The sequence below is a fragment of the Mycolicibacterium pulveris genome (assembly GCF_010725725.1).
GTDB lineage: Bacteria > Actinomycetota > Actinomycetes > Mycobacteriales > Mycobacteriaceae > Mycobacterium > Mycobacterium pulveris.
Window position 1 is genome coordinate 4601652 of record NZ_AP022599.1, and the last position, 883098, is coordinate 5484749.

870 protein-coding genes, 6 tRNA genes, 3 rRNA genes, 9 pseudogenes and 3 riboswitches (1 of these 891 cut by a window edge) are annotated in these 883098 nt (G+C 67.4%); of the genes and pseudogenes, 398 read left to right on the forward strand and 490 right to left on the reverse strand.

The genetic code is table 11. The features are described 5' to 3' along the window. On the reverse strand, positions 1-411 hold the beginning of the coding sequence (locus tag G6N28_RS22285) for a 5'-3' exonuclease (protein WP_163904089.1). The gene continues 549 nt to the left of window position 1, outside the view; only the first 411 of its 960 coding nucleotides appear in the window; it begins with the start codon at positions 409-411; its stop codon lies beyond the left edge, outside the window. A gap of 37 nt (positions 412-448) precedes the next feature. On the opposite strand from G6N28_RS22285, the gene G6N28_RS22290 reads away from it, so the two are divergent. After that, entirely contained in the window at positions 449-1594 is a 1146-nt protein-coding gene (locus tag G6N28_RS22290) for a M24 family metallopeptidase (protein ID WP_163904090.1), read from the forward strand. 85 nt (positions 1595-1679) lie between these two features. Here G6N28_RS22290 and G6N28_RS22295 read toward each other — a convergent pair whose 3' ends face one another. Continuing rightward, entirely contained in the window at positions 1680-2105 is a 426-nt protein-coding gene (locus tag G6N28_RS22295) for a F420-dependent biliverdin reductase (RefSeq protein ID WP_163904092.1), read from the reverse strand. Positions 2106-2139: 34 nt separating this feature from the next. Here G6N28_RS22295 and G6N28_RS22300 point away from each other — a divergent pair, with 34 nt between their 5' ends. From G6N28_RS22300 to G6N28_RS22315, 4 genes are read left to right on the forward strand one after another with little or no spacing between them, the layout of a single operon-like run. After that, positions 2140-2898 carry a decaprenylphospho-beta-D-erythro-pentofuranosid-2-ulose 2-reductase gene (locus G6N28_RS22300; protein WP_163904095.1) on the forward strand — a complete coding sequence of 253 codons (759 nt, stop codon included), beginning with the start codon at positions 2140-2142 and terminating at the stop codon, positions 2896-2898. After that, a complete protein-coding gene (gene cbiE, locus G6N28_RS22305) occupies positions 2895-4073 on the forward strand; it encodes a precorrin-6y C5,15-methyltransferase (decarboxylating) subunit CbiE (RefSeq protein ID WP_163906542.1) in 1179 nt (392 codons plus the stop codon). Before G6N28_RS22300 ends, cbiE begins: the two co-directional genes overlap by 4 nt. Continuing rightward, positions 4070-4825, forward strand: a complete 756-nt coding sequence (gene cobM, locus G6N28_RS22310; protein WP_163904098.1) for a precorrin-4 C(11)-methyltransferase — start codon at positions 4070-4072, stop codon at positions 4823-4825. Before cbiE ends, cobM begins: the two co-directional genes overlap by 4 nt. Continuing rightward, positions 4825-5556: a cobalt-precorrin-6A reductase gene (locus G6N28_RS22315; protein WP_163904101.1), complete on the forward strand. Its 732-nt coding sequence runs from the start codon at positions 4825-4827 to the stop codon at positions 5554-5556. The genes cobM and G6N28_RS22315 overlap by 1 nt, the downstream gene beginning before the upstream one ends. Here the strand turns inward: G6N28_RS22315 and G6N28_RS22320 are convergent. Then, positions 5546-6604, reverse strand: coding sequence for a phosphotransferase family protein (locus G6N28_RS22320; protein WP_163904103.1), 1059 nt, complete (start codon positions 6602-6604; stop codon positions 5546-5548). The two genes, G6N28_RS22315 and G6N28_RS22320, sit on opposite strands and share 11 nt — an antisense overlap. A gap of 36 nt (positions 6605-6640) precedes the next feature. Continuing rightward, positions 6641-7399: a DUF2249 domain-containing protein gene (locus tag G6N28_RS22325; protein WP_163904105.1), complete on the reverse strand. Its 759-nt coding sequence runs from the start codon at positions 7397-7399 to the stop codon at positions 6641-6643. Between the two features lie 58 nt (positions 7400-7457). Between G6N28_RS22325 and G6N28_RS22330 the strand changes: the two genes are divergently transcribed. From G6N28_RS22330 to G6N28_RS22340, 3 genes are read left to right on the forward strand one after another with little or no spacing between them, the layout of a single operon-like run. Further along, positions 7458-8156: a helix-turn-helix transcriptional regulator gene (locus tag G6N28_RS22330; RefSeq protein ID WP_407664994.1), complete on the forward strand. Its 699-nt coding sequence runs from the start codon at positions 7458-7460 to the stop codon at positions 8154-8156. Next, on the forward strand, positions 8149-9237 hold the full coding sequence (locus G6N28_RS22335; RefSeq protein WP_179962137.1) for a DUF8744 domain-containing protein: 1089 nt from the start codon (positions 8149-8151) through the stop codon (positions 9235-9237). Before G6N28_RS22330 ends, G6N28_RS22335 begins: the two co-directional genes overlap by 8 nt. After that, positions 9234-11813, forward strand: coding sequence for a multicopper oxidase domain-containing protein (locus G6N28_RS22340; protein ID WP_163904107.1), 2580 nt, complete (start codon positions 9234-9236; stop codon positions 11811-11813). Before G6N28_RS22335 ends, G6N28_RS22340 begins: the two co-directional genes overlap by 4 nt. A gap of 83 nt (positions 11814-11896) precedes the next feature. On the opposite strand, the gene G6N28_RS22345 is transcribed toward G6N28_RS22340, so the two are convergent. From G6N28_RS22345 to cobG, 3 genes are read right to left on the reverse strand one after another with little or no spacing between them, the layout of a single operon-like run. After that, positions 11897-13360, reverse strand: coding sequence for a precorrin-2 C(20)-methyltransferase (locus tag G6N28_RS22345; RefSeq protein WP_163904109.1), 1464 nt, complete (start codon positions 13358-13360; stop codon positions 11897-11899). Further along, complete coding sequence (locus G6N28_RS22350) at positions 13357-13983, reverse strand: precorrin-8X methylmutase (protein ID WP_163904111.1); 627 nt, start codon at positions 13981-13983, stop codon at positions 13357-13359. The genes G6N28_RS22345 and G6N28_RS22350 overlap by 4 nt, the downstream gene beginning before the upstream one ends. Positions 13984-13992: 9 nt before the next feature. Then, on the reverse strand, positions 13993-15120 hold the full coding sequence (cobG, locus tag G6N28_RS22355) for a precorrin-3B synthase (RefSeq protein WP_163904113.1): 1128 nt from the start codon (positions 15118-15120) through the stop codon (positions 13993-13995). A gap of 152 nt (positions 15121-15272) precedes the next feature. Between cobG and G6N28_RS22360 the strand changes: the two genes are divergently transcribed. From G6N28_RS22360 to G6N28_RS22370, 3 genes are all read left to right on the forward strand, one after another. Next, the gene (locus G6N28_RS22360; protein ID WP_163904115.1) at positions 15273-15491 is read left to right on the forward strand and encodes a hypothetical protein; all 219 of its coding nucleotides are present in this window, start codon (positions 15273-15275) and stop codon (positions 15489-15491) included. A 257-nt stretch (positions 15492-15748) separates the two neighbouring features. Continuing rightward, entirely contained in the window at positions 15749-19354 is a 3606-nt protein-coding gene (gene cobN / locus G6N28_RS22365) for a cobaltochelatase subunit CobN (protein ID WP_163904117.1), read from the forward strand. 32 nt (positions 19355-19386) lie between these two features. Further along, positions 19387-19767 (forward strand): PPOX class F420-dependent oxidoreductase, encoded by a 381-nt coding sequence (locus G6N28_RS22370; RefSeq protein WP_163904119.1) that lies wholly within the window; start codon positions 19387-19389, stop codon positions 19765-19767. A gap of 37 nt (positions 19768-19804) precedes the next feature. Here the strand turns inward: G6N28_RS22370 and G6N28_RS22375 are convergent, their stop codons facing one another. After that, positions 19805-20500, reverse strand: coding sequence for a dienelactone hydrolase family protein (locus G6N28_RS22375; RefSeq protein ID WP_163904121.1), 696 nt, complete (start codon positions 20498-20500; stop codon positions 19805-19807). A 48-nt stretch (positions 20501-20548) separates the two neighbouring features. Between G6N28_RS22375 and G6N28_RS22380 the strand changes: the two genes are divergently transcribed. The 4 genes from G6N28_RS22380 to G6N28_RS22395 are packed head-to-tail and all read left to right on the forward strand — an operon-like array spanning position 20549 to position 25021. Continuing rightward, on the forward strand, positions 20549-21022 hold the full coding sequence (locus tag G6N28_RS22380) for an FxsA family protein (RefSeq protein WP_163904124.1): 474 nt from the start codon (positions 20549-20551) through the stop codon (positions 21020-21022). Continuing rightward, the gene (locus tag G6N28_RS22385; RefSeq protein WP_163904127.1) at positions 21023-22609 is read left to right on the forward strand and encodes an amidohydrolase; all 1587 of its coding nucleotides are present in this window, start codon (positions 21023-21025) and stop codon (positions 22607-22609) included. After that, positions 22602-24248 (forward strand): apolipoprotein N-acyltransferase, encoded by a 1647-nt coding sequence (gene lnt / locus G6N28_RS22390; RefSeq protein ID WP_163904128.1) that lies wholly within the window; start codon positions 22602-22604, stop codon positions 24246-24248. Before G6N28_RS22385 ends, lnt (G6N28_RS22390) begins: the two co-directional genes overlap by 8 nt. Continuing rightward, entirely contained in the window at positions 24245-25021 is a 777-nt protein-coding gene (locus G6N28_RS22395) for a polyprenol monophosphomannose synthase (RefSeq protein ID WP_163904129.1), read from the forward strand. The genes lnt (G6N28_RS22390) and G6N28_RS22395 overlap by 4 nt, the downstream gene beginning before the upstream one ends. Here G6N28_RS22395 and G6N28_RS22400 read toward each other — a convergent pair. Then, positions 25018-25359, reverse strand: coding sequence for an RNA polymerase-binding protein RbpA (locus tag G6N28_RS22400; RefSeq protein WP_163904130.1), 342 nt, complete (start codon positions 25357-25359; stop codon positions 25018-25020). The genes G6N28_RS22395 and G6N28_RS22400 overlap by 4 nt on opposite strands. 126 nt (positions 25360-25485) lie before the next feature. Here G6N28_RS22400 and G6N28_RS22405 point away from each other — a divergent pair, with 126 nt between their 5' ends. After that, positions 25486-25815, forward strand: coding sequence for a hypothetical protein (locus G6N28_RS22405; protein ID WP_163904132.1), 330 nt, complete (start codon positions 25486-25488; stop codon positions 25813-25815). A gap of 108 nt (positions 25816-25923) precedes the next feature. Next, positions 25924-26499 (forward strand): hypothetical protein, encoded by a 576-nt coding sequence (locus tag G6N28_RS22410; RefSeq protein ID WP_163904134.1) that lies wholly within the window; start codon positions 25924-25926, stop codon positions 26497-26499. Here G6N28_RS22410 and G6N28_RS22415 read toward each other — a convergent pair. After that, positions 26489-27163, reverse strand: coding sequence for a hypothetical protein (locus tag G6N28_RS22415; protein WP_163904136.1), 675 nt, complete (start codon positions 27161-27163; stop codon positions 26489-26491). The genes G6N28_RS22410 and G6N28_RS22415 overlap by 11 nt on opposite strands. 76 nt (positions 27164-27239) lie before the next feature. Between G6N28_RS22415 and G6N28_RS22420 the strand changes: the two genes are divergently transcribed. Both G6N28_RS22420 and G6N28_RS22425 read left to right on the forward strand, forming a co-directional pair. Further along, positions 27240-28748, forward strand: coding sequence for a carboxylesterase/lipase family protein (locus G6N28_RS22420; protein WP_163904138.1), 1509 nt, complete (start codon positions 27240-27242; stop codon positions 28746-28748). Positions 28749-28818: 70 nt separating this feature from the next. Then, complete coding sequence (locus G6N28_RS22425; protein WP_163904140.1) at positions 28819-30819, forward strand: DUF7064 domain-containing protein; 2001 nt, start codon at positions 28819-28821, stop codon at positions 30817-30819. Between the two features lie 87 nt (positions 30820-30906). On the opposite strand, the gene G6N28_RS22430 is transcribed toward G6N28_RS22425, so the two are convergent. From G6N28_RS22430 to G6N28_RS22440, 3 genes are all read right to left on the reverse strand, one after another. Further along, positions 30907-31233 (reverse strand): YnfA family protein, encoded by a 327-nt coding sequence (locus G6N28_RS22430; protein ID WP_163904142.1) that lies wholly within the window; start codon positions 31231-31233, stop codon positions 30907-30909. 88 nt (positions 31234-31321) lie between these two features. Then, complete coding sequence (locus G6N28_RS22435) at positions 31322-32203, reverse strand: SCO6745 family protein (RefSeq protein WP_163904144.1); 882 nt, start codon at positions 32201-32203, stop codon at positions 31322-31324. An 8-nt stretch (positions 32204-32211) separates the two neighbouring features. Continuing rightward, the gene (locus G6N28_RS22440; RefSeq protein WP_163904146.1) at positions 32212-32922 is read right to left on the reverse strand and encodes a FadR/GntR family transcriptional regulator; all 711 of its coding nucleotides are present in this window, start codon (positions 32920-32922) and stop codon (positions 32212-32214) included. A 162-nt stretch (positions 32923-33084) separates the two neighbouring features. On the opposite strand from G6N28_RS22440, the gene G6N28_RS22445 reads away from it, so the two are divergent. Together G6N28_RS22445 and G6N28_RS22450 are read left to right on the forward strand one after the other, a co-directional pair. Next, positions 33085-33570 carry a gluconokinase gene (locus G6N28_RS22445; RefSeq protein ID WP_163906548.1) on the forward strand — a complete coding sequence of 162 codons (486 nt, stop codon included), beginning with the start codon at positions 33085-33087 and terminating at the stop codon, positions 33568-33570. 29 nt (positions 33571-33599) lie between these two features. Beyond that, complete coding sequence (locus G6N28_RS22450) at positions 33600-35030, forward strand: GntP family permease (protein ID WP_163904148.1); 1431 nt, start codon at positions 33600-33602, stop codon at positions 35028-35030. 2 nt (positions 35031-35032) lie between these two features. On the opposite strand, the gene G6N28_RS22455 is transcribed toward G6N28_RS22450, so the two are convergent. Both G6N28_RS22455 and G6N28_RS22460 read right to left on the reverse strand, forming a co-directional pair. Further along, entirely contained in the window at positions 35033-35854 is an 822-nt protein-coding gene (locus tag G6N28_RS22455) for a DoxX family protein (protein ID WP_163904150.1), read from the reverse strand. A gap of 49 nt (positions 35855-35903) precedes the next feature. After that, positions 35904-36410, reverse strand: coding sequence for a DUF6328 family protein (locus G6N28_RS22460; RefSeq protein ID WP_163904152.1), 507 nt, complete (start codon positions 36408-36410; stop codon positions 35904-35906). A gap of 240 nt (positions 36411-36650) precedes the next feature. On the opposite strand from G6N28_RS22460, the pseudogene G6N28_RS22465 reads away from it, so the two are divergent. The 9 genes and pseudogenes from G6N28_RS22465 to G6N28_RS22505 all read left to right on the forward strand — a co-directional run. Continuing rightward, positions 36651-37364, forward strand: a pseudogene (locus G6N28_RS22465) (FGGY-family carbohydrate kinase); the annotation flags it as partial. Continuing rightward, on the forward strand, positions 37361-38056 hold the full coding sequence (locus tag G6N28_RS22470; protein WP_163904154.1) for an MBL fold metallo-hydrolase: 696 nt from the start codon (positions 37361-37363) through the stop codon (positions 38054-38056). The pseudogene G6N28_RS22465 and the gene G6N28_RS22470, both read left to right, overlap by 4 nt. Positions 38057-38158: 102 nt before the next feature. Beyond that, a complete protein-coding gene (locus G6N28_RS22475; protein WP_163904157.1) occupies positions 38159-38389 on the forward strand; it encodes a DUF6400 family protein in 231 nt (76 codons plus the stop codon). Continuing rightward, on the forward strand, positions 38376-38594 hold the full coding sequence (locus tag G6N28_RS22480) for a hypothetical protein (RefSeq protein ID WP_163904159.1): 219 nt from the start codon (positions 38376-38378) through the stop codon (positions 38592-38594). Before G6N28_RS22475 ends, G6N28_RS22480 begins: the two co-directional genes overlap by 14 nt. A 31-nt stretch (positions 38595-38625) precedes the next feature. Then, entirely contained in the window at positions 38626-38976 is a 351-nt protein-coding gene (locus G6N28_RS22485) for a hypothetical protein (protein WP_163904161.1), read from the forward strand. Between the two features lie 49 nt (positions 38977-39025). Continuing rightward, positions 39026-39772: a hypothetical protein gene (locus G6N28_RS22490; RefSeq protein ID WP_163904163.1), complete on the forward strand. Its 747-nt coding sequence runs from the start codon at positions 39026-39028 to the stop codon at positions 39770-39772. Between the two features lie 32 nt (positions 39773-39804). Continuing rightward, on the forward strand, positions 39805-41400 hold the full coding sequence (locus tag G6N28_RS22495) for an HD domain-containing phosphohydrolase (protein WP_163904165.1): 1596 nt from the start codon (positions 39805-39807) through the stop codon (positions 41398-41400). Positions 41401-41466: 66 nt separating this feature from the next. Then, the gene (gene mddA, locus G6N28_RS22500) at positions 41467-42249 is read left to right on the forward strand and encodes a methanethiol S-methyltransferase (protein WP_163904168.1); all 783 of its coding nucleotides are present in this window, start codon (positions 41467-41469) and stop codon (positions 42247-42249) included. Between the two features lie 42 nt (positions 42250-42291). Further along, positions 42292-43152, forward strand: coding sequence for an EamA family transporter (locus tag G6N28_RS22505; RefSeq protein ID WP_235674658.1), 861 nt, complete (start codon positions 42292-42294; stop codon positions 43150-43152). Between the two features lie 4 nt (positions 43153-43156). Here the strand turns inward: G6N28_RS22505 and G6N28_RS22510 are convergent, their stop codons facing one another. The 4 genes from G6N28_RS22510 to G6N28_RS22525 are packed head-to-tail and all read right to left on the reverse strand — an operon-like array spanning position 43157 to position 47210. Beyond that, complete coding sequence (locus G6N28_RS22510) at positions 43157-44002, reverse strand: ABC transporter permease (RefSeq protein WP_163904169.1); 846 nt, start codon at positions 44000-44002, stop codon at positions 43157-43159. After that, positions 43999-44874 (reverse strand): ABC transporter permease, encoded by an 876-nt coding sequence (locus tag G6N28_RS22515; RefSeq protein ID WP_163904171.1) that lies wholly within the window; start codon positions 44872-44874, stop codon positions 43999-44001. Before G6N28_RS22515 ends, G6N28_RS22510 begins: the two co-directional genes overlap by 4 nt. Positions 44875-44877: 3 nt before the next feature. Beyond that, positions 44878-46068: an ABC transporter substrate-binding protein gene (locus tag G6N28_RS22520; protein ID WP_163904173.1), complete on the reverse strand. Its 1191-nt coding sequence runs from the start codon at positions 46066-46068 to the stop codon at positions 44878-44880. Between the two features lie 50 nt (positions 46069-46118). Further along, positions 46119-47210, reverse strand: coding sequence for an ABC transporter ATP-binding protein (locus G6N28_RS22525; RefSeq protein WP_456093983.1), 1092 nt, complete (start codon positions 47208-47210; stop codon positions 46119-46121). 319 nt (positions 47211-47529) lie between these two features. On the opposite strand from G6N28_RS22525, the gene G6N28_RS22530 reads away from it, so the two are divergent. Continuing rightward, positions 47530-47958, forward strand: a complete 429-nt coding sequence (locus G6N28_RS22530) for a type II toxin-antitoxin system Rv0910 family toxin (RefSeq protein ID WP_163904175.1) — start codon at positions 47530-47532, stop codon at positions 47956-47958. On the opposite strand, the gene G6N28_RS22535 is transcribed toward G6N28_RS22530, so the two are convergent. After that, positions 47955-49370: an MFS transporter gene (locus tag G6N28_RS22535; RefSeq protein WP_163906554.1), complete on the reverse strand. Its 1416-nt coding sequence runs from the start codon at positions 49368-49370 to the stop codon at positions 47955-47957. The genes G6N28_RS22530 and G6N28_RS22535 overlap by 4 nt on opposite strands. A 173-nt stretch (positions 49371-49543) precedes the next feature. On the opposite strand from G6N28_RS22535, the pseudogene G6N28_RS26875 reads away from it, so the two are divergent. Further along, positions 49544-50215, forward strand: a pseudogene (locus G6N28_RS26875) (YwaF family protein); the annotation flags it as partial. A gap of 18 nt (positions 50216-50233) precedes the next feature. Continuing rightward, entirely contained in the window at positions 50234-50851 is a 618-nt protein-coding gene (locus G6N28_RS26880; protein WP_179962230.1) for a class I SAM-dependent methyltransferase, read from the forward strand. 65 nt (positions 50852-50916) lie between these two features. Here the strand turns inward: G6N28_RS26880 and G6N28_RS22545 are convergent, their stop codons facing one another. Continuing rightward, positions 50917-51789 carry a type IV toxin-antitoxin system AbiEi family antitoxin gene (locus G6N28_RS22545; protein WP_163904177.1) on the reverse strand — a complete coding sequence of 291 codons (873 nt, stop codon included), beginning with the start codon at positions 51787-51789 and terminating at the stop codon, positions 50917-50919. A gap of 164 nt (positions 51790-51953) precedes the next feature. Between G6N28_RS22545 and G6N28_RS22550 the strand changes: the two genes are divergently transcribed. From G6N28_RS22550 to G6N28_RS22560, 3 genes are read left to right on the forward strand one after another with little or no spacing between them, the layout of a single operon-like run. Next, positions 51954-53060: a CapA family protein gene (locus G6N28_RS22550; protein WP_163904179.1), complete on the forward strand. Its 1107-nt coding sequence runs from the start codon at positions 51954-51956 to the stop codon at positions 53058-53060. Between the two features lie 60 nt (positions 53061-53120). Then, positions 53121-53822, forward strand: coding sequence for an SDR family NAD(P)-dependent oxidoreductase (locus G6N28_RS22555; RefSeq protein ID WP_163904182.1), 702 nt, complete (start codon positions 53121-53123; stop codon positions 53820-53822). Between the two features lie 37 nt (positions 53823-53859). After that, positions 53860-54681 (forward strand): acyl-CoA thioesterase domain-containing protein, encoded by an 822-nt coding sequence (locus G6N28_RS22560; protein ID WP_163904184.1) that lies wholly within the window; start codon positions 53860-53862, stop codon positions 54679-54681. A gap of 9 nt (positions 54682-54690) precedes the next feature. On the opposite strand, the gene G6N28_RS22565 is transcribed toward G6N28_RS22560, so the two are convergent. Continuing rightward, the gene (locus tag G6N28_RS22565) at positions 54691-55518 is read right to left on the reverse strand and encodes a CBS domain-containing protein (RefSeq protein WP_235674659.1); all 828 of its coding nucleotides are present in this window, start codon (positions 55516-55518) and stop codon (positions 54691-54693) included. A gap of 121 nt (positions 55519-55639) precedes the next feature. Next, positions 55640-56995 carry a flavin monoamine oxidase family protein gene (locus G6N28_RS22570; protein ID WP_163904186.1) on the reverse strand — a complete coding sequence of 452 codons (1356 nt, stop codon included), beginning with the start codon at positions 56993-56995 and terminating at the stop codon, positions 55640-55642. Positions 56996-57096: 101 nt separating this feature from the next. On the opposite strand from G6N28_RS22570, the gene G6N28_RS22575 reads away from it, so the two are divergent. After that, entirely contained in the window at positions 57097-57660 is a 564-nt protein-coding gene (locus G6N28_RS22575) for a dihydrofolate reductase family protein (RefSeq protein ID WP_163904188.1), read from the forward strand. On the opposite strand, the gene G6N28_RS22580 is transcribed toward G6N28_RS22575, so the two are convergent. Beyond that, entirely contained in the window at positions 57657-58004 is a 348-nt protein-coding gene (locus G6N28_RS22580; protein WP_163904190.1) for a hypothetical protein, read from the reverse strand. The genes G6N28_RS22575 and G6N28_RS22580 overlap by 4 nt on opposite strands. A gap of 119 nt (positions 58005-58123) precedes the next feature. After that, positions 58124-58316: riboswitch (cobalamin riboswitch) on the forward strand. A gap of 158 nt (positions 58317-58474) precedes the next feature. Between G6N28_RS22580 and G6N28_RS22585 the strand changes: the two genes are divergently transcribed. From G6N28_RS22585 to G6N28_RS22595, 3 genes are read left to right on the forward strand one after another with little or no spacing between them, the layout of a single operon-like run. Next, positions 58475-59488 carry a FecCD family ABC transporter permease gene (locus tag G6N28_RS22585; RefSeq protein WP_179962231.1) on the forward strand — a complete coding sequence of 338 codons (1014 nt, stop codon included), beginning with the start codon at positions 58475-58477 and terminating at the stop codon, positions 59486-59488. Continuing rightward, a complete protein-coding gene (locus G6N28_RS22590) occupies positions 59485-60279 on the forward strand; it encodes an ABC transporter ATP-binding protein (protein WP_163904193.1) in 795 nt (264 codons plus the stop codon). The genes G6N28_RS22585 and G6N28_RS22590 overlap by 4 nt, the downstream gene beginning before the upstream one ends. Positions 60280-60284: 5 nt before the next feature. Continuing rightward, entirely contained in the window at positions 60285-61355 is a 1071-nt protein-coding gene (locus tag G6N28_RS22595) for an ABC transporter substrate-binding protein (protein WP_163904195.1), read from the forward strand. 23 nt (positions 61356-61378) lie between these two features. Here G6N28_RS22595 and G6N28_RS22600 read toward each other — a convergent pair whose 3' ends face one another. Next, entirely contained in the window at positions 61379-62518 is a 1140-nt protein-coding gene (locus G6N28_RS22600) for an AraC family transcriptional regulator (RefSeq protein ID WP_163904197.1), read from the reverse strand. Positions 62519-62662: 144 nt separating this feature from the next. Between G6N28_RS22600 and G6N28_RS22605 the strand changes: the two genes are divergently transcribed. The 3 genes from G6N28_RS22605 to G6N28_RS22615 all read left to right on the forward strand — a co-directional run bounded on the left by G6N28_RS22605 (position 62663) and on the right by G6N28_RS22615 (position 65527). Then, positions 62663-63406 (forward strand): hypothetical protein, encoded by a 744-nt coding sequence (locus G6N28_RS22605; protein ID WP_163904199.1) that lies wholly within the window; start codon positions 62663-62665, stop codon positions 63404-63406. Between the two features lie 140 nt (positions 63407-63546). Then, positions 63547-64461 (forward strand): spirocyclase AveC family protein, encoded by a 915-nt coding sequence (locus G6N28_RS22610; RefSeq protein ID WP_163904201.1) that lies wholly within the window; start codon positions 63547-63549, stop codon positions 64459-64461. Between the two features lie 13 nt (positions 64462-64474). Continuing rightward, a complete protein-coding gene (locus G6N28_RS22615; protein ID WP_163904203.1) occupies positions 64475-65527 on the forward strand; it encodes a spirocyclase AveC family protein in 1053 nt (350 codons plus the stop codon). Between the two features lie 3 nt (positions 65528-65530). On the opposite strand, the gene G6N28_RS22620 is transcribed toward G6N28_RS22615, so the two are convergent. From G6N28_RS22620 to G6N28_RS22630, 3 genes are all read right to left on the reverse strand, one after another. Continuing rightward, on the reverse strand, positions 65531-66763 hold the full coding sequence (locus G6N28_RS22620; protein WP_163904205.1) for an alpha/beta hydrolase family protein: 1233 nt from the start codon (positions 66761-66763) through the stop codon (positions 65531-65533). A 124-nt stretch (positions 66764-66887) separates the two neighbouring features. Then, a complete protein-coding gene (locus G6N28_RS22625) occupies positions 66888-67871 on the reverse strand; it encodes a zinc-binding dehydrogenase (protein ID WP_163904207.1) in 984 nt (327 codons plus the stop codon). Between the two features lie 54 nt (positions 67872-67925). Continuing rightward, positions 67926-68555, reverse strand: a complete 630-nt coding sequence (locus G6N28_RS22630; RefSeq protein ID WP_163904209.1) for a CofD/YvcK family protein — start codon at positions 68553-68555, stop codon at positions 67926-67928. Between the two features lie 87 nt (positions 68556-68642). Between G6N28_RS22630 and G6N28_RS22635 the strand changes: the two genes are divergently transcribed. Both G6N28_RS22635 and G6N28_RS22640 read left to right on the forward strand, forming a co-directional pair. Further along, a complete protein-coding gene (locus G6N28_RS22635) occupies positions 68643-69086 on the forward strand; it encodes a cupin domain-containing protein (protein WP_163904212.1) in 444 nt (147 codons plus the stop codon). A gap of 80 nt (positions 69087-69166) precedes the next feature. Next, the gene (locus G6N28_RS22640; protein WP_163904213.1) at positions 69167-71407 is read left to right on the forward strand and encodes an acyl-CoA dehydrogenase family protein; all 2241 of its coding nucleotides are present in this window, start codon (positions 69167-69169) and stop codon (positions 71405-71407) included. Positions 71408-71439: 32 nt separating this feature from the next. On the opposite strand, the gene G6N28_RS22645 is transcribed toward G6N28_RS22640, so the two are convergent. Beyond that, positions 71440-71886, reverse strand: a complete 447-nt coding sequence (locus G6N28_RS22645; RefSeq protein WP_163904215.1) for an SRPBCC family protein — start codon at positions 71884-71886, stop codon at positions 71440-71442. Positions 71887-72054: 168 nt separating this feature from the next. On the opposite strand from G6N28_RS22645, the gene G6N28_RS22650 reads away from it, so the two are divergent. The 4 genes from G6N28_RS22650 to G6N28_RS22665 are packed head-to-tail and all read left to right on the forward strand — an operon-like array spanning position 72055 to position 76220. After that, positions 72055-72834, forward strand: a complete 780-nt coding sequence (locus G6N28_RS22650) for an SDR family NAD(P)-dependent oxidoreductase (protein ID WP_163904218.1) — start codon at positions 72055-72057, stop codon at positions 72832-72834. Between the two features lie 10 nt (positions 72835-72844). Further along, positions 72845-73687, forward strand: a complete 843-nt coding sequence (locus G6N28_RS22655; protein WP_163904220.1) for an alpha/beta fold hydrolase — start codon at positions 72845-72847, stop codon at positions 73685-73687. Next, positions 73684-75213, forward strand: a complete 1530-nt coding sequence (locus G6N28_RS22660) for a class I adenylate-forming enzyme family protein (protein WP_163904222.1) — start codon at positions 73684-73686, stop codon at positions 75211-75213. The genes G6N28_RS22655 and G6N28_RS22660 overlap by 4 nt, the downstream gene beginning before the upstream one ends. Before the next feature lie 38 nt (positions 75214-75251). Next, entirely contained in the window at positions 75252-76220 is a 969-nt protein-coding gene (locus tag G6N28_RS22665; RefSeq protein WP_163904224.1) for an SDR family NAD(P)-dependent oxidoreductase, read from the forward strand. Positions 76221-76224: 4 nt separating this feature from the next. Here G6N28_RS22665 and G6N28_RS22670 read toward each other — a convergent pair whose 3' ends face one another. Both G6N28_RS22670 and G6N28_RS22675 read right to left on the reverse strand, forming a co-directional pair. Then, positions 76225-77202: a cyclase family protein gene (locus tag G6N28_RS22670; protein ID WP_163904226.1), complete on the reverse strand. Its 978-nt coding sequence runs from the start codon at positions 77200-77202 to the stop codon at positions 76225-76227. Positions 77203-77349: 147 nt separating this feature from the next. Further along, on the reverse strand, positions 77350-78207 hold the full coding sequence (locus tag G6N28_RS22675; RefSeq protein ID WP_308207220.1) for a LexA family protein: 858 nt from the start codon (positions 78205-78207) through the stop codon (positions 77350-77352). Positions 78208-78289: 82 nt separating this feature from the next. On the opposite strand from G6N28_RS22675, the gene G6N28_RS22680 reads away from it, so the two are divergent. From G6N28_RS22680 to G6N28_RS22775, 20 genes are all read left to right on the forward strand, one after another. Continuing rightward, positions 78290-79831 carry a flavin-containing monooxygenase gene (locus G6N28_RS22680; protein ID WP_163904230.1) on the forward strand — a complete coding sequence of 514 codons (1542 nt, stop codon included), beginning with the start codon at positions 78290-78292 and terminating at the stop codon, positions 79829-79831. 160 nt (positions 79832-79991) lie between these two features. Then, positions 79992-81203: an amidohydrolase family protein gene (locus G6N28_RS22685; RefSeq protein WP_163904232.1), complete on the forward strand. Its 1212-nt coding sequence runs from the start codon at positions 79992-79994 to the stop codon at positions 81201-81203. Between the two features lie 217 nt (positions 81204-81420). Beyond that, positions 81421-82275: a spirocyclase AveC family protein gene (locus G6N28_RS22690; protein ID WP_163904234.1), complete on the forward strand. Its 855-nt coding sequence runs from the start codon at positions 81421-81423 to the stop codon at positions 82273-82275. Between the two features lie 182 nt (positions 82276-82457). Beyond that, entirely contained in the window at positions 82458-83102 is a 645-nt protein-coding gene (locus G6N28_RS22695; protein ID WP_163904236.1) for a TetR/AcrR family transcriptional regulator, read from the forward strand. Positions 83103-83548: 446 nt separating this feature from the next. Then, complete coding sequence (locus tag G6N28_RS22700; protein ID WP_235674660.1) at positions 83549-84415, forward strand: ABC transporter permease; 867 nt, start codon at positions 83549-83551, stop codon at positions 84413-84415. Next, positions 84412-85281, forward strand: a complete 870-nt coding sequence (locus G6N28_RS22705) for an MlaE family ABC transporter permease (RefSeq protein ID WP_235674661.1) — start codon at positions 84412-84414, stop codon at positions 85279-85281. The genes G6N28_RS22700 and G6N28_RS22705 overlap by 4 nt, the downstream gene beginning before the upstream one ends. Positions 85282-85291: 10 nt before the next feature. Further along, positions 85292-86320: an MlaD family protein gene (locus tag G6N28_RS22710; protein ID WP_163904241.1), complete on the forward strand. Its 1029-nt coding sequence runs from the start codon at positions 85292-85294 to the stop codon at positions 86318-86320. Further along, positions 86317-87348: an MlaD family protein gene (locus G6N28_RS22715; RefSeq protein WP_163904243.1), complete on the forward strand. Its 1032-nt coding sequence runs from the start codon at positions 86317-86319 to the stop codon at positions 87346-87348. Before G6N28_RS22710 ends, G6N28_RS22715 begins: the two co-directional genes overlap by 4 nt. Beyond that, entirely contained in the window at positions 87336-88307 is a 972-nt protein-coding gene (locus tag G6N28_RS22720; protein ID WP_163904245.1) for an MlaD family protein, read from the forward strand. The genes G6N28_RS22715 and G6N28_RS22720 overlap by 13 nt, the downstream gene beginning before the upstream one ends. 128 nt (positions 88308-88435) lie before the next feature. Continuing rightward, a complete protein-coding gene (locus G6N28_RS22725; RefSeq protein WP_235674662.1) occupies positions 88436-89407 on the forward strand; it encodes an MlaD family protein in 972 nt (323 codons plus the stop codon). Beyond that, complete coding sequence (locus G6N28_RS22730; protein ID WP_407665022.1) at positions 89404-90399, forward strand: MlaD family protein; 996 nt, start codon at positions 89404-89406, stop codon at positions 90397-90399. Before G6N28_RS22725 ends, G6N28_RS22730 begins: the two co-directional genes overlap by 4 nt. Beyond that, entirely contained in the window at positions 90396-91349 is a 954-nt protein-coding gene (locus G6N28_RS22735; RefSeq protein ID WP_163904247.1) for an MlaD family protein, read from the forward strand. The genes G6N28_RS22730 and G6N28_RS22735 overlap by 4 nt, the downstream gene beginning before the upstream one ends. 7 nt (positions 91350-91356) lie before the next feature. Next, complete coding sequence (locus G6N28_RS22740) at positions 91357-92010, forward strand: hypothetical protein (protein WP_163904249.1); 654 nt, start codon at positions 91357-91359, stop codon at positions 92008-92010. A gap of 104 nt (positions 92011-92114) precedes the next feature. Next, the gene (locus G6N28_RS22745; RefSeq protein ID WP_235674797.1) at positions 92115-92672 is read left to right on the forward strand and encodes a hypothetical protein; all 558 of its coding nucleotides are present in this window, start codon (positions 92115-92117) and stop codon (positions 92670-92672) included. Positions 92673-92685: 13 nt separating this feature from the next. Then, on the forward strand, positions 92686-93135 hold the full coding sequence (locus tag G6N28_RS22750; RefSeq protein WP_163904252.1) for a hypothetical protein: 450 nt from the start codon (positions 92686-92688) through the stop codon (positions 93133-93135). Between the two features lie 469 nt (positions 93136-93604). Next, positions 93605-94156, forward strand: a complete 552-nt coding sequence (locus tag G6N28_RS22755; RefSeq protein WP_163904254.1) for a hypothetical protein — start codon at positions 93605-93607, stop codon at positions 94154-94156. 56 nt (positions 94157-94212) lie between these two features. Beyond that, positions 94213-95400, forward strand: coding sequence for an acyl-CoA dehydrogenase family protein (locus G6N28_RS22760; RefSeq protein WP_163904256.1), 1188 nt, complete (start codon positions 94213-94215; stop codon positions 95398-95400). A 2-nt stretch (positions 95401-95402) separates the two neighbouring features. Continuing rightward, positions 95403-96203, forward strand: coding sequence for an enoyl-CoA hydratase/isomerase family protein (locus G6N28_RS22765; protein WP_235674664.1), 801 nt, complete (start codon positions 95403-95405; stop codon positions 96201-96203). A gap of 15 nt (positions 96204-96218) precedes the next feature. Further along, positions 96219-97826, forward strand: a complete 1608-nt coding sequence (locus G6N28_RS22770; protein WP_163904258.1) for a class I adenylate-forming enzyme family protein — start codon at positions 96219-96221, stop codon at positions 97824-97826. Between the two features lie 17 nt (positions 97827-97843). Further along, positions 97844-98584, forward strand: coding sequence for a LexA family protein (locus G6N28_RS22775; protein WP_163904260.1), 741 nt, complete (start codon positions 97844-97846; stop codon positions 98582-98584). Positions 98585-98589: 5 nt separating this feature from the next. Here the strand turns inward: G6N28_RS22775 and G6N28_RS22780 are convergent, their stop codons facing one another. Both G6N28_RS22780 and G6N28_RS22785 read right to left on the reverse strand, forming a co-directional pair. Next, positions 98590-99408, reverse strand: coding sequence for a CbbQ/NirQ/NorQ/GpvN family protein (locus G6N28_RS22780; RefSeq protein WP_163904262.1), 819 nt, complete (start codon positions 99406-99408; stop codon positions 98590-98592). A gap of 28 nt (positions 99409-99436) precedes the next feature. Then, complete coding sequence (locus G6N28_RS22785) at positions 99437-101149, reverse strand: nitric oxide reductase activation protein NorD (protein WP_163904265.1); 1713 nt, start codon at positions 101147-101149, stop codon at positions 99437-99439. Positions 101150-101336: 187 nt separating this feature from the next. Between G6N28_RS22785 and G6N28_RS22790 the strand changes: the two genes are divergently transcribed. The 3 genes from G6N28_RS22790 to G6N28_RS22800 are packed head-to-tail and all read left to right on the forward strand — an operon-like array spanning position 101337 to position 104536. Continuing rightward, positions 101337-102530 (forward strand): cytochrome P450, encoded by a 1194-nt coding sequence (locus G6N28_RS22790; RefSeq protein ID WP_163904267.1) that lies wholly within the window; start codon positions 101337-101339, stop codon positions 102528-102530. 41 nt (positions 102531-102571) lie between these two features. Next, the gene (locus tag G6N28_RS22795; RefSeq protein ID WP_163904269.1) at positions 102572-103405 is read left to right on the forward strand and encodes an enoyl-CoA hydratase/isomerase family protein; all 834 of its coding nucleotides are present in this window, start codon (positions 102572-102574) and stop codon (positions 103403-103405) included. Continuing rightward, on the forward strand, positions 103406-104536 hold the full coding sequence (locus G6N28_RS22800; RefSeq protein ID WP_163904271.1) for an acyl-CoA dehydrogenase family protein: 1131 nt from the start codon (positions 103406-103408) through the stop codon (positions 104534-104536). It abuts the gene before it with no gap. A 9-nt stretch (positions 104537-104545) separates the two neighbouring features. Here the strand turns inward: G6N28_RS22800 and G6N28_RS22805 are convergent, their stop codons facing one another. The 4 genes from G6N28_RS22805 to G6N28_RS22820 are packed head-to-tail and all read right to left on the reverse strand — an operon-like array spanning position 104546 to position 108200. Further along, positions 104546-105595, reverse strand: a complete 1050-nt coding sequence (locus G6N28_RS22805) for a phosphotransferase family protein (RefSeq protein WP_163904273.1) — start codon at positions 105593-105595, stop codon at positions 104546-104548. 46 nt (positions 105596-105641) lie between these two features. Then, complete coding sequence (locus G6N28_RS22810; protein ID WP_163904275.1) at positions 105642-106829, reverse strand: amidohydrolase family protein; 1188 nt, start codon at positions 106827-106829, stop codon at positions 105642-105644. Further along, positions 106822-107097: an iron-sulfur cluster assembly protein gene (locus G6N28_RS22815; protein ID WP_163904277.1), complete on the reverse strand. Its 276-nt coding sequence runs from the start codon at positions 107095-107097 to the stop codon at positions 106822-106824. The genes G6N28_RS22810 and G6N28_RS22815 overlap by 8 nt, the downstream gene beginning before the upstream one ends. After that, positions 107094-108200 carry an amidohydrolase family protein gene (locus G6N28_RS22820; protein ID WP_163904279.1) on the reverse strand — a complete coding sequence of 369 codons (1107 nt, stop codon included), beginning with the start codon at positions 108198-108200 and terminating at the stop codon, positions 107094-107096. The genes G6N28_RS22815 and G6N28_RS22820 overlap by 4 nt, the downstream gene beginning before the upstream one ends. Before the next feature lie 811 nt (positions 108201-109011). Here G6N28_RS22820 and G6N28_RS22825 point away from each other — a divergent pair. From G6N28_RS22825 to G6N28_RS22840, 4 genes are all read left to right on the forward strand, one after another. Continuing rightward, positions 109012-109389, forward strand: coding sequence for an ArsR/SmtB family transcription factor (locus tag G6N28_RS22825; RefSeq protein WP_163904281.1), 378 nt, complete (start codon positions 109012-109014; stop codon positions 109387-109389). Next, the gene (arsB, locus tag G6N28_RS22830) at positions 109386-110507 is read left to right on the forward strand and encodes an ACR3 family arsenite efflux transporter (RefSeq protein WP_163904283.1); all 1122 of its coding nucleotides are present in this window, start codon (positions 109386-109388) and stop codon (positions 110505-110507) included. The genes G6N28_RS22825 and arsB overlap by 4 nt, the downstream gene beginning before the upstream one ends. Then, positions 110500-111168, forward strand: a complete 669-nt coding sequence (locus G6N28_RS22835; protein ID WP_163904285.1) for an arsenate reductase ArsC — start codon at positions 110500-110502, stop codon at positions 111166-111168. Before arsB ends, G6N28_RS22835 begins: the two co-directional genes overlap by 8 nt. Positions 111169-111447: 279 nt before the next feature. After that, the gene (locus G6N28_RS22840; RefSeq protein ID WP_163904287.1) at positions 111448-111705 is read left to right on the forward strand and encodes a hypothetical protein; all 258 of its coding nucleotides are present in this window, start codon (positions 111448-111450) and stop codon (positions 111703-111705) included. Between the two features lie 342 nt (positions 111706-112047). Here the strand turns inward: G6N28_RS22840 and G6N28_RS22845 are convergent, their stop codons facing one another. Continuing rightward, complete coding sequence (locus tag G6N28_RS22845; RefSeq protein ID WP_170307943.1) at positions 112048-112428, reverse strand: type II toxin-antitoxin system VapC family toxin; 381 nt, start codon at positions 112426-112428, stop codon at positions 112048-112050. Then, complete coding sequence (locus G6N28_RS22850) at positions 112425-112682, reverse strand: ribbon-helix-helix domain-containing protein (RefSeq protein ID WP_163904291.1); 258 nt, start codon at positions 112680-112682, stop codon at positions 112425-112427. Before G6N28_RS22850 ends, G6N28_RS22845 begins: the two co-directional genes overlap by 4 nt. 192 nt (positions 112683-112874) lie before the next feature. Between G6N28_RS22850 and G6N28_RS22855 the strand changes: the two genes are divergently transcribed. The 3 genes from G6N28_RS22855 (at position 112875) to G6N28_RS22865 (ending at position 116490) form a co-directional block, all read left to right on the forward strand. After that, on the forward strand, positions 112875-113657 hold the full coding sequence (locus G6N28_RS22855; protein ID WP_163904293.1) for an SDR family NAD(P)-dependent oxidoreductase: 783 nt from the start codon (positions 112875-112877) through the stop codon (positions 113655-113657). A 137-nt stretch (positions 113658-113794) separates the two neighbouring features. Beyond that, a complete protein-coding gene (locus G6N28_RS22860) occupies positions 113795-115471 on the forward strand; it encodes a GMC family oxidoreductase (protein ID WP_179962232.1) in 1677 nt (558 codons plus the stop codon). Between the two features lie 128 nt (positions 115472-115599). Beyond that, positions 115600-116490: an LLM class flavin-dependent oxidoreductase gene (locus tag G6N28_RS22865; RefSeq protein WP_220097468.1), complete on the forward strand. Its 891-nt coding sequence runs from the start codon at positions 115600-115602 to the stop codon at positions 116488-116490. Between the two features lie 141 nt (positions 116491-116631). Here G6N28_RS22865 and G6N28_RS22870 read toward each other — a convergent pair whose 3' ends face one another. Both G6N28_RS22870 and G6N28_RS26785 read right to left on the reverse strand, forming a co-directional pair. Further along, positions 116632-117792 (reverse strand): osmoprotectant NAGGN system M42 family peptidase, encoded by a 1161-nt coding sequence (locus tag G6N28_RS22870; protein WP_163904298.1) that lies wholly within the window; start codon positions 117790-117792, stop codon positions 116632-116634. Between the two features lie 208 nt (positions 117793-118000). Further along, positions 118001-118153, reverse strand: coding sequence for a hypothetical protein (locus G6N28_RS26785; protein ID WP_128106628.1), 153 nt, complete (start codon positions 118151-118153; stop codon positions 118001-118003). Positions 118154-118392: 239 nt separating this feature from the next. Here G6N28_RS26785 and G6N28_RS22875 point away from each other — a divergent pair, with 239 nt between their 5' ends. After that, the gene (locus G6N28_RS22875; protein ID WP_163904300.1) at positions 118393-119634 is read left to right on the forward strand and encodes a cytochrome P450; all 1242 of its coding nucleotides are present in this window, start codon (positions 118393-118395) and stop codon (positions 119632-119634) included. Beyond that, positions 119627-120265, forward strand: a complete 639-nt coding sequence (locus tag G6N28_RS22880) for a TetR/AcrR family transcriptional regulator (protein WP_163904302.1) — start codon at positions 119627-119629, stop codon at positions 120263-120265. Before G6N28_RS22875 ends, G6N28_RS22880 begins: the two co-directional genes overlap by 8 nt. A gap of 12 nt (positions 120266-120277) precedes the next feature. Here the strand turns inward: G6N28_RS22880 and G6N28_RS22885 are convergent, their stop codons facing one another. From G6N28_RS22885 to G6N28_RS22905, 5 genes are all read right to left on the reverse strand, one after another. After that, positions 120278-121678: an ABC1 kinase family protein gene (locus G6N28_RS22885; protein ID WP_235674665.1), complete on the reverse strand. Its 1401-nt coding sequence runs from the start codon at positions 121676-121678 to the stop codon at positions 120278-120280. 50 nt (positions 121679-121728) lie between these two features. After that, on the reverse strand, positions 121729-121920 hold the full coding sequence (locus G6N28_RS22890; RefSeq protein WP_179962139.1) for a hypothetical protein: 192 nt from the start codon (positions 121918-121920) through the stop codon (positions 121729-121731). Positions 121921-122017: 97 nt separating this feature from the next. After that, on the reverse strand, positions 122018-122620 hold the full coding sequence (locus G6N28_RS22895) for an RES family NAD+ phosphorylase (protein WP_163904304.1): 603 nt from the start codon (positions 122618-122620) through the stop codon (positions 122018-122020). After that, entirely contained in the window at positions 122617-123270 is a 654-nt protein-coding gene (locus G6N28_RS22900) for a MerR family transcriptional regulator (RefSeq protein WP_163904306.1), read from the reverse strand. The genes G6N28_RS22895 and G6N28_RS22900 overlap by 4 nt, the downstream gene beginning before the upstream one ends. Before the next feature lie 37 nt (positions 123271-123307). Beyond that, positions 123308-124486 (reverse strand): epoxide hydrolase family protein, encoded by a 1179-nt coding sequence (locus G6N28_RS22905; RefSeq protein ID WP_163904308.1) that lies wholly within the window; start codon positions 124484-124486, stop codon positions 123308-123310. Between the two features lie 122 nt (positions 124487-124608). On the opposite strand from G6N28_RS22905, the gene G6N28_RS22910 reads away from it, so the two are divergent. Further along, positions 124609-125418: an alpha/beta fold hydrolase gene (locus G6N28_RS22910; RefSeq protein WP_163904310.1), complete on the forward strand. Its 810-nt coding sequence runs from the start codon at positions 124609-124611 to the stop codon at positions 125416-125418. 41 nt (positions 125419-125459) lie between these two features. Here the strand turns inward: G6N28_RS22910 and G6N28_RS22915 are convergent, their stop codons facing one another. Next, complete coding sequence (locus G6N28_RS22915) at positions 125460-126134, reverse strand: hypothetical protein (protein WP_163904312.1); 675 nt, start codon at positions 126132-126134, stop codon at positions 125460-125462. Between the two features lie 171 nt (positions 126135-126305). Continuing rightward, positions 126306-126833 carry a nucleoside phosphorylase-I family protein gene (locus tag G6N28_RS22920; RefSeq protein ID WP_163904314.1) on the reverse strand — a complete coding sequence of 176 codons (528 nt, stop codon included), beginning with the start codon at positions 126831-126833 and terminating at the stop codon, positions 126306-126308. A 341-nt stretch (positions 126834-127174) separates the two neighbouring features. Between G6N28_RS22920 and G6N28_RS22925 the strand changes: the two genes are divergently transcribed. Further along, entirely contained in the window at positions 127175-128086 is a 912-nt protein-coding gene (locus tag G6N28_RS22925; protein ID WP_163904316.1) for an MBL fold metallo-hydrolase, read from the forward strand. Here G6N28_RS22925 and G6N28_RS22930 read toward each other — a convergent pair. Beyond that, positions 128080-128868, reverse strand: coding sequence for a GGDEF domain-containing protein (locus G6N28_RS22930; RefSeq protein WP_235674666.1), 789 nt, complete (start codon positions 128866-128868; stop codon positions 128080-128082). The genes G6N28_RS22925 and G6N28_RS22930 overlap by 7 nt on opposite strands. Between G6N28_RS22930 and G6N28_RS27215 the strand changes: the two genes are divergently transcribed. Next, positions 128846-129130 carry a hypothetical protein gene (locus G6N28_RS27215; RefSeq protein ID WP_235674667.1) on the forward strand — a complete coding sequence of 95 codons (285 nt, stop codon included), beginning with the start codon at positions 128846-128848 and terminating at the stop codon, positions 129128-129130. The genes G6N28_RS22930 and G6N28_RS27215 overlap by 23 nt on opposite strands. Before the next feature lie 331 nt (positions 129131-129461). Continuing rightward, the gene (locus tag G6N28_RS22935) at positions 129462-130088 is read left to right on the forward strand and encodes an FKBP-type peptidyl-prolyl cis-trans isomerase (RefSeq protein WP_163904321.1); all 627 of its coding nucleotides are present in this window, start codon (positions 129462-129464) and stop codon (positions 130086-130088) included. 5 nt (positions 130089-130093) lie between these two features. On the opposite strand, the gene G6N28_RS22940 is transcribed toward G6N28_RS22935, so the two are convergent. The 3 genes from G6N28_RS22940 to G6N28_RS22950 form a co-directional block, all read right to left on the reverse strand. Then, entirely contained in the window at positions 130094-130390 is a 297-nt protein-coding gene (locus G6N28_RS22940; RefSeq protein ID WP_163904323.1) for a putative quinol monooxygenase, read from the reverse strand. 41 nt (positions 130391-130431) lie between these two features. Continuing rightward, positions 130432-130923, reverse strand: a complete 492-nt coding sequence (locus G6N28_RS22945; RefSeq protein ID WP_163904325.1) for a hypothetical protein — start codon at positions 130921-130923, stop codon at positions 130432-130434. An 84-nt stretch (positions 130924-131007) separates the two neighbouring features. Beyond that, positions 131008-132630: a threonine/serine exporter family protein gene (locus G6N28_RS22950; protein ID WP_163904327.1), complete on the reverse strand. Its 1623-nt coding sequence runs from the start codon at positions 132628-132630 to the stop codon at positions 131008-131010. 152 nt (positions 132631-132782) lie between these two features. Here G6N28_RS22950 and G6N28_RS22955 point away from each other — a divergent pair, with 152 nt between their 5' ends. The 4 genes from G6N28_RS22955 to G6N28_RS22970 all read left to right on the forward strand — a co-directional run bounded on the left by G6N28_RS22955 (position 132783) and on the right by G6N28_RS22970 (position 136782). Next, positions 132783-133064 (forward strand): DUF732 domain-containing protein, encoded by a 282-nt coding sequence (locus G6N28_RS22955; RefSeq protein WP_163904329.1) that lies wholly within the window; start codon positions 132783-132785, stop codon positions 133062-133064. Between the two features lie 189 nt (positions 133065-133253). Then, entirely contained in the window at positions 133254-134225 is a 972-nt protein-coding gene (locus G6N28_RS22960) for an alpha/beta hydrolase (RefSeq protein WP_163904331.1), read from the forward strand. A gap of 33 nt (positions 134226-134258) precedes the next feature. Next, positions 134259-135818, forward strand: a complete 1560-nt coding sequence (locus G6N28_RS22965; protein WP_163904333.1) for a class I adenylate-forming enzyme family protein — start codon at positions 134259-134261, stop codon at positions 135816-135818. Positions 135819-135822: 4 nt separating this feature from the next. Continuing rightward, the gene (locus G6N28_RS22970; RefSeq protein ID WP_163904336.1) at positions 135823-136782 is read left to right on the forward strand and encodes a haloalkane dehalogenase; all 960 of its coding nucleotides are present in this window, start codon (positions 135823-135825) and stop codon (positions 136780-136782) included. Here the strand turns inward: G6N28_RS22970 and G6N28_RS22975 are convergent, their stop codons facing one another. After that, positions 136783-137967 carry an acyl-CoA dehydrogenase family protein gene (locus G6N28_RS22975; protein ID WP_163904338.1) on the reverse strand — a complete coding sequence of 395 codons (1185 nt, stop codon included), beginning with the start codon at positions 137965-137967 and terminating at the stop codon, positions 136783-136785. It lies immediately after the preceding gene. 51 nt (positions 137968-138018) lie between these two features. On the opposite strand from G6N28_RS22975, the gene G6N28_RS22980 reads away from it, so the two are divergent. From G6N28_RS22980 to G6N28_RS22990, 3 genes are read left to right on the forward strand one after another with little or no spacing between them, the layout of a single operon-like run. Continuing rightward, positions 138019-138792, forward strand: coding sequence for an enoyl-CoA hydratase/isomerase family protein (locus tag G6N28_RS22980; protein WP_163904340.1), 774 nt, complete (start codon positions 138019-138021; stop codon positions 138790-138792). Between the two features lie 50 nt (positions 138793-138842). After that, positions 138843-139082, forward strand: a complete 240-nt coding sequence (locus tag G6N28_RS22985) for a DUF6480 family protein (RefSeq protein WP_163904342.1) — start codon at positions 138843-138845, stop codon at positions 139080-139082. 5 nt (positions 139083-139087) lie between these two features. Further along, positions 139088-139699: a DJ-1/PfpI family protein gene (locus tag G6N28_RS22990; protein WP_163904344.1), complete on the forward strand. Its 612-nt coding sequence runs from the start codon at positions 139088-139090 to the stop codon at positions 139697-139699. Here the strand turns inward: G6N28_RS22990 and ripD are convergent. After that, complete coding sequence (gene ripD / locus G6N28_RS22995; protein WP_163904346.1) at positions 139689-140231, reverse strand: NlpC/P60 family peptidoglycan-binding protein RipD; 543 nt, start codon at positions 140229-140231, stop codon at positions 139689-139691. The genes G6N28_RS22990 and ripD overlap by 11 nt on opposite strands. A gap of 204 nt (positions 140232-140435) precedes the next feature. Between ripD and lhgO the strand changes: the two genes are divergently transcribed. Further along, the gene (lhgO, locus tag G6N28_RS23000; RefSeq protein ID WP_407665023.1) at positions 140436-141659 is read left to right on the forward strand and encodes an L-2-hydroxyglutarate dehydrogenase; all 1224 of its coding nucleotides are present in this window, start codon (positions 140436-140438) and stop codon (positions 141657-141659) included. On the opposite strand, the gene G6N28_RS23005 is transcribed toward lhgO, so the two are convergent. Beyond that, positions 141628-142284, reverse strand: a complete 657-nt coding sequence (locus G6N28_RS23005; RefSeq protein ID WP_163904350.1) for a class I SAM-dependent methyltransferase — start codon at positions 142282-142284, stop codon at positions 141628-141630. The two genes, lhgO and G6N28_RS23005, sit on opposite strands and share 32 nt — an antisense overlap. Positions 142285-142358: 74 nt before the next feature. On the opposite strand from G6N28_RS23005, the gene G6N28_RS23010 reads away from it, so the two are divergent. Further along, complete coding sequence (locus G6N28_RS23010) at positions 142359-143213, forward strand: helix-turn-helix transcriptional regulator (protein WP_163904352.1); 855 nt, start codon at positions 142359-142361, stop codon at positions 143211-143213. A 40-nt stretch (positions 143214-143253) separates the two neighbouring features. Then, complete coding sequence (aceA, locus tag G6N28_RS23015; protein WP_163904354.1) at positions 143254-145566, forward strand: isocitrate lyase ICL2; 2313 nt, start codon at positions 143254-143256, stop codon at positions 145564-145566. A gap of 2 nt (positions 145567-145568) precedes the next feature. Here aceA and G6N28_RS23020 read toward each other — a convergent pair whose 3' ends face one another. The 5 genes from G6N28_RS23020 to G6N28_RS23040 all read right to left on the reverse strand — a co-directional run bounded on the left by G6N28_RS23020 (position 145569) and on the right by G6N28_RS23040 (position 152545). Beyond that, a complete protein-coding gene (locus G6N28_RS23020) occupies positions 145569-148139 on the reverse strand; it encodes a M50 family metallopeptidase (protein ID WP_235674668.1) in 2571 nt (856 codons plus the stop codon). Between the two features lie 50 nt (positions 148140-148189). After that, positions 148190-148978 (reverse strand): peptidoglycan-binding protein, encoded by a 789-nt coding sequence (locus G6N28_RS23025; protein WP_163904357.1) that lies wholly within the window; start codon positions 148976-148978, stop codon positions 148190-148192. Between the two features lie 262 nt (positions 148979-149240). Continuing rightward, on the reverse strand, positions 149241-150590 hold the full coding sequence (locus G6N28_RS23030; RefSeq protein WP_163904359.1) for a sensor histidine kinase: 1350 nt from the start codon (positions 150588-150590) through the stop codon (positions 149241-149243). A 3-nt stretch (positions 150591-150593) separates the two neighbouring features. Further along, positions 150594-151286 carry an Rv0518 family GDSL lipase gene (locus tag G6N28_RS23035; protein WP_163904361.1) on the reverse strand — a complete coding sequence of 231 codons (693 nt, stop codon included), beginning with the start codon at positions 151284-151286 and terminating at the stop codon, positions 150594-150596. 35 nt (positions 151287-151321) lie between these two features. After that, positions 151322-152545, reverse strand: a complete 1224-nt coding sequence (locus tag G6N28_RS23040; protein ID WP_163904363.1) for an acyltransferase family protein — start codon at positions 152543-152545, stop codon at positions 151322-151324. Between the two features lie 285 nt (positions 152546-152830). Here G6N28_RS23040 and G6N28_RS23045 point away from each other — a divergent pair, with 285 nt between their 5' ends. The 6 genes from G6N28_RS23045 to G6N28_RS23070 are packed head-to-tail and all read left to right on the forward strand — an operon-like array spanning position 152831 to position 158980. Next, positions 152831-153283, forward strand: coding sequence for a Fur family transcriptional regulator (locus G6N28_RS23045; protein ID WP_163904365.1), 453 nt, complete (start codon positions 152831-152833; stop codon positions 153281-153283). A 33-nt stretch (positions 153284-153316) separates the two neighbouring features. After that, entirely contained in the window at positions 153317-155548 is a 2232-nt protein-coding gene (katG, locus tag G6N28_RS23050; protein WP_163904367.1) for a catalase/peroxidase HPI, read from the forward strand. 27 nt (positions 155549-155575) lie between these two features. After that, positions 155576-156364, forward strand: coding sequence for a glutamine amidotransferase (locus tag G6N28_RS23055; protein ID WP_163904369.1), 789 nt, complete (start codon positions 155576-155578; stop codon positions 156362-156364). Then, complete coding sequence (locus G6N28_RS23060; RefSeq protein ID WP_163904371.1) at positions 156361-157575, forward strand: NADH:flavin oxidoreductase/NADH oxidase family protein; 1215 nt, start codon at positions 156361-156363, stop codon at positions 157573-157575. The genes G6N28_RS23055 and G6N28_RS23060 overlap by 4 nt, the downstream gene beginning before the upstream one ends. A 31-nt stretch (positions 157576-157606) precedes the next feature. Continuing rightward, a complete protein-coding gene (locus tag G6N28_RS23065) occupies positions 157607-158275 on the forward strand; it encodes an alpha/beta hydrolase family protein (RefSeq protein ID WP_163906567.1) in 669 nt (222 codons plus the stop codon). Between the two features lie 45 nt (positions 158276-158320). After that, a complete protein-coding gene (locus tag G6N28_RS23070) occupies positions 158321-158980 on the forward strand; it encodes an MBL fold metallo-hydrolase (protein WP_163904373.1) in 660 nt (219 codons plus the stop codon). A 91-nt stretch (positions 158981-159071) separates the two neighbouring features. Here G6N28_RS23070 and G6N28_RS23075 read toward each other — a convergent pair whose 3' ends face one another. From G6N28_RS23075 to G6N28_RS23085, 3 genes are all read right to left on the reverse strand, one after another. Continuing rightward, positions 159072-159746 carry a DUF899 domain-containing protein gene (locus G6N28_RS23075; RefSeq protein ID WP_163904375.1) on the reverse strand — a complete coding sequence of 225 codons (675 nt, stop codon included), beginning with the start codon at positions 159744-159746 and terminating at the stop codon, positions 159072-159074. 27 nt (positions 159747-159773) lie between these two features. Then, a complete protein-coding gene (locus G6N28_RS23080) occupies positions 159774-160550 on the reverse strand; it encodes an ArsR/SmtB family transcription factor (RefSeq protein WP_163906568.1) in 777 nt (258 codons plus the stop codon). Between the two features lie 78 nt (positions 160551-160628). After that, entirely contained in the window at positions 160629-170459 is a 9831-nt protein-coding gene (locus G6N28_RS23085) for an ATP-binding protein (protein ID WP_163904377.1), read from the reverse strand. A 124-nt stretch (positions 170460-170583) separates the two neighbouring features. Between G6N28_RS23085 and G6N28_RS23090 the strand changes: the two genes are divergently transcribed. The 4 genes from G6N28_RS23090 (at position 170584) to G6N28_RS23105 (ending at position 174629) form a co-directional block, all read left to right on the forward strand. Beyond that, positions 170584-171720, forward strand: a complete 1137-nt coding sequence (locus G6N28_RS23090) for an alkaline phosphatase family protein (RefSeq protein WP_163904379.1) — start codon at positions 170584-170586, stop codon at positions 171718-171720. 243 nt (positions 171721-171963) lie between these two features. Then, positions 171964-172518: an NlpC/P60 family protein gene (locus tag G6N28_RS23095; RefSeq protein WP_163904381.1), complete on the forward strand. Its 555-nt coding sequence runs from the start codon at positions 171964-171966 to the stop codon at positions 172516-172518. 31 nt (positions 172519-172549) lie between these two features. Beyond that, complete coding sequence (yaaA, locus tag G6N28_RS23100; protein WP_163904383.1) at positions 172550-173296, forward strand: peroxide stress protein YaaA; 747 nt, start codon at positions 172550-172552, stop codon at positions 173294-173296. A gap of 46 nt (positions 173297-173342) precedes the next feature. Next, complete coding sequence (locus tag G6N28_RS23105; RefSeq protein ID WP_163904385.1) at positions 173343-174629, forward strand: HNH endonuclease; 1287 nt, start codon at positions 173343-173345, stop codon at positions 174627-174629. Here the strand turns inward: G6N28_RS23105 and G6N28_RS27225 are convergent. Next, complete coding sequence (locus G6N28_RS27225) at positions 174626-174904, reverse strand: hypothetical protein (protein ID WP_235674669.1); 279 nt, start codon at positions 174902-174904, stop codon at positions 174626-174628. The two genes, G6N28_RS23105 and G6N28_RS27225, sit on opposite strands and share 4 nt — an antisense overlap. Positions 174905-175230: 326 nt before the next feature. Here G6N28_RS27225 and G6N28_RS23115 point away from each other — a divergent pair, with 326 nt between their 5' ends. After that, positions 175231-176091: an oxygenase MpaB family protein gene (locus G6N28_RS23115; protein WP_163904389.1), complete on the forward strand. Its 861-nt coding sequence runs from the start codon at positions 175231-175233 to the stop codon at positions 176089-176091. 6 nt (positions 176092-176097) lie between these two features. On the opposite strand, the gene G6N28_RS23120 is transcribed toward G6N28_RS23115, so the two are convergent. Further along, positions 176098-177729, reverse strand: coding sequence for a fatty acid--CoA ligase (locus tag G6N28_RS23120; protein WP_163906569.1), 1632 nt, complete (start codon positions 177727-177729; stop codon positions 176098-176100). Between the two features lie 129 nt (positions 177730-177858). Here G6N28_RS23120 and G6N28_RS23125 point away from each other — a divergent pair, with 129 nt between their 5' ends. The 3 genes from G6N28_RS23125 to G6N28_RS23135 all read left to right on the forward strand — a co-directional run bounded on the left by G6N28_RS23125 (position 177859) and on the right by G6N28_RS23135 (position 180012). Beyond that, positions 177859-178098, forward strand: coding sequence for a hypothetical protein (locus G6N28_RS23125; RefSeq protein ID WP_163904391.1), 240 nt, complete (start codon positions 177859-177861; stop codon positions 178096-178098). A gap of 70 nt (positions 178099-178168) precedes the next feature. Next, complete coding sequence (locus G6N28_RS23130) at positions 178169-179017, forward strand: hypothetical protein (RefSeq protein ID WP_163904393.1); 849 nt, start codon at positions 178169-178171, stop codon at positions 179015-179017. Between the two features lie 38 nt (positions 179018-179055). Next, complete coding sequence (locus tag G6N28_RS23135) at positions 179056-180012, forward strand: alpha/beta fold hydrolase (protein ID WP_163904395.1); 957 nt, start codon at positions 179056-179058, stop codon at positions 180010-180012. On the opposite strand, the gene G6N28_RS23140 is transcribed toward G6N28_RS23135, so the two are convergent. Next, positions 179967-180191 carry a hypothetical protein gene (locus tag G6N28_RS23140; RefSeq protein ID WP_046751766.1) on the reverse strand — a complete coding sequence of 75 codons (225 nt, stop codon included), beginning with the start codon at positions 180189-180191 and terminating at the stop codon, positions 179967-179969. The two genes, G6N28_RS23135 and G6N28_RS23140, sit on opposite strands and share 46 nt — an antisense overlap. Before the next feature lie 42 nt (positions 180192-180233). Here G6N28_RS23140 and G6N28_RS23145 point away from each other — a divergent pair, with 42 nt between their 5' ends. Then, the gene (locus G6N28_RS23145; protein ID WP_163904397.1) at positions 180234-180731 is read left to right on the forward strand and encodes a macro domain-containing protein; all 498 of its coding nucleotides are present in this window, start codon (positions 180234-180236) and stop codon (positions 180729-180731) included. On the opposite strand, the gene G6N28_RS23150 is transcribed toward G6N28_RS23145, so the two are convergent. Beyond that, positions 180728-181999, reverse strand: coding sequence for a competence/damage-inducible protein A (locus G6N28_RS23150; protein WP_163904399.1), 1272 nt, complete (start codon positions 181997-181999; stop codon positions 180728-180730). The two genes, G6N28_RS23145 and G6N28_RS23150, sit on opposite strands and share 4 nt — an antisense overlap. Positions 182000-182037: 38 nt before the next feature. On the opposite strand from G6N28_RS23150, the gene G6N28_RS23155 reads away from it, so the two are divergent. After that, positions 182038-182424, forward strand: coding sequence for a PaaI family thioesterase (locus G6N28_RS23155; protein ID WP_163904401.1), 387 nt, complete (start codon positions 182038-182040; stop codon positions 182422-182424). An 87-nt stretch (positions 182425-182511) separates the two neighbouring features. Here the strand turns inward: G6N28_RS23155 and G6N28_RS23160 are convergent, their stop codons facing one another. Continuing rightward, a complete protein-coding gene (locus G6N28_RS23160; RefSeq protein ID WP_163904403.1) occupies positions 182512-183261 on the reverse strand; it encodes a glucose 1-dehydrogenase in 750 nt (249 codons plus the stop codon). Positions 183262-183330: 69 nt separating this feature from the next. Between G6N28_RS23160 and G6N28_RS23165 the strand changes: the two genes are divergently transcribed. The 7 genes from G6N28_RS23165 to G6N28_RS23195 all read left to right on the forward strand — a co-directional run bounded on the left by G6N28_RS23165 (position 183331) and on the right by G6N28_RS23195 (position 190234). Further along, a complete protein-coding gene (locus G6N28_RS23165; RefSeq protein ID WP_163904405.1) occupies positions 183331-184404 on the forward strand; it encodes an NAD(P)H-dependent amine dehydrogenase family protein in 1074 nt (357 codons plus the stop codon). A gap of 15 nt (positions 184405-184419) precedes the next feature. Continuing rightward, positions 184420-185184, forward strand: coding sequence for an HAD family hydrolase (locus tag G6N28_RS23170; protein WP_163904407.1), 765 nt, complete (start codon positions 184420-184422; stop codon positions 185182-185184). 114 nt (positions 185185-185298) lie between these two features. Further along, on the forward strand, positions 185299-186432 hold the full coding sequence (locus G6N28_RS23175; RefSeq protein WP_163904410.1) for a nitronate monooxygenase: 1134 nt from the start codon (positions 185299-185301) through the stop codon (positions 186430-186432). 53 nt (positions 186433-186485) lie between these two features. Then, complete coding sequence (locus tag G6N28_RS23180; RefSeq protein WP_163904412.1) at positions 186486-186821, forward strand: DUF6766 family protein; 336 nt, start codon at positions 186486-186488, stop codon at positions 186819-186821. A 91-nt stretch (positions 186822-186912) separates the two neighbouring features. Continuing rightward, positions 186913-187500: a TetR/AcrR family transcriptional regulator gene (locus G6N28_RS23185; RefSeq protein WP_163904414.1), complete on the forward strand. Its 588-nt coding sequence runs from the start codon at positions 186913-186915 to the stop codon at positions 187498-187500. Beyond that, positions 187497-189755, forward strand: coding sequence for a molybdopterin-dependent oxidoreductase (locus G6N28_RS23190; protein ID WP_163904415.1), 2259 nt, complete (start codon positions 187497-187499; stop codon positions 189753-189755). Before G6N28_RS23185 ends, G6N28_RS23190 begins: the two co-directional genes overlap by 4 nt. Beyond that, positions 189752-190234 carry a hypothetical protein gene (locus G6N28_RS23195; RefSeq protein WP_163904417.1) on the forward strand — a complete coding sequence of 161 codons (483 nt, stop codon included), beginning with the start codon at positions 189752-189754 and terminating at the stop codon, positions 190232-190234. Before G6N28_RS23190 ends, G6N28_RS23195 begins: the two co-directional genes overlap by 4 nt. 4 nt (positions 190235-190238) lie before the next feature. On the opposite strand, the gene G6N28_RS23200 is transcribed toward G6N28_RS23195, so the two are convergent. Then, positions 190239-190781, reverse strand: a complete 543-nt coding sequence (locus tag G6N28_RS23200; RefSeq protein ID WP_163904419.1) for a hypothetical protein — start codon at positions 190779-190781, stop codon at positions 190239-190241. A gap of 216 nt (positions 190782-190997) precedes the next feature. On the opposite strand from G6N28_RS23200, the gene G6N28_RS23205 reads away from it, so the two are divergent. Beyond that, positions 190998-192239: a cytochrome P450 gene (locus tag G6N28_RS23205; RefSeq protein ID WP_163904420.1), complete on the forward strand. Its 1242-nt coding sequence runs from the start codon at positions 190998-191000 to the stop codon at positions 192237-192239. Here the strand turns inward: G6N28_RS23205 and G6N28_RS23210 are convergent. Continuing rightward, complete coding sequence (locus tag G6N28_RS23210; protein ID WP_163904423.1) at positions 192218-192523, reverse strand: hypothetical protein; 306 nt, start codon at positions 192521-192523, stop codon at positions 192218-192220. The two genes, G6N28_RS23205 and G6N28_RS23210, sit on opposite strands and share 22 nt — an antisense overlap. A gap of 110 nt (positions 192524-192633) precedes the next feature. Between G6N28_RS23210 and G6N28_RS23215 the strand changes: the two genes are divergently transcribed. From G6N28_RS23215 to G6N28_RS23235, 5 genes are read left to right on the forward strand one after another with little or no spacing between them, the layout of a single operon-like run. Then, the gene (locus G6N28_RS23215; RefSeq protein WP_163904425.1) at positions 192634-193410 is read left to right on the forward strand and encodes a helix-turn-helix domain-containing protein; all 777 of its coding nucleotides are present in this window, start codon (positions 192634-192636) and stop codon (positions 193408-193410) included. Between the two features lie 42 nt (positions 193411-193452). Beyond that, the gene (locus G6N28_RS23220; RefSeq protein WP_163904427.1) at positions 193453-193872 is read left to right on the forward strand and encodes a lipoprotein LpqH; all 420 of its coding nucleotides are present in this window, start codon (positions 193453-193455) and stop codon (positions 193870-193872) included. A gap of 6 nt (positions 193873-193878) precedes the next feature. Further along, positions 193879-194253 (forward strand): nuclear transport factor 2 family protein, encoded by a 375-nt coding sequence (locus G6N28_RS23225; protein ID WP_163904429.1) that lies wholly within the window; start codon positions 193879-193881, stop codon positions 194251-194253. A gap of 51 nt (positions 194254-194304) precedes the next feature. Beyond that, positions 194305-195027, forward strand: coding sequence for a FadR/GntR family transcriptional regulator (locus G6N28_RS23230; protein ID WP_163904431.1), 723 nt, complete (start codon positions 194305-194307; stop codon positions 195025-195027). Further along, complete coding sequence (locus G6N28_RS23235) at positions 195024-195701, forward strand: sterol desaturase family protein (RefSeq protein WP_163904433.1); 678 nt, start codon at positions 195024-195026, stop codon at positions 195699-195701. The genes G6N28_RS23230 and G6N28_RS23235 overlap by 4 nt, the downstream gene beginning before the upstream one ends. A 3-nt stretch (positions 195702-195704) precedes the next feature. On the opposite strand, the gene G6N28_RS23240 is transcribed toward G6N28_RS23235, so the two are convergent. Both G6N28_RS23240 and G6N28_RS23245 read right to left on the reverse strand, forming a co-directional pair. Beyond that, on the reverse strand, positions 195705-196421 hold the full coding sequence (locus G6N28_RS23240; RefSeq protein ID WP_276001713.1) for a L,D-transpeptidase: 717 nt from the start codon (positions 196419-196421) through the stop codon (positions 195705-195707). A 212-nt stretch (positions 196422-196633) separates the two neighbouring features. Next, positions 196634-197581, reverse strand: a complete 948-nt coding sequence (locus G6N28_RS23245; RefSeq protein ID WP_163904435.1) for a threonine ammonia-lyase — start codon at positions 197579-197581, stop codon at positions 196634-196636. A 51-nt stretch (positions 197582-197632) separates the two neighbouring features. Between G6N28_RS23245 and G6N28_RS23250 the strand changes: the two genes are divergently transcribed. Beyond that, complete coding sequence (locus G6N28_RS23250) at positions 197633-198622, forward strand: NAD(P)H-dependent flavin oxidoreductase (protein ID WP_163904437.1); 990 nt, start codon at positions 197633-197635, stop codon at positions 198620-198622. A gap of 5 nt (positions 198623-198627) precedes the next feature. Then, the gene (locus G6N28_RS23255) at positions 198628-199005 is read left to right on the forward strand and encodes a thiol-disulfide oxidoreductase DCC family protein (RefSeq protein ID WP_163904439.1); all 378 of its coding nucleotides are present in this window, start codon (positions 198628-198630) and stop codon (positions 199003-199005) included. A 10-nt stretch (positions 199006-199015) separates the two neighbouring features. Here G6N28_RS23255 and G6N28_RS23260 read toward each other — a convergent pair whose 3' ends face one another. Both G6N28_RS23260 and G6N28_RS23265 read right to left on the reverse strand, forming a co-directional pair. Next, positions 199016-199567, reverse strand: a complete 552-nt coding sequence (locus G6N28_RS23260) for a lipoprotein LppJ family protein (protein WP_163904441.1) — start codon at positions 199565-199567, stop codon at positions 199016-199018. Continuing rightward, positions 199551-200201: a TetR/AcrR family transcriptional regulator gene (locus G6N28_RS23265; protein ID WP_163904443.1), complete on the reverse strand. Its 651-nt coding sequence runs from the start codon at positions 200199-200201 to the stop codon at positions 199551-199553. Before G6N28_RS23265 ends, G6N28_RS23260 begins: the two co-directional genes overlap by 17 nt. A 62-nt stretch (positions 200202-200263) precedes the next feature. Between G6N28_RS23265 and G6N28_RS23270 the strand changes: the two genes are divergently transcribed. From G6N28_RS23270 to G6N28_RS23280, 3 genes are all read left to right on the forward strand, one after another. Next, positions 200264-201112: an alpha/beta fold hydrolase gene (locus G6N28_RS23270; RefSeq protein ID WP_163904445.1), complete on the forward strand. Its 849-nt coding sequence runs from the start codon at positions 200264-200266 to the stop codon at positions 201110-201112. 62 nt (positions 201113-201174) lie between these two features. Continuing rightward, on the forward strand, positions 201175-203007 hold the full coding sequence (locus tag G6N28_RS23275) for an MFS transporter (protein WP_163904447.1): 1833 nt from the start codon (positions 201175-201177) through the stop codon (positions 203005-203007). After that, positions 203004-203243 (forward strand): DUF1660 family phage protein, encoded by a 240-nt coding sequence (locus G6N28_RS23280; protein ID WP_163904449.1) that lies wholly within the window; start codon positions 203004-203006, stop codon positions 203241-203243. Before G6N28_RS23275 ends, G6N28_RS23280 begins: the two co-directional genes overlap by 4 nt. Here G6N28_RS23280 and G6N28_RS23285 read toward each other — a convergent pair whose 3' ends face one another. Continuing rightward, positions 203244-204128, reverse strand: coding sequence for a cyclopropane mycolic acid synthase family methyltransferase (locus G6N28_RS23285; RefSeq protein WP_163904451.1), 885 nt, complete (start codon positions 204126-204128; stop codon positions 203244-203246). It lies immediately after the preceding gene. Positions 204129-204383: 255 nt separating this feature from the next. Here G6N28_RS23285 and G6N28_RS23290 point away from each other — a divergent pair, with 255 nt between their 5' ends. Then, the gene (locus tag G6N28_RS23290) at positions 204384-204689 is read left to right on the forward strand and encodes a hypothetical protein (RefSeq protein WP_163904453.1); all 306 of its coding nucleotides are present in this window, start codon (positions 204384-204386) and stop codon (positions 204687-204689) included. 64 nt (positions 204690-204753) lie between these two features. Continuing rightward, entirely contained in the window at positions 204754-205218 is a 465-nt protein-coding gene (locus tag G6N28_RS23295) for an SRPBCC family protein (protein WP_163904455.1), read from the forward strand. Between the two features lie 25 nt (positions 205219-205243). Here G6N28_RS23295 and G6N28_RS23300 read toward each other — a convergent pair whose 3' ends face one another. Beyond that, on the reverse strand, positions 205244-206209 hold the full coding sequence (locus G6N28_RS23300) for an alpha/beta hydrolase (protein WP_163904457.1): 966 nt from the start codon (positions 206207-206209) through the stop codon (positions 205244-205246). Positions 206210-206234: 25 nt separating this feature from the next. Here G6N28_RS23300 and G6N28_RS23305 point away from each other — a divergent pair, with 25 nt between their 5' ends. Both G6N28_RS23305 and G6N28_RS23310 read left to right on the forward strand, forming a co-directional pair. Further along, positions 206235-207695, forward strand: a complete 1461-nt coding sequence (locus G6N28_RS23305) for an ArnT family glycosyltransferase (RefSeq protein WP_235674670.1) — start codon at positions 206235-206237, stop codon at positions 207693-207695. Between the two features lie 75 nt (positions 207696-207770). Then, entirely contained in the window at positions 207771-208274 is a 504-nt protein-coding gene (locus tag G6N28_RS23310; RefSeq protein WP_163904459.1) for a nuclear transport factor 2 family protein, read from the forward strand. Here the strand turns inward: G6N28_RS23310 and G6N28_RS23315 are convergent. Then, positions 208271-210196, reverse strand: a complete 1926-nt coding sequence (locus G6N28_RS23315; RefSeq protein ID WP_163904461.1) for a flavin-containing monooxygenase — start codon at positions 210194-210196, stop codon at positions 208271-208273. The two genes, G6N28_RS23310 and G6N28_RS23315, sit on opposite strands and share 4 nt — an antisense overlap. A 98-nt stretch (positions 210197-210294) precedes the next feature. On the opposite strand from G6N28_RS23315, the gene G6N28_RS23320 reads away from it, so the two are divergent. After that, complete coding sequence (locus G6N28_RS23320; protein ID WP_163904463.1) at positions 210295-211578, forward strand: cytochrome P450; 1284 nt, start codon at positions 210295-210297, stop codon at positions 211576-211578. Between the two features lies 1 nt (position 211579). Here G6N28_RS23320 and G6N28_RS23325 read toward each other — a convergent pair whose 3' ends face one another. From G6N28_RS23325 to G6N28_RS23345, 5 genes are all read right to left on the reverse strand, one after another. Continuing rightward, on the reverse strand, positions 211580-212293 hold the full coding sequence (locus G6N28_RS23325) for an HAD family hydrolase (RefSeq protein WP_235674671.1): 714 nt from the start codon (positions 212291-212293) through the stop codon (positions 211580-211582). Next, complete coding sequence (locus G6N28_RS23330) at positions 212268-212651, reverse strand: hypothetical protein (RefSeq protein WP_163904464.1); 384 nt, start codon at positions 212649-212651, stop codon at positions 212268-212270. The genes G6N28_RS23325 and G6N28_RS23330 overlap by 26 nt, the downstream gene beginning before the upstream one ends. 113 nt (positions 212652-212764) lie before the next feature. Beyond that, the gene (locus tag G6N28_RS23335) at positions 212765-213166 is read right to left on the reverse strand and encodes a cupredoxin domain-containing protein (RefSeq protein ID WP_163904466.1); all 402 of its coding nucleotides are present in this window, start codon (positions 213164-213166) and stop codon (positions 212765-212767) included. Between the two features lie 81 nt (positions 213167-213247). Then, positions 213248-213643 (reverse strand): hypothetical protein, encoded by a 396-nt coding sequence (locus G6N28_RS23340; RefSeq protein ID WP_163904468.1) that lies wholly within the window; start codon positions 213641-213643, stop codon positions 213248-213250. 122 nt (positions 213644-213765) lie between these two features. Further along, a complete protein-coding gene (locus tag G6N28_RS23345; RefSeq protein WP_163904471.1) occupies positions 213766-214671 on the reverse strand; it encodes a dienelactone hydrolase family protein in 906 nt (301 codons plus the stop codon). Between the two features lie 118 nt (positions 214672-214789). Between G6N28_RS23345 and G6N28_RS23350 the strand changes: the two genes are divergently transcribed. From G6N28_RS23350 to G6N28_RS23360, 3 genes are all read left to right on the forward strand, one after another. Then, on the forward strand, positions 214790-216580 hold the full coding sequence (locus G6N28_RS23350; protein WP_235674672.1) for an N-acyl-D-amino-acid deacylase family protein: 1791 nt from the start codon (positions 214790-214792) through the stop codon (positions 216578-216580). Further along, positions 216570-217013, forward strand: a complete 444-nt coding sequence (locus G6N28_RS23355; RefSeq protein WP_163904475.1) for a nuclear transport factor 2 family protein — start codon at positions 216570-216572, stop codon at positions 217011-217013. The genes G6N28_RS23350 and G6N28_RS23355 overlap by 11 nt, the downstream gene beginning before the upstream one ends. Before the next feature lie 78 nt (positions 217014-217091). Further along, entirely contained in the window at positions 217092-218294 is a 1203-nt protein-coding gene (locus G6N28_RS23360) for an FUSC family protein (RefSeq protein ID WP_163904477.1), read from the forward strand. A gap of 2 nt (positions 218295-218296) precedes the next feature. On the opposite strand, the gene G6N28_RS23365 is transcribed toward G6N28_RS23360, so the two are convergent. From G6N28_RS23365 to bfr, 3 genes are all read right to left on the reverse strand, one after another. Continuing rightward, the gene (locus G6N28_RS23365; RefSeq protein ID WP_163904479.1) at positions 218297-219658 is read right to left on the reverse strand and encodes a type I glutamate--ammonia ligase; all 1362 of its coding nucleotides are present in this window, start codon (positions 219656-219658) and stop codon (positions 218297-218299) included. A 30-nt stretch (positions 219659-219688) separates the two neighbouring features. Next, entirely contained in the window at positions 219689-220171 is a 483-nt protein-coding gene (locus tag G6N28_RS23370; protein WP_163904481.1) for a carboxymuconolactone decarboxylase family protein, read from the reverse strand. Positions 220172-220366: 195 nt separating this feature from the next. Then, positions 220367-220852, reverse strand: a complete 486-nt coding sequence (gene bfr / locus G6N28_RS23375; RefSeq protein ID WP_163904483.1) for a bacterioferritin — start codon at positions 220850-220852, stop codon at positions 220367-220369. Between the two features lie 241 nt (positions 220853-221093). On the opposite strand from bfr, the gene G6N28_RS23380 reads away from it, so the two are divergent. After that, complete coding sequence (locus G6N28_RS23380; RefSeq protein ID WP_163904485.1) at positions 221094-221729, forward strand: fatty-acid--CoA ligase; 636 nt, start codon at positions 221094-221096, stop codon at positions 221727-221729. A gap of 8 nt (positions 221730-221737) precedes the next feature. Next, entirely contained in the window at positions 221738-221932 is a 195-nt protein-coding gene (locus G6N28_RS23385; RefSeq protein ID WP_163904487.1) for a (2Fe-2S)-binding protein, read from the forward strand. 15 nt (positions 221933-221947) lie between these two features. Here G6N28_RS23385 and G6N28_RS23390 read toward each other — a convergent pair whose 3' ends face one another. Genes G6N28_RS23390 through G6N28_RS23415 form a run of 6 tightly spaced genes read right to left on the reverse strand, consistent with a single transcriptional unit; the run spans position 221948 to position 226488 of the window. Further along, the gene (locus G6N28_RS23390) at positions 221948-223009 is read right to left on the reverse strand and encodes a class I SAM-dependent methyltransferase (RefSeq protein ID WP_163904490.1); all 1062 of its coding nucleotides are present in this window, start codon (positions 223007-223009) and stop codon (positions 221948-221950) included. A 6-nt stretch (positions 223010-223015) separates the two neighbouring features. Then, positions 223016-223777, reverse strand: coding sequence for an enoyl-CoA hydratase/isomerase family protein (locus G6N28_RS23395; protein ID WP_163906573.1), 762 nt, complete (start codon positions 223775-223777; stop codon positions 223016-223018). Between the two features lie 14 nt (positions 223778-223791). Then, a complete protein-coding gene (locus G6N28_RS23400) occupies positions 223792-224520 on the reverse strand; it encodes an EthD domain-containing protein (RefSeq protein WP_163904492.1) in 729 nt (242 codons plus the stop codon). 46 nt (positions 224521-224566) lie between these two features. Continuing rightward, a complete protein-coding gene (locus tag G6N28_RS23405) occupies positions 224567-224923 on the reverse strand; it encodes a nitrile hydratase subunit beta (protein WP_163904494.1) in 357 nt (118 codons plus the stop codon). Next, a complete protein-coding gene (gene scnC / locus G6N28_RS23410) occupies positions 224920-225633 on the reverse strand; it encodes a thiocyanate hydrolase subunit gamma (RefSeq protein WP_163904496.1) in 714 nt (237 codons plus the stop codon). The genes G6N28_RS23405 and scnC overlap by 4 nt, the downstream gene beginning before the upstream one ends. A gap of 15 nt (positions 225634-225648) precedes the next feature. After that, entirely contained in the window at positions 225649-226488 is an 840-nt protein-coding gene (locus tag G6N28_RS23415) for an SH3-like domain-containing protein (protein WP_163904497.1), read from the reverse strand. A 273-nt stretch (positions 226489-226761) separates the two neighbouring features. Here G6N28_RS23415 and G6N28_RS23420 point away from each other — a divergent pair, with 273 nt between their 5' ends. Beyond that, the gene (locus tag G6N28_RS23420; RefSeq protein WP_179962141.1) at positions 226762-228750 is read left to right on the forward strand and encodes an FUSC family protein; all 1989 of its coding nucleotides are present in this window, start codon (positions 226762-226764) and stop codon (positions 228748-228750) included. Here G6N28_RS23420 and G6N28_RS23425 read toward each other — a convergent pair. Continuing rightward, positions 228719-229348, reverse strand: coding sequence for a PaaI family thioesterase (locus G6N28_RS23425; protein ID WP_163904499.1), 630 nt, complete (start codon positions 229346-229348; stop codon positions 228719-228721). The two genes, G6N28_RS23420 and G6N28_RS23425, sit on opposite strands and share 32 nt — an antisense overlap. 76 nt (positions 229349-229424) lie before the next feature. Between G6N28_RS23425 and G6N28_RS23430 the strand changes: the two genes are divergently transcribed. The 10 genes from G6N28_RS23430 to G6N28_RS23475 all read left to right on the forward strand — a co-directional run bounded on the left by G6N28_RS23430 (position 229425) and on the right by G6N28_RS23475 (position 241151). After that, positions 229425-231095, forward strand: a complete 1671-nt coding sequence (locus G6N28_RS23430; RefSeq protein WP_163904501.1) for a tetratricopeptide repeat protein — start codon at positions 229425-229427, stop codon at positions 231093-231095. Positions 231096-231106: 11 nt separating this feature from the next. Continuing rightward, the gene (locus G6N28_RS23435; protein ID WP_163904503.1) at positions 231107-231586 is read left to right on the forward strand and encodes a nucleoside deaminase; all 480 of its coding nucleotides are present in this window, start codon (positions 231107-231109) and stop codon (positions 231584-231586) included. Further along, entirely contained in the window at positions 231583-232860 is a 1278-nt protein-coding gene (locus tag G6N28_RS23440) for an alpha-amylase family protein (RefSeq protein ID WP_163904505.1), read from the forward strand. The genes G6N28_RS23435 and G6N28_RS23440 overlap by 4 nt, the downstream gene beginning before the upstream one ends. A gap of 5 nt (positions 232861-232865) precedes the next feature. After that, positions 232866-234116 carry an alpha-hydroxy acid oxidase gene (locus tag G6N28_RS23445; protein ID WP_163906575.1) on the forward strand — a complete coding sequence of 417 codons (1251 nt, stop codon included), beginning with the start codon at positions 232866-232868 and terminating at the stop codon, positions 234114-234116. A 203-nt stretch (positions 234117-234319) separates the two neighbouring features. After that, positions 234320-235324, forward strand: coding sequence for an esterase family protein (locus G6N28_RS23450; RefSeq protein ID WP_163904507.1), 1005 nt, complete (start codon positions 234320-234322; stop codon positions 235322-235324). 192 nt (positions 235325-235516) lie between these two features. Next, complete coding sequence (gene lon, locus G6N28_RS23455; protein ID WP_179962142.1) at positions 235517-237844, forward strand: endopeptidase La; 2328 nt, start codon at positions 235517-235519, stop codon at positions 237842-237844. Between the two features lie 58 nt (positions 237845-237902). Next, positions 237903-238550 (forward strand): HhH-GDP family DNA glycosylase, encoded by a 648-nt coding sequence (locus G6N28_RS23460; protein ID WP_163904511.1) that lies wholly within the window; start codon positions 237903-237905, stop codon positions 238548-238550. After that, a complete protein-coding gene (locus G6N28_RS23465; protein WP_163904513.1) occupies positions 238547-239311 on the forward strand; it encodes a DUF72 domain-containing protein in 765 nt (254 codons plus the stop codon). The genes G6N28_RS23460 and G6N28_RS23465 overlap by 4 nt, the downstream gene beginning before the upstream one ends. An 11-nt stretch (positions 239312-239322) precedes the next feature. Beyond that, positions 239323-240528, forward strand: a complete 1206-nt coding sequence (locus G6N28_RS23470) for an NAD(P)/FAD-dependent oxidoreductase (RefSeq protein WP_163904515.1) — start codon at positions 239323-239325, stop codon at positions 240526-240528. 35 nt (positions 240529-240563) lie between these two features. Next, positions 240564-241151 (forward strand): hypothetical protein, encoded by a 588-nt coding sequence (locus G6N28_RS23475; RefSeq protein WP_163904517.1) that lies wholly within the window; start codon positions 240564-240566, stop codon positions 241149-241151. A 4-nt stretch (positions 241152-241155) separates the two neighbouring features. On the opposite strand, the gene G6N28_RS23480 is transcribed toward G6N28_RS23475, so the two are convergent. Further along, positions 241156-242625 carry an acetyl-CoA acetyltransferase gene (locus G6N28_RS23480; RefSeq protein WP_163904519.1) on the reverse strand — a complete coding sequence of 490 codons (1470 nt, stop codon included), beginning with the start codon at positions 242623-242625 and terminating at the stop codon, positions 241156-241158. After that, a complete protein-coding gene (locus G6N28_RS23485) occupies positions 242625-244937 on the reverse strand; it encodes a CaiB/BaiF CoA-transferase family protein (protein WP_163904521.1) in 2313 nt (770 codons plus the stop codon). The genes G6N28_RS23480 and G6N28_RS23485 overlap by 1 nt, the downstream gene beginning before the upstream one ends. Positions 244938-245040: 103 nt before the next feature. Here G6N28_RS23485 and G6N28_RS23490 point away from each other — a divergent pair, with 103 nt between their 5' ends. Beyond that, positions 245041-247458 carry a phosphoketolase family protein gene (locus G6N28_RS23490; protein ID WP_163904523.1) on the forward strand — a complete coding sequence of 806 codons (2418 nt, stop codon included), beginning with the start codon at positions 245041-245043 and terminating at the stop codon, positions 247456-247458. A 5-nt stretch (positions 247459-247463) separates the two neighbouring features. After that, entirely contained in the window at positions 247464-248234 is a 771-nt protein-coding gene (locus G6N28_RS23495; protein ID WP_276001716.1) for a CPBP family intramembrane glutamic endopeptidase, read from the forward strand. On the opposite strand, the gene G6N28_RS23500 is transcribed toward G6N28_RS23495, so the two are convergent. After that, complete coding sequence (locus G6N28_RS23500; RefSeq protein WP_276001717.1) at positions 248227-249249, reverse strand: zinc-binding alcohol dehydrogenase family protein; 1023 nt, start codon at positions 249247-249249, stop codon at positions 248227-248229. The two genes, G6N28_RS23495 and G6N28_RS23500, sit on opposite strands and share 8 nt — an antisense overlap. Positions 249250-249420: 171 nt before the next feature. On the opposite strand from G6N28_RS23500, the gene G6N28_RS23505 reads away from it, so the two are divergent. Then, on the forward strand, positions 249421-249666 hold the full coding sequence (locus tag G6N28_RS23505) for a CDGP domain-containing protein (RefSeq protein WP_163904526.1): 246 nt from the start codon (positions 249421-249423) through the stop codon (positions 249664-249666). 21 nt (positions 249667-249687) lie between these two features. On the opposite strand, the gene G6N28_RS23510 is transcribed toward G6N28_RS23505, so the two are convergent. From G6N28_RS23510 to G6N28_RS23520, 4 genes and pseudogenes are all read right to left on the reverse strand, one after another. Next, positions 249688-250776 carry an alanine and proline-rich secreted protein Apa gene (locus tag G6N28_RS23510; protein WP_163904528.1) on the reverse strand — a complete coding sequence of 363 codons (1089 nt, stop codon included), beginning with the start codon at positions 250774-250776 and terminating at the stop codon, positions 249688-249690. Positions 250777-250965: 189 nt separating this feature from the next. Next, positions 250966-251478, reverse strand: coding sequence for a TOBE domain-containing protein (locus G6N28_RS27475; RefSeq protein ID WP_407665024.1), 513 nt, complete (start codon positions 251476-251478; stop codon positions 250966-250968). 90 nt (positions 251479-251568) lie between these two features. After that, a pseudogene (locus G6N28_RS27480) lies at positions 251569-252018 on the reverse strand (ATP-binding cassette domain-containing protein); the annotation flags it as partial. A gap of 6 nt (positions 252019-252024) precedes the next feature. Further along, positions 252025-252816 carry an ABC transporter permease gene (locus G6N28_RS23520; RefSeq protein WP_235674673.1) on the reverse strand — a complete coding sequence of 264 codons (792 nt, stop codon included), beginning with the start codon at positions 252814-252816 and terminating at the stop codon, positions 252025-252027. 179 nt (positions 252817-252995) lie between these two features. Between G6N28_RS23520 and G6N28_RS23525 the strand changes: the two genes are divergently transcribed. The 8 genes from G6N28_RS23525 to urtE all read left to right on the forward strand — a co-directional run bounded on the left by G6N28_RS23525 (position 252996) and on the right by urtE (position 261051). Then, positions 252996-253667: an SDR family oxidoreductase gene (locus tag G6N28_RS23525; RefSeq protein ID WP_163904542.1), complete on the forward strand. Its 672-nt coding sequence runs from the start codon at positions 252996-252998 to the stop codon at positions 253665-253667. Between the two features lie 29 nt (positions 253668-253696). Continuing rightward, entirely contained in the window at positions 253697-254704 is a 1008-nt protein-coding gene (locus G6N28_RS23530) for an LLM class F420-dependent oxidoreductase (RefSeq protein WP_163904544.1), read from the forward strand. 33 nt (positions 254705-254737) lie between these two features. Then, complete coding sequence (locus tag G6N28_RS23535) at positions 254738-256111, forward strand: type II NADH:quinone oxidoreductase Ndh (RefSeq protein ID WP_163904546.1); 1374 nt, start codon at positions 254738-254740, stop codon at positions 256109-256111. Positions 256112-256292: 181 nt separating this feature from the next. Next, complete coding sequence (gene urtA, locus G6N28_RS23540; RefSeq protein WP_163904548.1) at positions 256293-257543, forward strand: urea ABC transporter substrate-binding protein; 1251 nt, start codon at positions 256293-256295, stop codon at positions 257541-257543. A gap of 7 nt (positions 257544-257550) precedes the next feature. After that, positions 257551-258435, forward strand: coding sequence for an urea ABC transporter permease subunit UrtB (gene urtB, locus G6N28_RS23545; protein WP_163904550.1), 885 nt, complete (start codon positions 257551-257553; stop codon positions 258433-258435). Further along, complete coding sequence (gene urtC / locus G6N28_RS23550; RefSeq protein ID WP_163904552.1) at positions 258432-259556, forward strand: urea ABC transporter permease subunit UrtC; 1125 nt, start codon at positions 258432-258434, stop codon at positions 259554-259556. The genes urtB and urtC overlap by 4 nt, the downstream gene beginning before the upstream one ends. Next, entirely contained in the window at positions 259553-260359 is an 807-nt protein-coding gene (urtD, locus tag G6N28_RS23555; protein ID WP_163904554.1) for an urea ABC transporter ATP-binding protein UrtD, read from the forward strand. Before urtC ends, urtD begins: the two co-directional genes overlap by 4 nt. Further along, positions 260359-261051, forward strand: a complete 693-nt coding sequence (urtE, locus tag G6N28_RS23560) for an urea ABC transporter ATP-binding subunit UrtE (RefSeq protein WP_163904556.1) — start codon at positions 260359-260361, stop codon at positions 261049-261051. The genes urtD and urtE overlap by 1 nt, the downstream gene beginning before the upstream one ends. Here urtE and G6N28_RS23565 read toward each other — a convergent pair. The 8 genes from G6N28_RS23565 to G6N28_RS23600 form a co-directional block, all read right to left on the reverse strand. Beyond that, complete coding sequence (locus tag G6N28_RS23565) at positions 261048-261674, reverse strand: urease accessory protein UreD (protein WP_163904558.1); 627 nt, start codon at positions 261672-261674, stop codon at positions 261048-261050. The two genes, urtE and G6N28_RS23565, sit on opposite strands and share 4 nt — an antisense overlap. Beyond that, positions 261674-262360, reverse strand: coding sequence for an urease accessory protein UreG (ureG, locus tag G6N28_RS23570; RefSeq protein WP_163904560.1), 687 nt, complete (start codon positions 262358-262360; stop codon positions 261674-261676). Before ureG ends, G6N28_RS23565 begins: the two co-directional genes overlap by 1 nt. Before the next feature lie 10 nt (positions 262361-262370). Then, positions 262371-263006 carry an urease accessory protein UreF gene (locus tag G6N28_RS23575; protein WP_163904562.1) on the reverse strand — a complete coding sequence of 212 codons (636 nt, stop codon included), beginning with the start codon at positions 263004-263006 and terminating at the stop codon, positions 262371-262373. Beyond that, positions 263006-264727, reverse strand: coding sequence for an urease subunit alpha (locus G6N28_RS23580; protein WP_163904564.1), 1722 nt, complete (start codon positions 264725-264727; stop codon positions 263006-263008). Before G6N28_RS23580 ends, G6N28_RS23575 begins: the two co-directional genes overlap by 1 nt. Next, the gene (locus G6N28_RS23585) at positions 264724-265038 is read right to left on the reverse strand and encodes an urease subunit beta (RefSeq protein ID WP_163906577.1); all 315 of its coding nucleotides are present in this window, start codon (positions 265036-265038) and stop codon (positions 264724-264726) included. The genes G6N28_RS23580 and G6N28_RS23585 overlap by 4 nt, the downstream gene beginning before the upstream one ends. 8 nt (positions 265039-265046) lie before the next feature. After that, positions 265047-265349, reverse strand: coding sequence for an urease subunit gamma (locus G6N28_RS23590; protein ID WP_128107697.1), 303 nt, complete (start codon positions 265347-265349; stop codon positions 265047-265049). 54 nt (positions 265350-265403) lie between these two features. Then, positions 265404-265808, reverse strand: coding sequence for a PaaI family thioesterase (locus G6N28_RS23595; protein WP_163904566.1), 405 nt, complete (start codon positions 265806-265808; stop codon positions 265404-265406). A gap of 192 nt (positions 265809-266000) precedes the next feature. Then, a complete protein-coding gene (locus G6N28_RS23600; RefSeq protein WP_163904568.1) occupies positions 266001-266780 on the reverse strand; it encodes an iron reductase in 780 nt (259 codons plus the stop codon). Positions 266781-267011: 231 nt separating this feature from the next. Here G6N28_RS23600 and G6N28_RS23605 point away from each other — a divergent pair, with 231 nt between their 5' ends. The 9 genes from G6N28_RS23605 to G6N28_RS23645 all read left to right on the forward strand — a co-directional run bounded on the left by G6N28_RS23605 (position 267012) and on the right by G6N28_RS23645 (position 279213). After that, positions 267012-267428 (forward strand): BlaI/MecI/CopY family transcriptional regulator, encoded by a 417-nt coding sequence (locus tag G6N28_RS23605; RefSeq protein WP_163904570.1) that lies wholly within the window; start codon positions 267012-267014, stop codon positions 267426-267428. A 14-nt stretch (positions 267429-267442) separates the two neighbouring features. Beyond that, a complete protein-coding gene (locus G6N28_RS23610; RefSeq protein ID WP_163904572.1) occupies positions 267443-268387 on the forward strand; it encodes a M56 family metallopeptidase in 945 nt (314 codons plus the stop codon). 69 nt (positions 268388-268456) lie between these two features. Next, positions 268457-269920, forward strand: a complete 1464-nt coding sequence (gene gndA, locus G6N28_RS23615) for an NADP-dependent phosphogluconate dehydrogenase (RefSeq protein ID WP_163904574.1) — start codon at positions 268457-268459, stop codon at positions 269918-269920. A 57-nt stretch (positions 269921-269977) separates the two neighbouring features. Beyond that, complete coding sequence (locus tag G6N28_RS23620) at positions 269978-271414, forward strand: GuaB1 family IMP dehydrogenase-related protein (protein WP_163904576.1); 1437 nt, start codon at positions 269978-269980, stop codon at positions 271412-271414. Positions 271415-271605: 191 nt separating this feature from the next. Continuing rightward, on the forward strand, positions 271606-272964 hold the full coding sequence (locus G6N28_RS23625; protein WP_163904578.1) for a hemolysin family protein: 1359 nt from the start codon (positions 271606-271608) through the stop codon (positions 272962-272964). After that, entirely contained in the window at positions 272964-274016 is a 1053-nt protein-coding gene (locus tag G6N28_RS23630) for a hemolysin family protein (protein WP_163904579.1), read from the forward strand. Before G6N28_RS23625 ends, G6N28_RS23630 begins: the two co-directional genes overlap by 1 nt. Then, positions 274009-274917, forward strand: a complete 909-nt coding sequence (locus tag G6N28_RS23635) for a 3-methyladenine DNA glycosylase (RefSeq protein ID WP_163904581.1) — start codon at positions 274009-274011, stop codon at positions 274915-274917. The genes G6N28_RS23630 and G6N28_RS23635 overlap by 8 nt, the downstream gene beginning before the upstream one ends. 47 nt (positions 274918-274964) lie before the next feature. Then, on the forward strand, positions 274965-277166 hold the full coding sequence (locus G6N28_RS23640) for a malate synthase G (RefSeq protein WP_163904583.1): 2202 nt from the start codon (positions 274965-274967) through the stop codon (positions 277164-277166). Beyond that, positions 277153-279213, forward strand: coding sequence for a vWA domain-containing protein (locus tag G6N28_RS23645; RefSeq protein ID WP_163904585.1), 2061 nt, complete (start codon positions 277153-277155; stop codon positions 279211-279213). Before G6N28_RS23640 ends, G6N28_RS23645 begins: the two co-directional genes overlap by 14 nt. Here the strand turns inward: G6N28_RS23645 and G6N28_RS23650 are convergent. The 13 genes from G6N28_RS23650 to G6N28_RS23710 form a co-directional block, all read right to left on the reverse strand. Next, entirely contained in the window at positions 279210-280094 is an 885-nt protein-coding gene (locus tag G6N28_RS23650; RefSeq protein WP_407664998.1) for an alpha/beta fold hydrolase, read from the reverse strand. The genes G6N28_RS23645 and G6N28_RS23650 overlap by 4 nt on opposite strands. 74 nt (positions 280095-280168) lie before the next feature. Then, positions 280169-283027, reverse strand: a complete 2859-nt coding sequence (gene gcvP / locus G6N28_RS23655; RefSeq protein WP_235674674.1) for an aminomethyl-transferring glycine dehydrogenase — start codon at positions 283025-283027, stop codon at positions 280169-280171. A gap of 55 nt (positions 283028-283082) precedes the next feature. Further along, positions 283083-283192: riboswitch (glycine riboswitch) on the reverse strand. Continuing rightward, positions 283193-283290, reverse strand: a riboswitch (glycine riboswitch). It lies immediately after the preceding riboswitch. Positions 283291-283325: 35 nt separating this feature from the next. Beyond that, positions 283326-283961, reverse strand: a complete 636-nt coding sequence (locus G6N28_RS23660) for a MerR family transcriptional regulator (protein ID WP_163904591.1) — start codon at positions 283959-283961, stop codon at positions 283326-283328. Positions 283962-284174: 213 nt separating this feature from the next. Beyond that, positions 284175-284669, reverse strand: a complete 495-nt coding sequence (locus G6N28_RS23665; protein ID WP_046752239.1) for a bifunctional nuclease family protein — start codon at positions 284667-284669, stop codon at positions 284175-284177. 48 nt (positions 284670-284717) lie between these two features. Next, entirely contained in the window at positions 284718-285467 is a 750-nt protein-coding gene (gene ftsR / locus G6N28_RS23670; protein ID WP_163904594.1) for a transcriptional regulator FtsR, read from the reverse strand. A gap of 32 nt (positions 285468-285499) precedes the next feature. Next, positions 285500-285979 (reverse strand): glycogen accumulation regulator GarA, encoded by a 480-nt coding sequence (gene garA / locus G6N28_RS23675; RefSeq protein WP_163904596.1) that lies wholly within the window; start codon positions 285977-285979, stop codon positions 285500-285502. Between the two features lie 150 nt (positions 285980-286129). After that, positions 286130-286525 carry a glycine cleavage system protein GcvH gene (gcvH, locus tag G6N28_RS23680; protein ID WP_163904598.1) on the reverse strand — a complete coding sequence of 132 codons (396 nt, stop codon included), beginning with the start codon at positions 286523-286525 and terminating at the stop codon, positions 286130-286132. A 43-nt stretch (positions 286526-286568) separates the two neighbouring features. Further along, positions 286569-287399, reverse strand: coding sequence for a DUF881 domain-containing protein (locus tag G6N28_RS23685; protein WP_163904600.1), 831 nt, complete (start codon positions 287397-287399; stop codon positions 286569-286571). A 2-nt stretch (positions 287400-287401) separates the two neighbouring features. Further along, positions 287402-287734, reverse strand: coding sequence for a small basic family protein (locus G6N28_RS23690; protein WP_046752235.1), 333 nt, complete (start codon positions 287732-287734; stop codon positions 287402-287404). Positions 287735-287755: 21 nt separating this feature from the next. Further along, a complete protein-coding gene (locus tag G6N28_RS23695; protein ID WP_163904602.1) occupies positions 287756-288682 on the reverse strand; it encodes a DUF881 domain-containing protein in 927 nt (308 codons plus the stop codon). A 28-nt stretch (positions 288683-288710) separates the two neighbouring features. Continuing rightward, a complete protein-coding gene (locus tag G6N28_RS23700) occupies positions 288711-289346 on the reverse strand; it encodes a CDP-alcohol phosphatidyltransferase family protein (protein WP_163904604.1) in 636 nt (211 codons plus the stop codon). A 9-nt stretch (positions 289347-289355) separates the two neighbouring features. Next, positions 289356-291677 carry an accessory Sec system translocase SecA2 gene (gene secA2, locus G6N28_RS23705; protein ID WP_163906578.1) on the reverse strand — a complete coding sequence of 774 codons (2322 nt, stop codon included), beginning with the start codon at positions 291675-291677 and terminating at the stop codon, positions 289356-289358. An 85-nt stretch (positions 291678-291762) separates the two neighbouring features. After that, on the reverse strand, positions 291763-293406 hold the full coding sequence (locus tag G6N28_RS23710) for an acetolactate synthase (RefSeq protein ID WP_163904606.1): 1644 nt from the start codon (positions 293404-293406) through the stop codon (positions 291763-291765). A gap of 129 nt (positions 293407-293535) precedes the next feature. Between G6N28_RS23710 and G6N28_RS23715 the strand changes: the two genes are divergently transcribed. After that, positions 293536-295458, forward strand: coding sequence for an ABC transporter ATP-binding protein/permease (locus G6N28_RS23715; protein ID WP_163904608.1), 1923 nt, complete (start codon positions 293536-293538; stop codon positions 295456-295458). Here G6N28_RS23715 and G6N28_RS23720 read toward each other — a convergent pair. From G6N28_RS23720 to G6N28_RS23750, 7 genes are all read right to left on the reverse strand, one after another. Further along, complete coding sequence (locus G6N28_RS23720; protein WP_163904610.1) at positions 295455-296948, reverse strand: FAD-binding protein; 1494 nt, start codon at positions 296946-296948, stop codon at positions 295455-295457. The genes G6N28_RS23715 and G6N28_RS23720 overlap by 4 nt on opposite strands. Continuing rightward, positions 296945-297439 (reverse strand): VOC family protein, encoded by a 495-nt coding sequence (locus G6N28_RS23725; protein WP_163904612.1) that lies wholly within the window; start codon positions 297437-297439, stop codon positions 296945-296947. Before G6N28_RS23725 ends, G6N28_RS23720 begins: the two co-directional genes overlap by 4 nt. 50 nt (positions 297440-297489) lie before the next feature. Beyond that, complete coding sequence (locus tag G6N28_RS23730; protein WP_163904614.1) at positions 297490-298128, reverse strand: SRPBCC family protein; 639 nt, start codon at positions 298126-298128, stop codon at positions 297490-297492. A gap of 11 nt (positions 298129-298139) precedes the next feature. Next, complete coding sequence (locus tag G6N28_RS23735) at positions 298140-298463, reverse strand: ArsR/SmtB family transcription factor (protein ID WP_163904616.1); 324 nt, start codon at positions 298461-298463, stop codon at positions 298140-298142. A gap of 55 nt (positions 298464-298518) precedes the next feature. Further along, positions 298519-299205: an Rv1815 family serine proteinase gene (locus G6N28_RS23740; RefSeq protein ID WP_163904618.1), complete on the reverse strand. Its 687-nt coding sequence runs from the start codon at positions 299203-299205 to the stop codon at positions 298519-298521. A 215-nt stretch (positions 299206-299420) separates the two neighbouring features. Then, positions 299421-300317 (reverse strand): sterol desaturase family protein, encoded by an 897-nt coding sequence (locus G6N28_RS23745; RefSeq protein WP_163906579.1) that lies wholly within the window; start codon positions 300315-300317, stop codon positions 299421-299423. A 74-nt stretch (positions 300318-300391) separates the two neighbouring features. Then, entirely contained in the window at positions 300392-301948 is a 1557-nt protein-coding gene (locus G6N28_RS23750) for a carboxylesterase/lipase family protein (RefSeq protein WP_163904620.1), read from the reverse strand. Positions 301949-302082: 134 nt separating this feature from the next. Here G6N28_RS23750 and G6N28_RS23755 point away from each other — a divergent pair, with 134 nt between their 5' ends. Both G6N28_RS23755 and G6N28_RS23760 read left to right on the forward strand, forming a co-directional pair. Beyond that, positions 302083-302424, forward strand: coding sequence for a DMT family transporter (locus G6N28_RS23755; RefSeq protein ID WP_163904622.1), 342 nt, complete (start codon positions 302083-302085; stop codon positions 302422-302424). Next, positions 302424-302747: a DMT family transporter gene (locus tag G6N28_RS23760; RefSeq protein WP_163904624.1), complete on the forward strand. Its 324-nt coding sequence runs from the start codon at positions 302424-302426 to the stop codon at positions 302745-302747. The genes G6N28_RS23755 and G6N28_RS23760 overlap by 1 nt, the downstream gene beginning before the upstream one ends. On the opposite strand, the gene G6N28_RS23765 is transcribed toward G6N28_RS23760, so the two are convergent. After that, positions 302716-303915: an MFS transporter gene (locus G6N28_RS23765; RefSeq protein ID WP_163904626.1), complete on the reverse strand. Its 1200-nt coding sequence runs from the start codon at positions 303913-303915 to the stop codon at positions 302716-302718. The genes G6N28_RS23760 and G6N28_RS23765 overlap by 32 nt on opposite strands. Before the next feature lie 110 nt (positions 303916-304025). Here G6N28_RS23765 and malQ point away from each other — a divergent pair, with 110 nt between their 5' ends. Next, positions 304026-306167 carry a 4-alpha-glucanotransferase gene (gene malQ / locus G6N28_RS23770; RefSeq protein ID WP_163904628.1) on the forward strand — a complete coding sequence of 714 codons (2142 nt, stop codon included), beginning with the start codon at positions 304026-304028 and terminating at the stop codon, positions 306165-306167. 78 nt (positions 306168-306245) lie between these two features. Continuing rightward, the gene (locus G6N28_RS23775; RefSeq protein WP_163904630.1) at positions 306246-306671 is read left to right on the forward strand and encodes a hypothetical protein; all 426 of its coding nucleotides are present in this window, start codon (positions 306246-306248) and stop codon (positions 306669-306671) included. Positions 306672-306680: 9 nt separating this feature from the next. Here the strand turns inward: G6N28_RS23775 and G6N28_RS23780 are convergent, their stop codons facing one another. Next, on the reverse strand, positions 306681-307115 hold the full coding sequence (locus tag G6N28_RS23780) for an SRPBCC family protein (protein ID WP_163904632.1): 435 nt from the start codon (positions 307113-307115) through the stop codon (positions 306681-306683). A gap of 3 nt (positions 307116-307118) precedes the next feature. Next, positions 307119-307964: a lysophospholipid acyltransferase family protein gene (locus tag G6N28_RS23785; RefSeq protein ID WP_163904634.1), complete on the reverse strand. Its 846-nt coding sequence runs from the start codon at positions 307962-307964 to the stop codon at positions 307119-307121. A 94-nt stretch (positions 307965-308058) separates the two neighbouring features. Here G6N28_RS23785 and G6N28_RS23790 point away from each other — a divergent pair, with 94 nt between their 5' ends. The 5 genes and pseudogenes from G6N28_RS23790 to G6N28_RS27230 all read left to right on the forward strand — a co-directional run. Further along, positions 308059-308973 (forward strand): metal-dependent hydrolase, encoded by a 915-nt coding sequence (locus G6N28_RS23790; protein WP_163904645.1) that lies wholly within the window; start codon positions 308059-308061, stop codon positions 308971-308973. Further along, a complete protein-coding gene (locus G6N28_RS23795) occupies positions 308973-310088 on the forward strand; it encodes a PDR/VanB family oxidoreductase (RefSeq protein WP_163904647.1) in 1116 nt (371 codons plus the stop codon). The genes G6N28_RS23790 and G6N28_RS23795 overlap by 1 nt, the downstream gene beginning before the upstream one ends. Before the next feature lie 32 nt (positions 310089-310120). Next, positions 310121-311566, forward strand: a complete 1446-nt coding sequence (locus G6N28_RS23800; protein WP_163904648.1) for a serine/threonine-protein kinase — start codon at positions 310121-310123, stop codon at positions 311564-311566. After that, positions 311563-312438, forward strand: coding sequence for an LLM class F420-dependent oxidoreductase (locus tag G6N28_RS23805; protein ID WP_163904650.1), 876 nt, complete (start codon positions 311563-311565; stop codon positions 312436-312438). Before G6N28_RS23800 ends, G6N28_RS23805 begins: the two co-directional genes overlap by 4 nt. Continuing rightward, a pseudogene (locus G6N28_RS27230) lies at positions 312435-312827 on the forward strand (nuclear transport factor 2 family protein); the annotation flags it as partial. The gene G6N28_RS23805 and the pseudogene G6N28_RS27230, both read left to right, overlap by 4 nt. Before the next feature lie 22 nt (positions 312828-312849). Here G6N28_RS27230 and G6N28_RS23815 read toward each other — a convergent pair. Further along, positions 312850-313341, reverse strand: a complete 492-nt coding sequence (locus tag G6N28_RS23815) for an NUDIX hydrolase (protein WP_163904652.1) — start codon at positions 313339-313341, stop codon at positions 312850-312852. Positions 313342-313471: 130 nt separating this feature from the next. On the opposite strand from G6N28_RS23815, the gene G6N28_RS23820 reads away from it, so the two are divergent. After that, entirely contained in the window at positions 313472-314008 is a 537-nt protein-coding gene (locus tag G6N28_RS23820; RefSeq protein WP_163904654.1) for a nitroreductase/quinone reductase family protein, read from the forward strand. Positions 314009-314015: 7 nt separating this feature from the next. On the opposite strand, the gene G6N28_RS23825 is transcribed toward G6N28_RS23820, so the two are convergent. Both G6N28_RS23825 and G6N28_RS23830 read right to left on the reverse strand, forming a co-directional pair. Further along, the gene (locus tag G6N28_RS23825; RefSeq protein ID WP_046753768.1) at positions 314016-314207 is read right to left on the reverse strand and encodes a hypothetical protein; all 192 of its coding nucleotides are present in this window, start codon (positions 314205-314207) and stop codon (positions 314016-314018) included. Between the two features lie 33 nt (positions 314208-314240). After that, on the reverse strand, positions 314241-315563 hold the full coding sequence (locus G6N28_RS23830) for an NAD(P)/FAD-dependent oxidoreductase (protein ID WP_163904656.1): 1323 nt from the start codon (positions 315561-315563) through the stop codon (positions 314241-314243). 145 nt (positions 315564-315708) lie between these two features. Here G6N28_RS23830 and G6N28_RS23835 point away from each other — a divergent pair, with 145 nt between their 5' ends. The 4 genes from G6N28_RS23835 to G6N28_RS23850 all read left to right on the forward strand — a co-directional run bounded on the left by G6N28_RS23835 (position 315709) and on the right by G6N28_RS23850 (position 318379). After that, positions 315709-316038, forward strand: a complete 330-nt coding sequence (locus G6N28_RS23835) for a hypothetical protein (protein WP_235674676.1) — start codon at positions 315709-315711, stop codon at positions 316036-316038. A 196-nt stretch (positions 316039-316234) separates the two neighbouring features. Then, complete coding sequence (locus tag G6N28_RS23840; RefSeq protein ID WP_407664999.1) at positions 316235-316558, forward strand: hypothetical protein; 324 nt, start codon at positions 316235-316237, stop codon at positions 316556-316558. 78 nt (positions 316559-316636) lie between these two features. After that, positions 316637-317584: an ankyrin repeat domain-containing protein gene (locus tag G6N28_RS23845; protein ID WP_163904658.1), complete on the forward strand. Its 948-nt coding sequence runs from the start codon at positions 316637-316639 to the stop codon at positions 317582-317584. A 9-nt stretch (positions 317585-317593) separates the two neighbouring features. Further along, complete coding sequence (locus tag G6N28_RS23850) at positions 317594-318379, forward strand: SGNH/GDSL hydrolase family protein (protein WP_163904660.1); 786 nt, start codon at positions 317594-317596, stop codon at positions 318377-318379. On the opposite strand, the gene G6N28_RS23855 is transcribed toward G6N28_RS23850, so the two are convergent. From G6N28_RS23855 to G6N28_RS23870, 4 genes are all read right to left on the reverse strand, one after another. Then, positions 318359-318724 carry a DUF732 domain-containing protein gene (locus G6N28_RS23855; RefSeq protein ID WP_163904662.1) on the reverse strand — a complete coding sequence of 122 codons (366 nt, stop codon included), beginning with the start codon at positions 318722-318724 and terminating at the stop codon, positions 318359-318361. The genes G6N28_RS23850 and G6N28_RS23855 overlap by 21 nt on opposite strands. A gap of 29 nt (positions 318725-318753) precedes the next feature. Continuing rightward, positions 318754-319317 carry a hypothetical protein gene (locus G6N28_RS23860; protein ID WP_163904664.1) on the reverse strand — a complete coding sequence of 188 codons (564 nt, stop codon included), beginning with the start codon at positions 319315-319317 and terminating at the stop codon, positions 318754-318756. A gap of 70 nt (positions 319318-319387) precedes the next feature. Continuing rightward, positions 319388-319582 carry a hypothetical protein gene (locus G6N28_RS23865; protein WP_163904666.1) on the reverse strand — a complete coding sequence of 65 codons (195 nt, stop codon included), beginning with the start codon at positions 319580-319582 and terminating at the stop codon, positions 319388-319390. A gap of 45 nt (positions 319583-319627) precedes the next feature. Beyond that, positions 319628-320428: a ketosteroid isomerase family protein gene (locus tag G6N28_RS23870; protein WP_163904668.1), complete on the reverse strand. Its 801-nt coding sequence runs from the start codon at positions 320426-320428 to the stop codon at positions 319628-319630. 106 nt (positions 320429-320534) lie between these two features. On the opposite strand from G6N28_RS23870, the gene G6N28_RS23875 reads away from it, so the two are divergent. Further along, positions 320535-320936, forward strand: coding sequence for an Rv0313 family protein (locus G6N28_RS23875; RefSeq protein WP_163904670.1), 402 nt, complete (start codon positions 320535-320537; stop codon positions 320934-320936). Here G6N28_RS23875 and G6N28_RS23880 read toward each other — a convergent pair. Together G6N28_RS23880 and G6N28_RS23885 are read right to left on the reverse strand one after the other, a co-directional pair. Next, positions 320933-321382 carry an SRPBCC family protein gene (locus tag G6N28_RS23880; RefSeq protein ID WP_163904672.1) on the reverse strand — a complete coding sequence of 150 codons (450 nt, stop codon included), beginning with the start codon at positions 321380-321382 and terminating at the stop codon, positions 320933-320935. The genes G6N28_RS23875 and G6N28_RS23880 overlap by 4 nt on opposite strands. Continuing rightward, positions 321375-322721 (reverse strand): pyridoxal phosphate-dependent decarboxylase family protein, encoded by a 1347-nt coding sequence (locus tag G6N28_RS23885; RefSeq protein ID WP_163904674.1) that lies wholly within the window; start codon positions 322719-322721, stop codon positions 321375-321377. Before G6N28_RS23885 ends, G6N28_RS23880 begins: the two co-directional genes overlap by 8 nt. Positions 322722-322813: 92 nt before the next feature. On the opposite strand from G6N28_RS23885, the gene G6N28_RS23890 reads away from it, so the two are divergent. Further along, on the forward strand, positions 322814-324271 hold the full coding sequence (locus G6N28_RS23890) for an aldehyde dehydrogenase (RefSeq protein WP_163904676.1): 1458 nt from the start codon (positions 322814-322816) through the stop codon (positions 324269-324271). Here the strand turns inward: G6N28_RS23890 and G6N28_RS23895 are convergent. From G6N28_RS23895 to G6N28_RS23915, 5 genes are read right to left on the reverse strand one after another with little or no spacing between them, the layout of a single operon-like run. Next, positions 324263-324676: a MaoC/PaaZ C-terminal domain-containing protein gene (locus G6N28_RS23895; RefSeq protein ID WP_163906581.1), complete on the reverse strand. Its 414-nt coding sequence runs from the start codon at positions 324674-324676 to the stop codon at positions 324263-324265. The genes G6N28_RS23890 and G6N28_RS23895 overlap by 9 nt on opposite strands. Positions 324677-324690: 14 nt before the next feature. Continuing rightward, positions 324691-325164, reverse strand: a complete 474-nt coding sequence (locus G6N28_RS23900; RefSeq protein WP_235674799.1) for an FAS1-like dehydratase domain-containing protein — start codon at positions 325162-325164, stop codon at positions 324691-324693. 53 nt (positions 325165-325217) lie between these two features. Beyond that, entirely contained in the window at positions 325218-325631 is a 414-nt protein-coding gene (locus G6N28_RS23905) for a nuclear transport factor 2 family protein (protein ID WP_163904680.1), read from the reverse strand. A gap of 12 nt (positions 325632-325643) precedes the next feature. After that, positions 325644-327242 (reverse strand): AMP-binding protein, encoded by a 1599-nt coding sequence (locus G6N28_RS23910; RefSeq protein WP_163904682.1) that lies wholly within the window; start codon positions 327240-327242, stop codon positions 325644-325646. Then, positions 327239-328354: an aromatic ring-hydroxylating oxygenase subunit alpha gene (locus G6N28_RS23915; RefSeq protein WP_163904684.1), complete on the reverse strand. Its 1116-nt coding sequence runs from the start codon at positions 328352-328354 to the stop codon at positions 327239-327241. Before G6N28_RS23915 ends, G6N28_RS23910 begins: the two co-directional genes overlap by 4 nt. A 106-nt stretch (positions 328355-328460) precedes the next feature. Between G6N28_RS23915 and G6N28_RS23920 the strand changes: the two genes are divergently transcribed. Further along, positions 328461-329699 (forward strand): cytochrome P450, encoded by a 1239-nt coding sequence (locus tag G6N28_RS23920; RefSeq protein WP_163904686.1) that lies wholly within the window; start codon positions 328461-328463, stop codon positions 329697-329699. Between the two features lie 51 nt (positions 329700-329750). Here G6N28_RS23920 and G6N28_RS23925 read toward each other — a convergent pair whose 3' ends face one another. Continuing rightward, positions 329751-332084, reverse strand: coding sequence for a CaiB/BaiF CoA transferase family protein (locus G6N28_RS23925; protein ID WP_163904689.1), 2334 nt, complete (start codon positions 332082-332084; stop codon positions 329751-329753). A 65-nt stretch (positions 332085-332149) separates the two neighbouring features. Here G6N28_RS23925 and G6N28_RS23930 point away from each other — a divergent pair, with 65 nt between their 5' ends. Then, positions 332150-332959 (forward strand): FadR/GntR family transcriptional regulator, encoded by an 810-nt coding sequence (locus G6N28_RS23930; RefSeq protein WP_163904691.1) that lies wholly within the window; start codon positions 332150-332152, stop codon positions 332957-332959. Between the two features lie 11 nt (positions 332960-332970). After that, on the forward strand, positions 332971-333684 hold the full coding sequence (locus G6N28_RS23935) for an SDR family oxidoreductase (RefSeq protein WP_163904693.1): 714 nt from the start codon (positions 332971-332973) through the stop codon (positions 333682-333684). Positions 333685-333686: 2 nt separating this feature from the next. Here G6N28_RS23935 and G6N28_RS23940 read toward each other — a convergent pair whose 3' ends face one another. The 3 genes from G6N28_RS23940 to G6N28_RS23950 are packed head-to-tail and all read right to left on the reverse strand — an operon-like array spanning position 333687 to position 336225. Next, the gene (locus G6N28_RS23940) at positions 333687-334820 is read right to left on the reverse strand and encodes an amidohydrolase family protein (protein ID WP_163904695.1); all 1134 of its coding nucleotides are present in this window, start codon (positions 334818-334820) and stop codon (positions 333687-333689) included. Then, the gene (locus G6N28_RS23945) at positions 334817-335872 is read right to left on the reverse strand and encodes an amidohydrolase family protein (RefSeq protein WP_163904697.1); all 1056 of its coding nucleotides are present in this window, start codon (positions 335870-335872) and stop codon (positions 334817-334819) included. The genes G6N28_RS23940 and G6N28_RS23945 overlap by 4 nt, the downstream gene beginning before the upstream one ends. Then, a complete protein-coding gene (locus G6N28_RS23950; protein WP_163904699.1) occupies positions 335869-336225 on the reverse strand; it encodes a Rieske (2Fe-2S) protein in 357 nt (118 codons plus the stop codon). The genes G6N28_RS23945 and G6N28_RS23950 overlap by 4 nt, the downstream gene beginning before the upstream one ends. Positions 336226-336314: 89 nt before the next feature. Between G6N28_RS23950 and G6N28_RS23955 the strand changes: the two genes are divergently transcribed. Together G6N28_RS23955 and G6N28_RS23960 are read left to right on the forward strand one after the other, a co-directional pair. After that, the gene (locus tag G6N28_RS23955) at positions 336315-337532 is read left to right on the forward strand and encodes a cytochrome P450 (protein WP_235674677.1); all 1218 of its coding nucleotides are present in this window, start codon (positions 336315-336317) and stop codon (positions 337530-337532) included. A gap of 2 nt (positions 337533-337534) precedes the next feature. Beyond that, positions 337535-338692 carry a Zn-dependent alcohol dehydrogenase gene (locus G6N28_RS23960; RefSeq protein WP_163904701.1) on the forward strand — a complete coding sequence of 386 codons (1158 nt, stop codon included), beginning with the start codon at positions 337535-337537 and terminating at the stop codon, positions 338690-338692. A gap of 9 nt (positions 338693-338701) precedes the next feature. Here the strand turns inward: G6N28_RS23960 and G6N28_RS23965 are convergent, their stop codons facing one another. Then, positions 338702-338941: a hypothetical protein gene (locus tag G6N28_RS23965; protein ID WP_163904703.1), complete on the reverse strand. Its 240-nt coding sequence runs from the start codon at positions 338939-338941 to the stop codon at positions 338702-338704. A gap of 101 nt (positions 338942-339042) precedes the next feature. Next, positions 339043-340254, reverse strand: coding sequence for a cytochrome P450 (locus tag G6N28_RS23970; protein ID WP_163904705.1), 1212 nt, complete (start codon positions 340252-340254; stop codon positions 339043-339045). A gap of 81 nt (positions 340255-340335) precedes the next feature. Here G6N28_RS23970 and G6N28_RS23975 point away from each other — a divergent pair, with 81 nt between their 5' ends. From G6N28_RS23975 to G6N28_RS23995, 5 genes are all read left to right on the forward strand, one after another. Continuing rightward, on the forward strand, positions 340336-340932 hold the full coding sequence (locus tag G6N28_RS23975) for a TetR/AcrR family transcriptional regulator (RefSeq protein WP_163904707.1): 597 nt from the start codon (positions 340336-340338) through the stop codon (positions 340930-340932). 164 nt (positions 340933-341096) lie between these two features. Beyond that, complete coding sequence (locus G6N28_RS23980) at positions 341097-341525, forward strand: MmpS family transport accessory protein (RefSeq protein WP_163906583.1); 429 nt, start codon at positions 341097-341099, stop codon at positions 341523-341525. Then, positions 341522-344431 (forward strand): MMPL/RND family transporter, encoded by a 2910-nt coding sequence (locus G6N28_RS23985; protein ID WP_163904709.1) that lies wholly within the window; start codon positions 341522-341524, stop codon positions 344429-344431. The genes G6N28_RS23980 and G6N28_RS23985 overlap by 4 nt, the downstream gene beginning before the upstream one ends. Further along, positions 344428-344754 carry a DUF732 domain-containing protein gene (locus G6N28_RS23990; protein WP_163904711.1) on the forward strand — a complete coding sequence of 109 codons (327 nt, stop codon included), beginning with the start codon at positions 344428-344430 and terminating at the stop codon, positions 344752-344754. Before G6N28_RS23985 ends, G6N28_RS23990 begins: the two co-directional genes overlap by 4 nt. Then, a complete protein-coding gene (locus tag G6N28_RS23995; RefSeq protein WP_163904713.1) occupies positions 344751-345209 on the forward strand; it encodes a DUF5078 domain-containing protein in 459 nt (152 codons plus the stop codon). The genes G6N28_RS23990 and G6N28_RS23995 overlap by 4 nt, the downstream gene beginning before the upstream one ends. Before the next feature lie 2 nt (positions 345210-345211). Here the strand turns inward: G6N28_RS23995 and G6N28_RS24000 are convergent, their stop codons facing one another. Beyond that, positions 345212-345937 (reverse strand): DUF7159 family protein, encoded by a 726-nt coding sequence (locus G6N28_RS24000; protein ID WP_163904715.1) that lies wholly within the window; start codon positions 345935-345937, stop codon positions 345212-345214. A gap of 332 nt (positions 345938-346269) precedes the next feature. Between G6N28_RS24000 and G6N28_RS24005 the strand changes: the two genes are divergently transcribed. After that, complete coding sequence (locus G6N28_RS24005; protein ID WP_163906584.1) at positions 346270-349077, forward strand: MMPL/RND family transporter; 2808 nt, start codon at positions 346270-346272, stop codon at positions 349075-349077. On the opposite strand, the gene G6N28_RS24010 is transcribed toward G6N28_RS24005, so the two are convergent. Beyond that, on the reverse strand, positions 349063-349461 hold the full coding sequence (locus G6N28_RS24010) for a DUF4267 domain-containing protein (protein WP_163904717.1): 399 nt from the start codon (positions 349459-349461) through the stop codon (positions 349063-349065). The genes G6N28_RS24005 and G6N28_RS24010 overlap by 15 nt on opposite strands. A 138-nt stretch (positions 349462-349599) precedes the next feature. Between G6N28_RS24010 and G6N28_RS24015 the strand changes: the two genes are divergently transcribed. The 4 genes from G6N28_RS24015 (at position 349600) to G6N28_RS24030 (ending at position 352040) form a co-directional block, all read left to right on the forward strand. Further along, positions 349600-350016 (forward strand): PAS domain-containing protein, encoded by a 417-nt coding sequence (locus G6N28_RS24015; protein ID WP_163904719.1) that lies wholly within the window; start codon positions 349600-349602, stop codon positions 350014-350016. Between the two features lie 102 nt (positions 350017-350118). Next, the gene (locus tag G6N28_RS24020) at positions 350119-350571 is read left to right on the forward strand and encodes an OsmC family peroxiredoxin (protein WP_163904721.1); all 453 of its coding nucleotides are present in this window, start codon (positions 350119-350121) and stop codon (positions 350569-350571) included. Continuing rightward, positions 350568-351071 (forward strand): hemerythrin domain-containing protein, encoded by a 504-nt coding sequence (locus tag G6N28_RS24025; protein WP_163904723.1) that lies wholly within the window; start codon positions 350568-350570, stop codon positions 351069-351071. Before G6N28_RS24020 ends, G6N28_RS24025 begins: the two co-directional genes overlap by 4 nt. 84 nt (positions 351072-351155) lie before the next feature. Next, positions 351156-352040 carry a universal stress protein gene (locus G6N28_RS24030; protein ID WP_163904725.1) on the forward strand — a complete coding sequence of 295 codons (885 nt, stop codon included), beginning with the start codon at positions 351156-351158 and terminating at the stop codon, positions 352038-352040. Position 352041: 1 nt separating this feature from the next. Here the strand turns inward: G6N28_RS24030 and G6N28_RS24035 are convergent, their stop codons facing one another. From G6N28_RS24035 to G6N28_RS24045, 3 genes are read right to left on the reverse strand one after another with little or no spacing between them, the layout of a single operon-like run. After that, positions 352042-352569 (reverse strand): TetR/AcrR family transcriptional regulator, encoded by a 528-nt coding sequence (locus G6N28_RS24035; RefSeq protein WP_163904727.1) that lies wholly within the window; start codon positions 352567-352569, stop codon positions 352042-352044. Positions 352570-352625: 56 nt separating this feature from the next. Then, complete coding sequence (locus tag G6N28_RS24040; protein WP_163904729.1) at positions 352626-353810, reverse strand: sulfotransferase family protein; 1185 nt, start codon at positions 353808-353810, stop codon at positions 352626-352628. Beyond that, positions 353807-354880: a DUF1214 domain-containing protein gene (locus G6N28_RS24045; RefSeq protein WP_235674679.1), complete on the reverse strand. Its 1074-nt coding sequence runs from the start codon at positions 354878-354880 to the stop codon at positions 353807-353809. Before G6N28_RS24045 ends, G6N28_RS24040 begins: the two co-directional genes overlap by 4 nt. 156 nt (positions 354881-355036) lie before the next feature. On the opposite strand from G6N28_RS24045, the gene G6N28_RS24050 reads away from it, so the two are divergent. Further along, the gene (locus G6N28_RS24050; protein ID WP_163904731.1) at positions 355037-355654 is read left to right on the forward strand and encodes a hypothetical protein; all 618 of its coding nucleotides are present in this window, start codon (positions 355037-355039) and stop codon (positions 355652-355654) included. Positions 355655-355751: 97 nt separating this feature from the next. On the opposite strand, the gene G6N28_RS24055 is transcribed toward G6N28_RS24050, so the two are convergent. From G6N28_RS24055 to G6N28_RS24100, 10 genes are all read right to left on the reverse strand, one after another. Continuing rightward, a complete protein-coding gene (locus tag G6N28_RS24055) occupies positions 355752-357065 on the reverse strand; it encodes an acyltransferase family protein (protein ID WP_163904733.1) in 1314 nt (437 codons plus the stop codon). 207 nt (positions 357066-357272) lie between these two features. Beyond that, a tRNA-Pro gene (locus G6N28_RS24060) sits at positions 357273-357346 on the reverse strand. A 34-nt stretch (positions 357347-357380) separates the two neighbouring features. Next, the gene (locus tag G6N28_RS24065; protein ID WP_163904735.1) at positions 357381-358334 is read right to left on the reverse strand and encodes a sulfite exporter TauE/SafE family protein; all 954 of its coding nucleotides are present in this window, start codon (positions 358332-358334) and stop codon (positions 357381-357383) included. Positions 358335-358561: 227 nt separating this feature from the next. Then, positions 358562-359329, reverse strand: a complete 768-nt coding sequence (locus tag G6N28_RS24070) for a sulfite exporter TauE/SafE family protein (protein ID WP_163906586.1) — start codon at positions 359327-359329, stop codon at positions 358562-358564. Positions 359330-359429: 100 nt separating this feature from the next. Beyond that, entirely contained in the window at positions 359430-360839 is a 1410-nt protein-coding gene (der, locus tag G6N28_RS24075) for a ribosome biogenesis GTPase Der (protein ID WP_163904737.1), read from the reverse strand. Continuing rightward, positions 360836-361522 (reverse strand): (d)CMP kinase, encoded by a 687-nt coding sequence (gene cmk, locus G6N28_RS24080; RefSeq protein ID WP_163904739.1) that lies wholly within the window; start codon positions 361520-361522, stop codon positions 360836-360838. Before cmk ends, der begins: the two co-directional genes overlap by 4 nt. After that, positions 361519-362262, reverse strand: a complete 744-nt coding sequence (locus tag G6N28_RS24085) for a pseudouridine synthase (RefSeq protein WP_163904741.1) — start codon at positions 362260-362262, stop codon at positions 361519-361521. Before G6N28_RS24085 ends, cmk begins: the two co-directional genes overlap by 4 nt. Continuing rightward, positions 362255-362962, reverse strand: a complete 708-nt coding sequence (scpB, locus tag G6N28_RS24090; RefSeq protein ID WP_163904743.1) for an SMC-Scp complex subunit ScpB — start codon at positions 362960-362962, stop codon at positions 362255-362257. The genes G6N28_RS24085 and scpB overlap by 8 nt, the downstream gene beginning before the upstream one ends. Further along, on the reverse strand, positions 362955-363776 hold the full coding sequence (locus G6N28_RS24095) for a segregation/condensation protein A (protein WP_163904745.1): 822 nt from the start codon (positions 363774-363776) through the stop codon (positions 362955-362957). The genes scpB and G6N28_RS24095 overlap by 8 nt, the downstream gene beginning before the upstream one ends. Beyond that, positions 363773-364633, reverse strand: a complete 861-nt coding sequence (locus G6N28_RS24100; protein ID WP_163904747.1) for a ParA family protein — start codon at positions 364631-364633, stop codon at positions 363773-363775. The genes G6N28_RS24095 and G6N28_RS24100 overlap by 4 nt, the downstream gene beginning before the upstream one ends. Before the next feature lie 141 nt (positions 364634-364774). Here G6N28_RS24100 and G6N28_RS24105 point away from each other — a divergent pair, with 141 nt between their 5' ends. Further along, a complete protein-coding gene (locus G6N28_RS24105; RefSeq protein WP_163904749.1) occupies positions 364775-365530 on the forward strand; it encodes an O-methyltransferase in 756 nt (251 codons plus the stop codon). Between the two features lie 81 nt (positions 365531-365611). Here the strand turns inward: G6N28_RS24105 and xerD are convergent, their stop codons facing one another. The 5 genes from xerD to steA form a co-directional block, all read right to left on the reverse strand. Further along, positions 365612-366559: a site-specific tyrosine recombinase XerD gene (gene xerD / locus G6N28_RS24110; protein WP_163904751.1), complete on the reverse strand. Its 948-nt coding sequence runs from the start codon at positions 366557-366559 to the stop codon at positions 365612-365614. Further along, positions 366556-367176 (reverse strand): NUDIX domain-containing protein, encoded by a 621-nt coding sequence (locus G6N28_RS24115; RefSeq protein WP_163904753.1) that lies wholly within the window; start codon positions 367174-367176, stop codon positions 366556-366558. Before G6N28_RS24115 ends, xerD begins: the two co-directional genes overlap by 4 nt. After that, positions 367169-368944, reverse strand: coding sequence for a CTP synthase (locus G6N28_RS24120; protein WP_163904755.1), 1776 nt, complete (start codon positions 368942-368944; stop codon positions 367169-367171). The genes G6N28_RS24115 and G6N28_RS24120 overlap by 8 nt, the downstream gene beginning before the upstream one ends. 142 nt (positions 368945-369086) lie before the next feature. Next, on the reverse strand, positions 369087-370028 hold the full coding sequence (locus tag G6N28_RS24125) for a copper transporter (protein ID WP_163904757.1): 942 nt from the start codon (positions 370026-370028) through the stop codon (positions 369087-369089). 9 nt (positions 370029-370037) lie between these two features. Beyond that, positions 370038-371219: a putative cytokinetic ring protein SteA gene (gene steA, locus G6N28_RS24130; protein WP_163904759.1), complete on the reverse strand. Its 1182-nt coding sequence runs from the start codon at positions 371217-371219 to the stop codon at positions 370038-370040. 250 nt (positions 371220-371469) lie between these two features. Between steA and G6N28_RS24135 the strand changes: the two genes are divergently transcribed. Further along, complete coding sequence (locus G6N28_RS24135; protein ID WP_163904761.1) at positions 371470-372504, forward strand: ferredoxin--NADP reductase; 1035 nt, start codon at positions 371470-371472, stop codon at positions 372502-372504. Here the strand turns inward: G6N28_RS24135 and G6N28_RS24140 are convergent, their stop codons facing one another. From G6N28_RS24140 to G6N28_RS24235, 20 genes are all read right to left on the reverse strand, one after another. Beyond that, positions 372505-372777, reverse strand: coding sequence for a cytochrome C oxidase subunit IV family protein (locus tag G6N28_RS24140; RefSeq protein ID WP_163904763.1), 273 nt, complete (start codon positions 372775-372777; stop codon positions 372505-372507). A 1-nt stretch (position 372778) separates the two neighbouring features. Then, positions 372779-373411 carry a cytochrome c oxidase subunit 3 gene (locus tag G6N28_RS24145; RefSeq protein WP_163904765.1) on the reverse strand — a complete coding sequence of 211 codons (633 nt, stop codon included), beginning with the start codon at positions 373409-373411 and terminating at the stop codon, positions 372779-372781. After that, positions 373375-374829: an MCE family protein gene (locus tag G6N28_RS24150; protein WP_163904778.1), complete on the reverse strand. Its 1455-nt coding sequence runs from the start codon at positions 374827-374829 to the stop codon at positions 373375-373377. The genes G6N28_RS24145 and G6N28_RS24150 overlap by 37 nt, the downstream gene beginning before the upstream one ends. 1 nt (position 374830) lies before the next feature. Next, positions 374831-375970 carry an MCE family protein gene (locus tag G6N28_RS24155; protein ID WP_163904780.1) on the reverse strand — a complete coding sequence of 380 codons (1140 nt, stop codon included), beginning with the start codon at positions 375968-375970 and terminating at the stop codon, positions 374831-374833. Then, the gene (locus G6N28_RS24160) at positions 375967-377181 is read right to left on the reverse strand and encodes an MCE family protein (RefSeq protein ID WP_163906587.1); all 1215 of its coding nucleotides are present in this window, start codon (positions 377179-377181) and stop codon (positions 375967-375969) included. The genes G6N28_RS24155 and G6N28_RS24160 overlap by 4 nt, the downstream gene beginning before the upstream one ends. Before the next feature lie 23 nt (positions 377182-377204). Next, positions 377205-378440 carry a virulence factor Mce family protein gene (locus G6N28_RS24165; protein WP_163904782.1) on the reverse strand — a complete coding sequence of 412 codons (1236 nt, stop codon included), beginning with the start codon at positions 378438-378440 and terminating at the stop codon, positions 377205-377207. After that, positions 378437-379465 (reverse strand): MCE family protein, encoded by a 1029-nt coding sequence (locus tag G6N28_RS24170; RefSeq protein WP_235674680.1) that lies wholly within the window; start codon positions 379463-379465, stop codon positions 378437-378439. Before G6N28_RS24170 ends, G6N28_RS24165 begins: the two co-directional genes overlap by 4 nt. A 25-nt stretch (positions 379466-379490) precedes the next feature. Continuing rightward, positions 379491-380873 carry an MCE family protein gene (locus G6N28_RS24175; RefSeq protein ID WP_163904786.1) on the reverse strand — a complete coding sequence of 461 codons (1383 nt, stop codon included), beginning with the start codon at positions 380871-380873 and terminating at the stop codon, positions 379491-379493. 6 nt (positions 380874-380879) lie between these two features. Then, positions 380880-381728: an ABC transporter permease gene (locus G6N28_RS24180; RefSeq protein WP_163904788.1), complete on the reverse strand. Its 849-nt coding sequence runs from the start codon at positions 381726-381728 to the stop codon at positions 380880-380882. Then, positions 381725-382435 carry an MlaE family ABC transporter permease gene (locus G6N28_RS24185; protein ID WP_163906588.1) on the reverse strand — a complete coding sequence of 237 codons (711 nt, stop codon included), beginning with the start codon at positions 382433-382435 and terminating at the stop codon, positions 381725-381727. Before G6N28_RS24185 ends, G6N28_RS24180 begins: the two co-directional genes overlap by 4 nt. Before the next feature lie 749 nt (positions 382436-383184). Further along, a complete protein-coding gene (locus G6N28_RS24190; RefSeq protein ID WP_163904791.1) occupies positions 383185-384075 on the reverse strand; it encodes a Rieske 2Fe-2S domain-containing protein in 891 nt (296 codons plus the stop codon). Beyond that, on the reverse strand, positions 384072-384923 hold the full coding sequence (locus G6N28_RS24195) for a hypothetical protein (protein WP_163904793.1): 852 nt from the start codon (positions 384921-384923) through the stop codon (positions 384072-384074). The genes G6N28_RS24190 and G6N28_RS24195 overlap by 4 nt, the downstream gene beginning before the upstream one ends. Before the next feature lie 2 nt (positions 384924-384925). Then, complete coding sequence (locus G6N28_RS24200; RefSeq protein WP_163904795.1) at positions 384926-386572, reverse strand: AMP-binding protein; 1647 nt, start codon at positions 386570-386572, stop codon at positions 384926-384928. Continuing rightward, entirely contained in the window at positions 386569-388092 is a 1524-nt protein-coding gene (locus tag G6N28_RS24205) for an aldehyde dehydrogenase family protein (protein ID WP_163904797.1), read from the reverse strand. The genes G6N28_RS24200 and G6N28_RS24205 overlap by 4 nt, the downstream gene beginning before the upstream one ends. A 20-nt stretch (positions 388093-388112) precedes the next feature. Further along, complete coding sequence (locus G6N28_RS24210; protein WP_163904799.1) at positions 388113-388502, reverse strand: SCP2 sterol-binding domain-containing protein; 390 nt, start codon at positions 388500-388502, stop codon at positions 388113-388115. A gap of 36 nt (positions 388503-388538) precedes the next feature. Continuing rightward, on the reverse strand, positions 388539-389291 hold the full coding sequence (locus tag G6N28_RS24215) for an SDR family oxidoreductase (protein WP_163904801.1): 753 nt from the start codon (positions 389289-389291) through the stop codon (positions 388539-388541). Beyond that, complete coding sequence (locus G6N28_RS24220; protein ID WP_163904803.1) at positions 389282-390508, reverse strand: cytochrome P450; 1227 nt, start codon at positions 390506-390508, stop codon at positions 389282-389284. The genes G6N28_RS24215 and G6N28_RS24220 overlap by 10 nt, the downstream gene beginning before the upstream one ends. Beyond that, positions 390505-390732 carry a ferredoxin gene (locus G6N28_RS24225; protein ID WP_276001722.1) on the reverse strand — a complete coding sequence of 76 codons (228 nt, stop codon included), beginning with the start codon at positions 390730-390732 and terminating at the stop codon, positions 390505-390507. Before G6N28_RS24225 ends, G6N28_RS24220 begins: the two co-directional genes overlap by 4 nt. Then, a complete protein-coding gene (locus tag G6N28_RS24230) occupies positions 390732-391559 on the reverse strand; it encodes a mycofactocin-coupled SDR family oxidoreductase (protein WP_163904805.1) in 828 nt (275 codons plus the stop codon). Before G6N28_RS24230 ends, G6N28_RS24225 begins: the two co-directional genes overlap by 1 nt. 164 nt (positions 391560-391723) lie before the next feature. Next, positions 391724-392737 carry a Rieske 2Fe-2S domain-containing protein gene (locus G6N28_RS24235; protein WP_163904807.1) on the reverse strand — a complete coding sequence of 338 codons (1014 nt, stop codon included), beginning with the start codon at positions 392735-392737 and terminating at the stop codon, positions 391724-391726. Between the two features lie 226 nt (positions 392738-392963). On the opposite strand from G6N28_RS24235, the gene G6N28_RS24240 reads away from it, so the two are divergent. The 3 genes and pseudogenes from G6N28_RS24240 (at position 392964) to G6N28_RS24245 (ending at position 394537) form a co-directional block, all read left to right on the forward strand. Continuing rightward, positions 392964-394130, forward strand: a complete 1167-nt coding sequence (locus G6N28_RS24240) for a thiolase C-terminal domain-containing protein (protein WP_235674681.1) — start codon at positions 392964-392966, stop codon at positions 394128-394130. After that, positions 394127-394267: pseudogene (locus tag G6N28_RS27485) on the forward strand (hypothetical protein); the annotation flags it as partial. The gene G6N28_RS24240 and the pseudogene G6N28_RS27485, both read left to right, overlap by 4 nt. Continuing rightward, positions 394268-394537 (forward strand): Zn-ribbon domain-containing OB-fold protein, encoded by a 270-nt coding sequence (locus G6N28_RS24245; RefSeq protein ID WP_163904809.1) that lies wholly within the window; start codon positions 394268-394270, stop codon positions 394535-394537. Between the two features lie 5 nt (positions 394538-394542). On the opposite strand, the gene G6N28_RS24250 is transcribed toward G6N28_RS24245, so the two are convergent. Both G6N28_RS24250 and G6N28_RS24255 read right to left on the reverse strand, forming a co-directional pair. After that, a complete protein-coding gene (locus G6N28_RS24250) occupies positions 394543-395259 on the reverse strand; it encodes a FadR/GntR family transcriptional regulator (protein ID WP_163904811.1) in 717 nt (238 codons plus the stop codon). A 148-nt stretch (positions 395260-395407) separates the two neighbouring features. Continuing rightward, positions 395408-395902 carry a MaoC family dehydratase gene (locus G6N28_RS24255; protein WP_163904813.1) on the reverse strand — a complete coding sequence of 165 codons (495 nt, stop codon included), beginning with the start codon at positions 395900-395902 and terminating at the stop codon, positions 395408-395410. 144 nt (positions 395903-396046) lie between these two features. Here G6N28_RS24255 and G6N28_RS24260 point away from each other — a divergent pair, with 144 nt between their 5' ends. From G6N28_RS24260 to G6N28_RS24290, 7 genes are all read left to right on the forward strand, one after another. After that, positions 396047-397180 carry an acyl-CoA dehydrogenase family protein gene (locus G6N28_RS24260; protein WP_163904815.1) on the forward strand — a complete coding sequence of 378 codons (1134 nt, stop codon included), beginning with the start codon at positions 396047-396049 and terminating at the stop codon, positions 397178-397180. Positions 397181-397305: 125 nt separating this feature from the next. Then, positions 397306-398436, forward strand: coding sequence for an acyl-CoA dehydrogenase family protein (locus G6N28_RS24265; RefSeq protein ID WP_163906591.1), 1131 nt, complete (start codon positions 397306-397308; stop codon positions 398434-398436). Further along, positions 398433-399638, forward strand: a complete 1206-nt coding sequence (locus tag G6N28_RS24270) for an acetyl-CoA hydrolase/transferase C-terminal domain-containing protein (RefSeq protein ID WP_163904817.1) — start codon at positions 398433-398435, stop codon at positions 399636-399638. Before G6N28_RS24265 ends, G6N28_RS24270 begins: the two co-directional genes overlap by 4 nt. Then, positions 399625-400521, forward strand: coding sequence for an SDR family NAD(P)-dependent oxidoreductase (locus tag G6N28_RS24275; protein ID WP_163904819.1), 897 nt, complete (start codon positions 399625-399627; stop codon positions 400519-400521). The genes G6N28_RS24270 and G6N28_RS24275 overlap by 14 nt, the downstream gene beginning before the upstream one ends. Positions 400522-400540: 19 nt before the next feature. After that, positions 400541-401740, forward strand: a complete 1200-nt coding sequence (locus G6N28_RS24280) for an acyl-CoA dehydrogenase family protein (protein ID WP_163904820.1) — start codon at positions 400541-400543, stop codon at positions 401738-401740. A gap of 29 nt (positions 401741-401769) precedes the next feature. Further along, positions 401770-402720, forward strand: coding sequence for an acyl-CoA dehydrogenase family protein (locus G6N28_RS24285; protein ID WP_163906592.1), 951 nt, complete (start codon positions 401770-401772; stop codon positions 402718-402720). 74 nt (positions 402721-402794) lie between these two features. Next, on the forward strand, positions 402795-403535 hold the full coding sequence (locus G6N28_RS24290; RefSeq protein WP_163904822.1) for a FadR/GntR family transcriptional regulator: 741 nt from the start codon (positions 402795-402797) through the stop codon (positions 403533-403535). Positions 403536-403538: 3 nt separating this feature from the next. Here the strand turns inward: G6N28_RS24290 and G6N28_RS24295 are convergent, their stop codons facing one another. Genes G6N28_RS24295 through G6N28_RS24305 form a run of 3 tightly spaced genes read right to left on the reverse strand, consistent with a single transcriptional unit; the run spans position 403539 to position 406739 of the window. Beyond that, positions 403539-404348, reverse strand: coding sequence for an enoyl-CoA hydratase/isomerase family protein (locus G6N28_RS24295; RefSeq protein ID WP_163904824.1), 810 nt, complete (start codon positions 404346-404348; stop codon positions 403539-403541). 10 nt (positions 404349-404358) lie between these two features. After that, entirely contained in the window at positions 404359-405519 is a 1161-nt protein-coding gene (locus tag G6N28_RS24300; RefSeq protein ID WP_163904826.1) for a thiolase C-terminal domain-containing protein, read from the reverse strand. Then, the gene (locus G6N28_RS24305) at positions 405516-406739 is read right to left on the reverse strand and encodes a Zn-ribbon domain-containing OB-fold protein (RefSeq protein ID WP_163904829.1); all 1224 of its coding nucleotides are present in this window, start codon (positions 406737-406739) and stop codon (positions 405516-405518) included. The genes G6N28_RS24300 and G6N28_RS24305 overlap by 4 nt, the downstream gene beginning before the upstream one ends. 102 nt (positions 406740-406841) lie before the next feature. Here G6N28_RS24305 and G6N28_RS24310 point away from each other — a divergent pair, with 102 nt between their 5' ends. The 5 genes from G6N28_RS24310 to G6N28_RS24330 all read left to right on the forward strand — a co-directional run bounded on the left by G6N28_RS24310 (position 406842) and on the right by G6N28_RS24330 (position 412079). After that, entirely contained in the window at positions 406842-407705 is an 864-nt protein-coding gene (locus G6N28_RS24310) for an SDR family oxidoreductase (RefSeq protein WP_407665025.1), read from the forward strand. Between the two features lie 13 nt (positions 407706-407718). Continuing rightward, positions 407719-408867, forward strand: coding sequence for an acyl-CoA dehydrogenase family protein (locus G6N28_RS24315; protein WP_163904831.1), 1149 nt, complete (start codon positions 407719-407721; stop codon positions 408865-408867). Beyond that, on the forward strand, positions 408864-409961 hold the full coding sequence (locus G6N28_RS24320; RefSeq protein WP_163904833.1) for an acyl-CoA dehydrogenase family protein: 1098 nt from the start codon (positions 408864-408866) through the stop codon (positions 409959-409961). Before G6N28_RS24315 ends, G6N28_RS24320 begins: the two co-directional genes overlap by 4 nt. Before the next feature lie 29 nt (positions 409962-409990). After that, complete coding sequence (locus G6N28_RS24325) at positions 409991-411196, forward strand: LLM class flavin-dependent oxidoreductase (RefSeq protein WP_163904835.1); 1206 nt, start codon at positions 409991-409993, stop codon at positions 411194-411196. Between the two features lie 112 nt (positions 411197-411308). Further along, positions 411309-412079, forward strand: a complete 771-nt coding sequence (locus tag G6N28_RS24330) for a hypothetical protein (protein ID WP_163904837.1) — start codon at positions 411309-411311, stop codon at positions 412077-412079. A gap of 8 nt (positions 412080-412087) precedes the next feature. Here G6N28_RS24330 and G6N28_RS24335 read toward each other — a convergent pair whose 3' ends face one another. The 12 genes from G6N28_RS24335 to G6N28_RS24385 form a co-directional block, all read right to left on the reverse strand. Then, a complete protein-coding gene (locus G6N28_RS24335) occupies positions 412088-412750 on the reverse strand; it encodes a TetR/AcrR family transcriptional regulator (protein WP_163904839.1) in 663 nt (220 codons plus the stop codon). A 58-nt stretch (positions 412751-412808) separates the two neighbouring features. Then, entirely contained in the window at positions 412809-414575 is a 1767-nt protein-coding gene (gene recN, locus G6N28_RS24340; protein WP_163906594.1) for a DNA repair protein RecN, read from the reverse strand. Further along, entirely contained in the window at positions 414575-415495 is a 921-nt protein-coding gene (locus G6N28_RS24345; RefSeq protein WP_163904842.1) for an NAD kinase, read from the reverse strand. The genes recN and G6N28_RS24345 overlap by 1 nt, the downstream gene beginning before the upstream one ends. Beyond that, entirely contained in the window at positions 415492-416298 is an 807-nt protein-coding gene (locus G6N28_RS24350; RefSeq protein ID WP_163904844.1) for a TlyA family RNA methyltransferase, read from the reverse strand. Before G6N28_RS24350 ends, G6N28_RS24345 begins: the two co-directional genes overlap by 4 nt. 6 nt (positions 416299-416304) lie before the next feature. Beyond that, positions 416305-416481, reverse strand: coding sequence for a hypothetical protein (locus tag G6N28_RS26790; protein WP_170307915.1), 177 nt, complete (start codon positions 416479-416481; stop codon positions 416305-416307). Positions 416482-416489: 8 nt separating this feature from the next. Beyond that, the gene (locus G6N28_RS24355) at positions 416490-417512 is read right to left on the reverse strand and encodes an HAD-IIA family hydrolase (protein WP_163904846.1); all 1023 of its coding nucleotides are present in this window, start codon (positions 417510-417512) and stop codon (positions 416490-416492) included. 1 nt (position 417513) lies between these two features. Further along, positions 417514-418350, reverse strand: a complete 837-nt coding sequence (locus G6N28_RS24360) for a tetratricopeptide repeat protein (RefSeq protein ID WP_170307916.1) — start codon at positions 418348-418350, stop codon at positions 417514-417516. A gap of 57 nt (positions 418351-418407) precedes the next feature. Beyond that, positions 418408-418522, reverse strand: a 5S ribosomal RNA gene (gene rrf / locus G6N28_RS24365). A 100-nt stretch (positions 418523-418622) separates the two neighbouring features. Further along, positions 418623-421749: ribosomal RNA gene (locus G6N28_RS24370) — 23S ribosomal RNA — on the reverse strand. A 381-nt stretch (positions 421750-422130) separates the two neighbouring features. Then, a 16S ribosomal RNA gene (locus tag G6N28_RS24375) occupies positions 422131-423653 on the reverse strand. The 16S, 23S and 5S rRNA genes sit together here, the layout of an rRNA operon. A gap of 453 nt (positions 423654-424106) precedes the next feature. Next, positions 424107-425390: a tyrosine--tRNA ligase gene (tyrS, locus tag G6N28_RS24380; protein WP_163904850.1), complete on the reverse strand. Its 1284-nt coding sequence runs from the start codon at positions 425388-425390 to the stop codon at positions 424107-424109. Between the two features lie 18 nt (positions 425391-425408). After that, the gene (locus tag G6N28_RS24385; protein WP_179962235.1) at positions 425409-426008 is read right to left on the reverse strand and encodes a DNA-3-methyladenine glycosylase; all 600 of its coding nucleotides are present in this window, start codon (positions 426006-426008) and stop codon (positions 425409-425411) included. Positions 426009-426077: 69 nt separating this feature from the next. Here G6N28_RS24385 and G6N28_RS24390 point away from each other — a divergent pair, with 69 nt between their 5' ends. Genes G6N28_RS24390 through G6N28_RS24400 form a run of 3 tightly spaced genes read left to right on the forward strand, consistent with a single transcriptional unit; the run spans position 426078 to position 428216 of the window. Continuing rightward, positions 426078-426848, forward strand: coding sequence for an ABC transporter ATP-binding protein (locus tag G6N28_RS24390; RefSeq protein ID WP_163904854.1), 771 nt, complete (start codon positions 426078-426080; stop codon positions 426846-426848). Beyond that, on the forward strand, positions 426776-427600 hold the full coding sequence (locus tag G6N28_RS24395; protein WP_163904857.1) for an ABC transporter permease: 825 nt from the start codon (positions 426776-426778) through the stop codon (positions 427598-427600). Before G6N28_RS24390 ends, G6N28_RS24395 begins: the two co-directional genes overlap by 73 nt. Before the next feature lies 1 nt (position 427601). Then, positions 427602-428216 (forward strand): TetR/AcrR family transcriptional regulator, encoded by a 615-nt coding sequence (locus G6N28_RS24400; protein ID WP_163904859.1) that lies wholly within the window; start codon positions 427602-427604, stop codon positions 428214-428216. Here the strand turns inward: G6N28_RS24400 and G6N28_RS24405 are convergent. The 14 genes from G6N28_RS24405 to G6N28_RS24470 all read right to left on the reverse strand — a co-directional run bounded on the left by G6N28_RS24405 (position 428199) and on the right by G6N28_RS24470 (position 440918). After that, positions 428199-428417: a Trm112 family protein gene (locus tag G6N28_RS24405; protein ID WP_163904861.1), complete on the reverse strand. Its 219-nt coding sequence runs from the start codon at positions 428415-428417 to the stop codon at positions 428199-428201. The two genes, G6N28_RS24400 and G6N28_RS24405, sit on opposite strands and share 18 nt — an antisense overlap. 4 nt (positions 428418-428421) lie before the next feature. Continuing rightward, positions 428422-428958: a hypothetical protein gene (locus G6N28_RS24410; protein WP_163904863.1), complete on the reverse strand. Its 537-nt coding sequence runs from the start codon at positions 428956-428958 to the stop codon at positions 428422-428424. Positions 428959-429054: 96 nt separating this feature from the next. After that, positions 429055-432030, reverse strand: a complete 2976-nt coding sequence (locus G6N28_RS24415; protein WP_179962144.1) for an acyl-CoA synthetase — start codon at positions 432028-432030, stop codon at positions 429055-429057. A 127-nt stretch (positions 432031-432157) separates the two neighbouring features. Then, positions 432158-433333, reverse strand: coding sequence for an alpha-D-ribose 1-methylphosphonate 5-triphosphate diphosphatase (locus tag G6N28_RS24420; protein ID WP_163904865.1), 1176 nt, complete (start codon positions 433331-433333; stop codon positions 432158-432160). Then, positions 433318-433989 carry an ABC transporter ATP-binding protein gene (locus G6N28_RS24425; RefSeq protein ID WP_163904867.1) on the reverse strand — a complete coding sequence of 224 codons (672 nt, stop codon included), beginning with the start codon at positions 433987-433989 and terminating at the stop codon, positions 433318-433320. The genes G6N28_RS24420 and G6N28_RS24425 overlap by 16 nt, the downstream gene beginning before the upstream one ends. After that, entirely contained in the window at positions 433986-434828 is an 843-nt protein-coding gene (locus G6N28_RS24430) for an ATP-binding cassette domain-containing protein (protein WP_235674682.1), read from the reverse strand. Before G6N28_RS24430 ends, G6N28_RS24425 begins: the two co-directional genes overlap by 4 nt. Next, positions 434825-435685 carry an alpha-D-ribose 1-methylphosphonate 5-phosphate C-P-lyase PhnJ gene (locus tag G6N28_RS24435; protein ID WP_163904869.1) on the reverse strand — a complete coding sequence of 287 codons (861 nt, stop codon included), beginning with the start codon at positions 435683-435685 and terminating at the stop codon, positions 434825-434827. Before G6N28_RS24435 ends, G6N28_RS24430 begins: the two co-directional genes overlap by 4 nt. Further along, a complete protein-coding gene (locus tag G6N28_RS24440; RefSeq protein ID WP_163904871.1) occupies positions 435682-436698 on the reverse strand; it encodes a carbon-phosphorus lyase complex subunit PhnI in 1017 nt (338 codons plus the stop codon). The genes G6N28_RS24435 and G6N28_RS24440 overlap by 4 nt, the downstream gene beginning before the upstream one ends. Further along, complete coding sequence (gene phnH, locus G6N28_RS24445; RefSeq protein WP_163904873.1) at positions 436698-437258, reverse strand: phosphonate C-P lyase system protein PhnH; 561 nt, start codon at positions 437256-437258, stop codon at positions 436698-436700. Before phnH ends, G6N28_RS24440 begins: the two co-directional genes overlap by 1 nt. Continuing rightward, positions 437255-437671, reverse strand: a complete 417-nt coding sequence (locus G6N28_RS24450) for a phosphonate C-P lyase system protein PhnG (protein WP_163904875.1) — start codon at positions 437669-437671, stop codon at positions 437255-437257. The genes phnH and G6N28_RS24450 overlap by 4 nt, the downstream gene beginning before the upstream one ends. After that, a complete protein-coding gene (locus G6N28_RS24455) occupies positions 437668-438402 on the reverse strand; it encodes a GntR family transcriptional regulator (protein WP_163904877.1) in 735 nt (244 codons plus the stop codon). Before G6N28_RS24455 ends, G6N28_RS24450 begins: the two co-directional genes overlap by 4 nt. After that, a complete protein-coding gene (gene phnE / locus G6N28_RS24460; protein WP_235674683.1) occupies positions 438399-439163 on the reverse strand; it encodes a phosphonate ABC transporter, permease protein PhnE in 765 nt (254 codons plus the stop codon). Before phnE ends, G6N28_RS24455 begins: the two co-directional genes overlap by 4 nt. 65 nt (positions 439164-439228) lie before the next feature. Then, positions 439229-440026: a phosphonate ABC transporter ATP-binding protein gene (gene phnC / locus G6N28_RS24465; protein ID WP_235674684.1), complete on the reverse strand. Its 798-nt coding sequence runs from the start codon at positions 440024-440026 to the stop codon at positions 439229-439231. A gap of 1 nt (position 440027) precedes the next feature. Continuing rightward, positions 440028-440918: a phosphate/phosphite/phosphonate ABC transporter substrate-binding protein gene (locus G6N28_RS24470; RefSeq protein WP_163904881.1), complete on the reverse strand. Its 891-nt coding sequence runs from the start codon at positions 440916-440918 to the stop codon at positions 440028-440030. Positions 440919-441044: 126 nt separating this feature from the next. On the opposite strand from G6N28_RS24470, the gene G6N28_RS24475 reads away from it, so the two are divergent. Together G6N28_RS24475 and G6N28_RS24480 are read left to right on the forward strand one after the other, a co-directional pair. Continuing rightward, positions 441045-442796 carry an ABC-F family ATP-binding cassette domain-containing protein gene (locus G6N28_RS24475; protein WP_163904883.1) on the forward strand — a complete coding sequence of 584 codons (1752 nt, stop codon included), beginning with the start codon at positions 441045-441047 and terminating at the stop codon, positions 442794-442796. Between the two features lie 22 nt (positions 442797-442818). Next, positions 442819-443286 (forward strand): hypothetical protein, encoded by a 468-nt coding sequence (locus G6N28_RS24480; protein ID WP_163904885.1) that lies wholly within the window; start codon positions 442819-442821, stop codon positions 443284-443286. Here the strand turns inward: G6N28_RS24480 and G6N28_RS24485 are convergent. The 12 genes from G6N28_RS24485 to G6N28_RS24540 form a co-directional block, all read right to left on the reverse strand. After that, positions 443283-444158 carry an alpha/beta hydrolase gene (locus tag G6N28_RS24485; protein WP_163904887.1) on the reverse strand — a complete coding sequence of 292 codons (876 nt, stop codon included), beginning with the start codon at positions 444156-444158 and terminating at the stop codon, positions 443283-443285. The two genes, G6N28_RS24480 and G6N28_RS24485, sit on opposite strands and share 4 nt — an antisense overlap. Then, a complete protein-coding gene (gene argH, locus G6N28_RS24490) occupies positions 444155-445567 on the reverse strand; it encodes an argininosuccinate lyase (RefSeq protein ID WP_163904889.1) in 1413 nt (470 codons plus the stop codon). Before argH ends, G6N28_RS24485 begins: the two co-directional genes overlap by 4 nt. Before the next feature lie 79 nt (positions 445568-445646). Further along, positions 445647-446849 (reverse strand): argininosuccinate synthase, encoded by a 1203-nt coding sequence (locus tag G6N28_RS24495; protein ID WP_163904891.1) that lies wholly within the window; start codon positions 446847-446849, stop codon positions 445647-445649. 2 nt (positions 446850-446851) lie between these two features. Beyond that, a complete protein-coding gene (locus G6N28_RS24500) occupies positions 446852-447343 on the reverse strand; it encodes an arginine repressor (RefSeq protein WP_163904893.1) in 492 nt (163 codons plus the stop codon). Further along, the gene (gene argF, locus G6N28_RS24505; RefSeq protein WP_163904895.1) at positions 447340-448269 is read right to left on the reverse strand and encodes an ornithine carbamoyltransferase; all 930 of its coding nucleotides are present in this window, start codon (positions 448267-448269) and stop codon (positions 447340-447342) included. Before argF ends, G6N28_RS24500 begins: the two co-directional genes overlap by 4 nt. After that, positions 448266-449444, reverse strand: coding sequence for an acetylornithine transaminase (locus tag G6N28_RS24510; protein WP_163904897.1), 1179 nt, complete (start codon positions 449442-449444; stop codon positions 448266-448268). The genes argF and G6N28_RS24510 overlap by 4 nt, the downstream gene beginning before the upstream one ends. Further along, positions 449441-450313: an acetylglutamate kinase gene (gene argB / locus G6N28_RS24515; protein WP_163904899.1), complete on the reverse strand. Its 873-nt coding sequence runs from the start codon at positions 450311-450313 to the stop codon at positions 449441-449443. The genes G6N28_RS24510 and argB overlap by 4 nt, the downstream gene beginning before the upstream one ends. Then, a complete protein-coding gene (gene argJ, locus G6N28_RS24520; protein ID WP_163904901.1) occupies positions 450310-451524 on the reverse strand; it encodes a bifunctional glutamate N-acetyltransferase/amino-acid acetyltransferase ArgJ in 1215 nt (404 codons plus the stop codon). The genes argB and argJ overlap by 4 nt, the downstream gene beginning before the upstream one ends. Further along, complete coding sequence (argC, locus tag G6N28_RS24525) at positions 451521-452555, reverse strand: N-acetyl-gamma-glutamyl-phosphate reductase (protein ID WP_163904903.1); 1035 nt, start codon at positions 452553-452555, stop codon at positions 451521-451523. The genes argJ and argC overlap by 4 nt, the downstream gene beginning before the upstream one ends. Positions 452556-452614: 59 nt before the next feature. Beyond that, positions 452615-455101: a phenylalanine--tRNA ligase subunit beta gene (gene pheT / locus G6N28_RS24530; protein ID WP_163904905.1), complete on the reverse strand. Its 2487-nt coding sequence runs from the start codon at positions 455099-455101 to the stop codon at positions 452615-452617. Then, a complete protein-coding gene (gene pheS, locus G6N28_RS24535; protein WP_163904907.1) occupies positions 455101-456144 on the reverse strand; it encodes a phenylalanine--tRNA ligase subunit alpha in 1044 nt (347 codons plus the stop codon). The genes pheT and pheS overlap by 1 nt, the downstream gene beginning before the upstream one ends. A 28-nt stretch (positions 456145-456172) precedes the next feature. Continuing rightward, a complete protein-coding gene (locus tag G6N28_RS24540) occupies positions 456173-456973 on the reverse strand; it encodes an adenylate/guanylate cyclase domain-containing protein (RefSeq protein ID WP_235674802.1) in 801 nt (266 codons plus the stop codon). A 284-nt stretch (positions 456974-457257) separates the two neighbouring features. On the opposite strand from G6N28_RS24540, the gene G6N28_RS24545 reads away from it, so the two are divergent. Both G6N28_RS24545 and G6N28_RS24550 read left to right on the forward strand, forming a co-directional pair. Continuing rightward, positions 457258-458310: an oxygenase MpaB family protein gene (locus tag G6N28_RS24545; RefSeq protein ID WP_163906598.1), complete on the forward strand. Its 1053-nt coding sequence runs from the start codon at positions 457258-457260 to the stop codon at positions 458308-458310. A gap of 4 nt (positions 458311-458314) precedes the next feature. Continuing rightward, a complete protein-coding gene (locus tag G6N28_RS24550; RefSeq protein WP_163904911.1) occupies positions 458315-459547 on the forward strand; it encodes an acyl-CoA dehydrogenase family protein in 1233 nt (410 codons plus the stop codon). Between the two features lie 71 nt (positions 459548-459618). Here G6N28_RS24550 and G6N28_RS24555 read toward each other — a convergent pair whose 3' ends face one another. The 4 genes from G6N28_RS24555 to infC are packed head-to-tail and all read right to left on the reverse strand — an operon-like array spanning position 459619 to position 461696. Then, entirely contained in the window at positions 459619-460383 is a 765-nt protein-coding gene (locus G6N28_RS24555; RefSeq protein WP_163904914.1) for a TrmH family RNA methyltransferase, read from the reverse strand. A 23-nt stretch (positions 460384-460406) separates the two neighbouring features. Beyond that, complete coding sequence (gene rplT / locus G6N28_RS24560; RefSeq protein ID WP_163904916.1) at positions 460407-460796, reverse strand: 50S ribosomal protein L20; 390 nt, start codon at positions 460794-460796, stop codon at positions 460407-460409. A gap of 45 nt (positions 460797-460841) precedes the next feature. Next, positions 460842-461036 carry a 50S ribosomal protein L35 gene (gene rpmI, locus G6N28_RS24565; RefSeq protein ID WP_163904918.1) on the reverse strand — a complete coding sequence of 65 codons (195 nt, stop codon included), beginning with the start codon at positions 461034-461036 and terminating at the stop codon, positions 460842-460844. 6 nt (positions 461037-461042) lie between these two features. After that, positions 461043-461696 (reverse strand): translation initiation factor IF-3, encoded by a 654-nt coding sequence (infC, locus tag G6N28_RS24570; RefSeq protein WP_163906599.1) that lies wholly within the window; start codon positions 461694-461696, stop codon positions 461043-461045. Between the two features lie 170 nt (positions 461697-461866). Here infC and G6N28_RS24575 point away from each other — a divergent pair, with 170 nt between their 5' ends. The 5 genes from G6N28_RS24575 to G6N28_RS24595 are packed head-to-tail and all read left to right on the forward strand — an operon-like array spanning position 461867 to position 467498. Beyond that, positions 461867-462235: a DUF1844 domain-containing protein gene (locus tag G6N28_RS24575; protein ID WP_163904920.1), complete on the forward strand. Its 369-nt coding sequence runs from the start codon at positions 461867-461869 to the stop codon at positions 462233-462235. A 45-nt stretch (positions 462236-462280) separates the two neighbouring features. Then, a complete protein-coding gene (gene lysX / locus G6N28_RS24580; protein ID WP_163904922.1) occupies positions 462281-465592 on the forward strand; it encodes a bifunctional lysylphosphatidylglycerol synthetase/lysine--tRNA ligase LysX in 3312 nt (1103 codons plus the stop codon). A 23-nt stretch (positions 465593-465615) separates the two neighbouring features. Then, on the forward strand, positions 465616-466035 hold the full coding sequence (locus G6N28_RS24585; protein ID WP_163904925.1) for a DUF6653 family protein: 420 nt from the start codon (positions 465616-465618) through the stop codon (positions 466033-466035). A 9-nt stretch (positions 466036-466044) separates the two neighbouring features. Beyond that, entirely contained in the window at positions 466045-466296 is a 252-nt protein-coding gene (locus tag G6N28_RS24590; protein WP_163904927.1) for a PspA/IM30 family protein, read from the forward strand. 44 nt (positions 466297-466340) lie between these two features. Continuing rightward, complete coding sequence (locus G6N28_RS24595) at positions 466341-467498, forward strand: winged helix DNA-binding domain-containing protein (RefSeq protein WP_163904929.1); 1158 nt, start codon at positions 466341-466343, stop codon at positions 467496-467498. Positions 467499-467508: 10 nt separating this feature from the next. Here G6N28_RS24595 and uvrA read toward each other — a convergent pair whose 3' ends face one another. Beyond that, positions 467509-470412, reverse strand: coding sequence for an excinuclease ABC subunit UvrA (uvrA, locus tag G6N28_RS24600; protein ID WP_163904931.1), 2904 nt, complete (start codon positions 470410-470412; stop codon positions 467509-467511). A 91-nt stretch (positions 470413-470503) separates the two neighbouring features. Here uvrA and G6N28_RS24605 point away from each other — a divergent pair, with 91 nt between their 5' ends. From G6N28_RS24605 to lnt (G6N28_RS24615), 3 genes are all read left to right on the forward strand, one after another. Next, entirely contained in the window at positions 470504-471175 is a 672-nt protein-coding gene (locus G6N28_RS24605) for an MBL fold metallo-hydrolase (protein ID WP_163904933.1), read from the forward strand. Positions 471176-471290: 115 nt separating this feature from the next. Continuing rightward, on the forward strand, positions 471291-472175 hold the full coding sequence (locus tag G6N28_RS24610; protein WP_163904935.1) for a fructose bisphosphate aldolase: 885 nt from the start codon (positions 471291-471293) through the stop codon (positions 472173-472175). A 26-nt stretch (positions 472176-472201) separates the two neighbouring features. After that, positions 472202-473632 carry an apolipoprotein N-acyltransferase gene (gene lnt / locus G6N28_RS24615; RefSeq protein WP_163906600.1) on the forward strand — a complete coding sequence of 477 codons (1431 nt, stop codon included), beginning with the start codon at positions 472202-472204 and terminating at the stop codon, positions 473630-473632. On the opposite strand, the gene G6N28_RS24620 is transcribed toward lnt (G6N28_RS24615), so the two are convergent. Next, positions 473577-474020, reverse strand: coding sequence for a universal stress protein (locus tag G6N28_RS24620; protein WP_163904937.1), 444 nt, complete (start codon positions 474018-474020; stop codon positions 473577-473579). The genes lnt (G6N28_RS24615) and G6N28_RS24620 overlap by 56 nt on opposite strands. Before the next feature lie 367 nt (positions 474021-474387). Here G6N28_RS24620 and G6N28_RS24625 point away from each other — a divergent pair, with 367 nt between their 5' ends. Next, entirely contained in the window at positions 474388-475053 is a 666-nt protein-coding gene (locus G6N28_RS24625) for a UdgX family uracil-DNA binding protein (protein ID WP_163904940.1), read from the forward strand. On the opposite strand, the gene G6N28_RS24630 is transcribed toward G6N28_RS24625, so the two are convergent. From G6N28_RS24630 to uvrB, 5 genes are all read right to left on the reverse strand, one after another. Next, the gene (locus tag G6N28_RS24630; RefSeq protein ID WP_235674685.1) at positions 475050-475310 is read right to left on the reverse strand and encodes a hypothetical protein; all 261 of its coding nucleotides are present in this window, start codon (positions 475308-475310) and stop codon (positions 475050-475052) included. The genes G6N28_RS24625 and G6N28_RS24630 overlap by 4 nt on opposite strands. A gap of 187 nt (positions 475311-475497) precedes the next feature. Beyond that, the gene (locus G6N28_RS24635) at positions 475498-476931 is read right to left on the reverse strand and encodes an MFS transporter (protein ID WP_163904944.1); all 1434 of its coding nucleotides are present in this window, start codon (positions 476929-476931) and stop codon (positions 475498-475500) included. Between the two features lie 64 nt (positions 476932-476995). Then, entirely contained in the window at positions 476996-477781 is a 786-nt protein-coding gene (locus tag G6N28_RS24640) for a ribosome hibernation promotion factor (RefSeq protein ID WP_163904946.1), read from the reverse strand. Positions 477782-477855: 74 nt separating this feature from the next. Continuing rightward, a complete protein-coding gene (locus G6N28_RS24645) occupies positions 477856-478317 on the reverse strand; it encodes a hypothetical protein (RefSeq protein ID WP_163904948.1) in 462 nt (153 codons plus the stop codon). A 114-nt stretch (positions 478318-478431) separates the two neighbouring features. After that, positions 478432-480594, reverse strand: coding sequence for an excinuclease ABC subunit UvrB (uvrB, locus tag G6N28_RS24650; protein ID WP_163904950.1), 2163 nt, complete (start codon positions 480592-480594; stop codon positions 478432-478434). Positions 480595-480675: 81 nt separating this feature from the next. Here uvrB and G6N28_RS24655 point away from each other — a divergent pair, with 81 nt between their 5' ends. Together G6N28_RS24655 and G6N28_RS24660 are read left to right on the forward strand one after the other, a co-directional pair. After that, on the forward strand, positions 480676-481182 hold the full coding sequence (locus tag G6N28_RS24655) for a ribonuclease FAU-1 family protein (protein WP_179962236.1): 507 nt from the start codon (positions 480676-480678) through the stop codon (positions 481180-481182). An 86-nt stretch (positions 481183-481268) separates the two neighbouring features. Further along, positions 481269-481832, forward strand: a complete 564-nt coding sequence (locus G6N28_RS24660; RefSeq protein WP_163904952.1) for a hypothetical protein — start codon at positions 481269-481271, stop codon at positions 481830-481832. Positions 481833-481836: 4 nt separating this feature from the next. Here the strand turns inward: G6N28_RS24660 and coaE are convergent, their stop codons facing one another. The 5 genes from coaE to G6N28_RS24685 all read right to left on the reverse strand — a co-directional run bounded on the left by coaE (position 481837) and on the right by G6N28_RS24685 (position 489014). Next, positions 481837-482997 carry a dephospho-CoA kinase gene (gene coaE / locus G6N28_RS24665; RefSeq protein ID WP_163904954.1) on the reverse strand — a complete coding sequence of 387 codons (1161 nt, stop codon included), beginning with the start codon at positions 482995-482997 and terminating at the stop codon, positions 481837-481839. A gap of 18 nt (positions 482998-483015) precedes the next feature. Continuing rightward, a complete protein-coding gene (gene rpsA, locus G6N28_RS24670; RefSeq protein ID WP_163904956.1) occupies positions 483016-484461 on the reverse strand; it encodes a 30S ribosomal protein S1 in 1446 nt (481 codons plus the stop codon). A gap of 153 nt (positions 484462-484614) precedes the next feature. Further along, positions 484615-485832: a threonine/serine exporter family protein gene (locus tag G6N28_RS24675; protein WP_163904958.1), complete on the reverse strand. Its 1218-nt coding sequence runs from the start codon at positions 485830-485832 to the stop codon at positions 484615-484617. A 12-nt stretch (positions 485833-485844) separates the two neighbouring features. Beyond that, positions 485845-488577: a DNA polymerase I gene (gene polA / locus G6N28_RS24680; RefSeq protein ID WP_163904960.1), complete on the reverse strand. Its 2733-nt coding sequence runs from the start codon at positions 488575-488577 to the stop codon at positions 485845-485847. 68 nt (positions 488578-488645) lie between these two features. Beyond that, positions 488646-489014, reverse strand: a complete 369-nt coding sequence (locus tag G6N28_RS24685) for a hypothetical protein (protein WP_235674686.1) — start codon at positions 489012-489014, stop codon at positions 488646-488648. Positions 489015-489179: 165 nt separating this feature from the next. Here G6N28_RS24685 and G6N28_RS24690 point away from each other — a divergent pair, with 165 nt between their 5' ends. From G6N28_RS24690 to G6N28_RS24700, 3 genes are read left to right on the forward strand one after another with little or no spacing between them, the layout of a single operon-like run. Continuing rightward, positions 489180-489620: a Zn-ribbon domain-containing OB-fold protein gene (locus G6N28_RS24690; RefSeq protein ID WP_170307917.1), complete on the forward strand. Its 441-nt coding sequence runs from the start codon at positions 489180-489182 to the stop codon at positions 489618-489620. Continuing rightward, positions 489617-490816 (forward strand): lipid-transfer protein, encoded by a 1200-nt coding sequence (locus G6N28_RS24695; protein WP_163904964.1) that lies wholly within the window; start codon positions 489617-489619, stop codon positions 490814-490816. Before G6N28_RS24690 ends, G6N28_RS24695 begins: the two co-directional genes overlap by 4 nt. Positions 490817-490844: 28 nt before the next feature. Then, entirely contained in the window at positions 490845-491105 is a 261-nt protein-coding gene (locus tag G6N28_RS24700; protein ID WP_163904967.1) for a DUF167 domain-containing protein, read from the forward strand. A 40-nt stretch (positions 491106-491145) separates the two neighbouring features. On the opposite strand, the gene G6N28_RS24705 is transcribed toward G6N28_RS24700, so the two are convergent. From G6N28_RS24705 to G6N28_RS24730, 6 genes are all read right to left on the reverse strand, one after another. Further along, the gene (locus G6N28_RS24705; RefSeq protein ID WP_163904969.1) at positions 491146-491889 is read right to left on the reverse strand and encodes an ABC transporter ATP-binding protein; all 744 of its coding nucleotides are present in this window, start codon (positions 491887-491889) and stop codon (positions 491146-491148) included. Further along, positions 491873-492700, reverse strand: coding sequence for an ABC transporter ATP-binding protein (locus G6N28_RS24710; protein WP_163904971.1), 828 nt, complete (start codon positions 492698-492700; stop codon positions 491873-491875). Before G6N28_RS24710 ends, G6N28_RS24705 begins: the two co-directional genes overlap by 17 nt. Then, entirely contained in the window at positions 492697-493902 is a 1206-nt protein-coding gene (locus G6N28_RS24715; RefSeq protein ID WP_163904973.1) for a branched-chain amino acid ABC transporter permease, read from the reverse strand. The genes G6N28_RS24710 and G6N28_RS24715 overlap by 4 nt, the downstream gene beginning before the upstream one ends. Further along, on the reverse strand, positions 493899-494945 hold the full coding sequence (locus tag G6N28_RS24720) for a branched-chain amino acid ABC transporter permease (protein ID WP_163904975.1): 1047 nt from the start codon (positions 494943-494945) through the stop codon (positions 493899-493901). The genes G6N28_RS24715 and G6N28_RS24720 overlap by 4 nt, the downstream gene beginning before the upstream one ends. A gap of 83 nt (positions 494946-495028) precedes the next feature. Then, positions 495029-496240: a branched-chain amino acid ABC transporter substrate-binding protein gene (locus tag G6N28_RS24725; RefSeq protein ID WP_163904977.1), complete on the reverse strand. Its 1212-nt coding sequence runs from the start codon at positions 496238-496240 to the stop codon at positions 495029-495031. 199 nt (positions 496241-496439) lie between these two features. Then, positions 496440-497063, reverse strand: a complete 624-nt coding sequence (locus G6N28_RS24730) for a two-component system response regulator PdtaR (RefSeq protein WP_163904979.1) — start codon at positions 497061-497063, stop codon at positions 496440-496442. A gap of 87 nt (positions 497064-497150) precedes the next feature. Between G6N28_RS24730 and G6N28_RS24735 the strand changes: the two genes are divergently transcribed. Further along, positions 497151-497224 (forward strand) — tRNA-Leu (locus G6N28_RS24735). A gap of 40 nt (positions 497225-497264) precedes the next feature. Here G6N28_RS24735 and G6N28_RS24740 read toward each other — a convergent pair. Then, the gene (locus G6N28_RS24740) at positions 497265-499052 is read right to left on the reverse strand and encodes a cellulase family glycosylhydrolase (RefSeq protein ID WP_163904981.1); all 1788 of its coding nucleotides are present in this window, start codon (positions 499050-499052) and stop codon (positions 497265-497267) included. 606 nt (positions 499053-499658) lie between these two features. Between G6N28_RS24740 and G6N28_RS24745 the strand changes: the two genes are divergently transcribed. Further along, on the forward strand, positions 499659-501017 hold the full coding sequence (locus tag G6N28_RS24745) for an adenylate/guanylate cyclase domain-containing protein (protein ID WP_163904983.1): 1359 nt from the start codon (positions 499659-499661) through the stop codon (positions 501015-501017). On the opposite strand, the gene G6N28_RS24750 is transcribed toward G6N28_RS24745, so the two are convergent. From G6N28_RS24750 to G6N28_RS24790, 9 genes are all read right to left on the reverse strand, one after another. Next, the gene (locus G6N28_RS24750; protein ID WP_163904985.1) at positions 500989-501441 is read right to left on the reverse strand and encodes an SRPBCC family protein; all 453 of its coding nucleotides are present in this window, start codon (positions 501439-501441) and stop codon (positions 500989-500991) included. The two genes, G6N28_RS24745 and G6N28_RS24750, sit on opposite strands and share 29 nt — an antisense overlap. 55 nt (positions 501442-501496) lie before the next feature. Then, positions 501497-501988 (reverse strand): Dps family protein, encoded by a 492-nt coding sequence (locus G6N28_RS24755; protein WP_163904987.1) that lies wholly within the window; start codon positions 501986-501988, stop codon positions 501497-501499. A 55-nt stretch (positions 501989-502043) separates the two neighbouring features. Next, positions 502044-503816: a DUF2339 domain-containing protein gene (locus G6N28_RS24760; protein ID WP_163904989.1), complete on the reverse strand. Its 1773-nt coding sequence runs from the start codon at positions 503814-503816 to the stop codon at positions 502044-502046. Positions 503817-503860: 44 nt separating this feature from the next. After that, positions 503861-504526 carry a response regulator gene (locus G6N28_RS24765; RefSeq protein ID WP_163904991.1) on the reverse strand — a complete coding sequence of 222 codons (666 nt, stop codon included), beginning with the start codon at positions 504524-504526 and terminating at the stop codon, positions 503861-503863. Continuing rightward, complete coding sequence (gene macS, locus G6N28_RS24770) at positions 504499-505626, reverse strand: MacS family sensor histidine kinase (RefSeq protein ID WP_179962145.1); 1128 nt, start codon at positions 505624-505626, stop codon at positions 504499-504501. The genes G6N28_RS24765 and macS overlap by 28 nt, the downstream gene beginning before the upstream one ends. 5 nt (positions 505627-505631) lie before the next feature. Beyond that, positions 505632-506384 carry an amino acid ABC transporter ATP-binding protein gene (locus G6N28_RS24775; RefSeq protein ID WP_179962237.1) on the reverse strand — a complete coding sequence of 251 codons (753 nt, stop codon included), beginning with the start codon at positions 506382-506384 and terminating at the stop codon, positions 505632-505634. A gap of 5 nt (positions 506385-506389) precedes the next feature. Continuing rightward, complete coding sequence (locus tag G6N28_RS24780; RefSeq protein WP_163904995.1) at positions 506390-507322, reverse strand: amino acid ABC transporter permease; 933 nt, start codon at positions 507320-507322, stop codon at positions 506390-506392. A gap of 10 nt (positions 507323-507332) precedes the next feature. After that, entirely contained in the window at positions 507333-508250 is a 918-nt protein-coding gene (locus G6N28_RS24785) for an ABC transporter substrate-binding protein (protein ID WP_163904997.1), read from the reverse strand. A 102-nt stretch (positions 508251-508352) separates the two neighbouring features. After that, a complete protein-coding gene (locus G6N28_RS24790) occupies positions 508353-508682 on the reverse strand; it encodes a DUF732 domain-containing protein (RefSeq protein ID WP_163904999.1) in 330 nt (109 codons plus the stop codon). A 224-nt stretch (positions 508683-508906) separates the two neighbouring features. Here G6N28_RS24790 and G6N28_RS24795 point away from each other — a divergent pair, with 224 nt between their 5' ends. The 6 genes from G6N28_RS24795 to G6N28_RS24820 all read left to right on the forward strand — a co-directional run bounded on the left by G6N28_RS24795 (position 508907) and on the right by G6N28_RS24820 (position 515653). Then, a complete protein-coding gene (locus G6N28_RS24795; RefSeq protein ID WP_163905002.1) occupies positions 508907-509518 on the forward strand; it encodes an HdeD family acid-resistance protein in 612 nt (203 codons plus the stop codon). Positions 509519-509580: 62 nt separating this feature from the next. Further along, a complete protein-coding gene (locus tag G6N28_RS24800) occupies positions 509581-511038 on the forward strand; it encodes a cytochrome ubiquinol oxidase subunit I (RefSeq protein ID WP_163905004.1) in 1458 nt (485 codons plus the stop codon). Between the two features lie 14 nt (positions 511039-511052). Beyond that, on the forward strand, positions 511053-512093 hold the full coding sequence (gene cydB, locus G6N28_RS24805; protein ID WP_163905007.1) for a cytochrome d ubiquinol oxidase subunit II: 1041 nt from the start codon (positions 511053-511055) through the stop codon (positions 512091-512093). A 23-nt stretch (positions 512094-512116) separates the two neighbouring features. After that, on the forward strand, positions 512117-513667 hold the full coding sequence (cydD, locus tag G6N28_RS24810) for a thiol reductant ABC exporter subunit CydD (protein WP_163906604.1): 1551 nt from the start codon (positions 512117-512119) through the stop codon (positions 513665-513667). Then, positions 513660-515144: an ATP-binding cassette domain-containing protein gene (locus G6N28_RS24815; RefSeq protein ID WP_163905009.1), complete on the forward strand. Its 1485-nt coding sequence runs from the start codon at positions 513660-513662 to the stop codon at positions 515142-515144. The genes cydD and G6N28_RS24815 overlap by 8 nt, the downstream gene beginning before the upstream one ends. Continuing rightward, on the forward strand, positions 515141-515653 hold the full coding sequence (locus G6N28_RS24820) for a DUF4190 domain-containing protein (RefSeq protein WP_163905011.1): 513 nt from the start codon (positions 515141-515143) through the stop codon (positions 515651-515653). The genes G6N28_RS24815 and G6N28_RS24820 overlap by 4 nt, the downstream gene beginning before the upstream one ends. Positions 515654-515660: 7 nt before the next feature. Here the strand turns inward: G6N28_RS24820 and G6N28_RS24825 are convergent, their stop codons facing one another. From G6N28_RS24825 to G6N28_RS24880, 12 genes are all read right to left on the reverse strand, one after another. Continuing rightward, positions 515661-516530, reverse strand: coding sequence for an acyl-CoA thioesterase II (locus G6N28_RS24825; protein ID WP_163905013.1), 870 nt, complete (start codon positions 516528-516530; stop codon positions 515661-515663). 29 nt (positions 516531-516559) lie between these two features. After that, the gene (gene pyk, locus G6N28_RS24830; RefSeq protein WP_163905015.1) at positions 516560-517978 is read right to left on the reverse strand and encodes a pyruvate kinase; all 1419 of its coding nucleotides are present in this window, start codon (positions 517976-517978) and stop codon (positions 516560-516562) included. A gap of 115 nt (positions 517979-518093) precedes the next feature. After that, complete coding sequence (locus G6N28_RS24835; protein WP_163905017.1) at positions 518094-518504, reverse strand: DUF2752 domain-containing protein; 411 nt, start codon at positions 518502-518504, stop codon at positions 518094-518096. After that, positions 518494-518892 (reverse strand): TM2 domain-containing protein, encoded by a 399-nt coding sequence (locus G6N28_RS24840; protein WP_163905019.1) that lies wholly within the window; start codon positions 518890-518892, stop codon positions 518494-518496. Before G6N28_RS24840 ends, G6N28_RS24835 begins: the two co-directional genes overlap by 11 nt. 374 nt (positions 518893-519266) lie before the next feature. Then, positions 519267-520535, reverse strand: a complete 1269-nt coding sequence (locus G6N28_RS24845) for an HNH endonuclease signature motif containing protein (protein ID WP_163905021.1) — start codon at positions 520533-520535, stop codon at positions 519267-519269. A 202-nt stretch (positions 520536-520737) separates the two neighbouring features. Then, positions 520738-522972: a prolipoprotein diacylglyceryl transferase gene (lgt, locus tag G6N28_RS24850; protein WP_163905022.1), complete on the reverse strand. Its 2235-nt coding sequence runs from the start codon at positions 522970-522972 to the stop codon at positions 520738-520740. Beyond that, positions 522969-523757: a tryptophan synthase subunit alpha gene (trpA, locus tag G6N28_RS24855; RefSeq protein ID WP_163905024.1), complete on the reverse strand. Its 789-nt coding sequence runs from the start codon at positions 523755-523757 to the stop codon at positions 522969-522971. Before trpA ends, lgt begins: the two co-directional genes overlap by 4 nt. Continuing rightward, complete coding sequence (gene trpB, locus G6N28_RS24860; protein ID WP_163905027.1) at positions 523754-525013, reverse strand: tryptophan synthase subunit beta; 1260 nt, start codon at positions 525011-525013, stop codon at positions 523754-523756. The genes trpA and trpB overlap by 4 nt, the downstream gene beginning before the upstream one ends. Positions 525014-525016: 3 nt before the next feature. After that, positions 525017-525835, reverse strand: a complete 819-nt coding sequence (trpC, locus tag G6N28_RS24865) for an indole-3-glycerol phosphate synthase TrpC (RefSeq protein ID WP_163905029.1) — start codon at positions 525833-525835, stop codon at positions 525017-525019. A 71-nt stretch (positions 525836-525906) separates the two neighbouring features. Beyond that, the gene (locus G6N28_RS24870; RefSeq protein ID WP_163905031.1) at positions 525907-526500 is read right to left on the reverse strand and encodes a TIGR02234 family membrane protein; all 594 of its coding nucleotides are present in this window, start codon (positions 526498-526500) and stop codon (positions 525907-525909) included. Beyond that, positions 526497-528023, reverse strand: coding sequence for an anthranilate synthase component I (locus G6N28_RS24875; RefSeq protein WP_163905033.1), 1527 nt, complete (start codon positions 528021-528023; stop codon positions 526497-526499). Before G6N28_RS24875 ends, G6N28_RS24870 begins: the two co-directional genes overlap by 4 nt. Before the next feature lie 3 nt (positions 528024-528026). After that, a complete protein-coding gene (locus G6N28_RS24880) occupies positions 528027-528179 on the reverse strand; it encodes a hypothetical protein (protein ID WP_235674687.1) in 153 nt (50 codons plus the stop codon). 103 nt (positions 528180-528282) lie between these two features. On the opposite strand from G6N28_RS24880, the gene G6N28_RS24885 reads away from it, so the two are divergent. After that, entirely contained in the window at positions 528283-528747 is a 465-nt protein-coding gene (locus tag G6N28_RS24885) for a peroxiredoxin (RefSeq protein WP_163905035.1), read from the forward strand. Between the two features lie 7 nt (positions 528748-528754). Here G6N28_RS24885 and G6N28_RS24890 read toward each other — a convergent pair whose 3' ends face one another. The 10 genes from G6N28_RS24890 to G6N28_RS24935 all read right to left on the reverse strand — a co-directional run bounded on the left by G6N28_RS24890 (position 528755) and on the right by G6N28_RS24935 (position 536677). After that, on the reverse strand, positions 528755-529666 hold the full coding sequence (locus G6N28_RS24890) for an alpha/beta fold hydrolase (RefSeq protein WP_163905037.1): 912 nt from the start codon (positions 529664-529666) through the stop codon (positions 528755-528757). Continuing rightward, a complete protein-coding gene (hisI, locus tag G6N28_RS24895; RefSeq protein ID WP_163906605.1) occupies positions 529663-530007 on the reverse strand; it encodes a phosphoribosyl-AMP cyclohydrolase in 345 nt (114 codons plus the stop codon). The genes G6N28_RS24890 and hisI overlap by 4 nt, the downstream gene beginning before the upstream one ends. Before the next feature lie 28 nt (positions 530008-530035). Then, a complete protein-coding gene (gene hisF, locus G6N28_RS24900; RefSeq protein ID WP_163905039.1) occupies positions 530036-530818 on the reverse strand; it encodes an imidazole glycerol phosphate synthase subunit HisF in 783 nt (260 codons plus the stop codon). Then, positions 530815-531633: an inositol monophosphatase family protein gene (locus tag G6N28_RS24905; protein ID WP_163905041.1), complete on the reverse strand. Its 819-nt coding sequence runs from the start codon at positions 531631-531633 to the stop codon at positions 530815-530817. The genes hisF and G6N28_RS24905 overlap by 4 nt, the downstream gene beginning before the upstream one ends. After that, positions 531634-532374 (reverse strand): bifunctional 1-(5-phosphoribosyl)-5-((5-phosphoribosylamino)methylideneamino)imidazole-4-carboxamide isomerase/phosphoribosylanthranilate isomerase PriA, encoded by a 741-nt coding sequence (gene priA / locus G6N28_RS24910; RefSeq protein ID WP_163905043.1) that lies wholly within the window; start codon positions 532372-532374, stop codon positions 531634-531636. It abuts the gene before it with no gap. Between the two features lie 5 nt (positions 532375-532379). Beyond that, positions 532380-533000: an imidazole glycerol phosphate synthase subunit HisH gene (gene hisH / locus G6N28_RS24915; RefSeq protein WP_163905046.1), complete on the reverse strand. Its 621-nt coding sequence runs from the start codon at positions 532998-533000 to the stop codon at positions 532380-532382. Then, entirely contained in the window at positions 532997-533623 is a 627-nt protein-coding gene (hisB, locus tag G6N28_RS24920) for an imidazoleglycerol-phosphate dehydratase HisB (RefSeq protein ID WP_163905047.1), read from the reverse strand. The genes hisH and hisB overlap by 4 nt, the downstream gene beginning before the upstream one ends. After that, positions 533620-534726, reverse strand: a complete 1107-nt coding sequence (locus G6N28_RS24925; protein ID WP_163905050.1) for a histidinol-phosphate transaminase — start codon at positions 534724-534726, stop codon at positions 533620-533622. Before G6N28_RS24925 ends, hisB begins: the two co-directional genes overlap by 4 nt. After that, positions 534723-536096 (reverse strand): histidinol dehydrogenase, encoded by a 1374-nt coding sequence (gene hisD, locus G6N28_RS24930; RefSeq protein WP_235674688.1) that lies wholly within the window; start codon positions 536094-536096, stop codon positions 534723-534725. The genes G6N28_RS24925 and hisD overlap by 4 nt, the downstream gene beginning before the upstream one ends. Before the next feature lie 80 nt (positions 536097-536176). Further along, on the reverse strand, positions 536177-536677 hold the full coding sequence (locus G6N28_RS24935; RefSeq protein ID WP_163905052.1) for a hypothetical protein: 501 nt from the start codon (positions 536675-536677) through the stop codon (positions 536177-536179). A 59-nt stretch (positions 536678-536736) separates the two neighbouring features. Here G6N28_RS24935 and G6N28_RS24940 point away from each other — a divergent pair, with 59 nt between their 5' ends. After that, on the forward strand, positions 536737-537147 hold the full coding sequence (locus G6N28_RS24940) for a nitroreductase family deazaflavin-dependent oxidoreductase (protein WP_163905054.1): 411 nt from the start codon (positions 536737-536739) through the stop codon (positions 537145-537147). Here G6N28_RS24940 and nadC read toward each other — a convergent pair. Genes nadC through nadA form a run of 3 tightly spaced genes read right to left on the reverse strand, consistent with a single transcriptional unit; the run spans position 537144 to position 540609 of the window. Then, positions 537144-538010 carry a carboxylating nicotinate-nucleotide diphosphorylase gene (nadC, locus tag G6N28_RS24945; RefSeq protein ID WP_163905056.1) on the reverse strand — a complete coding sequence of 289 codons (867 nt, stop codon included), beginning with the start codon at positions 538008-538010 and terminating at the stop codon, positions 537144-537146. The two genes, G6N28_RS24940 and nadC, sit on opposite strands and share 4 nt — an antisense overlap. Beyond that, positions 538010-539587 (reverse strand): L-aspartate oxidase, encoded by a 1578-nt coding sequence (locus G6N28_RS24950; RefSeq protein ID WP_163905058.1) that lies wholly within the window; start codon positions 539585-539587, stop codon positions 538010-538012. Before G6N28_RS24950 ends, nadC begins: the two co-directional genes overlap by 1 nt. Then, on the reverse strand, positions 539584-540609 hold the full coding sequence (gene nadA, locus G6N28_RS24955) for a quinolinate synthase NadA (protein ID WP_163906607.1): 1026 nt from the start codon (positions 540607-540609) through the stop codon (positions 539584-539586). Before nadA ends, G6N28_RS24950 begins: the two co-directional genes overlap by 4 nt. Before the next feature lie 66 nt (positions 540610-540675). Here nadA and G6N28_RS24960 point away from each other — a divergent pair, with 66 nt between their 5' ends. Together G6N28_RS24960 and G6N28_RS24965 are read left to right on the forward strand one after the other, a co-directional pair. Continuing rightward, the gene (locus G6N28_RS24960; protein ID WP_163905060.1) at positions 540676-541389 is read left to right on the forward strand and encodes an NUDIX hydrolase; all 714 of its coding nucleotides are present in this window, start codon (positions 540676-540678) and stop codon (positions 541387-541389) included. A 34-nt stretch (positions 541390-541423) separates the two neighbouring features. Next, positions 541424-542761, forward strand: coding sequence for a lipase family protein (locus G6N28_RS24965; protein WP_163905063.1), 1338 nt, complete (start codon positions 541424-541426; stop codon positions 542759-542761). Here the strand turns inward: G6N28_RS24965 and G6N28_RS24970 are convergent. Genes G6N28_RS24970 through bioB form a run of 3 tightly spaced genes read right to left on the reverse strand, consistent with a single transcriptional unit; the run spans position 542718 to position 544617 of the window. Continuing rightward, positions 542718-543377: a DUF2567 domain-containing protein gene (locus tag G6N28_RS24970; RefSeq protein ID WP_163905065.1), complete on the reverse strand. Its 660-nt coding sequence runs from the start codon at positions 543375-543377 to the stop codon at positions 542718-542720. The two genes, G6N28_RS24965 and G6N28_RS24970, sit on opposite strands and share 44 nt — an antisense overlap. A gap of 28 nt (positions 543378-543405) precedes the next feature. Then, a complete protein-coding gene (gene bsaP, locus G6N28_RS24975; RefSeq protein WP_163905067.1) occupies positions 543406-543597 on the reverse strand; it encodes a biotin synthase auxiliary protein BsaP in 192 nt (63 codons plus the stop codon). A gap of 24 nt (positions 543598-543621) precedes the next feature. Further along, a complete protein-coding gene (gene bioB, locus G6N28_RS24980) occupies positions 543622-544617 on the reverse strand; it encodes a biotin synthase BioB (protein WP_163905069.1) in 996 nt (331 codons plus the stop codon). A 44-nt stretch (positions 544618-544661) separates the two neighbouring features. On the opposite strand from bioB, the gene G6N28_RS24985 reads away from it, so the two are divergent. Continuing rightward, positions 544662-545243 (forward strand): TetR/AcrR family transcriptional regulator, encoded by a 582-nt coding sequence (locus tag G6N28_RS24985; protein ID WP_163905071.1) that lies wholly within the window; start codon positions 544662-544664, stop codon positions 545241-545243. Here the strand turns inward: G6N28_RS24985 and G6N28_RS24990 are convergent. The 5 genes from G6N28_RS24990 to G6N28_RS25010 all read right to left on the reverse strand — a co-directional run bounded on the left by G6N28_RS24990 (position 545214) and on the right by G6N28_RS25010 (position 549443). Continuing rightward, on the reverse strand, positions 545214-545639 hold the full coding sequence (locus tag G6N28_RS24990) for a hypothetical protein (RefSeq protein WP_163905073.1): 426 nt from the start codon (positions 545637-545639) through the stop codon (positions 545214-545216). The genes G6N28_RS24985 and G6N28_RS24990 overlap by 30 nt on opposite strands. A gap of 134 nt (positions 545640-545773) precedes the next feature. After that, positions 545774-546280 carry a 2'-5' RNA ligase family protein gene (locus G6N28_RS24995; protein ID WP_163905075.1) on the reverse strand — a complete coding sequence of 169 codons (507 nt, stop codon included), beginning with the start codon at positions 546278-546280 and terminating at the stop codon, positions 545774-545776. Next, entirely contained in the window at positions 546280-546948 is a 669-nt protein-coding gene (bioD, locus tag G6N28_RS25000) for a dethiobiotin synthase (protein WP_163905077.1), read from the reverse strand. Before bioD ends, G6N28_RS24995 begins: the two co-directional genes overlap by 1 nt. After that, positions 546945-548093 (reverse strand): 8-amino-7-oxononanoate synthase, encoded by a 1149-nt coding sequence (locus G6N28_RS25005; RefSeq protein WP_163906608.1) that lies wholly within the window; start codon positions 548091-548093, stop codon positions 546945-546947. The genes bioD and G6N28_RS25005 overlap by 4 nt, the downstream gene beginning before the upstream one ends. 57 nt (positions 548094-548150) lie before the next feature. Beyond that, a complete protein-coding gene (locus G6N28_RS25010) occupies positions 548151-549443 on the reverse strand; it encodes an adenosylmethionine--8-amino-7-oxononanoate transaminase (RefSeq protein ID WP_163905079.1) in 1293 nt (430 codons plus the stop codon). Positions 549444-549466: 23 nt separating this feature from the next. Here G6N28_RS25010 and G6N28_RS25015 point away from each other — a divergent pair, with 23 nt between their 5' ends. From G6N28_RS25015 to treZ, 4 genes are read left to right on the forward strand one after another with little or no spacing between them, the layout of a single operon-like run. Then, positions 549467-551647, forward strand: coding sequence for an acetyltransferase SucT (locus G6N28_RS25015; RefSeq protein ID WP_163905081.1), 2181 nt, complete (start codon positions 549467-549469; stop codon positions 551645-551647). Next, a complete protein-coding gene (glgX, locus tag G6N28_RS25020; RefSeq protein ID WP_163905084.1) occupies positions 551647-553794 on the forward strand; it encodes a glycogen debranching protein GlgX in 2148 nt (715 codons plus the stop codon). The genes G6N28_RS25015 and glgX overlap by 1 nt, the downstream gene beginning before the upstream one ends. 3 nt (positions 553795-553797) lie before the next feature. After that, the gene (treY, locus tag G6N28_RS25025) at positions 553798-556083 is read left to right on the forward strand and encodes a malto-oligosyltrehalose synthase (RefSeq protein WP_163905086.1); all 2286 of its coding nucleotides are present in this window, start codon (positions 553798-553800) and stop codon (positions 556081-556083) included. Next, positions 556076-557812: a malto-oligosyltrehalose trehalohydrolase gene (gene treZ / locus G6N28_RS25030; protein ID WP_163905088.1), complete on the forward strand. Its 1737-nt coding sequence runs from the start codon at positions 556076-556078 to the stop codon at positions 557810-557812. The genes treY and treZ overlap by 8 nt, the downstream gene beginning before the upstream one ends. On the opposite strand, the gene ilvA is transcribed toward treZ, so the two are convergent. Together ilvA and G6N28_RS25040 are read right to left on the reverse strand one after the other, a co-directional pair. Beyond that, positions 557809-559089: a threonine ammonia-lyase IlvA gene (ilvA, locus tag G6N28_RS25035; protein ID WP_163905090.1), complete on the reverse strand. Its 1281-nt coding sequence runs from the start codon at positions 559087-559089 to the stop codon at positions 557809-557811. The two genes, treZ and ilvA, sit on opposite strands and share 4 nt — an antisense overlap. 29 nt (positions 559090-559118) lie before the next feature. Next, positions 559119-559556 carry a nitroreductase family deazaflavin-dependent oxidoreductase gene (locus tag G6N28_RS25040; protein ID WP_163905092.1) on the reverse strand — a complete coding sequence of 146 codons (438 nt, stop codon included), beginning with the start codon at positions 559554-559556 and terminating at the stop codon, positions 559119-559121. Between the two features lie 88 nt (positions 559557-559644). Here G6N28_RS25040 and G6N28_RS25045 point away from each other — a divergent pair, with 88 nt between their 5' ends. Then, entirely contained in the window at positions 559645-559839 is a 195-nt protein-coding gene (locus tag G6N28_RS25045) for a hypothetical protein (protein WP_163905094.1), read from the forward strand. Here the strand turns inward: G6N28_RS25045 and G6N28_RS25050 are convergent. The 6 genes from G6N28_RS25050 to lspA all read right to left on the reverse strand — a co-directional run bounded on the left by G6N28_RS25050 (position 559836) and on the right by lspA (position 567107). After that, a complete protein-coding gene (locus G6N28_RS25050; RefSeq protein WP_163905096.1) occupies positions 559836-560243 on the reverse strand; it encodes an SRPBCC family protein in 408 nt (135 codons plus the stop codon). The genes G6N28_RS25045 and G6N28_RS25050 overlap by 4 nt on opposite strands. A gap of 17 nt (positions 560244-560260) precedes the next feature. Further along, entirely contained in the window at positions 560261-563803 is a 3543-nt protein-coding gene (dnaE, locus tag G6N28_RS25055) for a DNA polymerase III subunit alpha (RefSeq protein ID WP_163905098.1), read from the reverse strand. Positions 563804-563881: 78 nt separating this feature from the next. Then, positions 563882-564586 carry a TetR/AcrR family transcriptional regulator gene (locus G6N28_RS25060; RefSeq protein WP_264073005.1) on the reverse strand — a complete coding sequence of 235 codons (705 nt, stop codon included), beginning with the start codon at positions 564584-564586 and terminating at the stop codon, positions 563882-563884. A 57-nt stretch (positions 564587-564643) separates the two neighbouring features. Further along, on the reverse strand, positions 564644-565558 hold the full coding sequence (gene rarD, locus G6N28_RS25065; protein ID WP_163905102.1) for an EamA family transporter RarD: 915 nt from the start codon (positions 565556-565558) through the stop codon (positions 564644-564646). Beyond that, a complete protein-coding gene (locus G6N28_RS25070; RefSeq protein WP_163905104.1) occupies positions 565555-566484 on the reverse strand; it encodes an RluA family pseudouridine synthase in 930 nt (309 codons plus the stop codon). Before G6N28_RS25070 ends, rarD begins: the two co-directional genes overlap by 4 nt. After that, on the reverse strand, positions 566484-567107 hold the full coding sequence (lspA, locus tag G6N28_RS25075; protein WP_163905107.1) for a signal peptidase II: 624 nt from the start codon (positions 567105-567107) through the stop codon (positions 566484-566486). The genes G6N28_RS25070 and lspA overlap by 1 nt, the downstream gene beginning before the upstream one ends. A 42-nt stretch (positions 567108-567149) precedes the next feature. Between lspA and G6N28_RS25080 the strand changes: the two genes are divergently transcribed. Both G6N28_RS25080 and G6N28_RS25085 read left to right on the forward strand, forming a co-directional pair. Continuing rightward, positions 567150-568067 (forward strand): asparaginase, encoded by a 918-nt coding sequence (locus G6N28_RS25080; RefSeq protein WP_163905109.1) that lies wholly within the window; start codon positions 567150-567152, stop codon positions 568065-568067. A gap of 12 nt (positions 568068-568079) precedes the next feature. Beyond that, positions 568080-568541 (forward strand): hypothetical protein, encoded by a 462-nt coding sequence (locus tag G6N28_RS25085; RefSeq protein ID WP_163905111.1) that lies wholly within the window; start codon positions 568080-568082, stop codon positions 568539-568541. On the opposite strand, the gene G6N28_RS25090 is transcribed toward G6N28_RS25085, so the two are convergent. Continuing rightward, positions 568523-569887 carry a DNA polymerase IV gene (locus G6N28_RS25090; protein WP_163905113.1) on the reverse strand — a complete coding sequence of 455 codons (1365 nt, stop codon included), beginning with the start codon at positions 569885-569887 and terminating at the stop codon, positions 568523-568525. The two genes, G6N28_RS25085 and G6N28_RS25090, sit on opposite strands and share 19 nt — an antisense overlap. Positions 569888-569924: 37 nt before the next feature. On the opposite strand from G6N28_RS25090, the gene G6N28_RS25095 reads away from it, so the two are divergent. Further along, positions 569925-570143, forward strand: a complete 219-nt coding sequence (locus tag G6N28_RS25095; protein WP_163905115.1) for an RNA-binding S4 domain-containing protein — start codon at positions 569925-569927, stop codon at positions 570141-570143. A 78-nt stretch (positions 570144-570221) separates the two neighbouring features. Here G6N28_RS25095 and ileS read toward each other — a convergent pair whose 3' ends face one another. Further along, positions 570222-573359 (reverse strand): isoleucine--tRNA ligase, encoded by a 3138-nt coding sequence (gene ileS, locus G6N28_RS25100; RefSeq protein ID WP_163905117.1) that lies wholly within the window; start codon positions 573357-573359, stop codon positions 570222-570224. A gap of 218 nt (positions 573360-573577) precedes the next feature. After that, entirely contained in the window at positions 573578-574234 is a 657-nt protein-coding gene (locus G6N28_RS25105) for a hypothetical protein (RefSeq protein WP_170307919.1), read from the reverse strand. Positions 574235-574370: 136 nt separating this feature from the next. On the opposite strand from G6N28_RS25105, the gene G6N28_RS25110 reads away from it, so the two are divergent. Next, positions 574371-574733, forward strand: a complete 363-nt coding sequence (locus G6N28_RS25110; RefSeq protein WP_163905118.1) for an XRE family transcriptional regulator — start codon at positions 574371-574373, stop codon at positions 574731-574733. A 43-nt stretch (positions 574734-574776) separates the two neighbouring features. Beyond that, complete coding sequence (locus G6N28_RS25115; RefSeq protein WP_163905119.1) at positions 574777-575514, forward strand: hypothetical protein; 738 nt, start codon at positions 574777-574779, stop codon at positions 575512-575514. A 4-nt stretch (positions 575515-575518) separates the two neighbouring features. On the opposite strand, the gene lipL is transcribed toward G6N28_RS25115, so the two are convergent. Genes lipL through mutA form a run of 4 tightly spaced genes read right to left on the reverse strand, consistent with a single transcriptional unit; the run spans position 575519 to position 581896 of the window. Beyond that, on the reverse strand, positions 575519-576793 hold the full coding sequence (gene lipL / locus G6N28_RS25120) for an esterase/beta-lactamase LipL (RefSeq protein WP_163905120.1): 1275 nt from the start codon (positions 576791-576793) through the stop codon (positions 575519-575521). Positions 576794-576852: 59 nt separating this feature from the next. Beyond that, positions 576853-577827, reverse strand: coding sequence for a methylmalonyl Co-A mutase-associated GTPase MeaB (meaB, locus tag G6N28_RS25125; protein WP_163905121.1), 975 nt, complete (start codon positions 577825-577827; stop codon positions 576853-576855). Further along, positions 577828-580086, reverse strand: a complete 2259-nt coding sequence (gene scpA, locus G6N28_RS25130; protein WP_163905122.1) for a methylmalonyl-CoA mutase — start codon at positions 580084-580086, stop codon at positions 577828-577830. 1 nt (position 580087) lies between these two features. Then, positions 580088-581896 (reverse strand): methylmalonyl-CoA mutase small subunit, encoded by a 1809-nt coding sequence (mutA, locus tag G6N28_RS25135; RefSeq protein WP_163905123.1) that lies wholly within the window; start codon positions 581894-581896, stop codon positions 580088-580090. A 104-nt stretch (positions 581897-582000) separates the two neighbouring features. On the opposite strand from mutA, the gene G6N28_RS25140 reads away from it, so the two are divergent. Then, positions 582001-582822: a TVP38/TMEM64 family protein gene (locus G6N28_RS25140; protein WP_163905125.1), complete on the forward strand. Its 822-nt coding sequence runs from the start codon at positions 582001-582003 to the stop codon at positions 582820-582822. Here the strand turns inward: G6N28_RS25140 and G6N28_RS25145 are convergent. Continuing rightward, positions 582738-583958 (reverse strand): SPFH domain-containing protein, encoded by a 1221-nt coding sequence (locus G6N28_RS25145; protein WP_235674689.1) that lies wholly within the window; start codon positions 583956-583958, stop codon positions 582738-582740. The two genes, G6N28_RS25140 and G6N28_RS25145, sit on opposite strands and share 85 nt — an antisense overlap. A gap of 21 nt (positions 583959-583979) precedes the next feature. Continuing rightward, positions 583980-584411, reverse strand: a complete 432-nt coding sequence (locus G6N28_RS25150; protein WP_163905127.1) for an NfeD family protein — start codon at positions 584409-584411, stop codon at positions 583980-583982. Between the two features lie 59 nt (positions 584412-584470). On the opposite strand from G6N28_RS25150, the gene G6N28_RS25155 reads away from it, so the two are divergent. Further along, a complete protein-coding gene (locus tag G6N28_RS25155) occupies positions 584471-585325 on the forward strand; it encodes an Rv1486c family protein (RefSeq protein ID WP_163905129.1) in 855 nt (284 codons plus the stop codon). Positions 585326-585426: 101 nt separating this feature from the next. Here G6N28_RS25155 and G6N28_RS25160 read toward each other — a convergent pair whose 3' ends face one another. The 10 genes from G6N28_RS25160 to G6N28_RS25205 form a co-directional block, all read right to left on the reverse strand. After that, the gene (locus tag G6N28_RS25160) at positions 585427-586422 is read right to left on the reverse strand and encodes a ferrochelatase (RefSeq protein WP_163905131.1); all 996 of its coding nucleotides are present in this window, start codon (positions 586420-586422) and stop codon (positions 585427-585429) included. Then, a complete protein-coding gene (gene inhA / locus G6N28_RS25165) occupies positions 586423-587232 on the reverse strand; it encodes an NADH-dependent enoyl-ACP reductase InhA (protein WP_163905132.1) in 810 nt (269 codons plus the stop codon). A 15-nt stretch (positions 587233-587247) separates the two neighbouring features. Beyond that, positions 587248-588015 (reverse strand): beta-ketoacyl-ACP reductase, encoded by a 768-nt coding sequence (gene fabG / locus G6N28_RS25170; RefSeq protein WP_163905134.1) that lies wholly within the window; start codon positions 588013-588015, stop codon positions 587248-587250. A 135-nt stretch (positions 588016-588150) separates the two neighbouring features. After that, positions 588151-589161 (reverse strand): VWA domain-containing protein, encoded by a 1011-nt coding sequence (locus G6N28_RS25175; RefSeq protein ID WP_163905136.1) that lies wholly within the window; start codon positions 589159-589161, stop codon positions 588151-588153. Positions 589162-589173: 12 nt separating this feature from the next. Next, complete coding sequence (locus G6N28_RS25180) at positions 589174-590181, reverse strand: VWA domain-containing protein (protein WP_163905138.1); 1008 nt, start codon at positions 590179-590181, stop codon at positions 589174-589176. Between the two features lie 31 nt (positions 590182-590212). Then, a complete protein-coding gene (locus G6N28_RS25185) occupies positions 590213-591160 on the reverse strand; it encodes a DUF58 domain-containing protein (protein WP_163905140.1) in 948 nt (315 codons plus the stop codon). After that, the gene (moxR1, locus tag G6N28_RS25190) at positions 591157-592302 is read right to left on the reverse strand and encodes a chaperone MoxR1 (RefSeq protein WP_163905142.1); all 1146 of its coding nucleotides are present in this window, start codon (positions 592300-592302) and stop codon (positions 591157-591159) included. The genes G6N28_RS25185 and moxR1 overlap by 4 nt, the downstream gene beginning before the upstream one ends. A gap of 149 nt (positions 592303-592451) precedes the next feature. Further along, positions 592452-593153, reverse strand: a complete 702-nt coding sequence (gene ripB, locus G6N28_RS25195) for an NlpC/P60 family peptidoglycan endopeptidase RipB (protein ID WP_179962147.1) — start codon at positions 593151-593153, stop codon at positions 592452-592454. A gap of 14 nt (positions 593154-593167) precedes the next feature. Then, complete coding sequence (ripA, locus tag G6N28_RS25200) at positions 593168-594601, reverse strand: NlpC/P60 family peptidoglycan endopeptidase RipA (protein ID WP_163905147.1); 1434 nt, start codon at positions 594599-594601, stop codon at positions 593168-593170. A 246-nt stretch (positions 594602-594847) separates the two neighbouring features. Beyond that, entirely contained in the window at positions 594848-595372 is a 525-nt protein-coding gene (locus G6N28_RS25205) for an Rv1476 family membrane protein (protein WP_163905149.1), read from the reverse strand. A gap of 128 nt (positions 595373-595500) precedes the next feature. Here G6N28_RS25205 and acnA point away from each other — a divergent pair, with 128 nt between their 5' ends. Next, positions 595501-598320 (forward strand): aconitate hydratase AcnA, encoded by a 2820-nt coding sequence (acnA, locus tag G6N28_RS25210; RefSeq protein ID WP_163905151.1) that lies wholly within the window; start codon positions 595501-595503, stop codon positions 598318-598320. Positions 598321-598323: 3 nt separating this feature from the next. After that, positions 598324-598893, forward strand: coding sequence for a TetR/AcrR family transcriptional regulator (locus G6N28_RS25215; protein WP_163905153.1), 570 nt, complete (start codon positions 598324-598326; stop codon positions 598891-598893). On the opposite strand, the gene G6N28_RS25220 is transcribed toward G6N28_RS25215, so the two are convergent. The 6 genes and pseudogenes from G6N28_RS25220 to G6N28_RS25245 form a co-directional block, all read right to left on the reverse strand. Beyond that, the gene (locus G6N28_RS25220) at positions 598890-599084 is read right to left on the reverse strand and encodes a helix-turn-helix domain-containing protein (RefSeq protein WP_128110056.1); all 195 of its coding nucleotides are present in this window, start codon (positions 599082-599084) and stop codon (positions 598890-598892) included. The genes G6N28_RS25215 and G6N28_RS25220 overlap by 4 nt on opposite strands. A gap of 114 nt (positions 599085-599198) precedes the next feature. Then, positions 599199-600836 (reverse strand): ABC-F family ATP-binding cassette domain-containing protein, encoded by a 1638-nt coding sequence (locus G6N28_RS25225; protein ID WP_163905155.1) that lies wholly within the window; start codon positions 600834-600836, stop codon positions 599199-599201. Between the two features lie 18 nt (positions 600837-600854). After that, on the reverse strand, positions 600855-601676 hold the full coding sequence (locus G6N28_RS25230; RefSeq protein ID WP_163905157.1) for an enoyl-CoA hydratase: 822 nt from the start codon (positions 601674-601676) through the stop codon (positions 600855-600857). 26 nt (positions 601677-601702) lie between these two features. Beyond that, positions 601703-602068, reverse strand: coding sequence for a thioredoxin (trxA, locus tag G6N28_RS25235; protein WP_163905159.1), 366 nt, complete (start codon positions 602066-602068; stop codon positions 601703-601705). A 101-nt stretch (positions 602069-602169) separates the two neighbouring features. After that, entirely contained in the window at positions 602170-602559 is a 390-nt protein-coding gene (locus G6N28_RS25240) for a hypothetical protein (RefSeq protein WP_163905161.1), read from the reverse strand. A gap of 41 nt (positions 602560-602600) precedes the next feature. After that, positions 602601-602825, reverse strand: a pseudogene (locus G6N28_RS25245) (LuxR C-terminal-related transcriptional regulator); the annotation flags it as partial. A gap of 203 nt (positions 602826-603028) precedes the next feature. Between G6N28_RS25245 and G6N28_RS25250 the strand changes: the two are divergent. Further along, on the forward strand, positions 603029-603733 hold the full coding sequence (locus G6N28_RS25250; protein ID WP_235674690.1) for an MSMEG_1198 family transcriptional regulator: 705 nt from the start codon (positions 603029-603031) through the stop codon (positions 603731-603733). Here G6N28_RS25250 and G6N28_RS25255 read toward each other — a convergent pair. The 8 genes from G6N28_RS25255 to G6N28_RS25290 form a co-directional block, all read right to left on the reverse strand. Next, positions 603720-604169: a hypothetical protein gene (locus G6N28_RS25255; protein WP_308207218.1), complete on the reverse strand. Its 450-nt coding sequence runs from the start codon at positions 604167-604169 to the stop codon at positions 603720-603722. The genes G6N28_RS25250 and G6N28_RS25255 overlap by 14 nt on opposite strands. A gap of 141 nt (positions 604170-604310) precedes the next feature. Continuing rightward, the gene (locus G6N28_RS25260) at positions 604311-604658 is read right to left on the reverse strand and encodes a metal-sulfur cluster assembly factor (RefSeq protein WP_163905164.1); all 348 of its coding nucleotides are present in this window, start codon (positions 604656-604658) and stop codon (positions 604311-604313) included. After that, positions 604636-605106, reverse strand: coding sequence for a Fe-S cluster assembly sulfur transfer protein SufU (gene sufU / locus G6N28_RS25265; RefSeq protein ID WP_163905166.1), 471 nt, complete (start codon positions 605104-605106; stop codon positions 604636-604638). The genes G6N28_RS25260 and sufU overlap by 23 nt, the downstream gene beginning before the upstream one ends. Before the next feature lie 3 nt (positions 605107-605109). Further along, entirely contained in the window at positions 605110-606369 is a 1260-nt protein-coding gene (locus G6N28_RS25270) for a cysteine desulfurase (protein ID WP_163905168.1), read from the reverse strand. Position 606370: 1 nt separating this feature from the next. Then, positions 606371-607138 (reverse strand): Fe-S cluster assembly ATPase SufC, encoded by a 768-nt coding sequence (sufC, locus tag G6N28_RS25275; protein ID WP_163905170.1) that lies wholly within the window; start codon positions 607136-607138, stop codon positions 606371-606373. Beyond that, positions 607139-608317 carry a Fe-S cluster assembly protein SufD gene (sufD, locus tag G6N28_RS25280; RefSeq protein ID WP_163905173.1) on the reverse strand — a complete coding sequence of 393 codons (1179 nt, stop codon included), beginning with the start codon at positions 608315-608317 and terminating at the stop codon, positions 607139-607141. After that, positions 608314-609759 carry a Fe-S cluster assembly protein SufB gene (sufB, locus tag G6N28_RS25285; protein ID WP_163905175.1) on the reverse strand — a complete coding sequence of 482 codons (1446 nt, stop codon included), beginning with the start codon at positions 609757-609759 and terminating at the stop codon, positions 608314-608316. Before sufB ends, sufD begins: the two co-directional genes overlap by 4 nt. Next, positions 609756-610433 (reverse strand): helix-turn-helix transcriptional regulator, encoded by a 678-nt coding sequence (locus tag G6N28_RS25290; protein WP_235674806.1) that lies wholly within the window; start codon positions 610431-610433, stop codon positions 609756-609758. Before G6N28_RS25290 ends, sufB begins: the two co-directional genes overlap by 4 nt. Positions 610434-610570: 137 nt before the next feature. On the opposite strand from G6N28_RS25290, the gene G6N28_RS25295 reads away from it, so the two are divergent. The 4 genes from G6N28_RS25295 to G6N28_RS25310 are packed head-to-tail and all read left to right on the forward strand — an operon-like array spanning position 610571 to position 615039. Beyond that, positions 610571-611578 carry an NADP-dependent oxidoreductase gene (locus tag G6N28_RS25295; RefSeq protein ID WP_163905179.1) on the forward strand — a complete coding sequence of 336 codons (1008 nt, stop codon included), beginning with the start codon at positions 610571-610573 and terminating at the stop codon, positions 611576-611578. A 25-nt stretch (positions 611579-611603) separates the two neighbouring features. Then, a complete protein-coding gene (gene mptB, locus G6N28_RS25300) occupies positions 611604-613322 on the forward strand; it encodes a polyprenol phosphomannose-dependent alpha 1,6 mannosyltransferase MptB (protein ID WP_163905180.1) in 1719 nt (572 codons plus the stop codon). Beyond that, positions 613319-614263 (forward strand): ABC transporter ATP-binding protein, encoded by a 945-nt coding sequence (locus G6N28_RS25305; RefSeq protein ID WP_235674691.1) that lies wholly within the window; start codon positions 613319-613321, stop codon positions 614261-614263. Before mptB ends, G6N28_RS25305 begins: the two co-directional genes overlap by 4 nt. Continuing rightward, entirely contained in the window at positions 614263-615039 is a 777-nt protein-coding gene (locus G6N28_RS25310) for an ABC transporter permease (protein ID WP_163906612.1), read from the forward strand. The genes G6N28_RS25305 and G6N28_RS25310 overlap by 1 nt, the downstream gene beginning before the upstream one ends. On the opposite strand, the gene G6N28_RS25315 is transcribed toward G6N28_RS25310, so the two are convergent. Beyond that, positions 614953-615636 (reverse strand): hypothetical protein, encoded by a 684-nt coding sequence (locus G6N28_RS25315; protein WP_163905182.1) that lies wholly within the window; start codon positions 615634-615636, stop codon positions 614953-614955. The genes G6N28_RS25310 and G6N28_RS25315 overlap by 87 nt on opposite strands. Before the next feature lie 89 nt (positions 615637-615725). Between G6N28_RS25315 and G6N28_RS25320 the strand changes: the two genes are divergently transcribed. The 3 genes from G6N28_RS25320 (at position 615726) to G6N28_RS25330 (ending at position 617987) form a co-directional block, all read left to right on the forward strand. Further along, positions 615726-616301, forward strand: a complete 576-nt coding sequence (locus tag G6N28_RS25320; protein ID WP_163905184.1) for a TetR/AcrR family transcriptional regulator — start codon at positions 615726-615728, stop codon at positions 616299-616301. Further along, positions 616298-616975 (forward strand): DUF429 domain-containing protein, encoded by a 678-nt coding sequence (locus G6N28_RS25325; RefSeq protein WP_163905186.1) that lies wholly within the window; start codon positions 616298-616300, stop codon positions 616973-616975. The genes G6N28_RS25320 and G6N28_RS25325 overlap by 4 nt, the downstream gene beginning before the upstream one ends. Positions 616976-617036: 61 nt before the next feature. After that, positions 617037-617987, forward strand: a complete 951-nt coding sequence (locus G6N28_RS25330) for a COX15/CtaA family protein (RefSeq protein ID WP_163905188.1) — start codon at positions 617037-617039, stop codon at positions 617985-617987. Here the strand turns inward: G6N28_RS25330 and G6N28_RS25335 are convergent. Further along, a complete protein-coding gene (locus tag G6N28_RS25335; protein ID WP_163905190.1) occupies positions 617937-618635 on the reverse strand; it encodes a DcsG N-terminal domain-containing protein in 699 nt (232 codons plus the stop codon). The two genes, G6N28_RS25330 and G6N28_RS25335, sit on opposite strands and share 51 nt — an antisense overlap. 29 nt (positions 618636-618664) lie before the next feature. On the opposite strand from G6N28_RS25335, the gene G6N28_RS25340 reads away from it, so the two are divergent. Beyond that, a complete protein-coding gene (locus G6N28_RS25340; protein ID WP_163906613.1) occupies positions 618665-619636 on the forward strand; it encodes a quinone oxidoreductase family protein in 972 nt (323 codons plus the stop codon). Between the two features lie 11 nt (positions 619637-619647). On the opposite strand, the gene G6N28_RS25345 is transcribed toward G6N28_RS25340, so the two are convergent. Further along, positions 619648-620568 carry a heme o synthase gene (locus tag G6N28_RS25345; RefSeq protein ID WP_163906614.1) on the reverse strand — a complete coding sequence of 307 codons (921 nt, stop codon included), beginning with the start codon at positions 620566-620568 and terminating at the stop codon, positions 619648-619650. Between the two features lie 206 nt (positions 620569-620774). Between G6N28_RS25345 and tkt the strand changes: the two genes are divergently transcribed. From tkt to G6N28_RS27365, 7 genes are read left to right on the forward strand one after another with little or no spacing between them, the layout of a single operon-like run. After that, entirely contained in the window at positions 620775-622865 is a 2091-nt protein-coding gene (gene tkt / locus G6N28_RS25350; protein ID WP_163905192.1) for a transketolase, read from the forward strand. 15 nt (positions 622866-622880) lie between these two features. Next, entirely contained in the window at positions 622881-623999 is a 1119-nt protein-coding gene (gene tal / locus G6N28_RS25355) for a transaldolase (protein ID WP_163905194.1), read from the forward strand. Next, a complete protein-coding gene (gene zwf / locus G6N28_RS25360; RefSeq protein ID WP_163905196.1) occupies positions 623996-625555 on the forward strand; it encodes a glucose-6-phosphate dehydrogenase in 1560 nt (519 codons plus the stop codon). Before tal ends, zwf begins: the two co-directional genes overlap by 4 nt. Further along, the gene (gene opcA, locus G6N28_RS25365; protein ID WP_163906615.1) at positions 625552-626463 is read left to right on the forward strand and encodes a glucose-6-phosphate dehydrogenase assembly protein OpcA; all 912 of its coding nucleotides are present in this window, start codon (positions 625552-625554) and stop codon (positions 626461-626463) included. Before zwf ends, opcA begins: the two co-directional genes overlap by 4 nt. After that, positions 626460-627197: a 6-phosphogluconolactonase gene (gene pgl, locus G6N28_RS25370; protein ID WP_163905198.1), complete on the forward strand. Its 738-nt coding sequence runs from the start codon at positions 626460-626462 to the stop codon at positions 627195-627197. Before opcA ends, pgl begins: the two co-directional genes overlap by 4 nt. 47 nt (positions 627198-627244) lie before the next feature. Beyond that, on the forward strand, positions 627245-627733 hold the full coding sequence (locus G6N28_RS27360) for a DUF222 domain-containing protein (RefSeq protein ID WP_163905200.1): 489 nt from the start codon (positions 627245-627247) through the stop codon (positions 627731-627733). Between the two features lie 14 nt (positions 627734-627747). Continuing rightward, the gene (locus tag G6N28_RS27365) at positions 627748-628830 is read left to right on the forward strand and encodes a DUF222 domain-containing protein (protein WP_163905203.1); all 1083 of its coding nucleotides are present in this window, start codon (positions 627748-627750) and stop codon (positions 628828-628830) included. A 57-nt stretch (positions 628831-628887) separates the two neighbouring features. Here the strand turns inward: G6N28_RS27365 and G6N28_RS25385 are convergent, their stop codons facing one another. Further along, positions 628888-629235, reverse strand: a complete 348-nt coding sequence (locus tag G6N28_RS25385) for a nitroreductase/quinone reductase family protein (protein WP_235674692.1) — start codon at positions 629233-629235, stop codon at positions 628888-628890. A gap of 329 nt (positions 629236-629564) precedes the next feature. On the opposite strand from G6N28_RS25385, the gene G6N28_RS25390 reads away from it, so the two are divergent. Beyond that, on the forward strand, positions 629565-629831 hold the full coding sequence (locus G6N28_RS25390) for a hypothetical protein (protein WP_220097469.1): 267 nt from the start codon (positions 629565-629567) through the stop codon (positions 629829-629831). Between the two features lie 218 nt (positions 629832-630049). Beyond that, positions 630050-630421, forward strand: a complete 372-nt coding sequence (locus G6N28_RS25395) for an ATPase (RefSeq protein ID WP_163905207.1) — start codon at positions 630050-630052, stop codon at positions 630419-630421. Here G6N28_RS25395 and G6N28_RS25400 read toward each other — a convergent pair. Then, positions 630418-631470 carry a class I SAM-dependent methyltransferase gene (locus G6N28_RS25400; protein WP_197745801.1) on the reverse strand — a complete coding sequence of 351 codons (1053 nt, stop codon included), beginning with the start codon at positions 631468-631470 and terminating at the stop codon, positions 630418-630420. The genes G6N28_RS25395 and G6N28_RS25400 overlap by 4 nt on opposite strands. 130 nt (positions 631471-631600) lie before the next feature. On the opposite strand from G6N28_RS25400, the gene G6N28_RS25405 reads away from it, so the two are divergent. Then, positions 631601-632563, forward strand: a complete 963-nt coding sequence (locus G6N28_RS25405; protein ID WP_163905211.1) for an AraC family transcriptional regulator — start codon at positions 631601-631603, stop codon at positions 632561-632563. A gap of 6 nt (positions 632564-632569) precedes the next feature. On the opposite strand, the gene ppc is transcribed toward G6N28_RS25405, so the two are convergent. Continuing rightward, a complete protein-coding gene (ppc, locus tag G6N28_RS25410) occupies positions 632570-635335 on the reverse strand; it encodes a phosphoenolpyruvate carboxylase (protein WP_163905213.1) in 2766 nt (921 codons plus the stop codon). Positions 635336-635481: 146 nt separating this feature from the next. On the opposite strand from ppc, the gene G6N28_RS25415 reads away from it, so the two are divergent. Continuing rightward, a complete protein-coding gene (locus G6N28_RS25415; protein ID WP_163905215.1) occupies positions 635482-635880 on the forward strand; it encodes a hypothetical protein in 399 nt (132 codons plus the stop codon). Here G6N28_RS25415 and secG read toward each other — a convergent pair. The 9 genes from secG to uvrC all read right to left on the reverse strand — a co-directional run bounded on the left by secG (position 635877) and on the right by uvrC (position 644980). Further along, entirely contained in the window at positions 635877-636110 is a 234-nt protein-coding gene (secG, locus tag G6N28_RS25420; RefSeq protein ID WP_163905217.1) for a preprotein translocase subunit SecG, read from the reverse strand. The genes G6N28_RS25415 and secG overlap by 4 nt on opposite strands. Before the next feature lie 29 nt (positions 636111-636139). Continuing rightward, complete coding sequence (gene tpiA, locus G6N28_RS25425) at positions 636140-636925, reverse strand: triose-phosphate isomerase (protein WP_163905219.1); 786 nt, start codon at positions 636923-636925, stop codon at positions 636140-636142. 14 nt (positions 636926-636939) lie between these two features. Next, the gene (locus G6N28_RS25430) at positions 636940-638166 is read right to left on the reverse strand and encodes a phosphoglycerate kinase (RefSeq protein WP_163905221.1); all 1227 of its coding nucleotides are present in this window, start codon (positions 638164-638166) and stop codon (positions 636940-636942) included. Positions 638167-638168: 2 nt separating this feature from the next. Next, positions 638169-639191: a type I glyceraldehyde-3-phosphate dehydrogenase gene (gene gap, locus G6N28_RS25435; RefSeq protein ID WP_163905223.1), complete on the reverse strand. Its 1023-nt coding sequence runs from the start codon at positions 639189-639191 to the stop codon at positions 638169-638171. An 82-nt stretch (positions 639192-639273) separates the two neighbouring features. Next, positions 639274-639981: an ABC transporter substrate-binding protein gene (locus G6N28_RS25440; RefSeq protein ID WP_163905226.1), complete on the reverse strand. Its 708-nt coding sequence runs from the start codon at positions 639979-639981 to the stop codon at positions 639274-639276. Between the two features lie 88 nt (positions 639982-640069). After that, complete coding sequence (gene whiA / locus G6N28_RS25445) at positions 640070-641047, reverse strand: DNA-binding protein WhiA (protein WP_163906617.1); 978 nt, start codon at positions 641045-641047, stop codon at positions 640070-640072. Then, positions 641044-642057 (reverse strand): uridine diphosphate-N-acetylglucosamine-binding protein YvcK, encoded by a 1014-nt coding sequence (gene yvcK, locus G6N28_RS25450; RefSeq protein ID WP_163905228.1) that lies wholly within the window; start codon positions 642055-642057, stop codon positions 641044-641046. Before yvcK ends, whiA begins: the two co-directional genes overlap by 4 nt. Beyond that, positions 642054-642968: an RNase adapter RapZ gene (rapZ, locus tag G6N28_RS25455; RefSeq protein ID WP_179962238.1), complete on the reverse strand. Its 915-nt coding sequence runs from the start codon at positions 642966-642968 to the stop codon at positions 642054-642056. The genes yvcK and rapZ overlap by 4 nt, the downstream gene beginning before the upstream one ends. Positions 642969-642979: 11 nt before the next feature. Further along, positions 642980-644980 (reverse strand): excinuclease ABC subunit UvrC, encoded by a 2001-nt coding sequence (gene uvrC / locus G6N28_RS25460; protein WP_163905232.1) that lies wholly within the window; start codon positions 644978-644980, stop codon positions 642980-642982. A 93-nt stretch (positions 644981-645073) separates the two neighbouring features. Between uvrC and G6N28_RS25465 the strand changes: the two genes are divergently transcribed. Further along, positions 645074-646981, forward strand: coding sequence for a gamma-glutamyltransferase family protein (locus G6N28_RS25465; protein ID WP_163905234.1), 1908 nt, complete (start codon positions 645074-645076; stop codon positions 646979-646981). Positions 646982-646984: 3 nt separating this feature from the next. Here the strand turns inward: G6N28_RS25465 and G6N28_RS25470 are convergent, their stop codons facing one another. The 4 genes from G6N28_RS25470 to G6N28_RS25485 form a co-directional block, all read right to left on the reverse strand. Continuing rightward, positions 646985-647431, reverse strand: a complete 447-nt coding sequence (locus G6N28_RS25470; RefSeq protein ID WP_163905237.1) for a PH domain-containing protein — start codon at positions 647429-647431, stop codon at positions 646985-646987. Beyond that, complete coding sequence (gene ribH / locus G6N28_RS25475) at positions 647424-647903, reverse strand: 6,7-dimethyl-8-ribityllumazine synthase (protein WP_163905239.1); 480 nt, start codon at positions 647901-647903, stop codon at positions 647424-647426. The genes G6N28_RS25470 and ribH overlap by 8 nt, the downstream gene beginning before the upstream one ends. Next, the gene (locus tag G6N28_RS25480) at positions 647900-649225 is read right to left on the reverse strand and encodes a bifunctional 3,4-dihydroxy-2-butanone-4-phosphate synthase/GTP cyclohydrolase II (protein WP_163905241.1); all 1326 of its coding nucleotides are present in this window, start codon (positions 649223-649225) and stop codon (positions 647900-647902) included. Before G6N28_RS25480 ends, ribH begins: the two co-directional genes overlap by 4 nt. 86 nt (positions 649226-649311) lie before the next feature. After that, complete coding sequence (locus G6N28_RS25485) at positions 649312-649923, reverse strand: riboflavin synthase (protein WP_163905243.1); 612 nt, start codon at positions 649921-649923, stop codon at positions 649312-649314. 44 nt (positions 649924-649967) lie between these two features. Here G6N28_RS25485 and G6N28_RS25490 point away from each other — a divergent pair, with 44 nt between their 5' ends. Further along, entirely contained in the window at positions 649968-650663 is a 696-nt protein-coding gene (locus G6N28_RS25490) for an LppX_LprAFG lipoprotein (RefSeq protein ID WP_163905245.1), read from the forward strand. Beyond that, on the forward strand, positions 650663-652279 hold the full coding sequence (locus tag G6N28_RS25495) for an MFS transporter (protein WP_163905247.1): 1617 nt from the start codon (positions 650663-650665) through the stop codon (positions 652277-652279). Before G6N28_RS25490 ends, G6N28_RS25495 begins: the two co-directional genes overlap by 1 nt. A 6-nt stretch (positions 652280-652285) precedes the next feature. Here G6N28_RS25495 and G6N28_RS26795 read toward each other — a convergent pair whose 3' ends face one another. Then, the gene (locus tag G6N28_RS26795) at positions 652286-652456 is read right to left on the reverse strand and encodes a hypothetical protein (RefSeq protein ID WP_170307920.1); all 171 of its coding nucleotides are present in this window, start codon (positions 652454-652456) and stop codon (positions 652286-652288) included. 136 nt (positions 652457-652592) lie between these two features. On the opposite strand from G6N28_RS26795, the gene G6N28_RS25500 reads away from it, so the two are divergent. The 3 genes and pseudogenes from G6N28_RS25500 to G6N28_RS25510 all read left to right on the forward strand — a co-directional run bounded on the left by G6N28_RS25500 (position 652593) and on the right by G6N28_RS25510 (position 654242). After that, positions 652593-653153, forward strand: a complete 561-nt coding sequence (locus G6N28_RS25500) for a type 1 glutamine amidotransferase domain-containing protein (RefSeq protein ID WP_179962148.1) — start codon at positions 652593-652595, stop codon at positions 653151-653153. Between the two features lie 50 nt (positions 653154-653203). Continuing rightward, a pseudogene (locus G6N28_RS25505) lies at positions 653204-653392 on the forward strand (ABC transporter permease); the annotation flags it as partial. Continuing rightward, positions 653364-654242, forward strand: a pseudogene (locus tag G6N28_RS25510) (ABC transporter ATP-binding protein). The pseudogenes G6N28_RS25505 and G6N28_RS25510, both read left to right, overlap by 29 nt. On the opposite strand, the gene ribD reads toward G6N28_RS25510, so the two are convergent. The 8 genes from ribD to G6N28_RS25550 form a co-directional block, all read right to left on the reverse strand. Continuing rightward, complete coding sequence (ribD, locus tag G6N28_RS25515) at positions 654239-655240, reverse strand: bifunctional diaminohydroxyphosphoribosylaminopyrimidine deaminase/5-amino-6-(5-phosphoribosylamino)uracil reductase RibD (protein WP_163905249.1); 1002 nt, start codon at positions 655238-655240, stop codon at positions 654239-654241. The pseudogene G6N28_RS25510 and the gene ribD sit on opposite strands and share 4 nt — an antisense overlap. Continuing rightward, positions 655237-655911, reverse strand: coding sequence for a ribulose-phosphate 3-epimerase (gene rpe / locus G6N28_RS25520; RefSeq protein WP_163905251.1), 675 nt, complete (start codon positions 655909-655911; stop codon positions 655237-655239). The genes ribD and rpe overlap by 4 nt, the downstream gene beginning before the upstream one ends. A gap of 46 nt (positions 655912-655957) precedes the next feature. After that, positions 655958-657340 carry an RsmB/NOP family class I SAM-dependent RNA methyltransferase gene (locus G6N28_RS25525; RefSeq protein WP_163905253.1) on the reverse strand — a complete coding sequence of 461 codons (1383 nt, stop codon included), beginning with the start codon at positions 657338-657340 and terminating at the stop codon, positions 655958-655960. Beyond that, the gene (gene fmt, locus G6N28_RS25530) at positions 657337-658266 is read right to left on the reverse strand and encodes a methionyl-tRNA formyltransferase (RefSeq protein WP_163905255.1); all 930 of its coding nucleotides are present in this window, start codon (positions 658264-658266) and stop codon (positions 657337-657339) included. The genes G6N28_RS25525 and fmt overlap by 4 nt, the downstream gene beginning before the upstream one ends. Positions 658267-658379: 113 nt before the next feature. Continuing rightward, a complete protein-coding gene (locus G6N28_RS25535) occupies positions 658380-658916 on the reverse strand; it encodes a LemA family protein (RefSeq protein WP_163905257.1) in 537 nt (178 codons plus the stop codon). Further along, a complete protein-coding gene (locus G6N28_RS25540; RefSeq protein ID WP_163905259.1) occupies positions 658910-660718 on the reverse strand; it encodes a DUF2207 domain-containing protein in 1809 nt (602 codons plus the stop codon). The genes G6N28_RS25535 and G6N28_RS25540 overlap by 7 nt, the downstream gene beginning before the upstream one ends. A gap of 38 nt (positions 660719-660756) precedes the next feature. Then, entirely contained in the window at positions 660757-662775 is a 2019-nt protein-coding gene (locus G6N28_RS25545; RefSeq protein WP_163905261.1) for a primosomal protein N', read from the reverse strand. After that, the gene (locus G6N28_RS25550; RefSeq protein ID WP_235674693.1) at positions 662762-663511 is read right to left on the reverse strand and encodes a lysoplasmalogenase; all 750 of its coding nucleotides are present in this window, start codon (positions 663509-663511) and stop codon (positions 662762-662764) included. Before G6N28_RS25550 ends, G6N28_RS25545 begins: the two co-directional genes overlap by 14 nt. On the opposite strand from G6N28_RS25550, the gene G6N28_RS25555 reads away from it, so the two are divergent. From G6N28_RS25555 to G6N28_RS25565, 3 genes are read left to right on the forward strand one after another with little or no spacing between them, the layout of a single operon-like run. Beyond that, positions 663510-664481 (forward strand): alpha/beta hydrolase, encoded by a 972-nt coding sequence (locus G6N28_RS25555; RefSeq protein ID WP_163905265.1) that lies wholly within the window; start codon positions 663510-663512, stop codon positions 664479-664481. The two genes, G6N28_RS25550 and G6N28_RS25555, sit on opposite strands and share 2 nt — an antisense overlap. Positions 664482-664490: 9 nt before the next feature. Beyond that, positions 664491-665468: an alpha/beta hydrolase gene (locus tag G6N28_RS25560; protein WP_163905267.1), complete on the forward strand. Its 978-nt coding sequence runs from the start codon at positions 664491-664493 to the stop codon at positions 665466-665468. After that, entirely contained in the window at positions 665465-666946 is a 1482-nt protein-coding gene (locus tag G6N28_RS25565; protein WP_163905269.1) for a flavin-containing monooxygenase, read from the forward strand. The genes G6N28_RS25560 and G6N28_RS25565 overlap by 4 nt, the downstream gene beginning before the upstream one ends. Before the next feature lie 79 nt (positions 666947-667025). Here G6N28_RS25565 and metK read toward each other — a convergent pair whose 3' ends face one another. The 12 genes from metK to pyrR form a co-directional block, all read right to left on the reverse strand. Further along, on the reverse strand, positions 667026-668234 hold the full coding sequence (gene metK / locus G6N28_RS25570) for a methionine adenosyltransferase (protein ID WP_163905271.1): 1209 nt from the start codon (positions 668232-668234) through the stop codon (positions 667026-667028). A 122-nt stretch (positions 668235-668356) separates the two neighbouring features. After that, a complete protein-coding gene (gene coaBC, locus G6N28_RS25575) occupies positions 668357-669613 on the reverse strand; it encodes a bifunctional phosphopantothenoylcysteine decarboxylase/phosphopantothenate--cysteine ligase CoaBC (RefSeq protein ID WP_163905273.1) in 1257 nt (418 codons plus the stop codon). A 19-nt stretch (positions 669614-669632) separates the two neighbouring features. After that, on the reverse strand, positions 669633-669950 hold the full coding sequence (rpoZ, locus tag G6N28_RS25580; protein WP_163905276.1) for a DNA-directed RNA polymerase subunit omega: 318 nt from the start codon (positions 669948-669950) through the stop codon (positions 669633-669635). 86 nt (positions 669951-670036) lie between these two features. Further along, positions 670037-670612: a guanylate kinase gene (gmk, locus tag G6N28_RS25585; protein WP_163905278.1), complete on the reverse strand. Its 576-nt coding sequence runs from the start codon at positions 670610-670612 to the stop codon at positions 670037-670039. 16 nt (positions 670613-670628) lie between these two features. Further along, the gene (mihF, locus tag G6N28_RS25590) at positions 670629-670943 is read right to left on the reverse strand and encodes an integration host factor, actinobacterial type (RefSeq protein ID WP_006244838.1); all 315 of its coding nucleotides are present in this window, start codon (positions 670941-670943) and stop codon (positions 670629-670631) included. Between the two features lie 511 nt (positions 670944-671454). Further along, entirely contained in the window at positions 671455-672264 is an 810-nt protein-coding gene (gene pyrF, locus G6N28_RS25595) for an orotidine-5'-phosphate decarboxylase (RefSeq protein ID WP_163905280.1), read from the reverse strand. Further along, positions 672261-675611 carry a carbamoyl-phosphate synthase large subunit gene (carB, locus tag G6N28_RS25600; protein ID WP_163905284.1) on the reverse strand — a complete coding sequence of 1117 codons (3351 nt, stop codon included), beginning with the start codon at positions 675609-675611 and terminating at the stop codon, positions 672261-672263. The genes pyrF and carB overlap by 4 nt, the downstream gene beginning before the upstream one ends. A 76-nt stretch (positions 675612-675687) precedes the next feature. Continuing rightward, positions 675688-676812 (reverse strand): glutamine-hydrolyzing carbamoyl-phosphate synthase small subunit, encoded by a 1125-nt coding sequence (gene carA, locus G6N28_RS25605; protein ID WP_163905287.1) that lies wholly within the window; start codon positions 676810-676812, stop codon positions 675688-675690. Further along, positions 676809-677309 carry a PH-like domain-containing protein gene (locus G6N28_RS25610; RefSeq protein ID WP_163905290.1) on the reverse strand — a complete coding sequence of 167 codons (501 nt, stop codon included), beginning with the start codon at positions 677307-677309 and terminating at the stop codon, positions 676809-676811. The genes carA and G6N28_RS25610 overlap by 4 nt, the downstream gene beginning before the upstream one ends. A gap of 76 nt (positions 677310-677385) precedes the next feature. Then, positions 677386-678690: a dihydroorotase gene (locus tag G6N28_RS25615; RefSeq protein WP_163905292.1), complete on the reverse strand. Its 1305-nt coding sequence runs from the start codon at positions 678688-678690 to the stop codon at positions 677386-677388. Beyond that, the gene (locus G6N28_RS25620; RefSeq protein ID WP_163905294.1) at positions 678687-679646 is read right to left on the reverse strand and encodes an aspartate carbamoyltransferase catalytic subunit; all 960 of its coding nucleotides are present in this window, start codon (positions 679644-679646) and stop codon (positions 678687-678689) included. Before G6N28_RS25620 ends, G6N28_RS25615 begins: the two co-directional genes overlap by 4 nt. Next, the gene (gene pyrR / locus G6N28_RS25625) at positions 679643-680197 is read right to left on the reverse strand and encodes a bifunctional pyr operon transcriptional regulator/uracil phosphoribosyltransferase PyrR (protein ID WP_128111080.1); all 555 of its coding nucleotides are present in this window, start codon (positions 680195-680197) and stop codon (positions 679643-679645) included. The genes G6N28_RS25620 and pyrR overlap by 4 nt, the downstream gene beginning before the upstream one ends. 111 nt (positions 680198-680308) lie before the next feature. Between pyrR and G6N28_RS25630 the strand changes: the two genes are divergently transcribed. Beyond that, entirely contained in the window at positions 680309-681514 is a 1206-nt protein-coding gene (locus tag G6N28_RS25630; protein WP_163905296.1) for a serine hydrolase domain-containing protein, read from the forward strand. Positions 681515-681520: 6 nt separating this feature from the next. Here the strand turns inward: G6N28_RS25630 and G6N28_RS25635 are convergent, their stop codons facing one another. After that, the gene (locus G6N28_RS25635) at positions 681521-683248 is read right to left on the reverse strand and encodes a GAF domain-containing sensor histidine kinase (protein WP_235674694.1); all 1728 of its coding nucleotides are present in this window, start codon (positions 683246-683248) and stop codon (positions 681521-681523) included. Positions 683249-683444: 196 nt separating this feature from the next. On the opposite strand from G6N28_RS25635, the gene G6N28_RS25640 reads away from it, so the two are divergent. Together G6N28_RS25640 and G6N28_RS25645 are read left to right on the forward strand one after the other, a co-directional pair. Beyond that, positions 683445-684530: a 3-oxoacyl-ACP synthase III family protein gene (locus tag G6N28_RS25640; RefSeq protein WP_163906620.1), complete on the forward strand. Its 1086-nt coding sequence runs from the start codon at positions 683445-683447 to the stop codon at positions 684528-684530. Further along, complete coding sequence (locus tag G6N28_RS25645) at positions 684514-685389, forward strand: 3-oxoacyl-[acyl-carrier-protein] synthase III C-terminal domain-containing protein (RefSeq protein WP_163905297.1); 876 nt, start codon at positions 684514-684516, stop codon at positions 685387-685389. Before G6N28_RS25640 ends, G6N28_RS25645 begins: the two co-directional genes overlap by 17 nt. On the opposite strand, the gene G6N28_RS25650 is transcribed toward G6N28_RS25645, so the two are convergent. The 4 genes from G6N28_RS25650 to G6N28_RS25665 form a co-directional block, all read right to left on the reverse strand. Further along, the gene (locus G6N28_RS25650; protein ID WP_163905300.1) at positions 685386-686345 is read right to left on the reverse strand and encodes a 1-phosphofructokinase family hexose kinase; all 960 of its coding nucleotides are present in this window, start codon (positions 686343-686345) and stop codon (positions 685386-685388) included. The two genes, G6N28_RS25645 and G6N28_RS25650, sit on opposite strands and share 4 nt — an antisense overlap. Positions 686346-686381: 36 nt before the next feature. Continuing rightward, positions 686382-688427, reverse strand: a complete 2046-nt coding sequence (locus G6N28_RS25655) for an erythromycin esterase family protein (RefSeq protein WP_163905302.1) — start codon at positions 688425-688427, stop codon at positions 686382-686384. A gap of 78 nt (positions 688428-688505) precedes the next feature. Then, positions 688506-688934: an Hsp20/alpha crystallin family protein gene (locus G6N28_RS25660; protein ID WP_163905304.1), complete on the reverse strand. Its 429-nt coding sequence runs from the start codon at positions 688932-688934 to the stop codon at positions 688506-688508. Positions 688935-689055: 121 nt separating this feature from the next. Next, positions 689056-689481, reverse strand: coding sequence for a pyridoxamine 5'-phosphate oxidase family protein (locus G6N28_RS25665; RefSeq protein ID WP_163905306.1), 426 nt, complete (start codon positions 689479-689481; stop codon positions 689056-689058). 117 nt (positions 689482-689598) lie between these two features. On the opposite strand from G6N28_RS25665, the gene G6N28_RS25670 reads away from it, so the two are divergent. After that, positions 689599-690207 carry an SRPBCC family protein gene (locus tag G6N28_RS25670; RefSeq protein ID WP_163905308.1) on the forward strand — a complete coding sequence of 203 codons (609 nt, stop codon included), beginning with the start codon at positions 689599-689601 and terminating at the stop codon, positions 690205-690207. 16 nt (positions 690208-690223) lie between these two features. Here the strand turns inward: G6N28_RS25670 and otsB are convergent, their stop codons facing one another. Further along, a complete protein-coding gene (gene otsB / locus G6N28_RS25675) occupies positions 690224-694180 on the reverse strand; it encodes a trehalose-phosphatase (RefSeq protein ID WP_163905310.1) in 3957 nt (1318 codons plus the stop codon). 156 nt (positions 694181-694336) lie between these two features. Here otsB and ppsA point away from each other — a divergent pair, with 156 nt between their 5' ends. After that, entirely contained in the window at positions 694337-696613 is a 2277-nt protein-coding gene (gene ppsA, locus G6N28_RS25680) for a phosphoenolpyruvate synthase (protein ID WP_179962149.1), read from the forward strand. A 9-nt stretch (positions 696614-696622) separates the two neighbouring features. On the opposite strand, the gene G6N28_RS25685 is transcribed toward ppsA, so the two are convergent. Together G6N28_RS25685 and G6N28_RS25690 are read right to left on the reverse strand one after the other, a co-directional pair. Further along, positions 696623-697984 carry a wax ester/triacylglycerol synthase domain-containing protein gene (locus G6N28_RS25685; protein ID WP_163905312.1) on the reverse strand — a complete coding sequence of 454 codons (1362 nt, stop codon included), beginning with the start codon at positions 697982-697984 and terminating at the stop codon, positions 696623-696625. Between the two features lie 2 nt (positions 697985-697986). Beyond that, positions 697987-698610 (reverse strand): hypothetical protein, encoded by a 624-nt coding sequence (locus G6N28_RS25690; RefSeq protein WP_235674695.1) that lies wholly within the window; start codon positions 698608-698610, stop codon positions 697987-697989. A gap of 80 nt (positions 698611-698690) precedes the next feature. On the opposite strand from G6N28_RS25690, the gene G6N28_RS25695 reads away from it, so the two are divergent. The 4 genes from G6N28_RS25695 (at position 698691) to G6N28_RS25710 (ending at position 702863) form a co-directional block, all read left to right on the forward strand. Continuing rightward, entirely contained in the window at positions 698691-699500 is an 810-nt protein-coding gene (locus tag G6N28_RS25695; protein WP_163905315.1) for a universal stress protein, read from the forward strand. A gap of 118 nt (positions 699501-699618) precedes the next feature. After that, a complete protein-coding gene (locus G6N28_RS25700; protein WP_163906623.1) occupies positions 699619-701931 on the forward strand; it encodes a heavy metal translocating P-type ATPase in 2313 nt (770 codons plus the stop codon). 97 nt (positions 701932-702028) lie between these two features. After that, a complete protein-coding gene (locus G6N28_RS25705) occupies positions 702029-702343 on the forward strand; it encodes a hypothetical protein (RefSeq protein ID WP_235674696.1) in 315 nt (104 codons plus the stop codon). Positions 702344-702410: 67 nt separating this feature from the next. Continuing rightward, the gene (locus G6N28_RS25710; protein ID WP_163905317.1) at positions 702411-702863 is read left to right on the forward strand and encodes a DUF5709 domain-containing protein; all 453 of its coding nucleotides are present in this window, start codon (positions 702411-702413) and stop codon (positions 702861-702863) included. Between the two features lie 42 nt (positions 702864-702905). Here G6N28_RS25710 and G6N28_RS25715 read toward each other — a convergent pair whose 3' ends face one another. Together G6N28_RS25715 and G6N28_RS25720 are read right to left on the reverse strand one after the other, a co-directional pair. Beyond that, positions 702906-703310 carry a nitroreductase/quinone reductase family protein gene (locus tag G6N28_RS25715; RefSeq protein WP_163905319.1) on the reverse strand — a complete coding sequence of 135 codons (405 nt, stop codon included), beginning with the start codon at positions 703308-703310 and terminating at the stop codon, positions 702906-702908. 87 nt (positions 703311-703397) lie between these two features. After that, complete coding sequence (locus tag G6N28_RS25720) at positions 703398-704765, reverse strand: wax ester/triacylglycerol synthase domain-containing protein (protein WP_163905322.1); 1368 nt, start codon at positions 704763-704765, stop codon at positions 703398-703400. Positions 704766-705012: 247 nt separating this feature from the next. Between G6N28_RS25720 and G6N28_RS25725 the strand changes: the two genes are divergently transcribed. Genes G6N28_RS25725 through G6N28_RS25755 form a run of 7 tightly spaced genes read left to right on the forward strand, consistent with a single transcriptional unit; the run spans position 705013 to position 711539 of the window. Further along, positions 705013-705240 (forward strand): hypothetical protein, encoded by a 228-nt coding sequence (locus tag G6N28_RS25725; RefSeq protein WP_308207217.1) that lies wholly within the window; start codon positions 705013-705015, stop codon positions 705238-705240. Positions 705241-705248: 8 nt separating this feature from the next. After that, a complete protein-coding gene (gene acsA / locus G6N28_RS25730; protein ID WP_163905326.1) occupies positions 705249-707042 on the forward strand; it encodes an acetate--CoA ligase in 1794 nt (597 codons plus the stop codon). Next, a complete protein-coding gene (gene pdhA, locus G6N28_RS25735; protein WP_163905328.1) occupies positions 707039-708016 on the forward strand; it encodes a pyruvate dehydrogenase (acetyl-transferring) E1 component subunit alpha in 978 nt (325 codons plus the stop codon). Before acsA ends, pdhA begins: the two co-directional genes overlap by 4 nt. Continuing rightward, positions 708013-708987, forward strand: a complete 975-nt coding sequence (locus G6N28_RS25740; RefSeq protein WP_163905330.1) for an alpha-ketoacid dehydrogenase subunit beta — start codon at positions 708013-708015, stop codon at positions 708985-708987. Before pdhA ends, G6N28_RS25740 begins: the two co-directional genes overlap by 4 nt. Continuing rightward, complete coding sequence (locus tag G6N28_RS25745) at positions 708987-710180, forward strand: dihydrolipoamide acetyltransferase family protein (protein ID WP_163905332.1); 1194 nt, start codon at positions 708987-708989, stop codon at positions 710178-710180. Before G6N28_RS25740 ends, G6N28_RS25745 begins: the two co-directional genes overlap by 1 nt. A gap of 6 nt (positions 710181-710186) precedes the next feature. Beyond that, positions 710187-710450, forward strand: a complete 264-nt coding sequence (locus tag G6N28_RS25750) for an acyl carrier protein (protein WP_163905334.1) — start codon at positions 710187-710189, stop codon at positions 710448-710450. Between the two features lie 21 nt (positions 710451-710471). Continuing rightward, positions 710472-711539: a zinc-dependent alcohol dehydrogenase family protein gene (locus G6N28_RS25755; RefSeq protein WP_163905336.1), complete on the forward strand. Its 1068-nt coding sequence runs from the start codon at positions 710472-710474 to the stop codon at positions 711537-711539. 27 nt (positions 711540-711566) lie between these two features. On the opposite strand, the gene G6N28_RS25760 is transcribed toward G6N28_RS25755, so the two are convergent. Continuing rightward, a complete protein-coding gene (locus G6N28_RS25760; protein ID WP_235674697.1) occupies positions 711567-712451 on the reverse strand; it encodes a universal stress protein in 885 nt (294 codons plus the stop codon). Between the two features lie 160 nt (positions 712452-712611). Between G6N28_RS25760 and G6N28_RS25765 the strand changes: the two genes are divergently transcribed. Further along, positions 712612-713865 carry an alpha/beta hydrolase family protein gene (locus G6N28_RS25765; protein ID WP_163905338.1) on the forward strand — a complete coding sequence of 418 codons (1254 nt, stop codon included), beginning with the start codon at positions 712612-712614 and terminating at the stop codon, positions 713863-713865. Between the two features lie 8 nt (positions 713866-713873). Here G6N28_RS25765 and G6N28_RS25770 read toward each other — a convergent pair whose 3' ends face one another. Next, positions 713874-715967, reverse strand: a complete 2094-nt coding sequence (locus G6N28_RS25770) for an adenosylcobalamin-dependent ribonucleoside-diphosphate reductase (protein WP_163905340.1) — start codon at positions 715965-715967, stop codon at positions 713874-713876. 129 nt (positions 715968-716096) lie between these two features. Here G6N28_RS25770 and G6N28_RS25775 point away from each other — a divergent pair, with 129 nt between their 5' ends. Continuing rightward, complete coding sequence (locus G6N28_RS25775; RefSeq protein WP_163905342.1) at positions 716097-717563, forward strand: complex I 51 kDa subunit family protein; 1467 nt, start codon at positions 716097-716099, stop codon at positions 717561-717563. Next, positions 717551-720265: a formate dehydrogenase subunit alpha gene (gene fdhF / locus G6N28_RS25780; RefSeq protein ID WP_163905344.1), complete on the forward strand. Its 2715-nt coding sequence runs from the start codon at positions 717551-717553 to the stop codon at positions 720263-720265. Before G6N28_RS25775 ends, fdhF begins: the two co-directional genes overlap by 13 nt. Here fdhF and G6N28_RS25785 read toward each other — a convergent pair. Beyond that, the gene (locus G6N28_RS25785; RefSeq protein ID WP_163905346.1) at positions 720241-721620 is read right to left on the reverse strand and encodes a WS/DGAT/MGAT family O-acyltransferase; all 1380 of its coding nucleotides are present in this window, start codon (positions 721618-721620) and stop codon (positions 720241-720243) included. The two genes, fdhF and G6N28_RS25785, sit on opposite strands and share 25 nt — an antisense overlap. 138 nt (positions 721621-721758) lie before the next feature. Here G6N28_RS25785 and G6N28_RS25790 point away from each other — a divergent pair, with 138 nt between their 5' ends. Then, positions 721759-722742 carry an Acg family FMN-binding oxidoreductase gene (locus tag G6N28_RS25790; RefSeq protein ID WP_163905348.1) on the forward strand — a complete coding sequence of 328 codons (984 nt, stop codon included), beginning with the start codon at positions 721759-721761 and terminating at the stop codon, positions 722740-722742. Positions 722743-722804: 62 nt separating this feature from the next. Then, positions 722805-723452, forward strand: coding sequence for a hypoxia response regulator transcription factor DosR/DevR (dosR, locus tag G6N28_RS25795; protein ID WP_163905350.1), 648 nt, complete (start codon positions 722805-722807; stop codon positions 723450-723452). A gap of 12 nt (positions 723453-723464) precedes the next feature. On the opposite strand, the gene G6N28_RS25800 is transcribed toward dosR, so the two are convergent. From G6N28_RS25800 to G6N28_RS25850, 11 genes are all read right to left on the reverse strand, one after another. After that, the gene (locus G6N28_RS25800) at positions 723465-724352 is read right to left on the reverse strand and encodes a universal stress protein (protein WP_163905352.1); all 888 of its coding nucleotides are present in this window, start codon (positions 724350-724352) and stop codon (positions 723465-723467) included. 37 nt (positions 724353-724389) lie between these two features. Continuing rightward, a complete protein-coding gene (locus tag G6N28_RS25805; protein WP_163905354.1) occupies positions 724390-725382 on the reverse strand; it encodes an Acg family FMN-binding oxidoreductase in 993 nt (330 codons plus the stop codon). A gap of 45 nt (positions 725383-725427) precedes the next feature. Further along, entirely contained in the window at positions 725428-726078 is a 651-nt protein-coding gene (locus G6N28_RS25810) for a helix-turn-helix transcriptional regulator (protein ID WP_163905356.1), read from the reverse strand. 131 nt (positions 726079-726209) lie between these two features. Beyond that, on the reverse strand, positions 726210-726938 hold the full coding sequence (gene narI / locus G6N28_RS25815; protein WP_163905358.1) for a respiratory nitrate reductase subunit gamma: 729 nt from the start codon (positions 726936-726938) through the stop codon (positions 726210-726212). Between the two features lies 1 nt (position 726939). Continuing rightward, the gene (gene narJ, locus G6N28_RS25820; protein ID WP_163905360.1) at positions 726940-727620 is read right to left on the reverse strand and encodes a nitrate reductase molybdenum cofactor assembly chaperone; all 681 of its coding nucleotides are present in this window, start codon (positions 727618-727620) and stop codon (positions 726940-726942) included. Beyond that, positions 727617-729272, reverse strand: a complete 1656-nt coding sequence (gene narH, locus G6N28_RS25825) for a nitrate reductase subunit beta (RefSeq protein ID WP_163905362.1) — start codon at positions 729270-729272, stop codon at positions 727617-727619. The genes narJ and narH overlap by 4 nt, the downstream gene beginning before the upstream one ends. 34 nt (positions 729273-729306) lie before the next feature. Continuing rightward, positions 729307-733005 carry a nitrate reductase subunit alpha gene (locus G6N28_RS25830; protein WP_163905364.1) on the reverse strand — a complete coding sequence of 1233 codons (3699 nt, stop codon included), beginning with the start codon at positions 733003-733005 and terminating at the stop codon, positions 729307-729309. Beyond that, complete coding sequence (locus tag G6N28_RS25835) at positions 733002-734228, reverse strand: nitrate/nitrite transporter (protein WP_163905366.1); 1227 nt, start codon at positions 734226-734228, stop codon at positions 733002-733004. Before G6N28_RS25835 ends, G6N28_RS25830 begins: the two co-directional genes overlap by 4 nt. Before the next feature lie 68 nt (positions 734229-734296). Further along, entirely contained in the window at positions 734297-735367 is a 1071-nt protein-coding gene (locus G6N28_RS25840; protein ID WP_163905369.1) for a tellurite resistance/C4-dicarboxylate transporter family protein, read from the reverse strand. 12 nt (positions 735368-735379) lie between these two features. Further along, entirely contained in the window at positions 735380-735823 is a 444-nt protein-coding gene (locus tag G6N28_RS25845; RefSeq protein WP_163905371.1) for a hypothetical protein, read from the reverse strand. After that, the gene (locus G6N28_RS25850; RefSeq protein WP_235674699.1) at positions 735820-737154 is read right to left on the reverse strand and encodes a multicopper oxidase domain-containing protein; all 1335 of its coding nucleotides are present in this window, start codon (positions 737152-737154) and stop codon (positions 735820-735822) included. Before G6N28_RS25850 ends, G6N28_RS25845 begins: the two co-directional genes overlap by 4 nt. A 128-nt stretch (positions 737155-737282) precedes the next feature. Between G6N28_RS25850 and G6N28_RS25855 the strand changes: the two genes are divergently transcribed. Next, positions 737283-738371 (forward strand): YVTN family beta-propeller repeat protein, encoded by a 1089-nt coding sequence (locus G6N28_RS25855; protein WP_235674700.1) that lies wholly within the window; start codon positions 737283-737285, stop codon positions 738369-738371. On the opposite strand, the gene G6N28_RS25860 is transcribed toward G6N28_RS25855, so the two are convergent. The 9 genes from G6N28_RS25860 to G6N28_RS25900 form a co-directional block, all read right to left on the reverse strand. Then, positions 738368-741046 carry a fumarate reductase/succinate dehydrogenase flavoprotein subunit gene (locus G6N28_RS25860; RefSeq protein ID WP_163905375.1) on the reverse strand — a complete coding sequence of 893 codons (2679 nt, stop codon included), beginning with the start codon at positions 741044-741046 and terminating at the stop codon, positions 738368-738370. The genes G6N28_RS25855 and G6N28_RS25860 overlap by 4 nt on opposite strands. Then, positions 741046-741804, reverse strand: coding sequence for an ABC transporter ATP-binding protein (locus G6N28_RS25865; protein WP_163905377.1), 759 nt, complete (start codon positions 741802-741804; stop codon positions 741046-741048). The genes G6N28_RS25860 and G6N28_RS25865 overlap by 1 nt, the downstream gene beginning before the upstream one ends. Continuing rightward, a complete protein-coding gene (locus G6N28_RS25870) occupies positions 741801-742658 on the reverse strand; it encodes an ABC transporter permease (protein WP_163906626.1) in 858 nt (285 codons plus the stop codon). The genes G6N28_RS25865 and G6N28_RS25870 overlap by 4 nt, the downstream gene beginning before the upstream one ends. 26 nt (positions 742659-742684) lie before the next feature. Further along, on the reverse strand, positions 742685-744115 hold the full coding sequence (locus G6N28_RS25875) for an ABC transporter substrate-binding protein (RefSeq protein ID WP_163905380.1): 1431 nt from the start codon (positions 744113-744115) through the stop codon (positions 742685-742687). A 10-nt stretch (positions 744116-744125) separates the two neighbouring features. After that, positions 744126-744353 carry a 4Fe-4S dicluster domain-containing protein gene (locus tag G6N28_RS25880; RefSeq protein ID WP_128111124.1) on the reverse strand — a complete coding sequence of 76 codons (228 nt, stop codon included), beginning with the start codon at positions 744351-744353 and terminating at the stop codon, positions 744126-744128. After that, positions 744350-745093, reverse strand: coding sequence for a GntR family transcriptional regulator (locus tag G6N28_RS25885; RefSeq protein ID WP_163905382.1), 744 nt, complete (start codon positions 745091-745093; stop codon positions 744350-744352). The genes G6N28_RS25880 and G6N28_RS25885 overlap by 4 nt, the downstream gene beginning before the upstream one ends. A 206-nt stretch (positions 745094-745299) precedes the next feature. Further along, complete coding sequence (gene nusB, locus G6N28_RS25890; RefSeq protein ID WP_163905384.1) at positions 745300-745797, reverse strand: transcription antitermination factor NusB; 498 nt, start codon at positions 745795-745797, stop codon at positions 745300-745302. Beyond that, on the reverse strand, positions 745790-746353 hold the full coding sequence (gene efp, locus G6N28_RS25895; RefSeq protein WP_163905386.1) for an elongation factor P: 564 nt from the start codon (positions 746351-746353) through the stop codon (positions 745790-745792). The genes nusB and efp overlap by 8 nt, the downstream gene beginning before the upstream one ends. Positions 746354-746370: 17 nt before the next feature. Further along, positions 746371-747459: a M24 family metallopeptidase gene (locus G6N28_RS25900; RefSeq protein WP_163905388.1), complete on the reverse strand. Its 1089-nt coding sequence runs from the start codon at positions 747457-747459 to the stop codon at positions 746371-746373. 33 nt (positions 747460-747492) lie between these two features. Here G6N28_RS25900 and G6N28_RS25905 point away from each other — a divergent pair, with 33 nt between their 5' ends. Both G6N28_RS25905 and G6N28_RS25910 read left to right on the forward strand, forming a co-directional pair. Next, positions 747493-748047: a B-4DMT family transporter gene (locus G6N28_RS25905; protein ID WP_163905390.1), complete on the forward strand. Its 555-nt coding sequence runs from the start codon at positions 747493-747495 to the stop codon at positions 748045-748047. 23 nt (positions 748048-748070) lie between these two features. Then, on the forward strand, positions 748071-748967 hold the full coding sequence (locus tag G6N28_RS25910; protein WP_163905392.1) for a hypothetical protein: 897 nt from the start codon (positions 748071-748073) through the stop codon (positions 748965-748967). On the opposite strand, the gene aroQ is transcribed toward G6N28_RS25910, so the two are convergent. Genes aroQ through aroC form a run of 4 tightly spaced genes read right to left on the reverse strand, consistent with a single transcriptional unit; the run spans position 748895 to position 752298 of the window. Next, a complete protein-coding gene (aroQ, locus tag G6N28_RS25915) occupies positions 748895-749359 on the reverse strand; it encodes a type II 3-dehydroquinate dehydratase (protein WP_163905394.1) in 465 nt (154 codons plus the stop codon). The genes G6N28_RS25910 and aroQ overlap by 73 nt on opposite strands. Then, complete coding sequence (gene aroB / locus G6N28_RS25920) at positions 749356-750444, reverse strand: 3-dehydroquinate synthase (protein WP_163905396.1); 1089 nt, start codon at positions 750442-750444, stop codon at positions 749356-749358. The genes aroQ and aroB overlap by 4 nt, the downstream gene beginning before the upstream one ends. Further along, on the reverse strand, positions 750437-751087 hold the full coding sequence (locus tag G6N28_RS25925) for a shikimate kinase (RefSeq protein ID WP_163906627.1): 651 nt from the start codon (positions 751085-751087) through the stop codon (positions 750437-750439). Before G6N28_RS25925 ends, aroB begins: the two co-directional genes overlap by 8 nt. Further along, positions 751087-752298 (reverse strand): chorismate synthase, encoded by a 1212-nt coding sequence (aroC, locus tag G6N28_RS25930; protein WP_163905398.1) that lies wholly within the window; start codon positions 752296-752298, stop codon positions 751087-751089. The genes G6N28_RS25925 and aroC overlap by 1 nt, the downstream gene beginning before the upstream one ends. A gap of 118 nt (positions 752299-752416) precedes the next feature. On the opposite strand from aroC, the gene G6N28_RS25935 reads away from it, so the two are divergent. Genes G6N28_RS25935 through G6N28_RS25955 form a run of 5 tightly spaced genes read left to right on the forward strand, consistent with a single transcriptional unit; the run spans position 752417 to position 754754 of the window. Further along, on the forward strand, positions 752417-752926 hold the full coding sequence (locus G6N28_RS25935) for a DUF1097 domain-containing protein (protein ID WP_163905400.1): 510 nt from the start codon (positions 752417-752419) through the stop codon (positions 752924-752926). Beyond that, positions 752923-753660, forward strand: a complete 738-nt coding sequence (nthB, locus tag G6N28_RS25940) for a nitrile hydratase subunit beta (RefSeq protein WP_163905402.1) — start codon at positions 752923-752925, stop codon at positions 753658-753660. Before G6N28_RS25935 ends, nthB begins: the two co-directional genes overlap by 4 nt. Next, entirely contained in the window at positions 753657-754277 is a 621-nt protein-coding gene (nthA, locus tag G6N28_RS25945; RefSeq protein ID WP_163905404.1) for a nitrile hydratase subunit alpha, read from the forward strand. The genes nthB and nthA overlap by 4 nt, the downstream gene beginning before the upstream one ends. Next, positions 754274-754564 carry a nitrile hydratase accessory protein gene (locus G6N28_RS25950; RefSeq protein WP_163905406.1) on the forward strand — a complete coding sequence of 97 codons (291 nt, stop codon included), beginning with the start codon at positions 754274-754276 and terminating at the stop codon, positions 754562-754564. The genes nthA and G6N28_RS25950 overlap by 4 nt, the downstream gene beginning before the upstream one ends. Continuing rightward, positions 754557-754754, forward strand: a complete 198-nt coding sequence (locus tag G6N28_RS25955; protein WP_163905408.1) for a CbtB domain-containing protein — start codon at positions 754557-754559, stop codon at positions 754752-754754. The genes G6N28_RS25950 and G6N28_RS25955 overlap by 8 nt, the downstream gene beginning before the upstream one ends. Here the strand turns inward: G6N28_RS25955 and G6N28_RS25960 are convergent. The 9 genes and pseudogenes from G6N28_RS25960 to G6N28_RS26000 all read right to left on the reverse strand — a co-directional run bounded on the left by G6N28_RS25960 (position 754751) and on the right by G6N28_RS26000 (position 762728). Continuing rightward, positions 754751-755353: a TetR/AcrR family transcriptional regulator gene (locus tag G6N28_RS25960; RefSeq protein ID WP_163905410.1), complete on the reverse strand. Its 603-nt coding sequence runs from the start codon at positions 755351-755353 to the stop codon at positions 754751-754753. The genes G6N28_RS25955 and G6N28_RS25960 overlap by 4 nt on opposite strands. Before the next feature lie 23 nt (positions 755354-755376). Next, positions 755377-755868 carry a DUF3237 domain-containing protein gene (locus G6N28_RS25965; protein WP_163905412.1) on the reverse strand — a complete coding sequence of 164 codons (492 nt, stop codon included), beginning with the start codon at positions 755866-755868 and terminating at the stop codon, positions 755377-755379. Then, entirely contained in the window at positions 755865-756260 is a 396-nt protein-coding gene (locus G6N28_RS25970; protein ID WP_163905414.1) for a nuclear transport factor 2 family protein, read from the reverse strand. Before G6N28_RS25970 ends, G6N28_RS25965 begins: the two co-directional genes overlap by 4 nt. Positions 756261-756337: 77 nt before the next feature. Next, positions 756338-756766 carry a prepilin peptidase gene (locus G6N28_RS25975; RefSeq protein ID WP_235674701.1) on the reverse strand — a complete coding sequence of 143 codons (429 nt, stop codon included), beginning with the start codon at positions 756764-756766 and terminating at the stop codon, positions 756338-756340. Positions 756767-756873: 107 nt separating this feature from the next. Further along, positions 756874-757714: pseudogene (locus G6N28_RS25980) on the reverse strand (shikimate dehydrogenase). Between the two features lie 5 nt (positions 757715-757719). Further along, complete coding sequence (locus tag G6N28_RS25985) at positions 757720-758964, reverse strand: endolytic transglycosylase MltG (protein WP_163905416.1); 1245 nt, start codon at positions 758962-758964, stop codon at positions 757720-757722. Continuing rightward, positions 758957-759472 (reverse strand): Holliday junction resolvase RuvX, encoded by a 516-nt coding sequence (ruvX, locus tag G6N28_RS25990; RefSeq protein ID WP_163905418.1) that lies wholly within the window; start codon positions 759470-759472, stop codon positions 758957-758959. The genes G6N28_RS25985 and ruvX overlap by 8 nt, the downstream gene beginning before the upstream one ends. A gap of 4 nt (positions 759473-759476) precedes the next feature. After that, the gene (gene alaS, locus G6N28_RS25995; RefSeq protein WP_163905421.1) at positions 759477-762200 is read right to left on the reverse strand and encodes an alanine--tRNA ligase; all 2724 of its coding nucleotides are present in this window, start codon (positions 762198-762200) and stop codon (positions 759477-759479) included. Between the two features lie 126 nt (positions 762201-762326). After that, positions 762327-762728 (reverse strand): secondary thiamine-phosphate synthase enzyme YjbQ, encoded by a 402-nt coding sequence (locus tag G6N28_RS26000; RefSeq protein ID WP_163905422.1) that lies wholly within the window; start codon positions 762726-762728, stop codon positions 762327-762329. 165 nt (positions 762729-762893) lie between these two features. On the opposite strand from G6N28_RS26000, the gene G6N28_RS26005 reads away from it, so the two are divergent. After that, entirely contained in the window at positions 762894-763199 is a 306-nt protein-coding gene (locus G6N28_RS26005) for a GlsB/YeaQ/YmgE family stress response membrane protein (protein ID WP_163905424.1), read from the forward strand. 107 nt (positions 763200-763306) lie between these two features. Here G6N28_RS26005 and G6N28_RS26010 read toward each other — a convergent pair whose 3' ends face one another. The 4 genes from G6N28_RS26010 to G6N28_RS26025 all read right to left on the reverse strand — a co-directional run bounded on the left by G6N28_RS26010 (position 763307) and on the right by G6N28_RS26025 (position 766454). Further along, positions 763307-763780, reverse strand: coding sequence for an SRPBCC family protein (locus G6N28_RS26010; protein WP_163905426.1), 474 nt, complete (start codon positions 763778-763780; stop codon positions 763307-763309). Further along, positions 763777-764124, reverse strand: a complete 348-nt coding sequence (locus tag G6N28_RS26015; RefSeq protein WP_163905428.1) for an ArsR/SmtB family transcription factor — start codon at positions 764122-764124, stop codon at positions 763777-763779. The genes G6N28_RS26010 and G6N28_RS26015 overlap by 4 nt, the downstream gene beginning before the upstream one ends. A gap of 141 nt (positions 764125-764265) precedes the next feature. Continuing rightward, a complete protein-coding gene (locus tag G6N28_RS26020; protein WP_163905431.1) occupies positions 764266-765594 on the reverse strand; it encodes a replication-associated recombination protein A in 1329 nt (442 codons plus the stop codon). A 20-nt stretch (positions 765595-765614) separates the two neighbouring features. After that, entirely contained in the window at positions 765615-766454 is an 840-nt protein-coding gene (locus G6N28_RS26025) for a DUF3097 domain-containing protein (RefSeq protein ID WP_163905433.1), read from the reverse strand. A 23-nt stretch (positions 766455-766477) separates the two neighbouring features. Between G6N28_RS26025 and G6N28_RS26030 the strand changes: the two genes are divergently transcribed. From G6N28_RS26030 to G6N28_RS26045, 4 genes are read left to right on the forward strand one after another with little or no spacing between them, the layout of a single operon-like run. Beyond that, positions 766478-767056 carry a hypothetical protein gene (locus G6N28_RS26030; RefSeq protein ID WP_163905435.1) on the forward strand — a complete coding sequence of 193 codons (579 nt, stop codon included), beginning with the start codon at positions 766478-766480 and terminating at the stop codon, positions 767054-767056. Positions 767057-767063: 7 nt separating this feature from the next. Next, positions 767064-767855 carry an SDR family NAD(P)-dependent oxidoreductase gene (locus G6N28_RS26035; protein WP_163905437.1) on the forward strand — a complete coding sequence of 264 codons (792 nt, stop codon included), beginning with the start codon at positions 767064-767066 and terminating at the stop codon, positions 767853-767855. 37 nt (positions 767856-767892) lie between these two features. After that, complete coding sequence (locus G6N28_RS26040) at positions 767893-768747, forward strand: LLM class F420-dependent oxidoreductase (protein WP_163905440.1); 855 nt, start codon at positions 767893-767895, stop codon at positions 768745-768747. Next, positions 768744-769235, forward strand: coding sequence for a nuclear transport factor 2 family protein (locus tag G6N28_RS26045; protein WP_163905442.1), 492 nt, complete (start codon positions 768744-768746; stop codon positions 769233-769235). Before G6N28_RS26040 ends, G6N28_RS26045 begins: the two co-directional genes overlap by 4 nt. A 39-nt stretch (positions 769236-769274) precedes the next feature. Here the strand turns inward: G6N28_RS26045 and G6N28_RS26050 are convergent, their stop codons facing one another. After that, positions 769275-769751: a winged helix-turn-helix transcriptional regulator gene (locus G6N28_RS26050; protein ID WP_163905444.1), complete on the reverse strand. Its 477-nt coding sequence runs from the start codon at positions 769749-769751 to the stop codon at positions 769275-769277. An 89-nt stretch (positions 769752-769840) separates the two neighbouring features. On the opposite strand from G6N28_RS26050, the gene G6N28_RS26055 reads away from it, so the two are divergent. Beyond that, entirely contained in the window at positions 769841-771022 is a 1182-nt protein-coding gene (locus G6N28_RS26055; RefSeq protein WP_163905446.1) for a thiolase family protein, read from the forward strand. A 75-nt stretch (positions 771023-771097) separates the two neighbouring features. Here the strand turns inward: G6N28_RS26055 and G6N28_RS26060 are convergent, their stop codons facing one another. Beyond that, a complete protein-coding gene (locus tag G6N28_RS26060) occupies positions 771098-771520 on the reverse strand; it encodes a nitroreductase/quinone reductase family protein (protein ID WP_163905448.1) in 423 nt (140 codons plus the stop codon). 56 nt (positions 771521-771576) lie between these two features. Between G6N28_RS26060 and G6N28_RS26065 the strand changes: the two genes are divergently transcribed. Further along, positions 771577-772371: an SDR family NAD(P)-dependent oxidoreductase gene (locus G6N28_RS26065; RefSeq protein ID WP_163905450.1), complete on the forward strand. Its 795-nt coding sequence runs from the start codon at positions 771577-771579 to the stop codon at positions 772369-772371. Positions 772372-772390: 19 nt separating this feature from the next. Here G6N28_RS26065 and G6N28_RS26070 read toward each other — a convergent pair whose 3' ends face one another. The 5 genes from G6N28_RS26070 to G6N28_RS26090 all read right to left on the reverse strand — a co-directional run bounded on the left by G6N28_RS26070 (position 772391) and on the right by G6N28_RS26090 (position 778031). After that, the gene (locus tag G6N28_RS26070; RefSeq protein ID WP_163905452.1) at positions 772391-773674 is read right to left on the reverse strand and encodes a LuxR C-terminal-related transcriptional regulator; all 1284 of its coding nucleotides are present in this window, start codon (positions 773672-773674) and stop codon (positions 772391-772393) included. Positions 773675-773753: 79 nt separating this feature from the next. Further along, a complete protein-coding gene (locus G6N28_RS26075; protein WP_163905454.1) occupies positions 773754-775010 on the reverse strand; it encodes a PucR family transcriptional regulator in 1257 nt (418 codons plus the stop codon). A gap of 103 nt (positions 775011-775113) precedes the next feature. After that, entirely contained in the window at positions 775114-776277 is a 1164-nt protein-coding gene (locus G6N28_RS26080; RefSeq protein ID WP_163905462.1) for an NAD(P)-dependent alcohol dehydrogenase, read from the reverse strand. A gap of 18 nt (positions 776278-776295) precedes the next feature. Beyond that, positions 776296-776694, reverse strand: coding sequence for an SCP2 sterol-binding domain-containing protein (locus G6N28_RS26085; protein ID WP_046750269.1), 399 nt, complete (start codon positions 776692-776694; stop codon positions 776296-776298). A 38-nt stretch (positions 776695-776732) separates the two neighbouring features. After that, entirely contained in the window at positions 776733-778031 is a 1299-nt protein-coding gene (locus tag G6N28_RS26090; RefSeq protein WP_163905464.1) for a cytochrome P450, read from the reverse strand. Between the two features lie 183 nt (positions 778032-778214). Here G6N28_RS26090 and G6N28_RS26095 point away from each other — a divergent pair, with 183 nt between their 5' ends. After that, positions 778215-779732 (forward strand): aldehyde dehydrogenase family protein, encoded by a 1518-nt coding sequence (locus tag G6N28_RS26095; RefSeq protein ID WP_163905466.1) that lies wholly within the window; start codon positions 778215-778217, stop codon positions 779730-779732. 4 nt (positions 779733-779736) lie between these two features. Here G6N28_RS26095 and aspS read toward each other — a convergent pair whose 3' ends face one another. Then, complete coding sequence (aspS, locus tag G6N28_RS26100) at positions 779737-781509, reverse strand: aspartate--tRNA ligase (protein ID WP_163905468.1); 1773 nt, start codon at positions 781507-781509, stop codon at positions 779737-779739. Positions 781510-781586: 77 nt separating this feature from the next. Between aspS and G6N28_RS26105 the strand changes: the two genes are divergently transcribed. The 7 genes from G6N28_RS26105 (at position 781587) to G6N28_RS26135 (ending at position 788003) form a co-directional block, all read left to right on the forward strand. Beyond that, positions 781587-782474, forward strand: a complete 888-nt coding sequence (locus tag G6N28_RS26105) for an oxidoreductase (RefSeq protein ID WP_235674702.1) — start codon at positions 781587-781589, stop codon at positions 782472-782474. 114 nt (positions 782475-782588) lie between these two features. After that, the gene (locus G6N28_RS26110; protein ID WP_163905472.1) at positions 782589-783092 is read left to right on the forward strand and encodes an SRPBCC family protein; all 504 of its coding nucleotides are present in this window, start codon (positions 782589-782591) and stop codon (positions 783090-783092) included. Positions 783093-783153: 61 nt separating this feature from the next. Further along, a complete protein-coding gene (gene ypfJ, locus G6N28_RS26115; RefSeq protein WP_163905474.1) occupies positions 783154-784044 on the forward strand; it encodes a KPN_02809 family neutral zinc metallopeptidase in 891 nt (296 codons plus the stop codon). Next, on the forward strand, positions 784037-785683 hold the full coding sequence (locus G6N28_RS26120) for a DUF885 domain-containing protein (protein WP_163905477.1): 1647 nt from the start codon (positions 784037-784039) through the stop codon (positions 785681-785683). The genes ypfJ and G6N28_RS26120 overlap by 8 nt, the downstream gene beginning before the upstream one ends. Before the next feature lie 40 nt (positions 785684-785723). Then, positions 785724-786395 (forward strand): MBL fold metallo-hydrolase, encoded by a 672-nt coding sequence (locus G6N28_RS26125; protein ID WP_163905479.1) that lies wholly within the window; start codon positions 785724-785726, stop codon positions 786393-786395. A gap of 18 nt (positions 786396-786413) precedes the next feature. Then, on the forward strand, positions 786414-787160 hold the full coding sequence (locus G6N28_RS26130) for an SDR family oxidoreductase (protein WP_163905481.1): 747 nt from the start codon (positions 786414-786416) through the stop codon (positions 787158-787160). Between the two features lie 15 nt (positions 787161-787175). Continuing rightward, a complete protein-coding gene (locus G6N28_RS26135; protein WP_163905483.1) occupies positions 787176-788003 on the forward strand; it encodes a mycofactocin-coupled SDR family oxidoreductase in 828 nt (275 codons plus the stop codon). Between the two features lie 102 nt (positions 788004-788105). On the opposite strand, the gene G6N28_RS26140 is transcribed toward G6N28_RS26135, so the two are convergent. Continuing rightward, positions 788106-788990, reverse strand: a complete 885-nt coding sequence (locus G6N28_RS26140) for an acyl-CoA thioesterase (protein ID WP_163905485.1) — start codon at positions 788988-788990, stop codon at positions 788106-788108. Between the two features lie 82 nt (positions 788991-789072). On the opposite strand from G6N28_RS26140, the gene G6N28_RS26145 reads away from it, so the two are divergent. The 4 genes from G6N28_RS26145 (at position 789073) to G6N28_RS26160 (ending at position 793553) form a co-directional block, all read left to right on the forward strand. After that, positions 789073-789735: a TetR/AcrR family transcriptional regulator gene (locus G6N28_RS26145; protein WP_163905487.1), complete on the forward strand. Its 663-nt coding sequence runs from the start codon at positions 789073-789075 to the stop codon at positions 789733-789735. A 110-nt stretch (positions 789736-789845) separates the two neighbouring features. Continuing rightward, a complete protein-coding gene (locus tag G6N28_RS26150) occupies positions 789846-791069 on the forward strand; it encodes an amidohydrolase family protein (RefSeq protein WP_163905489.1) in 1224 nt (407 codons plus the stop codon). A gap of 85 nt (positions 791070-791154) precedes the next feature. After that, positions 791155-792300 (forward strand): acyl-CoA dehydrogenase family protein, encoded by a 1146-nt coding sequence (locus G6N28_RS26155; RefSeq protein ID WP_163905491.1) that lies wholly within the window; start codon positions 791155-791157, stop codon positions 792298-792300. Continuing rightward, positions 792297-793553 (forward strand): acyl-CoA dehydrogenase family protein, encoded by a 1257-nt coding sequence (locus G6N28_RS26160; protein WP_163905494.1) that lies wholly within the window; start codon positions 792297-792299, stop codon positions 793551-793553. The genes G6N28_RS26155 and G6N28_RS26160 overlap by 4 nt, the downstream gene beginning before the upstream one ends. Here the strand turns inward: G6N28_RS26160 and G6N28_RS26165 are convergent, their stop codons facing one another. Beyond that, positions 793554-794570, reverse strand: a complete 1017-nt coding sequence (locus G6N28_RS26165) for an Rv2578c family radical SAM protein (RefSeq protein WP_163905496.1) — start codon at positions 794568-794570, stop codon at positions 793554-793556. A 165-nt stretch (positions 794571-794735) separates the two neighbouring features. Between G6N28_RS26165 and helR the strand changes: the two genes are divergently transcribed. Continuing rightward, positions 794736-796961: an RNA polymerase recycling motor ATPase HelR gene (gene helR / locus G6N28_RS26170; RefSeq protein ID WP_197745802.1), complete on the forward strand. Its 2226-nt coding sequence runs from the start codon at positions 794736-794738 to the stop codon at positions 796959-796961. Positions 796962-797000: 39 nt separating this feature from the next. After that, positions 797001-797903 carry a haloalkane dehalogenase gene (locus G6N28_RS26175; protein WP_163905498.1) on the forward strand — a complete coding sequence of 301 codons (903 nt, stop codon included), beginning with the start codon at positions 797001-797003 and terminating at the stop codon, positions 797901-797903. 7 nt (positions 797904-797910) lie between these two features. Here G6N28_RS26175 and G6N28_RS26180 read toward each other — a convergent pair whose 3' ends face one another. Then, on the reverse strand, positions 797911-798333 hold the full coding sequence (locus G6N28_RS26180; protein ID WP_163905500.1) for an Rv2576c family protein: 423 nt from the start codon (positions 798331-798333) through the stop codon (positions 797911-797913). Between the two features lie 138 nt (positions 798334-798471). On the opposite strand from G6N28_RS26180, the gene G6N28_RS26885 reads away from it, so the two are divergent. Next, positions 798472-799020 (forward strand): hypothetical protein, encoded by a 549-nt coding sequence (locus G6N28_RS26885; protein WP_179962151.1) that lies wholly within the window; start codon positions 798472-798474, stop codon positions 799018-799020. A gap of 10 nt (positions 799021-799030) precedes the next feature. On the opposite strand, the gene G6N28_RS26190 is transcribed toward G6N28_RS26885, so the two are convergent. From G6N28_RS26190 to G6N28_RS26200, 3 genes are all read right to left on the reverse strand, one after another. Beyond that, complete coding sequence (locus G6N28_RS26190) at positions 799031-802633, reverse strand: Ig-like domain-containing protein (protein ID WP_163905502.1); 3603 nt, start codon at positions 802631-802633, stop codon at positions 799031-799033. A 470-nt stretch (positions 802634-803103) separates the two neighbouring features. Continuing rightward, entirely contained in the window at positions 803104-804369 is a 1266-nt protein-coding gene (gene hisS, locus G6N28_RS26195; RefSeq protein WP_163905504.1) for a histidine--tRNA ligase, read from the reverse strand. Next, positions 804369-805043 (reverse strand): MBL fold metallo-hydrolase, encoded by a 675-nt coding sequence (locus tag G6N28_RS26200; protein ID WP_163905507.1) that lies wholly within the window; start codon positions 805041-805043, stop codon positions 804369-804371. The genes hisS and G6N28_RS26200 overlap by 1 nt, the downstream gene beginning before the upstream one ends. Before the next feature lie 104 nt (positions 805044-805147). On the opposite strand from G6N28_RS26200, the gene G6N28_RS26205 reads away from it, so the two are divergent. Together G6N28_RS26205 and G6N28_RS26210 are read left to right on the forward strand one after the other, a co-directional pair. Beyond that, positions 805148-806026 carry a peptidylprolyl isomerase gene (locus G6N28_RS26205; RefSeq protein WP_163905508.1) on the forward strand — a complete coding sequence of 293 codons (879 nt, stop codon included), beginning with the start codon at positions 805148-805150 and terminating at the stop codon, positions 806024-806026. 3 nt (positions 806027-806029) lie between these two features. Next, positions 806030-807076: a peptidylprolyl isomerase gene (locus G6N28_RS26210; protein ID WP_235674703.1), complete on the forward strand. Its 1047-nt coding sequence runs from the start codon at positions 806030-806032 to the stop codon at positions 807074-807076. On the opposite strand, the gene G6N28_RS26215 is transcribed toward G6N28_RS26210, so the two are convergent. Together G6N28_RS26215 and G6N28_RS26220 are read right to left on the reverse strand one after the other, a co-directional pair. Continuing rightward, positions 807073-807648, reverse strand: a complete 576-nt coding sequence (locus G6N28_RS26215; RefSeq protein ID WP_163905510.1) for a carboxymuconolactone decarboxylase family protein — start codon at positions 807646-807648, stop codon at positions 807073-807075. The genes G6N28_RS26210 and G6N28_RS26215 overlap by 4 nt on opposite strands. After that, a complete protein-coding gene (locus tag G6N28_RS26220) occupies positions 807645-807959 on the reverse strand; it encodes a carboxymuconolactone decarboxylase family protein (protein ID WP_163905512.1) in 315 nt (104 codons plus the stop codon). Before G6N28_RS26220 ends, G6N28_RS26215 begins: the two co-directional genes overlap by 4 nt. Positions 807960-808068: 109 nt before the next feature. Between G6N28_RS26220 and ehuB the strand changes: the two genes are divergently transcribed. The 4 genes from ehuB to ehuA are packed head-to-tail and all read left to right on the forward strand — an operon-like array spanning position 808069 to position 811122. Continuing rightward, positions 808069-808965: an ectoine/hydroxyectoine ABC transporter substrate-binding protein EhuB gene (ehuB, locus tag G6N28_RS26225; protein WP_197745803.1), complete on the forward strand. Its 897-nt coding sequence runs from the start codon at positions 808069-808071 to the stop codon at positions 808963-808965. A 10-nt stretch (positions 808966-808975) separates the two neighbouring features. Then, positions 808976-809692, forward strand: a complete 717-nt coding sequence (gene ehuC, locus G6N28_RS26230; protein WP_163905516.1) for an ectoine/hydroxyectoine ABC transporter permease subunit EhuC — start codon at positions 808976-808978, stop codon at positions 809690-809692. Beyond that, positions 809673-810356 carry an ectoine/hydroxyectoine ABC transporter permease subunit EhuD gene (gene ehuD, locus G6N28_RS26235; protein WP_235674704.1) on the forward strand — a complete coding sequence of 228 codons (684 nt, stop codon included), beginning with the start codon at positions 809673-809675 and terminating at the stop codon, positions 810354-810356. The genes ehuC and ehuD overlap by 20 nt, the downstream gene beginning before the upstream one ends. 1 nt (position 810357) lies before the next feature. Continuing rightward, complete coding sequence (gene ehuA, locus G6N28_RS26240; protein ID WP_163905518.1) at positions 810358-811122, forward strand: ectoine/hydroxyectoine ABC transporter ATP-binding protein EhuA; 765 nt, start codon at positions 810358-810360, stop codon at positions 811120-811122. 91 nt (positions 811123-811213) lie between these two features. On the opposite strand, the gene G6N28_RS26245 is transcribed toward ehuA, so the two are convergent. The 7 genes from G6N28_RS26245 to yajC all read right to left on the reverse strand — a co-directional run bounded on the left by G6N28_RS26245 (position 811214) and on the right by yajC (position 820505). Next, positions 811214-812380, reverse strand: coding sequence for an MSMEG_1130 family ribosome hibernation factor (locus tag G6N28_RS26245; RefSeq protein WP_235674811.1), 1167 nt, complete (start codon positions 812378-812380; stop codon positions 811214-811216). A 30-nt stretch (positions 812381-812410) separates the two neighbouring features. Continuing rightward, positions 812411-814762 carry a RelA/SpoT family protein gene (locus G6N28_RS26250; protein ID WP_163905522.1) on the reverse strand — a complete coding sequence of 784 codons (2352 nt, stop codon included), beginning with the start codon at positions 814760-814762 and terminating at the stop codon, positions 812411-812413. A 46-nt stretch (positions 814763-814808) separates the two neighbouring features. Continuing rightward, a complete protein-coding gene (locus tag G6N28_RS26255; protein ID WP_163905524.1) occupies positions 814809-815402 on the reverse strand; it encodes an adenine phosphoribosyltransferase in 594 nt (197 codons plus the stop codon). Then, complete coding sequence (locus tag G6N28_RS26260) at positions 815357-817009, reverse strand: ABC transporter substrate-binding protein (protein WP_163905526.1); 1653 nt, start codon at positions 817007-817009, stop codon at positions 815357-815359. The genes G6N28_RS26255 and G6N28_RS26260 overlap by 46 nt, the downstream gene beginning before the upstream one ends. A gap of 6 nt (positions 817010-817015) precedes the next feature. Beyond that, entirely contained in the window at positions 817016-818278 is a 1263-nt protein-coding gene (gene secF, locus G6N28_RS26265) for a protein translocase subunit SecF (RefSeq protein ID WP_163905528.1), read from the reverse strand. A 3-nt stretch (positions 818279-818281) separates the two neighbouring features. Further along, on the reverse strand, positions 818282-820108 hold the full coding sequence (gene secD / locus G6N28_RS26270; protein WP_163905530.1) for a protein translocase subunit SecD: 1827 nt from the start codon (positions 820106-820108) through the stop codon (positions 818282-818284). Between the two features lie 64 nt (positions 820109-820172). Then, on the reverse strand, positions 820173-820505 hold the full coding sequence (gene yajC, locus G6N28_RS26275) for a preprotein translocase subunit YajC (protein ID WP_163905532.1): 333 nt from the start codon (positions 820503-820505) through the stop codon (positions 820173-820175). A gap of 262 nt (positions 820506-820767) precedes the next feature. Here yajC and G6N28_RS26280 point away from each other — a divergent pair, with 262 nt between their 5' ends. After that, complete coding sequence (locus G6N28_RS26280) at positions 820768-822210, forward strand: aminobutyraldehyde dehydrogenase (protein WP_163905534.1); 1443 nt, start codon at positions 820768-820770, stop codon at positions 822208-822210. A gap of 10 nt (positions 822211-822220) precedes the next feature. Here the strand turns inward: G6N28_RS26280 and G6N28_RS26285 are convergent, their stop codons facing one another. Beyond that, positions 822221-822529: a cytochrome P450 family protein gene (locus G6N28_RS26285; RefSeq protein ID WP_163905536.1), complete on the reverse strand. Its 309-nt coding sequence runs from the start codon at positions 822527-822529 to the stop codon at positions 822221-822223. Positions 822530-822759: 230 nt separating this feature from the next. Further along, complete coding sequence (locus G6N28_RS26290; protein WP_163905538.1) at positions 822760-823449, reverse strand: hypothetical protein; 690 nt, start codon at positions 823447-823449, stop codon at positions 822760-822762. Positions 823450-823521: 72 nt separating this feature from the next. Here G6N28_RS26290 and G6N28_RS26295 point away from each other — a divergent pair, with 72 nt between their 5' ends. Next, on the forward strand, positions 823522-824148 hold the full coding sequence (locus G6N28_RS26295; RefSeq protein WP_163905539.1) for a maleylpyruvate isomerase N-terminal domain-containing protein: 627 nt from the start codon (positions 823522-823524) through the stop codon (positions 824146-824148). A gap of 11 nt (positions 824149-824159) precedes the next feature. On the opposite strand, the gene G6N28_RS26300 is transcribed toward G6N28_RS26295, so the two are convergent. The 7 genes from G6N28_RS26300 to G6N28_RS27245 form a co-directional block, all read right to left on the reverse strand. Then, complete coding sequence (locus tag G6N28_RS26300) at positions 824160-824546, reverse strand: DUF1304 domain-containing protein (RefSeq protein ID WP_163906633.1); 387 nt, start codon at positions 824544-824546, stop codon at positions 824160-824162. Further along, positions 824546-825184 carry a hypothetical protein gene (locus G6N28_RS26305; RefSeq protein WP_163905541.1) on the reverse strand — a complete coding sequence of 213 codons (639 nt, stop codon included), beginning with the start codon at positions 825182-825184 and terminating at the stop codon, positions 824546-824548. The genes G6N28_RS26300 and G6N28_RS26305 overlap by 1 nt, the downstream gene beginning before the upstream one ends. A gap of 11 nt (positions 825185-825195) precedes the next feature. Continuing rightward, entirely contained in the window at positions 825196-826257 is a 1062-nt protein-coding gene (gene ruvB / locus G6N28_RS26310; protein ID WP_163905543.1) for a Holliday junction branch migration DNA helicase RuvB, read from the reverse strand. Then, the gene (gene ruvA / locus G6N28_RS26315) at positions 826254-826841 is read right to left on the reverse strand and encodes a Holliday junction branch migration protein RuvA (protein WP_163905545.1); all 588 of its coding nucleotides are present in this window, start codon (positions 826839-826841) and stop codon (positions 826254-826256) included. The genes ruvB and ruvA overlap by 4 nt, the downstream gene beginning before the upstream one ends. Beyond that, complete coding sequence (gene ruvC / locus G6N28_RS26320; protein WP_179962152.1) at positions 826838-827425, reverse strand: crossover junction endodeoxyribonuclease RuvC; 588 nt, start codon at positions 827423-827425, stop codon at positions 826838-826840. The genes ruvA and ruvC overlap by 4 nt, the downstream gene beginning before the upstream one ends. Positions 827426-827592: 167 nt before the next feature. Then, a complete protein-coding gene (locus G6N28_RS26325; RefSeq protein WP_163905547.1) occupies positions 827593-828351 on the reverse strand; it encodes a YebC/PmpR family DNA-binding transcriptional regulator in 759 nt (252 codons plus the stop codon). 89 nt (positions 828352-828440) lie between these two features. Beyond that, a complete protein-coding gene (locus tag G6N28_RS27245; protein ID WP_235674705.1) occupies positions 828441-828704 on the reverse strand; it encodes a hypothetical protein in 264 nt (87 codons plus the stop codon). 247 nt (positions 828705-828951) lie between these two features. On the opposite strand from G6N28_RS27245, the gene G6N28_RS26335 reads away from it, so the two are divergent. Further along, a complete protein-coding gene (locus G6N28_RS26335; protein WP_163905549.1) occupies positions 828952-830163 on the forward strand; it encodes an acyl-CoA dehydrogenase family protein in 1212 nt (403 codons plus the stop codon). Positions 830164-830219: 56 nt separating this feature from the next. Here G6N28_RS26335 and pdxT read toward each other — a convergent pair whose 3' ends face one another. The 12 genes from pdxT to G6N28_RS26395 all read right to left on the reverse strand — a co-directional run bounded on the left by pdxT (position 830220) and on the right by G6N28_RS26395 (position 841059). Continuing rightward, positions 830220-830807: a pyridoxal 5'-phosphate synthase glutaminase subunit PdxT gene (pdxT, locus tag G6N28_RS26340; protein ID WP_163905551.1), complete on the reverse strand. Its 588-nt coding sequence runs from the start codon at positions 830805-830807 to the stop codon at positions 830220-830222. Continuing rightward, positions 830804-831640: an acyl-CoA thioesterase II gene (gene tesB / locus G6N28_RS26345; RefSeq protein ID WP_163905553.1), complete on the reverse strand. Its 837-nt coding sequence runs from the start codon at positions 831638-831640 to the stop codon at positions 830804-830806. The genes pdxT and tesB overlap by 4 nt, the downstream gene beginning before the upstream one ends. A gap of 9 nt (positions 831641-831649) precedes the next feature. Then, positions 831650-832561 (reverse strand): pyridoxal 5'-phosphate synthase lyase subunit PdxS, encoded by a 912-nt coding sequence (pdxS, locus tag G6N28_RS26350; protein WP_163905555.1) that lies wholly within the window; start codon positions 832559-832561, stop codon positions 831650-831652. Between the two features lie 67 nt (positions 832562-832628). Beyond that, positions 832629-833672: an NUDIX hydrolase gene (locus G6N28_RS26355; RefSeq protein ID WP_163906635.1), complete on the reverse strand. Its 1044-nt coding sequence runs from the start codon at positions 833670-833672 to the stop codon at positions 832629-832631. Positions 833673-833674: 2 nt separating this feature from the next. After that, entirely contained in the window at positions 833675-834799 is a 1125-nt protein-coding gene (locus tag G6N28_RS26360) for a glycosyltransferase family 4 protein (protein WP_163905557.1), read from the reverse strand. Next, positions 834799-835731, reverse strand: coding sequence for a phosphatidylinositol mannoside acyltransferase (locus G6N28_RS26365; protein WP_163905559.1), 933 nt, complete (start codon positions 835729-835731; stop codon positions 834799-834801). Before G6N28_RS26365 ends, G6N28_RS26360 begins: the two co-directional genes overlap by 1 nt. Next, complete coding sequence (gene pgsA / locus G6N28_RS26370; RefSeq protein WP_046751673.1) at positions 835728-836405, reverse strand: phosphatidylinositol phosphate synthase; 678 nt, start codon at positions 836403-836405, stop codon at positions 835728-835730. Before pgsA ends, G6N28_RS26365 begins: the two co-directional genes overlap by 4 nt. Beyond that, the gene (locus tag G6N28_RS26375; protein ID WP_308207216.1) at positions 836402-836992 is read right to left on the reverse strand and encodes an ATP adenylyltransferase; all 591 of its coding nucleotides are present in this window, start codon (positions 836990-836992) and stop codon (positions 836402-836404) included. The genes pgsA and G6N28_RS26375 overlap by 4 nt, the downstream gene beginning before the upstream one ends. After that, the gene (thrS, locus tag G6N28_RS26380; protein WP_163905561.1) at positions 836989-839043 is read right to left on the reverse strand and encodes a threonine--tRNA ligase; all 2055 of its coding nucleotides are present in this window, start codon (positions 839041-839043) and stop codon (positions 836989-836991) included. The genes G6N28_RS26375 and thrS overlap by 4 nt, the downstream gene beginning before the upstream one ends. A 73-nt stretch (positions 839044-839116) precedes the next feature. Next, the gene (locus tag G6N28_RS26385; protein ID WP_163905563.1) at positions 839117-839551 is read right to left on the reverse strand and encodes a TIGR02611 family protein; all 435 of its coding nucleotides are present in this window, start codon (positions 839549-839551) and stop codon (positions 839117-839119) included. Further along, complete coding sequence (locus G6N28_RS26390) at positions 839548-840165, reverse strand: PaaI family thioesterase (RefSeq protein WP_407665002.1); 618 nt, start codon at positions 840163-840165, stop codon at positions 839548-839550. The genes G6N28_RS26385 and G6N28_RS26390 overlap by 4 nt, the downstream gene beginning before the upstream one ends. 24 nt (positions 840166-840189) lie before the next feature. After that, complete coding sequence (locus G6N28_RS26395) at positions 840190-841059, reverse strand: aldo/keto reductase (protein WP_163905564.1); 870 nt, start codon at positions 841057-841059, stop codon at positions 840190-840192. A gap of 61 nt (positions 841060-841120) precedes the next feature. Here G6N28_RS26395 and G6N28_RS26400 point away from each other — a divergent pair, with 61 nt between their 5' ends. Further along, positions 841121-841618 (forward strand): DUF1990 domain-containing protein, encoded by a 498-nt coding sequence (locus G6N28_RS26400; protein ID WP_163905565.1) that lies wholly within the window; start codon positions 841121-841123, stop codon positions 841616-841618. Between the two features lie 52 nt (positions 841619-841670). On the opposite strand, the gene G6N28_RS26405 is transcribed toward G6N28_RS26400, so the two are convergent. After that, on the reverse strand, positions 841671-842537 hold the full coding sequence (locus tag G6N28_RS26405) for a L,D-transpeptidase (protein ID WP_163905566.1): 867 nt from the start codon (positions 842535-842537) through the stop codon (positions 841671-841673). Positions 842538-842910: 373 nt separating this feature from the next. Beyond that, positions 842911-843228: a hypothetical protein gene (locus G6N28_RS27490; RefSeq protein ID WP_407665003.1), complete on the reverse strand. Its 318-nt coding sequence runs from the start codon at positions 843226-843228 to the stop codon at positions 842911-842913. Between the two features lie 584 nt (positions 843229-843812). Between G6N28_RS27490 and G6N28_RS26415 the strand changes: the two genes are divergently transcribed. Next, complete coding sequence (locus tag G6N28_RS26415) at positions 843813-844214, forward strand: phage holin family protein (RefSeq protein WP_179962153.1); 402 nt, start codon at positions 843813-843815, stop codon at positions 844212-844214. Beyond that, on the forward strand, positions 844211-844510 hold the full coding sequence (locus tag G6N28_RS26420; RefSeq protein ID WP_163905569.1) for a DUF3618 domain-containing protein: 300 nt from the start codon (positions 844211-844213) through the stop codon (positions 844508-844510). The genes G6N28_RS26415 and G6N28_RS26420 overlap by 4 nt, the downstream gene beginning before the upstream one ends. A gap of 22 nt (positions 844511-844532) precedes the next feature. Here G6N28_RS26420 and G6N28_RS26425 read toward each other — a convergent pair. Then, a tRNA-Val gene (locus G6N28_RS26425) sits at positions 844533-844604 on the reverse strand. 302 nt (positions 844605-844906) lie between these two features. Between G6N28_RS26425 and G6N28_RS26430 the strand changes: the two genes are divergently transcribed. From G6N28_RS26430 to G6N28_RS26445, 4 genes are all read left to right on the forward strand, one after another. Continuing rightward, positions 844907-844979: transfer RNA gene (locus tag G6N28_RS26430), tRNA-Gly, on the forward strand. Between the two features lie 27 nt (positions 844980-845006). Further along, positions 845007-845077, forward strand: a tRNA-Cys gene (locus tag G6N28_RS26435). 15 nt (positions 845078-845092) lie between these two features. Then, a tRNA-Val gene (locus G6N28_RS26440) sits at positions 845093-845167 on the forward strand. A 110-nt stretch (positions 845168-845277) separates the two neighbouring features. Continuing rightward, positions 845278-848481 carry an Eco57I restriction-modification methylase domain-containing protein gene (locus G6N28_RS26445; RefSeq protein ID WP_163905570.1) on the forward strand — a complete coding sequence of 1068 codons (3204 nt, stop codon included), beginning with the start codon at positions 845278-845280 and terminating at the stop codon, positions 848479-848481. A gap of 283 nt (positions 848482-848764) precedes the next feature. Here the strand turns inward: G6N28_RS26445 and G6N28_RS26450 are convergent, their stop codons facing one another. From G6N28_RS26450 to G6N28_RS26460, 3 genes are all read right to left on the reverse strand, one after another. After that, positions 848765-849058 carry a P27 family phage terminase small subunit gene (locus G6N28_RS26450; protein WP_163905571.1) on the reverse strand — a complete coding sequence of 98 codons (294 nt, stop codon included), beginning with the start codon at positions 849056-849058 and terminating at the stop codon, positions 848765-848767. Between the two features lie 262 nt (positions 849059-849320). Continuing rightward, positions 849321-850073 carry a hypothetical protein gene (locus G6N28_RS26455; protein WP_163905572.1) on the reverse strand — a complete coding sequence of 251 codons (753 nt, stop codon included), beginning with the start codon at positions 850071-850073 and terminating at the stop codon, positions 849321-849323. 14 nt (positions 850074-850087) lie between these two features. Beyond that, entirely contained in the window at positions 850088-850318 is a 231-nt protein-coding gene (locus G6N28_RS26460) for a hypothetical protein (RefSeq protein WP_163905575.1), read from the reverse strand. A 62-nt stretch (positions 850319-850380) separates the two neighbouring features. Here G6N28_RS26460 and G6N28_RS26465 point away from each other — a divergent pair, with 62 nt between their 5' ends. Further along, complete coding sequence (locus G6N28_RS26465; RefSeq protein WP_163905577.1) at positions 850381-850788, forward strand: hypothetical protein; 408 nt, start codon at positions 850381-850383, stop codon at positions 850786-850788. Here the strand turns inward: G6N28_RS26465 and G6N28_RS26470 are convergent. The 7 genes from G6N28_RS26470 to G6N28_RS26500 form a co-directional block, all read right to left on the reverse strand. Next, a complete protein-coding gene (locus tag G6N28_RS26470; protein WP_163905580.1) occupies positions 850719-851027 on the reverse strand; it encodes a hypothetical protein in 309 nt (102 codons plus the stop codon). The two genes, G6N28_RS26465 and G6N28_RS26470, sit on opposite strands and share 70 nt — an antisense overlap. Then, entirely contained in the window at positions 851024-851224 is a 201-nt protein-coding gene (locus G6N28_RS26475) for a hypothetical protein (protein ID WP_163905581.1), read from the reverse strand. Before G6N28_RS26475 ends, G6N28_RS26470 begins: the two co-directional genes overlap by 4 nt. 323 nt (positions 851225-851547) lie before the next feature. Beyond that, positions 851548-853050, reverse strand: a complete 1503-nt coding sequence (locus tag G6N28_RS26480) for an AAA family ATPase (RefSeq protein ID WP_163905583.1) — start codon at positions 853048-853050, stop codon at positions 851548-851550. Further along, positions 853028-853192, reverse strand: coding sequence for an excisionase family DNA-binding protein (locus G6N28_RS26485; RefSeq protein WP_163905585.1), 165 nt, complete (start codon positions 853190-853192; stop codon positions 853028-853030). Before G6N28_RS26485 ends, G6N28_RS26480 begins: the two co-directional genes overlap by 23 nt. Positions 853193-853526: 334 nt before the next feature. Beyond that, positions 853527-854645 carry a tyrosine-type recombinase/integrase gene (locus tag G6N28_RS26490; protein WP_163905587.1) on the reverse strand — a complete coding sequence of 373 codons (1119 nt, stop codon included), beginning with the start codon at positions 854643-854645 and terminating at the stop codon, positions 853527-853529. A 288-nt stretch (positions 854646-854933) separates the two neighbouring features. Continuing rightward, a complete protein-coding gene (locus tag G6N28_RS26495; RefSeq protein ID WP_163905589.1) occupies positions 854934-855680 on the reverse strand; it encodes an alpha/beta fold hydrolase in 747 nt (248 codons plus the stop codon). 121 nt (positions 855681-855801) lie between these two features. After that, positions 855802-857208 (reverse strand): FAD-dependent oxidoreductase, encoded by a 1407-nt coding sequence (locus G6N28_RS26500; RefSeq protein ID WP_170307921.1) that lies wholly within the window; start codon positions 857206-857208, stop codon positions 855802-855804. 258 nt (positions 857209-857466) lie between these two features. On the opposite strand from G6N28_RS26500, the gene G6N28_RS26505 reads away from it, so the two are divergent. Next, the gene (locus G6N28_RS26505; protein WP_163905591.1) at positions 857467-860100 is read left to right on the forward strand and encodes a helix-turn-helix transcriptional regulator; all 2634 of its coding nucleotides are present in this window, start codon (positions 857467-857469) and stop codon (positions 860098-860100) included. 17 nt (positions 860101-860117) lie between these two features. Here G6N28_RS26505 and G6N28_RS26510 read toward each other — a convergent pair whose 3' ends face one another. Then, positions 860118-862925 (reverse strand): LuxR C-terminal-related transcriptional regulator, encoded by a 2808-nt coding sequence (locus G6N28_RS26510; protein WP_163905593.1) that lies wholly within the window; start codon positions 862923-862925, stop codon positions 860118-860120. Between G6N28_RS26510 and G6N28_RS26515 the strand changes: the two genes are divergently transcribed. From G6N28_RS26515 to G6N28_RS26530, 4 genes are all read left to right on the forward strand, one after another. Next, positions 862873-864252 carry a cytochrome P450 gene (locus G6N28_RS26515; RefSeq protein ID WP_163905595.1) on the forward strand — a complete coding sequence of 460 codons (1380 nt, stop codon included), beginning with the start codon at positions 862873-862875 and terminating at the stop codon, positions 864250-864252. The genes G6N28_RS26510 and G6N28_RS26515 overlap by 53 nt on opposite strands. A 69-nt stretch (positions 864253-864321) precedes the next feature. Next, positions 864322-865062, forward strand: coding sequence for a thermonuclease family protein (locus G6N28_RS26520; RefSeq protein ID WP_235674706.1), 741 nt, complete (start codon positions 864322-864324; stop codon positions 865060-865062). 47 nt (positions 865063-865109) lie between these two features. Further along, entirely contained in the window at positions 865110-865493 is a 384-nt protein-coding gene (locus G6N28_RS26525) for a hypothetical protein (RefSeq protein WP_163905597.1), read from the forward strand. Between the two features lie 97 nt (positions 865494-865590). Next, on the forward strand, positions 865591-866010 hold the full coding sequence (locus G6N28_RS26530) for a hypothetical protein (RefSeq protein WP_163905600.1): 420 nt from the start codon (positions 865591-865593) through the stop codon (positions 866008-866010). A 1-nt stretch (position 866011) separates the two neighbouring features. On the opposite strand, the gene G6N28_RS26535 is transcribed toward G6N28_RS26530, so the two are convergent. After that, positions 866012-866365, reverse strand: a complete 354-nt coding sequence (locus G6N28_RS26535; RefSeq protein ID WP_163906639.1) for a helix-turn-helix transcriptional regulator — start codon at positions 866363-866365, stop codon at positions 866012-866014. A gap of 127 nt (positions 866366-866492) precedes the next feature. On the opposite strand from G6N28_RS26535, the gene G6N28_RS26540 reads away from it, so the two are divergent. The 3 genes from G6N28_RS26540 to G6N28_RS26550 are packed head-to-tail and all read left to right on the forward strand — an operon-like array spanning position 866493 to position 868288. Beyond that, positions 866493-867206, forward strand: coding sequence for a Clp protease N-terminal domain-containing protein (locus G6N28_RS26540; protein ID WP_163905602.1), 714 nt, complete (start codon positions 866493-866495; stop codon positions 867204-867206). 50 nt (positions 867207-867256) lie between these two features. Then, the gene (locus tag G6N28_RS26545; protein ID WP_163905604.1) at positions 867257-867751 is read left to right on the forward strand and encodes a hypothetical protein; all 495 of its coding nucleotides are present in this window, start codon (positions 867257-867259) and stop codon (positions 867749-867751) included. Positions 867752-867754: 3 nt separating this feature from the next. Further along, positions 867755-868288 (forward strand): GNAT family N-acetyltransferase, encoded by a 534-nt coding sequence (locus tag G6N28_RS26550; RefSeq protein WP_163905606.1) that lies wholly within the window; start codon positions 867755-867757, stop codon positions 868286-868288. 48 nt (positions 868289-868336) lie between these two features. On the opposite strand, the gene zapE is transcribed toward G6N28_RS26550, so the two are convergent. Further along, positions 868337-869371: a cell division protein ZapE gene (zapE, locus tag G6N28_RS26555; protein ID WP_163905608.1), complete on the reverse strand. Its 1035-nt coding sequence runs from the start codon at positions 869369-869371 to the stop codon at positions 868337-868339. A gap of 34 nt (positions 869372-869405) precedes the next feature. On the opposite strand from zapE, the gene G6N28_RS26560 reads away from it, so the two are divergent. The 4 genes from G6N28_RS26560 (at position 869406) to msrB (ending at position 873671) form a co-directional block, all read left to right on the forward strand. Further along, complete coding sequence (locus G6N28_RS26560; protein ID WP_179962155.1) at positions 869406-870179, forward strand: pyrimidine reductase family protein; 774 nt, start codon at positions 869406-869408, stop codon at positions 870177-870179. 26 nt (positions 870180-870205) lie between these two features. Continuing rightward, positions 870206-871771, forward strand: coding sequence for an alpha/beta fold hydrolase (locus G6N28_RS26565; RefSeq protein WP_163905610.1), 1566 nt, complete (start codon positions 870206-870208; stop codon positions 871769-871771). Between the two features lie 21 nt (positions 871772-871792). Then, positions 871793-873067 (forward strand): arabinofuranan 3-O-arabinosyltransferase, encoded by a 1275-nt coding sequence (aftC, locus tag G6N28_RS26570; RefSeq protein ID WP_407665004.1) that lies wholly within the window; start codon positions 871793-871795, stop codon positions 873065-873067. A 190-nt stretch (positions 873068-873257) separates the two neighbouring features. Further along, positions 873258-873671, forward strand: coding sequence for a peptide-methionine (R)-S-oxide reductase MsrB (msrB, locus tag G6N28_RS26575; protein WP_163905614.1), 414 nt, complete (start codon positions 873258-873260; stop codon positions 873669-873671). On the opposite strand, the gene G6N28_RS26580 is transcribed toward msrB, so the two are convergent. Then, positions 873634-874107, reverse strand: a complete 474-nt coding sequence (locus G6N28_RS26580) for a helix-turn-helix domain-containing protein (RefSeq protein WP_163905616.1) — start codon at positions 874105-874107, stop codon at positions 873634-873636. The genes msrB and G6N28_RS26580 overlap by 38 nt on opposite strands. 118 nt (positions 874108-874225) lie before the next feature. Here G6N28_RS26580 and G6N28_RS26585 point away from each other — a divergent pair, with 118 nt between their 5' ends. From G6N28_RS26585 to G6N28_RS26685, 21 genes are all read left to right on the forward strand, one after another. After that, positions 874226-874411, forward strand: a complete 186-nt coding sequence (locus tag G6N28_RS26585; RefSeq protein ID WP_163896508.1) for a MerR family transcriptional regulator — start codon at positions 874226-874228, stop codon at positions 874409-874411. Beyond that, complete coding sequence (locus tag G6N28_RS26590; RefSeq protein ID WP_197745804.1) at positions 874408-875250, forward strand: BRO family protein; 843 nt, start codon at positions 874408-874410, stop codon at positions 875248-875250. Before G6N28_RS26585 ends, G6N28_RS26590 begins: the two co-directional genes overlap by 4 nt. Continuing rightward, positions 875247-875585, forward strand: coding sequence for a hypothetical protein (locus G6N28_RS26595; protein WP_163896509.1), 339 nt, complete (start codon positions 875247-875249; stop codon positions 875583-875585). Before G6N28_RS26590 ends, G6N28_RS26595 begins: the two co-directional genes overlap by 4 nt. Further along, positions 875582-875977 (forward strand): hypothetical protein, encoded by a 396-nt coding sequence (locus G6N28_RS26600; RefSeq protein ID WP_163905619.1) that lies wholly within the window; start codon positions 875582-875584, stop codon positions 875975-875977. Before G6N28_RS26595 ends, G6N28_RS26600 begins: the two co-directional genes overlap by 4 nt. Next, positions 875974-876297, forward strand: coding sequence for a hypothetical protein (locus tag G6N28_RS26605; RefSeq protein ID WP_163905621.1), 324 nt, complete (start codon positions 875974-875976; stop codon positions 876295-876297). The genes G6N28_RS26600 and G6N28_RS26605 overlap by 4 nt, the downstream gene beginning before the upstream one ends. Positions 876298-876535: 238 nt before the next feature. Next, positions 876536-876856, forward strand: a complete 321-nt coding sequence (locus tag G6N28_RS26610) for a hypothetical protein (protein ID WP_235674422.1) — start codon at positions 876536-876538, stop codon at positions 876854-876856. Then, positions 876853-877155, forward strand: a complete 303-nt coding sequence (locus G6N28_RS26615) for a DUF7214 domain-containing protein (protein WP_163896512.1) — start codon at positions 876853-876855, stop codon at positions 877153-877155. The genes G6N28_RS26610 and G6N28_RS26615 overlap by 4 nt, the downstream gene beginning before the upstream one ends. Further along, on the forward strand, positions 877152-877493 hold the full coding sequence (locus G6N28_RS26890; protein WP_179961993.1) for a hypothetical protein: 342 nt from the start codon (positions 877152-877154) through the stop codon (positions 877491-877493). Before G6N28_RS26615 ends, G6N28_RS26890 begins: the two co-directional genes overlap by 4 nt. Beyond that, positions 877486-877728: a hypothetical protein gene (locus tag G6N28_RS26625; protein ID WP_163905623.1), complete on the forward strand. Its 243-nt coding sequence runs from the start codon at positions 877486-877488 to the stop codon at positions 877726-877728. The genes G6N28_RS26890 and G6N28_RS26625 overlap by 8 nt, the downstream gene beginning before the upstream one ends. 5 nt (positions 877729-877733) lie before the next feature. Next, positions 877734-877859: a hypothetical protein gene (locus tag G6N28_RS27370; protein WP_268950232.1), complete on the forward strand. Its 126-nt coding sequence runs from the start codon at positions 877734-877736 to the stop codon at positions 877857-877859. Further along, positions 877856-878140 (forward strand): hypothetical protein, encoded by a 285-nt coding sequence (locus G6N28_RS26635; RefSeq protein ID WP_163896514.1) that lies wholly within the window; start codon positions 877856-877858, stop codon positions 878138-878140. Before G6N28_RS27370 ends, G6N28_RS26635 begins: the two co-directional genes overlap by 4 nt. Further along, the gene (locus tag G6N28_RS26640) at positions 878137-878274 is read left to right on the forward strand and encodes a hypothetical protein (RefSeq protein ID WP_163896515.1); all 138 of its coding nucleotides are present in this window, start codon (positions 878137-878139) and stop codon (positions 878272-878274) included. Before G6N28_RS26635 ends, G6N28_RS26640 begins: the two co-directional genes overlap by 4 nt. Further along, a complete protein-coding gene (locus tag G6N28_RS26645) occupies positions 878271-878513 on the forward strand; it encodes a hypothetical protein (RefSeq protein ID WP_163905627.1) in 243 nt (80 codons plus the stop codon). The genes G6N28_RS26640 and G6N28_RS26645 overlap by 4 nt, the downstream gene beginning before the upstream one ends. Continuing rightward, positions 878506-879447, forward strand: a complete 942-nt coding sequence (locus tag G6N28_RS26650; RefSeq protein ID WP_163896517.1) for a PD-(D/E)XK nuclease-like domain-containing protein — start codon at positions 878506-878508, stop codon at positions 879445-879447. Before G6N28_RS26645 ends, G6N28_RS26650 begins: the two co-directional genes overlap by 8 nt. Continuing rightward, positions 879447-880499 carry a phage-derived integrase/recombinase RecT gene (locus G6N28_RS26655; RefSeq protein WP_163896518.1) on the forward strand — a complete coding sequence of 351 codons (1053 nt, stop codon included), beginning with the start codon at positions 879447-879449 and terminating at the stop codon, positions 880497-880499. The genes G6N28_RS26650 and G6N28_RS26655 overlap by 1 nt, the downstream gene beginning before the upstream one ends. Then, on the forward strand, positions 880496-880708 hold the full coding sequence (locus G6N28_RS26660) for a hypothetical protein (protein ID WP_163905629.1): 213 nt from the start codon (positions 880496-880498) through the stop codon (positions 880706-880708). Before G6N28_RS26655 ends, G6N28_RS26660 begins: the two co-directional genes overlap by 4 nt. A 33-nt stretch (positions 880709-880741) precedes the next feature. Further along, on the forward strand, positions 880742-881587 hold the full coding sequence (locus G6N28_RS26665; protein ID WP_163905631.1) for a DNA translocase FtsK: 846 nt from the start codon (positions 880742-880744) through the stop codon (positions 881585-881587). Beyond that, a complete protein-coding gene (locus tag G6N28_RS26670) occupies positions 881584-881946 on the forward strand; it encodes a hypothetical protein (RefSeq protein ID WP_163896460.1) in 363 nt (120 codons plus the stop codon). The genes G6N28_RS26665 and G6N28_RS26670 overlap by 4 nt, the downstream gene beginning before the upstream one ends. Positions 881947-881998: 52 nt before the next feature. Further along, positions 881999-882460: a RusA family crossover junction endodeoxyribonuclease gene (locus tag G6N28_RS26675; protein ID WP_163905633.1), complete on the forward strand. Its 462-nt coding sequence runs from the start codon at positions 881999-882001 to the stop codon at positions 882458-882460. After that, entirely contained in the window at positions 882451-882723 is a 273-nt protein-coding gene (locus G6N28_RS26680; protein WP_163896521.1) for a hypothetical protein, read from the forward strand. The genes G6N28_RS26675 and G6N28_RS26680 overlap by 10 nt, the downstream gene beginning before the upstream one ends. Positions 882724-882747: 24 nt before the next feature. Next, positions 882748-883092: a hypothetical protein gene (locus G6N28_RS26685; RefSeq protein ID WP_163905635.1), complete on the forward strand. Its 345-nt coding sequence runs from the start codon at positions 882748-882750 to the stop codon at positions 883090-883092. Positions 883093-883098: the final 6 nt, after the last annotated feature.

The following is an 883098-nucleotide window of genomic DNA, read 5'->3' on the forward strand; positions in this document are numbered from 1 at the left end:
GTGCCGCTCACGAAACGCCAGGGTGCCCAGCACGTCGTCGGCCTCGTGTTCCGCCGCGCCGGCGGCCGGGATGCCGAACGCGTCCAATATCTCCAGGATCATGTCGACCTGCGGGGTCAGGTCGTCGGGCACCACTTCGATGTCGGGCACCCCCTCGGGTTGCGGCTCCTCCACCCGATGCGCCTTGTACGACGGGATCAGATCCACCCGCCACTGCGGGCGCCAGTCGTCGTCGCGGCACACCACCAGCCGCTCGGGGCGTTTACGGGTGATCACGGTGGCGACGGCGTCCAGGAAGCCGCGCACCGCGTTCACGGGTCGCCCGTCGGGCGCCGTGATCGATGACGGCACGCCGAAGTACGACCGAAACCACATGCTGGCGCCGTCGAGCAGGACGAGGGGAGCGGGCATGCCTGTCATCCTGCCAGGGGGCACTAGCCTGAAAGCCATGACCGCCAGTCGTTTCAGCGCCGACGTCTATGCCCGGCGGCTGCAGTCCGCGGCCACGGCGGCCGGTGACGCCGGCCTTGCGGGCCTGGTCATCACCCCGGGGTATGACCTGCGCTACCTGGTCGGCTCGCGCGCGCAGACGTTCGAACGGCTGACCGCGCTCGTGTTACCCGCCGACGGCGAGCCGACCATCGTGGTCCCGCGGCTGGAGCTGGCCGCGCTCAAGGAGTCGGCGGTGCCCGAACTCGGTCTGTCGGTGCGTGACTGGGTCGACGGCGACGACCCGTACGAGCTGGTGGCCGACGCGATGGGCGAGGCGTTGGGCGGGGGCACGCTCAAGTGCGCCGTCACCGATTCGATGCCGGCGCTGCACCTGCTGCCGCTGGCCGACGTGCTCGGCGCGGTGCCGGTTTTGGCGACCGACGTGCTGCGACGCCTGCGGATGATCAAGGACCCCGCGGAGATCGACGTGCTGCGCAAGGCGGGTGCGGCGATCGACCGGGTGCACGCTCGGGTGCCCGATTTCCTGGTGCCCGGCCGCACCGAGGCCGACGTCGCCGCGGATATCGCCGAAGCGATTGTCGCCGAAGGGCATTCGGAGGTGGCGTTCATCATCGTCGGGTCAGGGCCGCACGGTGCCGATCCGCATCACGAATGTTCGGACCGCGAACTGCGCGTCGGTGACATCGTCGTCGTCGACATCGGCGGCCCGTACGAGCCGGGCTACAACTCCGACTGCACCCGCACCTACAGCATCGGTGAGCCCGACCCCGAAATCGCGCGGCGCTACGCGGTGCTGCAGCGCGCGCAGCGCGCCGCCGTCGACGCGGTGCGTCCGGGGGTGACCGCCGAGCAGGTGGACGCCGCCGCCCGCGAGGTGCTGGCCGCCGAGGGTTTGGCTGAGGCGTTCGTGCACCGCACCGGCCACGGCATCGGGCTTTCGGTGCACGAGGAGCCCTACATCGTCGCGGGCAACGACTTGTCGCTCGAGCCGGGGATGGCGTTCTCGGTCGAACCGGGCATCTACTTCCCCGGGCAATGGGGCGCGCGGATCGAGGACATCGTCATCGTGACCGATGACGGCGCCGAACCGGTCAACAACCGCCCCCACGAGCTGATGGTGGTGCCGGTCCCCGCCTCGTAGCGCGGCCGACTGTCGCGATTGTGCGTCTGCATACGCCCTGCCCGGCGTGTTGCGGATGAAACCGCACACTCGCGGCGTGAGGCGGCTAGCTCTCGGTGCGGGCCAGCAGGTCCGACGAGCCCAGCACCCGCTCCACGCGCACCTCGATCACCACGCGTTTGGGGTTGACCCGCGGGGTGCGGTAGCGCTGCGCGTACCGCAGCTCGGCGTCGCGGACGGCGTCGGCGTCGGTGTTGACCGTGGCCTTGCCCTCCAGCGACAGCCACCGCGCGCCGTCGACCTGGCTGAGCACCGCGACGCCCTGCTTCTCGGCGTTGACCGCCTTCTGCGAGCCGCCGCTGGTGATGACGCGCGCGATGTGGGTCGTCGGGTCGAACGTGAAACCGACGGCCACGACGTGCGGGGAGTTGTCCCCGCGCAGTGTCGTCAGCATCGCCAGATGCCGTTCGGACAGAAACGCCAACGCGTCGCTGTTGAGCCGGGTGGTTGCCCGGCGATTGGACTGGGCCATCAGCCCCAACTTAGCGCAGGCGATAATCGCAGCCATGAAGGACACGGCCGACACCCGTGCGGCGCTGGTCGTGGTTTTCGGCGGCCGCAGTGAGATCGGGCTCGAGCTGGCGACCCGGCTGGCACCCGGGGCGAGGGTGCTGCTGGCGGCCCGCCGCGCCGACGAACTCGACGAGCAGGTCGCCGCGGTGCGGGCCGCCGGCGCCACCGCCGTCGCCGTCCGCGAGTTCGACGCCGACGACCTGGCGTCACACGGCCCGCTGGTGGAGTCGATCGTCGCCGAGCACGGCCCGATCGGCACCGCGGTGCTGGCGTTCGGCATCCTCGGCGACCAGGCGCTCGCCGAGAAGGACCCGGCCCACGCGGTGGCGATCGGGCACACCGACTACATCGCGCAGATCAGCCTGCTGACGGTGCTCGCCGCCACCATGCGCTCGGCCGGGTCCGGGGCCATCGTCGTGTTCTCGTCGGTCGCCGGGGTGCGGGTGCGACGGGCCAACTACGTGTACGGCTCGGCCAAAGCGGGGCTGGACGGGTTCTGCAGCGGCCTGGCCGACGCGCTGCACGGCTCGGGTGTGCGCCTGCTGACCGTGCGGCCCGGGTTCGTGGTCGGCCGGATGACCGAGGGCATGGAACCCGCGCCGTTCGCCAGCACCCCGGCCCAGGTCGCGGCGGCCACGGCACGCGCGCTGGCCAAGGGCCGCCGCACGGTGTGGGTGCCCGCGATCCTGCGGCCGGTGTTCGCCGTGATGCGGTTGCTGCCGCAGTTCGTGTGGCGGAGGTTGCCGCGGTGATCGTCGTCGTCGGCATCGGCGCGGACGGCATGGCCGGCCTGACGCCCGCGGCACGAGCCGAATTAGCCAGGGCCACAGTCGTTTACGGGTCGCCGCGCCAGCTGGGCCTGCTCGACCACACGGTGACCGCGGAGCGGCGCGAGTGGCCGTCGCCGATGATGCCCGCCCTGCGCACGCTGCTCGACGACGTCGACGGCGACGTGCACGTTGTGGCCAGCGGCGACCCGCTGCTGCACGGGGTCGGCAGCACGCTGATCCGGCTGCACGGGGCGGATCGCGTCACCGTGCTGCCGCACGTGTCGTCGGTGACGCTGGCGTGCGCGCGGCTGGGGTGGCCGGTGCAGGACACCGAGGTGATCAGCCTCGTCACGAGCGAACCCCACACCGCGGTGCGGCGCGGAGGCGCGGCGGTGGTGTTGTCGCGCGACGGCGGATGCCCCGCGGCCCTGGCGCGATTGCTCACCGACACCGGACGCGGCGACTCGGAGATGACTGTGCTCGAACAACTCGGCGGGCCGGCCGAGCGGCTCCGCTCGGCGACCGCACGGCAATGGGCCGCGCACCCGCCGCAGGACGTGGACGACCTCAATGTGATTGCGGTGCACTATCTTCCCGACGCGCGGCAGTTCGGCGTGCTGCCCGACGACGCCTACGCAAACGACGGACAGATCACCAAACAACCGATGCGCGCGATCACGCTGGCGGCGCTGGCGCCGAGGCCGGGGGAGTTGCTCTGGGATGTCGGCGCCGGATCGGGCAGCATCGCGATCGAGTGGTGTCGCAGCGGAGCCGGTTGCCGGGCAGTGGCCTTCGAACGCGACGAACGGCGGCGCAAGCGCATCACCGAGAACGCCGCCGCGTTCGGGGTCGACGTCGACGTGCACTTCGACGCGCCGGACGCGTTCGCCTTCGTACCCGCCCCGGCGGCGATCTTCATCGGCGGCGGGCTCACCCAGGGTGGCCTGCTGGACGCCTGCTACGAGCGGCTGCCGGTCGGCGGCCGGCTGGTGGCCAACGCGGTGACCGCGGAATCGGAGGCGCTCCTGGTGCCGTGGTACTGCCGGCTCGGCGGCGAGCTGCGGCGCTACCAGACCTACCGCGGTGAGCCGCTGGGCGGATACACGGGGTGGCGGCCCGCCTTTCCTGTCACGCAGTGGTCGGTGACCAAGCGATGACCGTCTACTTCATCGGCGCGGGCCCCGGCGCTGCGGATCTGATCACGGTGCGGGGCCAACGGCTGCTGAGCCGTTGCCCGGTCTGCCTGTACGCCGGCTCGATCATGCCCGAAGACCTGCTGGCGCTGTGTCCTTCGGACGCCCGGATCGTCGACACCGGGCCGCTGACGCTGGAGGAGATCGTCACCGAACTCGCCGACGCCGACGCCGCGGGTAAAGACGTGGCGCGGCTGCACTCGGGTGACCCGTCGATCTACAGTGCGCTGGCCGAGCAGTGCCGCCGCCTTGACGCGTTGGGCATCGGCTACGAGATCGTGCCCGGGGTGCCCGCGTTCGCCGCGGCGGCCGCCGCGCTGGGCCGTGAGCTGACGGTTCCCGGTGTCGCCCAAACCGTCACGTTGACCCGGGTGGCGACGCTGTCGACCGCGATGCCGCCGGGCGAGGACCTGCGGACGCTGTCGACGTCGGGTGCGACGCTGGTGCTGCACCTGGCCGCGGCGCAGGTCGACACGATCGTGCCGGAGCTGCTGGCCGGCGGATATCGGCCCGAAACACCCTGCGCGGTAGTGGCGTTCGCCTCCTGGCCGCAACAGCAGGTGGTCCGGTGCACGCTCGGTGAGTTGGCCGAGCGCACGCACGAGACAGGGATCAGCCGCACCGCGGTCATCGTGGTCGGCGACGTGCTCGGCGCCGAAGGGTTCGCCGATAGCTATCTGTACTCGTCGGGTCGGGTGCGCAGGGGGCGGCACTGATGCGAATTCTGTTGCTGGGCGGGACGTCGGAGGCTCGCGCGCTGGCGGCGAAGCTGCATCCCGACGTCGAGGTGATCAGCTCGTTGGCCGGCCGGGTACCCGATCCCGCGCTGCCGGTCGGGCAGGTGCGGATCGGCGGGTTCGGCGGGGTCGAGGGGCTGCGGCGCTGGCTGCGTGACAACACCGTCGACGCCGTCGTCGACGCCACCCATCCGTACGCAGCGACCATGACCGCACACGCCGCCCAGGTGTGCGCCGAACTCGGGGTGCCGCATCTGCTGCTGGCCCGCCCCGCCTGGGATCCCGGTGACGCGATCCTGGTGAATTCGGACACGCAGGCCGCTAAAGCTGTTGCTGACCAAGGCTTTTCGCGAGTTTTCCTGACGACCGGGCGATCCGGTATCGGGGCGTTCGCTCAGCTTGACGCGTGGTTTCTGATCCGTGCCGTCACCCTGCCCGAGGCGGCGGAGCTTCCGCGCAGGCACGAGGTGCTGCTGTCGCGCGGTCCGTACCGCTACGACGACGAGCTGCGGCTGCTGCGTGAGCACCGCATCGACGCGCTGGTGACCAAGAACAGCGGCGGGCAGATGACCCGGCCGAAGCTGGATGCCGCTGCGGCCCTCGGTGTCGTGGTGGTGATGGTCGATCGTCCGCCGCTGCCCGCGGGGGTGAGCACGGTGGACTCCGTCGACGACGCGGCCGCGTGGGTCGGGTCGACGGTCAGGCCGTGATCAGCGCGAGCGTGTCGAGCTCGCGAATGGCCTGACAGCCTCGGCTCAGCATGGTCAGGATCATCTCGTCGCCCCGTTCGGTCGACGAGGCGAACGCATATCCCAGCGCGGTGAGCACGGGGGCCTGTACCGCGCCCAACCGGTAGTCGCGCCAACAGGTGTCGAGGCCGTAGTGCGTGACGCCGTGACCGGTCAGCGCCTCGTGGTAGCGGCGCACCAGGTCTTCTTCGATGGTCGACCGGACCTCGGGGAGCAGGCTGGTCGCGGTGAAGTACGCGAGGTCGCGCGCGGGCAACCCGATCCCGACGGTCTGCCAGTCCACCACGCTGATGCGTTTGTGGTCGGGGTCGAACAGCATGTTGTCCAGTCGGTAGTCCCCATGCATGACCGCGAACCGGTCCGGTTCCGCCATCAGCCACGGGGTCACCAACGCCATTGCGGAGGTGAGGGTTTCGCGGTCTCCGGCGCTCATCGCGTGGCCGAGTTTGTCGATCGTGATCTCGGCGGCCATCCGGCACACCTCACCCATCCCGGCGGCTGCGGCCTCGTCGCCCGGTTTGGGCATCGCGATCCCCGACAGCTGCATCCAGGAGCCGTCGCACCAGGTCGGGCCGTGCAGGCCGGCGAGCGCCTCGACCGCCAACCGGGCCTCCTGCTCGGAGCACCCGGCGATCTGGTCGCCCTGCACCGCGGGCGCCATGTCGGCGAGGATCAGAACGAAATCGGTTCCGTCCTCGGTGATGTCGCTGTGAAAGCAGACGGGGACCGGGATGGCCACTTTGTCGGCGACGTCGGTGTAGAACTCGACCTCCGAGCGGTAGCCGAGCGCGACGCGTTCGCGCACGGCGTCGTCCTGGGCCGGCAGCTTGATCGCGAACGTCTTGGGCAGCGCGGTCTGCTCGGTCGCGTAGGTCACCGTCACCCGGTAGGTGGCGCCGGTCTGGCCGGTGCCGATCGGGGCCACGTCGACGGCCGCCACGTCGACGCCGAGCGTCGTACCGAGCCAGTCGGGCGTTACATTTTCGGGTCCACGTGGAATGCCGGTCACGCGCCGAACATTAACACCTCGCGGCGTGTCAGCCGGTCAGAGCCGTGCCAGCCGCAGCCGCCAGGCCTCGGGCCCGCGTTCGAGGTACTCCACCGCGATCCGGCCCGAGGTGCGCTCGTGCAGCTGGTGCAGCAGCGGGATCGGGTCGTGGTGCGCGACCAGCACCATGCTGGAGCCGACCGGAACCGCGTCGAACGCGCCGAACACCGTGGCATGGCGGATCGAGTGCGGCACCTCGCGCACGTCGAGCACCGGCTCCTCGTCGTCGTGCTCGCAGCCGCACTTGTGCCCGCCCTCGGCGCCGTGGTGTCCGCCGAGCAGTTCGTGCATGCCATCGAGGGCCTCGGCCAGCGACACGTCGGGGTCGGCGGCCACGATGGGCAGGATCCGCTCGTTCTCGTCGACGAGGTGGGCCTCGAACAGCACCCGCAGCGCATCACCGGCCGCCGCGGCACGCACCGGGGACGTCTCGGTGCGGATGCGATCCACCAGGCCGGCGATGATGCGGTGTACGGCGATCATCGCCTCGATCAGCGGCCTGGCCCGCTCCGTGCGGGCGGCGGCCGGGTACAGGCGGTCCTCCTCGGCGGCGGCGTGGGGCAGCAGCTCGCCGGTGAGGAACTGGACTGCGGCCGCGCGCGCGGGCTCGAAGTCGGTGCCGCGCTCGGCGGCGGTCAGCATCGTCTCGGTGAGCGCCTGCAGATGTCCGGCCAGCTCAGCGTGATGGTTCTTGACCGTTTCGGCCGCCTCTGCATCGGCAGACGTGGACGCGACGATCACCTCATTGACGGTCATGGTGTGTTCCTTTCCGCGGTACTGGTCCGACACCCAGCAATTTACTACAATAATTTCCGTGGTAAATAGCGCGTCGCCTTTGGGTCCCGCCCCGGCTCCACCGGCCGCCGGCCAGGTGCCGCTGTCCGGGCAACGGTTGCGGGTGCTCGAGTACGTGCGCGCGCACGCGCCGGTGCGGACCAGCGACGCGGCCGCCACCCTCGGGTTGCACAGCAACACCGTTCGGGAACACCTCGACGCGCTCGTCGACCTCGGCCTCGTCGAGCGTGCCACCGAACCCGCCGTCGGACGCGGGCGGCCGGCCGCGTTGTATCGGCCCTCACCCGCCGACCCCACCCTGCTGGCCCGCGATTACGCGGGCCTCGCCACTGCGCTGGCCGGGCATCTCGCCCGCACCAGCGCCGATCCGGAGCGCGACGCCCGCGCGGCCGGCGTGGAGTGGGGACGCGAGCTGATCGAGGGGTCCGCCCGCTCCGACGGTGACCAGCGAAAGGCCGTGCTCGACGCGTTGACCAGGCTCGGCTTCGCGCCCGAGGACGAAGGTGCCGAGCGGGGGGTGGCCCTGCGCCGCTGTCCGCTGCTCGACGCCGCCCGCCGCTATCCGGCGGTCGTCTGCCAGGTCCACCTCGGCATCGTCGAGGGACTGTTGCAGAGCATCGACGCGCCCACCGGTCCCGGTCTCGATCTGATTCCGTTCGCCGAACCCGGTGCCTGCCGATTGTTCCTGCCGGATCCGGTGGTGAGACCCCGTGACTGAGAACCGAATCCCACCCCGGGCGCTGCTGCTGGTGCCCGGGGGTTTCGCGCTGCTCGCGGGCTTGGACGCCGCGCTGTTGCGCCTCGGGTTGCCCGCGCCGGTCGACACGACCCGGCTGGCCGACGTGCACGGCGTCGTGTTGGTGCTCGGCTTCGTCGGCACGCTGATCGCCGTGGAACGCGCCGTCGCGGCGGGCCGGCGATGGTGTTACGCCGCCCCGGCCCTGTTGGGTCTGGGCGCGATCCTGCTCGTCAGCCCGGCGCCGCGACACCTCGCCGATGTCGCGCTCTTGGCGGGGGCCGCCCTGCTGGTGGCGGTCTACGTGCCGCTGTGGCAACGCAGCTGGGACACGGCCGTGCTGGTGCAGGCCGCGGGGGCGGTGCTGGCGACGGGTGCGGCGCTGCTGTGGGCGGCCGGGCTGCCGGTGTCCGAGCTGCTGGGCTGGTTGGTCGGGTTCCTCATCCTGACCATCGCGGGCGAGCGCCTCGAGCTGGCGCGGGTGGCGATGGCGGGGACGTCCGCAGAACTGTTGCTCGGTGCGGCGACGGCGGCGATGGTGCTCGGGGCGCTGGCGCAACTACTCTGGCCGACAGTCGGTTTCACGTTGCTGGGCGCCGCTGTCCTGGGCATCACCTGCTGGCTCTTTCGGTTCGACGTCGCCAGGCGCACTGTCCACACGACCGGGCTCACCCGCTACACGGCGGTGTGCCTGCTGGCCGGCTACGCGTGGTTGACGGTGCCCGGGCTGGCATGGCTGCTGATCGGCCCGGTGCGCTCGGGTGCCGGCTACGACGCGGTCGTGCACGCGGTGATGCTCGGGTTCGTGCTGTCGATGATCATGGCGCACGCACCGGTCATCCTGCCCGCGGTGTTGCGCCGGCCGCTGCCCTACATCCCGTGGATGTACGGTCCCGTTGTCCTGCTGCACGTTTCGCTGCTGCTGCGGGTCGTCATCGGCGACGGGCGCGACGTGCCGTGGGCGCTACAGGCCGGCGGCGTGCTCAACATCGTGGCCGTGCTCGCCTTCGCCGCGGTCGCCGTCTACTCGGCGTCACGCCGCCGAATCGAGGTGCCCGCATGAACCGCAGTCGGTGGCATCTGCGCGTCGGAGCGATCGTATTCGCCTGGCTGACAGCACTTGTCGCGGTCGCACTGGTACACCGTTCGGTGCCGATCTCCGGCTGGCTGCTGGTCCACCTCCTGGGCCTGGGCGCGGCGGGCAACGCGATCCTGATCTGGAGTCGTCATTTCAGCGATGCCCTGCTGCGTCGGCCGCCCGACCCGTCGCGAGCCGGACAGGCCTGGCGCATCGCGGCGTTCAACGCCGGCGCGGTCGCGGTGGTGACCGGCATGCTCGTCGGCTTCTGGCCCGCGGTGCTGGCCGGTGGTGTCGCGGTGGCCGCCGTCGCGCTGGCCCACGCCGTCACGTTGATCCGGCAACTGCGCGCCGCGCTGCCGTCCCGCTTCGGTGACACCGTGCGCTATTACGTCGCCGCGGCGGCGCTGCTCGCGGTCGGTGCCGGGCTCGGTATCGCGATGGCCAACGCGGGCCTGCCGGGGGCCATCCACGAGCGGATCGTCATCGCCCATGCGGCGATCAACGTGTTCGGGTTCGTCGGGCTTTCGGTGCTCGGCACGCTGGTCACGCTGTGGCCGACGATGCTGCGCACCAGGATGGCCGACGGCGTCGAGGTGGCTGCCCGCCGCGGATTGCCCGCTCTGGTGGGCGGATTGGGTGTGGCGGCGTCGGGAGCGGTGCTCGGGTCGCCGGTGCTGACTGCGGCGGGCGCGCTCGGCTACCTCCTTGCGGCCGGTTATGTGCTGCGCCCCCACCTCGACGAGGTGCGCCGTAAACGGCCCAGCACGTTCGCGACGCTGTCGGTGCTCTGCGGTGTCGTCTGGCTGCTGGGTTCGCTGAGCTACGCCGTCGTCGCCTTCGCCACCGCACCGACCTGGGCTGCGGTGTTGGATCGGGCCGGCTTGCTGACCGCGCCCGTGCTGGCAGGGTTCCTGGTGCAGGTCCTGCTGGGCTCGCTGTCGTATCTGATCACGATCGTGGTCGGCGGGCGCGCCGCCGCGATCGCGGCGACCGCCGAGCTCGAACGCGGTGCGCCGTGGCGGCTGGCGGTGGCCAACTTCGCGCTGCTGCTGTGCGTGGTGCCGACGCCGAGCCTGGTGCGCGTCGCCGCGTCGGTGCTGGTGCTGGTGGCATACGCCGCGTTCCTGCCGCTGCTGGTGCGCGCGGTGTGGCAGGCGCGCAAGTACCGCGACACCCCGTCGACACCGGGACCGCCGCCCTCCGGCCCGCCGGTACGACATCGGCTCGGGGTCGCCGCCGCCGGGCTGGGCGTGGTGGTGCTGACGGCCGCCGCCGCGGTCGCCGTCGACCCGGCCGCCGTCGGAATCGCCGACGTCCCACAGTCATCGGTGGCCGCCACCGGACAGACCACCGAGGTCGAGGTGCACATCGAGGGAATGCGCTACGTGCCCGACGCCATCGAGGTGCCCGCGGGAAACCGGTTGGTGGTCACGCTGGTCAACACCGGGTCCGACCGCCACGATCTGGTGCTGGCCAACGGAACTCGCACCGGCCGCATCGCGCCCGGGGAGACGGCCGTGCTCGACGCCGGCGTGGTCGGGTCCGACCTGGACGGCTGGTGCTCGGTGGCGGGGCACCGCCAGATGGGCATGACCATGGCGGTGCGGGCGGTCGGCGCCGCGGCGCCCGCCACGCATCTCGGCCACCACGACCAGGTGGCCGCCGAATCGTTCACCGCCGACGACGTCGCCCGCAGCCTGGCCGCGCGGCCAGAGGACGGCTTCGCGCCGCACACCGCCGCGCTGGCGGCCGCGGCGCCCCACCACCGCATCACCCTGCCCGTCACCGAGACCGAGCACGAGGTGTCGCCGGGAATCACCCAGCGGCTGTGGACATTCGGCGGCTCGGCGCCGGGCCCGACGTTGCGGGGCAAGGTCGGCGACGTCTTCGAGATCACCCTCGTCAACGACGGCACCATCGGCCATTCGATCGACTTCCACGCCGGGGCGCTGGCCCCCGACGTGCCGATGCGCACCATCCAACCCGGCGAACGCCTGGTCTACCGGTTCACCGCGACCAAGGCGGGGGTGTGGCTGTATCACTGCTCGACGATGCCGATGTCGGTGCACATCGCCAACGGCATGTTCGGCGCGGTGGTCATCGACCCGCCGGACCTGGCGCCGGTCGACCGCGAATATCTGCTCGTGCAGTCCGAGTTCTACCTCGGCCCGCCCGGCGGCGAAGTCGACGCCGCCAAGGTCGCCGCCGACCGACCCGACCTCGTGGTCTTCAACGGCTACGCCAACCAGTACGACCACGCGCCACTGACCGCGGCCGTGGGGGAGCGGGTGCGGATCTGGGTGCTGGCCGCAGGGCCCAACCGCGGCACTTCCTTTCACGTCGTCGGCGGGCAGTTCGACACCGTATGGGCAGAAGGCGACTACCGGCTGCGGCCCGGTCCCGGCGGCGCGCAGACGCTCGGATTGTCAGCGGCCCAAGGCGGATTCGTCGAGCTGGGCTTCGACGAGCCCGGGCACTACCCGTTCGTGACCCACGCGATGGTCGACGCCGAACGCGGCGCGCACGGAATCATCACGGTGGCCCCTGCCGAGGGGTAGCGCGCCACCCGCCGAAACTGCGCACAGATCGCGATTTCCGCTCGATTCGCGATCTGTGCGCAGTCTCGACGGCGGAACGGGCCTCAGGAGGGGTAGCGGCGCGGGGTGAACACCCGGTCGCCGTACCACTGGGTCTGCGACGACCCGATGATCAACAGGCAGCGCATGTCGACGTCGGCCGGGTTCAGGTCGGCCAGCCGCACCACTTTGACCTGTTCGGCCGGCCCGGACACGTCGCGGCCGATCACCACTGGGGTGCCGGGATCGCGGTGCTCGAGCAGCAGATCGCGCATCGCGCCGACCTGCCAAACGCGGCTCTTCGAGGCCGGGTTGTAGACGGCCAGCACCAGGTCGGCCGCGGCCGCGGCGGTCAACCGCGCAGCGATCACCTCCCACGGCTTAAGCCGGTCCGACAGCGAGATCACCGCGTAGTCGTGGCCCAGCGGCGCACCCACGCGGCTGGCCACCGCCTGGGCGGCCGTCATCGCCGGGATCACGCGCACCTCGACGCCCGGCCACTGCTTGGCCTCCTCCAGCACGGCGGTCGCCATCGCGAACACCCCTGGATCCCCCGAGGACACCACCGCGACCGCGCGGCCCTGCTCGGCCAGCGTGCAGGCCAGCCGCGCGCGGGCCGGTTCGTCGGTGTTGTCGCTGGGATGGCGACGCTGACCCTCCCGGGACCCCACGCGGTCCAGGTAGGGGCCGTAGCCGATGAGGTCGGTGGCCGCGGCGAGCTCGCGGCGGCTCTGCGGCGTCATCCAGTCGCTGTCGCCGGGGCCCAGGCCGACGACGGCGACGCTGCCAATGCTCTGGGTGCCCCGCGGCCGGCCCGGCAGCATCGCCAGCGAGAAGTACGGCACGGTGTCGTCGTCGACCTGGTCGGCGCCGAGCACCCGCTGACGGGCGGTGCTGGCCCGCTCGACGTAGAACGCCTCATCCAACCGCCCAGCCGCCGAAAGCGCTTCGCGCACCGCGGGATACGAGCGACCCAGCTTGAGCACCACGGCCGCATCGGTGTCGGCGAGACGACGCGTGAGCTCGTTGACGCCCAGCGTTCCCGGCAGGATCGAGAGCACCTCGTCGCCCTGCACCAGCGGCGTGCCGGTGGCCGCGGACGCGGCGCTCACCGACGTCACGCCGGGCACGATCTCGGCGTCGAACCGCTGCGTGAGCCGGGTGTGCATGTGCATGTAGGAGCTGTAGAACAGCGGATCGCCCTCGGCGAGCAGGGCTACGTCGCGGCCCGCCTCCAGGTGGGCGGCGATCCGGTCGGCGGCCTCGCGGTAGAAGTCCTCCATCGCGCCGGCGTATCCGCCGGGATGATCGGTCGTCTCGGTGGTCACCGGGTAGACCAGATGCTCCTCGATCTGGCCCGGCCGCAGATACGGTTCGGCGATGCCGCGCGCGATGCTGCGGCCGTGTCGCGCGCTGTGATAGGCGACGACGTCGGCCTCGCTGATCACCCGCGCGGCCTTGACCGTGACCAGTTCGGGGTCGCCGGGCCCGAGCCCGACGCCCCACAGCCTCCCGGGAACTTCGCTCATTCTTCTTCGGTGGCGATCGCGTTCACGGCCGCGGCGGCCATCGCGCTGCCGCCGCGCCGACCCGTCACGACGAGATAGGACATCCCGCGCGGGTGGTCGATGAGTTCCTGCTTGGACTGTGCCGACCCGACGAAACCGACCGGACCGCCCAGCACCGCCGCCGGGGTGGGCGCGCCGTCGTCGAGGAGCTCGAGCAGCCGGAACAACGCGGTCGGCGCGTTGCCGATGGCCAGCACGGCACCGCCGAGGCGGTCGGCCCACAGGTCCACCGCGGCGGCCGAGCGGGTGGTGCCGACCCGGGCCGCCAGCTCGCGCGCGCCGGGGTCGGCGACCAGCGAGACCACCTCGTTGTCGGCGGGCAGCCGGGATTTCGTGATGCCGGCGGCCACCATCGACGAGTCGCACAGCACCGGTGCGCCCGCGGCGAGCGCGGCGTGGGCCTTGGCGACCACACCGTCGCTGTAGGCGACATGCTCGGCGACGTCGACCTGACCGCACGTGTGGATCAGCCGCACGACCACCCTGGCGACGTCGGCGGGGAAGCGCGCCAGGTCGGCCTCGGCGCGGATGGTCGCAAACGACTGCCGGTAGATCTCGGCGGCGTCGCGAATGTAGTCGAGCACCCGCTCACCCTACGGTGACGGGGTGCGCGGCCGATATCCGTCTCCGGTGGCCACCAGCACCTCGCCGACCCCCGGGCTGCCGCAGGCGCGGTCGCAACCGACGAAGTGGCGGTGAGTGGCGGCGGGACCGGCGGCCGCCGCGGCCGCGGCGTCGGCGCGCACGTCGGCGGCCGAGTGCGCACAGCCGGGGCTGCCGGTGCATGCGCTGACCGACAGCCACGGCGACTGGTCGTCGAACACCAGCCCCATCGGGGCGAGCACGCGCAGCGCGGTGTCGGCCCGTGCTTCGTCGAGGTCGAAGACCAGCACCGACCGCCACGGGGTGATCGCGATCGGCGCGTCGATGGCGGCCAGGAACTCAGCCGTGCGCGCCGGCAGCACGCCCAGCGGCACCGCGGCACCCAACGCGATGCGGCCGTCGCGCTGCTCGATCCAGCCGACGGGCGGGCGGGTGACCGGTTCCCACGTCGCACCGGGGGGAGCGGTCACCGCGAGACCGGTGACCAGCTGGGTGGGTTCATCCAGTTCGGCGATGCGCCAGGCGTTTTCGCGAATGTCGGCGAAGCGTTGCGCGACGTCGATCAAGGTCGGCACCACCTGCGGCAGCGGAAGCCGAACCCCGGTGTCGCGGCCGGCCAGCAGCAACGCCGCCGAATCGCCGTCGACGTGCACACCGGCGTCGGCGGACAGCCCGGAGATGTCACCGCGGCCGTCGTCGATGCCGAACAGAAACCGGCCCGGCAGCGCCGCCAGCGCGGGCCGCGCCCGGATCGCCTCGTCGAGTTCGGTGACCAGCGCGCGGATGTCGGATGTTGCCGAAACCCGGCCCGACAGCGGCGAGGCGACGATGTTGCGGACACGCTCATGCGTCGGCGACGGCAGCAGCCCGGCCGCCGCCACCGCATCGGCGACCGCGGCGGTCGCGTCGTCGTCCGTGATGCCGCGAATCTGGATGTTGGCCCGCGACGTGAGTTCCAAAGTGGCAGAACCCCACCGCGTGGCCGCGGTCGCCAGCGCCTGCAGCTGCGCCGCCGTGATCGCTCCGCCGGGCAGCCGGACCCGGGCCAGGGCTCCATCGGCGGCGCGGTGCACGTGCAAGGCGCCCGGGCAGGCGTCGTGCTCGCGGGTTCTGGCCATGGGCTCACGGTACGCCGACGAAGTTCCCGCACCGTCGCTCGATGGGGCCAACACAGGTAGTCGACTACGCGTGACCGGTGCGTGCGTGCGGTCAAGACTTTCTCTCATCACGGCTCGGCGCCATGTCGGGCCAACACGGTGGAGAGAATGAAATGAGCAGTACGTCAACGCGATTGAGCCCGTCGACCACACCAATTGAGGCGCCCGCCGCAGAGCCGGTGCTGGTCACCGAGCACGAGGTGGCCGTTGCCACCGCGGCCGCGCGAGCCGGGCGGCCCACGAAGAAGCAGAAGCCGGTGCTGCGGCGCCATCCCAAGCGGCATGCCTTCCTCGAAAGGGCTCTCATGGCACGCGAGATGGACCGCCTGTGACGGCGGCCACAACGCGTAGGCCAATGATCTGTACCACACAAGCTGGTCACAAGCGCCGGTCCAGGCCGTAGCTTCAGCACTACTGAACCCATGTACAACAGGTGCATGTCACGGAAGGAACAACGATGTTCGAACTTTTGCTTTTCGGTGCCCTTCTGATCGTCCTCGTCGCCGCGCTGGGTCTGCCGTACCCGCAGAGCACCTTCGGTCGCTGGCACCGCCGCTGACCCGATTCGGGGATGGGGTAGTAATGGTGGGTGGCTCAGCCCCTGCGTAACCCCACCGTTCTCGTCCTGTCCACCTCTGACACCGACCTGATCACCGCCCGCGCCAGCGGCGCTGCGTATCGATGGGCGAACCCGTCCCGGCTGGTCGACGGCGAACTGGAGCAGTTGCTCGGCGCGGCCGATATCGCGGTCGTCCGGATCCTGGGCGGCTACCGCGCGTGGCAGGACGGCATCGACACGGTGGTGGCCAGCGGGCTGCCGACGGTGGTGGTCAGCGGGGAACAGACCCCGGACGCCGAGCTCATGGAGCACTCCACCACTCCAGCCGGGGTCGCGCTGCAATCGCATCTGTATCTCGCGCACGGCGGGGTGGACAACCTGCGTCAGCTGCACGCGTTCCTGTGCGACACGCTGCTGATGACCGGCTACGGTTTCGCGCCGCCGGTCACGACCCCGAACTGGGGGGTCATCGAGCGCCCGGCCCGAAATCCCGACGGGCCCACCGTCGCGGTGCTCTACTACCGCGCTCAGCATTTGGCAGGCAACACGGCGTATGTGGACGCGCTGTGCGACGCCATCGAGGGCGCCGGCGGGCGGGCGCTGCCGGTGTTCTGCGCGTCGCTGCGCACGGCCGACGCCGGACTGCTCGACGTGCTCGGCACGGCCGACGCGATGGTGACGACCGTGCTCGCCGCGGGCGGTGCCACCCCGGCCGCCGTCACGGCCGGCGGCGAGGATGACACCTGGAACGTCGCGCACCTGGCGGCCCTCGACATCCCGATCCTGCAGGGCCTGTGCCTGACCAGCTCGCGGGCGCAGTGGCAGGGCAACGACGACGGCCTCTCGCCGCTCGACGTCGCCAGCCAGGTCGCCGTGCCGGAGTTCGACGGGCGCATCATCACCGTTCCGTTCTCGTTCAAGGAGATCGACGACGAAGGATTGATCTCCTATGTCGCCGACCCCGAGCGGTGCGCCCGGGTGGCCGGGCTCGCGGTGCGTCACGCCCGGCTGCGGTCCATCCCGCCCGCGCAGAAGCGGGTGGCGGTGGTGTTCTCGGCCTATCCCACCAAGCACGCCCGCATCGGCAACGCCGTTGGCCTCGACACGCCGGCCAGCGCGGTGGCGCTGCTGCGGGCGATGCGCGACGCCGGATATGTGATCGGCGAGATGGACGCACCCGGAGACCTCGGCACGATCATCGCCTCCGGCGATGGTGACGCGCTGATCCACGCGCTGATCGAACGCGGCGGCCAGGACCCCGACTGGCTCAGCGCGGGCCAGCTCGAAGGCAACCCGATCCGGTTGTCCGCCAAGGACTATCGGGCCTGGTTCGACACGCTGCCCGCGGAGTTCAAAGATGCGGTGACTGCGCAGTGGGGCCCACCGCCCGGCGAAGTGTTCGTCGACCGCAGCCAAGATCCCGACGGAGAGATCGTCATCGCGGCCTGGCAGGCGGGCAACGTGGTGCTGATGGTGCAGCCGCCACGCGGGTTCGGCGAAAACCCGGTGGCCATCTACCACGACCCGGACCTGCCGCCGAGCCACCACTACCTGGCCGCCTACCACTGGATCGGCGCCGTCTTCGGCGCGGACGCGATCGTGCACCTCGGCAAGCACGGCAACCTGGAGTGGCTGCCGGGCAAGACCCTCGGGATGTCGGCGGCCTGCGCCTCCGACGCCGCGCTGGGCAACCTGCCGCTGATCTACCCGTTTCTGGTCAACGACCCCGGCGAGGGCACGCAGGCCAAGCGCCGTGCGCACGCGACGCTCGTCGACCACCTGATCCCGCCCATGGCCAGGGCCGAAACCTACGGCGACATCGCACGTTTGGAGCAGTTGCTCGACGAACACGCCAACATCGCCGCGCTCGACCCCGCCAAGCTGCCCGCGATCCGCCAGCAGATCTGGACGCTGATGCGGGCCGCGAAGATGGATCACGATCTGGGCCTCGAGGACCGGCCCGACGAGGACTCCTTCGACGACATGCTGTTGCACGTCGACGGCTGGCTGTGCGAGATCAAGGACGTCCAGATCCGCGACGGCCTGCACATCCTCGGTGAAACACCAACGGGCGAAGCCGAACTCGACCTTGTGCTGGCGGTGCTGCGGGCACGACAGCTGTTCGGAGGGGAGCAGGTGGTGCCCGGGCTGCGCGAGGCGCTGGGCTTGTCCGAGGACGGCAGCGACGAGCGGGCTGCGATCGACTGGGCTGAGGCGCAAGCACGCGAACTCGTCGCGGCGCTGCAGTCAACCGGCTGGAATCCCGACGCGGTCGACACGTTGACCGACAACGCCGACGTCGCGGCGGTGCTGCGGTTCGCCGCGACCGAGGTGGTGCCGCGGATGGCGGGCACCGCCCGCGAAATCGACCAGGTCCTGCGCGCGTTGGACGGCCGGTTCATCGCGTCGGGCCCATCGGGTTCTCCGTTGCGGGGGCTGGTCAACGTGCTGCCTACCGGCCGCAACTTCTACTCCGTCGACCCCAAGGCGGTCCCGTCCCGGCTGGCGTGGGAAACCGGTGTGGCGATGGCCGATTCGCTGCTGGCACGCTACCGCCAGGACTACGGGCAGTGGCCGCAATCGGTGGGGTTGTCGGTCTGGGGCACCTCGGCGATGCGCACCGCCGGTGACGACATCGCCGAAGTGCTTGCGCTGCTGGGTGTTCGCCCGATGTGGGACGAGGCGTCGCGTCGCGTGGTGAATCTCGAACCCATCCCGCTGGCTGAGCTCGGCAGGCCGCGCATCGACGTCACGGTGCGGATCTCCGGCTTCTTCCGGGACGCCTTCCCGCACGTCGTCACCATGCTCGACGACGCCGTGGCCCTGGTCGCCGGCCTCGACGAGCCCGCCGAGGACAACTACGTGCGAGCCCACGCCCAAGTTGACCTCGCCGAGCACGGAGACCAACGCCGCGCGACCACAAGGATCTTCGGCTCCAAACCCGGAACCTACGGCGCCGGGCTGCTGCAGCTGATCGACAGCCGCAATTGGCGCGACGACGCCGACCTGGCCCAGGTGTACACCGCGTGGGGCGGGTTCGCCTACGGGCGTGGTCTGGACGGCGCGCCTGCCGCCGACGACATGAGCCGGCAGTATCGCCGGATCGCGGTGGCCGCCAAGAACACCGACACCCGCGAACACGACATCGCCGACTCCGACGACTACTTCCAGTACCACGGCGGGATGGTCGCCACCGTTCGCGCGCTGACCGGCAAGGATCCTGCCGCCTACATCGGCGACAACACCCGTCCCGACGCGGTACGCACCCGCACGCTCTCCGAGGAGACCACCCGGGTGTTCCGGGCCCGCGTGGTCAACCCGCGCTGGATGAACGCGATGCGACGGCACGGCTACAAGGGCGCGTTCGAGATGGCCGCCACCGTCGACTACCTGTTCGGTTACGACGCGACCGCGGGCGTGATGGCGGATTGGATGTACGAGCAGCTCACCGCCGAGTACGTGCTGAGCGAGGAGAACCGCAAGTTCATGGCCGAATCCAACCCGTGGGCGCTGCACGGGATGGCCGAGCGGTTGTTGGAGGCCGTCGACCGCGGCATGTGGGCGCAACCCGACGCGGCCACGCTGGAGGGCCTGCGGCAGGTGCTGCTCGAAACCGAGGGTGAACTCGAAGGCTGAGGCACCCCCGCGCGGCCAGTAAGTTGGATGACGTGTCTGTCACGTTTGCCGATGTCGCGAAATCCGAATACATCCTGCTGACCACGTTCACCAAAGACGGCAGACCCAAGCCGACCCCGGTGTGGGCGGCGCCCGACGGCGACCGACTGCTCGTCATCACGCAGGAAAAGTCGTGGAAGGTCAAGCGGATCCGCAACACCCCGCGGGTGACCATCGCGCCGTGCGACATGCGCGGCAACCCGAAAGGCGAGGCGGTCGAAGCCGTGGCGGCCATCCTGGACAAGTCGGCCAACGGCGCGACCTACGACGCGATCGGCAAGCGCTACGGGCTGCTCGGCAAGACGTTCAACTTCTTTTCCAAGCTGCGCGGCGGAATGAAGAACAACGTGACGGTCGAACTGAAGGCGGCGTGAGGATGGCCGACACCTTCGGCATCGAGGTCGCGCCGGCCTAAGCCGTCAGATGCTCGGCGAAGAACGCGAACACGCGTCGCCACGCGTCTTCGGTGGCCGCCTCGTTGTAACCGAAACCGGTGATCCGCATCAGCGGCTGACCGGGCAGTTTGTTGGCGAAGCTGTGCCCGACATCCGGATACACCTTGATGTCGGCGGGGATGTTCTTGGCCGCCACGACCTCGCGCAGCCGCGCCGGCGCCCCGATGCCGAGCGGATCGCGCCTGCCGAAGCTGGCCACGATCGGACACGCCCCGTCAAGGGTTTCGCTGAGGTTACGCGGCAGCGGTGTGCCGTAGAACGGGGCAGAGGCCCCAAAACCCTTGGGGGAGAGGACCAGTGCGAACTGGCCGCCCATGCAGAAGCCGGCGATCCCGACCGCGCCGGTGCACTGCGGCATGGACTTCAGATGGTCGCGGGCGGCCAGGATGTCGTCGAGCGCGCGGCCGCGCTGGGTCATCAGCTCCCGGAACACCCGGGTCACGCAACGCGCCCGGCCACCGCGCGAATACAGGTTCGGGGTGACGGCGAGGTAGCCGGCCGCCGCGATCCGCGCCGAGATCGCCTCGTTGTCTGGTCCGTATCCGATCGCGTCGTGCACCACCACGACCCCGGGCCACGGCCCGTCACCGTCGGGAACACCGAGCAGCGCGTCGATCGGGCCGTCGGGCGTTGCGATCTTGATCTTCGTCACGTCGCCAATCTACGGAACCAGACCGCCCGCTTCCGACGTTGCACCTATATGGCGATGCGGCTGTTTCTGTTGTACGTGGTTGTCGAGATCGCGGTGATTGTGGCGCTGACCGCGGCCATCGGCTTCGGCTGGACCCTTCTGCTGCTGGTCGCGGGCTTCACCGCGGGTCTCGTGCTGGCCGGCTCCCAGCTGCGAAGCCACCTGCGTCGGCTGCGGTCCGGCCTCACCGCCGCCGCCGTGCCGGAGGCGGCCACCGACAGCCTGCTCGTCGCGCTGGGCACCGTGCTGGTCGTCATGCCCGGGCTGGCCAGCTCGGTCCTCGGCGCGCTGTTGCTGATTCCGCTCACCAGGCGGGCCGCCCGACCCCTGGCCGCCGCGCTGGCCGCACGCCGAATGCCGCTGGTCACGATCGGGGCCGCGGGGTGGGGATACACCGCACGGCGGCGTGATGATTACATCGACGGCGAGGTGATCGACGTGGTAGACACCGATCCGCACGCTGTGGAGCGCAAGCCCGAATAAGTGACCCACCTGCTGCTCAACGGGCGGGTGTACAGCCCCGCCATGCCCGACGCCACCGCGCTCGCGGTGCGCGACGGCGTGATCGCGTGGCTGGGCAGTGACGACGTGGGCCGCGCCCAGTTTCCCGATGCCCGGATCACCGACCTGGACGGCGCCTTCGTCGCGCCCGCGTTCGTCGACAGCCACGTTCACCTCACCGCCACCGGCCTGGCGCTGATCGGGATCGACCTGCGGGCCGCCACGTCGCTGCAACACTGCCTGCAGCTGCTCGCCGACCACGCCCGCGCCCAGCCCGACGGGGTGATCTGGGCACACGGCTGGGACGAGACCGGCTGGCCCGAGGGTCGACCACCCAGCACCGACGACGTCGACGCCGCAGTCGGCGACCGGCCCGCCTACCTCGCCCGCGTCGACGTGCACTCCGCAGCGGCGTCCAGCGCGTTGCGCCGGCTCGCTCCCGGCCTGCCCGACGCGCCCGGGTATGCCGCGCAGCACCCGGTCAGCGGCGACGCACATCACCGCGTGCGCGCCGTCGCCCGCGGCCTGCTGACTTCCGCGCAGCGGCGCAAGGCCCGCGAGGCCGCTTTGGACAGCGCGGCCGCGCTGGGCCTCGTCGCGGTGCACGAATGCGCGGGCCCCGACATCGGCGGCCTGGACGACTGGGACGAGATCCGGGGCATCGAGCACGGCGTGGACATCGTCGGGTACTGGGGCGAACCGGTCGACGACGCACAACGGGCCCGCGCGCTGATCGAGCGCACCGGCGCCCGCGGCCTGGCCGGTGATCTGTTCGTCGACGGCGCGATCGGCTCCCGGACGGCTTGGCTGCACCATCCCTACCGTGACGACGAGAACTGCTGTGGTAACAGCTATCTCGATGCCGAAGCGATAAGCAGCCATCTGCACGCCTGCACCGAAGCCGGCATCACCGCCGGCTTTCACGTCATCGGCGACGCGGCCGTCACCGCCGCCGTCGACGCGCTCGAACGCGTCGTCGACACCTTCGGGGCGCCCGCGGTGGCCAGATGCGGGCATCGGCTCGAACACCTCGAGATGGTCACCGCCGAGCAGGCCCGCAGGCTCGGCGCGTGGGGCGTGTTCGCCAGCGTGCAGCCGAGTTTCGACTCGCTGTGGGGCGGCGACGACGGCATGTACGCCCAGCGGCTGGGGCCGGAGCGAGCCAAGACGCTCAATCCGTTCGCGCTGTTAGCATCCCAAGGCGTGCCCCTCGCCTTCGGCTCCGACAGCCCTGTCACCGGCATGAACCCCTGGGAGACGGTGCGCGCGGCAACTCAACACCGCACCCCCGGCAGCGCGCTGTCCGCCCGCGCGGCCTTTGCCGCGGCCACCCGCGGCGCGTGGCGGGCCGCGGGGGTGCGCGACGGGATCACCGGCAGCTTGGTGCCGGGCGCCGTCGCGTCGTATGCGGTGTGGGAGATCGACGAGCTCGAAGTGCACGCCCCGGACGACGCGGTGCAACGCTGGTCGACAGATCAGCGCTCACGGGTTCCCGCGCTGCCGCGCCTCGATCGCGAACTGCCTCGCTGCCGACAGACGGTCCATCGTGGTGTCGCCATCCATGGTTGACCTGTCGAAATGGCGCGCGCGGGGCAAGCGGTTCGGTCGGGCGGTGCTGGCGCGGCTACCGCAGCTGACGGTCGCGATCGGCGCGGGCGTGCTGCTGTGCCTGAGCTTCCCGCCCTTCGGCTGGTGGTATCTCGCGGTTGTCGCGTTCGGGTCGCTGGCATGGGTGCTGACCCGTCAAAGCACAACGACCGCAGGTGGATTCGGCTACGGGTTCATCTTCGGGGCGGCCTTCTACCTGCCGCTGCTGCCCTGGATCAGCGGGCTGGTCGGCGTGGTCCCGTGGATCGCGCTGTCGCTCGTGCAGGCGCTGTTCCCGGCGGTGTTCGGCGCGCTGGCGGTGGTGATCCGGCGGCTGCCGGGCTGGCCGCTGTGGTTCGCGGGACTTTGGACCGCCCAGGAGTGGCTCAAGTCCACCGTGCCGTTCGGCGGATTCCCCTGGGGGGTCGTAGCTTTCAGCCAGACTGAGGCGCCGCTGTTACCGCTGGCGCGAATCGGCGGGGCGCCGCTGCTGACGTTCGCAGTCGTGCTGGCCGGGTTCAGCTTCGCCGCAATCGTTTTCGAAGTGGTGCAGTGGTGGCGGCGCGAAGACGCACAACAGGCAGGCCCGCCCGCGGTGGTGCTGCCCGGGGTGTGCATCGCCGTCGTACTGCTGGCCACCGCGCTGGCGGCGCCGCAGGTGCGCCAGTCCGGTGCGGGCGCACAAGACGATCAGCCGGTCACCGTGGCCGTCGTGCAGGGCAACGTGCCACGCCTCGGGTTGGACTTCAACGCCCAGCGACGCGCGGTGCTCGACAACCACGTCCGCGAGACGATGCGGCTGGCCGACGATGTGCGCGCCGGACGAGCACCGCAGCCGATGTTCGTGGTCTGGCCGGAGAACTCGTCTGACATCGACCCGCTGAAGAACCCCGACGCCAACAAGCTGATCTCGAGCACCGCGGCCGCCGTCAACGCCCCGATCCTGGTCGGCGGGGTGGTGGCGGCACCCGATCACACCCCCGACAATCCGCTGTCGACGAACTCGGTGATCGTGTGGAACCCCGACGACGGGCCTGCGGATCGCCACGACAAGAAGATCGTGCAGCCGTTCGGCGAGTACCTGCCGTGGCGCCGCTTCTTCAGCCATCTGTCGCCGTATGCCGACCGCGCCGGCTACTTCATTCCCGGCGACGGCGACGGGGTGGTGAAGGCCGCGGGCGTGCCGGTCGGTGTGGCGACCTGCTGGGAGGTGATCTTCGACCGCGCACCTCGCGAGTCGGTGCGCAACGGTGCGCAACTGCTGGTCGTGCCGTCCAACAACGCCACGTTCGACGAGGCGATGAGCGAGCAGCAGCTAGCGTTCGGCCGGCTGCGCGCGGTCGAGCACGACCGCTACACGCTGGTCGCGGGGACCACCGGGATCAGCGCGGTGGTGGCACCCGACGGGCGTGAGCTGGCTCGCACCCAGTTCTTCGAACCGGCCTACCTCGACACCGCGGTGCGGCTGAAGACGCAGCTCACGGTCGCCACACAGTGGGGGCCGGTGATCGCGGGCCTGCTCGTGGCCGTCGGCGCGGCCGGTCTGATCACTGCGATGCTGCACAATTGGAGCTCTGCACGTCGTCGACATCGCGGCGACCAAGAAAGAGGAGCCTCATGACGACGGGCCGGGACCCGGCGGAACGCCCAAGCCAGCGCACGCTGGTCATCATCCCCACCTACAACGAGCGGGAGAACCTGCCGCTGATCGTCGGGCGGGTGCGGAAAGCGTGCCCCCACGTGCACATCTTGATCGTCGACGACGGCAGCCCCGACGGCACCGGCGACCTGGCCGACGAGCTGGCGCTGGCCGACCCCGACCAGGTGCACGTCATGCACCGTACCGCCAAAGGCGGCCTCGGCGCGGCCTACCTGGCGGGCTTCGAATGGGGGCTGAGCCGCGAATACTCGGTCCTGGTCGAGATGGACGCCGACGGCAGCCACCCACCCGAGCAGCTGCACCGGCTGCTCGACGCCATCGACGCCGGGGCCGACCTGGTCATCGGTTCGCGCTACGTGCCCGGGGGAGAGGTCCGCAACTGGCCGAAGCGCAGGCTGGTGCTCTCGCGCACCGCCAACGGGTACTCACGCATCCTGCTCGGGGTGGACATCCACGACATCACCGCCGGCTATCGCGCCTACCGGCGCGAGGTGCTGGAGAAGATCGAACTCAACGCCGTCGAGTCGAAGGGTTACTGCTTCCAGATCGACCTGACCTGGCGCACCATCAACAACGGCTTCGTCGTCGTCGAGGTGCCGATCACCTTCACCGAGCGTGAATTCGGGCAGTCCAAGATGAGCGGATCCAACATCCGCGAAGCGCTGTTCAAGGTCGCGGAATGGGGTATCCGCGGGCGCTTCGACCGCGCCCGCGGCGTCGGCATCACACGCTAGCTGCTGCCGCGGCGGCGAGCCTTGATGATGTCGAGGCGCTCCTTGAGCAGCTCCTCGAGTTCCTCGATGGAACGACGCTCGAGCAGCATGTCCCAGTGGGTACGCGGCGGCTTGACCTTCTTCGGCTCCGGCGCTTCACCCTCGATCAGGGTGCCCTCCATGCCGTTGCGGCACAGCCAGGTGTGAGGAATCTCGGCGTCGTCGGCGAACGGGACGTCAAACTCCTCACCGTTCTCGGTGCGATACCGGGCGACCTGACGCGGCGCCAAGTCGTGGTTGCGGTCGGTCTCGTAGCTCACGGCTCCGAGGCGACTGCCTCTCAAGACACGATCAGCCATCGTCAAACACTCCTCAATAACCCTGGTTGCGTCCGGATACACAACGCGGCAACACACCACGTAGTTCCCGACTCGACCGCTGATGATACCGGGATCGGCGGGTCTCTACGTTTACAGTCAGGTTCCGTGGCACGGCGTTTACGTCCCCAATCCTGTCGCTGGTGCGGCCGTGAAGTCCCTAATACCGGCCTCGGCAGACGCCGGCAGTACTGCCGGCAGTCGTGTCGGCAACGCGCCTATGAACAACGCACGCTGGTCAAGGGCACATCCCTGGCGCCCGACGCGGTCGTGCTCACCGCCGAAGAGGCCTCCGAGCTCGCCGACCGGGTGTATCAGTTCAGGTGTGCCGCCGAGGATGTCGCGACCGCCGTCGAAGAGGGCGCCGACGGCGACGAGCTGCGCGAACTGTGCGAGGCGCTGTTGACGGCCGCCAAGGCCGCCGACGGATGGCGTTAGCCACCCGCCTCGTTGGCGACTGTGCGGTTTCATACGTGACACGCGCTGGCCAACGGATGAATATGCACAATCGCGCCCGTAGAAGCGCCCAGCGGGCAAGGTGAGTTTGTGAACGACTGGTTCGAGCGCAGCCCGTTCGTCGGGTTTGTTCCGTGGATCATCTACTGGGTCGTTGCCGACGGGCCGAGCACCTGGTTGTACGGCGCGCTGTGTGCGGTGATCACCGCGCTGATCCTGGGCATCTCGTACGGTTTCGGCGGCCCACGGATGCTGGACATCGTCACCCTGGTGTTCTTCGTCGCGACGACGGTGGCCGGCCTCGTCCTTGGCGCCGTGGACCGCGACTGGATGGACACCTACGCCACCACGTTGTCGGCCGGGACGTTGGCCGCGATGTCGTTGATCTCGCTGGCGTTCGTTCCGTTCACCCAGCAGTACGCGCCGGCTTCAGCGCCCCGGGAAGAGTGGGAGAAGACGGCGTTTCGGCGCACGAACCAGGTACTCACGCTGATGTGGGCGTTGGTGTTCGCCCTGATCGCGGTGTTGGGCTACGTCGCCGTCGCCGCACCGTCAACAGTGCACTGGACCAAAGCGGTGATCCCGGTGGTGGTGGTCGTCGGGGCGGTGGGCATGACACACATCTACCCGGAGCGGGCGCGCTCCGCCGCCCGGCTCAGCAGCTGAACATCTGACCGACCTGCGGGGGTGCGGTCGCCGGCCGCAGACATCCGAATGGTTCGATGCCCGCGTCGCTGAACCGGACCGCCGACTGGTGCGCGTAGTTGGCGCAGAACAGCCCGACAGTGTCGGCGCGGCAACGATAGTCGCCGAACTCGAGCACCTGACCGTAGGGCAGTTCCGGGCCCACCCCGGCCGTGAAGCGTCCCGGGTCACCGTGCACGGAACCGACGGTGACGGTGGCGCCGTCGTAGTCGACCCAACCGCCCTTCCACTCGCCGTACGCGTCGGCGGGCCGCGGCGGCGGGTCGGCCAGATCGACCAGGCAGGCCAGCGCGCCGTCGCTGTTCTGGGAATCGGTCATGCACTGCGACGTGCTCGACGGCGTCCGGAACGCCACGTCGTCGCCGAGTTCGGTGGTGACGCCGTCGCGGAACGCGACGTTGTACTGGGCGGCGTCGGCCGGGTCGCCCGCCTCGATCCAGGCGATGACATCGTCGACGGGGGCGCCGGCCTGGGGAGGCTGGGCGGGATTCGTCGTGGTCGGCGGCGTCGTGGTGGCGCGGCTCGGGCTCGGCGGAATCGGCTCGATCCGTTCGGCCTCGCCGCCCACCGACTGGGAACACCCCGTTAGCAGCACCAAGACCGCGACCAGCCCAGCCATTCGCATACCGGCCAGGTTAGCGGTCCGACACGTGATGACCGGCCAGGCACGACGGCGGGCGCGCATTCGCTACCGTCGGGTGATGCACGAACACACCGTCCGCGCAAAGATCGACGCCGGCATCGTCGAAGGCTTCACCCGCGACGGAGTGAACCGGTGGCGTGGCATTCCCTACGCCCGCCCGCCGGTAGGGCCGCTGCGGCTGCGTGCGCCGCGACCCGTCCAGCCGTGGCGCGGCGTGCGGTACTGCCACGGTTACGGCAGCGCAGCGCCGCAGCGACGCATGTACACCATGCTGGCACCGGGCAAATACCAGCCGATGAGCGAGGACTGTTTGACGCTCAACGTCGTCACGCCCAAGAGGCCGGCCGAGGCGCCGCTTCCGGTTTTGTTCTTCATCCACGGCGGCGGCTACTTCATGGGCACCTCGGCCACCCCGATCTACGACGGCGCCGCGCTGGCCCGCAACGGCTGCGTCTACGTCTCGGTGAACTACCGCCTCGGCGCGCTGGGCTGCCTGGACCTGTCGTCGTTGTCCAACGACCAGTTCACCTTCGATGACAACCTCTACCTGCGTGACCTCGTGATGGCGCTGCGTTGGGTGCGTGACAACATCGCGGTCTTCGGCGGTGACCCCGACAACGTGACGATCTTCGGGGAGAGCGCCGGCGCACACGCCGTCGCCACCCTGCTGGCGGTTCCGGAGGCCAAAGATCTTTTCGCCCAGGCGATCTCGGAAAGCCCGGCGGCGGGGATGGTGCGCACCAGAGAGGTCGCGGCGCAGTACGCCGAGCGGTTCGCCGCGCTGCTCGGCGCGCGGCCATCAGGCGGCGCCAACGCGGTGATGGCGGCACGCCCGGCCGAGCTGGTTAGGGCGTTCGAACGGCTGATCAAACAGGGCCAGCGCGAGATGCTCGGCGCGTTCGCGGCGGGCCCCACCAGCGGCGGCGAGTATCTGCCGCTGGACCCGGTCGAGGCGATGCGTAGCGGCAAGGCCCACCGGGTGCCGCTGATCGTGGGCACCAACGCCGACGAAGCGCGGCTGTTCGGCCGCTTCCTCAAGCTGTTGCCGATGACCGAGCCGATGATCGAACGCCTTCTGGCACAAACCGATCCGGTTGAGCGCGAACGCATCACCGCGGCATACCCGGGTTATCCCGATCCGCGCGCATGTGTGCAGTTCGGCGGCGACTTCGCGTTCGGGTCGGCGGCGTGGCAGATCGCGGAGTCGCACAGCCTGTACACACCGACCTACCTGTACCGCTACGACTACGCCCCGCGCACGCTGCGATGGTCGGGGCTGGGCGCCACCCACGCCACCGAACTGTTGGCGGTGTTCGACGTCTATCGCGGCGGTCTCGGGCGCCTGCTCACCGCCGCCGCCGACCGTCGCGCGGCGCTGCGCGTCAGCGACGACGTCCAGAGCCGATGGCACGCCTTCGCGCGCACCGGGATGCCGAAGGCGGACTGGCCCGCCTACGCCGCAACTGAGCGCGCGGTGATGGTGTTTGACCACCGGCCCCGCGTCGAGTTCGATCCGCACGCCGCCCGCAGGCAGGCCTGGGAGGGATTTTCGCTGGCCAGCAGGTGATTTCTAGCGGATCCGACGAGTCTTGACACCCGTCAACGTTGTGATTTTGCCCACTGCTAGGTTGCCAGGTATGGCCCCCACGCAGAACGCCCTGATCGAACGGCCCGCCGACCTGACCGCCGACTGGCTGACCGCGACCATCGGAGCCGGAACCGTCACCGAATTCGGCACCGAACGCATCGGCACCGGCCAGATGAGCGAGTGCTACCGCGTGACGCTGACCTACGCCGACGGCGAGGCCGGGCCACCGTCGGTGGTGCTGAAGGTCGCCGCCACCGACGCCGCCAGTCGCCAGACCGGGCTGTCGCTTGGACTCTACGAACGCGAGGTCAGGTTCTACACCGACATCGCGCCGCGGATCGGCGGGCCGGTGGCGCCGTGCTATTCCGCCGGTTTCGACGCCGAGGCCGGTGCGTTTCACCTGCTGCTCGGCGACGCGGCACCGGCCACGGTAGGTGACGAAATCCGCGGCGCCACCGTCGAACAGGCGCTGGTGGCGCTGGCTGAACTGGGTCGCGTGCACGCCCCGCTACTCGGCGACACCACGGCCGCTCAAGCCGACTGGCTCAACCGCGAGACGCCCATCAACCAGGCGCTGATCGGCCAGCTCTACGCCGGGTTCGCCGAGCGATTCGCCGATCGGATCACCGACGTACAACGTGAGGTGTGCGAACGGCTGGTCGCCAGCTTCGACGCCTACCTCGCCGCCGAAGCCGATCCGCAGCGCCCGATGGGCCTGATCCACGGCGACTACCGGCTGGACAACATGCTTTTCGGCGAACCCGGGGCTGACCGCGCGCTGACCGTCGTGGACTGGCAGACCGTCACGTGGGGCCCGGCGCTGACCGATGTCGCCTACTTCCTCGGCTGCGCACTGCCGGTGCAGGACCGCCGCGACCACTACGACGCGCTGCTGCGGGCCTACCACGAGGCGCTGGGCCCCGACGCGCCGTTGACCCTCGACGACGTTCGCGAGGGGGTGCGCAGGCAGAGCTTCTTCGGGGTCGTCATGGCGATCGTGTCCTCGATGCTGGTGGAGCGCACCGAACGTGGCGACCAGATGTTCATGACGATGCTGGATCGGCACTGCCTCCATGTGCTCGACACCGACGCGTTGGCGATCCTGCCCGATCCCGTTGGGCTTGAGCCGCTACGGCCCGAGCCCACCGACGAAGGCGCCCACGCCCCAGGTGCCGAAGACCTGTGGAACGAGAGCTGGTACTTCGACTTCGTCGACCCCGCACAGAACATCGGCGGCTGGATCCGACTGGGCCTGATGCCGAACGAGAACGTCGCGTGGGTCAACGGGCTGTTGTGCGGACCGGACATGCCGACCATCGCGCTCGTCGACTTCCATGCCCCGTTACCGAACGATCCGGCTCAAACACATTGCGATGCGGGTGATCTCACCCTAGAGGCCGTCGACCCGCTGCGCACCTACCGGGTGACGCTGCGCGGGTCGGCGCAGGCCTACGACGACCCGGCCGCGTTGCTGCGCGGCGAGTCCGGACGCCCAACCGAGCTGACGATGGATCTGGTGTTCGACACCGACGGCGTGCCTTACCAGTACCGCATCACCCCGCGTTACGAGATCCCGTGCACGGTGTCGGGCAGCGTGACCGCCGACGGCCGCAGCTACCAACTGGATTCGGTGCCCGGCCAGCGCGACCACTCGTGGGGTGTGCGCGACTGGTGGTCAATGGAGTGGGTGTGGAGCGCTCTGCACCTCGAGGACGGCACGCATCTTCACGGTGTCGACATCCGGATCCCCGGTGCGCCGCCGGTGGGTATCGGCTACCTCCAGCCAGCCGGTCAGCCGCTGGTCGAGCTGCAGACCGTGACGGCCCGAGAGGAGTTCGGCGACAACGGGTTACCGGTTCAGACGACGATCACGCTGGCACCGGGGGACGTGGCGGCGACCGTCGCCGTGCATGGTCACGCACCGGTGACATTGACCTCGCCCGACGGCCGGGTCAGCCACTTCCCGCGGGCGTGGGCGACGGTCACCACCGCCGACGGCCGCACCGGCGTCGGGTGGTTGGAGTGGAACCGCAACCAGCCGCCCGCATAACCACCTTTTCGGCGAGCGTGCGAGTCTGAGGGCGACACGCCGAGACATCGCGCGAGTTTGCGCACGTTCGCGGCGTGCTTTCGAGCATCACCGCGGCGCATACATGATGACGCCGACCCCGAGCAGGCAGATCGTCGCGCCCGCGATATCCCAGCGGTCGGGGCGGAACCCGTCCGCGATCATTCCCCACGCCAGCGAGCCCGCCACGAACACACCGCCGTACGCGGCGAGCACCCGGCCGAAGTGGGCCTCGGGCTGGAATGCCGCGACGAACCCGTAGGAGCCCAGTGCGATGACGCCGACACCGATCCACAGCCACCCGCGATGTTCGCGAAACCCTTGCCACACCAGCCATGCCCCGCCGATTTCCAGCACCGCGGCGAGCACGAACAGCAGCATCGATTTGAGCACCATCACGGCTCCCAGCCTGCCGCGAGCGTGCGCAAACTCGCGCCAAATCGCGGCGTGTCGCCCCTCAGACCCGCACGCTCGCCGGAAAGGGTCAGTGCGCGGAGTCGTTGTCTAGGTCATCGCGGTTCAGGCCCATCGGCGTCGCGGCGGGTAGATCACCGGCCGCCACCACCACCCGGGTGATCGGTGTGAGCGCCCGAAACAGGGTCTGCACCTCGTCGTCGGTCAACGCCTCCAGCGCGGACAGCGCGAGCCGATCGGTGCTGTCCTCGATGTGCGCCTTGAGTTCGCGACCGGCCACGGTCAGTTGGTCACCGTCGAGCAGACCGCGCTGTGCCAACCGGTCGCTGTACAGCCGCCACTGCTCATCGTCGTAGTCGCGGCTGCGCATGATCATCTCCTTGGGCACCCGGCCCGCCGCGGCGTGCAGCACGTTGGCCTCACGCCCCGAGATCCCGCACGACACCAGCACGCCGACATGGCCGTCGCCGCGTTGTTCGCGCAGCAGCGTCGTCGCGTGCCACAGCTTGGCCAACGGCTCGTCCGGCCAGTCCAACGCCGCGTTGGCGGCGAACAACGGCCGCCCGTCCAGCGGTGCGCTGCGGGCCGCCTTGGCGGTGAGGTCAGCTGCCGCCCGTACGCTTTCGTCGTCGCCGTCGACGCCGTACCGGCGCAGCGCCGCCACCGCCGCCTCAGTGCGGGCGCGCAACGCGTCGGCCGGAGTGGCGATGTCCCAGGCGGCCGGAAGGGCCTTGGCCACCCGGTGCGGCGCGAAGTTGTAGAACGCGGCGGTCACCACCTGCGGCGGCACGACGCCGAACGGGGCCGATCGGGCCGCGAAGTAACCCATCCAGAACCCTTTGAAGCCAAGCCCGTCGAGGGCCGCACGGGCTTCGGGGGCAAAGTACGTGACGGCGTGCACGGGTTCGATTCGATCGAAGAAACGCCGCGCCAGTTTCGGTTCCCTGTCCACGGTGGCAGTTAACCATCGAGCTCGCGGCCGATATCAACCGCGGCCTCGTCGATGATGGCGCGCATCGCCTTCTCCGCGGCGGCTTCGTCGCGCGTCCTGATGGCGCGGGCCACCTCGTCGTGCAGTTCGATGGCCGCCGGGTTGGGAGTGCTGGGCATCATGCCGTGGTGGGTGCGCCCGGTGAGCACCTCGGCGACGACGCCGTTCAGCGCGCGGAACATCTCGTTGCCGCTGGCCTCCAGCAGGGTGCGGTGAAAGAGCTTGTCCGCCAGCAGGTATGCCTCGAGGTCACCGGACCGACCGTGCACCACCATGTCCGAGACCGCCGCGGCCATGGTCCGGCACTGGTCGGGGTTGGCGCGCCGCGCCGCGAGAGCCGCCGCCGCGGGTTCGACGCCGCGGCGCAGCTCGGAAAGTGACACCAGTTGGGCGGCGCGGTCGCCGACATCGATGCGCCAGCGAATGAGCATGGGATCGAAGACATTCCAGTTCTGGGCCGGCTGGACAGTGATGCCTACCCGGCGCCGGGATTCGACCATGCCCATCGATTCGAGCACGCGCACCACCTCGCGGGCGACGCTGCGCGACACGCCGTGCTGTGCGCTGACCCCGTCGAGCGTGAGGACGTGGCCGGCCGGATACTCACCCGACACGATCGCGGTGCCCAGCGCAGCGAGCAGACTGGCGTGCAGGGCGCCAACGTTTGGTCCCGACGACACGGATACATCTTGTCATAGCCGCATCAACGAAATTAAAGACATATCTTTCTGCAACACCATTGCAATCATATGACTATTGAGCCATGCTGTGTGGCGGCAACCACAACCGGGTAGGTGCATTCAGTGCATTCAGCGCATTCAGCGACGTCGCCAATCGTCGTGATGGGCGTATCGGGGTCGGGAAAGTCGACCGTTGGGGCGGCGCTGGCGCAGCGACTCCGGGTGCCGTTCGCCGACGCCGACGATTTCCACCCACCGGCCAACATCGCCAAGATGACCTCCGGTGAACCGCTCGACGACGACGACCGCCGCCCGTGGCTGGATGCGATCGGGGAGTGGCTTGCCGAGCGGGGCGAGCGCGGCGGGGTGATGAGTTGCTCTGCGCTCAAGCGCATCTACCGTGACCAATTGCGGCGTCATTGTCCCAGCGTCGAATTCGTCCATCTCAGCGGCACACCCGAGGTGATCGGCAGACGCCAGGCCAGCCGCCCCGGCCACTTCATGCCCGCGTCGCTGCTCGAATCGCAGTTCGCAACCCTCGAACCGCTGAATTCCGACGAGGACGGCATCACCATCGATGTCGACCAGAGCATCGACTCCATCGTCGAAACCTATATCGCCGAATCAACAACGCACACAGACGAATAAAGCATCGACGAGTTCAGTACGGAGGTCTTGTGGAAGCGATTCAACCGGCGTACGGCGCCCTCACGCTGCTGCTGATCGCCGCAGCGGCGGTAGCCCTTCTGCTGTTCCTGATCATGAAGGTGAAGCTGCACGCGTTCGTGGCGCTGGTGTTGGTGAGCGTCCTGACGGCGGTGGCGGCAGGCATCCCGGTGGGCGACATCCCCGACGCCCTCGCCTTCGGCTTCTCGAACACGATCGGCGCCGTCGCGCTGCTCGTCGGCTTCGGCATCATGCTCGGCCGGCTCCTCGAAATCACCGGCGGCGCACAGGTGCTCGCCGACACCCTGATCGGCCGGTTCGGCGAGAAGCGGGCACCGCTGGCGCTCGGCGTTGCCGCGTTGCTCTTCGGGTTCCCGATCTTCTTCGACGCCGGTCTGGTGGTCTTCCTGCCCATCATCATGACCGTCGCGCGGCGGTTCGGCGGTTCGCTGCTTCTCTACGGCCTGCCGGCCGCCGGGGCGTTCGCCGCGATGCACGCCCTGGTGCCTCCGCACCCCGGACCGGTGGCGGCGGCCGAGGCGCTCGAAGCCGACATCGGCCTCACCCTGCTCGTCGGCGCGCCCATGGCGGTCGTGTCGTGGTACGTGGGTGTGATGCTCGTTTCGCGGATCCTCGGGCGCCGCGTGCACGTCGACATTCCCGAGGCGCTGTTCGGGAAGCTCAACGGCGGGCACGACGGGGACACGGAGCGCGATGCCGGCTCCGGCGGTGGCGGCGGACAGACCAGGACCAGGACGGCACCGGCGTTCCCGACCGTTCTCGCGCTGTTGCTGCTGCCGATGGTGCTGATCTCCTTCAACACGGTGCTCGACACGCTCATCACCGCCGGCGTGATCGCCGAGGACGCCACCTGGGCGCGCTATCTGATGATGCTCGGCAACACCACGGTCGCGCTGCTGATCACCGTGCTCGTGGCCATCGTGGTGCTGGGTCGGCGCCAACACTCGATGGCCGACATCACCACGATCCTGGACGACGCGCTCGGCCCGATCTGCTCGATCATCCTGATCACCGGCGCGGGCGGCATGTTCGGCGGCGTCCTGCGGCTCAGCGGCATCGGCGACGCGCTCTCCGACTCACTGTCCGACCTCGGGATGTCGCTGATCGTGCAGGCATTCCTCGTCGCCACGGTGTTGCGCGTCGCGCAGGGGTCCGCCACCGTCGCATTGACCACGACGGCCGGCCTGCTCAGCGCGGCGGCCGCCCAGGCCGACCTGACCAGCTTCCAACTCACACTGATGGTGATCGCCATCGCGGCGGGCTCGACCGTGCTCTCACACGTCAACGACTCCGGATTCTGGTTGGTCAGCCGGTTCTTCGGGATGGACGTAAAGACGACATTGAAGACCTGGACGGTGATGGAGACGACGCTCGGGCTCAGCGCGTTCGTGGTGGCCGCGGCCCTCTGGATGCTGGTGTGACGTCAGCGCTTGCGCCCGCGGCGTTGTTTGACCCGAGTACGCGCGGTCTCGGCCAGCTCGGGAGCCCGCTTGCGCGCGGTCTCGGCCAGCTCGGGGGCCCGCTCGCGGGCGATCTCGGCCAGCTCTGAGCCGCGTTCACGCGCCACCTCGGCCAGTTCGGCACCGCGCTTGCGCGCCGCCTCCGCCCATTCGGGCCCGCGTTCGCGGGCGACCTCGGCCAGCTCGGTGCCGCGCTCGAGCGCGACGTGGGCGAACTCGCGGCCCCGTTCGGCGCCGACCTGAAGCCCGTGCCCGACCTTCTCGGCCAACGGGCCGTCGGCGAGCGCACCGCCGGTGGCGGCACCGGCAGGCAGCGCGGCGCCGACGGCCTCGGTGACCTTGTGGGCGGCGCGGCGTCCGCGCCATCCCAGCGACGGTTTGCCCTCGGTGTCGACCGAGGCGATGATCAGCCCGCCGATGAGGCTGATCTCGGTGACGAAGGCGCGCCGCTCGTCGGCCTTGCGCTGGGGGTCTGTCTCGTCCCAGAAGGCATGCGCGCCGAGGCTGCTTGGTATCACGCTGAGGGCGAGGACGCCCGACGCCAACCGCGGCAGTTTGCCTGTCGCCAGAAGCAGCCCGCCGCCGATCTGCACGGCGGCGTTGATTCGGGCGACGGTCTCGGCGTCGGAGGGAACGTTCGTACCGACGGGGTCGGGCAGCTTGCTCAGCCCCTCGAGGGTCGGGCGGGTTGCGTCGGCCGCGGGCTTAGGGCTACGGAGGGCGTCGACACCCCTGGTGATGAACACCGCTGCAAGCATCGGGCGCGCGATTCGTCGGATCAACATGAAGCGTGTGTTCCCCGGGCGGCGGCCGGACAAACGCCCGGACCGACGCTCAGTACGGGTCGCCCTGTGAACCCCGGCGTCGCAGCAGGGGTATCGCGTACCAGAAGACACCCAACGTCAGCAGCGTGACGCCACCGGCGATCCAGGCGAAGGTCCGGTCCATCACGGCGTCGAAGATGATGGTCGCCACCCCCGCCAGCGTGATGCCCAACAGCAGCGTCCCCGCCATGGCGTATAGGTGTGAGGTGGTCACCAGCGTCTTGAGCCGGTGGCGGCGAAACAGTATCCGGTGCAAGATCACCGGCGCGACGAGCAGGACGGTCGCGCCGATCGAACAGAAGACCGTGGCCAGGTACACGCCGCGCATCGCGACGTCGAGTCGGTCGAACTCTGCGGAGAACGGCAGGATCAGCAGAAAGCCCGTCAGCAGTTGGACACCGGTCTGGGCGACCCTGAGCTCCTGCAACAGACTTGACCAATTACGGTCCAGCCGTTCGGCTTCCGTCTCGTTGCGGTTGGCTTCCCATGGCCTGGCACTCGGGTGCTCGATGTCCACCTCGCCGATTCTCGCAGCACCCCAGACGCGCCGCAGCCCGATCAGGCATTCACCGCCGACCCTCGGGGTAGGTTCGTATGGGTGGATCTCGTTGCGGGTATCGATTCGTCCACCCAGTCGTGCAAGGTGGTGGTGTGCCGGGCCGACACCGGCGAGATCATCAGATCGGCGTGCTCGCCGCATCCGGCCGACACCGAGGTGGGCCCCCGGCTGTGGTGGTCCGCCCTGCAGACGACGATCAACGCCGCCGCGGCGCTGGGGCTCGGGGCTGCGCTGGGCGACGGCGTCGTATCGCTGGGCACCTCGGGCGTGGTCAGCGCGGTCAGCGACACCGCCCCGCACGACGCCGAGGGTCTGGTCGCCGGGTTCGCCGACGCAACAGGACGGCAACTGCCGCTGGTGTGCACGCTGAACGGCGCGCCCGTGTTGGCCGCGGTGGCCCGCATGCTCAACGTGGACTTCACGGAGTTCGACCGGATGGGGTTGTCGGCGCCCTAGGGCGCGGAGGGGCTGACGCTGGTGCCCTACTTCGAGGGGGAACGCTCACCGAACCTCCCGGACGCCGCCGGCGAGCTACACGGCGTGACCACGCGAAATCTGGTGCCGGCCAACGTCGCCCGCGCTGCGGTCGAGGGTCTCCTCGCCTCCATGGCGTACTGCATCGAGAAGATCTCCGCGCAGGGCGTCGACGTCGCGCGTCTCATCCTGGTCGGCGGCGCCATGTGCTCTGGGGCCGTTCGCCGCATCGCACCCGCGGTGTGGGGCAGGCCCGTCGATGTCCCGGAACCGGCCGAGTACGTTGCGCTCGGCGCGGCCAGGCAAGCGGCGTGGACTCTGACACAACAGGATTCACCACCGGTATGGTCATATGGCGTGACAACGCCCTACACCGCCGACCCCACCCCGCAGGTGCTCGACCAATACCGATCGGCGCAACCGCTGACGCTGCGGTGAACTACGAGTGGGAGCGTCTGGCCGACGCTGTATGCCGCTGTCGACTCCCGTTTCTCGACGTCACCATCGGGTTGGTTACCTGCAGCGCCGGGACGTTGTTGATCGACACCGGCACCACCATGACCGAAGCCAACGCCATCGCCGCCGACATCGAAACAATGGGGCGCGGCGGGGTCAGCCATATCCTGCTGACCCACGATCATTTTGACCACATCCTCGGTTCGTCGGCATTCCCTGACGCGGAGATCTACTGCGCGCCGCAGGTGGCGGTGACCATGGCCGATCGTCGTGATCACCTTCGCGACGACGCCGTCAGGCACGGCGCCGACGTCGCGGAGGTGGACCGCGCGATCGAGGCCCTGCCGGTACCGCAACACCGCACCAACGCCGCCGTCATCGACCTCGGTGACATCGCCGTCACCGTGGGCCACCCGGGACGAGGTCACACCGACCACGACCTGATCGCGGTCGTGCCGGCCTCCGAGAGCGCCGTGGTGTTCTGCGGAGACCTCGTCGAGGAATCCGGTGACCCCTGCGTGGATGACGACTCCGATCTGGCGGCGTGGCCCACCACACTGGACCGGCTGCTCGAGGTGGGCGGCGCCGACGCGGCCTACGTGCCTGGTCACGGCGCCGTCGTCGATGCGGACTTCGTCCGCCGGCAGCGGGACTGGCTGGCCGCGCGGGTGTGACGCAATCGGACGCCCATATGTGATGCGCGTCATTGCCCGACCACCGATAGTTAGGTAACCCTAACCGTTCGTTTTGGATCACGAATGGTTTGGAGGTGCCGGATGGCAGGTCTCGACTTCGTCTATGACCTGACCCTCGACGAGGCCAGGCGGCGTGCCGCCGTGCTGGAGGCCATCGGCGACGACTGGGACCCCATCGCGGTGCTCGCCGAGGAGCAGCGCGCATACGACAAGCTGTACTCCGATCTGGATGCCGACCAGCAGCAGATCTACGACGAGCTGGTCGCCGCCGGTGTGCTGCCCGATCGGACGGTCAACCGTGCTACCGATTGATCCCACCGCCGACCGGGCCCGCCGGGTGTGGCTCGACTGCCCGAACTGCCGCCACGGGGTGGGATGCACCGACTGCGAGAATCGGCGCAACTGCTCGCAGCACTGGCAATACCTGCTGGGCAACGACGCCACCGTGGTGCACATGCAGTGCCCGGGCTGCGCTCATCTGTGGTCGACGGACACCCACCGCCGCGGGGTCGCCTGACGAAGGCCACCTCAGCGCCTAGCCTTGCCTCATGGGACGTGGCATCTTCGGTTCGCCGGCCGTCCGTGGCTTCAATGGGTTCGTCGTCGGCCTGCTCAACGCGCCGGTGCTGGGTTCGATCATGCGCAGAGGGTTCGTGAAGATCCGCTATGTCGGCCGCCGATCGGGCAAGACGTTCGAGACCCCGGTGAACTACCGGCGTGCCGGTGACGACATCGTCATCAACGTCATGGCCCCCGACGCGAAGACCTGGTGGCGCAACTTTCTCGACGACGGCGGCCCGATCACCCTGGTCGGGTTCGACGGGCAGGACCGCGCCGGGCACGCCGTGGCCCGCCGTGACGCGAAAGGCCGCGTCACGGTCACCGTCACCCCGGGTTGAGGCAGACGCCCCATGTGCCGCGCCCATCCAGCGGGCGACCATGCCGGGTATGACCAAGACACCCACTCCCTCAGAGGCCGCCGCGGCCGTCACGCGCAACGCCACCCTGCCCCCGGGCGACGACGAACGGTTCGTCGGCTACGGCGTGATGGGGCTGCCGTTCCGTAGCGGCCACTACCTGGCCCTGCGGGATTTTCCGGCCACCTCGTTTTCTCCCGCGTACCGATCGGTGTGGCATCGCGATCCGTCAGGACAGTGGTCGTTCTACGCCACGACGCCGGGCCAGCAGAGCTGCTCGCGATACTTCAGGGCCGCGACGACGCAGGACGCGATCCAGTGCGATATCGACGTCGCATGGCTCACGCCGTGGTCGCTGCTGGTGCAGATCGCCGGGCTCCTCGACTGGACGATCGAGCTGAAGACGACGCCTGCCACGCGGCTGATGAGCGGCATCGGCCGGAGACTGCCGTCCTGGACGTGGACGAATCCGTCGGCGCTCGCGGCGATCGGGCGGGCTGCCGGACCGGTGCTGCGCAGCGGGCAGGTCCGGCTGTCGGGTCTTGCCCCCAACGGTCAGCGGTTCATGATCGCGCCGACGCAGTTGTGGGCGGTGGCCCGGTCGTGCGCGTCATGGCGAGGTGAGGACCTGGGGCCGACGGGCCCGCTCGACCGACAGGCCCGGCTCGCCGACTTCCGTCCGCCGCAGCGCGGGATCTTCGTCGTCGGCTCCGGGCATTTCGAATCGTTCGACCCGGCACGACACCGAGCCGCGGAAAGCACGATTTCGATCCGGTGATGAAAGCCGGTCACGGCGTGCAGAATCAGTCCATGGCACCGCACCGGTCGGAACCGCAGACGGTCGAATCACCGCGCCGCGCGGAGCTTCTGGCCGCCCTGTCGGTGGCGATCGATCTCGGCCTTGGACAGCCCGCCGAGCACATGTTGCGGTCGGCGCTGATCGCCACTCGGTTGGCCGACCGGCTGGATCTGAGCCCCGCACAACGCGACTGTGTCTACTACACGACCCTGATCCTGTGGATCGGATGTCACGCGGACTCACACGAGTACGCCGGATGGTTCGGCGACGACATCGCCGTGCGCCGAGACTCCTACCTGCTGGACTGGTCGGGGTTGCCGTATCTGTGGTTCCTGATGAGCAACGTGGGCCGCGGTCAACCGTTGACGCACCGCCTCAGCGTGATGGCGACCTTGTTCACCAACGCCCGGGGCCACCTGTCCCGACTGATCCATTCGCACTGCACCTCGGCGGCCCTGCTCGCCGACCGGATCGGGCTTGGCCCAGATGTGCAGTCGGCCTTGGCTTTCGCCTTTGAACGGTACGACGGCGGCGGTCTGCCGACGGGTGCACACGGCGACGCGATACCGGTGCCGATGCGCGTCGCCCAGCTCGCCGAGATGGCCGAGGTGCACCACCGGATGAGAGGAGTGGAGGGCGCAATCGCGATGGCACGCCGAAGACGCGGCGGACAGTTCGACCCGCATCTCGTCGATACGTTCGTCGCGCACGCCGAGGACGTCCTGGCCGGCCCACCTGCCGGGGACGCGTGGGCCGCGGCGCTACGCGAAGCGCCCGAGCGCGACCAGCGCTTGGACGAGCCTGCGCTGGACAAGACCCTCATGGCATTGGGCGACTTCGTCGATCTGAAATGCCCGTTCACCCTGGGACATTCACGAAGAGTGGGTGAGCTCGCCGGGGATGCGGCGGCGGTGTGCGGGCTGGACGCCGACGCCGTGGCGACGACGCGACGGGCCGGCCACGTCCACGATCTGGGGCGCATCGGGGTGTCGAACCAGGTGTGGTCCAAACCGGGCCCGTTGTCCGCGGCCGAGTTCGAGCGCGTTCGGCTGCACCCGTATCTCACGGTGCGCATCCTCAGCCAGGTGCGAGGCCTGGAACGGGTCGCGCGACTCGCGGGCAACCACCACGAATGTGTCAACGGCACCGGCTACCCGCGTGCCCTCCCAGGCGCCGCGCTCAGCCGTCCCGACCGCATCCTGGCCGCCGCGGTGAGTTACCAGTCCGCCTGTGAGCCACGCCCTTACCGGCAACAACTTTCCACCTCGGCGGCCTCGCGCAGGCTCGAGGAGCGGATACGGGCCGGCGAACTCGACCCGACCGCGGTGGAGGCGGTCCTGCACGCCGCGGGCCAACGCGCGCAACGCCCCGCGCGTCGCCCCGGCGGTCTCACCCCGCGCGAGATCGAAGTGCTGTGCCTTGTCGCCCGCGGCGCCTCCAACAAGGAGATCGCCGAAGCGCTGGTGATCAGCGAGAAGACTGCGCGCAATCACGTCGAGCGCACCTACGCCAAGATCGGCGTGTCAAACCGTATCGGCGCCAGCATGTATGCCCTGCAGCAGGGCTTGGTCGACGCGGTCGATCCCGGTGATTATCCCGGTAATTGAGGCACTTGCCTCATGTGCTGACGCACCGCGTTGAACCAGCATCACCGTATGAAACGTAGTAACGGCATGAGTCGAATTCTCACTATCAGTTACGGCGTAGTCAGCTACGCCGTGTTCGTGGTCGCCTTCCTGTACGCCATCGGGTTCGTCGGCGACATAATCGTTCCGCGCAGCGTGTCACACGGCATCGCGGCGCCGCTGGGCCAGGCGGTGGCGATCAACGTGGCGCTGCTCGCGGTGTTCGCCATCCAGCACAGCGTGATGGCCCGTCCGGCGTTCAAACGGTGGTGGACCCGGGTGATCCCGTCGGCCATCGAGCGCAGCACCTATGTGCTGCTGGCCAGCGCGGCGCTGCTGCTGCTGTATTGGCAGTGGCGCACCGTGCCCGTGGTGGTGTGGGACGTCACGTCGAGCGCAGGCCGGTTGGCGATCTGGACGTTGTTCTTCATCGGGTGGGCGATGGTGTTCGCCGCGACGTTTCTGATCAACCATTTCGATCTGTTCGGTCTTCGGCAGGTCTATCTGGCGTGGCGGGGACAGCCCTACACCGACGTCGCGTTTCAGGTTCGGCTGCTGTACCGGTTGGTGCGCCATCCGCTGTTGTTGGGCTTCCTCATCGCGTTCTGGGCCGCGCCGACGATGTCGGGCGGCCGGCTGCTGTTCGCCGCCGTCACCACCGGCTACATCCTGGTGGGCATCCGGCTCGAGGAGCGCGACCTGGCCGTCACGCTCGGCGAGGACTATCAGGCCTATCGCCGAAGCGTGCCGATGCTGGTGCCGCGCCTCACCGCGCGCCATCCTGTGACAGCAGACGGTCGGCCTCAGCGGGCGCGCACCAACATCGCATAGACGCTGGCGCCGCCCGTCACGTTCAATGCATTGGTGGCTGCCATGCAGGTACGCACCGGCGCGCTGATGGCGCTGACGTCGATGCTGTCCGTCCAGCTGGGTCTGGCCATCGCGATCACGTTGATCGACCGCATCGGGGTGGACGGAGCGGCATGGCTGCGGCTGGCGTGGGCCGGCGTGCTGATCCTCGTCCTCGTCCGGCCCCGCGTCGCGGCGTTCACGTGGGCCACCTTCGGCATCTGTGCGCTGCTCGGGGTCGTCACGGCGGGCATCACGCTGCTGTTCATGGCGGCGCTCGACCGCATCCCGATGGGCACGGCCAGCGCGATCGAATTTCTCGGGCCGCTCGGCGTCGCCGTGGCGTACGGCAGGGGCCGCGACCGGGTGCTGTGGCCCGGGCTGGCGGCGCTGGGCGTGGTGCTGCTGACCCGGCCGTGGGACGGCGCCGCCGATGGCGTCGGCGTGCTGTACGCGCTCGGCGCCGCGGTCTGTTGGGCCGGGTACATCCTGCTGACCCAGCGCGTCGGCGACCAGGTCGCGGGCATCAACGGGTTGGCGGTGTCGATGCCGGTGGCGGCCCTGGTGACCACCGCAGCCGTTGGGCCGGTGGTGATTCCGAGGATGACGCTCGACATCATGCTGATCGGCATCGGCCTTGCGATCCTGCTGCCGCTGTTGCCGTTCGCCTTGGAGATGCTGGCGTTGCGGCGCCTGACCACCGCGGCGTTCGGCACGCTGATGGCGCTCGAGCCGGGGTTCGCGATGCTCGTCGGCCTGGCGGTGCTGGGTCAGGTGCCGCATGCGTTGGGGGTGGTCGGCATCTGCTTCGTGGTGGCCGCCGGCATCGGCGCGGCCCGCAGAGGCGGCCGACCCGCGCCGGTTCCCGCCGAGGTCGGGTCGTGATCTGCTAGCCGTCGATTCGCCTGCGCCGGTAAGGCGTTCCCGCGGCCAGCAGCACCAGGCTGACCACCAGGATGGCCGTCGCGAGCACGTTGATCTGCGGCGGCACCGCGGCTTTGACGGCCGCGTTCACGTACAGGGGATAGGTCACGGTGGATCCGCTGACGAAGTAGGTGATGATGAAATCGTCGAGCGACAACGCGAACGACAACATCGCCGCGGCGACGATTCCGGGAATCACCAGCGGCAGCGTCACCTTGAAGAACGTCCGGGTCGGGCTGGCGCCCAGGTCCATCGACGCGTCCTCCAGCGTCCAGTCGAACCCGCGCACCCGCGCCCGTACGGTCATGGCGATGAAGCTCACCTCAAAAGCGATGTGCGCCAACACGATCGTCAGATATCCGGTGGCCCAGCCGAGGTCGAGGAAGAGCACCAGCAGCGCGGCTCCCATCACCACTTCCGGGGCGGTGAGCGGCAACACCAGGAAGGTGTCGACGGCCCGCTGCCCGCGCCACCGTTGCCGCACAAGCGCGATCGCCACCAGGGAACCGAGGACGAGCGCGACGGCGGTGGACACCGCGGCCACGTTGATGCTCAGCATCAGCGCCTCGGTCAGTGCCGGATACTTGAACGGGTCGGCCCAGTTGTCCAGCGTGAAACCCTGCCAGGTGTAGTTGAACTTGCCCTTCGGGTCGTTGAACGAGAACAACACGATGACGAAGATCGGCAGAAACAGATACAGCAACACCAGCGCGGCGACGATCCGCAACAGGACATCGCCCCACTTGCGGTTGGGTTTCACCGTTTTCGCCGGCGCCAGGCTGGTGGCCGAGGCCACCGCCGAAATCGTCATACCAGCTCCTCGGTGCCCAGCGCCCTGGTGTAGAGCAGCACACCGGCCAGGATGATCGCCATCAGCACCATGCTCAGCGCGGCGGCCGCCGGATAGTCCTTGACCACCAGGAACTGCTGCTGGATCACGTTGCCGATCATCGTGGTCTGCGTGCTGCCGAGATAGTCGGCGTTGATGAAGTCGCCCGAGGCGGGGATGAAGACCAGCAGGCTGCCGGCCAGCAGGCCCGGCATCGACAGCGGCAGAACCACTTTGGTTGAGCTGCGCACGTTCGACGAGTACAGGTCCCTGGACGCCTCGATCAGCCGCGGGTCGATCTTGTCCAGGCTGACATACAGCGGCAGGATCATGAAGATGATCCAGTTGTAGGTCAGCCCGCCGATCACCGCCCAGCTCGTCGACAGCAGCCGGCCCTCGCTGGGAAGCAGGCCCACTGCCCCCAGTGCGCCGACCACCCAACCGTCGTCGGCCAAAATCGTCTTCCAGGCGATGGTGCGGATGAGGAACGTCACGAAGAACGGCAACAGCACCAACCCGAGGATCAGGTTCTTGAACCTGCCCGCCTTGAACGCGATCACGTATGCCAGCGGATAGGCCAGCAGCACGCACACCAAGGTCGCGGTGATCGCGTAACCGAACGACCGCAGGATCTGGTCCTGATACTTGCTGAAAGCTTCGACGTAGTTGGCGAAGTCCCACGAAAACGTCAGCGTGGGAAGAAAAATCGAGCCGCTGGTGGTCGACAGCGACATCCGCGCCAGCGAGAAGAACGGGATGACGAAGAACACCGCGAGGTACACCATCGCGGGCAGGATCATCAGGTACGGAGCGATCCCGCTGCGCTGTCGGCCGCTGACGGCGACGCCGGCCATCGGCTAGCCGCCGGTGACCGCTGCGTACATGGACGCGTACTCCTGCTTCTGCTCGTCGGCCAGCGGGGCCCACGCGGTGATCTTGTCGATCGTGGCCTGCGACGGATTGATCAGCTGATTCTTCGCCAACCCCGGGTCGATCTTGTCGAGCTCGTCGGTCATGTCCGACAGCACAGGCACGAACTGGGTGAACGCGATCAGCTTGGCGTAGTTGGCCCGGTCGTACACGTAGTCGATCCACGCCTCGGCCGCCGGCTGGTTTCGCGTCGTGTAGGGGATCACCATGGTGTCGAGGAAGTCGGTGCCGCCGGACTCGGGGACCACGAACTGCAGGTCAGGGTTGTCGGCCTGCAGTTGGACCACGTCGCCCGAATACGCTTGCGCGATAATCACGTTGCCCGCGGCCAGGTCCTCGGCGTAGTCGTTGCCGGTGAAGCGGCGGATCTGGCCCCTGTCCTTCTGGTCCCGGATGACCTCGACCGCCTTCTGCACCGATTCGGTCGTCGGCGCCGCCGGATCGCCACCCTGGGACAGCAGGATCATGCCGAGGCCGTCCTGAACGTCGGAGAGCAAACTCACCTTTCCCTTGAACTCCGGATTCCACAGGTCGTCGATCGTGGTGATGTCGCGTCCGGTCGCAGCCCGGTTGTACGCCAGCCCCACCATGCCGGTCATGTAGGGCGCGCTGAACTTTCGGCCCGGGTCCATCTGGGCGTCGAGCAGGTCCGGCCGCAGGTTCTTCTTGTTGGGCACGCCGCCCTCGGTGAAGTCGTTGAGCCAGTTGAGGTTACGGATTTGCGTCGCCATGAACGCGGTGGGCACTACGAGGTCGGCGCCGATGTCCTGCTTGCGCGACAGCGGCTCCTTGACCTTGGCGAACCACTCCTCGTTGTCGTTGAAGTCCTCTTTGTAGTCGACGGTGATGTCCGAGGAGTCCTGGAACGCGGCGATGAAGCCGTCGGCTATGTACAGCGGCCAGTTCGAGATCCGCAGGGTGCCGCCGGCCGGTCCGCCCGCCTGGGTGGTGGTTTCCGAAGTGCCGCTTTCGGATCCGCACGCCGCGAGGAACGACGGGCCGAGCGCCATCGCGGCGGCGGCCGCGGCGCTCCCACCGATGAAGCGGCGCCGCGAGGTGCGGTTCGTCGCGGACCGCGCGAGCACCCGGGGGTCGAGTGCGTCGTGGTGAGACGGCATGACTGCGGCGCCTTTCGTCGAGGGGCGAGGGGGAACAGGCGGATCGATGCTCAGGTGTCGTCGAGCATCTCTTCGAGGTCTTCGGCGGTGGGAATGTCGGCGGCCGGAAGAACCAGCGATGCGTCGGGCGCCCAGCACACGTGCACGTGATCTCCCGGCCGCAACAGGGGAAGATCCTGTTCCGGGCCGACATGCGCGACGATCGTCGACCCGTCGGGGGCGGCCAGCGACAACCGCACGACGGGCCCCTGAAACGTGAGGTCGGTGACGGTCGCGCCCACCGTTGCCACATCCCCGGTCGGGGCGTCCATCGACACCCGAATGCGCTCGGGACGCACCATCAGCGTCGCGTGACCCCCGGGTTCGATCGTGGTGTCACCGGGGCGGGCCTTCAACGTCGCTCCCAGCACGTCGACTTCGACGAAGTCCCGGTTGGCGCGACCGGTCCGGGTGCCCGCCCAGAGGTTGGCCCGGCCGATGAAGCTGGCGACGAACACCGTCGAGGGCTTGTCGTAAATCTCTGTGGGCGTACCGATCTGGTCGATGTTTCCGGCGTTCATCACCGCGATCCGGTCGCTCATCGTCAACGCCTCCTCCTGGTCGTGAGTCACGTAGACGAACGTGATCCCGACCTCACGCTGGATGCGTTTGAGTTCGAACTGCATGACCTGACGCAGCTTGAGATCGAGCGCGCCGAGCGGTTCGTCGAGCAGCAGCGCGCTCGGATAATTGACCAGCGCGCGGGCCAGCGCCACGCGCTGCTGTTGGCCACCGGACAGCTGGGCGGGCCTGCGCTCGGCGAAGTCGGTGAGCCGCACGATCTCCAACAATTCGTCGACGCGTTTGCGGACCGTGCCCTTTCCGTGGGCCTTGTCCATTTTCCTGCTACGTGGGCCGTAGGCGACGTTGTCCCACACCGACATGTGCGGAAACAGCGCGTAATGCTGGAACACCGTGTTCACGTTGCGTTTGTGCGGGGGCACCCGCGACACGTCGACGCCTTCCAACCGGATCGCGCCTTCGGTGGGGGCATCGAAGCCGGCGATCATCCGCAGCGTCGTGGTCTTGCCGCACCCGGACGGTCCGAGCAGGGAGAAGAACTCCCCGGATGCGATGGCGAAGTCGGCGTCAACGACGGCGATGTAGTGGCCGAACCGTTTCGTGACGTGGTCGATCTCGATGACCGGCCCACCCGTGGCGCGGGCCGCACCGTCGTGTCCCGCCGGGTTGTCTACCGCGGTGGTGTGTGAGCCGGGCAGCGGGATCCTCCTCAGTACAGCCTGAAAGCTGTGGGTAAACAATCGCCGATCAGCCGGACCTTCGCAAGCGATCCCGCAACGAATTTACGTAACGACAATGGAATCCTTCGTCGGTCGCGGATGTGCCCAAAGAATCCACCAAGCCCGCGGCCGACGGGCTGGTTCGTTTACCCCGCCCGCGTCACCGGGTAGTGCAATGGGCATGGCAACGGTGGATGTGGCGGTGTCGTCGGAGTTGAGCCCCGAGCGGGCTTGGGTGCTGGCCTCAGACCTGAGGCGCTTCGACGAATGGCTGACCATCTTCGGCGGTTGGCGCAGCGACGTGCCGTCGGAGATCGAGGTGGGCACATGTGTGTCGTCGCTGATCAAGGTCAAGGGCTTCCGCAACGTCATCCACTGGCGTGTGACGCGCTACGACGAACCCAAGCTGATCGAGCTGATCGGCAAGGGTCGCGGCGGCGTCTGCATCCGGTTGTGCCTGCACGTCGAAAGCCATGACCCGGGGACGACTTTTCGAGTGGTGGCCGAACTGAGCGGCGGTCTGCTCAACACCAGGATCGGGAACCTGGTCGCGAAGGTCGTCGAATCCGACGTGCGCAAGTCGGTCACCAACCTGGCGGCGTTGCGCTAGCCCCACTCGTGACGCATGGCGCTCGTTTCATATTGCGCGTCCAGGGTTTCCGCGCGCCGTCCGCGTCCTCCCGTGAACGTAATGAGGATCAGCGCCAGGGCGGCGGTGAGCGCACCGCCGATGAAGATCGCGACGTAGCTGCTTTTCACCGGCACATCGGATCCGGCCATCGTGCGTGCCAGCAGCATCGCGACCACGGCGGCCGCCGTCGAGCTGCCGATGGTGCGGGCGATCGCGTTCATGCCGGTGGCGACACCGGTCTCGCCTGCGTCGACCTCGCTGACCACCAGGGCGGGCAGCGCGCCGTAACCGAGGCTGATATAGGCGTTGGCCAGAATGCCGGCCACGATCACCTGCCAGGCCTGCGAGTGGGCGAACGCGACGAACAGGAAACCCGCGATCCCGGCGACCGCTGCGACGATGAGCACTGGTCGGGCGCCGAACCGGTCGATGAACCTGCCACTGGCCATCGCGACCAGAAATCCGGTGACCGCGCCGGGCAACAGGTAGACGACGCTGGCTTCCAGCACGGTGGCGCTGAACCCGTAACCGGCTGTCTCCCTCGGGATCTGGACGAAAAGCGTCAAGCCCAGGAACGCGAAGTACAACCCCATGCCGACGAAGATCGTGGCGAGGTTGGTGAGCAGGATGGGGCGTCGTGCCAGCATCGCCGTCGACACCAGCGGCTGCCGGGACCGGCGTTCCCACTGCCACCAGCCGACGAGCAGACCGGCGCCCAATGCCGCGCAGCCCAGCGTGGCCGGCGATGCCCAGCCCCACGTGTAGCCCTGGGTGATCGCCAGCAGCGCCGCCGACAGGCCGGCGGCCAGCCCGGCCGCGCCCAGCCAGTCGATCGTTCCGGTCGTGCTGCGCGGCCGGCGGGGGACCACAACCACCACGATCGCGATGACCATGATCGTGAAGGCCGTGGTCAGCCAGAACACCCGGTGATAGCCGGCGTCGCCGCTCATCAGCAGCCCGACCACCACGAGCCCCGCACCGCCGCCGAAACCCAACGCGCCCGACATCACCGCCATCGCCGACATCAGCCGCGCGTGCGACAACTCCTCGCGCAGGATCGCGATGCTGATCGGGTAGAGGGCGTAGGAGGCCGCCTGCAGGATGCGGCCCACGATCAGCAGCGCCAGCGAGGATGTCGTGGCGGCCAGTACGGAGCCGACGAGCACGATTCCCAGCACCCAGAGCAGCACCCGTTTCTTGCTGTGCAGGTCGGCCAGCCGCCCGACCAACGGCGTCGCGGCCACCGCCGCCAACAGGTTCGCGGTGACCGCCCAGCTCACACCGATGGTGGAGACGTGGAGTTGCTCGGCGATGACGCCCAGCACCGGGACGACCGCCGTCTGCAGCACGGCGACGGTGATGACCACCACCGAAAGCCCGGCCACCAGCATGCGCGGCGACCGCACCGGCGGGTCCCCGGGGGCCGCCGGGCGCGTCGCGTCCGCTCCCACCACGCCGACTCCGTTCGTTAGCTCGTCTTCGGTTCTCGCGATTATGGGCGTGCGGCGGCGCTCACAGTCGCGTGGCCCCCTCGGGCGAGATCGGGGTCGGCCAAACTGGTGGCATCACCGCACAACATGAGTTCACCGCGTACGGGCCGTCGCACTGGGCCGTGCTGGCCGTGTTCGTCGTCGGCGCCGTGTGGCTGGTGCGGCTGGGGCGACGGCAGAGCGAGCAGCAATCCCGTCGGTTCGGGCGCGTCCTCGGGGCCGTCACGGCGGTGATCTACGCGGGGGTGCTGGTCTACGGCCTGGTCCCGTTCGACGTGCGGTGGTCGATGCCGCTGCAGCTGACGGACCTGGCCACCGTCGTCACCGCGTACGCATTGTGGTCGCAGAAGCACTGGGCGTACGCGGTGACCTATTACTGGGGGCTGGTGCTCAGCGCGCAGGCGTTGATCTCACCCGCGCTGACCGGTCCCGACTTTCCGCACTACCGGTTCCTGGCGTTCTGGGCGATCCATCTGGTGGTGGTGTCGACCGCGATCTATCTCACCTGGGGCCGGGGTATGCGGCCGCGCTGGCGCAGCTACCGCGTCGTGCTGGCGGTGACGCTGGCGTGGGTGGCGATCACGATGACGTTCAACACCATCGCCGGATCCAACTACGGCTTTCTCAACGGCAAACCCTCGACGCCGTCGCTGCTGGATGTGATGGGGCCGTGGCCGTGGTACCTGGTGGTGGCCGCCACTCTGGTGTTCACCGTGTGGGCGGCGATGACCTGGCCGTGGGAGCGGTTGCGGCAAGCTGGACCCATGGACACATCTGGAGCATTGCCGGTCAACCATCACGCGGACCATCCGGGCTTCTCCGGTGTCATGGCGGCGGTGTGCGGGGTGGTGTTTCTGTTGATGGGGCGCAAGAACGCGCGCCTCGCGGCGGACCTCGCCGGGGTCACGGAGGACGACCACGTCGTCGACATCGGCTGCGGGCCGGGAACCGCGGTTCGACTTGCCGCACGCCGCGGCGCGCGGGCCACCGGAGTGGACCCGTCGTCGATGTTTCTTCGCATCGCACGGGCGGTCACACCCAAGTCGGCGAACGTCACGTGGGTCGAGGGGACCGCGGAGAACATCCCGTTGCGCAACGAGTCGGCGACGGTGCTGTGGTCGCTGGCCACCGTGCACCACTGGCAGGACGTCACCGCGGGCCTGCGGGAGGCGCATCGGGTGCTGGCCCCGGGTGGGCGTCTGCTCGCCATCGAGCGCCAGTCGGAGCCGGGCGCGACCGGGTTCGCCAGCCACGGCTGGACCCGTCAGCAGGCCGAATCGTTTGCCGCGCAATGTCATGCGGCCGGTTTCAGCGACGCGGTGATTGAAAGCAACGACGCCGGGCGACGTGCGGTGTGGGTGGTGCGGGCCCGCCGCCCGTAGCGCCTCTGCGCCGATTGTGCCGTTTCATACGCGACTCGCCGCGCCGAGCGTATGAGATCGCACAGTCACCACGTCTTAGGGCAGCCACGCGCGATCAGCGCGGCGCCGACACGGTCCAGGAACCGCTGCGGCGAGTTGTGCAGCATCCCGCTGGTCAGCCTGAAATCGGTCCAGCCCAGCTCCGGCAGCAGGGTGTAACGCTCGGCGTCCCAGCTCCGCTGCGCGGCGTCGGTCCAGTGGTGCGCACCTTCGAAGTCGACGCCGACAAGGTATTCGGGCCAACCCATGTCGATGCGCGCGACGACGAATCCGTATGCGTCGAGTACCGGAATCTGGGTCTGAGGCCGGGGAAAGCCCGCCCGCACCAGCAGAAGCCGTGTCAGCGACTCGTACGGTGACTCGGCCCCGCCGTCGACCAGATCGAGGATGATGCGCAGGGTTTTCAGCCCCCGAACCCCGGGGTGCCGCTGCGCGACGGCCGCGATCTCGTCGACCTTCACATCTGTCGCGTTCATCAGCGCATCGATGCGCTGCACGCCCTCGTCAAGGCGCAACCACCTACCGAGGTCGAAGGCGGTGCGAGCTGGAGTCGTCACGGGCACGCCGGCGATCTGTGTCGTTTCACCGGGATCGAGCCGGTCGGTGTGGACGGTCAGGAGCCGTGGCGGCCGGCGGTTGGTATGGATGAGCTCCGCGGAAAGGCCAGGCTCAATCCACTTGGCGCCCAGCACGGCTGACGCCGACAGCCCGGCGATCACTCCCGTGCGGCGTGACCACAGCCAGGCACCGCGAGCACGCTCGTCAGCGCAGGGTTCGACTCCTCGCGGCACCCATACGCCTGGATAGATCGCGGTGTGAAACCGCCGTAGTTCGCGAAACGTCATGGCGCCGGTCGCGAGGGCCTCGTCGGCGCGGAATGGCCAGTTGATTGTCTGCATGCCGAGACGCTCGCACCGGGCACCGACGGCGTAGGGCCGCGCCGGGTGGGTTATCCACAGGCCTCGCCGCCACTCAACGACCGCGATTGTGCGATCTCATACGCCTGCCGCGGCGAGTCGCGTATGAAACCGCACAGTCGCGAAAACCGGCGGACACTGGTGTGGTGGCGTCGAGGTCGGACACCGAAGCCGTCGTCTTCCTGACCGGCGACGTGATGACCGCGCGCGGGATCGACCAGATCCTGCCGCATCCCGGCGATCCGACGTTGCGCGAAGCCGTCGTGTCGGACGCGCGAAGGTATGTGTCGCTCGCCGAGCGTGTCAACGGCCCCATACCCGCCCCGGCCGACTTCGCATATCCGTGGGGTGAGGCCCTCGAGGTTCTCGACCACCACCGTCCCGACATCCGGCTGATCAACCTCGAAACCAGCATCACCACCAGCGGCCAGTTCGCACCGGGGAAAGCCGTGCACTACCGCATGCACCCAGCCAACATCGGGTGCGTGGCCGCGGCGCGACCCGACGTCTGCGCGCTGGCCAACAACCACGTCCTCGACTTCGGTTATCGCGGACTTGCCGACACCTTGGCCGCGCTTTCCGACGCGAAGATCGGCTGTGCCGGATCGGGTTCGGACGTCGAGCAGGCCATCCGGCCGGCGAAGGTTGCGGGGCATGCGGTGATCGCGTCGGTCGGGTCGGTGACCAGCGGCATCCCGGCGCGCTGGGCCGCCGCCGCGGACCGTCCCGGAGTCGCTCTGCTGACCGACCTGTCCGACCGTGCCGCCGCCGCGCTCGCCGGTCGGGTACTGGAGCTAAACCGCAACGGCGACATCACGATTGCCTCGGTACACTGGGGCTCCAACTGGGGCTACGAGATCGACCCCGCACAGGTCCGCTTCGCGCACCGGCTGATCGACGAGGGTGTCGACGTCGTCCACGGCCACTCCTCGCATCACCCGCGTCCCATCGAGGTGTACCGCGGCAAGCTGATCTTGTACGGCTGCGGCGACACGATCGACGACTACGAGGGCATCGGCGGCTATGAGGTTTTCCGCCCCGACCTGCGGCTGCTGTACTTCGCGTCGATCGACCGGCCCAGCGGCCAGCTCGCCGAACTCCGGATGACCCCGATGCGCACGCGGCGGATGCGCCTGGAACACGTGCTCCGCGACGACGCCGAGTGGTTGCGCACGACGCTCGAACAGGCGAGCCGCCGGTTCGGCACCGCCGTCCGCCGCACCGGGGACGGCACCCTGCTGGTGGGCGGCTAACTTCTACGGTCGGGCCGATCTGCGCCCTGACATCCTCGAAGAGTGGAAGGAACACACTGAATGAAGACGGCGGTCGTCACCGGAGGTGGATCGGGCATTGGACGCGCGGTGGTCGAGCGGCTTCGCGCCGACGGGCACCGGGTGGCGATCCTCGACCTGGCCGCCGGCGACGACGAGTTCGCGCACCGGGTCGACGTGACCGACCGGGCCCAGGTCGACGCCGCGATGACGGCCATCCGCGAGCAGCTGGGCCCGGTGGCGATCCTGGTCAACGCGGCCGGGCTCGACGGGTTCAAGCGGTTCACCGACATCACGTTCGAGGACTGGCAGAAGGTGATCGACGTCAACCTCAACGGGGTCTTTCACTGCACCCAGGCCGTGTTGCCCGACATGATCGAGGCCGGTTGGGGCCGCATCGTCAACGTGTCGTCGTCGAGCACCCACTCCGGTGCGCCCTACATGGCGCACTACGTGGCGGCCAAGTCGGCGGTCAACGGGCTGACGAAGACGCTGGCGCTCGAGTACGGACCGGCCGGAATCACCGTCAACGCCGTGCCGCCCGGCTTCATCGACACCCCGATGCTGCGCAAGGCCGAAGCCGCGGGACACCTCGGCGACATCCAGGCGACGATCGACGCCACGCCCGTGCGCCGAATGGGTAAGCCCGAAGACATCGCCGCCGCATGCGCGTTCCTCGTCTCCGAGGAGGCCGGCTACATCACCGGCCAGATCGTGGGCGTCAACGGCGGGCGCAACACCTGACCGGGGCCGTCGTCGGCGGTTGTGCGAAGATCCGCAAATGAGCACGGAACCGGCGCATTTCACGCTGACCGACGACGGCGCATTCCTACCGACGCGCTTTGCGCAGAGCCATTGGGGCGACGATCACCTCAACGGTCCGGCGGTCGTCGGTCTGGTCGCTCGGGTACTGGAGAACCACTGCGGGTCCGAGGAGTTCATGCCCGCGCGGTTGACGACCGATTTGTTCAGGGCCGCGCGTGGCGTGTTGACCACCGTCGAGGTGCGCGTGGTGCGCGACGGTCGCCGAGTGCGCAGCGCGGAATGCGATGTGCGCCAAGAGGGTAAGACTGTGGCCCGAGCCACCCTGCTGCAGTACCGCCGCTCCGCACCACCGCCCGGCGAGGAGTGGACCGCGCCCGTTACCGTGCCCGACCCGCCGGTGCCGGACGGTGACGTGCTGCCCTACGTCGGCAGCGAGGAGGCCGGTTGGACGCGCTCACCGGCTGCGCATCAGAACACGTCGCGCAAGTGCTTCTTCAACGACGGAATCGCCGTCGTCGCGGGGGAGAAGAACACCCCGTTCGTGCGGGCGGTGATGACCGCGGAATCGACCAGCCTGGTGACCAACCTCGGCACCAACGGGATCGGCTACATCAACGGAGACCTGACGGTGGCGCTGTCCAGGCTCCCGCTCGACGACTGGCTCGTCGTTCAGGCCGACTCGCATTGGGTGGCCGACGGAATCTCCGTCGGCACCGCGACGCTGTTCGACCATCGGGGCGCCTTCGGGACGGGGCTGGTCACCGCGGTGGCCAACCCGGCCGCGCAGATCGACTTCAGCACCCGGCAATTCCCGATCGCCGAACTCAACTACGAGTGAAGCGACCGATCAGACACCGGGTTCGAAGAGCTTCTGCAGCTCCTTCGGCAGCTGGCTGCGCACCTGCTCGGCCTGCCCGGGGCTGATGCTGTCCAGGACGGTGTTGGCCACCGCGACGAACACCGAAGTTGCCTTGGCCTCATCGATACCCGCCCGCGCGACGAGCTCGGCCTCGATGGACTCCTGCGTGACCGACCGGTCCGGGCCCGGCGGTAACGAGCGCACGTGGGGTTTCAGCAGCGACGGCAGCTGCGACACGAAGTCCTTGGCCTCACCCGCGTTGAGCCGCCGAACCAGCGAGGAGACGACGACGTCGAGGGCCGCGCGCGCCTGGTCGCGGTCGTCGAGGCCGGCTTCCTCATGGACGAGGTTTACCAGCCGGTTCAGCGTGGTTTCGGCGCGCACCAGGCTGCGCCGACGTCCCGGGGCCCGCTCGCTGTCGGCGGGACCGCCCTCGCCGATCTGAGCCTCCACGACTTCGGCGAGCTCCTCGAGGGGAGCGGCCTCGTCGAGGATGAGGTCGTCAAGCGTCACCATGCCGACGATTCGCTCGCCTTCGACGAGCGGGATGCGTCGCACGTTGCGCTCTGTCATCAGCCGCAACGCGTCGGCGGTGTCGTCGCGCGGCGAAAGGGTTAACGGGTTCGGCGTCATCACCTCGGAGATCTTGGTCGAGGCTGCGTCGAGTCCCTGGCCCAACGCGCGCACGGTGAGGTCGCGATCCGTCGCGATGCCGACCAGGCGACCGTCCTGCTGGACAGCCACCGCGCCGATGCGGTTGTGCTCGATGGCACGAGCCGCTTCGAGCACCGAGTCACTGGGTTTGAGAACCACCATTCGGGGGCGTCGATACCAACGTAGAGTCATGTCTTCAGTTATGCCGACCGGGCGCGAAAAACTCTAGGGACCAAAGCAGGACCTCTGAGGGACCAATGGCCCTAAGGCGGGCGCGCTCCGCTCAGAGCGCGGCAAGCACTTCGGCCGCCGCGCGCTCACCCGAGGCCACTGCGCCGTCCATGTAGCCCATCGACTCGACCGCCGTCTCCGCGCCGGCCCAGTGGATCGGCCCCACGGGTTCGCGCAGCGCGTGCCCGTGCGTCGTCCAGGTGTTGGGTGGCAGGAACGCGCCGTAGCAACCGCGCGTCCATTCGTCTGCGGCCCAGACTTTTTCGACATACTCGACGGGTTGAGCGGCCCGCCGCCCGTACATCCGGGTGAAGCAGTCGACGACGGCGCGACGCCGGGCCGCCGGGTCGAGGCGGGCGAACTCGCGCGCCTGGTTGCCTTCGAGAAAGCCGAGCAGGACGCCGGGCTTACCGGAGGGCGGCGAGTTGTCGAAGAACACCTTCACCGGCCCGCTCAGCGAGACCCCCTGACCCGACAACCCGTCGGCGCGCCAGAACGGTTCGTCGTAGACCGCCATGCATTTGATCACCGAGCCGTTGGGCATGCGCTGGGTGAGCTGGTCGCGGTCGGCAGGTAACGGTTCGTCGTAGCTGAGGCGGCCCGCCAGCGCGGGGCTCATGGCCACGATCACCCGTTTGGCCCGCACCGTGGCAGCCTCCGAATCGAGTTCGACGCGGTCGCGGCACCGTATCGAGCGCACCGCGACACCGAGGTGCACCACATCGCCCAGCTCGGCGGCCAGCGCTGTGGAGATCGCCTGCGCCCCGCCGACGATGCGGGTTTGCTGAGCCCCGCCTCGCGTCGAAATAAGTTGTGTCAAACCATGATTAGAGCTGCAATAGGTCAGCAGATGCAGCAGCGAGAGGTCGGCGGCGTCGGCGGCCCACACCGCTTCGCACGCCAGGTTGATGAACGAGCGGCCCAGCGCCGTCCGCACGTGCCGCTGCACCCAGGACGCGACGGTCTGGCGGTCCCACTCCAGTGCCCGCTTGGCCGACCACGGCGCCGCGGGATCGATCCGACGCGCCATCCGCTCCAGCCGCGTCAACGCGATCTGCACGTCGGCCAGCTGCATCGGTCCCGCCTTCGGCACCTCGCCGCGGTACCGGCGGACGCGGCCGTCGTGCTCCCACAATTTGGCACCGGCATCGTGGGTGTCGAAGGTGGCGATGCGGAGCTCGTCGATCAGGGCGCGGATGCGCGTGTGGTTGGGCCCGATCCACTGTCCGCCGACCTCGACAACCGTGTCGCCGAACGGGTCACCGAGGCGGTGGTTCAACGTGCGCCCACCGACGCGGTCGCGGGCCTCCAAGACGACGACGTCGACGCCGGCGCGGCGCAGTGCGCGGGCGGCCGCCAAGCCGGCCAAGCCCGCGCCGATCACCGCGACGTCCGTGTCGATGTGCATGACGCCTCCTGAAGTGGAATCTATCGAAGGTGCACCGCGATGAGTTCCGCTCTGCCCGACGGTCATCAGTGGGGACACCTTTCAAAGGAGGCAACCAGCGCATGCGCAAGCTGATCTACTCGATGACCGCCTCGCTCGACGGTTACATCTCAGCGCCGCGCGGAGAGCACGACGGCTGGGCGGTGCCGGACGAGGAGCTGCATCGGTTCCACAACGACGCGGTGCGGGGGCTCGGCGGGCATCTGCTCGGGCGACGGCTGTATGAGGTAATGACCTACTGGGAGGGTTTCGAGGAACGCGAGCCGGACGCCCCGCAATACGCGCACGAGTTCGCCCGCATCTGGCAGAAGCTGCCCAAGATCGTGTACTCGACCACGCTGACGGAGGTCGAGGGCAACACGACGCTCTCGACCGCGGATCCGGTCACCGAGGTCACGCGGCTCAAACAGGAGCCGGGGGAGCCGCTGGCCGTTGGCGGCGCCGACCTGGCCGCGACGTTGATACGGCACGACTTGATCGACGAGTATCGCGTCTTCCTCGCCCCGACGGCCCTCGGCGGCGGCAAACCCTACTTCACCGCGCTGGACCGACAGATCGCACTCGAGCTGCAGGAGGCGCGAACCTTCGACACCGGCGTCGTCTACCTGCGCTACGCGGCGCGTTAGAAGTGGATGACGCGCGGGCCGCCGCCGCACTCGGGCACGCCGCCGTAGGGCAGACCGCCCTGGATCTGCCCGTTGACCATCGCGCTGCAGGACGCCGTGCGGTGCCAGGAGCCCGGTGCGAACGGGCCGCCCGCGCCGAAGCTCCATGTCTGCGAGTAGAACGAGCCATCGGGGAACGGTTCGCCCAAGCAATACCGTGTCCCGCCCTGTCCTGACTTCTGCCCGCCCGGGCACCAATTGGCCTCGCCGTTGGGAATCTTCGGATCGGGTTGCGCGGCGGCGATCGGAACCGCGACGAACGTCAGCGCAGCGGTTGCCGCGGCGACCGCGAAGAGTCTGATCATGTTTACCCCCGAGAGACGATTGCGGCTCGCCTGCCAGCTCACCGCGGTGTAGTCGATTGTCAGAGGTTAGCTGCTGCAGATCGATGATGGGCAACTTTCGCGCATCGCGGACCTTGATAGGCTCTGCCGCTGAGGGCGGTCGCATCCGTGCCACACGCGGATGCCAGGGAACCCGGTGAGAATCCGGGACTGGCGCGCAGCGGTATGGGAGTTGGACTCGACACAGGTCACTGGAGGCCACGCGGGCCTCCGGGAAGGCGTCGAGTCCGGAACATCCCGAGTCCGAAGACCTGCCGTTCTCGTTGAGTCCACCGGTATCTCGCGTTCAGATACCCCCGGCGTAATGAGGCAGGCTTGCTGATCACCTGGCCACGGTGTCGGATCGGGACGTTGTGCCCGTGACCGTCACCGAGAGAATTTCCGGTCGCGCCCACGAGGCGACTGTTCCCACGGTCCGGCGCGCGCCGTTCCTGGCGCTGACGGCCGTACTCGCCGTTCTCACGACGGCGAGCGTCGTGGTGTCCGTCGCCTTCGGTGCCGAGGACATCGCGCTCACCGACGTGTGGCGTACCGTTGCCGGCCGCCTCACCGGAGGCGCCGTCGACGCGGGATACGACGTCATCATCTGGGACCTGCGGCTGCCGCGCTCGATACTGGCGGCGATCGTCGGCGCGGGCCTGGCGCTGGCCGGTGCGCTGATGCAGGCGCTCGTCCGCAACCCGCTGGCCGAACCGTATCTGCTGGGTGTGTCGGCGGGCGCGGCCGTGGGGGCGACGGCGGTGATCACGCTGGGCGTGTTGTCGGCGCTGGGCATCTGGGCGCTGTCCGGGGGCGCGCTGCTGGGCGCGGTGGTCGCCACGCTGACCGTGTACGCCGTGGCCCGCGCCCAGGGCGGGCTTACCGCGCTGCGCCTGATCTTGTCGGGTGTGGTGCTGTCCTCGGCGTTCATGGCGTGCTCGTCGCTGCTGGTGTTCACCGCCGGTGACCCGCACGCGGCCGAAAGCGTGATGTTCTGGCTGCTCGGCAGCGTCGCCGGAGCGACGTGGGCCAAGATCCCACTCGCGGGCACGGTGGTGGTGATCTCTCTGGTCGGGGCGTTGCTGATCCATTCGTGGCTCGACGCCTACGCCGCAGGAGCGGACACGGCCACGTCGCTGGGCGTGCCGGTGCGCGCGTTGCGCAACGCGCTGTTCGCGATTCAGGCGGTGCTCGTCGGGGTGCTGGTGGCCGTGGCCGGGGGCATCGGGTTCGTCGGGCTCATCGTGCCGCACGCGGCGCGGTTGATCGTGGGAGCCACACATCGCGCGATGCTACCGGTGACCGTCTGTGCCGGAGCGCTTTTCCTGGTGTGGGTCGACGTGATCTCGCGGGAGATGGCCGCACCGCGGGAGATGCCGTTGGGCATCGTCACCGGGCTCATCGGCGCGCCGGTGTTCCTGTTCCTGATGGGCCGCCGCCGATACGAGTTCGGTAACAGCTCATGAGTGCGGCTGTCCTCAGCGCTCACGGGGTCGCGTGCCGGCGGGGCTCAAGAACCGTTGTGGCCGGGGTCGATCTGATGGTGCCCGCCGCGACCCGGCTGGCGGTGGTCGGCCCGAACGGCGCGGGCAAAACAACTCTGCTGCGGGCGCTTTCGGGTCTCGATGCGCCTGTGGAGGGAATGATCCGGATCGACGGCGAGGACTTGTACCGGATGCCGGCTCGGCGCAGGGCGTGCACGATCGCCGTCGTCGGGCAGGAAGAGCGACCGTCGGGCGAGCTGACAGTGGCCGAGGCGGTCGGGCTGGGCCGGACCCCGTATCGAAATCCGTGGTCGGGCACCGTGATCGGGGAACGGGACATCGTCGACGACGCCCTGACCGCGGTCGGACTGGGTGGGTGGGGGGACCGGTCCTGCACGCAGTTGTCGGGCGGTGAGCGCCACCGTGTCGTGCTTGCACGGGCACTGGCTCAGCAGACGCCGGTGCTCGTGCTCGACGAACCCACCAACCATCTCGACGCGGCATGGCGGCTGAGGTTCATGCAGGTACTCGACGATCTCGAGTGCACGGTCGTCGCCGCGATGCACGACTTGGATTTGGTACTGCGCCATTTCGACGCCGTCGCGGTGGTCGCCGACGGCGGCCTCGTCGCCCACGGGCCCCCCACCGAGGTTCTGGACTCCGACCTGCTGTGGCAAGTGTTCGACGTCGCAGGCGATGTCGTCGCCCATCCGACGACGGGCAGGTCTCACCTTCTGCTCACCCACGCCCACCCGGCGGTGCGCCAACGATGAGGAGTATGACAGTGGTACGGAGACTGGCTGGACCGGCTGTCGTCGGCGTGGCGCTGGCGTTGGTGACCGGTTGCGGGTCGCCGAACGCCCCCGCGGCGGCCACCCACACGGTGACGGTCACCAACTGCGGCGAGGAGGTCAGTTTCGAGCAGCCACTGGAACGTTTGTTCGTCAACGACGGCGGGATGATCGCGATCGCGCTGGCCGCCGGGGCGCGCGAGCAGATGGTCGCCGTCAGCTCGATGGCCCGCGACGTCGACGTTCTGCGCATCGAGTTCGGTTCTCAAGTAGACGATCTCAACGAGGTGGCGCCCGCGCAGCCGACGCTGGAGAACATCGTCGGGGCGAAGCCTCAGGTGCTTTTCGCCGGATACAACTACGGGATGGGAGAAGAGCGCGGTATCACCCCGGAGATCCTGGCGGGCCACGGCATCGCCGTGTATCAGCTGTCCGAGGCGTGCAGGCAGATGGAGGGGCAGTCCGTCCGCGGAACCATGGATCCGTGGGTTGCACTCGACACCGATCTGCGCAACATCGGCACCATCACGGGGAACGCCGAGCAGGGCGCGCGGGCCGCCGACGATATAGCCGCAAGGTTGGAAAGGTTGCGTGCCGCGCCGCAGCCCGAGAACAAGCCGATGGTCTTCGTGTTCGACAGCGGCACCGACACAATCTTCTCGTCGGGTGTGTTCGGCGGGCCGCAGGGCATCATCGACGTGGCCGGCGCACGCAACGCCACCGCGGACATTCAGGACACCTGGACGACCGTGAGTTGGGAACGGATCGCCACCGCCGACCCCGACCTCATCGTGTTCGTCGACTATCCTGGCCAGTCGGTCGAGGAGAAGATCGAGGTGCTGCGAAGCAACCTGGCAAGCAGAAACCTCAAGGCGGTCCGTGAGAGCCGGTTCATCAACCTGCCGTATGCGATGTGGGTGTCAAGCCCGCTGAACATCGACGCCGCTGAAACGCTGCGATCGGTACTCGAAAAGCACGGTCTGGCACCGCAATCCGGCATCACACCGAGCCTGGATGCTGGGCAACTCGACCTGGCGGGCAACGACTGGCTGCAGTGAACCACGGTGCTGCGGCCCATCAGTCATACCCCGGCGGACATTCTCGCGTGGTTCCGGGCACAGTCGTCCCGGAACTGTTGAAGCGTCATGCCGGTGCGGGTCTTGAAGAACCTGCGCAGGCTTCGCGCATCCGCGAAGCCGGCCTGACGCGCAATCGCGCGGAAGTCGAGATCCGTTGTTGAAAGCAGTGTTTCGACAACTTCCAGCCGAATTTCGGCTTGGATCTGGCTGAAGTTGAGTGAATCCTTCTCCAACCTTCGGTTCAAGGTGCGAGGGGTGCAGTGAAGCATACGGGCAACGTCATCGATGCCCAGCTGCGGGTTACCGTGAAGAATCGCTCGGACCCGGTAGGGAAATGTCGAGCCGGCATTCGCGAACACGTGTGCACTTGTGAGCAATTTCAGGCAGTGTTGATGCGTTTCCGGGTCAGCGCCTTTCAATGGGATGGCCAGCGCGTTGCTGCTGAGCAGCATCGTGTTTCGTTTCGAGTCGAAGTCGATCGGGCACGGGATGAGGTCGCGATAACAATCAACGTGACGAGGTTGCGAGTATGTCAACGTCAGCCGATCGACGGGAAATTCCGGGATGCCGATCAGACGCTGTAAGGCCATGTCGCAACAGATCCTCTCCTCGATCGAGAACTGCAGCAACGCATCCGGGATGCGTGAATCCGGCAGATACGAAAGCAAAAGCTGATCGCCGACCAATTCACACGCAAATCCGACCAGACCGCCGAAGAAGACCGAGATGTATTGAAACCACAGTTTCGTCGCCTCAGCTGATGTTGGGCTCGTCATGACGGTGTAGCCGAGAATGCCCAGGTCGCCGAGGGTCAGCTGCTCGCCCAACGTGAAGGCCAGGGAAGGTGAATCGCACAGCTGGTGCATCCTCGCGACGATGTGGATGTAATCGGCCACTTCGATGAGATGTCTCGGATCGGTGAGATTCTCCGGGGTGACTCCGGAGCCAGCGAGCACCTCCTCGCTGTTGAAGCCCAACCGGTTGGCCACCTTGAGATAGAAATTGATCTTCGCCGGTCGAAGCCGTGCGACCGCGCTCGAATCATGAGCGATCGTTAGCAGATGGCTTGCATCAGACAGGGATTCCTCGGGGGTTCGCCACACACCGACCGGTTTGGTCCCCGCCGTGACCGGATGGGTCATTACGTCCACCTCGGCGTCTCGCTACATTTCCTGTGATGGCGCTTTCGCGGTGCAATCTTATGCCGACCTGGCGCTATGCGGGAATACCGGAGGATGTATGAACGCTGGCTATCAGTCTGCGACGATTGACCACAGAGGCGAGCGTTGAACGAGGCCGCGAACCGCAGGACGACTCTACTCGGCGCGTGGTGCGGAATCGCCTATATCGTCATGCTGCTGACCGGCTGGTGGCTCATAGGGGGATTCCTGCCGCTGCATGAGCCGTCTGCCGATGCAGCGGAGATCGCGTCGTTCTTCCGAGACGATGTGGTCAGTCTTCGGATCGGCATGGTGATCGTGATGTGGGCAGCCGCCGTGTTCCTGCCCTTCGCCGCCACGATGGCCGATTTCGTCTCCCGGTTCGAGGGCCGCAACGGTCCGCTCACCCGCACCATGACGATGGCTGGGTACGCCAACGCCATGCTGACCTTCTATCCGCCCCTGTGGTGGCTTATCAGCTCATGGCGAGCATCGGAACGATCTCCAGAACTGACATATCTGCTCAACGACATCGCCTGGCTCCAGTTCATCGGTGGTCTGTCATTGATCATGCCGATGTTCGCGGTGGTCGCGGTGGTGGCATTGACTGACTCACGACCCGAGCGCGTGTTCCCGCGTTGGCTTGGTTACCAGAGCGTCATGACCTTCCTCCTGTTCCTGCCCGATCAGATGTTGTTCTTCTTCAAGACCGGGCCATTCGCCTGGAACGGTGTACTCGGATTCTGGGTTCCACTGACGGTGTTCTGCACCTGGTTCATTGCGATCTTCGTCGTGATGCGCCGCTCGCTGCTCACCGCCACGGCCAGAAAGGCCCGCTCCGGCATCGAGGAATTTGGGGCGGTGCGATGACGACACACGGACGGCATCTGGCTCCGTCACGGCTTCCTGCCGAGATACGCGACACGACGCGGCGTTGGAGTCCGGTGCAACTGTGGGCAGTGGTTGGCGCCACGTTCATCACGTTCGAAGCCGTCGTGCTGCTGCGTTGGGTGCTCGGACCCAACTTCAAGTCGACTCCTCCTGGCCCTGACCAATTGACGGCCGGCCAGCACGCGCTTTACGTAGCTATCCAGGTAGCCATACCGATTGCGGCCGCCGTGTGCATGTACTTCTGGGTGGTGCGGCCGTGGTGGCGTGAAGGGCGGCTGACCACCGACGGCATGTTGGCCATCAGTGGCGCCATGATCTTCTTCTGGGACATGTCGATGAACTACACGTCGGTGTCGCTGCTTTACAACTCGCATTTGATCAACCGCGGCGCGTGGGCCAACGGTGCATGGCCGACCTGGATCAGCCCGAACGCCAACAACCTGCCAGAACCGCTTCTGGTCTGTATTCCCGGATACACCGCGCTGGTCTTCTCGCAGGTGGTGTTCATTCTCTGGCTGATCCGAAAAGCCAAGTCCCGCTGGCCAAACCTCGGCACGTTGGGCGTTATCGCAACGATCATCGTCGGTTTGACGATTGTCGATACGATCATCGAGACCCTGTTGCTTCGCACCGGGCTGTACGCCTATCCGGGCGCGATCCGAGGCATAACGCTCTTCGCAGGCCGCACTTACCAATTGCCGCTGTCGGAGACGATCCTGTTCGGTGGGCTCGGGCTGGGCGCGATCGCGGCGCTCAGCTACTTCCGTGACGACCGCGGAAATACCATCGTCGAACGCGGCATCGACACACTGCGATTGAGCACCAAGGGCAAGCAGCTGGTGCGCTTCTGCGCGATCTTCGGCGCAGTCCATGCGGCATTCCTGGTGTTCTACATGATTCCGCAACAGTGGTTCGCGGTGCAGTCTGACCCGTTCCCCGAAGGCTACCCCTCCTACATGATCAACGACATGTGCGTATCGGGGTCCGACGGCAACACCTGCCCCGGTCCAGGCGTACCGATGCCCCGGCCGTAAAGGACAGCTCGAAATGTCGCCGGCGACTACGGTCATCGCTCCAGACCACGTGGTAACCCAGCGAAGCCGGGCCGCATTGTGGGTGATTCACGGTGGCGCCTGGCTCGCGCTGATCACCTATTGCTGGACCGCCTGGATTGTCAGCGGTGACTTCAACACCAACACCATCGGCCGGGGCCAAGAGCCCGACTGGTACGTCGCGCTGATGCGCGGCTGGGAAGTCTTCGCGCTGGTGTGCACCGTGATGATCATCTGGACGTTCGTGGTACGACCGAAGTTGAGAACGGGGCGCTTCTCCTTCGATGGTCTGTTCGTGATCGCCTGCGGGCTGATGTTCTTTCAGGAACCCTGGATCAACTGGACGAGCTATCAGTTCCTCTACAGCACCACATCGATCAACTTCGGAAGTTGGCTTTCGCACATCCCGGGATGGAGCTATCCGCATGCCGAGTTGGTGCCGGTATCACTGTGGGCGGGCACCGCGTACTTCTGGCTCGTCGCCATACCGGCGATGGCCGGGTCGAAGTTCATGGGCTGGCTCACCCGTCGCCGCCCCGGAATCAGCAAGTTGAACTTGATCGCTGTCACTTATCTGGCATTCTGCGCCTTCGACTTGGTGCTGGAATCATTCATCACCCGAACGAACCTGTTCAGCTACGGCAGCGTCATTCCCTCGTTGAGTCTGTTCGCGGGCACGGATCATCAGTTCCCCGTGTACGAAACGGTCAGCTGGGCAGGAACATACGTGTTCCTGGCGTGTGTGCACTTCTTTCGCGACGACCGCGGCCGTTCCTTACCGGAGCGCGGAATCGAGGCTTTCCATGTCGGAGACCGAGTCAAGACCTTCTTCCGACTTCTCGCGATCGTCGGGATGTGTCAACTCTCGATCCTGTTGACCTACAACATTCCGTACCAGTTGTACGCGCTGCACTCGCAGATGTCGCCGGTTTACCTGGAACAGCCGTGGCGGCTTGGCGGGGTCTGTGGTCCTGGCACCAATTTCGACTGTCCAGGGCCGGGCGTTCCGATCCCGAGGTCAGACAGCGAAACCAACCGGACACGCTGATCGCTATCGGCCTAGGGTGTCCTCCAGCCAGTCCAGCGTCACAGCGTTCGACAACACCAGGTTGCCGAGCTGGCAATGAGTGTCGGCGCCTTCGTCCGGGGTGAACATCCGCTGGGTCACCGGGCCGCCAGATCGCTCGGCGAACACCTCGTACTGGCGCAACGGCTCGCCGCCCTCGCCGGACCCGACCAGCGCGAGGGCGGGGCAGCGGATCGAAGCCGGGTCGAGGTTGAACTCCCGCAGGTAGTGAAAAGCGTTGAGGAACGTCGTTTGTCCGAACCGCCGGATCAACGATCGGGACATCTCTTTGACCGGGGGCGGCATTTCCGCATCCGGGATCTGATCGATGTCGTCGAGGCTGAAGTCTTCTTCGGGTGTCAGTACTTCCTCGGGGTCTCCGCCCATGCCTGCCACAAACGACACCAGATAGGCCCGCAGGTCGACGATGGGGGAGTTCGCCACCACAGCGCGAATGCGGGGTTCGTGGGCGGCGGCCCGCAGCACGAAGTAGCCACCGAAACTGATGCCGAGTAGCCCCAGCCGGTCGGGGTTCACATCCGGCTGCTCCAGCGCGACGTCGATCCACGCCGACACCCAGCTTTCGGTATCCGGAACAAACGATGTCGTCGGTTCGGTGCGCGCGGTGTCCATCTGGCCCGGCCCGCAGATCTGCAGCACCCGAAAGCCACGCTCGAGTGCCGCCGCGCCGACCTGAAAGTATGTCTCCTCGAGTGTCCCGTCGAATCCGCTCGTGACGATCAGCGTCGGCCCGCCCTCGGCCGCGTTCTCGGGGACGAACCGGTAGCCGGGCAGCCGCTGCCCTTGCCACGGAAGCCACAACTCCTCGATGTCAGTGCGGTTTTCGGCCATGGCGGCGAGGAACGCGCGACGGCTGGCGAGGCCCAACTCGACATGCCTGTCCGTGCCGAACGGCGAGAAGTACTCCGCTGCGCGGTAGCTGTTGGCCGCATGCAGGTAGCGATCGCGCGCACTGAAGCGGTGTCCGAGCGCGGCCAGTCGCTGGGCATCGCTGTGTTGTCTGTCGCCGAGTTCGGCGAAGACATCGGTCCAGCTGTGCGAGCCGGCCCTGCGGATCCGGGCAGCTGCGGCCAGGCACTCGCCGACGGACGCCCCACCGTAGGCGGCCGCCCCGAGCTGGCGCAGCAGCTGAAAATCCAGCTCGGGATCCTCGAATCCGGCGACGCGCGTTGTGCTGCGGAGAGTCGAGTCTGCCACCGACGTGCTCCTTCGACGTAAGACACAGGTCGTGGTGTTTCCCACGCGGAGTCGCTTTATCGTAGCGACGCGACGTCGGGTTTCGGCGGTGATCCCGCCCGACGAACACGGTCGGATCGCCGGCTCACATCTGTGCGTCTGCCGTTCGTCGTGGCGCCAGCGCCGGATCGACGCGGACAACCGCCTTTCCGGCGATTTCATCGCGGGCATACCTGCGAAAGAGTTCCTGGCCGGCTTCCAGACCATCGACGTGCGCGCCGATGAACGGATGAAGGTCGCGCCACTCGACAAAGTCGCAGAGGGCCCGAAACTCTTCCTCAGTCCCCATCTTGTGACCGTAGATCTCCAACTCGTTCGCGAAGATCGTACGCAGGTGGGTTTCACCGATCCGCCCACTGGTTGCACCCAGGCACACCGCCCGGCCGCCGAAAGCGAGCGACTGCAACGAATGACCCCACGTCTTGGCACCCACAGAGTCGATGACGACGTCAACGGGATCGGCCAGCGGAGTTCCCGGCGCCACGACTTCGTTGGCGCCCAACTTGAGCCCAAGAATATGGCCCTGCTCGGTGCGAGAAGTCGCGGTCACGTGCGCACCCAGCGCGCGTGCCAGAGCGATGACCGCGTTCGACAGCCCACCGGATACCCCTTGGACAAGAACACGCTCCCCGTCCTGCAGGCGCGCCCTCCCGACCAGGGCGGACCAAGCGGTCAGCCACGTCGTTCCCAAACAGGCAGCTTCCTCGAAGGACAGACCCTCGGGCTTCCTTACCACGTTCGCGACAGGAACTTTCACCAAAGCCGCGAGCGTGCCGTCTACTCCGTCGGTGAGCATCTGAAACTTCGGGCCGTGGCCGAGTACCGGAAAGATGGTGACTGCGCGCCCATTCTGATCGATGCCCGCGCCGTCACAACCCAAGGTGACCGGTGGATCGAACGGCACCATCGTCACGCCCGCAAGGGTCCACAGGTCGTGGCGGTTCAAGGAGGCCGCCACGACGCGAACGATCTCGTGCCCTTCGCTGCGGCTCGGTTCCGGACGGTCGCCGAAACACAAGCCCGCGAGCGGATCCTGTGGTGCAAACTGTTCCGCATAGAGCGCCTTCATGAATCCCCTTCGTCGTGTCATGAGGTGGTTGGCTGTTTGCGGCGAGGCGATGCCTCACGACGTCCGCGCTTCGGCGCCGGTCTGCGCGTGAGTGTCGTGCGAAGCCATCACCGTCTGTAGGGCGTCGCGAACTGCCAGTGCCTGCGCCGTGGGGTCGGCGTCGACCTCGACCATGACGTCAGCCGTTCCTTCGAACCGGTGATGTCCGTGACCGACCGCTATGACAGGTCGGGGCAATCGGACCTTTGACACCGCCAACACCTTCAGAACCGGATCGATCACGAGATCTGCGTCGTCGGGGCCCAGTACCGTCGCACCCGCTTGCAAGATAGCGTTCACGGTGTCCGGTCGCGCTCGAGCACGTCCCGCCAGCCGCACAGCAAGCAGCCGCCCCGGTCGCCCATCCGCGACCCAGGCGTCGGCCGCCAGCTCACCCAGGCCGGCCACCACGACGGTCGTCGGATTGGGGTCATCGGTCACGGCCATAACCGGAAGTGATGCAGCGCGAAAGGCACTGACGTCGGGTCGATGGGTACCTCGGTCCGAGCCTGTGTTGGCGACTGCGATCACCGGGATCTCGAGCGCCGTCAACTCGGTTGCGAGACCGACGGATTTGCGGCCGCCGATCAGCGCGACCGAGTGACGTGTCGCCGGCGCATGTTGTGTGTGGCCGCAGATCGACATAGATTAAGGGCCCCTTCTTTTTAGAATTATTGTTACAGTAACAGAAGGTAGGCTCCGGCGGCAGACCGGGCGGACGAAAGGATTGCGATGGCCTACGAGCCCAAGACCTGGCGATTGAGCGACTACCAGGCGGGAGCCACGAAACCCGACGCGCTCGACCCACAGACGTCCGGCGACCTCTGGAAGATCTGGGACGTGGCACGACACGACAGCGTGCACTGCTTGTACGCAGTGGTGAATGCGGGTAACCGCACCGGAGCCCACACTCATCCCGACGCGAACCACTACACGGTGGTCATCAAGGGCACGGCGTTGGTGTGGATCGAGGGCACGATCGTGCGCCTCGAAGAAGGCGATATCGTCAGTATTCCCACTGGCGTGCTTCACGACTTCGGTGCCGACACCACCGGCGAGTGCTGGGTGGTTGATCTGACCACACCGCCGTTCGACCCGGAGAAGATGCAATTCGACCCGTCTCGTGAGGCTGAGATCGCTGAGGCTTTCCAGGCGGCGATGACCCCGCGGCCCTGAGCCCTTGCGGGTTCCGCAAGGTACTGACGAACTGCACACAGAGGATCCGGAATGAATTCTGGATTCGAGATGAGGTTGTCGTGGCACTGACCACCGAGCAATCAGAGATGCAGCAATCTGTGCGAGAGTTACTCGCCCGCCTGGTATCTCGCGAATTGCTCGATGATGTTGAGCGGGGATCGAGACCTGCGACGACGGACACCCGATGGAAGAAGCTGACTGATGTCGGCCTCCCCGGTCTTTTCATCCCGGAGCACGCGGGTGGGTCCGGGGCTTCCAACGTCGACGTCGCTGTCATCGCGGCGGAGCTGGGCCGAGTGCTTTGTCCCGATCCGATCATGACGGTGTGGGACGCCACCGAGGTGCTGCTGTGCGCGGGTACCGGGGCTAAGTACGTCGGTGCCGTCGCTGCGGGAGCGATGCGGCCCGTTCTGGCCGTTGCCGATGAGGCCGGATGTTGGTCGAACACCGTGTCGCCGGTTCGGATGCAGGACGATCGAGTCTTCGGCGACGTGGTGTTTGTGGAAGCAGCCGATGTGGCAACGCATTTCATTGTGCGGAGCTCGACAGGATCGGATACTTCGCTGCAGCTCGTCGCAGCCGACGACGATGGCGTTCTCATCGCGCCGATGGACGCAATGGTAGGCCGCTGGTGGTGGAGGGTGGAGTTCCGTGGCGCACGTGCCACCCAACTCACCCGCGACTGGAACGACGTTCGAGACGCCCGATGGCCGATATGGATGCGGATCGCCGCCTGGTGCGGAGGAGCATCGCAACGACTCATCGAAGACACCGCGGACTACGCGAAGAAACGGGTGCAGTTCGGCGTGCCGATCGGGTCCTTCCAAGCGGTCCAACACAACCTCGCGAGTGCGGCGATCGCGGCCGCCGAGGTCAACAACCTTGCGTTCACCGCAGCTGCCGCCCTCGACGCCGGCGAAACAGATGCGGCCCTTCTCTCAGCGGCCGCCGTTACCCACGGAGGAGATGGCTTCGTCAGCGTTGCGCGCCGGTGCCATCAAACATGGGGAGGCGTCGGGTTTTGCACCGAGTCGCACGTGCATCATTTCAGCCGCCGAGCCAAACTCGTTCAGCAGTCGCGCGGCGGGCGTCCTGAACACCTCGAGGCCTTCATGGATGAGCTGACGAAGGCAGGAACCATCCGACGGGCGACAGGCACGCGGGGTGATACCGATGGGCTTGCCCGCTTCCGCGCCGAGGTGCGGGAATTCGCGTGCAAGAGCGACGATCCCGTGATCGCAAAGCAGGGAACGTTTCCGCAGGGCGATACGCCTGAAAAGCGCGCATTCATACGTCGGCTCGGTGAGCGAGGCTGGCTGGGACTGGCATGGCCGCACAGTTACGGTGGCGCCGGTCTCGATGCGCGGTTCCAGCTGGTGTTGCAGCAGGAACTGGAGTACTACAGCTTGCCCAGTGCGTCCATCGAGGTCGGGATGGTCGGTCCGACCTTGTTGAGGCATGGGTCAGATGAGCTCAAGAAGGAGTTTCTTTCCCGGATCACCCGGGGTGAGCTCAACGTCGCACTCGGGTACTCGGAGCCCAATGCCGGTTCAGACTTGGCAGCCTTGTCGTTGCGTGCCGAACGCAAGGGCGACGAATATGTCTTGAACGGGCAGAAGATGTACACGAGCGCTGCACATTTCGCCGACGTCATCTGGCTGGCCTGCCGCACGGGTGGGCCTGGCTCAGGTCATCGTGGTATCTCCATTCTCATCGTCGACGCCGACGCGCCGGGCATTTCGATCAGTGAGCTCGCCACCCTGGGCACCCACCGCACGAACGTGGTGTACTTCGACGATGTTCACGTTCCGGTTGCGCGCCGCGTGGGAGCCGAGAACGAAGGCTGGCGCTACATCATGGAGGCCCTGGATCTGGAACGCCTCACCGGCTTTCCGACCGGCGGGTTCTTGCGCGACACCGACCGACTGATCGAGTGGTACTCGGAGAACGCCGGTGCGCGAACACCTGAGGTTCGCAGGCGAATCGCCGAGATCGCCCTTCGGTCCCTCGGTGCGTTCAGCCACGCCGAGCATGCGATGGACGTCCTGGCCCAACACGGTGTTCCGACCGCCGACGCGACGATGCTGAAAGTCGCCGTCACCGAGGCCCGGCAAGAGCACGCTGACGCATTTCTCGCCCTGATGGGGCCTCGAGCACTACTGCGCGGTGAGAATGGGATCCTGGCAGGACATTTCGAAGAAGTGTGGCGAGACGAAATCATTACCACGATCGCCGGCGGTGCAAACGAGATTCAACGCAACATCATTGCGCAGCGCCTTCTGGGGCTGCCGCGGCAATGACAGGTCACTCCGACGATCCCGTGCGGATCGAGCTAGGAGGCTAGCTGGTTGAGTCTGGCCTGCAACCGATCGAAGTTCTGCTCGGTGAGCCTTGTCAGTGCCCGGTCGGCGATCGGCTTGAGCAGCCTGAACCACCCCATCAGTTCGCAGTCGCCATGCAGCCGTACTCGACTCCGCATTTCGTCTAGCCGCTCGACCTCGTACCACACGTCGTATCGGCAAAGGCCAGACCGCGATACTTCGCGCCACCGGTGCGGAGGGTCCCAGGCGACAATCTCGATCTCGATCTCGTATCTGAACGGCAGTCCAGGAATCGTCTGGAGCTGGCGGCTCTTTTCGCCTACCCCGCCTCGAACTTCAGAGACGACGGTCGACGACAGCGTTCCGGCCCACCATTCCGCGTCAGCGTCACGGTCGGAGTAGTACTCGAAGGCAATCTGCTGGGGGCAGTTGACCTCTCGGCTGACATCGACCTTCATTCTAGATCTCCGGTCTCTCGCAGATGGTTCACCGCCATCCTGTCGTCAACTCAACAGCGGCAGGGTATTCCGAACTTTTGGAGACACTGTTACGGTAACAGATGTTACGGTCATGACCGAGGGTTTCACCGGACCCGGATGCCGGCGCTAGGCCGTTTGGGAGGCGCAGTGGACCGATTCACCGGAAAGGTCGCCATCGTTACCGGCGGCGGTTCTGGAATAGGCGAGGCGACGGCACGCCGGCTTGCCGCAGAGGGCGCACTGGTGGTGGTCGCAGATGTGATAGCCGAACGCTGTGAAGCGGTCGCGAAGTCGATCGTCGCGGACGGTGGCGTCGCCGCCGCGAAGACGGTCGACGTGACTTCGCGCGCCACCGTCGACGACTTGGTCGAATCGACTCTCGATACACACGGGCAACTCGACGTCATGGTGAACAACGCGGGGTTGGGGTCAATAGGACCATTGACCTTGCTGAGCGACGAGACACTCGACAACCTGTTGAACATCAACATCAAGGGCGTCGTGCATGGCACCGCAGCTGCGGGACGGGTCATGCAGGGCTCGAACACAGGCGGGGCGATCGTCAATACCTCCTCGGCCGCCGCAACGTTCGGATCGCCGTTTCAAGCCGTCTACTCGGCGACGAAAGGTGCCGTTCTCTCGCTCACCCGATCGGCGGCGATGGAGTTCGCTCCGACGATCAGGGTCAACGCTGTCTGCCCGGGCGGTGTTCGGACGCGGTTCATGGCAGCGGCGACAGGCATGGACGTGCCGCCCGAGATGGACGAGGTAGCCGGCAAGGTGCACCCGCTCGGGCGGATGGGTGAGGCACACGAAATCGCCTCAGCCATCGCATTTCTCGCATCTGCCGATGCTACCTTTATCACCGGCGTTGGTTTGCCCGTCGACGGTGGTATGACCGCTGGGGCACTTATCGATCTGGGTTGAGGAGACGCGCATGACAGATCAGCTTCGGGTGACCACCGCTGACGGGCTCTCGCTGGTCGCGCAGGCTGAAGGTGACGAAGCTGCGCTGAAAGTCGTCTTGATCGGCGGAACCGCCCAAGTGGCGTCGCTGTGGGCGGGCGTCGCGGCGGGCCTCGCTGACTCCTACCGAATCATCACCTTCGACGGGCGTGATGTCGGTGACTCGGATCGAGCATCGACGAGCTACTCAACCGACACCCTGGCCGCAGATGCGATCGCGGTACTCGATGCCTTCGGCGGAGGCGCAGCGGCATTCGCTGGAATCTCCCTCGGAGGTTGCGTTGCCCTGCAAGTGGCGAGGCTCTACCCCGAACGTGTCTGGGCCGTAGCGACGGGGTCGTGCTGGGCGCGCACAGATCAGCATTTGCAGAACCAATTCAAGTTTTGGATCGACCTCAACGAGAACCACGGGTTCGGACTGGTGTTCCGCTTGATGTCGTTCATGGCTTTCTCCGTTGAAACCCAGCAGGTGATGGGGGATATGAGCGGGCTTGCCGCAGCAGTCGAAGCGGGCACGGACGCTGATGCATTTCGCAGGCAAGTTGAGGCTGATCTGTCGCACAATCTAACCGACGATGAACTTGCCGAGATTCGAGCGCCGTTGCTGGCGATGTGGGGTGACCAAGATTTGATCGTGCCTCGTCGATACGCCGAGCAACTCGCGGCAGCCGTGCCCAACGCGGAACTGGTCGGGCTCGCCCCGGTGAGTCATTCCATGATGGTGGACCATCCTGAGCAGTTCATCGGCAATGTGCGCTCCTGGCTGGACAAACACCGGGATGCGAGCCCGGTGGTGTCGGATACCGGGGTATGAACGTCGCGAAAAGGCTTGAGGCCGCGGCGCAGAAGTGGTCCGGGCGCACGGCGCTGATCTTCGAGCAAGGCGCCGGGACTTGGACGTACGCCGAACTCGACTGGCGCGCTTCCCGGGTCGCATCCGCGCTGGACCGGCTCGGCGTCAAACGCGGTGATCGGCTGGCAATTTTTCTGACCAATACCCCCGATCATGTCGCGATCTGGTTCGGTGCGCTCAAGGCCGGCGTCGTGGTCGTTGACATGAACATCGTTCTCGGCGACGAAGAGTGGCGCTACATCGTGGCGGACTGTACCCCCGCGCTGATCGTGACGTCCCCCGTGTTCACCGAACGAGTCACACATCTAGGCGATGAGCTGGGCATACCGGTGATCGAGCAAGGGGAGCTGTGGCGCACTGACGCAGAACCGCCATCCACCACCAGCGTCGACGTCGACGACGAGGAGTTGGCGGTGATCGCCTACACCAGCGGGACCACCGGCCTGCCGAAAGGTGTCATGCACTGCCACCAGCGGCTCGATCTCGCGATCGAGCTGATGGGCGAGGTCCGCTCGATAGGGGTGGATGATGTCGTCCCGACATTCCTGCCGCTGTTTCCTTTGCACGCCAACCTGTCACAGGCCGGAAATGCCATCGCATGTGGCGCCTCGCTGCTGTTGATGGAGAAGTTCGACCCGGAATCGTTTACGGAACTGTCACGGCGACTGCGCATCTCGGCGGGTACGGTGGTGCCCGCCATCATCGCCGCCATGCTGGCAATGCCGGAGCAAAATCAGCCGAGATTCGCCGATGGCGCGCGGTTGAGCGTGGGCGGAGCCCCGCTCGCGCCGGCGACCAGAGAAGCTTTCGAGAACCGATTCTCGGTACATCTGTGTCAAGGCTTCGGCTCCACGGAGATCATGGGCGCCATTGCGATGGAGCGCGAAGACCGCAAGGCGCCGTGGGGGAGTTGCGGTGAGCTCTGGCCAGGCCTGGCCGAGAACGGATTGGTCCGGGTCGTCGACGACCGCGGTAAAGATGTGGCACCGGGCGAAACCGGCGAGTTCTTGGTGCACCGCGACAGGGCACTCCTCGGATACTGGAATTCGCCGCAGCTGACCGAAGAGGCATTCATCGACCGGAACTGGTTCCGGACGGGTGACGTCGGACGGATCGACGAAGAGGGCTTCGTTTACCTGCTCGACCGCAAGAAGGACATGATCATCCGTGGTGGCTTCAACATCTATACCGCCGAGATCGAGCGTGTTCTCGCCGAGAACCCTGTCGTCGCCGAGGCACATGTAGTTGGTGTGCCCGACGCTGTTCTCGGGGAGGTGCCCAAGGCGTATGTGGTCTTGAACCCGAACGTTTCGGCCGACGGGGAACTCGCTGAGAAGTTGATGGAACACGTCCGCGATCGTTTGGGAAGGTTGAAGGTGGTGGACCACGTCGTGTTCATCGACGCGGCTGCGTTGCCACGTAACGCCATGGGCAAGGTGCTGAAACGCGAGCTGCGCGCGCAGCAAGACGTGACGCGGACGTCCTGAAGCTTCCACAGCTGTCTGCATTCCGAGAGGGGTCGAAGATGACCGATCTGACGGGTCGGGTCGCTGTTGTCAGTGGGGCGGGACGTGGCATCGGTCGCGCGCATGCCTTGCATCTCGCCCGACTGGGCGCTGCCGTAGTGGTCAACGACATCGGTGTCGGTGTCAACGGGGCCGAAACGGCTGAGAACCCAGCGTCGGATGTGGTGGCCGAGATCTCCCGTGCGGGAGGTAGAGCGACAGCCTCCACGGATTCGGTCGCGACCGCCGACGGCGGTGGCGCGATCGTCGACCTTGCGCTGAGGGAATACGGCCGGCTGGACATCGTCATCCACAACGCTGGAATCATCGGTGCCGGACCGGTGGCAACCCAGCCGTGGGAAGACATCGAAGCCGTGATGGCGGTGCACCTGCACGGCGCCTATCACCTGATAAGGGCGGCGTGGCCGACGATGGCGGCGGCGAACTTCGGCCGCATCGTGCTGACAAGCTCGGGCGCGATCTTCGGTCATCCGTTGGCGCACGCCTACGCCGCGGCCAAGGCCGGAATCATCGGTCTGACCAAGTCGTTGGCGCTCGAAGCGGAAGCCGCCGGGATAGATATCAAGATCAACGCGCTCGCACCGATCGGTGCTACCCGGATGGCGCGAGATGAGCAGAAGTCTCGATGGGGCGAGTTGATGGACCCCGACGCCGTTTCTGCGGTCGCGGCCTACCTGGCCAGCCCGCAGTGTCGGGTGTCCGGCGAAGCGTTTCATGGCGGTGGCGGTCACGTCAGCCGAATCGTCCTAGGAATTGGACGGGGGTGGGCGAAAGGCGAACCGGGGATCACCGCCGGTGACATCGCCACGCATCTGACCGAGGTGATGGACCTTCGAGGCCTTGCGATACCGAAGACCACCAACGAGATGACCGACTTCCTCTACCAGGTCGCCACGGGCAGGAGCGCCACATTGAGTGGCGCCGAGATCATTCCGACGGAGGCCCGCGGCGCGAAGGCAGAAAGTTAGCGGGTCACCGGATCGCCATGGCGTTGGCTGGCGAGCCCATTCCGCCTGGGATGTACAGCGGTTGAGACACGAAGAAGAAGTCATACCTTCGGTCTGCCGAACAGGCGATGGCGAGGTCGCGGAAGTCGAACAGCTCCCCGAACGGCAAGCCGAGGTTTCGTTGCATTCGTACGTGAGCAGATCTGGCATTGTCGGGCTGAAAGGGTGAAATCTCGACCGCCAGGTTGTCGGCCGTGACCGCAGCCCACCGCTGGCCGTGAGCCAGGGGGGCCAAATCAGCGGAAATGCCTGGCGCGGCCGGTGCAAAGGTTTCGCCGACGGGTGTCATCAGTTCCGCTCGGCCGGCTTCGTCGGCATCGAGATAGGTTTCTACCCAACCGGTTCGGAAGCAGACGATGTCGCCCGGCAACATCTGACACTGTTGATAACGCAAGCATTCCTCCACCTCGGCTTCGGTGATGAGGAAATCCGATGGGAGGGGATCGTCTGCACCATCGGCGACCATGCGGGCGACGTCGAGCAGCAGACCTCGACCTGCGATGCCTCGCGCGGCGAACTTGTCGATGCCGTTTCGGTGGGCATAGCCGTCAGAATCGATGTCTTCGGGTCGAACCCCGTTGTAGAAGACACCTTCCACCCCGGCTTCGACCGCTCCGGTATGAACGAGGGAGTCCCACTGCGTGGAACCCTGGGTGGCAAGCACGATGTGATCGTCGTTGACGACGACGCCGGCGAACTCGAGATTATGTAGGTGCGCGGTCTTGTGGTGCTCAGGGCGACCGATAGGTCGATTGCTGGGCAGGTTGACCGGAAGGTTCAACGGGTAGGTGCGGCCCTGGCGCACACAAGCGGATCCTCGAAGCACGGCATCATGGGTGAGATAGTTGAGCGTGCCGAGCTCGTCATCGTCTCCGAAAACCCCCCAGTTGGACAGCTCGGGGGCGCCGGCGCGCGGGGGCTTGAGCTCCAGTTCATCGAGCATCTGAATTCCTATAGGGAAGGACCGTTTTCGGATCGACCCACGAGTGGGTCGCACGGGATATCGCACCGAGGCGCATGACGAGTATCGTGACAGTTGTCACTTAATTATGCAACCGCCCGCGGTCCGCTATTGACATGCGCCCTTGTCCTACGCGTCGGCAGGATCGGAGGGCGGGCTCAGCAACCTATGCAAGGGGTCGTTGCCCCACGCGACACCAAGGGCCCGGTCCTGTTGCAGTTGCCCTGCGACGATGTTCGCAGCCAGACGTGACACATGTTCCATCAGCAGCGCCCGCCGCTGCAGACGACGAGCGTCGACACCCGGCATGGCGAGGACATCGGCGAGCCAGCGCCGGCAGCTACGAAGTGACGTGTCACTGATGTCGATGATGTCGAGGAGAGCGGGCTCGAGTTGCGGCAGAGTGGCCAGCAGCTGGCTGGCTCCGGCCACCGATCCTTCGTTGAACACCGCGTGGTCGACGACAAATTCGGGCCAAGTACTCGTTCCCCCAACCTGATCCAAGAGATCCTTGAACGACTCGGCGGCGAGATGAGCCTGCAGTTCATCGGCCTCCACTGCGTATCTGGCTAGAAACCTGTTGCGGGCGGTTGCATCTGCGAGCATCGTCGTCATGGTGTTGTCGTCGAGGTCGGCCTCCAGCGAGGTCCGCAGTAGTCGATGACGAACCGCGCGTTGGAACGATGTCACAGCTGTCAGCACAAAAGACTCCGCAGAACCCTGCGCGAGTGGGCCGATCTCCGGGTAGGTCAGTTCGAGTCCGCGGCTCTTGCCGCCGAGCCTGCGCACGTATCCGCGTGCTTCGAGAACCGACAGGATGCGATGTGCGCCAGAGGAGCCGCCCAAGCCGCATGCCTCCGATACTTCGGTATGGCTTGGGCAGTATCCGTGGGCTGCGGCATGACGCCGTAAGTACCTCAGGACGAACCGTTGTCGAGTCGTCAGGGGCTGCCTGGCGGCGCGAATACTCATCTGATGATCATACATTCATAGAATTCATCAGAACCTTGTTCAGATATGACCGTAGTTTTACTCTGCTTGCCAGAAGCCCACGAGGAGGTTGAGAAACGTGGCCGGTGGAAGTATCGCACCCGTGCAGGCAGCCGTCGGGGAGGGCCGCCGGCACCACGAAGTAATCATCGCCGGTGCGGGTTTTGGCGGGCTCGGCGTGGCGGTCGAGCTGTCGCGGATCGGCATCACAGATTTCGTGATCCTGGAGAAGGCGCACGATCTCGGCGGCACATGGCGGGACAACACCTACCCCGGTCTGGAAGTCGATATCCCGTCGTTCACATACAGCTACCACTTCGAGCTGAAGCCGGACTGGTCACAGGTGTACGCCCCTGGCCGCGAGGTGAAGGCATACGCCGATGCGGTGGCCGACAAGTATCGGCTTCGTCCGCATATCCGGTACGGCGCCGAGGTAGAGGGAACCAACTTCGACGAGGAGACCGGGGTGTGGACCGTGCGGGTGGTCGGCGGGCCGGCGTATACCTGCCGCTATTTCGTTGCGGCGACCGGCTTCCTCACCGACAGCAAGCTGCCGGACATTCCCGGTTTCGAAGACTTCGCCGGCGAGGTCATGCACACGTCGCGCTGGAATCACTCATACGACTTCAAGGGCAAGAACGTGGCGGTGATCGGTACCGGTGCGACGGCCATCCAGGTGGCCCCGGCCATCTATGATGAGGTGGCCAACCTCGACATCTATCAACGGACAGCGATCTGGTTGGCTCCGAAACCCAACGTCGTCTTCAGTGACCGCACCAAGGCATTGTTTCGTCGCTTTCCGATCCTTCCCCGATCATTTCGGGTCTTGTATTGGATCGTCACCGACCTGCTCTTCGCGACCGGTGTCGGAAACTACAAGCGGTTTCCGTTCGTGCTGAGCATGTTGGAGTCATACCTGATCAGTTACATCAGAAAACAGGTCGATGATCCGGAAATCCAGGACAAGCTGATACCTGACTACAACTTCTTCTGTAAGCGCCCCAGTTTCTCCAACACCTTCTACAAGTTGTTCAACGAGGAGAACGTCGAGCTGGTGACCGAGGCGATCGATCACGTCGACGAGAAGGGCCTTGTCACGAAAGACGGCACTCTACGGCTCACAGATGTGATCATCTGTGCGACCGGGTTTCGTGTCTACGACCGAAGAAGCACTCCAGGTTTCGAGATCGTTGGGCGGGGTGGAAAGAATCTCGGTGAATGGTGGGAGCAGAACCGATATCAGGCGTTTCTGGGTACCACGATCCCTGATTTCCCGAACTTCTTCATGATCGTGGGGCCGTACGCGGCCGCCGGCGCGGATTACTTCGGAGTGCTGAACAACCAAGTCGCACATATCTCGCGGGTACTGCGCGCTGCGCGCAAGCGGGGCGCGAATGTCGTTGAGGTCAAATGGAGTGCCCACGACCGCGACTTCCGGCTGATCGAGAAGCGCAAGCTCAGCACCGTGTACTTCGCGGGTGATTGCCGGACGTCCAACAGCTACTACTTCGACAGCCGAGGCGACACCCCCGTCGCGCCCCGGCCTGTGACACCAACTCGGCACTGGCTGAAGAGTCGCCTCTTCAACATCAAACGGGCGTATAACTTTCAGACAACCTAGGGCGCCACTTCAGGCCTCAGCTCTACCTCGACCGTGCTACCGCACCTCCTGCGGTGCGGTTCGTGGCCACTGAACCTCGACTTCCCGTAACGCTCGGGTGGCCTTTTGCGCACCTCGGACGCTTCTTGCCGTTTTACGTATCAATAGTTACCATAATTCCATGCCTGCTGACTGGTACCCTCTGATTTCGTGCGACAGTCATGTTCATGAGCCACGCGCGCTCTACCGGGATCGGTTGCCGAGCCGGTTGCTTGACCGCGCACCCCGAGTCGTTTCAGACCCGAACGGCGACAAGATCATGATGGGCGACAAGCTCGTTCGCTTTATCGGGCTTGAGGCGATGGAGGAATACGACACCGCTGACCGGACGTACAAAGGTGCCCGGTTCGAGGTGGGTCGCAAGGGCAAGTTCGAGGCCGAGGCTCGTATGCACGATCTCGCCGTGGACGGTGTCGAGGGCGAGGTCGTCTACGGGTTCAGTTATTGGATGGACCAGAACGACCGGGAAGTTCTGCTGGAGATGATCTATGCGTACAACGACTGGGTGCACGAGTTCATCGAACCCACCAAGGATCGCTCCATCGCGCCGGCCATGCTCCCAACCTGGGACATCGATCTGGCGATCGCCGAAGCGCAGCGGGCCGTGGGTGATCTCGGAGCACGAGCGGTCCAGATCGCCGCGCCGTATGTCGGTGAACTGAAGTACGGGTACCGCGAAGCCGACTTCGACCGCTTGTGGTCGGCGATCGTCGAATTGGGCGTCCCGGTCACCATGCACATCGGCTCCGGCAAGCCGAAGGGCAGATTCCGTGGCCCGGGCGCGGTGCTATGCGATTTCATGGCGACCTTCAACGATTCGCCGAACCTCCTCGTGGAGTTCATCGGAGCTGGTGTTTTCCTACGGCATCCGGAGCTGAAGCTCGCTGTCACCGAAGGCGGTATCGGTTGGGCGCCTTGGCTTGTGATGATGATGGATCGGATGTGGGACGACAACGGTTCGATGCTCGACTTCAAACTTCCTGAGCCGCCCAGTTACTACTTCAAGAACAACTGCCTTGCCACCTGGCAGGAGGACATGCCTGGCATCAACAGCATCGACATGATTGCTGAGGCTGTGGCGTGGGGATCTGATTACCCCCACCGGGAGGGTACGTTCCCCCACAGCCGGCAGAAGGTCGAACAACAGGTTGCCAACCTGGATCCGGTGTTGGTCCGGCGGCTCACAAGCGGTAATGCCGCCAAGTTCTTCGGCTTTGATGTCGACCTCATCGTAGAGCGCTACGGTCCCGACTCAGAGCACCACCGCAAGTACGCGGCGAAGGACGGCGGGTCGACAACTCCCGATATGGTCGCCCCGATCACCGCCGCCTGAGATGGTGAAGCCCGCGACAGATGTCCAGCTTTCGGTGCCGGCCACCTATCGTCGGGGGTGGAGCAGCACCCAGTATCTGGCTCTCCTGGGTGCGGCTCTGGTCGTCCTTCAGATATGGGTGTGGATCGCCTGGCTACTGGACGGACCCACACAGGTAACGCAGTTCCAAGATCCCTCGGACTTCACATTCAAGGCAGCCAGGGTGATGGAGTGGGGGATGGGGATCGCCTTCGTGGCGATGGTGGTCTGGCTCGTCAGACGTTGTATCCGGGAACGCAGGCTGATCTTCGACGCGAAGCTTTTCATCGCGGGAATATGCGTTATCTGGCTTGATGCGTGGACCAACTTCGTCGCACCAATCTGGTTGTACAACAGCAATTTCACCAACGTAGCGCCGCCCACCGCGTACATCCCCGGTGTCATCAACCCGGCGATGAAGGATATGCCGTTCCCGCTTCTTTTCCACGCCTTCAACTACCCGGTCGCATTGCTGGGTGCCGCAATTGTGGTCTCGGGAGTGCTTACCCAACTGCGACGCCGATTTCCTCAAGCGCGTATCGGCGTGCTGCTCTTGCTCTGCGTGCTGTTCGGCATTGCCTTCGACTTTGTGTATGAGCTGTTCATGATGAGAACGGGAATGTGGGCCTTTCCGGGGACGCCAGATGAGTTGTCGCTGTGGGGATCTCAACCAAACAAGTTTCCGCTCCTCGAGTTGCTGCCAGCTGGGATGGCATTCGCGACTTTCGGAGCACTCCGCTTCTTTCGTAACGACCGGGGCGAGCATCTGAGCGAGCGCGGCGTCGCCAACCTGCCGCCCAGATGGCGAACTACTGTTTCCCTGTTGGCGACGATCGCTGTCGTGAACCTCGTCTGGATCGTTTTGTGCACCATTCAGGTGATATCGGGCTTCTACGCTGATCCCTACAAACCGTTGTCGCCCGCGCTGCTGGCCAACATCTGCGATGGCCCCCTTGAAGGGGGTGGTGAACGAGTCGGTACCCCGTACGGTCCATGCCCAGAGCAAGGCGCGCGAATTCCGATCCGTCGATATGACGTGGATGTCAGCCCCTGAAATCTCTGACAAACGGGGTAAGGAGGGGAATTCCGTAACGCTTCGGTCAAGGCTGTCCCCAAGATAGGTACACTCTAAAGTGTATTTTTAGACCGAAAACTACAAATGTTTACAAGTGTTGAGATGGGACGGGCTTAATGGCGCAGGCGGCGAAGCGGGGACGCCCCCGGCAAGGGCGTGCGGTGGCTCGGGATCTGCCGCGCGACCAGGAGTTGCTCCGTATCGCAGCCGAGGTGCTGCGCGAACGCGGCTTCAGGGGCACGCGGCTTGAGGACATTGCTTTAGAGGCCGGTATCTCGAAGGGCAGCCTCTACCACTACTTCGAATCGAAGGAAGAGATCTTCGAGCGCCTCGTGGCGAACGTGTTGTCGACGCTGTCAGCGGAAAGTGGAAGCGTCCGGCGCAGCTTGAGTGCCACGGAGCGGCTGCGCAAGGTTACCGAGCGCTGGATCAAGCAATCCGCCGAGTATCCGCTTGAAGTCGGGTTATTGTATGCCGAGTTGGTCCATCTGGAAGGTCCGGCGGGCGAATGGGCACGCGCGGTAAGACGGGACAATTTGGCGTTGCTGCGGGAGATCCTTGAGGACGGGCAGGCGACCGGAGAGTTCCGACAGGCCAACGTCGCCATCCTCGCCCACCAGATCATGGGTGCGATAGGCGCGCTCACCGAGTGGTATCACCCGACCGGGCCGATCAAGGTGCCGACACTCATCGAGGAGATGACCGCCTGGATCCTGGCGGGCGTGGGGGTCCAGCAAGAACCGGCTCAGAGTAGCCGCGATCGCGTGTCCACTGACGGGACCGCCGAACCACAGGCGCTGCCGTGACAGCGGGGGCTGACCGGCTGGTGTAACAGCTAATCGCCGCGGGTTTACCCTCAGCGTCGCCGGGTGAGCGCCTCCGTGGTGCCGCCGGCACTCACCCCAATTCCCAAGAAACCGGCTCGGTGTTGGAACTTTCGAGCCCCAGTCCGCCTCCGGCGCGGCATAATTGAAGCCCGCGGTATGACACCGGCATGGGCAGGCGGGGCCGTGCTTCGCTGACTTCAGCGAATAAATTCGACTCTATCGATTTTTGTTATGTGCTGTTACAGTAACGCGGTCACGGTGTACTGTTGGGGCGCGAAACCACCCCGCGCGTAGACCGAACGTCCTCGACCGGAAGCGAGGGAAGGTTTGACTCAGTTGGCTGGGCGAGTGGCATGCCGGCGGAGAGGCGCGGACCACGCCGCGGGCCAGCCCAGCTACGTTCGACGCAGCTTCTCCGGGCGATCATGACCGTCACGACGAGTCGGCACGGCCAACGCCCTTCGAAGTCGGCGACCCTGTCCCGGCTGGCCGACGCCGGCGAGCGGGTCACCCAGATCCCGACCCGTTCCGCTGGAACCACCGGCCGCGGAGTCGCGCTGGCCGCCAACGTGATTCGCTACGCGATCGTCGACGCCCTCACACTGAGGCTGCCGATCGGCGAGTTCTTGCAGCAGGCGTGGCTGCTGCTTAAAGTGACCGCCACGCCTGCGCTCCTGATGGCGATACCGTTCGGCGCGATGGTTTCGGTCGTCACGTCCGGTTTGGTCACTCAGGTGGGCGCCAGCTCACTGATCGGTGCGTCAAGCGGAGTCGGGGTCGTCCGCCAGGGCGCACCGATCACGGCAGGCCTTCTGATGGGTGGCGCAGCAGCATCGGCAATCGCCTCGGATTTCGGGGCACGCGCGATCCGCGAGGAGCTCGACGCCCTTCGCGCGCTCGGCATCGATCCGGTTCGGCGGCTTGTCGTACCGCGGTTCCTGGCTCTGATCGCCATTGCACCCATGCTGTGCACCGTCATCCTGGTGTCGGGAACCGCGGCGGCGTACGTGCTCGCGGTAACGGTCAGTGACGTCACGCCGGGGAGCTTCTGGGACTCCTTCGGCCTCTTCGCAAACATCACCGACGTGTGGTTCGCGATGATCAAGACGGTCGTTTTCGCCGCGATCGTTGCGATCATCTCGTCACTTCGGGGGATGGAGGCGAACCGCGGTGCGCAAGGCGTTGCCGACGCGGTCAACTCGTCGGTGGTTCTGAACGTCGTGTGCATTGTCATTGCCAACCTGGTGATTACGCAATTGCAGGTGATGTTCTTCCCCTCGGAGATCGCATGACGACGACCGGGGCCATGTCGGCGCGACCATCCACGTACTTCAGTACTCGCCTGTCAGCCAAACGACCCGTTCGTAGATCCTTCCAGGCGATCGGGCAGTGGACGACCTTCATCGGTCAGACGTTGTGGCTGCTGCCGTTGACCGTTCGCAAGTACCCGCGGCAGACCCTTCAGGCAATGAACCGCCTGGCTTGGGGCCGGGGCTCGCTGATCGTCGACGGTGGCACGATCAGCGTCTTGGTGATACTCGGCCTCGCATTGGGTGCGTCCATCGCAATCGAGGCATTCGCGATACTCAATCTCATTGGGTTCGGTGCACTCTCCGGCATCATCGGCGGAGTCGGCACGGTACGCGAGATCGGGCCCCTCGTTGCCGGAATCGCTTTCACCGCGCAGGCGGGTTGTCGAATGACAGCAGAGATAGGAGCGATGCGGATCTCGGAAGAGATCGACGCCGTCGATGCGCTCGGACTGCGCCCGATTCCATTCGTCGTCGGCACGCGCCTGATCGGTGGCATGGCAGTGGTCATCCCGGGCTACCTGCTCACGCTGGTTGTCAGCTTTTCGGTGCTGCACCTTGTCATCATCAGCGTGTACAACCAGCCGGCAGGGACCTACAACCACTACCTTCTGATGTTTCTGACCTCGACCGATCTGCTGTATTCGGTGCTCAAGGCCACTGTTTTCTGTGCAGCGGTGACGCTCATCCATTGCTATTACGGCTATTTCACCACCGGGGGACCGGTGGGGGTGGGGCGAGCGTCCGGGCGGGCCGTTCGCGCGAGCTTGGTCACCATCATGGTCCTGGATTTCACATTGACTGTCTTGTTGTGGGGTCTTCAACCAGTTTTCGTGTTCAAGGGATGAATGAGCAGAAATGTTGGTTCGAGGAACAGACGACGAACAGGCACGGAGATTGACGATCACCGGTGTGGTGGTCACGGCATGCCTGGTCGCCGCGGTGCTCTTGGTGGCGATGAATCCGTTCGCCGCTCGACCCTCCGACCGCATCTTCGTCGCGATCGATGTCCCTTACATCGGAGAAGGTGTGCGGGACGGTACCGCCGTGGTCATGCACGGCGTCGAGATCGGGCGGGTTGTCGACGTCGTCAGCAGGTCGGGGCGCGGCGTGCGACTGGACACCGAGCTGATGAAGGCGTCGGCTTCGGGCCTGACGGACACGATGAGCATCGATTACCGACCCGTGAACTACTTCGGTGTCACGGGCATCAACGTTGTCGCGAACGCGGGAGGAGAGTCACTGCGCGACGGAATGTTGATCAGCACCACGCCACGCGCGAACGCCACGCTTCAAGCCCTGTTGTCTCGGCTGGGCTCCGTCGCGGCCGGCGCCGTCACCCCCAAGCTCGTCTCCGTGATCGACCGTGCCGTGCGGTACACGGATGCGCTGAACCCCCTTGTCGAAACCATGCTGATTGCGCTCGACTCCGTCGCGCGCGTGCAGACTGTATCGACGGCGCGGTTGCTGGCCAACGCGACCGGTGTAAGCGTCGGCTTCACACCATGGGTCGATTCGGTCGGAAGCGCCGGTGACGATTTCGTTCGTGGCGGCAACTTCGGTGCGCTGTCGGATGAAGACTGGGAGAACGTAACGTTCGCCACCCTGGACTTCGGATCCACTGAGATATTCGGGATCGCCGGCCGAATACTGACCAAGTACGTGGACGATCTGCTGCCGGCCATCGACAGCGTCAAACTGTTGATGGACCCGGTTCCTGCACTCTTCCGGCCCGCCGAGTTCGGACAGACCCTCGTCGATCTCCGCACGCGATTCGAGAAGATGTTCGGCGGTACACCAGAACAGCGTGCACTGAACGTTCGAATAGTCCTGGACAAGATTCCCGGCGTCGCCGCACCTCTGGGTCTGATGGGGGCGTCACGATGACCAACAAGGCTGCGCTTTGGCGCCTTCTTCTCAGCGCGGTCGCGACGACCGTCCTGTTGGTCTTGTTGATAAGCGGCATATCCAAACCGATCGCGCCCGAGACAAAGACGTACTCCGCATACTTCACCGACGTGTCTGGCCTTCGTGAGGGCGCCGACGTCCGCATCAGAGGAGTCCTGGTTGGCCGGGTCGAATCCGCTGCGCTCGAGCGGCTTGATGACCAAAGCGTGGCCGCCGTCAAGTTCTCACTGGACAAGCACTACGGCATCGTCTCCGACACACGGCTGGCCATCAAGTATCAAACACTCACCGGGTCACGGTATCTCGACGTCATCAATCCCGCCGAGGGAGACATCGCCGAGGAACTCGTAACCACCGTGCCGACCTCGATGACACAGCCCTCCTTCGACGTCACCCAGTTGTTCAATGGTTTGCAACCCGTGATCGCGACCTTGAGTCCCGAAGAACTCAACGAGTTCGCGGACAACGCAGCCAACTTCCTGGCTGGAGACAGCGACGGGCTCGCATCGATGCTGGACAGCATCCGCAAACTCACCCGGTTCATGTCGGATCGCCAGGAGGTGATAGCGACACTGATGAACAATTTGGCCGATGTCGCCGACACGATGGGCGGGCAATCCGCCGACCTGATCAAGTTGATCAACATGGTCAACCGATCGACGGGCCCGGTCGACAAGGCGTTGTCGGTCTTGGACGAGTTCCGCAAATCCGAGATCTTCGGGCCCGGCTTCATTCTCCCGGTACAACGTCTGGTCACGGCTGCGGGTTTCCCGACCCCACCCGACGGATTCACGCCGGTTCGCGATATCGACATGGCCCTGGACACGGCATTCAACAACGTCGACCTGACGATCGATGCCTTCAAACTCATTCCGGTGATGTGGGAGAACATTCCACCACCCGTGCCGGACGGTACTCCGGAGCCGTGCTCGAAAGGCCGCTTCGACCTACCTCTCCCGATGGATGTTCTGCTCAACGGGCAACGGGTGGTGTTATGCAATCGCTGAAGTCGCTGCTACGAAATCCGATCATGTGGGGCGCCGCCGCCCTGGTTGTCACCACCGCGGTGGCCATGGTCGTGGCGATGCTTTATGTGAGCCCGCCGAACAAGACCTCCCTCACGTTCTACACCGATGACGCCGCCTCGATTCGGCCGGGCGACGATGTACGGATCGCCGGCATCACCGTCGGCGAAATCAAAAGTCTCGCACTGGACTCGAACCGGATCAGGGTGACCGCCCGGATAGACCGAGACGTGTTCGTCGGTGACAAATCGCAGATCCAGGTGCGAATGCTCACCGTGGTCGGCGGCTATTACGTGAACCTCGTATCACTGGGACGGGAGCCACTCGGCGACGCGCCGATACCTCTGGAACGAGTGGTGATGCCCTACAGCCTCGTTCGCACGCTCACTGATGCGACGAAAGTCTCCGACGAGGTCGACCCGAAGCCTATCCGCGAGTCACTGGATCAGATCAGCAGAGGGCTGGAAGGATCGAACGCGGATTCATTGACGGCGATCATCGATGCCGGCAATGCGCTCATGTCGATCGTGGAGAGGCAGCGCGGGCAGGTCACCAAGATCCTGGATCTATCCGACGAATATCTTCGGAGCCTGAACGCGGCCAAGGGAACGCTGACGGAGCTCGTCAGGAAAGTGGCAATCCTGCAACAAACCCTCGAGCTGTACGGTAAGAACTTCCGGATCGCGATCAAAGGCATGGGCGATATCCTCATGGCGATCTATCCGGTGGGGGTCTTCTACGACAATCATCGCGACGATTTCTTGGAGAAGGCCCGAAACTTCCTCCAAAAGGGCCAGATGTGGGTCGACCGCAACGGGCTGACCGTACGGATTCTCAAGCGGATTCAGAACCGGGTCGAACGTGTGCTGGATGCTCAGAACGCACCCCCGGAGTTGCTTGCGACGGACATGTGCGTTCCCGTCCCCGGAGTTCCGTGCTGATGGTGAGGACTCGCTTTCCAAGACCGCGTGCGATCGGCGCGGGACTGCTGTGCCTGGCGGCGGTGATCTCGACCGGATCGTGTACGCCGTCGGACCAGAGACCAGAATCTAGCGTGTATTGCGCGGTCATGCCCGACAGCGTTGGTTTGTATGTCGGCAACCCGGTCACTCACATGGGTTATCCCATCGGTGAGGTCACGGCGATCAACCCCTCGACGTCCAGCGTCCAGGTCGAGTTCACCGTCGGCGCGCAGCACGCCGTTCCGGTAGACGTCAAGGCGGTAACCCGCTCGACGTCGATACTCGCCGACAGGGCATTGGAACTCGTCGGAGAGTTCGGGGCGGGGCCCTCGCTGCAACCGAGCGAATGCATTCCGCTGGCCAGATCATCGACGCCGAAGAGCCTTTCCGAGGTCGTGGGATCGGCGGCCACGTTCCTCAACGCCGTGAATCCGCAGGACTCGACCAATCTCGGCGGCGTTGTGACAGGCATAGATCAGGCTCTGCAGAACAACGGCGCAAAGATCAACCAGCTGTTGCGCACCTCTTCTGCCGTCCTCGATTCACCTGATCAGGCGATCGGAGACATCGGCTCCATCATCGCCAACCTCGCCGAGCTGACGTCAACCCTCGACGAGCTTCGGGAACCCTTGAAGGAGGCCCTTCTCGACGCGCATGTGACGACGCCGGACCTCGCAACGACCGTGACCGGCTCCAACCAGATCTTTGTCGGCATCGTTCCGTTGATCAGCCTCATCGGTGATCTGGAAGCTGAGCTCGGAGAGGAAACGCAACGAACACTCGACGACATGGAAGTCTTCATCCGCAAGGCGGCCGCGCACTCGACATTCTTTGCGAGTCTGCTGAAACCGGGGGCGAGGATCGTCGATTGGTTGGCGAGGCACGCGAATGATCACGAGTTCAACACGATCAGATACCGACCTCCGCTATACCGCATCCCCACGAAGATTGACGGCCTCGTGGTGTGTGGCGTCATGAACGCCTCCATGCCTGGAAGCTGCGCCGACGTGGCCGGAACGCCATACGCTGTCGACGTCGCGCTCCTGCAGTACGTCCTGAGCGAGGCGGCCCGCCGGTGAAGTCATCGATTGTTCGATTCGTCGCCGCGGTGGTTACCGCCGCGGTACTGTCCTCGTGCGCGGCGCTGGACGTGAACTCGATGCCCGCGCCGGGTAACTCGTACCGTGACGGTTACGACATCGTCATGCAGTTCGAAAACGTCCTCAATCTGCCGGCCCGCGCCAAGGTCACCCTGGACGGCAGAGTTGTCGGTGTCGTGTCCGGGGTTTCGGCATCCGGGCAACTGGTGAACGTCACTGCGCGTATCGATCCCGCCGTGCAGGTGCCCGCAGATATCCACGCGGTCCTACAGCAGGCCACGGTACTCGGGGACATCTACGTCGCACTCGAACGGCCACAGGACGGCGGGCCGCCCGCAGCGGCGCTGATACCGGGCGCGACGCTGCCGCTGGCTCAGACAACCTCACCGCCACAACTGGAAGACACCATTGCCCGACTCGCCGACTTCGTCGGAAGCGGTTCCATCCAGCGAATTCAGAACACCATCATCGGCCTCAACCGGGTTGTGCCACCGAGCGACGATCTTCGTCGGTTGGTGGCACAGTTCGCCGCTGACATCAGCGATCTTGCGGACAATGTCGACACCGTCGACACCCTGCTGGACAGCGTCTCGGCCACTTCGCACGTGCTCAGCTATCGAATGCCGTCCGTACAGTACTGGTTCTCCGAGGAAGGCATGCGTGGCTTCGACCGCGGTATGCAGAACGCCGGATTGATCGGAAAGACGCTGCCGAGCGTGGGAAGCATCTATTCCGGAGGATTCTGGCTCGTGCCGTTGTTGGATTCGCTCGGCAACGCCCTCGAGGCGATCCGAGATGCGAAGTGGGCGTTCGAGGAGGAAGTGCCGCAGTGGCGAAAGTTGTTCACCGATTTCTATCTGCCACAAGAGAAATACCCTGCCCTCAACATAACTTCGATCCAGGGGCCTGACGGCAGGGAGCTGTCGGAGAACGTAGCGGATGTGCTGCGAATCCTCGGAGGAATCCCGTGAGGACCAGGGCGTTACTCTCGTTCGCGGTGCTGGCCGCCATCATCGCGTTCGCTCTCAACTACTTCGGTTCGCTCGGGGTTCACTTCCGAGCCCCTGCAGAACGGGTGGGCCTGTCGTTGAATGTTCCCGATATCAACGGTCTGGTCGTCGGGTCAAGCGTTCTGTTGCGGGGCGTTCCCATCGGGTCGATCACCAACATAACCACAGACGTGGACTATGCGACCGTTCACTTCTACATCGACGACCGCTTCAAAATACCCGTCGACAGCGAGCTGCGGCTGGAAAGCCTTTCTGCACTCGGCGAGGCGTATCTGGCGATTGCCCCGCGCTCCGATGCGGGGCCATTCCTCAAGGATGGGCAACATATTCCCGCGGAGGAAGTGACATCGCGCCCATCGGTTTCGGAACTGGTTGACAGCGTCGTGCGAGTGCTGAGCCAGCTTGATCCCACGGCGCTCGAGCGGATCATCAACGAAGCGGACGAAGCCATGCCCAATCCCGTCGAAACGCTGCCGAATCTCGAGCGAGCCAGCATGCTCCTCAGAAATACCGCCACCCACCTGGATGGCAAGGGCGAAGTACTCCTCGGCAACTTTCAAACCCTGCTACGAAACGCTGAGTTCGTCGGACCGATCCTGGCCGACCTCGCCCCAAGCATCCGCCAAATGGGTGTCGACGTCGCCGGTTTGTGGCGATCGGTCAACGAGCTGGTGCGGCGTGGATCGCCGACCACGCTGCACAACTTCGCCAACTACCTCCTGCGCATCGAGCGATTCCTGGACCACCGAAGCGGTGACATCAAGGTGCTCACTCAATCGATGCTGCCGTACCTCAACGATATCGCCGGCGCGTTGATGAACCTCGACACGGGCCAGCTACTGGACAACGTGCTGAAGTCAGTTCCAGAGGACGGCGTCGTGACACTTCGCGTCTCTGTTCCCGATAGGTAGGTGAACCATGAAAAGTGCGAACTCTACGCCGCCCGAACAGGACAGGGTGGTCGGCGCCGAAGATGCTATGCCACAGGAAGATTCGCCGGCCGCCACGGATGGTGATCAACCACGGGCTCAGACGAGCTCGGCGCGGCGGGTGTCCATCGCGATTACGGCCCGCGGACTGATTCTTGCAGTGGTGATCGCGGCGCTGGCTGTATCGGCCTCCGTATTCGCGTGGCTGTTCTTCGACGCGCAGGCCGAACTCGACCAGCAGGCTCAATCCTCGGAGAACAACGCCCGTGCCGAAAAGATCGCCCTCGACTACGCGGTGGATGCCGCAGCCATGGACTTCAAGGATCTCAATGGCTGGAAGGTGAAACTGGTGGCGGGCACAAGTCCGGATTTGAACGACAAGTTGAGCGAGGCGGCCAGTTCCATGGAGCAGATCCTCGTCCCCCTTCAGTGGACATCGACTGCGACACCTCTCGCGGCCAAGGTGCGCTCGGCGGATGGAGGGGTCTACGTCGTCGACTGCTTCGTAAGCGTGCAGACAAAGACGGTGCAGTCATCCGACCCGCTGCAGTCGACAGCGACCTACAGCGTCGTCATAGACAGCGACGAGGACTGGCAGATAACCGACGTCGGCGGAATCGGCGCAGTGCTGGGGCAGTCCTAGGTATTCGGGTCTGAGGAGTCGGCGCGATGAGAGTGACGAGTACCGGGTGTCGAGCAGGCCCGTTGAGGGCTCGCGGCGCCGCCATATTGCTTGCGGTGGCCGCGATGTCGCTCGCGAATGGACCCGCATCAACCGCCGAGCCGCCGCCGGACGCCGAACTGATCAAGCCGTTGCCCGCCTTCACCCCGACGCCCTCGACGTGGAAACCGAAATACCCCTTCCCGTACGACCAGACGAGAAGCCAGGTCACGCCCGCCGATATCACAGCGATGGGCGAGATGTGCCAGTGGTTCAACGCCCAATATGACACCCTGAACGATCAGATCAGCCGCTTCCAGTTCAACCGAATCAGTCCCGACGGTACGGACTGGGACTACAGCGTACGCGGCCTGCAGCAACAGGCAGACATCGTGACGGGCAACATCGACCGTTCTCTTGCCTTTCTCACCCCGCGCGTGCAGGCGCTGACACAGCGCACCGATTTTGCAGGCGACGTGTACTTTCCGGTCTACAAAGGCGACGCCTTCTACGGTTTGTGGCAGCAGCTTTCCAACGTCGTCAACGGGATCAGGTCCCATCAGCCGTCTTGGTTCACGGGGCCCTCTCAGCTGCGAGCGAAGAAGTGGGCCAGTGAGATTCACCGGGCCCACGTATGCGATTAGGAAGTCTGTCAAGATGCGGTTAGCGGGTTTGCTCACGACGATCGGATTGATGACCGCGGGTGGGATCGGGTTGCCCGCCGCGGCGGGCGCTGATGCCACTGATGACTTGATCACCGCGGTGACGTCGGCACGTGCGGGGTATTGCGAGCCCCTGAGATTCGATCCTCTGGCACAGCGTGCAGCTGAGATCGCCCTCGCCTCGACAGGTGATTACATGGACTTCAACGCCCGTGCCGTGCCCATTGAGAATGTGCTTCCGGTACTTCAGGATCTAGGTTCTGATGCGACGACGGCCAAGTTGCTTCAAGGCGCCGGGCGCACCGAGGCCGACGCCATCAGATTCATCCTGATCTCGGGATTTCAGGACATTCCGAACTGCGCATACTCCAGGTTCGGCGGAACCACTGTGTTGAATGAACCGAGCGGCTACTACTTGACAGCCGTCGTGCTGGCGGGGGCCTGACGTGTGCAGCGACTACTGCCGCGCATTGGCCGGCGTCGTCATTGGCAGTGCCGTCGCCATCGCGTCGGCGGTGCCTGCCCACGCGGAGGACCTCATCACCTATGAGGTGACCTCGGCCTCCATTTCCGCCGCGGACGTACAGTACTACGACGATTCGGTCCGCAAAGTACAGCGCCGAGTCGCGTTGCCGTGGCGGGTGACTGTCTCCGTACCAGACGCGACGAGCCCAACGAGTACCGGAGCCGAGCTTCGCGCCGACTGGCGCGGGTATGGGCGCTCTGCTTTCAAGTACGTCACGGTCCGCATCTATCAGGGGGACCGGTTGCTCTGTGAGAGCACGCTGGATGTCGGTGCTGCCACCTGCTACGGGAGCACGCCGCACAGGAACTTCCCGGCGACTGCGGGAGGCGGCTAGGCCCAGTTCACGTGATTCCTTGCGATTTACATTCAACGAGCGATGGAGCCCACGATGTCTGAGCGCGGAAAGAGTTTCATCCGGCCGGTGACGGCTGCAGTGGCCGTCGGTCTCGCATTTCTTGCGGCGGGTGTGGGCCAGGCCGAGCCGGCTCCGAAACCGCCGTTACCACCACCTCCGCCGCCTGCCGCGATGTCGCCCGACCCCGGTGTCTATCCAAGCACCCACCTGATCCTGACGTCGTACGACCGAGTGCGGCCCGAGGAGTACTTCATTCCCGGTCACTACGGAGTCTTCTTCCTGTCGCCCATGGGGCTCAACTGCGGAATCTTCATCAAGGGTGGCTTCGGCTGCGCAGGACCTCTGCCGGGATTACCGCCTGACGCTACGCACATCGGTTGGTTCAACGGCGAACAGCGCGTCCACTATGACTGGACGGCCGCCATCCAGTTCCCGAATGTGCAGGCCGTGAAGGTACTCCCGCCACGCAGCTACATCAACTGGAACGAGAGCACCTGCGTATCTATGGCCGATGGCGGTACCTACTGCGAGCGTGGTGAATTGCGGTTCTACATCACACCCAACGGGACCTGGCTCAATGGGTAATGGCGACGGTTCGTGAACGTCTTCTCTATTATTGAAACATCGGTTACGATATAACGGTGTTGGTGGACGCCGGGGTATCGCAACCGGCCGAGCTGGCGCCGGACGCGTTTCGGAGGGTCTTCCGCGAGTGGCTTGGCGACAACCTGCCACCGAAGTGGACGGACCGGCCCTTTCCGCAGAACTGGCCGCCCGGCGACGACGACGCGGAAGCCGTGCTGATCAGCCGGGAGTGGCATCAGCGGTTGTACGAGGGCGGATGGATCGCGCCGGGATGGCCGCGTGAGCATGGCGGCCTTGGGCTTCCGTTGTCGTTGCGGATGGTGATGACCGAGGAGTTGGCGCGTGCGAAAGCACCGGCACCGGTCGGGTTTCAAGGCATCGACATCCTGGGCCCTGCGCTGATTGCGTACGGAACCCCGGGCCAGAGGTCAAGGTTTCTACCCGAGATTCTCAGCGCGAATGAATTGTGGTGCCAAGGCTACTCCGAGCCCGAAGCTGGAAGCGACCTGGCGTCCCTGAAGACACGTGCGGTGCGCGAAGGTGACCACTATGTGGTCAATGGCCAAAAAGTGTGGACTTCGTACGGAAACCGGGCCGATTGGTGCTTTCTTCTGGTGCGGACGGGGCCTGCGGACTCCGGTAAACGCGGTATCAGTTTCGTATTGACCCCGATGTCGGCCAAGGGGATCGAATGGCGTCCGATTCGACAGATCACCGGCGAGAGGCATTTCGGTGAACTCTTCCTACAAGATGTACATATTCCGTGTGAGAACCTCGTGGGTGCCGAGAACCAGGGATGGCTGGTAGCAACACACAGCCTGGCTCATGAGCGGCTGCTGAGCGGAAACGTCGCTGCCATCAGATCTCGGATGGATGCCCTCATCGACCTCGCGACCCGACGCGGCGCAACCGTGGCTGCCCGCCGATCAATCGCCACGCTGGAGGCCCGGCTGCTGGGGGTGCATCATCTACAGACCCGAGCACTGGATCTCGCGTCGGCCGGCGCTTCCGACTTTGCCTGGTGGGCATCCGCCGTGAAGTTGGCCTCGACAGAACTCCGTCAAGATATCGCCGCGGTAGCGACCGAGATACTCGGCGGGTCAGCGGTTCTGGGTGATCACCCCGAAGGCGAAGCGTGGCGCTACGAGTTACTGGATGCGCGCGCGGCCACCATTTACGCCGGCACCAGTGAAATTCAGCGAACCATCATCGCCGAGCACGGCCTCGGCCTACCGCAGGGGTGATTGTGGCAACGTTGTTCGAGACACCTTGCCTGGAAGTGCGCCGAGATGGCCATCTCGCCGAAATGGTCCTCCTTCGTCCCGAGAAGATGAACTCCTTCGACGACGCTTTGCATGTTGAGATGACCGATGCGCTGCGCGTTGTCCAGCTTGAGGCTGATCTGCGCGCGCTGCTGTGGAGATCAACCGGCAAAGCCTTTTCGGTCGGCGGTGACTTCGAGTTGATGCGTTTGGCGCACAGCTCGATTCCGCAGCGTCGCCGGATCGTTGACGACGGGTTGAGGCTGCTCAGCACGTTCATCGAACTCGATATACCGATCGTTGTCGCCCTTCACGGTGATGCGTTGGGACTGGGGGCGACCCTGGTCTTGGCCGCTGACGTGGTCGTCACCCACCCGAAGGTCCGCATTGGTGACCCGCACGTACAGATAGGTCTGGTGGCCGGAGACGGTGGTTGCCTGGTCTGGCCGCAGAGCATCGGAATGATGCGTGCCCGACGCCACCTCCTCACCGGGGACCCCTTACACGGTGACGAGGCACACCGCATCGGTCTTGTGAGCGATCTGGTCGATGATCCCGACGAAGTGCTGCCGATGGCCAGGAAGCTTGCCGAACGCATCTGCGGGTTGCCGCCCCTGGCGGTGCAGGGAACCAAGAAATCGCTCAATCGCGTGACGCGGTTCCGCTTCGACGAGGTCATCGAGCTTTCGTTCGCGCACGAAACCACGACGCTGGGATCTGACGACCTCATCGAGGCGATTGAGGCGTTTCGGGAGAAGCGCACCCCGAAGTACCGCGGCTGTTGACGACGAGGAGCCTTGATGGTGGGCGACAATTCCGACCGCGAAGAGCACTATCGACAACTCGGTCTGTATAGCGATGAAAGCGTCGGCATGTTGGTCGATCGCGCCGCGTACTCGTGGCCGGCGCGAGAAGCCGTTGTCTTCGAAGGTCGGCGACTGACTTTTGCCGACCTTGCAGCCTGGGTGGCATCGACTGCAAGCGCACTTCACCGGTGCGGGATCAGACCCGGCGATCGTCTGCTATGGCAGTTACCGAACTGCCTGCAAGGCCTTGTCCTGCACCTGGCCGCCTGGTCTGCCGGCATGGTTTCGGTGCCCGTGGTTCCGCTTTATCGCGAGCACGAGATGCGACACATATTTGAAGAGACGCAGCCATCGGTCGTGGCTTTCTCCGAAGGTGACGCAGACCGGATGTCGACGCTGATGGACGCTATCGGGGTTCGGCCGCTCCTGCGCATCGGGGTAGGGAAGGGCGGCGCTGACTGGCCTGGACTTGATGAACCTTCGTCACCCTTCGGCGTGTGCAACACCTCGCGGGCCGCCAGTGCAGACCGGTGTTGCCTCATCATGTACACCTCAGGGACTACTTCGAAACCGAAAGGCGTACAACATAATTCACGATCCTTGATCGCTGAGGCGTCAAGTTGGCGACGTCAGCTGGGTTTCGGCCGAAGCGATGTCCACCTTATGGGCGCACCGATCACGCATATCGCCGGCCTGATCACCGCCATTCTCTTACCGGTTACCACCGGCGGCAAAGCTGTGATGTTGCCCAAGTGGGATCCGGATCACGCTGTCGCCGTCGCTGATGCCGAGAGGGCGACCTTCTGTTGCGGCGCGGCCGTATTCCTGCAGGACATGGTGGATCGGTACGAGCGGTGCGACGCACCTGTGCATCGGCTGGCACTGTTCATGTGCGGCGGCTCGGCGGTACCCCCATCGCTCATAGAGCGGGCAGACGCCGTCGGTGTGAAGGCATTTCGTTGCTGGGGCATGTCTGAGGCGCCTACGACAACGCTAGCCAGCCCGGACGATCCGCTGGAGTTCCGCGCTTATCGTGATGGTCGTGCGTCCGAAGGTGTGGAGATACAGGCGGTCGACGAGGACCACACACCGCTACCGGTGGGCGAGGTCGGGGAGTTGAGGGTCCGAGCCCCGGAGCAGATGATCGGATACGTCGACCAGAATTTGCAGGCAGCGCAGACGGACAGCGACGGGTGGTTCTACACCGGCGACATCGGATTCATAGATGAAGACGGTTGGGTGACCATGACCGGACGGGCGAAGGACATCGTCAACCGAGGAGGTGAAAAGTTCTCCTCCCAGGACATCGAGAACGCTTTAGCGAGCCATCCTGCCGTCTCGACAGCCGCGGTTGTGGGGGTCCCGGATCAGAGGCTGGGAGAGACGGTGGCCGCCTTCATCGTGGTGAAAGACGGCGAGGGCTGGCCTGGGCGCACCGCTTTGCACGCGCATCTCGACTCACAACGGCTCGCAAAAGCGAAGTTTCCTGCGTACTTTCGGCAGCTCGACGAGATACCTCGAACGATGTCCGGCAAGGTTCAGAAGCACGAGCTGCTGCGCTTGTGGAACGAAACCCTGGCAATAGCGCCAGAACCTCCATAACCCGGTGGGGTGCCGTGATGGCTTTGACTGTCAAGCAGCAACGAGTACTGGACTACGTGCGATCCTATAGCGCAGCCCGCGGATATCCGCCGACGGTGCGTGAGATCTCGGCCCAATGTGCGCTCGGCGGTCCCACGTCGGCGCATCGAATCATCGTCCGCCTGCGTGATGAGGGATACGTTGAACTGGCACGTGGACGCAGCCGCGCGCTACGGGTCATCTCGCGACCGGTGCCGAAGGTAGACGGTGTTCATGCCGCGATGCTTCGTGGTGCGGCAGCCATTCATGCGCGATTCCGGGATCACGCCTTGATGGTGGCAGCGCAAGTCGATGTACCGAGGGTCAAAGGTGAATTGATCAGGGACTGCGCCCATCGTCATGAGCTCGTCGGACGGATGCATGCGGCCACGGCCGGCATCGCAATGTCCGACCTTGAGGGCGCTGCGGGGCCGTCGTGCATCGAAGAGTTGCGGCATGTGGCCGAAGTTGTGACATCAACCCATTCTTGGCGGGAGTTTGTCACCGATTTCTTGGTTTTCAACAGCGTCACCGAAGAGTGTGCTCGTGCACTGACGCGCCGCTGGCCCCAGACCGCAGCATGCTTGACCGACATCGCAGATAATGGTCGGGCATCGGTAGCCCTCGGACTGTGCTGGATAAGGCAGCTGCCTGCGGATTCAACCGCGGCGACAACCCGGCGCGCCGACGCAGTCCGGCGGACGTGCATGCGTGCCTGGTTGAGCGCTGTGAGCAGGTGACCGGCTCATCCGATATACGAGTCGATCAAGCTCGTCAACGACGCACTTGCGGTGGCCTCGTCTGTCAGCGGAGAAACCATTGCGGCTAACGCCGCCGAACGCAGCGAAAGTCCGTTTCGTACCAATCTCGCCGTTGCGATGAGCGCCCGAGTCGAGGCGGACTCGCGCAGGCCGGCGTCATCTAGGCGGCGAATCGCTTGCCCCAGCTGCAAAATCGCCTCGATCGATTGATGATCCAGATCGGAGTGCTGTCGCAGGATCTGTCGTTCGACCCGAGCGGGCGGAAACCCGAGGTCGATCCCGACGAGGCGCTGGCGGGTGGACATCTTGAGGTCCTTGAGCATGCTTTGATAACCGGGGTTGTACGAGACAACAAGCTGAAATCCCGCAGCAGCGGCGATTCGCAGCCCGCCGAGACGCTCAATTTGCAGCTCACGTCGATGGTCGGTCAGCGAATGTATCGAAACAATCGCGTCTTGGCGCGCCTCGACGATCTCGTCGAGGTAGCAAATCGCCCCTTCTCGTACGGCTCGAGTCAGGGGTCCGTCGACCCACTCCGTATTCGAATCTTGGAGAACAAACCTGCCCAGAAGGTCGGACGCGGTCAGGTCTTCGTGGCAGCACACGGTGTAGAGCGGAATATCGAGAAGTTCGGCCACATGCTCAACGAGTCTCGTCTTGCCGCATCCCGTCGGGCCCTTGAGCATGACCGGCAGCTGAGATCGCCAGGCAGCAACGAATACGTCTACCTCGTCGCCCACTGAGATGTAGCCGTCTTGTGCGAGTTCATCCGCACCGACACCGTCAACGGCGCTGCTGCTCATCTGCCTCTCCTAGGTACCAAACACACTGTCACACGTACGAGTTCAACCCGCTTCGCCGACTGATCGCGAACGCGGACACATCGGTAACACCTGACGGCGGCACTTGCCCATTGGTTCTGGTCATGCGCAGCGCGTTGGACAGCAGGGCGCGGAGGTGCGAGCGGGCCTCAGCGCTGTCCGCGACGACCCGAAACGGTACGTGTGACCAAATGTCGCGGTGGACGAATGGTTCTGTCGACGATCTGATGGCAAGACCCACGACGCCGACGCCGCTCCAGCAGGCCTCCCGGATGGCCTGCCGGGTATCGGCTCGGGCGTACCTGCCTTCATAGTCGTCGTCGAAGGGCAATCCATCCCCGATGACGATCAACGCCATATTTTTCGCCGGCGCGTTTCGCAGCAGAAGGTGGGTGGCGTGGCGCAGCGCCGCGCCAAGCCGAGTGAAGCCGCGGGGTTCAATGCTCAAGAGCCGCTGCGTTGCAACTTCGTCGAAGGACTCGGAGAAAGTCTTGATTCGCAGGAACCTGACGTTTCGTCTGCCCAACGAGTAAAAGCCGTAGGCCGCAACGGAGCTTCCGAGGTAGTCGAAGCTGGCAACGAGTTGACCCGCGAGCAGTCGTTCTCTCGCGAAGACCCGATCACCCTCCACCGCTTCGTTTGTCGAGCCGCTGGCATCGAGTAGGACGAGAATCGAAAGGTCCCGAACGGTTGCGATGCTCTGTTCGTAGACCAACGGATCGGATCGGTCGCCTCGGGATCGGTCGACGACATGATCAACGAGGCCGGCGATATCGAGCGTATCGCCGTCGCGCTGGCGGCGGTGCCGGTGCGGCTCGAGACCGACCCGCGCCACGGCACGGCCGAATACAGGAGCGGGCGGTCCGGCCGGTATCTGGACCGCGATCTGCGGATCGTGCTCGGAGACGAGGGACCATCTCTCCCGGTAGCTCCGGCGATCCTCGGCCCACTCGGGGTATTCGTATCCAGCGACTGGAGCGGGCGCGACCAGGCGGGAAGCCGTCTTCAGTGATAGCGCGGGTTTAGTCCGCTCGGAGCGCCTCGGGCGGAGCCCGCGCAGATCGACTTGGTTCGTTGCAATCCCCGCATGATCGGCTACCGAAGTGCCCGATGAATTTGCGTGGGAACGGGTCAATCGGGCTGCCTCGGCTTCGTCCTGCCCAGCGGCCTCCGCTGGCGAAGGCTCACCCGGCCGTCTGCCATCGCCGTCGTCGGCCATGCCGATCAATCCTCGTAGCGATGCGTGGAATGGCCTCGCTCTCACGGTTCCTGCCCACAAAGGCAGGCTGGGCAGATCGACGCGGCCGAAGGCCCAATCGAGTGACTCCGCAGGGCTTGAACTGAGCGGAACGGTGCCGTGCTGACGAATTCGTCGAACGGTCATCGGGGGGAGCAGGGGATCGTTTGCCGCGAGTCGAGCGAGCTCGAGCATCAGGTACCGCTCGATCTTGCGCCGTCGGCCGGCGATGCGGCGAAGGATACCGCGGCTCAGCGACCCCGCGGCGTGAAGTGCGGCCTGCGTAGCGACCGCATCGCGCATGTCGTGCGGGGCCGTCAACGTACGGTCGAGAAAAACGGTCCTACCGTCGGTGTACGTCGTGCCTGCCCGGGCCACCTCCATGCGGTGACCCGCGATGGCCGAGGCGAGCACCGAGAATCGATCGTGGAAGCCCTCTGCCGCATCCGGACCGCCGGGTAGGTGACCAGACAGGTTGCGCCCCACCGCCTTACCTCCTGCCGGACGTCGTCGTCCGGTGGTGCCTGCCCACCTAGGCTATCGTAACGGACGTTCTATTATTAGTCGAGGGTGTTGCGGCATTCGCGGTCGAGACGCGAGCTATTGACAGCATGGTTCCGGCCTGGTTACCGTACTAAAGATTACGTAAATCCCGGCGGATGAGAGGTTTACCGTGGGAACCGCACTCGCGCAAGTTGAGTTGTTGTCAGACGACTTTCAGCACGACCCGATTCCAACGCTGACCTACCACCGTGAACACCAGCCGGTGTTCCAAGCCGCTGAGATACCGGCATATGTTCTCACCCGCTTCGAGGACGTCCTGGCGATGCGTAATCAAGAGATCTACAGCATGGCCATCCTCAAGGCCATGCGGGGAGAGATCGACGGTCCGACCATGATCCAGATGGACAAGGAGGAACATGCGCGCAATCGCGGGCTGATCAGCGTCGCGTTCCGTGCGAAAGTGATCAATCAGTTCGCTGAGACCGAGATCATTCCCATCGTCGAGGATTTGCTCGCGGGCCTGGCCGGCCGACGACAGGTCGATCTCAACGAGGTGTTCTGTGAAAAGGTGCCGTTCCGCAGTATCGCTCGACTGCTCGGCCTGCAGACCGACAGTGAAGGTGCGCTGTCGGAGCTGTACCGCGACCAGATCGCGTTCAACCCGCTGCAGTCCGGTGAAGAGGAGTGGAACAGATCTATTCGCGCCCGGGATGGTCTGACGGAACTGTTGTCGCCGGCGGTCGAACGGACGCGCAAAGATCCGCGCGACAGTTTTCTCGCGACGATACTGAGATCCGAGACCAAGGGCGGTGACAAGCTCTCCGAAGAGGAGCTGTTCGGGTTTCTGCGCTTCCTCCTGCCTGCCGGTCTCGAGACGACCATGAGCGCACTGAGCAACGCCATCTACCATTTCTTGTCACGGCCAGAGGTTCTCGAGCTGTTGCGCAACGATCCTGCCGCATTGAATCCGGCCATAGAGGAATCTCTGCGGTGGCACGCTCCCATCAGCTATGTCACTCGGATGACGGTCCAGGACACGACCGTGGCGGGTGTCGACATTCCCGCGATGTCAGTGGTGCTTGGATCACTCAACGCGGCCAACCGCGACCCTGACGTCTTCACCGACCCCGACGTGTTCGATCCACGGCGGAGTCCCAACAAACACATCGCGTTCGGGGTTGGCGTTCATACCTGCATCGGTGCGCCGTTGGCACGCGCCACATTGCGTATTGCGATCCCCAGGTTGCTCGAGCGGTTTCCCGAGATGACGATATCGGCGGGATTCGAGCCGAGGTTCTCTGGCGCGTTCGACAACCGGTTGACTCGGCTCGACGTCGACCTAGGACCGGTACGGACCGCCTGAGTCGGCAGGCGCGTGGTGAGCGAGCCTGAACGGAGGCAGCAATGTCACAGCCGAACTACGAGGCCATCAAATACCACGTCTCATCGCCGGTCGCATACATCACGCTGGCCCGCCCCGATACGCTCAACCTGATCGGGGAAACGGTCTTCGACGAGTTGACCGACGCCTTCATACGTGCTCGATTCGAGCCGGGTGTCAGTGTCGTTGTGCTGCAGAGCACGGGGAAGATGTTCAGCGCTGGCGGCGATCTCAATCAGTCCGTGACGACATTGGCCCGCAACGGTCCTTCAGCAGAGTTGCGGACTGAAATGTTCAAACACGTCTACGCCGACTACCCGATCTTCCACGCGATCGAGACGTGCCCGCACACGGTGGTGGCGGCTATGAACGGGCCGGCGATGGGAGCGGCGGTGACCATCATCATGATGTGCGATCTGGTCGTGGCCGCGGAAACTGCGACCGTGACGTTTGCGCCTGGCCGGTGGGGCATTGCCGACGCACCCAGCGCGGCACGCCTTTCGCAGAAGGTGGGCGTCGGCACCGCGAAAGATCTTTTGTTCACGGCACGGACCATCTCTGCTGAGACTGCCCTCGAGTACGGTCTGGTTCAACGGGTTGCACAGAAGGACGAGCTGGCAGACGCGGTCGAGGAGCTCATCGACCAGCTCCTGACGACGCCACCGAGCGTGCGCGCCGCACTGAAGGCGGTTTTCTACGAGCAGCAGCCGCCCATCAGAACGGATGCGCACTATCGAAGCGCGATCAGTACAGAATTCCTTACAGGCCTTGAAGCGTTTTCATCGGGTAACCCGCCTCCGTGGACTGTGCGAACAGATGATGCGCGATCACCGGATTTGGCGCGGGAGCAACACTGAATGCTCCTCACCCAGGAACAGGAGGAGTTGCGTGCCTACGTCCGGTCGTTTCTGGCCCAGCACAGCCCCACCTCTGAGATTTACCGGATCTACGAGAGGCCAGGTGAATTCGATTCAGTGCTGTGGCGCCGCATGGCGACGGAACTCGGCTTGCAGGGTATCGGCTGCATTGAATCGATGGGTGGCTGCGGTGGCTCCTGGGTTGAATTAGGAATCGTATTCGAAGAATTGGGCCGGGCACTGACACCGTGTCCGTACTTCGCCGCAACAGCCTTGGCGATTCCGACCCTGGTGATGTCCGACGATCAGCGGGCCGCCGAAACCTGGCTCCCACAAATCATTGCCGGGCAATGCGTTGCGACGGTGGCAATTCCTGATGTGGTTTCGGGGCTCACCGATACCCCTGTGCACGCACGAGCAGACGGTGGTGAGTTCCTGCTGTGCGGCCGGGCGCCGGTCGTCGTGGAGGGTGGTGGCGCCCAATTGGCCATCGTGCCCGCCGAGTGTGTTGATGGTGTAGGCAACGCCGAGCTGTTCGTCGTCACGGGCAATGCGCACGGTGTCGCGCGTACCCAGCTCACCGGAGTGGACGGGACATTACGCTTTGCCGCTCTGGAGTTCGCGCACACTCCTGCGACGAAACTGTGCACCTCGGAGAATGCGTACGCTGTCATCGACCGGGTGACCGATCTGGCATACGTCGCAGTGGCGGCGATAGCGGTGGGCGGGGCGCGGGCCTGTCTCGATGCGGTGGTCGACTACGCCAAGGTCCGGACGCAGTTTCATCGGCAGATCGGGGGATTTCAGGCCGTCAAACATCGGTTGGCCGATCTCGCGGTGGCAGTCGAATCGGCCGCGGGGCTCGCGCAGCGAGCGGCACGACTTGCTGCGAATGAGGACGAGTCCCTTCCACTGGTGGCATCGCTGGCGAAGGCTCACTGCTGTGAAATCTACGTGCGTGCCGCCGCGGAGAATATTCAGCTTCACGGCGGCATCGGCTTCACCTGGGAACACACCGCGCACCTGCACTACCGGCGTGCAGTCGTGCTGCAGGACATGATGCGGTCGAACAGTTTTCACACCGAGCGTGCTGCCGAGCTGCTGGGAATGCCCGAATCGTGGTCGAACTGAACCTGCCGATCAAACTGATACCGAGAGCGAGTCCAGATCGTCGATTGCGATCGCGAACCGGCCGCCCATTGTTCGGGAGAACTCCTCGGATTGCATTTCCGGAGTGCACAACAGGCCGAGAAGTCCCCAAACCGCATGCCGACGGTACTCGGTCCATGCGCTGTCAAACGCAGGTGCTTCGACGCCGCGCTGGGCAAGGGCTTCGAGGTAACCGCTCAACAGGTCACGTTCGGTCTCGCGACGAGTTTCCGGCTGAAGTGAGCACACGATGAAGTAGGCCACATCGGCAGCCCATGTGCTCGCAGAGGCCGCCTGCCAATCGAGAAAGCGCGGCGACCCGTCGGGTGTGAAGTACATGTTGCCGAGGTGCACGTCACCGTGGATGAGACAGCGTGGACCGTCTGTCGGGCGTAGGGTGCCAATGATCGCATCCCGCACCTGTTCCCGGTTGTGCACGACTTTGGGTAGGCCCTCGAAGCGTCCGAGTTCGAGGCATCGTTCCCAGTTTTCGGTGCCGGTGAGCATCTCTGCGACCGGCTGGCGCGGTTGCTCAACCAACGCAGCCATCGCCCTTTCCTCGGTGTTGGCCCAGTAGGCGGCGTGAACTGCGGCGAGTAGCGCCAAGGCTTCTCCGGCCACCCCCGGTGTCAGGGTGGCTTCTATTCGACCGAACTGATTGGCCGTCGCAGTGAGGTCCTCGAGAAGCAGCAGCGCCTGACCGGTATCGGGATTGCTGCCGGCGAAATAGCAACTCGGTAGGGGAATTCCAGCTGTCGGAGCGAGATCACGGTAGAACGTCACCTCGTTGCGGTACAGGTCGGCGAGCAGACTCCGCAGCGGATTGAAACCTGCCTTCACGATCATCGAGGAGGGGAGACCCTGGACGTGAGAATCGTATGTCACGGCGAGGCGAACCTTGGTTGCGCTGCCAGGCATCAAGTCGACCACGTCGACGGAGAGGACGTCCACGTCCGGGTACCGGAACCTCAGCGCTGCCGTCAACCACTCAGCGTTGATATCGGTGACTTCGAGTGGCAGGCGTAATGTGTCTTCGGACATCGCACGAATCCTTCGGTTCACAAAGACAACCCAGTACTGGTCGTTGTCACGTCGGAATATTATCGCGGTTGAAGGCGCGCGCAGCGTTATCCCATGCGATCGCCCGTTGCTGCTGAGGTGCGAGTGCACTGATGTTCTTACGAAAGTCCTCACCACCGCCGGGGAAACTGCAGTCGGCGTGGGGGTAGTCCAGCGCCCAGACCATTGAACTTCCGAGATGCTCGGCGGCGTACATCAGAGTCTTTTCGTCACCTTCGAAGACGACAAACCCTTGTCGGGCAAAGTACTCCGAGGGCAACAGCTTCAGAGGCTCCATGTCGAATCCGTAGCGAAGCGCTTCGCCGCCTTTGGCGTACTCATCCATGCGTTCGAGAGCGGTGACCATCCAGCCGCCATGGCTTTCGGTCAGCATGATCTTCAGGGTGGGAATCCGGTCGAGCACACCCTCAAAGACCAGTTGTGCCCATGCGGTCCAACCTTCGACAGGAAAGCCCAGTATCAAATAGTAGAAGGTCGCATGCCAATACGGCCGAAACTGTTTGTAGTGCTTGACCACCGGTCCGAGAGCACCCTCTTCGGTGGCACAGCTGTGAAAGACCAGAGCCAAGCCCCGCTCGGCGATCTCGATGTAGACATCGTCGAATGCGCGGTCGCCAGGAAAGCCGCTGGGGTATGCGGGAGCGGGTTGCATGATGACTCCTACGAAGCAGAAGCGCTCGCCGACCCGCTGCAACTCGGCCTTTGCCAACGACAAATCCTGCCAGGGCAAGACCATGTTGGCCGACACTCTGCCTTCGCAGCCATCGCAATGGTCGGTCACCCAGTCGTTATATGCCCGGCACATCGCGGCGGCAAGGTTCGGGTCGGATACCAGGCCCAGACGAAGGCCGGGCGACGACGGGTTGATCACCTGGTGCGTGATGCCGGCCAGCTCCATGTCGGCCAACCTCTGTTTCGGGTCCCAGCCGCCCGAGTTGGCGTCCACGTAGCGCACACCCGCTGCGAGCCGATCGCCGGAGACGCCTGCGGCGTTGGTGTAGGCCGCATTCTCCAGCAGAATCGCGCCGCGCTCGTAGAGCAGGGTCGCTGGGCGACCGTCGGGAAGCACGGTGTCCACGAACGAGAAGGGCGATGCACCTCGAAACTCACGTGGCATGTAGTCGCCACTCCATAGATCGACGGGCTCTGCGACGTGGCTGTCGGCGTCATACAACCGTACGGTGTCATCAGACATGTTCGTCCCCTTCGAAAGTCGGCCATAGCAGATCGATGGCGAAACGCACCTCGGCGTTGGCGCCGAGGTGCCGCTTGACCTGTCTGATGAACCAGATGCGATACATGCAGGACGGTTCTGTCAGGCGCAGAGTGACTTCGGGATGACCGTCATGGGTGCGGATATCCTCGACGAGGCCCATCGAGACGATATCGATCGGACGGCCCGCGGCAATCGAACAGGGATCTGCGATGCGGGACAACGCATCCCGGATCGCGCTCTCGGTCATTGGGGCACGCTCCCGACAGCCGCGACATCCGGCTGGGGGAGACGTGACCACGGGGCGTTTCGGCCATGTTCCGCGCGCCAGCGACTGACGTGATCGTCGGCAAGGTGGCTGAATACCGCTGCGTCGGTGAGGCCATAGAGTCGCAGAGCGTTGCCGCCGAGTATCGCCTCTTTGACCGCATGGTCGACGGGTGGAAAGCCTTCCTCTTCGACAAGATCCTGGGGCATTTCGAAGGCGCGGAACGCCTCGATGACGGGTTGCGGATGTGTCAGCATGCAGCCGGTGGCATGCAGGATGCGGTCGGGTCCTGCGGCGGCAAGCAACGCGCCGAGGATCCGTGCAAAACGCCGTGGGTATCGGACGACGAGGTTCATCGAAATCTCGAGCGTCGCATAAACGTTGGGATGTCTGGCCAGAAGGAATGCGGTCTCCTCGAGGAAGGCGAACCCGGCGTGTACCACCTCGAATGTCAGGTCAGGGAACGCGACCGCCGGTGCGTCAACGTCGTTGATATTGAGGTACGGATCGACCGACTCCCGCCGAAAAGGCACCGACTTGTGTATCGCGATGTGGCGCACGCCGAGTTCACGGGCGTGCTCGAGCAACGGATACATCCGGTGCACATCGTTGAGCAGCACACCTTCCGCGACGCCGTCGGGCCCGTACGTGCCGGTCACGGGGTAGAACTTGAAACCTGTGATCTCGTAGTCGTCAACGACGCGGTCCATATGCTCTAGTGCACGCGCGCCGGCGGTGGCGTCGACACCCGCGTACAGCAAGACGCGCCCGGGATAGAGTTCGGCCAGCCGCGCGCCGACCGCCAGCGGGCTTCCACCGTCTTTGAAGACAGGGGTAAGCGCGGTGTCGTGATACACGGCGATATCGGTATCACTTTGCAGAAACAAAGTGGCCCCGAGCGATTCGGCGTCCCAGGTACTCACGAATGCCTGGGGCGGACAGGCAGCCGCAGGATCCGACCAGGCCTGGTGCATGCCCAGCAGCGCGGTGCGGAACGCCGCGAATTCGTCGGCCGTTGCGGCCGGTGCCCGGTTCCCGGGTGCGAGGTTGTAGGCGTGCGCCACCGCGTCGACCACGAGGCTCATGGTCGAAGTATGCGAAGGAGAAGCTGTCTACCGAGGGTGATTGCGTCGGCGGGTGTACAGATGTCCACATCGTGGCGCTCGTCGGAGTTCCCCGCCCCAAGGACCCGATTTCGTCACGTGATGAAATGAGGCGGCCCCGGGCTTGAAGCGGTCGGGCAGTGGCAGGCCGCTTGCTCCACACGCCAAAGGGTCGCCCGAGGTTCGCCGAGAATGCTTTGCATGTTCGCCAACTGAGCGCCGACAGCTGTAGCGCGGAATGGCGGCAGTCATTTCGACACTCGGAACGCGGAATGGTTCACATGCGAGCAGCGCGGAACCGCCCGCCCGAAATTCGTCACTGTGACGTAATACCAAGGGGCGGTGGGGAATCGGTAGGGGTCAGTCGCACTCGATAGCGTGACGCGAGTACCGCAGGTTGTGGCCGAGGCGGCGCTTGGCCGCCGCAGGATCTTTGGTCCCACGGGCCGTGTGGCCGCGAGCGTGGCGCACCCAGGCCAGGATCGCGACGACGGCGGGTGGGCATGGAGGCTTCTGCTGAGCGACTCCGCCCGCAGGCCAGGGTTAGGACGCTACGCCAACCGGCAACCGTGTCACCCTCGAACACGAAAATGCCGATAAGCGACATTATGTCAAGTTAACTCGCTCAGGAGGTGATCGGCACCGAGCTCGCCGCGGCTCAGGAGGTGGTGTCGGGCCTGCCGCAGGCCGGCACCCTGCCCGCCACGGCCGCGACTAAACGATTACCGATGCCCGGGACGTGTTCACCATGCGTTCACTTGACCGCTGATTCGATATCCGTCAATATCGGTATATGTCGAAATCATCGGATCGGGTCGGCGACGCGTGTTGCCCGCCCGGGGCGCTGTTGCACGAACCACTGTCGGCGGTGGCCGCCGCGGATATGGCGGTCAAGCTCAAAGCCCTGGCCGATCCGGTACGGCTGCAACTGTTTTCGGCGATCGCCAGCCACGCCGGCGGTGAGGCCTGCGTCTGCGACATCTCGGTCGACATCGAGGTGTCACAACCGACCATCAGCCATCACCTCAAGGTGCTGCGTGACGCCGGGCTCCTGACCTCGCAGCGGCGGGCTTCCTGGGTGTATTACGCGGTGGTGCCCGAAGCGCTGGCCAGTCTGGCCGTGCTCCTCGGCGCGACCTCCGCTCACGCCGCGGCGGGCGTGCCTGCATGACCGACACCGCCACCCCCGCGCCGCCGGTGGTCGGCAAGCTCTCCACTCTCGACCGGTTCCTGCCACTCTGGATCGGCGCGGCGATGATCGCCGGACTGCTCCTGGGCCGCTGGATCCCCGGCCTGAACACCGCACTGGAAAGCGTTCAGATCGACGGTATTTCACTGCCCATCGCCGTCGGGTTGTTGATCATGATGTATCCGGTCCTAGCCAAAGTCCGCTACGACCGCCTCGACACCGTCACCGGCGACCGCAAACTGCTGCTCTCCTCGCTGGTGCTGAACTGGGTACTCGGTCCGGCATTGATGTTCGCCCTGGCGTGGCTGCTGCTGCCCGATCTGCCCGAGTACCGCACCGGGCTGATCATCGTCGGCCTGGCCCGCTGCATCGCCATGGTCATCATCTGGAACGACTTGGCCTGCGGCGACCGCGAAGCCGCCGCCGTCCTCGTCACCTTGAATTCAATCTTCCAAGTCATTATGTTCGCCGTGCTGGGCTGGTTCTACCTGTCAGTGCTGCCCGGCTGGCTCGGCCTGCAACAAACCACCATCGACACCTCACCCTGGCAGATCGCCAAATCCGTACTCATCTTCCTCGGCATCCCCCTGCTGGCTGGCTACCTATCCCGCCGCCTCGGCGAACGCGCCAAGGGCCGTGACTGGTACGAGTCCAAGTTCTTACCGCGGATCGGGCCGTGGGCACTCTACGGGCTGCTGTTCACCATCGTGATTCTCTTTGCCCTGCAAGGCGATCAGATCACCCACCAACCGGTGGATGTGGCCCGCATCGCCCTGCCCTTGTTGGCGTATTTCGCGATCATGTGGGGCGGCGGCTACCTGCTCGGCACCATCTTGGACCTCGGCTACGAACGCACCACCACCCTGGCATTCACCGCCGCCGGCAACAACTTCGAACTCGCCATCGCCGTCGCGATCGCCACCTACGGCGCAACCTCCGGCCAAGCCCTGGCCGGCGTCGTCGGCCCGCTCATCGAAGTCCCGGTCCTGGTCGCCCTGGTCTACGTCTCCCTGGCACTGCGCAATCGGTTCCGCCACCACACCTCCCAACACCTACCCACCACCGACTCGACGACGAGAACGGAACACTGCCATGACTGACAGCCCCGTCACCCACCAACTGCGCCACGACCTCTCCATCGACCAACAGCTCGCCCTGAAAACCGCCGCGACCCGGCTTCACGGCGAGTTCGACGGCACGTTCGGCACCGAAACCATCGAACGGTTCCTGCACTCCTCCTACGACCAATTCGCCGGCCGCGCCACCGTTCCCAACTTCCTACCGCTGCTGGCCGAACGGTTCGCCCGCCAACGTCTGCACGCCCTTGCACGGGTAGAGGGCAAGGTCACCGATGGAAAGCCGACCGTGCTGTTCCTGTGCACCCACAACGCCGGACGCTCCCAAATGGCCCTCGGCTTCTTCACACATCTGGCCGGTGACCGGGCCGTGGCCTGGTCGGGTGGATCCGAGCCCGGCAACGAGATCAATCCCGCCGCGATCGCCGCCATGCATGAGGTCGGGATCGACATCACCGGCGAATATCCCAAACCCTGGACCGACGAAATCGTGCAAGCCGCCGATGTCGTCATCACCATGGGCTGCGGTGACGCCTGCCCGATCTTCCCCGGAAAACGCTACGAGAACTGGGAACTCCCAGATCCGCGCGGCCAAAGCCTCGACGCCGTGCGCCTCATCCGCGACGACATCGAAGAACGCATCCACCTACTGCTCGCCAACCTGAACGTGCCCATCACCCGCTAGTCGCGAAACCTCAAGGGACACACCGACTATGACTAATACGTCGGTGTTATCGTCTGCGTCAGTTACGTCGAAGAATCAGTCATGCGGCGGGACTCAAGCGCAGACTCGTCGGACCGAACATCCGCATGGCCTCGGCCGACACACGCCCACATGCCCCTCCCCAACACGCGTGACGTGTTTCGCGCCATCCAACCACGGCGCGAGAGTGAACGACCGGCATCAAATACGCCTGAGACGAATATGGAGGGTTACCGGGATGGTCGTCGGCGGTTCTGCCGTGTGCTCGATGCGATTTCACGGTCGATTGCGATCGCAGCACTGCACCACTTCGGTACGGCTGATCGAGACGAGACGGCCTTCGTGGAATACGAGCCGGTCCTGTGGAGCCCGGGCCACCGCGCCGACGAGGTTGGTCGCCCTGATCGCCAAGAGCTCAGCCTTCGCACCGACCTCGATTCCTCCCGCCGCGAAGGACATAACCTGCCGCGGTGCAACGAAAACATTCGTGGCACGGCGAAGGCAGGCAAAAGCAGTTGAGCGTCTATTGAGAGAGATCCCTCAAGTAGCTTCTTGGATCCAAGCTCGTATCCAAAAATAGGAAGTCGGTATTGCCTATTGATGAAGTGCCGTAAAGAACGCGTAACGCCCGCTCGCGCCAGTGGGTGAGCGACCGCTCTATGACGTTTTGCGGTCGAACAAAGTGACGCTCATCTGCAAGGAGCTGCCAAGTACGTTGAGACCGGACAACACTTATATTCGGTCTCAGAACAGTTGGCAGTCTTCGCAATCAATTTGGCACTCGCTGATTGAGTGCCAGTTCGTTATCGAAAAACGGTTAAGGGCCGTCAAGGCCGCCTTCCGTCATTGAGGCCGGACAACTCAGAGGGTGAATGGCGGCCGCAGGTTCTTGAACATCGGGAAGTGCTTGACGTTCAACGTCGCTGGCTGATAGCCCTTCACGTCAGCAGTCGCCGCGATCAGATAGTCGCCAAGGCCAATGCCGGGATGACTCGCCCGGTATCGCCGCCTGAAGTGGCCGGCGCGGCGCGCGACGATCTCAGTGGCTGGTTCGGTGCGAAATGACGCTAGTAGCTGCCACACTTCGCGGCGCTCGACGCTGCGCATCCCACCGACGAGCTCGGCAATCGACACCACGCTGATCGCTAACGGTCCCTCCCCTCTCGCTTCGATGAGCCAATCTCGGGCCGCTTCGAGACCGCGAAGGTGAGCGATGAGAATGTCCGAGTCGACGAGGATCACGAACTGCGGCGCCACATCCGGTCGAGGTGCTCCTCACGGCTGCCGGGACGACGATCAGGCGATTCCACATCGCGCAGCGCACCGAACGACCCCTCTATCGCACTTAGGTCAGATTCGAGATTGTCGTCGGCGTTGTTGAGCGCCCTGTCTAGCAGTTGGCGGATGAGCTCGGCACGCGAAACGCCCTGCTGTTCGGCCAACTTGTCGAGACTGGCCGTCTGCTCCTCGTCGAGGTAGATGTTGGTGCGCTTCATACACCACATCATACACCGTCATTTGCTGGTCGACCTGCACGAGTCAGTCGCTTGAGGGCGGGCGCCTTGCGGATTCCACGCACCGTTCGCCAGTTGTGCGAGATGGACACCCCGAGGTGTGAGGCGTAACGCCCGACCCCAGAACGCACAGGGCCCGCGTTTGCGCGCCGCGCGTCTGCGTAGGGTCGGCTCGTGACAGATACAGCACTCAACAACCTCTTCGATCTGTCCGGCCACGTCGCGGTCGTCACCGGCGGCGGCTCCGGCATCGGTTTGGGGTTTGCCGACGGCCTGGCCCGCGCAGGGGCATCCGTTGTCATACTCGGCCGCTCCGCCGCCCGGCTGGACTCCGCCGCCGAACAGCTCCGACGTTACGGCCGACCCGTTCTGCCACTGGTCTGCGATGTCGCCGACGAGGACGCGATCACGGCAGCCATGGCCCGGATCCGCAGCGAATTCGGGTATCTCGACTCGTGTTTCGCCAACGCCGGGGTGCGCGGCGGCTTCACTCCCCTGCTGGAGACATCGCTAGAGGCATTCCGGGAAGTCACCCGAGTCGACCTCGACGGCGTATTCGTCACGCTGCGCGAAGCGGCCCGCCAGATGATCGAGGCCGACCGCGGCGGCAGCCTGGTGGCGGTGTCCAGCTTGGGGGCATTCCAGGGTATGCCGCGCCAACCGGCCTACGCGGCCTCCAAGGCCGGTGTCACCTCGCTGATCGACAGCATGGCAGTCGAGCTGGCCCGTTACGGGATCCGCGCCAACACGGTGGCTCCCGGCTGGTTCGACACCGACATGACGTCGGCGGGCCTGGCCGACGAGCGGTTCCGCGAGCGGGTGTTGCCACGGGTTCCGTTGCGCCGCTGGGGCGCCCCCGACGACGTCGGCGGAGTGGCCGTGTACCTGGCCAGTGCGGCGAGCCGTTACCACACCGGCGACGTACTGCGTATCGATGGCGGCTACCTCAAGTTCTAGCGCCCGGGCCGAGTCCCTGGTTCACCTGGCCGTGATCGACGACGCCCCGAGGTGCGCGTCGTCCGCTTGTACCGGGCCGTCATCGCCCACACTAGGACACGCGACGCAAGGGAGGAACGGTGCCGCAAACGAGCCCTGTGGCCGAATTCGACTACATCATCGTGGGGGCAGGCAGCGCGGGCTGCCTGCTCGCCAATCGGCTCAGCGCCAACCCTGATCACCGGGTGCTCCTGATCGAGGCCGGCGGCACAGACAACTGGTTCTGGATCAAGGTGCCGGTGGGCTACCTCTACACGATTGCCAACCCCCGCACCGACTGGTGCTTCACCACCGAGCCCGATCCAGGTCTGGCCGGCCGCAGCATTCACTACGCGCGGGGCCGCGTGATCGGCGGCTGTTCATCGATCAACGCGATGATCCACATGCGCGGACAGTCAAGCGATTACGAGCTCTGGGCGCAGGCCACCGGTGACGACCGGTGGCTGTGGGGCGGGCCGGACGGTCCCGGTGAGACACTGGCCATCTACAAACACTTGGAGGACTACTTCGGCGGCGCCGACGAGTGGCACGGCGCCGGAGGAGAGATCCGTGTCGAACGGCCCCGGGTGCGCTGGAAGATCCTGGACGCCTGGCAGGACGCTGCTGCTCAACTGGGCATCGCCCCAATCGACGAGTTCAACCGAGGCGACAACTCCGGTAGCGCATACTTTCACGTCAATCAACGGCGCGGGCGGCGCTGGTCGATGGCCGATGCGTTCCTGCATCCGATCTCCCACCGACGCAATCTCACGGTCTACACCCAGAGCCAGGCCTTGCGTCTGCTGATGGATGACCAGGTCCACGAGCATCAGCGACACGGTGCCTGGACCACGGCTGCGCACCGCGCCACCGGGGTGCAGCTGCTCAAAGACAACCGGATGGTCGACGTCCGTGCTCGCCGCGAGGTGATCCTGAGCGCCGGAGCGATCGGCTCGCCGCATCTCATGCAGGTCTCGGGTCTGGGCCCGGCCGAGCTACTCACCCAGCATCACGTGCCAGTGGCCGTCGACCTGCCAGGAGTGGGCGAAAACCTCCAGGACCACTTGCAGCTTCGAACCATCTACCGGGTGTGGGGCGCCCGGACGGTCAACAGCCTGTACCGCAACTGGATCACCCGTGGGGGCATGGGACTTCAGTACGCGCTGCTGCGCTCGGGGCCGCTGACCATGCCGCCCTCCACGCTGGGCGCGTTCGCCAAAAGCGACCCCGCGCTGGCCAGTCCCGATCTGGAGTGGCATGTGCAGCCCCTGTCGTTGGCCAAGTTCGGCGAACCTCTGCACCGTTTCGGAGCGATCACGCCCTCGGTCTGCAATCTGCGCCCCACTTCACGTGGCCACGTGCGGATCGCCAACGCGGATCCGCTGACCCACCCGAAAATCTTCTGCAATTACCTGTCCACTGACGCCGATCGGCAAATCGCGGTGCGCGGCCTGCGAATGACCCGCCAGATCATGGCGGCGCCTGCCATGGCCCGCTACCGCCCCGAAGAAATGCTTCCCGGCCCGCAACTGGTAAGCGACGAACACCTGCAGCAGGCCGCCCGCGAACTCGGTACCACGATCTTCCATCCGGTTGGCACCTGCGCGATGGGAGCCTTTGACTCACAAGGTCTTCCACGATCCGTCGAGACCGTGCTCGACACCGACTGCCGCGTCTACCGCGTCGCCGGCCTTCGAGTAGTCGACGCCTCGGCGATGCCCACCATCACGTCCGGCAACACCAACGCGCCGGTCATGCTCATCGCCGAACGTGCTGCACGGGCGATCCTGAAATAAGTGTCCCCGTCTCCCGCTGGGTGGTCCGACCGCAATGCAACTTCGCGACGATCTGATGAACTAGCCCGACGGCGACGCTGCTGGCCACAGTCCCCGGAAAGGAACGAAAAGCTCGAATGCGCATCAGTATGGGACTTCCGACCCTCTTTCCGCACGGACGCGAGACCGAACTCGCGTGGTACCGCAAGATCGACGAAGGGCCGTGGGACGGGCTGGTCACCTACGAACGGCTGCTCTATCCGCACAGCTGGTCGGTCGTCCCGCAACTCGCCGCCGCGGCAGCGGTGACCGAGCGCGTGCGGCTCTGGACCGATGTCGTCACAATCCCGATGCGGAACCCAATCATGTTCGCGAAAGAGCTGGCGACCATAGACGTACTGTCCGGCGGGCGCCTGACGCTCGGGGTTGGCATCGGCGCATGGGATGAGGACTACATCGCCGTCGGCAGCCCGCTCGACCGCAAGCGCCAACGCATGGACGAAGCGGTAGCGTCGATGCGCCGGGTGTGGGCCCAGCAACCCCCCGTCGAGGGACACCATCCCGTAGGACCCGCGCCGAACCAGGCCGCGGGCATCCCCCTCGTCGCCGGTGTGGTCGGCCCGAAGGCGCTCGCCCGGGCCGCGCAATGGGCCGTCGGGGTGAGCGATCCGGCGAATTCACTTCACTTCGATGCCGAGGGGTTGGCTGCGCAGCGACAGCGCGTTATCGAGGCTTGGCAGGCGGCCGGCAGGACAGAAAAGCCGCACTTCTCCACGCCGATCTGGTTCGCGCTCGGTCCGGACCCAGAGAGCCAGCTCCGCGAGCATGTACGGGACTTCTGGGACCAAGAGGTCGTCGCCACCGGTCCTGCCGGCTCCTACCTGACGGCTCCTACCGCAGGGACGCTCAACTGTGGGCCATCGGCGCTCATCGCCGCGGTGGAGGGCGCGCGCGAAGCGGGACTCGACGAGCTCCGGCTCATCCCGACAACCGCCGATCCAGACGAAATAGACCGCGCCCGTGAGGTCCTCGGCATCTGATCCGACCAGCCCGCCGGGGGTGTAGTCAGGTCGCTATGGGACGCGCGGTGCTCGCATCCGGATCGGTTGGGAGAGTCGGTGATTTGCGCCATATGGCCGCCTGGCAGCACCCTGTGTTCGACGCCAGATCCCAGTGGGAGGTCATCTGCTGCGCCCGCGCGGTGCGGGCTGCTTCGACGACGGGAAGTCGCGCAGGTTGCCCGTCCCCGAGGGCTTGGCATCCCAATGCGCGAACGTCAGGGGTGTCTGCAGCCACGCCTGCAGCAAGCGGTACGTCGCCTCCATCGACTCGATGTGAGTCCTCTCCCAGCCGTGACTGCCGTCGACGCCCGGGCCGACCAGCGCTGCCCGGGTGCTGGCACCCGCCTCGATCGCCGCCGCCGCGTCCGAGCGGTAGAAACGGAACACGTCGCGCGCGAACGGAATTCCCCGCTCCTCGGCGAGCCGGCACAGGTTTCGGGTCAGGTGGTAGTCGTATGGGCCGTGCAGATCGGACATCGGGACCGTCACGCCGTCCTCGATGGAATATTGGCCCGGCGCGCACACCGCGTTGTCGATCGTAACCAGCTCGGCGATGTCGGCGGGCAGCCCCGTGCTTGCACCGTAGCCGACCTCCTCGGAGATGGTGATCATGATCGCGGTGCGGTGCGGCAACACCACGCCGTTTTCGACGATGTGTTTGGTCAGTGCGAGCGCGATCGCGACGCCCGCCTGGTCATCGAGATGGCGCGAGACGACGAAACCGTCGTCGGTGACTTCCGGACTGGCGATCAGCGCGACGTAATCACCGACCTTGATGCCGAGGCGCTCCAGGTCGTCTTGCGTATACACCTTGCGGTCCACGCGGACCTCGACGTGCTGCCAGTCCGTCGGTTGGGTGTCGACCTCGTCGCCGAACGCGTGCCCGCTGGCCTTGAGCGGCAGGATCGTGCCGGTGATCACCTGCCCCACGTCGTCGCAGAAAATCTGCACGCGCGCGCCCGCGGCGAACCGTGCCGAAAACGAGCCGACCGGAATAACCTCCAGCCTGCCGTTGTCCTTCAGCCCGCGCACCATGCAGCCGATGGTGTCGGCGTGAACCACCAGCGCCCGGTGGGGAGTCGATGACTCCCCCTCGAATTCGGCGATCAGCGCCCCGCGCCGAGTCAGCGTGAACGGCAAGCCGAAGTCATCGAAAATTTCGCCGATCAACTGCATCACCGCGTCGGTACGACCCGTCGGGCTTGGCGTCTCCAGCAGCGCGACCAGCGTGTCGACCATCCATGCGCGGTCGGCCTCCGACATGGCCGCGGATTGATGCATGGGCACCCCTTCGGGCTCGTCAGAAGCTCGCGTTTGATCGTCCAAGCAGTCAGCCTGGCGTAAAGGCCCGCGCCGCCAGCCTAGTGGCGTCCATGTCTGTGCACAGCGATTCTGGGATACGCATACGTTACAGCCGTCAGCCGCGACCCCGGTCCCTAGTCAGCGGATCACGCCGGCAGCGCCGAATTCCCTTGCGGATCATGCGAGGTCATCGATCGGTGTCTTTGTCGTCGTCGCGGTGCGCAGCTTCGATCACCTCAGGCGGCACCGGCTTCTGCAACCACGCCCGCAGCCGCAGCAGCCCACCGGCCACCGTCCCCACGGCGAACACAGCCACGATGATCCAGAGCGCGGTCGACATACAGCGATTTTCCCTCGTCTTCGGTAGCCATGAAGCAGTATTTCCCAGCTGATCACCCTCGCGGCGCCCACGGGTTCTGGCTGCTAGAAACATCGTGGGACGTTCGTTAGCAATTCGTATGATCTGTGTAGGGGTAGGAACAGATTATCGTGAGATTCTCTGCGAATTCGTTGACGCGCATCGTTCATGGTCATACGCTTTAGACAAAGATGTCCGGTACCCGCGGGAGGCGAGCCACTATGACCGTGACCAGTACTGCTCCCAGCGTCTTCGACGCCGACCTCCCGAGCTTCAGCTACACCCTCGCCGCCTCGCCACACGACATTCTCGACGACGTCCGATCCGCGCAAGCACGTGCACCCATCGCCATCGGTCCCTTCGGCCCCGAGGTCCTGTCGTATGAGTTCGCCAGGGATATGCTGCGCGACAACCGGTTCCGCCTACCCCCCGGCATCACTCTGGCCGCACAGGGAATCACATCGGGTCCACTGTTCGACAAGATGGCGAACAGCCTGCTGGGTCTCGATGGCGAAGCACATGTCCGGCTACGCAAACTGGTGTCCAAGGCGTTCACCCCCCGCGCGACATCGCGTCTTCAAGACACGATCCAAGAAGTGGTTAACGAACTGGTCGATCGGGTGGTGGGCGCCGGACGCTGCGACGTCGTGACCGACATCGCACGGCCCTACCCCACCCCGATCATGTGCGCGCTCATCGGTGCGCCCAAGAAGGATTGGCACCTTTTCGTTGATTGGACCGAAAAAGTGTTCAAGGCGCTCCACTTCCAGCCCGACGTCAACTTCGACGAGGCCGAGATCATGCGTGCCTGGGGCGAACTCGACGCCTACGTCGACGGCATGGTCGCCAGCCGCCGAAACAGCCTGACCGATGATCTTCTCTCCGAACTGATTCGCGCTGAAAGCGACGGCGACCGACTGAATCTCGACGAACTGCGCATGCTGGTGGCCGGCTTCCTGATGGCGGGAACAGACACCACGCGAAACCAACTTGCCGCCTCAGTGCAGGTGCTTTGCGAGCACCCCGACCAATGGGCGAAGCTGCGCGACCATCCCGAGCTGGCGATGCAGGCCGTCGAGGAAAGCATGCGCCATTCTCCGGCCGCAAGTATCGCGCCGCGTGCAGCCATCGAGGACGTCGAATTCGGCGGCTACCTGTTCCCGGCAGGAACGTTCATACTCGTGAACACCTTTGCGGCCAATCGCGACCCGGCAATCTATCAAGATGCTGACCGCTTCGACATCACGCGCAAGGACCTTCCCCCGATCCTGACCTTCGGCGGTGGTGCGCACTACTGCCTGGGGGCCAACCTTGCCCGCCGCGAGCTGGCGGAAGCCCTCGTCGTCCTGACCCGCCGTCTCGTTGCGCCGCGTCGCGTCGGACCCGCACCGTGGAAATCGCTGTTGGGAATCACCGGTCCGACAACGCTTCCGATCGAATTCGACGGAGAAAGACATGCGTAGCCGCGGCTGGTCAGGTGTGACACCTGCCTCGGATGAGGAGGCCATTGCCCGGATTCTGGATGCGGTCGACGAGGTGGTCGCCGAACACGGATCAGCGATACGCCTCGCCGACGTCGCACGCAAGCTCGGGGTCACCCGCCAGACGGTGTACCGCTACTTCCCCAATGCCGACGCGCTGCTCATCGCCAGCGCAATGCGCGCGGTCGACGGATTCATCGACCAGATCGTGGAGCACGTCCGCGGCGTCAACGACCCGGTGTCCGCGCTGGTTGAATGCGTTTCGTTCGCGGTCGAAACCCTCACCGGAGACCCTCAGCTAGAAAGTCTTTTGACCCGGCGACAGGACGGCGAAGCCGTCACCTCGTTGACCTCCGACACCGCGAGAACGTTCTGCCTATCGTTTCTGCACCGACTCGACGTCGATTGGCAGCTCCACGGTTTCGACAGCGCTGCGCTTGACGAGCTCGCCGAAATGACCTTGCGCACGGTGCAGTCGATGCTGATCGACCCTGGGGCACCGCCGCGGAGCGCACGCGCATTGCGCAGCTTTGTTGCGCGATGGCTGGGTCCGGCGATCCTGTACCCACGGATGGCGTCGCTGTCGATCCACGAACAGGCGACAACGCACTGACCTCCGAGCGAATCAGTCGATTCCCAACGCCGTGGCCAGGTTCGGCGGGATCTTCGGGTTTTCGAAGTCGGGATACCAGCGGGTGATGATGTCGCGTAACGCCACCTCGGCCTCGAGTTGGCAGGCGACCGCCGCGATGCCGGCGAGGGTGCGAAACATGAGTGTGTGCTCTGGTGGAATGGCCAGCACTGCGCCGTCGAGAAAGTCCTGCCCGCGAGCCAGCCCCGGCACCCGAGGACCCAGCTGCTGCAGCCACTGCCGGCTGAACTGAAACCGCTGCGCCAGAAGCGGTTCGGTGAACGGACCGAAATAGGCCAGCACATCTTCCGGGTGGATCTGCGTATTAGAACCGCTGAATCCAAGCGCGCGGAGTTCGCTGTTGACTTCGGAGAGCACCAACGCCTGCACCTGCGGATCAGGTATGCGGTCCAGTTGCACGGAATCGGCGAGCTCGGCCAGCCGGATGCTGTCCAGGAACACAAGCGCCGAACGGTGGGCGGTCGCCACCGCGCCGAAGTCGATCACGACCAGCCGGCCGTCCGCGTCGAGTTGGTAATTGCCCGGATGCGGGTCGGCGTGGAGCGCGCCGAGCAGCGCCATCGAAGCGGCGCTGAACTCGAAGAGCAGCCTGGCCGCGTCGTTCTTGATGTCTTGATCACCGGTCTTGATCAATTCCGACATCGGTTGACCGCTCACCCATTCAGTCACCAGGACTTTGGGCGACGATGCGACCACCTTGGGCACCAGGAACTGTGGATCGTCGGCGAACGCCGACGCGAACGCGCGCTGGGTGTCCGCCTCGCGGCGATAGTCGAGTTCCTCGGCCATCCGAGCCGACAGCTCATCGATCATCGGGCGTACCGCCAGCCCGGGAAACAAGGGCGCTATCAGTCGGCTGAACCGTCCGAGTTGGCGCAAGTCCGCCATCAACGCGACGTCTGCTCCCGGATACTGCACCTTGACTGCCACCGGTCGACCGTCGTGCCAGACCGCCCGGTGCACTTGCCCGATGCTGGCCGCGGCGACCGGCTCGTCATCAAACTCGGCGAACCGCTCCGGCCATCGCGTTCCCAGCTGCTCCGCCAGCACTCGGTGGATCCGAGCTGTCGAGATCGGTGGTGCCCCCGCCTGAAGCCTGGTCAGCGCGTCTCGGTACGGGGCCGCGTATTGATCCGGGATGGCTGCCTCGTAAACGCTCATGGCCTGGCCGAACTTCATCGCGCCACCCTTGAGTTCGCCCAGCACGCCAAACACCTGCTCGGCACTGCGCGCCGACCACTGCTCAGCGATCAGGTCCGCATCGCCGCCGGCCAGTCGTTGGCCCCATCCGAGCACCGCTCGCCCGGCCGCGCGCACCGGCAGTCCCGCCAACTTCGCGCCACGACGCATCGTCCTGCGCGGAACCTCCACCACAGGCTAAGAGTCTCACATCGATCACATGAACCACTACGCGATGACCCGTGTTACGCCAATTGGCGCCGCTTGCGCAGTTCCTCCGCCCAGCGCCCAGCAGCCACGCTGATGTTGCGGCTGAAGATCGACCAACGGTCTTGATGGCCGAAGCAATCGTGCAGATTTGTCACGTATTCCGTCAGCGTGGCGATGTCATCGATTGCAGCCAGGTACCGGCAGGTCTTGTCGTATTCGACGAGCAAGTTGTTGCATGTCGGTGCGATGATCGAACCTCACCTCGTACGGCAGCTCGGGTAAAGGCTAAGCCGCCGACACCATGCTTCCGTGCACCAATTGGAGCTACCAGCGGGCAGCCATCGGATCGTCGAAGAGTTCGTAGGTGTCTGTCGTCTTCCACTGTTCGACCGCGGGGTGTGGAGTGCCGAGCCATCGAACTCGGTCGGCGATCTCAGTCGCTGAGCGCGCCCCGTCCGTGAGGTGTCCGGTGGGAACCTCCTCAGCGCTGATCGGCTCCCAGAGGTATGGGTGTAAGACACGGACACCGAACAGGATCAGGTTGGACGTTCCGGGCAACGCGGCCGAGGGCACGACCATCGCATCTGCTCCCCCGTCGCGAACGACAGCGGCCAACGCCTGCGTCGGTGCGTAGTCATCTCCGACGAGTTCGTCGACGGTGAGTCCGTAGGCTTCACAGTCCTGGAAATCCACCGTGACCACGGCCTCAATGTCGAGCACTGCAGTCCACAGATTCAACAACACCTCGTCAGGATCGCCACCGGGGCCGACATGGTGGCGAAGCATCTCGGCAGCGGGTCCCAGCGGATGAAGGCTCAGGTATTGCACGGTGTCCTGCCCCGCACGGTGAAACCGTCCCTCGCGGGAACTCGGGAAAGCCCACCACGGTGTGTCGTAGGCCGCGTGCCGGAACGCCGTGAATCTCATGCCGTCATCGCGCGCGCGGCAAGGGCCGCACGAAGTACCTCCGGGTATCGAAGCGGGTCATCGAGCAAGTCCACTGGCGGCTGACCCAAGAGCGGATGTTCGCGATGGAACCACGCCAATATCCCTGGCCCCGTGAATGTGTGGCGCAGTTGATTGACGATCCGACCGACAGCGCGGGTGCGGCCGGCGTCCTCTGCCGTCGGCTCCGAGCCACCTTCGGCCAGCCAGCGTTGCAGCTGCCGCACCGAAACCCCGAGCAGATCTGCCACGTCCTTCTGGGGCACGCTGAGCGTCTGGACCGTTCGGGACAGGACTTCGCTGACGGGCGAATCCGTGCTGTATGGCTGGTTTTCGGTGATGTCGCGAAGGGCTTGACGGAATTGCTCGAGCGCGACGCGGACGTCGCGTCGCCGTTGAGTCGTATCGTCGTGGCGCAGCGCCTTCTCGGCGCGGTACGCCGCCTCCCATAGGACGGCGGTGAGATACGGGTCAGCCTCCTGCCGGAGGCGGGTCGCTTCGAGCGCCGAATCGAAGCTGTCGATCACCTGAGCCACTTCGTCGGGGACGGTTGCCGACCGCTGCAGCTGCTTCGTCGCATCGTTGACGTCGGACAGCAGTTCCCGCAGATCCGAGACCAGTGTCGCACTCATGTCGTCAGTATACGACAAGAACACGTCAAGGACGAGTTCAACGGCCCGCGGCCAGCACCGCTGCGAAGCCTTCCTGCAGATCCTTGACGAAGTATTCCGGCACCTCCAGCGACGGGAAGTGTCCCCCGGCTTGGGGCGAGTTCCACCGCACCATGTTGCGGTACCGCTGCTGCGCCCAGGGCCGCGGCGTCTTCTCGATGTCGCGCGGATACATCGTGATTGCCGACGGGACATCGACGCGAAGGCCGGGGTCGAGCGAGTTGTGGCTCTCGTAGTAGATGCGCGCCGCCGACGCGCCGGTCCGCGTCAGCCAGTAGAGCGTGACGTCGTCGAGAATGCGGTCGATGGAGATCGATTCGAACGGGCTGTCTTCGGTATCCGACCACTCCGCGAACTTGTCGAGGATCCATGCGAGAAGTCCGACTGGTGAGTCGACGAGCGAGTAGCCGATGGTCTGCGGCCGGGTCGCCTGCTGTTTTGCGTACGCGGCGCGGTACTGCCAGAAGTCGTGCGTATCCTCAGCCCACTTGCGCTCCATCGGTGTCAGCCCATCCATCGACACATTGGGCGGAGCTTCGGCGAACGTCGAGTGGACGCCGAAAACATGCTCCGGGTATCTGCCGGCGAGAACGGTGGTGATGTTCCCTCCCCAGTCGCCGCCCTGGGCAAGAAACTTCCCATAACCGAGCCGCCCCATCAGTTCCACCCAGGCGGCCGCGATCTTCCCGGTCCCCCACCCCGTCGTGGACGGCTTGTCGCTGTAGCCGAACCCGGGTAGCGACGGTGCCACCACGTGGAAGGCAGGCGCGGAGGCGTCCGTTGGATCTGCCAGATCGCTGATCACATCGACGAATTCAGCGATGCTCCCCGGCCAGCCGTGGGTCAAGATCAACGGAACAGCGTCGGACCGCGCCGATCGACGATGCAGGAAATGGATTCCCAGGTCATCGATCACCGTGCGGTATTGACCGATTCGGTTGAGCCGTTCTTCGAACGCTCTCCAGTTGTACTCGGTGCGCCAATAGTGCACGACATCGATGAGGTCGGCGAGAGGAACACCCTGCTCCCATCGGCGTGGGTCGGGTGGGGCGCGACAGACGGTCTCGGTTTCCGGTAGCCGTGCGGCGGCCAACCGTGCGCGCAGGTCCTCGAGGTCAGCGTCGGCTGCTCGGGCCTCGAATTGCTGTACGTCACCGGTCAGGCGGTTTGTCGGCATACGACCTCCCTCGTTGTCCGCTTAAACACATTGGAAACAAAGGAAAAGCGTCCAAGAACAACCCGTTCTATCAACAGTAACCGCCTTGCGGGCGAGCAACAACGGTGCCGATACTCGGAGCTATGACTACCGAACTGACCGCACCGGACGGAACACGGCTCGTCGTGGAGGTGACAGGAGCTGGTCCATCGGCGGTGTTCGTGCACGGGACCGGTGGCAGCTTGGACACATGGGCCGATGTGGGTTCGCGACTGCCGGGCCACCGGGTCGCGTACTACGCCCGGCGTAATCACGCGCCCAGCGACGCCGGTCTCTCGCCGAACAGCTTCGCCACGGAGGCTGCTGATCTCCAAGCAGTGCTTGGTCTATTGGCCGACCGCGACGGACAACGTGTGCACGTCATCGGCGGTTCCTACGGTGCCACCGTGGCGCTTCACGCCGCGGCTGACAATTCGGAGCGTATCGCGTCGCTGGCGTTGTTCGAGCCACCGCTGCTCCAAGCGGGTAAGCACCTGATGCCTGTTCTCGATCAGTTCCGCCGGTTGTGCGCTGCCGAACAATTCGACAGTGCGCTCGAGCTTTTCGCGCACGAGGCCGCGCGCATTCCTCCGGCGGTGTTGGCTGAAGCTCAGCAGTCCGCAGAATATTCGGGAACAAGCCGTGCCGCGACCGTCGCCGTGCAAGCCGACCTGGAGAGCATGGCCACCGACACCGACGACACCATGCGGTGGGCGTCGATCAACGTGCCCGTGCTGCTGATGCAGGGCGGTCAGAGCTGGTCTCCCCTCCCCGACGCCATGGACCGCTTGGCCGCCGCCCTTCCCCATGCGCAGCGTGTCTGCTGGCCGGATCAATCGCACTTCGCCATCGCCACAGCACCGGCACGTGTCGCTGAGGCGATTCAGAACTTCATTGCCGCTGTCTCGCCATAGAGATATGCCCGACTAGTCATCCGAAGCGTCGGTCACAATCCTCACATCGGCGGGTATGTCCCGCGCCCTCCTCCGGAACAGGCGAGCTCGTCTGGTGTGAGGCGCTCGCCCGACAGAACCAGATCGATCTTTGGAATACCTCCTGCGGCACTGACTCTCACGTCGTCGACAGGTCGCAGGGCCGCTGCGAGGGCAACGACAGTGTCTATGGTCTCCGGCGCGTCGATCGGGTCCCGGCGGTACGAGGTGGTCACGCGTCCTTCAATTTGCGACGAGCCGAGCAAGCTCGGATCATTGAGGATCTCAGCCCCTGCTACCAGGAACTCTTCGCACCACGTCTCCCCCACACGGCTAGACCAACCGGGGAGTGCCATCGCAGCGTGGTCGTTCGACGTGTCAAGTGCGACGTGAATCAACGGGCCGAGTACGTCGCCGAACGCCACCGCGCATTGCGATTGAAGAATCCTATCCACTGCAGACAACATCCATGTCTCCAACGTATTCGCCAAACCCCCGCGAACACTGCGTTGGTGAGATGCAAGGTATTGGCCGACAGCTAGGGGCGCCACTGGTCGGCTTACCACGTGACAACGCTCCAGGATCGTCGCGCCTTCGTCCGAATTCCGTTGCGCTTCCACCTCATCGAGGTCGAGTTCGGGTGACGCCACGCGGCGGTAGTCGGAGGCGACTTGCGCCAGGAAGAGCTGTGCTGTCATCCGCGGGCTGGCTCGCTCCCCAGTCGCGGCGCCACGCTCGGGACGCGGCCGACACGACACGATCCAATTCCGACTCCCGTGCGTCGCGGGTCGAAGGCGTGGATTTCACGATGCCGGCGCGCAGTCGGCGCACCTCGTCCTCGAGGGTTCGTTGGTTTGGGCCCGTCATCATCAGATTCCCAAGAGGGACGCGATTGCGGCCGCCAGCTCAGCCGAACCCGCTCTGAGGAAGTCGAGTTGGTCCTGGTCGGTTTGACCTGCCTTATCGCTCAAGGCGTCTGTGACGACCCGCAGCACGAGAACGCGTTCACACAGACCCAGCGCGCGCATCACCGAAGCGATACCGAAGGACTCCATGTCGACGAGCACGGGGTCAGCCGCCATTCCGGAGTACAGGGCGAGCGCCAAAGAGTATGTCCAATCTCCCTTTTCATAGACGGGACCGCTAGGCGCGGTATCTATCGGCACCGGTGCGACACCCGGCGCGATCTTGATCACCTTGTCCGTTGCAAGAATGTGGGCGTCGGGAACCTCCAGTCCGAACACAGAACCCGGAGTGCCCGCGGCCCCGCCTCCCAACGCAATCGGATCGAGCGGGGATTGCTCGTCAGGTTGCGTGCGCACGATCCATTTGTTCTGCAGTTTGACGACCTCGCCGTCGGGTGATGGGACAATCACACCCAATGACAGATAGGACACCCGCGCGGCCCGAAATACCTGACCGACCGAATACGGGTACGTCGACGTAAAGGCGCGTCAACAGTTCCGTGACGGCGGTCGCCTCGTTCCTGGTGAACGTGAATATCGCCACCGTCACATCGGCCACGGCCACATCGTAAGCCGCTGAGATACGTGTTCATTCACGTTTCGGCGACCGTGCGTCAATAAGCAGCACGTGGTCCCCATCCTGCCGACACCGACGCCATCGGCGCTTCCCTCGATTGGCTAGCGCAGAGGGATAACTCCTGACCCGGCAGGGCGTTCTACGAGAAGACAGTCAGTTTCCATGTCTTCGGATAACCGCGCTGAACAGGAGAACCATGAGCATGGACAACATTTCACTCGGTACTGCGGGCCTCGACGAGCTGGTTCCGTCGCGCTACGCGGTGCAGGTGGGCGATATCGACGTGCTGGTGATCAGCGACGGTGTTCTCCCGATCACCAGCAAGACGATGGCCACCAACGCCGACCCCGCAGAGTTCGCCGACTGGCTCGACGAGCGGTTCCTGCCGGCCGATGTGCTCGACTGGCCGCTGAACGTCGTCGTGCTACGTAGCGGCGACCGCACCATCCTTGTCGACGCTGGGCTGGGCCTGGAGTTCCCCGACTTCCCGCGGGCCGGACAGCTGGGACGGCGGATGGAGGCCGCAGGCATCGATCCTGCAGCCGTGACCGACGTGGTGCTCACCCACTTGCATATGGACCACGTGGGTGGTCTGCTCTCAGACGGGCTGAAGGAACGGTTCCGGCCGGATCTGCAGATTCACGTGGCGACCCGCGAGGCCGAGTTCTGGGACTCGCCCGATTTCTCCCACACCGAGATGCCCGCACCGGTGCCGGGCGTGCTGCGCAGAGTCGCCGCGCAATTTCTGGACGAGTACAGCGGCCGGCTGCGGACGTTCGAGATGGAGTATGAAGTGGCACCCGGTGTACTCGTTGCCCGCACAGGCGGGCACACGCCAGGGCACAGTATCGTGCGTCTGGCCTCCGGCGGCGATCAGCTGACCTTCGCCGGCGACGCGGTGTTTGCGCCCGGATTCGATAATCCCGAATGGCACAACGGCTTTGATCATGATCCTGAGGAGTCGGCACGGGTCCGGATCAGCCTGCTGCGGGAGCTCGCGGCGACGGGCGAGTCGATGGTGGCCACCCACCTACCGTTCCCGTCCGTCTGTCGCGTGGCAGTGGCCGGTGACGTCTTTCGATGCGTGCCTGCCGTCTGGGATTATTGATCGTGGCGTGATTCGGCAGTGCTCAGTGCATCGCGGGCCGACACGATCGTCGAATGGTGGCAGACGCGGTTGCCGCCCGCGCGTTTGGCCTCGTACATCGCAGTGTCCGAGGTGCGAATAAGGTCATCGATGAGCCTGAGATTAGCTCTGGCCGAAGAACTTTCGAGCGGTGCACCGGCGGTGCCGATACTGGCTGTCACCGGAAACGGAACTTCGGCGATAGCTCGGCGTAGTCGTTCGGCCAGCTTGGCGGGGTTCGGTCCGGTGTCGACGTCGGCAACTAAAAACTCTTCTCCCCCCACCCTGCCGATCACGGCAGCGGAGCGACAGTTCTCCTGAAGCGCCGCGCTGACGCTCACCAACGCTTGATCGCCGGCCTCATGGCCCTGGGTGTCGTTGAGTTGCTTGAAGTTGTCGAGATCGATCATGACCATCACCAGGTACATGCCTGCGCGGTGATGGTCGAGCATCATCAGTTCGTACACCGTGCTGTGGAAGGACCGCCGGTTGTGCAATCCGGTGAGCGGATCCCGGTCGGTACCCCGTAAGTCGGTTCGCAGCGTGTGCATCAACGACTGGATTCCAAACGGGATGCCGATATTGAGCGCGGCTACCGTGATCAACGACGCAACTGTCAGCGTGACGTCGCCGGTGGTGGCGATGAGCCGGTAGGCGAGAATTGCCGAGCACACCGTGGCCAGCGTCAGGTTGATGACCGTGAGGCCGATCGTGTGGAAGTAGGCGACGACACCACCGATGATGGCGAAGATCGTGCAGCCCATCAGTCCGGTGTACGGGTTGGACATCGCCAGACACATTGCGCCCACCGCCAACGCGCCCATCAGTGAATACACCACCGACTGCCGCCGTGTGGGCCATCGCAGCAACCACAGAAGCGCGCCGCCGACCCCGATTGTCGCCGCGGTGATCGCGACAAGAACAGTCGCGGTGTTGTCCGGCCCGGCCGGGCTCCACAGCAACAAAATGGGCACCGCCGTGATGGCGAGCGTGAAGGCGAACGTCGCGTATCGCCAAATTATCTGAATTCCGCGCTCATCCAGGTAAGCGCTGATCCAGTCGTATTGATCCGGTTGCTTCCACCATCGTCCCCCCCAGCGGACCATCCCCACCCCACTCCCGCGTTTCCCCCGCACGAGACGTTGCATTTTCAAAGAAGACGGTACTTAACTTGTATCAAATGCACAGCCTAAAAGGCGCGTGGGGTAAATAGCGCCTCGGTGACACATCGCCAAGAAGCGAACTCCATCATCGTCCCCAGCAACCGCGACCCTGCGCGACGCGGGTCAACCCGCGTCACGTAACCCGACCACCGGCACCGACTGCTGTAGCGTGGCGCAGCGTGAACTTCTCCCGCATGTCTTCGTCCGCCGTCCTCACGGCATGTGCCGCTGCGCTGGCCATGACGCTTGCCGCGTGTGGCTCCGACACGGAAACCACCGCCACACCTACCACCAGCGCACCTTCTGTCGACGAGCTGGTCGCTCCGTCGCCCACCGAAACGGCCACACCCGAGCCGGCCGCTGCGTGCCCGACCGCGGCGCCCGATGCCGCTGTCCCGGCCGAATGGAACCTGTCCGGCGCCTCCGGCAGCGTCGCCGTCACGGGATCCACCGACACGACGGCGCCGAACATCGTGGTCGACGCGCCGTTCAGCGTCAGTGAAACGCAGGTGCAGACCTTGCAGGCGGGTGACGGACCGGTGGTCGCGGACACGGCCACGGTGCTGGTCTGCTACATGGGGGTCAACGGGCGTGACGGGACCGTGTTCGACAACAGCTACGAGCGGGGCGTCCCAGTCGACTTTCCGCTCACCGGGGTCGTGCCGGGCTTCCAGAAAGCGATCGCCGGACAGACGGTCGGCTCCACCGTCGGTGTGGCGATGACCTCTGAAGACGGCTACCCCGAGGGCCAACCGGCCGCCGGTATCCAGCCCGGCGACTCGCTGGTCTTCGCGATCAAGATCATCGACGCCGCGAACTGACGGGACTACCCCCGCTCCACCAACGAACGGACGTCGGCGACGTCATACTCGGCGACCGACGCCGAAACCATCACGGCGCCTTGGTCATCGGACGGCCCGCTGCCGCGGAAGCGCTCGACCGCTGCCTGCGACTCCCACCGTTCGTAGATGTTGACGCGGCCCGATTCGAGCGGGTCGGCGGTGATCGCGAAGTCCAGACAGCCGGGTGCGCGGCGCGCCTGGTCGATGACGCTCACGCACTCCGCGAGGTAGGCCTCGCGCTGCGCGGGCGGCACCGTGATGTGTCCGGCGACAATGACCATGAATGTCTAGACCCCGCCAGCGCCCCGAACTCATCGCCTGGTCACGGCGTCGGCGGCAGGTGCTCGATGGGCGGGGCCGGCACCGCTTCTGGCGCGGCGCCGGGCGGTGACGCCGGCGGGGTGGACGACTCCGGAGCCGTCAGCGAGATGTGTCCGGGCGGCAACGGCGGGGCTGGGCCGGCACCCGGCGGCGGGCCGGCCGCCACCGGCGGCGGCGCGGTCAACTCGGCAAGCGGATTGCCGCTGTGGAACATGTGCCACATGTCTCTCAAAAAACCGAACTGGCCTTGCGACTGCCCCTGGCCGTAGACCGGCGCGATCTCCGGGACCGGCGGCGCCCCGACCGGTGGCGGCGGTTGCGGACCCGTCGGCTCGTGCGAGGTGTCCACCACGGGCTGTCCCGGAGTCGGGGTGGGCACGGGATCTGCGCCGGCCTGCCCGGCCGCGGCCATCGCACCGCCGACGATCAGCGCGCTCGCGGCCGCGAGCCTCACTGCGGTTGCGGACGGCACGGCGCGTCGTCGTTGCGTCATGAGTTCCCCGTTGTCCTCTCCGTGGGCCGGGCCCGATCTGAGCAAGGCTAACGGTTCGGGCGTCCGCCGTCTTGTCGGTCGTCGCTACTGCTCATCACGCTGACCGTCGCGCTGCCCGTCGCGGCGGTCAGCCTGGCCGTCCGGGGATTCGGGCGCATCGGCGTCGGAGCGGGACTCCTCGTCGGCCGGGGTCGGTTCCAGCGCGAGGCTTCGCGATTGCGGATGGTGAGCGCTCGTCGTCTCGGCGGCTTCGGTCGGTCGAAGGTGCACGACCGGTCCGACGGCACGACGCAGGCCGGGCAGTCCCTGCTTGCGGAGGAGGGCGCCGATGCGGCCGGCGCGGTAGCGCAGCGGGGAACCGAGGAACTCCCCCAGCACCACGCCGCTGCCCAGCGCAAGCGCGGTGGCGACGGCGGCCATCATCTGGCGCAGGCCGTTGTCGAAATTGCCGTCGACGGCGAAGGAGAACACCGCCCGGAAAACCGCGAGCCCCGGAAGCATCGGCATGATGCCGGCGGTCGCGGTGACCAGGGCCGGGGCCTGCCGTCGAATCGAGATCAGGGTCGCGATGACACCGACGCCGACGGCTGCGACGCCGCTGGCGAACACCTGCCCGGCGCCCGCGGTTCCGAGGCTGATCAACACCACCTCTGCAGCGGCCGCCGCCAGCCCGGCGGTCGCGATCGCCCGCAGCGGTGCGTAGCTCGTCACGGTCAGGGCCGCGCCTGCCAGCCCGGCGCCGCCCACCGCCAGCGCGATGGCCACCGCCCCGTGGGGCGGTACGAACGACTCGGTCGCGTCGACGTGCAGTTCGATGACGACACCGGCCATGGTGGCGATCTGCAAGCCCGCGAGGATGCCGACGACGATCCCCGCGGTGAGCAGCACCGCTTCCCCGAGCCGGGCGATGGCGGTGAGCATGTATCCGGTCACCGCGTCCTGCATCGCGCCGACGAACGTCAGCCCGGACAGCAGCATCACGATTCCGGTTGCCACCAGCGCGGTCGGCCCCTGACCGCCGAAGTAGTACGCCGCGACGGCCACGAAGGTCGCGATCGCCGCGCCTATCGCGTGCTGGAAGAAGAACGGGGTGCCGATCCGGTTCAGCCGCCTGCCGACCTGGTCGATGACCGCCGACGTCGTGGCCGCCAGGATGCAGGTCACCCAGTTGCCACCGAGCAGCATCGCGATGCCGAGCGCGAAGCCGGCCCAACCGACGGTCGCCAGCCACCGCGGATACGGGTGTGGACGCTCGGTCAACTCGTCCATGGCCTCATGGGCCTGGTCGACCGAGACACCGCCGGAGGTGATGCGCTGCACCAGCCGGTCGAGTTCGCCCAGCCGGGTGTAGTCGGTGGACCTGGTGTGGACGCTGCGCACGATGGTGACCGGCGGGCTGTCCGCGGTCGGCAGGGCCGACACGATGACCGTGGTGACGAAGATGTCGACGACGCAGTCGGTGAGCCGATACGCCTGGGCGACGTCCTGTGCCGTCGCGACGACGTCCGCGGTGCCCGAACCTGAGGACAACATCACCTCGGCGAGCCGGATCGTCAGGTCGAGAACCTTGCGGGCGTGGATCTCGTCGACGCCGCTCGCGGCGCGGCGGCGCTGACCGGCGACGGGTGCCGGGTCACGATGCCCGCGAAGCGCGATCCGCACTCCTCGGCGGAAGCGGGCCGTGCCGCCCATTCGATCGTGCGCCATTTAACTGGAGGATACTGACGCCTCATCGCGAACGCAGTTTCGGCTCCGCGGTGACGGATGCGTCGATTTCGATATGTGACGCCCGACCGATATCGTTAGCGCTACGAAGCAGCCCATTTTCGGGGCTGCGAGTTTGTCTCGGAGGTGATTGTGTGGCGTATCTGGTGCGCGCACTGACCGTGCTATTGGCCGGTTCGCTGATTCTCGCGCCCCAGGCCGCGGCGGACCAAGATGAATACCTGCGCAAACTGCAAGACCGGTTGCCATTTCTGAGCGCCGAACAATTGCTGTCCGAAGGCACCAGAATCTGCAATGCCACCCGCAAGGGCACGCCCGCGTCAGACGTCGTCGTCATGGTCCGCGACGACTTGGGTCTGTCGATTTCGGCCGCCGGAAACGTCGTCAGCACCGCGGTCGTCGAACTCGGCTGCTGAACTCGGGCACGCGCCGTAACGCGGTGAGCGTCATCGCCGACAAACGGTGTGCAGCAGTCCGCTGAGGGCTGCGACAAAACCCCGCGGCAGGCGTCAAGCAACGGCCCTGACCCGGCGCCCAAGGTTCGCCGGTCCGCGTTTCAGATGCACACCGCCGCCCGCGTGCGGCATTTCTCGAGGTTCACAGATATGACGTTCTTATCCAGTTTTCTGCCCGGCGTTGTTCGAAGGCTGATCGTCGGCGCGGTCGTCGCATTGGTGTTGCCCGGCCTGGCCGCGGTCGCGGGGTCGACCGCGACCGCGTCGGCCTACTCCCGCCCGGGGCTTCCCGTCGAGACGCTGATGGTGCCGTCCGCGGCGATGGGCCGCGACATCCCGGTGAAGTTCCAGGGCGGCGGCCCACACGCGGTGTATCTGCTCGACGGGCTGCGCGCCCGCGACGACAACAGTGGCTGGGACATCGAAACCGCCGCGTTCGAGAACTACTACGAGTCGGGTCTGTCGGTCGTCATGCCCGTCGGCGGCATGTCCAGCTTCTACACCAACTGGCAACAGCCGGCCGTCGGCAACGGCACCACCTACACCTACCAGTGGGAGACGTTCCTGACCTCGGAGCTGCCCGCGTACCTGTCGGCGAACGAGGGCGTCTCACCGACCGGCAACGCAGTGGTGGGTCTGTCGATGTCGGGTAGCTCGGCGCTGATCCTGGCGGCCTACCATCCCGGCCAGTTCCGCTACGCCGCCTCCCTGTCGGGCTTCCTCAACCTCTCCGAGGGGCTCTGGCCGACCCTGGTCGGGTTCGCGATGCGCGACGCGGGCGGGTTCGACGCCACCGCGATGTGGGGACCCGGCGGGTCATCGGCGTGGCAGCGCAACGACCCCACCGCCAACGTCGGACGGCTGGTCAGCAACGGCACGCGGATCTGGGTGTACTGCGGCAGCGGCAGGCCCGGCGACCTGGGCGGCGGTGGCGACATCCCGGCGCAGGTGCTCGAGAGCATCACCCTGGACAGCAACAAGAACTTCCAGCGGCAGTACCAGGCCGCGGGCGGTTCCAACGGCACCTTCAACTTCCCCGCCAACGGCACGCACGGCTGGGGTTATTGGGGTTCGCAGCTCAACGCGATGAAGGGCGACATCCAACGCACGTTGGGTGCCTGAGCCTCGACCGATGGTCGGGGTGACAATCGGTGGGTGACGCTTCCCAGACCGACCGTCCCGGCGCTTCTGCAGCGCAGTGCGCACGACTTCGGCCACCACACCTACCTGGTCACCCCGACCGAACGGCTCACCTACGAGCAGGCCGAACAGCGTTCGGCGCGCATCGCCCGGTGGCTGCTCGGCGAGGGAGTCGGCAAGGGCACCCGCGTGGGGCTGTTCTTCCCCAACGGCGTCGACTGGGTCATCTGGTGGCTGGCGGTGTCGCGCATCGGCGCGCTGGTGGTGCCGTTGAGCACCCTCTACACGGCGGCCGAGATCGCCAAGGTCGCCCGGCTTGCCGACATCGCGCTGCTGGTCGCGCCCGCCGAGGTGCTGCGCATCGACGTCGCCGAACGTTTCGAAACGGCCTGGCCGCAATTGGTCGGTCAGCCCGGCGGGCGGTTGGCGCTGGCCGGCGCCCCGTATCTGCGCCGCATCCTGTTCACCACCGATATCGGGCGGGCGTGGGCGACGCGATACGACGACGGCGCCGACGGCGTGTCACCCGACCTGCTGGCCGCCGCCGAGGCCGAGGTGTCCCCCGCCGACCTCGCCGTCATGGTGCACACCTCCGGTTCCACCGCCGACCCCAAGGGCGTGCTGCACACGCACGGCACCCTGGTCCGCCAGACGTCGACCTGGCCCAGCGCGGTCCGGCTGGTCACCAAATCCGAAGGGCCACCTCGGATTCTGTCCGCGATGCCGTTCTTCTGGATCGGCGGGCTGCTCGCTGTCACCGGGGCGCTGCACGAACCCGTCACGGTGATCACCATGCCGCGGCTGGACGCCGGTACCGCGCTGGACCTCGTCGAGCGCGAACGGGCCACTGGCGTGATCGGGTGGCCCGCGTTCACCCAGAAGCTGCGTGACCACCCGACCTTCGCCGACCGCGACCTGTCCAGCGCACCGCTGCTGCGAGACGGGCCGCTGGACGTCGCGATGGTCGACGTGCCCGACGGATATCCCGTGCACCGCACCATGTCTGAAACCGCGGGCGGATTCGTGTTCACCGACATGCGCATCGTCGACGACGCCGGTGAACCGGTGCCCGACGGCACCGTCGGCGAATTGCTAATCCGCGGAATCGGTGTGATGGCCGGCTACAACAAGCGCGAGCGGTGGGAGACGTTCGACGAAGACGGCTGGTATCACACCGGCGACCATGTCTACCGTCGAGCCGGTGATCCGCGCCTGTTCTACGTCGGCCGCAGCACCGAACTCATCAAGGCCGCGGGCGCCAACGTCTCACCGCTCGAAGTCGAGGCCGTCATCGAGGAGTTCGACGACGTCGCGCAGTGCCTGGTGGTCGGCGTCGATGATGCGGTGCGCGGCGAGCAGGTGTGTGCGGTGGTGGTGCCCGCCGACACCGACACCGGCGTCGACGTGGCCTCGTTGGCCGAGCGCACCCGCGCGCAGCTGTCGGCCTACAAGGTGCCCACCCGCTGGGCCGTGGTCACCAGCGACCAGATCCCCACCCTGGCGAGCGGCAAGTTCGACCGAAAGGCATTGCGCAACATGGTCGCCGACGGCGTCTTCGAGTCGGTCGCCGGCTGAGCACATGGCTGTGCTGAGAACACCTGACGAGCGCTTCGCCGGGCTGCCCGATTACCCGTTCGTCCCTAGCTATGTCGACGTGGAGACACGCGGAATCGCGCCCCTGCGAATGCATTACGTCGACGCCGGACCGGTTGATGCGCCCGTCGTCGTGCTGCTGCACGGTCAACCAACGTGGTCGTACCTGTATCGGCACGTGATCCGCGTACTGCTCGACGCGGGCCTGCGCGTGATCGCGCCCGACAACATCGGCTACGGCCGGTCGGACAAGCCCGCCGACCCGACCGACTACACCTTCAAACGCCACGTCGACTGGATGCACAGCGCGCTCGTCCGGCTGAACCTGACCGATATCACGCTGGTCGTTCAGGACTGGGGCGGACCCATCGGGCTCAGCGTGCTTGCGCGCGAGCCCGACCGGTTCGCCCGCGTCGTCGCGACCAACACGATCCTGCACACGTGTGACCCCGGACTCGCGGGCAGGCTCGCATGGCCGCACCACGCCGTCGGCGACGGTCAGGTCATCCACCAGGAGACCCTCCTCGATTACGTGGCGTTCTACCAACGCTCACCTGAACTCGTTCCGAGTTTCTTCCTCGATGCGGTGGCGGGCCCGCTGAGCCCCGACGTCCTCGCCGCTTACGACGCGCCGTTCCCGGACCGCACGTTCACCGCCGGCCTGCGGCAGATGACGGCGTTGATTCCGTTGACGCGCAACGACCCCGGTGCCGCGATCGGGCGCGCGACGATGGCCGCGCTCGGGGACTGGCGGCGGCCGTTTCTCACGGCGTACTCCGACGGCGATCCGGCGACTCGCGGCTGGGACAAGGTCTTCGCCGACCACATTTCGGGCGCGAAGGGCCAACCCCACACGACGATTGAGGGTGCTGGCCACTTCGTTCAGGAGCAGCGCGGCGCCGAACTTGGCCGCGTCGTCGCCGAATTCGTCGCCCGCACTGGCTGATCAGAGCCCGAACTGGTCCTCGATGATGCCCAGCCACACCTGCGCCGCGTCGATGGCGACCTTCTCGCTGATGAAGGCGTGCTGGGTACCGGTGTACATGTCGCGGAACGCCCGCTCCAGCCGCGAGCCCTCGCGGATCGCGCTGGTGCCCGCGACCAGATGCGCCCATTCGGCGCACTGGCGGGCCACGTCGGTGGCGTAGACGGCGGCCACCCGCATGTCCGCGCGCAGGGTCGGGGTCAGCTCCTCACCGGAGGCGACGGCGGTTTCGGCCGTACCGAACGCCTGCAGCACCAGCAGCCGCGCGGCGCGCCACGCCGCCACATGGTGCGCGAGGCCCTTCTGGAAGGTGGGCCTGCTGGCCAGCGACGCCATGTCGCTCATCCGGAACTTGGTGGCCGCGAGCTCTTCGACGTCATCGAGCATGCTCTTGGCGACCCCGAGCGCCCACGACGCGTGCCCGGCCGCGGTCATTCCCATCAGCCCCATCCGGGTGGCCGGCGACGAACCCCGGCGCGGCTCACGGGTGAACAGCGGGAACGTCCGGTAGGCCGGAACGAACACGTCTTCGGCGCTGTAGTCGTAGCTGCCGGTGCCCTTCAGTCCCTGGACGTGCCAGTCGTCGTTGAAGCTGATCTGGTCGCGGGGCAGCACGGCCACCTGCATGTCGGGCAACCCCTTGCTGACCCAGCGCACCTCCCCGGCGTCCATCGGCAGAAAGCCCGCCGCGACGTACTGGGAATGACCGGTTCCCGAGCCGAAACTCCACGACCCGCTCAGCCGGTACCCGCCGTCGACGGCCTGGCCCTGGCCGTTGGGGAAGAACTGCCCGCCCAGCGTGACCCGGTTGTCGTGGGCGGTGAACACCTCCGCGAAGCCCTCGTCGGGCAGATAGGTGGCGGCGGCGAACGACGACGGCAGGTTGGCGATGCCGATCCAGCCGAAAGACCCGTCCTGCCAGGCCATCTCGATCCACGTCTCGATCATTTCGGGGAAGGACGGTTCGACTCCTCCCGCCGCGACGGGGTTGAACGCCGTCATCAACCCGGTATCCCACATGGCGTCGACGATCGCCGGGGTGAGGGTGCGCATGCGCTCGGATTCGGCCGCCTCGGCCGCGACCAGCTCGCGCATGCCGCGGGCCAGCCCGGAAACCCGGTCGGTCGCCTCCACAGTTGACGTCATTGCGTACTCCCATCACGGCAGGCAGCGGTCCCCTGAGATTATGGTGCAGCCATGAGCCTCGTCACGTTTGAGTGCAAAGACCACATCGCCACCATCACGCTGAACCGCCCCGAGGCCCGCAACGCGATCAACGGCGCGCTGCGCAACGAGCTGAACGCGGCATGGAACCGGTTCCGCGACGACGAGGACGCCTGGGTGGGGATCTTGACCGCAAACGGCGACGTGTTCTGCGCGGGCGGGGACCTCAAGGACGGCGAGGGCTCGGTGGGCACTTTCGCGGGCACGTTCTGGGAGAAGCCGACGATCAACTCGTTCGAAAGCGGCATGGAGTTGTTCAAGCCGACCATCGCCGCCGTGCACGGCCCCTGTATCGGGTACGGGCTGACCGGGGTGCTGTTCTGCGACTTCGTGATCGCCAGCACCGAGGCCACGTTCTCCTTCCCCGAGGTGTCGATCGGTGTGCCGACCATCGTCGGCGCGATCCGGCTCCCTCAACGGGTGCGGTGGGCCGACGCGATGGAGCTGTTGCTGACCGGTAAGCCGATCAGCGCCGAGCGGGCCAAGGAGATGGGGCTGGTGTGGAAGCTGGTCGAACCCGACGCACTGCAGGCCGAGGCGCTGGCTTGGGCGCGGGTCCTCACCGAGGCCGCGCCGCTGGCGCAACGGGCCACCAAGGAGGTGGCCTGGCGGACCCAGAACATGGGGTGGATCGAGTCGGTGCGCTTCGGCGAGACCATGCGCAAGGTGGCCGGTGCCACCGAGGACGTCGCCGAGGGCCTCACGGCGTGGCGCGAGCGGCGCAAACCCAACTGGCGGGGCCGCTGATCCCGCCGCGCACGTGTCAACCACGCGCAGGCGGGTACGCGGTAGTCGCCATGACTGCTCAACCGCCCGACCCAGACCCCGCACAGATTCCGGATCTCGAGCCCGGGGGTGGTGTCCGGCCGGGTTCGACACCACCGGACTCGGCGCAGACATCCGGGCTGTCCGAACCGGCCGAACGCCCACGGCACCGGATGACGCCCACGGCGGTCGCGGGCCTGATCGCCATCGTCATCCTGGTGCTGTTGTTCGTCGCAACCGGTGTGCTGCTCGTTGTGGACATGTTCAACTAGAACCCGTGCGCATCGAGATCGTGGTGTTCGACGGGTTCGATCCCCTCGACGTGATCGCGCCGTGGGAGGTGTTCGTGCGGGCCGCCGCGCTCGACGCCGGCCTCGAGGTGGCCCTGGTGCGGGCCGACGGTGCCGGCTCGGTGACCACGGCCTACGGATTACGGATGCAGATCGACGAGACGCTGGGCACACCGGGTGCCGTCTTGGTGCCCGGCGGCAGCTGGGTGGACGCGACGGATACCGGTGTGCGACGGGAGATTCGGCGCGGTGCGCTGCCTGGCGCCATCGCCGAGTTGGCACCGTCGGTGCGTTGGGTGGCGTCCGTCTGCACCGGCGCGCTGATCCTCGGCGAGGCAGGCCTCCTGCGCGGTCGCAATGCTACAACCAATGATGCTGCGCTGGAAGAGCTTTCGCGCCATGGCGCAACCGTCAGGCGGCACCGCGTCGTCGACGACGGCACCGTGGTGACCGCGGGCGGGGTGACCTCGGGCATCGATTTGGCGCTGTGGCTGGTGCACCGCGAATTGGGCGCCGAGATCGCCGGCTCGGTCCGCGCGGCGATCGCCTATCCCGTGCAGCCAGACGTATGGCGCACGCCGGAGGTCCTCACGCGATGATGCGGACCAGGTACGGCGCCATGTTGTTGGTGCGGACCGGGGAAACCGTGACCCCCGTCTCGGCGGTCTCCAGCATCTGATTGTTGCCGAGGAACATCGCCACGCTCTGGGTGCCTTCCGGCCCGTAGAAGATCAGATCGCCGGGAAGAGCTTGTGACGGCGCGACTTTCTGGCCGACTTTGTACTGCGCGCCCGATGACCGCGGCAGCTTGACCCCGGCGCCGGCGTACGCATAGACCATCAGACCGGATGCGTCGAAACCGACGGTGCTCAGCGCGGGGTCCAGCCCGACGATATGACCGTCGGGGTCCAGGCCGGCGACGTTCTCGGCGGTTCCGCTGCCCCGCGTCGGGCCGGACGCATCGCCGCCGCCGTAGGAGAACGGCACGCCGCGCTGCGAGAGCCCGCGCGCGATCACCAGATCGACCGCCTGCTGGTTGACCGCGGACCGCGTCGCCGGCTGAGCGGTCGCGACACCCGGCGTCACCCCCAGCAAGGCCAGACCCAGCATCAGAGCCACTATGCGTCTCATCGGAATTCAACTTTCTCGAACATCGGCGCGAGCAGCCCGCACCCACCGTTGGGCACAGCAGTCGCAAGTCCACTTGTACTGCCAGACGTGTCAATTAGTCCAATTGTGCTATGGCACAACACCAATGAGATACCAGACCGTGACCTAACGGTGACCCCGGCTGTCGAGAACGCGGCTCCAAGCAGCGGATGAGGCAAGATTGTGATCGTGGTGACAGGTTCGCGGATCGCCGTCGTCGGTGGCGGCATCGTCGGCGTCGCCGTCGCACGCGAAATTCTGCGCAGGCAGCCGGGCTCGGCCGTGACGCTGTTCGAAAAAGAGGACCGGCTGGCCGCGCACCAGACGGGGCGCAACTCCGGCGTCGTGCACGCCGGTCTGTACTACCAACCCGGCTCCCAGAAGGCGCTGCTATGCCGCCGCGGTGTCGGCCTGCTCGAGGAGTTCTGCGCCGAGCACGACATCCGCCGGATCGGTTGCGGCAAGGTGCTCGTCGCGCTCAACGACGCCGAACGCACCCGGCTGGACGACATCGCGGATCGCGCACGTGCCAACGGGGTGCCGGGGGTGCGGATCATCGGCCCCCAAGAGTTGCGGGAGCTCGAGCCCCACGTCACCGGGGTGGCGGCACTGCACTCGCCGTCCACCTCGATCGTCGATTTCGCGGAGGTGACCGGGGCGCTGGCCGCTGATGCCGTCACCGACGGCGCGAGAATCCTGCTTGGTCACCAGGTCGTCGGGATGCGAACCGTGCGCGACGAGGTGATCGTCACCGCACGGCACGGACAAACCGTGCGCGATGACGCCTTCGACCGCGTCGTGGTGTGCGGCGGGCTGCAGAGCGACCGGCTGGCGGCGCTGGTGGGCGACGGTGCCGACCCGGTGATCGTGCCGTTCCGCGGCGAGTACTACGCGTTGAAGCCGCAGCGGCGCCATCTGGTGAACGGGCTGGTATACCCGGTGCCAGATCCACGCTATCCGTTTCTCGGCGTGCACCTGACCCCGCGCGTCGACGGCGAGGTGCTGATCGGGCCGAACGCCGTTCTCGCCCTTGCCCGCGAGGGTTACACCTGGACGGCGGTCTCGGTTCGCGATCTCGTCGAGATCGCCGGCACGGGCGCCTTCTGGCGGTTCGCCCGGCAGCACTGGCGCACCGGGGTCCGCGAGTTGTACGGATCGGTCAGCCGGCGCAGATTCGTCGCCGCCGCCCGCGCCTACGTACCCGAACTCGCCGACGACGACGTCGTCGAAGGCAAAGCCGGCGTGCGCGCGCAGGCGCTCGACAAGGACGGCAGCCTGGTCGACGACTTCCGGCTCAGCTTCCGCGACCGTGTGGTCGTTGTCCGCAACGCGCCCTCACCGGCGGCGACGTCCTCGCTCGCGATCGCCGAGCACATCGTCACGACGATCGCACAGCGCGGTAGTAGGTGAGCCTGCCGACCAGGCGCTGCCGGTGCGTGTCGACCTGGGTGCAGTCGAAGCCGACGCTGCGCATGAGTCGCGGAATCGCATCGCCGAGGCTGCCTGCCACATGCGTGCTGCGGAGCATCCGTCGCGCGGCGCGCCCGTCATCGGCGCTCATCGGGCCGCCGACGTCGAGCAGGTACAGCATGCCACCGGGCCGCAGCACCCGGAAAATCTCGGCTGCCGCTTGGGGTTTCACGCCGTCTTCGAGGTGGTGCCACATCATCGACGACAGCACGCGGTCGAACTCGCCGTCGGCATACGGAAGTTCTTGGGCGTAGCCACGGTCGAACCGAATCCCGGCCAATCCGCGGGCTTTACGTCGCGCCCGGGCCAAGGCGCGTGGATCGGGATCGCAGCCGATCGCCTCGACACCGGTATGACGCCTCTGGACACGGGTGATGACGTTTCCTGTACCGCAACCTATTTCGAGCACACGTTGACCATCGGCGAGATCGGCCTGGTCGATCAGTGCATCGTAGACCCTGCTGAACCCCAGCACGCGGGTCAGCAGGTCGTAGCACGGCAGGAAGGCGTCATGTCCCGCCGCAGGCAGGTAGTCGTGACGGCAATGTGAACGATGTTCGGTCATATCCTCATGGTGAACCTAAGAACTCCAGTATGGTTGGTCGATTCTCCGCAGAAATAGGATTATCTTCTGCTGGTATGACGGCGCAATCCCGGCTGGTTCGGCACCGCGGTGGCGTGCCGATGTACGCGTATCCGACGGGGCCGGATGCACCGCCGGTGTCGGTGGTGTTCGCAGAAGCCGGAGACACGCTGGAGCGCGGTCTGCACATTCACGACTTCCCGGCCCTGTGGTACGTGTCGTCGGCCTGCCTGGTCTATGTGGCGGCACCCGGGGAGGTGGTGGACCCGACCCGGGTCGAGCGCTCGAGTGACGGCGTCGGGGTCTTCTTCGACCCGACCGCTCTGGGGGTGGACGCGGAGGCCTCATGGCCGGCCTGGCGTGGGCACCCGCTGCTGTATCCGTTTCTGCACGCCGAGGCGGGCGGAATGCTCGAACTGCGGCTCCCCCGCGACCGCCGACCGGTGTGGGACGCCGCGATCAGCGCGATCCAGGACGAGCTGGCAGCGCGCCAGGACGGGTACCGGCAGGCCGCGGTCGCACACCTGACGCTGCTGCTGATCGACCTGGCCCGCGTCGCGGGTGACGTGGTGGGCCATCTCCGATACCGCGGCGAGACCGCGCTCGCGGAGGTGTTCGCGGTGATCGAGCGACGGTACGGCGAGCCGTTGTCGCTGCGAGACGTGGCGCGCGAGGTCGGCATGACGCCGGGTCATCTCACGACGATCGTGCGTCGCCGCACCGGGCGCACCGTCCAGGAGTGGATCACCGAGCGCCGGATGGCCGAGAGCCGCCGGCTGCTGGTGGACACCGACCTGCCCATCCAGGAGGTGGCCCGCCGCGTCGGGATCGCCGACCCGGGCTACTTCGCCAGGGTGTTCCGCCGGGAACACGGCACCTCACCGCGCAGGTGGCGCGGCCGGACGCAGTGATTACGCACCGCTTCCGATGGCCGAGCCGTACGCTGAATTCATGGCCATCATGGAAGCGGATGCAGCGCCGCAGACGCCGTTCGAGCGCGCCGTTGCCGCCACTCAGAAATACTTCGACAGCCCACGATTCGAAGGGATAATCCGGCTCTACACGGCCCGCCAGGTCGTCGAGCAGCGCGGCACGATCCCGTCCGACTACATCATCGCGCGGGAAGCGGCGACGGCGTTCTACGCCCGGCTGCGCGAACTGTTCGCCCAGAAGAAGAGCATCACCACCTTCGGCCCGTACTCGCCGGGCCAGGCGGTGGCGATGAAGCGCACCGGCATCGAGGGGATCTATCTCGGTGGCTGGGCCACGTCGGCCAAGGGGTCCACCACCGAGGACCCTGGCCCCGATCTGGCCAGCTACCCGCTGAGCCAGGTGCCCGAGGAGGCGGCGGGGCTGGTGCGGGCCCTGCTGACCGCCGACCGCAACCAGCAGTACTTGCGGCTGCAGATGACCGAAGAGCAACGCGCCGGCACACCCCCGACGGATTTCCGCCCGTTCATCATCGCCGATGCCGACACCGGCCACGGCGGAGATCCGCACGTGCGCAACCTGATCCGTCGGTTCGTCGAGGCCGGCGTGCCCGGCTATCACATCGAAGACCAGCGTCCGGGCACCAAGAAGTGCGGTCACCAGGGCGGCAAGGTGCTGGTGCCGTCGGACGAGCAGATCAAGCGGCTGAACACCGCCCGCTTCCAGCTCGACGTGATGGGCGTGCCCGGCATCATCGTGGCCCGCACGGACGCCGAAGCGGCGAACCTGATCGACAGCCGCGCCGACGAACGGGACCAACCGTTCCTGCTGGGAGTCACCAACCTGAGGATCCCGTCGTACAAGGCGTGCTACCTGGCGATGATGCGGCGCTTCTACGAGTTGGGCGTCACCGAACTCAACGGTCACCTGCTCTACGCGCTGCCCGAAGGCGAATACGAGACCGCGAACTCCTGGTTGGCGCACCACGGCATCGCCGACGCCGTCGCCGAGGCGGCCTCGACCTACCAGAGCGATCCGCAGCAGTCGATCGACGCGGTGTTCGACCAGGTGGAGTCGCAGTTTGTCGACGCCTGGCAGATGGATGCCGGGCTGATGACGTACGGCGAGGCGGTGGCCGAGCTACTCGACTTCCGGCAGAGCGAAGGCGAACAGCTCGACATGAGCGTCGACGACTGGCGCGCGTTCGCGGCGCGCGCACCCCTGTACAACGCGCGCGAAAAGGCCCGCGAAATCGGCGCAGCCGTCGGATGGGACTGCGAGCTGGCCAAGACGCCGGAGGGCTACTACCAGGTCCGCGGCGGCATCCCGTACGCGATCGCCAAGTCGCTGGCCGCAGCACCGTTCGCCGACATTCTGTGGATGGAGACCAAGACCGCCGACCTGGCCGATGCGCGGGAGTTCGCCGAGGCGATCCACGCCGAGTTCCCCGAAAAGATGCTGGCCTATAACCTGTCCCCCTCGTTCAACTGGGACACCACCGGGATGACCGACGACGAAATGCGGGCCTTCCCTGAGGAACTGGCGAAGATGGGTTTCGTCTTCAACTTCATCACCTACGGCGGACACCAGGTCGACGGGGTGGCGGCCGAGGAGTTCGCGACCGCGCTCAAGCAGGACGGCATGTTGGCGCTGGCGCGGCTGCAGCGAAAGATGCGGTTGGTCGAATCGCCTTACCGCACACCGCAAACGCTGGTCGGCGGGCCGCGCAGCGACGCCGCGCTGGCTGCATCGTCGGGCCGCACGGCGACCACGAAGGCCATGGGCAAGGGCTCCACCCAGCACCAGCACCTCGTGCAGACCGAGGTGCCCAAGAAGCTGCTGGAGGAATGGCTGGCCTTGTGGGGCAAGCACTACCAGCTCGAAGAGACGCTGCGGGTTCAGTTGCGTCCCACCCGGCCGGGCTCCGACGTGCTGGAACTCGGGATCTACGGCGAACGCGAGGACGGGCAAGGCGAGAAGGTCGCGAACGCGATCGTCGATCCGATCAAGGACCGGCACGGGCGCAGCATCCTGACGGTGCGCGATCAGAACACCTTCGCCGAGAAGCTGCGGCAGAAGCGGCTGATGGACATCATCCATCTGTGGCTGATCCACCGCTTCAAGGCCGAGGTCGTCTACTACGTCACGCCCACCGAGGACAACATCTACCAAACCGAGAAGATGAAGTCGCACGGCATCTTCAGCGACGTGCACCAGGAAGTCGGCGAGATCATCGTCGCCGAAGTGAACCAGCCCCGGATCAAGGAGCTGCTGGCGCCGGACCGCGAAGCTCTGCAGCGGCTCATCCGCAAGGAGGATCAGCCCAGAAGCTGACGCTACGCCGTTCCGTCAGAGCCCGATCCGTCGGACGCCGAGGCGTCGGAGTCCGTGCTGTCCGAGCCGGTGTCGTCTGATGGCGTTGCATCGGTGGTGGTGCCATCCGACGTCGAATCCGTTGTCGTGGTGGAATCTTCGACCGCGGTGCTTTCGGTCGGTTCGCTCGGCAGCGGATCATCGGCCGGTGTCGGCTCGGTCGTCGCTGTCGGGCCGGAAGTAGCTTCCTCGGACGTACTTTCGGTGGACTCGGTTGCAGATGTCGCTGTCGGCTCCGGGGTGGCGCTGCTGGGCGGTGGGCTGGTCGCCGAGGGAAGCGGCTCTTCGGCTGTGACCGGAGTCGGAGTCGGCGGGGCGGTCGTCGGCGTGAGCGACGCGAAGGTGCCCGGCTGGTCTGTCTCGACGATCCACATGATCTCGGTGGTGTATTCGTCGAGCCGGCCGTCGATTTCGTTCAACGGCACTTGGCCGGCGGCGATGTCGTCACCGAAGCGGTCGATCTCCTCCCACAGCGCCTCGAGCTCGGCCTTCGCCTCGGGTGAAAGATCTTCGTCGAGCGTGACGAACAGCTGCCTGGCCATCGACACCGTCATGCAGTTGACGCACTCGTAGTTCAGGGCGCCCGACAAGTTCTGCGGCACCGCGACGTTGTCGTTGGTCTCGTCCTGGTCGACGACGAAGACCACCTGATAGGAGACGGCCACCGCCGCGCAGGAATTGCAGGACGCGTACGCGTGCGCCTCGTTGATGTTCATCGCGTACTCCTCGTCGGTGGTCCAGACGAGGGCGAACGCGGTGTCGTAGACGATGGTGCCGTCGGTGGTGTTCACCGCGAGTGCCTGGTTGTTGCCGTCGCCGGGCTCGGGGGCGATCGGCTTGTCGAACGGGAAGACCCAGCCCACGTCGTCGGCGGCGCCCGGGGTGGCTGCCGCGGGCGCGTACCCGCCGCCGTTGGCGGCGGCGCTCACGGTCCGCGGAACGACGATGACGGCAAGCTGTGGCGAGCGGAACGTCGGCGGCGGTGTGCGGGTGTCCCACAGCGCATTCATGACGCCGCGCTGACCCGCTGCCAGCGGCCGGGTCACCGCGACCGGGTGCGGCGAATCTTCGACAGCGCGCCGCTGCCGCTCCCCCATCGTCTCGACCCGCAGCGCGTAGACGATGTCGCTGATCGTGCCGCGATCCGACGCCTGGATCGGTTGATAGTTCTGCTCGTTCGGGAACCAGGCGTAGGCGATACCGGCCAGCGCGGCGGCGCCGAGCACTCCGACCAGCGCGCGTTTCACCGGCTTGCCCGCAGTGCCCTGCCATGCGGTGGCACAGATACGACGCCCCACCCGCACCAGCAGGTAGATGATGGCGGCCATCGGGATGACGATCGCGACCATCGCCAGCACCCGGGCAATGACCTGCACCATGTCGCCGTCGACCCAGGCGCTGCTCAGGACGTCATGCTGTCTGTTCAGGCTCGCCCAGGCCGAAGCCAGCAGACGCGGCAGCGCCACGATCGCCAGCGTCAGCATGCCGATCAACAACGGGACCACGACGATCACCCAGGCCGTCACCACCACGCGGGCCCACCATTTGAGTTGGTTCGCCTGCGGCTCGCCCCACCGCCACGGCAACATGCCCAGCAGCGTCGGCTTGATGCGTCCGTACAAGTCGGGCACACCGGTGAGGTCGGCCAGCACGTGGTAGCCGTCGAACCTGACCAGCGGGGTGAGCTGGCGGACCATCTGGATGATCTGGGTGGCGACGACCAGCAGCAACGCGTCGTAGCGAAGCCCCAACCACAGGGCCGTGATCGCGACCGCGACAACGGCGTTGAAGTACAGGCCGCCGAGGTCCGTGCGCAGCCGACCCTTTCGGCTGAGCCGGTAGGAGTCCGTGACGTCGGTGTAGAACGCCGGCCATACCAGGTACAGGCCGAAGCCCATGACGCCGGGGGTGGCGCCGCCGTATCGGGCGGCGGCGGCGTGACCGAACTCGTGGAAGCCCGCCGAAAGCACGGTCACGACGAACACCAGGATCAGCAGCCCCGGGCGTTCGAACGCGTCGTAGGCGGCCGCGGCGAGGCCTTTGTGGAAGCACACCCACCAGCACACGACCGCGAACGCCACCAGAATCGCGACGACCATCCACGTTCGGAACAGGAACCGGAACGGATCGGTAAGGCGCCGGGTCCGGGCAGGGTCGGTGATCACATGCCGGAACTTCAATCCCAGCAACGGATCTCGCTTCTGCACCTGGGGCTCGCTGCCGTCGGGTAGAACGGTCAGCCCCAAAGGTGCCAACCGTTGCTCGATGAGCTGGCAGACGTTGTCCTCACTGACGGCACGCCCGGTCGAACCCGATACGGCCTCGGCTATGTCGGCAGGTGTGCGGCTACCGTCGAGCTCGCGAAGCATCGCGTACAACAACGGTGTCAGCGCCACCGTCTGACCGTCAGCGCGACGCACGAGTGCGGGCGCGACCCGGTGACCGGAACCCGCGAGTTCTCCGATCAGCTCGACACCGTCGGCGCGGCGCGGCGCGGTTCGCGTTGCCCCCGCGCCCTCGGTCGTCACAGTCACGTCGGTACTCCCCACGGTCCAGCGGGATTTCAGCGCACGGTCGCGCGGGCTCAGCCGGTTGAGCCGCCGCCGGAACCGCTGCTGTCACCGCCGGAAGCGGAGCTGTCACCGCCGGAGTCGCCGTCAGCACCGCCGGTGGCGCTTGCCGTGCCGGCGGTTTCACCGTCCGTCGTTCCGGTGGAAGTGTCGGTGTCAGGCTGCGCGGTGCCCTGGACAACGTCGGACACCTGGATCGCCTCGGCGCTCGTCGTGCCGCGCAACTCCTGGTTGATCACGGCGTCTTGGACCGCGATCGCGTCCGCATCGGAGTTGATCGACAGAACGTTGGCGGCCACCGCCGCGCTGATAGGCGCGGCCACATTGGCGTTGGCGGCCACGGCGCCTGCGATCGGGGCCGTGAGGTCGGTGTCGACATCGACGTTGACGTCCACGTCCAGCAACGGGCCCTGCAAGGTCGCCAGGTTCCCGACTTCCACGTTGCCGTCGTCGTCGTCATCGGGCGTCGTGGGATCGCCGTCGGTGACGTCGCTCTGGTCGATCGCGCTGTCCTGGTCGGCCACGGCGAACGCGTCGGCCTCGATGATCTGGTCGACTTGGGCCGTCTGCTCGACCATGGCGCCGGCGGTCGAATTGAACGACAGCACGTTCGCGCCCGCCGCGGCGTCGATCGGCGCGCCGACGTTGAGCTGGGCCGCCACCGCGAGATCGATCGGTGACGCGACGTCGAGAAAGACGTCGACGTCGACGTCGAGATCGAGGATGGACACCACCTCTTTGTCCGGAAGCGCGACGGCCGTTTCCGCCGCAAGCTCTTCAGGTGTCAAGCCTTGGTTCGTCATCGCCAGTTCCTCTCACTGTGCCCCCCGGCGTTGCTGAAGACGGCTGTTGCGTCAACCTGTCAAGTGCGGCTCGGATACCCGGCGATTTCCATGATCAACACAGAAATTTCACAAAACCGTCAAAAAATCCGTTGGTGCACCAGATCAGTGACGCTGCGCTAATTAGCTTGTGGTGAATTCGGGTCGGCCGACATATGCCATATCGCGGGGTTGGGGCGGTCGTTTCGAACACCTACGAAATGTTTGCTTGGGTTGGAGTTGGTCAACGCGGACCCGGCAACCGCAGGACCAGCCGTGCACCGCCGAGCGGGCTGGCCTCCAACGTTGCCGTTCCGCCGTGGATCTCGGCCTGCTGGGCCACCAGGGCGAGACCGAGCCCCGAACCCGACCTCGCCGCCGTCGACCCCCTCGAGAACCGCTGAAACACCGCCGCGCGCTCCTCCTCTGGAACGCCGGCGCCGTTGTCGTCCACGGTGATCTCCACGCCCTCGCCGGAAGTGATTGCGTTGAGCCGGATTTCGGTGGCGCCGCCGTGTTTGATCGCGTTGGCGATCGCGTTGTCGATGACCAGCCGCAGCCCGGCGGGAAGCCCGACCATCAGCACCGTGGTCGACGACGCCAACGACACGTCGACACCCGGGTAGTTGCGCCTCGCGTCGTGCGCCTCACGGTCGAGCAGTTCGGTGATGTCGAACGGCACGAAGTCGTCCACCGTCGTCAACTCGCCCTGCGCCAGGCGCTCCAGCGCGGTGAGGGTGGCCTCGATGCGGCTCTGCGTGCGCATCACGTCGGCGATCAACTCGTCGCGCTGGTCCGGACGCATCTCCAGCGTGGACAACACCTCGAGGTTCGTTCGCATCGCGGTCAACGGGGTGCGCAACTCGTGGGAGGCCACCGCGGCGAAGTCGCGGGCCGACTCCAGCGCCGCCTTGGTGCGCTGCTGCTCGTCACCGATGCGGGCGAGCATGCCCTCGACCGCCTCGGCGATCTCCACGGCCTCCTGCACGCCCCGCACCTGCACCTCGTCGGGAGCCGACTGCGCGTTGATGGCGCGGGCCTGCTGGGCCAGCAGCCGGAACGGGTTGATCATGATCAACCACATCACCCAACCGACCAGCACGGTGCCGACGATGACCCCGCCGCAGATCAGCAGGACCCGCCGGTGCAGTTCGTCGATGCGGCGCTGGGTGTCGGCCAGCGGCGCGCCGACCGCGATCGTCGCATCTCCCGCGGCGAAAGTGCGCACCCGGTACTCGACACCGTCGATGGTGGTGTCGGTGTAGCCGACGTCGAAGTGCGGCAGCACGATATCGGGTGGAACCGACACGGTGGCGTCGCCCACCCGGGCGGTGCGCACCAGGCCACCGCTGGGCACCGGGGCGGCGGCGTCGTCGTCTTGCGTCGAGCGCAGCATCGCCCCGATGTCGCCGAGGCTGCTCACCGAATCGAGGCGCCGGTCGAGCTGGCTGTACTGGTCGTTGGTCACTCCGAACCAGACCCACGCGCCGAGCGTGATCACCAGGGCGACCACGGACAGCGCCGCCACGATCACGATGACCCGCAGCGACATCAGCCGGGTCAGCAGCCGGTACAGCGGGGCCCGGAGCGTCATCCGTCACACCCTCCTCGGCAGTTGAGCCCGGATCAGCGGCGCGATCTTCTCCGCCATGTAGACGTGTCCGGCATCGGTGGGGTGCACGCCGTCGGCGCCGATCAACCCCGGCTGTCCGGCGAACCAGGCCGCATCGATCGGGTCGACGAACGTCGCACCGGCCAACCCGGCCTGATAGCCGAGGATGTCGCGAATCCGCAGGATCTGCCCGGGCGGGTCCGCGGTGGGCCACGCCGGACCGATCACCAACATCTTCGCCGAAGGCGCGATGCGGCGGGCCAACTGGAACGTGCCGTACACCAGGATCGACAGCTGAGCGGGGTTGACATCCTTGTCGTTTCGCGAGCCGAAGAAGATCACCAGCGTGTCGTCGGGTTCTACCGTCGCGGCGGTCAGGTCCTCGAACAAGTTGCCGCGGTTACCCCGGGTCCCGTACCCGGCCCCGCCCTCGGCGCCGACGTCGGCGGTGGTGGCGATGCCCTGCTGGGCGAGCATCTGCCAGGCGCGGGTGGTCCAGCCCTTCTCCCCCAGACCGCCCTCGTCACCGCCCGTGGTGTAGGAGTCGCTGATCACCGCAACGCGGTTCAGCGCGACGTTCAGCGCGACGATCTCCTTGTGACTGACCTGTGCCGGCCGCGGGCAGCCCAAGCCGGCCAGCAGCGCGAGCGCGGTAATGACGGTGACCAGACGTCTCACCGGTACAGCGTATGGCGGGAACACGCGAACCTTGATCACACCGCGCGGGCGGAAACCGTTGTGGCCCGCTCTTCGCGCTGCACGTGGATCGGCGCGAGCTTGCCGGGCGCCGAATCCCTGCGCGCCCGCTCGTTGTCTTTCATCATGCTGCGCATCCACCGGCGGGCAGGTTCCTCGACGAGATGGTAGAGCAGCACCGCGCCGGCGAACGCGACGCCGATGATTGCCAACAGGGTCAGCTTGCCGTTGAGGTCGGCGAGCAAGCGCAGCTCGAACTGGTCCACCATCCAGTTCCACGTGGTGTGGACCAGCTCGTGCACCATGTAGAGACTGAACGAGATGCGCCCGAGGTAGACCATCGGCCCGATCGACAGCAGCCCCGGCAGGGTGCCCGCCCCGACCGCCAGCGTCAACACCAACGGCACGAACAGCACGTCGACCAGCCCGTTGGAATCGGGGATCTTCGCCAGCGGATACGCGTCGAACAGATAGAGGCTGCCGACGATCCCGCCCGCCAACAGCACGGCCGCGTAGCCGGCGAGGCGCCGCGCCCGCTCCGAGGGCTGCAACTTGACGACCGCGGCGCACAGCAGCGCGCCCGCGGTGAACTGCATGACGATCCGCGGCAGCCAGCTCCACGGCGTATAGAACTGCCCCGTCGCCAGCAGCAGCAGGACCGGCGGCATCGCGGCGGCGACCGCCAGAAGGAACAAGCCGCGCGCCCTGGTCGACCGGGCGACGCGGAAGACGATCAGCACCAGGCCCGCGAACAGCAGGTAGGCCAACCACTCGGCGCTGATCGACCAAGCCGGACCGTCCCAGCTCGAACCATCGAAGAACGGCTGGAACCACAGCTGCACGAGCAGGAACTGACGGATGTAGTTGATCGCCGTGAGCGACTCGGCAGCGGGCGACGGCACATGCCCGATGTTGAGTGTGAAGATGATCCACAGCGCCGCCAGGTGCATGGTCACCAGGTACACCGGCCACACCCGGGCCAACCGGAGCCACAGGAAGTGCAGCGTCGACCGCAATGACCACGTCTGCCCCATGCGGTCCAGGTAGTTGTAGGTCAGTACGAAGCCGCTGAGGATGAAGAACAGATCGACGCCCTGGGCGCCGCAGTCGAGCAGGGGCGCCAGCGCCGTCCGGAATCCGGGCGCGGCCTGCTCGAGCAGCGGACGGAAGTGAAACAGCACCACCCATACGGCAGCGACGATGCGCAGACCAGACAGGGCTCTGATCTCTCCGCTGCGCACAAGACTCTCTTCGCGAGGACGGACGGGTGTTCATTCGAGCGATGGCTGCCGGTCGGCGCCTCCCCCGCGCCACCTGACAGCAGCTTCGCAGGGTACCAGCGCCGGGGTCATGATCGCGGCACCGGAAACCGGCGCGGCGACCGCGGTGAAGGCGAAAATCATTGGTAACCGGGTGCTTTGACGACACCAGCAATCAGCGTTCGGTGCGGCGTTGCGCGCCGCCGCGGCGCGACTCCCCGCAGATCAACTCTTGACTCATTCCAGATACGGCGGCATATTGGGTGTGTGTCCTCTACGCCGGATTACGCCGATCAGCTCCGGAGGGCTGGCCTGCGCGTAACCCGCCCGCGGTTGGCGGTGGTCGAGGCGGTGTATGCGCGTCCACACGCCGACACCGAGACGATCTTCGGCGCCGTGCGCGAGTTGTTGCCGGATGTGTCCCGACAGGCCGTGTACGACGTGCTGGCCGCTCTGACCGGTGCCGGGCTGGTGCGCAAGATTCAGCCGTCCGGTTCGGTCGCGCGCTACGAGTCGCGGGTCGGCGACAACCACCACCACATCGTGTGCCGGTCCTGCGGTGTCATTGCCGACGTCGACTGCGCCGTGGGCGGCGCACCCTGTCTCACGCCGTCCGACGACGGCACGCTCGACGGCTTCGTCCTCGATGAAGCGGAAGTCATCTACTGGGGTCTGTGCCCTGAATGCTCGATCTCACATGTTTCCCGATCACAACCGTGATCACAGCCCGATAACCCCACCGGAAGGAAAGTTGTGACATCCGAAGCTCGCCCACCTCATTCAGCGGACAAGACTCAGAGCACCAGCGAAAGTGAAAACCCGGCGATCCCGTCTCCGACACCGAAGGCCGGTGCTCCACTTCGCAACCAGGACTGGTGGCCCAACCAGGTCGACGTCTCCGTGCTGCACGCCCAGACGGAGAAGGCCAACCCGCTGGGAGCAGATTTCAACTATCGCGAGGAGGTCAAGAAGCTCGACTTCGACGCGCTCAAGCGTGACATCGCCGAGGTGCTGAAGACCTCGCAGGACTGGTGGCCCGCCGACTACGGCCACTACGGCGGCCTGATGATCCGGATGAGCTGGCACTCCGCCGGCACCTACCGCATCCACGACGGCCGCGGCGGCGGCGGGCAGGGCGCCCAGCGCTTCGCGCCGATCAACAGCTGGCCGGACAACGCCGGCCTGGACAAGGCCCGCCGGCTGCTGTGGCCGATCAAGCAGAAGTACGGGCGCAGGCTGTCCTGGGCCGACCTGCTGGTGTTGGCCGGCAACGTGGCCCTGGAGGACATGGGCTTCAAGACCGCCGGCTTCGCGTTCGGTCGCGAGGACATCTGGGAGCCCGAGGAGACCCTGTGGGGCTTCGAGGACACCTGGCTGGGTACCGACAAGCGCTACTCCGGTGAGCGTGATCTGGCCGAGCCGTTCGGCGCGACGACCATGGGCCTGATCTACGTCAATCCGGAGGGTCCGGAAGGCGAACCGGATCCGATCAAGGCGGCCATCGACATCCGCGAGACGTTCGGCCGCATGGCGATGAACGACGAGGAGACCGCCGCCCTGATCGTCGGCGGGCACACGTTCGGCAAGACCCACGGTGCCGGCGACGCCGACCTGGTGGGTCCCGAACCCGAGGCCGCGCCGATCGAGCAGCAGCAGCTGGGTTGGAAGAGCTCCTTCGGCTCGGGTAAGGGCGCCGACGCGATCGTCAGCGGACTCGAGGTCGTGTGGACGCCGACGCCGACCAAGTGGGACAACACGTTCCTGGAAACGCTGTACGGCTACGAATGGGAGCTGACCAAGAGCCCTGCGGGCGCCTGGCAGTACGTCGCCAAGGACGTCGAGGACGTCATCCCCGAGCCCTTCGACCCGAACAAGAAGCGCAAGCCCACCATGCTGGTCACCGACCTGTCGATGCGGGAGAGCCCGATCTACGCCGACATCACCCGGCGCTGGTTGGATCATCCCGAGGAGCTGGCCGACGCCTTCGCCAAGGCGTGGTTCAAGCTGCTGCACCGCGACATGGGCCCGGTGTCGCGCTACATCGGGCCGTGGGTCCCCAAGGAGACCTGGGTCTGGCAGGACCCGGTGCCTGCCGTGGACCATCCGCTGGTCGACGATGCCGACGTCGCATCGTTGAAGGCCAAGGTTCTCGAGTCGGGCCTGTCGAACACGCAGCTGATCAAGACGGCGTGGGCGGCGGCGGCGAGCTTCCGCGGCACCGACAAGCGCGGCGGTGCCAACGGTGCGCGCATCCGCCTGGAACCGCAGAAGAACTGGGAGGTCAACGAGCCCGCCGAGCTGGCGAAGGTGCTGCCGGTGCTCGAGAAGATCCAGCAGGACTTCAACGGCTCGGCATCCGGCGGCAAGAAGATCTCGCTGGCCGACCTGATCGTGCTGGCCGGTTCCGCGGCGGTCGAGAAGGCGGCCAGGGACGCCGGGTTCGACGTCACGGTGCCGTTCGCGCCGGGACGCACGGACGCCTCGCAGGAGCAGACCGACGTCGAGTCGTTCGCGGTGCTGGAGCCGCGGGCGGACGGGTTCCGCAACTACATCCGGCCCAACGAGAAGACGCAGGTCGAGCGGCTGCTCGTGGACCGGGCGTACATGCTCAACCTGACCGCGCCGGAGATGACGGTGCTGGTCGGCGGGCTCCGTGCGCTGGGCGCCAACTACGGCGGCACCAAGCACGGGGTGCTGACCGACCAGCCGGGCAAGCTGACGAACGACTTCTTCGTCAACCTGCTCGACATGCGGTACGAGTGGAAGGGCTCGACGGCCGAGAACGTCTACGAGGGTGTGGACCGCGACAGCGGGCAGACCAAGTGGACCGCGACCGCCAACGACCTGGTGTTCGGCCACAACTCGCAACTGCGGGCGCTGGCCGAGGTGTACGCACAGGAGGACTGCAAGCAGAAGTTCGTCGACGACTTCGTGGCCGCCTGGGCGAAGGTGATGAACAACGATCGGTTCGACCTGCACCAGTAACACCGGTGCCTGACCGACAATAGACGGGTGCGGCACCCCGCGGGCTCATCCGGCTCGCGGGGTGTCGTGCGTTCTGGACAGCGTCCTTTTCTGTTGCTGTCCGTCCGCGGTGAAGACGAAGCCGCCGACGACGAATACCTCGCGATGATGCGGTTCGGCGGCCTGGACACCACCAGCCTGCGTCGAATCCGGTTGACTCACCGCCCGATGGGACCGGTCGACCTCGCCGACTGGTCCGGCGTCATCCTGGGTGGCGGGCCGTACAACATCAGCGACCCGGCCGACACCAAGTCCCCCGAGCAGCGACGCGCTGAGTCGGAGTTGCTGGCGTTGATCGAGCGCATGGTCGAACAGGACTTTCCGTTTCTCGGATGTTGTTACGGTGTCGGCACGCTCGGCACCGTGATCGGGGCAACCGTCGACCGGACGTATACCGAACCGGTCGGCGGGGTGCGCGTCAGCGTCACCGCGGCCGGCCGCGACGACCCGTTGTTCGCCGATCTGCCCGATGCCTTCGACGCGTACGGCGGGCACAAAGAGGCGGCCACCGATCTCCCGCCGGGCGTGCCGTGCCTGGCGTCCTCGCCGGACTGTCTCGTGCAGGCATTCCGCGTCGGCGAGAACGTCTACGCCACACAGTTTCATCCCGAACTCGACATCCACGGCATCCACACCCGCATCACCGTCTACAAGAACCACGGCTACTTCGCACCGGAATCCGCAGAGGAATTGAAAAAAGCTGCGCGGCAATGGGATGTGCGGCATCCTCAGACGATCCTGCGACGGTTCGTCGAGAGGTACACTCGACCGGCATGACGCTCGCAAAGCCACTCGAATTGCCCTGCGGTGCAATGCTGCCCAACCGCATCGCGAAGGCGGCGATGAGCGAACAACTGGCCACCGTCACAGGTCGGCCCACGCCTGCGCACGTGCGGCTGTATGACACCTGGGCGCGCAGCGGATGCGGGCTGATCGTCACCGGGAACGTGATCGTCGACCGAAGCGCGGTCTCCGAGCCGCGTCAGGTCGTGCTCGAGGACGAGCGCGACATCGAGATGCTACGGACCTGGGCAACCGCCGCGCGGGCTGACGGGGCGCACTGCTGGATGCAGCTCAACCATGCGGGCCGCCAGATTCCGCGCACACTGTCCGGGCACCCGGTGGCGCCGTCCGCGCAGGAGATGACGACGCTGCGCGGCGGGTTCGCCCCGCCACGAACGTTGGCCGCATCCGAAATCGAGGAGCTGATACAGCGTTTCGCACGCAGCGCGGAGATCGCGGTGCGCGCCGGATTCGACGGCGTGCAGATCCATGCGGCCCACGGCTACCTGATCTCGCAGTTCCTGTCGCCCCTCACCAACCAGCGCGACGACGCATGGGGTGGCGACCCCGAACGGCGCAGGCGCTTCCTGCTGGCCGTCATCGACGCGGTCCGCGGTGCGGTCGGACCGAAGGTGCCGGTGGCGGTCAAGCTCAACAGCTCGGACTTCCAGCGCGGCGGCTTCGACGAAGACGAATCGATGGCCGTTGTCGACAGCCTCGGCGATGCCGGTGTCGACCTGCTCGAGATATCGGGCGGCACATTCGAGTCGACGGCGATGATGACCGGTGCGGGCGAATCGACGCGCGCACGCGAAGCCTACTTTCTCGACTACGCCGAGCGGGTCCGTGCCCGCGCCCGGATGCCGCTGATGCTCACGGGCGGCCTGCGAAGCGCTGCGGGTATGCAGGCGGCGCTGCAGTCGGGTGCCATCGACGTCTGTGGGGTGGCCAGACCGCTGGTGCTGGAAACCGATATCGCGCAGCGCCTGTTGGTGTGCGACGAGACGGCCAGCGCCGCCGTACCGCGCCGCGGCCGCATTCCGCGGCTGGCCGGCGCCGCCGAAACCATCTGGTACACCGAACAGATTCACCGCATCAGCCGGGGCCGCGCGCCCAAGACCGGTCGCAGCGTGGAGGCCGCGATGGCGAGATATCTGATCGCCAGTACCCGCGACGCCCTGAGACGTCGCATGGTCGTCCGTTAGTTAACCGCGTCGGTGGGGAATGCCCATGCCCATGGACACTGCCGAATACGCCCCGGGCCGACTCGTCGACGTCTGGGACCACGACGCACCACGCACGGCCCTGATGTGGCACGGTGCCCAGACCGACGCCCGCGCGACCATGGGTCCGTTGGCGGAACGGCTGGCGGGCCACGGCTTCGTGGTGATGGTGCCGGACTGGAATTCCAACGCCGATGACCGAGGCCGCGCAGACCTGCTGAGGTCGCTCGAATTCGCGCGGTCCCGCAGCGCCGACCCCGACGCCCTGGTGCTCGTCGGATGGTCGCTGGGCGGGCTTGCCGCAGCGGGGGCGACGCTGCACGCCGACCAGCTCGGCGTCCGGTTCGCTCACACCGTATGCCTGGCCGGTGCGTTCGTCGTCGCCGACCCGGTTTCCGGTGAACCGCTGCCCACCGACCTCACGGGTCTGACGCGTTCGCCGTTCACGCTTCTGCACGGGATCGGCGACCACGTCGTTCCGGTGACGATCAGCCGCGACTTCGCCGAGACACTGCGCGCGAACGAGTGGCCGGTCGAGCTGGTGGAACTCGACACCGACCACGCGGCGATCGCCGGTGCGGCGCACGACCCGCTCGCCGACCGCTACATTCCCGCCGAGGATCCGCAAGCGCTGCAGGTCGCGACCGGTGTGGCGGCCCGAATCGCCGCCGCCGCTTCGTGATCTGACCCTTGACCTCAACAGTGGTTGAGGACGCAGAGTGGGGCCATGGCTACTTCGACACACACACTGACCCAGATTCGCGACGACCTCTTCCAGACCCGAATGGACTCGCCGTTCCCCGGTTTGACCACGCATGCTTATGTGTGGCGGGGGCCGACGGGCAACGTGCTGTTCTACAACCCCGCCAGCGAAGCAGACTTCGAGGCGATCGACGCGCTGGGCGGGGTGAGCGCGCAGTATCTCTCGCATCAAGACGAGGCCGGCCCAAACCTGGCGCGGATCGCCGAGCGGTTCGGCCGTCGGCTACATGCGCCCGCGGCCGAGCTGGCGGTGATCTCGCCGCACGGTCACGTCGACGTGCCGTTGGGCGATGAGCGCCATGTCGATGAGAACGGTGTGGAAGTGCTTCCCACACCGGGACATTCGCCGGGCAGCACCTGCTACCTGGTGACCGGAGCGGGCGGGGCGAAATATCTGTTCACCGGCGACACCATGTTTCCCACCAAGGAAGGCACGTGGTCGACGTTCCTGGTGCCCGGTCGCGGTGACGCCGGGGAGCTCCGACGAAGTGTCGAACTACTCGGGACGCTCGAGCCGGACGTCGTGATCTCCAGTGCCTTCGGCGGCGACTCGGCGTTCGAAACCGTTGACGCCACACGCTGGGCGGAGTGCGTCGCGCAGGCGCTGGCCAGCGTGCCGTCGTAGCGGCCCTCGCTCGCGAATTCTGCACCAGGGCTGTGATGTTCGACCGATCACGACCCTGGTGTAGAAATCGGCGCAGTCGTTGCGAGGCGGCCTACGATTCACCGGTGCCGGTGTCGTGCCAGATCCACCACTCATAGGGCGGAGATTGCGGATAACCCTCGGGAGAGTCCTCCCAGGTCTCCTGCCGCCCGAGCGCGGTCATGTCGAGCAGGTTCCAGGTGTTGACGAAGACCTCGTCGCCGCGGCCGTCGATGCGGTAGGTGCGGAACACGCGGCCGTCGTCGTCGCGGATGAACGCGTTGGTGGCGTGGTACTCGTCGCACCCGAAATCCTTGTCGAAGTCGTCGGTGATCGTGAACCACGGGTGGCGCCAACCCATCTTGGACTTCATCCGCTCGAGGTCGGCCTGCGATGCGCGGGAGACATACACGAACGAGGTGTCCCGCGCGTTGAGGTGAGCGAGGTTCGGCACATGGTCGGCCATCAACGAGCAACCCACGCAGCCGTGCTCAGGCCAGTCGCCGGTGCCCGGTTCGATGAACGCGCGGTACACGATCAGTTGGCGCCGACCGCCGAACAGGTCGAGCAGGCTCACCTTGCCGTCCGGGCCGTCGAACGTGTATTCCTTGTCCACCGGCGTCCAGGGCATCCGGCGCCGCTGCGCGGCCAGTGCATCACGGGCCCGCTGAACCTTTTTCTCTTCGACGAGCATCTCCTCCACAGCGTGCTCCCACTCCTGCGCGGACACGATCGGTGGTGCTTTCATCGCGCTGTCTCCTTTCCTTCTTCGGTGCTATGAGGCTTCGAGTGCCGTCTTGAGGTTGGACAGCCTCCACGGCCAACCCCCGGAGATAAGTTCGCGGACAGTGCTTTCCGGCGGGAAGTCGTCGTGGATGACGGTCAGCTTGACCATGCCGTTCTCGACCGGTTCGATGTCGAACGACACCCGGGACCGCTTTTCGGCCGCCGCCTTTTCGATGGTCTCTTCGTCCAGGCCCACCGCGGTCAGTTCGGGTCCAAACGTGTGGAAGGTGAAGACCAGCCTGCGATGCGGGTCCGACTCCAGGATGACCTGATCGGGGTGCGCGATCTCCAGTCCGGCGGGGTCGGTTATCCAGACGTAGGTTGAGCCCTTCCGCCAATCGGAGACCATGGCGTGTCCCATGTACCGGGTCGAGAAGGTGGGGTCGGTGATCGCCTGCCACAGCCGCTCGGGAGTGGTCCGGATGTAGGTGGTGTAGACGAATTCGGCGCTGCTCATCTGTTCGGTCTCCAATACCGTTTTGAGGTCTGCAAGGGCGTGTACCCGCGCGCGGTCGTATTGCTTGATCCAGCGGTCGGCGATGGCGTTGATCGGCTCGGCGTTGAGGTAGTGCAGCTTCTCGCGGCCCCGCCACACGACCGTGATGAGGTTGGCGGATTCGAGCACCGCTAGGTGCTTGCTGACCGACTGCCGCGCCATCGACAGCCCCGCGCACAACTCGCGCAAGGTCTGCCCATCGCGGACGTTCAGGTTGTCGAGCAGCAGGCGCCTGCTGGGGTCGGCGAGCGCCCGGAACACCTCATCCATCGATGTCATCACCCGCTTTATGCAGCCGTTTGGCTGCATGTATGACTATAGGCAGCCGGGCGGCTGCATGTCAATGGTTCAGGCCGTCTCGTCGAGTTCGTCGAACCGTGCCAGGGCCGCTTCGAGATCGATCTCGTCGAATAGTTCGCATCGACTGATCCGGTCACCGTCGACGGTCGACAAGGCGATCTCTCGCCACTCGACTTCAAAGCCGTGCGCCGAGGTTGCGCATGCGGTGTAGGTGACGACAGCTCCCCTGCCGTTCAGGCGGTGCACGGCCGTGATGTGGACCCTGAACTGCGGTGAGTCATCCAAGAGTGTTCGGAGGTACGTCTGCAGGTCGCCGGGTGCGAACGCGATCGCGCCCCGCCGGTGGTCAATGCTCACCCAGTCGGGCGTCACGTCGGGTAGCCGATGACTGTTCACGGCCGTGATTGATCCTGCGACCGCCGACCACGTCCGGGCGTGCTCCGCCGCTTCGCCGGCGACATAGCGCGCGTCGAGTTCTGCGAAGGCGTTGTCGGTGTCATCGACATCGAAAACGACAGTGGATGTCACGAAGCGCTGGTCTGCGTCCAGCTCGACGAGTTGGAGTACCTCGGTGTGAAACCGTTGGGCGCGTACACGGTTGAGGGCGAGGCGCTGCCCACGTGTAGCGGCCGCCGCCGATGTGATGTCACCCGTCCCGATGTCGACAACCGCACGCATATTCGCGACGAAGGCTTCCCTACCCCGTCGGAACCCGTCATTGATGACACGCCGGCGGTCGTCGGCGAATATGTCAACGGCGAGTAACTCTGCCATCGCGTCCCACTCGCGTGCGGCGCAGTGCATCCAGATCCGCTCGAACATCTTGCTGGCAGCGTTGCCCGCTGGTTCCGAGGGCCGACTGAGCTCATTTAACCGTGCCAGCGCGGCGTCGATGTCTGGCTCTTCGAACACCTCGAGTCGGTTGATGCGGCTACCTTCGAAAGTCAGCAGGACCACCTGCCGCCACTCTGCGTCGAACCCGGTTCCCGAGATCCCCCGAGCCGCCGTGGTGACAACGGCCCCGAGGTGGGTCAGGCGATGGACGGCCTCGATGTCGACTTTGAACTCTTCGCCGAGATCCCACCCGGCACGGATGTATGGGCCCAGGTCACCGGATGCGAATGCCGTCGCACCGCGGTGATCGAGATTGACCCAATCCGGTGTGGTGAGGGGTAGTTCGTGCCGGTTGAGTGCGGCGTAAGCGTCAGTGACTTTTGACCAGGTGTCCGAATAGGCGGCCGCCTCGCCCGCCACGTAACGCGCGTCGAGTTCCCTGACGGCCGCGTCGATGTCGTCAGGATCGAAACGTATCGAGGTACGCACGAGGTTGTCATCGTCAACTTCAGTCAGCGTGAGGTGCTCGCCGGTGATCGGTTGATCCGTTGCCGTGGCATCGCGGTATGTGTCTCGGGTCAGTGAGAGCCGAGCTCCCCTTATGGCAAGCGGCGCGGTTTCCAGTCGCATTCTCTTCGTGATCTCGAACAGCGCGCGCACTACTTCTGGCTGCGCTGTTCCTTCGTCACGCAGACCTTTTCGTCGATCCTCGTAACGGTTGTCGGCGGCCGCGACCGCAAGGAAGCCGTCGACGTCGCGGCGGTTGGTTGCCTCGACGATCCGTGTCCAGGCGAGCGTAGCGGCGTTCACGAGTGGCGTCGTGCGCCGGCTGAGTTCGTCGAGTCGCGCGAGCGCTGTGTCGATGTCGGCGACGTCGTAGAGTTCGCATCGGCTGATCATGCCGTCGTCGACCGTCTGCAGGCTGACATCCCGCCATTCGGCCTCGAAACCCTCGCGTGAGGTACCCCGCGTGACGCCGGTCAACACCGCGCCGGCCTCGGTGAGGCGATGCACCGCTTCGATGTAGATGCAGATGTCGGAGGTGTCGTCCCATGATGCGCCGAGGAAAGCGATCAGATCCCCTGGCGCGAAAGAGCTTCCATGCCGGTGATCGATGTTCACCCAGTTTGGAGTCACTCGAGGTAGCTCACGGTTGTTGACCGCGTTGAACGAGTTCACGATCACCGACCAGGTCTGGGCGTACTCGCCCGCTTCGCCGGCGAGGTAGCGGCTCTCGAGTTCGGCGAATGCCGCGTCGACGTCATCGGCATCGAAAAGCAGCGAACGGCTGACCAAGCCGCCGTCGTCGACTTCGGTGAGCGTCAGATGCTCGGCCGTGATCGGCTGGTCGGGCTCCGTGGTATCGCGGAAAATGTCGCGGGTCAGCGCTAAGCGCGATCCTCTTGTCGCAAGGGGGACGACCTCGAGCATCCAGCCTGCCGGAACCTTGTTCAACCCGTATGTCACCCTGTGCAATTCGGTTCCCCGTGCCTCGTGACGCAGACCCTTACGCCGATCCTCATAGTGTCCGTCAGCCGTGCCGAGTGCGATCACCCCATCGAAGTCGCGGCGGTTCAACGCGTCGGCGACCAATAACCGGCTCTGGGTCGCTGCATTGTCGAGTTGTGAAGCCCTCCCGGAGAGCTCATCGAACTTTGCGATCGCGGCGTCGAGATCTGTCTCGTCGAACCGCTCGCTTCGACCAATCGCGTTGCCGTCGACCGTCGATACGACGATCTCCCGCCACTCGGCTTCGAAGCCGTGTGTCGAGGTCGCGTACGCGACGTGCGTGAGCACCGCCCCAATACCGTTCAGCCGGTGCACTGACTCGATGTATGCCTTCGCGTCGGGATAGAGCTGCCAGGTCGCTTCAGCGATCGACATCAGGTCGCCAGGCGCCACCGCGATTGCGCCACGTCGGTGATCGACGTTGACCCAGTCCGATGTCACGTCGGGAAACCGATGGTCATTGACCGCGCTGTACGAGGCAACGATCGTCGACCATACCTGCGCATACTGGAGGGCCTCGCTTGTCAGATATCGGGAGTCGAGTTCCTCGAAGGCGGCATCGATGTCGGTGAGATGGAACATCACAAGGGCGTGGAGTCTCTCGTCTGTATCGATCTCCAAAACGCCCAGCCACTCGTTGTGAAACGCCTCGGAGTGGTCGTCCTGGCGCGACCAATGGACACGCGCGAGGGCCAGGCGTGGACCGCTGGTCGCAATCGTGGCCATGGCCATGTCGGTGAACCCGACTTCGGCGGCCGCCTGCAAGTCTTCGATCTCGGCGTGCGGACCGTGGCGTACACCGGCGTTCACGGTCCGCCGCCGATCGTCAAGGAGAAAGTTGTCGGCGAAGATCTGGCACATAGCGTCCCAGTCGCGAGCCGCGAAACATTCCCTGAAGCGCTTGTACACGTGGTGTGCCGCGTATTCCGGCAGGGATGCCGAACGCTCGAGTTCGTCGAATGTCGCGACCGCGGCGTCGATGTCGGACTCATCGAAGAGTTCGCAGCGGCTGACCGTATCACCGTCGACTTTGACAAGATGAACGTCGCGCCATTCGGCGTCGAAGTCTTCTCGCGAGAGCCCGTGCGCGACATGTGTGACAACCGCTCCGACATCGCTGAGTCGATGTACGTCCGCTATGTAGATCTTGGTGTCGGGCGAATCGTCCCATGCGGCTTGGAGGTACGCCGCCATCTCGCCGGGGGCGAAGGCCGCTCCGCGACGATGGTCGACGTTTTCCCATTCTGGTGTCGTCGCGGCGATCTCTCGCCGGTTGAAGGCGGCGTAGGCGCTGACGATCACTGACCACGTCCGGGCGTGGGGGGCCGCTTCGCCGGCGAGGTAACGCGCGTCGAGTTCCTCGAACGCGGCGTCGATGTCGTCCGGGTCGAACGTGACAACCGTCGCGATCCGGTCGTCGGCGTCGATTTCCACGATCTGCAGAAGATCGACGCGGAACGCATCGGGATCGTCATCACCGAGCACGTATCGGACACGAGTGAGGACGAGGCGTTCTTCTCGGATCGCGACGGGGTCTGATATCGCTTGTGGGCCGCCGAGTTCGACGGTCGCACGTAGAGCTTCAACGAAGGCGTCCCGGCCATGAAGGCCGGCGTTCACCACCCGACGGCGGTCGTCGCCGTGGAAGTTGTCGGCGACTTTGTCCGCCACTGCGGCCCAGTCGCGTGTTGCGTAGGCGGCAAGCAAGCGGTCACCCACGCGGCAGGCCGCATTCTCCAGTCGCGGTACCGGTCGACTGAGTTCATCGAAGCGAGCCAGCGCGGCGTCGAGGTCATCGGCATCGAATAGCTCGCAACGGTCGATCAACTGCCCGTCGATTGTGACAACGATGATGACCTGCCACTCCGCGTCGAAGCCTTCGGTGGTCGTTCCGTACCCGGCGTGAGTCAGGACCGCTCCGTTTTGGGTCATCCGATGGACCCGCTTGATGTACATGCGGCCGTGCGACATGGCAGCCCAGGAGTCCCGGAGGTATGTTGCCATGGCGCCCGACTGAATCGTCGCGATCCGACGACGATCTTGGTCCGCCCAACCCGGTGTTGCGGGCGGGAGTTCGTGCCGGTTGAGTGCCTCGTAAGCCTGTGTGAGGACTGACCACGTCTCGGCGTACGGTGCCGCCTCCCCGACGGCGTACCTTTCATTCAGCTCGGCGATGGCGGCATCGATGTCGTCGACATCGAACGCCACAATTGCGGCGATCCGCTCATCGGAATCGACCTCCACCAAATGCAGAACATGGACCTCAAATGCGCCCGGCTGTTCGTCGCTTACCCCGTAGTGGACGTGCGCCAGAGCCAGGTGCTCTCCGCGGATCGCTATCGTGGTTGGCGACGCCGCACTGATCCCGAACTCAAGTCCCACACGGTGACTTTCGATGAGAGCGTCCGGCTCACGAATATCGAGTTTCACGACCGATCGACGGTCGTGCCCGTGGAAGTCGTCGGCAAACAGGCTTGCCATGGCGACCCAGTCCCGGTCTGCGAACGACTCGAATAGTCGTTCAAGCACCCGGGCCGCCGTGTTCTCCACGACCTGCGGCGGTCGGCTGAGTTCGTCGAAGCGTGCAAGCGCGGCGTCGAGATCTGCCTCGTCGAACACTTCGGCACGGCTGACGAGGCCGCCGTCGACCGTCACCAGGTCGACACCCCGCCACTCCGCGTTGAACCCGATGTGCGACGTTCCATGTGCTGTCCAGGTGACAACGGCGCCGAGTTCGTTGATTCGATGCACTGACTCGACGTAGACGTTGATGCCCTGGTCGAAATCCCACCCGGCGCTGATCACATCCGTTGTCATCGACGGCAGTTGGCGCCGATTGTGCGCGACGAACATAGCCGCGATCGTCGACCACGTGCCTGAATGCTCGGCCGCTTCGCCTGCGGCGTATCGAGTATCGAGTTCGGCGAAGGCAGCGTCGAGATCGTCGGGCGCCAAGTCGATCTTGGCGACGATCAACGCGTCAGCGCCGACTTCGGTGATCTCGAGTGCTTCGGCCCAGAAGGGGGCGCTTCCTGCGGCGGGCTTTTCAAAACGCATGTGGCTGAGGCAGAGACGATCGCCTCGCAGTGCGATCGTCGTCTTGGTGATGTTGGCGCCTAAGGCTGCGATCGCGCGAACATCTTCGACCATCGTTTCGCGGCCGCTGGTCACGCTGCGAAGACCCTGCCGCCGGTCGTCGAGCTGCATGTTCTCCGCGAACAGTGCACCGACCTCGTCCAGGCGATTGTCGACATAGAGACCGATCAACCGATCATCGACGCGAGTCGCGGTGTTCTCGAGCGGTACTTGCCGTTCTGTCGCCTGGAACCGGGTGTGCACAACGTCGAGTTCGGCGACAGCAGCGTCCATGTCGTCGGTGTCGAACCACACGGACAGCGCTATGCGGCCCACTTCATCGACGGCGAACAGTTGGAGCATCTCGTCCCGCGGTGCCCCTGGGGTCTGGTCGGAAGTGCGCAGCTCTACTCGGGTCAGTGCGACGCGGTCACCTCGCGTGGCAACAATCACGCGACGGTGTCGGCGCGGAAACAGTTCGCGGTAGCGACTAGTTTCGCGCTGAGGGACGGACCGTAGTTCGACACGGGGAAAGCCGACGATCTTCCGTCGGCTCTCAATGGAGATGCCTTGTGACACCAGCCGGTCGACTTCGTCCCAGGCTCCCTCAGCGATCGCGGCATCCAGCCGCGTAAGCGCACGCACGCAGGCGTTGTCTAGCTCGACGGTCGTGGTGTCCGCAGAAGTCGGTGCTGTCGGAGGTTGCGCGCCGAAGGCGGTCCGCGCCTTCTCCGCAAGTGCCGCGGCGCCTTTGCGTTCATATAGCGCCAGCGCTTCCTGTGCGGCCGCTCGTGCCCCCGAGACATCGCCGGCCGCTCCCAGTACCGTCGCCAGCGCCAGGCACGCGTCGCCGTGATCGACAAGAGCATCGGTGCGGCCGGCCAACGCGACCGCTTCCTCGGCCACCCGGCGTGCCTCGTCGTGGACACCGCTGTGCGCCAGCAACTGTGCTCGCACACTGCGCCAGGCGATCGACGGCTTCAGCGCGTGGCCGGCGAGACGTTCACTCTCCGTGCATAGTTCGTCGGCTTCGGCGGCTCTGTCCAGTGCGAGGCATGCGCGAGCCAGCAACGCGGCGCTCTCGGCCGTGTCGGCATCGAGGCGCATCCGCCGAAAACCGTCGTAGGCCCGGCGCAGACACGGCTCGGCTGCCGCGGGTTCGTCGGCGACGAGCTCGACGATGCCCGCGAACTGGTCAACTTCCAACAAGGCGTGTCGCATACCGAGTTCGGTGAGCGTCCGTCGTGCCGACTCGATCAGGTGCCGGCCCGCCGCAGCGCGTCCGCGAAACGCGTCCAGCACCCCCTGGCACCTGGTCGACGTCGCCTCCACGACCGGCGAACCCGTCGTGATCCGCAGCAGCCGAACCACGTCCAGACACCGCCCGCCCGCGCGCGGAACCGGATTGGGGCCCCAGAGCGCGGCCAGCGGAGCACCGGCCAGCACCGCGTTGACCCGCCGGTGCTCCCCCGAGCGTCGCGCAGCCGTGAGAGCCTGATCCAACGCGGATTCGCAGTCGGCAACCCGCCCTAGGCGAGCTAGGCATCCGGCCCGCACCGTGTGAGCGTTGGCCTCGCCCGCGGCGTCGTCCATTCCGGCCAGCGTTTCGGCGGCCAAGGCGACTGCCGATTCGATCTCGTCCAACCGCTCCGGATCGGTCAGCATCGAAACCTGACCATCGAAGCTGGTCCCCCACGCTGCCAGGCGCGCGGAATCACCTGCAGCCTGCTGCAGTTGGGCAACTGCACCCTTCGCCGACACCACATCACCGGCGGCGAGCAGCGCTTCACAGCGGGCAATGAGCAGTTCGGCCTGCAAATCCTCGCGGTCGGCCAGCTCGTCGTCGAGCTCATCGAGCGCGTGTAGTGCTCTGTCGTAATGATCGGCGGCGCTTTCGTAAGCCAGTCGCGCCATCGCCTGGTCCGCCGCCCGCCGGCAGTAATGGACAGCCTTGGCCGCATTGCCCGCCCACGCGCATTCGAAGTAGTGATAGGCGAGTTCGTCAAGGAGGTCCTCGTCGGCGCCGGGTTCGGCCTCGAGCGTTGCGGCGATGTGCTGATGCAGCCGCATGCGCCGCACCGACGGAAGCTCGGCGAGCAAAGCCTGCCGCACGAGGGCATGGTTGAACCGGTAGCGGCCGCCCTGCTCTTCGATGACGATGCCGGCTTTGCACGCTTCGTCGAACGCGTCGACGAGGTCCTGATCCATCACCCGCTCGACGAGGTCGATGGCGAATCTGCTGCCCACGACCGCGGCCGCGGCCAGTGCCTTGTTGGTCTCGGACTGAAGACGAGAAAGCCTGCGACTCACAGCCTCCCGGACACCTTGCGGCAAGGTGCTGGGATCCCAATGGCCGCCGCTCTCGTCGACGTGACGGAGTGCCTCGATGAGGAAGAACGGGTTTCCGCCTGTGACCGACGCCAATGCCTGGGCGAGCTCCTCGTCGTCGTAGCCGGCCTCGACGACATATTCGGTGACCTCGTCTTCGTCGAGTCCCCCGAGCGCGAGGCGATCGGCGGAGCCGTCACGGTGAAGGTCGGCGAGCATCGCGGCCAGTGGATGGGAGCGGTCGAGGTCGGTGCTGCGGTACGTGCCGACAATCTGGACACGAGCGTGCTCGCCGAACCGCAGCAGATGGCGCATCAGCAGCAGGGTCGGTTTGGCGGCCCAATGCAGATCGTCGAGGACCACGACGATGGGCGCGGCCGCGGAGGCGATTCCCAGCAGCCCGACCACTGCGTCGAAGAGCGCATAGCGTTCGGTGTCCGGGTCGGCGTGATGCGGCGCCGCCAAATCGGGCAACACATCGGTCAGCCGCGGAACCAGCGGAAGCAGAGCCTCGACGCCGCGTAGCCCGCGCAAGCGGTCGGTGCCGAGGGACGGAACCAGCGACCGAAGCGCTTCGGCGAACGGCTGGTACGGCGCACCCAGATCCTCGTCGCACCGGCCGTAGAGCACGACGGCGCCCTGCTCGTAGGCCTGGCGTGACCATTCGCCGGCGAGTCGCGTCTTGCCGACACCCGGTTCTCCGGCGATCAGCACGGCGCGCGTGCCGGCGGCGAGCGTCACCTGCCATGAGCTCAGAAGTCGGCCGAGCTCGTGGCCGCGCCCGACGAACGGGCCGGGTCCGGCCAGTACGGCAGGCAGTGCTGGGCGTTCGAAGGGCTCTTCGGATGTCACCGAGGGAGATTCGTCGGCCTGCAGACGAAGTTCGAACACGTGCTCCGGGCGCGCGAGGTTGCGTAGCTGGCGCGTCCCGAGATCGGCCAGCACAACGTCCTCGGGGAGCGAGTCGATGACCAGTTCGGCGGTGGCCCCCGAACACAGGATCTGGCCGCCGGCCGCAAGGGAACGCAGCCGGGCGGCGCGGTTGACCGCTCGACCGAAGTAGTCGCCGTCGCGAAGCTCGACCTCGCCGGTGTGCAGCGCAACGCGAACACGCATGGGCTGCGCGAGATTCCAGGGCTCCAGGCGAATCGCTTCCTGCAGATCGACAGCAGCCATCGCGGCCCCGGAAGGCCGGTCGAAGACCGAGAACGTCGCATCTCCTTCGCCGCGGGTCTTGATCAGCCGCCCTCCGCGGGAGGTGACGACCTGCTCGACGATCTCGTCGTGCCGCGCCAACGCGACCGCCATCGCCTCCGCGTCAGCCTCCCACGCCGCCGTCGACCCCTCGATGTCGGTGAGCAGGAAGGTCACCGCACGTGTCACTGAAAGCTGCGGTGCCACAGGAACTTCCAGTGCGCTGTCCTGCGCGACGATCGCGGCTTCCAAGCGGCGAAGATCCGGGCCGGGATCGACCCCGAGTTCGTCGGCCAACAGCGATCGAGCCCTCTGATAGGCGCCGAGCGCTTCACCCTGCCTGCCCGCTCGGTAAAGGGCGAGCATCAACTGACCCCAGCGCCTTTCGCGCAGCGGTGCTTCGGCGACGGCCGCTTCGAGCTCACCGATGATCTCGGCGGCCCGCCCCGTCGCAAGCACCGCGTCGGCGCGATCCTCCACCAGCGAGGCATGGCCCTCAAGCCAGCGTGTCTTCTCGGATGCTCCACGTGGGCCGTCGGGCAGTTCGGGAACGCCGCGCCAGAGCGCCAACGCCTTGTCGAAATGCGCGACAGCTTGGCCGGCATCTCCGGCGGCGATGGCGTCGCGCCCTCTTCTGATCGCCGCCGTGTACCGCATGGCATCGACCTCCGCCGTGCACAGCGTCCAACCGGCGCCCTCCGTGACGATGAACCCGTCGCCCAGGGCACGCCGAAGTGAAGAGATATGAGTCTGCAGGGCTTTCGCGGCGGTGCGGGGCGGCTCGTCGCCCCACAGCAACTCGAGGAGCACGTCTGCGGACACGACCGTGCCGCCGTGCAATCCGAGCATCGTGAGGACGGCGCGAGGCTTCGCGCCCGGGATGGTCACCGGCAGGCCGTACTGCCGGACCTGGAGAGGACCCAGAACCCCCAGCTCCACCTGTTGAAGCGTAATCACCTGAGCATCGTCAGTACGGCGATTCAACAGACGGTCAAGGCCGGGTAAAGGCAGCCGATTGCCTAGTCAAAGACCCTGGCCGGGCCGGCTGTGGCAGGCTCGGCTCGTGGACCTGCCACAGCCCGATCCCGACCTCCCTCACCTGGCCGACGTGGTGCCGTCCGTCCTCGCCGCGATGGGAAGTGCGGGCTTCGAGGCCCGCATCCCGCTGCGAGGTGACATCGCGGGTGCGTGTGTGCTGCTGATCGACGGACTCGGAGCCGAGCTGCTCGACGCCCACGTGGCCGACGCGCCCGTACTCGCCGGGCTGCGAGGACAGACGCTGCAGGTCGGGTTTCCGTCGACGACGGTGGCCGGGCTGACGGCCTTGGGCACCGGCTGCCGCACCGGTGAACACGGCCTGGTGGGCTATTCCTTCCGGCTGCCCGACGTTGGGCTCATCAACCCGTTGCGGTGGAGGCCGCACCCGTGGGGAGACGACCTTCGGGTTGAGGTGCCGCCGGAGGACGTGCAACCGCATCCAACGGTGTTCGAACGGGCGACGTCCGCCGGCGTGGCGGTCAACATCATCTCCGGCGCCCAGTTCACCAACTCGGGTCTCACCCGGGCTGCGCTGCGCGGCGGACAGTACGTCGGCGTCCACGCACTCGGTGACCTCGCATCAAGGGTGCGAGAGACCTTGTCCGCCAACGGGTTCTGCTACGCATACCACAGCGAGCTCGACCTGCTCGGCCACTTGTACGGGCCGGGCTCGGCGGCGTGGCGGATGCAGCTGCGTCATGTCGATCGGCTGGTGGCGTCGATTCTGGAGGAGATGCCGCCCGGTCGGCTGCTCGCCGTCGTGGCCGATCACGGCATGGTGAGCGTGGACCCCGCCGACGTCGTCGACATCGATGATCGCCAGGCGCTGCTCAACGGTGTGGCGGCCGTCGGCGGCGAGCCGCGGGCCCGCCACGTCTACATCGAGGACGGCGCGCTGGCTGACGTGCTCGTGACCTGGCAGGAGTCGCTGGCTGATCGGGCCTGGGTGGTGTCTCGGGACCAGGCGATCGACGCTGGTTGGTTCGGTGAGCGGGTCAATGATGCGGTCAGGCCGCGTATCGGTGACGTGGTGGCCGCCGCGCGGGGTTCGGCCGCGATGGTGCGGCGTGAGATCGAGCCGATGGAGTCATCGCTGATCGGGCATCACGGGTCGCTGACGTTCGCTGAGCAGGCGGTGCCTTTGCTGCTCGCCTATGGTTGAGTGATTTTTTTCTTGATCTCGAATTACATGGTCAACAAAGGATTTTCGCGATATCCGTTGAGTGATACGTTGTAATTCGCTTGAACGGGTTACTGATTGGCTGTTGGCATTCGATGTTGCTACGCGGGAGCGAAAAACTGTCACGCTCAATGCCATTCGTGAACTGCGCAATATGCATGAGCGTTTGTGAATGCCATCACAGTTTTTGCAGGCCCGCAAATCGCTCTGTTAACGTCCGGCCGCATGTTTGCTATCGCGACGCTGCTGGCGCTTGTGAACCAGGTGTCGGGCACGCCGTATGTCACCGGTGGCGACTCCCCCGCCGGTACGGACTGCTCGGGCCTGGTCTCTTGGGTCACGAACGCGGCAACAGGACGACCGATTTATGGTGACCGGTTCCACACCGGGAACATCGAGAGCGCACTGCGGGCGCGTGGGTTTCAGTACGGGACCCAGCCTGGCGCCCTGGTGGTCGGCTGGAACAGTGGCCACACCGCGGTGACACTGCCCGATGGCACTGCCGTCTCTGCAGGTGAAGGCGGCGGGGTGAAGGTCGGCGGTGGAGGCGCTTATCAGGAGCAGTTCACCAAGCACATGTTCCTTCCCATGCCGCCGGAACAGCCGGTGCATCCGGACGCGCCGCCTGCCCCGGTGGTGCTGATGGGTGCCGAGCATCCGCCGGCACCTGGAGCCCCGCCGCCACCCGCGGACCCGTTCGCACCGCCGCCACCGCCGCCGGGGATGCCGCCGCCGCCCGCACCGGGCGCACCACCGGCACCCGATATGCCGCCGGCCTGACCCCGGCGCTCGCCCAGATAATCTCTGCGGCGTGATCGTCCTACTGCCGCCGTCCGAGACCAAGCGAGCCGGGGGCGACGGGCCACCGCTGCGACTGGAATCGCTGAGCGGTCCCGAGTTGACCCCGATGCGCGCCGCGTTGGTCGACGACCTCGTGGAATTGGCAGAGGACCGCACAGCGTGCCGAAAGGCGCTCGGGCTGTCGGCGTCGCAGGATGCCGAGATCGATCGCAACGCCGAACTCCGCACGGCGGCCACCCTGCCCGCGATCCGTCGCTACACAGGAGTGCTGTACGACGCGCTGGACATCGAGTCGCTGCGGGGCGGCGCCGCCGCCCGCGCCAGAGAGCGGTTGGTCATCGGCTCCGCCCTGTTCGGGCTGTTGCGTGCCGACGATCAGATCCCCGCATACCGGCTCTCGGCGACCTCGAAGTTGCCGAACGGGCCAACGCTCGCCGCTCGATGGCGACCGTTGCTGGAACCGGTGCTCGCGAAGCTGGCCGAAAGCCAATTGGTGGTCGATCTGCGTTCGGGCTCATACGCATCGCTCGGCAGGCTCGCCGGCGCGGTGCGCGTCGACGTCGTCGCCGAGGATTCCGGTGGCGCGCGCAAAGTGGTCACCCATTTCAACAAGGCCCACAAGGGCAGGTTGGCCCGAACCCTGGCGGCGTCCAGGGGCGAACCCGACGACGCCGCCGCCGTCGCGACGATCGCGCGGCGCGCAGGCATGCGGGTGGAGCGGAACGACAACGATCTCACCGTGATTGTGCCCGCCTGACGCTGCGGGTCCGGGATTTGTCGGACCCCTTGTTTAGGTTCGAGTCATGTTCGATATCGCGCAGTTGGCCTCGGTGGATGCGGGGGCTGATGAGGCGGTGTTGGTCGAGCGGATCGCGGTGTTGGAGCAGGTGAAGTCCGCGGCGGCGGCCGGTCAGGCCCGTGCTGCGGCGTTGTTGGATACCAAGCGGCGCGCGGGCGAGGCCGCGGCGGGGATGCCTCGCTCGAAGCAGGGTCGGGGGTTGGCCAGTGAGGTGGCGTTGGCACGCCGGGATCATCCGTCGCGTGGGGGCCGGCATCTGGGTTTTGCCAAGGCGTTGGTGTTCGAGATGCCGCATACGTTGGCGGCGTTGGAGTGCGGGGCGCTCTCGGAGTGGCGCGCGACGCTGATCGTGCGTGAATCAGCCTGCCTGACCGTCGAGGATCGGCGCACGCTGGATGCCGAGATGTGCGCTGACATCGCCGCCCTGGACGGCATGGGTGACAAGCAGGTGGAGGCCGAGGCCAAAAAGATCGCCTATCGGCTGGATCCGCAGGCGGTGGTCGATCGGGCGGCCAAAGCCGAAAAAGACCGCAATGTCAGTATCCGCCCGGCCCCGGACACCATGACCTATGTGACGGCGTTGTTGCCGGTGGCTCAGGGGGTGGGGGTGTATGCGGCGTTGAAGCGCTCCGCGGACACCACGTTCGATGACCGTTCGCGGGGTCAGGTGATGGCCGACACGCTGGTGGAGCGCGTCACCGGTTGCCCGGCCGAGCAGCCTGAGTCGGTGGCGGTCAATCTGGTGATCAGCGATCAGACCCTGCTGGGTGACGATGAGCACCCGGCGGTTGTGGACGGTTATGGACCGATCCCGGCGGCGGTGGCGCGCAAGGTGGTGGCTGCCGCGGTGGCCGACAAGAACGCGGTGGCTTCGTTGCGGCGGTTGTATCGGCATCCCGAATCGGGGGCGTTGGTGGCGATGGAGTCCCGCGCGCGGCGGTTTCCCAAGGCGTTGGCGTTGTTTATCGGGTTGCGGGATCAGCGTTGTCGCACCCCCTACTGTGATGCCCCGATCCGTCACCGCGATCATGGGGTGCCGCATCATCGCGGCGGACCCACCAGCCGAGTCAATGGGTTGGGCGCGTGTGAACGCTGCAATTACGTCAAGGAAGCACCGGGTTGGCGGGTCACCTGCTGTGAGGTCGACGGGGTGCACCAGGCCGAGTTCATCACCCCCACCGGAGCGACCTACAACTCGACCGCACCACCGCCACCGGGTGGACCGCCGATCACCGTCAGCGAAGTCGAAATGCGCATCAGCATCGACCTCGCCGCCCTCCACGCCGCCTAAAGTTTGGCGATCAGATCGGTGGTGTAGAACTCGGCGGGGTTCTGGGAGAAGGGGTCGGGACGGGTGACGAACACCCACACCCCGGTGGCGCCCGGTTCGATCGCGTCCGACAGCGTCACCGCGCCGGCGCCCGCCCCGTCGGTGTGCAAGGTGGCCTGCGCGACACCGGGGTCGGCGCCCCAGCACGGCGCCGAAGACGGCCGAGGCACCTGAATCAGCCGTACCTCGTAGGGGATGTTCGGTATGGCCAGCACCAGCTGGACGTCAGCGCTCACAGACGAGCCGTCCGACCGGATATTGGCGGTGGGTCTGCCCTGACCCGTCGGGCTGTTGTAGTCGGTTTCGCTGAAGTCGCACCGGCGCAGTATCTGAGAGAACGGCATAAATGTGTTGTCTGAAGCCCCCGCGGCGCCGACACCGTTCGTCAGTGCAGGCGCCAGAGGCGCCGCGACCACAGCTGCCGCCGCCACGATCACAGACCGTGTCAATTTCCGCACGTCATTACGTTAAACCACCCGCGCGTGCCCGTGTACCGGTTCGCGTCCGGTAGCGCGGTGACACCCAATGTCCGCCCAATGTCGAAGTCCGTACTGTTGACGGCATGACGGTGCTGCCGGATCTGGACGCCGTGCGCAAGAACCTGGGACGCAGTCTGTTCGGAATGGTCGCCGGCCCCGAAGGCCCCGCCAACCGAGTGCGCATCCACGACACCCCCGGGCCGCGCTGGTTCGACGAGGACCGCCCGATCCGACGCGTGCACGCCGACGCGTCGATGTTCGTCGGCGGGCTAAGTGCCCTGCTGCTGCAGTCACTGCATCCGCTGGCGATGGCCGGCGTCGCCGACCACTCCGACTATCGCGCCGATCCATGGGGTCGGCTGCAGCGCACCAGCACGTTTCTGGCCGTCACAACCTTCGGTCCCGCTGCCGACGCCCAGCGAGCCGTGGACCGGGTACGCGGCATCCATCAGCGTGTCCGCGGCGTCGCCCCCGACGGGCGGCCGTATCACGCCGCCGATCCGCACCTTCTGGAGTGGGTGCACATCGCCGAGACCCACAGCTTCCTGCTGGCCCATCAACTCTACGGCGCGGAGCCGCTCGACCAACGCGGCCGCGACGGCTATGTCGCCGACACCGCGCGCGTCGCCGTCGCGCTCGGGGTACCCGAGCCGCCACGCACCGAAAGCCAACTGGCTCAACGGATCGAGGAGTACCGGCCCGAGCTCCGCGGCACCGCCGCGGGCCGTGACGCCGCCCGGTTCCTGCTGGTGACTCCCCCACTGCCGCTCGTCGCACGCGGACCCTACGGCGTGCTCGCGGCGACGTCTGTGTCGATGCTGCCCGCGTGGGCGCGAAAGCCGCTGCTGCTGCCCTACTTCCCGCCGATCGAGGCGACTGCGATCCGGGTGGCGGGCCGGGTTCTCGTCGGCGGCATCCGATGGGCACTCACCGCCACACGTTGAGCCCTGTCACTCCCGGCACTCGATGACCTGGAAGCCACCATCGGCATACTGCGACCGGATGCGCTTCTTGTCGAACTTTCCGACGCTGGTCTTGGGAACTTCGTCGATGAACGTCCACCGTTCCGGAAGCCAGAAGTGAGCTACCTTGTCGCACAGATGCTTTCGCAGCTCCTGCGGTGTGACCGAGGTGCCCTCCTGGACGACCACCGCCGCCAACGGCCGCTCCTGCCACCGCTCGTCGGGCACCGCCACCACGGCCGCCTCCCGCACGGCCGGATGATCCACGAGGCGCAACTCCAACTCGACCGAGGAGATCCATTCCCCACCGGACTTGATGACGTCCTTGGCGCGGTCGGTGAGGGTGATGAAGCCCTGTGGGTCGATGCGCCCGACGTCGCCGGTTCGCAGCCAGCCGTCGTCGAACTTCTCCGGATCGGCGTCACGGTAGTACGACGCGGTGATCCACGGGCCACGGATTTCGATCTCCCCCACTGCCTTTCCGTCGTTGGGCAGCACGTTGCCGTCGTCGTCGACCAACCGGGTCTCCACCCCGCACATCACCCGGCCTGCCGACGCGCGCAACGTCCAATGATCGGTTCCGGTGACCTCCGGCGGCGGCGTGGCCACCGCCGCCAATGGTGACGTCTCGGTCATCCCCCAGCCTTGACGGATCACCACGCCGTGGTGTTCCTGGTACTCCTTCATCATCCCGAGCGGAACCGCCGAACCCCCGCAGACGACAAGCCTCAGCGACGAAATGTCGTGACCGGGGTTGGCGTGCAGGTACTGCAACACATCGTTCCAGATGGTCGGCACGGCCGCCGCGATCGTCGGGCGGTGGCGTTCGATCATGTCGACCAGCGGAGCGGCCTGCAGAAACCGATCGGGCAGCAGTTGATCGGCGCCCGCCATCATCGCCGCATACGGCTGCCCCCATGCGTTGGCGTGAAACATCGGCACCACCGGCAACACCCGGTCCCCGTCGGCCAGGCCGATCGCGTTGGCCATGCACACCGCCATCGAATGTAGATAGCTCGACCGATGGCTGTACACCACACCCTTCGGGTTTCCGGTGGTGCCGCTCGTGTAACACATTGCGGCCGCGCTCTTCTCGTCCAGATCAGGCCAGTCGTATTCGACCGGCTTGCCGGCGATCAGGTCGTCGTAGCGGACCACGGTGCGCCCCGATTCCGCCAGCGGGCCCAGATCACCTTCGCCCACCGCCACGACGGTGTGCACCGTCGTCATCGCCGGCAGCATGGGGGCGAGCAACGGCGCCAGCGACATGTCGACCAGCAGCACCGAATCCTCGGCCTGGTTGGCGATGAACGTGAGCTGATCGGCCATCAGGCGAATGTTGAGCGTGTGCAGCACCGCGCCCATGCACGGGGCGGCGAAGTACGCCTCGAGGTGTTCCTGGTTGTTCCACATGAACGTCGCCACGCGCTGACCCGGGGTCACCCCGAGTTCCCGCAGCCCGTGGGCCAGCTGGGCCACCCGCGCACCGAGCTCGCCGTAACCGGTGTCACGGTAGCCGTCAGGCGTGGCCGTGATGACCTTGCGATTCGAGTAGAAGCGGGTGCCGTGCCGAAGGATCCCCGTCACCGTCAGCGGAAAGTCCTGCATCGTGCTGTCCATGAACCACTCCCAAGACAGGTGCCAGCTCGCGATGAGCGCCATGATGGTCGATGCCGCGGTGGTTTGGCGGGAATTGGCGGGAAACGGAAAAAGGCGCACGACCGCGACCCTTCCCCTACCGTTTCAGGCGTGGAAGCACACCCCGCAAAAGCCCCCGATCTGATCCCGGTCGAGGCACTGCGCCCAGGTGACCCCATCACCGACGTCAACGGTGGCGGTCAGCATTACAAGGTGTTGGAATCCAAGGTCCTCGGCGAAGGCTGTGTGGTCCTGGAACTGGAATCCAAGGCCGACGATCAGCTGCGGGTGATCGAGATGTCGTTCCCCGCCGGGTATCAGGTCGGCAGGTCGCCGCGACACTTCTGGTAGTCGCCCACCGGCGGTCGGTGTGTTGGGCTTACATGATTAGCTCAACGTGTAAAGACCGATGGGAGTGCGCATGCTGCGAGACATCCGTGAGCTGACCGATTCGCCGGAGGAGTACGCCGCCGAGCTTCGCCGCCGGTGGGGCGGGCTACTGAGCTACCGCTACATCGGCCGCCACTACGCAACGATGGACCTCGGCCCCGAGGACAACACCGTCACGGTGCGCCGCGACATGCGCAACTCCACTGGCGGATTGCTGTTCGCCGTGTTGGGGATCTCGGCTCCGGAAAGCGGACACATGTCTGATCTGGAGGCCGTGCCCAATCCCGTCATCCACTCCTGTCAGATCCTCGACCCCGGGCGCGACGTCGCGCGCTTTGAAGTCATCTCCGAGGAACTTCGGCGTGGCCGGCAGATGGGGTACAGCCGCGCGACGATCGTCGACGCCGACAACCGCGACCGGGTGCTTGCGCTCATCGAAGGCCAGGGCGTCAGCATCGGCACCCCGCCCGACGGTCTGCAGCGGATGGAAGCCAACCCGCTCGATATCGTCGACTCCCCCGACCTGCCCCCGCTGTGGCAGGTGTTCGGCGGCTTCCGCAGGGATGACGGCCATTGGGCACTGCCCGAGCTCGCCGTCGAGGTGGCGTCGCCGGATGCGGCCCTGCACATCGGGCCGCAGTTCGTCATGCTCGAGACCGCCGCCGCCGACGCGGCGGCCACGTTCGCGGGCAGCGACCGGCTCCAGGGCGTGTCGACCCACGTCATGTTCCTGGCCCGCGGAAAGTCCGGCCCGTTCCGGCTGGAGACCGAAGCGATGGCCGGCACCGACGGCATGGTCGCCGTGCGCGTGCACATGCACGACGAAGGGACGGACGACCGCCTGACCACGGTGGCGTCCTATCTGTTCCGGACGCTGTAGCCGCGAAGGCGCCACCGGCCGCGTGAGACACTTTTGGTATGAGTGTCGCAATCGCCCGCCCCAAGCTCGAGGGCAGCATCGCCCTCGGCGCTGACCGCCGCATCGGTTTCGCCGAGTTCGGCGACCCGCGAGGACGGCCGGTGTTCTGGCTGCACGGCACCCCCGGCGCCCGTCGTCAGATTCCGATGGAGGCTCGCGTCTACGCCGAGCGCTCCGCGATCAGGCTGATCGGCGTCGACCGGCCCGGCATCGGTTCGTCGACCCCGCACCAGTACCAGTGCGTGCTGGCCTTCGCCGACGATCTGCGCACCATCGCCGACACCCTCGGCATCGAGAAGATGATCGTGATCGGCTTGTCCGGCGGCGGCCCCTACACGCTGGGCGCCGCGGCGGCCCTGCCCGACCGCGTGGTCGCCGCAGGGGTCATCGGCGGGGTTGCGCCGACGGTCGGTCCCGACGCCGTCGCCGGTGGGTTGATGGGCAACGTCGGGTCGCGGGTGGCGCCGCTGCTTCAGGTCGCGGGCGTCCCGATCGGAGTGGCGGCCAGCGCGTTGATCCGGGTGATCCGGCCGGTCGCCTCGCCGGTCGCCGATCTGTACGGTCGCGTGTCGCCGGAGGCCGACCGGCGACTGCTGGCGCGTCCGGAGGTCAAGGCGATGTTCCTCGACGACATCCTCTACGGCAGCCGCAAGCAGATGGCCGCCCCGTTCGCCGACATCGTCGGCTTCGCCCGCGACTGGGGGTTCCGGCTCGGCGACATCGCGGTGCCGGTGCGCTGGTGGCACGGCGACGCCGACCACATCGTCCCGTATGCCCACGGCCAGCACGTGGTGGCGAAGCTGCCCGACGCCGAGCTCTATCCGATGCCCGGCGAAAGCCACCTCGCCGGCCTGGGCCGCGCCGAGGAAATCCTGCGGACCATGACGAAGGTCTGGGACGAGTCCTCAGGTCAGCGTTTGAGCCAGCCCACGACGGTGTCGAGGTCCCGGGAGTAGGCCATCAGGATGTCGTCGTGGTACAGCGCGCCGCCGCTGATCGCGTCGTCACCCTGCCAGATGACGTGGATGCGCACCGGGCTGCGCGTGTAGTAGTCGACCCGGTCCGAGTCCCTGCGGTGCCAGCCGGCCTCGGTGGCGAACTCGGATAGCTGCCCTCGTTCGACGATCGCCGTCATTAGGTATTCCTCCTGTGTCGCCCGGCGAGAGACGATACCCCCATGATGGAACTCGACGTGCTGCAGGCCGACGTGACCCAACTCGACGTGGACGCGATCACGAACGCGGCCAACACCCAGCTCCGGCACGCCGGTGGGGTGGCCGCGGCCATCGCCCGCGCCGGCGGCGCGGAACTGCAACGGGAGTCCCGAGAGAAGGCGCCTATCGGGCTTGGTGAGGCGGTCGAGACCACCGCGGGTGACATGCCCGCGCGCTACGTCATCCATGCGGCGACGATGGAACTCGGCGGGCCCACATCAGCCGACATCATCGAGCGGGCCACGGGTTCGGCGTTGGCCAAAGCCGATGAACTCGATTGCCGGTCGTTGGCCTTGGTGGCTTTCGGCACGGGGGTCGGCGGGTTTCCGCTCGAGGAGGCCGCGCGGCTGATGGTCGGCGTCGTCCGGCGCCATGAGCCGAACAGCCTGCAGCGGGTGGTGTTCGCCGTCCACGGTGATGCCGCGGAACGGGCGTTCAAGGCCGAGGTGGACCGCGGTTAACCCGGGTCGCCGACCAACGTGCGGCGCAACAGATGCATCGCGACGGTCGTCGACCGCTCGCGGACATCGGCCCGGTTACCCGGCAGCCGCAGGGTCCGGGTCACAGTGCGTCCGTCGGCCATCATCAGGCTGAAACACACTGTGCCAACCGGCTTTTCAGGGGTTCCTCCGCCGGGGCCCGCGATGCCGGTGATCGCGATCGCGGTGTCCGCGCCGAGGCGACGCATCGCGCCGGCGGCCATCGCCTCGGCCACCGGCTCCGACACCGCGCCGTGGGTCTCGATCAGCGCGGGGTCGACGCCCAGAAGCTCGGACTTGGCCTGGTTGGAGTACGACACCACTCCCCCGGCGACGTAAGCCGACGATCCGGGCCGTTCGGTCAGGCGGGCGGCCAGCAGGCCTGCGGTGCACGATTCCGCGGTGACGATCCAGCGCCCCGTCAACAGCCTGGCCACCTGTTCGTCGACGGTGGAGCCGTCCTCGGAGAAGATGTCGTCACCGTGGCGTTCGCGCAGCAGCGCCATCAGGTTCGCGTAGGCGTCGGCCGCATCGGGTTCGTAGCGGGTCACCATCTCGATCTCGCCGCGGCGCAGACAGGTGGTGATCTCGAGGCGGTCGAACCCGGTCACACCGCGCTCGGCGGCGCGTAGCGTGTCGGCGAGCGCGGACTCCGGCAGGCCGAACATCCGCACCGTCTCCTGCCGGTACGCGGTGCGGTGTGCGATCGCTTCCTGCACGGCGGGGGTCTGTACCGCCATCTTCCACATCGGCTGCAGCTCGCGCGGCGGGCCGGGCAGCACGATGACCGTCGGCTTGCCGGGCACCACCACCCCGGGAGCCGTGCCGACCGGTTCCAGCACATGCGCGCCCTCGGGGATCAGGGCCTGCTTGCGGTTGGCCTCGCGGATGGCCTCGGGATCGACATTCGGGAAGCGCACCATCAGGCGCGCGACGATGTCGGCGATCATGTCCTCGACGCGACTGTCCAGCTTGAGTTCGCGGCCGCAGAACCGGGCGACGGTCGCCACGGTCATGTCGTCGGCGGTCGGGCCGAGCCCACCGGTCGTCACGATCAGGTCCACGCCCTCGGCCGCCAGAAACCGCAACTGGGCTTCGATGTCGCCTGGGCGGTCACCACAGATCGTGATGTGCGCCAGCTCGACGCCGAGCTCGAGGAGGCGGTCGGCGACCCAGGGCCCGTTGCGATCCTGGATGCGGCCCGTGAGGACCTCGGTGCCGGTGACGACAATGCCCGCGCGTGCGCTCACGAGCTACGAGACTACGCCGCCCGGTAATGTCGTTACCCATGACGGCGCCGAGGTCGCTACGCGAACTGTTCGATCAACTTGGACTGACCGAGGTCCCGTCCTCCGACGACACCGTGGTCATGGAGATGCCCGTCGACGAACGCACCGTCAACACCGCGGGCGGCTTGCAGGGCGGCCTGATCGCCACGATGGCCGACGTCACGGCCGGCCAACTCGCGTCGCGGGCCACCCCGTTCGGGATGAGGATCGCCACCACGGACCTGTTCATCCGCTATCTGCGCCCGATCAAGGTCGGCCCGGCCCGCGCGGTCGCGCGCATCCTGCGGACCGGTAAGCGCTCGGTCGTTGTCCAGGTCGACGTCTACCGCGGCAACGACGACGAGCTCGGCGCCACCGCGACGGTCAACTTCGCCGCGGTCGACTGAGCCACCGCCTCTCACCCCGCGCCGAGTGTGTGTTCGACGCACGCCCGGACCGCGAACAGCGTGCGGGTAACCCACGTTCGGCCGGGGTTATCCGGCCGGCAGCTGTTTGTGGGGCACGTCGGCGACCAGGCCGCCGTCCATCACGAACTCCGCGCCGGTGGCGAACGACGATTCGTCGCTGGCGAGGAACAGCACGAACGTCGCCACCTCCTCGACGGTGCCGGGCCGGCCCAGCGGCGCCTGCACCATGTCGTCGGGCAGGTGCTTGGTCATCGGGGTCCGGATGAAGCCGGGGTGAATCGAGTTCACACGAATCTTGTTGTGCGCCAACTCGAGTGCCGCCGACTTGGTCAGCCCCCGCACCGCCCACTTCGAGGCGACGTAGCTGTGCACCCAGGCGGCGCCGCGCAGACCCTCGATGGACGAGACGTTGATGATCGAGCCGCCGCCCGCGGCGGTCATCGGGTCGATGACAGCCTTGATGCCGAGCATGGTGCCGGTCAGGTTGACGTCGAGGACGTTCTGCCACTTCTGCACGTCGAGCGTCTTCAGCGGCCCCAACGCCACGATGCCGGCGTTGTTCACCAGCACGTTGAGGGTGCCGAAATTCTCGGTCGCGGTCGAGACCGCGGCCTGCCACTGGTCGTAGTCGGTGACGTCGAGGTGCACGTAGCGCGCGGCCTCTCCGAGTTCGTCGGCCAATGCCTTGCCCTCGTCGTCGAGGATGTCACCGACGACCACCTTGGCGCCCTCAGCCACCAGCATCCGGGCGTGCGCGGCGCCCATGCCCCTGGCGCCACCGCTGATAAGTGCAACTTTTCCGTCCACGCGTCCCATGAGGGGCCAGGCTACAGGGCGCACGTGCTACAAGTAGAACCTGTTCCAGTTCGGGCGAAGGGAAACAGGGTGGCCATCCGCGTCGCACTCATCGGTACCGGAAACTGCGGCAGCCTCGCGCTGCGGCAACTCATCGAGGACAGCCGCTTCGATTTGACCGGCGTGTGGGTGTCCACCGACGCCAAGGTCGGCAAGGACGCCGGGGAGCTGGCCGGGCTGGACGTCACCACCGGCATCACCGCGATCAACGACCTCGACGCGATCATCGCCGCCAAACCGGACTGCATCGTGTACTGCGCGATGGGCGACACCCGGCTGCCTCAGGCGATGGCCGACATCCGCCGGATCCTGGCCGCAGGCATCGACGTGGTCGGATCCGCACCCGGGGTGCTGCAGTATCCCTGGCAGGTGATCCCTGACAAGTACATCGACCGCGTCGAGGACGCTGCGCGCCAAGGCGATTCGAGCATCTTCATCACCGGCGTCGATCCCGGCTTCGCCACCGACCTGCTGCCGTTCGCGCTCGCCGGCACGTGCCAGCGCATCGAGCAGATCCGCACCATGGAGATCGCCGACTACGCCAGCTACGACGGCGCGACGGTGATGTTCGAGGTGATGGGCTTCGGTAACCAGATCGGCGACTTTCCGCTGCTGTTTCAGCCAGGTGTGCTCAGCATCGCGTGGGGCACTGCGATCCGGCAGCTGGCGGCCGGCCTCGGCGTCGAGGTCGATGAGATCAAAGACTCCGTTGAACAGGAACCGGCCCCCGAGGATTTCGACGTGGCGGTGGGCACCATCAAGAAGGGCACCGTGGCCGCGCTGCGCTTCCAGATCGAGGGCATGGTCAAGGGCAAACCGGTGATCGTCGTCGAACACGTCACTCGGCTGCGGCCAGACCTGCGCCCGGACTGGGCGCAGCCCGCACAGCCGGGAGGCTCCTACCGCGTCGAGATCGTCGGCGAGCCGTCCTACGCCATGGACATCTGCCCGACCAGTAGCAACGGCGACCACAACTACGCGGCGATCCTCGCCGCGGCAGGCCGCATCGTCAACGCCATCCCCGACGTCCTCGCGGCGCCACCGGGTATCCGGACCACTCTGGACATGCCGCTCGTCACCGGTAAAGGCTTGCTGCGACTTTAAGTAGTCTGAAGCGCGATGAGCGCCCAATCGGTGGCACCCGACCCGATCGCGGAGATCGCCGCGAGCCCGCCCGGCCCGCAAGTCGGTGCGTTCTTCGATCTGGACGGCACGCTCGTCGACGGGTTCACGGCGACCGCGCACGCTGCCGACCGCATCAGGCGCAGGCAGGCACGCATCGGTGAGGTGCTCGGCGTCATCGAGGCCTCGCTGCGATATCGGTTCGGCCGTATGCAGTTCGAGCGGCTGCTCACCAGGGCCGCCGGCTATCTGCGCGGAGAATCGCTGGCCGAACTCGACGCGCTCGGCGAGCGGCTGTTCGCCGAACGGGTGGCGGCGCGCGTCTTCCCCTACATGCACGAGATCGTGCAGGCGCATCAACAGCGCGGCCACACCGTGGTGCTGAGCAGCTCGGCGCTGACCATCCATGCCGAGCCCGTCGCCCGCTTCCTCGGGATCGACCACGTGCTGTGCAACCGGTTCGAGCTCGACGATGCCGGCCTGCTGACCGGCCGGATCGCCAAGCCGGTGATCTGGGGAAGACGGAAATCTTCTGCGGTGCAATCGTTTTGCGAAAGCAATGACGTCGATCTGCAGCGCAGCTACTTCTACGCCGACGGCGACGAGGACGTCGCGCTGATGGTGCGGGTCGGCCACCCCAGGCCGGTCAACCCGCGCCCACAGCTGGCCGCGATGGCCGCTGAGCAGGGCTGGCCGGTGCTGCGGCTCGCCGGGTCGGTGCGTCGACGCCGGTCGCTGCGCAGGCTTGTCGGCTACGACTGACTGATGCCCGTAGTGCCCCCGCGGTGCGGGGCCCCGGCCCGGGTGGTTGACGCAGCGCCTACGCTAAACTAGAACACGTTTCAATTCCGCGAAGCGCCCTATCGAGGAGCCGGCATGCACACCCCCATCTGCGACGAACTCAACATCGAGTTCCCGATCTTCGCCTTCACCCACTGCCGCGATGTCGTCGTCGCCGTGAGCAAGGCCGGCGGGTTCGGCGTGCTCGGCGCCGTCGGCTTCACCCCGGAGCAGCTCGAGATCGAGTTGAAGTGGATCGACGAGAACATCGGCGATCATCCCTACGGTGTGGACATCGTCATCCCGAACAAGTACGAGGGCATGGATGCCGCCGACCTGTCCCCCGAAGTACTCAAGAAGACGCTGAACGACCTCGTTCCCCAGGAACACATCGACTTCGCCAAGAAGATCCTCGCCGAGCACGGCGTGCCGATCGAACACAGCGACGACGACGCGCTGCAACTGCTCGGCTGGACCGAGGCGACGGCCACCCCCCAGGTCGAGGTGGCATTGCAGCACCCGAAGTGCACGTTGATCGCCAACGCGCTCGGCACGCCGCCCGCCGACATGATCAAGCACATCCATGAGACCGGCCGCAAGGTCGCCGCGCTGTGCGGCTCACCGTCGCAGGCCCGCAAGCACGCCGACGCCGGGGTGGACATCATCATCGCCCAAGGCGGTGAGGCCGGCGGCCACTGCGGCGAGATCGGCTCGATCGTGCTCTGGCCGCAGGTGGTCAAGGAGGTCGCCCCGCGTCCGGTGCTTGCCGCAGGTGGGATCGGCAGCGGTCAGCAGATCGCCGCCGCACTGGCCATGGGCGCCCAGGGCGCCTGGACCGGTTCGCAGTGGGTCATGGTCGAAGAGTCCGAACACACCCCCGTGCAGCACGCCGCCTACGCCAAGGCCACCAGCAAGGACACCGTGCGCAGCCGGTCGTTTACCGGCAAGCCGGCGCGGATGCTGCGCAACGAATGGACCGAGGCGTGGGAGCACCCGGACAACCCGAAGCCGCTGGGGATGCCCTTGCAGTACATGGTGTCGGGCATGGCGGTCGCCGCCACCCACAAGTACCCCAACGAAAGCGTCGACGTGGCGTTCAATCCGATCGGTCAGGTTGTCGGTCAATTCACCAAGGTGGAGAAGTCCGCGGCGGTGATCGAGCGCTGGGTGCAGGAGTACCTCGAGGCCACCAACCGGCTCAACGAACTCAACGAGGCCGCTTCGGTGTAATTCGCGGCACCGCCGCGGTCGTCTGATTCGCCGCCCGGGGTACTCCCCATCGCATGAAGCACTTTCGGCGATGGGGCGCGGTGTACGTGCTGTTGCTGCTGTTCATCGGATCGTGGCTGGGCCAGTTCTTCACCCAACTCGCGGAGTTCACCGCCACCCAGCAGCAGCACGGTCAGCCGTTCCAGTGGGGCGAGTACCTGCACACGTTCTTCGCGGCCACGTTCGAGAACTGGCAGAGCGAGTGGCTACAGCTGATCTTCCAGGCGATCCTGCTGCTGGGCGCCAAGCACTGGCTGTTCAAGGTCGATGCTGAAGACCTCGAACGCATCGAGGCCAAGATCGACGAGGTCAAGGACCGGTTGAGCCTGTCGACACCCCCGCCGGTCTGATCGCTGCGTGTTCCGCCCCCGGGGTCTGGTGCGTCGCCCACCGATTATGTAAGGTAACATACATAACCGCGGACGGAAGGGGCAGTCGCCGATGGTCAGCCCTCGCGAGCGGATGGTCGTCTCCGCGGCGCTGTTGATCCGGGAACGGGGTGCGCACCCGACCGCCATCGCCGACGTGCTCGAGCACAGCGGCGCCCCTCGAGGTTCGGCGTACCACTACTTTCCCGGTGGCCGCACCCAACTGCTCTGTGAGGCAATTGATTACGCCAACGAGCGCGTAGCTGCCCGAATTGCGAAGGGCCGAAGCGGAGTCGAGATCCTCGACCAACTCGTCACCGATTTCCGCAAGGTACTCCTCGATTCCGACTTCCGGGCAGGCTGTCCCGTAGTCGCCGTCAGCGTCGAATCCGGCGACCCCGCCAAGCAAGAACAGGCCGCGCCGGTGCTCGAACGCGCAGGCGCGGCTTTCGGTCGGTGGACCGACCTCATCGCGGCTCAGCTCGCCGCCGACGGAATACCCCCCGAACGCGCCGACGAACTCGCGATGCTGATCACCACCGCGCTCGAGGGGGCGATCGTGGTGGCACGCGCCTCCCGCGACGTCAAACCACTTGATGTCGTGCACGGCCAACTGCGGAAGCTGCTAGATGCTTCGGCGCCGGAAAGGAAGACCAAATGACGACCGGTGAGACCCGCCCCCGCGAGCAATGGCGGCCGACGGCCTGCATCCTCTGCGAATGCAACTGCGGCATCGTGGTACAACTCGACGACCGTAGGCTGACCAAGATCCGTGGCGACAAAGCGCACCCGGCCTCGCAGGGTTACACATGCAACAAGGCGCTGCGCCTGGACCACTACCAGAACAACCATGGTCGGCTGACCTCACCGCTGCGGCGCAGACGCGATGGAAGCTATGAGGAGATCGACTGGGACACCGCGATTTCCGAGATCGCCGCCGGGTTCAAGGACATCGCGCAACGGTTTGGTGGCGACAAGATCTTCTACTACGGCGGTGGTGGCCAGGGCAATCACCTCGGCGGCGCCTACAGCGGGGCGTTCCTCAAGGCGCTGGGCGCGCGGTACCGATCCAATGCCCTCGCTCAGGAGAAGACCGGCGAGGCCTGGGTAGACGCGCACCTCTACGGTGGCCACACCCGCGGCGAATTCGAGCATGCCGAGGTGTCGGTGTTCGTCGGCAAGAACCCGTGGATGTCGCAGAGTTTCCCGCGGGCGCGCGTGGTGCTCAACGACATCGCGAAGAACCCGCTGCGCTCGATGATCGTCATCGATCCGGTCCTCACCGACACCGCGAAGATGGCCGACTTCCACCTACGGGTGCGGCCGGGAACCGACGCGTGGTGCCTGGCCGCCCTCGCGGGCGTGTTGGTTCAGGAAAACCTGTGCGACGAAGCGTTTTTGGCCGCACACGTCACCGGCGTCGAACCGGTGCGCGACGCACTGTGTGAGGTTCCGGTCGCCGACTACGCCCAGCGGTGCGGCGTCGACGAGGAACTGATCCGGCTGGCGGCGCGACGAATCGGCACCGCCGACAGCGTTGCGGTGTTCGAAGATCTCGGCGTCCAGCAGGCGCCCAACAGCACGTTGTGCTCCTACTTGGACAAGCTGCTGTGGATACTGACCGGAAACTTCGCCAAACGTGGTGGGCAGCATCTACATTCGTCGTTCGGTCCGTTGCTGCGTCACGCGCCGGAAATCGGCCGAACCCCGGTGACCAAAGCGCCGATCATCGGTGGCCTGGTGCCGGGCAATGTGGTGCCCGAGGAGATCCTGAGCGACCACCCCGACCGGTTCCGGGCGATGATTGTCGAAAGCAGCAACCCGGCCCATTCGCTGGCCAACTCCGCGGCATGTCGCGAGGCCTTCAGGTCGCTGGAACTGCTGGTGGTCATCGACGTCGCGATGACCGAAACCGCCCGGTTGGCCGATTACGTGTTGCCCGCGGCCAGCCAGTTCGAGAAGGCCGAGGCGACGTTCTTCAACCTGGAGTTCCCGCACAACGCTTTTCACCTGCGGCACCCGCTGATGGACCCGCTGCCGGGCACCTTGCCCGAGGCGGAGATCTGGGCGCGGTTGGTGCGCGAACTCGGCGTGGTGGACGAGGCGGAGCTGGCGCCGCTGCGCGCCGCGGCGACGCATGGTCGCGCCGAGTTCGCCGAGGCGTTCATGCACGCGGTCGGTTCCTCGCCGGTGCTGGCCAAGGTGTTGCCGTACGTGCTGTATGAGACACTGGGCCCGACTCTGCCAGAAGGACTTTCAAGTGCGGCAGCATTGTGGGGGCTTGCGCAGAAGGCGGCGCTGACCTATCCCGATGCGGTGCGGCGCGCGGGGTTCGCCGACGGTAATGCGTTGTTCGACGCGATCCTGACGAGCCCGTCGGGACTGACGTTCACGGTGCACGAGTACGAAGACGACTTTGCGCTGATCTCCCACCCGGACCACAAGATCGCCCTGCACATGCCGCAGCTGCTCGACGAGATCCGTGCTCTCAAAGCTCCGGTGTCCCCGTTGACCAGTGCGGAGTTTCCGTTCGTGCTGTCGGCAGGCGAGCGTCGCGCCTACACCGCCAACGACATCCTGCGTGATCCTTCCTGGCGTAAGCGCGATCGCGACGGCGCGCTGAGGGTCAGCGTCGAGGATGCCGAGGCGCTGGGTCTGAGCAACGGTGGGCGCGCACGTATCACCACCGCCGCGGGTACGGCCGAGGCGGTGGTGGAAGTCAGCGAGGCCATGCTGCCCGGGCACGCGTCGCTGCCCAACGGATACGGCCTCGACTTCGAAAACGTGGACGGCGCTACCCAGGTCGCCGGTGTCGCGCCCAATACGCTGACCTCCACCCGGTGGCGGGATGCGTACTCCGCGACACCGTGGCACAAGCATGTGCCCGCACGCATCGAACCGGTTGTGGCGCGATGACCACCGCGGTTCGTCAGATCACCCCGGTCGCCGACACCAGGTCGCTGAGCACACTGCCCCGCGTCGACTACGGGGACGCGTTTCTCGTCGATGTGGCATCACCCCTCGCGCGCTCGGCTGAGCAATGGATGCGGGTGATCCTGGAAGACGCGCCGGCGGTGGTGCGGGGGCGGTTGCTCGCGGGTTGGAAGTCGTTGGGGCTCAAAGCTGACTCCGACGGACCGGTGCTCGGCTGGCAGATCCGCGCCAGCGCACCCGATTACGTGTTGCTCGGCCGGGACTCGTGGATCGGAATGCCCGGCGAACTGTTGCTGCGCCGCACCGAGCACGGTCTGTTGTTCGCGACCTTCCTGCGGTTCGGAAATCCGATCGTTCGGATGGTGTGGGCCGCCGCGAGACCGACCCACGTGCAGACGGTGGCGTCCCTGCTCGAGGACGCCCGCCGTCGCACCCAATCCCCGAGCGGCGGCCAGGGTTAGCCGGTCACGGCGCCGGCGCTGGTGCGGGCGCCGCATCCGGAGCCGGCGGCGCACCGCCAGGAGCCGGCGCTGCGGACACCGGCTGTGGTGGCGTCGGGTTCGCCGACATGCCCGGTGGCGGCGTGGCGTTGGAACTGAGCGGGCGTTGTGTGAGCAGGAGCAAGGCGTCCTCGCCGCTGACCTCCTGGGTCCGCACCGCGTGCCACAGCTCGCGCAGATAGGTCAACCCGCTGCTCTGCCGGTTCACCGGAGTCAACGTGGTGTCGGGCGGCAGGTTCTCGGGGCTCGACAGATGCGGCGTGCCTTCCTCCGGCGCCGCTTCAGCGGCAACCTCTTCGGCAGGCGGTGGCGTGGCCGGTGCCGGCGCGGGCGCAGCCACCGCCGGCGGCGCGGGAGCTGACTGCACGGCGACGGGCGCCGGTGGTGGCGGCGGCGCGGGAGTGACGGGGTCGGCCAACGCCGACGGAGTTGAAAGCGTCAGCGCAGCGAGCAGGCCGAGACCTCCTGCGGCGACCGCGAGTGCCTTGGCATCGATGTCCAACCTCACGCATCCCCCTTTCCGGATCTCGCAAGGGACGTCACTGGATGAATATGCCGGACCGACGAAATTGTTACACCTGTGTCGGCAGTGACCAAGCGGTCAATTGGCGGGGCCGTCAGAACACGTTTCACTTCCGAAATCACCCAACACGCGGCAACGGGCTCAACTGTGGTGTAGCAATGCGGTAGGCGTACTAGATCGCGTCATGTGAGGAGTGCATCCATGCCGACTCCGAATCTTCCGCCCGGGTTCGACTTCACCGATCCCGATATCTACGCAGAACGGTTGCCGGTCGAGGAACTCGCCGAACTGCGCAGGGTCGCACCGATCTGGTGGAACGAGCAGCCGATGGGCACCGGAGGTTTCGACGACGGCGGCTTCTGGGTGGTCACCAAGCACAAGGACGTCAAGGAGGTGTCGCTGCGCAGCGACGTCTTCTCCAGCCTGGCCAAGACCGCGCTACCGCGGTACCGGGACGGTACGGTGGGCGAGCAGATCGAGCGCGGCAAATACGTCCTGCTCAATATGGACGCACCGCACCACACCCACCTGCGCAAGATCATCTCGCGCGCCTTCACGCCGCGCGCCATCGAGCGACTCCGCGACGAACTCGGCCAGCGCGCACAGGCGATCGCCAAGGCCGCCGGCGAGCAGGGATTCGGGGACTTCGTCGAGCAGGTGTCCTGTGAGCTGCCGCTGCAGGCCATCGCCGGGCTGATGGGGGTGCCGCAGGAGGAACGGATGAAGCTGTTCCACTGGTCCAACCAGATGGTCGGCGACCAGGACCCGGAGTTCGCCGACAACGACGCGATCACCGCCTCGGCCGAGCTCATCATGTACGGCATGAAGCTGGCCGCGGAGCGCGCCGACAAACCCGGTGAAGACCTCGTCACCAAGCTCGTCCAGGCCGACGTCGAAGGACACAAGCTCTCCGACGACGAGCTCGGGTTCTTCGTGATCCTGCTGGCCGTAGCGGGCAATGAGACGACCCGCAACTCCATCACCCAGGGCATGATGGCCTTCACCGACCACCCCGACCAGTGGGAGCTGTTCAAGAAGGCACGCCCGGCGACCGCCGCCGACGAGATCGTCCGGTGGGCCACCCCGGTCACCTCGTTTCAGCGCACCGCGCTGGAGGACATCGAGCTGTCCGGCGTGCAGGTCAAGAAGGGGCAACGGGTCGTCATGTTCTACCGGTCGGCCAACTTCGACGAGGACGTCTTCGACGATCCGTTCACGTTCAACATCCTGCGAGATCCCAACCCGCACGTGGGTTTTGGTGGCACCGGCGCGCACTACTGCATCGGCGCCAACCTGGCGCGCATGACCATCGACCTGATGTTCAACGCCATCGCCGACCACATCCCGGACCTGGCCCCGCTCACCAAGCCCGAGCGGCTCCGGTCGGGCTGGCTCAACGGGATCAAGCACTGGCAGGTCGACTACTCCGGCGCGGGCCGGTAGTCGATGATCGACCGCCAGTACTCCTCAGGGATCTCGGCGTTCGCGCGCAAGACCATCGCCAGACCGGTCGCCATCGCGATACCCAGCAGGCCCAGCCACAGCCCGAACACGCCGATCACGGCCCACAGCACTGCGGTCACCGTCGGCCACGGCGAGAGCACGGCGAGCACCGGCGCGAAGAAGAAGCCGGCGCCGATATAGGCCGCCGAACCGGCGCGATCGGAGATCAGCACGAAGCGCAACCACCGCGGAATCGGCGTATCGGCGGGAAGTTTGGACCCCATGTGCGCTCCTGTCGTCGAACCCGATGATTCCACGGTCCTCCCGGCGGGTAGGGGCCGCAATTACCTGACAGGTAGTGGCTCCAGCGACCCCGCTGGGTGACACTGAACCCGTGACCACAGTTGACGCACCGGCACCGGCGTTCGGCACCCTCATGCGGCACTGGCGGCAACGCCGCCGGCTCTCGCAACTCGACCTCGCGATCGAGGCCGACGTCTCGGCCCGCCACGTCAGCTTCATCGAGACGGGACGCTCGGTGCCGAGTCGGGCGATGGTGTTGCGACTGGCCCGGGTGCTCGACGTGCCCCTGCGCGAACAGAACCAACTGCTGCTGGCCGCCGGTCTGGCGCCGGTGTACGGCGAACGCTCGCTCGACGATCCGGACATGGCCGCCGTCCGCGAGGGCGTGGCGCGGGTTCTGGACGCCTACAACCCTTTTCCGTGCGTGGTGGTGGACCGGGGTTGGCAGATCGTGCAGGCCAATTCCGGCGCAGGTGTGCTGTTGGAGGGGGTCGCCGAGCACCTGCTCGCGCAGCCGAACGCGCTTCGTATCGCTTTGCACCCGGAAGGCTTGGCGCCGCGCATCCGAAACCTCGGCCAGTGGCGGCACCATCTGATCGCGCGGTTACGACGCGAGGCGGCCGCCGGCGGTTCGGCCGACCTGTCGGCGCTGCTGACCGAGATCGAAGCCTACCCAGGAGGTTTCGATGAAACCCTTGACCTCGGCGGTGTCGCGGTGCCGCTCGAGCTCTACACCGCCGACGGCCGCCTGCTGACGTTCCTCAGCATGCTCACCACGTTCGGCACCGCGCTCGACGTCACCGCCGCAGAACTTTCCATCGAGGCGTTCCTGCCCGCCGATGAGGACACCGCCGCGGCTCTGCGGTGAAACGCACGTGAATGGCCCGTCACGGCAATAGAGTCTGGCCCCATGGACAACCGACTAGTTGCGATGGCCGCAGTGGCGCTCATCGCCGGGACGGCCGGCTGTGCGGCACAGCCGGCGGCGCTCGGCAGCACCACCGCGAAGGTAACGATCAACGGCGAGAGCACCGGCGGCCCGCATCCCGTCGTCTGCTCACAGACGGGCTGGGCGTGGACCATCGAAACCCCGGACCAAGACAAAGGGTTCACGGCCGGCATCGACACCGGTGATGAGGTCAGCGTCCAGTCGGTTGAGTTCCGCGACCTCGGCGGTTTCACCGGCTCGTTCTGGAACGGAAACATCGGCGAAGCCGACATCACCACCGAGGGCGGGACGTTCATCATCAACGGATCGGCCGACGGCGCGTTCACCGACAACCCAAGCGAAGCCGTCACCGCAACCTTCCACATCGAAGCCAACTGCTGACCGACCGTGGTGCATCCGTTTCGCAGCGCGATCGAAGCCGGTGATCTGGACGGCGCGGTTGCCCTTCTGCACGAGGACGTCGTGTTCAACAGCCCGGTCGTCTTCACGCCCTATGAGGGGCGGGAGGCGATGCGGCGCATCCTGGCGGCTGTCATGGAGGTCTTCGAAGACTTTCGCTACGTCCGTGAGATCGGCGGCGACGACGCCCGCGATCACGCGCTGGTGTTCGAGGCACGGGTCGGCGACAGGCGCCTGGAAGGCTGCGACTTCATCCAGCGCGACGACGATGGCGTGATCACGGAGTTCACCGTGATGGTGCGGCCGATGTCGGCCATGCTGGCGCTGGCTGAGGCGATGAGGGCGCAACTGGGCGAGGCCTAGCAACTGGTCAGACCACTTGACCTCTGGCCTGCGTGCTGGCATGGTTGCGGCATGGCCTTGCAACCGGTGAACCGTCGTTCGGTGCCCGAGGACGTCTTCGACCAGATCGTCACCGAAGTGCTCAGCGGCGAGATGCAGCCCGGTCAGCCGCTGCCCAGCGAGCGCAGGCTGGCTGAAGTGCTGGGGGTGTCACGACCCGCGGTCCGCGAGGCGCTCAAACGGCTCACCGCCGCCGGGCTGGTCGAGGTGCGACAGGGCGACGCCACCACCGTGCGCGATTTCCGCAGGCACGCCGGACTGGATCTGCTGCCCCGGTTGCTCATTCGAGACGGCGAGCTGGATCTGTCCGTGGTGCGCAGCATCCTGGAGACGCGCCTGCACAACGGGCCGAAGGTCGCCGAGCTTGCGGCCGGGCGGCGCGGCCCCGAGTTGGCCGCAGTCCTCGACGACACCCTGCGGGCCCTGGCCGACGAACGGGATCCGGTCGAGCAGCAACGCCATGCGCTGAGCTTCTGGGATCACGTCGTCGACGGCGCCGATTCGATTGCCTTCCGGCTGATGTACAACACGCTGCGCGCCACCTACGAACCCGCGCTGCCCGCGCTTGCCGCGGTGATGGCCGACGAGGTCGGCAGGCCGCAGGCCTATCGGGAATTGGCGAACGCGATCTGCGCCGGTGAGCCCGAACGTGCCAGGCGGGCCGCGCACGACCTTCTCGAACCCGCCACGACGGCACTGCTTGCCGCACTCGAGAACTTGGAGGAATCCCGATGAGCACCCCGACGCGCGCCCGCAAAGCGTTCACCCTGGCCGATGCGCGACGCGAGTTCTGGACATACCCGTCGCCCTGGATGATCGGCGCGACGCTGGCCGCTGCGGTCGTCGCGCGGATCGCCGTCGGCGACTGGCAGCCCACCGACGCCGTCGTACCGGCTGCGATGGTGGCGCTCTTCCCGTTCTTCGAGTGGCTGGTGCACGTCTTCATCCTGCACTGGCGGCCGAAAACACTCGGCCCGCTCACTGTCGATCCGCTGCTCGCTCGGGAGCACCGGGCCCACCATCGAGATCCGCGCGCGGTCGCATTGATCTTCATTCCGTGGAAGGCGTTGCTGTGGGTGCTTCCGCTCGCGGTCGCCGTGGCGCTGTTGGCTTTTCCGCGGCTGGGAATGGGCCTGACGTTCTTGGTGAGCATCGCGACGTTCGGCTTGGCGTACGAGTGGACCCACTACTTGATCCACACTGACTACAAGCCCAAAACCCGCGTGTACCGCGCTATTTGGCGCAACCACCGACAGCATCACTTCAAGAACGAGCACTACTGGTTCACCGTGACCAGCTCCGGCACCGCCGACCGGGTCCTCGGGACGTATCCCGACCCGGCGAAGGTCGAGAACTCGCCGACGGCGAAAAACCTTCACGCCGAGGCAGTTCCCGGCGCAACGGGCTGATTCCTACGCCTGGACGATGATCGGATCACCGATGCGGACGGTGTCGAAGTACCACGCCGCGTTGTCGGGGCTGAGGTTGATGCAGCCGTGGCTGACGTTGGCGTAGCCCTGCGAGCCGACCGACCAGGGCGCGGAGTGCACGTAGACACCGCCCCACGTCACCCGCACCCCGTACTCGCCGTTGATCAGGTAACCCTCGGAATCGCTGAGGGGAATGCCGATGGTGCGCGAATCGAACGTGACGCGGCGCTGCTTCTCCAGCGCGGTGAAGTTGCCGATCGGTGTCGGATACTTGGGTTTACCCATCGACGCGGGCATCTGGCGCGCCACCTCGCCGTCGATGCTGACCGTGAACGTGTGGGCGCTGATGTCGGCGACGCTCACCACCTTCGCGCCCGTCTGGAAGTTGATCTTGGCCCCGCCCGCGGTGACCGCGATCGTCGAGTGCGCCGGCCAGTAGGTGGTCGGGGTGAACTCCACGACCCGATCGCTGAGCCAGGTGAACTCCCCGGCCGGCGGCTCCGGCGACGCGATGTCGATGCCGCGCTCGGCGGCGGCGCGGTCGGTGACGGCGCCCGCGAACGTCACCGTCACCGGATGGGCCACGCCCACTGTTTGGCCTGCGGGCTCGATGTTGACGACGTCGGCGGGCGTGGTGACGCCCGCAGAAGCGACCACGGCGACAGACCCGGTCGCCGTGAGCGCAACCATCCCTGCCATCACCGCAAACCATCGCAGCGCTCGGCGTAGCGCCGGCAATCCTCGCTTTTCGGCGTTCAGCACACTGCCATCCTAAGTTGTCTCACGCGATCACCTGGGCAATCGCAGCTGGATCGACCGCGCATGTCGCGCTGCTGCGACACACACGGTCTACCCGCTAATCGATCGCGTTGCCAGGATCGTTTCATGGCAAACCTGAACGCCGCGTGTTGTCAGGCCAGGATCTCCTGCAACAGCGCGGGTTCGATGTTGCCGCCGGACAAGACCATCACCGTGCGGCCCGCAGGTGTCGAGCCCTGACGGTAGGCGGCCAAGGCCACCGCGCCGCTGGGCTCGCTGACCAGATGCGCGCGGTAAGCGAGTTCGCGTACGGCTACGCGGATTTCGCTTTCGGCTACCGTGACGACACCGTCCAGCACCGCCTGCAGGTGTGCAAACGTCAACTCGGACGGTTGCGAGCGAAGGCCATCGGCGATGGTGCGGTTGCGGTCCTCGATCGACCATTCGACACGGTGACCGACACGCAGACCCTGCGCGGTGTCAGACGCCAACTCCGGCTCCACCCCGATCACACGAGCGTTCGGGCAGAGCGCCTTGATCGCGGTACCGATTCCTGACGCCAGACCGCCACCGCTTACCGGCACCAAGACGTTTTCGACGGTGGGCAGGTCCTCGGCGATCTCCAGGCCGACGGTGCCTTGCCCGGCGATGATGTCGGGGTGGTCGAACGGCGGTATCAGCAGGCCCCCGGTCTCCTCCACCAGTTCGGCCGCCACGCGCTCGCGCTGCCCCGCTTCGCACAGCACCACCTCGGCGCCGTGGCCGCGGGCGGCGGCCACCTTCACCTCAGGGGTCTCGCGCGGCATGACGATATGAGCCGGGATTCCGAACACCGCGGCGGCGTGCGCGACCGCCTGCGCATGGTTTCCGCTGGAATACGCCACCACTCCCCTGGTGCGAACCGATTCGCCGAGACGATCGATCGCGTTGAACGCGCCGCGCACCTTGAACGCGCCGATCACCTGCAGGCTCTCGGGCTTGATCCACAGCGGCCGGTCGTCGTCGCCCGCCCACGCTGCGCGCAGCAGCGGCGTGCGCACGATGAAGGCGCGAACCCGCGCGGCCGCCTCTTCGATGTCGTGGATCGTCACCAGCCGCACGTGTTCAGTCTGACGCACAACGCGGCCGATAAGGTGGGGCGGTGACGGCTGATGGATCTTCTTGACCGGCTGCGTCTCGACGTTCCGGTCGCGCAGGCAGGAATGGGCGGCGGGCTGGCCGGCCCCGAACTGGCCGCTGCCGTCGCCGCGGCTGGCGCGCTGGGCACCCTCGGTCTGACCGCACCCGACCGGCTCACAGCGGCCGTCGAACGGGTGCGCGAGGCGGCGCCGGACCGCGCGGTCGCCGTGAACCTGCTGATGCCGTTCGTGCGCCGCGGTCACGTCGACGCGTGCCTGCGCTCGCGCGTCGACGTCGCGGTGATGGCGTTCCGGATCGACCGGGCGATGATCGCCCGTCTCCGCGAGGGCGGGGTTTTCGTGTTCGTCATGGTCGGTACCGAGCAGCAGGCCCGCACGGCCATCGCCTGGGGCGCCGACGGGTTGATTGCTCAAGGCGGCGAGGCCGGCGGCCACCTCACCGGCGACACCGACGCGTTGCGCTTCCTGCCGGTGGCGTTGCGCGTCGCCGAGGACCGACCGGTACTGCTGGCCGGCGGCATCGCGTCGGCCGAGGACACCCGCGCCGCGCTGGCCGCCGGAGCGCACGGGGTGGTAGCGGGCACGCGGTTCCTGTTGACCCGCGAATCACGCGCCCATCGCGCCTATCAGCAGCGAATCCTGGCCGCCGACAGGACGTTTCGTACCACGCTGTTCGGGCTTGGCTGGCCAGCGCCGCACCGGGTGGTCGCCAACGCCGCCACCCGCCGCTGGTGTGGCGACGACGGCGGTGCGCGGCTGGCGCCGCGGCTGGTGAACGTGCTGAGCGGTCCAATGGCCCGGCTGCCCGATCGCGCGGCGGCGTCGGTGAACAACCTGCAGACGCCGATGCTCCCGTTGTTCTCCCCCATCGCTCCGACACTGGACATGCCGGAATCCTCGGTCGAGCGCACCGCGCTGTACGCGGGTGAGACGGTGCTGCGGATCGAGTCTGTGATCTCGGCCGCCGAGGCTGTCGCGGAGCTCTCACCCGGAGGACACTGAACACCATGACCGGAGTGCTGTTCTTCGACGGCCGGTGCGGGATGTGCACCCGTGCGCGGGACTTCTTGATGAGGCTGGATCGCACCGGCGAGCTGACCACAGAACCGCTCCAGGTCGAGGGCGCTGCGCAGCGGCTCGGCATCCCGGAGTCGCGCCTGCTGGAGTCGGCGCGCTGGCTTGATTCCTCCGGCGCGGTCTACGCGGGCGCAGAGGCGGTGAACGCCGCGTTGTCGTCGGCGCTGGGCACCCGATGGCCCTCGCGGCTCTACCGTATTCCCGGAGTTCGCGGGCTGCAGGAGGCGGTATATCGGCGGGTCGCCGATCACCGGCACCGCTTCCCCGGCACCACGCCCTACTGCGAATCGCACCCGCTGTCCTGCTGAGCCGTCGGGGTCAGGGCGCGTCGAAGGCGACTTCGGTCCACGCGGGGTTGTCGTCGCGATGATCGGCGGTGTTGCGGCACTCGCCGTATAGTCGCATGGTGGCGACGTCGGTGCCTGCGCCCTGGCGATGCAACACCGACGTGACGCCGTTCCTCGTGAGTTTGTGACCGAAATGTTCGGCCGTGGTCGGCGCGGGCGCCCAACCGTGGGCGGCCATGGCGGCCGCGACGTCGTCTAGATACTGCCAGTTATCCTGCGGCATAACGAAATTGAGGTAGAGAACCGCTTGGTATGGCGGGTCGTGCGTGTTCTTGCACGACACATAGGCATAGCCCCCCGTGGGTTGTGGCAGGTGGGCGGCGGCGACGATCTGGCGTGCGGCGTCGACCACCTGCGCCGCGGCCTGGTCGTCGGTGAGCGGTTCGGCGACCTGCCTCGGCGCCTCCACGACCGGCTCGTTGACCACCACGAACGCCGCCCCCAGCAGCAGGCACAGCACCATGGCCGCCCACAGCAGCGCGGTAGACGGCCTCGACCGGATCCAGTCAGCCCGGTTCGGCATGGCCCTTCCCCGCGATCCCGCTGATCAAGCGGTCACACACCGCCTCCATCTCGGTGCGTGCCTGGTCGGGATCGGTCGCCCGCGACACGTACAGTGCGGCCTCGTCGAGCGCGCCGAGCAGAACATGGGCTGTCGAGCGCAGCGGTTGGTTCGGGATGGCGCCCTGCTCGATCGCGGCCGCGAGCATCGTCTCGATCACGCCGAGCCCGTACTTCACCCCGACCGCGCGCCAACGCTCCCAGCCCAGCACCGCCGGCGCGTCGATCAACACGATCTGCTGCACATCGGGCGCCGAGCACCCGTCCAGGAACAACCGCGCCCCGACGCGCATCGCTTCCAGCGGATCACCTGGGCTTACGGAGCCGATCTGGCGTCCGATGTCGGCCACCAGCTCGCGCTCCACCTCTTCGTACACCGCGGCGAACAGCTCGGTCTTGTCGGCGAACTGGTGGTAGAGCGCACCTCGGGTGACCCCGGCTGCCTCGACGATGGCCTGCGTCGACACCTCGGAGAAGCCCTTGTCGGCGAACAGTTTTCGGGCGGCACCGATCAGCTGCGCCCGGGTTGCCGCGGTCCGCTCGGCCTGGGTACGGCGCACCTTGGTGGCCGGCTGCCCCGCATCATTGACTTTCATACAGGCTGCACGTAACTTCCGTACTAGGTGTTTGTAAGTTCTTATTCGGAAGGATAGCGAAGATGCCGCAGGTAGCGCTGGAACAGGTCACGATCGGTTACCGCGTGCTGGGTCCGGAGGACTCACCGCATCCGCCCGTCGTATTCGTGCACGGCATCCTGGCCGACAGCAGGCTGTGGGACCGGGTCGCCGACGGCCTCGCCGCTTTGGGGTACCGCTGCTATCTGCCGGATTGGCCGCTGGGCTCGCACACCATCCCCGTGGCGTCCGCGGAGCAGCTGACCCCTGCGGGCGTGGCGGCGATGATCCGCGACTTCATCGTCGCGCTCGGGCTTTCCGACGTGACCCTGGTCGGCAACGACACCGGAGGCGCCCTGTGCCAGGTGGTCGTCGACGCGTATCCAGAGCACATCGGCAGGTTGGTGCTGACCAACTGCGACGCCTTCGACAAGTTTCCGCCGTTCCCGTTCAACCTGGTCTTCGCCGTGCTGCGCGGACCGGTGTCGATCAAGCTGCTGTTCGAGGCGCTGCGGTTGAGGGCGCTGCGCCACTCTCCGCTCGGCTACGGCCTGCTGCTGCGTCCCGATGCGCAACTGACGGCGTCCTGGATCGAACCGGCCCGCACCGACGTGCGCATCCGCAGGGATTTGGCGGCGCTGTTGCGTTCCGTCGCCAAGACCGATCTCGTCGACCTCGCCGCTCGGTTGCCCCGATTCACCAAGCCGGTCGCCGTGGTGTGGGGCCTGCGGGACCGCTCGTTCACGCCTGCGCTGGGCAGGCGCTTGGCCGCCCAGTTCCCGCACTCGACCCTGATCGAGGTTCCCGACGCAAGGACGTTCGTGTCGTTGGACGCCCCGAAAGCCGTCATCGACGCCATCGCGGGAGTGCACGCGGCCAAGCCGCTGACCTGAGCTGGGTGAACCGCCGCTGCCCTGGGTACTCCCCTGCCAGCACGGAGGGTCAGGGAGGGCGCGTGGGTGCACCGGCGGAGTTGAACACGATCACGACGCAAGTACCGTCTCGGCTGGATCGGTTGCCGTGGTCGCGGTTTCACTGGCGCGTGGTGCTCGGGCTCGGCGGGGTGTGGATCCTCGACGGGCTCGAAGTCACCATGGTCGGCAACGTCGCATCCCGGCTGACCGAGGAAGGCAGCGGCATCGAGCTCACCGCCGCTGAAATCGGGATCGCTGCAGCGGTTTACATCACCGGCGCCTGCCTGGGGGCGCTGTTCTTCGGCCAGCTGACCGACCGGTTCGGCCGCAAGAAGTTGTTCATCCTCACGCTCGTGGTGTACCTGACCGCCACGGTGGCAACGGCTTTCGCCTTCGCGCCGTGGTACTTCTATCTGGCCCGATTCTTCACCGGCGCCGGTATCGGCGGCGAATACGCCGCCATCAACTCCGCGATCGATGAACTGATCCCCGCCCGCGTCAGGGGCCGCGTCGACCTGATCATCAACGGCTCCTACTGGCTTGGCGCGGCCGGTGGTGCCGCGGGCGCGCTGGTGCTGTTGAACACGTCGATCTTCCCCGCCGACATCGGCTGGCGGATCGCCTTCGGGCTCGGCGCCGTCTTCGGGCTCGTGGTGCTGGTGGTGCGCCGCAAGGTCCCCGAAAGCCCGCGCTGGCTTTTCATCCACGGCCACGAGGAGGAAGCCGAACGGATCGTCGATGGCATCGAACGCGAAGTGGAGCGCGAGACAAGCCAACCGCTGGAGGACGCCGAGGGCTCGATCACCGTGCGTCAGCGCAAGACGATCTCGTTTCGGGAGATCGCCAAGGTCGCGTTCACGCTCTACCCGAGACGGGCGATCCTCTGCCTTGCCCTGTTCGTCGGGCAGGCGTTCATCTACAACGCGTTCACGTTCAACCTCGGCACCATATTGAGCACCTTCTTCGGTGTCGCCTCCGGCGTCGTCCCGGTGTTCTTCATCGTCTGGGCGCTGAGCAATTTCGCCGGACCGCTGGTGCTCGGGCGCCTGTTCGACACGATCGGACGAAAGCCGATGATCTCCTTCGCCTACATCGGGTCGGGAGCCATCGCGGCGATGCTCGCTTGGCTCTTCGTGGTCGAGGCCGGCGGTGCGTGGATGTTCATCGCGGTGCTGGCGGTCTGTTTCTTCCTGGCGTCCTCGGGTGCCAGCGCGGCGTATCTGACTGTCAGCGAGATCTTTCCGATGGAAACCCGCGCGATGGCGATCGCGTTCTTCTACGCGGTGGGTACGGCGATCGGTGGCATCACCGGACCATTGCTGTTCGGGCAGCTGATCGATTCCGGACAGCGCGGCCTGGTGGCGACAGGCTTCCTGATCGGTGCCGGCGTGATGGCCGTGGCGGGGGTGGTGGAACTGGTGTTGGGTGTCAAAGCCGAAGGCAAGGACCTCGAGTCGCTGGCAGAGCCGCTGACGACGACCGACGAGCAGCCGACTCCGGAATCGGCGGCAGACCCCGACCGGCAGGCACGCGAGGCCCGCATCGCCGCACGTGCGGAACGCCAGCGCGCCGGCCAGTCTCGGTCGCGGCGCTACCGCCCCGGCCCGGCCCCCGGATGGGCCGCCGCCTGGCGCGAGCCGCCGAGCCCCGGCGCGCCGGAGACCGCGCTGGACCACGAGATCGAGTCGATCGCCCGCGCGGTCAGCGAACACGAGCCGATCACGCTGCGTGAGTTGCACCGGGTGGTCGGTGCGCGGTACTGGGGTCCCGGCGAGTTCCGCAAGGCGTTGCGGGAAGCGTTGGCGGAGAATCGGATCGCCCGTCAACATCGTGGCGTCATGGTGCTTCCGGAGCGCGAACAGGCTTCGCGATGACCATGGCATGCCGGGTGTTCGGTCACCAGCCGACCTTCTCGGTCCACGGCGACACGATGCGGTGGTCGTGTGAGCGATGTGGCCAGGCGCCCGGCGCCAAGCAATACCGCACCGCCGAGGAGGCGCGGCGCTATGCCGCGGCGTTCAACAAGCGCGACACCGACGACTTGGGTAAGCGCGCACCGTTGATCGGCCTGCTGCCACTGAGGCTGTGGCGCCGGCTGCGGCGCGAATGATCAGCCTTTGGCGAGCGTGAACTGACAGATGTCGGTATATCCCTCGCGGAACAGCTCCGCGCAGCCGGTCAAGTACTTCATGTACCGGTCGTAGACCTCCCGGGACTGGACAGCGATCGCCTCGTCCTTGCGGGCCTCCAGCGCCTCGGCCCAGATCTCCAGGGTGCGGGCGTAGTGCAGCCGCAGCCGGTGGGCGCGTCTGAGCTCGAAACCGGCCTTGGCGGCGTGCTCCTCGACGACGGTCGGCTTCGGCAGGTCACCGCCGGGGAAGATCTCGTCCATGATGAACTTCGAGAAGCGCAGCAGCTTCATCGTCAACGGCAGCCCGCTCTCGGCGAACTCCTCGTCGGTCGGTTTGATGATGGTGTGCAACAGCATCACGCCGTCATCGGGCAGCACCGAATAGGCCATCTTGAAGAAGTCGTCGTATCGATCGCGACCGAAGTGTTCGAACGCCCCGATGGAGACGATCCGGTCGACCGGCTCGTCGAACTGCTCCCAGCCGCGCAGCAAGACCCGCTTGCTTCGCGAACTGGGTGACTGGGCGAACAACTTCTCCACGTAGGCCTTCTGGTTCTCGCTCAACGTGAGACCGATGACATTGACGTCGTAGCGCTCCAGCGCCCGGTTCAGCGTCGCACCCCAACCGCAGCCGATGTCGAGCAACGTCATCCCCGGCTGCAGGTCCAGCTTGCCCAGCGAGAGGTCGATCTTGGCGATCTGCGCCTCTTCCAGCGTCATGTCGTCGCGTTCGAAGTACGCGCAGCTGTAGGTCTGCGTGCGATCGAGGAAGAGCCGGAAGAACTCATCGGAGAGGTCATAGTGCGACTGCACATCCTCGAAGTGGGGCTTTAGGCCCCCCGCGTCGTTCGTGGTTTCTGGCAAAATCCAACCCTCTGGATATCGGCTCTATTTGATCTGTGAGGCATTCGCGTCGAAGCGGGTGCCTCCCCCGTCGTCTGCGCAGTCTACGCACAGTACTGGGGGCATGCCGAATGCGAAGCAGACGCGATTGTCCGACGACGCCGGCGAACAAATTGCCTCTCGCGTCGATAATGCTAGCGAATGCCCGTGACGTGCACGGACCGCACCCGTTCCCGTGCAGTGGCCACCTCGCCGGGCGCGCGGGAAGATGGCGACATGAAGCTACAGAATGCCGACGAGGTGCTGCGGCGACTGGAGGGCGACCCCGCCGCCGCACGCGTCTATGGCGAACCGCACGAAACCGCCGACGGGACCACCGTGATCCCGGTGGCCAAGCCCGTCGGCGTCTTCGTGATCAAGGACGGCCGGGCGACCTGGAAACCGGCGGTCGACACCACCCGCATCGCGATGCTGGGCATCCTGGTGGGGTTGGCGTCGGCGGTGTTCGCCGGGGTGGCGATGGTGCGTCGGCCCCCGTGGCCGGATCTGTACGGCGACATCGCGCAGCTCCGCTCGTCGTAGCGGCCCTTGTGCCCGCCCGTCCGACACGCCAAGGTGGGATGGCGGCGACGAAGGGAATCCCCACATGGACGGTTCGGTGACGGTGTCGATGGCGGCGCCGGCAGAGCGCATCTGGAATCTGATCGCGGACGTGCGCAATACCGGCAGGTTCTCCCCCGAGGTGATGGAGGCCGAATGGCTCGGCGGCGCCACCGGCCCGGCGCTGGGGGCGCGGTTCCGCGGGCACGTCAAACGCAACGAGATCGGGCCGGTGTACTGGACGACGTGCGAGGTCACCGCCTGCGAACCGGGCCGCGAGTTCGGCTTCGCGGTGCTGCTCGGCGACAAACCCGTCAACAACTGGCACTATCGGCTGACCCCGACCGACGGCGGCACCGACGTCACCGAGTCGTTTCGGCTCAACGACTCGGTGCCGATGAAGCTGTTCTCGGTGCTTGGCGGTCAGCTGCGACGACGGCGCAACATCCGCGACATGCGCAAGACGCTGGAGCGCATCAAGGCTGTGGTCGAATCGCCCGATAGCCCCTGAAAATCTTTGTGCGGCAGCGGCTCTTCTAGAGGCTGCACAGGCGGCGGATCCGATCGCTGAGGACCCGCCGCGACACCGGCGCGTCGGCGGCCAACGCCTCGAACGCGTGCGGGCAGCCGGGGTACACGTGAAGTTCGGTCGGCACCCCGGCGTCGGCAAGCCGAGTCGCGTAGGCGACGTCTTCGGTGCGGAAGATGTCGAGATCGCCGACGTCCAGATAGGTGTCGGGCAGACCGGAGAGGTCCTCGGCCCGGGCGGGCGCGGCATACGGTGACACCGCGTCGGTGCCCGCGTCGGCGCCGAGCAGCGCGCCCCATCCGGTGATGTTGTCGTCGTAGGTCCAGGTCAGGAAGGGCTCGAGCTGCGGGTCCGGGGTCGCGGTGCGGTCGTCGAGCATCGGGTAGATCAACAGTTGCTGCGCGATCGCCGGGCCGCCGCGATCGCGGGCCATCAGACACACCCCCGCTGCCAGCCCACCGCCCGCGCTGTCGCCCATCACCGCGATGCGGGCCGGGTCGACCCCCAGCGTGAAGGCGTTGGCAACCAGCCACTCCAGCGCGGCATAGCAATCGTCCACCGGTGTGGGGTGCGGGTGTTCGGGTGCGACGCGATAGTCGACGACGAGCATCGGCACCCCGGAGGCCGCGACGTAGTCGCGGATGGCCACGTCGTAGAGGGCGCCGATGTGCTCGAGCCCGAAGATCATTCCCCCACCGTGCAGATACAGCGCGGCGCTGCCCGGGCCACCGGACGCGTCGGAGAGGTGATACCAGAGCAGACCGACTGTCGTCCCGTCGGCGGCGGTCAGCGCATGCCGCTGGACCGCCACCCCCGGTGCCGGTGTCCCGGCGGCCGAGACCGCGTCGAACATCCGGTGCCCGTTCACGCGGCGCGCGGCGACATCGCCGACCGGTGGTGGTTCGACCTCGCCGAGCGCCGCGAACAACGGGGCCATCTGCTCGGCCACGGCGGCGTCCATCCGGAGTGCCATTCCTCAGACACTAGCGTGAAGCCATGTGACCGCGACCCGTTTGACCGCCGCCGAGGATCAGCACACCGTCAGCCCGTTCGCCACGATGATCGTCCTGCCGATCGCGGGCCTGGTCGCTGTATTGCACTGTGTGGCAGCAACATCAGCGGAGGGCTACTGGTTCGACGAGGTGTACATGCTGGCCATCGGCCGACACCACCTCGACTGGGGGTCGGCCGACCAGCCGCCGATCACGCCCGCGCTCGCAGCGCTCATGGACGCGATCGCTCCCGGCTCTGTGCTGGCGCTGCGGGTGCCCGTAATGCTGGCGACCGCCGCCGCCGTGGTGGTCGCCGCGCTCATCGCGCGTGAACTCGGTGGCGATCGTCGAGCACAGGGGGTCACCGCGTTCGCGCAGGCGACCGGTGTGTGGGTCGCCTTGGGCGGGCACTGGCTGACGCCCTACATGCTCGAACCGGTGCAGTGGCTCTTGATGGTCTGGCTGCTCGTCCGGTGGATACGGGTGCGCGACGATCGCCTGCTGCTGGTGTTCGGCGTCGTCGCCGGGGTCGCCGCGTTGACGAAGTTTCAGGTGTTGCTGTTGTGCGCGGTGCTGATCGCGGCGGTCGCCGCGGTCGGCCCCCGCGAGCTGTTGCGCCGCCGGCTGCTGTGGGCGGGTGCCGCCGTCGCGGCACTGCTCGCGGCGCCGACGTTGCTCTGGCAGCACGCCAACGGCTGGCCGCAGCTGAGCATGGGTTCGGTGGTGATCGGCGAGGCCGACGCCCTGTACGGCGGGCGGTTCGGCGTGGCGGTGCAGATGCTGCTCTTCGCGGGGATCATCGGAACGGCGCTGATGGGTTACGGCCTGTGGCGGCTCTGGCGCGAACCGGAACTGCGCGAGTACCGCTTCATCGGCGTCGCGTTCGTCGTGCTGTTCGTGGTGTTCGTCGCCGCTCCGGGCCGGCCTTACTACGTGGCCGGGCTGTACGCCCCGTTGGCGGCTTTCGGGGCGCTGGGACTGCAGCACCGCAGGCAGACGGGTCGCCGCGGGCGTGGGTGGCTGGTGTGGATGGCCGGTGTGTCCAGCGCAGCGCTGGCCGCTGCGGTGCTGGTGTTGTCCGTCACGATCATTCGTGCCGACGCCGGCGAGCAGATCGCCGGCGATACCGCTGCCGCTTACCACGCGTTGCCCGAGGAGCAACGACAGCACACCGTGGTGATCGGGCAGTCCTACATCGTCGCCGCCTACCTCGACGGTTACTCGACTCGCTTCGGGTTGCCGCAGGCCTACAGCACCAACCGCAGCTATGGGTTCTTCCCTCCCCCGCCCGCCGAGTACGACACCGTGCTCTACGTCGGCAGCGACGACGACGAGATCTCCTCGTATTTCGCGCAGAGCCGGCCGATCGCCGACGTAGGCGACGACATGCAGGCCTACCTGCTGACCGGGCAACGCCGATCCTGGGAGCAGATCTGGCCGCGGATGCGCACGTTGACCGTCGGCTGAAACCGCTTCGCCGCGGGTCTCGGTTTGGTAGAACCAGTTTGAGCCTGCCGCCGCGTGCCGAAGGAGTCGTGCGTAATGGGTCAATGGTCGCGCGAGGAGATCGAAGAGGCGTTTCACCGCTACGAGCAGGCGGTGGTCGAAATCGGCGACACCTGGGACTGGTCGTCCTACGCCGATCAGTTCACCGAAGACGCCACCTACGTCGAGCATGCCATGGGCAACATGACTGGGCGCGAACCGATCCGGGAGTGGATCGTCTCCACGATGAACATGTTTCCGGGCAGCGAGATGCCGCACTATCCGGTCGAGTGGTACTCGATCGATACCGACAAGGGCTGGGTCATCAGCAAGGTGATGAACCGCATGAAGGATCCCGGCGACGGCAGCATCCACGAGACGCCCGTCATCACCGTGCTCAAATATGCCGGGGACGGCAAGTGGAGCTACGAGGAAGACGCCTACAACCCAATGAACTTTCTGGTGATGGTGCAGGGGTACATCAAGCGTTGCCATGATCTCGGAACCATCTCCGACGACGCCCGCACGTTCGCCAAGAACATGAACTGGGAACTGGGCTAACGGATTACGAAGTCGGCCGGATCCGGTTCGCGGGTCCAGGTCCAGTAGTCGACGAGCCGCCACGGGCTCAGCGTGTGCACCTCGCCGAAACTGTTCTTGAAATAGGAGTGCTTGATCGTCGGTTGTGACCAGACCAGCGTGCGCATCTCGGCCTGACTGCGTTCGTGCCAGTCCCTCGTCTTTTCGACTGTGGGCTCCATCGTCGTATGATCGCCGTCAATCAACAGTTCCAAACACTGTGTGATGTAGCGCATCTGGCATTCCGAGTGAAAGATGAGGCTGCCGCCGCTCGCCAACCAGGTGCCGGGGCCGTTCATGCAGAAGAAGTTCGGGTAGCCGGGAATGGTGATACCCAGATAGGCCGCAGGTCGCTCCCCCCAACGCTCGCTGAGGATCTCACCGCCGCGCCCGCGAATGGTCATGGGCCACAACAGCTTGGTGTGCGCGAATCCGGTGGCGTAGATGATGACGTCGGCCGGATACCGAGTTCCGTCCTCGGTGACGACGGCGTCGGTCTCGATGTGGTCGATCCCGGCCCGGACGAGGTCGACGTTTTCGCGCGTCAGAGTCTTCAGCCAGCTGCCGTTGTCCTGCAAGGTGCGCTTACCGGTCGGCGGGTAGTCCGGCACCACCTTGGCCAACAGCTCGGGATCGTCGCCGACCTGGCTTTTGATCCACTCGGTGAACATGATGCGGGCGCCTTCGCTGACCTCGTTGACCGCCTTCTGCTGGTCCGGGTAGTCCGGATCGACGCGTGCCACGTCGAACCCCTTGTCGCACCACGGCCAGAACAGCAGGAAGCGATACCAGCGGCCATAGAACGGCAGATGCCGCAGCGCCCATCGCACGCCCGGGCCGACTTCGTCGTGGTAATCCATGTTCGGAAACATCCACTGTGCGGTGCGTTGAAAGACGGTGAGGTGCCCGACATCCGGTGCGATCGTGGGCGCGATCTGAAAGCCGCTGGCCCCCGCGCCGATCATCGCGACCCGCTTGCCGTGAAGGTCGACGGTGTGGTCCCACGCGCTGGAATGGAACGTCGGGCCTGCGAACTCGTGCTGTCCGTCGATCGTCGGTATGTGTGGCCGGTCGAGCTGCCCGACCGCGCTGATCACCGCACGCGCCGTCAGTTCGGTGGTCTTTCCGTTGCGGTCGCGGGCACGAACCGTCCAGGTGGCGGTGGCGTCGTCCCAGGATGCCTCGGTGACCTCGGTCTTCCACAGCACGTGGCGACGGACGTCGTACTTGTCCATCACGCGCTCGAAATACGCTTGCAGCTCGGGCTGTTCGGCGAAGAAATGGGCCCACTGATCGGTCGGCTCGAAGCTGTAGCAGTAAAAGTGGTTGGGCACGTCCACCCGCGCGCCCGGGTATGTGTTCTGATACCACGTGCCACCGACGCCGGCGTTCTTCTCGACGATGGTGAACGGGATGCCCGCCTGTTTGAGCCGGATCCCCGCCAGCAGGCCCGATTCGCCGCAGCCGATGACCACGACGGGGAAGTCGGCGGCATCGCCCTTGACGGCGGAGCGGGCGGCCCGGCTGTCTCTGCCGTCGAGCTCCATCTCCTCGAGCAGCATCGGCACATACTCGTCGGGCACGGGCTCACACACCAGCCACTGCATCATCTCGTGTAGCAGATCAGCCCCGACCGGCTCCGGCTCCGGGCAGCCCCGGTCGCGGTAGTCGGCGATGAGCTCCAGCGCGAGCTTGCGTGCGGCGGCCTTGTCCTCCTCGGACATGAAGCCCTGCACCTCGTTGAGGAACAACCCGGCGGGCTTGAGGTCGCCCCGGATGATGCTCGGATCGCCCGACATGTGCACGCACGACAGCAGCAGCGTGGGAATGCTGACGTCCAGCAGCGCCTGGGCGATTTCCTCGTCCGTCGTTGTGAATGGTTGTCCGGCATGTGGGTTGCGCACCTCCCCTTTCTAGCGCGAGAAGACGTGAAAACCCCCGAAATGGTCCACTTTTAGGGGGTTTCACGTCTGCTCGGCGGAGGGCGGTTACGCTGGCGAGGGTGGGAATCGTGACCCGGGTGAACGGCGCCGCACCGCCCGAGGTGCCGCTGGCCGATATCGACTTGGGGTCATGGGAGTTCTGGGGTGTCGACGACGACGTCCGCGACGGTGCGTTCGCCACGCTGCGCCGTGAGGCACCGGTGTCCTTCCACGAGGCCTATGTCGAGAACGCCGAGGACGAGGTCGCCGGTCATTGGGCGCTGACCCGCTACGACGATGTCTTCCACGCCAGCCGCCACCCCGAGATCTTCAGCTCGGCGCTGGGCATCACGGTCGGCGACCAGAACCCGGAACTGAACGAGTATTTCGGCTCGATGATCGCGATGGACGATCCGCGGCACGGCAGGCTGCGCAACATCGTGCGCAGCGCGTTCACGCCGCGGGTGTTGGCGATGGTCGAGGACTCCGTGCGCGACCGCGCCCGGCGGCTGGTCCAGGAGATGGTGGCGGCCCACCCCGACGGCAAGGGCGAACTGGTCACCGAGCTGGCCGGACCGCTGCCTCTGCAGATCATCTGCGACATGATGGGCATCCCCGAGCAGGATCACCAGCAGATCTTCCACTGGACCAACGTGATCCTCGGCTTCGGCGACCCCGACATCGCCACGGACTTCGACGAGTTCGCCCGCGTCGCGATGGACATCGGCGCGTACGCCAAGGCGATGGCAGACGACCGGCGCGCCCGGCCCGGCGAGGATCTCACCACGAGCCTGGTGCAGGCGGAACTCGACGGCGAAGCGCTGACCTCCGCAGAGATCGCGTCGTTCTTCATCCTGCTGGTCGTCGCCGGGAACGAGACCACACGCAACGCCATCAGCCACGGGGTGCTCGCGCTGAGCCGCTACCCGGAACAGCGCGACGAGTGGTGGCGCGACTACCACGAGGTGGCGCCGACGGCGGTCGAGGAGATCGTGCGGTGGGCATCGCCGGTGGCCTACATGCGCCGCACCGCCACCCGCGACACCGAGGTGCGCGGCGTGCGGATCGCCGCCGGGGACAAGGTGACGCTCTGGTACGGGTCGGCCAACCGTGACGAATCGAAGTTCGTCGACCCGTGGCGCTTCGACGTCCGCCGCCACCCCAACCCCCACGTCGGCTTCGGCGGCGGCGGTGCCCACTTCTGCCTGGGCGCCAACCTCGCCCGCCGCGAGATCACCGTGGCCTTCGAAGAACTGCACGCCCACTTGCCGGACATCACCGCCATCGAAGAACCCGACCGGCTGCATTCGGCGTTCATCCACGGCATCAAGAGGCTGCCGGTGGCCTGGACGCCGCCACGCTGAACTACCGCGCGCCCACGATGTTGGCGAGCGCGGCGATGGGCGTGTCGTCCAGATGCTGACACAGCTCCAACGGGTTCTCGAAAACCCGTGCAGCGCCCGCGTTTTCCAGCTCGGCCTGGGACGTTCCCCCGCTGAGCAGCGCGACGGTCTCCACGCCGGCGCGCCGGGAGGCCACGACGTCCCACACCGCGTCGCCGACGAACACGGCGTGCGCGGCGGGTACCCCGGCCCGATCCAGCGCGGCCTCGACGATGTCCGGTTCGGGTTTGGCCGTCGCCACGTCCGCCGACGACGTCACCGCCGACACCAGATGGTCGCAGTCGAGCACCTCGCGCAGGATGGACAGCTCGTCCTCGGGCGCGGAGGTCGCGAGCACGATCCGCAGATCCAACTGGTGGACGACCTCCAGCAGTTCGCGGGCACCGGGCAGGCGCCGCAACTCCGGCGTCATCTCCTTGTAGTAGCGCGAATGCAGGTCTTTGACGCGTTCGCGGGTCTTCTCGTCGGCTTTGTCGGCCAGCGTGGCGACGAGCGTGGTGCCGTCCATGCCGATCGAGCGGTGGATGCGCCACGCTTCGACGGGGATGCCCACCTCGGCGAACGCCCGGCTCCACGCGTGCACGTGCAGATAGTTCGAATCGACGAGCGTGCCGTCGATGTCGAACAGCACGGCGGGCGGAGCGCTGCGGCTACGGCTCACGACGATCGGGCTCACGACGATCGGCTGTCTTCGTCTTCGGATCGATGGTGTCGGCGTGTTCGCGGCGGGCGTCGAGATCCTGACGCGAGGCGGCGGCCGCGTCGCGGTGCGTTGTCGCGGTGTCTGCCAGCCGGGCGGCTTCGGCCGCCTTCGCCTCGGCGTCGGCCTGCGCGGCGCGCGCCTTGGCCTCGGTCTCCTGGGCAAGCGCCTCGCGCTTTTCCACCCGGTGTGACTCGTGGTCCACCTCCTCGCGGATGCGTTCGGCGTGCACGTGCCGCTTACGGTTGCGCGACTGCATCGCGACGTAGGCCAGCACGGCGAGCACGACGATCACCGCGATCGCCACGATGACCCAAATGACGGTGTTATCCATCTCGGCTCCTTCGTTCGGTCGGGCCCCATGACTGACGGACCCGCTAATAACGCGGATGCCCGAGACGGGGGCCGCTAAACCGGCTGGAACCGAAATCGCAGGTCAGCGCCTGCTCATTTGACGATCAAGGTGCCCGTCATCGACGGGTGATACACGCAGTAGAACGCGTACTCGCCGGGCTCGGTCGGCGTAGTCAAGGTGGCCTGCTGGCCCCCGTCGACGTGGACATCAAAGGCACCCTCGGTCCGCGACGTCACCGAATGCTCGACGGAGTCGTCGTTGGTCACGCTGATCTGGGTGCCCGGAGCGACGGTGATGGCGTCGCCGAAACTCATGTCGGCGATGGTGAGCGTCGCGGCTTGGGTGTCCGCCGGCGCGGTGGTGGTCGGCGTCGTGGTCGCAGTGCCCGTCGCGGTGGCCGTACCGGTGGCGTCGTCCTCGGTGGTGCTCGATTGGGTGCAGCCCATGGCGACGGCGAGGCACAGCGCGGTGCAGAACAGCAAGACCTTTTTCATGGTGTCCCCTTACGTTGGCGGCTGCCAAGGACACGAGTATCGAACGGCGCGGGTTCGCCCCGACGGTGTTCGGCGATATCGCTACAGCGTCGCGGTGATCGGACCCATCGGCTGACAGACCGACTGCGGCGGGTTGCCGACGTTGGCGCAGCCGCGGCCGGTGGACACATACGTCGCGCCGGGCTGATACGACCCGTAGTACACCCGAGCCGGCAGGTTTCCGTTGTTCGATTGGCACTGGCCGGGGCCCGTCGCGCCCTCCAGCTGCACGCAGGCCACCGTCGAGAACACGGTGGCCCGGCCGCAGGCCCCGGGTTCCATCGTCGCGGTGACCATGGCGGTGCCGGACACGTCGACGACGTAGGGTGCCGACAACCGGTAGTCGCACACGGACGCATCCTGCTGCGCACCGGCCACCGCGCCCGTCGCGCCCAGCAGGGTGAGCGAGGCGGCGACGACCATCAACGGCCTGATCATCCTTGGATGGTAGATCACCCGTTCCTCGCGAGCAGGCACTCGCGGCGGCCCACCGTGATTGTGCAGTTTCATACGCGGGTCACGGCGTGTCCCGTATGAAACCGCACAGCCGAGACCCACGACTAAACCAGGTAGCGGGTGAACCAGTCCTGCACCCGCTGCCACGCGTCGGCGGCCGCGGCGGCGTTGTAGCGCTTGCCGGTGTCGTTGAAGAACGCGTGGTTGGCGTCGGGCTCGGTGACCAGTTCGAACTGCATTCCCGCCTTCTCCAGCGCTGCGCGGGCGACCGGCTCGGTGGCGTTGACCCGCTCATCCTGCGCCGCGTAGATCCCCAGCACCGCAACGTCTTTGGACTTGGCGAAGTCCACATTCTGCGGGGTGGGGCCATAGAACGGGACGGCCGCAGAAAGCCGCGGTTCCCCGGCGTTCAGCAGCCGCCACACCATCGCGCCACCCAGGCAGAAGCCGACGGCGGCGAGCTTTCGATCGGGCACGCGGCGGCTGAGCTCGTCGATTCCGGATCGCATGTCGGCGACGGCGTCCCTGGGCGGGATCTTGCTGAGCGCCGCGGTGGCCTCCGCCGGATCGGCGAAGGCGCCCGTTCCGCCCTGCCCGGACAGCAGATCGATCGCCAGCGCGGAGTAGCCGATGCCCGCGAAGCGGCCGGTCACCGACCGGATGTGGTCGTTGAGCCCCTTGTTCTCGTGGATGACCAGCACGGCGCCGCGTGGCTCCGACGCCTCCGCCCACGCCCCCTGCAGCTCGCCGCGCGGCCCAGCCCAGGTGATGGGGGTCGTCTCCACCGCGGTCTGCGCACCCGGCGGGCCGTCTCCCGGCGCCGTTTCGCTCGGGCTGGCGGGGTTCTCCTCGGGCTGCCGGTTGTCGCTGCACCCGGCGATCAGGGCCGTCGCCGCGGCGGTCCCGACACCGAGCAGCGCAAGCCTGCGCAGGGCCTCGCGTCTGGACAGCAACCCGTCGACGTGGTCGATGGCAATTTCCTCGGCGATGTAGCGCTGAAGTGGTGTCATCTTCGCGAGTATGCCTCGGTCGGCCGATCATGCCAGCTCATCGCACAAAATAGACAGAATCGAAAATCTGTTCACAGTTTTCATTGACAGGCTAATTTCCGCGGGGTTCTATGACGGGGTGACCTACGACACGATCATCCGCAACGGGCGCTGGTTCGACGGCACCGGCGCCCCGTCCGCGGTCCGCAACATCGGCATCCGCAACGGCCACATCACGGCGATCACCGACGATGAGCTCGATGCGGCCGACTGCCCGGACGTCATCGACGCCTGCGGCAAGTGGGTGCTGCCCGGCATGCTCGACATCCACACCCATTACGACGTCGAGGTGCTCGACGGCCCGTCGCTCACCGAATCGCTGCGGCACGGGGTGACCACGGTGATGCTCGGCTCCTGCTCGTTGTCCACCGTCCATGTCGACGGGACCGACGCCGGCGACATCTTCGGTCGCGTCGAGGCCATTCCGCGCGATCACGTCATCGACGCGGTCGAGCGCAACAAGACGTGGACCAACTGCGAGGAGTACATCGAGGCGTTGGAGGCACGGCCCCTCGGCCCCAACATCGCCGCGTTCATCGGGCACTCCGACATGCGTGCGGCCACCATGGGCCTTGACCGCGCCACCCGCAAGGACGTGCGCCCCACCCGCAGCGAGCAGGCCCAGATGGAGCGGTGGCTCTCGGCGGCGCTGAAGGCGGGCTTCGTCGGAATGTCCTCGCAGCAACTGCTTTTCGACAAACTCGACGGCGAGGTCTGCCGGTCGCGGACGCTGCCGTCCACCTATGCCAAGCCCCGCGAACTGCGCAGGCTCAAGGCGCTGCTGCGGCGCACGGGCCGGGTGCTGCAGTCCGGCCCCGACATTCAGAACCCGCTGAACCTGCTGTCCCAACTGGCGCAGTCGCTGGGCGTGTTCCGCAACCCGCTCAAGACCAGCCTGCTCTCGGCGGCCGACGTGAAGTCCAACCCGTACAGCATTCACGCCCTTGGCCCGGCCGCCCGGTTGGTCAACAAACTCGGCGGGAACTTTCGCTGGCAGCATCTGCCGGTGCCGTTCGAGGTCTACGCCGACGGCATCGATCTGGTGGTCTTCGAGGAGTTCGGCGCGGGCGCCGCGGCGCTGCACCTGCGCGACGAGGTCGAGCGCAACGAACTGTTCCGCGACGAGGCCTACCGGCGCCGGTTCCGCAAGGATTACGAGAACAAGCTCGGCATCCGGGTGTGGCAGCGCGACTTCTTCGACGCCGAGATCGTCGCCTGCCCCGATGCGTCGATCGTCGGCAAGTCGTTCGGGCAGGTCGGGCAGGACCGCGGCGGGCTGCACCCCGTCGACGCGTTCCTCGACCTGGTGCTCGAACACGGTCGCGCGCTGCGTTGGCGCACCACCATCTCCAACCACCGGCCCGAGGTGCTCAAGAAGCTCGCGCGCGACGGCGGCATCCAGATGGGTTTCTCCGACGCCGGCGCGCACCTGCGCAACATGGCCTTCTACAACATGGGCCTGCGGTTCCTGCGCCACGTCCACGACGCCGAGCGCGCCGGCCGGCCGTTCCTGACCATCGAGCAGGCCGTGCACCGGCTCACCGGCGACCTCGCCGACTGGTATCGCCTCGACGCGGGGCATCTGCGCATCGGCGACCGGGCCGATCTCGTGATCATCGACCCGGCCCGGCTCGACGACTCGCTGGATGCCTACGCCGAGGACGCGGTCGCGCAGTACGGCGGGCTGTCGCGGATGGTCAACCGCAACGACGACACCGTGGCCGCCGTCTACGTCGGCGGGCGGGCGGTCTTCGTCGGCGGCCGGCCCACCGAGCTCGTCGGCAGGCAGCGCACCGGCCGGTTCTTGCGCGCAGCGCACAAGGCGCCCGCGATCTCCGCGCAGGAAGGTGAGTTAACCAGTGTCAGTTGAAGATACGGTTCTGGGGATGTGGAAGGCGCTGTCCGCGCGTGACTGGGAGCAGGTGAAGACGTTCCTCTCCGACGACTGTATCTACCTCGACATGCCCGTCGGCCCGGCCGCGGCCGCGCGCGGGCCCGAGGACATCGTCAAGCGGCTGAAGATCGGGCTGGAGCCGCTGGCGTCCTACGAGAACTTCACCGGGCTGCTGGTCGACAACGGCACCGACGCGATGTACGAGCACAGCGAGGAATGGCACTGGCCCACAGGAGAATCCGCGGTGCTGAAGTTCGTCTCGGTGCACAAGGTGGTCGACGGCAAGATCACGCTGTGGAAGGACTACTGGGACATGGGCGCGCTGGCCAACAACGCCCCGCCGACCTGGATGGAGGACTTCGCGAACGCGGACATGAGCTGGGTGTTTGATGCGACGGGCTTGGTGTGACGCCCCGCGGGCGGTTTGATTTCGACGGCAGGCGGTAAATCCTTCAGGTCGGCGAGGGTCGGGTGAAGGAGAGGCGACGTGCGGACGCCTGCGGCGCTGTCCCGCTGGGCCGGGCGCGCGCGACGTGCACTGGCCCAGCGCAACCTCGACCGCGACAACCTGCTGATGCTCGGCAAGTCGGTGCTGGCGGGCACGGTCGCCTGGCTGCTGGCCTCGCAGGTGTTCGACGCCACCCACGCCACGTTCGCGCCGTTCTCCGCGGTGCTGCTCATGCAGATCACGATCGCCGACTCGGTGCAGATGGCGATCCGCTACACCGCCGCCGTCGTCGTCGGTGTCTGCCTCGCCGGGGCGATCGTGCTGCCATGGGGCGCACAGCCGTGGCTGTTTCCGGTCATTCTGCTGCTCGCCCTGGGCCTCGGTCGTTGGCATCGGCTCGGCAGCCAGGGCATCAACGTGACGGTCGCGGCGATCTTCGCCTACGGCGCGTTCGCGATGCCCGACCCGGGGATCTCGCCGTCGTCGCAGCTGCCCGAGATCGCGGGAATGGTGGTGCTGGGCGCCTCCGTCGCCGTGACCATCAACCTTCTGGTGGCGCCGCCGTTGCGGTACCGCAGCGCCGGATACGCCGTCGAGGCGTTCAGCGACTCGCTGTCAGACCTGCTGACCGACGTCGTCGAGGGCTTGGAGAGCGGGACGCTCGACGCCGACGCCGCGACCGAATGGCGGCGGTATGCCAACGACATCCTGCGGCTGGCCGTGCAGGTGCGGGCCACCGTGGATCATGCGGACCAGACCTCGAAGTTCAACCCGCGCCGGTTGCTGGTGCGTGAGCACCGGAGCTTCGACGGATATCGGGTGACGATCCAGGCTGCGGATCGGATCACCGGGCAGGTGCGCTCGGTCACCAGCGGGCTGAGCCGGCTGGCCGAGCGTGACCCCGGCGATCCGCAGCCGCGCTACGGCGGGTTCGTGCGTCACTTGGCGACGGTGCTGTCCGCGGTGCGCGACGCCGTCGCCGCGATGGGCGCCATCCACTCGATCGCGGATCTCACCGACGGCGAACCGCTGGCGCACGCGGCCGGCTCCTGTCGGGCCGCGCTGGACAACCTCGCCTCCCACGCCCGAGGTAAGCAACTCGACCAGCCCACCCAATGGTCGGTGTACGGCGGTCTGTACACCGACGCCCAGCGGCTGTGCGACGAGATCGGCTGGGCGCGTGACGGGCTCAACGACGTCGCCGAGGACGTGCGCAGAAGCGCCCGCCCCGCGCGCAGTTGAACTCACACGCTCCAGGCCAGCCGGAACTTGTCGGCGAGTTCCTCGGGTGCCATGTCGCCGTAGGTGGCCTGCTCGTAGCGACGGACCGCGACGGTGGCGTCAACGGCCTCGTCCCCGAGGATCGAACGCAGCAACGACGACCGGTCCAGCCGCTCGATCGCCTCGCCGTGATCCTGCGAGAGCAGCGTGATGCCGGCCTGTGCGCGTTGCGCGTCGGTCATGGTGGCCGGCCCGACGGTCGTCTCCTGCCCCAGCGACAGCTTGCGCTCGATGCCGTCGAGCGCCAACCCCAGGATGGTGGCGGTCGCGAAATAGGGGTTGGCCGACGGGTCGATCACCTTCACCTCGACGTTCGCGCCGCACGGATTGCTCGGCCCGCCGATGAGGAAACGCACCGCGGCCTCTCGGTTCTCGGTGCCCCAGCAGACGTATGCCCCCGACCAGCGTCCCGGCTTGAGCCGCATGCCGGACAGCACCGAGCCGCACAGCACCCCCTGCGCCTCCGGCAGCCCGGCGATCAGCCCGGCGATCGCCGACTGGCCTTCCGGCGTCATCGAGCCGATACCGTCGCCACCGGAGAACAGCGGGGTCTCTCCGCGTGTGAGCGAAAAGTGTTGATGCGAGCCCGATCCCACGCTGTCTGCGAACGGCACCGGCGACAGGCTGACCCGCAGCCCATGCTGGCGGGCCACACGGCCGATGATGATGCGCATCAGCACAAGTTGGTCGGCCGCGGCCACCGGCGGCACCGGGGACAGCGAGATCTCGAACTGGTTGCGCCCGTACTCGGGGTGGAACTGCTCGATCGAAACCCCTGATCCGGCAGCGGCATTGGTGACGTCACGGACGAAGCCTTCGAATTCCAGCACGCCGGCCAGGCCGTACTGGGCCCACAGGTGCGACGGCAGCGGCGTGCCGTCCGCAGCCACGAGCACGAACTCCATCTCGTGCCCGACGACCGCGTCGATGCCCGCCTCGGTCATCCGCTCGACCACCCTGCTGAGCGCGCCGCGGCTGCAGTAGGGATCGGGCGAACCGTCCTGGTTGAAGAAAGCCCCAGGCGCCCAGGCCAATCCGTCGCCGAGGATGCGCAGCGCGCCGAGGTCGATACGGATCCGCTGGTCCCCCACCACACCGATCGCGTCGCCGAAGACGATGCCGGTCTGGTCGATGGCGAACACATGCCACACCGGGCTGGCGCCCAGGCCGGGATCGGCGAAGGCGCTCATCCGGCGCAGCGGAACGGTCTTGGCGAGCGTGAGCCCCGCCGGGTTGACGACCGTGCCGATCAGCGTGGTGACCCCGTCGGCCTCGAGCTGAGCGATCGCCGCGGCGGCGAGCGGTTTGGCGGCGCGCGATGTCATGGGGGCAATTGTGCGGGCTCGCGCGGGTGATTAGAGCGTGATCTTGCAGCTTTGGCCGATGTCGAGGGTGCGCAGCATCCGGCCCATGCCCAACCACATCGCGCAGGACAGCGCGAGATCGGTGAGCAGTTCATCGTCGAAGTGCGCGCGGCACCGCGCCCAGAAGTCCTCGTCGTCGCGCAGGCCGGTGTGGTCGGAGGCGAATCGCTCGGCGAACTCCGCGGCGAGGCGTTCCTGCGCGCTGTAGCCCGGCCACGTCCGCCATTGCGCGGCGTGATCGTAGAGATCCTCGTCGACGCCGGCCGCCGTACCCTGCGAATCGCGGGTGTTCTGGCACACCACGCATTCGTTGGCCAACGCAATGACCATCCTGGCCAACTCACGCACGCGCAGCGGCAGCCGGTTCTTGGTGTAGACGGCGTTGGTGAAGCCGGCCATCGCGGTCCCGATGTCGGGCGACTTGACCAGCCAGGCCGCCGCGTCGTCGTCGGCGAAATCTCCTATTCGGCTCATGGCCGAATCGTACGCTGGCGACCGCAAAGTTGGAACACGTTCTAATATGCGGGATGAAGGCCGGCAATCATGTGGCGGCCGCGGTCATCTCGGCGCGCTCGTTAGGTGAGCTAGGAAAGTTACAGCGGTCGCCGGGCAGGGTTGCCGGAAGGGCGCGGGCGAAAACGCGGGCCCGCGATCAGGAGCGTCTGATCGTTACAAGCTGGTCGGTGGCCGCGAGACGCACTGTGCCGCGTAGAGCTCGTCGCCCAGCTTGTCCATCAACTGCAGCTGGGTCTCGAGGTAGTCGATGTGGTCCTCTTCGCTGGCCAGGATCTTCTCCAGCAGGTTCGCGGTCGTGGCGTCTTCCTTCTCGCGGCACATGATGATGCCGGGCTTCAACCGCGCCATCACCTCGTACTCGATCGCCAGGTCGGCTTCGAATTGTTCACGCAGATTCTGGCCAATTCGCAGGGAGAACAACCGCTGGTAATTCGGCAACCCGTCCAGCATGAGAATTCGGTCGGTGATTTCCTCCGCATGATTCATTTCGTCGAATGATTCTTTGCGGGTGTACTCGGCGAGCTCCGTGAAGCCCCAATTCGCCTGCATCTTCGAATGCAGGAAATACTGGTTGATGGCTGTGAGTTCGCTTGTCAATTGCTCGTTGAGCAATTTCAGAACGTCCGGGTCGCCTTGCATCGTGGCTCCTTGGCACCTTGAGGGCTGATCAAGTGTCGCTGACGGTCGTGCGCCACCCAATCTAGTGCACAAGCGGGCCGCTAGACAGCCTTTGAGCTTGTGGGACGCGGTATTTCGGCGTTTCGGCGAGCGATTGGCATGCCGCGGAGCGCCGAGGCGGTACCAACTCTGGACTGCCTAGGCTAAGTAAGGCTAGACTGTGCTAACCTCTTCGCGGCACGTCGAACAGGCAGGAAAACAGATGAGTGAGAATAATTTGCACTCGCTTATTCTCGCCTGCGATTTCCGTGTCGATGACGTCGAACGCATGTGGGGCTGGCTGAAAAAGCATCGTGACGGATTGGCCTCGATAGGCGCCCACCACGTCGTGCTATACACCTCGATCTGGGAGCCGCGACGAGTATTGGTCACGATCGGAATTCGACGGGCCGGCTCCATCCGTGAGGTTTTGCGGTCCCCAGCGATATTCGAGTGGTTCGACATTTCCGGCGTCGACGACATCCCGCCCATTTTTGGCGGCGAAGTGGTGGAGAAGATCGACCTCTACCCGCCGTCCCCCGAAGATCACGTCGGGCGCGTGGTGGTCGGTGTCATGTCGTCGGTCCACGACGTCGGCGCGCTGATGGTGAAGGTGCACGACGGGCTGGACCGGTTCAAGCGCGGAGGGGTCCGCAAGATCTGGGTCTATCGGGCGCTCGACGACGGGCACGAGGTGCTGATCCTGCAGGAGATCGAGGACGAGGTCGCCGCCCGGCAGTGGCTCGACCACCCCGACGCCGCCGCCGAATGGATGTGCCAGGCGGGTTTCGGCCCCTACCCCACCCAGTTCGTAGGCAGGTTCGCCCACATCATGAGCATCGACGAGCGAAGCGGTTAGGGGCGCCGGTGTTTGTCTGTCTGTGCATGGGAATCACGAGCAACGACGTCGACGAGGTCGTCGGCAACGGAGCGACCACGTCCAAGCAGATCGCCGAGGCGTGCGGTGCCGGTGGCGACTGCGGGCGCTGCCGACGCACCCTGCGCGCGATCATCGCGGCCCACCATGAGGTCAACGGCTGTCCCAAGGCCGTCAACCACTAGCTCAGTACCCGTGCCTCAACGCGCGGCGATGTCCAGCACCACCACCCGCCACGCGGTCGCACAGCCCTCGGGGTCTGCGGCCACCCGCCCGCCGAGTTCGGCGTCGAACGCCGCGCGAATGCGGTCGCGGGCCGTCGCGTCGCGGTCGGAATCCAACGCGGCCCACAACGACTCCCCGAACGCCGCCCGGAACGACCTCACGACGGCGTCCACGTAGCTGTCCAGCTCGCCGTCGCGTTGGTAGGCCAGGAAATACGGATCCGCTGCCGAGCGCAGTTCGGCGCGGCGCAGATCCATGCGTGCCCGCAGCCGCGGGTCGTCGAACGGTGCGACGAACTCGGCCAGCGTGCGATTCCAGGTGGGGATGGTCATGCGCTGGTATTCGGCCGCGCGCACCACGCCGGCCTCGACCAGCGCGCGCAGACCGTCGTTGGCGGCGTTCATCACTCCCTCCGCACCGCTGGTGCCGTCGTCGTCGTTGGCGCCGCCGAGCACGATCAGCCGGCCCGACGTGCGGAGTTCGGCCGCGCGGTGCTGCAGGAATTGCCGCCAGTCCTGGGCGGACTGCTGCTGCAGCGTGAGCCGGACGGCGCCGGTGGCGAACGGCGTGTAGATGTGGTCGGGAATGGCCGCGTCGACCCGGCTCAGCCAGTGCACCGCGATCGAGGACCAGCCCAGCGACAGGTACCCGTCGGGAAACAGCCGCTCATAGAACGAGCGCCCCGCGGCATAGGCGAACACATCCGGGACGCGCAGATAGCTCCGCGGTGCGGACTGCAAAAGCTCGAACAATGCCGAGAAGTCGTTGCCGGGAATGTCGGTGTGCACCACCATCACCGGGCCCGATTCGGCGCGAGCGGTCAACGCGCGCCGAATCGGCTCGAGCGAGTTGCCCCCGCCGGCCGCGCCGAAATCGGCGATCACGAACGGCAGCCCGTCCGCGGCCGGCGCGACCTCAGCGGCGGCCTGTTCGAACCAGTCCAGGGCCTGTTCGCCGAAGACATGCTGGGCCGCGGAGTGTGCGGTGTAGAAGCCGCGGCCCTCCATCCGGCCACTGACTGCGCGGTCGCCGGCCATCCGGGATCACTGGGCCGCGCGGCGGCCGGTGAAATCGGCCAGCGCCTCGGCGTTGGCCGCGCCGCCCATCAACACCGCGAAGTGCTCGATCTCTCGGGCCGTCGCGGCGGCGATCTCGGCGCGGGTCGGCGCGACGATCGTCTGTTTGACCGCCATCAGGCTCGAAATCGGTTTGTCGGCAAGGATATTGGCGTGCCGACGGGCCTGCGGCATCAGGTCGTCGGGTTCGCACACCATCCACGCCAACCCCATCCGTTGTGCCTGCTCGGCGTCCACCCACTCCGATGACATGAGCAGCCACGCGGCGTTCTGCCGCCCCATCAGCCGTGGCAACAGATACGACGACGCCGCCTCCGGAGCCACCCCGAGGCTGGTGAACGGTGTCTTCAACCGCGCGGTCGAGGACATGAACACCAGGTCGGCATAGCCGAGAATCGTTGCGCCGATACCGACTCCGACACCGTTGACAGCGCAGATCAGCGGCTTGGGAAGGTCGGTGAGCGCGTCGATCATCGTCGAGAAGTGGCTGCCCTGCTCGTTGAAGGCCGGGTCGGTGATGCGGCGCTGCATCTCGTTGAGGTCGTTGCCCGCGCTGAACGCCCGGCCCGCGCCGGTCAGCAGCACCACGGCCACCTCCGGATCGTCGGCGGCGTCACGTAACGCGGTCGCGGTGGCGTGATACAGCTCTTCGTTGAAGGCGTTGAGGACCTCGGGCCGGTTCAAGGTGAGGGTGCGCACCCGGTTCTCGTCGCTGATCTGCAGGGGCATCGGTTGCTCGTCGGTCACCGGTCGACTGTACGACGCAGCGGATTGATGGCGAACGGGGTGCGATAGACGTAGCGGCTCGTCGGCACGGTGTCGACGTCACGGTTGGCGCCGAACGCCGCCGTACTGGCCACCATCCGCTCCATCCGGTCCCGCAGATCGTCGTCGTCGGCCGCGCCGAAGAACGCGCGCAGGTCCGAGATGGCTTCTGCGGGGAACAGTTCCTCGACGATGGCGGCCAGTGTCGGCGCGTCCGGCGTCAGCGCGCGCACGACGGCGTTCTGGGTGTAGCCGAACGTCGCCTGGGTTTCGATGGCCACCGGAGTGTGGTCGATGTGCCACCGCGCAAGCCAGGTCGCCTCGTCCAAGTCGGCCGGGCGGCGCAGCAGCGCGACGTTGGCCAGGCCCGGGCTGCGCTGGCCGGGCACGGTCTCGGGCGGGGCCAGCGGAACCGACTCGGTGACCAGATAGGCGGCGACGTCCTCGGCTTCCCTCTGCAACCGCTCCACCGCTGCCGTCACCTGCTCGCCGTAGGACTGTTGCGTCCACAGCGTGACGAAGGCGACCACCGGAGGTTCCATCGTCGTCAGCGTCATCAACGAGTCGCGCACCGCGTCGTCGCGCAGGTTGATGGCAAGGCCCGGCAGGTCCATGTCGAGTAGGTCGGCCGCCACTCGCGCGCGCATGCGAGCGCACCATTTTTCGTCCGGCTCGGCGCCTCGCAGGGTGATGATGACTTTCTCCACGCTGCCGAACCCTACCGTGGCCGCGGTGGCGTGGCCGTCGTCGCGGCTAGGCCTCCAGCCTTTCGCGAACCTCGGCCATCCGCCGGCGCAGTTCGGGCTCGTCGATGATGCCGCGGGCGACGAGCGAATGCGCCAGCGCCACCAACTGGTTCTCCGGATACGGCAGGTCCGCGTACAGCGTCGCCGACAACTCGTCCTCCTCGTCGCGGCGCTGCTTGAAGGTCGGAACCACCGTGTCGCAGGCCGCGCGGTCGAGCGCGTCGCACATGCCGTCGAGGCTCGTCTTCCACGGCGGCACGGGGTTCTCCACCCCGTACTTGGTCGCCATCCTTGACCACACCTGATTGCGCCGCACGATCTCCTGCAGCGGCGCGACCGGGTGCGGATTCTCTGCGGCGCTCATGAACTCGACGCCGGATGAATCGCCGGGCGGGTTTGGGTGATCACGTTGATGGTCACACCGGGTTTGGGCAGGGCGACGCCGATGAGGCAGTCGCGGGTGACGATCTCGGTCAGCTGATCCTCGGTCCAGTCGTCGGTGCCCTCCGGGCGCATCGGCATCACCATGAAGCGGTGCTTCTGATTGGAATCCTGCACCCGGATCGCGACGTCGTCTGGTAGGTACAGGCCGAACTCCGCGAGCACCTGACGCGGCCAGCGGACCAGTCGGCGCCGGTAGTTCGGGGTGCGGTACCACTCGGGTGAATTGCCCAGGATCGGGCGCGGATAGCACGAGCACAGCGCGCAGACGATGACGTGGTGCACTCCGGGGGTGTCCGCGAGGATCTCGAACGCGGTGAAATCGCTTGGTGTGCCGAACCCCGTCGGCTCCATCCAGTCCACACCGACTTCCTTGCTGGCCGCCATCGGTTCGCTCAACGCGAGCTTCTTGAACTCGGGATCCAGCCACGCCCGCGCCACCAACCGCGCCGCGGGTGTGGGGCCGATCTGCTCGGCGAACTCGGTGAAGCGGCGGTGCTCCTCGGCGGTGAAGATGCCCTTCTCGATACACAATTCGCGCAACGCGATCTCGAGCACCTCGAAGTCGGTGATCTCGTCGACCATCGGCGCGACGGTGCGTTCGTGATCGTGGTCGTGCCCGTGATCGGTCATGCGCGCCCCTTTGGCTCAGGTGGCCGACTGCAGCCAGCGTTCGGGAATCTCGGTCTGGATGGTGTCGTCGGCGGTGCCGGTGTAGCCGTCCCACAACTCGGCCATGTTGAACCGCACGACGTAGAACCACTCCGGCTTCGCGTCGGTCCGATCCCAGGTCTCGTCCTCGGCGGCGGGACTTTCGTAGGCCACCGTCGCGATCTCACCCCGCGCGCCGCGCACGTATTCGGGCGTGCGCGTGTAGAACACGACGGGAAGTTCGCGCACCACCACGGTGTCGCCGACTTTGAACATCGGTTCGCCCGCCTGGCCGGCATAGACCTGCGGGTCGCCCTTGCCGACCGCGTGCTTGTGGTGGGCGTTGCGCTTGACCTGTGACCCGTCCCCTTCGAATTTCGGCTGGGCCTCCAGCGCCCTGCCGCCGAGCCCGCCGGCGTAGCGGTCCGCGACCTCGGCCATCCGCTCGCTCAACTCGCCGAGCGAGATGTGGTGCTTTTCCACCAGGACTCGCGCGACCGCGAGCAGCCAGCGACCGTAGTAAGGCAGCCCGAGGTACTGCGCCCGCCCGACGTCGACATTGCCGATGCGGCGGCGCTCCTCGGAAAGCCAGATGCCCCGCCACGCGAGCACTTCGCAGATGACGTAGGTCATGTGCTCCCACAGCTCGTACTGCTTGTTTTCGTACTTCATCGGCGCATCGGGCTCACCGCCCACGTCGTGCACGGGTTTGAGGTATGCGGTGATGCGGCCGTGGTCAAGCAGGTCGGGGGTCGGGGCGTCGGGAAGCTCGGGATACGCCGATTTCAGCCGGGCCACGAGATCCAGTTGAGCCGCGCGTTCGGCCGCTGTGCTCATCACAGCTCCCTTCCGGATCGAAGCGCCGAGCCTGGCGAAGTGAGCTGACTTTATCGCCGCCCGAGCCCTCAGACCAGCCGAATTGCAAACTGGCCGCGCGGGTTCAGGGCGACCCACGCTCCCGGCCGGTACGGGATGCCCTGTGCCACAGATCATTTGACACGACCATCGGCGACAAAATTCGTTTATTGTCGGGTGCGGTGAAAATGCGGCCGGTCCAGGTGCCTGCGTGTGCTTCACCGATACCGGTTGAGAAAGGGTCAGAATGGGGTGGTGACCACCGGGGGCAGGATCGTCGAAGCCCTCCGGCCGACATTGCCGGACATCGGGGCGGTTGTACGCAGCCTGCTCGCGATGGTTGCGATCGCGGTGGTGGCGCTGCTGTGGCATTCCGGCACGGCGGCGCTGTGGGCGGCCGGAGCCGCCGCCATCGCGGGGGCGATCGCCCTGCAGGACAGCCCCGGCGGACGGGTGTCGCTGGTTGTCACCGTTTCGCTGCAGATGGGCTGCGCGGTCCTGCTCGGCGCTCTGACGGGCGCCTACAACGTGCTGTTCGTGGTGGCGGTGGCCGTGTGGTGTTTCGGTGCGGGGCTGCAGTGGGCGCTCGGCGGCAACGCGGGTCTGGTCGGGGCGGCGGCCAGCGCCCTGCTGGTGATCGCACCACCGGTGACGCCGTCGGTGTCGTCGGTGCTCGTGCCCACGGTGCTGACGATCGCCGCCGGTTGCCTTCAGGCGGTGCTGATCGCGGTGTGGCCTCCGCAGCGGTGGCGCACGCAGCGGGAGGCGCTGTCGAACGCCTATCGGTCGCTGGCCGACGATGCACGCCAGGTCGCGGCGGACCGGGCCGCGCCGCTTGACGCGGCGCTGTCACCGTCGTTGCGGGACGCGTTCATGGACACCCAGGCCAGCCGGCGGCCGGAGGCCTATCTCGGCGGTCACCGGCTTCCCGAGCGGATCATGACCACGCTGCACGCCTTTCGCGGCTCGGCGGGCGGGGAGCACGACGACGTATCGCGGGTGCTCGACTCCGCCGCGGCGGTGCTCGATGCCCTCGCCGACGACAAGCACACCGCGCGCCGAGAGGCCGAGCACGCGCTGGTCCGTGTCGACACCGCGGTTTCGATGATCACCGGACCCGAAGCCGCTACCGCGCAACGTCTTTCGCAACAGCTGCACGAAGCCGCGGAGCTGCGCTTCCCCGATCTCTACCGGCCCGACCTGGTCAACCCGATGCGCAGGGCGATCGGCGCGGTGCGCGGTCACCTGACGCTGACATCGCCGATTCTTCGCCATGCGGTCCGGCTCTCGGCGGCCGTCACGTTGGGCATCGCCGCCGACCGCTTCGCGCCCGTCAACCACGGCTACTGGGCCGCGCTGACGGTCCTGATGGTGCTGCGCCCGGAAACCGCGCACACCTACACCCGGTGCATGGGGCGCATCGCGGGCATCGCCGCGGGCATCGTGGTGACGTCGTCGATCACGCTGTTGGTGGAACCCAGCGGATACGTCGCGGCGGTGTTGGCGACGTTGCTCGTCGGGATCACCTACTCGGTCGCCCGGTTCGGCTACATCGCCGCCAGCGCGGCGCTGGCCGGGGCCGTGGTGTTCCTGCTGGACATCGGCGCGGCGACGTCGGGCGCGACGCTGGAAGACCGGCTGTTCTCGGTGGTTATCGGCGGCGGCCTGGCGATGGTGGCGCACGTGGCGTTCCCCGACCACGCGCTGATTCGGCTCTGGCAACGGTCGGGCGAACTGCTGAAAACCGAAATCGACTACGCCGCGACCGTGATCAAGGCGTTCGTACACGAACTCGACCGTCCCGCTGACGCGGTGTCAGCGGCCTGGCAGAAGGCCTTCCGGGCCCGCGCGTCGTTCGAAGCGGCGTGCGGTGCGGCCCGGCTGGATTCGCCGGAGCTGCGCCGTTGGCTGCGCTCGTACCGGGCGGCGCTGAACGCCGTCACCAGCTCGTGCACGACGCTGGAGGCCAGCCTGCCACCGCAGCCACTGACCAACGTCACACCCGAGTTCGTCGCCGCCATCGACGACTACGTCGATGCGCTCCGCGGTGCCCCACCGACCCCGGCTGCGCCGTGGACCGTCGACCTCGCCGCGCTCTCCGCGGCCAGTCAGCAGGTCCGCGACCGGGGTGCCGAGCTGCCCGCCGACAACGGCGCCGCCCGGGTGCTGGTCGCCGAGATCGCGACGATCACCCGCCACCTGTCGAGTATCGCTACTGTTCGCGAGCCCACTTCGGCTGGATGAACACGCCCTGCGCCTCCACCGTTACCCCGTCTTCGTCAGCCAAATGCCCAGCGGCATAAGTCTTGACGCCTTCGCTGTGGGTGATCTTCGCCTCGGCGTGCAGCCGGCCCAGCCGAGTGGTGCGCAGATAGCGCAGGGTGATGGTGCCGGTGAAGCGTGGGTTGACACCGTCGCTGGCGGCTTCGCCGAGCAGGTGGTCGAGCACGAGGGCGGCGACGCCGCCGTGCACGTGCCCCGGCGGGCCCTCGTAGGCCGCGCCCATCTCGAAGTCGGAGTGCACAAGCCCGTCGGGCCCGCGGTGAACGAGCAGCGGCGGCGCGACCGGGTTGCGGATCCCGATCACCGGGTTCCCCCACGGCATGCGGTCACCGCCGCTGGTGTAGCGGACACCGAACGGGCCGTCGCACTGCTTGGCACGCAGCCGCGCGGTCGCCGCATCGATCTGGGCCTTGACCGCCGACACCGCCTCGGGGTCGACCTCGGTACGGATGGTCGCATCGATGAGCTCCCGAACGGACTGCGCGAGCGGCTCATAGACCGCACGCATCTGCGCCACCTCGGCCGAGGACACGTCGCCGATGTGGGTGAACTCCACCATGGGAGCACTAGAACACGTTCTAGCGCAGCTTGTCGAATCAGCGCGCCGTCGCCGCGCGGCCGATTTATCGTGCCTTATGACCGCTCCCGGCAACGAGCCCTACTACGACCTGGGCCGCTATCACCGACGCGTCGACACGCCCGCGCCCGAGGCGCAGATGTGGTTCGACAGGGGCATGGTGTGGGCCTACGCGTTCAACCACGAAGAGGCCATCAGGTGCTTCGAGCGCGCGCTGCAGTTCGATCCCGACCTGGCGATCGCACGCTGGGGTATCGCGTATTCGATCGGGCCCAATTACAACAAGGCGTGGGACGCCTTCGACCCCGGCGACAAGGCGACGTCGTTGACCAGGGCCAGAACCGAGCTCGCGTTGGCCGGCGGTGGGCGGGCCTCCGCGGTCGAACGCGGCCTGATCAACGCTCTGCGGGAGCGGTTTTCGATCGACGACCCCGATGACGTCGATGCGCTGAGCGCGGCAGGCGCGGCGTACGTTGCGGTGATGGAGAGACTCTATGTGGACCACCCCGACGACGTCGACGTCGCGGCGATGACCGCCGACGCCCTGGTCAACCTGACCGCGTGGGCGCTGTGGGACACCCGCACCGGCGAGCCGGCCCCGGGCTCGCGGGTCCTGCAGGCCAAAGAGATCCTCGAGCGCGCGCTCGCCGACCCGGCGGGACGCGAGCACCCCGGCATCTTGCACCTGTACCTGCACACCATGGAGATGTCGGCCAACCCGCAAGATGCGTTGCCGGTCGCGGACCTGCTGCGTGACCTGGTGCCCGACGCGGGCCACCTGCTTCACATGCCCAGCCACATCGACGTGCTGTGCGGAAACTACCGGGACGCGGTCGTGGCGAACACGGCTGCGGCGCAGGTGGATCGGCGGTTCGTCGAACGCGAGGGGCCGCTCAACTTCTACTCGCTCTACCGCGCCCACAACCTGCACTTCATCGTCTATGCGGCGATGTTGGAGGGAAACTCGCGCGCTGCCTTCGCCGCCGCCGACGAACTCGCCGCGCAGCTGACGCCGGAACTGCTGAGCATCGAATCGCCGCCGATGGCCGACTGGCTCGAGGCGTTCGTCCCGTTGGGTGTGCACGCGCTGGTCCGCTTCGGCCGCTGGGACGAGCTGATCGCCCACCCGCTGCCGCAGGACCTCGATCTGTACTGCTCCACGGCGGCCACCATCCACTACGGCCGCGGAGTGGCGCACGCGGCGAGGGGCAACCTGGCCAAGGCACATGCCGAGCAGGACGCGTTCGCCACCGCATATGCGCGCATCCCCGACAGCCGATACCTGTTCAACAACACGGTGATCGACATCCTGGCGATCGCAGCGGAGATGCTTGCCGGCGAGATCGCCTATCGCGAGGGCAGATACGACGAGGCCTTTGCGTGTCTGGAGGCCGCGATCGCGCTCGACGACGCGCTCCCCTACGACGAGCCGTGGGGCTGGATGCAGCCGACACGGCACGCGTACGGCGCGCTGCTGCTCGAACAGGGTCACGTCGAGCGGGCCGCCCGGGTCTATGCCGCCGACCTCGGGCTGGACGACACGCTGCCGCGGCCCTGCCAGCACCCCAACAACGTGTGGAGCCTGCACGGCTACCACGAATGCCTGCAGCGGCTTGGCCGCACCGGGGAAGCGACGATCATCGGCCGGCAGTTGGTGCTGGCCCTGGCGCGCGCGGACGTGGAAATCGCGGCCTCGTGCGCATGCCGGCTCGAGGTCGCCGCCCCGTAGACTGCGGGTCGATGCCCCTGCGCGACGACGACCTCGCCCGCCTGAGCCGCTGCGTGGAACTGGCGCGTGAGGCGCTTGTCAACGGCGACGAGCCGTTCGGATCGATCCTGGTGGACGCCGAAGGCCGGACTCGCTTCGAAGACCGCAACCGGGTCAAGGACGGTGACCACACCCGCCACCCGGAGTTCGCGATCGCGCGGTGGGCCGTCGCGAACCTCAGCCCCGCCCAGCGCGCCCAGGCGACCGTGTACACCTCCGGCGAGCACTGCCCGATGTGCGCCGCGGCGCACGCCTGGGTAGGCCTCGACCGCATCGTCTACGCGACGTCCTCGGCGCAACTGAGCGATTGGCTGCAGGAGTGGGGCGCACCGCCGCCGCCGGTCGCCCCCCTGCCGATCAACACCGTCGCCCCCCGGGTGACCGTAGAAGGGCCCGCGGCGGAGTTCGCCGAGACGATGAAGGCGCTATACGAAGCGAAGTATCGGCCGTGAGACCACCGGCCTGGGTCCAGCACGCGATCTGGTGGCAGATCTATCCGCTGGGCTTCGTCGGTGCGTTTCCGGCCGACCCGCCGCCGGGCCCTGATGAGCACCGGCTGCGCCGGGTCGTCGACTGGCTGGACCACGCCATCGAACTCGGCGCGTCCGGCGTCGCGCTCGGACCGGTGTTCGCCTCGCGCACCCACGGCTACGACACCGTCGACCACTTCCGCATCGACGCCCGGCTCGGTGACGACGACGACTTCGACACGCTGCTGGCCGAGGCCAAGCGCCGCGGGTTACGCGTCCTGCTCGACGGCGTGTTCAACCACGTCGCTGCGGATTTCGCGCATTCTGACTGGTTCCGCAAGGGCAGTAACGGCTTTGACACCTTCGAAGGGCACGGCGACCTGATCGCCCTCGACCACGACAATCCCGAGGTCGTCTCCTACACCGTCGACGTCATGACGCACTGGCTCGGCCGCGGCGCCGACGGGTGGCGCCTGGACGCCGCCTACGCGGTTCCCGAACGGTTCTGGGCCGCGGTGCTCCCCCGGGTCCGTGCCGCGTTCCCGGACGCCTGGTTCGTCGGGGAGGTCATCCACGGTGACTATGCCGCACGCGTCGGCGCGGCAGGCTTCGACTCGGTGACCCAGTACGAGCTGTGGAAGGCCGTCTGGAGCAGCCTGGTCGACGGCAACTTCCACGAGCTGGACTGGGCGCTGGTGCGCCACAACGAGTTTCTCGACGCGTTCGTGCCGATGACGTTCGTCGGCAACCACGACGTCACCCGCATCGCCAGCCGGCTCAACGACACCGGGCACCTCGAGCACGCGCTGGTCGTCCTGTTCACGACCGGCGGCACGCCCAGCGTGTACGCCGGCGACGAGTTCGGCTACCTCGGTGTCAAAGAAGAGCGGTTCGGCGGCGATGACGCGGTCCGCCCGGCGTTCGGCGCCCCGCCGTCGCCCGACGATCGGCGGCACGACGTGTTGCGGTTGCACCAGCACCTGATCGGCCTGCGCAGGCGGCACCCGTGGCTGCACACCACGCGCACGTCGGCGTTGCATCTGACAAACCGCCAGTACATCTATGAAACCGGCGACGGGACAAACGCGTTGGTGGTCGCGCTGAACATCGACGATGCGCCGATGCCGCTGTCGCTGCCCGGGCTCGGCCGCGCCAGCGGGCAGATCGTCGCGGCATCGGGTGCGCGTCCGGCCGACACGGTGACCGAGACCGAGGTCGCGCCGCATGGCTGGCTGGTCGTGGAACCGGAGGTCTAGGCGTGATCGCGGTCAAGCGGCGCGTGCCCCGGCCCAGTGAGCTGGCTCCGCTGCTGCGGTTTCGCAAGCCCACGTTCAACCGCACCGAGCGCCGGCTGCAGGCCGCTTTCACCATCGAGGACCTCCGCCGAATCGCCAAGCGGCGCACCCCCAGGGCCGCGTTCGATTACACCGACGGCGCCGCAGAGGACGAGCTGTCGCTCGCCCGGGCTCGACAAGCGTTCCGCGACATCGAGTTTCACCCGACCATTTTGCGGAACGTCGCCACGATCGACACCAGCCGCACCGTGCTGGGGGACGCCGTCGCCCAACCGTTCGGCATCGCCCCGACCGGTTTCACCCGCCTCATGCACACCGAAGGCGAGATCGCAGGCGCCCGCGTCGCAGCACAGGCGGGTATCCCGTTTGCGTTATCGACCCTGGGCACCGCGTCCATCGAGGATGTCAAGGCGGCCAATCCCTACGGCCGCAACTGGTTTCAGCTGTACATGTGGAAGGACCGGGACCGGTCGATGGCCCTGGTGGAGCGGGCGGCGGCCGCGGGCTACGACACGCTGCTGGTGACGGTCGACGTCCCGGTGGCGGGGGCCCGGCTTCGAGACAGCCGTAACGGCATGTCGATCCCGCCCACCCTGACCCTGCGCACGGTCCTGGACGCGCTGCCCCGGGCCCGCTGGTGGTTTGACCTGCTGAGCACCGAACCGCTGGCTTTCGCGTCGCTGGACCGCTGGCCCGGCACGGTCGCCGAGTACCTGGACACGATGTTCGACCCGACCGTCACGTTCGAGGACCTGGTCTGGATCAAGAAACAATGGCCGAATCGGCTGGTGGTCAAGGGGATCCAGACCATCGAGGACGCCAGGGCGGTCGTTGAACTCGGCGTCGACGGAATCGTGCTGTCCAACCACGGCGGCCGCCAGCTCGACCGTGCTCCGGTGCCGTTTCATCTGCTCCCCGACGTCGCGCGCGAGCTCGGCACGGAGACGGAGGTTTTGCTGGACACCGGGATCATGTCGGGAGCCGACGTCGTCGCCGCGATAGCGCTGGGTGCCCGCTTCACCCTGGTCGGCCGCGCCTACCTCTACGGTCTGATGGCCGGCGGCGAAGCCGGCGTCGCACGGGCCGTCGAAATCCTGTCATCCCAGGTCAGCCGCACGATGCGGTTGCTAGGGGTGACCTCGCTCGACGAGCTCGGGCCGCACCACGTGACCCAGCTGCACCGGTTCGCGCGTGGCGGCACCGGACGGCACCGGTAACCACCGCAGTCACTGTTTTCTCACAGGTCACGCGGTGTTTCGGCGCTTCTTGAGTCCGCGCCGAGTCGGAATCGTTAGCCAACCGCGATGTGGCAACCGAGTGTTGCGCGCCTCTACCCGCCGGCCATGCGTGTTTCATAACGCAGGAAAGCGACGGCAATTGCTTTGTGAAACAAGCGATGAAAGGTGGGTTGGTTGCCGTTATGAAGTTCTTCAAGAGGTACCGAGGTACCAGAACGAAACTGTTGCGCCGCTTGGCGGTGACCGCCGTGGCGGCGGCCGCGATGCCCGGCCTGGTCGGCGTCGTCGGGGGTTCGGCGACCGCTAACGCGTTCTCCCGCCCGGGTCTGCCCGTCGAGTATCTGGACGTGTTCTCCGCCGCGATGAACCGCAACATCCGGGTGCAGTTCCAGGGCGGCGGCCCGCACGCCGTATACCTGCTCGACGGCCTGCGCGCCCAGGACGACTACAACGGCTGGGACATCAACACCCCGGCATTCGAGTGGTACTACCAGTCGGGGCTGTCGGTGGTGATGCCGGTCGGGGGCCAGTCCAGCTTCTACACCGACTGGTATCAGCCGTCGCAGGGCAACGGCCAGGACTACACCTACAAGTGGGAGACGTTCCTGACGCAGGAGCTTCCCGCCTGGTTGGAGGCCAACCGGGGCGTGTCGCAGAACGGCAACGCGGTGGTCGGCATCTCGATGGCCGGCAGCACCGCGCTGACGTATGCGATCTACCACCCGCAGAAGTTCATCTACGCCGCGTCGCTGTCGGGCTTCCTCAACCCTTCCGAGGGTTGGTGGCCGATGCTGATCGGGCTGGCGATGCAGGATGCGGGCGGATTCAACGCCGAGAGCATGTGGGGCCCGTCGACGGACCCCGCGTGGAAGCGCAATGACCCGATGGTCAACATCGGCCAGCTGGTGGCCAACAACACCCGCATCTGGATCTACTGCGGCACCGGCACCCCGTCCGACCTGGACGCCGGTATTGCGGGGCAGAACCTGATGGCAGCGCAGTTCCTCGAAGGGTTCACGTTGCGCACCAACATCACCTTCCGCGACAACTACATCGCCGCAGGTGGCACCAACGGTGTGTTCAACTTCCCGCCGCAGGGCACGCACAGCTGGGGCTACTGGGGTCAGCAGCTCGAGCAGATGAAGCCCGATATCCAGCGGGTGCTTGGAGCCTCTGGCGCCGTCTGAACCACCCCACACAGGGAGCCTGCCGTAACCCCCGAACGGCAGGCTCCCTGCCTTTGTGTGGGGGCGGGTTTCCGCGTCGCGGCGGCTCGTTTCCCGAGTGTGTAGATCTGGCGAACGAAAGTGGACGCGCGCCGGGGAACAAACACCTGTCCGCCAAGGTTGAGTCGATCAGACTGAACTTTGGAGGAATTGATGGCTGAAGCCAAATCAGTGCCGGTGTTGTTCCTGAGCGACCCGATCGTGCTGCCGTCGATGGTCGTGCCCATCGAACTCGACGACGCCGCGCGGGCTGCGGTGGATGCCGCACAGGCCAGCGAGTCGGGCGAACTGTTGATCGCCCCGCGGTTGGAAGACCGCTACCCCTCGTACGGTGTGCTGGCCTCGATCGTGCAGGTCGGCCGCATCGCCGGGGGTGGCGGCACCGCCGCGGTGGTGCGCGGCAAGAGCCGTGCGCAGATCGGCGCTGGTGCCAGCGGTCCCGGTGCCGCGTTGTGGGTCGAGGTGACCGAGGTCGTCGAGCCCGAGCCGACCGACGAGATCCGCACCCTGGCCGCCGAGTACAAGAAGCTGTTGCTGGCGATGCTGCAGCGTCGGGAAGCCTGGCAGATCATCGACTTCGTCAACCAGCTGACCGACCCGTCGGCGCTGGCCGACACCGCCGGCTACGCCTCGTACCTGACGCGAGTGCAGAAGCGTCAGCTGCTGGAGACCCCCGATGTCGCCGAGCGGCTCAAGCTGCTGATCGAGTGGACGGGTGAGCACCTGGCCGAGGTCGAGGTGACCGACAAGATCGCCGAGGACGTCCGCGAGGGCATGGAGAAGCAGCAGAAGGAATTCCTGCTGCGTCAGCAGCTCGCCGCGATCCGCAAGGAACTGGGCGAGGACGAACCCGACGGGTCGGACGACTACCGCAGCCGCGTCGAGGCCGCCGACCTGCCCGAGAAGGTTCGCGAGGCCGCGCTGCGCGAGGTCGGCAAGCTGGAACGGGCCAGCGATCAGAGCCCGGAGAGCGGCTGGATCCGCACCTGGCTGGACACCGTGCTGGACCTGCCGTGGAACGTCACGACCGAGGACAGCACCGACCTGACGGCCGCGCGCGAGATTCTCGACGCCGACCACCACGGGTTGGAGGACGTCAAGGACCGCATCGTCGAGTATCTGGCCGTGCGGGCGCGTCGTGCCCAGCGCGGCATGCAGGTTGTCGGCGGTCGCGGTTCGGGCGCGGTGATGGTGTTGGCCGGCCCGCCCGGGGTGGGTAAGACCTCGCTGGGAGAGAGCGTGGCACGGGCCCTGGGCCGCAAGTTCGTTCGCGTCGCGCTCGGCGGCGTGCGCGACGAGGCCGAGATCCGCGGCCACCGGCGGACCTACGTCGGCGCCCTGCCCGGGCGCATCGTGCGGGCCATCGGCGAAGCGGGTTCGATGAACCCCGTCGTGCTGCTCGACGAGATCGACAAGGTCGGCTCCGACTTCCGCGGGGATCCCGCGGCGGCGCTGCTGGAGGTCTTGGACCCGGCGCAGAACCACACGTTCCGCGACCACTACCTGGACCTGGATCTGGACCTGTCGGACGTGGTGTTCCTGGCCACTGCCAACGTGGTGGAGAACATCCCGTCGGCGCTGCTGGACCGGATGGAGCTGGTGGAGATCGACGGCTACACGGCCGACGACAAGCTCGCCATCGCGAAGGACTTCCTGCTGCCCAGGCAGCGGGAACGGGCGGCGCTGACCGAGGAAGAGGTCACGGTGACCGAGGCCGCGCTGCGCAAGATCGCGGCCGACTACACCCGCGAGCCGGGTGTGCGCCAGTTCGAGCGGCTGCTGGCCAAGATGATGCGCAAGGTCGCGACCAAGCTGGCCACCGAGCCCGGTCCGGTCGTGATCGACGAGCCCGATCTCGTTGAGTACCTTGGCCGTCCGCGGTTCCTGCCCGAGTCGGCCGAGCGCACGGCGGTGCCGGGGGTGGCCACCGGCCTGGCGGTGACGGGGATGGGCGGCGATGTGCTCTACATCGAGGCCAACGGCACCGATGGGGAACCGGACCTGCGGCTGACCGGTCAGCTGGGCGACGTGATGAAGGAATCGGCGCAGATCGCGCTGTCCTACGTGCGGTCGCATGCCGACCAGTTGGGCGTCGACCCGAAGACGCTGGAGCGGCGGATTCACCTGCACGTGCCCGCGGGCGCGGTGCCGAAGGACGGGCCGTCGGCCGGTGTCACGATGGTCACCGCGTTGGTGTCGATGGCCACCGGACGCCAGGTGCGCTCGGACGTCGGCATGACCGGTGAGGTCACGCTCAACGGCCGGGTGTTGCCGATCGGCGGCGTCAAGCAGAAGCTGCTTGCCGCGCAACGAGCCGGGTTGTCAACGGTTTTCATCCCGCAGCGCAACGAGGCCGACCTGGACGACGTCCCGGCCGACGTGCTCGAGTCGCTCGAGGTCAAGTTGATGACCGACGTCGCAGAGATCGTCGCCCAGGCGCTGGTGCCCGCCGCGGACACCGGCGCGACGGCCGCGGCCTGACCGGACACCCGCGCCCGCAGGGGTTTGCCGCCCCTCGGGCGCGGGTACGTCAGCGCCGATGAGCACCTCTGACCGCAAGCGGTTGGTCGAAAGCCTGTTGGAACAGGCCGGAACCACCTATGCCGAGGAGGCCGGGATCCGGCTCGAGGACCAGCCGATGCCGCTGTTTGAACTGCTGGTGCTGTGCATGCTGGCCAGCAAACCCATCGACGCCGCGATCGCGGTGCAAGCGGCGCGGGAACTGTTCGAGGCCGGGCTGCGCACACCCGATGCGGTGCTCGATGCCGACCGCCAGGACATGATCCGTGCGTTCGGGCGCGCCCACTACGTGCGCTACGACGAAAGCTCGGCAACCCGGCTCACCGACATCGCCGAGACGGTCCGCGACCGATACGGCGGTGACCTGCGGCGGTTGGCGGTCGAGGCCGACGGCGACGCGCGCGCCGCGGCCGGCCTGCTCAAGCAGTTCAAGGGCATCGGCGACACCGGAGCCGACATCTTTCTGCGCGAGGTGCAGGACGCCTGGACGTGGGCGCGGCCCTACTTCGACAAACGTGCCCTTGGCGCCGCGCGCGACCTGGGCTTGCCGGACAAGGCCGGCGACCTGGCCGAGCTGGCGCCGCGGGCGGCCGCGAATCTGGCCGCCGCGCTGGTGCGGGTGTCGCTGGACGACGAGCTGCGCGAAAAGGTTTCGTCGTCGCGATGATTCGCATCGGCACCTCGGGGTGGTCCTATCCGCACTGGAACGATGTGCTGTACCCGCCCGGCACGCCGGTGGCCAAGAGGCTGGCCCGCTACACCGAGGAGTTCGACACCGTCGAGCTCAACGCCAGCTTCTACCGCTGGCCCAAGGACACCACGTTCGCCGGCTGGCGTGAACGGCTGCCGTGCGGTTTCACCATGTCGGTCAAGGCCCAGCGGGGGCTGACGCACTACCGGCGGCTCCGGGACCCCGAGCCGTGGATCGAGCGGTTCGAGCGGTGCTGGACGGCGTTGGACGACCGCAGCGAGGCGCTGCTGGTGCAGACCCATCCGCAGTTGGAGCGCGACGACGCACTGCTCGACAACTTCCTGCGGCTCATGCCCGACCGGATTCCGGTGGCGATGGAGCTACGTCACCCCTCCTGGGACGACCCCGTCGTCTATGGGCTGCTGGAACGGCATCGCGCCGCGTATGTGGTGATGAGCGGCGCGGGGCTGCGCTGCGTGCCGCGCGTGACGAGCGAGTTGGTCTACGTGCGGATGCACGGTCCCGAGCAGAGCTCGATGTATGCCGGCTCCTATCCCGACGACGAGCTGCGGCGCTGGGCCGACCGCATGCTGGGCTGGGACGCCGCGGGCAACCGGGTTCTCGTCTACTTCAACAACGATCTGGGTGGCCACGCCATCCGCAACGCGCGCGTGCTCAAACAGCTGACAGCGCCAACCAATGACACCGACTCCCCCGTGCTGGTTCACCGCGAGTAAGCTGCAGAAGCATGACAACGTCGTCCACGATGGTCATCGTCGGCGGCGGCCTCGCGGCAGCTAAGGCCGCAGAAGCCCTGCGCGACAAAGATTTTGACGGTCACATCGTATTGTTCACGGCCGAGGACCACCTACCCTACGAGCGGCCGCCGCTGTCCAAGGAGTTTCTGGCGGGCAAGAAGACGCTCAGCGACTTCACCGTCGCCTCCGCGGCGTGGTATCGCGACCACCACGTCGAACTGCAGCTGGGCACCGAAGTGACGGGCATCGACCCCGGCGCGCACACCGTCGCGCTGCCCGACGGGGAGTCGGTGCGCTACGACAAGCTGGTGCTGGCCACCGGATCGCGCCCCCGCACACTGCCGATCCCCGGCGCCCATTCGTCCGGTGTGCACTATCTGCGCACCATCGACGACGCGGAGACGCTGAAATCGACGCTGAAAGAGGGCGTTTCGCTGGCCATCGTCGGTGCCGGATGGATCGGCCTCGAGGTGGCCGCCAATGCGCGCGAGCTCGGCGCGTCGGTCACCGTGGTCGAGACCGCCGAGATGCCGCTGCAGGCGGCGCCCGGGCGGGAACTCGGCGAGGTGTTCGCCAACCTGCATCGCGAACACGACGTGGACCTGCGGCTGTCGACGACGGTCGAAGAGATCACCACCGCCGACGGCGCCGCGACCGGGCTGAAGTTGAGCGACGGCTCGACCGTCGGCGCCGACCGGGTGTTGATCGCGGTCGGTGCCACACCCAACACCGCGCTGGCCGAGGCCGCCGGGTTGGCGATCGCCGACGGCGGAGTGCAGGTCGATTCCTCGTTGCGCACCAGCGACCCGGACATCTACGCCGTCGGGGACATCGCGGCCGCCGAGCACCCGCTGTTGGGCACGCGGATCCGCGTCGAACACTGGGCGAACGCGCTCAAGCAACCAGCCGTGGCCGCCGACGCGATCCTCGGCAGGCCCGCCGAATACGCCGACCTGCCCTACTTTTTCACCGATCAGTACGACCTCGGGATGGAATACGTCGGCTACGCGCCGGATTACGCGCGGGTGGCCTACCGCGGCGATGTCGCCGCCCGCGAGTTCACGGCGTTCTGGTTCGACGGGGACAGCCGGGTGGTCGCCGGGATGAACGTCAACATCTGGGAGGGGCTCGACGACATCAAGGCGTTGATCTCAGTCCGGGAGCCCATCGACCCGGAGCGGATCGGCGCTCAGTGAGCGTGGTGGCGCACAACGGTTTACGGTTTCTTTCAGTGGCGACGGCGCTCGCGATCGCTGGTGCGGGCTGTTCGGGAGAACGCATCGTCAACACCGACGAACCGCCGCCGACCACGCGGGCGAGCACGTCAGCGGCACCGCCGAAGCCGCCGAGCAGCAAGCATCTGGTGAACGCGTTCGACTACGTCGCCCATCCGCAGCAGGCGGCGGTCTACTACTTCACCACCCCGAGCGGGCGGTGGGCGTGTGCGATCGTGCCGCGCGTGAAGGCCGGCTGTCAGTCGGCGACCGGATGGGCCTCGGGCATGGGCATCTCCGGCGCACCCACCTCGGTACCCGACGCGTCGGGTGTGGACAGCACCCCCAACGCGGTGGTGATCGAGCGGGCGGGTGACGCCCACTTCGTCGTGCTCGATGAACCGGAGTTCTCTTTGACCGCAACGGATCCGGGTAGCGAGGCCAAGCGTTTGGACTTCAACAGGATCCTGGCGGCGGCCGGATTTCGCTGTAACGTGCAGGAGTCCGGAGTGTCCTGCATGAGTGAATCCAGCGGTAAGGGGTTCACGTTCTCGGCGCAGGAATTCGTTCCGCGCTACACCGAGGTCCCTCCCGAGGCGCCCTAGGCTCTCACCGCAGTGTCGCGGTGCCGTCGGAGTTCACCTGCACCTTGGCGCCCGCGATGTCGTCGTGGACCGTCGCGGCGGCCTCCGAGGAGTCGGTGACGACCGCGAGCACCCGCGCATCATCGGGCGTGCGGACCGCGAGAAACGCCTTATCGGGTTCCCCGTCGCGGTTGAATGGTGTGGTCCACGACTCGACGGTGCCCACCCCCTCCCATTCGACGGCCGCCGTCCGGATCGGCTCGCGGTCCACATCCGATTGCACGTCTTCCCAACGGAATCCGTGTTCCGGCGGCCGCGTGCCGTACACCCCGAAGCTGTGCTTGGTGAGGTAGCCGCCGTTGGCGGTGATCAGGCCACGCTGGCCGGGATTTGCCGCCAGGTGCTGCGCCATGGTGGCGATCGAATGGGTGACGTAGTTGTTCCACGGACCACCGGCGAACGTGAGCCCGCCGGTCACCGTGAGCGGGCGGTCGGGGTCGCCGAGCGGGAGCCCCAACTCGTTGGCGGCCACCTGCACCGCCGACGGGAAGCACGAGTACACGTCGATCGCGTCGAGGTCGTCGATCCCGGTGTCGGCCAATGCCAGCACGCGTCGTCCGGCGATGCGGATCGCCGGCGAGGTGTGAAACTCCGCGCGTTCGCCGATGGCGTAGGTGTCGTGCGCGTCGGTGCCCGCCCACGGGAACACCCAGCGCTCGGTGGGGATCTGCAGATGTTTCGCCTTGTCCGCGGAGGCGAGGATCAGCGCCGCCCCCTGATCGACCATGTTGTTGGAGTTCATCAGCTTGGTGTAGGGCCAGCTGATCATCCGGTTGTCGGGCGCCGGCTGCCAGATCGCCTCGGCCGAGCGTTGTTCGCGGCTCCAGGCGTTGGGGTTGCGCGCGGCGACCGCCGAGAACTGAGCCCACAGTTCGCCGATGCGGCGCCGGTGCTTTTCGGGTGTCTCCCCGCCGGCGATCCGCAGCGCCTGTTCGAACATCGGGTAGACGAAGGCCGGGCGGTCCAGCTTGATCCGAATCTCCGCAGGCCCGGCCATCGGCACATGCTCGTCGGCGCCCTCGGCGACGGGTACCGACTCGTCCTGGCTCGTCCACGCCGGCTTCTTGCCCGCGGCGCGCAGCCGCGACCGGGTGCGCCAGGTCTCGGCGCCGGTGATCAGCACCACGTCGGCGCGTCCGCGCTGGATGTCCAGGCAGGCCTGGTTGACCAGCGACTGCGGCACGTTGCCGCCGATGCCGGTGTATCGCGTGCGGGCATCGGTCGCGCCGATGCGCTGGGCGACAAGCAGACCGGGGTCGCGATACCGCCAGGACAGCAGGTTCACCACGCGCACCGAGTCGACGGCCGCCAGCACGCGGGGGTCGGCCGCGTCACGGGCCGCCGCCGCCATCAGGTCGACCGGCTCGACCGTGGGGTTCTCGTCGCGCTGGTTCACTTGGCCGTAGCCGATCAGCACGGGTGTCCTGGGGTCCATCATGGCCTTCCTTGGTGTGCGAACAGCGCGCCCTGCGCGATCAGCCGATCGATGTCCTCGGCGGTCAAACCGAGTACCTTCTGGCAGATTTCGCGGGTGTGCTCACCGGGCATCGGCGCGGGCCGCAATTCCGTCGGCGCGATGTTGGTATACGGCGCGGGACGCGTCTCGGTCGGCATCGCGGCGTCGAACAACGGATGCACCATGTCGGTGTAGGTGTCGCGGAACCGCACCTGCGGATCGTCCAGCACGTCGACGGCCCGGTTCATCGGTGCCGCGGCAATACCCGCCTGCTGCAACGTGTTCGCGACGTCGGTCTTGTCGCGCGCCGCCGTCCACGAGGCCAGGTCGGTGTCGCCGACGACGGCGGCCAGCGCGTTCCGATCCTCATCGGAGCGGATCGAGATCACGCACCATTCGTCGTCGCCCGCGCACGGATACACGCCGTGCTCCGCGGTGTCTCCGGCCACCGGCAGGCCCGCGGCCCTGGCGGCTTCGGTGACGTATGCCGTCGCCAACTGGTTGACCGCGGCTTCGGCCTGCGAAATATGCACGTGCGCACCGCTTCCGGTGGCGCGGCGCTGGACCAGCGCGGCCAGCGCGGCGATCGCGGTGATCCGCGCCGAGACGTGGTCGGGAAAGATGGTCGTGGCGTCATAGAATTCGCCGGGCCCGGCGTCGGGCGATGTCCACAGCCACGTGACGCCGGTGGTGGCCCGCACCAGCGGGCCGTACCCCATTTGCGCGCTCCACGGACCGGTCGCCCCGAACGCGCTGCTCTCGGCAAGCACGACGGCGGGATTGAACTCCTTCAGCCGGTCATAGGAGAACCCAAGCGAGGCAAGCGTTCCCGGTTTGAAGTTGGCGAATACCGCGTCGGACTCGGCGACCAGACGTGCGAACACCTCGGCACCGTCGGGGTGGCGCAAGTCAAGGCCGAGGCTGTATTCGTTGCGGTGCGTCAGAGCCCACGACCGGCTCATCGTCATGCCCGGCGGGGTCTGCCGCAGGCCGTCGGGATAGGCCGCGCTCTCGATCTTGATGACCTCGGCGCCCAGATCGGCGAACAGTCGGCCCAGCTCGCCACCGGCGACGATGACACCGAGGTCGAGAATGCGTACGCCCTCGAACGGCCTGCTGACCGGCCCGGCGCCGCTCTGCGCACGCGCTGTGTCACCGGCCCAGCCGGCCTCGTCGACCCCCGGCGCCGGCGCCGGCCGGGTCAGCCCGGTGTGGCTGCCGTCGACGATGAACGGCCCGCTGGGCACCACCACGTCCACGCCTGGCGCCAACTCGGCGCTGGTCAGCGCGCCCACCTCGCGGAAATGGTTGGAGGACAACGTCTCTTGCGGGGTGAGCACCGCGGCGATCGGAACCCCGCGAGCCTGGCCCTCGGTCACCAGCTCGTCACGTGACTTGTCCTCGCACAGCTGAGCGATGAGCGCGTTCAGTTCCCGCGATGCGGCGTATCGCGCGGCGATCGTTGCGAACTTGGGGTCGGCGAACTGTTCGGGCTCACCGAGCCAACCGAACATGGCCTGCCACTGGCGCGGGGACAGCAGGCAGATGCGCACATACCCGTCGCGGCAGCCGAATATCGGATAGATCTGCTGGTTGCGTGGGCGCCCCCGCCACAGCTCGCGGGCTTTCTTCACCCCCGCGGCGGCCTGGCCCTCCGAGCCGTATGGCGGGTCCAACGACTGCAGCACACCTTCGAAGCGGGCGAAGTCGATGTAATCGCCTGTGCCGTCCTGCAATCGACGGTAGTACGCGGCCAGCGCGGCCCAGGCGGCCTGCGCCGCCGCCGTGGCCGACGCCAACCCGATGGGCGGCAGCACAGGGGTCCCGGTGGTCGGTCCGGTCCGTGACAGCGCTGTCGACAGTGCATACAGCACGGCGTCGGTGGCCTGCCACCCCGCCCGCGGCCCGCTGGTGCCGAAGTCGGTGATCGACAGCGTGACCAGATGGCCGAACCGCTGCGACAGCGCGACGCACGAGGTGCCGAACGCTGCCGCCGCCCCGGGGTTGCCGCTGTCCACCACGATGTCGGCGGCACCGGCCAACTCGATCAGCCGTTCGCGGTCGGCGGGATCGGACGGGTCGAGCACCGCGCTGCGCTTGTTGGCGTTCTGCAGCGCGAACCGCACGCTCGCGCCGGCGACGGTGGGCGCCTCGCCACGGGCCGGGCTGCCGCCGGGCGGTTCGATCTTCAGCACGTCGGCGCCGAGGTCGGCGAACAACCGGCCGACGCCGTCGGATTCGGCCCCACCCAGGTCAAGCACACGCAACGACGCCAGCGGTCCGCTGTTCATCGCGGCCCCCGACGCGTCGACTCAACACCTGTCAGCACGCCCGTGAGCGTAACGGGTGACGATCCGATTATTTCTCGGGCGTCGTGGGTACCACTCGCGCATCATGACCGTGGAGCCGCTCTCCCCCACCCTGACCGACGACGAGCTGGCGCTGATCGACGCCTATTGGCGCGCGGCAAACTACCTTTCGGTGGGGCAGATCTACCTGCTGGACAACCCGCTGCTGCACGAGCCGCTCGCCGCCGAACACATCAAGCCGCGGCTGCTCGGCCACTGGGGCACCACGCCGGGCCTCAACCTGATCTACGCCCACCTGAACCGCGTCATCCGCGACCGCGATCTGTCCCTCATCTACATCACGGGCCCAGGCCACGGCGGACCGGGGCTGGTCGCCAACGCCTACCTCGAGGGCACCTACACCGAGGTCTACTCCCCGATCACCGAAAACGCCGACGGAATGCGAAAGCTGTTTCGCCAGTTCTCCTTTCCCGGCGGGATACCCAGCCACGTCGCGGCCGAGACACCCGGATCCATCCACGAGGGCGGCGAGCTCGGATATGCGTTGGTGCACGCCTACGGGGCGGCGTTCGACAACCCCGACCTGGTGGTGGCGTGCGTGATCGGCGACGGCGAGGCCGAGACCGGCCCGCTGGCCGCCGGCTGGCACTCCAACAAGTTCCTCAACCCCGTCACCGACGGTGCGGTGCTGCCGATCCTGCACCTCAACTCCTACAAGATCGCCAACCCGACGGTGCTGGCGCGCATACCGCAGGAGGAGCTCGAGTCGCTGCTGTTCGGCTACGGATACCGGCCGATCACCGTCGCCGGCGACGACCCGGTCAACGTGCACCAACAGCTGGCCACCGCGTTCGACGAGGCCTTCGACCAGATCGCCGCGATCCAGCGGGCCGCCCGGCTCGACGGCGAAACGGGTCGTCCGCTGTGGCCGATGGTGGTGTTGCGCACCCCCAAGGGCTGGACCGGTCCCAAGAAGGTGGACGGCAAGAAGGTCGAGGGAACGTGGCGGTCCCATCAGGTCCCGCTGTCGGAGACCCGAACCAACGCCGAGCACATGGCCGAGCTGGAAGCCTGGCTGCGCAGCTATCGTCCCGACGAGTTGTTCGACGAGCACGGGGCATTGCGGCCCGAACTGCGGGCACTGGCCCCGACGGGCCAGCGCCGCATGAGCGCCAACCCGCACGCCAACGGCGGGCTGCTGCTGCGTGATCTGGACCTGCCACCGTTCACCGACTACGCGGTGGCGGTGGACACGCCGGCGAGCGAGACCGCCGAGGCCACCCGGGTGCTCGGCACCTTTCTGCGGGACGTGATCGCGCGCAACCCGGACCGGTTCCGGTTGATGGGCCCCGACGAAACCGCCTCGAACCGGTTATCGGCCGTCTACGAGGCAACCGCCAAGGCGTGGCTGGCCGAGATCAGCCCCGACGACGAGGACCTCGCCCCCGACGGGCGGGTGATGGAAGTGCTCTCCGAGCACCTGTGCCAGGGCTGGCTCGAGGGGTACCTGCTGACAGGCAGACATGGGCTGTTCAGCTGTTACGAGGCGTTCGTCCACATCGTCGACTCGATGCTCAACCAGCACGCCAAGTGGTTGTTCAGCAGTAGGAGCTTGTCCTGGCGCCGGCCGATCGCCTCGTTGAACTACCTTCTGACATCCCATGTTTGGCGTCAGGATCACAATGGCGCGTCACACCAGGATCCCGGTTTCATCGACCACGTCGCCAACAAGCGCCCCGAGGTGGTGCGGGTGTATCTGCCTCCGGACGCCAACACGCTGCTCTCGGTCGCCGACGACTGCCTGCGCAGCCGCCACTACGTCAACGTGATCGTCGCGGGCAAGCAGCCCGGGTTGACGTACCTGACGATGGACGAGGCGATCGCCCACTGCACCCGCGGGCTCGGGATCTGGGGCTGGGCCAGCAGCACCAACGGCGAGCCCGACGTGGTTCTGGCCTGTGCCGGCGACATTCCGACGTTGGAAACCCTGGCCGCCGCCGACATCCTGCGCCGCGAGCTGCCCGAGCTCGGCGTGCGGGTGATCAACGTCGTCGACATCATGCGGCTGCAACCCGACACCGAACATCCCCACGGGCTCTCCGATCACGAGTTCGACGCGCTGTTCACCACCGACAAGCCGGTGATCTTCGCCTACCACGGCTATCCGTGGCTGATTCACCGGCTGACCTACCGCAGGACCAACCATGAGCATCTGCACGTGCGCGGATACAAGGAGCGCGGCACCACAACCACCCCGTTCGACATGGTGATGCTCAACGACCTCGACCGCTTTCATCTCGTCATCGACGTCATCGACCGGGTGGGCGACCTGGCCGATCGCGCGGCGGTGCTGCGGCAACGGATGGTCGATGCGCGGCTGGCCGCGCGCCGCTACACCCGCGACCACGGCGAGGACGACCCGGCGGTCGCCGACTGGACCTGGGACCCCGCCTATCAGGGACCGTCGCTGTCCCAGGACGCCCGCGGCGAGACCCCCCGCTAGGATCGATGGTTGTGTCCGAGCAAGCAGTGCTAGCGAACCCGCCGCACCCGCTGGTCGAGCAGCTGTCGGCGTTGCACCGCTTCCGCACCTACGTCGACATCGGCATCGTCATCGTGGTGCTGGCGCTGACGAACCTGATCGCGCACTTCACCACCCCGTGGGCCAGCATCGCGGTCGTTCCCGCCGCCGCGGTCGGCCTGCTGATCCTCGTGCGCTCCCGCGGGCTGGGCTGGGCCGAGCTCGGGTTGAGCCGCGCGCACTGGCGGTCGGGTGCGGGCTACGCCCTGGCCGCGGTCGCGGTGGTGGTGTCGGTGATCGCGCTCGGCGCCCTGCTGCCGTGGACCCGGCCGCTGTTCATGAACAACAACTACGCGACGATCTCCGGCGCGTTGATCGCCTCCATGATCATCATCCCGCTGCAGACGGTGATCCCCGAGGAGCTGGCGTTCCGCGGTGTGCTGCAGGGCGCGCTGGACCGGGCTTGGGGATTTCGCGGCGTGGCGGCCGCGGGGTCGTTGCTGTTCGGGCTGTGGCACATCGCGACCTCGTTGGGCCTGACCACCAGCAACGTCGGCTTCACCCGGCTGTTCGGCGGCGGCTGGTTGGGCACGCTGGCAGGCGTCGTCCTCGCGGTGGTGGCCACCGCCGTCGCCGGCTTCGTGTTCACCTGGCTGCGGCGCCGTAGCGGCAGCCTGATCGCCCCGATCGCGCTGCACTGGTCGCTCAACGGGCTCGGCGCGCTGGCCGCCGCGCTGGTGTGGCAGCTGTCTACCTGACCATCAACACCGCTGCGCCCGAAATCCGGCCCGCGGCAAGGTCGCCGAGCGCGGCATCGGCCCGCTCCAGCGGGTACTGCGGCGACGTGACCTCGATGCGGTGCCGTTCCGCGAACGCGAGGAACTCCCTGGCGTCGGCGCGCGTGTTGGAGGTCACCGACCGCACCTGGCGCTCCTGGAACAAATGGCGCTGATAGTTCAGCGAGGGAATGTCGGTCAGGTGAATTCCGGCGATCGACAGCGTGCCGCCACGGTCCAGTGCCTCCAATGCGGGCAGCACCAGTTCGCCGACCGGGGCGAACAGGATCGCCGAGTCGAGCTTTACCGGCGGCGGGTCGGCGGCACCCTGCGCTGACGCCGCGCCCAGCTTCAGCGCCAGTTCCCGAGCCTTCGCCCCGCGGGTCATGACGTGCACCTCTGCCCCCCGCGCGAGCGCCACCTGCGCCGTGATGTGGGCGCTGCCGCCGAAGCCGTAGATCCCCAGCCGTCCGCCGTCGGGCAGGTCGGCCCGCGACAGCGCGCGGTAGCCGATGATGCCCGCACACAGCAACGGCGCCAACTCGGCGTCGGAGTATCCAGACGGCAGGTGATGAGCGTAAGCGGCTGGCGCCGTGGTGAATTCGGCATAGCCGCCGTCGGCGTCCCATCCGGTGTAGCGGGAGTCCGGGCAGAGGTTCTCCGACCCGCGCCTGCAGTACGAACACCGTCCACAGGTGTGCCGAAGCCACGCGACACCGACCCGGTCGCCGACGGCGAACTCGTCGGCGGCGCCCGGGCCGACCTCGACCACCTCGCCGACGACCTCGTGACCGGGGATCACCCCCGGCCGATGCACCGGCAGGTCCCCCTCGGCGACATGGAGGTCGGTGCGGCAGACACCGCAGGCGCGCACTGCGATCAGCAGTTCACCGGCCTGGGGTCGGGGTACTGGTGCCGTCACGCGCTCTGCCGGCCCGGTGTCCATCGGGCCCGGGGCCGTGACGCGCCACGCGGTCATCGTCGAAGTGGTGCTCATCACCCCATCGTGGCGCGATGTGTTGTGCCACACCACCCCTCGGGCTACAAGCCGGTGGGATTTCGATGTCACAACGAGGACGTAACCTGGTGATGACGACGGTCGGCGGGGCCGGCCGAGCCAGGTGGTGCCGGCGCGAGTCCGGCACCTGTGCGAAGGGAGGGTGAACCGATGAAGGGTTTGGCGGCGCTGGCGATCGGCGCTCTCGCGGCGGGCGGCATTGCCCTCGCCGCTCCGGCCAACGCCGGTTGTCAGGGTGGTTGGACGCCGTGGGGTGGCGGCGAGATCTGCGACGGGCCTATCGCCCCCGACGGCAGCTTCGAACGGTGCCAGGCAGCCGGCGCCCTGGGCTTCGGCGGCAGCAACTGCTTCATCACCAACGTCGCCGTTGCCCAGCCGCCGTGGGTCGGTCCCTGAACCGCTAGCCGCTGACGGGCATCACGCGGGCGGCAGCATGCCCGGCGCGTCCTCCGGCGCCACCGGAACGGGCTGTCCGACGCCAGGCCGTGGCGCCGCGTTCGGGTCGGCAGGCGGTGGCGGCGGTGCGTTCGGATCGGCAGGCGGTGGCGGCGGTGCGTTCGGATCCGGCGGCGGCAGCGGCGCGTTCGGGTCCGCGGGAACCGCGGGCACGGGCGGCGTGTAGGGCCGGATCGAGTTGGCCAACGTGACGGCCTCCTCCTTGGGCACCGGGTTGTTCGCCGTGCCCAGCCACACGACGAACCAGCGCTCCGGGGTGCGCTGGCCGCGCGGGGTGCCCGGCTCGGTGGCCTCGCCGACCACGCCCGCCCAGATCTGGCCGTTGGGCTTGTTGGTGTCGGTGAACTTCACCTCGTAGTAGGAGGCGACGCCCGGCATGCCGTCGGCGTCCAGCTCAACCGTCTCCTGGTTGACGCGGGTGCCCGGGAACGGCATGAAGAACTCGCCCATGTCCGAGGCCAGGCGCTGCGCGGCCTTGGTGTTGTCGGTCTCCGCGCCGGCGAACAACTTCAGGTCCAGGCGCCCGAGCAGGATGCTGGTGTCGTTCGGCGGTTCGGCCCCTTCCGGGGTCACCTTCGTCAACAACGCCTGCCCGTAGGACAGCTGGGTCGAGTCGGACACCTGCCATCCGGCCGGCACGACGAAGCTCAACCCGCCCGCGGCGTTTTCGACGCGACCCGGGTCGGCGGGCGGCGGCGCCGGTGCGTTGGGATCGGCGGGCGGCAGCGGCGCGTTGGGATCGGCCGGCGGCGGTAACGGAGCGCCCGGCGGGGGCGGTGGTGCCGGTGCGACGCCCGGTGGCGGCGGAGGTGCCGGCGCGACGCCCGGCGGGGGCGGCGGGACGTTCGGATCGGCGGGAGGCGCGGGTACACCCGGAGCGGGCCCGGGCGCGCCAGGCGCGGGAGGCGGAGGCGGCGGGGTGGGTTCGGGCTGCGCATGTGCCACCGAGGGCAGCGCGAGGGCAACCGCGGTGGCACCGGTCAACACGGCGGTCGCCAGCGACCTCGAGATGCCCCTACGGTGTTGAATTAACGCATCCGGCTGATCCATGGGAAAGAAGTTACCGTGTTACCGGCGTGACGCAAGTGTGAGTTGCTCTTATTGTGCTTAATCTTTTGCTTGCTGAGATCGCAACAGCCCCAGAGAGCCACGCCTGTGGCGAGTTGCTGGCAGCATAAAGGCCCCGCGCGTCGCGCGGGGTGCGTCCCACCCGAGATTTCGCGGCGACCGCCGGCGGTGTTACGGGCTCGGATGGATCGCCACTTCCTGCGCCTTGACCGCGAAGTAGATCCGCTCGCCCGGCGTCAACCGCAACTCGGCCGCCGCTTCGGTGGTGATGTCGGCAGCCAGCCCCGGAGCGCCGTCGGGCTGGTCCTCGGCGCGCACCCGGATTGCCGGTCCCCGGCTGTCGAGTTCGGCGACGGTCACCTCGACGGTGTTGCGGGGGCTGCCGCGTGGTCTGTCGCGATAGACCGCAACGGCGGCGGGGTAGAACAGCGCCACCGCGGAATCCCCTGCGACCACATCGGCGGCCCGCTCGCCGTGCCACGACATCCCTGTTCGCGTCCGCAGCGCGCCGTCGGCGCCCACCACACCGTTGACCAGGTTCACGCCGGCGAACCGCGCCCCGAACCTACTGCGCGGCGTCGCCAATATCGCCGCCGCCGAGCCGGTTTCGGCGACGCGCCCCGATTCCAGCACGATCACACGGTCAGCCAACGTCAGCACGTCGAGGATGTCGTGGGTGACCATCACCGCCGAGCGGTCGTCGCGCACCAGCACCTTTCGCAGCACCTTGCGGGCCGCGGTCGCGGCGGCCACATCCAGCCCGGCCAGCGGCTCGTCGAGCAACAGCACGTCGGGCTCGGCGGCCAACGCCCGCGCCAGCGCCACCCGCTGCGCCTGCCCACCCGAGAGCTGACGCGGCATCCGCGAGGCCAGCTCCGCGGCGTCGACCTCCGTCAACCAGTGGGCTGGCCTGCGGCTGCGCGGCGGAAAGGCCACGTTGGCGGCCACGCTCAGATGCGGAAACAACAACGGGTCCTGCATCAACAGCCCGACACGCCGATCGTGGGTGGCGATGTGGATCCCCGAGCCGACATCGGTCAGCACCCGCTCCCCCACCCGCACGAAACCCGCGTCGGGACGCAGCAGCCCCGCGATCACGTGCAGCACCGTCGACTTGCCCGCACCGTTGGGGCCGAGCACCGCCAGCACCTGGCCCGCGCCGACCTCGAATTCGACGTCTACACCGCGGTTTTCGACGGCGGCGCGCACGCTGATCCCGGTCACGGTCGGCTACCAGGCACTGGCACCCCGCAACCGCCTGCTGCCCAGCCCGACCACCACCACGGCGGCGACGGCGACCAACAGCAGCGACAGCGCGACCGCGGCCTCGGCGTCGCTTTCGCGCTGCAGGTAGACCTCCAGCGGCAGCGTGCGGGTCACGCCCTGTCGTGAACCGGCGAACGTCAGGGTGGCGCCGAACTCGCCGAGCGACCGCGCGAACGCCAGCACGGCCCCCGACACCAGACCCGGTGCGAGCAGTGGAAGCGACACCCGCCACCACACCGTGGTCGGCCCGGCGCCGAGCGTCGCGGCCACCACCTCGTAGTCGGAGCCGAACGTCCGGGCGGCGCCCTCCAGCGCGAGCACCAGAAACGGCAGCGACACGAACGTCTGGGCGAGCACGACGGCCGTCGTCGTGAACGCGATGTCGACGCCCGCCATCTCCAGGTACCTGCCGAGCAGACCCAGCCGACCGAACGCATACAGCAGCGCGATACCGCCGACGACCGGCGGCAGCACCAGCGGCAGCAGCACCAGCGGACGGACGAAGCGCACCAGCCTGCTGTCGCTGCGGGCCAGCACCAGCGCCATCGGGACGCCGAACAGCAGGCACAGGGCGGTGCTGGCGGTGGCGGTTCTGAGGCTGAGCAGCAGCGCCGTCACCGACGCCTCGCTGCTGATCAGCGAGAGGAAATTCGGCCAGTCGACCTTGGCCGCCACCGCGACCAGCGGCAGGGCCACGAACAGCGCGCCAATCGTGGCGGGTAGGTAGAGCCAGCGAGGCAGGGCTGACGTGGTCAAATCCGGCCCTTTTCCCGCTTCACAGCCAAACCTTAGGACACGTCCGCGGGGTTGCGCGGCGTTGGGCCAACACGCCGCGACCAGTCGTCCGCGCGCCTGTTTCGTCCCGTAGCTACTGTCCAGTAACATGGGTCGGACGCGGTTGGATTCAGCGTCGAATCACGAAGGAGGTCCTTGCGATGGAGGTCCTGGTCACCGGAGGTGACACCGATCTGGGTCGCACGATCGCGGAAGGTTTCCGCGACGCCGGACACCGGGTCGTGATCGCCGGCGCTCGACGCGGTGATCTGGAGATCGCCGCGAAAGAACTCGACGTCGACGCGATCGTCGTCGACAACACCGATCCGGCCAGCCTCGAAGACGCGCGCGGACAGTTCCCCCACCATCTGGACACGATCGTCAACGCGCCCGCCCTGCGGTGGGATGCCGGCGACCCGCGCGCCTACTCGCTGGCGGATCACGCGACGGCGTGGCGTCAGACGCTGGACTCGACCGTGCTTTCGGCGGTGTTGACCGTGCAGCTGCTCGGCGACCATCTGCGGTCAGGCGGGTCGATCGTCACCGTGATACCCGAACACCCGGGCGACGGCAGCGCGGAAGCGGCCATCAAAGCCGCGGTGACGGACTGGACGGCCGGGCAGACAAACCATTTCGGCACCCGCGGCATCACGGTGAACGCCGTGGCCGCGGGCCGCAGCGCCGAACCGGGCTACGACGGGGTGTCGCGGGCGACGCCGACGGCGGGCCAGGAGATCACCCGGCTCGCGCTGTTCCTCACCACCCCGGCCGCACGCCACATCACCGGGCAGACCCTGCACGTCAGCCAGGGTGCGCACGCCGCCTGGGAATGAATCGCAACCCCGCGCCGTAGAACTACTGCGTGAGCATTCGACTTGGACTCCAGATACCCAACTTCTCCTACGGCACCGGTGTCGCGCAGATCTTCCCCACCGTGATCGCCCAGGCGCAGGAGGCCGAGGCCGCCGGCTTCGACTCGGTCTTCGTGATGGACCACTTCTACCAACTGCCCGGGCTCGGCACACCCGATGCGCCGATGCTCGAGGCGTACACCGCGCTGGGCGGGTTGGCCACCGCCACCGAGCGCGTCGCGCTGGGCACCCTGGTGACCGGCAACACCTATCGCAACCCGACGCTGCTGGCCAAGACCATCACCACGCTCGACGTGATCAGCCAGGGCCGTGCCGTTCTGGGCATCGGCACCGGCTGGTATGAGCTCGAACACAACAGCCTCGGTTACGAATTCGGCACCTTCACCGAGCGGTTCAACAAGCTCGACGAGGCGCTGCAGATCATCCTGCCGATGCTGCACGGCGAGCGCCCGACGTTTTCGGGCAACTACTACCGCACCGAAGAGGCGATGGCCGAGCCGCGGTTGCGCGACCACATTCCGCTGATGATCGGCGGCAGTGGCGAGAAGAAGACGATTCCCCTCGCGGCGCGGCACTTCGACCACCTCAACCTCATCGCCGGCTTCGACGAGTTGCCCCGCAAGCTGGATGTGGTCAAAGCGCGGTGTGACGAGGTCGGCCGTGATCCGGCGACGCTGGAAACCAGCATGCTCGTCATCGCGCTCATCGGCGAAAACATCACGGGCGAAATGATTCCCGACGATTTCAAGCAGCAGGCCGTGTACGGCAACCCCGAGCAGGTCGTCGAGCAGCTCAAGGCCAAGGTGTTCGACGTCGGCGTCGACGGCGTGATCCTGAGCCCGGTGACAAGCCTCAACGGATATCAGCCCGGTGGGGTCACCGCGGTCGGCGAGCTCCTCAAGCCGATTCTCGAGGGCGAGTCTGGGCTCCTGACGTGGGATATGCCACAGCACACGGATTCGTCGAACCGAGGTTCAGACATCTACCGTGGTGGGTAGACCTGCACGTGAAGCACCGTGAGGAGCCCGATCATGAGCCATCCCGGAGCCACTGCATCTGATCGTCACACAGTCGTGATCATCGGATCAGGGTTCGGTGGGTTGACCGCTGCCAAAAGACTCAAGCGTGCCGATGTCGACGTCAAGTTGATCGCGAAGACCACCCACCACCTGTTCCAGCCGCTGCTGTATCAGGTCGCGACCGGCATCATCGCCTCGGGTGAAATCGCACCGCCGACGCGGATGATCCTGCGCAAGCAGAAGAACTGCCAGGTGCTGCTCGGTGACGTCACACACATCGACGTGACCAACCAGACCGTCACGTCGGAGTTGCTCGGCCACACCTACGTCACGCCGTACGACTCGCTGATCGTGGCCGCCGGCGCCGGGCAGTCCTACTTCGGCAACGACCACTTCGCGGAGTGGGCGCCCGGCATGAAGTCCATCGACGACGCACTCGAGCTGCGGGCGCGCATCCTGAGCGCCTTCGAACAGGCCGAGCGGTCCAGTGACCCGGCTCGCCGCGAGAAGCTGCTCACGTTCACCGTCGTGGGTGCGGGCCCGACCGGTGTCGAAATGGCAGGCCAGATCGCCGAATTGGCCGATCACACTCTCAAAGGCGCGTTCCGCCATATCGATTCGACCACCGCGCGAGTGATTCTGCTCGACGCGGCACCCGCCGTGCTGCCGCCGATGGGTGAGAAGCTCGGCAACAAGGCCATGGCCAGGCTCGAGAAGATGGGCGTCGACATCCAGCTCAACGCCATGGTCACCGACGTCGACCGCAACGGCATCACGGTGAAGGACGCCGACGGCACCATCCGCCGCATCGAGTCGGCGACCAAGGTGTGGTCGGCGGGCGTTTCGGCAAGCCCGCTGGGCCGCGATCTGGCAGAGCAGTCCGGCGTGGAGATCGACAAGGCCGGCCGCGTGGTGGTGCAACCGGACCTGACCATCCCCGGACACCCGAACGTGTTCGTGGTCGGCGACATGGCATACGTCGAAGGGGTGCCGGGCCAGGCGCAGGGCGCCATCCAGGGCGGCAGATACGCCGCCGATGCGATCAAGGCCGAGATCAAGGGCGCCGACCCGGCGCAGCGCGAGCCGTTCCAGTACTTCGACAAGGGCTCGATGGCCACCGTGTCCCGGTTCTCCGCGGTCGCCAAGATCGGGCCGGTGGAGTTCGGCGGGTTCATCGCCTGGCTGGCCTGGCTGGTGCTGCACCTGGTCTACCTGGTCGGGTTCCGCCGCAAGCTCACCACGCTGCTGTCGTGGACGGTGACGTTCCTGTCGACCCAGCGCGGCAACCTCACCATCACCGAGCAGCAGGCCTACGCCCGCACCCGCATCGAATCGCTCGAGGAGATCGCGGCGTCGGTGCAGGACACGCAGAAAGCTGCGGTCTAGACCCGCTCAATAACCTTGTGCCAGCAAGGTACTCGCGCGCCGCTAGCTGCGCCGATCCGGCCTCGCCGCCCGACAGGTTAATTTGTTCGTCACATACAGACATGTGGCAGAAACACAGCCGCTCTAACGTCCCGAAGCGACAACCGCACGTTGTCTGCGGACATAGAGGGAAAGGCTGTTCATGCGACTTCAACGACGCTCAGCGCTGGTGGTCGGAAGCATCGCCGCCGCAACGGCACTGGTGTTGGCCGGCTGCGGAAGCAAGGCAACCGAATCCGGCTCGGCCAACGCCGAGTCATGTGTGGACACCTCCGGTCCGACAATCAAAGTGGGGGCGCTGAACTCGCTTTCGGGCACCATGGCCATCTCCGAGGTGACCGTCCGGCACGCCATCGACCTGGCCGTTGAGCAGATCAACGCGGCCGGCGGTGTGATGGGCAAGCAGATCGAACTGGTCGGCGAGGACGGGGCGTCCGAGCCGACCGTGTTCGCCGAGAAGGCCGAAAAACTGATCAGCAGCGACTGCGTGGCCGCGGTCTTCGGCGGCTGGACCTCGTCGTCGCGCAAGGCCATGCTTCCGGTGTTCGAGTCCGCGAACGCGTTGCTGTACTACCCGGTGCAGTACGAGGGCCTGGAGGCCTCCGACAACATCTTCTACACCGGCGCGACCACCAACCAGCAGATCGTGCCCGCGCTGGACTACCTCAAGGAGAAGGGCATCACGTCGCTTTACCTGGTCGGTAGCGACTACGTCTTCCCGCAGACCGCCAACCGCATCATCAAGGCGTACGCCGACGCCAACGGCATCGAGATCAAGGGCGAGGACTACACGCCGCTGGGCTCGACGGACTTCTCCACCATCGTCAACAAGATCCGCACCGCCGATGCCGACGCGGTGTTCAACACCCTCAACGGCGACTCCAACGTGGCCTTCTTCCGCGAGTACCGCAACGTCGGCCTGACCCCGCAGGACATGCCCGTCGTGTCGGTCTCGATCGCAGAGGAGGAGATCGGCGGCATCGGGGTGCAGAACATCACCGGGCAGCTGACCGCATGGGACTACTACCAGACCATCGACAGCCCGGTGAACAACGCGTTCGTCAAGGCGTACAAGGACAAATACGGCGCCGACAAGCCCACCTCGGATCCGATGGAAGCCGCCTACGTCTCGGTGTACCTGTGGAAGAACACCGTTGAGAAGGCGGAGTCGTTCGCGGTGCCCGACGTGCAGAAGGCCGCCGGCGGCGTTCAGTTCGACGCACCCGAGGGGCTGGTGCAGATCGACGGCGACAACAACCACATCACCAAGACCGCCCGAATCGGCGAGATCCGGCCCGACGGCCTGATCTACACGGTCTGGGAGTCCGCGGGACCGATCGAGCCGGACCCCTACCTCAAGGGTTATCCGTGGGCGGCCGGCCTCTCCAGCTGACCCGGGCATGGATGTCCTGATCGGGCAGCTGGCAACAGGATTGAGCCTCGGCTCGATCCTGTTGCTGGCCGCGCTGGGATTGTCGCTGACGTTCGGCCAGATGGGCGTCATCAACATGGCGCACGGCGAGTTCATCATGGCCGGCTGCTACACCGCATTCGTGGTGCAGCAGATTATCTCCAATGCCGGTGCCTCGCTGCTGATTTCGTTGGTGATCGGGTTTCTCGTCGGCGGTGCGCTCGGCGCGCTGCTCGAAACCACGCTGATCCGGCGGATGTATCACCGGCCGCTGGACACGCTGCTGGTGACGTTCGGCGTGGGCATGGTGCTGCAGCAGGTGGCCCGTGACATCTTCGGTGCGCCCGCGGTCAACGTCGTCGCACCGCCGTGGTTGTCCGGCGGTGTGGAGATCCTCGGCGCGGTGGTGCCCAAGACGCGGATCTTCATCCTGGTGCTGGCCGTTGTCTGTGTCGCCGCGCTGGCCGCGGCATTGAAGTTCAGCCCGATGGGACGCCGAATACGGGCGGTGGTGGCGAACCGCGACCTCGCCGAGACCAGCGGGATCTCCTCACGCAGAACCGACGTCACGACGTTCTTCGTCGGCTCGGGGCTGGCGGCCGTTGCGGGCGTGGCGCTGACGCTGATCGGTTCGACCAGCCCCACCATCGGGCAGAGCTATCTGATCGACGCGTTCCTGGTGGTGGTGGTCGGCGGCCTCGGCCAGCTCAAGGGCACGGTGATCGCGGCGTTCGCGCTGGGCTTCGCGAACTCGTTCATCGAGTACAACACCACCGCCTCACTGGCCAAGGTGATCCTGTTCGTGATCATCGTCATCTTCCTGCAGGTCCGTCCGCAGGGCCTGTTCACCGTCCGGACAAGGAGCCTTGCGTGAGAACCCTTCTGGGCCGCTGGCAGACCTGGGCCGGTTTCGGCGTCGCGGCCGTCCTGCTGTTCGGGGTCGCGCCCGCGGTGCTGTCCGACTTCCGGCTGAGCCTGCTGGCCAAGTTCCTGTGCTTCGCGATCGTGGCGGTCGGCATCGGCCTGGCGTGGGGCCGCGGCGGCATGCTGGTCTTGGGCCAAGGCGTGTTCTTCGGCCTCGGCGGCTACATGATGGGTATGCACCTCAAGATCGCCGACGCGCAGTTGCGCGGCGACGACGTGCCGGACTTCATGCAGATCGCTGGGGTGCGCGAACTGCCCGGCTACTGGGCACCGTTCGCCTCCCCCGCGTTCACGCTCGCCGCCATCGTGCTGCTGCCGACCGCCATCGCCGCCGCGCTCGGTCTCGGCGTGTTCAAACGCCGGGTCAAGGGCGCCTACTTCGCGATCTTGTCGCAGGCGCTGGCGGCGGCACTGGCCATCCTGCTCGTCGGACAGACCAGCCTGGGCGGTAGCAACGGGCTCAACAGGTTTCGCACCTTCTTCGGGTTCACGCTGAACGACCCGGTGAACCGGCGAATGTTGTATTTCATCGCCGCCGCGGTGCTCCTGCTCGTCGTCGCGGTGGTGCGCCAGCTCATGGCAAGCCGGTACGGCGAGCTGCTGGTGGCCGTTCGCGACGGCGAGGAGCGGGTGCGTTTCCTCGGCTACGACCCGGCCAACATCAAGGTGGTCGCGTACTCCGTCGCGGCGTTGTTCGCCAGCATCGCGGGTGCCCTGTTCGCGCCGATCGTCGGCTTCATCGCGCCGTCACAGGTGGGCATCCTGCCGTCGATCGCATTCCTGATCGGCGTGGCGATCGGCGGCCGCACCACGCTGCTGGGCCCGGTGCTGGGCGCCATCGGCGTCGCCTGGGCCCAGACCGTGTTCTCCGAACGCTTTCCGTCGGAGTGGACCTACGCCCAGGGGCTGCTGTTCATCGTGGTCGTCGGCTTCATGCCCGCCGGCATCGCCGGACTCGGCGCGGTGTTCGCCGGCCGCCGTCTGCGCAGGACCAAACCGTCACCCGCACCGCAACCGGTGTCTGCGCCCGACACCGAACCTGACAGCCAGAAGGTGGGTGCATCCACATGACGACCCAAAGCACACCGGTCGCGGGCGGCAACGCCGGAATGGCCGCCGAGTACCTCGAGATCCGCGGGCTGACCGTCGATTTCGACGGGTTCAAGGCGGTCAGCGACGTTGACCTCACCCTGTTCCAGGGCGACCTACGGTTTCTGATCGGGCCGAACGGGGCGGGCAAGACCACCGTCATCGACGCGATCACCGGGCTGGTCAGCGCCACCGGATCGGTGAACAAATCCGGCGTCGAACTGCTCGGCAAGAAGGTGCACCAGATCGCCCGGTTGGGCGTGGGACGCACGTTTCAGACCGCCAGCGTGTTCGAGCAGCTGACCGTGCTGCAGAACCTGGACATCGCCGCGGGCGCGGGCCGATCGGTGTGGACTCTGCTGCGCCGCCGCCACGGGGTGCTGCCCGCCATCGAAGCCGCGCTCGACACGATCGGGCTGGCCGATCTGGCCGACCAGCCCGCCGGTGCGCTGGCCCACGGCCAGAAGCAGTGGCTGGAGATCGGCATGCTGCTGGTACAGAACGCCGACGTGCTGTTGCTCGACGAGCCGGTGGCGGGCATGAGCCACGAGGAACGCGAGGAGACCGGAAACCTGTTGCGCCGCATCGGCGCCGAACGCACCGTCGTGGTGGTCGAACACGACATGGACTTCATGCGGGCCTTCGCCACCTCGGTGACCGTGCTGGCCCGCGGGCGCGTGATCGCCGACGGAACCGTCGCCGAGGTGCAGGCCAACCCGAAGGTCCAGGAGGTCTACCTCGGCACCGCCGCCGCCGGTGCCGAGCTCGTCGAGGAGAACCGCTGATGCTGCAACTGATCGATGTCCGCAGCGGCTACGGCCGCTCCGAAGTGGTCCACGGCGTCAGCATCGAGGTGCCCCGCGAGGGGGTGGCCGCGGTGATGGGGCACAACGGGGCGGGTAAGACCACGCTGCTGCGGGCCGCGGTCGGGCTGCTCAAATGCAGTGCGGGCACGGTGCTTTTCGACGGCGAGGACATCACCAAGCTGCGGCCCAGCGCCCGGGTGGCACGTGGTGTGGCCTACGTCCCGCAGGGCCAACAGTCCTTCGGCCAGCTGACCACCATGGAGAACCTCCAGGTCGTCGCCGACGGGCGCAAGAACGGACGCCAGCTCATCGACGAGCAGCTCGACCTGTTTCCCGCGCTCAAGGAACTGCTGACCCGCAAGGCCGGGCTGTTGTCCGGTGGGCAACGCCAACAGCTGGCGATCGCACGGGCGCTGATCACCAGCCCCAAGTGCCTGATCCTCGATGAACCGACCGAAGGCATCCAGCCGTCGGTGGTCGCCGAGATCGAAACCGCCATCGTCGAGTTGACCAACCGCGGCGACCTCGGCGTGCTGCTCGTCGAGCAGCACATCGGCTTCGCGTTGGAGTCCTCGCAGCACTATTACATTCTGGAAGCCGGGCGCCTCACCTCGAGCGGCGCGGGCGGTTCGGCATCCGAGACCGAAGTGCGTGCCGCGATGGCGATCTAGAGGCGCCTTCCCTGCCACGTCGACAGGCACCCGCCGCCGGCCAGCGCCAGCGGCATCCCCCGGGTCTGGGCGGTGCCTCGCGGGTAGTGCAGTTCGCTGACACACGCCATCGGCGTGCCCAGCTCGTCGTCGGTGATCGAGCCGTTGCCGAGCTCGACACGGTGGCGCACCAACGGCGATCCGTCGACGTCGGCGTGCAGCGATCCTGACCAGAACCCTTGGTGCTCACCGGATCTGCCGATCTGCACGCGTTCGCGCAGCCGGATGCGGCCCGTCGTGGCCAGGGTCAGCCGGGTGGCGCTGTGGTGGCGCGACGTGGCGGCGACGACGGTGGGCTCCGGATCCAGGTCGAGGTCACCGGCCACCTCGAGGGACCACAGCGCGTGTGATTCGACCGTCGTCGCACCGGGCAGCGTCACCGTCGCCGCCGCGGTGCGCACCCGTAGCCGCGCGCCGGGCGCGACCATCACGCGGATGTGCAGCGCGTCACCGCCAAGCGGGGTGGCCGCGGCCGACACCAGATGAACGGTGTCGGGCTCGGTGTGGCGAGCGGCAAGGCCCCCGGTGCACTCGATGCGCGGCCGACGGCCCGGGGTCGCGACGATGAGGACGTCCGACCGCACTAGACCGGCACCTGCAGCTGTTGGCGCACCCAGGTCAGCACCGCAGCCGCCGACGGGTCCTCGGTCAGCGAGATCAGCACCGTGGGTCGGCCCTCGCGGACGGTGGTGGCGTCGCGGCGCATCACGTCGAGGTCGGCGCCGACCAGCGGCGCCAGGTCAATCTTGTTGATCACCAGCAGATCCGAATACGTCACGCCGGGACCGCCTTTGCGCGGCACTTTGTCACCCCCCGCCACGTCGATGACGAAGATCTGGACGTCGACAAGCCCGGACGAGAAGGTGGCGGTGAGGTTGTCGCCGCCGGACTCGACCAGGATCAGGTCCAGCGGGTCCTCGGCTCCGGAGTTGACCGCGATGAGGTCGTCGATGGCGTCCAGGTTGGCCGTGATGTCGTCGCGGATGGCGGTGTGCGGGCAGCCGCCGGTCTGCACCGCCGCGATCCGCGCATCGGGCAGCACCGCATGGCGGCGTAGGAAGTCCGCGTCCTCGGTGGTGTAGATGTCGTTGGTCAGTACCGCCAGCGACAGCTCGTCGCGCAGCTGCCTGCACAGCGCGGCCACCAGCGCGGTCTTTCCCGACCCGACGGGCCCGCCGACGCCGATGCGCAGCGGCTCCCCCGGCCGGCGCGGGCGCTTCGGCCGGTCGACGTGTGCGTGGGGTCGGCCATCGAGAAAATGCGGTGGCATAGCGTGCCTTTCAGGAGGCGAACAGGGGGCGTTCGCGTTGGCTGTGCCGTTGGGCCAGGACGTCGAGCAGCGGATCGGAGAGCTCGCACAGCTCCTTGGCTGCCTCGCCGGCGAGTTGGTCACACAGCGGCGCCAGGTGAAACGTCATGGCCGCGACGTCCCCGGGGTCGAGCGCCAACAGCCGCTGAGCGGCCGTCGCCGATCCGGTCATCGTCGTGTAGATCACCGACAGCGCGGTGTGTTCGGGCGGGGTTCCGCCGGCCGCGCCCGCCACGCCTGCCGCCACCGCCAGATGCGGCGTGGCGCCCAGCGGCTGCCAGTCGGTGTCCGGCCACACCCGCCGCGCCAGCCGCACCAGGCCGCGGCCCTGGGTGCGTGAGGCTTGACGAGCCGCGGGAGCCGGGGTGCGCGCGTCGATCTCGCGATCGGCCTCCTGGGTGCTCAGCCGCCCGGCGCAGACGGCAGCGGCAACCGAGGCGGCCACCAGGCCGTGGGTGCGCATGCGCCTGCGCAGAAACGCCCGCAGCGTCGGAAGGTCGCGAACCAGGCCCTCGGCGACGGCCTGCTCGACGCCGCCGGAGTGCACGTGCCCGCCGGTGGGCAACCGCGAGTCCGACAGCGTGAGCAACGTCGTGAGGTTCGTCATCAGAACAGGAAATATCGTTGCGCCATCGGAAGTTCGGCCGGCGGATCCTGCTGCCACACCTCGCCGTCGATGCGCACCGTGAACGTGTCCGGGTCGACCTCGATGGCGGGCAGCGCGTCGTTGAGCGGAAGATCGGCCTTGCCGACCGCGCGCACGTTCTTGACGGCGACCAGGCGGCGGTTGACCGCGAGGCGGTCGGCCAGCCCGTCCTCGACGGCCTGAGGCGCCACAAAGTGCACCGAGGTGGCGGCCGCGGCCGCCGGCGCGGCGCCGAACATCGGCCGCGGCAGGACCGGCTGCGGGGTGGGGATGGAGGCGTTCGCGTCTCCCATTGCCGCCCAGGCGATCATGCCGCCCTTCAGCACCGCGTGCGGGCGCACCCCGAAGAACGCCGGCTCCCACAAGACCAGGTCGGCCAGCTTGCCCACCTCGACCGACCCGACCTCGTCGTCGAGGCCGTGCGCGACGGCGGGGCAGATCGTGTACTTGGCCACGTAGCGGCGCACCCGGTTGTTGTCGGCGGCACCGTCGCCCGGCAGTGCGCCGCGGCGGCGTTTCATCACGTGCGCGGTCTGCACGGTGCGCAGGACCACCTCGCCGATGCGGCCCATCGCCTGGGAGTCGCTGCCGATCATCGAGATCGCGCCGATGTCGTGCAGCAGATCCTCGGCGGCCATCGTCGACGGCCGGATACGGCTTTCGGCGAACGCGAGATCCTCTGGGACGGCGGGGTTGAGGTGATGGCACACCATCAACATGTCGAGGTGCTCGTCGAGGGTGTTGACGGTATGGGGCCGGGTGGGATTGGTCGAACTCGGCAGCACGTTCGGGTGCGCGGCCACCGTGATGATGTCGGGCGCGTGGCCGCCGCCCGCGCCCTCGGTGTGATACGCGTGGATCGACCGGCCGTTGATCGCGCCGATCGTGTCCTCGACGAACCCCGCCTCGTTGAGCGTGTCGGAGTGCAGCGCCACCTGCACCCCGGCCGCGTCGGCGACGCCCAGGCAGGCGTCGATGGCCGCAGGTGTGGACCCCCAGTCCTCGTGCAATTTGAAACCCGAAGCGCCACCGCGTAATTGCTCCCACATCGCCTCGGTGCTGACCGTGTTGCCCTTGCCGAGCAGCGCCATGTTCACCGGCCATGAATCCAACGACTCCAGCATCCGGCCCAGATGCCATGCGCCGGGCGTGACGGTGGTGGCCTTGCTGCCCTCGGCAGGTCCCGTGCCGCCGGCGATCACGGTGGTGATGCCCGCGCCGAGTGCCTCGCCCATCAGCTGCGGGCAGATCAGATGCACATGGCAGTCGATGCCGCCGGCGGTCACGATGCGGCCGTTGCCCGCGATGACCTCCGTGGACGGCCCGACCACCAGGTCGGGATGCACCCCCGCCATGATGTCGGGATTGCCCGCCTTGCCGATGGCGACGATCCGCCCATCGCGAATTCCGATGTCGGCCTTGATAATTCCCCAGTAGTCGATGATCACCGCACCGGTGATGACGGTGTCGGGCGCACCGTCGGCCCTGGTGGCACGCGCCTGGCCCATCGACTCGCGCAGCACCTTGCCGCCGCCGAACACCGCCTCGTCGCCCGCCAGCTCCGGGCCGCCGCTGCGGTCCTCGGTGATCTCGACGAACAAATCCGTGTCGGCCAGCCGGATCCGGTCCCCCGCGGTCGGGCCGAACAGCGCGGCGTACCGCGGCCGCGACAGCCGGGTCATGACGCGTCCAGGCGGCCGGGAGGCGACAGCGTGAGCCCGTGCACTTCCCGCGATCCGCTCAGCGGAACCAACGCAACCCGTTGGGCCACACCGGGTTCGAACCGCACCGCGGTGCCCGCGGGAATGTCGAGCCGAAAGCCGTGCGCGGCGTCGCGGTCGAACATCAGCGCCGCGTTGGCCTGCGGCAGGTGCACATGGCTGCCGACTTGCACGGGACGGTCGCCGCTGTTGACCACCTCCAACTGCAGGCGTGGCGCGCCGGCGTTGAGTTCGATGTCGCCGTCTCCGAAGACGATTTCACCGGGCACCATCGGGGTGCTCATGAGATCGGGTGGTGGACGGTGACGAGCTTGGTGCCGTCCGGAAACGTCGCCTCCACCTGGACGTCGTCGAGCATCTCGGGCACCCCTTCCATGACATCGTCTCGGCGCAGGACCTCACGACCGCTGACCATGAGCTCCGCGACCGTGCGCCCGTCGCGGGCCCCCTCGAGGATGTGGTCGGTGATCACGGCGACCGCTTCGGGGTGGTTGAGCTTGAGGCCGCGGGCCTGTCGGCGCCGCGCCAACTCGGCGGCGTAGGACAGCAGCAGCAGATCCTGCTCATGCGGTGTCAAACGCATAGTCGGCGATATTGCCATGCCGCGCACGGGAAGGCAGCGCAAGCAATGCGGTTGTTACTGCGCAGGCATGTTCTGCAGGCGCACCTGGCCGAGGGCGACGACACGGTCGTTGTCGTCGGTGATCGTGATCTGCCACAGCTGCTGACGCCGACCGCGGTGGATCGGGGTGGACACCGCCGTGACCGTGCCCGAGGAGATCGCACGCAGAAAATCGGTGTTGTTGTTGACCCCGACCACGTCCCCGCCGCCGTGCTCGGTGAGCCAGAGGTGGCCGGACACGCTGGCCAGGCTCTCGATGATCGAGCAGTACACCCCGCCGTGCACGATGCCCGCCGGTTGCAGCAGCCTGTCGTCGATGGTCAGCTGCGCGGTCCCGCCGTCGGGGGTGAGCTCGAGGAATTTCAGGCCGAGTTCGTTGTCGAATCCCTTGCCGAGTTCGGCCGGTACGTCGGTGGTCACGCGATCGTGTCTACACGTTTGCGTCGCCGCGCCGCCCGCAGGGGGCGGCCGGTGCGGGAAATCAGACGGGCCCCGCACCAGGCGGTGCGGGGCCCGTCCTTCGTGTGGACCGGGAGTCACTGCAGCCCTCAGGACTCCGGCGCGGTCCGGTGGTTGTCCGGTGTTCCGCCGCTAATAATAGGCAAGGCTATCCTAATTCAGCAAGACCTTCGTCGCGGCAATGCGGGACGTTCCGCGCACCGGCAAGCCGAAGCCGACGAACGCGTCGAGCACGGCCTGGCTGCGTTGCATGCTGGTGAGTTCGCTGCACCCGGCGAGCAGTGGCATCAGGGTCGCCGCGCTGACCACGGCCGTCCCGACGGCGTGCCACATCGACGCGATCGACATCGCTCCCCCGCTCACGTCGGCCAGCTTGGTGAACAGCGGCTCGAGAGCGCGGTGGCTGCGGTGGGCGATCCACGTCGTCAGCGCCGCCTCGCTGGGCAGCGCCACGATCCCGTCACGCGCGGGGTTGGTCACCCGCATGGCCCGGCGGTCGGCGAAGAACGGATCGTCCGGCAGGGCCCGCAGCGTCGGGTCCACGACGCCGACCCAGTCGACGGCGCCTTCGGAATCGACGTGCACCCACAGGTTTTCCAGGCCGGTGTCCCATGCGCGCGCCTCCAGCACGACGAGCGGGATGACCCGTCCCACGACGACGTGGGCGAACGTGGCCGCCAACTGCTGGGCCACCGCGATCGGGCTGTCGGTTTCCTCGATGCCGATTTCGAACATGGTTTGCAGGCGGTCGGTGGTCAACACCTCGGTGAGCGGCCACCATCGCCGCCGCGAGAGGTCACCCATCACGGCGACGCCATAGACTCGCGGGCATTCGGGGTAGAGCTCGCGCAGGCGTCGGCTCGATTCGTGCAGGGGCAGCGGTCGCTTGATCGCCATGCTGGCGATGAGCGGATCGTCGACCGCGACTGTCATGCGCACCTCCCGATGTCTACTTAGGTTAGGCTTACTATAGTCCTATGCGTGATCAGGGCCAGACCGTGTGACTGGAGTCACAGGCCGGCGAGAACCAGGCAAGAACCGGTGGTGAGCGACGCCGCAGAGGTTCAACGGCGGCCGCGGGTGGCGGCCCCGCCATAGGGATACGACGCACCGTAGTAAAGCCGTAGTAAGCTGGATCAGCAGTCTCTAGGAGAGAACATTCGCATGGCCAAATTGACGCGTCTGGGGGACCTTGAACGCGAGGTGATGGACCATCTGTGGTCCGCGCCGGAGCCCCAGACCGTGCGGCAGGTCCACGAGGCCCTGTCGGCGCGGCGCGACCTGGCCTACACCACGATCATGACCGTGCTGCAGCGGCTCGCGAAGAAGAACTTGGTGGTCCAGCACCGCGACGATCGTGCCCACCGCTACGCACCCACGCACGGCCGTGACGAACTGGTCGCCGGCCTGATGGTCGATGCGCTCGACCAGGCGGCGGACTCGGGAAGCCGCGAGGCCGCGCTCGTCCACTTCGTCGAGCGGGTCGGCGCCGACGAGGCCGCGGCGTTGCGTCGTGCGCTGGCCGATCTGGAAAGCAAGGACCGCATTCCTCCGGTCACTGGCCATTCAGGCACCGACTGAGGGAGACTGACGGCGTGTCCGCGCTGGCCTTCACCGTCATGGCGCTGGTCCTGTCCGGACCAGTGCCTGCCGTGCTGGCCAGGGCGGCATGGCCGATGCGTGCGCCACGGGCCGCCATCGTGCTGTGGCAGGCGATCGCGCTCGCGGCCGTGCTGTCCGCGTTCTCCGCGGGCATCGCCATCGCCAGCCGGCTCTTCGCGCCCGGGCCCGACGGCCGACCGACGGCTTACATCTTCAGCGAAATCGATGCGCTGGGTTGGCCGGTGTGGACCGCGTACGTGGTGGTCTTCGCGCTGACCCTGGTGATCGGCGCGCGTCTGGCCCTGGCCGTGCTGCAGGTCGCCATCGCCACCCGACGCCGTCGCGCACACCACCGCATGGTCGTCGACCTGGTCGGTAAGTCCCAGAGGTGCCACCACCTGCCGGCAGGAGGCTACGGGCTGCGCATCTTGGACGTGGACCAGCCGCTGGCCTACTGCCTGCCGGGCGTGCGCAGCCGGGTGGTGGTCAGCGAGGGCACGCTGACGGCGTTGGCGGACAACGAGTTCGCCGCGATCCTGTCCCATGAGCGCGCCCACCTGCGGGCCCGCCACGACCTCGTGCTGGAGATGTTCACCGCCGTGCACGCCGCGTTCCCCCGGTTCGTCCGCAGCGCCAGCGCGCTGGGCGCCGTCCGGCTGCTGATCGAAATGCTGGCCGACGACGCCGCGGTGCGCACCGCCGGCCCCACCCCCCTGGCGCGGGCGCTGGTCGCCTGCGCGGGCGGGCCCACCCCGTCGGGTGCCCTGGCCGCGGGTGGGCCGACTACGCTGCTGCGCGTGCGCCGCCTGGCAGGGCGGGGCAACAGCGTGGTGCTGGGCATGGCGGCATATCTGGCCGCGGCGGCCGTGTTGGTCGTACCGACCTATGCGGTGGCGCTGCCCTGGCTGACCGAACTGCACCGGCTCTTCACCGCATAGGGACGCATCGGGCCACATCAGACCCCAGGAATGCGTTGCTCCACAACAAAACAACGAAAGGCTGCCCGGATGAGCTCTGACGACACTGCCTCCACCACCGGTACCGCTCAGATCGGGGTCACCGGCCTCGCCGTGATGGGCTCGAACATCGCGCGCAACTTCGCCCGGCACGGATACACGGTCGCGCTGCACAACCGTTCCGTGGCCAAGACCGATGCGCTGCTGGCCGAGCACGGCTCCGAAGGCAAGTTCGTCCGCAGCGAGACCATCGCCGAATTCCTTGACGCGCTGGAGAAGCCGCGCCGGGTGTTGATCATGGTCAAGGCCGGAGAGGCGACCGACGCGGTGATCAACGAGCTCGCCGACGCGATGGAGGACGGCGACATCATCATCGACGGCGGCAACGCGCTCTACACCGACACCATCCGGCGGGAGAAGGCGATGCGCGAGCGCGGCCTGCACTTCGTCGGCGCGGGTATCTCCGGCGGTGAGGAAGGCGCGCTCAACGGGCCGTCGATCATGCCGGGCGGCCCGAAGGAGTCCTACGACAGCCTCGGGCCGCTGCTCGAGGAGATCTCCGCGCACGTCGACGGCGTGCCGTGCTGCACCCACATCGGGCCTGACGGGGCCGGGCATTTCGTGAAGATGGTGCACAACGGCATCGAGTACTCCGACATGCAGCTCATCGGGGAGGCCTACCAGCTGCTACGCGACGGGCTGGGCAGGTCCGCGGGCGAGATCGCCGACGTGTTCGACGAATGGAACTCCGGTGACCTGGACAGCTTCCTGGTCGAGATCACCGCGAAGGTGCTGCGCCAGGTCGACGCCAAGACCGGCAAGCCGCTGGTCGACGTCATCGTCGACGAGGCCGAGCAGAAGGGCACCGGCCGCTGGACGGTGAAGTCCGCGCTCGATCTGGGTGTGCCGGTGACCGGCATCGCCGAGGCGGTGTTCGCCCGCGCCCTTTCGGGTTCGGTCGCCCAGCGACGTGCCACCACCGGGCTGGCCGCCGGTGAGCTGGGTGAAAGGCCCAGCGACGCAGCCCAGTTCACCGAGGATGTGCGCCAGGCGCTGTACGCGTCGAAGATCGTCGCCTACGCGCAGGGCTTCAACCAGATCCAGGCAGGCAGCGCCGAGCACAACTGGAACATCAACCCCGGCGATCTGGCCACGATCTGGCGCGGCGGCTGCATCATCCGGGCCAAGTTCCTCAATCGGATCAAGGACGCCTACGACACCGATCCCGACCTGGCCACGCTTATCGCCGCGCCCTACTTCCGCAGCGCGGTCGAGTCGGCGATCGACAGCTGGCGTCGCGTCGTGGTCACCGCCACCCGGCTCGGCATCCCGATCCCCGGGTTCTCCTCGGCGTTGTCCTACTACGACGCGCTGCGCACCGAGCGGCTGCCCGCGGCGTTGATCCAGGGTCTGCGCGACTACTTCGGCGCCCACACCTACGCGCGCATCGACGCCGACCGCGACAAGAAGTTCCACACCCTGTGGAGCGGCGACCGTACCGAGGTCGAGGCATGAGATCCTTCCGTTCGCGCGGGGAACGGGCCCACCCAGACCCAATTAGACTCGGAAGCGATGCGCTTTCTTGACGGCCACCGGCCCGGCTACGACCTGACCTACGACGATGTGTTCATCGTCCCGGGCCGCTCCACTATCCAATCGCGGATGGACGTCGACCTGGCCACCTCCGACGGCTCCGGAACGACGATTCCGGTGGTGGTCGCCAACATGACCGCGGTCGCGGGCCGGCGGATGGCCGAAACGGTCGCCCGCCGCGGCGGCCTGGTGGTGCTGCCCCAGGACCTGCCCGTCGACGTGGTCAAACAGACCGTCGACTTCGTCAAGAGCCGCGACCTGGTGGTGGACACCCCAGTGGTGCTGTCCCCCGACGACTCCGTCTCCGATGCGATGGCGCTGATCCACAAACGCGCACACGGCGCCGCCGTCGTCGTGCACCAAGGACGCCCGACCGGCCTGGTCACCGAGAGCAACTGCGTCGGCGTGGACCGGTTCACCCGGGTGCGCGACGTCGCGATCTCCGACTTCGTCACCGCACCGGTGGGCACCGACCCGCGCAAGGTCTTCGACCTGCTCGAACACGCCCCCATCGAGCTGGCGGTGATGACCGACGCCGACGGCACCCTGGCCGGCGTGCTGACCCGCACCGGCGCGATCAGGGCGGGCCTTTACACCCCGGCCGTGGACGGCAACGGCCGGCTGCGGATCGCGGCCGCGGTCGGCATCAACGGCGACGTCGGCGCCAAGGCCCGCAGCCTGGCCGAGGCCGGCGTCGATCTGTTGGTGATCGACACCGCCCACGGGCACCAGGAGAAGATGCTCGACGCGATCGCGGCGGTCGCGTCGCTGGAGCTGGGGCTGCCGGTGGCCGCGGGCAACGTGGTCGCCGCGGAGGGCACCCGCGACCTGATCAACGCGGGCGCCACGATCGTGAAGGTCGGCGTCGGGCCCGGCGCGATGTGCACCACCCGGATGATGACCGGGGTCGGGCGGCCCCAGTTCTCCGCCATCGTCGAATGTGCCGCGGCCGCACGGCAACTCGGTGCGCACGTGTGGGCCGACGGCGGGGTCCGGCACCCCCGCGACGTCGCGCTGGCGCTGGCCGCCGGGGCGTCCAACGTGATGATCGGCTCCTGGTTCGCGGGCACGTACGAGTCGCCGGGTGACCTCATGCGCGACCGCGACGACCAGCCGTACAAGGAGAGCTACGGGATGGCCTCCAAACGGGCCGTCGCGGCCCGCGCCGCCGCCGACAGCCCCTTCGACCAGGCCCGCAAGACGTTGTTCGAGGAGGGCATCTCGACCTCCCGCATGGGGCTGGACCCCTCCCGCGGCGGCGTCGAGGACCTCCTCGACCACATCACCTCGGGAGTCCGCAGCACCTGCACCTACGTCGGCGCGGCCAACCTGTCCGAACTGCACGAGAAGGCGGTGCTGGGCGTGCAGTCCGCGGCCGGCTTCGTCGAGGGGCATCCGCTGCCCACCGGTTGGTGACCCGGCGACACCGCGATCACCCGCTACGATGATCTCCTCAGCACTCGTCTACTCGAAAGGGAACCCGTGCCGCAGGCACCCGTCGAGGCCGTGAGTTTGTCGGCCGAGCGGCCCGGTCACGAGCCTTCCGACGCCGAGCCCTCTTCTAGCCGGCCGGGCACCAGGCCCGGCGATCCCGAGGCGAGGCGGCGATGAGCCTCGCGATGTCGCTGCTGCTGATAGCGGCGATCATTCTGCTGACGGCCGGAACCGCGGTGTTCGTGGCCGCCGAGTTCTCGTTGACCGCGCTGGAGCGCAGCACCGTCGAGGCCAACGCGCGCACCGGTGACCGCCGCGACCAGATGGTGCGGCGCGCACATCGCACGCTGTCGTTTCAGCTCTCCGGTGCCCAGGTCGGCATCTCGATCACCACGCTGGCCACCGGCTACCTGGCCGAGCCGGTCATCGGCCAGATGATCCAGCCCGGGCTGGACGCGCTGGGTGTGCCGGCGGGCCTGTCCCCCGGCATCGCGCTGTTCTTCGCCGTCGTCATCGCGACCTCGCTGTCGATGGTGTTCGGCGAGCTGGTGCCCAAGAACCTCGCCGTGGCCCGGCCGGTGCCCACGGCCCGGTGGTCGGCGGGCCCGCAGCTGCTGTTCTCGGCGCTGTTCACCCCGCTGATCCGGATCACCAACGGCACCGCCAACTGGATTCTGCGCCGGCTGGGCATCGAGCCCGCCGAGGAACTGCGGTCGGCCCGCTCGGCCCAGGAACTGGTCTCGCTGGTGCGCAACTCCGCGCGCAGCGGCGCGCTGGACCCGGTGACCGCGCTTCTGGTCGACCGCTCGCTGCAGTTCGGCGACCGCACCGCCGAGGAGCTCATGACACCGCGGTCGAAGATCGAAGCGCTCGACGCCGACGACACCGTCGCAGACCTGGCCGGCGTCGCCATCAAGACCGGCTTCTCGCGGTTCCCGATCGTGCGGGGCGATCTCGACGAGACCATCGGCATCGTGCACATCAAGCAGGTGTTCGAGGTGTCGACGGAAAAACGCGCCAGCACCCGTCTCGCGGCACTGGCGGTGCCGGTGGCCAAGGTGCCGTCGACGCTCGACGGGGACTCGCTGATGACCCAGATCCGCGCCAACGGGTTGCAGACCGCGCTGGTGGTCGACGAATACGGCGGCACCGCGGGCATGGTCACCGTCGAGGACCTGATCGAAGAGATCGTCGGCGACGTCCGCGACGAGCACGACGTCGAAGCGCCCAACGTCGTACCCGCCGGGCGGGGCTGGCAGGTGTCGGGGTTGCTGCGCATCGACGAGGTCGCCGGTGCGACCAACTTCCGCGCCCCCGAAGGCGACTACGAGACGATCGGCGGCTTGGTGCTCGAACGGCTCGGGCACATCCCCGACGAGGGTGAATCGGTGGAGCTCACCGCGTTCGACCCCGACGGTGTGGTGGAGGATCCGGTGTGCTGGCTGGCCACCGTCCTGAAAATGGACGGCCGCCGCATCGACCTGCTCGAACTGACCGAGCTGGGCCGGCGCAGCGACAGCGAGGAGACCTGATGGGCGACTTGTTCGGGGTGCTCCTGACGATCGTGCTGCTCGGCGCGAACGCGTTCTTCGTCGCCTCGGAGTTCGCGCTGATCTCCGCGCGCCGCGACCGGCTCGAAGCGCTCGCAGAGAACGGCAAGAAGAGCGCGGTCACCGTGATCAGGGCCGGCGAGCACCTGTCGTTGATGCTGGCCGGCTCACAGCTCGGCATCACGATCTGCTCGATCCTGCTCGGTCGCGTCGGCGAGCCGGCCGTCGCCCACCTGCTGGAGAAACCGTTCGACCTGATCGGGATCTCCGACGCGGTGCTGCACACCGTGTCGTTCGTCGTCGCGCTCGGCATCGTCGTCACCCTGCACGTGCTGCTCGGCGAGATGGTGCCGAAGAACATCGCGATCGCGGGCCCGGAGACCACCGCCATGTTGCTGATCCCCACCTACCTGGTGTGGATCCGGATGGCCAGGCCGCTCATCGCGTTCTACAACTGGTGCGCCAACATGACGCTGCGCGCATTCCGGGTGCAGCCCAAGGACGAACTCGACGTCACGGTCTCGACCGTCGAACTGTCGGAGATGATCGCCGAGTCGGTGTCGGAGGGGCTGCTCGACCCCGAGGAACACAGCCGGCTCACCCGCGCCCTGCAGATCCGCAACCGGGTGGTCAACGACGTCGCCGTGCCGCTGCGCGAAATCCGGGCGGTGCCGGTGGCCCGTGAGGGTGCGGGACCCACCGTCGGCGCCATCGAGGACGCGTTGACCCAAACCGGCTACTCGCGGTTCCCGGTCATCGACACCACCGGCAACTACCTCGGCTACCTGCACATCAAGGACGTGTTGCCGCTGGTCAGCGACCCCGACGCGGTGCTCGACGCCGCGATGGTGCGGCCGCTGCCGCGGGTGCCCGCGACGCTGCCGCTGCCCGACGCGCTGTCGCGGCTGCGGCGCCGCAACGCCCATCTCGCCTTGGTCACCGACCGCGACGGCACCGTGTCGGCGATGGTGGCGCTGGAGGATCTGGTCGAGGACCTGGTCGGCACCGTGCGCGACGGGACGCACCGTGTTTGATGTCGCGGTAGCCACCTCCAGCGTCTTGCTCGACGAGGCGGACTGGACCGCCCGGGCGCGTCGCCACCGCCGGCGCGTCGACGCGTTCCTGCGCAAGCACCGCCCCACGCCCGACCCCCACCCCGTGTGGGACTTCCTGTTCACCTACTACAGCCTGCGGCCGCGCCAGCTGCGGACCTGGCATCCGGGGTTCGGGACGGTGCTGACCGGCGACGCCGCCCAGCGGTATCTGGGCCGGACCGGATACGGGCGGGCCGACGGCGGTGTCGCGGTCACCCCCGGCTACTTGGCGGGCCGGCTCGACACCGTCCGGTTCATCGCGCGGTTGCTGCGCGCCACCGCCGCGCGGCCGGCGCGGCTGAACTGCTTCGGGTTGCACGAGTGGGCCATGGTGTACCGCGCGCCGACCGTGCGCCACGCCGATGTCCCGTTGCGGCTGGGGTCCGCGGGCACCGATGCGGTGGTCGAGTCGATGCCATTGCGCTGCAGCCACTTCGACGCGTTCCGCTTCTTCACCGAACCGGCTGCCAGGCGCAACGCCAAGCAGCTCACCCGCGAGGACCAGATCAACGCCGAACAACCGGGCTGTGTGCACGCGGCGATGGACTGCTACAAGTGGGCGTTCAAGCTCGGCCCGCTGGTGAACTCCGAGCTCGTGATGGACTGTCTGGAGCTGGCCGCCGACGCCCGTGAACTGGACATGCGGGCCAGCCCCTATGATCTCCGCGAATACGGATTCGCCCCGATTGCGGTCGAGACCCCCGCCGGTCGGGCGGAATACGTACGAATCCAGCAGGACGTCGCTGACCGGGCCGCGCCGTTGCGGGCGGCCCTTGCCGACACGTGCGACCGCCTCATATCCGCGGCGAGCCGCGGGTCAGGTGACGCTGCCGGCGAATAAGCCCAGCTACCGGTGGGTAAGCTGGACGAAGGCTCAAGGGAGGAAAGATGACCGATCGTGTGACGGTGGGAAACCTGCGCGTCGCCCAGGTGTTGTACGACTTCATCAACAACGAGGCGCTGCCGGGCACCGATATCGATCCCGACACCTTCTGGTCCGGCGTGGACAAGGTCGTTGCCGATCTGACCCCCAAGAACCAGGACCTGCTGGCCCGGCGTGACGATCTGCAGGCCCGGATCGACAAGTGGCACCGCCACCGGGTGATCGAACCGATCGACCCCGAGGCCTACAAGAACTTCCTCATCGAGATCGGCTATCTGCTTCCCGAGCCCGACGACTTCACCATCACCACGACCGGCGTCGACGACGAGATCACCACCACCGCCGGCCCGCAGCTGGTGGTGCCGATCCTCAACGCCCGGTTCGCGCTGAACGCCGCCAACGCCCGCTGGGGTTCGCTGTATGACGCGCTCTACGGCACCGACGTGATCTCCGAGGAGGACGGTGCCGAGAAGGGCACCAGCTACAACCCGGTGCGGGGCGAGAAGGTCATCGCCTACGCACGCCGCTTCCTCGACGGCGCGGTGCCGCTTGCCACCAGCGGCTGGAGTGAGGCCACCGGGTTCAAGGTCGACGACGGTGCGCTGCTGGTCACCCTTGGCGACGGGCTGTCGACCGGGCTGGCGACCCCCGAGCAGTTCGTCGGCTACACCGGCGAACCGGAGGCCCCCAAGTCCCTGCTGCTGAAGAACCACGGGCTGCACGCCGAGGTCCTCATCGACCCCGACTCCCCCGTTGGCTCGACCGACAAGGCCGGCATCAAGGACGTCGTGCTGGAATCCGCCGTCACCACCATCATGGACTTCGAGGACTCGGTGGCCGCCGTCGACGCCGACGACAAGGTGCTCGGCTATCGCAACTGGCTCGGCCTGAACAAGGGCGACCTCGCCGAGGAGGTCACCAAGGACGGCAAGACGTTCACCCGGGTGCTCAACCAGGACCGCACCTACACCACCCCCGACGGCGGCGAGCTCACCCTGCCCGGCCGCAGCCTGCTGTTCGTGCGCAACGTCGGGCACCTGATGACCAACGACGCGATCGTTCTCGACGACAACGGCTCCGACGGTCCCGAGGTGTATGAAGGCATCCAGGACGCGTTGTTCACCAGCCTCATCGCGATCCACGGGCTCAAGTCCGGCGAGCAGAACGGGCCGCTGGTCAACAGCCGCACCGGGTCGATCTACATCGTGAAACCCAAGATGCACGGCCCCGACGAGGTGGCGTTCACCTGCGAGCTGTTCAGTCGGGTCGAGGACGTGCTCGGCCTGCCCGCCAACACGCTCAAGGTCGGCATCATGGACGAGGAGCGGCGCACCACCGTCAACCTCAAGGCCTGCGTCAAGGCTGCCGCCGAGCGCGTCGTGTTCATCAACACCGGCTTCCTGGACCGCACCGGCGACGAGATCCATACCTCGCTGGAGGCGGGGCCGATGATCCGCAAGGGCGCGATGAAGAACACCACGTGGATCGCCGCCTACGAGGACCAGAACGTCGACGTCGGCCTGGCGACCGGGTTCTCCGGGCGCGCGCAGATCGGCAAGGGCATGTGGGCCATGACCGACCTGATGGCCGACATGGTCGAACAGAAGATCGGCCAGCCCAAGGCAGGCGCCACCACCGCCTGGGTGCCGTCACCGACCGCGGCGACCCTGCACGCCATGCACTACCACGAGGTCGACGTGTTCGCGGTGCAGAAGGAACTCGCGGGCAAGAAGCGCACCACCATCGACGAACTGCTTACCATCCCGCTGGCCAAGGAGCTGGCGTGGGCGCCCGAGGAGATCCGCGAGGAGGTCGACAACAACTGCCAGTCGATCCTCGGCTACGTGGTGCGGTGGATCGACGCCGGCGTGGGCTGCTCGAAGGTGCCCGACATTCACAACGTCGCGCTGATGGAAGACCGTGCGACGCTGCGTATCTCGAGCCAGTTGCTGGCGAACTGGTTGCGCCACGGGGTGATCACCGACGAGGACGTCAAAGCGAGCCTGCGGCGGATGGCCGCCGTCGTCGACAAGCAGAACGAGAAGGATCCGGAGTTCCGCCCGATGGCACCGGATCCCGACAACAACATCGCGTTCCAAGCCGCGCAGGAGCTGATCCTCTCCGGCGCTGAGCAACCGAACGGCTACACCGAGCCGATCCTGCATCGCCGGCGTCGCGAGTACAAGGCCGCAAGTGGGCAGGCATAGCCTTCCGGACCCCGAGGACTCGCCGGACCAAGATCAGCCCGACGAGTCCTCGGAATCTCAGACCGAGCGCTTCGGTTGGGCCCGCGATGAGTCGCAGGTCCCCGGCCCTCCCGAGTACGGCGATTCGGCGTACCGCACACCGCAATACGGTGAGTCATCGGACGAGGGTCCACCCGATTACGAAGGGCCCGGTTACTTCGACGACGGCGACCCCGCCGACGCCGACCGCCCCGAGCCGGCGTCGGGCAGTGGGGCACCTCCCCCGCCGCCGCGCCGTCCCCGCCGACACAGCGGAGAGTGGGAAGGCGGCGAATGGACCGGTAGCCACCGCGCGGTAACCGCTGGGCGGCGCGGGGTCAGCGTCGGCGTCATCGTCGCGCTGGTATCGGTCGTGTTGCTGGTCGGCGCCGTCATCCTGTGGCGGTTCTTCGGCGACGCGCTGTCCAGCCGCAGCGACGTGGCCGCCGCGCGGTGCGTCGACGGTGAGCTCGCCGTGGCCGTGATCGCCGATCCGTCGATCTCCGAGCAGGTTCAGACGTTGGCCGACGGCTACAACGAAACCGCGGCGCCGGTCGGCGACCGGTGCGTCAAGGTCGGTGTCAAACCCGCGAACTCCGATCAGGTCATCAACGGCTTCGCGGACACCTGGCCCGCCGAGCTCGGCGAGCGCCCGGCCCTGTGGGTGCCTGCCAGCTCGGTCGCGGCGGCACGCCTGGAGGCTGCGGCCGGCGCGCAGACCGTCAGCGACAGCCGGTCGCTGGTCAACTCCCCGGTGCTGCTGGCGATTCGCCCGGAGCTCAAACCGGCGCTGGCGCAGCAGAACTGGGGCACGCTTCCCAGACTGCAGACCGACCCGACATCGCTGGAGGCGTTGAACATGCCCGGCTGGGGGTCACTGCGGCTGTCGCTGCCGCTCCGCGGCGACAGCGACGCCTCCTACCTGGCCGCCGAGGCGGTTGCCGCGGCGTCGGCGCCGGCCGGTGCGCCGCCGAGCGCCGGTGCGGGCGCGGTGAACACCCTGGTCGCCAACCAGCCGCAGCTGTCCGACAACACGGCGGCGACCGCCATGGATGCCCTGCTGAACGCGCCGGACCCGGCGTCGGCCCCGGTGCATGCCGTCGTCGTCACCGAACAACAGCTGTACCAGCGCACCTCCGACATGCAGGACGCCGCCCAGACGGTGGCGGCCTGGCTGCCGCCGGGCCCGCCTGCGATGGCCGACTACCCGACCGTGCTGCTCTCGGGTGATTGGCTCAGCCAGGAACAGCTCAGGGCCGCCAGCGAATTCGCGCGGTTCATGCGGAAACCCGACCAGCTCGCCGAGTTCGCCAACGCCGGGTTCCGCACCGAAGGCGGCACCCCGCCGCCGAGCGAAATCCTCGACTTCGCGCCGCTCGCCGAGCCGTTGAGGTTGGGCGACAACGCCACCCGCGCCTCGCTGGCCGCCACGTTGACGGCGCCCGCGGAGAATCCCGCCGTGACGATCATGCTCGACCAGTCGATGCCGGCCGACGATGCCGGCCGATCGCGGCTGGCGAACGTGGCGGCCGCGCTGCAGGCACGCCTGCAGGCGCTGCCCGCGACGTCGGCGGTGGGGCTGTGGACCTTCGACGGCACCGCGGGCCGCTCCGAGGTGAGCACGGGGCCGTTGACGGACCCGATCGACGGGGCGCCGCGCTCGGCCGCGCTCACCGCCGCTCTCGACGCCCAGTCCGCCTCCAGCGGAGGCGCGGTGTCGTTCACCACGCTGCGCCTGGTCTACACCGATGCGATGGCCAATTACCGTGACGGGCAACCTAACTCGGTTTTGGTCATCACGACCGGCCCGCACACCGACCGGACCCTGGACGGCTCGGGTCTGCAGCAGTACATCCGCGGGGCGTTCGACCAGGCCCGCCCGGTCGCCGTCAACGTCATCGACTTCGGGGAAGACTCCGACCGCGAGACCTGGGAGGCCGTCGCGCAGATCACCGGCGGCACCTATCAGAACCTTCAGAGTTCGGCCTCCCCGGAACTGAACGCGGCGATCGCCGCCATGCTCGGTTAAGTCGGCGCCGACAACAGGCTCAGCGCCGACCTGGCGAACACGTCCGGCACCTCGACCTGCGGGTAGTGCCCCACGCCCGGAAGCTCGACGACGTCTGCGGCGGGGCGTAGTTCGCGCAGCCCGTCGAGCACGTTGGTGGTCGCGACGATGTCGTCGAGCGCCCACAGGAAGCTCAGTTTCTTCGGCCAGTCCCGCACCGCGCCGTGCCACCGCTCGGCGTGGCGCACCCGTTCGTCGAGATAGGAGATCAGCAGGTGCGCGATGCGGTGACCGTCGTTGTGGGTCAGCAGCGACCACTGCGCCTCGGCCTCGGCGTCCGAGAGTGGGTGCGCGTCGGTGAACAGCTTGCCGAACCCGCGGACGAACCCGCCGCGGTTGACCAGCCGGGCCATCAGCGGGCCCAGCGGGCCGCGCAGGATCTCCTGGCTGGGCCGCAGGCTGGCTCGGTCCAGGATGATGCTGCCGTTGCTCACCACGACCCGCTGCAGCTCAAAGGGCAAGCGGCCCTCGATGTCTCGGGCCAGCAGCTCGGTCGTCACCGACGTGCCCATGTCGTGTGCGATCAGCACCACCGGGCCCGGGTCGGCGTCGGCCACCACCGCCTGCACGATATCGGCCTGCTCCAGGAGGCTGTAGCGGTGCGGGCGCGGCTTGTCGGACAAGCCGAAGCCCAGGAAATCCAGCGTCAGCCAGGCCCTGCCCTCGAGGTGGTCGACCACCCGCCGGTAGTCGTAGCTGCTGGACGGGTAGCCGTGCAGCAGCAGGACCGTCGGGCCGTCGCCGGGGGCGCTGCGGACGAAGATCCGGCCCGCCGGGGTGGTCAGCCAGTGGCCGGCGTCGCGCCATTGCGCGACCGTCGGTGGTAACACCCGCCCGACCATAGCCGCCGAACGTTCCTTACCGCTCGAAAAATCGGCGAATTATCGCGCGGTAAGGAACGTTCGGCCAAGGGTGGTCAGGCAAACGCCTCGACCGGCGGGCAGGAGCACACCAGGTTGCGATCGCCGTAGGCGCCGTCGATGCGACGCACCGGCGGCCACACCTTGGGCCGGAAGTTCGTGCCCAGCGGATAAGCCGCCTGCTCGCGGGTGTAGGGGTGATCCCACTGCTCGGCGACCAAGCACTCCGCGGTGTGCGGCGCCCCGCGCAGCGGATTGTCGTCCACCGGCCAGGTGCCGTCTGCGACCTTGTCGATCTCGGCGCGGATCGCGATCATCGCCTCGCAGAACGCGTCGACCTCGGCAAGGCTCTCGCTCTCGGTCGGCTCGACCATCAGCGTGCCCGCAACCGGGAAGCTCATCGTGGGTGCATGGAATCCGTAGTCCGCCAACCGCTTTGCCACATCGTCGACGGTGACACCGGTCTGCTTGGTGATCTGGCGCAGGTCCAGGATGCACTCGTGGGCGACCATGCCGTTTTTCCCGGTGTAGAGCACCGGGTAGTACTCGTCGAGGCGGCGCGCGATGTAGTTGGCCGACGCGATCGCCGTCAGCGACGCCGCCCGCAGCCCGGCGGCACCCATCATCCGGATATAGGCCCAGGTGATCGGCAGGATCGAGGCCGATCCGTACGGTGCAGCCGACACGGTGTGCGCGTCGGGCAGTTCGTCGGCCAGCGGATGGCCGGGCAGATACTTGGCCAGGTGCGAGCGCACCGCCACAGGGCCGACGCCGGGACCACCGCCGCCGTGCGGGATGCAGAACGTCTTGTGCAGGTTGAGGTGGCTGACGTCGCCACCGAACCGGCCCGGCCGGGCCAGCCCCACCAGCGCGTTGAGGTTGGCGCCGTCGACGTACACCTGCCCGCCGGCGTCGTGCACCGCGGCGCAGATGTCGGTGATGTCGTGCTCGTACACCCCGTGCGTCGACGGATAGGTGATCATCAACGCCGACAACCGGTCTGCGTGCTCGGACACCTTGGCGCGCAGGTCGTCGAGGTCGACGTCGCCGTTCTCCCGGCACGCCACCACCACGACCCGCATGCCCGCCAGCGCCGCCGACGCCGCGTTGGTGCCGTGCGCGCTGGACGGGATCAGGCAGACGTTGCGGTCGGGCTCACCGCGTTCGGCGTGGTAGGCCTGGATCGCCAGCAGCCCGGCGTACTCGCCCTGCGAACCGGCGTTGGGCTGCAGCGACACCGCGTCGTAGCCGGTGATGTCGGTCAGCCATTTCTCCAGATCGGCGATCAGCTTGCGCAACCCCGGCGCGTCGGCGGCCGGCGCGAACGGATGGACACGACCGAACTCCGGCCAGGTGATCGGCTCCATCTCGGCGGCCGCGTTGAGCTTCATGGTGCATGAGCCGAGCGGAATCATGCTGCGGTCCAACGCGATGTCCTTGTCGGCCAGCGACCGCAGGTATCGCATCATCTCGGTTTCGGTGCGGTAGCGGGTGAACGCGGGATGGGTGAGGAACGCCGACGTCCGCGTCGCGATCTGCGTACCCTCGTGGGCCGCGTCGACGGGGGCCGCCCCGAACGCCGACAGGACCGCGTCCACGTGCGATGCGGTGGTGGCCTCGTCGCACGCCACCGACACGTGGTCGTCGTCGACGCGCCACACGTTGATGCCGCGGGCCTTGGCCTTGTCGCGGATCTCGGTGGCCCGGCCGGGCACCCGCGCCAGCACCGTGTCGAAGAACGCGTCGTGCACCACCTCGACACCGGCGGCGGTCAACCCGGCGGCCAGCGCGCGCGCCCGCTCGTGCACCCGACGCGCGATCGCGGTCAGCCCGTCGGCGCCGTGATAGCTGGCGTACATCGCGGCCAGCACCGCCAACAGCACCTGCGCGGTGCAGATGTTGCTGGTCGCCTTGTCGCGGCGGATGTGCTGTTCGCGGGTCTGCAGCGCGAGCCGGTATGCCGGCGACCCGTCGGCGTCGACGGAGACCCCGACCAGCCGGCCGGGCAGCTGGCGGGCGTGCTTGGTGCGCACCGCGAGATAGCCGGCGTGCGGGCCGCCGAAGCCCATCGGCACCCCGAACCTCTGCGTGCTGCCGAACGCGACGTCGGCACCCAACTCGCCCGGCGGCGTGATCAGGGTCAGGGCCAGCAGGTCGGCCCCGATCGCGACCAGCGCGCCGCGCTCGTGCGCCTGGTCGATCAGCTCACTCCAGTCGAGCACGGCGCCGCTGGCGGCGGGCAGCTGCGCGATCACCCCGAAGAACTCCCCTCCGTCGGGTAGATCCGGAAGACCATTGCGCAGGTCGGCGCTGACGAGCTCGATGCCGAGCGGTTCGGCGCGGGTGGCCAGCACGGCGGCGGTCTGCCGGTACACGTCGACGTCCACGGCCAGCCGGTTCGAGGAGCCCTTGACCGCCCGGTGCATCAGGGTCATCGCCTCCGCGGCGGCGGTGCCTTCGTCCAGCATCGACGCGTTGGCCACCTCGAGGCCGGTCAGGTCGGTGACCATGGTCTGGAAGTTCAGCAGTGCCTCCAGCCGGCCCTGGCTGATCTCGGGCTGATACGGCGTGTAGGCGGTGTACCACGCCGGGTTCTCAATGATGTTGCGGCGCAACACCGGCGGGGTCAACGTGTCGAAGTAGCCCTGCCCGATCATCGACACCGCGATCGTGTTGGATTCCGCCATTGCGCGCAGCTCCGCCAGCGCCTCCTCCTCGGTGGCCGGCGGCAGCAGCTGATCCAAGCCCGGCGCCACCCCGTCGGAGGGGACCGCGTCGAGAATGCCGGCGGGCACCGCCTTCTCGGCTAGCTCGTCAAGGGAGGCCACCCCGATGGTGTCGAGCATGGTCGCGACTTCGTCGGCGTCCGGACCGATGTGGCGGTTGGCGAAGGTAAGCGGGTGATGATCGAACACTAACGAGTACTCCAGACACATGAAGGTTGAGAACCGCTGGGTTCCTCTCCCTCTGTCGTCAACCCGGTCCGGGCGCCTGAGAGATTCGGCGCCGCCTCGACGGTCGAGGAGACGCCTTTCCCCATGGGCGGGTAAGCAGGGCTTACCGCTTTCCAGAGGCATCGGGGGTCTCGTGCGGTCCGGGTGCCTGAGAGGTTGACGGAGAGGTATTGCTCCTTCGGCGTCCGTGGCTGGGTGTCACGGAACTCTCCCGCACAAGCGCGATGCGCTGACGAGTTTACCGCGAGCCAGGGGGCCGTCAGCCGATCTTGCGGTCGCGGTGCTTGCGCCGCGAGGCCAGTTCGTCCTCGGGTGCGGCGATGGACTCGCCGCCGTCGGCCCGCTCACCCGGAAAATCCGCGATGGCCCCGGTCAACTCGCGCATCGCGCCGGACACGGCGATGCCGAACACCCCCTGGCCGCCCTGCAACAGGTCGACCACTTCCTCGGCCGACGTGCACTCGTAAACCGTAGTGCCGTCGGAAAACAGCGTGATGTTGGCCAGATCGCGGACTCCGCGCTGACGCAGATGGTCGACGGCGACGCGGATGTTGTGCAGCGAGATGCCGGTGTCGAGCAACCGCTTGACGATCTTGAGAACCAGGATGTCCTTGAACGAGTACAACCGCTGGCTGCCCGAACCCGCCGCGCTGCGGATCGACGGGACGACCAGCGAGGTGCGCGCCCAGTAGTCCAGCTGGCGGTAGGTGATGCCGGCGATCTGGCAGGCGCTGGGTCCGCGGTAGCCGACGAGTTCGTCGGGGACCGAGTCGTCCGGAAACAGACCTGGTTGCACGGGTTCGCTGGGGTGTCCGCTGGTCGAAGTCGCTGCCGAATCCGCGGGGCCGCTGCCAGAGGTGAGGTCCAGCTGCTCTTGACGTGGCGTGTCTCCCACTTCCGAAATCCTCTCGCCGATCGAACCCGTGTCCGTGGTCGCGCGTGGGGCGCCCAATGGCCGAGCCCGAGTGTGTCGAGCATACGCTTCCCGCCGGGCCCGCGACTGTCCATCAGTGGACCGGCACCTCAAAGTATGGCTGCCCGATTCCCGCTTGGCAGAAACCCGCGCCGCGTGTCGAGAGCGACGAGACGTTTCCGTGACAAAGCCGCGTTAGGTGGCCTTGAAATCGTCGGGCGACACGCTGTCGAGAAACTCCTTGAACTTCTCGACCTCGTCCTCGCGGACCGCGCCTGCCGCCTCGTCGTCGTTCTCGTCGGGAATCAGCAGGCCGGCCTCTGCGAGCACGGCCTCTTCGACGTATATCGGCACGCCGACGCGCAACGCGATCGCCACCGAGTCCGACGGGCGCGCCGATACCTTGATGTCGCGGTCAAAGATCAGGTCGGCGTAGAACGTGCCTTCCTGCAGGTCGACGATCCGCACCTCTTTGAGCGAATGACCAAGCGCACCAATAAGATCTCGGATCAGATCGTGCGTCAGCGGCCTGGCGGGCTCCACGCCCTGCTGCTCGAGCGCGATCGCCGCGGCTTCTGACTGTCCGATCCAGATCGGCAGATAGCGGTCACCGTTCGACTCGCGGAGCAGCAAAACCGGCTGGTTTTGTGGCTGCTCCACGCGAATGCCGACCACACGCACCTCACCCATATGTGTCTGCCCTCCGCACCAAGAAGCCGTACAAAACGAGTCTAATCCTCAGCGATCAAGAACGTCGCGCACAGCGGACTTGATCAGCGACGTGTGCAGCATGATCGCCAGCGCGGCCACTTCACGGGCGAGATCGTCGCCCCGCTCCCGGGCACCGGCCTTACCCGCCTTGGCCACCGGTCCGGCGATCTGGGCGATGAGGTCGGATTGGCGGTCAGCCGCCGAGCGGAACGCCCGCAGGTGTCGCGGCTCCACCCCGTATTCGCCCAGCGCGCGGGCGCACTGGGCGATCACCACCGAATGTTCGTCGAAAAAACCGCCCGGCCCGGTGGTGATCACCCCGGCCCGCACCAACGCGGTCAAGAGCTCGTCGTCCACGCCGGAACGCGCCAACAGGTCCTCCCGCGACAACCGCACCTGGGTAGGGGCCACCGAGGCCGCGCTGACGTGCGCGGCCGGGTCGGTCGACTCGGCACCGACCGGCACCAATCGCGGTACACCGTAAGGTGATCCGCTCTGCGGCGGCAGCTCGCCGTCGGGCTGCGCGTCGAGCTGGGCCTTGATCACCTTCAGCGGCAGGTAATGGTCGCGCTGGGCGGTCAGGATGAACCGCAGGCGAGCGCAGTCGTAGGCGGTGAACCGCCGATAACCCGACGCCGTGCGCTCAGGGGTGACCAGTCCTTCGGACTCCAAGAACCGGATCTTAGAGATCGTCACGTCCGGGAAGTCCGGTCGCAGCAGATCGAGGACCGCTCCGATCGACATCCCAGTGAGCGCGGGAGTGTCGGGGGCACCCATCATTTACTCTTCGCGCAAGCGCTCATCGACCACTAGCCGGCCTGACCGCTGTCGTCGCTCTTCGGACCGGTGAGGAAGACCAGCCGGAACTTGCCGATCTGGACCTCGTCACCGTTGGCCAACACGGCGGAGTCCACCGGTTCGCGGTTGACGTAGGTGCCGTTGAGGCTGCCGACGTCGACGACCTGGAACTCGCCGCCTTCCAGCCGGAACTCGGCGTGCCGACGGCTCACCGTCACATCGTCGAGGAAGATGTCGCTGTCGGGGTGGCGGCCTGCCGAGGTGGTCGGCTGGTCGAGCAGGAATCGCGAGCCGGCGTTGGGCCCGCGCTTGACGACGAGCAACGCCGAGCCGACCGGCAAACCCTCGACTCCGGAGACCGCCCCCTCGGCGCCCGCCGCCGCCGGGGCGTCCAGCTCGTTGAGGAAGTCGGCGCGGAATACCGATGTCGTTTCCACGGTGACTTCGTCAGACGTCTGGTCGGACCCAGAGTTCTTGTCCTTATCCGTCACCCGCTGCTCCTCACTGGCTGCTGTGGCGATACAGGGTCGAGCCCCGGCCGTGATGCCTCTGGTCTCGACCGTACCGCGCAGTAGACGTCGTTGTGCCCACCACCGCCGGATCCGCCGTTAGGCGTCCGGTGGGAGAAACCCTAACAACCGTCATTCGGTCACCGTGGCGCGGTAGCCGTCGGCGTCGAGCAGCCCGCTGAGGGCTTCCTCCAGCGTGGCGGCGTCCACCTGCAGGTCGATCAGCCAGCCCTCACCGTACGGATCCGAGTTGACCAACTGCGGATTTCCTTCCAGATCACCGTTGACCGCAATGACTTTCGCGCTGACCGGAGCGTAGAGGTCAGACACCGACTTGGTCGACTCCACCTCGCCGAACGATTCGCCTGCCGTCACCTCCGCACCGACGTCGGGCAGCTGCACGAACACCACGTCACCCAGCGCGGACTGGGCATAGTCGGTGATGCCGACACGCACCGTGTCGTCGCCGGTGCGCAGCACCCACTCGTGTTCCTCGGTGTACTTCAGCTCGGCTGGGATCTCGCTCACGACGCTCCTATTTCCTGTTTTCTTCCGCTCACTGCGCTTGACCTCATTTAACTGGCTGAGCGTATTGGCGGGGTTTCGGTTGCCGCAAGGCGGTCACGTCCACCCGGTCCGCCTGCTGAACCGTCATCGTGCCCCCGACCCGCTCGATGCTGTCCTTGGCCCCGCCGGGGATGTTCATCGCCGCGGCCAACGTCGGCGGATCACCAATCGCCACAACGGTATAGGGCGGGTGCAACGTCACGTTGTCGATGACGAGCGCGCCCGGGGCGCCGGCCACCCAGGTGTCCACGCCGACCCGCACGGCGGCTTGCCCACCACGAATCTCCATGGCCTCCGCGCCGGCGTTGCGCAGCTCGTTGATGACGTCGAGCAGCGTCTCGGCCGGCACCCCCGGGGTGGTGTCGGTGATGGTCAGCGTCACCCCGGGCCCGGTGGCAGGCACCGTGCCGATCATGATCGACAGCGCCGCCAGGCGGGCCTGCGCGTTCTCGATGGCGGCCTGGTCGCTGTCGCCGGAAGCCTCGAGTTCGGCCACCGTGCGCTGCAGCTCGGCGACTTCGGTGTTCAGCGCCGCCTCGCGTTGCTGCAGCGAGTCCAACAACACCAGCAGGTCGGCTGGGCGCGCGGTCTCCAGGGAGTCGCCGGATTCGGTCTGGCGCACCTGCGTGACGATCGCGATGCCGAGCAGCACGCACAACAGCACCCCCAACGCACCGAAGACCAGCTGTGAGCGTCCTCGCCGCCCGACCGTGGTCCGCAGGTCACTCAGCCGTGACGTCGGCGCGTCGGGCGGTAGCTCGTGTTTGCCGCCCCGCGTCCGGCCGGCGTCGACGCGATCCGGCTCCGCCGGATGCTGCGGTGGGTTCTCGGTCATCGCTACGCCCCGAACAGCCTGCGTCGCAACGCGGCCGCGTTGCCGAAGATGCGGATCCCGAGCACCACGATGATGGCCGTCGACAGCTGCGTGCCGACCCCGAGTTGGTCACCGAGGTAGACGATGAGCGCCGCGACCAAGACGTTGAACACGAACGACACCACGAACACCTTCGAGTCGAAGATGCGCTCCAGGTAGGCGCGCAGCCCGCCGAACACCGCGTCCAGCGCCGCGACCACGGCGATCGGCAGATACGGCTGGACGAACTCGGGTACATCGGGCTGAAACACCAGCCCGAGCACGATGCCGATGACTAGTGCGGCGATTCCGATCATGCGTCTGGCTTCATGTTGTGGTTATTGACCAATCTGCTTGGCGAAGTTGACTTCTCGAACCGAACCGGCGGGCAGCGTGACGGTGTCCGATGCGCTCACCTGCACGCCCACACCGTAAGAGATCTCCAGCAGCCGGAGGCGCTGCAACCCCGGGCTGCGCTCGAAAATGTCTTTCATCGCGTTCGGCGGTCCGATCGCGAGGATGACGTACGGGCTGGCGATCGGTTGATTGTCCACCAGAATGCCGCCGCCGGCCTGCCGGACGGTCACGTTCGGCCCGACCCGCACCCCGCCGACCGACACCGCCTCCGCGCCGCCGGCCCACAGCGAGTTGACCACCAACTGCAGGTCGCGATCCAAGATCACCTGCTGGCTGCCTGTCACCCGTTCCTTGGACACGTCGCTGAGGTTTTGTGACACACCCGGGTCGGTGACGGTGGTCGTCAGGCCGGGACCGATGACGGGGACGGCGGCCGCGGCGACGTCGGCCTGGTCGAGCCGGCCCAACAGCTGCTGGCCGAGTGCACCGCCTTCGAGGCGGCGGCGCCGTTCGGTGTCGACTTGCTCGGCCAGCGCGTCGCGGCGGGCCGTGAGGTCGGTGGTCGCGGCCTCGGCCGATCGCACGCTGCCCGCCAGGGCGTGCTGGGTCTCCCGCACGCCGGTGGCGGTGTTGCGGGCCTGGGCCATCGCGGTGGCGAACACGGCCGCGATCAGCAGCGCACCGCACAATTGCCACGCCCAGTTCTGCCACCGCGGGCGGCGCTTCCCGGCGGCCTCTCCCGCGGCTCTGGCCTCGGCGGCCGCCGCGTAGCCGGGATCGAGGTGTTCGGTCAACAACGACCGCAGCAGCGACGGCACCGGTATCAGCGTCGGTTTGTCGGCCGCGTGGGCGCTGCGCCCGGCGTTGGGGTCGAATCCGCCGAGGGTCTTGCGGAAGCTCTGCGTCATCGGATTCCCCGGCCCTTCGCACAAGCGCTCATCGCGAAACCCTCGATACTTTGGGCATTTTCCGCATCACCAGCGCCACCTGGATCAGGTACAGCACACCCGACCACAGATACATCGCCAGGCCCCAGATCAGAAACCCCCAGCCGCAGGCCAGAATCACCCGGCTCCACAACGCGTCCCACTGGCCGAGCAGGATCAGCGGCAGACCCGACATCAACGCGAACGTCGCCGCCTTGCCGATGTAGGTCACCGGCAGCGCGGTGAGCCCGCGGCTGCGCAGCAGCGGCAGCGTCGCAGCCAGCACGGCGTCGCGTCCGACCAAGGTCCCCACGATCCACCACGGCAGCGAGCCGTGGATCGCCATCGCCACCGGAACCACCAGCATGTAGATGCGGTCCACGGCGGGGTCGAGGTACTCCCCCAGCCGCGACGACTGGTTGTCGACGAGACGCGCGATCTTGCCGTCGGCCCAGTCCGAGAAGCCGCTGAACATCAGGACGGCCACCGCCCACCCGTTGGCCTCGGCGACCAGCAGCAGCCAGAGAAACACCGGCACCAACGCCAGGCGCAGCGCGCTGAGCATGTTGGGAACGGTCAACACCCGGTTGCGGGTAGGACCTGTGGTATCCGGCGGCGAAGGCGCCCGGCCACGCGCCTCGGTCATGGGCTAAACCTAGCGGAACACCCCGGGCAGGCTCAGCGCGGAGAGCGAGTCGTCGGCAAGCGGGTTGTCGTGGACCATGTACGTCCACGTCGAGGTCGGCCGCGCCAGTTTCGACAGGTCCACGCCGGGCTCGTGCTCGATCGACGGCGCGGTCTCGAACGTCTGCTGCGCGGCCTCGATCGCGTCGGCCGCCAGCGAGGCGAACGCGTCCACGGCCATCCGGTGAAACTCGTCGATCGGGGTTTGGTTGCCCAGGGCGCGAAGGTGGATGCTCTCGCGGATGTCGGACAGGTACGCCAGGTGATCGGCCCAGCCCCGGTCCAGGTGGTACAGCATGATCAGCCGGCAGATCTTCTCCAGCTTGTCCTCGCCGAGCTCCTCGACCAGCTCGGCGTAGCGTTTCGGTGCCCGCTCCTCGAGCTCTTCACGGGCAACCGCGGTGCGCAGCAACGTGTCCCGACGTTCGACGATGATGGCGCGCTGCTGTGCGATCAGCTGGTTGTAGCGCCAGTTGTTGGCGTGGATGTCAAGCATCCGGCCCTCGGCGATGCGCTGGGCGTTGTCCAGCAGCGCGGCGGCTTTGGGGCTGACGATGCGGCCGGTGTCGTCGGTGTCCATCGGCAGCTTGTTGGGGTCCAGGTGGGCGACGACGACGGCGTCCTCCCAACTGGCGAAGAACACCGACGAGCCGGGATCGCCTTGGCGGCCGGCGCGGCCGCGCAGCTGGTTGTCCAACCGCTCGGTGTGATGGCGCCCGGTGCCGACGACATGCAGCCCGCCGAGTTCGGCGACCTCCTTCTTCTTCGCCGATTGATCGTCGGCGTCGGACCCGCCCAGCCGGATGTCGGTGCCGCGACCGGCCATCTGGGTGGACACCGTCACGCTGGCGAGCTTGCCCGCCTCGGCGATGACGGCGGCTTCCTCGGCGTCGTTCTTGGCGTTGAGCACCACGGCGGCCACACCGGCCTTGACCAGTCGGCGGTGCAGATCCTCGGATTCGGCGACGTCGTGGGTGCCGACCAGCACGGGTTGGCCCGTCTCGTGCACCTCTTTGATGTGCTCGACGAGGGCGTCGTTCTTGGCGGCCACCGTCGCATACACCCGGTCGGGCTCGTCCTCGCGAATGTTGGGGGTGTTCGGCGCGATCGGCGAGACCCCGAGCTTGTAGAACTGGCGCAGCTGCTCACCCGCGGCCAGGGCGGTGCCGGTCATTCCGCACACCCGCGGATACCGGTTGATCAGCGCCTGCACCGTGATGGTGTCGAGCACCTCACCGGTCTCGGTGGTCTCGATGCCCTCCTTGGCCTCCACGGCGGCCTGCAGGCCGTCCGGCCAGCGCTGCAACTGGGCGATGCGGCCGCGCGAGGCGTTGATCAGGTGCACCGCGCCGTCGCGGACGATGTAGTGCACGTCGCGCTGCAACAACACGTGGGCGTGCAGCGCCACGTTGATCTCGGTGAGCGTGGTGGCGACGTGCTCCTCGGAGTACAGGTCGATGCCACCGAGCTGGGCCTCCATCTTCTTGGCACCGACCTCGGTGAGGTGCACGTTGCGGTTGTCGTCATCGGTGTCGTAGTCGACGCCGGCGGTGAGGTCGCCCACCATCTTTATGATTTCGGTTCTCGGCGTCTCCCGGTGCGTGGTGCCGGCGAGCACCAGCGGCACCAGCGCCTCGTCGACGAGCACGGAGTCGGCCTCGTCGATGAGCGCCACATCGGGGTTCGGCGACACCAGGTCCTCGACGTCGGTGACGAGCTGGTCGCGCAGCACGTCGAAGCCGATCTCGTTGACCGACGCGTAGGTGACGTCACACCGGTAGGCGGCGCGGCGCTCCTGGCCACTGGACTTCTCGGTGATCCAGCCGACGGTCAACCCGAGGGCCTCCAGCAGCGGGCCCATCCACTCGGCGTCGCGGCGCGCGAGGTAGTCGTTGATCGTGATGACGTGCACGTGCCTGCCCGCCAGCGCGTAGCCGGCCGCCGCGATCGCCCCCGACAACGTCTTGCCCTCACCGGTGGCCATCTCGACCACATCGCCTGCCAACATCCGCAGCGCGCCGAGCAGCTGGACGTCGAAGGGACGCAACGACGTGGTGCGCTCGGCTGCCTCGCGGGCGATGGCCAAGAACTGGGGAATGTCGGCCGAGTCGGCCAGGTCCTCCAGGTTCAGCAGCTTGGCCGCCTTGCGCAGCTGCTCGTCGTCGAGCCCGGCAGCCTTCTCGTCGAACTCCGTCGACTTGCGGACGTCCGCCATCGACTGCGCCTGGTCGCGCTCGGTGCTCGCGCCGAGCAGCTTCCAGAAGCGATTGCTGATACGACCTGGGGCGCGCATCTTGGTCCTAGCCACACAAATACGGTACGCGTCCCCGCATTACGCGTGTGCCCGCGCTCGCCGGGGAACCCCGAAGCAGGGCGGGTCAGGCCAGGTTCGAGCGACGCGGGTAGGCCACCGTCGGGTCGGTCAGCACGTTGACCACCGCGGGTAGGCCCGCCGAGAACGCGCGCTTCAGGGCGGGCCGCAACTCGGCGGGCTTCGACACCAGCTCGCCGTGCCCGCCCAGCGCCGCGACCACCTGGTCGTAGCGGGTGCCCGGTCGCAGATCGGCCACCACCGAGTACCCGTAGAGCATCTCCATCGGATGTTTCTCCAGCGCCCAGATGCCGTTGTTGCCGATCACCGACACCACCTGCACGCGGTGCCGGACCAGCGTGTCCCACTCCATGCCGGAGAACCCGAACGCGCCGTCACCCTGCAGCAGCACCACCTGCCGGTCCGGGCACGCCAGCTTGGCCGCCAGCGCATAGCCCGGTCCGGAACCCAGGCAGCCGAACGGCCCGCTGTCCAGCCACGCCCCGGGCACATAGCTGTCGATGACGCGGCCCGCGTACGAACCGAAATCGCCTGCGTCGATGACGACGATGGCGTCGCGCTCCAGCAGCGGTTTGAGCTCGGCGTACACCCGCATCGGATGAAGCGGCGCGCGGTCGTCGCCGAGCTCGGCGGCCTCGCCCTGCCGCGCCGCGCTCTCCGCCGCGCGCAATTCTTCGATCCAGCCCGCATGACCGTTCGGGGTCGCCGCCGACAGCGCGGCCAGGATCTTGCCGAGATCGCCGTACAGCCCGGCCGCCACCTCGCGCGGATGCCGCCGCTCCGGTGCCACCCGGTCGACCGCGATGAGTTGGGCCTCGGCGCCGAATACGCCGCCGAACCCCAACCGGAAGTCCAGCGGCACCCCGATCACCAGCGCAACGTCGGCCTCCCCCAACGCTTTCGACCGGGCCCTGGAGAACGCCAGCTCGTGATCGGCGGGCACGGTACCGCGGGCCATGCCGTTCATCAGCACCGGGATCCGCAGCGCCTCAGCAAGATTCAGCAGCGCGGTCTCGGCGCGCCCCCACCACACGTTGGTGCCCGCCATGATGACGGGCCGCTGTGCGCCCGACAGCAGCCGCACAGCGGCGTCGACGGCGGCGCCATCCGGGTCGCCGCCCGCGGGCAACTCGGCCAGCGCGCCGGGTGCGCCGTCGTCGGGAGCCTCGCTGAACACGTGGTCCATCGGGAAGTCGACGAACGCCACGCCCGACGGCGCACCCACCGCGGCGCGCAGCGCGTTGTCGATCAGCGGCCCGACGTCCGCCGGAGACTGTGCCGTCGCCGCGAACGGAGCCAGTGGCGCCACGAACGGGACGTGGTCGATCTCCTGCAGCGAACCCTGCCCCCACCGCAGCGCCGGCGCCCGCCCACCGAGTACCACCAGCGGTGACTGGTTCTGCTGCGCGGCGGCCATCGCGCTCATGCCGTTGGTGACGCCGGGCCCGGCGGTCAGCGCGGCGACCCCGGGCACCCGGGTGACCTTGGACCAGCCTTCGGCGGCAAACGCCGCCGTCTGCTCGTGGCGGGTGTCGACCAGCCGGATGTTCTCGGCGCGGCAGCCGTCGTAGATCGAGAACAGGTGTCCGCCGGAGAGCGTGAAGACCACCTCGATGCCGCTGGCGCGCAGCCGCCGGGCGATCAGGCGGCCGGCGTTCACCGTGGACGGCCCGGCAGCATCGGTGCTCATACCGGCAGCATAATCACCGCGTGCCGCGCCCTGGCCTGGCTAATCTGCGGCGACGGCGGTGGGGCCGACGCACCGGTCCATGCGGGTTTCTGAAGCGCTGCGGGCGATTCGGAGAGGTACCTTGCCGGAATGGAAAGTTTCGTCCCGACGCTGGACTGGGACCACGAACTGTGGACCTCGCTGATCTGGGTTGCGCGGGCCTGGGTGATCGCCGCGATCGCCACGCTGATCATGGTGGCGTTGCTGGCCCGGTTCACCACCTGGGGTCGCCAGTTCTGGCGCATCACCGGCGGCTACTTCAAGGGCCCGGAAAGCATCAAGGTCTGGATCTGGCTGGGCGCGCTGCTGCTGTCGGTGATCGTCGGCGTTCGGCTGTCCGTGCTCTTCACGTTCCAGGGCAGCGACATGATGACCAGCTTCCAGGTCGTCGCGGCGGGCCTGGGCAGCGGCGATCCCGAGGTCAGGCAGTCCGGCGAGGCCGGCTTCTGGATGTCGATGCTGGTCTTTGCGCTGCTGGCCGTCCTGCACGTCGCGCGCATCATGCTGGATCTGTTCATGACCCAGCGGTTCATGTTGGCGTGGCGGGTGTGGCTCACCGACCGTCTCACCGGCGACTGGCTCGACGACAAGGCGTACTACCGCGGTCGGTTCATCGACGAGACGATCGATAACCCGGATCAGCGCATCCAACAGGACATCGACATCTTCACCGCCGGCGTGGGCGGGCTGCCCAACACCCCCAACAACACGTCGACCGCCACCCTGCTGTTCGGCGCGGTCAACGCCATCGCCTCGATGATCTCGTTCACCGCCATCCTGTGGCATCTGTCCGGCACGCTCACGCTACCGGTGGTCGACATCTCGCTACCCAAGGCGATGTTCTGGATTCTGCTGACCTACGTGCTGTTGGCGTCGATCTTCGCGTTCTGGATCGGGCGGCCCATCATCTGGCTGTCCTTCCGTAACGAGAAGTACAACGCCGCCTTCCGCTACGCGCTGGTGCGGCTGCGCGACGCATCGGAGGCCGTCGCCTTCTACCGTGGCGAACTCGCCGAGCGCACGGGGCTGCGCCGGCTGTTCGAGCCCGTGGTGTCCAACTACAAGCGCTACATCAACCGGATGATGGGCTTTTACGGGTGGAACCTGTCGATGGACCAGATCATCGTGGTGCCGCCGTATCTCCTGCAGTTCCCGCGGTTCCTGTCCGGCGAGATCACCCTCGGCGCGATGACACAGACCGCGGCGGCGTTCGGCAACATCGAGCAGGGGCTGTCGTTCTTCCGCAACGCCTACGACCAATTCGCCGGATACCGGGCGGCGATCATCCGCTTGCACGGCCTGGTGCTCGCCAACGACGAGGGCCGCGCGCTGCCCGAATTGACCACCAAGCCCTGCGTCGACGGCACCGTCGAGCTCAACGACGTCGAGGTCCGCACCCCCGACGGCAAGCAACTGATCAAACCGCTCGACATGCGGCTGGAAGTCGGTGACACGTTGGTGATCACCGGCCCGTCCGGCAGCGGCAAGACCACGCTGCTGCGCAGCCTCGCGCAGTTGTGGCCGTTCACTTCCGGGGCGTTGACGCGGCCGTGCGGGCCCAACGAGACGATGTTCCTGTCGCAGCTGCCGTACGTGCCGCTCGGCGACCTGCGCACGGTGGTGAGCTATCCGAACGAAGGCGGCACCATCCCCGACGACACCTTGCGCGACACGCTCACCAAGGTGGCGCTGCCGCATCTCGTCGACCGCCTCGACGAGGTCGAGGACTGGGCCAAGGTGCTCTCACCCGGAGAACAGCAGCGGATCGCGTTCGCCCGCATCCTGCTGACCAAACCCAAGGCGGTCTTCCTCGACGAGTCGACGTCCGCGCTCGACGAGGGCCTGGAGTTCCTGCTCTACGACCTGGTGCGCACCGAACTGCCGGACACCATCATGGTCAGCGTCAGCCACCGCAGCACCGTGGAACAGCACCACACCCGCGAACTGGAACTGCTCGGCGACGGCGAGTGGCGCCTGGGCCGCGTGCAGGGCGACGAGCCGGCGCGCGTCTAGACGCGGGCGGCGCGCCTGGCTGCGTGTCCACCCGCCCGCCGCCCGAAGAACGACCCCTCGCCCAGTTGGGTTCCGCTGGCGTAGCCCTTGCCGTCCTGGGCGATGTTGGATGCGCACGCGCCCGCCGCGTACAGCCCGGGCACCGGGGTGCCGTCCTCGCGCAGCACCTGCCCGTCGACCGTCACGTCCAGCCCACCCATGGTGAACCCGGAGTACATCGCGACGCCCAGCGACAGGTCGAACGCCGCCCACGGCCCGTTGTCTTGGGCGGCAAGGTATTCCGGCTGTTTGTGGAAGTCGGGGTCCTCACCGCGGGCAGCGTCGGTGTTGTACCGATCGAGGGTGGCCGCCAGGTTACCTTCCGGAATGCCAAGCGCCTCTTCCATTTCCGCGACGGTCTCCCAGCCGTCGATGAACTTGATCAACGGCATCTCGGGCATCTCCATGTGCGCCTCGTCCACGATCAGATAGGCCTTCTGCTCGGGCTGCTCGAGCACGAACGCCGAGGTGCGCGAATGGTAGGAGTCCTCGGCGACGAACCGCTTGCCGTCCTTGTTGACGATCACACCGGTGAGCAGGATCTCCGGCGGGTAGGCAGCGGCGGTGATGAACAGCCCGTCAAGGTTTTTGGTGACCCCGCCCGCCGACACCCCCAGCCGGATCCCGAGCCCGTCGTCGTTGGGGTTGCCGAGAATGTAGGGCTCCACCTCGCCGTGGTGTTTGGTGCGACGCTTGGTCCCCAGTGCGGGGGTGTGCCGGGCCACCATCTCCTCGTTCATCGCGAACCCGCCCGCGGCGATGACAACGGCCTTGGCCTTGGCCGCGCCGGTCTCCCCGAAGTGCTTCCAGCGCACACCCACCACGGCTCCGTCGTCGACGACGAGGTTGGTCGCCCCGGTCTCGTAGCGGATCTGCACGCCGAGTTCGGTGGCGCGCTTGAGCAGCAGGTCGGTGACCATCGCCGCGCCGCCGAGTTCCCCGGGTACCGGCACCGAGTGGCCGCGCGGGGCGGGACGGACCTTCTCGTAGAACGGCCAGACCTTCTCGTTGCCGGTGTACGACAACCCCTCGGTGCCCGGCGGAACCACCACCTTGCCCGGATAGAAGCTGCGCTCGAACTGAAAGCCAAGGGACTCCAGCCAATTGAAGTGCTCGACGCTGCCCTCGCAGTACGCGCGGATCTTCTCGTGGTCGGGATCCGGGGACACCTCGACGAGGTACTTGTACATCTCCTCGGGGGTGTCGTCGTGACCGGTGGCCTTCTGCACCGCGGTGCCGCCGCCGAGATAGAAGTGCCCGCCGGCCATCGCCGTGGTGCCGCCGACCGCGGCGGCCTTCTCCAGCACCAGCACCGACGCCCCCTCGGCCGCCGCGCTGACCGCCGCGCAGCCGCCGGCGATGCCGAACCCGACCACGAGGACGTCGACCTCGTCGGACCACTCGGTCACGTCCGCCGCGTCGACGGTGTCGGGAATGTCCAGTCCGCTCACTGCTGCTCCTGTTTCACGTAGTCGAAGAATGCCCTGATCTCGTCGGGCAGGTAGGCGATCTCGAGGTACGGCACGCCGGCGTCGGCGGCCGACACGTAGGCGAACCGCATGCCGCCGGGCATTACGCCCTGTTGTACGACCGGGGTCGCGTTGCGCTCGGCGGCCTGCAGCGCCGCGTCGAAATCCTCGGGGCTCGGCGCCGCCACGCAGATGTGATGCAACCCCGGCCCGGCCCGGTCGAGGAACTCCGTGTAGATGCTGGCGCCCGACACCGGTGCGATGAGTTCGAGCTGGGTGTCACCGGCGTAGCTGAGCGAGATCGCGGCGACAAAATCCGCAGGTGCGCCGCGCAAGGTGCAGGTGTCGGGCCCGAAGTGCACCTCGGGCATGCGGATCCATTTCTTGGCGCCGAGCAGCGTGGTCAGGGCCGCCTCGGTGGCGTCGAGGTCCCGCGTCACCCAAGCAATCTGGACAGGTGTCTGGGCAAGCATCGCGTCGAGGATATCCTCGCGCTGCCCCGATGGCTAGAACGTGTTCTAGTTCAGCCTTCGCCAAGGTAGATCGCCAGGCAGCGGTCGGCCATCTCCCGGGCGGCCGCCGGGTCTTCGCCGCCGGCCACGTGCGCGGCGCACCACCGCTCGCTGGACAGCGCCAGGAAGCGGCGACCGTCGTCGGTGCCCAGCCACTGCTGTCCGGCGGCGGGATCGACGGACTCTCCGGTGCGCAGATGGATCGCCAGGCCGAGCACCATGGAATCCCAACCCATTCCGACGGCGCCGGGCCCGTACATGCGGGCGAGGTCGTCGTCGACGTGGGCGACGTGCTCGATCACCAACCGCGCCCGGTCCGGCCCTTCGCCGCTGACGCTGACGTCGATCCAGCTGGTGCCTCCGCCGTACTCCCAGGTGGCGGTGAAGTTCCTCGGCGGGTCGCACGTCAGAACCGTGCCGCCGGCGTGGCCCTCCAGTTGGTAGGAGCCGCCGAGCCGCAGGTCGCCGGAGATCGGCATCAGCCACCGCGGAATGCGTTCGATGCTGGTCACCGCGTCCCAGAGGTCTTCGGCGTCGGTGTCGTAGGACTGGCTGATGGTGGCGACGTGCGCCTGCCCGTTCTCGAGGGTTCGGGTTCCGTATTGCCGCTGTACCGCGTTGATCTGGTAGTCGACGTCTACATCGATCATGTCGTCTTCTCTCACCGTTGTCGTTTGCCGCGTGCGATCTCGGTCGCCAACGCGTCCAGACGCGGTGCCCAGAACCGGCGGAACCCGTCCAGCCACTCGTCGACCTCACGCAACCCTGCCGCGTCAACGGCATACAGCCGCCGTTGACCGTCCGCCCGTACGGACGTGAACCCGTTGTCGCGCAGGACTTTCAGATGCTGCGATACCGCGGGCTGGGTGATCGCGAACTCGTCCTGGATCGCCGATCCGATGGCGCCGGCCGACATCTCGCCGTCGACGAGCAACTCGAGGATGCGACGGCGCACCGGGTCCCCCAGGACGTCGAACGCGTGCACCCACTCAAGATAAAGCCCCAACTTATATAAGTCAAGGCTTATTCATGGCCCCGGGTTACGGCACCGCCACGGGCATCGACGCCGCGGCGTCGACGTTGGCGGACGCGGCCGAGATAACATCTTCGCGGGCCTGCTGGCTGGTCACATTCCACGACACCGCCGCGGGGTACTGCCCCCAGGTGCTGTTGAACATGCCGATGATCGCGGCCCGGCCGTCGGGTGTGATCACGTAGACGGGTCCGCCGGAGTCGCCTTTCTGGCTGACGACACCGTTGGACATGGTGAACCAGCCGTTGTTGACCGATTCGACAGTGCCGCAGCTTTCCCCGGTGACCACACCGAAGTGGCAGACGGGCAGCCCCGGGGTGGGCACGATCGCGGGATCCGAGACCAGCACCCGGCCGCCCGGCAGCACGTTGTTGACCACCGCGTCGGGGGCCAGCCCGATGATCTGCCAGTCGGTGATCGGATGGTTGCTGTCCACGGTGGCGCCGTTGGGCGTGTTGTCGCGGAACTGCACCTGGGTGCCGACGAACGCGCCGTTGCGGTCGCTGACGTGCCCGCTACCGCGGCAGTGTCCCGCGGTGAACGCGACGCGCGCCGCGAGATCGATGAATCCCAGCGTGCACACGGTGTTGTCCTGGCGGATCTCCATCCCCGGGTACACCTGCACCCCGGGCTGGGCATTCATGGGTGCTGCTGGAACTGCGAGCGCGACGATCGGGGCGGCCAACGCTGCCATCGCGCGAAACCTTCGTCGGAGCACTTTCCGCACCGATCCTCTCGAGTAACAGGGTGACAACGGTACCGCCGTGACGCGGTTTCCTGTACCCGAGCGAGAGAACTCGTAATCCGCCCGACCAGCGACAACCGTTCACGGTGGCACCTACCCTTGGCAATCGCTCAAGATCACGAAGATGTTACGGACCCCGTTCGGGCGGGCCGAAGAGTCTCCGATCAGGCGGGTAGTTCCTGCCCCCGGCGGGCGTCGTCGGGCACCCGGCGTTCGGCGGGTTCCCAGCCGGGCGGGCCGAACGCGTAACCGAGCTTGTCGCGCCACCGGCGGGCCCGACGCACGTCGCGCAGGATCGCCATGTACTCGTAGGTCTGCAGCGTCCAGATGTTGTAGGTGTCGACCTGCTTGGTCAGGCCGTAGTGCGGGCGCACCGTCTCCGGCTGGAAGGTTCCGAAGAGCCGGTCCCACAGGATGAAGATGCCGCCGTAGTTCTTGTCCAGGTACTGCTGGTCCATCCCGTGGTGCACCCGGTGGTGCGACGGGGTATTGAAGATGAACTCGATTGGCGCCCACAGCTTTTCAATGCGTTCGGTATGAATCCAGAACTGGTAGATCAGGTTGATCGAGAAGCTGGCGAACACCATCCACGGCGGCACGCCCAGCAGCGGCAGCACCGCGCGCAGGAACACGTCGCCGCTGATGTTCCACTTCTGGCGGAGCGCGGTGGCGAAGTTGAAGTACTGGCTGGAGTGGTGGGCCTGATGCGTCGCCCAGATCAGCCGGACCCGGTGGGCGATGCGGTGATACACGTAGTACATCAGGTCGACGCCCACGATCGCGATGACCCAGGTGTACCAGGCGTTGGCGGGCAGCTGCCACGGCGCCACATAGGCGTACAGGGCCGCGTAGCCCAGCAACGCGATGAAGTTCAGCACCCCGCTGGTCAGGACCGACACCGCGCCCATGGAGACGCTGGTCCAGGCGTCGGGCTTGGAATACGCACCGGCCGGCGGTCGCTCGACCCGGTCCTCCTCGTGCGCCAGCTTGCGCGCCGCGGCCCATTCGATGGCCAGCAGCAACAGGAAGAACGGGACCGCGTACATCACGGGGTCGTGCATCAGCGGCGGCAGCACGTCCGCGAAAGTCCGACTCCAGTCCACGGCAGCAGCACCTCCGCCGCAGAGTCTACGTGCTACCGGAAGCTGAGCACCTGATCGCCCCAGGCCGAGCGCACGTCGGCGTCCAGGTCGTCGACCACCCGGTCCTCGGTGTCGATGACGATGCAGGCCCGGTCGTCCCTGCGGTATCGGCGCCACTGCGGGCCACCCTGCCGGTCCGACGGGGTGCCGTCGACGGCGAAGCTCAACCAGCGGCTGCGGATGCGCGCCGAGACCGCCTTGCCCGTCTTCAACCCGCCCAGCTTGAACGTGGGATCTTTCGGGCCCGCCACGAGGTTGCCCCACACGTAGGGCAGCTCGGTGGCGTGGGCGGCGCCGAGCCGCAGCAGCCGCAGCATCGGGGTGGCGAAGTCGAACCGGTACAGGTAGACCGGCGCGACTTCGCTGTGGCCTTCGGCGAACCAGATCGAGGGCATGCGGAAGCCGATGTCGCGGGCCACGCCCAGTCCGATGATCCTGGGGCGGCCGCGGTAGGCCGCCCGGATCTGCGCCTCGCTGGGCAGCTGCAGCCCGGGCTGTTCGGCGGCGATGGTGGCGAACATCTGTCGGATCGCCTGCGGGGTGATCGGCATCAGCGGCGACTTCATCCAGCGGAACAGCGCGGCCTCGTGCTTGTTGGTGCCGATGATCAGCGGGACCGGATGGGTGCGGCCCTGGCGGGCCAGCTCGACCGGATGCGCGGGCACGAGGTCGCCGTCGATGATCGGCGCGAACGCCAGGGTGCCCGGCGTCGTCGCCGGGACCGCGTCGAACACGCGTTGGGCCGCGGCGTTGACGACGGAGATCGGGGCCGACGGCAGGTGATGGGTTTCGTCGGTTCGCATGTCGAGAGTGTCGAGGAACCGATGGGCGACCCGTCGGCTGCGCTCACGGTCATAGATCGAGGTCGCCGGCGAGCTCTGCGCGATCGCCGCGCTGAACAGTCCGGCGGCGGCCGGGCTGGCCAGCAGGGTGGTCACGACTCCCGCGCCCGCGGATTCGCCGAACACCGTGACGCGTTCGGGGTCTCCCCCGAACGCCGCGATGTTGTCGCGGACCCAGCGCAGCGCGAAGAGCACGTCGCGCAGGCCGAGGTTGGTGGCGAACCGATCGCCGAATGCGGACAGATCCAGGAAGCCCAGCGCGCCGAGCCGGTAGTTGATCGTGACGATGACGGCGTCGCCCGCGCTGGCCAGCGTGCGCCCGTGATACAGCGGCTGTGCCGACGAGCCGATGATGTAGGCGCCCCCGTGGATCCAGACCATGACGGGTTTGGCGGCGCCGGGTTCGGTGTCCGAGGAGGCCCACACGTTGAGGGTCAGGCAGTCGTCGCCCTGCGGCGCGCCCAGGTCGATCGGGATCTTCGGGTCGGTCGGCTGCGGGCAGACCGGGCCCACCCTGGTGGCGTCGAGCGGCGCGGTCCACGACCGCGGCGGTTCGGGTGCCCGCCAGCGCAGCTCGCCGACGGGCGCGGCCGCATACGGGATGCCCTTCCAGGACTTCACGGTTCCGTCGTCGATACCACGCACGGGCCCGTTGGCGGTGTCGACGACGAGCGCGTGTCCGGTTGCGTGCTCCGCGTCGGCCGTCATGCGAAACAGGCTACCTGCGGTACGTGGGTGCCGAGATCGACGTTTTGGCGGATTCCACTCGACTTCTCCCGCCCAAAGGTCCATTTGGGCGGGGCTCGCGTGGGTTTGGAGGTAGGTCGGCTAATTTGTTTCGCGTGCGGAACTGGGTGCTGCTCGGCTCGGCGGTCATCGCGGAGATCGCCGCCACATTGTCATTACGTGCCTCCCACGACAACTCGGCGTGGTTGGCGGTCGTGATCGTCGGATACGTCACGGCGTTCAGCCTGTTGACCCTGGTGCTGCGCGCCGGCATGCCGGTCGGGGTGGCCTACGGCATCTGGGGTGCACTGGGCACCGCGGGCACCGCGGCGCTGGCGGCGGTCATCTTCGGCGACCCGTTCACCTGGCCGATCGTCGCGGGTATCGGGTTGATCATCGCCGGGGTGCTGCTGGTCGAGTTCGGATCGGAGCGCGCGGCGGCGGTGGACGCGCCGTGATGTGGGCGGCGCTGGGGGGCGCGATCGTGTTCGAGGTGTTCGCGACGATGTCGTTGCGGGCATCCGAGGGATTCCGCAAGCGGGCCTGGATCGCGCCGGTGATCCTCGGCTATCTGGCGTCGTTCTATCTGCTGTGGCTGACGCTGGCCATGGGCATGCCGGTGGGGGTGGCCTACGGGATCTGGACCGCATGCGGTGTGGCGCTGGTGGCGCTGATCGCCCGCGGGGTGTTCCGCGAACCGCTGACCTTGATGATGGTGCTGGGCATCGCGTTGATCGTCGCCGGCGTGCTCACGATCGAGATGGCCGGCGCCGCGCACTGAGCGCACCGGCAAGCAGCATCACCACCAGCCCCGCGACCGGGACGCTGAGCAACCCGACCCGCAGGCTGGTGGCGTCGGCGATCAGCCCGACCAGCAGCGGCGCACCGAAGAAGCCGAGCCGCATCAGCCAGGTCACCGCCGTCAGCCCGGTGCCCGGACGCAGGCCGGGCAGCTGGTCGGCGCCGTGCATGGCCGACGGGATCAGGGTGGCGACCCCGAAACCGGCCGCCGCGAACCCGGCGATGGTGCCGGGAACCGACGGCACCGCCAGCGCGGCGCCCATCCCCGCCGCGGCGATCAACGCGCCCGCGCGCGCCACCGCGCGTTCGCCGAACCTGTCGACAAACCGGTCCCCGATCAGTCGCCCGACGAACATGGCGCCCACCAGCGCGACGTAACCGAACGCCGCCAATGCGCCGGGCGCACCCAGGCTGTCGCGCAGATACAGGGTGGCCCAGGAACTTCCGGCGTCTTCGATGGTGGCCCCCGCCACCGCGATGACCACCAGCGCGAGCAGCGTGGCATACACCGCGACGCCCCCACCTGTCCCGCCGGTGCGCGCCGCCGCCGGATGGTCGTCGTGGTCGGGGCCCGGCAACAGGTACGGGTAGGCGGCGATGACCACTGCGCTGAGCACCACCGCCGCGCCACCCAGGTGCACCGCCCGGGAGATGTTCAGCGCGATCGCGGCCGCGCCGGTCAGACCGCCGAGAATCGCGCCGACCGCCCAGACCGCGTGAAACGAGTTGATGATCGAGCGGCCGTAAACGCGTTGCACCCGCAGCCCATGCGCGTTCTGCGCGACGTCGGTGACCGCGTCGCACGCGCCGGCGACGAACAGCGCCCCCGCAAGCAGCGCGGCGGACGGGGCCAGCCCCGCCAGCACGACGAACACGGCGATCCCGACGGTGCCCGCGACCGCCACCCGCGACGAGCGGAACCGGCGGATCAGCGCCGCGGCGGTCAGCCCGGCCACCAGCGCGCCTGCGGAGAAGGCGGCCACCGCCGCGCCGTAGACCGCGTTGGACAGCGCCAGATCGGTCTTGATCTCCGGATAACGCGGCAGCAGGTTGGCGAAGACGGCGCCGTTGGTCAAGAACAGCACCGCGACGGCGGCGCGGGCCCGCCTGGTCTGCGCCGAGGCCGCGCGGGGCGGGTCGGGCGCCATGCCTGGCACCCTACCGATCTGGCCCGCGCGCGACTCGTCCGAGCGATCGGGCGAATGCGGCCGGGCGCACCCGGGTACACCCCGCTGGTGCAACAGGCAAGATTGACCGCATGACCGACCTGCCGCAGTCGCTGGTCGAGTTGGCGCGGCGCCACGGCGTCGCCACCGAGTACGAGGACTGGACCGGCCAGCGCGTCCGGGCCGCCGAATCGACGCTGATCGCCGTGCTCGACGCGCTGGGCGTGCAGGCCGGCACCGAGCACCAGCGCGCGGCAGCGCTCGCCGCGCACGACCGCGAGTACTGGGCCCGTCCGCTGCCCTCGACGATCGTGGTACGCGCCGGCGCCCCGTCGTCGTTCTGGGTTCACGTCACCCACGGCGACCCGGCGCGGGTGTGGATCCGGCTCGAGGACGGCACCACCCGTACCGGGCTGCGTCAATTGGAAAACAACAGGGCCCCATACGATCTCGACGGCCGGTTGGTCGGTGAGGCCAGTTTCGAGTTGCCGCCCGATCTGCCGCTGGGCTACCACCAGCTGCATCTGCAGCTCGGCGCCGACGACGTCAGCACCGCCGTGATCGTCACGCCCGCCTCGCTCACGCCGCCGCCGCGGCTGGGTCGCGCACGCAGCTGGGGCCTGGCCGTGCAGCTGTACAGCGTGCGCTCGCAAAGATCTTGGGGCATAGGCGATTTGACCGACATGACGGATCTTGCGGTGTGGTCGGCAGCAGCGCACGGGGCGGGTTTTCTTCTGGTCAACCCGCTGCACGCCGCCGCGCCGACCGCCCCGATGGAGCCGTCGCCGTACCTGCCCACCTCGCGGCGGTTCGTCAACCCGATCTACCTGCGGGTGGAGGCGATCCCCGAGTACGCCTACCTGCGTGGCCGCGGCCGCAGCCGCAAGGCCCGCCAGCGGGTGCAGGCCGAGGCCGATCGCGGCGAGCTGATCGACCGTGACGCCGCGTGGCGGGCCAAACGCGCCGCCCTGCAGGCGGTGTACCGCGTCGAGCACTCCGCGGGCCGCGAGCTCGCCTACGCCGCCTACCGCGAACGCGAGGGCCGCAGCCTCGACGACTTCGCCGTCTGGTGCGCGTTGGCCGAACAGCACGGCAACGACTGGCACAACTGGCCGCACGAACTTCAGCACCCGGCCAACCCCGAGGTCGCCGACTTCGCCGCCACGCACGCCGCCACGGTCGACTTTCACCGCTGGCTGCAGTGGCAGCTCGACGACCAGCTCACCGCCGCGCAGGCCACCGCCCTGCAGGCCGGCATGCGCCTGGGCCTCATGCACGACCTCGCCGTCGGCGTCGACCCGAACGGGGCCGACGCGTGGGCGCTGCAGGACGTGCTCGCGCTGGGGGTCACCGCCGGCGCGCCGCCCGACGAGTTCAACCAGCTCGGTCAGGACTGGTCGCAGCCGCCGTGGCGGCCCGACCAACTCGAACGCCAGGCCTACCAGCCGTTTCGTGCGCTGGTCAACGCCGTGTTGCGGCATGCGGGCGGGGTCCGTATCGACCACATCATCGGGTTGTTCCGGTTGTGGTGGATCCCCAAGGGCGCCCCGCCGACCGAAGGCACCTACGTGCGCTACGACCACGAGGCGATGATCGGCATCGTCGCGCTGGAGGCCCACCGCGCCGGAGCCGTCGTGGTCGGTGAGGACCTCGGCACCGTCGAGCCGTGGGTGCGCGACTACCTGCGCCAGCGCGGCCTGTTCGGCACGTCGATCCTGTGGTTCGAGATGGACCGCGACGGCCCCGAGGACGGCCGGCCGCTGCCCGCCGAACACTGGCGCGAGTACTGCCTGTCGGCCGTCACCACCCACGACCTGCCGCCGACCGCGGGCTATCTGGCCGGTGAGCACGTGCGCCTGCGCGAACGGCTGGGCCTGCTGACCCGGCCCGCCGAGGAGGAGCTGGCCGCCGACCGCCGCCAGCAGGCCGCCTGGCTCGACGAGCTGCGCCGCGTGGGGCTGCTGGGCGGATCGCCCGGCGTCGACGAGATCGTCGGCGCGCTGCACCGCTATCTGGGCCGCACCCCGTCGCGGCTGCTGACGTTGTCACTGGCCGACGCGGTCGGCGACCGGCGCACCCAGAACCAGCCCGGCACCACCGATGAATACCCCAACTGGCGGGTGCCGCTGAGCGGCCCCGACGGGACGAAACGGCTGGTGGAAGACGTGTTCACCAATGACCGCGCGGCCGCACTCGCCGAGATCATGCGGGCCGCGGTCGAGCCGCCGGTGTAACGCGCAACGCGTTTTCTCCGGTTTCCCAATTGTCACGACTGCGATATGTTCGCACCGCCACCGACTTAGGGAGATCACGTGAACAAGCTCGTTGTGCTCAGCGGTGGGCTGGTGGCCGCCGGTGGGGCGGCCCTGGTCGGGGCGGGCATCGCCCTGTCGCAGCCGGCGGCGTCGTCCACCCTCAACGTCGTCGGTGAGCCGTACAACAAGGCACTCAAGATCCTCCAGGCCCAGGGGTACAAGGGTTACTTCGGCGGTTCGTTCGGCAGCGTGCTGCGCCAGTCCGACTGCCTGGTGGACACCCAGAAAGTGACGTCGCGGGGCCGCATCCTGCTGATGCTGGACTGCAGCCAGGCCGCCGCCGACCGCCTCGAGCAGATGGGTCCCTCCGGCGGTCCGAGGGTGGGCGCCAACGGCGTCACCACCGTCACCCCGACCCCGGTGGTGCCGATCCAGGGCGCGCCCGGCGCGGGCATGGCACCGCCGCCCCCACCGCCGGCCTGACCGCGCGCGTCAGGTCTCGACCATCCGCTTGAGGTTTCGCAGGGTCTGGCCCATGTTGCGGCTGACCTGCCTGGCCGCCACGCGGTCGGCGATCAGCCCGAGCAGGTTGCCCGCCGACTCGTAGGCCAGCCGGAAGTTCACCTTGGTGGCGCCGTCGGGGGTTTCGCGTAACCGGAACCGGCCCCGTTGGGACACGCCGGTGATCCCGATCCACGCCAGTTCGCGCGGCTGGTCGAACTCGACGACCTCCACCGAGCCGCCGATCGGTACCGAACCGATCTTCCAGTGCACGGTGTATCGCGCCCCCACCCCGGGCGGGCCGTCGGTCACGGTTTCCCAGCGCTGCAGGCTGGCCATGAACCGCGGATAACAGCTGGGATCGCTGACCACCCGCCACACCTCATCGCGGTTGGCGTCGATGACGCAATGCCGTTGCAGCCGCATCGATCAGCCGATCACCGGGAAGCGGCGTTCGGCGGCCAACCGATCCACGCCGGCCTGCAGGCTGCCGATCACCTGGGCGTGGATGACGTCGTCGTCGGCGCCACGCACTTCCCCCGCCGCGATCGGCTCCTGTACCTCGACGACGATCTTGGCAGGCAGCGGGATGTGCCCGGCGAGGTCGCCGATCACCAGCCCCCACGGCGGGGCGATCGCGATCGGCACACTCTTGAGCCGAAACATCTTGTCCACCCGTGAAAGTCTGGCCAGCCACTGCCCGCGGCTGACGAAGAACACGCTTTCCTGCCCGCCCACGCTGGCGACCGGCACGATCGGCACGCCCGCCTCGCGGGCCAGCCGGACATAACCCTTGCGGCCACCGAAATCGACCAGGTGGCGCTGCCACGACGGCCGGAACACCTCGTAGTCACCGCCGGGATAGACCAGCAGCGCCGCCCCGGATTTCAGTGCGAGCTGGGCGTTTTCGTGGTTGGCGGCGACGGTGCCGAACTTGCGCAGCGACGCCAGCGGAGGCGCGGACACCACGAGGTTGTGTGCGAGTTGGTAAAACGGCCGCTCCACCCCGAAGTAGGAGCAGAACGCCAGGGTGAACACGAAGGTGTCCGGCGGAACGTTTCCGCCGCTGTGGTTTCCCACCAGCAGCACCGGCCCCTCGGCGGGGATGCGGTCCAGCCCGCGCACGTCCGCGCGGAAGTACAGAGATGCGATCAGCCACAGGCCGGGGAGCTGTTCGCGGATGTAATCGGGGTCGCGTTGGTCCAGATCGGCCTTCGGAACCCGGCGCGCCACTTGGTGCTTGGCCCACTCGAGCATGTCGTCGACGCCCGCCATGCCCGAAGGTATTGACCGGCGCGCCGTAGGTGAAACCTGCGTTCCCACATACTGGCTAGACTCTCGGTACGAGGCTGTCTCGAAGGGAGGCCGCATGGCTAGGATTTCGGCACTTCGTCCACGCCGTTTCGACCGCGAGATCGACCCGGGCCCCGTGCAGATCCAGGCCCGTAAGGTGCACTTCGACGTCGACGGCATCCCGCTGCACTGGATTCCCGGCCATCCGGTGGCCTCCAACGTGGTGAGCCTGCTCAACGTGGTGCTGCCCGCCGCCGAACGGTGGTTCGTCGACACCTTCAACGAGGCGCTGCCGCTGGTGAGCGATCCGCATCTGGCCGACGACATGCGCGGGTTCATCGGTCAGGAGGCCACCCACGCCGACGTGCACGAGCAGGTCCTGCACGAGTACATGGTGGTCAACGGCATCAACCCCAAGCCGATCCTCGACCAGATCGAGTACGTGTTCGAAAAGATGCTGGCGCCAAGCACTTCCGCGGACCCCAAGCGCCGGCTCAACCACCTGTGCGACCGGCTGTGGCTGATCGCGGCGATCGAGCACTACACCGCGGTGATGGGCGATTTCGCGCTCAACTGCGCGTGGGACGACCACAACGCCGACCCCACCATGGTCGACCTGTTCCGTTGGCACGGCAGCGAAGAGGTCGAGCACCGCAACGTGGCCCACGACGTCGCCGTGTATTTCCACGACAGCTATTTCGACCGGATCCGCGCCATGTCGACCGCGGTGGTGATGATCTTCATGTTCTTCCAGCGCGCCGCCTGGTATCTGATGCGCAACGACCCCACCGCCGACCTCGGCTGGTGGCAGTTCAACCGGGAACGGATGCGCGACTCCAAGCTGGGGTTGTTGCCCAAGTACCGCAAGCTGTTCGGGTCCAACACGCTGATGTACTTCCGGCCGGGCTTCTCCCCCGAGGAGATGGGTTCGACGGCGCAGGCGGTCGCCTACCTCGCCAAATCCCCCGCGGCCCGCGCCGCCACCATTTGATGGGACTCTTCGACAGACTCCGGCAGACGCCACCCAGTGCCTTCGGCCGGATGCGTCACGATCTGTCGTTGCGGGTGGCCGACGCCGCGATCAGCGGGATGTGGGCCGTCTCGGGACGGGTCCGCAACGTCTCCGCGCCCCCGGCCGCCGATCGCACCATCGCGCTGCAGGTCGCCGACCGCAGGGTCGTCGCGCGCGATCAGGACGTCGTCGCGGTGACGTTCGTCGGTGCCGACGGCGGCGCGCTGCCCCGCTGGCATCCCGGCGCCCACGTCGACCTGCACCTGCCCAGCGGGCTGATCCGGCAGTACTCGCTGTGCGGGGATCCCGCCGACTCGCACACCTACCGCATCGCGGTGCGGCGCATCCCCGACGGCGGCGGCGGATCCGTCGAGGTGCACGACACGCTGCACCCGGGCGTCACCGTCACCACCAACGGGCCGCGCAACGCGTTCCCGCTGACCGTGCCCGGCTACGGTTCGCCGACGCGGCGCTTCCGGTTCATCGCCGGCGGCATCGGGATCACCCCGATCCTGCCGATGCTGGGCCTGGCCGAGCGCCTCGGCGTCGACTGGTCGATGGTGTATGCCGGGCGCACCCGCGACAGCCTGCCGTTCCTCGACGAGATCGCGCGGTTCGGCGACAGGATCACCGTGCGCACCGACGACCGAAGCGGGCTGCCGAGCGCGCAGGAACTGCTGGGCGACTGCCAGGGCGGCACCGCGGTCTACGCGTGCGGGCCAGCCCCGATGCTCACCGCGATCCGCGCCGCGCTGGTCGGCCGCGACGACGTCGAGCTGCACTTCGAGCGGTTCGCGGCGCCGCCGGTCGTCGACGGCAGGGAGTTCTCGGTGACGGTCGCCTCGACGGGCGAATCGGTGCGCGTCGGCGCCGACGAAACGCTGCTGGCCGCGCTGAACCGGGCAGGGGTGCAGAACCGGTACTCGTGCCAACAGGGGTTTTGCGGAACCTGCCGCACCCGGGTGCTCGCAGTGGCCAGCGGCGGTGTCGAGCATCGCGACACGTTGCTCACCGACCCGGAACGCGACGCGGGCATGATGCTGATCTGCGTCTCACGCGCCACCGACGGTGCGGATCTGACGCTCGACCTGTGACCGCGTCCGGTAAGTCTCGTAATATTTCGCCCATGCCTCTGGCCGATGGTGCGACGTTCGCTGGATACACCATCGTGCGGTTGCTCGGCTCCGGCGGCATGGGCGAGGTGTATCTCGCGCAGCATCCCCGGCTGCCCCGCCGCGACGCGCTCAAGGTGCTGCCCGCCTCGGTGTCCAACGACAGCGAGTACCGCGAGCGGTTCAACCGCGAAGCCGACATCGCCGCCACCCTGTGGCATCCGCACATCGTGGGCGTACACGACCGGGGCGACTTCGAGGGCCAGCTGTGGATCTCGATGGACTACGTCGAAGGCACCGACGCCGCACAGTTGTTGCGCGACCGTCACACCTACGGCATGCCCACCGCCCAGGTCGTCGCGATCGTCAGCGCGGTCGCCGATGCACTGGATTACGCCCACCAGCGCGGCCTGTTGCACCGCGACGTCAAGCCCGCCAACATCCTGCTTGCCCATCCGGAGTCGGGTGATGAGCGCATCATGTTGGCCGACTTCGGAATTGCCCGCTGGGTTGATGATGCCAGCGGGCTGACCGCCACCAACATGACGGTGGGCACGGTGGCATACGCGGCACCTGAACAGCTCATGGGTGAGCAGCTCGACGGCCGCTCGGACCAATACGCGTTGGCCGCCACCGCCTATCAGCTGCTGACCGGTTCGCCGCCATTCCACAACTCGAACCCGGCGGTGGTCATCAGCCAGCACCTGTCGGCGTCCCCGCCCGCCATCGGCGTGCGCCGTCCGGAACTCGCCGGCCTGGATCCCGTCTTCGCCAAGGCGCTCGCCAAGAACCCGAACGACCGCTTCGAGCGGTGCGCCGACTTCGCGCGGGCGCTCAACCATCGTTTGCAGGCCGGGGTGGGCGACGACGACGCCACCCGGCTGGCTCCGGCCGCGCAGGCGCCGAAACGGTCCTGGTTGCGGGCAGGGATCGTGGTGCCCGCGGTGCTTGCGGTGTTGCTCGTGGTGGCGGTGGCGTTCGCGGTCGCCGAGTTCCGCCAGGCGCAGGACGAACGCGCCGACGCCACCAGGGCCACGGCCACGACGCCGGCCACCACCGCGGCGCCACGACCGCAACCGCCCCCCGCGACGCCGCCCTCGGAACCGGCAGCGACGACCACCACCACGACCACCACGACCACCACAGCGACGCCGACGACGACCGCGGCCGCCGCACCCACCGTGGTGATCGGTGCGGACTGTTCACCGGTCGGCGCCACCGGCACCACCGCGGACGGGTCGACGGCGTACTGCTCCACGCTGCAGAGCACCGGCGCATCGATCTGGTCGTTGACCGAGGGCGAGATCCCCAGCCCGACGATCACCACCGCGGCCACCGACGTGCCGCTGCCCTTCGCCGAAGAGTCCCCGGTGCGGGTCTGCATGGAACAGACCGGGCAAACCCGCCGCGAGTGCCGAAGGGACATCCGCGAAAGCAACGGGCTGCCGCCGTTGCCATGAGGTTCGCCGTCGTCGCACCCGTCGCCGCGGGGGTCACCGCGGACCCGGAGTACATGTCCGCGTTCGCCCAGCACCTGGAGGCCTGTGGCTTCGAGTCCCTCGTGGTGGTCGAACACACCGTGCTGATGTCGCAATACACCAGCGTGTACCCCTACGACCGCTCCGGCCGCGTCGAGCTGCCCGCCGACTGCGTGGTCCCCGATCCCCTTGACCTGCTGGCGTTTCTGGCGGGGCGCACCGAGCGGCTGGGCCTGGCCACCGGTGTGCTGGTGTTACCCAACCACCACCCGGTGGTGCTGGCCAATCGGGTCGCCACCCTCGACGCGTTGTCCGGCGGGCGGGTGCGGCTGTGCGTGGGTGTGGGCTGGCTCAAGGAGGAGATCCAAGCCTGCGGAACCGATTTCGCCAGCCGGGGCCGTCGCGCGGACGAACAGATCCAGGTGTTGCGGCTGCTGTGGCAGGACCGGCCCGAAGGCGCCAACTTTCACGGCGAGTTCTTCGACTTCGACCACGCGATGTGCTACCCGAAACCTGTTGGCCCGGTGCCGATCACGATCGGCGGACACAGCGTGGCGGCGGCGCGGCGGGCCGGCCGCTTCGGCGACGGCTTTCAGCCTCTCGGGGTCAGCGGAGCCGAGCTGGCCGAGCTGGTCGACGTGATGCGCACCACCGCGCAAGAACACGGGCGCGATCCCGACGCGCTGGAACTGTCGCTCGGGCACAGTGTTTCGAAGATCGACCGGGACCGCGCGGACAAGCTCGGCGCGCTCGGCGCCGACCGTGTCGTGCTTGCGATGCCGCCCGTTGCCGACATCGACGAGGCCCGCGACGTGGTTTCGGCGTGCGCGCAGCGGCTCGGGCTGGCGCCGTGACACTCGAGATCGCCGACCGGCTCGCCGTTGCCGACCTGGTGCACCTGTACGCCTCGGGCGTCGACGACCGCCGGTTCGATGACGTCGTCGAGTTGTTCACCGAGACAGCCGAATTGCGGCTTCCCGACCCGCCGCACGTGCTGGAGCCGGTGCGCCGCGAGTACGGCCGCGACGGTGTACGCAGGGCGATGGCGGCGCTGGACGCGGTGGCCCGCACCGAACACGCCATCGTCAGCGAGGTGTACGCCGCGGGTGACGAGCGCGGGTACGCCCTCGGCCGCATCACCTGCATCGCCCACCACTGGACGGTGGCCGACGGGCGCATCACCGACCTGGTGTGGCATCTGCGCTACGACGACGAGTACATGCGCACACCGGTCGGCTGGCGCATCCATGGCCGCGCGCTGACCATCAATGCGATCGAGACCCGTCCGGTTCGCCGGCTTCGAGCGCCGCAAGCAGCTGATCGAGCAGCGGGCGCTGACCCTTCAACAGCTTCGACCGAGCCTGTGCCACGGAAAACCATCCGACGCGGTCGATCTCGGGGAACTCCCTGATCTTGCCGGACCCCTTCGGCCACTCCAGCTCGAACGTGTTGGACACGGAGCCGGTCAGGTCGAGGTCGCCGCGCACCGCGAACACGGTGATCACCTTGCCGCTGGGCTGTTTGACCGGCGCGAGCTCGATGCGCGGGCCCTCGGGCGGCGGCTTGCCGATTTCCTCCTCGAACTCGCGCTGCGCGACCGTCCACGGGTCCTCTTCTTCGGAATACTCCCCCTTGGGAATCGACCACGCGCCGTCGTCCTTGCGGGCCCAGAACGGCCCGCCGGGGTGCCCGATGAGGACTTCCACGTCGCCGTCGAGCATCCGGTAGAGCAGCAGCCCCGCGCTGAGCTTCGGCATCCCTTCCCCTTTACCGGCGAGCGTGCGAGTCTGAGGGCGACACGCCGCGCAAAACCGCGAGTTTGCGCACGCTCGCGACCTTCGCCGTTCGGCTCGACAACCGACCGGTCGGGCGTAGCATCAGCCGAGCATGGCCGATCTGTTGAACGGTATCCCGCGGGTGGATCCGACGATCCGCCCGGGTGTCATGCGCCGCGCCGCAGGCCGTGCGCTCGAAACGAAGCTCGGCTCCGCGGCGCACCGTCGGCTCATCGCCCCGCTGGACGGCCCGCTGATGCGCCTCAGCGGCGGTCGGCTGAACTTCGCGAAGGGCGTCCTTCCGCTCGTGGTGCTGCGCACGACGGGTGCGCGCTCCGGGCAGCCGCGCGACGTGCCGTTGGGCTATTTCACCGACGGTGACGACGTCATCCTCATCGCCTCCAACTACGGGCAGGCCAAGCACCCGGCGTGGTACCACAACCTGCTGAAAAACCCGCGGTGCGAACTGTTCGCCGACGGCCGACCCGACCAAGGCGGCCGCTTCGTGGCCCGGGCCACCGAGGGCGCCGACCACGATTGGTTGTTCGGGCTCGCGGAGGGCTACGCGTCGAACTTCAAGTCGTACGCGGCGCTGACTCGCGGTGTCCGCAGCATCCCGGTGATGCGGCTGACTCCGGAACCCGCTTAGGGATCGCTCAGTACTTGCGGTCGCCCTCGCTGCTGTCGAAGAACGCCCAGTGCCCGTCGTCGGCCTTGACCTCCATGCGCCAGCCCAGCTCGGGGTTGGCCTTCTGGTCGACGAACCAGGCGTGCGCGTCGTCGGCGCTCTCGATGTCCTTGGTGTCGACGACGTCACCTTCAGGGTTCAGCACGCGATATGTAGCCATGCCGGTAGCGTTCCCGCTTCGGTGCGGCTCCAATCAGTGCGCCTTGGGCAGCGGGATGCCCTCGCTGGTGGAGAACTGCGCGTCCTCCTGCGTGGACAACCCGATCGACACCACCGAGCGGTCGAAGAACACGTCGGTCAGATACGCCAGCGCCACCGCCCACCGGTTCACGAACCGCGGAATCGCGTAGAGGTGGTAGACCCGCGTCGCGGTCTTGGCGGGAAACCCCGACAACCGCACGTTGAGTGGATTGGCGACGGCGTATCTGGGTCCGAGGTCCACGACCAGGCCCATGTTGCGGTGCTTGTACTTCCTCGGCTTCCCATAGCCCAGGCTCGCGGCTACGTTGCGGCCCAACAGCTTTCCCTGTCGAGTGGCGTGCTGCGCGGTCGGCGGGGTGATCTTGCCGGGTTGGGTCACATCGGGTACGGCCGCGGCGTCACCGGCGGCGAAGACATCAGGATGGCCGGGCACCTGCAACTCGGTGGTGACCTTCAACCGGCCCTTTTCGGTGGGCAGGCCCAGCTTTTCGATCAGCGGTGCACCGGTGACGCCGGTCACCCACGCGACCGTATGGGTGCGGATCAACGAATCGTCGCTGAGCACAACGTGTTCGGCGTGCACCTCCTTGAGTGTCACGCCCAGCCGCACGTCGATCCCCCGCGACTGCAGCACCTTCATCGCCGATGCGCCCAGCTTCTCCCCCACCTCGGGCATCACCTGCTCGGCCAGATCGAGCAGCACGAACTTCACCGCGGCGGGGTCGAACCCCATCTGCTTCGCCGCCGAATCGGCCAGCGCCCGCAGCTGCGCGGCCAGCTCCGTCCCGGAGTAGGACGCGCCGACGATGACGATGGTGCGCCTGGCCTCGGCCCGACCCGGGTCGTCGTCGACATCGGCGAGCTCCAGCTCTTCGAGCACGTGATCCCGCAGGTACAGCGCCTCGGCCGTGGACTTGAGCCCGCGGGCGTGCTCGGCCAGCCCGGGCACGTCGAACAGCCGGGTCACCGACCCGGGCGTCAGGACCAACCGATCCCACGGCAGGCTGCGCACACGCTGCTCAGGATCGGTGAACGTGACCGTGCGGTCACCGAACTCGACGCTGTCGACCCTGCCGCGGATGACCTGGACCCCGCGCAGGGCGTTGGCCAGCGGGATGGCCACGAACCGAGCATCGACCAGGCCGCCGGCCACATCCGGAAGCAGCGGGGTGTAGAGCATGTAGTCGACCGGCGAGATGATCGAGATATCGACGTCTGCCGCCCCGTCGCCGGCGTCCTTGCGCAACCTCCGGGCCAGGCTGCGGGCGCATTCGAAGCCGGTGAACCCACTACCGACGATCACCACGGAGGTCATTGGATTCCACTCTACGGTCGTCGCGCACCGAGCGCCGCCAAGCCTTCACATCCGCGACGCCGATGGTCGATGCTGGGGGCATGATCCGTCCGCGGCCACTGCGCCGGTTCGACCCGTTCCGGCCGATCGACATGCTGACGTCGTTGTGGTCGGTGGCCACGGTGGCGCCGGCCAGCTCGACGACGTCCGGTTGGCCGCCCGCGACATCCGGTGGAATTCCAGCGAATTCGACCACGCGGCCGCCGTGCTGCACAACGTGCACGTGCGACCGACCGCTCCACCGGTGCACCTGCCCGAGCTGCCGAGTGGCCTGCGGCTGATTGGCATCAGCTTTGCCCCCTCCGTCATCCGGCTGTCCGGGGTCGTCTCGGAATGGCGGATGGAGGTGCCGCCTAGGCGGCTCGAGGACATCATCGGCGCGCTGAAGGTCGTCGGGCGTCCGCTGAACCTCACCAGCGTCGGTCGTTTGCTCTGACCGTTTGCTCGATGTGACCCGCGCCATCTTTCGATGGGCAAGTTCCTGCCACAGATCAACCATTTACTGCCACTGGAATTAAACCGGCTCACCTGCTGGTTTACCCAGATGAGCCGGCGCGAACCCACCGCAAGCCACACGCCGCTTCTATATCGCGTCTGTTTCGCTCGACGGCTCTACAACTGCAAAGGAAGGCATGAAGATGAAGAGTTTCGGATTAGCGACCATCGGCAGCGCCGTCGTAGCCGGGCTGGCTGCGGCGGTCATCGGGCTGGCCGCGCCGGTCGCCGCCGCCCCCACCGGTGACACCAACGCCCAAGACACGATCGCGCGTCTGCAGTCGGAGGGCTACACCGTGATCGTCAACCGCTTCGGCAACGCGCCACTGGATCAGGCCCAGGTGCTTTCGATCCGCCCGGGCACGACGTTCCAGCGCATCGAGGCCGGTGGGCCGATCATCGGTAGCAGCAAGAACTTCACCACCGTGCAGGACAGGACCGTCTACGTCGATGTCCGGTGACGTGAGGTGGTTGCGCAACAGCACGAAGGGGCACCCGATCGGGTGCCCCTTCTTCGGTGTGTGCACAATTCACCTGCTGTGAAAGAACTGGCGTCGTATCTGGAAGGGCATGTGCGCGTCGTCGTCTCGCGTGACGGCGTCGACCTCGTGTTCTCGGCGCACCGCGGCCCCGCCGGGTCGGCCGCCGACGCGCAGTCGCGCATCCCGATCGCCGATTTCCTCGCCAAGGGTGTCGGGCCGTGGCCGTGGTTCGACCTTCACGACAAGCGCGACGCGTTGATGCGAGTGCTTGGCGCGCTGGGCGCCGAGCGTCCCGCGTGGACCGAACCGCTCCCCCCGGACATCCTCGACCTTTTCGAGCGCGCGCACCGCGGGGACTCATCGGTGATCGAGCTGCTGGCGATGGGATTCGACCCCGACCCGCTCGATCCCTGTGGCGCGTCACCGCTCTGGTACGGGGTGCGGTCGCTGTCGGTGGGGATCGTGGTGGCCCTCATCGACGCCGGGGCCGAGGCGGGGCGCCGCATCGAACTGTCGGCTCGCGGCGAGCGTTACACCACGATCTTGCACGAGATCGTCCGCGTGGGCCGTGCAGTGGCGCTGAAACACGCCCTGGCGCACGGGGCGGACCCCGCGCCGGTCGATTCCGATGGTGCGACCCCGATGCATGTCATCGACGCCGCGGGCGATCACGTCAACGCCGAGATCGTGCGCGCCTTGGCCCGGGCAGGGGCCTCGGTGAACACCCCCACCCCGGCCGGAATCCAGCCGATCGAGCAGGCCGCCCAGCGGATGCTGCCCGCCACCGTCGCCGCGCTGATCGAGTTCGGGGCCGAACCCGGCCGTGGGCTCGACGCGCTGTTGTCGTCGTGGGTCCGCGGCGCGCGGGGCACGGCCTGCCGTGCAGCCGACGTGGTCGACGTCATCGCCACCCTGCGGCGCGCGGGCGCCCCCGTCACCGAACACCACCGCGAGCTGGCGGCGGTTGCGGGCGAGGGGCCGATCCAAGCCGCGCTGCGCCGTTAGAGTGCGCAGGTGACATACACGCGCTATGTCGCGATCGGCGACAGTCAGACCGAGGGGCTATGGGACGTCGACGATTCCGGGAACCTCGTCGGGTTCGCCGACCGGCTCGCGACCGCCCTGGACCGCCACTACCCGGGCCTGGCATACGCGAACCTCGCGGTGCGCGGTAGACGGATCAAGGACCTGCTCGACGAGCAGCTGCCGACGGCGCTGGAGATGGCGCCGGATCTGATCACCGTGTGCATCGGGATGAACGACGTGACCAGGCCGGGACGGAATTTCGACCAGGCCATCGCCCAGCTTGGCGTGTTGCACGAACGGCTGGCGCGGACGGGCGCCACGGTGATCACCACGACGTTTCCCGACCTGGCGCGGATTCTGCCGGTCGGCAGGATCCTCGCCGCGCGCGTCGAGCGGATCAATCACGAAATCCGGACCGCCGCCTTGCGGCACGAGTTTCGGCTCGTCGATCTCTACAGTGCGCCCTCGATGACGGATCCGAACACGTGGAGCGACGACAGGGTCCACGGATCAGCCAAGGGCCACAGGCTTTTTGCCGCCGCAGCCGAGGAAGCGCTCGGGCTGCCGGGCAGCGACCACAGCTGGGCCGACGGCGGCGGCGACGCCGGTCACCCGTCAGCGCAATCGCGCGCCTACGCACAGGTGCAATGGACTCGGAACATGCTGATGCCGTGGGTGTGGCGGCACCTACGCGGGCAGTCGAGCGGAGACGGGTGCGGGCCGAAACGACCGCAGCTACAGGCCGTGAACCGGTTAGATCCCCAGGAACGGTAACGGGATCGGCGACGTTCCCGACCCGATCGAGGACACCATCGCCGGGCAGAACATCGAGATCGCGATCCCGGTGAACATGGTGGCCGGGCCCAGCGGCATACCGGCGGCGTCGGCCACCTGCGCCGCGACGTTGGCGGCGTTCTGCCCGGGCTCACTAAGCATCGGGCAGACCTGATGGCCGACGGCGACCGCACGGTCCGGATCGCCCATCAACACCCCGGCCTCGGCGACCGCGTGCAGGAACGCGTCCTCGACGGGATCGGCGTTGGCTGGTGCGGGCACGACGGCCGCCGCCGCGAGAAATCCGGCGGTCAGCACGGCGGCCGTGACGGGTTTGCGAAGCACCCGGGAATCCTACCTGCGCGGCGAACCGCTCACACCCCGGTCCAGCCGGCGTCGATGCTCTCGGAGACGTCGATGATCTTGGCCTTCTGCGACGCCGGGCTGTCGATCTCGGCGGCGACGTGCGCGGCGATGAACCGCCTGATCTCGGCGTCGATGCCGGCCAGCACCCGCAGCACCTCGCCGCGCAGCGACTTGGACGTGACGTGGATCGCGATGTCGGAGGACCGCGGTTTCTCCACGTCCAGGATCAGAAGCAGTGGCGCGGCGGCCCGGGCGGTCGCGCGCAGGCTGATCTCGCCGAACACCATGAACTGGGGTTTGTCGATACGCAGATCGACCACCATGTCGATCTCCAGCGGAATCCGGATCCCGAAGGTGATCAGGTCGCCCACCTGGCGGGTCAGCCGAGGCTCTTGAACCCTGACCTTGGCGGTCACTTTGGCGATCCGGCCCGGGCCCTGGGCGATCGGGCCGATCTGGAACTCGTCGCCGGCGATCGCGGCGATGGCGCCGCCAACGCGTGCCTCGGTCACCGCGATCTCGAAGAACTGGCGACCGAACTCTTCGTAGGTGATCTCGTCCTCGACGTCCATCGTGGTGTTACCGTCTCACGTCCGCGACTGCTACCGGGTGCGACGCGGCCGAATCCAGGCGAGTCCGCAGCTAGCGGTCGCGGTGCCGGCTGCGGGCCTCGGCGCCCGACTCCCCGACGTCGAGGGCGTCGTCGGTGCTTGTCCGGCCGACATACGTTCCGTCATCGCCGCCCGACTTGCCGGCCCGCGATCGCGCGACGTGCTCATCGTCGGCAACGTCGTCTTCGGTCTTGTCGTCGTCTTTTTGCCTGTCACGCCGGACCATACCGGGCTTCTACCCGCCCTGGGCTCACTCAAACGGCTCCCGAGCTCAATCGGCGTCGCTGAAGTAGCGGATCCGGTCGATCGTGAACGGCCTCGTCGAGACCTCGGCCATCAGCACGTCCCGGCGTCCGGAACGGTCGATTCCGGCCACCAGGCTGTAGCCGGCCGCGATCACCTTGCGCTGTCTTGCCCCGGCCAGGCGCGACAGCAGCTCCGCGCCGCTCATCGGCACGTCGTCGCCGCGGGTGATACGCGTGCCCTTGCCGAGCCAGCGCCGCAGGGCGACCTCATCGCCCGCTCGTGCGTCGGCCAGGAAGTCGTTGAACCGGCGCTTGCCCTGCGGCCCCGGCCCGCGCAGCCCGCTGAGGAAACCGAGCGCGCCGACCAAGCCCTGGTTGAGCAGCAGCCCCTTGGACAGCGAAAGACCGGGCAGAACCGACCGCACGCCATTGCGCAGAAACTGCGTCACCATTCCGGGAAGTTCCCAAAAGGCGTACAACGCAGCGATTTTCAACTCACCTTGATCGTGGGCCACGTCGTAGCGCAGGTAGGCGGGTATCCGCATCGTCACCCCGGCTCCCATGCCGACCTCGAGTTCCAGGTCCCGGATCACCGTGGCGCCGACCACGATGTCGACGTCGCGGTGAAACCCGATGTCGCGTGGGCCGATGAACGTGTCGTAGAAACGCGAGATCGCGGTGCGGCCGCGATGCGGGTGGGAACCGACCGGGTCTTCGACGCGCCCGTCGAACGTGAACGCGTCGACCCAGGCGGTGCGGTCGTGCACGGCGAACGCCGCCGGGGACCGCTCGACGGCGGCCAGCGCATCCGCCCGTGAGATGGCCATAAGGTTGCCTACCACCCTCGTCGGCGTCAGTCGACTAGTTCGCTCCCGGCGGGCACACTGGGTTTACCGCCGTACATCGGAGGTGCGGCGCTGAGGAGGAACCGCCATGAGCAGCAATGGGCCTTTCGGGATCGACCCCGAGGAGTTCGACCGGGTCGTCCGCGAAGCCGGCGAGGGGCTGCGCGAGGCCCTCGAAGGGGTCGGCCGGTTCTTCAGCACCTCGGGGGAACGCGCCGGGTGGGCGAACCTGATCGACGAGTTCGCCAGGTACTCGCGGCCGAAGCGGGAACCGGAGACAGCCGGGGAGACCGGTGACGGCGTGTGGGCCATCTACACCGTCGCCGACGACGGCAGCGCCCACATCGAGCAGGTGTATCCGACCGAACTCGATGCGCTTCGCGCCAACAAGAACAACACCGATCCCGGCCGCAAGGTGCGGTTCCTGCCGTACGGCATCGCGGTCAGCGTGCTCGACGCGGCCGAATCACCTGACGACGACACCGTCTAACCGCCGAAGTGCTGCCGGATACCGGCAAGCATCGCGCGGTGCGCCGCGAGCGCCTGCCGGGTGGTGAACGCCGCCAGCGGGGGTGGCGCTTGGATCGTGATACGTTCGGTGACAAGGGTTCCCGGATTCAGCGGGTCGAACGTCACGACGCTGCGCAGGCGCACCCCGGGGAACTGCCGCGCTTCTGAGGTGATCTCACCGGTGTCGGTGACGCTCACCCGCGCCGTGTAGCTCGTCCGCAGGGTCAGCCGACTCACCCGGATACGGTCGGTGACGCGATAGGTCTGCGTGTGGCCGTGCCCGGTTTCCACTCGGGACACGGTGCGCACGGCGACCACGAGCGGGTGCACGTCCTTGAGGTTGTCGAGGTCGGCGTAGAAGGCCCGGACCTCCTGCGGGTTCGCGGGCACCACCGCGGACAGCACGTGCTGGGTGCGCTCAGCCATCGGCTGCGATCCGCAGAACCGTGGCCAGGCTGCGCTCGACGTCCTCGTCCGTCGTCGCCCACGACGACACGCTGACCCGCATCGCCGTGCGGCCCTGCCACACCGTGCCCCCGAACCAGCAGGTGCCGTCGGCCTGGACCTCGGCGATGACGCGTCGTGTCGTGTCGTCCTCACCGAACGAGACCAGCACCTGGTTCAGCACGACGTCGTTGAGGACGTGATGGCCGGCGGCGCGGAAACCTTCGGCGAACCGGGCGGCGTGACGGCAGCACCGGTCGATCAGCTCGGCGGTGCCGGCGCGGCCCAGTGACCGCAGCGCGGCCCAGATCTCGATGCCCCGGGCCCGTCGCGACATGTCGGGTGTGTAATGGCACGGCTCGCGGTCGGTGCCGGCGATCAGATACGCCGCGCCCACGGTCATCGGCGCGCGCAGGTGCTCGGCGTCGCGGACGAACGCGATGCCGCTGTCGTAGGGCACGTTGAGCCACTTGTGCGCATCGGCGGCCCAGGAGTCGGCGTCGGCGAACCCCTCGGCCAGATGCGCCAACCGCGGGCTGGCCGCGGCCCACAACCCGAAGGCGCCGTCGACGTGCACCCACGCCCCCGCGGCCCGGGCCGCCGCGCACACCGCCACGGCGGGATCGAACGCGCCGGTGTTGACGTTGCCGGCCTGGACACACACGATGGTGTCGTCCGACAGCGCCGGTAACGCGTCGGCCCGCATGCGGCCCTGCCCGTCGACGGGGACCCGTTCGATGCGACTGCGACCCAACCCGAGCAGCGACAGCGCTTTGAGCACGCTCGCGTGCACTTCGTCGCCCACCACCACCCGGATCGGTGGGGCACCGAACAGCCCGTCCTCCTCGACGTTCCAGCCGGCGTTGCGTAGCAGGGCGTGTCTGGCCGCGGCCAGGCACGCGATATTGGCCGTCGTCGCACCCCCGACGAATCCGGCTCCGGCGTCGGCGGGCAGCCCGAGAACGTCGAGCAGCCAACCCATGGCGATCTCTTCGAGGTGCGCGGCCACCGGTGACATGACCCGGTAGGCGCCGTTTTGATCCCACACGCCCGCAAGCAGATTCGCCGCCAACGCGGCGGGCAACGCCGCTCCGGTGACGAACCCGAAATATCGGCCGCCGGTGGTCGCCACCGTTGCGGGCGAACCGATTTCGTCGAGGAGCCGCAAGACCTCGCGTGGGTCGGTGCCCTGTTCGGGTAGCGGCCCGGCGAGCTGGCCGAGCGCGTCGACGGCTTCAGCGGTGGGCGGCACCTGCCGGGTCGGCAGAGCGCTGAGATAGCGGCCCGCGCGATCGGAGAACTCCGCCAGCAGTTCGTTCATGCCCCTCACGCTAACGCCCGGTCGCACAGCGGTTCATCTTTGTTATCTTTACACCAATAGCTCGGCGCACAGGTCCGACGAGGAGGCCGCTTGTGAGACCGCTTTCCTATGATCGGCTCTTCATCGGCGGCCGTTGGCGCAAACCCGCTACCGGGCAGCGGATCTCGGTGATCTCCCCGCACAGCGAAGAGCCGATCGGCGAGACCCCGTACGCGGCACCCGCAGACGTCGACCTGGCGGCCCGTTGCGCGCGAGAGGCGTTCGATGAGGGTCCCTGGCCGCGCATGAGCGTGGCGGATCGGATGGCGAAGGTCGAAGAGCTCGCCGCGCTCTACAGCGCGCAGACCGATGAGATGGCCGATCTGATCACCGCGGAGATGGGTTCGCCGCGCAGCTTCAGCAGGCTCGGGCAGGCGACCGGGGCGGTCGCGCAGATGCACCTGGGCCTGGCCACGGCGAAGGATTTCCCGTGGGTGGAGCGCCGGCCGGGGTTGTTCGGGGAGGTGCACATCCGGCGGGCACCGGTCGGTGTCGTCGGCGCCATCGTGCCGTGGAACGTGCCGCAGTTCCTGATCATGCCGAAGATGATTCCGGCGCTGATCGCGGGCTGCACGGTGGTGATCAAGCCCGCGCCCGAAACCCCGTTGGACGCCATGTGGTTGGCCGAGATGCTCGACGAGCTCGGCCTGCCGGAGGGGGTGGTTTCCATCGTGCCGGGCGGTCGTGACACCGGCGAGGCCCTGGTGCGCCATCCCGGCGTCGACAAGATCTCGTTCACCGGATCCTCCGCGACCGGCCGCCACATCGCGGCACTGTGCGGGGAACAGCTCAAGCGCGTCAGCCTGGAACTCGGCGGCAAATCCGCCGCGATCATCCTCGATGACGCCGACGTCGAGCACACGGTCAAACACCTCAAGACGGCCAGCCTGATGAACAACGGGCAGGCGTGCGTGGCGCAGACCCGGATCCTGGTCAGCGAGCGACGACACGACGAGGTCGTCGACGCGCTCGCCGACATGATGTCGGGCCTGCGGGTCGGTGACCCCGCCGACGACAGCACCGATATCGGACCGCTTGTCGCACAGCGACAGCAGCAGCGTGTGCAGGGCTACATCTCCTCGGGGGCGGCCGAAGGCGCTCGAATGGTGTTGGGCGGCACCGACAAACCGCATGGCCGTGGCTGGTATGTGCGGCCCACATTGTTCGCCGACGCCACCAACGAGATGCGCATCGCCCGCGAGGAGATCTTCGGGCCCGTGCTCACCGTGCTCAAGTACACCGACGAGCGTGACGCCGTGCGGATCGCCAACGACAGCGACTACGGGCTGGCGGGTTCGGTGTGGACGTCCGATGTCGCCCACGGATTGCGGATCGCCGAACAGATCCGCACCGGCACCTACGGCATCAACATGTACACGCTGGACACCACCGCCCCGTTCGGTGGGTTCAAGCAGTCCGGCATCGGCCGCGAGTTCGGCACCGAGGGTCTGTCGGAATACGTGGAACTGCAGACGACGGTCAGCGCGCAGAAGCTGCCGGACCTAGCCTGACAGCTGCAGCGTGACTTCGGCGGGGCAGCACAACTCGTTGCGCTGGTTGCACACCGCGACGGTGAGGTCCACCAGCAGCCGTGATCCCTCTTGGCGTTTGGCGACCACACGTCCCCGTCCCACCATCGTGTCACCGGCGTAGATCGAGCCGAGCATCTTGATCCTGCGGCGCACCATTCTGCTGTACGGCCCCGCCCAGTCGGTCACGACGCGGTCCACGAAGCCGGCGATGTGCATGGTGTTGACGAAGATCGTCGGGTGCCCGTGGTTCCGGGCGTACTTTGGGTCGTAGTGGGCGGCAAAGTAATCCCACGTCGCGCCCGCGTTCATCACCACCCGTTGGTAGTCGATGTGGTCGACCACCTCGGCCAGTTCGGTGGGGATCACCACGTCGTCCCACGACATGCCGGGGTAGGCGGTCACGGCCGCTCCGCAGGGGTGAACCGGAACAGGGTGTTGGTGTTGACGGCGACCAACGTCTTATCGTCGCGGTGAAACTCGTCGCGTGTCTCGACGAAGTGGCCGGTGCCCAGACGGGTCTGCTTCTCGGCAGAGACCGACACCACCTCCTCGACCACGTACAGCCGGTCCCCCTCGACGATGGGGGTGAGGAACTCGACGTCGTTGGACGCGTTGATGATCGTGGTGCCCGGCAGCGGAACACGAATGGCGATCGACGGGGTGGGTGGCTGCTCGGTCGGCAACCACGGCGGCGGAATCAACCAGCCCATCAGCATCGCAGGCGGCGCGAGCAGCCCGCCCCACACCTTGCGGGCGAAGTCCTCGTCCCAGTACGACGGGTTGGCGTCGCGCACCATCGCGGCGAAATGCTGAATCCGGGCGCCGCTGACCGCGGTGCCCGCATACCGTGGCGGTGTCCTGGTGCCCACCATTAGCAGCGCGTCGGCGTAGGTGCCGAACGCGAACGCGTACCGGATACCGGTGCTCACACCAGCAGCACGTTCTCGCGCGGGGCTCGGTCCCATTGGATTTCACGCGACGTGAAGTACCAGCCGCCCCGTTCGTAGACGAGCCGGTCGGTGAAAATGCCGGTGGCCACCACCGTGTCGGCGCCGAACAACAACGCGACACACCGCTGGGTGGCCTCGACCCCGTCCACCGTGATCTCGTGGTCGACGGTCACCAGCCTGCGGCCGGCGCCGCCGTCGAACGCCGCGCGCAGATCGGTGAACGGCTCTCCCCCGCGCGAGTACGTCGCACCCGCATGCCTGAACGTGGCGATCCACCCGGCCAGATCACCGGCGGAATAGCAGCGGTTGTGCCGGGCGTCGAGATCGAGAATCGCCGCCCGCCCGGCAAGCCCGTCGAGCACATACTGTTGCTGGTAGGTCAACGTCAAGGCCGTCTCCTTCTAGCGACTCAACACGTATCCGTGCGCTTCCCTGTCCCACGCACCGGCACCACATCCACGGTCACGAAGCACGTCCTTGCGCACCCGCCCGATGGCGTTCTTCGGGATCTCGTCGAGTACTTCCACATACCTCGGCACGCAGAAGTACGGCATGCGCTGGGCGCAGAAGTCCAGCAGTTCACTGAAATCGATTGCGGCGCCGCGCTGTAGCGTGACAAGTACCAGAATGTCGTCTTCGCCGAGTTCGCTGGGGACGGCCACCGCGGCCGCTTCCGACACCGCGGGATGACCCATGACCACCTGTTCGACCTCGACCGACGAGATGTTCTCGCCGCGGCGGCGCAGCGAGTCCTTGACCCGGTCGACGTAGGTGAGGTTGCCGTCGCTGTCAAGGCGCCCCAGATCTCCGGTGCGAAACCACTGCGGGTGCGGTTCGACGCGTAACCCGCCGGACCCGGGCGACACATACCCCTCGCTCATCACATGCGCTGTCCGCGCCCGGCAGGCGATCTCACCGACGTCGCCGTCGGGCACCTCGCGCCCGTCGGCATCGATGACGCGGACGTCGAATACCGGGTTGACGTGACCAGAGGTACCCGGCACACCCGCATCCGAAACCGGCTTGTACGCAAGCGGGAACGCCTCGGTCAGGCCGTACATCGTCACGACGCGGCAGTTGTAGCGTTGCTCGATGCCGCGGTAGATCTCGGTGGAGATCGGTGCCGCCGAGACGAACCGCAGACCGATCTCGGCGTCACGAGGGTCGGGCGGAAGGGTCCACAGCATCGAGACCATGGCGCCGGCCCCGGCGAAACCTACTGCGCCGCAGGACCGTATCTCGTCCCACACCTTGGTGGGGTGAAAACCGTCGGCCAGCACGCTGGTGCCGCCGACCAGCAGCGGCGCCAGTATGGTCGGCGCCGCGCTGAGATGAAACAGCGGCATCGCGGTCCATATCGTCTCGCCGGCCGCGAACTCCCACGCCGATGCGACGGTCGCGGCCGCGCGGAACAGGTACTGCCATGTGGTGGCGACCGCTTTGGACGGCCCGGTGGTTCCGGAGGTGAAGAACAGCGCGCCGATGTCGTCGGGGCCCGTCGTGTGCGACAGCCCGAGCGCACCGGGCGACGACGCGAGCCGCTCAGACAGACTTTCGCCGCACACCAGGGTGGTGCTCAGCGTGTCGACCTGTGCCGCCACCTCCTCGATCCGCTGCAGCCGGTCGGTGTCGGCGAGCACCGCCTTGGCGCGTGACAATGTCAGCGCGTGGGCCAGGAAGTCGCCCTTGCTGGCGGCGTTGACGGCCGCGGTGACCACCCCGACGCGGGCCGCTCCCAGCCAGAAGTACACCCACTCCGGGCAGGTGCCGGTGAACAGCGCCAGCGTGTCCCCCGGGCCCAAACCCAGCTCGACGAGCAGGTGAGCTGCGGCGCAGGACCTTTCGCGCATGTCGGCGAACGTGACCGGAACCCCGCCGATCGACATCATCACCCGGTCGGGAAACTGGTCCGCGCGCCGGTCCAGCACCGCCGCGACGGTGAACTGGTCGACACCGAAAGCCGCCGGCTCGATCGGCGGCCTTTGGCCCGGGGACGTCACGCTTGGGCTGCGGCCGGATCGGGCAGGCCGTTGGCGGTGTACCCGAAATCGGTCGCCGACGGCTCGGGTCCCGGATAGAACCGGTGCGCCCAGCGCCGCAGCGCGGCGTAGTCGCGGGCCTCCTCCGGGGCGAGGTTGGGCTTCTCCAGGTACTTCATGTTCTCCCAGGTGAAGAAGTCCTGCTTGATGACCTCCTGCTGCAACTGCAAGAACTTCGCCGCCCGACCGGTCGGTTTGTCGCCGGTGTCGCCGGGTTCACGAACCGAGGCCTGGGTGTAGAAGTAGTCGGTGTAGTCCTCGTCCACCGGGGTCTGGCCGGTCACCTGAACGGTGGCCACCAGTTCAGAGGGGAACCGGACCACGCCGAGGCCCAGCGAATAGTTGTCGTAGATGATCTTGGCGTCCACCGGGCCGTTCGGGGTGAGCCATGTCTTTGCCCGTCCCCCACCGAAATTGGCGTTTACCGTCGCATGCAGGTGGTAGCCGGACAGGTCGAAGGACGCGGTGTTGGCCGGGTTGGCGGCCTTGTGCACATACTGCACGTGGTACGGGTCGGCGGCATTCTCGATGATCATCTGCGCATGCACCTTGACCCGGTTCACCATTCGGCTGTGCGGATGCAGCGGGTAGTACTCGCCGGTTTCGAGTTCGGGCAGCACCGGTGGTTGCCAGTAGGGCGCGCGGCCGTGGCGTTCGTGCCACACCAGGATGAAGCCGTACCACTCCGTGCTGGGATAGCTGCGGATGCGCACGTTCTGCTTGCAGCCGATCTTGCTGTACGGGATCAGCGCGTTGGTGCCGTCGCCATTCCATTGCCAGCCGTGCCAGGGGCAGACGATGCGGTCCCCCTCGACCGTCCCGCCGACGCCCATGTTCGCGCCGAGATGCTGGCAGTAGGCGTCCAACACGTTGATCTGACCGGACTCGGTCCGGAAGATCACCAGCTCCTCACCGAAATAGTGCGCGCGCTTGACCTGGCCGGCGCCCAGCTCGGAGGCGAACCCGACGACGAACCAGCCGGTGGGGAAACGGTAGGTCGACAGGCTGATCCCGTTCGAGCCGAACTCGCGTTCCGACGGGTCGAGGGTGGGGTCGTTGACCGAATCCGGCAATGTTGTCTCCGTCCGCGACGCGATACGGCAGGTCGCGAGCACCCGCCGTTGCCTATTTTTACTATTTTAGGCATTCTAAAGCAAGGATCAGGCAGGAGGGCCGCGAGTGACCGCTACCGAATCGGTCGACTTGTCCGATTTCTCCTTGTGGCAGAACGGGTTTCCCGATGATCTGTTCACGACGCTGCGCCGTGAGCAGCCAATCTTTCACCATGCGCTCACCGACGGCGTCGCCAAGACCGTCACTCGGGATTTCTGGGTGGCCACCAAGCACCGGCACGCGCAACGGATCCATCGGGACACCGACGCATTCACCGCGGTGGACGGTCCGCTCATCCAAGGCATCGGCCCCGCGGGTGCGTTTCCCAACATCATCAACATGGACCCGCCCGAGCAGACCAAACGGCGACGGGTGCTCTCGCACGCCTTCACCCCGCGCGCGATCGGCAAGCTCGAGAACGGGATTCGCGAACGCGCCGCAGCGCTGGTCGAGCACCTGCTGGCGTCGGGCAGCGGTGACTGGATCGAGGATGTGGCCGATGTCCTGCCGATGTCGGTCATCGGCGACATCATCGGCATCCCGGAGAAGGACCGACCGCACATCTTCGCCACGTTCGACCGGATACTGCAGGCGGGATCGCCGGACTCGGAGCTGACCTCGCAGGACCAGTTGGCGGCGTTCACCGAGGTTTTCGAGTATGCGGTCGAGCTCACCGCCGAGAAGCGGCGCAACCCCGTCGACGATATCTGGAGCACGCTGGCCACCGCGGTGATCACCGACGAGAACGGTGAGCGACTGTCTATCCCCGAAACCGAACTCGAGACGTTCTTCTTCGTGCTCGCGTTCGCGGGCAGCGACACCACGAAGAACGCGCTGGCCTACGGCTTGCAGGCGTTCGTGGCCAACCCGGCCCAGATCGAGCGGTACCGCACCGAGGAGGCGATCCGATCGTCGGCGGTCGAAGAGGTGCTGCGCTGGTCGAGTCCGATCGCGTTCTGGACCCGCACCACGAAGGTCGACGTGCAACTCGACGATGTGCTCATCCCGGCCGGGCAGCGGGTGGTCGCGATGCTGCGCTCGGCCAACCGTGACGAAGAGGTGTTCGACGATCCGTTCCGCTTCGAGATCGGGCGCGTCGACAATCCGCACGTCACGTTCGGTGGCGGCGGGGCGCACTATTGCCTGGGCGCGATGCTGGCCCGCGCCGAGATCCGCGCGGTGCTCGACGAGTTGCTGTGTCGTGCCGCCGACATCGGCCTCGGGCCAGCCAAGGTGTCGCATCCCAACCTGACCAACAACATGACGATCTTCGACGCGATGCCGATCACGGTGACCCCTCGCTAAAGCACCCTCCGCGCGCCCAAACGACCCTTTGGGCGCTCCGAGACGCCGGGTTCAGAGGCCCTTCGGGCGGGTGCCGATCACACCGTCGGCGCTGAGCCGGTCCAGGTCGGATTGCGTGAGCCCGCACAACTCCGTCAGCACCTCAACGTTGTGCTCCCCCAGCGTCGGCGGCGTGCGGTACAGCCAGGCGTCGACGCCGTCGGGGCGGGCGAACGGCGGACACGGATACCGCCCCGCCCCGGTGCGGGGATGGTCCAGCTTCTCGAAGAAGCCGCGGTGTTGCAGTTGCGGGTTGTCGACCACCAGCGACGGCGAGACCACCACTGCAGCCGGGATACCTTCCTGCACAAGGATTTCCGCGACAGCCTCGGCGTCCTGCGATGCCAGCCACTGTTCCAGCCGGGCGTCGTCGGTCCCGCCGGCGAGTTCGGCCAGGGCTGCACGTTGAGCCTCGGTGTGGGCACACACCGCGACCCAGTCGTCCTCCCCCGCGCACCGATAGATGTCCTGGACGGCTGCGGTGTGTCCACGGTTACCGCGGCGCTCCATGATCCGGCCGAAAACCTCGTATTCCGTGGTCTGCGCGGCGGTTACGTTCAACACCGTCTCGATCATCGGCACCTCGACCAGCTGCCCCCGGCCTGTGCGTTCGGCGTAAGCCAGCGCGGCGAGCAGCGCGAATGCGGCATGCGCGCCCGCCAGCGGATCACACGCACCGCGCGGTGCGACCGGCGGCCCGTCGGGCAGCCCGGTCACCCACGCCAGGCCGGCGATCTGCTCCATGGTCGGGGCGAACCCCACCCGGTCCCGCCACGGACCGGTCAGGCCGAACGCCGGCATCCGGACCGTCACCAGCCGCGGGTTGATGTCCAGCAAGACGTCGGCGCCGAGGCCGAACTGGTCCATCACGCGCGGCGAGAAGTTCTCCACCACGGCGTCGGCCTTGCCCACCAGTTCCTTGACCAGGCGCACACCGTCGGGTGACTGCAGATCCAGTGTCACCGAACGCTTGTTGGTGTTCATGGCGTGAAAGACCCAGCCGTACTCCCACCAGTCGTCGACGTCCTTGCGCATGCCGCCCGAGTATCGAATTCCGTCCGGGCGTTGCACCGATTCGATCTTGATCACGTCGGCCCCGAACGCCGCCAGGGCATGGGTGGCCGCCGGACCGGCCCAGAACGCGGTGAAGTCGACGACGCGGACGCCGGCAAGCGGCCGGCCACCCGAGGTCGTCGTCGCACCCGCGTACGTCCTTGGCCGCCAGAGCGGTTCGTTATCGGCACTTCCGACCGCAGGCGCCGGGCGCACCGGTGCCGGCTGGGCTTCGGACATCAGCCACGGCGGGCGCGGTTGCCGGAAGCCCGCCGGGTGGTTCACATACACTCCCCGCTGCGCCATGTGGTCCATCGCCGGAATGGTCGCGCCGTTGCCCAGCGGAGCCAGCGGCAGCCGGAACAGCTGCCCGAGCTCGACGACCTCCTCGACGGTGCGGGACCGCATCCACGGGCCGATGCGCTCACGGATCCAATCGCGGTAGTCCCAGCGGCCGAGCTGGAACTGCAGCGCGGGAATGTCGGTGAACTCCGGGCACTCGACCATCGCGGCGAAGTCCAGCCACTGCTGGCCGGTCACCATGCTGATCCCGACGAAGCCGTCTTTGGCCTGCTCGATCGACGGCACCTCGACCGAGCGTCTGACGGGCGGCACCCGCAGCAGCTGCGAATGCAGCCATTCGCTGCTCTGCATCAGCGTCACGGCCTCGAGCATCGACATGTCGAGATGACCACCGGCCCCGCCGGTGCGAACCCGCCGGTGCAGCGCCAGCGCGCCGTAGGCGGCCCACACCCCGCCCATGTACTCCCCCAGCTCGCCCCCGATCGAAATCGGCGGGCCCGCCGGATCACCGCGAAAACCCGTCAGCCCGGACGCCGCCTGCAGGGTGAACTCGGTTGCCGGGCGCTGCGCCCACGGGCCGGTCCAACCGAAGTCGGAGATGGTGACGACGACGCAGTGTGGTGCGGCCGCCAGCAGCCGCCGCGGATCGATGTCCCGGCTGACCGCTTCACCGCGGTTCGCCGTCAGCACGACGATATCGGCGCGCGTAAGCAGATCGCCGGAAAGCTGTGTGATGCTTCGCTTTCCAGCATTGAGGTAGCTGAACAACGGTGAGTCCGCCCCGGCGGGCGGGACGGCGCCGGTGACGGTGTAGCGACGGAACGGATCCCCCTCCGGCGGTTCGACCTTGACCACGTCGGCGCCGGCGTCCACCAACACTTTGCCGCAGTACGCGCCGGCGATCCGGTCGCTGACCTCGACGACGCGCAGGTCATCAAGCGGGGTCGGTGCTACATCGCCCACGCGTGCGACCTCCTCGTTTTTGGCCATCTTAGTAACTATTGGCGGATAGCCGGTCCGGGTGGCTGCGCTGTCGCTGTTAATATTGCGATGTCATGACAACGCTGGGTATCGGTCCCGAAGCGCGACGTCGGTTAGGGGCCCGCAGAACCGCCGAGATCGTCGCCGATGAACTTCGCCGTCAGATCATCGAGGGCGAGCTGTCCGACGGTGATCTGCTGCCCCGCCAGGAAGTGCTCGTCGAACAGTTCAATGTGAGCCTGGTGTCGCTGCGAGAAGCGTTGCGGATATTGGAAACCGAGGGCCTGGTGTCGGTGCGCCGCGGCAACCGCGGTGGCGCCGTCGTGCACGCGCCGGCCAAAGCGAGCGCGGCCTACATGCTCGGGCTGCTGCTGCAGAGCGACTACGTGCCCCTCGCCGACCTCGGCACGGCCCTGCAAGAACTCGACCCGATGTGCGCCGCCCTTGCCGCGCGTCGCCCGGACCGCGCCAAGACATTGATACCCAAGCTCAAAAAGCTCAACGATGCGATGGCCGAACACATCGAGGACGGCGCGCGCTTCACCGAGATCGGCGGGCAGTTCCACGACGAGATCGTGCGTGGCTGCGGCAACCACACGATGACCGCGGTCGTCGGCAGCCTGGAGACGTTGTGGACCGGGCACCTGAACTGGTGGGCCCAGGAGACCGCCGCCCGCGGCGAGTACCCGTCGTTGAGCAGACGCCGCATCGCATTGCGCGTGCACACCAAGATCGTCGACGCCATCGAGGCCGGTGACGCCGAACGCGCCAGGAAGCTGGCCGCGCGCCACGTCGCCGACACCCAGACCTACCTGCTCGCAGGCGATCCCGAGCAGCGGATCGTGGCGCTCTCGCCGCAGGCCTTGGCCCAACGCCAACGCTGAAAGGGTGTGACATGCGCACGGCCCTGATCACCGGCGGCAGCGGTGGCATCGGAAAAGCCTGTGCCCACAGGCTCGTCGTAGCGGGCTACGACGTCATCCTGACCGCCCGGCGAGAAGAGCCGTTGCGCGCGGCCGCCCGGGAGACCGGCGCCCGCTACGTCGTCGCCGACGCCAGTGAACCCGAAGCGTTTCAGCCCGCGGTCGACGCGGCCGACCGACTCGATCTGGTGGTGCACGCCTCGGGCGTCCTCGGCGGCACCTACGCGCGCAAACAGACCTTCGCGCAATGGCGCACCACCATCTCGGCCAACCTGGACTCGTGCTTCGTGGTGACCTCGGCCGCACTGCCGCGGATGACGGCCGGGTCGCGCTTCGTGTTCGTCTCCTCCTCGGCGGCACACGAACCGATGCGGGCCCGCACCGCCTATTCGGCCTCGAAAGCGGGCATGAACGCGTTCGCGGCCGCGCTGGCACAGGAAGTGGACCGCGACGGCATCAACGTGCACGTCGTCACGCCGGGGCCGGTCGAAACCGAGATGCTGCAGGACGTGCCCTTCGAGATGTACGCCATCCGCGCCGCCGATGTCGCCGAGGCCGTCGCCTGGCTGGACACCCTCGACCCGTCGGTGGACCTGCCCGAGATCAGGTTGCACGCCGTCACCCGCGGCCCGTCGGCGCGCGCGCCGGTGGTTCCGTTGGAGGCGCAGCGCCGCGCAGGCAAGTGATTTCAGAGCGCCTTGACCGTCGACGGCAGACCGTAGAGTGCGGTGGCGTTGCCGCGCATGATGCGCTCGCGCTGATCTTCGGGGAACCGGCGGATGGCCCACTGCGGTGAGTCGTAGCTCCAGTGCGGATAGTCGGTCGAGAACATCAGGTTATCGCCGAGATCCATCATCTCCAGGTACTCCCGATACACCGCGACGTTGACCTCTTCCAGCGGTTGGGTGGTGAACCGGACGTGTTCAAGCACGTACTCCGACGGTCGGCGGCGCACCAGAGGCAGATCGGCCTTGCGCTGCTCCCAGATCCGGTCCATTCGCCACATCACCGGCATCGCCCAGGTGAAGCCGCCCTCGACGAACACGATCCGCAGCCCGGGGTGGCGGTCGAATGCCCCGTCGAACACCAGGCTCGTCAAGTGGGCCGCGTACAGCAGCGGCCAGGAGGCGAAGAAGTCATGCCAGTGCGCCGGATTGCCGACCGGATACACCGGGATCAACTCGAACGGGGTCTGGCCCATCAGGTGGGTGGCCACCGGAAGTCCGTGTCGTGACGCGGCTTCGTAGATCGGGTCGAAATGTGAGCTGCCGAACGGGATTCCGCGTGTCTGCGGTGTCATCAACACCTCGGCCATGTACGGGTGACCGGCCCATCGTTCGATCTCGCGCGCCGAGCGCACCGGGTCCTGTGCGGTGACGCTGATCGTGCCCCGCCACCGCCCGTGCCAATTGTTCTCACCCAGCCACACGTCGGCCAGCCAGTCGTTGTGGGTGGCTTTGAGGATGTGCTCGGCCTCGGGAAGCTGCACGTCGCACATCGGCTCCAGCAGCGCGATGCTCACCCCGGCGTCGATCAGCAGTTGCTTGGCGGCGAACTCCGGATCGCTTCCTGGCGCGCCTCCACCCGGCGGGACGGCGTCGACCCGTAATGACATGGTCTTGTAGGAGTCCGGGGTGTCGTAGAAGTGCGGAATCGGGGATCTCGCGTTGCCGGTGGGCCAGAGCCGGTCCTTCCACTGCGCGGGGGCGTAGGCCTTGAGCACCTCGGTGGAGACGGGCAGCGGATGGACATCGGTGTCGACGATCGTCACCTCGACGTCTCGGGCGGTGTCTGCACGGGCTTGGCTGCCGATCGTCGTCACAGCCGGCTCCCCTCCAGTTCAGCGATGGCGTACAGCTCGGCGGCGTTGCGCCACAGCACCTTTTCGCGCTGCACGTCGTTGAGCCCGGCGACCGCCGACTCGACCGCCGTCGTCGACCAGTGTGGATAGTTCGACCCGTACATGAGCAACGTGGACTTGTCCGTGTAGTCCATCCAGCGCTCGGTGAGCGTGGTGTCGGTCGGTCCGTCGAGCGCCGACGTACAGAACCGGACGTGATCGCGAAGATACTGGCTCGGATAGCGGTCGACCCACGGCGTTTGGTCCCGCATCGACATCCAGAACGTGTCCAGCCGCCACATCAACGGGGTGAGGATGTCATAGCCCCCGTCGGCGAAGACGAACCGCAGGCCGGCGTGGCGGCCGAAGGTCCCCTCGATGATCAGTGTCGCCAAATGCACGAAAGCGTTCAGCGGCATCAACGCGGCGTACCCGGGATAGGTGTGGGCGTGGCCGGCGAACGTCGGCGCGTAGTCAACTCCGTTGCCGCCGTTGATGTGTACGGCCACAGGCAGCCCGTGCGCGGCCGCCGCCTCCCAGATCGGCTCGAACATCGGCTTGCCGTAGGGCTCGCGCGACTGCAGCGGCACACCGACCTGCGCCATCTGCGGATGCCTCGCCAGCCGTTCTATCTCGGCGACCGCGCCCTTGACGTCCTCGGGGTTGACGCGAATGGTGCCACGGAGCCGGCCCGTCGTGTCGGCCTCCAGCCAGCGCTCGATCAGCCAGTCGTTGACCGCCGCGCAGATGCAACTGTTGAGCAGATAGTCGGCGATGTTGCCGCGCGTCAACGGGTTCAAGATCGCCACGTCGACGCCGCCGTCGACCAGGTGGCGCGCCACGGTCTCGGGATCCGAGCCCGGATAGTGCTCGCCGTAGAGGTCTTGGCGGTAGTCCCCGCCGGGGGCCTGGTACCACTGCTGCTCGACATCGGGGATGGCGCGCAGCTTGTGCGCGGCGGGCAGATAGCGCCGGATCTCGGAGTTGTACCGGAAATGCGGTTGGACGTTGGCGTCGATGATCGGGGTTCTCATGCCGTCAGGAACACCTGCCCGTCGACGACGTCGACCTGGTAGGTGCGCACCCGTTTGCCGGGATCGGCCAGGCTCACCCCGGTGGTGATGTCGAACTCCCATTGGTGCCAAGGGCATCGGAGGATGCGGCCGGCGCGGGTCTGGCGTATCCGGCCCGGCGCGTCGGGGTCGAACTCGTTGGCGCCGCCGACATAACCGGCGCACAGCGGCGCGCCTTCGTGAGCACAGTAGTTGGCGATGGCGTGCAGCGAGCCGTCGATGTTGTAGATCCCGACCCCGAACCTGCCCGCAGGCACCAGCTTCATGCTGCCCGGAGGCAAGTCCTCGATCGCGCATATCGCCAGGCGCTGCATTCCATCCCCTCGGTCTCCTTGACCCGGATTACCTAAAATAGTAAAGATAAGAAGATAGCGCGCAAGATGCGCTGGTTCGGGAGGCGCAGGTGACGATCAGCATCGATTCCGACGGCCCGGCCGCTCCCGACTTGGTGCATGATCCCTACGCCTTCTTCGCCTACAAACGCAGAACCGAACCGGTGTGGCGGGGCACCATCATGGACACCGCCATGGCGCCGCCGGAATTGGTGGCCGCCGAGGAGTGGACGCTGTTCGACTTCGACAGCGTCTTCGCCGCCTTCCGCGACGGCGAGGTGTTCGCCTCGGAGATCTATGACAACACGATCGGGCTGGTGCTGGGCCCCACCATCCTGAGCATGCACGGCAAGCAGCATCACGACCACCGCAGCTTGGTCGCCAAGGCTTTTCGCCAGAGCGCCCTCGATTACTGGGAGCCTGCGCTGATCGATCCGATCTGCGACCAACTGGTCGACGAGATCAAGGACGACGGCGGTGCGGACCTGGTTCAGGCGTTGACGTTCGAGTTCCCCACCCGCATCACCGCCGCGCTGTTGGGGCTGCCCCAGCAGGACCTGGAGTTGTTCCGACGATTGTCGTTGGATCTCATCTCGATCACCGAGGACATCGAGGCAGGGCTGACCGCCTCGGTGGAGCTGGGCGCCTATTTTCAGGAGCAGGTGGACCAGCGCCGCGGCGCGCCCACCAAGGACATCATCGGTGATCTCGTCGCCGCGGACATCGATGGTGAACGGCTCACCGACGAAGCGATCATCTCGTTTCTGCGGCTGCTACTGCCCGCCGGTCTCGAGACCACCTACCGCTCATCGAGTAACCTGCTCTACCTTCTGCTGACACATCCCGATCAACTGGATGCGGTGCAGAACGACCGCGATCTGATCCCGGCCGCGATCGAGGAGGGCCTGCGCTACGAGACGCCGCTGGTCTCGGTGCCGCGCAACACAACTCGCGAAGTTGAGGTACAGGGTGTGCGCATCCCCGCGGGCGCGCAGGTCAATCTGTGCATGGGCTCGGCCAACCGGGACGAGAAACGATGGCCTGACGCCGAGACGTTCGACATCCACCGGGAGCGCAAGCCCCATGTGTCGTTCGCGGGCGGCATCCACAGCTGCCTGGGTCTGCACCTGGCCAGGGTCGAGACCCGGGCGATGCTGACCAGCCTGTTCGACCGGGTCACCGATCTGGAACTGCTCGCCGACGACGACACCAAGATCGTGGGCATGCCGTTCCGCTCCCCCAAGCGCCTTCCGGTGTCGTTTCGCGTCGCGTCTGCGGGGCCGGCCTGAGCATGTGGAGTCGGGCGGCGATCCTGCACGACGTCGGCGGCCCGTGGTCGGTTGAGGATTTCCGGTTGGATCCGCCGCGCGCCGGCGAAGTTCTCGTCGAGATGGCGGCGGCCGGTCTGTGTCATTCCGATGACCACATCCTCAAAGGCGATATGTCGGTGTCCAACGAGGTGGCTCGTCAGTACGGTCTGACGCCGATGTTCCCCACCATCGGTGGGCACGAGGGAGCCGGAACCGTCATCGAAATCGGCGACGGCGTCGCGGATTTCGCTGTCGGTGACCACGTGGTGATGTCGTTTGTCGCGGTGTGCGGCCAGTGCCGGTGGTGCGCGTCGGGGATGGAGTATCTGTGCGACGAGGGCGCGGGCACGATGACGCCCGGGATGCCGACCGATCAGACCTTTCGGCACCACACCGCTGATGGGCAGCCGCTGGGGCATCTCTCCAAAGTCGGTGCGTTCGCCAAACACACTGTGGTGTCGGCCCATTCGCTGGTCAAGATCGCGCCTGACCTGCCGCTGGTATCCGGCGCGTTGCTGTCGTGTGCGGTGCCGACCGGGTACGGTTCGGCGGCGAACCGGGCGAACGTGTGCGGCGGCGACACCGTGGTGGTGATCGGCGCGGGCGGTATCGGCACCGCCGCGATCCAGGGGGCACGCATCAACGGTGCCGCGCAGATCGTGGCCGTCGACCCCGTCGAGTTCAAGCAGAAGTCCGCGCTGACTTTCGGTGCCACGCACAGCGTCTCCACCGTCGAGCAAGCCCTCGATCTGGTGCGCGACCTGACGCACGGGGTGATGGCCGACGCGGTGATCGCCTCACCGTCGTTGATCGCCGGAGAGGACGTCAACGCCTATCTGAAGCTGACGCGCAAGGGCGGAACCTGTGTGCTCACCGGAATGACCGCGCAGACAACGCGTTCGGTCAAGATCGCGCTGCAAGATTTCATCCTGTGGAACAAAAACCTGGTCGGCACGGTGTTCGGGTCCTGCAATCCGAGGGTCGATATCGCTCGTCTGGCCCGCTTGTATCGGTCGGGCCAGCTGCAGCTCGACGAGATGATCACCCGGCGGTACCGGCTCGACGACATCAACGCCGCCTATGCCGATCTGTTGGACGGCAGACTGATCCGCGGCGTGATCGATTACGCGCTGGACTGAACCGCTGCGCTAGTAGTGGCCGAGCGGCCGGCAGAGGTTCGTGATCGGGTTCCAGTACTGCCCGGTCGGGCAGTTCAGCGGGACCGTTGCCACCGGACCCCGGCACACGTTGTCGACCGGATCCCACCACTGTCCGGCCGGGCAGTTGATCGGCTGCGCCGCGCCGACCGCCGACATGGCCACCGAGAAGGCGGCGATCGGCGCGGCGGCGGCCGCCATCACCATCGAGCGACAAATGATCTTCCTCATGCGTTCATCCTGCCCCATGCGCCCCGGCTTCAAACGCCCAGATCGACGAAAAGTCGCGATCTACTCGCACTTTCCCGCCCGTTTGTCCCTTTGGGCAAAAATCAGCGCACCAGCATGCGCAGGCGTTGCCAGCCGCGCACCGTCGACGTCGGCGCCAGCTGCGCGCTGTCGTAGTCGATGTCCCACTCCGGCCACCGGTTGAGCAGCTCGTCGAGCGCGACGCGGCCCTCCAACCTCGCGAGGTTGGCCCCCAGGCAGTAGTGCAGCCCCTTGCCGAACGTGAGGTGGGAGATGTTGGGCCGATGGATGTTGAACGTGTCGGGATCGGAGTAGCGGCGCGGGTCCCGGTTGGCGGCGCCGAACAGCAGCAGCATCGCCGAACCGGCGGGCACCGTCGTGCCGTAGCACTCGAAATCGCGTGCCATGTACCGCGCGACGTGCGGGCCGGTCGGCTCGAACCGCAGCGTCTCATCGACCGTGCGCCCCAGCAGCGAGCGGTCCTCGACGACCTCGCGCCGCTGATCCGGGTGCTCGGCAAGCACTTTGGCCAGCCAGCCGATGAGGCGTCCGGTCGTTTCGTTGCCCGCGCCCGCGACCACCTGGGTGTAGTGCAGCACCTCTTTGCGGGTCAGCTTGCGCGTCACACCGTTCTCGTCGGTGAACTCGACGTTCAACAGCGCGGTCATCAAGTCGTCAGACGGGTTCTTCGAGCGCCACTCGACGTAGTCCGCGTAGATGCTGCCGTCGGCGATCTTGTCGGCGTTCACCACCTTCATCGGCGCGCCCGGCTTTGTCCGCAGGTTGGCGTCGTTGGCGTCGCGAACCGAAACCTGTTCGGACTCTGGAATTCCCAACAACATGCCGATGACCCGCATGGGCATCATCGATGCGAGTTCGGCGATGATGTCGAAGCCCTCGGATCCGACCAGCGGATCGAGGCAGCCGATACAGTAGCGCCGGATCTGATCCTCGATCTCGGCCATTCGGCGTGGGGTGAACACCCGCGACATCAAGCCCCGCAGCATCGTGTGGATCGGCGGATCCTCGAACATCATCACGCCCTTGGGCATGTCGAAGTCGGACTTGATCAGTTCGAGAATGTCGCTGCGCTGGTTCGAGAACGTCTCCCAGTTCGCCAGGGCCTTCTCGACGTCGGCATGGCGAGACAGCGCCCAGAAGTCGTAGCGCTCGTTGTAGTAGATCGGCGCCTCCTCGCGGAGCCGCGCATAGGTCGGGTACGGGTTGGCGGTGATGTTGACGTCGTAAGGGTCGTAGTAGACGTCGGTATCAGAGCCGGGACTGGCGACGCTCATGACTTCCTCTACTTCAACAGGCTGACGGCGGCTGCCCGCTCCCTCGTTGTTGGGCGATCGCCCAACATTTATGCTGGGCCCATGTCTAGCAGCCCCGTTGACCAGCGGTCAAGGGCTCCTCGCGAGTCGGCGACCCGGCGGGCGCTGATCGAGGCGACGGCCCAGGTGATGCTGGAAGACGGATACGCCGCGGCCACCTCGCGGCGGGTCGCGGCCAAGGCCGGCGTCAAGCCCGCGCTGGTGCACTACTACTTCCCCACCATGGACGACCTCTACCTCGCGGTGCTGCGGGCCGGAGCCGAGGCCAACCTGGCCAAACAGCGACAGGCGTTGGTCGAGGACCAGCCTCTGCACGCGCTCTGGCGGCTCAACAGCGCACACGGCGCCCAACTGTGGATGGAGTTCATGGCGCTGGCCAATCACCGCAAGGCGATCCGCAGCGAGATCGCCGCGTACGCCGAGCGCTTCGGCGAGGCCGAGGAGGACGCGGTGAGGCTTGCGCTGCGGGCGCACGACGTCGACTTCGAGGAGTTTCCCCCGGTGGTCATGTCGATGATCCTGACCAGCCTGGCCCGGGTGCTGTTGCTGGAGCGCGGACTCGGTATCACCCGAGGTCACGCCGAGGCGCAGGCGTTCATCGAGCGTCACCTTCACCGCTTCGAAATCCCCACAAAGTGACCCAAACCGCACCGCCGCATTGGTAGTGACCAGCAACACACTGACTTGAGCTAACCTAGGCCGAAATGAGAAGTTATACGGGCTAAGTACGCACGACTGACCGCAACCAGATACGAAAGCAAGGGGCGCGCCAGGATGGACGGTATGGGTCGGGGACGATGCGTGTGATCGGCCTCGCCAAGCGGGTGTGGATACCGCTCGTGATCATCGTGGTGATCGGTGTGGCCGGATTCACCGTGCAGCGGGTCCGTACCTTCTTCGGCGCCGAGGGCATCATCACCACACCGAAGGTGTTCGCAGACGACCCTGAACCGTTCGACCCCAAGGTCGTCACCTACGAGATCTTCGGCACCGGTACCTACGCCGACATCAACTACCTCGATCTGGACGCCAAGCCGATCCGCGTCGACGGTGCGTCGCTGCCGTGGTCGCTGACCTTGCAGACGACCGCTCCGTCGGCCGCCCCCAACATCGTCGCGCAGGGCGACGGGCAGTCCATCACCTGCCGGATCACCGTCGACGATGAAGTCAAAGACGAGAGAACCTCCACCGGCGTGAATGCCCAGACCTTCTGTTACGTGAAATCCGCATGAGCGTGCCGACGAGCGAGGCGCCAACCGACGCCTTCCCTCCGGCCAGGCACACCGCACGTCCGTTCATCCCGAGGATGATCCGCAAGTTCGCGGTGCCGATCATCCTGGCCTGGATCCTGCTCATCGCGGTGCTGAATGTCGTTGCGCCGCAGCTGGAGACGGTCGGCCAGATGCGCGCGGTGTCGATGAGCCCCGAAGAGGCGCCGTCGATGATCGCGATGAAGCGCGTCGGCACGGTCTTCGAAGAGTACGACTCCGACAGTTCGGCGATGATCGTCTTGGAGGGCGAAGAGCCTTTGGGCGACGACGCCCGCGCGTTCTACGACGAGATCGTGGCCCAGCTGGAGGCCGACACCGCGCACGTCCAGAGCGTCCAGGACTTCTGGAGCGACCCGCTGACCGCGGCGGGGGCACAGAGCAACGACGGCAAGGCCGTCTATGTGCAGGCCTATCTCGCCGGCAATCAGGGTGAGAGCCTGGCCAACGAATCGGTGCAGGCCGTCCAGGACATCGTGGCCGGCATCGAGCCGCCGGCGGGTGTCAAGGCCTATGTGACGGGCCCCGCCGCGTTGAGCGCGGATCAGCACATCGCCAGTGACCGCAGCATGCGGCTGATCGAGGCCGTCACCTTCACGGTGATCATCACGATGCTGCTGCTGGTCTACCGCTCGATCGTCACGGTGCTGGTCACGCTGCTGATGGTCGTGCTGCAGCTGGCCGCGACCCGCGGCGTGGTGTCCTTCCTCGGCTACCACGAGATCATCGGGCTGTCGCCGTTTGCGACCAACCTGCTGGTCACGTTGGCCATCGCCGCGGGCACCGACTACGCGATCTTCCTCAACGGTCGATATCAGGAGGCCCGAGGCGCCGGCGAGGACCGCGAATCGGCCTTCTACACCATGTTCGGCGGCACGGCCCATGTGGTGCTCGGGTCGGGTCTGACGATTGCCGGTGCCACCTTCTGCCTGAGCTTCACCAGGCTGCCCTACTTCCAGTCGCTCGGCGTTCCGCTCGCCATCGGCATGGTGACCTGTGTGTTCGCTGCGCTGACGCTCGGCTCGTCGATCATCACGGTGGCGAGCCGGTTCGGCAATGTGCTCGAACCCAAGCGGGCGATGCGGGTGCGCGGCTGGCGCAAGATCGGTGCCGCCGTGGTGCGGTGGCCGGGCCCGATTTTGGTCGCCGCGATCGCGCTCTCGCTGGTCGGCCTGCTCGCGCTGCCGGGCTACCGCACCCACTACAACGACAGGACCTACCTGCCCGCGGACCTGCCTGCCAACCTGGGTTACGCGGCCGCCGACCGGCACTTCTCACAGGCGCGGATGAACCCCGAGCTGCTGATGGTCGAAAGCGACCACGACCTGCGCAACTCGACGGACTTCCTGGTCATCGACAAGATCGCCAAGGCGGTCTTCCGGGTGCCGGGGATCTCCCGGGTGCAGGCCATCACCCGCCCCGACGGCAAGCCGATCGAGCACACCTCGATCCCGTTCTTGATCAGCATGCAGGGCACCACCCAGCAGATGAACCAGAAGTATCTGCAGGACCGCATGGCCGACATGCTGGTTCAGGCCGACGAGATGTCCAAGACCATCGAGAACATGGAACGGATGTCGGCGCTGACCGTGCAGATGGCCGACGTCACCCACTCGATGGTGACGAAGATGAGGGACATGACGGCCAGCGTGGCCGAAATGCGCGACAGCATCGCCAATTTCGACGACTTCTTCCGGCCGATCCGCAACTACTTCTACTGGGAACCGCACTGCTACAACATCCCGATCTGTTGGGCGTTCCGGTCGGTCTTCGACACCCTCGACGGCATCAACACGATGACCGACGACATCCAGGACATGCTTCCGGACATGGAGCGCCTCGACGAGCTGATGCCGCAGATGGTCGTGCTGATGCCGTCGATGATCGAGACGATGAAGACCATGCGGACGATGATGCTGACCATGTATGCCACCCAGAAGGGGCTGCAGGATCAGATGGCCGCCATGCAGGAGAACTCGACCGCCATGGGCGATGCCTTCGACGCGTCCATGAACGACGACTCGTTCTACCTTCCGCCGGAAGTGTTCGAGAACGAAGACTTCAAGAAGGGCATGGAGAACTTCATCTCCCCCGACGGGAAGTCGGTGCGCTTCATCATCTCTCACGACGGTGACCCGATGACCCCGGAGGGCATCGCCCGCATCGACGACATCAAGCAGGCGGCCAAGGAGGCCATCAAGGGCACCCCGCTGGAGGGATCCAAGATCTATCTGGCCGGCACGGCCGCGGTGTTCAAGGACATGGCCGACGGCAACGCCTACGACCTGACGATCGCCGCGATCGCATCGTTGGCGCTGATCTTCATCATCATGCTGCTCATCACCCGAAGCGTGGTCGCGGCGGCGGTGATCGTCGGCACCGTGGTGCTGTCGCTGGGCGCGTCGTTCGGCCTTTCGATCCTCATCTGGCAGCACATCCTCGGGATCAACCTGCACTGGATGGTGATGGCGATGTCGGTCATCATCCTGTTGGCGGTCGGCGCCGACTACAACCTGCTGCTGGTGGCCCGGCTCAAAGAGGAACTCCACGCCGGCATCAACACCGGCATCATCCGCGCGATGGGCGGCAGCGGCTCGGTGGTGACCTCGGCGGGCCTGGTGTTCGCCTTCACGATGATGTCGATGGCGGTCAGCGAATTGACGGTAATCGGGCAGGTCGGCACCACAATCGGGTTAGGCTTGCTGTTCGACACGCTGGTGGTTCGTGCCTTCATGACGCCCTCGATCGCGGCGTTGATGGGCAAATGGTTCTGGTGGCCCCAACGGGTCCGTCAGCGACCCGTACCATCGGCGTGGCCGAAATCTAGAGAGCTCGCAGAGGTGGCGGGTCACGAAGGAGGGCAGCGTTGAAGCGCTCGATAGCTGGGATAGCCCTGACCGCGGCGGCGCTGGCGTTCGCGGCGCCCGCGGCCGCCGACCCCGACACCGTGTTCGCCGCAGAGCTGCACGCCTACGGGATCTACGGGCAGCGGGACTACAACGCGTGGATCGGGAAGATCAGCTGCAAACGGTTGCGCAACAACGTCGACCACAACGCCAACGACTCGGCGAAGTTCATTTTCGACCAGTTGCAGCGGGGCAGCACCACCGAACAGGCGTGGCTGTTCCTCGGCGCGGCGCTACGCACGTATTGCCCGGACAAGCTGCCGATTCTCGACGACGTGACGCGATGACAAGGAGTCGCACAGTGTTACGCAAGATCAGCATCGCACTCGCCGCCGCCGCCAGCGCGGCCGTGCTCGTTCCGGCAACGGCGTCCGCGGACGCCACCGACGACTATCCGATCCCCAACCGGATGCTCAAGACCACGTGCACGGTCGATCAGTACATGGCCGCGGTCCGCGACACCGACCCGGTGTACTACGAGCGCTACATGATCGACTACAACAACAAGTCCCCCGACGTCCAGCAGGGCGCCCGGGACCGCATCTACTGGTACTTCTCGTTGGAATATCCCGGTCGCCGCGCCTACTCGGAGCACGTCGCGACCAACGTCTTCTACGAGCAGATGGCGTTTCGGTGGCCCAACTGGGCGAAGCTGTTCTTCAACAACAAGGGCGTCGTGGCCCACGGCACCGAGGTGTGCGCCAACTACCCGCCGCACGACCCGTCCGTGTGGGTCTGGTGACGTTACGGTAGCGCGCTGAGCACCACGCCCAGCGGGTTCGGCGGGGTCGCAACCGGATGGGGCACGCTCGGCTGCTCGGCGGATTCGTCGATCGTCTCTTCTGCCGCCGCGACGACGGGGACAGCGCTGACCCCGGTGACCCCGGTCTCGGTCGCCGCACCTGAGCTGATGCGCACCGACTGCGATCGTCGCGGCACGTCAGGGGCGACGTAGATCTTCAGCGACGACTCCGGGGCGGCCCCCGGCGGCACAGGAACCGCCACCACCGAGGTATTGGCCGCCGGCCGGCTGTCGGCCGACGCGGCCTCCGGCTGCCCGCCGAGCGCCGGGACGACAGCGAAGAACGCGATCACACCGGTCACGACGAGGGTCGCCGCGCGCAGGTGGGGCCCGAACCTGCGCCGACGACGACGCCCGAGCCCGGTGAGGGGTGCGCTGCCGCGCACCTCGAAGCCCAAGTCCAGCAACCACTTCCGAAGCCGTGCCGCGTTCGCTTCGACGTCGTCGGGGTAGCTCAGCGAAACGGACTTCACCACGTGGCCGCTGGCGTCGGCGATGGTCAGCGCCCCGCGCACCGCCGCCTGATAGTCGGCGATCTCGTCGTCGTGGGTGTCGACGGGGACGTCGACGTGGTCGTGGTCGAGGGCGGACGCATCCGGGGCACCTGCGTCCAGCAGCGTCCAGGAGATCCCGGCCGAGGTCATCGAAAGCCTGAGCACTGTCTGCACCGCTGCCCCCATCCCTGTCGATCCGCTGAGCGCTACAGCGAATATCGCTGGCGACCCGGTGGCGTTACAGAACCGCAGGCAACGAGGTTGCTCGGCAGGGCTTCGGACGGGGCGTTAGGTTCCCTCAGCCCGGGCCCTAGAATGTTGCCCGTCGCGGCCCGTGGGTCACCGATGCCGCAGGCCGACAGGGGTAATGCGCCGCGCGGTACCCGAATCTGGTAAAAACTAAGACGGCCTAACACTCTAGGGAGGAGCTCCGCCGAGGTGATTGGCTGGTGAGCACCCCGACCGTCGATTCCGCACCCGCGGCGGAGCCGCCTCTGCGGTCCGCCATGGCCACCTGGATCCGGCGCCTCGCGGTGCCGATCATCATCGCCTGGATCGTTCTGATCGCCGTCCTGAACGCCACGGTGCCGCAGCTCGAGGTCGTCGGGCAGATGCGCTCGGTGTCGATGAGTCCCTCCGAGGCGCCGTCGGTGATCGCGATGAAGCGCATCGGGACGGTCTTCGAGGAGTTCCAGTCCGACAGCTCGGCGATGATCGTCATCGAAGGCCAGGAGCCACTCGGCGACGAGGCACGGGCCTACTACAACGAGCTGATCGACAGGCTGCGAGACGACCGCGACCACGTCGAGCACATCCAGGACTTCTGGGGCGACCCGCTGACCGAGGCCGCCGCGCTCAGCGCCGACCGCAAGGCCGTCTACGTCCAGGTGTATCTGGCCGGCAACATGGGCGAGTCGCTGTCGAACGAGTCGGTGGAGGTGGTCAAGGGCATCGTCTCCGGGCTGCCGCCTCCGCCGGGCATCGACGTCTTCGTCACCGGTGGATCGCCGCTGGTGGCCGACCAACAGATCGCCAGCGACCGCAGCGTCCGCATCATCGAGATGGTGACGTTCGCCGTCATCATCACGATGCTGTTGCTGGTCTACCGCTCGATCGTCACGGTGCTGTTGACGCTGGGAATGGTGGTCCTGGCGCTGGCGGCCACCCGCGGCATGGTGGCGTTCCTCGGTTATCACGAGCTCATCGGGCTCTCGACGTTCGCGACCAACCTGCTGGTCACCCTGGCCATTGCCGCATCGACCGACTACGCGATCTTTCTGACCGGCCGCTACCAGGAAGCGCGCACGATAGGCCAGGATCGGGTCACCGCGTTCCACACCATGTATCGCGGCACCGCGCACGTCGTGCTCGGGTCGGGCATGACGATCGCCGGCGCGACGTTCTGCCTCTCCTTCACCCGACTGCCGTACTTCCAGTCGCTAGGTGTTCCGCTGGCGGTCGGCATGACGACGGCGGTGCTCGTCGCGCTGACCCTGGGCGCCGCGATCATCGTGGTGGCCAGCCGGTTCGGGCTGCTCGAACCCAAGCGCGCGATGCGGATCCGGGGCTGGCGCAAGATCGGCGCCGCCATCGTGCGCTGGCCGGCCCCGATCCTGTTGGCGACGATCGCGGTCTCATTGGTCGGTCTACTCGCGCTGCCCGGCTACCAGCCCAACTACAACGACCGCCAGTACCTGCCTCCCGACCTGCCCGCCAACGAGGGCTTCGCCGCGGCCGAACGGCACTTCTCCCCCGCCACCATGAACCCCGAAGTGCTGATGGTCGAAAGCGACCACGATCTACGCAACTCCGCGGACTTCCTGGTGATCGACAAGATCTCCAAGGCGGTGTTCGACGTGCCCGGCATCGGCAGGGTGCAGTCGATCACCCGGCCGAACGGCAAGCCCATCGAGTTCAGCACGATCCCGGCCCAGATCAGCATGGGCAGCGTCACCCAGGACCTGAACCGCAAATACATGCAGGACCGCATGGACGACATGCTGGTGCAGGCCGAGGAGATGCAGACGACCATCGACACCATGACCAGGATGATGGCGTTGATGGGCGAGATGAACGCGACGACCCACAGCATGGTCGAAAAGACCCGCACCATGACCATGGACGTCACCGAATTGCGGGACCACATCGCGGATTTCGACGACTTCTTCCGGCCGATCCGCAACTACTTCTACTGGGAACCGCACTGCTACAACATCCCGGTCTGCTGGACGCTGCGGTCGATCTTCGACACCATCGACGGCGTCAACACGATGACCGACAACATTCAGGCGCTGCTGCCCGACCTGGAACGTCTCGACGCGCTGATGCCCCAACTGCTGGCGCTGATGCCCGAGCAGATCGAGACGATGAAGAACATGAAGAAGATGATGCTGACCATGCACTCCACCCAGGCGGGCATGCAGGATCAGCAGGCCGCGATGGCCGAAAACCAGTCGGCCATGGGCGATGCGTTCAACAACTCATGGAACGACGACACCTTCTATCTGCCGCCGGAGATCTTCGACAACGAGGATTTCAAGAAGGGCATGGAGAACTTCATCTCCCCCAACGGCCATGCGGTGCGGTTCATCATCAACCACGAAGGTGACCCGCTCAGCGCCGACGGCATCGACCGCATCGATGCCATCAAGCAGGCCGCCAAGGAAGCCATCAAGGGCACCCCGCTGGAGGGCTCCACGATCTATCTGGGCGGTACCGCGGCGGCGTTCAAAGACATGCGCGACGGCAATGCCTACGACATGGTGATCGCGGGCATCCTCGCGCTGGCGCTGATCTTCACTATCATGCTGCTGATCACGCGCAGCCTCGTCGCGGCGGCGGTGATCGTGGGCACGGTGGTGCTGTCGCTGGGCGCCTCGTTCGGCCTTTCGGTGCTGCTGTGGCAGCACATCCTGGGCATCGAACTGCAGTTCATGGTGATGGCCATGGCGGTGATCATCCTGTTGGCGGTCGGCGCCGACTACAACCTGTTGCTGGTGGCACGCCTGAAAGAGGAACTGCCCGCCGGGGTCAACACCGCGATCATCCGGGCGATGGGCGGCAGCGGCTCGGTGGTGACGTCGGCGGGCCTGGTGTTCGCCTTCACCATGATCTCGATGGTGGTCAGCGAGCTGACCGTGGTCGCGCAGGTCGGCACCACGATCGGGATGGGCCTGCTGTTCGACACGTTGGTGGTCCGCGCCTTCATGACGCCGTCGATCGCGGCGCTGCTCGGCAAGTGGTTCTGGTGGCCGCAGGTGGTGCGGGGCCGGCCGAGGCCTGTGCCTTGGCCCAAGCCGCTAGCTCGGCGCTGACTCCTCCGCGGCCTGGGGGCGTCTGCGCGTCGCGCCCCACAGCCCGACGCCGATTCCGATTACGGCGCCGCCGAGCCCGATCACGCGCTGTGACGGCTTCATCCGATCGTGCACCCCGACCCCGCCGAGCAGATCGGCGGCGTCGGCGCCGCCGGAGGCGAGAAACCAACCCCGGGTGTCGCGCCCGCGCAGCGCCGCCGCCGTGAGCATCCCGCCGATCAGCGCGTCACGGTAGCCCATCGAACGCAGCAGCAGCTGCGTCGTCGGCGTAGGTTCCTCCGGGTCTCCCCATAACCTGTTGGCGCGCAGCGGGTCGACAAGAAATGAGACGCCCGACGCGAGGCGGATGCTGCCTGCGACGAGCGCGGCACGGTCGATCGACATGGCTGGAGCCTAAGCGGTCATACCGCAGGTCGGGCCGAAATCACAGACGTCCGCCCTCGGGCCCCAGAGCCTTGCATAAGACAAGACTTGTGCAATGCAATACTTGAGCGCAGTCGATTGGGAAGTGGAGAAGGCGAAATGGACGAAGCATCGATTGCCGCGGCGATCCTCTCCGGACCCGACGCGATCATCGCGGCCGACCGCCAAGGCGTCGTCACCTTCTGGAATCCCGGGGCGCAGCGGATCTTCGGGTTCACGGCCGACGAGGCGGTGGGCGAATCGCTGGATCTCATCATCCCGGAGCGGTTGCGGGCGCGGCACTGGGAGGGCTGGAAGAAGGTGATGGCGACCGGGCAAAGCCGTTACGGGGCTGGGGATCTGCTGGCCGTGCCGGCCATTCGTCGAGACGGCACGAGGATCTCGGTCGAGTTCACCATCCATCCCCTTCGCGACGAGGGCGGTGACATGTGGGGTTTCGCGGCGACGCTGCGCGACGTCACGGCGCGGTTCGAAGAAACCCGGCAGTTGCGCCGACAGCTCGCAGCACTGTCCTGACGGCCCGCCACGCTTCTTCTGCCCGGCTCTCGCGTTACCCGCGCGACTGGAGTAGCGTTTCTACAAGATCTCATTGTAAAAACCGCAGAAGGGAAGAGGAACATGGCTATCGCCGACCGCACGTCGCGCACGGTATGGGAAGGCGCACTCGCCACCGGCTCCGGGCGACTGGAGTCCGGCAGCGGCGCGCTGACCGGGCTGGATGTCACGTGGGCCGCCCGCACCGAGCAGCCCGGCGGCAAGACCAGCCCGGAAGAGCTGGCCGCCGCGGCGCATTCGTCGTGCTTCTCGATGGCGCTCGCACTCAAACTCGGTGAGCACAAACTCGAGCCGCAACGGCTGGAGGTGTCCGCCAACGTGACACTGGACGAAGCCCACGGGCTGCCGACGATTGTCTCCTCGGCGCTGGAGGTCAAGGCCGAAGTCGACGGAATCGACGCCGCGACATTTCAGAAGGTCGTTGACGAGGCCGCCGCGCTGTGCCCGGTCTCGCGGCTGTTCGCCGGGGCGAAGATCAGCGTGAACGCCCAACTGCTGGCCCGGGAGTCGGCATGAGCGCGACGCTGAGCGCGGCCCTCGAACACGAGCACCGCGTCATCGACCGCGGCATCGAGATCTTCGCCGACGGTGCCAATTCCAGGGCCCCTTCCAACGTCACCGCGGAGCAGCGAGATGCGCTCGTCAACGCGGTGGAGGTGCTGCGCAGGCACATCTACCTCGAAGAGGAGTACCTGTTTCCGCCGCTGCGCGCGGCAGGCATGGTGGGTCCGGTGATGGTGATGGTGCATGAGCACGCGCAGATGTGGCCACTGCTCGACCAGATCGAGGAAAGCCTCGCCGACGGTAACGCCGCCACCGCCGCCCAGCTGTGCCGAGAACTGCTGGCCCAGCTGGGTTCGCACAACTGGAAGGAAGAGCGGATCCTCTACCCGCAGGCCGACGACACGTTGTCGGCCGCCGACCGCGACGAGCTGTCCGAACTGGTCGCCACCGCCCAGGTCCCCGAGGACTGGGTCTGCCACGGCGCGGTGAAGGGGGACCAAACGGTCTCCTGATCCGCTACCGCTTTCCCGTCCGCCGACCGTGTCCACAAGGCAGACTGTGAGCACGGTTTATCGGCGAGCACGGAGGAGGCGGACGTGGCGGCGCTCATTGAGGATCCCGGCATCGTTGTCGGTGTCGACGGATCATCAACGTCGAAGGTGGCCATCGCCTGGGCCGCGCAGGAAGCCGCGCTGCGCGGCGCCACGTTGACCTTGGTCAACGTGATCAACCCGATCATCACCACGTCCCCACACGTTCCGCTGCCCGTCGACCTGCAACAGTGGCACCAGGAAATGGTCGGCCACTACATCGAGGACGCGGTCAAACTCGTCGACGAACAAGCCACCGACCGCCGGCCCGCCAAGGTCAACAGCGAGGTGTTCTTCGGGGCCACCGTGCCCACCTTCGTCGACATCTCCGAGACCGCGGACATGATCGTCGTCGGCAACCGCGGGCGCGGCGCGGTCAGCAGGCTTTTGCTCGGCTCCGTGACATCCGGGCTGGTGCACCGGGCGCGCTGCCCGGTTGCGGTGATCCGCGATGAGTCGTTGTCGAGCGAAACCACCGGCGCACCGGTCCTGGTCGGCGTCGACGGCTCCCCCGGCGCCGACCACGCCACCGATATCGCGTTCGAGGAGGCCGCGCTGCGTGGCGTCGACGTGGTGGCGTTGGAAGCGTGGAGCGACACGGTCATCGACCTGCCCGGGCTGGACTGGGAGACGGTGAAGGCCCACGAAGAACAACAGCTGACCGATCGGCTGGCCGCCTGGCAGCAGCGGTATCCGAACGTGAAGGTGAAGCCGGTGGTGGTGCGCGACGAGCCCGCGCGCCAGCTCATCGAGCATTCGGAGTCCGCGCAGCTGGTGGTCGTGGGTAGCCGGGGCCGCGGCGGGTTCACCGGAATGCTGCTGGGGTCGGTGAGCTCCGCAGTGGTGCAGGCGGTGCGCAGGCCGGTGATCGTCGCGCGGCCACGCAAGTAGCTCAGGGTCGCCTCAGCGCCCAGGTCATCAGCTGCGCGACGTGCTCGGCCACCACATCCGGCGGGGTCTGATCGGCGAGCAGATGCATCGTCACCGCCCCGCGAATCGTGTTGAGCGTCAAGTCGATATCGATGTCCGTGCGGGTGTCGCCGCGCCCGATGCCGGCGTCGACCAGGGCTGTCAGCGACGCGCGTAGCGGCGCCAGCAGACCGTCGACCAGACCCGGCAGCGGAGTGTCGGGGCCCGCGTCGGCCATGAGCCCGGCGATGCCGGCGCGCACGTCGGACCGGCTGGCGTACTCGACGATGGCGCGCACGAACATCGCGAGGTCCGCCGCCAACGGACCACGATAGGCCGTGGGCCATTCGGGTGTCCCCCAGGCGAACAGCGCCTCGGAGACCAGCGAAGCCTTGACCGTCCACCATCGATACACCAACTGCCGCGTCACCCCGGCACGCTTGGCGACGTCGGAGAACGTGAGCGCGGTGTAGCCGCGTTCGTCGAGCAGTTCTCGGGTGGCTGCCAGCACCGCCTCGTGTCGCTGGGTGTCGCGGGGCCGGCCCGGGCCCGCGTCGGCGCAGCGGGTCAGGACAGCTCCCGGGCCACGTCGAAGTACTCGGTGTAGCGGGCGGTGCGGTCACGGACCGCGCCTAGCGACAGGCCGGTGGCCTCGAACGTGTACGGGTGACCGTGACCTTCGCGCTCGTGGGTGCGCAGGAAGGTCGTCATGGCGTCCTGCACCTCGGCGGAGAAGGTCCACCCGAACGCCGAGTAGACGGCCTTGGCCGCACCGATCGGGTCGGTCATCAGCGCGTCGAACTGCAGATCGACCACCCGGTCGGCGGGGACGATTCCGTTGAGCCGCGCGTCGACGCTGCGTTCGAGCCCGCCGAGGATGAGCTCGAAGAACTCGTCGGCCATCCGCGGGTAGACGATGTCGTCGGTGGCGAGCTTGCGCAGCGTGGCGAGCAGGCTCGTTGTGGAAGCCATCACCTTGGCGGGGTCGCGGTGCGTCTGCACCAGCAGCGCCTGGGGGTACTCGCCCATCAACTCGGGCAGCGTCCAGCAGTGGAACGGGGTCTTGATCAGCCAGCGGGTGCCGGGCGCCTCGCTCTGCAGCAGTTCCAGGAAGCGGCGATGCCAGGTGTAGGAGCCGGCGACGTGTCCCTGCTCTTGCGCCGAATACAGCAGCCATTCCAGGTATGACGGCACCTGGTACTGGGTCGGGAAGATCACGGAGACGAAGTGGCTCGCGGTGATGCGCACGCACTCCTGGGCGAGTTGCGCACCGAGCTGGTGCACGGCGCGGAACTCCGGAATCACCGTGTCGACGAGCTCGAAACTGGCGTCCGCCTGCGCGATTCGTGGGTCGGTCAGGTAGGTCTCGGCACGCGGCGGCGGCAGCGGCTGGTCGACCTCCCAGGTCTGCGGCACCCGATGGTCGGGATCCTGGGCGAGCAGGTCGAAGAGCATCGTCGTGCCGGTGCGGGCCTGACCCATGATCACGATCGGCGGGGTGATGTCGCGCTCGCGGATCTCGGGGTGCTTGCGGTGGTGATCGACGATGCGCAACCGGTTGACCAGGTACTGGGTGAGCTCACCCTGGACGACCATCTGCCCCATCTCGTGCAGGTTCGCCTCGCGGTCCAGCGAGTCGACGAGCACGTCGAGGCCGATGCGCCACCCGTCGCCGCCGAACAGGGCATCGTCGCCGAAATCGCCGAGACCGGTTGCCTCCGTGGCCGATTCGATGAACTCCTGGGCTTTCATGCGGTCACCTCCGCGAGATCGGTCAGGGTGACGGTGACGTCGGGTGGGTCGGGGTTGTCGAGCCATCGCAGCACGATGAAGCCGCGGCGACGTCCGCCGGTGTCCAGCCAGTTCGGCACGCCGGGATCGTCGGCGGCGATCACGACGCGCACGGTGCCGTCAGGCCGGGGTTGGAACGACGCGTGCGTGCCGGAGCTGCGGGTGCGAACCGGTTCGAGGCACTCATGCCAGACGTTCTCCAACGTGATCGACCAGTAGCGGGTGTCGGGAGGCGCGATGTCAAGCACCAGCGCCTGACCGGCCCCGAGGTCGAACGCGCCCAGCATGTAGAGGTTGTCGGGGGTGGTGTTCTCCGAGCCGAGCGCCGCCGCCTCGGAGGTCACCAGCCTGTTGGGTTCGGACAGCAGTTCCGGCAGCACCGTGCGGTGCAGGGTCATCAGCTTGAACGCCGTCCACATGAACGCGCTCAACTGATCGGCGAGCGTCTCGTCGGTGAGCGCGGCGACCGGCTCGGCGGGTTCGATCTGGGCGATCTCGTAGGTCGCGATGCGCTCGGCCCGGCGGTCGGAGATGTACTGTCGCACGACGACGGCCGAGGCATCATGGGGAATCTGCACCCAGTGCTCGCCGGTGCCGGGATCGGTTGGGGCGAGCACGAATTCGAAGGTGCCGTCGGCGCCGAGCGTCAAGTCGGTGTCCGAGAGGTAGGCGGCCTGCCTGCGGGGCGCCAGGCCGGTGCCTGCCATGACCTGAAAACCCAGATATGTCACGGTCTCTCGGCGACCGCGTACGCGGTAGGAGCGGCCGGGGGTCAGCGCGCACAGGTCGTATTCGCCCTCGGGGTTCGGTCCGCCGACCTGCCGCAGCGGCGTGGTCATCGAGAAGAACCGCGGCACCTCGGGATCGACGTCGAGGGACAGCTCGCTGCACAGGGCGATGATCCGCGCCAGGACGCGGTAGCCCTCCAGGCGCTCGCGGCCATCGCGGGCGTCCTCGCGGACCACGTCGCCCAGGTCGCGGAACATGCCCAGGAGCGCGTCGAAGGCTGCGTCACTGCGTTCAGTCGTCATGGCGCCAATCCGTCAACGGGCAAGCGGCGCGCTTTAACATACACAGTGTTACGTAATTGTGGATGCGTTTTGCTTTATGGGCCCTCTTCGCCGTTTGGCCCTGCGCTCCGGTGATGCGCCAGTACCCTTAGCCAACGCGAAAGGGAGGCGATCAGGTTGTCAAGCGGGGTAAGTGGATTCGGACCGCATCTGAGGCGGGCCGTCGTTGCTGGATCGGTGCTGCTCGGCGCGATCGTGTTGACCAGTGGCTGCGGCGACTCGCAGAGCGGTGCGCAGGGGCAGGGTCAGCAGCCAGGCGGCCAAAGCGCGTCCCAGTGCGCCTCGGGTATGCGAATGATCGGCGTCTCCGACTACGGGTCGTCGTCGCCGGGTGGGGGCACGCCGCAGTACGGCAGCGACGGCGCCAGGTTCCTCGCCGACTGGGGCCTGTCGAGCCCGTTGGTGTGCGCCGAGGTCACCGACCAGCAGCTAGCCGGGGCGGCAAGCCAGGTCGCCGAGCAGTTTCCGGAGATGTGCGCGATCGTCGGCCCGCGCAACTATCGCGACAACGCGGCGCTGCTCAGCCAGAAGTTGCCTGCCGATCAGGTCGACGCGGCCGTCGCGGCGTTCAGCAGTGCCACCGGCGGCAACCCCGTCGGTAAGTACGTCGGCTCCGACACCGGATCGGGACATCGGGTGTCCGCAGACGACCCGGGAGCGATGACCGACCCATTTATGCGGAACGAGAGCGCTGAGCGAGCGGTGCAGAACGCGCTCATCGCCTTCTGCCCGTGATATCGGTCGGGCTGACAGGATTTGAACCTGCGACCACTTGATCCCCAGTCTCAGAACCTGCGAAGTGGCCGAAGCGGCCGGAACAGCCCGTCGAGAGTCAAACCTGTTGGGACGCAAGCTGCTTTGCTCCCGCGCAGATGCGGGCGATGGCAGCTGCGGCGAGGAAACCTCCCATGGTGACCAGGCCGGTGAGGTCGCCTAGGCCGTTCTTGGCGAGGAGCACGAGAACCACGCCCGCGATGACGATGAGGACGCCGGCAACGGTCGACCGGGCACCGGTGGCCGCAACGGGCGCATCCCACCACGGGAGTGGACGATGCTCAAGCGGCGAGAGCGACACGAACATCGCGAACATCACGACCGCGAACACCACGGCCCGCAGGGCGAGTATCGCCCAGAAGTACGGCGCATCAACGTTATACGCGTCAAACCCGAGGGCATGGAGGGTGAACGTGGCCACCGCGATCGCGGGGATGTGCCACAGGTAGAGGGTCATCGCTCCCCCGTTGCCCATCGCAACCAGGTACCAGATGCGGGGCCGCTCAGCCCACTTCCCGATCGCCTTTGCGGCGGCCACAAACAGGAACGACATCCACGTGCAGTGCAACGCGAGCAGCAGCGTCGGCGGTGAGACGTTGGAGACCCGCTCCGTGCCGGTGACCACGAGCGAGACGTCGTAGGGTCCGGCGGCCGCGAGCACGGATTGTGCGGCGAACGCGGATACGGCGGCGATGAGTGCGGTGCGCGGCCCGACCAGGTGTCGTGCGTACGCCACGCCGATCACCATCGGGATCAGCCAGACAAACACGAAGTTGGCGATGCCCGCCATCGGCTCGCCCACGGCGAAGCGGAGCGCGTCGAACGCCGCGGAAATGGCGATCAGCGCGCCGACGGCGAAAGCGACGGTGCGGCCGGTCGACATGCGGGTCAGCGCTGGGACGAAGGCCAGCACGACGAGGTACACCCCGAGGAACCACAGCAGCGCCACGCACTCTCGGCCGATGCGGACGGCGGAGTCGGCGCCGAGAAGCTGATACGTCACCAGGACGCCGATCGAGCACGCCGCGAGATACCAGAAGACGGGTCGGCATAGCCGTTGCGCCCTCCTGACCAGCCAGGTGCCCCACGACGAGCCTGGATGCCAGCCGTAGGCGCCTGCGGCCCCGCCGGCCAGGAAGAACAGCGGCATGACCTGGACGATCCAGGTGATCGGTGCGATTGCCGGTATCTCCCCGAGCAGGTTGCCGATCCGCAGGCCGGTGTCATCGATGGTGGCGAGCAGCAGGGCGCAATGCCCGAACATCACCACCACCAGTGCGGCGAGCCGGGCGACGTCGACGGCGCGGTCGCGGTCGGCAGGCGTTTCGGCCGCCACCTTGCCGACAGCGGACCCGGACCTGGTGGGTGTCATGCGATCAGGATGCCGCGCCGTATGCGACCACGGAATGAGTAGTACTACGCGAGTCGCCGCGCAACACTCCGCGGTAGCGACATGTTGGGGACGCCTCAGCGACACCGAAACCGCTGGACGCGGCCGTGCCGTTGGGGCGCGAAACCATAAGAGACCACCAAGTCTGCAGGCGCCCCCTGCGTGCGCAGAAAGTGCCTCTGACCTGCGTCGGGCTGACAGGATTTGAACCTGCGACCACTTGACCCCCAGTCAAGTGCGCTACCAAACTGCGCCACAGCCCGGACGCCGCCGCGATCAGCGGCAGCGGTCGAAAGCCTACCGCAGAGCGCTGGGCTCGCCCCAACCCACCGTCGCCGTCGTCGCCGTGTCCGCGGCCACCTCCGGCGTCTGCTCCACGGGCACGAACCGGGGTGCGCGCGACGTGCGCCACGCCACCATGAGCAGCGTCGCCCACGCCACGGCGATCGTGGCGTACACGCCCGTCGACCACGGCCATTCGATGCCGAAGTAGTGCACCAGCTTCTGGCTGTTGGTCAGCACGATCACGCCGCCTACCGCCGTGCCCAACAGCGCGGGGCTGACACGGCTGACCAGCCAGGCCGCGAACGGCGCCGCGACCACCCCGCCGATCGCCAGGCCCGCGACGATCGGCAGGTTCGCGATGAACTGTTCGCGCAGGCCGACGACGAAGCCCGCCGACGCCGCGGCCGCCACCAGGAATTCCGACGCGCTCACCGACCCGATCACCGTGCGCGGCGCGGTCTTGCCCCGCGACAGCAGCGTGCTCGTCGTCACCGGCCCCCAGCCGCCACCGCCCGACGCGTCGATGAACCCGCCGAACAACCCCAACGGGCTGAGAAACCGGGCCCGATGCGGGGTCGCCCCGTGCCGCAGCACCGGCGGGTTGCGCAGCGAGAACCGCAGCACCACATAGGCGCCGATCGCCACCAGGATCGCGGCCATCAACGGCGCCGCGTGCTCGGTCGACAACGCCGACAACACCGTCGCGCCGGCGAACGCCCCGACGGCTCCGGGCACGCCGAGCTTGAGCACGATCGACCAGTCGATGTTCTTGAACCGCCAGTGCGACAGCCCGGACGCCAACGTGGTGCCCACCTCGGCGAGGTGCACCGCGGCGCTGGCCTGCGCGGCGCCGACCCCGCTGAGCACCAGCAGCGTCGTGGCGGTCACGCCGAACGCCATGCCCAGCGCGCCGTCGACCAGTTGGGCACCAACGCCGACGAACGCGAAGATCAGAAGCGAACGCATGGGGTTCGGCAGCTTTCGACTAAGAGGTCATGCGCAACGCGTGACCGAAGGACTAGTGGGGCGCGGTCAGTTGTGCGCGCAACACCACTCGTCGAAAGCCATCAGCCGACGTGACGGCCAGAACGGCTCCAACGCGCAGAGGGCCGACGGTGCGATGCGGAACTCGCGTTCAGCCACCTGTCTCCCTCTCGCGGATCGCCGGTCTTTCGGCAGCCTACCCAAGGCGTCTACACCGTCAGCAACCGGTACAGGCCGATTGTTCCCACGACGACGATCACCGCGCGCAACGCGTTCGGGGACAGCCGCCGCCCGTAGTGCGCGCCGAGGTAGCCGCCGATCAGCGATCCGACCGCGATCAGCCCGGCCGCCTCCCAGCTGATCCGGTCGAACGCCACGAGGATGTACGCCGCGGCCGCGACGACGTTGACCACCAGCGACAGCAGGTTCTTGGCCGCGTTCATCCGCTGCATGTCCTCGGGCAGCAGCGCGCCCATCGCGGCGATCAGCATGATGCCCTGCGCGGCGGTGAAGTAGCCGCCGTAGACGCCGATCGCGAAGGTGGCCGCCACCAGCGCCGCCATCCGCGTCGCGGACAGGTCGTCGGCGGACCGGCCGGCGGCCTCGGCGCGTCGCCGCGCATAGGCCTGAATCCGCGGGCCCACCACCACCAGTGCCAACGCTGCGACCAGCAGCACCGGCACCACCTGCTCGAACACCGTCTCCGGCAGGTGCAGCAGCAGAAACGCGCCCAGACCCGCGCCGACGAACGAGGCGGGCAGCTGCCACGCCAGCCGTCGCCACTGCCCGCGCAGCTCGCGCCGGTACCCCCAGGTGCCCGACAGGCTGCCCGCCACCAATCCGACCGCGTTGGACATCGTCGACGTCACCGGCGGATAGCCGAGCGCCACCAGCGTCGGGAACGTGATCAGTGTGCCGGAGCCCACGAGCGCGTTGATGGCGCCGGCGCCGACGCCGGCCAACGCGATCAAGATCATGTCGACGACGGGCACCGGGCCACCCTAATCCGAGCGATTTCGGCGCGCCGATGGACGCTCACGGGCGATGAGCGCGCCGAAATCGCCACGGGGCAACGTGTCAGCGGTCGCGGCGCTTTTCCCGGACCCGCACGTTGATGCGGATGGGGCTGCCTTCGAACCCGAAGGTCTCCCGCAGCCGCCGCTCCAGGAACCGCCGGTAGCCGGCCTCGATGAACCCGGTGGTGAACAACACGAACGTCGGGGGACGCGCGGCGGCCTGGGTGGCGAACAGGATGCGCGGCTGCTTGCCGCCGCGCACCGGCGGGGGTTGCGCCGCGACGACCTCCTTGAGGAATGTGTTCAGCCGGCCGGTCGGCACCCGGGTGTCCCACGACTGCAGCGCCCGGTCCAGCGCGGGCACCAGTTTCTGCACCGCCCGGCCGGTCTTGGCCGAGATGTTGACCCGCGGCGCCCAATGCACCTGCGCCAGCTCGCGGTCGATCTCGCGCTCCAGCAGGTAGCGGCGGTCCTCGTCGACCAGGTCCCACTTGTTGAACGCCAGCACCAGCGCCCGGCCCGCCTCGATGACCATCGAGATCACCCGCTGGTCCTGCTCGGTCAGCGGCTGCGACGCGTCGATCAACACGATGACCACCTCGGCCGCGTCGATCGCCCCGTGCGTGCGCACCGACGCGTAGAACTCGTGCCCGCTGGCCTGACCGACCTTGCGCCGCAGGCCCGCGGTGTCGATGAATCGCCAGAGCTTGCCGTCCATCTCGATCAACGAGTCGACCGGGTCGACCGTCGTTCCCGCCACATCGTGGACCACCGAGCGTTCGTCGCCCGCGAGCCGGTTCAGCAGCGAGCTCTTGCCCACATTCGGCTTGCCCACCAACGCAACTCGACGCGGGCCTCCCCCGCCCGACGAGAGCCCCGACACTTCGGGCAGCTCCTCGATGACGTTGTCGAGCAGGTCGGCCACCCCACGGCCGTGCATCGCGCTGATCGGGTGCGGTTCGCCGAGCCCCAGCGACCACAACGCGGCGGCGTCGGCTTCGCCGCGCTCGCTGTCAACTTTGTTGGCCGCCAAGAACACCGGCTTGCCCGACCGCTGCAGCAGCCGGGCCGCCGCCTCGTCGGCGGTGGTCGCGCCGACCACCGCGTCGACCACGAAGATGATCGCGTCGGCCGTGCGCATCGCCACCGAGGCCTGCTCGGCCACCAACTGCTGCAGGCCTTTGGCGTCGGGCTCCCATCCGCCGGTGTCCTGCACCACAAACCGCCGCCCCGCCCATTCGGCGTCGTAGGACACCCGGTCGCGCGTCACCCCGGGCACGTCCTGCACCACCGCCTGGCGGCGCCCCAGGATCCGGTTCACCAGCGTGGACTTGCCGACGTTCGGGCGCCCGACGACCGCGACCACCGGCGGGGCGGCCGCGGCCTCCTCGACCGCCTCGGTGACGTCCAGGTCGGCGTCGGCGCCTATCCGCCAGTCGCTTTCGTCGCTCCACGTGCCGTCGCCGGTCATGGCGTCGCCCCTGTGCGCTCCCGAACGACTTCCAACAGCTGCTCGATCACCTCGGCGGCCGACGAGTCGCTGGTGTCGACCACCACCGCGTCGTCGGCGGCCCGCAGCGGCGACATCGGGCGGGTGGAGTCCAGATGGTCGCGGCGCTGCACGTCGGCCAGCACGGCCTCGTAGTCGTCGCCGAGGCCGGCGGCGATGTTCTGCTCGTTGCGCCGTCGCGCGCGCACCTCCGGCGAGGCGGTCAGAAAGATCTTCAGGTCGGCGTCGGGCAGCACCACGGTGCCGATGTCACGGCCCTCCACGACGATGCTGCCGGGGCCCGACGCCAGTTCCCGCTGCAGTCCGACCAGCCGTGCCCGAATGGCGGGCACCGCCGAGACCGCCGAGACGGCCTTGGTCACCGCGTCGCCACGGATCTCGGCCGAAACATCCTCTGCGTCAAGGTAAGCCTCGTCCTTGTCGGGGTGATCGCCGACCGACAGCGGGACGTCCTTGGTGACCGACTCGATGGCGGGGGTGTCGTGCAGATCCACGCCCGCGCGCACCACGGCCAGCGTCACCACCCGATACATCGCCCCGGTATCGAGATAGCGTGCGCCCAGCGCACGCGCCAATCCCCTTGACACCGTGGATTTTCCGGTCCCCGCCGGGCCGTCGACGGCGATCACCAGCGACGGGCTCACAATCCGACCGCCTTGTACAGCTCGCCGAGTTCCTTCTGGGTCAGCACCCGGATGCTGCCCGGGCGTTGATCGCCCAGCGAGACCGTGCCGATGTCCGTGCGCACCAGTTCCTGTACCGGATAGCCGACCGCGGCGAGCAGCCGACGCACGATTCGTTTGCGTCCCTCGTGCAGGGTCACGCGCACCAGCGTCTTGCCCGGCACCTTGTCGACCACAGCGAAATCGTCCACGCGGACCGGACCGTCGTCCAGTTCGACGCCGGCGCGCAGCTTGCGGCCCAACCCGCGCGGAACCGTGCCCAGCACGGTCGCCAGGTAGGTCTTGGGCACCTCGTAGGACGGGTGCATCAACCGGTGCGCCAGCTCGCCGTCGTTGGTCAGCAGCATCAAGCCCTCGGTGTCGGCGTCCAGGCGCCCGACATGAAAGAGCTTCTTGTTGCCCCGCACCCGGTGCTCGACCAGGTCGCCGATGCACGGCCTGCCCCGGTCGTCGGACATCGTCGAATGCATGCCCTTGGGTTTGTTGATCGCCAGGTGCACCAGGGTGTCGTCCAGCACCACTTTGGCGCCGTCGACCCGGATCTCCGACACCTCCGGATCCACCCGCGTGCCCAACTCGGTGACCACCCGGCCGTCCACTTCGACGCGGCCGTCGAGGATCATCTTCTCCGCGGCGCGACGTGACGCGATTCCGGCCTGTGACAACACTTTCTGCAGTCGAACACCCTCAGGTTCAGCCATCCGAATCCTGGTCCACGTCAAATGACATCGGCTGCTCGGGCGACGGTGCCCCGTTGAGCTTCATGAAACGCGGTTCCTCGCTGAGCGATTCGCTCAGATCGTCGATGACGTCGACGTCAGGCAGCAGCGGGGCGATGTCGGGCAGATCGGCCAGTGACGTGAGACCCAAGCGCTCCAAGAACAATTCGGTGGTCGCGAACGTCACCGCGCCGGAATCGGGGTCGGTGCCCGCCTCGGTGATCAGCCCGCGCGCCACCAGCGTGCGCATCACCGCGTCCACGTTGACACCGCGCACCGCGCTGACCCGCGCACGGGTCACCGGCTGCCGGTAGGCGACCACCGCCAGCGTCTCCAACGCGGCCCGGGTCAGCTTCGACCGTGCTCCGTCGAGCAACAGCCGCTCGACGTAGGGCGCGAACCGGGCCCTTGTGTACATCCGCCAGCCACCGCCGGCTTCGCGCAGGTCGATGCCGCTGTCACGGGCGGTGAGCTCCTCGGCCAGCGACCGCAGCTTCTCGGCCACCCGCGCAGGGGGCTGCTCGGTGGCCACGGCCAGCTGCTCGACCGTCACCGGGGTGTCGACCACCAACAACAGCGCCTCCAGCACCGAGCCGAGCTCGGAGTCCTCCAGCTCGGGCGCGGTCGCGACGTCGATGCCCAGGTCGAGATCCGTCGGTTCAGCGTCGTGATGGTCAGTCATAGTGGTCCACTTCCGCCGCGAGGTGTTGGTCAGTCGGGCGTTCTCCGGTCCACGAAATCTGGAGCACACCAAGCGGTTCTGGTTGTTCGAATGCTACTGCCCGGGCGCGGTACAGCTCGAGCAGCGCCAGAAACCGGCCGACGATCTCGATCGGCGCCTGACAGTCGGCCACCAGCTCGCGAAACGACGCCCACTGCCCCACCCCGCGGCTCTCGAGCAACCCCATCAGGTTAGCCACCTGCTCGGGCACCGACACCGCCACCTGGTGCAGGTGGTCGGTGCCCACGGTGGGGACCGGTCGCGGGGTGAAGGCGGCCGCCGCGATCTGCGCGAAACGCTCGGCGTCGACGCCGAGCATCACCTCGGGCAGCAGGTCTTGGTAGCGGTCCTCCAGCGACACCGCGCGCGGGTAGCTGCGCAGCGCGGCGGCCTCGAGTTCGGCGAACATCTCGGCGACGTGCTTGAATGCCCGGTACTGCAGCAGCCGCGCGAACAGCAGGTCACGCACCTCCAGCAGCTCGAGGTCCTCCTCGTCGTGCACCTCGCCCGCGGGCAGCAGCCGCGCGGCCTTCAGATCCAGCAGCGTCGCGGCCACCACCAGAAACGCGGTGGTCTCCTCGAGTTCGAGCTGCGGGCCGATGGCCCTGGTGTAGGCGATGAACTCGTCGGTGACCTGATGCAGCGCCACCTCGGTGACATCGAGCCGGTGCGCGAAGATCAGCTGCAGCAGCAGGTCGAACGGACCCTCGAAATTGCTCAGCCGGACCTGGAACCCTGACTGTTCGGTTCGGTCCGGTTGGGTCTCGGTGTTCACGCGCCAAACCGGTCGATGACTTCGCGAGCCAACGCCCGATACGCCGCCGCGCCACTGGATTTGGGCGCCCACGTGGTGATCGGCTCACCGGCCACGCTGGTCTCCGGGAACCGCACCGTGCGCGTGATCACGGTGTCGAACACCAGGTCGCCGAACCGCTCCACCACTCGCGCCATCACTTCGCGCGAGTTTACGGTGCGCGGGTCATACCGGGTGACGAGGATGCCGCTGATCCTCAGCTTGGGGTTGAGCCGGTCACGCACCTTGTCGACGGTGTCGGTCAGCAACGCCAGACCGCGCAGCGAGAAGAACTCGCACTCGGTCGGGATGATCACGCCGTCGCTGCAGGCCAGACCGTTCACGGTGAGCAGTCCCAGCGACGGCTGGCAGTCGATCAGCACGTAGTCGTAGCGGTCCAGCACCGGATACAGCGCGCGGGCCAGGGACTGCTCCCGGCCGACCTCGTTGACCAGCTGGATCTCGGCGGCCGACAGGTCGATGTTGCTGGGCACCAGGTCCATGCCCTTGACGCGGGTGTTGACCAGCACGTCGTCGATGGACACCCGCGGCTCGACGAGCAGGTTGTGCACGGTGTGCTCGAGCTCGTAGTGCGGAACCCCCAGCCCCGCCGATAGCGCGCCTTGGGGATCCAGATCCACCAGCAGCACCCGGCGGCCGTATTCGGCCAGGCTGGCGCCCAGGTTGATGGTCGACGTGGTCTTGCCGACGCCGCCCTTCTGGTTGCACATCGCGATGACCTTGGCGGGGCCGTGCACCGATTTGGGTTTCGGTTCGGGAATGGGCCGCGGCGGGCGGCCGGTCAGGCCCACCTCGGTTTCGCCGCTGTCGTCGCTCATGCGCCACCACCCCTGGTCAGGTACCGCAAACGCATGGCGAACATCCGGGCAAGTTTAACGGGACAAGCGTCCCTGGACGGGCAGACCCGCTGGGCAACACGAGAGGGACCGGGCGGACGGGCGGCGGCATAGGGTGGCGCCATGGGGCTGAAGCAGAAAGTGCCGTTCCTTCGCTGGTCGGTCTGGCGCTTCGCGTTGGGTCTGCCCGGCCTGAGGAAAACGGGTCAGATCGGCGACGGCCGCGAACAGGCGTGCGCGGACTTCGTGGAGCAACATGCGCGGCGCGATGACGTCGACGACGTGCTGTCCGCCATGGACGACTTCGCTTACAACAAGTCGATGCTGATGAACGTCGGCGACGAGAAGGGCGCGCTGCTTGACACGGCGGTACGCCGCGCCGACCCGCGCCTGGTGCTCGAGCTCGGCACCTACTGCGGATACGGGGCGTTGCGGCTGGCCCGGGCGGCGCCGTCGGCCAGGGTGGTCTCCGTCGAATTCTCCGCGGCCAACGCCGAAGTGGCCCGGCGCATCTGGGCGCACGCGGGGGTCGACGACCGGGTCACGTGCGTGGTCGGCACGCTCGACGACGGCGGCAGGACCCTCGACGTGCTGGCCGCCGAGCACGGCTTCGCCGCGGGCAGCCTGGACGTGATGTTCATCGACCACGACAAGCGCGCTTACCTGCAGGACCTGCAGAGCGTGCTCGACCGCGGATGGTTGCACCCCGGCTCGATCGTCGTGGCCGACAATGTCCGGATTCCCGGGGCGCCCAAGTACCGGGCCTACATGGCCGAGCAGCAGGGCAAGCTGTGGCACACCGTCGAGCACAAGACCCACGTCGAGTACCAGTCGGTGCTGCCCGACCTGGTGCTGGAGTCGGAGTACCTGGGCCAGTGACTGTCCCTTTTGGGCACTAGCAGGTGACTTCCATGCATCAGGTGCAGGTAATCAACCCGTTAAAGCGGTATCGGCGCCTGATCAGCGGGCCCGCGGGTGGGCGCCGGCCCAGACCTCCCGCAGCGCGGTGACGGTGACCATGGTGTAGATCTGGGTCGTCGTCACCGACGCGTGGCCGAGCAGTTCCTGCACGACGCGAACGTCGGCGCCGCCGTCGAGCAGGTGCGTGGCGAACGAGTGCCGCAGCACGTGCGGCGACACGGCGGCGGTGATGCCCGCCCGTTCGGCCGAGTCCTGCAGCACCTGCCATGCGCTCTGCCGCGACAGCCGTCCGCCGCGGGCGTTGAGGAAGATCGCCGCGTTGCCCCGGCCGCGCCGCGCCAAGTCGGGGCGGCCGCGCACGAAGTAGGCGTCCAGCGCGGTGACCGCGGGCCGGCCGATCGGCACCAGCCGGTGCTTGCCGCCCTTGCCGCGTAGCAGCACCGACCGGGCCTGCGTGTCGACGTCGTCGACGTCGAGCCCGACGGCCTCCGAGATACGCGCGCCGGTCGAGTAGAGCAGCTCCAGCAGCGCCCGGTTGCGCAGCGTCAACGGCCCGTCGGCCTCGCTGTCGCCGCCTGCGGCTTCCAGCAGCGCCAGCACCTCGTCGATCGTCAGGCTCTTCGGCAGGCGCCGGCTCGGGGTGGGCGGTTTGACGGCCGAGGCGACGTCGACCGGGGTGAGCCCCTCGGCGGCGGCGAAGCGGTGCAACCCGCGCACGGCGATCAGCGCCCGCGCGGCCGACACCGCCGACAGGGGAACCGTTCCGGTGTCGGGGTCGCCGCGTCGCAGGGCGACCAGGAAGTCGCTGACGTCGGTTTCGGACACGTCGGCCAGATCCGCGATTCCGCGCAGCGTCAGGTGTTGGGTGTAGCGGCGCAGGTCGCGGCGGTAGGAGCTCAGCGTGTTGGCCGCGACGCCGCGCTCGATGGTCAGGTGGTCGAGGTAGCCCTGCACCTGCCCTTCCAGCGCTGTGCGCAGGGTGGTCACAACAGCCCCATCCGGCGTGCGAACGCGGTCGGCCGGTCGGTCCACGGGGTGTCGACGGGGCGAAGGGCCGACTCGTCGGTGACCGTGTGCGCGGCCAAAATGCCGCCGACGGCAATGGAATTGACGATTTCGCCGAACAACACCATCTGCACCGCCTGCGTCAGCGGAAACCATTGCAGCGTCAGGTCGGCTTCCTCGTCGTGGGCCTCGGGCCTGCCGACGTCGGTCAGCCCTGTGGCCAGATACACCCGCACGCTCTCGTCGCAGAAGCCCGGCGCCGAGTCGAGGTCGACGAGGGTGTGCCAGGTCGTCGCGGTCAGGCCTGCTTCTTCCTTCAGTTCGCGTGCGGCGGTGACGTGGGGCGGTTCTCCCCCGTAATCCAACAAACCGGCGGGCAGTTCCCACAGCCGCCGACCGAACGGGTGGCGATATTGGTAGACCAGCATGACGTTGCGGTCGTCGTCCATCGCGAGCACCGCCACCGCGCCGTAGTGCTCGACCACTTCGCGCCGCGCGGTGTTACCTCCGGGCATCCGGACCTCGTCGCCGCGGAGGGCCAGGATCTTTCCGACGTATATCGTTTCGGAGGCGACGGTCTCGAAGTCGTGCTCAGCCACGGACTCGAGACTTTTGCAGCTCGGGCTCTTCAAGCAGTTGCCCGATCTCTTCGGGATGCTCGGCTCCGTTCGCGTGCTCGGGGATGTCCATGCCCGGAAGCCGTTCCTCTGCCTTGTAGTTCAACGCCGCGCCGACGAACGCGACGAACAGCGGATGGGGCCGGGTGGGGCGGCTCTTGAGCTCCGGGTGCGCCTGGGTGCCGACCAGGAACGGGTGTACCTCGCGGTCGTACTCGACGAACTCCACCAGGTGGCCGTCCGGAGAGGTGCCGGAGAACCGCAGCCCGCTTTCGGCGATGCGCTCGCGGTAGGCGTTGTTGACCTCGTAACGGTGCCGGTGCCGCTCGGAGACCTCGGTGGCCTGATATGCCTGCGCCACAATCGAATCCGGCTGGAGCACGGCCGGATAGGCACCCAGCCGCATGGTGCCGCCCAGGTCGGCGGTGCCGGCGACCGCGTCCCGCTGATCGGCCATCGTGGAGATCACCGGATCGGGGGTGGCGGGATCGAACTCGGCGGAGTTGGCCTCGGTCAGCCCGACGGAGCGCGCCGCCTCGATGACGATGCACTGCAGTCCGAGGCACAGGCCCAGGACAGGCAGCTTGCGTTTGCGGGCGTAGCTGATCGCGCCGATCTTGCCTTCGATACCGCGGATCCCGAACCCACCGGGGATCAGCACCGCGTGCACGTCCTGAAGCGCCGCGGCCACGCCGGTTTCGGTCTCACAGTCATCGGAGGCGACCCAGCGCATCTCCACCTTGGCGCGGTGCTTGAATCCGCCGGCCCGCAGCGCCTCCGCCACCGACAGGTACGCGTCGGACAGGTCGATGTACTTGCCCACCAGGGCGATTCGCACCGTCTCATGGGGATCGTGCACGCGCTGCAGCAGGTCGTTCCACTGCGTCCAGTCGACGTCGCGGAACGCGAGGTTCAGCCGACGCACCACGTAGGCGTCGAGCTCCTCCCGGTGCAGCACCTTGGGGATGTCGTAGATCGACGGGGCGTCCGGGGTGGAGATCACGCCGTCGACGTCGACGTCGCACATCAGCGCAATCTTGTTCTTCAGCGGTTCGGGCACGTCGCGGTCGCTGCGCAGGATCAACGCGTCCGGGGTGATACCGATGCTGCGCAGCGCGGCCACCGAATGCTGCGTCGGCTTGGTCTTCAGTTCGCCGGAGGGCGCCATGAAGGGCACCAGCGAGCAGTGCAGGAAGAAGCAGTTCTCCCGGCCGACCTCATGGCGGACCTGGCGCGCGGCCTCCAGGAACGGCAGCGATTCGATATCGCCGACGGTGCCGCCGATCTCGGTGATGACGACGTCGGGTCGGTGCCCGGAGGGGTCGGGCTCGGCCATCTCCAGGATGCGCCTCTTGATCTCGTCGGTGATGTGCGGAATCACCTGCACGGTGTCGCCGAGATACTCGCCGCGACGCTCCTTGGCGATGACCGTCGAATAGACCTGTCCCGTCGTCACATTGGCCGAGCCGGTCAAGTCGCGGTCCAGGAACCGCTCGTAGTGCCCGACGTCGAGGTCGGTCTCGGCGCCGTCCTCGGTGACGAACACCTCCCCGTGCTGGAACGGGTTCATGGTGCCCGGGTCGACGTTGAGGTAGGGGTCAAGCTTCTGCATCGTGACGTGCAGGCCCCGGGCGGTGAGCAGCTGGCCGAGGCTCGACGCGGTCAGGCCCTTGCCGAGGGAAGAGACGACTCCGCCCGTGACGAAGAGGTGCTTGGTGGCCGTTTGCGGGTGCTTGCGAAACGCTGGCAAGAGCAACCTCCGTGACGACGGGCAGGGCTTACTTTTCTAGGCCGATTCCTAGAGCTTGGGGCCTGCCGACCCACGGAACCCCACCTTAACACCGACACCGACAAGCAGGCGCTGACGCGCCGTCGGGGCGGCGGGAGGATGTCTACTGCGGGACGGTGACCGAGGTCGCGCCCGCGCCGATGCCGTACTGGCCGGGCCGGGCGCCGTTGGCGAGGTCGCCCAGCGCCAGCACCGAGGTGATCCGGCCGGCTTCGATGTCGACGTCGTCGACGGTGCTCACGGCCGAGTTCAGCCCCGCGTCCGATCGGGTCACCGCGACGGCCGCGGTCCCCGACGCCGAGCCGTCCCGGCCCGCGAGCACGGTGCCCGAACCGTGCGGAGCCAGCCCGGCGGCGAACCGGGCGACGGTGGACCCCCGGTTTCCGGCGTCGTCGCCCAACGCGCCGCCGGTGACGATAAGCGCCGTGTTGGCCGCGCCCACCCGCTGGTCGTCATAGGTGATGAAGCCGGTGTCGCGCAACGTTGCGAGCACGGTTTCGCGTTGGGTGTCGTCGACCGGCGTCACCTTCGGATCCCTGTTGATCAGCAACGTGATTCCCAACAGGTCGCCTGCCTGTGAACCCTGGTCCACCGCGGTGGTGCTCAGTTGTTTTCCCGCGGGCACGATCGGCGAGTTCACCACCGACAGCAGTTTGTCGGCGGAGTTGGCGGTGACGAATTCCTGGGTCAGCGTGATGGTCCCGGTGAGCGTTGCGCCGGCTTGGCCGATCAGGCGGGTCAGTGCGTCGACGTCGTCGTCGGCGGCGTCTGGCGTGCGAAACAGCACCACCGACTTGTCCTTCATCGTGTCGCGGAGAATGCGGGGCGACATCTGCGCATCGAATTCCCCAGCGGCGCTGAGCTTCTCGTTGAGCGCGTTCTTGTCGGTGTTCAGGGTGTCGATCTTGACCTGTAGGTCGCGTTTATCGTCCTGCAGGCCGGACAGCACCGTGTTGGACAGCAGGCCGGACCCCAGCGCCACGCCGATCGCCAAGGCGAGGAAGACGGCGGCGAGTGAGATCGCGTGTGTGCGAAGGGAAATCACGCGTGACTCCTAGGTGACCCAACCCTGTACCCAGAGCAGGAACCGGTTCCAGTAATCGGCGACCCAGTCCAGCAGGGCCGTGTCGGCGCGGGCCACCCACAGGGCGACGATCACCGCGACCAGCATGGCAAGCACCAGCAGCGCGATCGCTCCGGCCGACACCCTGCTGCGATACAGGGTGGCAACGGCTTTCGCGTCGACCAGCTTTTCTCCCACCTTGAGCCGGGTGAGGAACGTCGATGGGTTGCTCTGCTGGCGGGAGCGGTCGAAGAACTCCTCGATGCTGGCGCTGTGGCCGGCGGTGACGATCAGCGAGGCGCCGTGGTGGTCGCACAGCAGAAGTGAGAGGTCGGCGGCCGAACCCGCCGCGGGGAACGTCATCGCGCCGACGCCCAGGTCCTGAATCCGTTCCAGCCCGGGAGCGTGGCCGTCGGCGTCGGCGGGAAGCACCACCTGCGCACCGCATCGGAGCACGTCGGCGCTCATCTTGTCGGGGTCGCCGACGATGAGCTGGGGCCGATACCCGGCCTTGCGCAGGATGTCGGCGCCGGAGCCGACCCCGACCAGCACCGGCTGATACTCCTTGATGAACGGCTTGAGCGCCTTGAGGTCCGCGGCGGCACCGTTTCCCTCGGCCACGATCACCACGTGGCGGCGGTTGAGGTCCACGTCGACGTCGGGGATGCCGATGCCGTCGATGAGCAGCGGGCTCTCGCTGCGGATGAACTCGATCGTGTTGCCTGCGAACGCTTCGAGGTGGGCCACCAGCCCGCTCTTGGCCTCGTGCATCAGCTCGTGGATGTCGTGGTCGGTGCGTTCCACGCCCTGGATCAGGAGGCGATCCCCGGAGTACACACCGCCGTCGTGCAGCCGCACCCGCGCGCCGTCCTTGACCTTCTTGAACACCTCGGCGCCGGTGTTGTCGATCAGCGTCACCCCGTTGAGGACCAGGACCTCGGGCCCGAGGTTGGGGTAGCGCCCGGAGATCGACGGCGAGGCGTTGACGACCGCGGTGACGCCGGCTTCCACGAGGGCGTCGGCGGTGATCCGGTCCAGGTCCAGCGCGTCGATGACGACGATGTCGCCCGGCGTGATTCGTCGGAGCAGTCTCTCGAGGTCGCGGTCCACACGGGCGGTGCCGACGATGCCCGGGCGTGAGGCATTACGAGATAGCAGGGCTGACATCTTCATGGGCCGATTCTGTCGAGGCGGGGCCCGGATCCGTCGGAGGCGCGCCGTAACACCAGCCTCACAAGTTGTCTTTTGTCACAGTTGCAACACGTCTTGATGTCGGAATTGGAGCGGCCGCTGGGGGGTTCTTCGGGCGGGGTTGGCGGCGCGATGAATCGCTGTAGGCAGATTGATATTAAAGTATTTAATTATTAATCTATATTGTGCCCAGCCGTTGCGCTGATACCGGCGCGAGAGGAGACCGCACGCCATGGCCGATGCTGACGGCACCCGTCCCCGTCATGCGGTGCTGACCGTATCCGAGGTGGTGCAGGAAACCGCGTCGGCGATCTCGCTCAAGTTCGACCGACCCTCATGCGGCGACTTCCGGTATCAGCCCGGCCAGTTCCTGACCTTTCGCATTCCCGGAGACGACCGCGGTTCGGTCGCCCGCTGCTATTCGTTGTCGAGCTCGCCGGCGACCGACGATCACCTGAAAGTGACGATCAAACGAATAGCCGGTGGGTACGGGTCGAACTGGTTCGCCGACAATGCCGTTGTCGGTTCTGAGTTCGAGGTGCTGCCGCCGGCGGGTGTTTTCACGCCGAAGAGTTACGACAACGATCTGCTCGCGTTCGCGGGAGGCAGTGGAATCACGCCGATCATGTCGATCGTCAAGTCGGTGCTCACCGAAGGCAAGGCCGGCATCACCGTCGTGTACGCCAACCGCGACGATCGCGACGTCATCTTCGCCCGCGAACTCGACGAGCTCTGTCGCGCCCATTGCGGCCGCTTGACCGTCATCCACTGGTTGGATTCCCTGCAGGGGCTGCCGACACCCGAACTGCTGACTCGGCTGGTTTCGCCACTCACCTACACCGACGTGTTCGTCTGCGGGCCCGCACCCTTCATGGCGGCGGTGCGAAATACGCTGACAGGGTTGAACTTCGATCAGAATCGTCTTCATACCGAAGTCTTCACCTCGCTGTCCAACGACCCGTTCGCGACCAACCTCAGTCCCGAATCGGCCGGCGCGGCGACGGCTCATGTGGAGATCGACGGCTTGACCCATGTCCTCGACTGGCCGCGCAATCGCTCCCTGGTCGACACGTTGGTCGACGCCGGCATCGAGGTGCCTTATGCCTGCCGCGAAGGGGAATGCGGCGCCTGCGTGTGCACGGTCACCGATGGGCAGGTGACCATGAACCGGGTCGACATCCTCGAAGCTGACGACGTGGCAGGTGGGCTTGCGCTGGGCTGCCAGGCCAGGCCCGCCTCCGACGAGGTTAGCGTCACCTTCGACTGATCAGCCCAGCAGATACATCGTCGCGAGCACTACGAGCAATATCCCGCAATAGGATTCGAAGACCGTGCGCAGTACCAGCGGCGCATCTCGAAGCTCCATGAAATACAGCCCGATCAACCGGATCTTGAACACCGCGACGGCGAGGATCACCAGGCTCGCAGACACGTGGTGGCCGGCGAAACCGTGCTCGGTGCCGAGCGCCCACGAGAAAACGGTCAGCACGGTGAGGGTGAGCCAAGCCGCCGAGGCCTTTGTGCGTACAAGGGTATTCATGTCACCGAACCAGGAAGAGAAGCGGAAAGATCACGATCCACAGGAGATCGACCATGTGCCAGAAACAACCGGCGCCTTCGAAGAAGGCGATATGCGACCGGCTCGGCTCCGGTTTTCGGGCGATCACGGCCAACACCAGCAGGACGATCAACCCCACGATGACGTGGGCCAGGTGCAGGCCGGTGAGCACGTAGTAGTACATGAAGAATTCATTGGTCGTCGGTGTGATGTCGGCGGCGACCTTTTCCCGGTACTCGAATGCCTTTATGACCACGAAGCAGGATCCGATGACGATCCCGGCGATGGTGAGCGGCAGAGCCAGCGGGCGTCGCATCGGGCTGCGGAGCGCCTGCAACGCGAACACGATCAACACCGAACTGCATAGCAGGACAAGGGTGTTGACGGCGCCGAGAGTCCTGTTCAGCACGTCTTGTGATTGCGTGAACAGTTCGGTGTTCTCACGTCGCCGCTGCAGATAGACGATGAACAACACGGTGAACACCGTGATGTCACCGAAGATCAGGACCCAGACCCCGGGCTCTCCGGGGATGTGCCCCCGGCTCAAGCGGCTGCGCGCGATCGGCGCTTCCCGGGCACTCAGCCGCTGGCCGGAGGCATCAGCATCGACTGCCATGTCTGCTCCTTTGCGTTCTGCGTCAGGTTGGCCTGCTTGTAGGTCTGTCCGTCGGGTCCGATGTAGACGCCCGTCGTCGGGTCGTATTCCGCGGCCGCGACGGGCGTTGGCCGAGGCGGACCGCTTGGGGGCGGCGGAGGTGTTTCCGGCAGCTGCGGAACGTCCTGGCCGGAGAGGGTGGCATTGGGATCGCCCTTCCAGTTGTTGCCGTCGTTGAGCGGCACGTATTGCTCACCGCTCTCGCACATCCTGACCGTCGGGGCGCGGGTCCCAGGGCGAATCAGGCATGGATAGTTGCGCGCCCCGCGCACGGCGGTGATCGGTGAGTCCTGCGGTATCCGGCAGTAGACGTCCCCGGCGGGCCGGTCCGGAGCGTCCTCGAAGGTCGGCGGGCGCTGTTGTTGTGCGGGCAGGAAGCCGGTGGTGCACGGTTGGGGCAGGTTCAGGTTCAGGTTGAAGTCGAGGTAGATGCCCTTGTAATCCTGCCTCGTGTCCCGGTTGGCCAGGGCAATGGCCTGCATGTTCGCCGTGCCCGCCGGCACCAGCACGAGGAGTTGTTCGAGGGCGGGTTGATAGGTGATCGCCACCTCGTTGACGGCGACCAGGTTGGCCAACAGCACGGGCAGTGTGGGCGCAAGGCGATCGACGAGTTGCCGTGCCTGCGCCGCAGCCGCAGGGCCGTTCTCGAGAAGCCCCGCGACCTGGGAGTCGTGGGATCGCATCTGGTCGGTGACGACGGCCAGGTTCGCGGCCCACGACCGGATGGCATCCGCCGATTCGGCCTGGGAGTCCAGAACCGGCTGGGATCGGTCGATGAGCGCGGTCAGCGGCTCGAGGTTCTTGCGGGCGTCGATCGCCAATGCCGTGGAACCCCTGACGATTCGGGCAATCTCCGGGCCCAATCCGCCTACCGCGGTGTAACTTTCGTCGACCAGAGTCTTCAGGTTGTCCCGCGGGATCGCTTCCAGGCCCCGGTTGGTTGCGTCGAGCAGCGAATTGATGTCCGGGGGTACCTTGGTACGGCTCAGCGGTATCACGTCACCGTCCTTCAACGGTGGCCCCGACCCGTTGCGGGGCAGCAGCGCGACATACTGTTCCCCCACCGCGGACTGGCTGTGCACCTCGGCATCCAGGTCCGATGGGATCGGCACGTCCGAGCGTAGGGAGACCACGGCCCGCACGCCGGTGTCGGTCAGCTGCACGCTTTGCACCCGGCCGACCTCGACGCCGCGGTAAGTGACGTTGCCGGTCGCGTACAACCCCGCGGCTTCGGGCAGTTCGATGGTCACGGTGTAGCGCCCGATGCCCAGCCAGGTCGCAGGCAACCTCATGTACGCGAACATCATCAGCGCGCCGGCCACCACCGCGATGGCGGTGAAGATGGCCAGCTGCATCTTGATCCGTGTCGTCAGATGCATGTCAGGGCCCCTGGTCCCAGCGGTAGGGAGCCACCAGCGGATTGCCGGCCGTGTACGGGCTGGGGAGCTGACCGATGGTGCGGCCCCACTGCAATTCCAGCTCGGTCAGGTCGCCTTCGAAGCGGGTGCCGGTGAACAGCGACGAGTCGATACGGTGCAGCGTCAGGTCGACGATGGCCGTGAGGTTCGCGTAATCGCCACGGACCCAGTTGCTGAGCGTCGACTTGGTCCATGGGAAGACGGACAGAAGGTCCAGCGAACGGGTCAGCGCGGGACCGGCATCGGCAAGCGACCGCAGCACAGGCCCGACATCGTGGAGTTCCCTGACCAGGTTCTCTTTGGTGTGATTGACCGAATCGGCGGTCAACGCACTGAACTTGCCGAACTCATCAAGGGCTTCGGTGAGGGCCTGACGGTTGTCGCTCAACACTCCAAGCGCCTCCGGCAACGTCTGTAACGCCCTGTCCAGCACCGGTTTTTGTGCGGCGAACTGACCCACCAGGCTGTTGAAGCTCTCGGTGGCCGCGATGATGTCTCCGGTCTGGCCGTCGAGGTGCCCGACGAACTCATCGAGCTGTTGGATGAGGCTGCGCAGCTCGTGCTCACGGCCGGCGAATGCCGTCGCGAAGGCCTTCGTGATGTCTTGGATCTGTCCGATCCCTCCGCCGTTGAGCAGCAGCGAGAGTGCCGCCAGGGTCTGCTCGGTCGTCGGGTACGCGCCACCGGCGGACAGCGGGATCACGGATCCCTCCCGCAGCTTTCCACGCGGTGGCGCATCGGTCGGTGGGGTGAGCTCGACATGCAGCGACCCCAGCAGGCTCGTCTGGCCAACGGTCGCGGTCACATTGGCCGGCAGCTCGACATCGCCGTTGAGTTTCATCGTGACGCGCGCATGCCAGCCCTCGCGTTCGATGTCGGTGACCGTACCCACATTGACATCGCCGAGCCGGACGCGTGAATTCTCCTCCAGATAGCCGACATCGGGTAGCTGGGCCGTCACCTCGAACGCGCCCGGACCACCGCCCTCGGTGCCGGGCATCGGCAGCGAATTCAGCCCGCGCCACCCACAGCTGGTGAGTTCGGTGGCCACCAGGATCGTCAATGCGCCTGCGGCGCATCGCTGCCACCATGTGCGTTTCACGATCCGACCTCCGACGGCGCCATGATCCCCGCCAGGCCGGCGGCGGGGTCCGTCGGTGCGGGCGGGACATAGTCGGGCCGGAGCCAGTCCTCGCTGTAGGTGATTTCGTTGGGGCGGGCCTGGGCGCCGACGAACAGGTTCATCCCCAGCGGCGGGAAGTTGTATTGCCGGTTCTTGACGATCGGTGCCAGGTATTGCACGCACAGCTTGGCGGACTGCTCGGCCCCCAGCCGGGAGGCCGCCTGGATCGCCCCGCACAAGAAGGTGATCGGGTTGGCGAAGTTGTTGACGACCAGGGCGCCACTCAGCGACGCCTGGGCGGGCTGAAAGATGTTGAGCAGGTTCTGAAACGCGTTCGGCGCCACATGCAGTGTCTGTTCGATGTCGTCGAGGCTGTCGTGGACGGCTTGCGATATCGACGCCAGTTTGTCGGTGGTGGTGCCCAACGCCTCGCGGTTGTCGGCAACGAAGTCCCGTACATCGGTGACCGCGACGTTGACGTCGCTGATGGCGCGGGCGACCTCTGCGGGATCGTTGGCCAACAGGGCCGTCACCCCGGCGAAGTTGCGGTTCAGTTGGCTGAGCAGGGCGGTGCTGTCCTGCAGCGCCGACACCAAGATCGACAGGTTCTTGACCGTGTCGAACATGTCGTTGCTGTGATCACCCAGCGCGGAGAACACCTGTGACACCTTGATCAAGGTGTCACGGAGCTCGGGGCCCTGCCCGCGCACGTTGTCGGCCGCGGTGTTGATGAATGCCCCCAGGGTGCTGACACCTCCGGGTTCGGTGGGCTGCAAGGTCTTGGTGAGCTCTTCGAGCTGCACCCTCAGGTCGTCCCACTCCACCGGAACAGCGGTGCGCTGCTGCGGAATCACCGCGCCGTCGGTGAGCGCAGGCCCACCGGTGTAGGCGGGGCTCAGCTGGATCGCCCGCGCTGTCACCAGTTGCGGAGACAGGATCGCCGCGGTGACGTCGGCAGGGATCCGGTAACGGTCCTTGACCCAGAACGACACCTTGACACGCTCGGGTTCCGGCTCGATCCGCTCGATCTCACCCACCGGCACTCCCAGCACAAGCACCTCGTCGCCCTCGAAGATGCCGTTGCTGTTCTCGAAGTAGGCGGTGATGTGCGTGCGCGCGGCCTGGGAGGCCGAGCGCGCGGCGACCACGACGCCGGCCACCATGAGCAGGACGAGCGTGAAGGCGGCCATCCTTCTGGCGTTTCGGCTGCCGATCACGGTCCCACCTCCCCGGGCGCGGGTGCGGGTGGCCCCGGCGGCGGCCCGCCAGGCGGTGGGGCCGGTGGCGGCGGGCGATACGGGTAGCGCGGGTCGTCGGGCTTACCCGTGATGGCATCGGGCAGCGTCAGATGCGGCTCGCCGCCCTGCCCAGTTCTCGGATACGGCACCGGTAGCGCCGGGGTGGCCCGCTGGCCGGTCGGCGGATCGATGCGCTCCGAGGGCAGCAGGACGTTCGGGTCAAGGCCCAAGTCCGAGAATGCCGCGTCGATGAAGGGTTGCACGAATTGACCGGGCAGCAGGTTGGCGATGTAGGCCTTGAAGAACGGACCTGACGCGACCGACTCCCCCAGCGACATCGCATATGAGTTGAGCAGCTCGATCGCTTTCTGAATGCGCTCTTTTCGGGTATCGACGATCGCCAGGACACCATTGAGCTTGTCCAGCGCGGGCCGCAGCTCGGTGCGGTTCTCCTCGATGAACCCGGACACCTGGCTCGCGAGGGCCGACAGGTTGTCTGCGATCTGATCCAGTGCGCGGCTTTGTGTTCGCAGCTCGGCCAGCAGCGCGTTGGTGTCGGCGACCAACTGCACCAACTGATCGCTGCGCTCGGCCAGCACCGCCGTCGCCCGGTTGGCGTTGGCCAACAGATTGCGCAATTGCTCATCTCTCCTGTTGAGGGATTCGGAGAACCGGGCGACCCCTTGCACGGCGACCCGGAGATCCGGTGGAGTGTCTGAGAACGTCTGTGCGAGAGTGGCCAACGCATCCGACACCGCGGTGGTGTCCAGATCGCTCACTGTGGTCGCCAAATCACCGAGTGCATCGGGCAATTGGTAGGGCGGCGTAGTGCGTTCTTCCGGAATCGGTCCGGTCAGCTGTTCCTCACCGCGGGGTGTGATCTCGAGAATCTTGGCGCCCAGCAGGCTCTTGGTCTTGATGGCCGCTTCGCTTCGCTCGCCCAGGTGCACGCCCTCGTCGACCTCGAACGAGATCAACACCCTCGCTCCCTCCAGCTCGATGCCCGACACCTCGCCCACCCGCAGACCGGCCACCTGCACCGGCGCACCCGATCGCAGCCCGCCGGCCTCGGCGAAGTACGCCGAATAGCTCTTGTCGTCATCGACGAACGGCAGCTTCTTGTATTGCAGGGCAAGCACAACCAGCGACGTGACGAGCGCGACGCCGACAGCGCCGATGAGCACGGGGTTACGTTCGGAGAAGGATTTCATTTCGGTGCGCACCGCCCGGTGGACTGGCCGGCGACCTTTACATACACCGGCTGGCCGCCCTTGCCGTTGAGCTTGAGCACCGCATCGCACAGATAGAAGGTGAAGAAGTCACCGTAGATACCCAGCCGGTTGAGGACCTGATACGAGTCGGGCAGCGTGTTGAGCAGTTCATCGAAGTACTCGTGGTCGGCGACGACGATGCCCGCAGTGCGATCCGTCTGTTCGACGGCTTCTCGAAACGGTGCCCGGGCCTGACCGAACAGGTCGGCGACCGTGCGGGCCGACTCGTTCGTATACGCCACCGCAGCCGCAATGTCCCCCCTGCGGGAGGCGAGTGCGCCCACCAACTCCGAAAGTGAATCGACGGCCTTGCCGAACTGGGCGGTCTGATCGCCCAGCGACCCCAGCACGGTGTTCAGGTTGTGGATCACCTGGCCGATCAGCTCATCGCGGTCGGCCAGCGTATTGGTCACCGCCGCCGCTTGGTTCAGGAAGGAACCGATGGCCGCACCTTGACCCTGAAACGCCGCGATCAGCTGGCTCGACAGGGCATTGACCTGTTCGGGTTCCAGCGCCCGGAACAGCGGCCGGAAGCCGCCGAGCAAGGTGTCCAGGTCCAGCGCGGGCTCGGTCCGCTCGACCGGAATGGTCTGGCCGGGACCGAGTTTGGTGAGGCCACCGGCTCCCTCTTCCAAAGCCATGTAACGGCCGCCGATCGGGTCCGCCCAGCGGATCACCGCCCTGGTGCCTTCGGTGAGCACGACCGATTCATCGGTGGAGAACTCGACGACGGCGATCGCCTCCCGGTTGATCGAGATGTTCTCGACCTTGCCCACCTCGACCCCGCCGATCCGCACGAAGTCTCCCCGCTCCAACCCGGTCACGTTGGTGAACTCGGCGTTGTAGGTCTCCTCTTTCTCAAATCGCATCTGCGCGAAGATCATCAGCATCAGGAAGCTGCCGACGAGACACACCGCGACGAACACGCCGAAGCCCCATGCGGCGCCCTTGAGGTTGTCTTTCACAGCGGTCTTCCTGATTCGCTCGGGGTCACGGTGACGACGGGGGCACGGCTTCGGATGAGACGTCCGTGGCGGGACGCGGTGGTGGTGCCGGCGGCACCCCTGGCCACAGCGGCGTGCCGTCATCGGCGTACAGGTCAGCCCCGTACGGCGGAGCGCCGGGATAAGGGACCGGGCCGATCGCGGGCCCCGGTATGCACTGGCGGATGCTCGGTGGTTCGGGCACGGCGCGTGTCACCGGGAAGAAGTTGACCCAGCACGGATGACCGATCCCGGGATTCGGCCGGAGGTCTATGCCTGTGCCCCAACCGCTGTTGGTGACCAGGTAGCGGACGGGGAAGTTCTTCGCCACGTCGGGCAGTGACCCACATCCCGGCCTGCCGCCGGGCCCGCCCTTGGCCGCCACGACCGGCAGATGATCCGGATAGCGATACGGATCGTCGCCCAGCAGCAGTCCGGCGTCGACCAACAGCGTGCGCCCGTTGCCGCCCAGCGCCGACCTTCCGCCGTTGTCCAGATAATTCTTGGCGCCGACCAACATGCAGGTGTATACGGGGTTGTACTTCATCAACAGGTCCGTCGTGGGCTCCAGTCCGTTGATCCCCGCTACCAAGTTCTCCTGGTTGGGGGCGATCAGCTTGATGCCGCTTCTGGAGAAGCCGGTCACGTTCAGCAGCAACGCATCCAGGTCAGAGGCGTGGTCGACGAGCGTGGCGCTGGTGGTCGAAGCGTTGTCGAGGGTGGTCAGGATGTCCTGTGCCGCCGAGGCATAGGCGTCGCTGAAGTCCTTGAACGAGCGCCAATCCCGCGCGACGGTGGTCATCCTGGGGTTGACGGCCAGCAGCACCTGATTGGCATCCGTTGTCGCCTGTCCGATTCGTTCGCCCTGCCCGCGGACTCCGTCGGCGATCGCGGTGAGCGTCGCGTTCAACTTCGTCACGTCGACCTGGTCCAGGATGGCCGACAGGTTCTGAAAGACGGTGTTGACCTCCGTGGCGACATTGCGTGACCGCAGCACCGCACCGGAGGAAAGGCGTTGCGGGCTAGGGTGCTCCGGATAGACGAGATCCACATATTTGGCGCCGAACGCGGTGGTGGCTCGGATCTGCGCCTCGACGTTCGCCGGAATGAAGCGGGCCTGATCGGGGAAGATGTGGAGCCTCAGGCTCACCGGTTGGGTGCCGCCGTCGATGGCGGCGACCCTGCCCACCTCCACGCCGCGCATCTTCACTTGGGCGCCAGATTCCATCACCAGGCCGGAACGGTCGGAGGTGAGTGTCACCGGGACGTAGGAGCGCAGCGTCCCTGAGAACAGCATCGAACAGACGACCACGATCGCCGCGATGACCGCGAAAAGGATGACCGCCCACCAGAACGGGTGTATCCGGGACCGTTGTCGTCGTGTTGTCATGGCGTGTTATGCAGCGAGGTGGAAGTTGCCGTTTTGGCCGTATATGGCCAGGGACAGGAACAGCACCACGAATACGGCGCTGATCAGTGAGGTCCGAACCGCACGACCGACGGCGTCGCCGACTCCAGCGGGGCCGCCCGCCGCGGTGAATCCGTAGTAGGTGTGGATCAGCATGATGACGATGGAGATCGAAATCGCTTGGAAGAACGACCAGACGAGGTCCGTCGGGTTCAGGAACGTGTTGAAGTAGTGGTCGTAGACGCCGGTGGACTGTCCATAGACCGCGGTGGTGCCGAACCGGGCAGCCAGAAATCCCGTCATCATTGCCACGCAGTACAGCGGGACCACCACGATGACACCCGCCATGACCCGGCTCGAGGCCAGGTAGGCGACCGACCGCACCCCCATCACCTCCAGCGCATCGATCTCTTCGTTGATGCGCATGGCGCCCAGTTGGGCCGTGGCGCCGGCGCCGATGGTGGCGGCCAGACCGATACCGGCGACCACCGGTGCGATCACCCGGACGTTGAAATACGCGGCGGCGAACCCGGTGAGTGCCTCGACCCCGACGTCGGCGAACTGGTTGTAGCCCTGGATGGCGATCAACGCGCCCACCGACATGGTCAAGAACCCGACAATGACGGTGGTGCCGCCGATGACTGCCAGCGCGCCTGCGCCCATGCTCATTTGGGCGATCAGCCGGACGATCTCGGTCTTGTAATGGACGAAGGCGTCGCCGGTGGCTTTGATGGTTTGCGCGTAGAACTGGGCTTGCAGCCCGATGCGGGTCATGCCGACAAACCAGCCCCGGGCGAGGCGTTGTAGCCGCGGATACGGTGCGCGCGCAACCGTCATAGCGTCGCCTGAACGCCGACCGCGGTCACAGCGATGTTGATCGCGAACAGTGCAATGAAGGTATAGACGACGGTTTCGTTCACGGCGTTGCCGACGCCGGCGGGCCCGCCGCCCACGGAGATGCCTTTGTAGCAGGCGATCAAGCCCGCGCTCAGACCGAACAAGGCGGCCTTGATCATCGATATCACCACGTCTGTGGCCGAGGCGATCAAGGTCATGCCTGCCACGAACGAACCCGGTGTCACGTGCTGCACAAACACCGCGAACCCAAAGCTGCCCGCGAGACCGACCAACGAGACCACGGAGCCGAGGAGGGTCGCCACCAGCGTGGCGGCCAGCACCCGTGGCACCACGAGCGCCTGAATCGGGTTGATTCCCATGACGCGTAAGGCGTCGAGTTCGTCCCTGATGGTGCGCGCCCCCAGGTCTGCGCAGATGGCGGTGGCCCCGGCTCCGGCGACGACGAGAACGGTGACCACCGGGCCGATCTGGGTGACGGTCGCCCATGCAGCGCCGGTGCCCGAGAAATCCGCAGCGCCGAACTCCACGAGCAGGATGTTGAACGTGAAGACCGCGAGGACGGCGAACGGGATCGCCAACATCATCGTCGGCAACACCGACACCCGCGCGACGAACCACGACTGAAGCAGGAACTCACGCCAGGCGAACGGCTTGCGGGGAATCAGCACCAACGTGTCCATTGCCATCCCGAAGAAGCCGCCGAGCGCTCGCAACGGCTTGGCGAGTGGCGACGGCGACAACGGCGCCCGCGTCGGCGGCAGGTGGGGTTCGGTATCGCCTGCGGGACCGCGGGTGGTGCCGGCGGCCGTCAGCCCCTCTGGCGCACGGGAGGGCGGATCTTCGACTCGCACGGGAGGCGCGCCGGTGGAGTCCTCGGCGCTGAGTCCACGTACCAGATCCACACCTGCCTCCTCGCGTCGTAGCCTTTGCCAGCCACGCGGCGCAACTGTCCAATCGTCACACTCAACTGTTTGCTCAGCCGAGTGTCCGGCCCGTGGAACGCCGACCAATACAAACAGTTAAACATATATTTCTTATGGCTGTCTACCCGGCCCCGCGCATTGCGTCGGCAAACAATTTGCGCCGCCGTCAGCCGCGACGGGTACGCCCGGGAGCCGCCCTGATTTCACAGTGCTGGGCCGGAATGTCCCCGATTTTCGTTGCGCGGGAGTCTCTGAGCACAGCTATCTGGACAGCAGTGAGGTTGGGTCGGGGACCGGGGCAATACCGCGGCACGGAGGATGGGCTGGCCTCGGTCACGGCGTCGTAGTGGGCGGCAGACAGACTTTGCCAGTTGTCGCCAGTTGTCGTTGTCCTTGGCGCACGGAACGTTCAGGGAACGACACGCACTCGCATGCCGTCGAAGTTCGCTCCGGAATGCTCGGCGTCGCACAGGGCGGCACCGATCAAGTTTGCGCTGGCAGGTCGGCGCCGGTCAGGTCGGCCTCGCGGAGACCCCGGCCGGTGACGCCCGCTCCGCGCCTGCCCACTGCCGGTACGTGTCGACGATGTCGGCCCCCTCGCCCTGAGGCACAGGTACATAGACCATCCGGGCCGCGAGCTCCAATCCCCGGTCGACGGCGGCATGCACTTGCCGTTTCCGCTGATCCGCGCCGGCGCAGGTGGCTTCGACGGCCGCCCAGACCCGGCTGTTCCCCGCCGAGACCGGGCACACCGCGATCATCAGCGACCAGGCGTCGGTCATCACGACGACGGTCGCACCGGCGTGCACCTCGACGTCTACCGGTGCGCGCTCGGCGAACTCGTGATGCACGACGATGCGAGAGTCCGTGCGCGCCGTGACGTCTGACCGCGCCGGCCGTGCCTGAAGGAAAGCCCCGAGGGTGACCGGATCGACGAGATGCTCGACGATCAGCCGTGGGTCCGCGGCGACGTCGGTTCGGAGCACGAAATCGGTACCCGACAGCGGCAACTCGGGGGCGGGCAGGCCGGGTGCCGTCGTGTCTGCGTCACCCGGATGCCAGAGGTAGATGAGCCCGGCCCGCTCAGCCACCGACCAGATCCCGAGTCGGCGGCCCTTGTAGGGACGCCGATCGTAGGGCACGTCGGTGTTGGTTCCCTGGGGCGACCACGTCCAACCGTGGTAGAAGCACCGGACGTCTTCGCCGCACACCCGTCCGCCGTAGCCCAGGTGGTGGCCGAGATGGGCGCAGTACGCGTCAAGGGCGTGCGGTTCGCCGGACTCGCCGCGCCACAGCACCACCTCGTCGGAGTGCACCCGGATCGGCATCACCGCACCGTGCCCCAGCTCATCGGCCACCGCGACCGGCAACCAGCCATACACGGAGCCGTCGCGGATGCTCATGCCACCGCTCCTAACCATTCGCGCACCGAATCGGCGACTTGGCGCTCCTCGTCGCTGAGGACCAGCACGGGAACGCGCCGGATCAGGCCGGTGAGCTCGACCTGGCGTGCGATACAGCCGGACCAGTCGAGACCGTCGTCGCCACGACCGGCCCTACACGCACGGATCGCCACGCGATGCTCGTCGAGCGGGGTCACCGCGAACAGGACGCCCGCACCCGACGTCGTCTGGATCCACATCAGCCCAGGGCTCGTGGCGCGAACATCGAGCTTCTGTGCGGGCGCACCGCCGGAATCCGGATCCGACACCTGACAGCGCATATGGAGATCGCCGGGGGCTGTCGACACGACCTGGGGCATCGAGACGGTCACTCCTCCAAGGAGGTACCCCAGACTGTGTGCATCGCAAAGGTTTTCCAATGCGATCTGAACAGACCCCTCCCCTACCCAGGTCGGTTCGTCGGCGACGGGTGTCCACTGTTGCCCGCCATCGCCCAACGCGGGGGCCATGCTCTCGGTGGCACCGATGCCCACCAGAATCAGGCCGGCCTGTTCAGAAACCGGATAGCGCCGCAGGGGGCGAAGATCTCCGGCGGTGCCGTCGGAATCCCCTGGCGGCCAGATCTTCCCGTCGATACACGAACGCAGGCTGTCCCCGACGACCTCGGCTTCGGTCAACGGCAGGCCTCGGTCCGGCGTCACGGCGTCGGCGACGTGGGCCCGACCCCCTTGTCCGCGGTACACGACGAGGTTTCGCTCGCCGACACGTACCTGCTCGATGGTTCCCGGGGAAATGCGATCGGACCATTGCACGGCCCACCACCCCGTCGAGCACCTCTGCCGCGTCATGTTCAGCTCACCCTCCGTCGCGGCGCCACGCATCCGTGCATGCGCGCATCCCACAGACCGTCAAGGGTCGCCATATCCGCGGTCCGCAACGTATCGCGTAGTTTGTATTTCTCGACCCTGCCCACGGGATTACGAGGCAGGTCAGGCAGTATCCACACGTAGCGCGGCACCGCGAAATACGGCATGTTCGCCGCACAGTGGTGGAAAAACGCTTCGCAGTCGAACGTTTCATCACCTTTCACGGTGACGCAGGCGACCACCTCATCCTCGGTGACCTCGCTGGGAGCGGCGATCACCGCGACGTCGGCTACCGGCTCGTACTGCCTGGCGACCTGCTCGACCTCGAACGACGAGATGTTCTCGCCACGTCGCCGCAAGTAGTCCTTCTTGCGGTCGACGAAGTAGAAGTAGCCGTCATCGTCGAACTTTCCGAGGTCTCCCGTGTGCATCCAGCCGTTGCGCCAAACGCTCGCTGTCGCCTCAGGATTACGGTAGTAGCCCTCGAACATGACATGCGGTGCGTTCGGTCTGACCACCACTTCACCGACCTCGCCCACCGGAACCTCTGCGTCGTGTTCGTCGAACAGCTTGACGGTGAACAGTGGGTTCGGCTTGCCTGACGAGCCGGGCAACGCCGGGGCGCTGGCTGGGGCGATCGTCAACGGATAGGCCTCCGACTGCGCGTACAGCTGCAAGACCGTAAGGCCGAAGCGCTTCTCGAACGCCCGATGCACGGCGGGTGGCATCGGCGCGATCGTGGCCACCTGCACCGGGTTCTCCGCGTCATCCTCCTGCTCGGGCCGATTCCACAGCATCGTCGACATCGCACCGAGGAGCACGGTTTGGTCGGCCGCGAAATGGTGTACCCGCGACCAGAACTTGTTCGGTGAGAACCTGTTGTCCAGTGCGCCGGTGGCCGTTGCGGTCAATGGTCCCAGCACCACCAGGCTGATCGCCGCCAGATGAAACAGCGGGAAGGCGGCGTAGACGGTGGAGTCGGCGGTCGCGCCACGGAGGTCGAACACCTGTTTCGCCGACGCGCACAGATAGTTCTGGCTCATGGCCACGCCCTTGGACGGGCCGGTCGTTCCCGCCGTGAAGATGACCGCGGACACAGAGTCCCCGCGGGGATCGGGACCCGCAGGCAACTGTGTCGCCGGCGCGTACACCTCGGCCACCGGGTGTATGGAAACGCCCCGAATCTCGGGACCGGCGGCTGGCGGCGACGTTCCACCCGGCCGGGCGATGACGTGCGCCAAATCCGGCAATTTCGATGCCACGCATCCGATCTCATCGATCAGCGCAGCATCGGTCAGTACCACGCGGGCTTCCGCGGTGGCCAGCTGATGGCGCAGGAACTCACCGGTGTAGTCGACGTTGATCGGCGTGTACACCGCGCCCAGGAAGGCGCAACCGAACATCGTCGCCAGCAGGTCAGTGGAATTGTGTGCGAAGACGCCGACCGCATCACCTGGACGGATGCCCAACGAGTGCAGCCCGACGGCGGCCGAGACACCACGGTGATAGAGCTCCGAATACGTCAACGCCTCGTCGTCGATATGGAGCGCGATCTTGTCGGGAGCCTTTTCGGCACCTGTAGAAAGCACCGACCGCATCGTCGTCAGCTCGGGTGCACTCCACCGCGTCATCGGCCGATCTCCTCGGCATCGGGCCACCCCGACCCGACCAACCCGTACGGGCGCGAGTCGAGGTCGCCGCCGTCGAGGCTGGTGTAGATGTGTTTGATCTGGGTGTATTCGAGCATTCCCTCGAGCCCGTACTCCCTGCCGAACCCGCTGCGCTTGTAGCCTCCGAACGGTTGCGGTGCAAGCACTCCGTAATCGTTGATCCACACGGTGCCCGCCTGAACCAGCCTCGCCACCTCCCGCGCCTGAACCATGGGTCCCCAGACGGCGGCCCCGAGGCCGTAGTCAGTACCGTTGGCCAGCGCTACGGCCTCCTCGACGGTGGAATAGCGCAGCACCGCGAGCACCGGGCCGAACACTTCTTCCCGCGCGATCTCCATCTCCGGCCGGATGTCAGCGAGAACCGTTGGCAGGTAGTAGAAGCCGTCGGCATCGACCTCGGCGCGCCGGCCCCCGACCACGACTTTGGCGCCCTGCTCGACCGCCCGCTGCACCATGCCGTCGACCCGGTCGAGCTGCTGATCGGAGATCAGCGGCCCGACATCGGTCGCGTAGTCCTCGGCGGGGCCCAGCACCAACGCCTCAGTGCGTTCCCGCAGGAGTTCGAGAGCATCCGCATAACTGGTGTCGGGGACCAGAAACCGGGTCGTTGCCACGCACGCCTGTCCGGCGTGCATGAACGCGGCGAACAGCGCGGCGCGGGCGGCGAGTTCGACATCGCCGCCGGGCAACAGGATGCTGGGTGATTTCCCGCCCAGCTCGAGCGTCAACCGCTTCACGGTCGGCGCAGCCGAGGCCATCACCCTGCTGCCGACGGCGGTGCTGCCGGTGAACGTGACATGGTCGACGTCAGGATGCTCGACCAGTGCCTCACCGGCCACGACGTCGCCGTGTACCAGGTTGATCACGCCGTGCGGAACCCCCGCTGATTCGCAGGCACGGATGAACTCGATGCTCGCCAGCGGGGTCAGCGGCGAGGACTTGATCACCACCGAGTTACCCATCAAGATCGGCGGCACCGACTTCCAAATGGTCATGAACAGCGGGAAATTGAACGGGACGAATCCGGCACACACGCCGACCGGTTCTCGGCGCACTTCGCTCTGACCGACGCTTGGAGCGCTGGTGATCGGTGTGGCGCGAACGTCATCGATGAGCCCGGCCCACTCAGCCATCTCCCGGATCATCCCGATCGGAGTCGCGGTCTGCATCATCCCCGACAACCGAACCGGGCAGCCCGCCTCCTTCGGGATGATCTCATCGAAGAGGCTCATGCGCTGCTCGAGTTCGACGGCAAGCCGCACGATCACCGCACGCCGTTCCTCGGCGGGAAGGTGGCGCCAGGTGCCCTCGTCGAAGGCCTGCCGCGCGGCTCGGACGGCGCTGTCGACGACTGCGGCAGTGCTGTCTGGGACACGTGCGATGGCGACGTCGTGCGAGGGATCGGTGACGGTGATCCACCGGTCGGATCCGCCGTCGACCCACTCGCCGTCGATGTAGTTCAGTTCTGTTGGGACAGCCATGTGGTTGCTTTCAATCCAGCTCAGTCGAGGGGGATCTGGCTCATTTTTTCGATTACGTACTTGAAGGCGTTCATGTTCTTCAGCAGCGTGGCCATCTTTCCCTTGACCTTCAGCTGTCCCCGGGTCAGCGCCACGGTCGGGTCGATGGTGTTCGTCAGTACGCCCCGCCATACGTCGGCGGATCCGGCGATGACGAAATCGGCCTCGATCTCACCGCGCGAATCCAGCTCGTGCACGTCGGTGACACGGCCGGATTCGAAGCGTGTGTAGAACGCCTTGTCGACCGGCTCGCCGTAGTCGAACACCATCGAGTAGGAGATCTTGGTGCCGCGCTTGTTGATCCATTCGTCGTCGTCGTTGAGGACCTTTCCCATCTCCTCGTAGACCTCGACCGTTCCGAACTTCGCCATCGGGGGTTTCCTTCCTTGACGGGTATCAAATCGACTTCAGGCGACCAGTGAATATCCACCGTCTACGACAACAATTTGTCCTGTGACACAGTTGAAGTCAGGACCGGCGAGGGCGGCGATCACCCGGGCGATGTCGCTGGGACGGGCCAATCGGCGGTTGAGTGGCGTGCGTTTCGCGGTCGCGGCGAGGAACTGCACGACGTCTGGGGCATCGGGTCGATGGGCGGGATCATCGATGAGACACGGTGACACCGCGTTGACGCGTATACCGGAGCGACCGAACTCGACCGCAAGGTAGCGGACGGTCGATTCGAGCGCCGCCTTGGCCGGCCCGAGCGCTCCGTAGTAACCCGCGTACCTCTCGGCGCCGAGGCTGCTCACGGCCACGATCGATCCGTGCGATTCCGCCAGATGCCTTCTTGCGGCGATCGCCACCCGGCGAAACCCGTGGGTCACCACGTCGAAGCATCGCTCGACGTCAGCGTCGCTCACGTCGGAGAGTCGGCCCAGCACCAACGGCACCGCCGTCACCACGATCGTGTCAAGCCCGCCCAGCGCGTCGGCGGCCTCGTCGACCATACGTGCACCGTCACAGGCGATGTCGCCCTGCACCAGAACGCTGCGCACCTGCGGCCCGAGTTCGCCGGCGACCTCTTTGGCCTCGCGGTGCCCGGTGTGGAACGTGAGCGCGAGATCATGTCCCCGAGACGCCAGTTCCAGAGCGGTTGCCTTCCCGACACCCCGGCTGCCACCGATGATCAACGTGCGCGGCCGCATTGTCACCGACATTCCAGGTGCATCTCGGTGACACCGCGTACGGCCGAGAGATGGTGGACGACAGATGTCCCGGGCTTGATCCCGAACTCCGGGAAGCGCTCGAGCCACTGCTGAATTGCGATTCTCAGCTCGGCGCGCGCCAGGAAGGCGCCGAGGCAGCGGTGTGGCCCTGCGCCGAATGCGATGTGGCGGTTCGGGGAACGTTGGAAGTCGATGGACATCGGGTTCTCGAACTCGTCGGCGTCGCGGCAGGACGAGCCCATCAGCAGGAGTACCCGATCATCCTTTTTCATCTGCACGCCGCGGATCTCAACGTCGCGGGTGAGGCGTCGCCCGGGCAGTACCGGGGCGAACCACCGCAGCAGCTCCTCGACCGCCGTTTCGATGCGCTCCGGATGCTCGATCAACTCCCTGCGATAGCCCGGGTTCTTGGCGAGGAACTCGATACTCAACCCCAAGACGCCCTGCACGGTGTCGAGCCCCGCCAGCAGCACGATGAAGATGAAGTCCAGGATCTCGAACTGGGTCAGCGGGCGCTCACCGCCGAACGAGGCGGAGCGCAGCCAGTCGATGAAGTCGGCATCGTCACCTGACTTGGGGGGGCCGAGCTCCTCTCGCCGGTCGAGTTCCTCGGCGAAGTAGCCGACCAGCTCGTAGCCGGTCTCCTCCTTGATCCGCAGTGACTCCTCGGGATCCGGGGAGGGCTCGCGCATCAGCTTTTCCGTCCACTCCAGGAACTTCGGCGCGTCCGCAATCGGCCACCCCATCATGTCCAGGAAGATCCGGGTGGGAAGAACGTGCGCGAACTCGGCCACGAATTCGCATTCGCCGCGTTCGGCGATCTTGTCGATGAGCTCGTTGGTGTGCTGCAGGATCTTTTCTTCGAGCGGGCGCAACCGGGCGACCGTGAACAGGGGTTGCAGGATCTTGCGATATTTGGCGTGGTCGGGCCCGTCGGTCTCCACCGGGATGACGGGGCGTTCACTTCCAATACCGTTGGGCGGTATCGGGTTCGGATACGATGAGAAGAGTTCGGTGTCCTGGTAGGCGCGGAGCACGTCGTCGTACTTCGAGAGCATCCAGAAGCCGCCATACTGTTCGCTGTGCGCGACCGGACACTTCTCCCGCATCCGGTCGAAGACCGGATTGGCGTCTTCTTGGTACTCGGGGCAACCGTAATGGAATTGCGAGATTTCGGGGTCGTCGGCACCGACATCGACGTAGGTCACAGCTCCTCCTCCAGATTGATGGCGCGCTCTGGGCAGTTCTCCTCGGCTCGTCGAGCCGCTGCGATGTCCGAGGGAGTCGGGTCAAGGACAACGGAGTAGCCGTCGTCGTCGATGTCGAAGATGGCCGGAGCATGGATCAGGCAGACGGCGTGCCCGGCACAGCGTGTCCGATCCACGCTGACCCGCACCCGCCGATCGCTTCGCTGCGCCGAATCCGCGGACATCAGTTCAGGCTCGTCATTCCGGCGTCGATGGGCATCGTGATTCCCGTGACGTAACGGCCTTCGTCGGACACCAAGAACAGCACCGCGCGGCTGACGTCGACGTCTTCGATGGCAAAGACGGGCAGCGAGTTCACCATGTGTTCGGCGATGTCGGGGTTGGCTTCGATGAACTCGGGGAAGAAGTCGTTGGTGATCATCGGGGTCGCCACCCCGGTGGGGTGCACGGTGTTGACCCGAATGTTGTGCTTGCCCAGGGCGTTCGCGTAGGCCTTCATCAGCCCGACCACACCGAATTTCGCGGCGAAGTAGCCGTCGGTGCCGCCGCCCATGTCGGTCGGTTGCGCACGCAGGCCCGCGGCCGAACTGGTGATCACGATGGCGCCGCCGCGTTCTCCGGAGATGAGGTGAGGCACGGTGACCTGCAGCGTGTTCCACACCCCGGTGAGCATGATGTCGACCGAGTCCCGAAACGCCTCACGAGAGTTGTCGAAGGGGGGCAGCCCGTGCGCCATGATCCCGGCGTTGGCCAACACGATGTCCAGTCGTCCGAGCTCGCGCACGCCGTCGTCCACGGCCGACTTGAGCGCGTCGAAATCCCGGACGTCGGCGACCGTGGCGATGATCCGTCGCCCGGTGTCCTCGACCAGCTTCACCGTCTCGGCGAGGTCGTCGGGAGTCGCCATCGGGTAGTTGACGGTGGGCAGCTGACGGCACAGGTCGATGCCGATGATGTCGGCGCCCTCCTCCGCCAGTGCCACCGCATGCGAACGGCCCTGGCCTCGGGCAACGCCGGTGATGAAGGCCACTTTGCCGTCGAGTTTGCCCATCTTCGTTCCTCATCGAGAGGGTCCCGCGGACCGCGCGAAATAGTTTAAACAGCTATACGATTAGCAAAATACATTCCGGTGTCATCCGTGTCCAGACCCAATCGGGCATCAGTCCCGAGATAAGTCCCGAGCCACCCGCCGCGCCTGTCATCGCCGGAATGCGCTCAACCCACCGTGGCGGGCGTCTGCGTCTCCGTCTGAGCCGGGTCCGGGTAGAACTGCTTCGCCCACTTCCTGAACGCGATGTACTGGCGCTCCTGACTGCGGAACCCCGGACGCTCCAGATACGCCTGGTTCTCCCAGATCGTGCGGTCGACGTTGGGGCCCAGCACTTCCGCGTGCTGGGCCTTGATCAAGGCCATCGCCACCTTGTCGGGGACGTCACCGGTGTCCCCCGGCGCGCGTTGGACCCACGCCGACAGGCGCACGTCCATACGTTCGCGGTCGATCGGCGTCGGACACAGGATGTGAATGAACTTGCGCAAGCTGTGCATTCGCGTACGCATCACCCCGAAGCCGTAAGCCTTGTTGCCGAACTCCGCGTCGACCGGGCCCCGCGGGCTGCTGAACTGCCCCCGGTATCCGACCACCAGCACCGGGCCGTCGTCGTCCCACTGCGTGATCGTCGGAATGTCCAGCCAGCGATGCGCGTAGTGCACGTGGACCACATCGGCGATGTTCTCTGCCATGATCTGCGGTTGGCACGCCATCGGATCCAGCACGGCACCATGCGGCCAGGCCGGATAGAAATCCGGGGACACCGCCTCGGGCTCGACCTCGATCTCCCAGGCCGGCGGCCGACCCAGCTCGTCGTACCACAGCAGGACCAGGCCCATCACCTCACGGGTTTCGTAGACGCGTAACACGTTGTCCCCTTCGATGCGGGTGCCGTCGGGCGTCAGCGCTGATCCGTCGGGCTGCCACAACCATCCGTCGACCACGCATTCGAGCGCTTCTCCGACCACCCGGCTGGCGCGGCCGAGATCGACGCCACGGCGCTTCTCGCGGGCATCCATCGCATGGACTCGGCCCGACGCGCCGCGCCACACCACCAGGTCACGGCACCAGTAATGGCGTGCGACGACGTCGCCGACGGCGATTTCGGGTGACCAGGCAACCTGAAACCAACCGGTCGGGAAGACGGTTTGGGTCCATCCGGCGATCGCGCCCTGTCTCATCTGCACCACCTCATGGATTTGCGGACATCGTGGCCCGTCCGGCTCGACGACTGCCGTCGCTTCTCGAGAACGTCGTCAGCGTACGCTCATCAAAGGCAAATCATCAATCTAATTCAGTGGATTCACCACCGCCGCCCATGTCGCCCGGCGGCCGGCTGTTGACAGGACCACGGTCCATACTTTCAAATCAGATAAATATTTTAGGAATCGGCCTTCGATCGAGGTGATGAGTGGTGCCGGAAAGCGGGCGGTGGCCGTGACGTGTGCGGTCGTGGGCATCGGTCGCACCGAGTTCAGCCGCAACTCGGGCCGGACTCCGCAGGCCATGGCGGTTGAAGCCTGCCGATCCGCGATAGCGGACGCGGGCCTGACGGTTGCCGACGTCGACGGGTGGGCCTCATATCAGTTCAACGACTCTGCGATGTCCGGTGACGTCGCCTGGGCGGCCGGACGGGATGAGATCGAGTGGGCGCCGACCCTGCTCGGCGGCGGAGACATGGCCGCGCAGGTGGTGATGGATGCCGTCGCGGCGATCGAGTCCCGACGTTGCCGCGCAGTGGTGGTTTTCCGCTCGCTCAACGGCCGTTCGGGATACCGGTTCGGCACCATGTCGGCACCGATGGAGGTGGGCGGTAAGGCGCAATTCGACGCGCCCGCCGCCTATCTCGTGCCTCCGCAATACCTCGCAACCTGGGCGCGGCGATACCAGGCCGAGTACCACAGCACCGAGGAGGACCTGGCCCAGGTCGCGGTCACCCAGCGGCGGCATGCGCAGCGCAATCCCCATGCGGCCCTACGGACTCCGCTGACAGTAGACGACTACCTGAGCAGTCGGTGGATCTGCGAGCCGTTCCGGGTCAACGATTGCGCCTACGAGGTCGACGGGGCGGTGGCGATCCTGATCACCTCTGCGGCAGTGGCGGCCGACACCGCGCACCGCCCGGTCTACTACCGCGGGGGCGCGGGTTCGATCAGCGGCTCGGGGTGGTTGGCCTGGCCCGACATGACCGAGATGTACTCCCGGTGGGCGGGCCCGCGGCTGTGGGCGCGAACCGGGTTCACACCGGCCGATATCGACGTCGCCCTGATGTACGACTGCTTCACCTACACCGTGCTGGCCACGCTCGAAGACTATGGGTTCTGCGGCAAAGGCGAAGCCGGAGCGTATCTGGCGGCCGGACGCGGCACCTACGGCGGTGACGTCGTGGTCAACCCGCACGGTGGCCTCCTGTCGGAGGGGTACCTGCACGGAATGAACCATCACTTCGAGGCCGTGGCCCAGCTGCGAGGGGACGCCGGAGAGCGCCAGGTCGACGCTGCCGGCGTTGCGCTGGTCACCGCGGGGGCCGGGCCGTTCGGCGGCGCGGTCATCTACGGAACCGAAGCGCCATGATCCAAGACGCCTGGCCACGGCCCCTTCCCGATGCGGAGACCGAGGGTTACTGGAACGCCATCTCGGCGGGTCACCTAGCGATATGCCGCTGCCTGCGGTGCCGGACGTTCGTACATCCGCCGCTGGAACGGTGTCGAATGTGTGCCGGGCCCGTCGAGTTCACCGAGGTTTCCGGCGCGGGCACCTTGTACAGCTGGATCACGGTGAATCGTCAGTCGGTTCCCGGCCCGGCCGTGCCGTACCAGGTGGGCATCGTCGAACTCGACGTCCAGCCCGGCGTTCGGCTGGCCGGCATCATCTGCGATGAGGGCCACCACCCGTTGGAGATGGGGATGGTCGTCGACGTCGAGGTGCGACGGGTTCCCGGTGGCAGTCTCGTGGCGCCGGCGATCGTCCCGAGGTCGTAGGACCCCTACAGAATGTCGAGCACTCTCGACCGGCCCAGGCTGCCCAGCGCGTACAGCGCACCGTCGGCGAGGTGACGGCGCCAAAGGCCTTCTGCGCCACTGACATCCCCAGCCTCGATCATGTCGATGAGCAGACCGTGAACCTCCATGGTGACGTCACCGAAATGCTGCCACTCGGGGTCTTGGCCGTCTGTGCGTGCGCGCGAGGAGTAATCCTTGTCGATGATCTGGTTGACGATCTGATGCAGCAGGATCAACGTCTCGTTGCCGCTGAGCTCTACCAGGTCGGCGTGAAATGCCACGTGGACGGCCACCTGCCGGTCCGGATCCGTGCCAGCCTCCTCGGCCTCCTTGATCCGCCGGCGCAGGCGCTCGATGTCAGCCTGGGTATGGGTGCGGGCCAGCCCGGCGGCGCACGGAACCTCGAGAACGGCGCGCACATCGTATACGTCAGCGGCCGGAGTTCCCTTGTACTGCAACAAGAGACCGGCGTATCGCGCCGCCACCTCGGCCGTCGGGGGTTGGACACGGGCGCCGCCGTGTACGCCGCGCTGAACCACGAGGAGGCCTTCGGCCTCCAGCACCCGGAAGGCCTCCCGAAGCGTTGGCCGCGATACGCCGAACTCGGTCATCAACGTGGACTCCGGCGGAAGCATCGCGCCGGCGGGCAGCTCGCCGCGGACGATCTGCTCCTTGATCGCGTTGGCCACGAGCTCGGCCATCTTCGGGAGGCGGACACGACGGTTGGCGGCGGATGGTTGGGCTTGTCCGTCGTCTGTTGCGGCGCGAGTCACTACATCCTCCGTACCTGCCCGGCCGCCCGTCGGCATCAGACATTTCATAGCGATTATTTAGCTATATCATGCCACATCAGGTCGTCGGCGCCGCTACCTGCGGCTCCGGCGTCGCGAAAATGATGCGAACGATCAGCTCGACGACTGCGGCCGGCTTGTCGGAGCCCTCGATTTCGACCGTATGGCGCACGGTGAGGTCGGCGGTGCCCTCCGCGGCCGTGGCGACATCGAGAAGATGGGACCGGGCCCGGATTCGGCTGCCTGCGACGACCGGCGCCAGGAAGCGCACCTTGTTCATGCCGTAGTTGATGCCCATCTTGCGGTTCGTGACGACGTAGTTCTCCTTGCACAGTGCGGGAATCAAGGCAAGGGTGAGAAAGCCGTGGGCAATCGTTGTGCCGTAAGGACTTTCGGCTTGTGCTCGGCGAGCATCCACATGGATCCACTGTTCGTCCTCGGTCACGGCGGCGAATTCGTCGATGCGCTGCTGTGTCACTTCCTTCCACGAGCTCACGCCCAGTTCCTGGCCGATCGATGCCACGGCGTCTTCTATGGAACTGATCACCTTCACGCCTGATCCCTTTCGCGGTCGCAAAATTCCGGCGAGGTGGCCTTCGCGCACCCACTGCGAGATAAATCATATATATAGTTATATGCTTAGCCGGGCTGCTGAACGGTGGCCCTTGTCTCTGACCGTCGCCGAGGAGCAAGTGGGATGACCGTGCCGTCATCAACCGAACGCCGCGAGCTGGCGAACGCGGTCCGCTCGGCATGCGAGCGGTTGGCGTCGGAAGAACGAGTTCGCGAAGTGGCCTTCGAGCTCGATGGGCGCGCACGTGGCTTCGACACCACGCTGTGGAAGGTGTTGTGCGATCAGATCGGTGTGGCGACGATCGCGCTTCCGGAGGCATGCGGCGGGTCCGGCTACGGCGTGACAGCGCTCGGAATCGTCGCACACGAGCTGGGTCGGGTGCTCGCACCGGTCCCTCTGGTCGCCTCGGCGGTCCTCGCAAGCGGTCTCCTGCTGGACGCGGGCGCATCCGCCGACCTGCTGACCGGACTTTCCGACGGTTCGCGCACGGCCGCGGCCGTCCTGGCCGGCGACGGCGGCCTCTGGGCCACGGCTGCCGTTGCACTGCGGGCCGAGCGTACCGGTGACACCTGGGCGGTCACCGGGTCGGCGCGCCACGTACTCAACGGGGTTGCCGCCGACATGCTCGTCGTGGCCGCGAGAGCGGAGGGCGAGCTCAAGCTGTTCTTGATCGAAACCGCGGCGCCGGGAGTGGCGATCGAGGTAGAGCGCGTTCTCGATGCGACGCGTCCGATGGCCGGAATCAGCCTGGATCAAGCGCCCGCCGGGCTTCTGCACCCCCGTGGCCGGGTCGAGGGGCTCATCGAACGCCACGTCCGGCGCGCGCTGGCGGTGCTGTCGGCGGAACAGGTCGGTGCCTGTGAGCGCATCCTCGAGATTGCCACGGATTACGCGTGCACCCGCGAACAGTTCGGACGGCCGATCGGCAGTTTCCAAGCGGTCAAGCACCGGTGCGCCGACATGCTCGTGAGCCTCGAGTGGGCACGCTCGGCGTCTCAATCGGCGTTACGGGCACTCGACGACGACACCCCGGAGGCCAATTGGTTGCCGTCACTGGCCAAGGCGGTGTGCTCGGAAGCCCTGCGTGATGCCGCTCATTCGAATCTTCAGATCCACGGTGGTATCGGCTACACATGGGAGAGCTCGGCCGGGCTCTACCTGAAACGGGCCAGGACCGATGAAGTGCTCTTCGGTCGCCCTGCCCAGCATTGGGATCTGTTGGGGGCCGAGGTCATTGGGGCCAGTACGCGGGTGTAGCGGCGGCACAGGAACCGAAGCTTGCCCGACCGGCGAACGGCAAGCTAAGCTTAAATAGCTAAATATTTATCTCTCTACGGGAGGCGGGTGCGGTGCCAACAGCGGGGCGCGGCGCAACCGCGCAGATCTCGGTGGAGGACGGTGCGCAGCTGCGCGAAGAGGTGCACCGCTTCCTCGAATCGGCGCCCCGGCCGGCCGGGTTGCGGGACTACGGCGCCACGCCGACCGTCGAGGATGTCGAAGCCGGCCGCAAGTGGCATCGCTATCTGGCCGAACACGGCTACACCTGCCTGCACTGGCCACGTGAATACGGCGGGGCCGAGGCATCGGTGTTGTTTCAGGGGATTTTCGCCGAAGAGTGTGCGCGAGCCGGGGTCCCGCGACAGCTCAACATCACCAGCGTCGACCTTGTCGGCCCGGTCTTGATCGAGTTCGGGACAGCGCAGCAACGGCGGCGCTTCCTTGAACCGATCCGGCTCGGTGACGAGATTTGGTCGCAGCTCTTCTCCGAACCCGGTGCCGGCTCGGACCTCGCGGCGCTGCGCACCAGAGCCGAACGCACCTCGCGGGGCTGGCGGGTCGATGGCCAAAAAGTCTGGAGTTCCGCCGCCGCCGTCGCCGACTACGGGCTGTTGCTGGCACGTACCGGACCGCGCAAACACCTCGACCTCTCCATGTTCGCGGTGCCCATGGACGCCCCCGGCATCTCCGTGCGTCCGCTGGTGCAGATCGACGCCGAAAGCAAGTTCAACGAAGTGTTCCTCGAGGGTGTCGAGCTCGGATCAGACGCCCTCATCGGTGAAGTCGGTCAGGGCTGGGAGATCGCGCTGGTGGCGCTCGGCCGGGAACGGCTGACGCTTGGTGCGCAGGCGGTTTCGATGTTTCGGTTCCACGAAGAGTTGCTCGACGCCGCGCGTGCGCATGGCACGCTCGACCCGGCGCTCTCGCGGTCCATGACCAGGCTCTGGGCTCGGCTGTGGCTGCTCCGGTCCACGTGGCAGCGCGCGATCGACGACGGCAATCTGACCTCACCGGCGTTCTCGGTGCTCAAGCTGATGACATCGGAGACCGATCGAGACCTCGGGGATATGGCGACCGACGTGCTCGGAGTGGATGCCTGTGTCGATCCCGTCGACGACGACCTGGTCAAACACATGCTCGTCGGCCGGGCACAGACGATTCTCGGCGGTACAAGCGAAATCCAGCGCAACATCCTCGGCGAGCGTGTCCTCGGATTACCCAAAGAGCCGCAGTGAGTTCCGCACTGGTAGCCAGATTGTCGAGCCGGCTTCGCCCGGGCAGCACTGTCGCGCTGGGTGACGGTGCCGGTGCGTTGCGCCGGCTGACCGACGGGACCTCGGTGGGAGCTGCCATCAGCGCCGCTGCACGTGCCGTCGGTTCGGTGCGGTTGCTGCTCGGCTGGATGCCCCGCGCGCCCGAGGGTATCGAGCCCGACGCCTTCAGCGAAGTGATCGCCCTGATGCCGGGCTGGGGATTGCGCGCCGTGATGCGTTGCCCCAACGCGCGATTCGTCCCCAGCAGCGTGGCCGGCTGGCCGGCACTGCTCCGTGGTCCCCTGCGGCCTGCCGTACTCGTCACCCGCCTCGTGCGCGGGGGCCGAGGACTGCAGTTCGGCGCGGAAGTGTCCTACCAGCGCACACTCGTCGACGCAGGCGTGGAAGTTCTGGGGGTAATCGATGACACGGCACCACGAGCCAGCGCGCTGCCGCCGATCGACGACGAACAGGTCCGTGTCGTCGGTTACTGCGATGACGGCCCCGCCGAGCTGTCCGGTAAGGCACCCGACTCCACCGATGACGCGCTAGCCGATGCGGTGCTCAAGTTCATCCCTGCCGGCGCCCGACTTCAGTATGGACCCGGTTCGGTGGGTACGGCGTTGCTGCGCCGAGCACAGGTGCCGCTACGAATCGATACCGGCATGCTCACCGACGCGGTGGTCGACCTGGATCGTCGCGGATTGCTGGAAGGCACGCCGTCGGCCACGTACCTGGCGGGAACCGACAAACTGTACCGCTGGGCGGATGACCGCGCGATACTGCGAGGAATCGAATTCACCCACGACCAAACCCGGTTGGCCCACGACGACGGGCCGTTCATAGCCGTGAACACCGCCGTTGAGATCGATCCCGTAGGTCAGGTCAACGTCGAAGGGATCGGCGCCGACGTCATCGGCGGTATCGGAGGGCACCCCGACTTCTGCGCCGCGGCCCGCATCAGCCATGGCGGCCTGTCGATCATCGCCGTTCGGTCCGCGACCGGGCGGGCTCCGCTCGTGCCGGAACTCAGCAGACCGGTGTCCACCTCTGCCCACACGATCGATCTCATCGTCACCGAATCCGGCCACGTCGACCTGCGCACCGCGGACTGGTCGGAGCGCCGCAAGCTGGTCGCCGACTTGTTCTCTACCGCAAGGAGTCACATCAATGCCGGCACTTGACGGCCGTGTAGTACTAGTTACCGGAGGCGGGCGAGGAATCGGCCGATCTCACTGCCTCGCGTTGGCCGCGGAGGGTGCGGCCGTGGTGGTGAACGACCCCGGTGTCGGGAAGGACGGCAGCGGCGGGGACGCCGGACCCGCCGCCGACGTCGTGGCCGAGATCGAGGAGGCCGGCGGAAAGGCGCTGGCCCACAACGGTTCGGTGACATCATGGAACGATGTAGCCGACATGGTCGACGCGGCCGTCTCGACCTTCGGCACCCTGACCGGGGTGGTGAACAACGCGGGCATCGTCCGCGATGCGATGTTGACCAATGCCAGCGAAGCCGACTGGGACGCCGTGATCGACGTGCATCTGAAGGGTACGTTCGCCGTGACCAAACACGCGGGGACCTACTGGCGGTCACAAATGAAGGCAGGCAGGCCGATCGACGCCCATATCGTGAACACGGTTTCCGGCGCCGGGCTTTGGGGCAATGTCGGTCAGGCCGCCTATGGCGCGGCCAAAGCCGCGATCGCCAACCTCACCGTCGTCTCCGCGCTGGAGATGCGCCGCTACGGCGTTTCGGTCAATGCCATCTCACCGCTGGCAACCACCAGAATCAGCGAAGGGTATTTCGGCGGCCGGACCGACGATTCCGCGCTGGACCCCCGACGAAGCTCTGCAGTGGTCGCCTGGTTGCAGTCCGGCGAGTCGTCCTGGTTGACGGGGCAGATACTGCGGATCAACGGCCACCGACTCAGCCGGATTGACGGATTCACCGAAGCCGCTACCAGTTATACCGCTAAAAACGGTGTGCACCTTGAGTTTTCGGAGGTCGGCCGAGCAGTCAGCTGGATTTGGGGCACCTCGCCGCGAGGCCTGACGGATACGGCCGGCTGATTTCCTGGACGGAGGTTCGATGTCCCCGATCACACCTGAGTGCGCACATCGGTACGTAACCGATGTCGCCTTCTATGAGCAGGGGTTGCGACAGTACCTTGCCGATCTGGACTGGGCACAGGACTGGAGAAGCGCGGCGTTCGACTGTACGGAAGACGCGATGGCGCACGACGCCGACATCCTGGGCAGGCTGTACGAGGCCGGCTGGAACCGGTTCGGCTGGCCCGCCGCGGCGGGGGGCCTCGGCGGAAACGAAATCCATCGAGCGGTCTTCTACCAAGAGCTTTCGCAAGCGCAACTGCCTGTGCCTGCACAACTGTGGACGCTCGAGACATTGGGGCCGACCCTGTTGAAGTTCGCCCCAGATGTCGGCGCCGAGTACCTCCCCCGCTACCTCGGTGGCCTCGAGTGGTGGGGCCAGTGCTTTTCCGAACCGGATTCTGGAAGCGACCTCGCCGGGCTCCGCACCAGAGCGCTGGACCACGGCGATGCTGGCTTCAGCATCAATGGCCAGAAGATCTGGACGAGCCAGGGGGCGACCGCAACCCGGTTGCTCGTGCTCGCCCGCACCGGGTCCCAGGAAAGCCGCCATCGGGGCTTGAGCATGTTCTTCACCGATGTCGACACCGCGGGCGTGACCGTACGACCCATCGCGCTCGCCGGTGGGCGCAGAGAACTCGCCGAGGTGTTCTTCGATGACGTGCGGGTGCCGCGTGATCGTCTTGTCGGCGACCTCGGGTGCGGCTGGGCTGCGGCGATGTACCTGATGCAGTTCGAACGGGGAATGTACGGCTACGGCGTGACCACCAAGATGCTCACCATGCTGGGCCGACTGCGAGATGCGCTGTCGGAGAGGGCGTGCACGGTGGCCGATCGAGTGCGCTTCGCGCAGGTGTACATCGACGTTCTCGCTGCTGAGGCGCGCTCAGCGGGCACGGTGCGCCGCCTCGCCGCCGGAGACGTGATCGGCCCGGACAGCAGCGTCGACAAGCTGCTGTTCGGCCGGGCCGAAAAGGACGTCAACGATCTGATCTTCGACATGCGGCACGGCGCGCTGGCATTCGGTGAAACCAAGAGCAGCGCTGAGGAACTCGATACCGCACGTGCCGAGTGGTGGTATTCGCGAGCCGCGACGATCATGGGTGGCTCCGCCGAGGTTCAGCGGGGCATCGTCGCCGACCACGTCCTCGACCTGCCGAGGGAGGTGAGGCCGAAGTGAAGTCCGAACTGCACGATGAATCCTGGTCGATGATCGAAGACGCGGTCTCGAGGTTGTTCACCGAGATCGCGGGCGTCGGCCACGCTCCGATCGCCGCACGGCTGGCTCGACTGGGGTGGGCCGATATCGAAGCGACGTACCCGGACCGGGCGTGCCAACTGCTGTTTGATGCCCAGGGCCGCATGCTGACCCATACCGATTGCCTGCACCAGGTGATGTTGGCCGAGCTCACCGGACGCCTCGATGAACCGGTGGACGGACTGGTATTGCCCGGCCCGTCGGACAGCTGCGCGCCCGCTTCGCAGGACGGACAGATACGAGGTGTCGTGATCGGCCCGCCCGCCGGAGTCCTTGTCGTGCCTGTGGCGGGCGCCGACGGAGTATCGCTTGGCGTGGTGGATGCCGATGACCTCCAGACCGCGGCCCTGAACACCTTCGACCCCTCCGTGTGCTGGCACCTGGTCAGCGGACAGCTCGCAGGACCGCTGGTCGACGCCACCAAGGAATGGCCTCTCGCTGTTGCTGCCGCCCACCGCGCGCTGGCCACTGAGTTGGTTGCGATATCTGATGAGATCCTGTGCATCGCAATCGAACACGCGAAGGTACGCATCCAGTTCGGGATGGCGATCGGGTCGTTCCAATCGGTTCGGCACGCACTGGCCGAGGTGGCCGCCAAGTTGGAGGGCGTTCGTGCGCTTGTCGGCGAATCGTGGCGGCACCGCGATCGGCTCATCGCACAGGCAGCCAAGGCCGCAGCCGGTCGTGCGCACCGAGCCGTGTCCGAAACGGCGATGCAGGTGTGCGGCGCCATCGGCCTCACCGACGAGCACGATCTGCATCGCTACGTCGCTCGTGGGATACAGGTGGACGCCTTGTGCGGCTCCCACCGGCAACTCGAGGAGGCGGTGGCGGAGCGGGTGTTCGCCGACGGCGCCACGGGAACCGGGTTGCCACCGGCGGTGACCTGGGACGGGGGATGACACGGACTGCTACATACGTGGGCTAATGTGTCAAACAGTTAAGTGGTTTTACACCAGGCAGGGCGGAGAGCGATGTGGAAGTCACCAATCTGCGTGAACCGAAGATGGCGAACAGGGTCGCCGCCGCACTGCGGAAGATGATCGTTCGCGGCGAGATCCCCGAAGGCACCATGCTGCCGCCGGAATCGGAACTGATGGAACGGTTCGGCGTGTCGCGACCGACGCTGCGCGAGGCGTTCCGCGTCCTCGAATCCGAGGACCTGCTCCACATTCGCCGGGGTGTGCGTGGGGGCGCCCAAGTCACACGGCCGAAGCGCGAAACCCTGGCCCGGTTCGCCGGTTTGATCCTGGAGAGCGAGGGCGTGACGGTGAAGGATGTCTACGACGCCCGTATCGCGCTCGAGGTGCCGATGGTGGTGGAGCTGGCCGAGGAGCAGGACCCGAAAGTGATCGCTCAGCTCGAGGAGATCATCGAGCGCGAGTCGCAGCTCGAGCCGGGACCCCAGGCGGTCGACCAACTGACCGATTTCCATGCGGCGATTGCACGACTCTCGAACATCAAGACGCTGCAGATCGTCAGCGAGATGCTGCACCACATCATCGAGAAGGCCAATCGATCGCTACAGCCCACGGTGGGGCCCCGCGCCGAACAGGCGGCGCGGCGATCCGCGAAGACTCATCGGATGATCTTGGAGCTGATCAAGGCTGGCGAAGCCGAGAAGGCCGGTGAGCTGTGGCGGCGCCACTTGGAGAAGGCCGAAGAATATCTGTTCGCCGGTTCGGAGTTGGGGACCATCGTCGAACTTCTCGAATAACGACTACTCCGCCGAACGTGCCCGAAACGCGGCCACCCGGTCACGGAACTCTCTGGTGGAGAACGACGTGTACTCGGCCGCCAATGCGTAGTCGAGGACACCCAGGGCGGCGCGGGACAGGTGCATGTTCATCGCGGTCTTGGTGGAGCACATCGCCTGCGCGGGCAACGCGGCCAGGCGCTCCCCCAATGCGAGGGCCTCTTCCAGTTCGGTGCCATCGGCCACGACCCGGGTAGCCAGGTTGAGTTCCTTGGCGATCGATGCGGTGATCTTGTCTCCGAGCAGCACGTACTCTTTGGCCTTCATCATGCCGACGAGAAGTGGCAGCATGGCCGCGCCGCCGTCACCGGCCGTGAGCCCCACGGCCACATGGGGGTCGGCCAGGTAGCTGCTCTCCCCCATCACAAGCAGGTCCGACAACAGCGCCACCGAACAACCCAGTCCCACCGCCGACCCGTTGACCGCGGAGACCAAGGGCTTTCCGAAGTTGATGAGCTCGATAAACACGGTGCGCGCCTCGGCGATCTGGAACGCGCGGGCTTCCGGGTCTTCGATGAGCCGACCGAACATCACCATGTCACCGCCTGCTGAGAAGGCCCTGCCGGCACCGGTGGTGACGACCGCCCGCACATCGGAGTCAGCCATCAGCACGCGCCAGATACCCGCCAGCGCATGGTGTACCGACTCATCGACGGCATTCAACGCCTCCGGGCGATTGATGGTGACCACATGGACCGCACCGATCTTTTCGACCAGCAGCGCAGGTGCGAACTCCTCATAGCCCGTCAATGTCACAGCTTCCGAAGTCGTCATGAGATTCCCTTCAGCCCTTCGTGTTCGACAGGATCGTGACCGCAGAGACGGCGGTCGGTCCCCCGATGTTGTGAGCCAGCGCCCATCGCGCCCCGTCGACTTGGTTCTCGGCCTCCCCACGCAGCTGGTTGAACAGCTCGTAGCACTGCGCGACGCCGGTGGCGCCGGGCGGGTGGCCTTTCGCCTTCAACCCACCGCTCGGATTGACCGGTATCGAACCGCCGACGTAAGTATCGCCCGCCTCGATCAATTTGTGAGCTTCAAACCGGTTGGCGAAGCCCAGATCCTCGTAGCTGATCAGTTCCACTCCCGTGAAGCAGTCGTGCACCTCGGCCACGTGAATGTCGCGCGGCATGATCCCTGCCATCGACATCGCCGCCCTGGCTGCCCGCACTGTCGGCGGGAAGGTCGTCATGTCGTTCTTGTGCTGGTGCATCACGCGGTCCATGCCGAGCCCGACTCCCCGTATCCACACCGGGCGATCGGTGTAGTTGTCCACGACGTCTTCGCCAGCCAGGATGACGGCTGCCGCCCCGTCGCTCTGAGGTGTGCAGTCGTAGAGCCCGAACGGGTCCACCACCGTCGGTGCCGCCAGGGCCTTCTCCACCGTGATCTCGTAGCGCAGTTGAGCTTTCGGGTTGGTGAGCGCATGGAAGTGGTTCTTGACCGCCACCATGGCCATGTGCTCTCTCGTGGCAGGTGACTCATGTAGATAGCGGGCCACGTGCAAGGCGAAGTTGGCCGGCGCCACCAGGCCTAGCGGGTAATCCCAGGCATTGTCGCGGGTGAGTGCGGCCCATTCCCAGAATGTCTTGTTCGTCGCCGTTTCTCGTACCTTGTCGGCGCCGAGGACCAGCACGACGTCATACAGCCCGCTGGCTATGGCCAAGGTGCCATTGCGGATCGCGTCGTTTCCGGTGGCGCAGGCGTTCTCGACGCGTGTCACAGGGATACCGGTGAGGTCGAGGGTATCGGCCAAAATACCCGCCGGATAGCCGTCGGTGGTCATCAGTTCGCCGAACCAGGCGGCCTCGATCGATACCTTGTCGATGCCCTTGTCCACGTGCGCCACCGCGTCGGCGTATGCCATGGGTAGCAGGTCTTTGATGCCGAGCTCGAAATGCTCGTCGAACGGCGTCATGCCAGCACCGACGATCGCGACGTTTCTCATGCCTGCACTCCTTGTAGCGTGCGCCCGGGCCAGAACGCGTATCCGTAGTCGGGTATCCCGCAACGGTCGGCGATCTTGCGCAGCACCACCGAGCCGGCCTGCCCGATGGTGGCCTCACCTGGCGACACCCCGGTGAGCTTGAGTAGCACCCGCACCGGGCTGTCGTCGAGTTGGATGACGGCGATCGAATACGGGCTCGGAAGGTCGGGTACCGGAATTCGGATCGTCGTGTGGGTGTAGATCGTGCCGGTCCGCGGCAACGGCGTGAGCCGGTAATCGGTGGCCAGTTGCCCCGCGTCGCCGACGCGCGTACGTGGCGGAAACTGCGGCATCGCATCGACTCCCGGAATTTCTTCGAATATCGCTGCCTCCCAACGCAGCTTCGGCTCGAACGCACGGGCGTAGGCGGCCAGCGAGATCGGAATCCCGTCGCCCTCGTCGATGCGAACCGCCGGTAGTTCGCGTGCGGGAGCCTCATCGCGAGCCACCCGCGGCGGCGTGTCGCCCGCCGTCAGTACCGCCGCGCCCACCGTGGACTGCTCGACCGCGATCACCAGCCCCGAGGTGCGGGCGTCGATTGCGTCGGCGATCAATCGGATCACGCCTGACGCCGACGTCGTCGGGTCCTCGATCGCGCCCGTGGTTTCAAGACGTCCGTCGAGCTGAGCGGCGCTGGTTCCGGCGACCGCGGCAACGGACAGCCGGCCGTCCGGAAACAGGCCCGCCAACGTGGAGCGCACACCGATCTCGCGTTGCAGCCGAGGGTCGAGATACTCGTAGCGCGAGCCGTCGTCACGCCGGGCGACGAGGGGGAGACTTCGGGTCCGCCGCCCGGCCTCGGTCAACTCCGCTCCCTCCCCCGGCGCGCCGGTGAGCACCGCGGCGGCGCCGGGCGTGGTCGCCGAGTCAGCCGCGATCACCAGCGTGTGCGGAGCCGCCGCCAAAATCTGATCCAGCGCCGCGGGACCGCCGCCGAGGACTTCGCTCACCGGGCAGCCTGCGCCGAGCGACAACCCGGCCAACAACACCGCCCCGTTTCCGCCCTCGAGCAGCGGGAAGTTTCGTGACACCATCACCACCCGCCGCGCGGTGGCGTCCGGATCGGCGGCGCGGCCCGCGGCAACCGCCATGGTCAGCCCATCCTCGTCGAGTCCTGCGGCGCGCCGTCCGGCGTGCTGCCATGGCGGCAGGTATGTCCCTATCGAGCGAATCCAGGTCATCAATCCTCGCTACGGTGGGCCGCTGTTCGCGACCAATGACTAAATGAGATATATAGTTATATCATTTGTTGGATCGTGGGCACCACGGAACGGGAGGCGCCAGTGGGCAACGATGAAACTCGCACACTGGAGGGACGAGTGGCGCTGGTGACCGGGGCCAGCCGGGGGATCGGACGGGAGATCGCGGTGCGTGCGGGCCGCGACGGCGCCAAGGTCGCCCTGCTGGCCAGGACGGATATGCCCGATCCCAGGATTTCCGGCACGTTGTGGGAGGCGGCGGATGCGGTACGCGCCGCAGGCGGCCAGCCATTCGTCGTGACCTGTGATCTCCGCGACGGCGCTCATGTCACGGCCGCGGTCTCGAAGACGGCCGAGCGGTTTGGCGGGATCGACATCGTCGTGAACAACGCCGGCGCCCTGGACCTGCGCCCCACGGCCGAGCTCTCACCCACGGGTTTCCAGCGGCTGATCGGGGTCAACGTCGCAGGCGTATTCGCCGTCACCCAAGCGGCTTTGGGCTATCTGCGTCAATCGGATAATCCGCACGTACTCAACATCTCGCCGCCCCTGCAGCTTGACCCGTCGTGGCTGACACCGCACGTCGGCCATACCGTCAGCAAGTACGCGGAAAGCCTGCTGACCATGGGATGGGCCGCGGAACTCGCCGCCGACGGCATCGCTGTGAACTCACTGTGGCCGGCGACGACCATCGCGAGCACCGGCATGCTGACGGTGATGGGCGAGGATGTCGTGAACGCGCAGGCCCGGACACCCGAAATCATGGCCGATGCCGTACACGCACTCGTGACCCGCCCGGCTACCGAGTGCACAGGCGGGTTCTACACCGACGAGCAAGTGCTGCGGGAAGAAGGTGTGTCGGACCTGTCGGGCTACCGGTTGGCCGCCCGGGAGGAGGACCTCACCCCCAACTTCTACCTGACGCCCACCGCGCCGCGATCGACCTAGGAATGTCAAGCCGGTGAACCACTTTCAAGAACTGTCGGCCAATGAACCCGAGCTGGCAGAGCTACGTGCCGACATTCGCGACTTCCTCTCCACCGATCGCGATAAGTACGGCTGGCGGCCCACCGTCGACTCCTGGCTGTCCTGCTGGGACGAGGAGTTCAGCAGGCGGCTCGGCGACGCCGGCTTCATCGGCCTGACGATTCCTCGCGCCTACGGCGGACAAGGACGCAGCCACCTACACCGCTACGTGGTGACCGAGGAACTGCTCGCGCATGGCGCGCCGGTCGCCGCTCACTGGACGGCTGATCGTCAACTCGCGCCCAGCCTGTTGGCCTATGGCAGCGACGAGCAACGCCGTCGCCTGCTCCCCCAAATCGCCACCGGCAGATTGTATTCGGCGATTGGGATGAGCGAAGACGGCGCCGGATCGGACTTGGCCGCGGTGCAGACGAAAGCGATCCGGGCCGACGGAGGTTGGCTCCTCAACGGCACCAAGATGTGGACCAGCGGAGCCCATCTGGCTCACCAACTGGTGGTGCTCGCCCGCAGCAGCCCACTCGACACGCGCCATCGCCACGCCGGCCTCAGCCAGTTCTTGGTACCACGTGAAGCGGCGGGGGTCACCATCCGGCCGGTCGCATTGTTGTCGGGTGAGCCTCATTTCAACGAGGTGTCCCTCGACAACGTCTTCGTGCCGGACCGTGACGTTCTCGGCGGGATCGGTGACGGCTGGCGACAGGTGACTGAGGAGCTGGCGTTCGAACGCAGCGGCCCCGAGCGCATCTTGAGTACCGCTCCGCTCGTCATCGCCGCGGTCGCAGCCCTACGCGCCGAAACCAATCCTGCGGATCATCTTACATCTCAGCTGGGATACTTGCTGGCACAGCTGATTTCGATTCGCCTGCTCTCGGTGGCGGTCGCGCGCACCCTGGCGGAAGGAGAACCGGCCGTCAACCAGGCCGCCCTGGTCAAGGATCTCGGCACCAGGTTCGAGCAGGACTCGGTCGGCCTTGTCGCAGACCTGCTCGACGAACGCGCATTGGACCCGGACCTTTCCGCCCTGCTCACCGGGGCCTCCCTGCACAAGGCGCTTTTCACGTTGCGAGGTGGCACCAACGAGGTGCTCCGCGGCATCGTGGCCCGCGGGATGGGACTGCGATGAACCCGAATACCGTATTGGCGGGCGGCGTGCTCCATCACTCGCCCGCGGACGATCATTCCGAGCTTCGGCGGCTGGCGTTGGAACTGGGAAAGCGGAGCGCGGATCGGCGGCTCGGCCGGCCAAGCAGGCACCAGAGATTTGACGAGCACCTGTGGCAAAACCTCGAAGACACCGGCCTGACAAGACTGACCAGTGCCGGGGAGCCCGACGCGGGCCCCGCTGAGCTGGCCGTGGTGTTACACGCTCTGGCATACCACGCCTGTGCCGTACCGATTGCCGAGACCGCCCTGCTGTCCTGCTGGCTGGGCGATCGGGCCGGTGTTGCGATGGCCGAATCCGGGCCGTTCACCGTCGCTTTGGCCGATGCTCAGCGTTGCGGCAAGCGTGTCCGTGGCACGGCCGTCGACGTCCCGTGGGCGCGAACGGCAGACCAGGTGGTTCTGGTGGCCCGCACACCCGAGGGCCCGAACATCGGTGTCGCGGAACCGGATGAGGTTGAGGTGACCGAACGGCAGAATCTGGCCGGCGAACCACGCGACCTCATCGGGTTCGACCTACCCGTTGACCGTTTTCGCCGCGTGGACACCTCGCTGGTCACTGAGCTGCTGAGGCGTGGTGCGTGGGCACGGTGCGTGCAGAGCGTCGGAGCACTGGACGCGGCAGCGGAGTTGACGCTCGACCACACCCGTGAGCGTATTCAGTTCGGCCGGTCACTCAGTGCTTTCCAAGCGGTCCAGCAGTCGCTGGCGCAGATGGCCGGCGAGGTCGAGCGGGCGCGCGCGAGCGTCGCCCTGGCGGTGGCGGCCGCGGCCGACTACGGCTTCGGCGCCGCGCAGACCGACTATGCCGTCACCGTCGCCAAGGTGGTACTCGGGCGCGTCGTCAGGTCGGCGACCGCGCTCGCCCACCAACTGCACGGTGCGGTCGGGACGACGCTCGAGCACCGGCTCTGGCTCGTCACCATGCGCGCCCAGAGTTGGATCGCGGAATTCGGAAGCCCCGGCCGCCATGCCCGTCGCCTCGGGCGCATGGTGCTGGCGGCGGACAACCCATGGGACTTCATGGTGGGTGCTTCGATCGGGCCGACACCGTGAACAGCATTCACCGACGATCGGGAGGCAGGATGAAGCCGAGCAAGCTGACCTATCTCAGCAACATGTGGACACCGGGCGGCGACGCGGCCGGAGAATGCATCCGGCAGGCGCAGACCATCGAGGAACTGGGCTACGTCAACCTCAACTGGACCGACCAGACACAGACCTGGCAGTTCCGCGCCGGGTGGCGTCCAGACCTCATCCCCTACGCGGCCGTGATGCCGGACCACGACGCGTGGTTCGACACGTTGACGCTCGGCGCTGCCGTGCTCGCGCGCACGGAGCGAATCATGTTGAGCACCATCATCGATTCGTACCGCCGTCCGGCGAGCGTGCTCGCCCAGGCGCTCAACAGCCTGGACCAGATCGGGCATGGACGGTTTCTGGTGGCCATCGGAACCGGCGAGGACAAACAGTTCGAGCCCTACGGCATGTCTCGCCTCGAGCCCCGAAACACCCGGCTGGAGGACTTCATCCAGACCACGCGGGCACTCATGCTCTCCGACAAGCCGGTGACGCGAGACAGTCAATACAATCCGTTGCGCGACGCCCTCGTCGGTCTGCCGACCTACCATCCCGACCGCACGCTGCCGATCATCATCGTCGGCGGCGGTCCGCGGGTGATGAAGATCATCGGCCGTTCGGCCGACGGATGGGGCACATATCTTCCGGGTTCCATGGCGGACGAGTTGGAGCCGTTCGAGGAAAGCATCGCGCGCATGCGTGCATCGGCGGTGGAGCACGACCGCGATCCCGAGGCGCTGCTGTTGCCGGTGGGTGCCGAAGTGGTGATGTTGTGCGAGGACGCCGATCAGGTGCAGCGCTGCTATGACAGCGTGTACACCCGGATGTCGGTGATGAACTTGACGCCCACCGGGGCCGACTGGAAACGCTGGGGCGGTCGGCATCCGATCGGCGACGACTGGGCTTTGAGCGTCACGCACCGCTCGACGAAGTTCACCTTGGACGAGGTTCAGGACTATTGCGCCAAAGTGCGTCCCGAGGACATCGACCACATGATCTACATCGGCACGCCGGAGGAGGTGGCGGCCAAGTCGATCAAGTGGTATGGAGCGATGGGCGTGCAAGAACTCCCACAGATCCTGCACTGGGACAAGGCCACGTTCGTCTGTCCCGAGCTCGCCGAGATCGGCCCGAGCGGAAAGCCCCGCTGGCACGATCTACACCTTCGATACCTGGAGCGACTTCGCGAACTGCTGGCTTTGCGCACCTGACCGGGTATGGCTTGATCGCTGCCCCTTGGTTATTGACCTGACGATCGTGCCACCATAAAATGTAATCGCTTGATTACATTTTATCCCGGTGAGGCGAAGTACGGAGTACCGCATGGACCAGACAACGATGACGCGAGCCGAACTCGACAGTGTGCGCGCCCGCCAACTCCTGACCGCGTGGTCGGGCCCAGTTCTGGTCGTGCTGTTCTTCCTCGGGCTGGTCGCCTTCATGGACTTCGTTCCGCCGCCGTCGCCGACAAACAGCGGTCAGGCCATTGCCGCGATCTATCAGGACAACCTCCTCAGCATGCGGATCGGCATTGTGATCTGCAGCTTCTCGGTTGCCCTGCTCGCTCCGTGGGGGGCTTCGATCGCCGTGCGGACCCGGCGCACGGAATCGCGGTTTCCGTCCTTCACCTACACCCAGCTCGGCTGTATCGGCACCGGCTTGATGGTCGCGGTGTTGTGCTTCTTGATCTGGGCGGTCGCCGCGTTCCGGCCGGATGACCTGGCTCCCGAATCAACCCGGATGCTTCACGACATCGGTTGGTATCTCTTCCTTTTCGATGTCTCGCCATTCATGGTCTGGATGCTTGCCATCGGCTTTGCCGTCTTGATGAACCGCAGCGGCGAGCGGCTGTTCCCCCGGTGGGCCGGATACTTCTGCATCTGGATCGCACTATGCGAGTCACCGGCAGTGCTGATCCTGTTCTTCAAGACCGGACCGTTCGCCTACAACGGGGTCGTCGGATTCTGGCTTCCGACAGTGGCTTTCTTCGCCTGGGTGCTGGTGATGACGTGGCTGGTGATCACCGAGGTCAACAAGGATCATGCCGAGGCGGTGGCCAGGTTGGAGACCCGGCCGCCAGAGCTGGTCCACTGACCAGATTCTCAGCCCGGCAAGCCGTTTCGCCCACCGGTGTTCGACATGGACCGGAGCACGAAGGACACGATGCCCGCGACGATCTCATCGCGCTGGGGTCGCCGCGACTCTCCTTCGAAAAGCCATTGACCCAGCACCGCAAACGAAAACGGGATACCCAGCGCGATACGGTTGGACATCTTCACGTCGAAACCTGACCATCCGCGCTTCTCTGCTTCGGTGGTGATGACGACCTCGACCCGGCTCAGCAGCGCATCGATCCACTTCGAGACCGCGGCGGCGTCGCTAGGAAGTGCCGCTTCGTGGCTCGGTCTGATCAACGCCAGCACCAAGCTGTGATGTTCGCAGAAAAGGTCGTAGAGCCCGCCCAGCCACTCGGTGGCGGTCTGGTCGGGCGGGTGTGGTTCACGCTGATATGTGTCCCACCTGTCCAAGAACTCCTCGACGAACGCCTCCAACGGCCGTAGCACCGCCGCCTCGTACAGCCCCGCCTTGGAACCGAAATAGCGGAAGATCAGTGCCGAATTGACACCGGCGGCCGCCGCGATGCCTCTGGTCGATGAGCGGTCGAAGCCCTCAGCGGCAAAGGCCTCGCGGGCGGCATCCAATATCCGCTGTCGGGTTACCTCGGAACGCTTCTGCGGCGATCGAGATGGGCGTCCCTCACCCATGAGCGCCCCCCAGGTGAATAGTCATGCACAGCAACTTACTGGCACCGAACCGTGACCATCAGCCGGCGTTGGCGTCGTTTCGCGCCGCGTCCAACAATTCCCGCGCGTGCGCGCGTCCGCTGTCGGATTCCCCCAGCCCGGCCAGCATTCGGGCCAGTTCGGCGACCCGATCGTCGTCCTCGAGGCGACGCACCACGCTGGCCTTGGTGCGGCCGTTGCCGCTGTCGACCACGAGGTGGATGTCAGCGTAGGCGGCGACCTGGGGCAGGTGGGTGACGACGATGACCTGGTGCGTGCGCGCCAGCCTGGCCAGCCGACGGCCGATCTGCACCGCTGCGCGCCCGCCGACGCCCGCGTCGACCTCGTCGAAAACCATGGTGGTGCCCTCGGCGGAGGCCGCCAGAACCACTTCGAGCGCAAGCATCACCCGCGAGAGCTCACCGCCCGACGCGCTCTTGTGCAACGGGAGAAGATCGGTGCCGCGGTGCGCCGCGAACCCGAACTCGACGGCGTCGACGCCGTATTGGCCTGCGTGCACCGTCTGGCCCGACGGCAGGGTAACCGGCGCGGCGTCGTCAGCACGGGCCGGCAACGGCGACACCGAGACCGTGAACTGCGCTCCCGCCATGGCCAGACCCGACAGCTCGGCGGTGACGGCCTTGGACAACCCCTTGGCCGCCTTCGTTCGTGCCTTGGTGAGTTCGGTCGCCGCGGCGACGACCTTGGTCTGCAGCTGCGCGACGCGGCGTTCCAACTCGGCCAGCGCCTCCTCGGACACATCGAGCTGCACCAGGCGATCGCGTGACTCGCGGGCCCACTGCAGCACGCCGTCGATGTCGGCGGCGTACTTGCGGGTGAGGGTGCGCAGCTCTGCCTGCCGGGTCAGCTTATTCTCCAAAGCGCTGGCGTCACTGGGCAATTCCGAGAGGTAGTCGCCGAGTTCGGAGGTGACGTCGGTGATGATCGTCTGGGCTTCGCCGAGCCGCTCGGCGAGCCCCCGCAGCACGGAGTCGTCCGTGCTCTCCAAACCGGCCTTGGCCTGCCCGAGGCTGTCGACGGCCGAAACGGAGTCGTGGGACGGATCATCGTCTGGGGCCCCGGACAACGCGGTGCGGGCGGTCTGGGCGGCGTCACGCAGAGCGTCCAGCTCGGAGAGCCGCCTGATGTCCTCGACGAGCGCATCGTCCTCACCGGGTTGTGGTGCGACAGCATCGATCTCGTCGAGACCGAACTTCAGCCGGTCGGCCTCCTGCGCGATCTCCCGGGCCCGCTGGGTGCGCTCGGCCAGGTCACGCCGGGCCGCCAGCCAGTCGTCGCGCACGGTGCGGTAACGCTTGAGCGGGGTTTCGATGTCGGCGAAGCGGTCCAGTGCCGCGCGTTGTTCGTCGGGCCGCATCAGGCGTAGCTGGTCGTTCTGGCCGTGCAAGGTGAGCACCTGGGCGGTGAAGTTGCTCAACGACTTGGCAGGCACGCTGCGCCCGCCGAGGTAGGCACGGGACGGTCCGTCCCTGCTCACCGAGCGAGCGGCGATGACGCTGCCGTCGTCGTCGCGTTCGGCTCCCGATGAATCGAGGATCTGGTCCACGACCGCGGCCACCCCGTCGCCCAGTTCGGTTGTGGTGAACCGACCTTCGACGACCGCGCGGTTGGCCCCCGTGCGCACCCGGGTGGCGTCGGCGCGGCCCCCACCGAGCAGATGCAGCCCCGTGACCACCATCGTCTTACCGGTGCCTGTCTCGCCGGTCAGGACCGTCAGCCCGCGATCGAACTCGGCGGTCGCGGTGCTGATCGCGCCCAGTGCCTCGATACGGATCTCGGATAGCACTACTGCCCGCGCCACCCCGTGACCGGCAACCGGAACTTGCGCACCAAACGGTCGGTGAACGGTGCGCTGTCAAGGCGGACCCACTTCACCGGGGTGCCGCAGCGCGTGACCTCGACGCGGCCGCCGGCCGGCACGACCATCTCACGGCGGCCGTCGCAGAACACCAGCGCGTCGTGGCCGTGGCCCTCGATCTCGATCGCGATCGCCGCGTCGGGGCTGGTGACCATCGGCCGCGCGAACAAGGCGTGAGCATTGTTGGGCACCACCAGGATTGCCTCCAGGTCCGGCCATACGATCGGCCCGCCCGCCGAGAACGCCCACGCGGTGGATCCGGTCGGCGTCGCGACCAGCACGCCGTCACAGCCGAACGACGACACCGGGCGTCCGTCCACCTCGAGCACCGCACCGAGCACGCCGAGCCGGGGCCCTTTTTCCACGCTCGCCTCGTTGAGGGCCCAGCCACGGTGCACGATCTTGCCGTCGTGACGCACGACGACGTCGAGGGTCATGCGGTCCAGGACCCGGTAGTCGCGCTTGATGATGCGTTCCAGAACGTTGTCGATGGAGTCGGCCTCGGCCTCGGCCAGAAAGCCGATCCGGCCCAGATTGACTCCCAGGACCGGGATTTCGACATTGCGGGCCAGCTCGGCACCGCGCAGGAAAGTGCCGTCGCCGCCGAGGACCAGAACCAGTTCGCAGCCCTCCGCGGCCCGTTCGTGAGCATCCACCACTTCGATTCCGGCGCCGAGCGCGCGCATCTCGTCAGGTGAGAGTTGCACCGGCCCGCGGTCCACCGCTTCGGCTGACAGCATGCGCAACCCGATTCCGTTGTCGCCGAGGACCTTATGCACACGGCGAGCCACCTCGGTGACATCCTCACGTCCGGTGTGCGCCACAAGGAGAACGGCGCGCTCGGTCATTGCGGTCCCTCCGCGACGGCGTCGGCGACGGCCTGCACCAGCGCGTCGCCTTGCAGCGCGGCGTCGGTGCGGGCCCGCAGGTGTAGGAAGTACTCGACGTTACCGGCCGGTCCGGGCAGCGGGCTCGCGGTCACCGCGACGGTGTGCCACTGCAGTTCGGTGGCGCGCCGGGCGACGGCGAGCACCGCCTCGGCACGCAGCGCCGGGTCGGTGACCACACCGCCGGCGCCGACGCGGTCCTTGCCGACTTCGAACTGCGGCTTGACCATCGGAACGATGTCCGCGTCGGGGGCCGCACACGAGGTGAGCGCGGGCAGCACGGTGGACAGCGAGATGAACGACAGGTCGGCCACCACCAGATCGACGGTTCCGCCGATCGCCGCGGCGGTCAACTCCCGCACGTTGGTGCGTTCGGCCACCGTCACGCGCGGATCGCGGCGAAGCGACCAGGCCAGCTGGCCGTAGCCGACGTCGACGGCCACCACTTCGCGGGCACCCCTGTCGAGCAGGACCTCGGTGAAGCCACCGGTCGAGGCCCCGGCATCCAGGCAGCGGCGGCCTTCGACCGTGAGCCCGAAGCGGTCCAACGCCCCGATCAGTTTGTGGGCGCCCCGCGAAACCCAACTGCGTTCGTCGGCCTCGACGGTGAGGTTGGCGGTGACCGCGACCGCGGTGGCCGGTTTGGCGGCGGGCATCCCGTCGATGCTCACCCGCCCCGCCCCGATCAGCTCGGCTGCCTGCTGGCGGGAGCGGGCCAGCCCGCGTCGTACCAGCTCGGCGTCAACACGTGCCCGCCGCGTCACCTACGGTCATCCCTTCTCGACCGATTCGAGCGCCTGAACCAGCAGCTCGTGCGCCTCCTCGAGCCGGGCCGCGAGGGCGTCGATGTCGGCGTCGGCCAGCTCGACGCCGTCTTGGGCAGGATCGGGCAGATCGCCAAGCATCGCCGCGATCTGTGCGCGAATCTGGTCGGGGTCCGTACTCATATCGGTACTTACGCTAGTCGATGCGGCGGGCCGAGCAGGGACCACCGCTGCAAGGCCTGTCGTGCGGTGTCGTCGCCGGCGGTCACGGTGACGGCGCTGCCGTCGAGACCGGCGTTCCACACCGCGCTGGCGGTGGCCCTGACCACCGAGAGCTCCTCGACCGGATCCCGGCCGGTGAAGGAGACCAGCACCTCGGAGGAGTCGAGGTCGACACGCCATGCGGGGTGGGCCCCGATGCGCAGCGCATCGGGGCGGGCGTAGAGCGAACGGAGGTCGGCGGCCAGGTAGTGCGGTCTCTCCCCCACGGGCGCGCGCACCACCTCGTCGGCGGTGCTCACGCCGCTGAGCACCATGAGGCTCGGCAGCCCGGCCGTGTTGGCGCCCGCGATGTCGGTGTCGAGCCGGTCGCCGACCACCAGCGGCGTGCGAAAGCCGCCGCGCGCCAACGCGTCCGCAAACAGGGTGGGATGTGGTTTACCGGCGACCTGCGGTTCGGCGCCGGTCGCAGCGCGCAGCGCCGCCACCATGGATCCGTTGCCCGGCAACAGCCCCCGCTCGGAGGGCAGGGTCAGGTCCACGTTGGCGGCCACCCATAACGCACCGCTGCGGATCGCCAGCGCCGCCTCGGCCAGGTCCGGCCAGCCGGTCTGGGGCGAATGTCCCTGCACCACTGCCACCGGCCCGTCCGACCAGTTCCGGGCCGGTTTCAATCCGACGCGGCGCACTTCGGCGGCCAGCGCATCGGTGCCCACGACGAGCACCACCGCGCCGGGGCGCAGCTGTTCGGCCAGCAGGTTGGCGGCGCTTTGCGCGCTGGTGACGACGTCGTCGGGGGCGGCGGTGAAACCCATGGCAACGAGGTGCTGGGCGACCTCATCCGGCGCTCGTGACGCGTTGTTGGTCACGTACAGGGTGCGGGCGTTCACCGTCGCGAGGGTCTCGACGGCGCCGGTCGTGGGCTCGTGCCCGCGGAAAACCGTGCCGTCGAGATCGAGCAGCAGGCAATCGTGTTCCTCGACAAGGGCGCTCACGTCAGCTGAGCTCCGTGACTCGCTCTTCGGCGTCGGTGGTGCCGTCGACATCGGCCGCCGCGGCGTGGATGAACCACTGCAGCGCGTCGCCTGTCCGGCCGAGAGCCAGCAGCGTTTCGGCGTATGCATAGAAGAGTCGGGCGGCGGTCTGCCCCGTGCGGGCGGGGTCCAGCGGCGGCGACGACAGCACCGCCAGCGCCTGTTCATGCTGCCCGAGATCGGAGCGGGCGCCGGCGACGACGATGCGCAGTTCGTCGGCGTCGTCGCCGGTGAGTTGGGCGGCTTCGTCACCGCGGGCCAGTTCGATCGCGCGTTCGGGACGGCCGACGCCGCGTTCGCAGTCGGCGATCAATGGCAGCAGCGCGGATCGGCTTCCCATTCGCCTCGCTGCCCGTAACTCGGCGAGCGCTTGCGCCCAGTCGCCGCAGTGATACGCGGCGATGCCGACGGCTTCGCGTACGGCAGCGATCCGGCTGGCGCGGGACTTGGCGGCCTTGGCGTGGGCGAGCGCCGCCTCGGGATCGTCCACCAGACGCGCACCGGCGGCCACCAGATGCCGAGCCACCACATCGGCGGTAGCGCGATCCAAAGTCGTGAGTTCCCTGCGTATTTCGGGTGAGAGTTGGTTGGCTTCGATGTCCTCGGGAATGGGTGGCCCGGCGGGGCGCTGTGGTTCTCGGTCGTGTTTGGGTTGTGAGCGACGCGCCCGGTTGGGGCCCGACGAGCGCGGTGCCGACGTTCCCGAAGGTCGTTGCCGGCGCCCACCGTTGCCGCCCTGCCTGTCCTGAACCACGTATGCCTTTCTACCGGACTCGGTGACGCTACAAGAATTCGGCATGAATTCTCGCAAAAAGAATTACCCCCCACGTAATTGTGGGGGGTAATCCTAATTTGTGTTCGGCGGTGTCCTACTTTTCCGCCCGTGTGGGGCAGTATCATTGGCGCTGGCAGGCTTAGCTTCCGGGTTCGGGATGGGTCCGGGCGTTTCCCTGCCGCTATGGACCGCCGTAACTCTATTCACTTTTTTGGTGTCCCCTGTGTGGGGGTTGGTGTGTTTTGGTGGTGGGGCGCGGTTTGGTTTGATGCGCGTGGATTGGTGTGGTTGCGAGTGTGGGTAAGTTTTCGGCCGGTTAGTGCCAGTTCCCTGCGCCCATTGCTGGGTGTGTAGGTCTGGTCTATTGATCCCGTGTTCTGCGGGGGGCCTTATCCCACTTAAATGGGTGAGAAGCCTGGTCTTGGAGAAGGTTTCCCGCTTAGATGCTTTCAGCGGTTATCCTGTCCGAACGTGGCTATCCAGCGGTGCCCCTGGTGGGACAACTGGTGTACCAGAGGTTCGTCCGTCCCGGTCCTCTCGTACTAGGGACAGGTTTCCTCAAGCTTCTGACGCGCGCGGCGGATAGAGACCGAACTGTCTCACGACGTTCTAAACCCAGCTCGCGTGCCGCTTTAATGGGCGAACAGCCCAACCCTTGGGACCTGCTCCAGCCCCAGGATGCGACGAGCCGACATCGAGGTGCCAAACCATCCCGTCGATATGGACTCTTGGGAAGATCAGCCTGTTATCCCCGGGGTACCTTTTATCCGTTGAGCGACACCCCTTCCACTCGGGGGTGCCGGATCACTAGTCCCGACTTTCGTCCCTGCTTGACATGTTCGTCTCGCAGTCAAGCTCCCTTGTGCACTTACACTCAACACCTGATTGCCGTCCAGGTTGAGGGAACCTTTGGGCGCCTCCGTTACGTTTTAGGAGGCAACCGCCCCAGTTAAACTACCCGCCAGGCACTGTCCCTGAACCCGATTCAGGGTTCGAGGTTAGAGGCCCAATACGATCAGAGTGGTATTTCAACGACGACTCCACAATCACTGGCGTGACTGCTTCACAGTCTCCCACCTATCCTACACAAACCGTATCGAGCACCAATACCAAGTTGTAGTGAAGGTCCCGGGGTCTTTTCGTCCTGCCGCGCGTAACGAGCATCTTTACTCGTAATGCAATTTCGCCGAGTCTATGGTTGAGACAGCTGAGAAGTCGTTACGCCATTCGTGCAGGTCGGAACTTACCCGACAAGGAATTTCGCTACCTTAGGATGGTTATAGTTACCACCGCCGTTTACTGGGGCTTAAATTCTCCGCTTCACCCCGAGGGGTTGACGGGTCCTCTTAACCTTCCAGCACCGGGCAGGCGTCAGTCCGTATACCTCGTCTTGCGACTTCGCACGGACCTGTGTTTTTAGTAAACAGTCGCTTCTCACTGGTTTGTGCCACCCCCTCCCGCTTGGGCCGCAAGGGCCTTACACGGTGTGGGGGTCCCCCTTCTCCCGAAGTTACGGGGGCATTTTGCCGAGTTCCTTAACCATAGTTCACTCGTACGCCTCGGTATTCTCTACCTGACCACCTGTGTTGGTTTGGGGTACGGGCCGTGTATGCGCTCGCTAGAGGCTTTTCTCGACAGCATAGGATCACCGAATTCGCCTCACTCGGCTATGCATCACCTCTCAGACATATGAGTGACGGATTTGCCTATCACTCGTCCTACGGGCTTGCCCCAGTGTTACCACTGACTGGTACGGCTACCTTCCTGCGTCACCCCATCGCTTGACTACTACCCACACGGGTTCCACGCAGCCCCCCACCGCCGTTTCCCCGAAGGGATCAGGTCAGCGGGGTTTTGGGTGGTTAGCAGTATGGATTCGTCAGGGACGCTCATACACGGGTACGGGAATATCAACCCGTTGTCCATCGACTACGCCTGTCGGCCTCGCCTTAGGTCCCGACTCACCCTGGGCGGACTGGCCTGGCCCAGGAACCCTTGGTCTTCCGGCGGGCAAGGTTCTCACTTGCCTTATCGCTACTCATGCCTGCATTCTCACTCCCCCACCCTCCACCACCAGATCACTCTGTGGCTTCACCGGATGAGGGACGCTCCCTACCCAACCAGCTTGCGCTGACTGCCGCGGCTTCGGCGGTGTGCTTGAGCCCCGCTACATTATCGGCGCACAATCACTTGACCAGTGAGCTATTACGCACTCTTTCAAGGGTGGCTGCTTCTAAGCCAACCTCCTGGTTGTCTTCGCGACTGCACATCCTTTTCCACTTAGCACACGCTTAGGGGCCTTAGCCGGCGATCTGGGCTGTTTCCCTCTCGACGCACGGAGCTTATCCCCCGCCGTCTCACTGCCACACTGACACCTTGTCGGCATTCGGAGTTTGGCTGACGTCAGTAACCTAGTAGGGCCCATCGGCCATCCAGTAGCTCTACCTCCAACAAGAACCATGTGACGCTGCACCTAAATGCATTTCGGGGAGAACCAGCTATCACGGAGTTTGATTGGCCTTTCACCCCTACCCACAGCTCATCCCCTCAGTCTTCAACCTAAGTGGGTTCGGGCCTCCACGCGGTCTTACCCGCGCTTCACCCTGGCCATGGGTAGATCACTCCGCTTCGGGTCCACAACACACCACTACACCAAACACTGTTGTTTGGATACGCCCTATTCAGACTCGCTTTCGCTGCGGCTACCCCACCCGGGTTAACCTCGCGACATGTCGGTGACTCGCAGGCTCATTCTTCAAAAGGCACGCCATCACCCCACCACAAAAGGGGGGGCTTTGACGGATTGTAGGCACACGGTTTCAGGTACTCTTTCACTCCCCTCCCGGGGTACTTTTCACCATTCCCTCACGGTACTAATCCGCTATCGGTCACTAGGAAGTATTCAGGCTTACCGGGTGGTCCCGGCAGATTCACAGCAGATTCCACGGGCCCGCTGCTACTCGGGGAAAACCTGCGTCAGCAGGCAGCATGTTTTCAACTACGGGGCTCTCACCCTCTACGGCAGACCATCCCAGGCCACTTCACCTAACACACTGCTTGATCACTGCTGCTGTTCACGGCGGCAAACAGACACACAGACCCCACAACACCGCATGCACAACCCCCGCCGGGTATCACATACACACGGTTTAGCCATCCTCCGCGTTCGCTCGCCACTACTAACGGAATCACGGTTGTTTTCTCTTCCTACGGGTACTGAGATGTTTCACTTCCCCGCGTTCCCCCCAGACGGCTATACATTCACCGCCTGGTGACACGACATCACTCGTGCCGGGTTTCCCCATTCGGACATCCTCGGATCCACGCTCGGTTGACAGCTCCCCGAGGCTTATCGCAGCCTCCCACGTCCTTCATCGGCTCCCAGTGCCAAGGCATCCACCATGCGCCCTTAAACACTTACACACAAACACAAAAACTATTTCTCGGAAGAAACAAATTGCATTACCCGAACAACACACCCACCCCCAAAGGAGCACGCGCCTTGTTCAGATACTCGCAACCACTATCCACAAATCAAACACCACACCCCACCACCAAAGCAGGGCAACAACAAGAACCCCCAACCCCCACAACGAGGATCAAAGGCCGGCCACACCCCCACACAGGAAGTACAACCGCGGGCTTGTTGTCTCAAAGCCCAATAGTGTGTCTGGTCAGTTTCTCGCCGGCGCTATCCCCGCCACCGGCACGTTTGTTGCGCACCCAACCCGGCGCCACTACAGCACACGGGTTCCTCACGGCATACACCTCCCCGATGGAAGTGTTTTTCGTGGTGCTCCTTAGAAAGGAGGTGATCCAGCCGCACCTTCCGGTACGGCTACCTTGTTACGACTTCGTCCCAATCGCCGATCCCACCTTCGACGGCTCCCTCCCGCAAGGGGTTAGGCCACCGGCTTCGGGTGTTACCGACTTTCATGACGTGACGGGCGGTGTGTACAAGGCCCGGGAACGTATTCACCGCAGCGTTGCTGATCTGCGATTACTAGCGACTCCGACTTCACGGGGTCGAGTTGCAGACCCGATCCGAACTGAGACCGGCTTTGAAAGGATTCGCTCCACCTCACGGCATCGCAGCCCTTTGTACCGGCCATTGTAGCATGTGTGAAGCCCTGGACATAAGGGGCATGATGACTTGACGTCATCCCCACCTTCCTCCGAGTTGACCCCGGCAGTCTCTCACGAGTCCCCACCATCACGTGCTGGCAACATGAGACAAGGGTTGCGCTCGTTGCGGGACTTAACCCAACATCTCACGACACGAGCTGACGACAGCCATGCACCACCTGCACACAGGCCACAAGGGAACCGACATCTCTGCCGGCGTCCTGTGCATGTCAAACCCAGGTAAGGTTCTTCGCGTTGCATCGAATTAATCCACATGCTCCGCCGCTTGTGCGGGCCCCCGTCAATTCCTTTGAGTTTTAGCCTTGCGGCCGTACTCCCCAGGCGGGGTACTTAATGCGTTAGCTACGGCACGGATCCCAAGGAAGGAAACCCACACCTAGTACCCACCGTTTACGGCGTGGACTACCAGGGTATCTAATCCTGTTCGCTCCCCACGCTTTCGCTCCTCAGCGTCAGTTACTGCCCAGAGACCCGCCTTCGCCACCGGTGTTCCTCCTGATATCTGCGCATTCCACCGCTACACCAGGAATTCCAGTCTCCCCTGCAGTACTCCAGTCTGCCCGTATCGCCCGCACGCCCACAGTTAAGCTGTGAGTTTTCACGAACAACGCGACAAACCACCTACGAGCTCTTTACGCCCAGTAATTCCGGACAACGCTCGCACCCTACGTATTACCGCGGCTGCTGGCACGTAGTTGGCCGGTGCTTCTTCTGTACCTACCGTCACCTTACGGCTTCGTCGATACTGAAAGGGGTTTACAACCCGAAGGCCGTCATCCCCCACGCGGCGTCGCTGCATCAGGCTTGCGCCCATTGTGCAATATTCCCCACTGCTGCCTCCCGTAGGAGTCTGGGCCGTATCTCAGTCCCAGTGTGGCCGGACACCCTCTCAGGCCGGCTACCCGTCGTCGCCTTGGTAGGCCATCACCCCACCAACAAGCTGATAGGCCGCGGGCCCATCCCACACCGCAAAGCTTTCCCCACCAGGCCATGCGACCAGCAGGGTGTATTCGGTATTAGACCCAGTTTCCCAGGCTTATCCCAAAGTGCAGGGCAGATCACCCACGTGTTACTCACCCGTTCGCCACTCGAGTACCCCCGAAGGAGCCTTTCCGTTCGACTTGCATGTGTTAAGCACGCCGCCAGCGTTCGTCCTGAGCCAGGATCAAACTCTCCAAACAAAAACCGTCCAGAGAAAACATCTGGCAAAACAAAAACCACACCCCTAAACGGGAAAAAGGAGTGCAGCAAAAAAACAACAACAAACAAAAACCACCAAACACACTATTGAGTTCTCAAACAACACACCCGCGCGACCGCGCAGCGAGCCCGCGACCGAAAAAGGCCGCGTACTCGTAGTGCGGACGCTCAGGAACCCACCGAAGTGGGGCTTCCCTCTGGGATCCGCCGCGCTCTTCGAGCCAGGCCCGTGTCGCAGCGACGAATCAACAAGTTACGTGAGGGACTACGCGGAGTCAAATGGGCTGATAGGGCGCGTGTTTCGGTTGTCACCTACCGTGCGCACCGTCGGGTGCGTCGACCCGCGCAATGAGGTTCAACCACGTGGTCGCCGAAGTTATTCCACAGCCGGACAGCCGCCGGACAGCCGCCGGACAGCCTCGGTCGCCGACGCCTCACCCAACGCGTTCGACGCCGGCGAAATTCCGCTTCCCCCGGCGCAGCACCAGCCATCGTCCGTGAAGGAAGTCCGAGGGCTGTGGCGCCCAGTCGTCGCGGTCGACCCGGGCGTTATTGACGTAGGCGCCGCCCTCGGCGACCGTGCGCCGCGCGGCGCCCTTGCTCGGAGACAGGCCGCTGGCCACCAACAGGTCGGTGATCGTGTCCGGCCCGCCCGGTTTCAACTCGGCGACCGACGCCTCCCGCAGCGCCGCCGCCAGCGTCGGCTCGTCCAGTTCGGCCAGGTCAGCCCGGCCGAACAACGCCTGGCTGGCATGCTCGACCGAGCGGGTGGCCGCCTCGCCGTGGACCAACGTGGTGAGTTCACGCGCCAGCCGACGCTGCGCTGCGCGTTCGTGCGCGCGTTCGGCCGTCGCCTGCTCCATCTCGGCCAGTTCCTCGGGCGCCAGGAACGTGAACCAGCGCAGATATCGGACCACGTCGGCGTCCGCGGTGTTGATGAAGTACTGGTACCAGGCATACGGGCTCGTCATCGCCGGGTCCAACCAGAGGCTGCCGCCACCGGTCGACTTGCCGAACTTCTTGCCCTCGGAATCGGTGACCAACGGCGTGGTCAACGCGTGCACGGTCGCACCGACCTTCTGCCGGACCAGCCGCACCCCCGCGATGATGTTGCCCCATTGGTCGGACCCGCCGATCTGCAGCGTGCAGCCGTACCGCTGATGCAGTTCGACGTAGTCGTTGGCCTGCAGAAGCATGTAGCTGAACTCGGTGTAGGAGATGCCCTCGCCCTCCAAGCGGCGCCGGACCGTGTCGCGGTCGAGCATCACGTTGATCGAGAAGTGCTTGCCGATGTCGCGCAGAAACTCGATCGCCGACAACCGCTCGGTCCAGGACAGGTTGTTCTCCACCACCGCGCCCGTCGCCGAGTCGTTGAACTCGACGAACCGCTCGAGCTGCCCGCGAATGCGGTCGGCCCACTCGGCGACCGTGTCGGCGGTGTGCAGGGTGCGTTCACCCGTGTCACGCGGATCGCCGATCAGCCCGGTGGCCCCGCCGGCCAGCACGATCGGCCGGTGGCCCGCCTGCTGGAACCGGCGCAGCGTCAGGAGCGGGATGAGATGGCCCGCGTGCAGGCTCGGCGCGGTGGGATCGAATCCCGAATACACGGTGACAGGGCCGTTGGCCAGCTCGGCCGCCAAGGCGTCCCGGTCAGTCGACTGGGCGATCAGCCCCCGCCACTCGAGCTCGTCGAGGATGGACGTACCCGCAGAAGTCACGGCTTCGATCTTCCCGCACTAATAGCTGTGGCCGGGAGCCGGTGCCCGCGGGCTGCGCCGGTACAGCGACACCTCGGGCCGCCCCACCAGCCAGAGCCGCCACGGCCGGTCGGCCGCCTTGCTCACCCCGACCCGCGGTCCCTCGGCTCCCTCCCGCTCGTCACCCAGCCGCAGCTGGATCTCACTTTTCGGGTCGAACAGGTCAAGTCCGTTGTCGTCCATGCTGATTCCCAACGCAGAGCACAGGTTTCCCGGTCCTCGCGCCAACGCCGCGGGACGGACGGAATCGCCCCGCCGGTGCTGCGCCACCTCGAGACCGGACTCCAGCGCGGCGGCCCGCAGCAACACCGCGCCCGCCACACCGTCGCTCGCGCAGGAGACGTTGGCGCATACATGGATGCCGTGGCTGCGGTAGGTGTAGAGCCGCCCGGCGGGGCCGAACATCACCCAGTTGCGCGGGCCCGGCCCGCGAAACGAGTGCGCCGCGGGGTCGGGCCACGGACCGTCGGCGGGCCCGCCATAGGCCTCCACCTCCACGATCATCGCGCTGGTCCCCCGCGCGACCAGCGTGGCACCGAGAAGCCGGCGCGCCGCGGTCAGCGGATCAACACTCAGCATCTCGGCGCTCACCCGAGGAATTCTGCCTCGCCTCTTGACGCATGCCCGGCCGGGGAGGATATTCAACGCATGATGACTTCATCGTATGATGAATTTCCTACGCGGGGCCTCGTCCCGGCGATCGACATCGCGGGCCTGCACGTCGTCCGCGGCAAGCGCGTCGCGCTCGACGACGTGACCGTGCGGGTCGCTCGCGGCACGATCACCGGATTACTCGGCCCCTCGGGCTGTGGCAAGACCACCCTGATGCGCTGCATCGTCGGCACCCAGATCGTCGCCGCGGGAACCGTCACGGTCCTCGGCCATCCGGCGGGGTCCGCCGGACTGCGGCACCGCGTCGGCTACGTCACGCAGGACGCGACGATCTACGACGACTTGCGGGTGATCGACAACGCCCGCTACTTCGCCTCGCTGTACGGCACCGATGCCGAGGCCGCCGAAGACGCCGTCGCTGCGGTCGGCCTACAGGATCATCGAACCGCCCTGTGCGGCAACCTTTCCGGCGGCCAGCGCACCCGCGCGTCGCTGGCCTGTGCGCTGGTCGCCAGCCCCGATCTGCTTGTGCTCGACGAACCCACCGTCGGGCTGGATCCGGTGCTGCGCGTGGAGCTGTGGCAGCAGTTCCGCCGGCTCGCCGAGCGCGGGACGACACTGCTGATCTCGAGTCACGTGATGGACGAAGCCGACCATTGCGGCGATCTGCTGCTGTTGCGGGAGGGTTCTCTGCTCGCCCACACCACCCCGACCAGGCTACGAGAGGACACCGGATGTCAGTCGCTGGAGGAAGCGTTTCTGTCCGTCATCGAGCGCAGCACCGCAGCCGCCAGCGCGGTCGGCTGAACCCGCAGGCCTACCTGGCCACCACCACGCGGATCCTGCGCCAACTGATCGCCGATCACCGCAGCATCGCGATGATCATGGTCGTTCCGATCGTCATCATCACGCTGATGTACTTCATGTTCGAAGACGTTCCGACCGCGCCGGGCGCGACGTCCGGTTTCAACAACGCGTGCCTGATCCTGCTCGGGCTGTTTCCGTTGTTCGTGATGTTCGTGATCACCTCGATCACCATGCAGCGCGAACGGGCATCGGGCACGCTGGAACGCACCCTGACAACGCCGCTGCGGCGGTTGGACCTGTTGGGCGCATACGGCACCGCGTTTTCGGTCGCCGCGGCCATTCAGGCGACCCTGGCCTGCGTTGTCTCGTTCTGGCTGCTCGGCTTCGAGACCGCGGGCAGCCCGGCGTGGGTTTTCGTGATCGCGATCGCCAACGCGGTCCTCGGCGTTGGGCTCGGGCTGCTGTGTAGCGCGTTCGCGCGCAGCGAGTTCCAAGCCGTGCAGTTCATCCCGTTGGTGATGGTGCCCCAGCTGCTGCTGGCCGGGATCATCGTGCCTCGGGGGACAATGCCGGAGTGGTTGCAATGGATCAGCAATGTGATGCCCGCGAGCTACGCGTTGGAGGCCTTGCGGGAGGTCGGGGCGCACCCGACGCTGACCGGGGTCGCGCTGCGCGACATCGCCGTGGTCATCGGGTGCGCGGTCGTCGCGCTGTGCCTGGCGGCGGCAACACTGCGACGACGGACACCGTGAGGTGAGCGCCGAAGCCGAGCGCAAGCGTCCCGGGCGGCCGCGCGGGGCCTCAGACACCCGCGAACGGATCCTCAAGTGCGCCCGAGACCTGTTTGCGCGCAACGGTCTTGACAAGACCTCGATCCGGGCGGTGGCCGCGGCGGCGGGCGTGGACCCGGCACTGGTCCATCACTATTACGGCACCAAGCAGCAGTTGTTCGCCGCGGCGATCGAAGCGCCCGTCAACCCGATGGAGATCATCCGCTCAATGCAGGACACGCCGGTCGAGGAACTCGGTCACAAGCTGCCGTCGGTGATTGTGCCGCTGTGGGATTCCGAAGCCGGTCAAGGCTTCATCGCGACGTTGCGCTCGCTCTTGGCGGGTTCGGAGGTGGGTCTCATCCGGTCGTTCCTGCAGGACGTGATCGCCACCGAAATCGGTCCCCGGGTGGACAATCCGCCGGGGACGGGCCGGATTCGGGTCCAGTTCGTCGCCTCGCAACTCGTGGGCATCGTGGTCGCGCGCTACATCCTCGAACTCGAGCCGATCCGGTCGCTGTCGGCCGAGCAGATCGTCGAAACCATCGGCCCCAACCTGCAGCGCTACCTCACCGGCGAGCTACCCGGGCTGGTGTGAGGCCCGGTCCAGCATGCGCTGATGTTCGGCGTCATCGTCGACGGCGACGGCCTCATCCACCAACAGCACCGGGATGCCGTCGTCGATGCGGTAGGCGCGCCGAAGCCGCGGGTTGTACAGAAACTCGTCGTTTACCAACAGAAGCGGCTCCCGGTCTTGGGGGCAGACCAGGATCTCCAGCAGTTTGTCGTCGAGTGCCACGACGCTAGCCCACCGGCACGGTCGAGCCGGGAAGAACGGGCACCTGACCGGCCACCGGGCCCTGCTGCTGCGCTGTCATGGCGGCTTGGGCCTGCAGCTTGCGCTGATAGGCGATGGTGTTCTTCAGCGCTTCCACCAGCGGCGTCTGGTTGGGTCGACGCTCGAGCGCGTCGGCGAGCGCCGCAGCGTTGGCGTTGGAGGGCCGGAAGCCCTGCCTGCGCAGCTTCACCGCGTCGTCGATCAGCTTGGAAACCTGTCCCCCGCCGTCGCCCTGCGCGTACTCGTTGTAGATCTGCAGCAGCACCTGATCGGCATTGATCTTCGCCGGTTCTGGCGCACCCCGCGAGCAGTCGTCGCCGGTGCATGAGCGCGGCGCCTCGGCCACCGGCGTCGGGGCCTCGGTCTCGATCGTCGGCTCAGCGGGCTGGGCCGACGCCGTCGCAGCCCCCGACACCAGGCCCGCGACCATCGCGCCGCCCGCCACGCCGGCGACGACGAACCGACGCCAGCGACCGCGGGTGGTACCGGTTTGCGATGTCATCAATCCTCCAGTGCGGTGGCGCGACTGCCCGACCCCGGCGACGGCGGCCGCCAAGCGGGAGCCTAACAGCGCGCCTGCCTTGCGGCATTTCCGTCGTTACTGCCCGCCGGCGATCTCCGCGCGCATCGCGGCGGTCAATCGCTTGTACCGATTGGTATCGGGATCCAGGTACCAGGCGTTACGTCCCGCTTTGGGGATGCCTTTCGCTCGCAGCGGGCTGACAAGCGGCCGATACGACGCGGACAGCGCCATGTTGGTCACCACGTACACGATGTCGGGCGGATTTCCGACCGGCAGGTCCGACAGCGCCTCAGACAGATCCGCCGACGGGATGCTGCCCCCGGGGCGCAGCTCCAGCGCCGTGACAGCCAACTGTCCGCCATCGACTGGGACACCGTAGGTGACCGCGAGGTCGACCGCATCGAGCCGGCTGACCGCGTCGTTGACGGTCGAGGCGTACACGACGCCGCGTTCGGTGAAAATCAGCGTGTTGCGGTTGTCGACCTGCCAGTAGTCGCCGTCCTCGTCGCGACGGAACAAGAACTCCGTCGACACCCAGGTGTCGGCCGGGGCGAACACCCCCCGCTTGATCGAGGCCGTGGGGTCGATGGGGCCACGGGGCCGGCCGAGCAGCACGCCGACCTCGTTGGTCTCCGCTTTCCGCACGAAGCCGCGCTCGTCCTCGAGGATCAGGTTGTCCTCGGGGTCATAGGCGGCCAGCTCGATCTCCCCGCCGCCGGGCAACGGCCGGCCCTTGCTGCCGATCTTGGCGCCGGACACGTTGGCCAGTACCGCCTGCCCGTCGGTGGTGGCGAAGAACTCCACCACCCGCGCCGGGGCGAACACCTCGACGACCCGTTTCCACAGGCCGGTGGGCATACCCGAGCCGATGAACAGGCGCACGGGATGGCTGCCGGTCAGCGAGAAGTCGGGGTCGTCGATCACGTCGCGCAGCATCGCCCATGTGTAGGTCACCACGGTGACCCCGTACTGGCGGATCTCCTGGACGAACCGGTCCGGTCGCAGGCCCCGGGACAGCGCGATGCGCGAGCCGCCGACGACCGCGCCGCCCAGCGCGACCAAGAGCCCGGACTGGTGGTGCAGCGGGGTCAGGCAGTACACGGTGTCGCCGCGGCCGAGGTTGGCGGCCGACGCGGTGCCGAACGCCGACAGCGCCCACCGGTAGTTGGTGATCTGGCGGGCCACCAGCTCCCCGTTGATCGAGCTGAACCCGATGAACGCGAGGTCGCGGGCCAGCCCCGGGTTGGGCCGGTACCAGCCGGGCAGGTCGACCTCGTCGGGGTCGATCTTCTCCATATCGACAACGTTCGCCCCGTCGCCGGATTCGGGCAGGTCCAGGCTTCGCGCCTCACCGCCGCCGAGCACCAGCACCCGCATGTCGAGTTTGCGCGCGGCGTCAAGGTTGCTCGGGTCGGCGATGATCTCGGTCACCGCGCCCAGCCGGGCCGCGGTGGGCAGGTCGGCGTCGGGCGGCATCAGCACCGCGACCGCGCCGAGCCGCGACAGCGCGGCGATCGCCACCAGGGCGCTGGGCCGGGTCTCCATCAGCACCCCGACCCGGGCGCCCTGCCGCACCCCCACCTCGATCAGGCCGCGCACCACGTTGTTGATGCGGCGGTCGACCGCCTCGTAGGTGTGCACCCGGCCGTCGAACAGCAGCGCCTCGCCGTTGGGTGCGTCGCGGGCCTGCTCGGACATGATGCGGCCGAACGAGATCCGGGTGTGGTGGTTGATCTGGCCGAGCCGGGCGAGCCGGGGCAGCGTGCGGGCGGTCTCGATGGCCAGCGTGCGCGCTGACTTGTTGGCGGCGACGAGCGCGTCTGCGGCGGACCGCGCCACGTTGAAGGCCATCTCGGTGGCGGCCGCGGTACCGTGCGCCAGGCGGGAGCTGAGCGAGACGCCGCTCTGGGAGGGCTCCTCGGGCTGCAACGCCATCGGCTCGACACCGTCGGGCAGCTCTCCGATGCCCTCGATCCACCTCACCCACTGCGCGACGGTGGGCCACGTCTGGCTGGCCGCCTTGGATCCGACAACAAGTCCGAAATGACCTGCCCGGATGAGGAATTCGTAGATGTCGGCCTTCGGGGCGGCGCGTTTGATGCCGCGCACCGATGCCGGTTGGCCGATGTCGTCGACCTCGCCGACGACGGCCAGTATCGGACAATCGATGTCGGACAGGGTGACCAGGTCGCCGTGGATGGAGAAGCCACCGCTCATCATCCGGTTGTGCGCGATGAACTGTTTGAGCAGTTCGGCGATCGCGGGCCCGGACCAGGCGATCCAACCTTCGGAGGCCAGGAAGCGGCGTTGCTGTTCGCGGGGCAGCAGCGCTTCGCGGTCGTGCAGCTGGCGCAGGAAGTCCAGCCGGGCCTGAGCGGTCTTGAGAGGATCGAGCATCTGAAAGCCGGTGCGTGCCAACCAGCCTGGGATGTCGATGCGGCTGAACACATGGTCGGCCATGAAGTCCGCGGCCGCGGGAGCGACGCTCGGCGGCAGGTTCATCGGGAGGGCGGCGAGGGTGTCCACCGGTGCGCCGAAGGCGATGATGCTCGCGAGGTCCTTCGAGCGGCGGTAGGCCGCGGCCTGGTAGGCGAACATCCCGCCTTGGGAGTAACCGGCGAGATGGACGTCGCGACCGGTCACCTCCTTGACGGTGTCGATGGCCTCGCTGAGCGCGACGACGTGGTCGGCCAGGTTGCGGTCCATGCCGCCCTCGACCTTGTCCGGTGAGCCGAAGTCGATCACCCACGGATCCAGCCCCGCCCGGTGCAGGATGCCCACGGCGCCGTCGTCGCGGGTGACGTCCCACATGTCCGCCGACATCATCATCGGGTGCACCATCAGCACCGGCGGCCCCGGCGGCTTTGCTCCTGGCCGCGCGTCCGGCGGGAAGTAGCGCCGCAGCCGGTACATCGGAACGCTCTGGATGATCTGGAACGGCGACGGCACCGAACCCGTCTCCAAACCGCCGTAGCGCAGCACTTCCAGACCGTTTTGCGCGGTGGCCACCAGCCGCTCCACCGGCTTGGTTATCGCGGACAAGTCCACCACGTCCCACTCCCCTTCAGCTGCTCACCTGCGCCCGTTTCCCGGGTCATCATGGCATAGCTGCGATGGGCCCTCGCTGTGATTGACCGGCGGGGATCACACGAGGTGAGCCGCGCCTTTCCAGGTGCCGCTAACCGGCGGTGGCCATGATGGCGAATCCGGGCGATTCTCGACCGAAGACCAGCCGGCCGTCGCGCCAGAGCGCGATTCCGACGTGGGCGCTGCCGGCGTCCGGTGGTATCCGTCGCAGCGATGCCGTGAGCGGGCTGCCCACCTCGATTCGCCGCGGCCCCAGCCCCAGGACCGCGGCGGGATTCGCCGAGATCAGGTCGACGCCCGCCGACAGCGGCGCCGAACCGTCGCGTGCCAGCGCGTGGGGCGCCGACTGGAGTGACGACGGCAGGTAGTCCGAGCACAGCACGGCGCACACGCCGGCCGCGACCGCGTCGGCGGCCAGGACGTTGCCCGACGATGTCGACCGGCCGCGCAGCGCGTTGGGCGCGCCCAACACGACATGCATACCGAGTTCGTGTGCGCGGCGCGCGGCGTCCATCGTCAGGGGAAACTCCGCCACCCGCGCGCCGAAGTCGAAGGCCTCGTCGATGTGCTCTGGTGTCCGGTCGTCGTGGCTGGCGAGTGCGATGCCGCGCTGAATGGCAAGCGCGGCAACCTGTTTACGCCGGTCGTCGACGGCGGCCAACCGGGTGGCGTCGACCCTGAACACCTCTTCGACCTCGGCTTCGGTGACACCCCAATCCTGGGCGTAGAACCGCCGCGTCTCCGCGAGCGAGGAGAACCGGCTGCGCTCGACAGTGGTCTCGATCATGGAGATCATCGCCACCCGCGACGATGCGGCCAACACGGCCTGAAGTGCGTCGAGCGCCCCGTCGTCGGTTAGTTCGACTCGGGCGTGAATGCGCCAGTCACAACACAGATACGGGGCGAGCCCTTCAACCGCAGCGGCCAGTACGGCGGCGTCGGCGATGTCGATGCCCTTGCGCGGACAATGTTCGCAGCGGGCCGCCACACACACCGTCGCGATACCCGCAGCGGCGCATTCGGCATCGAGCGCCGTGATCACCGCCTCGTGGTCCAGCGTCACCGTCGCCCTCGGACGGCGACGTGGTACCAGGTTGTCCAGGTGCAGGTCCACGCCCGCGGGAACGAGGAAGAGATCGTCGGACGGTGCGCCGTCACCGATGTCCAAGATGGTGCCGAGCCCGTCGAGTACGACGGCGGCGTCCCGGATGGCCGGCATGCCGCCGCCGGGAACCACCGTCACACCGTCGATTACCGTTTGTGCCATTCGATTCTGCCTCTCCGTAGCTCTCCCACCGCGGTTGCGATCGATGCGAGCGGGCTGTCCACTCCGCCGGTGGCGACGACTGCGGCTCCGCCGTCGGCCAGTCGCTTCAGCCATCGCGTCAGGTGTTGCGGGTCAGCGCACGCCTCCGGCTCGTCGAGCACCACGAACGGGCGCTCGGCGAGCAGTGCCGCGGCGAGCGCGACGGTCAGCCGATCGGATGCGCGAAGACGTCCGATGGGCACCGAGACCAGGTGGGCGACGTGGAAACGCCGCAGCGCCGCAATGGCTGACGATCGGCTGCACCGCGCGGCCCTGACCGCTGCGGCCCCCACGGACAATCGCGGTGCGGCGGCCAGGTGTCCGTCGAACGACGCGATGTGGTGGGTGCGCAGCCACGCCACCGTGCGGGCGTCTGAGGCGGTGAGGGTGACTTCGCCGCGCCCGCCCAGCCGGTATGTGACGTCGCCGGCGTCGGGCCGGTATACACCGCTGAGACACCGCGCCAGCGTGGACTTGCCGGAACCGGGTTCTCCCAGGACCAACGACAGGCCGCCGCTGCGCGCCGTCAACTGCACGCCGTCGAGCACGGTCTCGCGAGGGGCGAACCGCTTGCACAGTCCGGTGACGACGATCTCGGCCGCGGTGGTCGCCGTCATGTCAACCTCGATGAGACCAGCAGTTGCGTGTACGGATGCTGCGGATCCTCGAGCACCTGCTCGGAGATGCCCTCTTCGACGATGCGCCCGTGGTGCAACACGATGATGCGTGAGGCCAGCACGCGCACCGCGGCGAGATCGTGAGATACGACGATCGACGCGGATTCGAGGCTCTGGGTGACGCGCTGGACGACGTCGAGCAGATCCGCCTGCACCGACGGGTCAAGGCCGGTTGTCGGTTCGTCTAGCAGCAGCACCGTGGGCGGATCGACCAGGGCGCGCGCCAGTTGGACGCGCTGTTGCATACCACCGGAGAACGTCATCAACGCGTCGGTGTGGCGTTCCGGCCGCAAGCCGAGCTCACCGAGTAGTTCGGTTGCGCGGCCGTGGATCTCGGCGAACTGGCGCGCACCCCTGCCGAGCAGCCGCTCCGCGACGTTGGACTCGGCGGCCAGCCGAGGATAAAGGCCGGCGGCCAAGGCGTTCTGATGCACCATCATCACCGCCGAGCGCTGGAGGGGTTGTCCGCCAACGCGAATCGATCCGGATTCGGGCCGCAGGTCGAGATGGAGGCAGCGCAGCAGGGTGGTCTTACCCGATCCGGACTCGCCCACCACGCCGAGCACCTCATGCGGCCCGACCTCGAACGACGCGTCGTAGACCGCGACCACGGTGCCGCACACCGAGCAGCGGTTCGTCCCTGCGCTCTCGCCGGTCGATTGGATGCATCGGTCACAGCTCGTGCCGAAGCGGTGCGTCAGGCCGCGCACCGAGATCACCGGCTCGGGAGGTACCAGCGCGTCGCGGTCGGCCCAGGCGTCGATGGCGTTGGACGTCACGGCGCGACCGCCTCGCGCCGGACGCGGCAGGCGTCGACATCGCTGCAGCACCACCGGCCGTCGGAGGGAACCCGATACGACGTCGTGCTTCCGCACCGTCGGCACGGGCCGTCGGCCCGCTCCGGAGCCAGTGGGCGGTCGTCGAACACCAGCGGTTGCACCCTGGTGAAGGGCGGCAACGCCGTCAGCCGGGCACGCCGCCCGGCCCCGAGCAGGATCGGATGCGGCCGGTTGTCGAGCCGCAGCACGTCGTAGCGCGGGATCGGGCTTGGGCTCATCAACCGCGAACCGTCGACCAGCACAGGGTGGTCGGCGCCGGTGCGTGGGCCGCCCAGACAGGCCTCGGCGTCGTAGAGGTCCAGCCAGGCCGGCGTGTAGTCGCGGTCTGCGTGGTGGCGCAGCGCGGCGACGTCGTCGGGCACCACACGGCGTAGCGGCTCGGGGTGCGGTACCTGCAGGACGAGTAACTGGTCGGCCCGAAGGTCCAATTCAGGTATGCGGTGACGGCTTTGGATGATCGTCGCCTCGGTGGTGCTCGTCGTCGCCTCGCACCGGGCCGAGGAAGTGATCAGGTTGCGCATCCCGACGGCGTTGGAGGACAGGTCGTCACCCTGGTCGATGACCTTGACGGTGTCGGTGGGGCCGACCAGCGACAGGGTGACCTGCAGGCCGCCGCTGCCCCAGCCCCTGGCCACCGGCATCTCTCGGGAGGCGAACGGCACCTGCCAGCCGGGGATGGCCAGCGCCTTGAGGATCGCCCGCCGCACGTTGCGCTTGGTGTCCTCGTCGAGATAGGCGTAGGCCTGCGGGCGGCCGTGTTCGGCCGCGAGGGCCGCGACCGTCGCTTTCTGGTTCATGACTTCGTCTTCCCGCCCACTTGGGCCAGATATGCCGCGAAGCTTGCGTAGTGCGGCAGCCGCAGGTGCTCGACGAAACCGTTGGTGGCGGGTCCGTCGGTGGCGGCGATCACGGTCTGTTCGTCGAGCGTCACCGGTTCGCGCATATCGCCGTCGGCCTGCATGGCGGCGTCGAGCAGCGCCAGCGAGATGGCTCGGCGTTCAACGGTTCCCAGCGTCGCACCCCATCCGGTCACCAGCGCGGGCCCTCCGCCGGCGTCGGCGTCGAGGACCACCTCAACCTCGGTGATCGGTATCTCGGCCACCGCACACGGTGCACCGCTGCGAGGGTGGGGCACCCGGATCACGGCAGTCCCGACGGTGAGTTCCACCATGACTGCTTCCTGTCGCCGACCCAAGATCAATGCAGCGAGCGCGACCAGTGCCCCGGTCTCGCCGCGGGCGAGCAGAGCCAGGCGGTTGGCTCGGGTGAACGGTGGCGTCATCACCGCGCGTGCGGGGTCGTCACCGTCCCCGTCGGCGGCGCCGGTCAGCACGACGGCGTCGTCGATCAGATCCCGTACCCGCGGCGTGCCGGCGCGGGTGGGCGCGTCGGCGGCCTGCGCCACCGTCGGCCTCCCTCCGGGCACGTCGACGGTGGGCCGCTCGTCGGTCCAATCCAGTTGCCGGGAACGCAGTTCCGGGGCGATGCCGAGCCACTGCCCACCCGGGACCCGGGGGTAGGCCGACGACAGCCTGCGCACGATCGCGACGTCGTCGGGGCCAACGGGCAGCGCCTGCACGTGTGGCTGCGTCGCCGCCCAGACGCGCAGCATCGACACGGCGTGCGAGGCGTCGCCGCGTGACTGATGCAGCGCACGCCGCGCAGCGGCGAGCTCCCACAGACCGGCCTCGGCGCACACCTGTTCCTCGAGCGCGCTGGTGTCGGTGCGACTTCCCGGTTGGACCGCCCTGCGGTCGGCGATGGCCCGTGCCGCCTCGAGAGCATCGTTTTCGTGCATGCTCGCGTACATCACACGACTCCCAGGGTGACGCTCCGGGGCAGCCCGATGACGCAATTGCCCGTGACGATCAGGAGATCGACACCACACGGTGGGGCCGAATTGGCCGCGGCGAAGGCGCGTACGGCCACCTCGTCGAGCGGAAGCCACACCTCGGCCTGTCCGTCGACACCCGGGCCTGCGATCGAGACCGGATGGGGTTCGGCGGCCGCGGCGAGCACCAGCGTCGCGCCACGCTCCGGGGACAGTCGGCTGCCGCGACGCGCGCATGCGATGGCGTCGGCCGCGGCGCCGTGCACCAGCGCCCAGTCGGCGTCGGCGACGTTGCCTGGCCGCGCGCCGGTTTCGGCCATGACGGCGGCGGCGATCTGGTGGGCGACCTCCCCGCCGGATACGCCCAGAGTCAGCCCGCGGTCGAGCAGAGCCAGCAGAACGCCGGCGGCGCCGTCGAGTTCGGGGTGCCCCTCGACGCGCGGCAGACAGGCAAGCTCGATCGGTGTGCCCGGTGTGCACATCGCCCACATGCAGGCCAAAAACGCCGTGCGTCCGTCGTGCACCCGATCCCACCTCACGGCTCCTCCATGGTGGTCATCGCCACGAGATCGGCACGCTGGCTTCGACGCCGTGCGGCCTCTGTCTGCGCCGACCGGCACAACTCGTGCACGCGCGGGGAAAGAGGCCCGCCCCGTTCGCATTCGGCGTCACAGATCGCCGCCGCGAGGGCGCCGGTCAGATCGTGGCCCGCGCGGATCCCGTCACCACGGACGCCGTCGACGTGCGCGGTGCACCGGGTCAGCGCGACGTGGCCGAGAACCACGGTGGTGCCGCCGGATCCGCTCACGCCGACCCGCACCGGGGCGCTCACCGATTCGGGTCCTGCCGTCACCGACACGTCGACCCCGGTGGCGAGGATTTCATCGGCCAGCGCCTCCAGTGCCTGCCCGTCGCTGGATGCCAACGCTTCGTACCGGTCTTGTGCCCTCATGTCAGATCCACGGTGAACTGGACGCGATCGGCGCGAAAGCGGTGCTGTACCGAGGCCACCGGGTGCTGGTCCTGGTCGACGTTGAGGCCGCGCATCTCCAGCACGGGAGCACCGATCCGGACCTGCAGGTGTTCGGCCTCGGATGGTTCGGCAAGTCGGCACGAGAAGGTGCGGTATGCGCGTTGCATGCGCACCCCGTGGCGTTCGAGCAGAAAGTCGAACAGCGATGTCCGCCCCTTCCAGTCGTCGGCGAGTCCCGGGAACCGCTCCGCGCCGATGGACGTCACCGACAGCGACCAGGGTTGGTTGTCGACCAGGCGAACCGTGGTGCACACCAACAGTTCCTCACTCGTGCGCAGCTCGTCTTGCAAGGGGCTGCACGTGACGGTGTCCTTGGAGATCAGGCGAACGGTCACCTGATGGCCCAGTTCGCGCATGCTGTGGGTGAAGCTCGCATCGCGGCGCGCGGAGATGTCGTAGCGCACCACCGGCGGTGCGACGAAAGAGCCTTTCCCGTGTACGGTTTCGATCAACCCACGTTGGCTGAGTTCGTTGAGTGCCCGGCGGACGGTGAGGCGGTTGACATCGAACTGCTCGGACAGCTCCGCTTCGCTCGGCAGCCGGTCCCCCGGCCGCGCCCCCCCGATCAGCCGTGCCTCTAGCAGGTCGCTCAACTGTCGGTAGATCGGACGCTCGGCGTGTCTGTTGATCACCTCGAGAACATCGGTCATGCGGTCTGTCCCCCTCCGAGGACGCGTCGCCGGATCGCAGCGGACACCCGTTCGAAGACAACGACGACGACGAGGATCGCCAGGATGATGGTGGCTGCTTCGTCGTAACGCAGCAGCGTCATCGAGGTGGCCAGCTCGATGCCGATGCCGCCCGCGCCGACCAGTCCGAGCACCACCGACGACCGCGCCGAGGACTCCAGCGCGAACATCGAGGTCGTGACGAATGACGGCATGCACGCCGGAATCACGCCGCCGACAAGGACACCGGTGCGCGGCGCGCCCAACGCCCGCAGGCCTTCGATTCTGGCCGGGTCGATGTCTTCGATGCTCTCGGCGAAGAACCGCCCGCAGAAACCCATCACGTCGACCGTGATCGCCAGCACGCCGGCTTCCGGACCGAGCCCCACCGCGATCACGAAGATCAGCCCCCACACCAGATCCGGGATGGTCCTGCTGATCGTGATCACCGCTCGGCTCGCCGCGTACAGCGACCAGTGCGGTGTGGTGTTGCGCGCGGCCAGCACCGCAAGGGGCAGGCTGAGCACCGCGCCGATGAGGGTGCCCAGCAAGGCCATTTCCACCGTGACCAGCAGTGCCTTCAGGATCGGGCCGAGTCGGCCGGCGTCAGGCGGGACGGCGTCCTCGAGGAACTCACCGAGGCGGAAGACACCGGAGGCCAACGAATCGGGGCGGACCGTCGCACCTTGGGTCCAGCCGTGCACCAGCAACCCGCCGACGATCAGCACGATGACCAGCGTCATGAGGCTCGGCCGTCGGATTCGCGGTGGCAGCTCGGATTCTGGCCGTGCCCGCAAGCCCGCCCTACTCACGGCCTCGCCTCGGCGTAGATCGAACTGAGTTGTGCCGCATCGCAATCGCGCGCTGCCCGGTCGAACTGCACCGCGCCGTCACGCAACGCCACCACCCGATCGGCGTAGCGCAATGCCAGGTCGATTTGATGCAATGCGACGACAACGGTGACGCCCCGTTCGGCCGCGATGGCGCTCATCAGGTCCATCACCGAGTTCGCCGACGCCGGATCGAGGCTGGCCACCGGTTCGTCGGCAAGAATGACGCGGGGCTGCTGCATGAGCATCCGCGCGATGGCCACCCGCTGCTGCTGACCACCACTGAGCGTTTCGACGCGACGGCCCGCATAGGGGGCCAGGCCCACCCGGTCCAGGGCCTCCATCGCCTGCGCCCGGACGTGGTGCGGTGCGGTGAGCGGCCACGCGCAGCGCGCACCGTGCCGGCCCATCGCGCCGTGAACGACGTTGTGGAACACGGTGAGCCGCGGGATCAGATGGAAACGCTGAAACACGAACCCGACGTCTTGTCGAACCTGGCGCAGGGTCCGCCGTGACGCCCCGGTGACCTCGGTGCCACCGATCGTGACCGCGCCCTCCGCGGGTTCGATGAGCCTGACGAGGCAGCGCAGCAGGGTCGACTTGCCCGCCCCATTGGTGCCGATCAGCGCGACGATTTGCCCATCGGGAATCGATAGGCCCACGCGGGACAACGACACCGCGCCGTTACGCCGGTATCGCACCGACAGATTCGACACGTCGATGGCCGGCGCGGTGGCTGCGGGGGACGCCGTGAGGTGGGGTGCCGGAGCGACCACGTCAGTCGCCCAGGAACTGGGAGAAGTCGTTCACGCCGACCGCCTGATACATCGAACGCACTTCGTCGTAGTCCTTGTCGGTTACGTTGACGAGCTTGGCGTTCTCGTACTTGGCGTTGTCCTTGCCTTCGAGCATCGCAGGCAACAACGTGTCGAAGTGGTCGTTGAACGTCTCGCGGATCGTGGTGACGGTCTGCTCGTCGAGTCCCTGGCGTGCCATCAGCAGGTCCGGCGGGAGGACCGGCCCTTCGGCGATCACCCGGTACTGGGTGGGATCGTCTTCGGCCATGAACTCCTCGTAGTCGTGGTAGCCGATGCCGACCGCGTCGACGTCGCCGCGCTTGAGGGATTGGTGCACGGTGTCTCCGACCGTGAGTACCTCGACGTCGGTTCCCGGCGTGAGGCCGGCGTCCACGAGCATCTGGGACGGGCCGAGGTGCCCGCTGGTGGAGCCCACGTCGCTCATCGCGACTTTCTTGCCGCGCAACTGATCCAGGCCTGTGATGCCGCTGTCGGCCTTGGTGTAGATGGTCGAGCGGTACCCGTCGCGCTCGATGGCCACGATCGGCTCGGCGCCGGTTTTCTCGTGGATGACGACGTACTCGGCGGGGCCTGTGAACACCACATCGACCCGATCGGCCTGCAGCGCGGCGGCTGCCGCCGTACGGTCGTTGACCGCGAAGAAGTCCACCGTGAGGCCCGACTGCTTCTCGAATTCCGTTTTGAACGCGCCGAACTCGCGCTGCAGTTCCTCGAGGCCCTGCAGGTCGGTCACCGCGAGGCGGACCGTGCCGGGTTGGCTGGTGTCGGACGAATCACTGCTGCAACCCACCGTCACCGCTGCTGCGGTGAGCACTGTCAGTGCACTCGCGATCAACCCGCGTGCAGACATCGATTCCTCATCTCGTCGCTGTTGGTGTTGGCATCTAGTTGTCTAGATGAGAAGGGCGAACTAGGGGTTAACGGCGATCGACGGCCGACGCAATGTCGTATGGCGAGCCGCATATCATCGCGGCTGATGCCGAATCTGATCAACGTCGAGCGTGCCACCGTCAGCTATGGCACCCGCACGTTGCTCGCTCAGGTCAGCCTGGGCATCGACGAAGGCGACGCCGTTGGCGTCGTCGGCCGCAACGGTGACGGCAAGACCACCCTGTTGCAGGTGCTGACGTCGGCGCGGGTGCCCGACTCGGGCCGCGTCACGCACACGTCGGGCCTCTCGGTGGGCTATCTGCGCCAGGGTGATGATTTCACCGGGACGACGGTCCGGGACGTCATCGTCGGCGGCCGGCCCGACCATGTCTGGGCGGCCGAACCGCACACCCGCGACGTCGTCACCCACCTGTTGTCGGGCGTCACGCTGGAGAGCGAGGTCGCGCGGCTGTCCGGCGGTGAGCGGCGCCGGGTCGCGCTGGCCGAGGTGTTGATCGCCGGGCACGACGTGCTGGTGCTCGACGAACCGACCAACCATCTCGACGTCGAGGTGATCGAGTGGCTGGCCGGGCATCTCAACGCGCGGCGCGCCAAGGCGCTGGTGGTGGTCAGCCACGATCGGTGGTTTCTCGACGCGGTGTGCACCCGGACGTGGGAGGTGCACGACGGGACCGTCGACGCCTACGACGGGGGCTACGCCGCCTACGTGCTGGCCCGCGCCGAGCGGATGCGCCTTGCCTCCGGTGCGGAGGCGCGTCGGCAGAACCTGATGCGTAAGGAGCTGGCGTGGCTGCGTCGCGGCCCGCCGGCGCGGACGTCGAAGCCGAAGTTCCGCATCCAGGCTGCCAACGAGTTGATCGCCAACGAACCGCCGCCGCGCGATTCGCTTGTGCTGCAACGTTTTGCCACCACCCGCCTGGGTAAGGACGTCTTCGATCTGCATCGGGTGCGGCTGGAGGTGGGCTCGCACGTGGTCCTGGACGGGATCGACTGGTCGATCGGGCCGGGTGCGCGCATCGGGCTGGTCGGCGTCAACGGCACGGGCAAGACGTCAGTGCTGCGGCTGCTGGCCGGGCAGCTGCCGTCGGCGTCGGGCACCGTCAAGCGCGGCGCGACGCTGAAGATCGGTTATCTCAGCCAGGCGCTCGTCGACATGGACGGCGCGCAACGGGTGATCGACGCGGTCGAAAACCGGCGTCGAGTCACGGAATTGGCCGGTGGACGGGAGATCAGCGCCGAGACGTTGTTGCGTGACTTCGGGTTCACCGGCGACAAGCTCACCGCGCGCATCGGCGAGCTGTCCGGTGGGGAGAAGCGCCGACTGCAGTTCCTGCGGTTGCTGCTCGACGAGCCGAACGTGTTGCTGCTCGACGAGCCCACCAACGACCTCGACATCGACACGCTGACCGTGATCGAGGACTACCTCGACGGCTGGCCGGGCACGTTGATCGTCGTCACCCACGACAGGTACTTCCTCGAGCGCGTCACTGACGTGACATACGCGTTGACCGGCGGCGGGCGGTGCGACCTGCTGCCCGGCGGCATCGAGCAGTATCTGGCCGACCGGGCCACCGCGCGAACGGCACCAGCGGACCGTCGCTCGGGGCCGGCCCGCGGCGAGTCCGCGGCCGCGCGCGAACGCCGGGCGAGCAAGGAGATGGCCCGCATCGAGGGTCAACTCGAAAAGCTCGAGGCCCGCATCGAGCGGCTGCATGTGGCCATGGCCGAGGCCGCCGCCGACCATCTGCGCCTCGGCGAACTCAACGCGGAACTGCAGGAACTCGAGGCCCGCAGGGTCTCGTTGGAGGAGGCCTGGCTGACCGCGGCCGACGAGTGATCCCGCCGCGTAGGGTGGGCGGATGGACAGCAGATCGATAGGCGTCACGGCGCTCGCGGGAGCTGTGCTGCTCCTGCCCGGGTGCGGATCGTCGGGCGAAACCGAGTCCACGGTGACCGTCACGGAACCGGCCCCGACCGCCACGGCGTCGCCGACCGCCACGGCGCCGCAGACGGGCGCTCCGGCACCGGTGCCCCAGACGGGTCCCGCCGCGCCCGCCCGACCGGCGCGTGATCAGTGTGTGCGCGTCGAACCGGCACCGGACGGCCGCTACCAGGTCTTCGACGCGGGTTCGGCCGTCGTCACCTTCGCCGACGGCCGCCTGACGCTGGAGTCGGTGACCCCCGCGGACGGATGGACGCATCGCGTCGACGACCAGGAGCCCGAGGAGGTCGAGATCGCGTTCCGGCGCGGCGGTGAGGAACTCGACCTGGAGGTCGAGATCGACGACGGGCGGCTCGAGGTCAGTATCTGCAACGACGACGATTAGTTGTCGAACACGCGGTCCAGGAACGCGAGCTGGTCGGCGAGCACCTGCTCGCGGACGTCGTCACGGTAGAACGCGAAGTGCGGGCAGGGGTAGGTGCGCAGCACGCCGTGCGGTAGCGCATCGGCGAGTTGAGCGACCAGCTCCAGCGGAATCTCCTTGTCGCGTTCCGCGGCGCACACCAGCGCCGGAACGCGCAGTCGGGGTGCCGCGTCGGCGGGCCGATAGCGCATCAACCCGAACAACGCCCGCGGTGCCACCTCGTTGCGCCAGGTGTCGCTGGTCATGCCGGCCACGGTCTGCTGTGCCTCGGCGCTCGACATCGCCGCCAGTTCCCCGGGACCGCCGACCGCCTTGATGTAGGCCGGCGACAACCCCAGCAGGCCGCGGGCCGCATCGACCGTCATGGCCCAGAGCAGCCGCAGGGTCGCCGCCGTCGAGCGGCCCTCCACTTTTCGTGCCGTGCCGTTGAAGGGGATCTGCGCGATCACCGCCGCGATACGCGGATCCCGCGACGCGGCCACCACGACGTGAGCGCCGCCCAGCGAGGTGCCCCAGAGCACGATCCGGTCGGGGTCGACGCCCGGCACGCCGCGGGCATACTCCACCGCGGCGGCGATATCCTCGAGCTGGCCGTCGATGTCGACCAATTGCCTTGGCTCGCCGCTGCTTTCCCCGAAGTTGCGGTAGTCGAGGGTCAGTACGCGATAACCGGCCGCGGCGAAGCCTTCCGCGTTCGCGGTGAAGGCGGGGGTGTCCTGGGTTCCGCCGAACCCCTGACACATCACGACGCAGGGCCGTTCTTCGGCGTGATCACCGTAGAAGTAGCCGACGCAGGTCTGGCCGTCGGACTCGAAGGTGATCCGCGAGGTCATCTCTGCAAGCGTAGTCGCAACCGCTCGGTGGTTTCCCGCACGACGTCGAGCTGCTTGGCCACCTGGCTTGGGGCCGTTCCGCCGCGGGCGTCGCGGGAGTTCACCGAGCCGTCGGTGGTGAGCACCTCGCGGACCTGCGGTGTCAGCGCCGGATGGATGGCGGCGAGCTCGTCGTCGTCGAGGGCTTCCAGGCCGACATCACCCGCTTCGGCCGCCCGTACCGCGGCTCCGGCGGCTTCATGGGCCTCCCGAAACGGAACACCTTTGCGCACAAGCCATTCCGCGACATCGGTAGCCAGCGTGTAGCCGAGCGGCGCGAGTTCGGCCATCCGGTCGACGTCGAATCGCAGGGTCGCGACCAGGCCGGCCATCGCGGGCAGCAGCAGCTCCAGTTGGGCCACCGAATCGATGACCGGCTCCTTGTCCTCCTGCAGATCCCGGTTGTAGGCAAGCGGTTGGGCTTTGAGCGTGGCGAGCAGGCCGGTGAGGTTGCCGATCAGCCGGCCCGATTTGCCCCGTGCCAGCTCGGCGATGTCGGGGTTCTTCTTCTGCGGCATGATCGAACTGCCGGTCGACCAGGCGTCGTGCAGGGTCACGTAGCCGAATTCGGTGGTGCTCCAGAGGATGATGTCCTCGGCGAGCCGCGACAGGTCGACGGCGATCATGCTGAGCACAAACGCTGCCTCCGCGGCGAAATCGCGGGCAGCGGTCGCGTCGATCGAGTTGTCGGCGGCCGCGTCGAATCCGAGTTCGGCGGCGACGGCGTCGGGATCCAAACCCAGCGACGAACCCGCCAGCGCACCGGATCCATACGGGGACACCGCGGTTCGTTTGTCGAAGTCGGCGAGCCGGTCGACGTCGCGCAGCAGCGGGTGCGCGTGGGCGAGCAGGTGGTGGGCCAACAGGACCGGTTGGGCCGACTGCAGATGCGTCTTGCCGGGCATGATCGCGATCGGATGGGCAGCGGCCTGGGCGGTCAACGCGTCGACGACGGCGAGCACCCCGTCGGCGACACGCCGGACGGCGTCGCGCAGCCACATCCGAAACAGCGTTGCCACCTGGTCGTTTCGTGATCGGCCCGCCCGCAGCCGGCCACCCAGTTCGGGACCGACACGGTCGATCAGGCCGCGTTCCAGCGCGCCGTGCACGTCCTCGTCGGTGGGCAGCGGCCCGAAGCTGCCGTCGGCGACATCGGCGGCCAACTGGTCCAGCCCGCTCAGCAGCCCGTCGCGCTGCTCGTCGGTCAGCAGGCCGGCGTTGAACAGCACCCGCACGTGGGCTTTGGAGGCCCGGATGTCGTAGGGGGCGAGCACCCAGTCGAAATGCGTGGACTTGCTCAGCGCCGCCAGCGCATCCGACGGGCCGTCGGCGAACCGGCCGCCCCACAGCGAGCCCTCGTTGGTGCTCACGGGGTCAGCCCTCCCCCGCGAGAAGACGTGAAATCCCCCCGAAACGCGGTGTTTTGGGGGTATTGGCGTCTGTTCGGCGTCATGAACCAAGGTCCCGGCGGGCGGCGATGCTCGACGACAGGCCGTGGATCTGCACGAAACCCCTGGCCGCCGACTGATCGAACGTGTCGCCCTCGTCATAGGTGGCCAGGTTGAAGTCGTACAGTGACTCGGGGCTGCGGCGGCCGTTGACCGCGATGTGCCCGCCGTGCAACACCATCCGGATCTCGCCGGTGACCCGCTGCTGGGTGTGGTCGACGAACGCCTCCAGCGCGGTCTTCAGCGGCGAGAACCACAGCCCGTCGTACACCAGCTCGCTCCACTTGCGGTCCGTGGAGCGCTTGAACCGCCCGAGTTCGCGTTCCAGCGACACGTGCTCGAGCTCGGTGTGCGCGGTGATCAGCACCATCGCGCCTGGCGCCTCGTAGATTTCGCGGCTCTTGATGCCGACCAACCGGTCCTCGACGACGTCGAGCCGTCCGACGCCCTGCTCACCGGCGCGGCGGTTGAGTTCCTCGATGGCCTGCAGCACCGTCACCGAGCGGCCGTCGATCGACACCGGGACGCCGCGCTCGAACCCGACGATCACCTCGTCGGGGGTGCTCCAGTTGACGGTCGGGTCCTCGGTGTACTCGTAGACGTCCTTGGTGGGCGCGTTCCACAGGTGCTCGAGGAACCCGGTCTCCACGGCGCGCCCCCACACGTTCTGGTCGATGGAGAACGGCGACCGCTTGGTGACGTTGATCGGGATCGCGTTCTCCTCGGCGAACGCGATGGCCTTCTCGCGGGTCCAGGCGTAGTCGCGCACCGGGGCCAACACCTGCAGATCCGGTGCCAGCGAAGCGAATCCGACCTCGAACCGGACCTGGTCGTTGCCTTTTCCGGTGCAGCCGTGGGCGACGATGCCGCCGCCGTGCTCACGCGCCGCGGCCACCAGGTGCTTGACGATCAGCGGCCGGCTCAGCGCCGACACCAGCGGATAGCGGTCCATGTAGAGCGCGTTCGACTGGATGGCGGGCAGGCAATACTGCTCGGCGAATTCGTCTCGGGCGTCGACCACGACGGCCTCGACCGCGCCGCAGTCGAGGGCCCGCTGCCGGACCACTTCCATGTCTTCGCCGCCCTGGCCGAGGTCGATCGCGACGGCGACCACCTCCCGACCGGTTTCCTTGCCGATCCAGCTGATCGCCACCGAGGTGTCCAGACCGCCGGAATACGCCAGGATGACGCGCTCGGACCCCATACCTAATCTCCTCCTTGTTGAAAGCCTTCGAGTTTCGCGGCCAGCTCCGCCCCCGTCATGGGCTCGCGCGCCACCACCAGGATGGTGTCGTCACCGGCGACCGTACCGACCACATACGGCAGCGCCGCCCGGTCCATCGCGCTGGCCAGATAGTGCGCGGCGCCGGGCGGTGTGCGCAGGACGGCGAGGTTGCCGCTGGCGTCGGTCGACACCAGCAACTCGGCCAGCAGCCGTGCCATTCGTTCGGTGCCGCCGGAGACGCCGCGCACCGGGCTGCCGTCCTCGGGCACGACGTACACCCCGACGCCGCCGTTGGCGCCGCGTAGCTTGACCGCGCCGAGTTCCTCGAGGTCGCGCGACAGCGTCGCCTGGGTCACCTCGATGCCCTCGGCGGCCAGCATGGCGGCGAGTTCGGTCTGGCTGTGCACCGATTGCGACGACAGGATCGCGATGATGCGGGCCTGCCTGCCGGCGCGGGTGGTCGCCGACGTCATGTCCGGCCCTTCTCCAGCAGCCAGACCAGCAGCGCCTTCTGCGCGTGCAGCCGGTTCTCGGCCTCGTCCCACACCGCGCTCTGCGGGCCGTCGATCACCTCGTCGGTGATCTCCTGGCCGCGATGGGCTGGAAGACAGTGCAGTACAACGGATTTAGGATCGGCCAGCGCAAGCAGCTCGGCGTTGAGCTGGAACGGCTGGAACGGCCCGACGCGGTCGAGCCCGTCATCCTCCTGCCCCATCGACGTCCAGGTGTCGGTGACCAGCACGTCGACGCCGTCGGCGGCGCGGCGCGCGTTGTCGGTCAGCGTCACCGTGGCACCGGTCTGCGCCGCGCGTTTCTCGGCGGCCGCGACGAACTCGGGGTGCGGCGCGAACCCGGGCGGGGCGGCGATGGTGACGTGCACACCGGCGGTCACCCCGCCCAGCATCAGCGAGTGCGCCATGTTGTTGGCGCCGTCGCCGAAGTAGGCCAGCCGCAGCCCGGAAAGCGCGCCTTTGCGCTCGGCCAGCGTCTGCAGGTCGGCGAGCACCTGGCAGGGGTGGAACTCGTCGGAGAGCGCGTTGACGACGGGCACGTCGGCACCCGAGGCCATCGCGGTGAGCCGGTCCTGTTCGAACGTGCGCCATACGATCGCGTCGACGTAGCGCGACAGCACCCGACCGGTGTCCTGCAGGGTCTCGTCCCTGCCGAGCTGGGTGTTGCGGCCGTCGACCACGACGGCGTGCCCGCCGAGCTGGGCGATGCCCATCTCGAAGGAGAACCGGGTGCGGGTGGAGTTCTTGTCGAAGATGACGGCCACGCCGCGGGGGCCCGCCAGCGGCCGGAGCTTTACCGGGTCCTTCTTGAGTTCGGCCGCCAGGGCCAGGACCTCGGCCTGTTCCTCGGGCGTCAGGTCGTCGTCGCGCAGGAAATGGCGGGTCATGACGCGGCCCTCGCTGCGGTGTCGAGGACGGCGGGCAGCGCGCCGAGAAACGCGTCGACCTGCTCCTCGGTGATGACGAGCGGCGGAGCCAGCCGCACCACGTCCGGCGCGGCGGCGTTGACCAGGAACCCGGCGGCGCGGGCGGCCTCCTCGACGGGTTTTGCCGCCGGCGCGGTGAGCACGACCCCGCACAACAGGCCGCGGCCGCGCACATGGTCGACCAGGGGGTGGTTGAGGTCCTCGATACCGGAGGCGATCGTCTTGCCGAGCACGTCGGCGCGGCCGGTCAGGTCCTCGTCGGCCAGTACCCGCAGCACGGCCAACGCGGCCGCGGTGCACACCGGGTTGCCGCCGAACGTGCTGCCGTGCAGACCCGGGGTCATCAGATCGGCGGCGGCGCCGACGGCGATGCACGCCCCGATCGGCAGGCCACCGCCCAGGCCCTTGGCCAGCGTCACCACGTCGGGCACGATGCCGTCGTGCTGGTGGGCGAAAAACGCTCCGGTGCGGCCCATTCCGGTCTGCACCTCGTCGAGCACCAGCAGCGCGCCGTGCGTGGCGGTGATCTCGCGGGCGGCCACCAGGTATCCGGCCGGCGGCACGACCACGCCGCCCTCCCCCATGATCGGCTCGAGGAACACCGCGGCGGTGTCGGCGTCGACCGCGCGGGCCAGCGCGTCGACGTCGCCGTACGGCACGAAGGCCACGTCGCCGGGCAACGGCGCGAACGGCGCCTGCTTGGACGGCTGACCGGTCAGCGCCAGTGAACCCATCGTGCGGCCGTGGAAAGCGCCTTCGGCGGCAACGAGTTTGGTGCGGCCGGTGAGCCGAGTGAGCTTGAACGCCACCTCGTTGGCTTCGGTGCCCGAGTTGCAGAAGAACACCTTCGCGGGACCGGCGCCCAGCAGCGCCACCAGCGCCTCGGCCAGCGCCACACCGGGTTCGGTGACATACAGGTTCGACGTGTGCCCCAGCGTGTTGAGCTGACGGGTGACCGCCTCGATGACCGCGGGATGGCGGTGGCCGAGGATGTTGACCGCGATGCCGCCGAGCAGATCGACGTAGGTCTTGCCGTCGGCGTCGGTCACCACCGCGCCGTCACCGCTGACCAGCGCGAGCGGCGGGGTGCCGTAGTTGTTCATCATCACCGTCTGCCATCTGTCCAGGAGCGTCATGCGGGTATCACCTTGGTTCCGGTCCCCTCGTCGGTGAGCAGTTCGACGAGCACGCAGTGTTCGACCCGACCGTCGATGACGTGCGCGCTGGGCACGCCGCCGGTCACCGCCCGCATGCACGCTTCGATCTTGGGCACCATGCCCGTCTGCAGCGTCGGCATCAGCTCGGCCAGCGTGGTGGTGTCGATCTGGCTGACCAGTGAATCCCGGTCCGGCCAGCGGGTGTAGAGGCCCTCCACGTCGGTGAGCATCACCAGCTTCTCCGCGCCGAGCGCCTCGGCGAGCGCGGCGGCGGCGGTGTCGGCGTTGATGTTGTGCACCACCCCGTCGCTGTCCGGGGCGATCGTGGACACCACCGGGATGCGGCCGGCGGCGATGAGATCGCGCAGCGCGTCGGCGTCGACGCTCTCCACGTCACCGACCAGGCCGATGTCGGTGGCCACGCCGTCGACGGTGACGTTGCGCCGCACCGCGGTGAACAGGTGCGCGTCCTCACCGGTGATGCCGACCGCGTACGGGCCGTGCGCGTTGATGAGGTTGACCAGCTCGCGGCCGACCTGCCCGAACAACACCATCCGCACGACGTCGAGCACCTCGGGCGTCGTCACCCGGAACCCGCCCTTGAAATCGCCCTCGATGCCCAGCCGGTTGAGCATCGCGCTGATCTGCGGGCCGCCGCCGTGGACGACGACCGGATAGATCCCGCAGTTCCGCAGAAACACCATGTCGGCGGCGAACGCGGCCTTCAGCACATCGTCGGTCATGGCGTTGCCGCCATACTTGATCACCACGATCTTGCCGTGCATCTGCTTGAGCCACGGCAGCGCCGCGGCCAGAACCTTTGCCTTCAGCGGGGTTTCGATGCTCATGAGCTGTAGGCCGAGTTCTCTTCGACGTAGGCGTGCGACAGGTCGGTGGTGCGCACGCTGGCCAGCGCGTCGCCGACGCCCAGGTCGACGGTGACGTCGATGTCGGCACCGGACAGGTCGATCTCCCGGGCGCCCGGCAGCCCCGTCAGGTTCGCGCACACCGGAAACCCGTTGAACGCCACGGTGATCCGATCGGTGTCGAGCGTGAACGGCGCCATGCCGACGGCGGCGAGCACGCGGCCCCAGTTCGGGTCGGAGCCGAACAGCGCGGTCTTGACCAGGCTGTCGCGGGCAACGATGCGGGCGACGGTGAGCGCATCCTCTTCGGAGGCCGCACCGGTCACGGTGACGGTGATGCGCTTGGTCACGCCTTCGGCGTCGGCCTGCAATTGTTGGCACAGGTCATCGCAGACTTGCAGCACCGCATCGTCGAGATCGCTTTGGCTCGGCCTGATCTCGCTGGCACCCGAGGCCAGTAGCAGCACGGTGTCGTTGGTCGAACAGCTGCCGTCGATGTCGAGCCGTTCGAAGGTCCGCGCGGCGGCCTTGCGCAGCGCCGCATCCAGCGCGGCCGCATCGGCGACGGCGTCGGTGGTCAGCACGCACAGCATCGTCGCCAGCGACGGCGCGATCATGCCCGCGCCCTTGGCCATTCCGCCGACCGTCCAGTTGTCCGGATGGTGCAGCGCAACCTGCTTGGGCACGGTGTCGGTGGTCATGATGGCCCGGGCGGCCTCCTCCCCGCCGGTGAGCCCGCCCGCCAACTCGTGCACGATCGCGGTGACCCCGGGCAGCACCTTGTCCATCGGCAACCGGTCGCCGATCAGCCCGGTCGAGCAGACGGCGACCTCGATCGCGCCGGTCTCGGTGCCCCAGTCCGACAGCGCGGCGGCGACGGCCTCGGCGGTGGCGTGGGTGTCGCCGAAGCCCGGCGGCCCGGTGCAGGCGTTGGCGCCGCCGGAGTTGAGGATGACCGCCCGCAGCCGCCCGGTGGTGAGCACCTGCCGTGACCACAGCACCGGCGCGGCTTTCACCTGGTTTCGGGTGAACACCCCCGCGGCGGCGTAGTCGGGGCCCTCGTTGAACACCAACGCCAGGTCCAGGGCGCCGGATGCCTTGATACCGGCGGCGATTCCGGTCGCGCGGAAGCCCTCCGGAGCGGTGACGCCCTGGGTGCGCAGCAGCCGGCTCGGTGTCGAGGTGTCGGTCACGGCGCGATCCCCACGATCGAAAGCCCCTCGGTCTCCGGCCAGCCCAGCGCGAGGTTCATCGACTGCACGGCCGCGCCGCCGGTGCCCTTGACGAGGTTGTCGATCGCCGCGATCCCGATGAACGTCTGGGCGTCTTCGTCGACGGCGAGGGCCAGCTGCGCGGCGTTGCTGCCGAGCACCGAGCCGGTCTTGGGCAGCTGCCCTTCGGGCAGCAGGTGGACGAAAGGTTCAGCATCGTAAGCCTTTTCGTAGGCGGCCCGGATCTGCGAAAGGGGCGCCTCGGTGCGGGCGGTGCAGGTGGCCAGGATGCCGCGCGACGCCGGAATCAGCACCGGGGTGAACGATACGGTGACGTCCTTGTCGGTGAGGCTTCTCAGGGTTTGGGTGATCTCGGGGGTGTGGCGGTGTTTGCCGCCGACGTTGTATGCCCGCGCCGAGCCGATCACCTCCGAGCCGAGCAGGTCGGGTTTGGCCGCCTTGCCCGCTCCCGAGGTGCCGCTGACGGAGACCACGGTGATCGCCGGGTCGATGAGGTCCTCGGCGATGGCCGGCCACAGCGCCAGCAGCGCGGCGGTCGGATAGCAGCCGGGCACCGCGATGCGCTTGGCTCCGCGCAGCCGGTCGCGGGCGCCGGGCAGTTCGGGAAATCCGTAGGGCCAGCTGCCGGCATGCGGCGAACCGTAGAACCGTTCCCATGCCACCGCGTCGGTCAGCCGGAAGTCGGCACCGCAGTCGACGATCAGCATCTCGGGGCCGAGCTGGTCGGCCAGCGCGGCGGAGTGCCCGTGCGGCAGGGCGAGGAAGACCACGTCGTGGCCGCTCAGCGTGTCCGCGTCGGTCGCCTCCAGCACCCGGCCGGCCAGCGGCAACAGGTGCGGATGATGCTCGGCCAGCGTCGTGCCCGCGCTGGCGGCGGCCGTCACCGCGCCGATGCGCAGCCGCCCGTCGCCGTAGGCGGGGTGGCCCAGCAGCAGTCGCAGGATCTCGCCGCCGGCGTATCCGCTGGCGCCGGCCACAGCAACAGAAACCATGCGCGCAATTCTGCATGGTTATGCATAGCTATGCAAATTCATTACGTGCGGGCGGGGAATCAGCCCCTGAGCACGGCGCCGACGCGCGCGGCCGCGGCCTGCACGGCCGCCTCGCGCGCGGCGCTGGCCTCGTCCTCGGTCAGGGTACGGTCCGGGGCGCGGAACCGTAGCGCCAAGGTGAGCGACTTGCGGCCCTCGCCGATCTGCGGCCCGGTGTAGACGTCGAACAGCCGCACGTCCTCGACCAGCGGGCCGGCGCCCTCCCGCACGGCGTCGATGACGCTTTGGGCCGTGACCTCGGCGTCGACCACCAGGCTGACGTCCTGGAACACCGCGGGAAACGGTGACACCGACGGCGCGGGCCGGGTCTCGACGATCGGGATGGCGTCCAGGTCGAGCTCGACGGCGCAGGTCCGCTTGGGCAGCCCCGAGCGTTCGAGCACCGCGGGGTGCAACTCGCCCGCGTGCCCGACGACGGTGTCGCCGACCAGGACCTCCGCGCACCGGCTGGGGTGCCACGGCAGGTACTGCGCGGGCCGCAGGACGAAGTCGACCCCGGTGACGCGGCCGATGAGCCGCACCGCCTCGAACGCGTCGCCGGCGTCGGCGGGGCGCCCCGGCCCCCACGGCCCGACCGGTTCGCGCAGCCCGGCCAGCACCGCGGCGACGTGTTGCGGTTGCCGCGGCAGCGAGGCGTCCAGCGCGGCGATCTCCTCGTCGGTGGGGCGTCGATCGGTCGGTATCCGTTCGACCGTGCGGGTCTGGTCGGTGGGCAAGACCACCTGGGCGATCGCGAACAGGGACACGTCGGCGGCGCCGCGCGACACGTTGCGGTGCAGCGCCTCCAGCAGACCCGGCAGCAACGTGGTGGCCAGGTGCGGGCGGTCGGCCTCCAGCGGGTTGAGCACCTCGACCGTGGACCGGCGCTCGTCCTCGGGCGGCAGGCCCCACAGATCGAACACCCCGGCGGGCAGGAACGGGGTCGGAAGGATCTCCACATACCCGTTGAACGCCAACGCCTTTCCGATTGCCCGCCGACGCTTCTGTTCCGCGGTCAACCCCCGCCCGGCCGGGGCCAGCGGCAACACCGACGGAATCTGCTCCAGACCCTCCAGCCGCAGCACCTCCTCGACCAGGTCGGCCGGCTGACGCAGGTCGGGGCGCCAGCTGGGTGGCACGGCGGTGACCTGCCCGTCGGTGACGACGACGTCGGCTCCGATCTGGGTCAGCCGTTTCTCGGTGGTGCCTGGCGCGTACCGGACGCCCGCGGTGCGGTCGGGCAGGTCGACGGGCATGTGCACCGGCGGCAGCGACCAGTCGTCGCGTGGCGGATCCCCGCGCCAGTCGGTCAACGCCGGTTGTGCGGTGCCACCGGCGATGTCGGCCAGCAGCACGGCACAGCGGTCCAGCGCGGCCACCGATATCGCCGGATCCACCGCACGCTCGTAGCGCCGGCCCGCCTCGCTGTAGAGGTGCAGGCGTCGCTGGGTGCGCGACACCGCCGCCGGGTCCCACACCGCGGCTTCGAGCAGGACGTCGGTGGTGGTGTCGCGGACCTCGGTGGTGCCGGCGCCCATCACCCCGCCGATGGCGGCGGTGGCGACATCGTCGACGATCAGCACGTCCCCGGGATCGAGTCGGCGTTCGACGTCGTCGAGCGTGACGACGGTCTCGCCCGGTTTGGCGAACCGCACGGCGAACCCGCCGGTGATCAGGTTGCGGTCGTGGGCGTGCATCGGATGGCCGAGTTCGAGCATCACGTAGTTGGTGACGTCCACGGCGGGCGAGATGGCGCGGATGCCCGACAGCAGCAGCCGGCGCTGCAGCCACCACGGTGACACGGCGGCCGGGTCGATGCCGGTGACCGGGCGCAGGCCGAACCGCAGCACACCGGTGCCCGGTTGCACGGTCACCGGCAGCGCCTCGTGCTCGGCGGGCAGCGCGGGCACGTCGGCGGGGTCGACGAAGTCCAGGTCGTAGGCGTTGGCGATCTCGCGGGCCATCCCGCGCACCGACAGGCAGTAGCCGCGGTCGGGGGTGATGGCCAGGTGGAAGACGACGTCGTCGAGGCCGAGCACGGTGGCGGCCGGTGCCCCCGGTTCGGCGGTGCCCGCGGGCAGCACGAGGATGCCGGAGTGGTCGACGCCGAGGTTGAGCTCGGCGGCCGAACAGATCATGCCGTCGCTGGTGCGTCCGTAGGTCCTGCGGCTGCTGATCGTGAAGTCGCCGGGTAACACTGCGCCAGGCAGCGCCACCACGACCAGGTCGTCGACGACGAAATTGGTTGCGCCGCACACGATATGGCGCGGCTCGGGTTCGCCCACGTCGACCTTGACGGCGCGGATGGGCTTCTTGAACTCGGTGAGTTCCTCGATGTCGGCCACCCGCCCGACGGTCAGCGGCCCGCTGACCGGGCCGACCGGGATGACCTCCTCGATCTCGTGGCCGATGCGGATCAGCGTCTGCTCGAGTTCGGCCGGGCCGACGTCCCAGCCGGGCGCACCGACCGACACCGCGTCGCGCAGCCAGCTGTACGGCAGCCGCATCAGGCCCCGACCCCGAACGGCAGCGAGAACCGGACGTCGCCCTCGACCATGTCGCGCATATCAGGAATTCCGTTGCGGAACTGCAAAGTTCGCTCCAACCCCATGCCGAAGGCGAATCCGGAGTAGACGTAGGGGTCGATGCCGCAGGCGCGCAACACGTTCGGGTTGACCATGCCGCAACCACCCCACTCCACCCAGCCGGGACCGCCCTTTTTGTCCTCGAACCAGATGTCCACCTCGGCGGAGGGCTCGGTGAACGGAAAGAAGTGCGGCCGGAACCTGGTGCGCCCCGCGGGCCCGAACTGCGAGCGCGCGAACGCGTCCAACGTGCCGCGCAGGTGCGCCATCGTCAGGCTCTTGTCCACCGCGAGGCCCTCGACCTGGTGAAAGACCGGGGTGTGGGTGGCGTCGAGCTCGTCGGTGCGAAAGGTGCGCCCGATCGAGATGATGTAGACCGGCAACTCGCGCTCCAGCAGCGTCCGAATCTGCACGGGCGAGGTGTGGGTGCGCAGCACCTGCCGCGACCCTTCCGGGGCGATGTAGAAGGTGTCCTGTTCGCTGCGGGCCGGGTGGTCGATCGGGAAGTTCAGCGCGTCGAAGTTGAACTGCTCGGACTCCACCTCGGGCCCCTCGGCCAGCTCCCAGCCCATCGCGACGAAGGCGTCGGCGACGTGCTCGGCCAGGATCGTGATCGGGTGGCGCGCACCGACCTGCGTGCGGGTCGACGGCAGCGTGACGTCGATGCGCTCGGCGACCAGCACCGCCGCGTCGCGCTCGGCACGCAGCACGGCCAGGCGTGCGTCGTAGGCCCGCTGCACCTCACCGCGGGCCACGTTGACGCGTTTGCCCGCGTCGGCGCGGTCGGTCTTGGGCAGCTTGCCCAGCGACTGGCGGGCCAGGGCGATCGGCGAGCGGTCGCCGAGGTGCTCGGTTTTCGCGTGCGCCAACGCCTCCAGGTCGGCCGCCTGCTCGAACGCGCGCAGGGCCGCGCCGACGACCCCGGTCAGCGCTTCTTCAGACAGGTCTATGGGCTGATCAGCCACCCGGCGATCATAGGCGACGCCGGAATCGCTAGATCCCGGCGTGGCGCTTTCGCAGCCGGTACATGTCCAGATCGGCGGGCACCCCGTCCTGCTTGGCGGTGAACACCGGCCTGCGAAGGCGTTTGGCCTGCAGGCCCAGCGACTCGACGTCCTCCTCGGAGACGCGGTCCAGGGTGGCCTGCGACACCACCAACTCCCCCCTGGTGGCGCGCTCCATGACACGTGCGGCGATGTTGACGTCGACGCCCAGCCAGTCCGACCCGATCCGCTGTGGATGTCCGGTGTGCACACCGACCCGCATTCGCGGTGTGTAGCCGTCCACCTCAACGGTTTTCACGGCATCCCGGGCGGTGATCACGGCTCGAAGCGCGGTCGTGGGGTCGGTGAACACCGCCATGATGCCGTCGCCCATGCGTTTGACGATGTGCCCGCCCGCCTCGAGCAGCGGCGGCTCGACGACCTGTGACACCCGCCGCAGCAGGGCGAGCGTGGCGTCGTCACCGGCGGTCAGGGACCAGGACGAGAACCCGACCAGGTCGGTGAAGACCAGCGTGGCCTCCCGGTTGGCGGGTCTACCCGAAACACGCTCGGTCAGCGCCTGCCAGACCTGCAGCGCCCCGAGGCTGATCTCGCGGGTGACCGCGTCGCGCTCCAGGAGCCGGTCGGCGGCGCGCGCGGCGGCGCGTGGGCCGCCGTCACCGGCCGTCGACAGCGGGTCGCCGAACTCGGGATCACCCGGCAGCGCGCGCCGGGTGCGCCGCAGCAGGGCCACGACGCTCGGATGGTGGTTGGTGGCCGTTAGCCAGCCCCACGGGTTGCCCGTGCGCAGTGCGGTGAGCGGACTCGCGGGCTTCTGTGCGAGTTCGCCGCTGCCGTCGGCTCGGTCGTCGAACGCCTCGCCATCCACGTCGCCAGCCTAGGCGCGGCTGCGGGCGCCGAGCAATTTCGGGTCCCGGCTGCCCCGATCGGCAACCGCGCTGATCACGCGGGTGTGGCGCGTCAGTTGCCGGTGGATAACACCTGGGGTCGACGCGCCCGCAAATCGTAGACAACACCCGTTGTCAACATTATCGTGAGGGTGCAACCGTGGGTACTGGACTCAGCGAGGACGCGATGACTCCGACGACAACCACCACGAAGAATGCGGCGGCGGCGGCGAACCCCCTCGGACCCGATTCGCTGACGTGGAAGTACTTCGGTGACCTACGCACGGGCATGCTCGGCGTGTGGATCGGCGCGATCCAGAACATGTACCCGGAACTCGGCGCCGGTGTCGAGGACCATTCCATCCTGCTGCGTGAGCCGCTTCAGCGGGTGGCCCGCTCGGTGTATCCGATCATGGGCGTCGTCTACGACGGCGAGCGCGCCGCCCAGACCGGCGAGCAGATCAAGAGCTACCACCACTCCATCAAGGGCGTCGACACCAAGGGCCGCCGCTACCACGCGCTGAACCCCGAGACGTTCTACTGGGCCCACGCGACGTTCTTCATGCTCATCATCAAGACCGCGGAGTACTTCTGTGGCGGGCTGACCGAGGCCGAGAAACGCCAGCTGTTCGACGAACACGTGCAGTGGTACCGGATGTACGGGATGAGCATGCGGCCGGTGCCCGAGACGTGGGAGGACTTCCAGGTGTACTGGGACACCAAGTGCCGCGAGGAGCTCGAGATCAACCGCGCCACCATGGACATCTTCGAGATTCGCATCCCCAAGCCGTGGTTCGTGCTGATGCCGACGCCGGTGTGGGATCAGCTCTTCAAACCGATGGTCGGCGCGCAGCGGTGGATCGCGGCCGGGCTGTTCGACGAGGCGCTGCGAGAGAAGGCCGGGATGCGCTGGACCCCCGGCGACGAGGTGCTGCTGCGACTGTTCGGCAAGTTCGTGGAGTTCGCGTTCCTGGCGGTGCCCGACGAGATCCGGCTTCACCCGCGGGCGCTGACCGCCTACCGTCGCGCCCAGGGCAAGCTGCCCGCCGACGCCCCGCTGGTCGAGGCGCCCGGGTTCATGGCGCCGCCGCGGGACCGCCGCGGCCTGCCGATGCATTACGTGCCGCAGCGCAAGTCGCTGCTGGACCGGGCCGGCTCGCTGGTGCACACGACGTTTTCGCTGACCGGGCTGCGTCGACCGGCCCGGGGTCGGGGCGAGAAGTCGGGTAAGGCAGCATGACTGCATGCTCGAATGGTCTGATGTCGATCTCGCCGTCCGCGACGCCGTCCGCGACTTCGTAGACAAGGAGATTCGCCCGCACGTCGACGCGCTGGAAAGCGGCGAGATGGAGCCCTATCCGGTCATCCGCAAGCTGTTCGCGACGTTCGGCATCGCCGACATGGCCCGCGAGTCGCTCAACAAGCGGCTGGCCCGGCTGCGAGAAGGCGGCGAGTCGTCCGGCCAGTCCTCCGGCGGCAGCATGTTCGGCGGCTCCGGCGGGATGGGCTTCATCGTGGTCAGCGAGTTGTGCCGGGTGTGCATGGGCGTGGTCACCGGGATGGGGGTCAGCCTGGGCCTGACGGTGCCGACGATCATGAGCCGCGGCACCCTGGCCCAGCAGGAACGCTGGCTGCCCGAGCTGGTCACCTACGAGAAGGTGGGCGCCTGGGCGATCACCGAACCCGACTCGGGTTCGGACGCGTTCGGCGGCATGAAGTCCTATGTCACCCGCGACGGCGACGACTACATCCTCAACGGGCAGAAGACCTTCATCACCAACGGGCCCGACGCCGACGTGGTGGTGGTGTACGCCAAGCTCGACGAACCCGGGGTCGACAAGCGCGACCGCAAGGTGCTGACCTTCGTGCTCGACCGCGGCATGGAGGGCTTTGTGCAGTCAAAGCCGTTCCGCAAGATGGGTATTCACTCGTCACGCACCGGCGAGTTGTTCTTCAACAACGTCCGGCTCGGCCGGGACCGGCTGCTCGGCGAGACCGAGGACCACACGTCGGGCGACGGCCGGGCCAGCGCGCGGTCGAGTTTCTCCGCCGAGCGCATCGGCGTGGCCGCGATGGCGCTGGGGGTCATCGAGGAATGCCTACGGCTGTGCGTCGACTACGCCAAGAACCGCAAGCTGTGGGGTCAGGAGATCGCCCAGTTCCAGCTGATCCAGCTCAAGCTGGCCAACATGGAAGTCGCGCGAATGAACGTGCGCAACATGCTGTTCCGGGTTATCGAAGCAGCCGAGAAGGATTATCAGATCTCGCTGTCGGAAGCCTCGGCGATCAAGTGGTACTGCTCACAGGCGGCCACCGATGTCGCGATGGATGCCGTGCAGTTGTTCGGCGGCAACGGGTACATGACCGAGTACCGGGTCGAACAACTCGCCCGCGACGCCAAGTCCCTGATGATCTACGCGGGCAGCAACGAGGTGCAGATCACCCAGGTGGCCAGGGGTTTGCTCAGCGACGGCTGATTTCTCACCGCCGAGCAGACGTGAAAACCCCCGAAACCACCTCGAAATAGGGGTTTTCGCGTCTGTTCGCGCTAGAAGTGATGGGCGCGGGCGCTGGAATACAGACAGATCGCCGCGGCCGAGGCCACGTTGAGGCTCTCGGCGTTGCCCGCCATCGGAATGTGCACCCGGTGGGTGGCGGCGGCCGCCACCTCGGCGGGCAGACCGTGCGCCTCGGGGCCGAACAGCCATGCCGTCGGCTGCGGAAGGCCGGCCTGCAAATCGGGGTCTTCGAGCGACACCTCGCCGTCGAGCGTGGTCGCCAGCACCTGCAATCCGGCCGCACGCAGCGATTTCACCACCGCTTCCGCGTCGGCGTGGGCGATGACCGGAAGCGAGAAGATGCTGCCTGCCGAGGCGCGCAGGCACTTGCCGTTGTACGGGTCGACGCTGTTGGCGGTCAGCACGACCGCGTCGGCGCCCATCGCATCGGCCACCCGGATCAGCGTCCCCGCGTTGCCGGGTTCGGAGATCCCCACCGCGACCGCGACCAGCTTCGGCGCGCCGAGCACCTCATCGAGCGTGGTCTGCGGCATCTCGCACACCGCCACCAGGCCTACCGGGGTGACGGTGTCCGACAACGCTTTCGCGGCGCGCTCGGTCACCACATGCACGGGCACGTCGGGTGGCCTGCCGGCGAGCGCAGCGCCGAAGCGGTCCATCGCGGTTCGGGTGGCGAACACCTCTATCACGAGCCCGCGCCGCAACGCCGCCTCGACGAGGTTGGGTCCCTCAGCGAGGAAACGCGCGGCGCGTCGTCGTGTGACCTGGCGGTGCAGCTTGACCGCCGCCGTCACTCGGGCGGAGCGCTCGGTGAGTGTCAGGCCGCCTCTCCGGAGGGCGCGTTGACGTCAGCGGGCAGCGCCCCCTTGGCGACCTCCACCAAGGCGGTGAAGGCGGCCGGATCGCTGACGGCGATCTCCGCGAGGTTCTTGCGGTCCACCTCGACCCCGGCGGCCTTGAGCCCCTGGATCAGCCGGTTGTAGGTGATGTCGTTGGCGCGCGCGGCGGCGTTGATCCGCGAGATCCACAGCTTGCGGAACTCGCCCTTGCGGGCACGCCGGTCACGATAGGCGTAGTTCAGCGAATGCAGCTGCTGCTCTTTGGCTTTGCGGTACAACCGCGAGCGCTGACCGCGATAACCCTTGGATGCCTTGAGGATGCTGCGCCGCTTCTTGTGAGCGTTGACTGCGCGCTTTACGCGTGCCATGAGAGTGTTCCTATTCGTTCAGGACGTACTGGTGTCGGGCCTGGGTCAGCCGTTGAGCATCTTCTTGATGCGGCTCTTGTCGTTCGCGGACACCTCGGTGCGGCCTGCCAGCCGGCGAGTGCGCGTAGACGGCTTGTGCTCGAGCAGATGTCGACGATTGGCCTTCTGGCGCACGATCTTTCCGGTTCCGGTGCGACGGAACCGCTTCGAAGCGCCGCTGTGGGTCTTCGCCTTGGGCATGTGTCCTCAGTTCTTTCGTTGCTCTGTGGGTGCTTCACCGCTTTGGGCGCTCACGCGCTGCGCGGGCGGTGCGTCCGCATCATGTGCCGCCTTGGCGCGAGTCTTCGCGCCGCGGTGCGGAGCCAGCACCATCGTCATGTTGCGTCCGTCCTGCTTGGCCGCCGTCTCGACATAGCCGTAATCGGCCACGTCCGCGCCAAGCCGCTGCAACAGCCGATAGCCCAGTTCGGGCCGCGACTGCTCACGTCCGCGGAACATGATCGTCACCTTCACCTTCGACCCCGCCTCCAAGAAGCGGATTACATGCCCCTTCTTGGTCTCGTAGTCGTGGTCGTCGATCTTGGGACGAAGCTTCTGTTCCTTGACGACGGTCTGCTGCTGGTTCTTGCGAGACTCGCGCGCCTTCTGGGCCGTCTCGTACTTGTACTTGCCGTAGTCCATGATCTTGCAGACCGGAGGCCTGGCGTTCGGGGCAACTTCGACAAGGTCGAGATCGGCGTCCGCGGCGACGCGGAGGGCGTCTTCGATGCGCACAATGCCTACTTGTTCTCCGCCTGGTCCGATCAGACGGACTTCAGGTACTCGAATGCGCTCGTTGACGCGGGTCTCAGTGCTGATGGGCCCTCCTATGTTGTCCTCAAGGAGACCCCAACCCGCCAGCGAAAAAGCCCTGCTCGAAGCAGGGCCCAATGCCGACCAGAACAGGCGTCGATGAACGCCTGACCGGACCGTTGAACCGTCGGGCGGCGCCCGAGGCAAACGGTGGGAGCGGGACTCCACTTGCTGTCCTGGCGTGTGCCGGGACGGTCGCGTATGCCAGTCTAGCAGGGATGACCGAGGTTCCTGACACTCCACCACAGGCCACCGCAGACGCTACCCCGGTGCGGGAGCTGGCCGACATCCCCGCAGTGGAGGTGATCACCCGGTCGGCGGTCATGCTGATGAGCGCCGCGGCCGAAAAGCTCGGCCTGTCCGCCGACGATCCTCACGACAGCCCGCACCGCGACCTCGACGAGGCCCGTCGGCTGATCACCGCGCTGGCGGGGCTGGTCACCGCCTCGGCGGAGTATCTCGGGCCGCACGCGGGGCCGGTCCGCGACGGGCTCAAGACGCTGCAGTTGGCGTTCCGCGAATCCAGCGCCGCACCCGAGGAACCCGGGCACGGTCCTGGCGAGAAATACACCGGCCCGGTCTGGTAGCGAGTCGCCCGAAATTTCCAGGTCGAGCGAATAGTCTCGCGGCCTATGACGGTCGCTAGCCCCACCTCCGCCGCGCGCTCGACCTCGAGGTATCGGTGGGTGCCCGCCGCGGCGGGCTGGACGATCGGTGTGATCGCCACGCTCTCGCTGATCGCCAGCGTGTCCCCCGGTTTCCGGGCGCTGATCAGGGTGCCGCGCGAGTTCGTCAACGAGTACATCTTCAACTTCCCCGACACCAGCTTCGCCTGGGCGTTCGTGCTGGCGCTGCTCGCCGCGGCGCTGGCCGCCCGCAAACGCGTCGCCTGGTGGATTCTGGTCGGCTACCTGGTCGCCGCGATCGGCTGGAACGTCGGCGACCTGATCGCCGGCGACGAGACGGTGATGGAGGAGATCGGCGAGGTCATCGGGCTGGTCTTCCACGTCGCCGCGATCCTGTTCCTGGTGCTGGCCCGGCACGAATTCTGGGCGAAGGTGCGGCGGGGTGCGCTGCTGAAGGCCGCCGCCACCCTGATCGCGGGCATGGCGATCGGCACGCTCGTCGGGTGGGGGCTGCTGCAGCTGTTCCCGGGATCGTTGGCCCGCGACGACCGGTTCTGGTACGCGCTGAACCGGGTGGGCGCGTTCGCAGGCGCGGACGCCTCGACCTTCACCGGACATCCGCACGCGTTCGTCGATGCACTGCTCGGCTTGTTCGGTGCGCTGGCGTTGATGGCGGCGGCCATCGTGCTGTTTCAGTCGCAGCGCGCCGAGAACGCGCTCACCGGGGAGGACGAGTCGGCGATCCGCGGGCTGCTCGAACTGTTCGGCAAGAACGACTCGCTGGGTTACTTCGCCACCCGCCGCGACAAGGCCGTCGTCTTCGCGCCGAACGGCCGCGCCGCCATCACCTACCGCGTCGAGGTCGGCGTCTGCCTGGCCAGCGGGGACCCGGTCGGCGATCCCAAGGCGTGGCCCGCCGCGATCGCCGCGTGGCGCCAACTGTGCGAAACCTACGGCTGGGCACCCGGGGTGATGGGGGCCAGTTCCGCTGGGGCCGAGGCGTTCCGCGCGGCCGGCCTCAACGCGCTGCAGCTCGGCGACGAAGCCGTCCTGCATCCCGACGACTTCCGGCTCTCCGGCCCCGACATGCGGGCCGTGCGGCAGGCCGTGACCCGGGCGCGACGGGCCGGGGTCGGCGTGCGGATCCGACGGCACCGCGACATCGACGCCGACGAGATGGCTCAGGTGATCGAGCGCGCCGACGCCTGGCGCGACACCGACGACGAACGCGGCTTCTCGATGGCGCTGGGCCGGCTCGGCGACCCGGCCGACGGCGACTGCCTGCTGGTGGAGGCGGTGCAGAACGACGACCACGTCGTCGCGATGCTGTCGTTGGTGCCGTGGGGTACCAACGGGGTCTCGCTGGATCTGATGCGCCGCTCCCCCCAACTGCCCAACGGCACCGTCGAGCTTATGGTCAGCGAACTGTGCATGCAGGCCGAAACCTTCGGCATAACCCGCATTTCGCTGAACTTCGCGATGTTCCGGTCGGCGTTCGAACAGGGGGCGCAGCTGGGCGCCGGACCGGTCGCGCGGCTGTGGCGCTGGCTGCTGGTGTTCTTCTCGCGGTGGTGGCAGCTCGAGACCCTGTACCGGTCGAACATGAAGTACCGACCGCAATGGGTGCCGCGGTATGCCTGCTACGAGGACGCCCGCCTGGTGCCGCGTGTCGGCGTCGCCTCGGTGATCGCCGAAGGCTTTCTGGTGCTGCCGTTCTCGCGCCGCCACGACCAACCGCACACCGGTCACCACACCGCAGCCCCGCAGAGCCTGGTCGCATCCGGGCTGCTGCACGGCGACGGCAGCGCCGCCGACCTCGACGACCTGCAGACCGACCTGGTCGAGAACGAAGACCAGCCGCGGCTGCCCGAACAGGTCCGGGTCCGGATGTCCAAGCTAAAGGCGCTGCAGGACAACGGGATCGACCCGTATCCGGTCGGTCAGCCGCCCAGCCGCACCGTCGCCTCGGCGCTGCAGGGCGATGACGATACCGCGGTGACCGTCGCAGGCCGGGTGCTGCGCATCCGCGACTACGGTGGTGTGCTGTTCGCCCAGCTGCGCGACTGGTCCGCCGAAGTTCAACTCCTACTGGATAATTCACTGCTGGAGGCCGGTACGACGGCCGACTTCACCCGCACCATCGATCTGGGTGACCTCATCGCAGTGTCCGGGACGATGGGCTACAGCAGGAAGGGCACCCGGTCGCTGCTCGTGCACGGCTGGCGGCTGATCGGCAAGTGCCTGCGACCGCTGCCCGACAAATGGAAGGGGCTGACCGACCAGGAGGCCAGGGTGCGGGCGCGCTATGTCGACCTGGCGATCAACAACGAGTCCCGCGACCTGATCCGGGCCCGCAGCGCCGTCCTGCACGCCATTCGCGAAACCTTGGTGGCCAAAGGGTTTTTGGAGGTCGAGACGCCGATCCTGCAGCAGATCCACGGCGGCGCCAACGCGCGGCCGTTCGCCACCCACATCAACGCCTACGACCTGGATCTGTACTTGCGCATCGCCCCGGAGCTCTACCTCAAGAGGTTGTGCGTGGGAGGTGTCGAGCGGGTCTTCGAGTTGGGCCGGGCGTTCCGCAACGAGGGGGTCGACTTCAGCCACAACCCCGAGTTCACCCTGCTGGAGGCGTACCAAGCGCACGCGGACTACAACGTCTGGGTCGACGGGTGCCGCGAGCTCATCCAGAACGCGGCGCAGGCGGCCAACGGTGCGCACGTGTTCCTGCGTCCGCGCGACGACGGGACGCTGGAACCGGTCGACATCGCCGGCCAGTGGACGGTCAAGACCGTGCACGAGGCGGTGTCAGAAGCCCTCGGCGAACACATCGGACCCGACACCGACCTGGCGACCCTGCGGAAGCTGTGCGACGCCGCCGACATCCCTTACCTGACGCACTGGGACACCGGTGCCGTCGTGCTGGAGCTCTACGAGCGCCTCGTCGAGGACCGCACCCAAGAGCCCACGTTCTACAAGGACTTTCCGACGTCGGTATCGCCGCTGACCCGGCCGCATCGCAGCATCGCCGGCGTCGCCGAACGGTGGGATCTGGTGGCCTGGGGCGTCGAATTGGGCACCGCCTACAGCGAATTGACCGATCCGGTCGAGCAGCGTCGACGGCTGCAGGCGCAGTCACTGCTGGCGGCGGGCGGCGACCCGGAGGCGATGGAGCTCGACGAAGACTTCCTGCAGGCCATGGAGTACGCCATGCCGCCGACGGGTGGGCTGGGCATGGGGGTCGACCGCGTCGTCATGCTCATCACCGGCCGCAGCATCCGCGAGACGCTGCCGTTTCCGTTGGCCAAACCGCGATGACGGCACGCTCCCGACTGGCACGAATGAGGCGGGCCGTCTTCGCCCGCCACGCCAACCCCTGGAGCGCGTGGAGCCGGTGGGCGACCACCCCGCTGGTCCTGGTACCGGCCTGGACCCGCAGCTGGCGCCACGCCGCTCCGATCGCGGTCTGGTTCGCGCTGAACCCCGTCATCTCCGCGCCGCCCGCCGACGAACAGGCATGGGCGACGCGCGCGATGCTCGGCGAGGAACTGTGGATCGTCGACCGGCCGCGCGACGCGGCGCGAGTGGTCAACGCCGCGGCATCGCTTGCCGCGGTGGCCGCACTGGTGGCCGCCTGGCGTCGCCGCGCCTGGCCCGCCACGGCCGGAGTCATCACCCAGATGGCGTTGACCCTCGTGTACTGGCAGTTGATGGCGCAGTACTTCGATCGACACCGACACCGATCGGCCCGGCAGGGGTAGTTTGGCGGCATGCCGGAGGAGAACCAACCGGGACCCGTGGAGCCGGAAGAGACCGGCTACACCGAGAGCGGCGTGCCGACCTTCGAGTCGGTGCGCGAGAAGATCGAGACCCGTTACGGCACCGCGGTCGGCGCGTCCGAGCTGGCCGCCGAAACCCCGGAGGGCCGCAGCGTCGAGGAGCAGTTCGAGAAGCGTCAACGCGCCGCCGCCGAGCGGCTGGCCGCGATCCGCGAGTCGATGAACGACGACGACGCGCAATAACCGATATCGAGCTTGTCGGACCGTCCCGGTACGGTGCGCAGGCGATGCGGACATTCACGGTTGCCGAGCGCCGGGCCCGGCTGGCGCGACGCCACTTTCTTCACATACCAGCGGAATCCGCCGAGGCGGTGGCGGGACGCGTCCTCGGCCTGCATGCCACCGATCCGGCGACGCCCTACCTGTCGTTGTGGGCGCGGGTGCCCGGCATCGCGGTGGCCGACGTGGACGCCGCGCTCTATGACCGTCGTTCGTTGGTCAAGCAGCTGGCGATGCGCCGGACACTGTGGGCGGTGCGGGCCGCCGACCTTTCGCTGATCCAGTCCGCGGCCAGTGACCGCGTCGCCGACAACGAAGCGCGCCGGCTCATCGCCGACGCCGTCAAGGCGGGCCTGTGCACCGACGGTGACGCCTGGCTCGACGCCGCCCGGTCGGCGGTGCTGCGACACCTCGGCGAGCACGGGCCGACCACCGCGCGGGACCTCCGCACCGCCCTACCCGAGTTGACCGGCAGCTACGATCCCGCGCCGGGTAAACGGTGGGGCGGTGAAACCCCCTTGGCGCCAAGGATATTGACGGTGCTGGCCGCGCGCGGGCACATCATGCGCGGGCCGAACGAGGGCAAGTGGACGGCGTCGCGTCCGCGTTGGGTGGCGGCGGCGCACTGGGTGAACGCCGATCAGGCCGTGGACTCCGAAGCAGCTCGCGTGGAGCTGGTGGGCAGATGGCTGCGCAGCTTCGGCCCGGGCACCGTCACCGATATCAAGTGGTGGTTCGGCAACACACTGACCTGGGTCCGGCAGGCGTTGCGTGAGCTCGACGCCGTCGAGGTCGACCTCGACGGCACCCCGGGCTATGTGCTGCCCGACGACCTTGAGGCCGAACCCGATCCCGAACCGTGGTGCGCGCTGCTGCCCGGGCTGGACCTCACGACGATGGGCTGGTCCGACCGCGACTGGTACCTGGGCGCACATCGCAACCAGATATTCGACAGGAACGGCAACGGCGGGCCCACCGCCTGGTGTGACGGCCGGATCGTCGGTGGCTGGGTTCAGGACGACGACGGCAGGGTCGAGGTGCGGCTTCTCGAAGACGTCGGCCGTGCGGCCCACAAGGCGCTGCAACAGCGTGCGGACGAGTTGACCGAGTGGCTCGACGGCGTACGGGTCAACCCGCGCTTTCCGTCCCCGATGTCGAGGAACTAGCGCCGGCCGGTCAGGCGCTGACCCGGCTGCGCTTGCGCTTCTGCGGCGCCGGCCGTCGCACCCCAAGGCATTCGGCCAGAAAGTGCCCGGTGTAGCTGTCCGGATTGGCGGCGACGTCCTCGGGTGAGCCGGTGGCCACCACCGTGCCGCCGCCGGCACCGCCCTCGGGACCCATGTCGACGATCCAGTCGGAGGTCTTGATCACGTCGAGGTTGTGCTCGATGACGATCACCGTGTTGCCCTTGTCGACCAGCCCGTTGATCACCTTGAGCAGCTTGCGAATGTCCTCGAAGTGCAGGCCGGTCGTCGGCTCGTCGAGGATGTACACCGTGCGGCCCGTCGACCTCTTCTGCAACTCCGAGGCCAGCTTGACGCGCTGGGCCTCGCCGCCCGACAACGTCGGCGCCGGCTGCCCCAGCCGCACGTAACCGAGGCCGACGTCGACCAGCGTCTGCAGGTACCGGTGAATCGAGGTGATCGGCTTGAAGAACTCGGCCGCGTCCTCGATGGACATGTCGAGCACCTCGGCGATGGTCTTGCCCTTGTAGTGCACCTCGAGCGTCTCGCGGTTGTAGCGCGCGCCGTGGCACACCTCGCACGGCACGTACACGTCGGGCAGGAAGTTCATCTCGATCTTGATCGTGCCGTCGCCCGAACACGCCTCGCAGCGACCGCCTTTGACGTTGAACGAGAACCGGCCCGGCTTATAGCCGCGCACCTTGGCCTCCGTGGTGGCCGCGAACAGGGTGCGGATCTTGTCGAACACCCCGGTGTAGGTCGCCGGGTTGGACCGCGGTGTGCGCCCGATCGGGGACTGGTCGACGCGGACCAGCTTGTCGACCTTGTCCAGGCCGGTCACCCGCGTGTGCCTGCCGGGCACCTGTCGGGCCCCGTTGAGCTTGTTGGCCAGCACCGACGCCAGGATGTCGTTGACCAGTGTCGACTTGCCGGAACCCGAGACGCCGGTGACCGAGGTCAGCACGCCGAGCGGAAACGCCACGTCGATGTCGCGCAGGTTGTGTTCGCGCGCCCCGACCACGGTGAGCTGACGCTTCTTGTCGACCGGGCGCCGGATCGCCGGCACCTCGATCTCCTCCTTGCCCGAAAGGTAAGCGCCCGTGAGTGATTCGGGGTTCTTCACCAGGTCCTCGTACGGGCCGCTGTGGACGATCTGACCGCCGTGTTCCCCGGCCGCCGGCCCGATGTCGACCACCCAGTCGGCGTGGGCGATGGTGTCGAGGTCGTGTTCGACGACGATCAGCGTGTTGCCCAGATCCCGCAATCGGATCAGGGTGTCGATCAGCCTGCGGTTGTCGCGCTGGTGCAGTCCGATCGACGGCTCGTCGAGCACATACAGCACGCCGACCAGACCGGAACCGATCTGGGTGGCCAGCCGGATCCGTTGCGCCTCACCGCCGGAGAGCGTGGCCGCGGCCCGCGACAGGGACAGATAATCCAGTCCCACGTCGAGCAGGAACCCGAGCCGAGACTGGATCTCCTTGAGCACCTGGCCCGCGATGGCCTGCTCGCGGGGACCGAGCGTCAACGCGTTGAGGAACTCGGCGCATTCCGCGATCGACAGTTCGGCGACCTCGGCGATGGACTTCTCGCCGAACTCCCCCGCCGCCATGGTGACCGCGAGGATCTCCGGCTTGAGCCGGGTGCCCTGGCATTCCGGGCAGGGCACGTCGCGCATGAAACCCTCGTAGCGTTCCTTCATCAGCTCGGAGTCGGTCTGCTCCATGCGCCGATGCAGAAACGCCATCACGCCTTCGAAATCGGCATAGTACGAACGGGTTCGGCCGTAGCGGTTCTTGTACCGCACGTGTACCTGCTCGTCGCAGCCTTCTAGGATCGCCTTGCGCGCCTTGGCGGGCAGCTTCTTCCACGGGGTGTCGACGTCGAACCCGAGCGCGTCGCCGAGACCGGCGAGCATCCGGGTGAAGTAGTCGGCGGTCTGCCCCATCGACCACGGCGCGATGGCGCCCTCGGCCAGCGTGAGCTCCGGATCCGGGACGACGAGATCGGGGTCGACCTCTTTGCGGATGCCCAGCCCCGTGCACTCCGGGCAGGCGCCGTAGGGCGAGTTGAACGAGAACGACCGCGGTTCGAGGTCGTCGACGGTCAGCGGGTGGCCGTTGGGGCACGCCAGCTTCTCGGAGAACCGCTGCTCGCGGTGCGGATGGTCGTCGTCGCGGTCGACGAAGTCGAGCACCACGATGCCGTCGGCCAGGTTCAGCGCCGTCTCCACCGAATCGGTCAGCCGCTGCTTGGCCGAGGCCTTGACGGTGAGGCGGTCGACGACCACCTCGATGTCGTGTTTCTCCTGTTTTTTGAGCTTCGGCGGGTCGGTCAGCGAATGCACAACGCCGTCGACGCGCACCCGGCTGTAGCCCTGGGAGTTGAGCTTGTCGAACAGGTCGACGAACTCGCCCTTGCGGGTGCGCACCACGGGGGCGAGCACCTGAAAGCGCAGGCCCTCGTCCATGGCGAGCACCTGGTCGACAATCTGTTGCGGGGTCTGCCGGGCGATGCGCGCACCGCACACCGGGCAGTGTGCGGTGCCCGCGCGGGCGTAGAGCAGCCGCAGGTAGTCATAGACCTCGGTGATGGTGCCGACCGTCGAGCGGGGGTTGCGGTTGGTCGACTTCTGGTCGATGGACACCGCAGGCGAAAGGCCTTCGATGAAGTCGACGTCGGGTTTGTCCATCTGGCCCAGGAACTGGCGCGCATACGCCGACAGCGACTCGACGTAGCGGCGCTGGCCCTCGGCGAAGATCGTGTCGAATGCCAGCGACGACTTCCCCGACCCGGACAGCCCGGTGAACACGATCAGAGCATCGCGTGGCAAATCAAGATCGACACTTCGCAGGTTGTGTTCGCGCGCGCCCTTGACGATCAGGCGGTCATCCACGCCCGTTATCTTTCAATGCCACAGTCCTCCCGGAGAAATCGTTCACGCCCATGCTATGTGCCGGCACCGACAACCCCGATACCGTGGCGTCATGACCGTCGTCGATGACAACTACACCGGCCATGTCGAACCCCAGACCGCGGCCCGGCGCACGCTGCCGGGTGCGTCGATCATCAAGGTTTCGGTGGGCCCCATGGACAACAACGCCTACTTGGTGACGTGTTCGGAGACCGGCGAGACCCTGCTGATCGACGCGGCCAACGACCCCGAGATCCTGCTCGAACTCATCGAGAAGCATGCCCCCAAGCTGTCGCTGATCGTCACCAGCCACCAGCACTTCGACCACTGGCAGGCCCTCGAAGCGGTGGCCAAGGTCACCAAGGCGCCGACCGCCGCCCATCACCTCGACGTGGAGCCGCTGCCGGTCAAGCCGGACCGCATCCTCGAGCACGGCGACACGGTCCAGATCGGCGACCTGAAGTTCGACGTCATCCACCTGCAGGGCCACACCCCCGGCTCGGTGGCGCTGGCGCTGGAGGGCGCCGATGAGGCCACCCACCTGTTCACCGGCGACTGCCTGTTTCCCGGCGGGGTCGGCAAGACCTGGCAGGAAGGCGATTTCGAGAAGTTGCTCGACCATGTCACCACCCGGGTGTTCGACGTCTACGGCGATTCGACGGTGGTCTATCCGGGCCACGGCGACGACACCACGCTGGGAACCGAGCGCCCACACTTGGGCGAATGGCGCGAGCGTGGCTGGTGACCTGCGCTGCCATCCTGTGGGCCGGGACCATGCGAGCGCGGCGTTGGCCTAGGCTGATGCCACACGACCCAGCGAAATTCGCGATGGCGATCGCGACAGTTGCGAGGAGACACGGATGAAAACCGCACAGTTGGAAAAGGCGCGCAGCGGCGCCGGATTCATCGCTGCGCTCGACCAGAGCGGCGGCAGCACCCCCAAGGCGCTCAAGCTGTACGGCATTCCCGAGGACGCCTACTCCGGCGAAGACGAGATGTTCGACCTGGTGCACCAGATGCGCACCCGCATCATCACCAGCCCCGCCTTCGACGGTGACCGCATCATGGGCGCGATCCTCTTCGAGAAGACGATGGACCGCGACGTCGAGGGCCGCCCGACCGCGGACTACCTGTGGAACGTCAAGAACATCGTGCCGTTCCTCAAGATCGACAAGGGCCTGGCCGAGGAGAAGGACGGCGCGCAGCTGATGAAGCCGATGCCCGGCCTCGACGAACTGCTGGACCGTGCCGTCGAGAACGGCATCTTCGGCACCAAGGAGCGCTCGGTCGTCAAGCTGCCCGGCGCGGGCCTGGACGCCGTGGTGGCGCAGCAGTTCGAGGTCGGCCAGCAGGTGTTGGCCAAGGGCCTGGTCCCGATCCTCGAACCCGAGGTCGACATCCACAGCCCCCGCAAGGCCGAAGCCGAGGAGCAGCTCAACGCCGCACTGCTCGACGGCGTCAACAAGCTCGGGGACGACCAGAAGATCATGCTCAAGTTGACGCTGCCCGAGGTCGACAACCTGTACAAGCAGCTCGTTGACCACCCGAAGGTGCTGCGCGTGGTGGCGCTGTCCGGCGGCTACAGCCGCGAGGTGGCCAACGAGAAGCTGGCCCGCAACAACGGCGTCATCGCGAGCTTCTCGCGGGCGCTGACGGAGGGCTTGAGCGCTCAGCAGAGCGACGAGGAGTTCAACGCCGTCCTCGATCAGGCGATCGCCAGCATCGCCAAGGCCTCCGCGACCTGAGTTCGGTTCGGGGCGTCGCAGCCGCGCTGCCTGCCGGCGCGCTGCTCGCCCTGGCCTTTCCCGCGCCGTCGTTGTGGTGGCTGGCGTGGTTCGGCGTGGTGCCGTTACTGCTGGTCGTGCGCGCGGCGCCGACGGCGGTCCAGGGCGCCGTGCGCGCCTGGGCCGGAATGTCCGGTTTCGTGCTGGCCGTCCAGTACTGGGTGTGGCCGTTTGCCGGACCGCTGCTGGTGCTGCTGGCCGCGGCACTCGGTGCGCTGTGGCTGCCGTGGGGGTGGGCCGCGCACCGCCTGCTCGGCGGCCAGGTCACAACCCGCGGGGTACTGGCGGCCACGGTCGTGCTGCCCGGCGCGTGGGTGCTCGCCGAGGCCGTGCGGTCGTGGCACCGGCTCGGCGGGCCGTGGGCGCTGCTCGGCGCGTCGCAGTGGAATCAGCCCGCGACGCTGGCCCCGGCGTCGGCGGGCGGGGTTTGGCTGGTCAGCTTCCTGATCGTCGCCGCCAACACCGCGCTCGCCGGGGTGGTGCTGCGGCGCTCGATCCGGGCGGTTGCGCTGCCCGCCGCCATCGTGGCCGTCGGCCCGGCGTGGTTCTGGCTCGAACCGGCGCCCGCGGACGAGCCGGCCACGCGCGTCGCGCTGGTGCAGCCCGGCGACATCACCGACGGCACCGCTCGTCAGGCCGCCAGTGAGGCGTTGACACGGGAACTCGCCGGGCAACGGCTCGACCTCGTGGTCTGGGGTGAGAGCAGCGTGGACGTCGACCTGGACAGCGACCCAGAGGTCGCTGCCCGGCTTGCCGAGCTGTCCCGTCGGGTCGGGGCCGGCCTGCTGGTGAACGTCGACGCGCGCGCCGCGTCGGGCGGGATCTACAAGTCCGCGGTGCTGGTCGAACCGGACGGTGTGCAAGGAACGTACGCGAAGTCGCGGCTGGTGCCGTTCGGCGAGTACGTGCCGTTCCGGACGGTGCTGGGCTGGGCCACCCGGCACACCGACGCCGCCGGGGAGGACCGGTGGCGCGGCGGCGGACCGGTGGTGCTGCACACGGGCGAGCTCGCGGTCGGACCGTTGATCAGCTTCGAGGCGCTGTTCTCCGACCTGCCCCGGCGGTTGGTGGATCTGGGCGCGGACCTGCTGGCGTACCAGAGCGCGACGTCGAGCTACCAGGGCAGCTGGGCTCAGCCGCAGCTGGCGAGCCTGGTCGCCGTACACGCCGTCGAAGTCGGTCATCCGGCGATCCATGCCGCGACGTCAGGGGTCAGTTCAGCGTTCGACGCCAGCGGACGACGACTGGGCTGGCTTGCCGCCGCTGAACGCGGCGTCGTCGTGGTCGATGTTCCGCTGAGCTCGCGGACCACCGGCTACCAGCGGTTCGGCGACTGGGTGATCGTGGTGGCGTTGCTGTCCTTTACGGCGTGGTGTGCACGATCAGCACGTCGATCTTGGCGCGACGCGCCACGTTAGCGGGCACCGAACCGAGCAACCGCCCGGCGATGGTGGACAGCCCGACGTTACCGACCACCAGCAGGTCGGCCTTGACCTCTTCGGCCAGTTCGACTAGCGCGTCGACCGGCGCGCCGACGACCGCCTTCTCCTCGACGTTCTTCGCGCCGGCCTGCTGCGCCCGCTCACGGGCCTCGCGGAGGATGGCGTAGATGGGCGCGTTGCCCGCCATCTTGTAGCCCTCGTCCTTGAGCACATCGGCGGCCCGTTGGTCTTCCTCTTGCGGAAAGTACGCCGTCGCAACGATCAATTTGGCGTTTTCTCCAGCGATATGGCCGGCCTTCTCCACCGCGCGCAGCGATGAATCGGATCCGTCCGTGCCAACCACGACGGTCTGATAGGCGCTCATCCATATCCTCCCAAAGTCAATTTCAACGCCACCCGAGACAGTAACCCTTTCGGACCCGAACATGGGTGCGAATCACTACACATGAATACCATTTGTCCTGCCATTGTGGTGCGCCCATGCTGGCAAAATCACCTCGCGACGCCGCGCGTGACCTGCCCTACACCCGGCAATATTCCTGTCGGAGAACGGGTATCGGTGCGAGCCGAAACTACGTCCGGCAAAACCGAACCGCCCGCGATTCGTCAGGGCACCGCAATCGTCGGAAGGGCAAATTTTCAATTCGGTGGGGGCGGTTCGGTATTCAAATATTCGAACAGAGATAACGCTCGGTTGGTTTCCGCGCGACCAGGCGGGTACCCCGGTGGTCATGGCAGCCCGAACCGCCGCGGAGTTCATTCCCGACACCGCCGATCTCGACGAGCTGGCGGCGTCCGCACAGGGCTGCAAGGGATGCGACCTGTATCTGGACGCCACGCAGGCCGTGTTCGGCGCCGGTTCGGGCGCCGCGGAGATGGTGTTGGTCGGTGAACAGCCCGGGGACCAGGAGGACAAGGCGGGCGCACCGTTCGTCGGGCCGGCGGGGCGGCTTCTCGACAAGGCGCTGCTGGCCGCCGGAATCGACCGCGACCGGCTCTACGTCACCAACGCGGTGAAGCACTTCAAGTTCACCCGGACCGAACGCGGAAAGCGGCGCATCCACAAGAAACCCAGTCGCACCGAGGTGGTGGCGTGCCGGCCGTGGCTGATCCACGAACTGATGGTGCTGCAACCCGATGTGGTCGTGCTGATGGGCGCAACCGCTTCACAGTCGTTGCTGGGCAGTGCGTTTCGCCTCACCGCACACCGCGGTGAGGAGCTGAGCCTGCCCCCCGTAGAGGACATGGACGTCCTCGACTTCGACCCGCGGGTGACGGTGACCGTGCATCCGTCATCGGTGCTGCGCGGACCACCGTCCGAGCGGGACAAGGCCTTCGACGCGTTGGCGGCCGATCTGCGTTTCGCCGCCGGACTTCTCCCGCAGAAGAGCCGCTAGCAGGCCGCCGGTGGCACCCACATCGACACGGCGGGCGGAACCCATGCGCACGGCCCGCCGTAGCGCGGCCCGTCCCAGCCCGCGCGCCGCCAGTCGTGGCGCCAGTCGTCCCAGTCGTCGTCCCAGTGTGGCCGGTCGAGCTTCCACGTCGCGCCCGGCGAATTGGGAACCGCTTGCTCGGCGCTGGCCACACCCGCACCGACACCGAGGGCCGTGAAGCCCAGCGCGCCGACCATCGCCGCTCCGGCTCCGAGCATCCTCACATTCACGATAAATCCCTTACTACTGCGTCAAATTCAACTTTCCGATCCGGGATCAATGTTAGCGCCGCGGGCCCCGTCGGCGCGATGCCCTTTCCCGCCGACCTCGAATGACCTTGTACCGCGTGGGAATTCGTATCCCATCTTTCCGCGAAATAGCATTCCGGGCGGTGAAACCGTCTGCCTAGCAACCCGGAATGCTATTTCGCGGCGACAGGCGGGCTCGCGGTTGTCGTCCGCTGCGCACGGACGCGATGACACCGACCGCCGCCAACGCGGCAAACGCGGCAAACAACCAGCGCGCGGGCGTGGCGTCGCCGGTCTCGGTCAAGTTGACCACCACCCCGGCCAACCCCGCGCCCAATGCGCCGCTGATCAGCTGGACGGTATTGATCGCCGCGGCCGCGGCCGGGCCCTCTGCGGGATCGTCAACCCGGCTCATCGCCCACGCCGACAGGTGCGGCCAGGCCATGCCGACCCCGGCGCCGGTGATGAACAGCGCGACCGCCCACATGGCGACACGGGCGACCGACGCGTCGTCGGACATCGTCACCGCGGTCAGGGCCAGGCCGGCGGCCATCACCAGCGGAGCGATCGCGACCGTGCGCCTGATGGTGCGAGCGGTGCGCAGCGAGGCGCTGCCGATCTCGCTTGCGGTCCAACCGATGGCCAGGCCGGCGCCCAGGAACCCGGCCGCGACGGGGGTCAGGTGCGCCAACCGTTGACCGAACAACGGCACGTACATGTCCGCCATGGTCGCGGCCATCAACACACCCAACGTCACGTAGATCCATTTCAGCGGGCCGGGGCCGAACGCGCTCGGCGGCAGTACCGCTGCCTGTCGCCGACGATCGATGTAGAGGAATGCCGCGACGAGTGCGCCGCCGAGAACCAGCAAGCCGGCGGTGGCCCGCACGTCGCGGGGCACCCCGGCGACGCTCACCGCCAGCGCCGCAAGCCCCAACAGCACCAGCGACCACACCGGGACGGGCGTCGCCGTCACCTCGTCGGCGACGTCGTTGCGCACCGGCAACGCGACCGGAACCAGCAACGCCATCGCGGCCGTCAGGATCGCCAGCACGCCGAATGCCCAACGCCACGAACCGAATTGAGCAAACAGCCCGCCGGCGGCGGGGCCGAGCAGCGTGCCCACCCCCCACATCGCCGATACCAGCGCCGACGCCTTGGTCCACAGCGTGTTCGGCAGCACGGTGTTGATGACGGCGTAGCCCAGACCCGCCAACAGGCCACCGGCAAATCCCTGCACCGTGCGGCCCACCAGCAGGGTCTCCATGGTGGGCGCGACCGCGCACGCCACGCTGCCCCCGCCGAACACGGTAAGGGCGGCCAGATATGACCGTCGCGGGCCGAACCGCAGCAGGGTCGAGTGCACGGTGGTGGCGGCCACCACCGACGCCACCAGATACACCGTGGTCACCCAGGCGTACAACCGATGCCCACCGATTTCGCCGACGGCGCTGGGCATCAGGCTGATGGTGAGGAACTCGTTGGTCGCATACAGCGCGACACCACCCGCGAGCACGGTCGAGGCGCCGAGATTGTTCGGGCCCAGCAACGCCCGCCAACTGCCGGCGGTTATCGGCGCTTCGTCGGTCACGTGACCACGTTATGAGCTCAACTGAAGTTGAGGTCAACACCTCGCTTCACGGCGGGTGCAGCGGTCAGCCGGCGGGAGTGACCAACCCGTAGTGACCGTCGTAGCGGCGATACAGCACGCCCGCGCGGCCCTGGGCGGCGTCGATGAAGAACAGAAACGGCAGCCCCAGCAGGCCGAGACGCTCGGTGGCCTGCTCGACGGTGATGCATGGCGGCGGCGTCGAACTGAGGGTCACCGGCCGCTCGAAGGGCGCCAGCTGCTCCGCGGGCACCGGCGCGACCTGCGCCACCCGGTAGCCGTCGCCGTCCCGGTAGATGACGCTGGCCATCCCGGTGCCCTTCTCGGTGAACAGGTGAAAGTCGTAGTCGAGCAGCTCCATTTCCGTGGCCGCCTCGTCGACGGTGCAGGCCGCGAGCGTGTAGGACTTGCGCCGGACGATCTCGCGCTCCTCCGGTGGAATCTCCACATAGGGGGGCCGCTCGGCGAGGTTGTTCTGGGCGACACTCGTCTGCTGGTTGTTGCGTCGGTCCTCCCAGATCTCGGCGGCTTGCCGCAACCGGCGGCGCAGGCGATCGTCGAGGCGGTCGATCGCTTCGTGCGCGGTACCGCCCTGCGCCTGAGCCCGGATCAGCCTGCCGTCCACGTCGAGGTTCGCCTGCGCGATCACCGGGTGCTCCTGCGCCGGGTTGCCGTGCTTGGTGAGTTTGACGTGGGCGTGCTTGATGGGCCGGTGCGCGAACCGATCCAAGGTCGAGATCTTCTCTTTGGCGTAGTCGGCGGCCCCGGGCAGTTGACCGCGGGTCGTCACGTCGACATCGAAGCCCCGCGTGGTATCGGTTGATTCGCTCATGCCTTCGTTCTACGCGACCGGGCGCCCCGGCGCGAGGGCCGAAGGTCACCCGACCGCACAACCTGCGTCACATATCAGGCGGCACGCGGCATCTCACCGCCGGACTCCACCGGAGTGTCCGTTTGCCCCGCGGACGTGGGCCGCCAGCCCGCGTAGGCGAGGTAGAGCCCGATCAGACCCAGCACCGCGTAGACGAACCGCCAGACTCCGACCGCACCGATCATCTGATCGCCGAGGTCGGCGAACACACCCGGAAACGCCATCAGCAAAATCGCCTCTGCCGTCAGTAACCACCCCAGCACCGAGACGATGATCGCGGCGGGCTCTCGCCAGAACTGGTGGAAGGCCAGGATGGTGAGGCCGCCGAGCAAGCCGAAGGCACCGGTTATCCAGGGCCAGACCGCGCTGCCGGTGAACTCCGACAGGATCGCGGGCATGTCGTTGGCGCGGACCACCACCGTGATGGCGGCTATGGTGAGAAACGGTCCCAACACGCGGGCGAATGCCCGGGTGCGCCGTTGAGACATGACAGTCATCGATTCCTCCCTTCGGATGCGTCCATCCGATCACCGCGCCGCATCCCGGGCACAGGGCCGAAGGTCGACCGCTCGAGGGACTTGCGTCACCTGATCGCCCGCCGCGCGGACGGGCTACTTGAGCCCGGCGGCGTCCATGCCGCGGAGTTCCTTCTTCAGGTCGGCGATCTCGTCGCGGATGCGCGCGGCGAGCTCGAACTGCAGATCCCGCGCAGCGGCCATCATCTGCTCGGTCAGTTCCCTGATCAGATCCGCGAGCTCGGCGCGCGGCATGTTCGTGGTGTCGCGGCCCTCGATGATGCCGGCGCTGACGGCCCGGCCGGGCTCTCCCTGCGCGCGACGGCCGCGGGACGCGTTGCGGCCCGACCCGCCGATCTCGATGTCGTCGGCCTCGCGATAGACCTGGTCGAGGATGTCGGCGATCTTCTTACGCAGCGGTTTCGGGTCGATGCCGTTGGCCTCGTTGTAGGCGATCTGCTTGGCGCGGCGCCGCTCGGTCTCGTCGATGGCCTCCCGCATCGAGTCGGTGATGTTGTCGGCGTACATGTGCACTTCGCCGGAGACGTTGCGGGCAGCGCGCCCGATGGTCTGGATCAGGCTGCGCGTGGACCGCAGGAACCCTTCCTTGTCGGCGTCGAGGATCGCCACCAGTGACACCTCGGGCAGGTCCAGCCCCTCGCGCAGCAGGTTGATACCGACCAGCACGTCGAAGTCCCCCAGCCGCAACTGCCGCAACAGCTCGACACGGCGCAACGTGTCCACCTCGGAGTGCAGGTAGCGCACCCGGATCCCCATCTCGAGCAGGTAGTCGGTGAGATCCTCGGCCATCTTCTTTGTCAGCGTGGTGACCAGCGCCCGCTCGTCACGTTCGGTGCGTTGCCGGATCTCGCCGATCAGGTCGTCGATCTGGCCTTTCGTCGGTTTAACGACGACCTTCGGGTCGACCAGGCCGGTCGGGCGGATCACCTGCTCGACCACCTCGCCGCGGGACTGGCTCAGCTCGTACGGGCCCGGTGTGGCCGACAGGTACACCGTCTGCCCGATCCGGTCGGCAAACTCCTCCCAGGTCAGCGGCCGGTTGTCGACGGCGGAGGGCAGCCGGAACCCGAAGTCGACGAGGTTGCGCTTGCGGGAGATGTCGCCTTCATACATGCCGCCGATCTGCGGCACCGTGACGTGTGACTCGTCGATGACGAGCAGAAAGTCTTCCGGAAAGTAGTCCAGGAGCGTTGCGGGCGCCGAGCCCGGTGGTCGGCCGTCGATGTGGCGCGAGTAGTTCTCGATGCCGGAGCAGAACCCGACCTGACGCATCATCTCGATGTCGTAGTTGGTTCGCATCCGCAGCCGCTGCGCCTCGAGCAGCTTGCCCTGCCCCTCCAGTTCCGCCAGCCGCTCCTCCAGCTCCTGCTCGATCGTGGAGATCGCGTGCGCCATCCGCTCGGGGCCGGCCACGTAGTGGGTGGCCGGGAAGATCCGCAGCGAATCGACCTTGCGAACGACATCGCCGGTCAGCGGATGCAGGTAGTAGAGCTCTTCGACCTCGTCGCCGAAGAACTCGATGCGGACGGCGAGCTCTTCGTAGCTGGGGATGATCTCGACGGTGTCGCCGCGCACCCGGAACGACCCGCGGGTGAACGCCGTGTCGTTGCGGGTGTACTGGACGTCGACCAGCAGCCGCAGCAGCGCGTCGCGGGGCACCTCGTCGCCCACGTTGATCTGGACGCTGCGGTCCAGGTAGGACTGCGGTGTGCCCAGGCCGTAGATGCACGACACCGACGCCACCACGACCACGTCGCGACGCGACAGCAGCGCCGAGGTGGCGGAGTGCCGCAGCCGCTCGACATCGTCGTTGATCGAGCTGTCCTTCTCGATGTAGGTGTCGGTCTGCGCGATGTACGCCTCGGGCTGGTAGTAGTCGTAGTACGAGACGAAGTACTCAACCGCGTTGTGCGGCAACATTTCCCGCAACTCGTTGGCCATCTGGGCCGCCAGTGTCTTGTTCGGCTCCATCACCAGGGTGGGCCGCTGCACCCGTTCGATCAGCCACGCCGTCGTCGCCGATTTGCCGGTTCCGGTGGCACCCAGCAGGACCACGTCGCGCTCACCGGCCTTGATCCGGCGCTCGAGCTCGTCGATGGCGGCCGGCTGGTCGCCCGCCGGCGAGTACGGGCTGACCACCTCGAACCGACCGCCCGCGCGCACCAGACCGTCCACGGCATCGACGGCTGGTCGGTACTCGGAATGCGCCACCACCGGGCGCTCGGTCGCGAAGGCCATAATTCACCAGACTAGAACCAGCCACCGACAGATTCTGTTCCGGCGGCTCACGCGGTCGCGGCGCCACAGTAGGCTGAGCCCATCCACGCTCCCAAACACGAGACGTTCGATCTGGTCGCCCGCACCAACACCGACCCGAAAGGCATCGTGCGGGTGGTCGACGTCTACACCGTTCAGCCCTGGGGTCTCTACATGGCCAGGCCCACGCCGGGCCGCGTGCAGTTCCACTATCTGGAGTCGTGGCTGCTGCCGTCGCTGGGTTTGCGGGCCACGGTGTTCCACTTCAACCCCGGCCACCACCGCGACCAGGACTTCTACCTCGACGTCGTCCATATCAGGACCGGACCGACGGCCTGGCACACCGAAGACCACTATCTGGATCTCGTGCTGCGCACCGGCCGCGGTGTCGAGCTCTGCGACGTCGACGAGTTACTGACCGCGGTCCGCCACGGCCTGTTGACCCCCGAGGGCGCCGAACGGGCGGTCGCCACCGCCGTGTCCGCGATCGACGGCCTCGCCAGGCACGACTACGACCTCAACCGGTGGCTCGCCGGTCACGGCATGACCCTCACCTGGCGGGACGCGTAACGGTCGGTCGTCGCGCACCGATCTTGATAGTGATGTCCATAGAACCGAGTTTGGCCGGGCCCGACCGGACGGTAGTCTCTCGTCGCATGAGCCCCACCAGGCGCAGGTGGACGGCCGCGGCCGCCGTTGCGGGCGTGCTCGCCGGCGTGCAGGTGATGCCGGCCGCGGCGCACGCCCAGCCCGACGACGATCTCCAGACCCAGGAGCAACCTGCGCAGACCGAAGCCGAGGTGCTGCACAACATCATCTACCGCGCCCGCATCGACGGGGTGTCCCGCGGGGCCACGATCACCTACACCGCCCAGGGCAACCAGATCCAGTCCGCCGATCCGACCATGGTGCCGGGGCGGGTTTTCGAGGTGAACACCGTCCTGGCCGAGTCGAGCACGGCAAGGATGCGCGTCGCGATCGAGTGGCCGTACTCGGCGAACCTGCACTGCGAGATTCTGGTCGACGATCAGATCGCCGCACAGGCCGATGATTTCATCGGGCCGACGGTGCTGCCCCAGCGCGACGATCCCGACTATGGCGCGCTGGTCTGCGAAGCGCCGGTGAGCGGCGTAGCGAACACGGTGCCCGTCGACCCGAACGCACCGCCACCAGTCGACGGGCACGCTCCCCCGCAGGTCGAACCGCCGCCGCTGACCTGAGGGGCTAGGCGCGCCACCCGGTGGTGGAGGCCCACTCCCAGGCGCGCCGATAGGCGTCGAGAAACCACGGTTCCTTGGCCTGCACGTAGTCCACGGTCGACAAGGCGTGCCGCTTGGCCTTCAGATACTCTTCTCGCACACCGGGATTGGCGCGCAGCCAGTCCGTGAACAGCAGCGCGAACTGCTGGTTCGGCCAGCCGTCGACGCGGATGTGGATGTTGGCGGGCCTGCCGGGATCGGCGGCGCAGTGCAGTCGTTTGCGCCATACCCGCGGGTCGTCGGTGTGCGCCACATCGGCGGTGATGTCGTCCCGGCGCGGGAAGCCCACCCCGGCCAGCGGCTCGGCAAGAGCGTCGGCGTCCTCGAGCGAGGCGACGGTGGCCTGGACATCGATGACGTCCTTGGCGTCCATCCCCACCACCGCCGTGGAGCCGATGTGGTCGACGCGTAAAACCTTTGCACCACCAGCCATTTCGACGCGCTTGATGATCCGTGCCGCATCCTCGGGCCATGTCGGACGGTACGGCGTGAGCTCGCGGGCGAGTTTGGCGCACGTCCGCGTACGAATGTTGTGCGCGAGGGGCAGCACGCGGTTGTACCAGAGATCGCGGGCCTTCTCGACGAGCTCGCCCTGCGAACCCGAGTTGTCAAGCAGCACATCGGCGATCGCGCGGCGTTGCTCTTCGGTCGCCTGCGCGGCAATGCGCGCGCGGGCATCGGCTTCATCCATGCCCCGCTTGATCAACCGGGCCACCCGTGTCTCCACAGGGGCGGTGACCACGACGACCAGCGGGAACAACGGCGCCATGCCGGTCTCCACCAGCAGAGGGATGTCCTCCACCACCACGGTGTCCTCCGACACCGCGGCGATGATCTCCTCGCGCCGCTTTCCGACAAGCGGATGCACGATCTCGTTCAACAGCGCGCGGGATTTGTCGTCCCGAAACGCCTTGGCGGCCAGCGCGGGCCGGTTCAGGGCGCCGTGGGGCAACAGGATGTCCTCGCCGAACGCCTCGACCAGCTGCTTGAGCCCCTCCGTACCGGGCTCGACCACTTCCCTCGCGATGACGTCACCGTCGACGATGACGCCGCCGCACTCGCTGAACACAGCGGACACCGTTGACTTGCCGGCGCCGATCCCGCCGGTCAGACCGATGCGCAGCATCGCTGGGGAGCTACCGCGTCAGGCGGAGCCGGCGAGCTTCTCCCGCAGCGCCGCGAGTTGCTCGTCGCTGGCCAGCGAGCCGCCGGCAGGAGCATCCTCGCCGCGCGAGGTGCCGTTGGCGGCCGACGGGTTGGCCGCCTCCTCCGCCTCGGCAGCGGCGAACTTCTCCATCTGCGCGGTGTGCATCTTGTGCCTGCGCTCGGCCTCGGCGTAGCGGGCCTCCCACTCCTCACGCTGCTTCTCGAAACCCTCGAGCCATTCGTTGGTCTCGGGATCGAAGCCCTCGGGGAAGATGTAGTTGCCCTGCTCGTCGTAGCTGTCGGCCATGCCGTACTTGCTCGGGTCGAACTCTTCGAGGTAGTCCTCGTTGGCCTGCTTGAGGCTCAGGGAGATCCGGCGACGCTCCAGGTCGATGTCGATGACCTTGACCATCGCGTCGTCGCCGACCTGCACCACCTGGTCGGGCACCTCGACGTGGCGTTCGGACAGCTCGGAGATGTGCACCAGGCCCTCGATGCCCTCCTCGACGCGCACGAACGCACCGAACGGCACCAGCTTGGTGACCTTGCCGGGCACGATCTGGCCGATCGCGTGGGTGCGGGCGAAGTGACGCCACGGATCTTCCTGGGTCGCCTTCAGCGACAACGAAACCCGCTCGCGGTCCATGTCGACGTCGAGCACCTCGACGGTGACCTCGTCGCCCACCTGGACCACCTCGGATGGGTGGTCGATGTGCTTCCAGGACAGCTCGGAGACGTGCACCAGGCCGTCCACACCGCCGAGGTCGACGAACGCGCCGAAGTTGACGATGCTGCTGACCACGCCCTTGCGGATGGCGCCCTTCTGCAGCTGGTTGAGGAACTCGCTGCGCACCTCGGACTGGGTCTGCTCCAGCCAGGCGCGGCGGCTCAGCACCACGTTGTTGCGGTTCTTGTCCAGCTCGATGATCTTGGCCTCGATCTCTCGGCCGATATACGGCTGCAGATCGCGAACCCGGCGCATCTCGACCAGCGAGGCCGGCAGGAAGCCGCGCAGGCCGATGTCGAGGATCAGGCCGCCCTTGACGACCTCGATGACGATGCCCTTGACGGCCTCGTCCTTCTCTTTGAGCTCTTCGATGGTGCCCCAGGCACGCTCGTACTGAGCGCGCTTCTTGGACAGGATCAACCGGCCTTCCTTGTCCTCCTTGGTGAGGACCAGGGCTTCGACCTCATCGCCCACGGAAACGACCTCGTTGGGGTCGACGTCGTGCTTGATGGAAAGTTCACGGGACGGGATGACGCCTTCGGTTTTGTAACCGATGTCGAGCAGGACTTCGTCGCGGTCAACCTTGACGATCGTCCCTTCGACGATGTCGCCATCGTTGAAGTATTTGATGGTTTTGTCGATGGCGGCGAGAAAGTCCTCGCTCGAGCCGATGTCGTTGACGGCTACTTGGGGCGAGGTGACGGAGGGACTTGGCATGTGGTGGGTTGCTCCGGACAAGTTTGGTCGTAGGGACTAGGACGTTGAGTTATCTGTAATACCCGCCACGGATCATCCGTAAGCCAATGCGCAAAACCCATGGACGAGTACCCGTCGAGGGTACTCGACTGACTCCACGCTGGACAAACCCGGTCAGCTGTGGCGGCGCCGGATCATCTGCCACAGCACGAAACCGGTCTGCAGGCCGATGGCCACCGAGAACATCGAGATGAACGTGACGCCGAGGGCGGAGTCACCGTCGGCGCCGAACAACTCGGCAATTCCGATCAGCCCCATCGAACCCGGCACCAACAGCCAGAACCCGGGCAGGATCATCGTGATCGCAGGCGGCGCCGTGGGCCGGCGGGACAGCGTCAACGCGCCGAGAGTCAACACCAGACCACCGCAGAACCCGCTGGCGTAGCTGCCCAGCAGAAGATCACCCAGGTACTGGGCGATATACGCGGCGTAGGCGACGAACAGCAGCCACGGGAAGAACGACATCGGCGGGCCGAGGAACAGCATGACCCCGACCGCATACACCGCCACCCCCACCCACGGCGCCCACGGACCCAGCTTGTTCAGCGGACTGGAGGTGAGGTTGGCGGTGTCCTCGCCGAGCAGTTGCACGGCGATCAGGATGCCGAAGACCAGCTGTGCCAGCTGGATGAAGCCGCTGACCAGACGACTGGATCCGGAGATCGTGTCGCGCGAGGTGAGCTCGATGACCGCCAGCGTGATGGCGGCACCGGGCAGGAACATCGCCAGCGGGGGAATCAGGGCGCGCAGACCGATGTGGTCGAGGCCGAGGTGTTCGGCCACGGCGATGCTGACCGTGGCCACAGTGAAGGCGCTGATCACCGGGACCAGCTGGGCGCCGACACCGAATCGTCGCCCCACAACGGCGATGAGACCCACCATCAGCCCCAGTACGGTGGCACCCAGCAGGTTCAGCGGCGTCGGTTCCAACACCAGCCCGAGGCCCGCGCTCCACACGCCGTAGCCGAGCACGGTCACCCACTCGGGATAGCGGGCGGGCATCGCCAGAATGTCGTCCAGCCTGGTGTTGCCCTCGGCCGGATCGACGTGGCCACGCATGGTGGCCGACACCAGCCGCGCCAGCGGGAAAGTCTGATCGAACCGCAGATCGGTGTCCAGGTGCGCCGATTTCATCGTCGTCCCCGAGCCGGTGGCCGGGCCGACGACCTGCACGGTGTTGGGTAGGGCCAGGAAGTCGTTGGGCACGCTGTAGGCGGCGGACGCGCGCTCGAGCATCTGCCGGATCAGGGTGACCGGGTAGTTTGCCGCGCCCATGGCCGAGCCCAGCCGAGCCAGAAATCGAATCTGCTGGTCAGTCGGTGCGGTATCCATGAGTCTCAGGCGTTAGTGGGCCGCCGAGTCCCACGTCCGGCCGAACCCGACCGAGATCTCCAGCGGAACATCCAACGGATGGGCGCTGCCCATCTGTTCGCGGACCAGCTTCTCCAGGGTGTCGCGCTCGTCCGGTGCCACCTCGAACAGCAGCTCGTCGTGCACTTGCAGCAGCATCCGCGACTGCAACCCGGTGTCCTTGAGCACCTTGTCGACGTTGATCATCGCCTTCTTGATGATGTCGGCGGCGCTGCCCTGGATCGGAGCGTTGAGCGCGGCGCGTTCCGCGGCCTCGCGGACCTGCCGGTTGCTGCTGTCCAGTTCCGGCAGATACCGCCGCCGGCCGAACACCGTGGAGGTGAAGCCATCCTTACGGGCCTGGTCGACGACGTCGCGCAGGTAGTCGCGGATGCCGCCGAACCGGTCGAAGTACTGCTCCATCTGCACCTTGGCTTCCTCGGTGGAGATCTTGAGCTGAGCGGCCAACCCGTAGGCGCTCAAGCCGTAGGCCAGGCCGTAGGACATCGCCTTGACCCGGCGCCGCAGCTCCGGCGTGACCTCGTCGATCGGCACGTCGAACGCGCGCGACGCCACGAACGAGTGCAGGTCCTCGCCGGTGCGAAACGCCTCGATCAGGCCCTCGTCCTTGGACAGGTGCGCCATGATGCGCATCTCGATCTGGCTGTAGTCCGCCGTCATCAGCTCCGCGAAACCGTTGCCGACGACGAACGCGTCGCGGATGCGCCTGCCCGCCTCGGTGCGGATCGGGATGTTCTGCAGGTTGGGATCCGTCGACGACAACCGGCCGGTGGCGGCGATGGTCTGGTTGAACGTGGTGTGGATGCGTCCATCGGAGGCCACCGCGTTCAGCAGTCCGTCGACGGTGACCTTCAGTCGGGTGGCGTCGCGGTGGGCCAGCAGATGCTGCAGGAAGGGGTGGCCGGTCTTCTCGAAAAGGCTCTGCAGCGCGTCGGCGTCGGTGGTGTACCCGGTCTTGGTGCGCTTGGTCTTCGGCATCTCCAGCTCGTCGAACAGCACCACCTGCAGCTGTTTGGGCGAGCCGAGGTTGATCTGCTTGCCGATCACCGCGTACGCGGCCTCCGCCGCATCACGAATGTGGTCGGCGAAGTCGCTTTGCAGCTCGCCGAGCCGGTCCAGGTCGACGGCGATGCCAGCGGTCTCCATTTCGGCCAGCACCCGCTGCACCGGAAGTTCCATGTTGCTCAGCAGTGCCAGCGAGTCGATCCGTGCGAGCTCCTCGTCGAGCGCGTCGGCGAGATCCATCACCGCGCTCGCCCGCAGGATCAGCGTCTGGACCGCCTGGTCGTCAGGGCCGTCGCCGTCGTCAAGTAACGAAAGTTGCTGCTGCTCAGGGTTTTCCGCGCGTAGCTCGCGCTTCAAGTACCGCAGCGACAGGTCGTCGAGTGTGAAGCTGCGCTGCCCGGGGCGCACGAGGTAGGCGGCAAGCGCGGTGTCCGACGTGACGCCCGCGAGTTTCCAGCCGCGGCCTTCCAGATCGTGCATCGCGAGCTTGGCCTCGTGCAGCGCCTTGGGCACGCCGGGGTCGGCCAGCCAGGACGCCAGTGCAGCTTCGTCTTCGGGTGTCAGCGTGGCGGTGTCGATGTAGCGTCCGTCGCCGTCGGGGGCGACGATGGCCAGCGCGGTGGCGTCGCTGTCGAAGGCCTTATGCGTGCCCACCACGGCCAGCCCGAACCGCTTACCCAGGCTGTGTTCGGTCAGCCAGGTGGCCAGTTCGCCCGGTTCGAGCGCCCCGCCGCGGACCTCGAAGCCCTGGTCGACCTCGGGATCTGCGGATGCCAGCGTCTCGAACAACCGGTCGCGCAGCACCCGGAACTCGAGATCGTCGAACAGCCGGTGGATCTGGTCCCGGTTCCACGGCTGCATGCGCAGCGTGTCGGGGGTCTGCGCCAGCGGCACGTCCTTGACCAGGTCGGTCAGCTCCCGGTTGAGCACCACGCTGGACAGGTTGGCCCGCAGCGCGTCGCCGACCTTGCCCTTCACGGCGTCGACGTTGTCGACCAGCCCTTGCAGCGAACCGTATTCGGCGATCCACTTCGTCGCCGTCTTCTCCCCGACGCCGGGAATACCCGGCAGGTTGTCGCTGGGATCGCCGCGCAGCGCCGCGAAGTCCGGGTACTGCTGCGGGGTCAGCCCGTACTTCTCGCGCACGCCCTCCGGTGTGAATCGGGTGAGCTCGCTGACTCCCTTGCGCGGGTACAGCACCGTGACGTTGTCGCTGACCAGCTGCAGTGAGTCACGGTCGCCGGTGACGACGAGCACGCGGTATCCGGCTTCCTCGGCCTGGGTGGCCAGGGTGGCGATGATGTCGTCGGCTTCGTAACCGGGTTCGGCCAGCACGGTGATGCCGAGCGCGCCGAGCACCTCCTTGGTGATGTCGATCTGGCCGCGAAACTCATCGGGCGTCTTTGACCGGCCGGCCTTGTACTCGGGGTACTTGTCGGCCCGAAACGTCTGCCGCGACACGTCGAACGCCGCCGCGATGTGGGTGGGTTGTTCGTCGCGAAGCAGGTTGATCAGCATCGCGGTGAAGCCGTACACCGCGTTGGTGGTCAGCCCGCCCCTGGTCTTGAAGTTCTCCGCGGGCAGCGCGTAAAACGCCCGGTATGCCAGCGAATTGCCGTCCAGCAGCATCAGTGTCGGCTTCTGTTCGGCGGCAGGAGCCGAACCGGTCTTCTTGTCGGTGGCGGTGCTGGTTGGGCTCACGGCCTTACTCTATGCACCGCGTGTGACAAGCAGTAGGCACCCTCGAAAGCCCTCAGAAGCTCAGAAGCTCAGAAGCCGAGCAACATGCGGAACTGCTGACCGACCTCCACCGACTGGCCGATGCGCACCGCCCAGCCGTCGAACGCGGCCTTGGTCTCCCCGGGATGCCATCCGAGTTCCTTGGCGACGCGGATCATTCCGGCCTGATCGACGATCCCGCGTGCCTGCGCCTCCCTGGCGAGCCTGGCGTAGTCCTGTAGTGAGATGCCGTGGATCGGCTGCCAGATCGGATCTTCGGCGCCGCGGGAGCGGGTCGAGGGCCCGGCCAATGCTGCGAGGTCGATCGGTCCTGCGGTCCGCGCGTCGACGGACGGCAACGAGATCGGCGCCTCTTTTCGCTTTCCGACACGACGCCCCATCGCTTCACCGGCCCTCATCTGCCCGCCCCCGGATCGTGATGTATGGGCGGACGCTACCTGGATTACCCGCATTTACGGTGCAGAATCGCCGAGGCCGCCGTTCGGCGTCCCCCGCGCCAACGGCCCGGCGCGGAACTGGAACACGTTTCAGGTTGGCCGCTCGGGGTCGGTAGGCTGACCGGCGTGTCCGCAGCCTCTACTCAGCCCGCCATCGACGGGTGGTTCGCCACCGACGAGTCCGGCGCCCCCTATCTGATCGGCAGCAAATGCCATCGGTGCGGAACCTATGTGTTCCCGCCGCGCACGAACAATTGCCCGAACCCCACATGTGACGGCGACGAGCTGGCGCAGGTGCCGCTGTCTCGGCGTGGCACCCTGTGGAGTTACACGGAGAACCGCTATCCGCCGCCCGCGCCCTATCCGGCGCCCGACCCGTTCGAACCGTTCGCCATCGCGGCCGTGCAGCTGGCCGACGAGGGCATGATCATCTTGGGCAAAGTGGTGGAAGGCACGTTGGCCGAACATCTCAAGGTGGGCATGGAGATGGAGCTGACCACCATGCCCCTGTACGTCGACGATGACGGCGTCGAGCGCGTCGTGTACGCATGGAGGATCGCCCGATGAGCCCAGAACCGCTCTACATCCTCGGCGCGGGCATGCACCCGTGGGGCAAGTGGGGTAACGACTTCACCGAGTACGGCGTGGTCGCCGCCCGTGCCGCGCTGGCCGAGGCCGGCTTGGAGTGGCCGCAGATTCAGATGGTGGCGGGCGCCGACACCATCCGGAACGGCTACCCCGGCTTCATCGCCGGCTCGACGTTCGCCCAGAAGCTCGGCTGGAACGGCGTTCCGGTGTCCTCGTCGTACGCGGCGTGTGCCAGCGGCTCGCAGGCCCTGCAGAGCGCGCGGGCCCACATTCTGGCGGGCTTCTGCGACGTCGCACTGGTGGTCGGCGCGGACACGACGCCCAAGGGGGCGTTCGCACCCGTCGGCGGGGAACGCAAGAACGACCCGGACTGGCAGCGCTTCCACCTCATCGGCGCGATGAACCCGGTGTACTTCGCGCTGCTGGCCCGTCGCCGAATGGATCTCTACGGCGCGACGGCCGAGGATTTCGCCCAGGTCAAGGTGAAGAACTCGCGGCACGGCCTGCAGAACCCAAATGCGCGCTACCGCAAGGAATCCGCTGTCGACGATGTGTTGGCGAGCCCGATGGTCGCCGACCCGCTGCGGCAGCTGGACATCTGTGCGACGTCTGACGGTGCGGCGGCGCTGATCGTGGCGAGCAAGGCGTTCGCGCAGAAACACCTCGGCTCGCTCGACGGGGTACCGTCGGTGCGGGCGGTGAGCACGGTGACGCCGCGTTATCCCCAGCACCTTCCCGAATTGCCGGATATCGCAACGGATTCCACCGCCGCGGTGGCTGCGCCGCAGCGAGTGTTCAAGGACCAGATCCTCGACGCCGCGTACGCCGAGGCCGGTATCGGTCCCGAGGACGTGAACCTCGCCGAGGTATACGACCTGTCCACCGCGCTGGAGCTCGATTGGTACGAGCATCTCGGCCTGTGCGCCAAGGGTGAGGCCGAACAGTTGTTGCGCAGCGGCGCGACGACGATCGGCGGCAAGGTCCCGGTCAACCCCTCTGGCGGCCTGTCGTGCTTCGGCGAGGCGATTCCGGCGCAGGCCATCGCGCAGGTCTGCGAGCTCACCTGGCAGCTGCGGGGTCAGGCCACCGGTCGACAGGTCGAGGGCGCGAAGGTCGGGGTCACCGCGAACCAGGGCCTGTTCGGTCACGGCTCGTCGGTGATCGTCGCCCGATAGCCCCCTCCCCTTCTTTCGGCGAGCGTGCGTGTCTGAGGCCGACACACCGGGTTCCGCGGCGAGTTCGCGCACGGTCGTGGTGCGGGTCAAGCCGGGCAGCCGAAAGGGACCGTTGGTGGAAACCGGCGACGACGGCTCGTTGACGATCTACGTCAAGGAGCGCGCCGTCGACGGCAAGGCCAACGAGGCCGTCGTCAAGGTGCTGGCGCGTCACCTCGGCGTCGCGCCCAGCCGGGTGCGGCTGGTGTCGGGTAGGACGGCGCGGATCAAACGCTTCCGGATCGACTAGCGCCGCAGCGAGCGTGCGCAGACTCGCGGGCAAAGCGGGCTCAGGCGACGCCGAGGTAGGCGGCCCGAATACTGTCGTCGGCCAACAACTCTCGCGCGTCTCCCGACCGGGTGACCTCTCCGGTTTCCAGGATGTAGGCGCGGTCGGAACGGCTCAGCGCCTGTTGCGCGTTCTGTTCGACGAGCAGCACCGTGGTGCCCTGGGCGTTGATGTCGGCGATGATCTTGAAGATCTGCGAGATCACCATCGGCGCCAACCCCATCGACGGTTCGTCGAGCAGCAGCACCCGGGGCCGGGCCATCAGCGCGCGGCCGATCGCGAGCATCTGCTGTTCGCCGCCCGACAGCGTGCCACCGACCTGCGTGCGGCGCTCGGCGAGCCGCGGAAACAGCTCCAGCACCCAGTCCAGCCGCTCCCTGTGCTCGGCGCGCGACGCGAACTTGCGTCCGTAGCAACCCATTTCGAGGTTTTCGATCACCGTCATGCCCGGAAACACCCCGCGGCCCTCCGGCGCCTGGATCAGCCCGCGGGCAACCCGAAGGTGCGCCTTGAGCTTGGTGATGTCGTCGCCGTCGAACCACACCGATCCGGAGGTGAGCGGCCGCAATCCCGAGATCGCCCGCATCGTCGTCGTTTTGCCCGCGCCGTTGGAGCCCAGCAGCGTCACGAGCTCGCCGTCGCGGACCACCAACGAGATGCCGTGCAGCGCCCGGATGCGGCCGTACTGCACGACGACGTCGCGCAGCTCGAGCACGATCGGCTTGTCGTCACTCGATTTCGTCATCGGACACCCCTAGATACGCCGCGATGACCTTGGGGTCCTCGCGGATCTCGCTCGGCAGCCCGTCGGCGATCTTGCGGCCGAACTCCAGCACCACGATACGGTCCGTCACCCCCATGACCAGCCGCATGTCGTGCTCGATCAACAGCACGGTGTAGCCGTCGTCGCGGATCTTCTGGATCAGCTCGATCAGCGCGGCCTTCTCCCGCGGGTTGAATCCCGCGGCCGGTTCGTCCAGGCACAGGAGCTTGGGCTCGGTGGCCAGCGCACGCGCGATCTCCAGGCGCCGCTGGTCGCCGTAGGACAGGTTCTTCGCCTTCTCCTCACCGCGGTGCCCGATCCCCACGAAATGCAGCAGAGCAGCCGATCTCTCGATCGCCGAGCGTTCCTCGCGGCGGTGCCGCGGGCTCCGGACGAGCGCGCCGGGCACGGAGGTGAAGTGCCGGGCGTCGGTGCCGACCATGACGTTCTCCAGCGCGGTCATCTCGCCCCACAGCCGGATGTTCTGGAAGGTGCGGGCGATGCCGCGGCGGGTGATCTGGTGGCGTTTGATCCGGCCCAGCGGGGCGCCGTCGAACAGCACGGTGCCCGACGTCGGCCGGTACACGCCGGTGATCGCATTGAAACAGGTGGTCTTGCCTGCGCCGTTGGGTCCGATCAGGCCGAGGATCTCGCCGCGACGAATGTCGAACGACACCGAGTCCAGCGCCACCAGGCCGCCGAACTTCATGGTCAGATCCTTTGTCTGCAAGAGGATCTCACCCTCCGCGGCGTGGATATCGCGGTGAACGCCTGCCAGTTCCTCGATCGTCACCGCGCCGCCTCCTTCTCCGGCGAGCGCAACAGGTTGCGCGCGGCTTTACTGTAGGCCAGCAGTTGCTGACGGGCGGGGAACAGCCCTTGGGGGCGGAAGATCATCAGTATCACCAGCGCCAACCCGAAGAACAGGTATTTCAGGTCGCCCAGGTTGATCCCGAGGAACTCGACGCCGAGCAGCCGGTTCGGCAGGTAGACGATGATGAACGCCCCGACCACCACGCCGAGCTTGTTACCCTGCCCGCCCAGCACCACCGCACAGAGGAACAGCATCGAGTTGATGATGTTGAACGTCGGCGGTGCGACGAACTGCACCTGCCCGGCGTAGAGCGCGCCCGACAACCCGCCGATCGCGGCGCCGATCACAAAAGCCCACAACTTGAAGCGGAATGCGTTGACGCCCATGACCTCCGCGGCGTCCTCGTCCTCACGGATGGCGATCCAGGCGCGCCCGACCCGGCTGCGTTCGAGGTTGCCGACCAGCATCAGGATGACGACCATGAGGACGATCCCGAGCCAGAACCACCACGTGCCGTAGTTGGCGTCGCCTGCGGAGTTGCCGCTGGAGAACACGCCGTCGGGCAGCCGTTCGCTCTCCCCCACCCGGGGATAGGCGACCTCGTTGAGGCCCCGGGGCCCGTTGGTCACCTCGGACAGGTTGTCGGCCATCAGCCGGATGATCTCGCCGAAGCCGAGCGTGACGATGGCCAGGTAGTCGCCGCGGAGCCGAAGCGTCGGCGTGCCGAGGATCAGCCCGCTCAGCGCGGTGATGGCCATCGCCAGCGGCACACAGGCCAGCCAGGCCCAGTCCTCGTGCAGCCAGCCGGTGGGGCCCATCTTGTTCCAGGGGCTGTTCGGGCTGGTCAGCAGCGCGACGGTGTAGGCGCCGACGGCGTAGAAGCCGACGTAGCCGAGGTCGAGCAGGCCGGCCTGGCCGACCACGACGTTGAGCCCGATCGCGATGATCGCGACCATCGCGAACTGCGCCATGGTGCCGCCGAAGCTGATGTTCGGAGTGTCGAGGAACGGCGGCGGAAACAGCGGCAACAACGCCAGCAATCCGAAGGCGATGATCCCGAAGCCCCACTTCTGTACGCGCGAGAGCCGATCCCACCAGTGCCGCAACGCGTCTCCGGGCGCCAGCACCCTGGCGGACCACCCCGATCCGCGGTCGGAGGACGGCTTCTGAGTGGGTCTCATGCTCGTGCCTTCCCGAGGCTCTCACCGAGTATCCCGGTCGGCCGGAAGAACAACACCAGGACCAGCAGCACGAACGCCACCACGTCGCGCCACTGCGTGCCGAACACGGCCTGCCCGTAGTTCTCGATGATGCCCAGCAGCAGCCCCCCGAGCAGGGCGCCGCGCAGGTTGCCGATGCCGCCGAGCACCGCGGCGGAGAACGCCTTGATACCGAGCAGAAAGCCGCCGGAGTAGATGATGCCCTGGGGCACCTTGAGGGTGTACAGCAGCGCCGCCGCCCCCGCCAACAGGCCGCCGATCAAGAACGTCATCATGATGACGCGTTCCTTGGAGACGCCCATCAACGTCGCGGTGTCCGGATCCTGGGCCACCGCGCGGATTCCGCGCCCGAACTTGGTCTGGTTGATCGTCAGGTCGGTCAGCAGCGCCAGGATCAGCGCCGCGACGACGATGATCAACGTGATGTTGGAGACCGCGGCGCCGAACACGGTGAACTGGGTTTCGGGAGCGACGAGCCTGATCGGCTGCTGCGCGTTGGAGCCGCCGTAGCCATCGATGATTTTCGGCAGGATGAAGTGCACGAACTCCTGCAACACGAACGACATCCCGATCGCGGTGATCAGGAACGACAGCCGTTCGGCCCCGCGGTTGCGCAGCGGCCGGTATGCGACCGCCTCCAACCCGACGGCGGTGCCCGCCGACACCATCATCGCGAACAGCATCGCGATGCCCAGGTACAGCACTGTCAGCGGAATGCCCTTGTCGTAGGTGTTACCGCTCGGGGTGAAGCCAAGGATCATGTCCAGGCAGAAGTACGCGCCGAACATGCCGAACATGAAGACCTCGGAATGGGCGAAGTTGATCAGCTTCAACACGCCGTAGACCAGCGTGTACCCGACCGCCACCAGGGCGTAGATGGCGCCCCACGACAAGCCGTCGATCGTCAGTTGCCAGAAGCCGTCTCGCAGGCCGTCGAGGTTGAAGCCGATGCTGGCGGCCAGGCAGGCGGTCTCGCCAATGCACTCGGCGACAGTCCCGGTCATCCGGTGGCGGCTCCTCGCGGCTGCGGTCTTCTAGCGAAAACGCGTCCGAGCCTTGAGGTCTCGGACGCGTCCCGCCTCGATGGTTACTGGACCTTGTAGATCCAGATCAGGCTGGAGGTGAGCTCACCGGTGGGTGACCACTGGTACTGGCGCGCCACGCCCCGCCCGTCGTAGTTGCGCACATAGTCCAGCAGTGCCGGCCGCGTGATGGCGCCGGAGTCGATGCCCTTCAGCATAATCGTGCCCAGGTCGTAGCCCTCACTGCTGTAGGTGCCCGGTTCCTGGTTGAACTTCTGCCGGTACTCCTCGGCGAAGCTGCCCGTGGACGGACCGCACGGGCAGGACAGGATGGCGTCCTTCGCCGCGTCGCCCGCCTGCTTGACGAACTCCGGGTCCTTCGCGCCGTCGGCGCTGACAAAGGTACCGGCGAAGCCGCTGTCCTTGAGCTGCTGCACGAACGGCGACGCTTCGGCGTAGTAGCCGCTGAAGAACACCGAATCCGGGCTGGCCCCGTTGATCTGCGTCACCGCTGCCGAGAAGTCCTTGTCGCCCTTCTTCACCGAGATGTTGCAGGCCGGGTCGGCGACCGGACCGAGGGTTTCGCGCACGGTCTGGGCCAGGCCGAGACCGTAATCGGTGCTGTCGTCGACCACGCACACCTTCTGGTGGCCGAGGGTGTTCTTCATGTAGTTGGCCACCGCGGGGCCCTGCACGCCGTCGTTGCCCAGGCCGCGGAAGAAGGTCCGCCAGCCCTTGTCCGACAGCGTCACGTTGGTGGCCGAGGCCGTGGCCGCGACGAGGCCAGCCTGGTTGAACACGTCGCCGGTGGCCATGGTCTCACCGGAGAAGGCCGGGCCGATCAGGCCGATGGTGAAGGCGTCGTTGATGATCTGCGGCGCGATCTGGGTGGCTCGCTGCGGGTCGCCCTCGGTGTCGAAGGTCTTCAGCTGCACCTGGCACCCGGGGTTGGCGGCGTTGTGTTTGTCGACCGCCAGCTGAATGCCGTTCTTGATGTTGATGCCCAGCGCGGCGTCCGGTCCGTTCAGCGCACCGGCCATGGCGATCGAGACCGGCGGGCACTGCGCCTGCCCGTCGCCGGCGGGATCGGCAGGTGCGGCGCTTTCGTCGGGCGGCACTTCTGTGCCGTTCTGGTCGATCTGCACCTGCTCGACGATCTTGAGGTCGGTCTGTCCCGAATCCTCGCCGGGCTCGGACTGTTGGCAGCCGGCTAATGCCAACGCGAGCAGCCCCGCGCTTCCGATAGCAACTGCATTTCGTGCTACGCGACCGCGCACGTTTCACCTCCCGATCGAAGTTCTCGCCGGCATCGCATCAGCCCAGGTCGGTCCGGGTAGGCGCCGATGCCCCGGGAAGACCTTAGCCAACGCATGGCCGTGCTGCGTGCTGTTGGCCCACGCGTCGCGGCCTCGTAGCTGCGGGATGCGCCAAACCGCGACTTCAGAAACGCAGTGTTTACCGGGGACGCAGGGTTTTTCAGGTCGCCGGCGGGGCTTCTTCGGGCGTGTCGAGATTTTCCAGCACCACTTCGGCGACGCGCTTCATGGTGGTCCGGCGGTCCATGGCGGCACGCTGAATCCACTTGAACGCCTCGGGTTCGGTCATCTGGTGCTTGGTCTGCAGCAAACCTTTGGCGCGCTCGACGAGCTTGCGGGTCTCCAGCCGGTCCGACAGGGTGGCGACCTCATCCTCCAGCGCGGTGATTTCGCGGAACCGGCTGACCGCGACTTCGATGGCAGGGATGAGGTCGGTGACGGTGAACGGTTTGACCAGGTAGGCCATCGCGCCGGCGTCTCGGGCTCGCTCGACGAGCTCGCGTTGGCTGAACGCCGTCAGGATCACGATGGGCGCGATGCGCTTGCTGGCGATCTCCGAGGCCGCGTCGATGCCGTCCCGCCGGGGCATCTTGACGTCCATGATCACCAGATCGGGCTTGAGCTGCTCGGCAAGATCGACGGCCTCCTGCCCGTCGCCGGCCTCTCCGACGATCTCGTAGCCTTCGTCGCGCAGCATCTCGGCCAAATCCATGCGGATCAGCGCCTCGTCTTCGGCGACGAGAACACGGCGTGACTTCTGGGCGTCGGTCGGTGACCCGGTCATAGCGGATATTGTGGCGGTAGCGGCCACGATCTGCGACGTCGGGTCATCCTCTAAGGTAGAAAGCCGCGCCGGAACACTCGTCCCGATGCCCTCGTATCCCAACTGGCAGAGGAACTGGACTCAAAACCCAGACAGTGTGGGTTCGAATCCCACCGAGGGCACTCTTTGCGTTTTGGAGCCGCTGCGCCACAACGGTTTCCGTCAGGCCGCCGCGTCCGCGCCCGCGTCGTCCGCGGATTCTCCGCCGGCGCCCGCGTCTGAGGCGGCCGTCTCGCCGTCGCCTTGGGTGTGTTGGGCGCTGGTGTCCGTCACATCGTCGGCGGTGACGTCGATGTCCTCGTAGTCCTCGTAGTCCTCGTCGTCCAGCGCAGCTTGATCCACCAGGTCCTGTTCGGTGTCCTCCCCTGCGACGGACACCTCGTCCTCGGCCTCGTCGATGACGTCCGGCGCGACGGGCTCGGCAAGCTCAATCGGCTCGGTGACCTCTGCCTCCTCGGTGATCTCGGGCTCAGGGGCCTCGGGCTCCGGGACCTTGGGTTCGACCACCTCAGCGGCGGGCTCCTCGACCACATCCGCAACCGGCACGGGCGCATCGACCGTCGACGGGCCGGCCGCCGCCGTCGCCGCTGGCTTCCCCAGCGACCCCAGCCAGGCGGCCAAAGCGTTGGCCAACGCGTCCGCGACCTGGGCACCGACCTGCGCAACGGTCTGCGTCACCGCGGGCACCACCGTCTGGACCGCCGCCGCCACCGACTCGGCCACCTGCTGCACGAGCTTCTGCAGCGACGCGGCCAGCGCCTCGGCGAGGCTGTCGGGGCTGCTGCGCTCTTCGATGATCCACTTGATGACCTCGGCGGCCGGCTTCATCTTCCATTCAGCGCTGGCCTCGTCGAAGTAATAGAGCCCCATCGACCCCTGCTCAGTGTCCGGGGCAGCCAACCGGTCACGCAGCGTGTAGATGAACGCCGGGCCGATCCAGCTACTCCAGTCGGCCGCCAACTCCCGGAACTCGGCGGGCAACTGTGCCATCTGCTCTTCGGTGAGGCCGTTGGCCCAGGTGGTCAGGAAGTCTTCGACGAAGTCGGCCTGCTGCCGATAGGTGACCATCGACGTCGGCAACCCGTACTCGCTCGCCCAGATCTTCACCAGGTCATCACCGTTGTCGAGCATCGTCAGGCGGATCTGCAGCAGCGAACGAAGCGGTGAGATGAAGTTGGGGTTCTGCTCGCCGAACGGCCGGTCGTAACTGTAGGGGTGATACGACAGTGCGTCGAAGTACCCCTTGGCGCCGTTGGCGTACATCGTCTGCACAAAGGTCACCGGGTCCATCGTGAACCCGCCGGCCGAGACGACCGCGGCCAGCACCCCCGCGACGACGGTCGCGTCGGGATCGGCGGCCTTGATCGCGGAGTAGGTAGCCTTCAACACCTCGGTGTAGGCCACGCCGTCAACCACCGGAAACCACGAACGGTAATAGTTCGGTTCGTTCCACACCTCATAGGCCGAGACGACACCCGGGTACAGCCCGGTGAAGCGGGTGACCGCTTCGCCCGCGAACGCGGCGAACTTTGTCGGATCCGGTGCGACGCCCGGGCATCCGAGGCATCCGGTGCCGTCCGCACCGCCCCAGTACGGGGTGGAGTTCAGCACCCCGAGAACGGCCATGTCGCGTTCTTGGGCCTGGCTGAGAATGAAGTCGATCCGGCTCCAATCCGGCGGGAACAGTACTTCCAGCGGGCTGCCCGGTTCGGCCTGCTGGATCGCGCCCCACGGGATCAGCACCCGCAACGTGTTGACGCCCAGCGCCTGCATGTCGTCGAAACGCTTGATGATCTCCTCATCGGTGAGGTTCGGGTCATACATGTCCGAATCGGCGATCCCGATGGTCGTGGACTCGTCTTTGATGGTCGCCGTGTGAACGATGGGAATCGCCGCCGCGTCATATCTGGGTTTCGGTATCGGCTCGGTCGGGACGAGCAAATTGGTCACATATGCACACAGGACAGCTAACGGTGCAGCGGCAATCATCGACGCGATCCCCCAGCGCTGCAGACGACGGTTGATGATGGCCCGCATGCCACTCCTGTTCTCGATCAGCGCGACGGTGTTGGCTTCAAATTAGCCCATCAAAGATACGTCGAACACCCAATTGGAAAACAGGACACTATGCGAAAGTCGACCGGCGACACACGCTTTCGTAATCAGGCATGAACGTGTGAATTCAGCAAATCTGATACCAGCGGCTGCGGTCTAGGGAGCCGCTGCGTGGTAGCTACTGGTTATGCCTGGTTATATCAGTTTTATTGGACACTTCCAGCCGGGTTCACGTTCATAAGAGGCTATCGTGTTCGATCCCGAGCAACACCATAAGCGAAAATATTTTCGGTATCGGTGATTTCTGTGTGAAAGGTGGGCTCACGACCGATTTCCACAAAGTCTGTGGCGATACTCACGGCAACATGCGACCTGGCCGACCGCGGCGCGACGACGGCACCGCCACCCTTGATCCGACCGCCCGTGCACACCGCCATTTCCGACGCGCACGAGAAGAGCAAATACGTCGCTTCGACGACCGCAATTCACCAAGCAAATCCCATGGCCAAAGTCGCAGGTCGCTATCGGCTCGCGGCGTACGCTTTGACTGTGGTGGCGAAGTTCCGAGCCGTCTGCGTGCCGGACCTGGCGCTAGACAGCCGCGCCCCCGCCCGCACCCGCCACCTCACCACCACCGCCGAACGTCGTCGTCGGGTCCTTAACGTGACCGCGATGATCAGCGCGGCCATCATCGCGTTCTTCGGTGTCCAGGGGTTGCTGATCAACCGGGAAATCTGGTGGCTTCCGGTACTGAACTTCGGCTGCGCGCTGGTGTTTCTGATGATTCCGTTCCTGTGCAGGTTCGGCGAGCTGGTGGCTCCGCTGGTGTTCTTCGCCGTCGCCTACACCGTCGTCACCGTGCTGTGCGTCTACCTGGGCACCGGCACGGGCCTGCAGCTGTACTTCGTGGTCGCCGCCGCGATCACGGTTGTGGTCCTGGGCGTCGATCACCTGGTGCTGGCCGCGGTGCTCGCCTCGATCGGCGCCGCCGCGGTCATCCTGCTCGAGTTTCTCGTGCCCAACGACACCGGCAGGCAACCGCCGTGGGCGTTCCAGACGTCGTTCATCCTGACCGTGGTCACCGCGTGGATTCTGCTGGTGGCGACCCTCTGGTATGCGCTACGCGAGATCCGGCGTGCGCGGCTGGCGATGGAGGCCGAGTTCGACCGATCCGAGCGGTTGTTGGCCAACATCCTGCCCGCCACCATCGCCGACCGCCTCAAGGATCCGACCCGCAACATCATCGCCGACAAGTACGACGACGCCTCAATCTTGTTCGCCGACATCGCCGGATACACCAAGCGCGCCAGCGACACCGCGCCCGGCGATCTCGTCCGGTTTCTCGATCGCCTCTACACCGACCTCGACGCGTTGGTCGACCGGCACGGCCTCGAGAAGGTCAAGACCAGCGGTGATTCCTACATGGTGGTCAGCGGTGTGCCCCACCCCAGGGAAGACCACCTCGAAGCGCTGGCCTGCCTTGCCCTGGACATGGCCGACGCGGTCGCGGATCTGCGCGACCCCCGCGGCCGCGAGGTGCCGTTGCGCATCGGGCTGGCGGCCGGCCCGGTGGTGGCCGGCGTTGTCGGGGCGCGCAAGTTCTTCTACGACGTCTGGGGCGACGCTGTCAACGTCGCGTCACGCATGGAGACGACGGACGTGGAGGGCCGAATCCAGGTGCCGCAGAACGTCTATGAGCGGCTCAAGGACAAGTTTCTGTTCGAGGAGCGCGGCCCCGTCGAGGTCAAGGGCAAGGGCGTGATGCACACCTGGTACCTGGTGGGCCGCCGCGACGACGAGGCGGTGCGCAACGCCGTCGAGCTGCAACCGGTCAGCGGTCCGACACCTCGGTCGGCTTGAGCTGCTCGGCCAACGCGCCCAGCCGCCACAGCGTTTCCCGATTACGCGGCCACACAGCGATGTCGGACAGCCGGCTCGGCAGGATCGAAGCCGGCCCGCTCACCGGGAACTCCTCCATCTCCACCCGACACCCGTCGGGAATATCACTGAGCCGCAACACGATCCGGGCACCGCCGAATGGGCGGCCCTTGGCGTGCAGCACCAGCTCCTCGAGCGGCTCACTGTGCTCGACAACGGTCACGTCGTTGATCACCAGCGGCCACACCCCGATGGAGTGGCAGATCTTGGAGCCGGGCGCCGGCCAGTTCGGGTCCACGGCCCGCATCCGGCTGTTGCCGACCACCCATTGCGAATAGGTCCATCCGTCGGCCATCACATCCCACACCTGCTGGCGCGAGGCGTGGATGTCTCTTCTCACAGTCACGGGGGTGGGATACCCACCCCCGTGCGAAACGATGCGGTTGTGTTGGCGGTCGGATCTAGACCTTGCGGTTCTCCGCCTTGATCAGCCACGCCTGCTTCTCCAGGCCGTCGATCAGCCCGTGCAGGATGTCGGCGGTGGCGGCGTCCTCGGCTTCGACGGCGTCGCGCACCGAGCGGATGGTGTCGACGACGGCGTAGGTGCGCGTCGCGATCAGGTCGACGACCTCGCTTGCGCTCTGCTCATAGGCCGGGAACTGCGGAAGCGTCGTGGTGGCCGCCACGGTGTCGGTACGACCGTCGGGCACGGCCCACAGCGCGCGCATGCGTTCGGCGACGGTGTCGCTGCCCTCGCGGGCGAAGTCGACGAGTTCATCGAGCTGGAGGTGCAGATCGCGGAAGTTGGTTCCGACGACGTTCCAGTGTGCCTGCTTGCCCTGCAACTGCAGTTCGATGAGGTCGACGAGGACGCGCTGCAGGTTTGCGCTCAGCTCGGCCGAGGCGACGAATTCTTGGATTTCTTGTTCGGTACGACGTGCGTTGGTAGTCATGTCCACTTCAACACCTCCTAAATTGGATTCAGTCCAGTTTAGCATGTAGTGGACGTCATACCGACTGCTCTTTTTGCTGGTCCTGTCTTTCCAGCAACCGTGCGTAACCGGCTCCCATTCCCAGCAGCACCAGCCCGACGACGATGAAAACCACCACTCGGAAAATCCCGTCCAGCGTGCCGAGGTCGAACAGGAAGAGTTTGGCCATCGCGGCCGCGACCAGGGCCAGTCCCCCGCCGATCGGCAGCGACCGGTCGGCCCGCGGCACCCGCGCGGCGTACCCGAACAGCGCTGCGGCCAGCGCGATCCAGCAGATCGTCGCGGCCATGTGACCGCCGAAGAAACCGCCGCCCTCACCGCCGATCAGCACGCCGGCGGTGACGGTGAGCGCGGTGAGCGCATAGACGACCACGATGGCGGCCCCGGCCCACGCCGTCGAGTCCCGGTCGGGGAACGACCAGACGATCACCACGGCGCAGGCGATCAGCAGCAGGCTCGCGACCACCGTGGAGATGCCCGTGGCCGGCGTCGTCGCGGTCGCTTCGATCAACGAATCCGGCGGGGCGTAGCTCAGGTAGATACCGCCACCCACGACGGCGAACCCGACGGCGGTCCACCTCGCGACCGTCTCGGCGCGCCCGGTCACCGCCACCACCAGCGCCATCGCCAACAGCACCGGCCCGGCGATATGCCCGTCGAACGCGACCAGCACCGCGATCAGCGCCGCGACGGCCGCCAGCACCGCCCACACCTGCCGGGCCGCGCCCGCGACGGCGGGCAAGCCCCGACCGAGCAGCACGATCGCGAGCAGCGCCGCCGACAGCGCGGCCGCCATCGCCGCGGCGACCAGCCGGTCGGCGGCCAGGCCCACGCACAGGACCGGCAGCACCCCGGCGGCGGTCAGCAGCGCCATCGCCACTCGGTTCGCGGTCCACGGCGCCAGCAGCAACGCGGCGACGATCGCCAGCACCGCCGCGATGCCGCACGCTGCCGCCAGCGCGGCGTCGCGGCCGTCGTCGAAGCTCACGGCGACCAGCGCCACCAGCAGGGGGACGGTGGCCGCGGCGATGCGGGCGGCGTGCAGCCAGATCCAGTCCTTGCCCAGCTGAACCGGCAGCGAGGCGGCCGCCAGCGCGAGCATGAACGCGACGAGCAGCAGGTTCATGTCGCCGACCACGATCGGTGCCAGTACCAGCAGCGGGATCAGCACAAGCAGCCCCAGCTGCTCGGAGTTCCAGCGGCGCGCCAACGTGAGCCCCGCGCCGCCGATCACCGCGGCGATGACGAGCCCCACCGGCGCGGACACCCAGTCATAGATCGTGGTGACGGCGATGACGTCCATGTAGGCCGCGGCGACGCCGGTGGCCGCAAGCGCGATGGCGCCGATCCGTCCCCCGGGGCGCGTCCACAACCATCCCGCGGTGCCGACCAGGCCGGCGGCAAGCACCGCCCCGGCCGCGACACGGATCTCCGGTCGCAGAATGCCGGCCTGAGCCGCGAGCACCAGCAGCAGCACGACGCCGATCAACGTGACCGCCACACCGGCCACGGCGAGCACCTTGCCGATCCAGCCCTCGTCGCGCGGCGGGCGCGGTGTCGGCGGCGCCGCCGGAGCCGGGGGCGAATGAGGCGCCGACTGGGGATATTGCGGCTGGGCGTACTGCGGCCAGTACGACGCCGCCGGCGCGGGAACTGGTTGCATCGAGGTGCGGTCGGCCAGCACCCGATCCAGCTGGGCCAGGTCGGAAGCGACCCGTGCCATGTATTGCGAGATCGCGGCGAAGTCAGCCGACAGCCGGGCGATGACGACGTGCTGCGGTTCGGTCATGGCGATATCGTCGCAGCGTCAACCCCGAATCTGGTTGAGTAGGACTACTCGGATTCCTGGTCCAACCCGTGCTCGATGGCATAGCGGGTCAACTCGACCCGGTTGGCAACCTGCAGCTTGCGGAACGTGGCCTGCACATGGTTCTCCACCGTGCGATGGCTCAGCGACAGACGCGTGGCGATCTGCTTGGCGGTCAACCCTTTTGCGACGTGACGCAGGATCTCGGTCTCCCGCTCGGTCAGGCTCGGTGTCTGCGGGTCTCGCGCCGGGTTCGCGGCCATACGCCGGTACTCCCCCAGCACCAGGCCGGCCAGCCCCGGGGTGAACACCGCACGCCCCGCGGCCGTCGCCCGCACCGCGTCGCCGAGCTCCTGTTTGGAGGCGCTCTTGACCAGATATCCGGTGGCCCCGGCCTTTACCGCGTCCAGGACATCGTCACGCTCGTCGGACGCCGACAACACCAGGATCCGCGTCGACGGCGACACGGCGAGCACTTCCGCGGTGGCCGTCGCACCGTCACCGTCCGCCAGCCGCATGTCCATCAGGACCACATCCGGTTGCACCGCGGCCGCGCGGCGCCGCGCCGCCGCCACCCCGTCCGCGGTCGCCACGACGGTGAACCCGTCGTCTTCGAGGTCGCGGGCCACCGCGTCGCGCCAGATCGGGTGGTCGTCCACCACCATCACCGTCGGGGTACCGTCAGTTCCCATTCCGTCCCGCTTTCCGGCCCCGTGGTGAGCTTCGCGCTGCCGCCCAGCCAGTTCATGCGCCCGACAATCGATTTCGCGATGCCGATGCGCCCTTCGATCACGGCCTCGGTCAGCCTGCCGTCGGGGATGCCGACGCCGTCGTCGCGCACGGTCACGGTGACCGAGTCACCCAGATCCTCCAGCAGCACGAAGGCGTGCGCACCCGGCCCGGCGTGGGCGCTGACGTTGTCCAGGGCGTTGGAGGCCGCGGCGTACAGTTCCGTTGCCGTGCGCGTGTCGAGCCGCACCGGTTCGGCGGGCAGGCTCACCGACACCCGGTCGGAGGCCTGCGTCCGCAACAGCGCACCGATGTCGGTCATCTGACCGGCCCGCGGTTCGGTGTCCACCGAGCTGACCAAGCGCCGCAACGCACGTTCCTGCTCGCCGGCCAATTCCGCCAATTCCGCGGTGGCGCCCCCGATCTCGCGGCCGCGCCGGGACACCAACGCGAGCACCTGGATCGCGCCGTCGTGCACTTCGCGTGATAACCGCGCCCGCTCCTGCTGGGCTGCCGCCAGCCGGGCCGCCTGCTGCAGCTCGGCATGCGCGCGGCGTGCCGTCTGGGCTGCCATGCCGACCGCGAGACCGACGGCGAGCTCGATGACGATGGTCGCGTTGCCGACGAGATCGTAGTTGAGGACCCCCTTCACCACGGTGCTGGCGATCATCACGGCGACCCCCGTGAGCATTCCGGCGATGGGACCCAGCAGGATCGCCGCCGAGATCGTGGCGTTGGTGGCCCACAGGGTGGTCGGCAGGGACTGGTTGTCCAGCGCCCACTGGTCCGAGGCGACCAGCTTGGTGGACAGCACCAATGCGAGCACGACGGCGATCTCGGCAAGCACCCACGACGGGCGGCGGCCGAAGCCGTTCAGGTAGGCGACCGCGCAGGCCGCGCTCCACGCGATCAGCACGCCGAACAGCAGCCATCCGATCGCGGGCCGGTCCAAAGCGGGGTTCACCGCGATCTGAAACCCCAACGCGTATATGCAACTCAGCAGCCGAAACACCTGGGCAGCGCGCCACAGCGGGGTGGCCGGGTCGGGCGCGTATTCCGGCATGATATTCAGAGCACCTTGGACAGAAAGGCTTTCGTGCGTTCGTGTTGCGGGTGGGCGAGCACCTCTCGAGGCGGCCCGCTCTCCACCACGACGCCGCCGTCCATGAACACCAGCTGATTGGCGACCTCACGCGCGAACCCCATCTCGTGTGTCACCACGACCATCGTCATCCCTTCCGCGGCAAGCTTTTTCATCACGCCGAGCACCTCGCCCACCAGCTCGGGGTCAAGGGCGGAGGTCGGCTCGTCGAACAACATCAGCTTGGGATTCATCGCCAGCGCCCTGGCGATCGCCACCCGTTGCTGCTGGCCACCGGAAAGTTGCGCGGGATAGGCGTCGGCCTTCGCCGACAGGCCGACCTGATCCAGCAGATCCCTTGCCCGCGCGATCGCGTCGGCTTTCTTGACCCGCTTGACGTGGATCGGCGCCTCGATGACGTTCTCCAGCGCGGTGCGGTGCGGGAAGAGGTTGAAGTGCTGAAACACCATCCCGATATCGCGTCGTTGTTTGGCGGCGTCTCGTGGGGCCATCTCGTGCAACTTGTTGCCGCGTTCGCGGTAGCCGATCAACTCGCCGTCCACGTAGAGGCGGCCGGCGTTGACCTGCTCGAGATGGTTGATGCACCTCAGAAACGTCGACTTGCCCGACCCCGACGGCCCCACCATGCAGAGCACCTCACCCCTGCCGACCTCCAGGGTGATGCCCTTGAGCACCTGTAGGGCGCCGAAGCTCTTGCAAACCTGCTCGGCCTTGACCATCGGTGTCATGGGTGCGCCTCGCCGGCCGTCTGCGCCTTGGCCAGCGCTTCGAGCTGTTTGGTCGTCAACTTGCGCGACGCGCCCCGGGAGAAATACCGCTCGAGATAGTACTGACCGACCATCAGCACGCTGGTGATGGCCAGATACCAGGTGGCGGCCACCAGCAGCAGCGGAACGGGTTCGAAAGTGCGCGCGGCGATCTCGCGGGAGGTGATGCCGTAGAGGTCCAGGGTGAACGGCACCGCGGTGACCAGCGATGTGGTCTTCAGCATGCTGATGACCTCGTTGCCGGTCGGCGGGATGATCACGCGCATGGCCTGGGGCAGTACCGTGCGGCGCATCGTCATTCCCCACGACATGCCCAGCGCCGTCGACGCCTCTGCCTGCCCTTCGGGCACGGAACTGATTCCGGCCCGGATGATTTCGGCCATGTATGCCGCTTCGTTGAGCGCCAGTCCGAGAATGGCCAGCAGAAACGGGATCGACAAACTCTGCAGATCGAGCTCGAACAGCGCCGGGCCGAACGGGACACCGAGCCGGACGTTCTGGTAGATGGTCGGAAGCAGCCCCCAGAACACCAGCTGCACATATACGGGCGTGCCGCGAAAGATCCACAAGTACACCCACGCAACGGCTTTCAGGACCGGGTTAGGCGACAACCGCATCACCGCGAGCACCACACCCAGCGCGATGGCCAGCACCATCGAATAGATGGTCAACTGCAACGTGTTGACGACACCGACCTTCAGTACCCGTTCGTTGAACAGGTATTCCCAGTACGTCGACCACCGGTAGGCGTCGTTGGTGGCCGCGCCGTAGAGAAACAGGCCGACCACAAAGACGATGAGGACCGCCGCGAACCAGCGCCACGGATGACGAAGCGGCACTGCGTCGATGGCGGCCGGACTGTCGGTCGGCGGCGTGGCGACGTTCGTCATCGCGCGATCCCTAGTTGATGGCGCCGTTGATGACCGGCTTGTCGATCATGCCGCTCTCGACACCCCAGCTCCTGGCGATCTCCTCGTACTTCCCGGTCTCGATCAGATGCTCGAGCGCCAGCTGCAGGGATTGTGCCAGCGGTGAACCCTTCTGCACCGGCCAGCCGTAGGGTGCCGAATCGAAGATCTCGCCCGCGGGCTCGAGTTTCCCGTTGCTCTGCTTGATCGCGTAGGACGTCACGGGCGAATCCGCCGACATCGCATCCACCTGACCGAGGATCACTGCATTGGTCGCCGCGTCTTGCCCGTCGAACGACACGATCTCGATCGGTGGTTTACCGGCGTCGGTGCAGGCCTTGCTCTTGGCGGGCAACTCCGCGACTTCTTCGGTGGTGGTGGCCTGGACCGCCACCTTCTTTCCGCACGCGTTGTTCGGATCGACCGGATCGTCGGGCCGCTGGGCCCACAGGATGCCGGCGTTGAAGTAGGTGACGAAGTCGACGGACTCCTCGCGTTCCTTGGTGTCGGTGAACGACGACATGCCGACGTCGTAGGTGCCGCCCTGGATCGACGGGATGATCTTGGCGAAATCCGACTCCCGGTATTCGGGCTCCAGGCCTAGCGTTGCCGCAATCGCATTCATCAGATCGACGTCGAAGCCGACGATCTTGCCGTTGGGGTCCTTGAACTCGTTGGGCGGGTAGGGAATGTTGACCCCGATCACCAGCTCCCCGGACGACTTGATGGCCTCGGGCACGGTGTTCGCGATCTCATCGACCTTCTCCGCGGGCGCCGCGGCGGTCGGGCTGGCGGTTTCGTCCGTGGCGGTGTTGCTTGCACAACCCGAAAGCGCAAGAGCGCCCGTCGCAGCAAACGCCGCCCCGATGCGCCACAGTTTCCCTCGACGGTCTTGACACGCACCTAACACGGTTTGCCTCTACTTTCTGCCTCGCGGGAACCGGCTCGAAGGACCGGTAACGGAACAGTAGTAGAGACCTAGGTCGGTGGCAGGAGAACTCCGACCCGCGGCTTATTTCCAGACTCTGGGGCAGTAGGTCGGGATCGCGGCCTCGGCGAAGTGCGCGGTTTCGGTCTCGGTCCAGCCTTGGTCGTTGGCGAGGTGATAGGCGGCGCGCCACTTGGGCGCGTTCTGCCGCGTCCGCACGAGACAGAAGTCCTTGGCGAGGCGGATGGCCTCCGTCTTGCTCGAGTAGGGCACCCGCTTCTGGTCGAGGTACTCGAGGAACTGATCGTCCTTCTCGTCGGCGTGCGCGGGCGCGACGGCCATCCCGGCTCCCGTCGCCACCAGCAACGCTGCCATCGATGCGGCGGCCCCTCGGCGCAGGGTGGTACATGTCATCGTCACTCCTAGTTTGCTCGGGTGCGGTATACGACTGTGCTCATCGGGTGCGTTCGACGGTCCATCGTACCGAATCCTCATAGTGTTACCCGTGATCGGTGTCGAACGCCATCGGCAGCGGCTTTGCGGACGATAGCGATCGCGATTTGCGCGCACGTCAATTCCCGGCGTGGCGTCGCGCGTAAATCAAGGCCTTCGGTGCAGCTTTGTGCCACACTTCGCGCATGGAGAATCCCGCACCACCCAACCTGTTGCAGCACCTATGGAAAGCCACGCTGCTGTCGGGCGTGCTCGCCTTCGTCCTCGGCGTTCTGGTCCTGGCCTGGCCCGGCATCACGATCATCGTCTTGGCGATCTTCTTCGGTGCGTATCTGTTGATCGCGGGCATCGCGCAGGTGGTGTTCGCGTTCAGCCTGCACGTCTCGGCGGGCGGTCGGGTTCTCCTGTTCATCAGCGGTGCCGCCGCACTGGTGCTGGCCGTGCTGTGCTTCCGCAGTCTGCAGGAGTCGATCCTGTTGCTGGCCATCTGGATCGGCATCGGGTTCATCTTCCGCGGCGTGGCCACCGCGGTGTCGGCGATCAGCGATCCCACCCTGCCCGGTCGGGCCTGGGAGATCTTCGTCGGCGTGATCAGCCTCATCGCCGGTGTCGTCATGCTCGCGTTGCCGTTCGAGTCGCTGGCGATCCTGGTCTGGGTCTCCGGCATCGCCTTGGTGGTCGTCGGCGTGTTCGAAGTGGTTTCCGCGTTCGCCATCCGTAAGGCGTCCAAGCACCACGGCGCCGAGCCTCGGGCGGCCACGCCGGAGACGCCCGATGCCGAAGCCTCGGTGAGCTAACCCACACTGACGTCTACTACGCCCTGTCGTAGGCTGGTCGCACAGCCACGAAAGAAGGGCAGATGGACGCGCTCGACGTTGCGCGGTGGCAGTTCGGCATCACCACCGTGTACCACTTCATCTTCGTCCCGCTGACGATCGGGCTGGCCCCGCTGATCGCCGTCATGCAAACCGCGTGGCTGATCACCGACAACCCGGCGTGGTACCGGCTGACCCGCTTCTTCGGCAAGCTGTTCCTGATCAACTTCGCGCTGGGGGTGGCCACCGGCATCGTCCAGGAGTTCCAGTTCGGGATGAACTGGAGTGAGTACTCCCGTTTTGTCGGCGACGTGTTCGGCGCTCCGCTGGCGATGGAAGGGCTCGCCGCGTTCTTCTTCGAATCCACGTTCATCGGGCTGTGGATCTTCGGGTGGAGCCGGCTTCCCCGGTTGGTCCACCTGGCCTGCATCTGGGTGGTGGCCATCGCGGTGAACATGTCGGCGTTCTTCATCATCGCCGCCAACTCGTGGATGCAGCACCCCGTCGGTGCGCGCGTCAACCCCGAGACCGGTCGCGCCGAACTGACCAGCATCGTGGCGTTGTTCACCAACAACACCGCGATCGCCGCGTTCGCCCACGCGGTGTTCGGTGCCTTCCTCACCGCGGGTACGTTCGTGGCTGCCGTCTGTGCGTGGTGGCTGGTGCGAGCCCACCGGCAGGGCCCGACGGCCGATGCGCTAAACCTCTACCGCCCTGCCGCCGTTCTCGGCAGCCTGGTCGTGCTGGTGTCCAGCGTCGGGCTGGTCTTCACCGGCGATGTTCAGGGCAAGCTGATGTTCGAGCAGCAGCCGATGAAGATGGCCTCGGCGGAATCGTTGTGCCACACCCAGACCGATCCCAAGTTCTCGATCCTCACGGTCGGCACCCACAACAACTGCGACAGCGTCGTTCACCTCATCGAGATGCCGTACGTGCTGCCATTTCTCGCCGAAGGTCAGTTCGCTGGTGTGCGCCTCGAGGGCGTCAAAGACCTGCAGGATCAGTACCAGGAGAAGTTCGGGCCCGGCGACTACCGCCCCAACCTGTTCGTCACGTACTGGTCGTTCCGCGCGATGATCGGGTTGCTGGCCGTCCCTTCGCTTTTCGCGCTGGCGGTGCTGTGGTTCACCCGCGGTGGTCGAATTCCTCAGTCCCCCTGGTTCACCCGCTTCGCCCTGCTGACGCTGCCGACCCCGTTCCTGGCCAACAGCGCGGGCTGGATATTCACCGAGATGGGCCGCCAGCCCTGGGTGGTGGTGCCCAACCCGACCGGCGACTCGATGATCCGGTTGACCGTCGCCGAAGGCGTCTCGGGCCACGGGGCGGGCATCGTCGTGCTGTCGTTGGTCACGTTCACGGCGGTATACGCGGTGCTGGCGGTGATCTGGTTCTGGTTGATCCGCCGCTACGTCGTCGCAGGACCGACCGAGCACGACGCCGAGCCGGTGCCGCCTCATCCACCCGCCGACGACGACGTGGCGCCGCTGTCGTTCGCGTACTGAGGAGGTGTCGGCGCATGTGGCTGCAGGAATTGTGGTTCGTCGTCATGGCCGGGCTGTTTCTGGGGTTCTTCGTCCTCGAGGGGTTCGACTTCGGCGTCGGCATGCTGATGGCGGCTTTCGGCCGCACCGCGACAGGCGACCCTGAGCAACACCGGCGTGCTGCGTTGAACACGATCGGCCCGGTGTGGGACGGCAACGAGGTGTGGCTGATCACCGCGGGCGGCGCGATGTTCGCCGCATTCCCGGACTGGTATGCCACCTTGTTCTCCGGGTTCTACTTGCCGCTGCTGGCGATCCTGCTGGCGATGATCCTGCGCGTGGTTGCGATCGAGTGGCGCGGCAAGATCGACGATCCGGTCTGGCAGAAGTGGGCCGACGTCGGTATCGCGGCCGGCTCGTGGGTGCCCGCGATCCTGTGGGGCGTCGTGTTCGCGGCACTGGTGCAGGGGCTGCCGGTGGACGCCGACAAACAGCTGCGGCTCTCGCTCGGCGACCTGTTCAACCCCTACACGGTGCTGGGCGGGCTGGCGACCTGCGGCTTGTTCCTTCTGCACGGCGCGTCGTTCATCGCGTTGAAAACCGATGGCGCACTGCGTAACGACGCGTTGCGGTTCGCGACCATCCTGGCGCTGCCCGTGACGGCAGCGGTCGGCGGCTTCGGGCTGTGGACCCAGCTGGCGCACGGCAAGGAATGGACCTGGATCGTGCTGGCCTTCGCGGTCCTGGCCCTGCTCGCGGCGATCACCCGCATGATCAGCGGCACGGGTGACGGATGGGCCTTCACCTACACCACGATCGTCGTCGCCGCGGTGGTGGTTCTGCTGTTCGGCGCGCTGTACCCGAACGTGATGCCGTCCACGCTGAACCCGGACTGGAGCCTGACCATCTACAACGCGTCCTCCAGCTCGTACACGCTGACGATCATGTCCTGGGCCGCACTCGCGTTCGCTCCGCTGGTTCTGCTGTACCAGGGCTGGACGTATTGGGTGTTCCGGAAACGGATTTCGGCTCACCACATCCCCCCCGGCGCCGGCCTGCCGAGGCGTTCGCCGTGAACCTCGTGCGCGCCTCGGCAGCCATGCGCCGATACCTGACCATGTCGGTGGCCTGCGGCGTCGTCATCGCCGCCGCCACCATCGGATCGGCGGTGGTGCTGGCGCGCATCGTCGCCGGCGTGATCACCGATCCCGCTTCACGCAGCCTGTCGAGCTGGACCGGTGCGCTGGCGATCCTGGTGTCGCTGTGGCTGGTTCGGACGGCGGCGCAATGGGGGCAGGGCCGCCTCTCCCAATCCGGCGCCACCGCCGTGATCGCCGACCTGGCCAACCAGGTGCTGCGCACCGTCACCGATCTGCCCCCGCGTCGTCTGGCCGCCGAACGGGATGTGGCGGCCGCCGTGATCACCCGCGGCCTCGACGGGCTGCGCCCGTTTCTCACCGCCTATCTGCCCGCGGTGTTCCTGGCCGGCATCCTCACGCCGGCAGCGGTACTGACGATTGCTGTCTACGACTGGCCGTCGGCCGTGGTCGTGCTGATCGCGCTACCGCTCATCCCGATCTTCATGGTGCTCATCGGGCTGCTGACCAGAGACCGTTCGGCGGCGGCGCTGGCCGCGATGACCACGCTGCAGTCGCGGCTGCTGGACCTGGTGGCAGGCATCCCGACGTTGCGGGCCCTCGACCGCGTCGGCGGGTCGGCGCAGCGTATCGCCGAACTCGGTGCGGCACACCGGCGTTCGGCCATGGCCACGCTGCGGATGGCGTTCCTGTCGGCGCTCGTGCTGGAACTGTTGGCCACGCTCGGGGTGGCGCTGGTCGCGGTCGGCATCGGTCTGCGCCTGGTGTTCGGCGAGATGTCGTTGACGGCAGGCCTGACGGCGCTGCTGCTGGCTCCGGAGGTGTTCTGGCCGCTGCGCCGCGTCGGGGTGGAGTTTCACGCCGCCCAAGACGGTAAGACAGCCGCGGAGGAGGCGTTTCGTCTGCTCGACACGCTGCCGCGCCGTCCGGTGGGCACCCGCACCGTGGCAGCGCGCGGCGCCACCATCCACCTGGACGCGCTGGACGCCGACGTCGAACCGGGGCGGGTCACGGTGCTGACCGGACCGAACGGTGTCGGCAAGAGCAGCCTGCTGGAGACGATCCTCGGGTTACACCCGGGCCGGGTTCTCGTCGACGGTGTCGAGGTCGCCGATCTCGCGCCGCGGGAGTGGTGGCGACAGGTGGCGTGGTTGCCACATCGGCCCGTGCTGATACCCGGCAGCGTGCGGGAGAACCTCGAGCTGTTCGGGCCGTTGCACGATATGCAGAGTGCCTGCCAGGCAGCCGGCTTCGACCAGGTGCTCGCCTTGCTGCCCGACGGCTTGGACACCGTGCTGGGCCGCGGGGGTGTCGGGCTGTCGTTGGGCCAGCGTCAGCGGCTCGGGCTTGCCCGGGTGCTGGGGTCGTCGGCGCCGGTGCTGTTGCTCGACGAGCCGACATCGCACCTCGACGCCCACATGGAGGCGCGGGTGCTCGACGCGATCGTAGCGCGGGCCCGCGCGGGCGCCACCGTGCTGGTCGTCGGCCACCGTGACGCCGTGTGCGCGATCGGCGACCAGGTGCTGCGCATGGGCAGGCTCGTCGATGCTTGAGCTGCTGCGTCCCCGGCTACCGCGACTGGCGGTGGCGGTCCTGCTCGGGGTGCTGTCGATGGGCAGCGCGCTGGCGCTGGCCGCGATCTCCGCGTGGCTGATCACCCGGGCATGGCAGATGCCGCCCGTCCTGGATCTGACGGTCGCTGTGGTCGCCGTGCGCGCGCTGGGCATCTCCCGGGGCGTGCTCGGCTACTGCCAGCGGCTGGCCTCACACGACACCGCCCTGCGCGCCGCCGCAGACGTGCGCGAAGCCCTGTTCCGCCGGTTGGCCGACGCGCCCGCGGAGGCGGCGTCGCGGCTGCCCAGCGGCGAGCTGGTGGCCCGGATCGGTGGCTCGGTCGACGAGTTGGCCGATGTGCTGGTGCGCGCGGTGCTGCCGATCGCCGTGGCCGCGGTGCTCTCGACGATCTCGGTCGCGGCCATCGCGGTCATCTCCCCCGCGGCGGCCGCCGTGCTGGCCGTCTGCCTGCTCGTCGCGGGAGTCGCCGCGCCGTGGACCGCCGCGCGTGCCGCTGCGGCGGCTGAAGCCGTTGCCGCACAGCATCACTCCGGTCGTGATGTCGCGGTGATGCTGGCGCTCGAGCACGCGCCCGAGCTTCGCGTCGGTGGGCGTCTGGACGACGTCATCGCTGAAGCCGGCCGCAGGCACCGGCAGTGGGGTCGTGAGACGGACCGCGCGGCTGCTCCGGGCGCGGTGGCCGCCGCCGCACCGATCGCCGCGATGGGGCTCAGCGTGCTGGGCGCCGTGGTCGCCGCGGTCTCGCTCGCAGACGTCGTCGCGCCGACGACGCTGGCGATCCTCATGCTGCTTCCGCTGTCGGCGTTCGAGGCCACGACCGCACTACCCGCTGCCGCAACGCAACTCACCCGCTCGCGTATCGCGGCCCGCCGCCTCAACGAACTGACCGCTCCGGCCGGGCGTGTCCGCCCGTCAGCTACCCCGATCGAACTGACACCGGGCGCTCGGCTCGCGGTGCTCGGCGCCAGCGGGTCCGGCAAGACCACGCTGCTCATGGCGATGGCCGAAAGCCCCTCAGAGAGGGCATTCTTCGCCGAGGACGCACACCTGTTCGCCACCACGGTGCGCGACAACCTATTGGTCGCCCGCGGTGACGCCACCGATGACGAGCTGCGAGATGCCTTGCGCCGGGTCGGACTTGGCGAGTGGCTGGCGGCGCTGCCCGACGGGTTGTCCACCGTTCTCGTCGGCGGTGCCGCCGCGGTCTCCGCCGGACAGCGCAGACGACTTCTGTTGGCTCGCGCGCTGATCTGTCCGGCGCCGACGGTACTGCTGGACGAACCGACCGAACATCTTGACGCCGAGGACGGCCAGCAAATCCTCACCGCCCTGCTCACCCCCGGTGGCCTGTTCTCCGAAGACCGAACCGTCGTCGTCGCCACCCACCATCTCCCCGAAGATGTTCGCTGTCAGACCCTGAACCTCGACGTCACCGGGGTAACCTCATCGATATGAGCGAGCCGGACAGGCCCGAGACGCCGCCGCCCCCACCTCAACCACCGCCTGCGCCCGGCCAATACGGGCCGTATCCCGGCAGCTATCCGCCTCCCCCGCCCCCGCAGCCCTACGCCGGTTACTCGCCGCCGCCGACCGGGCCCAAGAACGGCTTCGGTATCGCTGCCCTGGTGGTGGCGATCGTCGCGCTGCTCTCGGTCGTCTTCGGCGTGGTGCTCGGCGTCGTCGCGATCATCTTCGGTTTCCTCGGCTGGGGCAGAGCCAAGCGCGGCGAGGCGACCAACGGCGGGATGGCTGTCGCGGGCATTGTGCTGGGGTTCGTCAGCATCATCGAGGCCATCGCGGTGATCGCGCTGATGGTGTGGGGATTCGACCGCGCCGGCGGCACCGACTACCTGGACTGCGTGTCGCGGGCGGGTAGCGACCAGGCGGCCCTCGAACAGTGCGCCAACGAGTTCCAGCGGCGTGTCGAGGACCAGTTCTCCGTCACCATCGAACCGACCCGTTAGCCGTTGCTCACGGGAAGTACTTGACGATGCCTTCCTGCACCACGGTCGCCACCAGCTGACCGGACGGGTCGAAGAAGTGCCCGGTGCCCAGCCCGCGTGAATCAGCGGCCACCGGAGACGACGTCGAATACAGCACCCAGTCGTCGAACCGCACGGGCCGGTGAAACCACACCGAGTGGTTCGTGGTCACCGCGAAGATCCGGTCGAACCCCCACGACAGACCATGGGTGGTGATGATCGAATCGAGCACGGTGGTATCCGACGAATAGACCAGCGCAGCGGCATGCACCGCCGGGTCGTCGGGCATCTCGCCGAGCGCCTTCATCCAGACCCGGTTGTACGCCAGCTTCTGCCCCTTCTTACGCATCACCCAGGTGGGATCGTTCGTGTAGCGCCAGTCGATGGGCCGCAGCGCGTTGACAAAGTGCGGAACCACGTCCTCGTAGCCGCGCAGCAGGTCGTCGATCGGCGGCACCGACATCGGGTCGGGCAGCTCGGGCGGCTCGATCCCGTGCTCGAGGCTCGGCCCGCCGGTCAAGAAGGACACCATGGCCGTGGTCAACAGCTGCCCGTCCTGCACGACGTCGACGCGGCGGTTGGCGAACCGGCGCTCGTCGCGCAGCCGCGCGACGTGGAACTCCAGGTCCTTATCCGGGTCGCCACCGGCGATGAAGTGCACCGACAGCGCGCTCGGCGGGGTCGGATGGCTCAGGCTGCGGCTGGCGGCCATGAACGACTGCGCCATCATCTGGCCGCCGAAGGTGCGTACCGGGTTCTTACTCGGATGCGAGCCGACGTAGACGTCGTCGTCGACCTGCTTGAGGTCAAGGATCGCCAGCAGTTCGTCGAAGTCTGCTGAGTTGGCTGCTGAACTCACGGACCGCTCGTCGGAAGACACAGGCCTGTTTATACGTCCTCCTCGCCGATGCGGTGCACGTGGATCATGTTGGTGGAGCCCACCGTGCCCGGCGGGGCACCCGCCACGATGACGATCAAGTCGCCGCGCTTGTAGCGCCCCAGCTCGAGCAGCGACTGGTCCACGTGCCGGATCATGCCGTCGGTGGTCTGGATGTGCGGCACGATGAATGTCTCAGTGCCCCAGGTCAAAGCCAGCTGGCTGCGGATCTCGGGCAGTGAGGTGAACGCGAGCAGCGGCAGCGGTGTGTGCAGGCGGGCCAACCTGCGCACGGTGTCGCCGGACTGCGTATAGGCCACCAACGCTTTGGCATCCAGTCGTTCCCCGATGTCGCGCGCGGCATACGAGATGACGCCCCGTTTGGTCCGCGGCACATGGGTCAGTGGGGGCGCGGCCACCGAGTTCTCCTCGACCGCGAAGATGATGCGGCCCATCGTCTTGACCGCTTCCAGCGGATATTTGCCCACCGAGGTTTCGCCGGAGAGCATCACGGCGTCGGTACCGTCGAGCACCGCGTTGGCGACGTCAGACGCCTCTGCGCGCGTCGGACGCGAGTTCTCGATCATCGACTCCAGCATCTGGGTCGCGACGATGACGGGTTTGGCGTTCTCCCTTGCCATCTGGATGGCGCGCTTCTGCACCAGCGGGACCTCTTCGAGCGGCAGTTCCACACCGAGGTCGCCCCGCGCGACCATGATCCCGTCGAACGCCAACACGATCGCCTCGAGATTGTCGATGGCTTCGGGTTTTTCCAGTTTGGCGATGACGGGAACGCGCCTGCCGACGCGGTCCATCACCTCGTGCACGACCTCGATGTCGGCCGGCGAACGCACGAACGACAGCGCCACGAGGTCGACACCGAGGCGCAACGCGAACTCCAGATCGTCGACGTCCTTTTCGGACAGTGCGGGCGCCGTCACGTTCATCCCGGGCATCGACATGCCCTTGTTGTTGCTGACCGGACCGCCTTCGGTGACGATGCACACCACGTCGTTGCCGTCGATCCTGTCCACCACGAGGCCGACGTTGCCGTCGTCGACCAGGACCCGGTCTCCGGGCTTGGCGTCCTGGGCCAACCGCTTGTAGGTCGTCGACACCCGGTCGTGGGTGCCTTCCAGGTCGTCGATGGTGATGCGCACGGTGTCACCGGTCGCCCAATAGGTCGGCCCGGCGGCGAACCGACCCAGCCGGATCTTGGGTCCCTGCAGATCGGCGAGGATACCGACGGCGCGGCCGGATGCGTCGGACGCGGCGCGGACACGCTTGTAGGTGGCTTCGTGATCGGGGTAGCCGCCGTGGCTGAAGTTCAGCCGCGCAACGTCCATGCCGGCATCGACCAGCGCCCTGACGGTTTCGTCAGTCGCGGTGGCCGGGCCCAACGTACAGACGATTTTTCCGCGTCTACTCACGACTTCTCAGCATAGTCGTTGATCGATTCAGATGCTGAGCTGCCGACACGGGGCGACCGCATCCGCCACCGGTGAGTGAATGCTCACTGCGCGTGCGTTTTTCGTGCTTGCGTGGTTAACCGTCGACGATGGTCGGGACCAGCGGGAAGCCGGGCAGGTTGCGCGCCACCGCCCACGTCACGGCGGTGACGATGATGACGGCGACGACGGGAACGTTCCACACCGGTCGGTTCATCCGCCATCGCGTCAGTGCCCAGATGAGCAGCAGGGGCAGCCCGACGAGCAGGTAGACGTTGTCGACGACAGCCGCGGCCAGATCAACGTGGAGCAGGTCGTGCACCATGCGCAGACCGCCGCAGCCGGGGCAGTCGAGGCCGGTCAGGACCTTGAACGGGCAGGCGGGAAAGAAGAAACCGGGCCGATGCGGATCGGCCAGGCCGACATATGCCAGCGCACCCACCGACAGGGCGCCCGCTCCGAGCGCTGTATAGAGCCCTGTCCGGCTGGTGAGTGCGCTAGGTGCCATCGCGCAGCGGACGCCCCTCGGGATCGCGCACTTTGTCGGTCAGCATCAGTACAGCATCGACGATGCCCCAGACCACCGCGCCGATTCCGCAGGTGATCAGCCCGACGACGAGCTGGGCGATACCCAGGCCGGTGTAGCCGAGATAGATGCGGCCGATGCCGACGATCCCGACGAGCCCGATCAACTGCAGCAGGCCCGCGACCACCTTGGATTTGTCCGACAGCGGCTCACCGGTGATCGGATGACGGCCGAACGGTGCGGCCGGATCGGTGTAGACGGGCGGGTAGGCGCCTGGCGGCGGTGGGTACTGGCCAGGCTGCGGATACGGCTGCTGTGGCGGCGGAGGCGGGGTGGAGTGCTCGTTGCCACCGAACTGCGGCTCAGTCATAGGGCCCAGCATGCCAGAATCCGATCGGGCCAGTCAGTAAGGAAAACCCACCTCTTTCAATCCGACAGCAAGCCCGCGGCGATGAGCCGGGCGCGAGGATCGTCATCATCGGCGCGCGCGGGTCGCTGGAATGCGACGGCAGTGACGCTGCAACGGGCGGGTTTTCGCCGGCTGACCATCTTGGCGAAGGGCGCCGACGTCGTTGCCCGGCTCGGGCTGTGGAGTTGACCGCGCGACTATATGGCCAAGTGGCTGCGGCGATTTCGTGGCGGCGAAATCGACACCGTCGACGTGGACCGACGACCGCGTGGTCCACATCCCCGCGCTCCGCAGCCACGCTCCGCTGACAATCGTCGAGGCGTTCGGCCGGCGGGTTAGTTGAGTGTGGGTGGTGGTTGGGGTTGGAACGGGTCGTACCACCACCATTGGGCGCGTTCACCGGTGGGCCCGTTGCAGGGTGGCACCGCAGGTGGGGGTGTCGTGGGCGGGCGTGCCAGGGAGGCGTTGGTCAGGGTGCGCCCGGCGCTGTCGGTGACGGTGAGCCGATCGGCGGGTCCGGTAATGGTGATCAGGCCGCGGTGGTGCATTCGGTGGTGGTAGGGGCAGACCAGCACCAGATTGTCCAGTTCGGTGGTTCCGCCGTCTTCCCAGTGGATGATGTGGTGTGCGTGGAGCCCGCGGGTGGCGTCGCATCCGGGTACCGCGCAGGTGCGGTGGCGGTGTTGCAGCGCGCGGCGAAGCCGGCGGTTGATCTGGCGGGTGGTGCGTCCGGCGCCGATGGGTTGGCCGTCGTGTTCAAACCACACCTCGCAGGTGGCATCACAGGTCAGGTATTGGCGGTCGGCATCAGTGAGGAGCGGGCCCAGGTGCAGCGCGCCGACGCGATCTTTGACATCGAGGTGGACCACCACGGTGGTGTGCTGGCTGTGCGGGCGGCGGGTGGCCTCGGCGTCCCAGCTGTCTGCCACCAGCTGGAGGAACGCATCGCCGAAGGTGGGCATCGGCGGACGCTGATGGGGCGCCGGTGTGGTGTCGATGGGGTGGTCGGCTTTCCACGCGTTGAAGAGCCTGTCGTGATGAGACAGCAGGGCGGCGTCGAATTTGGCGGCCTCGATGGCGGTGAGCGTGATCCGGTAGCAACAGGACCCGTCCGCGCCGGTGGTTTTGTTGACCGTGCACGCCGGTTCGGGCGGCGCGTCGGGTTCGGGTTCGGGCTCCGGGCGGGGTTCGAGCTTGACCGCGGTGCGCAGCTGGTTGACCGTGGCGGTTTCGATCATCTGCGCATAGTGGTCATCGGAGCCGGTGGCGGCGTGTTGGGCAATCACGCCGACCTGATCCAACGAGGCCCGGCCCTCACGCAGACTTTGCGCGCAGCGGGGAAATTCCGCGAGGCGGTGGGCCACGGTGGCGATGGTGGTGGCGTTCTTCTGCGACGCCCCGAGCTTCCAGGCCACCAACGCGGGCAGCGATCGTACCCCGGTGGAACCCGCCAGCCCGTCGCGGTCTATCTCGGCGATGATCTCGACAATGCGCCCGTCGATGGCGTTGCGTTGGCCGGTCAACTCCGCCAACTCTTCGAACAACGCATCGAGACGCTGACATGGCGTCAATTCAGCGTCGGCAACAGATGCGGTCGAAGACATGCCTGCATCATGCCGACGGAAGCCGACAACGAGGTTCTGACGTGCGCGGCAGCGCAATATGCGCGTGAAGCCTGAATTACCTTGTGCGCCAGAATAAGTCACGCGATAACACGGATGGTTCGGGTGCCCCAGCCCACCGTTTCACCGCTGCGGACGGTCTGAACCTGTGGATGAATTCGCAGTTGTGGATAACTTGGGCCGGCTAGCGATTGCGGCGGCGACGCAACCAGCGGCGTAGTCGTCCACCGGACTGACCGAGTTCGGGCGATGTCGGCGCCGGCTCTTCTTCGTCGGTCGTCGCGGACTCGGTGTCGCTGTCCGCCACGGAGTCCCCGGCGTCGTCGGCTTCCTCGGCATCGACGCCAGCCTCGGGCATCTCCCCCTCGGCTTCGTCGCTCGCTTCGTGGGCGTCCTCGTGAACCTCGGCGGAAACCTCTTCGGCCTCTTCCAGCCCTTCCACGGCCGTCTCGTGTGCCTCGGCCGCGGCGTCTTGAGCCTCTTCGGCTTCCACGCCTTCGACCGCACCGACGCCGGCCTCGGGCGTCTCCCCCTCGACTTCGTCGTGAACCTCGGCGGAAACCTCTTCGGCTTCTTCCAGCCCTTCCACGGCGGCCTCGTGTGCCTCGGACGCCGCGGCTTCGGCCTCTATCGCGTCCTCGCCTTCGACCGCACCGACGCCGGCCTCGGGCGGGCCCTCGTCCGTCTCGGCTTCCTCCTCGGCCTGTTCCTCCGCCATGGCGTCCGCGGCCTCATCAAGCTCGGCACCGAGGTCTTCGCTGTCCTCGGCTTCGTCTACAGCGGCCTCGGTGTCGGCCTCCTCGTGAACCTCGGCGGAAACCTCTTCGGCTTCTTCGAGGCCCTCCACGGCGGCCTCGTGTGCCTCGGACGCCGCGGCTTCGGCCTCTATCGCGTCCTCGCCTTCGACCGCACCGACGCCGGCCTCGGGCGGGCCCTCGTCCGTCTCGGCTTCCTCCTCGGCCTGTTCCTCCGCCATGGCGTCCGCGGCCTCATCAAGCTCGGCACCGAGATCTTCGCTGTCCTCGGCTTCGTCTACAGCGGCCTCGGTGTCGGCTTCCTCGCCTTCGACCGCACCGACCCCGGCCTCGGGCTCTGCGTCCTCCTTGGCCTCGGCGAACTCCTGCGCCTCGACGATGTCTTCCGCCGGCGCTGCTTCGACATCGTCGGCGAGTGCTTCGGCTTCCTCCGCGGCCTCAGATTCGGCTTCGGGCTCTTTGGGTGGCTGCGAATCACCTTCGGTCGCGAACTCCTCGGCCTCGGCCAGGTCCTCGGCCGGGACCCCGGCAACGTCCGCACCGAGCTCCTCGGCCTCCGCGGCGATCTCGGCTTCCTCGCCCGCTCCCGCGAACTCCTCGGCCTCGATGATGTCCTCCGACGGTGCGGTGAGGACGTCGACGCTCAGCGCCTCGGCTTCGATCTCCGCCTCGGTCTTGGACTCATCGTCGGTGGTCTCGGGGTCATCCTCGGCGGCGACCTTCGCCGCGGCCACCACACCCGCCGTCGCACCCACCGCGGCAAGTTCCTCCGTCAGAGCCTCACCGGAGACCTCCGCGGCCTGCTTACCTTTGAGCGTGGCCGGATCCTCGCGTCCCTTCGGCGCGACCATGATGTAGACCACCGCACCGACGAACACGAAGGTCGAGGTGAACGAGTTGATCCGGACACCGTCGATCAGCGTCGCGTCATCGACCCGCAGCAGTTCGATCCAGAACCTGCCGAGGCAGTAGCCGGCGACATACATCGCGAACAACCGGCCGTGCCCGAACTTGAAGCGCCGGTCCAGATAGATCAGCGCCGCGAAAACCAGGAGGTTCCAGAGCAATTCGTACAAGAACGTGGGATGGACGATCTGCAGCACCTCGCCCGTCGATACCCCGTTGAGGTTGTCGACGAGACCGTTGGCGTCCTTGCGCTCGTAGATCTTCAGACCCCAGGGCAGCGTCGTCTCCCTGCCGTACAGCTCCTGGTTGAAGTAGTTGCCGATCCTGCCGATACCTTGGGCCAGGATGATTCCCGGGGCGATCGCATCCCCGAACGCCGGCAGCGGAATGCCGCGGCGACGGCACCCGATCCACGCGCCGACGCCCCCGAGCGCCACCGCGCCCCAGATGCCGAGCCCGCCGTCCCAGATCCGGATCACCCCGGCGAGACCCGCACCACCCTCCCCGAAATAGCGCCACCAGTCGGTCATCACGTGGTAGAGCCGGCCGCCGATGAGGCCGAACGGCACCGCCCACAGCGCGATGTCGTAGATGACGCCGCGCTCGCCGCCCCTGGCTTCCCAGCGGCGGTCGCCGATCATCAGCGCCGCCACGATGCCGAGAATGATGAACAACGCGTATGCGCGTAACGGCACCGGGCCCAGCTGCCACACCCCCTGCGCCGGGCTGGGAATGTAGGCCAGGACCGTCGTCGTCACGCGGTGACCCTCTGCCGCACACCGTCGGCCAGTTCGGCGGTCAGTCGACCGACCGCTTCGACGCTGTTCTCCAACGCGGACACCAGCGCTGAGCCCACGATCACGCCGTCAGCGTAAGCCGCGATCTCCGCTGCCTGCTCACGCGAGCGCACGCCCAGCCCGACCCCGACGGGAATGTCCGAAATCGCCTTCACGCGGCGGACCAGCTCGGGGGCGGCCACCGACACGGCGTCGCGCGCCCCGGTCACGCCCATGGTCGATGCGGCGTAGACGAATCCGCGCGACGCCTGCACCGTCGCCGCCAACCGCTCCGGCGTGGATGACGGCGCCACCAGGAAGATCCGATCGAGGTTGTGGGCGTCGGAGGCGGCGAACCATTCGTCGGCCTCGTCGGGAATCAGATCAGGGGTGATGACGCCGAGCCCGCCCGCCGACGCCAGATCGCGTGCGAACGCGTCAACGCCCCGGCGCAGCACCAGATTCCAGTACGTCATCACCACGGCCCGCCCGCCGGCATTGCTGATCGCCTCGACAGCGATCAGCGCGTCACGCACCCGCACCCCGCCGCGCAGTGCCGCGTTCGTCGCCGCCGCGATCGTCGGGCCGTCCATCCCGGGATCCGAGTACGCGATGCCGACCTCGACAAGGTCGCAGCCGGTTTTGACCAGAGTCGTCATCGCGGAGATCGACGTCGGCACATCGGGATACCCGGTCGGCAGGTAGCCGATCAGCGCCGAGCGGTTCTCGGCGCGGCACTCGTCGAACATCGGCGCAAGTCGGCTCACGACGCACCGTCCAGCAGCCCGAACCACTTCGCCGCGGTCTCGACATCCTTGTCGCCGCGTCCCGACAAGTTCACCAAAATGATGCTGCCGCTACCGATTTCACGACCCAGTTGTAAAGCGCCTGCCACAGCGTGTGCCGACTCGATGGCCGGGATGATCCCCTCGGTGCGGCACAGCAGGCTGAACGCGTCCATCGCCTCGCTGTCGGTGATCGGCCGGTACTCGGCGCGCCCGATGTCCTTCAGGAAGGCGTGTTCTGGGCCGACACCCGGATAGTCCAGCCCCGCCGAGATCGAATGCGATTCGATGGTCTGACCGTCTTCGTCCTGCAGCAGATACGAATAGGAGCCCTGGAAGGCACCCGGTGACCCGCCGGTGAAAGTTGCGGCGTGGCGTCCGGTTTCGACGCCGTCGCCGGCGGCCTCGTAGCCCACCAGCCGGATATTCGGGTCGTCGATGAACGCGTGAAAAATTCCGATCGCGTTGGATCCGCCGCCGACACAGGCGGTCACCGCGTCGGGTAACCGGCCCGCCTGGTCCAGGATCTGGGCGCGGGCCTCCAGGCCGATCACCCGCTGCAGATCACGCACCATCATCGGGAACGGGTGCGGACCCGCGGCCGTGCCGAAGCAGTAGTAGGTGCTGTCGGCATTGGTGACCCAGTCGCGAAACGCTTCGTTGATGGCGTCTTTGAGCGTCTTGGAGCCCGCCTCGACCGACACCACCTCCGCGCCCAACAACCGCATCCGCGCGACGTTCAGCGCCTGACGCGCGGTGTCGACGGCACCCATGTAGATCACGCACTCCAGGCCCAGCAGCGCACACGCCGTCGCGGTGGCCACCCCGTGCTGGCCCGCTCCGGTCTCGGCGATCACCCGCGTCTTACCCATCTGCCGCGCGAGCAGCGCCTGGCCGAGCACGTTGTTGATTTTGTGAGATCCGGTGTGGTTCAGGTCTTCTCGCTTCAGAAAGAGCCGCGCGCCGCCGGCGTGTTCAGACAACCGCTCGGCTTCGTACAGCGGCGACGGCCGCCCGCTGTAGTGCCGCTGCAGCCGGTCCAGCTCGTCGAGGAAGGTTTGATCGCCGCGGGCCTTCTCGTAGGCGGCGGTGACTTCCTCGATGACCGCCATCAGCGCCTCGGCCACAAACCGTCCCCCGTACACGCCGAAATGGCCGCGCGCATCGGGGTCGTGGACGGTGGGTTCGGCCACCCCTGCGCTCGACTTCGGCAGCTCCGGCCCGGTGTGGTCGGCCACGTGTCAGCGCGAGGGTTTAGGGCACGACGGATGCGCACCTGCGGTGACCAAATCGGCAACGGCGCCGCGAGGATCGCCGCTGGTGACCAATCCCTCCCCGACCAGCACCGCGTCGGCGCCCGCACCGGCGTAGGCGAGCAGATCGGCGGGGCCGCGCACACCGGACTCCGCGATGCGGATGACGTCGGTCGGCAAGCCAGGCGCGATGCGCGCGAAGCAGTCGCGGTCGACATTCAACGTCTTGAGATCTCGGGCGTTCACGCCGATCACGTTGGCGCCGGCCGAAAGCGCGCGATCCGCTTCCTCCTCGGTGTGCACCTCGACCAGCGCGGTCATCCCCAGCGACTCGGTGCGCTCCAGCAGCGATTCCAGCACCGGCTGCTCCAGCGCCGCGACGATCAGCAGCAGCATGTCGGCACCGTGCGCGCGGGCCTCGTGGATCTGATACGGCCGGATGATGAAATCCTTGCGCAGCACCGGAATTGACACCGCGGCGCGGACGGCGTCCAGGTCTCCGAGCGAACCGTTGAACCGGCGTTGCTCGGTCAGCACACTGACGATCCGCGCGCCGCCGTCCTGATACGCCCGGGCCAGTTCGGCCGGATCGCCGATCGGGGCCAACTCACCGCGCGATGGGCTGGCGCGTTTGACTTCGGCGATCACCCCGATTCCGGGTGCGCGCAACGCCGCCATCACGTCCAACGGCGGCGGGGCATCCTTGGCGCGGTCCTTGATCTCGGCCAACGGCATGACGGCCTCACGGGCGGCGACATCGGCGCGGACTCCCTCGATGATCGAGTCGAGTACGGTTGCCGAACTCATCCGTCCGAATCCCTTCCCCGGTAGCGCCAAATGATCTTCATCGAAGGGTACCGGCCGCATGTCACCGCCAATCACCGGCCCTTGGTGTCTGGATCGGAGGGGTCGCGGGTGGGATCGGCGCCCTCGTCGAGGGCGTCCCACATCATGCGTTCGGACATCTCGGTGCCCTCCTCCTCGGCGGGCGTCGCGGCGCGGCGCGTATAGCGAGACGCGCCGGAGCGCTCCGCAGTGGCCGCCCGCATGAGCAGCACCGCGCCGGCGAGCGTGACCACCGCGGCCGCCACCGTGAGCACCGCACCCCCGTAGTGCCGCTCGCTGCCCACCAAGTCGGCGACCGGTGCCTCGGCGATGTGCGATGCGCGCACGGCCACGTCGCCGACCGTCCACAGGCTGATCGCCAGGTAGGCCATCCCGGCGCTGGCGGCCGCGACCAACAGCGCCAGCAGCCGCAGCGGCCACCCACGCACGGCCAGCGCGGCGACGGCAGCGGCCACCAGCAACACGGCGAGCGGGATCATGGCCGTCGACCACTGGGCGCCGGCCAGCGCCACGGTCTTGGGCTGACCCAACCCGTCGAACGACGTCACCTCCACCCATGTGATGCGCGACGCGGCCCACAGCGCGGCGGCAGCCAGCACGAGGGCCACCTGAGCGATCCGGGTCATGGTTCGGTCAGCGTTTCGGCGGCCGCGATCGCGTTGAGCACCGCGCGCGCCTTGTTGGACGCCTCGGTGTACTCGTAGGGCCCGTTCGAGTCGGCCACGACTCCCCCGCCGGCCTGGACGTAGGCGACGCCGTCGCGCATCAGGGCGGTGCGGATGGCGATCGCAAAGTCGGCGTTGCCCGCGAAGTCCAGGTAGCCCAGCACGCCGCCGTAAAGGCCCCGGCGGGTCTTTTCGACCTCCTCGATGAGCTCCATCGCGCGGACCTTCGGTGCCCCCGACAACGTGCCGGCCGGGAAGCAGGCCGTCACCGCGTCCAGCGCGGTCTTGCCGTCGGCGAGCAGCCCGGTCACCGTCGACACCAGGTGCATGACGTGGCTGTAGCGCTCGATGTGGCTGTAGTCCTCGACCCGCACGGTGCCCGGGCGGCAGACCCGGCCCAGGTCGTTGCGGCCCAGGTCGACGAGCATGAGGTGCTCGGCGCGTTCCTTGTCGTCGGCCAGCAGCTCCTTTTCGAGCAGCAGGTCCTCCTCCTCGGTGGCGCCGCGCCAGCGGGTCCCTGCGATCGGGTGGGTGGTGGCGCGGCCGTCCTTGACCGTCACCAACGCCTCCGGGCTGGAGCCGACGACCGAAAAGTCCAGCCCGCCATCTGCGTCGGGCACGTTGAGCAGGTACATGTAGGGGCTCGGGTTGGACACCCGCAGCATTCGGTACACGTCGAGCGGATCGGCGTCGGTGTCCATCTCGAACCGCTGCGACGGCACCACCTGGAACGCTTCGCCGGCTTCGATGTCGCCGACCAGCTTGTCGACAATCGCGGTGTACTCCTCGAGCGTGCGCTGCGAGCGGTACAGCGGTTCTGGTCTGCGGAACGTGGCCACCGTCGACGGCAGGTACGTGGACAGCGCGGCGGTCATCACGTCGAGGCGCGCGACCGCGTCGTCGTAGGCCCAGTCAACGCGCTCGTCGGTGCCGTTCCAGTTCACCGCGTTGGCGATCAGCGTGATGGTGCCTTCGTGGTGGTCGACGGCGGCGATGTCGGTGGCCAGCAGCAACAGCATGTCGGGCAGGCCGAGGTCGTCGACGGCGAGCGACGGCAGCTTCTCGAGGCGGCGCACCATGTCGTAGGCGAAGAAGCCGACCAGACCGCTCGACAGCGGCGGCAGACCGGGCAACGGCTCGGTCTCGAGCAGCTTCAGCGTCGCCGCCAGCGCGGCCAGCGGGTCTCCCCCGCTGGGCGCGTCCTTGGGCGTCGTGCCCAGCCAGATCGCCTCGCCGTCGCGCACCGTCAGCGCCGACGGCGCGCCGGCGCCGATGAACGACCACCGCGACCAGGACCGGCCGTTTTCGGCCGACTCGAGCAGGAACGTGCCCGGGCGGTTGGCGGCGAGCTTGCGGTAGGCCGACAGCGGCGTCTCGCTGTCAGCGAGCACTTTGCGCGTCACCGGCACCACCCGGTGCTCGCCGGCGAGCGCCCGAAAGTCCTCGCGTGACGTGGTCACGGAGAGGCTGGCGGTGGTTTGCACGGCTCAATCCTCCCAGACGCACGCCAACGGCGAGGACGACGCCGGGGTCAGCGGGCTGGTCAACACGACCGGTGACTGCGCCATGAACCGCGGGGTGGTGCCGCGGTGCTCGACCTTGAGGTCGCCATCGGCCTTGAAGGTGTCGATATCGGGCATCGCTGACGATTCTCTTCCTCCAGACCGACGCAATGGTCGATCGGACGGCGCGAAACCAGCCAAAGCGTCGGTCTCGGTGATCGAGCGGGTTAGCGTGACGTGCATGAAACAGGGTGAGAAAGTTGCCGAGTTCCAGCTGCCGGACCAGACAGGCACCGTCCGCAGCCTCACCGAGCTCCTCGCCGACGGGCCGATCGTGCTGTTCTTCTACCCCGCCGCGATGACGCCCGGGTGCACCAAGGAGGCGTGCCACTTCCGCGATCTGGCGGCGGAGTTCGCCGCGGTCGGCGCCAGCCGGGTCGGGATCAGCACCGATCCCGTCGGCAAGCAGGCCAAGTTCGCCGACAAGGAGGGCTTCGACTATCCGCTGCTGTCGGACGCCGACGGCAAGGTGGCCGCCCAGTTCGGGGTGAAGCGCGGCCTGCTCGGAAAGTTCATGCCCGTCAAACGCACCACGTTCGTCATCGACACCGACCGCACCGTGCTCGCCGTGATCGCCTCGGAGATCAGCATGGACCGCCACGCCGACCAAGCGCTCGAGGTGCTGAGGCAGCGCCAGTCCGCGTGACAGCCGCTCAAGGTGACGCGGGACCGATGAAGTCGACCACCGCGCGAATCGCGGGGCGGTGCCGCAGAATCCGGTAATGCGCCAACCGGCCCAGCCCTTTGGTGGTCATCAACGTCGCGCCAGGCCATGACGCGACGACCCGTTCGCTCGTCTCATAGGGCGTGTCCGGGTCGTCCGGATCGTGGATGAGCAGCAGCGGCGGATAGCCGGTGCGAGCGCCGACGACGGTCATGTTCGTCTCGTGTAGCGGCATGTCAATACGGCGTTCCAGTCGCCGGTGCAGGCCCGCGCGGATGCGCGGACCGAAGTTGTGGCGGACAGCGAAAAGATCCAGATACAGCGGGAATTCGCCCATCGGTGCGAGAAACGCCAGGCGCTCGACCTGCGCGCCGTTGGCGACCGCGAACGTGGTGGCGTTGGCGCCGAGGGAGTGCGCGATGACCGCACGCGCCGGGCCGTATTGCCCGATGACGGCCCTGACCGCTTCGGCGCACTCGATGAGCGTGGTGCGTCCTGGCTTGAGGGCCCCTTCCTCGGACTCGTTGTGGCTGGGCAGGTCGAACGCGATCACCCGGTGGCCGGATTCGACGAGCGGTCTGATGAACATGCCCAGATGTGGGCGCCGCCCACCCCAGCCGTGCACGAGATAGACCGGTGGGCCCTCGCCCCACGATTCGCCCACGATCCGATGGCCGTTCCAGCGCGCTTCCAGCGGCTCGCCGGGCACCACGCCCGGTGGCATGCGCAGGTCGGATTCCAGAACCGGCGGGGTGCACCACAGTTCGACCGCCCACCGCGACCCGATGAATGGCGCGACGCGCTCCAGCCACCAGAACGCCCGGCGCACCCGCGAATCGACCGGCGGCTCGATACCCGATCCCTCGAGTGCGACGGGGACCACCCGCTCTGGCTTGGTCACGGAGACCCGAGCAGCTCGTCGGCGTCGAAGCAGCTGTGATCGCCGGTGTGACACGCCGCACCGACCTGATCGACCTCGAGCAGCACGGTGTCGCCGTCGCAGTCCAGACGCACCGAGTACACGTACTGGGTGTGTCCTGAGGTCTCTCCCTTGACCCAGTGCTGTTGGCGCGACCGCGAAAAGTAGGTCGCCTGACGGGTTTCCAGGGTGCGGGCCAGCGCGACGTCGTCCATCCACGCCACCATCAGCACCTTGCCCGTGGTGCGTTCCTGCGCGACGGCGGTGAACAAGCCGTTGGCGTCGCGTTTGAGCCGCGCCGCGATCGCGGGATCCAGGCTCATCTGTGCCCTCGGCTCTTCGCGCACGCGCTCATCGCACCACGATTCCCTCGGCCGCCATCGCCGCCTTCACCTCGGCGATGGTCAGTTCGCGGAAGTGAAACACGCTGGCGGCCAGCACCGCGTCTGCGCCGGCGAACACCGCGGGTGCGAAATGCTCCACCGCCCCCGCACCACCACTGGCGATCACCGGCACGTTGACCGCCCCGCGCACCGCCTTGATCATCGGAATGTCGAACCCGGCCTTGGTGCCGTCGAAATCCATCGAGTTCAGCAGGATCTCGCCGACGCCCAGCTCGGCACCGCGCGTGGCCCATTCGACGGCGTCGATGCCGGTGCCGCGGCGGCCGCCGTGCGTGGTGACCTCCCACCCCGACGGGGTCGGCTGCTGCCCCTCCGGAACGGTGCGCGCATCGACGGACAACACGATGCACTGCGACCCGAACTGGCGGGACAATTCGGCCAGCAGTTCGGGGTTGGCGATCGCGGCGGTGTTGACCGAGACCTTGTCGGCACCGGCCCGCAGCAGCGCATCCACATCGGCCACCGATCGCACCCCGCCGCCGACAGTCAACGGGATGAACACCTGCTCCGCGGTCTGTTTGACGACCTCCAGCATGGTGGCCCGCCCCGACGAGGACGCGGTGACGTCCAGGAACGTCAACTCGTCGGCGCCTTCGGCGTCGTAGACGGCCGCCAGCTCCACCGGATCGCCCGCGTCCCGCAGGTTTTCGAAGTTGACCCCCTTGACGACGCGGCTGTCGTCGACATCCAGGCACGGGATGACCCGCACCGCAAGGTCTTTCGGGTTCATCGATAGTCCTCGGGCGCGCCGGCCGATGCGATGAGTTCGAGCAGCTGTTCGTGGATGCCGGGCAGGCCGACCAGCACCGACGGCGAAGCCGCCGACCAGTCGTTGCCGGCCAGGTCGGTGGCCACCCCGCCGGCGGCACGCATCAGCGCGATCCCCGCCGCGTGATCCCACACATGGCCACTGAAGCTGACCGCGCCGCCGAGAATCCCCGCGGCGGCGTACGCGAGGTCCACCCCCGTCGCGCCGTGCATCCGCAACCGCGAACACCTGCGGCTCAGGCTTTCGATGATCGCCAGCCGGTACCGGCCGGGCACCCTGCCGCGGGAGTCGACGTTGAACGTGCCGACCCCGACGATGGAATCCTCCAACTCGGCGGGTCGCAGCGCGTCCTGCTCGACGCCGTTGTAACGCAGCGGGCCGCCGGCGACGCCGGTGAACCGTTCCCCGGTGAACGGCAGCCACGTCAGGCCCGCCACCGGTTCGCCGTCCTGAAGCAGGCCCAGCAGAATCGCCGCCAGCGGCAGCCCGGCCGCGTAGTTGAACGTGCCGTCGATCGGGTCGAGCACCCACACCAGCGGCGAGCCCAGATCCGCGCCGCCGAATTCCTCACCGTGCACGTCGATGCCGGTCTTCTGCTTCAGCGCGTCGACCACCTGGCGTTCGATGGCCAGGTCCACCTCGGTGGCGAAGTCCTTGCCCTTCTTCTGTACGGCGGATTGCGCGCGGTGCCCCGCGATGAACGGTTTGGCCGCATCGTCGAGGATCGCGGTGGCCTCGACCACCAGGGCGTCGAGTTCGGCGGTGTCGAGCCCCATCTACTGCCTCACCGCGGCCAGCGCCTCAGGCAGCGTGAACCGCCCGGCGTAGAGCGCCTTTCCCACGATCGCACCTTCCACGCCGCGGTCGGTCAGCGTCGCGATGGCCCGCAGGTCGTCGAGGCTGGACACGCCGCCGGACGCGATCACCGGGGCGTCGGTGCGCTCGGTGACCTTCGTCAACAGCTCGAGGTTGGGGCCCTTCAGCGTGCCGTCCTTGGTGACGTCGGTGACGACGAACCGTGAACATCCTTCCCGGTCAAGGCGTTCCAGCACCTCCCACAGATCTCCGCCGTCGGTTTCCCAGCCGCGCCCGCGCAGCCGGTGGTCACCGTCGATGATCTTCACGTCCAGGCCGACGGCGACGCGGTCGCCGTGCTGGGCGACGACGGCGGCGCACCACTTCGGGTTCTCCAGCGCGGCGGTGCCGAGGTTGACGCGGGCGCAGCCGGTCGCCAGCGCGGCGGCCAGCGATTCGTCGTCGCGGATGCCACCGGAAAGCTCCACGGCGACGTCGAGCTTGCCGACCACCTCGGCGAGCAGCTCGCGGTTGCTGCCGCGGCCGAACGCGGCGTCGAGATCGACGAGGTGGATCCACTCCGCGCCGTCGCGTTGCCAGGTCATCGCCGCGTCGAGCGCCGAGCCGTACTCGGTTTCGCTGCCCGCCTGGCCTTGGACCAGACGCACCGCGCGGCCATCGACGACGTCGACGGCGGGAAGAAGGATCAGTTGCTGTGACACGTCCGTCAACCTAGCCTCCTGACCCAGTTGGTGAGCAACGCGGCGCCGGCGTCACCGCTCTTTTCGGGGTGGAACTGGGTGGCCGACAGCGGCCCGTCCTCGACCGCGGCCAGAAACGGGACGTGGTGGGTGGCCCAGGTCAGCTTCGCGTCGGGGCGGCCCTCCCACTGCTGCGCGGCATACGAGTGCACGAAGTAGAACCGGGTTTCGGCGTCCAGCCCCGCGAACAACCGGCTGCCCTCGGGTGCGTCGACGACGTTCCAGCCCATGTGCGGGATGACCGGCGCGTCCAACCGGACGACCGCCCCGGGCCATTGGCCGCAGCCGTCGCTCTGGTGCCCGAACTCGACGCCGCGGCTGAACAGGATCTGCATGCCGACGCACACGCCGAGCACCGGCCGGTCGGCGGCCACCCGTTCGGCGATGACCTTCTCGCCGCCGATCTTGCGCAGCCCCGTCATGCAGGCCTGAAACGCGCCGACACCGGGAACCACCAGGCCGTCGGCGTTCAGCGCGGCGTGGGTGTCGGAGGTGACCGTGACCTCGGCGCCGACGCGCTCCAGCGCTCGTTGCGCTGAGCGAAGATTGCCCGACCCGTAGTCGAGGATGACGACCCTCGCGGTCACAGCAGCCCTTTGGTGGACGGCACCCCGGTCGTCCGCGGATCGAATTCGACGGCCTGACGCAGCGCGCGCGCCACGGCCTTGTATTGCGCCTCGGTGATGTGGTGGGGGTCGCGGCCGTAGATCGTGCGCACGTGCAGCGCGATGCGGGCGTTGGAGGCCAGCGTTTCGAACACATGCCGGTTGATGACGGTGTGATACGGCACCTCAGAACCGGCGATCGTGGTGTGCAGCATGTGTTCCGGCTCGCCGGTGTGGACGCAATACGGTCGACCCGAGACGTCCACGGCGGCGTGCGCGAGGGTCTCGTCCATCGGGATCCAGGCGTCGCCGAACCGGCGGATGCCCTTCTTGTCGCCCAGTGCCTGGCCCAGTGCCTGGCCCAGCACGATCGCGGTGTCCTCGATGGTGTGGTGGCCCTCGATGTCGACATCACCGGTGGCACGCACGGTCAGGTCGAAGCTTGCGTGGCTTCCCAGCGAGGTGAGCATGTGGTCGTAGAACGGCACGCCGGTGGCGACCTCGACCCGGCCGGTGCCGTCGAGGTCGAGCTCGACGGTGATGTCGGATTCCTTGGTCCTGCGTTCGATCTTCGCGCGGCGGGGCGCGCGCACGGGTTCGGTCACGATGCTCCTATTCGGGCGCTGGCGGCAAGCAGCGCGTCGTTCTCGTCGGCCAGGCCGGTGGTCGCGCGCAGGTATCCGGGGATACCGACGTCACGGATCAGCACCCCGGCATCCAGGTAGCGCTGCCAGGTGGCGGCCGCGTCGGCGAACTCGCCGAACAACACGAAGTTGGCATCGCTGGGGATGACGCGGAAGCCCATGGCACTCAACGCTTCCGTGACGCGGTTGCGTTCGGCGATGAGCGTGGCGACGCTGCCAAGGGTGTCGTCGGCGTGCCGCAGCGCGGCCCGCGCGGCGGCCTGCGTGATCGACGAGAGATGATACGGCAACCGGACCAGCAGCAGCGCGTCGATCACCGCGGGCGCGGCGGCCAGATATCCGAGCCGCCCGCCCGCGAACGCGAAGGCCTTGCTCATCGTGCGGGTTACGACGAGCTTGGTCGGATACTCCTCGATGAGGTGCACCGCGCTGGGCTGTGAGGAGAACTCGCCGTAGGCCTCGTCGACGATGACGACGCCGGCAGGCAGAGCCTCCAGAAGAAGGCGCAGTTGCTCGAGCGAAACGCTTTGTCCCGACGGGTTGTTCGGGCTCGCGATGAACACGATGTCCGGGCGGTGTTCCTTGACGGCGGCGACGGCGACGGCGGTGTCCAGGCTGAAGTCTTCGGCGCGGTTGGCCACCAGCCACGTGGTCTGGGTGCCGTCGGCGATGATGGGGTGCATCGAGTAGGACGGCACGAAACCGATCGCGCTGCGGCCCGGCCCGCCGAACGCCTGCAACAGCTGCTGCAGAATTTCGTTGGAACCGTTGGCGGCCCAAAGGTTTTCCACGCTCAACGCGGTGCCGGTCTGCAGGCTCAGATACGCCGCCAGGTCGGCACGCAAGGCCACCGCGTCACGGTCGGGGTACCGGTGCAGTTCGCCGGCGATCGCCTGAACCGAGGCTGTGACGTCGTCGATGAGGGCCTTGGTCGGCGGGTGCGGGTTCTCGTTCGTGTTGAGCCGAACCGGCACGTCCAACTGCGGAGCGCCGTACGGCGACTTGCCGCGCAGGTGCTCGCGCAGCGGCAACTCGTCGAGCGTGACGTTCTTGCCGAGAGTCACCTTTCGAACCTCCGCCGCACCGCTTCGCCGTGCGCGGGCAGGTTCTCGGCCTCGGCCAGGGTGATGACGTATCCGGAGACGTCCTTGAGCGCCGCCTCGTCGTAGTCGACGACGTGGATGCCGCGCAGGAACGTCTGCACCGACAGCCCGCTGGAATGCCGTGCGCAGCCGGCGGTCGGCAGCACGTGATTGGACCCCGCGCAGTAGTCGCCGAGGCTGACCGGTGCGTACGGGCCCACGAAAACCGCTCCCGCGGAACGGATCTTCGCCGCGACAGCGCGGGCATCGGCGGTCTGGATCTCCAGATGCTCGGCCGCGTACGCGTTGGCGGTGCGGATGCCTTCCTCGATGTCGTCGACGAGCACGATCGCCGATTGTCTGCCGCCGAGCGCGGCCGTCACCCGCTCGCGGTGCACGGTGGTCCGCAGCTGCTCGACGAGTGCGCGCTCGGTGGCGTCGGCCAGCGCCACGTCGGGGGTGACCAGCACGCTGGCGGCCATCTCGTCGTGCTCGGCCTGGCTGATCAGGTCCGCGGCGACGTGCCGGGGGTCGGCGGTGTGATCGGCCAGGATGACGATCTCGGTGGGGCCCGCCTCCGCGTCGATGCCGACCTGCGACCGGCAGATGCGCTTGGCCGCGGTGACGTAGATGTTTCCTGGCCCGGTGATCATGTCGACGGGTGCCAGCTCGGCGCCGTCGGTGTCCGTCCCGCCGTACGCCAGAAGCGCGACAGCCTGCGCGCCGCCCACCGCCCACACCTCGTCGACGCCGAGCAGCGCGGCCGCGGCCAGGATCGTCGGGTGCGGCAGGCCGTGGAAGGGTCCGGCGTCGGACTGCGGCGGGCTGGCAATCACCAGCGAGTCCACCCCGGCGGTCTGGGCGGGGACGACGTTCATCACCACGCTGGACGGGTAGACGGCGTTGCCGCCGGGAACATACAGCCCGACCCGCTCCACGGGCACCCAGCGTTCGGTGACGGTCGCGCCCGGTGCCAGCGTCGTCGTGGTGTCGCTGCGACGCTGGTCGGCGTGCACGGCGCGGGCGCGCTCGATGGCCACCTCCAGCGCGGCGCGGACGTCGGCGTCAAGGTCGGCCAACGCCGCGTCGAGGCGCTCCTGCGGCACCCGCACCCGGGCCGGGCGCACGCCGTCGAAGGATTCGCCGTACTCGAGGGCAGCTTCGGCGCCACGGCTGGCCACCGCATCGACGATCGGACGCACCTTGGGGATCACCGCGTCGACGTCGACGCCGCCGCGAGGCAGAGCCGCACGCAGCCGGGCAGCGGAAAGCGCCGCGCCGCGCAGGTCGATGCGAGCGATGGTGGCAGCCGCGCCTGCGACGACCTCGTTATCCGGTGACGATGGGCTCACACGGCCATTGTCCCAGAACCAGCCAAATCGATATCGCCGCAGGCAGCGGCGACGTGCAACAGATCAGGTGAGACGGGACCTCACTTGCACAGATTGGTGATCTTGGTGTTGGCGGCGTCGGCTTCGCTCAGCCGCGCGGCCTGGTCGGGATCGGTGTTCGGGATGCCCGCGGTCGAGCGTGCACCGATGTCCATCAGGTGGTTGGCGAACTCGCGGACGGCCTCCGCCAACTCCGGCGGGGTGTCCGGCTGCAGCCGAGCGAGCAGGTATTGCCCGCCGTCGTAGAGCGCCACCCGGGCGTTGCCCGCCACCGCCAGCGAGCCGGTGATGTCTTCCGGCCCGCCGGGAGGCTGCAGGTTCGTGTTGATCTGGATGCCGGTTCGCACGATGTTGAAGGCGTCGCAGATGCTGGCCTTGGGGTCCTCGGTGGTGGTGCCGGTGAACACCGAGTTCGGCTGCTCGGGTTGCTCCGCCGGCTCCTTCAACAACGCCCAGACGGCGACACCACCCGCGGCAAGCGCGACGACCAACGCAACGATGGCAACGATGAGACTTCGTGACGACCCCGATGGCGCAGACATGCGGCTGATCGTAGCGATTGGCCAGGGACGATCAGGTGATGTGACGTAATCTGCACGTCATGGCCGCCAAGGACCACCCCAACAACGCCCCGGGCGTTCCGATGGTTTATCCGCCTGCGTTCGAGCGCCTGCAGATCAAGTACATGAACCCCGTCGTCAAGCGCATTGCGCGGTTCATGCCGGGGGTCGCCACGATCAGGCACCGCGGACGCAAGTCGAACAGGATCTACGAAACCCCGGTCACCCCGTTCCGCAAAGGCAACACGCTTGCCATCGTGCTCGGCCACGGCAAGACGGACTGGGTGAAGAACGTCCTCGCCGCAGGTGGGGCCGAGGTCGTGTTCGGTTCGCGCACAGTGCACATCACCAACCCGCGGATCGTGCCTGCCGGCGGCGACGCCGAAGGACTTCCGTTCCCGGCCCGGCTGCAGTCCCGAAAGATGGGCGTCTTCGTCGCCGACGTCGACTAGAGATCCAGGCCGATGTCGAGGACCGACACCGAATGGGTGAGGGCGCCGACGGCCAGGTAGTCCACGCCGGTGCCCGCATATTCCGCGGCTGTCGCCAGCGACAGCCCGCCGGAAGATTCCAGTTTGGTTGCCGGTGAGCGGGAATCGCGCCGCTGCACGGCGATCTGCGTCTGCCACACCGGGAAGTTGTCCAGAAGTATCAGCGCCTCGTCACCCAGGTCTTCACCGAGGATCTCATCCAGCTGTTCGAGCGAGTCGACCTCGACCTCACACGGCAGCTGCGGCGCTGCCGCGCGCACGGCCCGCAGCGCGGCGACCACCGAACCGGCCGCCGCCACGTGGTTGTCCTTGATCAGCGCCGCATCCCCCAGCCCCATGCGGTGGTTGACGCCGCCGCCGACGCGCACCGCGTACTTCTGCAGGGCCCGAAGGCCCGGCAGCGTCTTGCGGGTGTCGCGGATCTTGGCCTTGGTGCCGGACACCGCGTCCACCCACGCCGCGGTCGTGGTCGCGATTCCCGAGAGGTGACAGACGAGGTTCAACATCGTCCGCTCGGCGGTCAGCAGGCCCTGCGTGGGCGCCTCCACCGCCAGCACCACAGCGCCGGGTTCCAGCCGCGCCCCGTCCGGCACGCGATGTTTCACCTGGTAGCCGTCGGTGCCGAGCACCTCGTCCAACACCAGCAGCGTGACATCCACGCCCGCGACCACTCCCGCCTCGCGTGCGACCATCGACGCCGTCGTCGTGGCGTCGGCGGGCACCGTGGCCAGCGTGGTGACGTCCGGCCCGTAGCGCAGGTCCTCTTCGAGCGCGCGGGCGATCACCCTGCGCGCCTCGGTCAACTCGTCGGCGGTGAGCTCCATCAGCAGCAGGCCACCGCCGCGACGAGGCTGCGCGCCAACGCAGGATCGGTGGTCGGGTAGTCCCGGCGGTGATGGCAACCGCGGGACTCGGTACGAGCCGATGCGGCCGCAGCCACGGCGCCCGCGGTGGTGGTCAATGCGGCATCCTCGAAATCGGTGCGCGAGCGGAGAATTCGGTGCGGCGCGCAGTCCAGTTCCTTGGCCAGCACGCCAAGACCGGTACCGTCGCGCATCACCGAGGCGTACCGCGACATCGCCCGCTGCAGGTCCGCCCGCCGCAGTGCGCGGCGTGGCGCTGGTTCGGGCCGCTGCGCCGTGACCGGGCCGGCTGCCAAAGCGTGTGCGGCGGCGGCCTTTCCGGCACGTCCGCCGACCACCAACCCCTCGAGCAGGCTGTTGGACGCCAGCCGGTTCGCGCCGTGCATTCCGGTGCACGCCACCTCGCCGGCCGCGAACAGCCCCGCCATCTCGGTGCGCCCGTGCACGTCGGTGATCACGCCGCCGCAGCTGTAGTGCGCACCGGGCACCACGGGAATCGGCTCGACGGTCGGATCGATGCCCGCTGCCCGGCACGCGGCGGTCACGGTCGGAAACCGGGCGGTGAAATTGCCGATCCCGCGCGCGTCGAGGTACACGCACTCGTCGCCGGTCTCCTCCAGCCGGGCGTGAATCGCCCCGGCCACCACGTCGCGCGGCGCCAGATCGCCCAGCGGGTGCACCCCTTCGGTGACGGAATCGCCACGGGAATCGACCAGGACGGCACCTTCACCGCGAACGGCCTCGGTGATCAGCGGCCGTCGGCCACCGGCGTTCCGGTCGAACAGCATGGTCGGGTGGAACTGGACGAATTCCAGGTCGGCGACCGGCACCCCGGCCCATATCGCCAGCGCCACACCGTCGCTCGTCGACCCTGCCGGATTGGTGGTGGCCGAGTAGAGGTGGCCGAGGCCCCCGGTCGCCAGGATCACCGAGGGCGCGTGCACGACGCCGGGGCCGTCGTCGCTCAGCACCAGCACGCCGGTGACCGCCTCGTCGTCGCAGAGCAGTTCGATCGCAGTGTGGTTGTGCCGGATGTCCAACACGGAGGCGGCGCCGTTGAGGGCGCGCTGCACCTCGGCGCCGGTCGCGTCGCCTCCGGCGTGGATGATGCGCCGTCGCGAATGGCCGCCCTCGCGGGTCAACGACCAACGCCCCGCGGCGCTTTCGTCGAACCGGGCTCCCGCACCGACCAGTTCGCTGACCGCACGGTGGCCGTCGGCGACGATCGAGCGGACCGCTTCGGGGTCGCACAGGCCCGCGCCGGCCGCGAGCGTGTCGGAGACGTGCGCCTCGATCGAGTCGCCGTCCTCACGTAGCGCTTCGGGCAACACCACGGCGATGCCGCCCTGGGCGAAATAGGTGGCGGTGGTCCCCCACAACTGGTCGGTCTTGCTCAGCACCATCACCTTTTGGCCGTGACGGTGCGCGGCCAGGGCCGCGACGAGGCCTGCGACCCCGGTGCCGATGACGACGACGTCGGCGCGTTGCTGCCAATGGCCCGGCCACGGCCCGGAGCCGCAGGCCACGGGACGCGTCATTCGCCGCCGCCGGGCTGGCCGATCTCGATCATGCGCTGCACGCTGGCCCGCGCCAGCCGGGCCGTCTCGGGGTCGACGTCGACCTCGTCCTTGCCCTCCACCAGACAACGCAGCAGGGCGGCGGGGGTGATCATCTTCATGAACTTGCACGACGCCCGGTCGTTGACGGCCTGGAAGTCGACCTGCGGTGCGGCGCGGCGCAACTGGTACAGCATGCCGACCTCGGTGGCGACCAGCACCTGGCGCGCGCCGGTGTCGCGAGCCGCCTCCAGCATGCCCCCGGTCGACAGGATCTTCACCCGGTCCTCGGGGAACGATCCCTCACCGGCCAGATACAACGCCGAAGTGGCGCAACCACATTCGGGATGGACGAACAGCTCGGCCTCCGGGTGGTTGCGGGCCTGGTCGGCGAGCTCGTCGCCGTTGATGCCGGCGTGCACGTGGCACTCGCCGGCCCACACATGGATGTTCTCGCGCCCGGTCACCCGCCGGACGTGCGCGCCGAGGAACTGGTCCGGGCAGAAGAGCACCTCACGGTCGGCCGGGATCGACTCGACGACGTCGACCGCGTTGGACGACGTGCAGCAGATGTCGGTCTCGGCCTTCACCGCCGCGGTGGTGTTGACGTAGGAGACGACCACCGCGCCGGGGTGTTCGGCCTTCCAGGCCCGCAAGTCGTCGGCGGTGATCGAGTCGGCCAGCGAGCAGCCCGCACGCTGGTCCGGAATCAACACGGTCTTGTCCGGGGACAGGATCTTGGCGGTCTCCGCCATGAAGTGCACGCCGCAGAACACGATGGTGTCCTCGGGCACCTCGGCGGCGATGCGCGACAGCGCCAGCGAGTCACCGACATGGTCGGCGACGTCCTGGATGGCGGGCAGCTGGTAGTTGTGCGCCAACAGCGTCGCGCCCCGAAGATCGGCCAGCCGACGAATCTCGGCGGCCCATTCCTCGTCGCCGTCGACGCCGGAGTAGCCGGTCTCACCATCGGTGATCCGGCTGGCCAGATTGTCGGCGGGCATACGGTCGAGAACCGTCACGGTGTCTCCTCCATCCCGTATCGGGGTTTTCGACTTACAATCGAAAACATGAGCAATAGTAACACCGCGCACGAAGTGCTCGCCGTCGTGTTCCAGGTTCGGGGCGTTGCTCCCCAGGACGAATCCACGAAACCGGCGCTTCACGTGCTGTTATGGCAGCGGGCACTGGATCCCGAGCGGGGCAAGTGGTCGCTGCCCGGGGGTCGGCTCGGCGCGGACGAGGACCTGACCAGCTCGGTTTCCCGCCAGCTCGCCGAGAAGGTCGACCTTCGTGAAATCGCTCACCTCGAGCAGCTCGCGGTGTTCTCCGATCCGCACCGGGTGCCCGGCGTGCGCACCATCGCGTCGACCTTCCTGGGGCTGGTGCCCTCCCCCGCGACGCCCGAACTACCGCCGGACACCCGCTGGCACCCGGTGGCCGACTTGCCACCGATGGCGTTCGACCATGGACCCATGGTGGCGCACGCCCGCACCCGGCTGGTCGCCAAACTGTCCTATACCAACATCGGGTTCGCCTTGGCCCCAACCGAATTCGCGTTGTCCACGCTCCGCGACATCTACCATGCCGCGCTCGGCCATCAGGTCGACGCCACGAACCTGCAGCGCGTGCTGGAGCGGCGCAAGGTCATCACCCGCACCGGCACCACCGCGCGGTCGGGGCGCAGCGGCGGCCGGCCCGCCGCCCTGTACAGGTTCGCCGACGCGCGCTACCGCGTCACCGACGAGTTCGCCGCACTGCGACCACCCGCCGAGCCGGACTAGCTTCTTAGGACTTTCTTAAGGTATGAATGGCGGAATGAACTTTGGCAGCGTCGCGTCGGCAGCAGGTGCCGAGTGGATCGGCCATGCTCCGCACGAGGAGCTGGTGCGCGGTCGCCGTCCCAAGCTGCCCGCCGACGACCCGTTCTACGAACCGCCTCCGGGCTTCCAGCACGCGGTACCGGGGACGGTGCTGCGCAGCCGTGACGTCGAGTTGGCGTTTCTCGGGCTGATCCCGCAGAAGTTCACCGCCACCCAGCTGCTCTACCGCACCACGGACCTCAACGGGAACCCGGAGGCGAGCGTCACCACGGTGATCGTTCCCGCCCAGCGGGCCGACCGTAAGGTGCTGCCGGTCATCTCCTATCAGTGCGCGATCGACGCCGTGACGTCCCGCTGCTTCCCGTCCTATGCCCTGCGCCGCAAGGCCGTGGCACCGGGTGCGCTCGCGCAGTTCGAGTTCTTCCTGATCGCCGCGGCGCTGGCCGAGGGCTGGGCGGTGTCGGTGCCCGACCACGAGGGCTCGCGCGGCATCTGGGGCACCCCGTATGAGCCGGGCTACCGCATTCTCGACGGCCTACGGGCCGCGGTGAGCTGCGATCGGCTCGGCCTGGACGAATCGGCGCCGGTCGGGCTGTGGGGCTACTCGGGCGGCGGTCTGGCGTCCGCATGGGCGGCCGAGATGTGTGGCGAGTACGCGCCCGAGCTCAACATCGTGGGCGCGGTGCTCGGCTCACCGGTCGCCGATCTCGGCAGCGCCTTCCGCAGGCTCAACGGCAGCTTCTACGCGGGCCTGCCCGCGATGGTGGTGGCGGCACTGTCGCATGTCTATCCCGACCTGCACCGGGTGATCCAGGAGCACACCACCGACGAGGGCAAGGCGATGCTGTTGCGGGTGCAGGACATGACCACCGCGCATGCGGTGCTCCGGCTCATCGGCATGGACATGGACCAGCTGGTCGACCCGCCGCTGGAGGCGATCCTCGACACGCCCGAGGTCAAGCACGTGTTCGACAGCATCAAGCTGGGCACCGCGGTGCCCACGCCCCCGGTGTTGGTCGTGCAGGCGGTGCATGACCGGATCGTGTCCGTCGACGACATCGACGAGCTCGCCCACGCGTACCAGTCCGGCGGCGCGTCGGTGACCTACCATCGGGACATGTTCAGCGAGCACATGCTGCTGCACCCGATGTCGGCGCCGATGGCGCTGCGCTGGCTGATCGACCGGTTCGAAGGCAAGCCGGTCAACGAGCACCTGGTGCGGACGACGTGGCCGACGCTGCTGAACCCGATCACCTACGTCGGGATGGCGCGGCTGGCCAAGATCGCGGTCAAGGTGATGACGGGGCGGACGGTAGAGCGCCGTCCGCTGTGACAACACCGGCCTGCTGGTCGTCGACCGGCGGCCACGCCCCTAGATCGTCCCGTGGCGTCGCGACGGCGATCAGCGCGTACACCAGCGCCGCGGCGGCCGCGGGAAACACGATCGTCAACGCGATCAGCAGCGGCGAGTGCGCGAAGAACACCGGCGGCGCCTCGACGACGTAGTGCACGCGGTGTTCGGGTGAGATCGGCGCGGCGGCGACGTCGATGACCCCGTAGCGCAACCGCACCAACACCGCCCCCACGCCCGCCGCCACGGCAGCGCCGGCCGCGGAGCCGGTGGCCAGCGCCGCCACCATGGTCGGGCCGCGGTGCGCGCGCCACTGCCACACCAGTACCGCCGCCACCACAGCGACGACACTGCTCATGCCGAGAAGCAGGAACGCCGCGGTGAAGAAGTGGTCGGCCTCGTTGCCGAGATATGCCCTGACGCGGTCGCCGTCCTTGGTGAGCGCGACGACACCGTGGATCGCCGGCGCCAGCCACGCCCACACCGCCCCGACCACCACACCGGCCAACGTCAAGCCGACGACGACGGTCAGTGCCGCGCGGGCACGTGAAATCCGCGGTGCAACAACCGAATTCTGCTTCTCGAGTGAGCCGTTCATCGCAGCCCTCGGCTCTTCCCGCAAGCGCTCATCGCAGCTCCAGGTCTTTGGAGTCGGTGATACCGTGGCGTGAGCACTTGGCCGACCAGCCGTCGGGACGCACCTGGACGATCATGCGGCGACCACACTCGGCACAGTACCGAGGCGGTTCGAGGCCCAGCTGGGCCGCGGGCGGCACCGAGGTGCCGTCGGGTTCGCCCGTGTAGACGTTGAACGCCATCGGATGAAGTCTGACAGGCCGGGCTCAGAGGGTGGCGTTGAGCGCCTTGATCGGCATCTGCAGATCGTCGAGCAGTTCCAGGTCGGCTTCCGCCGGGCGCCCCAACGTGGTCAGGTAATTGCCCACGATGACCGCGTTGATGCCGCCCAGGATGCCCTTCTTGGCGCCGAGGTCGCCGAGGGTGATCTCCCGACCGCCCGCGAACCGCAGCATGGTGCGCGGCAGCCCGAGCCGGAACGCGGCGACCGCCTTGAGCGCCTCGGCCGCCGGCAGCACCTCCAGATCGCCGAACGGGGTGCCCGGCCGGGGGTTGAGGAAGTTCAGCGGCACCTCGTGCGGGTCGAGCTCGGCGAGGTTGGCGGCGAATTCCGCACGCTGCTCGAGGGTTTCGCCCATCCCGAGGATGCCGCCGCAGCAGACCTCCATCCCGGCTTCGCGGACCATCTGCAGGGTGTCCCAGCGCTCCTCCCAGGTGTGGGTGGTGACGACGTTGGTGAAGAACGAGCGGGCGGTCTCCAGGTTGTGGTTGTAGCGGTGCACGCCCATCTCGGAGAGCTGCTCGACCTGGTCTTCGGTCAGCATGCCCAGCGAGCAGGCGATCTGGATGTCGACCTCGTTGCGGATCGCCTCGATGCCCGCGGCGACCTGAGCCATCAGGCGCTCGTCGGGTCCGCGCACCGCGGCGACGATGCAGAACTCCGTCGCCCCGGTCTTGGCCGTCTGCTTGGCGGCCTCCACCAGGCTCGGCACGTCCAGCCAGGCGCTGCGCACCGGCGAGGCGAACAGTCCGGACTGAGAGCAGAAGTGGCAGTCCTCCGGGCATCCGCCGGTCTTGAGGCTGATGATGCCCTCGACCTCGACGTCGGGACCGCACCAGCGCATCCGCACGTCGTGGGCCAGCGACAGCAGTTCGTCGAGCCGATCGTCGGGCAGCTGCAGCACCTGCAGCGTCTGCTCCTGGTCGAGGCCTTCGCCGCGCTCCAGCACCTGCTCGCGGGCCACTGCCAGAATGTCGCTCACGGATCACCTCTCGTCTTAAACGGTGTTCAGGTTAGGGTACGGGCGTGCAGCTGACCAAACGCGACGTGGTCGAGACCGCGGCGACGCTGCTCGACGATTACGGGCTGGCCGACCTGACGATGCGCCGGCTGGCTCGTGAGCTCGATGTCTCCCCTGGCGCGCTGTACTGGCACTTCGCCAACAAGCAGGAACTTCTGGGCGCGGTCGCGGACCGGGTGCTCGACGGTGTGCAGGCGGCGGTGGGCGTGGTCGACGTCTGCATTCGGCTGCGCAACGCCCTGCTCTCCCACACCGACGGCGCCGAGCTGGTTTCGGCCAGCTTCGCCGCAGGCCAGTCCGAGGTGATGAAGCAGGTTCTGGCAGCGCTTGCCGCCGCGGCGGCCGATACCGGCCTGGACGCAGCGCATGCTCAACTGGCCGCCCGCACGGTCGTCTACTACGTGCTGGGCTTCACCGTCGACGAGCAGTCCCGGCTGCAGTGGGACGCCGCCGGGGCGGATTTGCCCGACGAGCAGTCGGTGCTCGCCGACGACGCCGACGCACGGTTCCGTTTCGGGTTGGGCGTGCTCGTCAACGGCATCCGCGGCGCGGCTTCATCAGCGACCGCGTCGAAGTCCGTCGTCTAGGGCGTCGTACCAATCACCGACGTTGGGCGCCAAGACCGGGCTGGGTGGTTCATCGAGGCGCACGACGACGTCCGGTGGGGTCTCCGCGACCGGAGCCGGACCCACGTTGACCGGTCCGTCCGGAATCCCGACCAGATCGCCCCGATCGCCGTGGCCACCGGTGAGGCCGCCTGCCGGCCGTTCGGAGGGTGTGAACGTCGCGGACCCTGGATCGGTCGGTGTCATGTCGAATCCACCCGACGCGGACGATGACGATGCCGAACGCGGATCGGCGTTGTCCTCATCGGCGGCGGCGGTCGCCGTCGAAGCGAATTGCACCACGCCCGCAACCGCGGCGGCGGCCACGGCCCCGAGCGCCCAGCGCGCGGCGCGCTTGGCCGGATGATGTGCGTTCATGATCTCTCTCCTGTTCCCTAACTGGATGCCGAAGGTCGGCCGCTTCTCAGCGTGAAGGGAAAAGGCGCGAGGTTTCCTCAGCCGATCGGCCCTTTGTGGGGATGACGTCGCATCCACCGATCGGGGGATACGCCTCAAATCGGATATTCGCGCTTGGCGTTGCCGTCCCAGCGACGTAACCCCACGATTGCGCCCTTGATCTCCGCGGGCTTCCCCGCGATCCGCACCGCCCGGCCCATCTGAGCGGGTACGACCCGCCGCGCCATGGTCACGTGCGCGGTCCACGCGCCGGGTAATGCATTTGGCGTCGGGCCTGGGTGCAGGTGCGGCATACATCGGGAATGCACTTCGGCGTGCACGTCGAGCAACGCCACGGTGGGCACCACCAGACGGGCGAGCACGGCCTTGGCGCGGCCGAAGAACAGCGGCGCCCCGATGACGCACGGCATCGGGAACCGACTCATCAGCGGAGACAGCGACGCATCGACTGCGGGGTCGATCCGCTCGGCGACCGTCAGCGTGGCATGCGGCCGGCTGGCCGGTGCCTGGCTTGGAATTCCGGTGTTGCGCAACGCATCCCAGATGTCACGAACCACCGCTTCGGTGTCGGGGTCGAAGACCAGTTCGATGGAATGAACCATCACACCAGCCCGGAGATCCAGTCGGTGTCGAACACACCGTCGCTCATGGCCTCGAACCGCGCCGCGCTGAACGCCCCCGCGCCCGCGGGCAACACACCGCGCAGCGGCGCCAACGCCGCCAGCGCTTCCCGGTTGCCCTCCTCGGCGTGGCCAGGCGCTGCCGGCCACGCGCCGATGACCAGCCCGGCGCATGAAATACCGTGCCTATCAAGGGCTTCCAGCGTCAGCGCGGTGTGGTTGAGCGTGCCCAACCCTGCGGCGGCGACGACGAGCACCGGCGCACCCAGATCCGCTGCGACGTCGCGCAGGGTCACGCCCCCCTCCCCGAGCTCCACGAGAAGCCCGCCCGCGCCCTCCACGAGGACGAGTTGCGCGGTGACATCGCGTACCGACTCGACCAGCTCGGTGCGGGTCGGCAGCGCCTGGCCCGCGCGGCGCGCGGCGGCGACGGGTGCGAGCGGCTCGGGGTAGCGCCAGCCGCCGTGCAGCGCGGTGACCCCGGACAGCCGCGCCACGTCGGCGAGGTCGTCGTCGCGCGGGCTTCCGGTCTGCACGGGTTTGCACACCGCGACGTCGACGCCGCCCAGCCGCGCCGCACACGCCAGCGCCGCGGTGGCCACCGTCTTGCCGACGCCGGTGTCGGTTCCGGTGACGACGAGCGTGCTCACCGGCGGGCGTGTTGCAGCACGTCGGTCAAAACCTCACGTGCGAGCGCCATCTCGTCCCCGGACAGCGACGCCCGCACGGTCAGGCGCAGCCGCGAGGTGCCCGCGGGCACGGTCGGCGGGCGGAAACAGCCGACCCGCAGCCCGCGGTCGAGGCAGTCCGCCGCGGCGCCCAGCGCAACTTCCGGCTCCCCGAGGATCACCGAGACCACCGCCGACTCCGGCGGCGTCGGCACGTCGCACACCGACGCCAGCGTCTGCGCGTGGGCCAGCACCGCCTCGGCGCGCCACGGCTCGGCGATCAACACGTTCAGCGCGGCCCATGCCGCCCCGACCGCCGCGGGTGCCAGGCCGGTGTCGAAGATGAACGGCCGGGCGGCGTCGATGAGGTGATCGCGCACCGCGGCGGGCCCGAGCACCACGCCGCCCTGGCTGCCGAGCGCCTTCGACATCGTCGTGGTCATCACCACATCCGGTGCCCCGGCCAACCCGACCTCGTGCAGCAGACCGCGTCCGCCGGCCCCGCGCACCCCCAGCCCGTGAGCTTCGTCGACGATCAGCAACGCGCCGTGCCTGCGGCAGACGTCGTGCAGCGCCGGCAGCGGGGCGAGCACGCCGTCGGCGGAGAACACCGAGTCGGTGACGACGACCGCGCGTTCCTCGTCGCGGCCGGCCAGCGCTGCCTCCACCGCGGCGACGTCCCGGTGCGGGGTCACCACCACCCTGGCCCGTGACAGCCGGCAGGCGTCGACCAGCGATGCGTGCGTCAGCGCATCGGAGACCAACAGCGACCCGGGCCCGGAAAGCGAGACCACCGCGCCGATGTTCGCGGTGTAGCCCGAGGAGAACACCAGTCCAGATTCCGCGCCGACGAACTCGGCGAGCGCCTTCTCGAACGCCTCGTGCAGCTCGGTGTTGCCGGTGACCAGCCGCGAGCCGGTCGATCCGGCGCCCCAGGTGCGCAGCGCGGCCACCGCGCCGTCGATGACGTCGGGGTGCTGCGCCAGCCCGAGGTAGTCGTTCGACGCCAGGTCGACCCCGCCGGCACCGGGCGGGCGGGTGCGCAGTGACCGGCGCAGCCCGGCGTCGCGGCGCTGCTGCTCGACGTCATCGAGCCACGCCAGCGGCGAAAGCCCTGCGCGGGTCACGGGCACCTCCAGAGCCGACAATTAAACACGTCGGCCGGGCCGACAATTAAACACCGTTCAGGTTAGTGCACGGGCGACGGCGATCATCGCCGAGCAGATCTGCGCGATCTCCTCAGGCGTGCAGATGTAGGGCGGCATGACGTAGATGAGGTTGCGGAACGGGCGCAGCCACACCCCGTGCTCGATCGCGACGGGCGTGGCCAGCCGCAGGTCCACCGGCGCGTCCATCTCGATGACGCCGATGGCGCCCAGCACCCGGACGTCGGCGACGCCGCGCAGCGTCGCGGCGGGCGCCAGCCCCGAGCGCAGCCCGTCCTCGATGGCCGCCACCCGCGCCCGCCAGTCGTCGCCGAGCAGCACCTCGACCGACGCCACCCCGACGGCGCACGCCAGCGCGTTGGCCATGAAGGTCGGCCCGTGCATCAACGCGCCGGGTTCGTTGGTGCTGATCGTGTGCGCGATGTCGCGGGTGCACAGGGTGGCAGCCAGCGTGATGTAACCACCCGTGAGCGCCTTGCCGACGCACATGATGTCCGGGGTGACGCCGGCATGGTCGGCGGCGAACATCTCACCGGTGCGGCCGAAGCCGGTGGCGATCTCGTCGAAGATCAGCAGCACGTCGTGGCGGCGACACATCTCACGAAGGTCGGTCAGGTAGCGCGGGTCGTGGAAGCGCATCCCGCCCGCGCCCTGCACGATGGGTTCGACGATCACCGCGGCCAGCTCCGCGGCGTGTTCGGCCAGCCGCTTCTCGAACGCCTCGCTGTAGCCGGGGTCGTAGCTCGACGGCACCTGCGGGGCGAACACCTGCGGGGTGAGCACATCGGTCCACAGCTCGTGCATGCCCCCGTCGGGGTCGCACACGCTCATCGGCGTGAAGGTGTCGCCGTGGTAGCCGCCCCGCCACGTCATCAGCCGGTGCTTGGCGCCGCGGCCGAGGCTGCGCCAGTACTGCAGCGCCATTTTCACCGCAACCTCCACCGACACCGAGCCGGAGTCGCTGAAGAACACGGTCTCGAGGCCCTCGGGGGTGAGCTGGACCAACCGCTCGGCAAGGCGTGCGGCCGGTTCGTGGGTCAGCCCACCGAACATGACGTGGTTCATGGTGGCCAGCTGCCGGGTGATCGCCGCATCCAGCGCGGGATGGCCGTGCCCGTGGATGGCGGTCCACCACGAGGCCATCGCGTCGAGGACGTCGACGTCGCGGCCGTCGTGCTGCAACGTCAGATAGGCGCCGTGGGCGCCGACGGCGACGACGGGAGCTTGCGCGCCCGCACCGATCGTGCTGTAGGGATGCCAAATGTGCGCGGCGTCAATCCTGCTGATCTCGGCAGGCGTCATTTCCGGCACCTTCGGTAGATTATCGGGCGACCATGATGACCCTCGCCCCTCCCCGGCCGGCACCCGTCACCGGCCCGGGACAATCCCCGCGCGCCACCACGACCACGACCAGCGCGCGCGCCTCGGGGTTCTACCGCCACGACCTTGACGGGCTACGCGGAATCGCCATCCTTCTCGTCGCGGTCTTTCACGTGTGGTTCGGCCGGGTGTCCGGCGGTGTGGACGTCTTCCTGGCGTTGTCGGGGTTCTTCTTCGGCGGGCGACTGCTGCGCACGGCGATGACGCCGGGCGCGTCGCTGTCGCCGGTGCCCGAGGTGACGCGGCTGGTGCGGCGGTTGTTGCCCGCGTTGGTGGTGGTGCTTGCGGGCGCGGCGGTGCTGACGATCCTCATCCAGCCCGAAACCCGGTGGGAGGCGTTCGCCGATCAGAGCCTGGCCAGCCTCGGCTATTTCCAGAACTGGGAACTGGCCAACAGCGCGGCGGACTATCTGCGCGCCGGGGAGTCCGTCAGCCCGCTGCAGCACATCTGGTCGATGTCGGTGCAGGGTCAGTTCTACATCGCGTTTCTGATCCTGATCTTCGGGTTCGCCTACCTGTTCCGTGGGGTCCTCGGCAGGCACATGCGGGTCGCGTTCGTCGCGCTGCTGACCGCGGTGACCGTGGCGTCGTTCGGGTACGCGATCATCGCCCACAACGCCGACCAGTCGGCGGCCTACTACAACAGCTTCGCGCGGGCGTGGGAGTTGCTGCTGGGTGCGCTCGTCGGCGCGCTGGTGCCCTATGTCCGCTGGCCGATGTGGCTGCGCACGACGGTGGCTGTGGCGGCCCTGTGCGCGATCCTGTCCTGCGGCGCGCTGATCGACGGCGTCAACGAGTTCCCCGGGCCGTTGGCGCTGGTGCCGGTCGGCGCGACGATGCTGCTCATCCTGTCGGCGGCCAATCGGGTCGCCGATCCGCAAACATCGGGCCGCATGCCAGTGCCCAACCGGTTGTTGGCCACCGCACCGTTCGTGTGGCTGGGCTCCATCGCGTATTCGCTGTACCTGTGGCACTGGCCGCTGCTGATCTTCTGGCTGGCCTACACCGGCCACAGCAGCGCCGGCGTCCTCGAGGGCGCGGCCGTGCTGGTCGTCTCGGTCGTGCTGGCATGGTTGACCACCAAATACGTGGAGAACCCGCTGCGCTACCGGGCCCAGGCCACGACGGCGCCCGTTGTGCCGCTGAGGATCCGGCTGCGCAGGCCGACGATGGTGCTCGGTTCGGTGGTCGCGCTGCTGGGGGTGGCGTTGACGGCCACGTCGTTCACGTGGCGCGAGCACATCGTCGTCCAACGCGCCAGTGGTAAGGAGCTCGCCGGTCTGTCTTCGCGCGACTACCCCGGCGCCCGCGCGCTGGTCGAGAAGGTCCGGGTGCCCAAGCTGCCGATGCGACCCACGGTGCTGGAGGCCAAGAGGGACATTCCGCAGACCACCAACGACGGCTGCATCAGCGATTTCGACAGCGTCGACATCATCAACTGCACGTACGGCGACAAGGACGCCATCCGCACCGTCGCGCTGGCCGGCGGTTCGCACGCCGAGCACTGGATCACCGCCCTGGATCTGCTCGGCCGGCTGCACAACTTCAAGGTCGTCACCTATCTGAAGATGGGTTGTCCGTTGAGCACCCAGACGATGCCGCGGGTGATGGGCAACAACCGGCCGTACCCGGAATGTCGTCAGTGGAACGATCGGGTGCTGCCCCAGCTCATCGCCGACCGTCCCGACTTCGTGTTCACCACCTCCACCCGTCCGTGGAACATCAAACCCGGCGACGTGATGCCGAGCTTCTACCTCGGGGTCTGGGAGGCGTTCGCGGACAACGGCATTCCGGTGCTAGCCATGCGTGACACCCCGTGGCTGGTGCGCGACGACGGCAAACCGTATCTGGCCGCGGACTGCCTGGCCGACGGCGGCACCGCGGTGTCCTGCGGAATGAAGCGATCCGCCGTGCTGAGTTCGCGCAACCCGACGCTCAACTACCTCACACGGTTCCCGAATCTGCGCCCGCTCGACATGAGCGATGCGGTGTGCCGCAGGGACGTGTGCCGTGTGGTGGAAGGCAACGTGCTCGTCTACCACGACGCCCACCACTTCACCACGACCTACATGCGGACCATGACCGCCGAACTGGGCCGCCAGATGGGCGCCGCCACAGGTTGGTGGGTTGACTGATGTCCTCCGGACCCGCACCGGTATCCACCGTCTGGCCCGGTACGCCGTACCCCTTGGGCGCCACCTACGACGGGGCGGGCACGAACTTCTCGCTGTTCTCTGAGGTCGCCGACAAGGTCGAGCTGTGCCTGATCGCGAGGGACGGCACCGAGCAGCGGATCGGCCTCGACGAGGTCGACGGCTACGTGTGGCACTGCTATCTGCCGACCGTCACCCCGAGCCAGCGCTACGGCTACCGCGTCCACGGACCGTGGGATCCCGCCGCCGGGCACCGCTGCGACCCCAGCAAGCTGCTGCTCGACCCGTACGGCAAGTCCTTCCACGGCAACTTCACGTTCTCCCAGGCGCTGTACTCCTATGACCTGAACGCCGAAGACCCCGCGTCGGGCGGCGTGCCACCCATGGTCGATTCGCTGGGCCACACCATGACCAGCGTGGTGATCAACCCGTACTTCGACTGGGCCTCGGACCGGGCGCCGCGTACCCCCTACCACGAGACGGTGATCTACGAGGCGCACGTCAAGGGCATGACGCAGACCCACCCCGGCATTCCCGAGGACCTGCGCGGCACCTACGCCGGGATGGCGCATCCGGTGATCATCGAGCACCTTCAGTCGCTGAACGTCACCGCGATCGAGTTGATGCCGGTGCACCAGTTCCTCCACGATCACCGGCTGATCGATCTGGGGCTGCGAAACTACTGGGGCTACAACACCTTCGGCTTCTTCGCCCCGCACTACGAGTACGCCGCCAACAAGCAGGCCGGCGGTGCGGTCGCCGAGTTCAAGGCCATGGTCCGGGCGTTCCACGAAGCCGGCATCGAGGTCATCCTCGACGTGGTCTACAACCACACGGCCGAGGGCAACCATCTTGGGCCCACGCTCAACTTCCGCGGCATCGACAACGCCGCCTACTACCGGCTGCTCGACGAGGACAAGCGCTACTACAAGGACTTCACCGGCACCGGCAACAGCCTCAACGCCCGTCACCCCCACACGCTGCAGCTGATCATGGACTCGCTGCGCTACTGGGTGCTGGAGATGCATGTCGACGGCTTCCGGTTCGACCTGGCGGCCACCCTCGCTCGCGAGTTCTACGACGTCGACCGGCTCAGCGCGTTCTTCGATTTGGTGCAGCAGGACCCGGTGGTCAGCCAGGTCAAGCTGATCGCCGAACCCTGGGACGTCGGCGAGGGCGGCTACCAGGTGGGCAACTTCCCAGGTTTGTGGACCGAGTGGAACGGGAAGTATCGCGACACTGTGCGTGACTACTGGCGGGGCGAGCCCGCAACCCTCGGTGAATTCGCCTCGCGGCTGACCGGATCCTCGGACCTCTACGAGGCGACCGGCCGGCGGCCCAGCGCGAGCATCAACTTCGTCACCTGCCACGACGGGTTCACGCTCGCCGACCTGGTGTCCTACAACGAAAAGCACAACGAGGCCAACGGCGAGGACAACCGCGACGGCGAGAGCCACAACCGGTCATGGAACTGCGGCGTGGAGGGCCCGACCGGCGATCCCGGCATCCTGGCGTTGCGGGCCAGACAGATGCGCAACATCATGGGCACGCTGATGGTGTCGCAGGGCACGCCGATGATCAGCCACGGCGACGAGATCGGCCGTACCCAACTCGGCAACAACAACGTCTACTGCCAGGACTCCGAGCTCTCCTGGATGGACTGGTCGCTGTGCGAACGAAACGCCGACCTGCTGGAGTTCACCCGCAAGGTCACGCAGTTGCGCACCGATCATCCGGTGTTTCGCAGGCGGCGGTTCTTCGAAGGCAAACCGATTCGCACCGGCGACCAGATCCGTGACATCGCCTGGCTCACGCCCGCGGGCGAGGAGATGACGCCGGAAGACTGGGAGCACGGCCTGGGCAAGTGCGTTGCGGTGTTCCTCAACGGTGACGCGATCACGACGCCCAACGCCCGCGGCGAACGCGTCATCGACGATTCGTTCCTGCTGTGTTTCAACGCCCATGACCAGCCACAGGACTTCATCACCCCGGCGGGGGACTACGCCGCGCAGTGGACCGCCGCGCTGGACACCGCGCACCCGACCGGCGCCAGCGACCTGGTTGTGCCGGCCGGCGACAAGGTCACACTGCAGGCGCGGTCCCTGCTGGTGATGCGTAAGACCGCGTAGCGTATGCCTTCCCGTGTCCTTTCGACGTACCGGCTGCAAATGCGCGGCGACTGCTTCACCTTCGCCGACGCCGAAAAACAGCTGGATTACCTTGCGGCGCTGGGTGTCTCCCATCTGTACCTGTCGCCGATCCTGACGGCCGCGGAAGGGTCGACGCACGGCTACGACGTCACCGACCCGACGACGGTGTCTGCGGCGCTCGGTGGGCCCGACGGCCTGGCGCGGCTGGCGGCGGCAGCTCGCGCCCGCGGCATGGGGCTGATCGTTGATATCGTGCCCAACCATGTCGGGGTCGAGCGGCCCGAGCAGAACCCGTGGTGGTGGGACGTGCTCAAGCACGGTCGCGAGTCGGCGTACAGCGCGTTCTTCGATATCGACTGGGATCTCGCCGACGGCCGGATCGTGCTCCCGGTGCTGGGTTCCGATGACGACGTCGCCGATCTGGTGGTCGACGGCGACCGGCTGCGGCTGGGCGATCTGGTGTATCCGATAGCGGAAGGCACCGCTGACGGTACGGGCGCGGAAGTTCATGAGCGCCAGCACTATCGACTCATCGGCTGGCGCAACGGTGTCTGCGGGTATCGCCGGTTCTTTTCGATCACCTCGCTGGCCGGGCTCCGCCAGGAGGACCGCGCGGTGTTCGACGCCACCCACGTGGAGGTGAAGCGCTGGTTCGAGGAGGGTCTGGTCGACGGTGTCCGCATCGACCATCCCGACGGGTTGTCGAGCCCCGCGGGGTACCTGGCCTGGCTGCGTGAGCTCACCGGGCCCGACGCGTGGATCGTCATCGAGAAGATCCTGGCCGCCGACGAGCCGCTGGAGCCGACGCTGCCGGTCGCGGGCACCACCGGTTACGACGCGATGCGCGAGATCGGCGGGGTGTTCATCGATCCCAGCGGCGAGGAGGCGTTGACCAACCTGTTCGACTCCACCGGCGTGCCGCACAGCTCGATGCCGGACCTCGCGCGAATCCTCAAGGCCGAAGCAGTGACCGAGATCCTGGCCAGCGAGCTGGCCCGGTTGCGTCGCGTCATCGCGGCGGCCGCAGGCGCCGACCACGACGACCTGCCCGCGGCGGTCGCGGCGCTGCTCAGCCGCATCGGCGTCTACCGGTCCGACTACCGGTCGTTGGCGGGCGTGCTGCCAAGCGCGTTCGCCGAGACCGGAGCCGCGTATCCGCATCTGGCGGCCCCGCTCGCACTCATCGCCGCCGCGTTGGCCGTCAGCACCGAAGCCGAGGTCCGGTTACAGCAGCTGTGCGGTGCGGCGACCGCCAAGTCGATGGAGGACTGCCTGTTCTACCGCGACGCCCGCCTGGTCTCGCTCAACGAAGTCGGCTCCGAACCGCACCACTTCGGGGTCGGCGTCGCAGAGTTTCATCAGCGGGCCGCGGTGCGCGCCCGGATGTGGCCGGCCACGATGGTCTCGTTGACCACCCACGACACCAAGCGCGGCGAGGACGTGCGCGCACGAATCGGCGTCCTGTCCCAGGTGCCGTCGCTGTGGGCGGAACTGGTCGGCAAGTGGACGGTGAACACACCGCCGCCGGACGCACGCACCGGTCTCTTCCTGTGGCAGAACCTCTTGGGTGTCTGGCCCGCCGACGGCCGGATCGGCGACGGCCTGCGGCAGCGGATACACGCCTACGCCGAGAAGGCGATCCGCGAAGCCGCGGTGCACACCACCTGGAACGACCCGCACGAGGACTTCGAGTCCGCGGTGCACACCTGGCTCGATGCCGTGTTCGACGGGCCGGTCGCGGCCGAGATGACCTCGCTGGTGGCCCGCCTCGACATGCACGCCCGCAGCGACGCGCTGGGCCAGAAACTGATCGCCCTCACCGCCCCGGGCATCCCCGACGTCTATCAGGGCACCGAACTGTGGGAGGACAGCCTCGTCGATCCCGACAACCGCCGACCCGTCGACTACGCGGCACGCCGAGATGCGCTGGACGCCAATCGACATCCGAAACTGCGGGTGGTCTCTGCGGCGCTGGCGGTCCGGCGGGACCGGCCGGGCACCTTCACCGGGGGCGGCTACACCCCGATGCTCGCCGACGGTCCCGCCGCCGATCACCTGCTGGCGTTCGCACGCGGCGACGATGTGCTGACCGCGGTCACCCGCCACACCGTGCGGCTGTCCGAAACCGGTTGGGCCGATACGTCTCTGACCCTGCCGGCGGGAACGTGGACCGACCGGCTCACCGGCGCCGACCACGCAGGCACGGTGCTGGCCGCCGAATTGTTCGCCGACCTGCCGGCGGCGCTGCTGGAGCGAGCCGATGGTTGAGTTCGCCGTGTGGGCCCCGATACCCGAACGGGTCCGCCTCGACGTCGACGGCGCCCGCCACACCATGGACCGCTGCGAGGACGGCTGGTGGCGCGCCCAGGTGAGCGCACGACCGGAGGCACGTTACGGGTTCGTCCTCGACGACGACACGGTGCTGCCCGATCCGCGCTCGCCCCGCCAACCCGACGGAGTCCATGACCGCTCGCAGCTGTGGACACCGGACCCGGATGCCTGGTCCGACGCCGGCTGGGCCGGCCGCTCGATCGAGGGCACGGTGATCTACGAACTGCACGTAGGCACCTTCACCCCGCAGGGCACGTTCGACGCTGTGATCGAGAAGCTGGACTATCTGGTCGATCTGGGCGTCGACTTCGTCGAGCTGATGCCGGTGAACGCGTTCGGCGGAACCCACGGCTGGGGCTACGACGGCGTGCTGTGGTACGCGGTGCACGAACCGTACGGCGGGCCTGACGGGCTGGTCCGTCTCATCGACGCCTGCCACGCGCGCGGGCTGGGTGTGCTCATCGACGCCGTCTTCAACCACCTCGGCCCGTCGGGCAATTACCTGCCGCGCTTCGGTCCCTATCTGTCCTCGGGCAGCAATCCGTGGGGCGAGTCGATCAACATCTCCGGTCCCGACGCCGACGAGGTGCGCCGCTACATCCTCGACTGCGCGCTGCGCTGGATGCGTGACTTCCACGCCGACGGGCTGCGCCTGGATGCCGTGCACGCGCTGGTGGACACCACCGCCATCCACATCCTCGAGGAGCTGTCGACCGAAACCGACGCGCTGGCCGAAGAATTGGGCCGCCCACTGTCGCTGATCGCCGAGAGCGACCTCAACGATCCGCGGCTGATCACGCCGCGCGACCGCGGTGGCTACGGGATGACGGCGCAGTGGGACGACGACATCCACCATGCCATCCACGCCGCGGTGTCGGGCGAACGCCAAGGCTATTACGGCGATTTCGGCACGCTGGAAGTGTTGGCCACCACACTCAAGAACGGCTACTTTCACGCAGGCACCTACTCGTCGTTCCGGCACCGTCGACACGGGCGGCCGCTGGACACGTCGTCCATCCCCGCCACCCGGCTGCTGGCCTACACGCTGACGCATGACCAGGTCGGCAACCGCGCGGTCGGTGACCGGCCGTCGCAGAACCTCACGTTCGGCCAGCTCGCCGTGAAGGCGGCGCTGGCGCTCGCATCCCCTTACACCGCAATGATGTTCATGGGCGAGGAATGGGGTTCGTCGTCGCCGTTTCAGTTCTTCAGCTCCCACCCGGAGCCCGAACTGGCCAGGGCCACCGCCGAGGGCCGCAAACGGGAGTTCGCCGAGCACGGCTGGGACGCCGACGAGATCCCCGACCCGCAGGACCCCGAGACGTTCCTGCGCTCCAAACTGAAGTGGGACGAGGTCGACGACGAGAACCACGGCCGGCTGCGTCGGCTTTACCAGCAGCTGATCGCGTTGCGGAACAAGCACTCCGAGTTCGCCGACCCGTGGCTTGACCATCTGCGAATCGAGTACGACGAGGACCGGCGCTGGCTGGTGATGCACCGTGGCGCGTTCGCGGTCGCGTGCAATCTCGGCACCGGTCCCGTCGACGTGCCGGTCACCGGCGAGCTCGTGCTTGCGTGGGACGAGCCCACGGTCGGCGCGAAAAGCACCCGGCTACCCGGACATTCGTTCGCGATCGTCAACAAGGCGACCGTGGGCGCGGACTAGAGCAAGTAGCGGTAGGCCGGTGACCCGGGCTCCAGGGGCTCGACGTGGATGTCGGAGGTCTTCATCCGCTCCAGCAGCCCCTCGAGATCGGCCGCAGAACCGAGCTCGATGCCGACGAGGGCCTCTCCGGTGTCGCGGTTGTTGCGTTTGACGTACTCGAACAGCGTGATGTCGTCGTTAGGTCCGAGCACGGTGTCGAGGAACCGGCGCAACGCCCCGGGCTCCTGCGGGAAGTCGACGAGGAAGTAATGCTTGAGACCGAGGTGCACCAGGGAGCGTTCGAGGACCTCGTTGTAGCGCGAGACGTCATTGTTGCCACCCGAGATCAGGCAGACCACGATCGATCCCGGTTCGATGTCGGTCTCCATCAGCGCCGCCACCGACAGCGCGCCTGCGGGCTCGGCGATGATGCCCTCGTTCTGATAGAGGTCGAGCATCGCGGTGCAGACCGCGCCCTCGTCGACGGTGGTCATCGACACCATGTCACCCGCGGCCGCCAGCGCCGCATACGTCAGCTTGCCCGCCCGGTTCACCGCCGCGCCGTCGACGAACTGATCGACGTGCTCGAGGGTCACCGGTTCGCCGGCCGCCAGCGCGGCGATCATCGCCGCGGCGCCGGCCGGTTCGACCCCCAGCACCGCGGTGTTCGACGTGCGTTCGGCCAGATACGTCGTGATACCGGCGATACAGCCGCCGCCGCCGACCGGCACGATCACCGTGTCGGGTTCGTCGTCGAGCTGCTCGAGGATCTCGGCGGCGATGGTGCCCTGGCCGGCCATCGTGCGCGGGTCGTCGTAGGGCGGAACGAGCGTCGCCCCCGTCCGCGCGACGTCGTCGAGGGCCGCGGCCGCCGCGTCGTCGTAGGTCTTGCCGCCCGCGATCAACTCGATGTACTCGCGCCCGTGATAGCGGATGCGGTCCCGCTTCTGCTTGGGCGTCTTGGCCGGGATGTACACCCGGCCGCGGATGCCCATCGAGCGACACGCCATCGCGAAACCCTGGGCGTGGTTGCCCGCCGAGGAGCACACCACACCGGCGGCGATCTCGTCGGGCCCGAGTTGCATCAGCAGGTTGTGCGCGCCGCGCAGCTTGTAGGACCGCACCGGCTGCTGGTCCTCGCGCTTGAGGTAGACGTGGGCGCCCGTGGCCTCCGAGAGCCGCTCGCTGAACTGCAGCGGGCTGCGCAACACCACCCCGGAAATTCGCTGAGCAGCCTCGTCGATGTCGGCCGCGGAGATCGGCGACGTACGAGTGGTCTGGCTCAGTTCAACGGTCACCGCACAATGGTGCCACCAACCTGCGGTTATCAGCTAATCGGGGTCAGTACGAAGACCGGGATCACACGATCGGTCTTCTCCTGGTATTCGGCGTAGTCGGGCCAGGCCTGCACCGCGCGCCCCCACCAGAGCGCCTTCTCGTCGCCGACGACCTCACGCGCCTCGTAATCCCTGGTGACGGCGCCGTCCTGCAGCTGCACCCGCGGATGCGCCTTGACGTTGTGGTACCAGACCGGGTGCTTGGGCGCGCCGCCCAGCGACGCCACTATCGCGTACTCGCCGTCGTGTTCCACCCTCATCAGCGGCGTCTTGCGGATCTTTCCGGTCTTTGCTCCGAGCGTGGTCAACAGCACCAGCGGCTTACCCTTCAACTGAACCCCCTCGGTGCTGCCCGACGTCATGATCTCGTCGGCGTGTTCGCGCACCCAGTCCCACGGGCTCGGTTCATAATCTCCGGAAAGAGGCATGTCACCAGCTTAGGGCCCGCCGAAAATCCCCCGCCCTGACTCAGTGTTTCGGCTAGCCGAAATTTAGGTTGCGAGCTATCGTGGACGCATGACCGTGCATGACGAAGTGAGCATCGCCGGCGTTCCCTGGCCGGTGTACAAGGTGCTGTCCGTCGTGATCGGTCTGGTGGTGTTGGGAATCGTGGCGATCGCGACGACGACGGCGGCGCCTGCCGTGCTCGCCGGGGCAGCCGCAGCCACCGTGACCTGGGTGGTCCTGCGCCCGTTCCAGCGCGCGGGTTAGCTTTCACCTTCCACCAGTCGGCGCAGCGTCGCGAGATCGGCGGCGACCGCGTCGGCGTCGGCCGCGAACTGCTCGTCGGTCATCCCCGGCTGCCGCCGCAGCGTGAACACCACCTCGCAACCGGTCTCGTCGACCCCGCCCGGCACCACCCGCAACGGGTTGTAGACCGCCTGCCCGGACGGCAACCGCACCACGTGATCGAGGACCCCGAACTCGTTGGGTGGGGAGAACTCGACCGTCACCTGCCCCATCGGTGAGTCGGCCACCCACCCGTCGGCAGTGCGGCGCAACCCGCCCTCGGCCAGCCCGGCGGCCCACCGCGGCCAGGTCTGCGGGTCGGCGGCGAACTCGTAGACCGCTTCGGCCGGGGCGTTGACCCACACGCTGATGTGTCGTGACTGCATGGCGTGCCCGTGGCGCATCAGCCGCCGAGGCAACCGGGGCCGAGCAACGCCTTGAGGTCCCCCATCAACGCCGACGACGGCGTGACCCGCAACGACGAATCCAGTTCCAGCGTGGTGATCCGCTCACCGCTGATCAGCCGCAGATGGACCTGCGACGTGCCCGGGTGGCGGACCAGGACCTGTTTGAGCGCGGTGACCTTGTCGACCGTGCACTGCCGCGTCGGCAGGCTGACCGCCAGGGGCCGGTCCAAAACGGCGTTCGAGAAATCCGGCACCACCAACTCGTTGGCGATCAGCGCGATCCTGTCGTCGCGGATGGCCACCTTGGCGCCGACCAGCACGACGGCGTCGTCGGCGATCTCCGCACCGAACGTGGAGTAGGTCTGCGGGAAGAACAACACCTCGATGCCGCCGGTGAGATCCTCCAACTGCGCTGAGGCCCAAGGTAACCCGTTCTTGTTGACCCTGCGATTCACCGAAGCGAGGATGCCGCCGACCCGCACCTGGGTGTCGTTGGCGACGTCACCGTCGAGGATGGCGGGGATCGGTGTGTCGACCTGGGCGGCCAGCAGATGCGCGATGCCGTCGAGCGGATGCCCCGACACATACAGGCCGAGCATCTCGCGTTCGAGCGCCAGCTTGTGCTTGTCCTCCCACTCCTCGTCGGGCACCTTGATCGTGAACACCGCGTCCGTCGCCGTGTCGGCGCCGCCGAACAGATCGAACTGGCCCATCGCCTCGGCCTTCTTGGTACCCAGCACCGATTCCACGGCGTCGGTGTGCACCAGGAACAGGCCCTTGCGCGGATGGCCGAGCGAGTCGAAGGCCCCCGCCTTGATCAGCGACTCGGTGACCTTCTTGGTGCACGCCGCGATGTCGATCTTGTTCAGGTAGTCGGAGAAGTCGACGAACTTGCCCTTGGCGGTACGCGTATTGATAAGCGACGCAACAACGTTCGCGCCGACATTACGCACAGCGCCCAAGCCGTAGCGGATGTCCTCACCGACCGAGGCGAAGTTCACCGCGGACTCGTTGACGTCGGGCGGCAGCACCGTGATGCCCAGCTTGCGGCAGTCGGCGAGGTACACCGCGGCCTTGTCCTTGTCGTCGCCCACCGACGTCAACAGACCGGCCATGTACTCGGCGGGATAGTTGGCCTTCAGGTACGCCGTCCAGTACGACACCAGCCCGTAGCCGGCGGCGTGTGACTTGTTGAACGCGTAGTCGGCGAACGGCAGCACGGTGTCCCACAACGCCTTGATCGCGGCCGCGGAGAACCCGTTGGCCTTCATCCCCTCCGAGAAGCCCTCGTACTCCTTGTCGAGCACCTCACGCTTCTTCTTGCCCATCGCCTTGCGCAGAATGTCTGCTCGTGCCAGCGAGTAGCCGGCCACCTTCTGCGCGATGCGCATGATCTGCTCTTGGTAGACGATCAGGCCGTAGGTCTCGGCGAGAATGTCGCGCAGCGGTTCCTCGAGTTCGGGATGAATCGGTTTGATCGCCTGCTTGCCGTTCTTGCGGTCGGCGTAGTCGTTGTGGGCGTTCATGCCCATCGGGCCCGGCCGGTACAGCGCCAGCACGGCGACGATGTCGTCGAAACCCGTCGGCTGCATGCGCCGCAGCAGGTCCCGCATCGGGCCGCCGTCGAGCTGGAAAACGCCCAGGGTGTCCCCGCGTCCCAGCAGCTCATAGGTGGCGGGGTCGTTGAGCGGCACCGAATCCAGATCGAGGTCAACACCCCTGTTGGCCTTGATGTTCTCCAGCGCGTCGCCGATGATCGTCAGGTTGCGCAGGCCCAGGAAGTCCATCTTCAGCAGGCCGATGGCCTCGCACGACGGATAGTCCCAGCCGGTGATGATCGCCCCGTCCTGCGGCCGTTTCCACAGCGGGATGGCCTCGGTCAGCGGCTCGCTGCTCATGATCACCGCGCAGGCGTGCACACCCGCGTTACGGATCAACCCCTCCAGGCCGCGCGCGGTCTCGTAGATGGTGCGCACATCGGGGTCGGTGTCGATCAGGCCGCGGACCTCGGCGGCCTCCTTGTACCGCTCGTGGTTCGGGTCGGTGATCCCCGACAGCGGGATGTCCTTGGCCATGATCGGCGGCGGCAACGCCTTGGTGATCCGATCGGCGATCGCGAAGCCCGGCTGGCCGTAGTGCACGCGGGCGGCATCCTTCAGCGCGGCTTTGGTTTTGATGGTGCCGAACGTGATGACCTGAGCGACGCGGTCATGGCCCCACTTGTCGGCGGCGTAGCGCACCATCTCGCCGCGGCGCCGGTCGTCGAAGTCGATGTCGATGTCGGGCATCGACTCGCGTTCGGGGTTGAGGAACCGCTCGAAGAGCAGGCCGTGCTCGATCGGGTCGATGTCGGTGATGCGCAGTGCGTAGGCCACCAACGATCCGGCCGCCGATCCCCGGCCGGGCCCGACGCGGATGTCGACCGAGCGGGCATAGTTCACCAGGTCGGCCACGATCAGGAAGTACGACGGAAAGCCCTTCGCGCAGATGACGTCGATCTCGTAAGCGGCCCGGTCGACGTACTGGTGCGGCACGCCCGCGGGGAAGCGGCGCGCCAACCCGGCGTCGACCTCGTGACGCAGCCACGACGCCTGGTTGTGGCCTTCCGGGACCGGGAACGTCGGCATCCGGTCCCGCGGTTGCCACACCTCGGCGTAGGACGAGACCCGTTCGGCGATCAGCAAAGTCGCGTCGCAGGCGCCGGGAAGCTGGTCGTCCCACAGGGCGCGCATCTCGGCCGCGGACTTGAGAAAATAGCCATCCCCGTCGAACTTGAACCGGTTGGGATCCGACAGCGTCTTGCCGGTCTGTACGCACAACAGCGCCTCGTGGTTCTGGGCGGCGTCACGGGTCACGTAGTGGCAGTCGTTGGTGACCAGCGGCGGGATCCCGAGCTTGCGGCCGATCTCCAGCAGGCCTTCGCGCACCCGCCGCTCGATGTCCAGGCCGTGGTCCATCAGCTCGAGGAAGTAGTTGTCCGGCCCGAAGATCTCCCGCCACTTGGCGGCCGCTTCCAGCGCCTCGCGGTCGTGGCCGAGCCGCAACCGGGTCTGCACCTCCCCGGATGGACAACCGGTGGTGGCGATGATGCCCGCCGCGTGTTCGGCGATGATCTCGGCGTCCATCCGCGACCACTTGCCCAACTGGCCCTCGAAGGACGCCAGCGACGACAGCTTGAACAGGTTGCGCAGCCCGGTCGCGTTCTCGGCGACCATGGTCATGTGGGTGTAGGCGCCGCTGCCCGAAACGTCGTCGCCCTTCTGGCTCGGATCTCCCCACAGGACCCGTTTGGTGTCAAACCTCGACGCCGGGGCGATGTAGGCCTCGACACCGATGATCGGCTTGATCCCGACCTCGGTGGCCGTGTTGTAAAACTCGCTGGCGCCGAACATGTTTCCGTGGTCGGTCATGCCGACCGCGGGCATCTCGAGCCGCTGCGCCTCGGCCAGCAGCGGGGTGATCTTCGCGGCGCCGTCCAGCATCGAGTACTCGGTGTGGTTGTGAAGGTGCACGAAGGACCGCGACGACGAACCGCTCATAGGCAGGCCAGTCTATGACCGCCCGCCGACACTTCCCGGCGTGTCGCGCTGCGTGTCTTCAGACCCTCGGCCGATCCCCTAGTTCATCTCGGCGCCCGGCCACCCACAGGCCGGGCCGACGGTGAGCGGACGCGTCCGGGACGCATCATCCAGCAATCCACCGACCAGCAGCAGATGCAGTTGCTTGGCAATTTTCTGGGTCTCGTCCGGCCGGTGCGCGAAACTGGCAAAGAATCCCATTCCCCAACACATCGCCGACAGCATGTCGGCGACCGCGTCCGCGTCGATGTCGTCGGGGATCTCGCCTCGGCGGATCCCGTCGTCGACCAGCCACCGGTAGAACCCGTCCACCGCATCGGCGACGGGCGAGTTGGCACCGCGCAGGGTGGGGTTTCGGTGCTGCTCGAGCCGCGACGCGACGATGAACCGGGTGACCGACCCGTCGGAGGTATCGCGCCTGCTCGCGGCGGACACGAACGCCGCGAGCTGTTTCAGCAGGCTCTGCTCCCGCTTGGCGGCGTCGATGCACTCGACGATCACCGCGTGCGCCTCGCGGGTCAGCTCGTCGTAGATCTGCTCTTTGGTTTCGAAGTAGTAGTGCATCGTCGGGCGGCTGAACCCGGCCCGCTGGGCGATCGCCTGAAAGGTCGCCGCTTCGTAGCCCCGTTCGTTGATCACGTGGCGGGCCGCGCGCAGGATGCTCGCGCGCGTCTCGGCAGAATCGGTACCGGTCGGTCGTCCACGTCCACGTCCGCCTGCTGCCGGCCGGCTCCGACAATCCACGAGCAAACGCTATGGCATTGCTGGATCAAGGTCAACAGCAACGACCTTTCGGGCCGGTTACAAGTTAGCTGCATCGGCGGTCAGCGCGGGTAGCCGACGATCGGCACGGGCGCGTCGCATGGCATCGACGCTGAACACCACCAGCGCCGCCCAGATGAGCGCGAAACCCAGCCAGCGCGCCGGGGGCATCGGTTCGTCCCCGATGGCCACACCCCAGGCCATCTGCAGCGCCGGGTTCAGGTAGAACAGCACCCCGAGCGTCACCAGGGGCAGCCGCTGCGCGGCGGCGGCGAAGAGCAACAACGGAATTGCCGTCACCGGCCCGGCCAGCAACAGCAGCGTCGCCTGGCCGGGTCCGTGGTTCACGAAGTGCGCTTGACCGGCGATCTGCAACCAGGCCAGATAGCCGACCGCCACCGGCAGGCCCCACAGCGTTTCCACCGTCACGCTCACCCGGGGATCGGCGTCGACCACCTTCTTGATCAGGCCGTACAGGCCGAACGACACGGCGAGCACCAACGCGATGTACGGCGGCTCGCCGACCTCCGCGGTCAGGATGCCCACCGCGACGACCGCCAGGCTCAGCGCGACGAGTTGCCACGCGCCCAGTCGCTCGCGAAAGATCACCACCCCCAGCGCCACGCTGATCAGCGGGTTGATGAAGTACCCGAGGGCGGCGTCCACCACGTGCTCGTTGGTGACGGCCCAGATGTAGGTGCCCCAGTTGATCCCGATGAACGCCGCGGCCGCCAGCAGCTGCAACCAGGTGCGTGCGCTGAGCCGGCGCAGGTCACCGAGGCGGTGGGCGACCGCGAGGACCACCAGCAGGAACACCGCGCTCCACACGAAGCGGTGCGCCAGCACCTCGGTGGCGGTGGCGGGCAGCAGCAACAGGAAGAACCCCGGGCACAGCCCCCACCACACGTAGGCGCCGACCCCGAACAGCAGCCCGGACCGGCGGGGCTGGGTCACAGCTCGTGGTTGCGCAGTACGTCGAGGGCGTGCTGCAGATCGGCGGGGTACGGGCTGGTGATCTCCACCCGCCGGCCGTCGGCGGGATGCGCGAAGGCCAACGACCGCGCGTGCAGCCACTGACGCGTCAGGTCAAGCCGTTTCGCCAGGGTGGGGTCCGCGCCGTAGGTCAGATCGCCCACACACGGGTGGTGCAGCGCCGCGAAGTGCACGCGGATCTGGTGGGTGCGCCCGGTTTCCAGCTCGACGTCGAGCAGGCTGGCGGCCTGGTGCGCCTCGAGGGTGTCGTAGTGGGTGACGCTGTGCCTGCCGTTTTCGGTGACGGCGAACTTCCAGTCGTGCCCGCGGTGCCGGCCGATCGGTGCGTCGATGGTGCCGCTCGACGGATCCGGATGTCCCTGCACCAGTGCGTGATAACGCTTTTCGACGGTGCGCTGTTTGAACGCCCGCTTCAGCACCGTGTAGGCACGCTCGGACAGGGCCACCACCATGACACCTGACGTGCCGACGTCGAGGCGGTGCACGATGCCCTGCCGCTCGTGGATGCCCGACGTGCTGATGCGAAACCCCGCGGCGGCCAGCCCGCCAAGGACCGTCGGTCCGGTCCATCCGACGGTGGCGTGGGCGGCGACGCCGGGTGGCTTGTCGACGGCGACGATGTCGGCGTCCGAGTACAGGATGGACATGCCGTCGATCTCGACGGGCGTGTTCTCAACCGGCGCAGGCGGTTCCGGTAGCCGCACGTCCAGCCACGCTCCAGCGGTCAGCCTGTCGGACTTGCCGACCGGCGCGCCGTCCAGGGTGATTCCGCCCTCTTCGGCCAGGGCGGCCACCGCCGTCCGCGACAACCCGAGCAGCCGCGCCAGCCCGGCGTCCACCCGCATTCCCGCCAGCCCGTCGGGGACCGGCATCGAGCGGTCGGCCATCAGCCGCCTTCGTCGCCCGCGCGCCGGCGGCCGACGGTGTCGAAGTCGAACCCGAACAGCGACAGCACCACCAGCAGGATGGCCCCGCCCACCACCGACGGGTCGGCCACGTTGAACACCGGCCACCAACCGATCGACAGGAAGTCGACGACATGACCGTGCAGCGGCCCCGGCGAGCGGAAGAACCGGTCGACCAGGTTGCCCATCGCGCCGCCGAGGATCATGCCGAGCCCGACCGCCCACCACGGCGACACCAGCCGCCGGCCCATCCAGATGATGCCGATCACCACCCCGGTGGCGATCAACGTCAGCACCCAGGTGTAACCGGTGGCCATCGAGAACGCCGCCCCGGAGTTGCGCACCAGCGTCCAGGTGATTGTGTCGCCGATGATCGATACCGGTTGACCGGGTGTCAGCAGCTTCACCGCGAGCACCTTGGTGACGATGTCGGTCACCAGCACCACCGCGGCGACGGCCAGCAGCAACCGCAGCCGCCGTTTCGGCGCGGGCTGCGCCGCCTCGCCGTCCGGTGTCACGGCACCCTCGCCCTCGTCGGTCACCGGCGCAGCCTCCGTCTCGCCGCCGGTGCGGCTGGGGGCCGACCCCGAGGTTTCATCAGTCACTCCCCCATCATCCCAAAGTTTCGATGAGGAAGAATTCGGCCCATGGCTCGCCTTGTCGTCGTCACCACCGGCGGCACCATCGCCACCAGTACCGGCGACGACGGCGTCAAGCGCCCGACACGCAGCGGGGTGGAGCTGACCTCGGGTCTCGACGTCGAGGTCGTCGATCTGATGGCCCTCGACAGCTCCCAGTTGACCCCGCCCGATTGGGACCGGATCCGCGCGGCCGTGCCCGGCGATGCCGCCGGTGTGGTGATCACCCACGGCACCGACACCATGGAGGAGACCGCGCTGTGGTTGGAACTCACCTACGACGGCGCGGTGCCCGTGGTCCTGACCGGCGCGCAACGCAGCGCCGATGCTCCCGACGCCGACGGGCCCGCCAACCTTCGTGACGCGCTGACGGTCGCGGCCTGCCCGGCGGCGCGCGGCCTGGGTGTCGCGGTGAGCTTTGCGGGGACCGTCTGGCAGCCGCTGGGCCTGCACAAGGCGGCCACGGGCGGCCCGCAGAGCTTCGACGGCCGGGCCATCGGTGCGGTGGTCGACGGCGCGGTCACCCTGCACTCGCCGAAAGAGCGGCCGTTTCTCGGCGGGCTGTCGGCGGCCGCGGCGCCGCGGGTCGACATCGTCGCGACCTATCCCGGCGGGGATGCGGTGGCGCTGGACGCGTGCGTGGCCGCGGGGGCCCGGGGCGTCGTGGTGGAGGCGCTCGGCGCGGGAAACGCGCCGGCGGCGCTGATCGAGGGGGCCCGACGGCACATCGCTGCGGGCATTGCGGTGGGGGTGTGCACGCGGGTTCCCGGTGCCCGGGTCACCGCCGACTACGGACCCGGCGCCGAGCTCGTCGACGCGGGCGCCGTCGTGGTGCCGCGGCTGCGGGCGCCGCAGGCCAGGGTGCTGTTGATGGCGGCGCTGGCCGCCGAGTGCCGCGTCGCCGATGCGTTCGCCCGGTGGGGCTGATAGAGAGGAACGGTGCCTGTTCGTCGCGTCGCCGTCGCGGCCGGGCTCGTCGGCCTGGGCCTGACCGCGGCTCCGGTCGCGGCGGCCCAGCCGGGGCCCGACGACGACATCCGCGACTACCCCGTGGCGCAAGGCCGCTACAGCACCCCCGACGACTTCTATCACGTGTTCTTCAAGACACCCGACGGCCTGTTCTGCGGCATCGGGCCGAACGGAGGTCCGGTGGGCTGCGACGCCGTGCCGCGGGACGCGCCGCCGGGCACCGACCAGACCGTCGTCAACAGCTGGGCGCCCGCCGAGTACCGCCACTCCGGCGCCCGCACGTTCACCCGTGATGTCGACGTCCTTCCGGTGGGGTACCGGCTGGAGAACTGGGGGGCGACCTGTGCGGTCGAGGACGTGGGCGTGGTGCGCTGTGAGACCTACAACTCGCACGGGTTTCGGCTCTCCGCCGATTACGGCGAGCTCTGGTAGCGGTTGAGTTCCTCGAGGTAGTCCGCCCAGTCCAGGCTGTCGACGGGGTTGGCGCGGGCGATGTCGGCGCAGTTGTCGGAAAAGGTGCGCGCGACGCCGGGACCCGTGCTGCGGGTCTCGAAGCGCACCGTCATCACCCCGTGCCCGGCACCCTGAATCCAGCCGTGGCCGTGCTCGGTGTGTGTCACGTCGTCGCCGATGCGCCAGGCCGGCGGGGTCGCGGCGGCGTCGGTCAGCGTCGGCGGCATCTCGGTATCGGACACCTCTTCGGCGACCAGGTCCAGATCCGGGAACAATGACTCCTGGCGCACTTCCGAAAGACCCGAAAACCCAACTCCGACAAGGCGGATCGGCCCAACCTCGACAGGGTCGAGAAGCAACCGCCGCGCCGTGGCGATCAGCGTGGCCGCGTCGACGGTGGCGTACGGCAGGGTCGCCGAGCGGGTGAGGATGCTCATGTCGGACTTACGCAGTTTGACGGTGACCGTGCGGGCGCCGCGGCCGTCCTTCTCCAGGCGTCTGTGCGCGTGCTCGCCGATCGTGGCGACCGCCTCACGCAACTGATCCAGCGTGATCAGGTCGGTGGGAAAGGTGGACTCGGCGCTGATCTGCTTGGCGGGGGCGTTCTCGGCGACCGGGCGCTCGTCGATGCCCTGAGCGAGGCGGTGTAGCGCTGGCCCGACGGTGGCGCCGAGGATGTTGGCGGCTTCGGCGTCGGTCAGCGCGGCGAAGGCCCCGATGGTCTCGATGCCGAGGCGGTGCAGCTTCTCCTCGGCGACCGGCCCGATGCCCCACAGCCTGCGCACCGGCAGCCCGTGGAGCAGCGCCCGTTCCTCGGCGCGGCGCACGACACGGATGCCGTCCGGCTTGGCGAGATCGGAGGCGATCTTGGCGACCTGCTTGCCCGATCCGGCGCCGACCGAGGCGACCAGCCCCGTCTCGTCGAGCACCCTGGCCTTCAACGCGCGACAGAACTCCTCGACCTCGTCGCCGGAGGCGCCCGCGAGCTCCGCGGGCTCGCCGAACGCCTCGTCGAACGAAAGCTGTTCGAGCACAGGCACCAACGTGCGGACGGTGTCGAACACGCGACGGCTGGCGACCCCGTACACCACGCCGCGCGGCGGCAGCACCACCGCCGAGACGCCGACCAGCCGGCGCGCCTGGTGCATCGGCATCGCGGATCGCGCGCCGAACACCCGCGACTCGTAGCTCGCGCCGGCGACCACGCCCCGGCCGCCGAGCCCGCCCACCAGCACCGGCCGCCCGCGCAACGTGGGGCGGGTCAGCTGCTCGACCGACGCGAAGAACGCGTCCATGTCGAGGTGCAGCACCCAGCGACCGTCCACATCTGAGGATGCTATTGGGCCGTGACATCCTGTCGGGGTGGCTAGGGATGAGGTGGCGATCACCGACGGCACCATCCGGCTCGGCCAGTTCCTCAAGCTCGCCGGGTTGATCGAGTCGGGCGCCGACGCCAAGGCCGTGATCGCGAACGGTTTGGTGAGCGTCAACGGCGAGGTCGAGCACAGACGCGGCAGGAAATTGCAGGTCGGCGACGAGGTGTCGATCGCCGGGCGCACCGCGGTGGTCACCAGCGGCTAGCCCTCTTGCGCCGAAAGCGCACCCACGGTTGTCATCGCGGCGAAAGCACGACCGTGGCTTCACGCTCGCCGACTCGCGCTATGCCTTGGCAATCGCCACCCGCACGCCGTCGCCGATCTCGGCGCCGTCGGCGGGATCGCCGAACTCGAAGCTGGTGGCCAGGATTTCGCCGGCGATCAGGTCCTGATGGGCGTGGGCCCACGCCTCGCGCTCCCGCGGAACCGCCATGACGACCGAGATCCGGTCCGACACGTCCAGGCCCGTCGACTTGCGCAGCTCCTGCAGTTCGCGAATCATGTCGCGCGCCCAGCCTTCGGCCTCCAGCTCGGGAGTCACCGTCGCGTCCAGCACCACCAACCCCTCCCCGTCGGGCAGCGCCGCGGTGTACTCCGGATCGGCGGCCACCAGCCGCGAGCTGTACTCCTCGGGTTGCAGCACCGCCGGGCCCGCGGTCAGCGTCCCATCGGGGTTCGTCACGGCCTCGCCCGCCTTCACCGCCTTGATCGCGGCCTGCACGTCCTTTCCGAGCCGCGGCCCGGCCACCTTGGCGTTGACGGCGAGCTCGAAGCGGCCGTATGTCGCGATGTCGTCGGTGAGCTCGACCGCCTTGACGTTCAACTCGTCGGCGATCAGGTCGACAAAGGGCTGTAGCCGTTGCGAATTCTGCACCGCCACAGTCAGTTTCGGTAGCGGCAGCCTCACCCGCAGCTTCTTGGCCTTGCGCAACGACGAGCCAGCGGAGGCCACCTCGCGGACCTGGTCCATGGTGGCCACCAGCTCGGGGTCGCCGGGCAGCACATCCGCTTCGGGCCAGTCGGTCAGGTGCACCGACCGCTCCTCGGTCACGCCGCGCCAGATCACTTCGGTGGTCAGCGGCAACAGCGGCGCGGCCAGCCGGGAGGTGACCTCCAGCACGGTGTGCAGCGTGTCGATGGCGTCGGCGTCCTCGTCCCAGAATCGCGAACGTGACCGGCGGACATACCAATTCGTCAGCGCGTCGGTGAACTGGCGCAACTGGTTGCACGCGCCGGAGATGTCGCAGATGTCCAGCGCCTCGGTGAGGTCGTCGCGCAGCGCGGCGAGCTTGGCTAGGATGTAGCGGTCCAGCACGTGTGTCGAGTCGGTGCGCCACCGGCCCCTCTTGGGGGCGTACAGGCACAGGAAGTTGTAGGCGTTCCACAGCGGCAGCTGAACCTGGCGCACGCCCTCGCGGATGCCCTGCTCGGTGACGATGAGGTTGCCGCCGCGCAGGATCGGCGAGGCCATCAGGAACCAGCGCATCGCATCGGAGCCGTCACGGTCGAACACCTCGGTGACGTCGGGGTAGTTGCGCAGCGACTTGCTCATCTTCTGGCCGTCGTTGCCCAATACGATGCCATGTGCCACACAGGTTTTGAACGCGGGCTTGTCGAACAGCGCGGTGGCCAGCACGTGCAGCGTGTAGAACCAGCCGCGGGTCTGGCCGATGTACTCGACGATGAAATCGCCTGGGAAGTGCGGCTCCTCGGTGGCGGTACCGTCGAACCAGTCGCGGTTCTCGAACGGATAGTGCACCTGCGCGAACGGCATCGACCCGGAGTCGAACCACACGTCGAGCACATCGGGGATGCGCCGCATCGTGGAGCGGCCGGTCGGGTCATCGGGGTTGGGCCGGGTCAGCTCGTCGATGTAGGGCCGGTGCAGGTTGTCCGGGCGCACCCCGAAGTCGCGCTCGAGCTCGTCGAGGCTGCCGTAGACGTCGACGCGCGGATGCGCTGGATCGTCGGACTTCCACACCGGAATCGGCGTTCCCCAGTAGCGGTTTCGCGAGATCGACCAGTCCCTGGCACCGGCCAGCCACTTGCCGAACTGACCGTCCTTGACGTGTTCGGGATACCACGTGATGTCCTGGTTCAGCTCGACCATGCGGTCGCGGAACTCGGTCACCTTGATGAACCAGGACGACACCGCCCGGTAGATCAACGGGTTTCGGCACCGCCAGCAGTGCGGGTAGGAGTGGTCGTAGGTTTCGTGACGCAGCAGCACCGCACCGTTGACGGCCGCCCCGGCCGCACCGTTCTTCAGGTCGCGGATGATCTGCGGGTTGGCGTCGAACACGTGTTGGCCGGCGTAATCCGGCACGGTGTCATCGAAGCGGCCCCGGGCATCGACCGGCGTGACGGCGACGATCCCGGCGGCCTGGGCCGTGGCCATGTCGTCCTCGCCGTACGCCGGCGACATGTGCACGATGCCGGTGCCGTCGTCGGTGCTGACGAAATCGGCGGGCAACACCTGAAACGCGTTGCGCGCCTTGGCGTCATCGGCGAAATACGGAAACGGTGGCAGATAGCGCACACCGAGCAGGTCGCGCCCGGTGACAGTGGCCAGCACCTCGGGCTCGTCGCCGAGTTCTCGCGCGTACGCGGCCAGCCGCGCCTGGGCCAGCACATAGCGTCTGCCGTCGGGACCCTGCACGTGGACATAGGTGACGTCCGGGTTGACGGCGACGGCCTGGTTGGACGGCAGCGTCCACGGGGTGGTGGTCCAGATCAGCAGGTAAGAGCCGTCGAACTGCCCGCCGGTGACCTTCAGGCCGACGGTGATCGCCGGGTCCTGGCGGCTCTGGTAGACGTCGTCGTCCATCCGCAGCTCATGGCTGGACAGCGGTGTCTCGTCGTTCCAGCAGTACGGCAGCACCCGGTTGCCTTCGTAGGCAAGACCCTTGTCCCAGAGCTGTTTGAACGCCCAGATCACCGACTCCATGAACCCGAGATCCAGCGTCTTGTAGTCGTTGTCGAAGTCCACCCAGCGCGCCTGACGCGTGACGTATGCGCGCCATTCGTCGGTGTACTTGAGCACCGAAGCCCGGCAGGCGTCGTTGAACTTCTCGATGCCCATCTCCTCGATCTGGGCCTTGTCGGTGATGCCGAGCTGGCGCTGCACCTCGAGTTCCGCGGGCAGTCCGTGGGTGTCCCAACCGAACCGGCGCTCCACTTTGTAGCCGCGCATGGTGCGGTACCGCGGCACGATGTCCTTGACATAGCCGGTGAGCAGGTGGCCGTAGTGCGGCAGGCCGTTGGCGAACGGCGGGCCGTCGTAGAACACGTACTCCGGCGCATCGTCGCGTCGGGCGATGCTCGCGCGGAACGTGTCGTCGCGTTCCCAGTATTCGAGGACGTCGGCTTCCAGCGCCGGAAAGTTCGGCGCCCCGCTGCTCGGCTTCGGATAGGCGGTCACGGTGGTGCGTTGTCTCCTGTGCCACAAGATCCAGGCACGGGGACGACGTCGCGCGGTGCGCGAGCGCCGCGGTACCACCCCGCTTGCGCACGAGACGTGCGCCGCTCACTTCGGGCGATGACGGGCCCACCCGTTCGGTTCTACTTGGCTGGTTCAGCCGTTCTTCCGAAGGCTCCCCGGTGATGGCCGGATCGACGCCGATGGCCCGATTCTAATGGTCAGAACGGTGGCAGTGCGTCCGAGGTCATCTCGTAGAGGGCGAGCGGGAACTGCTCGCTGAGTTCGGTGACCGTGTGCTGCGCGAACCGGCTGGTGTCGTACCACCAATCGATGTGCACGTCGCCGTCGGTGCGGTACACCCGCACCTCCAGGATGTGGCCCAGCGCCGACGGCGTGTCCTGCACCGGTTCGGCGTCGTCGCGCACCTCACCGATGTGGTTGAAGTACACGTCCGAGGCCGCCGACGAGGCGCTTTCGGAGCCCGCCGCCAGCGCGCGGTGCACACTGCCGAGGACCTCGGTGGAGCTCAACTGCCGCGCGGTCGCGCAGATCAGCGGGACCGCGTCCAGCAACGGACCGCGCCCACTCGCGACATCGATCGCGACAACGCCGTCGCCGAGGGTTCGGGCGATCGTGCGGGTCAACGCACCCAGCAGGATCTCGTCGGACGACAGGCCCAGCCACTCGGTGGCGCCGTCCAGCTCCGCCGTCAGCTCACTGCTGGCGGGGGTGGAGACCTTCGCCACACCGACGGGCCGAGTGGGTTCGACGACCTCCGATGCGTCGTAGTCGGCAATGCTGACCGTTGCTAGAGCAAAATCTCCGAGCGTGTGCCGAACCTGTGCCGTCGGCGTGTCCAGGGAAGGAGCAACCATGCGCACTAAGATAGCCCACATGTCCCAGAATTGGGAGAGCCCTCCCAAAACTGTGACGCCAGTGTCAATTAAGGCAATCATTTCCAGTTTGCGGATGGCACTGCCCAATGCCGAGAGATTGGTCTAAGGTATGGGGGTGCCTAGGACGGATGAGAACGGCAGACAGCTGAAGGCCCTGCTCGACTATCTCCTCGACGGCGAGGTCGAAGCCAAGGACATCTACGACGCGCTGGGCACCTCCAGCAGCACGTACTATCGGCGCATCAAGGAATCCGACTATCCAGACGCCGAAGAGCTGCGGCGAGTCGCCGACAGGTTCGGTCTCAGCTATCCGGATTTACAGATCAGGTTCGGGCTGATGAGCCGCCAGGAAGTATGGAATTACGTCGAGTCCCCCGCATTCACGGTCACCGCTGTCCGGGAAGCGAAAGCCACCCGTACGGCACGACCCCCGAAATTGTCTGAGCTCAAGCCGCGCAGTGACGCACCACCGCTCTAGCCTTATACTTTGCTGAGTACACTGCGGCTCTAAGGCGACTCAAATGGCTCTGGCAACGCTCATCGCGATCACGCTTTGCTGTATCGCGTGGAGCCTGTGGATCCGACGCGTCACGTGGTCGTCCCGTTGGGAGTTTGCGGCAACCCTCAATATCGCTTTGCAGGGCGGGGCCGTGTTGCTGATGTCCCCATGGGCCTCCGAGACCGTCGGCGTCGTGCTGCACAACCTCACCGGCAAATACAATCTCGAGGACTACATCGGTCACGACCTCTACATCGTGGCGGCCTCAGCGGTGGTGTACAACACCCTCGGCAGGCTGCAGGACGATCACGACCTGCAGCGATCGTTCAAGCAGTACGTCGAGCTGCCCGCGACGCTGTGCATCCCGCTGCTGTTGGTCACGTTCACGCTCGGCAACGGCGCGAAGATCTACGCGGCCGACTTCTTCACGGTGCCGACCGACTTCTGGCTCAACATGTACTGGCTGCTGCTCTGCGCCACCCTGATCTACTTGCTGGGCTACGGGGCGAGGGCGCTGCTCGTGCTGCGCCAGGATCCGCGGTCCCGCAAGGTCGCCAACGTCTACCTGATCGCATCCGCGTCGGGTGCGGCCGCCTGCCTCGCCCGGCTGGCCACGGCCTTCATCCCTCAGCTGCAGGCGTGGGACAACGGCTCCGCGCTGGTGTGGGTGTTCGCGTGCGGCTGCGGCGCCGGGTTCGCGATCACCTCGGCGGAATCGTGGCGCAACAAGACCAGGTGGTTCACCAGCGCCAGCCGCTGAGCGACTATCCCGCGACCGGTCTGGGCACCGCATAGTACGGCGCACCGAACGACGGCACCGTCTCGTATCCCCGTCTGCGCGCACGGGCGGCGTCGCGCCGGATCAGCGCCCCCAGCCCCGCGAACGTGACCTGGTCGAACACCATCCTGGTGAGCAGCCGGTTGTGCACGAACCCGAAGGACAGTCCGGTCGACGGGTCGGCCCAACCGACCGAGCCGGCCAGCCCGGCGTGCCCGAAGCCCGGCAGGAACCCGGGCGGGAACGGCACGGAGTGATAGCCCAGGTGAAAACTCAGAGGCACGAAGATGTTTCGGTCCGGCCAGAACGCCGGTTTTCCGGTCAGGCCCGCGACCCGCTCCTGCGAGAGGAACTGGGTGCCGTCGATGCGGCCGCCGTTGGCGATCGCGCCGTACATCTTTGCCAGGCCCCTGGCGGTGGCCACCCCGTTGGCGGCGGGGATCTCCGCGTCCAGGAACGGGATGTCGCCCTGCACGACGGCCTTCATGCCCGGGAAGTACATCGAGCCGAACATGCCCGAGATGTCCAGCGCGGCCACGCGGGGCGCGATGAAGTTGAAGATCGGGTTGGCGAGCGTGCCCTGCGGCGCGAGGATCTGCGCTGCCCGGGTCGGCGACTTCACCGGCGGCCGGCCCAGGTGCAGCCCGTCGATGTTGAGCGGCTCGGCGAGCTCTTCGCGGATCAGATCACGCATGCCCTTGCCGGTGACCGCGCGCCCGAGCCCGGACATCAGCCAGCCGTAGGTCAGCGCGTGGTAGGCCTGATGGCCGTACAGCAGCCGGTTCACCGGCGCGGCCGCGACGCGCTCCTCCATCGCCTGGTGGTTGAGCAGCTCGGCCTTGGTGCAGCCGTTGAGGTGTGACAGGCCGGCGCGGTGCTGCATCACCTGGCGCACCGTGATGGCCGCCTTGCCCTTGGCGCCGAACTCCGGCCAGTACTCGGAGACCGGCGTGTCGTAGTCGATCAGGCCGCGGTCGGCCAGCCGGTGGATGACGGTCGAGGCCATGCCCTTGGTGACCGAGAAGACCATCGCGCCAGTGTCGGCGGTCCAGAACTCGGTGCCGCGGCGGTCGGAATATCCGGTCCACACGTCGACGACGGGTTCGCCGTGCAGGTAGACCGACAGGGCGCCGCCGCCGAACCGGCGGCCAGGGAACAGTTGCGAGAAGGCGCGCAGGCTGCACGCGAAGTTGGAGTCCGCAGCGCCCTGGATACCGTGCGGGAGCGCGGCGCTGCGCTCCCGATTATTGACGTACGCCACAATGCATTGAATTTACCTGGTGCCTTGGCAAATAATCCAGCCGTTACCCATTTGTTAGGTCAGCGCAGTTCAGCCGCGTCCAGAAGCCGTTGCGCAGCAAGCGCAGGGGTCAGCTCACCGGCCTTGACCTGACGCTCGACCTCGGCCCGAATTTCCTTTACCGCCGGATGGGACAGCACACGGTCCAGCACGGCGTCGCGCACCATCGACCAGGTCCAGTTCACCTGCTGCTCGCGCCGGCGCGCCTCGAACTCCCCCGCTTCGGTGAGCACCTGGCGGTGTTTGAGCACGGTGTCCCACAACTCGGCCAGGCCGACACCTTCCAGCGCGCTCATGGTCAGCACGGGCGGCCGCCACAGCGTCTCGCGCGGGTAGATCAGCCGGATCGCCTGGCCGAGCTCGCGGGCGGCGGCCCTGGCCTCCACCGCGTGCTCGCCATCGGCCTTGTTCACCACGACGATGTCGGCGAGTTCGAGCACCCCTTTCTTGATGCCCTGCAGCTGATCCCCGGTACGGGCCAGGGTCAGGAACACGAAGGTGTCGACCATGTCGGCGACCGTCACCTCGGACTGTCCGACGCCGACGGTCTCGACCAGGATCACGTCGAAGCCGGCGGCTTCCAGCAGCACGATGGTCTCCCGGGTCGCCTTGGCGACCCCGCCGAGCGTGCCCGACGTCGGCGACGGGCGGATGTAGGCGTCGGGGTGTACCCCCAGCCGAGCCATCCGGGTCTTGTCGCCCAGGATCGATCCGCCGGTACGGGTGGACGACGGGTCGACCGCCAGCACCGCGACCCGGTGGCCCTGCTCGATCAGGTGCATGCCCAGCGCCTCGATCGTCGTGGACTTGCCGACGCCGGGCACGCCGGTGATGCCGACGCGGATCGCGTCACCGGCTTTGGGCGTCAGCTCGAGCAGCAGCTGCTGTGCCTGTTCGCGGTGATCGGCCCGGGTGGATTCGACCAGGGTGATGGCCTTGGCCAGCGCGGCGCGATCCCCCTTGACGATGCCCGCCGCGAGCTCAGAGGCGACCATTTAGCTCAGCTGGTATCCCAACCGGTCGGCCAGCTTGTGCAGCAGGCCGATCGCGGCGTCGGCGATCACGGTGCCCGGCGGGAAGATCGCCGTCGCCCCCGCGCCGTAGAGCTCCTCGAAGTCGCCGGGCGGGATCACGCCGCCGACCACGATCATGATGTCGGGCCGACCGACCTCGGCCAGCGCCTCGCGCAGCGCGGGCACCAACGTGAGGTGGCCCGCGGCTAGCGACGACACCCCGATGACGTGGACGTCGTTGTCGGCGGCTTGGCGCGCCACCTCCTGCGGGGTGGAGAACAGTGAGCCGACGTCGACGTCAAAGCCGATGTCCGCGAACGCCGTTGCGATGACCTTCTGGCCGCGGTCGTGGCCGTCCTGGCCCATCTTGGCCACCAGGATGCGCGGCCGGCGCCCATCGGCCTCGGCGAACTTCTGCACCAACTCGCTAGCGGTTGAGATGTTGCTGACCTTTCCGACTTCGTCGCGGTAGACCCCGGCGATGGTACGGATCTCGGCCTGATGCCGCCCCCAAACCTTCTCCAGCGCGTCAGAGATCTCGCCGACGGTGGCCTTCGCGCGGGCGGCGTTGACCGCGAGCTCGAGCAGGTTGCCGCCCGACTTCGAGCCATCGGATTCCGCGGCGCGGCTCAGTGCATCCAGTGCGGCGTCGACCTCACGCTGATCGCGATCGGCCTTCAGCTGGGCCAGCTTGGCCAGCTGCTCGGCGCGCACCCTGCTGTTCTCGACCTTGAGCACCTCGATCTCGTGGTCCTCATCGACCTGGTACTTGTTGACACCGATCACGGGCTGAGCACCGGAGTCGATGCGCGCCTGGGTGCGTGCGGCGGCCTCCTCGATGCGCAGCTTGGGGATGCCGTCGCTGATCGCCTGCGCCATGCCGCCGTGCTCGTCGACCTCGCGAATGTGCTCGCGGACCTTCTCCACCAGCGCCTGGGTCAGCGCCTCGACGTAGTAGGAGCCGCCCCACGGGTCGATCGGCCGGGTGGTGCCGGATTCCTGGGCCAACAGCAGCTGGGTGTTGCGGGCGATGCGCGCCGAGAAGTCGGTCGGCAACGCCAGCGCCTCGTCGAGCGCGTTGGTGTGCAGCGACTGGGTGTGGCCCTGGGTGGCGGCCATCGCCTCGATGCAGGTGCGCGCGACGTTGTTGAACGGGTCCTGCGCCGTCAACGACCATCCCGACGTCTGCGAGTGGGTGCGCAACGACTTGGATTTCGGGTTCTTGGGCTCGAACTCGGCGACCAGCTCGCTCCACAGCATCCGCCCGGCGCGCAGTTTGGCCACCTCCATGAAGAAGTTCATGCCGATGCCCCAGAAGAACGACAGCCGCGGCGCGAACTTGTCGATGTCCAAACCGGCGTCCAGCCCCGCCTTGATGTACTCCACGCCATCGGCCAGCGTGTAGGCCAACTCCAAATCCGCTGTGGCACCGGCCTCTTGGATGTGGTAGCCGGAGATCGAGATCGAGTTGAACTTCGGCATCCTGGCGCTGGTGTAGGCGAAGATGTCGGAGATGATCCGCATCGACGCCTTGGGCGGGTAGATGTAGGTGTTGCGGACCATGAACTCCTTGAGGATGTCGTTCTGAATGGTCCCCGCCAGCTTCTCCGGCGGCACCCCCTGCTCCTCGGCGGCCACCACGTACAATGCCAGGATCGGCAGCACGGCGCCGTTCATGGTCATCGACACCGACACCGCAGACAGGTCGATGCCGTCGAACAACTGGCGCATGTCCAGGATCGAATCGATTGCCACGCCTGCCATTCCGACGTCGCCCTGCACCCGGGGATGGTCGCTGTCGTAGCCGCGGTGGGTGGCCAGGTCGAACGCCACCGACAGGCCCTTCTGGCCGGCGGCCAGGTTGCGGCGGTAGAACGCGTTGGATTCGGCGGCGGTGGAGAATCCGGCGTACTGGCGGATGGTCCACGGCTGGTTGACGTACATGGTCGGGTACGGCCCGCGAATGTAGGGCGGTTCGCCGGGGAAGGTGTCCAGCGGGTAGCCGGCCGCGACGGCCGCGTCACGGTCGGCACCGACGTAGATCGGCTTGACGTCGATGCCCTCCGGGGTGTCCCAGCTCAGCTGCTCGGGGGCATACCCGTGGGCCGCGGCCGTCGCTTCGAGGTGGGATGCCACGTCGGCGGGTGTCGGCGGCGCCGGGGTCCGTTCGGGGCGCAGCGGCACGTCGGCGAAGTTGGCGATCTCTGTCCCGGCCGACCCTGCGACATCGTTGACGGTCATCTCAGGCCCCCAATCTGGTGAGCAGGTCCGACAGCACGCTGACCGCGTCGATCTTCGCCGTCAGATAGCCGTCGGGTTTCGAATCCGCCTCGGCCACCGCCTTTTCCGGCCCGGCGAGCAGCACGAGCGAGACACCGGCACTGCGGGCGGCGTCGACGGCCGCCGACGCCTCGGTCGCGTACCGCGCGTCGGTGCCGCAGATCACCGCCACGGTGGCCGGATTCGCGTCGTCGGCTTCGGTCACCGCTTCGATACCGCCGGAGGCCAGCAGGTTGGTCGCGAACGTGGTTCGGGTGTTGTGCTCGGCCAACGGCCCCAGCGGCAGCAGCTGCACCCGCGGCCTGGCGCCGGTCTTCTCCAGGAACGCGTCGGAGCGGTCCCGCAGTGCCTCGAACCCGGCGGCGTAGCGTGCCACTCCCGGCAGCGACTCCCCTTGCGGTAGCGGAGGTTCGGCCAGGTTCGGATATTCGTTGACCCCGGTGATCGCGGTCCGGCGGTGAGCGATGTCAGCGGCGCGCTGCTCGGCCACCTCGGCGATCTGCCCGACGACGTAGTTCTGCGCGGTCTGGAACCCGCCGCGCGACTCGATGTCCTGGAACTGCTTCCACGCCTGTTCGGCGAGCTTGTCGGTGAGGTCCTCGACATACCAGGAGCCACCCGCCGGGTCGAGCACCCGGCCGACGTGCGACTCCTCGATGAGCAGCAGCTGGGTGTTTCTGGCGATGCGGCGGGCGAAACTGGCTGCGGTGCTTGGAAATCCACCGACGATCGCGATGTCGAACGGGTGCACCTGCACGGTGTCCGCGCCGCCGACGCCCGCGGCGAAGCCGGCCAGCGTGGTGCGCAGCATGTTCACCCACGGATCGCGTTTGGTCATCATCGGCAGCGACGTCACCGCGTGCAGCGTCGCCGCCCCGGCACCGCCGACCACCTCGGCCACCCGCGCCCACAGTTGCCGCGCCGCGCGCATTTTCGCGATCGTCATGAACTGGTCGTCGTCGGCGGCCAACCGGAAGCTGATCTGGCGCAGCGCGTCTGCGCCCGAGATGCCGCCTTCGGCAAGCAGCCGCAGATAGGCCACCGCCGCCGCGATGCTGCCCGCCAGCTCCCAGGAGGCGTTGGCGCCGATGTTGTGGAAGGCCGGGCCGTCGACCGTGATGGCCCGCACGTGCCCGTCGTGGCCGGTGATCTTGGCCGCGGTCTGCACGACGTCGGCGACGGCGGCGGCACGCCGCCCACTGACCGCGGCGGTCAGCGGATCGGCGCCCAGGTCCAGCGACAGCCGCGAGCGCTGGTCGGCGTCGAACCCGGCCACCAGCTCCAGCACCGCGTCGGCGGCCGCGACGTAATCGCTGCCGGCGTCCAGAACCACCGGAACCAGGTCGAGAAACACCCCGTCGAGCAGCCAGTCCAGCTCGGTCGCGGGCACGCCGTCGGGCTCGCCGATTTTGAGCACCAGGCTGCTGACCCCTTCGGTCAACGCGAGCAGCAGGGCGCCGTTCTGCTCCCCCGCCTTGGCGGAGCCGTCGGCGGGAAACGCCTCGGCCACCTTCCATCCCGCCTTGACGTCGCGCAGCGCGTCGCCGCCGCGCACGAAGGGCCACTGACCCGGCAGCGGATGCTCGGCAACGGCGTCGAGGCTGGTGTAAAGCGGCCGGATCGGGAAGCCCTCGTAGGTCGGCGAGTCCAGCAGCCGCTCCGGCTCGGCGGGCAGATCGGCGGGATCTCGTCGGGTGGTCTTTGCCAGCACACCGGCCACGGCTGAACGCCAACGCGCGAGATCGGCTTCGATCGCAGTGGATTTCTGCACGCCATCAGGCTAAATGATCGCCCTCACACCGTTGTCCGCCGGGCAGCCGACGCGCACCGCCGCTGACCGCGGACGGCCGAGGCTGTTCCGTACTCTTGGTAGGCGTGAACACCGTCGTCAGCACTCTGCGCGCGGTCCGCGCGGCCGTGATCACCACGGCGACCAGCCTGTCTAGGCGACGTGTCTTCACCCTCGGCGCCGTGATTGTGATTCTCGTCGCATTCGCGCTGTCGGTGCCGCTGCCGACGGCGGTTCAGCTGCGCGACTGGGCCACCTCGGTCGGGCCATGGTTTCCGCTCGCGTTCCTCGGCGCCCACATCGTGGCCACGGTGTTTCCGTTTCCGCGCACGGCGTTCACGCTGGCCGCGGGCCTGCTCTTCGGTCCCGTGCTCGGTATCCCGCTGGCGGTGGCCGCCGCCACGGTCAGCGCCCTCATCGCGTTGCTCCTGGTCCGCGCGGTGGGATGGCAGCTCAACCGCCTGGTCCGCCATCCCCGTATCGACTCACTGGACGCGCGGCTGCGACAACGGGGATGGCCCACCGTCATATCGATGCGGCTGATCCCCGCCGTGCCGTTCTCGGTGCTGAACTACGCCGCGGGCGCTTCGGCGGTGCGCACCGTGCCGTACACGCTGGCCACCCTGGTGGGGCTGCTGCCCGGGACGGCGGCCGTGGTGATCCTCGGCGACGCGCTCACCGGCAACGTCGACCCGCTGCTGGTGCTGGTGTCGGCGTGTACCGCCAGCGTGGGCATCGCCGGGCTGGGGTATGAGGTGCGCGCCCATCGCCGTCACCACCGGGATCTCACCAGATCGGTTCAGCCCCCTGCGCTTTCGGTGCCCTACCGCGCATGTGATCCGCCGCCGTCACCACGCGCGGGGGTCGACGGCGGGGTTGGTGCGCCGGGCTGCACGGTCGGCGACTGACCCAGCTGTGGCGGGGGATATCCCGGCTGCTGCACCGGGGTACGGGCCTCCGCTTCGGCCCTGGCGACCGCCTGTGCGATCGCCGGATCGGTCTCGGTCGAGAACCAATCGGCCACGTCCTCGGAATCGTCCTCGGGTTTCGGCAGGTCGTCCTCCACCGGCGATGGGGTGTAGCGGTAGACGCCGTCCTCGCCGGGCGCGCCGAGCATCTTGGTGAAGCCCTGCAGCGCCGCGCCGAAATCGCTTGGCACCAGCCACACCTTGTTCGCCTCCCCCTTGGCCATCTGCGGCAGGGTCTGCAGGTACTGGTAGGCCAGCAGCTCCGGGGTCGGGCGGCCGGCTTTGATCGCGGCGAACGTCTTCTCGATCGCCTTGGCCTGGCCCTGTGCATGCAGATACTGGGCGGCCCGTTCACCCTGAGCCCGCAGCATGCGCGACTGGCGGTCGGCCTCCGCGGCGAGAATGGCGGCCTGTTTGGCGCCCTCGGCGGCCAGGATCTGCGCCTGCTTCTGGCCTTCGGCCTGCTTGATCGCCGACTCGCGCTGCCCCTCTGCGGTCAGGATCATCGCGCGCTTCTCCCTGTCCGCACGCATCTGCTTTTCCATCGAATCCTGGATCGAGGGTGGCGGGTCGATGGCGCGCAGCTCCACCCGCGCCACCCGCAGCCCCCACCGGCCGGTGGCCTCGTCGAGCACGCCGCGCAGCGCGGTGTTGATCTGGTCCCGCGAAGTCAGGGTCTGCTCCAGGGTCATGCCGCCGACCAGGTTGCGCAGCGTCGTGGTGGTCAGCTGCTCGACGCCGACGATGTAGTTGCTGATCTGGTACACCGCGGCCTGCGGATTGGTGACCTGGAAATAGACCACGGTGTCGATCGCGACCGTGAGGTTGTCCTCGGTGATCACCGGCTGCGGGGGAAATGAGACCACCCGCTCGCGCAGGTCGACTCGTGCCCGGATCCGGTCGACGAACGGGACAAGCAGCGTCAGCTGGCCGCTGACCGTGCGGCTGTAGCGGCCCAGCCGTTCGATGACTGCGGCCTCGGCCTGCGGAATCAGCGCGATCGACTTGGCGACGACGATGGCGGCGAACACCACCAGTACGGCCAAAAGGATCAGACCGGCAATGGCACCGTCCATAATGGTTCCTTCCGTTGTGCTCTAGTCGAGCCTGTGGACGACGGCGGTGGCGCCGTCGATGTGCACCACGGTCACGTGGTCGCCCTGCTCGTACACATCGTTCTCGTTCAGCGGGCGCGCCGTCCAGACCTCGCCTTCCAGCTTGATCTGCCCCTGGTGGCGCGCCACCCGGTCGAGCACCAGCGCGCTCTTGCCCTCCAGCGCCTTGACCGGCTCGGGCAGGCCACGACCGGATTGGAAGTGCCTACGCAGCGCCGGGCGGACCAGCACCAGCAGCAACACCGACACGACGGCGAACACCGCGCCGTGGACCCACAGCTCGTCGAAGATGAGGCTCGAACCCGCCGCGGCCAGCGCACCCCCGCCCAGCATGAGCAAGAACATGTCGCCGGTCAGTGCCTCGGCTCCCGCGAGGGCCAGCGCGGCGACAAGCCAGATCAAGGCGGCAGGCATAACGCCAGCCTAGCGCGGGACCGGGCTCCGCAACCGGTAACAACTACACTGCGAGCATCATGTGGTGCCCCAGTGTCTCGCTGTCGATATGGGCCAACGCCTGGCTCGCGGGCGCGGCCGCGCCCGACGACGTCCTCGACGCGCTATCTCAGTGGGCACCAGCGCATTCCGTGACCGCTTACGACTCGGTGGCGGCCGGTCGCACGGGGCTGCCGTGGCCGGATCTGGTTGATGCGGGCGCCGTCTCGCTGTTGCAGACGCTGCGCACCGCGGCGGGCCCGATGCCGAATCCCCCGATGTCGCTTGTGCTGCCGATCCCCGGTGATGTCCGCGGCCTGCCCGCGGGAACGCAGTTCCAGCGCGACGCGGTGACGGCCGGCGAGGCGATCATCGTCACGAACGGCTCCGCGGAGGCGATCGGCCTGGTGCCCGATTTCGAGTATCCGCAGCTTTCTGACCTCGAAAACGACGCTGACGACGAACCGGATCCGTGCGGATTGTCGTGGACGGTCTATTCGATTCCGGCCGTCGCGTCCGTGGCGCCGCCGGACCTCGGCGAGGCCGAGTATGAACTGCGCTCCGCCGTGCGTTCGGCCGCAGAGGTGTTGGCCACGCTCCGCGCGGGCACCGCCGACCTGGACGTCGACGATCCCCGCGGGCTCGTCAGGCAGGTACTGGAATCCGAGCGCCGACACCGCATTCCCGGCCATGCCCCCTCCCGGGCGATGCGGGTGCTCGAGAACGCGGCACAGGTCGACGCGATCATCTCCGTCGGCGCGGGGTTGATTCCCATTGGTCTGCACAGCTCCTCGGAACTGCGGCTGGCCTCCGATGTGCTGCAACCGCTTTCAGCGGTGGTGCGCTCGGCACGGCTGGCCGCGGTCACCGCGATCCTGCATTCGGCGTGGGGTTGAGCGCCGCGGGCTTGGCCAGCGCCCGGCGAGCAGACGTGAAAACCCCCGAAAACCCGTCGAAAAGGGGGTTTTCACGTCTTCTCGCGGTGTGAGGTGCGGCGCTATCCGCAGTTCGGGGTGCACAGCGCGCCATCGACGGAGAAACCCTGCAGCGGCGGCGGATTGGGTGTTTCGACGCGGATAGGCGCCCGCCCGGTGCGCAGCTCCTCGAACAGGTCGGCGGCCACCAGCGCGAGCTCGGCGTTGGGCGTGGCCGCCCGCGCGAACGCGATACCCGCGTCGTCGGCCTGCGCCTTGAGCTCGTGGTCGAGATCCCACACCACCTCGATATGGTCGGCGACGAAGCCTATGGGACACACGATCACCGCCGTGGTGCCGGCGTCGGCGAGCGCCCGCAGGTGGTCGGCCACATCGGGTTCCAGCCAGGGCACCTGTGGCGGCCCGGACCGCGATTGCCAGACCTGATCGTAGTCGTCGTAGCCCGCCGCGGTGGCCACCAGCCGGGCCGCATGGGCGACCTGACGTTCGTAAAGGTTGGGCCCACAGCGGGATCGGGCCGACAGCGGAATGGAGTGCGCGGTGAAGACCAGCCGCGCACCGTCGGGCACCGTCTGCGCAGCGGCTGCGACCGCATCGGTGAACATCTGCACGAACGCCGGATGGTCGAAGTACTGACGGATCTTGACCAGCTGCGGGGCGTGCTCGCCGACTGCCGCACGTGCCCGGTCGATGTCCTCGACGTACTGCGTGCAGCTGGAATAGCCACCCCACGCCGAGGTGGCGAACACCGCCGCGCGCGTGACGCCGTCCTCGGCCATCGCGGCGACGGTGTCTTCGACGTACGGCTGCCAGTTGCGGTTGCCGAAGTAGACCGGCACATCGACGAGCGTGCGCAGCCGCTCGATCAGCGCGCGGTTGATTCCGTTGATCGGCGACACCCCACCGAAGTGCAGGTAGTGCTCGGCGACGTCAGCCAGCCGCTCGCGCGGGATGCCGCGACCGCGGGTGACGTTCTCCAGGAACGGCATCACGTCGGCCTCACCCTCCGGCCCGCCGAAGGACAGCAGCAGGACGGCGTCGAAGACCGGGTGGTCCATTTACAGCAGCTGCGTGCTGGCGCCGCCGTCGGCGTAGATCACGGTGCCGGTGGTGGCGGGCAGCCAGTCGGAGAGCAGGGCGCACACCGTCTTGGCGACCGGCGTCGGATCCTTCATGTCCCAGCCGACGGGGGCACGCTGGTCCCAGCCCTCCTCGAGCAGACGCATCTGCTCACCGGCCTCCTCGCCCAGCGCCCCGCCGACGATCGCGCTCATCGCCAGCGTGCGAATCGGGCCTGCCGCAACGAGATTCGATCGTACGCCGTGCGGGCCGGCCTCTCGGGCGACGAACCGGTTGACGGACTCCAGCGCGCTCTTGGCCACCGTCATCCAGTTGTATGCGGGCATCGCGCGGGTGGGGTCGAAGTCCATGCCGACGATGCTGCCGCCGCGGTTCATGATCGGCAGCGTCGCCTTGGCCAGCGCCGCGTAGGAGTACGCCGAGATGTGGATGCCCTTGGAGACGTCCTCGTAGGGCGCGTCGAAGAACGGGTTGATGCCCATGCCGGACTGCGGCATGAAACCGATCGAGTGCACCACGCCGTCGAGCTTGTTGCCCTCACCGATCACCTCGGTGATCCGGTCGGCCAACGTGTCGAGGTGCTTCTCGTTCTGTACGTCCAGTTCCAGCAGCGGGGCCTGCTTGGGCAACCGGTCGGCGATCCGCCGGATGAGCTTCATCCGGTCGTATCCGGTCAGCACCAGCTCCGCGCCCGCCTCCTGTGCCACTCGCGCGATGTGGAACGCGATCGAGGAGTCGGTGATGATCCCCGTGACGAGGATGCGCTTGCCTTCGAGAATCGCTGCCATGACTGTCCTTATCTCTCAGTGCCCCATGCCCATGCCGCCGTCGACGGGGATGACCGCGCCGGCGATGTAACTGGCGTCCTCGGAGGCCAGGAAGCTGACCACCCCGGCGACCTCCTCGGCGGTGCCGACGCGCTTGGCCGGAATGAAATCCAGCGCCCCGGCCTGAATCCGTTCGTCCAGGGCCCGGGTCATCTCGGTGTCGATGTAGCCGGGGGCCACCACGTTGGCGGTGACGTTGGCCTTCGACAGCTCACGGGAGATCGAGCGGGCCATGCCGATCAGGCCGGCCTTGGCGGCGGCGTAGTTGGCCTGGTTGCCGATCCCCCACATACCCGACACCGAGCCGATGAAGATGATCCGGCCGAAGCGCTTGCGCTGCATGCTGCGTGACGCGCGCTGGGCCACCCGAAACGCGCCGGTGAGGTTGGCGTTGATGACCTCCTCGAAGCGCTCCTCGGTCATCCGGATGAGAAACGCGTCCTTGGAGATGCCGGCGTTGGAGACCAGCACCTCGACGGGGCCCTGGTGCTCCTCGACCTCTTTGAAGGCGCGGTCGACGGCGGCGTTGTCGGTGACGTCGCACTCGACGGCGAACAGGTTGTCGTCGGGCACACCCGTACCGCGGTGCGTGACGGCCACCTTGTGCCCGTCGGCGGCCAGCCGCCGCGCGATCGCCAGACCGATCCCGCGGTTTCCTCCAGTCACCAGCACCGACCGCGCCACGAAAGGCGGACGTGCGCCTGCCGTTTGGCTGTCCGATTCAGGAACTGCAGTCTCCGTCATGCCCGCCAACTTAACGTGCGAGCTGCGGTTCACTGAAATCACGGCGCCCTTGCCGGCGTCGAGATCGACGTTTTGGCGTGATCCACTCGCACTTTCCCGCCCGTTTGTCCCTTTGGGCGAAACACACAGCGGGGGTCACAGCGGGAGCCGGCGGTTGATCAACAGGCTCGTCACCGCCGCGATCGCGGCGACCAGGGCCGCCAGACGCAGCCAGCCGGTGGTGGCCTCGCCGCGGACGGTCTCATAACCGATCTGGTCCTGCAGCGTGGTGTAGACCTTGTTCAGCTCGTCGAGGTTGGCCGCGGTGTAGGACTCACCGCCGGACAGCTCGGCGACCCGCTTCATCATCTTGTCGTCGACGGGCACCGGTACCCGCTCGCCGTTGACCTCCACCGAACCGTTCGGGGTTCCGAAGGAGATCGTCGAGATCGGCACGCCTTGATCCTTGGCGGCCCGCGCGGCGGTGAAGGCGCCCTTGGGGTTGTCCGGGTTCGACGGCACCGTCTCCTTGCCGTCGGAGAACAGCACGATGTGCGCGGGCGGCGGGGTGTCGCCGCCGCCGATGACCGCGCCGACCGTCGAGATCGACGACAGCGCCGTGAAAATCGCCTCGCCGGTGGCGGTGCGGTCGGCCACCTGCAGGTTGTCGATGGCGCGTCGGCTCGAGTCACGGTTCGTGGTCGGCGACACCAACACCGTGGGGGTGCCGGCGTACGCGATGACGCCGAGGTTGATGCCCGGGGTGAGCTCGTCGACGAACTTCTTCGACGCTTCCTGGGCGGCCACCAGCCGGCTGGGCTCGACGTCGGTGGCTTTCATCGACTGCGACACGTCCATGACGAGCATCACCACCGCGCGGTTGCGGGGCAGCCGCTGGTCGTGGGTGGGGCCGGCCAGCGCAATCGTGCACAGCAGCAACGCGATTCCCAGAAGCGCCGCGGGAACGTGGCGCCACGGGCTGGGTCGTTTCGGCGCCACGCTGTCGAGCAGTTCGGTGTTGGCGAACTGCTGCAGCCGCCTGCGCCGGGACAGCTGGGTGAGGACGTAGAGCACGGCCAGGCCCACCACGACCGCCAGAAACAGCAAGAACCACCACAGGTGGGTAAAACCCGACAGCGATACGGGCCCCAGCAGTGGAAGCGTCATGTCACATCCATCTCAGTTCGGCAGCCGACGGTTGATGGCCAGCGCCGCAAGCGTTGCCAGCGCCAGCGCGAGCGCGCCCAGCCGCAGCCAGCCCGTGCTTGCCTCGCCCCTGATCGTCTCGTAGCCGATCTGCTGCTGCAGGTTGGCATAGACCTCGCGCAGCTGTTCGAGGCTGGACGCGGTGAACGCCTCACCGCCGGACAGATCGGCGATCTTCTTGAGCATCTCGTCGTCGACGGGCACCGGCTGCCGCTGGTCGTTGATCTCGACGTAGCCGTACGGCGTGCCGAACGAGATCGTCGAGATCGGCACCCCCTGGTCCTTGGCGGCGCGCGCCGCGGTGTAGGCCCCCTTGGGGTTGTCCGGGTTCGACGGCACCGTCTCCTTGCCGTCGGAGAACAATACGATGCGCGCGGGCGGCGGCTCGTCGCCGCCGCCGATCACCGCGCCGACGGTGGCGATGGCCTGCAGCGCGGTGAAGATGCCCTCCCCGGTCGCCGTGCGGTCGGCGAACTGCAGGCCGTCGATCGCCCTCTTGGTCGCCTCGCGCCCCGTCGTCGGCGACACCAGCACGGTCGCGGTGCCCGCATACGAGATCAGCCCGAGGTTGATGCCGGGGGTCAGCTCATCGGCGAACTGCTTGGACGCCTCCTGGGCCGCGGCCATCCGGTTCGGCAGCACGTCGGTGGCCCGCATCGATTGCGACACGTCCATGACGAGCATCACCACCGCCCGGTTGCGCGGAATGCGCACATCGTGGGTCGGCCCTGCCATGGCCACCGTGAGAAACACCAGCGCGACGACGGTCAGGATCGCAGGCAGATGCCGCCAGCGTGTCTGTCGTTTGGGCGCAACGCTTTCCAACAACTCCATGTTGGCGAAGCGCAACATCCGCCGGTGCCGGGCCATCTGAACCACGATGTAGAGCCCGACGATCCCGAGCACCACGAGCAGGAAAAGGAAGAACCATGCGTGTTCGAAGCCCGAGAGGGTAATCGGACCGAGCAACGGCAATGTCATGTGCGCCTAATCATTTCACGGCCAACACGATCTAGGCGTGGCCCGCCAGCGCACCACGCCTGCGGTTGGCGACGAATCGGACGACGTCGGCGATCCAGTCCCGGTCGGTGCGCAGCGACAGCAGCGGCGCATCGCAGCGGCGCAGCGTCCTGGCGACCTCCGCACGGTGGGCCGCTGCGGCGCGCGCGAAGTCGTCGCGCAACTGCTCGTCGATGGTGAACTCGCGGGTCACACCGGTTTCGGCGTCCTGCAAGACGACCTCGCCGACGGGCGGCAACTCCACATCACGCGGGTCGAGAACCTCGATGCCGAGGACCTCGTGGCGGCCGGCGATCGCGCGCAGCGGGCGCATCCAGTTGATCGGGCCCAGAAAGTCGCTGATGATCACCGCCATGCCGCGGCGACGCTCCGGACGGCGCAGCGCGTCGATTGCGGCGGCCAGATCACCGCGAACTCCCGTGGGGGCCTTGGGCATCGTGGCGATGGTGCGCAGCATCTCCTGCTCGTGCATGCGCCCCGACAGCGCGGGCACCCGTCGCACGGTGTCTCCGTTGGCGATGATCGCGCCGATCCGGTTGCCGCCCCCGCTGTTGAGGAAGGTGATCGCGGCGGCGGCGGCCACCGCAAGATCCCGTTTCTCGCATCCGGTGGTGCCGAAGTCCAGGCTGGCCGACATGTCGACCACCAGCCACGTCTCGAGCTCGCGGTCGGCGATCATCTGCCGCACGTGCGGTTGGGTGGTGCGCGCGGTGACCGACCAGTCCATCCGGCGCACGTCGTCGCCGGGCTGGTAAAGGCGCGACTCCCCCGGTTCGGAACCGGGACCGGGCAGCAGGCCGAGGTGATCGCCGTGCAGCACGCCGTCGAGCTTGCGGCGCACCGTCAGCTCGAGCTTGCGCAGCGCCGCGGTCAGCGCAGGGTCACGGATCTCCCCGCGCTTCAGCGACGGCAGGTCGACCGTGCGCCTCGAACTGGTCACCGACTGCTGGCCGCACCTGCGGCGGCGGGCACGACGGGCGGCACCGAATGGCCTTGCTGCGGAATGGCGTTGACCTGGGGCAGGGCCACGGTCTGCAGGATGCGGTTGATCACCGTCTCCGCCGAGATCTCGTCGGCCAGTGCGTCGTAGGTCAGCACCAACCGGTGCCGCAGCACATCGGGGATCACCTCGACGACGTCCTGCGGGATCACGTAGTCGCGGCCGCGGACGAGCGCGAGCGCACGCGCCGCGGCGATGATGCCGAGCGACGCGCGCGGCGACGCGCCGTAGGCGATCCACGCCTTGGCGTCGGGCATCCCGAACTTCTCGGGCTGGCGGGTGGCGGTGACCACGCGCACGACGTAGTCCACCAGCGCGTGATGCACGAACGTGTTCGACGCGACGTCCTGCAGGCGCAGCAGATCGCCGGGCGCAAGGACCTGCTTGGGTTCCGGCGGCTTGACGCCCATCCGGTAGATGATCTCGCGCTCTTCTTCCGGCGTCGGATAGTCGATGTTGAGCTTGAACAGGAAGCGGTCACGCTGCGCCTCGGGCAGCGCGTAGACGCCCTCCTGCTCGATCGGGTTCTGCGTGGCCATCACCAGGAACGGGCTGGGCAGCGGGAACGTCTTGCCGCCGATCGAGATCTTGCGCTCGGCCATGACCTCCAGCAGCGCCGACTGCACCTTGGCCGGTGCGCGGTTGATCTCGTCGGCGAGCAGGAAGTTGACCACCACCGGGCCGAGCTCGATGTCGAACTCCTCCCGGCCCTGCCGGTAGATGCGGGTGCCGATGATGTCGGTGGGCACCAGGTCGGGGGTGAACTGGATGCGCGCGAAGGTGCCGCCCACCACCTTGGCGAAGGTCTCCACGGCCAGCGTCTTGGCGACGCCGGGCACGCCCTCGAGCAGCACGTGCCCCTTGGCCAGCAGGCCGACGAGCATCCACTCGACCAGCTGGTCCTGCCCGACGATGATGCGCTTGACCTCGAAGATCGCCCGTTCGAGGGTGTGGACCTCCTGCTGCAGCCCCCCGTTCACCGGGGCGGCGTGCGAGCCCTGCGAGCCCTGCGGGTAGCCCTGCGCTGGTGCCTGGCCGGAGTACCCTCCAGCGCCCTGCGGCGGCCCACTCGGTGACGTCATCAACGTTCCTTCCACATCAACTCGCTGGTCAAAGCGGCCTCGACCGGATCGGCGCCGGCCGCTCGTCGTCAACTATTCCAGGCAGTTCTCGATCCGTCGACGTTGCCCGTGCAGTTCGTCGATTCGCTCAGCCTGCGCTCAGGCGGCGTTCAGCTTTCGATGATCCTGGCCACATACGGCTGCAGTCCGGAATGGCGGACCGGGCTGACGGTGACCCTGCCTGCGCTGCCGGACGCCTCGAGCATCTTCCCGCCGCCGAGATAGAGCGCGACGTGCTGGCTGCCGCCGGGCCCCCAGAACAACAGGTCGCCGCGCTTGGCCTGCGAAGTCGGCACCTTGCGCCCGGTGTTGTACTGGTCGCCCGAATACTTGGGGATCAGCACGCCGACGCCGGCGAACGAGTACTGGGTGAAGCCCGAGCAGTCGAACCCGACGGTGTTGGCACCGGAGTCGATGCCCCGGCTCGGGCCGTTGGGCTTACCGCCGCCCCAGGAGTAGGGCACGCCCATCTGCGAGGCGCCGCGACGGATCACGTACTCGATGGCCTGTGGTCCGCGCACCCGCCCCGGCGCGACGCCGGCCGCCTCGGCGGGCGCGAGGCCCAGCGTGGCCAGGAACTTGCGGCCCAGGTTCATGGTGACTTCGGTGGCCTGGGCGGTGGCCGCCAGCGAGGCGTTGGCGATCGCCAACGGGTCGCCCGGGGCGCCCGCGCTGATGAGTTTGGGCAGTGTCGGATCCCACTGGCCGTCATCGGGTGCGGCTGCGGTGGGCGTGGCCAGCCCGGCCGCCACGGCCAGCGCGCACAGCCCGAGCAGTAAGCCGGTCAGGAAGCGAAAGAGCTTGAAGCGCAAAGTAATCCTTACTCTCACCACTCGATGAGACGGGTCGCGTAGGGGGTCATGCCGCTGTGACGCACCGGTGACACCTTCACCACCGAGCCGGTGTAGGGCGCCTCGAGCATCTGGCCGTCACCGAGATAAAGAGCCACGTGCTGGCTGCCGTTGGGGCCCCAGAAGAGCATGTCGCCGCGGCGGGCCTGCGAAGACGGGACCTTGCGGCCCGCGTTGTACTGCGAACCCGAGTAGTGGTCCAGCTTGATCCCCACCCCGGCGAAGGCGTAGAGCATCAGCCCGGAGCAGTCGAATCCCACTGTGCCGGCACCGGAGTCGATACCCCGGCTGGGGCCGGCCGCGTTGCCGCCGCCCCACGAGTAGGGCACCCCCATCTGGGACATGGCGCGCCGAATGACGTACTCGGTGGCTTGGCGGCCGTAGACGCGCGGAATCGCGCCGTTGGTGTAGCCGGTCGGGGTGGGCAGCAGGCCCAGCTCCTGCAGGAAGCTGCGGCCCAGGTCCTGGGTGACCTGCGCCGAGGTCGCCATGATGTTCAGGACCTCGTTGATGATCGCGATCGGGTCACCGCTGACGAAGGCGCTGGGGATGGCCGGCAGGAACGGATCCCACGCGGTGGCCCAGTTGCCCGTGGCCGGGTCGACGCCCTGGGGTGCCCGGTCCCAGTCAGCGCCCGGGCTGGCGGCCGCGGGTGCCGCCGCCGGTGCCTGCTGACCGCTCGCCGGCGCCGACGCCGACATCTTGTGGACCTCGTTTAGCCTGGCTTGTGCGGCCGCCCGCTCGGCGGTGAGCTTGTCGAGTTCGGCCTGCTGGGCGCTGAACGTGCCCTGGGCGTTCGACAACGCCGAGACGGCGTCCTGTTGACGCGCTTCGGCGTCGGCGAGGGCCTTGTCGGCGTTCTGCTTGGCCAGCCGTGCCGCGGAATCGCGGTTCACCTGTTCGGTACGGGCGCGCTGCAGGTCGGCCATGACCTGCTGCGCGCTGACCGCCAGGGTCTGCCCGGCGGCGACGGTGCCGAGGATGTCGCCCGGGTCGCTGGCCGTCAGATACGAATCCGACGGACCGTTGACATACGTTGCGGCGGCGAACCGGTCGAAGCGCTGCTGAGCGGCCTCGATCGCCCGGTTGGCGTCCTCGACGCGTTGCCTGCTGGCCTCGACCTCGCGTTGCGCGGCGGCGGCGTTGTCACGCGCGGTCTGCACGTCGACGATCGCCTTGTTGACGCGTTCCTGCTCGGCCTGAATGGCCGCACCCAGTTCGTGCAGCTTCTGGTTGGCGTTGGCGACGGCGGCAACCAGTTGCGCGACGCCGTCGGCCCCGCCCGGCTGCGCGGCGGCCGGCGGCACCGTTACCAGGCCGGGCGTCGCGAACAACAGTCCCATTGCCAGCAAGGCCGCGCAAAGACGTCCGCGCGACCGCAAGGCAGAGGCGCCAGGGTTGCGTCTCATCGGCTCGTGTCTCCTATGGCTCCACGCGAACGTGCGGACACATTCGTCGGGCGTCTGAGTACGCAGAAGTCACATCAGAAACATCTACAACATCAGCCACCGACTGCACCGTATGTCACATCTGACGCTGAAGAAACTTTAGTCACAAACTACAAGTTTGTAATTGCGAAAAGTGTTATCTCGCCGTGATGTTCTCTTTTGCCGCGAGGGGCGAAATCCGGCGGAACTTGCTGTCAGAGTGTGCTTTTAACGCTGATCACGCGCAAGCACGCGCTTGCTACGAACCTGCAACATTCGCGTCGCGATGACGGCGGCGACCACTGCCAGCACGACCAATATCGTGAACGTCGTCCACGGAAAATGATCCGTGGTCAGCTCGCTGAGGAAATTCTTCGCGCCCTGCACCGCCCCGCGGCCTTCGGCGACGTCTTGACCGGCTTCGAGCGTGACCCGGTCGAAGGTCGGGCTGTAGGTGCCGGACTCCGAGGGGCTGAGCACCAGCACCGTCGACCCCGGATGCGCCTGGCCGACCTCGGTGGCGATGTCGCGCAGCGGGGTGTCGATCGGCGGGTTGTTCTCGATGACGACGATCTTGAGGTCGATGCCATCGCGGCTCGCCTCCTTGACGACCTCACGCAACGCAGGCACGTCGGCCGCGGCCGCGGGCGGCACGGCGACACCGTCGTCGGCGACGTCGGCGTTGATCTGGTCTATGTCGACGTCCGGCGGGATGTAGCCGGGCAGAAACGGGATCACGTGCGGCGCGGTCACAGGAGAACCGTACGTTATGGGTACCCGTAAAGCGACGACCCTGGACGTATTGCAGGACAAGCGTACTGTTAGGGTTATGTGGGCCGTCGTCTCAGCCCGTCGGCGGCGAGAACTAGCCGGGAGTTGATGTGAGCAAAGGTAATAACGCCAATTCGTCCGTGAACTCTTTCGGTGCCCGTGACACGTTGAAGGTCAACGACAAGAGCTACGAGATCTATCGACTCTACGCGGTGCCGGGCACCGAGAAGCTGCCGTTCAGCCTCAAGGTGCTTGCCGAGAACCTGCTGCGCACCGAGGACGGCGCCAACATCACCAAGGACCACATCGAGGCGATCGCCAACTGGGATCCCGGCGCCGAACCCAGCGTGGAGATCCAGTTCACCCCGGCTCGCGTGGTGATGCAGGACTTCACCGGCGTGCCGTGCATCGTCGACCTGGCCACCATGCGCGAGGCGATCGCCGACCTCGGCGGTGACCCGGAAAAGGTCAACCCCCTCGCGCCGGCCGACCTGGTGATCGACCATTCGGTGATCGCCGATCTGTTCGGGCGCGCCGACGCGTTCGAGCGCAACGTCGAGATCGAGTACGAGCGCAACGGGGAGCGTTACCAGTTCCTGCGCTGGGGCCAGGGCGCGTTCAACGACTTCAAAGTGGTGCCGCCGGGCACCGGCATCGTGCACCAGGTCAACATCGAGTACTTGGCGTCGGTGGTGATGGACCGAAACGGGGTGGCCTACCCGGATACCTGCGTGGGCACCGACAGCCACACCACCATGGTCAACGGACTCGGCGTGCTGGGCTGGGGCGTCGGCGGCATCGAGGCCGAGGCCGCCATGCTGGGCCAGCCGGTGTCGATGCTGATCCCGCGCGTGGTCGGGTTCAAGCTGACCGGTGAGCGCAGGCCGGGCGTCACCGCCACCGACGTGGTGCTCACCGTCACCGAGATGTTGCGCCAGCACGGGGTGGTCGGCAAGTTCGTCGAGTTCTACGGCGAGGGCGTCGCGGAGGTGCCGCTGGCCAACCGCGCCACCCTGGGCAACATGAGCCCCGAGTTCGGTTCCACCGCAGCGATTTTCCCGATCGACGAGGAGACCATCAGCTACCTGCGCTTCACCGGGCGCAGCGACGAGCAGCTCGCGCTGGTCGAGGCCTACGCCAAGGAGCAGGGCATGTGGCACGACCCGAAGCGGGAACCGCGCTACAGCGAGTACATCGAGCTGGACCTGTCGCAGGTGGTGCCGTCGATCGCCGGGCCGAAGCGCCCGCAGGACCGCATCGCGCTCGACGACGCGAAAACCGCGTTCCGCAAAGACATCCACAACTATGTCGAGGAGCACATGCCCGTCAAGCACACCAAGCTCGACGAGGCGGTCGAGGACACGTTCCCGGCCAGCGACCCCGCGTCCAGCCTGGCCTTCGCCGACGACGACGCGGTCGTTCCGTCCGCGGCCATCGGCGCCAACGGACGCCCGACCAAGCCGGTCGAGGTGAAGTCGGCCGAGCGCGGCGAGTTCGTCATCGATCACGGCGCCGTGGTGATCGCGGCGATCACCTCGTGCACCAACACGTCCAACCCCGAGGTGATGCTCGGCGCCGCGCTGTTGGCGCGCAACGCCGTGGAGAAGGGCCTGAGCACCAAGCCGTGGGTGAAGACCACGATGGCGCCCGGGTCGCAGGTGGTCACGGATTACTACGAAAAGGCCGGGCTGTGGCCCTATCTGGAGAAGCTCGGCTTCTATCTGGTGGGCTACGGCTGTACTACGTGCATCGGCAACTCCGGCCCGCTGCCCGACGAGATCTCGCAGGCCGTCAACGACAACGACCTGTCGGTCACCGCGGTGTTGTCGGGCAACCGTAACTTCGAGGGCCGCATCAACCCCGACGTGAAGATGAACTACCTCGCGTCCCCGCCGTTGGTGATCGCCTACGCGCTGGCGGGCACGATGGACTTCGACTTCGACGCCGAACCCTTGGGCCGCGACAAGGACGGCAACGAGGTGTTCCTCAAGGACATCTGGCCGTCGCAGCAGGACATCAACGACACCATCGCCTCGGCGATCAACCGCGAGATGTTCACCAAGAACTACGCCGACGTGTTCAAGGGCGACGAACGCTGGCGCAACCTGCCCACCCCGAGCGGCAACACGTTCGAGTGGGACCCCGAGTCGACGTATGTCCGCAAGCCCCCGTATTTCGACGGTATGAGCGCCGAACCGGAGCCGGTGTCCGACATCTCGGGCGCCAGAGTGCTGGCGCTGCTGGGTGATTCGGTGACCACCGACCACATCTCCCCCGCGGGCGCCATCAAGCCGGGCACCCCGGCGGCCCAGTACCTCGAGGCCAACGGCGTGCAGCGCAAGGACTACAACTCCTACGGTTCACGACGCGGCAACCACGAGGTGATGATCCGCGGCACGTTCGCCAACATCCGGTTGCGCAACCTGCTGCTCGACGACGTCTCGGGCGGCTACACCCGCGACTTCACCAAGGGCGGCGAGCAGGCGTTCATCTACGACGCCGCGGAAAATTATGCGGCACAGAATATTCCGCTTGTCGTGTTGGGCGGAAAGGAGTACGGATCGGGTTCGTCGCGGGACTGGGCCGCCAAGGGCACCAGCCTGCTGGGTGTGCGCGCGGTGATCGCCGAGTCGTTCGAACGCATTCACCGCAGCAACCTGATCGGGATGGGCGTCATCCCGCTGCAGTTCCCCGAGGGGGAATCGGCGGCCAGCCTCAAGCTGGACGGCACCGAGACGTTCGACATCACCGGTATCGAGGAGCTCAACGAGGGTAAGACGCCCAGGACGGTGCATGTCACCGCCACCAAGGACGATGGCAACACCATCGAGTTCGACGCGGTGGTGCGGATCGACACACCCGGTGAGGCCGACTACTACCGCAACGGCGGCATCCTGCAGTACGTGCTGCGCAACATGTTGAAGTCCTGACCGATGCCCCGGGTCACCGACGACCATCTGGCGGCCCGCCGTCGTCAGATCCTCGACGGCGCCCGGCGGTGTTTCGCGGAGTACGGCTACGACAAGGCGACCGTGCGACGGCTCGAGCAGACGATCGGGCTGTCGCGCGGCGCCATCTTCCATCACTTCCGCGACAAGGACACGCTGTTCTTCGAGTTGGCCCGCGAGGATGCCGAGCGGATGGCCGACGTCGCAGCGCGCGAAGGCCTGGTGCAGGTGATGCGTGACATGCTGGCAGCGCCCGAGCAGTTCGACTGGCTGGCGACCCGGCTCGAGATCGCCCGCAAACTGCGCAACGACCCCGATTTCCACCGCGGCTGGAAGGAAAGGTCCGCGGAGCTGTCGGCGGCGACCACCGCGCGGTTGCGGCGGCAGAAGCAGGCCGGGCGGCTACGCGACGACATTCCCGCCGCCGTCCTGCAGACCTACCTCGACCTGGTGCTCGATGGCCTGGTGGCGCGGCTGGCGTCGGGCGACGATCCCGAAAAACTCAGCGCCGTACTGGACCTGGTCGAGGCGTCGCTGCGCCAGCAGCAAAGCTAACGACGGCTGCGGTGGTTCGGGCCGCCGCGGCTGCGCATCGTGGTTCCCGATTCGCGCAGCATGCTGTGGATCGAGCCGTACGAGCGGCCGGTCGATGCGACCAACGTCCGGATGCTCGCGCCGTTTTCGTACGCGCTCCGCAACTCGGTTAACAGTTGATCCCGTGGCTTCTCGGCCTTCTTCTGCGTCATCGTGCCTGGCACCTCCCCGCACAACTTGTGATGTGATGCCCCGACGGATACCCAGGGTAGGAACCGCCTACACCCCGCGGGTGGAATTGGATGAAACGGTTCGCAATTCGGCTATCAGGCCAGCTCGATCAGCTCCGCGTACTCCTCGGACCAGAAGTCCTCGGTGCCGTCGGGCAGCAGCACCACCCGCTGGGGGTCCAGGGCCTCGGCCGCGCCCGGATCGTGCGTCACTAGCACCACCGCACCGAGGTAGCTGCGCAGCGCGTCGAGTACTTGTTCGCGCGACGCGGGATCGAGGTTGTTGGTCGGCTCGTCGAGCAGCAGCACGTTGGCTGTCGACGCGACGAGCCCGGCCAGCGCCAGCCGGGTCTTCTCGCCACCGGATAGCGTGCCCGCCGGCTGATCCAGTTGCGCACCGCTGAACATGAACGCGCCCAACAGTCCCCGCAGGTCCTGCTCGCCGCCGTCGGGCGCGGCGTGGCGGATGTTCTCCCACACCGTGGCCGCGTTGTCGAGGGTGTCGTGCTCCTGGGCGAAGTATCCGACCTTCATGCCGTGACCCGGTTCGATCACCCCCGCATCCGGTGACTCCGCGCCGGCCAGCAGGCGCAGCAGGGTGGTCTTGCCCGCCCCGTTGAGGCCGAGCACCACCACGCGGGACCCGCGGTCGATGGCCAGGTCGACGCCCGAGAACACTTCCAGCGAACCGTAGTTCTTGGTCAGCCCCTTGGCCACCAGCGGGGTGCGCCCGCAGGGCGCCGGCGTCGGGAACTTGATCCTGGCCACCTTGTCGGCCACCCGTTCCTCTTCGAGCGCGGCCATCATCCGGTCGGCCCGACGCAGCATATTCTGTGCGGCAACGGCTTTGGTCGCCTTGGCCCCCATCTTTGCGGCCTGGGTGCGCAGCGCGGCGGCCTTGCGTTCGGCGTTGGCGCGTTCCCGGCGGCGGCGCTGCTCGTCGGTGGCGCGGGCATCGAGGTAGCGCTGCCAGGTCATGTTGTAGACGTCGACCTCGCCGCGCACGGCGTCCAGGAACCACACCCGGTTGACGACGTCGGCGAGCAGTTCGACGTTGTGGCTGATGACCACCAGCCCGCCGGTGTGGTTCTGCAGGAACGTGCGTAACCAGCCGATGGAGTCGGCGTCGAGGTGGTTGGTCGGCTCGTCGAGCAGCAGCGTGGTCGTCGAACCCGAAGCCCCGGCCCCGCCGTCGGAGGCGGCGAACAGAATGCGTGCCAGCTCCACCCGGCGTCGTTGACCGCCGGACAACGTGCGCAGCGCCTGGGTGAGAACCCGTTCCGGCAAACCGAGACTCGCGCAGATCCGGCCGGCATCGCTTTCTGCGGCGTAGCCGCCCAGCGCGGCGAACCGCTCCTCCAGCTGGCCGTAGCGCCGAACGGCCCGGTCGCGGGCGGCATCGTCGGCGACCTCGGCCATCAGCACCTGCTGCTTTTCCAGGTCGGTCAGCAGCGTGTCGAGACCACGCGCGGACAGCACCCGGTCGCGCGCGATCATGTCGAGGTCGCCTTCTCTGGGATCCTGTGGCAGGTAACCGATTTCGCCCGACCGCGAGATCGTTCCGGCGTACGGCTCGCCCTCGCCCGCTAGGATCCGCATCGTGGTGGTCTTGCCCGCGCCGTTGCGCCCGACCAGCCCGATCCGATCGCCGGGTTGCACGCGCAGCACCGTACCGTCGGTGGACAGCAGCGTGCGCGCGCCGGCGCGGACCTCGAGGTCCGTTGCGGTGATCACGCTGCTGCTCTCCTCGTGCTACTTGTCGTCGGTGAAGATGGGCGCCCGCTTCTCGGCGCGCGCGGCCACCGCCTCTTCGAAGTTGGCGGTGAGCAGACGCACGTAGAGCTGGCCCAGGCCTTCGGCCTGCATGTGCCCTTCCAGGCTAGCGGCGTCCAGTCCACTCCACAGTGTGCGCTTGGTCAACTCGATTCCTGGCCGGGAGAACGAAGCGATCCGCTCGCCCAGCTGAAAACACACCTCGAGCAGGTCGGCGTCGGGCACCGCCCTGGAGACCAGGCCGATTTGTTGTGCCTCCTCGGCGTCCACGTCGCGGCCGGTGAGCATCAGCTCGAAGGCCCGCGATGTGCCGATGGCGCGCGGCAGCAGGTAGGACAACCCCAGCTCGCTGGCGGTCAGGCCGTTGTTGATCCCGGCGGCGCGGAAATAGGCGCCGGCGCCCGCTACCCGGATGTCGCAGGCCAGGGCCAGGCAGAGGCCTCCGCCGATCGCCGCCCCGTTGACCGCGGCGATGACCGGCTGGTGCATTCTGCGCAGCGTCAGGATCACGTTGTCGAGGACTTCCATCGACCGCAGCGCGAAGGTGGGCCGGGTCAGCCCCTCGGTGTGCGGCACACCGCCTGCCGACTTGTGGTCGGCGCCCGACGAGAAGCCGCGACCCGCGCCGGTGAGCACGATCGCGCGCACGGAGTTGTCGTGGTTCAGCTCGTCAAGCACCTTCTGCAGCGGGACCATGACATCGAACGCCATCGAGTTCATGCGCTCGGGTCGGTTCAGGGTCACCAGCGCGATATCGGGGCGCGGGCGGTCGACGAGTACGAAGTCGGTCTGCTCGGTCACGGATGCACGCTATCGCGTGCGCCCGCTCACTCCGTCTGACCGTCGTTTTGCGCTGCGATCGCCGCGTCGACGTCGAACTCCCTGACCTTCTGCACCAGCTCCTCCAGCGCCGCGGGCGGCAATGCGCCGGCCTGGTTGAACACCAGCTTGCCCTTCTTGAACACCATCAGCGTGGGAATGGAGCGGATGTCGGCCGCGGCCGCAAGCTCCTGCTCGGCCTCGGTGTCGACCTTGGCGAACACGACGTCGGGATGGGCCTCCGCAGACGCCGCGAACGTCGGGGCGAACGCCTTACACGGTCCGCACCACGACGCCCAGAAATCCACCAGCACGATCTCGTTGTCGTTGATGGTGTCGTTGAACTCTTCGGCGGTGATGTCTTTGGTAGCCACGAATGTTCCTAACGCCGGGGGCGGGCTCGATGTTCCCACCATAGGGTCCGCACAAACGGGTCCGCCGGGTTATCGCCTCCTGCAGTCGGCTCGCGGCGAAGTCACATGCTCTGGCTGCCAGATCCCAGCGCCAGGGTGATTCGCGTCGAGCGGCACACCGGGCACCGCGGCGGCGCGTCGAACCGAAACCGTCCGCCGCACCCGCACTCGCCGGCGATCGCGTGCACACCGGCGCGGTAGTCGGCGGTGGAGATGGGCTGCACCGGGACGTGGACGCGGACGTAGGCGTCGCGCCGCGCGTCGAGCAGGCAGTGACCGTTCGGCAGGGATTTGAGGTAGCGCAGATGCAACTCGCCGAGTTCCTCGAAGCCGATCGGCTTGACCTCGCCGCAGCGATCGCAGTGCAACAGATGGCAGAAGAACCCGTCGCCCTGGCTGACAGTGAACGATTCATCGCAGTAGCGACAGCGCGCCCGGAATTTGTGGCTCATCGCTCAGCACCCTTCTCCCGATTTCGTTGTGTCGCTGGCGGTCACAGGTCGTCGACATTCAGCAGCCCGTCTTGGATCGCGCGTGCGGCCAGCGCCGCTTTGGTCCGCGCGGGCCGGCCGACGGCGGCGTATTTCGCCCGTATACGTTGCAAGTGAGTGCGCACGGTCGTCGGCGAGATGTTCAACCGTTCGGCCACCACCTCCTTGCTCTCGGTCTGTAGCCAGCTGAGAAGGACCTCGATCTCGCGCGCCGCCAGGCGCGGTTTCGTGATCGTGTCGCCGCGGCCCATGGGTTTGTCTCCTCGAACACCCGATTCCCACATCGTCCGTTCGGACGACAATGAAAACAGCGTGGGTAGTCACCCATCGGTTCTCGAATCAGGCGCGCAAACACAAAATCCGTGATGTTCAGGCAAGATCTTGCTCAAGCCAGCAAGATGTCAGCGTGCACGGTCAATCGCGGATTCTGGTGGCATCTCCGTTGGGAAAGGTCGTGCTACCGATCCTGACCACGGCGTTTCCCGAGGCGACGGTGCGGGTCGCGGTCGACGAGGCCGCGGTGCGACGGGAGGTGACGGGCCGGGTCCGCTTCGACGTCGTGGTGGCGGACCTGGTGTGGAACAACCCCGAGTTGGAGTTCCGGTTCGACGGCCTCGACGTCATCGACGTCCTGCGCGACGCCGACCGCCTGGCCCCGGTGGTGATCGCCATGCAGGGTCACCGGATGGAGCGGGATCACCTCGATGAGGCGCGGTTACGCCCCGAGGTCGCGTACGTGATCTCCAAGTCCGCGGGCGCCGATGCCCTACCGTCGGTGCTTCGCGACGCCGCCGTCGGCAAGCGCGACCCGGACGCCGGGTGCCGGCCACCGAAACCGCCGCTGTACGAGTTGTTCGCCGGGCGCAAGGGGCAGACGGCCGGCAGGCTCGCGGGCGCCATCGCATCCGGGCGCGCGTCGGACGGGGCGAGTTTGGCGGCGGCCGCCGGCGTCGCGCTGAACACCGCCACCAAAGTCGCGACCCACTACCTCGGCCCGATCGTCAGCCAGCGTGGTGAGCACGACCCCGAACTCCCTCTGACCCTGGCCGCCGTGTACCGCTGGTGCGGGCTGCACGCGAGCTACCTGGTGAGCTGGTGCCGCCGTAACGGCCACGGGTCGGTCATCCAGGGCTGAGGGCCGCGCGGTCGACGTTGGACAGAAGTTGCGCGCGTCTCTTCGGCCACCAGAACAACTCCGCCAGCAGCAGAAACAGGTAGATGAACGACGCAGCCGCGTTGCCCCAGGAGCCATAGACGGCGTCCCACCCAGCGGTCGCCACACCGACAGCCAGGACGACGGGCAACAGCCAGCGCACCGGCTTGGCTTCCTCGGCCGCCGCGTGGATTCCGGTGCGGTAGTCGAGGGCGGCTGCGCTCAATCGCGCATCGGTGATGCGCTCACCACGCCGCGCGGCACGCACCACCGTCACGCGCTCCGCGCCGGAAAGTCCGTCGGCGCCAGGCCAATACCGCTTCATTCGCCGCGCCATCCAGATGCCGTAGCAGGTACCGACGATCATCAGGACGGCGAGGCCGGCGGCAGCCAGGCCCGAATCCAGCCATGCCAGCACTCCGAGCGGCAACCCGACCGCAGACCCGACTCGTGAGCGCCCGGCGGGCAAAACCGCCGCGCCACACCGTCGCCCGCACCGTGACCAACGGCCGTCCCTCCGATCAGTCGAGGTGGCTGGTGCTCACGCCTGCGCCGGTTACTAGACGGTGAAGCCGAGCGCCCGAAGCTGTTCGCGGCCGTCGTCGGTGATCTTGTCCGGGCCCCACGGCGGGTTCCACACCCAGTTGATTTTCATCTCGCTGACCAGCCCGCTGCCCACCAGCGCGTTCCGCGACTGGTCCTCGATCACATCGGTCAGCGGGCAGGCCGGGGACGTCAGCGTCATGTCGATCAACGCGACGGTGCCCTGCTCCCCCTTCTCGATGTTCAGGCCGTAGACGAGGCCGAGGTCCACGACGTTGATCCCCAGCTCGGGATCGACGACGTCGCGCATCGCCTCCTCAAGGTCGAACAACAGTTCCTCGTTAGGCACTGCGGTGTCGCTCATCTGACATCTCCTCACTGGCCTGCGCAAGCGCATCCTTGAAAGCCATCCACCCCAGCAACGCGCACTTCACCCGCGCGGGGTATTTCGCCACCCCCGCGAATGCGACGCCGTCGCCGAGCACATCTTCATCCCCTTCAACGGTTCCGCGTGACGAAACCATTTCGCTGAACGCCGCGACCGTCTTGAGCGCGTCGCCGACGCTCTGCCCGATCACCTGATCGGTCAGCACCGACGTCGCCGCCTGGCTGATCGAACAGCCCTGCCCGTCGTAGGAGATGTCGGTGACGGTCTCCCCGTCGTCGGACAGCGCCACCCGCAGCGTCACCTCGTCGCCACACGTCGGGTTGACGTGGTGCACTTCGGCCGCGAACGGCTCGCGCAGGCCGCGATGGTGCGGGTGCTTGTAGTGATCGAGGATCACTTCCTGATACATCTGATCCAGGCGCATCCATCACCTGCCGAAGAACTCGATGGCCCGGCGCACGCCGGCCACCAGGCGATCGACCTCGTCGAGCGTGTTGTACAGCGCGAACGACGCGCGCGCCGTCGCGGCGATGCCGAACTTGCGGTGCAGCGGAAACGCGCAGTGGTGTCCCACCCGCACCGCGACACCGTCGTCGTCGAGCACCTGCCCCACGTCGTGGGCGTGCACGCCGTCGACCACGAACGACACCGGCGATGCGCGGTTCTCCAGCGACGTCGGCCCGATGACGCGGACGCCGTCGATGCCGGTCAGCCCTTCGAGCGCGGCGGCCACCAACTCGGCTTCGTGCGCCTCCACGGCGCGCATCCCGACCTCGGTCAAATACCGTGCCGCGGCGCCCAATCCGACGACCTGCGAGGTCATAGGTGTGCCGGCCTCGAACCGCTGCGGCGGCGGGGCGTAGGTGGCGCTCTCCATGGTGACGGTCTCGATCATCGAGCCGCCGGTGAGAAACGGCGGCATCGCGTCGAGAAGTTCGCGTCGCCCGTAAAGCACCCCGATGCCGGTGGGGCCCAGCATCTTATGCCCGGAGAAGGCCGCGAAGTCCACGTCCAGCGCGCCGAAGTCCACGGGTTGGTGCGGCACCGACTGGCATGCGTCCAGTACGGTCAGCGCACCGACGGCCTTGGCCCGCCCCACCAGTTCGTCGACGGGGGCCAGCGCACCGGTCACGTTCGAGTGGTGGCTGAACGCAACGATTTTCACGCGGTCGTCGAGGTGCAGCGAGTCGAGGTCGATGCGTCCTGCGTCGGGGCCCTCGGAGGTGGTCTGGTACCACTTGAGCGTCGCCCCGGTACGGCGGGCCAGCTCCTGCCACGGGATCAGGTTCGCGTGATGCTCCAGCTCGGTGGTGACGATGACGTCGCCCGGTCCGACCGCACGGGCGAATCGGTTGTCGCCCAGCGTGTAGGACACCAGGTTGAGCGCCTCGGTCGCGTTCTTGGTGAACACCAGCTCTTCGGGATGCGCGCCGACGAACGCCGCGATCTCGGCGCGGCCCTGCTCGTAGGCGTCGGTGGACTCCTCCATCAACTGATGCGCACCACGGTGCACCGCGCCGTAGGAATTGGTCAGAAATTCCCGCTCCGCGTCGAGCACCTGTACCGGGCGTTGCGAGGTGGCCCCCGAATCCAGGTAGGCCAACGTGTTTCCGCCGCGCATCACTTTTTTCAGGATCGGGAAGTCGGCCCGGATCCTGGTGACGTCCAGAGTCTGCGCGGTCGTCACCTCACGCCCCCACGGCCTGGGCGAACCGCTCGTAGCCGTGCTCTTCGAGCTCGTCGGCCAGTTCGGGCCCGCCGGACTCGGCGATGCGACCACCGACGAACACGTGCACGAACTGCGGCTGGATGTACCGCAGAATCCGGGTGTAGTGCGTGATGAGCAGGATGCCGCCGTTCTCGGATTCGGCATACCGGTTCACCCCGTCGCTGACGACGCGCAGCGCGTCGACGTCCAGACCGGAGTCGGTCTCGTCGAGGATCGCGATCTTGGGCTTCAGCAGCGACAGCTGGAGGATCTCGTGCCGCTTCTTCTCGCCGCCGGAAAAGCCTTCGTTGACACTGCGTTCGGCGAACGACGGATCGATCTCGAGGGCCTCCATCGCGCCCTTGACCTCTTTGATCCAGTGCCGCAGTTTGGGCGGCTCACCCCGGACGGCCGTGGCCGCCGTGCGCAGGAAGTTCGACATCGACACCCCGGGCACCTCCACGGGGTACTGCATCGCCAGAAACAGCCCGGCGCGGGCACGCTCGTCGACGCTCATCGCGAGCACGTCCTCGCCGTCGAGCGTGATCGACCCGGACGTCACCGTGTACTTCGGGTGCCCGGCGACCGCGTAGGACAGCGTCGACTTGCCGGACCCGTTGGGGCCCATCAGCGCATGCACCTCCCCCGACTTCACGGTGAGGTCGACGCCCTTGAGGATGGGGATCTCGTCAGCGGCCTCTGTGGCGGCGACGCTGACGTGCAGGTCTTTGATTTCAAGCGTGGTCATCTAGCTTCCTTGCAGTGTTTCGGTGAGCTCGAGCTCTTTTTCGATGGCGTCGGTGAGCCGCTCGCGCACGGCGGGCACGGTGATCTGCTGGATGATCTCGCCGAAGAACCCGCGCACGATCAGCCGTCGAGCCTGATCCTCGGGGATACCGCGCGCCTGCAGATAGAACAGTTGCTCGTCGTCGAATCGTCCGGTCGCGCTGGCATGCCCGGCGCCTGCGATCTCGCCGGTCTCGATCTCCAGGTTCGGCACCGAGTCGGCGCGGGCGCCGTCGGTGAGCACGAGGTTGCGGTTGGTCTCGAAGGTGTCGGTGCCCTCGGCCTCCGCGCGGATCAGCACGTCGCCGATCCACACCGTACGGGTGTCGGGCTTGGGCGACGCCGGATCTCCTTGCAGCGCACCCTTGTACGTAACCTGCGAGCGGCAGTTGGGCTCGGCGTGGTCGACGAGCAGACGCGACTCGAAGTGCTGCCCGTCGTCGGCGAAGTACAAACCGAGCAGCACGGCGTCGCCGCCCGGCGCGCGGTAGCGCACCCGCCCCGTCATCCGGACCAGGTCGCCGCCCAGCGTGACGGCCGTGTGCCGAAACACCGCGTCCTTACCCAGCGAGGCGTGGTGCATGCTGACGTGGACCGCGTCGTCGGCCCAGTCGGCGATCGACACCACCTTCAGGGTCGCGGCGTCGCCGACGACGAATTCGATGTTGTCGGCGTAGGTTCCGCTGCCGCGCTGGTCGATCACGACCACGGCCTCGGCGAGTTCGTCGACCCGCACCTGCAGATGGCCGTATGCCGTCGCGCCCTCGCCGGGCCCGGTGACCACGATGTCGATCGGGTCGTCCACCTTGGTGTCGCGCCCGACGGTGACGATCGTCGCGTTGTTGAACGACGAGAACGCCTGGGCGGCAACACGGTCGGCGGGCACGCCCCCGTCGCCCAGCCGCGGGTCGCCGCGGCGCACGGTTTCCACCGTCACGCCGTGGCGTTGCGCCACGTCGATGCGGGCGCCGCCGGTGGCCGGCGCGGTGCCGTCGTGCAGGCCGCGCAGCCGCCGAAGCGGGGTGAAGCGCCAGATCTCGTCACGGCCCCGGGGCACCTCGAAGGCCTCGACGTCGAACGACGTGAACAGCTCGCCCTTGTTCTGCCCCTCGACGGCCGTGGTCAAGTTGTTTGTCGTCACCCAACCGCGCCTTCCATCTGCAGCTCGATCAGCCGGTTGAGCTCCAGCGCGTACTCCATCGGGAGTTCCTTGGCGATCGGCTCGACGAAGCCGCGCACCACCATGGCCATCGCCTCGTCCTCGGTCAGGCCGCGGCTCATCAGGTAGAACAGTTGGTCCTCGCTGACCTTCGACACGGTCGCCTCGTGACCCATCGTGACGTCGTCCTCACGGATGTCGACATACGGATAGGTGTCGCTGCGGCTGATCAGATCGACAAGCAGCGCATCGCATTTCACGCTCGACTTGGATCCGTTCGCGCCCTTGTTGATCTGCACCAGACCGCGGTACGACGCACGTCCGCCGCCGCGGGCCACCGACTTGGACACGATGTTGCTCGACGTGTTCGGCGCCAGGTGCAGCATCTTCGCACCGGTGTCCTGGTGCTGGCCCTCGCCCGCGAACGCGACCGACAGCACCTCACCCTTGGCGTGTTCGCCGGTCATCCAGACCGCCGGGTACTTCATCGTGACCTTCGAGCCGATGTTGCCGTCGATCCACTCCATCGTCGCGCCGGCCTCGGCGCGGGCGCGCTTGGTGACCAGGTTGTAGACGTTGTTCGACCAGTTCTGGATCGTCGTGTAACGGCATCGCCCGCCGGGCTTGACGATGATCTCCACCACCGCGGAGTGCAGCGAGTCGGACTTGTAGATCGGCGCGGTGCAGCCCTCGACGTAGTGCACGTAGGCGCCTTCGTCGACGATGATCAACGTCCGCTCGAACTGGCCCATGTTCTCGGTGTTGATCCGGAAGTAGGCCTGCAGCGGAATGTCGACGTGCACACCCGGCGGCACGTAGATGAACGAACCACCCGACCACACCGCGGTGTTCAGCGCGGAGAACTTGTTGTCGCCCGCCGGGATCACCGTGCCGAAATACTGCTTGAAGATGTCCTCGTGTTCCTTCAAGCCCGTGTCGGTGTCCAGGAAGATGACGCCCTGCGCCTCGAGGTCTTCACGGATCTGGTGGTAGACGACCTCTGACTCGTACTGGGCGGCAACCCCGGCGACCAACCGCTGCTTCTCGGCCTCGGGGATTCCGAGCCTGTCGTAGGTGTTGCGGATGTCCTCGGGCAGGTCCTCCCAGGAAGCGGCCTGCTTCTCGGTCGAGCGCACGAAGTACTTGATGTTGTCGAAGTCGATGCCTTCGAGATTGGAGCCCCATTTGGGCATCGGCTTCTTGTTAAACGTGCGCAGCGCGCGAAGCCGGCTCTCGAGCATCCACTCGGGCTCGTTCTTCTTCGCCGAGATGTCGCGCACCACCGCCTCGGACAGACCGCGCTGCGCGCCGGCGCCCGCCTCGTCGGAGTCCACCCAGCCGTAGCCGTACCGGCCCAGCGAGGCAATGGCCTCTTCCTGGCTGAGCGGTTCGCCTACCGTTTGCACCTCGGGGGTGGTCGTCATCTCGACGCTCCTTGCTTGCTTGTAGTGGCTTCGGCGCGGGCTGTGCGCCGAAGGGTCTTCTGCTTAGCCTTGCTCTTCTCGGCAAGGGGCACGTGCGTGGTGCACGCGCAATCGCCGTTGACGATGGTGGCCAGCCGCTGCACGTGCGTGCCCAGGACCTCGGCGAAGGCCTCACGCTCGGCGTCGCAGAGTTCCGGGAACTCCTCGGCGACGTGCGACACCGGGCAGTGGTGTTGGCACAGCTGGATACCGTCGACCGGGCCGGCGACCGGGGTCGTGGTCGTGGCGTAACCGGCCTCCGTCAGCGCCGCCGCCACCCGGTCCGCAGTGGATGCAACGTCATCTGACCCGTCGGTTACTCCCGCCAGGATGCTGTCGACGCGCTGCCTGGCGAAGGTCCGCACGGCGTCGTCGCCGCCGATCTCGCGCAGTTGTCGCATCGCCGCGGCGGCCAGGTCGTCGTACCGGTGGCCGAGCTTGGCCCGGCCCGCGGCGGTGAGCCGATAGCGCTTGGGGGGGCGGCCGCGGCCGCTGTGCTGCCACGCCGCCGCAGCGCTGGATTCCGCGTCACCGGCCTCCATCAACGCCTCGAGATGCCTGCGCACGCCCGCCGCGGAAATACCGAGGCGTTCGCCGATCTCACCTGCGGTGATGGGCCCGGATTCCAGCAGCATCTGCACGATCGCGCCGCGCGTGCGACGCTCGCTGCTGACTTCCGGACGGATTTTCACAACACCATTGTGACGTAATTCGAAAACTCATGTAAAGCAAGGGCACCCTTATGTGGCGCGATCGTGCCTAATATCACCGGATGACCGAGCAGAACCGCCGTCTGGTGCTGGCCCAACGACCCTCGGGCCTGGTGAACGAATCCACCACCCGCATGGAGATTCAACCAGTACCCGAAATTTCCGACGGCGAGGCCCTGGTCAAAGTTCGCTTTCTGTCCATCGACCCGACCATCCGCACCTGGATGGACGACGTCCCCAGCTATCTGCCGCCGATCCAGATCGACGAGGTCATCCGCAGCGGCGGCGTCGGCGAGGTCGTCGAAAGCCGCTGTGGGGCCTATCAGCCCGGCCAGTTGGTGTTCGGCATGACCGGCTGGCAGGACTACGTCGTCGTCGACGCCGGCGAGCGCGCGATGCAGGTGCTGCCCGACGGTGTGCCTCCCCCGCTGGCGATCGGGGTTCTCGGCGTCACCGGAATGACAGCGTATTTCGGGATGACCGATGTGGGCGGCGTCAAACCGGGCGACGTGGTCGTCATCTCCGGCGCCGCGGGCGCCACCGGCTCCACCGCGGGCCAGATCGCCAAGCTCAAGGGCGCCGCCAGGGTCGTCGGCATCGCGGGCGGACCGCAGAAATGCCGCTACATCGTCGACGAACTCGGCTTCGACGACGCCATCGACTACAAGAACGAAGACGTCGCAGCCCGGCTGCGCGAGACCTGTCCGGACGGCATCGACCTGTACTTCGACAACGTCGGCGGGTCGATCCTCGACGACTGCCTGGCCAACCTGGCGATGCGCGGGCGTGTGGTGCTGTGCGGCGCGATCTCGACCTACAACAGCGACGAGCCTCCGCCGGGCCCGTCGAACTATCTCAGCCTGTTGATCCGCCGCGGACGCATGGAGGGCTTCATCGTCCTCGACTACCTCGACCGCTTCCCGCCCGCACAGGCGGAAATGGCCGGGTGGCTGGCCGAGGGAAAGATCAAGTCCTCCGAGCACGTCGTCAACGGCCTCGAGAACGCCCCGGACGCGCTGAACCTGTTGTTCAGCGGCGGGAACACCGGCAAGGTGATCGTCGAGCTCTGAGAACGTCGGCCGCTACGCTGCTGTGGTGGCTGCCCGCCTCAAGTCTCTGTCCTCGTCGATCGCCCGCTGGCACGCCGACGAGCCGCCGGTCGGCTCGCCACTCAACGACGCCGAGGTCATCGCGCTGCGGCGCACCCGCGTCTTCGGAGCCGCGGGCACCGTGCTGATGGCCATCGGGGCGCTGGGCGTCGGCGCCCGGCCGGTGGTGCAGGACCCCACCTTCGGCGTGCGGCTGCTCAACCTGCCGTCACGCATCCAGACGGTGTCGCTGACCATGACCACCACCGGCGCGGTGATGATGGCGCTGGCGTGGTTGATGCTGGGCCGTTTCGTCCTCGGCGATCGCCGCATGTCGCGCAGCCAGCTCGACCGCACCCTGCTGCTGTGGGTGCTGCCGCTGCTCATCGCCCCGCCGATGTACAGCCGCGACGTCTACTCCTACCTGGCGCAGAGCGAGATCGCGAGCAAGGGCCTCGACCCCTACCGGGTGGGTCCGGCCACCGGTCTCGGCCTCGACCACGTCTTCACGCTGTCGGTGCCGACCATGTGGCGCGAGACGCCCGCGCCCTACGGCCCGCTATTCGTGTGGCTGGGCGAGGGCATTTCGGCGATCACCGGCGAGAACATCGTCGCCGCGGTGCTGTGCCACCGGCTGGTGGTGCTGCTCGGCGTGGCGCTGATCATGTGGGCGACGCCGCGACTGGCGCGCCGCTGCGGGGTCGCCGAGGTCAGCGCGCTGTGGCTGGGCGCGGCCAACCCGCTGCTGATCATGCATCTGGTGGCGGGCATCCACAACGAAGCGCTGATGTTGGGCCTGATGTTGGCGGGCACCGAGTTCGCGCTGCGCGGGGTCGACGCCGCCGACTCCCTTGTTCCGCGACCGCTGTCGTGGCCGCATACCCGCACGGACTGGCTGCAGTGGCAGCCGCTGGCGATGCTGCTGCTCGGCGTCGTGCTGATCACGATGTCGTCCCAGGTGAAGCTGCCGTCGCTGCTCGCGCTGGGCTTCGTCGCGATGGCGCTGGCGCACCGCTGGGGCGGCACGATCAAGGCCTTCTTCGTCTCGTCGGGTTCGCTGGCCGCGGTGTCCGTGGCGGTGATGGCGTCGATCGGCTGGGCCAGCGGGCTGGGGTTCGGCTGGTTGTTCACCCTCGGCACCGCCAACGTCGTGCGCAGTTGGATGTCGCTGCCCACCCTGCTGGCCCTCGGCACCGGCCAGGTCGGCATCCTGCTCGGGCTCGGTGATCACACCACCGCGGTACTGGGCTTGACCCGCGGTATCGGCGTGCTGCTCATCGCGATCCTGGTGACGTGGCTGCTGCTGGCGGTGCTGCGGGGCCGGCTGCACCCGGTCGGCGGGCTCGGCGTCGCGCTGGGGATGACGGTATTGCTCTTCCCCGTGGTTCAGCCCTGGTACGTGCTGTGGGCGGTGATCCCGCTGGCGGCGTGGGCCACCCGCCCCGCGTTCCGCAGCACCACGATCGTGGTGACCCTGGTGGTCGGCATCTTCGGCCCCACCGCCAACGGCGACCGGTTCACGCTGTTCCAGATCCTGCTCGCGGTGGTGGCGAGCACCGTGACCGTGCTGGCGCTGATGGCGCTGACCTACAACCGCCTGCCCTGGCGCAAACCGCCGACCGACGACGAGTCGGTGCCCGACGGCGCCACGGACTCGCCGACGAAGCAGCCGTCGATACCGCCCCGACCACCGGTGAAGCCCGACGCCTACGCTGATTCCCCGTGACCCATCTCGGATCGCGGGCCTCGTCGGTTCCCGTGCGCCTGCGCGGCGTCAGCAAGCGGTACGGCTCGACGACCGCGGTGTCGAACCTGGATTTGGAGGTTCAGGCGGCCGAGGTGTTCGCGCTGCTCGGCCCCAACGGCGCGGGCAAGACCACCACGGTCGAGATGTGCGAGGGGTTCATCAAACCCGACTCCGGCACCATCGAGATCCTCGGGCTGGACCCGTTCGACGACAACGCCGAGGTTCGGGCCCGCATCGGGGTGATGCTGCAGGGCGGCGGCGCATATCCGGCGGCCCGCGCCGGGGAGATGCTCGACCTCGTCGCCGCCTACGCCGCCAATCCGCTGGACCCGAAGTGGCTGATGGACACGCTGGGCCTGACCGATTCGGCGCGCACCACCTACCGGCGGCTGTCGGGCGGCCAGCAGCAGCGGTTGGCGCTGGCGTGCGCGGTCGTGGGCCGCCCGGAACTGGTCTTCCTCGACGAGCCGACGGCCGGCTTGGACGCCCACGCCCGAATCGTGGTGTGGGAGTTGATCGATGCGCTGCGCCGCGACGGTGTGACGGTGGTGTTGACCACCCACCAGCTCACCGAGGCCGAGGAGTTGGCCGACCGGATTCTGATCATCGACCACGGGACGGCGGTGGCGACAGGAACACCCGAGGAGTTGATGCGCAGCGGCGCGCAGAACCAGCTGCGGTTCCGTGCGCCGCGCAGGCTCGACCTCTCGCTGCTGGTCTCGGCGCTGCCGGAGAACTACCGGGCCTCCGAGAGCGCTCCCGGCGAGTACCTGGTGGAAGGCGCGATCGACCCGCAGGTGCTGGCCACCGTGACGGCGTGGTGTGCGCGGCTGGACGTGCTGGCCACCGACATGCGCGTCGAACAGCGCAGCCTCGAGGACGTTTTCCTCGAGCTCACCGGTAGGGAGTTGCGGCCGTGATCGCTACGAATCGTTTTGCCCCCGGCACGTTTTCACCGGATCCACGGCCGGCTCCCGTGCCGAAGATGCTGGCGGCGCAGTTCGGGCTGGAACTTCGGCTGCTGCTGCGCAACGGCGAGCAGCTGCTGCTGACGATGTTCATCCCGATCACCCTGCTGGTCGGGTTGATCCTGCTGCCGCTGGGGTCGTTCGGCCAGGACCGGGCAGCGACGTTCGTGCCGGCGATCATGGCGCTCGCGGTGATCTCGACGGCGTTCACCGGGCAGGCGATCGCGGTGGCCTTCGACCGCCGATACGGGGCACTCAAACGACTTGGCGCGACGGCCCTTCCGGTATGGGGCATCATCGCGGGCAAGTCGCTTGCCGTGGTCGCGGTGGTCTTCCTGCAGTCAATCGTGTTGGGCGGCATCGGCTTTGCGTTGGGCTGGCGACCGGAGCCGGCGGGGCTGGCGCTGGGCGCGGCCGTCATCGCGTTGGGCACCGCGGGGTTCGCGGCGCTGGGACTGCTTCTGGGCGGCACGCTGCGCGCCGAGATCGTGCTGGCGGTCGCCAACCTGTTGTGGTTCGTGTTCGCGGGCCTCGGCGCGCTGACCCTGGAGGGCGGCGTGGTGCCGCAGGCGGTCCAGCTGATCGCCCGGCTGACGCCCTCGGGTGCGCTGACCGAGGCGCTGTCGCAGGCGATGACGCTGTCAGTGGACTGGTTCGGCCTTCTGGTTCTGTTCGTATGGGGCTTGGTCGCCGCGCTGTGCGCGCTGCGCTGGTTCCGGTTCACCTGAGCCCAGCGTCGGCAGCAGATACTCCAGCTGGCCCACCTCTTCGATGTTGTGCTTCACCCACGCGGCCAGCATCTCGTCGGGCAGTCTGCGTCGCACCACCCGGTTGACCGGCGCCATCAGCGCCGAGCGCGCGCCCACGTCCATCACGCTGACGTAGTGGGCGCCGTCGGAACCCGCCGACCAGGTGTGCTCGAGCTGGAAGATCACGATCCCGCCGAGGCGCTGCACCAAGCGGATTCCGGTCTCGTCGAGTTTCTCGACCCGGTCGACGACGTCGACCTTGAACTCGGGTCGGCCGCCGAACGCTTCGACGATCCGGAACCGCGCGCCCTCCCCGGCGCCGCCGCCGGGCGCGGCTTTCGCGAGCTCCCATCGGATGTGGTCGATCGGATGCCAGGCGAGATACCGGTCGACGACCTCGTCCCCGTAGCGCATCGTGCCACCGAGATGGGTGAACCAGTCCAGCAGCATCGCCGGCGTGATTCCGGTGAGCGGCCGGTGTTCGATGGTGACCCGCCTGCGGTGATGGGGAAAGCTCGCGTAGCCGACCTTCGCGGTGTCGACCGTCCGCAGCGGGTAAAGCACGGGGCGGGTCATGCGCCACCACCAAGATACGGAACCGTTTTCTATGACGGGTACATTAAGCTTGTTCGATAAGAAACGCAAGCGTTTCCTAAGGGGTGCTGATGCAGCGACGGCGCGGCGAGGAACTGGACAGCGCGATCCGCACCGCCGTGCTTGGCCTGTTGGCCGAGCACGGTCCCGCGGGCGTGACGATGGAAGCCGTGGCGGCCGCGGCACGGACCAGCAAGCCCGTGCTGTACCGCCGGTGGCCCGACGCGGCGACGCTGCTGCGAGACACCTTGTTGCGCATCGCGACAACGGCCATCCCGCATGACGACAGGGGTAGTTATCGCGAGGACATGCTCAGCGTGCTGCGCGGCTGGGCAGCGCTGTTCACCGGCCCCGACGCCGCGGTGCTGCGGGCCGCGGTCGCGGCGACGGCACAGGATCAGCAATTGTCCGAGGCGTTTCGCAACGACGTCATCGGCTGGCGCAAGAAGGAGATGGCCGCGTTGCTGTCGCGCGGCATCGCGCGCGGCGACGTGCGCCCCGACGTGCCGGTCGAGATCGCCCGCGAGCTGGGGCAGAGCGTGCTGTGGCACCGGCTGCTGATCACCGGCGACCCGATCACCGACGAGCTGGTGGTGCAACTCGTCGACGAGGTTCTGGTGCCGTTCGTGGCGCCTCGGCGGTCATGACGACCGTGCTCGGCATCGACGCCTGCCGCGGCGGCTGGGTCGGAATAGGGCTGCGCGACGGCCGCTTCCTGTCCGCCCACTGCGCCCCGCAGCTCGAGGACCTCGTCCACGACGCGGCCGACGCCGACGTCGTCGCCGTGGATATTCCGCTCGGCCTGACGCACTCCGGGGAACGTGCCGCGGACCGGGCGGCCCGCGCGATGCTCGGCCGTCGCGGATCCAGCGTGTTCCTCACCCCGCCGCGGCCGGTGTTCGACGAGCCCGACTACGACGCGGCCAAGCGCCGCTGCCGGTCCCTGGTGGGCTGGATGCCCAGCAGGCAGGCGTGGGGGCTGCGCGCGAAAGTGCTTGAGGCCAACCGGCTCTACGGCATCGGGGTCGTGCTTTACGAAGTGCACCCGGAGCTGTCGTTTCGGCGGCTGGGCCTGCGCTACGAGGACGGCACCAAGAAGTCCTGGCGCGGGCAGCGGGCGAGGCTGCGGGCGCTGGCCGAGGCGGGGATCGTCTTACCGGAGGACCTCGGTGCGGCCGTCGCGAAGGTGCCTGCCGACGACGTGCTCGACGCGGCGGCGGTCGCCTGGAGCGCGGAGCGCATCGCGCGTGGGCAGGCGATCTGTCTGCCGGACCCGCCGCAGCGCAACGAACGCGGTCAGCCGATGGCGATCTGGCAGTGAGGGCCTGCCAGTCCGTCACCCGCTACTACGGCTTGTAGTTGGCCTGATCTAGGATCGGGGCGTGCGACGCCTCTTTCTGCGGCTGGTCGATCTGCTGCCGCTGCCCAGCCTGCGGGTTCAGCGCGTCGTCGCCTTCCTGGTCATCCTGACCCAGGGCGGCATCTCGGTGACCGGCGCGATCGTGCGGGTCACCGCCTCCGGGCTCGGCTGCCCGACGTGGCCGCAGTGTTTCCCCGGCAGCTTCACCCCCGTCCCGGTGGCCGAGGTGCCGGTGGTGCACCAGGTGGTCGAGTTCGGCAACCGTCTGGTGACGTTTCTGGTGGTGCTCAGCGCCGTGCTCGCGGTGCTCGTCCTCACCAGGGCCCGGCGCCGTCGTGAGGTGCTCATCTACGCGTGGCTGATGCCGGCGTCGACGGTCGTGCAGGCGGTGATCGGCGGCGTCACGGTGCTGACCGGGCTGCTGTGGTGGACGGTGGCCGTCCACCTGCTGGCGTCGATGACCATGGTGTGGCTTGCGGTGCTGCTCTTCGTCAAGGTCGGCGAGCCCGATGACGGCGTTGTCGTTCGTCGCGTGCCGAAACCGTTGCGGCAGTTGACGTTTCTCAGCGCCGTGACGCTGGCCGCGGTGCTGGTGACCGGGACGCTGGTGACCGGCGCGGGCCCGCACGCCGGCGACAAGAGCGTCTCGCGCACGATCCCGCGGCTCGAGGTCGAGATCACCACGCTGGCGCATCTGCACTCGTCGCTGCTGGTGGCGTACCTGGCGTTGCTCGTCGGCCTGGGCTTCGGCCTGCTGGCGGTGCACGCCACGCGCCCGGTGCTCATCCGGTTGGCGGTGCTGCTGGTCCTGGTGTGCGCGCAGGGGCTGGTGGGCGTCGTGCAGTTCTACGCCGGGGTCCCCGCGACGCTGGTGGCCGTCCATGTGGCCGGTGCCGCGTTGTGCACGGCGGCCACCGCCGCGTTATGGGCGTCGATGCGAGAACGGGCCCAGCCCGAGCCGGTCCAGGGCTGACTCCACCTCCAGGACGAACACCCGCTGCTGGCGGGCGCGGGTGGTGGCCTGAAGCTGCTGCCAGCCCAGCGCCGGCGCGACGAGGTCGAGTCGCCGCAGGCGCGGGTCGGTGCGCTCCCCGACCACATCCACACGCGCGTACAACAGATCCGTCGGTGCCAGCTTCAGCTGATCGGCTGCGGCGGCCAGCGCGGCGTGGCCGACGTCCCACACCTCGAAATCCGGCTCGACTTCGCCGCCGCGGGCGAGCGCGTGCGATTGCCTGCCACCGAGAAACACCAGCGCCGTTTCGGGGGACGCGCGGCCATGGGCCCGCGGCATCGTCGGCACGCCCGCGTCGGCCAGATCCGCCAGGTGGCGCTCGTCGGTGTTCCAGGCGACCACCTCGGGTGCGTTCAGCAGGTTGCGGACCCGACGGGTCCAGTCCAGGAACTCCGCCAGCCGCTCGCCGCAGTCGCGGGCGGCGCGCAGAATCACCAGGTCGGCCTTCAGGGTGGCGGGGTCGTCCCAGGACAGCCACCGGGCGTGCAGCCCACGTTTACGCAACGCGGGGATCAGCCCGGCGTCGTCGCGGTCCCCCTCGGGCAGTGCCGGTGAACCCGCCAAGACGATGCGCGGATGAAAGACGTCGGGCCGGGCCAGCTTCACAACGGCAAGGATATTGGGAGGATGTGAGCATGCACGCGATCGAGATCACCGAGACGGGCGGACCCGAGGTCCTCAGCTACGTCGAGAAATCCAAGCCCGCTCCCGGTCCCGGCGAGGTACTGATCAAGGCCGAGGCGATCGGCGTGAACTTCCTCGACACCTATTTCCGCTCCGGGCTGTATCCGCGGGAGACACCGTTCGTCGTCGGCAACGAGGTGTGCGGCACGGTCGAGGCCGTCGGCCAGGACGTCGCCGCATTGAAGGTCGGCGACCGCGTCGTCACCGCCCAGGCCAACGGCGCCTATGCCGAATACAGCGTTGCCGCAGCCGATTTCTGCGCCTACGTGCCGGACGGGGTCAGCCCCGAGGTGGCCGCGGCGTCCCTGCTCAAAGGAATGACCGCGCACTACCTGATCAAGTCGACGTATTCGGTGCAGCAGGGCGATGCGGTGCTGCTGCACGCGGGCGCCGGTGGGGTGGGCCTGATCCTGACGCAGTGGGCGACCAGCATGGCCGCCCGGGTCATCACCACGGTGTCCACCCCGGAGAAGGCCGAGATGTCGCGCAACGCCGGCGCTGTCGAGGTGCTGGACTACCCGGACGACCCTGCGGAGTTCGGCGCGAAGATCAAAGAGCTCACCGACGGTGGCGTCTCGGTGGTGTACGACGGCGTCGGTGCCGCCACCTTCGACGCCAGCCTGGCCAGCCTGGCTGTGCGGGGCACGCTGGCGTTGTTCGGCGCCTCCAGCGGACCCGTTCCGCCGTTCGACCCGCAGCGGCTCAACACCTCGGGCTCGGTGTTCCTGACCCGCCCCACGCTGGTGCACTACACCCGAACACCGGACGAATTCGCATGGCGCGCAGGGGAACTACTTGAAGCCATCGCCGACGGCACCCTCAACATCACGGTCAGCGAGCGCTACCGGCTCGAAGACGCCGAGACCGCACACCGTGATCTGGAGGGCCGCAAGACCATCGGCTCGGTGGTGCTGGTGCCGTAACCGGAGCCGGCTCAGAACAATGTCGGCAAGGCGAGCACCGAGTCGATGGCCAGCGCGCAGAACACCACGGCCAGATAGTTGTTGGACTGCAGGAAAAGCCGCAGCGGCTTGACCTGTTCACCACGGCGCACACCGGCGTTGAGTTGGTGGGCCATCAGCAGGAACCAGGCGCCCGCCAGCACCGCCACCGCCGCGTACAGCCACCCGGTCACAGGCACCAGCGCCAACGTCGCGGCCACCGTCAGCCACGTGTAGATGACGATCTGCTTGGTGACCTGGCGCTCGGTGGCCACCGCGGGCAGCATCGGCACCCCGGCCGCGCGGTAATCCTCCTTGTAGCGCATGGCCAGCGCCCAGGTGTGCGGCGGCGTCCAGAAGAAGATGATCGCGAACATCGCCAGCGCGGGCCATTCGATGGTGCCGGTGACCGCGGACCAGCCGATCATCACCGGCATGCAGCCGGCCGCGCCGCCCCACACCACGTTCTGCGAGGTGCGGCGCTTGAGCAGCAGTGTGTACACCAGCACGTAGAACGCGATCGTGAGGCCGGCCAGGTGCGCCGACAGCAGGTTCGTGGTCCACCACAGCCAGAAGAACGACGTGACCGACAGCGCGAGCCCGAACACCAGCGCGTGGCTGCGCGGCACGGTGGCGCGGGCCAGCGGCCTGCGCTCGGTGCGCTTCATCACCTTGTCGATGTCGGCGTCGGCCACGCAGTTGAGCGTGTTGGCGCCCGCGGCCGCCATCAGTCCACCGACCAGCGTGTTGAGGATCAGCAGCGGATCGACGCTTCCGCGGTGCGCCAGCAGCATCGCCGGAATCGTGGTGACCAGCAGCAGCTCGATGACCCGCGGCTTCGTCAACGCGACGTAGCCGACCACCTTGGTGACGACCTGGCGCCGCAGCCGCGCGGCGGTCGAGGTCCGGTCCAGCGTCCCCTCGGCGAGGTGGCCTTCCCGAATGCTCACGCAGGTAACTCCTCAGAAATGGCGCCAGCGCGCGGCGTCTACTACAGACGATGGTAGACCTCGCCTCAACCGCGGCCTAATCCTCCCCCGAGCGGGCTGCCACCGATGACCGTCCCGCACTAGGGTGTTTTACGACCAGCGTGCCGAGCCGACCTCACCAGGAGCGCCTAGTGACCACACTCGAAGAGATTTCCGCCCTCACCCGCCCGAATCATCCGGACGACTGGACGGAGGTCGATTCGCGTGCGGTCGACACGGTGCGGGTGCTCGCCGCGGACGCGGTGCAGAAGGTCGGCAACGGCCATCCCGGTACCGCGATGAGCCTGGCTCCCCTGGCCTACACGCTGTTTCAGCGGCAGATGCGCCACGATCCCACCGACGAGCACTGGCTGGGCCGCGACCGGTTCGTGCTGTCCTGCGGGCACTCCAGCCTGACCCTGTACATCCAGCTTTATCTGGGCGGTTTCGGGTTGGAGCTCTCCGACATCCAGGCGCTGCGCACGTGGAAGTCCAAGACCCCGGGGCACCCGGAGTTCCGGCACACCAAGGGCGTGGAGATCACCACCGGCCCGCTGGGCCAGGGGCTGGCCTCGGCGGTCGGGATGGCGATGGCGTCGCGCTACGAGCGGGGTCTGTTCGATCCCGACGCCGCACCCGGGACCAGCCCGTTCGACCATTACATCTACGTGATCGCCTCCGACGGCGACATCGAGGAGGGCATCACCAGCGAGGCGTGCTCGCTGGCGGGCACCCAGCAACTGGGCAACCTGATCGTCTTCTATGACCAGAACCAGATCTCGATCGAGGACGACACCGATATCGCGCTGTCGGAAGACACCGCCGCGCGCTACCGCGCCTACGGCTGGCACGTGCAGGAGGTCGAGGGCGGCGAGAACGTCGTCGGTATCGAAGAGGCCATCGAGGCCGCGCGAAAGGTGACCGACAAGCCGTCGTTCATCGCGCTGCGCACCGTCATCGGCTATCCCGCGCCCAACCTGATGAACACCGGCAAGGCCCACGGCGCCGCGCTCGGCGAGGACGAGGTCGCCGCGGTCAAGAAGATCCTCGGCTTCGATCCGGACAAGACGTTCGAGGTGCGCCCCGAGGTGCTCGAGCACACCCGCAAGCTCGTCGACCGCGGCAAGGAAGCGCGCGCGAAGTGGCAGAGCGAGTTCGACGCCTGGGCGGAACGTGAGCCGGAACGCAAGGCGCTGCTGGAGCGGCTGCTGGCGCAGAAGCTGCCCGACGGCTGGGACGCCGAGCTGACCTACTGGGAACCCGGCTCCAAGGAGATCGCCACCCGCGCCGCGTTCGGCCAGGTACTCAACGACGTCGCGCAGAAACTGCCCGAGCTGTGGGGCGGCTCAGCCGACCTGGCCGGCAGCAACAACACCACCATCAAGGGTGCCAAATCGTTTGGGCCGCCGTCGATCTCGACTAAGGAGTACACGGCGGACCCCTACGGCAGGGTGCTGCACTTCGGGGTGCGCGAGCACGCCATGGGCGCAATCCTGTCCGGCATCGTGCTGCACGGGCCGACCCGCGCCTTCGGCGGGACGTTCCTGCAGTTCTCGGACTACATGCGTGCGGCGGTGCGGCTGGCCTCGTTGATGGACATCGACACCATCTACATCTGGACCCACGACTCGATCGGGCTGGGTGAGGACGGTCCGACCCACCAACCGATCGAGCACCTCGCGGCACTGCGTGCCATCCCGAACCTGTCGGTGGTGCGCCCCGGTGATCCGAACGAAACCGCCTACGCGTGGCGCACGATCATCGAACGCGGCGCGAGCAGCGGTCCGGTCGGGCTGATCCTGACCCGCCAGCCCATCCCGGTGCTGGAGGGAACCGACGCCGAGGGCGTGGCCAGGGGCGGGTATGTGCTCGGCGGTGCCACCGACAAGCAGCCGGATGTGGCGCTGATCGGCACCGGGTCGGAGCTGCAGTTGTGCGTGGAAGCGCAGAAGATCCTGGCCGGCAAGGGAATCACCGCGTCGGTGGTGTCGATGCCGTGCGTGGAGTGGTTCGAGGCGCAGCCGGTGGAGTACCGCGACGGCGTGCTGCCACCGGCGGTGTCCGCCCGTGTCGCGGTGGAGGCGGCGGTCGCGCAGAGTTGGCACAAGTGGGTCGGTGACACCGGCGAAATCGTGTCGATCGAGCACTACGGGGAATCCGCCGATTACAAGACGCTGTTCCGCGAGTACGGGTTCACCCCAGAAGCTGTGGTGGCCGCCGCGGAGCGTTCGCTGGACAACTGAACGAAAGGTAGAGCAATGGCCCAGAATCCGAATCTGGAGGCGCTGTCCGCCGCGGGCGTGTCGGTGTGGCTCGACGATCTCTCCCGGGAGCGTCTGCAGACCGGCAACCTGCAGGAGCTGATCGACACCAGGTGCGTGGTGGGCGTCACCACCAACCCGACCATCTTCCAGAAGGCGCTGGCCGACGGCACCGCCTACGACGCGCAGGTCGCCGAGCTCGCCGAACGCGGTGCCGATGTGGACGCCACGGTCCGCACCGTCACCACCGACGACGTCCGCAACGCCTGCGACGTGCTCGCCAAGGCACATGAGGCGTCCGACGGTGTGGACGGCCGGGTGTCCATCGAGGTGGACCCGCGGTTGGCGCACGACACCGACAAGACGATCCTGCAAGCCATCGAGCTGTGGAAGATCGTCGACCGGCCGAACCTGTTCATCAAGATCCCGGCCACCATGGCCGGGTTGCCCGCGATCACCGCCGTGCTCGCAGAAGGCATCTCGGTCAATGTCACGCTGATCTTCTCCGTCGAGCGGCACCGCCTGGTGATGGACGCCTATCTGGCCGGGCTGGAGAAAGCCAGGGAGGCAGGCCACGACCTGTCCAAGATCCATTCCGTCGCATCCTTTTTCGTGTCCCGGGTGGACACCGAGATCGACAACCGGCTGGAGAAGATCGGGTCGGCCGAGGCGTTGGCGCTGCGCGGTCAGGCCGGCATCGCCAACGCTCGGCTGGCCTACGCCGCCTACGAGGAGGTGTTCGTCGGCGGCTCACGCTACGAGGCGCTCAAGGCCGACGGCGCCCGGGTGCAGCGGCCACTGTGGGCGTCCACGGGTGTGAAGAACCCCGAATACGCCGACACGCTTTACGTCACCGAACTGGTCGCCCCGAACACGGTGAACACCATGCCGGAGCAGACGCTGGAGGCGGTCGCCGACCACGGCGTCATCACCGGCGACACGGTCACCGGCAGGGCCGCGGAGGCCCAGGCTCTCTTCGACAAGCTCGCCGGCGTCGGCATCGACCTGCCCGACGTGTTCAGGGTGTTGGAGGACGAAGGGGTGGAGAAGTTCGAGAAGTCATGGCTCGAGTTGCTCGAAGCCACGCAGGGTCAGCTCGACGCCGCCAAGAAATGACCTCGGCGGCCCCACGAGCCGCCTCAGGCGGCGAGGGATGGCGTAACCCGTTGCGGGACAAGCGGGACAAGAGGATGCCCCGCATCCCCGGACCATGTGGAATGGTCATCTTCGGTGTTACCGGAGACCTCGCCCGTAAGAAGCTCATGCCGGCCATCTACGACCTGGCCAACCGCGGGCTGTTGCCTGCCAGCTTCAGCCTGGTGGGCTTCGCCCGGCGCGAATGGGCCGATGAGAACTTCAGCCAGGTGGTCTATGAGGCCGTCAAGAAGAACGCGCGTACCCCGTTTCGCCAAGAGGTCTGGGATCGTCTGGCCGAGGGAATCCGGTTTGTGCAGGGCACTTTCGACGACGAAGCGGCGTTCGCGCGGCTCGCCGAGACTCTGGAGAAGCTCGACGCCGAACGCGGCACCGCGGGCAACCACGCGTTCTATCTCTCCATCCCGCCCAACGCTTTTCAGGTGGCCTGCGAACAGCTGCAGAAATCCGGTCTGGCGCGGCCGCAGGACGGTCACTGGAGCCGGGTGGTCATCGAAAAGCCGTTCGGTCACGACCTGCAGAGCGCCCGCGAGCTCAACGCGGTCGTCAACGCCGTGTTCCCCGAGGAGTCGGTGTTTCGCATCGACCACTACCTCGGCAAGGAGACCGTGCAGAACATCCTGGCGCTGCGCTTCGCCAACGAGTTGTATGAACCGGTCTGGAACGCCAATTATGTGGACAGCGTGCAGATCACGATGTCGGAGGACATCGGTCTCGGTGGGCGCGCCGGCTACTACGACGGGGTCGGCGCCGCCAGGGACGTGATCCAGAACCACCTGCTGCAGCTGCTGGCCCTGGTGTGCATGGAGGAACCCGCCAACTTCGGACCGCGCCACCTGCAGGCCGAGAAGATCAAGGTGCTGTCGGCGACGCGGCTGATGCACCCGCTGGACCAGACGACCGCGCGTGGCCAGTACGCCGCCGGTTGGCAGGGCAGCGTGAAGGTTCCCGGGCTGCTCGACGAGGAAGGGTTCTCGAAGGATTCGGCGACGGAGACCTTCGCCGCGATCACCCTCGAGGTCGACAACCGCCGCTGGGCCGGTGTGCCGTTCTTTCTGCGCACGGGCAAGCGGCTGCCCCGCCGGGTCACCGAGGTCGCGCTGATCTTCAAGAAGGCGCCGTTTCTGCCGTTCGACAAGACCATGACCGAGGAGCTCGGCCAGAACGCCCTGGTGATCAGGATCCAGCCCGACGAAGGCATCACCACACGGTTCGGGTCGAAGGTGCCGGGCAGCCAGATGGAAGTGCGCGACGTCAACATGGACTTCTCCTACGGTTCGGCGTTCGCCGAGGACTCCCCCGAGGCCTATGAGCGGTTGATCCTCGACGTGCTGCTCGGCGAGCCGTCGTTGTTCCCGGTCAACGCCGAAGTCGAATTATCTTGGGAGATACTTGATCCCGTGCTCGACCACTGGGCCACCAACGGTAAACCGGAGCCGTATGAGGCCGGGACGTGGGGCCCGCGGTCGGCGGTCGACATGCTGCACCGGATGGGTCGGGAATGGAGGCGACCGTGATCGTCAACCTGCCCGACACCACGACCACCGACATCAGCAGGAAGATCACCGGGCTGCGCGAGGAGGGTGGCGCGATCACGCTGAGCCGGGTGCTGACGCTGGTCATCGCCCCCGACTCCGACCAATGCCTCGAGGATGCGGTCGAGGCCGCCAACTATGCCAGCCGGGAGCACCCGTGCCGGGTGATCGTGGCGGTCGCCGGGGACCGCGCGGTCGCGAAACCTCAGCTGGACGGCGAGATCCGCGTCGGCGCCGACGCGGGCGCGGGCGAGGTGGTGGTGCTGCGCCTGCACGGCGAACTCGCCGAACACGCCGACAGCGTGGTGCTGCCGTTCCTGCTGCCCGACACCCCGGTGGTGGCGTGGTGGCCCGGCGCCGCTCCACCTGCTCCCGCGCAGGATCCATTGGGCAAGTTGGCGATTCGCCGCATCACCGATGCCACCAACAGCCCTGATCCGCTGGCCGCCATCAAGAGCAGGCTGGACGGCTACTCCGCCGGTGACACCGATCTGGCATGGAGCCGGGTGACCTACTGGCGGGCGCTGCTGGCGGCCGCCGTCGAACTGGAGCCGCACGAACCGATCGACTCGGCGCTGGTGTCGGGGCTCAAGAACGAACCGGCGCTCGACATCCTGGCCGGTTGGCTGGCCAGCAGGATCGGCGGTCAGGTGCAGCGGGTGGCGGGTGAGCTCAAGGTGGAGCTGGTCCGCGCCGGCGAGACGATCACGCTGCAGCGCCCACAGACCGGCATCACCGCCACGTTGACGCGCACCAGCAGGCCCGAGGCGCGCATCCCGCTGGCGCGCCGGGAGGCCAAGGAGTGTCTGGCCGAGGATCTGCGCAGGCTGGATCCCGACGAGATCTACCACGAAGCACTACAGGGCATAGGCAGGGTGCAATACGCATGAGCACGGTCGTCGAGAAGTACCCGGACACCACCGCGTTGGTCGAGGCCGCCGGTGATCGGCTGGTCGGCGCGATCAACGATGCGCTGGCCGCGCGCGGCGCCGCCCACATCGTGTTGACCGGCGGCGGCACGGGCATCGCCCTGCTCAAGCGGGTTCGCACGCGGAATTCCGAAATCGACTGGGCGAAAGTGCATCTGTATTGGGGCGACGACCGGTTCGTCCCGTCAGACGACGACGAGCGCAACCACAAGCAGGCCGCCGAGGCGCTGCTGGACCATATCGACATCCCCGCAGCCAACGTGCATCCGATGGCGCCCAGCGGAGGCGAGTTCGGCGACGACATCGAGGCCGCCGCGCGGGCCTACGAGCAGGTGCTGGCCGCCACCGCCGAGAGCGGGCAGCCGAGCCCGGAATTCGACGTGCACCTGTTGGGCATGGGTCCCGAGGGCCACATCAACTCGCTGTTTCCGCACGCCGCCGCGGCGCGCGAGAAGGACCGGCTGGTGGTGGCCGTGTCCGACTCCCCCAAGCCGCCGCCGCGGCGCATCACGCTGACGTTGCCTGCGGTGCAGCGGGCGCGGCAGGTGTGGCTGGTGGTCTCGGGTGCGGGCAAGGCCGACGCGGTGGCCGCGGCGGTCGGCGGCGCGGACCCCGACGACGTGCCCGCCGCCGGCGCGGTCGGCCGCGAGGCGACGGTCTGGCTGCTCGACGAGGACGCGGCGACCAAACTCTGAACTGTCAGCCGCCGCTCTTGTCGGTGGGGCGGGGTAGCGTCGAACGTATGTTCGAGACGGTGTCGGATGCGGAGTTGGTCGACTTCATGGGTGAGGAGACCCGGGAGGAGTCGGCGGCGATGGGTCGCCACCTAGCCGCGGTCGGTGAACTGTTCGCGCGCCGCGAGCAGGACTATCAGGAGGCCAAGTTCTATTTCACTGATGTGGTGGCGGCGGTGGCTGCTGAGATCTCGCCGATTCAGAACATCAGCCATGCCCGGGCGGTGGCGCAGGTCGGTCTGGCGAGGACGTTGCGTGAGCGTCTGCCGCGCATCGCCGCGGTGTTTCGCTGCGGGGTGATCGACTATCGGATGGTGGCTGCGATCGTCAACCGCACCGACAACGTCGAGGACGAGGTGATCGCCGGGCTCGATGAGGCGTTGGCGCGCCAGGTGCATAAGTGGATGAAACTGTCGCAGCCCAAGTTGCGTGATCGGCTGGATATGTGGGTGGCCAAATACGATCGGGCCGCGGTGCGGGTGCCGCCCCAAGGTTGATGAGGATCGCGCGCGTGGAGATCTATCCTGACGAGACCGCGGGCATGGCGATCTTGTGGGGCACCCTGCATTCTGCGGATGCTGCTGCGGTCGATCAGCGCCTGGATGCCTTGGCCGACACGGTCTGTGAGAACGATCCGCGCACCAAGCGTCAGCGTCGTGCCGATGCCTGCGCGCCGGCGGTCAGGGGTGAAACGGTGGTGGCGTGCCAATGCGGATCCGCAGCGTGTCCGGCGCAAGCCTCACGACAAGCCGCGGCGACGGCGGTCATCCATGTGCTGGCCGAACAAGGCACCCTCGATGCCACCAGCGACACCCCGGGCTATCTGCCCGGGTTTGGGGTGCTGCCGGCCGAATCGGTGCGTGAACTCGCGCGCAGCGCGACGCTCAAACCATTACATGTGCCTACCGGGGCGGCCGCGGATCCGGGGTATCGGCCCAGCGCCGCCTCGCGGGAATTCATTTACCGGCGGGATCTGACGTGTCGCTGGCCCGGCTGTGATCGCCCCGCCCAGCGTTGCGATGTCGACCACACGGTCCCCTGGCCGGGTGGGCCCACCCACCCGTCGAACAACAAGTGCTACTGCCGTCTTCATGACCTGGACAAGGCCCTCAGGGACCTTGCGGCTGTAGTAGCTTTCGGCAGCATGGCTTCGACTTTGTCGTTCTGCGTCGAACAATTGTCGACTGCAGAGCCTGCGGTGCTTTATGACACTTTCCTCGATGTGGAGAGTTGGCCGGGGTGGATGCCGACGGTGTCGACTGCGTCTTGGGAGCGGCGGGGCGCGCCTGTCACCGGTGTTGGCGGGATCCGGCGGGTACGTATGAACGGCTCCGATGTGCGCGACGAGGTCACCGGGGGAAGCCGACCCAGCCATCACACCTATACCACCACGCTTCCAGGCTTCTGGCCCGTCAAGAACTACCGCGGCGACATCCGTATCGACAAGCTCCCGAATGGAAGCCTAATCACCTGGACCGCAACCTTCGTAACGCCCGTGCCCGGCCTCGGCAAGCCGCTCCGGTTCATGCTGCGGACACTGATCACCCGATTAGCGGCGGCGCTGGCGAGACGAGCAGAAGGCGGACGACGTTAAAGCGTTCTTCAGCCAATCGATGCCATCATCTGATGAACACACCCCGAGGGCGCGGGATTACCCGTTATCCACGACGCGGAACACGGGGTACAGGCTGGCTATCCGTTCATACTCCGTCAACGGTGACCGCATATCGACAGGAAAGTGCGGCCGCGCCCCAGGCGCGATTTCCAGATAGCGCCTGAGTATCGGTGCCCTCTCTGGCGCGGCGACTTCCTCTAAGTGGACATGCTCGATTCCACGCCGTCGAAGAACCGCCCGCCCGTCGGCGGCGCGCACATTTCTGACCCAGTTGGCGTTCTCTCCCAACATTGAAACCAAGTAGCGCGCGCCACCGTAGTCGGCAACCACCACCGGCAGGCGAACGACTCGGCCTGTCCGTCGACCACGAACCTCCAAGGTCATGTCACACGGACGAGACAGAAGCCCCGCGGCTATCAGTCGAGCGGAGAGCCAGTTGAGCGGCCGCGCGATCACTCCTGGCCGACCGCCGCGATAAAGCCATCGGGAGACCCAGTGAAGACGCGGAGTCAGCCCTCGACCGCTAGACACTTCTGCCAGCCGCCGGTTGACCAAATAAGCCAAGACAGTGATCGATACCCATGTCTATTGAGTCTGTCGCATAATCGCGGCCGATTCACGCTACTGCAGGTGTCGGTAAGGAACAAAGCGTTCTTCAGCCAGTCGCTGCCCCCGGCGGCTGGCGCGACCAGCAGCTGCCCGATGGCACCGTGGTGTTGATCTCGCCGACCGGGCACACCTACCCCAGCGCGGCCCATGGCGCGTCCCTGTTTCCGGCCCTGGGTCAAGACACCGGCGAGCTCGACCTGCCCACCGAACCGGTGCCGCCAGACCCCAACCGGCTGGCCAAGCTGCCCCGACGCAAACGAACCCGCGACCGCATCAACGCCGAACGCCGCCAACGCCAAGAACTCATCGCCGAACAACAACGCCAACGCCAAGCCTGGCTCACCGAAAACGAAGAACCCCCACCCTTCTGAGGCATCGTCAGTCGTAGCCGGTTGCCGGACGGCCGGTTTCGCCATCGCGGTAACCCGCGGTGTAGTCGATCGATGACCGGTAGCCGTCCCGTGTGACAAATGCTTGTCGCGGGTCGGTCCGGCATTGGCGGGATGGAGTGTCCCCGTCGGACTTCGTCACATCGATTTAGACGCCCACCGCGCCCCGACGGTTCCCCTGAAAGGTGATAATGGCGGTCATGGCAGACAGAGGCGGCAGGCCGGTACGTACCGGACCCGAGCGGATCAGGAAGCTCGCGCAGGCGGCGCTCAACGCCGATGTCACCGTCGAGCAGGTCGACACGATCCTGGAGGGGCTCAGCGAGACCCTCGACGACCTCAACAGCTCCACCGCGAACCTGGACGCCACGCTGGAGCGGTTCAACGAGACCATCAACAGCATCAACGAACTCGCGCCGCGGCTCAACGCGGTGGTAGACCGCATGGAGGGCATTGTCGCGCGTGTCGAACGCATCGTCGGCATCGGGGAATCGGTGATCTCGCCCTTGGCCGCCACCGAACAGGTGGTGCGCGGCGCGGTGAACAAAGTGCGTCGCAGCGCCGGCCTCTAACCGGTTGCCTCGAGCACGAGGTTGAACGGGGTTTCGGTGGCTCGGCGAAGGGTGCGAAACCCACCTCCCATCACGACTTCACGCAGCCGACGTTCACCGGCTTGCGCTCCCAGCGCGGCTCCGACCTCCTGATCGAGCGATGCCGGCACACACACCATCGTGGACGCGGCGTAATACAGCCGCCCGACGGGGTTGATGTTCTCCTCCAGCGTGTCGTGGGCGAACGGCTCGACGATCATCCAGCACCCATCGGGCTTCAGCGAGCGGCGCACGTGGGCGGCCGCACCCGTCGGGTCGCCCATGTCGTGAAGGCAGTCGAAGAACGTCACGAGGTCGTAATCGGTGCCGGGATAGTCGGCGGCGGCGGCGACTTCGAAACGGACGTTGTCGGTCCCGCCATGCGCTTCGGCGTGTTTGCGGGCTTCCTTGATCGACTCCGAATGGAAATCGAACCCGACGAATTCCGAGCGCGGAAAGGCATTAGCCATCATGACCGTCGTGTAGCCGTGGCCACAACCGACGTCGGCCACTTTCGCGCCGTTGTCGAGCTTGTCCACCACGCCGTTCAGTGCGGGCAGCCAATTGTCGATCAGGTTGGCCATGTATCCGGGGCGGAAGAACCGAGCCACCGCACAGAACAGGCAGATCGTCTGGCGCCCCCATCCGACTCCGTCGCCGGTTCTGAACGCGGCCTGCACTTTGTCCTGATTGCCGAGGTAGGCCGCGGCCGCATCGAAGGCGTCCACCATGTAGACCGGACTGTTCTCGTCGGCGAAGACCGCGGCCTGCTCGGGAGTCAACGAGAACCGCTGTGTCGCCGGGTCGTAACTGATGTAGTTCGATGCCGCATGGTAGGACAGCCACTCTCGGACATACCGTTCCGCCAGGCCGGTTCCCTGCGCCAGCGCCCCCGAGTTCAACGGCCCCCGGGTCAGTAGTGCTTCGTATAGGCCGAGCTGACGGCCGATGCGTACCAAGGCGATACCAAAGGCACCACCGAGATCTTGGAGAATCTGGCCGAGGAAAGTGTTCAGTTTGTGTTCATCCATTCGGGTCACCTCGAAATTGTTCGAATCGTCTGCAGCACGGGCGGCTGGTGAACAAGACTTTGAGATATGCCAGCCTCGGTCGCAATGGCTCTGTCACCGGCGGTCTTGATCGAAACACCGGGATGACGAAATGGATCCATTGTCGGACGTGCTGCGGACCACGCCATTGCGCGGCGGGGTATTCCTGCACGCGAAGTTCTCCGACCCGTGGTGCTTGAGTACCCAGGTGCGGCCCGAGACGTGCGCTCCTTTCCTCGGCAAGACCGCCGAAATCATTCCGTACCACTTCGTCGTCGAAGGCCGGCTGCGCGTACAGATGCCCGCCGATCCCCCGTTCGAACTGGGCACCGGGGAACTGGTGATGTTCCCGCGCAACGACTTACACCTCCTGGGAGGCGACTTGCGCCTGCGCCCGGTCGGCAGCGATGACATCGTCAAACCCTCCCTCGACGGGGGTCTGTCGACCATTCGGCTCGGCGGCGACGGCCCGACGACTCGGATCGTGTGCGGGTTTCTGGGCGGTGACAACCTCAAAAGGAATCCGGTTGTCGCGGCACTGCCCCCCGCGCTTCGGCTGAACCTCGGACGAGGCGGAGCGGCTCAGTGGATCCGCAGCACGTTCAGCTACGCGGCCGAGGAGATCGCGACCGGGCGCATCGGCTCCGCGACCGTGCTGGCGAAGATATCTGAGCTGCTGTTCGTGGAGGCTGTGCGCCGGTACGCCGAAGAACTGCCCGCAGGTCAGACCGGCTGGCTGGCGGGCCTGAGAGACCCGTACGTGTCGCATGCGCTCAACCTGCTGCATGCTAGGCCGGGTGATCACTGGACCGCGGACACATTGGGCCGGGAGGTGGCGCTGTCACGCTCCGCGCTCGCCGAGCGCTTCAACCGGCTCATCGGCATCCCTCCCATGCAGTATCTGACGCAATGGCGGATGCAGATCGCCGCACACGAACTGCGGCAGGGCAACCGATCCATGCTCCGGCTCGCGAAGCGCGTGGGATACGACTCCGAAGCCGCGTTCTCGCGGGCGTTCAAGCGTGAAACCGGACTGCCACCCGCGGCCTGGCGCCGACAGGCCGGTGAAGGTTGAACCCGGCTATCCGCTGTTGCGCAGTGCGCTGGCAAGCCCGCTCATGGTGAGCAGGATGCCGCGCTGCACAAGCTCGTCGGTGTCACCGGAGCGGTACCGCCGCAGCAGTTCGACCTGCAGATGGTTCAGCGGCTCCAGGTAGGGAAACCTGTTGAACACCGAACGCGCCAGCGCCGGGTTGTCGGCCAGCAGGTCGTCGTGGCCGGTGATCAGCTGGTGCATCCGGATGGTACGGCCGTACTCGGCGACGATCTTGTCGAACACCCGCCTGCGCAGTGCCTCGTCCTCGACCAGTTCGGAGTAGCGCGCCGCCAGGCCCATATCGGATTTGGCCAGCACCTGCGCCATGTTCGACAGCACGCTGCGGAAGAACGGCCATCGTCGATACAGGTCCTGCAGCACCTGCAGCTGCTCGTCGCCGCCTGCGATGTACTCCTCGAAGGCCGTGCCGGTGCCGTACCAGCCGGGCAGCATCACCCGGGACTGGCTCCAGGCCAGCACCCACGGAATCGCACGCAGATCGGCGATCGATGTGGTCGGTTTGCGCGACGTCGGCCTACTGCCGATGTTGAGCGCCCCGATCTCGCTGACCGGTGTGGACGACTTGAAGTAGTCGACGAAACCCGGTGTGTCGTGCACTAATTCGGAGTAGGCACGGCGCGCACGGGAGGCCAGGTCGTCGAACACCTCATACGCCGGATCCGCGTCGTCGCCAAGGCCTTCGACGTCGAGCAGCGTGGCCTCCAGCGTCGCGGCCAGCAGCGTCTCGAGGTTGCGGTGCGCGCTCTGCGGTTCGGCGTACTTGGCGGCGATCACCTCGCCCTGTTCGGTGAGTCGCAGGGATCCGTTCACCGCGCCCGGCGGCTGCGCGAGGATCGCCTCGTAGCTCGGGCCGCCGCCACGTCCAACAGTTCCGCCGCGACCGTGGAAGAGCCGCAACCGAATTCCCGTCTTGCGTGCCGAGGCGACCAGATCGAGCTCGGCACGGTACAGCGCCCAGTTGGCCGCCAGGTATCCGCCGTCCTTGTTGGAGTCGGAGTAGCCCAGCATCACCTCCTGGTTGTCGCCGCGCGCTGCGACCGCGGCCCGGTATGCCGGAACGTCTAGCGCCGCTTCCAGTACCGAGGCGCCGCGCTGCAGGTCCTCGATCGTCTCGAACAGTGGCACGATGCCCACCGGGGCATAGCACGGAGTAGCCGAAACATCCAGCAGGCCAGCCCCTTTCAGGAGTACCGCCGCCTCGAGGAAGTCCGAGACCGACTCGCACATCGAGATGATGTAGTTGGGCACCGCAGGCGGGCCGAACACCCGCACGGCGCGCGCTGCCGCGGCGATGATGTCCAGTTCCTTGCGGGCGAGTTCGGAGAGTTCGGCGGCGGGTTTGACCAGTGGTCGCCGGGTGGCCAGTTCGGCGGCCAGCAGCTCGACGCGGTCCTGTTCGGGAAGCGAGCGGTAGTCGGGGTGCACACCGGCCCACGCCAGCAGCTCGGCGATCACCTCCTCGTGCACGTCGGAGTTCTGCCGCATGTCCAGCCCGCACAGGTGAAAGCCGAACACCCGCACTGATTCCCGAAGCACCGCGAGCCGATCGTCGGCGATCACCGCGCTGCCGTTGCCGCGCAGCGAGGAGTCTACGACGTCCAATTCGGCGAGCAGCTCGCGCGATGTTCGGTACCGGGGCAGTCCGACATCGAGTTCGTGCTCCGGTTGACGGTCGAGGATTTCAGCGGCGGTGCTTGTCAGCCGGCCCCGGATGGCGCGCAGCGCGCGGCGGTACGGTTCGTCGGCACGGGCCGGGTCGACGCACTTGTCGGCCAGCGCAGTCAGCTCGTCGCTGGTTCTGACCAGCCGCGCCGACATCGACAGCTCCTCTTCGAGTGCGGCGAGTTCGGTGAAGTAGTGATCCAGTGCGGTGAACGAGGCCTCGCCCGTCGCGAGCCGTACCACCTCGGCGGTGACGTTCGGGTTGCCGTCGCGGTCGCCACCGATCCAGGAACCGGGCCGCAAGATGGGCTCTTCGAGGAGTCGGGCGTCAGGCCACCGTGTCGAAAGCGCCGTGCGCACCTCGGCGTTGACCCGCGGGATCACCTCGAAGAACGACGACGGGTAATAGCGCAGCCCGGTTTCGATCTCGTCCTGGATCTGCAGCCGCGACAACCGGACCAGGGCGGTCTGCCACATCGTCAAAATGTGTCTGCGCAGCTCGTCTTCGATGTCGCCGTGGCCGTGCAGGCGCTGACGCATCAGCTCGGTGATCCGATGCTGGGTGCGGAAAATGGTGCGTCGTCGCGTCTCGGTGGGATGTGCGGTGATCACCGGCGACACCACCGCATCCGCAAGCGCTTCGGCCACCCGTGCCGAATCAAGTTGTGCAGTATCGAGTTTCGCATACGTGGCGGCCAGGCTGCTGGGCTGAGGCGGCTCCCCGGCCGCGACGTGGATCGCGCGTCGGCGCTCGCGGTGGATGTCCTCACCGACGTTGGCCAACAACGCGAACTGCGTGAAGGCGCGGATCACCGGAATCGCCTTGCGGACGGCGATCCCGTCGAACATGTCGGCCAGCTCGGCGCGGTCGATCTCGGAGCGCCGGACCCGGAACGACCCCACGCGGGCCCGCTCGACGAGATCGAAGATCTCCTCACCGTTCTGCTCACGGATGGTGTCGCCGAGGATACCGCCGAGCAACCGGATGTCCTCGCGCATCGGCTCGGTCGCCTCGCGGCCGACCTGGGTGCGCTGTACCGCACCGATCGGCTCGAGATCGTCGACCATGCATTCCAGTATGGTGCCGCCACGACTTCTTGCCTACTCAACTACTGTCGAATGAATTTGGCCGTTCATGGAAGTCGGCACGGCATCAGGCGCACGATATGGGCGTGGCCTGTCATTGAATCTCGACAACACAGCAGGAGGCCATCATGGCCATGACAATCACCACCGCAGTGTTCGCCACCGTCACGTTGTCGGCCAATGCGTTCGCCGCGATCGCGATCGCCGCGGCCGCACCCGACGACGGCGAATGGGACGTCGAGGCGTACGACAACTGCATGAAGCAGACCGTCCGAAACGCCGATCTGTGCTGCGTCGATTCGGGTGGGGTGCCCACCTCGGACCCGAACGACACGCAGGCCGACGGGTCGCCGAACTGCTATGCCCCGCCGGCCGAGGCCCAGGGTGTCGAACAGCCAGGGGTGCCACCGGGGCTGCCACCGGGGGTTGTCGTCGGTCAACTGCCTGTCGCGCCGATGGCGCCCGCAGGCCCGCAGAACCCCGGCGTGGCACCGATCGTGCCGCCGACGGTGGTAGCTCCGGGTTAGCCGTACTTGATCTGTAGGCCGACGCCGACGATCGACACCAGCCAGATGCCGGTGACGAACAGCGTCAGACGGTCCAGGTTCTTCTCCACAACGGTCGACCCGGACAGGCTCGACTGCACACCGCCGCCGAACAGGCTCGACAGGCCGCCGCCCTTGGCGCGGTGCAGCAGGACCAGGAGCACGACCAGCACGCTGGTCACGACCAGGACGATCTGCAGGGCCAGTTCCATGGCAGCCAGCCTACAGGCGGACCCGCGCGCTACGGCAACGGCCCACCGGCCGCGATGGCCGACAGCGTGGCGAACTGCTCACCGTCCAGCGACGCCCCGCCGACCAGCGCGCCGTCCACATCCTCCTGCGCGACGATCTCGCCGACGTTCTTGGCGTTCACCGAGCCGCCGTAGAGCACCCGCACCCCCGCGGCCAGCTGCGGCGACGCCAGCTTGCCGAGTTCGTCGCGGATCGCCTTGCAGACCTCCTGCGCGTCGGCCGCGCTGGCGACCCGACCGGTGCCGATGGCCCACACCGGTTCGTAGGCGATCACGGCCTTGCCGATCTGCTCGGCCGACAGGCCGGCCAGCGAGCCGCGAAGCATCTCCACGTTGTGTTCGACGTGGTTGCCGGCCTCGCGCACCTCGAGCTGCTCGCCGATGCAGATGATGGGCACCAGCTCGTGCCGGAACGCCGCGGCGGCCTTCGCGGCCACCAGCGCGTCGTCCTCGTGGTGATACGTGCGGCGCTCGGAGTGCCCGACGACGACGAACGTGCAGCCGAGCTTGGCCAGGAACGCGCCGCTGATCTCGCCGGTGTACGCACCCGAGTCGTGTTGGGACAGGTCCTGCGCGCCGTAGGTCAGCGCCAGCTTGTCGCCGTCGACCAGGGTCTGCACGCTGCGCAGATCGGTGAACGGCGGCAGCACCGCGACGTCGACCCTGTCGAAGTACTTCTGCGGCAGCGCGAACGCGATCTTCTGCACCAACGCGATCGCCTCGAAGTGGTTGAGGTTCATCTTCCAGTTGCCGGCGATCAGCGGCTTGCGGCTCACGACTGTCGTACCCCTCACTCTTCCAATACGGCGATGCCCGGCAGTTTCTTGCCCTCAAGGTATTCCAGGGAGGCCCCGCCACCGGTGGAAATGTGGGAAAAGCCGTCCGAAGGAAGCCCGAGCTGACGCACGGCGGCCGCCGAGTCACCGCCGCCGACGACGCTGAACGCGCCCTTGCCGGTCGCGGCGATGATCGCCTCGGCCACCCCCTTGGTCCCCGCCGCGAACGCCGGGAACTCGAACACTCCCATCGGGCCGTTCCAGAACACCGTCTTGGCGTTGGACAGCAGGTTGGTGAACCGCTCCACCGTTCCCGGGCCGATGTCCAAACCCATTTTGTCGTCGGGGATCTCGTCGGCGCGCACCGTCTCAGGGGTGGCTTCGGCGGCGAACTTGTCGGCGACCACGATGTCCACCGGCAGATGGATCACGTCGGCGTAGGTGTCCAGCAGCTTGCGGCACGTCTCGATCATACCCTCTTCGAGAAGGGATTTTCCTACCGAAACCCCTTGTGAGGCAAGGAATGTAAAGCACATCCCGCCGCCGATGAGGATGCTGTCGGCTTTGGTCGCGAGGTTCTCGATGACCGCGAGCTTGTCGGACACCTTCGAACCACCGAGCACCACGGCATACGGCCGCTCGCTCGAGCTGGTCAGCTGCTGCAGCACCTTGACCTCGGCCTCCACCAACCGGCCCGCGTACCGCGGCAGCAGCGTGGCCACGTCGTACACCGATGCCTGCTTGCGGTGCACCACACCGAAGCCGTCGGACACGAACGCCCCCGGCGAACCGTCGGGCCCGCTGACGAGGTCGGCCAACTGCCTGGCCAAAGCCTGCCGCTCGGCGTCGTCCTTGCTGGTCTCGCGCGGATCGAAACGGACGTTCTCCAGCAGCAGCACGTCGCCGTCGGTCAGGCCTTCGGCCCTGGCCAATGCGTCGCTGCCGACAATGTCACCGGCCAACTGGACGTGCCTGCCGAGCTGCTCCCCCAGTGCGGCGGCCACCGGCGCCAGGGAGAGCTCGGGATCCGGGGTGCCCTTGGGCCTGCCCAGATGGGCGGTGACGATGACCTTCGCGCCGGCGTCGCACAGGGCGCGCAGTGTGGGCACCGACGCGGTGATCCGGCCGGGGTCGGTGATGTTGCGGTCGTCGTCCAGGGGGACGTTGAGGTCCGAGCGCACCAACACGCCTCTGCCCGAAACACCTTCGGCCAGAAGGTCGTCGAGTGACTTGATCGCCACTGCTAGAGCGACTTGCCGACCAGCGCGACCAGGTCCACGCACCGGTTCGCGTAGCCCCACTCGTTGTCGTACCAGGACACCACCTTGGCCTGGTTGTCGATCACCTTGGTCAGCCCGGCGTCATACAGCGAGCTGTGCGGGTCGGTGACGATGTCGCTGGACACGATCGGCGCGTCGTAGTACTTGAGGATGCCCTTGAGCGGACCGTCGGCGGCGGCCCTCATCGCGGCGTTGATGTCCTCCACGGTGGCCGACTTGCTCAGCTCCGCGGTCAGGTCGGTGACCGAACCGGTGGGGATCGGCACCCGCAGCGCGTACCCGTCGAGCTTGCCCTGCAGTTCGGGCAGCACCAGCCCGATGGCCTTGGCGGCACCGGTGGAGGTCGGCACGATGTTGACGGCAGCGGCGCGGGCGCGGCGCAGGTCCTTGTGCGGGCCGTCCTGCAGGTTCTGGTCCTGGGTGTAGGCATGGATGGTGGTCATCAGGCCCTTGACGATGCCGAACTCGTCGTTGAGGACCTTGGCCAGCGGGCCAAGGCAGTTCGTGGTGCACGACGCGTTGGAAATGATGTTCTGGCTGCCGTCGTACTTGTCGTCGTTGACGCCGAGCACGACGGTCAGGTCCTCGCCCTTGGCGGGCGCGGAGATGATGACCTTCTTGGCGCCCGCTTCCAGGTGGCCCTTGGCCTTGGCGGCGTCGGTGAAGATGCCGGTGGATTCGACCACCACATCGACGCCGAGGTCGCCCCACGGCAGCGCCGCCGGCCCTTCCTTGACCTCGAGCGCCTTGATCTTGTTGCTGCCGACGACGATGTTGTCGTCGCCTTCGAGGGTGACGTCCTCGGGGAAGCGGCCCAGGATCGTGTCGAACTTCAACAGGTGGGCCAGGGTGGCGTTGTCAGTGAGGTCGTTGACCGCAACGATCTCGATGTCGGTGCTCTTGCCCTCGGCCTTCTGCGCCGCCAGGGCCCGATAGAAGTTACGTCCGATGCGGCCGAAGCCGTTAACGCCTACCCGGATCGTCATTTTGTCGCTCCCTCAGTTGCCTAATACGCGGTGCTGCTCACCGCTCAGCGTAGTGGTGTGACTCACACCACGTGCGGGCTGGTCAATGCACCGCCAGGCTCTGGTCCGTATAGGGGTTACCCAGCCATTTGCGCCGGATCCCCTGCAGTGCGCCGTCGTCCTCGAGCTCGGCCTGCGCCACGGTGAGCCGGCTGAGCAACGCCTGGTCGTTTCGGCCGACGCCGATCGCGATGTTCTCCACCTCGATCCCACGCTGGACGACCTCCACGGCGGGGATCGGTTTCACCAGTTCGGTGAGCACCGGCCCCAGCTCCATCACCGCGTCGCATCCGCCCGTGCCCAGCGCGGCCAGCGCCGCCTCGACGCCGTCGTAGACCCGCACCGCCGCGGCCTTCCCCTCGGCGACGAGTTGCTCGGCGACCGGCCGGGCGGTGCTGTCCTGCTGCACCCCGACGGTCAGCCCGCCGAGCTCGTCGACCGACCTGGCCCGCGGAAGGCGTCTGGTGTCGACGGCCAGCGCGTGCCCGCAGATGAGGTAGGGCGCCACGAACCGCGCCTTGGTCTCGCGTTCGGGCGTGACGGCGATGCCGGCCGCGACGCAGTGGTACTCGCCGGCGTTGAGCCGCTCGAAGATGCCGTCGTCGGTGGCGCCGCGGTACTCGACGAATTCGACTGTGGCGCCCAGCTTCTTGGCCAGCTCGGTCATCAGATCGATGTCGAGGCCGCCGCCGTCGTCCATGCTGTTGAACGGTGGAAGCGGGACCGCGGTGCCGACCTTCAGGATCTCCATGCGTCCAGTGTTCGACGAGTGTGGGATCGATGCACGTGTTTCGCGCCGAACACGTGCTGGTAACCCACGTTCGCGCGATTACGAACGGCTAGGCGTCTTCCAGCAGGTCGGGCGTGACGGCCGACTCGGTGTCGGGGATGCCCTCCTGCTTGGCCTTGCGATCCGCCATCGACAGCAGGCGCCGGATCCGGCCCGCCACAGCGTCTTTGGTCATCGGCGGATCGGCCAACCGGCCCAGCTCCTCCAGCGATGCCTGGCGATGTTCGACGCGGAGCTTGCCCGCGGCGGCCAGGTGATCAGGCACGGTGTCGCCGAGGATCTCCAGCGCGCGCTCCACTCGCGCGGCCGCGGCGACCGCGGCACGCGCCGAGCGTCGCAGGTTGGCGTCGTCGAAGTTGGCCAGCCGGTTGGCGGTGGCCCGCACCTCGCGACGCATCCGGCGCTCCTCCCAGATCAGCCGGGTGTCCTGCGCGCCCATCCTGGTGAGCAACGCCCCGATCGCCTCGCCGTCCCGCACCACCACGCGGTCGCTGCCGCGCACCTCGCGGGCCTTGGCGCTGATGCCCAGCCGGCGTGCCGCGCCGACGAGCGCGAGCGCGGCCTCCGGGCCCGGGCAGCTGACCTCCAGCGCCGATGATCGGCCGGGCTCGGTGAGCGAGCCGTGGGCCAAAAAGGCTCCGCGCCAAGCGGCTTCGGCGTCGGCGACGCTGCCGCCTACCACCTGCGCGGGCAGACCGCGGACCGGGCGACCGCGCATGTCCAGCAGGCCGGTCTGGCGTGCCAGGGCCTCACCGTCCTTGGCGACCTGCACCACGTAGCGGGTGCTCTTGCGGATGCCGCTGGCCGACAGCACGTGCACCACCGCGGTGTAGCCGTACAGGTCGTAGATGTCCTTGCGCAGCCGTCGCGCGATGATGCCCAGATCGACCTCTGCCTCGACCACCACCCGGCCCGACACGATGTGCAGCCCGCCGGCGAACCGCAGCAGCGAGGCCACCTCGGCGCGGCGAGCGCTGACGGAATTGACCAACAAGCGGCTCAGCTCGTCCTTGACCTCGGCTGTCATCGCCACGGGTCGTCACCTCTCGGTCCGTTCACTGTCGGAGTGGGCACCGTCGGCGCGGGTGGCGTCGGTCCACGCAACCGCACACCTTCCAAAGCTGCGGCCAGCTTCGCCGGATCATGTAAAGGTGTACCAGGTTTGGATACGTCGGCAAACTCCACATGAGCATCGAGGATGTTCGCGGTCCGGCGTAGTTGCTCGCGCTCACGCTCGCTGGGCACCCGGCTCGCGTCGACGACGATGTCATGCACGGTGAAGCCCGGGGCGTGCTGTGACAGCACGTGGATGTGGCGTTCGACGGAGAACCCCGCCGTCTCCCCCGGTTCGGCGACCAGGTTCAACACCAGCGCCCGGCGGGCCGACGTCGCCTGCAGGGCCGCGGCCAGCTCCGGTACGAGCACGTGCGGGATGACGCTGGTGAACCACGATCCCGGTCCGAGCACCACGAGGTCGGCGGCCATGATCGCGTCCACCGCCTGCGGGGTGGCCGGCGGGTCACCGGGCAGTAGCCGGACCCGCCGCACCTGGCCGACCGTGGTGGCGATGGCGACCTGCCCGCGGATCACCCGGAACATCCGCGGGTCGGACTCCAGGCCCGCCACGTCGGCCTCGATGCCCAGCGCGATCGGGCACATGGGCAACACCCGGCCCTTGACACCGAGCATGCGGCCCAGTTCATCGAGGGCCGCGACGGGATCGGCGAGCACCTCGTTGAGACCGGCCAGCATGAGGTTGCCGATCGGATGACCCGCCAGCGCGCCGTTGCCGCCGAAGCGATGCTGGATGATGGTCGCCCACAACCGCCCATGTGGGCTGTCAGATGCCAAGGCAGCCAACGCCATTCGCAGATCGCCCGGTGGAACGATATCGAGTTCGTTGCGGAGCCGGCCCGACGAGCCGCCGTCGTCGGCGACGGTCACCACCGCGGTGACGTGCGGGGTCAGGCGGCGCGCCGCCGACAGCGTCGCATACAAGCCATGTCCTCCGCCGAGGGCGACGATGCGCGGGCTCATTCGCGACCCAGATCCCGGTGCAGCACGCGCACCGTGAGGTCGTCACCCGCCTGCAGCCGGGTCGCGAGCGCTTCGGCGATCGCGACGCTGCGGTGCTTACCGCCGGTACAGCCGATGGCAACAGTCATATAGCGCTTTCCTTCGCGGCGGTAGCCGTCGATCACGAGGTCGAGCAGTCGGTGGTAGGTGTCCAGGAACTCCCCCGCTCCCTGCTGCGCCAGTACGTAGTCACGGACGGCCTGGTGCTGGCCGCTGTGCGGGCGCAACTCGTCCACCCAGTGTGGGTTGGGCAGAAAGCGCACATCCATGACGGTATCGGCGTCCATCGGCAACCCGTACTTATACCCGAACGACTCCACGGTGACACTCGTGTGGCGGGTCGTCTCGCCGCCGAAGGCCCGTTCGATGCTCTCCCGCAGCGTGGGCACCGTCAGCGTCGACGTGTCGATGACGAGGTCGGCGGCCGCACGTACCGGCGCCAGCATGGCACGCTCGGCCGCAATGCCTTCGGCCAGAGTCTGATTGCCCTGCAGCGGGTGGCTGCGACGGTTCTGCTCGTAGCGGCGAACCAGGATGTCGTCGGACGCGTCGAGGAACAGCACTCGCGGGGAGATGTTGCGGGTCGCCAGCTCTTCGCGCACCCAGTCCAGATCGCCGGTGAAGCCCCTGGAGCGGACGTCCATCACCACCGCGAGCTGGGTGATCCGGGAGCCGGCGGCCAGGCCGAGCTCGACCATGCGGGCGATGAGCTCCGGCGGGAGGTTGTCGGCGACGTACCAGCCGAGGTCTTCGAGCACCTTGGCCGCGGTGCCCCGTCCCGCGCCGGACAGCCCGGTCACCAGGACGACGTCGATGTCGGATTCACCGGCTCGGGCGGCGGGCCCGGCGTCGTCGCGCAGTTCCTCGTGCATTCCTTGTTCCGTCATCCCGATACCACGCGTTGATCATCGCCGATTGTCGCCTCGGGTGTGCCGGATTCGGTTCCCACCCCCAGCGCCTCGAGCACCGCGCGCGCGGTGGCGACGCCGATGCCGGGTACCGCGGTGATCTCCTCGATGCTGGCTTCCCTGATGCGTGCCACCGACCCGAAGTGGGTCACCAGCGCCTTGCGGCGGTGCTCCCCGAGCCCACGGATCGAGTCGAGCGCCGACGCCGTCATCCGCTTGGACCGCTTGCTGCGGTGGTAGGTGATCGCGAACCGGTGCGCCTCGTCGCGCACCCGCTGCAGCAGGTACAGCCCCTCGCTGTTGCGGGGAAGAATGAGCGGATCGGGCTCTGAGGGCACCCACACCTCTTCGAGCCGCTTGGCCAGACCGATCACCGCGACGTCGGTGATGCCGAGTTCGTCGAGGACGGCCTGCGCGGCGTTGACCTGGGGAGCGCCGCCGTCGACGACGAACAGGTTCGGCGGGTAGGCGAACTTGCGTGACCGCGTCGGCTTCTCTGAATCCTGTTCGACCGGAACGCTTTTCATGCTCTGAATGTCGTGTAGATGCCGGTGGAACCGGCGCCGCGTCACCTCCGCGATCGAGGCCACGTCGTCGGAGCGGCCATCGCCGGCGGCTTCGCGGATGGCGTAGTGGCGATAGTCCGACTTGCGCGGCAACCCGTCCTCGAAGACCACCAGCGAGGCGACCACGTCGGTGCCCTGGATGTGGCTGATGTCGACGCACTCGATCCGCAGCGGTGCGTCGGCAAGCCCGAGGGTGTCCTGAATGCTCTGCAGCGCAGCGGTTCTCGCGGTGAAATCACCTGCGCGTTTGAGCTTGTGCTGAGCCAGCGCGTCTTGCGCGTTGCGCCGGACGGTTTCGGCCAGCGCCCGTTTGTCTCCGCGCTGCGGCACCCTGAGCACCACCCGTGAACCGCGCAGCTGGGTCAGCCAGGTCGCCAGCTCGTCGGCGTTCTCGGGCAGGCACGGTAGCAGCACCTGCCTCGGCACCGGGTTCAACGACTCGTCTGCTGCGCCGTCCAACTCGGCCTGGTCACCGTAGAACTGGGTGAGGAACTGCTCCACAAGGCGGTCTTCGCTGAACTCCGCTGCCTCGTCGGATTTTTCAACGATCCAGCCACGCTGACCGCGGACGCGCCCACCGCGCACGTGGAACACTTGAACCGCCGCTTCCAGTTCGTCGTCGGCGAAGGCCACCACGTCGGCGTCGGTGCCGTCACCGAAGACCACGGCCTGCTTCTCCAGCGCACGCTTGAGCGCCGAGATGTTGTCACGCAGCCGGGCGGCACGTTCGAAATCCAGTTCCTCGGCGGCACGGGCCATCTGCTGCTCCATGTCGCGGACCAGCCGGTCGGTCTTGCCCGCGAGAAAATCGCAGAAGTCCAGCACGATCTGGCGGTGTTCCTCCGCGCTCACCCGGTTGATGCACGGCGCCGAGCATTTGTCGATGTAGCCCAGCAGGCACGGCCGGTCAATCTGCCTGTGCCGCTTGAACACACCGGCCGAACAGGTACGCGCGGGAAAGACGCGGGTGAGCAGGTCGAGGGTTTCGCGGATCGCCCAGGCGTGTGAGTAGGGCCCGAAGTAGCGCACGCCCTTGCGCCGCGCCCCCCGGTACACCATCAGCCGCGGATATTCCTCGTTGAGCGTGACTGCCAGCACCGGATAGGACTTGTCGTCGCGGTAGCGCACGTTGAACCGCGGATCGAATTCCTTGATCCAGTTGTACTCCAGCTGCAGCGCCTCGACTTCGGTGTTGACCACCGTCCACTCGACGCTGGCCGCCGTCATCACCATCTGCCGGGTGCGCGGCGCCAGGCTGGAGACGTCGGCGAAGTATGAGGTCAGTCGGCTGCGCAGGCTCTTGGCCTTGCCGACGTAGATCACCCGGCCGTGCGGATCCAGGAACCGGTAGACGCCCGGTTCGACCGGGATGGACCCGGACGCGGGCCGGTAGGTCGCTGGATCGGGCATGATTCCCAGGTTACTGCCCATGTCGACGACCCCTCCGTCCGCCGACGCGCGTCTGGCCGCCCGCACCGCGGAGTCAACGGGTAACCGGCCCGAATGAACTACCGTCGAGTGGTGCGGATTTCATCGCCGGCGAAGGTGCTGGCCCCGCTGACGGCGGGGCTGCTGGTACTGGCCGGATGTGCCGCCGAAAGCACCGAGACCAGCGTGGCGCCGGCGTGCGCCGTCATCGCCGACGGCGGTCCGCTGGTCGACGGCTACCGCACCGACATGACGGCGGTGCGCACGAGCGGCTACTCGGTCGTCACCGCCAACCCGCTGGCCACCCAGTCCGCCTGCGAGGTGCTGCGCGACGGCGGTACGGCCGCCGATGCGCTCGTCACCGCGCAGGCCGTGCTCGGGCTGGTCGAGCCGCAGTCCTCCGGCGTCGGCGGCGGCGGGTTCCTGCTCTACTACGACGCCGCCACCGGTGCGGTGCAGGCCTACGACGGCCGCGAAGTCGCCCCGGCGGCGGCCACCGAGAACTACCTGCGCTGGGTGTCCGACACCGACCGCACCGAACCCCGACCGGACACCAGGGCGTCGGGCCGCTCCATCGGCGTGCCGGGCATCGTGCGGCTCCTGCACGAGGTCCACCGCGAGCACGGCAGCACCGGCTGGCGCGAACTGTTCGAGCCCGCCGTCAGGATGGCCGATGACGGCTTCGACATCAGCCCGCGGCTGGCGGGCGCGCTCGCCGCCGCGGCACCGCACCTGGCGGCCGACCCGCAGGCCGCCGAATACTTCCTCAACGCCGACGGCACCGCCAAGGCGGCAGGCACGCGGTTGGTCAACCCGGCGTACGCAAAGACCTTGGGCACCATCGCAACTGACCCGCAGGCGTTCTACACCGGAGCCATCGCCCATGACATCGTCGCCGCCGCGGCCGACACGTCCGGCGCGCGCACCCCCAGCGCGATGACCGTGGAGGACCTGGCCGCCTACACCGTCAAGAGGCGCGCGCCGCTGTGCACCCCGTACCGGAGTTGGGAGGTCTGCGGGATGCCGCCACCGTCGTCGGGGGGTATCGCGGTCGCCGCCACGCTGGGCGTGCTCGAGCACTTCGCGATGGCCGAGCACAAACCGACCGACGTCGACCTCAACGGCGGCCGGCCCACGGTGATGGGCGTACACCTGATCTCCGAGGCCGAGCGGATGGCCTACGCCGACCGCGACCGCTACGTCGCCGACACCGATTTCGTTGCACTGCCGGGTAATTCGCCTGACACGCTGCTCGGTAGCGACTATCTGGCCGGGCGGGCGGCGCTGATCTCGTCGCAACACACGATGGGCACCGCGAAACCGGGCGACTTCGGCGCGCCGGCCGCGCCCGCCCCTCCGGTCCCCGAGCACGGCACCAGCCAGGTCAGCATCGTGGACGCCGACGGCAACGCCGCGTCGTTGACCACGACGGTGGAGTCCTCGTTCGGGTCGTTCCACATGGTCGACGGATTCATGCTCAACAACCAGCTGACCGACTTCTCCGCGGAGCCGATCGGACTCGACGGAGTACCGATCGCCAACCGGGTGCAACCGGGCAAGCGCCCGCGCAGCACGATGGCGCCCACGCTGGTGTTCGATCAGGCCGCGTCCGGATCACCGGACACCCGTGGTCCGCTGTACGCGGTGCTGGGCTCGCCGGGCGGTTCGACGATCATCCAGTACGTCGTGAAAACACTTGTGGGCATGCTGGACTGGGGACTGGGTCCCCAGCAGGCGGTGTCCATGGTCGATTTCGGCGCGGCGAACACGCCAGAGACCAACGTCGGCGGCGAGCACCCGGTCATCCACACCTCCGATGACGGTGACCACGATCCGCTGGTGCGGGGCCTGCGCGCGCTGGGCCACCAGGTCAATCTGGCTCCGCAGTCCAGTGGGCTGTCGGTGGTGGTGCGCGACGGCCCGGATCTGGTCGGTGGTGCCGACCCGCGCCGGGAAGGTGTGGCGATGGGCGACGTGGAGTGACGGTCAGCGCGAGTTGACCTTGTAGCGCAGGACCAGGGCCCTTACCTGATCCATGGCCTCCACCGCACGGTCTTTGTCGATGGCCTGGATCGCCATCACCGGGATGTATTCGTCGTCGGGCAGGTCCACCCGCGCCCACCGCGCCCCGTATGGAAACGACACGTCGACGACGTCCGACCACGGAATCAACCGGTAGCCGAACAGGTTTCGCACCGCGACGCCTGCCGAGCCGACTCGAAGCCGGGGCCGGGCCAGCAACAGCACCGCCCCGGCGATCACCACGCCGAGCAACGCGATCGCCACCTGGTCGGCGGTCCGGAAGATCACCCCGGTCGACGCGATCTTCAGGAGCGCCCCGACCGTGATGTGCGCGGCCAGGATCACGGCCGCCGCCCCGTACACGAAATACGGCGCCAGATGCGGTCGTACCTGCAGGTCCCAGTCAGCCATGCCGCAGGCCGCGAAGGGTCAGCGCGGTGGACAGCGCAGCCGCGGCCGCCTGGGCGCCCTTGTCCTCGGCCGACGTCGGCAACCCGGCCCGGTCAAGCGCCTGCGCCTCGGTGTTCGTGGTCAACACGCCGTTGGCGACCGGGGTGGAGGAATCCAGCGACACCCGGGTCAGCCCCTGGGTCACCGCGTCGCACACGTAGTCAAAATGCGGCGTCTCACCGCGGATCACCACGCCAAGGGCGATCACGGCGTCGTGGTTGGCCGCCAAAGCCTGCGCCACCACCGGGATTTCGATCGCGCCGAGCACCCGCACCACGGTCGGGTTGTCGATCCCGGCGTCGGCGGCCACCTTTCGCGCACCGTCGAGCAGGGCGTCACAGATCGTCTCGTGCCACGTGCTGGCCACGATGGCCAGCCTCAAGCCTGATGCGTCGAGCTGTGGCAGGTCGGGAACACCGGCCGCTGGGCTCATAGGGCTCCGCCGAGATCCATATCGCTCGGCCTGCGGTCACCGAGCAGATACACGCCCTCGTCGTAGGAGTCCATGGTGGTCGCTTCGTGGTAGTCGTCGAGGCCGACGAGGTCGTGGCCCATCCGGTCGCGCTTGGTCATCAGGTAGCGGATGTTCTCTTTGTTCGCCCGCACCGGAAGCGGCACGCGTTCGATGATGTGCAGCCCGTAGCCGTCCAACCCGACGCGTTTGGCGGGGTTGTTGGTGAGCAGCCGCATCGAACGCACGCCGAGGTCGACAAGGATCTGCGCGCCGATGCCGTAGTCGCGGGCGTCGGCGGGCAGGCCGAGCTTGAGGTTGGCGTCGACGGTGTCGTCACCGGCGTCCTGCAGTTGGTAGGCCTGCAGCTTGTGCATCAGCCCGATGCCGCGGCCCTCGTGGCCGCGCATGTACAGCACCACGCCGCGGCCCTCGCGGGCCACCATCGCCAGCGCCGCGTCGAGCTGCGGGCCGCAGTCGCAGCGCTGCGAACCGAACACGTCGCCGGTCAGGCATTCGGAGTGCACGCGCACCAGCACGTCGTGGCCATCGCCGTGCGGGCCTGCGATGTCACCGCGGACCAGCGCGACGTGCTCGATGTCCTCGTAGATGCTGGCGTAACCCACGACGCGGAACTCGCCGTGCCGGGTCGGGATGCGCGCCTCCGCGACGCGTTCGACGTGCTTTTCGTGCTTGCGCCGGTACTCGATGAGATCGGCGATGGAGATCAGCGCCAGATCGTGGTCGTCGGCGAACACCCGCAGCTCATCGGTCTGCGCCATCGCGCCTTCGTCTTTCTGGCTGACGATCTCGCAGATCGCGCCGGCGGGCTGCAGGCCGGCCATCCGGGCCAGGTCGACGGCGGCCTCGGTGTGGCCGGGCCGACGCAGCACCCCACCGTCCTTGGCGCGCAACGGGACCACATGACCGGGTTTGGTGAAATCGTTGACGGTGCTGGACGGGTCAGCGAGCAGACGCATCGTCGTCGCCCGGTCGGATGCCGAAATACCGGTTCCGACACCGAGTTTCGCGTCGACTGTGACGGTGTAGGCGGTGCCGTGCTTGTCCTGGTTCACCGCGTACATCGGAAGCAGGCCGAGTCGGTCACAGATCGCGCCGTCCAGCGGCACGCACAGATAACCGGAGGTGTAGCGCACCATGAACGCGACCAGTTCCGGTGTCGCCTTCTCCGCGGCGAAGATCAGATCGCCCTCGTTCTCGCGATCCTCGTCATCGATGACGACGACGGCCTTGCCCGCGGCGATGTCGGCAACCGCCCGCTCAACAGAGTCCAGCCTCGTCATCTCATCAGTATGAACTACCGGCGCGCAGATCTTATTGCCAGGCCCTCGAGCTGGGCCGATGCCCCGTCGGGAGGCCGATCGCGGGGTTACTCGCCAATCAGGCCATCCCTCGCATCGAGCAAGCGCTCGACGTATTTGGCGATGATGTCGACCTCGAGGTTGACGGGGGCGCCGACGTCGACGGCGCCGAGGGTGGTGGCCTCCAGCGTCGTCGGGATCAGCGACACCTCGAACCAGTCGTGGCCGAGCCCGGACACCGTCAGCGACACACCGTCGACGGTGATCGAGCCTTTCTCGACGACGTAGCGCGCCAACGCGGTGGGCAGCGCGATGCGCACCACCTCCCAGTCGTCGGCCCGGGTGCGCGCGACCACATGACCGGTGCCGTCGACGTGACCCTGCACGATGTGGCCACCGAGTCGGCTGTTGACCGCCGCGGCGCGTTCCAGGTTGACCCGGCTGCCCACCCCGATGGCGCGCAGGCTCGTTCTGTTCAGCGTCTCCCCGATGACGTCGACGCTGAACGCACCGTCGGGCAGCACGTCGACCACGGTCAGGCAGACGCCGTTGACCGCAATGGAATCGCCCTGGCCTGCGTCGGAACTGACGAGAGGACCCCGAATGACCAGCCGCGCGAAGTCACGAAGGTCTTCTTTGGCGATGACCTCACCCAGTTCTTCGACGATTCCGGTGAACACGCCGACAGAGTAACCAGCCGCCGAAACCCTCTACGATGCATCTCATGCAGACCCGCCCCGTAGCGATCGTTGCCGCCCTGATTGCCGTTCTCGCTCTCATCGCAGGCTGTTCGAAATCCGCCGAGTCCGGAAAAGACCTCCCCGACGCCGCGACGCTGCTCACACAGTCCACCGAAACCACCAAGAACGAGACCAGCGTCCACATGCGGCTGACCGTGCAGGGCGAGATCCCTGGGCTGGCGCTGGAGTCGATCGAAGGTGATTTGACGAGCGTCCCCGCGGTCGCCGCCGCCGGCTCGGCTGACCTGCTGTTCATGGGTCAGCGGCTGCAGGGTATCGAGTTCGTGGTGGTCGACGGCATTCTGTACGCCGCGATGAGCGCGGGCGCGTTCCAGGACTTCGGTCCGGCCGCCGACGTCTACGACGTCTCGGCCATCCTCAACCCCGAGATCGGGCTCGCCAACGTGCTGGCCAACTTCTCCGACGCCAAGGCCGAAGACCGCGAGACCGTCAACGGTGTCGAGACGGTTCGCGTCGCGGGAACTGTCAGCGCCGAAGCGGTCAACAAGATCGCTCCGCAGATAGGCGCCACCGAAGCGGTGCCCGCCACGGCCTGGATCGCCGAAGCGGGCGACCACGCATTGATGCAGATCACGCTGCAGACCGCACCGGAAGGCAGCATCACCATGACGTTCTCCGACTGGGGTAAGCCGGTGACGGTCACCAAGCCCGCCATCTGATGTCGACCCTGATCGACACCGCACCGAAGACCGGCAGCCGCAGGGTAGCGATCAGCGCGGGCAGCCTCGCGGTGCTGCTCGGCGCGCTCGACACCTACGTCGTCGTCGCGATCATCCGCGACATCATCATCGACCTGCGGATACCGGTCAACCAGCTGCAGCAGGTGACCCCGATCATCACCTGCTACCTGCTCGGATACATCGCCGCGATGCCGTTGCTCGGCCGCGCCTCCGACCGGTTCGGCCGCAAGCTGATCCTGCAGACCAGCCTGGCCGGATTCGCGGTGGGCTCGGTGGTCACCGCGCTGTCCAACGACCTGCTTCCGATGGTGATCGGCCGCTCCATCCAGGGCGTCGCCAGCGGCGCGCTGCTGCCGGTCACGCTGGCGTTGGCGGCGGACCTGTGGGCCAGCCGCAACCGGGCGGCGGTGTTGGGTGGGATCGGCGCCGCACAGGAGCTGGGCAGTGTGCTGGGCCCGCTGTACGGCATCGCCGTCGTGGCGGCCCTGAACACGTGGCGCGACGTGTTCTGGATCAACGTGCCGCTGGCGGCGGTCGCGATGGTCCTGATCCACTTCAGCCTGCCGTCCAGGGTCAAACCCGAAAACCCCGAGCGGGTCGACGTCGTCGGTGGCGTGCTACTTGCCGTCGCGCTCGGCCTGACGGTGATCGGGCTGTACAACCCGGCCCCGGACGGCCGCAAGATCCTCCCCGACTACGGGGTGCCGGTGCTGATCGCCGCGGCCGTGGCCCTGGTGGCGTTCTTCGTCTGGGAGCGGTTCGCCCGCACCCGGCTGATCGAGCCCGCAGGCGTGCATTTCCGCCCGTTCCTGGCGGCGCTGGGCGCATCGCTGTGCGCGGGTGCGGCCCTGATGGTGACGCTGGTCAACATCGAGCTGTTCGGCCAGGGCGTGCTGGGCAAAGGCCAGACCGAAGCGGTCCTGCTGCTGCTGCGATTCCTGATCGCGCTGCCCATCGGCGCCGTCATCGGCGGTTGGATCGCCACCCGGATCGGCGACCGCATCGTCACCTTCGTCGGCCTGATGATCGCCGCAGGCGGCTACTGGCTGATCTCGCACTGGCACATCGACGTGCTGTCCCGCCACCACGACCTCGGCTTCATCACGCTGCCGGTACTCGACACCGACCTCGCCGTCGCCGGCCTCGGGCTGGGCCTGGTGATCGGTCCGCTGACCTCCGCCGCGCTGCGGGTGGTCCCCGCGGCCCAGCACGGCATCGCGTCGTCCGCCGTGGTAGTGGCGCGCATGATCGGCATGCTCGTCGGCCTGGCCGCGCTGACCGCCTGGGGCCTGTACAAGTTCAACCAGTACCTGCAGGAACGGCTGGCCGCGCAGCCCATGCCCGCCGACGATTCGCCAGGCGGCCAGCTGCTGGCGCAGGCCACTCGGCTGCGGCAGGCCACGCTCGAGGCCTACGCGATGCAGTACGGCGACATCTTCCTGGCCACGGCCGTGGTCTGTGTCGTCGGCGCCCTGCTCGGGTTGCTGATCAGCGGCCGGAAAGAACACGCCGACGAAATCGATCCGTCAGCCGACGGCGAAACGGACGCGGCGACCGCCCTGATCGACACGCCGGGCGGGCGCCACCGCGGCTAGGCGGGCTCAGCAGCGCTCGATGCCGGGGCGAATCAGCACCGGTTCGTCGCGGCGGGCCGACTCGTCGTCGGGTGCCGACGTGGCGTCCGACCGATCCCGCAGCACACCGCAGACCAACGCTTTGAGGCTCCGCGGGCCCATGGGCCGATACTTGAGCCAATCCTGCAACGCAGTCATGCTCGTGTCCTCCAGTTGTGCTCACACGGCGTGAGTGGTCATTTCGGTACGAGTGTACCGACGCCGGCACCACTGATTGGCTGCCCGAAACCGCGGGTATGCGTGTGTCGTTGACCACACGTCACAGGAGAAATTCATGGCAAGTTCACTGAACGGCAAGAAAATTGCGTTTCTGGTCGCACCCGAGGGCACCGAGCAGGTCGAGCTGACCGAACCGTGGAAAGCGGTCGAGCAGGCCGGCGGGACCCCGGAACTGGTCTCCACCGAGGCCGGCAAGATCCAGGCGTTCAACCATCTGACGCCGGCGGACACGTTCGACGCGGAGAAGTCCGCCGCCGACGCGGACGTGTCGGAGTACGCCGGCCTGGTGTTGCCCGGCGGCGTCGCCAACCCCGACCTGTTGCGCACCGACGCCGCTGCGGTTGCGTTCGCGAAGAGCTTCTTCGACGCGGGTAAGCCGGTCGCGGCGATCTGTCACGCCCCGTGGACGCTGATCGAGGCCGACGTGGTGCGCGGACGGACCATGACGTCCTGGCCCAGCGTGAAGACCGACCTCGTCAACGCCGGCGCCAACTGGGTCGATGACGAGGTCGTCGAATGCTCGCGTGGCCCAAACACTTTGGTGACCAGCCGCAAGCCCGATGACCTGCCCGCGTTCTGCCGCACGCTGATCGAGACCTTCGCCAAGAGCGGCTAGTAACGCCAAAGCAAGCCCACGAGGCGGGGCCCGTCGGTAACGTCGCGGGCATGCTGATGGCCGCGCTCCGCGACATGCAGTGGAGAAGGCGGCGTTTCGTCATCGCCGTGGTGTCGACGGCGATCATCTTCGCGATGACGCTGGTGCTCACCGGACTGGCCAACGGATTTCGCTGGGAAGCCGAGCGCACCGTCAACTCACTCGGGGTGGATCAGTACCTGGTCAGGTCGGCTCTGGCGTTCGGAGGGCCGTGAGCGACTCTCGGTTCAGGACCTGGTCGTCGAGTACGCCAACGCCGGATACGCGGTGCGCCCCATCGACGGTCTGAACCTCGACGTGGCGGCGTCGGCATCGTCTTCCAGGCGTTCAACCTGGTGCCGAGCCTGACCGCGCGGGAGAACGTCATGGTGCCGCTGCGCGCGTCGGGCATGTCGCGGCGCGCGGCGACCAAACGCGCGGATCAACTGCTGGCGCGGGTCGGCCTGCACAACAGGCTGCACCATCGTCCCGGTGATCTCAGCGGCGGTCAGCAGCAGCGGGTCGCGGTCGCCCGCGCGATTGCGCTGGATCCGCCGCTGATTCTGGCCGACGAACCCACGGCCCACCTGGATTTCATCCAGGTCGAGGAAGTTTTGAAGTTGATCAGAGGGCTGGCGTCGGGCGAGCGGATCGTGGTGGTGGCCACCCACGACACTCGGATCCTGCCGCTGGCCGATCGGGTCATCGAGCTCGTTCCCGATTTCGCGGGTACCGCCACTGATCCGGAGACGGTGGAGCTTTCGGCTGGGACCGTGTTGTTCGAGCAGGGCACGATGGGCGATCTGATCTACGTCGTCACCAAGGGCGAACTCGAGCTCGTCCGTGAATTACCCGGCGGTGGCGAGGAAATGCTCAAGCTTGTCGGCGCGGGCGACCATTTCGGCGAGTTCGGCCCGCTGTTTCACCTGCCGCGCTCGGCGACGGCGCGCGCTCGCACCGACGCGGTGGTGGTCGGCTATACGGTGCGGGCTCGGTTCGGGCACCCGCGAAATCATCGAGCACCGCCCGCTGCCGAGCGCCGAACCCGCGCCGGAGCCGGCAGGGGACTAAGCAGGTACCAGGCTGAGCAACACGTCGGGACCGATCGGTTCGATGCCGTCGAAGCGCCATCGTTGCGCGTGGGCGATGGACAGCACGCCGACGTCGTCCACCGCGGTGACCGGGCCGCCCAACAGGATCGGCGCCACATAGGCCAGGATGCGGTCGATCACGCCGGCCCGAAGAAATGCGCCTGCCAACGTCGGCCCGCCCTCCACCAGCACGTCGGTGCGGTCGGACAACGCCTTGAGCACCTCGTTCGGGTCTCGGGTGCGGATCACCATCGTACGCGAGTCATCATTCAAAACCGTTGCGTCCGAAGGTATCTCACGCTCACCGACGACAACGCGCAATGGCTGCTGCTCGGCGAGCGTACCGTCGGGCAGCCGGGCGGTGAGCGCGGGGTCGTCGACGAACACGGTACCGGTGCCGACCACGATCGCGTCGGCGACCGCGCGTCTGCGGTGCACGTCGGCGCGGGCCGCCTCACTGGTGATCCACTGGCTGCTGCCGTCGGCCGCCGCACTACGGCCGTCGATGCTGGTGGCGAATTTCCATGTCACGTGCGGTAACCCGGTGCGCTGTTTGTGCAGCCACTCCCGCAGCGGACCGCCTGCCACCTCGGATGCGAGCACGCCCGCGACCACGTCGATGCCCGCCTCGGCCAACCGCGCCGCGCCCCCGGCAGCCACCGGGTTCGGATCGGTCACCGCGTAGGCCACCGTCGAAACCCGTCCCGCCACAAGCGCGTCCACGCAGGGTGGGGTCCTGCCGTAGTGGTTGCACGGCTCCAGCGTCACCACAGCGGTTCCGCCGGCCGCACGCCCACCCGCCCTGCGCAGCGCGATCACCTCGGCGTGCGGTCCGCCCGGCGGTTCGGTGGCGCCCACCCCGGCGACCTCGCCGTCACGGTCCAGAATGACCGCGCCCACAGGCGGGTTCGGATAGGTTCTGCCTTTGACGTCGTTGGCCTTCTCGATGGCCAGCCGCATGGCGGCCTCGAGGTTCATCGAAGGTGCTTTGACGCGGCAGCGGCCTGCCTGCGCAACGACTCCACCGCGGCGGCGGGGTCCGCGGCGCTGTACACCGCCGAACCCGCGACGAAACAGTCCACCCCGGCCTCCGCGGCCTGCTCGATGGTGTCGGCGTTGACTCCGCCGTCGATCTCGACGATGACGGTCAGCTCACCCGCGTCGACCAGACGCCGCACGATGCCCACCTTCGGCAGCACCTCGGGGATGAACTTCTGCCCGCCGAAGCCGGGTTCCACCGACATGATCAGCACCGTGTCGAACTCGGGCAGAATCTCCAGATAGGGCTCGATCGGTGTGCCGGGTTTGACTCCCAGCCCGGCCTTGGCGCCGGCGGCGCGGATGTCGCGGGCGACGGCGACGGGGTTGTTGGTCGCCTCGGCGTGGAAGCTGACGTTGTAGGCGCCGGCCTCGGCGTACGGGGGCGCCCAGCGTTCCGGGTTCTCGATCATCAGATGACAGTCCATCGGGATGTCGGTGGTGGGCAGAAGCGCCTCGACCACGGGCAGCCCGATGGTCAGGTTCGGCACGAAGTGGTTGTCCATCACGTCGACGTGCAGCCAGTCCGCGCCCTTCACGGCGGCGGCCTCATCGGCCAGCCTGGCGAAGTCGGCTGCCAGAATCGACGGCGCGATCAGGGGCTTCGACATGCCGTCACCCTATCTGTTGCTATCTGTTGGCTCGGTGCGCAAGCGCTCACCGCACTTTGAGTGCGGCCGCGAACATCGCATCGGTGCCGTGCCGGTGCGGCCACAACTGCACGTACGGCCCGTCACCCAGCTGATCGACGGGGTCGAAAAGCGGCCGGGTGTCCAGCGCGGTCACCGGGTGACGGCGCAGCGCATCGGCGACCACGCCGACGGTCTCGGCCAGATGCGGTGAGCACGTCGCGTAGAGCACCACCCCGCCGGGCCGGGTCAGCTCGATCGCGGCGGCCAGCAGTTCACGCTGCAGCTTCGCCAGTTGCGGTACGTCGGCGGGCGTGCGCCGCCACCGCGCCTCCGGTCTGCGCCGCAGCGCGCCCAGACCGGTGCACGGCGCGTCAACCAGCAACCGGTCGAATCCGGGCTCCAGGCCGGTCTGGCGGCCGTCGACCCGCAACACCTCGACGGGCAGCCCGCGGGTGTTGTGCTCGACCAGCTCGGCGCGCCTGGGGTTGGGTTCCACCGCCGTCACCCGCGCCCCGGCGCCGCTGCTGGCCGCTAACGCGGCCAGCAGCGCGGTCTTGCCACCCGGCCCCGCGCACAGATCCAGCCACCGGCCGGTGTCGGGCCCGTCGAGCTCGGCCAGCATCAGCGCGCGGGCCACCAGCTGGCTGCCTTCGTCCTGCACCAGCGCGGCGCCCGCGCGCACCGCGTCCAGCCGGGCGGGATCACCGCCCGGCAGGTACACCGCGTAGGGCGAATAGCGGCCGACGGTGCCGCCGACCTGTGCGGCCAGCTCGTCGGCGGTCAGCACCCCTGGCCGAGCCGCCAGGTGGACAGCGGGCCGGGCGTCGTTGGCGGCCAGCAGGGCCCCCAGCTCGGTAGCCTGGCCGCCGAGCGCATCGGCGAACGCCTGCGCGATCCACCTCGGGTGGGAGTGCACGAACGCCTCGTGGCCGATCGGGTCGGCGTTCTTGTCCGGTGCCAGCTCATGCACCCAGGCGCTCTCGTCTTTCCCGGCGATGGCGCGCAGCACAGCGTTGACGAAACCCGCACGGGCCGAGTCGAATTCGATGGCAGCCTGCTCGACTGTGGTGGAGACCGCGGCGTGTTGTTCGACCCGGGTGCGCAGCAGCTGGTAAGCGCCCAGCCGCAGCAGATCCAGCAGCACGGGGTCGATCCGGTCGGGCGGGCGTCCCGCCGCGTGGCCGATGACCGCGTCCAGCAGCCCGCGGGTGCGGCAGGTGCCGTAGGTCAGTTCGGTCGCGAACGCCGCGTCCCGGCCGGTGATTCCGCGCTCCCGCAGCAGCGCGGGCAGCGCCAGGTTGGCGTAGGCGTCCTTTTCCGAGACCGCGCGCAGCACGTCAAAAGCCGCGCGACGGGCGGGGTCGAGCGGCTTGCGGCGCGGAGGCCTGCGACGGCGGGGTCTGGTCATTCGGCCCGCGCAGCGTCGTCGAGTCGGGCGCCGCGGGACCAGTCGGCGGCGTTCATCGGTTTCTTGCCCGGGGGTTGGACCGTACCGAGACGCACCGGCTGCGTGCCGGTGCCGACGCGCACGCCGTCGCGGTCGACCCGAATCTCGCCCGGGGCCAATGGATCTGCGTTGTCGTCGACGGTGACCGGGCCGAGCTTGACCCGCAGGTCGCCGATCATCGTCCAGGCGCCGGGACTTGGGGTGACGGCGCGGATGCGTCGTTCGACCACGTGGGCGGGCAGGTCCCACCGCACGCGGGCCTGCTCGACGGTGATCTTGGGGGCGACGCTGACGCCCTCCGAGGGTTGGGCAACCGGCTGCAGCGACCCGTCGGCGATGCCGTCCAGTGTGGTCTCCAACAGCGCGGCGCCCGAAACCGCCAGCCGGTCAAGGAGATCGCCCGCCGTGTCGGTCGGGCGGATGGTTTCGGTGACCACGCCGTAGATGGGACCGGAGTCCAGGGCAGGCTCGATGCGAAACGTGGTCGCACCCGTCACGGTGTCGCCCGCGGCGATCGCGGCCTGCACCGGTGCGGCGCCGCGCCAGGCCGGAAGCAGCGAGAAGTGCAGGTTGACCCAGCCGTGGCGGGGCACGGCCAGCAGCCGTTCGCTCAGCAGCGCGCCGTAGGCCACCACCGCACAGCAGTCCGGGTTCAGGTCGCTCAGCTCGGCGATGAACTCCTCGGAGTTGGGCCGTTGCGGTCGCAGCACCGGGATGTCGTGTTCGAGCGCGAGCCGAGCCACCGGCGACGGTGCGGGTTTGCCCCGCCGGCCCGACGCGGCGTCGGGCCGGGTCAACACCGCGATGACGTCGTGGCGCGGCGATTCGATCAGCCGGCGCAGCGACGGCAGGGCGGGTTCCGGGGTGCCGGCGAAGACGATGCGCACCGAGCCAGTCTAGAGAGCGCGCTTCGGCTCACGTCGAGATCTGCACCATGGTCGCTGTTCGCGGCGCGCGGCAGCCCTGGGGTAGATCTCGCGAACAATGGGGTGCGCCTCCGCTAGCGCGGGGTCTGGTAGTACTCCCGTTCACCGATCCCGGCCAGCGGGGCCACGAACATCCACGGGATCGTGGTGATGAGCCGATTCAGCGTCGCCACCGCGTCGTTGTAGTACTGACGGGCGAACGCCAGCTTGTTCTCGGTGTCGGCGAGGTTGTTCTGCAGGTTCAGGAAGTTCTCCGACGAGTTGAGCTGCGGATAGTTCTGGCCGAGCGCCAGCAGCGGAAGCAACGCGCTGTCGAGTTCTCGTTCCGCGGCGCTGCGCTCGGCCACCGACTTGCCCGTGGTCGCCGACGCCAGCGCCGCGCGGGCATTGGTGACGTGGTCGAGGATGGCTTTCTCGTGCGCGGCGAACGTCTGCACGGTGTGCACCAGGCTGGGGATCAGCGAGGCGCGCCGCATCAACTCCACGTCGATGCCCGACAACGCCTCGGCGACCCGGACGTCGGCGGAGCGAATCCTGTTGTAGCCCACCACGAAACTGACCAGCGCCGCCACCGCGAGCATCAGCACGATGACCAGCAGGATCCTCACCATGATCCGCCTCCTCCTCCGCCACCGCCGCCGCCGCCGCCTCCGCCACCACCGGACGACGACGAGGAGGACGACTGCGAGGCGGTGTAGGCACCGATCGACGACGACAGCGCCGACTCGAAACTGTCGAAGTCCGCGCCACCACCAGAACTGCTGCTGAAACCCCAACCGGTCGACGATGACGAGTGATACCAATCCGGTTGCGGGGCAGGCTGACCCATCACTGCCTCGTACTTCTTGGCCCACAATGCCGCGGCGCCCGCGGCCACCGCGAACGGGATGTAGGCCGTGTACAGGTCGCGGCGGGCGGCGAAGTCGAACCGGCTCTCGGCGGAGTCGGTGGCCAGCAACCGGTGGAATCCGCCTGCCCGCGACCACAGTTCGCGTCCGGCGGCGGTGCGGCGGGTGCCGACGCCGGGTAGCCAGGACGGCGTCGTGAACAGAAAGAACGCGGCGAACGGCAATGCCCACAGCGTGTTGGGGATTCCGAACCAGCGGAAGAGGCACACCATCATCGCCACGAAGGCCGTGACGTTGGCGACCCGCAGCCACCACTCGGAGCGCTTCTTGCCGAGCAGTTTCTCGTCCAAAGCCCAGTTGCGCACGGCGGCGGCCATGTCGCTCTTGGCGCCGCTGAGCCGCTCCCCCGACTTGACGGTCTTTTTCGCGTCGAACTCTCTGCCCGGTCCCATCACCTTCAGCCTCGACCCGACCGCGACGGCGACGGGGTCGACGTCTGCCCACGCACCCTCGTCGGCGATCCCGCGGATCTTCCAGTGCTTGGCGCTGACCTGTCGCAGTTCGACCAGCCCGCGCTCGGCGAGATGAAACAGCGTCGCGGTCAGCCCCGCGGTGGGCACGTCCTCGGTGCGGATGTATTCGAGCTGGACGGGTCCGAGTCCGTCCGGCGGGCTGTATTGAAGCGGAAAACCGGGCGGGGTCTCCAGGATTCGGCCGTACCACAGCAGCGCGATCAGCACCGCGGCGACGATGAACCCGCCCACCCACAGCAGTCCCGCCACCGAGTCGCCCAGCACGCCGTCCCACCGCTGCGGCCACGGCACTTCGGTGCGCGGCGGCGTCGGAACGTCCACCTCCGCGCGCACCGTGACCGGGGTGCGCGGCGGCAGGTTGACCGCCGACAGCTGCACCGTGTGCGCCGAAACGGCCAGGCCGCGGCAGGGTTGGCCGACGCCATGACCCACCGAGCACTGCACGCCGGGGATGTCGCCGGGCAACCGGATCGAGATGTCGGCGCGCTCGATGTAGTTGTTCCACGAGGGCGCGATCGCGTTCCAGAAGAACACGGATTCCGCGGCACCGGGGTTGCCGACCGATGCCGCAAACCGCTTGTCGGCGCCGATGTTTGCCGGATCAAGCACCCCGTCGATGGTGTAGCGGATCTCGAAGACGTGGGCGCCCGGCCGCAGATAGGCGTCGGGGTCGCCGATCTTCGCGACCCGGAACCGCGTGCCGTTCTCCCACAGCATCTGGTACTTCGCCAGTTCCCCGTCGAGCAGGATCGACGTGATCTGTGGCCGCTGGCGCACCCCGGTGACGTTGGGGTTGGCGACATCCCAGTACCGGAACAGACCGTGGCGCCCGCTCGGGAAATCGGCGGTGATGGTCTCCACGGCGTCGAGCCGGCCGTCGGCGGAGACGGCGAAGTTCACCCGGTACTCGCTGATGACGACCGGGTCGGAGATATCGGTGGCTTCTTGGGTCACCGAGTCGAAGACCAGGGGGGACAACAGGCCAAACGTGATGAGCACCAACGGGATGAGCAACAGGAGTAGCCGCCGCATTCGCACCTCCGGTTCACCACGGTCCGCCCGTGTGCGCATTACCCTATGTGCAACGGGTCCATTTGCACACGAACCGGCTGTTGATCGTGGCGTGCGCTGAGCAGGCCGACGGCCCGGCGCAGAGCGGTGGCCAGTGCCAACCCGTCGCCGCGGGGCACCCGCACGAGCATCCGGCTCACCGGGCTGTCCGCCGGAATACCCGGCGGCCGTCGCGCTCCCACCGGTAAGTCCACCGGCCCCAAAACCTCTGCGGCGTCCGGCATCTCAACGGTATCCAGCAGGGTACGCACCGATGCGGGCACGCCGTCGACCGCAGCCATGTGCACCGCCGGCGGGAGCCCGACCTCGGCGCGGGCGTCCAACTCGGCGTCGGCGTGGCCCACCGGATCCCACCGGATCAGCGCCTGCACAGTGGGAATCGCCGATTCGGCGACCACCGCGACCACGCCGCCGTCGGCGCGGCTGCGCACCAGGGTGGCGGCGGCCATCCAGCGCCGCATCGTGTCCTCGGCGGCGCGCAGATCCTGGCGGCCGAGCAACGCCCAGCTGTCCAGCAGCAGCGCCGCGCCGTATCGATCGGCGGCGATGGGCTCGGCCCCGGGCGTCGCGACGACGAGCGCGGGCGCCGCGGGCACCGCAGGCACCACCGCGTCGCCACCGGAGGTGATGACCGTCGTGCCGGCGAACGCCCGTCCGAGCTCCTCGGCGGTGCGGCGAGCACCCACGACCACCGCACGGACGGCATCGGATCCACACCGCGCACAGCGCAGCGCGGTGTCGCCGCGGCCACACCACCGGCACACCGCCCCGCCGGCGTCGCGGTCCGGGTACGACAGCGGTCCGGTGCAGTGCCTGCACCGGACCACGCTGCGGCAACGGTTACAGGCCAGGGCGGGCACGTATCCTCGGCGCGGCACCTGCACCAGCACGGGCGCGCCCCGTTCCAGCGCGGTGCGCGCGGCGTGCAGCGCCATCGACGGCAGCCGCGCGGTGCGTGCGGCCGGATCGCGTTCCTGCTCAAAGCCGCTGTCCTCGATGGCGACGACGCGCGGGGAGGCGGCGCGCACCGCCGTTCGCGGTGCCACCAGATCGTGCGCCCAGCCGCTGCGCACCAGCGCGTGGGCCTCAGCGGTGCGGGCGTAGCCGCCGATCAGCGCCGCGCACCGCAGTTGATGCGCGCGCAGCATCGCGACCTCCCTGGCGTGCGGGTACGGCGCGCGCGGCTCGGCAAGCGTGTCGTCGCCGTCGTCCCACAGCATCACCAGTCCGAGGTCGCCGACGGGCGCGAACACCGCGCTGCGGGTGCCGATGACCAGGCGGGCGGGGCCCCGCAGCACGGCCAGCCAGCGCCGATAGCGCTGCGCGGGGCCAAGACCCGCCGACAGCGCCACCACCCCGGTTTCTTCGACGTATTGGATCGCGGCGGCATGCATCGCGTCGATGTCGCGCTGATCCGGCACGATCACCAACACACCGCGCCCGGAACTAACCGTGACGGCCGCGGCCTCGGCCAGCCGGTCGGCCCAGTTCTCGCCGGGCAGCGCCTGCCAGACGGCGCGGGCGGCGCGGCCGTCGCCCAGCGCCGCCAGAAACCGCTCACCGCGCCCGTAGACCGACCAGGCCGCGGGGTCAACGGGATTGACGGACAGCGGCGCCGGATCGGTGGGTGGTTGCTTCTCGACGCGGGCGTGGCGCGGCGGGATGGCCAGCCGCAACACGTCGGCGCGGGTGCCCGCGTAGCGCGCGGCCACCGCATCAGCCAGTCGACGCACCTCGGGCGTCAACACCGGTTCGGCGGACACCACCCGGTCGAGCCAGCCCAGCTTGCCGACATGGTCGGTGTCCGAACGCCTTTCGAGGAGGAACGCGTCCACCAGCCGACCGGAGAAACGCACCCGCACCCGCACCCCGGGCTGCGCGTCGTCGGACTGCTCCGCAGCCACCAGGTAGTCGAACTCGCGGTCGAGGTGGGGCACCGACAGCATCGGCAGCACCCGCGCGATCGGCTCGTGCTCGGCTTGCTGTCTGGTTGCCGAACGTTCCTTACCGCTCGACATTTCTCCGCGAATTCGAGCGGTAAGGAACGTTCGCGCCCCGGCCGAAGAAGAACCCGGCGGTGATGAGAACCAGCGAAGCCGAATACACCCACCAGATCGGCACCGCCAGCGCCTCGGCGTTCTCGGGTGCCAGCACGAACTTGCTGATGCCGATCATCGCGTCTGACACCGCGAAACACACCGCGCCCAGCGCCGTCCAGCGGGTCGGCAATCGGGCCAGCAGCGCCGCGCACACCATCGCCCCCAGCACCGCGATGTAGAGCGTGACGGGCACCGCCATCCCCTCCTCGAGCAATCGCGGCCAGAACCAGATCAGCAGCCCCGCACAGGCGGCGACGGTGACTCCCGCAGACACCAGGCCCGGCGCCGATCGCCCCACCAGCGGCACCAGCGCGCCCAGGAAGCACAGATGCGCCACCAAGAAGGCCGACAACCCGAGCACGAACGACGGCTCCCACCAGGGCAGCGCCAACAGGAAGTCGCCTGCGGCCGAAAACAGCAGCGCGCCGATCAGCCAACGTCGCTCCCGCGGTATCGGATGGCTGGCCGCGGCCCCGGCCAGCAGCACCGCGGCCAGCGCCTTGACCGCCGGTTGCAGCACGAACTGCCCCGTCAGCTCCGCACCCGCCGGAAGCCGCACGGCGGTGACGATGAGGAACACCCCGTAACAGGCGGCGGCCACCATGGCGCCGACCCACAGCAGCTGGGTCCGGCGGTGAACGTACGGTGTGCCCATGTCCGCTGCTGAGGAGAAGTCGGCTGTCCCCGAACCGATAGATGCCATCCTGCAGAAGGTACTGGAGGCCGTTCCGTTTCAGTTGACAACCGACGGCGGACCCGGGGCCGCTCGGCGCCGGTTCGCCGAGTTGCCCCGGCGCGAGGTCCATCCCGAGGTGCACAGCGCGGACCGCGTCGTCGACGGGCCCGCCGGCCCGATCCCGATCCGGGTGTACTGGCCCCCCGAGGCCGACCAGACCGTCGTTCCTGTCGTGGTGTACCTGCACGGCGGCGGATGGTCGGTCGGCGACCTCGACAGCTACGACGGCACGGCCCGTATGCACGCCGTCGGGGCGGGTGCGGTGGTGGTGTCGGTGGACTACCGGCTGGCGCCCGAACACCCCTACCCCGCTGCCGTCGACGACGCCTGGGCGGCCACCCGGTGGGTGGCACAGCACGCCGCGGAGCTCGGCGCGGACCCCGTTCGGCTCGCCGTTGCCGGCGACTCCGCGGGAGGCAACCTCGCGGCGGTGATGGCCCAGCTGGCGCGCGACACGGGCGGGCCGTCGATCGCGTTTACGTTGCTGTGGTACCCGTCGACCACGTTCGACACCACGCTGCCGTCGTTCGCCGAGAACGCCGACGCCCCAGTGCTCAACCTTTCCGCGTGCAGCGGCTACACCCGTTGGTACGTCGGGGATTTGGATATGTTCGATCCGCCGGCCACGCTGGTGCCCGCCCGCGCCGAGAATCTGTCCGGGCTGCCACCGACCTATATCGCGGTCGCGGGCCACGACCCGCTGCGCGACGACGGCATCCGCTACACCGAGCTGCTGGCGGCCGCCGGGGTACCCGTGCAACTGCACACCGCCGGGTCGCTGGTGCACGGCTACCCCGCCTATGCGGGCGTGGTGCCTGCGGCCACCGAGGCCGCCGATCGGGGCCTGGCGGCGCTGCGCGACGCGCTGATCGATGACCACACGAGCTAACGTGGGCATATGACCGATCCCACGGCGCGGCCGGGTATCGACCCGACAATGCAGGCGCTGCTCGATGCGTTTCCGTTCAAGTTCACCGCCGACGACGGCGTCGAGGTCGCCCGCGAGCAGATGCGGCAGATGAAGGCCCCGCCGGAAACGTTGCCGTCGATGCGGATCGAGGAACGCACGATCGGCTACGGCGACATCACCGACATCCCGGTGCGGATCTACTGGCCGCCCGTCGAGCAGCACGAGAACCTCCCGGTCGTCGTGTTCTACCACGGCGGCGGCTGGTCGATCGGCGACCTGGACACCCACGATCCGGTGGCACGCGGCCACGCGGTGGGCGCCGAGGCGATCGTCGTCTCGGTGGACTACCGGCTGGCGCCCGAGCACCCCTGGCCGGCAGGCATCGATGACGCGTGGGCCGCGCTGCGGTGGGTCGGCAGGCACGCAGAAGAACTGGGCGGCGACCCGACCCGGATCGCGGTGGCCGGCGACTCGGCGGGCGGCAACATCTCGGCCGTGATGACGCAGCTGGCCCGCGATCAGGCCGGCCCGCCGCTGGTCTTTCAGCTGCTCTGGTACCCGACGACCACCGGGGACACCCAGTTACCGTCGATGATCGAAAACGCCGACGGCCCGATCCTCGACCGCGACGTGGTGGCGGCGTTTCTACACTGGTACCTGGGCGACATGGACCTCAGCGAACCGGCCAAGCTGCCGCCGACGCTGGCCCCCGCCAACACCGCGGACCTGTCCGGGCTGCCGCCGGCGTTCATCGCCACCGCCGAGTACGACCCGCTCCGCGACGACGGCACACGCTATGCCGAATTGCTGAGCGCCGCAGGGGTTCCCGTCGAGCTGCGCAACGAACCGACGTTGGTGCACGGCTACGTCAACTTCGCGCTGGTGGTGCCCGCCGCCGCCGAGGCCACCAACCGCGGGCTGGCGGCGCTGAAAGCCGCCCTGCACCCGGGCCGGGAAACACCGTGACCACGCCCGAGTACGACACCGTCATCGTCGGCGCCGGTTTCTCCGGTATCGGCGCGGCGATCAAGCTCGACAACGCCGGCATGGGCAACTACCTCGTCCTCGAGGCCGGTGACGGGCCCGGCGGCACCTGGTACTGGAACACCTATCCCGGTATCGCCGTGGACATTCCGTCGTTCTCCTACCAGTTCTCCTTCGAGAAGAGCCCGGACTGGACGCGCAGCTACGCGCCCGGGCACGAGCTGAAGGCCTACGCCGAACACTGCGTCGACAAGTACGGTCTGCGGCACAAGATCCGGTTCAACACCAAGGTGCTGGCCGCCGACTTCGACGACGACGCCAACCTGTGGCACCTCCGCACCGATCCCGGCGGGGTCGTCACCGCGCGGTTCCTGATCAACGCCTGCGGCGTGCTGATCACACCGAACTTCCCCGACATCGACGGCGTCGACTCGTTCAGCGGCGTGACCATGCACACCGCACGCTGGGACCACGGCCAGGACCTGACCGGTAAACGGGTCGCGGTCATCGGCACCGGCGCGTCCGCCGTCCAGGTGATCCCGGAGATCGCGCCGATTGTGGAGCGGCTCACCGTGTTTCAGCGCACCCCGATCTGGTGCTTCCCGAAACCCGACGTGCCGCTGCCGCCTGTGGTGCGAAAGCTGATGCGGCTGCCCGGCGGCCACACCGTGCAACGCTGGCTCAGCCAGGCCTATGTGGAGCTCACGTTCACGCTGCCCGCGCAGTACTTCACGCTCAACCCGATGGCCAAGCGGATGTCGAAGTTCGGTGAGGCGTATCTGCGCCAACAGGTCCGCGACCCGGTGGTGCGCGACAAGCTCACCCCGCGCTACGCCGTCGGCTGCAAGCGCCCCGGGTTCCACAACACCTACCTGTCGACGTTCAACCGCGCCAACGTCGAGCTGGTGACCGAGCCGATCGACAAGATCACCGGCACCGGGGTGGCCACTGCCGACGGTCAGACCCGCGACATCGACGTGCTCATCCTGGCGACCGGCTTCAAGGTGATGGATCCCGACAGCGTGCCGACCTACGCGGTCACCGGGCCGGGCGGGCGATCGCTCAGCAGTTACTGGAACGAACAGCGTTTGCAGGCCTACGAGGGGGTCAGCGCGCCCGGCTTCCCGAACTTCTTCACGGTGTTCGGGCCCTACGGGTACGTCGGCAGCTCCTACTTCGCGCTCATCGAGGCCCAGACTCATCACATCGTGCGCTGCCTGACCCACGCCCGGCTCAACCGCGCCACCCGCGTCGAGGTCAAGCAGGAAGCCAACGACCGCTACTTCGCCGAGATGATGCGCAAGCGGCATCGCCAGATCTTCTGGCAGGACAGCTGCAAGCTGGCCAACAGCTACTACTTCGACCCCAACGGTGACGTGCCGCTACGGCCGGCCACCACGCTGGAGGCGCACTGGCGCGCCCGCCGCTTCCCGCTCGACGACTACGCGTTCAGCGCGTAGACCGCCGCCGAGACCGACGCAATGGCTGGTTTTCGTCGCTGACGGCGACCATTGCGTCAGTTTCGGGGATGGTTGGCGCCTAGACGGAAGCCTTGAGCTCCTCGACTTTGTTGAGCTGCTCCCACGGCAGCTCGATGTCGGTGCGGCCGAAGTGGCCGTATGCGGCGGTCTGCGCGTAGATCGGGCGCAGCAGGTCCAGATCGCGCACGATCGCGCCGGGCCGCAGGTCGAACACCGACGTGATGGCCTTCTCGATACGCCCGGGATCAACGGTCTCGGTGCCGAAGGTCTCGACGAACAACCCGACCGGGGCGGCCTTGCCGATCGCGTAGGCGACCTGCACCTCGACGCGCTCGGCCAGGCCCGCGGCGACCACGTTCTTGGCCACCCAGCGCATCGCGTACGCCGCGGAGCGGTCCACCTTGGACGGATCCTTGCCGGAGAACGCGCCGCCGCCGTGACGGGCCCATCCGCCGTAAGTGTCGACGATGATCTTGCGGCCGGTCAGGCCCGCGTCACCCATCGGCCCGCCGAGCACGAACTTGCCGGTCGGGTTCACCAGCAGCCGGAAGTCCGAGGTGTCCATCGTGTCGTGGTTGAGGTCGGCCAGCACGGTGTTGACGACCTTCTCGCGGATGTCGGGCGTCAGCGTGGCGTCCAGGTCGATGCCGGCGGCGTGCTGGGTGGAGAGCACCACGGTGTCCAGGCGCACCGGGGTGGTGCCGTCGTAGGCGACGGTGACCTGGGTCTTGCCGTCGGGACGCAGATAGTCCAGCACCCCGCTCTTGCGGACCTCGGTCAGCCGCCGCGACAGCCGGTGCGCCAGCGCGATAGGCAGCGGCATCAGCTCCGGGGTGTCCTCGATCGCGTAGCCGAACATCAGCCCCTGGTCCCCGGCGCCCTGGGAGTCCAGCGGGTCGGCGGCGCCCTCGACGCGGGTCTCGTGAGCCGTGTCGACGCCCTGGGCGATGTCGGGTGACTGTGCGCCGATGCCGATGTTGACGCCGCAGGTCTCCCCGTCGAACCCCTTCTCCGAGGAGTCGTAGCCGATCTCGAGGATGCGCCGGCGCACGGTGTTGGTGATCTCGGCGAACGCCTCCTTGGCCGAGGTCGTCACCTCGCCGACCACGTGCACCTGCCCGGTCGTTACCAGGGTCTCCACCGCGACGCGCGATTTGGGATCGTCGGCGAGCAACGCGTCGAGCACCGAGTCGCTGATGGCGTCGCAGATCTTGTCGGGATGGCCCTCGGTTACCGACTCACTGGTAAACAGCCGAGCTTGCGTCACGGTGTGGTCCTTCCGAAAGTTAGTTGGTCGAATTGTAGGCCTCGGGTTCGGGCCGCCCGGTTGCACCCAAGCGTGTGCGCTGGTTCTGCGCAACCCTTCGGCGCAGCAGACGTGTGATCGAGCTATCCGCCGCCGCTCCTGAGGAACGCGGCGATCGCGTCCACGATACGGCTGGCCATCAGGGTCTTCGAACCGTGCTCCAACGCCGACTCGGTGCCGTCGGCCGCCAACAGCCAGCCGTCGTTGTTGTCCACCTCGAACGCCCTGTTCTCCCCCACGGCGTTGACGACCAGCAGGTCACAGCCCTTGCGCTGCAGCTTGGCCCTGGCGTGGAAGAGCACGTCGCCGTTGGCGTCGCCGGTCTCGGCGGCGAACCCGACGATGGCCCGCATGTTGGGCAGTTGCCCGTCGGCGCGGGCCCGCACGGCGCCGGCCAGCACGTCGTCGGTGCGGGTGAGCTCGATGACCGGCTCGCCCTGGCTCTCCGGGCCCTTCTTGATCTTGCTGGTGGACTGGGTGACCGGCCGGAAGTCGGCCACCGCGGCCGCCATCACCAGCACGTGCGCGTCGGGTGCGTGCTTGGACACCGCGTCCTTGAGCTGGGCGGCCGAGCCGATGTGCACGACCTCGACGCCGGCCGGGTCGATCAGCCCCGCGGTGTTGCCGGCGATCAGCGTGACTTCGGCGCCGCGCTGGGCCATCACCCGGGCCATCGCATAGCCCTGCTTGCCGGAGCTGCGGTTGCCGATGAACCGCACCGGATCGATCGGCTCGCGCGTGCCACCCGCGGTGACCAGGGCTTTCACCCCGGCCAGGTCGTAGGGCAGCGCCGGCGATTCGAGGCCACGCGCCAGCAGCAGCTGGGCGAACGTGGTGATCTCCTCGGCCTCGGGCAACCGCCCGGCACCGGTGTCGGCGCCGGTGAGCCGCCCCGACGCCGGTTCGAGCACCACCACACCGCGGCGGCGCAATGTGGCGACGTTGTCGACGGTGGCTGGGTGCAACCACATCTCGGTGTGCATGGCCGGGGCCAGCAGCACCGGACATCGCGCGGTGAGCAGCGTCGCGGTCAGCAGGTCGTCGGCGCGTCCGATGGTCGCACGGGCCAGCAGGTCGGCGGTGGCGGGTGCGACGACGACGAGGTCGGCCTCCTGACCGATGCGCACGTGCGGTACCTCGTGCACGTCGTCCCAGACGCCGGTGTGCACGGGGTTGCCGGACAGCGCTTCGAACGTCGCCGCGCCGACGAAACGCAACGCGGATTCGGTCGGGATGACCCGGACCGAGTGTCCGGCTTCGGTGAGCTGGCGGACCACGGTCGCCGCCTTGTAAGCGGCGATGCCACCGGCGACGCCGACGATGATCCGCTTGGGCTCCATGCGGGCCGCTCCTGAGTCGCTACTCGCCTTCGGTGTGCTCGAGCAGGTCGGCGTGGATCTCGCGCAGCGCGATCGACAGCGGCTTCTCCTGAAGGCCCGGCTCGACCAGCGGGCCGACATACTCGAGGATGCCGTCGCCGAGCTGGTTGTAGTAGTCGTTGATCTGGCGTGCGCGCTTGGCGGCGAAGATCACCAGGGCGTACTTGCTCGATGCGCGCTCCAGCAACTCGTCGATCGGCGGGTTGGTGATGCCGAGCGGCGTGTCGTAGGCGCCGGCGGCGGACGTGTCGAAGTCGTCCACGGCGGCCAGCTGCGTATCGGCGTGCGGGGTGCTCACTAAAAATTCTCCTGGCGGTTGGCTGGCTGGGTTGCCTCTGAACTAAGGTGGCTATCGGGGCTTCCCGCGCCGGCTCTGGCGCTGGGTCAGTCTTGGGCCACCAGCAAGGATACCAATTCGGCGCAGGCCGATTCCAATTGCCTGTTCACCACGACCACGTCGAACTCCCCCTGCGCGGCCAGTTCGGCCTTCGCCGTCGCCAGCCGGCGATCCATCACCTCGGGGCTTTCGGTGCCCCGCCCGGTCAGCCGGCTCTGAAGCGTTGCCCAGTCGGGCGGGGCGACGAACACGGTGAGGGCCTCGGGCATCGCCTGCTTCACCGACCGGGCACCCGCCAGATCGACCTCGATGAGGACGGGATGACCGGCCGCGGTGGCCTCGAGCACAGGCTGCGCGGGGGTGCCGGAGCGGTGCAGACCACCGTGGATTTCGGCCCACTCCAACAGGGCCCCGCGGTCGATCAGCTGCTGAAACTGCTCATCGGTCACAAACGAGTAATCGACACCGTCGACCTCGCCGGGGCGGGGCGCCCTGGTGGTGACCGACACGCTGAAGTACAAGTCGGGAATTCGCTCGCGCAGGCAGCGCACGAGCGTCGACTTCCCGACGGCAGAGGGGCCGGACAGCACGACTACCCGGCCGGCCCCTCGGCCGGCGCTCAACTTCTGCGCCCGGGAACTACTGGTCGAACTTTTCCAGCAGCGCCTTGCGCTGGCGATCGCCCAGGCCGCGCAGACGGCGGGTGGGGGCGATTTCGAGTTCGGTCATGATTTCCTGCGCCTTGACCTTGCCGACCTTGGGCAGGGCCTCCAGCAGCGCGGAAACCTTCATCTTGCCGAGCACCTCATCGGTCTCGGCGTCCTTGAGCACCTGCTTGAGATTGGTGCCACCGCGCTTGAGCCGATCTTTGAGTTCAGCCCGGATTCGACGTGCGGCGGCAGCCTTCTCCAACGCTGCCGCGCGCTGTTCGTCGGTCAACTGGGGAAGGGCCACGGGTTCCTCCGTCTCATCACCATCATTTGTATTAAATCGGCTGATAGGACCAATCCAGAACAGCCAGCGACGACGACCGTACCCACGCATCCTGACGAATGCGAACCCCACCCCCCGCTTAGGGGCCCAAAAGCCCAGCGTGTAAGGCGGTGCTGTGCTCGGCGCCGCGCGGCCGTGCTGGGCGGCGAGACGACGCCGTCGGGCCGTACCCCAGCGGAATTTCCTCCCACTCAAGGGATTTCGTGCGGACCCGCGACCACGGCCGATGGCGGGGCCGGGCACCGCTGCGGTCCGGGTGCCGGGCCAGCAGTCTTTTCTAAAAATTTTCGCAGGTCAGCGCAGGTCGGGCGTGTCGAGCCGGGTTCGAGCGCCCAGAGCTGTGACAGGTGTGATTTCTGTTTCCTGTGTTACGTATGTGACTGTTTGCGGACGGGAATATCGCCCATTTCTGCGCCGAGGGTCATGCCGGGCGCCCGAATCACCGCCGTGGATGCGATATCGCGGGGTCTCCTCAGGCCAGGTACGCCACCGCGTCGCGCATCGCTCCGGCCGCCGCACGCAGCGCGGCGACGCCGGGTCCGGCCCGCAGCACCTCCCGTGACACGGCGGGCAGCAACTGGCCGGGGGTCGCCCCGCCGAGCCCGCCGAGCGCCTCGGGACGTCCGCCCTGGGCGCCCACGCCGGGCACCAACACGGGCCCGCCCAGCGCGCTCACGTCGGGTGGATCCGACAGCGTGGCGCCGACGACGACGCCGACCGCGCCCGGCTCGGCGCGGTTGCGTTCGGCGGCGGCGTCGACGATCGCCTGCGCGACGCTGCGCCCGTCGACGCGCGCGCGTTGCACCGTGCGCCCTTCGGGATTTGAGGTGGCGGCCAGCACGAAGACGCCGCGCCCGTGGGCCAGCGCGGTGTCGAACAGCGGCGCCAGCGAGCCGAAGCCCAGATACGGCGAGGCGGTGACCGCGTCGGCCGCCAGCGGTGAATCCCCGGTCCACGCCTGGGCGTAAGCCGCCATCGTCGAACCGATGTCGCCGCGTTTGGCGTCGGCCAGCACCAGCACCTTCGCCTCGCGCAACGCCGCGATCGTGTGCTCGAGCACCGCATAGCCCGCCGCCCCGTAGGCCTCGAAGAACGCCACCTGCGGTTTGACCACCGCGAACCCGTCGAACGCCGCGACGCAGATGTCGCAGAACTTGCGCATCCCGTCGGCGTCGACCGAAAGTTCCCACGCCCGCAGCAGTTCCGGGTGCGGGTCGATGCCAAGGCACAGCGGACCGCGGGTCGACACCGCCTCGGCCAGCCGCCGACCGAACCCGGTCACGTGCCCAGCGAGTTGTGCAGTTCCTGCAGCGACATCACGTCGATCTCGCCGCGGATCCCGGCCTCGATGCCCTGCACCGCCGCCGACGCGCCCTGCACCGTCGTCACGCACGGGATGTTGTTCGACACTGCGGCCGAGCGGATCTCGTAGCCGTCGACACGCGGGCCGGAGTTTCCGTACGGGGTGTTGATCACCATGTCGACCTCACCGGCCTTGATGGCGTCCACCGCCGACATCTTCGGGCCGTCGGGCGTCGGGTCCTGAAAGTGCTTGCGCACCTCGTCACATGGAATTCCATTGCGCCGCAGCATTTCCGCGGTACCTTCGGTGGCCAGCACCCGGAACCCCAGGTCGGCGAGGCGCTTTACGGGAAACACCAGCGAGCGTTTGTCCCGGTTGGCCACCGACACGAATACGGTGCCCTCGGTGGGCAACGAACCGTAGGCGGCGGTCTGGCTCTTGGCGAACGCGCTTCCGAAGTCGCGGTCGATGCCCATCACCTCGCCGGTGGACTTCATCTCCGGCCCCAGCAGGTTGTCGATCTGCGCGCCGTCCGGCCTGCGGAACCGGTTGAACGGCAGCACGGCCTCTTTGACCGCGACCGGCGTGTGCCGGGTCTTCGCCGAGAACGTGGCGCCGTCACCGGTTCTGGCCAGCAGGCCCTCCTCGCGCAGCTGGGCGATGGTGGCGCCCAGCATGATCCGGGCGCAGGCCTTGGCCAGCGGCACCGCGGTGGCCTTCGAGACGAACGGCACCGTGCGGCTGGCGCGCGGGTTGGCCTCGAGCACGTAGAGCACGTCGTCCTTCAGCGCGTACTGCACGTTGAGCAGCCCGACGACGCCGATACCGTGTGCGATCGCCTCGGTGGCGCGGCGCACCGATTCGATGTCGCTGCGGCCCAGCGTCACCGGCGGCAGCGCACACGAGGAGTCGCCGGAGTGGATGCCGGCTTCCTCGATGTGCTCCATGATTCCGCCGATGTAGACCTCGGCGCCGTCGCACAGCGCGTCGACGTCGATCTCGATGGCGTCCTCGAGGAACCGGTCCACGAGCACCGGATGCTCGGGGGACAGCTGGGTGGCGCGGGTGATGTAGCCCTGCAGGGTGTCGTCGTCGTAGACGATCTCCATGCCGCGCCCGCCCAGCACGTAGGAGGGCCGCACCAGCACCGGGTAGCCGATGTCGGCGGCGATCCGGCGGGCCTGCTCGAAGCTGGTCGCGGTGCCGAACTTCGGGGCGGGCAGGCCGGCGTTGGCCAGCACCTCGCCGAACGCGCCGCGGTCCTCGGCCAGGTCGATCGCGCTCGGGGTGGTGCCCACGATCGGCACCCCGGCCTGTTCGAGCCGGTCGGCCAGCCCCAGCGGGGTCTGCCCGCCCAGCTGCACGATCACCCCGACGACACCCGGACCGCCCTGCCCGGATTGCTGTTCGGCGTAGTAGATCTCGAGCACGTCCTCGAACGTCAGGGGTTCGAAGTAGAGCCGGTCGGCGGTGTCGTAGTCGGTGGACACCGTCTCGGGGTTGCAGTTGACCATGACCGTCTCGAAGCCGGCCTCGCTCAACGTGGTGGCGGCATGCACACAGCTGTAGTCGAACTCGATGCCCTGGCCGATGCGGTTGGGACCCGAACCGAGGATGAGCACCTTGGGCTTCTCGGTCTGCGGGGCCACCTCGGTCTCGGCGGCCGGGTCGAGTTCGTAGCTGCTGTAGTGGTAGGGCGTCTTGGCTTCGAATTCGGCCGCGCAGGTGTCGACGGTCTTGTAGACGGGGTGGATGCCGAGGCGTTCGCGCAACGCCCGCACCCCGATCTCGCCGGCCAATTCGGGTCGCAGCGCGGCGATCTGGCGATCCGACAGACCGTGGTACTTGCTGCGCCGCAGCAGGTCGGCGTCCAGCACCGGGGCGTCGACGATCTCCGCGCGCAGCGCCACCAGCCCGGCGATCTGTTCGATGAACCACGGGTCCACACCGGAGGCCTGCGACACCTGCTCGACGGTGGCGCCGAGGCGCAGCGCGTGCTCGATGTCGTAGAGCCGTCCGTCGGTGGGGACCTTGAGGTTCTGCAGCAGTTCGGCAACGGTGACGTCATCGGGGTCCGGCGCGGTCCAGAACCCGGCCCTGGTGGTCTCCAGCGACCGCATCACCTTGCCGAGCGACTCGATGAAGTTGCGGCCCAACGACATCGCCTCGCCGACCGATTTCATCGTGGTGGTCAGCGTGCCGTCGGCACCGGGGAACTTCTCGAACGCGAACCGCGGCGCCTTGACGACGACATAGTCCAGCGTCGGCTCGAAGCAGGCCGGGGTCTCCTTGGTGATGTCGTTGACGATCTCGTCGAGCGTGTAGCCGATGGCCAGCTTCGCCGCGATCTTGGCGATCGGAAACCCGGTGGCCTTGGACGCCAGCGCACTTGACCGCGACACCCGCGGGTTCATCTCGATGACGATGAGCCGGCCGTCGGTCGGGTTGACCGCGAACTGGATGTTGCAGCCGCCGGTGTCCACGCCGACCTCACGCAGGATCGCGATGCCCAGGTCGCGCATCGTCTGGTACTCGCGGTCGGTGAGCGTCATCGCCGGGGCGACGGTGACCGAGTCGCCGGTGTGCACACCCATCGGGTCGACGTTCTCGATCGAGCACACCACGACCACGTTGTCGTTGCCGTCGCGCATCAGCTCGAGCTCGTATTCCTTCCACCCGAAGATGGACTCCTCGATGAGCACGTTGGCGCTGGGTGAGGAGGCCAGGCCGTGGCCGGCCATCCGGTCGACGTCGTCGGCGGAGTAGGCCATGCCCGAGCCGAGCCCGCCCATGGTGAACGAGGGCCGCACCACGACCGGCAGCCCCAGTTCGGCGACCGTCTCGCGAACCTCGTCCATCGTGAAACACACCCGCGAGCGGGCGGATTCGCCGCCGACCTTGGTGACGATGTCCTTGAACCGCTGCCGGTCCTCGCCGCGTTGGATCGCCTCGAAGTCGGCGCCGATGAGCTCGACGCCGTAGCGCTCCAGCACCCCGTTCTCGTAGAGTGCGACGGCGGTGTTCAGGGCGGTCTGCCCGCCGAGGGTGGCCAGCAGGGCGTCGATCTTGTTGCCGCGTTCGGCCTGCTGGGCGATGATGCGTTCGACGAAGGCGGGCGTGATCGGTTCGACGTAGGTCTGGTCGGCGAACTCCGGGTCGGTCATGATGGTCGCCGGATTCGAGTTGACGAGGCTGACCTGCAGGCCCTCGGCCTTGAGCACGCGGCAGGCCTGGGTGCCGGAGTAGTCAAACTCACAGGCCTGACCGATCACGATCGGACCCGAGCCGATCACCAGCACGTGGTTGAGGTCGGTGCGCCTGGGCATTACCGCTTCCCCCTCTCCGCACCCACTGTGCGGTTTCGTACGCGACACGCCGGTCGTGGCGTATCGATCCGCACAGTCACCGGTCCTCCCCCGCCATCAGATCGACGAACTGGTCGAACAGGGAGTTGGCATCGTGCGGTCCGGCCGCGGCCTCGGGGTGGTATTGCACCGAAAACGCTTTTCCGTTGAGGAGTTTGACGCCTTCGACCACGCCGTCGTTGGCGCAGGTGTGGCTGACGATGGCCTTGCCGAACGGGGTGTCGAAGATCTCCCCCGCCTCGCCCTCGAGCGCGAACCCGTGGTTCTGCGCGGTCACCGCGACCCGCCCGGTGGCGTGGTCGATGACCGGGATGTTGATCCCGCGGTGCCCGAACACCATCTTGTAGGTCTTGCGCCCGAGCGCGCGCCCGAGGATCTGGTTGCCGAAGCAGATGCCGAACAGCGGAATTCCGGCCTCGAGCACCGCGCGGGTCACCTCGACGATGTGGTCGGCGGTGGCCGGGTCGCCGGGCCCGTTGGACAGGAAGACCCCGTCGGGCTTGAGGCCGGCGATCTGCTCGAAGGTCACCGTCGACGGCAGCACATGGCTTCGGATGCCGCGGCGGGTGAAGTTGCGCGGGGTGTTGATCTTGATGCCGAGGTCGACCGCGGCGACGGTAAACCGCGGTGGCCCTTCGGGTTCCACCACATAGGCCGCCTCGGTGCTGACTTCGCCCGTCAGGTTGGCGCCCAGCATCGACGGCTGGGCCCGCACCCGGGTGAGCAGCTCGTCGAGTTCGGCAAGCGCCGCGCCACTGAACACCCCGGCCTTCATCGAGCCGCGGCTGCGCAGGTGACGCACCACCGCGCGGGTGTCGATGTTCGCGATGCCGACGATGTTCTGGCGGACCAACTCGTCCTCCAGAGTCCCGGTGGCGCGCCAGCTCGACGCCCGCGGCGACGGGTCGCGAACGGCGTAACCGGCCACCCAGATCTTGTCGTCGCGGCTCTCGGAGTCCTCCTGGTTCCAACCGGTGTTGCCGATCTGCGGCGCGGTGGCCACCACGATCTGGCGGTGGTAGCTCGGGTCGGTGAGCGTCTCCTGGTACCCGGACATCGCGGTGGAGAACACCGCTTCGCCCAGAGTCTGACCGACGGCGCCGTAGGCGGTGCCGGTGAAGACGCGGCCGTCCTCGAGCACCAGGACAGCCTTGGAATTCATGCAGCCTCCTCAAGCCACCGCGCATATTCCCCGCGGTCGTCGGCGCGAAACCCGGTGTCGATCTCGGTGCCCGACGGCAACCGCCACCGGATCGCCAGAATCCCGTCGTGGGTCATGGCCTTGCCGGCGATGGCGCGTTCGGTGCGGATCGCGGTGATCGATTCGTCGGGTATCCAGATCGGTCGAGCACCGCTGCGCTGCACCATGATTCCCTCGGGGTAGCGGGTCAGCACCGCCTTGGTGCGGAAGCCGAGGTCGCCGACCACGACGCGGTCGTTCCAGCGCGGCGCCAGCGTGCTGCCGACGTACAGGCCCTTTGTCGGGGCGACGACGGCTTGGCCGACGATGTCGGGCAGCGGCGGCAGCGTGCCGATGAGCTCGGCTTGGCGCTCGGCGCGGCGGCGCCAGCCGCGGATCATCGCCTGGATCAGCACGGCGATCACCACCACCAGGACCGCGGCCACGACGAGCGACCCCACCAACGTCCCCGTGTTCACGCCGCACCCCTTCGCCTAAAGGGACAAACGGGCGCGAAATTGCGAGTGGATTTCGCCATTTCGTCGATCTCGACGCTCATGCCGGACATTTCCCGTCGCGCGCAGTGATCTTGCCGCGCAGCATGGTCAGGGTCACCGACGCAGGCAACTCCATCGACTCGAACGGGGTGTTGGCCGACCGGCTGGCCAGCGCCGTCCCCTCGACGGTCCAGGTGGCGTCGGGGTCGACGACGGTGAGGTTGGCCGGCTCACCGACCTGAAGCGGCCTGCCCTGGTCGGGCAGCCCGACGATGCGCGCCGGGTTCTCACTCATCACCCGTGCCACGTCGCGCCATATCAGCAGCCCCGGCCGCACCATCGTCTCCACCACGACCGACAACGCGGTCTCCAGGCCCAGCATTCCTGGCCGGGCCTGGGCGAACTCGCAGCACTTCTCGTGCTCGGCGTGCGGCGCGTGATCGGTGGCCACACAGTCGATCACCCCGTCGGCCAGCGCCTGGCGCAGCGCCTCGGTGTCGGTGGCCTCGCGCAGCGGCGGGTTGACCCGGTTGCGGCCGTCGTAGCTGGCCAGCCGGCGGTCATCCAGCAGCAGATGGTGCGGTGTCACCTCGGCGGTGATCGAAATACCTTGTGCCTTCGCCCATTTGACGATCTGCACGGTGCCCGCCGTGGAGGCGTGGCAGATGTGCAGTCGCGCTCCGGCGTCGCGGGCCAGCAGCGCATCGCGCGCCACGATCGACTCCTCGGCGGCACGCGGCCACCCGGCCAGCCCGAGCCGGGCCGCGTTGGGCCCTTCGTGCGCGACGGCGCCGGCGGTGAGCCGCGGCTCTTCGGCGTGCTGGGCGATCAGCACGCCCAGCCCCTTCGCGTACTCGAGCGCACGGCGCATGATCAGCGGATCGTGCACGCAGATGCCGTCGTCGGAGAACATCCGCACCTGCCCCGCGCCCGCGGCCATCAGGCCCATCTCGGTCAGCTGGGCGCCGGCCAACCCCATGGTGACCGCCCCGACCGGGTGCACGTCGACCAGTCCGACCTGCTGCCCGCGGTGCCACACGTGATCGGTGACCACCGGGCTGTCGGCGACCGGGTTGGTGTTCGCCATCGCGAACACCGCGGTGTACCCGCCCAGCGCCGCTGCGGCCGAGCCGGTTTCGATGTCCTCGGCGTACTCGCGGCCCGGTTCGCGCAGGTGGGTGTGCAGGTCGACGAAGCCGGGTAGCAGCACCTGATCGGTGGCGTCGAACACGTCCCACGCCTTTTCGAGTCCTCCGGACTCAGCCAGCCCCGTGCCGATCTCGGCGATCTGGCCGTCGGCCACCAGAACATCGACCCGGTCGCCCTCGCCGTAGAGCCGAACCCCTCGAATCACGGTGCTCATGCGCTGATAGCCTCCCGCTCCGCGCCTACCAGCAGGTGGAACAACACGGCCATCCGGACGTGCACGCCGTTGGAAACCTGTTGCAGCACAGCCGATTGCGAGGAATCGGCGACGGAGAACGCGATCTCCATGCCGCGGATCATCGGGCCGGGGTGCAGTACCACCGCGTTGCCGGGCAGCATCGCCTGCCGCTTCTCCGAGAGCCCGTAGAGCGCCGAGTACTCCCGCGCCGACGGGAAGAACCCGCCGTTCATCCGCTCGGCCTGCACGCGCAGCATCAGCACCGCGTCGGCGAGCGGCAGTTCGGCGTCGAGGTCGTGCGAGACGGTGACCGGCCAGCCCTCCACCCCCGCGGGCAGCAGCGTCGGCGGTGCGACCAGCACCACCTCGGCGCCAAGCGTGTTGAGCAGCAGCACGTTCGACCTGGCGACGCGGCTGTGCAGGACGTCACCGACGATCACCACCCGCTTGCCGTCGATGTCGCCGAGTCGCTGCCGGATGGTCAGCGCATCGAGCAGAGCCTGGGTGGGGTGCTCGTGGGTGCCGTCGCCCGCGTTGATCACCGTGGGCCCGGCCCCGTCGGCGCCTGCGGCCGTCCATTCGGCGAGCTGCTGGGGCGCGCCGGACGCGGGGTGACGGATGATGAGCGCGTCGGCGCCGGCCGCGCGCAGGGTCAGCGCGGTGTCGCGCAGCGATTCGCCTTTGGACACAGACGATCCCGATGCGCTGACGTTGATGACGTCGGCGCTCATCCACTTGCCGGCGACCTCGAACGACACCCGGGTACGGGTGGAGTTCTCGTAGAACATCGTGATGATCGTGCGCCCCCGCAGCGTCGGCAGCTTCTTGACGTCGCGGCCGAGCAGCGCCTGGCTGAACCGGTCGGCGTCGTCGAGAATCGCCACGGCCTCGTCGCGGGACAGGTCCGCTGCCGACAGCAGGTGCCGTGCCGTCATTTGGAGATCACCACCCCGTCGCGGTCGTCGTGTTCGGTCAGCAGAAGGTGCACGCTCTCGCTGCGCGAGGTCGGCACGTTCTTGCCGACGTAGTCGGCGCGCAGCGGCAACTCCCGGTGGCCGCGGTCGACGAGCACCGCGAGCTGCACGGCGCGGGGCCTGCCGATGTCGCGCAGCGCGTCCAGCGCCGAACGCACCGACCGCCCCGAATACAGCACGTCGTCGACGAGGATCACCAACGCGTCGTCGATGCCGCCCTCGGGGATCGAGGTGTCCTCGAGCGGCCGCGGCGGCTTGATGTTGAGGTCGTCGCGGTACAGCGTGATGTCCAGCGCCCCGTGCGGGACGTCGACCCCGGAGAACTCCTTGATCTTCGCGGCCAGCCGCGCGGCCAGGATGACGCCCCGCGTCGGGATGCCGAGCAACACGACGCGTGGCGCGTCGGGGCCGTCGAGTGCGGTTTTTTCGATGATCTGATGGGCGATTCGGGAGATGGTCCGGCCGACGTCTGCTGCGGACATCAACTCCCGGTCGGCGCCTGAAGAGCCCAAGGGACTCTGACCTCCTTCTCCGCCTCTCTGGACGGCTCATTAAAGGATGTCGAAACTTCGCCGAGCTTAGCACCCCCGAGGGCCGGGACCGCCGCTGGATACGCTGGCGCGGTGAATCTGGACAGCAATCAGGCATCCATCCGCGAGGCCATCGACGCCGGCCTGCTCGCAGGCGCGGTCACCTTGGTCTGGCGCGCCGGACAGGTGCTGCAGGTCAACGAGCTCGGCTACCGCGACGTCGAGGCGCGCCTGCCGATGCAGCGCGACACGATCTTCCGGATCGCGTCGATGACCAAACCGGTCACGGTCGCCGCGGCGATGTCGCTGGTGGACGAGGGCAGGCTGGCGCTGACCGACCCGGTCACCAAGTGGCTGCCCGAGATGGAGCAGATGCGGGTGCTCGACACGCCCGGCGGGCCGCTGGACAAGACCCGTCCGGCGCGGCGCGCGATCACCGTCGAGGACCTGATGACGCACCGCAGCGGGCTGGCCTACTACTTCTCGGTGGTGGGTCCGCTGGCGCGCGCGTACTCGCGCATCTCGGTGAAGCAGGACCCCGACGGCTGGCTGGCCGAGATCGCGGAGCTCCCGCTGCAGCACCAACCCGGTGAGCGGATGACCTACAGCAACGCCACCGACGTGCTGGGCATAATCCTCGAGCGGATCGAAGGCAAGTCGCTGCACGACGTGCTCACCGAGCGAATCCTGGGTCCGTTGAACATGACCGACACCGGCTTCTACGTGCCGTCCCGCAACCGGGGCCGGGCCGCCACCATGTACAAGCTCACCGAGAACGACACGCTCAGCCACGACGCGATGGGCCCCACCCCGGTGTCGCCGCCCCCGTTCTGCATGGGCGGTGCGAACCTGTTCTCCACCGCCGACGACTATCTGGCCTTCGCCCGGATGCTGCTGGCCGGCGGCGAGATCGACGGTGTGCGAGTGCTTTCGGAGGAATCGGTGCGTTCGATACGCACCGACCGGCTGACCGATGAGCAGAAGCAGCATGACTTCCTCGGGATGCCGTTCTGGATCGGGCGCGGCTTCGGGCTGAACCTGTCGGTGGTCACCGATCCGGCACGGTCCCGGCAGCTGTACGGTCCCGGCGGGGCGGGCACCTTCAGCTGGCCGGGCGCCTACGGCACCTGGTGGCAGGCCGATCCCAGCGAGGATCTGATCCTGATCTACCTCATCCAGAACTTCCCCAACCTCAGCGCGGACGCCGCGGCCGCCGTCGCGGGCAACACCTCGCTGCTGAAACTGCAGTCGACGCAACCGAAATTCGTCCGTCGGACTTACCAAGCGCTCGACATCTGACGGCGGTCACTCGGCGCCCAGGCAGGGCGCTGACCACCGCAGCACCGTTCCCTCGCCGGCCGTGCTCTGCACTGTGAAACCACCACCCACATCCAGCGCGCGTGTCTGCAGGTTGTTCAGGCCACTACGGGTGATGTCGCCGGTGAAGCCCCTGCCGTTGTCGACGACCTCGATGGTCAGGTCCTCGCCCACCACGACGCTGATGTTCAGCGTCGTGGCGTCGGCATGGCGGACGGCGTTGCTGATTGCCTCGCGGACAACGGCTTCGGCGTGATCGGCGATCTCGGCGTCGACGATCGACAGCGGTCCCGTGTACTGGATCCTGATCCGCAACTGAGAGCTGGAGAACTGTGCGACGGCCTCATCCAGCCGCTGCCTCAGTCGAGTGGTGCCGGTTGCCGCGCCGTGAAGATCGAAGATCGTCGTGCGGATCTCCTGGATGACCTCCTGAAGATCGTCGACGCAGTCCAAAAGGCGTTGCCGCACTTCGGGAACGCGGGCCCGCGGAATCACCCCTTGCAGTGACAGGCCGACGGCGAAGATCCGCTGGATCACGTGGTCGTGCAGATCGCGGGCAATGCGGTCCCGGTCCGACAGGATGCTGAGTTCACGCATCTGGTGCTGTGCCGTCGCCGACCGCCATGCGAGCGCCGCCTGGTCCGCGAAGGCCGCCATCATGTCGAGTTCATCGTCGGTGAACGGTTGCGCATTCGGCGGGCGAAGCGCGACGAGCACACCCGCGACCGCGTCAGCGGCGCGCAGGGGAAGCACCAGCGCTGGGCCGGCGGCGTCCTTGTCAGAGCGCGCGTCGCCGAATCCATCGAGTCGTTCCGGCGCGCGCTCGACGAACGCCCGGCCGATCGAGGTGCCTTCCACCGGAATCCAATCCGGCACCGGTGCCGGGCCGTCCCCGGACGTCGCGGCCACGACGAGCTCGTCAACCTCGTCAGGCGGCGCCTCCGGGTCCGACGGCACGACGACGAACGTCAACTCCGCCCCGCTGAGCTCACGGGATTTGGCCGCCGCAAGGTGAAACACCCGGCCCGGATCGGTTCCGGCGAGCAGCTCCGTCCCGATATCCCGGGTGGCCACGATCCAGGCCTGGCGCGTCTTCGCCGACTCATACAGGCGCGCGTTGTCGATAGCGATGCCCGCCGCGTTGGCAAGCGCCTGGACCAGCACTTCGTCGTCTTCACTGAACGGCAGGCCACCCGCCTTCTCCGTCAGGTACAGGTTGCCGAACACTTTGTCGCGGATCCGCACCGGCACCCCGAGGAAAGTCCGCATCGGCGGATGGTGCGGGGGAAATCCGACGGAAGCGGCATGGTGGGCGATGTTGTCCAACCGGATCGGTTTGGGGTCGTCGATCAGGACCCCCAGCACGCCGCGGCCCTCGGGCAGGTGGCCGATCTTCTCGCGCTGCTCATCGTCGATGCCCGTGTAGACGAACTCGACCAGTTCGTGGCCGTGCCCGCGCACGCCCAGCGCCGCGTATCGGGCATCGACGAGGTCGGCGGCGGTGCGCACGATCTTGTTGAGGGTCTGATCGAGTTCCAGACCCGATGTCACCACCAGCATGGCCTCGACGAGACCGTCCATCCGGTCCCGCCCCTCGACGATCTGTTCGATGCGGTCCTGGACCTCGACGAGCAGTTCGCGCAGCCGCAGCTGGGACAGGGTCTCTCGCAGTGGCGCGATGCCAGTGTCCGTCCGCCCGTCGGTCTCATCGGTCACCACCCCATCGTCACATTTCTGACCGGAGCGTGAAGCGTTCCGGACACAATTTGACGGCCCCGACGACGTCGGACACGAGAGTAGAAAAACCGTGCACCCGTGATGCAGGGTCGAAGGTCCCCGCCGGCGGGGACCAATGCGCCTTGCGGTCTCGCCCGGCGTATTCGACCCTGAACCGGTGCGCACCCATTGGCTGATGGTGGAGGCCACCCGGCAGGACGACACCACCCCGTTCCGCACCCGGCTGGCGGGCGCGGGCAGGCACCTGCCGCCCACCCGCCTCACCACCGATGAGCTGATGGCGACGGCGCGGCATCACCCCCACATCGACCTCGAGCGGCTGACCGGCATCCACGAACGTCGCGTGTCCGTCGGCGACGAGGACTCGCTCAGCCTGGCGACCTCGGCGGCGGTGGACTGTCTCGACAAGGCTCAACGCGACGCCGGCTCCATCGATGTCGTGATCAACTGCAGCATCACCAAGTTCCGCGGCGGGTTGACGCAATGGCTGGAGCCGACGATGAGCGGCGCGGTGGCCCGTGCGATCGGCGCCGATGCCGCGATGACCTTCGACATCAACAACGCGTGCGCGGGCATGCTGACCGGTGTCACGGTCGCCAACAACTGGATTCGGCGCGGCGCCGTCGAACGTGTCCTGGTGGTCAGCGGCGAGTACATCTCCCAACTGGGCCGAAACGCCGCCCGCCACATCCACAACTTCATGAGCAAAGAGCTCGCATCGTTGACGCTGGGGGACGCGGGTGCGGCGCTGCTTCTCGAACGTGCCGCCGGCACCTCGGAGGGAATCTCGCTCGCCGGCTTCACGACGGTCGCGGACTACAGTCGGTTGTGCCTCGGCTATCCGAAAGGGGACGATCCCGGCGCCCGGATGTTCACCGACGCCCGCGGTATCCACCGGGCGGCGATGTCGAACACCCCACCGCTGTTGAGTGAAGTCCTGCAGACAGCGGGCATCGCCATGCACGACATCGATCACGTGATCACTCACCAGACCTCCGCGCGGGCCATCCGCAAAGGAATGGCCGAGGTCACCATGGCATTCGGCGAGGGACCAACACACGATGCGGTGATCACCGTCGACCGGTACGGCAACACCGCGTCGACCACACACACGGTGGCGCTCATCGAGGAACTGGAGGCCCGCCACATCCGGCCCGGCGAGACGATCGCCCTGATCGCGCTCGCCTCCGGCCTGGAGATCGGCGTGGTGCTGTTGACGTTGGACGAGACGCTGGTGGATCGGTATGGGCACGATCATTGAGAACGTCCACGTCACCCGCGGCGGGTGGCGACGACGGCACAGCGCGCTGCGTCTCGCCGACGCGGCGGCGAGAGGCTGCCTGCGCGGGGCGGGGCGAGATCCGCGCGACCTCGACCTTCTGGTCAACGCGGGTATCTACCGAGACCGCAACCTCGGGGAACCCGCCCTGGCGGCAATGATCCAGAAGGACATCGGAGCGAATCCGGAGGATCCGCACGGCAACGGCCACGGAACATTTTCCTTCGACGTCGCCAACGGAAGCTGCGGCGTCATCACCGCATTGCAGATCGTCGATGGATTCCTCGAGTCGCGCACCGTCGACAGCGCCCTGATCGTGGCCAGCGACGCCGACCCCGGCAGAAGACGCAGCGATCGCTTTCCGTATTCGCCTGTCGGAGCGGCGATGTCGTGCACATGGGCCGACGGTCACGACGGATTGGGCCGGGTGTACTGGGTCCGCAGGCCGGATGGCGGCGAAAGCTACAACGCCACAGCCGGACTCGTCGATCGTCGCAACGTGCTGCGGTTTCACGAGTCGGCGGATGTGGACAGTCGCTTCGCCGAGGCCGCCGCCGAGGCGGCCCGCCGGTGCCTTGGCGAAGAAGGCCTCGACGCAACGGATGTCGACGTGATCGTCGCCGCCCCCGCCCACGGGGAGTTCCGTGCGGCCCTCGCCGAGCGGCTCGGCATCGCGGTGGACACCGTCGTCGTCGCAGCCGATGCGAAGACCCATACCGCGTCGCTGGCCGCGGCGTTTCAACGGGGTACCGAGCCGCTTGGCGCCGGCGCTTGCGTCCTGCTTGTGGCCGCGGCCGCGGGGATCACGGCGGGCGCCGCGCTCTATCGGGTTCCGCGCTAGCCGCCGGCGGGCTCGAAATCGGTGGGCTGCCCCACCGTTCCGAAGAGCCGCTCCACGTCGGCGCGGGTGGGAACCTCGGTGCCGGGAGTCAGGAGCATGGCCGTGGCCGCGGCGATGCCGAACCGCACCGCCTCGCTCAGCGACCAGCCTCGACTCAGGCCGACCGTGATCCCGGCAACCATCGCATCGCCGGCGCCGACACTGCTGACCGGCCGAGCCGGAATCGCGCGGAATCGTTGGCTGTGCGCTGCGGTGACGAGCAGCGCTCCTTGTGAACCGAGCGACACGACGACCGCCTGGGTGATGCCCGCGTCGATGAGTTCCCGTGCGGCGGCCAACTGTTCGGCTTCGGTGCGCAGGTCGCGACCCACGTGCTCGCGCAGCTCTCGCAGGCTGGGTTTCAGCAGGAACACGCCGGTATGCATAGACGCGAGCGCATGTCCCGAGGTGTCCAGGATGAACAGGGCGCCGAGTTCGCGACTGACGTCGGCGACGCGCTGATAGAGATCGGGGGGCACCCCGGGCGGCAGGCTGCCGCTGGCCACGACGAACTCCGCACCGGCCGCGACCTTCCGCAGTTCGTCGAGGCACCGCGCTCGTTCGCTGATCGTCAGGTGCGGGCCCGGTAGGACGAATCGGTACTGCTCGTTGGTGTGGCGTTCGGTGACCGTGAAGCTCTCCCGGGTCGATTCGCCGATCTCGATGCGGCGATGTGGCACGCCGGCGTCCTTGATGAGCTGTGCCAGCAGGTCGCCGATGGGGCCGCCGACGGGAAATACCGCGGACACCGCCGCTCCGAGCACGTGCGCGACACGGGCCACGTTGATGCCGCCCCCGCCCGGGTCGTAACGCGCACTGCCGCAACGGATCTTCTCGGTCGGGCGTACCACGTCAGCTGACGTCGCGATGTCGAGCGCAGGGTTCATCGTCAGCGTGACGATCCGCGGCGTTGTCATGCGGCAGGGCTCCGTTCCTCGCGTACCTCGGCGCTGTTAGAGGCCGGTGGGATACGTCTCCGGCGTTTCCCCGGCCACCCAGAGGCTGGTGACCTCGAGCGGCTCGAGGGCGCGGGTGCGGTCGACGTGGATGATCGCGTCGAACTGTTCGGATGGGCGAACGTGGTAGTAGTGGCTCTGCCGTTCGGTTTCGGGCAGATAGATGACGCCGATGGCGCGGCCCAACCGGACGGTGTCCAGTGGTTCGGCCGCCGAGCGGTCGATCATCGCCGACACCAGGAAGTCCGGTTCCCCGGTCTCATGGAAGAGTTCTTCCACGCTGCCGTTCAGCGCGGGGCGCACCACTTTTCGCTCGGCGATCCCGCCCCATTCGCTGGCCGCGGTGACCGTGCCGGTGTAGGTGGTGAACCCGATCAACCGGCAGTCATCGCCGAACCGCTCACGCGCCAACTGGCCCAGGGTCAGCTGACCGTCACCGGTCACCTCGGTGGCCCGTGCGTCACCGACGTGAGAGTTGTGTGCCCAGACCACGATTCGCGCCGGTTCACGGCCGTTGTGACGGTCCAGATGGGCCAGCAGCGCGTCCAACGTCTGGGCCATGTGTTGATCGCGCAGATTCCACGAGGTGACCCGGCCGCCGAACATCGTGCGGTAGTAGGCCTCCGCGTTGCGCACCGTCTGCGCGTTCTGCTTGGCGTAGAACGCCTCGTCTTCGGCGAGCAGTCCGTTGCGGCGTGCGTATTCGACCGCGTTGCGTTGCATTTCGATCAGCTGGTCCAACGCTTGTCTCTCGCAGGACTGGCCGGCGCCGAACGCCGCCGCGAAACCGTAGGCCTGGCCGTCGTCGGCCGAGACGTGGTCGAAGCACGCGTACCGGGCGCGCGCCCGCGCGGCCGCGCGGGGGTCGACCTTGTCGAGATAGGCGATCACCTCCTGCATCGACCGATGCAGGCTGTACAGGTCCAATCCGTAGAAGCCGGCCTGCTGATCGCCGTCCGAGCGACGCCGCTGATTGTGAGCGTGCAGCCAGGCCACGAAGTCTCGGACCACGACGTTGCGCCACATCCACGCGGGAAATCGCTCGAAGCCACGAAGCGCTTCCTCCGCCGAGGTGTCGTCGCCCAGCCCCCGCACGTAGCGGTTGACGCGGTACGCGTCGGGCCAATCCGCCTCGGCCGCCACCGCGCAGAAGCCCTTCTTCTCGATCAGCCACTTGGTGATCTCGGCGCGCGCTTCGTAGAACTCGTGGGTGCCGTGCGAACTCTCGCCGATCAGGACCACCCGCGCATCGCCGACGATCTCCTCGAGCGCTTCCGTCGGCGGCAGCCCGCCAGGGGCCCGCACCGCGGCGGCGCGGATGATTTCGGCCGGCGAGAGCCGTGTCTCGATCCCGGAGACCACCACTTCCGTGGTGGGGGTGGCGAGGAGGTCGCGCACTTCCTGATCGCTGACCTGACGGAAGTCCCAGTACCATTCGCCCACCGCGCGGAACGGGGTGGGCATCGTCGCGCAGACGGCGTCGTCGACCATTCCGGCGAATTGCCGGCACGTCGACTCCGGCGCCGCCGGAACCGCGACCACGATCTCCTTCGGGTTGCGTTCCCGCAGCGCCTGTACCGCGGCGAGCATGCTCGAACCGGTCGCAAGGCCGTCGTCGACCAGGATCACCGTCTTGCCGGCCACCTCCAGCGGCGGTCGGCCACCCCGGTAGACGGCCTCGCGGCGGATCAGTTCTCGCCCTTCACGTTCGGCGACATCACGCAGCTGCTCGGGCGTGACGCGCAACGCCCGCACCACGTCGTCGTTGACGACGACATGCCCGCCGCTGGCCAGCGCGCCCATCGCGAACTCTTCGTGGCCGGGCGCGCCCAGCTTGCGCACGATGAACGCATCCAGCGGGACACCGAGCGCCGCCGCCACCTCCCAGGCCACGGGAACCCCACCGCGGGCCAACCCCAGCACCACAACGTCCTCACGACCCCGGTAGGCGCTGAGCAGTTCGGCCAGGACCCGGCCCGCTTCGCGGCGGTCACGGAACACCCGGCCGGGCGCGTTGCGCAACGATTCGGTTGTTCGAGCCATCGTCGTCCCTCACCTAACTCGATGTGATGCGGCGGTCCCGGGGTCAACCTGATACCCCGGGACCAACCCGATCGATTGCTACTTGGCCTCGACCGCGATGCGCTTCTCTTCCGGCTCGACTGCCTTGGCAACCGGAACCGACACGGTGAGGATGCCCTTGTCGTAGGTGGCCTTGATGCCGTCCTCGTCGGCGCCTGGCGGCAGCATCACCGATCGCATGAACGAGCCATAGGAGAACTCAGAGCGTCCGTTGGTCTTCTGCTCGGAGCGCTCGGCCTTGATGGTCAGCACGCCGTCGCGCACGGTGATGTCGACGTTTTTGTCGGGATCGACACCGGGAATCTCGGCGCGAAGCTCGTAGCTGTCCTCTTTCTGTTCGTCCTCGACGCGGATGATGTGGGTGCCGAGCGCGGGACGCAGGTTCGCCCACGACGGGAAACCCTCGAATAACTCGGCCAGGTCCGGCCAGAAGGACCGCGGACGTTGCTGGGCGGGAAGTTTGCTCATGAGTGGCTCCTTTGCGACGTCGGTGTGACTTCCACGGTTCCATCCCATCACCGCGCCGGCACCGCCCGGTAGGGACGGAAGTCCCGGTCCACCAGGGTCCTTCGTCGCCGGGCCGCCGAACTCACGACAAGCTGTCCGGCTCGGCGCCGAAGACGAAACGGCGTCCGGTCACGCTCAACGGGCGGATGCGCACGTAATGGCGCTTCACCGTTGCCGTCCAGGGCAGTAGCTGCGCGTGCTGGGCCTCCGCGAGCTCTTCGTCGGTACGAAGGATGCGTGCCGAGCCCTTCACGATCACACTCCAGCCCTCGGTCAGGTCGTGCCCGTCGGCCTCGAACAACACGCGGTTGTTGATCGCCGCACTGACCAGCTTCGTGCCTTCGGCCGTGCGGAACAGGATCGTCCGGCGCTGGGTAACGAAGTTGACCGGAAAGATCTCCGGTTGGCCGTCGACGCTGGTGACCAGCCGACCGAGGGAAACGCTCGACAACAGGTTCCAGCAGTCGGACTCCGAAAGGACGGACATGGGTTCACGCTGTTCGGCCATGACCGGGAGAGTACGCGGGACGGTTGGCCGGCAAAGCGGCCGAAGGTCCCGAACCGCGGGCCATATCGGTGACTTCCGGCCCTGTTCGAACGGCGGCCTGCACGCCAGGGTTGACCCATGGCTGGCAACACACTGCGAAAGGCGGCGCGGCTCGCGGCGGTCGGGACGCTGCTCTACGCGGCGCGCCGGTACTACCGGAACTGGGGCACCACCAAGGAGGAGTACCGACGGTGGCTGCCGGGAGACGAGTTGATGTACCGGCCGTCCGTCTGGTCCACGACGGGGGTGTGGATCGACGCACCGGTTTCGGCTGTTTGGCCGTGGCTGCTTCAGATCGGCCACCGGAGCGCCGAGAGAATCGATCCGGAATGGCAGCGGCTGGAGCCGGGCGACGTGGTGCGCCTGACCCCGAAGGGCTGGCTGGGTCTGCGCAACGGGCTCACCATGACCGTTGCTCAGGTCGTCGACGACGAAGCCGTGGTGCTGCGCGGCAGGCCTCCGGGTTTCCCGTGGGAAGCCGTCTGGACGTTTCATGTCGAGCCCCGCTGGGAGGACCGCTGCCGCCTGCTGGCCCGCACGCGCGCGCAGCTTCACCATCCCGGCGACCTGCTGCTCACCGAGTTGGCCGGACCGATCACGGCACTGTTCATGCGGCGCACCTTGCTGACAATCAAACGGCGGGCGCAGGATTCGTTGAAGGCTGCCGAGTTGGAACGGGCGGTGTGAGAACCCGGCTTGAGCGCTAAGAGCGGCTGGGAAACCGGATGGTGCTGCCAGGGGCCAGGTGTTCGACCCGGCCGCGGCATTCGATCATCACCGGCGGCACGTCTCGCGGGCCGACGCTGACCTCCGCGCCCTTGCCGCTGACACGTACGTAGAGGTGGTGGCCGCGGTAGTGGAGCGGAAAGCCTAGTGCGCCAAGGGACTCCGGCCAATTGGGCGCGAGGACCAGGCGGTCGTTGCGGGTCTCCAGCCCGGTGAAACACCGCTGCACGAGGTCGACGCTGCCTGCCATGGCGGCCAGATGGATTCCCTCGGAAGTGGTGCCGCCCTGAATGTCGGCGACATCGGACTTGAGCACCTGCTCGAAGAACTCCATCGCGTGGTCGCGATTCGCCCGAGCCAACACCCAGGTGTGGACGAGGGCGCTGAGGGTCGAGCCGTGCGACGTACGGCTGAGGTAGTAGTCGACCATCTTCGGGATCTGTTGCGGGTTCAAGCGGTAGCCGAGCCGGGTCAGCAACTGACGCAGTTCGTCAGAGGACAAGAGATACAGCAGCATCAACGCGTCAGCCTGCTTGGACGCCTTGTAGCGGTTGACGTCGTCCTCCTCGGCCTCCAGGATCCGGTCCAGCCGTCGAATGTCGCCGTACCGCTTGCGGTACAGGTCCCAGTCCAGTTCGTCCAGTTCCTCGTACCCCTCGAACTGGCTGATGATGCCGTCGTGAAACGGAACGAACATCCGTCGGCTGACATGCTCCCAGCGCTTCAGTTCCTCGGTGGTCAGCGCGAGCTTTTCGCGCAGGTCCAACCGGTTCGGCAGTGGCAGATGCTCGAGCGCCTCGATGGCCCGCAGGATGACCCACACGGCCATCACGTTCGTGTACGCGTTGTTGTCGATGCCGTCATACGGACGGTCCGGATAACCGGAGTGGAACTCGTCGGGTCCGATGATGCCGAAGATGCCGAAGCGGTCGCGCTTCTCGTCGTATGTCGTTCTGCTGACCCAGAATCGGGCTATCTCCACCAGCAACTCGCTGCCGTGGTCGATCAGGCAGGCCAGGTCACCGGTGACCTGGTAGTACTGCCACACGTTGTATGCGATCGCGATACCGATGTGGTGCGCGCGGTGGCTGGCATCCGGATTCCACCGCCCCGACCGGGGGTTCAGATGCATGGCCTGGCTTTCCTCGCGACCGTCGCCGCCGGATTGCCACGGGAACATCGCACCGGCGTAACCGGCCAGCCTGGCGGCGCGGCGGGCTTCCTGCAGCCGACGATGGCGGTAGTGGAGCAACGCTCGGGTGATCGTCGGATACCGCAGGTTGAGCACCGGGAAGATGAACAGCTCGTCCCAGAACACATGGCCGCGGTAGGCCTCACCGTGCAGTCCGCGCGCCGGTACGCCGACGTCGAGGTCCTCGCTGTGAGGCGAGACGGTCTGCAGCAGGTGCAGCAGATGCAGTCGCAGGATGCGTAACTCGTCGAGGTGATCCTCGAATTCGATCGAGAGGCGCTCCCACACGTGGGCCCACGCGAGCACGTGCGCATCTCGTATCGTCGCGAACCGCTCCTGGCGTTCCAGCCTCCGTTCGGCCCCGGTGGCCGGCTCCGCCGTGGCGGTGTCGCGTCCGGTCACCAGGCTGACGATCTTCTCCACCGTCAGCTCCTGGCCCGGTTTGAGGTCGGTAAAGATCTCGTGCCCGATCTCGAGCCCCTCGTCGACGAGCCGGTACGTCGCGGGGGCCCGCCTCTCGCCGTGCCAAACCGTGGTCCTGGCGGTCAATGCCACCGCGACGTGCGACTGGGTCGTCTCGACGCGCATCAGCACCGAATCCTCCGACAGGCCACGCTTGCTCGGCGCGGTGAGATGCGTGCTGGCCAGCCCGCGATATCGCTCCACCCCCGCGTTGCGGACGTTCCCGTCGATCGTCGACCGAAGCTGTATCGTCCCCGACCAATCCTCGGCGACGATGACGCTCTGCAACGCGGCGACGTGGGCGGCGTGCATGGCCACGAACCGATGCTGGGTCAGCCGCGTGGTCCGGCCGGCGTCGTCGCGGAAGCGCACCTCACGGGTCAGCACCGCTTCGCGCAGGTTGAGCGTTTGGCGATACGACAGCAGGTCGACGCTGTCGATGTCGAACCAGTCGCCGTCGTCGATGCGGAACGTCAGCGGCAGCCAGTTGGGCAGGTTCACGAGGCTCTCGTTGTCGATTCTGGTGCCACCGACGAGATCATCGAGACGGTTGTACACGCCTGCGGCGTAGGTGGCCGGGTAGTGCACCTGCCCGGCTTTCGACTCCGGGGCGGCACCGCGGGTGGCGAAATAGCCGTTGCCGACCGTGCACAAGGCCTCCCGAAGCTTTTCGGCATGGGGTTCGTAGCTGTCGAACGTGTACGTCCAGGCTTCGTCGAAGCTGCGCTGTGCGTAAGCCAGCCAGTTCCCGCCGTGCTGCAGGAAGCGGCGCACCTCTGCGGCGCCGTCGAGCCTGAACTGGGCGGCGGACGGGCGGTCGCCGTCCCCCTCGTGTCGCACCACGATCCCGATGCCGTCGAATCGCAGCGCGTCGAATGCGTCCTCGTCGGTGGGGTCGTCGCCAAGATAGATCGGCACCACCCGACCGGGTTGGTTGATCCGCTCGCAGATCCAGGCGATCGCTGCGCCCTTGTCCCAGTCGATGTTTGGCCGCAACTCCGCGATCTCGGGGCCGTGGGCCACCCGAAGGCCATGCTGGCGGGCGCATCGACGGGTCGCTGCGACGACGCCGGTCACTTGCTCCGGTGCCACGTCGTGGTGGTGCACCGCGACCGAGAAGCGCTTGTGCTCGACGCGCACGCCGGGGTTGCCGTTGAATTCCGCGCGCAGTTCGGCGGCGACCTTCGCCAACACAGGCATGGCCGCGGCCGCCGCGTCGTTCTGGTACCGGTTGCCATCGGGGCCGGCCAACTCGAAGCCCAGGCTGCCCGCGTACCAGACTCCGGGGATGTCGACTCGTTCGCGGATGTCGTCCAGGTCGCGATCGGTCACGATGGCGACCGGGCAGTGCGCAGCCAACTTCACCAGCGCCTCGGCCGCTCCGTCGACCAGGGTTGCGGTGTCGGGATCGGTGACGATGTCGGACAACGTGCCGTCGAAGTCGAGGCAGACGATCGGCCGCCGGCCGCTCAGGACACCGATCAGCTGGCCGTAGGAATCCAATGCGATGGGCAGCCTCGAGATGCGCGTGTCCCCGTCGCGCACCTCGACTTCCGCCAGGTCGGCGACCACGGCGTCCGCTTCCAATCCCAGCAGCCCGTCGGCGTCCCCGTCCCTGTCAACGGCGACGACCAGGTCGAATCCGCCCGCTCGGGCCGCCCGCACTCCGGCCTCGGCGTGATCGACAACAACGGTGCGCGCGGCCTCGGCGCCGACCCGCCGCGTTGCCTCCAGGAGCATGGCGGGGTCGGGCTTGCCCGCAAGCCCGAGCTCGTCGGCGAGCACGCCGTCGACGCGGACGGTGAACAGGTCGCTCAGTCCGGCCGACGCGAGGACTTCTTCGCAGTTGCGGCTGGACGAACAGATCGCGGTCTTGACCCCGGCCGCCGACAGTTGTCGCACTAGCCTGATCGTCGAATCGAACACGCGCACACCGGCGTCGAGCTGGCCGGGCAGGGTTCGCTCTTTGCGGTGCACGAGTCCCCACACCGTGTCGCCGTCCGCGTCGGAGCGGCTGCCTTCGGGCAGCGAGATGCCGCGTGACGCCAGAAAATCGGTGACGCCCTCAAGACGTGGCTTACCGTCGATGAGGCGGCGGTACTCGTCGTCGGTGAACGGCGAGTGGTCCTCGTAATCGCTTGCCGGTCGCCGGGCCAGAAAGTCGTCCAGCACGGTCTTCCATGCCGCGGCATGCGTCGACGCGGCGTCGGTGACCACACTGTCGAGATCGAAGATGACCGCGTCGTGCCGACGCGGGTCGATGATCACCGGCATGTTCATCCAGGTGCCGTCCTCTCGGTGTCCCTGCGACGAGGTTGCGGAACAGTCCGAGCGACCGGCAAGGGTCCTTGGACCACCGCCCAGGTGACCAATGTCCTCCGGCCAGTGGTCCTCGGACGCTTTACCGACGTAGCGTTTGCGAACACGATAGAGGTCATGGCGAACACCACCTACGTCCGTGATATCTCCACACTCAGGATCGCCGACGCCGAGGATGCGGGCGGCAAAGGGGCCAATATGGGCGAACTGGTCGCGGCCAACCTGCCCGTTCCGCCCGGGTTCGTGATCATGCGGGCCAGCTACCTCGATTCGATGCGGGCGGGTGGCGTCGACGCCGAGCTCAGCGCCCTGCACCGGGAGGCGTTGGCCGCCTATACCGACACCGCTCGTCTGGCGGAGCTGTGTGAGCGTCTGCAGGCGCTGGTCCAGAAGGCCGGTGTTGCCGAGGGCGTAGGCGACGCGCTTCTGGCCAAGTACCGCGAGCTCGGCGCCGACACCCTGGTGGCGGTGCGGTCCTCGGCGACCGGGGAGGACAGCCGCGACGCGTCGTTCGCCGGTATGAACCGGACCATCACCAACGTCCGGGGTGAGGCTGGGCTGATCGACGCCGTCCAGAAGTGCTGGATGTCCTTGTTCTCCCCGCGGGTCATCACATACCGGGCCAGCCGTGGAATCACCGCCGACCCGGCGATGGCGGTGGTGGTTCAGAAGATGATCAACTCCGACAAGGCCGGCGTGGCCTTCACCGCCGACCCCAGTACGGGCGCACAGGATCGGCTCGTCATCGAAGGCGCCTTCGGGCTCGGCGAGGTCGTGGTGTCCGGGTCGGTGGAGCCCGACACCTACGTGGTCGCCAAGGAGACGCTGCGCGTCCTCGATGTGCGGCTGGGCCACAAGACGTTCAAGATCGTCCGCGGGCCCGACGGTCGAGACACCAAAGTGCAACTGAGCGAAGAAGAGGCAGCGGCCCGGGTGCTCGATGACGCCGAGCTGCGGCGCGTCGCCGAGCTGGCGATCGCGATCGAGCGGCACAACGGCTGCCCGCAGGACACCGAGTGGGCGATCGAAGGCGGTCAGGCGTACCTGGTGCAGGCGCGGCCGATCACGACGCTGGACCACCCGGCGGCGACGTCCGAGCAACCGGCCGTGCTCGCTCGCGGTCTGGCCGCGGCGCCGGGAATGGCATCGGGTGCCGTCCGCGTGCTTGAGACCCCCGACGAGGGGCACCGGCTGGAGGACGGTGAGATCCTCGTCGCTCAGATGACCAATCCGGACTGGCTACCCACCATTCGCCGGGCCGCCGCGCTGGTCACCGACACCGGCGGGATGACCTGTCACGCCGCGATTGTCGCGCGCGAACTGGGGGTCCCGTGTGTGGTCGGGACCCGGACGGCCACTCGTGACCTGCACGAGGGCACTGTCGTCACCGTCGATGGAAATCAAGGTCGTGTGTTGTCGGGCCGCATTCAGCCCGCCGCGCCCACCGTCGTGGACCGGCCGGCCGCCTCCGCGCCGGCGGTCGAGGTGACTGCCACGAAGATCTATGTGAACCTTGCGATGCCCGACTCTGCTGAATCCGTTGCGGCACAACACGTTGACGGTGTCGGGCTGCTGCGGGCGGAGTTCATGTTGACCGAGGCGCTGTCGGGTCGGCATCCGCGTGACCTCATCGCCCACGGCGAGCAGGCCAGCATGGTCGACGCGATGGTCGCGTCGGTCGGTCGCATCGGGGCGGCGTTCGCTCCCCGCCCGGTCATCTACCGCACCACCGATTTCCGCAGTAACGAGTTCCGCGGTCTCAGTGGTGGCGAGTCGTACGAGCCCGTCGAGCACAACCCGATGATCGGGTACCGGGGCTGCTACCGCTACATCAAGGAACCCGATCTGTTCGCGTTGGAACTGGAGGCGCTGGCCCGGGTTCGGGAGCAGTCCCCCAACGTCCACGTGATGATCCCGTTCGTGCGCACCCGCTGGGAGCTCGAGGAGTGCCTGTCGCTCATCGACGCGAGCCCGTTGGGCCGTCAGCGCGGTCTACACCGCTGGGTCATGGCCGAGGTGCCGTCGGTGGTGCACTGGCTTCCGGAATACATCGGCATGGGTGTCGACGGGGTGTCGATCGGCAGCAACGATCTGACCCAGTTGGTGCTCGGTGTGGACCGCGACTCCGACATCTGCGCCGAGCTGTTCGACGAATCCGACCCCGCCGTACTCGACGCGATCGGCCAGATCATCAGCACCGCGCGCAAGTTCGGCATCACATCGTCCCTGTGCGGTCAGGCGCCGTCGACGAAGCCGGCCTTCGCCGAACACCTCGTGCGTATGGGTATCACCTCGGTGTCGGTCAATCCCGACGCAGTCGATGCGGCAAGGCGGGTGATCGCCGCTGCCGAGCGCCGAGTCGTCTTGGAGGCGGCCCGCGACCAACGCGCATGAGTAGCGCGGTCAGCGCGCGAGAGCGAGCACTTCGTCGAATCCCGCGGTGAGGCAGTCGAAGAGCACGTCGTGATCGGGCACCGCGGCGCCGTCGGCGTTGATTCCGAGGGCGCAGGTGTCGACGTGTGAGAGCAGCGTGACGTTCAGCGCCGCGCCAAGTGTCGGGGAGAACGCGTACTGCATCCGCACTGGCGCGCCCGCGAAGGCCACGGGCTCGGGAAAACCGGGGACGTTGCTGGCGATGAGGTCGACGTTGCGCATGGCCGAACCGACGTACGACCGCGGCATCAAGTTGAGTGCGCCTGCGATCAACTCGGTATGGGCGAGCGATTTTTCGTTGCGCGCCTTGTCGGTGCGATCACGCACGACGCGGATGCGTTCGACGGGATCGGCGATGCCGACTGGGATGTCGAACCGAATCAATGTCGCCCGGTTTCCGCCCATCGGGTCCGCTTCGGTGCGGAGGTTGATCGGCATCGACAACATCAGCTCGTCGACGGGTGCGTTGTGCTTCACGTGGTAGGCGCGGAGCCCGCCGGCGACCGCGGCGACGAACGCGTCGTTCAACGAACCGCCGGCGAGATGACCGGCCCGGCGCAGCGCAGATTTCGGTAGTTCGTGGACGTAGACGTGACGGATGAGGCTGCGGTCAACCATGATCGGCGACCTGGGTTTGCTGACGGGCCGGGCGGTGCGCAGGATGGACGTCGCCGTTGACCAGCCGCCCGCGACCGCGTCGAGGGGCCGGCGCATGGCACGCAGCACGGCCGGCGCCGCCTTGAGTGGGGTCGCCATCGCCGCACCGATGAGGCCGGTCTGGTACTCGACGACGTCACGGAGTGCACCCAGTCGACTCTGCCCGGTCGGCTCGGGCGGCTTCGGTTCATGTGCAGCACGATCGGCGAACTCGGTGGGGTCGTAAAGGATTCTGGCCATCTCGACTGCGCCGACACCATCGGTGAGCGCGTGGTTGAACTTGACCAGGACCGCGGCGCCGCCGTCGGACAAGCCGTCGACCAACGTGGCCTCCCACAGCGGACGGGCCCGATCGAAGTCGGCCATCGCCGCCACCCGGGCCAGTTCCAGCAGGGCGTCGATGCTCCCGGGCTCCGGAGCGGTGACGCGGCGCAGGTGGAAGCCGAGATCGAAGTCGGAGACGTAATCCCAACGTGGCGGGACGAAAGGCGTCGACGGTATCACCCGCTGCCGAAATCTGGGCACGGTCCGGCTCAGCCGCTCGAACCGGTCGACCAGCTGATGCCAGTCCGGACACCGGTCGAGCAGAATCAGCGTGACGATCGTTGACCGCAGCCGCGGATCGCGTTCGTTCCGCCACATGAAGGCGTCGCTGTTGCTGAGGACCTCGGCCACTGTCAAGCTGCCCTAGGCAGATCCGCCGAGGACCCGTCCGAGGCTGCGGTTGACCGGTGGCGCTCGGGCGCCCACCCCACGTACGTCAGGTACAGCCCGACGGCCGCCACGGCCACATAGATCGCCATCAACCAGCCGCGGGCATCCACCAACGAGTCAGCCGCAGAAAGGTAGACCCCAGGGATCGTCAGCAGAAACGCCCCCTTGAGGGCAACCAGCCAACCGACGGCTGACACGATGGCCGCGGGGACGCCTCGCCAGTACGGGTGCCGGGCGATCACAATGAGGCCGGTCACCAGAACGAACGCACCGGTTACCCACGGCCACACTGTATTTGGTTTGAACTCAGACAGGAGTGTCGGCATTTCGGATGCCCGCACCAAGGCTACGACGGCGAGAATCGCCAGGTAGGGTCCGAGCACGCGGGAGAACATCCGTGTTGTTGCGACCTCGGACTGCTGTGGAGTGCTCATTGCGTTACCTCCCTTTAGCCATAGGGGTATCTGACCACTGATCAAATCCCTGGCGTAGGGACTAAAGTCCTGGCTTCCAGGGGCGTACGTCGTCAGCATGTCGACCCACCGGCCCGGCTCGGCGTCGATCCGCGCGAGGACCTTCAGCAACACAGGCAGGGACCTTGGACTCCATCGGGAGGCTTCGTCGGGCCAATAATGTCGAGGGCCACGGAAGTGACTGGAGTGGACCAATGAGCAGGAATTCCTCCCCGGCAGTGGTCGCCGGGATCGATGGCTCACAGGAAGCGATCCACGCCGCCCTGTGGGCAGCAGACGAAGCCCTACACCGCAACGTACCGCTGCGCCTGGTGTGCGTGACCAAGCCCAAGTACCCCTCCACAGAGGAGTACTACGAGGACGTCCGGCGCGCCAGGGCATCGCTTCGCTTGGCGCAGAACGCGATTGAAGCCACCGGCAAGCAGGTCAAGATCGAGACCGACGTTGTCGCCGGACTGCCCGGAACCGCGCTGGTAGCGGCTTCCTGGGATGCCGTCATGGTGTGCGTCGGCTCGGTCGGAATCGGGCGCTACGCGCGGTCGATATTGGGGTCGACGGCAGCCTACGTCGCCGAGAACGCGCAGTGCACCGTCGCGATCATCCGTCCGCCCGATGAGGGGCAGCCGGAGGACATCAACTGGATCCTCGTCGCGGTCACGGATGCGCCCGACAATGACGCCGTCGTCGAGCATGCGATGTCGGAGGCTCAGCTGCGGCATGCACCCGTGCTCGCCTTGGGTGATTCGCGCGATCGCGAGAAGCTGCAGCGCAAGGTCGAGATGTGGAAACAGCGCTTTCCGGATGTACACGTATACCCCGTCGCCGGCGAGGCGGACGTCGCCGACTTTCTGAGGAAACACCGCGAGCGGGTGCAGCTCGCGGTCATCGGCGCCGCCGAGGCCGGCGAGGCCGAGCGGATCGCCGGTTCCTACTACCGCGGCATCGTTCATCACGCCGGATCCTCGGTGATCATCGTGCGCAGCCGAGCGTCCGGAACGGACTGAACTATCGGCGTCTTGTGCTGATGCCGACCGCCGCGAGCTGAGAGCTGACATCGTGGCCACCGTGGAGCAGGACATTCCGGTCACCACGCGGTGGCGAACGCTACGTGAGCCGGCGCTGATGATGATCACCTCTGGCGCGTTGACGGTCGGTGGCGTCCTCTGGCTGATCGGGCTGCGCGATGCAGCCGACGTGAGCTGGATCGTCGGCACGGCGGTAGCGGTGGTGCCCGCGATTCTGTGGGTGGTCTCGGCGTTGCGGCGTGGACGTCTCGGCGTCGATGTCATCGCCGTGTTGTCGCTGGCCGGCACCCTGGTCGTTGGGGAGTATCTGGCCGGTGCGCTGATCGCGGTGATGCTCGCCGGCGGACGCGCCCTCGAAGGGGCTGCGGCGCGTCGCGCCTCTCGCGACTTGCGATCGCTGCTCGAACGCGCCCCCCGATTCGCACGCCGGCGCCTCGGAACGGAGGTTCAGGTCATACCGATCGGGGACGTCGCAGTCGATGACCGCCTGCTCGTCGGCCCGGGTGAGACCGTGCCGGTGGACGGGCGTATCGCCGACGCACTGGCGGTGTTGGACGAATCCGTGCTCACCGGCGAACCCATGCAGGTGGAACGTCGCTTCGGTGAACCGGTGCGCAGCGGCGTGGTCAACGCGGGCGGCCCGTTCGAGGTTCGGGCCACCGCCACCGCCGAGGACAGCACCTACGCAGGGATCGTGCGGCTCGCCGAGGAGGCGCGCGCGGAGACCGCACCGATCGTGCGGCTGGCCGATCGGTACGCGGCCTGGTTCCTGCCCTTGACGCTTGTCGTCGCCGGCGGCGCCTGGCTCGCGACGGGCTCGGCGGTGCGGGCGGTCGCTGTCCTGGTGGTGGCGACGCCGTGCCCGCTGTTGCTGGCCGCACCGGTGGCGATCGTCTCGGGTCTGTCGCGGGCGTCCCGGCACGGTGTGGTGGTCCGCAGCGGCGGTGCACTGGAGGCGCTGGGCAGCGCGAAGACTCTGGTGATGGACAAAACCGGCACCTTGACGATGGGTCAGCCGGTCGTCGTGGGGGTGCTGACCGCACCGGGCCATGATGCCGGCGACACCCTTAGGCTCGCGGCGTCGATCGACCAGGTCTCACCACACGTGCTGGCAGAGGCGATCGTCACCGAAGCCCTGACCCGCGGCCTACAACTCGTGCTGCCCACCGACGTGGCGGAGGAGGCAGGCCGGGGCGTCACCGGCGTCGTCGAAGGGCACCGCGTCGAGGTCGGCAAACTGGGGGCTCCGATCGACGAGGTGAACTGGGCGCGCGCGGCGGAGAACCGGGCGCGCCTGGACTCGGCGGCTATCGCGTGGGTGCGCATCGACGATGCCCCGGCCGGCGCAGTCCTGCTTCGTGACCCGCTGCGCCGAGACGCCCCTCGCACCATGCGCCGACTTCGGTCGGCCGGGCTCGGCCGACTGGTGATGCTGACCGGCGACCGCGCCGAACCCGCGCGCGAGGTCGCCACGGTGCTCGGATTGGACGACGTATATGCCCAGCAGAGCCCTGCCGACAAGGTGGCTGCGGTGCGAGACGAGAAACAACGTGCGGTCACCGTGATGGTGGGCGACGGCATCAACGATGCCCCGGCACTCGCGGCGGCCACGGTCGGCGTCGCGATGGGGGCGCGCGGTGCGACGGCGTCCTCGGAGGCCGCCGACATGGTCTTGACCGCGGACCGGCTCGATCGCCTCGCCGACGCCATGGACATCGCCAGGTGGTCGCGGCGCATCGCGGTCCAGAGTGCGATCGTCGGCATGGCGATGTCGCTGGCGGCCATGTCGATTGCCGCCCTCGGCTGGTTGCCGCCCGCAGCCGGCGCCCTGCTTCAAGAAGGTATCGACGTGGCCGTCATCCTCAACGCCCTGCGCGCGTTGCGCGGCAACCCCGACACCGAAATCGAACTGCCCGCAGGCACCGAAAAGATGCTGCGGCAGTTCGCGGCCGAGCACGACGAACTTCGCGAGAGCCTCGACCTGCTACGCGAGGCGGCCGACCAATTGGTCATGGGGACCGACCCGCCCGTACTGGACGCGGTAGTCCGTGCCCACACCTTTCTCGAGAGCCGGATTCTGCCGCACGAACAGGCCGAGGAGTCGGGGCTCTACCCCGCGTTGGCTCGTCCGCTCGGCAGCGGCGAAGCCACGGCAACCATGAGCAGGATGCATGCCGAAATCCGCCGACTGTCCGATCGAATCGGAGCTCACGTCGAACTCGCCCGGGCGAGCAACGGCGTACAGGCCGACCAACGTGATGATCTCCTCGCATGTCTCTACGGCCTGCACGCGATATTGCGGCTGCACTTTCGGCAAGAGGAGGAGAACTACTTCACCCTCGTGGAGGACGAGCCGGCCACCGACGCGGTGTCCCGCCAGGGCAAAGGGTTTCGCCCACACGGCCGTTGACACCTTCGGAGGGCTGACACGCGCGCAGCGGTGTCCGCCCCGCAGTGGTGGACCAATGGCCCTACTCATTCACGAGCAGGGAGAGCACCCTCGACAGATGACAGCTCCACAAGATCCAGCGACCGACCGCTCCGCTGTCACCGAACACCGTGCGTTGAACCATGTCCTGGTATGGACCGGCATCGCCGCAGCAGCGGTCTTCATTGTTGCCGTGGTGTTCTTTTCCGGTTTTTACCTCGGCCGCAGCACCGACGGTCTGAGCGGCAACCAACATTGGAACCACATGTCCGGCCCCGGGATGATGGGACCGGGCATGATGGGGCCCGGTATGGGTCCGCAGCACTGCCAGATGGCTCCCACCGGCCAGTCGCCGCCCCCGACGGCGCCGCCGAGGATGACCCCGAATCCTTGATAAACACCTCATATTTCAAGGTCATTCGGCCCTACCGCACCGTCGCGCCGAAGCGCAGAATCAGGGCATGATCACCTCATCTGGAACGGGCCCGGCGGCGGAGCAGTACAGCGGCGACGACGAAGACCAGCTGTCGGCGGAAGACACCCTGATCGAGCGCGGCGCCGACGATCTCCTCGATGAGGGCTATTCCCCGCCCGAACAACCGTGGCGAGGCGCCTTCGGATCGTCGCGGGGCGCCGACTGGATTCTCGCCGCCGAAGAACCGGACCCGACGGCGCGACTCGACAACGTCCTCGACGAGTCGGAATCGGAGCGCTCCGACTATGCCGAACGCGACGCGGAATTCCCCGAGCACGCTGAGGTCGGCTACGCGCGGGCAGGCCGATTGATCGCTCCTGACATGGGTTTTGGCGAAGACGAAGAGGCCGAGCTGATCGCGGACGACGTCGGTATCAGTGGTGGCGCCGCCTCAGCCGAAGAAGCCGCCGTGCACATCATCGAGGATGACGATCGCTGATCCTGCAGCCGCACTTCCGAGCGGGCGTGGGAGCGAACCTGGTCACGATGCGATCTTGACCTTGAGGAAAGTGTCGATACCGAATCGCTCCCAGGCCGCTCGCCGACGCTGCGAGAGTTGCGGTGCGGCCGTGGCCGCGTCGATGATCGTGGGCTCGACGACATCGAAGGTTTCCCCGCCCACGGTGATCGTCGCCCCAGCGGCAGCCATCACGTTGCGAAGCCAGTCGACCCCGGTGCCGTACGGCAGCGGAACGATGAAGCCATCGGCCACCCGATCGGCGACCACCGGTGTGGCATAGCGCTTTCCGGAACGACGCCCGGTGTGTCGAATGACTCCGGCATACCAGTGTTTGCGGCCGGCCACACGCAACATCATCGGGTTGAGCACGTATTTGTTGAAGGTACGTACCATGTTTCTGACCCGTGTCATCGTACTCTCTGCCATGCCCAGATACTGCCCGGAAGCGAGCGTAACCAGCCAGGGTCGATCGTCCCGTCGTGCTGATGACCTAAGTCAATATAGTTGCAGGTCTCACGAATTGGTGATGAGTTGACGCTTGCGTCCCCGCTGCTGGGCGGGTACCGGCTCTTCCGGCACCAAATAGAGCATGCTCTTGTCATTGGACCGGCGTGCGGAGGCGCTGATGATGCCGAGTCGAGCAACCGTCTGCTCGATGTTGTCGGCCAATTCACCGACATCGGGCAGGGCTTCATCATCCGAGGTGATGCCAACCTCTAGCTTTCCGGCATAGCTCACCATCGCGAGCCCGGCTCGCGCGCCGAGTCCGACAGCCGGAATCGGCAGCAGTCGCACCATTTCTCGCCCGATGAACCGTAGTCTGCTGCGCGGACCAACCTCGCTCATCGTCAGCGCTACGACGCCTCGCTGCGGCAGCCAGGGTAACGCGTGACTCCCTTGTACCACCGGCGATGCCGACGGATGAGCGGGCACCCAACCGCCGAGCCCATCGGTACGGGTCAACCGGGTATGCGCTTTTCGTAGTTGTCGAACGGGATCGGACTCATCGACAGGTAGGGCGACGGCAGCGAGAGATCGAGCCGGTGTCGGCACCAGGGCACGCAACGAATCGCAGTGGAGCCGCTGACCGTGACGCATCAGTAAGCCGCGGTAGCTTCCACTTATCGCGGCAAGTGCGATGTCGTTGATCGTGACATCGAAGGCGCCACACACCTTTGAGACGTCCTTGAGGCTCAATTCCACGGACGCGTACCGGCGCAGGCTCGTGACGTCTCCGGTGAGCGGGCACCCGGTGGGGTGTGCGAGAACTCTCGCCAGGTCAACGGTATCCGCGATGGCACGTACGGCCGCCACCGTCAAGTCCGCGGATGACCGCCACACTCCGCCAACCCATTTCAGCGGATTGAACATGCGGGTGGAGAGCTCGGCGCCGCGCCGCATCTCGGTATCCGCCTCATCGTTGTCGGACGACCGAATGAGCATCCGCATCACCTCGGGCCCGTCGACAATGCTGGAGTGGGTCTTGAGCAGGATCGCCCAGCGGTTCTCCGACACGCCTTCCACAACCCAGCATTCCCACAACGGATAGTCGTGATGGAGGCGCCAGCTCATCACATCGGAAACCAGCCCGAACAACGCCTGATCGTCCCCGGGACGCGGAACCGCGATGTGGTGGACATGCTCGCTGATGTCCTCGTCCACGACGACCACTCGCCGCCCCGCGACGTCGAAGGGGTGTCTACGCACCACCTGTCTGAGTCGGCGATCGGAACCCAATCGCTGGGCCAGCGCCGCCAGCAGCGAACCACGATCGGGAAGCGGGCCCTCCATCACGGCCAGCGCACCGACAGCGAAATTCGCGTGCGGGTCGGTCTCCTCCACCTGGAGGAACTTCGCATCCAACCCCGTGATAGCCCTCATATCCGTAACCTCCAGTTACATGTATCTAACCAGATTGTTCGCCGGATCGGAAGACCAAGGGAGGGCCGAAAGTCCTCGATGTAAGGGCGGTCTCGAGACAGCGACGCCGCGGCCCGATGCGGCCGGCGAGTGACGATCGACCAGCGCCGTGAGGACCTTGTTCCCTATTGCGGCCCGCCCGGCCGTCGAGACGATGACTTCACCACGCAGGTCGAAGGGATGCGACGGTGAAAGCAAGGTCGACATGATGGACGGGGACCTGGACGCGATCGCGTGGGCCTTTCTCGGATCCGAGTTCACGGGCCCGGCCTACCGCGATTGGCCCATCGACCGGCGCCTCAACGCGTTCCTCGTGCGCCACGGGTTGACCACGCTTGCCGACGATGGAGGCGCATGCAACGCATTGATGGAACTGGTCATGTCGAACCTCGGTCCTGCGCTGCGCCAAGGGCTGCTTCGTTCGGAACCCACCTAGGACTCACCATGCAGGTCATCCGCAAGACAACAGCCGACCTCCGCGTCCCACCCCACCTGAGCGACTACGCACGTACCCGCGCGAACTTCAAGTGGTCCGACGTGCCGAACCTCTGCGAAGGCATGGGACCGGGCGGCTGCAACATCGGCTACGCGTGCCTCGACCGGCAAGCGTCCGGGCCTGCGGCCGACCGGGTAGCGCTGCGCTTCATCGGGGATGGGAGCACAACCGCCGAACTCAACGCTCACGACATGAGCTACCGAGAGCTGGCACAGTGCGCCAGCCGGTTCACCAACGTGCTGCGGTCATTGGGTATCGGCAAGGGCGACCGCATCTTCACGATCATGGGTCGGGCTCCGGAGCTCTACATCACCATGATGGGCGCACTGCGCAACGGGACCGTGGTGTCCCCGCTGTTCGCGGCGTTCGGCCCGGAACCGATTGCCACTCGGGTCAACATCGCCGAGCCCGTCGCATTGGTGACGACCGCGGCGATCTATCAGCGCAAGATCGCGAAGATCCGCGATCAGCTGCCGTCGGTGCGGCATGTCATCCTCGTCGACCAGGACGCTGCCCCAGGCGACGCGGCAGGCACAGTGAACTACCGGCAGTTGATGGCCGGCGTCGACGACGATGCTCCGATCGAACCGACGACCGCCACCGACCCGGCTCTGCTTCACTTCACCAGCGGGACCACCGGCACCCCGAAAGGTGCGATCCACGTGCACGGCGCCCTTTCGATGCACTACATCACGGGCCTTTACGCGCTGGACCTCCACGCAGACGACGTCTACTGGTGCACGGCGGACCCGGGTTGGGTGACCGGAACTTCGTATGGCGTGATCGCTCCGCTCCTGCACGGGGTCACCGCCGTGGTCGACGAAGCCGAGTTCGACGCGGAGCGCTGGTACCGCATTCTGGCTGACGAGAGTGTCACGGTGTGGTACACCGCACCCACCGCAATCCGGATGCTGATCAAGGCCGGTGCGGAACTCGCCCAACGCTACGAGTTCCCTGCGCTGAGGTTCATCGCCAGCGTCGGCGAACCACTCAACCCCGAAGCGGTCTGGTGGGGAAAGAAAGTGCTGGGATTGCCAATTCACGACAATTGGTGGCAGACGGAGACGGGCGGAATCATGATCGCCAACACCCCGGCGTTCGACATCAAGCCCGGCTCGATGGGACGCCCGCTACCCGGCGTTGACGCATACGTGGTGCGACATGCCGAAAACGGCCGGCTCACTGTGATCGAGGAACCCGATGTCGAAGGCGAACTGGCGCTCAAACCGGGGTGGCCCTCCATGTTTCGCGGCTATCTGCACCAGGAGGATCGCTACCAGAAGTGCTTCGCCGACGGCCTTTATCTGACGGGCGATCTCGTCAAACGCGACGCCGACGGCTACTTCTGGTTTGTCGGTCGTGCCGACGACGTGATCAAGTCCGCCGGCCATCTGATCGGCCCGTTCGAGGTGGAAAGCGCACTCACGGACCACCCCGCCGTGGCCGAGGCCGCAGTGATCGGCAAGCCGGATCCCACCGTGGGCGAAATAGTGAAAGCGTTTGTCACGGTGAAGGACGGCTTCACCGCCGACGACGACCTGCGGTTGGAGCTCTTGGCACATGCCCGCAAACGGCTGGGCGCCGCAGTCGCGCCGAAAGAAATCGAATTCGCTGATGCGCTGCCGCATACCCGAAGCGGAAAGATCATGCGTCGCCTGCTCAGGGCCCGGGAACTCGGTTTACCCCAGGGCGATACATCGACAGTTGAGACCGATACCCCGATCAGGGAGACATCAGCATGACCGACGCCGAACTCTCCCGCGCATTGTTGTCCGACATGGTGCGGGTGCGCCGCATGGAAGAAAAATGCGCCGAGCTCTACGGAGAAGCCAAGATCCGGGGCTTTCTCCATCTCTACGTCGGCGAGGAAGCGGTGGCCGCGGGATCGTTACGGGCGCTGACCGCCGGCGACGCGGTGGTGGCGACCTACCGCGAACATGCGCACGCGTTGCTATGGGGGATATCGATGAAGTCGATCATGGCCGAAATGTTCGGTAAGCAGGAAGGCTGCTCCCGAGGCCGAGGCGGATCGATGCACCTGTTCGACGCGGCATCCAGGTTCTACGGGGGCAACGCGATCGTCGCCGGCGGACTGCCGCTGGCGGTCGGCCTCGCCCTCGCGGACAAGATGTTGGGTCAAATCCGGGTCACTGCATGCTATTTCGGCGACGGCGCGGTGGCCGAAGGTGCGTTTCACGAGTCGTTGAACATGGCGGCGCTGTGGCAGTTACCCGTGTTGTTCTGTTGCGAGAACAACCTCTACGCGATGGGCACCGCGCTGGAACGAGCGCAATCGCAGACGGATCTCACCGCCAAAGCCGCGTCGTACAAGGTGCCGACACTCGCGGTGGACGGGATGGACGTGCTCGCATGTCATGCTGCCGTTCAGCAGGGCGCAACTCATGTCCGGTCCAACAGAGGACCGTTCTTCATCGAATTCCGCACCTACCGGTTCCGCGCGCACTCGATGTTCGATCCCGAGCTGTATCGCGACAAAGCCGAGGTCGACCAGTGGCGCAAGCGCGACCCAATTCAGCTGTTCACCGCGCAGTGCCTGAGCGACGGCGTCCTCAGCCCCGCCGACGTCAGCGCGATCGAGACCGAGGCCGACCGGGAGGTCGATGAGGCCGTCGCCTACGCGGACGCCGGAACATGGGAACGCATCGAAGATCTCGAGCGTGATGTCATGACACCTCGGGAGGAGGTGGGCAGGTGAAGACCACCTACCGAACCGCAGTGCACGACGCCCTCCGCGACGCGTTACACGACGATGAGCGGGTTCTGCTGATGGGTGAGGACGTAGGTCGCTATGGCGGCACCTACGCGGTGTCCAAGGGCCTGCTCGAGGAGTTCGGGCCTGAACGGATACGAGACACCCCGCTGTCCGAGCTGGGCTTCGTCGGCGTCGGGATCGGCGCAGCGCTGGGGGGCTTGCGCCCGATCGTCGAGGTGATGACGGTCAATTTCAGCCTCCTGGCCCTCGATCAGATCGTCAATACCGCTGCGGCTCTTCGCCATATGTCGGGCGGTCAGTTCTCGGTACCGCTCGTCGTGCGGATGGCGACCGGCGCCGGTCGCCAACTTGCCGCCCAGCACTCCCACAGCCTGGAGTGCTGGTATGCCCACATTCCCGGAATCACGGTGGTGGCACCGGCGACGGTGGAAGATGCTTACGGCATGCTCCCGACCGCCCTCGCCGATCCTGATCCGGTGGTGATCTTCGAGCATGTCCAGCTCTACAACACGGCTGCCGACATCACCAAATTTGCCCCAACCGATATTTCGCGGGCCGCGATCCGTCGCAATGGATCCGACGTCACGGCGATCACCTATGGAGGCAACCTGCCGAAGGTGCTCGATGCCGCCAATGAACTCTCGCTGAACGGAATCGAATGTGAAGTGATCGATCTGCGCGTATTGCGCCCGTTGGACACAGCCACGATCGTCGACTCCATCCGCAAGACCCACCGGGCCGTCATCGTCGATGAGGCCTGGCGCACCGGCAGTCTGGCGGCGGAGATCAGTGCGCGCATCGTCGAGAACGCGTTCTACGAGCTCGATGCGCCGATCGCTCGGGTGTGCAGCGCCGAGGTTCCGATGCCGTATGCCAGGCACCTCGAACAGGCCGCCCTACCGCAACGGGACACGATCGTCGCAACGATCCAGGATCTGTTCGGGGAGCGCTGATGATCGAATTCAGGATGCCGGCCCTCGGATCGGATATGGACGAGGGGACGCTGAACGAATGGCTCATCAAGCCGGGCGACAGCGTGACACGCGGTCAGGTGGTGGCGGTGGTCGAAACCACCAAAGCCGCAGTTGAAGTGGAGTGCTGGCAGGAGGGTGTCGTACACGAGCTGCTGGTCCCCGTCGGTGAAACCGTCCAAGTCGGAACGCCACTGGCGACGCTGCTGACCACGGGTGAACGTGCGCCCGCCGCCCCGAAGAAGAGATCAAAGCGCACCACGAAACCTGCGGCCGTTGAGCCGGCAGCTAGGGCCGCAAGTCCGATTCCGTCCGCGGGGACGGTGGATGGCACGCACCGGCGCCGTTGGGTCTCCCCGGCCGCCCGGCGTATCGCCGCATCGCTGGGCGTCGACGTTGATACCATCACCGGCACCGGGCCGCAGGGCGCGGTCACCATCAACGATGTGGAGCACGCTGCGGCCTCGGCGACCAAGCCCACTGCGAAAGCCGCGGCTGCGGATCGAGCGGTGCAGATGCGCAGGTCCATCGCCGCCGCGATGGGCCGGTCAAAGCGCGAGATTCCGCACTATTACCTTGCGGACGAGATCCCGATGCAGAAGGCATTGACGTGGCTGACCGAACGCAACGCGTCGCGAGCGATCACCGAGCGCGTGTTGCCTGCGGTGTTGCTGCTGAAAGCCGTTGGTCTGGCCGCACAGCGATTCGGCGAGTTCAACGGGTTCTGGCAGGCAGACGGGTTCCAGCCGGGCACGGGTGTTCATGTCGGAGTGGCGATCTCGCTTCGCGGCGGCGGCGTGGTCGCGCCGGCCATCCACGACGTGCCTGACAAGAAGCTCGACGAGCTGATGCAGAATCTGACGGATCTCGTCGCGCGGGCCCGCGCCGGTTCACTGCGCAGCTCCGAGATGTCCGACCCCACCATCACCATCACCAACCTCGGCGACCAAGGCGTCGATGCGGTGTTCGGAGTGATCTATCCGCCGCAGGTCGCGCTGGTGGGCTTCGGGAAACCGGCGCAACGAGTTCGGGTGATAGACGGCGGGATTCACGTCGTGACCACGGTGCATGCGACGTTGTCGGCGGACCACCGCGCATCCGACGGTCATCGGGGGGCGCTGTTCCTCGCAGCGATCAACGAGTTCTTACAACAACCCGACGCCCTGGAAAAGTGACGCCAAATGAACCGAAGCACAACCTCACCCCGGATTCGCAACGAGATCGTGTCGGTGTTGACCACCATCGCGCCGGAGGTGGACCCCACCGATATCCGCGATGACGTGTTGCTGCGCGACCAAGTCGATCTGGACTCGATGGACTGGCTGAACTTTCTGATCGGCATCCACAAGCGGCTACACGTCTCAATCAGCGAGCAGGATTACGCGTCACTGCGCACGCTCAACGACATTGTCCACTACGTCGAGGCACACTCGACCCACCCGTGACACCGGCCCGAGGAATCTGACATGAAAGCAATGGTTTACGACGGTCCCGGGCGCGTGTCCTGGCGGTCGGTGCCGGATCCCGGCATCAAGCACCCGGCCGATGCCATCGTGCGCGTCGAGGCGGTGACGATCTGCGGAACCGATCTGCACATCCTCAAAGGCGATGTGCCCGAGGTCGAACCGGGTCGGGTGCTGGGTCATGAAGCCGTCGGCACAGTGACCGAAGTGGGGGCGGCGGTGCAGAACCTGTCGGCGGGAGACCGAGTGCTGATCTCGTGCATCAGCGCCTGCGGGACGTGCCGGTATTGCAGGCAAAGCCATTACGGGCAGTGTCTGGGCGGTGGTGGATGGATACTCGGACATCTCGTCGACGGGACACAAGCCGAGTACGTCAGGGTGCCCTTCGCGGACAACTCCACACACAAGGTGCCTGCGGGTGTCAGCGATGAACAGATGATTCTGCTGGCCGACATCCTCCCGACGGCCTATGAGGTGGGTGTCCTCGCGGGTGTGGTCCAACCGGGTGATGTGGTGGCGATTGTCGGGGCCGGGCCGATCGGCCTGGCGTCGGTTCTGACCGCGAAGCTTTACAGCCCGAGTCATATCGTGGTGATCGACGTCGCCGATGCCCGCCTGGATGCCGCGCGCAAGCTCGGCGCCGACATCGTCGTGAACTCCAGAACTCAGAGCGCCCTTGAGGTCATCGACGACCTCACCTCCGGATTGGGCGCCGATGTGGCAATGGAGGCGGTCGGTATTCCCGAGACTTTCGAGGAGTCGGTCAGGTTGGTGCGTCCCTGCGGACATGTTGCGAACATCGGTGTGCACGGCGCTCCCGCGACATTGCACCTTGAACAGATCTGGATCAAGAACCTGACCATCACGACGGGCTTGGTCGACACCCACACCACACCGAGGTTGATCGAACTGGTCGCGAACCGGCAGCTGGATACCGCTGCGATGATCACACACCGGTTCGCGATGGCCGAATTCGAGACGGCCTATGAAGTTTTCGGCGATGCGACCCGTTCAGGCGCGCTGAAAGTTCTGTTGACCGCGGATCCGAATGCCAAGACGGAGGCCTTGTGATGGCTGAAGCGGTGAAGTTGTCTGCGGCTAGCCCGACTGTTGCCTGGCGACGATCACCGGAATTCGTGCGGCCTGGACGACCGTGGTGCTGACAGAACCGAGCAACATCCCCACAAACCCGCCGCGGCCGCGGCTTCCGACCACGACGAGTTGAGCGCTTTCCGATCGGTCGAGTAGATGGCGAGACGGTTGGTCCAGCTCGACCACACGATGGACGTTGACGTCGGGATAGCGCTCTCCCCAGCCGGCCAGGCTCTCGGCGAGCGTCTTCTCGGCCGTCGCTTGCAGAGATGACCACTGCATGCGGTACGGCTCGGGTACATCGGCGTCGCTCCAGACGTGCAGCGCCACCAGATCCACCCCTCGGCGCGAGGCTTCGTCAAAGGCGATCGCGGTCGCCGACGCCGATGCCTGCGAACCGTCGATGCCCACCAGCACCGGCTGCCGTCCGGGCGCGACGTCGTCGTTGATCACCGCGACCGGACACAGGGCGTGGTGGACCACCCCGGTGGTCACCGACCCGAGCATGCGTCGAGACCGCGCACTTCGCCCTTGCCTTCCGACCGCCACCATCTTGGCCGTTTTGGAGCTCTCGACCAGAGCCGCCACAGGCGGCCCGAAGTACAGCTCGCTGTCGATGTCTGGGCGATCCGCACCGTCCACGCTGTCCTCAGCGACCCGGACCGCATGCGCGATGGTGTTGCGAGCGTCGTTCTCCTGGCTGTCCAGAACCTCCGCCGGCACCCGCCCGAACGGCCACAGCGCCGTCGACGCCGCCACCCGAAATGGAGCGACGGCGTGAACGACCGTGAGCGGGAGGCGGTGCATCGCGGCCTCCCGCGCCGCCCACCGCACCGCCACGTGTGAAGACGCGGACCCGTCGGTGCCCACGACGACTCCGTGATGTGACACGTCGGGTCCTCCCGCCGCTCGATGACCATCTGGGATGGTAGGAGTCAATTGTCGGGCGGTGCGACAGGCTTTGGTCCTTTCCGGCTACGGCCGATCGTCACATGATCTTGTGAACGAAGCCACTACGACAACCCGCGGCGGGCTCGTAACGTCGGCACACATGGCGGCACCTGACCGCGACGATGCGGGCGAACGGCGGGCGAGTCCTCGTCTTCCCTCGTTCGGCATGGGCGCATTGGATTCCGTGGTGGGACCGTTCGCGAGAACCGGTCGCTACTACGCGTACGCGTGGCGCGAGTATCTGAATCGCGAGTCGCGCGAGCTTCCGATCGCCCGCCCGACGTTGGCGCTGGCCGCGCATGCGCTGCGCGACGAGATCGTGCTCATGGGTTTACGTGTGCGCCGTCCAGTCAGCGATATGGAGGAATTCGAGCGCATCAACGCCGAAGTGGTTGCGGCGCTGGAGTTCTATGGACAGCGGGGCTGGCTGGACCAGCCGGCAGGTTATTTCGCCAGCCCCCGGACACTGCCCGATGTCACGGTGTATCCGGTGCAGGCGTACGGGCGGTCATACGAACGCATGGTGTTCGACAGCGGGTACACACCTCGCTCGGGCGAGCCCGGTAGACAACGCTGGCTCGGCTATACCGCCAACAACCGTGTCTACGCATTGCTGCTGCGCCACAAGGAAGATCGGCCCTGGCTGGTGTGCGTGCACGGAACGGAGATGGGCAGGGCGGGGCTCGACCTCGCGTTGTTCCGGGCGTGGCACCTACACCTTGATCTCGGCCTCAACGTGGTCCTGCCGGTCCTTCCGATGCACGGCCCGCGAGGTCGGGGGCTGCCGAAAGGGGCGGTGTTCCCGGGCGCGGACGTGATGGACAACGTCCATGCGACCGCCCAGGGCGTGTGGGACATCAGGCGGTTGCTCTCATGGATCCGGTCGCAGCAACCCGAGTCACCCATCGGGTTGTACGGTCTGTCGCTCGGCGGGTACGTCTCGTCCCTGGTAGCCAGCCTCGATACCGGGTTGACATGCGCGATTCTCGGTGTGCCGGTGGTGGACCTGATCGACCTGCTGGGTAGCCACGCCGGCCTGAGCGAAGACGATCCGCGCCGTCAGACGGTGACCATGGCCGCCCCCATCGGGCGGATGACGTCTCCACTCGCGTTGGAGCCGAAGGTGCCGATGCGCGGGCGGTTGATCTACGCGGGCATGGCCGACCGTCTCGTGCACCCGCGCGAGCAGATCGTCAAGCTGTGGGAGCACTGGGGCAGACCCGAGATCCTCTGGTATCGCGGCGGGCACACCGGGTTCTTCCAGTCGCGGCCCGTCCAGCAGTTCATCGACTGTGCGCTGGTGCAATCGGGGCTGCTGGCCGCTGCGGTGCCGGGATGCGAACCGGACGAGTAGCGACCCGGTCAGCAGTCGCAGGACCGGGCGATGCAGCCTCCGCTGTACACCGTGTCCGCCTGGGCCAGCGCCGCGTCGGGCGCGGCATACGACAACACCTGGCCTTCGCGGCTGCCGTACCGGTAGACCGTGATCCCCTTGACCTTGGCCTTCCAGGCGGTCAGATAGATGTCGCGGACGTCGTCGACCGTTGCCGTCGCCGGTAGGTTGACCGTCTTGGAAACGGCCGCATCGACGTGGCGCTGCACCACCGATTGCATCCGCAGGTGCCACTCCGGGGCGATCTCGGCCGCGGTCGGAAAGGCGGCACGGACGGAAGCCGACAACTGGGGGCAGCCGCGCACTCCCCCGCGCTGTGCGATCTCGCTGATCAACTCGTCGCTGTAGAAACCCCGGTCGCGGGCCAGCCGGTCGAAGCACGGGTTGACCTCCAGCAGATGCCTGCCGAGAACCGAACGGGTGAACGCGATCGCGAACATCGGCTCGATTCCGGCGGTGGTGCCTGCGATCAGCGAGATGGTGCCCGTCGGCGCGACGGAGGTGACCTGTGCGTTGCGCCGCGGGCCCGATCGTGCGAACCGGCTGTCGGCGAACGCCGGGAACGCTCCGCGCTCTTGCGCCAACCGCTTCGACGCGATGTGCGCCTCGCGTTGTATCCGCCTCATGAGCTGTTCGGCCAGGCCCACTCCTTCCTCGCTGTCATACGGAATAGCCAGTGTGGCAAGTAATTCCGCCAATCCCATCACGCCAAGCCCGATCTTGCGGGTGGCACGGGCGGCTTCTTCCAGCTCGGGATACGGGTAACGGCTCACGTCGATGACGTCGTCGAGGAAACGCACGGCGAGCGCGACAACCTCTTTGAGCCGGTCCCAATCGATACGCCCGTCGACCACCATTCGGGCCAGGTTGATCGAGCCGAGATTGCAGGATTCGTATGGCAGCAGCGGAACCTCGCCGCACGGGTTGGTCGCCTCGATCCGGCCGCGGCGCGGTAGCGGGTTGGCTCTGTTGATGGTGTCGAGGAACACCAGACCCGGGTCTCCGCATTCGTGCGCCGCCGCGCAGATGCTGTCGAACAGCGTTGCCGCGGACACCTGGGCAACGGTCTTGCCGGTTCGCGGGTTGACCAGCCGGTGGTTATCGCCGCGCTGCACGGCGCGCATGAACCGATCGGTGACGCCGACCGACAGGTTGAAGTGTGTCAACGCGTCCTGCGAGCGGGCTTTGGTGGTGATGAAGCCGAAGATGTCGGGATGGGACGCGTCGAGCACGGCCATGCAGGCACCGCGTCGGCGACCGCCCATGGAAACGACCTGCGCGGCGGTGTCGTACAGCCGCAGAAACGACGTCGGGCCGCTGGCTGTGCCCGCCGTGGTGGTCACCGGATCGCCGGCGGGCCGCAACCGACTGAACGAGAACCCGGTGCCACCGCCGGACCGCTGGACTTCCGCGGCCTGGCCGAGGGTCGTGAAGATCGAACGCAGCGAATCCTCGACGGGCAGGACCACACAGGCGGAAAGCAGCCCGATATCGGTTCCGGCGTTCATCAACGTCGGCGAGTTCGGCAGGAATTCAAGGTTGCGTAGCAGCTTCGCGTACCGCTCGGCCCAGCGCGTCGACGAGCCCGGCCGGTACCCGTCTTCAGCCGCGGCGACGCAGTGCGCGGCCCGGTCCATCATCTCGCCGGTCGACTCGGCGGGGCGCCCCTTGTCGTCGCGCAGCAGGTAGCGCTCCCGCAGTACCGTCACCGCGGCCAGGCTCAGCTTGAGCTCGTCGCGCACCCCGAGCATCGCCTTGGCGGTGCGCAGTTCGGCCCGTCGCCGTCGGTAGACGATGTATGCGCGGGCGACGTCGTCGAGACCGGCCTCGCCCAGCCGGGCCTCGACAAGGTCCTGAATCTCCTCGACCGGCGCCACGCCGGGCCCCAGCGCGTCGGCAACAGCCTCGGCCACCGTTGCCGGCATGTCCGGATCGTCGTTCGCCACCTCGCGGGCCGCCCGCGCCACCGCGGCTTCGATCCGCGTGAGGTCGAACGGCACCACGGTTCCGTCCCGGCGCCGGACTTCGGTCGGCCAGGTTCCTGTCTTCGCCTTGTTGGACACAGCTGGTGCGCTCCTTCACTGAGGCTCAATCCTGTCCGAAGCGGACCGGGCGGCCTGAAGTCATTCTCCCCGAGCCATCCGGGACTTTCGGCCCTGTGCCGCCGGTCGGCCGCGGTCAAGACTGGCCGCATGCCACTTCGACGGCATGACGAACGGCGACCGGCGCAGGACGCGTCCTTCTATCACCTTGCCGATGTCGCCGTCGGCACGCAGTGTTGTCAGGGCACGGCGTGCTTCGTGGCCCGACAGCGGAACCCGGCGCGCTGGGCCGAGGCGCAAGCGTCCGATCCTCGCGTCTATTGCCTGGGGCGCTGCTTCGCGGGTCCTGCCGTCGCAGGCGATCTGTCTCGTCCCGCGGTCGAAATCGCTTGTGACACCTCGGTGTTACTCGACAGGGTCCGCCGCGGATCGCCTGCGCAGCTCGGTGACTACCGCGCCGACGCGGGATATGAGGGGCTTTCGCGCGCCCTGTCCTCGGGACCCGAGGCGATCCTGGGTGAGGTCGACACGTCCGGGCTCCGCGGCCGTGGCGGGGCAGGCTTTCCAACGGCCCGCAAATGGCGCGCCGCCCGCGCGCAACCCGACGGCCCGCGCGTGCTCGTGGTCAACGCCGACGAAGGCGATCCCGGGGCCTACATCGACCGGTTTCTGTTGGAGGACGACCCCCACGCCGTGCTCGAGGGGACGGCGATCGCCGCGCTGGCTGTCGGCGCGGAGCGAGCATACATCTACGTGCGCCGCGAGTACCCCCGCGCGCTGGCCACGGTGCGCGCCGCCGTTGCCGAGGCCGAATCCGCCGGAATTCTCGGCGATGCGCTTTTCGGAGACGGTCCGCCGCTGACGGTCACCGTGGTGGAGGGCAAGGGCAGCTACCTCTGCGGCGAGGAGACGGCCCTGCTCAATGCGCTCGAGGGACGACGTCCGATGGTGCGCGCGCGGCCGCCCTATCCCGCGCAGTCCGGCCTGCACGGTGTGCCGACGGTGGTGAACAACGTGGAGACGCTGGCCGCCGTGCCCTGGATCCTTCGGCACGGGGGAAGCGCTTACGCCGGAATCGGGTCAGGCACCAGCACGGGCACGAAGGTGGTGTCGCTGAACTCGCTGTTCCGCAAACCCGGGCTGTACGAGGTCGAGTTCGGCATCCCGCTGCGAGAGATAGTTGAGGGCCTCGGCGGTGGGCTCGTCGACGATCACCTGAGGGGTGTGATCGTCGGCGGCCCGCTGGCCGGGATCATCCCGCCCCACCTGCTCGACGTTTCTTTCACCTTCGACGACTTGCGAGACATCGGTGCCGAGGTCGGCCACGGGGGAATCGTCGCGTTCGACGACACCACGCCGATCGGCGAACTCGTACGGCACGTGTTTCGGTTCGGCGCATACGAGTCCTGCGGCGCCTGCACACCGTGCCGGGTCGGCGCCGCGCGAGTCGAGCAGCTGTTCTCTGGAGATTTGGACGAGGCCGGACACGCCGAGTGGCAGGCCACGATACGGGCACTGGCGGCAACGAGCCTGTGCGGTCACGGCACCGGGCTGGCCGAGTTCGCCCGCAGCGTGATGGCCTATTACGGACAGGATCTCGAGTCATGCCGCGCGTGACCATTGACGGTGCGACCGTGTCCTGTCCGCCCGGACTTTCGGTGCTCGAGGCGGCGGCAAGCGCCGGGATCGACATCCCGGCGCTGTGCCACGACCCGCGGCTCGCCCCGGCCGGAGCCTGTCGGTTGTGTGTGGTGACGATCGACGACGCCGACCGTCCGGTGCCCGCCTGCACCACGCCGGTGTCCGAGGGCATGGCAGTCCAGACGACGACGACCGAGCTGCGCGAGTTGCGGAGAACCCTGCTGGCCATGCTTGTTCGCCACTATCCAGCCGACGCGGCCGCCACGAACCCCGGCCTCGCGTTTCACCGGATGCTCGCGGACTACGGGGTGTCGGCGACGGGGGCGGCTGATCCCCATCGGGTGGATTCGTCGCATCCCAACATCCGCGTCGACCTCAACCACTGCATCTCGTGCTGGCGCTGCGTGCGGATCTGCGACGAGGTGCAGGGCCAATTCACCTGGCGCATAGCCGGTCGCGGCGCCGACTCCCACGTCGTCCCGGACTCCGGTACCACGTTGGCGGACAGCACGTGCGTATCGTGCGGCGCGTGCGTCGACACGTGCCCGACCGACGCCCTGACCGACGTGGGCGTGATCCAAGCCGGGTCGGCGACCGGTTGGACCCGCACCACATGCCCGTACTGCGGTGTCGGATGCGAAATGATGGTCGGCAGCCGCGACGACCGGATCGTGGAGGTCGTTCCCGCCCGTGATGCGCCGGTCAACCGCGGTCACCTCTGCGTAAAGGGCAGGTACGGCTTCGGTTTCAACACCTCGCAGGATCGGATCACCACCCCGATGCTGCGCAGCTCGTCGGGGGAATGGGTGCCTGTCGGCTGGGACGAAGCCATCGACGTCGCGGTACGCGGTTTCCGTCGCGTCATCGACCGTGCCGGGCCGACGGCGGTCGGCGTCCTGGGCTCGGCACGAGCCACCAACGAGGAGAACTACCTCACCCAGAAGTTCGCGCGCGTCGTGCTCGGCACCAACAACGTGGATTGCTGCGCCCGGGTCTGCCACGCACCGTCCGCTGCCGGTCTCAAGGCGGTGTTCGGTACCGGCGCGGCGACCAACTCATTCGACGACATCGAGATCGCGCGCACCATCGTGGTGTGCGGGTCCAATACCACGGAAGCTCACCCGATCGTCGGCGCGCGCATCAAGCAGGCCGCGCTGCGTGGCGCCAACCTCGTCGTCATCGATCCGCGCAGGATCGAACTCGCCGGCTACGCCGACGTGCACCTGCGGCCCCGGCCGGGAACGAATGTGGCGGTACTCAATTCCATCGCGGCTGCACTCATCGACGAGCACCTTGTCGACGAGGCGTTCGTGGCCCAGCGCGTCGACGACTTACCAGCGTTCCGTGATTTTGTCGCCGCCTATGTCCCCGAACGGGTTTCGTCGATCACCGGGTTGGACCCCGCCGACGTGCGGCGGGCTGCCAGGCTCTACGGCGGGCAGGGCCCGTCCATGCTCTTCCACGGCCTCGGGATCACCGAGCATGTCCAGGGCACCGACGCCGTGATGTGTCTTGCCAACCTGGCCCTGCTGACCGGAAATGTCGGCAAGCCCGGTTCGGGGTGCAATCCGCTTCGCGGACAGAACAATGTGCAGGGTTCAGCCCACATGGGGTGCGAGCCACACCATCTGACCGGCATGATCGCGCTGGCCGATGGCCGCGATCGCGCCGCGGCGGTATGGGGCGCGCCCGTGCCCGAAATACGCGGGCTCGATGCGATGGAGATGCTCGATGCCGCCGAGGACGGCCGGCTTGACGCGCTGTGGGTTGTGGGCTGGGACATTCTGCTCACGCAGCCGCAGACCCCGTCGGTGGAACGGGCACTCGCCGCGCTCGAGGTGCTCGTGGTCCAGGATCTCTTTCTCACCGAGACGGCGCGGCGCTTCGCGACGGTCCTCCTCCCGGCCGCATCATCGTTCGAGAAGGACGGCACGTTCATGAACTCCGAACGCCGTATTCAGCGGATCCGCCGCGCGGTTTCCCCGCCGGGCATCGTCAAGACCGACGCCGACATCCTCTGCGAGGCCGCCGCCGCCTTCGGATGGGGCAGCCACTTCTCCTACCGGGGCGCACAGGACATCTGGGATGAGATCCGGCGCCTCTGGCCCGCCGGTGCGGGTATGGCCTATCAACGGCTCGACAGGCCCGGCGGTTTGCAGTGGCCCTGCCTGGACGAGGATCACCCGGGGACGTCGCTGCTGCACCGCGACGGGTTCCCGGGGATCGGGACGCGCGCGACGTTGCGTCGCGTCGATCATCGGCCGAGCGCCGAGCAACCGAGCGAGACCTATCCGCTGGTGCTGATCACCGGCCGTGAACTGTACGCGTTCAACGCCGGCACGATGACCGGGAGGGCGGCGACCGCCGCGTTGACCGATGGTGCGGTGCTGGAGATCTCGCCGGACGACGCGCAGCGGTTGGGCGTGATCGACGGCACGGAGGTCTCCGTGCAGAGCAGGTACGGCGCAGTCGTGCTGCCCTGCCGCATCAGCGACCGCATGCCGCCGGGAACGGTTTTCACCACCTTCCACGACCCGGCCGTGCCGGTGAACGCCGTCACCGGGCCGGGACGCGATCTCGCGACCCACACCCCGGAGTACAAGGTCACCGCGGTGCATATCGCAGGCGCCGGGACGGCTTCCCGAGATGTGGGCTACGCCAGCTCTTCGAAGTCCTGACTCAACGCCGCCAATCGCGCGACGGCCTGTTCGATGCCCCGCGCGAGGTCGTCGACATCGGGTACCGCCCTGTGGTCCGCGGTGATACCGAACATGAAGTCGTCGGCATAGCTCAACATCGCGATGACAGTGCGCAGCCGGATCCCGATCGGTGGAATCGGATACACCCGAAGCACTTTTCGTCCCATGATGCGCATCCGTTGACGAGGGCCGGGGACGTTGGTCGCGAGAGTCACGACACCGCGCTGCGGCAATCGGGTCAGGGCCCGAACGGTCCAGGCAGTCAGGGGGAACGGAACAACGTTCGTCGCCGCGAGGAACACCGACGACGCTTGACGCTGGCCACCGCCCTTCACCGTGGTCAGCCGCTCATGTACGGCTCGCAGCTGCTCGATCGGATCCGACTCATCGACGGGAAGGTTCGGGATCATCAGCGAAACCCGGTTGTCGGCTTTGCCCATCGCGTCCTTCGAACGCACCGACACCGGCACCATCGTCGGCAGTGAATCAGGCCGGGGCTCCACACCGCGACGAATAAGACCCTGGCGGTAACTGTCCGTGATAGCCGCCAGCGCAACGTCGTTGAGCGTCACGTCGAATGCCGCCCGGATCTTGGCCACGTCGTCCAGCGAGACGCGCACCGCGCTGTAGCGCCGCCTGGAGGTCAGCGGCCCGACGAACGGGGATGGCGCCGCCGGACGCACCAGGCTCGAGGTGATTTCGAGTGCTCCCCCGACCACCCGGATCGCGGCGCCGGTGACCGCGCTCGCCGTCCGCCATGCGCCGACCGCCCAGTCAAGCGGATTGAGGCTGAGCCGGGGCAGGAGGTTGGGCCGCCCGGCTTGCTCGCCGGCCGCCCGGATCTTCGATGCGAACGTGTCGCCCTTCCCCTCGTCGCTGAGGTTGGAGAGCATTTGCATGGTCGCGATCCCGTCGGCGACACAGTGGTGGATCTTCATCAGGATCGCCCACCGGTCGTCGGACAGGCCTTCGATGATCCAGCATTCCCACAGGGGCCGTTCGCGGTCCAGCCGCCGTTCCATGATCTGGGCGACCAACCGGAACAGCGCCGCGTCATCGCCCGGGCGCGGCAGCGCGGCGCGGTGCACGTGGTAGGTCAGGTCGAGGTCGGGATCGTCGACCCACTCCGGAGGTTCGAGATCAAGGGAATGGATGCGCAGACGTTGCCTGAACCGGGGAACCGCGAGCATGCGTCGCCCGAGGCCGACGGCGAGAGATTCGTCACCGGGCATGGGCCCTTCGATGACCGACAGGCCGCCGATCGCGAGGCTGACGTGCGGGTCGGAGTCCTCGGCTTGCAGAAAGCCCGCATCGAGTGTGCTCAAGCGCTCCATATTCTCAACTGTCTTGCCTGCGGCGGTGGTGACGGAAGGGCCGGAGGTCCCGTACCGGTGAGGACGAGGGTCCTTAGTCCCCCACGTGGTGACCATCGACCCTGGCTTTGGGGCGGTGGCAGACCCGAACCTGGAGTCATGGGTACCACCCGCGTGGACCTCGACGTCGTCAAGAAGGTCGTGGAATTGGCATGCCGGGCACCGTCGCTGCACAACAGCCAGCCGTGGCGATGGGTCGCGCAGGACGGCGCACTTCACCTGTTCCTCGACAACGACCGCATCCTGTATTCGACCGACCACTCCGGCCGTGAGGCCGTCATCAGCTGCGGAGCCCTGCTGGACCACCTGCGGGTCGGAGCGGCCGCGGCGGGTTGGAACGCCGTCGTCGACAGATTTCCCAACCCCAACGATCCACAGCACCTGGCATCCGTCGAGTTCACGCCGGTGGACCTCGTCACCGAGGCGCACCGCCGTCGCGCCGACGCCATCCGGCAACGCCGGACCGACCGGCTGCCGTTCGCGGCTCCGCCGGGCTGGGGCGGGATCGAGGCGCGGCTGCGCGGCTCGGTGACTTCGCCTGCGGTACGGCTGGACGTCATCGCCGACGACCTGCGCTCCGAGCTCGCGCACGCCTCGCGGCTGACCGAGTCGCTACGCCTCTACGACACCTCGTATCAGTCCGAACTGCTGTGGTGGACAGGGCCGTTCGAATCCACCGAGGGTGTACCGCACAGCGCGCTGCTGTCTGCCTCCGAAGCCGACCGCATGGACATCGGGCGGGACTTCCCGCGCGTCCAGCACGCGGATCGGCGGGTGGAGTTCGGCCACGACCAGGCCAAGGTCCTGGTGCTCTCCACCCGTGACAACGACCGCGGCAGCCTGCTCGAGTGTGGTGAGGTGCTTTCGGCCGTGTTGCTCGAAGCCACGTTGGCGGGGTTGGCGACGTGCACGCTGAGTCACATCACCGAGCTCTGGGCCAGCCGGGATATCGTTTCGTCGCTGATAGGCCAGACCACCACACCGCAGGTCTTGATCCGGGTGGGCCTGGCTCCGGCGCAGGAGGACCCGCCGCCGCCGACACCTCGGCGACCGATCGAGGAGGTGCTCGAAATTGCCGACTAGCAGCTCACGGAACGTATTGTGAGAGCGATGTTGATTCTCGGCGCTAGTTCGGAGGGCTTCACATGGTGAAGGTCTTTCTGGTGGATGACCACGAGGTCGTCCGGCGGGGGCTGATCGATCTGCTCAACTCGGATCCCGAGCTCGAGGTCATCGGCGAGGCCGGATCCGTGGCCCAGGCGATGGCGCGCATACCGGCGTTGCAGCCCGACGTCGCCGTGCTGGATGTGCGGTTGCCCGACGGTAACGGCATCGAACTGTGCCGCGACCTGTTGTCGCGCCTGCCCAATCTGCGCTGTCTGATGTTGTCCTCGTTCACCTCCGATGAAGCCATGCTGGACGCCATCCTGGCCGGAGCGAGCGGCTATGTCGTCAAGGACATCAAAGGCATGGAACTGGCCAAGGCCGTCAAAGACGTCGGCGCCGGCCGTTCCCTGCTCGACAACCGCGCCGCCGCGGCGTTGATGGCCAAACTGCGCGGGTCGGCCCAACAGGCCGACCCGTTGTCCGAACTCACCGAACAGGAGCGGGTGCTGCTGAATCTGCTGGGTGAGGGGCTGACGAACAAGCAGATCGCGGCCCGGATGTTCCTGGCCGAAAAGACGGTCAAGAACTACGTATCTCGGCTGTTGGCCAAACTCGGCATGCAACGCCGCACCCAGGCCGCGGTGTTCGTGTCCAAGCTGAACCGGCCTTCCGGTACCGAGGAATAGCCGAAACGCCGTTCAGGACGGGCGCGCGACGATGACAGGTGTCCGCGCGGACTCGGCGACCGCCGTGCTGACCGAACCCAAAAGCATTGTGGCGAAACCACCGCGACCGCGGTTGCCCAGGACCGTCAGTTGAGCCTTCTCGGACTGCTCGAGCAGCTGCCGCGCGGGCCGGTCGGGCACTACGACGCGTCGCACCGTGACGTCGGGATACTGTTCCTGCCACCCGGCGAGCCTCGAGGCGAGGGCCTGCTCGGCTTCGGTTTGCAGGTCGGTCCATTCGACGCCGGGCAGCGCGTCCACCGCGAAGTCGCTCCAGGCGTGGACGGCGATGAGCTGCACGCCGCGGCGCGACGCCTCATCGAAGGCGATGGCCGTGGCCAGTTCGGAGCCCGGCGAACCGTCGATGCCGACGACCACCGGGGCCGTCGCGTGCTCGGCCGTGAGCGGAACCTCGTCGTGAATAACGGCGACGGGGCAGTCGGCATGACGGATGAGACCCGCGCTCACCGAGCCGAGCAGGCGCCGCTTCACGGCACCGAGTCCGCGGCATCCCACCACGATCATGTCGGCTTCTTTGGACAGCTCGATCAGGCTGGGCAGCGCGCCGGCGGTGACGATTTCGGTCTTCACCTCGACCGCGGAGTCGTCGACGGCGCGCTGGGCGATCTTCTCGGCGGCACGCAGGATGGCTTGGCCATCCTTCTCGAACTGCTCGAGCAACTCGGCAGGCACGGGCATTTCGGGCCACAGCTGCACCGGGGGCGGCTGAACCACGTGGACGATGGTCAGCGGGCGTTTACGCATCGCGGCTTCACGCACCGCCCAGTCGACGGCCAGCTTCGACGGAGACGACCCGTCGACGCCGACGACAACACCGCAACGCCTTGTCGGGGCAGCCATTAACACCTCCTACGGTGGCCGCGCCACCTGCTGAACGCTATTCGAAGACCGAACCGTCCAGCCCGGTGACGACCTCGGACAACGGTTGGCGAGGTGTGGCGGGCAGCGGGTCGGCGTTCACCGGGGCCCATCCCACCCGCAACATCATCTGGGGGTAGCCGCTGTCACCAAAGACGTCTTTTCGCACGGCTTCTCGCGTCTCGGGGAACTCCAGCGGCTCGGTGATCGGACAGCTTGAAAGGCCCAACGCCGTCGCTGTCAACAACACCAGGCTGGTGGCCTCACCGGCGCGGAGCCGTGCCAGCCGGGTGTCGTCCTCCGTGCCGAGCGCCAGCACCACCGCGTTGTCGTCGGTGGGATCGACGTCCTCGGGTTGGGCCAGCGCGGGCCCGGCGAACACCCGGCCGGGGATCGGCGACAACGGGTCCGTCGGCGGAATGTTGCGCGCCGGTACCCCGGAAACCGACGCATAGCGCCCGGTCCACGTGGCCAACTCGGTGAGGTAGTCCTGATCGACGGAGTGGCGCCAGGCCGCCTCGGCCACGATGCTCTGCAGCTTCGGCAGCGCCTCCACCCGGCGCAGCATCACTCCCGCACGGGCTGCCCGCGAACCCATCAAGGTGATGTCGGCCGCGGGCACGGGCCACCAGCTGTACAGGCGGCGATCGGTGCGCCTGCGCGGGATCGCGGCGGCCAGCATCACGTCGAGTTCGGTCGGGGTGTGCCGCTGCAGTTCGATGGCGGCAAGATGCGCGGGCTGCAACGAATCCGGCAGCCGGTGCACCTTCGCCTGCCAGCCCAGCGCGGCTAATGCGACCACCACGTGGTGCAGCGTCGCCCCGCAGCTCAGCAGCAGGTCACGGCTGTCGGGGTCGGTATTGGGCAGGTGCCGGTCTAGGTCGGCGTACAGATGCAGCGATTGGTCGCCCACCCGCCAGCGCCATGGTTGCGTGTTGTGAATCGACGGCGCTCTGATGGCCAGCGACAGGGCCGTGTGGATCGTCCGATGATCCGGGAAGCGGGTGTTCATGCCTCCAGCATCGCGGCGTGGGCAAATGGCGGCAAGGGAACAAAGTCACTCTTGACGGGGGACTTCGTTGACCCCCAGATGGGCCAGGCACAGATCGGGCTCGACGAACGGTTCGAGTCTGTCCACCGTGATGGGCGCGTTCCACGCCTCCAACGCCCCCCGCATCAGCCCCAGATGAATCGGGCAGACGACGTCGGAACCGCCGTCGGCGAGTTCGAGGAACGGGCAGTGCCGCAAGCCGACCTGCTGTTCACCGGCGACGGTGCGCAGCTGGGGCGCGAACCCGAGTTCCTCGAGGAACTTCACCAACCAGCGGGCGGACTGCCTGGCGCCCGATGCGCTGCGGTTGTCGTCCGCCATGATCCGGCGGGCCCACGCCCGCCCGGCGCTGACCGCCTTGGCCACCGGGTTGCGCTGACCGGCCAGGCCCAGCACCAGGATCTCGGCGAGCTCCTGATAGCGCCGCGGCCCGCCGGGGTCCATGCGGTGCACGGCACGAAACATCTGCGGTGGGCGCCCCGGGCCGCGCCGCTTCGGCTGGACCCGCTCGGCGCGGCCCTCGGCGACCAGGTTCTCGAGGTGGAACCTGACGGTGTTGGGGTGCACATCCAGCTCGTCGGCGATCTCGACGATGGCCATCGGCTCGTCTTTTGCCCGCAGCATCGCCAGCACATCTTCACGACGACCTTCGGACATGCCTGCGAGTTTATCCAAATCTGCTAGTAACAACACCCGCTCCGGTTCGCGAGAGTGGGGTTACGGCACGTCGCGGGGCCGATTCGGGTGCCCCGAGCCCACGTTCGGCGCCGGGTTCGGCGATTACGGCGCTACCATCCGCGGCGTGGTGGGTGCGATCCCACCAGCTCGCCCTTGCCGGACACGTCGCGGCTGCGGTACACGATGTAGGGCCGGAACAGATAGGCGATCGGCGCGCTGAACACGTGCACCAACCGGGTGAACGGCCACAGGCAGAACAACACCATCGCAATCATCACGTGGATGTGAAACCACAACGGCGCCTGCACCATCAGGTCCCCGCGCGGCTGCAGAATCCAGATCGACCGGAACCACGGCGACACCGATTCGCGGTAGTCATGATCGGCACCAACGGGTGTGGCTCCGATCAGAGTGCACGCCAGCCCGGCGACGATGGCCAGCACCAGGACCGCGTACATCGCCTTGTCGTTGACGGTGGTGGCCAGGAACACCGGCCCGGTGGTGCGGCGCCGGTACACGAGAAGCGCGATGCCGCCGAGGGTGGTGATGCCCGCGATGGCGCCGAGCACCATGGCCTGCACGTGGTAGACGTGGTCGCTCATGATCAGATTGGTCCACGACTCCGGGATCACCAGACCGATGATGTGACCGACGATGACGACCAGGATGCCGAAGTGAAACATCGGGCTGCCGATGCGCAGCAGCCGCGACTCGTACAGCTGTGACGAGCGCGTGGTCCAGCCGAACTTGTCGTACCGGTAACGCCACCATGTGCCCACGGCGACGACGGCCAACGTCACGTACGGCACCACGTCCCAGAAGATCACCCAGCCCGACATGTCAATGAACTCCTTGGGTTGCGCGATCGCCGACACCCGCCCGGCGGGGCGGCACAGTCAGCGTGAACGGTTCCAGCCCAACGGCTTCCGCCGGCGGACCGGCCTCGGCGAGCCGTCGGGCACGCTGGGCCTCCTGCTCGCTGGGCGCCGGAAACGTGTGGCGCACCGCGGCGACGGCGTGTGCGTAGGGCGAGTCGGTGTCGTTGAGCGACGAGTACAGCACGTCGATCGGGACGCGGTGATCCACCAACAGCCGACGCCCTGCCTGCGGGTCGACCGTCGCCGCGAACTCCAGCACCACCGGCAGGTAGTCGGGGGCTTCCCCGGACGGCGGCGGCACCCCGGCCTCGCGGTAGGCGGCGTTGAACGCCAGCATGTGGTGGCCGCGGTTGCGGGTGTCACCGGCGGTCCAGTAGGTCAGATACATCGTCGAAGCGCGCCGCAGATCGAAGGTTTCGACGTACTGCGCGGCCGCGCTCGTCCAGTCGCTGGCACGCAGCGCCTCCGCGGTGCGTGCCAGCAGGGTCGCGGCCGGATCACCGATGTGGGCGATCAGTTCATCGACGGTGCCCAGACGTTCCGAACAGCCGTCGTCGGGATAGCACAACAGCAGCGACGCCGCCTGCCACACCAGGCGGTCGGTCAGTGCCACCGAATTCGATTTGCGGCCGAGAAGCTTCATTTCGAGACCCCCTCGTCGGGGAACAAGCCCGCCGGTACGCCGCGGCCGTCCCAGTTGAGCAGGTTCACCCGGGACTGCCGTTCTGCGTTGGCTGCCATGCCGTCGCTGGTCTGGCGGTGGTGCAGGGCGTGGAATGTCTCGACGGCCACCGGCACCGGGCCGCCGCTGGCCTCGCCGAACGGGCCCGATTCGTACATCCCCGGTCCACCCTCGAACGACAGCGAGCACCCGGCCTCCTCCGGCGGGTGTTGCGCATCGACGGCGTAGGCGGTCGGGATGACATAGCGCTCTTCATATTTCGCCAATGCCAGCAGCCGGTACATCTCGTAGATCTGCTCCTCGGTCATACCGACCGATTCAGGGATGTGCGGCTGGGTTTCGCGGCCGAGGTTGATGTCGCGCATGTAGGAGCGCATCGCGGCCAGCCGGCGCAGGACACCCTCCACGACGTCGGTGTCCCCGGCGGTGAACAGGCCGGCCAGGTACTGCATCGGGATGCGCAACGCGTGCAGGGCGCCGAACAGGTTGCCGAGCTCCTCGCCGTCGTGGCCGTCGCGGGCGATGGCGTCGACCACCGGTGACAGCGGCGGGATGTACCACACCATCGGCATGGTGCGGTACTCCGGATGCAGGGGCAGCGCCACCTGATACTTGTGGATCAGCGCATACACCGGGGAGCGTTGCGCGGCTTCGATCCACTCGTCGGAGATGCCCTCGGCGTGCGCCCCGGCGATCACCTCGGGGTCGTGCGGGTCCAGCAGGATCGACTTCTGCGCCGCGTACAGGTCGGTGTCGCGCTCCACCGTCGCGGCCTCCAGCACCCGGTCGACGTCGTAGAGCACCACGCCCAGGTAACGCAGCCTGCCCACGCAGGTCTCAGAGCACACCGTCGGCAGGCCGACCTCGATGCGCGGGTAGCAGAACGTGCACTTCTCGGCCTTGCCGGTCTTGTGGTTGAAGTACATCTTCTTGTACGGGCAACCGGACACACACATCCGCCAGCCCCGGCAGCGGTCCTGGTCGACGAGCACGATGCCGTCCTCGGTGCGCTTGTACATCGCGCCCGACGGGCACGACGCCACACACGACGGGTTGAGGCAGTGCTCGCAGATGCGGGGCAGGAAGAACATGAACGTCTGCTCGAGTTGGAGCTTCACCTCGTCGCTGACCTGCTTGAGCACCGGGTCGCCGGGCACGATCTCCGGGGAGCCGCCGAGGTCGTCGTCCCAGTTGGCCGACCACGAGATGTCCATCGGCTCACCGCTGATCAGGCTGCGCGGCGGTGCCACCGGCATCTGGTCCGACAGCGGCGCCGACATGAGGTTGTCGTAGTCGTAGGTCCACGGCTCGTAGTAGTCGGAGATGTTCGGCATCTTCGGGTTGGCGAAGATGCGCAGCAGTTTGGACAGCCGGCCGCCGTCGCGCAGCCGCAGCCTGCCCTTGCGGTCGCGGATCCATCCGCCCCGCCACCGTTCCTGGTCTTCGTACTGTCGCGGATAGCCCTGCCCGGGCCGGGTTTCGACGTTGTTGAACCAGACGTACTCGGTGCCGGGCCGGTTGGTCCAGGCCTGTTTACAGGTCACCGAACAGGTATGGCAGCCAATGCATTTGTCCAGGTTCATCACCATGGCCATCTGCGCCATGACCTTCATAGGATGCCTCGCTCTCCACGGTTCGCTCGGCGCATCAGAAGACGACCTCCTGGCTTCGCCGCCGCACGACGGTCACTTCGTCACGCTGATTGCCGGTCGGGCCCAGATAGTTGAACGCGAACGCGTTCTGCGCGTACCCGCCGGCCAGGTGGCTCGGTTTGACGAGCAGCCGGGTCAGCGAATTGTGGATCCCGCCGCGCTTGCCGGTCGTCTCGGTCAGCGGCACGTCGATCGTGCGCTCCTGCACGTGGTAGACGAAGACCACCCCGTCAGGCATCCGGTGGCTGACGATCGCCCGGCACACCAGCACCCCGTTGCGGTTGACGGCTTCCACCCAGTCGTTGTCCGCCACACCGATCTTGGCGGCGTCGCCCGGACTCATCCACATCGTCGGGCCGCCGCGGGACAGCGACAGCATCAGCAGGTTGTCCTGATACTCGGAGTGGATCGACCACTTGGAATGCGGGGTCAGATAGCGCACGGTGAGGCCCACCCCCTCCGACCCGACCCGCGGCTCGTCGAACAACCGGTTCATGTCCAGCGGTGGCCGGTAGATCGGCAACTGCTCACCGAGTTCTTCGAGCCAATCGTGGTCGAGGTAGAAGTGCATGCGACCGGTCAGCGTGTGAAACGGCTTGAGTTCCTCGATGTTGACGCTGAAAGGCGCGTAGCGGCGCCCGCCGGTCTCGCTGCCCGACCACTCCGGGCTGGTGATCACCGGCACCGGACGGGCCTGGGTGTCGGCGAAGGTGATCCGTCGTTCCTCGCTGCCCTCGGCCAGGTGTGCGAGCGGCCGGCCGGTACGTCGTTCCAGGTCTCGGAAGCCCTCGACGGCCAGCCGGCCGTTGGTGGTTCCGGAAAGCGCCAGGATCACCTCGGCCATCCGCTCGGCCGACGTGATCGCCGGGCGGCCCTCGGCCACACCGGAATTCATCACGCCGAACTTCGCGGCGAGCTCGTCGACCTCCTTGTCCGGATGGAACGTGACGCCCTTGGTCGTCATCCCGAGACGGTCCACGAGCGGGCCAAGCGTCAGCCACTTGTCGATGATCGCGGGGTAGTCCCGCTCCACCACCGCCAGCGGGCCCATCGTCTTGCCCGGGACCGGGGTCTGCCCGGTTGTCCGCCAATCATTCTCGGTGCCACCGGGATAGGACATCGCGCCGGGGGTGTCGTGTTGCAGGGCGCTCATCACCACGTCGGTGCGCTTGCCGAGGTGTTTGACCGCCAGCGCGCTGAACGCGCGGGCGATAGCGCCGAACGCCTCGTAGTCGGACCTGGTCTCCCATGGCGGATCGATCGCCGGGCTGAACGCGTGCACGTAGGGGTGCATGTCGGTGCTCGACAGGTCGTGCTTCTCGTACCAGGTGGCCGCGGGCAGCACGACGTCCGAGAGCAGCGTGGTCGACGTCATCCGGAAGTCGATCGACATCAGCAGGTCGAGTTTGCCCTCTGGAATGTCCTCGGTGCAGGCAACCGTCTTGGGGCGCAGGTGATCCGGAGCGGGATCGGCTTGCAGATTCGAGTCGGTGCCGAGCAGGTGCCGCAAAAAGTACTCGTTGCCCTTGCTCGAGGAGCCGAGCAGGTTGGAGCGCCACACGCTGAGCACCCGCGGCCAGTTCGCCGGGTTGTCCGGGTCGGTGACGGCCAGCTTGAGCTCGCCCGAGGCCAGCTGCTGCGCGACGTACCCGCCGATATCCTGCCCGGCCTCGCGCGCGTCGTCGGCCACCTGCAGGCTGGACCGGTCGAACTGTGGATAGAACGGACTCCAGCCCATCGCGGTCGCCGAGGCCAGCACGTCCATCGTGTGCCGGTCGCGGAACCGCCCCCGCGCCGTCGGGCTGGCCAGCGCGTCGGCGCGGTAGCCGTCGTAGCGCCACTGGTCGGTGTGGACGTACCAGAACGACGTGCCCGGCACCTGCCGCGGCGGGCGCGACCAGTCGGTGGCCATCGCCATCGTCGCCCAGCCCGTGACGGGCCGGCACTTCTCCTGTCCGACGTAATGTGCCCAGCCGCCGCCGTTGCGTCCCATCGAGCCGGTCAGCAGCAGCATCGCGAGTACCGCGCGGTAGGTGGCGTCGCCGTGGAACCACTGACAGATTCCGGCGCCCATGATGATCATCGACCGCCCGCCCGACTCCTCGGCGTTGCGGGCGAACTCCTTGGCCACCCGGATCGCCTGCGCCGCAGACACTCCGGTGATCGGCTCCTGCCACGCAGGCGTGTAGGGGTGGTCGGCGTCGTCGTAGCCGGCCGGCCACTCCCCCGGCATTCCCGGGCGCGCCACCCCGTACTGCGCCAGCATCAGGTCGAACACCGTGCACACCAAGTGCTCTCCCACCCGGCGCACCGGCACCCCCCGGGTCAGCGTGCCGCCCTGCCCGTCGATGCTGTCGAAGCGCGGCAGCACCACCTCGGCGACCTCGCCCTGCTGGCCCGGCGCCGGCGCGACGGTCAGCGCGGGCGCCAACTCCCCGAGGTCGAGATTCCACTTGCCCACCCCGTCTTCGCCGTACCGGAAGCCGAGCGAGCCGTGCGGAACGGTGACCGTGTCGGTGGCGCCGTCGAGCAGCGCCGGTTTGAACGCGGCGTTCTCTTGCTCGGCGACGTCTACGCCGAGGTCGGCCGCGGTGAGGTTCTTGCCGGGCACCAGCGCGCCGTCGCGCTGCTCGAGCTTCACCAGGAACGGCAGGTCGGTGTACTGGCGGGCATAGTCGACGAAGAACGGAACCCGGTTGCGCACATAGCATTCCGTGAGGATCACGTGCCCCATCGCCATGGCCAGCGCCCCGTCGGTGCCTGCGGCGCACGGCATCCACTCGTCGGCGAACTTGGTGTTGTCGGCGTAGTCGGGGCTGATCGTCACGACTTTCGTACCGCGGTAACGCACTTCGGCCATCCAGTGCGCATCGGGGGTGCGGGTCACCGGCACGTTGGAGCCCCACATCATCAGATACGACGCGTCCCACCAGTCGCCCGACTCCGGCACGTCGGTCTGGTCACCGAAGACCTGCGGGGAGGCCACCGGGAGATCGGCGTACCAGTCGTAGAACGACGTCATCACGCCGCCGATCAACTCGATGAAGCGCGACCCCGCCGCGAACGACACCATTGACATCGCCGGTATCGGCGAGAATCCGGCGACCCGGTCGGGCCCGTAGCGTTTGATGGTGTGCACGTGGGCGGCGGCGATCATCTCCGCGGCCTCGGCCCAGCCGATCCGGACCAACCCGCCCATCCCGCGTGCGCGCTGATAACGCCGTCGGCGCTCGGGATCGGCCTGGATGTCGGCCCACGCCGCCACCGGATCGCGCAGCCGGGCCTTGGCCTCCCGGTACATCTCGACGAGCACGCCGCGGGCGTAGGGATAGCGCACCCGCGTCGGCGAATACGTGTACCAGGAGAACGCCGCCCCGCGGGGGCATCCCCGCGGTTCGTACTCGGGCCGGTCCGGGCCGACCGAGGGGTAGTCGGTCTCCTGGGTCTCCCAGGTGATGATCCCGTCTTTGACGTAGACCTTCCACGAGCACGAGCCCGTGCAGTTGACGCCGTGGGTGGACCGCACGATCTTGTCGTGGCTCCACCGGTCGCGGTAGAAGACGTCACCCTCACGGCCACCGCGCCGGGTGACGGTGCGCCCGTCCGCGGAGAATTCGCCGGGGGTGAAGAAGCGGCCGCTCCGTTCGAGCAGTTCCTCGATCCGGCCGCCCGTACGCGGCGGTGTGGTCGTCATGGCGTGGACTCCTTGCGGGCAGCCGTGGATTCGTGTGCGTGTAGCCGCAGCGCCGTGTACCCGAACGCCACCAGGGCGGTGGCCACGAGCAGCAGCAGGCCTATCGTGTAGTCGTTGTCGACGGGGTCATAGCTGGCGCCCATCACCAGCGGCGGGAAGTAGCCGCCCAGTCCGCCGGCGGCGGCGACGATGCCGGTGACCGAGCCCACCGATTGAGCGGGCGACCGGAGTGCGACCCACGCGAACACCCCGCCGGTGCCGATGCCGAGGAAGACCGCCAGCGTGATGAACGTCGCCGCCGACCACACGTCCGGCGGCGGTTGGAACACCGCGATGAAGGCCAGCAGGGCGGTGCCCGCGAACGACACGAGCACCACGTACTTCGGCGCGAACCGGTCCGCGAGCACGCCGCCGACGGGTCGAGCCAGCACCGCGGCGAGCGCGAAACCGGCCGTGCGAGCGCCCGCGTCGACGGCCGAGAAGTGATAGATGGTCTTGATGTACGTCGGCAGGTAATTGCTGAACGCGACGAAGCCGCCGAAAACCACCGCATACAAGAACGACATCTCCCACGTGACGCGTAGCTTGGCGGCGGCCATCAACTTCGGCACGACCCTGTCGGTGTTGGGCACGAACGTCGGTGAGTCGTGCATGGCCACCAGGCACAGCACCGCGGTCAACGCCAGCGCCACCGCGACGATGACGTGGGTGGGAAACAGCCCGAACCAGCCGACGAAGCGCGGCGTGAAGAACGCCGACAGCGCGGTGCCGACCATGCCCATCCCGAACACGCCGGTGGCGAAGCCGCGCCGCGACGCCGGATACCAGTTGTTGGCAAAGGGGATGCCGACGGCGAAGATCGTTCCGGCGATACCGAGGAAGAAGCCGCACACCAGCAGGCCCGGATACGAACCGGCCACCCCGGCCGCGCCGACCGCGAGCACCGGGATGATGGACGCCAGCGAGATCGCGATGAACATCACGCGCCCGCCGAACCGGTCGGTCAGCGAGCCGATGACGATCCGGCCCAACGAGCCGACCAGTATCGGTGTCGCCACGAGCATGGACGCCTCGGCGCTGCTCAGCGAGAGGTCACCGGCGTACAGCGTGGACAGCGGGCCGATCATGTTCCAGGCCCAGAAGTTGATGGCGGAGACCCAGGTGGCCAGCGCCAGGTTGACCGCTCGTCGTGCGCCGGCGTCCGGCGTTGTCGCCGTGTTCACGGTTCAAGACAACCATCGAATGTCGAACTCAGTACCGTTTTGGTGAAACCCGCTGTGCCGCCAGGGAATCACCGGGCCGTTGCCCGAGGGCGGAGGGTGGTCACCAGGTGGTAGGCCATCGCGAGGAAGGTGCATCCCCACGCCGCCAGCGCGATCCAGATCTCGACGTCGCCGATCGCCCGCACGATCGGCAGGTGATCGGCCTGCCCGAGGTAGAGCGCCCCGACACCGTACATGCCCAGCGGGAACACGATGCTCCACAATGTCGGGTCGTAGCGCAACGGGATCTTGTGGACGGCGTGTCGCCAGATGCCGCCCGCGATCAGTGGCGGAATCAGCCAGCTGCCGAACGCCCAGAACGTCACCGACGCGCCCGCGATGAGACCGCGGGTGGCGGCAACCATTGGGGCATCGGCCATCTCGACGATCCTGGCACCGGCCAGCACCGTGATGGCGGTGGCGCCCATGGCGACCCAGTAGGGCGGGGTCAGGTCGTCGGGCTCGAACGGGTACATCAGCATCCGCACGATGACCAGCACGGCCACCACCGCGTACAGAAACACCCCCACCGACCAGGAGAAGACCGCGATCAGCGCCAATTCCCGTCGGCCAGAACCGAGTTGGGGTTGCAGCACGGCAGCCAGCACCGCGACGGACTGGCTGGCGACCACCCAGATGAACCACGCGCCGTTCGCGACGTGCAGGGTGGGGCGGAGCCGGTGCCCGAGCACCGCCGTCCACGGCACGACGTAGCCGAGGACCACCCAGGCCACCACCGCGACGACCAGCAGGATGAGCGCCGCCCGGTAGTGGGCGTCGATGGCCAGCCGGGCACCGAGCACGTTGGTGGCCGCGACGAAGGTGAACATGCCGAATCCCCGGCGCGGGTCGGCCAGGTCGGCGGCGAAGTCCGCGCCGAAGGCGGCGATCCGCACCGCACTCAACGCGACGAGAACGCCGTAGGCGATACAGGTGAGCCACAACAGCGCCACCGAAACCGTGTCCGCGTGGTGGTACTGCATCGCGATCGACACGATGCCGGTGGCCATCACCAGGGCGAAGTACCCGGGATGCAGGGTTCGTACGGCCTTGTGCAGCCCCGATTCCTGGGGTGTCGGCACCGCGGTCCGTTTCGACATTTCCCGCCGACTCTAGCCACCCTCCACCAGCGCGGTGGCGAGAAGCACCACGCCCAGCGAGCCGATCAGCGAGGCGATCGACGCGGTTCTGGCCGCGCTCGGTCGTCGGCGCGCCTGCGCCATACCGTGCAGGGACGCCGCGACCATCACCGCGGCGAACAACAGCACCTTCACGATGAGCACCCGGCCGTATCCGGGTTCGGCCAGCGAGGCCCAGGTGACGCCGTGGCGGACGGCCAGCAGGATCCCGGTGGTGATCTGCACCGGCAGGAACATCGCGAACGTGATGAGCGCGAACCGCCGTCCGACGTTGCGCAGCACCTGCGCCCGGTCGGGCACGCTGAGCAGCCGGTGGGCGGGCGGCAGCACGATCAGGGTGACCGTCAGCTGGCCACCCACCCACACGATGGCGCCGACGACATGAAGAAACCGCACCACGGTCCAGATGTCGATCATGGCCGGTCCGTCACCTCGATGACACCGTGCGCGCCGCCCTCGGCGTGGCGCATGTCGTGATCGACGAACGGGTAGTGGCCGGCCTCGGGGAAGCTCAGCTCGATGAAGCCGCCTTGGGCGGGCGCCAGATCCAGCACCTGCGCGCCGCCGGAGCGGGCGTCGGGACGGAGCGCCCAGGCGCCTTCGCGGTAGACGGTGTCGAACTGGCCGCCGACGACGTGGAACGCGGTGCTGTCGCCCGGCCCGGCATTGACCACCCAGATCCGGACCCGCTCGCCGGTGTGCGCCCGCAGCGGCGCGTGGTCGTACTGAGCCGCCATGCCGTTGAACATCCAGCCGTCGGGTCGGTCGGCGTTGATCTTGTCGACCTGTTCCTGTCCGCCCGGCTCGCCGAGATAGAGCTGGGCGGACACCAGCGCGTACTCCCGATCCACCTCGGGCAGCCCGGGCGGGTCGATGATCACCGCGCCGTACATGCCGTTGGCGATGTGCTGCGACATCGGCATCGTGCTGCAGTGATACAGCCATGCGCCGGCACGGTGCGCGGTGAACCGGTAGACGAGCCGCTCACCCGGATCGATGGTGCGCATCGGTTCGTCGGGTGCCAGGGCGCCGGCATGAAAGTCGATGCCGTGGCCCATCTCGGTGTCGTTGATCAACGTGATCTCGAACCGGTCGCCCACCCGGCCGCGAAGCGTGGGCCCGGGCGCAGAGCCGGCGAACGTCCACCGGTGCTCGCGGCGCCCCGGCGCGACCTCCAGTTCCCTGTCGACGGCGCGCAGTTCGACGCGGTGCACACCGCCCTCCGCGGGTGCCAGCGTCGCGTCGCGCGCCACCCATCCCGGCGACGGGTCGGCCGCCAGATCCAGCCGGTCGGGCACGCCGACCGCGTCCTGGGCCGTGTCATGGTCCGCGGCGTGGCGGTGTGCACCCTGGACCCGGATCGACATGGTCATCCCCGCGGCGCGGTGACCCGCCACCGCGCACCACGCCTCGCGATCGGTGTAGACCGGCCCGACGTCCAGGAGCGCGGTCTGCCCGCGGCGCAGGCGGGGGGTGCGTTCACCGCTGTCGAGCTGCAGGTCGTGCACCATCGCCTCACGGTTGGTCACCCGCAGCACCAACCGGGTGCCCTCGGGCACCTCGACGACGTCCGGGCGCACCCGCATCTCGTCGAGCTCGACGTCGACGGTGAGCACCTCGCCGGACTCCGGCGCAGGGGCGGTGGCCTGCTGCCCGGTCTGCTGCCCGGTGCCGGCCGCCACCGCGGCGAGCACGACGGCGACCACACCGATGAGGACACCCAACGCGGTGCCGGGAATTCGCAACACAAGATCAGATAACGCAGCGGGCGTCATGCCCGGTAGGGACATTGGTCCCCTTCCGCGACGACTGCAGCCCCTAGCGCGTCACCGCCTGCTGGGCCATGCTCGCAGCGAGCAGGAGGAGATGATTTCCCGTGCGGTCGCGATTCGCCGTGATGTCGGTTGCCCTGCTGGTCACAGGAATGGTCGCGGCGTGCGCCGACGGCACCGGCGACAGCGCCGAGCGCACCGAACCGGGTCCGGTGACCGGCGCCGTGTGGGTCGCCAACGAGGGTGCGGACAGCCTCAGCGTCGTCGATGCGGCCACCGACGCCGTCGTCAGCACGCTCGAAGGCATCCAGTCGCCGCACAACGTCCAGTTGGGTTCCGATGGCGACATCGCCTACGCGGTGAGCGGCAGCACCAACAGGGTCGTCGCCATCGACACCGCCACGTACGCGGTCCACGCGTTCGCCGACACCGGGCCGGGCCCCGCGCATGTGATCGAGGCGCCCAACGGCAAGGTGTATGTCACCAACGCCGCAGACGGCACGGTATCGGTCTATCAGGCCGCGGCGTTGACGCCGGTCACCACTATTGACCTCGGCGGCATGCCGCACGGGCTGCGGGCGGCGGCAGACGGTTCGGTGATCGTGGTGGCCAACACCATGGCAGGCAGGCTCGATCTGATCGATCCGGCGACCGACGCGCTGCGGGGGTCCGTGCCGGTGGGCACCGAACCGCTACAGGTCGCGGTCACCGCCGACGGCAAGTACGCCTACAGCAGTGTCAGCGAGCCCCCGACGGTGGTCAAGGTCGACCTCGCGACGCAAAAGGTCGTGGGCAGCACCGACGTTCCCAGCCCGCCGGTGCAGCTGTATCTGACGCCGGACGAGGGCTTGGTGGTGAGCGCCAACCAGGGAACCGCCGAAGCGCCCGGCCGTACCGTGTCGGTGATCGACACCGAGGCGATGACGCCGCGGGGCACGGTCGACGCGGGATCCGGGCCGCACGGCGTGGTGATCGACGACTCGGCGACGCGGGCGTGGGTGACCAACACCTTTGATGACACGGTGTCGGCGATCGACCTGGATGAGCTGTCGGTGCCGGCCACCATCGCGGTCGGCCATGAACCCAACGGGATCAGCTATTCGCCCCGACCGCCCGCCGCGGACGCCCCCGTCACCACGACGTTGAATCTGCCCGCGCCGGAACACCAGTCAGCACACGGGCACGGCCACTAGGTCAACGTCAACGCTCGCCGCGCGTATGCGCGCACGTCGGCATCGCTGTCGTCCAACGCCTGGCCGAGCGCGTCGCGCGCGGCCGGTTCTGAGGCCGCCCAGCGCGTCAAGCTCAGCACGGCGGCCTTGCGCACATCGAGGTGCCGGTCGGCCAGTGCCCGCGACAGCGCGGGCACGGCGACCGTGGGCGACGCACCCGCAAGCGCCTTGGCCGCGCCCTCCCGCACCTGCCAGGCGGGCTCCTCCAGCGCGAGTCGCACTTCGGGGACATCGCCGTCGCCGCATCCGATGGCTCCCAACGCCGCCAGCGCAGCCGCCCGGACCAGCGGGTCGGCGTCGGCGAGAAGCGCACGAACGGTGTCGGCGCCGGCGCGCAGGGTCGCCAGGCCCTTTGCGACCGCAATGCGGACCTCACGGTTGTCATCGAGGGCGGCGGCGCTCACACCGTCCACATCGTCGACGGATACCACAGCGCGTACCGCTTCGATGCGGACCCGGTGATCGGTGTCATGAAGCGCCTGCCGGTACTGGCCGGGCTCGCCAGCCCTGCAGGACGCGAGCACATGCACCGCTGCCGCGCGCACGACAGCATCGGGCGAATGCAGGTGCTTGGCAAGGTTTTCCGGATCAGGAAGGACCTCGACGAGCTCACGCACCCCGGCGGCCGCCTCCCGTCGCACCTCGGGGTCGTCGTCGCCGAGCGCGGTCAGCAGAGCCGACCCGTAACCCTCGGGCAGATGCTCGGTCAGGGTGCGCACGGCCGTTCGCCGGACGTCGCGATCCGGGTCGGTCAAGAAGTCGAGCAGGTCCCTCAGCATCGGAGACTCCAACGCCAGCACCGCGGCGATCCGCGGCGACGGCGGCGGCCCCGACGGTGCACGCACCCTGGTGGTGGTCGCGGCGGGCGCGCGCCCCACAGCGGAAAGCGGCTGCTGCACGGCTGCCGCGGCCGCGTCCGACGGAAGGTGCTCGAACTCGGGCACCGGGACGAAATACGGCGCTACCGGCCGCTTCAGAAACGCCATCGTGCCGTCGGCCGCCTTGTGCAGGTTGAGGTGGTAGCGCCAGTTCTGGTCGTCGCGCTCGGGAAGATCCGCCCGGTCGTGATAGAGCCCCCACCTCGACTCGGTGCGGGTCAGTGACGAACGGGCGGCCATCTCGGCGCAGTCCCTGATGAACGACACCTCGACTGCGCGCATCAGCTCGTGTGGTGTCCGCGCGCCCATCTCCGCGATCTCGGAGCGCATCCTCTCGAACGTCGCGACGGCGATCGACAACTTCGACGCCGTCTTCGGCGGTGCCACATAATCGTTGACGAAGCGGCGCAGCTTGTATTCGACCTGGGGCTGCGGCGGGCCGTCGGGATGGCGCAGCGGACGGTAGATGAGCTCGTGGGCCTCGTTGAGCTGATCGCGCGGCAGGGTCCGCGGTGCGGTCACACCGGGCAGCGTCGACGCCGCGTGCGCGCCGGCGAGATCGCCGTAGACGAACGCGCCGATCATGTAGTTGTGCGGCACGCAGGCCAGGTCACCGGCCGCGTAAAGTCCCGGCACGGTGGTGCGGGCGTGTTCGTCGACCCAAACCCCGGAGGCCGAATGCCCGCTGCACAGCCCGATCTCGGAGATGTGCATCTCCACGTCGTGGGTGCGATAGTCGTGTCCGCGGTTGGCGTGAAACGTCCCGCGAGTGGGCCGTTCGGTGGTGTGCAGGATGTTCTCCAATGCCGTCACCGTCTCGTCGGGCAGGTGCGAGACCTTCAGATAGATTGGCCCGCGGGCGGATTCGATCTCCCGCTTCACCTCGGCCATCATCTGGCCCGACCAGTAGTCTGAGTCGACGAACCGCTCCCCCAACGCGTTCACTTGGTAGCCGCCGAACGGGTTGGCCACGTACGCGCAAGCAGGCCCGTTGTAGTCCTTGATCAACGGGTTCACCTGGAAGCACTCGATGCCGGACAGTTCGGCGCCGGCGTAATAGGCCATCGAGTATCCGTCGCCGGCGTTGGTCGGGTTCTCGTACGTGCCGTACAGATAGCCCGAGGCGGGCAGGCCCAGTCGCCCGCACGCTCCGGTGGCCAGGATCACCGCCTTGGCCGCGACGGCGACGAATTCCCCGGTGCGAGTGTTGAACGCGGCGGCGCCGACGGCCCTCCCGGTGTCGGCGGTGAGCACCCGCACCGGCATCAACCGGTTCTCGATGCGGATCCTCTCACGCATCGAGCGTTGCCGCAGCACGCGGTAGAGGGCCTTCTTGACGTCCTTGCCCTCCGGCATCGGCAGCACGTACGAACCCGACCGGTGGACCCGGCGCACGGCGTATTCGCCGTGCTCGTCCTTCTCGAACTTGACCCCGTAGCGTTCCAGCCGCTGCACCATCGCGAAACCACGCGTCGCGGTCTGATACACGGTGCGCTGATTGACGATTCCGTCGTTGGCGCGGGTGATCTCGGCTACGTAGTCCTCGGGGGTGGCTTTGCCGGGGATGACGGCGTTGTTCACTCCGTCCATTCCCATCGCCAACGCACCGGAATGCCGCACGTGCGCCTTTTCCAGCAGTAACACCTGCGCGCCGTGCTCGGCGGCGGTGAGCGCAGCCATGGTGCCCGCGGTGCCGCCGCCGATCACCAGCACGTCGCAGTCGAGCCGGATGGTGTCATCGAGGGAAGGTATCTGCATCATGAGTTGTTCAGGGCTGCAATGATTTCTGTGCGTAAAGCACCGCGGTCCACGGTCGTGGAGCGCGGCTCGGCCACCTCGAGCAGAGCGCGCAACGGCTGGCCGACCCGACCGAGCACCGCCACCCGGTCGCCGAGGATCAACGCCTCGTCGACGTCGTGGGTGACGAACACGATGGTCGTCGGGTGGGCGCACCAGGTGTCGATCAGCAGGCGCTGCATGGCGGCCCGCGTCTGGGTGTCCAACGCGGCGAACGGTTCGTCCATCATCACCGCGCGCGGCGCGCCGGCAAGCCCCCGCGCCAGCTGCACCCGTTGGCGCATTCCGCCCGACAGGCTCTTGGGCAGGTAGTCCGCGTATCCACTCAGCCCGACCTCGTCGATCCAGCGTTCGGCGCGCTCACGTCGGCCTCCACGGGGTGTCCCGCGCAGTGCGAGCGCCAATTCGATGTTGGATCGCACCGATCGCCACGGCAACAGCGCGCTGTCCTGGAACACCATTCCGCGGTCGCGCGAGGTGGTGGTGACCTCGGCCCCGTCGGCGAGCACCCGGCCGGCGGCGGGTGCCAGCAGACCGGCCAGGGCACGCAGCACGGTGGACTTGCCGCACCCGGACGGCCCGGTCAGCACCAGGATTTCGCCCGGCTGGACGGTCAGGCGTAAGCCGTCGACGACCGGCACACCGGTGTAGGACAACCGCACGTCGTCGAGTTCGAGCCGCATACCTTGCACCGAAGTGGGCGCTGCCGTGGCGGTCATCGCCCGTTCTCCTCGCCGCGCGGCAACCAGCGGGTAGCGCGTCGCCCGATGAGTTCGACCGCGGCCGCGGTGGCGAAACCGAGCACGCCGATCGTGATGATGCCGACGAACACGTCGGCGTAGTTCAGCACGGTGTACGCCTGCCAGGTGCGGTACCCGACACCGAGCTGGCCCGAGATCATCTCCGCCGAGATCACACAGATCCAGGCCACTCCCATGCCGACCGAGAGCCCGCCGAAGAGCCCCGGCAGGATGCCCGGCAACACCACGCGGCCCAACACGTCCCACCGGTTTCCGCCCAGTGTGCGCACCGAGTCCTCCCATATCGTCGGCAACGCGCGAACGGCGTGGCGGGTGCTGACCATGATCGGGAAATATGCCGCCAGGAACGTGATGAACACGATCCCGGCTTCATCGGTGGGAAACAACAGGATGGCCACCGGAACCATCGCGATCGCCGGGATCGGGCGCGCCAGTTCGGTCAACGGGCCGAACACATCGGAGAACACCTTGGAGCGGCCCAGCATGATGCCGGTGACGACACCGACGGCCGCTGCCAGTCCGAACCCGGTCAGGATGCGGATCAGTGACTGCCCGAGGTCCAGCCAGTACTCCTGGCCGCCGATGCGGTTCACCAACGTCGCGGCGACTTCGGTGACGGTGGGCAGGGTGTCGAAGCGCAGAAACAACCGAATGTCGTTGGCTGTCAACAGCTGCCATAACCCGACGGCGGCCAGCACCGAGGTCAGCCGGATCCCCCTGCGGCGCCATTGCGTTGCTCTGCCTTCCCGGCGGACCGTCGGCAGGTCCGATGCCGGCGCCTCGACAACGGTGCCCGGCCGGTCAGGAACCAGTTGCGCGCTGGTTGCGTCGGCAGTTGTCACGCCGCGCCCTCCAGTGCCCGCTGGTAGTCGACGGCGGCCGTACCCGGATGGGCGTCGATGAACCGCTGGGCGCCCGCCGGGGTGGCGAAGGGCAGGAAGGTCTGGCCGTCACGCACCCAGATGGCCTTGTCCGCGAACCACCGGGTGCCGAACTCGGTGTCGGCGACGTAGGCCGCGCGCACGGTCGCACCGCGTGCGGTGGCCTCGCGGACCGCCTTCAGAAGGCAGGTCGGGTTGGCGGCCGGCTGGGTGGTGTCGGCACCGTCCAGCCACAACTCGCCGGCCTGGGCCGGGTCGGCCACCGGGGCGTCGCAGACCGGGTCGGCGCCGCTGATCACCGACGGGTTCGCGGTCGATGACACCGCCAGGTCGTAGTCGCGGCCGCGCTCCTGGAACGCGTTGCGAAGCGGCGCGTCCTCGACGAAGCCTGCGACGTCGAGCTCGGCGAAGTCGCCGATCGACTTGAGATAGGGCACATCGCCTTCGAGCGCTTCCACCAGCGACGGCTTGAGCGTGGTGTCGAACGATGTGCCGCCGGGGCCGTTGTAGAGGTACACCACCTCCTGCGGCAGGCCGCTGGCCTCGGCGACGATGCGCGCGGCCGCCAACGGTTCGGAGTTCAGGTAGTCCGTGGCGTCCAGTTGGGCTTGCAGAAACGCGTCGAGCACCTCGGGATGCTCGGCGGCGTACGCCCGGCGGACCACCACTCCGTGCAACGTCGGGTAGTTCAGTTCTGCCCCGTCGTACAGCAGCTTCGCCTTGTCCTGGTACACCAGCAGTCCGGGCCACGCGACGAACTGGGAAAGGGCCTGTACCTGGCCGGATTCCAGCGCGGACGCACCAACCTGGGGCTGCTGATTGAGCACCTCGACACCGGTGTTCGGGTCGATGCCCGCCTGCGAGAGCGCCCGTACCAGCGTTCCGTGGCCGGCCGAGCCGACGCTGGCTGAGATCTTCTGCCCGTCGAGGTCGGCCAGCGTCTGCGCCGGCGAACCAGGGGCCACCACAACCATGTTCAACGCACCCTTGGGGTGATACCCGGTGACCGCCACGATCTCGGTTCGGGCGCGTTCGTTGGACTGGGTCCGAGAGCCGTTGATGAGCATCGGGTAGTCGCCCATCGAACCGATGTCGATCTTCCCGGCCACCATCTGCGCGGTGATGGGCGCCCCGGTGTCGTAATCCTGCCATGTCACCTTGTACCGGGTCCCGGTGCGTGAGGTGATATCGGCGAGCCGCCGTTCCAGATAGCCCTGCGCACGCAGCAGAGTGCCTGCGGTGACGGTGTTGATGGTCTTGGATTGGTAGCCGATGACGACGTCGACGACGTCGCCTGACGAGCTCGATCCGGCGTCGAGCGAGCAACTCGATGCAACCAAGGTGAGCCCGGCGGCCAGCGCCGCGAGGCGCAGAGACGGTCTGGTCATGTGAATGTCCTCAACGAATCAGGTACGGCATGTTGACGGTGACGGCGCCGGTGGGACAGCGGGCTGCGCACGGCCCGCAGTACCAACACTCGTCGACATGCATGTACGCCTTCCCGTTGTCGGGGTTGATCGCCAGGGAGTCCAGCGGGCAGATGTCCACGCACAGGGTGCAGCCGGTGATGCACAAAGATTCGTCGATCGTCACCGGCACATCGGCACGTTGGTTGACCAGCGTCATGGGATGCTCCTGATAAGGCTGCCGCGCATGGTGATTCGGTCACCGCGCATGCGGATGTATTCGAGGTCGACGGGCCGGCCGTCGTCGAGGCTGGTGAGTCGTTCCAACATGAGCAGTGCCGCACCGGTGGGCACCTGAAGTGTCGCCGCCGAATGCGGATCTGCCGAAACAGCTTCCAGCGCCAGGGTGGCCGAACCCAGACGCTGACCGGAGACCTGTTCGATGAGCGAGAACACGTCGTTGTGCTCCAGCGGATGCCGCAACACTTCGGCGCCGATGTCGGGGGCCAGATAGGTCTGATCCAGCGACAGCGGCAGATCGCTCACGTAGCGCAGTCGTTCGACGAACACGACGCTCTCTCCAGGCTGCAATCGCAGACGGCGGGCCACCGCAGGCGGTGCGGCCAGGTGTGCGACCGTGCGAACCTGGTTGTGGACTTCGCCGTAATCCTTGAACGTCTCCTGCAGCCCGACGAGCCGGTCGAGTCCGTGGTCATACTTGCGGACCGCGACATGGGTGCCCACTTTGGGTCCACGCTCGATCAGCCCCTCGTTCTTGAGCGTGGCCAGCGCCTCACGAATCGTGTTGCGGGACACGAAGAACTCCGCGGCCAGATCTTGTTCGCCGGGCAGTCCTCCTGCGTAACCGCCCGCGTGGATCTGGTGTCGCAGAACGTCGGCGACCTGGCGGGCCCGGTCCGCGCGAGGCCGCCGGATCGGCGTCGGCTCGGATTGGGGCATGCGGACACGGTAAGTGCACTGGTGACCGTCTCGCAGCGCGCGCAGGTGCCGGTCGGGCTAGGTTAACTCATTGCGCCGCTGCGATTTCGCCGCGACCAGGTCAAAGGTGCGGCATCGAGCCGCATTACGCCACCTACGGTGGCCCGAGATTTAACAATCGCGGTGAGCGAAATCCCCGCGCGGACCCGTGACGAGCGGGCGGCCCGCTACTCCGCGTCGCCGTCCCCGTCGCCGTCGCTGTTGTCGCGCACGGCCTGCGCGGCGGCGCGGATCTGCGGGGTCACGAGCATCACCTGGCCCAGCACGCCGTTGATGAAACCCGGTGAGTCGTCGGTGGATAGCCGCTTGGCGAGTTCGACGGCCTCGTCGACGGCCACCGGTTCGGGAACGTCGTCGGCGTGCAGCAGTTCCCACACGGCCACCCGCAGGATCGCGCGGTCCACGGCGGGTAGCCGGTCCAGCGTCCAGCCCTGTAGATGCGCCGAGATCAAATCGTCGATGTGTGCGGCGTGCTCGGTGACTCCGTACGCCACCTTCACCGTGTACGGGTTGAGTGGCGCGACATCGGATTGTTTGTCTGCCAGGGCATTTCGCGCATCGGCCGCCTCGGCAGGGGTGATCTTTCTGGCTTCGGCCTCGAACAGCAGGTCTACGGCGCGTTTGCGGGCCTGATGGCGGCCACGGTCGGGCCGACGATCAGGCATTCACCCTTCCTAGGTAACTGCCGTCGCGGGTATCGATCTTGAGCTTGTCGCCGGTGTTGATGAACAACGGCACCTGGATCTCGGCGCCGGTTTCGACGGTGGCCGGCTTGGTGCCCGCGCTGGAGCGATCGCCCTGCAGCCCGGGCTCGGTGTGGGTGACCTCGAGTTCCACCGTGACCGGCAGCTCGAGGTACAGCGCCGTGCCATCGTGGAAGGCGATCTGCACCGGCATGCTCTCCAGCAGGAACTCGGCGGCGTCGCCGACCATCGACTCGGGCAGCGGGTGCTGCTCGTAGTCCTCGGCGTCCATGAACACGAAATCGGTGCCGTCGCGGTAGAGGTAGGTCGCATCGCGCCGGTCCACCGTGGCGGTTTCGACCTTCACCCCCGCGTTGTAGGTCTTGTCGACCGTCTTGCCCGACACCACGTTCTTCAGCTTGGTCCGCACGAACGCCGGGCCCTTGCCGGGTTTGACGTGCTGGAACTCGACGATCTGCCACAGTTGGCCGTCGATCACCAGCACGAGGCCGTTCTTGAAGTCTGCAGTCGTTGCCACGGTCGGTTGTTCTCCTGTCAGAGGATCGCCAGTTCCTTGGGGAACCGGGTGAGCAAGTCGGGTGTGCCCGATTCGCCAACGACCAGCGTGTCCTCGATGCGGACGCCACCACGGTCGGGCAGATAGACACCGGGCTCCACGGTTACCACAGAGCCAGCAAGCAGTGTACCGGCGGACGCGGCACCGATTCCGGGCGCTTCGTGGATCTGCAGCCCCACCCCGTGGCCGAGGCCGTGACCGAAGTTGTCCGCATGGCCGGCGTCGGCGATGACCTGCCGTGCCGCGGCGTCGACGTCGCGCAACGGGGTGCCGGGGACCAGCGCCTCGCGCCCGGCGCGCTGCGCCGCGGCGACCAGCGCGTAGATGTCGCGCTGCCACTGCGCGACCGGCGCCAGCACAAAGGTGCGCGTCATGTCGGAGTGGTAGCCGCTGACCAGGGCGCCGAAGTCGATCTTGACGAAGTCGCCGGCGGCCAGCACCGCGTCGGTGGGCCGGTGATGCGGGATCGCCGAGTTCGGGCCGGCGGCCACGATGGTCTCGAACGACGGGCCGTCGGCGCCGTGATCGAGCATCAGCGCCTCCAGCTCGCGGCGCACCTCCTTTTCCGTGCGCCCCGGCCGCAGCCCGCCGCGCTCGACGAGCTCGGCCAGCGCGGCGTCGGCCGCCTCGCAGGCCAGCCGCAGCACCGCGACCTCGCCGGCGTCCTTGACCTCGCGCAGCGCCTCCACCGTGCCCGCGGCGCGCACCAGCTCGACGTTCTCACCTGCCGCTTTGGCCAGCGCGGTGTGCCCGTCGACCGTCACCACGTGGCTTTCGAAACCCAGCCGTCGCACCCCGTCCGCGGCGGCCCGCCCCGCCAGGTGCGGCGCGCAGGCCCGCTCGATGACGATTTCGGCGTCGGGGACCTGCGCGGCCGCCTGGGTGCGGTAGCGCCCGTCGGTGGCCAGCACCGGTGTGTCGTCGTCGGCCCGGACCAGCAGCGCCGCGTTGGATCCGGTGAACCCGCTCAGGTAGCGCACGTTGACCAGACTCGAAACCAGCATGGCGTCGAGATCGGCGGCGGCAAGCCGCTCGCGCAACCGCGCCCTGCGCTGTGAAATAGTCACAGCAGATGAAGCTACTCGCTAAGGTGAGGCCCCATGAGTAAGTGGTTGCTGCGCGGACTGGTGTTCGCGACCCTGATGGTGATCGTGCGATTGCTGCAGGGAGCGATGATCAACGCGTGGGAAACCAAGGCGGGTCTGATCAGCGTCGTGCTGGTCGTGGCGTTCGCGATCACCGTGTTCGTCTGGGGTGTGATCGACGGCCGCGCCGACGCCAGGGCCAACCCCGACCCGGACCGCCGCGGCGACCTGGCGATGACGTGGCTGCTGGCCGGGCTGTTCGCCGGTGTGGTCAGCGGGCTGGTGGCCTGGTTCATCTCGCTGTTCTACACGACGCTCTATGTCGAGGCGCTGATCAACGAGGTCACCACGTTCGCGGCGTTCACCGCGCTGCTGGTGTTCCTGATGGCCATCGCCGGTGTTGCGCTGGGCCGCTGGCTCATCGACCGCAAGGCCGACCAGACGCCGCACCTGCACCACGGCGACGACGACCGCGCGGACACCGACGTGTTCGCCGCCGTCGGCCACCCCGGCGCCCAGGAGACCTCCGAGATCCCGACCACCGAAGAACGTCGCCAGGACCAACCCTGATCGGGGCCTGACCACCAGCAGCTGTGAACCCGGACGAGTTCTGCACGTCCGACCGGTGGAGTGTGCTGTCCTCGGCGGCATCCAACTCCCAGCTCGCCGGTGTGCTCGGCGGCTTCCTGATCACCGCGATCGCCCTGCTGTTCGACAAGAACAGCCGCGAAGCGGTGCACACGCTGGCGTTGTTCTCCTCCGCGGTCCTGGTGTTGATGCTCGACAGCTTCCTGTTCAGCCTGATCACCGGAACCCAGGTGCCCGACGGCGAGCGACGGGCCACGTGCGCGATCGCCTGGACCCAGGGTGCGGTGTCGACGGGGATGCTGGCCGCCGGCGCGACGGCGCTTTTCGGCGGGCTGGGCTGGATGCTGGCCAGCCATGCCGTCAACAAGGTCGCCGACCAGGATTCCGACGACATCCGCGCGTACTGCTTCATGGCGGGGCTGGGCGGGTGGCTGACGTTCGCGGCCGCGATGACCGCGACGTTGATCGTCTCGGAAACCTCGATCGACTATCTGCGGTTCATGTACGGGCACCGGCCCGCGCTGTGGATCGAAGGCATCGTCATCGTCACCTGCGCGGCGTTCATCGTCACCGATTTCCTGCTGGTTTCCCTGCGCACCCGGGCGTTGCGAAAGTCGTTGTCCAACGTCGCTGAGCCCACGCTGCTGGAGTTGCGGTCGATCAAATTCGCGACGGCGGGAATCGTTGTGCTGGCGATCGGCGGGTCGTGGCTGGCGGTGAGCCTGGCGCGCGTCCCCGACGTCTGGCTCACGGCGCCGAACCTGGTGATCGTCGGGTTCGTGCTGGTGCTCACGTTTATTCTGCCGACGATCATCTCGACCGCGATCTGCTACTCGGTGCCCTCCACCGACGAACGGCCTTCTGCGCCGAGGCTGGCCAGGTACCGCAAGGCGAGCAGGTAGCCGTGCACACCCAACCCGACGATGACGCCGGTCGCCACCGCGCTGAGGTAGGAGTGATGCCGAAACTCTTCGCGCTTGTGGACATTGGAGATGTGCACCTCGATCAGCGGTGCGCGTAGCTCAGCGCAGGCATCGCGCAGCGCGATCGAGGTGTGTGTCAGCGCACCGGCGTTGAGGATCACGGGGTCCCCGGCGTCAGCGGCAGCGTGGACGAAGCGCAGCAGCTCGGCCTCGCTGTCGCTTTGCCGCACAACGGCTTTCAGACCCAGCTCCTCGGCTTGGCGTTCGACCAGCAACACCAGGTCCTCGTAGCTGACCGAGCCGTACACCTCGGGCTCGCGGCGGCCCAGCCTGCCGAGGTTGGGCCCGTTGAGGACCAAAACGGTGGTCATGGGCGCGCTCCTTCCGCGATCTCGGCGTAGGCCGCCGCCAGCAGTGCCGGATCCGGGCCCTCCAAACGCCCCGGCTTACCGAGCCCGTCGAGCACGACGAACCGCAGCACGCCCGCACGGGTCTTCTTGTCGCCGGCCATGTACTCCAGCAGCTGCGGCAGCGCGTCGGCGTCGTAGCGCACCGGCAGCCCCAACGCGCTCAGAATCGACCGGTGCCGCGCGGCGGTGTCGTCGTCGAGACGCCCGGCGAGCCGGCCCAGTTCGGCGGCGAACACCAGCCCCACCGACACCGCGGCGCCGTGGCGCCACTGATAACGCTCCCGGCGTTCGATGGCGTGGGCCAGCGTGTGGCCGTAGTTGAGGATCTCGCGAAGTTGCGACTCCTTCTCGTCGGCGGCCACCACCTCGGCCTTGACGGCGATAGCCCGCCGGATCAACTCCGCGAGCATCTCGCTCTTCGGATCCAGCGCCGCCTCGGGGTCGGCCTCGATCATGTCGAGGATCACCGGGTCGGCGATGAACCCGGCCTTGACGATCTCGGCCATGCCCGCGACCAACTCGTTGCGCGGCAACGTTTCCAGCGTCGCCAGGTCGACGAGGACGGCGGCGGGCTGATGGAAAGCGCCCACCAGGTTCTTGCCGGCGTCGGTGTTGATGCCGGTCTTGCCGCCGACCGCGGCGTCGACCATGGCCAGCAGGGTGGTCGGGACGTGCACGATGTCGATGCCGCGCAGCCAGGTGGCCGCGGCGAACCCGGCGACGTCGGTGGCCGCTCCCCCGCCCAGGCTGATGATCGCATCCTTGCGGCCGACCCCGATGCGGCCCAGCACTTCCCAGATGAACCCGACGACCGGAAGATCCTTGCCCTTTTCGGCGTCGGGAATCTCGATCCGGTGCGCGTCGATTCCATTGTCGGCCAGCGTTATTCGGATAGCTTCTGCGGTTCGCGCCAGCGCCGGCTGGTGCAGGATGGCGACTCTGTGCCTCCCCTGCATCCGCTGTTCGAGCTCGGTGAGCAGACCGGTGCCGATGATCACCGGATACGGCGGATCGACGTGTACTTCTACGGTGACGGGTTCAGTCACGGTGGTGGGCCTTCTGGTTGCGAGCGGCGAGCGCGGCGGGCGACGGCGGCGCCTCGGTGCTCAGTTCTGCCGTCAACGAGGAGGGTCCGCGCCGCCACGGCGGCCGGCGCCGACGGCGTGGCGGTTCGGGGGCACCGGGGTTCTCCAACTGGTTCACGATGTGGCGCACGACGGCGCCGGGGTTGCGCCGATTGGTGTTGACCCGCATGGTGGCAACCCGTCGGTACAACGGAACACGTTGGGACATCAACGCTTTGAACTTCTCGGCGCGGTCGCCGCCGGCCAGCAGCGGGCGCACGGTGCTGCCGCCGGTGCGGCGCACCCCCTCTGCGGCGCTGATCTCCAGGTAGATGACGGTGTGCCCCTTCAGCGCGTCGCGCACCCCCTCGGTGGTGACCGCGCCACCGCCGAGTGACAGCACCCCGTCGTGGGACCGCAACGCGTCGCGGATGACCTCTTCCTCGATGCGGCGGAATTCCTGCTCGCCGTCGGCGGCGAAGATCTCGGCGATGGTGCGGCCGGTCTTCTCCTCGATCGCGGCGTCGGTGTCGATCAGCGTGAGATCCAGCGCCTTGGCGAGGCGGCGCCCGATGGTCGACTTACCCGACCCGGGCAGGCCCACCAGTACCGCTTTGGGCGCCATCATCCCGACGCCTGCACCGACTGCGCCGACGGTTCGCGCTCGCGCACCGTGCGCAGATAGTTGTCGATATTGGCCCGCGTCTCGGACAGCGAGTCGCCGCCGAACTTCTGCAGCGCGGCCCGCGCCAGCACCAGCGCCACCATGGTCTCGACCACCACGCCTGCGGCGGGCACCGCACACACGTCCGAGCGCTGGTGGATCGCGGCGGCCTCCTCACCGGTGGCCATGTCGACCGTCGCCAGCGCGCGCGGCACGGTGGAGATCGGCTTCATCGCCGCCCGCACCCGCAGCGGCTGGCCGTTGGTCATGCCGCCCTCCAGGCCGCCGGCCCGGTTCGTGGAGCGCACGACACCGTCGGCGCCGGGATAGATCTCGTCGTGGGCGACGCTGCCGCGGCGGCGCGCGGTCTCGAAGCCGTCGCCGATCTCGACCCCCTTGATCGCCTGGATGCCCATCACCGCGCCGGCCAGCTGGCTGTCGAGCCGGTTGTCGCCGCTGGTGAACGAGCCCAGCCCGACCGGCAGGTTGTGCGCCACCACCTCGACGACGCCGCCGAGCGTGTCGCCATCCTTCTTGGCGGCCTCGATCTCGGCGATCATGGACTTTTCCGCCTCCTCGGCATACGCGCGCACCGGGCTGGCGTCGATGGCGGCCAGGTCCGACATCTGCGGCGGCGGTCCCTCATATGGCGCCGACGCGCCGATGGAGATGATGTGGGACAGCACGTCGATGCCGAGCGCCTGCTTGAGGAACTGCTTGGCGACGGTGCCCGCGACGACGCGGGCCGCCGTCTCGCGGGCGCTGGCGCGTTCCAGCACGGGGCGGGCGTCGTCGAAGCCGTACTTGAGCATGCCCGCGTAGTCGGCGTGCCCGGGCCGGGGCCGGGTCAGCGGCGCGTTGCGCGCGGAGTCTTGCAGCGCGGCGGGGTCGACGGGGTCCGGCGCCATCACGGTCTCCCACTTCGGCCACTCGGTGTTGCCGATCTGGATCGCGATGGGGCCGCCGAGCGTGACGCCGTGGCGCACCCCGGCCAGCATCGTGACCTCGTCCTGTTCGAACTTCATCCGGGCGCCGCGGCCGTAGCCGAGCCGGCGCCGGGCAAGCTGAGCTGCGATGTCATCGGTGGTGAGCTGCACGCCGGCAACCATGCCCTCGAGCACGGCCACCAGGGCGCGGCCGTGGGATTCACCAGCTGTGGTCCATCGCAACACGCCGCCATTCTCTCATGGCGATTTGGGCGCGTTTACGGTCGCTGAGCGGGCGTTGGCGCGCCGAAATCGCAACGCGGGTGTCACGTGAGCGAAACAGGGCCGCGTCACAGTTTTGCCCATGGAATCCCGAACCGCATTGACGTTGAGTATCGGCGTCCTCGGTGGGCTGGCGGTGGTGGTCACCGCGGAGGTCATCACGGTGCCGATCTGGGTGGTGTTTCTGTCGTGGGCGTCGTTCTTCTTCGTCGGTGGCGCGGCCGCCGGCTGGGTGCGCTCACTGTCGTGCAATCTCGCCGGGGTGCTGATCGCCTCGGCCAGCCTGTACGCGGCCGAGCTGATGGGCGGGGGCCTGTGGGTGACCGCGCTGGCCGTCGGAGTCGGCAGCGCGGTGATGGTGGCGGCGTCCTGGGTGCCGTTGTTGTCGGCGACGCCGGCGGTGGTGGTCGGTTTCGCCAGCACGGTGTCGACGGTGGCGGGCACCGGCAACGCGATCACGGTGACCTCGGTGTCGCATCCGGGGCTCGTGGCCGCAATGGCGTGCGTGCTCGGCGCGTCGTTCGGGCTGCTGTCCGAATGGGTGGCCAGCGTGCTGACCCGCGAGCGCGCGACGGAAGGCAGCCCGGCGTGAAACTGCAGCATTACCTCGGGGGCCTGGAGGGTCTGCCGGAGCCGTTGCACTTCGAGAAGCGGGTGTTCGTCGAGGAGTGGGAGAAGCGGATCTTCGGCATCCACGTCGCGATGATGGGGTTGTCCAACCATCTCGGCTCGGCGCTGCCGCAGTATCCGATCGACGAGGTGCCGACCACGTTCAAGGACGAGTGGACCTGGGCCAGCCTGCGCACGGGCGCTGAGGCGATGAACCCGTTCGACTACTTCAAGTTCCGCTACTACGAGAAGTGGCTGGGCGGCATCACCCAGTTCTTCATCGACCAGGGCTACGTCACCGAGGACGAATTGCGTTCGCGTCAAGAGGAGCTGGCCGCTGCCGTGGCGCCGTCGCCGCCGGAATCCGCGCCCGCCATCGACGACCAGGTGATCGACTACCTGCGCAAGGGGGACAGTCCGCGCCGCGACGTCGCCCATCCGAAGTTCAGCGTCGGCGATCGGGTTCGGATCACCAACGTGCCCGCGGCCGCACACACCCGGCTGCCCGGGTATCTGCGCAGCCGCGAAGGCACGGTCGAGCGCGTCTTCGAAGGCGATTACGCGTATTTCGTGCACACCGGCGACGGGATCGGTGATCCGATGCCGATCTACATTGTCGCGTTTCCGCCCGAGGAGCTGTTCGGTGCACGCGCCGAAGACGGCCCGCTGACGATCTACGCCGAGCTGTTCGAGGCATACCTGGAAGGAGTTCAATGACCGGCCAGTTCCACTATCCCGACGACCGGGAATCCGCCAGCGCCGCCAAAGTCGCTGCGCTGGAGTCACTTCTGGTCGAGAAGGGGGTGATCACCAGCCAGACCGTCGACAAGGTGCTGTCCTATTTCGAGTCGGAGATGACGCCGCTGAACGGGCGCAAGATCGTGGTCAAGGCGTGGACGGACCCCGACTTCGCCGCACGTGTGGTGGTCGACACGCCCGCGGCGATCGCCGAACTCGACCTGCCCGAGGGCATGGCGGGCGCCGAAGGTGAGCACCTGCAGGCCGTCGCCAACGCCCCCGGCGTGCACAACCTGGTCATCTGCACGCTGTGTTCGTGTTTTCCGTGGCCGGTGCTGGGCCTGCCGCCGTACTGGTACAAGGATCCGGTCTTCCGGTCGCGCGCGGCCCGTGAGCCGCGCAAGGTGCTCAGCGAGATCGGCCTGGATCTGCCCGCCGACACCGAGATCAAGGTGTGGGACAGCAGCGGACATTCCCGCTGGTTCGTCATTCCCGAGCGCCCCGCGGGCACCGAAGGTTTCACCGATGCGGAGTTGATGGAGCTGGTGACCACGGAGTCCATGATGGGTGTCGCGTTGGCGGGTAAGTCGTCATGATGCTGCACGAGACGTGCACCACCGACCGGGCCGCGCCGCAGTTCGATCACGAGTGGCAGCGCCGGGCGTTCGGGTTGGCGTTGGCGCTCTCGGAGTTTCGCCACTTCGACTGGAGCGACTTTCAGCAGAGCCTGATCGAGACGATCGGCCGATGGGAGAACACGCCGGAGGATCAGCGCGGCGACTGGCAGTACTACGACCACTGGGTCGCCGCGCTGGAGAAGGTGATCGACGACCACCAGCTGCTCACCGCGCCCGCCCGAGCCAACGGGGACGGTCATGGCTGAGGCGCGGGTGGCCACCGGTGTCGCCGGTCTGGTTGCGGCCCTGTGGCTGGCCGGGACGGCCTTCATGGCGCTGACGGTGCTCTACTTCGTCGGGCTCGATCAGGGCGCGACGTCGGTCTTCGGCACCAGCACCGTGGTCCACGAATTCGTCCACGACGCACGGCATCTGCTCGGCTTTCCCTGTCACTAGCCGATCGCCAGGGCATCCAACACGCGGCCGAGCTCGGCGAGGGCCTGACGGTGGGCGGCCCTCTGGTCGTCGGCGCGGGCGACGATCATCGCGGTCTCGCACAGCGCCCCGTAGAGGAAGTGGGCCAGCGGCGCGGGCGGGCGCCGCTCGATCCGCCCGGCATCGATCGCTTCGGCGATGCCGCGTGCCATCATCTGCAGCAACGGCGCTTCCAGCCGGCGAACCTGCTCCCAGCCGATGGCCGCGGGCGCGTCGAGCAGCATGATCCGCTGCAGCTCGGGATCGAGGCATTCGTCCAGAAAGGCGCGGCACGCCGCGGCGAAGGCGTCCCAGGGATCCTTCCTGCGGCCGTAGGCGGCGCCCAGCGGCGTCATCAATCGTTCGACCTCACGGGCGAACACCGCCTCGAACAGCTGCCGTTTGCCCCGGAAGTGGTGATACACCGCGCCTTTGGTCACCTCGGCGCGTGCGGCGACCGCGTCGAGCGATGTGGCGTCGTACCCGTCGCGGGCGAACAGCGCACGCGCCGCGTCGAGCAGCGCCGCCGTGGTCGCCTCGGTGCGCTGCGCCTGGGTGCGTCGTGCCACGTGGGTCGCCACAGTCTGACCATAGCCGGTTGGTGTCACAGCACCTGGTAGACGCGGTAGTCGATGTGGTTGGACGACAGGATGTTGTAGCCGACGGCCACGATTTCGTTCAGCCACGCGTAGCGTTCGTCGGCGGTCTGGAAACTCGGGGTGGTGCGCGCGTAGGTCTCGTCGAAGGCGAGCACCTCGCCGGCGGCCAGCCGGTCCATGCCGTCGGCCGGGATCTTGATGACACCGCGGGCCTCGTAGTGGATCAGCGCGCCGTCGTGGCTGCGCAGCGTCGCGCGCACGTCCACCTGCCCGACGCCGTCGCTGCCCACCACCAGCCAGTCGCCTCCGCCGGGCAGGATCTCTCCGCGCAGCCTCGGTCCTTCGATGACGCCGCCGGTGGTGACGAAGGTCAGCCGGGTGCCGAACGGTGTCGGGATCGGCTGTGCTGGAAGCAGATCGACCGCCATGTCGAAGAGGTGTGTCACCGGTAACGCGTCGAGCATCGGCACCTGCTCGACGCATGTGGTTGCGGTCATGCCTTCGCCCCGCTCAGCGCGGCCTGCAACTGCACCGAGTCGATGAACGTGTCCTTGCGGGCGACCAGCCCGTCGGGCGACACGTTGACCACGTCGAGGCAGTCGAATCGGATGTCGCCGGAGATCAGTGCCCAGTCCAGCACCCAGTGGTCTTCGCCGTAGAGGACGCGGTAGACCTCGAACGAGAACTGCGGAAACTGCGCGAAGAGTTCGCCGAACGTCGCCCGCACGTTGTCGCGTCCGACCACGGGTTCGCCGCCGGTGTGTGTCCAAAACCGGGTGTCGACGGAGTGCAGCGCGGCGATGGCGTCGGGATCACGTGCCGCCCACGCGGCGAAATAGCGCTCGGAGACGGCTTTGAGGTCCAGTTGTGCGCCGGCGGTTCGGGTCACGGTGGCTCCGTTCGTAGGTTACATACTTCGGGTATGCATTAACCTACCACGAGTATGTATCGGGGTGCCAGTCCGAACTAGATCACCGCCAGCGACACCGCGGCCGCGGTGGCAAGACACATCGAGGGTCCGTGCGGCACAGCCGATTCCCCGCGCCGAGCGACCTCGACGATCGACCAGCTCGCGGTCAGGATCGGCGCCGCCAGCGCCGCCAACACCCACACGTCGACACCGAACGCCCCCGTCAGCGCTCCGACGCCGGCCGCGAGCTTCACGTCCCCTGCGCCCATCGCCGTCGGGCACAGCAGGTGCACGGTCAGATACAGCGCGAACAAGGCCGCGGCACCCGCCGTCGCCGGGGCGCCCTGTCCCGCCAGCGTCGCGCCCGCGAGGATCGCCACCGCGCCGGGCACGGTCAACCAGTTCGGTAGCCGGCGTTCGGTGACGTCGAACACGCACAGCGCCGCCAGCCACGCCAGCGTCACCGCGCACGCCGCTGCCCCCACGTCCGAAGGCTAACGGCTGTGCGGGGCCTCGCCCGTCACCGATTTCTGCGTCAGGGCTGCGGAACCGCACGCACAACAGCCTTGCGGCAGAAATGGGCGCAAGTCGGCTAGGGCTCGTCGAGCGCGGCCCTCATCGCTTCCCTGGGGGCTGGCAGTCCGGTGAACTGCTCGACCTGCGCGAACGCCTGATGCAGCAGCATCTCCAGGCCGCTGATCACGCGACCGCCCCGTGCGGTCACCGCGGCGGCCAGCGGCGTGGGCCACGGGTCGTAGATCGCGTCGAGCAGCACGGGAACGTCCGCGACCGAATCCGCATACCGCGCCGCGACGTCGGCGGGGATCGTGTTGACCACCACGTCGACGTCGACCAGCGGCGTGCCCAGCGCGACCCACCGCACCTCGACACCCAGCCGGGCGCCCAACTCGAGCAGCGGGGCGGCCTTGTTCGGGTTGCGCGCCACGATCGTGATGTCGGCCACGCCGAGTTGGCTGAGCCCGGCGACGACGGCGGGTGCGGTGCCCCCCGAGCCGAGTGCCCCCCGAGCCGAGTACGGCCGCACTGCCGGACGCCTCGCCCAGCGCGCCGGCCACGCCGTCGACGTCGGTGTTGTCGGCGCGCCACCCCGTCGCTGTCCGCACCAGCGTGTTGGCCGAGCCGACCAGTTCGGCGCGCGGGGTGCGTTCGTCGGCGAAGCGCAGCGCCGCGAACTTGCCCGGCATCGTCACCGACACCCCGACCCATTCGGGACCGAAACCGCCGACCAGCGCGGGTAATTGCTCCGCTGTGCACTCGATGCGCTCGTAGGTCCAGCCGTGCAAACCCAGCGCGCGGTAGGCGGCCAGGTGCAGCTGCGGTGAGCGCGAATGCGCGATCGGCGAACCCAGCACCCCGGCTTTCCGGCGATTTGTGTGCGGTTTGTTGCGCTCAGCGCGCCTAAACGCACCCAAATCGCTTACCTCGCGGAGTCGAGGACGCCATTGCCCATGGCCAGTTGGATGTTCGCCAGGTGCTGGTCGTAATCGCGGGTGAACAACGTGGTGCCCTGCATGTCGATGGTGACGAAGTACAACCAGTCCCCCGGCGCGGGCTTCTCGGCGGCGGTCAGCGCGGGCTGGCCCGGTGAGCAGATCGGGGTGGCCGGAAGGCCGGGCCGCACATAGGTGTTCCAGTCGGTGAGCTGGGCTCGGTCGGCGTCCGTGGTGGCCACCTCGATGCGGTCCAGCGGATAGTTCACCGTGGAGTCGAACTCCAGCGTCCGGTTCTCGGCGAGCCGGTTGTAGATGACGCGGGCCACCTTCGCGAAATCCTCCGGGGTGGCCTCCCGCTGCACCAACGACCCGACGGTCAACACCTGATACGGCGAGAGGTTCATCGCCAGCGCGGTGTCCAACAATCCACCCTTGGCGTATTGGGTCGCGCTCGCCGAAATCAGCGTCGAGAGAATCTGTTCCGGGGACGCCGACGGGTCGATGTTCCACATGCCGGGCGCGATCAGCCCCTCCAGCCGACGGTGGTCCTGGCCCAGCGCCGTGACCGCGTCTCGAGCCCAGTCCGGCACAGCCAGCGCCGCTGGAGTGGCGGTGCTCGCGGTGTCCTTCAGATGCTCCGCGGACACACAGTGCTGTTCACCGTCGAGGTCCACGCACGTGGCGCGCGAGATCAGCGAGAGTATGCCGTCGGTGACGGCGTTGGTCTTGACGTCGCGCACGTCGTCGAGCTGACGTCCCTCGGGGATCACCAGCTTGCCCACCCGGTTCTGCGGATCAGTAAGCCGCTCAACGGCATTGGATGCCGGTATCTCGGTACGCACCTTGTAGAACCCGGGCTGGATCGACGAGATCGCGGGGTTGCCTTCGGCAGCGCTGACGAACGCCCCGACCGTCGCGACGACGCGATGCTCATGCAGCGTCTGACCGATCGCGGTGGTGGAGTCACCGTCGTGTACCTGGATGACCACGTCGTTGACGCCTTCGCCGGCGTAGTCGTTGGCGGTGCCGAACATGGTGTGCCACAGCTTCGATCCCAGAAACACCGCCGCCACGGCGATCACGATCAGCGTGGCCAGCGTCAAGACGCCGACGATCCGACGCCGACGGCGGTTGCGCGCCTCTCGGATTCGCTGGGCGCGGGTCATCGTGCGCCTGGGCGGGCCGACAGCGACGGGCTCTGCGCGTTCGCGACCCCATTGGTTAGGCATCCCCGACCTCTCCGTGCGCGGCCATCGCAGTGCGGCGCTGATCCAACCAGTTCTGCAGAATCCCCACCGCGGCCGCCTGATCGATCACCGAGCGCTGCCCTTTGGCGCGGACCCCGGCTTCGCGCAGCGACCGCTGCGCCACGACCGTGGTGAGCCGTTCGTCGGCCAACCGCACCGGTGTCGGCGCGATCCGGCGGGCCAACGCGTCGGCCACCGCGATCGCATCCTGCGCCGAGGCACCCGACCGGTCGGCGAGGGTGCGGGGCAGACCCACCACCACTTCGACCACGGAATGCTCGTCGACCAGCGCCGCCAGCCGTCGGATGTGGCGGTCGGCGCGGTCGCGCCGGACGGTCTCGAGCGGGGTCGCGAGGATGGCGTCGGGATCGCTGACCGCGACGCCGATCCGCACGGTGCCCACGTCCACGCCGAGCCGTCGCCCCCGGCCCGGATCCGGAGGGTCGAGCGAACGTCCGGGTCGATCGGGCAGGCGGTCGGTATGGGCCACGAGGTCAGCTCCGGTCGATCTCTGCGCGCAGCGCGGCCAACGCCGCGTCGATACCCGCCGCCCCCTTGCCGGCGCCCTGCGCCAGATCGGCCTTGCCGCCCCCACGGCCTTCGACCGGCGCAGCCAGCGTTTTCACCAGGTCGTTGGCCCGGAGGCCGAGGTCCTGCGCCGCCTGGTTGACCGCCACCACGAACGGGACGGTGTCGTTGTCGCCTCCGCTTTTCCCGTCGCTACGCTCGCCCGGGGCGGCGATCAACGCGACGACGGCGGGGTCGCTGCCGAGCTTGCCGCGGATGTCACCGGCCAGTGTGCGCAAGTCAGCGGCCGACATCCCCGCGGCCATCCGTTGCGCCACGACTCGGACCTTACCGATAAGCTCCGCGCCCGCGGCGGCATTGGCGGCCGCGGCCTTGGCGTTGGCCAGCCGCATCCGATCGAGTTCCTTCTCGGCCGCGCGCAGCCGCTCCACCAGGTTGGCCACCCGCGCGGGCACCTCTTCGGACGGCACCTTCAGCGTCGAGGCCAGGCCGGCCATCAACGCCCGCTCCTTGGCCAGGTGGCGGTAGGAGTCCAAACCGACGTAGGCCTCGACCCGGCGCACGCCCGAGCCCACCGACGCCTCGCCCAGAATCGTCACCGGGCCGATCTGCGCGGAGCTGCGCACGTGGGTGCCGCCGCACAGCTCCAGCGAGAAGGGCCCGCCGATCTCGACCACGCGGACCTCATCGGGGTAGGACTCGCCGAACAGCGCCATCGCACCCATCGCCTTGGCCGTCTCCAACTCGGTGGTGAACGAGCGCACCTCGTAGTCGGCCTCGACGGCCTGGTTGGTCACTTCCTCGATCTGGCTGCGCTGCTCCTCGGTCAGCGCCCCCTGCCAGTTGAAGTCGAAACGAAGATAGCCGGGCCGGTTCAGCGAGCCGGCCTGAACCGCGTTGGGGCCCAGCACTTGCCGCAGCGCCGCGTGCACCATGTGGGTGCCCGAGTGACCCTGGGTGGCGCCGTGCCGCCACCGCGGGTCGACGGCGGCAACGACGGTGTCGCCCTCGACGAACTCACCCGATTCGACCTTGACGCGATGCGTCCACAGCGTCTTGGCGATCTTCTGCACGTCGGTGACGGCGGCTTTCGCGGAGACGGATGCGCCGGTGCCGGTGATGCTGCCCTCGTCGGCGATCTGGCCGCCCGACTCGGCGTAAAACGGGGTGCGGTCGAGGATCAGCTCGACGTTGTCGGATTCGGCTGAGGTTTCGTGGCTGACGACCGGGACGCGGCGACCGTCGACGAAGATTCCGAGAATCCTTGCCTCCGAGACCAACTCGTCGAATCCGGTGAACTCGGTTGGCCCGGTGTCGACCAGTTCCCGGTACGCCGAGAGGTCCATGTGGGCCTGTTTGCGCGCGGCCGCGTCGGCCTTGGCCCGCGCTCGCTGCTCGGCCATCAGGCTGCGGAAGCCCTCCTCGTCGACGGACAGCCCCGCTTCGGCGGCCATCTCGAGGGTCAGCTCCAGCGGGAAGCCGTAGGTGTCGTGCAACGTGAACGCGTCCGCGCCGGACAACACCGTCGCACCCGAGGCCTTCGTCGCGGTGGCCGCCTCCTCGAACAACCGCGATCCCGAGGCGAGCGTGCGGTTGAACGCGGTTTCCTCGGCCACCGCGATGCGCTGGATCCGGTCGAAGTCGTTGACCAATTCCGGGTACGACGGGCCCATCGTGTCGCGCACCGTGGCCATCAGTTCGCCGACGATCGGGTCGTCGACGCCCAGCAGCTTCGCCGACCGGATGATGCGCCGCAACAACCGCCGCAACACATAGCCGCGGCCGTCGTTGCCGGGGCTCACGCCGTCGCCGATGATGATCGCGGCGGTGCGGCTGTGGTCGGCGATGATGCGGTAGCGCACGTCGTCATCGTGGTGGCCCTGCCCGTAGCCGCGCGGCGCGCGGGCCGCCACCGCGTCGATCACGGGCCGCAGCAAATCGGTCTCGTAGACGTTGTCGACCCCCTGCAGCAGACACGCCACCCGTTCCACGCCCATGCCGGTGTCGATGTTCTTGCGTGGCAGCGGTCCGAGGATCTCGAAATCGTCCTTCGAGGTGCCCTCGCCGCGCTCGTTCTGCATGAACACGAGATTCCAGATCTCGATGTAACGGTCCTCGTTGGCCACAGGACCGCCCTCGACGCCGTATTCCGGGCCCCGGTCGTAGTAGATCTCCGAGGACGGTCCGCACGGTCCGGGAATGCCCATCGACCAGTAGTTGTCGGCCATCCCGCGACGCTGGATCCGCTCGGCGGGCAGCCCGGCGATCTCCTGCCACAGCCCGAAGGCCTCGTCGTCGTCGAGGTAGACGGTGGCCCACAGCCGTTCGGGGTCGAACCCGTAGCCGCCCTGGTCGACCGGGTTGGTCAGCAGCGTCCAGGCGTACTCGATCGCGCCTTCCTTGAAGTAGTCGCCGAACGAGAAGTTGCCCGCCATCTGAAAGAAGGTGTTGTGGCGGGTGGTGATGCCGACCTCGTCGATATCGGGCGTGCGGATGCACTTCTGCACGCTGACGGCGCGCTTCCACGGCGGCGTGCGCTGGCCCAGGAAATACGGCACGAACTGCACCATTCCGGCGTTGACGAACAGCAGGTTGGGGTCGTCGAGGATCACCGAGGCGCTGGGCACCTCGACATGGCCCGCCTTCACGAAATGATCGAGGAAACGCTTCCTGATCTCGTGTGTCTGCACGTTGCTACTGTCCTCGCCGTCGTGTGTGGTTCCGCAGGGACCTGCGACTATTCGACCGCACTACAGTACCGGTCGCGGGTTGCGGTCTTGAAAGGTCAACGCACCGGCGCGGCCGCGAGTGCCGCCTTAGGACGTGATGAAGCTCAACCGCACCGATCGCCGCGGGTTGTCCCGGTTCAGGTCCACCAGCACGACGCTCTGCCACGTGCCCAGCAACGGGGTGCCGCCCTGCACCGGCAGCGTCACCGACGGCGAGATGAGTGCGGGCAGCACGTGGTCGGCGCCGTGGCCTGGTGAGCCGTGGGCGTGGCGGTAGCGGTCGTCGCGCGGCAACAGCCGTTCCAGGGCGTCGACGAGGTCGTCGTCGGAGCCCGATCCCGTTTCGATGATCGCCAGCCCGGCGGTGGCGTGCGGAACGAACACGTTGCACAGGCCGTCGCCGCGGCCGGCGCAGAAGTCGCGCACCGCAGCGGTCAGGTCGACGGTGCGGTCGTGGGTGGTGTCGATGGTCAGCACGTCGGAGTCCACGACGCCGAGCCTACGAGCCCCGGTTCTTTTTTCGCCCAAAGGGACAAACGGGCGGGAAAGTGCGAGTGGATCGCGCCAAAACGTCCATCTCGGCGACGAGCGTGAGCGGTTGACGCGGGCGTTTATTCGCCCGTGGCGTGGGTATCGCTAGAGCTTGGAGGCAAAATGACCATCACTGGCGTTATCACAGCAATTCTCATCGGCACCGTGGTCGGCGTGCTCGGTCGCCTGGTGTTGCCCGGTCGTCAGCCGATCGGGTTCCTGGTGACCATCCTGGTCGGCATCGTGGCGGCCTTGCTCGGCACCGCGCTCGCCAGGGCGCTCGGCATCCCGACCGCAACGGCCGGCATCGACTGGCTGGAACTGCTCGTCCAGGTGATCGTCGCGGCAATCGGTGTGGCGTTGGCGGCCGCGCTGATGGGGCGCAGACGCACCGGGGTGATGGGCACTCGCCGCGGCCTGCTGCGGTAACCGCGGGGTCGGGAACCCGACGTTGCCGTCGGGGTCGGCCTACCGGTGGAGCGCTTCCCCCCTGCGCCCGCCGGTCACCCGCCGCCCCGGCGGCAACCCCATGTCCGCTACAGATTCTTCAACAGATCATCGAGTTTTTCGTAGCCCTCGGTCATGCCGCCTTCCATTCCCGAGGACAGCAGGGCGTCGCGGGCCTCGACGTTCGGGCAGATCGAGCGGCCACGCAATCGGCTGCGGCCGTCACCGAGGTCCTCGAACCACAGGTACTCGAGGTTGACCATGTCGGGGGCGCCGTCGAATTCGAAAGTCTGCAGGATGAACTCGTTTTCGCGGACCGTGTGAAACGTCCCGTTGAACTCGTAGTGCCCGTGCTCGTCGCTGTGCCGGTAGCGGTAACCGCCGTGGCTCTTGAAGTTCCATTCGGTGATGTCCATCGTCAGCCCGCGCGGACCGAGCCATTGCTTGACCCGTTCGGGTTCGGCGTGCGCGCGGTACAGCGCCGCGACCGGGGCGTCGAAGTCTCTGGTGTACTCCATCGCCAACGTGTCGACGGGAGCGTTGAGGTTCAGTGCGTTGGTCATTTCGGTTGCCCTTCCGTGTCGGGTATCGATGCCAGCAGGCTGTCCAGCCGGCGGTAGCTGCGTTCGGCGTCGAGCCGGTAGCGGTCGATCCATGCGGTCAGCCGTTCCAGCGCGGCGGCATCCAGGTGCACGGGTCGTCGCTGCGCCTCGCGGGTCCGGGTGACCAGTCCCGCCTGCTCGAGGACCTGAATGTGTTTGGACACCGCCTGTTTCGTGATGTCGAACGGCGCGGCCAACTCGTTGACCGTGGCCGGTCCCCGTGACAGCCGCGCCACGATGGCGCGCCGAACCGGGTCGGCCAGCGCGAGGAACGCGCGGTCCAACTCGTTGTCGTCATCGCTCATCACTAGTCAACCATATCATTGATCAACTGATTTGTTGACTACAAATCCACGCCGGGCCGAGATCGACGTCTTGGTGGATTTCACTCGCGCTCTTCCGCCCGTTCGTCCCTTTCGGCGGGGATATAGCGGCGCACAGGCGGGTCAGCGCTTACGGCGGATGATCGCGCGCAGCTTGCCGAGCCGGGTGGCGATCTCGCGCTCGGCGCCGCGGTTCGTCGGCTGGTAGTAGTCGACACCGACCAGCTCGTCAGGCGGATATTGTTGGGCCACAACACCATCCGGATTGTCGTGGCTGTACTTGTAGCCGATCGCGTTGCCCAGCTTCTCGGCGCCCGAGTAGTGCCCGTCCCGCAGATGAGCGGGCACCAGCCCGGCCTTGCCCGCGCGAATGTCGCTCATCGCCGCACCCAGCGCGGTGGTGACGGCGTTGGATTTCGGCGCCGTCGCCAGATGGACGGTGGCGTGGGCCAGCGTCAGCTGCGCCTCCGGCATCCCGATCAGCTGCACGGTCTGGGCCGCGGCGACGGCGATCTGCAGCGCGGTGGGATCGGCCATGCCGATGTCCTCGCTGGCCAAAATCATCAGTCGCCGGGCGACAAACCGCGGGTCCTCGCCGGCCACCAGCATCCGGGCCAGGTAGTGCAACGCCGCGTCGACGTCTGACCCGCGCACCGACTTGATGAACGCGCTGACCACGTCATAGTGCTGGTCGCCGCCGCGGTCGTAGCGCACCGCGGCCTGATCCAGCGACTGTTCGATGGCCTCGACCGTCACCTCCTCCCCCGCTTCCGCGGCGACCTCGAGCGCGGTCAACGCGCGTCGCGCATCACCGGCCGACAACTGCACCAGCAGCTCGACGGCCTCGTCGGTGACCGTGACCTTGCCGCCGAGGCCGCGCGGATCGGTGATCGCGCGGCGCACCACCGTGCGCACCGCCTCGGCGTCCAGCGGCTGCAGCTGCAGGATCAGTGACCGCGACAGCAGCGGCGCGACCACCGAGAACGACGGGTTCTCCGTGGTGGCGGCCACCAGCAGCACGACGCGGTTCTCGACGGCCGCCAGCAGCGCGTCCTGCTGCGTCTTGGAGAACCGGTGCACCTCGTCGATGAACAGCACGGTCTGTTCGCCGTGGGCGGCCGCGCGTCGCGCGACGTCGATCACCGCGCGGACCTCTTTGACCCCGGATGACAGCGCCGACAGCGCCTCGAACCGGCGACCCGTGGCCCCGGAGATCAACGCGGCCAACGTCGTCTTCCCGGTGCCCGGCGGGCCGTACAGGATGACCGAGGCGGCGCCGGAGCCTTCGGCGAGCCGGCGCAGCGGCGAACCCGGTTGCAGCAGGTGATCCTGGCCGACCACCTCGTCGAGCGTCGCGGGGCGCATGCGCACCGCCAATGGCGTCGACGCCCCGACCGGCCCGCCCGCGGTTACGCTCGGCTCACCGGGGACGTCGAACAGACCCTCGGACACGCTTTCTGCTTACCACGCCGCTATGACTGCGGGGCCGCCGTCACGAAGTCGATCAGCTCTTCGACGCGCCCGATGAGCGCCGGTTCCAGGTCGTTCCAGTCGCGCACCCGGCCCCGAATACGTTGCCAGGCCCTGGCGATGTCGGCCTGCTCGGTGTGCGGCCATCCCAGCGCACGGCATACGCCCCGCTTCCAGTCGACTCCCTTCGGGATCAGCGGCCACGCCGAGATGCCCAGGCGCACCGGTTTGACGGCCTGCCAGATGTCGATGAAGGGATGCCCGACCACCAGCGTGTGCTGCCCGCCGGGGCCACGCCGGACGGCCTCGGCGATGCGGGCCTCCTTGGAGCCGGCGACCAGGTGGTCGACGAGCACACCGAGCCGACGCTGCGGCGCGGGCCCGAACTCTTCGACGATGGCCGCGAGATCGTCGACACCGCCGAGATGTTCGACGACGACGCCCTCGATGCGCAGGTCGTCACCCCACACCTGTTCGACGAGTTCGGCGTCGTGGCGGCCTTCGACGTAGATGCGGCTGGCGCGTGCGACCTTGGCCCGGGCGCCGGGCACGGCCACCGAACCCGACGCCGTGCGTGTGGTTTTCGGCGCGGACCGTTTGGGCGCGGTGAGGATGACGGGCCGACCGTCGATGAGGTAGCCGGGCCCGACCGGAAACGGCTTGCGGCGCCCGTGCCGATCTTCGAGTTCCATTCGGCCGTACTCGATTCGGACGACCGCGCCGACGTATCCGGTCTGGGCGTCCTCGACCACCAGGCCGAGCTCGACCGGATGCTCGGTGGACCGGACTTTGCGGTCATGCGGGTTGTTGGCAAGGACGTCGAAGCCATAGCGATCAGCCACCGGGTGATCGTAGGGTCACCTGCGTGCTGCTCACCCGCGACACGGCCGAGGCAATCGCTAACGGGACCATCACAGTGGTGCTGCGCCGCTGGGATGCGCCGCGGGTGAAGCCGGGCCGCACACAACGCACGCTGGCCGGCACCATCCGCGTCGACGACGTCATCGAATACCCGGGCGACTATCGCGTCACCGCGGCGCAGGCACGCGCGGCGGGCTATCCGGACGCCGAGGCCGCGCAGAAGGACCTAGACCGCCGGTCGGCGAAGCACACCTACGTGATCGCGGTGTCTTATCTGGGCCCCGACGAGCGGCCCGACCTCGCCGCCGACGACCAATTGTCGGATGCCGATGTCGCCGCGATCACCGCGCGTCTCGACCGCTGGGACGCCGCAACGCACCCGTGGACCCGGCAGTACCTGAAGATGATCGCGGCCAACGAGGCCGTGCGCGCACCGGATCTGGCCGCGCGGGTCGGTCTGGACGTGCCACGGTTCAAGCGCCGGGTGCGCCAGCTCAAGGGGCTGGGGTTGACGATCAGCCTCGACGTCGGTTACCGACTGTCGCCGCGCGGCCACGCCTATCTGCGCCTGGTCCGGCGATGATGGACGGATGACGGATCTGTATTCGTACGGCCCCTGGGCGGTGATCGCGGGCGGCTCCGAGGGGGTCGGCGCGGAGTTCGCGCGGCTGCTCGCCGAAGCGGGGCTCAACCTGGTGCTCATCGCGAGGAAACCCGCGCCGCTCGAGCAGACGGCCGAGGCGTGCCGTTCCGTGGGTGTCGAGGTACACACGCTGGCAGTCGATTTGGTGGCCGCTGATGCCGTCGGCCGGATCGTCGATGCGACCGCCGACCACGAGGTGGGCCTGCTCGTCTACAACGCGGGCGCCAACACCTGCAGTGAGCATTTCCTCGACGGCGCGCTGGCCGATTTCCAGAAGGTGATCGACCTGAACATCACCACCATGCTCGCGTTGGCGCAGCACTTCGGCCGACCGATGCGCGAGCGCCGCCGCGGCGGAATCCTCATGGTCGGATCCATGGCCGGCTATCTGGGCTCGGTTCGGCACACCGTCTACGGCGGGGTGAAGGCGTTCGGCCGGATCTTCGCCGAGAGCCTGTGGCTGGAGCTGCGCGAGCACAACGTCCACGTGCTGGAGCTGGTGCTCGGCGTGACGCGCACCCCGGCGATGGAGCGGGTCGGCCTGAACTTCGACGTGCCGGGGCTGCGGGTCGCCGAGCCCGCCGAGGTCGCCCGCGAAGGGCTCGAGCAGCTGCCGCACGGACCCGTCTTCGTGGCGGGCGGCAACACCGAGGACGTCGCGCGACGCAACGATCCCGACCGCGCCAAAGTGGTGCTGGGCACGCATCGCTTCATGCAGAAGCTGATGAACGACGGCTAGTTTCGCGCCCCGGCACCCACCGGGTAGAAACGTCATCGTGCGGATGGGCTTGTCGACACCGGTGGTGGTGCAGGTGCCCGGTGCCGCCTCGGCATGGGAACGCGACGCCACCGTCGAGGACATCGTGCGCATCGCCGCGGTTGCCGACGAACTGGGCTTCGACCACCTCACCTGCTCCGAGCACGTCGCCGTGCCGGCCGACGAGGCCGACGCCCGCGGCGCGACGTACTGGGATCCGTTGGCCACCTTGGCTTTTCTGGCCGCCCACACGACCCGTATCCGCCTGGTGACATCGGTGGTGGTGCTCGGCTACCACCACCCGCTGGCAATCGCGAAGCGCTACGGCACCCTGGACATGCTCAGCGGCGGCCGGCTGGTGCTCGGCGTCGGTGTCGGCTCGCTGGCCGCGGAGTTCGACCTGTTGGGCGCCCCCTGGGCCGACCGGGGCGCCCGCGCCGACGACGCGATCCGCGCGCTGCGGGCCTCACTGTCGCAACGCCAACCCCGCTATGACGGTGAGTACTTCCAGTTCGACTCGATGATCGTCGATCCCTGCGCCGTCCAGCCCCGCGTCCCGATCTGGGTGGGCGGGCGAACCCGCCGGTCACTGCGGCGCGCGGTCGAGTTGGCCGACGGCTGGATGCCGTTCGGGCTGCGCCGCGACGATCTCTCCCGACTGCTCGCCGAGATGGAGCTTCCCCATGGTTTCGACGTGGTGCTGGCGACCCGGCCGTTGGACCCGCTGGAGAACCCGGACCTGGCCGCCGACCAGCTGCGCAAGCTCGCCCGGCTCGGCGCCACCGCCGTCTCCTGCTCGGTGTCGGCGACCTCGGCCGATCACTACTGCGAACAATTGGCGGCACTGCATGAAATCGGAAGGGACATCGGATGACTGACGACCGGCTCGCCGAACTGGAACGCCGCCTGCGTCGCATCGAGGACGAGCGCGCGATCGAGCGCGCGATCGCGTCCTACGGCCCGCTGGTGGACGCCGGCGATGCCGACGCCGTCGCCGAGTTGTGGGCCGCCGACGGCGGTTACGACGTCGAGGGCTGGCAGATGCACAGCCGCGCCGACGTGGCGGCGATGGTGCGCTCAGACGCCCACCAGGGGCTGATCGGCCGCGGCTGCTGTCACTTCCTGGGTCCGGCGGTGGCCACCGTCGACGGCGACGACGCGGTGGCGGTGTGCCAGTCGATCCTGGTCACCCGCCGCGACGACGGGTTCGCGGTGTGGCGGGCCGGCGCCAACCACTTCCGGCTGCGGCGTATCGACGGTCGGTGGCAGGTCGTCCAACGCAGCACCCGCGCGCTCGACGGCAACCCGGAGGCACGCAACCTGCTGGCCGCCGGGATTGCGGGGCTGCCGCCGCGAACCTGAGCTCGTGCGCGAGAAGTCGCCGAGATCTCGCACACAACTTCAGGTTCGACGCTTGCTGACCCGGACGGAGAGTTCTTCCGGCGGCACCCGGTGGCCGTTGGCGCAGCGGATCTCGACCGTCGCATCCGCGCCGCAGCCCTTGTGTGCCAGGCGCAGCGGGGTGCGGTTGGGCAGATGCCGTCGTCCCCACTCGAACATCGCCCACACCACCGGCATGAACTCGCGGCCCGCGTCGGTCAGCACGTACTCGTCACGGCTGCGCTGGCCGGGTTCCTGATAGGGCCGCCGGAGCAGCAGCCCCGCCTCGACGAGGTCGTTGAGCCGCGCGGCGGCGGCGGCCTTGGTGATCCCGACCCGCCGCCAGAAGTCGTCGAAACGGGTGGTGCCGTAGTACGCCTCGCGCATGATGAGCATCGCCGACTTGGTGCCGAGCACCGCCATCGTCTTCTCGATCGGGCACTCGCCCACGGCCGACCAGGCGTCGCGGTCGGCCAGTCGCCCCTCCAGCACTGTCATGGAAATCACCATACCCCTGAGTTGTCCTCTCTATACCTAGCTGGTATAGCTGGGTATAGATAGCCTTACTCAGCATGGAGGAGAAAGCCATGGCGGGAGTTCCAGACCGCGACGCGGTCATCGTGGGCGCGGTGCGCACGCCGATCGGAAAGGGCAAGGCCGGCGGGGCGCTGCATGAGGTGCTACCCGTCGACCTCCTCGCCCACAGCCTCAAGGAACTGGTGGCCCGCACCGGTGTCGACCCGGCGCGGATCGACGACGTCATCGCCGGCGCCGTCACCCAGGTCGGCGACCAGGCGGTCAACATCGCCCGCAACGCGGTGCTGGCCGCGGCCTTTCCGGAGACGGTGCCCGGCACCACGATCGACAGGCAGTGCGGCAGCAGCCAGCAGGCCATCCACTTCGCCGCGCAGGGGGTGATCTCGGGCGCCTACGACATCGTGGTGGCCGCGGGTGTCGAGTCGATGTCGCGGGCACCGATGGGCTCCAGCGTGCTGCCGGGCAGCGACCCGTTCGGGGCGATGGCGCAGCGCTACCCCGAAGGGCTTGTGCCCCAAGGCATCAGCGCAGAGCTGATCGCCGCAAAGTGGGGGCTGTCCCGCCGGCAGCTCGACGAGTTCTCCGCGAGCAGTCACGAAAAAGCCGCCGCCGCGACGAAAGAGGGCCGGTTCGACAACGAGCTGGCACCGATCGCCGCGCTGGCCAGCGACGAGATCATTCGTCCGGACACCACGGTGGACACCCTGGCCGCGCTCAAGCCCGCGTTCTACAACCCGGCCTACGAGCAGCGGTTCCCGCAGATCGGGTGGCAGATCACGCCCGGTAACTCGTCGCCGCTGTCGGACGGCAGCGCCGCGGTGCTGATCACCACCAGCGAGGTGGCCAAGCGACTGGGGTTGCGCCCGCTCGTCCGGATCCACTCGATGACCGTCGTGGGATCCGATCCGCTGTACATGCTGACCGGCGTCATCCCCGCGACCGAAAAGGTGTTGCAGCGCGCCGGTTTGGCGTTGGGCGACATCGACCTGTTCGAGGTGAACGAAGCCTTCGCCCCGGTGGTGCTGGCGTGGGCCCACGACGTCGGCGCCGATCTGGCCAAGACCAACGTCAACGGCGGCGCGATCGCGATCGGACATCCGCTGGGCGCGTCCGGCGCGCGCATCATGACCACGCTGGTCAACGCGCTGGAGCAGCGCGGCGGGCGCTACGGGCTGCAGACGATGTGTGAGGGCGGCGGCATGGCGAACGCCACGATCATCGAGCGCCTCTGAACGTCGCGCAGCGACTGTGCGGTTTCATACGCGACGCGCCGGTCACAGCGTATGAGACCGCACAATCGCCGCGAATCAAGCCTTCTGAAGCTCGAACAGCGGGATGACGCGGCTGGTCTTGGCCTGGTACTCGGCGAACACCGGTGAGATCTCAGCCACCTTCGGGTAGAGCTCGTCGCGCTCGGCGGACGGCAGTTCGCGGGCGATCACGTCGTAGGCCGTCGTGCCCACCTCGACATGCGCCCTCGGCTCGGCCCGCAGGTTGTGCACCCACGCGGGGTGCACGTCGCCTCCGGCGTTGGAACCGGCGATGAGGATCCTGCCGTCGATGGAGAAGTACGCCAGCGGCGAGATGCGCTGCCGGCCCGATTTGGCCCCGGTCGTGGTCAGCAACAGCAGCGTCGCATTCTCGAACGGGCCGCCGACCTTGCCGCTGTTCGCGCGGAACTCGTCGACGATGTTTGCGTTGAAAGCCTTGCGCTCAGACAGGTCGGTCATGTGCAGTTGAGCGCCCGAAGCCGCGCCGCTATTCCCGGGGCCCGCATAATCGGCCCATGCGGGTAATCGTGACGGGCGCCAACAGCGGGGTCGGCAAGGCGACGGCCGCCGCGCTGGCCGCCGAGGGGCACAGCGTGGTCATCGCCTGCCGGACCCTCGCCAAAGGCGAGCAGGCCGCCGCCGAAATGGCTGGCGACGTCGAGGTCCGTCACCTCGACCTGGCCGACCTGGCCAGCGTCAAGGCGTTCGCCGACACGGTGGACAGCGTTGACGTGCTGGTGAACAACGCCGGCGTGATGGGGGTGCCGTTGACCCGGACCGCCGACGGGTTCGAAGCCCACATCGGCACCAACCATCTCGGGCACTTCGCGCTGACGTGTCTGCTCGGCGACAGGATCACCGATCGGGTGATCTCGGTGGCCAGCGCGATGTACCTGTTCGGCCGCATCGACCTCGCCGACCTCAACTGGCACACCCGCAAGTACTCGAAGTGGGGTGCCTACGGGCAGTCCAAGCTCGCCAACCTGTTGTTCGTCGCGGAGTTGGCCGCCCGCGGGGTGCGCGCCTACGCCACCGACCCCGGTGCCACCGACACCGACATCACCCGGTCGTTGGGCATGGCCGAGCACCGGCGTATTCGACGCCTGTTGCACACCCCCGCCCAGGGCGCGCGCGCCACCGTCCAGGCGGTCACCACCGACCTGCCCAGCGGCACCTATCTGGCGCCACGCTTCAACCAGTTGGGCCCGCCCAAGGTCACCAAACCGCTGGCCAAGGCACGCGATCGCGACATGGCACGCAAGCTGTGGGAGCTGTCCACGGAGTTGACCGGCTGCCACTGGCCGCGCTAGCCGCCCTCGGGTCGGGTGGCTAGCGCGCCGCCGGCGGGGCGCCGTGCACCGCGGTCATCCGCATGTAGCGAAACACCGCTTCGGCCCGGTTCGACGCCTTGAGCTTGCGCAGAATGTGTTTGACATGGGTCTTGACCGTGCCCTCGGAGATCACGAGATGGGTGGCGATGGCGCGGTTGCTCTTACCCTCGGCCATCAGCGACACCACCTCGATCTCGCGGTGCGACAGTCGCGATTTGACACTGGTCTCGGCCGCCAGGGAGACGGCCACCGGCGACGACGCGCACCCGGCGTCCCGATGTGGCTGGGGCCGTCCAAGAGCCGTCCTGGCGGTGCACACATCGTCGGCGGCGGTCGCGATATCGCGTGCCATGCGCTGGATTTCGTTGCGCGCAGAACGCAGCCGCTCGCTCAGCGCGGTGCGCTGGTATGCGTAACCGAATCCTTCGGCGAACATCCACAGTGCCGCAAGGTCATCCGCGTCAACGTGGCGGCGGCTGTTGTAGCAGTCGGCGTGCAGCAGACCGACGATGCGGCCGTTCGGCATGATCGGGGCCGCCACATAGGACCGGGACAACGACGCCTGCCCGATGGCTGCGTTGGTGCGGGGCTCGTGTTGCGCGTCGCGAACGAGTACCGGGGTGCGGCGACGCATGATCTCGCTCTCGATGAGGGTGTGGTCGATCTGCGTCGGATGTTCGCGCCCGACCCGAGCGATTTCATCGGCCCATTCGGGGTCGCCCTTCACGTGCACGCTTTCCACCCGCCACGTCGATTCCTCGATCGCGGAGACGATGACGCGGTCAAACCCACAGCGGCACAGTTCCTCAGGCGCCTTCACCAGCATCTGCTCGATCGAATCGATACCGTGCAGCCGGGACAGCGCGTTGCGGATGGCGGCGTAACGGTCGTTGCGTTGCCTTGTCTGCGCCTGCGTGACCTGAACCTGCAGTCTCCCGACCTCGGTGAGCAGTTCGACCAGCTGGGCCGCGGCCGGGGCCAGCACCGTGATCCTGGTCTCCGAGGCCATCGACGCCAGCCGTTCATGCGCCGAACCGAGGGCGGTCAGCACGCGGGCGAAGTCGCGGCCGTCTCCGATTGGCTCGACGTCCTCGCAGCCCGGCAGCGCCGCGACGTCGTCGAGCACGGCGGCCACCCGCTCACGCAACCCGGGGTCGCGCAGCGGCTCGCCGACCACCGACCATTCCTCACCGTTGCACCCACGGCCCGGATGAACGGGCCGGAGGGTGGCGGCGCGGGCGGCCCAGCGCTCGGCGGTGAGTTCGCTGGTGGCAGTAGTCATAGCCATCAACGGTAGAAAGTCGACACCTGCTTGGACATGGAAGCGGCTTCCAAATCTTTTGCCGGGGGCTGGAACCTCGTCACAGATCGCCCAGCAGCTCCGGTGTGTCGGGCTGGCCGGCGCTGGCCAACCCGCCGGGGCTGAGGTTCGCGCCTGCAGCGGCCAGTCGCAGCGCCACCTCCAGCTGGAGACGATTTTCGGTGAACGACGATCCGAGCAGGTCTTTGGCCTGTTGAACGCGATACATCACGGTGTTCTGATGCACCCCGAGCCGCTCTGCGGTCCTCACCCAGCTCATGTTCTCCTCGAAGAACACGGCGAGCGTCGCGCGCAGCCTGCGGTTGCGTTCGGTGTCTGAACTGAGTTCGCCGAGCACATTTTTCACGAACTGTCCGGCTGCCAACAGGTCGTGAGTCAGCAGTGCATCCAGCGCCACGTCGCGGTGATGAATCATCGTGCCCGCGGGATGGGAGAACACACCGCTGAGGCGGCGACCATCACGCGCCTGCCGATGGGATTGAACGAAACCGTCCAACCCGTGGCCCACGCCTCCGACCGCCGCATAAAGCGGGGCGTCCACGGACAGCCTTCTGGGTGGATAGTCGACGACATCAGGCCCACTTGTCCACGCCCACACCATCATCGCGCCGGCGGGCACGACAAGCAGCTCGGTGCCTTTGAGGTGATGGGCGATTTCGGCGGCGGTGCGCTTCAGGGCCTGAAGCGGTGGTTTGTCCTGGCTGCGTGGGTCGCTCCAGACGATCATCGCGACGTGAGGCCGGTCGAGGTTGTAGCCCAGCGCCGCGCTGGTGGCGCGAAGGTCCACGGGGCGTCCCGCCACGATGGCCAGTACCAGTTCGGCACGCACGGAGTCCGCGCCGCGCACCCACAGTTCACGTTCCCGCTGATAATGATCGACGAGGTCGCCGGTGACCTTTTCGCAGTACCCGAACAGGTACTGCGAAGCGGCGTTGGCTATCTGCCATTTCACCTTTTCGGGAACCTGCAGCTCCTGAACCGCTTCGCGCAGCGCGGCGTCGCACATCGCCAACCCGATCACGTAGCAGCGCGGAATCACGGCGACGGTGATGCCTCGCTGCGCCAGGGTGGACACCCAGTTCAGGGTCGCCTCGGGGGCCTGGGCCGACGACGCTATCTCCGCGGCCGCGAACCCGCGCAGGACCGCCTGCACGTTGCTGTAAGCGGCCTCGACCGTCAACTGCTCGAGGTCTTTGTCTTCGAGGTTGTGCAGTTCGGTGATGACGGCGAACGCGCGCAACCCGATGCGCTCACCCAGCGCCGCTCCGTCGACTGAGGCCGCTGCTTCCGAAGCCATGCGCATATGGTCTTGAGCCAATTACGCCCCCAAACCGCGCACCCGACAGAGTGACGGTAGCACTTGGGCGTCGCTGCGCGGCGGAATTACCGCGCTGGCTCGATCATTCGAAAACGACCACCGGCTTGATGACGTCGCCGCGTTTGGAGGCCGCGATCGCCTCGTTGATCTGATTGAACGGAAAGGTTGCGATCAGCCGGTCGAAGGGAAACTTGCCGTCCCGGTAGAGCTGGATCAGCACCGGGATGAAGGTCCGTGGGTCGGCGTCGCCCTCGATCACCCCGGATAGCCGCCGCCCCAGGAGCAGATGGCCCTGGTCGATCGTGATGTCGTGTTCCATCCCCTCGAAGCCGAGCGTGACGCAATGCCCCGGCGACCCCAGAATCTCCAGTGCCTGCCGGATGACGGCGTTGGACCCCACCGCATCGAGCGAGTGGTCGATGCCCTTCGGCGCCATCTGCATCACCTCCCAGACGACATCGTCTGTCTGCGTTGGGTTGACGCAGTGGGTGGCGCCGAGTGCGCGGGCGGTCTCCAGGCGCGCCTCGTTGATATCGATCGCGATGATCGGAGCACATCCGAGGGCCTTGCCTGCCATGACAGCGGCCAGCCCGACCGCACCCATCCCGAACACCGCCAGGCTGTCGCCGGTGCTGGGGCGCATCACGTTCATCACGGCGCCCGCGCCGGTCTGCAATCCGCACCCGAACGGACCCAACAGCTGCAGCGGCAGGTCCTTGGGCACTCGGATCGCGTTGCGGCTGTTGGCGATCGCCATGCTGGCGAAGGAGGACTGGCCAAACCAGTTGCCGTGGATCTCCTCGCCGCCGAAGCGCAGGGTGACGCTGCCGTCGAGCCGCTCGCCGAAGTAGTTCAGCGGTCCGAACAGATCGCAGTACGCGGGCGTCTTGTCGGTGCACGTGTCACACTCGCCGCAGAAGCCGAAAGTCAACACCACATGATCTCCGGGAACGAGGTTGCTCACCGCCGTTCCCACCGCCTCCACGACACCGGCTCCCTCATGCCCCAACACCGCGGGCAGTGGCAGCGGCACCAGGCCCTCGGCCGCGGAGATGTCGGTATGGCAGACCCCGACACCGGCGATGCGCACCAGCACCTCGTCGTCGGCCAACTCGGCCAGCACGACCTCCTCCAGTGACAGTGGCCCGCCTTCGGTGCGCAGCACCGCCGCCCGTGCGATGCGCGGTGTCACGTTGGCGACGTCCAGCGTCGGAACGCTGGACGCGGCGCCCTTTTCGTTGTTCATACCCTGATCCGCGCCGTCTCAGACGGCGGCGTCCTTGTCTGCCACGAGTTCTCGGTACACCGGAAACAGCGGTTTGGTCAGCGGCACCAGCTTGAGGATCTTGTTGACCGGTCCTTTGGCTTTGACCTGCCCCTTCGCCAGGCCGACGCCGAGGTTGTATTCCCCGCGCCAGAACTTGTCGCCGATATCGGCGGGCATGAAGAGCTTCACATCGGCGTCGCCGTCGTCGCCGCCGTCGACGACCTCGATGTTCGGTTCGCGCAGCCGGATTGTGATCGTCGCATCCGGGTCGGTGTAGTAGACCTGCAGATCGATGTCGGCGGCCTTGAGTTTCGGACCCACCTCGGTGTCGTTGGCGGCGCGGAAGACCCCGCCGAGGTACTTGTAGATCTCTTCAGCGTTGTTGTAATAGGCCATGATTCCCTCTCGAGTGGTGTAGCCGGCGCATCGGGTGGTCAGCTGCTTGTCTTGGCGGGTGGGGTCCAACGCACGGGTAGGGCGTGCACCCCGCGGATGAAGTTGTTGATTTGGAAGTCAGGCTCACCGGTCAACTCGATGTCGGGGATGCGGGTATAGATTTCGGTCAGCGCCGAGCGCAGCATCTGTCGGCCCAGGGCGCTGCCGAGGCAGAAGTGCGGGCCCCCGGCACCGAAACCGAGATGTCTGTTGGGGCTGCGCAGGATGTCGAACTTGCCCGGGTCAGCGAACTCCTCCGGGTCGCGATTGGCCGAGCAGTACCACATCACGACGTGCTCGCCTTCCTTGATCTCCGCGTCGCCGATGACCACATCGCGAGTTGCCGTGCGCCGGAAGTGCATCACCGGGCTGGCATGCCTGACGATCTCCTCGACAGCCGACCCGACCCGGCCTGGCAGGTCTTCGAGCAGCAGGTCACGCTGGTCGGGGTGCTTGGAGAACAGGTGCACGGCGTGGGCGATCGAGTGGCGCGTCGTGTCGTTGGCGGCCGAGGCCAGCATCGAGAAGAACGCGGCGATCTCCCATTCGTCGAGCTTCTTGCCCTCGAACTCCGCGTTGACCACCCAGCTCAGGAGGTCGTCTTTGGGTTCCTTGCGGCGTTGCTCGGCCATCAGCAGCGCGATCTCCTGAATGCGTTCGGCCTCCTCGGCGTGGGTGGTCAACGCGTCGCGCCCGAGCGCCATCCGGGGATCGTCCCACGCCAGCATCCGCTCGGCGGCCTCCATCACGATGTGCTGTTCTTCGCTGTCCTCGGTGAGCCCGAAGAAGTGCGCGAAGATGCGACCAGGAACGTATTTCGCGTAGTCCTCGCAGAAATCGCCTTCGCCGCGGTCGATGATCTCGTCGAGCCGTTTGCGGGCGTGCTCCGCCACCCATTCGGAGATGTTGCGGGTGTTCCGGGGTGTGAAGGCCTGCTCGACGACACCGCGCATCTGGCGGTGCTGCTCGCCGTCCATCACCAAGAACCCGGCGGTCGCGGTGATGACGATCTCGGGCATGTCCTCCATCAACACGCCCTTGCTGGAGCAGAACAGTTCGGGGTTGCGTGATACGTAACGGCAGTCGTTGTATCGGGTCACCGACCAGAACCCGGGGGTGTTCTCGTCGGGAGGCAGCAGCGTGGACTCGTAGGGGCGGTGATAGGAGACGGGGCACTCGTTGCGCAGGCGGGCGAATGCCTTTTCGCGTTCCTCAAAGTCCTGCGCCCAGAACGACCTTGCCGACAGGTCCAGGTCGGGGTCGGTGATCATCAGGGGATGCTCGGCGATAGAGGTCATGCCCAGGAGATTGCCACCGGCAAGGGTTTCTGAGGATCCAGCACACGGGGCAAGTGCATCTCCCGACAGGGGTGCCGGCCTTCGATCTCTCACGAGAGGGCGACGTCAACCCGTCCTTCGAGCGATGGCACGGCGCGACACGTGTCCGGTTGACTACGTGACGACCGAGTCGAAGGAGTCACCATGGCTGTGGGCGTCAGACACTACGAGATGTTCATCAACGGCAAGCACGTCGACTCCGTGGAGACCGACGAGATCCGCGACCCGGCCAACGAGAAGGTTTTCGCCACCATCGCCCGCGGGAATGTCGAACACGCCGACGCGGCCGTGTCGGCCGCCCGCGATGCGTTCGAGTCGGGTTCATGGTCGCGGCTGGCTCCCGCCGATCGGTCGAAGGTGATGGTCGCGATCGCCGATCGGATCGGTGAGGAACTCGACGAGCTCGTCGATCTGGAGTTGCACGCCAACGGCGCCACGGTGCGGCAGGCAATGGGCTTTCATATCGGTTACGCCGCGCCGCATTTCCTGCACTTCGCCGAGCTCGCGGCCTCCTATAACTGGGAGCGGCAGGTGTCGACCCAGGCGTACCCCACATTGTCGACGAACGTGATTCGTCGTGAGCCCCTTGGTGTTTGCGCGGCGATCGTGCCGTGGAACTTTCCGCTGCTGCTGGGCATCTGGAAGATCGGGCCGGCGCTCGCGGCCGGTAACTCGGTTGTCGTCAAGCCCGACGAAAAGGCGCCGTTGACGCTGCTGCGCCTGTGCGAGATCGCCCAGGAGTGCGGCGTGCCCGACGGTGTCATCAACCTTGTCACCGGTCCGGGGCCGACAGTCGGGGCGCGGCTGGCCGAACATCCCGACGTCGACAAGGTGGCCTTCACCGGATCGACCGCGGTCGGCCGCGAGATCATGCGGCTGGCAGCCGGCACGGTCAAGCGGATCTCCCTCGAGCTCGGCGGCAAGGGCGCTCAGATCCTGCTCGACGACGCCGACCTCGACATCGCCGTCGACGGGGCGCTGTTCGGCTGCATGCTGTACTCGGGGCAGATCTGCGAGTCCGGTACACGGCTGTTGGTGCCCGACGACATGTATGACCTCGTGGTCGATCGGCTTGTCGACCGCGCCTCCGCGTTGACGTTGGGAGACACGACCGACTTCGACACCGATGTGGGACCGCTGATCTCGGCCCAGCAACGCGACCGTGTACTGGGCTTCGTCGACAACGCCAGGCAAAGCGGCGCGAAGGTCGTGCTAGGCGGCGGGGCTCCGCGCGGTCGCCGCTTCGCCAAGGGCTATTGGGTCGAGCCGACGATCGTCACCGAGGTCACCAACGACATGGAGATCGCGCGCGAGGAGATCTTCGGGCCGGTGTTGTGCGTGCTGCGCTACGCCGACGAGACCGACGCCGTGCGCCAGGCCAATGACACGCAGTACGGGCTGAGCGCGGGGGTGTGGAGCACAGACTACGAGCGCGCGCTCGGGGTCGCGGCACAACTGCGTGCGGGCACGGTGTGGATCAACAACTGGCACCAGATCGACTCCGCGCTGCCGTTCGGTGGTTACAAGCAGAGCGGCTTGGGCCGCGAGCTGGGCGAAGACGCGCTCGACGAGTACACCGAGACCAAACATGTGCACATCGATCTGACCCAGAGCATCGATCGCCACATCTTCGACGCGCTCCTGTCCAAACCGCGCGCCTAGCGGCTCAGTCGCCGTCGACCTTCGGCTTGGCGTCGATCCCGGATTCCTTGCGCTGCTGGGGCGTAATGGGCGCGGGCGCGCCGGTCAACGGGTCGATCCCGCCACCGGACTTGGGGAACGCGATCACGTCCCGGATCGAGTTGGAGCCCACCAGCAACGCCGTGATGCGGTCCCAACCGAACGCGATGCCGCCGTGCGGAGGGGGACCAAACGTGAACGCCTCCAACAGAAATCCGAACTTCTCCTGGGCTTCCTCCGGGCTGATGCCCATCACCTTGAACGCGCGCTCCTGGACGTCGCGACGGTGGATACGAATCGAGCCGCCGCCGATCTCATTGCCGTTGCAGACCAGGTCGTAAGCCTCGGACAGGACGCTGCCGGGATCGGTGTCGAGGCAGTCCTCGAACTCGGGCTTGGGCGCGGTGAACGCGTGGTGGACCGCCGTCCACGCGCCGGATCCGACGGCGACGTCGCCGTGCGCGGCCGCTTCGTCGGCCGGCTCGAACATCGGAAAGTCGACCACCCAGACAAAGGACCACGCGTCGTCGTCGATCATGTCCAGCCGCTTGGCGATCTCGACGCGGGCCGCCCCCAGCAACGCCCGCGACGTCTTGGCCGGACCGGCCGAGAAGAACACGCAGTCCCCCGGTGACGCGCCGACGGCGGCGGTCAGGCCCTCACGTTCGGCGTCGGAGAGGTTCTTGGCGACCGGCCCGCCCAGGGTGCCGTCCTCGTTCACCAGGACATAGGCCAGCCCGCGGTGGCCGCGTTGCTTGGCCCATTCCTGCCAGGCGTCCAGCGTGCGTCGCGGCTGCGAGGCACCCCCGGGCATCACCACCGCGCCGACGTAGGGCGCCTGGAACACCCGAAACGGCGTGTCCTTGAAGAAGTCGGTCAACTCGACGAGCTCCAGCCCGAACCGCAGATCGGGCTTGTCGGTGCCGAACCGGCGCATCGCCTCGGCGTAGGTCATCCGCGGCAGTGGCGTGGGCACCTGGTCGCCGATCAGCGCCCACAGTGCAGTGATGATCTCCTCGGAGATCGCGATGACGTCCTCGGTCTCGACGAAGCTCATCTCCATGTCGAGCTGGGTGAACTCCGGTTGCCGGTCGGCGCGGAAATCCTCGTCGCGGTAGCACCGCGCGATCTGGTAGTAGCGCTCCATACCGGCCACCATGAGCAGCTGCTTGAACAGCTGCGGGCTCTGCGGCAGCGCGTAGAACGTCCCGGGTTGAAGGCGCGCGGGAACCAGGAAGTCACGCGCCCCCTCCGGCGTCGAGCGCGTCATCGTCGGCGTCTCGATCTCGATGAAGTCATGGCGCGCGAGCACCTCACGCGCCGCCGCATTCACCTTGGAACGCAACCGGATTGCGTTGCCCGGACCCTCGCGGCGCAGATCGAGATAGCGGTACTTGAGACGGGTCTCCTCGCCGGGCTGCTCGTCGAGCTGAAACGGCAGCGGCGCGCTCTCCCCGAGCACCCTCAACGCCGTCGCGTTGACCTCGATCTCCCCGGTGGGGATCTCGGGGTTCGTGTTGCCCTCGGGCCGGATCTCGACCACCCCGTCGACGGCGACGCAGAACTCCGCGCGCAGCCGGTGGGCGGCCTCCAGCACGTCAGCCTCGCGGAAGACCACCTGCGACACTCCGGATGCGTCGCGCAGGTCGATGAAGATGACCCCTCCGTGATCGCGACGACGTGCCACCCAGCCTGCCAAAGTCACCTTCTGACCGGCGTCGACGGGCCGCAACGACCCGGCGGCGTGAGTGCGCAGCACTGAAACTCCCTGGAAATCGGCTGATGGGACAACTGACCCAGTGTAAGGGTGCCGTTTGCGCCGGTAGCGTGGCCGTCGTGCGCACTCCGATCGCCGTCGTCGGCCCCGGGGCCATCGGCTCCACCGTGGCTGCGTTGGTGCACACCGCAGGCCACAAGGTGCTCCTGTGCGGGCGCAGTGCCCGCGACTCCATCGAGGTGCGGCCCGGGGACGGGGCGCCGATCGTGGTGCCGGGCCCGGTGCTGACCGACCCCGCGGAGATCGAGGGCCCCCTCGACGCGGTGCTGCTGGCGGTGAAGGACACCCAGAACGCGGGTGCCGCCGCCTGGTTACAGCGGCTGTGCGACGAGGGAACAGTGGTGTGCGCCCTGCAGAACGGCGTCGAGCAGGTGGCGCGCGTCGGCCCGCACTGCCCGACGGCGACGGTGGTGCCCGCGGTGTTGTGGTTCTCGGCCGAACCGCACCCCGAAGGCGGGATCTGGTTGCGCACCCCGGTGCGGATTGTGTTGCCCGCCAACGACGCGGCCTCGCGGGTGGCCGAGGTGATGCGTGGTTCGTCGGCGACGGTCGAACTGGATCCGGACTTCGTGACCGAGGCCTGGCGCAAGCTGTTGGTCAACGCGCTCGCGGGGTTGATGGTGCTGAGCGGGCGCCGCTCGGGGATGTTCCGCCGTGACGACGTGGCGGCGTTGAGCCGTCGCTACCTGGCCGAATGCCTCGCCGTCGCGCAAGCCGAGGGCGCTGAGCTCGGTGACGAAGTAATCGAGGAGACGGTGAAGTTGTTCGCGCGGGTGCCCGAGGACCTCACGACGTCGATGCTCACCGACCGCGAGGCCGACCGGCCGCTGGAGTGGGACATCCGCAACGGGGTGATCACGCGCAAGGCGGCCGAACACGGGATCGCCACCCCGATCAGCGACGTGGTGGTGCCGCTGCTGGCCGCCGCAAGCGACGGCCCCGGCTAGAGCTGGACCCCGAGGGCGCGCCGACACCGACGCAGTGGTCGATTCGGCGGCCGGAAACCAGCCAAAGCGTCGGTCTCGGCGCACACCTCGACTAGGCGGCGTCCTTTAGGGTCTATGGCCATGCACGCATGCGAGCGCGTCGGCCTCGACTTCATCCAGAGCGCACCGTATCGGTTCGTCAGCACGGTCGACCTCAAGATCACGCCCGAGCAGTTGTTCGAGGTGCTCGCCGACGCCGAATCCTGGCCGCGGTGGGCCACGGTGATCACCAAGGTCACCTGGACCAGCCCGGAACCACGCGGCGTCGGCACCACCCGCACCGTGCACATGCGCGGCGGGATCGTCGGCGACGAGGAGTTCCTCGCGTGGCAGCCCTACAGCCACATGGCGTTTCGGTTCAACGAGGCATCGACCGACAGTATCGCCGCGTTCGCTGAGGATTACCGCGTGGTGCAGACGCCGGGAGGCTGTCATCTCACCTGGGTGATGGCGATGAAACCCAACGGCGTCGCGGCCCGCCTCGGCATGGCGCTGGGGCGTCCGGTGATGGGCTGGATGTTCCAGAAGTTCCTCTACAACCTGCGCGACTACACCGACAAGCGCTACCGGGTGTCCTGAACCGAAGACCGGATTCTGTACCGGAACCTCATTTCGCGGTGAATGTGCAAAGCTGGTCGACATGACCTTCAACGAGGGCATGCGGATCGACACGAGCACCACCTCGACCAGCGGCGGAGGCCGCGGACCCGGCCGGGGAATCGCGATCGGCGGCGGTGTCGGCGGGCTTCTGGTCCTGGTGGTGGCGCTGTTTCTCGGCGTGGATCCCAGCACCGTCGTGCCCCAGCAGCAGATCGGCACCGACGCTGTCGACGCGCCGGGCTTCGATCTGAGCCAGTGCCAGACCGGCGCCGACGCCAACGCGCTAGCCGAGTGCCGTGTGGTCGCCACCGGAAACTCACTCGACGGGGTGTGGTCCCAGTTGATGCCGGGCTACACCCGGCCGCAGGTTCACCTGTTCACCCGCGGCGTCGACACCCGTTGCGGCGCAGCGACGAGTGAGGTCGGACCGTTCTACTGCCCAGCCGATCAGACGGCCTATTTCGACGTCGACTTCTTCAACGTGCTCAAAGATCAATTCGGTTCCAGCGGCGGCCCCCTGGCGCAGGAATACGTTGTCGCCCACGAGTTCGGGCACCACATCCAGAACCTCACCGGTGCGCTGGGGCATTCGCAGGGCCCGGGTGCGGCGGGTGCGACGGGCGGCGGTGTGCGCACCGAACTGCAGGCCGACTGCTACGCGGGCGTGTGGGCGCACCATGCCACCATCACCAAACAGGAGGGCACCGGCGTGCCGTTCCTGGAGCCGTTGAGCGACAAGGATATTGCTGATGCGCTGTCGGCCGCGGCGGCGGTGGGCGACGATCGCATCCAGCAGAAGACCACCGGTCAGGTCAACCCCGAGGCGTGGACGCACGGTTCGGCAGCCCAGCGCCAGAAGTGGTTCACCGAGGGCTACCGCACCGGCGACCCGAACGCGTGCGACACCTTCGCGACAAACGATCTTGGCTAGGGCGTCGTCGGCGGTCGACGCTGTCGCCGAGCGCTACCTGGAAGTGTTCGCCGCCCTGGACCCCTGCGCGGCAACGAACATGGGTGTCACCGGACACGATGACGACATCACCGACTACTCCCGCGCCGGCGTCGCCGCGCGCGCCGATGCGGCCCGAGAAGCGTTGCGCGCCCTCGACGGCACGCAACCAGTCGACGACGTCGACCACGTCACGATCGCCGCGATGCGCGAACGGCTCGGAATCGCGCTCGAAATCCACGACGCCGGTCTCGACGTCGGCACGCTGAACGTGATCGCCTCGCCGTTGCAGTCGATGCGCGACGTCTTCGACCTGATGCCCACCGAGACCGAGGACGACTGGGCGCTGATCGCCGTGCGGCTGTCCCGGCTGCCGGACCGGGTCTTCGGTTACGCCGACGCACTGCGGGCGGCGGTGGCCGACGGACGCGCGCCGGCCGTGCGCCAGGTAGTCCGCGGAATCGAGCAGGCCACCGGTATCCAGCAGTTCTTCGTCGATCTGGTCGCCGACGCGGTGCCGGACAACGCGGCGCTGCAGGAGGATCTGCGCCAGCACGCCGCCAACGCCGCCAATGCCTACCGGGAGCTGGCCCGGGTCCTCGGTGACGAAATCGCCCCGCACGCACGTCCGCACGACCGCGTCGGCCGCGACGAGTACCGGCTGTGGTCCCGATCGTTTCTGGGTACGAGCGTCGATCTCAACGAAACCTACGAGTGGGGTCTCGCGCAGCTGCAAAGCATTGTCGCCGAACAGGAATCGATCGCCCGTCAGCTCTATCCGGACGCGACGGTGGCTGAGGCCCTGCTGCGCCTCGACGAGGATGAGCGCTACGTTCTGCACGGCGTCGACGCGCTGCAGGCGTGGATGCAGGAGCTGTCCGATCGTGCCGTCGAGTCGCTCACCGACACGCATTTCGACATCGCCGCGCCGCTGCGCCGGCTGGAGTGCCGGATCGCGCCGACCCACACCGGCGGCATCTACTACACCGGGCCGTCGGAGGACCTGACGCGGCCCGGACGGATGTGGTGGTCGGTGCCGCACGGCGTCGACACCTTTCACACCTGGCGCGAGACCACCACCGTCTACCACGAGGGTGTGCCCGGCCACCACCTGCAGATCGGGCGCGCGGTGGTGTTGGCCGACCGGCTGAACCGATGGCGTCGGCTGGGCTGCTGGGTGTCCGGGCACGGAGAGGGCTGGGCGCTCTACGCCGAGCGGCTCATGGCGGAGTTGGGCTGGCTCGACGACCCCGGCGATCGGATGGGAATGCTTGATGCACAACGCTTCCGGGCCGCCCGGGTATGCATCGACATCGGGGTGCACTGCGGCCTGACGGCGCCCGACGGCGGGGTGTGGGACGCCGACCGGGCGTGGGCATTCCTGCAGTCCCACAGCGCGATGAACGACGAGCACCTGCAGTTCGAACTGGACCGCTACCTGGGGTGGCCGGGTCAGGCGCCGTCGTATGCGATCGGGCAACGTGTCTGGCAGAACCTACGTGAGGAATCGGCCGGCCGCGGCGTGGGGCTGAAGGAATTTCACAGCCGGGCACTGGATCTGGGCGGTCTGCCGCTGGACGTGCTCAGGTCGGCGCTGATGACCGATTTCGCCACGGGCTGATTCTCTGGCGATCGGCGCCGGCCCGCCCTAGCGTCCTGGCATGGACACCTTCACCGTCACGCCCCACCTCACGATGCTGCGCGTGCACGGCTGGCAGGTCTATGTCTGGGACGACGCGGGCACGGTCACGCTGATCGACACCGGCGCGCCCGGCTCCGGCGCGCAGATCGCCGCCGCGGTCGCCGGGATCGACAGGATCGTGTTGACCCACGGCCACGTCGACCACGCCGGATCCGCCGCCGAACTGCGCAGCCTGACCGGTGCCGCCGTGTGCGCGGGCGCAGGTGATGCGGCCGCGATCCGGGCGGGCACCGCCCTGCCGCCGCCGGTGTTCGAGGACTGGGAAATTCCGATTCACCAACGGGTTTCGGCGGACCTGCCCGACGCGGCACCGCCCGTCGCCGTCGTGCAGGTGTTGGCCGACGGCGACGTGCTCGACTTCGGTGGCGGCGCCGAGGTCATTGCGGTGCCCGGTCACACCGAGGGCAGCATCGCCATCCACCTGCCCCGACATGGGGTGCTGTTCACCGGGGACACGGTCGCCAACGTCGGCCGAGTCACGCTCGGCACGTTCAACCAGGATCGCGACCGAACCGTCGCCTCGTTCCGCCGGCTTGCCGAACTCGATTTCGAAACCGCCTGTTTCGGCCACGGCGACCCGATAGCGTCAGCTGCCGGTGTGCGGCTCCGTGCGGCCGCGGCCGCATTGTGAACCCAAGGAGGTCAGATCATGCGCATCGCGGTGGCCGGAGCGACCGGCAACATCGGGGCCCGTGCGGTCAGATTCCTCGAGCGTGACGGCCACGACGTGGTCCGCATCAGCCGATCGCTCGGCGTGGACCTGATGACCGGCGAGGGCCTGGACGCCGCGCTCGAAGGGGTCGACGCGGTTCTCGACGCCATCAGCGCACCGCCCACCGACCGTGAGCAGACCGAGGCCTACTTCGGCACCACCACCGCCAATCTGCTTTCCGCCGAACAACGTGCCGGCGTGCGCCACCACGTGCTGTTGTCGATCGTGGGTATCCACGGCATCGAGGGCAACCCGCACTACGCCGGAAAGCGCGAGCAGGAGCGGCTGATCACCGAGGGCCCCGTGCCGTGGACGATCGTGCCCGCCACGCAGTTTCACGATTTCGCGGCCATGGTCGCCGGGTGGACCGAGCAGGACGGTGTGGCCACCATCGCCCCGCTGCTCGTCCAGCCGATCGCGCCCGACGACATCGCCAGGGTGCTCGCCGAAGTCGTGACGGGTGAGCCGCGGGGCCGCTACGTCGACGTGGCCGGGCCCGAAACCCAGGACCTCGTCGACATGGCGCGTCGCACGCTGGAGGTCAGGGGGCACCGGGTCAAACTGGTGCCGACCTGGTCAGGCGTGTTCGGGGTGTCGATGGCGGGAAATGTGTTGCTGCCGGGGCAAGATGCCCGCATCGAGCCCACCACGTTCGACGAATGGCTGGCCGCAGGCGCCAACTAGACAGGAGGTTGCGGCATGACCGAACTCGACGCCCCGTTGGCGGGCCGGGTCGCTTTCGTGACGGGCGCGGCCCGCGGGCAGGGACGCTCGCACTGCGTTCGGCTGGCGCGGGCCGGGGCCGACATCGTCGCGATCGACGCGTGTGGGCCGGTCGCCGAGCACAACGGCTATCCACCCGCCCTACCCGAGGACCTCGCCGAGACCGTGAGCCTGGTCGAAGGCGAGGGCCGCAAGATCCTCGCCGATCACGTCGACGTGCGGGACGCCGCCGGGCAACAGCGCGTGGTCTCCAGTGCCGTCGAACAGTTCGGCCGCCTCGACATCGTCGTCGCCAACGCCGGTGTGATGAATTGGGGTCGGCTGTGGGAGATTTCGGCCAAGCAGTGGCAGGACGTGCTCGACGTCAACCTGACCGGGGTGTGGAACACAATCAAGGCGGTGGTGCCGCCGATGATCGAGGCGGGCAACGGTGGATCGATCATCACGATCAGCTCAGCCGCGGGGATCAAGGCCGTTCCGGGCTGCGGGCACTACTGCGCCAGCAAGTTCGGCCTCGTCGGCTTGACCAACTCGCTGGCAGTCGAGTTGGGCGAGTTCGGTATTCGGGTCAACTCGGTGCATCCGTACGGCACCGACACCCCGATGGGTAACGACACCTCGATGTGGCAGATCTTCGCCGATCACCCCAACTACATCCACAGCTTCTCCCCCGGCGCGCTGTCGACGGAGTCGCTGGCCGACCCCGACCTGATCTCCGACATCGTGGTGTGGCTCGCCAGCGACGCGTCGTCCTTGGTGACCGCCGCCCAGATACCCGCCGACAAGGGCTATCTGAAGATCTGAGCGGTCACCTTCTTCCCGCGAGCAGACGCGTACACCCCCAATTCCCCGCCGAATCGGGGGTGTACACGTCTGCTCGCGCCTAGAAAGCTCGCGCTGAAAGAGTTAGAGCCGAGACTGTTCCTTGATCGCGGTGTCGGTGGTGCGCAACGGCCGGATCAACGCGTCCTGGGCGAAGGAGGCGATCAACTCACCCGCCTCGGTGTGCACCGTGCCCCGCACATACGACATTCCCGCTCCCACCTGTGTGCTCTCGTGGCTGTACAGAATCCAGCCGTCCCACGCGAACGGCTCGTGAAAGCTCACCGACACCGTCATCGGCGCGGTCGAGACGGTCAGGTGCGCCTGTGCCGTCCCGATCCCCGCGTGCGCCCGCATCGTCGTCGAAATACCAAGGTGCCCGGTGAAATATGCGATCAGCGCCTTGGCCAGGTCATCACGGCTCGGGATGGGGTCGTAGTGCAGCCAGGCGTACAACTCCGGCGGGCCGACCTCGTCGGGGCTGTTGACGTCGACCACGTCGACCAGCCGCAGCTGGCGGCCGACCATCGGCATCTCCGAGGCGTTGGCGTCGGCGGGTCCGGCCACGTCGGGGCGCGGCAGGTGGTGGCGGATGACGTCGGCGGTGGGCACGTCGGCCAGCACCGTCACCGTGATGCACCGCTTGCCGTTCTGCTTGGCCGCAATGACAGCCGTTGCGGTGGAACGCCCTTCGGCGACGACGTCGACTTCCAGCTCGACCGGGCCGGCGCCGACCATCACCGCCCGTGCGAACACCGCGTGCGCCGAGCGCACCGACTTGTCCGGAAACCGTTTGGCCGCAGCGACAATCGCCTGTGCGAGCACCTGCGCGCCCTCGACCACCTGGCGTTCGTCTTCGCCGGCGGGACCGGTAGGGGCGGTGAAACGGTCTTGCCCGTCGGGGCTCACGTCGAACAGGTCGAGCAGCCCCGGCACGGTCCATGGTGTCTGCGCTGATTCTGTCGTCATGGACCGAACACTAACCGAGCTTCGGCAAAAGCGGTAACGTCATTACCAGCAGTCACCGCGAGCACCCGGAGGGTTGTCCACCATGGCGAAGAGCACCGGCCGCTCGGCCGGCGCCGCTCGGCCGGCATCAACCGCGGACGCCGCCGTCGACCCCGAGTCACGCTCCAAGCGCTTCATGAAGTCCGCGCTGGCGATCCTGGGAGAGACGGGGCGCACCGACTTCACCGTGCTCGAGGTGGTCGAGCGCTCCAAGACCTCGCTGCGGTCCTTTTACCAGCACTTCTCCACGAAGGACGAGCTGCTGTTGGCGCTGATCGACAAGATCATGTCGGAGTCCACCCGCAGGTGGCGCGACGAGACCGCCGGACTGCCGAGCACCACGGCGCTGCGGGTGCTCATCGACCGCATCTGCACCCCGGCCGAATCGACCACCCAGGACAAGGTCAACCGCGGCCTGACTTACTACAACGACCACCTCGCCGAGACGTTGCCGCGGGAGTATGCGCGTGTGTTGTCCCCGCTGCACGAGCTGATCAAGGACATCATCGAGCGCGGCATCGCCGAGGGCGCATTCCGAGCCGACCTCGATGTCGACGCCAAGGCCGCGCTGATCATGCAGTCCGCCCTGGGCGCGATGCGGCTGCAGGTGCTCGGCGCCGAACTCAACGGGGTGCCGATCGACGCCGACCACATCTACGAATTCTGCGTCGGCGGCCTGCGCGCCGGACCCGACGACCGCACCTGACCTGCGCGATAACCGCGAACGCCCAGGCTCACCAGGGGTGGTGTTTTCGCTGGTACAGACGTGGTAATGTCATTACCAGCACTGCAGAACGCGACTTCCAGGAGGCGGAAATGGCCCGCAAGCTCCCCTATCCGGTGTTCGACGCCGACAACCACTTCTATGAGCCCAAAGAGGCGCTGACCAAGTTCCTGCCCGACCACCGCAAGAACGTCATCGACTACATCGAGGTCCGCGGCCGGACCAAGATCATGGTGCGCAACCAGGTCAGTGACTACATCCCCAACCCGACGTTCGAGATCGTGGCCCGGCCCGGCGCGCAGGAGGAGTACTTCCGGCACGGCAGCGGCGGCAAGAGCTTCCGCGAGGTGATGGGCAAGCCGATGAAGGCGATCCCGGCGTTCCGCGACCCCGCGGCGCGCCTCGAGGTGATGGACGGTCTCGGCCTGGACTACTCGCTGATGTTCCCGACCCTGGCCAGCCTGGTCGAGGAACGCATGAAGGACGACCCCGTGCTGATCGCCGACGTCATCCACGCGCTCAACGAGTGGATGTATGAGACGTGGCAGTTCAATTACGAGGACCGGATCTTCTCCACCCCGGTGATCAACCTCGGCATCATCGACCGCGCGCTCGAGGAGCTCGAGTGGTGTCTGGAACGTGGCGCGAAGACCGTGCTCGTCCGCCCGGCGCCGGTACCGGGCGTAGGTGGCACCCGCTCGTTCGGCCTGCCCGAGTTCGACCCGTTCTGGCAGGCGTGCGTGAAGGCCGGAATCCCGGTCTCGATGCACGCGTCGGACTCCGGGTACGCCGAGTACCTCAACGACTGGGAACCCGCCGCCGAGTACCTGCCGTTCAAGCCGACCGCATTCCGGATGGTCTCGATGGGCAAGCGTGCGATTGAGGACTCGATGGCCGCGCTGGTGTGCCACGGTGCGGTGACCCGCAACCCCGATCTGCGGATCCTGTCCATCGAAAACGGCGCCGACTGGGTGCCATATCTGTTCAAGCAGTTCGACAGCGTCTACAAGAAGATGCCGCAGGAGTTCCCGGAGAACCCGATCGACGCCTTCAAGCGCGCGGTCTACGTGGCGCCGTTCTGGGAGGACGACTTCACGCAGATGGCCGACCTCATCGGGATCGACCGGGTGATTTTCGGTTCGGACTGGCCGCATCCGGAGGGGCTGGCCGAACCGACCCACCTGATCGACGACCTGCAGGGCCTCGACGAGGAGGGCCAGCGAAAGGTCATGGGTGGCAACATGATCGACCTGTTCAAGGTTCCCAACGAGATCGTCCACAACCCGGACGTGCCGCCTCTCGTCATTCCCGCCTGAACCGGTTCGGCCGCGGCAAGCGCGTCGGCTTCGGCGCGCTTCCCGCGGCGCGAGCACTGACCCTCGAAGAGGCTGAACTGATCTCATGACCGACGCCGCAAATCCCGAGGTGCTGCTGTTCGCCTCGACGACGCAGTCGTTCCTCGAAAAAGAAGCGTCGCTGACCCGGCTGCGCGAGCTGCACGACGCCGGCACCTCGTTCGACGGCGAGTGGTGGCGTCGCGCCGCCGAACTCGGCTGGACCAGCCTGCTCGTGCCCGAGGACATCGGCGGCGGAAGTGTCTCCGGTGACGGGGTGAAAGACTTGGCGCTCGTCGCCGAACTCTGCGGCAAGGTCGTCGCACCCGGGCCGCTGCATCCGGTCAGCACGGTGCTGGCGGCACTGGCGGAAGCTCCTGAAAACCACGGCGACACCATCGAATCACTGGTGTCCGGCCAAGCCGTCGCGTCGTGGGCGGTCTACGAACCCGGCAAGCAGTGGTCGCCGACGCAGTCGTCGGTCACCGCGACCGCGACCGGCGGCGGTTATCGCATCGACGGGGTCAAGGACCGCGTCGAAGCCGGCGCCGACAGCGCGGTCCTGCTGGTGGTCGCCCAGTGCGACGGCGTCGTGCGCCAGTTCCTGGTGCCGACCGATGCCCCGGGCGTGCGCGTGGAACGGCAGCGCTCGATCGACATGGTGAAGACCTATGCCCGTGTGCATTTCGACGGCGTCGAGGTCGACGGCTCGGCGCTCGTCGGGTCGGCCGAGCAGACACCGGCGATCATCGCGAGGCAGAACCAGATCGCGGTGATGCTTCAGTGCGCCGAGATCGTCGGCGTCCTGGACACCGTGTTGGACTTCACGATTCAGTGGGGCTTCGACCGGCATTCGTTCGGCCGGCCGATCGGCTCGTATCAGGCGCTCAAGCACAAGTACGCCGACCTGAAGATCTGGTTCGAGGCGTGCCGCGCGACGACGAACGCGGCCGTGGCGGAGGTGGCTGCGCGTTCGCCGGGCGGGGAGATGGCGGTCAGCATCGCGAAATCCTATTGCGCAGAACATGCCCCGGGGATGCTGCAGGACTGCATTCAGTTGCACGGCGGCATCGGCGTGACATGGGAGCACGACCTGCATCTGTTCCTGCGGCGCGTCACGTTGTACCGCTCGCTGTTCGGCACACCCGAAGAACACAACCTGCGCGTGTACGCGCTCACCAAGGCAGGCGGGGAATTGGAGCAGGCCTCATGACCGAAACCGCATCGGCGCCAACCGAGACGACGGAGTCCGTCGAGGAATTCGCCGCCCGTGCGCAGGCGTGGCTGGCCGAGAACATGCCCCCGATCGACCCGAACAACCCGCCCGAACACGACCGTGGTGAAGAGGAACCGTGGCTGCGCGCCCGGGAACTGCAGAAGCGGTTGTGGGAAGGCGGATTCGCCGGCATCTGCTTTCCCAAGGAGTACGGCGGTCTCGGTCTTCCGATCGCCTATCAGAAGGCGTTCGACGAGGTTTCGCGCTGCTACGAGCTTCCCATCATCCTCAACACCCCGACCTTCACGATCTGCGCGGCCACGATCCTCGACACCGGCAGCGAAGAGCAGAAGCAGAAGCACATTCCGGCGGTGCTGCGCGGCGACGAGGTTCTGGTGCAGCTGCTCTCGGAGCCCAGCGGCGGGTCCGACCTGGCCGGCGTCATCACCCGCGCCGACCGCAAGGACGACAAGTGGGTGATCAACGGCGCCAAGACCTGGAGCACCAGCGCGTTCGCCGCCGACTACGGATTGATGCTGGCGCGCACCGACTGGGATGTGCCCAAGCACGAGGGCCTGACGATGTTTCTGGTGCCGATCAACAGCCCGGGCATCACGCTGCGGCGCATCAAACAGGTGAACGGCTCGGTCGAGTTCTGCGAGGAGTTCTTCGACAACCTCGAACTCGGCGACGATGCCGTCGTCGGCGAAGTCAACGGCGGCTGGCAGGTGGCATCGCGCCAGCTCTACCACGAGCGGCGGGCGGTGGGCGGCGGCTCGGAGTTCGCCAGCGGGATCGGCGCCGAGGGCAAGTCCGATGTGCCGATCGACTACGTCGCGCTGTTGGAGGCGACCGGTCAGGCCGACAGCGAGCGCGCCCAGGAGATGGCCGGCCGCGCGCTGGTGCACCGCGCCGTGCGCGAGCAGCTCATCGAGCACGTGTACCACGGGGTGCTCGACGGGTCGCTTCCCCCGGCGGCCGGCTCGATCATCCGCGTCACCCACGCCGACATCCACCATCTGGAGTTCGACACCGCGCTGGCGCTCACGGCCAGCGCCGGGGTGGTGGACCTCGGAGATCAGCTGATCCGGCACGGCGAGCGCTACCTGTCGCGGCAGGCCGCCGCGCTCGGCGGAGGCACCACCGAGATCGCGCGCAACATCATCGGTGAGCGGGTGTTGGGTTTCCCCCGCGAGCACGCCGCCGACCGCGGGGTGCCGTTCAAAGAGGTCAAGCGCAACAAGGGCTAGCTAGAACAGCGTGGGCTGGAGCGCTTCGGCGGGTGGGGCGGCCGGCGTGGACACCGTACGAAACGAACGACGGTCCGGGGCCAGCCCGTGCTTGGCGATCAGCGGCGTCACCCGCTCGTCCAACGCCTGGCGGTAGTCCTGCGGCAGATACGCTCCGCGCCGGTACAGATCACGGTAGGGCGCAACCAGTTCGGGGTGTGAGCGCGCCAACCAGTTCATGAACCACCCGCGGGTGGAACCGCGCAGGTGCAGCCCGAACGCCGTCACACCGGTGGCTCCGGCAGCGGCGATCTGGCCCAGCAGGGTATCGAGGTGCTCGGCCGAGTCGGTCAGGTACGGCAGCACCGGCGCCACCATGACGTGGCAGTCCAGACCGGTCTCGCGGATCGCGGTGATCAGCCCGAGGCGCGCCTGCGGCGTCGGCGTACCGGGTTCGACGTCGTTGTGGATCTGCGGGTCGGCCACCGCCAGGGACACCGCGACGCTGACGTCGACCCGGCGGGCGGCCTCGGTGATCAGCGGCAGGTCCCGGCGCAGCAACGTGCCCTTGGTGAGGATCGAAAACGGTGTACCCGAATCAGCAAGTGCGGCAATGATTCCGGGCATCAGTGCGTAGCGCCCTTCGGCGCGCTGATACGGGTCGGTGTTGGTGCCCAGCGCGACGGTCTCGCGCGACCACGACGGGCGCGACAACTCCCGGCGCAGCACGTCTACCACGTTGGTCTTGACGACGACCTGGCTGTCGAAGTCGGCGCCGCAGCCCAGGTCGAGGTACTCGTGGGTGGGTCGCGCGAAGCAGTACCGGCAGGCGTGCGAGCACCCGCGGTAGCCGTTGACGGTGTATCGGAACGGCAGTTGGGAGGCCTTCGGCACCTTGTTCAGCGCCGACTTGCACAGCACTTCGTGAAACGTGATGCCGTCGAACTGGGGGGTGCGCACGCTGCGCACGAAGCCGATGCGCTGCAGCCCGGGCAGGGCGCCGTCGTCGACGCTGACCGCCTGACCGTCCCACCGCATATCCTCATTCGAACTGACGTTCGAGCCGATGTCAAGCGTCGGTACGTTGTACGGAGGCCCTCGGTGATTCCCACTTCACCATACCGCGCGCAGGGGGGCTTGCGGCAAGACCGGGGTGATGCGTCAAACTCCTTGGCCGAAGCGCTATCTCACGAAATGAGGCACGTGACAACGAACGACTACGAGATCGAACTGCAGGCTGAGCGGGACTATGTGACCGGGCTCTATGCGCGGCTGGACGCCGAACGGACCCGGCTCAAGGACAAGTACGACGCCGCCCTGCGCGCTCCTGTCGACAAGCAGGACGGCGGCACCCTGGTCGAGCGCGACGCCGCGGTGCGCGGGCTGGCCGCGCAGATGGACCGGCTCAACGTGGCCGACCACGGGCTGTGCTTCGGCCGGCTGGACAGCATCGCTGGTGAGCGCTCCTACATCGGGCGCATCGGGCTGCTCGACGAGGACCACGACTACGAGCCGCTGCTGATCGACTGGCGGGCGCCCGCGGCGCGCGCCTTCTACGTCGCCACCGCCGCCAACCCGGAGGGCATGCGTCGGCGGCGCCAGTTCCACACCCTGGGCCGTCGGATCCTCGACTTCACCGACGAGGTCTTCGTCCGGCCCGGTGAGAGGGCCGATGACGACACCGCCTTCGCCGGGGACTCGGCCCTGCTCGCCGCGATCAACGCACCCCGCGGCGAAGGGATGCGCGACATCGTCGCGACGATCCAGGCCGAACAGGACGAGATCATCCGCCTCGACCATCCCGGTGTGTTGGTGATCGAGGGCGGCCCGGGCACCGGAAAGACCGTCGTGGCGCTGCACCGGGTGGCCTACCTGCTCTACACGCACCGCAAACGCATGGAAAGCCACGGCGTCCTGGTGATCGGGCCCAACCCGGCGTTCCTGGATTACGTGGGCCGGGTGCTGCCGTCGCTGGGCGAGACCAACGTCGTGTTCATGACCACCGGCGACCTGGTGCCCCGGCTGCGCGTCACCGCCCAGGACGAGCCGCGGGCCGCCCAGCTCAAAGGGTCACTGAAGATGCTGGACGTGCTCGCCGCGGCGATCGCCGATCGGCAACGACTGCCCGAGACCCCGCTGCAGATCGAGCTCAGCGACGTCACGGTGCGCATCGACGCCGAAACCGCGCAGTGGGCACGGCAGGAGGCACGCGACAGCGGCCGGCCGCACAACGAGGCCCGCGCGGTGTTCACCGAGATCGTGACCTACGTACTGACCGAGCGGGCGATTGCGCGCATCGGACGGGGCTGGCTGACCCGCGAGGACCGTCAAGCTTGGGAGGACCTGCGCGCCGACCTCGTCGAGGAGCTGCGCGAGAACCCGGCGTTCACCGCCGCACTCAACGAACTGTGGCCGATCCTGACACCTGAAACCCTGCTGTCCCAACTGTATTCGTCGACCGAACGGCTGGCCGCCGCAGGAGCCGACCCCGCGCTGTACCGCGCCGACGGCACCGCATGGACCGTGGCCGACGTGCCGCTGCTTGACGAACTCGTCGACCTGCTCGGCCGTGACCCGGCCGCGGACCGGACCGCCGAGCGGCAACGCAAGGCCGAGGCCGCCTACGCCGCGGGTGTGTTGGAGCTGATGGTCGCGCGCGAGGACCTGATGGACGACGAGGACCATCTGTTGGCCCAGGACCTGTTGTACGCCGAGGATCTCGCCGAGCGGTTCGCCGAACGCGACAACCGCGATGTCGCCGAACGCGCTGTGGCGGACCGGGATTGGACCTACGGCCACGTCGTTGTCGACGAGGCCCAGGAGCTCTCGGAGATGGACTGGCGGGTGCTGTTTCGGCGCTGCCCGAACCGGTCGTTCACGGTGGTCGGCGATCTCGCCCAGCGCCGGTCGGTGGCGGGCGCGACGTCCTGGGACGCGATGCTGGCCCCGTACGTGCCCGACCGGTGGGTCTACCGGTCGCTGACGGTGAACTACCGCACGCCCGCGGAGATCATGGACGTCGCGGCGGCCCTGCTCGCGGAGTTCGCACCCGGTGTGCGGCCGCCGGAATCGGTGCGCGCGTGCGGGGTTCGGCCCTGGTCTCGTCGGGTGGGCGTCGAAGACCTGCCCGCGGCGATCGACGAGTTCGTGCGCGAGGAGGCCGGCCGCGACGGGACCAGCGTGGTGATCGGCCCGCCGGGTGTGCCCGGTGTCCGCACCCCGGCGCAGACGAAGGGCTTGGAGTTCGACGCCGTCCTGGTGGTGGAGCCGGACCGCATCCTCGCCGACGGCCAGCGCGGCGCCGCCGAGCTCTACGTCGCACTGACCCGCGCCACCCAACGGCTCGGGGTGCTGCACACCGCCCCGCTGCCGGAGGTTCTGACGGGCCTGGACCCGCTCGTCGAGAAGGAGAAACAACAGTTGGCGTAACCGCGACGGCGGCACCGCCGGTTTGGCAAGATTCGCACCGTGGTGGCAGCGCAACCGTACGGACAGCTGCGGCACACGCAGGTCCTCGGTAAGCGGATGGCCTACGTCGACGAGGGCGTCGACGCGGGCGGCTGGACGATCGTCTTCCAACACGGCAACCCCACCTCGTCGTACCTGTGGCGCAACGTGATGCCGCACCTGGAGGGGCTGGGCCGCCTGGTGGCGTGCGATCTGATCGGCATGGGCGGCTCGGACAAGCTCGACGACCCCGGGCCGGACCGCTACCACTACGCCGAGCAGCGCGAGTACCTGTTCGCGCTGTGGGACGCGCTTGACCTCGGCGACCGGGTCGTGCTCGTGGTGCACGACTGGGGCTCGGCATTGGGCTTCGACTGGGCGAACCAACACCGCGACCGAGTCGCGGGCATCGCGTACATGGAAGCCATTGCCATGCCGATCAATTGGGCGGATTTCCCTGAACCCGTCCGCCCGCTGTTTCAGGGGTTCCGCTCCGCGGAAGGCGAGGCGCTGATCCTGGAGCAGAACCTGTTCGTCGAAGCCGTTCTGCCCGGCGCGATTCAGCGCAGGCTCACCGACGAGGAGATGGATCACTACCGCGCGCCGTACCGCACCCCCGGGGAGGATCGGCGCCCGACGCTGTCATGGCCGCGCAACATCCCGATCGAGGGTGAACCCGCCGACGTCGTCGCGATCGTCGAGGAGTTCGGCCGATGGCTGGCCCACAGCGAGGTGCCCAAGCTGTTCGTCAACGCCGAGCCCGGCGCGATCACTCGCGGGCGTGTCCGCGATTTCGTGCGCACCTGGCCGAATCAGACGGAGGTCACCGTCGCGGGAACGCACTTCATCCAGGAGGACAGCCCCGACGAGATCGGCCAGGCCGTCGCCGCGTTCGTGCGCGCGCTTCGCGCGGCGCACGGTTAGAGGCGGGTCACCACTTCCCGAGCTGGCAGTGCGCGGTGTACGGCCCGCTGTTCTGCACCACGACCTCGCCATCGACGGCGATCTCACAGTGCGGGTTCGGCGCGGCCTGCATCGCGTGTACACCGGTGCTCGCGGTGAGGATCGCCCACTGCGGATCCTCGAGCGTGGTTTCGAACACCCACGGCGCGCCCGGGCCGAGATCGATCTGCTCGCTCTTCAGATACGCATAGGCGTCGGCGTTGTACGCCTCCATGCTCGGCGGCTGCGCGACCAGGTAGTTGAGCTTGTAATCGGCGGCGTTGCCCGGTGAGGTGAGGGTGTATCGGACCTGATGGACGGTCGGCTCCGCGTTCGCCGTCGCCTGGCTGACCCCGATCGATGCGGCCGCCAGCGCGAGCGCTGCCCCGACCCGAATTGTCGCAGTTCGCATATCCGTCACATCGCCGAACCCTACCGAACCGTTACACCCCTCTTTTTTTCCGCCGAGCGTGCGGGTCTGAGGCCGACACGCCGACGATCTGGGCGAGTTCACGCACGCTCGCGACGAGCGAGGTGGCACGCTGCATCCGTGGATGCAACATCGCAAACCCGGGTGCTCGCCGACACCGGCGGTCTCGTCGTCACCGACGACGGGCGCCGTGTCCTGGTCATCGACCGCGGCACCGGACCGCTGGCGGTGCTGGCCTTCGTGCTGGGCGTGCTCACCCTCGTCATCGGCGGGTTCGGCGCCGTCGCACTCGTCACCGGCACGCCCTCGCAGGCGCTGGGCGCGGCGTTCGTGGCGGCCGGGGCCGTGCTGGCGGCGTCGGCGTTCGTGGTGGTGCGCAGGATCCGACGCAATCGCCGCCGGCCACTGCACGAGTGCCGGCCCGTGGCGGTGATCGACCGCAAGCTCGGGTTGTTCAGTTATCGGGGCGGCGCGATCGTGCAACTGGATCAGGTGCGGTTTGCGCGACGCCTCCAGATCGGTTCGAGCTCACCGAAATTGGTCGCGGTGACGCCGGGCGGCACGAAGGTGCTCAAGCGCGGCAACCCGTTCGACGGCGGCGTCGGCGGCGTCGACGCGGTGCTTACCGCGATCGCCCAGGGCCGTCCTGAAATCCGGGACATCACGTGAGGTAGCGGCGTTAGTTCCCCGTGGTCCTGGTGGTGTCATGCCAGTCGACCCACGCACGGGTGAAGTAGCTGGTGTCGACGACGCCGCCGTCAACCCGGTAGTGGCCGTCGTAGACGGTGTATCTCTGGTCACCGGTTTGCTGGGTACCGAGGCCGTTGGTGTTGCCACCCCAGGTCATCGTGTGCTGGTTGCCCGCGTTGATGGTGACGGAGCCCCTTTCGAGGGTGTACCACGGGTCACCGTTGCCGTTGTTCGAGGTATTCAGGCCGCCGCTCAGATCATCGCCGTCTGGGTCTGTCGTCGTGATGGTGATGGTGCAGCTGGTGAACGCACACGCCAGGGGGCCGAGGCTCAGCGTGGGACTGGAGTTGATCGCGTAGATCGGCACCACGACCGTGAGCTGGGCGGTGCCGCCGAACCCGTCGGAGACGGTCATGGTGAACGCGTCTTCGTAGGCGGCCAGGTTGACGCCGTTGTAGGTGCTGCCCGCGGCGCCGATCCTGGCGACGGCGTGCCGCTGTGCGGTCGTCAGGTTGCTCGTGTAGGTGAACTGACCGTCGGCGGCGATGGTGACGGTGGCCCCACGCGAACTGGTCACGCTGGTCGGCCAGATCGGAGCGTCGCCGTCGGCGTCGTAGTACGTCAGCTTCCCGCCGCTGGTCTGAGTGGTGCCGATCAGCGTGCCGACCGTCGGCGCCTCGGTCAGAGTCAGGGTCGGAGCGGTGTTGGGCACATCCGGCTGGACGCCCATCCGCAGGGTGACCGTGCGGCCGTTGGCGTCGGTCGCGACGATGGTGACCACGTCGTCGGCCGTCGTACTGTGGCCCAGATTCTCGTCGCGGACGTAGGTGAAGGTCCCGGTGATCGGATCGAACGCCGTGATCGTGCCCTTCGCCGGAGGCGTTCCCAGCGCGTAGCCGGTGAAGATGCCGACGTCGGCGGGCGGGATCGGCACCGATCCATTGACGACGTACTGCTGCGGCTTGGTGACGTTGGCCGGGGTGATCGAGGTGACGTTCGGCACGGTCACCGTCACGATGGCGCTGCCGTAGTGACCGTCCCCGACCCGCACCTGGAAGCTCTGGGTGGCGCCGGCCGTCGACGACGACACATACGTGAAGTCGCCTGTCGTCGGGTTGATGGTGACGATGCCGCCGTTGCCGCCGGAGCCGTTCTTGGTGTAGGCGGAGTTGCCATCCAGATCGTTGACCGACGACTGCACCAGCGTGTAGGTCAACGTGTCGCCGTCGGAGTCGCTGGCGTTGATCTTGCCGCGCACCACACCCAGTGCGTCTGGGGCGCCCACGGTGGGCGCGCTCGTGGTCGGGTTGGCGTTCGTCCCGTCGATGATCAGAATCTTGAACGGGAGCGTGAATCTGACGCCATCCGCGGATTCCACCGGGATGTGGACGATGTCGTACCTGTCGGCCTCGTTTTCCGAGGTCGCCCGGTGGAAGAACGCCGCGCCGGGGAGCGTGTTGGTGTAGGTGAACCCACCACCGGAGGTGTTGATGGTGACCAACGCCCCGCCCTCTGACACGTACGTCCCACCTTGGGACACCCCGAACCAGGTGACCGAGCGACCGAATTCGTCCTCCACGTGGAACGTCCCAGCGGCATACTCGGACTGCGAATTTACGCTGCCCAGGTTGAGGGTGTAGAGCCAGCTGTCGTACGTCGTCCAGGTGTCGAACTCCAACAGGACGGCCATCTCCTGGAACCGCTTGTAGACCGCGACCAGCCCGACGTAGGTCACCAGCGTGAACGGGTTGACCTGTTGGGGTGTCCAAGCTGGCAGGGTGATGTCCCAGGCCCGCTCCGGATCGGCGAATGCGCCACCGTCGCCGCCGAGTAACGCCGCCGCCTGCGCGGCAGCGACCTTGGCCAGCAGGCTGTTGAAATCGTTGAGGTCCGCTTCGGTGACGGTCGCCCCGGTGGTCGCCTTGATGATGTCGATCTCGATCTGAACCGGGTCGTAGACGCCGTTCAGCATGTTCTTCAGCACCGTCGCCGCCCCGACGACGGCAGCGCCCGTGATCTTGTACGGGTTGATGATGTCGAAAGTGCCTGCCCCGGGGGCGATCGTGAACGGCGGAGCCACCCGGTTCAGGAGGTCTCCTATCGCGTTGAGCGTGTCCGCGAACGTATAACCGGGGACCGCCGACACGACGAACATCCCGAAGATATCGAGGAGATCAGGAACCCACCGCGCCGGACTTCCCGGAGCCGCGCCGGCGAGCAGGGCCTCGAGCTGGTCGTCGGCGAGGTCGAGCGTCTGGTCGGTTTGGAAGTTGGTGAAGTCGACAAAATTCCACGGCCCTCCGGGCCAGCCGGCCAACCGGTTGACGGCCAGGGCGAGGACGCCCTGGAAGTACCACTCGCCCGTCCCGGGTATGGGCGCCGCGGCGGTTACATCGGCAACCCCGACTCCCATGAGCGCGGCCGCGCTGGTCATCAGAGGAACCCCGTTGTACATGTCGGCTGCGAGCGGCGCACCGATGACCGGCACCATGCCGACGACATCGCGGGCAAGGTCTTGGATCTCGTCGAAGAAATCAGCCTGATCGCCACGCAGCACGGCAACGCCGAGCGCGGTGGCGTTGAACAGAGCGCTGACGGCGTACATGGCTGTTCCCACCCCGGGGATCCAGCCGATCGACGTACTGAGGTCTGCGAGCACCGATTCGCCCACAAACTCGGCGACCGCGCCGAACGCTCCGACCAGCGCGACGAAGGGGTCCTCGTTGCGGCGGCTGGACACCCACAGCGCTTGAAGCAACACGCCGACGGGCGTCGTCGGCGTCGAGTTGTTGTCCGGAGTGATTCCGAGCTGCCGCAGCAGCTCACGGGCCATCTCGGTGACAGCCGCTTCGAGTTCCTCGGTGTCGACTTCCTCGCCCTCTTCGTCCTGTTCGACGGAGCTCGCGGACGCGGCCAAAACGGTCAATTCGTCGGAGCTGTCGCCCAGAACACCTTCGGCGGCTCCTGGAGCGTCGGGCTCGCCGTCCGAAGCGGCCTCGAGGTCAATGTTCGCTTCGGTGTCGCCCGGATCGGGGCTGTCGGCGATGGGCGAAGCGGGATCTCCCGTGACCGAGGTGTCGTCGGGCGAGGGTTGTGCAGGGCTTAGCTCACCGGCTGATTCATCAGGCGCATTGGGCTGCTCGGGCGCCGGGGAGATGTCCGGATCGGCGGCCTCGGGATCGATCCCCGCCGGATCATCGACCTCTTCGGGAGGCTCCAGTTCCTCTTCTGTGTCGGCTTCGGTGTCGGCTTCGTCGTCGGCGCCGGTCTCGGTGTCCTCCTCGGTGAGATCGTCCTCGCCGAAGTCGGTGTCGTCGAAATCGTCGAGATCGTCGAGGTGGGAGTGCTCCTGGTCGGCACCGGCGGGGTTACCCGCATCGGTCTCGCTCAGGCTGTCGGTGGCGCCTCCGCCGGGGTCACCCTGCGAGGCCGTCGAGTCTGCCGTGTCTGCCGCCGCCACCCCCTGGCCGGTGACGAGGGCGGTAGCCAGGCCGACGCCGACGGCGCCGACCCCCAGCCAGTTCTTGGTCTTGGCGGGTTTGCGGTGGCGGCCTTTCGTCCGACGCGGCTTTCGCGGGCTGGGAGCGGCCAACGCATCTCCTTAGCTGTATCCCGTCGGCCCCGCCGTTTCTGCAACGTGTGTCAGTTGCCAGAAGAGCGGCCAGCCCAAAGCTCGTGTAATTCGACAACATCCCTGCCGCCCTGATTGGACGACGCGAGACTAGGAGACAAATTAACATGATCGGAAATATTTTTGGAGCCGCAGACGAAACCGAGTTTTCTGTGTGGTCTCAGCACCCCGGTTTGAATTCGTAGCCGGAGTTCCGATGAGCGGTTCGGCTTGCTGGAGCTATTTCACAAATCACGCGCGATTGTTAACCGCGGGCTGGTGATGACCGCCGACGCCGCCCGGGTCCGATGTCATCGGCCGGACCGTCGGCGGGCTTGGAATCCTGGTCGAGAGTGACCCCGGCGCGAGCGTGCGTGAACTCGCGATATTTGTCGGCGTGTCGCCCTCAGACGCGCACGCTCGCGCCCAAGAGGGCCAAGCCAAAAGGGGAGTTAGGCGCGGCCCAGGCGGGAGAGCACTTCGATGAGCACGTCGTCGGCGGGTACGTCGACCTGCTCACCGGTCGCCATGCTCTTCACTCCGATGGTGCCCGCCTCGATGTCGCGGTCGCCGGCCACCAACGCGATCGACGCCCCGGAGCGGTCCGCGGCCTTCATCGCGGCCTTGATGCTCCGATCGCCGTACGCCAGATCGACCCGCACGCCGGCGGTGCGCAGCCGGGCGGCCAACACCACCAGCTTGGCCTTGGCCTGCTCGCCGAGCGGCACCCCGAACACCTCGACACGCGCGGTTCCGCCGACCGTCTTACCCTCGGCCGCCAGCGCCAGCAGCGTGCGGTCGACCCCGAGCCCGAAGCCGATGCCGGACAGGTCTTTTCCGCCGAGTTCGCGCATCAGCCCGTCGTAGCGGCCACCGCCACCGATACCCGACTGGGCGCCGAGGCCGTCGTGCACGAACTCGAACGTCGTCTTGGTGTAGTAGTCCAGCCCGCGCACCATCCGCGGATTGATGACGTAGGGCACCTCGAGCGCGTCCAGATACGCCAGCACGCTGTCAAAGTGCTGTTTGGCGCCGTCGGAGAGGTGGTCGAGCATCACCGGCGCGTCGGCGGTCATCTCCTGCACGTGCGCCCGCTTGTCGTCGAGCACGCGCAGCGGGTTGATCTCCGCGCGACGGCGGGTCTCCTCGTCGAGGTCGAGCTTGAACAGGAAGTCCTGCAGCAGTTCGCGGTACTGCGGACGGCAGGTGTCGTCGCCCAGCGAGGTGATCTCCAAGCGGAACCCGTCCAGGCCCAGCGACCGGAAGCCGGCGTCGGCGATGGCGATCACCTCGGCGTCCAACGCGGGATCGTCGACACCGATCGCCTCCACCCCGACCTGCTGCAGCTGGCGGTACCGGCCGGCCTGCGGACGCTCGTAGCGGAAGAACGGCCCGGCGTAGCAGAGCTTGACCGGCAACGGCCCGCGATCCAGCCCGTGTTCGATGACGGCGCGAATCACCCCCGCGGTGCCCTCCGGGCGCAGCGTCACCGAGCGGTTGCCGCGGTCGGCGAAGGTGTACATCTCCTTGGACACCACGTCGGTGGACTCCCCCACGCCGCGGGCGAACAGCGCGGTGTCTTCGAAGATCGGGAGCTCGATGTCGCCGTAGCCGGCGCGCCGGGCGGCGTCGAGCAGGCCGTCGCGCACACCGACGAACTGCGCGGACTCGGGCGGCAGGTAATCCGGGACGCCCTTGGGCGCCTGAAATTCAGTCACTAGCTCAAGCCTTCGAGAAATGGGTTGTTACGGCGTTCGAAGCCGATCGTGGACCTCTCACCGTGCCCCGGTAGTACCACGGTGTCGTCGTCGAGCACCAATAGTTTGTCCACGATCGAACCGAGCAGATCCCGGCCGCTGCTTCCCGGCAGATCGGTGCGGCCGACGGACTGGCGAAACAACGTGTCGCCGCAGAAGACGACCTCCTGGGGGCCCTCCGAGACCCGGAACACCACCGACCCGCGGGTGTGGCCGGGCGTGTGGTCGACGGTCACGGTGATGCCGCCGAGCTCGACCTTGTCGCCGTCGCGGTCCAGTTCGACGACCTGCTTGGGCTCGCGGAACATGGCGCCGACGGCGAACTGGGCCAGGCCCCCGATCACACCCCGACCGAAGTCCTTGATCGGGTCGGTCAGCATGTATCGGTCCTCGGGATGGATGAAGGCCGGGCAGCCGTACATGTCGGCCACCTTCTGCGCCGACCAGATGTGGTCGACGTGCCCGTGGGTCAGCAACACCGCCGCCGGGGTCAGGCGGTTTTCGTCGAGGATCCGGCGCAACGGCCCCATCGCCCGCTGGCCGGGGTCGACGACGATGGCGTCCGCCCCGGTCCGGTGGGCCAGCACGTAGCAGTTGCACGCCAACATGCCTGCCGGAAAGCCGGTGATCAACACAACCTCCAGTTTTCCATCCCGCCAGAGCGCGGCCCGCAGCGCCACACACAGCGATGCCTGGCACACTCGTTTCCGACCAATCGACACGAGGAGGACACAGGGCGGTGCCGACCAACGAACAGCGTCGTGCCACGGCGAAGCGCAAGCTCGAGCGTCAACTGGAGCGACGGGAGCAAAGGGCCCGCAGGCGCCGCATCCTCACGATCATCGGCGCGGTCGTCGCAGCCGTGGTCGTCGTCGGCGCCGCCGTCACGGCCTTCGTCCTCACCAAACGCGACTCCGACACCGAGACCGCATCGGACCCCACCACCGCGCCGGCCACCACCACGACGCCGGCGGCGACGGGCCCCGGCGGTCTGCCCGCGTTCGCCGCACCGGCCGGGCTCGGCGAAAACTGTCAGTATCCGGCGGCCGGCGAACCGGCCAAGGAGGTCGGTCCACCGCGCAGCGGCAAGGTGCCGACCGAGCCCGCCCAAGTCAGCGCCAGCATGTCGACCAATCGGGGCAACATCGGGCTGATGCTCGACAACGGCAGGGCGCCGTGCACGGTCAACAGCTTCGCCAGCCTGGCTCAGCAGGGCTACTTCAACGACACCCCGTGTCATCGCCTGACCACGAGCGAGTCGCTGTCGGTGCTGCAGTGCGGTGACCCGACCGGGCAGGGCACCGGCGGCCCGGGCTACCAGTTCGCCAACGAGTACCCGACCAACCAGTACCAGCCCGACGATCCCAAGCTGATGCAGCCGGTCACCTATCCGCGGGGCACGCTGGCGATGGCCAACGCCGGCGCCAACACCAACGGCAGCCAGTTCTTCCTCGTGTACCAGGACTCGCAGCTGCCGCCGAACTACACGGTGTTCGGCACCATCGATGAGACGGGGCTGGCCACGCTCGACAAGATCGCCGAGGCCGGGGTCGCCGGCGGCGGCGAGGACGGCCCGCCGGCTCAAGACGTCCAGGTGACGTCGATCCTGCTGGACTGATCGGTGACCGTCCCGCCGCCACCACAACCGCTGCCGGGCGGCGAGTTCGGGCAGCAGCCGTACGACTATCCGCCGGAGTACTCCGGCTATGGCTATGGCTATGGCTATGGCTACGGATCTCCCTATGGCTATCCCCCGCCCGCGCGCACCAACGGGCTGGCCGTCGCCTCACTGGTGTGCGCGTTCCTGCTCGCACCGCTGGGCATCGTGTTCGGCCACATGGCGCTGTCACAGATCAAGAAGACCGGCGAAGAGGGTCGCGGGCTGGCGGTCGCGGGTCTGGTCATCGGCTACGCGATCACGGCTTTCACGGTGTTGGCGATCGTGATCAGCATCTTGCTGTTCATGTTCTTGGCCACTGCCCTGCAGGACGTCGACCTGTACCCGGAGTCGCCGCGCTACACGGCCGCGCCGGCCGAGCTGCCGGCGTTCGACCCCCCGGCCCCGCCCGGGGCCAACTGCCAGTACCCCGAGACCGTCGAACGCCCCAGCAAGCCGGTGAACGGCCCTCGGGTCGGCCGGGTGGTGACCGATCCGCCGGGCATCGACGCCACGATCACCACCAACCAGGGCGCGATCGGGGTGCAGCTGGACAACGCCAAGGCGCCGTGCACCGTGAACAGCTTCACCAGCCTGGCGCGGCAAGGGTTCTTCGACGACACGACGTGTCACCTGTTGAGCACCACCGCGACCCGGCACGCGTTGCAGTGCGGAGATCCGACCGGCAAGGGCACCGGCGGGCCCGGCTATCAGTTCCCCAACGAGTACCCCACCAACCAGTACCGGCTCAACGACCCGGCGTTGCGGCTTCCGGTCCGGTATCCGCGCGGCACGGTGGCGATGGCCAACACGGGTCAAGGCACCAACGGCAGCCAGTTCCTGCTCATCTTCGACGATTCGCCCATGCCGCCGGCCTACACCGCGTTCGGCACCATCGACGCGGCCGGGTTGGCGTTGCTGGACAAGATCGCTGCCGAGGGGGTCGCCGGGGGCGGCGACGAGGGCACGCCCGCCGTGGACGTGACGATCGAATCGGTCGAGATCGGCTAGCGGTAGCCGCGCTTCAACAGGTACCGCGCGCCTGCGGTCATGGCCTCCGGGGTGGCGAGGTCGAAGTCGAAGGCGTCGGCCAGCCGGTCAGTGATGTTGAACGCCAGACACACCGCCAGCGCGTCTTCGATCTGGGCGGGAGTCACGCCGTGCGCCAGCACCGCACTGACGTCATCGGGGTCCACGCGGTGCTCCCGTGTCAGGGTGCCGAGCAGCCCGAGCGTGGCCCGCAGGGGCTCGTCGATCGGTGCAGTATCCAGATCGGCGAGCGTGGCGGCGACCTTCTCGTCGTCGCCGTACCACAGGCCTGAGGTGGCCGAGTGCGCCGCGATGCAGAACGGGGTCTGGTTGACCTTCGACACGTACGCCGCCATCAGCTCACGGTCGCCGACCGACCACGCCGACGGTCCGCGCATCGCCTCATGGGTGAGCTCGCCGGCGCCGTAGAACTCCGGGCGGTACATCGCCAGCTTCACCGCATCGACAACCGGTTGCCGCGAAACCAGCCGCACCAGCTTGAACAACGCCTTGGTGCGCAGGCGGTGGCCCCGCTCGAGGACGTTGAGCCTCACCGTGCGCCGCCTTCGATGGCGCGGGTCAGCGCGGTCAAGCCGGACTGGTACTGGCGGCTGGCCTGTCCGACCGCGGCACACACCACGATTTCGAAGATCTGATCCTCGCTCAGGCCCACGGCCCTGGCGGCCGCGACGTCCTTGTCGGTCACCTGATGGGCCTGGTGAGCCACCTTGTCGGCCAGGGTGCGCAGCGGGTCGGTGAGACCGGCGTTGTCGTAAGCCGCACGGCGCAGCGCCGACGGCGCCTGTCCCCCGCCGCCAAGGACGCGCGCGATGAGCGCGCGGTGAAGTTCGGTGATATCAGCCATTTTCAGTTGCCCGAAGCCGTCGAAGTTTTGACCGGCTCAGACGATACGCCTACGTTCAGATCACTCCGGTTGATACGAACGTGAACGTGTGAACGCGAAAAGGATGTCCATGAGGAACTCGACACGACGGAACTTTTTGAGGGTCGGAAAGGCAACCGGGGCGCTTGCGCTCAGCGCGCTGCTTGTCCTCACCGGATGCTCGCGGGTGCCGGAATCCGGCGAGGGCGGCACCCTGCAACGGGTCAAGGATGCCAACTCCATCAAAATCGGCATCGCCGGGGAGGTGCCCTACGGCTACACCGCCGACGGCCAAGTCACCGGGGAGGCACCCGAAGTCGCCAAAGCGGTGTTCAACGCGATGGGTATCGAAAACGTCGACGCGACCCAGGTCGAGTTCAGCCAGTTGATACCGGCGCTCAACGCGGGCCAGTTCGACATGGTCGCAGCGGGCATGGCGATTCTGCCTGCCCGGTGCGACAACGCCCAGTTCTCGGCGGTCGACTACGTCACCCCGACGGCGTTGTTGGTGCCGAAGGGAAACCCTGAGCAGGCCAACAACTTTGACGACATCAAAGCCAAGGGCCTCAAGCTCGCGGTGCTCTCGGGCACGGTCGAAGAGGCGGTTGCTCACGATCTGGGTATCCCCGCAGGCGACATTCAGCCGTACGAGGGTCAACCGGAGATGTTGCAGGCGCTGCTCGACGGGCGCGCCTACGCCGGGGCGCTGACCGACATCTCGCTGCGGCGGATGTTGGCCGACAACCCCACCGCGCCGCTTGAGGTAACCGCGGGTTTCGTTCCGGTTGTCAATGGCCAGAAGCAGATTCAGGCTGGCGGCTTCGTGTTCCGCAAGGGCGATGACCCGCTGGTCGAAGAGTTCAACGCCGAGCTCGACAGGCTGCACGACAGCGGCCAGTGGCTCGACATCGTCAAGCCGTTCGGGTTCACCGAGGACAACCTGCCGCCCGAAGACCTGACCACCGCGCAGCTGTGCGAGGCCGCCTGAGGCGTCCGTGATGTTCGACAACATCGGGCTGTTCGTCGAGACCATCTCCCAAGGGCTGCTACTCACGGTCGAGGCGACGGTCGGCGGCATCCTCATCGCCACCGTGCTGTCGTTCGGGTTCGGGCTGGCGATGCTGTCTCGGTCCCGGCTGGTTCGCGGGTTCGCCCGGCTCTACGTGGAGATCTGGCGGGGCACCTCCGAAGTGGTCCAGCTGATGTGGATCTACTTCGTGTTGCCGGTGCTCGTCGGATTCCAGATCGTGCCGCTGGCCGCGGGCATCATCGTGCTCGGGCTGAACCACGGCGCCTACGGTGCAGAGATCGTACGCGGTGCGATTCAGGCGGTGCCGAGGGAACAGTATGAAGGTTGCGTCGCACTGAATCTCAGCCGCACTCAACGCATGCTGCGGGTCATCCTGCCGCAGGCACTGGTGGAGATGGTGCCCCCGTTCAACAACCTGTTCATCCAGTTGCTCAAGAGCAGTGCGCTGTTGACCATCATCACCGTGCACGAGATGACCTATCAGGCGCGCGAGGTGTTGATCGACCGGTTCATCTCGCAGGCGCCCACGATCTGGACGATCGTGTTGCTGTTCTATCTGGCGTTGGCCGTGGCGATCACCTTCGGCATGCGCATGCTGGAACGCCGGACCGCCCAGATCGCCGGCCGCAGGCCTCCGCAGCGCCGGGGTGTGCTGGCGGCGTTGAGTGCCCGACGGACGGGCTGATCCGGTGCTGTGGGACTGGGATTTCGCGTGGGAGGTGCTGCCGAAGATCGTCGGGGACGGTCTGCGCATCACGTTCGTGGCGACCGTCGCCGGTTCGGTACTGGCCTACAGCCTGGGGCTGGTGCTGGCGCTGCTGCGCCGGTCACGCATCCGCGTGGTCAGCACCGTTACTTGGGCGTTCATCGAGTTCGTACGCAGCACACCGCTTTTGGTGCAGATCTTCTTTTTCTTCTTCGTGCTGCCCGACTTCGGTCTCAAGTTCGAGCCGCTGACCACCGGCATCATCGCGATCGGGCTGCACTACTCGACCTACACCGCCGAGGTGTATCGGGCCGGCATCGAAGCGGTGCCGGCCGGCCAGTGGGAGGCGGCTGTCGCGCTCAACCTTCCCCGCCGACGGGTGTGGACCGCGGTGATCCTTCCGCAGGCCATTCCGCGGGTGCTGCCTGCGCTGGGCAATTACACGATCTCGATGCTCAAGGAGACGCCGCTGCTGTTGATGATCGGCGTGCTCGACATCGTCGGCGTCGCCAACCAGCTCGGCTCCCGCGCGTTCCGCTACGTCGAGCCGATCACGATCGCCGGCGTGCTGTTCCTCGTGCTCAGTTACTCGGCGTCCCTACTGGTGCGATGGATGGAGCGGCGTGTCAGATACACCGGCTGAGATGATTCGGTTCGACCAGGTCGTCAAGCGGTTCGACGACACCACCGTGCTCGACCATCTGAGTTTCTCGGTACGGCCGAGCGAGTTCGTCGCGCTCATCGGTCCCAGCGGTTCGGGCAAGACGACGGTCCTTCGGCTGCTGATGACGTTGGAACAGGTCGACGAGGGGCGCATCTTCGTCGGCGGGCAGTGCCTGAGCCACATGACCCGCGTCGGCAAGCAGGTGCCTGCCGACGAGAAACATCAACGGGAGGTCCGCAGACGAATCGGTATGGTGTTCCAGCAGTTCAACCTCTTCCCCAACATGCGGGTGCTGCAGAACATCACCGAGGCGCCGATCCGCTCGCTGGGCCTGCCCCGCGCCGAGGCCGAGGTCAGGGCGCGCGAGCTGCTGGAGCTGGTCGGGCTGGCCGACAAGGTCGATGCGCGCCCCTACCAGCTGTCGGGCGGCCAGCAGCAGCGGGTCGCGATCGCCCGCGCGCTGGCCATGCAACCCGAGGTGCTGCTGCTCGACGAGGTCACCTCGGCGCTGGACCCGGAGTTGGTGGCCGGAGTCCTTGCGCTGCTCAAGGACATCGCCGCCAGCACGGACATCACGTTTCTGTGCGTCACCCACGAAATGGATTTCGCCCGCGACGTTTCCGACAGGGTGCTCATGCTCGACCACGGCCGCATCGTGGAGGACGCGCCGCCGGACAAGCTGTTCACCGATCCCGAAAGCGACCGCACCCGAGCGTTTTTGCGGGCGGTGCTGGAGCGCGGTTGAATTCCCGCCTAGCCCATCGATTGTGCGGTCTCATCCGCGCGTCCCGGCGTGTCGCGGATGAAACCGCACACTCGGCGAAAAAGTCGACCGGCTACCAGCGCAGCAGCGCGCCGATGCCGTTGGCCTCGGCCAGCACGCCGCCGGACGCACCCTCGACGGGGGTGATCCGCGCATCGATCTCGAGTGCCCGCTCGACGAGCCGTTCGGTAAGCCGGGGCTCGGGCGTCGCTTTCGCGCTGGGAGGCGCCTCTTCGCCGGCGTAGAGCAACCCGTTGGCGTCCACCGAGCCCACGTAGCGGACTTCCGGGTCGTACACCAGATGCGCGACCCTGCCGTCGTTCAGCGCCCCGGTCACCTCCGACAACCCCAACGCGCCGGACTTGGTCCCGGCGGCCTCGCGCACCTGGGTCAACAGCTGTTGCTCGTACTCCTTGTGCTGGGTGTGCAGCCGTTCGGTGACCATGCGGGCCAGTGACGCGTCGTCGACCCCGCTGAGGACCCGGGTGTCGGCGAGCACCTTGTCCCGAACGGTCGCCGGAAACCGCGAAATCGCGGCGTCGGTCCAGGTGTCGCCCCCGGAGACGAGGATCCGCTGCCAGCCGTTCTCCTCGGCCACCTTCGCGACCGCGTCGACCACCTGGTCCAAAAATCGCTCGCTGCGTTCGCGCTGGCGGGCCTTGCGCTGTTCGCGCACCGGGGTGTTGAACTGCCCGGGCGGGCCGCCGCCGATCTGGCCGGCCCGCTCATGCGGCGCCTGGACGTACTCGTTCTCCATCGTCTGCACCGCGCGCAGCACACCCACGTGCCACTCGAGCAGGCGGGCGTCGTCGGCGGTGATGATGACGACACCCGCTTTGCGGCCTTCGTCGAGCATCTCGAGCAGCGGGTGAATGAACGGGCCGCTGTCAAACACCAATCGGGTGGTCACCGGCATCGCGCTTTCCAGGTGCGACGTCCAGTCGCTGCCCAGCCCGAAGAAGGCGATGCGCCCGCGGCCCGACACGGCCGGGGTCAGCAGGGTTTCGATCTGCGGCCAGAGCCGGTCCAGTGCGGCGGCCACCTCGCGGCCGCGCTCCAAGCTGCCGTCCTCGGAGGCTCGGCGCTGCAACTCGCGGTACCGGTTCTTGAGGTCGATGGCGGCGGCGAGCAGGTTCGGATCCTGGCTCGGATCGGCGTTCACGTAGACGGACAACACGCCGAGTTCGTCACCGCGTCGCGACAGTTCTCGCAAACCTGCGTCGTCGAGTTGCTCAAGCATGACCACGTTTTCCACTCCCATCAGCGGCGATCAGGCCGCGGACGTCACCCGGTAGACGTCGTAGACGCCCTCGACATTGCGCACCACATTAAGCACATGCCCCAAATGCTTGGGGTCACCCATCTCGAAGGTGAAGCGGCTGATCGCCACCCGATCGTTGGACGTCGTCACCGACGCCGACAGGATGTTCACCTTCTCGTCGGCCAGCACCCGTGTCACGTCGGACAACAGCCGGTGCCGATCCAGCGCTTCGACCTGGATGGCCACCAGGAACACCGAGGACGGCGACGGCGCCCACAGCACATCGATGATGCGCTCCGACTGTTGTTGCAGCGACGCGGCGTTGGTGCAGTCGGTGCGGTGCACGCTGACGCCGCCGCCTCGGGTGACGAAACCCATGATGTTGTCACCGGGTACCGGCGTGCAGCACTTGGCCAGCTTGGTCAACACTCCCGGGGCGCCGGGCACCGCGACGCCGACGTCCTCGGAGCTGCGTTGGCGCACCGGCATGGTCGACGGGGTGGACCGCTCAGCGAGCTCGTCGACGGCTTCCTCGTCGCCGCCGAACTGGGCCACCAGGCGCTGCACCACGTGACGCGCCGACACGTGCCCCTCGCCGATGGCGGTGTACAGCGCCGACACGTCGGCGTACCGCAGGTCCCTGGCCAAACTGGCCATCGACTCCGCACTCATCAAGCGCTGCAACGGAAGTCCGCCTCGCCGTACCTCGCGGGCGATGGCTTCTTTACCCGCCTCCAGCGCCTCCTCGCGTCGCTCCTTGGCGAACCACTGGCGGATCTTGGCCTTCGCGCGCGGCGACACCACAAAGCTCTGCCAGTCGCGTGACGGCCCGGCGTTGGGCGCCTTGGACGTGAAAACCTCGACGACTTCCCCGTTTTCGAGTTTGCGCTCCAGCGCTACCAGTCGGCCGTTGACCCGCGCGCCGATACAGCGGTGACCGACCTCGGTGTGCACCGCGTAGGCGAAGTCCACGGGCGTGGACCCCGTCGGAAGGGTGACCACGTCGCCCTTCGGGGTGAACACGAAGATCTCCTGCACGGCAAGGTCGTAGCGCAGGGATTCGAGGAACTCGCCGGGGTCGGCGGCCTCCCGCTGCCAGTCGAGCAGTTGACGCATCCACGCCATGTCGTCGATCTCGGCGGCGGCGTGGGGATGCGGAACCCCGTTGCGGCCCTTGGATTCCTTGTACCGCCAGTGCGCGGCGATGCCCCACTCGGCGGTCTTGTGCATGTCGTGGGTGCGGATCTGGATCTCCAGCGGCTTGCCCTCGGAGCCGATGACCGTGGTGTGCAGCGACTGGTACACCCCGTAGCGGGGCTGGGCGATGTAGTCCTTGAACCGCCCGGCCATCGGCTGCCACAACGAGTGCACCACGCCGAGCGCGGCGTAACAGTCCCGGATCTCGTCGCACAGGATCCGCACCCCGACCAGGTCGTGGATGTCGTCGAAGTCGCGGCCCTTGACGATCATCTTCTGATAGATCGACCAGTAGTGCTTGGGTCGGCCTTCCACCACCGCGTCGATCTTCGAAGCGCTGAGCGTGGCGGCGATCTCGTCGCGCACCTTGGCCAGGTAGGTGTCACGCGACGGCGCCCGGTCGGCGACCAGGCGCACGATCTCGTCGTACTTCTTGGGGTGCAGGATCGCGAACGCCAGGTCTTCGAGCTCCCATTTCACCGTGGCCATGCCGAGCCGATGCGCCAGCGGCGCAATGACTTCCAGCGTTTCGCGGGCCTTGCGGACCTGCTTCTCCGGCGGCAGGAACCGCATGGTGCGCATGTTGTGCAGCCGGTCGGCGACCTTGATGACCAGCACGCGCGCGTCGCGGGCCATCGCGATGATCATCTTGCGGATGGTTTCGCCCTCGGCCGCCGTGCCCAGCGCGACCTGATCCAGCTTGGTGACGCCGTCGACGAGGTGGGCAACCTCGGTGCCGAACTCCTCGGTCAACGCCTCCAGGGTGTAGCCGGTGTCCTCGACGGTGTCGTGCAGCAGCGCGGCGATCAGCGTGGTGGTGTCCATCCCCAGTTCGGCCAGGATGTTGGCCACCGCCAGCGGATGGGTGATGTACGGGTCACCGGAGCGGCGCAGCTGATCGGCGTGGCGCTCCTCGGCCACCTCGTACGCGCGCTGCAGCAATTGCAGGTTGGCCTTCGGGTAGAACTCCTTGTGCACCGCGACCAGCGGCTCGAGCACCGGGTTGATGGCGCTGCGCTGCGCGGTCATCCGGCGGGCCAGCCGGGCGCGCACCCGCCGCGACGCGCTGGTCGAGGTCTTGGGCACCTCCAGCGGTTGGGTTTCGGGCGACTGCGCCGCGGGAGGCGATTGCAGGGCCGGTCCCGTGCGGGGCTCGTCAGCCATGGTCACCTCCTGTCCAGCGAAATCCTCCAGACTTCGAGGATATCGTTCAGATGGTGTGCAGGGACGTCACCCGCAGGCCGGAGATGGCGGCGCGGCCCTGCAGCGCGGCCAGTTCGAGCACGACGGCGGCACCGGTCACCGTCGCGCCCGCATGGTCCAGCAGTTTCGCGGTGGCCGCCACGGTCCCGCCGGTGGCCAGCACGTCGTCGATGATGAACACCGAGCGCCCGGTGAGCTCGATGCCGTCGGCGGGAATCTCCAGCGCCGCCGTGCCGTACTCGAGCACATAGGTTTCGCTGCGCACCGGCGGCGGCAGCTTGCCGCCTTTGCGGACCGCCAGCACCCCGGTGCCGAGCCGGATGGCGACCGCGGCGCCGAGCAGGAAACCACGGGCGTCGATGCCTGCGACCAGCTCGGCGCCCCGCGCGGCCTGCGCCAGCGCATCGGTGACGACCGCGAGCCCGTGCGCGTCGGCCAGCAGCGGAGTCAGGTCCTTGAACTGCACGCCCAGTTCGGGAAAGTCGGGCACTTCGCGCAATTTCGAGGCGATGAACGCCGACACCTCCGAACCCGACGCCGGTTCGGTGGCCCCGGTCACCGCGCCAGGCTCCAACGGTCCATGTTCCACCCCGCACCCCATCTCGTCGGGTTGCTCGCTACCGCGTACATTTTGTTCGACGTCAGCACGGTGCGCTGCTGACGGTACAGCGGCAGGGTCGGCATGTCGGCCCACAGAATGGTTCCGCCCTCACCGAGCAGCCGCGCGGTCTCCTTGGGGTCGGCGGTGACCGCCAACGTCGCGATGATCTCGTCGATCCGGGGGTTGGAGAAGCGCGACAGGTTGTTGCCGTTGGCCGAGTGCAGATCGTAGGCGTCCATGGCGGACGATCCGCTCGACCCGCTGCCGGGCGACCCGCCGGTGGTGGCGATAAGCACGTCGATCTCGTTGTTGCGCAACGTTATCGGTCCCGTCGTGTCGGTGGCGACGTCTTCGACGGTGATGCCGGCCGGTGCACATGCCTGGGCGATGGCGCCGACGGTCGCGGCCATGCGCGGGTTGGGGCTCTGATAGCCGATGCGCACGGTCAGCGGACGCCCTTCCAGCGCGCCGCGCGCGGCGTCAGGGTTGGCGGCGACGAACCCGCTGGCCTCGGCGGCTCCTTCCACGGCGCTGTAGGCGTCTTCGGTGGTCGGGTTCAAACGCGCGTTGGCGATCGGCATCTGGGCGTTGCGCGCGATCATGTCACGCGGCGTGCAATGGGCCAACGCGCGGCGCGCCGGGACGGCCGCCAGCGGGCCCTGGGAGGCGAAGATCAGCTGCTCGATGGACGCCGACGGCGACTCCGTGCGGACATAGTCGTCGGGCGGGTTCAGCGTGCCCCACGAACCGGTGGCGATGTCGACGACGTCGTAAGCGCCCTCGTTGACCCGATCCTGCATGTTGTCGGGCCGCGGCCAGACGGTGACCTTCTTGGTGACCGGCGCCGCGCCCCACCACTTGTCGTTGGCGACCAGCACGATCGCGCCCTCGTCGGTCACCGAGTCCAGCTTGTAGGGGCCCGACGACGGGAACTTCTTGAGGTCAAGATCGGGCGTGAGCGCCCAGGTGCTGTTCCAGACCTGCGCGATGCGCTCGACCGTCGCGCCGTCGTTGTCGGCGATCGCGGTGGCCACCCCTCCGTCACCCAGCCCCAGGACGTCGGCGATGACGTGCGACGGCATCATCGACGTCGCGCTGAACAGCTGGCCGTAGTCGACGAAGCCGCGGTCCGGGAAGAACGACACCCGCGCCTTCTTCTGCCCGGGTGTGCACTCGATGCCGGCGATGTCGCTGTATCCGGCGCGGCTGGCCGCGTCGAAACCCGGGAACCGGCCGGCCTGCGATGCCCAGGCCAGCACCATGTCGTCGCAGGTGACGGGTTTACCGTCGGAGTACACCGCGTCGGCGTCGATTTCGTAGTCGAGCACCAGCGGGCTGCGGCCCACCACCGAGACCGAACCGAAGTCGGTGTCGCCGACGATCTGGCCGTCGGGGCCGTGATAGGTGAAGCCCGTCAGCACGCGGGCGAAAGCCTGCGGAGCCGCTGAGGCCGCCCCCTCGACCGTGTTGGTGTTGTAGGTGGTCACGGGGCCGTCCACGGCGTAGTCGATGCTGTCGGCGGGGCTACGCGAACACGACGCCAACCCCGCGGCGCCCAGCACCAGAACAGCCGCCAACACACCGCCGCGCCGGCACCGGCCCGTCATCTCCGGCTACCGCCGCCGCGTGTTGCGCTTACCCGACGGTCGCCCGGTTCGGCTCGTGGTTGGCCGTACGGGCCGCGCGCCCGGCGCGGGCTTGTCCGGCGGCGGGGTGCTGCTCGCGGCCGGTGCCGCGGCGACGGTCTGCGGTTCGTCGTCCTTGCCCGCCTCGTTGCCGGTGTCGTCGGCGTCGGCGGCCTTGGCTTCGGCGCCCTTGCGGCGGTTCATCACCCGGCGGGTGTGGTTGCGCACCAGCTCGGTGCGCTCGCGCATGCTCACCAGCAGCGGGGTGGCGAAGAAGATCGACGAGTAGGTGCCGACGACCACGCCGACCATCTGCACCAGCGCCAGGTCCATCAGGGTGCCGACGCCCAGCATCCACACCGCGATCACCATCAGCGCCACGATCGGCAGCACCGAGATCACGCTGGTGTTGATCGACCGCATGAAGGTCTGGTTGACGGCCAGGTTGGCCTGTTCGGCGAAGGTGCGGCGGGTGGTGTGCTCGAAGCCCTGGGTGTTCTCCTCGACCTTGTCGAACACGATGACGGTGTCGTAGAGGGAGAAGCCGAGGATTGTCAGCAGACCGATCACCATGGCCGGGGTGACCTCGAAGCCGACGATCGAGTACACGCCCGCGGTGACGATGATGTCGAACGCCAGCGTCGCCATCGCCGCGATCGACATGTAGCGCTCGTAGCGCACGGTGATGTAGATGGTGGCCAGCACGACGAACACCACCAGGGCGATCAGCGCCTTCTGGGTGATCTGACCGCCCCAGGTCTCCGAGACCGCCGAGTCGCTGATCGCCAGCCTGCTCGGAACACCGTCGCTGCCAAGGGGTTTGAATTCGTCGAACAGCGCGGTGCGCAGCTCTTCGGTCTCCTCGTTGGTCAAGTGCTCGGAGCGGATCTGCACGGTGGCCGATCCGCCGCTGCCGACCAGGACGACGGATTCGGGGGTCTTGCCCAGCGTCTCGGTGAACACATCCTCGACCTGCTGCACCGAGATGGTGCCCGTCTCGGTGGCCGCGGGTACCGCCACCTTGGTGCCGCCCTCGAAGTCGATGCCCAGGGTGAACCCGCGCAACAGCATGCTGGCGATGCACACCGCGACGATCAGACCGCTGACCGTGAACCACAGCTTGCGCCTGCCGACCACCTCGAACGCCCCGGTGCCGGTGTAGAGGCGCATGAAGAAGTTGTGCTTGGGCGTCGCCGATTCCAGGCTGGGCGCCTCCACGGCGGTCGATTCGGACGTGTGTTTAGCGGCCATCTCTCAGTTCCGTCCCGTCGCGTGTGCCGCCGCTCGTCGCTCTCGGGCGATCTGCTGCACCGCCCCGAGGCCGTTGAACGCCGGTTTGGCGAATGTCGTCGACTTCGACGCCAGATACACCAGCGGCCAGGTGACCAGGAAGACGACGGTGACGTCGAGCACGGTCGTCAGGCCCAGGGTGAAGGCGAAGCCCTTCACCTGGCCGACCGCCAGGATGTACAGCACCACCGCGGCCAGCAGCGTCACGGCGTTTCCGGACACGATCGTCTTGCGCGCCCTGGCCCAACCGCGTGGTACCGCAGAGCGGAACGAACGGCCTTCGCGTATCTCGTCTTTGATGCGTTCGAAGAACACCACGAACGAGTCGGCCGTCATACCGATACCGATGACCAGACCCGCGATGCCGGCGAGATCCAGCGTGTAGTTGATCCATCTGCCGAGCAGCACGAGTATCGCGTAAACCATTGCGCCGGAAGCGACCAGCGACAGCGCGACCAGAATCCCCAGCAGCCGGTAGAACAGCAGCGAGTACAACAGCACGGCCGCCAGCCCCACCGCGCCGGCGATCAGACCCGCCCGCAGCGAGGACAGTCCCAGTGTGGCCGAGACGGTTTCGGCTTCTGAGGATTCGAACGACAACGGCAGCGAACCGTACTTCAGCACGTTGGCGAGCTCGCGTGCCGACTGCTGGTTGAACTGTCCGGTGATCTGGGTCCGGCCGCCCGGGATCGCCTCCTGGATCGCCGGTGCGCTGACGACCTTGGAGTCGAGCACGAACGCGGTCTGGGTGCCGACGTTGGCGGCGGTGAAGTCAGCCCAGGTCTTGGAGGCGTCACTCTTGAACTGCAGATCCACGACGTATTCGCCGCGCTGCTGATCCAGACCCGAGTTGGCGTTCTCGATCTGCTCGCCGCTGATGATCGAGGGGGCCAGCAGGTACACCTCTTCGCCGTTGGTCGAGCACGTGATCAGCGGCTGGTTCGGGTCGTCGTGGCCGGCCAGGACGTCGTCCTCGCCGCAACGGGTGGCCTGAAACTGCAGCGCCAGGATCTGGATCGTCTGGTCGGTGCTCTGACGCAACTGCTTTTCGTCGTCGATGCGCTTCTGCAGCGGCACGTCCTCGGGCGACTTGGGCGCCTCGCCGGGGGGCGGCGGTGGTGCAGGGCTGGGTGACGGCGGCGCCGGGGTGCCCGGCGTCGGCGGCGGCGTCGGCGCGGGCTGCGCCGGCGGTTCCTCGGGGTACGGACGCGGCTGCGGCGCGGGCGGCGGCGTCTCCTGCCCGCCCTGCGCGGGTTGCTGCCCACCTTCGGCGGGCAGCGGGGCGCCCGGTTCGGCGGGAGCGGGCATCCCGGGCATGCCGGGGAGTCCGGGCATTCCCGGCAGACCCGGTATGCCACCGGGGGTGGCGGGCGGCGCGCCCTCGGGCCCCTCCGTCGGCGGCTGCTGCATGGCGGGGATGGCGTGGATGACCGGCCGGATGTAGAGCCGTGCGGTCTGGCCGAGGCTGCGCGCGTCGCTGGTGTCGCTGCCGGGCACGGTGATGACCAGGTTGTTGCCGTCGATGATGACCTCAGAGCCCGAGACGCCCAACCCGTTGACGCGGTCGTTGATGATCTGCTGGGCCTGGTTGAGCGCCTCGCGGGTGGGCGCCGATCCGTCCGGTGTGCGCGCGGTCAGGGTGACACGGGTGCCACCCTGCAGGTCGATGCCCAATTTCGGCTCGGCCTGCTTGTCTCCGGTGAGAAAGACAAGGAGGTAAGCGCCGATGAGCAACGCCAAGAACAGCGACAGATAGCGGTATGGGTGCACCGGCGCCGAAGACGATGCCACGTTTCAGGGTCTCCTTGAGGTCAGTTCGTCAGCACCGCAAAGCGTACGTGCTCTTGCTGAGTCCTCAGTTGTCAGTCTTCGTGTTGGGGCTGTCGGTGAGTTCGGTGGCGGTCGATTCGTCGTCCTCATCGAACTCGTCGTCGTCTTCGATGCGGTCGCGGACGGCGAGCTTCATCCAGGTCGTGACGACTCCCGGGGCGATCTCCAACTCGACGTCGTCGTCGGTGATCGTGACGATGGTGCCTTCCAGGCCGGAGGTGGTGTGAATCCGGTCGCCGACCTGAAGCGAATTGTGCAAATCGATGGTGGCCTGCATCGCCTTCTTCTGGCGCCGCGACGCGAAGAACATGAACGCGCCCAGCACGATGAGCAGGGGCAGGAAGATGACGAGATCCATGAGGATGGGTTCTTTCGTTAGGTCTTGCGGTCACGGCGCGCAGACGGCAGGCCAAGCGCCTCGTAAGTGACCAGTGTGCCATTGTGCCCGCGCCGATGAATGCACGCACCCGGCGTCCCGGTCCGCACGACGAAATCCGTTGCCATCTGCCCCTATGGCCGGCGAAGCCGTCGCCAGCGCGCGGAAATTGTGATCGAATCGGTGCAATTCGCGGTGTGGCGTGTGCTGATCCTTACCGACCTACGACGACGGGAGCGCCCCGATGGCCGACACGTTGCGCGTTGAAAACTTCATCGGCGGCGAGCGTGTCGACTCGTCGAGCGGGGCCACGATGGCGTTGGTCGACCCCAGCACCGGCGAGAGGTACGGCAGCGCCCCGATCTCCACCGAGGCCGACATCGACAGCGCCTACGCCGCGGCGGCCACGGCGTTCATCGACTGGAAGCGCACCACCCCGGCGGCGCGGCAGAAGGCGCTGCTCGACTTCGCCGACGACGTGGAGAAACACGCCACCGAACTGGTCGAGGCCGAGGGCCGCAACACCGGCAAACCCAACCACGTCACCATGGCCGAGGAGATCCCGCCGATGGTCGACCAGATCAGGTTCTTCGCCGGTGCGGCACGGGTGCTGGAGGGCAAGTCCGCCGGCGAGTACATGGCCGACCACACCTCGTGGATCCGCCGCGAGCCGGTCGGGGTGGTCGGCCAGGTAGCGCCGTGGAATTACCCGATGATGATGGCGATCTGGAAGTTCGTGCCCGCGATCGCCGCCGGCAACACCGTCGTGCTCAAGCCCAGCGACACCACCCCGGTGACAACGGTGATGCTCGCCGAAATCGCGGCGCGACATGTGCCGCCCGGCGTGCTCAACGTGATCTGCGGTGACCGGGACACGGGTGCCGCGGTGATCGCGCACCCGATGCCGCAGATGGTGTCGATCACCGGTTCGGTGGCCGCGGGCCGAGCGGTGGCCGTCAGCGCAGGCGGGCATTTGAAGCGCACGCATCTGGAGTTGGGCGGCAAGGCACCGGTGCTGGTGTTCGACGACTGCGACATCGCGGCGGCCGCAGCGGGTATCGCCACGGCGGGCTACTTCAACGCCGGGCAGGACTGCACCGCGGCCACCCGGGTGCTGGTCGACGCCAAGGTGGCCGCCGACCTGACCGATGCGCTGGCCGAGCAGGCGCGGGGCGCGACGACGACGTTCGGCAGGCCGGCTGACGACGAGGACGCCTGGGTGCCGCCGGTCAACAACGCCAACCAGCTCGAGCGGGTGCTGGGACTTCTCGGCGAGGTGCCGTCGCACGCCAGCGTGGCCGTCGGCGGAGCACGGCAGGGTGACCGGGGCTTCTACGTCGAGCCGACGGTGATCGGCGGGCTGCGCCACGACGACCGGTTGAGCCGGCAGGAGATCTTCGGCCCGGTCATCACCGTGCAGACCTTCTCCGCCGAGGAGGAGGCGCTGGCCTGGGCCAACGGGGTGGAGTACGGGTTGGCGTCGTCGGTGTGGACCCGCGACGTGTCACGGGCGTTGCGGGTCCCGGCCGCGCTGGACTTCGGCTGCGTGTGGATCAACACCCATATTCCGCTGGTGGCCGAGATGCCCCACGGCGGCTTCAAGTCCTCCGGCCACGGCAAGGACCTGTCGATGTACGGCTTGGAGGACTACACCCGCATCAAGCATGTGATGGCCTACACGGGTTAGCCGCCCCGGCTCAGAAGACGCCGTCGGTCAACAGCGTCGCCACGAAGCGATAGATCTCATCGACGGTGAGTTCGACCCCGTCGACCTCGAGGTCGATCAGGTTCGACAACAGGTCATCGGTGGGCTTCCAGCACCGCTCGGCGATCTTGAGATCGACGTACTGATACAGCGCCTCTTCGTCTCGCGGCGACAACGGTGCGGCGGCCCACCGGGCGAACAACGGCCAGTCCTCTTCGGGGAACCCGAATGCCTCGCAGAGCGCGGTGGCTGAATTTTGGCGTGCAACAATGGAATCGGTGATGCCAGGCCGTTCAGGCATGCCGGCCTCCTCAGAAGAATCGGGATTAGCGTACGTACGGTAAACGTTTAGATAGCCAGGCTATCTTCCCGAATCGAGGGCTGCCGTCACGCAGATCACATGTCGTGGGTGAACCTCGTCCCATCCAGGTGGCGTTGGGATCCACGTCACCGAGTGCTGGCACGCAAAGTGCCCCGATGCCGTTGGGGCACGGGACACTTTGCGGTTGCCCGGGTCACCGGGCGCGAGTATCAACGGTGCGCGAGCCGCTGTCCGCGGTGGCCGCCGTTGCTGCGAAACATGTTGCGCCAGCTGCGACGGCGCGGTTGCGCGGAATCCGCGGTCGGCCCGATGACCTCGGTGTGCTGATCGGCCATCGCGGGCTCAGACCGGTCGGCAGATACCGCTGCTGCGGGCGCGGGCTCGGCCACGGTGGTCGTCGTACGGTCCGCCCACTCGACGTCACGCACGCTGCGCACCGAGATGCGGCCGAGCGCGGCGCCGCCCAGGAGCACGATCAGCGCGCCAAGGCCGTAGAAGTACGTCAGCTCCAGCGCCACGCGCTTGGCCTCGGTGGCCGCGACCGGCGCGCCGGCGTCGCCGATTCCGAGCGGGCCCGCCAGGGCACGGCCGATGACGAACCAGGCACCGCCGGCAACGGCGAGCCAGCCGCCGAACATGGCCGTCGCCCGGTTACGTGACACCAGCAGCATCAGACCACCCAACGCGGTCACCGCCCCGGGTAGCACCTCCAGCCAGCCCCGTCCGGTGGTCCACGTCCACGCCCGGTCCGGGCTGAACGCGAAGTTGAACAGCGGACCGATGAACGGAATGAGCGCACCCCACGCACCCAAAAGAATCAACAGCAAGCCGCTTGCGGCGCCCCGACTGCGCCGCATGTGCAGTCGGCCGCCCCTGGTGGGTACACGCGTGTTGGTCATGATGCCTCCTTGATCCCCGGCTGATTACCCACCTCGACGCCCGCGTAATCCGGCGTCGCTAGGTTGGGCGGTATGCGACTTGACGGTGGGGCAGCCCGGGCGGTGTTGGCCGACGCGTGGGAGCGGTGGTCTGGGCGCTGCAGCCAACTCAGCGCCGAGGAATGGTCCACGCCCACGCGCTGCGCGGGCTGGAATGTCGCGGCGCTGGTCGCGCACGTGTGCCCGGATTCCGCGATGTTCACCCGGCTCGCCGAGGCGGTGGTGGATCCACCGGCGGCGGTCACCGACGCCGCAATTCTGTTGCGGCGTTTCAACGAACCCGGCGGTGCCGCCCACACGCACGCCGGCAGCCTCGCCGAGCAGGCGGTGTCCGACGCCGCGGAGCTGACTCCGGAGGCGGCGGCCCGTCGATTCGCCGAATCCGCCGAAACACTGCGCGAGACAACGGCACCGGCAGACACCGTGATTGCCTATCCGTTCGTGGGCAGCACAACGCTCGCGGTGATCGCCGAGACCGCGCTGACGGAGGCCACCGTGCATCTGCTCGACCTCGCCGCCGCGGTCGGTGGCGTCGAACCGTCACCGCAGGCGCTGGCGGCGACCCGTGACCTGTTGATCGCCGTTCCGGACCCGACGGCCGCGGTCGAGGTGCTGGCCGGTCGGGCCGCCCCCGATGCCGCGGTGCCTGCGATCCGCTGACTTCGGCGCCGCTACAGCGTCACAGCGAACGCCAGCAACACGACGGCGAGCAGCGGGAAGAGGCCTTGGGTGACCGCGGCGCGCGCCTTGTCCGGCGACGACAGCAACAGCACCAGCGCGGCGGCCAGCATCGACCCGGTGCCTGCGAAGATCAGCGCGATGCCCACCCAGTTGTATCCGATGCCACCGACGACGATTCCGGTCAGCGTGATGACCGCCAGGAACAGGTTGTAGAAGCCCTGGTTGAACGCCAATTCCTGGGTGGCGAGCGCTTGTTCTTCGGACAAACCGAATGTCGCCCTGGTGCGGGCCGACGTCCAGGTGAACGACTCCATCACCCAGATGTAGACGTGCAGCAGCGCCGCGAGACCGGCGAAGAACAGCGCGACGAAACCCATCACACCCCGACGCTTTCCACGCGCACGACCGGCGGCAGCGCCAGCATGAGCACACCGGTCAACGCCAGCCACACCACGGTGCTGTAGGCGCCGGGCAGCCCGATCCAGGTGTGCAGCAGCGCGGGCACGCCGAGCACACCGAGCGCCGCCGACCACTTCGGCAGCACCGCGGTGCGCCAGACGACGTAAGCCGTCGCGAAAATCGCTGCCGCAGCGCCGAGTTGGCTGTAGTGGTAGAGCCACACCGCCAGCCCGAGGAACGGCTGCGCGTACTCGACGACGGTCAGGTCGTCGAACTGCACGACGGCCGCGGGCACCGCCACTTCGGCGGCCAGGCCCGCGGCCGTCAACGCGATGAACACCGAGGCGCCGATGACCGCGGTGTAGACCGCGCCCGTGGCCCCGGCGGCTGACCGAAGCGTCGCCGAGAGGACCCCGAAGAACAGCATGCCGAAGACGATGTGCACCACCGGCAAGGTGCCGTTGGCGGTGAGAAACGATGCGGCGCTGTCGAAATAGGATCGCACACCGCCGGTGTCGCCGGGCGCCTCGGGGGATCCGACGAGGTAGGCGGGCACGATCGCGGCCGCCGAGGCAAGTCCGCACAGCCCGCCGACCCGTATTGTTCCGCTGCCCATCGGAATTCTCCTTATTCGAACAGGCCCGGCTGACCCAATCCGCTGACCCTGGTGGGCGGGGTCATCCCCAGGTGCGTCCACGCCTGCGGGGTGGCCACCCGCCCGCGCGGGGTGCGCGCGATCATGCCCGCCCGCACCAGGAACGGTTCACACACCTCCTCGACGGTGGTGGCCTCCTCCCCCACCGCGACGGCCAGCGTCGACACCCCGACCGGGCCGCCGCCGAAACTTCTTGTGAGCGCGGACAACACCGCCCGGTCGAGCCGATCGAGACCGAGCTCGTCGACGTCGTACACCTCCAACGCCGCCTTGGCGATATCTCGGGTGATGACCCCGTCGGCCCGTACCTCGGCGTAGTCACGAACCCGGCGCAGCAACCGGTTGGCGATGCGTGGTGTCCCGCGGGAACGCCGGGCGATCTCGGCGCCGGCGTCGGCGCCCAGCTCGATGCCCAGGATGCCGGCCGAGCGCATCAGCACCTGTTCCAGTTCGGCCGGCTCGTAGAAGTCCATGTGGGCGGTGAAACCGAACCGGTCGCGCAGCGGGCCGGTCAGCGCCCCGGAGCGGGTGGTCGCCCCGACCAGCGTGAACGGCGCGACCTCCAGCGGAATCGACGTCGCCCCAGGGCCTTTGCCGACCACGACGTCGACGCGGAAGTCCTCCATCGCCAGATACAGCATCTCCTCGGCGGGCCGGGCGATGCGGTGGATCTCGTCGATGAACAGCACGTCGTGCTCGACGAGGTTGGACAGCATCGCCGCCAGGTCGCCGGCCCGCTCGAGCGCGGGGCCGGAGGTGACCCGCAGCGACGAACCGAGTTCGGCGGCGATGATCATCGCCAGCGACGTCTTGCCCAGCCCGGGAGGCCCGGACAGCAGGATGTGATCGGGTGTGCCGCCGCGGTTCTTGGCGCCTTCGATGACCAACTGCAGCTGTTCGCGCACCCGCGGTTGACCGATGAACTCGCCGAGCGAGCGCGGCCGCAGGCTGGCGTCGATGTCGCCCTCCCCGACGGTCAGCGCCGGCGACACCTCCCGCTCGTCGGGGTCCTCGGGTTCGTCGAACCGGCTCACTTCTTACCTAGCATCGACAGCGCCGCGCGCAGCGCGCTCGCCTGGGTGGCTTCGGGGTCGTTGGCCAGCACCTTGTCGGTGGCCTCCTCGGCATGCTTGGCGGCAAAACCAAGGCCCACAAGGGCTTCCACCACCGGGCCGCGCACCGAGTGGCCGTTCACCGCGGCAGCGCCCGTCGGGGTGATCGCACCCATCTTGTCGCGCAGGCTGAGCACCATCAGCTCCGCGGTCTTCTTGCCCACCTTGGGAATTCGTGTCAGCGCGGTGATGTCGCTCTCGGCGATGGCCTGGCGCAGGGTGGGGCCGTCGTACATGGCCAGCGCACCCAGCGCGATGCTGGGTCCGATCCCGGACACGCCGAGCAGCGTCAGGAACAGGTCGCGGGCGTCGCCGTCGGGGAAGCCGTACAGCGTCATCGAGTCCTCGCGCACGATCATCGCCGTGATCAGCCGTGCTTCGCTGCCGCGGCGCAGCGTGGCCAGCGCGGACGGGGTCGCCATCACCTTGTAGCCCACCCCGGCCGCCTCGATGACGACGTGGTCGAGGGCGATGTGGAGGACCTCGCCGCGAATGGATGCGATCATCGTGCTGCCTTCACCTTGGCCCGCTGGGCGGCCTGCTGGGCCTTTAACCTCGCGGTGTACTTGCGTTTCTGCTCGGCGGCCAGCGCTTCGGCGGCGGCCATCCGGGCGATCATCGGGGCGCGCCAGCAGTGGCAGATGGCCAGGGCCAACGCGTCGGCGGCGTCCGCGGGCGTCGGCTTGGTCTGCAGCGCGAGGATTCGGGTGACCATCGCGGTGACCTGAGCTTTGTCGGCATTGCCGTTGCCGGTGACGGCGGCCTTGACCTCGCTGGGCGTGTGGAAGTGCACGTCGATGTCGCGTTTGGCCGCCGCCAGCGCGATGACCCCGCCGGCCTGCGCGGTGCCCATCACGGTCGACACGTTCTGCTGGGAGAACACCCGCTCGATGGCGATGACGTCGGGTTTGTGGGTGTCCATCCAGTGCTCGACGGCGTCGCTGATGGTGAGCAGCCGGTGGTGCAGCGCCTGGTCCGAGGGGGTGCGCACGACGTCCACGTCCAGCGCGATGACTTGCCTGCCCTTGCCGCTCTCGATGACCGAAAGGCCGCAACGCGTCAACCCGGGATCGACGCCCATCACCCGCACGGCCGCTCCTTCTGTGAACACTTGTTCGAGAGCTTAGCGGGAGAAGTCGACACCGCCGGGCAGGACACGCTCGGGGCCTCCGCCCCTCTCGCCCAAACGGACATACGGGCGGAAAAGTGCGAGCAAATCCCGCCAAAACGTCGGTCTCGGCGCGGGAACGCTAGGAGTCAGTCCTCGCTGTCGAGCTGGGCCGCGACGTCGTCGGGGATGTCCATGTTGGTGTAGACCTCCTGCACGTCGTCGAGCTCTTCGAGCGCGTCGACCAGCTTGATGATCTTGCGCGCACCTTCGAGGTCGACGGGCACGCTCACCGAGGGTTCAAAGCCGGCCTCCGCCGACTCGTAGTCGATCCCGGCCTCCTGCAGCGCGGTGCGCACCGCGACCAGATCGCCGGGCTCAGAGATCACCTGGAAGCTGTCGCCGAGGTCGTTGACCTCCTCCGCGCCGGCCTCGAGCACCGCGGTCAGCACGTCGTCCTCGCTCAGGCCGTCCTTGTCGAGGGTGACCACGCCCTTGCGGGAGAACAGATAGGCCACCGACCCGGGGTCGGCCATGTTGCCGCCGTTGCGGGTCATCGCGACCCGGACCTCGCTGGCCGCGCGGTTGCGGTTGTCGGTGAGGCACTCGATCAGCACCGCGACGCCGTTGGGGCCGTAGCCCTCGTAGGTGATGTTCTGGTATTCGGCGCCGCCGGCTTCCTCCCCCGCGCCGCGGCGACGGGCCCGCTCAATGTTGTCGTTGGGGACCGAGTTTTTCTTCGCCTTCTGGATCGCGTCGTACAGCGTCGGGTTGCCGGCCGGGTCACCGCCGCCGACCCGCGCCGCCACCTCGACGTTCTTGATCAGTTTGGCGAACATCTTGCCGCGGCGGGCGTCGATGACGGCTTTCTTGTGCTTGGTGGTGGCCCACTTGGAATGGCCGCTCATTCAGGTCGTACCTCTTTCGTGCGCGCTTTTCTGCGCCAAGTTTTCATGCGTTGAGTCCGCCCGACGAGTCTACGTGGGACTTTGATGCGTCACCGCACAGCGTCGGGCGGCGTCATCGCGACGATTCGGTAGTAGACGGCGGCGGGCCAGCCGATGTGGCCGGAGATGTGCACCTGGATCCACGTCGGCGCACCCGACGGATCGTCGGTGAATGCGGCAACGGCGTCGACGATCGCCGCCGTCTCGCCGCCGGCGCGAAGCGCCACCGACGTGGTCAGCGTCGCGTTCCCGAGCGCGCCTCGGGCATACGGCAGACGGTCGGGGACGAAGAATGACGCCTGAAAGCTGGGCACCCGGACGCCCTTGGGCGCGTTCGGCGCTCTGCGCAACGTCAGCCCGCTGACCTAGGGCTTGCCGTGGAACCAGACTGTGCCGGTGTAGTCGGTGCGGCGGGCCTCGCCGCCGCCGGGCAACCGCACCAGCGTGTCGACGCGCGGTTGCGGTTCCACCTCGATGAGGGTCACCAACGCATCCGATCACACCTGTGGGCGTTTGCCCATCCGGTTTCACATCGATCTTACTCAGCAGTAAGATAACCGCATGTCGTTCTCATTGGAGCTCTCCCCCGACCTCATCCACGTCCGGGACTGGGTGCATGACTTCGCCGCCGACGTGATCCGACCGGCCGCTGCCGAGTGGGACGAACGCGAAGAGACACCGTGGCCGATCATTCAGGAAGCCGCCAAGGTGGGCATCTACTCCATGGAGTTCTTCGCCGAGCAGTCCGCGGAGCCGTCCGGCCTGGGCATGTTGACCGCGTTCGAGGAGATGTTCTGGGGCGACGCCGGTATCGCGCTGTCGATCATGGGTACCGGGCTGGCCGCGGCCTCCCTAGCCGCCAACGGCACCCCGGAGCAGATCGGCGAATGGGTGCCGCAGATGTTCGGCACGGTCAACGACCCCAAGGTCGCCGCGTTCTGTTCGTCGGAACCGGGCGCCGGGTCCGACGTCGGCGCCATTCTCACCCGTGCCCGCTACGACGAGGCCACCGACGAATGGGTGCTCAACGGCACCAAGACCTGGGCCACCAACGGGGGTATCGCCGAGGTGCACGTCGTCGTGGCCTCGGTGTATCCCGAGCTCGGCACCCGTGGGCAGGCCACCTTCATCATTCCGCCCGACACCCCCGGCTTCCGGCAGGGCCAGAAGTTCCGCAAGCACGGCATCCGGGCGTCGCACACCGCCGAGGTGGTGCTCGACGACGTGCGCATCCCGGGCAGGCTCATCGTCGGCGGCCGCGAGAAGTTCGAGGAACGCATCGCACGCGTCCGCGAGGGCAAGAGCGCGAAGAGCCAGGCCGCGCTGGCCACCTTCGAGCGCACCCGCCCGACCGTCGGCGCGATGGCCGTCGGCGTCGCCCGCGCGGCCTACGAGTATGCGCTGGAGTACGCGTTGCAGCGCGAGCAGTTCGGCCGCAAGATCGCCGAATTCCAAGCCATCGCTTTCAAATTGGCCGACATGAAGGCGCGCATCGACGCGTCGCGGCTGCTGGTGTGGCGGGCGGGCTGGATGGCCCGCAACGGCAAGGCGTTCGACAACGCCGAGGGCTCGATGGCCAAGCTGGTGGCCAGTGAGACCGCGGTGTATGTCACCGATGAGGCGATCCAGATTCTCGGCGGCAACGGCTACACCCGCGATTACCCGGTCGAGCGGATGCACCGCGACGCGAAGATCTTCACGATCTTCGAGGGCACCAGCGAGATCCAGCGCCTGGTGATCGGCCGCGCGGTCACCGGGTTGCCGCTGCGCTGACCGGCGATTTCGGCGCGCTGACAGCCCGTCACGGGGCATAAGCGCGCCGAAATCACTCAGGAGAGCAGGTCGACGAACAGTTTGTGGATGCGGCGGTCGCCGGTCATCTCCGGATGAAACGCCGTCGCGAGGCTACGGTCCTGCCGCACCGCGACGACGTGGCCCGCCGCCTCGGCGAGCACCTGCACGCCCGGCCCGACGCGCTCCACCCACGGCGCCCGGATGAACACCGCGTGCACCGGCCCGTCGAGCCCTTCGAACGCGATGTCGCCCTCGAACGAATCAATTTGACGACCAAAAGCGTTGCGCCGCACGGTCATATCGATCGCCTCCAATGGTGTGGCCTCGCGTCCGGCCGCGCCCGCGTCCAGGATCTCCGACGCCAGCAGGATCATGCCCGCACAGGATCCGTAGGCCGGCATCCCCTCGGCTAGCCGGGCGCGCAGCGGTTCGAGCAGCTCGAGCTCGCGCAGCAGATGGCTCATCGTGGTGGACTCCCCGCCCGGAATCACCAGCGCGTCCACCCGTTCCAGCTCGCGCAGACGCCGCACGGTCGACGCCTCGGCGCCGGCTTCGCGCAGCGCCGCGAGGTGCTCGCGGGTGTCGCCCTGCAGTGCGAGCACGCCGACGTGCGGCGTGCTCATGGCGTGTAGTCGCGCTTGTAGCGGGTCAGCCCCTCCTGCATCACCGCGGCCACCATCTCGCCGTACTGGTTGAAGATCTTGCCCTGGCACAGTGACCGTCCGCCCGAGGCCGACGGCGACGACTGGTCGTAGAGCAGCCACTCGTCGGCCCGGAACGGACGCATGAACCACATGGCGTGGTCCAGCGAGGCGACCTGTAGATGCTTGCGCACCTCGGGGTAGTTCACCTGCGCCGAACCGAGCAGGGTGAGGTCGCTCATGTAGGCCAGCGCGCAGATGTGCAGCACGCGGTCGTCGGGCAGCGGATCACGGTGGCGGAACCACACCTGCTGCTGGGACGCCTTGCCGGGCAACAGCGTGAGCTGATCGCGCGGAACGAGGCGCACGTCCCACTCGGCGAACTGCGCGAACCCCGCGTCGTCGAACGCGCCCTGGGAGATGAAGTTGGGCAGGTCGTCGGGCGGCGGCGCAGCGGGCGCGGTGTCCTGGTGCTCGATGCCGCTCTGGTCGGTCTGAAACGACGCCGACATCGAGAAGATGGTCTCGCCGTGCTGGATGGCGTTGACGCGGCGGGTGACGAACGAGCCACCGTCGCGCAGCCGTTCGACGATGTAGACCGACGGGGCGCGGGCGTCACCCGGCCGCAGGAAGTAGCCGTGCAGGGAGTGCACCTCAAACCGCGGATCCACGGTGCGCACCGCCGAGACCAGCGACTGGCCGGCCACGTGTCCGCCGAATGTCCGTTGGAAGTAACCGGATTCGGGGCTGAAGACACCGCCGCGGTAGATGTTGACCTCGAGCTGCTCGAGGTCGAGGATCTGTTCGATCGACACGAGATGTGTTTACCAGCCGCGTTCGGCGAGCCGATGCGGGGCCGCAACGTCCTCGACGTTGATGCCGACCATCGGCTCCCCGAGCCCGCGTGACACCTTTGCCAGCACGTCAGGGTCGTCGTAGAAGGTGGTGGCCTTGACGATCGCGGCGGCGCGGGCCGCCGGGTCGCCGGACTTGAAGATGCCGGAGCCGACGAACACGCCCTCGGCGCCGAGCTGCATCATCATGGCCGCGTCGGCCGGGGTGGCGATGCCGCCCGCGGTGAACAACGTCACCGGCAGCTTCCCGGCGCGCGCCACCTCGACGACCAGATCGTAGGGAGCCTGCAATTCCTTTGCGGCGACATACAATTCGTCTTCGGACATCGACGTCAGACGTCGGATCTCGCCGCCGATCTGACGCATGTGGGTGGTCGCGTTGGAGACGTCGCCGGTGCCGGCCTCGCCCTTGGAGCGGATCATCGCCGCGCCCTCGGTGATGCGGCGCAGCGCTTCGCCGAGGTTGGTCGCACCGCACACGAACGGCACGGTGAACTTCCACTTGTCGATGTGGTGGGTGTAGTCGGCGGGGGTGAGCACCTCGGACTCGTCGATGTAGTCGACGCCGAGGCTCTGCAGGATCTGCGCCTCGACGAAATGACCGATGCGGACCTTAGCCATCACCGGGATCGTGACCGCCGAGATGATGCCCTCGATGAGATCAGGATCACTCATCCGCGCGACCCCGCCCTGGGCCCGGATGTCGGCAGGGACGCGTTCGAGCGCCATCACGGCCACCGCGCCCGCCCCCTCGGCGATGCGCGCCTGCTCGGGGGTGACCACGTCCATGATCACGCCGCCCTTGAGCATTTCGGCCATGCCGCGCTTGACTCGTGCGGTGCCGGTCTGCGACACGGACCCGTCGTTCGCCGCGGTTTCCACTGCTATCTCCTCCAGATCGCTACTGATCCACTGTAATGGCGGCCGCAAATGCGTTTATTCCGCAGCATCAGCGGATCGATTGCAGCTGCCGTCGCGGCACGATGTCCCGCGCGTCGGCCAGCTCGTCGGCCAGTTCGTTGGCCTGAGCCAGCAGCTCGGCGAGTTGCACGGGATACACAGCTTCCCCGCTGGCGACCAACTCTTGGATCATTGTCTCATCGCACCAGCGATACCCGTGAATGTAGGACCGCTCCAGACCGGTCCGGCCGGCCGGCGAGGGTTCGAAACGGCGGGTGCGGTGCACGAAGAACATCTCCTCGCTGCGGATCACCGACCCGTTGAAGTCGATCACCGCGTCGCGCCGCCACACGGGCCCGATCATCTGGTCGGGGTCGACCCGCAGCCCGGTTTCTTCTTCCACTTCGCGCGCCGCGGCCTCGTGCAGCGTCTCACCTTGTTGTACGGCGCCGCCGACCGTGAACCACCAGCGCGGCGCCGGGTCTCCGTCAGCGCTGGCGAACGCCGGGTCCGATCCGCTCAACAGCAGCACCGCACCGGTGTCGTCCAGCAGCACGACGCGCGCCGAAAGACGCCGACTCACTCCCAGCGCGGTGTCGGCTCGTTCGGCGATCTCGAAATATGTTGGCAGCGCGGCGGTTCCGCCCAGTCTTAGCGCCCGCACCGCGGGGCGTTCGCGCAGCGCGAGGGTGTCGCGGACGGCATCGTTGTGGAAGCGGCGCGCCAACAGCACCCGCGCCTCCGCCTCGGCGAGTTCGGCGACCAGTGCGACGGGCACCGACGCCGGGTCCACCATCGCCAGCGCCGCGGACAGCTCGTTCTCGGCGGCCTCGCGCGTCGACCGGGGAGCACGTTCGGCCGCGTCGGCCAGCGCCGCCAGCCGCTTGCCCTGTGGCCCGCCGCCATAGGCGTCGGCGGCCACCGCACGGGCGACGACGGCCCGTCGCGCCAGCGCCCCGTCCAGGACCTGCCAGGACAGGTCGTAGCGCACATGCAGGCGGTCGAGCCGGTTGGCCGTCTGCAGCGCCCATCCGCCGATCGCGAGCAACACCACGACCAGGACCGCGAGCGCGATGACCACGACCCAGGTGATGGTCAACTCGCCACCTGCACCTTGACCCCCGCCCCAGCGACGGTCTCGTAGACCCGCATGATCTGGCGGGCCACCACCGACCAGTCGTAGCGCCGGACCGCATCCGATGCCGCCTCGATGTAGCGCTCACGCAGGATGTCGTTCTCCAGCATCTCGATCAGGCCCTCGGCGAGCGCGGCGGAGTCGTCGACGGGCACCAGCCGGCCGACCGCGCCGTCCATCAGCACCCGCCGGAAGGCGTCGAGGTCGCTGGCCACCACCGGGGTGCCGGCCGCCATCGCCTCCACGAGCACGATGCCGAAGCTCTCGCCGCCGGTGTGCGGCGCGCAGTAGACGTCGGCGCTGCGCATCGCCGACGCCTTCTCGCGGTCGTCGACCTGCCCGAGGAACCGCAGGTGCCGGGCCAGCTTCCCGGCGTTCTCGCGCAGTTCGTCGGCGTCGCCGCGGCCCACGATGAGGATCTCGATGTCCTCGAACCGCTCGACCAGCGTCGGCAGCGCCCGCAGCAGCACGGCCATGCCCTTGCGGGGCTCGTCGAACCGGCCGAGGAACAGCACCGACTTGCCCGGCCGCGGATAACCGTCCAGCAGCGGGGCGGACGCGAACGACTCGACATCAACCCCGTTGGGAATTTCGACCGCGTCGCTGCCCAACGCCTCCATCTGCCACCGCCGGGCCAGTTCGGACACCGCGATCCGGCCGACGATCTTCTCGTGCATGGGCCGAAGGATCGGTTCGAACACACTGAGCGTCAACGACTTTGTCGTCGAGGTGTGAAAGGTCGCGACGATCGGGCCTTCGGCGATGTTGAGCGCCAGCATCGACAGGCTCGGCGCGTTGGGCTCGTGCAGGTGCAGCACGTCGAAATCGCCCTCGGCCAGCCAGCGTTTGACCATGCGGTGGGTGGCGGGGCCGAACCGCAGCCGCGCCACCGAACCGTTGTACGGGATCGGCACCGCCCTGCCGCCGGACACCACGTAGTCCGGCAGGGTCACATCCGGCGACGACGGCGCCAGCACGCTGACCTCGTGCCCGCGGCTGCGCATCACCTCGGCCAGTTGCAGGACGTGGGACTGCACGCCGCCGGGCACGTCGAACGAATACGGGCACACCATGCCGATCCGCATCAGCTCGCTCCCAGCTTGGCGCGCCGCTCGGCGGGCAGATCGGCCAGCCATTGCGGCTGAATCATGTGCCAGTCTGCCGGGTGCGCGGCGATGTTGCGGGCGAACCGGTCAGCCAGCGCCTGGGTGATGACGGTGACGTCCCCTGACGAGGTGTCCACCGGCGGGTACACCCCCATGCCCCAACCGTCCCCCTCGAACCAGCAGTGCGCAGGCAACAGCACCGCCCCGGTCTCGATGGCCAGCTTCGCCGATCCGGCGGGCATGCGGGTCGGTTCGCCGAAGAAGTCGACCTGCACACCGTTGCGGCTGAGGTCCCGTTCGGCCATCAGGCACACGATCCGGTTGTCGGCCAGGCGTTCGCGCAGGATGTCGTACGGCGGGCGTTCGCCACCGGACGACGGCAGCACCTCGAAACCCAGGCTCTCCCGGTAGGCCACGAACCGGTGGTAGAGCGATTCGGGTTTGAGCCGTTCGGCGACGGTGGTGAACGGGCCGTGGTTCTGCACCAGCCACACCCCGGCCATGTCCCAATTGCCGCTGTGCGGCAGCGCCAGCACCACTCCGCGGCCGCGCTCCAGCGCGGCCCACACCCGGTCGACGTCGTGCACGAAAAGCTCGCGTCCCAGGGCCTCGTGGTCCATGGTCGGCAGCCGGAACGCCTCGCGCCAATACCGGGCGTACGACGCCAGCGACGCCCGGATCAAGCCGTCCGGCACCCGGTCGGGCGTGACGCCGATGACCCGGGCGAGGTTCTTGCGCAACTGTTCTGGGCCGCCGCCGCGCGCAGCGTAGTGGGCTCCGGCGCCGAACGCATTGCGCGCCACGACCTCCGGCATGGCGCGCACCAGGCGCCAGCCGGCCGCGAAGCCCCAGTCCGTCAACCGTCCGCTCAACGGGTTGCCCGTCTGCGGTTCCGGCTGGGTGCTCGTCACGCCGGCTCCTCCCCCGGCGGGTGGGGTTCGCGGGCGTCGGGTTTGGTCAGCAGATCCATCGCGCCGGGCGAGGTGCGCACGCTGTGCACCCGCTGCCCGAGCGTGATGAGGCTGGTGATCGCCAGCACCCACATCGCCACGTGCAGCGCCCACGGCTGCGGGAAGAACGGCAGGTCCGAGACGCCGGCCCCGACCAGCACGATGATCAGCCGTTCGGGCCGTTCGATCAGCCCGCCCTCCCCGGAGAGCCCGCTCGCCTCGGCGCGGGCCTTGATGTAGGAGATGACCTGCGAGGTGACCAGGCAGATCGCGGTCGCCACCACCAGCGAGGTGCTGTGCAGGCCGAACGCGGCCCACCACAGCAGCCCGCAGAAGATCGCGCCGTCGCCGATGCGGTCGCAGGTGGCGTCGAGCACGGCACCGAACCGGGTGCCGCCGCCGCGCTCCCGGGCCATCGCGCCGTCGAGCATGTCGGCGAGCACGAAGAACCACACGGCGACCGCGCCCCACCACAGCTGGCCGATCGGGAACAGGATCAGCGCGCCCAGCACCGAGCCGGCGGTGCCGAAGATGGTGATCATGTCCGGGGTCAGGCCCGCCCGCAGCGCGGCCTTGGCGATCGGCTTACTGAGCTTCTCGTAGGCCGCGCGGGTCATCAGGTAGAAGTTGCTCACTTCTGTTTCGCCCACTCCGTTGCCAGCAGTTGACGGGTCTCGCGCAGCAGCTGCGGCACCACCTTGGCGCCGCCGATGATCGTGATGAAGTTCGCATCGCCGATCCAGCGCGGCACCACGTGCATGTGCAGGTGTTCGGCCAGCGAGCCGCCCGACACCCTGCCCAGGTTGAGCCCGACGTTGAAGCCCATCGGGTTCGAGACGCTCTTGATCACCCGAATGGACTTCTGGGTGAACGCCATCAGCTCGGCGCTCTCGGCCTCGGTGAGGTCCTCCAGCTCTGACACCCGCCGGTAGGGCACCACCATGAGATGGCCGGGGTTGTACGGGTACAGGTTGAGCACCACGTACACCAGCTCGCCGCGGGCCACCATCAGGCCGTCCTCGTCGGAGAGCGTCGGGATCTCGGTGAACGGCCTTGATCCACCGCTCTTTTCGTGCCGCGTCGGGGTTTCGGCGATGTAGCTCATCCGGTGCGGCGTCCACAGCCGCTGCAGGTGGTCGGGCTCGCCGACGCCGTGGTCGACGATCGTGCGGTCGTCCTGTTCGGCTGCCGGTCTGTCGCGCAGGCTTTCGTCACTTGTCACGACTTGCCGCCCACCTTGAGTAGTTCCGCGGTGGGAGCGGTGTTTTCCCGGCTCGCCACCCAGTTGACGATGGCTTGGATGGCGTCGTCGCGTGGCACCCCGTTGAGCTGGGTGCGGTCGCCGAAGCGGAAGCTGACCGCGTCGGCCTCGGCGTCGCGGTCGCCGGCCACCAACATGAACGGCACCTTCTGGTTGGTGTGGTTGACGATCTTCTTGGCCATCCGGTCGTCGCTGGTGTCCACTTCGGCCCGGATACCACGCAGTTTCAGTTGCGCGGCAACGCCGTTGAGGTACGGGATGTGGTCGTCGGAGACCGGGATGCCGACCACCTGCACCGGCGCCAGCCACGCCGGGAACGCGCCGGCGTAGTGCTCGGTGAGGACGCCGAAGAACCGCTCGATGGAGCCGAACAGGGCGCGGTGGATCATCACCGGCCGCTGCCTTGTCCCGTCGGCGGCGGTGTACTCCAGCTCGAAGCGTTCGGGGAAGTTGAAGTCCAGCTGGATGGTCGACATCTGCCAGCTGCGTCCCAGCGCGTCTTTGACCTGCACCGAGATCTTCGGCCCGTAGAACGCCGCGCCCCCGGGATCGGGCACCAGCTCCAGACCCGAGGCCTCCCCGACCTCGGCCAGCACCGCGGTGGCCTCTTCCCAGAGTTCGTCTGAGCCGACGAACTTTTCGGGATCCTTGGTGGACAGCTCGAGGTAGAAGTCGGTCAGGCCGTAGTCAGCGAGCAGGTCCAGCACGAACCTCAGCAGCGAGGTCAGCTCGCCGCGCATCTGGTCGCGGGTGCAGTAGATGTGCGCGTCGTCCATCGTCAGCCCGCGCACCCGGGTCAGCCCGTGGACGACGCCGGACAACTCGTAGCGGTAGACGGTGCCGAATTCGAACAGCCGCAACGGCAGTTCGCGATAGGACCGCCCGCGCGACCTGAAGATCAGGCAGTGCATCGGGCAGTTCATCGGCTTGAGGTAGTAGTCCTGGCCCGGCTTGCGCACCGTGCCGTCCTCGTTGTACTCGGCGTCCAGGTGCATCGGCGGGAACATGCCGTCGGCGTACCAGTCCAGGTGCCCGGAGATCTTGAACAGCTCGGCCTTGGTGATGTGCGGGGTGTTGACGAACTGATAGCCGGCCTCGCTGTGCTTGCGCCGCGAATAGTCCTCCAGCTCGCGCCGGATGATGCCGCCCTTCGGGTGGAAAACGGCTAAGCCGGAACCGATTTCGTCAGGGAAGCTGAACAGGTCGAGTTCGGCGCCGAGCTTGCGGTGGTCGCGGCGCTGGGCTTCCTCGATCAGCTCCAGGTGATGCTCGAGGGCTTCCTGCGACTCCCAGGCGGTGCCGTAGATGCGCTGCAGGCTGGGGTTGTTCTGGTTGCCGCGCCAGTAGGCCGCCGACGTGCGGGTCAACTTGAACGCCGGAATGTAGCGCGTGGTCGGAATGTGCGGGCCGCGGCACAGATCGCCCCATTCCCGTTCTCTGGTGCGGGGATTGAGGTTGTCGTAGGCGGTGAGCTCGTCGCCACCGACCTCCATCACCTCCGGGTCGCCGGACTTGTCGTCGACCAATTCCAGTTTGTAGGGCTCGCCGGCAAGTTCTTCGCGCGCTTGCTCTTTGGACTCATAGACCCGCCGCGAGAACAGCTGGCCTTCCTTGATGATCTGGCGCATACGCTTCTCGAGCGCCGCCAGATCCTCGGGGGTGAACGCGCGCTCGACGTCGAAGTCGTAGTAGAACCCGTCGGTGATGGGCGGGCCGATGCCGAGCTTGGCCTCGGGGAACAGGTCCTGGACGGCCTGGGCGAGCACGTGTGCGGTGGAGTGACGCAGCACGCTGCGGCCCTCCTCGGTGTTGGCGGCCACCGGCGTCACCTCGACGTCGGAATCCGGCGTCCACGACAGGTCACGCAACCGGCCCTCGGGGTCGCGCACGACGACGATCGCGTCGGGCGCGCCGCGGCTGGGCAGGCCCGCTTCCCGTACCGCCGCCCCCGCGGTGGTCCCGGCAGCGACCCGGATCGGGGCTGCAGGGGCGTGGTTGACGGCGGCGCTCATCGGTGACTCTCCAAGCTCTCGGGGGAAATTTTCCAACCAACTCAGGACGCGACCATGCTATCTAGGCGCTCGCTCAGGATCCCAAGCCAATAGGGCTGTTCAGCCAGGTCCGCTCGATGCCGACCAGCCCGGCGCCCCAACCCAGCGCGCCGAGCAGCCACAGCGTCGCCACCACGACCAACGCGGTGAACAGGCCGCCGAGCGCCTGCACGGACCAGTGCTGACGGCGTAACCATGCCATCACCTCGTCGTAGCGCCTGCGGACCAGAAGAAGGGCGCGTCGCGCCCACATGAACTCGGTGGACAGGATGCCCAACCCGACGAACACGATGGCCCAGCCCGGCCCCGGGTACGGGATCGCCACGATGCCGACGGCCAGCACCAACACGCCGACGACCCCGACCACGATGCGGTAGATGAACTCGATGCGGCGGCGCCGGCGCAGCCGGTCGCGCCAGCGCAGGAAGCGGTTGACCCGCTGGTCTTGCTGGTCCTGCTGGTCGGTCACGGTTGGCCCGGCTTGAGCTTGACGAACAGCGCCTGGGCGTCGGCGAGCACGGTGTCGCCGTCGAGCACCCGGCCCTCGATGAAGATCTTTCGGCCCTCGACGCGCTCGATGCCGGCGTCGACCTGCAGTTCCTTCTCGATCGGCACGATCTGGCGGTAGTTGACGTGCAGGAACGCGGTGCGCTGCCGTGGCCCCTCGGTCAGCCGGAACGCGGTGTAGCCCAGCACGGAGTCGAACATCTGCGCAATGCACCCGCCGTGCACGGCGCCGTTGCGGCCGAGGTGAAAACGGCGGAAGCGCACGATACCCTGCACGCGCCCGGCGTCGGTCTTGTGGTACTCCCCCGGGATCCCGAGCACGCTGCCCCGGTTCGGCAGGTCCAGACGCCGGCCCGACGGCGACGTCCACTCGTCGACCTCGTAGGGCGCCAGCAGCTGGGAGAGCTTGTCGAGCAGGTCGGCGGCCTCGGTGATCACCTCGTCGGGGGCGTCGACCGCGCGGGCGTGGTCCTGCAGTGTGCGAACCCCTTCGACGAACCTGCCGTAGTCCGGGCCGCCCTTGGCGGTGGGCTGCGGCGGATTGAACCCGCCACCGGGATGTGCGTCGATGCTCACCCGCTCACCGTATTGCCTGCGCCGTTATTCGGCGGAACCGGCTTTGCTCAGCGTTTCGAACTCGGCGTCGGACAACTCGATCGTCGCCGCGGCGACGTTCTCCTCGAGATGGGCGACTTTGGAGGTGCCCGGGATCGGCAGCATCACCGGGGAGCGTTTGAGCAGCCACGCCAGCGCCAGCTGCGACGGGGACGCGTCGTGGTCGGCGGCGATGCGTTGCAGCGGGCCGTCGGGCGCCGCCAACGGGCCGGCCGCCAGCGGAAACCACGGGATGAACCCGATGCGTTGGGCTTCGCAGGCCGCCAGCACCGGTTCGGCGGTGCGCATGGTGAGGTTGTACATGTTCTGCACCGACACGATGTCGGCGACCTTCTGCGCGGCCTCGAGCTGCTCGACGGTGACCTCCGAGAGCCCGATGTGGCGGATCTTGCCCTCCTGCTGCAGCGCGACCAGCTCGCCCAGCTGATCCTCGAGCGGGAACTTGTCGTCGATGCGGTGCAGCTGGAACAGGTCAACGGTGTCGACGCCGAGGCGGCGCAGGCTCATCTCGCATTCCTGACGCAGGTACGGGGGGTAGCCGAGCACCGGCCACACGTCGGGCCCGGTGCGCAGCAGACCCGCCTTGGTGGCGATCACGACGCCGTCGTAGGGATGCAGCGCTTCTCGGATCAGCTTCTCGGAGACGTAGGGCCCGTAGGAGTTGGCGGTGTCGATGAAGTTGACCCCCAACTCGACGGCGCGGCGCAGCACCCGCAGGCACTCGTCGCGGTCCTCCGGCGGGCCCCAGGTGCCCTTTCCGGTCAACCGCATGGCGCCGAAGCCGAGGCGGTTGATGGTCAGGTCGCCGCCGAGGGCGAACGTTCCCGATGCCTGCGCGATGCTCGTCGTGGTCATAACCCGAACGTACGCCGCTGTACGGCCCGCCCCAGCTATGGCGCCGGTAGCCTCTGCCAGGGTGAAGCTGAATGAGCTGGCGTCGCTGCCGTTGACCTACGCCGAGGTCGGCGCGACGGCGGGACCGTTGCCGCAGGGTTATCAGCACGTGCAGAAGAGCGCCGTGATCGGCCGGGGCCGGAAGCGGTTCGAGGCGGCCGCCGCGGCGGGGATGCGCTGGGGCATGCTGCGCGGCGCCGGAATCAAGGTCGAGGCGACGACGGAGACCGCGCAGGTCGGCTCGGAGGTGATCGTCCACCTCGGGCCCGTGCGGGCGCCGTGCCGGGTGGTCTACGTCGTCGACGAGCCCGATCGGCGCGGATTCGCCTACGGCACGCTGCCGGGCCACGCCGAATCCGGCGAGGAGTTGTTCCTGGTCCGGTACGACCCCGACAGCGACGAGGTGTATGCGGAGGTGACGGCATTCTCGCGGCACGCCACCTGGTGGAGCCGGTTGGCGTCACCGCTGACGGCGCTGATCCAGCGGATCGTCACAGGCCGGTATCTGCGCGCGCTTTGAGCTCAGTCCCCCTCATCGGAATACGCTGGGAAAAAGCGTGTTTCGTTCCCTGTCAGCCAGAAACGATCCGCGGAACCTCGACCGGAGCTTGCGGTGCAACCGGGCGAGGAATCTCGACGTTGTTCTCCTGCACGATCACCGGATCGCCGACCTTGACGACGTCGAAGTACCACTCGGCGTCCTGGGGGCTCAGCCCGATGCAGCCATGGCTGGTGTTCTCGTATCCCATCGCGTTGACGGCCCACGGGGCAGAGTGCACGAAGATGCCACGCTGGGTGAGGCGAACGGCGTGGTCGACGATCAAGTGGTAGCCGTCCTCGGCGTCGACAGGAATGCCGACACTGCTCGAATCCATAACCACGTCACGGTCTTTGGACAAAACCGGAAAGGTGCCGACAGGCGTCGGGTACTTCTCTCTGCCCATCGTCGCCGGGAACACCCCCGGTTCGCCGAAGTGGGGGCGGTGATGCGGTGCCGGCAGGGTCTGCGGCTCGACACCGTCGATGGTCACCGTGAACGTGTGCTCGGCGATGTTGGCGACGGCGACGACGGCGGCACCGGTCACGATGCTCGTTTTCACGCCACCCACCGAAAGCGCCACCGTGCTGTGCGCGGGCCAGAACTCGTCGGGAGTCCATTGCACGACGTTGCTTTCGAGCCATTCGAACTTGCCGGTCATGGCCGGTGACGAGGTGATGTTGAGAGCTTGTTCCGCCGCACGCTTGTCGACGATCGGCGCGCGGAACGACACCACCACCGGATGCGCCACGCCGACCACCTGATCTGGCGAAGGCAGGATCGAGGTGATGACGTTTGTCAACGACCGGTTGGCCGCCGCCACGCTTTGATCAGCCGGGACGGCGACGACGCTGGTAGCGACCACGATGGCAACAAGAACACACCGAACAACCCCACGCACGTATTTGGGCTCCCTTGAAATTTCTCTCGTGTAAATAAGATGCTATGGGTACCGCGATCATTGGATAGGTAAGGGCGCGTGGGCAATTCGGTTAAGTATCAGTCACGGTTCGGCCACGGCCCGCGTTTGTCTCGAACCAGTCGCTGAAACGCGCGGCTTCAGTGACTGCGATGGACCCTTCGATCAATGGCTGATTCTTCTGGTAGTCAATAGGTTTGGCTACCTACCCTGCACTACTCATTACGTAGGCCGGCCGCGGTCCGCGGCGTCATCCGCGACGAGTACTAGATCTGTTGCCGCGCAGATAGTTTGGCCCGGTGACGAGTGCATCTCGTCACCGGGCCAAAGCCGGTACAGGGTTGGTTGCGTACGGTCAGCCCGCCGGGCCGGGCATGATCGGCTGCCCGGGCTGTGGTGCTCCCTCAGGAACCGGGCCCGTCGGCTGCCCCTTGCCGCTCGCACCCCCCATCTCCGTCAGCGGAGCGCCCACAGGCAGCGGAGCCGCCACGGGGGCACCACCCGCCGCTCCCATCGGAGGAGCAAGCGGCGGCACGACCGGCGGCGGAACCACCGGCGGCGGAATCGGCGGGACCAGCGGCGGCGGCACCAGCGGCGGCGGAACCACCGGTGGCACCACCGGCGGAGGCGCCACCGGAACCGGCCCGGGCAACGCCATTGGCACTCCGGCCATATCGGTCAGCGGCAGGCAGGCGCCCGCCGGCGCCGGCGCCTCACCGGCTGATGTCTCAACACAGTCGTAGCCCCCGGTCTTAAAGGGGACGGCCGAAGCCGCTGGGCTCAACGCCATGGCTACCCCACACAACCCAGCCCCAATAACGGCTGTGATGTTGACTCGATCAAAGACCGTCATCGACGTCGATCCCTTCATTCACATACAAAACATTCCGCATCCGCTCATGCAGCAGAACTGCACGCCGTACCGGAGTCGCGGCTATGCGACCGCGTAAATTTCAACACCCAAATACCCCCGACGCGCCACGCCGCACCGCACCGTTTCCAAATGGTGACCCGCATGGGAGCGTTGAGTGTCATTCGGCCTGCCTGGCACCCATCGAGGTTGCTGGATGTGACGGAAATCGCCTAGCTGCAGCGCTTTTGGTTATCCAACCGTTGCCAACAAGAGTCGCTCTCGTCATCGACGGAGGCGCGAAACTGTGCCTTCAGGGAAGACGACAATCGACGGGCAACGTTTCGTTCGGCGACATGGGGGCATTTCTGCTTAGACGGAGCACTCGAGTCAGGGGTTGATAGGTGATGGCTGTGGAATCCAGGCCCGCCGCCGACGCGTCGATCGGCGAGTTGATGGGCCAGTTGTCGACGCAAACGTCGCGATTGGTGCGCGACGAGCTGCGGCTAGCGCAGAAAGAGTTCCAGGACTCGGCCAAGCACGCCGGAATCGGCGCCGGCCTGTTCAGCGTGGCGGGCCTGCTCGCCTTCTTCGGGTTCGCGACGCTGATCACCGCCGGTATCGCCGCCCTGGCGCTGATACTGCCGGTGTGGGCGGCCGCGCTGATCGTCGGCGGCGTGTTGTTCCTCGCGGCGGGCATCGCCGCGCTGGTGGGACGTAAACAGACAGACGAGGTCACGCCGGCGGCACCGCGCACGGTCCAGACGGTGAAGGCCGACATCGACGAGCTGAAAGGGGCACGGTCATGACCACGCCCAATGGCGGCCGCCCCGAGCCGGGCCCCTCGGCGGGGATCGAAGACATCGAGGCCGACATCGAGCAGACCCGCGCGGAGCTGGGCCAGACGGTGCAGGCGCTGTCGTCGAAGCTCGACGTCAAGGAACGCACCAAACAGAAGGCCGCCGACACCAAGGAGCGGGTGGCCGAGAAGGCCGACACGCTGAGGCACACCGCGACCGACAACCCGTCACGCACGGTGCCGATCGCCGTGGCTGCGGTTCTCGCGCTGGTGGTCGGGATCGTGATTTGGCGGCGCCGACACTAGGAGCGCGCAGGAAATAGGGGGGTGGTCCCGACTGGGATCGAACCAGTGACCTTCCGCGTGTGAGGCGGACGCTCTCCCGCTGAGCTACGAGACCGGCAGGCCCGACCCCGAGAGGGTCGAACGACGTCGAAGACTAGCACGTACGAGGGTACCGGCCCGAATCGCCGAGGCCGTCTTGCTGGCGGTTCGCGGGCCTGGGGCCACTGCGCCGGCGGCCCGCGATCAAACACGCGATGGCGGTACGGGCCAGCGCTTCTCGGCCGGATGTCGTGAGTTACGGCTAGTCTGGTGGGTGACCCGAGCGGCGAGGCGACGACGCCGTCTCGGGATTTGTGCAGGTACGCCTGCGTGGACTATCGTCGTGCTTCGCGACGGGCGACGTGTCGTTCGTGGCGCGCGGATGTAGCGCAGTTGGTAGCGCATCACCTTGCCAAGGTGAGGGTCGCGGGTTCGAATCCCGTCATCCGCTCGAAGGTGCGGTGGCATCAACCCCAGCGGTGGAGTGGCCGAGTGGTGAGGCAACGGCCTGCAAAGCCGTGCACACGGGTTCGATTCCCGTCTCCACCTCAACGAAGGACCCCGGCGCGATTAGCTCAGCGGGAGAGCGCTTCCCTGACACGGAAGAGGTCACTGGTTCAATCCCAGTATCGCGCACCACAGTTTTTGCAGGTCAAGGCTATTTTTGCGTCCTGAACTGCCGGCGGCGCGGGCTATCTGCGGGCTAACGGTTCTTTCGGCGGGCTGATCCCGACGAGAGGAACTGCACGATGGGTGCTGAACCAAACCGCCCGACCGAAGCGCACACGAACACGGTTGAGCTGCTAATTCGTTACTGGCTGGACAGCCGAGTGTCCGATTACCCCACTACCCTAGATTTCGTGGCGGGATTGTTCGGCAGAAACAAGGTGCGCGAGCTGGCGCAGCAGATCAAGACGGACGACATCAAGTCGTATGTTGACCTGGTCCAGGCCTGGCTGGACGACTACCGCAACGGCTCGTTACGCGACGACAACGAGACCGATCGCGAGCAGCAGTACAACCAGGACTTCTTCATGAAGATCTTGGGTTACGTCGCCAAGCCAGTGGTTCCGTTCACGTTCACTCCGAAGGACAAGACATCGGTGAAGGGTGGACAGAAAGCCGACGCTGTCCTTCGCTTCAACGACCCGGCAGCCGGTATCGACATCGTGTCTGCCGTCGTGGAACTGAAGCCCGCCAACGTCGATCTTGATAAGCCTCAGCAGCGCGAGGGAAACCTGACCCCCGTTCAGCAGGCATTCAAGTACAAGCCCATGTACCCGTCGTGCCCATTCGTGGTCGTCAGCAACTTCTATGAGTTCCGGCTGTACAACAACAACCAGCTGGATTACGAGCGGTGGACCTTGGACGACCTGGTCGATCCCGAGGGCGACTACATCAAGTTCAAGTCGTGGTTTGTGCTGATGCGGGCCGACAACATGGTGTCGGCGACGGGTGTCTCCCCCACCGAAGCGCTGCTATCCCGCATCAGGCAGGAGCAGGAGGAGATCGGCAAGGAGTTCTACGCCGAGTATAAGGACGCTCGGATAGAGCTGCTTCAGGACATCTGGCGGAACAATCCGGCCACCCGCCACCAGTTCGACATCGCGATCCGGAAGGTCCAGACCATCATCGACCGGATTGTGTTCTCGTGCTTTGCCGAGGACAGAGGACTTCTTCCCGACAACGTCATCGGTCTCGTACTCGACCACGCCGAGCACTCACTCTTCGGCGAGTCCATTTTTGATCACTTCAAGCGATTCTTCCGTGCCGTCGATCAGGGCAACGAACCACTGGGCATCCCGACCGGCTACAACGGCGGACTCTTCGCGGAAGATGAGTGGATCGACTCGCTAAAGATCTCAGATGAGGCCATGCGGCGGTTGACGAGGCTGGGACGCTTCGACTTCCAAGAGGACCTCAGCGTCAACATCTTGGGACACATCTTCGAACAGTCAATTACCAACCTAGAAGAAATCCGTCGCAAGGTTCGAGATCAAGAAGACCTCGGAGAGTTAAAGAGCGACCCCGCCGGAGCCCGCCACCGTGAGGGGATTTACTACACACCGGACTACATCGTCCAGCATATCGTCGACAACACCCTCGGCAAATGGCTACACGAACGGGAGTTGGAGTGCCAAGCGAAACACGGCCTGACCGGTCGGTTGGGCGAAAAGGGCTACGAACAACGACAGCAACGGGCGTACTTGGAATACCTTGTAATCCTTCAAAGCGTCAGGGTACTGGATCTAGCCTGTGGCAGCGGCGCATTCTTGGTGTACGTCTTCGACTACCTATTGAAGGAGAACCAGCGGGTTAACTACATCCTGGGCAACATCTTCGAGGTTAATGAAGAATCGGTGCGAAAGATTCTCTCCGACAATATTTTCGGAGTTGATATCAATGAGGAATCTGTCGAGATCACCAAGCTGAGCCTCTGGCTGAAGACAGCGCAGAAGGGCAAGAAGCTAACCGCGCTTGATGACAACATTAAGTGCGGCAACTCGCTGGTAAGCGATCCTACTTCCACCGATAAGCCCTTCTCCTGGCCTGACGCATTCCCAAAGGTCATGAGCAATGGCGGGTTTGATGTTGTCGTTGGCAATCCGCCGTACGTCAGCGCGATCGAGATGACCAGACACTTACCGGATCGAGAGCGACGCCACATGCGAGCGGCATACGACACGGCCGTCGGCGCGGTCGACTTGTACGTCTACTTCTTCGAGCGCGGAATTGAGTTACTCAAGCCGGGAGGCAAGCTCGGCTACATCTCACCGAATCGTTGGCTGTCGATTGGCTATGGAGCAGCGCTCCGGAGATGGCTAATCGAGCACGTGCGCATCGAGTCAATCTTGAACGCGTCGGACACTCGTGTTTTCGAGGATGCCGCAACGTATCCCGTCGTCACGACCATGACAAAAGGCAAACCAGAGCGGCGCTATCGGATCATCGCTGGACATCTTCAAGAAAGGACTGCCGTACCGCTTGCGGTGCAACATGATTCGATGAAGCTGGCAGTCCTGCCCGAGAACATCATGGGTTTCCTGCTCAACGACAAATTGCCATTGACAGAGAAGATCTTCGAACAATCGGAACCACTTGACAGGGTGGGTGAAATCAACGCCACTTCGACGGCAGCGGAAGCCGACGAGTACGGGGCGCATGTGAGCGACACGACCGGCATCCGCATTATCAACACGGGCACAATCGATCCGTACGCCAGCATGTGGGGACTGCGCCAGTTCAGAAAGCAAGGCCGGACGTTCCTTGAGCCCTATCTGGACTTGTCCGAAGTAAGCGACCAACGACGCAAGCTTTATCAGTCACCCAAAATTATCTTCGCGAAGATCGCGTTACGAACCGAGGCGTTCTACGACGAAAACGGTGAGTACGCCTCAATTGACACCAATTGCATTCACTCCTTCAACGAGCAATTCCTCCCTGAATACGTTCTCGCATGGGTGAATTCGCGGTTATATAACTATGTCTTCAGCTGCCTGTTCGACGGGGCGCGAATGGAAGGTGGCTACCTCGGCTTCTCATCGCCGAATCTGCGGTGCACGCCAATCAAGCAGATAGCTCTGGAAGACCAAGAGCGGCTTGTCGTTCCGGCGAATCGGTTGCGCGAGCTTTACCGGGAACGCGCTGAGGCCGACGACTTCTTCAGGAAACTGATCAAGACGACCTTCGGCCTCACTACATGGCCGAACGCCAACATCCCCTGGTGGACGCTAGAAGCGACCGACTTCGTCCGCAATTTCCGGAGGCGCTTCACCACGGATCAAGTTGAAGATCTGATGGCAGCTCACAACCGTCACTCGAAGATCGTCGGTGACATGGTCACCGAAATCACGAAGCTGAACCAGCAGATCGACCGAAGCTTCTACAAATTATTCGGCTTGACCCGCCGTGAGGTGGGAATGGTCGAGGCTATGCCATTCAGCTATCTCTGATAAGGGGGCCGCTATCGGCGCGTCGGTCCGTCCCAGACAGTCAAGGGCTCGTCGGGCGTGACGATTGCTTCTTCCACTTTCCGCTGATCCTTCCCAGTCGGCCAAGACCTCGTGGAGCACCAGTCTGCCCTCGCGGCGCACCACAGCGCGTGTGCCCTGGTGGCCCACCACGGATCACTATCGCCACCAGGGGGTAGCCAACTTTCAGGATCGAAAGTCAACAGCTCCGGAGGCGGCATGCTGATCGCCGGTCGTTTGACGCGGTAGCCCACTACTTGCCTCCTCAGGTAGCGCTGTCTAGGACACCCTTAGGCAGCCCCAAACTGGCGACTAGCTTCGCCAACACCAACGACTGTTGCCGCGCCTCGACCGCCGCCGGGTGCACACGCGGGCCCTGATTTGAGTCGATAATTGCGCCGGTTTCGGCGACTTTGCGCCGCAATTCCGCGATTAGATCACGTGCCCTACAGGCCTCCTCAAGCAGCGCCAGTTCGGGCGGGTCGAGGTCGAAATCGGCGGTCACGGCGTCCCACAGACGTCGCCCGGCGGTGGCCAGGCCGCGCGGTCTACTGGTCATAGTGTCCTCTCAAGCGCCCGAATTCTCTGAATCCTCGGGGATAGAAATTCGCCTATGCCGTCGAGGTGCGGCGTGGCGGGACTGGGGGGTATCCCCCAGGGTGTTGCCTGGTGTCTTGCTGTGGGTGTGCCTGCGCAGCGGGCCCGACGCCTCCGGGTTGGTGTGCCGGGCCCGCTGGCGGCGCGGCGAGGCGGCTCTCCAGCGGGGAGAAAGGAAAAACCCGGCTGGTCGTGCCTGCCTTGCCGCTGCTTCATCGGGCGTGTCAGATCGCTACGTGGCCGATGCCGTGCTGGTTTTGGCGGCGGCGTTCGCCGGCGGCCTGGTGCTCGGCAACGATCGGCGCGGCAGCTTCGGCCGCCTCGGCGGCGCTTGGGTACCAGAGTTGGCCGCCGCGCTTGAGCCCGGTGATGAGCGTGTCGAGGACGTTGTCGCCGTGCAGATTGCGCACCTTGCGGGGCTCGCGCCAACGGGTGCAGTCGACGCCGTGCGGGCGCGGGTCGATCTCGGGCGGGGTGAGGTACACGTCGCGGAATTGGTACAGCTCGTTGAGCTGGCTGCCGGTGAGTTCTTTGTCGGCGACTAGGCGGGCGGCATCGGTTTTGCCTTCGCGGATCAGTGTGTCGAGGCGGGCGTCGCCGAGTTCGGCGATGCGTTCGAGCTTGCTGATGCAGTCGTCGGCGACCTCGGCCAGGGCAGCGTGGATTTCGTTGCGGCAGTCGAGGATCGCATCGAGCGCGTTGGCGGCGGCGGTGAGGCGGGCTTGTGCCCATGCGTCGCGGACGCGGCCGTGTGCGAGTTGGCGTAGTGCGAGCTGGTCGAGCTGATCGAGGCTGGCACCGTCGAGGACTGCGTCGTGCAGTGTGTGCGGCGATGGGTCAGGCACCGGGTTGGCTTCGATACGGTCGAGCAGTTCGACGGCTCGGGCGACGGGCTTAGGGAGGTCGACGTCGTGCTCGGCGAACTTTTTGAGGGCGGCGCGCAGCCGGTAGGGTGCGCCTTCGCGGCGGTTCCACATATGGTTGTCTCCGTTTACTTTTGGCGGTTGGCGGGGTTGCCGTATTCGCGTAGCGCGGCGGCTGCGGATTCCTTGGTGGCTCGGCCTCGGCGGTCTGCGCCTCGGGCGCGGCGCAGCGCTGCGGCGGCGCGGGCTTTCGGGTCTGTCGGTTCGGGCGGCGGGCGTAGCCGCGCGAGCAGCGTGTCGACGTCTTGTTCGCTCATGTCGGCGATCTGCTGCTCGACTTCGGGCGGTAGTTGTGTCATGCGTCAATCTCCTTGTGGTTCCTCATGGCTTGGATCGTTGCGGCTGGGAACATCCAGCGGCCGTGGATTTTTTGGCCGCCGAGCGCCTGGGCGCGGCGCTGCACCGTGCGGTGGTCGACGTCGAGCAGTTCTGCGGCGCGGCCGGTGGTGATCCAGTCATGCTGCAAGTCTTGCAGGCGGCCACCCGAAACCTGTCGTGTAGGCGACTCGACATGTGTTGTGCGGTGGACCGTTTCGAGGCGGCGCAGCAGCGCAATTACGGGTTGCGGTACTGGGCGGCCCGCTGCTGCGTGGCCGCGCCGGTAGGCGTCGACGGCGTGCAGGGCGGCGCGGACTTCGTCGCGGGTCAACCCGACGGCGACGGCGGCGGCCTGGTCCTCGCGGTCGGCGGCTGGGCGGGTCATGTCGCGTTCCTCGACGTCGTCGGCCGGTCCTCGCCGTCGCCGACGGCGGCGAGCTGCTTGACGTAGCGGCGCGGGTAAAAGCTCTCGCGGCGCTTGCCGTAGGCGATGGTGCAGCGCGGGCCGCCGCCACCGGCGCGGACTTTCGCGGCGGTCGTGTCGTCGACGGGCTGTGGGTCGAATAGTTTGAGTTCTTGGCCGCGCCAGACACGCCCGAGTCCGTCGATGCGGTCGACGCTGCGCACGCGGCGGCCATCGGCGCTGACTTGGTGGTGGGGGTATCCGTCGATCGGCAGCCAGTCGGTCACGATGCGCCTCCGCGTGGCATGAGTGCGGCGACGCCGACGGTGGCGAGGCCGCGGCGGGCGACGGCCGCCGGGTCGGCGAGGCGGGCGAGCTGCTCGACCTCGGGGTCGTAGTTGTCGTCGGCCGCCGGGCCGCCGGTTGTAGATGGAGATGTCATCGACTTCTGTGCCCGGCGGCGGCCGCCGGTGGAGGTGGTCATGGCTGGGGTTCCTTCGCTTTCTTTTCGCTAGCTGATTGGTGCCGTCGGGGAAGGGGGGTTTTGGCCTCCGATTCGACGCCGTCGGTGTTTGCTGGCGGGCTGTTGAGTGAAGCAGCAGCCGGGGCCGCAGGGTGACGGCTTCCCAGTCGTGCCCAGTCGTGCCCTCAGTCGGGCCCACACACATGGGAGGGCACGAGTGGCACGACTGGACTGACCAGGCAGTATGTACTTAGATTTTGAGTCAAGAGCCCAGTCGTGCCCTGTGTGAGCGTCTGGGCCCGACTGAGGGACCGACTGGATTGCTGGCCTGCGCCCGGCGGCTGTCATTGGGCGGCCTTCCGTAGCGACCAGAATGTGCGCGACGGCACTTCGCGGGTGCGTTCGATGTGCACGCCGATCCGGTGCCCGGCGGTCCGCAACATCTTCGCGCTGAATCCGAGTTCGGCGGCCGCCGCCAGCACGTCCTCGCGTGGTACGCGCCCGGTGGCCGCTAGGTAGCCCTTGAGCCATTTCTTGCACTCGTCGGTGCCTGAGCGGGTGTGGCTGCTGCGTTCGGCGATCAGCAGCTCGCGCACGGTCGTTTCGGTGGGGCCGATCAGTTCGAAGCGGGCTACGTCGTCGGTGTTGCCGTCGTCGAGTTTCACGCGGTGGCTGCCGATCCGGTAGGCGAGCGACAGGTCTTCGAATCCGGCCGAGTTTTTCGCTTGCGACATGACGCGGGTGCCGTCGTCGGCTTCACGATCAATTGCGAATCCGAATACGCAGCGCGCTAATTCTCCGAATGCTGACGATCCGGTGATGGATGCGACAACGTCGCCTGTCGGTGCTTTTGTCATGTGGCAGATGCCTACGACGGTGCCGTCGATCGCTTCGGCGATGCGTACCCAGGGGTCGAGGTAGTCGCGTACTTCGTTGTTGCGGTTTATGTCTGCGTCGCCGGTGATGGTGCCCATCAGCGGGTCGAGGAACACCGCGCGAATGTTTTTGGCGGTGAACATTTTGGCGAGGGCGGCCTCGTCGGTGATTGAGCGGATGCGTGCGGGGTCGCCGTTGCGTTCGATGAAGTAGACGCGGTCCATGTCTGCACCGGCGGCTTTGAGTGACGGCGCGACGGTGTAGTGCCATGCTTCCTCAGTGGCGATGTAGGCGACGTTGACGGGTTGGCCTTCCCAGCAGCCCGGCAGGGTGCCTTGCGTCCATCCTGCGGCGAACCAGCGGGCTGCAGTGGACTTCCCGGCGGCCGGTCTGCCGCCGAACAGGGTGATTGCGGCTTTGAGGATGCGGCCCCGGCCGTCGTATTCCCACACCCAGTCTGCTTTCCGCGTGTGGACGGTGGAGGCCTTCACGAGCCGCATTTCTGCGGTCGACTCGGCCGCCAGTTCGAGTCCGGCGGTGACTGCGGCTTGCGCGGCCGGGTTGGCGTTGTACAGGTCGAGCGGATGCTGGCGGGTGTTGCGCCCGGTGAGCGCGTCGACGGCTTCGTGTTGGGTCATGTGATCCTCGCTGGATGGTGCTGGGACACCGGGGCCGCCCGTGTGCCAGTGATCGAAGCACGGGTAGGCGATGTGTTGCCCGTGGTCGATGTGGTCGTTGATGTAGTCGATCCAGTCGGCGCGGTCGGCCTGGTACGCCGCGATTTCGTCAGCGGTTGCTGCCTCGGCGGCGCAGAGGAGCCGTGTCGCGGGGTGTCCGGTATGGTCTGTCATGCGTAGGCATTCCGATCTCCTGGTGTGGGGAGGGGTTTGCTTTTTATGGGTGGATCGCCGCCGGGCCCTGGTGTTGTGCCCGGCGGCGATCGCCGTTTCAGGCTGCCGGGATGGGTTCAAGCAGCTGCTCGACGTCGGCGCGGCGCAGCCGGATTGAGCGGCCGTCGCGGACGCGGTAGGCGGTGATCCGGCCTTCGGCGATCCATAGCCGCACTGAGCGGTCGGTTACCTGTAGTTCGTCGGCGACCTGGGCTACGGTCATCCATTTGGGTTGAGTTTGCTTGCGGGACATCGGTTTTCCCCTTCTTGGGTTTGGGGTCGACCGGGCATAAAAATTGGGGCCGGTCGACACACGTGTTTCCTGGTGTGTCGCCCGGCCCCGATGAGCACACCGCCCCCGAACCCGGTGTCACCGCGAACCGCGCCATATGTAGCTGTTGCGGCGCTGCTGGTCAAATGCTTGGCAGGTGTTTTCGCGTCCCTAGTCGGGGTGTCGCTAGGCGGCACGGCCTGCTGCTGAAAATGAAGTGTACTACATGTTTTCCGCGCACATGATTGTGAAACCTGTTGTGTATCAACACTTCGTGTAGGCAGGTCTACACGCCGGTGTTGACCAGCCTCGACAGCAGCTCGGCTATCTCCCGGTCGCGGCCCTGCGCGGCGTGCTGGTAGCGCATCGCCGCCGCCGGGGTTGAGTGCCCGAGCCGCGCCATCAGTTCGGCCAGCGTCGCACCCGTAGAGGCGGCCAGCACCGCCCCTGAGTGCCGCAAATCATGGAAACGTAGGTCGGGCCGCCCGGCGGCTTCACGCGCCGCATAGAACCGCCTGTAGAGCGACGCCGGGGCGAGGTGGCCGCCGTGCTGGGCGGGGAATAGCAGCGCGTCGCCACCGGGGCCGACATGGCGGTCCAGGTGCTCGACGACGGCGGGCAACAGGTGCGGCGGCACATGCACATCGCGCACACCAGCATCGGACTTGGGAGTTGTCACCTTGAACTGGCCGCCGGTGCGTACCACGGCGCGCTCCACGCGTATCACTCCGGCGGCCGGGTCGACGTCTCGGCGGCGTAGCTCGGTCAGCTCACCGAAACGCAGCGCGCACCACGACGCGAGCAAAACCATCACCCGATACTGGTCGGGCATCGCGTCGGTGAGCGCGGCCAGCTCGTCGAGCGTCGCGGGCCGAATCCGATGCACTCGTTTCGCTGAACCCGCGCCGCGAATCACGCACGGGTTAGCGGGGATTCGGCCGTCACCGGCTGCTGTGCCCATGATCGTCCGCAGAAGCCCGTAGGCGTGGGCGCGCAGCGTCGGCGTCTCGTCACCCATCGCCGAGTGCCAGCGGCGAACGTCGTCGGCGGTGATCGACGCCAGCGGCAGCGCGCCGAGCGGCGGGAGAATCTGCGTGTCGAGCAGCCGCCGGTAATGCTCGCGGGTGCGGTCCTTGAGTTGGCGGTGTTCGAGCCACCGCTCGGCGTACGCGGCGAGTGTGAGTTTGCGCCTGGGCGACGGCGTCCCGGCGGCCGCCGTGGGGGGCTCCCACACCTTGCGCACTATGTCGGCGTGCTGCAGTGCGAGCCAGGCGCGGGCGTCGCGCTTCGTCAGGAACAGGGTGGGGGCGCTGTGGCGGCGGCCGTCGGGGCCGTAGTAGCGGGCCCTGTAGCGGCCGCTGCGCTCCTTTTCGACCGAGCCAAACACACCAGGCTTGCGGGCCACCGGGCGACCTCCTGCGGGCTATATGCGGGCTATCAGAGCATACCGGCGTGCCGCTAGCTTCCGCTACGTTCCGGCTGTACTGTGTGGAGTTAGCGCAGGTCAATGCCGATTTGCGCTGGTCAACAACGTGATATCAGCAAACTGATTGAACTGGTTCAATCCCAGTATCGCGCACCACAGTTTGTGCAGGTCAAGTTACGTTTCTAGAGTCGGCGTTATCACGAACGGCCCGCCTGGGATGGAGGGGCTTCGCTTCTCAGCCTGGCCAAGACGATAGCTAGGACGCCGCTAGCCGAGTGAATCCCAGAAATCCCTGAGCACCGCCGCGCCGCGGGCCGGATCCTCCACCATCCACCAGTGGCCCAGTCCGTCGAGCACTTCGGTGCGGGCTCCCGCTCGCTCCGCCGCCCGGCCCCGGTTTTCGGTCGAGCCAATGTAGGGGTCGTCGGTGGCCAGCAGCGAAAGGCCCGGTTTGGCCGCCGCGTTCTCCAGGTCACGGCCGGCCTCCGCCATAGCGGGTTGTGCAGCCGAGCGATACAGCTGCAGGATCGCCCGCCCCATCTCCGGACCCTGAGCCGGGGCGATCTTCATCGCGATGTCCAGCGGTATGCCGAACGTGGCCATCCGTTCGGCCCTGTCTTGGACGCTGCCGCCCAGCAGCTCGTCGACAAGCTTCTCCCCCTCGACCGGCGTCTGCCACACCCGAGCCAGGTCATGCCACACGTATTCGGGGTCGAACAACCCGACCACATCGCTTGCCCAGCTGCGCACCAGTTCCGGACGATGCATCACCACGTTCACCACATGCCCGCCGCCCCAGTCGTGCCCGACGAGGTCGACCGGCTCGCCGATGCCCTCCAACTCGTCTTCGAGCCAGTCGCGGTAGGCAAGGTAGGTCGCCGGGAACCCGGCGGGCAACGGCGCACCGAAGCCGGGTGGTGACAGGCACACCACGTCGTCGCGTCCCAGGGCATCGATCAGCGGGCCCCAGATCGCGTCGGTTTCTGGATTACCGTGCACCAGAACGACAGTCATGACCGCCATCCTCGCACGCGGCCGCCGCGTGAGGACGTGTTTGGCTGCGGCCCATCGCTGCGCCGCGAGGGGTGCTCACCGCGGCTTCGCTGCCGGACGGTCGCTCCAGAAAGCGCCGGGGTCACGGCGTTACGCCGTCCACGACACCCGCCACCACAGCTGACTCGGGCTGCGGAGCGCGGCGGTGACGTTGGTTGACGGCCGCAACACGGTAGAGGAACGACGGGTCGAAGAGGCGGGATGGCGGCTCGACCAGCCCGACAACTGCAAAGAACCGGGCATGGATCACGGGATCGTTTTCGCAGGCAGTCAGCACCCACTCGGAGAACCGGTTCGCAAGCCGCATCGCACGGGTCCGTCGTCCTTCGACCTCGGGAAAGGCCAGATCAGACCCTGCGGCCAGTCGCCAGGCCACCCCGATCGATTTCGCCGCCGCCCGAAAGTAGCGTCGCGGCAGCCCGACGGTGCCGCGGCGCAACGCGTCGCGCAACGCGAGAGCGTCCATCGCCGCCACCGACATGCCTTGGCCGTAAACCGGATTGAAGCTGCACATCGCATCACCGGTGACCACGAGCCCGTCGGGGAAGCGCCGCATCTTGTCGTAGCGCCGCCACTGGCTCGACGGCAGCCGGTGTTGCACCACCGGGGCTATGGGTTCACCTGCCTGCACGGCCGCCAGCAGGTGCGCGGGGGTGTAGTCCCGGGCGAAGGCCACCATGCCGGCCAGATCGCGGGGTGGTTGGTGCCCAGCCATCCCGAAGACCGTGAAGATCCAGGCGTTGTTCTCATAGCCGAGCAGAAACGCTCCCGACGGCCTGCCAGGAGCCGCGCCGATGAGCATCATCATCTCCTTCACAGTCCCCGGCGGTATCCGCAGCATCTGGCTCACGTATGTGGTGTGCGTGACGATGTGGTCCTCAGCCGGTCGCCCGTACCCGAGGCTTTCCAACAAGGCCGGCGTGTGGGCAGCACGGCCCATGGCATCGACCACGAGATCGGCCGTCAGCTCCTTCTCGACACCATTGTCTCGCTGCACCACCCGAACGCCGGTGACCCGCTTATGATCTGGCGTTGCGGTCAGCTCGGCCACGTCGTAACCGTCGACGATCGTCACATTGTCGATAGCGCGCAGCCGTCGTCGGACATGGCACTCCAACAGCGGCCTGCTCGCCTGATACATCGCGTCCGCCTTGGGATCGATGACGGCTTTGCCGGATCGTGGCATCACGTGCCCGTTAAGGGAGACGTAAAGCCGGGAGTATTCGGCGTCGTCCCAAACCGGAGCACCGTCGGCGACCAATTCATCGAGAATCCCCGGGAACAGCTCATCCAACGTCTTCGCGCCCCGCGCCAGCAGGGCATGGACATGGCGGCCCTGCGGCACCCCTCGCCTGTTGGCCGGTTTGTCGGGCAGCACATCACGCTCGACGACCATGACGCTCCGATAGCAGTCGGCCAACACCCTGGCCGCGAGCAGTCCGCTCATGCTCGCCCCCAGCACCACCGCGCGCTCTCCGAGTACAGCCATCCCGACTCCTCACCTCATCGAAGCCGGAATCGCGGCGCACCCCTTGAAACGGACGGCTGTTCCCGCCGCGAGTCCGGCGGTTAGAAGTATTTGGCTGCACCGATGGGGTGCCTAGAGTAATTGACTACTCGATATTCCCAGGGCCTCCGCAATCGGCGCTCGACCAGCGGGCGTTTTCTGTGACTCAGCGCCTCACCCAGACATAAAGTTGGCTCACGTTGCGGGAGGGGCGTGCCCGTGGACAGAGGGTGGGCTGAGGTGTCGGATTGGCCTTTCGTCGGCCGCGCTACGGAGTTCGGTCGGGCGATCGACGCTGTGCGGCCAGGCTCTGGGTTTCGTGGCGTGGTGTTGGTGGGTGACGCCGGGGTCGGCAAGACAACGCTTGCGCGGGCAATCGCCGAGGCGCTGGAATCGGACGGGCTCGCACCGCGGTTTGCGCTCGGCACCGACACGGGGCGGGCGGTGCCGCTGGGCGCGTTCCACCGTACGTTGGAGGTTGAGAATCCCCACGAGCCTGCGGTGATGCTGGCCGCCGCCCATCGCGCCTTGGGGCATGAACACAACGTGGTGCTTGTGGTCGATGATGCGCATTTGCTTGATCCGTTGTCGGCGTTACTCGTTCAGCAGCTCGCCACCAGGGGTGCCGCGCCGTTGATCGTGACGGCCAGATCGGGAGAGGACGTTCCTGACGCGGTGACCGCGCTGTGGAAGGAGCGACTGCTGTTGCGCGTCGATCTGCATGCGTTCGGCCGCGCCCAGACTCAGGAGCTGCTTGGCACGGTGCTCGGCGACGAGATCGACAGCAGCGTGGTTGACCACTTACAGGATCTCACCGGCGGAAGCCCGCTTGTACTGCGAGGTTTGATCGACACCGCGCGCGAGGACGGTACGTTCGTGCGCCAGGGTGGACGGTGGCGGCTCCACGGCCGGCCGCGAGTAGACGCGGATCTGGGTGAGCTCATCCAGGCCCGACTGGCCGATCTATCGCCAGATGAGTTCGAGGTGCTCGAGCTCGTCTCGACGGCTGAGGTGTTGGACTGGAACGTTCTTCGTAGCCTGTGCGACGCCGCGGTGATCGCGCGGACCGAACGCAGCGGTGCGATTCAGTTCGTCGATGACGGATTACACACCATGGTCCGGCCAGGTCATCCGATCTTCGGGGAGGTGATCCGCGAACGCTGCGGAGCAGAACGGATCCGCCAGCTGAACACGATACTGGCTCAAGGCGTTTCGGATGCCTTGCGCACAGATGCGACGCACGCCAGTTCCCTCGGGGCCGACGTGCGCAGCCGGATCCAGTTGGCTCGGTTCATGATGCTCAGCAATACGACGCCGGATCTGGAGTTGATCACTGATGCAGCGGCCGGGGCAATGACGATGTCACATCTGGATCTCGCTGAAGACCTCGCGCGCTTCGCCTTTGATCACGGCGGCGGCCTGCCATCGGCGATCGTGCTGGCCGACGCCATCAGTTGGCAGGGCCGAGGGCAGGAGGCCGAGGCGATTCTCGCCTCCTTTGATCCCGACGGCGCTGATGCATCGATCACGGTGCGTTGGGGATGCTTGCGGGGGGCGAACCTGTTCTTCGGCTGCGGAGACGCCGATTCAGCGAAAGCGGTGCTGGCCACTGTGCGCGAGCGGGTGGAATCGCCAGCGCTGCTGAGTTATGTCACCGCGATGGAGGTCACACTCGCCTTCTTCGGCGGCGAGGTACCCACGGCGATCCGCCTCGGGCGAGCCGTGCTCGCCACGGAAATGGTCCCGATGGCCACGGTGTGGGCGGCCATGGCCACCGCCGCGGCGCTGTCGCTGTCGGGACAGTTCGCAGACGTTGGCCCGATTGCCCAGCAGGGCCTGCAAGCGGCCCGACACTGTGAATCCGGACCGCAGCGCTACAGCATCGGCCTGGCCGAGGTGCTCGCATTCACCGCGACGGGCGATCTGGATGCCGCCGAGCACACATGTGAACGCTATTCGGCGATGACGGGTGGTGTGCTGCAGGCCGAGGCGATCGTCAACGCCCTGGCCGGCCGGGTGAACCTCGCGCGAGGACGGATTCCGGCCGCATGCGACGCGCTGCAGACGTCGCTGTGGACAATGTCGGAGTCACTGCCCCCGGGCTGGGTGATGCTGGTCGCCGCATGGCTGACCCAGGCAGAAGCGGCCCGCGGCAACGCCGAAGAGGCGACGGCGGCGCTTGCGCGGGCCGAGGGCGCCAACGGCCCACAGGTCGATGTGTTCGTGCCGGAGTTGGAGCTGGCGCGGTCGTGGCAGCGTGCCTGTGTTGGAGAAACGACCACCGCGCGCGACCACGCGCTGCGTGCCGCCCAGACGGCGCGCATGAGAGGGATGCATGCGGTGGAAATGTCCGCCCTGCACACCGCGGTCCGTTTCGGCGACCGGTCACAGTCCACCCGGCTTCGTCAACTCGCCGCCCAACTGGACAATCCCTTGGCCGCCGCGATCGCGACGCACAGTAGCGGATTGGCTGAGCACGACGGTGACCGGCTAGACGCCGCTGCCGACCAATTCGAGCACCTCGGTGCCGCCGCGATGGCCGCGGACGCCCGGGCTCACGCCGCAAGCGAACACGCCCGGGCGGGCGCACGGGCCAACGAGCTCGAGTCCATCACGCGTGCTCACTGGCTGGCCCGCCGCAACGGCCTCCGAAGCCCGGCCGTGGCGGCGATTGAAGACGCGCTACCGATCTCCGACCGCGAACAGGAAATTGCCGTGCTGGTGGGCGAGGGTCTGACCAATCGCGAGATCGCCGAACGGCTCGAACTGTCGGTGCGCACTGTCGATAGCCACCTGTATCGGATCTTTGCCAAGCTGGGCATCGGCGACCGCGACCAGCTCGCTCGATTGGTTCGCATCCGCCGTGCGACCTGACCACGCACTGTCCTCGGTCACAACCGTTCTGGGGCAGCGCGCTGCAGCCATGCGATCAGCTCATCCCGGGTGTTCGTGCCGGTGCGTTGGCAAGCGCGAAACAGGTGTCCCTCCACCGTCCGCACCGACGTGACGAGTCGCGCCGCAATCTCCCGGTTCGAAAGCCCGCTGGCGGCAAGCGCTATCACCTCACGCTGGCGACGGGTCAATACGGCCGAGCACGTCATCGCGCGGAAGGTCATTGTGTCCGCGCCAGTCTCGGCGGCCAAGCGTCGAGCCCTTGACGCAGCGGCGTTCGACGCTGAGTGCAGTCCGCGCCGGTCCAACACCACGGCCGCCTGCGCCGCGGCATCGACCGCCGCGACGCGGTCGCCGAACTCTTCGTAGAGGTTCGACGCGGCAACTAAGCCCGGACCGTCGGCTTTCCGCAGTGCTTTGGCATGGGCGTATGCGGCACCGACGCGCGGGCCTTGCACCGTGGACGCGAGTTCGCGCAGACGATCAGCGGTATTGGTGCTGCCGAACTGCGTCGCGGCCTGAAGGCAGAAGACTTCGTGCGCGGTCCGCCCGTGCTTTCGCGCGGCGCGGGCCGCGGCTATTGCGAAGGTTGTTGCCAGGCTGACGGATCCATTCACCGAGTGAAGCCACGCCTGCGCCAGACGCGACTCGGACTGCCAAAGCACGACCTCGCCGTCGAATGTTCTCAGCGTTTTGTCGTAAGTCTGCTGAGCGGTCAGTCGATCTCCCGACATGGCGAGCGCGGTGGTGAGCCACAAGCCCGACAGCTCGCATACTGAGACAGACAGATCCGGAAACTTGACGACTCGGGCCAGTGACTCCCGAAACCACCGCTGCGCCGAAACAAGGTGCCCGCACGACAGTTCGGCCAGCCCCATGAGCATGGCCGTGAACGCGTGCGAGACATCGATATCTTGGGATTGCCCGCGCAGCCGCGCGGCGACGGCGCGCAGCGATTCGAGTGCGCCGACCAGGCGGAGTCCGGCCATCTCCATCAAGCCGAGGGAAAATCGCAGTTGTGAAGCCTCGGGGGCCGAGAGCGCGAGTTCGTAGCCGCGTGCGGCGGCCTCGCGCAGCTGATCGATCCGCCCCAGGTCGCCGTATCCGATTACCGCGGCCCAACATCCGAACATCGCCGCCAGCGGCTGCAGAGCGTTGCTCGACGACGCCGTTGCGGCGAGGTCGACTGCCTCCGACGGCCGGCCCAGCTGTGCCCAGATCGAGGCGCGCAGCGCGTCGCACGACGGTGCCAGGCCACACGCCGCCGCGGCGTCTGACACCTCGTCGAGCACCGCTTCAGCCGCGTGCGGATTCCCGACGTTCCATGTGAGGATCGCCGCTCTCATCAGCGCGATCTGCGCGAGCTCGCCGTCATCGGCGGTGGCCATGAGCGCAGCCAGCATGTCGTCGCATCCGCTTCCGCCGCCGGCCATGCCCAGTGCCAGCGCGTGGGTGAGTTGTGCGGCGCGGCCGCCGCCGGCCTGCACCGCGCCTCCAGAGAGCTCAATCGCCAAGTCCAGGTCGAGGAGCTGAAGCGCGGCCTCTGCGGCAGTCCGCAACAGCTCCGGATCTCGGCTGCCGTCAGCGTCCATCACCAAGACGCCGCGGCGGACCAGTTGCACCGGTGATTGTGAGGGCAGCGCTCCGATCGCGTCGGCCACCCGGCCCCGCAGGTGTCTCAGACGCGCTGTACCGGCCTGATCACGCCGCACCTCCCCGAACAATGGGTGCGTGAGATGAACCAGCCCGGCCGCGGGATCGACCGTCACAAACCCGTGGGTTACCGCCGCCTCCAAACCCGATGTCCCCAGAAGGCTGTGCAGCACCGGCACTTCCACGGGATCACAGACGGCGAGAACATCGAGCACGTCGATCACCGAATCCTCGAGGCGCCCGATTGACGAGCCGATCAGATCAACCAGCAACGGGGACAGACGTGGCGCGCCGTCCCATACCCACACGCCATAACGTTGGGTCAGCCGACCGGCAGCGATCTCGTCGGCGATCAACTGCCGCAGGTACAGAGCGTTACCTCGCGTGTACGACCAGAAGCGTTGTGCGCTGGACGATTCGAGCGGCCCGTCGAGCACTTGCTCCAGCAGTGAGGTCACCTCAGCGGCGGTCAGCGCCGGTATCTCGATGCGCGGCGGCCGTGCGCTGCCCCACAGCGACGCGATCGTATCGGGGACGGCGTGGCCGTCACGAACCGTCATGAGCACCGGTGCGATCCGGTCCTTCACCAGCTGGCTGATCACGGCGGCGGACTGCTCGTCGAGTAAGTGGACGTCGTCGACACAGACGAGAACCGCCATCGGCACCTCGTCTCCGGTGAGCGCCTCGATGATCTCCTGCACCCGGCGCAGTGGATCAGGCCCGCAGTCCGCCGCGAACTCGGCGAGCGCCCCCAACGGCACTGACCGCCCCGTCTGGGTGGCCGCGATCCATCGGGCGATCCGATACCGGGACCGCCCCACGAACTCATGTGCCAGGCGGCTCTTGCCGACGCCGGCCGATCCGGTCAGCACCACGGCGCCCGATTCCGCGATCGCGGCATCCATCGCGGCGAGTTCGTCTACGCGCCCGACGAGCGGCCATCTGGTTGGCACAGCAGGATCATATTGCGCAAATCCGCAGCTCAACTGGTATTTGACCAGGGCGACAAAGTTCGAGTAGTCGACTACCCTATGCCCGCGGCGTTCCGCGGCAGCACCCTCGAACAAACCACTACTCCGGATCGCATCGAGGGAGCCGACCATGGTCGAGACAGTCGAACGAACCGATCTGCACACCCTGCCGCTGGCGCCCAAGAATCCCCTGCCCTACCGGCAGCAGTTGAAGGCCGTCAGAAGCTTTCACAGCGGGTTGGAGACGTTGCGCGATGCGGGCGGCCCGGTGACCCGACTCACGTTGGCACCCAAGTGGCTTGCGCCCACGGTGGTCATCGCCACCTCACCGCAGGGCGCCCGCGACATCCTCGGCCGGGGTGGCGGACACATCGAAAAGACGCGTGTGCATGCGGAGATGCGCCACCTGCTCGGCCCGAACCTCTTCGACCTCACCCATGAACCGTGGCTGCCGCGCCGACGTGCCCTGCAGCCGATGTTCACCAAACAGCACGTCCGCGAGTTCGCCGGACACATGGCCGAAGCCGCGCAGACAGTCGCTGACACCTGGACGGACGGCGCCGAAGTCGATCTCGATACGGAATGCCGCAAGCTGACACTGCGCGCATTGGGCCGCTCAGTGCTCGGGATCGATTTGGACGCACACGCGGAGGTCATCGCCGAACCGCTGCATGTGACGACCGAATACATCACGGATCGGGCGATGCGCCCGATCAACGCCCCGCGCTGGCTGCCGACCCCCGCGCGCCGGCGGGCGCGCACCGCCAGCGCGACACTGCACCGGTTGGCCGACGACATCCTTCAGGAGTGTCGCGCCGATCCCACACGGGAGGCACCGCTGGTGCATGCGCTGATCGCGGCCAGCGATCCCGCCACCGGACAGACCCTGTCCGACAACGAGATCCGCGACGAGCTCATCGCTTTCATGTTGGCCGGCCATGACACCACCGCCACCACGCTCGCCTACGCCATGTGGGCGTTGGGTCATCACATCGACATGCAGGACAAGGTCCGCGCCGAGGCTCTCGCGGTCGGCGACCACGAGCTGACCCCCGACGACGTGCCCGCCCTCAGATACACCGTTCAGGTGCTTCACGAGGCTTTGCGGCTGTGCCCGCCGGGAGCGGCGACGGCCAGGATGGCGATGCAGGACGTCGAAGTCGACGGCTACCGCGTCGAGGCCGGCACCATGCTGGTGGTGGGCATCTATGCCCTGCACCGGGATCCGGCGCTGTGGGACCACCCGCTGGATTTCGACCCCGACCGCTTCAGCCCGCGAAACTCCGAGGGCCGCGACCGCTGGCAGTATCTGCCTTTCGGCGCGGGGCCGCGCTCCTGCATCGGCGATCACTTCGCCATGCTCGAAGCCACCCTCGCGCTCGCCACCGTCGTCCGCTGCACCGAAATCCGGTCCAAGAACCCCGATTTCCCCATAATCACGCCATTCACCACCGTTGCCGCAGAACCGATCCGCGCCACCGTCACCGCACGAGGCGGCCGTCGCCGCTGATCGATCTGCCCAACATCACCGGCGGCGTACCCGTCAACTTCGGAAGGGAAGTTTGCTTAGCTGATAGGTGTGAGTACGGTGATCTACCGCCTTGTCGCCGCCGTCGTCGCCGCGGCGGCGCTGGCATTGCCGACGGCAACACCGCAGGCCGCGCACGCGCAGCCCGTCGACGCCACCGCCGTCGTCCTGCGCGTCGTCGACGGCGACACCATCGACATCCGCGACGAGGTTCGCGGCCGGCTGCGGGTGCGCATCCTCGGCATCGACACCCCGGAAACCAAGAAGCCCAACTCCCCCGTCGAGTGCTGGGGACCCGAGGCCACCGAGTTCGCCACGTCCACCATGCTCGGCCAGCGCGTCGCGCTGGTGACCGATCCGACCCAGGACCGCACCGACCGCTACGGCCGCACCCTGGCCTACCTCGTGCGTGAAGACGGCTTCGACTACGCCGTGGAGGCCGCCCGCGCCGGCGCCGCGCGCAGTTACGTCTACGGCGGTCGGCCCGTCAGTCGCTACGACGCGATCGTCGCCGCCGAACGCGAGGCCCGCGAAGCCCGCCGCGGATTGTGGGGACCGCCCTGCAACGGCCTCACCACGGCGGCCGACACCGTGCCCGCAGCGACCCAGCCCCGCCCCTTCTTCGACCCGGCCCCACCCCCGAGCGCCGCGCCCGCGCCGCCGTCGACCTCGATCTACTACCCCAACTGCGCCGCGGCGCGCGCGGCAGGCGCAGCCCCCCTGCGCGTGGGCGAGCCGGGCTATCGTTCCGGCCTTGACGGCGACGGCGACGGCATCGCGTGCGAACGCTGACGGTCCACCCGCCACGTCAACGACCAAGAAGCGGGTAGGTTTTGCTCATGCGGCTCACCGCGGCGTTCTTCGCCAACCACGTCGAGGTCGTCGACGGCATGCTCAACCTCACCGGCGGATTCTGGGCCAGCACCACCGTCGCGGCCACGGCGACCGCGTTCCAAACCGACGTCGTGGTGCTCTGCGACGTCGACGATTCCGACGTGGGCCAGACGTACTCGTTGGTGATCGACGCCGAGGGACCCAACGCGCAGCGCCTGCCCAGTTACACCTCCAACTTGACCGTCGACGCGCCGATGAAGTTCATGTGCATGCCCGCGCTGGTGCTGCCCGTCAACCCCGGCGGCGGACACCACGTCTACCGGTTCCGCATCGCCGGCCAACACGAGCGCATCGACGTGCCGTTGACGGTAAGACTGGCCCGGCCGTGACCCGCCGGCGAGTGCGCCCCCGGGAAAGCACACGTCGAGGCGCCCGTACCCACTACGCTTCTGCCAAGACAGGGGCCATGACGACCTAAGGGTGGACATGATTCGCGAAATCCTCGCCGCTGTGGCAGTCGCCGGTGCTGCCATCAGCATGGCGCCCGCCGCATCCGCCGACGACCTGATGTATCTGGACAAGCCGGGCCGCTACCCCAGCGACGTTCCGGGGATGAATTACGACGCCCGCCTCGCCGGGCCCTGCACGAACATGGAGCGCTTCACCTTCGGTCGCGGACCAGGCGGCGAGGTTCTGCAATGCCGTTGGATCGAAAACCAGTGGCCGCCGGTGTACACCGGGTTCTGGGTCGCGGCCTACCAGTTGTACGGCGTCCAGGAAATCGGTTCGCCCTGCCCGAAGCCGCAGTCGGCCGCGCAGGCCCCCGACGGGCGGCCGCTGCTGTGCCGCGGGCCCGAAGGGTGGCAGCCGGGCTTCTTCACCCGCGCCGGGTTCTTCCCGAGATAGCTCAGTCCCGCAGTGTCCGACTCGGTGACTGCCCGAACGTCTGCTTGTAGATCCGGCTGAAGCGACCAGCGTGGGCGAAGCCCCAGCGCCCGGCGATGGCCATCACCGTGTCCACGGCTGGGTCGGCCTTCCGCAAATCGCGGTGCGCGTGACACAGCCGCACGCGACGGAGATATTCCAGCGGCGTGGTGTCCATGTGGCGCCGAAACGTGTACTGCACCGAGCGCGGGGTGACGTTGACGGCCGCGGCAATATCGTTGAGCGAGATGTCATTATCGGCGTTCTCGTGAATAAACGCGATCGCTCGCCGCAGCAGCGCCGACTGCGTACCCGAGGCTCTGACTTTCTTCCCCATGTTGGGGCGACGGATACCCGCGAGGGCGCGAGCAAAAACGATTCGGTGGACCATGTCACGTTCTTCGACACCCATTGGCGTCAACCATCGGTTGACGAAACGCTAGCGTCAACCTAGAGTTGACCACATGACGAAGCCCGCCAAGATCCAGAACCCCGTGCGTCTCGACGATCTGATCCAGGTCATCAAAGAGGTGCACAGCGAGCCGCTCGATCAGCTCACCGACGCGGTGCTCGCCGCCGACGCCCTCGGCGAGATCGCCGACCACCTCATCGGCCACTTCGTCGACCAGGCCCGCCGCTCGGGGGCGTCGTGGACCGAGATCGGCAAGTGCATGGGCGTGACCAAACAGGCCGCCCAGAAGCGCTTCGTGCCCAAGGCCGACGCGCTGGATCCCAACGCCGGGTTCAGCCGGTTCACTCCCCGGGCGCGCAATGTCGTCGTGGTCGCCCAGAACAGGGCGCAGGAAGCCGGCAACGCCGAAATCACCCCGGATCATCTGCTGCTCGGCCTGTTCGACGACTCCGAAGGTCTGGCCGTCAAACTGCTCGCCGGCCAAGGCGTCGATGCCGCGACCGTGTCCGACGCCGTCGAGCTTCCGCCGCGCACCGAGGGCGAGCTGCCAGCGCTGACTCCGTTCAACGGCGCCGCCAAGAAGGTGCTCGAACTGACCTTCCGGCAAGCACTTCGCCTGGGCCACAACTACGTTGGCACCGAACACATTCTGCTGGCGCTGCTGGAGGCCGAGGACGACGACGGTGTGCTGCACCGCCTCGGCGTCGACCGGGACCGCTTCGAGGCAGACCTGGTCACCGCGCTGGAACCGTTCACCAAAGGCTGACCGCGGGCAACCGGCGGTAACACGTTTCAGTGTGTGCGATCATTTCGGCCATGCGTCGCTGGTTCGTGCTCCTGATCGCGGCGATGTCGGCCGCCGCCGTCGTCGTGGCCGCCCCCGCCTCGGCGGCGACGACGCCCATCGGACGCCTCGGCGAGACGCTGCGGGTGGACTTCGAGGGCCTGGTCGCCGACATCACCGTGCACGGCATCGCGCCCTCGCCGGTCCCGCCCGGTTTCGGCTATCCGCCCCGGGCGCCGCGCTATGAGGTCTGGCGAGGCGACGTCACCGTGCATCCGATCGCGGTGCCCACGCCGTACGCCCAGGCGATCACCTACCAGTTCCGCGGTGTCACGCCGACCGGCGACGCCTACGAACCGCGCAACACCGACGCCCCGGATTCGTTGCAGCGCGCGCTGAACAACGCCCCCGCCGGCTCCACGGTCAGCGGTGGCGTGTGGTGGGACTGCTACCGCGATCTGATCTCCAACGTGGTGCTCATCGACCGGGTCACCGGGAAGCACCTGGCGCAGTGGAACGTGTCCTGACGCTTGGGTATTGACGTCGCGGCGGCCACCGAAGCCGATCTTGTCGACCTCGCCGACGTGGCGGCCACGACCTTCCCGCTGGCCTGTCCGCCGTCGGTGACGCCGCAGAACATCGCCGCGTTCATCGCCGAGAACCTGTCCGAAGAACGGTTCCGCGAATACCTCGCCGATTCCGACCGCACCGTGCTGGTGGCGCGCCGGGATGACCGCATCGTGGGTTACGCCATGTTGATTCACGGGGTTCCCGACGACGACGACGTCCAGCGTGCGGTCCCTTCGCGCCCGGCCGTCGAGGTGTCGAAGCTGTACGTGCTGCCCGACCACCACGGTGCCGGTGTCTCGGCGGCGCTGATGCGCGCGGCGCTGGCTGAGGCCGCCGAGCTGGGTGCGGCCTGTGTATGGCTCGGGGTCAACCAACAGAATCAGCGCGCTCAGCGCTTCTACGCCAAACACGGGTTTCGCGTCAACGGCACCAAGACGTTTCGGCTCGGTGCCGGGATCGAGAACGACTTCGTGATGGTGCGCGAGCTTTCCTGAGCGCGAGCAGACGTGAAAACCCCCAAAAGCAGGCCATTTAGGGGGTTTTCACGTCTGCTCGCCGGAAGAAGAGTCGCGGGACAACGCCAGCAGCCGAGACGTCGCGCGCAGATACTTCTTGCGGAAGCCCCCGGCGAGCATGTCGTCGCTGAAGATGGTGTCGAGCTTCGCGCCCGAGGCGACCACCGGAATGCCGGCGTCATACAGTCGGTCGGTCAACGACACCAGCCGCAGCGCCACGTTCTGGTCCTCGATCGGGTGCACACCGGTGACGAACACCGCGGCGACGTCCTCGATCAGCGTCAGATAGCGCGACGGATGCATGGTGGCCAGGTGCGCGCACAGCGCGTCGAACTCGTCGAGCGTCGCCCCGGGCACCTGCGCGGCGCGCCGGGCGACCTCGTCGTCGGTGAGCGGCTCGGGCGCGGGCGGAAGGCCGCGGTGCCGGTAGTCGGGCCCGTCGATGCGTACCGTGTCGAAAATAGCTGCCAGCGTGTGGATCTCACGCAGGAAGTCCTGGGCCGCGAACCGGCCCTCGCCGAGCTGCTCGGGCAGCGTGTTGGAGGTGGCCGCCACCGACACCCCGCGCTCGACGAGCGCCGACAGCAACCGCGAGATCAGCGTCGTGTTGCCCGGATCGTCCAGCTCGAACTCGTCGATGCACACCACCACGTAGTCGGCCAACAGGTCGATACATTCGGTGAAGCCGAAAACACCTGCCAGTTGGGTTAATTCGCCGAACGTCGCGAACGCCTTCGGCTCGGGAAGTCGGTAGTACGACGACGCCAGCAGGTGCGTCTTGCCGACGCCGAACCCGCCGTCGAGATACAGCCCGACCCCGGGCCGCACCTCGCGGCGGCCGAACAACTTCTTCCTGCCCGCCCGCCGGTCCACGGCCTGCGCGCAGAACCGCAGGCACGACTGCACGGCAGCGGCCTGCGACGGTTCGGCCGGATCGGGAATGTAGCTGTCGAAGCTGACGTCGGCGAAGGTGAGCGGCGGAACCAACTGGGCGATCAACCGCTCCGGGGTGACGTCGGGGTGGCGGTCGACCAGACGTCTCAGACCGCTGGACCCATGCATGCACGCACCCTATCGACGTGCTTCGATCGTGTTCATGTCCGATACCGCCGCCGGGATGCACTTCAGCGTCCTGGGCCCCACCGACAGCGTCGACGACGGCCGGGTGTCCGACTTCTACGCCTATCCCGACGACCTGCGGCGCTGCTGGGTGCGCGGCAACATGATCGCCAGCATCGACGGTGGCGCCACCACCGACGGCAAGGCCGGTGGAATGGCCGATGCCGGCGACCGCGTGCTGTTCCGGTTGATGCGCTACGCCGCCGACGTCGTCGTCGTCGGCGCGGCCACCGTGCGCGTCGAGAACTATTCCGGCGTGCAGGTGCCCATCGCCCACCGCAGCGCCCGTCAGCGCCGCGGCCAGGCCGAGGTGCCGCCGATCGCCGTCGTCACCCGATCCGGCAACCTCGACCCCGACGCCCGCTTCTTCACCCGCACCGACGTGCCCCCGCTGATCCTGACCTGCGCTGACGCCTATCAGAACACCCGCGGCAGGTTGAGCGGGGTCGCCGAGGTGATCAACGCATCGGGACCGCGATCCGATCGCGTCGACTCCACCGCGCTGCTGAAAGTCCTGGCCGAACGCGGCCTGTACCGGGTGCTCTCCGAGGGCGGTCCGCAGGTGCTGGGCATGCTGATCGAGAACGACCAACTCGACGAGCTCTGCCTGACCGTGGCGCCGCTGCTTCTCGGCGGGCAGGCCCCGCGCATCGCCACCGCACCCGGTGAGGTGCGCACCCGCATGCGCCCGGCCCACCTGCTCCGCGACGACGCCGGCTACCTCTACACCCGCTACGTACGGGCGGAGTGAGCGCGCACGTCAGTACTGTGGTCGACATGAATCGGCGCAAACAGCTGGTCGGGACCCTGAGCCTGGCGACCGTCGCGGCGGTCATCGCCGGATGTGCGCCCGGGCTGGCCGCCAACCCGCGGTTCGCCACCGATTCCGGCGCGGGCCCCCAGGGCCAGCCGGAGACCACCCAGGCGCCGGCCGGTCCGCCGCCGATCGAGGCCCCCAAGAACGAGTTGGCGTGGCGGGACTGCACGTCGCGGGTGTTCAGCGAAGCCGGGGTGCCCGCGGTCCCCGGGGTCACGCTGGACTGCGCCAGCTACGACGCCGACCTGGATCCCATCAACGGCGCCGCGGGCACCGTGAGCATCGGGGTGGTGCGCGCCCGCGGCCCGGAGACCCCCGAGGACGCGGGCCCGCTGGTGATGACCACGGGCACGAACCTGCCGTCGTCGCAGCAGTTGCCGGTGTGGTTGGCGCGGTCGGGCCCGGACCTGCTCAAGAGCCATCCGATCGTGGCCGTCGACCGCCGCGGCATGGGCCTCGGGAGCTCGTTGGAATGCCGCGACCTGTTCGACCGCCAGCAGATGGCCGATCAGGCGCAGTTCCAGTCGGGTGACGATCCGGTCGCCAACCTGCGCGAGATCGTCCAGCAGGCCACCACGAACTGCACCGACGCCATCGCCCCCGGCGACTCTGCGTACTCCAATGCCCACGCCGCAGAGGATCTCGAGCGGCTGCGCAGCACGTGGGACGTGCCGACGCTGGCGCTGCTGGGCATCGGCAACGGCGCGCAGGTGGCGCTGGCCTACGCCGGCAGCCACCCCAATAAGGTAGGCCGGTTGGTGCTCGACTCCCCCTTGCCGCTGGGCATCGCCGCCGAGGCGGCGATGGAGCAGCGCGTCAAGGGCGAACAGGCCGCGCTCGACGCGTGGGCGGCGCAATGCGCGGCGGCGAATTGCCCGCTGGCTCCGGACCCCAAGGCCGCCGTCGACGCGCTTCTCGACGACGCGCGCGAGGGCCGCGGACCGGCCGGGGCCTCCGTCTCGGCGGTCGCCAACGCGATCTCCACCGCGCTGGCCTATCCGCGTGGGGACCGGGTGGATGCCGCGAACTCGCTGGCTTCGGCGGTCGCCGCGGCCCGCGCCGGGGACCCCGGGCCGATGTCGGACCTGATCAGCCGCGCCGAGGCGATGCGCGACACCGACGGTCAGTTCGTCAACCGGTGCAGCGATTCGCTGAGCCGACCGACACCCGACCGGGTGCGCGAACTGGTCGTGGAGTGGGACAAGCTCTACCCACAGTTCGGCCGGGTGGGCGCCCTTGAACTGGTGCAGTGCCTGAGCTGGCCCAGCGGCTCGGCGCCCGAGGAGCCCAAGAACCTCAAGATCCCCGTGCTGCTGCTCGGCACCCAGCACGACCCGATCGTCGGCAACGAGGGCGTCGCCGCCGTCGCGGCCACGGCCATCAACGCGGGATCCCCCAACCGGCGGGTGATGTGGCAGGGCATCGGGCACGGCGCGTCGATCTATTCGCCGTGCGCGCTGCCACCGGTGATCGGCTATCTGGACACCGGCAACCTGCCCGAGACCGACACGTTCTGCCCGGCCTGACCGCTTCCGCCGGAGGCCTCGGTGTACGGTGCGCTGGTGCGTGATCTTGTCCTGACCGCTTTCCGACCTCGCACCTCTCCGCCGAGCACAGCGGCCGTGCTGCGGTCGATACTGTGGCCGATCGCCATCCTCGCGATCATCCACCGCAGCTACGTGTTGGCCACCAACGGCTACATCACCGACGACTTCGCACCCGTCTACCGCGCGGTGGTGAACTTCAAGCTGGGCCTCGACATCTACAACGAGCACTTCGACCACGTCGACCCGCACTACCTCTACCCGCCGGGCGGCACGCTGATCATGGCGCCGTTCGGATATCTTCCGCCCGAGGCGTCACGCTACTGGTTCATCTTCTTCAACACGTTGGCGATCGTGCTGGCGGCGTACTTCCTGCTGCGGTTGTTCAAGTTCTCGCTCGACTCGGTGGCCGCGCCGGCGCTGCTGCTGGCGATGTTCTGCACCGAAAGCGTCACGAACACCCTGGTTTTCGGCAATATCAACGGCTGCATCCTGTTGCTGGAGGTGCTGTTCTTCCGGTGGCTGCTCGACGGCGTGCGAAGCCACGAGTGGTGGGCCGGGGTGGCGATCGGGCTGACCCTGGTGGTCAAACCCCTACTGGCGCCGCTGCTGTTGCTTCCGCTGTTGAACAGGCAGTGGCGATCGTTGGTGACGGCGTTCGCGGTGCCTGCGGTGTTCAACATCGTGGCGTGGCCGTTGATCAGCGACCCGATGAACTTCGTCACCCGCACGCTGCCCTACATCATGTCCACCCGTGATTACTTCAACAGCTCGATCCTGGGCAACGGGGTGTATTACGGGCTGCCCATGTGGCTGATCATGTTGCTGCGCATCACCTTTGTGGTGTTGGGCGCGATCAGCCTGTGGCTGCTGTACCGCTACTACCGCACCCGCGACCAGATGTTCTGGATGCTGACTTCCTCTGGCGTGCTGCTCATTACGTCGTGGCTGGTGCTGTCGCTGGGACAGGGCTACTACTCGATGATGCTGTTCCCGTTCCTGATGACCGTGGTGCTGCCGAACTCGGTGCTGCGCAACTGGCCGGCGTGGCTGGGCATCTACGGGTTCATGACGATGGACCGTTGGCTGCTGGGTCACTGGCCAACGACCGGGCGGGCGTTGGAGTACCTGAAGATCACCTACGGCTGGTCGCTGGTCATGGTGGTGGTGTTCTCGGTGTTGCTGTTCCGCTACCTCGACGCCAAGAACGAGGATCGACTCGACGACGGCATCGACCCGCCGTGGATGAAGGAGCTTCGCGAGCCCGCACCCGCCTAGCTGTAATGACCAGGCAGGTTGTGAACGGCGTGGCGTGAGGAAGTAGGTGAGGACCTCCGGTATCGGTGTGGTTACCACACTCACATCGATCACCGAGAGGTCCTCATGTCTCACGCTAATGCCTTTTTGACCCCCAAGGGACGACTGCGGCTGGCTCTCGTCGCGCGGCAGAAACGCTACCGTGGAAGGTATGACCACACCGGCTCCCAAACTGCAGCTCACCGACGACGAGTGGCGCAGAAAGCTCACCCCCGAAGAGTTCCACGTGCTGCGCCAGGCCGGCACCGAACGCCCGTTCACCGGCGAGTACACCAACACCAAGACCGAGGGTGTCTACGAGTGCCGGGCCTGCGGCGCCGAGCTGTTCCGCAGCACCGAGAAATTCGAATCGCACTGCGGATGGCCGTCGTTCTACGACCCGGCGGACTCCGACGCGGTGATCCTGCGGCCGGACGACTCGCTGGGGATGCGCCGCGTCGAGGTGATCTGCGCCAACTGCCACAGCCACCTGGGCCATGTCTTCGAGGGCGAGGGCTACCCGACCCCGACCGACAAGCGGTACTGCATCAACTCGATTTGTCTGCGGTTGGTGCCGAAGCGGTAGGAGCACCCTCGGCGAGCGCGACGTAGCGGGCCGCGTCCTCGTCAACCGACCCGTCTTGCACGGTGGTCAACTCCCGGTCAGAGCGGGGGGCGCTCACGATAGGTGACGTCCGAGGACGGAAGTGGTGAACTTGGGCCCCGCCAGCTTGAGGCCCAGAAAAAGGGTTGGCTGGCGCGGCCGGCGGGTCAGGGGGGAGGAGCCGGTGGCCGGTCATCAACCACACCAGGTTGCATTGGGCGACCTGGGCGATCTGTTTGCAGATTGCTTCGTAGTCTTGTGGGCGCCGGCCGTGTAGCTCCCATTCCCTCCACGACTGCGGTTTGACGCCGCAGGCCAGCGCTGCTTCTTTCATGTTCCAGCGCTTGCCGTGGCGAATGAGCGCGAGTCGCACAGAGAAGTCCTCGGTATCCGGCACCCAGTCCATCTGAGTCGTCATGTTCACGACTATGCACAATGCGGGCAAATCGCGCAAGTCGTGCGCAGCAATTGTTATCTAGCGCGACACACGATTTCTAGTGCTTGACACGATCTATCGCCAGTGCCATCGTGTCTGCATGCCAGAAGTCGTGCTACTCACGACAACCCAAGTCGCAAAACGATTCAAAGTTGACAGCTCCGCTGTGCGCCGATGGGTTGCCGAAGGTCGATTGAAGCCCACCATCACCACACCCGGCGGGCACTACCGCTTCTCTGAAACCGACATCGACGCGTTCACCCAGCGCACCGAGGCCAGCGCATGACCGCCGAGCTGGTGCCGTTCACGTACGGCGATGCACCTATCCGCGTCGTGATGGTCAACGGCGAGCCGTGGTTCGCCGCCCCTGACGTCGCTAAGGCCCTCGGCTACCGCGATGCATGGAACCTGGTTCGCCGCCTCGACGAGGACGAGGCTACTCACTCAGTGAGTACCCCCGGCGGGCCGCAGAACATCACGATCATCAGCGAGTCCGGCCTGTACGTGGCGGTCCTCGGCTCACAGGTGCCCGGTGCCCGTGACTTCAAGCGTTGGGTCACGCGGGTGGTGCTTCCGCAGATCCGCAAGACGGGCAGTTACGCCGCCGAGCTCGACTTGTCGGATCCGATCGCCGCTATCGAGGCGGCGCACGCACGCACCGGGCAGGCCATCGAGGTCGCGAAGGCTGAACGTGCCCGCGCCGAGCGGGCCGAGGCTGAGGCGAAGGCGCTCACCGCGGCGATTGAGCGGGACGCCCCGCTGGTGGCGAAAGCCGAGGCGCACACCGTCTCAGACTCGGCGGTGCACCGGCAGGAGTTCGCCCGCGAGGTCCAAACCTGGGGCCGCAAACAGGGCTTGGAGATCAAGCAGGCCGCGGTGTTCCGGTTCCTCGGGCACATCGGGTTGTTCATCCGCGGTGACCGTACTGACACCGCGCACGCGACCAGCGATGCGATCAAGCGCGGTCTGGCGTTCACCGACAAAGGCACCGCCCGCAACGGGCATGCCTGGGCGACAGGCAAGTTGACCGCGGCCGGCCAGGATTATGCGTGGCGGCGGATCACCAGGCATGTGGCTGAGCACGGCTCGTTGGAGTTGCCGCGCGAACTGCGGGGGTCGGCGTGAAGTTCTCCGGCGACTACCTGTATCGCGTCCGCGTTGTGCGGTACCCCGATGGTGCTTTCGAGCCGGTCGGCCCGTTTGACCCGGAACATCCCGAAGACGCGATCTGGGAGCCGGTGCCGGGGTGGCGGCCACCGGGTTGGCGTCCTACCGGGAACTACACGCAGATCATGGGCACCGACGAGTTCGTGTGGCCGGTGACCAACAAGGTGTATGCGTCGCGGGCGACGGCGAAGAAACGCGCTGACCTGATCGAATCGTTCGGCGCGTCAGTGGTTGTGGAGCGGTCCAGCCGCATCACCTGGCCTGATTCGGACGTATCGGAGCCAGCAGCATGACCGCCACCACGGACGTGCGGTTCGGGTCGGGTAGTCACTCACCGGGGCCCGACCCGAACCGCTCCGATGGTGTTGCGCCGGATGCGAAGTCGGTGCTGGCCGATATGGCGCGGCTGCTCGACAAATACCTACTCACTGCGGCCGACGAGGATCAGCGGGCGCAGATCGTGTCGATGGCGTCGTTGTGGCGGCATTTGTCGGCGTACACGCACGCCCTGACGAACGAGGTGGCGCATTTCGCGGCTGAGGCTGCGGATGCGCGGGCTGAGTGCGCGCGGTTGCGGGCCGAGCTTGCTGATGCGGCGGTGGCGCGGCAGGAGCGCGGCCACGAAATCGCTTTGGAGGCCGAGGCTTCCGACGACCTGGACCGCGATGAGTGGTGGCTGCGATGACGTTGCGTGGTGCCTGCCGGGCGTTGGGTTACGTGCTCGCCGATGTTGGGCAGGTCGTGCCGTGGCAGGCGTTGCGGTGCATCGGTGGTCGCGATCTCGCGCGCCGCCAGGCGCGGGCAGCGTTCGCGCACGACGCGGCCGAAGGGCTCAGCGAGGTCGAGGCCGAGACAGAGGTACACGAACCAGGCTTGTCACCTGCAGCTGGCGCAAGCACAGGTGGCAGCCCGGCCGGGGCTGAGTCCCCCCCCGCTCCCCCGGCCGGGCACCCCGACCCGTATGTGCCGCCACGCGCGGCGATCTGGCTGCTGCTGCTGATGTGATCCGCGCCTACGTCGCTAAGCATCAGCACGCGATGGACCCCCGGCTGGCTGACCGGTTGGGCGCGCTCGCCGACCGGCTCGCCAGCGGAGCCAACGCGGACTCCAACCCATAAGTAAGGGGTCGCCGCCCGCGCTACCGGACGGCGACCCAAGGACACCGGAATCAGTCGAGGAAAGGAAAATCCCGATGTCACACACGATGATAAGGCAGCCCCGTTGGGCGGGTCGGAGTGTGCACGTGCGCAAGGCCAGGCGTGTGCTCGCCGCCACAGCTGCTGCCGCGACGCTCGCCGGTACGGGCGTGTTGTGGGCCGCTGACGCTGATGCGCTTCCCGATCCGCACGTGCCGCAGCCGCCGTTCTGGTGCCCCGGCAACGGGCCCGGCCTGTCAGCCAGCGGGTGGGGCGGCTATTGCGAGGGCAAAACGTTCCCGGACGGCACCCGCCTGAACACGTTCCGGGTCGGCTACTGGTGGCAGCCTCTGCGCTGCATCATCCCTGACGGCACACCGAATCCGCCGCTGGCCGGCCCCGGTGGGTGCGCGGGGGTGCTCGGATGAGGATTGAGACGACGACCCATCAGTCAGGGCTGGGCGAGATCCGCGCGGTCGGCGAGTTCGGGACGCTGGCGTTGGCCATCGAGTTTCGTCGTTACCGCGCCGAGGATGGCACGTATTGGCGGGTGTTGCCGGTGCATAGCCCTGTCGGGGTGGGTGATCCGGTGTTGGCTGCGGAGTTGGAGTCGGGGGCGGCTGCCCGGTCGTGGGTGACGTACTTGGGTGAGCTTATCGAGCGTGAGCAGTCGCAGCGTGAGCAGCTCAACCGGGCGGCTGTCGAGCGTGAGTGGGTCGAGCGGTGAACGCGCCGGTGATGGTGTTCGGGCCGGATGATTTCGCGGCGACGTTGGCGGCTGCCCGGTTGCATGAGCCGGAGCGCGGTGTGGCGGTAGACGTTCCGGGCGGCGGTGTGCTGATGGTGCCGCCGCGTCGACGCCGTTGGTGGTATCGGGGTGCGCATCGGCAGAACGGTTTCCGGCTGTCTGTGCGGGACTTGGTGCCCAGCATGCGGGTGGTGGACACGCCGTCGGGGCGGGCGGTGGTGCCGTATGCGCCGATGGACCGCTACATGCGCCACGTCGGGATGCGAATCATTCGGCGGCACCTCGACAAGGTTGGTGGTGACGCGCGTGATGTCTAGCTCGTCCAGCATCGAGAGTTGCCCGTACTGCGGCCGGATGGTTTCGACGAAGAACAACCGGTTTAAGTTCCACAGCCGCCGCCGCAAGGCCGCCTACGACCAGTGCCCGATGAGTTTCCAACGCGTACCCATCACCGGGGAAACCCCCACCGCCTACGTGTCCCGCGCGCATCTGGTCGCTGATCTGGCTCAGCAGGTTCAGGACGAAGACCCGCCGTGGTGTGGACGTATCTGACTGCGTTGCCTGCCAACGAGTTACAGCGGTTGATGATGGTCGCGTTGGCCGCGATTCCGGTGGACCGCCGTGTCGAGGACATGTTCGCGTGGGTGTGCGACCTGCCGGTCGCGAAAGGCGTGGGCGCATGAGCACCGCGACCCTGCCTGCTGTCGACACCGGCGCCGACAGCAGCACGCTCGACGGGCTGGAGTTCGCGCCGCGCTGCGACGTGACCGTGGTGATACAACTGTTCCGGCGCATCGACATCTGGGCGCACAAGTGCCGCCAGCCCGCCAAGTGGGTGGCGAACACCCCATGCTGCGGCGGTGTTTTCGTGGTGTGCGACCACCACCATGAGCACCTCAACGACTGGGAATGCCCGGTGTGCCAACGCCGTGTGCCGTGGCTGATCGGGTGGAGGCCGCTGTGACCCGGCTGGTGTGGGCGGTGGGCGTGTTCGTGCTGTCGCTGCACCTGTTCGGGCCGACCGCTACCGGCATCGCAGCCGCGATCATCGTCCTGGCCTGGTTGGTCGGCGACGTGCGGGAGCGGGTGCGGCGGTGACCGTTTCGACGCTCGACCTGACACCGCACAAGGCGGGGTGCGTGTGCACACGCTGCTGCGACAACGACACCATCCGCGACGACAACACCAGTCGCGCGCAACGCGACCGCCATGAGCACGGCGTCGCGCTCGGCGTCGTCACCGGCACCCAGCGCGTCACCGACTGCCCGCACGACTACCGCCGCGGCATGTGCTGGTACTGCGGCGACGACGAACCACGCAAGGACCGCAATGCCTGACAAGACCGACGCCAACGGCATCCCCACCGAAGACGGCATCTACGGGTGGATCGGCGAGCACGCCTATCACGCCGACCGCGGCTCCCTGTCCGTCAGCGGGGCGAAGCTGCTGCTACCACCGTCCTGCCCCGCGAAGTTCCGCGAGCAGATGGACAACCCGCCACCACCGAAACGGGTCTACGACTTCGGCAGCTTCTTCCACCTGATCGTGCTCGGCAAGGGCGTCGACATCGTGGAGATCGACGCCGACAACTATCGCACCAAAGCCGCCCGCGAGCAGCGCGACGCCGCGCACGCCGCCGGTAAGGTGCCGGTGCTGGTCGGCGCAGGCGCCAACGATGACTTCGCCGCCGAGATGGGCAAGGCGCAGGCGATGGCCGACTCGGTCCTCGCGCACCCGATCGCCGGCGAGCTGCTTACCCACCCGCGCAATCTGGTCGAGCAGGCGATCTACGCGACCGACCCGGAAACCGGTGTGCGGCTACGCGGCCGCACCGACTGCCTGCACTTCGCCGACGACGGCCGGGTGACGATCATCGACGTCAAAACCAGCGCGACCGTGAACCCGGCCGAGATGGTCCGTAGGTGGTTCAAACTCAACTACTTCATGCAGGACGCCTGGTATCGCGACCTGCTCGTCGCGGCTGGGCTGGCCGACGACCCCGACTTTGTGTTCGTCGGTGTGGAGAAGGAACCGCCGTACCTGGTGACGGTGGCCCGCTACACCGAGTTGGCGCGTGAGGAGGGGCGGCGCCGTAACCGTCGCGCGATCGACCTCTACGCGCAGTGCGTGGAGTCCGGGCAGTGGCCCGGCTACAGCACTGAGATTGTGCCGCTTGGTCTTCCGGGCTGGGTGGAGCACCAGATCGCGTCCGCTGCGACTGAGGAAGCGGCGCACGACCTTATCGCCGAGTTGGAAGGGATCTATCAGTAATGACCAGCACCGATGTTGTGCGTCAGACGCCGAAGCAGAAGACGCTCGCCAAGCTCATCGTCGATATGACGCCGGAGTTGGAGAAGGCGTTGCCGAAACACGTCACGCCTGAGCGGATGGCGCGGATCGCGGTGACGGTGGTGCGCGCGACGCCGAAGCTGGCCGAGTGCTCGCCGGCGTCGTTCCTCGGTGCGCTGCTGACCGCGTCGCAGTTGGGGTTGGAGCCGGGTCCGACGGGTGAGGCGTACTTCGTGCCCTACGGCAACGTGTGCACGTTCATCCCCGGCTACAGGGGCCTGATCAAGCTGGCCCGCCAGTCCGGTCAGGTTTCGGACATCTACGCCGAAATCGTCTACAGCAACGACAAATACAAGGTGACGCTTGGCCTGAACCGCGACATCGAGCACGAAATCGTCGACCGCAACAACCGCGGTGAGCCGACCGATGTGTATGCGGTGGCGAAGTTCAAGGACGGCACGACGACGTTCGTCACGATGACGAAGGCTGAGGTCGAGGCGATCCGGGCGCGGTCGAGGGCGTCTAAGGATGGGCCGTGGGCTACGGACTGGAACGCGATGGCAAAGAAGACCGCTGTGCGGCAGTTGGCGAAGTGGCTGCCGCTGTCGCCCGAGTTCAACACCGCTGTGAGCCTTGATGGTTCGACACGAACTGATGTGGGTCCGTTGGTGGATGCGCAGACTGAGTTCGTCGACGGTGAAGTGGTCGGCGACCAGCAGGCCATCGAGGGCGGCGAGTCGGGGCCTGGTCAAGACGGCGGTAACGACCAGAGTGAGGGCGCTGAGCCGTCGTCGGGCGCCGAGGTCCAATCTGACTCTGGTGACCAGGCCGACCCGCCCGCCGACGTGGTGTACGCCGGGCGTAACGAGCTCAAGACACTCGCGCAGATACGCGCCGCCGAGCAGCACGACGACGCGAGCTGGAAAGCCTTCGTCGCCAACAGCATCGGCCGCGAAGTCGCCAACGACAAGCAACTGACGATGGCCGAGGCCGAGCAGATCATCGCCATATTCAACGAGGACGCCGGCCAGTGATGTCGCCGTCTGAGCATTACGCGGAGGCTGACCGGTTGCTGGCTGAGGTGGCCGGTAAGGAGCCGATCGCGCCGATCGTACAGGCGAAGGTCGCGCTGGCGGCTGCGCACGCGGCGTTGGCGCAGTGCCACAGCTGGATCGTCGACGACGAATACGACGGCTGCTATCCGGTCGTCGAAACCCGCTACGCCACAGGCGACCGCCTGTAGGTCACCACCCCTCGGAAAGGAACCAACCGGGCCATGACGATCACCGTCGCAACATCGAAACTCATCGACACGCTGACCGACGCGTTGCAAACCGCCGACGACATCGTGGGCGGTATCCACTTCGCCACCCAGCGCGCGCCGTACAAGTCCGAGCCCGGCGACACCGACCTGCTGGTCGCCACATCGACCGACCGATACACCATCGGGCACACCTGGATTCCGGTTGATGGTGACCTGATCCCCACCGTGTGGCCCGTCGAGTCCGCCAAGACCGTGCTGGCGATCTGTAAATCGTTGGGCCGCAAGGGTGACGAGCACACCGTCGACATTGATGCCACGGCCGCGCCGCCTCCGGAAGAACCGACGGAAGGTGAACACCCAGGATGGACGGTCACGTTGTCGGAGACGCCGGCGCTGTTCGACTCTGATACTGAGTTCCAGTTCCATGCGCACGCCGAAACACGGTTTCCGACCGCGATGGTGCACCGCGCATTGTCGGGGCTGTTGGAGTCGAAGGAGCCGCCGGAACCGTCGCTGCTGACGCAGTGGGGTGCGAATGTGTTGGCTCCGCTTGTGGCGGTGGCGAAGCGGCGTAAGCAGCCGATCCGGTTGTTCCGGCAGCCGCTCACTGAGGCGCATCTGGTGCAGATCGGTGATACGTGGTTGGGGGTGGCGTATCCGATTAAGCCGTTGCCGGGTGAGGCGTCGGAGGAACCTTCGGTCGAGCCGATCCTGACGCCGCCTGCGGGCGCGGTCGACGAGCTGCGTGAGGCGATCGCAGAGATGAAGGCGTCCGGTGTCACCGTCACTGTCGACAACCCGCGGGGCGCGGTCGCGCAGACGATCGCCGACGCCGCCGCCGAGGTTGGTGCCGAATGAGCGCGCCGCGGCGGTTCCGCAAGAAGCCCGTCGAGATCGAGGCGTGGCAGCTACCGGAATGGGATAAGCCGAACTGGTTTGACCCGGATTCGGAGCTCGTCTTCGATGTGGGCCACTACGTCGACACTTGCGTAGCCATCGCTGAATGGTGCGGCGGCACCAGCCACATGATGTGCAACGCGGACGAGCAAGCGCACTCAGGATGCCACCAGGTTGGGCCGCATATCTTGATTCCAACGCTTGAGGGTGTGATGGTGGCTCGGCCCGGCGACTACATCATCAAGGGCGTGCAGGGTGAGTTCTACCCGTGTAAGCCAGCCATTTTCGAGGCTACCTACGACCGGGTGGGTACCGCCTGATGGTGACGGGTTGGGGCAGCGGCCCGTCACGACTGCGGCTGACCGGGAGCGTGTGATCGAACTGCTCGCCGCTCTCGGCGGCGCGGCCGGTTCGGGCACGTACACGTTGACGATTCCCGGTGTGCCCTACAGCAAGTCACGGCCACGGTTCAACCCGAAACAGCGCCGCGCCTACCACAACCCCGACGACAAACGCGCCGAACAAACCACCGGCGTGTACCTACGGGCGACCGTGCGGCAACCGTTCACCGGCAACGTCGCGCTGGCGTGCGTGTTCTTCCGGCCGACGAAGCAACGCGTCGACGTCGACAACCTTTTGAAGCACGTTTGCGACGCCGCCAACGGTGTCCTCTGGGTCGACGACTGCCAGTGCACCGGCCTGTCCGGTGTGCTCGACCTCGACCGCGATGATCCGCGCACCGTCGTCGCGATCGCACCGCATGTCAGCGGCATGGTCCGCGACCTATCCCAACAACCGAAGAATCCGAAAGGCGGTCTGCCGCTATGGGACTGAAACGACGGCCGATCTATGTGAGCCAGCGGGAGAATCCGCGCGGCGACTTCTGGTACACGGTTCGTGGCGGCAACGGCGAAAACGTGCTGACGTCGAAGATGTACCGCGAGCGTTGGCGCGCAATCAGGGCAGCGCGGGCGTTCATCGCCTCGATCGCACCCGCACCGGTCACGTTCACCTACTGGACCGGGCCGACACCGCAGGCGGAACGCGACGGCCGCGGCCGCGGCAGGGTCGAGCATCACACGGAGCGGATTCGCTGATGCTGAACTGGTCGAGCCGACCACATGGTCGGCACGTTGACGGCGGTGGGGGCGCGCGGCCTCTACAGCGTGCAACGCGTCGGCAACGAGTGGGTGCTGCAAGGCGTCGGCCACGACGACCTGCCGATGCTGGCACTTCCACGGCAAGCCGTTCCAGACGCTCACGTCGGCCCAAACGTACGCCCAAGGATCGACCGCCGCGCACCCATCGAATCACAGGTAGGAAGCGAGAACTCGGCTGGCGGTGGAGTCGTGGCTTTGACGGTGGAGCAACGCTGGCTGCTGATGACGATGGGCGGCCGGCAGATCGTCGACGCTGATCGGGCCGGGTGGCGTGAATCATCTGATGCAGTCCCGCTGGAGCAGTAGCCGGGT

Excerpts from the sequence above, each read along its gene's own strand:
- G6N28_RS22445 (WP_163906548.1), top strand. The coding sequence starts at position 33,085 with ATGGGCGTATCGGGGTCGGGAAAGTCGACCGTTGGGGCGGCGCTGGCG.
- G6N28_RS24195 (WP_163904793.1), bottom strand. The coding sequence starts at position 384,923 with ATGACGCGGCAGAGGTGCTCGACGGGGTGGTGGGCCGTGCAATGGTCC.
- G6N28_RS25775 (WP_163905342.1), top strand. The coding sequence starts at position 716,097 with ATGCCACTTCGACGGCATGACGAACGGCGACCGGCGCAGGACGCGTCC.
- G6N28_RS24760 (WP_163904989.1), bottom strand. The coding sequence starts at position 503,816 with ATGACCGAACCGCAGCACGTCGTCATCGCCCGGCTGTCGGCTGACTTC.
- G6N28_RS26585 (WP_163896508.1), top strand. The coding sequence starts at position 874,226 with ATGCCAGAAGTCGTGCTACTCACGACAACCCAAGTCGCAAAACGATTC.
- G6N28_RS23230 (WP_163904431.1), top strand. The coding sequence starts at position 194,305 with ATGGCCTTGCAACCGGTGAACCGTCGTTCGGTGCCCGAGGACGTCTTC.
- G6N28_RS25160 (WP_163905131.1), bottom strand. The coding sequence starts at position 586,422 with ATGGACCACCCGGTCTTCGACGCCGTCCTGCTGCTGTCCTTCGGCGGG.
- G6N28_RS24990 (WP_163905073.1), bottom strand. The coding sequence starts at position 545,639 with ATGAACGCACATCATCCGGCCAAGCGCGCCGCGCGCTGGGCGCTCGGG.
- G6N28_RS26635 (WP_163896514.1), top strand. The coding sequence starts at position 877,856 with ATGAGCACCGCGACCCTGCCTGCTGTCGACACCGGCGCCGACAGCAGC.
- G6N28_RS26035 (WP_163905437.1), top strand. The coding sequence starts at position 767,064 with ATGACGGATCTGTATTCGTACGGCCCCTGGGCGGTGATCGCGGGCGGC.
- glgX (WP_163905084.1), top strand. The coding sequence starts at position 551,647 with ATGTCCTCCGGACCCGCACCGGTATCCACCGTCTGGCCCGGTACGCCG.
- G6N28_RS24240 (WP_235674681.1), top strand. The coding sequence starts at position 392,964 with ATGAGTGGTGCCGGAAAGCGGGCGGTGGCCGTGACGTGTGCGGTCGTG.
- G6N28_RS22750 (WP_163904252.1), top strand. The coding sequence starts at position 92,686 with ATGCGGTTAGCGGGTTTGCTCACGACGATCGGATTGATGACCGCGGGT.
- G6N28_RS23695 (WP_163904602.1), bottom strand. The coding sequence starts at position 288,682 with ATGACGCAGAGCTTCCGCAAGACCCTCGGCGGATTCGACCCCAACGCC.
- ehuA (WP_163905518.1), top strand. The coding sequence starts at position 810,358 with ATGATTCGGTTCGACCAGGTCGTCAAGCGGTTCGACGACACCACCGTG.
- G6N28_RS23740 (WP_163904618.1), bottom strand. The coding sequence starts at position 299,205 with ATGGCAGCGTTGGCCGCCCCGATCGTCGCGCTCGCAGTTCCAGCAGCA.
- G6N28_RS23690 (WP_046752235.1), bottom strand. The coding sequence starts at position 287,734 with ATGATCGGAATCGCCGCACTAGTCATCGGCATCGTGCTCGGGCTGGTG.
- G6N28_RS26485 (WP_163905585.1), bottom strand. The coding sequence starts at position 853,192 with ATGACCGTAGCCCAGGTCGCCGACGAACTACAGGTAACCGACCGCTCA.
- G6N28_RS24545 (WP_163906598.1), top strand. The coding sequence starts at position 457,258 with ATGACTCCGACGACAACCACCACGAAGAATGCGGCGGCGGCGGCGAAC.
- urtB (WP_163904550.1), top strand. The coding sequence starts at position 257,551 with ATGGATGTCCTGATCGGGCAGCTGGCAACAGGATTGAGCCTCGGCTCG.
- carA (WP_163905287.1), bottom strand. The coding sequence starts at position 676,812 with ATGAATTCCAAGGCTGTCCTGGTGCTCGAGGACGGCCGCGTCTTCACC.
- G6N28_RS24070 (WP_163906586.1), bottom strand. The coding sequence starts at position 359,329 with ATGATCTTGATCGCGTTGGCCGGCGTCGGCGCCGGCGCCATCAACGCG.
- G6N28_RS25660 (WP_163905304.1), bottom strand. The coding sequence starts at position 688,934 with ATGAGCAAACTTCCCGCCCAGCAACGTCCGCGGTCCTTCTGGCCGGAC.
- G6N28_RS23945 (WP_163904697.1), bottom strand. The coding sequence starts at position 335,872 with ATGAGAACCCCGATCATCGACGCCAACGTCCAACCGCATTTCCGGTAC.
- G6N28_RS22925 (WP_163904316.1), top strand. The coding sequence starts at position 127,175 with ATGAGCATGGACAACATTTCACTCGGTACTGCGGGCCTCGACGAGCTG.
- G6N28_RS26130 (WP_163905481.1), top strand. The coding sequence starts at position 786,414 with ATGCGCATCGCGGTGGCCGGAGCGACCGGCAACATCGGGGCCCGTGCG.
- G6N28_RS25440 (WP_163905226.1), bottom strand. The coding sequence starts at position 639,981 with ATGGAGATCCTGAAGGTCGGCACCGCGGTCCCGCTTCCACCGTTCAAC.
- G6N28_RS25965 (WP_163905412.1), bottom strand. The coding sequence starts at position 755,868 with ATGACCGCAACCACATGCGTCGAGCAGGTGCCGATGCTCGACGCGTTA.
- G6N28_RS24145 (WP_163904765.1), bottom strand. The coding sequence starts at position 373,411 with ATGGCAGTCGATGCTGATGCCTCCGGCCAGCGGCTGAGTGCCCGGGAA.
- G6N28_RS24695 (WP_163904964.1), top strand. The coding sequence starts at position 489,617 with ATGAGCCCAGAACCGCTCTACATCCTCGGCGCGGGCATGCACCCGTGG.
- G6N28_RS26095 (WP_163905466.1), top strand. The coding sequence starts at position 778,215 with ATGGCTGTGGGCGTCAGACACTACGAGATGTTCATCAACGGCAAGCAC.
- G6N28_RS22520 (WP_163904173.1), bottom strand. The coding sequence starts at position 46,068 with ATGCCGTCTCACCACGACGCACTCGACCCCCGGGTGCTCGCGCGGTCC.
- G6N28_RS23390 (WP_163904490.1), bottom strand. The coding sequence starts at position 223,009 with ATGGCCGGCGACCGCGCAGTCAGTGGCCGGATGGAGGGCCGCGGCTTC.
- G6N28_RS24780 (WP_163904995.1), bottom strand. The coding sequence starts at position 507,322 with ATGACGAACGTCGCCACGCCGCCGACCGACAGTCCGGCCGCCATCGAC.
- G6N28_RS24305 (WP_163904829.1), bottom strand. The coding sequence starts at position 406,739 with ATGACCTGGATTCGCTCGATAGGGACATACCTGCCGCCATGGCAGCAC.
- G6N28_RS23095 (WP_163904381.1), top strand. The coding sequence starts at position 171,964 with ATGTTTGCTATCGCGACGCTGCTGGCGCTTGTGAACCAGGTGTCGGGC.
- G6N28_RS26540 (WP_163905602.1), top strand. The coding sequence starts at position 866,493 with ATGACGAAGCCCGCCAAGATCCAGAACCCCGTGCGTCTCGACGATCTG.
- G6N28_RS22905 (WP_163904308.1), bottom strand. The coding sequence starts at position 124,486 with ATGCCGACAAACCGCCTGACCGGTGACGTACAGCAATTCGAGGCCCGA.
- G6N28_RS23280 (WP_163904449.1), top strand. The coding sequence starts at position 203,004 with ATGACCATGGCATGCCGGGTGTTCGGTCACCAGCCGACCTTCTCGGTC.
- otsB (WP_163905310.1), bottom strand. The coding sequence starts at position 694,180 with ATGAACATGCCGGTGATCATCGACCCGCGTCGGCACGACGCGGTCATC.
- G6N28_RS22590 (WP_163904193.1), top strand. The coding sequence starts at position 59,485 with ATGAGTGCGGCTGTCCTCAGCGCTCACGGGGTCGCGTGCCGGCGGGGC.
- G6N28_RS24625 (WP_163904940.1), top strand. The coding sequence starts at position 474,388 with ATGGCAGCCCGAACCGCCGCGGAGTTCATTCCCGACACCGCCGATCTC.
- G6N28_RS26545 (WP_163905604.1), top strand. The coding sequence starts at position 867,257 with ATGCGTCGCTGGTTCGTGCTCCTGATCGCGGCGATGTCGGCCGCCGCC.
- G6N28_RS26395 (WP_163905564.1), bottom strand. The coding sequence starts at position 841,059 with ATGACCACGACGAGCATCGCGCAGGCATCGGGAACGTTCGCCCTCGGC.
- G6N28_RS25860 (WP_163905375.1), bottom strand. The coding sequence starts at position 741,046 with ATGCAGATACCTTCCCTCGATGACACCATCCGGCTCGACTGCGACGTG.
- G6N28_RS23170 (WP_163904407.1), top strand. The coding sequence starts at position 184,420 with ATGAGCGCCCAATCGGTGGCACCCGACCCGATCGCGGAGATCGCCGCG.
- G6N28_RS26160 (WP_163905494.1), top strand. The coding sequence starts at position 792,297 with ATGACCGAAACCGCATCGGCGCCAACCGAGACGACGGAGTCCGTCGAG.
- rapZ (WP_179962238.1), bottom strand. The coding sequence starts at position 642,968 with ATGCACGAGGAACTGCGCGACGACGCCGGGCCCGCCGCCCGAGCCGGT.
- G6N28_RS26260 (WP_163905526.1), bottom strand. The coding sequence starts at position 817,009 with ATGACGGGCCGGTGCCGGCGCGGCGGTGTGTTGGCGGCTGTTCTGGTG.
- moxR1 (WP_163905142.1), bottom strand. The coding sequence starts at position 592,302 with ATGACGTCACCGAGTGGGCCGCCGCAGGGCGCTGGAGGGTACTCCGGC.
- G6N28_RS22565 (WP_235674659.1), bottom strand. The coding sequence starts at position 55,518 with ATGGTGGTTCTCAAACCCAGTGACTCGGTGCTCGAAGCGGCTCGTGCC.
- zwf (WP_163905196.1), top strand. The coding sequence starts at position 623,996 with ATGACCTCGGCGGCCCCACGAGCCGCCTCAGGCGGCGAGGGATGGCGT.
- G6N28_RS24330 (WP_163904837.1), top strand. The coding sequence starts at position 411,309 with ATGGACCAGACAACGATGACGCGAGCCGAACTCGACAGTGTGCGCGCC.
- G6N28_RS24715 (WP_163904973.1), bottom strand. The coding sequence starts at position 493,902 with ATGAGACCCACTCAGAAGCCGTCCTCCGACCGCGGATCGGGGTGGTCC.
- G6N28_RS26290 (WP_163905538.1), bottom strand. The coding sequence starts at position 823,449 with ATGACCAACACGCGTGTACCCACCAGGGGCGGCCGACTGCACATGCGG.
- G6N28_RS25490 (WP_163905245.1), top strand. The coding sequence starts at position 649,968 with ATGCAGACCCGCCCCGTAGCGATCGTTGCCGCCCTGATTGCCGTTCTC.
- G6N28_RS22690 (WP_163904234.1), top strand. The coding sequence starts at position 81,421 with ATGGGGATCGCCTTCGTGGCGATGGTGGTCTGGCTCGTCAGACGTTGT.
- treY (WP_163905086.1), top strand. The coding sequence starts at position 553,798 with ATGCCTTCCCGTGTCCTTTCGACGTACCGGCTGCAAATGCGCGGCGAC.
- meaB (WP_163905121.1), bottom strand. The coding sequence starts at position 577,827 with ATGGTCGCCTCTGAGCTCGCGGCGGGCATCGTCAAGGGGGATCGCGCC.
- G6N28_RS24440 (WP_163904871.1), bottom strand. The coding sequence starts at position 436,698 with ATGTACGCGAGCATGCACGAAAACGATGCTCTCGAGGCGGCACGGGCC.
- G6N28_RS23685 (WP_163904600.1), bottom strand. The coding sequence starts at position 287,399 with ATGACCGAGAACCCACCGCAGCATCCGGCGGAGCCGGATCGCGTCGAC.
- G6N28_RS23155 (WP_163904401.1), top strand. The coding sequence starts at position 182,038 with ATGACGGCGCCGAGGTCGCTACGCGAACTGTTCGATCAACTTGGACTG.
- G6N28_RS22485 (WP_163904161.1), top strand. The coding sequence starts at position 38,626 with ATGGGACGTGGCATCTTCGGTTCGCCGGCCGTCCGTGGCTTCAATGGG.
- G6N28_RS24630 (WP_235674685.1), bottom strand. The coding sequence starts at position 475,310 with ATGCTCGGAGCCGGAGCGGCGATGGTCGGCGCGCTGGGCTTCACGGCC.
- urtA (WP_163904548.1), top strand. The coding sequence starts at position 256,293 with ATGCGACTTCAACGACGCTCAGCGCTGGTGGTCGGAAGCATCGCCGCC.
- G6N28_RS25385 (WP_235674692.1), bottom strand. The coding sequence starts at position 629,235 with ATGACCTTGGAGGTTCGTGGTCGACGGACAGGCCGAGTCGTTCGCCTG.
- G6N28_RS23985 (WP_163904709.1), top strand. The coding sequence starts at position 341,522 with ATGAGCGTGCCGACGAGCGAGGCGCCAACCGACGCCTTCCCTCCGGCC.
- G6N28_RS24610 (WP_163904935.1), top strand. The coding sequence starts at position 471,291 with ATGAAAACCGCACAGTTGGAAAAGGCGCGCAGCGGCGCCGGATTCATC.
- G6N28_RS24950 (WP_163905058.1), bottom strand. The coding sequence starts at position 539,587 with ATGACGCGTCCCGTGGCCTGCGGCTCCGGGCCGTGGCCGGGCCATTGG.
- G6N28_RS22595 (WP_163904195.1), top strand. The coding sequence starts at position 60,285 with ATGACAGTGGTACGGAGACTGGCTGGACCGGCTGTCGTCGGCGTGGCG.
- yvcK (WP_163905228.1), bottom strand. The coding sequence starts at position 642,057 with ATGAGCCCGCGCATCGTCGCCCTCGGCGGAGGACATGGCTTGTATGCG.
- rplT (WP_163904916.1), bottom strand. The coding sequence starts at position 460,796 with ATGGCACGCGTAAAGCGCGCAGTCAACGCTCACAAGAAGCGGCGCAGC.
- G6N28_RS22560 (WP_163904184.1), top strand. The coding sequence starts at position 53,860 with ATGAGCACGGAACCGGCGCATTTCACGCTGACCGACGACGGCGCATTC.
- G6N28_RS23710 (WP_163904606.1), bottom strand. The coding sequence starts at position 293,406 with ATGAGCACCGATGCTGCCGGGCCGTCCACGGTGAACGCCGGCCGCCTG.
- G6N28_RS23620 (WP_163904576.1), top strand. The coding sequence starts at position 269,978 with ATGCGCTTTCTTGACGGCCACCGGCCCGGCTACGACCTGACCTACGAC.
- secA2 (WP_163906578.1), bottom strand. The coding sequence starts at position 291,677 with ATGCGCGCCCCAGGTCGTATCAGCAATCGCTTCTGGAAGCTGCTCGGC.
- narI (WP_163905358.1), bottom strand. The coding sequence starts at position 726,938 with ATGTCGGGCTGGGTGATCTTCTGGGACGTGGTGCCGTACGTGACGTTG.
- G6N28_RS26070 (WP_163905452.1), bottom strand. The coding sequence starts at position 773,674 with ATGACTACTGCCACCAGCGAACTCACCGCCGAGCGCTGGGCCGCCCGC.
- urtE (WP_163904556.1), top strand. The coding sequence starts at position 260,359 with ATGCTGCAACTGATCGATGTCCGCAGCGGCTACGGCCGCTCCGAAGTG.
- G6N28_RS22290 (WP_163904090.1), top strand. The coding sequence starts at position 449 with ATGACCGCCAGTCGTTTCAGCGCCGACGTCTATGCCCGGCGGCTGCAG.
- nadC (WP_163905056.1), bottom strand. The coding sequence starts at position 538,010 with ATGGAGCTCACCGCCGACGAGTTGACCGAGGCGCGCAGGGTGATCGCC.
- G6N28_RS26795 (WP_170307920.1), bottom strand. The coding sequence starts at position 652,456 with ATGACTGCGTTGCAGGATTGGCTCAAGTATCGGCCCATGGGCCCGCGG.
- G6N28_RS22475 (WP_163904157.1), top strand. The coding sequence starts at position 38,159 with ATGGCAGGTCTCGACTTCGTCTATGACCTGACCCTCGACGAGGCCAGG.
- G6N28_RS23425 (WP_163904499.1), bottom strand. The coding sequence starts at position 229,348 with ATGGTGGAGTTCACCCACATCGGCGACGTGTCCTCGGCCGAGGTGGCG.
- G6N28_RS24620 (WP_163904937.1), bottom strand. The coding sequence starts at position 474,020 with ATGAGCGCCTATCAGACCGTCGTGGTTGGCACGGACGGATCCGATTCA.
- G6N28_RS26280 (WP_163905534.1), top strand. The coding sequence starts at position 820,768 with ATGGCCGACACGTTGCGCGTTGAAAACTTCATCGGCGGCGAGCGTGTC.
- G6N28_RS24420 (WP_163904865.1), bottom strand. The coding sequence starts at position 433,333 with ATGGCACAAACGGTAATCGACGGTGTGACGGTGGTTCCCGGCGGCGGC.
- acsA (WP_163905326.1), top strand. The coding sequence starts at position 705,249 with ATGCAGGTCATCCGCAAGACAACAGCCGACCTCCGCGTCCCACCCCAC.
- G6N28_RS23255 (WP_163904439.1), top strand. The coding sequence starts at position 198,628 with ATGACCGGAGTGCTGTTCTTCGACGGCCGGTGCGGGATGTGCACCCGT.
- pdhA (WP_163905328.1), top strand. The coding sequence starts at position 707,039 with ATGACCGACGCCGAACTCTCCCGCGCATTGTTGTCCGACATGGTGCGG.
- G6N28_RS24105 (WP_163904749.1), top strand. The coding sequence starts at position 364,775 with ATGGGGCTGAAGCAGAAAGTGCCGTTCCTTCGCTGGTCGGTCTGGCGC.
- coaBC (WP_163905273.1), bottom strand. The coding sequence starts at position 669,613 with ATGGAGCCCAAGCGGATCATCGTCGGCGTCGCCGGTGGCATCGCCGCT.
- G6N28_RS24845 (WP_163905021.1), bottom strand. The coding sequence starts at position 520,535 with ATGTCTTCGACCGCATCTGTTGCCGACGCTGAATTGACGCCATGTCAG.
- G6N28_RS25745 (WP_163905332.1), top strand. The coding sequence starts at position 708,987 with ATGATCGAATTCAGGATGCCGGCCCTCGGATCGGATATGGACGAGGGG.
- G6N28_RS23260 (WP_163904441.1), bottom strand. The coding sequence starts at position 199,567 with ATGCCGAACCGGGCTGACTGGATCCGGTCGAGGCCGTCTACCGCGCTG.
- G6N28_RS22910 (WP_163904310.1), top strand. The coding sequence starts at position 124,609 with ATGACTACCGAACTGACCGCACCGGACGGAACACGGCTCGTCGTGGAG.
- G6N28_RS22535 (WP_163906554.1), bottom strand. The coding sequence starts at position 49,370 with ATGCTGGTGGCCGGGCTTTCGGTGGTGGTCATCACCGTCGCCGTGCTG.
- G6N28_RS24335 (WP_163904839.1), bottom strand. The coding sequence starts at position 412,750 with ATGGGTGAGGGACGCCCATCTCGATCGCCGCAGAAGCGTTCCGAGGTA.
- G6N28_RS23465 (WP_163904513.1), top strand. The coding sequence starts at position 238,547 with ATGATTCGCATCGGCACCTCGGGGTGGTCCTATCCGCACTGGAACGAT.
- G6N28_RS22900 (WP_163904306.1), bottom strand. The coding sequence starts at position 123,270 with ATGAGTGCGACACTGGTCTCGGATCTGCGGGAACTGCTGTCCGACGTC.
- G6N28_RS25725 (WP_308207217.1), top strand. The coding sequence starts at position 705,013 with ATGGACGGGGACCTGGACGCGATCGCGTGGGCCTTTCTCGGATCCGAG.
- G6N28_RS24595 (WP_163904929.1), top strand. The coding sequence starts at position 466,341 with ATGCGGACATTCACGGTTGCCGAGCGCCGGGCCCGGCTGGCGCGACGC.
- G6N28_RS25640 (WP_163906620.1), top strand. The coding sequence starts at position 683,445 with ATGGTGGAGGCCACCCGGCAGGACGACACCACCCCGTTCCGCACCCGG.
- G6N28_RS25470 (WP_163905237.1), bottom strand. The coding sequence starts at position 647,431 with ATGGCTGACTGGGACCTGCAGGTACGACCGCATCTGGCGCCGTATTTC.
- G6N28_RS23925 (WP_163904689.1), bottom strand. The coding sequence starts at position 332,084 with ATGGCCAAAAACGAGGAGGTCGCACGCGTGGGCGATGTAGCACCGACC.
- G6N28_RS26050 (WP_163905444.1), bottom strand. The coding sequence starts at position 769,751 with ATGACAGTGCTGGAGGGGCGACTGGCCGACCGCGACGCCTGGTCGGCC.
- G6N28_RS24045 (WP_235674679.1), bottom strand. The coding sequence starts at position 354,880 with ATGACGACTGAACGCAGTGACGCAGCCTTCGACGCGCTCCTGGGCATG.
- G6N28_RS24230 (WP_163904805.1), bottom strand. The coding sequence starts at position 391,559 with ATGGGCAAACTCGACGGCAAAGTGGCCTTCATCACCGGCGTTGCCCGA.
- G6N28_RS26580 (WP_163905616.1), bottom strand. The coding sequence starts at position 874,107 with ATGACGACTCAGATGGACTGGGTGCCGGATACCGAGGACTTCTCTGTG.
- G6N28_RS26785 (WP_128106628.1), bottom strand. The coding sequence starts at position 118,153 with ATGTCGACCGCGCTCTGGATCATCGTGGCTGTGTTCGCCGTGGGGACG.
- G6N28_RS22865 (WP_220097468.1), top strand. The coding sequence starts at position 115,600 with ATGGGACTTCCGACCCTCTTTCCGCACGGACGCGAGACCGAACTCGCG.
- G6N28_RS24790 (WP_163904999.1), bottom strand. The coding sequence starts at position 508,682 with ATGACATGTACCACCCTGCGCCGAGGGGCCGCCGCATCGATGGCAGCG.
- G6N28_RS26420 (WP_163905569.1), top strand. The coding sequence starts at position 844,211 with ATGACCACGCCCAATGGCGGCCGCCCCGAGCCGGGCCCCTCGGCGGGG.
- G6N28_RS22505 (WP_235674658.1), top strand. The coding sequence starts at position 42,292 with ATGCAGGTACGCACCGGCGCGCTGATGGCGCTGACGTCGATGCTGTCC.
- rpsA (WP_163904956.1), bottom strand. The coding sequence starts at position 484,461 with ATGCCAAGTCCCTCCGTCACCTCGCCCCAAGTAGCCGTCAACGACATC.
- G6N28_RS26305 (WP_163905541.1), bottom strand. The coding sequence starts at position 825,184 with ATGGGCAGCGGAACAATACGGGTCGGCGGGCTGTGCGGACTTGCCTCG.
- G6N28_RS23370 (WP_163904481.1), bottom strand. The coding sequence starts at position 220,171 with ATGAGCCGAATAGGAGATTTCGCCGACGACGACGCGGCGGCCTGGCTG.
- G6N28_RS22625 (WP_163904207.1), bottom strand. The coding sequence starts at position 67,871 with ATGAAGGCGCTCTATGCGGAACAGTTTGCACCACAGGATCCGCTCGCG.
- G6N28_RS25950 (WP_163905406.1), top strand. The coding sequence starts at position 754,274 with ATGATGCTGCACGAGACGTGCACCACCGACCGGGCCGCGCCGCAGTTC.
- G6N28_RS27360 (WP_163905200.1), top strand. The coding sequence starts at position 627,245 with ATGTTCGAGACGGTGTCGGATGCGGAGTTGGTCGACTTCATGGGTGAG.
- G6N28_RS25650 (WP_163905300.1), bottom strand. The coding sequence starts at position 686,345 with ATGACAACGCCGCGGATCGTCACGCTGACGATGAACCCTGCGCTCGAC.
- G6N28_RS23160 (WP_163904403.1), bottom strand. The coding sequence starts at position 183,261 with ATGGGACGCGTGGACGGAAAAGTTGCACTTATCAGCGGTGGCGCCAGG.
- G6N28_RS23365 (WP_163904479.1), bottom strand. The coding sequence starts at position 219,658 with ATGACATCGCGCGCCGCCAAACCGCTCGCCGCCGCGGCGATCGCTCAG.
- G6N28_RS24040 (WP_163904729.1), bottom strand. The coding sequence starts at position 353,810 with ATGAAAGCCCAGGAGTTCATCGAATCGGCCACGGAGGCAACCGGTCTC.
- G6N28_RS23625 (WP_163904578.1), top strand. The coding sequence starts at position 271,606 with ATGAGCCTCGCGATGTCGCTGCTGCTGATAGCGGCGATCATTCTGCTG.
- G6N28_RS23815 (WP_163904652.1), bottom strand. The coding sequence starts at position 313,341 with ATGCCGAAGCTCAGCGCGGGGCTGCTGCTCTACCGGATGCTCGACGGC.
- cobM (WP_163904098.1), top strand. The coding sequence starts at position 4,070 with ATGACCGTCTACTTCATCGGCGCGGGCCCCGGCGCTGCGGATCTGATC.
- G6N28_RS26075 (WP_163905454.1), bottom strand. The coding sequence starts at position 775,010 with ATGGCTTCGGAAGCAGCGGCCTCAGTCGACGGAGCGGCGCTGGGTGAG.
- G6N28_RS26560 (WP_179962155.1), top strand. The coding sequence starts at position 869,406 with ATGTCCGATACCGCCGCCGGGATGCACTTCAGCGTCCTGGGCCCCACC.
- G6N28_RS24820 (WP_163905011.1), top strand. The coding sequence starts at position 515,141 with ATGAGCGAGCCGGACAGGCCCGAGACGCCGCCGCCCCCACCTCAACCA.
- G6N28_RS23340 (WP_163904468.1), bottom strand. The coding sequence starts at position 213,643 with ATGATCAGGCCGTTGATGGTCGTCGCCGCCTCGCTCACCCTGCTGGGC.
- nthA (WP_163905404.1), top strand. The coding sequence starts at position 753,657 with ATGACCGGCCAGTTCCACTATCCCGACGACCGGGAATCCGCCAGCGCC.
- G6N28_RS23235 (WP_163904433.1), top strand. The coding sequence starts at position 195,024 with ATGAGCACCCCGACGCGCGCCCGCAAAGCGTTCACCCTGGCCGATGCG.
- G6N28_RS23860 (WP_163904664.1), bottom strand. The coding sequence starts at position 319,317 with ATGGACGTCGAGGACGAGATCACCTACGAAGAGTTCGGTCGCCAGTTC.
- G6N28_RS23105 (WP_163904385.1), top strand. The coding sequence starts at position 173,343 with ATGTTCGATATCGCGCAGTTGGCCTCGGTGGATGCGGGGGCTGATGAG.
- G6N28_RS24395 (WP_163904857.1), top strand. The coding sequence starts at position 426,776 with ATGTCAGTCGCTGGAGGAAGCGTTTCTGTCCGTCATCGAGCGCAGCAC.
- G6N28_RS22570 (WP_163904186.1), bottom strand. The coding sequence starts at position 56,995 with ATGCACATCGACACGGACGTCGCGGTGATCGGCGCGGGCTTGGCCGGC.
- G6N28_RS24025 (WP_163904723.1), top strand. The coding sequence starts at position 350,568 with ATGAGCGCGACGCTGAGCGCGGCCCTCGAACACGAGCACCGCGTCATC.
- G6N28_RS25665 (WP_163905306.1), bottom strand. The coding sequence starts at position 689,481 with ATGGCCGAACAGCGTGAACCCATGTCCGTCCTTTCGGAGTCCGACTGC.
- G6N28_RS24215 (WP_163904801.1), bottom strand. The coding sequence starts at position 389,291 with ATGTCGGTGACAATGCGGCCGCGCACGTTGATCATCGGTGGCAGCCGG.
- G6N28_RS26525 (WP_163905597.1), top strand. The coding sequence starts at position 865,110 with ATGCGGCTCACCGCGGCGTTCTTCGCCAACCACGTCGAGGTCGTCGAC.
- G6N28_RS23345 (WP_163904471.1), bottom strand. The coding sequence starts at position 214,671 with ATGACACCACTTCAGCGCTACATCGCCGAGGAAATTGCCATCGACCAC.
- G6N28_RS25320 (WP_163905184.1), top strand. The coding sequence starts at position 615,726 with ATGCAGCGACGGCGCGGCGAGGAACTGGACAGCGCGATCCGCACCGCC.
- G6N28_RS23300 (WP_163904457.1), bottom strand. The coding sequence starts at position 206,209 with ATGGCACTCCGGATGGACGCCGCCGTGGCCGAGCAGATGGCCCCGTTG.
- gndA (WP_163904574.1), top strand. The coding sequence starts at position 268,457 with ATGAGCTCTGACGACACTGCCTCCACCACCGGTACCGCTCAGATCGGG.
- G6N28_RS22930 (WP_235674666.1), bottom strand. The coding sequence starts at position 128,868 with ATGGGCTGCACGATCTTCGCCATCATCGGTGGTGTCGTCGCCTACTTC.
- G6N28_RS25985 (WP_163905416.1), bottom strand. The coding sequence starts at position 758,964 with ATGCCTAACCAATGGGGTCGCGAACGCGCAGAGCCCGTCGCTGTCGGC.
- hisF (WP_163905039.1), bottom strand. The coding sequence starts at position 530,818 with ATGAACCCGAAAGACCTTGCGGTGCGGGTCATCCCGTGCCTGGATGTC.
- G6N28_RS26880 (WP_179962230.1), top strand. The coding sequence starts at position 50,234 with ATGGACACATCTGGAGCATTGCCGGTCAACCATCACGCGGACCATCCG.
- G6N28_RS26650 (WP_163896517.1), top strand. The coding sequence starts at position 878,506 with ATGCCTGACAAGACCGACGCCAACGGCATCCCCACCGAAGACGGCATC.
- G6N28_RS24360 (WP_170307916.1), bottom strand. The coding sequence starts at position 418,350 with ATGCCGAATTCTTGTAGCGTCACCGAGTCCGGTAGAAAGGCATACGTG.
- G6N28_RS25905 (WP_163905390.1), top strand. The coding sequence starts at position 747,493 with ATGAGTAAGTGGTTGCTGCGCGGACTGGTGTTCGCGACCCTGATGGTG.
- G6N28_RS23935 (WP_163904693.1), top strand. The coding sequence starts at position 332,971 with ATGCGCACGGCCCTGATCACCGGCGGCAGCGGTGGCATCGGAAAAGCC.
- G6N28_RS23535 (WP_163904546.1), top strand. The coding sequence starts at position 254,738 with ATGAGCCATCCCGGAGCCACTGCATCTGATCGTCACACAGTCGTGATC.
- cydD (WP_163906604.1), top strand. The coding sequence starts at position 512,117 with ATGCGCCGATACCTGACCATGTCGGTGGCCTGCGGCGTCGTCATCGCC.
- G6N28_RS26515 (WP_163905595.1), top strand. The coding sequence starts at position 862,873 with ATGGTCGAGACAGTCGAACGAACCGATCTGCACACCCTGCCGCTGGCG.
- secF (WP_163905528.1), bottom strand. The coding sequence starts at position 818,278 with ATGGCCGCTAAACACACGTCCGAATCGACCGCCGTGGAGGCGCCCAGC.
- G6N28_RS22935 (WP_163904321.1), top strand. The coding sequence starts at position 129,462 with ATGTCTTCGTCCGCCGTCCTCACGGCATGTGCCGCTGCGCTGGCCATG.
- treZ (WP_163905088.1), top strand. The coding sequence starts at position 556,076 with ATGGTTGAGTTCGCCGTGTGGGCCCCGATACCCGAACGGGTCCGCCTC.
- bsaP (WP_163905067.1), bottom strand. The coding sequence starts at position 543,597 with ATGGCGTTCAACGTCTACACGGGCGAACCCGACGGCACCTCGGTGCCG.
- rpe (WP_163905251.1), bottom strand. The coding sequence starts at position 655,911 with ATGTCGAAGCCCCTGATCGCGCCGTCGATTCTGGCAGCCGACTTCGCC.
- G6N28_RS23270 (WP_163904445.1), top strand. The coding sequence starts at position 200,264 with ATGCCGCAGGTAGCGCTGGAACAGGTCACGATCGGTTACCGCGTGCTG.
- G6N28_RS25700 (WP_163906623.1), top strand. The coding sequence starts at position 699,619 with ATGATGATCACCTCTGGCGCGTTGACGGTCGGTGGCGTCCTCTGGCTG.
- G6N28_RS25865 (WP_163905377.1), bottom strand. The coding sequence starts at position 741,804 with ATGACCGCCACGGCAGCGCCCACTTCGGTGCAAGGTATGCGGCTCGAA.
- G6N28_RS26450 (WP_163905571.1), bottom strand. The coding sequence starts at position 849,058 with ATGACCAGTAGACCGCGCGGCCTGGCCACCGCCGGGCGACGTCTGTGG.
- G6N28_RS24005 (WP_163906584.1), top strand. The coding sequence starts at position 346,270 with ATGGCCACCTGGATCCGGCGCCTCGCGGTGCCGATCATCATCGCCTGG.
- G6N28_RS23380 (WP_163904485.1), top strand. The coding sequence starts at position 221,094 with ATGAGTGAGAATAATTTGCACTCGCTTATTCTCGCCTGCGATTTCCGT.
- G6N28_RS24870 (WP_163905031.1), bottom strand. The coding sequence starts at position 526,500 with ATGACCCGGATCGCTCAGGTGGCCCTCGTGCTGGCTGCCGCCGCGCTG.
- secG (WP_163905217.1), bottom strand. The coding sequence starts at position 636,110 with ATGGAACTGGCCCTGCAGATCGTCCTGGTCGTGACCAGCGTGCTGGTC.
- G6N28_RS22720 (WP_163904245.1), top strand. The coding sequence starts at position 87,336 with ATGCAATCGCTGAAGTCGCTGCTACGAAATCCGATCATGTGGGGCGCC.
- G6N28_RS24410 (WP_163904863.1), bottom strand. The coding sequence starts at position 428,958 with ATGACATCGCAAACCGGTACCACCCGCGGTCGCTGGCGTCGGTTCGTC.
- G6N28_RS23765 (WP_163904626.1), bottom strand. The coding sequence starts at position 303,915 with ATGGCGCCCGACCCGCCCCGCGCGGCCTCGGCGCAGACCAGGCGGGCC.
- G6N28_RS24575 (WP_163904920.1), top strand. The coding sequence starts at position 461,867 with ATGACCGAGGTTCCTGACACTCCACCACAGGCCACCGCAGACGCTACC.
- G6N28_RS24275 (WP_163904819.1), top strand. The coding sequence starts at position 399,625 with ATGCCGGCACTTGACGGCCGTGTAGTACTAGTTACCGGAGGCGGGCGA.
- G6N28_RS22870 (WP_163904298.1), bottom strand. The coding sequence starts at position 117,792 with ATGCATCAATCCGCGGCCATGTCGGAGGCCGACCGCGCATGGATGGTC.
- G6N28_RS23205 (WP_163904420.1), top strand. The coding sequence starts at position 190,998 with ATGCCGACTCCGAATCTTCCGCCCGGGTTCGACTTCACCGATCCCGAT.
- G6N28_RS22425 (WP_163904140.1), top strand. The coding sequence starts at position 28,819 with ATGGCCCCCACGCAGAACGCCCTGATCGAACGGCCCGCCGACCTGACC.
- G6N28_RS24685 (WP_235674686.1), bottom strand. The coding sequence starts at position 489,014 with ATGAGGGCCGGTGAAGCGATGGGGCGTCGTGTCGGAAAGCGAAAAGAG.
- G6N28_RS24160 (WP_163906587.1), bottom strand. The coding sequence starts at position 377,181 with ATGGCCGCCTTCACGCTCGTCCTGCTCATGGTGGCCGGCGTCGTGGTC.
- G6N28_RS26140 (WP_163905485.1), bottom strand. The coding sequence starts at position 788,990 with ATGACGACAGAATCAGCGCAGACACCATGGACCGTGCCGGGGCTGCTC.
- G6N28_RS26790 (WP_170307915.1), bottom strand. The coding sequence starts at position 416,481 with ATGAGTACGGACCCCGACCAGATTCGCGCACAGATCGCGGCGATGCTT.
- G6N28_RS25805 (WP_163905354.1), bottom strand. The coding sequence starts at position 725,382 with ATGAACACCCGCTTCCCGGATCATCGGACGATCCACACGGCCCTGTCG.
- G6N28_RS25615 (WP_163905292.1), bottom strand. The coding sequence starts at position 678,690 with ATGAGCACCGTGATTCGAGGGGTTCGGCTCTACGGCGAGGGCGACCGG.
- G6N28_RS24250 (WP_163904811.1), bottom strand. The coding sequence starts at position 395,259 with ATGGCCGAGCTCGTGGCCAACGCGATCAAGGAGCAGATCGTCCGCGGC.
- G6N28_RS24085 (WP_163904741.1), bottom strand. The coding sequence starts at position 362,262 with ATGGCTGAACCTGAGGGTGTTCGACTGCAGAAAGTGTTGTCACAGGCC.
- G6N28_RS25240 (WP_163905161.1), bottom strand. The coding sequence starts at position 602,559 with ATGAGCCACAAATTCCGGGCGCGCTGTCGCTACTGCGATGAATCGTTC.
- G6N28_RS25180 (WP_163905138.1), bottom strand. The coding sequence starts at position 590,181 with ATGACATTGCCGTTGCTCGGTCCGATTACCCTCTCGGGCTTCGAACAC.
- G6N28_RS25885 (WP_163905382.1), bottom strand. The coding sequence starts at position 745,093 with ATGCCCCAATCCGAGCCGACGCCGATCCGGCGGCCTCGCGCGGACCGG.
- G6N28_RS26145 (WP_163905487.1), top strand. The coding sequence starts at position 789,073 with ATGGCGAAGAGCACCGGCCGCTCGGCCGGCGCCGCTCGGCCGGCATCA.
- G6N28_RS26250 (WP_163905522.1), bottom strand. The coding sequence starts at position 814,762 with ATGGCTGACGAGCCCCGCACGGGACCGGCCCTGCAATCGCCTCCCGCG.
- ureG (WP_163904560.1), bottom strand. The coding sequence starts at position 262,360 with ATGCCACCGCATTTTCTCGATGGCCGACCCCACGCACACGTCGACCGG.
- G6N28_RS24325 (WP_163904835.1), top strand. The coding sequence starts at position 409,991 with ATGAAGCCGAGCAAGCTGACCTATCTCAGCAACATGTGGACACCGGGC.
- nusB (WP_163905384.1), bottom strand. The coding sequence starts at position 745,797 with ATGCCTGATCGTCGGCCCGACCGTGGCCGCCATCAGGCCCGCAAACGC.
- G6N28_RS24285 (WP_163906592.1), top strand. The coding sequence starts at position 401,770 with ATGATCGAAGACGCGGTCTCGAGGTTGTTCACCGAGATCGCGGGCGTC.
- G6N28_RS26220 (WP_163905512.1), bottom strand. The coding sequence starts at position 807,959 with ATGGCTGATATCACCGAACTTCACCGCGCGCTCATCGCGCGCGTCCTT.
- G6N28_RS22345 (WP_163904109.1), bottom strand. The coding sequence starts at position 13,360 with ATGAGCGAAGTTCCCGGGAGGCTGTGGGGCGTCGGGCTCGGGCCCGGC.
- aceA (WP_163904354.1), top strand. The coding sequence starts at position 143,254 with ATGGCCATCATGGAAGCGGATGCAGCGCCGCAGACGCCGTTCGAGCGC.
- phnE (WP_235674683.1), bottom strand. The coding sequence starts at position 439,163 with ATGACGCTGGTCATCGTGCTGATCGTCGGCGGGTTGCTGGTGCACGGC.
- G6N28_RS23885 (WP_163904674.1), bottom strand. The coding sequence starts at position 322,721 with ATGAACGAACTGCTGGCGGAGTTCTCCGATCGCGCGGGCCGCTATCTC.
- G6N28_RS23495 (WP_276001716.1), top strand. The coding sequence starts at position 247,464 with ATGGTTGTGTCCGAGCAAGCAGTGCTAGCGAACCCGCCGCACCCGCTG.
- G6N28_RS25875 (WP_163905380.1), bottom strand. The coding sequence starts at position 744,115 with ATGACCAGACCGTCTCTGCGCCTCGCGGCGCTGGCCGCCGGGCTCACC.
- G6N28_RS23025 (WP_163904357.1), bottom strand. The coding sequence starts at position 148,978 with ATGACGAACCAAGGCTTGACACCTGAAGAGCTTGCGGCGGAAACGGCC.
- ripA (WP_163905147.1), bottom strand. The coding sequence starts at position 594,601 with ATGAGACGCAACCCTGGCGCCTCTGCCTTGCGGTCGCGCGGACGTCTT.
- G6N28_RS22795 (WP_163904269.1), top strand. The coding sequence starts at position 102,572 with ATGTCACAGCCGAACTACGAGGCCATCAAATACCACGTCTCATCGCCG.
- G6N28_RS25695 (WP_163905315.1), top strand. The coding sequence starts at position 698,691 with ATGAGCAGGAATTCCTCCCCGGCAGTGGTCGCCGGGATCGATGGCTCA.
- zapE (WP_163905608.1), bottom strand. The coding sequence starts at position 869,371 with ATGCATGGGTCCAGCGGTCTGAGACGTCTGGTCGACCGCCACCCCGAC.
- G6N28_RS24885 (WP_163905035.1), top strand. The coding sequence starts at position 528,283 with ATGAAACAGGGTGAGAAAGTTGCCGAGTTCCAGCTGCCGGACCAGACA.
- G6N28_RS25045 (WP_163905094.1), top strand. The coding sequence starts at position 559,645 with ATGACCGTGCATGACGAAGTGAGCATCGCCGGCGTTCCCTGGCCGGTG.
- G6N28_RS25040 (WP_163905092.1), bottom strand. The coding sequence starts at position 559,556 with ATGCCTCTTTCCGGAGATTATGAACCGAGCCCGTGGGACTGGGTGCGC.
- G6N28_RS23630 (WP_163904579.1), top strand. The coding sequence starts at position 272,964 with ATGGGCGACTTGTTCGGGGTGCTCCTGACGATCGTGCTGCTCGGCGCG.
- G6N28_RS25415 (WP_163905215.1), top strand. The coding sequence starts at position 635,482 with ATGGCCATGACAATCACCACCGCAGTGTTCGCCACCGTCACGTTGTCG.
- G6N28_RS22655 (WP_163904220.1), top strand. The coding sequence starts at position 72,845 with ATGACAGATCAGCTTCGGGTGACCACCGCTGACGGGCTCTCGCTGGTC.
- G6N28_RS23010 (WP_163904352.1), top strand. The coding sequence starts at position 142,359 with ATGACGGCGCAATCCCGGCTGGTTCGGCACCGCGGTGGCGTGCCGATG.
- nadA (WP_163906607.1), bottom strand. The coding sequence starts at position 540,609 with ATGCCCGCCGACAATCTGGCCAGCCGGATCACCGATGGTGAGACCGGC.
- G6N28_RS25290 (WP_235674806.1), bottom strand. The coding sequence starts at position 610,433 with ATGCTGCTGGAATCCGGGCCCATCACCGCAGGTGAGATCGGCGAACGC.
- G6N28_RS24185 (WP_163906588.1), bottom strand. The coding sequence starts at position 382,435 with ATGGCAATGGACACGTTGGTGCTGATTCCCCGCAAGCCGTTCGCCTGG.
- G6N28_RS23430 (WP_163904501.1), top strand. The coding sequence starts at position 229,425 with ATGACCGCTCCCGGCAACGAGCCCTACTACGACCTGGGCCGCTATCAC.
- G6N28_RS25750 (WP_163905334.1), top strand. The coding sequence starts at position 710,187 with ATGAACCGAAGCACAACCTCACCCCGGATTCGCAACGAGATCGTGTCG.
- G6N28_RS22615 (WP_163904203.1), top strand. The coding sequence starts at position 64,475 with ATGTCGCCGGCGACTACGGTCATCGCTCCAGACCACGTGGTAACCCAG.
- G6N28_RS26460 (WP_163905575.1), bottom strand. The coding sequence starts at position 850,318 with ATGACACAACTACCGCCCGAAGTCGAGCAGCAGATCGCCGACATGAGC.
- G6N28_RS23265 (WP_163904443.1), bottom strand. The coding sequence starts at position 200,201 with ATGAAAGTCAATGATGCGGGGCAGCCGGCCACCAAGGTGCGCCGTACC.
- G6N28_RS24495 (WP_163904891.1), bottom strand. The coding sequence starts at position 446,849 with ATGGGGTCCGAGCGCGTCATCCTGGCGTATTCCGGCGGTCTGGACACC.
- G6N28_RS24475 (WP_163904883.1), top strand. The coding sequence starts at position 441,045 with ATGCCGAATCTGATCAACGTCGAGCGTGCCACCGTCAGCTATGGCACC.
- G6N28_RS25755 (WP_163905336.1), top strand. The coding sequence starts at position 710,472 with ATGAAAGCAATGGTTTACGACGGTCCCGGGCGCGTGTCCTGGCGGTCG.
- G6N28_RS22685 (WP_163904232.1), top strand. The coding sequence starts at position 79,992 with ATGCCTGCTGACTGGTACCCTCTGATTTCGTGCGACAGTCATGTTCAT.
- G6N28_RS23870 (WP_163904668.1), bottom strand. The coding sequence starts at position 320,428 with ATGGCCATCTCACGGGCGGATGCGCTGGCCGCCGTCGAGCGGTCCCCG.
- G6N28_RS26500 (WP_170307921.1), bottom strand. The coding sequence starts at position 857,208 with ATGGCTGTACTCGGAGAGCGCGCGGTGGTGCTGGGGGCGAGCATGAGC.
- G6N28_RS24175 (WP_163904786.1), bottom strand. The coding sequence starts at position 380,873 with ATGACAACACGACGACAACGGTCCCGGATACACCCGTTCTGGTGGGCG.
- G6N28_RS24180 (WP_163904788.1), bottom strand. The coding sequence starts at position 381,728 with ATGACGGTTGCGCGCGCACCGTATCCGCGGCTACAACGCCTCGCCCGG.
- G6N28_RS22325 (WP_163904105.1), bottom strand. The coding sequence starts at position 7,399 with ATGACCGTCAATGAGGTGATCGTCGCGTCCACGTCTGCCGATGCAGAG.
- ribD (WP_163905249.1), bottom strand. The coding sequence starts at position 655,240 with ATGAACCTCGAGGCCGCCATGCGGCTGGCCATCGAGAAGGCCAACGAC.
- carB (WP_163905284.1), bottom strand. The coding sequence starts at position 675,611 with ATGCCCAGGCGCACCGACCTCAACCACGTGCTGGTGATCGGCTCGGGT.
- G6N28_RS22415 (WP_163904136.1), bottom strand. The coding sequence starts at position 27,163 with ATGCGAATGGCTGGGCTGGTCGCGGTCTTGGTGCTGCTAACGGGGTGT.
- G6N28_RS25670 (WP_163905308.1), top strand. The coding sequence starts at position 689,599 with ATGGCTGGCAACACACTGCGAAAGGCGGCGCGGCTCGCGGCGGTCGGG.
- G6N28_RS23730 (WP_163904614.1), bottom strand. The coding sequence starts at position 298,128 with ATGATCGATGTAGACGTCGACTACCAGATCAACGCGGTACAGCGGCAA.
- G6N28_RS23470 (WP_163904515.1), top strand. The coding sequence starts at position 239,323 with ATGACAACGTCGTCCACGATGGTCATCGTCGGCGGCGGCCTCGCGGCA.
- G6N28_RS24210 (WP_163904799.1), bottom strand. The coding sequence starts at position 388,502 with ATGGCGAAGTTCGGAACGGTCGAGGTCTACGAGGAGATGGGAAAGGTC.
- G6N28_RS25785 (WP_163905346.1), bottom strand. The coding sequence starts at position 721,620 with ATGGAGCGCTTGAGCACACTCGATGCGGGCTTTCTGCAAGCCGAGGAC.
- cobG (WP_163904113.1), bottom strand. The coding sequence starts at position 15,120 with ATGGCCAGAACCCGCGAGCACGACGCCTGCCCGGGCGCCTTGCACGTG.
- G6N28_RS26665 (WP_163905631.1), top strand. The coding sequence starts at position 880,742 with ATGACGATCACCGTCGCAACATCGAAACTCATCGACACGCTGACCGAC.
- G6N28_RS23330 (WP_163904464.1), bottom strand. The coding sequence starts at position 212,651 with ATGGATAACACCGTCATTTGGGTCATCGTGGCGATCGCGGTGATCGTC.
- G6N28_RS22295 (WP_163904092.1), bottom strand. The coding sequence starts at position 2,105 with ATGGCCCAGTCCAATCGCCGGGCAACCACCCGGCTCAACAGCGACGCG.
- G6N28_RS23580 (WP_163904564.1), bottom strand. The coding sequence starts at position 264,727 with ATGACCCGGCTGTCGCGGCCGCGGTACGCCGCGCTGTTCGGCCCGACC.
- G6N28_RS22945 (WP_163904325.1), bottom strand. The coding sequence starts at position 130,923 with ATGACGCAACGACGACGCGCCGTGCCGTCCGCAACCGCAGTGAGGCTC.
- G6N28_RS23140 (WP_046751766.1), bottom strand. The coding sequence starts at position 180,191 with ATGACGGCGATCGTCGAACGAGGGCAGCTATCCGAGTTCGCCACCGAG.
- G6N28_RS24995 (WP_163905075.1), bottom strand. The coding sequence starts at position 546,280 with ATGGTTCATTCCATCGAACTGGTCTTCGACCCCGACACCGAAGCGGTG.
- G6N28_RS24485 (WP_163904887.1), bottom strand. The coding sequence starts at position 444,158 with ATGACCTCGCGGATCACCTTCGAGTCCGACGGCCAGACCTGCGTCGGC.
- G6N28_RS25840 (WP_163905369.1), bottom strand. The coding sequence starts at position 735,367 with ATGTCGAAACGGACCGCGGTGCCGACACCCCAGGAATCGGGGCTGCAC.
- G6N28_RS22430 (WP_163904142.1), bottom strand. The coding sequence starts at position 31,233 with ATGGTGCTCAAATCGATGCTGCTGTTCGTGCTCGCCGCGGTGCTGGAA.
- G6N28_RS23450 (WP_163904507.1), top strand. The coding sequence starts at position 234,320 with ATGAAGTTCTTCAAGAGGTACCGAGGTACCAGAACGAAACTGTTGCGC.
- G6N28_RS22915 (WP_163904312.1), bottom strand. The coding sequence starts at position 126,134 with ATGACAGCACAGCTCTTCCTGGCGCAAGTCGCCTCCGACTACCGCCGC.
- G6N28_RS22300 (WP_163904095.1), top strand. The coding sequence starts at position 2,140 with ATGAAGGACACGGCCGACACCCGTGCGGCGCTGGTCGTGGTTTTCGGC.
- G6N28_RS22725 (WP_235674662.1), top strand. The coding sequence starts at position 88,436 with ATGCCCGACAGCGTTGGTTTGTATGTCGGCAACCCGGTCACTCACATG.
- G6N28_RS22755 (WP_163904254.1), top strand. The coding sequence starts at position 93,605 with ATGTCTGAGCGCGGAAAGAGTTTCATCCGGCCGGTGACGGCTGCAGTG.
- argB (WP_163904899.1), bottom strand. The coding sequence starts at position 450,313 with ATGAGCATCGAAACCCCGCTGAAGGCAAAGGTTCTGGCCGCGGCGCTG.
- G6N28_RS25935 (WP_163905400.1), top strand. The coding sequence starts at position 752,417 with ATGGAATCCCGAACCGCATTGACGTTGAGTATCGGCGTCCTCGGTGGG.
- G6N28_RS22740 (WP_163904249.1), top strand. The coding sequence starts at position 91,357 with ATGAAAAGTGCGAACTCTACGCCGCCCGAACAGGACAGGGTGGTCGGC.
- G6N28_RS23295 (WP_163904455.1), top strand. The coding sequence starts at position 204,754 with ATGGACGGTTCGGTGACGGTGTCGATGGCGGCGCCGGCAGAGCGCATC.
- G6N28_RS23480 (WP_163904519.1), bottom strand. The coding sequence starts at position 242,625 with ATGGACCCCAGGACACCCGTGCTGATCGGCTACGGCCAAGTGAACCAG.
- G6N28_RS23180 (WP_163904412.1), top strand. The coding sequence starts at position 186,486 with ATGAAGCACTTTCGGCGATGGGGCGCGGTGTACGTGCTGTTGCTGCTG.
- G6N28_RS23490 (WP_163904523.1), top strand. The coding sequence starts at position 245,041 with ATGACCGTGGAGCCGCTCTCCCCCACCCTGACCGACGACGAGCTGGCG.
- trpC (WP_163905029.1), bottom strand. The coding sequence starts at position 525,835 with ATGAGTTCGGCAACCGTACTCGACTCGATCATCGAGGGAGTCCGCGCC.
- G6N28_RS22455 (WP_163904150.1), bottom strand. The coding sequence starts at position 35,854 with ATGTTGATCCGACGAATCGCGCGCCCGATGCTTGCAGCGGTGTTCATC.
- G6N28_RS22515 (WP_163904171.1), bottom strand. The coding sequence starts at position 44,874 with ATGGCCGGCGTCGCCGTCAGCGGCCGACAGCGCAGCGGGATCGCTCCG.
- G6N28_RS26590 (WP_197745804.1), top strand. The coding sequence starts at position 874,408 with ATGACCGCCGAGCTGGTGCCGTTCACGTACGGCGATGCACCTATCCGC.
- G6N28_RS25555 (WP_163905265.1), top strand. The coding sequence starts at position 663,510 with ATGTCCGCTGCTGAGGAGAAGTCGGCTGTCCCCGAACCGATAGATGCC.
- ppc (WP_163905213.1), bottom strand. The coding sequence starts at position 635,335 with ATGGTCGACGATCTCGAGCCGATCGGTGCGGTACAGCGCACCCAGGTC.
- G6N28_RS25115 (WP_163905119.1), top strand. The coding sequence starts at position 574,777 with ATGGCTCTGGCAACGCTCATCGCGATCACGCTTTGCTGTATCGCGTGG.
- G6N28_RS22395 (WP_163904129.1), top strand. The coding sequence starts at position 24,245 with ATGACGACGGGCCGGGACCCGGCGGAACGCCCAAGCCAGCGCACGCTG.
- G6N28_RS25105 (WP_170307919.1), bottom strand. The coding sequence starts at position 574,234 with ATGGTTGCTCCTTCCCTGGACACGCCGACGGCACAGGTTCGGCACACG.
- G6N28_RS25215 (WP_163905153.1), top strand. The coding sequence starts at position 598,324 with ATGCCCCGGGTCACCGACGACCATCTGGCGGCCCGCCGTCGTCAGATC.
- G6N28_RS25880 (WP_128111124.1), bottom strand. The coding sequence starts at position 744,353 with ATGACGCTGGTCAACCAACGTGCCGATGTGCCGGTGACGATCGACGAA.
- G6N28_RS25790 (WP_163905348.1), top strand. The coding sequence starts at position 721,759 with ATGGGTACCACCCGCGTGGACCTCGACGTCGTCAAGAAGGTCGTGGAA.
- G6N28_RS25145 (WP_235674689.1), bottom strand. The coding sequence starts at position 583,958 with ATGGACGGTGCCATTGCCGGTCTGATCCTTTTGGCCGTACTGGTGGTG.
- G6N28_RS22745 (WP_235674797.1), top strand. The coding sequence starts at position 92,115 with ATGTCGCTCGCGAATGGACCCGCATCAACCGCCGAGCCGCCGCCGGAC.
- G6N28_RS24605 (WP_163904933.1), top strand. The coding sequence starts at position 470,504 with ATGACCGTCGTCGATGACAACTACACCGGCCATGTCGAACCCCAGACC.
- G6N28_RS26015 (WP_163905428.1), bottom strand. The coding sequence starts at position 764,124 with ATGAGCGATGACGACAACGAGTTGGACCGCGCGTTCCTCGCGCTGGCC.
- G6N28_RS23725 (WP_163904612.1), bottom strand. The coding sequence starts at position 297,439 with ATGCTTGCCCAGACACCTGTCCAGATTGCTTGGGTGACGCGGGACCTC.
- G6N28_RS23900 (WP_235674799.1), bottom strand. The coding sequence starts at position 325,164 with ATGGTGGGCACCAGGACACCGCCACGGTATGCGGGCACCGCGGTCAGC.
- G6N28_RS22660 (WP_163904222.1), top strand. The coding sequence starts at position 73,684 with ATGAACGTCGCGAAAAGGCTTGAGGCCGCGGCGCAGAAGTGGTCCGGG.
- macS (WP_179962145.1), bottom strand. The coding sequence starts at position 505,626 with ATGCCGGAATACGCGCCCGACCCGGCCACCCCGCTGTGGCGCGCTGCC.
- G6N28_RS24660 (WP_163904952.1), top strand. The coding sequence starts at position 481,269 with ATGAGCCCCACCAGGCGCAGGTGGACGGCCGCGGCCGCCGTTGCGGGC.
- G6N28_RS23070 (WP_163904373.1), top strand. The coding sequence starts at position 158,321 with ATGGCTACTTCGACACACACACTGACCCAGATTCGCGACGACCTCTTC.
- lysX (WP_163904922.1), top strand. The coding sequence starts at position 462,281 with ATGACGGTCGCTAGCCCCACCTCCGCCGCGCGCTCGACCTCGAGGTAT.
- sufC (WP_163905170.1), bottom strand. The coding sequence starts at position 607,138 with ATGACCACGCTTGAAATCAAAGACCTGCACGTCAGCGTCGCCGCCACA.
- G6N28_RS24775 (WP_179962237.1), bottom strand. The coding sequence starts at position 506,384 with ATGGTCAAGGCCGAGCAGGTTTGCAAGAGCTTCGGCGCCCTACAGGTG.
- G6N28_RS22490 (WP_163904163.1), top strand. The coding sequence starts at position 39,026 with ATGACCAAGACACCCACTCCCTCAGAGGCCGCCGCGGCCGTCACGCGC.
- G6N28_RS23585 (WP_163906577.1), bottom strand. The coding sequence starts at position 265,038 with ATGGTGCCCGGTGAAATCGTCTTCGGAGACGGCGACATCGAACTCAAC.
- G6N28_RS25955 (WP_163905408.1), top strand. The coding sequence starts at position 754,557 with ATGGCTGAGGCGCGGGTGGCCACCGGTGTCGCCGGTCTGGTTGCGGCC.
- G6N28_RS25655 (WP_163905302.1), bottom strand. The coding sequence starts at position 688,427 with ATGGCTCGAACAACCGAATCGTTGCGCAACGCGCCCGGCCGGGTGTTC.
- G6N28_RS26325 (WP_163905547.1), bottom strand. The coding sequence starts at position 828,351 with ATGAGCGGCCATTCCAAGTGGGCCACCACCAAGCACAAGAAAGCCGTC.
- G6N28_RS23965 (WP_163904703.1), bottom strand. The coding sequence starts at position 338,941 with ATGAGGAAGATCATTTGTCGCTCGATGGTGATGGCGGCCGCCGCCGCG.
- G6N28_RS23220 (WP_163904427.1), top strand. The coding sequence starts at position 193,453 with ATGGACAACCGACTAGTTGCGATGGCCGCAGTGGCGCTCATCGCCGGG.
- G6N28_RS22510 (WP_163904169.1), bottom strand. The coding sequence starts at position 44,002 with ATGACGATTTCGGCGGTGGCCTCGGCCACCAGCCTGGCGCCGGCGAAA.
- G6N28_RS24390 (WP_163904854.1), top strand. The coding sequence starts at position 426,078 with ATGATGACTTCATCGTATGATGAATTTCCTACGCGGGGCCTCGTCCCG.
- ppsA (WP_179962149.1), top strand. The coding sequence starts at position 694,337 with ATGGCGAACACCACCTACGTCCGTGATATCTCCACACTCAGGATCGCC.
- G6N28_RS24245 (WP_163904809.1), top strand. The coding sequence starts at position 394,268 with ATGTGTGCCGGGCCCGTCGAGTTCACCGAGGTTTCCGGCGCGGGCACC.
- uvrC (WP_163905232.1), bottom strand. The coding sequence starts at position 644,980 with ATGCCCGATCCAGCGACCTACCGGCCCGCGTCCGGGTCCATCCCGGTC.
- G6N28_RS23460 (WP_163904511.1), top strand. The coding sequence starts at position 237,903 with ATGAGCACCTCTGACCGCAAGCGGTTGGTCGAAAGCCTGTTGGAACAG.
- G6N28_RS24345 (WP_163904842.1), bottom strand. The coding sequence starts at position 415,495 with ATGACCGAGCGCGCCGTTCTCCTTGTGGCGCACACCGGACGTGAGGAT.
- G6N28_RS23485 (WP_163904521.1), bottom strand. The coding sequence starts at position 244,937 with ATGAACAGCGGACCGCTGGCGTCGTTGCGTGTGCTTGACCTGGGTGGG.
- G6N28_RS23435 (WP_163904503.1), top strand. The coding sequence starts at position 231,107 with ATGCCCCTGCGCGACGACGACCTCGCCCGCCTGAGCCGCTGCGTGGAA.
- G6N28_RS24590 (WP_163904927.1), top strand. The coding sequence starts at position 466,045 with ATGCCGGAGGAGAACCAACCGGGACCCGTGGAGCCGGAAGAGACCGGC.
- pdxT (WP_163905551.1), bottom strand. The coding sequence starts at position 830,807 with ATGAGCACGCCGCACGTCGGCGTGCTCGCACTGCAGGGCGACACCCGC.
- G6N28_RS24300 (WP_163904826.1), bottom strand. The coding sequence starts at position 405,519 with ATGAGAAACGTCGCGATCGTCGGTGCTGGCATGACGCCGTTCGACGAG.
- G6N28_RS22710 (WP_163904241.1), top strand. The coding sequence starts at position 85,292 with ATGTTGGTTCGAGGAACAGACGACGAACAGGCACGGAGATTGACGATC.
- G6N28_RS22800 (WP_163904271.1), top strand. The coding sequence starts at position 103,406 with ATGCTCCTCACCCAGGAACAGGAGGAGTTGCGTGCCTACGTCCGGTCG.
- G6N28_RS22380 (WP_163904124.1), top strand. The coding sequence starts at position 20,549 with ATGGCGATGCGGCTGTTTCTGTTGTACGTGGTTGTCGAGATCGCGGTG.
- G6N28_RS25405 (WP_163905211.1), top strand. The coding sequence starts at position 631,601 with ATGGATCCATTGTCGGACGTGCTGCGGACCACGCCATTGCGCGGCGGG.
- G6N28_RS26245 (WP_235674811.1), bottom strand. The coding sequence starts at position 812,380 with ATGCTTGAGCAACTCGACGACGCAGGTTTGCGAGAACTGTCGCGACGC.
- G6N28_RS26060 (WP_163905448.1), bottom strand. The coding sequence starts at position 771,520 with ATGACCGACCTGTCTGAGCGCAAGGCTTTCAACGCAAACATCGTCGAC.
- G6N28_RS26090 (WP_163905464.1), bottom strand. The coding sequence starts at position 778,031 with ATGACCTCTATCGCCGAGCATCCCCTGATGATCACCGACCCCGACCTG.
- G6N28_RS24235 (WP_163904807.1), bottom strand. The coding sequence starts at position 392,737 with ATGAGACAGGGCGCGATCGCCGGATGGACCCAAACCGTCTTCCCGACC.
- G6N28_RS22880 (WP_163904302.1), top strand. The coding sequence starts at position 119,627 with ATGCGTAGCCGCGGCTGGTCAGGTGTGACACCTGCCTCGGATGAGGAG.
- G6N28_RS22635 (WP_163904212.1), top strand. The coding sequence starts at position 68,643 with ATGGCCTACGAGCCCAAGACCTGGCGATTGAGCGACTACCAGGCGGGA.
- scpB (WP_163904743.1), bottom strand. The coding sequence starts at position 362,962 with ATGACTGACCATCACGACGCTGAACCGACGGATCTCGACCTGGGCATC.
- G6N28_RS25295 (WP_163905179.1), top strand. The coding sequence starts at position 610,571 with ATGACCGAGCAGAACCGCCGTCTGGTGCTGGCCCAACGACCCTCGGGC.
- ypfJ (WP_163905474.1), top strand. The coding sequence starts at position 783,154 with ATGACCTTCAACGAGGGCATGCGGATCGACACGAGCACCACCTCGACC.
- dosR (WP_163905350.1), top strand. The coding sequence starts at position 722,805 with ATGGTGAAGGTCTTTCTGGTGGATGACCACGAGGTCGTCCGGCGGGGG.
- G6N28_RS22360 (WP_163904115.1), top strand. The coding sequence starts at position 15,273 with ATGAGCAGTACGTCAACGCGATTGAGCCCGTCGACCACACCAATTGAG.
- G6N28_RS22895 (WP_163904304.1), bottom strand. The coding sequence starts at position 122,620 with ATGAGATTCACGGCGTTCCGGCACGCGGCCTACGACACACCGTGGTGG.
- coaE (WP_163904954.1), bottom strand. The coding sequence starts at position 482,997 with ATGCTGCGCATCGGTCTGACCGGCGGGATCGGCGCCGGCAAGTCAACG.
- G6N28_RS26110 (WP_163905472.1), top strand. The coding sequence starts at position 782,589 with ATGGCCATGCACGCATGCGAGCGCGTCGGCCTCGACTTCATCCAGAGC.
- G6N28_RS23895 (WP_163906581.1), bottom strand. The coding sequence starts at position 324,676 with ATGTCGTGGGACGACGTGGTGATCCCCACCGAACTGGCCGAGGTGGTC.
- thrS (WP_163905561.1), bottom strand. The coding sequence starts at position 839,043 with ATGAGCGCCGCCGTCAACCACGCCCCTGCAGCCCCGATCCGGGTCGCT.
- G6N28_RS26625 (WP_163905623.1), top strand. The coding sequence starts at position 877,486 with ATGTCTAGCTCGTCCAGCATCGAGAGTTGCCCGTACTGCGGCCGGATG.
- G6N28_RS23005 (WP_163904350.1), bottom strand. The coding sequence starts at position 142,284 with ATGACCGAACATCGTTCACATTGCCGTCACGACTACCTGCCTGCGGCG.
- G6N28_RS22495 (WP_163904165.1), top strand. The coding sequence starts at position 39,805 with ATGGCACCGCACCGGTCGGAACCGCAGACGGTCGAATCACCGCGCCGC.
- aroQ (WP_163905394.1), bottom strand. The coding sequence starts at position 749,359 with ATGACCACCGTTTTGGTCCTCAACGGGCCCAACCTCGGCAGGCTGGGC.
- G6N28_RS24065 (WP_163904735.1), bottom strand. The coding sequence starts at position 358,334 with ATGCGTTCGCTTCTGATCTTCGCGTTCGTCGGCGTTGGTGCCCAACTG.
- scpA (WP_163905122.1), bottom strand. The coding sequence starts at position 580,086 with ATGACCGTCAACGATGTCGCAGGGTCGGCCGGGACAGAGATCGCCAAC.
- G6N28_RS23590 (WP_128107697.1), bottom strand. The coding sequence starts at position 265,349 with ATGCGTTTGACACCGCATGAGCAGGATCTGCTGCTGCTGTCCTACGCC.
- G6N28_RS24425 (WP_163904867.1), bottom strand. The coding sequence starts at position 433,989 with ATGACGGCGACCACCGCGGCCGAGATCGTCGTCACCGGACTGTGCAAG.
- whiA (WP_163906617.1), bottom strand. The coding sequence starts at position 641,047 with ATGACAGCCGAGGTCAAGGACGAGCTGAGCCGCTTGTTGGTCAATTCC.
- G6N28_RS22575 (WP_163904188.1), top strand. The coding sequence starts at position 57,097 with ATGCGCAAGCTGATCTACTCGATGACCGCCTCGCTCGACGGTTACATC.
- lon (WP_179962142.1), top strand. The coding sequence starts at position 235,517 with ATGGCTGAAGCCAAATCAGTGCCGGTGTTGTTCCTGAGCGACCCGATC.
- G6N28_RS26415 (WP_179962153.1), top strand. The coding sequence starts at position 843,813 with ATGGCTGTGGAATCCAGGCCCGCCGCCGACGCGTCGATCGGCGAGTTG.
- G6N28_RS24840 (WP_163905019.1), bottom strand. The coding sequence starts at position 518,892 with ATGACTGAGCCGCAGTTCGGTGGCAACGAGCACTCCACCCCGCCTCCG.
- G6N28_RS23975 (WP_163904707.1), top strand. The coding sequence starts at position 340,336 with ATGTCTAGCAGCCCCGTTGACCAGCGGTCAAGGGCTCCTCGCGAGTCG.
- G6N28_RS22555 (WP_163904182.1), top strand. The coding sequence starts at position 53,121 with ATGAAGACGGCGGTCGTCACCGGAGGTGGATCGGGCATTGGACGCGCG.
- G6N28_RS23060 (WP_163904371.1), top strand. The coding sequence starts at position 156,361 with ATGACGCTCGCAAAGCCACTCGAATTGCCCTGCGGTGCAATGCTGCCC.
- G6N28_RS23120 (WP_163906569.1), bottom strand. The coding sequence starts at position 177,729 with ATGGACAGCACGATGCAGGACTTTCCGCTGACGGTGACGGGGATCCTT.
- G6N28_RS23970 (WP_163904705.1), bottom strand. The coding sequence starts at position 340,254 with ATGAGCGTCGCCAGTCCCGGCTCTGATACCGACGTCTACTACGACCCT.
- G6N28_RS24880 (WP_235674687.1), bottom strand. The coding sequence starts at position 528,179 with ATGCCCGATATCGACACCTTCAAGGCCGATGGCGACCTCAAGGTCGAG.
- G6N28_RS26335 (WP_163905549.1), top strand. The coding sequence starts at position 828,952 with ATGTCGTTCTCATTGGAGCTCTCCCCCGACCTCATCCACGTCCGGGAC.
- G6N28_RS22770 (WP_163904258.1), top strand. The coding sequence starts at position 96,219 with ATGGTGGGCGACAATTCCGACCGCGAAGAGCACTATCGACAACTCGGT.
- G6N28_RS26295 (WP_163905539.1), top strand. The coding sequence starts at position 823,522 with ATGCGACTTGACGGTGGGGCAGCCCGGGCGGTGTTGGCCGACGCGTGG.
- G6N28_RS23065 (WP_163906567.1), top strand. The coding sequence starts at position 157,607 with ATGGACACTGCCGAATACGCCCCGGGCCGACTCGTCGACGTCTGGGAC.
- G6N28_RS26605 (WP_163905621.1), top strand. The coding sequence starts at position 875,974 with ATGACGTTGCGTGGTGCCTGCCGGGCGTTGGGTTACGTGCTCGCCGAT.
- G6N28_RS22850 (WP_163904291.1), bottom strand. The coding sequence starts at position 112,682 with ATGAAGCGCACCAACATCTACCTCGACGAGGAGCAGACGGCCAGTCTC.
- G6N28_RS27475 (WP_407665024.1), bottom strand. The coding sequence starts at position 251,478 with ATGGTCACCCACGACATCCTCGACGTGCTGACGTTGGCTGACCGTGTG.
- G6N28_RS24225 (WP_276001722.1), bottom strand. The coding sequence starts at position 390,732 with ATGTCCGCGGATTCGGCGCAGCGAAGCGATCGGCGGGTGCGGGTCAGC.
- G6N28_RS22975 (WP_163904338.1), bottom strand. The coding sequence starts at position 137,967 with ATGACGTCAACTGTGGAGGCGACCGACCGGGTTTCCGGGCTGGCCCGC.
- G6N28_RS25720 (WP_163905322.1), bottom strand. The coding sequence starts at position 704,765 with ATGAGGGCTATCACGGGGTTGGATGCGAAGTTCCTCCAGGTGGAGGAG.
- G6N28_RS24015 (WP_163904719.1), top strand. The coding sequence starts at position 349,600 with ATGGACGAAGCATCGATTGCCGCGGCGATCCTCTCCGGACCCGACGCG.
- G6N28_RS24835 (WP_163905017.1), bottom strand. The coding sequence starts at position 518,504 with ATGGCACCTAGCGCACTCACCAGCCGGACAGGGCTCTATACAGCGCTC.
- G6N28_RS23840 (WP_407664999.1), top strand. The coding sequence starts at position 316,235 with ATGAAGATGAAGAGTTTCGGATTAGCGACCATCGGCAGCGCCGTCGTA.
- G6N28_RS25545 (WP_163905261.1), bottom strand. The coding sequence starts at position 662,775 with ATGTCGAGCGGTAAGGAACGTTCGGCAACCAGACAGCAAGCCGAGCAC.
- G6N28_RS25465 (WP_163905234.1), top strand. The coding sequence starts at position 645,074 with ATGAACTACCGTCGAGTGGTGCGGATTTCATCGCCGGCGAAGGTGCTG.
- G6N28_RS23800 (WP_163904648.1), top strand. The coding sequence starts at position 310,121 with ATGCCTCTGGCCGATGGTGCGACGTTCGCTGGATACACCATCGTGCGG.
- G6N28_RS24500 (WP_163904893.1), bottom strand. The coding sequence starts at position 447,343 with ATGACGTCGGCGACCACCCGCGCCGGCAGGCAGGCCCGCATCATCGCG.
- G6N28_RS23780 (WP_163904632.1), bottom strand. The coding sequence starts at position 307,115 with ATGCGGCTGCAACGGCATTGCGTCATCGACGCCAACCGCGATGAGGTG.
- G6N28_RS25150 (WP_163905127.1), bottom strand. The coding sequence starts at position 584,411 with ATGCCTGCCGCCTTGATCTGGCTTGTCGCCGCGCTGGCCCTCGCGGGA.
- G6N28_RS25325 (WP_163905186.1), top strand. The coding sequence starts at position 616,298 with ATGACGACCGTGCTCGGCATCGACGCCTGCCGCGGCGGCTGGGTCGGA.
- G6N28_RS23650 (WP_407664998.1), bottom strand. The coding sequence starts at position 280,094 with ATGGTCGGGCGGGTGTTACCACCGACGGTCGCGCAATGGCGCGACGCC.
- G6N28_RS24965 (WP_163905063.1), top strand. The coding sequence starts at position 541,424 with ATGAACTTTGGCAGCGTCGCGTCGGCAGCAGGTGCCGAGTGGATCGGC.
- G6N28_RS23605 (WP_163904570.1), top strand. The coding sequence starts at position 267,012 with ATGGCCAAATTGACGCGTCTGGGGGACCTTGAACGCGAGGTGATGGAC.
- G6N28_RS26300 (WP_163906633.1), bottom strand. The coding sequence starts at position 824,546 with ATGGGTTTCGTCGCGCTGTTCTTCGCCGGTCTCGCGGCGCTGCTGCAC.
- G6N28_RS25810 (WP_163905356.1), bottom strand. The coding sequence starts at position 726,078 with ATGTCCGAAGGTCGTCGTGAAGATGTGCTGGCGATGCTGCGGGCAAAA.
- G6N28_RS23760 (WP_163904624.1), top strand. The coding sequence starts at position 302,424 with ATGTGGGCGGCGCTGGGGGGCGCGATCGTGTTCGAGGTGTTCGCGACG.
- scnC (WP_163904496.1), bottom strand. The coding sequence starts at position 225,633 with ATGACCGATCACGGGCACGACCACGATCACGAACGCACCGTCGCGCCG.
- G6N28_RS26535 (WP_163906639.1), bottom strand. The coding sequence starts at position 866,365 with ATGGGGAAGAAAGTCAGAGCCTCGGGTACGCAGTCGGCGCTGCTGCGG.
- G6N28_RS23290 (WP_163904453.1), top strand. The coding sequence starts at position 204,384 with ATGAAGCTACAGAATGCCGACGAGGTGCTGCGGCGACTGGAGGGCGAC.
- G6N28_RS24165 (WP_163904782.1), bottom strand. The coding sequence starts at position 378,440 with ATGAAATCCTTCTCCGAACGTAACCCCGTGCTCATCGGCGCTGTCGGC.
- G6N28_RS23130 (WP_163904393.1), top strand. The coding sequence starts at position 178,169 with ATGCTGCGAGACATCCGTGAGCTGACCGATTCGCCGGAGGAGTACGCC.
- steA (WP_163904759.1), bottom strand. The coding sequence starts at position 371,219 with ATGAAGATGTCAGCCCTGCTATCTCGTAATGCCTCACGCCCGGGCATC.
- G6N28_RS23175 (WP_163904410.1), top strand. The coding sequence starts at position 185,299 with ATGCACACCCCCATCTGCGACGAACTCAACATCGAGTTCCCGATCTTC.
- mddA (WP_163904168.1), top strand. The coding sequence starts at position 41,467 with ATGAGTCGAATTCTCACTATCAGTTACGGCGTAGTCAGCTACGCCGTG.
- G6N28_RS22715 (WP_163904243.1), top strand. The coding sequence starts at position 86,317 with ATGACCAACAAGGCTGCGCTTTGGCGCCTTCTTCTCAGCGCGGTCGCG.
- G6N28_RS26670 (WP_163896460.1), top strand. The coding sequence starts at position 881,584 with ATGAGCGCGCCGCGGCGGTTCCGCAAGAAGCCCGTCGAGATCGAGGCG.
- G6N28_RS23310 (WP_163904459.1), top strand. The coding sequence starts at position 207,771 with ATGGGTCAATGGTCGCGCGAGGAGATCGAAGAGGCGTTTCACCGCTAC.
- G6N28_RS23185 (WP_163904414.1), top strand. The coding sequence starts at position 186,913 with ATGGTCAGCCCTCGCGAGCGGATGGTCGTCTCCGCGGCGCTGTTGATC.
- G6N28_RS26530 (WP_163905600.1), top strand. The coding sequence starts at position 865,591 with ATGATTCGCGAAATCCTCGCCGCTGTGGCAGTCGCCGGTGCTGCCATC.
- lnt (WP_163904128.1), top strand. The coding sequence starts at position 22,602 with ATGGTTGACCTGTCGAAATGGCGCGCGCGGGGCAAGCGGTTCGGTCGG.
- G6N28_RS26005 (WP_163905424.1), top strand. The coding sequence starts at position 762,894 with ATGACCATCACTGGCGTTATCACAGCAATTCTCATCGGCACCGTGGTC.
- narH (WP_163905362.1), bottom strand. The coding sequence starts at position 729,272 with ATGAAGGTCATGGCGCAGATGGCCATGGTGATGAACCTGGACAAATGC.
- ribH (WP_163905239.1), bottom strand. The coding sequence starts at position 647,903 with ATGAGCCCAGCGGCCGGTGTTCCCGACCTGCCACAGCTCGACGCATCA.
- G6N28_RS25800 (WP_163905352.1), bottom strand. The coding sequence starts at position 724,352 with ATGGCTGCCCCGACAAGGCGTTGCGGTGTTGTCGTCGGCGTCGACGGG.
- G6N28_RS23135 (WP_163904395.1), top strand. The coding sequence starts at position 179,056 with ATGAGTGTCGCAATCGCCCGCCCCAAGCTCGAGGGCAGCATCGCCCTC.
- G6N28_RS23405 (WP_163904494.1), bottom strand. The coding sequence starts at position 224,923 with ATGAGCGCCGCAGAGAATCCGCACCCGGTCGCGCCGCTGCAGGAGATC.
- G6N28_RS24470 (WP_163904881.1), bottom strand. The coding sequence starts at position 440,918 with ATGTCTGCACGCGGGTTGATCGCGAGTGCACTGACAGTGCTCACCGCA.
- G6N28_RS22810 (WP_163904275.1), bottom strand. The coding sequence starts at position 106,829 with ATGTCTGATGACACCGTACGGTTGTATGACGCCGACAGCCACGTCGCA.
- G6N28_RS25830 (WP_163905364.1), bottom strand. The coding sequence starts at position 733,005 with ATGACGACCACACCGCCGCGTACGGGCGGCCGGATCGAGGAACTGCTC.
- G6N28_RS26615 (WP_163896512.1), top strand. The coding sequence starts at position 876,853 with ATGAGGATTGAGACGACGACCCATCAGTCAGGGCTGGGCGAGATCCGC.
- G6N28_RS25715 (WP_163905319.1), bottom strand. The coding sequence starts at position 703,310 with ATGGCAGAGAGTACGATGACACGGGTCAGAAACATGGTACGTACCTTC.
- argF (WP_163904895.1), bottom strand. The coding sequence starts at position 448,269 with ATGACCCGCCATTTCCTGCGCGACGACGACCTGACGCCCGAGGAACAG.
- G6N28_RS23500 (WP_276001717.1), bottom strand. The coding sequence starts at position 249,249 with ATGAGCACCACTTCGACGATGACCGCGTGGCGCGTCACGGCCCCGGGC.
- cydB (WP_163905007.1), top strand. The coding sequence starts at position 511,053 with ATGTGGCTGCAGGAATTGTGGTTCGTCGTCATGGCCGGGCTGTTTCTG.
- pgl (WP_163905198.1), top strand. The coding sequence starts at position 626,460 with ATGAGCACGGTCGTCGAGAAGTACCCGGACACCACCGCGTTGGTCGAG.
- G6N28_RS27215 (WP_235674667.1), top strand. The coding sequence starts at position 128,846 with ATGGCGAAGATCGTGCAGCCCATCAGTCCGGTGTACGGGTTGGACATC.
- G6N28_RS23880 (WP_163904672.1), bottom strand. The coding sequence starts at position 321,382 with ATGGCTGAGCGCACCCAGCACGTGCTGTCCGCGGTGGTGCCCGCGAAC.
- G6N28_RS22815 (WP_163904277.1), bottom strand. The coding sequence starts at position 107,097 with ATGACCGAGAGCGCGATCCGGGATGCGTTGTCCCGCATCGCAGATCCC.
- G6N28_RS23805 (WP_163904650.1), top strand. The coding sequence starts at position 311,563 with ATGAGGTTCGCCGTCGTCGCACCCGTCGCCGCGGGGGTCACCGCGGAC.
- G6N28_RS22875 (WP_163904300.1), top strand. The coding sequence starts at position 118,393 with ATGACCGTGACCAGTACTGCTCCCAGCGTCTTCGACGCCGACCTCCCG.
- G6N28_RS25540 (WP_163905259.1), bottom strand. The coding sequence starts at position 660,718 with ATGCGGCGGCTACTCCTGTTGCTCATCCCGTTGGTGCTCATCACGTTT.
- argC (WP_163904903.1), bottom strand. The coding sequence starts at position 452,555 with ATGGTTTCTGTTGCTGTGGCCGGCGCCAGCGGATACGCCGGCGGCGAG.
- G6N28_RS23865 (WP_163904666.1), bottom strand. The coding sequence starts at position 319,582 with ATGGTCCGGCGTGACAGGCAAAAAGACGACGACAAGACCGAAGACGAC.
- ftsR (WP_163904594.1), bottom strand. The coding sequence starts at position 285,467 with ATGGGTGCCCCCGACACTCCCGCGCTCACTGGGATGTCGATCGGAGCG.
- G6N28_RS25050 (WP_163905096.1), bottom strand. The coding sequence starts at position 560,243 with ATGCAGTCACGACACATCAGCGTGTGGGTCAACGCCCCGGCCGAAGCG.
- G6N28_RS23665 (WP_046752239.1), bottom strand. The coding sequence starts at position 284,669 with ATGGGTGAGGTGCGTGTGGTCGGCATTCGCGTGGAGCAGCCACAAAAC.
- G6N28_RS24705 (WP_163904969.1), bottom strand. The coding sequence starts at position 491,889 with ATGACGAAATCGAGTGACGACAAGCCGATCGTGCTCGAGCTGCGCGAC.
- G6N28_RS24260 (WP_163904815.1), top strand. The coding sequence starts at position 396,047 with ATGACCGTGCCGTCATCAACCGAACGCCGCGAGCTGGCGAACGCGGTC.
- G6N28_RS23790 (WP_163904645.1), top strand. The coding sequence starts at position 308,059 with ATGGCTAGGATTTCGGCACTTCGTCCACGCCGTTTCGACCGCGAGATC.
- G6N28_RS26600 (WP_163905619.1), top strand. The coding sequence starts at position 875,582 with ATGACCGCCACCACGGACGTGCGGTTCGGGTCGGGTAGTCACTCACCG.
- G6N28_RS23950 (WP_163904699.1), bottom strand. The coding sequence starts at position 336,225 with ATGCAGCGCCTGGCGATATGCGCGATCGAGGACTTGCCTCCGGGCAGC.
- G6N28_RS26455 (WP_163905572.1), bottom strand. The coding sequence starts at position 850,073 with ATGTGGAACCGCCGCGAAGGCGCACCCTACCGGCTGCGCGCCGCCCTC.
- G6N28_RS26445 (WP_163905570.1), top strand. The coding sequence starts at position 845,278 with ATGGGTGCTGAACCAAACCGCCCGACCGAAGCGCACACGAACACGGTT.
- sufB (WP_163905175.1), bottom strand. The coding sequence starts at position 609,759 with ATGACGACCACCCCCGAGGTGCAAACGGTAGGCGAACCGCTCAGCCAG.
- G6N28_RS26565 (WP_163905610.1), top strand. The coding sequence starts at position 870,206 with ATGAATCGGCGCAAACAGCTGGTCGGGACCCTGAGCCTGGCGACCGTC.
- bfr (WP_163904483.1), bottom strand. The coding sequence starts at position 220,852 with ATGCAAGGCGACCCGGACGTTCTGAAATTGCTCAACGAGCAATTGACA.
- G6N28_RS23830 (WP_163904656.1), bottom strand. The coding sequence starts at position 315,563 with ATGACCTCCGTGGTGATCGTCGGTAGTGGGTTCACCGGCTTCGAATGC.
- G6N28_RS24720 (WP_163904975.1), bottom strand. The coding sequence starts at position 494,945 with ATGACCGGGACTGTCGCCGAGTGCATTGGCGAGACCGCCTGCCTGGCC.
- G6N28_RS23335 (WP_163904466.1), bottom strand. The coding sequence starts at position 213,166 with ATGAAAAAGGTCTTGCTGTTCTGCACCGCGCTGTGCCTCGCCGTCGCC.
- G6N28_RS26255 (WP_163905524.1), bottom strand. The coding sequence starts at position 815,402 with ATGGGGTGCGGGGTGGAACATGGACCGTTGGAGCCTGGCGCGGTGACC.
- G6N28_RS24935 (WP_163905052.1), bottom strand. The coding sequence starts at position 536,677 with ATGTCTGCGCCATCGGGGTCGTCACGAAGTCTCATCGTTGCCATCGTT.
- G6N28_RS26125 (WP_163905479.1), top strand. The coding sequence starts at position 785,724 with ATGGACACCTTCACCGTCACGCCCCACCTCACGATGCTGCGCGTGCAC.
- G6N28_RS26045 (WP_163905442.1), top strand. The coding sequence starts at position 768,744 with ATGACTGACGACCGGCTCGCCGAACTGGAACGCCGCCTGCGTCGCATC.
- G6N28_RS23745 (WP_163906579.1), bottom strand. The coding sequence starts at position 300,317 with ATGCACGACCCCGTGATGTACGCGGTCCCGTTCTTCCTGTTGCTGCTG.
- G6N28_RS24205 (WP_163904797.1), bottom strand. The coding sequence starts at position 388,092 with ATGGCTGTCCCAACAGAACTGAACTACATCGACGGCGAGTGGGTCGAC.
- ehuC (WP_163905516.1), top strand. The coding sequence starts at position 808,976 with ATGTTCGACAACATCGGGCTGTTCGTCGAGACCATCTCCCAAGGGCTG.
- G6N28_RS25480 (WP_163905241.1), bottom strand. The coding sequence starts at position 649,225 with ATGACGAGGCTGGACTCTGTTGAGCGGGCGGTTGCCGACATCGCCGCG.
- G6N28_RS22545 (WP_163904177.1), bottom strand. The coding sequence starts at position 51,789 with ATGCAGACAATCAACTGGCCATTCCGCGCCGACGAGGCCCTCGCGACC.
- fabG (WP_163905134.1), bottom strand. The coding sequence starts at position 588,015 with ATGACGGAGACTGCAGTTCCTGAATCGGACAGCCAAACGGCAGGCGCA.
- G6N28_RS24960 (WP_163905060.1), top strand. The coding sequence starts at position 540,676 with ATGAGCAATAGTAACACCGCGCACGAAGTGCTCGCCGTCGTGTTCCAG.
- der (WP_163904737.1), bottom strand. The coding sequence starts at position 360,839 with ATGACCGGCGACGGCACGTGGAGCGACGAAAGCGACTGGCGGATAGGC.
- G6N28_RS22940 (WP_163904323.1), bottom strand. The coding sequence starts at position 130,390 with ATGGTCATTGTCGCCGGACACATCACGGTGCCGCCCGCGCAGCGCGAG.
- G6N28_RS26065 (WP_163905450.1), top strand. The coding sequence starts at position 771,577 with ATGCGGGTAATCGTGACGGGCGCCAACAGCGGGGTCGGCAAGGCGACG.
- G6N28_RS25080 (WP_163905109.1), top strand. The coding sequence starts at position 567,150 with ATGGCTCGCCTTGTCGTCGTCACCACCGGCGGCACCATCGCCACCAGT.
- G6N28_RS25260 (WP_163905164.1), bottom strand. The coding sequence starts at position 604,658 with ATGAGCGACACCGCAGTGCCTAACGAGGAACTGTTGTTCGACCTTGAG.
- G6N28_RS24295 (WP_163904824.1), bottom strand. The coding sequence starts at position 404,348 with ATGACGACTTCGGAAGCTGTGACATTGACGGGCTATGAGGAGTTCGCA.
- narJ (WP_163905360.1), bottom strand. The coding sequence starts at position 727,620 with ATGAAGCTTCTCGGCCGCAAATCGAATTCGGTGGCACTGACCGACCGC.
- G6N28_RS23145 (WP_163904397.1), top strand. The coding sequence starts at position 180,234 with ATGATGGAACTCGACGTGCTGCAGGCCGACGTGACCCAACTCGACGTG.
- G6N28_RS24730 (WP_163904979.1), bottom strand. The coding sequence starts at position 497,063 with ATGACCGGGTCACCGACCGACGCCCAGAAGTCACGCCGTGTTCTCGTC.
- G6N28_RS24645 (WP_163904948.1), bottom strand. The coding sequence starts at position 478,317 with ATGACTGTCATGTCTCAACGGCGCACCCGGGCATTCGCCCGCGTGTTG.
- arsB (WP_163904283.1), top strand. The coding sequence starts at position 109,386 with ATGACCGACACCGCCACCCCCGCGCCGCCGGTGGTCGGCAAGCTCTCC.
- G6N28_RS24135 (WP_163904761.1), top strand. The coding sequence starts at position 371,470 with ATGGCCGATGCTGACGGCACCCGTCCCCGTCATGCGGTGCTGACCGTA.
- G6N28_RS23600 (WP_163904568.1), bottom strand. The coding sequence starts at position 266,780 with ATGACAGTCGCGGTCGACGATCCGCTCATCGCCAGCATGGCGATCAAG.
- yajC (WP_163905532.1), bottom strand. The coding sequence starts at position 820,505 with ATGGATCTCGTCATCTTCCTGCCCCTGCTCATCGTGCTGGGCGCGTTC.
- G6N28_RS24795 (WP_163905002.1), top strand. The coding sequence starts at position 508,907 with ATGGAGAATCCCGCACCACCCAACCTGTTGCAGCACCTATGGAAAGCC.
- G6N28_RS23415 (WP_163904497.1), bottom strand. The coding sequence starts at position 226,488 with ATGAGCACAGCGGCCGAACGCGCGGCTCAACTGGATCTCGTGGCCCGG.
- G6N28_RS22775 (WP_163904260.1), top strand. The coding sequence starts at position 97,844 with ATGGCTTTGACTGTCAAGCAGCAACGAGTACTGGACTACGTGCGATCC.
- G6N28_RS26080 (WP_163905462.1), bottom strand. The coding sequence starts at position 776,277 with ATGAACAACGAAAAGGGCGCCGCGTCCAGCGTTCCGACGCTGGACGTC.
- G6N28_RS24755 (WP_163904987.1), bottom strand. The coding sequence starts at position 501,988 with ATGACTACCAACGCACGTCGTACCGAACAAGAAATCCAAGAATTCGTC.
- G6N28_RS25550 (WP_235674693.1), bottom strand. The coding sequence starts at position 663,511 with ATGGGCACACCGTACGTTCACCGCCGGACCCAGCTGCTGTGGGTCGGC.
- G6N28_RS26055 (WP_163905446.1), top strand. The coding sequence starts at position 769,841 with ATGGCGGGAGTTCCAGACCGCGACGCGGTCATCGTGGGCGCGGTGCGC.
- G6N28_RS22980 (WP_163904340.1), top strand. The coding sequence starts at position 138,019 with ATGAGCCTCGTCACGTTTGAGTGCAAAGACCACATCGCCACCATCACG.
- ruvA (WP_163905545.1), bottom strand. The coding sequence starts at position 826,841 with ATGATCGCATCCATTCGCGGCGAGGTCCTCCACATCGCCCTCGACCAC.
- G6N28_RS26285 (WP_163905536.1), bottom strand. The coding sequence starts at position 822,529 with ATGCCTGAACGGCCTGGCATCACCGATTCCATTGTTGCACGCCAAAAT.
- G6N28_RS22315 (WP_163904101.1), top strand. The coding sequence starts at position 4,825 with ATGCGAATTCTGTTGCTGGGCGGGACGTCGGAGGCTCGCGCGCTGGCG.
- G6N28_RS23715 (WP_163904608.1), top strand. The coding sequence starts at position 293,536 with ATGGAAAGTTTCGTCCCGACGCTGGACTGGGACCACGAACTGTGGACC.
- G6N28_RS23030 (WP_163904359.1), bottom strand. The coding sequence starts at position 150,590 with ATGACGCTCCGGGCCCCGCTGTACCGGCTGCTGACCCGGCTGATGTCG.
- G6N28_RS22670 (WP_163904226.1), bottom strand. The coding sequence starts at position 77,202 with ATGCTCGATGAACTGGAGCTCAAGCCCCCGCGCGCCGGCGCCCCCGAG.
- G6N28_RS22665 (WP_163904224.1), top strand. The coding sequence starts at position 75,252 with ATGACCGATCTGACGGGTCGGGTCGCTGTTGTCAGTGGGGCGGGACGT.
- G6N28_RS26685 (WP_163905635.1), top strand. The coding sequence starts at position 882,748 with ATGGTCGGCACGTTGACGGCGGTGGGGGCGCGCGGCCTCTACAGCGTG.
- G6N28_RS24905 (WP_163905041.1), bottom strand. The coding sequence starts at position 531,633 with ATGGGGCTCGACACCGCCGAACTCGACGCCCTGGTGGTCGAGGCCACC.
- G6N28_RS25845 (WP_163905371.1), bottom strand. The coding sequence starts at position 735,823 with ATGATCGACATCTGGACCGTGGTGCGGTTTCTTCATGTCGTCGGCGCC.
- G6N28_RS23195 (WP_163904417.1), top strand. The coding sequence starts at position 189,752 with ATGACCACCGCGGTTCGTCAGATCACCCCGGTCGCCGACACCAGGTCG.
- G6N28_RS24510 (WP_163904897.1), bottom strand. The coding sequence starts at position 449,444 with ATGACGCTCCTGGACAGATGGCAGACGGTGATGATGAACAACTACGGC.
- G6N28_RS26680 (WP_163896521.1), top strand. The coding sequence starts at position 882,451 with ATGGGACTGAAACGACGGCCGATCTATGTGAGCCAGCGGGAGAATCCG.
- G6N28_RS22400 (WP_163904130.1), bottom strand. The coding sequence starts at position 25,359 with ATGGCTGATCGTGTCTTGAGAGGCAGTCGCCTCGGAGCCGTGAGCTAC.
- G6N28_RS22340 (WP_163904107.1), top strand. The coding sequence starts at position 9,234 with ATGAACCGCAGTCGGTGGCATCTGCGCGTCGGAGCGATCGTATTCGCC.
- G6N28_RS26360 (WP_163905557.1), bottom strand. The coding sequence starts at position 834,799 with ATGCGGATCGGCATGGTGTGCCCGTATTCGTTCGACGTGCCCGGCGGC.
- G6N28_RS24765 (WP_163904991.1), bottom strand. The coding sequence starts at position 504,526 with ATGGGAACTGACGGTACCCCGACGGTGATGGTGGTGGACGACCACCCG.
- G6N28_RS25560 (WP_163905267.1), top strand. The coding sequence starts at position 664,491 with ATGACCGATCCCACGGCGCGGCCGGGTATCGACCCGACAATGCAGGCG.
- G6N28_RS24450 (WP_163904875.1), bottom strand. The coding sequence starts at position 437,671 with ATGAGGGCACAAGACCGGTACGAAGCGTTGGCATCCAGCGACGGGCAG.
- G6N28_RS25315 (WP_163905182.1), bottom strand. The coding sequence starts at position 615,636 with ATGACCCGCCCCGTGCTTTACCCGCTGCGGACGGTCGACACCGCGAAG.
- G6N28_RS23250 (WP_163904437.1), top strand. The coding sequence starts at position 197,633 with ATGGATCTTCTTGACCGGCTGCGTCTCGACGTTCCGGTCGCGCAGGCA.
- G6N28_RS24435 (WP_163904869.1), bottom strand. The coding sequence starts at position 435,685 with ATGAACCAGAAAGCGACGGTCGCGGCCCTCGCGGCCGAACACGGCCGC.
- G6N28_RS24640 (WP_163904946.1), bottom strand. The coding sequence starts at position 477,781 with ATGAGCGAATCAACCGATACCACGCGGGGCTTCGATGTCGACGTGACG.
- G6N28_RS25645 (WP_163905297.1), top strand. The coding sequence starts at position 684,514 with ATGGGCACGATCATTGAGAACGTCCACGTCACCCGCGGCGGGTGGCGA.
- fdhF (WP_163905344.1), top strand. The coding sequence starts at position 717,551 with ATGCCGCGCGTGACCATTGACGGTGCGACCGTGTCCTGTCCGCCCGGA.
- G6N28_RS22820 (WP_163904279.1), bottom strand. The coding sequence starts at position 108,200 with ATGAGCCTCGTGGTCGACGCGGTGGCGCACGCCTACAACCTCGCACCC.
- G6N28_RS25765 (WP_163905338.1), top strand. The coding sequence starts at position 712,612 with ATGGCGGCACCTGACCGCGACGATGCGGGCGAACGGCGGGCGAGTCCT.
- G6N28_RS25400 (WP_197745801.1), bottom strand. The coding sequence starts at position 631,470 with ATGGATGAACACAAACTGAACACTTTCCTCGGCCAGATTCTCCAAGAT.
- G6N28_RS23995 (WP_163904713.1), top strand. The coding sequence starts at position 344,751 with ATGACAAGGAGTCGCACAGTGTTACGCAAGATCAGCATCGCACTCGCC.
- G6N28_RS25535 (WP_163905257.1), bottom strand. The coding sequence starts at position 658,916 with ATGGTGAGGATCCTGCTGGTCATCGTGCTGATGCTCGCGGTGGCGGCG.
- G6N28_RS22580 (WP_163904190.1), bottom strand. The coding sequence starts at position 58,004 with ATGATCAGACTCTTCGCGGTCGCCGCGGCAACCGCTGCGCTGACGTTC.
- G6N28_RS24585 (WP_163904925.1), top strand. The coding sequence starts at position 465,616 with ATGAGGCGGGCCGTCTTCGCCCGCCACGCCAACCCCTGGAGCGCGTGG.
- G6N28_RS23115 (WP_163904389.1), top strand. The coding sequence starts at position 175,231 with ATGACGGTGCTGCCGGATCTGGACGCCGTGCGCAAGAACCTGGGACGC.
- G6N28_RS24190 (WP_163904791.1), bottom strand. The coding sequence starts at position 384,075 with ATGAGCATCCGCGACGGCTCCGTGTATGGCTGGTTGCCGGTCGCGGTG.
- G6N28_RS25155 (WP_163905129.1), top strand. The coding sequence starts at position 584,471 with ATGTGGTGCCCCAGTGTCTCGCTGTCGATATGGGCCAACGCCTGGCTC.
- pheT (WP_163904905.1), bottom strand. The coding sequence starts at position 455,101 with ATGCGGCTGCCGTACAGCTGGCTGCGCGACGCGGTGTCGGTCGGTGCG.
- tal (WP_163905194.1), top strand. The coding sequence starts at position 622,881 with ATGGCCCAGAATCCGAATCTGGAGGCGCTGTCCGCCGCGGGCGTGTCG.
- G6N28_RS25525 (WP_163905253.1), bottom strand. The coding sequence starts at position 657,340 with ATGACCAGACCCCGCCGTCGCAGGCCTCCGCGCCGCAAGCCGCTCGAC.
- urtD (WP_163904554.1), top strand. The coding sequence starts at position 259,553 with ATGACGACCCAAAGCACACCGGTCGCGGGCGGCAACGCCGGAATGGCC.
- G6N28_RS24745 (WP_163904983.1), top strand. The coding sequence starts at position 499,659 with ATGGCCAAAGTCGCAGGTCGCTATCGGCTCGCGGCGTACGCTTTGACT.
- rpmI (WP_163904918.1), bottom strand. The coding sequence starts at position 461,036 with ATGCCCAAGGCGAAGACCCACAGCGGCGCTTCGAAGCGGTTCCGTCGC.
- G6N28_RS23930 (WP_163904691.1), top strand. The coding sequence starts at position 332,150 with ATGACAACGCTGGGTATCGGTCCCGAAGCGCGACGTCGGTTAGGGGCC.
- G6N28_RS26495 (WP_163905589.1), bottom strand. The coding sequence starts at position 855,680 with ATGACTGTCGTTCTGGTGCACGGTAATCCAGAAACCGACGCGATCTGG.
- G6N28_RS22700 (WP_235674660.1), top strand. The coding sequence starts at position 83,549 with ATGACCGTCACGACGAGTCGGCACGGCCAACGCCCTTCGAAGTCGGCG.
- G6N28_RS26010 (WP_163905426.1), bottom strand. The coding sequence starts at position 763,780 with ATGACCAACGCACTGAACCTCAACGCTCCCGTCGACACGTTGGCGATG.
- G6N28_RS24385 (WP_179962235.1), bottom strand. The coding sequence starts at position 426,008 with ATGCTGAGTGTTGATCCGCTGACCGCGGCGCGCCGGCTTCTCGGTGCC.
- G6N28_RS23575 (WP_163904562.1), bottom strand. The coding sequence starts at position 263,006 with ATGACGAACCTCACGACGTTGCTCACGCTGTCGGACTCGCGGTTGCCC.
- dnaE (WP_163905098.1), bottom strand. The coding sequence starts at position 563,803 with ATGAGCGGTTCGTCGTCGCGGTCCTTCGTGCACCTTCACAACCACACC.
- G6N28_RS26135 (WP_163905483.1), top strand. The coding sequence starts at position 787,176 with ATGACCGAACTCGACGCCCCGTTGGCGGGCCGGGTCGCTTTCGTGACG.
- G6N28_RS25395 (WP_163905207.1), top strand. The coding sequence starts at position 630,050 with ATGGCAGACAGAGGCGGCAGGCCGGTACGTACCGGACCCGAGCGGATC.
- G6N28_RS23240 (WP_276001713.1), bottom strand. The coding sequence starts at position 196,421 with ATGGCAGGGATGGTTGCGCTCACGGCGACCGGGTCTGTCGCCGTGGTC.
- G6N28_RS24675 (WP_163904958.1), bottom strand. The coding sequence starts at position 485,832 with ATGGATACCGCACCGACTGACCAGCAGATTCGATTTCTGGCTCGGCTG.
- uvrB (WP_163904950.1), bottom strand. The coding sequence starts at position 480,594 with ATGGCCTTCGCGACCGAGCGCCCGGTGGTGGCGCATTCCGAGTACCGA.
- inhA (WP_163905132.1), bottom strand. The coding sequence starts at position 587,232 with ATGGCAGCGATTCTCGAAGGCAAGCGCATCCTCGTCACGGGGATCATC.
- G6N28_RS25710 (WP_163905317.1), top strand. The coding sequence starts at position 702,411 with ATGATCACCTCATCTGGAACGGGCCCGGCGGCGGAGCAGTACAGCGGC.
- G6N28_RS25175 (WP_163905136.1), bottom strand. The coding sequence starts at position 589,161 with ATGACGCTTCCACTGCTGGGGCCCGTATCGCTGTCGGGTTTTACCCAC.
- G6N28_RS24815 (WP_163905009.1), top strand. The coding sequence starts at position 513,660 with ATGCTTGAGCTGCTGCGTCCCCGGCTACCGCGACTGGCGGTGGCGGTC.
- G6N28_RS25070 (WP_163905104.1), bottom strand. The coding sequence starts at position 566,484 with ATGGCCGACCGCTCGATGCCGGTCCCCGACGGGCTGGCGGGAATGCGG.
- G6N28_RS25705 (WP_235674696.1), top strand. The coding sequence starts at position 702,029 with ATGACAGCTCCACAAGATCCAGCGACCGACCGCTCCGCTGTCACCGAA.
- G6N28_RS25620 (WP_163905294.1), bottom strand. The coding sequence starts at position 679,646 with ATGACGGCACGGCACCTGCTGTCGGCAGCGGACCTGTCCCGCGACGAG.
- G6N28_RS23825 (WP_046753768.1), bottom strand. The coding sequence starts at position 314,207 with ATGGCTACATATCGCGTGCTGAACCCTGAAGGTGACGTCGTCGACACC.
- G6N28_RS24150 (WP_163904778.1), bottom strand. The coding sequence starts at position 374,829 with ATGCATCTGACGACACGGATCAAGATGCAGCTGGCCATCTTCACCGCC.
- G6N28_RS22985 (WP_163904342.1), top strand. The coding sequence starts at position 138,843 with ATGACTGCTCAACCGCCCGACCCAGACCCCGCACAGATTCCGGATCTC.
- G6N28_RS24480 (WP_163904885.1), top strand. The coding sequence starts at position 442,819 with ATGGACAGCAGATCGATAGGCGTCACGGCGCTCGCGGGAGCTGTGCTG.
- ehuB (WP_197745803.1), top strand. The coding sequence starts at position 808,069 with ATGAGGAACTCGACACGACGGAACTTTTTGAGGGTCGGAAAGGCAACC.
- G6N28_RS23080 (WP_163906568.1), bottom strand. The coding sequence starts at position 160,550 with ATGGATGAGGTGTTCCGGGCGCTCGCCGACCCCAGCAGGCGCCTGCTG.
- G6N28_RS22970 (WP_163904336.1), top strand. The coding sequence starts at position 135,823 with ATGGCTGTGCTGAGAACACCTGACGAGCGCTTCGCCGGGCTGCCCGAT.
- G6N28_RS25495 (WP_163905247.1), top strand. The coding sequence starts at position 650,663 with ATGTCGACCCTGATCGACACCGCACCGAAGACCGGCAGCCGCAGGGTA.
- G6N28_RS22825 (WP_163904281.1), top strand. The coding sequence starts at position 109,012 with ATGTCGAAATCATCGGATCGGGTCGGCGACGCGTGTTGCCCGCCCGGG.
- G6N28_RS23700 (WP_163904604.1), bottom strand. The coding sequence starts at position 289,346 with ATGACCGAGGCGCGTGGCCGGGCGCCTTCGCCGCCGGATACCACAGGT.
- G6N28_RS22630 (WP_163904209.1), bottom strand. The coding sequence starts at position 68,555 with ATGTCGATCTGCGGCCACACACAACATGCGCCGGCGACACGTCACTCG.
- G6N28_RS24100 (WP_163904747.1), bottom strand. The coding sequence starts at position 364,633 with ATGAGCGACGACAGCGGCGAAACCGAGGTGGGCCTGACCGGCCGCCCG.
- G6N28_RS22645 (WP_163904215.1), bottom strand. The coding sequence starts at position 71,886 with ATGAAGGTCGATGTCAGCCGAGAGGTCAACTGCCCCCAGCAGATTGCC.
- G6N28_RS26165 (WP_163905496.1), bottom strand. The coding sequence starts at position 794,570 with ATGCGGTGGGACGGTCAGGCGGTCAGCGTCGACGACGGCGCCCTGCCC.
- G6N28_RS24140 (WP_163904763.1), bottom strand. The coding sequence starts at position 372,777 with ATGAATACCCTTGTACGCACAAAGGCCTCGGCGGCTTGGCTCACCCTC.
- G6N28_RS24200 (WP_163904795.1), bottom strand. The coding sequence starts at position 386,572 with ATGACGCGGTGGAGTGCACCCGAGCTGACGACGATGCGGTCGGTGCTT.
- G6N28_RS22805 (WP_163904273.1), bottom strand. The coding sequence starts at position 105,595 with ATGTCCGAAGACACATTACGCCTGCCACTCGAAGTCACCGATATCAAC.
- G6N28_RS26475 (WP_163905581.1), bottom strand. The coding sequence starts at position 851,224 with ATGACCACCTCCACCGGCGGCCGCCGCCGGGCACAGAAGTCGATGACA.
- G6N28_RS24320 (WP_163904833.1), top strand. The coding sequence starts at position 408,864 with ATGAACCCGAATACCGTATTGGCGGGCGGCGTGCTCCATCACTCGCCC.
- G6N28_RS23395 (WP_163906573.1), bottom strand. The coding sequence starts at position 223,777 with ATGCCCCTGCAGATCAGCGACGAGAACCGGGTGCGCACCCTCACCTTG.
- G6N28_RS23505 (WP_163904526.1), top strand. The coding sequence starts at position 249,421 with ATGAAGGGTTTGGCGGCGCTGGCGATCGGCGCTCTCGCGGCGGGCGGC.
- G6N28_RS23075 (WP_163904375.1), bottom strand. The coding sequence starts at position 159,746 with ATGAAAGCACCACCGATCGTGTCCGCGCAGGAGTGGGAGCACGCTGTG.
- G6N28_RS24550 (WP_163904911.1), top strand. The coding sequence starts at position 458,315 with ATGCTCGAATGGTCTGATGTCGATCTCGCCGTCCGCGACGCCGTCCGC.
- G6N28_RS25500 (WP_179962148.1), top strand. The coding sequence starts at position 652,593 with ATGGCAAGTTCACTGAACGGCAAGAAAATTGCGTTTCTGGTCGCACCC.
- G6N28_RS23190 (WP_163904415.1), top strand. The coding sequence starts at position 187,497 with ATGACGACCGGTGAGACCCGCCCCCGCGAGCAATGGCGGCCGACGGCC.
- G6N28_RS23785 (WP_163904634.1), bottom strand. The coding sequence starts at position 307,964 with ATGGCGGGCGTCGACGACATGCTCGAGTGGGCCAAGCACCAAGTGGCG.
- G6N28_RS23750 (WP_163904620.1), bottom strand. The coding sequence starts at position 301,948 with ATGACGGCCGACGCGGAGCACGCAACCGGACACGCGCTCGTCGTCGAC.
- malQ (WP_163904628.1), top strand. The coding sequence starts at position 304,026 with ATGACCGACCTGCCGCAGTCGCTGGTCGAGTTGGCGCGGCGCCACGGC.
- G6N28_RS26180 (WP_163905500.1), bottom strand. The coding sequence starts at position 798,333 with ATGCGAACTGCGACAATTCGGGTCGGGGCAGCGCTCGCGCTGGCGGCC.
- G6N28_RS22780 (WP_163904262.1), bottom strand. The coding sequence starts at position 99,408 with ATGAGCAGCAGCGCCGTTGACGGTGTCGGTGCGGATGAACTCGCACAA.
- G6N28_RS23210 (WP_163904423.1), bottom strand. The coding sequence starts at position 192,523 with ATGGGGTCCAAACTTCCCGCCGATACGCCGATTCCGCGGTGGTTGCGC.
- G6N28_RS23510 (WP_163904528.1), bottom strand. The coding sequence starts at position 250,776 with ATGGATCAGCCGGATGCGTTAATTCAACACCGTAGGGGCATCTCGAGG.
- G6N28_RS22705 (WP_235674661.1), top strand. The coding sequence starts at position 84,412 with ATGACGACGACCGGGGCCATGTCGGCGCGACCATCCACGTACTTCAGT.
- G6N28_RS24010 (WP_163904717.1), bottom strand. The coding sequence starts at position 349,461 with ATGTCGATCGACCGTGCCGCGCTCGTCGCAGGCAGCATCCGCCTCGCG.
- G6N28_RS22960 (WP_163904331.1), top strand. The coding sequence starts at position 133,254 with ATGACGTTCTTATCCAGTTTTCTGCCCGGCGTTGTTCGAAGGCTGATC.
- ripD (WP_163904346.1), bottom strand. The coding sequence starts at position 140,231 with ATGAGACGCATAGTGGCTCTGATGCTGGGTCTGGCCTTGCTGGGGGTG.
- G6N28_RS27490 (WP_407665003.1), bottom strand. The coding sequence starts at position 843,228 with ATGGCCGGAGTGCCAATGGCGTTGCCCGGGCCGGTTCCGGTGGCGCCT.
- msrB (WP_163905614.1), top strand. The coding sequence starts at position 873,258 with ATGACCACACCGGCTCCCAAACTGCAGCTCACCGACGACGAGTGGCGC.
- G6N28_RS23795 (WP_163904647.1), top strand. The coding sequence starts at position 308,973 with ATGGGACTCTTCGACAGACTCCGGCAGACGCCACCCAGTGCCTTCGGC.
- G6N28_RS25220 (WP_128110056.1), bottom strand. The coding sequence starts at position 599,084 with ATGACGCAGAAGAAGGCCGAGAAGCCACGGGATCAACTGTTAACCGAG.
- G6N28_RS22675 (WP_308207220.1), bottom strand. The coding sequence starts at position 78,207 with ATGTATGATCATCAGATGAGTATTCGCGCCGCCAGGCAGCCCCTGACG.
- G6N28_RS24800 (WP_163905004.1), top strand. The coding sequence starts at position 509,581 with ATGGACGCGCTCGACGTTGCGCGGTGGCAGTTCGGCATCACCACCGTG.
- sufU (WP_163905166.1), bottom strand. The coding sequence starts at position 605,106 with ATGCGCCTGGATCAGATGTATCAGGAAGTGATCCTCGATCACTACAAG.
- G6N28_RS26150 (WP_163905489.1), top strand. The coding sequence starts at position 789,846 with ATGGCCCGCAAGCTCCCCTATCCGGTGTTCGACGCCGACAACCACTTC.
- G6N28_RS22950 (WP_163904327.1), bottom strand. The coding sequence starts at position 132,630 with ATGGCGCACGATCGAATGGGCGGCACGGCCCGCTTCCGCCGAGGAGTG.
- G6N28_RS25340 (WP_163906613.1), top strand. The coding sequence starts at position 618,665 with ATGCACGCGATCGAGATCACCGAGACGGGCGGACCCGAGGTCCTCAGC.
- G6N28_RS22600 (WP_163904197.1), bottom strand. The coding sequence starts at position 62,518 with ATGACCCATCCGGTCACGGCGGGGACCAAACCGGTCGGTGTGTGGCGA.
- G6N28_RS24940 (WP_163905054.1), top strand. The coding sequence starts at position 536,737 with ATGGCCGCCAAGGACCACCCCAACAACGCCCCGGGCGTTCCGATGGTT.
- G6N28_RS26655 (WP_163896518.1), top strand. The coding sequence starts at position 879,447 with ATGACCAGCACCGATGTTGTGCGTCAGACGCCGAAGCAGAAGACGCTC.
- hisI (WP_163906605.1), bottom strand. The coding sequence starts at position 530,007 with ATGAGCCTGGATCCCGCGATCGCGGCGCGGCTCAAACGCGACGCCAAC.
- G6N28_RS26155 (WP_163905491.1), top strand. The coding sequence starts at position 791,155 with ATGACCGACGCCGCAAATCCCGAGGTGCTGCTGTTCGCCTCGACGACG.
- G6N28_RS22530 (WP_163904175.1), top strand. The coding sequence starts at position 47,530 with ATGGCAACGGTGGATGTGGCGGTGTCGTCGGAGTTGAGCCCCGAGCGG.
- G6N28_RS24970 (WP_163905065.1), bottom strand. The coding sequence starts at position 543,377 with ATGAACGGCTCACTCGAGAAGCAGAATTCGGTTGTTGCACCGCGGATT.
- G6N28_RS24020 (WP_163904721.1), top strand. The coding sequence starts at position 350,119 with ATGGCTATCGCCGACCGCACGTCGCGCACGGTATGGGAAGGCGCACTC.
- G6N28_RS23960 (WP_163904701.1), top strand. The coding sequence starts at position 337,535 with ATGTGGAGTCGGGCGGCGATCCTGCACGACGTCGGCGGCCCGTGGTCG.
- G6N28_RS22420 (WP_163904138.1), top strand. The coding sequence starts at position 27,240 with ATGCACGAACACACCGTCCGCGCAAAGATCGACGCCGGCATCGTCGAA.
- G6N28_RS24455 (WP_163904877.1), bottom strand. The coding sequence starts at position 438,402 with ATGACCGATGTTCTCGAGGTGATCAACAGACACGCCGAGCGTCCGATC.
- G6N28_RS26085 (WP_046750269.1), bottom strand. The coding sequence starts at position 776,694 with ATGGCCTATTACAACAACGCTGAAGAGATCTACAAGTACCTCGGCGGG.
- G6N28_RS23525 (WP_163904542.1), top strand. The coding sequence starts at position 252,996 with ATGGAGGTCCTGGTCACCGGAGGTGACACCGATCTGGGTCGCACGATC.
- G6N28_RS25015 (WP_163905081.1), top strand. The coding sequence starts at position 549,467 with ATGATGACCCTCGCCCCTCCCCGGCCGGCACCCGTCACCGGCCCGGGA.
- G6N28_RS23640 (WP_163904583.1), top strand. The coding sequence starts at position 274,965 with ATGACCGATCGTGTGACGGTGGGAAACCTGCGCGTCGCCCAGGTGTTG.
- G6N28_RS25925 (WP_163906627.1), bottom strand. The coding sequence starts at position 751,087 with ATGGCGCCCAAAGCGGTACTGGTGGGCCTGCCCGGGTCGGGTAAGTCG.
- G6N28_RS23875 (WP_163904670.1), top strand. The coding sequence starts at position 320,535 with ATGAGCAGCAATGGGCCTTTCGGGATCGACCCCGAGGAGTTCGACCGG.
- gap (WP_163905223.1), bottom strand. The coding sequence starts at position 639,191 with ATGACGATCCGGGTAGGCGTTAACGGCTTCGGCCGCATCGGACGTAAC.
- G6N28_RS24280 (WP_163904820.1), top strand. The coding sequence starts at position 400,541 with ATGTCCCCGATCACACCTGAGTGCGCACATCGGTACGTAACCGATGTC.
- G6N28_RS24055 (WP_163904733.1), bottom strand. The coding sequence starts at position 357,065 with ATGACACCCACCAGGTCCGGGTCCGCTGTCGGCAAGGTGGCGGCCGAA.
- G6N28_RS22835 (WP_163904285.1), top strand. The coding sequence starts at position 110,500 with ATGACTGACAGCCCCGTCACCCACCAACTGCGCCACGACCTCTCCATC.
- G6N28_RS23820 (WP_163904654.1), top strand. The coding sequence starts at position 313,472 with ATGGCCGATCTGTTGAACGGTATCCCGCGGGTGGATCCGACGATCCGC.